Origin of the sequence: Streptococcus thermophilus, assembly GCF_010120595.1 — a bacterium.
GTDB classification, from domain to species: Bacteria; Bacillota; Bacilli; order Lactobacillales; family Streptococcaceae; genus Streptococcus; species Streptococcus thermophilus.
In genome coordinates, this window is the sequence record NZ_CP038020.1 from 57,672 (window position 1) to 980,417 (window position 922,746).

822 protein-coding genes, 48 tRNA genes, 15 rRNA genes, 3 other RNA genes, 94 pseudogenes, 1 riboswitch and 3 other annotated features (1 of these 986 cut by a window edge) are annotated in these 922,746 nt (G+C 39.3%); of the genes and pseudogenes, 643 read left to right on the plus strand and 339 right to left on the minus strand.

What is annotated here, in order from left to right; genetic code table 11:
- Positions 1–503: 503 nt before the first annotated feature.
- From recG to E3C75_RS00330, 10 genes are all read right to left on the minus strand, one after another.
- A complete protein-coding gene (gene recG / locus E3C75_RS00285; RefSeq protein ID WP_100262373.1) occupies positions 504–2,522 on the minus strand; it encodes an ATP-dependent DNA helicase RecG in 2,019 nt (672 codons plus the stop codon).
- Positions 2,523–2,650: 128 nt separating this feature from the next.
- Entirely contained in the window at positions 2,651–3,754 is a 1,104-nt protein-coding gene (gene alr, locus E3C75_RS00290; RefSeq protein ID WP_011681611.1) for an alanine racemase, read from the minus strand.
- A gap of 20 nt (positions 3,755–3,774) precedes the next feature.
- Positions 3,775–4,134, minus strand: a complete 360-nt coding sequence (gene acpS, locus E3C75_RS00295; RefSeq protein WP_011681612.1) for a holo-ACP synthase — start codon at positions 4,132–4,134, stop codon at positions 3,775–3,777.
- Between the two features lie 3 nt (positions 4,135–4,137).
- Entirely contained in the window at positions 4,138–5,169 is a 1,032-nt protein-coding gene (locus E3C75_RS00300; RefSeq protein ID WP_002951880.1) for a 3-deoxy-7-phosphoheptulonate synthase, read from the minus strand.
- A 97-nt stretch (positions 5,170–5,266) separates the two neighbouring features.
- The gene (locus tag E3C75_RS00305; protein WP_011681613.1) at positions 5,267–6,298 is read right to left on the minus strand and encodes a 3-deoxy-7-phosphoheptulonate synthase; all 1,032 of its coding nucleotides are present in this window, start codon (positions 6,296–6,298) and stop codon (positions 5,267–5,269) included.
- Between the two features lie 5 nt (positions 6,299–6,303).
- A complete protein-coding gene (gene secA, locus E3C75_RS00310; protein WP_084829097.1) occupies positions 6,304–8,871 on the minus strand; it encodes a preprotein translocase subunit SecA in 2,568 nt (855 codons plus the stop codon).
- 182 nt (positions 8,872–9,053) lie between these two features.
- Complete coding sequence (locus tag E3C75_RS00315) at positions 9,054–9,314, minus strand: hypothetical protein (RefSeq protein WP_084829098.1); 261 nt, start codon at positions 9,312–9,314, stop codon at positions 9,054–9,056.
- An 86-nt stretch (positions 9,315–9,400) separates the two neighbouring features.
- Positions 9,401–10,348, minus strand: coding sequence for a mannose-6-phosphate isomerase, class I (gene manA / locus E3C75_RS00320; protein ID WP_002951884.1), 948 nt, complete (start codon positions 10,346–10,348; stop codon positions 9,401–9,403).
- A 65-nt stretch (positions 10,349–10,413) separates the two neighbouring features.
- A complete protein-coding gene (gene scrK / locus E3C75_RS00325; RefSeq protein ID WP_084829100.1) occupies positions 10,414–11,307 on the minus strand; it encodes a fructokinase ScrK in 894 nt (297 codons plus the stop codon).
- A gap of 183 nt (positions 11,308–11,490) precedes the next feature.
- Complete coding sequence (locus E3C75_RS00330) at positions 11,491–13,392, minus strand: sucrose-specific PTS transporter subunit IIBC (protein ID WP_162173392.1); 1,902 nt, start codon at positions 13,390–13,392, stop codon at positions 11,491–11,493.
- Between the two features lie 189 nt (positions 13,393–13,581).
- Between E3C75_RS00330 and E3C75_RS00335 the strand changes: the two genes are divergently transcribed.
- Both E3C75_RS00335 and E3C75_RS00340 read left to right on the plus strand, forming a co-directional pair.
- Positions 13,582–15,024: a sucrose-6-phosphate hydrolase gene (locus E3C75_RS00335; protein WP_133264084.1), complete on the plus strand. Its 1,443-nt coding sequence runs from the start codon at positions 13,582–13,584 to the stop codon at positions 15,022–15,024.
- 8 nt (positions 15,025–15,032) lie between these two features.
- Positions 15,033–15,998: a LacI family DNA-binding transcriptional regulator gene (locus tag E3C75_RS00340; protein ID WP_111679700.1), complete on the plus strand. Its 966-nt coding sequence runs from the start codon at positions 15,033–15,035 to the stop codon at positions 15,996–15,998.
- An 89-nt stretch (positions 15,999–16,087) separates the two neighbouring features.
- Here E3C75_RS00340 and nusB read toward each other — a convergent pair whose 3' ends face one another.
- The 14 genes from nusB to uvrA form a co-directional block, all read right to left on the minus strand.
- On the minus strand, positions 16,088–16,522 hold the full coding sequence (gene nusB, locus E3C75_RS00345; RefSeq protein ID WP_100262497.1) for a transcription antitermination factor NusB: 435 nt from the start codon (positions 16,520–16,522) through the stop codon (positions 16,088–16,090).
- Positions 16,515–16,904 carry an Asp23/Gls24 family envelope stress response protein gene (locus tag E3C75_RS00350; protein ID WP_002951891.1) on the minus strand — a complete coding sequence of 130 codons (390 nt, stop codon included), beginning with the start codon at positions 16,902–16,904 and terminating at the stop codon, positions 16,515–16,517. The genes nusB and E3C75_RS00350 overlap by 8 nt, the downstream gene beginning before the upstream one ends.
- A gap of 70 nt (positions 16,905–16,974) precedes the next feature.
- Complete coding sequence (gene efp / locus E3C75_RS00355) at positions 16,975–17,535, minus strand: elongation factor P (RefSeq protein WP_011226539.1); 561 nt, start codon at positions 17,533–17,535, stop codon at positions 16,975–16,977.
- 112 nt (positions 17,536–17,647) lie between these two features.
- Positions 17,648–18,103 carry a deoxycytidylate deaminase gene (locus tag E3C75_RS00360; RefSeq protein WP_100262496.1) on the minus strand — a complete coding sequence of 152 codons (456 nt, stop codon included), beginning with the start codon at positions 18,101–18,103 and terminating at the stop codon, positions 17,648–17,650.
- Positions 18,104–18,121: 18 nt separating this feature from the next.
- Positions 18,122–19,183: a M24 family metallopeptidase gene (locus E3C75_RS00365; RefSeq protein ID WP_100262495.1), complete on the minus strand. Its 1,062-nt coding sequence runs from the start codon at positions 19,181–19,183 to the stop codon at positions 18,122–18,124.
- Positions 19,184–19,371: 188 nt separating this feature from the next.
- Positions 19,372–19,800 (minus strand): hypothetical protein, encoded by a 429-nt coding sequence (locus tag E3C75_RS00370; RefSeq protein WP_014621954.1) that lies wholly within the window; start codon positions 19,798–19,800, stop codon positions 19,372–19,374.
- Positions 19,801–19,844: 44 nt separating this feature from the next.
- Entirely contained in the window at positions 19,845–20,042 is a 198-nt protein-coding gene (locus tag E3C75_RS11390) for a hypothetical protein (RefSeq protein WP_227972286.1), read from the minus strand.
- A complete protein-coding gene (locus E3C75_RS11395; RefSeq protein ID WP_223899630.1) occupies positions 20,032–20,202 on the minus strand; it encodes a hypothetical protein in 171 nt (56 codons plus the stop codon). The genes E3C75_RS11390 and E3C75_RS11395 overlap by 11 nt, the downstream gene beginning before the upstream one ends.
- 205 nt (positions 20,203–20,407) lie before the next feature.
- A complete protein-coding gene (locus E3C75_RS00380; RefSeq protein WP_014621956.1) occupies positions 20,408–20,797 on the minus strand; it encodes an ATP-binding cassette domain-containing protein in 390 nt (129 codons plus the stop codon).
- A gap of 187 nt (positions 20,798–20,984) precedes the next feature.
- Positions 20,985–21,137: a hypothetical protein gene (locus E3C75_RS11050; protein ID WP_167740652.1), complete on the minus strand. Its 153-nt coding sequence runs from the start codon at positions 21,135–21,137 to the stop codon at positions 20,985–20,987.
- Positions 21,138–21,149: 12 nt separating this feature from the next.
- Positions 21,150–21,299: a hypothetical protein gene (locus tag E3C75_RS11055; RefSeq protein ID WP_167740653.1), complete on the minus strand. Its 150-nt coding sequence runs from the start codon at positions 21,297–21,299 to the stop codon at positions 21,150–21,152.
- Positions 21,300–21,327: 28 nt separating this feature from the next.
- Positions 21,328–21,507 (minus strand): bacteriocin, encoded by a 180-nt coding sequence (locus E3C75_RS00385; protein ID WP_223899629.1) that lies wholly within the window; start codon positions 21,505–21,507, stop codon positions 21,328–21,330.
- A 547-nt stretch (positions 21,508–22,054) separates the two neighbouring features.
- Complete coding sequence (locus E3C75_RS00390) at positions 22,055–22,327, minus strand: DUF3923 family protein (RefSeq protein ID WP_084826138.1); 273 nt, start codon at positions 22,325–22,327, stop codon at positions 22,055–22,057.
- A gap of 94 nt (positions 22,328–22,421) precedes the next feature.
- Positions 22,422–25,247 carry an excinuclease ABC subunit UvrA gene (gene uvrA / locus E3C75_RS00395; protein WP_111679701.1) on the minus strand — a complete coding sequence of 942 codons (2,826 nt, stop codon included), beginning with the start codon at positions 25,245–25,247 and terminating at the stop codon, positions 22,422–22,424.
- A gap of 302 nt (positions 25,248–25,549) precedes the next feature.
- On the opposite strand from uvrA, the gene E3C75_RS00400 reads away from it, so the two are divergent.
- From E3C75_RS00400 to E3C75_RS00410, 3 genes are all read left to right on the plus strand, one after another.
- Entirely contained in the window at positions 25,550–26,494 is a 945-nt protein-coding gene (locus E3C75_RS00400; RefSeq protein WP_014727694.1) for a magnesium transporter CorA family protein, read from the plus strand.
- Between the two features lie 69 nt (positions 26,495–26,563).
- On the plus strand, positions 26,564–27,235 hold the full coding sequence (locus E3C75_RS00405; protein ID WP_011227551.1) for a DUF1129 domain-containing protein: 672 nt from the start codon (positions 26,564–26,566) through the stop codon (positions 27,233–27,235).
- Between the two features lie 116 nt (positions 27,236–27,351).
- On the plus strand, positions 27,352–28,233 hold the full coding sequence (locus tag E3C75_RS00410; protein ID WP_111679702.1) for a DUF4300 family protein: 882 nt from the start codon (positions 27,352–27,354) through the stop codon (positions 28,231–28,233).
- 125 nt (positions 28,234–28,358) lie between these two features.
- Here E3C75_RS00410 and rpsR read toward each other — a convergent pair whose 3' ends face one another.
- From rpsR to rpsF, 3 genes are read right to left on the minus strand one after another with little or no spacing between them, the layout of a single operon-like run.
- On the minus strand, positions 28,359–28,598 hold the full coding sequence (gene rpsR, locus E3C75_RS00415) for a 30S ribosomal protein S18 (RefSeq protein ID WP_002945024.1): 240 nt from the start codon (positions 28,596–28,598) through the stop codon (positions 28,359–28,361).
- Positions 28,599–28,639: 41 nt separating this feature from the next.
- Positions 28,640–29,158 (minus strand): single-stranded DNA-binding protein, encoded by a 519-nt coding sequence (locus E3C75_RS00420; RefSeq protein WP_002951905.1) that lies wholly within the window; start codon positions 29,156–29,158, stop codon positions 28,640–28,642.
- An 11-nt stretch (positions 29,159–29,169) separates the two neighbouring features.
- Positions 29,170–29,460 (minus strand): 30S ribosomal protein S6, encoded by a 291-nt coding sequence (gene rpsF / locus E3C75_RS00425; protein WP_002951906.1) that lies wholly within the window; start codon positions 29,458–29,460, stop codon positions 29,170–29,172.
- A gap of 218 nt (positions 29,461–29,678) precedes the next feature.
- Here rpsF and E3C75_RS00430 point away from each other — a divergent pair, with 218 nt between their 5' ends.
- Together E3C75_RS00430 and mutY are read left to right on the plus strand one after the other, a co-directional pair.
- The gene (locus E3C75_RS00430) at positions 29,679–30,632 is read left to right on the plus strand and encodes a hypothetical protein (RefSeq protein ID WP_111679703.1); all 954 of its coding nucleotides are present in this window, start codon (positions 29,679–29,681) and stop codon (positions 30,630–30,632) included.
- Between the two features lie 1,170 nt (positions 30,633–31,802).
- Positions 31,803–32,954, plus strand: coding sequence for an A/G-specific adenine glycosylase (gene mutY / locus E3C75_RS00435; RefSeq protein ID WP_100273139.1), 1,152 nt, complete (start codon positions 31,803–31,805; stop codon positions 32,952–32,954).
- Between the two features lie 326 nt (positions 32,955–33,280).
- On the opposite strand, the gene E3C75_RS00440 is transcribed toward mutY, so the two are convergent.
- The 4 genes from E3C75_RS00440 to polA form a co-directional block, all read right to left on the minus strand.
- Positions 33,281–33,451, minus strand: a complete 171-nt coding sequence (locus tag E3C75_RS00440; protein ID WP_223899628.1) for a hypothetical protein — start codon at positions 33,449–33,451, stop codon at positions 33,281–33,283.
- 253 nt (positions 33,452–33,704) lie between these two features.
- Positions 33,705–33,866, minus strand: coding sequence for a hypothetical protein (locus tag E3C75_RS00445; protein ID WP_014727699.1), 162 nt, complete (start codon positions 33,864–33,866; stop codon positions 33,705–33,707).
- Positions 33,853–34,167, minus strand: coding sequence for a hypothetical protein (locus E3C75_RS11060; RefSeq protein ID WP_014727700.1), 315 nt, complete (start codon positions 34,165–34,167; stop codon positions 33,853–33,855). The genes E3C75_RS00445 and E3C75_RS11060 overlap by 14 nt, the downstream gene beginning before the upstream one ends.
- 564 nt (positions 34,168–34,731) lie before the next feature.
- Positions 34,732–37,371, minus strand: coding sequence for a DNA polymerase I (polA, locus tag E3C75_RS00455; protein WP_100273140.1), 2,640 nt, complete (start codon positions 37,369–37,371; stop codon positions 34,732–34,734).
- A 206-nt stretch (positions 37,372–37,577) separates the two neighbouring features.
- Here polA and E3C75_RS00460 point away from each other — a divergent pair, with 206 nt between their 5' ends.
- Positions 37,578–39,929 (plus strand): endonuclease MutS2, encoded by a 2,352-nt coding sequence (locus E3C75_RS00460; protein ID WP_100273141.1) that lies wholly within the window; start codon positions 37,578–37,580, stop codon positions 39,927–39,929.
- Between the two features lie 100 nt (positions 39,930–40,029).
- Here E3C75_RS00460 and E3C75_RS00465 read toward each other — a convergent pair whose 3' ends face one another.
- The 28 genes from E3C75_RS00465 to E3C75_RS00600 all read right to left on the minus strand — a co-directional run bounded on the left by E3C75_RS00465 (position 40,030) and on the right by E3C75_RS00600 (position 67,077).
- Positions 40,030–40,572, minus strand: coding sequence for a CvpA family protein (locus E3C75_RS00465; protein WP_100273142.1), 543 nt, complete (start codon positions 40,570–40,572; stop codon positions 40,030–40,032).
- The gene (locus tag E3C75_RS00470; RefSeq protein ID WP_003096030.1) at positions 40,569–40,886 is read right to left on the minus strand and encodes a hypothetical protein; all 318 of its coding nucleotides are present in this window, start codon (positions 40,884–40,886) and stop codon (positions 40,569–40,571) included. The genes E3C75_RS00465 and E3C75_RS00470 overlap by 4 nt, the downstream gene beginning before the upstream one ends.
- Before the next feature lie 527 nt (positions 40,887–41,413).
- Positions 41,414–42,763 carry an ISLre2 family transposase gene (locus E3C75_RS00475; protein WP_111679704.1) on the minus strand — a complete coding sequence of 450 codons (1,350 nt, stop codon included), beginning with the start codon at positions 42,761–42,763 and terminating at the stop codon, positions 41,414–41,416.
- A gap of 240 nt (positions 42,764–43,003) precedes the next feature.
- A complete protein-coding gene (locus E3C75_RS00480) occupies positions 43,004–43,219 on the minus strand; it encodes a hypothetical protein (RefSeq protein ID WP_111679705.1) in 216 nt (71 codons plus the stop codon).
- A 34-nt stretch (positions 43,220–43,253) separates the two neighbouring features.
- Positions 43,254–44,051 (minus strand): ParA family protein, encoded by a 798-nt coding sequence (locus E3C75_RS00485; protein WP_047209923.1) that lies wholly within the window; start codon positions 44,049–44,051, stop codon positions 43,254–43,256.
- An 86-nt stretch (positions 44,052–44,137) separates the two neighbouring features.
- The gene (locus E3C75_RS00490; RefSeq protein WP_111679706.1) at positions 44,138–44,722 is read right to left on the minus strand and encodes a recombinase family protein; all 585 of its coding nucleotides are present in this window, start codon (positions 44,720–44,722) and stop codon (positions 44,138–44,140) included.
- Between the two features lie 281 nt (positions 44,723–45,003).
- Positions 45,004–46,644 carry a helical hairpin domain-containing protein gene (locus tag E3C75_RS00495; protein WP_111679707.1) on the minus strand — a complete coding sequence of 547 codons (1,641 nt, stop codon included), beginning with the start codon at positions 46,642–46,644 and terminating at the stop codon, positions 45,004–45,006.
- Positions 46,645–46,650: 6 nt separating this feature from the next.
- Positions 46,651–47,022, minus strand: coding sequence for a plasmid mobilization protein (locus tag E3C75_RS00500; RefSeq protein WP_111679708.1), 372 nt, complete (start codon positions 47,020–47,022; stop codon positions 46,651–46,653).
- A gap of 203 nt (positions 47,023–47,225) precedes the next feature.
- The gene (locus tag E3C75_RS00505; RefSeq protein ID WP_111679709.1) at positions 47,226–47,486 is read right to left on the minus strand and encodes a transcriptional regulator; all 261 of its coding nucleotides are present in this window, start codon (positions 47,484–47,486) and stop codon (positions 47,226–47,228) included.
- A gap of 66 nt (positions 47,487–47,552) precedes the next feature.
- A complete protein-coding gene (locus E3C75_RS00510) occupies positions 47,553–50,795 on the minus strand; it encodes a PBECR4 domain-containing protein (protein WP_133264087.1) in 3,243 nt (1,080 codons plus the stop codon).
- Positions 50,796–52,523, minus strand: coding sequence for a DNA topoisomerase (locus E3C75_RS00515; RefSeq protein ID WP_111679711.1), 1,728 nt, complete (start codon positions 52,521–52,523; stop codon positions 50,796–50,798).
- A 1-nt stretch (position 52,524) separates the two neighbouring features.
- On the minus strand, positions 52,525–52,860 hold the full coding sequence (locus E3C75_RS00520; RefSeq protein WP_111679712.1) for a hypothetical protein: 336 nt from the start codon (positions 52,858–52,860) through the stop codon (positions 52,525–52,527).
- Between the two features lie 60 nt (positions 52,861–52,920).
- Entirely contained in the window at positions 52,921–54,762 is a 1,842-nt protein-coding gene (locus tag E3C75_RS00525; RefSeq protein WP_111679713.1) for a VirD4-like conjugal transfer protein, CD1115 family, read from the minus strand.
- Positions 54,763–55,302, minus strand: coding sequence for a DUF3801 domain-containing protein (locus E3C75_RS00530; protein WP_111679714.1), 540 nt, complete (start codon positions 55,300–55,302; stop codon positions 54,763–54,765).
- Positions 55,303–55,362: 60 nt separating this feature from the next.
- Positions 55,363–56,220: an LPXTG cell wall anchor domain-containing protein gene (locus tag E3C75_RS00535; protein WP_111679715.1), complete on the minus strand. Its 858-nt coding sequence runs from the start codon at positions 56,218–56,220 to the stop codon at positions 55,363–55,365.
- Between the two features lie 68 nt (positions 56,221–56,288).
- Complete coding sequence (locus E3C75_RS00540; RefSeq protein WP_111679716.1) at positions 56,289–57,239, minus strand: hypothetical protein; 951 nt, start codon at positions 57,237–57,239, stop codon at positions 56,289–56,291.
- Positions 57,223–57,483: a hypothetical protein gene (locus E3C75_RS00545; protein WP_111679717.1), complete on the minus strand. Its 261-nt coding sequence runs from the start codon at positions 57,481–57,483 to the stop codon at positions 57,223–57,225. The genes E3C75_RS00540 and E3C75_RS00545 overlap by 17 nt, the downstream gene beginning before the upstream one ends.
- Positions 57,484–57,508: 25 nt before the next feature.
- Complete coding sequence (locus tag E3C75_RS00550; RefSeq protein WP_111679718.1) at positions 57,509–58,186, minus strand: hypothetical protein; 678 nt, start codon at positions 58,184–58,186, stop codon at positions 57,509–57,511.
- A gap of 20 nt (positions 58,187–58,206) precedes the next feature.
- Entirely contained in the window at positions 58,207–60,789 is a 2,583-nt protein-coding gene (locus E3C75_RS00555) for a phage tail tip lysozyme (RefSeq protein ID WP_111679719.1), read from the minus strand.
- 11 nt (positions 60,790–60,800) lie between these two features.
- The gene (locus tag E3C75_RS00560; RefSeq protein ID WP_162173393.1) at positions 60,801–63,167 is read right to left on the minus strand and encodes a VirB4-like conjugal transfer ATPase, CD1110 family; all 2,367 of its coding nucleotides are present in this window, start codon (positions 63,165–63,167) and stop codon (positions 60,801–60,803) included.
- Positions 63,121–63,477 carry a PrgI family protein gene (locus E3C75_RS11230; protein ID WP_172451566.1) on the minus strand — a complete coding sequence of 119 codons (357 nt, stop codon included), beginning with the start codon at positions 63,475–63,477 and terminating at the stop codon, positions 63,121–63,123. Before E3C75_RS11230 ends, E3C75_RS00560 begins: the two co-directional genes overlap by 47 nt.
- Positions 63,478–63,546: 69 nt before the next feature.
- Positions 63,547–63,960, minus strand: a complete 414-nt coding sequence (locus E3C75_RS00570; protein ID WP_111679722.1) for a lactose transporter — start codon at positions 63,958–63,960, stop codon at positions 63,547–63,549.
- A gap of 44 nt (positions 63,961–64,004) precedes the next feature.
- Positions 64,005–64,736 (minus strand): type IV secretion system protein, encoded by a 732-nt coding sequence (locus E3C75_RS00575; protein ID WP_111679723.1) that lies wholly within the window; start codon positions 64,734–64,736, stop codon positions 64,005–64,007.
- Positions 64,737–64,757: 21 nt separating this feature from the next.
- Positions 64,758–64,982: a hypothetical protein gene (locus E3C75_RS00580; protein ID WP_053866474.1), complete on the minus strand. Its 225-nt coding sequence runs from the start codon at positions 64,980–64,982 to the stop codon at positions 64,758–64,760.
- Positions 64,983–64,987: 5 nt separating this feature from the next.
- Positions 64,988–65,302: a YdbC family protein gene (locus E3C75_RS00585; protein WP_111679724.1), complete on the minus strand. Its 315-nt coding sequence runs from the start codon at positions 65,300–65,302 to the stop codon at positions 64,988–64,990.
- Entirely contained in the window at positions 65,299–65,637 is a 339-nt protein-coding gene (locus tag E3C75_RS00590) for a hypothetical protein (RefSeq protein WP_111679725.1), read from the minus strand. Before E3C75_RS00590 ends, E3C75_RS00585 begins: the two co-directional genes overlap by 4 nt.
- 357 nt (positions 65,638–65,994) lie before the next feature.
- Positions 65,995–66,885: a replication initiator protein A gene (locus E3C75_RS00595; RefSeq protein ID WP_111679726.1), complete on the minus strand. Its 891-nt coding sequence runs from the start codon at positions 66,883–66,885 to the stop codon at positions 65,995–65,997.
- A complete protein-coding gene (locus E3C75_RS00600) occupies positions 66,886–67,077 on the minus strand; it encodes a hypothetical protein (protein WP_111679727.1) in 192 nt (63 codons plus the stop codon).
- Between the two features lie 188 nt (positions 67,078–67,265).
- Between E3C75_RS00600 and rnhC the strand changes: the two genes are divergently transcribed.
- From rnhC to recD2, 3 genes are all read left to right on the plus strand, one after another.
- Positions 67,266–68,156: a ribonuclease HIII gene (gene rnhC / locus E3C75_RS00605; protein ID WP_011681634.1), complete on the plus strand. Its 891-nt coding sequence runs from the start codon at positions 67,266–67,268 to the stop codon at positions 68,154–68,156.
- A gap of 18 nt (positions 68,157–68,174) precedes the next feature.
- The gene (gene lepB, locus E3C75_RS00610) at positions 68,175–68,798 is read left to right on the plus strand and encodes a signal peptidase I (RefSeq protein WP_133264053.1); all 624 of its coding nucleotides are present in this window, start codon (positions 68,175–68,177) and stop codon (positions 68,796–68,798) included.
- Positions 68,799–68,859: 61 nt separating this feature from the next.
- Entirely contained in the window at positions 68,860–71,364 is a 2,505-nt protein-coding gene (recD2, locus tag E3C75_RS00615) for an SF1B family DNA helicase RecD2 (protein WP_111679728.1), read from the plus strand.
- Positions 71,365–71,419: 55 nt separating this feature from the next.
- On the opposite strand, the gene E3C75_RS00620 is transcribed toward recD2, so the two are convergent.
- Genes E3C75_RS00620 through tsaB form a run of 5 tightly spaced genes read right to left on the minus strand, consistent with a single transcriptional unit; the run spans position 71,420 to position 74,591 of the window.
- Positions 71,420–71,746, minus strand: coding sequence for an AzlD domain-containing protein (locus tag E3C75_RS00620; protein ID WP_011226559.1), 327 nt, complete (start codon positions 71,744–71,746; stop codon positions 71,420–71,422).
- Positions 71,733–72,425 (minus strand): AzlC family ABC transporter permease, encoded by a 693-nt coding sequence (locus E3C75_RS00625; protein WP_014621962.1) that lies wholly within the window; start codon positions 72,423–72,425, stop codon positions 71,733–71,735. Before E3C75_RS00625 ends, E3C75_RS00620 begins: the two co-directional genes overlap by 14 nt.
- A gap of 51 nt (positions 72,426–72,476) precedes the next feature.
- Positions 72,477–73,490, minus strand: a complete 1,014-nt coding sequence (gene tsaD, locus E3C75_RS00630; RefSeq protein ID WP_002951922.1) for a tRNA (adenosine(37)-N6)-threonylcarbamoyltransferase complex transferase subunit TsaD — start codon at positions 73,488–73,490, stop codon at positions 72,477–72,479.
- Positions 73,490–73,903 carry a ribosomal protein S18-alanine N-acetyltransferase gene (gene rimI / locus E3C75_RS00635; RefSeq protein WP_014621963.1) on the minus strand — a complete coding sequence of 138 codons (414 nt, stop codon included), beginning with the start codon at positions 73,901–73,903 and terminating at the stop codon, positions 73,490–73,492. The genes tsaD and rimI overlap by 1 nt, the downstream gene beginning before the upstream one ends.
- A 1-nt stretch (position 73,904) precedes the next feature.
- Complete coding sequence (gene tsaB, locus E3C75_RS00640) at positions 73,905–74,591, minus strand: tRNA (adenosine(37)-N6)-threonylcarbamoyltransferase complex dimerization subunit type 1 TsaB (protein WP_084829107.1); 687 nt, start codon at positions 74,589–74,591, stop codon at positions 73,905–73,907.
- Between the two features lie 262 nt (positions 74,592–74,853).
- On the opposite strand from tsaB, the gene E3C75_RS00645 reads away from it, so the two are divergent.
- Together E3C75_RS00645 and rnjA are read left to right on the plus strand one after the other, a co-directional pair.
- Positions 74,854–75,084 (plus strand): DNA-dependent RNA polymerase subunit epsilon, encoded by a 231-nt coding sequence (locus E3C75_RS00645; RefSeq protein WP_002947111.1) that lies wholly within the window; start codon positions 74,854–74,856, stop codon positions 75,082–75,084.
- 4 nt (positions 75,085–75,088) lie between these two features.
- Positions 75,089–76,771, plus strand: coding sequence for a ribonuclease J1 (gene rnjA, locus E3C75_RS00650; protein ID WP_084829108.1), 1,683 nt, complete (start codon positions 75,089–75,091; stop codon positions 76,769–76,771).
- 143 nt (positions 76,772–76,914) lie between these two features.
- Here the strand turns inward: rnjA and E3C75_RS00655 are convergent.
- From E3C75_RS00655 to E3C75_RS00670, 4 genes and pseudogenes are all read right to left on the minus strand, one after another.
- Positions 76,915–77,486, minus strand: a pseudogene (locus E3C75_RS00655) (CHAP domain-containing protein).
- Between the two features lie 109 nt (positions 77,487–77,595).
- Entirely contained in the window at positions 77,596–78,939 is a 1,344-nt protein-coding gene (glnA, locus tag E3C75_RS00660) for a type I glutamate--ammonia ligase (protein ID WP_084829110.1), read from the minus strand.
- Positions 78,940–78,987: 48 nt separating this feature from the next.
- Positions 78,988–79,362: a MerR family transcriptional regulator gene (locus E3C75_RS00665; protein ID WP_011681642.1), complete on the minus strand. Its 375-nt coding sequence runs from the start codon at positions 79,360–79,362 to the stop codon at positions 78,988–78,990.
- 172 nt (positions 79,363–79,534) lie between these two features.
- Positions 79,535–80,038, minus strand: a complete 504-nt coding sequence (locus E3C75_RS00670) for an FUSC family protein (protein WP_011681643.1) — start codon at positions 80,036–80,038, stop codon at positions 79,535–79,537.
- A 244-nt stretch (positions 80,039–80,282) separates the two neighbouring features.
- Here E3C75_RS00670 and E3C75_RS12200 point away from each other — a divergent pair, with 244 nt between their 5' ends.
- Both E3C75_RS12200 and E3C75_RS00675 read left to right on the plus strand, forming a co-directional pair.
- Entirely contained in the window at positions 80,283–80,420 is a 138-nt protein-coding gene (locus E3C75_RS12200; protein ID WP_170169612.1) for a hypothetical protein, read from the plus strand.
- Positions 80,402–81,084 (plus strand): annotated as a pseudogene (locus tag E3C75_RS00675) (ISL3 family transposase); the annotation flags it as partial. The gene E3C75_RS12200 and the pseudogene E3C75_RS00675, both read left to right, overlap by 19 nt.
- Positions 81,085–81,164: 80 nt before the next feature.
- Here E3C75_RS00675 and E3C75_RS00680 read toward each other — a convergent pair.
- Entirely contained in the window at positions 81,165–82,364 is a 1,200-nt protein-coding gene (locus E3C75_RS00680; RefSeq protein WP_084829111.1) for a phosphoglycerate kinase, read from the minus strand.
- 255 nt (positions 82,365–82,619) lie between these two features.
- Positions 82,620–82,865, minus strand: a pseudogene (gene tnpA / locus E3C75_RS00685) (IS200/IS605 family transposase); the annotation flags it as partial.
- A 114-nt stretch (positions 82,866–82,979) separates the two neighbouring features.
- Here tnpA (E3C75_RS00685) and E3C75_RS00690 point away from each other — a divergent pair.
- Positions 82,980–84,324, plus strand: a pseudogene (locus E3C75_RS00690) (IS3 family transposase); the annotation flags it as partial.
- A gap of 54 nt (positions 84,325–84,378) precedes the next feature.
- Positions 84,379–85,526, plus strand: a protein-coding gene (locus E3C75_RS00695; RefSeq protein WP_095559415.1) for an IS3 family transposase whose coding sequence is annotated in 2 segments (ribosomal slippage) — positions 84,379–84,631 and positions 84,631–85,526 — 1,149 coding nt in all. Because the reading frame shifts where the segments join, the coding sequence is not laid out codon by codon here.
- A 199-nt stretch (positions 85,527–85,725) separates the two neighbouring features.
- On the opposite strand, the gene gap is transcribed toward E3C75_RS00695, so the two are convergent.
- From gap to rsgA, 10 genes are all read right to left on the minus strand, one after another.
- Positions 85,726–86,736, minus strand: a complete 1,011-nt coding sequence (gap, locus tag E3C75_RS00700; protein ID WP_111679729.1) for a type I glyceraldehyde-3-phosphate dehydrogenase — start codon at positions 86,734–86,736, stop codon at positions 85,726–85,728.
- 187 nt (positions 86,737–86,923) lie between these two features.
- Entirely contained in the window at positions 86,924–89,005 is a 2,082-nt protein-coding gene (gene fusA / locus E3C75_RS00705) for an elongation factor G (RefSeq protein ID WP_082309139.1), read from the minus strand.
- Between the two features lie 220 nt (positions 89,006–89,225).
- The gene (rpsG, locus tag E3C75_RS00710; protein WP_084829114.1) at positions 89,226–89,696 is read right to left on the minus strand and encodes a 30S ribosomal protein S7; all 471 of its coding nucleotides are present in this window, start codon (positions 89,694–89,696) and stop codon (positions 89,226–89,228) included.
- Positions 89,697–89,714: 18 nt separating this feature from the next.
- Positions 89,715–90,128: a 30S ribosomal protein S12 gene (gene rpsL / locus E3C75_RS00715; protein ID WP_084829115.1), complete on the minus strand. Its 414-nt coding sequence runs from the start codon at positions 90,126–90,128 to the stop codon at positions 89,715–89,717.
- A 216-nt stretch (positions 90,129–90,344) separates the two neighbouring features.
- The gene (purR, locus tag E3C75_RS00720; protein WP_084829116.1) at positions 90,345–91,169 is read right to left on the minus strand and encodes a pur operon repressor; all 825 of its coding nucleotides are present in this window, start codon (positions 91,167–91,169) and stop codon (positions 90,345–90,347) included.
- A 93-nt stretch (positions 91,170–91,262) separates the two neighbouring features.
- A complete protein-coding gene (locus E3C75_RS00725; protein WP_011681651.1) occupies positions 91,263–92,204 on the minus strand; it encodes a 3'-5' exoribonuclease YhaM family protein in 942 nt (313 codons plus the stop codon).
- The gene (locus E3C75_RS00730) at positions 92,194–93,468 is read right to left on the minus strand and encodes a DNA recombination protein RmuC (protein ID WP_084826150.1); all 1,275 of its coding nucleotides are present in this window, start codon (positions 93,466–93,468) and stop codon (positions 92,194–92,196) included. Before E3C75_RS00730 ends, E3C75_RS00725 begins: the two co-directional genes overlap by 11 nt.
- A 1-nt stretch (position 93,469) precedes the next feature.
- Positions 93,470–94,102: a thiamine diphosphokinase gene (locus E3C75_RS00735; RefSeq protein WP_084826151.1), complete on the minus strand. Its 633-nt coding sequence runs from the start codon at positions 94,100–94,102 to the stop codon at positions 93,470–93,472.
- On the minus strand, positions 94,095–94,754 hold the full coding sequence (gene rpe, locus E3C75_RS00740; RefSeq protein WP_084826152.1) for a ribulose-phosphate 3-epimerase: 660 nt from the start codon (positions 94,752–94,754) through the stop codon (positions 94,095–94,097). The genes E3C75_RS00735 and rpe overlap by 8 nt, the downstream gene beginning before the upstream one ends.
- A gap of 7 nt (positions 94,755–94,761) precedes the next feature.
- The gene (gene rsgA / locus E3C75_RS00745; protein ID WP_084829117.1) at positions 94,762–95,634 is read right to left on the minus strand and encodes a ribosome small subunit-dependent GTPase A; all 873 of its coding nucleotides are present in this window, start codon (positions 95,632–95,634) and stop codon (positions 94,762–94,764) included.
- A gap of 135 nt (positions 95,635–95,769) precedes the next feature.
- On the opposite strand from rsgA, the gene E3C75_RS00750 reads away from it, so the two are divergent.
- Positions 95,770–95,852, plus strand: a tRNA-Leu gene (locus tag E3C75_RS00750).
- A gap of 38 nt (positions 95,853–95,890) precedes the next feature.
- Here the strand turns inward: E3C75_RS00750 and rsmA are convergent.
- From rsmA to trxA, 5 genes are all read right to left on the minus strand, one after another.
- Positions 95,891–96,763 carry a 16S rRNA (adenine(1518)-N(6)/adenine(1519)-N(6))-dimethyltransferase RsmA gene (rsmA, locus tag E3C75_RS00755; protein WP_011227569.1) on the minus strand — a complete coding sequence of 291 codons (873 nt, stop codon included), beginning with the start codon at positions 96,761–96,763 and terminating at the stop codon, positions 95,891–95,893.
- A gap of 144 nt (positions 96,764–96,907) precedes the next feature.
- A complete protein-coding gene (rnmV, locus tag E3C75_RS00760) occupies positions 96,908–97,468 on the minus strand; it encodes a ribonuclease M5 (protein ID WP_024704318.1) in 561 nt (186 codons plus the stop codon).
- Positions 97,461–98,237: a TatD family hydrolase gene (locus E3C75_RS00765; RefSeq protein ID WP_002951968.1), complete on the minus strand. Its 777-nt coding sequence runs from the start codon at positions 98,235–98,237 to the stop codon at positions 97,461–97,463. Before E3C75_RS00765 ends, rnmV begins: the two co-directional genes overlap by 8 nt.
- 53 nt (positions 98,238–98,290) lie before the next feature.
- Positions 98,291–98,722, minus strand: a complete 432-nt coding sequence (locus E3C75_RS00770) for a CoA-binding protein (RefSeq protein WP_024704319.1) — start codon at positions 98,720–98,722, stop codon at positions 98,291–98,293.
- A 59-nt stretch (positions 98,723–98,781) separates the two neighbouring features.
- Positions 98,782–99,096, minus strand: coding sequence for a thioredoxin (gene trxA / locus E3C75_RS00775; protein WP_002951972.1), 315 nt, complete (start codon positions 99,094–99,096; stop codon positions 98,782–98,784).
- Between the two features lie 195 nt (positions 99,097–99,291).
- Between trxA and E3C75_RS00780 the strand changes: the two genes are divergently transcribed.
- Positions 99,292–100,074, plus strand: coding sequence for a protein-ADP-ribose hydrolase (locus E3C75_RS00780; RefSeq protein WP_011226585.1), 783 nt, complete (start codon positions 99,292–99,294; stop codon positions 100,072–100,074).
- 27 nt (positions 100,075–100,101) lie between these two features.
- On the opposite strand, the pseudogene E3C75_RS11400 reads toward E3C75_RS00780, so the two are convergent.
- Positions 100,102–100,510, minus strand: a pseudogene (locus E3C75_RS11400) (acyl-CoA thioesterase).
- Between the two features lie 21 nt (positions 100,511–100,531).
- A complete protein-coding gene (locus E3C75_RS00785) occupies positions 100,532–100,867 on the minus strand; it encodes a DUF6568 family protein (RefSeq protein WP_002951977.1) in 336 nt (111 codons plus the stop codon).
- A gap of 185 nt (positions 100,868–101,052) precedes the next feature.
- On the opposite strand from E3C75_RS00785, the pseudogene E3C75_RS00790 reads away from it, so the two are divergent.
- Positions 101,053–102,299: pseudogene (locus E3C75_RS00790) on the plus strand (ISL3 family transposase).
- Between the two features lie 90 nt (positions 102,300–102,389).
- Here E3C75_RS00790 and E3C75_RS00795 read toward each other — a convergent pair.
- The 5 genes from E3C75_RS00795 to E3C75_RS00815 all read right to left on the minus strand — a co-directional run bounded on the left by E3C75_RS00795 (position 102,390) and on the right by E3C75_RS00815 (position 107,389).
- Positions 102,390–102,463, minus strand: a tRNA-Asn gene (locus E3C75_RS00795).
- A gap of 5 nt (positions 102,464–102,468) precedes the next feature.
- Positions 102,469–102,584 (minus strand): 5S ribosomal RNA (gene rrf / locus E3C75_RS00800).
- An 83-nt stretch (positions 102,585–102,667) separates the two neighbouring features.
- Positions 102,668–105,567, minus strand: a 23S ribosomal RNA gene (locus E3C75_RS00805).
- A 147-nt stretch (positions 105,568–105,714) separates the two neighbouring features.
- Positions 105,715–105,787 (minus strand) — tRNA-Ala (locus E3C75_RS00810).
- 54 nt (positions 105,788–105,841) lie between these two features.
- Positions 105,842–107,389, minus strand: a 16S ribosomal RNA gene (locus tag E3C75_RS00815).
- Between the two features lie 472 nt (positions 107,390–107,861).
- On the opposite strand from E3C75_RS00815, the gene E3C75_RS11065 reads away from it, so the two are divergent.
- Complete coding sequence (locus E3C75_RS11065) at positions 107,862–107,999, plus strand: hypothetical protein (protein ID WP_014608716.1); 138 nt, start codon at positions 107,862–107,864, stop codon at positions 107,997–107,999.
- A gap of 111 nt (positions 108,000–108,110) precedes the next feature.
- Here the strand turns inward: E3C75_RS11065 and tgt are convergent, their stop codons facing one another.
- The 12 genes and pseudogenes from tgt to rplK form a co-directional block, all read right to left on the minus strand.
- A complete protein-coding gene (gene tgt, locus E3C75_RS00820; RefSeq protein WP_084829118.1) occupies positions 108,111–109,253 on the minus strand; it encodes a tRNA guanosine(34) transglycosylase Tgt in 1,143 nt (380 codons plus the stop codon).
- Positions 109,254–109,505: 252 nt separating this feature from the next.
- Positions 109,506–109,976, minus strand: coding sequence for an IS200/IS605 family transposase (gene tnpA / locus E3C75_RS00825; protein ID WP_111679783.1), 471 nt, complete (start codon positions 109,974–109,976; stop codon positions 109,506–109,508).
- A gap of 180 nt (positions 109,977–110,156) precedes the next feature.
- On the minus strand, positions 110,157–110,291 hold the full coding sequence (gene rpmH, locus E3C75_RS00830) for a 50S ribosomal protein L34 (protein ID WP_002953513.1): 135 nt from the start codon (positions 110,289–110,291) through the stop codon (positions 110,157–110,159).
- Between the two features lie 889 nt (positions 110,292–111,180).
- Positions 111,181–112,230 carry an RNA-binding cell elongation regulator Jag/EloR gene (jag, locus tag E3C75_RS00840; protein WP_084829120.1) on the minus strand — a complete coding sequence of 350 codons (1,050 nt, stop codon included), beginning with the start codon at positions 112,228–112,230 and terminating at the stop codon, positions 111,181–111,183.
- A gap of 11 nt (positions 112,231–112,241) precedes the next feature.
- Entirely contained in the window at positions 112,242–113,048 is an 807-nt protein-coding gene (locus tag E3C75_RS00845) for a membrane protein insertase YidC (protein WP_002953525.1), read from the minus strand.
- A 114-nt stretch (positions 113,049–113,162) separates the two neighbouring features.
- Positions 113,163–113,498 (minus strand): ribonuclease P protein component, encoded by a 336-nt coding sequence (rnpA, locus tag E3C75_RS00850; protein ID WP_037600055.1) that lies wholly within the window; start codon positions 113,496–113,498, stop codon positions 113,163–113,165.
- Between the two features lie 84 nt (positions 113,499–113,582).
- Positions 113,583–114,968, minus strand: a complete 1,386-nt coding sequence (argH, locus tag E3C75_RS00855; RefSeq protein WP_071417372.1) for an argininosuccinate lyase — start codon at positions 114,966–114,968, stop codon at positions 113,583–113,585.
- Positions 114,969–115,296: 328 nt separating this feature from the next.
- Positions 115,297–116,496 carry an argininosuccinate synthase gene (locus tag E3C75_RS00860; protein WP_084829121.1) on the minus strand — a complete coding sequence of 400 codons (1,200 nt, stop codon included), beginning with the start codon at positions 116,494–116,496 and terminating at the stop codon, positions 115,297–115,299.
- A 900-nt stretch (positions 116,497–117,396) separates the two neighbouring features.
- Positions 117,397–118,851 carry a glutamate--tRNA ligase gene (gltX, locus tag E3C75_RS00865; protein WP_084829122.1) on the minus strand — a complete coding sequence of 485 codons (1,455 nt, stop codon included), beginning with the start codon at positions 118,849–118,851 and terminating at the stop codon, positions 117,397–117,399.
- A gap of 181 nt (positions 118,852–119,032) precedes the next feature.
- Positions 119,033–120,918: pseudogene (locus E3C75_RS00870) on the minus strand (peptide ABC transporter substrate-binding protein).
- Positions 120,919–121,182: 264 nt separating this feature from the next.
- Entirely contained in the window at positions 121,183–121,872 is a 690-nt protein-coding gene (rplA, locus tag E3C75_RS00875) for a 50S ribosomal protein L1 (RefSeq protein WP_024704232.1), read from the minus strand.
- 99 nt (positions 121,873–121,971) lie between these two features.
- Positions 121,972–122,397 carry a 50S ribosomal protein L11 gene (rplK, locus tag E3C75_RS00880; RefSeq protein WP_002953535.1) on the minus strand — a complete coding sequence of 142 codons (426 nt, stop codon included), beginning with the start codon at positions 122,395–122,397 and terminating at the stop codon, positions 121,972–121,974.
- Between the two features lie 171 nt (positions 122,398–122,568).
- Here rplK and E3C75_RS00885 point away from each other — a divergent pair, with 171 nt between their 5' ends.
- A complete protein-coding gene (locus tag E3C75_RS00885; protein ID WP_111679730.1) occupies positions 122,569–122,922 on the plus strand; it encodes a DUF3397 domain-containing protein in 354 nt (117 codons plus the stop codon).
- 91 nt (positions 122,923–123,013) lie between these two features.
- Here the strand turns inward: E3C75_RS00885 and E3C75_RS00890 are convergent, their stop codons facing one another.
- The 4 genes and pseudogenes from E3C75_RS00890 to E3C75_RS00905 all read right to left on the minus strand — a co-directional run bounded on the left by E3C75_RS00890 (position 123,014) and on the right by E3C75_RS00905 (position 126,422).
- A complete protein-coding gene (locus E3C75_RS00890; RefSeq protein WP_002947059.1) occupies positions 123,014–123,511 on the minus strand; it encodes a beta-class carbonic anhydrase in 498 nt (165 codons plus the stop codon).
- A 114-nt stretch (positions 123,512–123,625) separates the two neighbouring features.
- A pseudogene (locus E3C75_RS00895) lies at positions 123,626–124,348 on the minus strand (TIGR00266 family protein).
- A gap of 88 nt (positions 124,349–124,436) precedes the next feature.
- Positions 124,437–125,798 carry a DNA repair protein RadA gene (gene radA, locus E3C75_RS00900; protein WP_080998440.1) on the minus strand — a complete coding sequence of 454 codons (1,362 nt, stop codon included), beginning with the start codon at positions 125,796–125,798 and terminating at the stop codon, positions 124,437–124,439.
- 177 nt (positions 125,799–125,975) lie between these two features.
- Positions 125,976–126,422, minus strand: a complete 447-nt coding sequence (locus E3C75_RS00905; protein ID WP_002947069.1) for a dUTP diphosphatase — start codon at positions 126,420–126,422, stop codon at positions 125,976–125,978.
- A 213-nt stretch (positions 126,423–126,635) separates the two neighbouring features.
- Between E3C75_RS00905 and E3C75_RS00910 the strand changes: the two are divergent.
- From E3C75_RS00910 to galU, 6 genes and pseudogenes are all read left to right on the plus strand, one after another.
- Positions 126,636–127,239 (plus strand): annotated as a pseudogene (locus tag E3C75_RS00910) (NADPH-dependent FMN reductase).
- A gap of 18 nt (positions 127,240–127,257) precedes the next feature.
- Positions 127,258–128,511, plus strand: coding sequence for an NAD(P)H-dependent oxidoreductase (locus E3C75_RS00915; RefSeq protein WP_100273185.1), 1,254 nt, complete (start codon positions 127,258–127,260; stop codon positions 128,509–128,511).
- 117 nt (positions 128,512–128,628) lie between these two features.
- Positions 128,629–129,420, plus strand: a pseudogene (locus E3C75_RS00920) (formate/nitrite transporter family protein).
- Positions 129,421–129,428: 8 nt separating this feature from the next.
- Positions 129,429–130,002, plus strand: a pseudogene (locus E3C75_RS12080) (MptD family putative ECF transporter S component).
- A 114-nt stretch (positions 130,003–130,116) separates the two neighbouring features.
- A complete protein-coding gene (locus tag E3C75_RS00930; RefSeq protein WP_011226601.1) occupies positions 130,117–131,139 on the plus strand; it encodes an NAD(P)H-dependent glycerol-3-phosphate dehydrogenase in 1,023 nt (340 codons plus the stop codon).
- 18 nt (positions 131,140–131,157) lie between these two features.
- Positions 131,158–132,072, plus strand: coding sequence for a UTP--glucose-1-phosphate uridylyltransferase GalU (gene galU, locus E3C75_RS00935; protein ID WP_111679731.1), 915 nt, complete (start codon positions 131,158–131,160; stop codon positions 132,070–132,072).
- Between the two features lie 45 nt (positions 132,073–132,117).
- Here galU and E3C75_RS00940 read toward each other — a convergent pair whose 3' ends face one another.
- The 7 genes and pseudogenes from E3C75_RS00940 to ffs form a co-directional block, all read right to left on the minus strand.
- Positions 132,118–132,792, minus strand: coding sequence for a rhomboid family intramembrane serine protease (locus E3C75_RS00940; RefSeq protein WP_084826159.1), 675 nt, complete (start codon positions 132,790–132,792; stop codon positions 132,118–132,120).
- Positions 132,783–133,310 carry a 5-formyltetrahydrofolate cyclo-ligase gene (locus E3C75_RS00945; RefSeq protein ID WP_111679732.1) on the minus strand — a complete coding sequence of 176 codons (528 nt, stop codon included), beginning with the start codon at positions 133,308–133,310 and terminating at the stop codon, positions 132,783–132,785. The genes E3C75_RS00940 and E3C75_RS00945 overlap by 10 nt, the downstream gene beginning before the upstream one ends.
- A gap of 68 nt (positions 133,311–133,378) precedes the next feature.
- Complete coding sequence (locus E3C75_RS00950) at positions 133,379–134,512, minus strand: N-acetyldiaminopimelate deacetylase (RefSeq protein ID WP_002951995.1); 1,134 nt, start codon at positions 134,510–134,512, stop codon at positions 133,379–133,381.
- Between the two features lie 78 nt (positions 134,513–134,590).
- Complete coding sequence (gene dapD, locus E3C75_RS00955; RefSeq protein ID WP_002951996.1) at positions 134,591–135,289, minus strand: 2,3,4,5-tetrahydropyridine-2,6-dicarboxylate N-acetyltransferase; 699 nt, start codon at positions 135,287–135,289, stop codon at positions 134,591–134,593.
- Positions 135,290–135,374: 85 nt separating this feature from the next.
- Positions 135,375–136,129 (minus strand): annotated as a pseudogene (locus E3C75_RS12085) (HAD family hydrolase).
- Between the two features lie 114 nt (positions 136,130–136,243).
- Positions 136,244–137,077 (minus strand): putative RNA methyltransferase, encoded by an 834-nt coding sequence (locus E3C75_RS00965; protein ID WP_011681672.1) that lies wholly within the window; start codon positions 137,075–137,077, stop codon positions 136,244–136,246.
- Positions 137,078–137,091: 14 nt separating this feature from the next.
- Positions 137,092–137,177: signal recognition particle sRNA small type (gene ffs / locus E3C75_RS00970), an RNA gene on the minus strand.
- 268 nt (positions 137,178–137,445) lie between these two features.
- On the opposite strand from ffs, the gene E3C75_RS00975 reads away from it, so the two are divergent.
- Positions 137,446–137,613 (plus strand): class IIb bacteriocin, lactobin A/cerein 7B family, encoded by a 168-nt coding sequence (locus E3C75_RS00975; protein WP_014621998.1) that lies wholly within the window; start codon positions 137,446–137,448, stop codon positions 137,611–137,613.
- Positions 137,614–137,665: 52 nt separating this feature from the next.
- Positions 137,666–137,929 (plus strand): hypothetical protein, encoded by a 264-nt coding sequence (locus tag E3C75_RS00980; protein WP_011681674.1) that lies wholly within the window; start codon positions 137,666–137,668, stop codon positions 137,927–137,929.
- 80 nt (positions 137,930–138,009) lie between these two features.
- Here the strand turns inward: E3C75_RS00980 and tadA are convergent, their stop codons facing one another.
- The 7 genes from tadA to E3C75_RS01015 form a co-directional block, all read right to left on the minus strand.
- Positions 138,010–138,528, minus strand: a complete 519-nt coding sequence (gene tadA, locus E3C75_RS00985; protein ID WP_011681675.1) for a tRNA adenosine(34) deaminase TadA — start codon at positions 138,526–138,528, stop codon at positions 138,010–138,012.
- 763 nt (positions 138,529–139,291) lie between these two features.
- Complete coding sequence (locus E3C75_RS00990; protein WP_011227579.1) at positions 139,292–139,684, minus strand: single-stranded DNA-binding protein; 393 nt, start codon at positions 139,682–139,684, stop codon at positions 139,292–139,294.
- A 205-nt stretch (positions 139,685–139,889) separates the two neighbouring features.
- The gene (locus E3C75_RS00995; RefSeq protein ID WP_011226611.1) at positions 139,890–140,117 is read right to left on the minus strand and encodes a sulfurtransferase TusA family protein; all 228 of its coding nucleotides are present in this window, start codon (positions 140,115–140,117) and stop codon (positions 139,890–139,892) included.
- Positions 140,118–140,131: 14 nt separating this feature from the next.
- A complete protein-coding gene (locus E3C75_RS01000) occupies positions 140,132–141,163 on the minus strand; it encodes a YeeE/YedE family protein (protein WP_071417489.1) in 1,032 nt (343 codons plus the stop codon).
- A gap of 137 nt (positions 141,164–141,300) precedes the next feature.
- The gene (gene ytpR / locus E3C75_RS01005) at positions 141,301–141,924 is read right to left on the minus strand and encodes a YtpR family tRNA-binding protein (protein WP_002952017.1); all 624 of its coding nucleotides are present in this window, start codon (positions 141,922–141,924) and stop codon (positions 141,301–141,303) included.
- Between the two features lie 9 nt (positions 141,925–141,933).
- On the minus strand, positions 141,934–142,248 hold the full coding sequence (locus tag E3C75_RS01010) for a thioredoxin family protein (RefSeq protein ID WP_011226613.1): 315 nt from the start codon (positions 142,246–142,248) through the stop codon (positions 141,934–141,936).
- Positions 142,245–142,529: a DUF4651 domain-containing protein gene (locus tag E3C75_RS01015; protein WP_002952020.1), complete on the minus strand. Its 285-nt coding sequence runs from the start codon at positions 142,527–142,529 to the stop codon at positions 142,245–142,247. Before E3C75_RS01015 ends, E3C75_RS01010 begins: the two co-directional genes overlap by 4 nt.
- 99 nt (positions 142,530–142,628) lie before the next feature.
- Between E3C75_RS01015 and pepA the strand changes: the two genes are divergently transcribed.
- Both pepA and proC read left to right on the plus strand, forming a co-directional pair.
- On the plus strand, positions 142,629–143,696 hold the full coding sequence (pepA, locus tag E3C75_RS01020; RefSeq protein ID WP_014727717.1) for a glutamyl aminopeptidase: 1,068 nt from the start codon (positions 142,629–142,631) through the stop codon (positions 143,694–143,696).
- 15 nt (positions 143,697–143,711) lie between these two features.
- Positions 143,712–144,482, plus strand: a complete 771-nt coding sequence (proC, locus tag E3C75_RS01025) for a pyrroline-5-carboxylate reductase (protein WP_011226616.1) — start codon at positions 143,712–143,714, stop codon at positions 144,480–144,482.
- A gap of 29 nt (positions 144,483–144,511) precedes the next feature.
- Here the strand turns inward: proC and E3C75_RS01030 are convergent, their stop codons facing one another.
- The 17 genes from E3C75_RS01030 to pbp1b all read right to left on the minus strand — a co-directional run bounded on the left by E3C75_RS01030 (position 144,512) and on the right by pbp1b (position 163,479).
- A complete protein-coding gene (locus E3C75_RS01030; RefSeq protein ID WP_096811680.1) occupies positions 144,512–145,174 on the minus strand; it encodes a CPBP family intramembrane glutamic endopeptidase in 663 nt (220 codons plus the stop codon).
- A 102-nt stretch (positions 145,175–145,276) separates the two neighbouring features.
- Complete coding sequence (locus E3C75_RS01035; RefSeq protein WP_011681680.1) at positions 145,277–145,720, minus strand: hypothetical protein; 444 nt, start codon at positions 145,718–145,720, stop codon at positions 145,277–145,279.
- A gap of 73 nt (positions 145,721–145,793) precedes the next feature.
- Positions 145,794–146,219 carry a CPBP family intramembrane glutamic endopeptidase gene (locus E3C75_RS11415; RefSeq protein WP_111679733.1) on the minus strand — a complete coding sequence of 142 codons (426 nt, stop codon included), beginning with the start codon at positions 146,217–146,219 and terminating at the stop codon, positions 145,794–145,796.
- Positions 146,220–146,461: 242 nt separating this feature from the next.
- Entirely contained in the window at positions 146,462–146,659 is a 198-nt protein-coding gene (locus E3C75_RS01045) for a helix-turn-helix transcriptional regulator (RefSeq protein WP_014727723.1), read from the minus strand.
- Between the two features lie 248 nt (positions 146,660–146,907).
- Positions 146,908–148,101 carry an acetate kinase gene (locus E3C75_RS01050; RefSeq protein ID WP_084826168.1) on the minus strand — a complete coding sequence of 398 codons (1,194 nt, stop codon included), beginning with the start codon at positions 148,099–148,101 and terminating at the stop codon, positions 146,908–146,910.
- Between the two features lie 55 nt (positions 148,102–148,156).
- Positions 148,157–149,113 (minus strand): class I SAM-dependent methyltransferase, encoded by a 957-nt coding sequence (locus E3C75_RS01055; RefSeq protein WP_023909974.1) that lies wholly within the window; start codon positions 149,111–149,113, stop codon positions 148,157–148,159.
- Positions 149,114–149,157: 44 nt separating this feature from the next.
- Entirely contained in the window at positions 149,158–149,475 is a 318-nt protein-coding gene (gene comGG / locus E3C75_RS01060) for a competence type IV pilus minor pilin ComGG (protein WP_023909975.1), read from the minus strand.
- Complete coding sequence (gene comGF / locus E3C75_RS01065) at positions 149,453–149,890, minus strand: competence type IV pilus minor pilin ComGF (protein WP_084825661.1); 438 nt, start codon at positions 149,888–149,890, stop codon at positions 149,453–149,455. The genes comGG and comGF overlap by 23 nt, the downstream gene beginning before the upstream one ends.
- Positions 149,874–150,167, minus strand: a complete 294-nt coding sequence (gene comGE / locus E3C75_RS01070; protein WP_100262274.1) for a competence type IV pilus minor pilin ComGE — start codon at positions 150,165–150,167, stop codon at positions 149,874–149,876. Before comGE ends, comGF begins: the two co-directional genes overlap by 17 nt.
- The gene (comGD, locus tag E3C75_RS01075; RefSeq protein ID WP_171815055.1) at positions 150,139–150,567 is read right to left on the minus strand and encodes a competence type IV pilus minor pilin ComGD; all 429 of its coding nucleotides are present in this window, start codon (positions 150,565–150,567) and stop codon (positions 150,139–150,141) included. Before comGD ends, comGE begins: the two co-directional genes overlap by 29 nt.
- Positions 150,527–150,853, minus strand: coding sequence for a competence type IV pilus major pilin ComGC (gene comGC / locus E3C75_RS01080; protein ID WP_023909980.1), 327 nt, complete (start codon positions 150,851–150,853; stop codon positions 150,527–150,529). Before comGC ends, comGD begins: the two co-directional genes overlap by 41 nt.
- Positions 150,850–151,950 (minus strand): competence type IV pilus assembly protein ComGB, encoded by a 1,101-nt coding sequence (gene comGB / locus E3C75_RS01085; RefSeq protein ID WP_133264040.1) that lies wholly within the window; start codon positions 151,948–151,950, stop codon positions 150,850–150,852. Before comGB ends, comGC begins: the two co-directional genes overlap by 4 nt.
- Entirely contained in the window at positions 151,832–152,773 is a 942-nt protein-coding gene (comGA, locus tag E3C75_RS01090) for a competence type IV pilus ATPase ComGA (protein ID WP_014622005.1), read from the minus strand. The genes comGB and comGA overlap by 119 nt, the downstream gene beginning before the upstream one ends.
- An 80-nt stretch (positions 152,774–152,853) precedes the next feature.
- Positions 152,854–153,216, minus strand: coding sequence for a DUF1033 family protein (locus E3C75_RS01095; protein WP_111679734.1), 363 nt, complete (start codon positions 153,214–153,216; stop codon positions 152,854–152,856).
- A gap of 158 nt (positions 153,217–153,374) precedes the next feature.
- Positions 153,375–157,013 carry a DNA-directed RNA polymerase subunit beta' gene (gene rpoC / locus E3C75_RS01100; RefSeq protein WP_111679735.1) on the minus strand — a complete coding sequence of 1,213 codons (3,639 nt, stop codon included), beginning with the start codon at positions 157,011–157,013 and terminating at the stop codon, positions 153,375–153,377.
- A gap of 100 nt (positions 157,014–157,113) precedes the next feature.
- Positions 157,114–160,695, minus strand: coding sequence for a DNA-directed RNA polymerase subunit beta (gene rpoB, locus E3C75_RS01105; RefSeq protein ID WP_014622007.1), 3,582 nt, complete (start codon positions 160,693–160,695; stop codon positions 157,114–157,116).
- A 360-nt stretch (positions 160,696–161,055) separates the two neighbouring features.
- Positions 161,056–163,479, minus strand: a complete 2,424-nt coding sequence (pbp1b, locus tag E3C75_RS01110) for a penicillin-binding protein PBP1B (protein ID WP_023909985.1) — start codon at positions 163,477–163,479, stop codon at positions 161,056–161,058.
- 101 nt (positions 163,480–163,580) lie between these two features.
- On the opposite strand from pbp1b, the gene tyrS reads away from it, so the two are divergent.
- Positions 163,581–164,837 carry a tyrosine--tRNA ligase gene (gene tyrS, locus E3C75_RS01115; protein ID WP_084829139.1) on the plus strand — a complete coding sequence of 419 codons (1,257 nt, stop codon included), beginning with the start codon at positions 163,581–163,583 and terminating at the stop codon, positions 164,835–164,837.
- A 126-nt stretch (positions 164,838–164,963) separates the two neighbouring features.
- Here tyrS and ilvC read toward each other — a convergent pair whose 3' ends face one another.
- The 14 genes and pseudogenes from ilvC to E3C75_RS12215 all read right to left on the minus strand — a co-directional run bounded on the left by ilvC (position 164,964) and on the right by E3C75_RS12215 (position 182,767).
- The gene (ilvC, locus tag E3C75_RS01120) at positions 164,964–165,986 is read right to left on the minus strand and encodes a ketol-acid reductoisomerase (protein WP_002952054.1); all 1,023 of its coding nucleotides are present in this window, start codon (positions 165,984–165,986) and stop codon (positions 164,964–164,966) included.
- A gap of 75 nt (positions 165,987–166,061) precedes the next feature.
- Entirely contained in the window at positions 166,062–166,538 is a 477-nt protein-coding gene (gene ilvN / locus E3C75_RS01125) for an acetolactate synthase small subunit (RefSeq protein ID WP_084830840.1), read from the minus strand.
- Positions 166,531–168,231 (minus strand): acetolactate synthase large subunit, encoded by a 1,701-nt coding sequence (locus tag E3C75_RS01130; RefSeq protein ID WP_071417494.1) that lies wholly within the window; start codon positions 168,229–168,231, stop codon positions 166,531–166,533. Before E3C75_RS01130 ends, ilvN begins: the two co-directional genes overlap by 8 nt.
- Positions 168,232–168,364: 133 nt before the next feature.
- Positions 168,365–170,086, minus strand: coding sequence for a dihydroxy-acid dehydratase (gene ilvD / locus E3C75_RS01135; RefSeq protein WP_100262277.1), 1,722 nt, complete (start codon positions 170,084–170,086; stop codon positions 168,365–168,367).
- 169 nt (positions 170,087–170,255) lie between these two features.
- Positions 170,256–171,923 (minus strand): DAK2 domain-containing protein, encoded by a 1,668-nt coding sequence (locus E3C75_RS01140; RefSeq protein WP_162173394.1) that lies wholly within the window; start codon positions 171,921–171,923, stop codon positions 170,256–170,258.
- Positions 171,923–172,288, minus strand: a complete 366-nt coding sequence (locus E3C75_RS01145) for an Asp23/Gls24 family envelope stress response protein (protein ID WP_011681698.1) — start codon at positions 172,286–172,288, stop codon at positions 171,923–171,925. The genes E3C75_RS01140 and E3C75_RS01145 overlap by 1 nt, the downstream gene beginning before the upstream one ends.
- A 109-nt stretch (positions 172,289–172,397) precedes the next feature.
- Complete coding sequence (locus tag E3C75_RS01150; protein WP_084829145.1) at positions 172,398–173,687, minus strand: MATE family efflux transporter; 1,290 nt, start codon at positions 173,685–173,687, stop codon at positions 172,398–172,400.
- Between the two features lie 57 nt (positions 173,688–173,744).
- The gene (thrC, locus tag E3C75_RS01155; protein WP_100262278.1) at positions 173,745–175,229 is read right to left on the minus strand and encodes a threonine synthase; all 1,485 of its coding nucleotides are present in this window, start codon (positions 175,227–175,229) and stop codon (positions 173,745–173,747) included.
- A gap of 589 nt (positions 175,230–175,818) precedes the next feature.
- Positions 175,819–178,389, minus strand: a pseudogene (gene adhE / locus E3C75_RS01160) (bifunctional acetaldehyde-CoA/alcohol dehydrogenase).
- A gap of 138 nt (positions 178,390–178,527) precedes the next feature.
- On the minus strand, positions 178,528–180,423 hold the full coding sequence (locus E3C75_RS01165; protein ID WP_111679736.1) for a M13 family metallopeptidase: 1,896 nt from the start codon (positions 180,421–180,423) through the stop codon (positions 178,528–178,530).
- Between the two features lie 81 nt (positions 180,424–180,504).
- A pseudogene (locus tag E3C75_RS01170) lies at positions 180,505–181,633 on the minus strand (alpha-amylase family glycosyl hydrolase).
- A gap of 66 nt (positions 181,634–181,699) precedes the next feature.
- Positions 181,700–182,016: pseudogene (locus E3C75_RS12205) on the minus strand (PTS sugar transporter subunit IIA).
- A 54-nt stretch (positions 182,017–182,070) separates the two neighbouring features.
- Entirely contained in the window at positions 182,071–182,436 is a 366-nt protein-coding gene (locus E3C75_RS12210; protein ID WP_100262284.1) for a PTS trehalose transporter subunit IIBC, read from the minus strand.
- 184 nt (positions 182,437–182,620) lie between these two features.
- On the minus strand, positions 182,621–182,767 hold the full coding sequence (locus E3C75_RS12215) for a hypothetical protein (protein WP_157795757.1): 147 nt from the start codon (positions 182,765–182,767) through the stop codon (positions 182,621–182,623).
- 14 nt (positions 182,768–182,781) lie between these two features.
- Between E3C75_RS12215 and treR the strand changes: the two are divergent.
- Positions 182,782–183,492 (plus strand): annotated as a pseudogene (treR, locus tag E3C75_RS01190) (trehalose operon repressor).
- Between the two features lie 55 nt (positions 183,493–183,547).
- Here the strand turns inward: treR and E3C75_RS01195 are convergent.
- The 3 genes from E3C75_RS01195 to E3C75_RS01205 are packed head-to-tail and all read right to left on the minus strand — an operon-like array spanning position 183,548 to position 184,848.
- Positions 183,548–184,108: a TIGR01440 family protein gene (locus tag E3C75_RS01195; protein ID WP_111679737.1), complete on the minus strand. Its 561-nt coding sequence runs from the start codon at positions 184,106–184,108 to the stop codon at positions 183,548–183,550.
- Positions 184,109–184,120: 12 nt separating this feature from the next.
- Positions 184,121–184,459 (minus strand): hypothetical protein, encoded by a 339-nt coding sequence (locus E3C75_RS01200; protein ID WP_002948269.1) that lies wholly within the window; start codon positions 184,457–184,459, stop codon positions 184,121–184,123.
- A 32-nt stretch (positions 184,460–184,491) separates the two neighbouring features.
- On the minus strand, positions 184,492–184,848 hold the full coding sequence (locus E3C75_RS01205) for a hypothetical protein (protein ID WP_084829149.1): 357 nt from the start codon (positions 184,846–184,848) through the stop codon (positions 184,492–184,494).
- Between the two features lie 263 nt (positions 184,849–185,111).
- Here E3C75_RS01205 and E3C75_RS12220 point away from each other — a divergent pair.
- Positions 185,112–186,103, plus strand: a pseudogene (locus E3C75_RS12220) (IS30 family transposase).
- 447 nt (positions 186,104–186,550) lie between these two features.
- Here the strand turns inward: E3C75_RS12220 and E3C75_RS01215 are convergent.
- The 5 genes from E3C75_RS01215 to E3C75_RS01235 all read right to left on the minus strand — a co-directional run bounded on the left by E3C75_RS01215 (position 186,551) and on the right by E3C75_RS01235 (position 191,551).
- Positions 186,551–187,747: a tyrosine-type recombinase/integrase gene (locus E3C75_RS01215; RefSeq protein ID WP_111679738.1), complete on the minus strand. Its 1,197-nt coding sequence runs from the start codon at positions 187,745–187,747 to the stop codon at positions 186,551–186,553.
- A 79-nt stretch (positions 187,748–187,826) separates the two neighbouring features.
- Positions 187,827–188,030, minus strand: a complete 204-nt coding sequence (locus E3C75_RS01220) for an excisionase (protein WP_021371332.1) — start codon at positions 188,028–188,030, stop codon at positions 187,827–187,829.
- 389 nt (positions 188,031–188,419) lie between these two features.
- Positions 188,420–188,650: a helix-turn-helix domain-containing protein gene (locus E3C75_RS01225; protein WP_058621900.1), complete on the minus strand. Its 231-nt coding sequence runs from the start codon at positions 188,648–188,650 to the stop codon at positions 188,420–188,422.
- Between the two features lies 1 nt (position 188,651).
- Complete coding sequence (locus E3C75_RS01230) at positions 188,652–189,005, minus strand: RNA polymerase sigma factor (RefSeq protein ID WP_196479516.1); 354 nt, start codon at positions 189,003–189,005, stop codon at positions 188,652–188,654.
- A gap of 422 nt (positions 189,006–189,427) precedes the next feature.
- Entirely contained in the window at positions 189,428–191,551 is a 2,124-nt protein-coding gene (locus tag E3C75_RS01235; protein WP_039670424.1) for a heavy metal translocating P-type ATPase, read from the minus strand.
- A gap of 220 nt (positions 191,552–191,771) precedes the next feature.
- Here E3C75_RS01235 and lspA (E3C75_RS01240) point away from each other — a divergent pair, with 220 nt between their 5' ends.
- Entirely contained in the window at positions 191,772–192,281 is a 510-nt protein-coding gene (lspA, locus tag E3C75_RS01240; protein WP_039670423.1) for a signal peptidase II, read from the plus strand.
- 170 nt (positions 192,282–192,451) lie between these two features.
- Here the strand turns inward: lspA (E3C75_RS01240) and cadC are convergent, their stop codons facing one another.
- From cadC to E3C75_RS01260, 4 genes are all read right to left on the minus strand, one after another.
- Complete coding sequence (cadC, locus tag E3C75_RS01245) at positions 192,452–192,787, minus strand: Cd(II)-sensing metalloregulatory transcriptional repressor CadC (protein ID WP_039670422.1); 336 nt, start codon at positions 192,785–192,787, stop codon at positions 192,452–192,454.
- Positions 192,788–192,958: 171 nt separating this feature from the next.
- Positions 192,959–194,103 (minus strand): IS3 family transposase gene (locus E3C75_RS01250; RefSeq protein ID WP_111679739.1). Its coding sequence is split into 2 segments (ribosomal slippage): positions 192,959–193,857 and positions 193,857–194,103, totalling 1,146 coding nucleotides; the frame shifts between segments, so codons are not numbered across the junction.
- A 62-nt stretch (positions 194,104–194,165) separates the two neighbouring features.
- The gene (locus tag E3C75_RS01255) at positions 194,166–195,422 is read right to left on the minus strand and encodes an MFS transporter (RefSeq protein WP_111679740.1); all 1,257 of its coding nucleotides are present in this window, start codon (positions 195,420–195,422) and stop codon (positions 194,166–194,168) included.
- 29 nt (positions 195,423–195,451) lie between these two features.
- On the minus strand, positions 195,452–195,724 hold the full coding sequence (locus E3C75_RS01260; RefSeq protein WP_111679741.1) for a glycoside hydrolase family protein: 273 nt from the start codon (positions 195,722–195,724) through the stop codon (positions 195,452–195,454).
- A gap of 298 nt (positions 195,725–196,022) precedes the next feature.
- On the opposite strand from E3C75_RS01260, the gene E3C75_RS01265 reads away from it, so the two are divergent.
- Positions 196,023–197,027, plus strand: a complete 1,005-nt coding sequence (locus tag E3C75_RS01265) for an IS5-like element ISSth7 family transposase (protein WP_011681261.1) — start codon at positions 196,023–196,025, stop codon at positions 197,025–197,027.
- A gap of 124 nt (positions 197,028–197,151) precedes the next feature.
- On the opposite strand, the pseudogene E3C75_RS01270 reads toward E3C75_RS01265, so the two are convergent.
- The 5 genes and pseudogenes from E3C75_RS01270 to E3C75_RS01285 all read right to left on the minus strand — a co-directional run.
- Positions 197,152–197,274, minus strand: a pseudogene (locus E3C75_RS01270) (IS6 family transposase); the annotation flags it as partial.
- A gap of 31 nt (positions 197,275–197,305) precedes the next feature.
- A complete protein-coding gene (locus tag E3C75_RS11955; protein WP_263405637.1) occupies positions 197,306–197,437 on the minus strand; it encodes a hypothetical protein in 132 nt (43 codons plus the stop codon).
- A gap of 298 nt (positions 197,438–197,735) precedes the next feature.
- Positions 197,736–198,035, minus strand: coding sequence for a DUF5960 family protein (locus tag E3C75_RS01275; protein ID WP_111679784.1), 300 nt, complete (start codon positions 198,033–198,035; stop codon positions 197,736–197,738).
- The gene (locus tag E3C75_RS01280) at positions 198,028–198,393 is read right to left on the minus strand and encodes a hypothetical protein (RefSeq protein WP_111679742.1); all 366 of its coding nucleotides are present in this window, start codon (positions 198,391–198,393) and stop codon (positions 198,028–198,030) included. The genes E3C75_RS01275 and E3C75_RS01280 overlap by 8 nt, the downstream gene beginning before the upstream one ends.
- Positions 198,393–199,562 (minus strand): annotated as a pseudogene (locus tag E3C75_RS01285) (DinB/UmuC family translesion DNA polymerase); the annotation flags it as partial. The pseudogene E3C75_RS01285 and the gene E3C75_RS01280, both read right to left, overlap by 1 nt.
- Before the next feature lie 121 nt (positions 199,563–199,683).
- Here E3C75_RS01285 and E3C75_RS01290 point away from each other — a divergent pair.
- Positions 199,684–200,932, plus strand: a pseudogene (locus E3C75_RS01290) (ISL3 family transposase).
- Positions 200,933–201,130: 198 nt separating this feature from the next.
- Here E3C75_RS01290 and E3C75_RS01295 read toward each other — a convergent pair.
- The 3 genes and pseudogenes from E3C75_RS01295 to E3C75_RS11430 all read right to left on the minus strand — a co-directional run bounded on the left by E3C75_RS01295 (position 201,131) and on the right by E3C75_RS11430 (position 203,724).
- Positions 201,131–202,012, minus strand: coding sequence for a class II fructose-bisphosphate aldolase (locus tag E3C75_RS01295; RefSeq protein ID WP_100273556.1), 882 nt, complete (start codon positions 202,010–202,012; stop codon positions 201,131–201,133).
- Between the two features lie 146 nt (positions 202,013–202,158).
- Positions 202,159–202,244, minus strand: a tRNA-Leu gene (locus E3C75_RS01300).
- A gap of 184 nt (positions 202,245–202,428) precedes the next feature.
- Positions 202,429–203,724 (minus strand): annotated as a pseudogene (locus E3C75_RS11430) (glutamate-cysteine ligase family protein).
- Positions 203,725–203,877: 153 nt separating this feature from the next.
- Here E3C75_RS11430 and E3C75_RS12225 point away from each other — a divergent pair.
- Positions 203,878–204,868, plus strand: a pseudogene (locus E3C75_RS12225) (IS30 family transposase).
- Between the two features lie 194 nt (positions 204,869–205,062).
- Here the strand turns inward: E3C75_RS12225 and rplQ are convergent.
- The 33 genes from rplQ to E3C75_RS01490 all read right to left on the minus strand — a co-directional run bounded on the left by rplQ (position 205,063) and on the right by E3C75_RS01490 (position 223,438).
- Positions 205,063–205,449, minus strand: a complete 387-nt coding sequence (rplQ, locus tag E3C75_RS01330; protein ID WP_002952134.1) for a 50S ribosomal protein L17 — start codon at positions 205,447–205,449, stop codon at positions 205,063–205,065.
- Positions 205,450–205,466: 17 nt separating this feature from the next.
- Positions 205,467–206,405: a DNA-directed RNA polymerase subunit alpha gene (locus E3C75_RS01335; protein ID WP_100262289.1), complete on the minus strand. Its 939-nt coding sequence runs from the start codon at positions 206,403–206,405 to the stop codon at positions 205,467–205,469.
- Between the two features lie 48 nt (positions 206,406–206,453).
- A complete protein-coding gene (gene rpsK, locus E3C75_RS01340) occupies positions 206,454–206,837 on the minus strand; it encodes a 30S ribosomal protein S11 (protein ID WP_002887520.1) in 384 nt (127 codons plus the stop codon).
- A gap of 27 nt (positions 206,838–206,864) precedes the next feature.
- Complete coding sequence (rpsM, locus tag E3C75_RS01345) at positions 206,865–207,230, minus strand: 30S ribosomal protein S13 (protein ID WP_002885820.1); 366 nt, start codon at positions 207,228–207,230, stop codon at positions 206,865–206,867.
- Positions 207,231–207,247: 17 nt separating this feature from the next.
- Positions 207,248–207,364: a 50S ribosomal protein L36 gene (gene rpmJ, locus E3C75_RS01350; protein ID WP_000868345.1), complete on the minus strand. Its 117-nt coding sequence runs from the start codon at positions 207,362–207,364 to the stop codon at positions 207,248–207,250.
- 25 nt (positions 207,365–207,389) lie between these two features.
- Positions 207,390–207,608, minus strand: coding sequence for a translation initiation factor IF-1 (gene infA / locus E3C75_RS01355; protein WP_084829152.1), 219 nt, complete (start codon positions 207,606–207,608; stop codon positions 207,390–207,392).
- A 117-nt stretch (positions 207,609–207,725) separates the two neighbouring features.
- The gene (locus E3C75_RS01360) at positions 207,726–208,382 is read right to left on the minus strand and encodes an adenylate kinase (protein ID WP_002952136.1); all 657 of its coding nucleotides are present in this window, start codon (positions 208,380–208,382) and stop codon (positions 207,726–207,728) included.
- A 131-nt stretch (positions 208,383–208,513) separates the two neighbouring features.
- On the minus strand, positions 208,514–209,809 hold the full coding sequence (secY, locus tag E3C75_RS01365) for a preprotein translocase subunit SecY (RefSeq protein WP_111679744.1): 1,296 nt from the start codon (positions 209,807–209,809) through the stop codon (positions 208,514–208,516).
- Between the two features lie 16 nt (positions 209,810–209,825).
- Positions 209,826–210,266 (minus strand): 50S ribosomal protein L15, encoded by a 441-nt coding sequence (gene rplO, locus E3C75_RS01370; protein WP_014622040.1) that lies wholly within the window; start codon positions 210,264–210,266, stop codon positions 209,826–209,828.
- 127 nt (positions 210,267–210,393) lie between these two features.
- Entirely contained in the window at positions 210,394–210,576 is a 183-nt protein-coding gene (rpmD, locus tag E3C75_RS01375) for a 50S ribosomal protein L30 (protein ID WP_002946172.1), read from the minus strand.
- 14 nt (positions 210,577–210,590) lie between these two features.
- Positions 210,591–211,085: a 30S ribosomal protein S5 gene (gene rpsE / locus E3C75_RS01380; protein ID WP_002946171.1), complete on the minus strand. Its 495-nt coding sequence runs from the start codon at positions 211,083–211,085 to the stop codon at positions 210,591–210,593.
- Positions 211,086–211,103: 18 nt separating this feature from the next.
- Positions 211,104–211,460 (minus strand): 50S ribosomal protein L18, encoded by a 357-nt coding sequence (gene rplR, locus E3C75_RS01385; RefSeq protein ID WP_011681714.1) that lies wholly within the window; start codon positions 211,458–211,460, stop codon positions 211,104–211,106.
- A gap of 89 nt (positions 211,461–211,549) precedes the next feature.
- A complete protein-coding gene (rplF, locus tag E3C75_RS01390) occupies positions 211,550–212,086 on the minus strand; it encodes a 50S ribosomal protein L6 (RefSeq protein WP_002946167.1) in 537 nt (178 codons plus the stop codon).
- A 126-nt stretch (positions 212,087–212,212) separates the two neighbouring features.
- Complete coding sequence (gene rpsH / locus E3C75_RS01395; protein WP_014622041.1) at positions 212,213–212,611, minus strand: 30S ribosomal protein S8; 399 nt, start codon at positions 212,609–212,611, stop codon at positions 212,213–212,215.
- 122 nt (positions 212,612–212,733) lie between these two features.
- Entirely contained in the window at positions 212,734–212,919 is a 186-nt protein-coding gene (locus E3C75_RS01400) for a type Z 30S ribosomal protein S14 (protein WP_002946164.1), read from the minus strand.
- A gap of 17 nt (positions 212,920–212,936) precedes the next feature.
- On the minus strand, positions 212,937–213,479 hold the full coding sequence (gene rplE / locus E3C75_RS01405) for a 50S ribosomal protein L5 (protein ID WP_002946163.1): 543 nt from the start codon (positions 213,477–213,479) through the stop codon (positions 212,937–212,939).
- A gap of 26 nt (positions 213,480–213,505) precedes the next feature.
- Positions 213,506–213,811 (minus strand): 50S ribosomal protein L24, encoded by a 306-nt coding sequence (gene rplX / locus E3C75_RS01410; RefSeq protein WP_084829154.1) that lies wholly within the window; start codon positions 213,809–213,811, stop codon positions 213,506–213,508.
- Positions 213,812–213,891: 80 nt separating this feature from the next.
- Complete coding sequence (gene rplN, locus E3C75_RS01415; protein WP_002952155.1) at positions 213,892–214,260, minus strand: 50S ribosomal protein L14; 369 nt, start codon at positions 214,258–214,260, stop codon at positions 213,892–213,894.
- Between the two features lie 24 nt (positions 214,261–214,284).
- Entirely contained in the window at positions 214,285–214,545 is a 261-nt protein-coding gene (rpsQ, locus tag E3C75_RS01420) for a 30S ribosomal protein S17 (protein WP_002885836.1), read from the minus strand.
- Between the two features lie 27 nt (positions 214,546–214,572).
- Complete coding sequence (gene rpmC / locus E3C75_RS01425; RefSeq protein ID WP_002952156.1) at positions 214,573–214,779, minus strand: 50S ribosomal protein L29; 207 nt, start codon at positions 214,777–214,779, stop codon at positions 214,573–214,575.
- A 9-nt stretch (positions 214,780–214,788) separates the two neighbouring features.
- Positions 214,789–215,202, minus strand: a complete 414-nt coding sequence (rplP, locus tag E3C75_RS01430; RefSeq protein WP_084826184.1) for a 50S ribosomal protein L16 — start codon at positions 215,200–215,202, stop codon at positions 214,789–214,791.
- A 3-nt stretch (positions 215,203–215,205) separates the two neighbouring features.
- Positions 215,206–215,859 (minus strand): 30S ribosomal protein S3, encoded by a 654-nt coding sequence (rpsC, locus tag E3C75_RS01435; RefSeq protein WP_084826185.1) that lies wholly within the window; start codon positions 215,857–215,859, stop codon positions 215,206–215,208.
- Positions 215,860–215,871: 12 nt separating this feature from the next.
- Positions 215,872–216,216, minus strand: coding sequence for a 50S ribosomal protein L22 (gene rplV / locus E3C75_RS01440; protein ID WP_002887063.1), 345 nt, complete (start codon positions 216,214–216,216; stop codon positions 215,872–215,874).
- Positions 216,217–216,231: 15 nt separating this feature from the next.
- Entirely contained in the window at positions 216,232–216,510 is a 279-nt protein-coding gene (gene rpsS, locus E3C75_RS01445) for a 30S ribosomal protein S19 (protein ID WP_002952159.1), read from the minus strand.
- Positions 216,511–216,603: 93 nt separating this feature from the next.
- On the minus strand, positions 216,604–217,437 hold the full coding sequence (rplB, locus tag E3C75_RS01450) for a 50S ribosomal protein L2 (protein WP_084826186.1): 834 nt from the start codon (positions 217,435–217,437) through the stop codon (positions 216,604–216,606).
- 17 nt (positions 217,438–217,454) lie between these two features.
- Complete coding sequence (locus E3C75_RS01455; RefSeq protein WP_002887066.1) at positions 217,455–217,751, minus strand: 50S ribosomal protein L23; 297 nt, start codon at positions 217,749–217,751, stop codon at positions 217,455–217,457.
- Complete coding sequence (gene rplD / locus E3C75_RS01460) at positions 217,751–218,374, minus strand: 50S ribosomal protein L4 (RefSeq protein ID WP_084826187.1); 624 nt, start codon at positions 218,372–218,374, stop codon at positions 217,751–217,753. The genes E3C75_RS01455 and rplD overlap by 1 nt, the downstream gene beginning before the upstream one ends.
- Before the next feature lie 24 nt (positions 218,375–218,398).
- Positions 218,399–219,025 carry a 50S ribosomal protein L3 gene (rplC, locus tag E3C75_RS01465; RefSeq protein ID WP_002952166.1) on the minus strand — a complete coding sequence of 209 codons (627 nt, stop codon included), beginning with the start codon at positions 219,023–219,025 and terminating at the stop codon, positions 218,399–218,401.
- A gap of 116 nt (positions 219,026–219,141) precedes the next feature.
- Positions 219,142–219,450: a 30S ribosomal protein S10 gene (gene rpsJ / locus E3C75_RS01470; RefSeq protein WP_002885653.1), complete on the minus strand. Its 309-nt coding sequence runs from the start codon at positions 219,448–219,450 to the stop codon at positions 219,142–219,144.
- Between the two features lie 243 nt (positions 219,451–219,693).
- Positions 219,694–220,695: a Holliday junction branch migration DNA helicase RuvB gene (ruvB, locus tag E3C75_RS01475; RefSeq protein WP_100262292.1), complete on the minus strand. Its 1,002-nt coding sequence runs from the start codon at positions 220,693–220,695 to the stop codon at positions 219,694–219,696.
- An 81-nt stretch (positions 220,696–220,776) separates the two neighbouring features.
- Positions 220,777–222,600: an acyltransferase family protein gene (locus E3C75_RS01480; protein ID WP_084829157.1), complete on the minus strand. Its 1,824-nt coding sequence runs from the start codon at positions 222,598–222,600 to the stop codon at positions 220,777–220,779.
- Complete coding sequence (locus E3C75_RS01485; RefSeq protein ID WP_002948620.1) at positions 222,597–223,007, minus strand: MORN repeat-containing protein; 411 nt, start codon at positions 223,005–223,007, stop codon at positions 222,597–222,599. The genes E3C75_RS01480 and E3C75_RS01485 overlap by 4 nt, the downstream gene beginning before the upstream one ends.
- Positions 223,004–223,438 carry a low molecular weight protein-tyrosine-phosphatase gene (locus tag E3C75_RS01490; RefSeq protein WP_084829158.1) on the minus strand — a complete coding sequence of 145 codons (435 nt, stop codon included), beginning with the start codon at positions 223,436–223,438 and terminating at the stop codon, positions 223,004–223,006. The genes E3C75_RS01485 and E3C75_RS01490 overlap by 4 nt, the downstream gene beginning before the upstream one ends.
- 396 nt (positions 223,439–223,834) lie before the next feature.
- Here E3C75_RS01490 and E3C75_RS01495 point away from each other — a divergent pair.
- A pseudogene (locus tag E3C75_RS01495) lies at positions 223,835–225,084 on the plus strand (ISL3 family transposase).
- Between the two features lie 54 nt (positions 225,085–225,138).
- Here E3C75_RS01495 and E3C75_RS01500 read toward each other — a convergent pair.
- The 4 genes from E3C75_RS01500 to E3C75_RS01515 form a co-directional block, all read right to left on the minus strand.
- Positions 225,139–226,431 carry an adenylosuccinate synthase gene (locus E3C75_RS01500; protein ID WP_111679745.1) on the minus strand — a complete coding sequence of 431 codons (1,293 nt, stop codon included), beginning with the start codon at positions 226,429–226,431 and terminating at the stop codon, positions 225,139–225,141.
- Positions 226,432–226,666: 235 nt separating this feature from the next.
- Positions 226,667–227,173 (minus strand): DNA topology modulation protein, encoded by a 507-nt coding sequence (locus tag E3C75_RS01505; RefSeq protein ID WP_084829161.1) that lies wholly within the window; start codon positions 227,171–227,173, stop codon positions 226,667–226,669.
- A gap of 289 nt (positions 227,174–227,462) precedes the next feature.
- Positions 227,463–228,632 carry an MFS transporter gene (locus E3C75_RS01510; RefSeq protein WP_014295309.1) on the minus strand — a complete coding sequence of 390 codons (1,170 nt, stop codon included), beginning with the start codon at positions 228,630–228,632 and terminating at the stop codon, positions 227,463–227,465.
- Positions 228,625–229,680, minus strand: a complete 1,056-nt coding sequence (locus E3C75_RS01515; RefSeq protein WP_111679746.1) for a ThiF family adenylyltransferase — start codon at positions 229,678–229,680, stop codon at positions 228,625–228,627. The genes E3C75_RS01510 and E3C75_RS01515 overlap by 8 nt, the downstream gene beginning before the upstream one ends.
- 345 nt (positions 229,681–230,025) lie before the next feature.
- Between E3C75_RS01515 and E3C75_RS01520 the strand changes: the two genes are divergently transcribed.
- A complete protein-coding gene (locus tag E3C75_RS01520; RefSeq protein ID WP_111679747.1) occupies positions 230,026–231,210 on the plus strand; it encodes an IS256-like element IS1191 family transposase in 1,185 nt (394 codons plus the stop codon).
- Positions 231,211–231,244: 34 nt separating this feature from the next.
- On the opposite strand, the pseudogene E3C75_RS01525 reads toward E3C75_RS01520, so the two are convergent.
- Positions 231,245–231,751, minus strand: a pseudogene (locus tag E3C75_RS01525) (DNA topology modulation protein).
- Between the two features lie 618 nt (positions 231,752–232,369).
- On the opposite strand from E3C75_RS01525, the gene E3C75_RS01530 reads away from it, so the two are divergent.
- From E3C75_RS01530 to gggC, 6 genes are all read left to right on the plus strand, one after another.
- A complete protein-coding gene (locus E3C75_RS01530) occupies positions 232,370–233,155 on the plus strand; it encodes a glucose-1-dehydrogenase (RefSeq protein WP_111679748.1) in 786 nt (261 codons plus the stop codon).
- A gap of 91 nt (positions 233,156–233,246) precedes the next feature.
- Complete coding sequence (locus E3C75_RS01535; RefSeq protein ID WP_111679749.1) at positions 233,247–233,471, plus strand: DUF4649 family protein; 225 nt, start codon at positions 233,247–233,249, stop codon at positions 233,469–233,471.
- Positions 233,472–234,320: 849 nt separating this feature from the next.
- Entirely contained in the window at positions 234,321–235,181 is an 861-nt protein-coding gene (locus E3C75_RS01540) for an Rgg/GadR/MutR family transcriptional regulator (protein ID WP_167740654.1), read from the plus strand.
- Between the two features lie 77 nt (positions 235,182–235,258).
- Positions 235,259–235,366: a streptosactin gene (gene gggA, locus E3C75_RS12330; protein WP_002953591.1), complete on the plus strand. Its 108-nt coding sequence runs from the start codon at positions 235,259–235,261 to the stop codon at positions 235,364–235,366.
- 56 nt (positions 235,367–235,422) lie between these two features.
- Entirely contained in the window at positions 235,423–236,622 is a 1,200-nt protein-coding gene (gene gggB, locus E3C75_RS01545; protein ID WP_014622048.1) for a streptosactin maturase GggB, read from the plus strand.
- Positions 236,615–238,156 (plus strand): streptosactin export ABC transporter GggC, encoded by a 1,542-nt coding sequence (gene gggC, locus E3C75_RS01550; RefSeq protein ID WP_100273380.1) that lies wholly within the window; start codon positions 236,615–236,617, stop codon positions 238,154–238,156. Before gggB ends, gggC begins: the two co-directional genes overlap by 8 nt.
- Before the next feature lie 403 nt (positions 238,157–238,559).
- Here the strand turns inward: gggC and E3C75_RS01555 are convergent, their stop codons facing one another.
- Entirely contained in the window at positions 238,560–239,072 is a 513-nt protein-coding gene (locus E3C75_RS01555; RefSeq protein WP_014608793.1) for a helix-turn-helix domain-containing protein, read from the minus strand.
- 214 nt (positions 239,073–239,286) lie between these two features.
- Here E3C75_RS01555 and E3C75_RS12090 point away from each other — a divergent pair, with 214 nt between their 5' ends.
- From E3C75_RS12090 to E3C75_RS01570, 4 genes are read left to right on the plus strand one after another with little or no spacing between them, the layout of a single operon-like run.
- The gene (locus tag E3C75_RS12090) at positions 239,287–239,469 is read left to right on the plus strand and encodes a hypothetical protein (protein WP_024704268.1); all 183 of its coding nucleotides are present in this window, start codon (positions 239,287–239,289) and stop codon (positions 239,467–239,469) included.
- Positions 239,470–239,514: 45 nt separating this feature from the next.
- A complete protein-coding gene (locus E3C75_RS01560) occupies positions 239,515–240,492 on the plus strand; it encodes a replication initiation protein (protein ID WP_084829163.1) in 978 nt (325 codons plus the stop codon).
- A gap of 11 nt (positions 240,493–240,503) precedes the next feature.
- Complete coding sequence (locus tag E3C75_RS01565) at positions 240,504–240,692, plus strand: DUF3173 domain-containing protein (protein ID WP_000369785.1); 189 nt, start codon at positions 240,504–240,506, stop codon at positions 240,690–240,692.
- 1 nt (position 240,693) lies between these two features.
- Positions 240,694–241,833: a site-specific integrase gene (locus E3C75_RS01570; protein WP_002885655.1), complete on the plus strand. Its 1,140-nt coding sequence runs from the start codon at positions 240,694–240,696 to the stop codon at positions 241,831–241,833.
- Between the two features lie 86 nt (positions 241,834–241,919).
- On the opposite strand, the gene E3C75_RS01575 is transcribed toward E3C75_RS01570, so the two are convergent.
- The 3 genes from E3C75_RS01575 to E3C75_RS01585 form a co-directional block, all read right to left on the minus strand.
- Positions 241,920–241,992, minus strand: a tRNA-Lys gene (locus E3C75_RS01575).
- Positions 241,993–242,188: non-coding RNA, 6S RNA (gene ssrS / locus E3C75_RS01580), on the minus strand. It abuts the tRNA gene before it with no gap.
- 86 nt (positions 242,189–242,274) lie between these two features.
- Entirely contained in the window at positions 242,275–243,543 is a 1,269-nt protein-coding gene (locus E3C75_RS01585) for a replication-associated recombination protein A (RefSeq protein WP_084826190.1), read from the minus strand.
- A gap of 169 nt (positions 243,544–243,712) precedes the next feature.
- Here E3C75_RS01585 and rpmB point away from each other — a divergent pair, with 169 nt between their 5' ends.
- From rpmB to nrdG, 9 genes are all read left to right on the plus strand, one after another.
- On the plus strand, positions 243,713–243,901 hold the full coding sequence (rpmB, locus tag E3C75_RS01590) for a 50S ribosomal protein L28 (RefSeq protein WP_084826191.1): 189 nt from the start codon (positions 243,713–243,715) through the stop codon (positions 243,899–243,901).
- 126 nt (positions 243,902–244,027) lie between these two features.
- Positions 244,028–244,294 (plus strand): IreB family regulatory phosphoprotein, encoded by a 267-nt coding sequence (locus E3C75_RS01595; protein ID WP_111679750.1) that lies wholly within the window; start codon positions 244,028–244,030, stop codon positions 244,292–244,294.
- Positions 244,294–244,713, plus strand: coding sequence for a Holliday junction resolvase RuvX (ruvX, locus tag E3C75_RS01600; RefSeq protein ID WP_111679751.1), 420 nt, complete (start codon positions 244,294–244,296; stop codon positions 244,711–244,713). Before E3C75_RS01595 ends, ruvX begins: the two co-directional genes overlap by 1 nt.
- A gap of 108 nt (positions 244,714–244,821) precedes the next feature.
- Complete coding sequence (locus E3C75_RS01605; RefSeq protein ID WP_011681733.1) at positions 244,822–245,127, plus strand: DUF1292 domain-containing protein; 306 nt, start codon at positions 244,822–244,824, stop codon at positions 245,125–245,127.
- Between the two features lie 212 nt (positions 245,128–245,339).
- The gene (locus E3C75_RS01610; protein ID WP_100284808.1) at positions 245,340–246,986 is read left to right on the plus strand and encodes an MFS transporter; all 1,647 of its coding nucleotides are present in this window, start codon (positions 245,340–245,342) and stop codon (positions 246,984–246,986) included.
- 109 nt (positions 246,987–247,095) lie between these two features.
- Positions 247,096–249,300, plus strand: a complete 2,205-nt coding sequence (gene nrdD / locus E3C75_RS01615; RefSeq protein ID WP_111679752.1) for an anaerobic ribonucleoside-triphosphate reductase — start codon at positions 247,096–247,098, stop codon at positions 249,298–249,300.
- Positions 249,301–249,399: 99 nt separating this feature from the next.
- The gene (locus tag E3C75_RS11960; RefSeq protein ID WP_002885877.1) at positions 249,400–249,531 is read left to right on the plus strand and encodes a hypothetical protein; all 132 of its coding nucleotides are present in this window, start codon (positions 249,400–249,402) and stop codon (positions 249,529–249,531) included.
- A 1-nt stretch (position 249,532) separates the two neighbouring features.
- Complete coding sequence (locus tag E3C75_RS01620; protein WP_011681736.1) at positions 249,533–250,033, plus strand: GNAT family N-acetyltransferase; 501 nt, start codon at positions 249,533–249,535, stop codon at positions 250,031–250,033.
- Between the two features lie 4 nt (positions 250,034–250,037).
- Positions 250,038–250,643, plus strand: coding sequence for an anaerobic ribonucleoside-triphosphate reductase activating protein (nrdG, locus tag E3C75_RS01625; RefSeq protein ID WP_011681737.1), 606 nt, complete (start codon positions 250,038–250,040; stop codon positions 250,641–250,643).
- A gap of 21 nt (positions 250,644–250,664) precedes the next feature.
- Here the strand turns inward: nrdG and yaaA (E3C75_RS01630) are convergent, their stop codons facing one another.
- The 6 genes and pseudogenes from yaaA (E3C75_RS01630) to E3C75_RS01655 form a co-directional block, all read right to left on the minus strand.
- Positions 250,665–251,405: a peroxide stress protein YaaA gene (gene yaaA / locus E3C75_RS01630; RefSeq protein ID WP_167740669.1), complete on the minus strand. Its 741-nt coding sequence runs from the start codon at positions 251,403–251,405 to the stop codon at positions 250,665–250,667.
- An 86-nt stretch (positions 251,406–251,491) separates the two neighbouring features.
- A complete protein-coding gene (locus E3C75_RS01635; RefSeq protein WP_011681739.1) occupies positions 251,492–252,433 on the minus strand; it encodes a YitT family protein in 942 nt (313 codons plus the stop codon).
- Positions 252,426–254,177 (minus strand): aspartate--tRNA ligase, encoded by a 1,752-nt coding sequence (gene aspS, locus E3C75_RS01640; protein WP_011681740.1) that lies wholly within the window; start codon positions 254,175–254,177, stop codon positions 252,426–252,428. Before aspS ends, E3C75_RS01635 begins: the two co-directional genes overlap by 8 nt.
- 109 nt (positions 254,178–254,286) lie before the next feature.
- Positions 254,287–254,709 (minus strand): hypothetical protein, encoded by a 423-nt coding sequence (locus E3C75_RS01645; RefSeq protein ID WP_002946366.1) that lies wholly within the window; start codon positions 254,707–254,709, stop codon positions 254,287–254,289.
- A 7-nt stretch (positions 254,710–254,716) separates the two neighbouring features.
- A complete protein-coding gene (gene hisS, locus E3C75_RS01650) occupies positions 254,717–255,997 on the minus strand; it encodes a histidine--tRNA ligase (protein ID WP_011681741.1) in 1,281 nt (426 codons plus the stop codon).
- A 309-nt stretch (positions 255,998–256,306) separates the two neighbouring features.
- Positions 256,307–257,419, minus strand: a pseudogene (locus E3C75_RS01655) (vitamin B12 independent methionine synthase).
- Positions 257,420–257,648: 229 nt separating this feature from the next.
- Between E3C75_RS01655 and rpmF the strand changes: the two are divergent.
- Both rpmF and rpmG (E3C75_RS01670) read left to right on the plus strand, forming a co-directional pair.
- Complete coding sequence (rpmF, locus tag E3C75_RS01665) at positions 257,649–257,831, plus strand: 50S ribosomal protein L32 (protein WP_002952208.1); 183 nt, start codon at positions 257,649–257,651, stop codon at positions 257,829–257,831.
- A gap of 15 nt (positions 257,832–257,846) precedes the next feature.
- A complete protein-coding gene (rpmG, locus tag E3C75_RS01670; protein WP_002262412.1) occupies positions 257,847–257,996 on the plus strand; it encodes a 50S ribosomal protein L33 in 150 nt (49 codons plus the stop codon).
- A 186-nt stretch (positions 257,997–258,182) separates the two neighbouring features.
- Here rpmG (E3C75_RS01670) and E3C75_RS01675 read toward each other — a convergent pair whose 3' ends face one another.
- The 4 genes and pseudogenes from E3C75_RS01675 to E3C75_RS01690 all read right to left on the minus strand — a co-directional run bounded on the left by E3C75_RS01675 (position 258,183) and on the right by E3C75_RS01690 (position 261,009).
- Positions 258,183–258,452 carry a hypothetical protein gene (locus E3C75_RS01675; protein ID WP_065972693.1) on the minus strand — a complete coding sequence of 90 codons (270 nt, stop codon included), beginning with the start codon at positions 258,450–258,452 and terminating at the stop codon, positions 258,183–258,185.
- Positions 258,453–258,764: 312 nt separating this feature from the next.
- Positions 258,765–259,647 (minus strand): annotated as a pseudogene (locus E3C75_RS01680) (diacylglycerol/lipid kinase family protein).
- Between the two features lie 261 nt (positions 259,648–259,908).
- Positions 259,909–260,594: pseudogene (locus E3C75_RS01685) on the minus strand (DUF389 domain-containing protein); the annotation flags it as partial.
- Positions 260,595–260,637: 43 nt separating this feature from the next.
- Positions 260,638–261,009: a hypothetical protein gene (locus E3C75_RS01690; protein WP_111679753.1), complete on the minus strand. Its 372-nt coding sequence runs from the start codon at positions 261,007–261,009 to the stop codon at positions 260,638–260,640.
- Between the two features lie 585 nt (positions 261,010–261,594).
- On the opposite strand from E3C75_RS01690, the gene E3C75_RS01695 reads away from it, so the two are divergent.
- From E3C75_RS01695 to E3C75_RS01715, 5 genes are all read left to right on the plus strand, one after another.
- Positions 261,595–261,834 carry a GlsB/YeaQ/YmgE family stress response membrane protein gene (locus E3C75_RS01695; protein WP_002952222.1) on the plus strand — a complete coding sequence of 80 codons (240 nt, stop codon included), beginning with the start codon at positions 261,595–261,597 and terminating at the stop codon, positions 261,832–261,834.
- A gap of 62 nt (positions 261,835–261,896) precedes the next feature.
- Positions 261,897–262,463, plus strand: coding sequence for an alkaline shock response membrane anchor protein AmaP (gene amaP, locus E3C75_RS01700; protein WP_084829170.1), 567 nt, complete (start codon positions 261,897–261,899; stop codon positions 262,461–262,463).
- 12 nt (positions 262,464–262,475) lie between these two features.
- Complete coding sequence (locus E3C75_RS01705) at positions 262,476–262,646, plus strand: DUF2273 domain-containing protein (protein ID WP_002952225.1); 171 nt, start codon at positions 262,476–262,478, stop codon at positions 262,644–262,646.
- 14 nt (positions 262,647–262,660) lie between these two features.
- Positions 262,661–263,218: an Asp23/Gls24 family envelope stress response protein gene (locus tag E3C75_RS01710; RefSeq protein WP_084829171.1), complete on the plus strand. Its 558-nt coding sequence runs from the start codon at positions 262,661–262,663 to the stop codon at positions 263,216–263,218.
- Positions 263,219–263,291: 73 nt separating this feature from the next.
- Positions 263,292–263,495 (plus strand): CsbD family protein, encoded by a 204-nt coding sequence (locus E3C75_RS01715; RefSeq protein ID WP_084830587.1) that lies wholly within the window; start codon positions 263,292–263,294, stop codon positions 263,493–263,495.
- 660 nt (positions 263,496–264,155) lie between these two features.
- Here the strand turns inward: E3C75_RS01715 and E3C75_RS01720 are convergent.
- A complete protein-coding gene (locus E3C75_RS01720) occupies positions 264,156–264,764 on the minus strand; it encodes an NUDIX hydrolase (protein WP_084829172.1) in 609 nt (202 codons plus the stop codon).
- 141 nt (positions 264,765–264,905) lie between these two features.
- Positions 264,906–266,081, minus strand: coding sequence for an IS256-like element IS1191 family transposase (locus E3C75_RS01725; protein WP_111679754.1), 1,176 nt, complete (start codon positions 266,079–266,081; stop codon positions 264,906–264,908).
- A 166-nt stretch (positions 266,082–266,247) separates the two neighbouring features.
- Between E3C75_RS01725 and E3C75_RS01730 the strand changes: the two genes are divergently transcribed.
- Complete coding sequence (locus E3C75_RS01730) at positions 266,248–266,574, plus strand: PadR family transcriptional regulator (protein WP_084829173.1); 327 nt, start codon at positions 266,248–266,250, stop codon at positions 266,572–266,574.
- A gap of 567 nt (positions 266,575–267,141) precedes the next feature.
- Positions 267,142–267,990, plus strand: coding sequence for a DUF4097 family beta strand repeat-containing protein (locus E3C75_RS01740; protein ID WP_172451567.1), 849 nt, complete (start codon positions 267,142–267,144; stop codon positions 267,988–267,990).
- A gap of 36 nt (positions 267,991–268,026) precedes the next feature.
- On the opposite strand, the gene E3C75_RS01745 is transcribed toward E3C75_RS01740, so the two are convergent.
- A complete protein-coding gene (locus E3C75_RS01745) occupies positions 268,027–270,396 on the minus strand; it encodes a YhgE/Pip domain-containing protein (RefSeq protein ID WP_084829175.1) in 2,370 nt (789 codons plus the stop codon).
- A gap of 128 nt (positions 270,397–270,524) precedes the next feature.
- Here E3C75_RS01745 and E3C75_RS01750 point away from each other — a divergent pair, with 128 nt between their 5' ends.
- Positions 270,525–271,064, plus strand: coding sequence for a TetR/AcrR family transcriptional regulator (locus E3C75_RS01750; RefSeq protein ID WP_084829176.1), 540 nt, complete (start codon positions 270,525–270,527; stop codon positions 271,062–271,064).
- 75 nt (positions 271,065–271,139) lie between these two features.
- Here E3C75_RS01750 and E3C75_RS01755 read toward each other — a convergent pair.
- Positions 271,140–271,502, minus strand: a pseudogene (locus E3C75_RS01755) (DUF1304 domain-containing protein).
- 115 nt (positions 271,503–271,617) lie between these two features.
- On the opposite strand from E3C75_RS01755, the gene E3C75_RS01760 reads away from it, so the two are divergent.
- Positions 271,618–271,806 (plus strand): hypothetical protein, encoded by a 189-nt coding sequence (locus tag E3C75_RS01760; protein ID WP_023910021.1) that lies wholly within the window; start codon positions 271,618–271,620, stop codon positions 271,804–271,806.
- 226 nt (positions 271,807–272,032) lie between these two features.
- On the opposite strand, the gene rpsD is transcribed toward E3C75_RS01760, so the two are convergent.
- The 18 genes from rpsD to yfmF all read right to left on the minus strand — a co-directional run bounded on the left by rpsD (position 272,033) and on the right by yfmF (position 290,962).
- Positions 272,033–272,644 (minus strand): 30S ribosomal protein S4, encoded by a 612-nt coding sequence (gene rpsD / locus E3C75_RS01765; protein ID WP_084829177.1) that lies wholly within the window; start codon positions 272,642–272,644, stop codon positions 272,033–272,035.
- Between the two features lie 197 nt (positions 272,645–272,841).
- Complete coding sequence (locus E3C75_RS01770) at positions 272,842–273,144, minus strand: Veg family protein (protein WP_002952260.1); 303 nt, start codon at positions 273,142–273,144, stop codon at positions 272,842–272,844.
- Positions 273,145–273,167: 23 nt separating this feature from the next.
- Positions 273,168–274,529, minus strand: coding sequence for a replicative DNA helicase (gene dnaB, locus E3C75_RS01775; RefSeq protein ID WP_002952261.1), 1,362 nt, complete (start codon positions 274,527–274,529; stop codon positions 273,168–273,170).
- A 43-nt stretch (positions 274,530–274,572) separates the two neighbouring features.
- Positions 274,573–275,031, minus strand: coding sequence for a 50S ribosomal protein L9 (gene rplI, locus E3C75_RS01780; RefSeq protein WP_084829178.1), 459 nt, complete (start codon positions 275,029–275,031; stop codon positions 274,573–274,575).
- A gap of 1 nt (position 275,032) precedes the next feature.
- Complete coding sequence (locus E3C75_RS01785) at positions 275,033–276,997, minus strand: DHH family phosphoesterase (RefSeq protein WP_084829179.1); 1,965 nt, start codon at positions 276,995–276,997, stop codon at positions 275,033–275,035.
- 73 nt (positions 276,998–277,070) lie between these two features.
- Positions 277,071–278,972, minus strand: coding sequence for a tRNA uridine-5-carboxymethylaminomethyl(34) synthesis enzyme MnmG (gene mnmG / locus E3C75_RS01790; RefSeq protein ID WP_111679756.1), 1,902 nt, complete (start codon positions 278,970–278,972; stop codon positions 277,071–277,073).
- An 8-nt stretch (positions 278,973–278,980) separates the two neighbouring features.
- On the minus strand, positions 278,981–279,436 hold the full coding sequence (locus tag E3C75_RS01795) for an NUDIX hydrolase (RefSeq protein WP_111679757.1): 456 nt from the start codon (positions 279,434–279,436) through the stop codon (positions 278,981–278,983).
- 271 nt (positions 279,437–279,707) lie between these two features.
- Positions 279,708–280,829 carry a tRNA 2-thiouridine(34) synthase MnmA gene (gene mnmA, locus E3C75_RS01805; protein WP_111679758.1) on the minus strand — a complete coding sequence of 374 codons (1,122 nt, stop codon included), beginning with the start codon at positions 280,827–280,829 and terminating at the stop codon, positions 279,708–279,710.
- Between the two features lie 143 nt (positions 280,830–280,972).
- Positions 280,973–282,682, minus strand: a complete 1,710-nt coding sequence (locus E3C75_RS01810) for a glycosyltransferase family protein (protein ID WP_111679787.1) — start codon at positions 282,680–282,682, stop codon at positions 280,973–280,975.
- Positions 282,683–282,783: 101 nt separating this feature from the next.
- Entirely contained in the window at positions 282,784–283,413 is a 630-nt protein-coding gene (locus E3C75_RS01815; protein WP_084829939.1) for a lysozyme family protein, read from the minus strand.
- Between the two features lie 239 nt (positions 283,414–283,652).
- On the minus strand, positions 283,653–284,207 hold the full coding sequence (gene apf / locus E3C75_RS01820) for an aggregation-promoting factor (protein WP_100262447.1): 555 nt from the start codon (positions 284,205–284,207) through the stop codon (positions 283,653–283,655).
- 303 nt (positions 284,208–284,510) lie between these two features.
- Positions 284,511–285,305, minus strand: a complete 795-nt coding sequence (locus tag E3C75_RS01825; RefSeq protein WP_111679759.1) for an energy-coupling factor transporter transmembrane component T family protein — start codon at positions 285,303–285,305, stop codon at positions 284,511–284,513.
- Complete coding sequence (locus tag E3C75_RS01830; RefSeq protein ID WP_162173395.1) at positions 285,298–286,140, minus strand: energy-coupling factor transporter ATPase; 843 nt, start codon at positions 286,138–286,140, stop codon at positions 285,298–285,300. The genes E3C75_RS01825 and E3C75_RS01830 overlap by 8 nt, the downstream gene beginning before the upstream one ends.
- Complete coding sequence (locus E3C75_RS01835; RefSeq protein WP_084829186.1) at positions 286,116–286,946, minus strand: energy-coupling factor ABC transporter ATP-binding protein; 831 nt, start codon at positions 286,944–286,946, stop codon at positions 286,116–286,118. Before E3C75_RS01835 ends, E3C75_RS01830 begins: the two co-directional genes overlap by 25 nt.
- 12 nt (positions 286,947–286,958) lie before the next feature.
- Positions 286,959–287,501 carry a CDP-diacylglycerol--glycerol-3-phosphate 3-phosphatidyltransferase gene (gene pgsA, locus E3C75_RS01840; protein WP_084826205.1) on the minus strand — a complete coding sequence of 181 codons (543 nt, stop codon included), beginning with the start codon at positions 287,499–287,501 and terminating at the stop codon, positions 286,959–286,961.
- Between the two features lie 12 nt (positions 287,502–287,513).
- Positions 287,514–288,371: a helix-turn-helix domain-containing protein gene (locus tag E3C75_RS01845; protein WP_084829187.1), complete on the minus strand. Its 858-nt coding sequence runs from the start codon at positions 288,369–288,371 to the stop codon at positions 287,514–287,516.
- A 58-nt stretch (positions 288,372–288,429) separates the two neighbouring features.
- On the minus strand, positions 288,430–289,710 hold the full coding sequence (gene yfmH, locus E3C75_RS01850; protein ID WP_133264060.1) for an EF-P 5-aminopentanol modification-associated protein YfmH: 1,281 nt from the start codon (positions 289,708–289,710) through the stop codon (positions 288,430–288,432).
- A 1-nt stretch (position 289,711) separates the two neighbouring features.
- Positions 289,712–290,962 carry an EF-P 5-aminopentanol modification-associated protein YfmF gene (gene yfmF / locus E3C75_RS01855; protein WP_111679761.1) on the minus strand — a complete coding sequence of 417 codons (1,251 nt, stop codon included), beginning with the start codon at positions 290,960–290,962 and terminating at the stop codon, positions 289,712–289,714.
- A gap of 77 nt (positions 290,963–291,039) precedes the next feature.
- Here yfmF and yaaA (E3C75_RS01860) point away from each other — a divergent pair, with 77 nt between their 5' ends.
- Together yaaA (E3C75_RS01860) and recF are read left to right on the plus strand one after the other, a co-directional pair.
- Positions 291,040–291,417, plus strand: coding sequence for a S4 domain-containing protein YaaA (gene yaaA / locus E3C75_RS01860; RefSeq protein ID WP_084829189.1), 378 nt, complete (start codon positions 291,040–291,042; stop codon positions 291,415–291,417).
- Positions 291,418–291,419: 2 nt separating this feature from the next.
- Positions 291,420–292,520, plus strand: coding sequence for a DNA replication/repair protein RecF (gene recF, locus E3C75_RS01865; RefSeq protein WP_111679762.1), 1,101 nt, complete (start codon positions 291,420–291,422; stop codon positions 292,518–292,520).
- A 168-nt stretch (positions 292,521–292,688) separates the two neighbouring features.
- Here recF and guaB read toward each other — a convergent pair whose 3' ends face one another.
- Both guaB and trpS read right to left on the minus strand, forming a co-directional pair.
- Positions 292,689–294,170 carry an IMP dehydrogenase gene (gene guaB, locus E3C75_RS01870; RefSeq protein ID WP_111679763.1) on the minus strand — a complete coding sequence of 494 codons (1,482 nt, stop codon included), beginning with the start codon at positions 294,168–294,170 and terminating at the stop codon, positions 292,689–292,691.
- A 176-nt stretch (positions 294,171–294,346) separates the two neighbouring features.
- A complete protein-coding gene (gene trpS, locus E3C75_RS01875; protein WP_002952292.1) occupies positions 294,347–295,369 on the minus strand; it encodes a tryptophan--tRNA ligase in 1,023 nt (340 codons plus the stop codon).
- 42 nt (positions 295,370–295,411) lie between these two features.
- Positions 295,412–295,653: a binding site (T-box leader), on the minus strand.
- A 143-nt stretch (positions 295,654–295,796) separates the two neighbouring features.
- Between trpS and E3C75_RS01880 the strand changes: the two are divergent.
- The 3 genes and pseudogenes from E3C75_RS01880 (at position 295,797) to E3C75_RS01890 (ending at position 301,014) form a co-directional block, all read left to right on the plus strand.
- Positions 295,797–296,669: pseudogene (locus E3C75_RS01880) on the plus strand (YitT family protein).
- Positions 296,670–296,735: 66 nt separating this feature from the next.
- On the plus strand, positions 296,736–298,358 hold the full coding sequence (locus tag E3C75_RS01885) for an ABC-F family ATP-binding cassette domain-containing protein (RefSeq protein ID WP_011226709.1): 1,623 nt from the start codon (positions 296,736–296,738) through the stop codon (positions 298,356–298,358).
- A gap of 49 nt (positions 298,359–298,407) precedes the next feature.
- A complete protein-coding gene (locus E3C75_RS01890) occupies positions 298,408–301,014 on the plus strand; it encodes a YfhO family protein (protein ID WP_111679764.1) in 2,607 nt (868 codons plus the stop codon).
- 89 nt (positions 301,015–301,103) lie between these two features.
- Here the strand turns inward: E3C75_RS01890 and E3C75_RS01895 are convergent.
- Together E3C75_RS01895 and E3C75_RS01900 are read right to left on the minus strand one after the other, a co-directional pair.
- A tRNA-Asn gene (locus E3C75_RS01895) sits at positions 301,104–301,177 on the minus strand.
- Positions 301,178–301,199: 22 nt separating this feature from the next.
- A tRNA-Glu gene (locus E3C75_RS01900) sits at positions 301,200–301,271 on the minus strand.
- Positions 301,272–301,459: 188 nt separating this feature from the next.
- On the opposite strand from E3C75_RS01900, the gene E3C75_RS01905 reads away from it, so the two are divergent.
- Positions 301,460–301,533 (plus strand) — tRNA-Arg (locus E3C75_RS01905).
- A 25-nt stretch (positions 301,534–301,558) separates the two neighbouring features.
- Here the strand turns inward: E3C75_RS01905 and E3C75_RS01910 are convergent.
- Together E3C75_RS01910 and rlmH are read right to left on the minus strand one after the other, a co-directional pair.
- The gene (locus E3C75_RS01910; RefSeq protein ID WP_111679765.1) at positions 301,559–302,242 is read right to left on the minus strand and encodes a YoaK family protein; all 684 of its coding nucleotides are present in this window, start codon (positions 302,240–302,242) and stop codon (positions 301,559–301,561) included.
- 15 nt (positions 302,243–302,257) lie between these two features.
- Entirely contained in the window at positions 302,258–302,737 is a 480-nt protein-coding gene (gene rlmH, locus E3C75_RS01915) for a 23S rRNA (pseudouridine(1915)-N(3))-methyltransferase RlmH (RefSeq protein WP_084829195.1), read from the minus strand.
- A 204-nt stretch (positions 302,738–302,941) separates the two neighbouring features.
- Here rlmH and E3C75_RS01920 point away from each other — a divergent pair, with 204 nt between their 5' ends.
- From E3C75_RS01920 to ftsH, 15 genes are all read left to right on the plus strand, one after another.
- Positions 302,942–304,177: a S1C family serine protease gene (locus E3C75_RS01920; RefSeq protein WP_111679766.1), complete on the plus strand. Its 1,236-nt coding sequence runs from the start codon at positions 302,942–302,944 to the stop codon at positions 304,175–304,177.
- A 65-nt stretch (positions 304,178–304,242) separates the two neighbouring features.
- Entirely contained in the window at positions 304,243–305,010 is a 768-nt protein-coding gene (locus tag E3C75_RS01925; protein WP_133264061.1) for a ParB/RepB/Spo0J family partition protein, read from the plus strand.
- A 238-nt stretch (positions 305,011–305,248) separates the two neighbouring features.
- The gene (gene dnaA / locus E3C75_RS01930; RefSeq protein ID WP_084828394.1) at positions 305,249–306,613 is read left to right on the plus strand and encodes a chromosomal replication initiator protein DnaA; all 1,365 of its coding nucleotides are present in this window, start codon (positions 305,249–305,251) and stop codon (positions 306,611–306,613) included.
- A 145-nt stretch (positions 306,614–306,758) separates the two neighbouring features.
- Positions 306,759–307,895: a DNA polymerase III subunit beta gene (gene dnaN, locus E3C75_RS01935; RefSeq protein ID WP_011226715.1), complete on the plus strand. Its 1,137-nt coding sequence runs from the start codon at positions 306,759–306,761 to the stop codon at positions 307,893–307,895.
- Between the two features lie 50 nt (positions 307,896–307,945).
- Entirely contained in the window at positions 307,946–308,137 is a 192-nt protein-coding gene (locus tag E3C75_RS01940; protein WP_084828396.1) for a DUF951 domain-containing protein, read from the plus strand.
- A gap of 212 nt (positions 308,138–308,349) precedes the next feature.
- Positions 308,350–309,465 carry a redox-regulated ATPase YchF gene (ychF, locus tag E3C75_RS01945; RefSeq protein ID WP_002948588.1) on the plus strand — a complete coding sequence of 372 codons (1,116 nt, stop codon included), beginning with the start codon at positions 308,350–308,352 and terminating at the stop codon, positions 309,463–309,465.
- A gap of 72 nt (positions 309,466–309,537) precedes the next feature.
- Positions 309,538–310,107 (plus strand): aminoacyl-tRNA hydrolase, encoded by a 570-nt coding sequence (gene pth, locus E3C75_RS01950; protein WP_002948591.1) that lies wholly within the window; start codon positions 309,538–309,540, stop codon positions 310,105–310,107.
- On the plus strand, positions 310,100–313,606 hold the full coding sequence (gene mfd / locus E3C75_RS01955) for a transcription-repair coupling factor (protein WP_111679056.1): 3,507 nt from the start codon (positions 310,100–310,102) through the stop codon (positions 313,604–313,606). Before pth ends, mfd begins: the two co-directional genes overlap by 8 nt.
- Before the next feature lie 185 nt (positions 313,607–313,791).
- Complete coding sequence (locus E3C75_RS01960) at positions 313,792–314,067, plus strand: RNA-binding S4 domain-containing protein (RefSeq protein ID WP_002948594.1); 276 nt, start codon at positions 313,792–313,794, stop codon at positions 314,065–314,067.
- The gene (locus tag E3C75_RS01965; RefSeq protein WP_002948595.1) at positions 314,051–314,422 is read left to right on the plus strand and encodes an FtsB family cell division protein; all 372 of its coding nucleotides are present in this window, start codon (positions 314,051–314,053) and stop codon (positions 314,420–314,422) included. Before E3C75_RS01960 ends, E3C75_RS01965 begins: the two co-directional genes overlap by 17 nt.
- Positions 314,422–314,553, plus strand: coding sequence for an SP_0009 family protein (locus E3C75_RS01970; RefSeq protein WP_022096586.1), 132 nt, complete (start codon positions 314,422–314,424; stop codon positions 314,551–314,553). The genes E3C75_RS01965 and E3C75_RS01970 overlap by 1 nt, the downstream gene beginning before the upstream one ends.
- Positions 314,550–315,842, plus strand: coding sequence for a serine hydrolase (locus tag E3C75_RS01975; RefSeq protein WP_084828399.1), 1,293 nt, complete (start codon positions 314,550–314,552; stop codon positions 315,840–315,842). Before E3C75_RS01970 ends, E3C75_RS01975 begins: the two co-directional genes overlap by 4 nt.
- Positions 315,842–317,107: a tRNA lysidine(34) synthetase TilS gene (tilS, locus tag E3C75_RS01980; protein ID WP_133264062.1), complete on the plus strand. Its 1,266-nt coding sequence runs from the start codon at positions 315,842–315,844 to the stop codon at positions 317,105–317,107. The genes E3C75_RS01975 and tilS overlap by 1 nt, the downstream gene beginning before the upstream one ends.
- Positions 317,108–317,188: 81 nt before the next feature.
- Positions 317,189–317,731, plus strand: coding sequence for a hypoxanthine phosphoribosyltransferase (gene hpt, locus E3C75_RS01985; RefSeq protein WP_002948598.1), 543 nt, complete (start codon positions 317,189–317,191; stop codon positions 317,729–317,731).
- A gap of 15 nt (positions 317,732–317,746) precedes the next feature.
- Positions 317,747–319,714: an ATP-dependent zinc metalloprotease FtsH gene (ftsH, locus tag E3C75_RS01990; protein WP_011680579.1), complete on the plus strand. Its 1,968-nt coding sequence runs from the start codon at positions 317,747–317,749 to the stop codon at positions 319,712–319,714.
- A gap of 42 nt (positions 319,715–319,756) precedes the next feature.
- Here ftsH and E3C75_RS01995 read toward each other — a convergent pair.
- A pseudogene (locus tag E3C75_RS01995) lies at positions 319,757–321,014 on the minus strand (ISL3 family transposase).
- 98 nt (positions 321,015–321,112) lie between these two features.
- Between E3C75_RS01995 and E3C75_RS02000 the strand changes: the two are divergent.
- The 26 genes and pseudogenes from E3C75_RS02000 (at position 321,113) to E3C75_RS02125 (ending at position 333,356) form a co-directional block, all read left to right on the plus strand.
- Positions 321,113–322,463, plus strand: a pseudogene (locus E3C75_RS02000) (IS3 family transposase).
- 398 nt (positions 322,464–322,861) lie between these two features.
- Positions 322,862–324,409 (plus strand): 16S ribosomal RNA (locus E3C75_RS02005).
- Between the two features lie 54 nt (positions 324,410–324,463).
- A tRNA-Ala gene (locus E3C75_RS02010) sits at positions 324,464–324,536 on the plus strand.
- Positions 324,537–324,683: 147 nt separating this feature from the next.
- Positions 324,684–327,582, plus strand: a 23S ribosomal RNA gene (locus tag E3C75_RS02015).
- A gap of 83 nt (positions 327,583–327,665) precedes the next feature.
- Positions 327,666–327,780: ribosomal RNA gene (rrf, locus tag E3C75_RS02020) — 5S ribosomal RNA — on the plus strand.
- A 5-nt stretch (positions 327,781–327,785) separates the two neighbouring features.
- Positions 327,786–327,858: transfer RNA gene (locus E3C75_RS02025), tRNA-Val, on the plus strand.
- Between the two features lie 2 nt (positions 327,859–327,860).
- Positions 327,861–327,933 (plus strand) — tRNA-Asp (locus E3C75_RS02030).
- A gap of 19 nt (positions 327,934–327,952) precedes the next feature.
- Positions 327,953–328,025: transfer RNA gene (locus tag E3C75_RS02035), tRNA-Lys, on the plus strand.
- Between the two features lie 5 nt (positions 328,026–328,030).
- Positions 328,031–328,112: transfer RNA gene (locus tag E3C75_RS02040), tRNA-Leu, on the plus strand.
- 14 nt (positions 328,113–328,126) lie between these two features.
- A tRNA-Thr gene (locus E3C75_RS02045) sits at positions 328,127–328,199 on the plus strand.
- 6 nt (positions 328,200–328,205) lie between these two features.
- Positions 328,206–328,277 (plus strand) — tRNA-Gly (locus E3C75_RS02050).
- A 6-nt stretch (positions 328,278–328,283) separates the two neighbouring features.
- A tRNA-Leu gene (locus E3C75_RS02055) sits at positions 328,284–328,369 on the plus strand.
- A 14-nt stretch (positions 328,370–328,383) separates the two neighbouring features.
- Positions 328,384–328,457, plus strand: a tRNA-Arg gene (locus E3C75_RS02060).
- A 7-nt stretch (positions 328,458–328,464) separates the two neighbouring features.
- A tRNA-Pro gene (locus tag E3C75_RS02065) sits at positions 328,465–328,538 on the plus strand.
- Between the two features lie 5 nt (positions 328,539–328,543).
- Positions 328,544–328,617, plus strand: a tRNA-Met gene (locus tag E3C75_RS02070).
- A 14-nt stretch (positions 328,618–328,631) separates the two neighbouring features.
- Positions 328,632–328,705, plus strand: a tRNA-Ile gene (locus E3C75_RS02075).
- Positions 328,706–328,724: 19 nt separating this feature from the next.
- Positions 328,725–328,814, plus strand: a tRNA-Ser gene (locus tag E3C75_RS02080).
- A 9-nt stretch (positions 328,815–328,823) separates the two neighbouring features.
- A tRNA-Met gene (locus tag E3C75_RS02085) sits at positions 328,824–328,897 on the plus strand.
- Between the two features lie 3 nt (positions 328,898–328,900).
- Positions 328,901–328,973: transfer RNA gene (locus E3C75_RS02090), tRNA-Phe, on the plus strand.
- A 12-nt stretch (positions 328,974–328,985) separates the two neighbouring features.
- Positions 328,986–329,056 (plus strand) — tRNA-Gly (locus E3C75_RS02095).
- Positions 329,057–329,089: 33 nt separating this feature from the next.
- Positions 329,090–329,163, plus strand: a tRNA-Ile gene (locus tag E3C75_RS02100).
- A 4-nt stretch (positions 329,164–329,167) separates the two neighbouring features.
- Positions 329,168–329,255 (plus strand) — tRNA-Ser (locus E3C75_RS02105).
- Between the two features lie 56 nt (positions 329,256–329,311).
- A complete protein-coding gene (gene mreC, locus E3C75_RS02110) occupies positions 329,312–330,142 on the plus strand; it encodes a rod shape-determining protein MreC (RefSeq protein ID WP_084828402.1) in 831 nt (276 codons plus the stop codon).
- A gap of 1 nt (position 330,143) precedes the next feature.
- Positions 330,144–330,668, plus strand: coding sequence for a rod shape-determining protein MreD (gene mreD / locus E3C75_RS02115; protein ID WP_002948139.1), 525 nt, complete (start codon positions 330,144–330,146; stop codon positions 330,666–330,668).
- Between the two features lie 84 nt (positions 330,669–330,752).
- A complete protein-coding gene (locus E3C75_RS02120) occupies positions 330,753–332,177 on the plus strand; it encodes a CHAP domain-containing protein (protein WP_046206377.1) in 1,425 nt (474 codons plus the stop codon).
- A 213-nt stretch (positions 332,178–332,390) separates the two neighbouring features.
- Positions 332,391–333,356 (plus strand): ribose-phosphate diphosphokinase, encoded by a 966-nt coding sequence (locus E3C75_RS02125; RefSeq protein WP_011680585.1) that lies wholly within the window; start codon positions 332,391–332,393, stop codon positions 333,354–333,356.
- A 48-nt stretch (positions 333,357–333,404) separates the two neighbouring features.
- On the opposite strand, the pseudogene E3C75_RS02130 reads toward E3C75_RS02125, so the two are convergent.
- Positions 333,405–334,251 (minus strand): annotated as a pseudogene (locus E3C75_RS02130) (transposase).
- Between the two features lie 211 nt (positions 334,252–334,462).
- On the opposite strand from E3C75_RS02130, the gene E3C75_RS02135 reads away from it, so the two are divergent.
- The 11 genes and pseudogenes from E3C75_RS02135 (at position 334,463) to E3C75_RS02185 (ending at position 348,901) form a co-directional block, all read left to right on the plus strand.
- Positions 334,463–335,638: a pyridoxal phosphate-dependent aminotransferase gene (locus E3C75_RS02135; RefSeq protein WP_111679058.1), complete on the plus strand. Its 1,176-nt coding sequence runs from the start codon at positions 334,463–334,465 to the stop codon at positions 335,636–335,638.
- The gene (gene recO, locus E3C75_RS02140; protein ID WP_084828404.1) at positions 335,625–336,398 is read left to right on the plus strand and encodes a DNA repair protein RecO; all 774 of its coding nucleotides are present in this window, start codon (positions 335,625–335,627) and stop codon (positions 336,396–336,398) included. The genes E3C75_RS02135 and recO overlap by 14 nt, the downstream gene beginning before the upstream one ends.
- Before the next feature lie 215 nt (positions 336,399–336,613).
- Positions 336,614–337,618, plus strand: a complete 1,005-nt coding sequence (gene plsX, locus E3C75_RS02145) for a phosphate acyltransferase PlsX (protein WP_100273488.1) — start codon at positions 336,614–336,616, stop codon at positions 337,616–337,618.
- Positions 337,618–337,863 (plus strand): phosphopantetheine-binding protein, encoded by a 246-nt coding sequence (locus E3C75_RS02150; protein WP_002949008.1) that lies wholly within the window; start codon positions 337,618–337,620, stop codon positions 337,861–337,863. The genes plsX and E3C75_RS02150 overlap by 1 nt, the downstream gene beginning before the upstream one ends.
- Before the next feature lie 284 nt (positions 337,864–338,147).
- Positions 338,148–338,855, plus strand: a complete 708-nt coding sequence (purC, locus tag E3C75_RS02155) for a phosphoribosylaminoimidazolesuccinocarboxamide synthase (protein ID WP_100262640.1) — start codon at positions 338,148–338,150, stop codon at positions 338,853–338,855.
- A 55-nt stretch (positions 338,856–338,910) separates the two neighbouring features.
- Positions 338,911–342,636, plus strand: a complete 3,726-nt coding sequence (locus tag E3C75_RS02160; protein ID WP_100262639.1) for a phosphoribosylformylglycinamidine synthase — start codon at positions 338,911–338,913, stop codon at positions 342,634–342,636.
- 168 nt (positions 342,637–342,804) lie between these two features.
- Positions 342,805–344,244: an amidophosphoribosyltransferase gene (purF, locus tag E3C75_RS02165; RefSeq protein ID WP_084828407.1), complete on the plus strand. Its 1,440-nt coding sequence runs from the start codon at positions 342,805–342,807 to the stop codon at positions 344,242–344,244.
- Positions 344,245–344,414: 170 nt separating this feature from the next.
- Positions 344,415–345,437 (plus strand): phosphoribosylformylglycinamidine cyclo-ligase, encoded by a 1,023-nt coding sequence (gene purM / locus E3C75_RS02170; RefSeq protein ID WP_084828408.1) that lies wholly within the window; start codon positions 344,415–344,417, stop codon positions 345,435–345,437.
- Complete coding sequence (purN, locus tag E3C75_RS02175) at positions 345,437–345,991, plus strand: phosphoribosylglycinamide formyltransferase (protein WP_084828409.1); 555 nt, start codon at positions 345,437–345,439, stop codon at positions 345,989–345,991. The genes purM and purN overlap by 1 nt, the downstream gene beginning before the upstream one ends.
- A 68-nt stretch (positions 345,992–346,059) precedes the next feature.
- Positions 346,060–347,607, plus strand: coding sequence for a bifunctional phosphoribosylaminoimidazolecarboxamide formyltransferase/IMP cyclohydrolase (purH, locus tag E3C75_RS02180; protein ID WP_100262638.1), 1,548 nt, complete (start codon positions 346,060–346,062; stop codon positions 347,605–347,607).
- 171 nt (positions 347,608–347,778) lie between these two features.
- Positions 347,779–348,901 (plus strand): annotated as a pseudogene (locus E3C75_RS02185) (IS3 family transposase).
- Between the two features lie 105 nt (positions 348,902–349,006).
- Here E3C75_RS02185 and E3C75_RS02190 read toward each other — a convergent pair.
- On the minus strand, positions 349,007–349,846 hold the full coding sequence (locus E3C75_RS02190) for a CHAP domain-containing protein (RefSeq protein WP_084828411.1): 840 nt from the start codon (positions 349,844–349,846) through the stop codon (positions 349,007–349,009).
- 307 nt (positions 349,847–350,153) lie between these two features.
- Here E3C75_RS02190 and purD point away from each other — a divergent pair, with 307 nt between their 5' ends.
- The 6 genes and pseudogenes from purD to purB all read left to right on the plus strand — a co-directional run bounded on the left by purD (position 350,154) and on the right by purB (position 356,089).
- Entirely contained in the window at positions 350,154–351,416 is a 1,263-nt protein-coding gene (gene purD / locus E3C75_RS02195) for a phosphoribosylamine--glycine ligase (protein WP_011225269.1), read from the plus strand.
- A 345-nt stretch (positions 351,417–351,761) separates the two neighbouring features.
- The gene (purE, locus tag E3C75_RS02200; RefSeq protein ID WP_002948169.1) at positions 351,762–352,250 is read left to right on the plus strand and encodes a 5-(carboxyamino)imidazole ribonucleotide mutase; all 489 of its coding nucleotides are present in this window, start codon (positions 351,762–351,764) and stop codon (positions 352,248–352,250) included.
- Positions 352,237–353,328 carry a 5-(carboxyamino)imidazole ribonucleotide synthase gene (gene purK / locus E3C75_RS02205; protein ID WP_071417575.1) on the plus strand — a complete coding sequence of 364 codons (1,092 nt, stop codon included), beginning with the start codon at positions 352,237–352,239 and terminating at the stop codon, positions 353,326–353,328. The genes purE and purK overlap by 14 nt, the downstream gene beginning before the upstream one ends.
- A gap of 36 nt (positions 353,329–353,364) precedes the next feature.
- A pseudogene (locus E3C75_RS02210) lies at positions 353,365–354,276 on the plus strand (ketopantoate reductase family protein).
- Between the two features lie 8 nt (positions 354,277–354,284).
- A complete protein-coding gene (locus E3C75_RS02215) occupies positions 354,285–354,512 on the plus strand; it encodes a phosphoribosylaminoimidazole carboxylase (RefSeq protein ID WP_111679062.1) in 228 nt (75 codons plus the stop codon).
- Between the two features lie 278 nt (positions 354,513–354,790).
- On the plus strand, positions 354,791–356,089 hold the full coding sequence (gene purB / locus E3C75_RS02220) for an adenylosuccinate lyase (protein ID WP_100273500.1): 1,299 nt from the start codon (positions 354,791–354,793) through the stop codon (positions 356,087–356,089).
- An 862-nt stretch (positions 356,090–356,951) separates the two neighbouring features.
- Here purB and argS read toward each other — a convergent pair.
- The 3 genes from argS to E3C75_RS11435 all read right to left on the minus strand — a co-directional run bounded on the left by argS (position 356,952) and on the right by E3C75_RS11435 (position 360,739).
- Positions 356,952–358,643: an arginine--tRNA ligase gene (gene argS, locus E3C75_RS02225; RefSeq protein ID WP_111679064.1), complete on the minus strand. Its 1,692-nt coding sequence runs from the start codon at positions 358,641–358,643 to the stop codon at positions 356,952–356,954.
- Between the two features lie 206 nt (positions 358,644–358,849).
- A complete protein-coding gene (locus E3C75_RS02230; protein WP_111679066.1) occupies positions 358,850–360,016 on the minus strand; it encodes a tyrosine-type recombinase/integrase in 1,167 nt (388 codons plus the stop codon).
- Positions 360,017–360,157: 141 nt separating this feature from the next.
- Entirely contained in the window at positions 360,158–360,739 is a 582-nt protein-coding gene (locus E3C75_RS11435; protein ID WP_084828737.1) for a helix-turn-helix domain-containing protein, read from the minus strand.
- 149 nt (positions 360,740–360,888) lie between these two features.
- On the opposite strand from E3C75_RS11435, the gene E3C75_RS02240 reads away from it, so the two are divergent.
- The 15 genes from E3C75_RS02240 (at position 360,889) to mutS (ending at position 371,353) form a co-directional block, all read left to right on the plus strand.
- Positions 360,889–361,059 (plus strand): helix-turn-helix transcriptional regulator, encoded by a 171-nt coding sequence (locus E3C75_RS02240; RefSeq protein WP_084829211.1) that lies wholly within the window; start codon positions 360,889–360,891, stop codon positions 361,057–361,059.
- Between the two features lie 252 nt (positions 361,060–361,311).
- Positions 361,312–361,605, plus strand: coding sequence for a hypothetical protein (locus tag E3C75_RS02245; RefSeq protein ID WP_111679067.1), 294 nt, complete (start codon positions 361,312–361,314; stop codon positions 361,603–361,605).
- Positions 361,606–361,608: 3 nt separating this feature from the next.
- Entirely contained in the window at positions 361,609–361,803 is a 195-nt protein-coding gene (locus E3C75_RS02250) for a hypothetical protein (RefSeq protein WP_024704077.1), read from the plus strand.
- 13 nt (positions 361,804–361,816) lie between these two features.
- Positions 361,817–362,053: a hypothetical protein gene (locus E3C75_RS02255; protein WP_024704076.1), complete on the plus strand. Its 237-nt coding sequence runs from the start codon at positions 361,817–361,819 to the stop codon at positions 362,051–362,053.
- A complete protein-coding gene (locus E3C75_RS11440) occupies positions 362,040–362,252 on the plus strand; it encodes a hypothetical protein (protein WP_240899459.1) in 213 nt (70 codons plus the stop codon). The genes E3C75_RS02255 and E3C75_RS11440 overlap by 14 nt, the downstream gene beginning before the upstream one ends.
- Positions 362,253–362,388: 136 nt before the next feature.
- The gene (locus tag E3C75_RS02265; protein WP_023909303.1) at positions 362,389–362,661 is read left to right on the plus strand and encodes a MerR family transcriptional regulator; all 273 of its coding nucleotides are present in this window, start codon (positions 362,389–362,391) and stop codon (positions 362,659–362,661) included.
- Between the two features lie 14 nt (positions 362,662–362,675).
- Positions 362,676–363,536, plus strand: a complete 861-nt coding sequence (locus tag E3C75_RS02270) for a primase alpha helix C-terminal domain-containing protein (RefSeq protein WP_111679069.1) — start codon at positions 362,676–362,678, stop codon at positions 363,534–363,536.
- Positions 363,526–365,031 carry a DNA primase family protein gene (locus E3C75_RS02275; protein ID WP_111679071.1) on the plus strand — a complete coding sequence of 502 codons (1,506 nt, stop codon included), beginning with the start codon at positions 363,526–363,528 and terminating at the stop codon, positions 365,029–365,031. The genes E3C75_RS02270 and E3C75_RS02275 overlap by 11 nt, the downstream gene beginning before the upstream one ends.
- 296 nt (positions 365,032–365,327) lie before the next feature.
- A complete protein-coding gene (locus E3C75_RS02280; RefSeq protein ID WP_111679073.1) occupies positions 365,328–365,513 on the plus strand; it encodes a hypothetical protein in 186 nt (61 codons plus the stop codon).
- A 65-nt stretch (positions 365,514–365,578) separates the two neighbouring features.
- A complete protein-coding gene (locus tag E3C75_RS02285; RefSeq protein ID WP_223899748.1) occupies positions 365,579–365,806 on the plus strand; it encodes a hypothetical protein in 228 nt (75 codons plus the stop codon).
- A gap of 480 nt (positions 365,807–366,286) precedes the next feature.
- Positions 366,287–366,475, plus strand: coding sequence for a competence regulator inhibitor paratox (locus E3C75_RS02290; protein WP_111679075.1), 189 nt, complete (start codon positions 366,287–366,289; stop codon positions 366,473–366,475).
- Positions 366,476–366,855: 380 nt separating this feature from the next.
- Positions 366,856–367,545, plus strand: a complete 690-nt coding sequence (locus E3C75_RS02295) for a DUF3800 domain-containing protein (protein ID WP_197709066.1) — start codon at positions 366,856–366,858, stop codon at positions 367,543–367,545.
- A gap of 469 nt (positions 367,546–368,014) precedes the next feature.
- Positions 368,015–368,443, plus strand: coding sequence for an arginine repressor (argR, locus tag E3C75_RS02300; RefSeq protein WP_024704313.1), 429 nt, complete (start codon positions 368,015–368,017; stop codon positions 368,441–368,443).
- Entirely contained in the window at positions 368,443–368,802 is a 360-nt protein-coding gene (locus E3C75_RS02305; protein WP_064355739.1) for a YlbF family regulator, read from the plus strand. Before argR ends, E3C75_RS02305 begins: the two co-directional genes overlap by 1 nt.
- A complete protein-coding gene (gene mutS, locus E3C75_RS02310) occupies positions 368,795–371,353 on the plus strand; it encodes a DNA mismatch repair protein MutS (RefSeq protein WP_111679079.1) in 2,559 nt (852 codons plus the stop codon). Before E3C75_RS02305 ends, mutS begins: the two co-directional genes overlap by 8 nt.
- A gap of 33 nt (positions 371,354–371,386) precedes the next feature.
- Here mutS and E3C75_RS02315 read toward each other — a convergent pair whose 3' ends face one another.
- Together E3C75_RS02315 and E3C75_RS02320 are read right to left on the minus strand one after the other, a co-directional pair.
- A complete protein-coding gene (locus E3C75_RS02315) occupies positions 371,387–371,842 on the minus strand; it encodes a DUF3021 domain-containing protein (RefSeq protein ID WP_084825708.1) in 456 nt (151 codons plus the stop codon).
- Complete coding sequence (locus E3C75_RS02320; protein WP_111679081.1) at positions 371,839–372,276, minus strand: LytTR family DNA-binding domain-containing protein; 438 nt, start codon at positions 372,274–372,276, stop codon at positions 371,839–371,841. Before E3C75_RS02320 ends, E3C75_RS02315 begins: the two co-directional genes overlap by 4 nt.
- A gap of 178 nt (positions 372,277–372,454) precedes the next feature.
- On the opposite strand from E3C75_RS02320, the gene E3C75_RS02325 reads away from it, so the two are divergent.
- From E3C75_RS02325 to E3C75_RS02465, 29 genes and pseudogenes are all read left to right on the plus strand, one after another.
- Positions 372,455–372,760, plus strand: a complete 306-nt coding sequence (locus E3C75_RS02325) for a hypothetical protein (protein ID WP_084830425.1) — start codon at positions 372,455–372,457, stop codon at positions 372,758–372,760.
- A 51-nt stretch (positions 372,761–372,811) separates the two neighbouring features.
- Positions 372,812–374,755 (plus strand): DNA mismatch repair endonuclease MutL, encoded by a 1,944-nt coding sequence (gene mutL, locus E3C75_RS02330; protein WP_011680601.1) that lies wholly within the window; start codon positions 372,812–372,814, stop codon positions 374,753–374,755.
- 130 nt (positions 374,756–374,885) lie between these two features.
- The gene (locus tag E3C75_RS02335; RefSeq protein ID WP_011680602.1) at positions 374,886–375,107 is read left to right on the plus strand and encodes a hypothetical protein; all 222 of its coding nucleotides are present in this window, start codon (positions 374,886–374,888) and stop codon (positions 375,105–375,107) included.
- Between the two features lie 151 nt (positions 375,108–375,258).
- Positions 375,259–375,849, plus strand: a complete 591-nt coding sequence (gene ruvA / locus E3C75_RS02340; RefSeq protein ID WP_111679083.1) for a Holliday junction branch migration protein RuvA — start codon at positions 375,259–375,261, stop codon at positions 375,847–375,849.
- A 6-nt stretch (positions 375,850–375,855) separates the two neighbouring features.
- Positions 375,856–376,410: a DNA-3-methyladenine glycosylase I gene (locus E3C75_RS02345; protein ID WP_111679085.1), complete on the plus strand. Its 555-nt coding sequence runs from the start codon at positions 375,856–375,858 to the stop codon at positions 376,408–376,410.
- 95 nt (positions 376,411–376,505) lie between these two features.
- On the plus strand, positions 376,506–377,777 hold the full coding sequence (locus E3C75_RS02350; RefSeq protein ID WP_111679087.1) for a competence/damage-inducible protein A: 1,272 nt from the start codon (positions 376,506–376,508) through the stop codon (positions 377,775–377,777).
- Positions 377,778–377,812: 35 nt separating this feature from the next.
- The gene (gene recA, locus E3C75_RS02355) at positions 377,813–378,952 is read left to right on the plus strand and encodes a recombinase RecA (RefSeq protein ID WP_011680606.1); all 1,140 of its coding nucleotides are present in this window, start codon (positions 377,813–377,815) and stop codon (positions 378,950–378,952) included.
- Between the two features lie 176 nt (positions 378,953–379,128).
- A complete protein-coding gene (spx, locus tag E3C75_RS02360) occupies positions 379,129–379,527 on the plus strand; it encodes a transcriptional regulator Spx (RefSeq protein WP_002949058.1) in 399 nt (132 codons plus the stop codon).
- 415 nt (positions 379,528–379,942) lie between these two features.
- Positions 379,943–381,490, plus strand: a 16S ribosomal RNA gene (locus E3C75_RS02365).
- 54 nt (positions 381,491–381,544) lie between these two features.
- A tRNA-Ala gene (locus tag E3C75_RS02370) sits at positions 381,545–381,617 on the plus strand.
- 147 nt (positions 381,618–381,764) lie between these two features.
- Positions 381,765–384,664 (plus strand): 23S ribosomal RNA (locus E3C75_RS02375).
- Positions 384,665–384,747: 83 nt separating this feature from the next.
- A 5S ribosomal RNA gene (gene rrf, locus E3C75_RS02380) occupies positions 384,748–384,863 on the plus strand.
- A gap of 5 nt (positions 384,864–384,868) precedes the next feature.
- Positions 384,869–384,941: transfer RNA gene (locus E3C75_RS02385), tRNA-Val, on the plus strand.
- A 4-nt stretch (positions 384,942–384,945) separates the two neighbouring features.
- A tRNA-Gly gene (locus E3C75_RS02390) sits at positions 384,946–385,016 on the plus strand.
- Between the two features lie 33 nt (positions 385,017–385,049).
- Positions 385,050–385,123 (plus strand) — tRNA-Ile (locus tag E3C75_RS02395).
- Positions 385,124–385,129: 6 nt separating this feature from the next.
- Positions 385,130–385,201, plus strand: a tRNA-Glu gene (locus E3C75_RS02400).
- A gap of 8 nt (positions 385,202–385,209) precedes the next feature.
- Positions 385,210–385,299: transfer RNA gene (locus E3C75_RS02405), tRNA-Ser, on the plus strand.
- Positions 385,300–385,308: 9 nt separating this feature from the next.
- A tRNA-Met gene (locus tag E3C75_RS02410) sits at positions 385,309–385,382 on the plus strand.
- A 3-nt stretch (positions 385,383–385,385) separates the two neighbouring features.
- Positions 385,386–385,458 (plus strand) — tRNA-Phe (locus E3C75_RS02415).
- A 14-nt stretch (positions 385,459–385,472) separates the two neighbouring features.
- Positions 385,473–385,553: transfer RNA gene (locus E3C75_RS02420), tRNA-Tyr, on the plus strand.
- A gap of 5 nt (positions 385,554–385,558) precedes the next feature.
- Positions 385,559–385,629, plus strand: a tRNA-Trp gene (locus tag E3C75_RS02425).
- Between the two features lie 11 nt (positions 385,630–385,640).
- Positions 385,641–385,713, plus strand: a tRNA-His gene (locus E3C75_RS02430).
- A gap of 6 nt (positions 385,714–385,719) precedes the next feature.
- A tRNA-Gln gene (locus tag E3C75_RS02435) sits at positions 385,720–385,791 on the plus strand.
- A 9-nt stretch (positions 385,792–385,800) separates the two neighbouring features.
- Positions 385,801–385,884 (plus strand) — tRNA-Leu (locus E3C75_RS02440).
- A gap of 50 nt (positions 385,885–385,934) precedes the next feature.
- A complete protein-coding gene (locus tag E3C75_RS02445; RefSeq protein WP_111679089.1) occupies positions 385,935–390,329 on the plus strand; it encodes a PolC-type DNA polymerase III in 4,395 nt (1,464 codons plus the stop codon).
- Positions 390,330–390,492: 163 nt separating this feature from the next.
- Positions 390,493–391,734 carry an aminopeptidase gene (locus E3C75_RS02450; protein ID WP_100273761.1) on the plus strand — a complete coding sequence of 414 codons (1,242 nt, stop codon included), beginning with the start codon at positions 390,493–390,495 and terminating at the stop codon, positions 391,732–391,734.
- A 19-nt stretch (positions 391,735–391,753) separates the two neighbouring features.
- Entirely contained in the window at positions 391,754–391,984 is a 231-nt protein-coding gene (locus E3C75_RS02455) for a GlsB/YeaQ/YmgE family stress response membrane protein (protein ID WP_014727289.1), read from the plus strand.
- Between the two features lie 133 nt (positions 391,985–392,117).
- Positions 392,118–392,546: pseudogene (locus E3C75_RS02460) on the plus strand (MarR family winged helix-turn-helix transcriptional regulator).
- An 88-nt stretch (positions 392,547–392,634) separates the two neighbouring features.
- A complete protein-coding gene (locus E3C75_RS02465) occupies positions 392,635–393,186 on the plus strand; it encodes an NAD(P)H-dependent oxidoreductase (RefSeq protein ID WP_100273507.1) in 552 nt (183 codons plus the stop codon).
- 49 nt (positions 393,187–393,235) lie between these two features.
- On the opposite strand, the pseudogene E3C75_RS02470 reads toward E3C75_RS02465, so the two are convergent.
- A pseudogene (locus tag E3C75_RS02470) lies at positions 393,236–393,799 on the minus strand (IS3 family transposase); the annotation flags it as partial.
- Between the two features lie 587 nt (positions 393,800–394,386).
- Positions 394,387–395,340 carry a S66 family peptidase gene (locus E3C75_RS02475; RefSeq protein WP_100273228.1) on the minus strand — a complete coding sequence of 318 codons (954 nt, stop codon included), beginning with the start codon at positions 395,338–395,340 and terminating at the stop codon, positions 394,387–394,389.
- 137 nt (positions 395,341–395,477) lie between these two features.
- Between E3C75_RS02475 and E3C75_RS02480 the strand changes: the two genes are divergently transcribed.
- The 3 genes from E3C75_RS02480 to tsf all read left to right on the plus strand — a co-directional run bounded on the left by E3C75_RS02480 (position 395,478) and on the right by tsf (position 397,781).
- A tRNA-Cys gene (locus E3C75_RS02480) sits at positions 395,478–395,548 on the plus strand.
- Positions 395,549–395,862: 314 nt separating this feature from the next.
- The gene (gene rpsB / locus E3C75_RS02485) at positions 395,863–396,630 is read left to right on the plus strand and encodes a 30S ribosomal protein S2 (RefSeq protein ID WP_082308795.1); all 768 of its coding nucleotides are present in this window, start codon (positions 395,863–395,865) and stop codon (positions 396,628–396,630) included.
- 110 nt (positions 396,631–396,740) lie between these two features.
- Positions 396,741–397,781, plus strand: coding sequence for a translation elongation factor Ts (gene tsf / locus E3C75_RS02490; protein ID WP_014621027.1), 1,041 nt, complete (start codon positions 396,741–396,743; stop codon positions 397,779–397,781).
- A gap of 109 nt (positions 397,782–397,890) precedes the next feature.
- On the opposite strand, the gene E3C75_RS02495 is transcribed toward tsf, so the two are convergent.
- Entirely contained in the window at positions 397,891–398,361 is a 471-nt protein-coding gene (locus E3C75_RS02495) for a COG2426 family protein (protein WP_084825716.1), read from the minus strand.
- A 243-nt stretch (positions 398,362–398,604) separates the two neighbouring features.
- On the opposite strand from E3C75_RS02495, the gene E3C75_RS02500 reads away from it, so the two are divergent.
- Together E3C75_RS02500 and E3C75_RS02505 are read left to right on the plus strand one after the other, a co-directional pair.
- Positions 398,605–399,060: a CtsR family transcriptional regulator gene (locus E3C75_RS02500; RefSeq protein WP_011225297.1), complete on the plus strand. Its 456-nt coding sequence runs from the start codon at positions 398,605–398,607 to the stop codon at positions 399,058–399,060.
- Entirely contained in the window at positions 399,061–401,511 is a 2,451-nt protein-coding gene (locus E3C75_RS02505; protein ID WP_084828419.1) for an ATP-dependent Clp protease ATP-binding subunit, read from the plus strand.
- Positions 401,512–401,638: 127 nt separating this feature from the next.
- Here the strand turns inward: E3C75_RS02505 and pbp3 (E3C75_RS02510) are convergent.
- Positions 401,639–402,895, minus strand: a pseudogene (pbp3, locus tag E3C75_RS02510) (D-alanyl-D-alanine carboxypeptidase PBP3).
- A 144-nt stretch (positions 402,896–403,039) separates the two neighbouring features.
- Positions 403,040–404,287: a D-alanyl-D-alanine carboxypeptidase PBP3 gene (pbp3, locus tag E3C75_RS02515; RefSeq protein ID WP_172451561.1), complete on the minus strand. Its 1,248-nt coding sequence runs from the start codon at positions 404,285–404,287 to the stop codon at positions 403,040–403,042.
- Between the two features lie 207 nt (positions 404,288–404,494).
- Between pbp3 (E3C75_RS02515) and pnp the strand changes: the two genes are divergently transcribed.
- The 14 genes from pnp to rpsI all read left to right on the plus strand — a co-directional run bounded on the left by pnp (position 404,495) and on the right by rpsI (position 416,471).
- Positions 404,495–406,720: a polyribonucleotide nucleotidyltransferase gene (pnp, locus tag E3C75_RS02520; RefSeq protein ID WP_100262595.1), complete on the plus strand. Its 2,226-nt coding sequence runs from the start codon at positions 404,495–404,497 to the stop codon at positions 406,718–406,720.
- A gap of 8 nt (positions 406,721–406,728) precedes the next feature.
- Complete coding sequence (locus tag E3C75_RS02525) at positions 406,729–407,499, plus strand: SseB family protein (RefSeq protein WP_111679091.1); 771 nt, start codon at positions 406,729–406,731, stop codon at positions 407,497–407,499.
- A 72-nt stretch (positions 407,500–407,571) separates the two neighbouring features.
- The gene (gene cysE, locus E3C75_RS02530; protein WP_002948444.1) at positions 407,572–408,192 is read left to right on the plus strand and encodes a serine O-acetyltransferase; all 621 of its coding nucleotides are present in this window, start codon (positions 407,572–407,574) and stop codon (positions 408,190–408,192) included.
- Positions 408,193–408,573: 381 nt separating this feature from the next.
- Positions 408,574–409,917 (plus strand): cysteine--tRNA ligase, encoded by a 1,344-nt coding sequence (gene cysS, locus E3C75_RS02535; RefSeq protein ID WP_065972795.1) that lies wholly within the window; start codon positions 408,574–408,576, stop codon positions 409,915–409,917.
- Positions 409,910–410,311 carry a Mini-ribonuclease 3 gene (locus E3C75_RS02540; protein ID WP_111679093.1) on the plus strand — a complete coding sequence of 134 codons (402 nt, stop codon included), beginning with the start codon at positions 409,910–409,912 and terminating at the stop codon, positions 410,309–410,311. The genes cysS and E3C75_RS02540 overlap by 8 nt, the downstream gene beginning before the upstream one ends.
- A 512-nt stretch (positions 410,312–410,823) precedes the next feature.
- Entirely contained in the window at positions 410,824–411,012 is a 189-nt protein-coding gene (locus E3C75_RS02545) for a hypothetical protein (protein WP_011225306.1), read from the plus strand.
- A 70-nt stretch (positions 411,013–411,082) separates the two neighbouring features.
- On the plus strand, positions 411,083–411,325 hold the full coding sequence (locus E3C75_RS02550; RefSeq protein WP_011680622.1) for a hypothetical protein: 243 nt from the start codon (positions 411,083–411,085) through the stop codon (positions 411,323–411,325).
- A gap of 47 nt (positions 411,326–411,372) precedes the next feature.
- Complete coding sequence (gene rlmB, locus E3C75_RS02555; RefSeq protein WP_111679095.1) at positions 411,373–412,116, plus strand: 23S rRNA (guanosine(2251)-2'-O)-methyltransferase RlmB; 744 nt, start codon at positions 411,373–411,375, stop codon at positions 412,114–412,116.
- Positions 412,117–412,118: 2 nt separating this feature from the next.
- Positions 412,119–412,634 carry an NYN domain-containing protein gene (locus E3C75_RS02560; protein WP_111679097.1) on the plus strand — a complete coding sequence of 172 codons (516 nt, stop codon included), beginning with the start codon at positions 412,119–412,121 and terminating at the stop codon, positions 412,632–412,634.
- A gap of 8 nt (positions 412,635–412,642) precedes the next feature.
- Positions 412,643–413,503, plus strand: a complete 861-nt coding sequence (locus E3C75_RS02565; RefSeq protein ID WP_111679099.1) for a DegV family protein — start codon at positions 412,643–412,645, stop codon at positions 413,501–413,503.
- Positions 413,504–413,803: 300 nt separating this feature from the next.
- Entirely contained in the window at positions 413,804–414,307 is a 504-nt protein-coding gene (locus tag E3C75_RS02570) for a hypothetical protein (protein WP_064356112.1), read from the plus strand.
- Between the two features lie 134 nt (positions 414,308–414,441).
- Entirely contained in the window at positions 414,442–415,398 is a 957-nt protein-coding gene (locus E3C75_RS02575; protein ID WP_111679101.1) for a ketopantoate reductase family protein, read from the plus strand.
- Between the two features lie 206 nt (positions 415,399–415,604).
- A complete protein-coding gene (rplM, locus tag E3C75_RS02580; RefSeq protein WP_002886374.1) occupies positions 415,605–416,051 on the plus strand; it encodes a 50S ribosomal protein L13 in 447 nt (148 codons plus the stop codon).
- Positions 416,052–416,078: 27 nt separating this feature from the next.
- The gene (gene rpsI, locus E3C75_RS02585) at positions 416,079–416,471 is read left to right on the plus strand and encodes a 30S ribosomal protein S9 (protein WP_111679103.1); all 393 of its coding nucleotides are present in this window, start codon (positions 416,079–416,081) and stop codon (positions 416,469–416,471) included.
- 109 nt (positions 416,472–416,580) lie between these two features.
- On the opposite strand, the gene E3C75_RS02590 is transcribed toward rpsI, so the two are convergent.
- From E3C75_RS02590 to E3C75_RS02610, 5 genes are all read right to left on the minus strand, one after another.
- The gene (locus E3C75_RS02590) at positions 416,581–417,798 is read right to left on the minus strand and encodes a site-specific integrase (RefSeq protein ID WP_111679105.1); all 1,218 of its coding nucleotides are present in this window, start codon (positions 417,796–417,798) and stop codon (positions 416,581–416,583) included.
- Between the two features lie 70 nt (positions 417,799–417,868).
- Complete coding sequence (locus tag E3C75_RS02595) at positions 417,869–418,129, minus strand: helix-turn-helix domain-containing protein (RefSeq protein ID WP_061599972.1); 261 nt, start codon at positions 418,127–418,129, stop codon at positions 417,869–417,871.
- Between the two features lie 60 nt (positions 418,130–418,189).
- Positions 418,190–419,218: a replication initiation factor domain-containing protein gene (locus tag E3C75_RS02600; RefSeq protein ID WP_046165023.1), complete on the minus strand. Its 1,029-nt coding sequence runs from the start codon at positions 419,216–419,218 to the stop codon at positions 418,190–418,192.
- A gap of 2 nt (positions 419,219–419,220) precedes the next feature.
- On the minus strand, positions 419,221–419,643 hold the full coding sequence (locus E3C75_RS02605) for a hypothetical protein (protein WP_045768735.1): 423 nt from the start codon (positions 419,641–419,643) through the stop codon (positions 419,221–419,223).
- A 281-nt stretch (positions 419,644–419,924) separates the two neighbouring features.
- Positions 419,925–420,368 (minus strand): hypothetical protein, encoded by a 444-nt coding sequence (locus E3C75_RS02610; protein WP_046165025.1) that lies wholly within the window; start codon positions 420,366–420,368, stop codon positions 419,925–419,927.
- A 153-nt stretch (positions 420,369–420,521) separates the two neighbouring features.
- Here E3C75_RS02610 and E3C75_RS02615 point away from each other — a divergent pair, with 153 nt between their 5' ends.
- The 8 genes and pseudogenes from E3C75_RS02615 (at position 420,522) to E3C75_RS02650 (ending at position 425,558) form a co-directional block, all read left to right on the plus strand.
- A complete protein-coding gene (locus E3C75_RS02615) occupies positions 420,522–421,094 on the plus strand; it encodes a helix-turn-helix transcriptional regulator (protein WP_008808384.1) in 573 nt (190 codons plus the stop codon).
- A gap of 116 nt (positions 421,095–421,210) precedes the next feature.
- Positions 421,211–422,070: pseudogene (locus E3C75_RS02620) on the plus strand (helix-turn-helix domain-containing protein).
- Positions 422,071–422,514: 444 nt separating this feature from the next.
- Entirely contained in the window at positions 422,515–422,793 is a 279-nt protein-coding gene (locus E3C75_RS02625; protein ID WP_106100268.1) for a class IIc cyclic bacteriocin, read from the plus strand.
- 87 nt (positions 422,794–422,880) lie between these two features.
- Positions 422,881–423,348 (plus strand): stage II sporulation protein M, encoded by a 468-nt coding sequence (locus tag E3C75_RS02630; RefSeq protein ID WP_111679107.1) that lies wholly within the window; start codon positions 422,881–422,883, stop codon positions 423,346–423,348.
- A gap of 11 nt (positions 423,349–423,359) precedes the next feature.
- Positions 423,360–423,872 (plus strand): hypothetical protein, encoded by a 513-nt coding sequence (locus tag E3C75_RS02635; RefSeq protein ID WP_111679109.1) that lies wholly within the window; start codon positions 423,360–423,362, stop codon positions 423,870–423,872.
- 13 nt (positions 423,873–423,885) lie between these two features.
- Complete coding sequence (locus E3C75_RS02640) at positions 423,886–424,743, plus strand: ABC transporter ATP-binding protein (protein ID WP_001093359.1); 858 nt, start codon at positions 423,886–423,888, stop codon at positions 424,741–424,743.
- Positions 424,724–425,377, plus strand: a complete 654-nt coding sequence (locus tag E3C75_RS02645) for an ABC-2 transporter permease (RefSeq protein ID WP_000677415.1) — start codon at positions 424,724–424,726, stop codon at positions 425,375–425,377. The genes E3C75_RS02640 and E3C75_RS02645 overlap by 20 nt, the downstream gene beginning before the upstream one ends.
- A gap of 13 nt (positions 425,378–425,390) precedes the next feature.
- Positions 425,391–425,558, plus strand: coding sequence for a hypothetical protein (locus E3C75_RS02650; protein ID WP_020992799.1), 168 nt, complete (start codon positions 425,391–425,393; stop codon positions 425,556–425,558).
- Between the two features lie 465 nt (positions 425,559–426,023).
- Here the strand turns inward: E3C75_RS02650 and E3C75_RS02655 are convergent.
- Positions 426,024–426,206, minus strand: a pseudogene (locus E3C75_RS02655) (site-specific integrase); the annotation flags it as partial.
- A 216-nt stretch (positions 426,207–426,422) separates the two neighbouring features.
- Between E3C75_RS02655 and E3C75_RS02660 the strand changes: the two are divergent.
- The 18 genes from E3C75_RS02660 (at position 426,423) to E3C75_RS02745 (ending at position 444,533) form a co-directional block, all read left to right on the plus strand.
- Entirely contained in the window at positions 426,423–427,640 is a 1,218-nt protein-coding gene (locus tag E3C75_RS02660) for a CapA family protein (RefSeq protein WP_111679111.1), read from the plus strand.
- 321 nt (positions 427,641–427,961) lie between these two features.
- Positions 427,962–428,228 carry an ACT domain-containing protein gene (locus E3C75_RS02665; RefSeq protein WP_111679113.1) on the plus strand — a complete coding sequence of 89 codons (267 nt, stop codon included), beginning with the start codon at positions 427,962–427,964 and terminating at the stop codon, positions 428,226–428,228.
- Positions 428,229–428,245: 17 nt separating this feature from the next.
- Positions 428,246–429,583 carry a PFL family protein gene (locus E3C75_RS02670; protein ID WP_111679115.1) on the plus strand — a complete coding sequence of 446 codons (1,338 nt, stop codon included), beginning with the start codon at positions 428,246–428,248 and terminating at the stop codon, positions 429,581–429,583.
- Between the two features lie 116 nt (positions 429,584–429,699).
- Positions 429,700–430,398: a histidine phosphatase family protein gene (locus E3C75_RS02675; RefSeq protein ID WP_084825726.1), complete on the plus strand. Its 699-nt coding sequence runs from the start codon at positions 429,700–429,702 to the stop codon at positions 430,396–430,398.
- Positions 430,392–431,189 carry a M15 family metallopeptidase gene (locus tag E3C75_RS02680; protein ID WP_111679117.1) on the plus strand — a complete coding sequence of 266 codons (798 nt, stop codon included), beginning with the start codon at positions 430,392–430,394 and terminating at the stop codon, positions 431,187–431,189. The genes E3C75_RS02675 and E3C75_RS02680 overlap by 7 nt, the downstream gene beginning before the upstream one ends.
- Positions 431,186–431,770 (plus strand): glycoside hydrolase family 73 protein, encoded by a 585-nt coding sequence (locus E3C75_RS02685; RefSeq protein ID WP_100284997.1) that lies wholly within the window; start codon positions 431,186–431,188, stop codon positions 431,768–431,770. The genes E3C75_RS02680 and E3C75_RS02685 overlap by 4 nt, the downstream gene beginning before the upstream one ends.
- 186 nt (positions 431,771–431,956) lie before the next feature.
- Positions 431,957–433,039: a heat-inducible transcriptional repressor HrcA gene (gene hrcA, locus E3C75_RS02690; RefSeq protein WP_024704303.1), complete on the plus strand. Its 1,083-nt coding sequence runs from the start codon at positions 431,957–431,959 to the stop codon at positions 433,037–433,039.
- Positions 433,032–433,562: a nucleotide exchange factor GrpE gene (gene grpE / locus E3C75_RS02695; RefSeq protein ID WP_308443138.1), complete on the plus strand. Its 531-nt coding sequence runs from the start codon at positions 433,032–433,034 to the stop codon at positions 433,560–433,562. The genes hrcA and grpE overlap by 8 nt, the downstream gene beginning before the upstream one ends.
- 134 nt (positions 433,563–433,696) lie before the next feature.
- On the plus strand, positions 433,697–435,520 hold the full coding sequence (gene dnaK / locus E3C75_RS02700) for a molecular chaperone DnaK (RefSeq protein ID WP_111679120.1): 1,824 nt from the start codon (positions 433,697–433,699) through the stop codon (positions 435,518–435,520).
- 427 nt (positions 435,521–435,947) lie between these two features.
- Positions 435,948–437,081 (plus strand): molecular chaperone DnaJ, encoded by a 1,134-nt coding sequence (gene dnaJ / locus E3C75_RS02705; protein WP_111679122.1) that lies wholly within the window; start codon positions 435,948–435,950, stop codon positions 437,079–437,081.
- Positions 437,082–437,186: 105 nt separating this feature from the next.
- A complete protein-coding gene (truA, locus tag E3C75_RS02710; protein WP_100284999.1) occupies positions 437,187–437,933 on the plus strand; it encodes a tRNA pseudouridine(38-40) synthase TruA in 747 nt (248 codons plus the stop codon).
- The gene (locus tag E3C75_RS02715; RefSeq protein WP_111679124.1) at positions 437,926–438,687 is read left to right on the plus strand and encodes a bifunctional hydroxymethylpyrimidine kinase/phosphomethylpyrimidine kinase; all 762 of its coding nucleotides are present in this window, start codon (positions 437,926–437,928) and stop codon (positions 438,685–438,687) included. The genes truA and E3C75_RS02715 overlap by 8 nt, the downstream gene beginning before the upstream one ends.
- Positions 438,677–439,147, plus strand: a complete 471-nt coding sequence (locus E3C75_RS02720; protein ID WP_014621078.1) for an ECF transporter S component — start codon at positions 438,677–438,679, stop codon at positions 439,145–439,147. Before E3C75_RS02715 ends, E3C75_RS02720 begins: the two co-directional genes overlap by 11 nt.
- A 386-nt stretch (positions 439,148–439,533) precedes the next feature.
- A 16S ribosomal RNA gene (locus E3C75_RS02725) occupies positions 439,534–441,081 on the plus strand.
- 54 nt (positions 441,082–441,135) lie between these two features.
- Positions 441,136–441,208, plus strand: a tRNA-Ala gene (locus E3C75_RS02730).
- A 147-nt stretch (positions 441,209–441,355) separates the two neighbouring features.
- Positions 441,356–444,255, plus strand: a 23S ribosomal RNA gene (locus tag E3C75_RS02735).
- An 83-nt stretch (positions 444,256–444,338) separates the two neighbouring features.
- A 5S ribosomal RNA gene (gene rrf / locus E3C75_RS02740) occupies positions 444,339–444,454 on the plus strand.
- Positions 444,455–444,459: 5 nt separating this feature from the next.
- A tRNA-Asn gene (locus tag E3C75_RS02745) sits at positions 444,460–444,533 on the plus strand.
- 76 nt (positions 444,534–444,609) lie between these two features.
- Here E3C75_RS02745 and E3C75_RS02750 read toward each other — a convergent pair.
- Positions 444,610–445,855 (minus strand): annotated as a pseudogene (locus E3C75_RS02750) (ISL3 family transposase).
- Between the two features lie 630 nt (positions 445,856–446,485).
- Here E3C75_RS02750 and E3C75_RS11445 point away from each other — a divergent pair.
- Positions 446,486–446,702: pseudogene (locus E3C75_RS11445) on the plus strand (transposase); the annotation flags it as partial.
- Between the two features lie 334 nt (positions 446,703–447,036).
- On the plus strand, positions 447,037–447,534 hold the full coding sequence (locus E3C75_RS02760; RefSeq protein WP_002949220.1) for a sigma-70 RNA polymerase sigma factor region 4 domain-containing protein: 498 nt from the start codon (positions 447,037–447,039) through the stop codon (positions 447,532–447,534).
- Between the two features lie 99 nt (positions 447,535–447,633).
- Here the strand turns inward: E3C75_RS02760 and E3C75_RS02765 are convergent, their stop codons facing one another.
- On the minus strand, positions 447,634–448,476 hold the full coding sequence (locus E3C75_RS02765; protein WP_041828985.1) for a mechanosensitive ion channel family protein: 843 nt from the start codon (positions 448,474–448,476) through the stop codon (positions 447,634–447,636).
- Positions 448,477–448,617: 141 nt separating this feature from the next.
- Between E3C75_RS02765 and tig the strand changes: the two genes are divergently transcribed.
- The 19 genes and pseudogenes from tig (at position 448,618) to E3C75_RS02855 (ending at position 466,546) form a co-directional block, all read left to right on the plus strand.
- Positions 448,618–449,901, plus strand: coding sequence for a trigger factor (tig, locus tag E3C75_RS02770; RefSeq protein WP_011680653.1), 1,284 nt, complete (start codon positions 448,618–448,620; stop codon positions 449,899–449,901).
- Positions 449,902–450,058: 157 nt separating this feature from the next.
- On the plus strand, positions 450,059–450,634 hold the full coding sequence (rpoE, locus tag E3C75_RS02775; RefSeq protein WP_024009706.1) for a DNA-directed RNA polymerase subunit delta: 576 nt from the start codon (positions 450,059–450,061) through the stop codon (positions 450,632–450,634).
- A 250-nt stretch (positions 450,635–450,884) separates the two neighbouring features.
- Positions 450,885–452,489 carry a CTP synthase gene (locus tag E3C75_RS02780; protein WP_002949230.1) on the plus strand — a complete coding sequence of 535 codons (1,605 nt, stop codon included), beginning with the start codon at positions 450,885–450,887 and terminating at the stop codon, positions 452,487–452,489.
- A gap of 94 nt (positions 452,490–452,583) precedes the next feature.
- A complete protein-coding gene (locus tag E3C75_RS02785; protein ID WP_084828437.1) occupies positions 452,584–453,054 on the plus strand; it encodes a DUF3013 family protein in 471 nt (156 codons plus the stop codon).
- 15 nt (positions 453,055–453,069) lie between these two features.
- A pseudogene (locus E3C75_RS02790) lies at positions 453,070–453,207 on the plus strand (DNA mismatch repair protein MutT); the annotation flags it as partial.
- Between the two features lie 170 nt (positions 453,208–453,377).
- Positions 453,378–453,545, plus strand: a complete 168-nt coding sequence (locus tag E3C75_RS11080; RefSeq protein ID WP_099421309.1) for a hypothetical protein — start codon at positions 453,378–453,380, stop codon at positions 453,543–453,545.
- 2 nt (positions 453,546–453,547) lie between these two features.
- On the plus strand, positions 453,548–454,366 hold the full coding sequence (locus E3C75_RS02795; protein WP_039671059.1) for a replication initiator protein A: 819 nt from the start codon (positions 453,548–453,550) through the stop codon (positions 454,364–454,366).
- Between the two features lie 148 nt (positions 454,367–454,514).
- On the plus strand, positions 454,515–455,870 hold the full coding sequence (gene dcm, locus E3C75_RS02800) for a DNA (cytosine-5-)-methyltransferase (RefSeq protein WP_111679130.1): 1,356 nt from the start codon (positions 454,515–454,517) through the stop codon (positions 455,868–455,870).
- Positions 455,854–456,282 carry a hypothetical protein gene (locus E3C75_RS02805; protein ID WP_111679132.1) on the plus strand — a complete coding sequence of 143 codons (429 nt, stop codon included), beginning with the start codon at positions 455,854–455,856 and terminating at the stop codon, positions 456,280–456,282. Before dcm (E3C75_RS02800) ends, E3C75_RS02805 begins: the two co-directional genes overlap by 17 nt.
- 10 nt (positions 456,283–456,292) lie before the next feature.
- Positions 456,293–456,676, plus strand: coding sequence for a thioredoxin domain-containing protein (locus E3C75_RS02810; protein WP_014621274.1), 384 nt, complete (start codon positions 456,293–456,295; stop codon positions 456,674–456,676).
- Between the two features lie 8 nt (positions 456,677–456,684).
- Entirely contained in the window at positions 456,685–456,918 is a 234-nt protein-coding gene (locus tag E3C75_RS02815) for a hypothetical protein (RefSeq protein ID WP_014621275.1), read from the plus strand.
- A gap of 2 nt (positions 456,919–456,920) precedes the next feature.
- A complete protein-coding gene (locus tag E3C75_RS02820) occupies positions 456,921–457,505 on the plus strand; it encodes a CPBP family intramembrane glutamic endopeptidase (RefSeq protein WP_041829000.1) in 585 nt (194 codons plus the stop codon).
- Positions 457,506–457,581: 76 nt separating this feature from the next.
- Positions 457,582–458,070, plus strand: coding sequence for a hypothetical protein (locus E3C75_RS02825; protein ID WP_002936460.1), 489 nt, complete (start codon positions 457,582–457,584; stop codon positions 458,068–458,070).
- Entirely contained in the window at positions 458,070–459,887 is a 1,818-nt protein-coding gene (locus E3C75_RS02830; RefSeq protein WP_014621278.1) for a VirD4-like conjugal transfer protein, CD1115 family, read from the plus strand. Before E3C75_RS02825 ends, E3C75_RS02830 begins: the two co-directional genes overlap by 1 nt.
- A gap of 17 nt (positions 459,888–459,904) precedes the next feature.
- Complete coding sequence (locus E3C75_RS02835) at positions 459,905–460,147, plus strand: hypothetical protein (protein WP_001072171.1); 243 nt, start codon at positions 459,905–459,907, stop codon at positions 460,145–460,147.
- A gap of 18 nt (positions 460,148–460,165) precedes the next feature.
- Positions 460,166–461,020 carry a VirB6/TrbL-like conjugal transfer protein, CD1112 family gene (locus tag E3C75_RS02840; RefSeq protein WP_014621279.1) on the plus strand — a complete coding sequence of 285 codons (855 nt, stop codon included), beginning with the start codon at positions 460,166–460,168 and terminating at the stop codon, positions 461,018–461,020.
- Positions 461,021–461,081: 61 nt separating this feature from the next.
- Positions 461,082–461,435, plus strand: coding sequence for a PrgI family protein (locus E3C75_RS02845; RefSeq protein WP_001097579.1), 354 nt, complete (start codon positions 461,082–461,084; stop codon positions 461,433–461,435).
- Complete coding sequence (locus tag E3C75_RS02850; protein WP_162173396.1) at positions 461,392–463,743, plus strand: VirB4-like conjugal transfer ATPase, CD1110 family; 2,352 nt, start codon at positions 461,392–461,394, stop codon at positions 463,741–463,743. Before E3C75_RS02845 ends, E3C75_RS02850 begins: the two co-directional genes overlap by 44 nt.
- A 1-nt stretch (position 463,744) precedes the next feature.
- Entirely contained in the window at positions 463,745–466,546 is a 2,802-nt protein-coding gene (locus E3C75_RS02855) for a phage tail tip lysozyme (RefSeq protein ID WP_133264093.1), read from the plus strand.
- Between the two features lie 86 nt (positions 466,547–466,632).
- Here the strand turns inward: E3C75_RS02855 and E3C75_RS02860 are convergent, their stop codons facing one another.
- Positions 466,633–467,478, minus strand: coding sequence for a nucleotidyl transferase AbiEii/AbiGii toxin family protein (locus E3C75_RS02860; protein ID WP_111679138.1), 846 nt, complete (start codon positions 467,476–467,478; stop codon positions 466,633–466,635).
- The gene (locus tag E3C75_RS02865) at positions 467,475–468,065 is read right to left on the minus strand and encodes a type IV toxin-antitoxin system AbiEi family antitoxin domain-containing protein (protein ID WP_014621283.1); all 591 of its coding nucleotides are present in this window, start codon (positions 468,063–468,065) and stop codon (positions 467,475–467,477) included. The genes E3C75_RS02860 and E3C75_RS02865 overlap by 4 nt, the downstream gene beginning before the upstream one ends.
- Before the next feature lie 280 nt (positions 468,066–468,345).
- On the opposite strand from E3C75_RS02865, the gene E3C75_RS02875 reads away from it, so the two are divergent.
- From E3C75_RS02875 to E3C75_RS03000, 27 genes and pseudogenes are all read left to right on the plus strand, one after another.
- Entirely contained in the window at positions 468,346–473,241 is a 4,896-nt protein-coding gene (locus E3C75_RS02875; RefSeq protein ID WP_111679140.1) for an SspB-related isopeptide-forming adhesin, read from the plus strand.
- Positions 473,242–473,433 (plus strand): calcium-binding protein, encoded by a 192-nt coding sequence (locus tag E3C75_RS02880; protein ID WP_100262165.1) that lies wholly within the window; start codon positions 473,242–473,244, stop codon positions 473,431–473,433.
- Positions 473,417–473,968: a hypothetical protein gene (locus E3C75_RS02885; RefSeq protein WP_111679142.1), complete on the plus strand. Its 552-nt coding sequence runs from the start codon at positions 473,417–473,419 to the stop codon at positions 473,966–473,968. Before E3C75_RS02880 ends, E3C75_RS02885 begins: the two co-directional genes overlap by 17 nt.
- A gap of 48 nt (positions 473,969–474,016) precedes the next feature.
- A pseudogene (locus E3C75_RS02890) lies at positions 474,017–479,467 on the plus strand (DEAD/DEAH box helicase family protein); the annotation flags it as partial.
- A 509-nt stretch (positions 479,468–479,976) separates the two neighbouring features.
- On the plus strand, positions 479,977–481,755 hold the full coding sequence (locus E3C75_RS02895; RefSeq protein ID WP_111679146.1) for a reverse transcriptase/maturase family protein: 1,779 nt from the start codon (positions 479,977–479,979) through the stop codon (positions 481,753–481,755).
- A gap of 92 nt (positions 481,756–481,847) precedes the next feature.
- Positions 481,848–483,236: pseudogene (locus E3C75_RS02900) on the plus strand (helicase-related protein); the annotation flags it as partial.
- A 70-nt stretch (positions 483,237–483,306) separates the two neighbouring features.
- A complete protein-coding gene (locus E3C75_RS02905; protein ID WP_111679148.1) occupies positions 483,307–483,606 on the plus strand; it encodes a DUF5962 family protein in 300 nt (99 codons plus the stop codon).
- A 13-nt stretch (positions 483,607–483,619) separates the two neighbouring features.
- Entirely contained in the window at positions 483,620–483,910 is a 291-nt protein-coding gene (locus E3C75_RS02910) for a DUF5966 family protein (protein WP_111679150.1), read from the plus strand.
- Positions 483,911–484,203: 293 nt separating this feature from the next.
- Positions 484,204–485,826: an AAA family ATPase gene (locus E3C75_RS02915; RefSeq protein ID WP_111679152.1), complete on the plus strand. Its 1,623-nt coding sequence runs from the start codon at positions 484,204–484,206 to the stop codon at positions 485,824–485,826.
- Complete coding sequence (locus E3C75_RS02920; RefSeq protein WP_111679154.1) at positions 485,823–487,151, plus strand: HNH endonuclease signature motif containing protein; 1,329 nt, start codon at positions 485,823–485,825, stop codon at positions 487,149–487,151. The genes E3C75_RS02915 and E3C75_RS02920 overlap by 4 nt, the downstream gene beginning before the upstream one ends.
- A gap of 262 nt (positions 487,152–487,413) precedes the next feature.
- The gene (locus E3C75_RS02925; protein ID WP_111679156.1) at positions 487,414–488,052 is read left to right on the plus strand and encodes a peptidylprolyl isomerase; all 639 of its coding nucleotides are present in this window, start codon (positions 487,414–487,416) and stop codon (positions 488,050–488,052) included.
- 39 nt (positions 488,053–488,091) lie between these two features.
- Positions 488,092–489,167, plus strand: a pseudogene (locus E3C75_RS02930) (DNA primase).
- Positions 489,168–489,220: 53 nt separating this feature from the next.
- Positions 489,221–489,448 carry a DUF5965 family protein gene (locus E3C75_RS02935; RefSeq protein WP_111679158.1) on the plus strand — a complete coding sequence of 76 codons (228 nt, stop codon included), beginning with the start codon at positions 489,221–489,223 and terminating at the stop codon, positions 489,446–489,448.
- A complete protein-coding gene (locus E3C75_RS02940; RefSeq protein ID WP_039670295.1) occupies positions 489,445–489,834 on the plus strand; it encodes a DUF5945 family protein in 390 nt (129 codons plus the stop codon). Before E3C75_RS02935 ends, E3C75_RS02940 begins: the two co-directional genes overlap by 4 nt.
- 46 nt (positions 489,835–489,880) lie before the next feature.
- Complete coding sequence (locus tag E3C75_RS02945; protein ID WP_162173398.1) at positions 489,881–490,171, plus strand: hypothetical protein; 291 nt, start codon at positions 489,881–489,883, stop codon at positions 490,169–490,171.
- Positions 490,172–490,306: 135 nt separating this feature from the next.
- A pseudogene (locus E3C75_RS02950) lies at positions 490,307–491,650 on the plus strand (IS1182 family transposase); the annotation flags it as partial.
- On the plus strand, positions 491,630–492,304 hold the full coding sequence (gene pezA, locus E3C75_RS11450) for a type II toxin-antitoxin system antitoxin PezA (protein WP_306433669.1): 675 nt from the start codon (positions 491,630–491,632) through the stop codon (positions 492,302–492,304). The pseudogene E3C75_RS02950 and the gene pezA, both read left to right, overlap by 21 nt.
- The gene (gene pezT / locus E3C75_RS02955; RefSeq protein WP_111679164.1) at positions 492,304–493,080 is read left to right on the plus strand and encodes a type II toxin-antitoxin system toxin PezT; all 777 of its coding nucleotides are present in this window, start codon (positions 492,304–492,306) and stop codon (positions 493,078–493,080) included. The genes pezA and pezT overlap by 1 nt, the downstream gene beginning before the upstream one ends.
- Positions 493,064–493,873 carry a Hachiman antiphage defense system protein HamA gene (locus E3C75_RS02960; RefSeq protein WP_039670299.1) on the plus strand — a complete coding sequence of 270 codons (810 nt, stop codon included), beginning with the start codon at positions 493,064–493,066 and terminating at the stop codon, positions 493,871–493,873. Before pezT ends, E3C75_RS02960 begins: the two co-directional genes overlap by 17 nt.
- The gene (locus E3C75_RS02965; protein ID WP_111679166.1) at positions 493,870–496,953 is read left to right on the plus strand and encodes a DEAD/DEAH box helicase; all 3,084 of its coding nucleotides are present in this window, start codon (positions 493,870–493,872) and stop codon (positions 496,951–496,953) included. The genes E3C75_RS02960 and E3C75_RS02965 overlap by 4 nt, the downstream gene beginning before the upstream one ends.
- A 24-nt stretch (positions 496,954–496,977) precedes the next feature.
- Positions 496,978–497,874, plus strand: coding sequence for a restriction endonuclease (locus tag E3C75_RS02970; RefSeq protein ID WP_133264092.1), 897 nt, complete (start codon positions 496,978–496,980; stop codon positions 497,872–497,874).
- A gap of 340 nt (positions 497,875–498,214) precedes the next feature.
- Positions 498,215–498,577: an SAG1252 family conjugative relaxosome accessory protein gene (locus tag E3C75_RS02975; protein WP_111679170.1), complete on the plus strand. Its 363-nt coding sequence runs from the start codon at positions 498,215–498,217 to the stop codon at positions 498,575–498,577.
- 2 nt (positions 498,578–498,579) lie between these two features.
- On the plus strand, positions 498,580–498,945 hold the full coding sequence (locus E3C75_RS02980; protein WP_039671039.1) for a plasmid mobilization protein: 366 nt from the start codon (positions 498,580–498,582) through the stop codon (positions 498,943–498,945).
- Complete coding sequence (locus E3C75_RS02985) at positions 498,932–500,815, plus strand: SAG1250 family conjugative relaxase (protein WP_111679172.1); 1,884 nt, start codon at positions 498,932–498,934, stop codon at positions 500,813–500,815. The genes E3C75_RS02980 and E3C75_RS02985 overlap by 14 nt, the downstream gene beginning before the upstream one ends.
- A 526-nt stretch (positions 500,816–501,341) precedes the next feature.
- Entirely contained in the window at positions 501,342–501,683 is a 342-nt protein-coding gene (locus E3C75_RS02990) for a LytR/AlgR family response regulator transcription factor (RefSeq protein ID WP_024404826.1), read from the plus strand.
- Position 501,684: 1 nt separating this feature from the next.
- Positions 501,685–502,425: a response regulator transcription factor gene (locus tag E3C75_RS02995; RefSeq protein ID WP_111679174.1), complete on the plus strand. Its 741-nt coding sequence runs from the start codon at positions 501,685–501,687 to the stop codon at positions 502,423–502,425.
- 10 nt (positions 502,426–502,435) lie between these two features.
- Positions 502,436–503,776, plus strand: coding sequence for a sensor histidine kinase (locus E3C75_RS03000; protein WP_039671036.1), 1,341 nt, complete (start codon positions 502,436–502,438; stop codon positions 503,774–503,776).
- A 47-nt stretch (positions 503,777–503,823) separates the two neighbouring features.
- On the opposite strand, the gene E3C75_RS03005 is transcribed toward E3C75_RS03000, so the two are convergent.
- From E3C75_RS03005 to E3C75_RS03015, 3 genes and pseudogenes are all read right to left on the minus strand, one after another.
- Complete coding sequence (locus E3C75_RS03005) at positions 503,824–503,979, minus strand: ComC/BlpC family leader-containing pheromone/bacteriocin (protein ID WP_096811960.1); 156 nt, start codon at positions 503,977–503,979, stop codon at positions 503,824–503,826.
- A gap of 98 nt (positions 503,980–504,077) precedes the next feature.
- Positions 504,078–505,439, minus strand: a complete 1,362-nt coding sequence (locus tag E3C75_RS03010) for a bacteriocin secretion accessory protein (RefSeq protein WP_111679175.1) — start codon at positions 505,437–505,439, stop codon at positions 504,078–504,080.
- 11 nt (positions 505,440–505,450) lie between these two features.
- A pseudogene (locus E3C75_RS03015) lies at positions 505,451–507,605 on the minus strand (peptide cleavage/export ABC transporter).
- Positions 507,606–507,902: 297 nt separating this feature from the next.
- Between E3C75_RS03015 and E3C75_RS03020 the strand changes: the two are divergent.
- From E3C75_RS03020 to E3C75_RS03085, 15 genes and pseudogenes are all read left to right on the plus strand, one after another.
- Positions 507,903–508,160, plus strand: a complete 258-nt coding sequence (locus tag E3C75_RS03020) for a Blp family class II bacteriocin (protein ID WP_039671027.1) — start codon at positions 507,903–507,905, stop codon at positions 508,158–508,160.
- Between the two features lie 16 nt (positions 508,161–508,176).
- Positions 508,177–508,356 (plus strand): class IIb bacteriocin, lactobin A/cerein 7B family, encoded by a 180-nt coding sequence (locus tag E3C75_RS03025; RefSeq protein WP_111679177.1) that lies wholly within the window; start codon positions 508,177–508,179, stop codon positions 508,354–508,356.
- Between the two features lie 601 nt (positions 508,357–508,957).
- A pseudogene (locus E3C75_RS03030) lies at positions 508,958–510,308 on the plus strand (IS3 family transposase).
- Positions 510,309–510,731: 423 nt separating this feature from the next.
- Positions 510,732–511,757, plus strand: a complete 1,026-nt coding sequence (locus E3C75_RS03035; RefSeq protein WP_111679179.1) for a DUF6568 family protein — start codon at positions 510,732–510,734, stop codon at positions 511,755–511,757.
- Positions 511,758–511,760: 3 nt separating this feature from the next.
- The gene (locus E3C75_RS03040; protein WP_111679181.1) at positions 511,761–512,456 is read left to right on the plus strand and encodes a CPBP family intramembrane glutamic endopeptidase; all 696 of its coding nucleotides are present in this window, start codon (positions 511,761–511,763) and stop codon (positions 512,454–512,456) included.
- Positions 512,457–512,485: 29 nt separating this feature from the next.
- A complete protein-coding gene (locus tag E3C75_RS03045) occupies positions 512,486–512,638 on the plus strand; it encodes a hypothetical protein (protein ID WP_162173399.1) in 153 nt (50 codons plus the stop codon).
- A gap of 185 nt (positions 512,639–512,823) precedes the next feature.
- Entirely contained in the window at positions 512,824–513,219 is a 396-nt protein-coding gene (locus E3C75_RS03050) for a sigma-70 family RNA polymerase sigma factor (RefSeq protein ID WP_111679183.1), read from the plus strand.
- A 317-nt stretch (positions 513,220–513,536) separates the two neighbouring features.
- Complete coding sequence (locus tag E3C75_RS11090; protein WP_044775899.1) at positions 513,537–513,677, plus strand: hypothetical protein; 141 nt, start codon at positions 513,537–513,539, stop codon at positions 513,675–513,677.
- A 98-nt stretch (positions 513,678–513,775) separates the two neighbouring features.
- The gene (locus E3C75_RS03055; protein WP_111679185.1) at positions 513,776–515,350 is read left to right on the plus strand and encodes a recombinase family protein; all 1,575 of its coding nucleotides are present in this window, start codon (positions 513,776–513,778) and stop codon (positions 515,348–515,350) included.
- Complete coding sequence (locus tag E3C75_RS03060; RefSeq protein ID WP_111679187.1) at positions 515,350–516,969, plus strand: recombinase family protein; 1,620 nt, start codon at positions 515,350–515,352, stop codon at positions 516,967–516,969. Before E3C75_RS03055 ends, E3C75_RS03060 begins: the two co-directional genes overlap by 1 nt.
- Positions 516,962–518,401 carry a recombinase family protein gene (locus E3C75_RS03065; protein WP_133264091.1) on the plus strand — a complete coding sequence of 480 codons (1,440 nt, stop codon included), beginning with the start codon at positions 516,962–516,964 and terminating at the stop codon, positions 518,399–518,401. Before E3C75_RS03060 ends, E3C75_RS03065 begins: the two co-directional genes overlap by 8 nt.
- A gap of 110 nt (positions 518,402–518,511) precedes the next feature.
- A pseudogene (locus E3C75_RS12095) lies at positions 518,512–518,823 on the plus strand (NUDIX domain-containing protein); the annotation flags it as partial.
- Complete coding sequence (gene prmA, locus E3C75_RS03075) at positions 518,823–519,776, plus strand: 50S ribosomal protein L11 methyltransferase (protein ID WP_084828438.1); 954 nt, start codon at positions 518,823–518,825, stop codon at positions 519,774–519,776. The pseudogene E3C75_RS12095 and the gene prmA, both read left to right, overlap by 1 nt.
- Complete coding sequence (locus E3C75_RS03080; protein WP_084825734.1) at positions 519,777–520,520, plus strand: 16S rRNA (uracil(1498)-N(3))-methyltransferase; 744 nt, start codon at positions 519,777–519,779, stop codon at positions 520,518–520,520.
- 183 nt (positions 520,521–520,703) lie between these two features.
- Positions 520,704–523,280: pseudogene (locus tag E3C75_RS03085) on the plus strand (bifunctional 2',3'-cyclic-nucleotide 2'-phosphodiesterase/3'-nucleotidase).
- On the opposite strand, the gene nrdI reads toward E3C75_RS03085, so the two are convergent.
- Positions 523,267–523,725, minus strand: coding sequence for a class Ib ribonucleoside-diphosphate reductase assembly flavoprotein NrdI (gene nrdI / locus E3C75_RS03090; RefSeq protein WP_084828439.1), 459 nt, complete (start codon positions 523,723–523,725; stop codon positions 523,267–523,269). The pseudogene E3C75_RS03085 and the gene nrdI sit on opposite strands and share 14 nt — an antisense overlap.
- Positions 523,726–523,893: 168 nt before the next feature.
- On the opposite strand from nrdI, the gene E3C75_RS03095 reads away from it, so the two are divergent.
- The 8 genes and pseudogenes from E3C75_RS03095 to ilvA all read left to right on the plus strand — a co-directional run bounded on the left by E3C75_RS03095 (position 523,894) and on the right by ilvA (position 530,096).
- Positions 523,894–526,113, plus strand: coding sequence for a RelA/SpoT family protein (locus tag E3C75_RS03095; RefSeq protein ID WP_084828440.1), 2,220 nt, complete (start codon positions 523,894–523,896; stop codon positions 526,111–526,113).
- A 12-nt stretch (positions 526,114–526,125) separates the two neighbouring features.
- Positions 526,126–526,569, plus strand: a complete 444-nt coding sequence (dtd, locus tag E3C75_RS03100) for a D-aminoacyl-tRNA deacylase (RefSeq protein WP_084828441.1) — start codon at positions 526,126–526,128, stop codon at positions 526,567–526,569.
- Positions 526,570–527,009: 440 nt separating this feature from the next.
- A complete protein-coding gene (locus E3C75_RS11970) occupies positions 527,010–527,294 on the plus strand; it encodes a glycoside hydrolase family 66 protein (RefSeq protein WP_065972829.1) in 285 nt (94 codons plus the stop codon).
- A pseudogene (locus tag E3C75_RS11975) lies at positions 527,224–527,472 on the plus strand (glycoside hydrolase family 66 protein); the annotation flags it as partial. The gene E3C75_RS11970 and the pseudogene E3C75_RS11975, both read left to right, overlap by 71 nt.
- An 86-nt stretch (positions 527,473–527,558) precedes the next feature.
- Positions 527,559–527,738, plus strand: coding sequence for a hypothetical protein (locus tag E3C75_RS11465; protein ID WP_223899617.1), 180 nt, complete (start codon positions 527,559–527,561; stop codon positions 527,736–527,738).
- 195 nt (positions 527,739–527,933) lie between these two features.
- Positions 527,934–528,152, plus strand: a complete 219-nt coding sequence (locus tag E3C75_RS11470; protein ID WP_223899612.1) for a hypothetical protein — start codon at positions 527,934–527,936, stop codon at positions 528,150–528,152.
- Positions 528,153–528,170: 18 nt separating this feature from the next.
- Positions 528,171–528,545, plus strand: a complete 375-nt coding sequence (locus tag E3C75_RS11475) for a hypothetical protein (RefSeq protein WP_223899613.1) — start codon at positions 528,171–528,173, stop codon at positions 528,543–528,545.
- 300 nt (positions 528,546–528,845) lie between these two features.
- Entirely contained in the window at positions 528,846–530,096 is a 1,251-nt protein-coding gene (ilvA, locus tag E3C75_RS03120; protein ID WP_111679191.1) for a threonine ammonia-lyase IlvA, read from the plus strand.
- Between the two features lie 160 nt (positions 530,097–530,256).
- Here the strand turns inward: ilvA and def are convergent, their stop codons facing one another.
- Both def and E3C75_RS03130 read right to left on the minus strand, forming a co-directional pair.
- Positions 530,257–530,871, minus strand: coding sequence for a peptide deformylase (gene def / locus E3C75_RS03125; RefSeq protein WP_002949244.1), 615 nt, complete (start codon positions 530,869–530,871; stop codon positions 530,257–530,259).
- Positions 530,872–530,964: 93 nt separating this feature from the next.
- Positions 530,965–531,603: a cyclic nucleotide-binding domain-containing protein gene (locus tag E3C75_RS03130; RefSeq protein ID WP_100273462.1), complete on the minus strand. Its 639-nt coding sequence runs from the start codon at positions 531,601–531,603 to the stop codon at positions 530,965–530,967.
- Between the two features lie 106 nt (positions 531,604–531,709).
- On the opposite strand from E3C75_RS03130, the gene E3C75_RS03135 reads away from it, so the two are divergent.
- Both E3C75_RS03135 and rpsO read left to right on the plus strand, forming a co-directional pair.
- Positions 531,710–532,873: an MFS transporter gene (locus E3C75_RS03135; RefSeq protein ID WP_100273463.1), complete on the plus strand. Its 1,164-nt coding sequence runs from the start codon at positions 531,710–531,712 to the stop codon at positions 532,871–532,873.
- Positions 532,874–533,021: 148 nt separating this feature from the next.
- A complete protein-coding gene (gene rpsO / locus E3C75_RS03140) occupies positions 533,022–533,291 on the plus strand; it encodes a 30S ribosomal protein S15 (RefSeq protein ID WP_002949247.1) in 270 nt (89 codons plus the stop codon).
- A gap of 229 nt (positions 533,292–533,520) precedes the next feature.
- On the opposite strand, the gene E3C75_RS03145 is transcribed toward rpsO, so the two are convergent.
- Entirely contained in the window at positions 533,521–534,102 is a 582-nt protein-coding gene (locus E3C75_RS03145) for a VanZ family protein (protein ID WP_011225359.1), read from the minus strand.
- Positions 534,103–534,670: 568 nt separating this feature from the next.
- On the opposite strand from E3C75_RS03145, the gene E3C75_RS11095 reads away from it, so the two are divergent.
- Positions 534,671–534,841 (plus strand): hypothetical protein, encoded by a 171-nt coding sequence (locus E3C75_RS11095; protein WP_167740656.1) that lies wholly within the window; start codon positions 534,671–534,673, stop codon positions 534,839–534,841.
- An 86-nt stretch (positions 534,842–534,927) separates the two neighbouring features.
- Positions 534,928–535,035 carry an LPXTG cell wall anchor domain-containing protein gene (locus tag E3C75_RS03150; protein WP_081247985.1) on the plus strand — a complete coding sequence of 36 codons (108 nt, stop codon included), beginning with the start codon at positions 534,928–534,930 and terminating at the stop codon, positions 535,033–535,035.
- An 86-nt stretch (positions 535,036–535,121) separates the two neighbouring features.
- Here E3C75_RS03150 and E3C75_RS03155 read toward each other — a convergent pair whose 3' ends face one another.
- Positions 535,122–535,862, minus strand: a complete 741-nt coding sequence (locus tag E3C75_RS03155) for an amino acid ABC transporter ATP-binding protein (protein ID WP_002949253.1) — start codon at positions 535,860–535,862, stop codon at positions 535,122–535,124.
- Positions 535,862–537,412, minus strand: a complete 1,551-nt coding sequence (locus E3C75_RS03160) for an ABC transporter substrate-binding protein/permease (RefSeq protein ID WP_011680665.1) — start codon at positions 537,410–537,412, stop codon at positions 535,862–535,864. Before E3C75_RS03160 ends, E3C75_RS03155 begins: the two co-directional genes overlap by 1 nt.
- A 202-nt stretch (positions 537,413–537,614) precedes the next feature.
- On the opposite strand from E3C75_RS03160, the gene E3C75_RS03165 reads away from it, so the two are divergent.
- Positions 537,615–538,469: an undecaprenyl-diphosphate phosphatase gene (locus E3C75_RS03165; protein WP_011680666.1), complete on the plus strand. Its 855-nt coding sequence runs from the start codon at positions 537,615–537,617 to the stop codon at positions 538,467–538,469.
- Between the two features lie 51 nt (positions 538,470–538,520).
- Here the strand turns inward: E3C75_RS03165 and E3C75_RS03170 are convergent, their stop codons facing one another.
- On the minus strand, positions 538,521–538,829 hold the full coding sequence (locus tag E3C75_RS03170; protein ID WP_306496352.1) for a DUF3021 family protein: 309 nt from the start codon (positions 538,827–538,829) through the stop codon (positions 538,521–538,523).
- 276 nt (positions 538,830–539,105) lie between these two features.
- Between E3C75_RS03170 and mecA the strand changes: the two genes are divergently transcribed.
- The 36 genes and pseudogenes from mecA to E3C75_RS11240 all read left to right on the plus strand — a co-directional run bounded on the left by mecA (position 539,106) and on the right by E3C75_RS11240 (position 578,675).
- On the plus strand, positions 539,106–539,855 hold the full coding sequence (mecA, locus tag E3C75_RS03175; RefSeq protein WP_100273348.1) for an adaptor protein MecA: 750 nt from the start codon (positions 539,106–539,108) through the stop codon (positions 539,853–539,855).
- Between the two features lie 3 nt (positions 539,856–539,858).
- Positions 539,859–541,016, plus strand: a complete 1,158-nt coding sequence (locus tag E3C75_RS03180; RefSeq protein ID WP_100262326.1) for a glycosyltransferase family 4 protein — start codon at positions 539,859–539,861, stop codon at positions 541,014–541,016.
- A 160-nt stretch (positions 541,017–541,176) separates the two neighbouring features.
- Positions 541,177–541,947, plus strand: a complete 771-nt coding sequence (gene sufC, locus E3C75_RS03185; protein WP_002947634.1) for a Fe-S cluster assembly ATPase SufC — start codon at positions 541,177–541,179, stop codon at positions 541,945–541,947.
- 36 nt (positions 541,948–541,983) lie between these two features.
- Positions 541,984–543,246 (plus strand): Fe-S cluster assembly protein SufD, encoded by a 1,263-nt coding sequence (sufD, locus tag E3C75_RS03190; protein ID WP_011680669.1) that lies wholly within the window; start codon positions 541,984–541,986, stop codon positions 543,244–543,246.
- Positions 543,247–543,299: 53 nt separating this feature from the next.
- Entirely contained in the window at positions 543,300–544,532 is a 1,233-nt protein-coding gene (locus E3C75_RS03195; RefSeq protein ID WP_046206385.1) for a cysteine desulfurase, read from the plus strand.
- Entirely contained in the window at positions 544,519–544,953 is a 435-nt protein-coding gene (gene sufU, locus E3C75_RS03200) for a Fe-S cluster assembly sulfur transfer protein SufU (protein ID WP_111679194.1), read from the plus strand. The genes E3C75_RS03195 and sufU overlap by 14 nt, the downstream gene beginning before the upstream one ends.
- A 79-nt stretch (positions 544,954–545,032) precedes the next feature.
- A complete protein-coding gene (gene sufB, locus E3C75_RS03205; protein ID WP_002947647.1) occupies positions 545,033–546,451 on the plus strand; it encodes a Fe-S cluster assembly protein SufB in 1,419 nt (472 codons plus the stop codon).
- 283 nt (positions 546,452–546,734) lie between these two features.
- Positions 546,735–547,814, plus strand: a pseudogene (locus E3C75_RS03210) (peptide ABC transporter substrate-binding protein); the annotation flags it as partial.
- Between the two features lies 1 nt (position 547,815).
- Positions 547,816–548,034, plus strand: a pseudogene (locus E3C75_RS03215) (ABC transporter permease subunit); the annotation flags it as partial.
- Between the two features lie 69 nt (positions 548,035–548,103).
- Positions 548,104–548,505: pseudogene (locus E3C75_RS03220) on the plus strand (ABC transporter permease); the annotation flags it as partial.
- Positions 548,506–548,518: 13 nt separating this feature from the next.
- Positions 548,519–549,561 (plus strand): annotated as a pseudogene (locus E3C75_RS03225) (ABC transporter ATP-binding protein).
- Between the two features lies 1 nt (position 549,562).
- Positions 549,563–550,501: pseudogene (locus tag E3C75_RS03230) on the plus strand (ABC transporter ATP-binding protein).
- A 221-nt stretch (positions 550,502–550,722) separates the two neighbouring features.
- Entirely contained in the window at positions 550,723–550,977 is a 255-nt protein-coding gene (locus E3C75_RS03235; protein WP_223899614.1) for a hypothetical protein, read from the plus strand.
- An 80-nt stretch (positions 550,978–551,057) separates the two neighbouring features.
- Complete coding sequence (hslO, locus tag E3C75_RS03240; protein WP_002949275.1) at positions 551,058–551,924, plus strand: Hsp33 family molecular chaperone HslO; 867 nt, start codon at positions 551,058–551,060, stop codon at positions 551,922–551,924.
- Positions 551,917–552,894 (plus strand): tRNA dihydrouridine synthase DusB, encoded by a 978-nt coding sequence (dusB, locus tag E3C75_RS03245; protein ID WP_011680674.1) that lies wholly within the window; start codon positions 551,917–551,919, stop codon positions 552,892–552,894. Before hslO ends, dusB begins: the two co-directional genes overlap by 8 nt.
- 202 nt (positions 552,895–553,096) lie before the next feature.
- Positions 553,097–553,960: an Rgg/GadR/MutR family transcriptional regulator gene (locus E3C75_RS03250; protein WP_133264090.1), complete on the plus strand. Its 864-nt coding sequence runs from the start codon at positions 553,097–553,099 to the stop codon at positions 553,958–553,960.
- Positions 553,961–554,229: 269 nt separating this feature from the next.
- Positions 554,230–556,569 (plus strand): class III lanthionine synthetase LanKC N-terminal domain-containing protein, encoded by a 2,340-nt coding sequence (locus E3C75_RS03255; RefSeq protein WP_011225383.1) that lies wholly within the window; start codon positions 554,230–554,232, stop codon positions 556,567–556,569.
- On the plus strand, positions 556,570–557,838 hold the full coding sequence (locus tag E3C75_RS03260; RefSeq protein WP_011225384.1) for an MFS transporter: 1,269 nt from the start codon (positions 556,570–556,572) through the stop codon (positions 557,836–557,838).
- Between the two features lie 105 nt (positions 557,839–557,943).
- Positions 557,944–558,387 (plus strand): zinc-dependent MarR family transcriptional regulator, encoded by a 444-nt coding sequence (locus E3C75_RS03265; RefSeq protein WP_014607905.1) that lies wholly within the window; start codon positions 557,944–557,946, stop codon positions 558,385–558,387.
- A 1-nt stretch (position 558,388) separates the two neighbouring features.
- A complete protein-coding gene (locus tag E3C75_RS03270; protein WP_014607906.1) occupies positions 558,389–559,096 on the plus strand; it encodes a metal ABC transporter ATP-binding protein in 708 nt (235 codons plus the stop codon).
- Positions 559,089–559,901, plus strand: coding sequence for a metal ABC transporter permease (locus tag E3C75_RS03275; protein WP_100262320.1), 813 nt, complete (start codon positions 559,089–559,091; stop codon positions 559,899–559,901). The genes E3C75_RS03270 and E3C75_RS03275 overlap by 8 nt, the downstream gene beginning before the upstream one ends.
- Before the next feature lie 161 nt (positions 559,902–560,062).
- The gene (locus tag E3C75_RS03280) at positions 560,063–561,001 is read left to right on the plus strand and encodes an AEC family transporter (RefSeq protein ID WP_011226824.1); all 939 of its coding nucleotides are present in this window, start codon (positions 560,063–560,065) and stop codon (positions 560,999–561,001) included.
- Between the two features lie 150 nt (positions 561,002–561,151).
- Positions 561,152–563,337 (plus strand): annotated as a pseudogene (locus tag E3C75_RS03285) (PTS transporter subunit IIBC).
- Between the two features lie 100 nt (positions 563,338–563,437).
- A complete protein-coding gene (locus tag E3C75_RS03290) occupies positions 563,438–564,250 on the plus strand; it encodes an endonuclease/exonuclease/phosphatase family protein (RefSeq protein WP_014621106.1) in 813 nt (270 codons plus the stop codon).
- A 108-nt stretch (positions 564,251–564,358) separates the two neighbouring features.
- Complete coding sequence (locus tag E3C75_RS03295; RefSeq protein WP_133264089.1) at positions 564,359–565,708, plus strand: glucose-6-phosphate isomerase; 1,350 nt, start codon at positions 564,359–564,361, stop codon at positions 565,706–565,708.
- Between the two features lie 188 nt (positions 565,709–565,896).
- A complete protein-coding gene (locus E3C75_RS03300; RefSeq protein WP_002949309.1) occupies positions 565,897–566,613 on the plus strand; it encodes a YebC/PmpR family DNA-binding transcriptional regulator in 717 nt (238 codons plus the stop codon).
- A gap of 125 nt (positions 566,614–566,738) precedes the next feature.
- Positions 566,739–567,077, plus strand: a complete 339-nt coding sequence (locus E3C75_RS03305; protein WP_071417509.1) for a preprotein translocase subunit YajC — start codon at positions 566,739–566,741, stop codon at positions 567,075–567,077.
- Between the two features lie 128 nt (positions 567,078–567,205).
- The gene (locus tag E3C75_RS03310) at positions 567,206–567,955 is read left to right on the plus strand and encodes an undecaprenyl pyrophosphate synthase (RefSeq protein ID WP_024009716.1); all 750 of its coding nucleotides are present in this window, start codon (positions 567,206–567,208) and stop codon (positions 567,953–567,955) included.
- 12 nt (positions 567,956–567,967) lie between these two features.
- On the plus strand, positions 567,968–568,762 hold the full coding sequence (locus tag E3C75_RS03315) for a phosphatidate cytidylyltransferase (protein WP_071417510.1): 795 nt from the start codon (positions 567,968–567,970) through the stop codon (positions 568,760–568,762).
- Positions 568,763–568,778: 16 nt separating this feature from the next.
- Entirely contained in the window at positions 568,779–570,041 is a 1,263-nt protein-coding gene (gene rseP, locus E3C75_RS03320) for an RIP metalloprotease RseP (protein WP_111679198.1), read from the plus strand.
- Positions 570,042–570,111: 70 nt separating this feature from the next.
- On the plus strand, positions 570,112–571,974 hold the full coding sequence (locus tag E3C75_RS03325; protein WP_111679200.1) for a proline--tRNA ligase: 1,863 nt from the start codon (positions 570,112–570,114) through the stop codon (positions 571,972–571,974).
- 615 nt (positions 571,975–572,589) lie between these two features.
- The gene (locus tag E3C75_RS03330) at positions 572,590–574,530 is read left to right on the plus strand and encodes an ABC transporter substrate binding protein (RefSeq protein WP_111679201.1); all 1,941 of its coding nucleotides are present in this window, start codon (positions 572,590–572,592) and stop codon (positions 574,528–574,530) included.
- Positions 574,530–575,333: an ABC transporter ATP-binding protein gene (locus E3C75_RS03335; RefSeq protein ID WP_111679203.1), complete on the plus strand. Its 804-nt coding sequence runs from the start codon at positions 574,530–574,532 to the stop codon at positions 575,331–575,333. Before E3C75_RS03330 ends, E3C75_RS03335 begins: the two co-directional genes overlap by 1 nt.
- A 166-nt stretch (positions 575,334–575,499) precedes the next feature.
- Entirely contained in the window at positions 575,500–575,787 is a 288-nt protein-coding gene (gene groES, locus E3C75_RS03340; protein ID WP_024009719.1) for a co-chaperone GroES, read from the plus strand.
- Between the two features lie 48 nt (positions 575,788–575,835).
- Positions 575,836–577,455 carry a chaperonin GroEL gene (gene groL, locus E3C75_RS03345; protein ID WP_084828447.1) on the plus strand — a complete coding sequence of 540 codons (1,620 nt, stop codon included), beginning with the start codon at positions 575,836–575,838 and terminating at the stop codon, positions 577,453–577,455.
- A 94-nt stretch (positions 577,456–577,549) separates the two neighbouring features.
- Positions 577,550–578,675, plus strand: a pseudogene (locus E3C75_RS11240) (IS3 family transposase).
- Between the two features lie 215 nt (positions 578,676–578,890).
- Here E3C75_RS11240 and E3C75_RS03365 read toward each other — a convergent pair.
- The 4 genes and pseudogenes from E3C75_RS03365 to E3C75_RS03380 form a co-directional block, all read right to left on the minus strand.
- Entirely contained in the window at positions 578,891–579,097 is a 207-nt protein-coding gene (locus tag E3C75_RS03365; protein WP_223899644.1) for a hypothetical protein, read from the minus strand.
- Between the two features lie 589 nt (positions 579,098–579,686).
- Positions 579,687–579,990 (minus strand): annotated as a pseudogene (locus E3C75_RS12100) (DUF2752 domain-containing protein).
- Positions 579,990–580,322: a TM2 domain-containing protein gene (locus E3C75_RS03375; RefSeq protein WP_133264076.1), complete on the minus strand. Its 333-nt coding sequence runs from the start codon at positions 580,320–580,322 to the stop codon at positions 579,990–579,992. The pseudogene E3C75_RS12100 and the gene E3C75_RS03375 overlap by 1 nt, the downstream one beginning before the upstream one ends.
- Before the next feature lie 179 nt (positions 580,323–580,501).
- Positions 580,502–581,374, minus strand: coding sequence for an RluA family pseudouridine synthase (locus E3C75_RS03380; RefSeq protein ID WP_084828448.1), 873 nt, complete (start codon positions 581,372–581,374; stop codon positions 580,502–580,504).
- A gap of 65 nt (positions 581,375–581,439) precedes the next feature.
- On the opposite strand from E3C75_RS03380, the gene pbp2a reads away from it, so the two are divergent.
- The 5 genes from pbp2a to E3C75_RS03405 all read left to right on the plus strand — a co-directional run bounded on the left by pbp2a (position 581,440) and on the right by E3C75_RS03405 (position 585,499).
- Positions 581,440–583,767, plus strand: a complete 2,328-nt coding sequence (gene pbp2a, locus E3C75_RS03385; protein WP_100262310.1) for a penicillin-binding protein PBP2A — start codon at positions 581,440–581,442, stop codon at positions 583,765–583,767.
- Between the two features lie 48 nt (positions 583,768–583,815).
- Positions 583,816–583,968 (plus strand): 50S ribosomal protein L33, encoded by a 153-nt coding sequence (gene rpmG, locus E3C75_RS03390; protein ID WP_002946904.1) that lies wholly within the window; start codon positions 583,816–583,818, stop codon positions 583,966–583,968.
- Between the two features lie 8 nt (positions 583,969–583,976).
- Complete coding sequence (gene secE, locus E3C75_RS03395; protein WP_084828450.1) at positions 583,977–584,153, plus strand: preprotein translocase subunit SecE; 177 nt, start codon at positions 583,977–583,979, stop codon at positions 584,151–584,153.
- 196 nt (positions 584,154–584,349) lie between these two features.
- A complete protein-coding gene (gene nusG / locus E3C75_RS03400) occupies positions 584,350–584,889 on the plus strand; it encodes a transcription termination/antitermination protein NusG (protein WP_002883644.1) in 540 nt (179 codons plus the stop codon).
- Positions 584,890–585,010: 121 nt separating this feature from the next.
- The gene (locus E3C75_RS03405; RefSeq protein WP_100262309.1) at positions 585,011–585,499 is read left to right on the plus strand and encodes a phosphatase PAP2 family protein; all 489 of its coding nucleotides are present in this window, start codon (positions 585,011–585,013) and stop codon (positions 585,497–585,499) included.
- Between the two features lie 173 nt (positions 585,500–585,672).
- Here the strand turns inward: E3C75_RS03405 and E3C75_RS03410 are convergent.
- Together E3C75_RS03410 and E3C75_RS03415 are read right to left on the minus strand one after the other, a co-directional pair.
- Positions 585,673–586,461: pseudogene (locus E3C75_RS03410) on the minus strand (Cof-type HAD-IIB family hydrolase).
- Positions 586,436–587,185 (minus strand): annotated as a pseudogene (locus E3C75_RS03415) (DeoR/GlpR family DNA-binding transcription regulator). Before E3C75_RS03415 ends, E3C75_RS03410 begins: the two co-directional pseudogenes overlap by 26 nt.
- A 175-nt stretch (positions 587,186–587,360) precedes the next feature.
- Here E3C75_RS03415 and leuS point away from each other — a divergent pair.
- The 7 genes and pseudogenes from leuS to pepC all read left to right on the plus strand — a co-directional run bounded on the left by leuS (position 587,361) and on the right by pepC (position 596,271).
- The gene (gene leuS, locus E3C75_RS03420) at positions 587,361–589,862 is read left to right on the plus strand and encodes a leucine--tRNA ligase (protein WP_100262308.1); all 2,502 of its coding nucleotides are present in this window, start codon (positions 587,361–587,363) and stop codon (positions 589,860–589,862) included.
- Positions 589,863–590,043: 181 nt separating this feature from the next.
- A pseudogene (locus E3C75_RS12230) lies at positions 590,044–590,515 on the plus strand (MarR family winged helix-turn-helix transcriptional regulator).
- A 44-nt stretch (positions 590,516–590,559) separates the two neighbouring features.
- Positions 590,560–591,797, plus strand: a pseudogene (locus tag E3C75_RS11245) (acyl-CoA thioester hydrolase/BAAT C-terminal domain-containing protein).
- 291 nt (positions 591,798–592,088) lie between these two features.
- Positions 592,089–593,543, plus strand: a complete 1,455-nt coding sequence (locus tag E3C75_RS03450) for a nicotinate phosphoribosyltransferase (protein WP_084828454.1) — start codon at positions 592,089–592,091, stop codon at positions 593,541–593,543.
- Positions 593,544–593,554: 11 nt separating this feature from the next.
- On the plus strand, positions 593,555–594,376 hold the full coding sequence (gene nadE, locus E3C75_RS03455; protein ID WP_002949400.1) for an ammonia-dependent NAD(+) synthetase: 822 nt from the start codon (positions 593,555–593,557) through the stop codon (positions 594,374–594,376).
- 15 nt (positions 594,377–594,391) lie between these two features.
- Complete coding sequence (locus tag E3C75_RS03460; RefSeq protein WP_011225416.1) at positions 594,392–594,832, plus strand: DUF805 domain-containing protein; 441 nt, start codon at positions 594,392–594,394, stop codon at positions 594,830–594,832.
- Between the two features lie 101 nt (positions 594,833–594,933).
- Positions 594,934–596,271, plus strand: coding sequence for an aminopeptidase C (gene pepC / locus E3C75_RS03465; protein WP_014607929.1), 1,338 nt, complete (start codon positions 594,934–594,936; stop codon positions 596,269–596,271).
- A 109-nt stretch (positions 596,272–596,380) separates the two neighbouring features.
- Here the strand turns inward: pepC and pbp1a are convergent, their stop codons facing one another.
- Both pbp1a and recU read right to left on the minus strand, forming a co-directional pair.
- Positions 596,381–598,678, minus strand: coding sequence for a penicillin-binding protein PBP1A (gene pbp1a / locus E3C75_RS03470; protein WP_111679211.1), 2,298 nt, complete (start codon positions 598,676–598,678; stop codon positions 596,381–596,383).
- Positions 598,678–599,274, minus strand: coding sequence for a Holliday junction resolvase RecU (gene recU / locus E3C75_RS03475; RefSeq protein ID WP_002949408.1), 597 nt, complete (start codon positions 599,272–599,274; stop codon positions 598,678–598,680). Before recU ends, pbp1a begins: the two co-directional genes overlap by 1 nt.
- Before the next feature lie 76 nt (positions 599,275–599,350).
- On the opposite strand from recU, the gene E3C75_RS03480 reads away from it, so the two are divergent.
- The 12 genes and pseudogenes from E3C75_RS03480 to E3C75_RS03540 form a co-directional block, all read left to right on the plus strand.
- Entirely contained in the window at positions 599,351–599,866 is a 516-nt protein-coding gene (locus E3C75_RS03480) for an SLOG family protein (protein WP_002949411.1), read from the plus strand.
- A gap of 108 nt (positions 599,867–599,974) precedes the next feature.
- On the plus strand, positions 599,975–600,307 hold the full coding sequence (gene gpsB, locus E3C75_RS03485; RefSeq protein WP_095559223.1) for a cell division regulator GpsB: 333 nt from the start codon (positions 599,975–599,977) through the stop codon (positions 600,305–600,307).
- Between the two features lie 15 nt (positions 600,308–600,322).
- Positions 600,323–600,690: RNase P RNA component class B (gene rnpB / locus E3C75_RS03490), an RNA gene on the plus strand.
- 149 nt (positions 600,691–600,839) lie between these two features.
- A complete protein-coding gene (locus E3C75_RS03495; protein ID WP_100273260.1) occupies positions 600,840–602,006 on the plus strand; it encodes a THUMP domain-containing class I SAM-dependent RNA methyltransferase in 1,167 nt (388 codons plus the stop codon).
- Between the two features lie 2 nt (positions 602,007–602,008).
- On the plus strand, positions 602,009–603,871 hold the full coding sequence (locus E3C75_RS03500) for a cell division site-positioning protein MapZ family protein (protein WP_111679213.1): 1,863 nt from the start codon (positions 602,009–602,011) through the stop codon (positions 603,869–603,871).
- Between the two features lie 109 nt (positions 603,872–603,980).
- Complete coding sequence (locus E3C75_RS03505; protein WP_084830493.1) at positions 603,981–607,076, plus strand: pilus expression-regulating Snf2 family helicase; 3,096 nt, start codon at positions 603,981–603,983, stop codon at positions 607,074–607,076.
- A 155-nt stretch (positions 607,077–607,231) separates the two neighbouring features.
- Positions 607,232–607,948: a divisome accessory protein ZapJ gene (zapJ, locus tag E3C75_RS03510; protein ID WP_084828459.1), complete on the plus strand. Its 717-nt coding sequence runs from the start codon at positions 607,232–607,234 to the stop codon at positions 607,946–607,948.
- Between the two features lie 26 nt (positions 607,949–607,974).
- The gene (gene murC / locus E3C75_RS03515) at positions 607,975–609,303 is read left to right on the plus strand and encodes a UDP-N-acetylmuramate--L-alanine ligase (RefSeq protein ID WP_014607936.1); all 1,329 of its coding nucleotides are present in this window, start codon (positions 607,975–607,977) and stop codon (positions 609,301–609,303) included.
- Between the two features lie 60 nt (positions 609,304–609,363).
- Positions 609,364–609,856: pseudogene (locus tag E3C75_RS03520) on the plus strand (GNAT family N-acetyltransferase).
- A gap of 99 nt (positions 609,857–609,955) precedes the next feature.
- Complete coding sequence (mltG, locus tag E3C75_RS03525) at positions 609,956–611,932, plus strand: endolytic transglycosylase MltG (protein ID WP_111679215.1); 1,977 nt, start codon at positions 609,956–609,958, stop codon at positions 611,930–611,932.
- 84 nt (positions 611,933–612,016) lie between these two features.
- On the plus strand, positions 612,017–612,499 hold the full coding sequence (gene greA / locus E3C75_RS03530; RefSeq protein WP_111679217.1) for a transcription elongation factor GreA: 483 nt from the start codon (positions 612,017–612,019) through the stop codon (positions 612,497–612,499).
- A gap of 315 nt (positions 612,500–612,814) precedes the next feature.
- A pseudogene (locus E3C75_RS03540) lies at positions 612,815–613,392 on the plus strand (IS3 family transposase); the annotation flags it as partial.
- 55 nt (positions 613,393–613,447) lie between these two features.
- Here the strand turns inward: E3C75_RS03540 and yidC are convergent.
- On the minus strand, positions 613,448–614,365 hold the full coding sequence (gene yidC, locus E3C75_RS03545) for a membrane protein insertase YidC (RefSeq protein WP_002949461.1): 918 nt from the start codon (positions 614,363–614,365) through the stop codon (positions 613,448–613,450).
- 86 nt (positions 614,366–614,451) lie between these two features.
- Positions 614,452–614,730, minus strand: coding sequence for an acylphosphatase (locus tag E3C75_RS03550; protein ID WP_065972893.1), 279 nt, complete (start codon positions 614,728–614,730; stop codon positions 614,452–614,454).
- 102 nt (positions 614,731–614,832) lie between these two features.
- Here E3C75_RS03550 and E3C75_RS03555 point away from each other — a divergent pair, with 102 nt between their 5' ends.
- The 3 genes from E3C75_RS03555 to E3C75_RS03565 all read left to right on the plus strand — a co-directional run bounded on the left by E3C75_RS03555 (position 614,833) and on the right by E3C75_RS03565 (position 616,889).
- Positions 614,833–615,570, plus strand: a complete 738-nt coding sequence (locus E3C75_RS03555; RefSeq protein WP_084828462.1) for a TrmH family RNA methyltransferase — start codon at positions 614,833–614,835, stop codon at positions 615,568–615,570.
- A gap of 101 nt (positions 615,571–615,671) precedes the next feature.
- On the plus strand, positions 615,672–616,166 hold the full coding sequence (locus E3C75_RS03560; RefSeq protein ID WP_111679219.1) for an HD domain-containing protein: 495 nt from the start codon (positions 615,672–615,674) through the stop codon (positions 616,164–616,166).
- A gap of 33 nt (positions 616,167–616,199) precedes the next feature.
- A complete protein-coding gene (locus E3C75_RS03565; protein WP_002949470.1) occupies positions 616,200–616,889 on the plus strand; it encodes a Bax inhibitor-1/YccA family protein in 690 nt (229 codons plus the stop codon).
- A gap of 783 nt (positions 616,890–617,672) precedes the next feature.
- On the opposite strand, the gene E3C75_RS03575 is transcribed toward E3C75_RS03565, so the two are convergent.
- Positions 617,673–617,951, minus strand: coding sequence for a hypothetical protein (locus E3C75_RS03575; protein ID WP_223899646.1), 279 nt, complete (start codon positions 617,949–617,951; stop codon positions 617,673–617,675).
- A gap of 246 nt (positions 617,952–618,197) precedes the next feature.
- Here E3C75_RS03575 and E3C75_RS03580 point away from each other — a divergent pair, with 246 nt between their 5' ends.
- A complete protein-coding gene (locus tag E3C75_RS03580; RefSeq protein ID WP_100273264.1) occupies positions 618,198–619,451 on the plus strand; it encodes a diaminopimelate decarboxylase in 1,254 nt (417 codons plus the stop codon).
- A gap of 29 nt (positions 619,452–619,480) precedes the next feature.
- On the opposite strand, the gene E3C75_RS03585 is transcribed toward E3C75_RS03580, so the two are convergent.
- On the minus strand, positions 619,481–620,020 hold the full coding sequence (locus E3C75_RS03585) for a TetR-like C-terminal domain-containing protein (protein ID WP_111679223.1): 540 nt from the start codon (positions 620,018–620,020) through the stop codon (positions 619,481–619,483).
- Between the two features lie 240 nt (positions 620,021–620,260).
- On the opposite strand from E3C75_RS03585, the gene E3C75_RS03590 reads away from it, so the two are divergent.
- The 10 genes from E3C75_RS03590 to yidD all read left to right on the plus strand — a co-directional run bounded on the left by E3C75_RS03590 (position 620,261) and on the right by yidD (position 626,403).
- A complete protein-coding gene (locus E3C75_RS03590; RefSeq protein WP_002949478.1) occupies positions 620,261–620,506 on the plus strand; it encodes a YneF family protein in 246 nt (81 codons plus the stop codon).
- A gap of 64 nt (positions 620,507–620,570) precedes the next feature.
- Complete coding sequence (racE, locus tag E3C75_RS03595) at positions 620,571–621,386, plus strand: glutamate racemase (RefSeq protein WP_084825760.1); 816 nt, start codon at positions 620,571–620,573, stop codon at positions 621,384–621,386.
- Positions 621,379–622,353 carry a nucleoside-triphosphate diphosphatase gene (locus tag E3C75_RS03600; protein WP_014607945.1) on the plus strand — a complete coding sequence of 325 codons (975 nt, stop codon included), beginning with the start codon at positions 621,379–621,381 and terminating at the stop codon, positions 622,351–622,353. The genes racE and E3C75_RS03600 overlap by 8 nt, the downstream gene beginning before the upstream one ends.
- A complete protein-coding gene (locus tag E3C75_RS03605) occupies positions 622,335–622,856 on the plus strand; it encodes a metallophosphoesterase (protein WP_011225437.1) in 522 nt (173 codons plus the stop codon). The genes E3C75_RS03600 and E3C75_RS03605 overlap by 19 nt, the downstream gene beginning before the upstream one ends.
- The gene (gene cbpB / locus E3C75_RS03610; RefSeq protein ID WP_111679225.1) at positions 622,853–623,335 is read left to right on the plus strand and encodes a cyclic-di-AMP-binding protein CbpB; all 483 of its coding nucleotides are present in this window, start codon (positions 622,853–622,855) and stop codon (positions 623,333–623,335) included. Before E3C75_RS03605 ends, cbpB begins: the two co-directional genes overlap by 4 nt.
- The gene (gene xerD / locus E3C75_RS03615) at positions 623,289–624,050 is read left to right on the plus strand and encodes a site-specific tyrosine recombinase XerD (protein ID WP_084828465.1); all 762 of its coding nucleotides are present in this window, start codon (positions 623,289–623,291) and stop codon (positions 624,048–624,050) included. Before cbpB ends, xerD begins: the two co-directional genes overlap by 47 nt.
- Positions 624,050–624,763 carry a segregation/condensation protein A gene (locus E3C75_RS03620; protein WP_084828466.1) on the plus strand — a complete coding sequence of 238 codons (714 nt, stop codon included), beginning with the start codon at positions 624,050–624,052 and terminating at the stop codon, positions 624,761–624,763. The genes xerD and E3C75_RS03620 overlap by 1 nt, the downstream gene beginning before the upstream one ends.
- Complete coding sequence (gene scpB / locus E3C75_RS03625; RefSeq protein ID WP_011225441.1) at positions 624,756–625,337, plus strand: SMC-Scp complex subunit ScpB; 582 nt, start codon at positions 624,756–624,758, stop codon at positions 625,335–625,337. The genes E3C75_RS03620 and scpB overlap by 8 nt, the downstream gene beginning before the upstream one ends.
- 92 nt (positions 625,338–625,429) lie before the next feature.
- Positions 625,430–626,155 (plus strand): pseudouridine synthase, encoded by a 726-nt coding sequence (locus E3C75_RS03630; protein ID WP_002949498.1) that lies wholly within the window; start codon positions 625,430–625,432, stop codon positions 626,153–626,155.
- Entirely contained in the window at positions 626,152–626,403 is a 252-nt protein-coding gene (yidD, locus tag E3C75_RS03635; protein ID WP_084828467.1) for a membrane protein insertion efficiency factor YidD, read from the plus strand. Before E3C75_RS03630 ends, yidD begins: the two co-directional genes overlap by 4 nt.
- Before the next feature lie 22 nt (positions 626,404–626,425).
- Here the strand turns inward: yidD and E3C75_RS03640 are convergent, their stop codons facing one another.
- The gene (locus E3C75_RS03640) at positions 626,426–627,865 is read right to left on the minus strand and encodes a TrkH family potassium uptake protein (RefSeq protein WP_024704180.1); all 1,440 of its coding nucleotides are present in this window, start codon (positions 627,863–627,865) and stop codon (positions 626,426–626,428) included.
- Between the two features lie 6 nt (positions 627,866–627,871).
- On the minus strand, positions 627,872–629,221 hold the full coding sequence (gene trkA, locus E3C75_RS03645; protein ID WP_024704181.1) for a Trk system potassium transporter TrkA: 1,350 nt from the start codon (positions 629,219–629,221) through the stop codon (positions 627,872–627,874).
- 258 nt (positions 629,222–629,479) lie between these two features.
- Between trkA and E3C75_RS03650 the strand changes: the two genes are divergently transcribed.
- From E3C75_RS03650 to E3C75_RS03690, 9 genes and pseudogenes are all read left to right on the plus strand, one after another.
- Positions 629,480–630,019, plus strand: coding sequence for a tRNA (cytidine(34)-2'-O)-methyltransferase (locus tag E3C75_RS03650; RefSeq protein WP_372585740.1), 540 nt, complete (start codon positions 629,480–629,482; stop codon positions 630,017–630,019).
- 106 nt (positions 630,020–630,125) lie between these two features.
- Positions 630,126–630,248: riboswitch (FMN riboswitch) on the plus strand.
- Positions 630,249–630,329: 81 nt separating this feature from the next.
- Complete coding sequence (locus tag E3C75_RS03655; RefSeq protein ID WP_111679227.1) at positions 630,330–630,887, plus strand: ECF transporter S component; 558 nt, start codon at positions 630,330–630,332, stop codon at positions 630,885–630,887.
- Positions 630,888–630,889: 2 nt separating this feature from the next.
- Complete coding sequence (locus tag E3C75_RS03660) at positions 630,890–631,540, plus strand: phosphatase PAP2 family protein (RefSeq protein ID WP_111679229.1); 651 nt, start codon at positions 630,890–630,892, stop codon at positions 631,538–631,540.
- 194 nt (positions 631,541–631,734) lie between these two features.
- Positions 631,735–632,634 (plus strand): helix-turn-helix domain-containing protein, encoded by a 900-nt coding sequence (locus E3C75_RS03665; protein ID WP_111679231.1) that lies wholly within the window; start codon positions 631,735–631,737, stop codon positions 632,632–632,634.
- A gap of 237 nt (positions 632,635–632,871) precedes the next feature.
- A pseudogene (locus E3C75_RS11980) lies at positions 632,872–633,168 on the plus strand (cysteine peptidase family C39 domain-containing protein); the annotation flags it as partial.
- Positions 633,169–633,333: 165 nt separating this feature from the next.
- On the plus strand, positions 633,334–633,729 hold the full coding sequence (locus E3C75_RS11985; RefSeq protein WP_252989162.1) for an ABC transporter transmembrane domain-containing protein: 396 nt from the start codon (positions 633,334–633,336) through the stop codon (positions 633,727–633,729).
- An 83-nt stretch (positions 633,730–633,812) separates the two neighbouring features.
- Positions 633,813–634,283: an ABC transporter transmembrane domain-containing protein gene (locus E3C75_RS11990; protein WP_111679233.1), complete on the plus strand. Its 471-nt coding sequence runs from the start codon at positions 633,813–633,815 to the stop codon at positions 634,281–634,283.
- A gap of 54 nt (positions 634,284–634,337) precedes the next feature.
- Positions 634,338–634,907, plus strand: a complete 570-nt coding sequence (locus E3C75_RS03685) for an ATP-binding cassette domain-containing protein (RefSeq protein WP_231907528.1) — start codon at positions 634,338–634,340, stop codon at positions 634,905–634,907.
- A 129-nt stretch (positions 634,908–635,036) separates the two neighbouring features.
- Positions 635,037–635,345: a DUF805 domain-containing protein gene (locus tag E3C75_RS03690; protein ID WP_223899647.1), complete on the plus strand. Its 309-nt coding sequence runs from the start codon at positions 635,037–635,039 to the stop codon at positions 635,343–635,345.
- 145 nt (positions 635,346–635,490) lie between these two features.
- Here the strand turns inward: E3C75_RS03690 and E3C75_RS11500 are convergent, their stop codons facing one another.
- Both E3C75_RS11500 and E3C75_RS11505 read right to left on the minus strand, forming a co-directional pair.
- Positions 635,491–635,970 carry a DUF4153 domain-containing protein gene (locus E3C75_RS11500; protein WP_223899648.1) on the minus strand — a complete coding sequence of 160 codons (480 nt, stop codon included), beginning with the start codon at positions 635,968–635,970 and terminating at the stop codon, positions 635,491–635,493.
- A 440-nt stretch (positions 635,971–636,410) separates the two neighbouring features.
- Positions 636,411–636,782 (minus strand): hypothetical protein, encoded by a 372-nt coding sequence (locus tag E3C75_RS11505; protein ID WP_223899649.1) that lies wholly within the window; start codon positions 636,780–636,782, stop codon positions 636,411–636,413.
- A gap of 403 nt (positions 636,783–637,185) precedes the next feature.
- On the opposite strand from E3C75_RS11505, the gene E3C75_RS03710 reads away from it, so the two are divergent.
- The 15 genes from E3C75_RS03710 to E3C75_RS03780 all read left to right on the plus strand — a co-directional run bounded on the left by E3C75_RS03710 (position 637,186) and on the right by E3C75_RS03780 (position 652,308).
- Positions 637,186–637,701 carry an AmiS/UreI family transporter gene (locus E3C75_RS03710; RefSeq protein WP_111679235.1) on the plus strand — a complete coding sequence of 172 codons (516 nt, stop codon included), beginning with the start codon at positions 637,186–637,188 and terminating at the stop codon, positions 637,699–637,701.
- A 24-nt stretch (positions 637,702–637,725) separates the two neighbouring features.
- Positions 637,726–638,028, plus strand: a complete 303-nt coding sequence (locus E3C75_RS03715) for an urease subunit gamma (protein WP_002886558.1) — start codon at positions 637,726–637,728, stop codon at positions 638,026–638,028.
- A gap of 11 nt (positions 638,029–638,039) precedes the next feature.
- Positions 638,040–638,351 carry an urease subunit beta gene (locus E3C75_RS03720; protein ID WP_111679237.1) on the plus strand — a complete coding sequence of 104 codons (312 nt, stop codon included), beginning with the start codon at positions 638,040–638,042 and terminating at the stop codon, positions 638,349–638,351.
- A gap of 15 nt (positions 638,352–638,366) precedes the next feature.
- Positions 638,367–640,085, plus strand: a complete 1,719-nt coding sequence (ureC, locus tag E3C75_RS03725) for an urease subunit alpha (protein ID WP_084825765.1) — start codon at positions 638,367–638,369, stop codon at positions 640,083–640,085.
- Positions 640,086–640,224: 139 nt separating this feature from the next.
- Positions 640,225–640,677 carry an urease accessory protein UreE gene (ureE, locus tag E3C75_RS03730; protein WP_002949549.1) on the plus strand — a complete coding sequence of 151 codons (453 nt, stop codon included), beginning with the start codon at positions 640,225–640,227 and terminating at the stop codon, positions 640,675–640,677.
- On the plus strand, positions 640,667–641,380 hold the full coding sequence (locus tag E3C75_RS03735) for an urease accessory protein UreF (protein ID WP_002946398.1): 714 nt from the start codon (positions 640,667–640,669) through the stop codon (positions 641,378–641,380). Before ureE ends, E3C75_RS03735 begins: the two co-directional genes overlap by 11 nt.
- Before the next feature lie 29 nt (positions 641,381–641,409).
- Positions 641,410–642,024 carry an urease accessory protein UreG gene (ureG, locus tag E3C75_RS03740; RefSeq protein WP_002889928.1) on the plus strand — a complete coding sequence of 205 codons (615 nt, stop codon included), beginning with the start codon at positions 641,410–641,412 and terminating at the stop codon, positions 642,022–642,024.
- A gap of 1 nt (position 642,025) precedes the next feature.
- Entirely contained in the window at positions 642,026–642,865 is an 840-nt protein-coding gene (locus tag E3C75_RS03745; RefSeq protein WP_011225456.1) for an urease accessory protein UreD, read from the plus strand.
- Positions 642,866–642,868: 3 nt separating this feature from the next.
- Entirely contained in the window at positions 642,869–643,846 is a 978-nt protein-coding gene (cbiM, locus tag E3C75_RS03750; protein ID WP_084825767.1) for a cobalt transporter CbiM, read from the plus strand.
- Positions 643,843–644,622 carry an energy-coupling factor transporter transmembrane component T gene (locus tag E3C75_RS03755; RefSeq protein WP_111679239.1) on the plus strand — a complete coding sequence of 260 codons (780 nt, stop codon included), beginning with the start codon at positions 643,843–643,845 and terminating at the stop codon, positions 644,620–644,622. Before cbiM ends, E3C75_RS03755 begins: the two co-directional genes overlap by 4 nt.
- A 1-nt stretch (position 644,623) precedes the next feature.
- Positions 644,624–645,337, plus strand: coding sequence for an energy-coupling factor ABC transporter ATP-binding protein (locus tag E3C75_RS03760; RefSeq protein WP_002949561.1), 714 nt, complete (start codon positions 644,624–644,626; stop codon positions 645,335–645,337).
- Positions 645,338–645,501: 164 nt separating this feature from the next.
- Positions 645,502–646,350 carry an amino acid ABC transporter substrate-binding protein gene (locus E3C75_RS03765; protein ID WP_111679241.1) on the plus strand — a complete coding sequence of 283 codons (849 nt, stop codon included), beginning with the start codon at positions 645,502–645,504 and terminating at the stop codon, positions 646,348–646,350.
- Positions 646,351–646,539: 189 nt separating this feature from the next.
- Entirely contained in the window at positions 646,540–649,431 is a 2,892-nt protein-coding gene (locus E3C75_RS03770) for a non-ribosomal peptide synthetase (RefSeq protein ID WP_111679243.1), read from the plus strand.
- Positions 649,428–651,074, plus strand: coding sequence for an NUDIX domain-containing protein (locus tag E3C75_RS03775; RefSeq protein ID WP_133264086.1), 1,647 nt, complete (start codon positions 649,428–649,430; stop codon positions 651,072–651,074). The genes E3C75_RS03770 and E3C75_RS03775 overlap by 4 nt, the downstream gene beginning before the upstream one ends.
- Before the next feature lie 25 nt (positions 651,075–651,099).
- On the plus strand, positions 651,100–652,308 hold the full coding sequence (locus tag E3C75_RS03780) for an MFS transporter (protein ID WP_011225463.1): 1,209 nt from the start codon (positions 651,100–651,102) through the stop codon (positions 652,306–652,308).
- Between the two features lie 222 nt (positions 652,309–652,530).
- Here the strand turns inward: E3C75_RS03780 and E3C75_RS03785 are convergent.
- Positions 652,531–652,886, minus strand: a pseudogene (locus tag E3C75_RS03785) (transposase); the annotation flags it as partial.
- A 128-nt stretch (positions 652,887–653,014) separates the two neighbouring features.
- Here E3C75_RS03785 and E3C75_RS03790 point away from each other — a divergent pair.
- Complete coding sequence (locus E3C75_RS03790; RefSeq protein WP_011225465.1) at positions 653,015–653,863, plus strand: amino acid ABC transporter substrate-binding protein; 849 nt, start codon at positions 653,015–653,017, stop codon at positions 653,861–653,863.
- A gap of 86 nt (positions 653,864–653,949) precedes the next feature.
- Here E3C75_RS03790 and E3C75_RS03795 read toward each other — a convergent pair.
- Positions 653,950–655,199, minus strand: a pseudogene (locus E3C75_RS03795) (ISL3 family transposase).
- Positions 655,200–655,441: 242 nt separating this feature from the next.
- On the opposite strand from E3C75_RS03795, the gene E3C75_RS03800 reads away from it, so the two are divergent.
- The 11 genes and pseudogenes from E3C75_RS03800 to E3C75_RS11510 all read left to right on the plus strand — a co-directional run.
- Entirely contained in the window at positions 655,442–656,344 is a 903-nt protein-coding gene (locus E3C75_RS03800; protein WP_111679244.1) for a MetQ/NlpA family ABC transporter substrate-binding protein, read from the plus strand.
- A 61-nt stretch (positions 656,345–656,405) separates the two neighbouring features.
- Positions 656,406–657,780, plus strand: a pseudogene (locus E3C75_RS03805) (M20/M25/M40 family metallo-hydrolase).
- Entirely contained in the window at positions 657,773–658,840 is a 1,068-nt protein-coding gene (locus tag E3C75_RS03810) for a methionine ABC transporter ATP-binding protein (RefSeq protein WP_111679246.1), read from the plus strand. The pseudogene E3C75_RS03805 and the gene E3C75_RS03810 overlap by 8 nt, the downstream one beginning before the upstream one ends.
- Entirely contained in the window at positions 658,840–659,532 is a 693-nt protein-coding gene (locus E3C75_RS03815) for a methionine ABC transporter permease (protein ID WP_023909395.1), read from the plus strand. Before E3C75_RS03810 ends, E3C75_RS03815 begins: the two co-directional genes overlap by 1 nt.
- A 122-nt stretch (positions 659,533–659,654) precedes the next feature.
- Entirely contained in the window at positions 659,655–660,863 is a 1,209-nt protein-coding gene (sstT, locus tag E3C75_RS03820; RefSeq protein WP_023909397.1) for a serine/threonine transporter SstT, read from the plus strand.
- A 152-nt stretch (positions 660,864–661,015) separates the two neighbouring features.
- Complete coding sequence (locus tag E3C75_RS03825; protein WP_100262510.1) at positions 661,016–661,864, plus strand: SAM hydrolase/SAM-dependent halogenase family protein; 849 nt, start codon at positions 661,016–661,018, stop codon at positions 661,862–661,864.
- 9 nt (positions 661,865–661,873) lie between these two features.
- The gene (locus E3C75_RS03830) at positions 661,874–662,419 is read left to right on the plus strand and encodes an ECF-type riboflavin transporter substrate-binding protein (protein WP_002946071.1); all 546 of its coding nucleotides are present in this window, start codon (positions 661,874–661,876) and stop codon (positions 662,417–662,419) included.
- Positions 662,420–662,484: 65 nt separating this feature from the next.
- Positions 662,485–664,161, plus strand: a complete 1,677-nt coding sequence (locus E3C75_RS03835) for an ABC transporter ATP-binding protein (RefSeq protein ID WP_084828482.1) — start codon at positions 662,485–662,487, stop codon at positions 664,159–664,161.
- Positions 664,154–664,984, plus strand: a complete 831-nt coding sequence (locus E3C75_RS03840; protein ID WP_011680733.1) for an energy-coupling factor transporter transmembrane component T family protein — start codon at positions 664,154–664,156, stop codon at positions 664,982–664,984. Before E3C75_RS03835 ends, E3C75_RS03840 begins: the two co-directional genes overlap by 8 nt.
- Before the next feature lie 209 nt (positions 664,985–665,193).
- Positions 665,194–667,170, plus strand: coding sequence for a transketolase (tkt, locus tag E3C75_RS03845; protein WP_064355631.1), 1,977 nt, complete (start codon positions 665,194–665,196; stop codon positions 667,168–667,170).
- Between the two features lie 61 nt (positions 667,171–667,231).
- Positions 667,232–667,402, plus strand: a pseudogene (locus E3C75_RS11510) (ascorbate 6-phosphate lactonase); the annotation flags it as partial.
- Between the two features lie 16 nt (positions 667,403–667,418).
- Here E3C75_RS11510 and E3C75_RS03850 read toward each other — a convergent pair.
- From E3C75_RS03850 to rsmG, 3 genes are all read right to left on the minus strand, one after another.
- Positions 667,419–668,090, minus strand: coding sequence for a potassium channel family protein (locus tag E3C75_RS03850; RefSeq protein ID WP_064355629.1), 672 nt, complete (start codon positions 668,088–668,090; stop codon positions 667,419–667,421).
- Between the two features lie 39 nt (positions 668,091–668,129).
- Positions 668,130–669,494: a TrkH family potassium uptake protein gene (locus tag E3C75_RS03855; protein WP_111679249.1), complete on the minus strand. Its 1,365-nt coding sequence runs from the start codon at positions 669,492–669,494 to the stop codon at positions 668,130–668,132.
- A 69-nt stretch (positions 669,495–669,563) separates the two neighbouring features.
- Positions 669,564–670,277, minus strand: a complete 714-nt coding sequence (gene rsmG, locus E3C75_RS03860) for a 16S rRNA (guanine(527)-N(7))-methyltransferase RsmG (protein ID WP_002949634.1) — start codon at positions 670,275–670,277, stop codon at positions 669,564–669,566.
- A gap of 296 nt (positions 670,278–670,573) precedes the next feature.
- Here rsmG and E3C75_RS03865 point away from each other — a divergent pair, with 296 nt between their 5' ends.
- From E3C75_RS03865 to E3C75_RS03905, 9 genes and pseudogenes are all read left to right on the plus strand, one after another.
- Positions 670,574–671,110, plus strand: a complete 537-nt coding sequence (locus tag E3C75_RS03865; RefSeq protein ID WP_111679251.1) for a DUF177 domain-containing protein — start codon at positions 670,574–670,576, stop codon at positions 671,108–671,110.
- Between the two features lie 155 nt (positions 671,111–671,265).
- Positions 671,266–671,955: a response regulator transcription factor gene (locus E3C75_RS03870; protein ID WP_084828484.1), complete on the plus strand. Its 690-nt coding sequence runs from the start codon at positions 671,266–671,268 to the stop codon at positions 671,953–671,955.
- A complete protein-coding gene (locus E3C75_RS03875; RefSeq protein WP_111679253.1) occupies positions 671,952–673,469 on the plus strand; it encodes a HAMP domain-containing sensor histidine kinase in 1,518 nt (505 codons plus the stop codon). Before E3C75_RS03870 ends, E3C75_RS03875 begins: the two co-directional genes overlap by 4 nt.
- A 122-nt stretch (positions 673,470–673,591) precedes the next feature.
- Positions 673,592–674,071, plus strand: a complete 480-nt coding sequence (gene nrdR / locus E3C75_RS03880; protein WP_002949642.1) for a transcriptional regulator NrdR — start codon at positions 673,592–673,594, stop codon at positions 674,069–674,071.
- Positions 674,068–675,243 carry a DnaD domain protein gene (locus E3C75_RS03885; RefSeq protein WP_111679255.1) on the plus strand — a complete coding sequence of 392 codons (1,176 nt, stop codon included), beginning with the start codon at positions 674,068–674,070 and terminating at the stop codon, positions 675,241–675,243. The genes nrdR and E3C75_RS03885 overlap by 4 nt, the downstream gene beginning before the upstream one ends.
- Before the next feature lie 3 nt (positions 675,244–675,246).
- Positions 675,247–676,149, plus strand: coding sequence for a primosomal protein DnaI (gene dnaI, locus E3C75_RS03890; RefSeq protein ID WP_084828487.1), 903 nt, complete (start codon positions 675,247–675,249; stop codon positions 676,147–676,149).
- A gap of 105 nt (positions 676,150–676,254) precedes the next feature.
- Positions 676,255–677,565, plus strand: a complete 1,311-nt coding sequence (gene der / locus E3C75_RS03895) for a ribosome biogenesis GTPase Der (protein WP_084828488.1) — start codon at positions 676,255–676,257, stop codon at positions 677,563–677,565.
- 63 nt (positions 677,566–677,628) lie between these two features.
- Positions 677,629–678,297: pseudogene (locus E3C75_RS11255) on the plus strand (HI_0552 family protein).
- Positions 678,298–678,299: 2 nt separating this feature from the next.
- Entirely contained in the window at positions 678,300–678,890 is a 591-nt protein-coding gene (locus tag E3C75_RS03905) for a cysteine hydrolase family protein (RefSeq protein ID WP_084828489.1), read from the plus strand.
- Here E3C75_RS03905 and E3C75_RS03910 read toward each other — a convergent pair.
- Positions 678,851–679,426, minus strand: a pseudogene (locus E3C75_RS03910) (IS256-like element IS1191 family transposase); the annotation flags it as partial. The gene E3C75_RS03905 and the pseudogene E3C75_RS03910 overlap by 40 nt on opposite strands.
- 186 nt (positions 679,427–679,612) lie before the next feature.
- Between E3C75_RS03910 and E3C75_RS03915 the strand changes: the two are divergent.
- From E3C75_RS03915 to E3C75_RS03920, 3 genes are all read left to right on the plus strand, one after another.
- Positions 679,613–680,071 carry an ArdC family protein gene (locus E3C75_RS03915; RefSeq protein WP_100262543.1) on the plus strand — a complete coding sequence of 153 codons (459 nt, stop codon included), beginning with the start codon at positions 679,613–679,615 and terminating at the stop codon, positions 680,069–680,071.
- 725 nt (positions 680,072–680,796) lie between these two features.
- The gene (locus E3C75_RS12105) at positions 680,797–681,024 is read left to right on the plus strand and encodes a hypothetical protein (protein WP_332835552.1); all 228 of its coding nucleotides are present in this window, start codon (positions 680,797–680,799) and stop codon (positions 681,022–681,024) included.
- Positions 681,018–681,656 (plus strand): hypothetical protein, encoded by a 639-nt coding sequence (locus tag E3C75_RS03920; protein WP_100262544.1) that lies wholly within the window; start codon positions 681,018–681,020, stop codon positions 681,654–681,656. Before E3C75_RS12105 ends, E3C75_RS03920 begins: the two co-directional genes overlap by 7 nt.
- A gap of 30 nt (positions 681,657–681,686) precedes the next feature.
- Here the strand turns inward: E3C75_RS03920 and E3C75_RS03925 are convergent, their stop codons facing one another.
- From E3C75_RS03925 to E3C75_RS03950, 6 genes are all read right to left on the minus strand, one after another.
- A complete protein-coding gene (locus E3C75_RS03925; RefSeq protein WP_100262545.1) occupies positions 681,687–681,875 on the minus strand; it encodes a competence regulator inhibitor paratox in 189 nt (62 codons plus the stop codon).
- Positions 681,876–682,355: 480 nt separating this feature from the next.
- The gene (gene serS, locus E3C75_RS03930) at positions 682,356–683,633 is read right to left on the minus strand and encodes a serine--tRNA ligase (protein WP_014607978.1); all 1,278 of its coding nucleotides are present in this window, start codon (positions 683,631–683,633) and stop codon (positions 682,356–682,358) included.
- Between the two features lie 208 nt (positions 683,634–683,841).
- The gene (locus E3C75_RS03935) at positions 683,842–684,216 is read right to left on the minus strand and encodes a DUF956 family protein (RefSeq protein WP_014607979.1); all 375 of its coding nucleotides are present in this window, start codon (positions 684,214–684,216) and stop codon (positions 683,842–683,844) included.
- 78 nt (positions 684,217–684,294) lie between these two features.
- A complete protein-coding gene (locus E3C75_RS03940) occupies positions 684,295–685,206 on the minus strand; it encodes a PTS system mannose/fructose/sorbose family transporter subunit IID (protein WP_014607980.1) in 912 nt (303 codons plus the stop codon).
- Positions 685,207–685,220: 14 nt separating this feature from the next.
- On the minus strand, positions 685,221–686,048 hold the full coding sequence (locus E3C75_RS03945; protein ID WP_084828490.1) for a PTS mannose/fructose/sorbose transporter subunit IIC: 828 nt from the start codon (positions 686,046–686,048) through the stop codon (positions 685,221–685,223).
- A gap of 67 nt (positions 686,049–686,115) precedes the next feature.
- Positions 686,116–687,108, minus strand: a complete 993-nt coding sequence (locus tag E3C75_RS03950) for a PTS sugar transporter subunit IIB (RefSeq protein WP_084828491.1) — start codon at positions 687,106–687,108, stop codon at positions 686,116–686,118.
- A 377-nt stretch (positions 687,109–687,485) separates the two neighbouring features.
- On the opposite strand from E3C75_RS03950, the gene E3C75_RS03955 reads away from it, so the two are divergent.
- Positions 687,486–688,217: a cyclase family protein gene (locus E3C75_RS03955; RefSeq protein ID WP_100262547.1), complete on the plus strand. Its 732-nt coding sequence runs from the start codon at positions 687,486–687,488 to the stop codon at positions 688,215–688,217.
- Positions 688,218–688,261: 44 nt separating this feature from the next.
- Here E3C75_RS03955 and E3C75_RS03960 read toward each other — a convergent pair whose 3' ends face one another.
- Entirely contained in the window at positions 688,262–689,074 is an 813-nt protein-coding gene (locus E3C75_RS03960; protein WP_100262548.1) for a Cof-type HAD-IIB family hydrolase, read from the minus strand.
- 208 nt (positions 689,075–689,282) lie between these two features.
- Here E3C75_RS03960 and E3C75_RS03965 point away from each other — a divergent pair, with 208 nt between their 5' ends.
- From E3C75_RS03965 to E3C75_RS04020, 12 genes and pseudogenes are all read left to right on the plus strand, one after another.
- Positions 689,283–690,704, plus strand: a complete 1,422-nt coding sequence (locus E3C75_RS03965) for an NCS2 family permease (protein ID WP_084828494.1) — start codon at positions 689,283–689,285, stop codon at positions 690,702–690,704.
- Positions 690,705–690,976: 272 nt separating this feature from the next.
- A complete protein-coding gene (gene tsaE / locus E3C75_RS03970) occupies positions 690,977–691,420 on the plus strand; it encodes a tRNA (adenosine(37)-N6)-threonylcarbamoyltransferase complex ATPase subunit type 1 TsaE (RefSeq protein WP_002949675.1) in 444 nt (147 codons plus the stop codon).
- The gene (locus E3C75_RS03975) at positions 691,413–691,934 is read left to right on the plus strand and encodes a GNAT family N-acetyltransferase (RefSeq protein ID WP_011225494.1); all 522 of its coding nucleotides are present in this window, start codon (positions 691,413–691,415) and stop codon (positions 691,932–691,934) included. The genes tsaE and E3C75_RS03975 overlap by 8 nt, the downstream gene beginning before the upstream one ends.
- 8 nt (positions 691,935–691,942) lie before the next feature.
- A complete protein-coding gene (gene lytR, locus E3C75_RS03980; RefSeq protein WP_084828495.1) occupies positions 691,943–693,169 on the plus strand; it encodes a glycopolymer--peptidoglycan transferase LytR in 1,227 nt (408 codons plus the stop codon).
- 140 nt (positions 693,170–693,309) lie between these two features.
- Entirely contained in the window at positions 693,310–693,783 is a 474-nt protein-coding gene (rimP, locus tag E3C75_RS03985) for a ribosome maturation factor RimP (RefSeq protein ID WP_011680755.1), read from the plus strand.
- 65 nt (positions 693,784–693,848) lie between these two features.
- Positions 693,849–695,036: a transcription termination factor NusA gene (gene nusA, locus E3C75_RS03990; RefSeq protein ID WP_014621164.1), complete on the plus strand. Its 1,188-nt coding sequence runs from the start codon at positions 693,849–693,851 to the stop codon at positions 695,034–695,036.
- A 20-nt stretch (positions 695,037–695,056) separates the two neighbouring features.
- The gene (gene rnpM / locus E3C75_RS03995) at positions 695,057–695,353 is read left to right on the plus strand and encodes an RNase P modulator RnpM (protein WP_084828496.1); all 297 of its coding nucleotides are present in this window, start codon (positions 695,057–695,059) and stop codon (positions 695,351–695,353) included.
- Positions 695,346–695,648, plus strand: a complete 303-nt coding sequence (locus tag E3C75_RS04000; RefSeq protein WP_002947460.1) for a YlxQ-related RNA-binding protein — start codon at positions 695,346–695,348, stop codon at positions 695,646–695,648. Before rnpM ends, E3C75_RS04000 begins: the two co-directional genes overlap by 8 nt.
- 18 nt (positions 695,649–695,666) lie before the next feature.
- A complete protein-coding gene (infB, locus tag E3C75_RS04005) occupies positions 695,667–698,498 on the plus strand; it encodes a translation initiation factor IF-2 (protein ID WP_084828497.1) in 2,832 nt (943 codons plus the stop codon).
- A 92-nt stretch (positions 698,499–698,590) separates the two neighbouring features.
- Positions 698,591–698,944, plus strand: coding sequence for a 30S ribosome-binding factor RbfA (rbfA, locus tag E3C75_RS04010; protein WP_002949692.1), 354 nt, complete (start codon positions 698,591–698,593; stop codon positions 698,942–698,944).
- 64 nt (positions 698,945–699,008) lie between these two features.
- Positions 699,009–699,572: pseudogene (locus tag E3C75_RS12110) on the plus strand (LOG family protein).
- 289 nt (positions 699,573–699,861) lie between these two features.
- Positions 699,862–701,084, plus strand: a pseudogene (locus E3C75_RS04020) (lipid II:glycine glycyltransferase FemX).
- 68 nt (positions 701,085–701,152) lie between these two features.
- Here the strand turns inward: E3C75_RS04020 and E3C75_RS04025 are convergent.
- On the minus strand, positions 701,153–702,598 hold the full coding sequence (locus tag E3C75_RS04025; RefSeq protein WP_100262553.1) for a UDP-N-acetylmuramoyl-L-alanyl-D-glutamate--L-lysine ligase: 1,446 nt from the start codon (positions 702,596–702,598) through the stop codon (positions 701,153–701,155).
- 94 nt (positions 702,599–702,692) lie between these two features.
- On the opposite strand from E3C75_RS04025, the gene E3C75_RS04030 reads away from it, so the two are divergent.
- The 16 genes and pseudogenes from E3C75_RS04030 to E3C75_RS04105 all read left to right on the plus strand — a co-directional run bounded on the left by E3C75_RS04030 (position 702,693) and on the right by E3C75_RS04105 (position 715,878).
- On the plus strand, positions 702,693–704,324 hold the full coding sequence (locus E3C75_RS04030) for a putative polysaccharide biosynthesis protein (protein WP_084828499.1): 1,632 nt from the start codon (positions 702,693–702,695) through the stop codon (positions 704,322–704,324).
- Positions 704,325–704,365: 41 nt separating this feature from the next.
- Positions 704,366–704,985 (plus strand): annotated as a pseudogene (locus tag E3C75_RS04035) (cation transporting ATPase C-terminal domain-containing protein); the annotation flags it as partial.
- 279 nt (positions 704,986–705,264) lie between these two features.
- A complete protein-coding gene (locus E3C75_RS04040) occupies positions 705,265–706,359 on the plus strand; it encodes a cystathionine gamma-synthase (RefSeq protein WP_084828500.1) in 1,095 nt (364 codons plus the stop codon).
- A gap of 10 nt (positions 706,360–706,369) precedes the next feature.
- Complete coding sequence (locus E3C75_RS04045; protein ID WP_084828501.1) at positions 706,370–707,533, plus strand: MalY/PatB family protein; 1,164 nt, start codon at positions 706,370–706,372, stop codon at positions 707,531–707,533.
- A gap of 75 nt (positions 707,534–707,608) precedes the next feature.
- Positions 707,609–707,776, plus strand: a complete 168-nt coding sequence (locus tag E3C75_RS04050) for a levansucrase (RefSeq protein ID WP_084828502.1) — start codon at positions 707,609–707,611, stop codon at positions 707,774–707,776.
- Between the two features lie 40 nt (positions 707,777–707,816).
- Positions 707,817–708,092, plus strand: coding sequence for a hypothetical protein (locus E3C75_RS04055; protein WP_084828503.1), 276 nt, complete (start codon positions 707,817–707,819; stop codon positions 708,090–708,092).
- A gap of 129 nt (positions 708,093–708,221) precedes the next feature.
- Positions 708,222–708,851 (plus strand): uracil phosphoribosyltransferase, encoded by a 630-nt coding sequence (gene upp, locus E3C75_RS04060; RefSeq protein WP_002946740.1) that lies wholly within the window; start codon positions 708,222–708,224, stop codon positions 708,849–708,851.
- Positions 708,852–708,988: 137 nt separating this feature from the next.
- Positions 708,989–709,579, plus strand: coding sequence for an ATP-dependent Clp protease proteolytic subunit (locus E3C75_RS04065; protein ID WP_084828504.1), 591 nt, complete (start codon positions 708,989–708,991; stop codon positions 709,577–709,579).
- 86 nt (positions 709,580–709,665) lie between these two features.
- Positions 709,666–710,115: a YlbF/YmcA family competence regulator gene (locus E3C75_RS04070; RefSeq protein WP_084828505.1), complete on the plus strand. Its 450-nt coding sequence runs from the start codon at positions 709,666–709,668 to the stop codon at positions 710,113–710,115.
- Complete coding sequence (locus tag E3C75_RS04075; protein ID WP_002949736.1) at positions 710,108–710,389, plus strand: YlbG family protein; 282 nt, start codon at positions 710,108–710,110, stop codon at positions 710,387–710,389. Before E3C75_RS04070 ends, E3C75_RS04075 begins: the two co-directional genes overlap by 8 nt.
- A gap of 156 nt (positions 710,390–710,545) precedes the next feature.
- Positions 710,546–711,721, plus strand: a complete 1,176-nt coding sequence (locus E3C75_RS04080) for an ABC transporter substrate-binding protein (RefSeq protein WP_100262554.1) — start codon at positions 710,546–710,548, stop codon at positions 711,719–711,721.
- A 43-nt stretch (positions 711,722–711,764) separates the two neighbouring features.
- On the plus strand, positions 711,765–712,649 hold the full coding sequence (locus E3C75_RS04085) for a branched-chain amino acid ABC transporter permease (protein ID WP_011225509.1): 885 nt from the start codon (positions 711,765–711,767) through the stop codon (positions 712,647–712,649).
- Positions 712,650–712,652: 3 nt separating this feature from the next.
- Positions 712,653–713,603 (plus strand): branched-chain amino acid ABC transporter permease, encoded by a 951-nt coding sequence (locus E3C75_RS04090; RefSeq protein ID WP_011225510.1) that lies wholly within the window; start codon positions 712,653–712,655, stop codon positions 713,601–713,603.
- A 2-nt stretch (positions 713,604–713,605) separates the two neighbouring features.
- On the plus strand, positions 713,606–714,370 hold the full coding sequence (locus E3C75_RS04095) for an ABC transporter ATP-binding protein (RefSeq protein WP_111679257.1): 765 nt from the start codon (positions 713,606–713,608) through the stop codon (positions 714,368–714,370).
- On the plus strand, positions 714,370–715,080 hold the full coding sequence (locus E3C75_RS04100) for an ABC transporter ATP-binding protein (protein WP_014607989.1): 711 nt from the start codon (positions 714,370–714,372) through the stop codon (positions 715,078–715,080). The genes E3C75_RS04095 and E3C75_RS04100 overlap by 1 nt, the downstream gene beginning before the upstream one ends.
- 135 nt (positions 715,081–715,215) lie before the next feature.
- A pseudogene (locus E3C75_RS04105) lies at positions 715,216–715,878 on the plus strand (CBS and ACT domain-containing protein).
- Between the two features lie 165 nt (positions 715,879–716,043).
- On the opposite strand, the gene cysK reads toward E3C75_RS04105, so the two are convergent.
- Positions 716,044–716,970: a cysteine synthase A gene (gene cysK / locus E3C75_RS04110; protein WP_014621180.1), complete on the minus strand. Its 927-nt coding sequence runs from the start codon at positions 716,968–716,970 to the stop codon at positions 716,044–716,046.
- Between the two features lie 101 nt (positions 716,971–717,071).
- Complete coding sequence (locus E3C75_RS04115; RefSeq protein WP_011680769.1) at positions 717,072–717,698, minus strand: YigZ family protein; 627 nt, start codon at positions 717,696–717,698, stop codon at positions 717,072–717,074.
- 54 nt (positions 717,699–717,752) lie between these two features.
- Between E3C75_RS04115 and E3C75_RS04120 the strand changes: the two genes are divergently transcribed.
- The 12 genes from E3C75_RS04120 (at position 717,753) to E3C75_RS04175 (ending at position 726,109) form a co-directional block, all read left to right on the plus strand.
- Positions 717,753–719,072, plus strand: coding sequence for an ATP-dependent helicase ComFA (locus E3C75_RS04120; RefSeq protein WP_084828509.1), 1,320 nt, complete (start codon positions 717,753–717,755; stop codon positions 719,070–719,072).
- Positions 719,053–719,715: a ComF family protein gene (locus tag E3C75_RS04125; protein WP_100262556.1), complete on the plus strand. Its 663-nt coding sequence runs from the start codon at positions 719,053–719,055 to the stop codon at positions 719,713–719,715. Before E3C75_RS04120 ends, E3C75_RS04125 begins: the two co-directional genes overlap by 20 nt.
- A gap of 78 nt (positions 719,716–719,793) precedes the next feature.
- Positions 719,794–720,342: a ribosome hibernation-promoting factor, HPF/YfiA family gene (gene hpf / locus E3C75_RS04130; protein ID WP_084828511.1), complete on the plus strand. Its 549-nt coding sequence runs from the start codon at positions 719,794–719,796 to the stop codon at positions 720,340–720,342.
- A gap of 404 nt (positions 720,343–720,746) precedes the next feature.
- Positions 720,747–722,294: ribosomal RNA gene (locus E3C75_RS04135) — 16S ribosomal RNA — on the plus strand.
- 54 nt (positions 722,295–722,348) lie between these two features.
- Positions 722,349–722,421 (plus strand) — tRNA-Ala (locus tag E3C75_RS04140).
- 147 nt (positions 722,422–722,568) lie between these two features.
- A 23S ribosomal RNA gene (locus tag E3C75_RS04145) occupies positions 722,569–725,468 on the plus strand.
- Between the two features lie 83 nt (positions 725,469–725,551).
- Positions 725,552–725,667: ribosomal RNA gene (gene rrf / locus E3C75_RS04150) — 5S ribosomal RNA — on the plus strand.
- A 5-nt stretch (positions 725,668–725,672) separates the two neighbouring features.
- A tRNA-Val gene (locus E3C75_RS04155) sits at positions 725,673–725,745 on the plus strand.
- 2 nt (positions 725,746–725,747) lie between these two features.
- Positions 725,748–725,820: transfer RNA gene (locus E3C75_RS04160), tRNA-Asp, on the plus strand.
- 19 nt (positions 725,821–725,839) lie between these two features.
- Positions 725,840–725,912: transfer RNA gene (locus tag E3C75_RS04165), tRNA-Lys, on the plus strand.
- 45 nt (positions 725,913–725,957) lie between these two features.
- Positions 725,958–726,030, plus strand: a tRNA-Thr gene (locus E3C75_RS04170).
- A 7-nt stretch (positions 726,031–726,037) separates the two neighbouring features.
- Positions 726,038–726,109 (plus strand) — tRNA-Glu (locus E3C75_RS04175).
- A 44-nt stretch (positions 726,110–726,153) separates the two neighbouring features.
- Here E3C75_RS04175 and E3C75_RS04180 read toward each other — a convergent pair.
- Positions 726,154–727,403 (minus strand): annotated as a pseudogene (locus tag E3C75_RS04180) (ISL3 family transposase).
- A gap of 214 nt (positions 727,404–727,617) precedes the next feature.
- Between E3C75_RS04180 and E3C75_RS04185 the strand changes: the two are divergent.
- Entirely contained in the window at positions 727,618–728,550 is a 933-nt protein-coding gene (locus E3C75_RS04185) for a manganese-dependent inorganic pyrophosphatase (RefSeq protein ID WP_084828512.1), read from the plus strand.
- A 71-nt stretch (positions 728,551–728,621) separates the two neighbouring features.
- Here the strand turns inward: E3C75_RS04185 and E3C75_RS04190 are convergent, their stop codons facing one another.
- On the minus strand, positions 728,622–729,797 hold the full coding sequence (locus E3C75_RS04190; protein ID WP_111679259.1) for an IS256-like element IS1191 family transposase: 1,176 nt from the start codon (positions 729,795–729,797) through the stop codon (positions 728,622–728,624).
- 126 nt (positions 729,798–729,923) lie between these two features.
- Here E3C75_RS04190 and E3C75_RS04195 point away from each other — a divergent pair, with 126 nt between their 5' ends.
- Positions 729,924–730,583 (plus strand): DUF1803 domain-containing protein, encoded by a 660-nt coding sequence (locus E3C75_RS04195; RefSeq protein WP_084829200.1) that lies wholly within the window; start codon positions 729,924–729,926, stop codon positions 730,581–730,583.
- Positions 730,584–730,612: 29 nt separating this feature from the next.
- Here the strand turns inward: E3C75_RS04195 and ntdP are convergent, their stop codons facing one another.
- Positions 730,613–731,146, minus strand: coding sequence for a nucleoside tri-diphosphate phosphatase (ntdP, locus tag E3C75_RS04200; RefSeq protein ID WP_002949762.1), 534 nt, complete (start codon positions 731,144–731,146; stop codon positions 730,613–730,615).
- A 70-nt stretch (positions 731,147–731,216) separates the two neighbouring features.
- Entirely contained in the window at positions 731,217–731,993 is a 777-nt protein-coding gene (recX, locus tag E3C75_RS04205; RefSeq protein ID WP_002949763.1) for a recombination regulator RecX, read from the minus strand.
- A gap of 34 nt (positions 731,994–732,027) precedes the next feature.
- Between recX and rlmD the strand changes: the two genes are divergently transcribed.
- The gene (rlmD, locus tag E3C75_RS04210) at positions 732,028–733,392 is read left to right on the plus strand and encodes a 23S rRNA (uracil(1939)-C(5))-methyltransferase RlmD (RefSeq protein WP_004197313.1); all 1,365 of its coding nucleotides are present in this window, start codon (positions 732,028–732,030) and stop codon (positions 733,390–733,392) included.
- A gap of 98 nt (positions 733,393–733,490) precedes the next feature.
- Positions 733,491–734,483 (plus strand): aspartate--ammonia ligase, encoded by a 993-nt coding sequence (asnA, locus tag E3C75_RS04215; RefSeq protein ID WP_084828516.1) that lies wholly within the window; start codon positions 733,491–733,493, stop codon positions 734,481–734,483.
- A 151-nt stretch (positions 734,484–734,634) separates the two neighbouring features.
- On the opposite strand, the gene E3C75_RS04220 is transcribed toward asnA, so the two are convergent.
- Positions 734,635–735,993, minus strand: a complete 1,359-nt coding sequence (locus E3C75_RS04220) for an aspartate kinase (protein ID WP_111679261.1) — start codon at positions 735,991–735,993, stop codon at positions 734,635–734,637.
- A 131-nt stretch (positions 735,994–736,124) separates the two neighbouring features.
- Between E3C75_RS04220 and E3C75_RS04225 the strand changes: the two genes are divergently transcribed.
- From E3C75_RS04225 to E3C75_RS04290, 14 genes are all read left to right on the plus strand, one after another.
- The gene (locus E3C75_RS04225; RefSeq protein WP_084830510.1) at positions 736,125–736,763 is read left to right on the plus strand and encodes an HAD family hydrolase; all 639 of its coding nucleotides are present in this window, start codon (positions 736,125–736,127) and stop codon (positions 736,761–736,763) included.
- A gap of 212 nt (positions 736,764–736,975) precedes the next feature.
- On the plus strand, positions 736,976–737,767 hold the full coding sequence (locus E3C75_RS04230) for an enoyl-CoA hydratase (RefSeq protein WP_111679263.1): 792 nt from the start codon (positions 736,976–736,978) through the stop codon (positions 737,765–737,767).
- Between the two features lie 103 nt (positions 737,768–737,870).
- Positions 737,871–738,305 carry a fatty acid biosynthesis transcriptional regulator FabT gene (gene fabT / locus E3C75_RS04235; protein ID WP_111679265.1) on the plus strand — a complete coding sequence of 145 codons (435 nt, stop codon included), beginning with the start codon at positions 737,871–737,873 and terminating at the stop codon, positions 738,303–738,305.
- Positions 738,305–739,267 (plus strand): beta-ketoacyl-ACP synthase III, encoded by a 963-nt coding sequence (locus E3C75_RS04240; protein ID WP_002949773.1) that lies wholly within the window; start codon positions 738,305–738,307, stop codon positions 739,265–739,267. The genes fabT and E3C75_RS04240 overlap by 1 nt, the downstream gene beginning before the upstream one ends.
- A 63-nt stretch (positions 739,268–739,330) precedes the next feature.
- The gene (locus E3C75_RS04245) at positions 739,331–739,555 is read left to right on the plus strand and encodes an acyl carrier protein (RefSeq protein WP_004184034.1); all 225 of its coding nucleotides are present in this window, start codon (positions 739,331–739,333) and stop codon (positions 739,553–739,555) included.
- Between the two features lie 105 nt (positions 739,556–739,660).
- Positions 739,661–740,626 carry an enoyl-[acyl-carrier-protein] reductase FabK gene (gene fabK / locus E3C75_RS04250; RefSeq protein WP_011680780.1) on the plus strand — a complete coding sequence of 322 codons (966 nt, stop codon included), beginning with the start codon at positions 739,661–739,663 and terminating at the stop codon, positions 740,624–740,626.
- A gap of 22 nt (positions 740,627–740,648) precedes the next feature.
- Entirely contained in the window at positions 740,649–741,569 is a 921-nt protein-coding gene (fabD, locus tag E3C75_RS04255) for an ACP S-malonyltransferase (RefSeq protein ID WP_014621184.1), read from the plus strand.
- Between the two features lie 12 nt (positions 741,570–741,581).
- Positions 741,582–742,316 carry a 3-oxoacyl-[acyl-carrier-protein] reductase gene (gene fabG, locus E3C75_RS04260; protein ID WP_002949780.1) on the plus strand — a complete coding sequence of 245 codons (735 nt, stop codon included), beginning with the start codon at positions 741,582–741,584 and terminating at the stop codon, positions 742,314–742,316.
- A 60-nt stretch (positions 742,317–742,376) separates the two neighbouring features.
- A complete protein-coding gene (fabF, locus tag E3C75_RS04265; protein ID WP_011680782.1) occupies positions 742,377–743,609 on the plus strand; it encodes a beta-ketoacyl-ACP synthase II in 1,233 nt (410 codons plus the stop codon).
- A 3-nt stretch (positions 743,610–743,612) separates the two neighbouring features.
- Positions 743,613–744,101 (plus strand): acetyl-CoA carboxylase biotin carboxyl carrier protein, encoded by a 489-nt coding sequence (accB, locus tag E3C75_RS04270; RefSeq protein ID WP_011680783.1) that lies wholly within the window; start codon positions 743,613–743,615, stop codon positions 744,099–744,101.
- Positions 744,098–744,523 carry a 3-hydroxyacyl-ACP dehydratase FabZ gene (fabZ, locus tag E3C75_RS04275; RefSeq protein ID WP_084828521.1) on the plus strand — a complete coding sequence of 142 codons (426 nt, stop codon included), beginning with the start codon at positions 744,098–744,100 and terminating at the stop codon, positions 744,521–744,523. Before accB ends, fabZ begins: the two co-directional genes overlap by 4 nt.
- A gap of 119 nt (positions 744,524–744,642) precedes the next feature.
- On the plus strand, positions 744,643–746,013 hold the full coding sequence (locus E3C75_RS04280; RefSeq protein WP_084829201.1) for an acetyl-CoA carboxylase biotin carboxylase subunit: 1,371 nt from the start codon (positions 744,643–744,645) through the stop codon (positions 746,011–746,013).
- Positions 746,014–746,018: 5 nt separating this feature from the next.
- Positions 746,019–746,885 carry an acetyl-CoA carboxylase, carboxyltransferase subunit beta gene (accD, locus tag E3C75_RS04285; protein ID WP_014727333.1) on the plus strand — a complete coding sequence of 289 codons (867 nt, stop codon included), beginning with the start codon at positions 746,019–746,021 and terminating at the stop codon, positions 746,883–746,885.
- Positions 746,882–747,652, plus strand: a complete 771-nt coding sequence (locus E3C75_RS04290; RefSeq protein ID WP_100273292.1) for an acetyl-CoA carboxylase carboxyl transferase subunit alpha — start codon at positions 746,882–746,884, stop codon at positions 747,650–747,652. The genes accD and E3C75_RS04290 overlap by 4 nt, the downstream gene beginning before the upstream one ends.
- A gap of 30 nt (positions 747,653–747,682) precedes the next feature.
- On the opposite strand, the gene E3C75_RS04295 is transcribed toward E3C75_RS04290, so the two are convergent.
- Positions 747,683–748,165 (minus strand): S-ribosylhomocysteine lyase, encoded by a 483-nt coding sequence (locus tag E3C75_RS04295; RefSeq protein WP_002885585.1) that lies wholly within the window; start codon positions 748,163–748,165, stop codon positions 747,683–747,685.
- 141 nt (positions 748,166–748,306) lie between these two features.
- Here E3C75_RS04295 and E3C75_RS04300 point away from each other — a divergent pair, with 141 nt between their 5' ends.
- Positions 748,307–749,914 (plus strand): ribonuclease Y, encoded by a 1,608-nt coding sequence (locus E3C75_RS04300; RefSeq protein ID WP_014608011.1) that lies wholly within the window; start codon positions 748,307–748,309, stop codon positions 749,912–749,914.
- Positions 749,915–749,947: 33 nt separating this feature from the next.
- Here E3C75_RS04300 and E3C75_RS04305 read toward each other — a convergent pair.
- Positions 749,948–751,004: pseudogene (locus tag E3C75_RS04305) on the minus strand (ISL3 family transposase).
- A gap of 335 nt (positions 751,005–751,339) precedes the next feature.
- Between E3C75_RS04305 and E3C75_RS04310 the strand changes: the two are divergent.
- The 4 genes from E3C75_RS04310 (at position 751,340) to gorA (ending at position 756,467) form a co-directional block, all read left to right on the plus strand.
- Positions 751,340–752,086 (plus strand): DeoR/GlpR family DNA-binding transcription regulator, encoded by a 747-nt coding sequence (locus E3C75_RS04310; RefSeq protein WP_084828522.1) that lies wholly within the window; start codon positions 751,340–751,342, stop codon positions 752,084–752,086.
- Positions 752,083–752,994: a 1-phosphofructokinase gene (pfkB, locus tag E3C75_RS04315; RefSeq protein WP_014608013.1), complete on the plus strand. Its 912-nt coding sequence runs from the start codon at positions 752,083–752,085 to the stop codon at positions 752,992–752,994. The genes E3C75_RS04310 and pfkB overlap by 4 nt, the downstream gene beginning before the upstream one ends.
- The gene (locus tag E3C75_RS04320) at positions 752,991–754,967 is read left to right on the plus strand and encodes a PTS fructose transporter subunit IIABC (RefSeq protein WP_014608014.1); all 1,977 of its coding nucleotides are present in this window, start codon (positions 752,991–752,993) and stop codon (positions 754,965–754,967) included. Before pfkB ends, E3C75_RS04320 begins: the two co-directional genes overlap by 4 nt.
- Before the next feature lie 147 nt (positions 754,968–755,114).
- A complete protein-coding gene (gene gorA / locus E3C75_RS04325; RefSeq protein WP_084828524.1) occupies positions 755,115–756,467 on the plus strand; it encodes a glutathione-disulfide reductase in 1,353 nt (450 codons plus the stop codon).
- A 100-nt stretch (positions 756,468–756,567) separates the two neighbouring features.
- Here gorA and E3C75_RS04330 read toward each other — a convergent pair whose 3' ends face one another.
- Positions 756,568–757,824, minus strand: a complete 1,257-nt coding sequence (locus E3C75_RS04330) for a bifunctional folylpolyglutamate synthase/dihydrofolate synthase (protein ID WP_111679267.1) — start codon at positions 757,822–757,824, stop codon at positions 756,568–756,570.
- A 45-nt stretch (positions 757,825–757,869) separates the two neighbouring features.
- Positions 757,870–758,412 carry a DUF6556 family protein gene (locus tag E3C75_RS04335; protein ID WP_100262574.1) on the minus strand — a complete coding sequence of 181 codons (543 nt, stop codon included), beginning with the start codon at positions 758,410–758,412 and terminating at the stop codon, positions 757,870–757,872.
- Positions 758,413–758,520: 108 nt separating this feature from the next.
- Between E3C75_RS04335 and E3C75_RS04340 the strand changes: the two genes are divergently transcribed.
- From E3C75_RS04340 to E3C75_RS04400, 14 genes and pseudogenes are all read left to right on the plus strand, one after another.
- Positions 758,521–759,666 carry a cysteine desulfurase family protein gene (locus tag E3C75_RS04340; protein ID WP_111679269.1) on the plus strand — a complete coding sequence of 382 codons (1,146 nt, stop codon included), beginning with the start codon at positions 758,521–758,523 and terminating at the stop codon, positions 759,664–759,666.
- 54 nt (positions 759,667–759,720) lie between these two features.
- Complete coding sequence (thiI, locus tag E3C75_RS04345; protein ID WP_111679271.1) at positions 759,721–760,944, plus strand: tRNA uracil 4-sulfurtransferase ThiI; 1,224 nt, start codon at positions 759,721–759,723, stop codon at positions 760,942–760,944.
- 105 nt (positions 760,945–761,049) lie between these two features.
- Complete coding sequence (gtfA, locus tag E3C75_RS04350; RefSeq protein ID WP_111679273.1) at positions 761,050–762,561, plus strand: accessory Sec system glycosyltransferase GtfA; 1,512 nt, start codon at positions 761,050–761,052, stop codon at positions 762,559–762,561.
- Positions 762,554–763,873, plus strand: a complete 1,320-nt coding sequence (gtfB, locus tag E3C75_RS04355; protein WP_100262578.1) for an accessory Sec system glycosylation chaperone GtfB — start codon at positions 762,554–762,556, stop codon at positions 763,871–763,873. Before gtfA ends, gtfB begins: the two co-directional genes overlap by 8 nt.
- A gap of 4 nt (positions 763,874–763,877) precedes the next feature.
- Positions 763,878–764,243: a GNAT family N-acetyltransferase gene (locus E3C75_RS04360; RefSeq protein ID WP_223899670.1), complete on the plus strand. Its 366-nt coding sequence runs from the start codon at positions 763,878–763,880 to the stop codon at positions 764,241–764,243.
- Positions 764,204–764,413: a hypothetical protein gene (locus tag E3C75_RS12235; protein ID WP_217903060.1), complete on the plus strand. Its 210-nt coding sequence runs from the start codon at positions 764,204–764,206 to the stop codon at positions 764,411–764,413. Before E3C75_RS04360 ends, E3C75_RS12235 begins: the two co-directional genes overlap by 40 nt.
- Before the next feature lie 111 nt (positions 764,414–764,524).
- Positions 764,525–764,601 (plus strand) — a sequence feature (ribosomal protein L21 leader region).
- Between the two features lie 40 nt (positions 764,602–764,641).
- The gene (rplU, locus tag E3C75_RS04365; RefSeq protein ID WP_002885597.1) at positions 764,642–764,956 is read left to right on the plus strand and encodes a 50S ribosomal protein L21; all 315 of its coding nucleotides are present in this window, start codon (positions 764,642–764,644) and stop codon (positions 764,954–764,956) included.
- 36 nt (positions 764,957–764,992) lie between these two features.
- A complete protein-coding gene (gene rpmA / locus E3C75_RS04370) occupies positions 764,993–765,283 on the plus strand; it encodes a 50S ribosomal protein L27 (protein WP_002885483.1) in 291 nt (96 codons plus the stop codon).
- Between the two features lie 58 nt (positions 765,284–765,341).
- Positions 765,342–766,037 (plus strand): GNAT family N-acetyltransferase, encoded by a 696-nt coding sequence (locus tag E3C75_RS04375; protein ID WP_111679275.1) that lies wholly within the window; start codon positions 765,342–765,344, stop codon positions 766,035–766,037.
- A 200-nt stretch (positions 766,038–766,237) separates the two neighbouring features.
- The gene (locus E3C75_RS04380) at positions 766,238–766,612 is read left to right on the plus strand and encodes a DUF1149 family protein (RefSeq protein WP_011680796.1); all 375 of its coding nucleotides are present in this window, start codon (positions 766,238–766,240) and stop codon (positions 766,610–766,612) included.
- A gap of 1 nt (position 766,613) precedes the next feature.
- Positions 766,614–767,463 (plus strand): annotated as a pseudogene (locus tag E3C75_RS04385) (DegV family protein).
- 60 nt (positions 767,464–767,523) lie between these two features.
- Positions 767,524–768,291, plus strand: coding sequence for a 4-hydroxy-tetrahydrodipicolinate reductase (gene dapB / locus E3C75_RS04390; protein ID WP_004197279.1), 768 nt, complete (start codon positions 767,524–767,526; stop codon positions 768,289–768,291).
- Positions 768,288–769,496: a CCA tRNA nucleotidyltransferase gene (locus tag E3C75_RS04395; protein WP_111679277.1), complete on the plus strand. Its 1,209-nt coding sequence runs from the start codon at positions 768,288–768,290 to the stop codon at positions 769,494–769,496. Before dapB ends, E3C75_RS04395 begins: the two co-directional genes overlap by 4 nt.
- Positions 769,497–769,573: 77 nt before the next feature.
- Positions 769,574–771,454: an ABC-F family ATP-binding cassette domain-containing protein gene (locus E3C75_RS04400; protein WP_111679279.1), complete on the plus strand. Its 1,881-nt coding sequence runs from the start codon at positions 769,574–769,576 to the stop codon at positions 771,452–771,454.
- A gap of 81 nt (positions 771,455–771,535) precedes the next feature.
- Here E3C75_RS04400 and E3C75_RS04405 read toward each other — a convergent pair whose 3' ends face one another.
- The 3 genes from E3C75_RS04405 to E3C75_RS04415 all read right to left on the minus strand — a co-directional run bounded on the left by E3C75_RS04405 (position 771,536) and on the right by E3C75_RS04415 (position 773,958).
- Entirely contained in the window at positions 771,536–772,039 is a 504-nt protein-coding gene (locus E3C75_RS04405; RefSeq protein WP_023909429.1) for an HdeD family acid-resistance protein, read from the minus strand.
- A gap of 68 nt (positions 772,040–772,107) precedes the next feature.
- A complete protein-coding gene (locus tag E3C75_RS04410) occupies positions 772,108–772,869 on the minus strand; it encodes an NUDIX domain-containing protein (protein WP_064355432.1) in 762 nt (253 codons plus the stop codon).
- 63 nt (positions 772,870–772,932) lie between these two features.
- Positions 772,933–773,958, minus strand: a complete 1,026-nt coding sequence (locus tag E3C75_RS04415; protein WP_223899673.1) for an AAA family ATPase — start codon at positions 773,956–773,958, stop codon at positions 772,933–772,935.
- Positions 773,959–774,389: 431 nt separating this feature from the next.
- Between E3C75_RS04415 and gdhA the strand changes: the two genes are divergently transcribed.
- From gdhA to metG, 19 genes and pseudogenes are all read left to right on the plus strand, one after another.
- A complete protein-coding gene (gene gdhA, locus E3C75_RS04420; protein WP_002949856.1) occupies positions 774,390–775,742 on the plus strand; it encodes an NADP-specific glutamate dehydrogenase in 1,353 nt (450 codons plus the stop codon).
- A 256-nt stretch (positions 775,743–775,998) separates the two neighbouring features.
- Complete coding sequence (locus E3C75_RS04425; protein WP_084828532.1) at positions 775,999–776,409, plus strand: peptide deformylase; 411 nt, start codon at positions 775,999–776,001, stop codon at positions 776,407–776,409.
- Positions 776,410–776,599: 190 nt separating this feature from the next.
- The gene (locus E3C75_RS04430) at positions 776,600–777,043 is read left to right on the plus strand and encodes a MarR family winged helix-turn-helix transcriptional regulator (RefSeq protein WP_111679281.1); all 444 of its coding nucleotides are present in this window, start codon (positions 776,600–776,602) and stop codon (positions 777,041–777,043) included.
- A 3-nt stretch (positions 777,044–777,046) separates the two neighbouring features.
- Positions 777,047–778,861 (plus strand): ABC transporter ATP-binding protein, encoded by a 1,815-nt coding sequence (locus E3C75_RS04435; protein ID WP_111679283.1) that lies wholly within the window; start codon positions 777,047–777,049, stop codon positions 778,859–778,861.
- Complete coding sequence (locus tag E3C75_RS04440; protein WP_024704205.1) at positions 778,851–780,629, plus strand: ABC transporter ATP-binding protein; 1,779 nt, start codon at positions 778,851–778,853, stop codon at positions 780,627–780,629. The genes E3C75_RS04435 and E3C75_RS04440 overlap by 11 nt, the downstream gene beginning before the upstream one ends.
- A gap of 155 nt (positions 780,630–780,784) precedes the next feature.
- The gene (locus E3C75_RS04445) at positions 780,785–781,156 is read left to right on the plus strand and encodes a hypothetical protein (protein ID WP_041829277.1); all 372 of its coding nucleotides are present in this window, start codon (positions 780,785–780,787) and stop codon (positions 781,154–781,156) included.
- 347 nt (positions 781,157–781,503) lie between these two features.
- Positions 781,504–782,342, plus strand: a pseudogene (locus E3C75_RS12115) (sensor histidine kinase); the annotation flags it as partial.
- A 237-nt stretch (positions 782,343–782,579) separates the two neighbouring features.
- Positions 782,580–783,317, plus strand: coding sequence for a UMP kinase (gene pyrH, locus E3C75_RS04455; RefSeq protein ID WP_002949867.1), 738 nt, complete (start codon positions 782,580–782,582; stop codon positions 783,315–783,317).
- A 14-nt stretch (positions 783,318–783,331) separates the two neighbouring features.
- The gene (gene frr, locus E3C75_RS04460; RefSeq protein ID WP_002949868.1) at positions 783,332–783,889 is read left to right on the plus strand and encodes a ribosome recycling factor; all 558 of its coding nucleotides are present in this window, start codon (positions 783,332–783,334) and stop codon (positions 783,887–783,889) included.
- Positions 783,890–783,979: 90 nt separating this feature from the next.
- Positions 783,980–784,837, plus strand: a complete 858-nt coding sequence (gene cvfB / locus E3C75_RS04465; RefSeq protein WP_100262402.1) for an RNA-binding virulence regulatory protein CvfB — start codon at positions 783,980–783,982, stop codon at positions 784,835–784,837.
- A gap of 8 nt (positions 784,838–784,845) precedes the next feature.
- Positions 784,846–785,061, plus strand: coding sequence for a YozE family protein (locus E3C75_RS04470; RefSeq protein WP_002944188.1), 216 nt, complete (start codon positions 784,846–784,848; stop codon positions 785,059–785,061).
- A 240-nt stretch (positions 785,062–785,301) separates the two neighbouring features.
- Positions 785,302–786,702, plus strand: coding sequence for a COG3942 and LysM peptidoglycan-binding domain-containing protein (locus E3C75_RS04475; RefSeq protein WP_111679285.1), 1,401 nt, complete (start codon positions 785,302–785,304; stop codon positions 786,700–786,702).
- A 263-nt stretch (positions 786,703–786,965) separates the two neighbouring features.
- Positions 786,966–787,382, plus strand: a pseudogene (locus E3C75_RS04480) (VldE C-terminal domain-containing protein); the annotation flags it as partial.
- A gap of 79 nt (positions 787,383–787,461) precedes the next feature.
- Positions 787,462–788,523: a PhoH family protein gene (locus tag E3C75_RS04485; protein WP_014727352.1), complete on the plus strand. Its 1,062-nt coding sequence runs from the start codon at positions 787,462–787,464 to the stop codon at positions 788,521–788,523.
- Positions 788,524–788,800: 277 nt separating this feature from the next.
- On the plus strand, positions 788,801–788,959 hold the full coding sequence (locus E3C75_RS11105; RefSeq protein WP_162835500.1) for a hypothetical protein: 159 nt from the start codon (positions 788,801–788,803) through the stop codon (positions 788,957–788,959).
- A 769-nt stretch (positions 788,960–789,728) separates the two neighbouring features.
- Positions 789,729–790,142 carry a hypothetical protein gene (locus tag E3C75_RS04490; protein WP_084828536.1) on the plus strand — a complete coding sequence of 138 codons (414 nt, stop codon included), beginning with the start codon at positions 789,729–789,731 and terminating at the stop codon, positions 790,140–790,142.
- Between the two features lie 440 nt (positions 790,143–790,582).
- Positions 790,583–790,822, plus strand: a complete 240-nt coding sequence (locus E3C75_RS04495; RefSeq protein ID WP_084828537.1) for a hypothetical protein — start codon at positions 790,583–790,585, stop codon at positions 790,820–790,822.
- The gene (locus E3C75_RS04500) at positions 790,815–791,222 is read left to right on the plus strand and encodes a hypothetical protein (RefSeq protein WP_223899730.1); all 408 of its coding nucleotides are present in this window, start codon (positions 790,815–790,817) and stop codon (positions 791,220–791,222) included. The genes E3C75_RS04495 and E3C75_RS04500 overlap by 8 nt, the downstream gene beginning before the upstream one ends.
- Positions 791,223–791,415: 193 nt before the next feature.
- Entirely contained in the window at positions 791,416–793,419 is a 2,004-nt protein-coding gene (gene metG / locus E3C75_RS04505) for a methionine--tRNA ligase (protein WP_111679289.1), read from the plus strand.
- Between the two features lie 277 nt (positions 793,420–793,696).
- Here the strand turns inward: metG and E3C75_RS04515 are convergent, their stop codons facing one another.
- Positions 793,697–794,593, minus strand: a complete 897-nt coding sequence (locus E3C75_RS04515) for a LysR family transcriptional regulator (RefSeq protein WP_111679291.1) — start codon at positions 794,591–794,593, stop codon at positions 793,697–793,699.
- A gap of 1,293 nt (positions 794,594–795,886) precedes the next feature.
- On the opposite strand from E3C75_RS04515, the gene E3C75_RS04520 reads away from it, so the two are divergent.
- The 43 genes and pseudogenes from E3C75_RS04520 (at position 795,887) to E3C75_RS04745 (ending at position 840,762) form a co-directional block, all read left to right on the plus strand.
- Positions 795,887–796,846: a competence protein CoiA gene (locus E3C75_RS04520; protein ID WP_011680817.1), complete on the plus strand. Its 960-nt coding sequence runs from the start codon at positions 795,887–795,889 to the stop codon at positions 796,844–796,846.
- 10 nt (positions 796,847–796,856) lie between these two features.
- A complete protein-coding gene (gene pepF / locus E3C75_RS04525) occupies positions 796,857–798,662 on the plus strand; it encodes an oligoendopeptidase F (protein ID WP_111679293.1) in 1,806 nt (601 codons plus the stop codon).
- 181 nt (positions 798,663–798,843) lie between these two features.
- Positions 798,844–799,551: an O-methyltransferase gene (locus E3C75_RS04530; protein ID WP_024704213.1), complete on the plus strand. Its 708-nt coding sequence runs from the start codon at positions 798,844–798,846 to the stop codon at positions 799,549–799,551.
- Positions 799,552–799,612: 61 nt separating this feature from the next.
- Positions 799,613–800,755, plus strand: coding sequence for a peptidyl-prolyl cis-trans isomerase (locus E3C75_RS04535; protein WP_024704214.1), 1,143 nt, complete (start codon positions 799,613–799,615; stop codon positions 800,753–800,755).
- Between the two features lie 126 nt (positions 800,756–800,881).
- Positions 800,882–801,073, plus strand: coding sequence for a hypothetical protein (locus E3C75_RS04540; protein WP_111679297.1), 192 nt, complete (start codon positions 800,882–800,884; stop codon positions 801,071–801,073).
- Positions 801,073–801,966 (plus strand): replication initiator protein A, encoded by an 894-nt coding sequence (locus E3C75_RS04545; protein ID WP_111679299.1) that lies wholly within the window; start codon positions 801,073–801,075, stop codon positions 801,964–801,966. The genes E3C75_RS04540 and E3C75_RS04545 overlap by 1 nt, the downstream gene beginning before the upstream one ends.
- Before the next feature lie 283 nt (positions 801,967–802,249).
- On the plus strand, positions 802,250–802,588 hold the full coding sequence (locus tag E3C75_RS04550) for a hypothetical protein (protein WP_111679301.1): 339 nt from the start codon (positions 802,250–802,252) through the stop codon (positions 802,586–802,588).
- 116 nt (positions 802,589–802,704) lie between these two features.
- Positions 802,705–802,914 (plus strand): YdbC family protein, encoded by a 210-nt coding sequence (locus tag E3C75_RS12120; protein WP_308443140.1) that lies wholly within the window; start codon positions 802,705–802,707, stop codon positions 802,912–802,914.
- 4 nt (positions 802,915–802,918) lie between these two features.
- Positions 802,919–803,146 carry a hypothetical protein gene (locus E3C75_RS04560; protein ID WP_111679305.1) on the plus strand — a complete coding sequence of 76 codons (228 nt, stop codon included), beginning with the start codon at positions 802,919–802,921 and terminating at the stop codon, positions 803,144–803,146.
- A 20-nt stretch (positions 803,147–803,166) separates the two neighbouring features.
- The gene (locus E3C75_RS04565; RefSeq protein ID WP_111679307.1) at positions 803,167–803,898 is read left to right on the plus strand and encodes a type IV secretion system protein; all 732 of its coding nucleotides are present in this window, start codon (positions 803,167–803,169) and stop codon (positions 803,896–803,898) included.
- Positions 803,899–803,943: 45 nt separating this feature from the next.
- Complete coding sequence (locus E3C75_RS04570; protein WP_111679309.1) at positions 803,944–804,366, plus strand: lactose transporter; 423 nt, start codon at positions 803,944–803,946, stop codon at positions 804,364–804,366.
- A 70-nt stretch (positions 804,367–804,436) separates the two neighbouring features.
- A complete protein-coding gene (locus E3C75_RS11260) occupies positions 804,437–804,793 on the plus strand; it encodes a hypothetical protein (protein WP_024396463.1) in 357 nt (118 codons plus the stop codon).
- Positions 804,747–807,113, plus strand: coding sequence for a VirB4-like conjugal transfer ATPase, CD1110 family (locus E3C75_RS04580; RefSeq protein ID WP_111679311.1), 2,367 nt, complete (start codon positions 804,747–804,749; stop codon positions 807,111–807,113). Before E3C75_RS11260 ends, E3C75_RS04580 begins: the two co-directional genes overlap by 47 nt.
- Positions 807,114–807,116: 3 nt before the next feature.
- A complete protein-coding gene (locus tag E3C75_RS11110) occupies positions 807,117–809,714 on the plus strand; it encodes a phage tail tip lysozyme (RefSeq protein WP_231907521.1) in 2,598 nt (865 codons plus the stop codon).
- A gap of 18 nt (positions 809,715–809,732) precedes the next feature.
- Positions 809,733–810,347 carry a hypothetical protein gene (locus E3C75_RS04590; protein WP_020997557.1) on the plus strand — a complete coding sequence of 205 codons (615 nt, stop codon included), beginning with the start codon at positions 809,733–809,735 and terminating at the stop codon, positions 810,345–810,347.
- 22 nt (positions 810,348–810,369) lie between these two features.
- Positions 810,370–810,633: a hypothetical protein gene (locus tag E3C75_RS04595; RefSeq protein ID WP_111679314.1), complete on the plus strand. Its 264-nt coding sequence runs from the start codon at positions 810,370–810,372 to the stop codon at positions 810,631–810,633.
- Positions 810,590–811,567, plus strand: coding sequence for a hypothetical protein (locus tag E3C75_RS04600; protein ID WP_223899729.1), 978 nt, complete (start codon positions 810,590–810,592; stop codon positions 811,565–811,567). Before E3C75_RS04595 ends, E3C75_RS04600 begins: the two co-directional genes overlap by 44 nt.
- Before the next feature lie 68 nt (positions 811,568–811,635).
- Entirely contained in the window at positions 811,636–812,529 is an 894-nt protein-coding gene (locus E3C75_RS04605; RefSeq protein ID WP_111679318.1) for an LPXTG cell wall anchor domain-containing protein, read from the plus strand.
- A gap of 60 nt (positions 812,530–812,589) precedes the next feature.
- Positions 812,590–813,129: a DUF3801 domain-containing protein gene (locus tag E3C75_RS04610; RefSeq protein ID WP_111679320.1), complete on the plus strand. Its 540-nt coding sequence runs from the start codon at positions 812,590–812,592 to the stop codon at positions 813,127–813,129.
- On the plus strand, positions 813,130–814,971 hold the full coding sequence (locus tag E3C75_RS04615; RefSeq protein ID WP_111679322.1) for a VirD4-like conjugal transfer protein, CD1115 family: 1,842 nt from the start codon (positions 813,130–813,132) through the stop codon (positions 814,969–814,971).
- Positions 814,972–815,031: 60 nt separating this feature from the next.
- Positions 815,032–815,367, plus strand: a complete 336-nt coding sequence (locus E3C75_RS04620) for a hypothetical protein (protein WP_111679323.1) — start codon at positions 815,032–815,034, stop codon at positions 815,365–815,367.
- A gap of 1 nt (position 815,368) precedes the next feature.
- Positions 815,369–817,096, plus strand: a complete 1,728-nt coding sequence (locus E3C75_RS04625) for a DNA topoisomerase (protein ID WP_111679325.1) — start codon at positions 815,369–815,371, stop codon at positions 817,094–817,096.
- Positions 817,097–820,336, plus strand: a complete 3,240-nt coding sequence (locus E3C75_RS04630; protein ID WP_111679328.1) for a PBECR4 domain-containing protein — start codon at positions 817,097–817,099, stop codon at positions 820,334–820,336.
- A gap of 65 nt (positions 820,337–820,401) precedes the next feature.
- Positions 820,402–820,662, plus strand: a complete 261-nt coding sequence (locus E3C75_RS04635; protein ID WP_111679330.1) for a transcriptional regulator — start codon at positions 820,402–820,404, stop codon at positions 820,660–820,662.
- A gap of 205 nt (positions 820,663–820,867) precedes the next feature.
- Positions 820,868–821,239: a plasmid mobilization protein gene (locus E3C75_RS04640; protein ID WP_111679332.1), complete on the plus strand. Its 372-nt coding sequence runs from the start codon at positions 820,868–820,870 to the stop codon at positions 821,237–821,239.
- 6 nt (positions 821,240–821,245) lie between these two features.
- The gene (locus E3C75_RS04645; protein ID WP_111679334.1) at positions 821,246–822,886 is read left to right on the plus strand and encodes a helical hairpin domain-containing protein; all 1,641 of its coding nucleotides are present in this window, start codon (positions 821,246–821,248) and stop codon (positions 822,884–822,886) included.
- 143 nt (positions 822,887–823,029) lie between these two features.
- The gene (locus E3C75_RS04650; RefSeq protein WP_162173400.1) at positions 823,030–823,167 is read left to right on the plus strand and encodes a hypothetical protein; all 138 of its coding nucleotides are present in this window, start codon (positions 823,030–823,032) and stop codon (positions 823,165–823,167) included.
- Between the two features lie 25 nt (positions 823,168–823,192).
- Positions 823,193–823,747 (plus strand): hypothetical protein, encoded by a 555-nt coding sequence (locus E3C75_RS04655; protein WP_111679336.1) that lies wholly within the window; start codon positions 823,193–823,195, stop codon positions 823,745–823,747.
- A 110-nt stretch (positions 823,748–823,857) separates the two neighbouring features.
- Positions 823,858–824,442 (plus strand): recombinase family protein, encoded by a 585-nt coding sequence (locus tag E3C75_RS04660; protein WP_111679338.1) that lies wholly within the window; start codon positions 823,858–823,860, stop codon positions 824,440–824,442.
- A 92-nt stretch (positions 824,443–824,534) separates the two neighbouring features.
- Positions 824,535–824,699 (plus strand): hypothetical protein, encoded by a 165-nt coding sequence (locus tag E3C75_RS04665; RefSeq protein WP_162173401.1) that lies wholly within the window; start codon positions 824,535–824,537, stop codon positions 824,697–824,699.
- The gene (locus E3C75_RS04670) at positions 824,696–825,493 is read left to right on the plus strand and encodes a ParA family protein (RefSeq protein WP_111679340.1); all 798 of its coding nucleotides are present in this window, start codon (positions 824,696–824,698) and stop codon (positions 825,491–825,493) included. The genes E3C75_RS04665 and E3C75_RS04670 overlap by 4 nt, the downstream gene beginning before the upstream one ends.
- Before the next feature lie 65 nt (positions 825,494–825,558).
- Positions 825,559–825,798, plus strand: coding sequence for a hypothetical protein (locus E3C75_RS04675; RefSeq protein WP_024396444.1), 240 nt, complete (start codon positions 825,559–825,561; stop codon positions 825,796–825,798).
- Positions 825,799–825,858: 60 nt separating this feature from the next.
- The gene (locus E3C75_RS04680) at positions 825,859–826,719 is read left to right on the plus strand and encodes a Fic family protein (protein WP_111679342.1); all 861 of its coding nucleotides are present in this window, start codon (positions 825,859–825,861) and stop codon (positions 826,717–826,719) included.
- 156 nt (positions 826,720–826,875) lie between these two features.
- Positions 826,876–828,213 carry an ISLre2 family transposase gene (locus E3C75_RS04685; protein WP_111679343.1) on the plus strand — a complete coding sequence of 446 codons (1,338 nt, stop codon included), beginning with the start codon at positions 826,876–826,878 and terminating at the stop codon, positions 828,211–828,213.
- Positions 828,214–828,834: 621 nt separating this feature from the next.
- The gene (gene alaS / locus E3C75_RS04690; protein ID WP_100262389.1) at positions 828,835–831,453 is read left to right on the plus strand and encodes an alanine--tRNA ligase; all 2,619 of its coding nucleotides are present in this window, start codon (positions 828,835–828,837) and stop codon (positions 831,451–831,453) included.
- Positions 831,454–831,620: 167 nt separating this feature from the next.
- A pseudogene (locus E3C75_RS04700) lies at positions 831,621–833,110 on the plus strand (SH3 domain-containing protein).
- Positions 833,111–833,452: 342 nt separating this feature from the next.
- Positions 833,453–834,380: pseudogene (locus tag E3C75_RS12240) on the plus strand (SH3 domain-containing protein).
- A 132-nt stretch (positions 834,381–834,512) separates the two neighbouring features.
- Positions 834,513–835,301 (plus strand): carbon-nitrogen family hydrolase, encoded by a 789-nt coding sequence (locus tag E3C75_RS04720; protein ID WP_014608049.1) that lies wholly within the window; start codon positions 834,513–834,515, stop codon positions 835,299–835,301.
- A 9-nt stretch (positions 835,302–835,310) separates the two neighbouring features.
- Entirely contained in the window at positions 835,311–836,492 is a 1,182-nt protein-coding gene (locus E3C75_RS04725) for a pyridoxal phosphate-dependent aminotransferase (protein ID WP_014608050.1), read from the plus strand.
- 127 nt (positions 836,493–836,619) lie between these two features.
- Positions 836,620–837,642: an N-acetyl-gamma-glutamyl-phosphate reductase gene (argC, locus tag E3C75_RS04730; RefSeq protein WP_014608051.1), complete on the plus strand. Its 1,023-nt coding sequence runs from the start codon at positions 836,620–836,622 to the stop codon at positions 837,640–837,642.
- Positions 837,643–837,670: 28 nt separating this feature from the next.
- A complete protein-coding gene (gene argJ, locus E3C75_RS04735; RefSeq protein WP_002949910.1) occupies positions 837,671–838,864 on the plus strand; it encodes a bifunctional glutamate N-acetyltransferase/amino-acid acetyltransferase ArgJ in 1,194 nt (397 codons plus the stop codon).
- 26 nt (positions 838,865–838,890) lie between these two features.
- A complete protein-coding gene (argB, locus tag E3C75_RS04740; protein WP_084828546.1) occupies positions 838,891–839,628 on the plus strand; it encodes an acetylglutamate kinase in 738 nt (245 codons plus the stop codon).
- A gap of 3 nt (positions 839,629–839,631) precedes the next feature.
- Entirely contained in the window at positions 839,632–840,762 is a 1,131-nt protein-coding gene (locus tag E3C75_RS04745) for an acetylornithine transaminase (protein WP_023909447.1), read from the plus strand.
- Positions 840,763–840,802: 40 nt separating this feature from the next.
- Here E3C75_RS04745 and E3C75_RS04750 read toward each other — a convergent pair whose 3' ends face one another.
- The gene (locus E3C75_RS04750) at positions 840,803–841,681 is read right to left on the minus strand and encodes a polysaccharide deacetylase family protein (RefSeq protein ID WP_023909448.1); all 879 of its coding nucleotides are present in this window, start codon (positions 841,679–841,681) and stop codon (positions 840,803–840,805) included.
- A 174-nt stretch (positions 841,682–841,855) separates the two neighbouring features.
- On the opposite strand from E3C75_RS04750, the gene E3C75_RS04755 reads away from it, so the two are divergent.
- The 24 genes and pseudogenes from E3C75_RS04755 (at position 841,856) to rsmI (ending at position 864,520) form a co-directional block, all read left to right on the plus strand.
- A complete protein-coding gene (locus E3C75_RS04755; RefSeq protein ID WP_002949921.1) occupies positions 841,856–843,142 on the plus strand; it encodes a homoserine dehydrogenase in 1,287 nt (428 codons plus the stop codon).
- Between the two features lie 83 nt (positions 843,143–843,225).
- Positions 843,226–844,086: a homoserine kinase gene (gene thrB / locus E3C75_RS04760; protein ID WP_023909449.1), complete on the plus strand. Its 861-nt coding sequence runs from the start codon at positions 843,226–843,228 to the stop codon at positions 844,084–844,086.
- Entirely contained in the window at positions 844,079–844,963 is an 885-nt protein-coding gene (gene rarD / locus E3C75_RS04765) for an EamA family transporter RarD (RefSeq protein WP_084825621.1), read from the plus strand. The genes thrB and rarD overlap by 8 nt, the downstream gene beginning before the upstream one ends.
- A gap of 112 nt (positions 844,964–845,075) precedes the next feature.
- Positions 845,076–845,693, plus strand: a complete 618-nt coding sequence (locus E3C75_RS04770) for a PepSY domain-containing protein (protein WP_023909451.1) — start codon at positions 845,076–845,078, stop codon at positions 845,691–845,693.
- Between the two features lie 134 nt (positions 845,694–845,827).
- Complete coding sequence (locus tag E3C75_RS04775; RefSeq protein ID WP_002949930.1) at positions 845,828–846,031, plus strand: hypothetical protein; 204 nt, start codon at positions 845,828–845,830, stop codon at positions 846,029–846,031.
- A gap of 463 nt (positions 846,032–846,494) precedes the next feature.
- Positions 846,495–847,085, plus strand: coding sequence for a flavin reductase family protein (locus tag E3C75_RS04780; protein ID WP_084825807.1), 591 nt, complete (start codon positions 846,495–846,497; stop codon positions 847,083–847,085).
- Between the two features lie 4 nt (positions 847,086–847,089).
- Positions 847,090–847,630: pseudogene (locus E3C75_RS04785) on the plus strand (GNAT family N-acetyltransferase).
- 29 nt (positions 847,631–847,659) lie between these two features.
- Positions 847,660–850,311, plus strand: a complete 2,652-nt coding sequence (locus E3C75_RS04790) for a valine--tRNA ligase (protein WP_023909453.1) — start codon at positions 847,660–847,662, stop codon at positions 850,309–850,311.
- A gap of 176 nt (positions 850,312–850,487) precedes the next feature.
- The gene (locus tag E3C75_RS04795; RefSeq protein WP_023909455.1) at positions 850,488–850,685 is read left to right on the plus strand and encodes a F0F1 ATP synthase subunit C; all 198 of its coding nucleotides are present in this window, start codon (positions 850,488–850,490) and stop codon (positions 850,683–850,685) included.
- Positions 850,686–850,719: 34 nt separating this feature from the next.
- Positions 850,720–851,427, plus strand: coding sequence for a F0F1 ATP synthase subunit A (gene atpB / locus E3C75_RS04800; RefSeq protein WP_023909456.1), 708 nt, complete (start codon positions 850,720–850,722; stop codon positions 851,425–851,427).
- 20 nt (positions 851,428–851,447) lie between these two features.
- Positions 851,448–851,945 carry a F0F1 ATP synthase subunit B gene (gene atpF, locus E3C75_RS04805; RefSeq protein ID WP_023909457.1) on the plus strand — a complete coding sequence of 166 codons (498 nt, stop codon included), beginning with the start codon at positions 851,448–851,450 and terminating at the stop codon, positions 851,943–851,945.
- The gene (locus E3C75_RS04810; protein WP_014621238.1) at positions 851,945–852,481 is read left to right on the plus strand and encodes a F0F1 ATP synthase subunit delta; all 537 of its coding nucleotides are present in this window, start codon (positions 851,945–851,947) and stop codon (positions 852,479–852,481) included. Before atpF ends, E3C75_RS04810 begins: the two co-directional genes overlap by 1 nt.
- A 15-nt stretch (positions 852,482–852,496) precedes the next feature.
- Positions 852,497–854,002: a F0F1 ATP synthase subunit alpha gene (gene atpA / locus E3C75_RS04815; protein ID WP_014621239.1), complete on the plus strand. Its 1,506-nt coding sequence runs from the start codon at positions 852,497–852,499 to the stop codon at positions 854,000–854,002.
- Between the two features lie 18 nt (positions 854,003–854,020).
- A complete protein-coding gene (locus E3C75_RS04820; protein ID WP_084828548.1) occupies positions 854,021–854,899 on the plus strand; it encodes a F0F1 ATP synthase subunit gamma in 879 nt (292 codons plus the stop codon).
- Between the two features lie 76 nt (positions 854,900–854,975).
- Positions 854,976–856,382, plus strand: a complete 1,407-nt coding sequence (gene atpD / locus E3C75_RS04825) for a F0F1 ATP synthase subunit beta (RefSeq protein WP_084828549.1) — start codon at positions 854,976–854,978, stop codon at positions 856,380–856,382.
- A 12-nt stretch (positions 856,383–856,394) separates the two neighbouring features.
- Positions 856,395–856,817 (plus strand): F0F1 ATP synthase subunit epsilon, encoded by a 423-nt coding sequence (locus tag E3C75_RS04830; RefSeq protein WP_084828550.1) that lies wholly within the window; start codon positions 856,395–856,397, stop codon positions 856,815–856,817.
- A 251-nt stretch (positions 856,818–857,068) separates the two neighbouring features.
- Positions 857,069–858,349 carry a cell division peptidoglycan polymerase FtsW gene (gene ftsW / locus E3C75_RS04835; protein ID WP_084825810.1) on the plus strand — a complete coding sequence of 427 codons (1,281 nt, stop codon included), beginning with the start codon at positions 857,069–857,071 and terminating at the stop codon, positions 858,347–858,349.
- A 237-nt stretch (positions 858,350–858,586) separates the two neighbouring features.
- Entirely contained in the window at positions 858,587–859,783 is a 1,197-nt protein-coding gene (gene tuf / locus E3C75_RS04840; protein WP_084825811.1) for an elongation factor Tu, read from the plus strand.
- Between the two features lie 248 nt (positions 859,784–860,031).
- Positions 860,032–860,790 (plus strand): triose-phosphate isomerase, encoded by a 759-nt coding sequence (gene tpiA / locus E3C75_RS04845; protein WP_084825812.1) that lies wholly within the window; start codon positions 860,032–860,034, stop codon positions 860,788–860,790.
- A gap of 237 nt (positions 860,791–861,027) precedes the next feature.
- Positions 861,028–861,657, plus strand: a complete 630-nt coding sequence (tmk, locus tag E3C75_RS04850) for a dTMP kinase (RefSeq protein WP_002946312.1) — start codon at positions 861,028–861,030, stop codon at positions 861,655–861,657.
- Positions 861,658–861,665: 8 nt separating this feature from the next.
- The gene (locus E3C75_RS04855) at positions 861,666–862,541 is read left to right on the plus strand and encodes a DNA polymerase III subunit delta' (protein WP_084825814.1); all 876 of its coding nucleotides are present in this window, start codon (positions 861,666–861,668) and stop codon (positions 862,539–862,541) included.
- The gene (gene ricT, locus E3C75_RS04860; protein WP_084825815.1) at positions 862,538–863,344 is read left to right on the plus strand and encodes a regulatory iron-sulfur-containing complex subunit RicT; all 807 of its coding nucleotides are present in this window, start codon (positions 862,538–862,540) and stop codon (positions 863,342–863,344) included. The genes E3C75_RS04855 and ricT overlap by 4 nt, the downstream gene beginning before the upstream one ends.
- Positions 863,331–863,651 (plus strand): DNA replication initiation control protein YabA, encoded by a 321-nt coding sequence (gene yabA / locus E3C75_RS04865; protein WP_002946304.1) that lies wholly within the window; start codon positions 863,331–863,333, stop codon positions 863,649–863,651. The genes ricT and yabA overlap by 14 nt, the downstream gene beginning before the upstream one ends.
- Positions 863,652–863,653: 2 nt before the next feature.
- On the plus strand, positions 863,654–864,520 hold the full coding sequence (gene rsmI / locus E3C75_RS04870) for a 16S rRNA (cytidine(1402)-2'-O)-methyltransferase (protein WP_002949974.1): 867 nt from the start codon (positions 863,654–863,656) through the stop codon (positions 864,518–864,520).
- Between the two features lie 56 nt (positions 864,521–864,576).
- On the opposite strand, the pseudogene E3C75_RS04875 reads toward rsmI, so the two are convergent.
- Positions 864,577–865,826 (minus strand): annotated as a pseudogene (locus E3C75_RS04875) (ISL3 family transposase).
- A 260-nt stretch (positions 865,827–866,086) separates the two neighbouring features.
- On the opposite strand from E3C75_RS04875, the gene E3C75_RS04880 reads away from it, so the two are divergent.
- From E3C75_RS04880 to E3C75_RS04895, 4 genes are all read left to right on the plus strand, one after another.
- Entirely contained in the window at positions 866,087–867,322 is a 1,236-nt protein-coding gene (locus tag E3C75_RS04880; RefSeq protein ID WP_100262222.1) for an ammonium transporter, read from the plus strand.
- Between the two features lie 10 nt (positions 867,323–867,332).
- Positions 867,333–867,674 carry a P-II family nitrogen regulator gene (locus E3C75_RS04885; protein ID WP_084828553.1) on the plus strand — a complete coding sequence of 114 codons (342 nt, stop codon included), beginning with the start codon at positions 867,333–867,335 and terminating at the stop codon, positions 867,672–867,674.
- A gap of 97 nt (positions 867,675–867,771) precedes the next feature.
- The gene (locus E3C75_RS04890; RefSeq protein ID WP_084828554.1) at positions 867,772–868,428 is read left to right on the plus strand and encodes a glycoside hydrolase family 73 protein; all 657 of its coding nucleotides are present in this window, start codon (positions 867,772–867,774) and stop codon (positions 868,426–868,428) included.
- Positions 868,429–868,450: 22 nt separating this feature from the next.
- Entirely contained in the window at positions 868,451–869,272 is an 822-nt protein-coding gene (locus E3C75_RS04895) for a Cof-type HAD-IIB family hydrolase (protein ID WP_011680842.1), read from the plus strand.
- An 18-nt stretch (positions 869,273–869,290) separates the two neighbouring features.
- Here the strand turns inward: E3C75_RS04895 and E3C75_RS04900 are convergent.
- Positions 869,291–869,762, minus strand: a pseudogene (locus tag E3C75_RS04900) (YgjV family protein).
- Positions 869,763–869,776: 14 nt separating this feature from the next.
- On the opposite strand from E3C75_RS04900, the gene E3C75_RS04905 reads away from it, so the two are divergent.
- The 7 genes and pseudogenes from E3C75_RS04905 (at position 869,777) to E3C75_RS04935 (ending at position 876,939) form a co-directional block, all read left to right on the plus strand.
- Positions 869,777–869,989 (plus strand): hypothetical protein, encoded by a 213-nt coding sequence (locus tag E3C75_RS04905; protein ID WP_133264065.1) that lies wholly within the window; start codon positions 869,777–869,779, stop codon positions 869,987–869,989.
- A complete protein-coding gene (locus E3C75_RS04910; protein WP_023909462.1) occupies positions 869,977–870,567 on the plus strand; it encodes a PhoU domain-containing protein in 591 nt (196 codons plus the stop codon). The genes E3C75_RS04905 and E3C75_RS04910 overlap by 13 nt, the downstream gene beginning before the upstream one ends.
- A gap of 84 nt (positions 870,568–870,651) precedes the next feature.
- Positions 870,652–871,800, plus strand: a complete 1,149-nt coding sequence (nagA, locus tag E3C75_RS04915) for an N-acetylglucosamine-6-phosphate deacetylase (protein WP_024704227.1) — start codon at positions 870,652–870,654, stop codon at positions 871,798–871,800.
- 104 nt (positions 871,801–871,904) lie between these two features.
- Positions 871,905–873,158, plus strand: a pseudogene (locus E3C75_RS12245) (YkvI family membrane protein).
- A gap of 271 nt (positions 873,159–873,429) precedes the next feature.
- Entirely contained in the window at positions 873,430–874,347 is a 918-nt protein-coding gene (gene glyQ, locus E3C75_RS04925) for a glycine--tRNA ligase subunit alpha (protein ID WP_002949990.1), read from the plus strand.
- 285 nt (positions 874,348–874,632) lie between these two features.
- On the plus strand, positions 874,633–876,669 hold the full coding sequence (gene glyS / locus E3C75_RS04930) for a glycine--tRNA ligase subunit beta (protein ID WP_111679345.1): 2,037 nt from the start codon (positions 874,633–874,635) through the stop codon (positions 876,667–876,669).
- A gap of 12 nt (positions 876,670–876,681) precedes the next feature.
- Positions 876,682–876,939 (plus strand): DUF896 family protein, encoded by a 258-nt coding sequence (locus E3C75_RS04935; RefSeq protein WP_002949992.1) that lies wholly within the window; start codon positions 876,682–876,684, stop codon positions 876,937–876,939.
- A gap of 123 nt (positions 876,940–877,062) precedes the next feature.
- Here E3C75_RS04935 and E3C75_RS04940 read toward each other — a convergent pair.
- Positions 877,063–878,312 (minus strand): annotated as a pseudogene (locus tag E3C75_RS04940) (ISL3 family transposase).
- A 287-nt stretch (positions 878,313–878,599) separates the two neighbouring features.
- Here E3C75_RS04940 and E3C75_RS04945 point away from each other — a divergent pair.
- Positions 878,600–879,991, plus strand: coding sequence for an amino acid permease (locus E3C75_RS04945; RefSeq protein WP_111679347.1), 1,392 nt, complete (start codon positions 878,600–878,602; stop codon positions 879,989–879,991).
- Positions 879,992–880,060: 69 nt separating this feature from the next.
- Here the strand turns inward: E3C75_RS04945 and E3C75_RS04950 are convergent, their stop codons facing one another.
- On the minus strand, positions 880,061–880,696 hold the full coding sequence (locus E3C75_RS04950) for a nucleotidyltransferase (protein ID WP_084828559.1): 636 nt from the start codon (positions 880,694–880,696) through the stop codon (positions 880,061–880,063).
- A gap of 301 nt (positions 880,697–880,997) precedes the next feature.
- On the opposite strand from E3C75_RS04950, the pseudogene E3C75_RS11560 reads away from it, so the two are divergent.
- Positions 880,998–882,905: pseudogene (locus tag E3C75_RS11560) on the plus strand (beta-glucoside-specific PTS transporter subunit IIABC).
- A gap of 35 nt (positions 882,906–882,940) precedes the next feature.
- Here E3C75_RS11560 and E3C75_RS04970 read toward each other — a convergent pair.
- Positions 882,941–883,699 (minus strand): peptidylprolyl isomerase, encoded by a 759-nt coding sequence (locus tag E3C75_RS04970; protein ID WP_111679351.1) that lies wholly within the window; start codon positions 883,697–883,699, stop codon positions 882,941–882,943.
- 360 nt (positions 883,700–884,059) lie between these two features.
- Between E3C75_RS04970 and E3C75_RS04975 the strand changes: the two genes are divergently transcribed.
- The 42 genes and pseudogenes from E3C75_RS04975 to E3C75_RS05155 all read left to right on the plus strand — a co-directional run bounded on the left by E3C75_RS04975 (position 884,060) and on the right by E3C75_RS05155 (position 918,376).
- Complete coding sequence (locus tag E3C75_RS04975) at positions 884,060–884,323, plus strand: hypothetical protein (RefSeq protein WP_084828561.1); 264 nt, start codon at positions 884,060–884,062, stop codon at positions 884,321–884,323.
- Positions 884,324–884,386: 63 nt separating this feature from the next.
- Positions 884,387–884,794, plus strand: a complete 408-nt coding sequence (locus E3C75_RS04980; protein ID WP_084828562.1) for a hypothetical protein — start codon at positions 884,387–884,389, stop codon at positions 884,792–884,794.
- The gene (locus E3C75_RS04985) at positions 884,791–885,267 is read left to right on the plus strand and encodes a hypothetical protein (protein WP_084828563.1); all 477 of its coding nucleotides are present in this window, start codon (positions 884,791–884,793) and stop codon (positions 885,265–885,267) included. The genes E3C75_RS04980 and E3C75_RS04985 overlap by 4 nt, the downstream gene beginning before the upstream one ends.
- Positions 885,264–885,635 (plus strand): hypothetical protein, encoded by a 372-nt coding sequence (locus tag E3C75_RS11565; RefSeq protein WP_223899600.1) that lies wholly within the window; start codon positions 885,264–885,266, stop codon positions 885,633–885,635. The genes E3C75_RS04985 and E3C75_RS11565 overlap by 4 nt, the downstream gene beginning before the upstream one ends.
- A 114-nt stretch (positions 885,636–885,749) precedes the next feature.
- On the plus strand, positions 885,750–886,655 hold the full coding sequence (locus tag E3C75_RS04995; RefSeq protein ID WP_084828564.1) for a LysR family transcriptional regulator: 906 nt from the start codon (positions 885,750–885,752) through the stop codon (positions 886,653–886,655).
- 8 nt (positions 886,656–886,663) lie between these two features.
- The gene (gene lspA / locus E3C75_RS05000) at positions 886,664–887,125 is read left to right on the plus strand and encodes a signal peptidase II (protein ID WP_002950014.1); all 462 of its coding nucleotides are present in this window, start codon (positions 886,664–886,666) and stop codon (positions 887,123–887,125) included.
- A complete protein-coding gene (locus tag E3C75_RS05005) occupies positions 887,109–887,999 on the plus strand; it encodes an RluA family pseudouridine synthase (protein ID WP_111679353.1) in 891 nt (296 codons plus the stop codon). The genes lspA (E3C75_RS05000) and E3C75_RS05005 overlap by 17 nt, the downstream gene beginning before the upstream one ends.
- 218 nt (positions 888,000–888,217) lie before the next feature.
- Positions 888,218–888,739, plus strand: a complete 522-nt coding sequence (gene pyrR / locus E3C75_RS05010; protein WP_082308850.1) for a bifunctional pyr operon transcriptional regulator/uracil phosphoribosyltransferase PyrR — start codon at positions 888,218–888,220, stop codon at positions 888,737–888,739.
- Positions 888,740–889,085: 346 nt separating this feature from the next.
- Complete coding sequence (locus E3C75_RS05015; protein WP_084825624.1) at positions 889,086–890,363, plus strand: uracil-xanthine permease family protein; 1,278 nt, start codon at positions 889,086–889,088, stop codon at positions 890,361–890,363.
- Positions 890,364–890,387: 24 nt separating this feature from the next.
- Positions 890,388–891,314 carry an aspartate carbamoyltransferase catalytic subunit gene (locus E3C75_RS05020; RefSeq protein WP_002947266.1) on the plus strand — a complete coding sequence of 309 codons (927 nt, stop codon included), beginning with the start codon at positions 890,388–890,390 and terminating at the stop codon, positions 891,312–891,314.
- A 152-nt stretch (positions 891,315–891,466) separates the two neighbouring features.
- Positions 891,467–892,555 (plus strand): carbamoyl phosphate synthase small subunit, encoded by a 1,089-nt coding sequence (locus tag E3C75_RS05025; RefSeq protein ID WP_065972989.1) that lies wholly within the window; start codon positions 891,467–891,469, stop codon positions 892,553–892,555.
- Between the two features lie 344 nt (positions 892,556–892,899).
- Complete coding sequence (gene carB / locus E3C75_RS05030; protein WP_024009777.1) at positions 892,900–896,079, plus strand: carbamoyl-phosphate synthase large subunit; 3,180 nt, start codon at positions 892,900–892,902, stop codon at positions 896,077–896,079.
- Positions 896,080–896,455: 376 nt separating this feature from the next.
- The gene (locus E3C75_RS05035) at positions 896,456–897,214 is read left to right on the plus strand and encodes a class I SAM-dependent methyltransferase (protein ID WP_111679355.1); all 759 of its coding nucleotides are present in this window, start codon (positions 896,456–896,458) and stop codon (positions 897,212–897,214) included.
- Between the two features lie 436 nt (positions 897,215–897,650).
- Positions 897,651–897,833, plus strand: coding sequence for a hypothetical protein (locus E3C75_RS05040; protein ID WP_223899601.1), 183 nt, complete (start codon positions 897,651–897,653; stop codon positions 897,831–897,833).
- Between the two features lie 71 nt (positions 897,834–897,904).
- Positions 897,905–898,123: a hypothetical protein gene (locus E3C75_RS12335; RefSeq protein WP_464822281.1), complete on the plus strand. Its 219-nt coding sequence runs from the start codon at positions 897,905–897,907 to the stop codon at positions 898,121–898,123.
- Positions 898,124–898,318 (plus strand): permuted SH3 domain-containing protein, encoded by a 195-nt coding sequence (locus E3C75_RS05045; protein ID WP_011680862.1) that lies wholly within the window; start codon positions 898,124–898,126, stop codon positions 898,316–898,318.
- 61 nt (positions 898,319–898,379) lie between these two features.
- Positions 898,380–898,556 (plus strand): hypothetical protein, encoded by a 177-nt coding sequence (locus E3C75_RS11570; RefSeq protein ID WP_223899602.1) that lies wholly within the window; start codon positions 898,380–898,382, stop codon positions 898,554–898,556.
- Positions 898,543–898,776, plus strand: a complete 234-nt coding sequence (locus tag E3C75_RS11575; protein ID WP_014621266.1) for an ABC transporter permease — start codon at positions 898,543–898,545, stop codon at positions 898,774–898,776. The genes E3C75_RS11570 and E3C75_RS11575 overlap by 14 nt, the downstream gene beginning before the upstream one ends.
- Positions 898,777–898,888: 112 nt before the next feature.
- Positions 898,889–899,179 carry an ABC transporter permease gene (locus tag E3C75_RS11580; protein WP_041827654.1) on the plus strand — a complete coding sequence of 97 codons (291 nt, stop codon included), beginning with the start codon at positions 898,889–898,891 and terminating at the stop codon, positions 899,177–899,179.
- The gene (locus E3C75_RS11585) at positions 899,176–899,391 is read left to right on the plus strand and encodes an ABC transporter permease (protein ID WP_011225634.1); all 216 of its coding nucleotides are present in this window, start codon (positions 899,176–899,178) and stop codon (positions 899,389–899,391) included. The genes E3C75_RS11580 and E3C75_RS11585 overlap by 4 nt, the downstream gene beginning before the upstream one ends.
- Before the next feature lie 122 nt (positions 899,392–899,513).
- Positions 899,514–899,650 (plus strand) — a sequence feature (ribosomal protein L10 leader region).
- Between the two features lie 31 nt (positions 899,651–899,681).
- Positions 899,682–900,185, plus strand: coding sequence for a 50S ribosomal protein L10 (gene rplJ, locus E3C75_RS05055; protein WP_014621268.1), 504 nt, complete (start codon positions 899,682–899,684; stop codon positions 900,183–900,185).
- Positions 900,186–900,259: 74 nt separating this feature from the next.
- The gene (gene rplL / locus E3C75_RS05060) at positions 900,260–900,628 is read left to right on the plus strand and encodes a 50S ribosomal protein L7/L12 (RefSeq protein WP_011680864.1); all 369 of its coding nucleotides are present in this window, start codon (positions 900,260–900,262) and stop codon (positions 900,626–900,628) included.
- A 259-nt stretch (positions 900,629–900,887) separates the two neighbouring features.
- Positions 900,888–901,061 (plus strand): hypothetical protein, encoded by a 174-nt coding sequence (locus E3C75_RS11115; RefSeq protein ID WP_014294671.1) that lies wholly within the window; start codon positions 900,888–900,890, stop codon positions 901,059–901,061.
- On the plus strand, positions 901,058–901,882 hold the full coding sequence (locus tag E3C75_RS05065; RefSeq protein WP_084825871.1) for a replication initiator protein A: 825 nt from the start codon (positions 901,058–901,060) through the stop codon (positions 901,880–901,882). Before E3C75_RS11115 ends, E3C75_RS05065 begins: the two co-directional genes overlap by 4 nt.
- Before the next feature lie 157 nt (positions 901,883–902,039).
- Complete coding sequence (gene dcm, locus E3C75_RS05070; RefSeq protein ID WP_093528739.1) at positions 902,040–903,395, plus strand: DNA (cytosine-5-)-methyltransferase; 1,356 nt, start codon at positions 902,040–902,042, stop codon at positions 903,393–903,395.
- A complete protein-coding gene (locus E3C75_RS05075; protein WP_039671001.1) occupies positions 903,379–903,807 on the plus strand; it encodes a hypothetical protein in 429 nt (142 codons plus the stop codon). The genes dcm (E3C75_RS05070) and E3C75_RS05075 overlap by 17 nt, the downstream gene beginning before the upstream one ends.
- Positions 903,808–903,816: 9 nt before the next feature.
- Positions 903,817–904,200, plus strand: a complete 384-nt coding sequence (locus E3C75_RS05080; RefSeq protein ID WP_111679357.1) for a thioredoxin domain-containing protein — start codon at positions 903,817–903,819, stop codon at positions 904,198–904,200.
- Positions 904,201–904,209: 9 nt separating this feature from the next.
- Positions 904,210–904,443 carry a transcriptional regulator gene (locus E3C75_RS05085; RefSeq protein ID WP_111679359.1) on the plus strand — a complete coding sequence of 78 codons (234 nt, stop codon included), beginning with the start codon at positions 904,210–904,212 and terminating at the stop codon, positions 904,441–904,443.
- A gap of 2 nt (positions 904,444–904,445) precedes the next feature.
- A complete protein-coding gene (locus E3C75_RS05090) occupies positions 904,446–905,027 on the plus strand; it encodes a CPBP family intramembrane glutamic endopeptidase (RefSeq protein ID WP_111679361.1) in 582 nt (193 codons plus the stop codon).
- Positions 905,028–905,103: 76 nt separating this feature from the next.
- Positions 905,104–905,592: pseudogene (locus E3C75_RS05095) on the plus strand (hypothetical protein).
- Positions 905,592–907,412 (plus strand): VirD4-like conjugal transfer protein, CD1115 family, encoded by a 1,821-nt coding sequence (locus E3C75_RS05100; RefSeq protein WP_111679365.1) that lies wholly within the window; start codon positions 905,592–905,594, stop codon positions 907,410–907,412. The pseudogene E3C75_RS05095 and the gene E3C75_RS05100 overlap by 1 nt, the downstream one beginning before the upstream one ends.
- Before the next feature lie 17 nt (positions 907,413–907,429).
- Positions 907,430–907,672 (plus strand): hypothetical protein, encoded by a 243-nt coding sequence (locus tag E3C75_RS05105; protein ID WP_074485048.1) that lies wholly within the window; start codon positions 907,430–907,432, stop codon positions 907,670–907,672.
- A 16-nt stretch (positions 907,673–907,688) separates the two neighbouring features.
- Positions 907,689–908,543 (plus strand): VirB6/TrbL-like conjugal transfer protein, CD1112 family, encoded by an 855-nt coding sequence (locus E3C75_RS05110; RefSeq protein ID WP_111679367.1) that lies wholly within the window; start codon positions 907,689–907,691, stop codon positions 908,541–908,543.
- A 61-nt stretch (positions 908,544–908,604) separates the two neighbouring features.
- Positions 908,605–908,958: a PrgI family protein gene (locus tag E3C75_RS05115; protein ID WP_111679369.1), complete on the plus strand. Its 354-nt coding sequence runs from the start codon at positions 908,605–908,607 to the stop codon at positions 908,956–908,958.
- A complete protein-coding gene (locus E3C75_RS05120; RefSeq protein ID WP_111679371.1) occupies positions 908,915–911,266 on the plus strand; it encodes a VirB4-like conjugal transfer ATPase, CD1110 family in 2,352 nt (783 codons plus the stop codon). Before E3C75_RS05115 ends, E3C75_RS05120 begins: the two co-directional genes overlap by 44 nt.
- Positions 911,263–913,955 (plus strand): annotated as a pseudogene (locus tag E3C75_RS05125) (phage tail tip lysozyme). Before E3C75_RS05120 ends, E3C75_RS05125 begins: the two are co-directional and overlap by 4 nt.
- 121 nt (positions 913,956–914,076) lie before the next feature.
- Positions 914,077–914,670, plus strand: a complete 594-nt coding sequence (locus E3C75_RS05130; protein ID WP_099390636.1) for a type IV toxin-antitoxin system AbiEi family antitoxin domain-containing protein — start codon at positions 914,077–914,079, stop codon at positions 914,668–914,670.
- Positions 914,667–915,521: pseudogene (locus E3C75_RS05135) on the plus strand (nucleotidyl transferase AbiEii/AbiGii toxin family protein). Before E3C75_RS05130 ends, E3C75_RS05135 begins: the two are co-directional and overlap by 4 nt.
- A pseudogene (locus E3C75_RS05140) lies at positions 915,515–915,721 on the plus strand (hypothetical protein); the annotation flags it as partial. The pseudogenes E3C75_RS05135 and E3C75_RS05140, both read left to right, overlap by 7 nt.
- A 68-nt stretch (positions 915,722–915,789) precedes the next feature.
- Positions 915,790–916,149 carry an SAG1252 family conjugative relaxosome accessory protein gene (locus tag E3C75_RS05145; RefSeq protein ID WP_111679374.1) on the plus strand — a complete coding sequence of 120 codons (360 nt, stop codon included), beginning with the start codon at positions 915,790–915,792 and terminating at the stop codon, positions 916,147–916,149.
- A gap of 9 nt (positions 916,150–916,158) precedes the next feature.
- The gene (mobC, locus tag E3C75_RS05150; RefSeq protein WP_111679376.1) at positions 916,159–916,524 is read left to right on the plus strand and encodes a plasmid mobilization relaxosome protein MobC; all 366 of its coding nucleotides are present in this window, start codon (positions 916,159–916,161) and stop codon (positions 916,522–916,524) included.
- Positions 916,511–918,376: pseudogene (locus tag E3C75_RS05155) on the plus strand (SAG1250 family conjugative relaxase). Before mobC ends, E3C75_RS05155 begins: the two are co-directional and overlap by 14 nt.
- A 91-nt stretch (positions 918,377–918,467) precedes the next feature.
- On the opposite strand, the gene E3C75_RS05160 reads toward E3C75_RS05155, so the two are convergent.
- Both E3C75_RS05160 and E3C75_RS05165 read right to left on the minus strand, forming a co-directional pair.
- Entirely contained in the window at positions 918,468–919,847 is a 1,380-nt protein-coding gene (locus E3C75_RS05160) for a sensor histidine kinase (protein ID WP_111679378.1), read from the minus strand.
- Positions 919,840–920,556, minus strand: a complete 717-nt coding sequence (locus tag E3C75_RS05165) for a response regulator transcription factor (RefSeq protein ID WP_111679380.1) — start codon at positions 920,554–920,556, stop codon at positions 919,840–919,842. The genes E3C75_RS05160 and E3C75_RS05165 overlap by 8 nt, the downstream gene beginning before the upstream one ends.
- A gap of 202 nt (positions 920,557–920,758) precedes the next feature.
- Here E3C75_RS05165 and E3C75_RS05170 point away from each other — a divergent pair, with 202 nt between their 5' ends.
- Together E3C75_RS05170 and E3C75_RS05175 are read left to right on the plus strand one after the other, a co-directional pair.
- On the plus strand, positions 920,759–920,929 hold the full coding sequence (locus tag E3C75_RS05170) for a lacticin 481 family lantibiotic (protein WP_050572218.1): 171 nt from the start codon (positions 920,759–920,761) through the stop codon (positions 920,927–920,929).
- Positions 920,930–920,984: 55 nt separating this feature from the next.
- On the plus strand, positions 920,985–922,746 hold the 5' portion of the coding sequence (locus tag E3C75_RS05175; protein ID WP_111679382.1) for a cysteine peptidase family C39 domain-containing protein. The gene runs 263 nt beyond the window's last position; 1,762 of the gene's 2,025 nt are visible here — the first part of the coding sequence; its start codon is at positions 920,985–920,987; its stop codon lies beyond the right edge, outside the window.

The window sequence follows — 922,746 nt, forward strand, 5'->3', positions numbered from 1 at the left end:
TGGTCATTCTTCCGTCTAGACTTGTTATGATTTTAAGAAGAGGGATTCTACGTTATGAAAAAGAAAAAAGGATTTTTGGAAATTGAGGGATGAAAGCTGTAGAATATGGGTAAATTTAGCCTCTTCCTGGGCATCACTATTAGTTTTGATAAACCTTAAAGTCTTGAGGATGCTTTTGAAAATTGGGGTTATAAATTACTTTAATTTTTACTGTCATTGTTTTTCCTCCTTTTTAGGAATGGTTTGACCTAGCCAAAACGTTTTATTATCAAAACCTATCTCGTTTTGATGGTTTTATTATAGGGTCTCTAACTTAAAGAAAGCTTGTAATAAACTTGAAGGAAGCAAAAACTCTCAGTGAGTTCACTGAGAGTTTTTGTTATCATGGATAAAATAAGGTAAAGCCTGCAAAATAAAATATAAGACCTATCATCGTAAGAAAGAAGGCATGGCAGATAGCAAAAAATCGAGTTTTAACCGCTTCTTTTTCATTGGTTTCCTCCTCAGTCAAACTCAGCTTGGTTTCTCAAATGAGCTTCTAGCACCTGCCAATCAGGATTCTCACGCCAGTTAGGGTCAGAAACAATTTGACTGGCCACGCGCCTTGCTTCTTCTAGGATATTATAGTCTTCCACAATATCAGCCACCTGAAATTCAGGAATGCCTGACTGCCGCGTCCCGAAAATCTCTCCTGAGCCACGCATTTTAAGGTCCTCTTCTGCTAAAACAAAACCATCCGTAGTCTCACACATGGCCTGCATGCGTTTTTTACCGGTATCATTTTTAGGATTAGCCACCAAGACACAGTAAGACTGCTTGTCTCCACGCCCTACACGGCCTCGAAGCTGGTGAAGCTGGCTAAGTCCAAAACGATCCGCATCCATAATGACCATAACCGTAGCATTAGGTACGTTAACTCCAACTTCAATAACTGTGGTTGATACTAAAATCTGAGATTTTTTGTCCTTAAAATCCTGCATAATTTGGTCTTTTTCATCATTTTTCATCCGACCATGCATCAGAGCCACCGTAGCTGAATCTCCAAAAAACTCTGTGAGTTCCTGATGAAGGGCAACAGCATTTTTCAAATCAAGAGCCTCAGACTCTTCAATCAAAGGAGAAATAAAATAGACCTGAGCATCTTTTTCCAACTCACTCTTAATCCAAGTCAATACGGTGTCTAGTTGCTCATGTTTAACCCAACGGGTAATAATAGTCTTACGTCCAGCCGGCATCTGATCAATGATTGACACATCCATCTCCCCAAAGGCAGTGATTGCTAAGGTCCTAGGAATGGGTGTTGCTGTCATCATGAGGACATCAGGATTGTCTCCCTTCTCTCGGAAAATACGACGTTGATTAACTCCAAATCGGTGCTGTTCATCAGTAATCACCAACCCAAGTTTATGATAAATCACCGCATCCTGAATCAGTGAGTGAGTTCCCACAATCATTTGAGCCTCCCCAGACTCAATTTTAGAAAGAGCTACTTTCTTATCTGCCATCTTCATCCCAGAAGTTAAGAGGACTACCTTTAGCTCAGGAAAAAGTCCCTTCAAACTCTGATAATGCTGCTCTGCTAAGATTTCCGTCGGCACCATAAGGGCAGACTGCAATCCTGCCGTATAAGCCCCATACATGGCAAGACTAGCAATAACTGTCTTTCCTGAGCCCACGTCTCCCTGCAAGAGACGGTTCATGTGAGCCCCAGATTTCATATCAGCTAGGATTTCTGATAAACTGCGCTCCTGGGCTTTGGTCAGAGGGAAAGGAAGGGTAGCAATCTTGGCTTTTATTTTTACCTCATCGTAAGAAATCGCTAGTCCATTGGTCTCTGATTTATTCTCAGCCTTTAGCACCTGTAAATTCATCTGGAAATAAAAGAGCTCCTCAAACTTAATCCTACGTAGGGCCTGCTTATATTCAGCCAAATCTTTAGGAAAATGCATGACACGCACAGCCTCTTGACGTCCCATGAGACGATACTTGTCCATCAGCACTTGGGGGAGACTTTCCTCCAACAAATTAAGGGCGCCACTGTCAAAAGCTACCTTTATAGCCTTTATCAGCTGGGCCTGACTAACACCCTGAGCCACATGGTAGACTGGCTGCATATCGTCCTCAACATGGGCCAAGACTTTCATACCAGTCACTGCAGACTTCTTACGGTCCCACTTACCAAAGATAGCCACTTCTGCCCCCACCTCAAACTTGTCCACAAGATAAGGCTGATTAAAGAAATTAATGGCAATCACAGCTTCACCCTGCTTTATTTTAAAGCTAAGACGATTACGTTTAAAGCCATAATACTGCACATTGGCCGGTGTTACCACTGTTCCTGTAATGACGGCCTTTTCTCCATCCATCAGTTCAAAGATGGACTTACTCTTAAAATCTTCATATCGAAAAGGAAAATAAAGCAAGAGGTCCCCAACTGTGTGTAAATCTAATTTGGTAAATTTTTCAGCGGACTTAGGACCAAAGCCCTTCAAATCCGCAATTGGTGAATCTAGTTGAATCATATTCTATATCATTTCTATCGAGTTCTGTTCCTTGTAAAAGAGGAAGCCTTATCAGCTATTATAACACATGGAAATGATCTTCCCTAAAATCAAAAAATCCAGTATCAAACTGGATTTCCTTTTTTATATTAGTCATAGCTACGAGGTACACGATCACTAAGTAAACAAAGGACCTCGTAGTTGATTGTGCCACGCTTTTCAGCCACCTCTGTCGCAGTAATGCTCGCTCCTCCATTTTCACCCATAAGCGTAACTGGAGTTCCTAGTGGATAAACCTTAGGAAGGCGAACAGTGATCTGGTCCATAGACACACGCCCAACAATAGGACAAAGTTGTCCATCCACAATAACATGGAAACCTTGTAAATCTCTAGTCCAACCATCCGCATAGCCAATCGGAAGCGTTCCAATAACTTCTTCAGCCGTAGTTGTATAGGTTGCACCGTAACCCACGTCTTGACCGGCTGGAAGGGTCTTAACATGAATAAGAGCTGTCTCTAAACTTAGGGCAGGTTGAATATTATAGGGAAGTTCCAAGACACTGCCACTAGGATTGAGACCATAGATGACAACACCCAGACGTACCGTATTAAAGACGGTTGCTGCATGCCAAATACTTGTCGCTGAGTTGCTAGCGTGCACCAAGCGAGGTCTATCAGTCAAGTTATCCACCAAATCGGTGAAGAAAGATAATTGACGCTTAAATTTACTATCATCTGCTTCATCAGCTGTTGCAAAATGAGTAAAAATACCTTCGACATCAGCACCAAGAGCCTTCAGACCAGCAATCAAGTTATCTGCGTCCTTTAGGTTACGTACCCCAATACGACCCATACCTGAATCAACCTTAATATGACAGGTCAAACCTATCAAATCAAGCCCTTGTTTCTGAGCCAGTGCCAACCACTCAAGTGAGGCCACCGTCAGACTAATGTTTTCTTGAATAGCCAAGGGAACACCATCTGGCAAGACTACTCCCAAAATAAGTATCGGTTGCTCTATGCCAGCTTGACGAAGTTCAAGCGCCTCATCTAGGTTAGAAACACAAAAACCATCCACCTGCTTAGACACATGTTTAGCCACTTCAACAGCGCCATGACCATAAGCATTGGCCTTTACAACTGCAAAAGTCTGCACCTGTTTAGGAATATGACTAACCACTTGTTCAATATTTTCTGAAATTGCTGACAGATCAACCTTTGCCAAGGTTGGTCGATGTAAACTCGCAATCATAAGCTATCCTCTTCCAACACCTATCTCTTGTTTTTTTCTAAAATGACACTTGCCTGAACAAAATCACCACTATGAGAAATGGAGATAAAGACATTTCCTTCAAAAGGCGACTGAGTAACCACGGGAGCTCCCTTATCATTATTTAGAATTTCAATATCCTTAAAACCGACTGCTCCGATTCCAGTACCCCAGGCCTTTGAAAAAGCTTCCTTCCCCGCCCAACGGCCTGCCAGAAACGACATCTGACGCTCTCCAGAAAGGGACTCGAAACGCTCCCATTCTTTTGGTGTCAGTACTTTCTTTGCAAAACGTGGGTTTCGGTCATAGGCCTTTTTAACTGCTGAAATTTCCTGCAAGTCTATACCATGTCCAAAAATCATAAACTATTTTGAAAGGGTAGTATGGATTTCACGAATAAGGTTAACCGTTTTTTCCCAACCGAGGCATGGATCTGTGATTGATTTTCCATAAACTTCAGGTGTATCTTGACGACCATCTTCAAGATAAGATTCAATCATAAAGCCACGCACAGTATCTGCAATACGCTTATCCCACTCACGGTTAAGAAGAACTTCACGCACAATACGGATTTGCTCCATGAAGTTTTTACCAGAGTTATCATGATTTGTATCAACAAGAATAAATGGATTTTCTAAACCAAATTCACTATATTTATCCAAAGCCTTAACTAAGTCCTCGTAGTGGTAGTTAACCTCGTTTTGACCATATTCGTTACTAGAACCACGTAAAATAGCATGTGCTAATGGATTACCGTCTGTTTTCACTTCATGGCCATTGTAGATAAACTCTTGCTCATTGTGAGCAGCATAGATAGCATTGAACATGACATTAAGATTTCCAGAAGTTGGATTTTTCAACCCCGTTGGAACATCAAGCCCCGAAGCCACAAAACGATGTTCTTGATCTTCAACTGATCGAGCACCAATAGCATGGTAACTTAACAAATCTTCAAAATAGATCAGATTTGTCGGATATAGCATCTCATCAGCAAGCGGAAGTCCGGTTTCCCTAATAATGCGAGATTGTAGACGACGCACTGCCTTAATACCTGTTATAAGATCAGTAGCTCCTTCTGCATCAGGTTGGTGAACAAGTCCTTTATAACCATCACCATTTGTGCGTGGTTTAGCCGTATAAACACGCATAACAATGAAAATCTTATCCTTGACTTCCTCTTGCAACTTAGATAGGCGATGAGCATAGTCAAGTACAGCTTTTTCATTATCTGACGAACATGGTCCAATAACTAAGAGAAGACGATCATCCTCACCTTTAATTATCTTAGCTAAGGCACTATCATTAACCTGTTTTTTCGCCAAGTCATCTCCTGTAAGAGCATGTGCTTTTCTTACTTCTGCTGTATCAATTAATGAACTAATTTTATGAATTCCCATTTCCCTATTCTCTACTTCCTATTTTAGATAAAGAGTCGAGCCGTTTGGAAGATCCCAAAACGGCTCAATTCTTTACATTCAGACTGTTTTCAAATTATTATTTTGAAAGTGTTGCGTGAATTTCACGAATCAATTGCTCAGTATTATCCCAACCAAGACATGGGTCAGTAATTGATTTTCCATAAACTTCTGGTGTGTCCTGACGACCATCTTCAAGATAAGACTCGATCATAAATCCACGTGCAAACTTATTGATTTTTTCATTCCAATCACGGTTAATCAAGGTCTGACGTACAATACGTACTTGCTCCAAGTAACGTTTACCAGAATTATCGTGGTTCGTATCAATCACGATAAATGGATTTTGAAGTCCCATCTTTTCATAGGTGTTAATAGTATCAAGGATATCATCATAGTAGAAATTAGGAATATTCTTCCCGTATTCATTTGTTGATCCACGAAGGATAGCGTGTGCTAACGGATTTCCAGATGTCTGAACTTCTTCACCGTTAAAGAGGAAGTCTTGTTTGTTTTGTGCAGCATAGATACCATTAAACATAATGTTAAGGTTACCTGATGTTGGATTTTTCATTCCAGTTGGTACGTCAATACCCGACGCGACGAAACGGTGTTGTTGATCTTCTACAGAACGAGCACCGATGGCAATGTAGGACACAAGGTCATCTACCAAAGGAAGGTTTTCCGGGTAAAGCATTTCGTCAGCAGTTGTGATACCAGTTTCTGTGATAACACGGTAGTGAAGATTACGTACAGCTTTGATACCATTAATTAGATTCGGTTTTCCTTCAGCATCAGGTTGGTGCACAAGCCCTTTATACCCATCACCGTTTGTACGAGGTTTAGCAGTATAAACACGCATAACCATAAATACTTTATCTTTCACTTCTTCTTGAAGTTTAGCCAAACGGTGTGCATAATCAAGAACTGCATCCTCATTATCAGATGAACATGGACCAATCACCAAAAGTGTACGGTTGTCCTCACCCTTGATGATTGCCTCAAGCTCTTTATCACGAGCTTGCTTCTTGGCAAGGGCTTCTCCTGTCAATGTAGTTGATTCTTTAACTGCATCAAAATCAATTTTTTCACTTACTGCTTTAAAAACCATTATAATTACCTATTTCTTTTTATCTTAAACTGTTTACGACCGTGACAATTTTTGAATTTCTTACCAGAGCCACATGGACAGAAGTCATTACGACCAACCTTGCTAAAGTCAATCTCTTGACCATTAGCATCTGCTTGATGTGCTTGAATATTGCCTGTTGCTGTTGTTGAAACACGTTCATTAACATGTTCACGAGATTGTTCGTGGATTTGTGCTTTCATCATCGTACGAGTTACATCATACTCAATAGCACCAATCATATCTTGGAACATCTTGAAACTTTCAGATTGATACTCAACGATTGGGTTGTTTTGCGCATAACCACGCATACCAACGGCGTTACGTAATTGATCAAGGGCATCAATGTGGTCTGTCCACTTATTATCAACAACCATCAAAATCAAGACTTTTTGGAATTCGCGAATAGCCTCCTCTGAACGCAATTTCTTAATTTGACGATCATAAACATTATCTGCTAACTCAGTCAGATAAACCTTGATAGCATCATAATTAACACTACGTTTAGTCACCTCTCCCACTTCTTTTAGATCTTCAAGCGAGATGGCATCCTCAGGAACCAAGGCCTGACGTGCAAAGTTCAAGATACCTTTAAGAGCTTCTTCTTGATCGTTACGACTGTGTCCATCAACCATACGGTTAATAGTACGCTTGATCATAGCCTTGATTTCAGGTTCAAGGTCACGTTCTGCTGTAATAACATCATAACGCTCAGCGTAGATGATTTCACGCTGTTCACGCATAACGTCATCGTACTGAAGGACTTGTTTACGAGTATCGTAGTTATTCCCTTCGACACGTTTTTGAGCTGATTCCACTTGACGGGTCAACATACGTGATTTGATAACAATATCTTCGTCATCAGCGTTCAAACGTTCCAAGACATGCTTGATACGGTCAGAACCGAAACGACGCATCAATTCGTCTTCAAGTGATAGGTAGAATTGAGACTCCCCTGGATCCCCTTGACGTCCCGAACGACCACGCAACTGGTTGTCGATACGACGACTTTCATGACGCTCTGTACCAATGACACAAAGTCCACCAAGCTCCAGAACACCTTCACCAAGTTTGATGTCAGTACCACGACCGGCCATATTGGTCGCAATCGTAACAGCACCACGTTGACCTGCATTCATGATAATATGCGCTTCTTTTTCGTGGTTCTTGGCATTAAGCACTTCGTGAGGAATACCTGCGTCAACCAACATCTTAGAAATCAAGTCAGATGTTTCAACGGCAACCGTACCAATAAGAACTGGTTGCCCCTTCTCATAACGATGCTTAACATCTTGTACCACAGCACGGAATTTAGCATCCAAAGTTGAGTACAGAAGGTCATCATGGTCAATACGTTGAATTGGACGGTTTGTTGGAATTGGGATGACTCGCATGTTATAGATTTCACGGAATTCATCCTCTTCAGTCTTACCAGTACCAGTCATACCTGACAATTTCTTGTACATACGGAACATATTTTGGTAAGTGATTGAGGCAGAAGTCTTGGTTTCCTCTTGGACTGGTACACCTTCTTTAGCCTCAATGGCTTGGTGGAGCCCATCTGAAAAACGACGACCTTCCATGGTACGACCAGTAAATTGGTCAACAATAAGGATTTCTTGCTCAGGACTTACCACGTAGTCAATATCACGCAACATAATGTAGTTGGCACGAAGGGCATTGTCAATATAGTGAGTCAAGGCAACATTGTCAATATCGTACAAATTTTCCAAGTTGAAGAACTCTTCAGCCTTGTCAATACCTGAGTCATTCAAACCAATTGTTTTTGTTGGAATATCAATCGCATAATCATCTTCAGTCAATGTCTTAACAAAAGCATCCGCACGGTGATACAACTGATTAGTTTCTGAACTTACAGGCCCTGATACGATCAATGGTGTACGAGCTTCATCAATAAGAACCGAGTCAACCTCATCGACCAAGGCAAAGTTCAATGGGCGTTGTACCCTGTTTTCCTTACGAACAACCATGTTATCACGAAGATAGTCGAAACCTACCTCTGAGCTGGTTGAGTAAGTGATGTCACAATTATAAGCTTCACGTTTTTCAGCTGGTGATTTAGATGAAAGGTTGATCCCTACTGACAAACCGAGCCAACTATAAAGCTCACCCATTTCAGTCGCATCACGCTCTGAAAGGTATTCGTTAACGGTGATAACGTGTACACCTTCACCTGAAATAGCATTCAAGTAGACAGGCATTGTCGCAGTAAGGGTTTTCCCTTCCCCTGTACGCATCTCCGCTACGTCACCATGGTGAAGCACAATACCACCCATAATTTGCACACGATATGGGAAAAGTCCAAGGACACGTTTCGCTCCCTCACGAACAACCGCAAATGCCTCCGGCAAGAGCTGATCTAGACTTTCTCCGTTTTGATATCGTTGTTTAAATTCTTCTGTTTTTGCCTGAAGTTCTTCATCTGAAAGAGCCGCCATTGCATCAGCATAGCTCTCAACTTTCTTGGCAGTTTTTTCTAGTTTTTTAATTTCGCCCTTATCATTTTCAATGATTTTGCGTAATATATTTGCCATCTTTTTTCCTTTCGACAGTCCTTATCTCCGTATTTTACCACAAATGCCCCTTTTAAACAAGAAATCACTCAAGTATTGACAAAGAAAAAAGCCCTAGTTTAAAGGCTTTCACAACAGATTAGCAAATAAACTAAAACTTCTTTATTAGATTCACTGAAAATATCGACAATAACACTTCAAGGCTATCCCTCAATGATTTCTTGATTCTCTAAGAAATCCTCAAAGTCGTGTAAGAGATTTTCAAAGGCCTGTTCAAAGAAAGCTCTATCACTACTACTATAATCCTTCATAATCATAGGGCTGGCCTCAAAATCCACGTAAAATTCGTATTCCAGGACACCATTTTCCCAGTAAAATTTGATACTAGGAGAGGCTGTCTTTTCACCACACATACCAGAAATTGCCCGTTGCAAACCATAAATGTGGTCTCCATAGTCTTTCAAACGATAATAAGCTCCCTCAAAATAATAGGATCATCCAATTTCAACACGCTCAAAAAGAGCTGATAATGCTTGTTCATTACTCATACTCAAGCCTCGTTAGGGTGACTGACAATCATCTCTAATTGTCCATCAATTTCCCAATCTGTAACATTATTTGGAAGAAGGAAGTGATCACCTTTTTTTAGACAATAAATGCGTGAATCGACAGTCAAAGTCCCATTACCAGAAAGTACTGAACAGAGCAAATAAGGGGCTGATTGCTTGAAATCAACTAATCCACTGAATTTCCATTTGTATACTGTGAAAAAGGCGTTTGATGTCAAACAAGTCATCTCTAACTGCATGGTCTTAACAGTTGATGGGACACTATTTTGGGGCTCCCCAAGATTCAGAACATCAAGAGACTGTTGGATGTGAAGCTCACGTTGATTGCCTTGATCATCTCTACGATCAAAGTCATATACACGATAAGTGGTATCGCTAGATTGTTGTGTTTCTAGGATAAGGATACCTGGACCAATAGCATGCATGGTGCCGCTTGGTACAAAGAAAAAGTCACCTTTTTTTACAGGCGTTTTCGACAAAAGCCCATCCCAATCACCCGCTTCAATCAAAGTTGCCAGCTCTTCCTTGGTTTGAGCCTTGTGGCCATAGATAATTTCAGCGCCCTCTTCGGCGTCAATAATATACCAACACTCCGTCTTTCCTAGTTCACCTTCATGCTCCATACCATAGGCATCGTCTGGGTGTACCTGCACTGACAGCCAATCATTAGCATCCAAAATCTTTGTCAACAAAGGAAATACACTCGCCTTTGGATGTCCAAAAAGTTCTGGTTTGTCTTTGTAAAGTTCTGCTAGATGAAAACCAGAATACTTCCCGTTCTTGACGTAAGATACACCATTAGGATGAGCAGAGATTGCCCAGTATTCTCCAGTGTGTTCACTAGGAATATCATAACCAAACTCTGTCTTAAGTCGATTACCTCCCCATATTTTTTCATGCATTGGCGAATCTAAAAATAAAGGTTCCATTACATCCTCCTGTATAGAGCAAAACGCCTTAAGATCATGTCTTAAAGCGATTTTACATATTTGGGTTATTTGCGTGAGTATTTGTCAGCTACATCTTTGGCAAGTGCAAAGTTACCAAGTGTTGCAGACCCATTACCTGAAACAGCCGGTGTCACAATATACTCAGTCACGTCTGGCACTGGAAGGTAACCATTCAACAGAGCTGTGAATTTTTCACGGACACGGCGAAGCATGTGTTCTTGTCCCATAACACCACCCCCAAAGACGATCACCTCTGGGCGGTAGAGCACAGTTGCTTGGACAGCAGCTTGAGCAATGTAGTAAGATTGAACATCCCAAACCTCAGAGTTTTGCTCAATCAATTCACCACGAATACCTGTACGGGCTTCAAGCGATGGACCAGCAGCCAAACCTTCCAAACATCCGCGGTGGAATGGACACGTTCCGTTAAATTCATTGGCAACATCATTTGGGTGAAGTGGTACATAGACGTGACCCACCTCAGTATGACCTAAGCCACCAAGGAATTCTCCATTTTGAATAGCACCAGCACCAATACCAGTTCCGATAGTGTAATAAACAAGACTCTTAACACCTTTACGAGCAAGTGTTTCACCATAAGCAGATGAATTCACATCAGTCGTAAAGTAGAACGGAACATTAAATTCCTTAGCGATTAAACCAAGAAGGTCTATGTTTGACCAGTGTGGTTTTGGCGTTGAAGTTACAAAACCATATGTTTCTGAATTTGGATCAACATCTATCGGACCAAATGAACCAATAGCGATTCCTTCCAACTGATCTTCATAACGTTTGAAAAATTCAACCGTACGATCAATTGTTTCGTAAGGTGTAGTTGTTGGGAATTGAGTTTTTTCAATGACTTGGAATTTCTCATCACCAACAGCACAAACAAACTTTGTACCACCAGCTTCCAAGCTTCCGTATAGTTTAGCCATATGTAAAGCTAACTCCTTTTATGATTAATAAATAACTATCTTGTCACTATTATAAAGAAAAGCAAGATAAAAGACAATCTAAATAAAAGCATATTTAAGCTGCTACCAACTTGGCTTCATATCACTCTTCTTTATAAAACATTCAACTAAAAAAGCCGAAACAGCTTCGACTTTTCTAGCTTATTATTTAACTGCGATGAAGTCATCACCCTCAGCAACTGAACCAGTTGCTACTGATGAAACATCTTCGTAGTCTGCAGTGTTTGTAACGATAACCATAGTTGTATCGTCAAGACCTGCTTCAGTGATAACTGAGCTATCGAAGGTAGCCAAGACATCACCTTTTTTAACACGTTGATTTGCTTGAACCTTAGCATCAAATCCTTTACCGTCAAGTGAGACAGTATCGATACCGATGTGGATAAGCACTTCAGCACCTTTATCAGATTTTAGACCGTAAGCGTGACCTGTTGGGAAGGCAATTTGCACTTCACCATCAAATGGTGCAACAACTCGGTTACCTGAAGGTTTGATAGCGGAACCTTTACCCATAGCTCCTGAAGAGAAGACTGGGTCATTTACATTTTCCAAAGCTACAACTTCACCTTTAAGTGGTGCAGCAATTGTTTCAGCTTGCAATGCAACTGGAGCAGAACCTGCTGAGGCGATATCTTCAGCAACAACTTCTGTTTGAGCTTCAACCTCTTCCTCTTTATATCCAAAGATCCAAGTAAGAGCGAAACCAAGAGTAAGTGTTACAAGTACCATGATTACATACTTAAGTACTTGACCATTTAGGTAGAGAAGAGTACCAGGAACGATTGTTACACCAAATCCTGTACCAGCAAGGTTAAGGATTGATGCCAACCAACCACCAGCAGCACCAGCGATAAGACCCATGATAAATGGTTTACCGAAACGAAGGTTAACCCCGAAGATAGCTGGTTCAGTGATACCAAGTACTGCTGAAAGACTTGCAGGGAAAGCGAGAGCTTTCAACTTAGAGTCTTTAGTTTTAACACCAACAGCAAGTGTTGCACCAGCTTGAGCAGTCATCGCAGCTGTGATGATAGCGTTAAGTGGGTCTTTACCTGTATTAGAAATAAGGTTAGCTTCAAGCAAGTTGAAAACGTGGTGAACCCCTGTAACGACGATAATTTGGTGAATACCACCTAGAACAAGACCTGCAAGACCAAATGGCAAGGCAAGAATCCACTCTGTACCAGCAAGTACGTAGCTCTCAACTGTGTGGAAGACAGGACCAATGATAAAGAGGGCCAAAGCTGACATCACAGCAAAGACAACAAGTGGACGCAAGAGAAGGTCAAGAACATCTGGAACCCATTTACGAACCCATTGTTCAAACTTAGCACCAATCAAACCTACGAAGAAGGCTGGAAGGACTGAGTTTTGGTAACCAACTACTGGAATAAAGTCAAAGAAGTAAATTGGTTTTGCAGCACCTGATACAACATCCCAAGCATTTGGAAGAACATTGTTAACCATCATCAAACCAAGAACCAAACCAAGAAGTGGTGAACCACCGAAAACGTTAAAGGCTGACCAACAGATCAAGGCTGGGAAGAAGGCAAAGGCTGTATCTGTCAATACAACTGTATAAGTGTAGAAATCAGTAGCAGCGAAGGCTTTAGATGTTGTACCAAAAAGAGCAAGAACTGTATCATTATTGATGGCTCCACGGATACCCATGAAAAGACCAGACGCTACGATAGCTGGAAGCAATGGAACGAAAACGTCACCGAATGAACGGATGGCACGTTGGAACCAGTTCCCTTGTTTAGCAGCTTCTGCTTTTTGTTCGTCTTTAGATGCTGTTGGAAGACCTTGAGCAACGACTTCGTCGTAAATCTTGTTAACAGTACCTGTACCAAATATCATTTGGTATTGACCTGAGTTAAAGAAAGCACCTTGAACTTTTTCAATATTCTCAGCTTTTTCTTTATTGATTTTGTTTTCATCTTTAACCATAACACGTAGACGTGTCGCACAGTGAGCAACACTGTTAACATTTTCACGTCCACCGAGGGCTTCGATGACTTCTTTTGCAATTTGTTTGTAATTCATTTGCAAAATTCTCCTTAATAAAATTTGTTTTTGAAAACGTTTCGCTTTTCTTTACGATATTAATTTTAACATCTTTCTGTTATATGTCAAACGTTTAGCATATTTTTTTTTTTCTTATTATAAATCGTTGATTTTTCTAGGTAAAACGTTTACTATATTACTAACAAATAAATTAGGAGATTACTAAATATGAATCTACCAACAGAAGTTCGTTACCGTCCATACACAGATTGGACAGACGGAGAAAAAACAAAGATTAAAGAGAATGTTGGCAAATCACCTTGGCGTGCAAGCTACCATATTGAACCAGAAACAGGACTTCTAAATGACCCAAACGGTTTTTCTTACTTTAATGGTAAGTTCCAACTTTTCTATCAAAGTTGGCCATTTGGAGCCACTCATGGTTTGAAACAATGGGTTCATACTGAATCTGAAGATTTGGTTCACTTTACAGAAACTGGTGTCAAACTCTTGCCAGATCATGAAAATGACAGCCACGGTGCCTACTCAGGTTCTGCTTATCAAATCGGTGATAAACTTTTTATCTTCTATACAGGTAATGTCCGTGATGAAAACTGGATTCGCGATCCACGTCAAATCGGTGCCTGGATGGATAAAAACTACAAAATCAAAAAAATCGACAAGGTTCTTATCAAAAAACCTACTGACGTTACTGAGCACTTCCGTGACCCTCAAATCTTCGATTACAAGGGACAATTTTATGCTATCATAGGTGCTCAAAACCATGATAAACAAGGTTTTATCAAATTTTACAAAGCAGTTGATAATGATGTCGAAAACTGGGTTGAGGTTGGAGACCTCGACTTTGGTGGCACTGGCTCAGAATACATGATTGAGTGTCCAAATATTGTCTTTGTAGATGGCAAACCTGTTCTTCTCTATTGCCCACAAGGTCTTGATAAAGCTGAACTCGACTATAACAATATTTATCCTAATACTTATAAGATTTTCCAAGATTTCGACCCTGAGAAAGCTGCCCTTGTTGGTGGTACACCAATCATCAACTTGGACTACGGGTTCGAAGCTTATGCTACTCAAGGATTTAACACTCCTGATGGTTGTGCGCTTATTGTTAGCTGGATTGGTCTCCCAGACGTGGACTATCCAACTGACAAATACGACTACCAAGGTGCTATGAGCTTGGTTAAAGAATTATCTATCAAAGATGGAAAACTCTACCAATACCCAGTAGAAGCTATTACAAGCATACGTACTAGACAAGAAGATTTCTCTGAAAAAACGGCAACAACTAACACTTACGAGCTTGAACTTAACTTCCAAGCTAACACTCAAACAGAACTTGTCCTCTTCGCAGACCAAGAAGGAAATGGCTTATCACTTACCGTTGATACTGCAAAAGGAAAAGTTATCCTTGACCGTTCTAAAGCTGGCGAACAGTACGCTACAGACTTTGGCACAAGTCGTGAATGCACTCTTGATGCCGGACAAGCTGCAACAGCAAACATCTTTGTAGATAACTCAATTGTTGAAATTTTCTTCAACAAAGGTGAGAAAGTCTTCACTAGCCGCGTCTTCCCAAGTGCTGAACAAACTGGTATCAAAGTAGCATCAGGGAACGTTTCTGGTCACTACTTCGACTTAAAATACTAGGGTGATTTATGGTCGCAAAGCTTACTGACGTTGCCGAACTGGCTGGTGTGAGCCCAACCACAGTTTCCCGCGTCATAAACAAAAAGGGCTACCTCTCACAAAAAACCATTGACAAAGTACACGCTGCCATGCAGGAGCTGAATTACAAGCCTAATAATTTGGCTCGAGGTCTCAAAGGAAAATCAGCCAAGCTCGTTGGCTTGATTTTTCCAAATATTTCCAACATTTTTTACGCTGAGCTTATCGAACGACTTGAGGACGAGCTCTTTAAGCAGGGTTATAAAAGCATCATTTGTAACAGTGAGCATGATCCCAACAAGGAAAAGGACTATTTGGAAATGCTTTCCGCCAACCAATGTGATGGTATCATCTCGTCTTTTCACAATCTTGGTATAGAAGATTATGAAAAGGTTGAAGCTCCTATCATTGCCTTCGACCGTAATCTGGCCCCAAAGATTCCTATTATCTCATCTGATAACTTTGAAGGAGGAAAATTAGCCGCAAAAACCTTGGTCAAGGCCGGTTGTCAGCGTATTGTCATGATTACAGGTAATGATAATTCAGATTCCCCAACTGGACTCCGTCAACTTGGATTTAATTACGAATTGAATAAACAGGGTATTGTCTGTCCTGTCCCAAACGATTTATCTATCATGCGACGAGAATTAGAAATCAAATCTATTATTTGTCGTGAAAAGCCGGATGGTATCTTTGTCTCAGATGATTTAACAGCTATCTTAGTTATAAAAGTAGCTAGACAACTAGAACTTTCCATCCCAAATGACTTAAAAATCATCGGTTACGACGGTACTGCCTTTATCCGACACTTCTATCCAGAGCTAGCAACCATCCAACAGCCTTTGGATGAAATTGCTAAACTTTGTGTCGAAATTCTATTGAAGAAAATCAAAGGCGAAATAGTCAGTCGTGATTATGTGCTACCAATAAATTTGATTTCTGGTGCCAGTATATAAATAAAAGTCACAAGAAATCTGTACTTGCGACTTTTTCTTGAGCTTAGTTATCAAAAAAAGAAGTTGAAACAGCAATCAACTTCTTTTTCTTATGCTTCGTCTGTCACGAACTGACTAAGAACACCATTAATAAACTTAGCAGATGTTTTATCAGAATATTTTTTAGCAATTTCAATAATTTCATTGATAGCCACACGTCCTGGTGTCTCTTCAAAAGACGTGATTTCATAAAGCCCCAAACGAAGGAGGGTACGGTCTGTCATAATCAAACGTGAGAGACTCCAACCTTCTTTCAATTTTTCTTCAATTTGACTATCCAGTTGAGGCAACTCTTCACGAACACCTGTTACTATACTAAGTAAAAAAGATGGTAGATCAACTTCTGTTTCTTCATCAATTGGCTTGTCGTAAGTGTAAGCAAAATAGGCTTGATCTAAAGCTTCGCCACCAAACTCCAGGGCAAACAGCGTTTGAAAAGCACGCTCACGAAGGTCACGACGTGAATCTTTAAAGATATTAGTCATTCAAAAAATCCTCGTTAAACAATTCAGCCAAGTCTGGTTTTTGTGACTTTTCAGTGACAATAGATTCAACGTGAACGTTTACTTCTGAAATTAACACTTCGGCCATATCGTAGACAGCTGTTTTAATAGCTTTTTGAATTTCAATTGAAACCGCAGGCACATTAACGCCATACTGAAGGGAAACGTAGATATCAACGTTTACTGTACCATCTTCCTCAGTTTGAAGATAAACACCACGTCCCAAGCTTGTTTTGCTGAGACCATCCGTAACGTTTTTGTTTTGAAGGGCGTAAACACCGTCCACTTTAGTTGCAGCGATACCAGTAATCACCTCAAGAACACGAGGGGCAATTACGATTTCACCGATATTTTCTGTAGTCATCGCATATTTCCTTTCCGTTAGTTTGGAAAATAAAGCTTTCAAACCAGTGGTTCGAAAGACTTAGTTAGGCTTAGGCACGTGATACGTAAGTACCTTCAGCTGTGTTGATAACCAATTTTTGACCAGCTTCGATAAAGTCTGGAACGTTAACCACAAGACCAGTTTCAAGTGTTGCAGGTTTACCTGAACCTGTAACTGTTGCACCTTTGATTGATGGTTGTGTTTCAGTAACTGTCAATTCAACAGTTGTTGGTACTTGCACACCGATAACTTCTGTTCCGTAGAATTGGATTTTTACGTCTGAGTTTTCAAGGATAAATTTCAATTCTTCTTGAACGTTGACTACTGGAATTTCATATTGATCATATGTTTCAGTGTTCATGAAGTATGCAGTATCATCCATTTGGTACAAGTATTGTGCTGGTACTGTTTCGATGATCGCTTGTTCAAATTTCTCTTCTGGACGGTAGCTGGTGTCAAAAGTTGAACCTGAGCGAACATCACGCAATTTCATACGCATGATTGTGTTACCTTTACCAGGTTTGTGGTGACTAGCTTCAAGAACTTTGAGCAATTTGCCATCATTTGTTACGAAAGTCATACCCGCACGGAGTTTACTTGCTTCAATCATTATTAAATACCTCTTTGTAAAAATTATTATCAGTTTATTTTACCATAAATGACAGCATGGCTCAAATATTTTATAGAATCAAACCTAAACCCTAGGATTTTCCAAGGAGAATCTAGTCATCCATCCCCAAGTGTACCTCTGGAACATCATGTTGCACATAAGAGACTCCCTTTTGTTCCATCAACTCAATCGCAAAGGCGTGGGGGCGATAATTAGCCTTATAAGTAATCTTAACAACGCCAGCCTGAAGGAGAGCTTTAGTGCAGTTAATACAAGGGAAATGGGTCACATAGATTTCTGTATTTTTAGTAGAAATCCCCTCTTTGGCACACTGGATAAGAGCGTTCATCTCCGCATGGACCGTACGAATACAATGACCATCTTCCATGTAGTGACCTACCTCATTACAGTTATCTGTCTCAGAGACTCCACCGTTATAACCTGTAGCAATAATACGCTTGTCCTTGACCAAAACAGCACCAACAAAAGCACGATCACAGGTAGAACGCTTAGAAATCAGCTCTGCATTAGCCATAAAATAGTCTTGCCAAGATAGACGGTTTGTCATAAAGTATTCCTCCAAATCTTAGAGCACAATCAATTCCTTAGGTGCAAGCGTAATCACTTCGCAACCATTCTCAGTAATAATGATATCATCTTCAATACGAACACCGTATTTGTCAGCCAAATAAATACCTGGTTCATCCGTCAAGACCATACCAGCTTCGATAGTCTCATCAGAATTACCGAAGTAAGGAATCTCGTGAATGTCAAGACCGATACCATGTCCGATACCATGTGTAAAGTAATCACCATAACCCGCTTCAACAATAACATTACGCGCAACCTTATCATAATCACGACGCGTCATGCCAGCTTTAGTCGCATCAATCAAAGCTCGATTTGAACGTAAGACGATATCATAAATTTCACGCTCCTCGTCAGTCGTTTCACCAATATGGATAGTACGAGTCATATCACTAACATAATGATTGTAGTAACAACCAAAGTCCATAGTCAAAGTTTCTCCTGACTGGATGACCTTGTCTGAAGCAACACCGTGAGGCATAGCTGAACGGTAACCTGAAGCAATGATAGACTCAAAGGAAATACCTGAAGCTCCATATTCACGCATACGGAAATCTAGGAAGTTAGCCACTTGTAGTTCTGTTGTTTGACCTGGTTTGATAAAATCAAGAACATCTGTAAAGGCACGATCTGAGATAGAACAAGCCTTACGGATAGTTGCCAATTCTTTCTCATCCTTAATCATACGCAACTCTTCCATGAAGTTGGTTTGCGGTGACAAGGTATAGCCTTCAAAAATCGCTTGAAGAGCTTGATAATAAGCGAATGACACCTGATTGTCAAAGCCTATTGTCTCAAGTTTATCTACCTCGACAAATTTAACGATATCTTTTAGTGGATCCTTACTTTCGATAATATCAAAGCCGTGTACAGATTGTTTGGCAATAAGCATATAACGTGAATCAGTTAAAAAGAGACGACGATTTTTCGTAATGAAAACAGTCGCATTTGTCCCCCAGAAATCCGTCAAATAGTAAATATTATTTTGTCCTGTCACCAACAAGGCATCTAGGCCTGATTGGACAAGTTTAGCATCAAATCGCTCAAGTCTACGTTGCATTTGAATGACCCCTTTGTATTTTAGGTTAATTATATCAAATTTTCAGATTTTAAAGAACGAAGTTGATGCTTTGGCGTATTTTTTTTGATGGCATTAATAAAAAGCCAGATGAAACTCTGACTTTATAAGTACTATACATAGGCTCGCTTTTCGTAAATGGCTGGCGTCAAAAGGAGCAAAAATAGGGTTCAAGCAAACAAAACAAAGGCATCACGAAGACTAAAGAACTGTTGACCACTAGTAAAGACCGCTCGCATAAAACTCAACGGAACGTAAGTCATTAGCTTAGTCATAGTATCTCCTAAACTAGCCAAATAGAGTGTAAAGAAGGTCATTCCTGTTACCCCAAAATAGACTGTTACAAAAGCTGTTAAGGTATTCTTTAAAAGTAAGATAATCAAAGTTGAAACCATATAAACAAAAGTCCCATAAGCTAGAAAATAAACATAGATTTGTCTGACATAAACCCACAAAGGAAAATCGACATGCTGCACATAGTACTTGTAAAAAATCAACTCTAAAACCAAGATAGTAGCTGCAAATATAGATAAAATAAGGAAGCTCAGAAGCTTTCGGAGAATCACTTCCCGACCAGATAAGTCACTCACCCGAATCATATTAATCGTTCAATTCTGAAATTCTCTTCCCAAACTGGATAAAGCTAAGTAAGCAAAGACAATATCCACCACACCATGATAGAATAGCTAGCTAAAATCGCAGATAGTCCAAGATAAGATCCCTTGTAACCATCACATAAGATAACAATCGCACCAATCAGCCCTAGCAATACAAGACAAATAAAGGCACTCTTTGTCACACATTCTTGCTTTAAAAATACCGTTTTCAATCTAGTCGCCATAAAAAAGTACCTCACTCAATCCCGCTTTTTCATATGTGAAAAGAATTTCCCCTTGTCCCAAAACCTGTTTGATCTTTTCTATTCCTTTAACCAGAATATCATTCTTTTGACGTTCAAAAGCAAGGTCATTTAGTTTTAGTAGGGTCATCAAAGATTTCATGCTTAAATCCTCAGTGTAAATTTTATATTTGGCATTCGCATCATCATCCAAACAAATCAATTTGTGATTCTTTAACAAATATTTTTTTGTACAAACCTGTTAAAGATTTGATAAGATGTGACTGGAAATAATAAAAGTTAGACCATGATTTTTAGCTATCCTTTCAATCAAGATTAAAAGACTATTGATACCATTGGCATCCAAGCTAGGTAGGCTCATCAAGAAGAATAAATTCATCTGATGCAATTAAAGCAATAAACAAACCTACACGTTGCTTCATACCCAAGGACAACTTGGAAGCCTTGCGTTTGAGATAGGTTGCTACCTCTAAATCTTCTTTATCGCAATCAATCGATGAATAATCTTTATGATAAAGTCTGCAATAAAACTTAAGGTTAGCCTCAAACGTCATGTTGGGATATAGAGCTGGAGCTTCAATCAAGACACCCACAGTTTTAGTATTTAAGTCAATAGTTCCATTAGGTCTCTCTAAGATACCCGAAATTAATTTCATTAAGGTCGTCTTTCCTGCACCATTATTGCCAATCAGACCAGCAATATTCCCCTTTTTCAAGGTTAGAGAGATATTATCCAAGACAGGTTGCTTTCCAAAATTGTAGTTTACCCCTCTACCTCTAGTACTGTGATGTATTTCCTTTCTTTGCTTAATTATATTTTAAATATAAATCTTTAACATCCAAGTGAACTATTCACTTGGACGATGAAAACTTATAACAATTCTTCTTCATTAATTCTCATAAACATAAATATTTTCCAATATGCTATCTTATTTTTCTTAGTTTTAGAATCTCAACCGCAATATAACTTACCGGCCCTACTCCATAGCCAATATCATATGGTACATTTCCTCCAACAATTTCAGAAAGCTTATCAATAGACAAACCATCAAATTTATTTATTGTCATTACATCCATATAAAATTCTCCTTAACCTCTAAATCCATCTACAAATCCATGGCCAAAATCATAGAAAGTGTGCCTAACAACCCCAATTCCATATCCTACAGATGAGTAGACACTTCCTCCAAACACTGTTTCTAAATCTTTAACATCAACTTTTTGAAATTTATTCTTCACATTCTCTCCTGTCTTTAATTAACAATAACTACCACGCTTGACGAAAACTTTTTACAAATTCATTAATAACGTACTTGCCATATTTTACCGAATTGAAACCACCAGTAATTTGCTCCAAGTCGGCATCGGATAACACCTTAAATAATTGTTTTTCCTCTAATATTGCAAGACTCCTTTCTAAGTTAAACCATAAAGTTAGCTCTCTCATAAAGACTCTTACACCCCCTGTTCAAGCTATGAATCCATTATAAAAGCTGAATAAAATAAAAAATAGTGACGTAAATGTCACCCTGCACAAGAAAAAATGAAAACAAAAAAAGACTGAGTTAGTAAGCTCAGCCTAAAGCTAGTAAAATCATCTTTCCTCCTTACTAGCTAGTCTAAGTGCAAACAAAGAGACAGCCAATGAAAGTGTTGCCCAGACAAGGCTATGGTCAATAAAAGCGATGTCTTCTGTAAAACTTAAAGTGTAGCATTCATCACTACAATAAATAGCCATACAATCACAATAACAAGGGTCAACCCATTAATAAGATTTACTCTTTGTTTATCCATATTTTTCTTCTCCATATCTGGTCCTTTCAAAGGTGTCATTCTAATCCCTGATAACTCTAAAAATAGCTGTTCTTGAGTAATCTTTTAGATGAGATTTGAAGCCAAAAAAATACAGCTACTCTCTTATTTTTAGCAGCTAATTTTACAGAGCTTGACTTTATTATAGAATCTCCCTTATCAAAAAAATAGTGACATAGATGTCACCATAAATAGCTACGAAAAAACAAGTCCTTATATGACTTGTCCAACAATCTTCTTATTTTACGATGTCTCATAATAAGAAACAAAATCATTTCAAAAAGGAGAAGACTAACATAAACTCCCGAAACGTAAAGTAAGGTTTGCCATTTATCCGTTGTTGATTCAAAACGACCATGATGATCAACTGTACGAATACTAATCAAAAGACAAATATCTAGAAATAGGACTAGAAAAATACCGTTAAATCCTATGAAAAAACGCTTTTTAACCATAGTATGACTCTTTTGTTTTTTCTTAACCGTAGAATAGCAAACTCAACTTAAACCAGACTAAAGCAAAAAAAAGACTCAGAGAGCCCTTTTCACTTTATTTCAATTTTTCTTTCAAATATTGTCCTGTATAGCTTTTGGGGACGGCTACTACCTCTTCTGGAGTCCCTGTAGCTACGATAGTACCTCCACCAACACCACCTTCAGGACCCAAATCAATGATATGGTCTGCTGTCTTAATAACATCCAGATTGTGCTCAATCACGAGAACCGTGTTACCATCGTCCGCAAAACGCTGAAGCACCTTCAAGAGACGAGCAATGTCATCTGTATGGAGACCAGTCGTAGGCTCATCGAGAATGTAGAAAGACTTCCCAGTAGAGCGTTTGTGAAGTTCACTAGCCAGTTTCATACGCTGTGCCTCACCCCCTGATAGGGTTGTTGCTGATTGCCCCAAAGTCACATACCCGAGCCCCACATCCTTGATTGTCTGCACCTTACGAGCAATCTTAGGGATAGCCGCAAAGAAATCAACCGCGTCATCAACTGTCATATCCAGAATTTCAGCAATATTCTTCCCTTTATAACGAACTTCTAAGGTCTCAGAATTATAGCGTGTGCCATGGCAAACCTCACAAGGTACATAAACATCAGGCAAGAAGTGCATCTCAATCTTGATAATCCCATCACCAGAGCAGGCTTCACAACGGCCACCTTTGACATTGAAAGAGAAACGTCCCTTCTTATAACCGCGAATCTTGGCCTCATTGGTTTGAGCAAAAAGATCGCGAATATCGTCGAAGACGCCTGTGTAGGTTGCAGGGTTGGAACGTGGAGTACGCCCGATTGGACTTTGATCAATATCAATCAAACGCTCGATATTCTCGATTCCAGTCACCGATTTATGTTTCCCAGGTTTCTCACTGTTTCGATTAAGCTCTTGGGCAATCTTTTTCTTGAGAATACTGTTAACCAAAGTTGACTTTCCAGAACCAGAAACGCCTGTCACTGCGATTAATTTTCCAAGTGGGAACTTGACAGACACATTTTTAAGATTATTTTCACTGGCTCCTTTAACCTCGATAAAACAGCCGTTTCCTACACGGCGTTCCGTCGGTACAGGAATTGATTTAGCACCTGACAGGTACTGACCAGTAATTGATTTCTTATTTTTAGCAACTGCTTCTGGGGTTCCTGAAGCTATGATTTGTCCACCAAAGGCACCGGCGCCAGGTCCTACATCGATAAGCCAGTCAGCTTCACGCATGGTATCTTCATCATGCTCCACCACAATTAAGGTATTGCCCAAATCACGCATCTTTTTAAGACTTGAAATCAAGCGATCATTATCACGCTGATGAAGCCCTATAGAGGGCTCATCCAAAACATAAAGGACTCCAGAAAGGTTGGAGCCAATCTGTGTCGCCAAACGGATACGCTGACTCTCACCACCTGAAAGTGTTCCGGCCATACGAGAGAGAGTCAAGTAATTAAGGCCGACATTGTTTAAGAAAGTCAGACGATCCTTGATTTCCTTGATAATTGGACGGGCAATCAATTCTTCATTCTCACCTAATTCAAGGCGATCTATTTCTTGAAGATGATCAGAAATAGACAGCTCAGAAATTTGACCAATATTTAAGCCATCCTCACCACCAACACGAACCGAGAGTGCTGCTTCGTTAAGACGATAGCCATGACAAGTTGGACATGACAGTTCATTCATATAACCACGCATGACATTGCGGGTGAAATCACTGTTAGTCTCATGATAGCGTCGATTGATATTAGTCACAACCCCTTCAAAAGGAATGTCAATATCACGCACCCTACCAAAATCATTAACATAATGGAAATGGAACTCGCGGTCACCAGATCCGTAGAGAATCAAATCTTGTTCTTCTTTTTTAAGATTTTCAAATGGCGTATCCATATCCACGCCAAACTGTTCCATGGCCTGCTCAAGCATGGCAGGATAGTAGTTGGATGAGATAGGATTCCAAGGCGCTAGTGCACCTTCACGCAAGGTCTTACTAGGGTCAGGAATGACCAAATCAATATCAACTTCTAGTTTATTTCCTAAACCGTCACAGGTCGGACAAGAACCAAATGGTGCATTGAAGGAAAAGAGACGCGGCTCCAACTCAGGCACTGTAAAACCACAAACTGGACAAGAATAATGCTCCGAGTAGAGCAATTCATTATCATCCATAGTATCCACAATCAAGTAGCCATCCGTTAAACGTAGCGCTGCCTCGACTGAGTCAAAGAGACGACTACGGATACCTTCCTTATTAACCAAACGGTCCACAACCACCTCAATATTATGCATCTTCGACTTGGATAGCTCAGGGACTTCCGTCACATCGTATATCTCACCATCCACACGAACACGAACATAACCGTCCTTCTGCACGCGCTCAAAAATCGCCTTGTGTTGCCCCTTTCGACGACGGACAATCGGCGCTAAAATCTGCATACGTGTCCGTTCAGGAAGGGCTAAAACCTCATCTACAATCTGTTCCACTGATGACGACTGAATGGCTCCATGCCCATTGATACAATAAGGCACACCCACACGCGCATAAAGGAGACGAAGATAGTCATTAATCTCCGTTACAGTTCCCACAGTCGAACGAGGGTTCTTACTCGTTGTTTTCTGATCAATGGAGATGGCAGGACTCAAGCCATCAATCGAGTCCACATCAGGTTTCTCCATATTTCCCAAGAATTGGCGGGCATAAGCTGAGAGACTTTCAACATAACGGCGCTGACCCTCTGCATAAATTGTATCAAAAGCCAAAGAAGACTTACCAGACCCCGACAACCCCGTCACGACGACGAGCTTGTCACGAGGAATCTCTACATCAATATTTTTTAAATTGTGAGCTCTTGCTCCGCGAATCACTAACTTATCTTGCATATTTTTAAGAGGCCTAGACCTAAAGCCACTGCCACTCCTTTCTACAGACGGATGGGAACACCATCCCTAGTCTCTTTCATAATTATAACAAAATTTCAATTTATCCAACCCAAAAATGTTTCAAATATAGTATAATGGTTGAGTGTGTAAAAAAGGCAAAGAGAATAGTCTCTAGGCCTCAATTGATATCACTAAAAAGCTAAGAGCTGCTTATTTATCTGACTTTTTCTGGTCCAAAAACGGACAAGACATTTTCAGATAATAACGCCAACACTTAACGAATGACAAAGGAGGGGTTCCCATTGAAACAAATGTTCTTATCCACCGGAAAAGAATTCAAAGAAATTGAAACATTCGAGCCTGGTGCTTGGATTCATTTGATAAACCCTTCCCAGGAAGAAGCCTTAAAGGTTGCAGAACGTTTTAACATTGATATCCAAGATCTCCGCGCCCCTCTGGACGTGGAAGAAACATCACGTATCGATGTCGAAGATGACTACACCCTAATCCTGGTCGACATCCCAACCCAAGAAGAGCGTAATAACAAAAGTTATTACGTTACCATTCCATTGGGTATCATCGTTACCGATGAGGTAGTCGTAACTACCTGCCTCGAGAACATCAGCCTTATGGACGACTTCCTCAATCACCGTGTACGTAACTTCTATACCTTCATGAAGACACGCTTTGTCTTCCAAATTCTCTATCGCAATGCTCAACATTACCTAACCGCCCTACGTTCTATCGACCGTCAAAACGATAAATTGGAAGCTCAGTTGGAAAATTCGACAAAGAATGAACACTTGATTGACATGATGGAATTGGAAAAATCCATTGTCTATCTAAAAGCCTCACTTAAGATGAATGAGCGAATTGTCAAAAAACTAACAGGTAATGCCTCTAGCTTGAAGAAATATATCGAGGACGAGGATCTCTTGGAAGATACCTTAGTCGAAACCCAACAGGCCATTGAGATGGCAGGCATCTATGAAAATGTCTTGAACGCCATGACCGAAACCTCAGCCTCTATCATCAATAACAACCAGAACACTATCATGAAAACACTCGCTCTCATGACTATGGCTCTGGACATCCCAACCGTTATCTTCTCCGCTTACGGTATGAACTTTAAAAACAATTCTATGCCACTAAACGATTTAGATAACGCCTTTTGGATCATTTTCTTCATTGCGGCTTTCGGGTCATCTTGCGTTGTTATCTACTTTATCAGAAAAAAATGGTTCTAACATAGAGCCCCTCTTCTTTTCTCTAAACTTCAACACTAAAAATAATATTAATTATCGAAAGGTCATCTCATGGACATCCAAAAACTCACCAAGAAAAACCAAGAATTTATTCACATAGCAACTAACCAACTTATCAAAGATGGTAAGTCAGACCAAGAAATCAAAGATATCCTTAGCGATGTTATTCCTGAACTTATCAAAAATCAGAAAAAAGGAATCACAGGCCGTGGATTCCTTGGTGCTCCAACTGTTTGGGCAGCTAGCTTCTCTCCTGAAAAGCACCAACAAGCTGTTTCTGGAAAACCTAGCAAAGAAATTCCAGAAACAGACAAAACTCCTTGGAAGATGTGGCTTGATACCTCATTATTCCTTCTATCCATTGTTGCTATTATGAACGCAATCTTTGGTTTCTCGGGAACACAAACAAGCTACGGCCTCACAACCCTTCTTTCAGTCTCATTTATTGGTGGCCTTGCTATGTATACCCCTTACCACTATATCTATCGTCATAATAACAAACCAAAAGAAGAACGTCCTAAATGGTGGTTTAGCATGACCATCATTACACTTTCTTTCATTGCATGGTTTGCCCTCTTTAGTCTTACAGCCCTTCTTCCAACTTACCTCAATCCTGGGCTTTCTCCAATTGTAACCCTTATTATTGGTGTTATCGCTGGTGTTGCCAAATATTTCTTCAAACGTCATTACAACGTTCAAAGCACTTACGCACCAGTATCTTAATCAACCGATACCTCAAGCACCCACAAGGGTGCTTTTTTGCGTCAGAAATCTTGACATAGCTGGCTGTTCTATACTAAAATATTAAAGCTAATAGACAAAAGAAAGAACTCCAATAGATGCGTATCAAATTTCCTTTATTTATCATCTCTTGCTGCCTATTACTGATGGCTTGCGGCCACAAGACTAGTCAAAAAAGCTATCAGGCTTACTATAATTTCAACAATGTGACAATTCCAACTCAGGTAAAGCAGCTAGCTAAAGATTTAAAAAACAAGGGTATTCCAACAAAAGACTGGGATAATCTAGTTCCTTATATCAACCGCTACAATCAGGAAAACACAAATCTTCAACCTGTTGTCAAAAAATGGACCACAAGCAAAATCGGTAAGGATCAAAATCAATTTGTCACCTTCCTTAACGAAAAAACTTTCGAAGATAATAAATCTCACTTCACCGATGATTTGAACTGCCGACGGACGTCCTTCCTCATCCTTCACGACCTCATTACAAGTTCGGAGGGCCTTACTAAATTGGACCTCCCCCTTCAAAATGAATTTCTTGATCTCAAGTCCCGTCACAAAGAGCTAAACGCCAAGGATCAAGCCCTCTACAGCCTCCTCTTTGGGGATAATATCAGCTACCAGTCTACAGATGACCTCCTGAAAGCTTGGAAAGAAGCTGGACTCAAGTTTCTAGAAAATGTAAAACTCCTCTCCGTCTTTCAAAATAGCCCTGGTGATGTTAGTAACTTCCATACAGCTATAGCTTACGAAAAAGATGGTAGTATCTATATTTTTGAAAAACAAGATCCAACACTTCCTTACCGCTGGAGTCGTTTCAACAATTGGGCCGATATCAAAGCACACTGGTTAGGCAATCGTTTCAAGGTTTTCAAAGACAATGTTGATATCCTCGTTAATGATCAGAAATTTGATGATTTCTTAGAAAATACATTCTTTATACCACAGAACAACCAACTAGCTCCTCAAGATAAATGAGAAGACCAGTTGATTTTTCTTTTACCCTAAAGCACAAGATTAAATCTCTCCACTCTTAGCCCTAGAAATGACAAAAATCTACAAAATTAAGACAGAAAAAACACCCTCAGATGAGGGCATTATTTTTAATCTTCGTTTACGTAAGGCATAAGTGCCATAACGCGAGCGCGTTTAATAGCTGTTGTTACTTTACGTTGGTTTTTAGCTGAAGTTCCTGTTACACGACGTGGAAGAATTTTACCACGTTCTGAAACGAAACGGCTAAGAAGCTCAGTATCTTTGTAATCAACATATTCGATTTTGTTAGCTGCGATGTAATCAAATTTTTTACGGCGTTTGAATCCGCCACGACGTTGTTGAGCCATGTTTATTTCTCCTTTATATATTTAATTCGTTTTGCCCATTCTTAGAATGGAAGATCGTCATCTGAAATATCCATTGGATTTGAATTACCAAATGGACTTTCATCACGACCGAAGTTTGGTGTAGATTGTGCAGGTTGTGATTCACCAAACGAACCACCAGTGGAAGCTCCACCACCGAATGAATTTGAGTTATCAAATCCTCCAACGTTGTATGAACCACCACTATGACCTTCACGTGCCGCACGGCTTTCCAACATTTGGAAATTATCAGCGACAACTTCAGTTACGTAAACACGTTGACCTTGTTGATTTTCATAGTTACGGGTCTGAATACGACCTGTAATTCCAACCAATGCACCTTTCTTAGCCCAGTTAGCCAAATTTTCAGCCTGCTGGCGCCAGATAACACAGTTAATAAAGTCAGTTTCACGTTCACCATTAGCACCTTTAAAGTTACGATTAACCGCAAGGCTGAATGTTGCAACAGCAACATTACTTGGTGTGTAACGAAGCTCCGCATCACGGGTCATGCGACCAACGAGTACGACATTATTAATCATAATTTACCTTCTTACGCGTCAAGTTTAACGATCATGTGACGAAGAATATCGCCGTTGATTTTTGAAAGACGGTCGAACTCATTAAGAGCTGTAGCGTCGTTTGCTTCAACGTTTACGACGTGGTAAAGTCCTTCACGGAAATCTTGGATTTCATATGCAAGACGACGTTTTTCCCAATCTTTTGATTCAACAACAGTTGCACCGTTGTCAGTCAAGATAGAATCGAAACGTGCTACCAAAGCGTTTTTAGCTTCTTCTTCAATGTTTGGACGAATGATATAAAGAATTTCGTATTTAGCCATTGATATTTTCCTCCTCTTTTGGTCTAATGACTCATGGTCTTTCGCCACGAGTAAGTGAGGTGCACTCACGAGAAATAATTTTACCAAAGAATAAGTGATAATGCAAGGAAAAAGTCAATGTGTCTGCTCTATTTTTGTGAGACTTAAAAATCACTCAGAAAATACTAAGCCCTATCTGTTATCTTTTCTCAGGTCAAACTTCATGCTAAAATAATAGAATGCTTTACCGTAAAAATAAACTGGGAGAGGAACTAGAGCTTCCGATCTTTAACCACTACTATAATATTTCTATCACTGCTCTTGAATTTTACCTTAAAAACCCGGGACAGAGTGATACCTACATCATTACTTTCAAACAGGACAACAACCTCTTTATTGTTGATATGACACATGATCTTGGTCACACCAGTCACTTTGATGCCGCCTCTCTATTTACAAAAGACAAGCTCCTATCAGGTATCGCAGCTGTACCCCTAGCGTCTGTCTACAGCATCCAGATCTTTGCTTTTCCAAAGGAGTTACACTCTCTGGCACCCAGTCAGTATCTTAAAAATCTAGTCGCTCTATACTTTAAAGACCCAGAAACCATGCGTTACCTCAAGACGACAAAAAATATAGGTGACCAGGTAACAAGGTACCAACTGGAGTCGGAGAAACTAGAAAGACAAGGTAAGGTTTTTGAATTTTTCAAGTACACCAGTCGAGGCAAGGTGAAAGAAGAAAACAACTTGTCCGAGGTGTCTAGCAAAGACTACGATTTTCTCCCTGATTTCCATCCCTTTTTAAGCTCACCACGAAACCATCAGGTCCTGAGTATACCTGTGACCTACTTTGATGATAAAACTGGACAGACTGCCAAAATCGACATCATGGGCTGGTATATTAAAGATCAACAGCTTAAGATCCGTTGGAAACCTAAATACATGCGCAAACGCCGTTGGCGATCTTCACGTATTTCTGTTGACATCGTGACTAATAACTACTTCTTTCAGGGTCAAATTTACAGAGATAGTAGTGCACCGATTTTTCTGGACAACTTAAGTTTTGATAGCAAAATTCCCAAGAGTTTCCTGCCACATCTTCAAAAACAATACCAAATTTTTTTATCTCTAGTAGAGGAACAAAAAAGACTAGCCTTGCTTCGAAAGGTTCAGTTAAACAATAAGGACTAAGAATCTTTCGCCAAAATAAACATATCAAAAAGCTCATTCTTACACACTAAAATGAGCTTTTAAGATTTTTCAATTGTCATTAGAACATCCTTTAGGAATTTTGTAAAAAATATTTTCATAAGGAAGAGCTATTGTGTGTCACCATTTTTATACCTAGCAATCATAAATTACCTCCATCAACTTATAAATGATTTTTAACCATTTTAAAATTTTCTATTACATTGGTATCACTCCCTAAGCTATTTTGTGCAATAACTTGAAGTATCTCCATTTTTATAACGTCCTAAGTTCATCATCATAGCAACAACCCCTGATTCTTGTGATTTAGACCTATCTCCCCACTGACCACTCAATGAGGATTACTTATCGCTGTTCTTATAACGACTTACATCAAACATCAACATAATCGTCACCTCGGTACTTTGTTACAAGATTTCAGCATTAAACTTTTGTCGATAGTTAACTTGTTTGGCATTGGTATCACTCCCTAAGCTATTTTGTGCAATAACTTGAAGTATCTCCATTTTTATAATGTCCTAAGTTCATCATCATAGCAACAACCCCTGATTCTTGTGATTTAGACCTATCTCCCCACTGACAACTCAATGAGGATTACTTATCGCTGTTCTTATAACGACTTACATCAAACATCAACATAATCGTCACCTCGGTACTTTGTTACAAGATTTCAGCATTAAACTTTTGTCGATAGTTAACTTGTTTGGCATTGGTATCACTCCTTAAGCTATTTTACACAACTGCTTAAGTATCTCCATTTTTATACCTACTAACATTTCTCATGAGCTTTACTTCACTTTTTTCGTAAGTTAATGGATTTGATTTTAGCTTTCAACTTCTGGCGGTATCACTCCCTTGTAGCTATTTTATGCGACTTAATTAATCCCCATTCTTATAACGCCCCACTGTCATGTGACCACGCTCCTCAGAGATGATTGGTAAAGTTATTTGTTTTGCCTACTATTTTGTTTAGATATCTTGGTCTCCGTTTTTATACCTTGAAATATTGATTCTCACCATGGCTTTTACCTCCTTGATGAATCCTTATCTTCTTTACATTTTTATTATAATGTAAACGCTTACTTTTATCAATCTTTTTCTCTAGGAAATGCAAGATTTTTTGAAAAAAGATTTCTTTGCTACAATAGATATATGTTAGATTTAAAAGAATATGGCATTGTTATGTGGGATGCTGAGAAAATTGTATCTTTTCGTCGCACCCTCCTGGACTGGTACGATCGTGAAAAACGGGACCTACCTTGGCGTCGAATTAAGAATCCCTACTATATCTGGGTCAGTGAAATCATGTTACAACAAACTCAAGTGCAGACTGTCATTCCCTATTACGAGCGCTTTTTAGACTGGTTTCCAACAGTTAAGGATTTGGCTGAGGCTCCAGAAGAAAAACTCCTCAAAGCTTGGGAGGGTCTAGGTTACTACTCACGTGTCCGAAACATGCAAAAGGCTGCACAACAAATCATGACTGACTTTGCTGGTCAGTTCCCAGATACTTATGACAATATTGCAAAACTCAAGGGGATCGGCCCCTATACTGCTGGTGCTATTTCTAGCATCGCTTTTGATCTCCCTGAACCTGCTGTTGATGGGAATGTTATGCGAGTCATGGCTCGCCTCTTTGAAGTTAACTATGACATCGGAGACCCTAAGAATCGTAAGATTTTCCAAGCTATTATGGAAATTTTGATTGATCCTGACCGTCCAGGTGACTTCAATCAGGCGCTTATGGACCTCGGGTCCGATATCGAATCGGCTAAAAATCCAAGACCAGACGAAAGTCCTATTCGCTTTTTCTGTGCAGCCTATCTCAATGGAACCTATGACAAATACCCCATCAAATTGCCAAAGAAAAAGCCCAAACCTGTGCAAATTCAGGCTTTTATTATCAGAAATATGAAGGGTGAATTTCTTCTAGAAAAAAATATCGACGGGCGCCTACTAGGTGGTTTCTGGACTTTCCCTATCATAGAGACGGACTTTATTGGCCAACAACTCAGTCTTTTTAAAAAGGATAATTGTGCCCTCGAAACCGTTTCACAAAAAGCTATTTTCGAGGAAAATTATGCTCTTAAACCAGTCTGGGCAGACAATAACTTTACACCCGTAAAACATACCTTCAGCCACCAAAAATGGACCATCGAAATAGTGGAAGGTATTGTTAAAGATGACAAACTCCCTACCCACAAGGAGCTATGCTGGGTAACGACTGAGGACTTTAACCAGTTCCCAATGGCCACACCACAGAAAAAAATGATTAAAACTTATGAAGATAGCAAAAAAGGGTAGCATCGCGCTAGCCTTTTTCTTATGCGCCAAGTTTATCGTACTTACGGCTATGACCCTTAATATAACCAATCAAAATAATAGTGCTATCATAAGAGTCAGTAAATAGCTTTCCTCTGTTTACTTGACTTATATTTTTTAAGATAGGATATAATTGACCTATCAAAAAGAGTCAACAAACCCATACAAACCATCCCTATTATATAACTTTTCAAATCAAACATGGGTTCTCCTTTTGCTTTTTTAAGCTCCTATCACAGCTTCTGGTTCCTCTTTTATTTATGATAGATTGCAAGAATAAGTGCATAAAAATAATAACATAAATGTCACTATGGGGAACAAAGCCATTGAGAATACAAATCCCAACCGCTTTGTCTTATTTTACGATAATGAAAATCAGATGATTGACCTAACTCAAGATCACTTTGTGTTCCTAAAAGTCTATCTTTATTATTATCAGATTCGTTATTGTCTAGAATAGAAACTCCCGAAGAAATCATAAAAAGTTGTGAACTTCCTACAGATTCCCCCGCCCAACTATACTCCTTCAAAATACAGCCTTTTACTTCTCCGAATTTCAATATAATAATTGTACCAGATTGTGTGACTCTATCCTTGCTAAATACAATAGTGTCTCCTCTTCCATTTTCTCAAGTTCCTTCCAGAATACTAAAATCACCATCCTAAATAGCATCGATATCTATTCCAGTCTCTTTGCTTGACTTACTGTTGCTACTACTTTCTTCTGTATTGTCAGTCGCTACTTGAGTCATCAAAGTCGTACCAGTCTTCGGAAAACAAGTCCAAGGTCTGAACGTCTCCCAGGCTAACCTTACTTGCACCATCTGTCGTCTCAGATATGCTGAAATCAACCGATTGAAGCTGATTAAAGGTACCATCTTTATAGCATTTCATAGTGCTCAAGCTTAGCAAAGGTTCCAGCACTTTTGGCAAATACAAGCTCATCATCATTATTAAGATAATATAATGCATGAACACTGTCAGGAGTATCAATCAAAACCTCAGCCGAGCCATCATTATTGATATCTACATAGCTATATTGGACTTTTTCACCCACTCTATTGGCTTCAAAAATCGTATTAGTTGAATAAGCTTCCTCAGTTGAGAGGTTGCTTGGAACAGCTGATGTATCACGGTTTAAGGCAATAGATCGATAGAGGTCCAAGACCAAAGCATAGAGCTCATCGTAGCTCACTTCCTCGGTTTCGGACGAATCGCCACTCACTTGCTCAGACTTAGCAGTACCGTCTCCTGATCCTGAACCATCCGTATGTGTTGCGTTTACAAGCTGTCAGCAAGAACAAACTTGATAAGAGCGCAAATCCTGTTAATTTCTTTTTCATAACTATTCTTTCATAAAAAATGACCTAATAAAAACATTAAATCACTTAAATCTCTTTAGTATTACATCAACAATTACACAGGTGATAAGTTAAGTATTTTTTTGAGAAATCAATCTATATTTTTATATCTCTAATCGTTTATACAATTGGACTAAATGCTATGTTTTAGCAATTCTAAACTAGATTAAATTAGAAGATTAATTAAATTATCTATAGATTAAGCAATAATCCTTTATAATTACAAGTAGTTCTACCAAAAAAGCCGGACCTCAGTCCAGCTTTTATCTGTCTATTTCTACTTGGTCATAAAGTAGGTGATAATCACCAATACTGCTACGATACCCCAGGACAACGGCTAGAAACCCCAGCATATAACGCAGGAGAAAATAGGTAAATGGGAGATTTTCTTTCATGCTTTACTTTGCCTCATACCATGTACAGCCCTCATTTTCATCTGCGATGAGTGGGACAGCGAGTTCTACTGCAGATTCCATGGTTTCTTTAACCAAAGCTTTCATAGCTAAAAGTTCGTCGCTTGGCACCTCAAGGACGATTTCATCGTGTACTTGGAGGAGCATCTTGGTTTTATAGCCACCTTCTACCAGAGCCTTGTCTAAGTTAATCATAGCAATCTTGAGGATATCAGCAGCACTTCCTTGGATAGGAGAGTTTATGGCTGTTCGCTCTGCGAAGTTACGGACATTAAAGTTACGAGAATTGATATCTGGCAACTCACGACGGCGGTGGAAGAGGGTTGATACATATCCTTTATCCTTGGCTTCACGAACCACATTATCCATATAAGCCTTAATACCAGGATAACGCTCAAAATAGGTGTCAATATACTCCTTGGCCTTCTTACGGCTAATACCAAGGTTGTTAGAAAGACCAAAGTCAGAAATACCATAAACGATACCGAAGTTAACAGCCTTAGCGTTACGACGGTCGTTAGGTGTGACATCCTCTGGCTTTTCAATACCAAAGACACGCATGGCTGTAGAGGTATGGATATCCGCCCCCTCCTTAAAGGCTGCAATCAAATGCTCATCTCCCGAAATGTGGGCAAGCACGCGCAACTCAATTTGTGAGTAATCCGAGCTTAGTAGCACTGCGTCCTTAGTCGATGGGACAAAGGCCTTACGGATGAGACGACCCTGCTCCAAGCGAACGGGGATATTTTGCAAGTTAGGATCCACAGATGAGAGTCGACCTGTCTGGGTCAAATCTTGCATGTAACGGGTATGGATCTTACCATCCTCAAGGATATAATCCTGAAGCCCCAAGACATAGGTAGACTGAAGCTTAGTGATTTGGCGGTACTCTAAAATCTTAGCTACTATTGGAGCAATTGGTGCCAAACGTTCAAGGACATCCACTGCCGTTGAATAACCTGTCTTGGTTTTCTTAGTGTATTCCAAAGGTAGACCCATTTTTTCAAAGAGGATAACACCCAACTGTTTAGGCGAGTTAATATTGAATTCTTCGCCCGCCATTTCGTAGATGTCTTGGGTCAATTTGTCGATGACTGCTTGGTTTTCCACTGCCATCTCGTTAAGGGTTTGTCCATCGACCTTAATACCAGCCATTTCCATCTTGGCTAACACATTTGCCAATGGTAATTCCATGTCAAAGAGAAGCTCTGATTGGCCATGTTCAGCTAACTTTTCTAGCATGACCGGTTTGGCAACCTGAAGGACCTTGACTTTTTTTGCCAGGTGGCTGAGCAAGACCTCTTTTTCAGGAATGGCACGCTTAGCTCCCTTACCATAGACTACCTCATCTGTTTCCAGTGATAAATCTGTGTAGAGACGAGCAATTGTTGACAATTCATTGTCCTCAACAGTTGAGAGCAAATACTTGGCCAAACGGGCATCAAAATTAGCTGTCGGCAAGTCAATACCTAGATGGCTCAAAAGGACCTTACTGCGCTTGAAATCGTAGATATTAACAGCCTTAGAAAGAGCTGCTTGGAATGCTTCTGATTTGAGTAGGTCAGTATCTGTAGACGCATAAATCTGCTTTTCATTTCCCCAAGCAAAACCGATGATAGGTTCTGTGTGATAATTGTCACCGAGGATTTCAAAATAGAAGAAATCTTCAGAGCTAAAGTGATCCGCTGTCACTTGGCTAGGCTCTACATAGGCCACATCAAAATCCTGTGGGACAGCCTCTCCGCGAAGAGCATTTTTGAAATGAACAAAGCCCATCTCGTCATAAAAGGCTAGCAATTTTTCAAGGTTAGGTCCCTTAAAGGCCGTATCATCTAGGCCAATTTCAATAGGTGACTGTGTATCAATGGTCGCCAAGGTCTTAGAAAGGAAGGCTTGTTCCTTGTCGTTGATGAGATTTTCCTTCATTTTGGACTTTTTCATCTCATCAATGTGGTCATAGATGCCTTCAAGGGAACCGTGTTCCAAGAGGAGCTTGAGACCAGTCTTTTCACCTATCTTAGTAACCCCTGGAATATTGTCGGACTTGTCACCCATGAGGGCCTTAAGATCGACGAATTGAGCTGGAGTAATCCCCATTTTCTCCATGAGATAGTCAGGAGTGAAGGCCTCAAACTCAGCTACGCCTTTCTTCGAAATCTCAACGACTGTATTTTCATCAGTCAGCTGAATCAAGTCTTTATCCCCAGAAACAACAGTAATTTGAAAGGCCTCACTAGTATTTTCAGCCATCTTAGCTAAGGTACCGATAATGTCATCTGCTTCGTACTGAGCCAAGTCATAATAGGCAATGCCACGTGCAGCCAACATCTCACGGATATAAGGGAGCTGTTCACGGAATTCCTCTGGAGTCTTGGCACGACCAGCCTTATAGTCCGCAAACATCTCTGTACGAAAAGTTGTTTTTCCCGCATCAAAAGCTACTAAGACATGGGTCGGCTGAATACGCTCAAGTAGGTTGTCCAACATAAGGTGAAAGCCGTAGATGGCATTGGTATGAAGGCCGTTATTGTTACGAAAACGGTCAATTTGATTATAGAGTGCGAAAAAAGCACGAAAGGCAACGGACGAACCGTCGATTAATAGTAATTTTTTTTGATTAGTCATAGGTTTATTATAGCATAGATGGGTGCATTGGTTTTGATTGAAAATCTCTTATTTTGAGAAGACTGTTTTGTAAAATAAACATTCATAAATAATAAGCCATAAGGAAAATTGTCCATCGACAAATTTTAGAACGAATCAGTCAACAGTATTGTTACAGGTATTTCCCAGCTCCACGTCCTATAGTAAAATATGCTATAATAGGAGCTATGAACACAAAGATTTTAGACCAATTAGAATTTAACAAGGTCAAAGACCAGTTCACAGAATACCTGCAGACCGAACAGGCTCAGGCGGAGTTACGTGACTTGGTGCCTATGACCAATCCAGAAAGAATTCAAAACCAATTTACAGAAATCCAAGAAATGTCTGAGATTTTCGTAGAGCATCATGGCTTTGCCATTGGTAGCTTAAGAGATATTTCTGAGCCCTTGCGTCGCTTGGAACTGGATGCTGACCTCAACATCCAGGAGCTCATTGCTATCAAGAAGGTCTTGCAAGCTTCAGCTGACCTTAGCCGCTTCTACGCTGACCTTGAAAATGTTGAACTCATCGCTCTTAAACGTCTTTTTGAAAAGATTGAGGCCTTTCCAAGGCTACAAGGTAGTCTTCAAAGTATTAATGATGGTGGTTTTATTGAGCATTTTGCTAGTCCTGAGTTGCAAAATATCCGTCGTCAACTTAAGGCTTGTGATGATGCCATTCGCCAGACCTTGCAAGACATTCTCAAGAAATCTGGGCACATGTTAGCTGAGAACTTAATTGCTAGTCGTAATGGCCGTTCAGTGCTTCCTGTCAAAAATACCTACCGTAACCGTATTGCGGGGGTTGTTCATGACATCTCAAGCTCTGGGAACACAGTGTATATCGAGCCACGAGCCGTTATCCAGCTTAACGAAAAAATTACACAATTACGTGCAGACGAGCGCCATGAGATGGCACGTATCCTACATGAACTGTCTGATCAACTCCGTCCACATACTGCTGCCATCGCTAACAACGCTTGGATTTTGGGCCATATGGACTTCATTAGAGGAAAATACCTCTATCTCCATGATAAAAAGGCAATTATTCCAGAGATTAGTGACAACCAAACACTCCAACTGCTTAACGTTCGTCACCCTCTTTTAATCAATCCAGTAGCCAACGATTTGCGCTTTGATGAGGATCTCACGGTCATTGTCATTACAGGTCCCAATACTGGTGGTAAAACGGTCATGCTTAAAACTCTAGGACTAGCTCAACTAATGGCTCAATCTGGTCTGCCAATTTTGGCTGATAAGGGCAGTCGTGTAGCCATTTTCCAAGAGATTTTTGCGGATATCGGAGACGAACAGTCTATCGAACAGAGCTTGTCAACTTTCTCTAGTCACATGACGCACATTGTCGAGATTTTGAACACTGCCGACAGCAATAGCTTGGTCTTGGTCGATGAGCTTGGGGCTGGTACCGACCCTCAGGAAGGGGCTAGTCTAGCCATGGCAATCCTAGAGCACCTCCGTTTGAGCCAGATTAAGACCATGGCTACTACTCACTATCCTGAGCTTAAGGCCTATGGGATTGAGACACAACATGTGGAAAATGCTAGCATGGAGTTTGACACAGCAACTCTAAGACCTACCTATCGCTTTATGCAAGGGGTTCCTGGTCGCTCTAACGCCTTTGAGATTGCTCGCCGCCTCGGTTTGAATGAGATTATTGTCAAGGAAGCAGAAAACCTCACTGATACGGATAGTGATGTCAACCGTATCATCGAGCAACTTGAAGCCCAAACTGTGGAAACACAAAAACGTCTGGAGCACATCAAGGACGTTGAGCAAGAGAACCTTAAATTCAACCGTGCGGTCAAGAAACTCTATAATGAATTCTCCCATGAGTACGACAAGGAACTCGAAAAGGCTCAAAAAGAAATTCAAGAGATGGTAGATACAGCTTTAGCTGAAAGCGATAGTATTCTCAAAAATCTCCATGATAAGAGTCAACTCAAGCCTCATGAAGTTATCGACGCCAAAGGGAAACTTAAGAAACTTGCCGCACAAGTCGACCTTTCTAAGAACAAGGTTCTTCGTAAAGCCAAGAAAGAAAAGGCTGCGCGTGCCCCTCGTGTCGGTGATGATATCATCGTTACTGCCTATGGGCAACGTGGTACGCTCACCAGTCAAGCCAAAAATGGTAACTGGGAAGCTCAAGTGGGTCTCATCAAGATGAGCCTAAAGGCAGACGAATTTACTCTGGTTCGTGCCCAAGCAGAAGCACAACAACCCAAGAAAAAACAAATTAATGTGGTTAAAAAAGCCAAGAAGACATCTTCTGATGGGCCTCGTGCCCGTCTAGACCTTCGTGGGAAACGTTACGAAGAAGCCATGCAAGAGCTCGATGCCTTTATTGACCAAGCTCTACTTAACAACATGAGTCAGGTGGAAATCATCCACGGTATTGGTACCGGTGTCATCCGAGATGCTGTAACCAAATATCTCCGCCGTCATCGCCATGTTAAAAATTTTGAATATGCCCCACAAAGTGCTGGTGGTTCCGGATGTACCATCGCAACCTTGGGTTAAAACTAATTAAGAGAGACTGAGACACTATGTCCAGTCTTTTTCATATATCTCAAATCCAAACACAAAAAAGTCTCCCTTAAGCAAGGAAGACGTCTGTTTTCTATATCACACTTGTCCACAAGTGTTGGATAATCTGGCTAACTGGAAAATTCCAATTAATTAAAAGACGCAAAAACCAGCTAGATGACAAGACCGTTTGAATATTGTTTATGGGAACGGTCGCAAGGATATTCCCCAACATCGTCAAAGGTACCAGACTTACCAAGGAAGCAAAAACACCGCCTATCACTTTGAACCGTGTCTGATCAAGGCGCTCAATTCTCACAAAATGGAAGAAAATCCCAAGAAAACGCAAACCATAATAGGCCACACAATAAATGGCGAAGTAGGCGACGCCCGCATAATAGACACGGTCAAGTGAGAAGATATTCTGGTCTGTAAAAAAAGCTACACTGGCATCTTTGGTTGGATTAGTATAAGGTACCCAAAGATTGATAGCCTCTCCCAGAGACTTATAAAAGTAGGCCGCGACGCACATGGCGATAATGACTGAAACCACGTAATAGGCTTGCATAAAGAGACCTCTTCGGTAGCCAATATAGAAATTCCAAGCCATGAGGGCTAAGACAAGAAGTCCAATCATGCGTCATCCTCATCGTCATCACTTTGAGCTGTCGCCTTGACCTTAAGTTGTTCGAGTTGCTTAGCTCTCAAAATTTCCAACTCTTTTTCCATATCTTCAACTTGAATTTCACGTTCCAACTGAGTCGACAAAGAGTTGATGGCCATTAGGATAGCAATCGTTTCATTATCAGCATTTTTCATCTGCTTTTTGATAATTTTATATTTTTCATAAGCAACACGCTCCACCTCTTCCATGAATAAGTTGTCCTTATCAGTTGTTAGCGTGAGATTTTTTTCTCCAAAATGAAATTTGTAACGGTTTTTGTTTGCCATTTGCTTATTAACTGCCTAATCAATGGTGGACATGGAGTCTCCACCGCAGCTTCTCCTTATTTTTGTTTTTAGCACCCTTTTTAGTCAGATTTTAACACCTTCTCCAGGGCGTGTTCGACACATAAATACCAACTGACTCCTCCAATCATCGAAAAAAAGAGCAGAATTTGGCATTCTCTTTCTAATCATTATATCCTAAATTTTAAATTTCGTAAATTTTAGACTTTGTTCTGAGTGTGTCTGTTTTTGGGAGAAAATGAAAAATCATCAATCGAACGCAAATAAAGACCGAAACTTTCAACTTTTTCCCTGTCCCAGTCTTGATTTATCGTCTTGATGATGATACAATACTATTACTGATTGAACAAGTGGTAGTTGTTTAATCGGTTGGCGTTTAGGTGTTGTCGCACCTAGCGCCTTTTCTTCGTGTTTTTCTATAACTCTATTATATCATAATTAGATTCAAATGCAAGCAATTTCTATAATTTTTTTACAAGAAGCCTTGACAATTCAAGGTTTTTTTGTTTTTAGTCCCGTTCCTCTATCATATGTTCTCCCCATTTTTTCTTAACGTTCGTCCGTTTGAGTTGTGGCAAGGTATAGTTTTTATTTTCATCATGACAAGGCAGACCAGAAGTATTTTTCTCTTGGTCTTTCATTGTGTCAAAGTGACTTCTCCACTCACCGAAAAAGAGGTCTCTCAACTCTCCTGTGTGGCTTAAAAGAATAGTCTGACTCATGGCGTTAGCCCCCTTCTTACTCCAATACATCCCCCTGTTTTTCATCCTATACGTGATTTTTCGGTGTTGCGATTCCATGATACCTATACCATTTGAACTCAATCCAAAAGACTCAGGCTTGTCCGTAAACCTGAAATTTTTCATCAGTTGCCTGCTGAAGCGTTGAAAGGCTTCTAATCTCTCATCCGACTCAATCAATGATTCTGCGGTATCAAGCACCGTCTTCAACCCTGACTTGTCTCGGTTTTTGATCGCTTTAAAGGCTTGATTGACCAAACCTGAAGGAAAAGGACTCAGGTTCTTTTTCAAGGCTTGATTCACGTGAAAAGCATCCCAAAAATGAAAGTGTTTTTTGGGATTGAAAGCATCTGCAAGCTCCTTAAATACTTTGGGAGAATAGCCCTTACCACCATCTGAATTAGTAACAATCAAGGTATTAGAATCAATATCATAATGCTGATAAATAAGGTCTAGGAGTTTATCTTTTGCACGTTGATAGTGTGTTGATACTACTTCTAGTTTATCCATCAGGACATTTCTTTTGCCTTTTTTACTTCCTGAATGGACGACAAAGTGAGTCAATTCAAGGGATTTTTTCTTCTTGTCCGTTGAACGTTTAACCCAAACCCCATCACCTTCAACATACAAAATTTTGGGCTTGACCTTCTCTTTTTCTTCCTCGGTCCAACTTTGAACAGATAGAGAGTCATATTCTTCTTTCTCGTTAATCAGTTGCCCTGCCACCTCTAAGGCGTGCTGAACGGTGTTTTTAGTGATATAGATTTTCTTCAGCAACTCCATCACAGCAACTACTTTCCGATAAGGCATATAATTTGATAGCTCAGTAATCTGATAAAGAAGCTCCTGGGAGAAGCGTTGACGTGGTTCTAAACCTAACTTTTCATCAACAGGGATTCTAACCGTATCTCCCTTCTTCCATCTGCTACGTATAAAGGTCATTTCACCAAAGGAGAAAATCACAGTACGTTCTTTTTGGTTAATTCTTTTATATCCCTGCGCTCTCATGCTAGGCGCAATCTTTTTCTCATAGGCTTCAATCATCTTGAGGAATGCACGCTGATTATTTTGGTTCAACTGTTTTGAAAATTCTCTTTCGTCAAGAATAGCTTCATCCATCTACTTCACCCCACTTTGAAATAATAAAGCCTATTATAGCGATAAGTCAGGATTTTGGGTATTAAAAAAATGACCTCTCCATCTGGAAAGGTCTATTAAACTTATCTTCAATTTCATCTCTTTTTAGTAACTGATAACATTTTTTCACGGACATTTCCATGTATTGGCAATCCTTATTCTATATTATTTTAAGTTTGATTAAATTATCACTCTTTATCATCATTATAAACATAATTATGTTTATAAATTTTTGAAATAGTCGTTAATATATGAAGATGCTGAGCGATAGCCTTTCTCTTTTGCCAGGCTGTCAATTTTTTCACGGACTGATGGCTGAAGAGTAAACTGATATTGTTTGGTACGTTCAAACGTCTCAACTGCTGAAGGTGTCTTAATTTCTTTCAAGGTTTCCTGAAGGGATTTGCTGATTTGTTTTTTCTTAGATTCAAATGCCATGGTATCTCCTTTATCAATATATTTATAACTATATTTATAATGATATTTTATCAGTTATTTTCTGAAAAGTAAAGTCAATATCCTTGAAAAATTCCTTATTGACCCTGGTCAGGTCTTTGTCCTTCATCATATCTGAAAGAGAGACTTTATCAAGCGTTGACCTATTAAAGAGTTCTTTTTGAGGAATCATTGCAAGGACATTTTCCTCATTCGTAAGAGATGCTACCAATTCTTTGGATGATTTGGTATTGTGCTTAATCATATTTCCTAAAAAGAAAAGTTCTGCTGTCACATAGCTTTCACGGGTTTTAAAATCGAACGCTTCAGCTTTAAATTCTTCTAGTCGCTCCTGAAGGTTAAATTTTGCCTGGTAACCATGCTCTGACGGAATCACAGGACTTAACACTGCATGGCTAACAATGATAGCGTTACGAGTTGCCGTTGAAAAATCAGGATGGCAATCTATGATGACATAATCGTACTTCTCAATTCCTTTATCATCATAGTTATCCTCTAACCACATATAGAGTAACATATCTTTATAGGCTTTGGTCTCAAGTTCTTTTTCTAACCTATCAAGACGGAGATAGCCTGGAATTAAGTCAATGTTCTCCTTAACATTCAAAAGAGCAACATCACCTTTCCCTCTAAAAATATTAGCGACTGTTCCCTCGTTATTAAAAACATCATAAGTTTGGGTTAAGTTGCATTGATGGTCAAGGTCAATAAACAAGACCTGCTTTCCTTTACTAGCTAACCACTCACCATAATTATAGGCAAGAGTTGTCTTCCCAACCCCACCCTTGATAGCTGAAAATGTAATAATCTTCATCAGAAATCCCTCCTGTTTTCTATACTTCTATTATACCACTATAATTATATTTGTCAACATAATTATGTTTATAATTATAATTATGTTTATCTTTTTATCTTATGCTTTTCACGATACCGCCTAAAAGTACGTTCGTTGATACCTGTTAGCTTGGCAACGTCTTTATCTGATAGACCTTCAAGGTAAAGGTCAAAGGCATGAAGAAGCCTGCTGTCATCTTCTGAAAAAATGGCTTTTCTGCCTTTGTACTTTCCTTGAGTCTTGGCAATAGCTATCCCTTGGCGTTGCCGTTCCTTTATGCGTTCCCTTTCAGCTTGTGCCTGGTACTTGTAGAGTTCCAGGATAAGATTGTTCAAGAGCCGTCTCAGGTTGTCATCCTCAATCCCTCGAAGAGTGGGAAGATTTAAGACTTCCAAGGTTGCCCCCTTGGCTTGAATATCATTCATGACCTCAGTTAGCTCCTTGTTATTCCTACCCAGGCGTTCTAATTCTGTCACAACCACTATATCACCTTCACGTATATAAGCAAGCATAGCTTGTAACTGAGGGCGGTTTTTATTAGCTCCACTGATAGTTTCTTGAAAAAGTTTATCTACCTGGTTAAGCTGTTCTAATTGCCTTGCCATGTTTTGGTCAGATGTACTGATACGTGCATAACCAATTCTTGTCATTTATAGTCTCCTTTTTTGCCTAACTCTATTGTCCACCTTCTCAGACCTGGTAAATCAATAAATGAACAATAGGACAATAAGGCATACTCTATTGTCCACGTTATTTAATAAAATAAATAGAAAATGACCATATCTAATAGACATGACCATTTTTCTATTTACAAAATAAAATACATATCCCATGTAGGAATTTTTATTTAAAAGTTTATAATCTCCTTGCCTTGTTTTAGAATTTTATTTCACCGAAAAATCGATCGCCGTTGGCGGTGATTTTTCTTAGCCTATCTTTCTATTTCTTCAGGGTCATTTTTCTGTGGAGAAATTTCTTGTCTTCTTGCTTGAGCGTGTTTCTCAAGTTTTTCATATTGAGTAAAGTCTTTAACAATACTATCAAATTTTTCCTTCAGGGCTTTCCGTTCGATTGAAACCTCAACAACCTGTTTTTCAATCTCTTTTGGATTGACTGAAGGTGAAATATTGAGTTCTTCCAAAACTTGATAAGCTACTTTTGCATCAATCGGACTTTCTGAATGAATATCTTCAAGCGCTGAAGCAATTTTGTTCAAGCGTTCCACTTTGTCATCAAGCCTATCTAATGAATCTTGTGTTTCTTCAATTTGAGCAATAAAGCGGTCACGTAGTTCATGAAACTGGTCAGAATCAGATACATTATGACTGACTAGGTAATTATATTCCTTGACCAGTAAATCCAACTTGGAAATATTAGGGTTCTTGGTCAAGATATATTCTCCACTCTCATAAGCAAGCTGATTGATAAGCGTTGACCCTTTCATAAATTTGTTACTTGCTGAATTGTCAGGATTGATGAAATAGAAAAAATCAGATTTCTTGATAAAGACATCAAAGCTCCCGTCATCCTGTTTATCAACTAAGCGACTTGGAATTTTAACTGTTCCTTGATTGGCTATCCCATACTGCATTTGAAGATAAATCCCTGTGTCTGTTTCATGCTCGACCTGCCACGGTTCAATCTTGACCCTGATTTCAAAATCTTCAGCTTTCTCGGCTTGTAATTTGTCATACTCGCTTTTAATTGACTGTAGCGGATGCACGATTTTATTTTTAGCTATTCGCTCTTGAATTTGTTCCAAAGAGTAACGTCCCTTTTTTGACAAGGTGCTGTCACGAGTATTTCTCTTTTGGTCTTTATCAAGTAATTTATACTTGGCATATTTGCCTGAAAAGTCCACTGCAAGATTAAGCGCCTTTGCCTTCTCTTGAAAGTCCCCTAGACTGGTTGAGTGTTTCAAAAGAAATTCAAGACGGGACTTGATTTCTAATTTGAAGACATTTTCTTTCTGATATGCTGAGTATTCTTTGTGACCAAATTGATTTTTATTTTCAAGGATTTTTGCTCCTGCTAAATCAGCATACTTATCAGAAATTTGCTCCAGGGCTTTTTTTGTGCCCTTCTGCCATCTGAATTTATTAAGAGTTACTGAGTTAGTGGAATTGATATAAATGTGATTGTGTAGATGCCCCTTGTCCATGTGAGTAGCAATCACAAATTGATGACTTCCACCTGTCAACTCAAGTGCCGTCTTTCGTCCAATTTCATGTACCTGTTCAGGTGTCAGATTATCTTCAGGGGAAAATGATTGAATAACATGGTGGGCTAAAACGTCATTTTTGACCAACTCCTCATTATTGATTGGTCTGCCTTTTTCTAAATTGGCAAGTTGCTTCAGTTGCATCATTTCTGAATAAGCAGACTCAACATCAATTATCATATTTCCTGAAACCAACTGAGAGACAGGTTGACCATTTACAAACTTGATAGGAAAGTTTAAATCTGAATCAAGCAATTCAGCTCCAATGGTTTTAGCACCATCTTCAATATACTTGATACCATCAGATAATTTATTGACCGATTTTATCTGTTTGACTTTTGTTACTACCAAATCAATTTACTCCTTTCTTTCCTTCAAGACTTTTTCAATATGGGCAATTTCTCGGTTAAAATTTTCATCAACCAAGCGTTTAACCTCTGCTAACGATTCCTGCAAAGTTCGATAATTTTCAAGACTAACTTCTTCATTCGTGTTGATATATTTTACAAGTTGGTTGATATTTGTACCAATTCTATTTATCTCTGTTCTCAATTTTATCAACTCAGAATAATCAACTGTTACCACCTCACCAGTCAAAAGCATATAACGAGCATAAGTGTTAAAATTTTTAAATCCATGAAGTGCCATTCTTTCTTTTATCAGGTCATTTTCTCTTGGAGTCACTCTCATTTTTCGCTGAATCTCTCTATATCGTTTCTCGTTTGTCATTGAAATTTTCCTTTCATTTTTCTTGACAAGTACACTCTTATCCCCTAAACTTTTCAAACTGGCAAGCATAGCATTTGGGTACCCAAATGCAATATTTAAAAGATTTTCCCAAAACCCAAAACTGGCAAAGTGCCAATTTTGAGCGGGTCAATCTTTCAAAGTTTTGGGGAATATCCCCAAGCCCCTAAGTCGTCCTTCAGACCTTAATTGACTTCAACTTGTTGAAGCAATTCTTCTTTTTTGGTTTGATACTCTTCATCAGAAAGAGTTTCAAGATAGCTGATTGTCTCAGCATATTCTTGAGCTAATTCAGGGTCAATGTCTTTTAGCTCGTCAGCATCTTCATCTAAAAGAGCAATCGCTTTTCTGCGCTTGGCTTCGATAAAATTTTCATTCTTGGTATATGTGCCATTCTCAAAATAGAATAGGTTCAAAAGTAATGTTGCTTCGATTGTTTCATTCATGGTTTTATTCCTCCGATTGTTTTCTTCGACTCATAAAGCCTGCTGATAATTGAGCGACAAGGTCTTTTACAGGCTCATCTCGTTGTCGCTCTTTTGTGCTTTTTTTGGCGAATCTTTCGCCTGCTCTTTCTCTTTAGGCTCAACTGTCTTTTCTTTATCTTTGTTTTTCAGTCGGTCAATTTTTTCCTGAAAAGCATCTTTTTTTAGTTCCTTACTTTGATACTTTTCAAGCGATTTATCAATTCTTGAAATCAAACTATCTGCTTCTTTTTGGACAATTTTGATTTGTGCTTCTAGGTCTGAAAGTCCTTCAGGGTCTTGTGACCATGTTGCCAAATAACCAAAACTGTAATCACTTGTGTCTAACCCATAGTGACTAGCAACAACAAAAGCGACTGACTCCGCCTGCAATTCTGCGGTACTTCGTTTCAATGGTTCTTCTTGCAACTTTTCTAAATTGTGTAAATCTGAATGTGCCATTTCATGGAAGATTGTTTTTAAAGTTTGTTGCTCAGACATCCCTTGCTTAATCACAATATGATTTTCTTTTGGAGAGTAATAACCATTGGCAGTTCCTGTGTCATTGCTGAAAGAAAGAGGAACGCCATTAGCTTCTGAAACCTCTTTAGCCGACTTATAAAGGTTGCCATAATCTTGATAAGTCCCTTCGAGTTCATAAATAGGCTTTGCTAATTCTTTTCCGTTTGTTTGGGAAATATCAAAGACAGGAACAAGTTTAAAGGACGTGTAGGTTTGTTCATTTCCATTTTCATCAAGAAGGGGTTCATGCGTTTTAGGGTCTTTCTTTTTAAGGGTAATTGGCGCAAAAATCCGTAGCGCCTTCTCGCCTTTATTGACACTTCTTTCAAAGTCATCCTTCCACTTTTTGAAAGATGCTACGTGGGAAGCATCAGGATTTTGCATTACAATCAACTGAATATTTCTTGGGGAATAGCTGTGAAACTTGCTCATTGTTTCAAGGTATTGTTTATACGTATCTGATTCAAAATAATCATTGACACCGTCCTTCAATAATTGCGAAAGCCCTTTACTGTCTTTTGCTTCAATCAGTTCAGCAACAGTTTTTGTTGGTTCTGAAGAAGGGGTATTTTGAGAATTTGGATGCTCAGCATCAACTGGATTTGACCCATATACAATTTCTTCATTATCCGATTTCCCGTCTCCATCTGTATCTGCATTGTAAGGACTTGTCCCTTGATTTTTCTCTTGTTCATCAGAAAGACCGTCACCATCTGAATCCCGTTCCAGTTCTTCTTGTTGATGTTGTTCAATCTTTTTTTGCTCTTCTTCTCTAAGAGTTTGGTCAAGCTGATTTCTTAAATTTTGGTCTTGATTTGTTGACATTATATGCCCTCCATCTTGTAAATTTATTTCTTCTTTAAGCGGTGTAACTTCTTTATTTTTCTGTAAAGTCTCAAGCATTTCTTTTCCATTATCCGTGATAAATTCATTATTAAGAGATAGAATTTTTATTTGATTATTCTTTTCAGCAAATACACCTAAGATAATTTTTTCTTGATTCAATGCATCTAGTTCAATGTTTAAGGCTGTATTTGGTTTTAAAAGCGTTGCAGGGAAAGATGAATTGTCATCAGTCCTAAAAGCTAATAATATATCTTTATCATCAGAACGAATAGAGCTTGAGACATCGAGTCGTCCCATTTTTTCAACTGAGGATAAATCATCAAAAACAAATGAATCTGTTTCAAATATTTCAGGTAGTAAAGGTAATAATTTTGCTTTATCTCTAAACCCTGTTCCAACGGATAAGTTAGCAAAGTTTCCGTTTCCTGAAGCTATATCTTCGATAAACTGCTCTGATAGATTGTCCGCCCATTCCTGGTAAACAGGAGCTAGTCCTGTTAAGTGCATCCAATTTTTCTTCTCAAAGTCAATCTGAAGCATTTTAATTTCGTCAAGGTCTTGATAGAAATAAGTGACCTTGCTATCAGCAAGCTCATTCAAATACCAGGATGCTGACTTTTGAAACTCTTCAGCATATCTATTAAGAAAACGAATATCTTTGTCTGTTGCATAATGATAGCCATTTCTAAGCCCAACACTTGACTCTTTAGACCTATCAATGTTAAAATATAAGTAAACATTGGCAGGAAAATCAGGTTGAGTCATTGACTCTTCGGGTTGCAGTGCTATCCCTGAAACTTCGGTTTCTAAAGAACTGAAATTGCGATTAAAAAGTTCGCCCCCAATGTTAGACAGCTCTTGACTTCGGTCAGGAGCTTTTTCTTTGTTCTCAACCGTTGGATGCTTATAATTTTTTAGATAATCATTCCAGTCCATTTTTTCCAGTCCTTCTGCTATTGGTGGAAGGTCAAGAGTAAGTCCAATTTGTTTTGCGGTTAAACGCTGAATGAAGGCATGCCCTGCCTCATCATTATCAACGGCAAGGGTAATTAAATCCTGGTGTTTTCCATCTTCAAAGAAAGTGGTTACTCTAGCCATGTCAGCCAGGAAGGAAGATTTTTTCTCCTGGTCAACCTCGCCATTAAGTTCACCAATCTCAGTCAAAAGTTCTGCCACGTGACGACTCACAGTTGATTCTTTTAAGCCATCCATAGCAACTAAACGGACATCCTGAAGGGAGTCCTTTTTGAGTTCATAGTAGCTCATAAGGTCTATTGGAGCTTCAGCAAAAACTAGACGGGATGGTGTCCCAATATCAACGTGCATCCCTGTCAAGCCATCTGAAGCCCTCATTATTTGTTTTAAGCGCCCTCTTTCGTACAAGTCTAAGTTTTCCCTTATCCCTTGCAAAGAAGCTCCTATAACCTCATTTTGAGTGTCCAGGCTTTTGAAAACAATGACAGGTTCAAAATAATCACCTGTCTTTTTAGTGGCTTGTGATAAGACGCCTTTTTCTGCGAAAAAATCGATCGTCTCATCAGACAAGCCCCTGATTTCCTTCAAATATTCTCTACCCTCCTTGAATTCAGTTTCATAGGGTTCAAGATAATAATGAAAAGGTTCTTTTTCAGGAATAATAGTTGCATCCACTACATCAAAGCTCCCCTCTTCCAGGAAATGTTTAGCTTGCTTAAAAGAGACAGATTCTCCTGTCATTTCTTCTTGGACTATCTGAACCATTTTTATCACGTCACCACCAATAGAACGGGCAAACCAATTGAAATAATTATCCCTGGTATTGATAGTAAAGGAATCATGCTCTTGCCAGGCGTAAGTATGGCTTCCTGTTCGGTGTAGTTGCATTCCTAGGCTCTCAGCTACCTCTAAAATGGATAACTGCTTCAGTTCTTCGATACTTGCCATCTATCCTGCTCCTTTCTCTAATTGTGCTCTTATGGCTTTTTTGGTTTGCTCGATAAACCAATCTTTAGACTTTTGACCTTGACCAACTAACTGAAGGGCTGTTTCCCACTTTCCAGTTGTTTCAGGATTGGTGTACATCACTTCAAGATTATCCAGGAAAAGGACAAGCATTTTCCCCCTATCTGTTGGGAAAAATTGACCTGTCTTCTTGTCACGTGTGATATAGTCACGGTCAATAATGGTCTTAATGATGCCTGCTCGTGTTGCAGGTGTTCCTAAATTGTACTTAGGAAGCACGTCATCAAGCAGACTGCTTTCTGTTAGCCTTGCAGGTGGTTTTGTCTTATCTTCCTTAATTTGGGCTTCAGTGGCTATTCTAGCCCCCTCCTGGTAGATAGGTAAGACGGAATCCTTATTTTCCTTTTCAGCTAGTTCTGTCCACCCCTCATTAGTCATCACATTTCCTTTAGCGCTGAAGGTATTCCCATTGTTATCAAGTGTCACTTGTGTTGCTTGGTAACGGTAATCAGAAGCAAACATCAAGAGCGTTCTCTTGAGGATTTCCGTATAGATGATTTTTTCATCTCCTTCAAGTGAACTCACGTCTGACATGTTTTCCGTTGGGATGATGGCATAGTGTTCCATCTGTTTATCTTGCACATACTTCTTCCGTGGCTTAACGTTAGGTAAATCAGCTTCAATACCCAGGATAGCTTTATAATCGTCAAGGTGTTTAACCAGGTATTCAAATTCATTAGGGGTAATCAATTTGTGGTCAGTACGTGGATAAGACGTAACCCCTTTTTGATAGAGCTTTTGAGCTATTTCAAGGGTATAAGCTGAATCAAAGTGATATTTCTTACTCATTTCTGATTGAAGACTTGTCAAATGGTATAAATTTGGCGCAGAAACCGCCTTATTTTCGCTTTGAATAGATTGAACGACCGAATATCCCCCAAGAACCTTTAGAGCCTCCTGTGCGCTCTCTAGGGTCTCAAATTTGGTGTTGTTTTTGAAGATTGTCCCTATATCATCAATCAGTTCTACCTTCCAAAACGGTTTAGGCTCAAAAGAATCAATAGCCAGGTCATTTTCAACGATTAGAGAAACAATCGGTGTCTGTACTCGACCAACTGAAAACTTCTTCTCCTTCTCCCCTAAATAACCTAACTCCTGGAGCTTCAATGATGTCCAAGGGCTAAAATTAAAGCCGACCAACCAATCTGATTTGGCACGTGCTTCAGCTTCTTCAGCATATTGTCGGGTTTCTTCAGCAGGTCTCAGGCTTTTGAAGGCTTTGACAATTCCTGAATCCGTCAGAGAGTTGACCCATAACCTATATTTGACCTTCTTCAGAGCATTTGGAATCAGTCTCAAAATCAAATAAGCGATAGACTCACCCTCACGGTCTGCATCTGTCCCTATGATGATGCAATCTGCTTGATTGACCTCACGTTTTATCAGGTTAAATTGCTTTTTCTTATCCGCCTTAACCTCATACTCGAAGGTCTCAGGAAAAGCGGGCAAGTTTGCCAAGTCCCAATTTTCATAGTTCTGATAAGGATTCTTTATCTCGACCAAGTGACCAACGGCTGAAACCACCGTCACTTGACCGTCTATCAAGTTTGTTGTGACTTTCCAAGCCCCTTTTTCATTCTTAGCTTGTCCGAGGGCATGAGCATATTTCTTGGCTTGGTCAGGCTTTTCAGCCAGTACCAGGTATTTCATTTCACATCACCTCTATTTCCTCCTGAAGAAGTCTGTCTATGTTGTCCTTCAGATGACTCAGGTCTTCTTTTGAAGCCCCAACCGATTCTACCTCCAGGCTTCCTTCATAGTGTCTAGGGTAGCTGAAGAGTTGCGGAGCAACTGCCTGAAATTCTTCAAGCTCTAAAGTCTTTATCAGCGTACTGATAAAGCCATTTAAAACCTCGCCCTTATTACTTTTTTCAGTTACCTGGTGTCCCAGGGCAAATTGTTTGAGTGCTTCAGCCATAGTCTCCATTTCAACGGCTGAAAAGAGGGTTTCAAAGTATCCTATTCCTCTTGTTTCTTGTCTTGTCATTGTATTTCCTCCAAAAATAACAAAACCTGCTAGGTTTTCCTAAAAGGTTTTCTCATTTGCTTAAGAAGCTAGACTAAAAGGCAAGTCAGCTTCTAAGACTTGTTTTTCTGTGGTGTTAATCACCCTATCATGGTTCACGTTAGCATCCCAATCATCCATATCTGACATGGTGCGAATGTAACGATACCAATTACCATCACTTGGGCTATTTGCCAGTTCTTTTGCCCGTGGATGCTGAAGAACGTTGGTCTTCTTATCCCTGAAGACATTTTGTTTTGAGATGAAGATAAGTGCTTCATCAACTCCTATACGGGCAACCTCATCAGGTGTCAAGAGGTCACGTTGGATGGTTTGAATAGACTGACTGCTTGAGCCTTGCGCCCCCCTGGTTTGGGACTGATTCTTGACATTGATAGTCTGTTTACCACTCCGCATGGAGAAGTAATTCATTGTTTCCTTGTCATTTGTTCCCAGGTAAACCAGGGTAGCGCAGTTATTGAAGATAGTTTCCCACTGGTCTTTATAAAGTGTTTTCAGTTGGCTGATAGCCTGAATGATAATATCAATAGAAATTTCACGTGAACGAACTGAAGAGAGCGTTTCTGTAAAATTTGGAAATCGTCCAAAGTTGGCAAACTCATCTAAGATAAGTCTAATATGGAGTAGGTCTTCAGGTTCACAAGTGGGGTGATTTCCCTGAAGAATTTCATCGGCGGTCATTGGTAGTTGCCTAAACATCATGGCAAACATGGTAGTTGCAATAAAGTTGAAAGATTTGTCTGTTTCAGGGATTGCAATAAAGACCGCTGTTTTCTCCGTCTGCCATTTTTCCATTTCCATTGAGTCACGGGCAGTCAGTTTCCTTACTGCTTCATGGTCAAAAGATGAAAAAACTGTTGAAGAGATAAATCTAACTGAACTAGCTGTCTTTCCTTCAGCATTTTTAATAAATAGTTCCCATTGTCTGTTTGCATAATTACCTGGTAATTCCTCCTCTAACTCTTCAAACATTCTTTCAACTGGACTTGGAATATCCTCGTCTTCACGTTGGATATTTCGAAGCAAATCTGAAACCTGACCGATATTTGGCTCATATTTTCCTAAAACTTTACCATCAAAATAGAGATAGCCTATCAAAGCACGCATCAAAAGAATTTCAGCCTTGTTCCAAAAGTCTTCTCCTATGTTGTCTGAAACTTTTGTCCCTTCCTTAATAGCAGAAGCAACCCTATCAATATCTAATTCATCGTGCATATAGTGAAAGACATTAAACTGATTAGAATTAGTCAGGTTTACCAGGTCAAAGACCTTGATTTTATAGCCGTTAGCTTCAAGCATCTTACCTGTTTCTCGGACAAGAAGTCCTTTAGGGTCTGTGATGACAAATGAACTGTTCATCTGCATCAGGTTGGGCTTTACAAAGGTAAAGGTTTTACCATCACCAGGCAGACCAACTGTCAAAGTATTTTTGTTGAGTTGACGGTTAAAAGGAAGTCGCTTATTAAATAACCCCATCCGTGCATTTTGGCTGAAAATCATATCATTTTCAGAGTCTTTATCTCTGAAGGAAGCTATCTCCTTACTCGTTGCGTAACGTGCCGACCCGTATTCCTCGCCGTAGCGGTAACGCCCTTTGTCGTTGACTCGAAAGTAAAACATCAGGACGATAAAGAAAGCAATCCCCCCACCATATAGGCTAGATTGAGTGACCGAAAAATCAATCAAAGACTTGCTTGACCAGTTAGCTGTCATCCAGTCTAAACGGGCTTCATCAAAAAAGATGACCCCTTCTGTCGCAGGGGCTAGGTCATAAAGTTTAACCAACCAATGCACCACATAGAAGAGAAGCAACCCCACAATAAAGTAAGGGAGAAATTTACGTTTTTTCTGTTCTGTAATCATCTATAACCCCTTTTCATCTTTAGCAATCGCCTTTTTAGGCGTTGGAACTTTAACCTGGTTTTTAGTTTTAATATCAGCCTTGACCTGCTTCTTGTAATAAGTGAGTTTTTCCTTCACGGTCATATTTTTAGGACTTTTAACCAGGTTATAGGATAGCTTCTCAGCCTTGTCAGGATTCGTTAAATCATTGATGATACCCTTGAAACTTGCTTCAAGCGCCTTCACATTTTTGGCATCGATAGCAATGGTGTTTGTCCCATTTCCATTGTCCTTGATGGAAAAACCCACGTCATAACCTTTCAGGTATTGTTCCAGGCGTTCTGTGTTGACTTCATGATTCATAAAGGTTTCAAAATGCTTGGTTTCCTTAGTTGCCATGAACTGATTCCAGTTAGTCTTGTCTGAGAAAACCTTGTTTTCACTGTGGCTTTTGATTGTTTGATAGCCATTTTCCATAGCATAATAGAGAGCCTTCAGCATCAATTCTCCTGTGAGTTTGTAAACCTCACCAACCTTCATTCCAACTCGTTCTTGGTCCATTTTTACCTCCTTTTTCTAAAAAGAAAAGCGGTGAGGATGTTGACCTACCGCTGTCATATCTTAGTTGCTTTTAAGTGTTCTTTTCTTGAAGAAATACGCCATCAGTCCTGCAAGAATACTTGTCCCTGCAAGAGTCATCAACGCTTCTTCTTTCTCGCCCGTGTGTGGCAAGGTCTTCATTTCACCTGTTTGGTCTGTGATGCTGATGGTCTTATCAGCATTAACTGTCCCTCCCACTGCTTCAGGGGCAAGAGTGCTTGTTGAACCATCTGAATAAGCGACAATCACTTGACTATCTTGAGTTGTTACAATCTGATAGCCTGTGTTTGTATAAACTGGTGCTGATGGGGCTACATTTGAGACCACTTGACCTGTGACAGTTGAAGTTGTACCAACTTGACTAGCTCCTGCATCTACTGCTGTTTGAGCTGAAATATTAGGATTGTTAGTTGGAACAGTGACATCAGGAGTCAGAGTCGTTGACCCACCATCAATTGTTGGAACGGTCACCGTGTTTTTTTCCGCAGGCTCATTTGTGTTTGGTTCAGTTGTCGTGTCAGCATCTTGGGTAGGTGCTTCAGTTGAAGATGGCTCACTAGCTGAATTGTCTTCAGTCGAAGGAAGAGAGGTCTCTTCAGTTGATGGCGGTGTGACTTCAGTTGAAGGTGTTGTTTCCGCAGGCTCATTTGTGTTTGGTTCAGGTGTGCTTGGTGTTTCAGTTGGGGTTTCAGGAACAGTTGGAACAACGGTATCATCTGAAGGCGCTGAAGAGGTATCCGTTGGCACTTCAGGCGTGGTCACAACCGCAGGCACATCAGACGTTACAGGGGCGTTTTCATCTGCAAATGCAGTCAGAGGGCTTGCTGAAGCAAGCACCGCTACTGATGATAAAGTGATAAGTTTTGTCCATTTTTTCATGTTGATACTCCTGTTTATAATTATGTTTATATTTATAATGATATTTATAGCTATTTAAATCACTATGTTTATTCAGCAAAACTTGAAAAATTTGGCTGACCAACCAGGACATAGCCATACTTGGATTTTTTATCTTCCTTGAAGGGAAGCGTAAGACGAACGGTCTTAATGTTGCTGTCATCATCTCCCTTGGTTGTCACGATAAAAGTTACTTTGATAGTATCTTTTGATGATGACAGCGTTTCATAGATGGATGATTGAACCTGAGTCGCTTTTTTAGCTTCTACACCTTCAGCCTTCAAGTCCTTACTCAAGAAGTCTGACAGATTGTCTGAGTTTCCTGAGTAATAGTTGGCAATGAAGAACCTCCCAACCACTTCAACTTTTCCCTGGTCAGCTTCAACCGACAAACGATTTTCAAAGCTTTGAAGTTTTTGATTTTGGGACTGTATCAGGCTAAAAGCAAAGACCGACATTCCCAAAGCTCCCAGAGATAGCAACTTCCAAATCAGCCCATTTGTGAGGATGTTTCCTCCTGGAGCTTTTTGAGTTTTTGGTTTTTTTGGTGCTACTGCTTGTTTTGGTTTTGAAACCTTTTGAGCCTTCTTTTCTTTTTTAGGTTTTTCAGTGGGCTTGACCAGGTCTTTTTTAGAAGCAGGTGCTTCTTCCTTCTCAATCTGAGGTGCTGAGATTGGCTCTACAAGCTCATCTTCAGTTTTTTGTGTGACCTCTTCTGCGGAAACGCTCGCCTGTGGCTTACGCTGAAGCAAAGAGAAGCCTTTTTTCTCACGCTTCAATCCGAAGTTGGAAAGGGCTTCTTCTACAATTTCCTGAAGGGGAAGGGTAAGAGTCATATTGTCCAGGAGTGAGCCATCTTCAGCAACTTGTTCAAGCTGAAGAGTGAAAGACTCATGCCTATCTTCAGCCCAAACGGATTTTTCGTTGATAATTGATAACAGTTCATCTCGGTTAGGACAAGTTTCTTGCTGACGGGTTTGAATATTAGTAATCCGAAACATGACCGTCACCACCATTCTCAGCAACTGTCTCAGTCTTGGAAAAGAGTTCCAGGTCTTCAATAGACTTGCCTGATTCTGCCATCAAAGCGACAATATAATCAGCCTTAGCTGTTTTAAGCTGTTTGTTTAGCTCTCTTTCCTTGTTAGCTAACTGTGTTTTTTGGTCTTTGATTTTTTCAAGTTCAGCATCAAATTTATTGATTTTTGCTTTAAGTGTTTCTGTTTGTGATTTTCTAGTAACCATTCTTTTTCTCCTTTTCGGTAGCTAGTTAAGAAGCAACTTCTTCAGAGCTTGCTTCCACTTTGTCTTGTGATTCTTTTGATTCTTCTTTGTCTTCTAAAGACTCTTCTGTTTTTTCATCTTCTTCAGACAAAATAGTATTATCCAAGATGCCATAATCACCTGATTGGTCTGTGAGAATGATTGACTCAATCTTATTGACCTTGAGTGTGCCATTATCATTAACGTAGGTCAGACGAAGCGTGAGCTTATTCATGACATCTTTTTGAGCGGTGTCATAGTTCTTCTTTTCATCAAGCAAAGTATTGACATAGTTTACCTGAGTGATGACGGATAAGCTGTTCTGATTGATGAAGATTTCTGAAGACTTATATTCAAAATCAACCACAAAGCCTTTGTAAGTCTGACTGACTGGTTCATCTTCTTTAGCAACCTCTTGATTATAAAGCGCATCAGTCATATATTCCTTATAACGCTTGCGGTTTTCACCCAGGTCTTTCTTGGTGAAATAGTTCAACAGAAATTCTTCGACCTTGTCTTGTGTGAGAACTTCTTCTTTTGGGCTTTGTTTGGTTTCAGATGCCCCCGTCTTTGTTGTTTTACCTGATGAGGTTTGACCAATCCCTACTCCGACAAAGACTGCAATCACAACTAAAAAAACGTAACCAATTATTTTCAAATACCTGATTTTTGTTTCATCTAACATATTTTTCCTATCTTTCTACTTTATTTTGGTGGAATAGCAAAAGTAAAATACGTTTGGTTAGTCCATACAGCCCAATGAATTTTATTTTGAATCCCACTCACATTACATTCTGAGATAAGGAATGTTCCATCCTCATTAACATATTCCACGTAGGCTACATGTCCATATTGTGGAAGCGTATATCCAAATCCTCCTGCTACTGATACAACAGAACCTGCAACTGGTTTGTCACTGAATATCCATCCTCTAGCGACTAGTCCTCTCACCCAATCTTGACCATTTCCAAGCCAATTATAGTGCGGTGAACCTGCTTCCACAAGACGATTATAGACATACCAGGTACATTGACCGATTGGATAAGTATTGCCATCAAGCAAAGCGGACACGGTTGCTGAAGAAGGATAGCTTTTAAGTTTTGAAGCATACTCTTGAGGGAATCCCCAGGAGCTTTGTAGGGTTGAGCTTCCGCCTTTGGTACTGCCACCCGTTGGATTTTTAAGGTAGGCAAGCACTTGTTGAGCGTTGTTCTGACGTTGAACTAACTTATCCCCTGAATTTCCTTCCCAATAGACCAGGAAGGTTGTTGTCAATGAATTGACATCCTCATTAGAATGTAGCACGTCATTCAGGATTTTAATGTAATAAGGGCTATCCCCGTGAAGCATGAAATCAAGCTGAAGCTCTAAATCGTACCACTTTTTACCTTTTGACTTAGCATAGTTCAGAAGGGCTGTGTGACGGGTTGAACCGTCTGCCGTATCTGTCCATTGACCAAGTCCTAGTCCTCTATGAACGATATTAGGATACTTACCGCCATAGACTTCCATGCTTAACCAATTAGGGTCATCCCAAGAAGTTGCTGAAGCACCAACAGGGGGGCTGAGATAGTCTCCTTCAGCCCGTTTGGCTGTGATGGAGGATTCTGTCCAAAAGTTCCCTAACATAGCTGAAACGCCGTTTTTGGTTACTTTAGGGTCTTGTTTCTTCAGATAGTTATAGATATTATTGATTTTCTCGGCAATATCGCCCTCAATATTCATATCTGAAATGACTGACGTTGTTTGATTGTACTCCACTTTAGGAAGGTAAAAGCCAACGTTGACCCAAGCCCATTCCTTCTTTTTCTTGTCCTTGAGTTTCTTATAATAGACCTCTTGACCTGATGACTCGCTGACCTCACCAATCTCATCACCTGCTTTGACCAAATCACCATTTTTCACTCGAAGGCGTGCCACCTTTTTATAAGTGAACTCTGCAGAACTGGTCTTAATGGTAACATCTGTCCCCTCGATTGTGACCTTGCCACTCATGACGGCATAAAGTTTGTCTCCCTGGTTCGCTTGTAAAATCGAACCGTTATACATTTTGTTTTTTGAAACGTAGCCAAAGCGCTTGTCAATTCGGATAGGGTCTAGCTTCTCATCATCAGCCTCATTAGTAAAAGGGTTGTCCAGGTCATTATAGGTTACATAGTAGCCAACTTCTTTTGCCTGTTCCAAGATTTCATCATAGTCCTTTATCTCATCTTTGCTAAGTTTGAGATATTTATTGTTGGTTGTCGTGTAAATATCAGCCATAGTCTTCAGATTGTCTTTGTCACCGTTCAGGTCTTTCCAAAGGTCAGACAAAAGTTCCTTATAAGAATGTTTGAACTGATACCACTTCTTATCCTTGGAATCATAATTGCTATTAAGGGTAAAGTCTTCATGCTTATATCCCATGAACATCATAATTTCGTCAATGTTTGTCCAATAGTCCACCTTGTCATTCGACTTCTCACGGTCAATCTTGGAAAGGTATGTCCAGGTTTCCGTCAAGTCAAATTCATTCTGTGAAACCGTTGAGCTTCCGCCACCTGTGACGACTCCTAGAAGGGCGATAATCAGGAAGCCTAAAAACATAATCAGATAAGCTTTAGCAGATAGCGGATTCTTGAGAACGGTCAAGATAGGTTTGCTGACAGTGCTTGCAACCTTCTTAGTGGTTCTAGCGGTCTTGCCTGCTTTTGATATTCTTAATCTGGCACGCAACCGCTGATACTTGTTTTTAAATTTGGTTTCCCATCGATTAGAAACGGGAGTCCTGGTAAACCCACGACCACGGGCAAGATTATAGGTGTGGTTTCCCGCCCCATAAACGCCCCTAGTCGCTCCTTTACCTATCTTGACAGTGTAACTGCCAATCTTCTTAGCTTGCCTGATTTCAGCGTGTGTGCGCCTGATATTTTGACGTGCTGAAGTAATATCTTCAAGAACGTCATTATCTTCAAAAGCAGAATCAACAAAGTGAGAAGCCTGGTAATGCGCAACCCTTCCGACCTTCTGAACGCCAGTCCCACCGTTACGTTGGATGGCTTGGCGCTTTTTGGTCTTAGTCGTTTTCTTCTTTTCTTTCAGGGTAGCTAATTCTTTGCTAGCAACCTGCCGTCTTGCCTTTTGTTTCTGCCCCAAGTACCGCTTTTCAGCATCCGTCTTGGGTTTTAGAAGCCTAAACTCCCTCTTTTCAGCCTGCTTATAGCCGTTTTTCGTTGTCTTGAGGTCAGACTTGGCTTCCTTGTAGTCACGCTTGGCATCTCGGAGGTCTTGTCTTGTTTTTCTTGACAACGTTACACCTCCTAAACATCTGTGGTCACAAGTTCATAAAGTCTTGTGTGATTAGGGATAGGATTTTCAAAAGGAACAACAATCTGACCTGCAACAATCAAGCCCGTTCCCTTTGCTTTTGGTTTTTCAATGTACCTGATAAGAGTTGGGGTCAACGTAATAGCTTTTGATAGTGCTAAAAGGTCAGATTTCTTATGTTTCAAGAGTATCATGAACTCACTATTTGAAACGAGCTTACGTCCTTCTTCCTTGTTCATCAAGGTTTCAATGTTCTGAGTGATGGCTGTAGCAATCGCTCCATATTTACGAACCCGTGAATACAATTCAGTAAAGAAGATAGCTTGTGCTTCTTCTTTAAAGAAAAGCTGAACTTCATCAAAGTAGATGCGAGTTGTCAATTTTCCTTGAGAAGCAACAACCTGATTCCAAATATAGTCTTGAATAACCATCATAGCAAATGGTTTAAGTTTACCTGACAGACGTTTTAAGTTAAAGACTACGAAAAGGTCAGTAATATCAACATTTGTCTCATGTGCAAAGATATTTTGCGACCCTTTAGCATAGATTTCTGATTTAAGCGCTAGCTCCTGGGCTTCAGGTTCAGGCTGTTCTTCCAAAATATCATGCCAATCTTTAAGGGTTGGGGTCTTATCACTACCTGCAAAGTGCTTGTAGGTCTCACGGGTGACACGGTCAATGATGGTATATTGAACGTCCCCAACTTCATCAAGGATAGACTCAAACAGACCCATGAGCAAGTTTGACTTGTCACCGATAGGGTCATCATCCCCATCCTTCAGTTGACTGACATCAGGCAAATCCATCAGGTTCAAGTGAGATTTTGAACCAATGTAAATATCAACCAACTGCGCTCCAAATTCTCGCCCAATATCTGAATACTCATCTTCAGGGTCAACAATAATGATACGGTCTTCAGGATTCTTCAGATAGGTTGGGATAATTTCCATAGTCTTCACGGTAACAGATTTCCCTGAACCTGAAGAACCAAGAACCACTCCCGAACCAGTATTGAGGTCAGCCTTACGGTCAACTGTGATAACGTTGTTGGACAGTTGATTTTGACCATAATAGAGCGCCCGTTCACTTTCTGACTTGAGGTCAACATTGGTAAACGGCACTTGAGTTGCAAGGTTAGCTGTGGTCATATCACGGACAAAACGGCGTTTCACATTTAGGAATATATGACCAATTGGAAGGATAGTGTTCAGTCCTTCTTCCTGGTAATAGTAACAATCCTGGAAGTCAACCCCAACCTTACGAGAAGCCGTCTGAACCTTATCAGTAATGCTTGAGAGTTCTTCTTCACTATCTGCCTTGAAATATACAGCAATCAGTCCTGAGAAGGCTTTTTGGTCATTGTCGTCAATTTCTTCTTTCCAACGTCTTGTAGATTCTGAAATTTCACGTGCTCGACCGCTGACCGCCAATTCTTGATCGACACCTTCTTGAGCACCTGAACGCTGTGCTTTGACCATTTCAGCCTTTATGGTTGTGTCAGCGTTGTTAATCTTCTTCAGGAAGCCTGAAGGTTCATAGGGTTCAGCTTGAACCGTAATAGCCAACTCAACCCCAATATCCGTCAAGTTTTTAATCATGCGGTCTGTCAGGAAGGTTGGATAGTTCCTTGCATACATGACTTTAGCAACCCCTTCATTGATTCGGAAACGATTTTCCAAAAAATGAATCCTGTTAGGTGCAATAAAGTCCTTGGTGTGCAATTCTGACAAGGCAACATCCTTAAAAGTATAAGGGAGTTTACGCTTACCAATAAGCAACTCCGCAAACACGTCCAGACGTTCTTTCCCATCCATTTCCTCAAAAGAAATATCCATCTGAGAATACTGATTTTCAAGCGAGTTTCCAAGTTCGCTTAAGTTTGCATCTGCTTGACCTCTGTTATAGGCTTCTGTCTTCAGCGTGACATACTTTTCAACCTGGAAATTTTTTGAGTCACTAGAGAAGCGAGATTCAATCATTTCATTGTATTCCCTGCGGAAATTATCGAAGCCGTCCCCGACCTCTTCAAATTTGATTTGGTCAACGGCATTGTCTTCAATTCTGCGATTGATGACCAAAATCTGATAAGTAGTCCCTGCATCTAATGAATTGAGTACTTCAGCGTGTGTATCAATCACGTCAATTTTTTCTTCCTGGTTAGCTGAGATATAAGCAACATCTCCCAGGCGATAAGTCCGAGACCATTCATTTTTGGCAATGTGCATCACCCCATTTTCAAAAAGACTGTTATATTTAATTGTGTTTTGTGTCGAAGCCTTTAAAGAACGTTTCAGGCGTGCCTTACGTTCCTTTTCAGCTTTCGTCAAATTCTTTGACTTTTTTCCAAGATTTAAAATCATCTTTTGTAAACTCATCTCCTTCCTCAAATTCTGTTAGAAAGGCTCTTTTCTGAACCTTGAGATTAAACATGACCTTGTCCTTAACAACTTCATCAAAGCCTAACCCATAGATAATGAAGGGTGGGGCAATGATAAGTGTTACAAGATACGTAAAAATATCTGAGAGTTCCATCAAGGAAATTGTAATTGTTAAAGAAACAACTATTGCTATTCCTAAAAACAAAACCAGTAAGCGTTTAGTTAACCCAAAGGCTACTGGTCTTTCGTAGTTGTCAAACTCTTTCAGGAACTCACTTCCTAATTTATTCATACAACCTCTTTCTAGCTAAAATAAAAACACATTGCCGTGCAAAGTGTTTGTTCAACATATTCAGTTTTTCTAGTCTCTGATTCGTCCAATGGTTGCCATGATTGCAAAAATCAAGGAAATAACTAAAAGTATTGGTATTGAGGTATTATTAAAGACTAAATTTGTATCAACTTCATAGTTCAAAATCATATTATAATAAATGATACCTGCAAGCATCCAAAAAATAGAAAGTCCAATAAACGAAAATATCCAATTCCATAAGACTCCTAAAATGAAAAAGGGAGTTGCTATCAGAAAACCAAAAATCATTATAATTCCTGAAAAAAGAATCCCAAAGAACGAGCCAATTCTAGACAAAATTGAGCGCTTAACTCGTTTAGGTGCTATTGATTCAATCGGGGTAAGTTGAGTCGTCACTTCTCGAACAGAAGTAACTTTGACGTGGTTGCCTTCCCGTTTAAAGTGGTATTTAGTTTCTGACATATTCTCACCTCCTATCATTCTATTGTACCAAATTATACTTAATTTTACATGGCATTTAATAACGTCTTAGCTAAACGTTGACTACCAAATAAAGCGACGATATAGACAATGCTTTTTGCGATAGATGCAAATGCTGTTGCCCAATCACCTGAAGAAGCCTTAAATAAATCATCCGTTACCAAAGCGGGATATAGTTTCACAATAATAACAAGCAGAAGCCCTTGAAAGGCGTAAGCTGTAAAATGTTTCAAGAAATTGATAGCAACTGGTTTTGTCTGCTCTGACATAAAGAAAGCGACAATTAGCGGTGACACTGCTTTTAAAAGATACATTTGAAAAAATCTCATAAAAACTAAAAGTTTAGCACAAACATCCGCAATGAGTTCAGTAAAATTACCGACAAGATTGACAATTTGTTTAGCTATCCACCCGTTGACACCTGAAGTATCCATATTTGATTTAAAGGATTTATTTGGTAAAACAGCATTAACTAGAGCAATTCCCCTGTTAAAGACAAATACGATAAAATCAAAGATTTCTGAAATATTGTAAACCAGGATAAAGGCGATTATATAACCCAAGGCTACTTCCATCCAAAGTTGGGCTGTCAAGCCCCCTCCTTCTTGTCCTAACCTTCTATTCCATGACAGAATATCAAAGAGAAAGAAGGTCAGAATCAAGACGGATGCAACTGGTAATAATGCATTATTGATTTTATCTGAATACTGATTAACTGTTGAACTATATTCAGCTAGAGAATTTGTGATATTATCCATTCACTCTAGCTCCTTTCAGCCTTAGCTAATTGTACCAAGCAAAGCGATAATTGCTTGACAAACTGAAGTACCGATAAGACCAATAGCACCACCATTGACCATACCGTTTGAGCCTTTTTCTTGGCGCATTGAGTCATTATTGTTACGACCACCGAAGAAGTCAAGAGCTCCTGAAAGAACCCATACAAGACCTGTTACACCTACGACTATTTGAACTACACGAAATACATAAATTGCTGTTGCCATAAGAATTACTCCTTTTTCTTTTCTTCTAAGTTTTGTATTGCATTTGCGAGGACTTTCATTTCATCCTCAAAAAGTGTGACACCTTTGCCTACTCGTGAATAGTCATCTTTCCATGACCTAATATCATATTTTGGCTCGGCATCATTCCATGAAACTTTATTTAATTCTTTATGCCATCCTGTTTCACTGGCTGATAACGTGGCAATATGTTCTACAACCTCGAAACGGATAGGTTCATCATTATCTTTTGTTGGATAACGGCTTGACTGATTTTTGTCTTGTTGGTCTTTCCAACATTTTTCTGCTTGCCAATCCGTCATTTACCGCCTCCTGTTTTATCTTTTCTAGTGCGGTGATAGCCTGTACCAGTTAATCTAAGAACGCTAGTCAGTCCAAACCGACATCTTCTCGCAACTAAAATTCCATTTCTTTCAATCGTACGAATTGCTGAGAAAACGTCTTTATATTCAACTTTCAACTCAACGGTCATAGAATTTCCAGCTACATAACCTTTTCTTGAGACCGTGCCATACTTTGGTTTCAATACCATGATTTCACCTGTATCAAGATAGGCTGAAGCACCACCTTCACGACCTAACTGTTTTAAATCTCTTATACAAACGTCATTGTTTGCTAGTTCTTTAAATTTATTCATTCTTTTCTCCTTCTCGAATAAATTTAGGTTGATTTACACCCATGCTGTATAACCTCCTTGGTTATATCCGTATTTCATACGCACCGTTTAAGGTCAAAACGGCAAACCTGCGATAATGCAATGTGTGACTGAGACTAGATTACTAGCTTTACACTCCACCCCCAATTTTGTATCTCATAGTCACGCTGTATCAGGGCAGAGGGGATATTCAGTTGTCGATGAACTCAAGTAGTTTAATGACTTGCTCAGGTCAAAGTATCTATTTCTTTCTGTTCTTGAATTTTCTGATAAGGAAATCTGGTAAGAACAACCAAATCAGAACTCCTGCGATAATGAGAGGTAATGCAATCAATTCCATCAGCTCACCCCTTTAGCTTGTTGTTTTCTAACTGCTTGGTTCCATTCTGACATGATGCCATTAAAGACATATTCAGCAACCATTTCTGATGAACGGGCAAATTTCATATTTTCTAAAGCATACTGATAGCGGTTATCAAAATGAATCATAGCGTAATCTGCAACTGAAGGTGATAAGTTTTCTTTGAGGAGTTGGTCATGAACCAAATCCCAAATATAGTCTTTATCATACTTGGTCACTTTATCAACTTTCCTAGAAAGTGAATCTTGATTTTTTTCTTCAGGATTTTGAGTTGATTTCTCTTCCTCATCCTCAGAATAATTTACTTTAATATCACTCTCTTTAGTCTCACTCTTTTTAATATAAGTTGAGTCGGAATTCACGACTTCTGGAAGTCGATTTTTACGACTTCTGGAAGTCGATTTTTGCGACTTCTGGAAGTCGGATTTTGCGACTTCCATTGATTTTACTGGATTTACCAGGTCTTTAGCTTCTTCAAATTCCATATTTAGGATTTGAATATCCGTAATAACATTCTTCACATAAATACGGTTAGCCTTATTTAAACCTTGTCTGACTTCATCAATCAAGCCGTATTTGATAAGTTCTTTTTTTAGCTTCATAACTTTATCACGACCACAACCCAAGTCTTCAGCTAGGTCTTCGATGGCGTAATAAATGAAAATATCACCTAAGTCATCCACAAATCTTAAATCACCTTTACGGGTGCTATCCAGTGAAGCACTTAAACGGTCACGACAGAGCATAAACATCAATTTAGCTTCAGCCTTTAGTTTACGATAATATCTAGTACCAATAATCACTTTTGGTAGTTGATAAAAATTATCACTATTCAAAGCTTGCTCTAAAGAAATTCTTCCGTAAGCCATCTATCTCACCTCACCAACTTTAAGCATCATGCCACCCTGTTTAGGAAATTTAATCATGTTAAATTCTTCAAGCTCATTTATAGATGCTACAACCCTTTCACGTGACCAACCCGTTTCATTCATTAGTGACGTAATCACCAGATTTCTTGATTGACGTTGTTTAGCACGTAATTTTTTTGATTTTTGATTCATGGATATTTCCTCCGAGGACATTTGAGTAAAACAAAAGAGAACGCTTTTCACGTTCTCTTAATGTTATTTATTCAATTCTCCCAATTCGGGACACATACCTTTGTTCTTCTCCAGAAAAATCATTTTTCAAGGATTCCTAACCTGTAAAATATCTACCAATTTTCCTTTTTTGTGCTAAAATAGATTCCATGGGCACAATCGTATTAAAAATGACAGCAGAGCAGATTTCAGTACTCCAGAAGGATCTAGCAAGCTATGCAACTGCGACTAAAAATCCATACGCTTTTTTTTCAGCCAAGGTCGATGGAACAAGTGTCATCGCCTATACTTCAGGCAAGGTGACCTTCCAGGGTGCTAAACCAGAAATCCTAGCTAGCCGTTTTGGTTACCAAGCTGAGCCTAAGCAGTCACCTGATGGGCAAAATCTAGCCCTAATTGGATCAGACGAAGTCGGAAACGGCTCCTATTTTGGTGGTTTGGCTGTTGTAGCTAGCCTAGTTACTCCCGCTGACCATGCTTTTTTGAAATCTCTAGGAGTCGACGATTCTAAAAATCTAAATGATAGCAAGATTCGTCAGATTGCACCTCTCTTGGAGGAGAAAATTCCCCACAAAGCACTCCTACTTTCTCCTAGAAAGTACAATGAGGTAGTTGGAGACGGTAAAGCTCACAATGCTGTATCCGTCAAAGTAGCCCTCCACAATCAGGCTATTTTCCTACTATTACAATCTGGTGCTAAACCAGATAAGATTGTCATTGATGCTTTTATCAGTGAGAAGAATTATCAAAAATACCTCAAGAACGAACGCAATCACTTTGAATTCCCCATCACTCTAGAAGAAAAGGCTGAAGGTAAATACTTGGCCGTCGCGGTGAGCTCTATCATTGCTCGCAACCTCTTCCTGGAAAATCTGGATAAACTCAGCCAAGAGGTGGGTTACACCCTTCCTTCAGGTGCTGGTGCCAAGTCAGACCAGGTCGCTGCTAAACTCCTTCAAGCTTATGGAGACCAGGCTCTCCAGACTACTGCTAAATATCATTTTGCCAATACTAAAAAAGCCTACCAACGCTTAAAATAAACCTGAAAGGCCTTAACTATGCAAAACAAATGGACCCGATATTTCCTCACTTTTCTTCATGAATGGGGACTCTTCATTCTCTTTATCAGTTTCCTCCTCTTGACCCGTCTCTTCCTCTGGCTCCCTGTTCAGGTTGAAGGACACTCAATGGATCCCACCCTAGCAGATGGACAACGTGTGATCGTTTTAAAACACACGTCCATTGAGCGTTTTGACATTGTCGTTGCCAAGGAAGTTGAAAATGGTAAGACTAAACAAATCGTAAAACGTATCATCGGTATGCCAGGTGATACCATTACCTATCAAAACGATAAACTTACTATCAATGGTAAAGAAGTTAAGGAAGAATACCTCAAAGAATTCCACGCTGCCTTTGCTAAGGATAAACTCCAAAAAGAGTACGCCTACAGCGACTACTTCCAACAACTGGCTAAGGAATCAAAGGCCTTCACTGTCAATGCTGACAAAAACACTACTTTTTCTGTCACTGTTCCTGAAGGCAAATATTTCTTACTCGGAGATAACCGTATCGTTTCAAAAGATAGCCGCGAAGTTGGTTACTTTGACAAGAGTGCTCTTGTCGGGGAAGTCAAATTCCGCTTCTGGCCACTTGATAAAATTGGCACAGTTGAGGACAACTAAGAACACTAAATAAGATAAGGTTGGGGAGACCCAGCCTTATTATGTATCTAGGAAAAAACACATGCAAGAATTTTATTTTTCAGGAACTATCGAGCGCATCATTTTTGAAAATGCCAGTAATTTTTTTCGTATCCTACTCTTAGAAATTGATGAAACTGACAGTGATTTTGAAGACTATGAAATCATTGTTACTGGAACTATGGGGGATGTCATGGAGGGGGAAGACTATACCTTCTGGGGTCAGCTAACCAATCACCCCAAATATGGCAAACAACTCCAAATGACTCGCTACGAGCGTTCAAAACCCTCTGCCAGTGGCCTTATCAAATATTTCTCCAGTGATAATTTCAAAGGAATCGGTAAGAAAACGGCCGAGCGTATTGTCGAGATTTATGGCGAAGACCCTATTGACAAGATTCTCGAAGACCCTAGTAAATTAGAGCAGATTCCTAATCTGTCCAAGGTAAACCGAGAAGCCTTCCTTGCAAAATTAAAAATCAACTATGGTACTGAACAAATCTTGTCCAAACTTTCCAGCTATGGACTCACACCAAAGGCTGCCTCACAAATTTTCAACCAATATAAGGAAGAATCACTTAACCTTATCGAAAAATATCCTTATCTCTTGGTAGAGGAAGTCCAGGGAATTGGATTTAAAATGGCCGATCAACTAGCCGAACGCCTAGGGATTGCTAGCGATGCTCCTGAGCGTTTACGAGCCGCCCTAATTCACTGTCTGCTAGAAGCTAGTATGGAAGAAGGGGACGCCTACATCGAAGCCAAGTCCTTGCTTGAACGGACTATCATTCTTTTGGAAAGTTCTCGCCAGATTGAACTTGACCCTGCCTTGGTTGCTCACCAATTAACCAACCTCATCCAAGAGGATAAGGTGCAAAATATAGAGACTAAAATTTTTGATAATACCCTATATTTTGCAGAACAGGGCATCTATACCCACCTAACTCGTATCACGAAAGACCAGCCTGACATCAGTGCTGAGGACAAAATCCAAGCAAGTCTTGAAAGGGTGGAAGATGAGCTTGGTATCACCTATGATAAGGTTCAAAAAGATGCCATTATTAAAGCCCTACAAAGCAAGGTCTTCATCCTGACAGGTGGTCCCGGAACAGGGAAAACCACTGTTATTAACGGAATTATTAAAACCTATGCTGACCTTCATGGTTTAGACCTCAAAAAGTCTGATTTACCCATTATTTTAGCAGCGCCAACGGGACGGGCTGCTCGTCGGATGAACGAACTGACCAAGCTCCCTAGTGCCACTATCCATAGACATTTGGGGCTTAATGGCGAGGACGATTTCAAGACCTTAGATGACTATCTCGATTGCGATTTGATTATCATCGATGAGTTCTCTATGGTTGATACTTGGTTGGCCAATCAACTCTTCGAAAGCATTTCCGATACTACTCAAGTAATCATTGTAGGTGACCAAGATCAGCTACCTTCTGTAGGCCCTGGCCAAGTCTTAGCTGACCTTTTGCAGATTGATGACTTGCCTAAGGTTTCCCTAACCAAAATTTTCAGACAATCTGAGGATTCCACTATTGTTACCTTAGCTAGCCAGATGCGCCAAGGCCAACTACCCACTGATTTCACAGAGAAAAAAGCTGACCGATCATACTTTGAGGCTAATGCTAACCATATTCCACAGATGGTCCCTAAAATTGTCTCTGCCGCTATTAAAAGTGGGATCGCTGCTCAGGATGTACAGATTCTGGCCCCCATGTACCGGGGACAGGCTGGTATCAACAATCTCAATACCATTATGCAGGATCTACTTAATCCCAAAGAAAAAGCCAATCAATTTGCCTTTAATGATATTTTCTTCCGTAAGAATGACAAGATTCTCCACCTGGTCAACGATACAGAACTCAATGTCTTCAATGGCGATATCGGAATCATTACTGATCTCATACCTGGTAAATATACTGAAAGTAAGCAAGACGAAATTTACATGTCCTTCGATGGCAATGAGGTTATCTATCCTCGTAACGAATGGAATAAGATTACTCTGGCCTATGCCATGTCTATACACAAATCCCAAGGGAGTGAATTCCCAGTCGTTATCCTTCCCATCACACGCCAAAGTGGGCGTATGCTGCAACGTAACCTCATCTACACCGCTATCACACGCGCCAAGAGTAAACTGGTCATGTTGGGGGAAATCGCAGCCTTCGATTATGCCGTTCACAACGAGGGGGCCAAACGTAATACCTACCTCATCCAACGTTTTGAACAAACTTATACACAAGCTGTTGATAAGTCTGTCGAAAAAAATGTTAAAAACGAGGGAACAGACGCCTTCAATCAAACAAAAACGGAAAACAATAGACCCTCAGAAACCATTGAAAACAAAGACTTCTCGGAAAATATCAATCCATCCCAAACTCTTATTAACACTTATTCACATCCTGTGGATAAGTCTGTTAACAAACCTGTGCAAACAGAAGAAAACTATCGTTTAACTGAAGAAAATTGGGCAACTATCGACCCAATGATAGGTCTCAGCGAAGACGATATTGCAGCCTTTTTTAACAACAACTAGGAAAAAAAGACTTGGAGTCGCTCTGAATGAGCCACTTTTCAAGTCTTTTCATTTACTAAAATACTAAACGAATCAGGGCCATAGACACTATACCGACTGTTACTGCATAGAGCAGATTTTTACTCTTAAATGCTACAATTACCGTTGGCACCGAAGCCAGGATTTCCATCCACTTAAGCTGTGGCAAGTGACCGATTTTCTCAGTCATAAGGCTTGAGAGAATCAGTGCAAAGAGAATAGAAACTGGTAGGTAGTGCAAAAATTGAACAACAATATCTGGTAATCCCTTATATTTCACTAAGATAAAAGGGAGGACACGAGGAACCCAGCTGACCACAAACCCTAGTAAAATAGCGATAAGAATGAAGCTATTGACGGCCATCACACATCACCCCCACACTACATCCAATCAAAGTAGCCACTAGAACAGCCAAAGATTCTGACAAAATGATGCTAAAGCTCAGATATGCCACAGCAATAGATAACAGAATCAGAAACAGTTTACGCACTCCTTCACATAGCAAGGCATCAAACTGACTACTTAACAAACCAATAAACATAGCAATCAAGGCAAAATCCAAACCAAAAAGCTCAGGATTTGGAATCATTGAGCCAATTAAACAACCAACAACTGACGACACAATCCAAACCAAATAACTGAAAATATTATTACCATGCATCCAGTTAGAGGGAATATCTTTATGATGTACATATTCTCCTAATAAGACACCATAACTTTCATCCGTAATCAAACTACCAATTCCCAGCTGATTCCAGAGACTTGTTTTGGTAAAAATCGTTGTTGCATGTAAACTCATCAACATGTTACGCAAATTAACTAAGAAAACAGTCAAGGTTAACTCACCAAGGCCAGCTCCTGCAACGACTAAAGCACACATAGCAAACTGAGCCGAGCCACCATAGACCAATGCACACATGAGAGCAACCTCAAGAGCCGATAGACCAGAAGCTGCCGCTACGACACCAAATGCTAGACCAATAGCCACATATCCTAGAGCTGTCGGTACTGCGGCTTTCATACCCGAACGAAAGTCAGACATACTCAATTCCTTTCTAAATGAACCTCTTACCAGACGAGTAAGAGGTTCTTCTTATTCTTCAAATCCTGCAAAGGCTAGACTTGGCTTAGCATTTAAATCCAAGTCAGCAAAATGTTTTTTATCACATTCAATAGCTGCTGCTAAAGCAATCATACCAGCATTATCACCACAAAGACGCAAAGGCGGAATAACCACATCTACATCTGTGATTTCTTCAGCTAGGCGTTCACGTAAGCCCTGATTAGCTGCGACGCCCCCAGCAACAACAAGTGTCTTGACAGGGTAACGCTCTAAGGCTTTCTTGGTCTTAGCTAGGAGAATATCCAAAACAGCAGCTTGGAAGGAAGCACAAAGGTCTTCTGTGACTAAAACTTCCCCTTTCTGCTCAGCATTATGGTGCAAATTGATGAAGGCTGACTTCAAGCCTGAAAATGAAAACTCCAAGTGGTCTTCCTTAATCATGGCACGTGGGAAATCATAAACATCTTTCCCCTTATGAGCCAATTCATCAATCTCTCGTCCTGCTGGGTAGGTCAAGCCCATCACACGTCCCACCTTATCATAGGCTTCACCAACCGCATCGTCACGTGTCTCACCAACAATCTTGTAATTCCCTGGTTCTGACACATAAACCAACTCTGTGTGGCCTCCAGATACCAAAAGCGCTAGGAGGGGGTACTCCAACTCTTGAACCTCACGCGCCGCCATCAGATGCCCTGCCATATGATTGACCGGAATCAAAGGCAAACCGTGCGCCCATGCAAAAGCCTTAGCTGCTGCCATCCCAACCAAGAGGGCTCCAACCAATCCTGGACCATAGGTTACAGCTACAGCATCCAATTGTTCAGCAACAATTCCCGCCTCAGATAGAGCATCCTTAATACAAAGAGTCACTACTTCCACATGGTGACGGCTAGCCACCTCAGGAACAACGCCACCAAATCGTTTATGGCTTTCTACCTGACTAGCAATAATATTACTTAAGAGTTCTTTCTCATTTTTTAAAACAGCAACTGAAGTCTCGTCACACGAGCTCTCCACCGCCAAAATATATCTATCTGCCATTAGATTTCCTCTCGCCTCATGATAACTGCATCCTCCTGAGGCTCATGATAATAATTTTTCCGAATTCCTAGACTTTCAAATCCAAATTTTCTGTATAGCGCCTGAGCGACTTGATTTGACGCTCTAACTTCAAGAAAGATGGGTTCACTACGCTCCTCTAAATACTTCATCAACTGACTGGCATACCCACGTCCCTGATAAGCTTTTAGAACCGCAATATTGGTAACTTCAATCTCACCAACTAAATTTTGAAGAGCTAAAAAACCAACAACTTCTTCTTGATTATAAACATAGAAATATTCAGTAGTGTCCAAAGCCAAGTCTGCTACCACCTGCTCAAGTGTCCATGGAGATTTGTCATAAACATCCGACAAAATCTGGTAAATGAGCTGAGCCTGTTCCTGACTACTCAATCTAGACGCGCTTGATGTAGTTGTCACGATTAGTCTCCTCATGTGTCTTAAGCCAGTTTTCCTCCGCCTCAACTCGCTTCAAGTAATGAGGGACAAAGGCATCCACATTAACAGGAGGCAAGGATAAGCCTAAACGACCAATTAACAGGGCTGACGGAAGACTTGGCAAGATAGTTGCCTCTGGAAGGCTTTCCTTAATCTGATCCACAAAATTAGCCACTTCACCTACAAAAGTTACCTTTTCAAAAGTTTTAGCTTGCTCAAGAACATCTGTAAAGGCAGCATGACGATCCGGGACGATAGCTTGGCCATTTTCATAAAATCCGACGTAAACATTATTACGACGGGCATCCATGATAGGAATTACAACACCATCAGCTGAGTGATCCATCAAGGCCTGCAAACTTGAAACTCCCACTAAATCAATGTCAAGGGCATATGCTAAAGTCTTAGCTGTTGCGACAGCCACACGAAGTCCTGTGTAGGAGCCGGGTCCTTGAGCAACAACAACACGGTCTAAATCAGCTGGTTGCCAGCTCACCTGAGCAACCAAAAAATCAATAGTGGGCATTAGACTAATACTATGATTCTTTTTCACTGTCACTGTTGCCTCTGCCACTAAATTCTCATCTTCCAACAAGGCTACTGATAAAGCAGTGCTGGAAGTATCAAATGCTAATATTTTCATCTTTTTTCCTTGTTTCTTTTTATGCTTCTCTATTATAACACAAGTAGTTGTTTCCCAAAAATGAACATTTCCCAACTTTTTCCGCCATTTTCTTTATCTACCCCTCATCTTATGGTACAATAATAGTAATCGTTATACGAATCAAGGCTACTACCTATTACTCATAAAAGTGAATATCAAAACGTCAAGTAAATCAGAGAAAAGTTTGACTTGACCGGTTTTTTTATAGAATGGTAGAGCCTTTTGGAATGAAAGGAAAATCATGATTTATAAAGTTTTTTACCAAGAAACTAAAGAGCGTAGCCCACGCCGTGAACAGACAAAATCACTCTATCTAGATATCGATGCAGAAACTGAACTTGAGGGACGTATCCAAGCTCGTCAAATCATCGAAAAAAACACTGCCTACAACATCGAATTCATTGAGCTCCTCTCAGAAAAAGCCCTTGAATACGAAAAAGAAACAGGCGTTTTTGAAGTAACGGAGTTCTAAGACCATGGCATCAAAAATCAATCTAAAACCTGAAGAAGTTGGGGTTTATGCGATTGGTGGTTTGGGAGAAATCGGTAAAAATACCTATGGTATTGAATACCAGGATGAAATCATCATCGTCGATGCGGGTATTAAATTCCCTGAAGATGATCTTCTCGGTATCGATTATGTCATCCCGGACTATTCTTACATCGTTGAAAACGTTGACCGTGTTAAGGCTCTTGTCGTTACTCACGGTCACGAAGACCATATTGGTGGTATCCCCTTCCTTCTTAAACAGGCAAATATCCCAATCTATGCAGGACCACTTGCTCTTGCTCTTATCAAAGGAAAATTGGAAGAACACGGACTACTACGTGATGCACAACTCTATGAAATTAACGCTAATACAGAGCTTACTTTCAAAAATATGAGCGTAACCTTCTTCCGCACAACTCACTCAATTCCAGAACCTCTCGGAATTGTCATCCATACACCACAAGGTAAAATTGTTTGTACCGGTGACTTTAAGTTCGACTTCACTCCAGTAGGTGAGCCAGCAGACCTTCATCGTATGGCTGCACTCGGTGAAGAAGGCGTTCTTTGCCTCCTCTCAGACTCAACCAATGCTGAAGTCCCAACTTTCACTAATTCCGAGAAGGTCGTTGGACAATCCATCATGAAAATAATTGAAGGCATTCACGGACGTATTATCTTCGCCTCATTTGCCTCTAATATTTTCCGTCTTCAACAAGCTGCTGAGGCTGCTGTAAAAACCGGTCGTAAGATTGTTGTCTTTGGACGTTCTATGGAGAAAGCCATTGTTAATGGTGTTGAACTAGGCTATATCAAAGTTCCAAAAGGAACTATTATTGATCCTAGTGAAATGAAAAACTATCATGCCAGTGAGATTCTTATCATGTGTACCGGTTCTCAAGGGGAGCCTATGGCGGCCCTTGCACGTATTGCCAATGGTATGCACCGACAAGTAACACTACAACCTGGTGACACCGTTATCTTCTCATCTAGCCCTATCCCAGGAAATACAACCAGCGTTAACCGTTTGATTAATACCATTCAAGAAGCGGGTGTAGATGTTATTCACGGTAAAATCAACAATATCCATACCTCTGGTCACGGTGGTCAACAAGAGCAAAAACTAATGCTTCGCTTGATCAAACCAAAATTCTTCATGCCTGTTCATGGTGAATACCGCATGCAAAAGGTCCACGCAGATCTCGCTGTTGATTGTGGTGTTCCGAAAGAGAATGTCTTTATCATGGAAAATGGTGATGTCTTAGCCCTAACAAAAGATTCTGCTCGCCGTGCAGGTCATTTCAATGCTCAAGACATCTATGTCGATGGTAATGGTATCGGTGATATTGGGGCGGCCGTTCTTCGTGACCGTCGTGATATCTCTGGAGATGGTGTCGTCCTTGCTGTCGCAACTGTTGATTTCAAGTCTAAGATGATTCTAGCTGGTCCAGATATTCTCAGTCGTGGATTTATCTATATGCGTGAATCTGGTGATCTTATTCGTGATAGCCAACGCATTCTATTCAACGCTATTCGTATTGCTCTTAAAAATAAAGACGCCAGCATTCAATCCGTTAACGGAGCTATCGTCAATGCATTACGACCATTCCTATACGAAAAAACAGAACGTGAGCCAATTATCATTCCCATGATTCTCACACCTGATAACTAAAAAATGGTAGCCTGACAGCTACCATTTTTAGTATGCTACAAATCTTCAGTAAGTAAAAAGTTCTATAAACGCTGCTTCTCCTTTTATGCACCTGAATAAATGTAAGATACCACCTCTGGTGTTGTTGAATTTTATGGATTAAACTAACCACGATAGTTATCAATGTGTTGCAAATTGTTATAGTTCGACTCCAAGATTTGAATCTAACCAACTTGTGTAACAAAACCAACGTATCTAATATCCACCATCAGTCCAACATACAATCGAACGAGCAGCAGATATCGAACCAACAGCATAGCCTTGGCTAGCAGCGCTTCCTGCCCAATCGCCACCATTACACCACCAGTTACTTCCCCATAGAGTAATTTCTTTAACACCCCATGTACATTGACCAACTAGATAACGATTACACATGGAATCTATATCTGTATCAGTAACTGTTACCTCTGAATAAAAAATTTCAGATATATCTTCATCTGCTGTGGCAGTTCCTGAAACATCCGAAGTTCCACCAAGAACGAGTCTTGACCAGATAGTCATGCCATTTTCAGCAGCTAATTGATATGTAGCTACGCTATATTGGCTAGCAATTGAGAAGAACAAGTCTCCCATTTTGAACAGTATAATAATCAGCATCAGTTGTTTGAGCGACTGTAAGACCAAGCAATAATGTACTTGGGACTATTGCTAAGGCAGTATTTTTTGTTGTTTTCATATTCCCTCCTGATTAAGATTGATATGAAATTAGTTTAACATCTTAATATTTTAATGTAATTAAGAGAGAAAAAAGAAAACCAGGTAACCCTGATCTTCAAATTATTTTATTAATACAGATCTAAGTAGTTATCAATTTCCCATTGTGAAACGAAAGTAGCATAGCTTGCCCATTCCAAACGTTTCGCATCAAGGAAGTTTGTATAGATATGATTACCTAATGCTTGACGAACCACTTCATCCGTTTCCAATGCTTTAAGAGCATTACGTAGTGTTGAGGGCAAATCAATGATACCAGCCTCTTTACGTTCTTCTGGAGACATTGAGTAGATGTTTGTTTCAATTGGAGCTGGAGCTTCAATCTTATTAATGATACCATCAAGTCCGGCTTCCAAAAGAACGGCCATTGCCAAATATGGATTTGCCATTGGGTCAACTGAACGCAATTCCAAGCGTGTACCCATACCACGAGAAGCAGGAACGCGGATTAATGGTGAACGGTTGCTACCCGCCCATGCAATATATACAGGAGCTTCATAACCAGGAACCAAACGTTTGTAAGAGTTCACTGTTGGGTTAATAATTGCAGTATAGTTATATGCATGTTTCATCAAACCACCAAGGAAGTAGTATGCGTCTTGAGACAATTGCATACCATGTGGATCCTCTGGATCAAAGAAAGCATTTCCTTCTTCAGTGAAAAGAGACATGTTACAGTGCATACCACTACCGGCAATACCATATTTAGGTTTCGCCATAAATGTAGCGTATAGACCGTGTTTACGAGCGATTGTCTTAACAACCAATTTGAAAATTTGGATATTATCACAAGCTTTTAAAACATCAGTATATTTAAAATCGATTTCGTGTTGTCCAACCCCAACCTCATGGTGAGATGCTTCAACTTCAAATCCCATTTCTGTCAACACATTAACAATTTCACGACGTGTATTGTCGGCAAGGTCAGTTGGTGCAAGGTCAAAATAACCACCTTTATCGTTAACTTCAAGCGTAGGATTACCTTGTTCATCTAATTTTAAAAGGAAAAATTCTGGCTCTGGTCCAAGATTAAATGATTTATAACCAACTTCTTCCATATGACGCAATGCTTTTTTCAAGTTACCACGTGGGTCTCCTGCAAATGGTTCACCTGCCGAAGTATAGATATCACAAATAAGACCAGCGACTGACCCATTTTCATCGCCCCAAGGGAAGACTGTCCAAGTATCAAAATCTGGGTAAAGATACATATCAGATTCATTGATACGAACAAAACCTTCAATTGATGAACCATCAAACATAACTTTATTTGAAAGTACCTTATCCAACTGTTCATCTGTCGCAGGAATTTCAACATTCTTCATAATACCAAGGATATCAGAGAACATTAAACGCAAAAAAGTAACATTCTTCTCTTTGACTTCGCGACGAATATCAGCTGCTGTGATTGCCATAATAGGGGTCTCCTTTATAAAAACCAAAAATAAAAGTTCAAAGCGTAATTAAATACGCAAGTTACCAAATTGTTGCGATGGAGTCGTAAAACGACCTTGCTGAAGGAGTTCATCATGCAAGATACGTCGAACGTCCGCATCAGTTAAAGCTACTTGTTTTTGTTGTACACGAATTTTACGTTTCTCATACTCATGCTTAATTGCTGCAATATTGTAACCGTCATTCAAAAAATCTTTGATTTCCAATAAACGATCCATATCATTTAATGAGTACATACGACGATTCCCAGCTGTACGTTCAGGTTGAATCAACCCCTGATCTTCATAGTAACGAATTTGACGAGCAGTTAAATCCGTTAACTTCATAACTGTGCCAATCGGAAAAACAGCCAAAGAACGTCTTAGTTCTTTTTCTCTTGCCATGATAATTCTCCTTTCCTAACAATTATATTCTGAATGTTACTACATGTCAACAGATAATGTCACTTTTTCTTACACAATAAGAAAACCCCGAACATTGTATTGCTTAGTACCTTATATTCAAGGATTTTATTTTAAAAAACATAAAAAAGAGCTCAAGAGAACTCTTTTATTCTTATTTTAGATGTTTAAGTAACCAATCATAATCATAATTAACAAGGATTGCAATAAAGACTCCGCAAAACGTTTCAAATACTCTTGCTATCACATAGGTGAAAGTATTATCAGGTGGGATAGACAAAGTGATAATCAGAAGCGCAGCCACTCCTCCAATAACTCCAGAAGCATTATTAAAGGATACATTAATGACAATAGTCAACATTGTTAAAATAGGGACCAATAGCAAGGTCACCCAAACTGAATTGTCAAACCACATATTCACAAAATAGAATAAAAGCGATAAAAGACCCCCAACTGTATTTGCAAAAATACGTGACTTTCCAAATTGAACACTACGGTCAAAGTTCTCACGCAAACTAAAAACAGCAGTTAAACAACCAATCTGAAGTCCATCCCAGCCGAAAGCAGAGAACAATCCTAAAACAAGAAAAACGGCTATTCCGGTCTTTAGTGTACGCATACCAAACTTAAATTTTTTTGGTTCAAATTTCAATCCCATTCATTTATTTTACCATGATTTACTAGTTTTTGGGATATTTCACTGTATAATTAAAAAATAAAAAAGAATGTTAATATTTTACATTTTACAATTGAATAGTATTCAATTCAACAAAAAAAGAACGGCTCTATAATTTCTGTAGTGGGTAAAACCACTGTAGAGATTATAGAGCTTTTTAAGTATACACGAAAAGTCCCATAAGAACTATAATGAAGAGCGACAAAACCATCATTAGGAAGAACTTATGAGACTTATTAAGAATACCACAGAATTAATCGGAATTAAAAACCCTAACATCATTATTTCTCTTGTTTTTGAAACGGATACTCATATCGAGGTTCAAGCAAAACTGGATTATCCTGTATACGAAACTACTTTTTGAAGTATCCATTGGAAATCCGACAACAGGTACAATTTATCACGATGGATATGTCTGGAGCTTATATTCCACTGGCTCGCAAACTCTTTCCTAACGCCAAAATCGTTCCTGATCGATTTCACATTATCCAGCACCTTGGACGTGCCTTTTTAAAGACAAGAATTGCCATTATGAACCAGTTTAATAAGAATTCACTACCTTATTGAGATTTAAAAAATCACTGGCGACTTTTTCAAAAGGACAGTCGTAAGCTATCTCTCAACTCTTTCTATTCAAAGACCTTCAGACAAACTTTAGTACCACATGAAATCATTGAGAAGACATTGGTCTTTTCAGAAGAGATCGCTAATGCCTACAAACTTTATCAGCTTTTACTTTTTCACTTTCAGGAGAAGAGAGTAGATTAGTTCTTTGAGTTAATAGAGGAGAACATAAGCAAGGTCAACCACTACTTTCAAACGGTCTTTAGGACTTTTCTTAGACACAAGAAATCCATCAAGAATGTGCTAGAAACAGACTATTCAAACGCAAAACTCGAAGCGACTAACAAGTTGATTAAAGACATCAAACGGTTGGGCTTTGGTTTTAGAAACTTCATCAACTTTAGGAAGCGTGTCTTCATCACTCTGAACATACAAAAAGAGAAAACCTATCCGGTCCTCTCTAGATGTTAGCTTTTCGTCACCCACTACAAGTTGACAAGGAGCCAAAAGAACGCCCTATAGAACGTTCTTGATTTACTAAAAATTATTTTTCAGTCAAAGCTGCAAGTCCTGGAAGTTCTTTACCTTCAAGGAGTTCCATAGATGCACCACCACCAGTAGAGATCCATGAGAATTTGTCTGCATATCCAAGGTTGATTGCTGCAGCAGCTGAGTCACCACCACCGATGATTGATTTAACACCTGGTTGTTTCACGATAGCGTCCATCACACCGATTGTACCAGCCTGGAAGTCAGGGTTTTCAAATACACCCATAGGTCCATTCCATACAACTGTTTTAGCACCAGTCAAAGCTTCGTCGAATTTAGCGATAGATTTTGGACCGATATCAAGACCAAGGAAACCTGGGTCTACTGCTTCACCTTCAGTATATTTCACTTCAGTGTAGTCAGCAAATGCGTTTGCTTCTTTTGAGTCAACTGGCAAGATCAATTTACCATTTGATTTTTCAAGAAGAGCTTTCGCTACATCCAATTTGTCTTCTTCCACAAGTGAGTTACCGATTTCGATACCTTGCGCTTTGAAAAATGTGTAAGTCATCCCACCACCGATAAGAACTTTATCAGCTTTTTCAAGCAAGTTTTCGATTACACCGATCTTATCTGAAACTTTTGAACCACCAAGGATAGCCACGAATGGACGTTCTGGATTTTCAACTGCTTCTTGGATGTATGCAATTTCGTTTTCAAGAAGGAATCCAGCAACAGCTTTTTCAACGTTTGCTGAGATACCAACGTTAGATGCGTGTGCACGGTGAGCTGTACCGAATGCATCGTTTACGAAGATACCATCTCCAAGTGATGCCCAGTATTTACCAAGTTCAGGATCATTTTTAGATTCTTTCATGCCATCAATATCTTCAAAACGAGTGTTTTCAACCAAGAGAACTTGGCCATCTTCAAGAGCGTTAACAGCTGCTTCCAATTCAGCACCACGTGTAACACCTGGAATAAACTTAACATCTTGACCCAATTTAGCAGCCAAGTCAGCAGCTACAGGAGCAAGTGATTTACCTTCTTTATCAGCTTCTTCTTTTACACGTCCAAGGTGAGAGAAGAGGATTGCACGTCCACCTTGTTCAAGGATATACTTGATAGTTGGAAGGGCAGCAGTGATACGGTTGTCGTTAGTGATCACGCCATCTTTTACAGGTACGTTGAAGTCAACACGAACGAGAACTTTTTTCCCTTTCAACTCAACGTCTTTAACAGTCAATTTAGCCATTTGATCAGACTCCTTAATTTTTTAATACGTTCTCATTATATCACAAAATGCATAAAAGAGATAGCAAAATCAGAAGGATTTCTAGCTAATTGCTAGTAGGCTACTTTTATCATATAATCAAAATAGAAAGTCAGAATAGCAATAAAAAAACACCTAAATAAAATTCAGAAAAAAGCTAATTTCGATTTAAATATAATCCTCATACTTAGACTTATTCCTCTTCTTTCTTACTTTTAAACAAACACTCTTTTCCTATAAATATCCCATAAATGAGGAAATACTTAGTTTTGGTGGTATACTCACCAACATGTGAATATGATCTGGGCAAGCTTCAGCTTCATGAATTTCAACGCCTTTTCTTTCACATAATAACCGTAAGATTTGACCAATACTTGCTTTGTATTTCCCATAGATTATTTGACGTCTATATTTTTGGGCGAAAACAATATGATACTTACAATTCCAAGTAGTATGTCCTAAACTATTATTATCCTGTCTCATCAGGGGTCCCCCTTTTGTATATTAGTTAGGGGTCGGGAAACCTTATCTAATATAACACTTGAACTGCACCCCAAAAGTTAGATAGAAAAATCTAACTTTTGGGGTGTTTTTATTATGAAATTAACTTATGAAGATAAAGTTCAAATATATGAATTGAGAAAGCAAGGTCAAACCTTCAACCAACTTTCAAAACGATTTGGTGTGGGTGCTTCTGGATTAAGATATATGACGAGATTGATTGAACGTTACGGAATAGAAATTATCAAGAAAGGTAAGAATTGTTACTATTCTCCAGAATTAAAACAACAAATGATTGATAAAGTGCTACTTGAAGGTCGTTCACAAAAAAGTGTAAGTCTTGATTATTGTCTTCCAAGTGGTGGAATGTTGCCTAACTAGATAGCACAATATAAAAAATGGGTATACAATTCTTGAGAAAAGAAGAGGCAGAGTACCTAAAATGGGGCGTAAACGTATGAAAACTTGGGAAGAAATGACAGAACTAGAGCGACTCCAAGAGGAGAATGAACGCTTACGTACCGAGGTGGCCTACCTAAAAAAGTTAAAAGAGTTAGAGGAAAGGGACGAAGCCTTACAGCGAGAAAGGCAGAAACAGTTAGAGAAAAGGGTTTCAGGAGGATTTCGACTCGATTTACTTCTTGAAACAGCACGTTTAGCTCGCTCGACTTACTATTATCAGTTGAAACAACTAGATGGGCACGACAAAGATGAAGAGACTAAAGGCTAAATTCAAGAAATTTATTATGAGCATAAAGGAAATTATGGCTATCGCCGAATAACTCTTGAATTGAGGAATCGTGGTTTTGTAGTGAACCAGAAGAAGGTCCAACGTCTGATGAAGCTCTTTGGTTTAAGTTCCCAAATTCGTCGTAAACACAAATATTCTTCATACCAAGGAGAAGTTGGCAAGAAAGCAGATAACCTTATTCAACGCCAGTTTGAAGCAGCCAACCCCATGGAAAAGTGCTACACAGATGTGACAGAGTTTGCCATTCCAAATAGCACACATAAATTGTATTTATCGCCTGTTTTAGATGGTTTCAACAGCGAAATTATCGCTTATAATCTCTCAACTTCACCAAACTTAGAACAAGTGAAATCTATGTTAGACCAGTCCTTCACAGAGGAGCATTATGAAAATACAATTCTCCATAGTGACCAAGGTTGGCAATACCAACATCAGTATTATCATCAATTTTTAGAGGATAAAGGGATCCAACCGTCCATGTCACGTAAGGGAAATAGTCCAGACAATGGTATGATGGAGTCCTTCTTTGGCATTCTTAAGTCTGAGATGTTTTATGGTTACGAGAAGACGTTTCACTCACTTGAGCAATTGGAACAAGCTATTGTAGACTATATTGATTATTACAACAACAAACACATTAAGGTAAAATTAAAAGGACTTGGTCCTGTGCAATACAGAACTAAGTCCTGGAAAGGTTATAATAAACTAGACACAAAGTTAAGAGAAATCGTGGAAAGGTTTATTATGGCAAGAAGAAAATTCGATAAACAATTTAAAAATTCTGCAGTAAAACTCATTCTTGAAGAAGGTTACTCTGTTAAAGAAGTCAGCCAAGAGCTTGAGGTTCATGCCAATAGTCTTTATCGCTGGGTTCAAGAAGTTGAAGAATATGGAGAAAGTGCTTTTCCAGGCAATGGGACAGCCCTAGCTAATGCCCAACATAAGATTAAATTGTTAGAGAAAGAAAATCGTTATCTTCAGGAGGAACTTGAACTTCTAAAAAAGTTCCGGGTCTTCTTGAAGCGAAGCAAGTAAAACGTTTTGAATTTCTCTTGAAACATCATGGGAAGATAAAAATTAAGCATGCAGTAAAAGTTCTTAAGGTTTCTCGCTCAGGTTTCTATGAATACATGCATCGTCGTCCTTCAAAACAACAAGTGGAGAGAGAAATTCTCTCAGAGAAGATAAAAGCTGTCTTTCATGAGCATAAGGGACGCTATGGTGCGGTTAGAATTACCAAGGTACTTCATAATACTGGTATTATGACCAACACGAAACGTGTTGGGAAACTGATGCACTTGATGGGACTTTATGCCAAGGGAAGCCGTTATAAATATAAACATTACAACAGAAAAGGAGCTTCGCTTTCAAGACCCAATTTAATTAATCAGATCTTTAAAGCAACAGCTCCTAATAAAGTATGGCTGGGAGACATGACCTATATCCCTACCAAAGAAGGCACCTTATACTTAGCCGTGAATATCGACGTTTTTTCACGTAAGATTGTAGGCTGGTCAATGTCTTCACGGATGCAAGATAAACTGGTGAGGGATTGCTTCTTACAAGCTTGTGGGAAAGAACATCCTCAGCCTGGCTTGATTGTCCATACTGATCAAGGGAGTCAATATACAAGCTCTCGTTATCAATCTACTCTTCGTCAAGTCGGTGCTCAATCTAGCATGAGTCGTAAAGGAAATCCCTATGACAATGCAATGATGGAGTCTTTTTATAAGACGCTAAAGAGGGAGCTTATTAATGATGCTCATTTTGAGACAAGAGCTGAGGCTACTCAAGAAATATTTAAATACATTGAGACCTATTACAATACAAAAAGGATGCATTCAGGTCTTGATTACAAGTCTCCAAAAGACTTTGAAAAATATAATTCTTAAATTCTCTTAACTCCGTGTCTAGTTTTTCGTTGACTTTCCATCCTTTGTGTAAATTAATTGTCTAACTTTTTGGGGTCAGTACACACTTTAGGGGGACTTTTTTGATACATCGCTAAAAGCTTTTCGGAACCACTAGCACAGCTAGTGGTTTTCGTGAGAAAAAAAGAAGAGCCTAAACTCTTCTTCCTATACAATTGAATTATTTAGCGATTTTCGCGAAGTATTCTAGAGTACGTACAAGTTGTGAAGTGTAAGACATTTCGTTGTCGTACCATGAAGCAACTTTAACCAATTGTTTACCGTCAACGTCGAGAACTTTAGTTTGAGTTGCGTCAAACAATGAACCGTAAGACATACCTACGATATCTGAAGATACAATCGGATCTTCTGTGTATCCATATGATTCGTTTGTAGCTGCTTTCATAGCTGCGTTCACTTCATCAACAGTAACGTTCTTTTCACAGACTGCTACCAATTCAGTAACTGATCCAGTTGGAATTGGAACACGTTGTGCAGATCCGTCAAGTTTACCGTTCAATTCTGGGATTACAAGACCGATAGCTTTAGCAGCACCAGTTGAGTTAGGAACGATATTTGCAGCACCAGCACGTGCACGACGAAGGTCCCCACCACGGTGTGGTCCGTCAAGGATCATTTGGTCACCAGTGTAAGCATGGATAGTAGTCATCAACCCTTCAACAACACCAAAGTTGTCATTAAGTGCTTTAGCCATTGGAGCCAAACAGTTTGTAGTACATGAAGCGCCTGAGATAACTGTTTCAGTACCATCAAGGATATCGTGGTTAGTGTTAAATACAATTGTTTTAACATCATTTCCACCAGGAGCAGTAATAACAACTTTCTTAGCTCCACCAGGGTGCAAGTGTTTTTCAGCAAGCACTTTCTTAGTAAAGAAACCAGTTGCTTCAAGAACGATTTCTACACCATCGTTAGCCCAGTCAATTTGTTCTGGATCACGTTCTGCAGAAACTTTAACGAATTTACCGTTAACTTCGAATCCACCATCTTTTAATTCAACAGTACCGTCGAAACGACCTTGAGTTGTGTCGTATTTCAACAAGTGTGCAAGCATAACTGGATCAGTAAGGTCGTTGATGCGTGTAACTTCAACACCTTCTACGTTTTGGATACGACGGAAAGCAAGACGACCGATACGGCCGAAACCGTTAATACCAACTTTAACTACCATTAGTGATTTCCTCCTTATGAAAATCAAATAAATATAATTTTGAGAGCGAGCTCTCCCTATTGTGAAAAGATTAACTTGAGGGCTTTCATTTAACCTTTTAACATATCCATTATATAATTTTTTTCAGGAAAATGCAAATAGAAAAAGGCACTTACTTTCATAAGCACCTTAACTTAAAAACTTCTAATTAAGCTTCACCAGAATTTTTCTTGATGATTTCTTCTTGAACTGATTTTGGAACATCTTCATAGTGATCAAATACCATCATGAATGTACCGCGTCCTTGAGTTGCAGAACGAAGTGTTGTTGCATAACCGAACATTTCAGCAAGTGGTACATAGGCACGAACGATTTGGCTGTTACCGTGTGCTTCCATACCATCAACACGTCCACGACGAGCAGTAACGTGACCCATAACATCACCAAGGTTCTCTTCTGGAACAGTGATAGTTACAAGCATCATTGGCTCAAGAATAGTTGGTTGTGCAGTCTTAGCAGCTTCTTTAAGTGCAAGAGATGCAGCAATCTTAAAGGCAGTTTCAGATGAATCGACATCGTGGTATGAACCATCATAAAGCTTAGCTTTAATGTCAACCATTGGGTATCCAGCAAGGACACCATTAGCCATTGATTCTTCCAATCCTTTTTCTACTGCAGGGATGAATTCACGTGGAACCACACCACCAACGATAGCATTTTCGAATTCGAATCCTTTACCTTCTTCGTTTGGAGTAAATTCAATCCAAACGTCACCAAATTGACCTTTACCACCTGATTGGCGTTTGAAGAATCCACGTGCTTGTGTTGCAGCACGGAATGTTTCACGATATGATACTTGTGGGGCACCAACATTGGCTTCAACCTTGTGTTCACGTTTCAAACGGTCAACAAGGACATCAAGGTGAAGTTCACCCATACCAGAGATAACAGTTTCACCAGTTTCAGGGTTAGTTTCAACACGGAATGTTGGATCTTCTTCAGCAAGTTTTTGAAGACCGATAGCCATTTTATCTTGGTCAGCTTTAGTCTTAGGCTCAACCATCAATTGGATAACTGGTTCTGGAACTTCGATTGACTCAAGAATAACTTTAGCTTTTTCATCAGTCAATGAGTCACCAGTTGTAGTATCTTTCAAACCGATAGCAGCAGCGATATCACCGGCATAAACTTGTTCGATTTCTTGACGGCTGTTAGCGTGCATTTGAAGGATTCGTCCGATACGTTCACGTTTACCTTTAGAAGTATTCATTACGTAAGAACCTGATTGAAGGATTCCTGAGTAAACACGGATAAATGTTAAACGACCTACAAAAGGGTCAGTCATGATCTTAAAGGCAAGAGCTGCAAATGGCGCTTCATCAGAAGCAGGACGAGTTTCTTCTTCGCCTGTATCTGGGTTAATACCTTTGATGGCTGGAATATCAAGTGGACTTGGAAGGTAGTCAATAACCGCATCAAGCATCAATTGAACACCTTTGTTTTTGAAGGCTGAACCACAAAGAACTGGGAAGAATTCAACGTTAATTGTAGCACGACGAATAGCTGCTTTCAATTCATCGTTAGTGATTTCTTCACCTTCAAGGTATTTCATCATCAAATCTTCGTCAGTTTCAGCAACTGCTTCGATCAATTTTTCACGGTATTCGTTTGCTTGATCTACGTATTCAGCTGGAATATCTTCTTCAAGAATATCTGTACCTAGGTCATTAGTATAGATTTCAGCTTTCATTTTAATCAAGTCAATGATACCACGGAAGTCATCTTCAGCACCGATTGGTAATTGAATTGGGTGTGCATTTGCTTGAAGACGATCATGAAGTGTGCTTACTGAGTAAAGGAAGTCAGCACCGATTTTATCCATTTTGTTAGCAAATACGATACGTGGAACACCATACTCAGTTGCTTGACGCCAAACTGTTTCAGTTTGAGGTTCTACACCTGATTGTGAGTCAAGAACGGTTACGGCACCATCCAATACACGGAGTGAACGTTGTACTTCGATAGTGAAGTCCACGTGTCCTGGTGTATCGATGATGTTAACACGGTGACCATTCCATTGCGCTGTTGTAGCGGCAGAAGTGATTGTGATACCACGTTCTTGTTCTTGCTCCATCCAGTCCATTTGTGATGCACCTTCGTGAGTTTCACCGATTTTATGAATTTTACCAGTGTAGTAAAGGATACGCTCTGTTGTAGTTGTTTTACCAGCATCGACGTGGGCCATGATACCGATATTACGAGTTTTTGCAAGTGAAAATTCGCGTGCCATTAGGTTTATTCTCCTATAAATATTTTAGTTTACTTATTTATAATAACATTATTGTCAAAAAACGGATAGGCAGGACCTACCCGTTCTTCAATGATATTCAACTGGTTTTCAAACGATATAAATTATACAATTTGAACCAAAACCAAAACTCAAGCTGTTACAGTTCCAAAGCCTCAGCTTATGAATAATATATGACTGTAATACAGCTTGAAACTTATAATTACCAGCGGAAGTGTGCAAAGGCACGGTTTGCTTCAGCCATTTTGTGAGTATCTTCACGTTTCTTAACTGCTGCTCCAGTGTTGTTTGCAGCATCCATGATTTCTTTTGCAAGACGTTCTTTCATAGTGTGTTCACCACGCGCACGTGATGCGTTAACCAACCAACGAAGACCAAGAGTTGTACGACGTTCTGGACGAACTTCAACTGGGACTTGGTAGTTTGAACCACCAACACGACGTGCACGTACTTCAAGTACAGGCATGATGTTGTCCATAGCTGTTTCGAATACTTCAAGAGCATCGTTTCCAGTTGCTTCTTTGATTTGCTCGAAAGCATCGTATACGATTGTTGCAGCAGTACCACGTTTACCATCAAGCATTACACGGTTGATAAGACGTGTAACAATTTTTGAATTGTACAATGGATCTGCCAATACTTCGCGTTTAGGCGCTCTATTTTTACGACTCATTTTATCTTATCTCCCTTCTTACCCTTTAGGACGTTTAGTACCGTATTTAGAACGGCTTTGTTTACGATCAGCTACACCTGCAGTATCAAGTGCACCACGGACGATGTGGTAACGTACCCCTGGAAGGTCTTTTACACGTCCACCACGGATAAGAACAACGCTGTGTTCTTGGAGGTTGTGTCCGATACCTGGGATGTAAGCAGTAACTTCGATAAGGTTGCTCAAACGTACACGAGCAAATTTACGAAGGGCTGAGTTAGGTTTTTTAGGTGTCATTGTTCCAACACGTGTTGCAACACCACGTTTTTGTGGTGAAGATACGTTAGTTTGAACTTTTTTGTGGCTGTTGTAACCAACGTTCAAAGCTGGTGATTTAGATTTAACAACTTTTGATTGACGTGGTTTACGAACCAATTGGTTAATTGTAGGCATCTACATTCTCCTGTGTTTTTTATTTTTGGTTGATATGGCACTGGTGACAATCCATATCTGTGTGTACTTTTGCAACTTATGTCAGCACGTCTCTGTACACTTTTGAGAGACCAAAAGTAAAAAGTACCGTCTGATATAATACCATATTCTAAGGAACATTGTCAACAAATTCTTGCCAAAAAGAAAATTCCTAAATATTAAATTAGGAATTACGTTCTAAGCTTTTGATTTATCGAAAATATTACCTACTTCAACTTCTACTTTTTGTGATTTTACATCGATGTCAGATACAGTGAGCAATGATTTGTATTCATGAATGTCTCGATCGGCTTTGGCATTCTCTGCAAATACAGCTACACCCACCAACTCACTATCAAATTCCGAAAGCAAACTAATCATACCGGTAATAGTGCCGCCACCTTTAAGAAAATCATCAACAATAAGAACACGACTATTTGGTTTCAAACTGCGTTTTGAAAGGAACATTTTTTCAATACGATTGCTTGAGCCACTGACGTAGTTTACTGAGACTGTTGATCCTTCTGTGATTTTCAGATCACGACGAACAATAACAAATGGAATATTCAAGACATCTGCCACTGCATTTGCCAAAGGCACACCTTTTGTAGCAACAGTCATTACAGCATCAATTTTTTGCCCTTTAAAAGCACTAGCAATAATACGACCAACATTTTTCAAAATCGATGGGGTACTTAATAAATCAGATAGATAGAGATAACCACCTGGCAAGATACGATCACTCTCAGAAAGGCGTTCACAAAGATTTTCAACTAGACTTCTTGCATCTTCATCAGAAATAGTTGGTGTAAATATAACACCCCCAGAGGCACCCGTTACTGTTTCGATTTCCCCTATTTGACTTTCTTCAAAAGCTTTTTTAATAATAGCAACGTCTTCTGAGATTGACGACTTAGCAGCTTCATAACGCTCTGCAAAGGTATTAAGACTTGTTAGTTTATATGGATTATTAATCAGGTAGTTTGAAATCACTACCATACGCTCACTTCGTTTTAATTTCATATGTTACCTATATTTTCTGTATTTTTTAACTATTATACCATAATACAATAAAAAGCGAACATTTTTTCATTAAATGTTCACTTACTTTCGCTTCTAATCACATTTTGGCTTATAGAAAGAACGGTTATCCATGGCAAATAGACGATTAGTCATCTCTCCTGGTCCAACTAAGTTAAGAGCTGTCGTCATCATCATCATACTAGCATCGAGATTATCAATCATATGGATAACCTCCGCTTCCATGATACGAGGACGAACTGGACTTCCATACTCCAATTGCCCGTGGTGACTTAAAATGACATGACGTAAAACAACAACATCCTCACGTGTATCATCAATATTAAGCTCGACAAGAACTTTGGTGATTTCTTCATCAATCAAAGCTATGTGACCAATCAAGTTTCCACGAACGGTATATTCTGTATTTTCAGGACCAGTTAATTCAATGACCTTAGCTAGGTCATGTAGCATAATTCCTGCAAAGAGCAAACTCTTATTTAGCTCTGGATAAATATCTCCAATACTATCAGCCAAGCGAATCATAGTCGCTGTATGATAAGCTAATCCACTTTCAAAGGCATGATGGTTTGTTTTAGCAGCAGGAAAACTAAAAAACTCCTTATTATGCTTACGATAAAGGGCACGGACCACACGTTGCCATGTAGCTTCCTCTATTTTGAAAATCATCTGCTCAAGATATTCACGCACTTCGGATAAATTTACCGGTGGCTTTCCCTTAAAATCAGCCGGATCATTCGGTTCACCAAATAAAGGGAGTCGCAAGGTAATTTGATTGACTTGAGGCGTGTTATTATAAACCTCTCGGCGTCCTTTCATATGGACTACCTTACCAGCTGTAAATTCTTCAACATTATAAGGCTGAGCATCCCATAAATTTCCTGAAATCTCACCAGAATCATCCTGGAAGGTAAAGGCAATGTAGTCCTTTCCCGCTCGTGTCTTACGTACTTCTGCACGCTTAATCAGATAAAAGCCTTCAAAATACTCATCTTTTTTCATTTGATTAATTTTCATGCTCATCCTCATTTTCTAATCGTGGTAAATCTAACAAACTTTGTGTCGCACTATCTTGGTAGGTTTCAATGGTATCAAGAGCTCTAACAATTGCCCTGCTCCGTGTGTTAAGCAGACTATCGACAGTTTTACTTGCTGTATTTAATTGTTTTTGAGCCTTAGCAAGCATATCTCCAAACTTACCGAACTCCAGTTTAACGTTGCCTAAAATTTTACTAATATCATCCGCATTCTTTTGAATATTCAAAGTTCTAAATCCTACAGATAATGAATTCAAGAGTGCAGATAATGTTGATGGACCTGCAATTACAATATTCTCCTCGCGACGAAGGGCGTCAAAGAAGGCCGGCTGTCGTACCACCTCAGCATAAAGTCCTTCCGTCGGCAAAAATAATATACCAAAATTGGTAGTCTCAGGTGGATTAAGATACTTCTTATTAATATCCTTGGCAAATCGTCGAATACTAGTCATAAGTGACCTACGATGACTCTCAATCTGCTCTTTATCGCCAGATTCATAAGCATCTTCCAGACGATAATAATCTTCTAGGGGAAACTTAGAATCTATCGGGAGGTAGACATATTCGTCTTTATGATTTCCAGGCATCTTAATTGCATATTCAACCCGTTCACTTGAACCTGATACCGTAGGAAATTCTCGCTCGTACTGATTAGCAGCCAGTATATCTTCAATAATTTGTCCTAATTGAAGTTCTCCCAGAATACCACGTGTTTTTGTATTTGAAAGGACCTTGTTGAGGCTCCCAACATCCTTAGCAACATTTTTCATTTCCCCCAAACCTTGGTTAACAGATTCTAGCTGTCTTGAAACCGTCTCAAAAGACGCTTGTAAACGTGTTTGTAAAGTTTGTTCCAGTTTCTCTTCAACTGTCTGACGCATTTGTTCCAAACGTTTCTCATTGGAATCCTGCATATCCCTAACAGCTTTCGCCAGGCTTTGGTTTATTTGCTCTAGGCGTTGATCAGAACGATCTCGATTATCGGATAAGTTTTGGTGCAAAACCTCGCGAATATCTGTCAATTGTTGATAAAGTGCCACCTGCAATTGATTCAATTGCTTTGTCGTTTCGAGTTGATTTGTTTTAGCAAAATTTTCTAACTGAAAAGAAATTTGATCTGAAAGATTATCTGCATTTTCTTCCAGAGTCTTGTTAAGCTGTTCTTTTAACTCCACATTCTTCAAGTAGAGAACAGCCAAAAACCCTAGGCTTAAAAAAGTCAAAAGTGTAAGCAGGTAGATCATACTAACTCCTATCTCTAGTCTGGATGATAATCACGTATCCATTTGGTACCGTCACATGAATTGGACCATCAACGAATTCATTGCTGGAATAGATTTTTTTTTGAAAATAATTACTACTGGTTAATTCATATTTTGCTCCCAAAATCGTCAGTTCTCCATCACCTTCCTGTAAAAAGGATATATAAGTCATATCAGGTTCTGGAAGAAATTCATGTTTGCCTTCTGAACAATAAGTAATTTTATTTTGCTTATCCCGTAAGCAGATACGATCCATAAAAGGAGCTAGTTGCGGATCGCTGACTAGAAATACATTTGACAACATATGATCTATCCTACCACCAAAAGCACCAAAAATGGTTACTTCAGCTTCGGGGTAAGCCTGAAAAATCAATTTTAAAGCTAACTCAGTGTCTGTGTCATTCTTCTCAGCTGAAGCTTTCTTACAAAATTTAGCTGTCGATTGAATGACGTCTAATTCTAACTCAGAGACCGAATCAAAATCCCCTACAGCCAGGTCAAGAGGTAACCCTAACTCCAGTAAGTACAAACAAGCACGATCCACTCCAACAAAATAATCAAAATCGGTAGTGAACCAATCTAGCTCACCACCGACAAACAAAGCTATTTTAGGCATCGATAGCATCACGGAGCGTTTGAACTTGCGCAGTCAAATCATGATTTTTGAAAAGGTAAGAGCCCGCTACAAAAACATTAGCTCCCGCCTTAGCACATGCTGCGATGGTTTTGTTATCTACACCACCATCAACTTCAATATCGAATGAATAGCCACCTTTTTGGCGAAGTTCAACGACCTGTTCTACCTTAGACATCATTTCTGGAATAAAGGTCTGACCACCAAAACCTGGGTTTACAGTCATAATAAGTACTTGATCCACTAGAGCAAGTACTGGAATAAGTGCCTCAACTGGTGTGCCAGGATTGATTACAACACCTGCTTTCATACCAGCAGCTTTAATCTTCTGAATGGCACCATGAATGTGTTTAGTAGCTTCGACATGAATAGTCACAATATCTGCACCAGCCTGTGCGTAAGCAGTCACATAACGCTCAGGATCAACAACCATAAGATGACAATCAAAAACTAACTTACTATGTTTACGCATGCTAGCAACCACATCTGCTCCCCAACTGATATTCGGAACAAATTGGCCATCCATGATATCGATATGAACATATTCTGCGCCTGATGCATCAATACGAGCTAGTTCAGAAGCAAAATTAGCGTAATCAGCAGCTAGGATAGATGGAGCAATTTTATATGACATGAGAGACCTACTTTCTTTTGATAGTTTTTTTATATATTTCGCGACGGTTTTCAATTTCACTTAAAAATTGAAGGTAATTATCATAACGAACTTCCCAGATTTGACCATTTTCCACTTCATCTTTAACAGCACAAGAAGGTTCATGGGTGTGGGTACAGGAACGGAACTTACAGCCATGACTGGCCTGACGAATTTCTGGAAAAGCTTCACTCAAATCTTCTGCATTAGCCACTTCATAGTCTAGTGAAGAGAACCCAGGTGTGTCAGCAATCTTCCCACCATGAACATCATAAAGGCTTACAGCCCTTGTTGTGTGACGACCACGACCTAGACTGTCCGAAATTTCACCTGTTTCTAAATTTAACTGCGGGGCAATACGATTTAGCAGAGTCGATTTTCCTACACCAGTCTGCCCCATGAAGACTGTGACTTTATCAGCCAAGAGAGGCAATAGTTCTTCCAAAGTAAAGACAAAATTAAAACCAATTCGTTGATACTGTGTTTGAATACTCTTCATCTCCGAATCATCTTCAACCAAGTCCATCTTAGAAATATAGATTACAGGTTTTATATGTTTATGCTCTAATAAAACCAAAAAACGATCCAAAAGATTACTGTTAAAATCTGGTTCCTTAGCAGACATAATAACCACAGCCTGATCGATATTGACAATGGGCGGACGCACTAGACTATTGATTCGTTGACCGATTTTAAGGATATAGCCCTCTGAATTTTCCTCTGCCGAAAATTCAACAAAATCTCCAACATAAGGTGTTTGCCCTTTTTTTCTAAAATTTCCTCGTGCACGCGTCTGGTAAACAACACCATCATGCTCTACATAATAGAAACCTGCTAGTGCTTTGATAATTCTTCCTTGCAAGTGAACTCCTCATTCGTTTAATAGCCTTATTATACCACAAAACTAGAAGCATTTCTGACCCAAAACAAGCACGGAGCACAATTCCTTTGGACTCCTTGAATTTTTACTAACTTGCAGTATAATAATACTATCACTGCGGAGGTGGTGGAATGGCAGACACGCATGCTTCAGGCGCATGTGCTTTTTCAAGCGTGAGGGTTCAACTCCCTTTCTCCGCATAGCAAAAATCCCACTGACATTCAGTGGGATTTTTGAATTATAGACCAGCTTCTCTCAAAGCATCTGAGAGACGTGCAAAATCCGAAATAGACAGTGCCTCTCCCCGAATAGAAGGTTTTATAGCTGCATTTTCCAAAGCCTGATCAAGCTTGTTTTTAACTTCTTCAGACTTACCAAAATGACTTGTCAGATTATTCCAAAGCGTCTTGCGACGATGCAAAAAACTAGCCTTTGATACACGGAAAAAGAAATCTTCGTCTTTAACTTCGACTAAAGGTTGCTTACGGCGTGTCATCTTCAAAATAGCCGAGTCAACATTAGGTGCTGGCACAAAAACTGTACGAGGGACAGCGAATGCCACCTTGGCAGTCATATAATATTGCACAGCGATGGATAACGAACCATAGGCCTTTGTATTGGGCTCAGCAGAAATACGATCTGCAACTTCTTTTTGCATCATAACAACAAATTCTGAAAAAGGAATCTTACTCTCAATCAAATGCATTAAAATTGGTGTCGTAATATAGTATGGCAGGTTGGCTACAACCTTGATTGGTAGATCTGGATTTTCAAATTCTTTGACACGTGTCTGTAAATCTGCCTTGAGAACGTCTTCGTTAATCACTTTAACATTATCATGATCACGCAAAGTGTCTTCCAAAATCGGAACCAATCGCTCATCAATTTCAAATGCCATAACTTCCGAAGCATTTTCAGCCAAGAATTCAGTTAATGCTCCAATACCTGGCCCAATTTCGATAACATTGACATTTTTATTAATCTCTGCCGTATCAACAATCTTTTGTAAAATATTTGTATCTGTTAAGAAGTTCTGTCCAAAAGACTTCTTAAAAGTAAAACCGTGACGTTCAAGAACAGCCTTGGTCACACTATAATCTGCAATTCTCATTTATTCTCTTTTCTTATTTTTAATATCAGGATTCTTGTTGCCTTGATTCAAAATTAAATCAGATTCTTAATTATCTCGACTGCTAAAATAAACTATTTAGCAGCAACTTTAGCGACTTCTTAATTTCTAAGAGCACTAATAATCCTAGTATTTCGCCATGACCTCTTCAAGCTCTTCTAAAGTAATTCCAAACAATTCCAAACGTTTTAATAGTTGCTTTCCATTGCAATAACCAATACGAAGCGCTTCCCCCAAATATTCTCGACGTTTACGGCTATCCGATCCCATCAAAAGTCCTAACTTCATGAGATCTGATTTACGAATATCAAACTGATTATCATCATCGTAACTACCTAGAACTCCAGCCAGTGCCTTCTGAATATCTTCAAAATTTGCATGCTCGACTCCCAAGGAACGGCCTCTTGTCTTAGATTTTGGACTTGCTTCACCACGGTTCAAAAAAGCATGCTTTGCTGTCGGAACAGCTTCCATGATGATTTTCCGAATACGTTCTCCATTATAATCTGGATCTGTGAAAACAATCACTCCTCGTAATTCATTAAGCTTATCGATACGCTCTAAGTCATCCTCATTAATAGCAGAGCCTCTAGTTTCATAGGTATCCACCTCATAAAAACGTCTCAAATTTGCCGTATCATCCTTGCCTTCTACGACGATAACTTCTTGAATTTTTATTTTACTCATTCAGACCAAAAATCCTCATCGCATTGTCATAAGTAACTCTTGCAATCTCTTCACTTGTTAAACCACGAAGCTCGGCAATCTTATCCACCACATAACGTGTATACCCTGTACGATTTTCACGACCACGTTTTGGCACAGGTGCTAGATACGGTGCATCTGTTTCAACTAAAATCTTATCTAAAGGTAAGTACTGGGCAGCTTCTTGAACATCCAAAGCCTTCTTAAAAGTTACAACACCTGAAAATGAAATCATCATACCGAGCTCAACAAATTTTTGAGCCATCTCCAGGGACCCTGAGTATGAGTGCATAATCCCACCACAAGGACCAACCCCAACTTCTTTAATAATCTCGTAAGTATCCTCTATTGCGTCACGTGTGTGTACAACGAAAGGCAAATTATATTCCTTTGACAAGGCTATTTGACGCTTAAAGACCTCAATCTGAACCTCCTTAGAATCTTCCATCCAATAATAGTCCAAACCAATCTCCCCAAGTGCCACTACGTTTGGATTTCCCAATTGTGACACAATCATATCCTCAATTTCCTGAGTATATGATCCTGCTTCTGTAGGATGCCATCCGATTGTACTATATAGCTGGTCGTATTGCTCTGACAGTGCTAAAGACTTCTTAATTGTCGCTTTATCAAAACCAACAATATTCATTTTAACAACACCAAGTTCAGCTGCAAAATCTACTTCTTCTTGTTCTTTTCCTGCAAAATTATCCACATTAAGATGGGTATGTGTATCAAAAATTTTAATCATAGGTCTATTATAACAAAAAGGAGCGAGCTTAGCTCACTCATCTTTTCATTTTATTAAACAAAGAGTCGCATATATTCTATCTTTGTACAGCGATTCATTACAATATCCTGTCTATTAGATTGACGAAGAATAGTCTCTGCCTCTTCATTTTCAAGACCGATTTGACTCCAAAAAATTCTGTCCTTCGTTTCAAGAAAATCATAAGCAACATCTGGTAAATACTCACTGCGTCTAAAAACATCAACAATATCTACTGAAAACGGGATGTCCTTAAGATAAGCATAAACATGCTCTCCTAGAAGCTCCTGACCTTCTAGTTTAGGATTTACTGGTATGATACGATAACCAGCAGCTTGTAGGAAATGCGCAACTTGATAAGATGCTGCCTCCTTACGATGAGATAGACCAACGATTGCGATAGTCTTTGCTGATTTTAAATAAGATTCTATAACCTCAGCACTAGGGTTTTGAAATGAATAAGACATTTGACTCTCCTCATCGTTCAAAAAAATAAACTCTCCCTAAATGGAATGGCCATGATTACTTAGCTAAGCTCAGAAACGATGGCTTTAATTTGTTCTTTTGTATGGACACCTGCAACTTGCTTAACAACCTCACCATCTTTTTTGAATAACAAAGTTGGGATAGACATAATTCCAAATTTTTGTGCTGTTTCTGGATTCTCATCAACATCAATCTTCACAATCTTTAGTTCATCTTCTGAAATCTCTTCAGAAAGTTGCTCAAGAATTGGTGCTTGCATCAAGCAAGGCCCACACCAAGTAGCCCAAAAATCAATCAAGACGAGTCCTTCAGCTGTTTCTTGTTCAAATGTAGAGTCTGTTACTACTTTTGTCATTTAATTATCCTCCTAGATATTATAAAACATTTGTAGACCTATTCTATATGATTCTAAAGGCCATTGCAAGAATTTGATATATACATAAGAATTTCTTATCAAATATTAGTCATTGCCTATCATGGACATCACTTGCCCATAGAATACCTTGAGAGTATAATAATAAATAAACTAAAAAAATAGAAAAGAGTAAATATGGATAAAGATGCAATGATCACCTATCTCATAGGTGAACTCAAAAAAGAAAATCTAGAATTACATGATTTGATTGTTCCAGAAGAGCTCGAAGAAAAGCAGAAACTCCTAAGAGCACTCTTTAATACTCGTAAACCAATGGCAGCATCAACACAATTCTTGACCATACAAGACCTTTACCTACAAGTTAGAAAAGGTGAACGAGGAATTGTACAACTCAACTCTCTCCAGTCTATTCCTCAAGATAAGAGAATCTATCTATGGAAAGGTGATATTACAAGACTAGAGATCGATGCAATAGTAAATGCAGCAAATAAGACCTTACTTGGATGTATGAAACCACTCCATAATTGTGTTGATAATGCTATTCATACATATGCAGGTGTCCAGTTACGTCAGGCTTGTTTCGAACTCATCTTAGAACAAGGATATGAAGAACCAGTAGGAATGGCTAAAATAACCCCAGCCTACAATCTCCCTTCTGCCTTTGTTATCCATACAGTTGGTCCAAAAATTGGAAACCAAGTAACACCAATTGACGAAGATCTTTTGATTAAATCATATCTTTCAGTATTAGCACTAGCTGAAAAAAACAAGATAGAATCAATTGCTATACCATGTATATCAACTGGCGATTTCAATTTTCCAAAACAAAAAGCAGCAGAGATCGCAATCAAAACTGTAAAATCCTTTATTGATCACTCTGAAATTGTAAAAAAAGTTATTTTTAACGTCTTTGATGATGAAAATTTAAATATTTATCAAAAACTTCTTGCAGAATAAAAAAGAAAATCATTTTGATTTTCTTTTTTATTCTAAAGTTAATAGTTCTTTTGACAAAGCAAAGAATACAGGGAAATCATTTTTTAGATTAACAAAACTACTTTAGACAAAAAACTATGCTCTGAAACAGTTGTACAAACTAAAATACAATCTTGATTTACCATTCTATACAGAAAAGAAAGTTTAGAAAGTTTAACACTTTTAACAGAAATCCCTATAGAAACCTGATCTGCGAAAGTTGTTGTAGCTTTGTATTCACACGAAATAGAAATAACAGGAGAAATAATACCCTCCTCTTCAATTTTTCATAAGGCCGTCCTAAATTCCTTAGAAAAAAGTTCTGGCCTTTTTCCATCCATTGAACATAATTTGAATGATGAGTAATTCCCATTCGATCTGTTTCATAATACTGGCCCTCGTGTTTACAAACAAACATAAGAACCTCTAAATAAATAACTTAAGAGATAAAATCTAAAATGTCTTCCTCAGAGAGCGAAGAGTCACAAACAACCTTCGCAGCTCCTTTTTCTGAGACAAACAATGCAGGTACAGTCGCAATACCATAGCGTTTACGTAAAGCCTGAATCTCTCCCAGTTCATCAGTATTTTCACTATTAATATAAAAAATATTAAATTCAGACTTACGTGCAACATTTGATAATTTAGGCTCAAAAAGCTGACAATACGGGCACGAAGGACGTCCAATAAACAAAATAAATTTTTCAGCTGAAGCAATGTTCTCCTTAGCCGAAGAGACAGAAATGGGCGTAAAAGCCGATGCAAAAATTGACATAATAATACCTCAAATAAAAAATATATTCATATAATACCTAAAAAATTAGTAATTAACAAGAAAAGGCTCTATAATTTCTGTAGTGGGTAAAACTACTGTAGGGATTATAGAGCTTTTTGAGTGTACACAAAAAGTCCCATAAGAACTATAATGAAAAGCAACCAAACCATCATTAGGAAGAACTTATGAGACTTATTAAGAATACCACAGAATTAATCGGAATTAAAGACCAAAATATCAAGATTTCACTTGTTTTTGAAACTGACACTCATATCGAGATTCAAGCAAAATTTGATTACCCTGCACCATCATGTCCTCATTGCCATGGAAAGATGATCAAGTACGACTTTCAAAAGCCTTCTAAAATCCCTCTTCTCGAGCAAGCGGGAACGCCAACTCTACTACGTCTGAAAAAACGTCGTTTCCAGTGTAAAAGTTGTAGGAGAGTAAGGGTGGCTGAGACATCTATCGTTGAGAAAAACTGCCAAATCTCCAATCTAGTCCGACAAAAAGTTACACAACTCCTAACTGAGAAAGTGTCACTAACTGATATTGCAAGAAGACTTCGCGTGTCGACGTCCACTGTCTATCGTAAGCTTGATCAGTTTACTTTCAAGGAACATTATGACAAACTCCCTGCTGTTATGTCCTGGGATGAGTTTGGGTTCAAGAAAGGGGAATTGGCTTTTGTAGCGCAGAATTATGAGACAAACGAACTCATAACCATCCTTGATAATCGCCGCCAAACTACTATACGAAACTACTTTTTGAAGTATCCATTGAAAGTCCGACAACAGGTACAGTTTATCACGATGGATATGTCTGGAGCTTATATTCCACTGGCTCGCAAGCTCTTTCCAAACGCAAAAATCGTTCTTGATCGTTTCCACATCATCCAGCACCTTGGACGTGCCTTTTTAAAGACAAGAATTGCAATTATGAACCAGTTCGATAAGAAGTCACTACCCTATCGAGCCTTGAAAAATCACTGGCGACTCTTCCAAAAGGACAGCCGTAAACTATCTCTCAACTCTTTTTATTCAAAGACTTTCCGCCAAACTTTAGCACCACATGAAGTTGTTGTGAAGACACTAGTCTTTTCAAAAGAGCTTACTGACTACTATACACTTTATCAGCTTTTGCTTTTTCACTTTCAGGAGAAGAGAGATGAGTTCTTTGAACTAATAGAGGAAAATAGGAGCAAGGTCAATCATTATTTTCAAACTGTCTTTAGGACTTTTCTTAGACACAAGCAATACATCAAAAACGCACTAGAAACGGACTATTCAAACGCGAAACTTGAAGCGACTAATAAGTTGATCAAAGACATCAAACGTTTGGGCTTCGGTTTTAGAAACTTTATCAACTTTAAGAAGCGTGTCTTCATCACACTGAACATACATAAAAAAAGGACCTATCCGGTCCTCTCTAGATGTTAGCTTTTCGTCACCCACTACAGTTGACAAAGAGCCCAAGAAAACAAACCAAAAAAGCTAGACATTGTCTAGCTTAAAAAATTATACTCCGCCAGTAGGACTCGAACCTACGACATCATGATTAACAGTCATGCGCTACTACCAACTGAGCTATGGCGGATAAAGGCTAAGCGACTACCGTATCTAACAGGGGGCAACCCCCAACTACATCAGGCGTACTAGGGCTTAACTTCTGTGTTCGGCATGGGAACAGGTGTATCTCCTAGGCTATCGTCACTTAACTCTGAGTATTCTCAACTCAAAATTGAATATCTATACTGTATCAAGAAACCAAATCGTTGTCAATATATCTCAGTTACTTTCGTTGGATAAGTCCTCGAGCTATTAGTATTAGTCCGCTACATGTGTCACCACACTTCCACTTCTAACCTATCAACCTGATCATCTCTCAGGGCTCTTACTGATATAAAATCATGGGAAATCTCATCTTGAGGTGGGCTTCACACTTAGATGCTTTCAGCGTTTATCCCTTCCCTACATAGCTACCCAGCGATGCTCTTGGCAGAACAACTGGTACACCAGCGGTAAGTCCACTCTGGTCCTCTCGTACTAGGAGCAGATCCTCTCAAATTTCCTACGCCCGCGACGGATAGGGACCGAACTGTCTCACGACGTTCTGAACCCAGCTCGCGTGCCGCTTTAATGGGCGAACAGCCCAACCCTTGGGACCGACTACAGCCCCAGGATGCGACGAGCCGACATCGAGGTGCCAAACCTCCCCGTCGATGTGAACTCTTGGGGGAGATAAGCCTGTTATCCCCAGGGTAGCTTTTATCCGTTGAGCGATGGCCCTTCCATACGGAACCACCGGATCACTAAGCCCGACTTTCGTCCCTGCTCGAGTTGTAGCTCTCGCAGTCAAGCTCCCTTATACCTTTACACTCTGCGAATGATTTCCAACCATTCTGAGGGAACCTTTGGGCGCCTCCGTTACCTTTTAGGAGGCGACCGCCCCAGTCAAACTGCCCGTCAGACACTGTCTCCGATAGGGATAACCTATCTGGGTTAGAGTAGCCATAACACAAGGGTAGTATCCCAACAACGCCTCACTCGAAACTGGCGTCCCGAGGTCATAGGCTCCTACCTATCCTGTACATGTGGTACAGATACTCAATATCAAACTGCAGTAAAGCTCCATGGGGTCTTTCCGTCCTGTCGCGGGTAACCTGCATCTTCACAGGTACTAAAATTTCACCGAGTCTCTCGTTGAGACAGTGCCCAAATCATTACGCCTTTCGTGCGGGTCGGAACTTACCCGACAAGGAATTTCGCTACCTTAGGACCGTTATAGTTACGGCCGCCGTTTACTGGGGCTTCAATTCATGCCTTCGCTTACGCTAAGCACTCCTCTTAACCTTCCAGCACCGGGCAGGCGTCACCCCCTATACATCATCTTACGATTTAGCAGAGAGCTGTGTTTTTGATAAACAGTTGCTTGGGCCTATTCACTGCGGCTGACCATCAGTCAGCGCCCCTTCTCCCGAAGTTACGGGGCCATTTTGCCGAGTTCCTTAACGAGAGTTCTCTCGCTCACCTGAGGCTACTCGCCTCGACTACCTGTGTCGGTTTGCGGTACGGGTAGAGTATAATTAACGCTAGAAGCTTTTCTCGGCAGTGTGACATCACTAACTTCGCTACTAAACTTCGCTCCCCATCACAGCTCAATGTTAAAGATATAAGCATTTGACTCATATCACACCTCACTGCTTGGCCAGACACTTCCAATCGTCTGGTTTAGTTAGCCTACTGCGTCCCTCCATCACTATATACTCTAGTACAGGAATATCAACCTGTTGTCCATCGGATACACCTTTCGGTCTCTCCTTAGGTCCCGACTAACCCAGGGCGGACGAGCCTTCCCCTGGAAACCTTAGTCTTACGGTGGACAGGATTCTCACCTGTCTTTCGCTACTCATACCGGCATTCTCACTTCTATGCGCTCCAGCACTCCTCACGGTACACCTTCTTCGCACATAGAACGCTCTCCTACCATACCTATAAAGGTATCCACAGCTTCGGTAATATGTTTTAGCCCCGGTACATTTTCGGCGCAGGGTCACTCGACTAGTGAGCTATTACGCACTCTTTGAATGAATAGCTGCTTCTAAGCTAACATCCTAGTTGTCTGTGCAACCCCACATCCTTTTCCACTTAACATATATTTTGGGACCTTAGCTGGTGGTCTGGGCTGTTTCCCTTTCGACTACGGATCTTAGCACTCGCAGTCTGACTGCCGATTATATCTCATTGGCATTCGGAGTTTATCTGAGATTGGTAATCCGGGATGGACCCCTCACCCAAACAGTGCTCTACCTCCAAGAGACTTAACATCGACGCTAGCCCTAAAGCTATTTCGGAGAGAACCAGCTATCTCCAAGTTCGTTTGGAATTTCTCCGCTACCCACAAGTCATCCAAGCACTTTTCAACGTGCCCTGGTTCGGTCCTCCAGTGAGTTTTACCTCACCTTCAACCTGCTCATGGGTAGGTCACATGGTTTCGGGTCTACGACATGATACTAATGCGCCCTATTAAGACTCGGTTTCCCTACGGCTCCGTCTCTTCAACTTAACCTCGCATCATATCGTAACTCGCCGGTTCATTCTACAAAAGGCACGCTCTCACCCATTAACGGGCTCGAACTTGTTGTAGGCACACGGTTTCAGGTTCTATTTCACTCCCCTCCCGGGGTGCTTTTCACCTTTCCCTCACGGTACTGGTTCACTATCGGTCACTAAAGAGTATTTAGGGTTGGGAGATGGTCCTCCCAGATTCCGACGAGATTTCTCGTGTCTCGCCGTACTCAGGATACTGCTAGGTATAAAGACTATTTCGAATACGAGGCTATTACTCTCTTTGGCCTACCTTCCCAGGTAGTTCTTCTATAATCTTTAAGTCCACGTTGCAGTCCTACAACCCCGAAGAGTAAACTCTTCGGTTTGCCCTCTTGCCGTTTCGCTCGCCGCTACTAAGGCAATCGCTTTTGCTTTCTCTTCCTACAGCTACTTAGATGTTTCAGTTCACTGCGTCTTCCTCTACATTACCTTAACAGTAATGAGTGACAGGCATTACCTGCCGGGTTCCCCCATTCGGACATCTCTGGATCATTGCTCACTTACAGCTCCCCAAAGCATTTCGTCGTTAGTCACGTCCTTCATCGGCTTCTAGTGCCAAGGCATCCACCGTGCGCCCTTATTAACTTAACCTTATTTTTGGCCTTTCGACCTAACTCATTAAATATTCACAGCGTTTCGGTTTATTTTCTTGTTACTATCTATATGTAATTACTTACATATGGAATTTGATATAGATATTCAATTTTCAATGGACAATACTTGAATCTTTCGATTCAATGGAGCCTAGCGGGATCGAACCGCTGACCTCCTGCGTGCAAAGCAGGCGCTCTCCCAGCTGAGCTAAGGCCCCACAAGACCTCTCAAAACTAAATAAGAAACTCAAGTACATTCCGTTTTTCCTTAGAAAGGAGGTGATCCAGCCGCACCTTCCGATACGGCTACCTTGTTACGACTTCACCCCAATCATCTGTCCCACCTTAGGCGGCTGGCTCCAAAAGGTTACCTCACCGACTTCGGGTGTTACAAACTCTCGTGGTGTGACGGGCGGTGTGTACAAGGCCCGGGAACGTATTCACCGCGGCGTGCTGATCCGCGATTACTAGCGATTCCGACTTCATGTAGGCGAGTTGCAGCCTACAATCCGAACTGAGATTGGCTTTAAGAGATTAGCTCGCCGTCACCGACTCGCAACTCGTTGTACCAACCATTGTAGCACGTGTGTAGCCCAGGTCATAAGGGGCATGATGATTTGACGTCATCCCCACCTTCCTCCGGTTTATTACCGGCAGTCTCGCTAGAGTGCCCAACTGAATGATGGCAACTAACAATAGGGGTTGCGCTCGTTGCGGGACTTAACCCAACATCTCACGACACGAGCTGACGACAACCATGCACCACCTGTCACCGATGTACCGAAGTAACTTTCTATCTCTAGAAATAGCATCGGGATGTCAAGACCTGGTAAGGTTCTTCGCGTTGCTTCGAATTAAACCACATGCTCCACCGCTTGTGCGGGCCCCCGTCAATTCCTTTGAGTTTCAACCTTGCGGTCGTACTCCCCAGGCGGAGTGCTTAATGCGTTAGCTGCGGCACTGAATCCCGGAAAGGATCCAACACCTAGCACTCATCGTTTACGGCGTGGACTACCAGGGTATCTAATCCTGTTCGCTCCCCACGCTTTCGAGCCTCAGCGTCAGTTACAGACCAGAGAGCCGCTTTCGCCACCGGTGTTCCTCCATATATCTACGCATTTCACCGCTACACATGGAATTCCACTCTCCCCTTCTGCACTCAAGTTTGACAGTTTCCAAAGCGAACTATGGTTGAGCCACAGCCTTTAACTTCAGACTTATCAAACCGCCTGCGCTCGCTTTACGCCCAATAAATCCGGACAACGCTCGGGACCTACGTATTACCGCGGCTGCTGGCACGTAGTTAGCCGTCCCTTTCTGGTAAGCTACCGTCACAGTGTGAACTTTCCACTCTCACACCCGTTCTTGACTTACAACAGAGCTTTACGATCCGAAAACCTTCTTCACTCACGCGGCGTTGCTCGGTCAGGGTTGCCCCCATTGCCGAAGATTCCCTACTGCTGCCTCCCGTAGGAGTCTGGGCCGTGTCTCAGTCCCAGTGTGGCCGATCACCCTCTCAGGTCGGCTATGTATCGTCGCCTAGGTGAGCCATTACCTCACCTACTAGCTAATACAACGCAGGTCCATCTTGTAGTGGAGCAATTGCCCCTTTCAAATAAATGACATGTGTCATCCATTGTTATGCGGTATTAGCTATCGTTTCCAATAGTTATCCCCCGCTACAAGGCAGGTTACCTACGCGTTACTCACCCGTTCGCAACTCATCCAAGAAGAGCAAGCTCCTCTCTTCAGCGTTCTACTTGCATGTATTAGGCACGCCGCCAGCGTTCGTCCTGAGCCAGGATCAAACTCTCATTAATACTTTAATAATTGTTCGAGCGTTAACTCATTACCGTCGTCTGACGATTTATTCTTGTAAATTGACAGGTTATATTTCTTCTATCATAACCCTGCACTTGGTTTCTTATTCAGTTCTCAAAGGTCTTTGCCTCTCTTGAGACAACTTCTATATTCTAGCAAAGACAGAATATCTTGTCAACACTTTTTTTGAAGTTTTTTTCTCTTCTTCGTGCTGGCCGTCTCTCACGAAACAGCTTATTTATAATATCATCCCTTCTTAAACTTGTCAATAGCTTTTTTTAAAGTTTTGGAACCTTTACGAGTTAGAGACAAATCGCTTAAGACAACTTTTATATCTTAGCACCCTTTTGGATAGCTGTCAAGAGGTTTTAAAAACTTAAATATACAATACAAGAGATAAGTACACAATAAAAACTCATAAGATTTTCTTGTAAAATAGAATTGAACGAACTAGTTACGAAAGGAAGTCTTATGAGCTACCATCATTTTTCTATGTCACTTCATCGTCATCGTGCTCGTGCCAGTATTCGTAAGCACCGCCATCGTGGAAAGACAAGTCATCAGACTATTCAACTGCAGGAAAGCAAACTTAATAATAGGCCACGATAATGTCTTAACTGAAAAACACCTTATGAAGTATTCTAAGGGGAAAGTATGCACTTAATTTGACAATTCAAGAAAGAAAAAAAGCAGTAAATTCGGTACTGCTAAATAAATTATTTAAAAATTCCTGTTACTCGCATTATACCCATATTTTTCAATAAAGTCTTGACGAAACTCGAGTAAGTTGTCATCAACAATAGCTTGGCGCACCTTGGCCATCAAATTTACTAGGAAATAAAGATTATGATAACTTGTCAAACGAATTCCAAACGTCTCATCTGCTTTCAACAAGTGTCTCACATATGCACGTGTGTAATTCTTACATGTGTAACAATCACACTCTGGATCAATTGGGCTAAAGTCTTCTGCATAGGCAGCGTTTTTAACTACTAGGCGTCCATTGCTAGTCATACACGTCCCATTTCGAGCAATCCTTGTCGGCAAAACACAGTCGTACATATCGACTCCACGGATAACACCATCAATCAAACTATCTGGCGCCCCTACTCCCATAAGGTAACGCGGTTTGTTTTCAGGAAGTAGAGGTACAGTAAAATCTAGTACGGCATTCATCTCTTCATGAGTTTCTCCAACCGCAAGACCACCAATAGAATACCCTGGAAAATCCATAGAAACCAAATCATGCGAAGATTGTCTGCGAAGGTCTTCGAAACCAGCTCCTTGTACAATACCAAAAAGCCCTTGATCGTGTGGCCGACGATGGGCTTTTAGTCCACGCTCTGCCCAACGACTCGTACGTTCGATAGATTTTTTGACATAATCATATGGCTGGTAAAATTGCGGACATTCGTCAAAGCTCATCATAATATCTGAGCCGAGATTATTCTGAACTGAAATAGCTTTTTCAGGAGAAAGAAACATCTTACTTCCATTAAGGTGATTTTTAAAGGTTACACCTTCCTCTGAAATGTTTCGCTTTTCCGCCAATGAGTAAACCTGGAATCCTCCACTATCTGTAAGAATGGCTTGATCCCAATTCATAAACTTATGGAGTCCACCAGCTTTAGCAATAAGCTCATCACCAGGTCTCAGCCATAGATGGTAAGTATTTGCCAAAATAATTCCTGAACCCATCTGCTTTAGTTCTTCAGGGGATTGCGTTTTTACAGTAGCTTGGGTACCGACAGGCATAAACATCGGTGTTGGAAAAGTGCCATGAGGCGTTATAATTTCTCCTAGGCGTGCTCCTGTGTATTTTTCTTTCTTTATAAGACGATATTTAATAGGAAAATCAATCATTTAAACTCCTTACATTAGGAAAAACAGTCCTAAGTATTTTTTAGCGAGCGGACATTATCCACAACTGCATTAGTGTATCAAATTTTATAAGAATTGTCAGCTCTCTATTTTCAAACTGTCGATTCAAACTCTTTAAAGCTCATCACCTAACAATTTCATCCGAAGCTACCAGCCGAGGCCTAAAGGCCTACCGAATGGTTTCCCTTCAGCACCACCTTTGCTAGCTGACCCGACTAGCGGGTCTATTTTAGACTACTTTCTTTTATTCTTCTCACCTGTAAACGGATCATATTCCTCGAAAAGACTGAGCTGATCTGCTATCACGTCTTCTTGTAATTGATTACGAATATATGCTTCAATTCGCTTCTGATTTCGCCCAACCGTATCAACATAAAGCCCTCGACACCAAAATTTGCGATTCCCATATTTATACTTTAAATTAGCGTGTCGGTCGAATATCATTAAGCTACTTTTACCCTTTAAATATCCCATAAATGAGGAGATAATTAGCTTCAGTGGTATACTCACCAACATGTAAATATGATCTGGGCAAGCTTCTGCTTCATGAATTTCAATGCCTTTTCTTTCACATAATAATCGGAAGATTTGACCAATACTTGCTTTGTATTTCCCATAGATTATTTGACGTCTATATTTTTGGGCGAAAACAATATGATACTTACAATTCCAAGTAGTATGTGCTAAACTATTATTCTGTCTTATCAAGAATCCTCCTTTAATATACTAATTAATGGTCGGAAAACCTTATCTAATGAAACACTTTAGTTGGAGGATTATTTGATACATCGCTAAAAGCTTTTCGAAAACCACTAGCACAGCTAATGGTTTTCGAAAGACAACAAAAAAGCAACAGTCTCGAGCACTGTTGCTTTCATGAATGTCTTAAGCTGCAAGAACTTTACGTCCTTTACGACGACGAGCTGCAAGAACGCGACGTCCGTTTTTAGTTGACATACGGTGACGGAATCCGTGTTTACGTTGACGACGGATTTTACTTGGTTGATAAGTACGTTTCACGTTGAATACCTCCTAATAGATTTTCGTATTCGTTTAGCCGGCTATTTTTGATCAGTTACTAAACATACCATATTATTTTATAGTAATAGCATGCTCTTGTCAAGAAATACTTAGAGATTATTTTCACCATAGCTTGAAGTACTAGAAAATTCATTAGTAAAAAGAACAGACCGATAACCGTAGTAGAATGGTTTTAAAAATCTAGTATATATCACCCTCCTTAACTCCTCACACTATCAATATTTAGTTATAAGGATTTAACTATTTTTGCAATATTTTTGAGCTTTATTTTTTGCTTTTGCACACTCATATATTCAACACGTGCAAGCTAAGTGACTTTGAATAGTTTAATGCCACAAGTTTTTAGGATTTAATATTTTAAAACTTTGGTGTAGTCTTGCGCAAAAGGAAAAAATCTTGGGTGTATTATGTCTAGTAATGATCCATACCGTATCACCAAGTCTACAAGTCTCTATAGACTTTCATATTTATATCATGAGCTATGTCTCTTCTCCTATATGTGGCATCGAATTGTAAAACAGGATCAAACTTCTCTTTGTACAAATCAAAGATTCTAATGCCTTGTAGGGGGGTGATAAATTCTTTTTTTCAGTCTCTAGTATAGAGAGATTGTAGCTATTGTTGTTTGGATATGCGTAGATAATCGAGACCTCCATTATTTAGCTCCTTCCATATAGATAGTTATTCGATTCCTTTTGCTCTTATCTCTCCCGCTTCCAGTTGTGATTAACTTTTCCTTTAGTTTGGTAGTATTACGTTTCATTTTGACCCTGTTTTCACTTTGTTAGACAGCGACTACTTTTCATTGTCAAAAAAAAACTTGCCTTAAAATAAGACTAGTTTTTGCAAGCAATAAACTCTATTCTAATTATACTTTTGTCACCACAACATAACGATTAGGATCATCACCTTCTGAGTGACTTTCTACACCTTCAATTTGAGAGAGATACTTATGAATGATTTTACGTTCGCTGTTGGTCATTGGATCCATCACATACTCTCTCCCTGTTTCTTTTACTTTGGCTGCTATTTTTTCTGCTAAATCAATCAGAGTCTCTGTACGTTGCTCCAAATAATCACGAACATTAAGAACAACACTAGAGCGTTTAGAATGACGGTCGTGCACATAATTTTGTGCTAAAAGTTGTAAAGACTTAAGAACCCTACCGTGATAGCCAATAACACGTCCTGGCTGGTTTGTCTCAATCTGTATAATGATATTACGACGATTGTGACTAACCTCCAGACTAGCATCAACATCCATTTCATAGATGATTTTTTCAAGGTAAGATAAAACGTCATCTGCAGCTGATTGAACTTCTTCAAAATTGCTTTCAGAAGATTCAACTGAACTAAACTCAGATGCCACAAAAGAGCTGAAATCATCTTCTGATTCTGAAGTTTCTACATTCTGAAGTTGAGCAACAGGTTCTAGTTTGGGCGCAAGAGAAGTAACCTTAGGTTCTGTAGCATCCTCTTCTGATGACTCGTGCTTAACAGATAAAGGAATGATTGTCGCCTTTGGCTGCTCCTGTATTTTACCAGGCACCTCTTCCCCAAAGGTCTCAGTAGCCACTGGTTGCTTTAAGATTTCCTGTGCCTCTCCCTTATTATCTGAAACCGTAATAAGCTTTGTCACTTTCTTGAAAGCAGTAGTTTCTTCTTTGGAACTTGTAACAAAATCATCCGGCTGCTTTACAGCATCAGGGGCCACTTTAATAACATCGCGATCAGCTTTGTGAGCTATTTCTTCAATGATTGGTTCAACGCTAACTTGGGCAGGTTTCTTTCCGAACCCTAAAAAACCTTTCTTCTCACGAGAAATCACCTTAATATGAGCCTTCATACGTGGTAGATTAAGGTCTCTCAAACCTTTCTCGATAGCTTGTTCAACTGTTCGTCCAGAATAGACTACCATAAAAAGCCTCCTTATTTACGTTTATTCGCCTTTTTCTTGGCACGACGAATCTTAGCTTTACGTTCTTTTTCTTCTGCTTCCAAACGGTTACGCTCAGCAATGATTTTAAATGGGTTATTAAAAACTAAAATTTGAACGACTTGGAAAGCATTCGAAACTGTCCAATAAAGTGCTACCCCTGAAGAAATCTGTGTCCCAAACCAAAAAATAAAGATTGGAAGCATGATATTCATGACAATAAGCATAGCACTACGATCTTTAGCAACCTTATTCGTCAACCAAGTTGAAAGGAAAGTAAAAGCTGCCGCCAGAATCGGAAGAATGAAGTACGGATCTTTTTGACCAAGATCAACCCACAAGAAGGATCCTTCTCGCAACTCTGGCACACGTGTAAGAGCTCCATAAAGAGCCATCAAAATAGGAAACTGAATTATGAGAGGAAGGAAACTTGCGTAAGGATTTACACCATGCTCTTTATAAAGTTCTTGTTGTGCATAAGCCAGGGCCTCACGATTCTCTCGGCCAGGATACTCACTCTGTAAGCGACGTAACTCTGGCTGAAGCTCTTGCAATTCACGACTTGACTTAATTTGGCGGTTATACAAAGGAATCATGACCGCACGAATCAAAATCGTAAAAATGATAATACCTAATCCAATGGATCCTCCAAATGAGAGTCCTTGAATAGCCTTACCAAAGGTTAAAATGAGACGTTCCCAAACGCCACTAGATTGACTTGTAACGTCACCATGTCCACAAGCCGACAAAAGCAAGAGAGCTCCTGTCCCTAAAATAGATAAACTAAGTTTTTTCTTCACTAAAAACTCCTTTAAAATAGACCAGAGAACTAGTTTTCTTCGTCCATTAAGATGATTCATGAGACCATGAACAATCTTAGTCATTCCTATAATGTAACGAAGCAAGGCAATTGTCTAGTCTTTATACAACTTTGCTATTTTTAAGACATGAACGAGATTGCTATAAATGTCTTGGTAACTTAAGTCCTCAACACCTTTACGAGCAATAACGACAAAATCTTGATGTTCTAACTGAGATGACATGTCCATCAGTGCATGTCGTAGACGACGTTTTACCCGATTCCGAGTAACCGCATTACCAAGACGCTTACTAACTGATAAACCTACTCTAAAATGAGGTAGATTACGATCCAGACAGTAGACTACAAATTTTCGATTAGCAACACTGTGTCCTGCATCAAATAATGCTTTAAAGTCTTTCTCTTTCTTAACGCGATAAGATTTTTTCAAAATGTGACTCCAAACTCAAAATTAGTACTATTATATCATAAATAGCAAAAAAGCCCAAAACCTTATGGTTAGGGGCTTAGAGACTTACTTGTTGAGACTTTGCTGAGCTTCTTTGATTTGCCATTTAACTTGATCAAAACCTGTCCCACCAAGAGAATGACGACGCTCAACAGCAGTGTGAGACTTTAATGTTTCATAGATATCCTCTTCAATCAAATCTGAAACTTCTTGATAACGTTCAAAAGGAACATCTTGAAGGTAATAACCTGCTTTAGTACACTCGAGGACAAGCTTCCCTACAATTTCATGAGCTTCACGGAATGGAAGTCCTTTAGTTGCAAGGTAATCCGCCAATTCCGTAGCATTTGAGAAATCTTTTTCTGTCGACTCTGCCATATGCTTGTCGTTAACAGACATAGTATTGAGCATACCTGCAAGGATGTCAATAGCGACAGTAATCGTTTCTACCGTATCAAACATACCTTCTTTATCTTCTTGTAGATCCTTATTATAAGCCAAAGGTAGTGATTTCATCACGGTCAATAGTCCAATCAGATTACCATAAACACGACCTGATTTCCCACGAATAAGTTCCGCCATATCTGGATTTTTCTTTTGAGGCATAATGGAAGATCCTGTTGAAAAAGTATCCGAAAGAGTTACAAACTTAAACTCGTTAGAGCACCAGTTAATGATTTCTTCACAAATACGTGTCATATGCATCATAAGGATACTTGAATTTGACAAGAATTCGAGAATAAAGTCACGATCGGAAACAGCATCTAGAGAATTACTATATGGTTTTGCAAAGCCCATTAAATCAGATGTCATATTACGATCAATTGGGAAAGTTGTCCCTGCTAAAGCGGCAGCACCAAGTGGGGAAATATCGGTATGCTTGATATTAAATTCAAAACGTTCAGAATCACGTGTGAACATATTGTAGTAAGCCATCAAGTGGTGACCAAAAGAAATCGGCTGAGCATGCTGTAAGTGGGTGTACCCTGGCATAATTGTGTAAGTATGTTTATCTGCTAGACTGACCAAGGTATTACGTAAGTTATCAATTTTCTCAATAACTTCCACGAGTTTGGCTTTCAGATACAAGTGCATATCTGTCGCTACTTGGTCGTTACGTGAACGCGCTGTATGAAGCTTTCCTGCCACAGGTCCAATTTTAGCCGTTAGAAGACTTTCTATATTCATATGAATATCTTCGTTGGAAACATCGAATTCTAGCTTACCAGCCTTATATTCCTCCAGAAGCTCTTCCAAGCCCTGTTTAATTTGCAAAGCCTCCTCTTGAGCAATAATTCCTGTCTCACCCAACATGGTTACATGGGCAATAGAGCCTTTCAGATCAAACTCAGCCATCTTTTGGTCAAAGGAGATTGAAGCACCAAATTCTTCTACCCATTTTTCAAGACTAGCTTCGAACCGACCGCCCCATAGTTTATGATTTTCTGCCATAGTTTTTATGTTGAAGATTTTCCTAAACGATAAGATAACCTTCCGTCCTTTCTTAATACTTATAACAAGTAATGACCTCTTAGGCCACAATATTTTAAATGAAAAAAGCTAGATATTTTTTGTCTAGCTTAGTTTGTCTCTCTGGACACTTGTTTTCCTAAAAACCGATCTCAGTCGTAGTTTATTTAGGATCGTGACGCCTCGCAGAACGTCTTCACGAGAATAATATAAGTTATAAGAAAAGAGTATCAGATGCGGCTCCCTGTCCACTTTTATCTGATATTAAGAAGTTTCTTCTCATATCCTGCTTTTCTTATGAAATCTGTTATTATTTGTCAAATGGATGGTTAACTTGAGAATTTACCTGTGTTGGAAGTCCCCAAAGCTTGATAAATCCAATCGCAGCATCTTGATCAAAGCTGTCGGCTGATGTGTAAGTAGCCAAGTTTTCATCATACAATGAATTAGCTGATTGACGTGCGACTACTTGTGCATGCCCTTTGTAAAGTTTTACTTTAGCGATACCATTAACTACTTTTTGTGTTTCCTTGATATAAGCAATGATAGCTTCTGTTGCCGGACTAAACCACAAAGCGTTATAGATGAGATTTGACAATTCATTTTCAAGAATTGGTTTAAAGTGAGATACTTCACGAACCAAAGTTAAATCTTCAATTTCTTTATGAGCTGTCAAAAGTGCAATAGCTCCTGGGCATTCATAAATTTCACGTGACTTGATACCCACAAGACGATTCTCAACGTGGTCAATACGTCCAACGCCATGCTTACCAGCGATAACATTCATTTCTTGGATAAGGTCAGCCAATTTCATTTCTTTACCATTAAGAGCAACTGGTTTCCCTTCCTTAAAAGTTACATCTACATACTCAGCTTCATCGGGTGCAGACTCTGGTGAGTTAGTAATTCCAAAAGCTTCTTCCGGAACTTGGTTCCAAGGATTTTCAAGAACACCACACTCATTGGCACGTCCCCAAAGGTTTTGGTCGACTGAGTAAGGATTATCACGGTCTGCCGGAACTGGAACACCATTAGCCTTAGCATACTCAATTTCTTCCTCACGAGACCATTTCCATTCACGTACTGGCGCTACTACTTTAAGACTTGGATCTAGGGCAGCGATGGCAACTTCAAAACGAACTTGGTCATTACCTTTACCAGTACAACCGTGAGCGATGGTTGTTGCACCTGTTTTATGAGCAATTTCAACTAATTTTTTAGCAATAATTGGACGGCTAAGGGCTGAAACTAAAGGATATTTTTGCTCGTAATAGGCGTGAGCTTGAAGTGCTGGAAGCACATAATCTTCAGCGAACTCATCTTTGACATCAAGAACATAAGACTCAACAGCTCCAACAGTCAAAGCTTTGTCATGTATAAACTCTAAATCTTTACCTTCACCCACATCCATACAAACAGCAATAACATCGTAATCTTTTTTAAGCCATGTAATAGCGACTGAGGTATCAAGACCTCCTGAATAGGCAAGAATAACTTTCTCTTTTGACATATTATTTTCTCTTTTCTTATATTTTCTTAGGGTTGCTATCTCTATCAACCTTACGAGATAAATTATATTGAATATTTATTCATATGTCAACTATTTTTTTGATATTTTTTATATTTATTTTTATTTTTATATTTTTAGTCAAAAAGTGTTTTATTTTTTGGTTTTTATTCAATTTTATGCAATATCAGATTGAAAATAAATAACAGCCTTGAAACTGTTTAAATAGATTTAAAAATGTTTTTAACTATTTTTCTTATAAAATGCCAAAAGGCCTGTACAAAGTACTGACCTTTTGAACAACAGCATCCTCGGTAGAGAACAGAGCAACAATTTTAGATAGAATGAATGTCGTTTTTTATCCTGAACTGTAATTTCTTAGTCTATTTTTATAAATTGCTAAATTTGATCACTAAAAGCCATCCCGTAATGCCTCCTAAAAATAAGCAAGGGACTCCCGCTTTTCCTTTCAAAAATCAACCTACTTTATTGTAAGATAAATATATAATTTAGCGTCGTTCCTATTAGAAAAAACTAAAAATATAAATCTATTTTTTTCCTAGTTAAGAACCATCAACTATTCAACTGATAGTCAGACCATGTCACATATAAATTTGTTTACGTAACATAAAAAAGAGCCTAGATACCCCAAGCTCTTTAACTGACTTATAACCTCAATTATGGATACATGTCAATGACGTAGTAGAAATACCAACCAAATCTTCACTTCTCTCAACTTTTTTATTACAAATCTATTATAAAACTAATTTAAAGTTTTTAAAATGATAATATGACTACGTTATATCATCATTGTATTACAAAAACACTCTTAACTAAAATCATATGATGGCTGACATATTGCTTATGTACATTCGAAACCCAACAAATGTTGGGTTCGTTTTTTTATAGTGTTGCGAGAACTTGATCAATATGTTTAATAGATTTTTCACGACCAAGTAAAAAGATAGTCTCTGGTAATTCTGGGCCGTGCATCTTTCCTGAAACAGCTATACGAATTGGCATGAAGAGGTTTTTCCCTTTAATTCCTGTTTCTTTTTGAACAGCCTTAATTTGTGAGAAAATATTTTCTGTAACAAACTCATCATCTGACATATCTTCAAGTTTAGCTTTAAAGGCCTCAAGTACTGTTGGTACTGTTTCACCAGCCATAACTTCTTTTTCAGCCGCTGTCAATTCTGGGAAACCTTCGAAAAAGAGGTCTGTAAGAGGTACAATTTCTTCCGCAGCTGTCATCTGTGGTTTATAGAGTTCAACTAATTTTTCAGCTTTATCTGTCAAACGACCAGCTTCTTCCAAGAAGGGTTTGCAAAGAGCAAAGACCTTATCGAAATCAGCATGCTTGATGTAGTCATTACTCATCCAATCCAGTTTCTTCTGGTCAAAGGCCGCTGGAGACTTACTTAGACGGTTTTCATCAAAGAGTTTGATAAGTTCTTCGCGAGAGAAGATTTCGTCCTCGCCACCAGGGTTCCAACCTAGAAGAGCAATAAAGTTGAAGACTGCTTCTGGCAGGTAACCTTTTTTACGGTAATCTTCGATAAATTGAAGGGTATTAGTATCACGTTTAGACAACTTCTTACCAGTTTCAGAATTGGTGATAAGGGTCATGTGCCCAAACTCAGGCGCTTCCCAACCAAGAGCCTCATAAACCATAAGCTGTTTTGGCGTATTGGCAATGTGGTCATCTCCACGGATAACGTGTGAAATTTGCATATCGTGGTCATCAACAACAACCGCAAAGTTGTAAGTTGGGTAACCATCCCTCTTCTGGATAACCCAATCACCACCGATATTGCCACCTTCAAATTCGATATCTCCTTTAACGATATCATGCCATTTATAGATTCCTGACTCATTAACAGCCAAACGAACTGTAGGAATAATGCCAGCGGCTTCACGTTCTGCGATGTAGGCGGCTTTTTCTTCTTCAGTCATACCAAGGAACTCGTTAATATAACGAGGTGTTTCACCTGCTGCTTCTTGACGTTCACGTTCTGCAGCCAACTCTTCTTCAGTTACATATGACTTGTAAGCCTTACCTTCTGCCAAAAGTTGATCAATATATTTTTGGTAAAGTGGCAAACGCTCTGATTGACGGTAATTTTCATGTGTTTCAGGACTTTCATCCCAGTCAATCCCCAACCAACGCAAATTATCAAGCTGTGAACGCTCACCATCTTCAACGTGACGCTTACGGTCAGTATCTTCAATACGGATAATGAAAGTACCGCCATGATGACGTGCATAGAGGTAGTTAAACAATGCCGTACGGGCATTACCAATGTGTAGCAGCCCTGTTGGACTTGGTGCGTAACGAACGCGGATATCTTTAGCCAAGATAAATCTCCTTTTTATGTTTCATTCTTCAGTCTTTGGATACCTGGTTAGCTTGAAGGCTCTCCCCAAGCTTAAGCATAAGCTTATAAGTATCAATCCTTTTTATTATAACACAATCTAAAGGTCATTCGAGGAATTTTATCAAAAAAACGACCACCTAAAGGTAGACGTTTTCGATAGTTTACTTAACGTGTTTTGCAAGATCTTTTTGAGCTTTGTCATTAGATTTTGCTTTTTCTTTAAGCCAATCTTTATAAGCTGAATCATACAGTTTCTTAGTTACAATATCATCTTGAGATTTAATATACTTGAAGTAGTAGGTCGAACCTTTATCACCAGCTTAAGCGTAAGCTCCTGAGAATGGCTGTATGCGAGAAACTACCGTTGCTGCACCACTATAAGCGGTAGTTGGAAGATAGAGGACACTATCTTTCAGCCATGCTTGAGCTTTAGCATATTTTTCATAACGAACTTTTAAATCTGTGGTTTCCTTAGAAGCATCCTCAACTAATTGGTCATATTCTTTAAGACCTACTTTTTCCACAGCTTGACTATTTGGATTGTCGTAACCCATAAAGGACTTGGTGTTCTCGCTACTAGTCGTTTTCAAAACATCAAGATATGTGGATGGATCGAGGTAATTAGGCTCCCAAGCAACACCAACTGACAAGTCCCAATCCTCTGCTGCTGCATTCGAAGCATAGTAAGTAATTGTAGAAATCGTTGGCTGACAATTGATGAATATCAATGACAACATTCTCTTTTCCAAGTGTAGCTTCAATAGACTGTTTGAGAGATTGCACTTGATTCACAAAAACTTACTTGTTTGGTTTACTGGAATGTCCAAATAAATCGGGAACTGAACTCCTTCTGCTTGAAGGGCTTCCTTAGCTTTCGCGAACTCAGCCTTAGCTTTTTCTGGATTGTAAAGACCATCTTGACTATCTGCAAGATTCACACCAGACCACTCATCACCATAAGCTGGAAGTTGATCCATTACCATTGTTCCGAAATCTTTACCATCTGCTTGAACAAAGTCTGGTTTAACAAAGATATTACGAACAGCTGTATTAGCACTTTCTTTACCATTCAACTGAGCTGCATAATTTGTACGATCAATGGCAAATCCTAATGATTGACGGAAATCCTTATTAAGAAGTACTGCTTTAGTTGATGATTTCTGTTGGTCATTTTCTTTAGAGGTATTATTGTAAGTTTGGCGATCAATATTAATACCAACCCCTTCTACTGATGCTGCTGGTTGAGTAGTATAGATATTATCTTTATACTTTTCAGAAACCTTAGAATAATTTGAGCTAGTAGGGAAGAGGCGAGCTAATGTATAGACACCGTCAGTGAACTCACGTTCCAAAGACTCTTGATCTGATCCATCATCATAAGTTAATTTGATATTGTCAAAGTAGACATTATCCTTATCCCAATAATTTTCATTCTTGGTGAACTCAATAGATGATTTAGTTGTCAAAGCTCTAAGAAGGCATGGTCCGTTATAAAGAATAGACGTTGGATCCGTTGACTTACCAAAATCTTTTCCTTTAGATTTCAAAAACTCTGCGTTAACAGGCCAAGTGACAGAGTAAGTCAATTTTGAATTCCAGTAAGGTACTGGTTGGCTAAGTGTATATTGCAAGGTGTGATCATCAACCGCTTTGATACCTACAGCTGAAAAATTTTTGTTAGCTCCAGAGAGGTATTCTTTTAGACCTTTAACTGAATTTTGTAGCAAATAGATAGCTTCAGACTTTGTATCTGCGGCAAGTTTAAGGCCTGTTACAAATTCCTTAGAAGTCACATCTGCATATTCTTCGCCGTTGAAGTGTACCATTTGGGCCCCTTACGAATCTTGTAAGTATATGTTAAGCCATCTTGAGAGACAGACCAATCTTTCAGCTACAGATGGTTTTAAATTACCGTATTGATCATTTTCAAACAAACCATCAACACCATTACTAACAGCTGTCGTCATGTTTTTCTTATTTGCAGCAAGATAGTCTAGGGTTGCAGGATCACCTCCGTAAACATAGTTATAAGTATCTTTCCAGACATCTTACTTGATGATGAGCAAGCCGTTAAAAGACCTACAGACAACAGGCCTACGGCTACCAGTAAAAACACCTTACTCTTTTTCTTTCATTGCCTCTTTAAAATGTAACGCAAAAAGTTTTAAATCAAAAATTATGTGTATACGCATAAAATATACCATAACCTCCAACAATCAACACTACCTTCTGAAGATTTTTTATTTTCTACTCAAGTATTCCTATCTAGCTCAATTAAAAAAACCTATCCGAAGATAGGTTTTTACTACTCTTACAATGAGTTAGGATCAACTTTGATACCAGGACCTTGTGTAGTAGTGATTGAAAGGTTTGTGATGTAAGTACCTTTCGCTGTAGCTGGTTTAGCTTTTTGAATAGCATCGTTAAATGCTTTGAAGTTTTCAACCAATTTTTCAGCTTCGAATGAAACTTTACCGATGATAGCTTGTACGTTACCTGCTTTATCAGCACGGTAAGTGATTTTACCACCTTTAGACTCTTCAACTGCTTTAGCAACGTCCATAGTTACCGTACCAGTTTTAGGGTTTGGCATCAAGTTACGTGGTCCAAGGACACGTCCAAGACGACCAACGATTGCCATCATGTCTGGCGTTGCAACAACAACGTCAAAGTCAAGCCATCCACCGTTGATTTTATCAACGAGTTCGTCTTCACCAACGAAGTCAGCACCTGCTGCTTTAGCTTCTTCAGCTTTAGCACCACGGGCAAATACAAGAACGCGTTGAGTTTTACCAGTACCGTTTGGCAATACCATTGCGCCACGGATTTGTTGGTCAGCTTTCTTAACATCGATGTTAAGGTTGTATGATACTTCAACAGTAGCATCGAATTTTGCGAAGTTAGTTTCTTGTGCAAGAGCTACAGCTTCTTCTACGCTGTAAGCTTTTGTGCTGTCGATTTTCTCAAGAGCAGCACGCATTTGTTTGCTTTTTTTAGCCATGTTAATTATTTCTCCTTGTGTATTGTGGTCATAACGACTTTCATCTTCCACGTCACTCAGCGAAGTGAGGCGACGTCTGTGGTTTTCTTGTTAACTGAATTAGTCAGTAACAGTGAATCCCATTGAACGTGCAGTACCTTCGATCATACGCATAGCTGATTCGATGTTTGCAGCGTTCAAGTCAGGCATTTTAGTTTCAGCAATTTCTCGTACTTGCGCACGAGTTACTGAAGCAACTTTAACTGAGTTTGGAGTACCTGAGCCTTTTTCAACACCTGCAGCTTTTTTCAAAAGAACAGCAGCTGGTGGTGTTTTAGTGATGAAATCGAATGATTTATCTTCATACACAGAGATAACAACTGGGATAATCATACCAGCTTGATCAGCTGTACGAGCGTTAAACTCTTTAGTGAATCCCATGATGTTGATTCCGGCTTGACCAAGAGCTGGTCCAACTGGTGGAGCTGGAGTCGCTTTACCAGCAGGAATCTGAAGTTTTACGATGTTTTCGACTTTTTTAGCCATTTTGTAATTTCCTCCTATTGTGGTTTTGGCGGTAAGTAAGTTTTGTTACCTCCCACAAGTATGTTTTTACATACCTTATCTATTATACAAAAATTCTTTTTAGATGCAAGAAATTCTTATTAAGTTTAGGAAAAAATTTACATTAAGACTTTTTCGCGGTAAAATAGACCTATGGTTCTATATAAATTCTTTGCTATAGCATTTTTGATTTTAACACCTATCTTTGCTTTTATTATCCACCGCTTCTTCAGTTTAAAATATCTCGGTCTTAATTTCGCTGATTTAACCTTTCCACTTTATTTTATTGAAGTCATTGCTATATCAGCTCGTTTTTTTACCCATAGTTTTCTGCCATACATCACCATCTTATTATCACTGGCAGCTATTATTATCACGATTCAGATGCTGAGAAAAACACAATCCTTTAAATTTAAACGCTTCCTTAAGCTTTTCTGGCGCATCAGTTTCTTTATTACTAGTATTTTCTATTTAGGGACTGTAATTCTCATTTTTATCGTCTCTTAAAAACAAGAAAACTCAGCATATTTTAGTAAGCTGAGTTTTTTACATTGAATTATAAAAAAGCAGGCAATCATGCCTGCTAAATTTTTAGATATTAAGGGAAGACCTGAGTCATTCGTCCAGTATCTACATCGTAAACCGCACCAGAGATGATAACATCCTTAGGAATAAGTGGCGACTGACGAAGAATAGCCATATCTTCACGGACACTCTCTTCTACATCTGTAAATGGAAGAAAATCTTGATCAGATACGTCAACGCCAAGTTCTTTATTAAGATAGGCCGTAAACTCATCGTTCTTAAAGGTCTGAGCACCACAATCTGTATGGTGAAGAACTACGATTTCACGTGTCCCCATCTGTTGTTGGGAAATGACCAAAGAACGAATCATATCTTCCGTAACACGACCACCCGCATTACGCAAAATATGGGCGTCACCTAGTGCCAACCCTAAGGCCTGGGCAACGTGAAGGCGTGAATCCATACAAGTCACAATAGCCACCTTAGTCTTAGGTTTCAAGGGAAGATGGGCTGTCCCGTGAAGATTAACATAGGCTTTGTTGGCATTGAGAAAGTTTTCAAAATAGGACATAATAACTCACTTTCTAACGGAGAACTAATTTGACATTCAAATTATTTACAGTCTATCTTATCATCTTTTTCTTAACTTGTCAGCTATCAACTTCTTTAAGTAAAAAAGAGAGTCCTACCTATCGAGGTTACTCTCCTTTATTTTATGAACGTTTTGGTAAGCATCTATAAGTAAGCCTGCGAAGGTTTGAAGGTTGAGACTTTGAACGTAGATTTCTCCTGTTCCCCTGAAGGTATTAACCACACCTTCACCTGTTCCGATAGACTGCCAGAAACCATTTTCCAAATGAATACTATAATCAATAGTCTGGCTCCAAGCAACAACATGGGCATTATCAATAGTCACTTCTTGATTGTTTAGCACAATTTTTTAATAGAACCGTAAGCATTGGCCAAAAGAGTCCCTTGACCTTGGGTCGTCATAACGAAGAATCCTCCCTGGCCACCAAGGAGAGCCTTACCGATCGATTGGGTTTCCATTGTATAGTAAGCCGTACCATCAAGTGCTAAAAAGGCACCATCATTAAGTCGGTACTGCTTTTCACCAAGATACAGCGGAATCACCTGACCTGGTGAGTCGTGTGACAATGCTAGGTAAGCATTATTAGACTGGGCAAATACCTGGTAATAAAGGTACTTTCACCCGAAACCATTGACCGTCCAACTGCTTTTACAAAGCGTCCTACACCAGAGCCACTTGCATTTAATTTGGTGTTGAGAGTCACACATTAGGTGTATGGTAGACCATACTGCCAAGTTGGATAAAAACCGTTTCACCTTGATTAAGAGTTAACTCTACCAGCTGGAATTGCATATTGTTGTCTGTGAAAAATTGCATAATAGATACCTCCCTATTCTTAAGAAAAGTATAGCATCGAACAGGTATTCTTGCAGCCGCTTTCAGATTCCAACTCTGAGCATATCTTTTAAGAAAAGACTTTTTTGAGTACTTCTCCTACCGTTGTGACCCCAATGACCTGGATACCTTCTGGAATCTTCATGCCATGAAGCGAATTTTTAGGAACATAAATCTTAGTAAAACCTAGTTTAGCGGCTTCATTGATACGCTGCTCAATACGAGTCACACGACGAATCTCTCCGGTCAAGCCAATTTCTCCTACGAAGGCTTCTTGTGGATTGGTTGGAAGCTCCTTGTAACTAGAAGCGATAGCAACGGCAACTGCAAGGTCAATAGCTGGCTCGTCCAACTTGACACCACCAGCTGATTTGAGATAGGCATCTTGATTTTGGAGAAGAAGGCCGCAACGTTTCTCTAAGACAGCCATGATAAGGCTGACACGGTTAAAGTCCAGTCCCGTCGTTGTCCGCTTTGCGTTACCAAAGACGGTCGGTGTCACCAAAGCTTGAACCTCAGCTAGGATAGGTCGACTCCCCTCCATTGTGACAACAATGGCAGAACCTGTGGCACCGTCTAGGCGTTCTTCTAAGAAAACTTGGCTAGGGTTTAGTACCTCGACCAGACCACCTGACTGCATTTCAAAAATCCCAATCTCATTGGTTGAACCAAAACGGTTTTTAACTGCCCTCAGAATACGGAAGGTATGATGACGTTCCCCCTCAAAATAAAGCACAGTATCCACCATGTGCTCCAACATACGTGGTCCAGCCAGCTGTCCCTCCTTGGTCACATGCCCAACAATAAAAGTGGCAATGTTATTGGTTTTGGCAATCTGTATGAGTTCGGCAGTTACTTCACGAACCTGGGAAACAGAACCTTGAACGCCAGAGATCTCTGGGCTCATGATGGTCTGAATAGAATCAATAATGAGGAAATCGGGTTTGATACCCTCCACTTGACTACGGACTGCTTGCATATTGGTCTCAGCATACAGATAAAATTCGTTATCAATATCACCTAAACGTTCACTCCGCAATTTGATTTGCTCGGCCGATTCTTCCCCAGAAACATAGAGGACAGTTCCCTTGTTAGCCAGCTGTGTTGACACCTGTAAGAGGAGGGTCGATTTCCCTATTCCTGGATCTCCTCCAATAAGAACCAAACTCCCCGGAACCACACCGCCACCTAAAACACGGTTAAACTCGTCCATATCGGTTTTTATGCGGGCATAACTAATTGAAGAGACTTCTTTTAACTTAGTAGGTTTGGACTTTTCACCCGTCAAACTGACACGGGCATTTTTAACCTCCTGCACCTCAACCTCTTCCTCAAAAGAGGACCAAGAAGAACAATTGGGACAGCGCCCTAGATATTTGGGTGAATTGTAGCCACATTCTCTACAAACAAAAGTTGATTTTTTCTTAGCTATGATTCTAATCCTTTCCTTTCATGATAAACTCAGACATTGCCATCTACTCCTATAAGCTCTAGTTTTAGCACGATTTCTCTAGAAAAACTCTTTTAAATCCAGATTGGTTAAGCAAGAAGCCCTACGCTGCTCAAAGATATGAGAAGATATAACCAGCAAGCCGGCCGCAAATTTCTTCTATTTTCCAGTTGACCCGAACCCACCAGTTCGAACCCCATCTGCTTCGTCTCCATCAACAATCAAGAAGGGCATAAAGACACCTTGAACGATGCGCTCACCAACTTCAAGAGTCACAGGCTGGTCAGTAATATTTTTCATCTGGGCGAAGATATGTCCTTCATTTCCGGGATTTCCATAGTAATCGCCATCAATAACTCCAACTGAGTTGATTAAGACCAGACCTTTTTTACGAGGGTTAGAGGAACGGTCATAGAGATAGAGAACCTCACCAGGTTGCATGTAAGCCTTAACACCTGTTGGTACGAGAACAATTTCCCCAGGAGAAATCATAGTATTCTCCGCAACCTTTAAATCATAGCCAGCTGCATGGGCAGTCTCTCGCTTTGGAAGTAAGTCCTGATTGTTATAGGTTGATACAAGTTCAAATCCACGAATTTTAGTCATTATTTTTCCTTTCAATACATCAGTTAACTAATTCTTGTAAAATCATCTACACTGAATTAAGAAGAATATTTTTTAAATCTATCCTATTATAATCTATTCGAAATAAGATGACAAAAGTAATAGTCTAATCGTATTCTCATCAAACGAAAATTGACTTTTATCTAGGAAAACGCTAACATGATACTAGATATAATACTTTTAAGGAGAATTGTCATGAAATTCATCGGACTTGTTGGTACGAATTCAAAACGTTCAACTAATAGACAATTATTGCAATATATTAAGAAGCATTTTGCAGATAAGGCAGAAATTGAACTTGTAGAAATCAAAGATCTTCCTGTCTTTAACAAACCTGCTAATAAGTAATTGCCAGAAAGTACACTAGAAATCGCTAAAAAATCGATGAAGCTGATGGTGTCATCATTGGAACACCTGAGTATGATCACTCAATTCCGGCTGTTCTCATGAATGCTTTAGCTTGGCTCTCATACGGAGTTTTCCCTCTATTGAATAAGCCTGTTATGATTACGGGGGCATCTTATGGAACTCTAGGAGAGCTTCTCGTGCACAGCTACAACTTCGTCAAATTTTGAATGCTCCAGAAATCAAAGCTAATGTGCTTCCAGACGAATTCTTACTCTCACATTCCCTTCAAGCTTTTGATAGCAACGGCGATTTAGTTGACCTTGATGTCATCAAAAAATTAGATGCTATTTTCGATGACTTCCGTCTCTACGTCAAAATTACTGGTAAACTCTCACATGCTACAGAGTTACTACATAAAGAAGCTGAAGACTTCGACTGGGAAAGCCTATAAGACAGGAGAATATAAACTATGAAATTTGTTGGAATTGTTGGAGCAAATTATGATCAATCATATAACCGTAAACTTCTCGAATTTATCAGAAGACATTTTAAAATTAAATTTGAACTTGAAGTTTTAGAAATTGATGAAGTCCCTATGTTTAATCAAGATGAAAAATGGGATGAAAGTTTCCAACTTCGCTTACTTAATAACAAAATTACACGCGCTGATGGTGTTATCATAGCTACACCTGAGCACAACCACACTATCTCTGCAGCACTTAAGTCAGTATTAGTAGAATGGCTCTCATTCGAAGTGCACCCATTTGAAAACAAACCAGTTATGATTGTTGGTGCTTCTTACTACGACCAAGGAACTTCACGTGCCCAAGTGCATTTGCGTAAAATCCTTGAAGCACCTGGCGTCAATGCTTATACTCTTCCGGGTAATGAATTCTTGCTTGGAAAAGCCAAAGAAGCCTTTGACCTTGAGGCTAACATTACCAATGAAGGTACTATTAACTTCCTTGAACAATGCTTAGATAATTTCATCCAATACGTAGGAATGGTTTCTAAATTGAAAAAACCAAAACCAATTGAACCTGAAGACTTGGATTGTGACAAACCAATCGCTACAACTGTTACCGAGGTTGATCCTGACGATCCAGAATGGGTCGAAAAAGTAGCTGAGATCACTGGTGCAGTATCTGGTGATACTTATGTTAAACTAGATCACGGTATTTTGACGGTTAACCAAATTGACATGTTCCTCAAGGTTATGCCGTTTGAATTAACCTATGCCGATGATAACAACCAGTTCCTCTACTACAATAATGCCCATCAAGATCCTGATACCATGTTAGCTAAACGTGTACCACCTCAATCAGGTAGCCGTATGTCAACAGTTCACGGTTCACTTCCACCAGCTCGTATGAAGAATGTGGAATGGGTTATCGGTACCCTTTGTAACGGCAACCAAGAATATGTGCGTACAATTGTACCTGGTTCGCCTGAAGGAGTTATCAATACGCATAACTATCAAGCTATGTACTATGATGATGGTTCTTATGCAGGAATCAATGAAATCGTCTTTAACTTTAAACCATGGCTTGACTGGTATCTCGAAACAACTGGTCAACGCCTTGTCGGAGGAAGCGGTTCTTTTGCACCGGCTGCAACTAGCCATGGCGGTAGCGGCGCAACATCTGGAGCATCAAATGCTAGTGGTCACGCTGGCGATGCATCGCCAGCCGCAGATGCCACATCTGGAGCGTCCTCATACTAAGACTTGGAAAAGTTGGGACAAAATATCCTAACTTTTTTCATGGTCATCTTAGATTAACATTCACCCGAGCATATGTATCTATTCATGCTCCATGTCACACTACTTATAGGTAAACTTATGTCTCAATTCCAAGAAAAAGTTTTTGCTGCTTGCGCTAAAAAGAAGCTCTCTTTAACGAAAGCCTTGGTCGCTATGCCTTACGTTCTATGCTTGCAGGCGTTTATCTTACCATGTCAACTGCTGTAGGAATTATTGGCGCTGATATTATTGGTGCAGCTAGCCCAGCTCTTTCTCGCTTCGTCTTTGCCTTTATCTTTGCTATCCGGATTGGTCTTCGTTCTCATTTTCAACGGAGAGTTAGCCACTTCAAACATGATGTTCCTTACTAGTGGTGCCTATTATGGTAAAATCAAATGGAGTAAGGTTTTTACCATCCTCCTCTACTGTACCTTCTTTAATTTTGTTGGTGTCCTTATCTTGGCCTGGTTCCTCAACCAATCCTTCTCTTTCAATCATCTGACAGATAAGAGTTTCTTGGTAACTGCTGTCTCAACTAAGCTTGGAAAAACAGATTGGATGAACTTTACAGAAGGTATTACTGCTAATATGTTCGTCAACCTTGCTATCTTGGGCTATATGCTCCTCAAAGAAGAGTCTGCCAAGATTTTCATTGCCCTATCAGCTATCTTCATGTTTGTCTTTTTGGTGAATGAACACTTGATTGCAAACTTTGCATCTTTCATGTTACTCGGTTTCAACGGTGTCCGTGATGCTGTGGACAATTTCACATTAGCAAATATTCTACATCAGTGGGTAATCGTTTTCTTCGGCAACTGGATTGGTGGCGGTATTTTCATTGGTTTGGCATACTCTTGGCTCAATAAAACCAAAACAACTCACATCGATTAGGAGGCTAGATGCGTCAAAAGATATTTATCAAACAAACTTGTCGAGCTCTTCTACTGTATTTTATATGCCTAACCATTGCAGTTGCGATTGATTTAATCTTTTTTAAAGTCAAAAACATGTACCACACACCTGCCTTGGTGGCTATCTTTTCGGGCTGGGTTTATTTAGGGCTAATCCAAAAGACCAAACAATTTGGAGATGTTACCTGCCTTGGTCTCTTCATGTCCATCTTCTTCTTTACCTCTGGTCACTTTTGTCCTAACCTTCCTTCCAAGTTTGCTGGCTGGCCTTGGCGCTGACTTACTCGCCAAGAAGGGCAACTATGAGAACTATGAGAATGATAAAGTAAATCTACTTTCCTATATGGTCTTTTCTCTGGGAAACTTGGCACCTATAGTGACCATGTGGCTAGCTCCTAAAGCCTACAGTGCACAACTCTTAGCTAAAGGCAAAACACAAGATTATGTAGACCAAGTTATGGTCCCATTCACAGCCAATCATGCTCTAATCCTGATTGGCGGAACTCTTATGGCTGCTCTCATTGGGGGCCACATTGCTAAAAATTGGCTAAAAAATAAATAGCCAGCAATCTTCCTAACAGAGCGGACAAGACAAACTCGCTTTTCTTATGCTATAATGAGAAAGAATATAGTCTTTTTCTGCTTTGTTAGAAAGGACATAAAGGGAGACCGAATGATGAAAAAACAAAAAATCGCTGTCTTGGGCCCTGGTTCTTGGGGAACAGCTCTCGCTCAGGTACTCAACGATAACGGACACGAGGTCCGTATTTGGGGAAACATCCCTGAACAAATTGATGAAATCAACGAAAAACATACCAATACCCGCTATTTTAAAGATGTGATTTTGGATGAAAACATTAAAGCCTACAAAGAGCTATCTGAAGCCCTAGATAGTGTTAATGCTATTCTCTTTGTTGTTCCAACTAAGGTCACTCGCTTAGTTGCTAAGCAAGTTGCCGAACTTTTAGACCACAAAGTTGTTGTCATGCATGCTTCAAAAGGTTTGGAACCAGGAACACACGAACGCCTCTCTACAATCCTTGAAGAGGAGATTCCTTCGGAAATGCGAAGTGAGATTGTCGTTGTATCTGGCCCAAGTCATGCTGAAGAAACTATTGTTCGTGACATCACCCTGATTACAGCAGCATCTAAGGACCTTGAAACAGCAAGGTATGTCCAAGGTATTTTTAGTAATAGCTATTTCCGTCTCTACACTAACTCTGATGTGATTGGTGTTGAAACAGCCGGTGCCCTTAAAAACATTATCGCAGTCGGTGCTGGTGCTCTCCATGGTATGGGCTATGGAGACAACGCTAAGGCAGCCGTAATTACTCGAGGACTGGCAGAAATCACTCGTCTTGGTGTAAAACTCGGAGCTGACCCTTTGACTTACAGCGGTCTATCTGGCGTTGGCGACCTCATCGTTACTGGAACTTCTATCCATTCACGTAACTGGCGTGCCGGAGATGCGCTTGGTCGTGGCGAAAAACTAGAAGACATTGAACGTAACATGGGTATGGTTATCGAAGGAATTTCAACCACTAAGGTTGCCTACGAAATCGCTCAAGAACTTGGCGTCTACATGCCAATTACAACAGCAATCTACAAATCTATCTATGAGGGTGCTGATATCAAGGAATCTATTCTCAATATGATGTCCAATGAATTGCGCTCTGAAAATGAATGGGATAAAAAATAAAAAATCTAAGGAGTTCTCATGAAAAATCAAAAAGTTAGAAAAGCTATCATCCCCGCTGGAGGACTTGGAACACGCTTTTTACCAGCTACTAAAGCATTGGCCAAAGAAATGTTGCCAATCGTTGACAAACCAACCATCCAATTTATCGTTGAAGAAGCTCTTAAGTCTGGTATTAAAGATATCTTGGTTGTTACCGGTAAATCAAAACGCTCTATCGAAGACCATTTTGACTCAAACTTCGAATTAGAATATAACTTGGAACAAAAAGGTAAGACTAACTTGTTGAAATTGGTTAATGACACCACTTCTATTAATCTCCACTTTATCCGTCAAAGTCACCCACGTGGTCTCGGAGATGCTGTTCTCCAAGCCAAAGCATTTGTCGGAAATGAACCTTTTGTTGTCATGCTTGGTGACGACCTCATGGATATTACTAACGACAAAGCGGTACCTTTGACTAAACAACTTATCAACGATTATGAGGAGACACATGCATCTACTATTGCGGTTATGCCTGTTTCTCATGAAGAAGTCTCTGCTTATGGTATAATCGCTCCTCAGGGTAAAGGCGAAAATGGACGTTACAGCGTTGAAACTTTCGTTGAAAAACCAAATCCAGAAGATGCACCGAGTGATCTTGCTATCATCGGACGTTACCTTTTGACACCTGAGATTTTCGGTATCTTAGAAAATCAAGAACCAGGTGCTGGGAATGAAGTCCAATTGACTGATGCTATCGATACTCTTAACAAAACACAACCCGTCTTTGCTCGTGTATTTACAGGAGATCGTTATGATGTCGGTGACAAATTTGGCTTTATGAAGACGTCTATTGATTACGCACTTAAACACCCTCAAATTAAAGATGACCTTAAGCAATACCTTATTGAATTGGGCCACAAACTTGAAGGCAAACCCACTAAAAAAGGCTAATATAAAATCCATCGAATATTAGATTCGATGGATTTTTCATTTAATTTAAAGATAAGTAAAGCCTAGAACAATTAGCAAGAGTGTAACGTAGGTTAAAAAGGAAGTGAAGCGCCACCCCTTACTAAATAGGCGACTTTCAACCTTATTGGCCAAAAAGATAGCTGCCAGAGCACCTCCAACTAAACCACCGAGATGACCTGTAATCCCAACACTAGGTGTAAATAGGTTGAAGATTAAGTTAATAACAATCAAAGCCAAATAATTACGGCCCAACTGATTGAGTAAGGGACTGTGACTATAATAACCAAGAATCACAATAGCCGCAAATAGGCCAAACAAGGAGGTCGAAGCACCAGCTGCAATAACATTAGGTGTAAAAAGCAAGGTAAAGGCGTTTCCCATAACACCAGCTAGTAAATAAAGCCCTAGAAAACGTAGAGTACCAAAAATCTGTTCAGCCATCCTCCCCATAAAATAAAGGGTAAGCATATTGAAAAGAAAATGCTCGACACCTATATGGACAAAAATAGGTGTTATAAGACGCCAAAGTTCTAAGGGATTGTATTGAACGAAGGTCCCAAACATAGCTCCCATCTTAAAGAGACTAAGAGGTGACGTCGCTTGAAAGCTATTTAAAAGATATTGACAGATAAAAGTCAGCGTCGTGAGCCCCAATAATAGATAGGTTGCAGGGTATTTCTTCCATTCATTTACTTGCATGTAATAACCTCCCTAACGGCGATGTCATGGCTATATGGAATAAAATCCATTTCCTGACAGGGATAAACCGTGCTAACTGTCTCCCCCTCAAAATCAGACAAATAGCAATCATAGTAACCTGCTCCGTAACCAATACGATAGCCTTCAGCATTGAAAACTACTCCCGGCACATGAATCAAATCAATCTCTGATTTTTCCACTGCCAAATCAGAGGCAGGTTCCATCAAGCCGAAAGAGGTTGCAACAAGATTATCTGGATCGTAATCCACAAAAATCATTTGACCTTGTTTATAGGTTTTGGGAATCAAAAGACGCTTACCATCCTTTAAGGCCTGCTTGATTAAGAGACTGGTATCATATTCATGCGGAAAAGCCAGATAGGTCGCAATCACCTGGGCATCTTTATAAGCAGGTAAGGCAATCAATTTCTCCAAAAGATTTTTATCTATCTCAGCCTTAGTCTCAGGTTCTTGTGAAGTCAACTGAGACAAGACCGTTTTTCTAAGTTTATTTTTCATAGGTTTATCATATCAAAAAAGCTACCAAAAATCAGATTTGGTAGTTTTTTTAGCTTTGTCAACTATCATTAATCCTCTGCCTTGTATTTAAGGAACTTACCAATTTCACTCACTGCAAAAGCAAGAGCTTCTTCGTTTGGACTCATCTTAGGATGGTGAAGTGCATATGGCGTATCAATCCCCAACCAGAACATGACACCAGGAACCTTACTAAGCAAATAACCAAAATCCTCGCCCGTCATAGCTGGCAAACAATCAATCAAGTTCACCGCTGGACTAGCATCAAAGAAGGCCATCAACTCTTTAGCCAAGGCTGGATTATTTTCCACAGGGAGATAACCACCTTGTTTCAACATGATATCCACTTCCATACCGAAGCTAGCTGCTACGCCTTCTGCAATCTGGCGAACGCGCTTCTGGATGAGGAGACTCATTTCCTGAGTAAGAGTACGAATAGTACCATAGACCTCTGCTGTTTCAGCGATAACATTGTTGGTCGTTCCTGCATGGAAAGAACCAAAGGTAACTACGCCTCCTTGGATAGGATCAACATTACGACTAACAATAGTTTGTACCTGTGTAATAAAGTAAGAAGCTGCTACAAGAGCGTCATTGGCCTCGTGTGGAAAGGCGGCATGACCTCCCTTACCTTTGAAAGTAACGAGTACTTCACAAGTTCCTGCAAAAAGGGTATTCGTATTTGTAGCAATATCTCCTACCTTAAAATCTGGACGGACGTGGAGCCCATAGAACTCATCTGGCAACCAATCTCCAAAGGCACCATCCTCATACATAAGCATACCACCAGCTTCATTTTCTTCAGCTGGCTGGAAAAGGAAGAGCATGTTATTTTTAGGCTGTACTTGAAGCATCTGGTCCAAGAGACCAAGCGCTGTTGTCATATGAATATCGTGACCACAAGCATGCATACGACCTTCATGAATAGATTTAAAGTCAAGACCTGTTTCCTCTACAATTGGTAGACCATCAATATCTGTACGCCAACCAATAGTTTTCTCAGGCGCAGAACCATGAAGAAAAACAAGGATTCCTGTACGCCAAGTACGTTGCTCCACAAAGTCCTTACCTTCAGTCATTTCAGCAATACGCTCTAAGAGATAAGCTTGCGTTTTAAATTCTTCCAAACCAATTTCGGGAATTTGGTGAAGGTCTCGTCTGATTTTGATTAAATCAAGTGTCATGTTTTTGTCCTTTTTATTTATATTTATTTTATAGAGAATCTAGAAATAGAGGCCTTACGGGCCTCTACTATCAATATATTACAAGTTACGCAAAGCGTCTTCGAGTGCTGTTTTTTGTTGTGTTTTTTCATCGATTTCCTTGATGATGCGAGCTGGAACACCTGCTACAACCACATTTTCAGGGACATCTTGAGTAACGATAGCGCCAGCGGCAACGACTGAACCGTTACCTACTTGAACACCTTCAATCACAACAGCATTAGCACCAACAAGCACATTATCACCGATACGTACTGGCTCTGCTGAAGCTGGTTCAATCACGCCAGCAAGGACTGCACCCGCACCAATGTGGCTGTTTTTACCAACAGTAGCACGACCACCAAGGATAGCACCCATATCAATCATAGTACCTGCACCGATTTCCGCTCCGATATTGATTACAGCCCCCATCATAACGACGGCATTGTCTTCAATCGTTACTTGGTCACGTATAATGGCACCTGGCTCGATACGGGCATTAAGGTGACGCTTATCAAGCAATGGAACAGCTGAGTTGCGGCCATCTTGTTCCACAACATAATCCTTATTTTCCGTCAAATTTGCAAGAAGTGGCTCGATATCTTTCCAGTCACCGAAAAGAACATTACCAAGCTTAGTGACAGAACTTGGAACAGCAGTTGCCAATTCCCCTTCAAAAGTTACTTTAACATTTGTTTTCTTTTCTGCATTACCGATAAAAGCAATAATTTCTTGTGCAGACATTTTTTGTGCAGTCATGAGATTCTCCATTCACATAAAGTTAGGAATTATTATACCAAAAATTCTGATAATTGTCTTTACTTTTGCCGAATCGAATGTATTTTTATGTAAAAACTGTCTTTAGATCCTCTATATCTGTAATCACTCGGTCTGGCTTGATTGGGGATGTCTCCAGCTCTTGACGAGAATAAGGGAAAGTATTCAACAAGATTCCATCAATTCCAACCGCTTTAGCTACAGCAATATCCGTCGTCAAGTCATTTCCCACCATGACAGTCTCAGATGGGTTCAACCCATAGTCATCTAGAGCTTGCTTCAAAAATTCTGGTTGAGGCTTACAGATACCCGCATCAGAAGACAAATAAATGGTATCAAAACAAGATCTTAACTCCATTAGGTCAATCTCGGCGTTCGTAAAGGCTGCTTGAGCATTAGATAAGAGATAAAGATGGCATCCCTGATCTTTTAGAAAGGTCAAAACCTCCTTGGTATGCGGATAAACTAATAAGCGCTTACACGAGATAAGACGCGAAAGACTATAGCTATCAATTGGCCCCAATCCTCTAGCTGATGAAGGCAACTAGACTGAGGTCGACCATCTACATAAAGCTGGTTGAAAATGTGAGCTAAGTCAACTTCTGGATACGCAACTCCTTTAAGCTCTATTAACTCCTCACGAGCCAGTGCCACACGCTTAGCATAAGATTTTCTAAGACCTTCACCCTTATAATTCGCCCCATAAGCTTGGTAAAGTTGGGCTAATTTATCCCATAACGCAGGATCTTTCTCATCGGTTAGGATATCAACCAAGGTTCCATAAAAATCAAAAATGTAATTCTTATAAACGTTATTCATCAAAGCCTTTTTACTCATTACTCAAGATTTCTTATTCTTTATCATATATCTTTTAAGAAAATCAAACAAACTAACCAAGAAATTTTCCCATCAAAAAAATCCCAACAACCGTTAGGATTACTTATCATTTTTAATACGACCAATCAGTAACTCTCCTGCAACTGTCAATTGCGTCACCGAGGACAAATTTAAACCGTTCTTATCAACATGGAAGAAAAGAGGTGTCATCTCTGCAAATGTTTGAACATGTTCTGGTGGCATAGACCAAGTCCTGACAATAGTCACACGCTCCAAAAGTTCACAGGATTCCTGGAAATGTTCCACAACATCCTGATTAGAGTAAGCATGCACCTCCGGTAATAGTTGGCGAAACTCTTTAAGATGATCTTCATGAGGAATAACCTTGAAAATCAACCCCTGATCAGTCAAAAGTCGTCCAAATTCTTGATAATTAGCTGGTGAAAAGATATCTAAAATCAGGTCTATACTGTGCTCACGCAAGGGCAGTTTAGCCAAATCACCAACGAACCATGCCACATTTTTCTGAGGATTTTGACGAGCCGCAAGAAGGATGGAGTCCTTAGACAAATCAAAGGCCATGAAATCTTTGTCAAATGCTAAAGCCAACTGACGGCTGTAATAGCCCTCACCACAGGCAACATCTAGAACATGCGAATGTCTAGGAAGGTCACGCAAACGCTCGGAAATCACCTCCAGGATGGAATCATAGTAGCCTGCCGCAAGAATCTGACTCCTATTTTCAAAAGAAGCCATATCATAGTGTTTATCTCCCTTGTTCTGTCTCAAAAAATTGACAAAGCCCTGCTTGGCGATATTAAAGGTATGCCTATTCTGACAAACCAAGCTAGACTGGTCCAAATGCATTGAAGCCTGACAAATAGGACAAGCAAAAAGGCTTTCTTGATTTTTAAAAACACTAAAATTGGCCATAAATCCTCCTCGACACAAAAAAAGAGCACACACCTGAAATCGCTTAGGGCTGCTGGATTCCTCCCCTGACCCGCTTCACGCACAGATGTTGCTCCGAGAAATATTATACCATAAATCGAAGTGATTGCAAGTAGGAAACTTAAGACAAGACTAGATAGGATTATCCCTCATCGAAGCTCATTATTTTCTTTCATCAGTATAAACTTTGATAAACCCTAGCAATGCCATAGTATCAGAAATGTCACTACTTTTTTATTTCTCTTCACCTTATAATAAATCCGCAGCTTGAGGAAAGCACCAAAAGCTAGTGACATAACTGACTTTATTGAATGGATACTGCTCGATAAGAAGAAAGGACAATAAGAACAATGACTGAAACAATCAACAACCGTAAGAAAATGACTACTCAAGAACTCGAAATCGTATCAGGTGGTACAGTTCCTTGGGCTGCTATTTCAGTAGGAATTGCTGGCGCAAAACTGACTTATGATCTAAGCTATGCTGCGGGTAAATCTTTCTGCAATCTCAAACACTAATAAAAGAACTTAACTTCAACTGACATCTCCAAGATTTTGAGAATGATAACTTATGAAGCTTACAAGAAATCAAACAAATGGTACTACTGCTAATCAATTCCCTAAAATGAACAACTATTTACTCGTAAAAATCGCTTTAGCTGGAATTATCAGTAGCCTATTTCTCATACTCCTAATCAACCTAATCTTTCATGAACGATTAGGAACACCAATTATTGACACTAATTTGAAGTCAGCTTTTTGGACACTTATACTCTTCATGCCTATTTTTCTTTTGACAAGAGAACAAGAAAAACATAAGACTAAGGAAGAGTGACTTAAAGATCCTTCAAAAAAACAAGACTCCCTCTAATCTCCTATTGAAAAATGCAAGCTCTTTTGGCTTGCATTTTGTCTTTACATATCTTGCACGACTTCTAATTTAGCCAATCGTTTGGCTTCTTTTTTGCGTTCGCGGCTCTGGCGGAAAAAGTCTTGCATAATCTTAGCACAGTCCGCCTCCATGACACCAGTCTCAACTTCTACGCGATGATTGAGACGCTCATCTCTTAAGATATCATAAAGGCTACCTGCACCACCAAATTTTTGATTACATGCTCCATAGATAACTTTGGGAATACGCGCCAGACCAATGGCTCCACTACACATGACACAGGGTTCAATAGTCACAAAAAGGGTGCAGTCTAACAAACGCCAGTTGCCCACTGTCCTATTGGCCTCTTGAATGGCCATGACCTCCGCATGCATAATAGCTTGGTTGAGCTCCTCACGCGCATTATGCCCACGACCAACGATTTCTCTATCCTTAACAATAACACAACCAATTGGAATTTCTGCTTTATCTAGAGATTTTTGAGCCTCCTTAAGAGCCTCAGACATAAAAATCTCTTTCTCTTCTTGGCTATAGTCAAGCATTAGTCTTACTCCTGTTCCAAGATTTACGAGATGGCGTCTCGCTTAGTCCTTCTATTATAGCATAAGAAAAACATTCCCTTTCTAAAGGGTACAAAAAAAAGCTAAGACGAATCATCCTAGCTTCAAACACAATAGTTTGGTGAGTCTTAGAAATCACACCAATGTGTTCTCCCAAGGCTAGACGAAAAGTCAACGACCACTTAACATCCTAATTTATATGTCAGTCGGAGTGTCACAGTCAATTGTCTGTGAAATCATTGAATCGACCTATAAGCCTCACAACAATAAACTAAAATGTAACTGTCTCAAACAATTGCAAGCATAGTATTATAGTTGTGATATTTCATACTTTCCTTCCAAACAAATAATGCCTACTATAAAAGTAACTTTTATAGCTTTTCCTTACCCACCTATAGTTTATCACGAAACCTCTATCATTTAATTTAAAAATTGGTAATAAAACAATGACATAAATGAGAAAGAACTGTTAATTGTGTACACTATTTTGGCTAATTAACCAAATAGCAAAAAACCATGTTATATCTGCATTTTAAGGTTTTTCGAATAACTTTCTCTACTCTATCTATACTTTTAAACTCCTATCATCCTAAGTCTTATCTAATTTTACTGTTTATTAGTCTAACAGGTGTTTAATGTTTTATCTCCAACAATTCTTCAAAACAAGGTATGGAATAAGATAATGATTTTTTTTGGAGAGGTGACTTCAAAGATAGGAGACCTAGATAGCTAGACAAAGGATAAACTAAAAGGGAAGCTCTTCTTCTAAAATCAGGTCAGCCAAGTCATTATCAGGATTATTTTCCCTAACAGCACGCTGAGCACGACTCTCCAGAAGTTGGAAAGAGGAACAAAGCACCTCAGTAACGTAATGGGTTTGGCCATCCTTATCGTACTTACGGGTACGAAGCTCACCATCAAGAGAAATTAAACTTCCCTTGCTAGCATAAGATGCCAATGTCTCAGCTAAACGGCCCCAAACCACTACTGTGATAAAATCAGCCTCACGCTCACCATTTTGCGTCTTATAGCGACGATTAACCGCAACTGTGACACGTGTAAAAGACCTGTCACTAGCAGTCTTAACCATTTCAGGTGTTGCTGTCAAACGTCCAATTAAAATTACTTTGTTATACATTTTTTTACCTCCACCTATCTATTCGTAAGAGGCAATAAAAAAGTGGTTTATTTTCAATAGTTTTACAAATTTTTTCGGGAGGATCCTTTCTAATACTCGAGTCTCTCTACCACTCGAAGGTTATTATTTTTCTAGAAATAGTACTCCATAGGATATTTTCATTACCAAAACTGACCTTTAAATTTTATCGACTCGCTTAGCTAACTCAACGTTTTTGAACCACAATTTCCCAAGAAGCAGGACCGACTTGGTCAAAGCGAGTTACAGGATAATCATTGTCTGAAGCCCAGTTTGGAATACTTTCCGTTGCTTGCGTACAATCGAAAGCAATCAACAACTCATCTCCAACAGCTAATTCAGCCATTTTCTTCTTCGCATCAATCAACGGAAATGGGCATACCAGTCCACCAGTTTCAAGTTTTACCAAAGTCATATCATATTCTCCTCTTAATTTTTGTTTGGTTTTACAAAGATAATATAGGAAGCCGTCCAAACACCTAAAATAGTCACTGGCAAAGCAATCCATCCCTTACTAGAAAAAATTGCTGTAGCTGTTAAACCATTACCAATTGTACAGCCACCAGCCCAAGAAGCACCGATTCCCATAAAAATACCTCCTAGTGTGCTTTTAGCGATGGTTGGCAAGTCTGGCAAACGCCAGCGAAACTCTTGAGATCCCTTTGCAGCAAGAAAGGAACCGATAAAAATACCTAATACAAGAAAAACACCCCAACCAAGTTGCTTACTATCGCCTGTAATAATATAACTAATTAGATGTGCCGATGGTGTTGTAATCCCTAACCCTCCAACACGACCAGTCAGCTGACTAGCTGGCCAAGCAATTAAAGCAACAAGACCAATTAGAAGTCCTGCAAAATATTTATGGTAAGTTTTCTCAAATAGGTAGTGTCTCACTCCCTTATATTTTGATGGAAGCGAAGCAATCTGACGTCTGGGCTTACGTAACTCTCGAATGACAACAAAACTTGTTATAGCTACTAAGAAAACAAGAAAATACCAAACCGGAATTCCTAATTGACTCGCTAAATCATCGTTAATCACCCATCGCTTAGCTATTGATTGATTCAAAGGTACAAGGAATCCTGATTTCATAGCTGCTGCACTTGTCATATAAAAAAATAGTGCAACCCAGCTACCTAAGAGTCCTTCACCTGCACGATACCACGTTCCTGTGGCGCATCCCCCCGCAAGAACAATTCCAATTCCAAATAGATAGGAACCCACAATAGCTCCTAACACGGAAAATTCTTCATAGGGATTTCCAACAATACCTAATTTAATCAGGAAAAGCACTCCTATACTTTCTACTGTGATTGCAATAAGGAAAGCGTAAAATAAGGTATTATTACGTGCAATATACATGTCTCGAAAACCACCCGTCATACAAAAACGAGTTCGTTGCAAAACGAATCCAAATATCAGACCAATGATCCCACCAGAAAGAGCAGTCGTAAGCATAAGTACCTCCTAAAGTAAATATTGAATACATTATAAAAAAAATATTATAACTTGTATAATCTTTCTTTTTTATGGTTAGCCATAAACTTTCTTTATGGCAAACAAAAAAAGCGGATTATTACCGCTTCTTCTCTTACTTACCTTTTCCAGTGTTTAGCTGGATCAAAAGCCTCGCCGACTACTGCTGAATCATCAAGTTCAATAATCCCACGTTTTTGCGGGGCATTCGGAAGGGCCAACTCACGTGGGGAACACATCATTCCATAGCTATCTTCACCACGAAGTTTTCCTGGGAAGATAAGAGCCCCGCTAGGCATCATAGCACCAGGGAGAGCTACGATAGTTTTAAGACCAGGGGATGCGTTTGGTGCTCCTGCAACGATTTGGACCTTCTTATCACCGATGTTCACTTGACAGATGTTAAGGTGGTCACTGTCTGGATGTGGAACCATTTCATCAATTTGTCCAACCACAAAGACTGGACCTTGCGTATTTTCCAAACGCTCTTCAAAGCCCTCTTTAGCCAATTCCTCATTTAAGATAGCTACATCTTGGTCAGACAAGAAAACTTGACCATTTCCTTCGATATCAATGAGGCTTGATGCTTCAAAAATGTTCCAAGCAAGAGTCTTACCTGTTTCATCAGCTGTGACACGAGCCACCTTACCTTTACGTTCTACGCTACGTTTAATGTCCTTAGTATCCTCCAAGATAACTAACAAAACGTCGCCAACTTGTTCTTTATTGTATGCAAAAATCATGGATTCTCCTTATAGTGTTTCCAAAAAGGCAGTGATTTCTTCTTTGGTTTTACGAGCTTTATTGACCAAACGACCCAATTCCTGACCATTCTGAGTCACGACAAAACTTGGGATACCAAAAATATTCCACGTTTGTGCTAAAGCCATATAATCATCACGGTTAACACGCACAAAGGTCATATCTGGATGGCTGGCTTCAATTTCAGGCATAACGGGGTAGATGAACTGGCAGTCCGGACACCAATCGGCAGTAAAAAAGAAGACCACTTTTTGATCACTATCAACATAGCTCGCCAGTTCTTCAAGATTCTTAGGAATAATCATGCTTGTTCCTCCTCATAGGTCAGCTTGTCCTCTGCATAAACAAAGCTATAGACACGTCCATCCTCTAAGACGATACCTCCTGTGAGCCCAGGATTTTCTTTATCCGTAGGATTCGTATAAAGAACTGCGATGGGGCCAAGATGTGATAATTCTTGTCTAATATCTTGGATTAATGCAGCTTTCTTCATTTCTACGCGTGACTGTCTATACTTCTCTGTCATTGCCAAGAGACCTAAAGCTCCTACGCCTCCAGCAAACAAGGCCAATGTTTTACGTTTCATAAGAAACATTTTACCATAATTTTAGAGGAATGGGGAGAGGCTACCTATCTCTTGAGAATCGTGCTAAAATAGTAGCAAGTACTACTCAAGGAGGATTTTATGACTACCCTATTTAACAAAATTAAAGAAGTAACCGAACTCAAGGCAGCTGTGGGCTTTGAGACACCTGTACGTGACTACCTTCGTAAAACTATCACACCGCTCGTAGACGAGGTGCAAACAGATGGTCTTGGTGGTATTTTCGGTATCAAGCATAGTCAAACGGAAAATGCCCCTAAGGTGCTCGTGGCTGCCCACATGGATGAAGTTGGGTTTATGATTAAAGAAATCAAGGCAGACGGGACTTTCCGTGTAGTAGAGCTTGGGGGTTGGAACCCACTGGTTGTCAGTTCTCAACGCTTTACCCTACACACTCGTGACGGCCGTATCTATCCTGTCATCTCAGGTTCAGTCCCACCTCATTTCTTGCGTGGCAGCAGTGGGACTTCAAGTCTTCCTGGTGTCTCTGATATCGTCTTTGATGCTGGTTTTGCCAACCAAGAAGAAGCTAATACCTACGGTGTTTTCCCGGGTGACGTCATTATTCCTGAATCAGAAACGATTCTAACAGCTAATCAAAAAAATGTGATCTCTAAAGCTTGGGACAACCGTTATGGTGTTCTCATGATTCGTGAACTCTTGGAAAATGTTAAAGATCAAGAACTCAATAATACTCTAATTGCTGGTGCCAACGTTCAAGAAGAAGTTGGTTTACGTGGTGCCCATGTTTCTACCACTAAATTTGATCCTGAAGTTTTCTTTGCAGTGGACTGCTCCCCTGCAGGTGACATCTATGGTAATCAAGGTAAGGTAGGTGATGGTACCCTTATTCGTTTCTTCGATCCAGGTCACATCATGTTGCCAAATATGAAGGATTTCCTTTTAACTACTGCTGAAGAAGCTGGTATCAAATACCAATACTACTGCGCTGCAGGGGGGACAGATGCTGGTGCCGCTCACTTGCAAAATTCTGGAGTACCATCAACAACTATTGGTGTTTGTGCCCGTTACATTCACTCGCACCAAACCCTATATGCTATGGATGACTTCCTAGAAGCACAAGCCTTTTTACAAGCTATTGTTAAGAAGTTGGATCGCTCAACAGTAGATTTGATTAAGAACTACTAAGATAAGGAGTAACCCATGATTATCGGTTTTATCGGTGTCGGAAAAATGGCAACAGCTATTATCAACGGCCTAAATAAAAGCTCACATCGTATCATTATTTCAGGGTCTTCTTTGGCTCGTTCGCGCCAAATTGCAGAGGAACTAGAGGTTGAAGCTGCTGCTTCCCATCAAGAATTAGTAGAAAATGCTGATCTGATCATCCTTGGTATTAAACCTCAAATGTTTGATAAGGTGCTAACTGACCTCAACTTCCATCAACCTATCATGAGTATGGCTGCTGGAGTGACCTTGGAACGCCTAGCTTCACTCACAAGTGCAGACCTACCTCTTATTCGTATCATGCCTAACCTTAATGCTCAAATTCTTAAGAGCACTACTGGTCTTTGTACCAATGATAAGGTATCTGAGGACCTTTTGGTAATTGCCAAGGAAATCACAGATAGTTTTGGAACTACTGTTGAATTGGCTGAGAAGGACTTCGATACCTTTACTGCTCTAGCTGGCTCTAGTCCGGCCTATATCGCCCTCTTTATCGAGGCTCTGGCTAAGGCTGGCGTCAAAAATGGCCTAAGTAAGCAAGTTGCTCTGACCATTGCCACACAGACAGTTCTAGCTACTGCTGAAAATCTCAGTCTAGGTAGCGATAGTCCACATGATCTTATTGACAAGGTATGTAGCCCTGGTGGGACCACTATCGCCGGTCTCATGGACCTTGAGCGTACAGGTCTCACCCATAGTGTGGCTTCAAGTATTGATACAACCATTGCCAAAGCCAAAAAACTATAGTAAAAATAAAGCTCGGAAAATTCCGAGCTTTATTTGATATAGGGCGCTAACAATTGCAAAAGTAACATCATTGAAACTGCAATACTATTGTTAATCATATGGGCCATGATACAGTACTCTAACTTTTGAAACTTACGATATACTGTCCCAAGGGTAAACCCCATACCTGCATATATAATCCAGACACCTATACTATTAGGCATATGAACAAGGCCAAAGAGTAAGCTACTCAAAATCAAGCCAACAATAGAATCTGAATTAAAGACTCGTCCCATGAGGAGCCCTCTAAAAATCAACTCTTCCACAATCGGTGCCATAATCACTGTAACTGTTATGAGAACAAAGGGATTCATATGGGCATTTTCTATGATTTCCTGATTGGTGCTATTACTAACACCTTCCCACATCATGACCATTGCACCAATCCTAGTAACAATGTAAATACCTAGGTAGGTCAAGCCAATCATACCCCATGCTTTTAAGGAAGACAGTGTCTTGAACCCCTCAAGAAGACCCATGCGTTTTCCTAAGAAAAGAGCTCCTGCACTAATGAGTAGCATAACCAAAATTAGGAGACTCACTGCCCTCACGTCTTTAACACGAACAAATATGGTTGGAGCTTGTTCAATACACAAAATTAGGAAAGCCAGTAAAAAATAAAGAAAACGTTTTAAAATGGACTCTTTGTTCACAGTAAGCTACCTCTTTTTATTTTTATATTTTGTACTTTTATTATAATACAAATCTACTATTTTGACAAGACACCATGAAAATAGAGGTATAATTCAGGAATCTTATCTTATTTTAGATAGAATCAGACGAATAAGAGCAAATCCCAGAACCAAGCCATAGAGCAAGATAGATAGGACTGTAACATAGGGCAACTGAATATTAGCAAAGGCATATAGGGCAATCAAAGCAAAGATAAGCAAAAACTCCAGAACCAGTGTTGCAACTGCTGTCACCTGCAAAATCTGTTTATTTCGCTCATCGTAGGCAGCAATGTACATCTGATGAAGACGTTTCGAATGCCTAAGCGCTGCAAAATAATAAATCGACAGGGCATAACTCCCAATGGTAACTCCCATTACTAATCCTAACGCATAATCACTAAGACTGTTAGAGCGAACAATAAATAATCCCAAAATACCCAAAGAAAAGAAAGAACATGCTACTCGAGCTATGTATTTTTCATACTCTGATTCTGTTTTTTTCTTTCCTAACGTTTTTAATAACATATCTTGATACTCCCTTCATTATCCTTTAAAAGAGCAATATAAAATTTTTCAATGATAACTTTAAACATTCACCTTAAACAAAAAGGCTAAGTAGGACACTTATACTGTTGTTTAAGATATGGACACCCATACTGTACTCGATACGCTCAGTCTTATAATATGTTATGGCAAGACCAACTGACATAATACCATAGATGACAATTGTCTGAGGCGTAGATGCTGAATGCCCAGCCATAAAGAGAAGACTGGAAATAACAAGACCCATCTTAAAGTATTTTCCAAAGAGCACCTTGGCTAAGAGTCCCCTAAAAATGATTTCTTCCATAATAGGAATGATAAAACCTACTACTGCAAACTGAAGATAGGTTGGTACGTGAATAAACATCTTATTTAAAGCATCTTGATTTTCCATAGCTGCATTATGTGTTAACTGACCAACAAAATACCCTAGAAGATCACCTAGGAAAAAGATGACGAGGATTAAGAGAAGCAATCGCAACGAGACGTCTCCAATTAATCTCTTTAAGCGATAAGAGTTTAAATCCATAAGCAATCACGATAAAAATAGCCAAACTCCCTAATGCCCAAACACCGTAACCTATTTGCTCCACAAGTGAAAACTTACCATCCTGAGTAAGTAGCGGGAAAGCACCTAATAGTGTTAAATCTAAGATTAGTAGAGTGAGCGCTAAAAAAAAACGCCAATTTTCTTCATTACTTGTTTAAACATATCTTTACTCCTTAATCTTCTTCAAAAATAAAGACTTCTTCAATAGTCTTTCCAAAATACCTAGCAATTTTAAAAGCTAGTTCCAACGACACATTATAGCGCCCTTTTTCGAGTGAAATGATGGTCTGCCTCGTGACTCCCATCTCATCTGCTAATTCTGCCTGACTAATCTTATTAGCCTTGCGAAGTTCCTGAATCTTTGTTTCCATATGATATCTCAACTCTATCGTTTCTTCTCAAATATTTCGGCTCTTTTCCTTTTTTGTCAAATTTGCTTTACATTTATGGTATAGTTTACTTTACATATTTTGTAAACTCTTTTTTACATTTTTTGCGAAATTTTCTTTAGCTTTTCAATGACCACAGACAGAAATAGTTGAATGATTCTTTCAAAGCATTCAAAAAAGCTGGCCAATTGCTCAGCCAACTTTTCTGATCTTATCAAATTTTTGATAACTTATTTAGTTTTAAGGCGCTCAACATCACGCGCAATCACCAATTCTTCATCCGTTGGAATAACAAACACTTTAACAGCTGAATCTGCTGTTGTAATATCGCCAACATGTCCGAAAAAATTCTTTTCAGGATCCACTTCAATACCAAACCAAGTGAGACCATCCAAAACTGAAGCGCGAACATCCGCAGAATTTTCACCGATACCCGCTGTAAAGACGATAGCATCCGCTCCATTCATGACACCAAAGTATTGAGCGATGTATTTACGCAAACGATCCACATAAAGATCATAGGCCAACGTACATTTTTCATCACCAGCCTCTTTACCAGCAATGATATCACGCATATCGCTTGATTTTTCAGAAATACCAAGAAGACCTGATTCCTTGTTAAAGACATGACGTATACGTTCAGCATCGGCCATGTCAGGCTCACGGTCAATAATGAATGGAATAATCGCAGGGTCGAGATCCCCAGTACGTGTTCCCATCATAACTCCGCCAAGTGGTGTCAATCCCATTGAAGTATCTACCGATTTACCACCATCAACGGCAGTAATTGAAACACCATTTCCCACATGGGCTGTGATAATCTTCGTTTCTTCAATAGGTTTTCCTAGTAGCTTAGCTGCTTCTTGAGAAACATATTGGTGGCTAGTTCCGTGTGCTCCGTATTTACGAACTTGATAGTCTGTATAATAACGGTTAGGAACTGGGTAACGGTAAGCCACTTCTGGCATAGATGTATGAAAAGCTGTATCAAAAACAGCAACGCTTGTAATATCTGGTAGAAGTTCCTTGAAGGCACGAATCCCTGAAGCTGCACCTGGATTGTGTAACGGTGCCAAGGCTGACAATTCTTCAATCTTAGCCAAGGCATATTCATCCACCAAGCTTGATTCTTTGAAATATTCTCCACCAGCAACCACACGGTGACCAACACCTGTAATTTCATCATAGCTCTTGATAATATCGAAACGAATCAAGTCATCAAGCAAGATTTTTACCGCTTGAACATGGTCAGCAATATCTAAGGTTTGCGATTCAGAACGGTCAGCAAATTTTACTGTTGAAACAGAATCTCTCAAGCCAATACGTTCAATCAAACCCTTAGCAAGAACAACTTCTTCTGGCATTTCATATAATTGCCATTTCAAGCTTGAACTTCCTGCATTGATTGCTATTGTTTTTGTCATAAGCACCTCTTTATAAAACGCTTTCAATAATACATACCTATTCTATCATGTTTTACTAGAAAATGGAATTATCTGATTTCCATTTTTGGAAATTCTCTGTAAAATCCTTGAGGACCCTTGGATTTTGCAAATCGCTAAGTGGGTAAACGAAGGTCTCAGGAGCATCTTTAGTTTGTTTTTTTAGCACAAAGATAGACTTCATGTTATGTTTATTGCCAAAAGCTGCTTCTGGAAGAGTAATAACAGCAATAATATCAGCATATCCTGATAACCACTTCTTAAGCAGATCACTTTGAGGGCTTGTCAAAAGATTGGTTGGTGCCAAAAAAATAGCAATACCGTCTTTCTTCAAATACTTAAGCGATTGCTCCATAAGAAGATGATGGGCATAAGTGTGTTCGCCAGTTGCTGCCACCTTGAAACGACTCGCAATCTCATCATTAGGGTAGTAACCTATAGGTAAATCGCTGATAATAACGTTGCTCTCTTTGAGAATATGTGGTCGAACAGCATCCTCTTGGATATAAACCGCTACTGAATTCACCACCTCAGCAATACTAGCTGACAAATCGATAAGAAGATCATCAACTTCCATCCCCATATAATTAAGGGTTTTCTGACTATTATTTAGAAGAGTTTCAGCCAAGTTTCCTGTTCCCGAACCAATCTCCAAGATATCTAATTGTTTTTCCTGGGTCAAACCTTCGAGCAAGTACAGAATGATAAATCCGATAGCATCTGGTGTAAATTGGTGATTGGCTTGTAAAGCTTCCAATTGCCCTAGTTTGATAAACAAAAACTGAAAAGCACGACGCCACTCCTCTTTACTTAGATTAAGCGCCCGTATTTTCTCGTTGTTTTTGATGATGAGCTCATTAGCAACCTCAGCCCCCAAATAATAGGAATTTTGCTCAATAAGTGCATCGTAAGCATGGGTTCCAAGATCATTTTCAATAGTTTGGACATTTTCTAACAACAGCTCAAAAGCTGTCTCAATTGCTTCAAAATTCATGATTTCCTCCGTTCCTCTATCATATCAAAAAGGAAAGAGAATTTCTATCTCTGCTCTTGTTTCTTCACATAACGATAGGTCTTGATTTGGCCTTTACTGGCAACTCTGACAATCACTTGCTTACCCTTAATCTCGTAAGTCGTAGTCCCCTGAGAAAAACTAAAAGCACCTGCTTTCTTATCCACCAAGGCCATAGTCATCTCTGCCATGAGACGGCTTTGACTGGCCACTATTTGCGCTTTGTTTTGTCTAGAGCTAGCTACCACCCGTTCCAGATAAACCTGAAGAAGGAGTGTAAAAATGCCAGCCATAAAAAGAGCGTAGAGAAGAACGCCTCCCCTAACCTGTTTTTTCAAAAGCATAAATAAAACTCCTTTGTAGTCCATTTTTAAGAGTCACTTGGATGGTAACTATCTGGTTCTTTTGACTTACCTTACTAGATTTGACATCGAAAAGCATTGGTTGATAGCCTCGACCATCAGCATTTGTTTTTCGAAAATCAGAGGCACTTGAAAGACCAAAAGCCAAGTCTTGATTATCCTGCTTGACATAGAGTTTGTTCCCCTCTACCTTGACCAACTGACATCCTTCTAATTCTGCCTCCATTTGTTGAACAAATAGAAGCCAGTCTTGGTTTTCTTGTTGTCTTACCCGCTTAACATTACTCACAAGTACAGTGGTTAACCCTTGATAAACTTGAACTGAGCCAGCAATGACTAACAAGGCCACTAGACATTCCAAGAGGGTAAAGGCACGCAGCTTACTGCTTAGATACATGAATAATCTCCTTTCCCGATTCATAAACCGTGATACCTTGCTGGCTACGTTTAACTGTCACCGCTATGCCATTCAGCGTTAACTGGTCTTGCTTGGTCTGAACTACCATTGTTGCCACACTCAAGACCTCTTGTTGATGGAGATTATCAGCCATTAGTCTGCGGTTGGTATTAATTTGTTCCAATATCAGACTGCTGACAAGTACTAAAACAGCCATAGCTATCAGGCTTTCAATAAGAATATAACCTCTAAGAGATCGTCTTTTTATATTTACCACTGCCCATGTTAAGCAGATAGGTCACCACCTCCTTATCACTTGAAAAACGAATTTTCGTGAGGCTAGAGTTGCCTCCTTTAGCATCAAACACTAGCGTCTGCCCCTTATCCAGATGAATACTTTTAGGAATAAGCAGACTAGACCTTCCATTACTAACCTTATTCTTAGTTAACTGCAATTCAACATTAGATCCTTCCGATGATGCCAAGCGCTGACTATCTCGATATAGGTACTCAAAACGCAGATAAAAAAGATTAATCTCGACCTGCTGAAAAATACCTGTGACTGAGCCTGACAAACTCAGAGTGAGAAAGACAACCACTGCTAGCGTCATCAGGCTCTCCAACAAGGTGAAAGCTCTAATTGGCCACTGAGCGGCTTTCACCACCATGTTTCGCATAGTAATCATTGTATGAATCTGCCTGTTTTTGCGTAATTTGACCTTCTGAAACAAGAGCTGCCAAGCTAGCTGTCTTGTTATTCTTCATTTCATAAAGTTCTGCCTGAGAATCCACGACCTTGACTACAGCCGCATTTCCAGTTTCCTTAACGGAATCCTTCTGCTTGCTTAAGTTAGGAATAAAGAGCAAAAGGAGAATACTGATAATGAGAAGTACGACTAGCATTTCAATCAGAGTAAAGGCTCGTAATTTAACGGCATTCAATTTTTTTAACATCAATTTCATGACATCATTCCTTCCATATTTTGATACATTGGTAATAGCATGGCTACATAGATCATTACAATCACAACTGCAACAATAACAAAAATGAGGGGTTGCACAAAGGTTGTTGCCTTATTAAGACGGTTAAAGAAGTTTTGCCAAACCTCCTCGGCATAAACTTCCAACTCATAGCCCAACCTCGCATTGGCCTCCCCATAAGCAATAATTAGTGAGAGCTCCTTAGTAAAAAACGGATAACTGGCAATACGTTCAGGAAAACTCTGTCCCAGCATCAGGGCTTCTTCCAAATCGGCTCCCAGCTCACGGAAGAGTTTAGACTTTTGCTCTTGCATAAGAGCCACCAAATCTAGCAAATCAACGCCTTGACCTAATAAATTTCCCCATTCCCTAGCATAATAGGCGGTCGTGTAAAGCCTTACTGTCTGACCAATAAAAGGGATTTTGGCCATTCGCCTATAAAAAACAAGGGCTGACTGTCGTTTCACCCATAGATAGAGAATTAAACCCAACACAAGGAGTCCACACAAACTCACAAAAAAAAGCTGGGGAAAAATTTGAACCAACTGTACAGCCCAATTATTCTTACCATCACCCTCTAAGAGTTGGGGTAGAAGATAATTTTTAAGTCCTAGCATAATCAGAATCAGAAAACCCAGAAGTAGTATGGGATAAGTCGCCACCTCCATGAGTTTCTTGCGAACCTTTGTCATACGAAGCATATAGGTTTCAATCTTTGTTAGACTCCCTAGAAGATTACCGTGCTTGTCAGCAAGAGAAATCTGAGTAACAATATTGTCCGAAAACCCCACTAACGCTAACATCTGATCCAACCTATCACCGCGTATTAAACTCTCTTTCATAAGAGACAAGGATGTTTCTTTCAGCAAGTGACTTCGCTCCAAAAAGGCTACGATTTCAGTTAAGGTAAAACCGGCCTTTAAAAGTTGTTTGAAGAGCTGGATAACCTTAACTTGCTGACTAATCTTTAATTTTTTCCCCTTGGATATCCCTCTCAGTGAGACATCCTTGTTTAACCAAACCTTCCAACTGCTGATTCCAGTTGGTCGACGAATGGTTTTGGAAATTTTCTCTGGCAAAATCAATCACACCTCCCCCCTTGATCAAACGCATGTAGGCAATGCCTTGTAGAGCATTATCCAACTCAGACTTATCTACGCCAAGGTCCAAGAGACGTTCGTAAACGCCAGCAATACTCTTAGCATGAATAGTTGAAAGAACAGTTACACCTGTTAGACTAGCTCTAATAACTGCCCGGGCAGTCTCCTTATCCCGAATCTCCCCAATAATCAAAACATCTGGACGGTGACGTAGAGATAGCTTAATCAAACTATCATAGGTCATATCAATCACCTGATTAACCTGGAGTTGCAAGACATTATCCTGTTTGATTTCAACAGGATCCTCAATCGAAATTACCTGCTGCCCCTTAAAACGCTCCTGAACCAACTCATGCATAAGTGTGGTCTTCCCAGAACCTACGGGACCCGCAAAGAGATACAGTCCTCTATAATCCAAGGCATCCTTAATAGGCTGGATTCCTTGATTCCAATACACTAATTCTCGACGTTCGGAATGTAGGATACGGATAACCAAGCTCTCCAAACCTCGATAGTCTCCAACAGTTGATAAACGCAGAGAAACCAAGTGACCGTCACCACAATCATAGTCACATGCACCCAGTTGACTCCTACGCTTCTCACCCACCATCATTCCCGCCACAAATTTAAAGTGACCAATAAGACTAGCCATGAAATCAGGCCGATATACATCAATCAATCTCCTCTCTTGCCCGACTCGCATATAGAGCTCATAATTATCCTGACGTGGAATGACATAGATGTCTTGAGCCCCACAACTATCAGCATTTTTGATCATTTCCTTAGCAAATTCTGTTACCATAAGGACCTCCTCATAAACCTATTCGTAAAAAGTTTAAGAAAATGAAAAGAAGCCCGAAAAAATTCGAGCTTCTGCATTGTTTAACGTTTTATTCTACAATGGGCATGATTTGGAAGGTCATTTTGCTTTTCATATCCCGGACGGTGTTTTTCCTCAGGAATTTCCTGCCAATCATATAAAAGTGCAATCGATCGATAGACCTGCAAGTATTCGTCACACTCCTCACACCAGTGTTTATCCTCTTGGTCCCAAAAAGCAGTCATGACACTACTACGGCTGATGCAACTTGGCAAGATTTCTTCCATGGCAAACCAAAGTTTTTTATAGTACTTGAGGGCATCGTAAAAATTTTCAAATTCCTTAGTACTTATGATATCCTCCTGCCAACCTTCCAAGAACCACCACGGTTCCATATCCCCTTTCATTTCAACTACTTGGTACATTTTTCTTTCTCACTTCATCTTTGGTGTCCTTATTATACAAAATTTTCTGGAAAAGATAAAAATTATTGTCTTATGTTTCACATATAGCAAGAATAGAAGCGTTTTTGATGATATAAATACAAAAAGAACCCACATTTGTGAGTTCTTTTGTTTTAGTCTTAGTCTTCAGATGATTCCACAATTGCTTCATCAACAGCAATGTTTTCAATAACTTCAACTTCGTTAACTGCAAGTGGTTCAATGTTACGGTAGCGAGCCATACCTGTACCAGCAGGGATAATCTTACCAATGATAACATTTTCTTTAAGACCAATAAGATGATCTTTCTTACCACGGATAGCTGCATCTGTAAGCACACGTGTCGTTTCTTGGAAGGAAGCCGCTGATAAGAATGAATTTGTTTCAAGTGAGGCTTTAGTAATACCAAGAAGGACTGGACGAGATGTTGCAGGAACACCACCAGAGATAACAATATCCTTGTTAGCATCTGTGAAGTCAGAAATGTCCATAAGTGTACCTGGAAGGAGATCTGTATCACCTGGATCCATAACACGTACTTTACGAAGCATTTGACGAACCATTACTTCGACGTGTTTGTCACCGATTTCTACCCCTTGGCTACGGTAAACTTTTTGCACTTCTGCAAGAAGATAAGTTTCAACTGACAAGGTATCACGTACTTCAAGGAGACGTTTCGGTTGGATTGATCCTTCTGTCAAGGCCTCACCACGGTGTACTTCGTCACCAACTTCTACTTTCATACGAGCTGTAAATGGAACGACATATTCACCCATTCCAGTCTTACCTTGAACGAAGACTTTCTTAGTACGTGTCGCAGCATCTTCTTCGATTTCGATAACAGTACCCTTTACTTCAGTAATAACCGCTTCCCCTTTAGGGTTACGTGCTTCAAAGATTTCCTGGATACGTGGAAGACCCTGTGTGATATCGGTGTTTGAGGCTACCCCACCGGTGTGGAAGGTACGCATGGTAAGCTGTGTACCTGGTTCCCCGATAGATTGGGCAGCGATAGTACCAACTGCTTCACCAACTTCAACCGCATCACCTGTTGCCAAGTTGATACCGTAACAGTGACGACAGACACCGTGACGAGTGTTACATGTAAAGACTGAACGGATAGTTACTTCTTCAACACCAGCATTGACAATAGCTGCAGCCATATCTTCAGTAATCAAAGTATCTGGACCAACGATAACTTCGCCAGTTTCAGGATGTTTAACAGATTTCTTAGTGTAACGACCAAAAAGACGTTCTTCAAGAGTTTCTGTTACTTCTTTACCATCAGTAATGGCACGAATAACAAGACCACGGTCAGTTCCACAATCGTCTTCACGAATGATAACGTCTTGGGCAACGTCAACCAAACGACGAGTAAGGTAACCAGAGTCGGCAGTCTTAAGGGCTGTATCGGTCATACCTTTACGCGCACCGTGAGTAGAGAAGAACATTTCCAAAACGCTCAAACCTTCACGGAAGTTTGAAAGGATAGGCAATTCCATGATACGTCCGTTAGGAGCAGCCATCAAACCACGCATACCGGCAAGTTGAGAGAAGTTAGAGATGTTACCACGAGCTCCTGAGTCCATCATCATAACGATTGGATTCTTAGGATCTTGTGTCTCAATCAGACGTTTTTCAAGTGCTTCTTTCGCTTCACGCCATGTTGTTGTAACAGCAACATAACGGTCATCTTCTGTCATCAAACCACGACGGAAAGCTTTGTTAATTTCTTCAACACGGTGGTGAGCAGCATCGATAATTTCTTGTTTGTTATCGATAACTGGGATATCGTCGATACCCACTGTCAATCCAGCAAGTGTTGAGTAGTAGTAACCAAGGTCTTTCAAACGGTCAAGGAAAGCTGATGTTTCAGTTGTACGAAGACGTTTGAAGATTTCAGCAATGATGTTACCAAGATGTTTCTTCTTGAATGGCGCATTAATTTTCAAACTATCGATAACTGTTTGGATATCTTGGCCCGGTTCAAGGAAGTATTTATCTGGTGTACTATCTGTCAAGTTCTCATTTGTTGTTTCTTGAAGATATGGAATTTCTGATGGAATGATTGAGTTGAAGAGAATCTTACCAACAGTTGTTACTAAGATTTTGTGAAGTTGGTTTTCTTTCCAAGGTTTATCAGGCATGCTGTCGACTGCAATACCTACACGGCTATGCAAGTGAACATAACCATTATGATAAGCCATAACTGCCTCATCAATATCCTTGAAGATCATACCTTCACCTTCACGGCCTTCATCTTCCATTGTCAAGTAATAGTTACCAAGAACCATGTCCTGAGATGGTGTTACGACTGGTTTACCGTCTTTAGGGTTAAGGATGTGTTCTGCCGCAAGAAGGAGCAAACGTGCTTCAGCTTGAGCTTCTTCAGACAATGGAACGTGGATGGCCATTTGGTCACCGTCAAAGTCGGCATTGTAGGCCTCACATACCAATGGGTGAAGACGAAGAGCCTTACCATCAATCAAGACGGGTTCAAAGGCCTGGATACCCAAACGGTGGAGGGTAGGTGCGCGGTTAAGAAGCACTGGGTGTTCCTTGATAACATCTTCAAGAATATCCCAAATACGTTCATCACCACGCTCAACCATACGTTTAGCAGCTTTCACGTTACCTGCGTATTCACGCGCAACGATTTCACGCATAACAAATGGTTTGAAAAGTTCGATGGCCATCAAACGGGGCACACCACATTGATACATTTTAAGTGTTGGACCAACGGCAATAACGGAACGGCCAGAGAAGTCGACACGTTTACCAAGCAAGTTTTGACGGAAACGACCTTGTTTACCTTTAAGCATGTGGCTCAAAGATTTAAGTGGACGACTACCTGGTCCAGTAATTGGACGACCACGACGTCCATTATCAATAAGAGCGTCTACCGCTTCTTGCAACATACGTTTTTCGTTTTGCACGATGATACCTGGAGCACCCAACTCAAGCAAACGAGCCAAACGGTTGTTACGGTTGATAACACGACGGTAGAGGTCGTTCAAGTCAGATGCTGCAAAACGTCCACCGTCCAATTGAACCATCGGACGAAGATCTGGTGGCAATACTGGCAATATGTTAAGCACCATCCATTCTGGTTTATTACCAGACTTGTAAAAGGCATCAAGAACGTCCAAACGACGAACTGCTTTAAAACGTTTTTGACCAGTTGCTGTCTTCAACTCTTCTTTGAGTTCAGCAATTTCGGCTTCCAAATCTACTTGTTTCAAGAGATCTTGGATAGCTTCTGCACCCATTTTAGCGACAAATGAACCATGACCATACTCTTGCAATTTTTCACGATATTCACGTTCAGTCAAGAGAGATTTTGGCTCAAGCGGTGTTTCCTTTGGATCGATAACCACGTAAGCTGCGAAGTAAATAACTTCTTCAAGTGCACGAGGACTCATATCCAAAGTCAATCCCATACGAGAAGGGATTCCCTTGAAGTACCAGATATGTGATACTGGTGCTTTCAACTCGATGTGACCCATACGTTCGCGACGAACCTTAGCACGTGTTACTTCAACACCACAGCGGTCACAAACGATCCCTTTATAACGGATACGTTTGTATTTCCCACACGCACATTCCCAGTCTTTAGTAGGGCCAAAGATCACTTCGTCGAACAGACCTTCACGTTCTGGTTTGAGCGTACGGTAGTTGATTGTTTCAGGTTTCTTAACCTCACCATAAGACCATGAACGGACCTTAGTTGGTGAAGCTAGTGTAATTTGCATACTTTTAAATCGATTTACGTCAACCACTAGTATTACCTTTCTTTTGTTCTATTGACAATAGCAGCGCTATTTTCACCTTTATCAGCTACCTTAGCAGAGAGATTTAACTCCCTCTCTAAAGCTTATTTTATTCTGTTTTATCTAAAGCTTCTTCTTTAGCTTTTTCTAATTCAGCAGCTTCTTTGGCTTGTTGTACACGTGCTTTTTCAAGATCATCAACGTGCATGACGTCATCATCTTCACCTTCATCAAGATCACGCAATTCAACTTCATAGTCATCCTCATCAAGAACACGCATATCAAGACCAAGTGATTGCAATTCTTTAACGAGTACTCGGAATGATTCTGGTACACCTGGTTTTGGAATAGGTTTTCCTTTAGTGATAGCTTCATAGGCTTTCAAACGTCCGTTAACGTCATCTGACTTGTAAGTCAAGATTTCTTGAAGAATGTTTGAAGCACCATAAGCTTCAAGAGCCCAAACCTCCATCTCACCGAAACGTTGTCCACCAAATTGTGCTTTACCACCAAGAGGTTGTTGGGTAACGAGTGAGTAAGGACCTACCGAACGAGCGTGAAGTTTATCATCTACCATGTGGTGAAGTTTGATCATGTACATGACACCAACTGACACACGGTTATCAAATGGTTCTCCTGTACGTCCATCGTAAAGGATTGTCTTAGCATCACTATCCATACCAGCTTCACGAACAGTATCCCAGAGATCTTCTGAGCTTGCCCCATCAAAGACTGGTGTTGCGATGTAGATACCCAAGTTACGAGCAGCCATACCAAGGTGAAGTTCCATAACCTGACCAATGTTCATACGTGATGGCACCCCAAGAGGGTTCAACATGATGTCAACTGGTGTACCGTCTGGAAGGTAAGGCATGTCTTCAACAGGAACAATACGAGAAACAACCCCTTTGTTACCGTGACGACCAGCCATCTTATCTCCGACCTTGATTTTACGTTTTTGAGCGATGTAAACACGAACAAGCATGTTAACACCTGATTGCAATTCATCACCGTTTGCACGTGTAAAGATTTTAACATCACGAACGACACCATCACCACCATGAGGTACACGGAGTGATGTATCACGCACTTCACGAGATTTATCACCAAAGATAGCATGGAGAAGACGTTCTTCAGCAGAAAGGTCTTTTTCACCCTTAGGTGTTACCTTACCAACAAGAATATCACCCTCTTTAACCTCAGCACCGATACGGATAATACCCATTTCGTCAAGGTCTTTAAGGGCTTCTTCACTAACGTTTGGCAATTCACGTGTGATTTCTTCAGGTCCAAGCTTTGTATCACGTGTTTCTGATTCGAATTCTTCCAAGTGAACAGATGTATAAACATCGTCTTTCACTAGGCGTTCACTCATGATAACAGCATCCTCGAAGTTATAACCTTCCCATGTCATGTATGCGACAATAGGGTTTTGACCGAGGGCCATTTCTCCACCTTCCATAGATGGACCATCAGCGATAAAATCTCCTTTTTCGACAATATCACCAACCTTAACCAAAGTACGTTGGTTATACGCAGTACCTGAGTTTGAACGACGGAATTTTTGAATAGTATAGACGTCAAGAGAACCATCTTCACGACGAACTTCAACCTTATCGGCATCAGAATAGACAACTTTACCATCATGTTTAGCGATAACTGCAGCACCTGAATCGTGGGCAGCTTGATATTCCATACCAGTACCAACAAATGGTGCTTTTGGATCAATCAATGGCACAGCTTGACGTTGCATGTTGGCACCCATGAGGGCACGGTTAGAGTCATCGTTTTCCAAGAAAGGAATACATGCTGTCGCAACGGCAACTACCTGTTTAGGAGAAACATCCACGAAATCTACAAGGTGTGATGGGTACTCTTGGTTAACACCTTGGTGACGACCCATGACAATTTCTTCTGCAAATGTTCCATCTTCGTTCAATTTAGAGTTAGCCTGAGCAACTATGTACTCATCTTCTTCGTCGGCAGTCAACCAAACCACTTCGTTTGTTACTTTACCAGTTGCACGGTCAACCTTACGATATGGTGTTTGAATGAAACCGTACTTGTTAAGGCGTCCGTATGTAGACAAGTTATTGATCAAACCAATGTTAGGTCCTTCAGGTGTTTCAATTGGACACATACGACCGTAGTGCGTGTAATGCACGTCACGAACTTCATATCCGGCACGGTCACGTGTCAAACCACCAGGTCCCAAGGCTGACAAACGACGTTTGTGTGACAACTCTGACAATGGGTTGTGCTGGTCCATGAACTGTGACAACTGTGAAGAACCGAAGAATTCTTTAACAGCTGCAGTTACAGGACGAATATTGATGATTTGTTGTGGTGTCAAGGCTTCATTATCTTGAACTGACATACGTTCACGCACGTTTCGTTCCATACGAGCCAAACCAATACGGAATTGGTTAGCAAGCAATTCACCAACGGCACGGATACGACGGTTACCAAGGTGGTCGATATCATCTACTTTACCGATACCTTCAGCAAGGTTGAGGAAGTAGCTCATTTCAGCCAAGATATCCGCTGTTGTCAAAGCATGAACTTTATCATCTGGATTGGCATTACCAACAATTGTAACCACACGATCTGGATCATTTGGTGCAACGACCTTGAATTTTTGAAGAACAACAGGTTCTGTAACCACTGCATAATCGTTTGGTGTGTATACAAATTTGTTCAAATCACCGTCCAAGTGTTCTGCGATTGAATCAATCACATCACGTGTCATTTCAGTCCCAGCTTCAACAAGGATTTCACCTGTTTCAGGATCTACCAAGTTTTCAGCAATTGTTTGCCCCAAAAGACGCGTCTTGATGTTAAGTTTTTTGTTAAGTTTGTAACGACCAACAGCAGCCAAGTCGTAACGACGTGGGTCAAAGAAACGAGCTACAAGCAAGCTACGTGAGCTGTCAGCAGTTTTTGGTTCACCTGGACGAAGTCTTTCATAAATTTCTTTAAGCGCTTCATCAGTACGTGAATCTGCTGGATTTTTGTGGATATCTTTTTCAATAGTGTTACGAACCAACTCGCTATCACCAAAGATATCAACAATTTCGTCATCACCTGAGAATCCAAGTGCACGCACAAGCGTTGTGAATGGAATCTTACGCGTACGGTCGATACGAGTGTAGGCGATGTCTTTTGAATCAGTTTCAAGCTCAAGCCATGCCCCACGGTTAGGAATAACTGTTGATCCGTAACCCACTTTACCGTTTTTATCGACCTTATCGTTAAAGTAAACACCAGGTGAGCGCACCAACTGAGAAACGATAATACGTTCACCACCATTGATGATAAAAGTACCCATCTCAGTCATAATTGGGAAATCTCCGAAGAAGACTTCCTGAGTTTTGATTTCACCAGTTTCTTTGTTAATAAGACGGAAAGTCACAAAGATTGGTGCTGAGTATGATGCATCATGGATACGAGCTTCTTCAAGTGTATACTTAGGTTCCTTCAATTCATAACCAACAAATTCCAATTCCATGGTGTCTGTGAAGTTTGAAATAGGAAGTACATCCTCAAAAACCTCTTTAAGACCAGTATCTAAGAATTCTTTGAATGAATCCGTTTGGATTTCAATCAAGTTTGGTAAATCAAGAACTTCTTTGATTCTTGAAAAACTACGACGGGTACGATGCTTCCCGTATTGAACGTCATGTCCTGCCAAGTCTTCTACTCCTTTTCTACATTCGAGACCTGCTTTGCAAGTCGTGCACTTTAAATATTTGTCTCCTGCCTTTTTTGGTTGCTTGTCCCGATAACAAGTGATTAGATATTAACATCGACTTATCGGATTAACGATAAGCGATAACTTTAATATGTGAATTTTTAGAACTTTTAAATATTCATTACAAAATCCAAAAACCCTAAAAATAAGCACAAAAATAGCAGCTAAATCTGACCGAAAAAACGTTGATTTAACTGCTGTATCTCTTGATTGGACAATATTTCAATCAAATAAGACGACAAATAGTTGTCTATATTGTACCTAAATTTTAACTATTTTGCAAGTATTATTTGAGACAGCCTAATGTTCTCCAAGAATACTAGACCAAGCTTTTTGGTAGTCACTATCCGTTCCACCAATGGCAAACTTGTAGATTGTATCGCCAGGTCCATTTTTAGCCCAATAACTATCAACCATTTCACCACTTACGGAGACATTACGGCCATTGACCGATACCGTTGCTGGCTTAAGGCCTGTCGACTTGAGCACACTTGCCTTAATGGCGCTTGAATCTATATTAAACTTATCTCCCGTTTTGAAAATACCTGGATTAGCATTATAGATGGCTGAAGTCAAACGAGCCATATATTGGGCATTGTAAGTGTAACCCGTTTTAGAATTGGTAGGTGCATTGTCATCATAACCAGCCCAACCCCCAAGGGTAATGCCAGGCGTCGACACAACCAACCAAGCATCAGCAAAGTTATCAGTCGTCCCTGTTTTACCCATCCAGTCAGCTGAGGCCGCTGCACCATTGACATTTTTCAACTCCGAATAAAATTGGGTTGTCGCTCCCTTAACCACAACTTCTTTAAGTAAGTTATCCATAATGCTAGCCGTAGCCCTTGTAAAGACCTGAACCCCTTTAGATTTATGTTGATAAATAACCTCACCAGTGCTATCAGTAATACTATCAATCATATAACCTTTTTCATAAACACCGCCATTTGAAAGCATTTGATAGGCGTTTACCTGCTGAGCAACAGTAGTTTCAATCCCACCACCAAGGGGCAGACTCTCAATATTGTAGTTAGCAATCTTATAACCCATCTTGGTCATATAGCCCTCAACGTCAACATCATGATGTTGAAGCATTTGATAGGTCCAAAAGGCAGGAATATTCCACGACGTATTAAGCGCCTCTTGCAAATTCATCATGGCCGTTCCCTTATCGCCATCATGAAGAATCGGTGTCCCACCTGTAAAATTAGTTGGATAATTTGAAAGGATACTTGAGCTACCCATTAAACCTTGGTCAATGGCAATTCCATAAGCAATAATAGGCTTAATAGAAGATCCAGGAGAACGAGCAGTATCAAAGGCATGGTTATTCTGGTTATTCTCATAATTACGACCACCAACAAATCCTAAAATCGCTCCAGTCGCATTGTCCATGAGTACATTTCCAACTTCGACCCCGTTATTTCCACCCTGATCAAGTAGATCTCCATATTGGTTCGCAGTATCTTGCATCGCATGGTAGACAGCATTGTCAATTGTTGTCTTAACATGATAACCACCTGTTTGTAGCTCTCGGAGAGCCATCTCACGGTAGGCTTCCTTTGTCTTATCATTTTTCAAATCTTGACTTGATACCTTGTCACGCTTCACCAAATAATCATACATGATATCTTGAGCTTCAGACATGACTGAATAGTACAAATAGTCATGACTGACAGCATCTGGATTCTCACCAGCCTTGAAATCTTTAGTAACGTCATAACTCTTATAACTTTCGTATTGTGACTTATCTAGGTAACCGCCTCGATAGAGATTGTAGAGCACATCTTTCTGACGTGCCAAGCCATAGGAAAGATCTTTTTCATTTTTTAGTTGACCATCCGCAGTATAGGGTGAATAGACAATCGGGCTCTGTGGTAAACCTGCCAGATAAGCTGCCTGAGGAACTGTCAAATCTGCAGCAGAGACCCCAAAGATCCCTTGTGCAGCCTCTTCGATACCAGCAATATTTTTCCCCTTGTTGTTACGACCAAAAGGAGAAACATTCAGATAATCAGTTAAAATTTCATTTTTCGAAGCATGACGTTCCAGTTGTAGTGCATAGATAATCTCTGCCGCTTTACGTTTAAATGTTGGAGTATCTCCTGTAACCTGTTGTTTTATCAACTGCTGTGTTAGGGTTGAACCACCACTAGAGGAACCTACCCCCAAGACTGAAGATACCAAGGCTCTAAAGACAGCTTTTGGTACAACCCCCTTATGCTTATTGAAATTTTCATCCTCAGTAGCAATAATGGCATTTTTAACATTATTAGAAATTGCATCACTTTCAATAGGAGTTCTAAGCAGGTCCGTATCAATATCAGCAATCTTTTTAGAATCAGAATAACTCATCGAAGACACCAAACTAACCTCGCCAATCTGATTCAACAAGGTTTTATCCTTAATCAATGGAACAGACTGTATCTGACTGCCCAGATAACCCAAGCCAAGCCCAGCACCAAACAAGGTTAAGACGATAATGACCACATAAAAGAAATCAGACAAGAGCTTTAATGTCTTTAAAAAAACATCAGCCATGTCTAAGACTGTTACTCTGTCTTCAGGCGACTTCTCCGCTTTCTTACGATTCCACTTAGATTTAATTCCAGCCTTCCTTGCTTTCAAAGATTTATCTCTTTTTTTAAAATTGAGGCCGGCAAACTTTTCACGAAAAACCTTCCCTAACCGTCTAAAATAATTTATTATTTTTTCAAAATTCATAGAAATACCTCAAGGCCTATTATAGCAAACTTTGACAAAGCTTGCATAGGGTTGCTTTCTTTTGGTATAATGGTGCAGAATATACTTTACTGGAGAATATCATGACAATTTTTGAAGAACTAAAAGCACGTGGCTTGATTTTTCAAACCACAGATGAAGAAGCCCTTGTAAAAGCCTTTGAAGAAGGGCCAGTCTCATTCTACACCGGTTATGACCCAACAGCAGACAGTCTCCACCTTGGACACCTCGTCGCTATCCTTACTAGTCGTCGCCTTCAATTGGCTGGCCACAAACCTTACGCCCTCGTTGGGGGTGCGACAGGTTTGATTGGTGACCCATCATTTAAAGATGCTGAGCGTAGCCTCCAAACCAAAGAAACCGTTGAAGGTTGGGTAGAAAAAATCCAAGGCCAACTCTCTCGCTTCCTTGATTTTGAAAATGGTGATAACAAAGCCGTTATGGTCAACAACTATGACTGGTTTGGTTCAGTTAGTTTCATCGATTTCTTGCGTGATGTCGGTAAATACTTCACAGTTAACTACATGATGAGCAAGGAATCTGTTAAGAAACGTATCGAAACAGGTATCTCTTACACTGAGTTCGCTTACCAAATTATGCAAGGTTACGACTTCTATGAACTCAATGCTAAATATGGCGTAACCCTACAAATTGGTGGTTCTGACCAATGGGGTAACATGACAGCAGGTACTGAGCTCTTGCGTCGTAAAGCGGACAAATCTGGACACGTAATCACAGTTCCACTTATCACAGATTCAACTGGTAAAAAATTCGGCAAATCTGAAGGCAACGCTGTCTGGCTTGACGCTACTAAGACAACACCTTACGAAATGTACCAATTCTGGCTTAACGTTATGGACGATGATGCCGTTCGTTTCTTGAAAATTTTCACTTTCTTGTCACTTGAAGAAATCGAAGAAATCGGTAAAGAATTTGACCAAGCTCGTCACCAACGTTTAGCACAAAAGGTTCTGGCTCGCGAAGTTGTTACTTTGGTTCACGGTAAAGAAGCCTATGAACAAGCTGTTCACATCACCGAACAACTCTTCGCTGGTAACATTAAAGCCCTCTCAGCACGTGACCTTAAAGTTGCCCTCAATGGTGTTCCAACCTATGAGATTTCAGCAGATGAAAATCTTAACATTGTTGAACTTCTCGTCAATGCTAAAATTTCACCATCTAAACGTCAAGCACGTGAAGACGTGCAAAACGGTGCTATCTATATCAACGGTGAACGCGTGCAAGACTTGGATTACACTCTTTCAGATACCGATAAGATTGACAATGAAATCACTGTTATCCGTCGCGGTAAGAAGAAAAACTTTGTTTTAACTTACTAATTTATGACCATTCTCACTCCCTAGTGGAGTGAATTTTTTTTACACACAAAGCCATAAGCTTAACACCTAACCACTTTCTTAAGAACACAAAAAACCAGCACTAGGCTGGTTTTTGAGACTATCACATTAGTTATAGATTTTGAATGCATCATCGTCGTTTTGACCAACGAATGGCATTGCTTTACGCAATTCAGCACCAACTTTTTCGATTTCAAGGTTAGCAGCTTCTTCACGGTAAGCAGTAAGTTTTGGACGTCCAGCTTTATAGTCGTTAACGAAGTCATTAGCGAATTTACCATTTTGGATATCAGCAAGAACTGCTTTCATGTTTTCTTTAACTTGTTCAGTGATAACACGTGGACCTGATACATAGTCACCGAATTCAGCAGTGTTAGAAATTGATTGACGCATTTTCTTGAATCCACCTTCGTAAATCAAGTCAACGATTAATTTCATTTCGTGAAGTACTTCAAAGTAAGCCAATTCTGGTGCATATCCAGCTTCAGTCAAGACTTCAAAACCAGTTTCGATAAGGGCAGTCAAACCACCACAAAGAACTGCTTGTTCACCAAACAAATCTTCTTCAGTTTCTTCTTTGTATGTTGTTTCAAGAAGACCTACACGTGCTGCACCAATACCTTTACACCAGTCCATAGCGATGTCTTTAGCGTTACCTGTGGCATCTTGGTATACTGCGTAAAGGGCAGGTACACCAAAACCTTCTTCAAATGTACGACGTACCAAGTGACCTGGTCCTTTAGGTGCACACATAAATACATCAACATCTGCTGGTACTTTAATAAATTCAAAGTGGATGTTGAAACCGTGAGCAAAACCAACAGCGTTACCAGCTTCAAGATTTGGAGCGATTTCTGCTTCGTAAAGTTCTTGTTGGATTTCGTCTGGAGCCAAAATCATGATAACATCAGCCAATTTAGTTGCTTCTGCTACTGTGTAAGTATCAAAACCATCTTCTTTAGCTTTATCAAATGATTTACCTGGACGAACACCGATGATAACATCGTGACCTGTATCACGCAAGTTTTGTGAGTGAGCGTGACCTTGTGAACCGTAACCAATAACGGCGATTTTTTTACCATCAAGTGCTGGTACTTTTACGTCTTTTTCATATTCCATTTGAACTGCCATAGTAGTATATCTCTTTTCTAAAATAATATTTAATTGCCTTTTTAAGGCTAGGTTAACAAATTTATAATGGATTTTTTAATCACGGGTAAATCCAGTAGCACCCGTACGAGCAACATTCTTGATACCGTAAGGTCGAATAACTCGTAGAAGCGCCTCACTCTTTTCAGCATTTCCAGTCATCTGGATAGTAATAGAGCTTGGTGCAACATCCACCACCGAAGCACGGAAAGGTTGAATGATTGCCAAGATTTCAGCACGTTTAGAAGTTGGTGCCGACACCTTAACCAAGATAACCTCACGTTCCAAGTGGGGTACATCAGTGATGTCACGAATGCGAATCACATCAATCTGACGATTAAGCTGTTTAATAATCTGCTCAACCTCATTATGAGAATTCACATCAATGATAATTGTAATACGTGAAACATCAGGATTTTCCGTTGCTCCAACGGAAATACTCTCAATATTGACCTGACGGCGTGAAAGCACTCCAGTGAAACGGTTAAGAACACCTGATCGGTTCTGAAGTTTAGCTGTTAATATTCTACGCATTGAACTTCACCCCCAACATTTCATGATTACTTTTACCAGCTGGAACGATTGGCAAAACATGCTCTTTACGAGAAATATCAACCTCGATGAACATTGGCACATCCTCTTTGATAACTTCCAAATCCTGATCAATCGTTTCTGGATTATCAAACTTATAAGACTTAATCCCATAAGCTTGAGCCATCAGTTGAAAATCAGGAAGAGCATTAAAGACAGACTCTGATGTACGCCCTTCGTAGAAGGACTCTTGCCATTGACGTACCATACCAAGTGAGTGGTTATTCAACATAACAACCTTGATTGACACCTTGTAAATATTTAAAATAGCCAATTCTTGGTTCGTCATTTGGAAACCACCATCACCAACAAAGAGGATAACTTCTTTATCAGGATTAGCAATTTTAGCACCAATTGCTGCTGGAACACCAAATCCCATAGTTCCAAGGCCACCTGATGTCACCAATTGACGCTCATTTTGATATGGATAATACTGAGCTGTCCACATTTGATGTTGCCCAACGTCAGTGACAACAACTGCATCACCCTCGGTCAATTCACCGATACGCTCGATAACCGCCTGAGGCTGTACCATACGTTCTTTCTTATCGTAAGAACGTACACGCTCTTTATCTTTTTTGACTTTTTCAATCCATTTTTCAGTGTTATTCTTAACCACTGGTTCTGCTAAGAGCATTTCAAGAGCTTGCTTGGCATCACCAACAACTGGCAAATCTACCGCAATAATCTTGCCAATCTCAGCCGGATCCACATCAATATGAACAACCTTTGCATTCTTAGCAAATGTTTTTGGATTACCTGTCAAGCGGTCATCAAAACGACAACCTATGGCAATCATAAAGTCAGCATCAGTCATAGCAATATTAGCTGCATACGAACCGTGCATACCACCCATACCCAAAAAGAGGGGGTGACTAGTAGCAATTGTTCCCTGACCTAGAAGACTTGTAACAACAGGAATTTGGTAGCGTTCTGCAAAAGCAACTAGCTCCTTAGCAGATTCAGAATAAGCCACTCCACCTCCAGCTACAATAACCGGCTTCTTAGCTTTACCCAACTGTTTCAAGATTTTATTAATTTGCATCTCGTTTGGTCTTAGCGTCGGTTGGTAACTTGGAAGATTGATTTCAGGATCGTTGATGAAGGTAGTTTCCTTAGCTACAACATCTTTTGGAAGGTCTATAACAACCGGACCAGGACGTCCTGTCGTTGCGATATGAACCGCTTCTCGAATAATACGAGGAATATCAGCCGTATCACGAATCTGGTAGTTGTATTTGGTAATTGGCATGGTAATTCCGACAATGTCAGCTTCTTGGAAGGCATCTTTACCAATACCTGATGTTGCTACCTGACCCGTAAAGACCAGAAGAGGTACACTATCACTCATAGCATCTGCAATCCCAGTAATAGCATTCGTTGCACCGGGACCACTCGTTACAAGAGCAACACCAAGTTTCCCAGTTGATTTAGCATAACCTTCAGCTTCATGCAGGCTTCCTTGCTCATGACGAGACAAAATATGATTAATCTCTTCATTTTTGTAAATAGCATCATACAAAGGAAGAACCGCTCCGCCAGGATACCCAAAAATGGTTGAAATCCCAAGTTCGAGAAGTGTATCAAGAATCAAATCAGCACCAGAGCGTGCTTCTTCAAGTTCAATTTTCTCCACATGGACCTCCTTTAACAATTGTTTTTTTCGAATTGTCTAAAAATTCAAAACCTTGTATACTATAATAACATTTTTAACTAAATTTGCAAGGGTTTCAGAGAAAAATATCACAAACTCTTCGGAAATAATATTCTTAGTTTTTTTCTTGTGCCTGACGTTCTGCTTTACGTTCTTCAAATTCTTCATCACTCATAAGAGTTCCTCCGACATTAGCTGATTTAGCAAAAGCAGTGTAACGGCGCAACCAGCCACTTGAGATCTTAGATTTGAAAGGCTTCAAGTGCTTACGGCGTGCTTCAAGTGTCACATCATCAACGAGCAAATCAAGGGTACGATTCGGAAGATTAATCACAATTTCATCCCCATCTTCAATCAGAGCTATATTGCCACCTTCCGCAGCTTCTGGAGATACGTGACCAATAGCAATACCACGAGTTGCTCCTGAGAAACGACCATCAGTAATCAGAGCAACATCCTTGCCAAGACCGCGGCCTACAATCTTAGAGGTTGGCGCTAACATCTCTGGCATACCAGGACCACCCTGAGGACCTTCGTAACGAATGACAACAACATGGCCCTTCTTAACTGTTCCATTATCAATCAATTCAAGAGCTTGAGCTTGTGAATCGCAACAAATAGCCTTACCACGGAAAGTTTTAACGGATGGATCTACACCACCAACCTTGATAACAGCCCCATCCTGAGCAATATTTCCATAAAGGATAGACAAACCGCCAACCAGTGAAATAGGTTGCTCGATTGGATGGATAATTTCTTCATTTTTGATTTTAGCACCAGCTACATTTTCTTTTAAGGTTTTACCAGTAACCGTAATACGATCACCCTTAATGGCACCTTTCTTGATCAACTGATTAATAATGGCTGGAACACCACCTGCTTCATGTACATCATGCATGGTATAGATGCTGGAGGGAGCAATTTTAGAGAGATAAGGTGTCTTCTTAGCAATATCATTAATGTCCTTAAGGTCATAGTCAATACCAGCCTCACGCGCAATAGCAAGGGTATGAAGAACGGTATTGGTTGAACCACCCATAGCCATATCTAGAGCAAAAGCATCATCGATGGCTTCTTTGGTCACAATATCACGTGGGCGAACATTATTTTTGATGTTATCCATTAATTTTGTGGCTGCTTGACGAACCAATTCACGACGTTCGTCTGAAACAGCTAGGATAGTACCGTTACCTGGAAGGGCAAGACCCAAAACTTCCATTAAACAGTTCATTGAGTTAGCAGTAAACATTCCTGAACATGAACCACAAGTTGGACAGGCATTTTTTTCTAAATAATCAAGCTCTTCCTTGCTCATATCTCCAGACTGGTAAGTACCTACAGCTTCAAACAAGCTTGATAAAGTAGCCTGATGACCAGTCATATCAACGCCACCCTTCATAGGTCCACCTGAACAGAATACCGCCGGCACATTAGTACGCATGGCTGCCAAAATCATTCCTGGTGTAATCTTATCACAGTTTGGGATATAGAACACACCGTCAAACCAGTGGGCATTAATAACGGTTTCTGCAGCATCAGCAATTAATTCTCGTGAAGGGAGGCTGTAACGCATCCCAATATATCCCATGGCAATCCCGTCATCCACACCAATAGTATTAAACTCAAAAGGAATACCACCAGCTTCACGGATAGCCTCCTTGGCAATATCCGCTAATTCACGTAGGTGGACATGTCCTGGAACAATATCAATATAAGAATTACAAATAGCAATAAAGGGCTTTTGCATATCCTTAGAAGATTTAACCTGTCCAGTCGCATACAAAAGGCCACGTGCTGGTGCTTTATCAACACCAACTTTGATCATATCACTTCTCATGATCTTACCTTCAATCTATAAAATTTCTTACAACATATGTTACCACTTTGGAAGGTAATGTCAATTAATTTTCGGAATATTTCTGTAATTCCAAAAAATGACTTTTTAGTATCGAAACTATTTAAACAAAAAAGGAAGCCCTAAGACTTCCAAAATGATTATTTTTAAATTATTCAACGCTAAAGATATATGGGTACACAGGTTGGTCCCCTTGGAAGATTTCAACTTCGATATCTTCATGAATCTCTTCCAATTTTTCAGCGAGCGCTTGTGCTTGTTCTTGATTGCCTTCTTCGCCGACGTAAATCATAACAATTTCGCTGTCTTCGTCAATCATCTTTTCAAAGGTATCAAGAAGGGCTTGATCCATATCTGGTGTAGATACAAGAATCTTACCGTCTACCATACCAAGGATATCATTTTCATGAATTTCAAGGCCATCAATAGTTGTGTCACGTACTGCCAAAGTCACGCTACCACTTGTTACATCCGAAAGACTAACTGTCATAGCTTCAACATTAGCTTCGATACTTTGGTTTGGATCGAAAGCAAGCAAGCTTCTAAAGCCTTGTGGAACTGTACGTGTTTCAACAACAGCCGCATTAATATTCACTACTTCAGTGGCTGATTGTGCTGCCATAAAGATGTTTTTATTATTTGGCAAGATGATAACATTCTTGGCATTAACCTGCTCAATAGCCTTAACGATATCCTCCGTTGATGGGTTCATTGTTTGACCACCTGAAATCACATAGTCAACTCCTTGTGATTTAAAGATATCTGCAAGTCCATCTCCGGCAACAACTGCAATAAAGGCAAAGTCTTTAGGAGCAGAAGGCGAAGCTTGAATGGCTGCTGCTTTTTGAACTTGTGCATCGTGTTGTTTACGCATGTTTTCAACCTTAACTTTGACAAGAGCACCATATTTAAGGCCTTCTTGCATGACAAGACCCGGATCCTCTGTATGGACGTGAACTTTTACAATTTCATCGTCGTTAACAACAAGGAGAGAATCCCCAAGATTACTCAAGTAATTTTGAAACTCCTCATAGTCAAAGTCTCTCACATAAGTTGGACCTTGTTTGAGACCAATCACGATTTCCGTACAGTACCCGAAGGTAATATCTTCTGTTGCAACATGACCTGCAACTGCCTTATGATGTTCTGCATTGATCATCTCTGTCATAGTAGCTGGTGTCGCTTGGAAGTCCTCTGAAGCGATATACTCACCTGTTAGGGCTGACAAGAAACCTTCATAAATAAAGACTAAACCTTGACCACCTGAGTCTACTACACCAACTTCTTTCAATACTGGAAGCATCTCTGGTGTCTTAGCCAAAGCGGCCTTAGCTCCGTCAAGAGCTGCACGCATAACCTCAACAGCATCATTAGTAGACTCAGCTTTCTTAATCGCTGCTGAAGCTGCACCACGTGATACTGTAAGGATTGTTCCTTCGACAGGTTTCATAACAGCTTTATACGCAACTTCAACACCTGATTGGAAGGCGTGAGCTAGATCTTGGCCGTCAAGTTCCGTTTTATCCTTGATGCTTTGACCAAAACCACGAAACAATTGTGACGTAATAACACCTGAGTTACCACGGGCACCCATCAAGAGACCTTTAGACAAAATCTGACCAACTTCACCAACTGTTGAAGCTGTTTGATCTGCGACAGCTTTGGCTCCATTATCCATAGTCATTCCCATGTTAGTTCCAGTATCTCCATCTGGTACTGGGAAGACATTGAGTGAATTCACATATTCTGCTTGCTTACCTAGACGCGTTGCTGCTGCTTGGACCATCTCCTGAAGTAAGCTTGTTGTAATTTTAGACACTAGTTTTCTCCTACGACTTTGATATTTTGAACGTAAACATTTACTGCCTCTGTCTTAATACCGAGTTGATTCTCAAGATTAAATTTCACACGTTCTTGAATATTTTTTGAAACCTCACTAATCTTAACACCATAACTCATAACAGTGTAGACATCCACAGCGATACCTGCATCAGTAGATTTCACGACAACTCCTTTTGCGTAGTTTTCTTTTCCAAGAAGTGCTTGAAAATTATCTCGGATAGCACTCTTACTTGCCATACCGACAACGCCAAAAATTTCTGTTGCTGAACCGCCAACTACTGTTGCGATGACATCATCTGACAATTCGATTTGACCATCTTTTGTATTGATTTTTACAGTCATAATTACTACCTCAAAAAGTTTTTATCAGTTTATTCTATCATATTCGAGACTACTTGTAAAAAATAAGAAGAAGATACCTTTTAAATAAAAGCATCTCCCCATCATGTTATTATCTAAACTGTCTCTTTGCGAGATAATGACGATACATCACGTAGAGAAAGATCGCACGCCATATATTATCAACAACCGTTGCAATCCAGACACCTGCAAGGCCCATTCTCAAACTCACTCCTAGGAAGTAGCCTGAGAAAATTCGGATTAGCCACATCCCAATAGTCGTTGCGTAAAAAGGTATCTTGGCCTTCCCAAGACCTTGCCAGGCTGCTGTGAAGACTAAAGTCGCCGAAGTTACGGGATTTCCTAGGAATGAATAAAGAATAACGACCTGACTAGCAGCAATAGCTACTTTGTTATCTGTAAAGAAACTTGACAAGCCCCGGCCAAAAAGTAAGATGCTTCCAGAAACCAAAACCATCAAGAAAGTTGAAATCCAGTAAGACTCTCGTATAATACGCTTCATCTGCGCCGTATCCCCTCGCCCCAAACTATTGGCAACCAAGATAACCGTGGCTGTAGCTACCCCCATACCTGGCATATAGTTAAACTGGGTGAGATTTTCACCAATGGCATTACCACCAACAACTGCTGTACCAAAGGTAACGATGATGGCCACTATAACAACATCCCCTGCACGCATCATCAACCGCTCACCTGCTGCTGGTAGAACAATTCCCAACAATTCCTTGTTAAAAGGTTTGGTAACTTCAAACTGTTTCACATCCAATTTCATTGCAGTCCATAATATGACTGTCCCAACTAGGCGAGAAAAAACCGTAGCTGTAGCTACCCCAATAATCCCCCAATGTCCAACAAAAATAGCCAAAGAAGATAGAAGAGCGTTAAGAAGATTGGTCAAAAGACTGACGACCATGGAAATACGAGGACGTCCCTTGGCTCGTAGTATGTTACCAAAGGTAGTCATCAAAGCCAGAAAGATCACACCTCCACCGACTATAGCCAAATAGAGGCTGCCAGCCTGAGTCACAGATTGCTCAGTTCCCAGAAGATTAAGAATGGCTCCACCAAAAAAAATGGAGAGTAGACCCAAGACGATACTAAGAGCAAGAGTAATAATAATAGCATCCCAGATATCCCTGTTAGTCGCTTTAACGTCTCCTTTTCCTAGGCTTCTAGCAATGACACTAGCACTCGAAGCCCCCAGCGCAATGAAGATAGCCTGATAAATCGTAATGATATTATTGGCCACGGAAACCCCCGATATAGCAACAATACCAACCTGAGCTACTAGGTAAGAATCGACAATCCCCATCAACATTTGTAAGAGGTTCTCAGCCATAGCCGGTAAGGCTATGTTTAAAATTTTCTTTGTTTCTGTCATAATATTTTCTTTTATATTGATAAAAATAGGGCTGATTTCTCAGCTCCTATTTTTTTCTTATACACCAAGATAGCTCTCAACTGCTTTCTGCATATCAGCTGCAGCAACAACTGTTTTATGGCGAACTTCTGCACGTTCAAGTCCATCTACAGCAGCTGGGATATCTACTCCTGAAAGTTGGTGCAAGTCTTCTACCGCCTTGAAGTCATCACCACTATCTTTACCAGTAACAGCTGAAACCGCTACACGTGGGAACTTGTATGGACTAGCTGTTGAAGCGATAACTGTTGGTGTGTGATCATCTGTCTTTTGAACGTATGCTTCGTAAACAGCTGAGGCAACCGCTGTGTGAGGATCTTCAATATACTTGTCTTCTTCATAAACACGTTTGATTTCAGCAGCTGTTTCATCCTCAGTTGCAAATCCCGCTGCAAACAAATCAAGGATACCTTTATCTGCATCAGCCAAAGTGTACTCACCTTTAGTCACAAGCGTATCCATAAGCTCTTTAGTCTTAACCGCATCATTACCAAGGAGATGGAAAATCAAGCGTTCTAGGTTAGAAGATACCAAAATGTCCATAGAAGGACTTGTCGTTACCTTGAAGTCACGTTTCTTGTCATAAGTACCTGTTGCAAAGAAGTCTGTAAGGACATTATTTTCGTTAGAAGCACAGATTATTTTACCAACTGGAACACCAATTTGACCTGCATAGTAAGCCGCCAAGATGTTACCAAAATTTCCTGTTGGTACTGTGAAGTTAACCTTATCCCCATTTTTGATATGACCTGCCTTCACCAACTGCGCATAGGCATACACATAGTAAACCACTTGTGGTACCAAACGACCAATGTTCATTGAGTTAGCTGATGAGAATTGCATATGATGAGTCAACAATTTCTCACGCAAATCAACATCGTTAAACATACGTTTCACATTTGTTTGGGCATCATCAAAGTTACCATCAATTGCAATAACATGAGTATTAGCACCTGCTTGAGTTGTCATTTGCAATTCTTGGATTTTTGAAACGCCATCTTTTGGATAAAAGACAATAATTTCAGTTTCAGGGACATCTGCAAAACCAGCCATGGCAGCTTTACCAGTATCACCTGATGTCGCTGTCAAAATAACAATTTTGTTATCAACACCTTGTTTCTTAGCTGATGTTGTTAGCAAATAGGGCAATATTGAAAGCGCCATATCTTTGAAAGCAATGGTAGAACCATGAAAAAGCTCAAGGTTGTAATGGTTTTGAAGTTTGACCACTGGAGCAATGGCAGCTGTATCAAACTTATCATCATAAGCATTTGTGATACAGTAATCCAATTCTTCTTCAGTAAAATCATCCAAGAAAGCAGACAAAACTAATTTAGCAACTTCTTGGTAAGAAGCATCTTTCAAGTGATCAAAGTCTAAAGTAACTTCAGGTGTTGTCAGTGGAGTAAACAAGCCACCATCTGTTGCCAATCCTTGAAGAATAGCCTGACTAGCTGTTACTTTATTGTTTTCGTCACGTGTTGATTGGTATACAAGTGTCATGGTAAATCCTCTTTTTTAGATAGTCTTTGACTCTATTGTAGCATAATTGTCAGAAAATTTCTACACATATTGTAACTTGTGAGAGAATCATTCGGATTTCACTTGTTTAATTTCATTTAAATATCGGAAAAAATCCGGAATTTCTATCCCAGATTTTCTTTTAAAATTTATCTTTGGTATCATTCTTAGTTGAAAAATTGATATCTTTTGATTTACCCTCACCACACTATTCTTTGAAGTTACTGTGTCCCTTGATTCTTTTAATTTTTGACCAGGATTGAAGTAAACAGTTACCATCCTATCAACATTAAATCTCTTTAAACTTATTAGTCGCTCTATTCCCTTCATATGGAGACCCTTGATGGCCTCATTTCCTGAGGATTGAGAAGATGCACTGTGGCATTCAAACCAAGTCCTTCTTCTTTTGTCATAGAACTCTCTTTATTTTACCGTAAGGTTATTATAACAATTTTTTAAAGCGTTTTCTATCTTATTCAGGAAAGCCCTTTATTTTTAATTTGGATAATCACTCTAATATAGTAGCCTTTAGCAAAAAAGTAGCCCTCATAGAGCTACTTTAGGCTATCACTTAACCTTTGTAGTCAAAGGCAACTTCGACAATTTCTTTCAATTCTGAAATAAGAGGTTCTTTGGAATTAGCAAGTTGTATCTTGGTCTTCGTACGCATGCTCTGCCAAAGTATAGACAGTGTCTTGAAGAAGTTTCTTCGTAACCCCTTGGCCTTTCCAGTTCATGTTGATCCCCACGGCAACACCCAATTCGTAAACTTTTTGTGCCAAAACTTCAACCAATTCAGCATCTGATTGTTTATCAGTACCCCATCCCATGAAACGAGCGATGTCTGCGTAATCCTTGTCTGCACGGAAGTAATCATATTTAGGGAACATAGCGTGTTTTTGAGGATTACGTGAGGCATCAAAATCGCATTGGTACGTCCGTGTGGAATGTCAAACATAGGACCGACCTTGTGAGCTAGTGAGTGGTTGATACCAAGGAAGGCATTGGCAAAGGCCATACCAGCCATTGTAGACGCATTATGCATCTTTTCACGTGATTCTTCATCACCAAAGTGGTAAGAATGTTCGAGATTTTCAAAAACAAGTTTAATCGCTTGAAGTGAGAGGCCACGTGTATAGTCGCTAGCCATTACTGATACGTAAGACTCAATAGCGTGCGTCAAAACGGTCCATACCTGTATCCGCTGTAACACTAGCAGGCACACTTATTACTAAAGCAGGGTCAACGATGGCCATATCTGGAGTCAAAGCGTAATCTGCCAATGGATACTTGATGTGAGTTTCACTATCAGTGATAACCGCAAATGACGTCACTTCTGATCCTGTCCCTGAAGTTGTTGGGATACAGATGAATTGTGTCTTCTGAGCGTAAGGAATCTTGTAGGTACGTTTACGGATATCCAAGAATTTTTGTTTAGCACCGAAGAAGCTTACATCTAGGTATTCAAAGAACATCCAGATAGCCTTAGCAGCATCCATTGCAGAACCACCACCAAGAGCGATAATCACATCTGGTTGGATGTCTACAAAACGTTCCAACCCTTTATAAACTGTATTGTAGATGGATTTGGCTCAACATCTGAGAAAACATCTACTGCTGGTCTATGGCGGTTAAGTTCCAATTGCGTTTAACCAAGTCAGCGTAACCAAACTGAACCATACCAGGGTCACAAACCAACATCACCCGGTCAGCTTCAATGTGACGCAAGTAAGTTATTGAATCTTTTTCGAAGAAGATTTTTGGTGGGACACGAAACCATTGCATGTTATTGCGACGCTTTGACAATGTCTTGACATTCAAGAGATCAAATGAGCTAACATTGTGTGAAATTGAGTTATGACCGTGTGAACCACAACCAAGAGTTAATGATGGAATCATGTTGTTATAGATATTACCAATGCCACCTTCAGCCGATGGACTATTCACCAAGATACGGCAAGCTTTCATACGGATACCGTATTGGAGTTGGAGCTCTTCATTTTCAGTGTGAATAACAGCTGTATGTCCAATACCTCCCAAATTGAGCATGCCTTCTGCTTTTTTGAATCCATCTTCAACGCCATCAGATTTGATAAGGGCAAGTACTGGAGACAATTTTTCCAAGGCAAGTGGGTGTTCCATTGTTGCATCTGGAATTTCTGCCAAAAGCATTTTTGTTCCTTTAGGTACTTTAAGACCAGCTTTTTCAGCAATTTCGATAGCTGAGTGACCTACAATAGCGCCGTTTACAGCTATACGTGCTTCATTAAGAACTACTTTTTCCAATTTAGCAATATCAGCTTTTTTAGAAATAATGACACATTGATGTGCTTCAAATTCAGCCTTAACTTCATCATAAATAGCTGCGTCAACGATAGCTACTTGTTCAGAAGAACAAATCATACCATTGTCAAAAGTTTTTGAAACGATGATATCATTGACAGCACGCTTAACTTTAGCATCAGCAGCAATATAAGATGGGACATTCCCAGCGCCTACACCAAGAGCAGGTTTAACCAGTTGAATAAGCTGCCTTAACCATACCAGGCCCACCAGTCGCAAGTACTGTGGCAATCTTAGGATGGTTCATCAAAAGACCAGTTGCTTCGATAGATGGCTCTTCAATCCACTGAATACAGTTCTTAGGTGCACCCGCTTCAATAGCTGCATTACGGACGATACGAGCTGCCTCTGCAGATGATTTTTGAGCTGATGGGTGGAAGGCAAAGACAATAGAGTTGCGAGTCTAAAGAGCGATAAGGGCTTTGAAAATCGTTGTTGAGGTTGGGTTAGTTGTTGGTGTCACCCCACAGATAACGCCTACTGGCTCAGCGATAGAAACCAAACCTTGTTCTTTATCTTCAGCGATAACGCCTACTGGCTTGTCATATTTAATACTATTCCAAATGTATTCAGAAGCATACATGTTTTTGATGGCTTTATCTTCATAAATACCACGGCCTGTTTCATCAACAGCCAATTTTGCCAAATACATATGTTTATCTAGAGCAGCAATCGCAGCTTGGTGAACAATGTGGTCCACTTGCTCCTGCTTAAAGTTAGCCATGGCATCGAGGGCTTCAACACCTTTTGTTGCCAATTCATCTATTACTGTTTGAACATCTTTAGTTTGTTTAGTCATATGAAACTCCTTTGAATACTTGTTAAAAACTTCACAAGTTTTAACACAAATCTATTATAGTGTTTATACATATTATGTAAACCCTTACATGGATAAAAATAAAGAAATCCGTCCATTTTGGACAGATTTCATCACTTTTTACCAAATAATAACACGATCTTCTGGGGCACGCCACATGCCGTCTCCCTCTTTGACGTCAAATTCTTTGTGAAATTCGTCGAAGTTGGTCACGATAACATTGGTACGCCATTTAGCTGGGGCATGAACATCCACGCTAGCCAACATTTGCATGTATTCTTCACGTGCCTTCGTACGCCAAATCGTCGCAAAGTTGACAAAGAATTCTCGAACCGAAAAATCTTCATCACGTTTAGCTGCTTCTAAGGCACACGCCACACCACCAAGGTCTGCCACATTCTCAGAAACAGTCAGTTTGCCGTTGACCTTAGCACCATAAGAATCCAAGCCCTCAAACTGGTCCACAATTTTATCAGTACGTTCTTTAAAGGCTGCGTAATCGTCTTCAGTCCACCAGTTCTTAAGACTACCGTTTTCATCGAAGGAAGCACCATTAGTATCAAAGGCATGGGAAATCTCGTGAGCAATTACAGCCCCAATACCACCATAGTTGGCTGATGAGCTTTGCGCAATATCATAAAAAGGTGCTTGCAGGATAGCTGCCGGGAAAACAATTTGGTTCTGCTGTGGATCATAGTAAGCATTAACCATGTGGGCAGGCATGTGCCACTCACTACGATCAACAGGTTTATTCCACTTGCTCCAGCTATGAGCAATTGAAATTTTAACTAACTTCTGTGCATTCTCAACCAGTGACAAGTTCTCATCAATAATCTTCTTGTCATAGGTCTCTGGCAATTTTTCTGGATAACCGATATGAGGTGTGATGACATTTAGCTTCGTTATAGCTTTTTCGCGCGTCTCAGGAGCCAACCAATCCGCTGTTTGAAGGCGTGATTTATAAACGTCAATCATAGTTGCTACTTTGGCTTCGACGTCTGCCTTGGCTTCTGGCGAGAATTTCTCACCTGCATACCAAAGTCCTAGAGCCTGATTGTAAGGTCCTTGTGCCAAGTAGAAAGCTGCTTTTTTCTTATCCATAGCTTGTGGTGTTCCTGAAAGCGCACGGCTATATTTTCCAGATAGAACACGAAGTTCGTCTGTCAAATAGGCATTCCATGATGTTGTAGCATCGATAAGTAGGACCGCCTTTAGTAACTCCCAATTTGCTTCTGAGTAATATTCCGCCGCGAATTCTGTCCAGAAGCGCTCTTCAGGAACGATAACCTTGTCAGGGACTTGTCCCAAGATTTCTGTGAAGAGACTATCAAGTGGGAGTTCAGGCACCAGCTTGGTGAAATCTGCCCAATCATATGGGTGGTAGAGTTCTACATACTCTGAAGATTCTTCGTGCGAAAGGACATACTTAGCCAACTTAGCATCAAGGTCAATAACCTTATCCAAGAGGTCTTTGATTTCCTCAGCTGTAAAGCCATATTTCCCCAAGAGTTCTTCTTGCATCTCACGCCAAATTTCTAAAAGCTCCTTTCCCTTCTCATTATCCTCCGTATAATAGGTAGTATCAGGCAAAATAATACCCGGTGCGTCAGCCCAGAGGACATTTAATTGAGCATTCATAAAGTCTGGAGACACACTGAATGGAAACTCATTGGGCTTACCAGACATCTCATACTCAGCAATTTTCGAAGCAAATTCTGAGAATGAGGAAAGCTTCTTGTATTCTTCAATCAAAGGTTTAACAGGCTCTATACCAACTGCCTCACGTCTATCATAGTCCGCAGTCATACGGTGAAACTTTATAAAGTTTTGTAGAATGGCATTGTCAGGAACATTCTCTCCTGCCAACCACTGATCAGTTGTTTCAAGCATGAGGTCTTCAATTTCATCTGCTAAATCTGAGAAACCACCTGTACATGGTTTGTCATCTGGAATCACTGCTGTCTTTTCCCACTCACCATTAATCGCATGGTAAAAATCATCTTGTAAGCGTGTCATTACACTTCCTCCATCAACATTAAAAGTGTTTTTATTATAACAAAATTTCCCAGCAAAAACATTTACTGAGGAAAGTTTGTCTTATTTAACTAAGATTGATAGGGTTTGATAAGGTTTTAGGCTTACCTTTTCAGCAAGCTCCGCATCGTCATAGTTGGACAAGAGCACGCGCCCTGCTTGGTATTCTTCTGGAATCCCCACTTCAGCTTCACTTCCATAAAAATTATTGAGCACCAAGAGTTTTTGATCGCCTAAGTAGCGTCCAAAGGCGTAGACCTGTTGACTATCTTCAAGTGCTGGCTGGTAGCTTCCTTCTGAAATGATCGGCATTTCTTTACGCAAGCGAATTAATTCTTTATCGAATTTAAAGATTGATCCATTAATCTCATTTTCAACGTTAATGTCTTTGTAAGATTTACTAGCTTTCAACCATGGAGTACCTGTTGAAAAACCTGCATTCTCAGAAGCATCCCATTGCATTGGCGTACGAGAATTATCACGTGACTTAGCTTGGGTAATCTTGAAGGCTTGCTCAGGAGATTTACCTTGGTCCAAGAGCATTTGATAAGCATTGATGGATTCCACATCTACGTAATCTGCCATCGAATCATAGTCTGGATCAACCATCCCGATTTCTTCACCCATGTAGATGTATGGTGTTCTACTTGACAAGTGAATGCTAGCGGCTAGCACGGTCGCTCCTTCATCACGGAAGTTCTTGATATCCAAAAAGCGATTCAAGGCACGAGGTTGATCATAGTATTTCCCCGTATCCCCAAAATGGTGCCCAAGCAGAGCCGCCAAATTTAGACAACCAATCTGTTGTCTGGTCCTGAATAAAGTAGAAATCTTGATAATACTTGTCCCCAGCCAATGCTTTTTGAAACCACTCATGCTCCGTTGAGCAATGGTTAAGCACCATGTCTAGCATAAAGTCAATCTTGTGTTCTTTACCAACTCGGACCATTTCTTCAAAATCAGCCATATCCCCAAATACAGAATTTACCGCTGTATAATCTGAAATGTCGTAACCATTGTCACGTTGTGGGCTTGGATAAAAAGGATTAAGCCAAACCATATCCACGCCTAGTTCTGACAGATAAGGCATTTTTTCAATGATGCCTCTGAAATCACCGATTCCATTTCCTGTAGTGTCCTTATATGATTTCGGATAGATTTGATAAATAACCTTTGTTTTATCTAATGCCATATTTAATTCCTTTTCCGAACTTTTAAGTCAAAAGTTGGGACTATCGTCTCCACTCCTTATGCGTGATTATTTTGTGCGATGAATGATCATAAGAATATCACCACATTTGATATTACGTGGAAGATTCCCTTCAACATCCGCTTGAAAATCATCTTGATTTGTAATGATAACTGGTGTTTCAGTGATAAGACCTGCACCTTTAATCGCTTCCACATCAAAAGTGATAAGTTTTTGACCAACAACAACCTTATCCCCTTGTTCATATGTGCTTCAAATCCTTTTCCGTCAAGGCTAACAATATCCATACCGATGTGTATCAACATTTCAACACCTTCCTCAGAAACAATGCCTACTGCATGCTTATTTGGGAAGAGTACTGTCACTGTACCATTTACTGGTGAAACCAATTCACCTTGATTTGGTTCGATAACAAGACCCTATCCCATCACACCTGATGAGAATACTGGGTCTGTCGCTTGGCTAAGCGATTTAACTTGACCAGCAAGAGGACTAACAACCTCTGTTGTTTCAGTAAAAACAGTTGGTTCTACCAAACCTTCTGAAGCTTCTTTAAGTGTTTCTTGTGCATGTCCATCTTCCTCTGTTTTCGTTAAAAATCCAGTTTTGTGAAAGAGGAATATCAATACCATAGCAACCACAATATCAACAACCATAATAATCGCAAAGATTCCCCAATACTGGGGTTTAATAGAGAGAATAGCTGGAAGACCACCAATACCAATAGAGTTTGCTTGGACGCCAAAGACTGTTGAAAGTAGTCCTGATAAGGCAGAATCAGACATCCCTGCTACTAATGGATAGACATACTTAACGTTAACACCAAATAGTGCTGGTTCAGTGACACCAAGATAAGCTGAAATAGTTGCTGGAAGTGAAATCTATGCTTCACGTTCATCATGACGTTTAATAAAATAGTAAGCAAACACTGCTGAACCCTGCGCAATGTTAGAGAGGGAAATCCATTGGTCATAAACCAGTACCACCTGCCGTACGCACCAATTCAAGGTCAATAGCATTAGTCATATGGTGAAGACCAGTGATAACGAAAGGCGCATAGAAGGCACCAAAGATTGGCACCTTTGAAAAAATAATAGTTGTATATTTTTTTGCCAACAAGTAAGGATGAGATGAAAAAATATCAGATTGTTTATAAAGATTTAGAAAAAGCTATCCACTGTCAAAAGTATCAAGTTGGTGACTTCCTGCCAACCGAGCAAGAATTAGTAGAAACTTTCAAAGTCAGTCGATACACCATACGAAAGGTATTGTCTTTACTCGTTGAATAAGGTCTGGTTAAAAAGATTCATGGGGCAGGTTCTCAAGTTATTAGTCAAGAACAAGTGAACTTCCCTGTATCTGACTTAACCAGTTACCAAGAACTCATAGAACAACAAGGCCTTAAATCACAAACTAACATTATCTCTCTAGACAAAATCATCGTTGACATCATTCTCTCAGAGAAAACGGGATTTTCAAGAAGCCAACAGGTTTGGTGTCTTATTCGGCAAAGGATAGTTGATGGCTGTGCCTCTGTTGTTGATATTGATTACCTTGATGTGAGACTTATGCCTCAACTCAACCGCAGCATCGCTGAGAACTCCATCTATGATTATCTTGAAAATCAGCTCCACCTTAGCATTTCTCATGCCTTTAAAGAAATCACCATTGACAACACTAGCGAGCAAGACAAAATCCTCATCGATATCGGTAAAGATCATCACGTCGTCTGCATACGCTCAAAAGTTTATCTGAATAATGGAAATCAGTTCCAGTTCACTGAAAGCCGACATAAACTTGAAAAGTTCAAATTTGTCTATTATGCCAAGCGTCATCACTGAAGGTAAAGACCCGACCAACATAAAAAGTATCGGACACATAAACGTCCGATACTTTTTAGTTTTTACGAATAGGATCCGCTAAATACTCCGCACGAGCACCACCAATCAACTTAGGGCGACTCGCCAAAGCAGTCACATGGGCACCTCCTAATTCTGAAGTAAGAGGGCGAAGAGGAACCTGAACCCTTTTCACATGCATACCAATAGACGTATCCCCAATATCAATACCAGCCTGAGTCAATATCTCTTCTACCTCAACAGGATCCTCCATGTAATCAAAAGCAGCCAACTGACCACTCCCACCAGCATGCAGAGTTGGAAGCACATTGACAATTTCCAAATCTTTAGCCAAAGCAAGCTCACGCTCAACAACTAAAGCCCGATTCAAATGTTCACAGCCTTGTACAGCCAAGTAAATTCCTTTAGGTTCCAAAACCTCAAGAATAGTTTTTACAATTCGTTGACCAATTTCACGACTAGAAGCTTTTCCGATAATTCCACCAACAACCTCACTGGAAGATAAACCTAATACAAATATGGCTCCAGATCCAATTGCCGAACGCTCAACAATGTCTTCAACAAGTACACGTGTTTTCTCTTCTAAATCTAGCAACATCACAGACCTCCTTTAAACAACAGCTGTATTCAAGATTCGAACAATAAGATAGTACAAAATCATAAAAAAGATAAGGAAAAACAGCCCTAACAGTAGCAGCTGCATACGACGCTTATTACTTAGATCCCATGTAAAACCAAATCCCATCAAAAAAGGACCAAAACTATAGCTAAGCATAAACCATAGGTCTGCACGCTCTATATGCCAAAAAGAAGAAATAAAAGCCACAAGACCTATTAAGGATAGAATCCAAGAAAAAGTCCAACGATCTGATTTAGCCAATACTAAACCGATTAAGAAGCATCCCAAAGCAGGCATGATAATAAATGATAGGGTCATAAAATAAAACATGCCATTATTATAGCATGTTTTATAGATTCATGTTAGTGGCGGTTAATAACACCATAAGCAAAAATGAAGGCAATAGCAGCAATACCAACAACAATGGCCATGATGCTCCAAAAAATGGTCATAGCACGGTGTCCCTTGCGATTGTTGAAAGGAAAGCCCCAACCAATAATGATAACACCAAGCAAGCCAAGCCATATTTTATAAGTGATAACAATCGTCCCATCAAAATAAGCAAAAGCAACCAAACCTAGGCCTAGTAAGGAAATCAAATAGGACCACTTCCCCTTCAAAAATGAAGGCAAGGCCCAACCAAATAACAATAAACCAAGTAGAGCAAGAGCTCCACCACCAAAAAATACAGGTACAATATAATTATCAAACATATTCATATTATAGCATATCTTAAAAAGTTAGGAAATAGGTCCTATTATCTTAAAAGGGCTATCTCTTAAATAAAGTCCAGATAGAAGATTAGTCTTTGTTTATCTATCGACAAAGACTTTCTCATTATTCTGCTACAAAAAACGAGGTCCCCTTCGGATCTTATTGCCATTTATTTAAACCTTGAATATACAATATAAGTGCACAATAAAAACTCATAAGATTTTCTAGTAAAACAGAATTGAACGAACTAGTTACGAAAGGAAGTCTTATGAGCTACCATCACTTTACCATAGAAGAGCGTGAAAGTATTCTCGTTTACCGTACGCAAGACCTAAATTTGTCTCAAATTGCTAAGTTACTTCATCGTTATCCCTCTAGTATTAGTCGTGAGTGGAAGCGACATCTAAGAGAAGGAAACTATTCACCATGTCATGCACAGAAATCCTACTATATTGCTAAATCACACTTTGGGCGGAAACGGATACTTGAAATAGATCGCAATTTAAGCAATACCGTCCGTCAAACATCTATTTCTCGAGTATCAATGGTCTCCTGAAGAAATAGAAGGTCGGTTGAGATTAGAGTATGGAAAAGCTGTTATTAGTTATCAAACAAGTTATAGAGCCATTTACAAAGAACATTTTGATAACAACTCACTATCTCATGGTGCTCGTGGTTGTCATTCGCAAGCTCCGCCATCGTGGCAAAAAGCGTCATACAAAAGGTTATGTCGAAAATAGAGGGAAAATCTATATATCTCATACAATTCAAGAAAGACCCAAAGATGCTAATAACCGAACTAGAATAGGAGATTGGGAAGCCGATACTGTTGCAGGTAAAACTGGAAAATCTTGTTTAGTGACTCTAACTGACCGTTATTATCGTTTTCTAAAAATCCAGAAGGTAGCTGTCAAGAAAAGTAAGTTGGTAATAGAAGCTATGGTAAAAATGCTAGAACCCTTGACCAAGCATACTGTGACTCCTGATAGAGGGAAAGAGTGTCCCTATCATCAGAAGTTGTGTGATCAATTAAAAATTTAAGTCTATTTTCCTGATCCCCATGCTCCATGGCAACGAGGGACTAATGAGAATACGAATGGACTACTAAGAGAACATTTTCCCAAAGAGAGTGATGTAACATTGGTTAATGATCAGATTATTCAGCTGTGGAAGAACAAACTTAATAATAGCCCACAAAAATATCTTAACTGGAAAACACCTTATGAAGTATTTTATGGGGAAAGTATGCACTTAATTTGACAATTCAAGATATGAAAAAACAAGATCCTTTCTGGATCTTGTTTTTACAGTCTAATTAAGCTTTGTTCGCTGAATATAATTTAAATATTCTTGGTTCTTCCTTAAGCATCTTAATTCCCATTATTAAAGGATTCTTAATTATTAGTAATATAACTTAGTATCACTAAAATTCTTCATGTTTCCTCAAAATTGGGGGCCAATTCGGGGCAAGAATCCTAGTTATGGATACTTCATTTCTTAAGACCTGGTTTAAAAAGTCTATATTTTATACTAAAAACTTATATTAAATTTGATTATCTTTTCATAAGTTGATAAATGTCGATATATCCTGTATTTACAAGGGGTATCGGCATTTTCTTTTTGAAAGATACTTTGCATAAACTGGCATTTATCTGTATAAGACTGCCATCAAAAGTAGTAAATAAGTAGTAAACTCTAGCCACACCACTAAGCAGATAACCGTTCCATTTCAGCTCTTGCGGAACTAAATGAAGCATGAGCATAATAGCCGAGCGTCATAGTAATGTTTTTATGCCCCATAATATATTGCAATATATTAGGACTCATTCCTTTGTTCGCCATATTCGTACAGAATGTATGCCTAAAGGTGTGTGGTGTAATCTTTGGTAGCTTGTCCTCGTGGGTTTTGTTATACTTTTTGACTAAACTTTTTAACATACTTTGATAATTAGTTGCTTGCTTTGGCAACCCATCACGTTTAAGGAATAAGAAGTTCTGGTAACCGTCAATGACAATTGGTTCAGCTTTGGCTTTCTTACGACGTTCTACTACACGCTTAACAGCTTGATAAGCTCTTTCAGTCATTGGGATTTCTCGCTTACCTTGTGCGGTCTTTGGAACTTCTACATAATAGCCAATATTAGTATCACTCAATAATTGATGGTCAACCATAATGGCTTTATTTTTCATATCCAAATCTAAAGTCAAACCGCATAATTCAGAAATACGAAGTCCTGTTTCTAAGAGGATAACGACATCATCATAATATTTACAATAAGTCTTATCGCTTTCCATAAACGATAATAAGTCCATTTCCTGTTCTGGTGTTAGAGCGATTTTTGGTTCTGTTTTATCTTCCAATACATCGCTTAACTGAAAATCAAATGGATTCTTCCTAATACAGTCGTCTTGAATTGCCATAAAAAATGACGCTTTGAGTGAACGCTTATAATTGTCAATTGATTTATAAGCACACCCATCTTCACTCATTCGAATAGCCCAGCTCTTAGCGTCTGACAATTTAACCATATCAATACTTTTAGCACCTAGTGGGTCATTGTTCAGAATCTTCATAAGATAATGGCGTCCTTTTTTAGTGTTAAGTCGGATATTCTTTCTTAGTCCATTCTTCTTAGCGTATAGCTGGCAAACTGTCATTTTCTTACCAATAGTATCAATACTATCATCAAGGTCGTTTTGTATTTGTTTTTCTTTTTCCCTTAATGAAATATCATCACGTTTCCCCTTTGGAGTTTTATCGGTAGGTACAAGTTTCCAAGCGTAAACAAATTGTGACTTACCAAATGAATCTACATACTTATATGCGTATCTTCCATCTTTTCTCTGGCTCTCTCCAGTTCTTAAAATTCTATCTTTATTATCTCGTCTTTTTTCATTTGACATGATAAGAAGCTCCTCTCAATAACCGAATTGAGCTTGATACGTCATATGAATATTATAACATATATAAGGCTCAATTTCATTAGATAACGTCAAGTGTATCAACGATTTTCTCAAATTGTTTTCTCTTTATTTGAATACGATTGCCATTCATAATGACCCAGCCAGAATCAAGATTTTCATCAGCCAGCTTACGCAATTTTTTCTCTCCAATGCGAAAGTATTTTGACGCTTCTTCAATTGTCAATGTGTATTTTTCCCAAATAGGTACATCAGTATTGTTCATAAAATATATCACTCCTTTCTATGTTTGTAGTTCGAAAGTAGATAGATGGCTTTGGCAAGCTCCACTGGTATTTCAACCAATCCCATTCTTGTGGGCAGAACCGTATCATACGGGTGTATCATTATACTGTGGTGCAGGTTACGGCAAAACAACCATTCCAAAGGTCATTCTCAAATCACTATATGGTCGCTCTCTTAATTAAGGTCATGGCGTATAGTATTTGTTGGCTATCTGTATCACAAACGTATCTGTCTACTTTATTCAGTTGTCAAAGAACACTCGGCATTGATTTGCCTATTAAAGATCACAATAGTTTGTGGGCTTTGATAGGCAAACAATTAATAATTCCCCATGTACCAAACTAATTGATACATGGAGAGAGGGCGAGATTAAGATAAATCAAATTTCAAAATAGCAGTGATTAGTTTTGTCTCCAGCATTCGCTTTGTTTCTTCCTCTACATGAATATAAGGATTACCGTATTCATCAAATAAAGTTTTTTGTGAGAGGCGAATGGTGTAATGTTCAAAATGCTTAAGTATTTCATTTATTGCATTTACATCACCATGGACAGCAAGCAAAATCACTGTAAAGGATAATACTTCCTTAGTAGGTTTCATTTCAATGTTCCTCCATGAGCTCTTTCAACTCTTTTAGTGCATTTGTTTTGTGATAATGCACGGTGCTTTCAGCCAGCTCCATTAGTGTAGCAATATCAGCGTTTGTCATACTAAGGAAAAATGAAAGAAGAATTATATCCTGTTTTCTTTTTGTGAGTTTACCGATCGCTTGAGCTATCAATACATCTTCAATGCGTATGTCATAGTTATACGAAGCCATTATGATATAGTTTGAATCGTAATCATCAAAAATACTTAGTTGACTTAGTTCAGCCATTGTTAATGCTTCAAGAGATATCAGACGTTCATTGCGACGTTTGTTTTCGTCATAGATATCTCTAGCAAAATTACGCATGACTGTTTTTCAAAAGCTATCAAATTGATGTTCAATAGTCTTTTCATAATTAGAAATAGTTACCATAAGAATCCACCCCCTTTCCGTTTGCAAGTGATTAATTAACCTTGCTTATTCCTATCACGGTGGAAAGGGGGGGAATCTTCGATAAAAACAAAAAAATACACACTTTTACCTCATGGCAAAAATGCGTATTCTTTCTATATCTATATTTAATTGTTAGTTTTCTTTTTTTATCCCCTAACCAAAACATAACAGCACCTCTATAAAAGCTACCGCTGTTTTGGAAAAATTAACAAATTAAGAAAAAACAGATTACAATAGAAACTTCATGAAAAGCTACTTACAAAGCGGTAGTTTTTTTTTATTGCTTTGTAAGTTTCATTAGTTATTGTAATCTGTAAATAATTTTTAGTATATTATTATTTTTTGACTTTCATTAATCTTAATCCATTTAATGTAACTAGTAATGTGGCACCCATATCTGCTACAATTGCAATCCATAATGTTAACCAACCCGGAAGCACTAATAGCAATGCCAATAACTTGATTCCAAGAGAAAATGTTATATTCTGTTTGATGATTTTTAATGTCTTTCGACTAAGATTTACAATGAATGGTAATTTCTTTAAGTCATCTCCCATTAAGGCAACATCAGCTGTTTCTAAAGCAGTGTCAGTTCCAGCTCCCCCCATTGCTATTCCTACAGTAGAAGCAGCTAAGGCAGGGGCGTCATTTACACCATCTCCAATCATAGCGACTTTGCCGTATGTTTGTTTTAATTCTTTAATGTAAGTAAGTTTATCTTCTGGCATTAACTCTGCTTTTATATCAGAAACACCAATTTCTTTACCTATAAACTGTGCTGTGTCATTATTATCTCCTGTTAGCATAATAGTGTGAGCAATCCCTAATTTATGAAGTTGCGCAATAACTTCTTTACTAGATTCCCTAACTTCATCAGCCACAGCTATGATTGCTAAAATATTTGATTCTGTTCCAAATAGCATAGCTGTTTTTCCTTGCTTTTGTAATGATTGGTATGTTTGAGATATACTTTGAGATTTTTCTAAACTAGATTCAAAAAGTTTTGAGCTACCAATGTAATAGGTTATACCATCTACATCACCCTTAACACCTTTACCAGTGATTGATGAAAAATTATCAATTTCTATTGACTTGTAATCGACATTATCAATCATAGCTTTTGAAATGATTGCAGAGGCAAGAGGGTGTTGTGACAAGGTTTCTAAAGCTGTAATAATTGAAAGTGATTTCTGTTCGTCCATATGTTGAGAATAAGGAATAAAATCAGTTACAACTGGTTTTCCTTTCGTCAATGTACCTGTCTTATCAAAAGCAATTGCTTGTAGTCCACCAATTTCTTCTAAGTAAATTCCACCTTTTACAAGAACACCGTTTTTTGCTGAATTACCAATTGCAGAAACGATAGATACTGGAGTGGAAATTACTAGTGAACAAGGACAACCTACAACTAGAAGAGATAACCCTTGATATACCCATGTATCCCAATCACCTCCAAAAAATAGAGGTGGAACGACTGCAACAAGCAAAGCAATAAGCATAATAATAGGTGTATAATACTTCGCGAACTTATCTACAAACGCTTGCGCTGGTGCTCGTTCACCTTGTGCTTCTTCAACTAAATGTATAATCTTTGAAATTGTAGTATCTTCTACATGTTTCGTCACCTTTACTTCTAATAGTCCTTCTTCGTTTAATGTTCCAGCAAAAACTTCATCATCAACTTTCTTTTCAACTGGAATGGATTCTCCAGTAATTGCGGACTGATTAATTGCAGAATAGCCCTTTATGACAACTCCGTCCATAGCAATTTTTTGCCCAGGTTTTATAATCATAATATCCCCAATTTGAATATCGCTAACCGCAATCATTTGTTCCACATTATTACGGCGTATCAAAGCTTCTTTGGGAGCAATATCCATTAATGAACGAATCGATTGTCTGGCTTTATCCATGGAATATCGTTCCAAAACTTCACTTAAAGCAAAGAGGATTACGACAATAGAACCTTCTGCCCATTCCCCGATGATGGAAGCACCAATAATAGCAATAGTCATTAGTGACTCCATTGTAAAATCTAATTTTAATAAATTGGATATACCTTCTTTAAATAAGCTAAAACCTCCAATAATTATTGCGACAACATACAGAGCAATTGTAATCGTTGAATCTTCTCCACTAATATTTTGAGAAATAAAGGCTAACAAAATGAAGACTACTGATACAACTAAATGCCAATTCTTTTTTAGAAAGGATTCTTTCTTTAATGGTGTGTTGGAATAATCTTTTTCAGGAGAGATTTTTAAATTTTCAAATGCTCCAGCCTTTTCTATTTGACTAATAGAAGTTTCTCCATAAACTGTAATCTTGCCTGCTCCAAAGTTTACCTTTGCGTCAGTAACTCCGCTAATATTTTTTACATTTTTTTCAAACTTTCCTGCACAATTTGTACAAGATAACCCATCTACACGGTAAGTTGTTTGTTTACTTGCTTTACTCATAAAGCTCCTCCTTTTTCAATAACATTCAAGTGTTTGTTTGAATATTTACAAATATATAATAACAGATTAAAGAATAACATTCAAGTGTTTGTTTGAATAAATTTTAAAAAAGTTTATAGCTAGAAAATCTTGTCTAATATTTAAAATTTAGAATAAAAAAAATATATGCTTGTATTAATCTAAGCAAATGTTATAATAGCAACCAAAAAGGAGGTTTTTAATGAAGATTTTAAATGGAAAGATTATTTCTAAACAAAATTTACTTTTACTGGGAATTATGATAAGTGCCGTTTTAATTGACCAACTATCAAAAATCTGGCTAACTTCAACCTTACAAATAGGAGAATCAATAGAACTTATTCCATCTTTTTTCAAGATAACATATGCTCAAAATACAGGTGCAGCATGGAGTGTTTTAGAGGGGCATATGACGTTCTTTTATGTAGTGACTATAATTGCATTGATACTATTAGGGTGGTATTTTAAAAATCTTAAAGATTACCAAATTGTTCAAAAAATAGGAGTAATACTAATGATTGCTGGAACGTTAGGTAACTTTATTGATCGTTTATTATTTCAATTTGTACGTGATTCTTTGGATTTTCGTATTTTAGATTACAACTTTCCTATTTTTAACATCGCTGACATTTTACTAGTTAGCGGAGTTTTTTTACTCATTATCGATGAAACAATAAAAACTTTTAATATCCGTTCTAAATTAAAGAAGTAATATCATCTTAAGGCTTAAGATTTATTTATGCCTAAATTAACAGAAAAAACCTCTCTTAAATTTTTAAACTAGGACTAACATCAGTTTGCTTAAAATATAAAGAGAGGTTTTAATTTAGTATGAATTTTTTGAAATGCAGGAAAGTTATTGATGTATTTATCCTAAATTTTTCATAGTACAATATCCTTGATTAATCTCTCCACTAAGGAGTTATTTAATGAATAATAGACCATCTTCCCGACCTTTTTATTTTGAACTACTCCCGCTTTGCTCAATATTTTTAGGTGATGAGAAGTAGTTGCTACTGTTGAATTTACGATAATTGAAATATCACAAACACATAATTCTTTTTCTAAAGTTAAAGCATAAGCGATAGTTATTCTTGTTTCTTCAGATAGTGCTTTAAAAATTTGACTAATATTGTTTAATTTTTTATCGACTAATGATGTTTGAATCTTTTGAACCTTTTCTTCATCAAAACAAGTTTTTTCACAAATATCTTTCATGTTTCGATACGCTCCTTTTCACAAATTACATTCAAACATATATTTGAATATAATCTAATGATATCATGCTTTTAATGATTGTTCAATTTATTTTTGCTTTTTCCAGTAATTAGAAATACAAAAGAACATAACCTAGTCAAGCATTTTTGTAACACTAGTGTATAAAATTTCTTACGCTGCACGACATCGTGCAGCATAAGGTGTAAGTCCACCGTTTGCACGATGTGGTCTTACGTGATTATATTTCCCATAAACGAATTCATAGAGCTTTTGGTCAAGAATGTCATTTGAATCAAACTTGTAGAGATAATAGAATTCGTGTTTGAGCGTATTGTAGAATCTTTCCATAACGGCATTGTCATATGGACAGCCTGCTTTGCTCATACTTTGTTGGACATAGTTTTTATCACAAAATTTATTGAATTCTTTTGCGGTAAATTGACGCCCTTGATCAGAATGCAGGATAATTCCTTTTGCTGGTTTTCGACGTTCTAGTGCGATTTTCAAGGTTTCCTTTGCCAATTCAGTTTCGATATGACTGCTGTTTAATGATGCAACCACTTCACGACCGCAAAGGTCTATAATCGTGCAATTGTAACGCATTGTTCCATCTGGACGAGTTAAATATGTAAAATCAGTACACCATATTTTATTGGGTTCTTTTACATCAAATTCCCTATTCAGAAGGTTTGGAAAGATTTTATTGGCAGTTCCTTTTACATAGTTTGGTTTCTTTCGACGGGTGATGGAACGTAAGCCCAATTCATTCATAAAATGATGTATTGTCAGATCTGAACGAATGCTTCCGATACCCTTAAGATAATCGTTCATCATTCGGTATCCAGGAACTCCATTTTCGCGGTGGTAGATTTCAACAATTTTACGTTGAATCTCTGCCTTTTCCTGACGATAAGCATGTTTTTTGTTTTTAAGATAATTATAGTAAGCATTTGGACAGATGTTCATTCTTCTAAGAAGCCATCTGACCCCAAATGTCTGTTGATATTTCTGGATGAACTGGTACTGAGCTAATCGATTTCCTTCGCAAAGAATGCTGCCGCTTTTTTTTAAAAATCATTTTCCTTTTTGAGTTCTTCAATTTCTTTGCGTAGCTTTTTTGCAACTTCGTATGAATCAGATTCTTCCCGTTTTGTTGGGCTGTTATCGCATTCTTTGCGGTATTGCTGTAACCAGTATGTCAGCGTGCCTTGTCCAAGATTATATTCTTCGGTCAGGCTTTTCTTGGTTCGTCCCTCTTCCAGATAGAGGCGAAGAACCTTTTGTTTGAACTCAGGCTCGTAACGATTATTTGTCATTGTAACATCTCCTTGGATTATGTATGTATTTTACCAAACTATACACAGGTGTTACAACTTAATTATATCAGGTCATTTGAACCTTTAAATGTATATAAAATTGCCACAAAAACTAATGACATATATACTACTGCAATATAACTATACGGTAAGTAAATCACTAAGGTAGAAAATAGTAACCTTGATACAATATCTCCTATTTGGAAATATGTCACCATCCCTCCAAATATTGTAGCTAACTTCGTCTCATCAATATTGTTAAATATGATAGTCCCCAGTTTAGGATTTAATGCACTAACTAATACACTTGAAAGAAATGATGATAATATAATTAAATAAATATTTTGAAAGTAAAAAGCAACAAATGAAAGAAAAACAGTGGTCAAATTCATTTTTAACAAGGTGCCTATGGAAAAGGTTTTAAATTTTTTACTAATCAGAATTAAAGTGCCCCCAAGTATTCCTCCTGAAACAGTGCTAATGCCCAAAAGTGAGATCGTAGTCGCAGAATTAATAATTGTCAAATTAGATCCTTTAGAAAGATTAACAACAACTAATGGCGTGAGAATTGCCAAACTCCCATTAAGAATTGGTATAACAAGTAAAGTAGCCTTCATGTTACCGATACTAAATAGATGATTAATTGAGAGCTTTAAATTTGAAACAACCTCAGAAAACGAAGATTTAAAATCAAATTTTGATATCTTACTGGTCGAGTTCATCTCCTCATAATAATCATTAATCTGATTTTTGATAACTAACATAATTAACAGGCTAATAGCAAAAGTTAGAGAATTTATAAAAGCTAAGTGAGAGAAACTTAGAATAGTGATTAAAAACGCCCCAAATGCTTGATTTACAATATTCATCGTAGAAACAACTGTCTGCCTAAACGCCATAGTTTCTTCTCTTTCTGACTTTTTCACTATTCGATTAGAAATTGGATAGAAAAGACCATTTTCAAATTGTCCCAATGTATCTGCAATAAGGTTAACTATACTAGCAAATATGACTACTATAATAGATGGCTTAAAATTCATAACCACAGCAACCAATAAATATAGAACCACCCGTAGCCATAACGTTTTAATAATCATCTCCACTTTATTAAGCGTTCTATCTGCAATGATACCAAAAAATATTGTAAATAAGATAGGTATAGTCTCAGATATATTTACGATTGAAATGGCTAAATTACTGTCCTTAATCTCCGTAACATAGGTCATGAGAGCTATAAAATATAATGTATCTCCAAAATTTGATATTAAATCTGAAATCAGAACTTTCAGATATAGTTTATTTTTTAAAATTTTTCTCATATGTCTCCATTAGCATATACTTTACAACTTCACTGCATAAAAAACATTCTATCCAATGGGGAGGAAGCCCCAGTCTTTTGTGCCATTAGAGCTAGAACTATCCCTGAAACACCTTTTAGCAATCCAAAATCAATATAATCAATAACTTTATCAAAGTTTACACCTCTAAAATATACGTCACTCTCCACAAATATGTACTCAGAATTAGAAGCTGCTCTTACAATTTCTCTAAATAAATTATCAGAAATAGTTTTAAACTGTATCTTTCCTGTATCTAAATACATCAAATTGAACAAAAGCATTACTCCAGACCGTCCATAGCATATTTATTTTAGTTTTCGCTAAGTAAGACTAATTTTTGAGTAGAGATTATCATGAAAAAGAGATATCCTATGCTTTAGAAGGAATTGTATCTGAGTCGTTAAAAGAGCGATTACCTTTGTAAATTTGTTTCCATGGATTTTTCATAAAAGAGCCTCTTATTATTTCTTTATGTATATTATATAATATTTAAGGGCACCTCTAAAAACTCCTCAAAAAACCTATAAAATGAGATAATAGAAATACAAGTATAAAACTCGATAAACGAGGTTAAACACGATGCATTTATTTACTGATGATGAAAAAATCTTGTCAAAACTCACTGAAAAAGGTAATCCATTGGAACGTCTAGACGCTGTCATGGATTGGCAACTCTTTCTCCCCTTGTTATCAGAATTGTTTTCTCGCAAGAATAAAGTTATTGGTCGTGGAGGTCGTCCTCACCTTGATTACCTCATGATGTTCAAAGTCCTTTTACTTCAACGATTACATAACTTGTCTGACGATGCTATGGAATATCAATTGCTTGATCGCTTATCCTTTCGTCGTTTCGTTGGTTGCCACGAAGATAATGTCCCAGATTCAAAAACTATCTGGCTTTATCGAGATCGCTTGACTCAATCAGGTCGCGAAAAGGAATTATTCGACTTGTTCTATACTCAACTCTCGGACGAAGGTTTGATTGCCCACACAGGTCAAATAGTTGATGCTTCATTTGTGGAATGTCCTAAGCAACGCAATTCCCGTGAGGAAAACGAGAAAATCAAAGCGCATGAAACTGTAGAAGGTTGGAACAAAGCCAAACGATGCCAAAAAGATATCGATGGGAGCTGGACTCAAAAAGGGGGTGTTCGTTACTTTGGCTATAAAAATCACGTCTGTGTTGATAGAAAATCAAAGCTAATCAAAGATTATGGCGTCACAACAGCTAGTATACATGACTCCAATGTTCTAGCTTCTCTTTGTGATGCCAACGAACCTGTATTTGATGATAGTGCCTATGTGGGGAAAAGTGTTCCTGACAACTGCCAACACCATACCGTCCGTCGTGCTTTCCGAAATAAACCATTGACCGATACTGACAAGAACATTAACCGTCATATTGCCAAAGTCCGTTGTCGAGTTGAGCATGTTTTTGGTTTTATTGAAAATAGCATGAAGGGAAGTACCTTTAGAGGGATTGGAATGGATAGGGCAAAGACAAATGTGACCTTAACCAACCTCCTCTATAACATCTTTCGATTTGAACAGATTAAACGACTAGGGTTGAAATCATGGGCTTAGTGCGCCCAAAAATTGGGAAATAGCCTTGAGTAAGACTCACAAACAAAAATTTACAAGAAATAAACTGTAGATTAAAGATAAATTTGACGCTCTAGATGCTCTACTGGTGTTTTTAGAGGTTCCCATTTATTCCACGATCATATAACAATTCCTGAACTTCACGATAGCTTAGATTGTAACGCAGGTAGTAACCAACAGCGACAATAATGACGTCTTTTTTGAATTGTTTGCCTTTAAAATGATTCATTACTCTGTCCTCTCTGTCTTTTTTCTCAATTTTACACTAAAATAAATTTTTTGGAAGACTTTGCAACAGAACCCTCGAAATCAACCACTTTTTCTAACCGCTCAAGAGGGTCTCCTTTTAAACTTAATTTTTCAAGATAGTCGCTATCTCCAAATAAATTCATCTTCAATACCTCGTTAGCTTATTTTTAATCTATTATACCTCTTTTCATACGTTTTTAGAGGTGCCCTTATGAATAATATTCTTAACAAAGAGAGTAAATTTTTCCGAAAAATAGATATTTTCTGGAAAGAAATATCAAAGTCCATTGAAAGAGACTTTTTTGAAATAGTCCGTTTTTACGGAAACTATCTGTTCAACAAAAAGAAGCAGCCATGTTAAACATTAACTGCCTCAAGGAGATTATGAAAAAGAAAAATTTAGGATTGTTTATAGTATATAGGTGTGACCTTAAATTCAGCTTAACTGACTTTCAAATTTGTTCTTTGCCCAATATATCTAAAAGTCCTGACGTTCTTATTATCAGACACCAAAGTTACCTGAAACTGGAAATAGTGATCTCGTCCATCGACTGACTTTTCCTTGTTGAGTTTGAAATAATTCCGATGAGATAATGCCATAGAAAGCAGAATATCATCAATGATAAAGGTCAACGGTGTACCATCTGCTGAGTAACGGTAAAAATCTTCTTCAAACTTGATATAACTCTCTGAAAAATAGTCTATCTGTAACTTATCTTTGTAAAGTTCTTTCCTATTCATCATCTACTCCTCCTTCTACTAGGTGAATGGCTAAAACGTTTTTAACCTCTATAAGATGAAACTTATCTGCTGATTTAACCACGATTTTTTCTTTTGATACCTCTGTCACCTGTCCTTGATAGGTGGCTTTTTGATTGCCTTCTTTGACGATAAATTGCCCTGATAGTTGCCCTGAATAGATTTGTGAGATAAGGGTCAGCTTATCCAGTAAGCTAAGTTCTTCTGAAAAGATTATCTTATGCTTTTCCTCATCTAGTGATGTGGTGTGTTCCGATAAGAAAAAGCCCATCCATTTCATCATGCCACGGTCTTGATGGTCTCTAGCAGATTGAAAAGGTAAATAACTTCTATCTATCATTAGCTTAGTCCGTCCAATCCACCTGCTGAATGTCCACCAACTAGTTTACTTCTGGCAATAACCCGTGAGCCTTCTGATAAGGCATTTGCCTTCAAAAGCGAGGTAAATCCGAACTGATGTCTGATGGTGTCAATGGCTGATTGAAGCCTTTCTTCTTTTTCGATTTGTTCCACGTCATCAAAAAGGGAGATTAGTCCGAATGATTCATCTACTAATTGAGAATAATAAACGCTGATACTTCTAACCGCTCCTGAACTATACTTCTTATGAAACAGAGCCAGAACATGATTCTTCAAGGTTTCTGTTTGATTCGTTGGTTCAATCTTCATCTGAGCATGAATACTTTTCTTGCCTTCACTTCGAGAATAACCTACGCCAATAGAAATACAAGTCGTCTTCTTGCCTGTTTTTCTGAGACGGACAGCTACCTGCTCTGCCATTTCCGAAAGGACTATCTCAATTTCTTTCTGTCTGACATAATCTCTTGGCAATACTTGAGAATTGCCTATGCCATTAGATTTTGGTTTATAGGGTTTATGGACGTTACTTTCATCAATTCCATTAGCGTGAAAGAAAAGGTCAACACCATTGACTCCTAGATGAGCCTTGAGGACATCAGGATTACTATTAGCTAGTTCCTTGATAGACATAATTCCCAAAGCATTGAGTCGTTTCTTCATGCGACTGCCTATTCCCCAAAAATCCGTCATTTCCTGAATACCCCAGACCTTGGTTTCTACGTCCTCATAAGACCAATTTGCACGCATGGTTTTCGTCTTCTTGGCTTCATTATCCAACGCCAACTTAGCCAAAAGTGGGTTACTGTTAGACATGCCTACGGTTGAGTAAACGCCTGTCTGTCGGAAAATATCGTGTTGAATTTTACTTGAAATCACATCCAGCTTTTCTTTTCTGGACAAGTTTTTGTTAGGGACAAAGTAATTTAGAGAGCCTGTCAGGTCAATAAATCCCTCATCAATCGAATAAGGGAGAATATCTTCTGGACTCCCATAGTTTTGTAGAATACGCTGGATTTCTAGGTTCTTTTCGATATAGAGACTCATTCTTGGTGGGACAATAAAGGTCACCTTTGCCCATTCTTCGACAAATTGAACATACTCAGATGTAATTTCAATCCCTTGACGTTTGGCATTATAGTAAGAAAACTTGGCTCTATAATTTCTGTAGTGGGTAAAACTACTGTAGAGATTATAGAGCTTTTTGAGTGTACACAAAAAGTCCCATAAGAACTATAATGAAAAGCAACCAAACCATCATTAGGAAGAACTTATGAGACTTATTAAGAATAACACAGAATTAATCGGAATCAAAGACCAAAATATCAAGATTTCACTTGTTTTTGAAACTGACACTCATATCGAGATTCAAGCAAAACTTGATTACCCTGCACCATCATGTCCTCATTGCCATGGAAAGATGATCAAGTACGACTTTCAAAAGCCTTCTAAAATCCCTCTTCTCGAGCAAGCGGGAACACCAACTCTACTACGTCTGAAAAAACGTCGTTTCCAGTGTAAAAATTGTAGGAGAGTAACGGTAGCTGAGACATCTATCGTTGAGAAAAACTGCCAAATCTCCAATCTAGTCCGACAAAAAGTTACACAACTCCTAACTGAGAAAGTGTCACTAACTGATATTGCAAGAAGACTTCGCGTGTCGACGTCCACTGTCTATCGTAAGCTTGATCAGTTTACTTTCAAGGAACATTATGACAAACTCCCTGCTGTTATGTCCTGGGATGAGTTTGGGTTCAAGAAAGGGGAGTTGGCTTTTGTGGCTCAAAACTATGAGACAAACCGACTCATAACCATCCTTGATAATCGCCGTCAAACTACTATACGAAACTACTTTTTGAAGTATCCATTGGAAATCCGACAACAGGTACAATTTATCACGATGGATATGTCTGGAGCTTATATTCCACTGGCTCGCAAACTCTTTCCTAACGCCAAAATCGTTCCTGATCGATTTCACATTATCCAGCACCTTGGACGTGCCTTTTTAAAGACAAGAATTGCCATTATGAACCAGTTTAATAAGAATTCACTACCTTATTGAGATTTAAAAAATCACTGGCGACTTTTTCAAAAGGACATCCGTAAACTATCTCTCAACTCTTTTTATTCAAAGACTTTCCGCCAAACTTTAGCACCACATGAAGTTGTTGCGAAGACACTAGTCTTTTCAAAAGAGCTTACTGACTACTATACACTTTATCAGCTTTTGCTTTTTCACTTTCAGGAGAAGAGAGTATATGAGTTCTTTGAACTGATAGAGGAAAATAGGAGCAAGGTCAATCATTATTTTCAAACTGTCTTTAGGACTTTTCTTAGACACAAGCAATACATCAAAAACGCACTAGAAACGGACTATTCAAACGCGAAACTTGAAGCGACTAATAAGTTGATCAAAGACATCAAACGTTTGGGCTTCGGTTTTAGAAACTTTATCAACTTTAAGAAGCGTGTCTTCATCACACTGAACATACATAAAAAAGGACCTATCCGGTCCTCTCTAGATGTTAGCTTTTCGTCACCCACTACAGTTGACAAAGAGCCATTTAATAATGTTTCAAACAAAATTACGCTTTATTTGCGCTATATGGTGGAACGAAATTCTCACAAAATAGCACTTCTGGGGCAAATCGGGGGCAAAATGACTGTAAAAAGGTCTGCCCATGCGGACAAACCTTGATTTAATCACGTTTTAGCAGTAATTAAGCTTTGTTTGCTGAACCAAATACATCGATACGTTCTTCAACAGCTTCTGTAATAGCATCGAAACCTGGTTTCAAGAATTTACGTGGGTCGAAGAGTTTCTTCTTGTCGTATTCTGCTTCATTTGCTTCGTATTCAGCAACAAATTTACGTGTTGCGTTAGCAAATGCGATTTGACATTCTGTGTTAACGTTAACTTTAGCAACACCAAGTTTGATAGCTTCTTGGATTTGATCATCAGGAATACCTGATCCACCGTGCAATACGATTGGGAAACCTGGTACAGCTTCTGTCAATTTTTGCAAGTGGTCAAGGTCAAGACCTTCCCAGTTTTCTGGGTAAGGACCGTGGATGTTACCGATACCTGCAGCCAAGAAGTCAACACCAGTTGCAACCATAGCTTTAGCATCTTCGATTGGTGCCAATTCACCTCTACCGACGATACCGTCTTCTTCACCACCGATAGTACCAACTTCAGCTTCAACTGAGATACCTTTAGCGTGTGCTTTTTCTACAACTTCTTTCGCCAATTTAAGGTTTTCTTCAATTGGAAGGTGTGAACCATCAAACATGATTGAAGTGTAACCAACTTCGATACACTCAAGAGCATCATCGTAGTGACCGTGATCAAGGTGAATAGCAACTGGTACAGTGATACCCATTGATTCAACCAATTCTTCGATAAGAGCTTTACACAATTTGTAACCACCCATGTACTTAGCTGCACCCATAGAAGTTTGGATAAGTACTGGAGCTTTTTTAGCTTCTGCTGCACGCAAGATAGCTTGAGTCCACTCAAGGTTATTTGTGTTAAATCCACCAACTGCATAACCATTGTCACGAGCTGCTTGAACAAATTTTTCTGCTGAAACGATTGCCATTATAAAGGCCTCCTATATTTTTTTGGGTTTGAACCCGTTTACATGTTTATTTTATCACAATTAGACTCAAAAAACTAGTTTTTCTATGATTTGTAAGCGTTTTGATTTTTTTAATATAAAAAAACCAGTCTCTTAACTGGTTACTATGCGGAAAGAGGGACTTGAACCCTCACGACCTAAAGCGGTCACAGGATCCTTAGTCCTGCGCGTCTGCCAATTCCGCCATTTCCGCTAACAACATTAGTTATTATATCAAGTTTGACAATCAATGTCAATACTTTTTTGAAAGTTTTTTGAAACTCTCTTTTGTCTCTTTCGAAACAACTATCATATAATACCATTTATTGTATGCTATTGTCAATAAGCTTTTTGACTTTTTTAGCTTTTCCGAAACATTACATTTATACTATCTGGAGTTAGTCTAAACAATTTTTCAAAGCAGCTAATCTTTCTTGAAGAGGAGCTAAGTAAACTTCTTCTCCAAAGCCACGATTTTTGAGCCCATCCTCTGCACAAGTTAGCAGAGTCTCTGTCAAAGGCAAGATCAATTTTAAATCAGTCTTTGAGATTTTCTTTTTCGAAAACAAGCAACGAATTTTAGGATAATCATAATCAAAAACTTCAAATAAAGATGTGCCTTTTAAAATACTTTCTAGTGCCTCTAAGTTAACTAAAAGTCCAAGATGAAGGGCTGCTGGTGCAAAAGTCGCTGAGAAAGGCTGAGTACAAACACTTCGAAACTCAACGGTTCCCCTAGTCGTTAAATCTTGAAATTGATAAGAACGATGCGTTTGAAAGTCGTCCTCACTCGGCTGAATTGAAACTTCTTTACCATGAATAGACCAGGCTTGAATAGCTGGTTTATTCAAGTAGTCTTTAGCACGAATAGGTTCAAAATAGTAAGTCACTTCACCCCTCGTAGCTGTAAAAATTGCAGTCTCGGATAGATAAGAAAAATAGTCATCTTCGTTTTCAAACACCTTCGGAAATACCCCCCGCATTTTCCTCAAACACACCATGCATGGAATTCTCCCAGAAAACATCACGTGAAAGCGCAAGATCCCAATCAGAACCCCAAAATTAATAGTTTGCCAATAATACCGCCTTGGGTCCCTCTATTTGATTAAAAGCATTTAGAACTCTCGAATAGGATGTTTTTGAGATATCTAACTGTACCTGACTTCCACAGATAAAAGAGCCATATTCAGGATAATCGTGAAAGAAAGGATCATTCTTTGCTTTAGAGAGCTCAAGAAAATTCATAAGCATCTTATAACGAGGAGATTTAACAGGCCTATTATCATTTTTTGCCAGTTTGGATTTACGCCCCATCCTTGCAACTCATGATTATGGTCACGAAGATACGGTTGAATCATACTGAGGTAAGTGCCTAGACGTTCCTCAACTTCAGCAATGCGGCTAGCCTTTGCAAAAGCAAATTCAATTATATTGTATGAGACCTCAAAAAGAATCATATCACCAGAAACCTGATCAATAAGCTGAATAGGATTATTATCAGAATCAAACTTATCCGCATGAAAATCAAAATTATTTAGAAGATAGATGAATAACTATTTCGATAGAGAAACATCAGTAGCATTCACACTCAAATTAACTACAGGGTATTCCAACTCGATTTCAACAAATAGTTCAGGATGATCTTTGATTGGCTTATAGTACCTTTGTTTAAGCAGCTCCTTGGCTCTTGTCACAATAAAATCCCCCATGTAAAAATAAGTTTTTTCCATTATATCAAAATATTCAGACCATTTATAGTTTGAATATACAATATAAGTGCACAATAAAAACTCATAAGATTTTCTAGTAAAATAGAATTGAACGAACTAGTTACGAAAGGAAGTCTTATGAGCTACCATCACTTTACCATAGAAGAGCGTGAAAGTATTCTCGTTTACCGTACGCAAGGCCTAAATTTGTCTCAAATTGCTAAGTTACTTCATCGTTATCCCTCTAGTATTAGTCGTGAGTGAAAGCGACATCTAAGAGAAGGAAACTATTCTCCATGTTATGCACAGAAATCCTACTATATTGCTAAATCACACTGTAGGCGGAAACGGATACTTGAAATAGATCGCAATTTAAGCAATACCGTCCGTCAAACATCTATTTCTCGAGTATCAATGGTCTCCTGAAGAAATAGAAGGTCGGTTGAGATTAGAGTATGGAAAAGCTGTTATTAGTTATCAAACAAGTTATAGAGCCATTTACAAAGGACATTTTGATAACAACTCACTATCTCATGGTCCTCGTGGTGTCATTCGCAAGCTCCGCCATCGTGGCAAAAAGCCTCATACAAAAGGTTATGTCGAAAATAGAGGGAAAATCTCTATATCTCATACAATTAAAGAAAGACCCAAAGATGCTAATAACCGAACTAGAATAGGAGATTGGGAAGACGATACTGTTGCAGGTAAAACTGGAAAATCTTGTTTAGTGACTCTAACTGACCGTTATTATCGTTTTCTAAAAATCCAGAAGGTAGCTGTCAAGAAAAGTAAGTTGGTAATAGAAGCTATGGTAAAAATGCTAGAACCCTTGACCAAGCATACTGTGACTCCTGATAGAGGGAAAGAGTGTCCCTATCATCAGAAGTTGTGTGATCAATTAAAAATTTAAGTCTATTTTCCTGATCCCCATGCTCCATGGCAACGAGGGACTAATGAGAATACGAATGGACTACTAAGAGAACATTTTCCCAAAGAGAGTGATGTAACATTGGTTAATGATCAGATTATTCAGCTGTGGAAGAACAAACTTAATAATAGCCCACAAAAATATCTTAACTGGAAAACACCTTATGAAGTATTTTATGGGGAAAGTATGCACTTAATTTGACAATTCAAGATATGAAAAACGCCTGCTTACGAAAAATAACAGTATTATCTTTCGTAAACAAGCGTTACATGCTTATTTATTCCCTTTTTTATGATGAGTGTTCCCGCTGGGCGTCTGCCCAGCGGTAGACCAGAGCTAGACTAAGAAAAGCTAAGCTATTCCATCATCATAACACTCAACAAAATTGATAAAAATTAAACAAGTTCGATAATTGCCATTGGGGCAGCATCGCCACGACGTGGTTCTGTTTTAAGGATACGAGTGTATCCACCGTTACGTTCAGTATAACGAGGTGCGATTTCTGAGAAAAGTTTTTGAAGAGCAGTTGTTGATGTATATTTATCAGTTGCTTCATCATAGCTTTCAGATGCAATTTCGTTACGTACAAATGCAGCTGCTTGACGACGTGCGTGCAAATCACCACGTTTACCAAGAGTAATCATTTTTTCAACTGTTTTACGGATTTCTTTAGCACGTGCTTCAGTTGTAACGATTGCTTCGTTAATGATAAGATCTGTAGTCAAATCACGAAGAACCGCTTTACGTTGAGAGCTTGTGCGTCCAAGTTTACGGTATGCCATGTTATCCTCCTATATTATTATTTATCATTTTTAAGTCCAAGTCCAAGATCAGCCAATTTAACTTTGACTTCTTCAAGTGATTTACGACCTAGGTTACGGACTTTCATCATTTCAGGCTCAGTCTTCTCTGTCAAATCATGAACGGTATTGATACCGGCACGTTTCAAACAGTTATATGAGCGTACAGACAAATCAAGTTCTTCGATGGTACGATCAAGCAATTTTTCATCGTTCACTTTTTCAGTTTCCTTCATCACATCTGTAGCTTTAGCCACATCAGTAAGATCCGTAAACAAATTCAAGTGTTCAATTAAAACTCGAGCCGAGAGACCGAGGGCATCTTCTGGGATGATTGTTCCGTTTGTCACGATTTCGATTGTCAATTTATCAAAACCATCATTGCTACCTACACGAGCAGGTTCAACTTGATAATTGACTTTTTTCACTGGTGTGTAGATTGAATCTACAGCCAAAGTTCCCACTGGTGCATCATCTTTTTTATTTTCTTCTGCTGGAACATAACCACGGTTTGTAGATACTGTCATTGTTGCTTGGAATGAAGCACCCTCAGCGATAGTAAAAAGATAATGATCAGGGTTAACAATTTCAATGTCACTATCAGTCAAGATATCTCCAGCAGTAACCTCAGCTGGACCTTGAACATCAAGTTCAATTGTTTTTTCGTCTTCGACGTAAGATTTTACAGCAAGTCCCTTAATATTAAGGATAATTTGCATCACGTCTTCACGGACGCCTGGTACGGTATCAAACTCGTGGAGCACTCCATCAATTTTAATTGATGTTACGGCAGCACCTGGAAGTGATGACAAGAGTACACGACGAAGAGAGTTACCCAAAGTTGTACCATAACCACGTTCTAGTGGTTCGATGACAAATTTGCCGTAATCTTTATTTTCATCAATTTTTGTTATTATTGGTTTTTCAAACTCAATCATTTATTATACTCCCTCGAAACGAATCTTGTGTACTATTGTTATTAAAAATTACACACGACGACGTTTTGGAGGACGAGCACCATTATGTGGTACAGGAGTTACATCACGGATTGCTGTTACTTCTAGACCAGCAGCAGCAAGAGCACGGATAGCAGACTCACGACCTGAACCAGGACCCTTAACAGTTACTTCAACTGTCTTAAGACCGTGTTCTTGTGCAGATTTAGCAGCAGCTTCAGAAGCCATTTGGGCAGCAAATGGTGTAGATTTACGAGAACCTTTGAAACCAAGAGCACCAGCTGATGACCAAGCTACAGCATTACCATGCACATCTGTAATCATAACAATAGTGTTATTGAAAGTAGCGTGAATGTGAGCAATACCAGATTCGATATTCTTTTTCACACGACGTTTACGTGTTGGTTTAGCCAATGTTTTTACCTCCTATTTTATTTTAGATTATTTTTTCTTACCTGCAATCGCAACAGCTTTACCTTTACGAGTGCGGGCATTGTTTTTAGTGTTTTGCCCACGGACAGGAAGTCCACGACGGTGACGGATACCACGGTATGAACCGATTTCCATCAAACGTTTGATGTTAAGGTTAACCTCACGACGAAGGTCACCTTCAACTTTGATTGCATCCACTTCACGACGAATAGCGTCTTCTTGATCATTTGTCAAATCTTTAACGCGGATGTCTTCAGAAACGCCTGCAGCAGCCAAGATTTTCTTAGATGTTGCAAGTCCGATACCGTATACGTAAGTAAGTGAAATTACTACACGTTTATCGTTTGGAATGTCAACTCCAGCAATACGAGCCATGATTTCTCCTTTCTATATTATCCTTGACGTTGTTTGTGTTTTGGATTTGTTGGACAAATTACCATAACACGACCGTTACGACGAATAACTTTACAGTATTCGCAAATTGGTTTAACCGATGGTCTTACCTTCATGTTTTAATCCCTCCAATTATTTCGATTATTTAAAGCGGTATGTGATGCGTCCACGTGTCAAATCATAAGGACTCATTTCAACAGTCACACGGTCACCGACCAAAATACGAATGTAGTTTTTACGGATTTTACCAGAAACTGTCGCCAAAATTTGGTGTCCATTTTCCAACTCAACAGTAAACATAGCATTAGGCATAGTTTCAACAACTTTACCTTTAATTTCAATCACGTCTTCTTTTGCCACGCAAAAGTCCCCCCTAAAATTTCGATTTGATTTCCTCTGAGCACAGAGTTAACAATTATAAGTCAGACTAAAGTATTATAACATGCCAAAGTCTGATACGCAAGTAAGATTCTATAATTATTTAATTGCTGCAATCGCTTTTTTAACATCAGCGAATACATCATCAATGTCCTGGTTTCCTTGAATATCTGATACAAGACCAAGCTCACGGTAGTGTGCAATAATTGGCTCACCTTGAGCAATGTTTACATCTAGACGACGTTTAACAGTTTCAGGTTTGTCATCTTCACGTTGGAAGAATTCATGTCCACCACAAACATCACATGTTCCTTCAACCTTAGTTGGGTTGAATACTTTATGGTAAGTGGAACCACATGAGCGACAAATGAAACGACCAGAAAGACGTTCAACCAAGCTCTCTGGATTAACTTCAATATTAATCACCCCGTCAAGTTTAATATCTAGTGCTTTCAATGTTTCATCCAAAGCGTGAGCTTGTTCAATAGTACGTGGGTAACCATCTAGCAAGAAACCTTTTTCAGCAATATCAGATTCAGCCAAACGTTCTTTAACAATTCCATTTGTAACTTCGTCTGGTACCAATTCACCTTTATCGATGAATGATTTTGCCAACCTTCCCATTTCTGTTTGATTAGCCATAGCAGCACGGAACATATCACCAGTTGAGATGTGAGCTACACCAAATTCTTCAACAATTTTTGCAGCTTGAGTCCCTTTACCAGCACCTGGTAGACCCATAATTAAAAGATTCATCTTACGAACTCCTTATTTTTGTTTTTAAATAACTCTATCAAGGTTGTTAAACCTTGATAGAGTTATTTAAAAACAAAAGAGAAGGGACAGAAACTTACCTTTCTTTCCCTCTCGATTGCTCGTGAGAAAACTTAGTCTTCAAGATTCATAAATCCAACATACTGACGTTTCAATAGGTAACCCTCAAGTTGTTTCATACCTTCGATACCAGTTGAAATCAAGATCAAGAGTGATGTACCACCAAGTGCAATTGAACTTGTGAGGTGCATAAACTGTTGAGCCGCAATTGGAGCTAATGAAATAAACGCGAGAAATACAGCCCCGATTGTTGCCAATCTCTTAAGCAATGAAGACATATACTTTTCTGTCTCACGACCTGGACGAACACTAGGAATGTAAGACCCATTCTTTTGAAGATATTCTGCAGTTTTTTCAGGATTTACTTGGACAAATGTGTAGAAGAATGAGAATAAGATAATCAATATCGCGTAAGTAATCATTCCACTAGGTGTATTATACGAGAGTAATCCTTGTAAATGTGATAACCACGTAACCTTAGAGAAGAATGGAAGAATAGTACTAGGAATTGTCGTAATCGAGCTAGCAAAGATAACGGGAATAACACCAGCTGGATTGACTTTCAAAGGTAAGTATGAATTCGTTGGAGCACCTTGAACCAATTTCGTATATTGAATTGGAATTTGATATTCTGCTTGTTGTACAAATGTCGTAAAGAAGACAATTGCCAAACCTACCACAATCAACAAAGCGACGATGATATAGGAACGAGTCAAATCTCCTGTACGAACATTGACAAAGAAATCCTCGTAAATTGTTGAGAACATCTTTGGAATGGAAGCAATGATACCAGAAAAGATAATCATTGACACACCATTACCGAAGCCCTTATCAGTAATTTGTTCACCAAGCCACGTCACAATTATGCTACCAGCAGTTAAAATTGACCCAATCAATAGATAGGTTGAAATATTAGGTGTCTTAACCAATGAAATTGATGAGAGTGTATTGAAACTAGCTGTAATACCAATCGATTGAACAAAGGCTAAAACAAGAGTAATATAGCGAGTCGCCTGATTTAATTTACGCCGACCAACTTCCCCTTGTTTGCCCCACTCTACAAATTTTGGATAGATATCCATCTGCAAAAGTTGGACAATGATTGATGCTGTAATATACGGACTAACCCCCATTGAAAAGATAGAGAAGTTATTCATAGCATTACCAGACACCAAGTTAAGCATGTTCAAGAAAGGTAAATCACTTAATTGTTTCAAACTTTCAGCGTTGATACCAGGAACTGTTACATGAGTCCCGACACGAAAAACGAAAATAATGAAGATTATAAATAAAATCTTATTACGAACGTTTTTGACTTTCAACGCATCTTTTAATAGTTTAAAAAACATAATGAGTTACCCCTCATTAGATGACTTCGATTGAACCACCTTTAGCAGTGATAGCTGCTTCAGCAGATTTTGAGAATTTAGCTGCTTTAACAGTCAATTTCTTAGTCAATTCGCCGTTGCCAAGAACTTTAACGCCTGATTTTTCAGCACGAATGATTCCAGCTTCCTTAAGAACTACTGGAGTTACTTCTGTACCATCTTCAAAAACGTTCAATTGATCAAGGTTTACAAGGGTGTATTCTTTAGCGTTGATGTTAGTGAATCCGCGTTTTGGAAGACGACGGAACAATGGAGTTTGTCCACCTTCAAATCCTGGACGTACGCCACCACCGCTACGAGCTTTTTGACCTTTTTGACCACGACCTGAAGTTTTACCGTTACCAGATGAAGTACCACGACCTACACGGTTACGGACTTTACGAGAACCTTCAGCAGGTTTCAATTCATGAAATTTCATTATTATTTTCTCCTCTTTTTGTAAAATGCTAGCGCCTCTAATCAAGTAAGGTAGCTTGATTAGAAACTCGCCTATACATGAAATTCAGTTTAAGTCGCAAGGTAACCCTCACGACTTAAATCAATTTTTATTTAACGTCTTCTACAGTTACCAAGTGAGATACTGCGTTGACCATACCACGGATAGCAGCGTTGTCTTCTTTAACAACTGAGCTATTCAATTTACCAAGTCCAAGAGCAGCAACTGTTTTACGTTGTTCTGGTTTGCGTCCGATTGGAGACTTAGACAAAGTAATTTTAATTTGAGCCATTGTTATCTCCTTTCTTATGCCAAGTCAGATACTGAGATGCCACGAAGAGCCGCAACTTCTTCAGCACGTTTAAGTTGTTTCAATCCTTCAACTGTCGCACGAACAATGTTGATTGGAGTGTTTGAACCAAGTGATTTAGATGTTACATCAGCAACACCAGCCAATTCGACGACGGCACGAACTGCACCACCAGCGGCAACCCCAGCACCTTCAACAGCTGGTTTCAACAATACTTTCGCTCCACCAAATTCTGAACGAACTTCGTGAGGAATAGTTGTACCAACCATAGGAACTTCGATAAGGTTTTTCTTAGCTGCTTCAACTGCTTTACGGATAGCTTCTGGAACCTCTTGAGATTTACCAGTACCAAATCCTACGCGACCATTACGGTCACCAACAACAACAAGAGCAGCAAAACGCATGTTGCGTCCACCTTTTACAACTTTAGTAACACGGTTGATAGCAACTACGCGTTCTTCAAGTTCTACTGCATTATCTTTAAATGCCATTATTAAGTGTCCTCCCTATTAGAATTTCAATCCGTTTTCACGAGCTGAGTCAGCCAAAGCTTTAACACGTCCGTGATAGAGATATCCACCGCGGTCAAACACCACTTCAGAAATACCTTTAGCTACTGCGCGTTCAGCAACAAGTTTACCGACAACAATGGCTTGTTCTGTTTTAGTTCCTTTAGAAACCTCTTTATCAAGAGTTGATGCACTTGCGAGCGTTACACCCGCTACGTCATCAATTACTTGAGCGTAGATGCCTGTATTAGAACGGAAAATGTTCAAACGTGGGCGATCAGCAGTTCCAGAGAGTTTTCCGCGAACGCGACGGTGGCGTTTTTGGCGGAGTTTGTTTTTATCTGGTTTCGAAATCACAATTTTCACCTCTTAATTATAATGATTGCTCATGAGAGCTTTTGGTAAGTGGGAAATCCAAAAAGAATAGCCACAAGGATAAAATCCTATTATTTACCAGTTTTACCTTCTTTACGACGTACGTATTCACCAACGTAACGGATACCTTTACCTTTGTAAGGTTCTGGAGAACGAAGGCTACGGATGTAAGCTGCTGTTTGACCAACAACTTCTTTGTTGATACCGCTAACAACAATTGAAGTTGCAGATGGTACTTCAAAAGTAATGCCTTCTGGAGCTTCAACTTCGTCTTGGTGAGATTTACCAACTGAAAGAACAAGTTTTGTTCCTTGGAGTTGAGCACGGTATCCTACACCGTGCATTTCAAGTTCTTTTTTGAAACCTTCAGAAACACCAACAACCATGTTGTTCAAGTTTGCACGTGAAGTGCCGTGGATTGTTTTGTTTTCTTTTGAGTCGTTTGGACGGTGAAGTGTAACTTCGTTGCCTTCAACTTTGATTTCAATGTTTTTGTTAAACTCACGAGTGAGTTCGCCTTTAGGTCCTTTAACAGTAACAACGTTATCGTTGTTTGTTATTTCAACACCAGCAGGCAAAGTAATTACTTTATTACCAATACGTGACATAGTCTTTAATTCTCCTGTTAGATTATCAAGCCACTAAGTGACTAGTTTTCACGGGGATGAGTTTCAAAGAATTAAATCAATGAAACTCGCACGACTAGTTAAACAATCGCGCTTACTGTTAACCTCTTACCAAACGTAAGCGATAACTTCTCCACCAACGTTCTTTTGACGAGCTTCTTTGTCAGTCAAAAGACCTTCTGAAGTAGAAATGATCGCGATTCCAAGTCCGTTAAGAACTTTAGGAATATCTTCACGCTTAGAGTAAACACGAAGACCTGGTTTAGAGATACGTTTCAAGTTAGTGATAACACGTTCACCATTTTGTCCGTATTTCAGGAATACGCGAACGATACCTTGTTTGTCATCTTCAATAACTTCAACGTTTTTTACAAAACCTTCACGTTTAAGGATTTCAGCAATACCTTTTTTAATGTTTGATGCAGGTACTTCAAGAACTTCGTGCTTAGCTTGGTTAGCGTTACGGATACGTGTCAAGAAATCTGCAATTGGGTCAGTCATAACCATTTTATATTTTCTCCTCTTACTAGTAGTTTGAATAATTCACTTGCTAGTTAATGATTGAGCTGGGCTCAGTTTGTGTTTAATACATTCAACTTAGAAAAATCTAACTTGAATGAATCATAATTTTACCAAGAAGCTTTGGTAACACCTGGAATTTGACCTTTGTGAGCCAATTCACGGAAGCAAACACGGCAAAGTTTAAATTTGCGATAAACTGAGTGTGGACGTCCACAACGTTCGCAACGAGTGTAAGCTTGCGTAGAGAACTTCGCAGGGCGTTTGTTCTTAGCAATCAATGATTTTTTAGCCAATTTATTTACCTCCTAGATTATTTTGCAAAAGGCATTCCAAGGCCTTTAAGCAATTCACGACCTTCTTCGTCAGTGTTAGCAGTAGTTACGATAACGATATCCATACCACGTACTTTATCAACATTATCGAAGTTGATTTCTGGGAAGATAAGTTGTTCTTTAACCCCAAGTGTGTAGTTACCACGTCCATCAAATGATTTAGTTGGAACACCATGGAAGTCACGAACACGTGGAAGTGAAACTGACACCAATTTATCTAAGAATTCGTACATGCGTTCACCACGAAGGGTAACTTTAGCACCGATCGCTACACCTTCACGAAGACGGAAGCCAGCGATTGATTTCTTAGCTTTAGTAATCAATGGTTTTTGACCTGAAATAAGTGCCAATTCAGCAGCAGCTTTTTCAAGAGTTTTAGCGTTGTTTACAGCTTCACCAACACCCATGTTAATAACAATTTTATCAACCTTTGGCACAGCCATAACTGAAGAATAGTTAAATTGTTCAGTCAAAGCAGGAATTACTTCGTTAGTGTATTTTTCTTTAAGACGGTTAGCCATTTAATACTTTCTCCTTTCCTTCGTGATTAGTCAAGCACTTCGCCTGATTTTTTGTTGTAACGAACTTTCTTGCCGTCAACAACTTTGTAACCTACACGTCCAGCTACACCGTTCTTGTCAAGAACTTGAACGTTTGAAGCGTGGATTGGTGCTTCTTTTTCCACGATAGCACCTTGAGGGTTTTCAGTTGATGGTTTTTGATGTTTTTTAATGATTGCAACACCTTCAACAACAACTTTGTTTATTTTTGGAAGAGCCTTAAGAACTACTGCTTCAGTTCCTTTGTCTTTACCAGCAATAACGCGAACTTTATCGCCTTTTTTTACAAACATTTGAGTATTTCTCCTATTATTTCTTACGCCCTAATGGGCACCCTGAATAAATCAGGGGACTAAGTTTGTGTTAATTCAGATTAAAGTACTTCTGGCGCCAAAGATACAATACGCATGTATCCACCTTCACGCAATTCACGTGCAACAGGGCCAAAGATACGAGTTCCACGAGGAGTTTTGTCATCACGGATGATTACTGCAGCGTTGTCATCAAACTTGATGTATGAACCGTCTGAACGGCGAGCACCAGTTTTTGTACGTACGATAACAGCTTTAACAACATCACCTTTTTTAACAGCTCCACCTGGTGTAGCTTGTTTAACAGTTGCAACGATAACGTCGCCGATGTTAGCGAATTTACGTCCTGAACCACCAAGAACTTTGATAGTCAAGATCTCACGAGCACCGCTATTATCAGCAACTTTTAAGCGACTTTCTTGTTGAATCATTTCAATTGTCTCCTTTTAGTTTTATTAGATAATAACAGCTTCTTCCACAACCTCTACAAGACGGAAGCGTTTTGTAGCTGAAAGTGGACGAGTTTCCATGATACGAACGATATCGCCTTCTTTAGCAACGTTGTTTTCATCATGTGCTTTGTATTTTTTAGAGTAGTTGATACGTTTACCATAGACTGGGTGGTTACGTTTAGTTTCAACTACAACTGTGATTGTTTTATCCATCTTGTCAGATACTACGCGTCCAACAAGGGTTTTACGTTGATTACGTTCCATTATTAGAATTGCTCCTTTCCCAATCTATTATTTAATTTCAGATTGCACAGTTTTAATACGTGCAATTTGTTTTTTAACTTCGTTCAAACGGGCAGTTTGATCAAGTTGACCTGCTGCAGCTTGGAAACGAAGGTCGAAAAGTTCTTTCTTAAGTTCGTTTTCTTTTTTAGCAAGCTCTTCTTGAGACAAGCCACGAAGCTCAGCAACAAACTTTTTGATTTCTTCAAGTTTCATGTCTTCTCCTTATTCTGCTTCACGTTTCACGAATTTAGATTTAACTGGCAATTTGTGGCTAGCAAGACGAAGCGCTTCACGTGCAACTTCTTCAGAAACACCTGCGATTTCGAACATTACTTTACCACGTTTAACTGGTGCTACCCAACCTTCAGGTGCCCCTTTACCAGAACCCATACGTACACCGATAGCTTTAGCAGTGTATGGTTTATGTGGGAAGATCTTAATCCAAACCTTACCACCACGTTTCATGTAACGAGTCATGGCAATACGAGCAGCCTCGATTTGACGGTTTGTAATCCAGTGGCTAGTTGTAGCTTGAAGACCGTATTCACCGAATGATACTTCTTTATCACCTTTAGCCTCACCGCGCATTTTTCCACGGAATTCACGACGGTGTTTAACACGTTTAGGTACTAACATTTGTTATTTGCCTCCTTTAGTGTTTTTACGGGCTGGAAGAACTTCTCCACGGTAGATCCAAACTTTAACACCAAGTTTACCGTAAGTTGTGTCAGCTTCTTCCAAAGCGTAATCGATATCAGCGCGAAGTGTGTGAAGTGGAACTGTCCCTTCTGAGTATCCTTCTGTACGGGCAATATCTGCACCGTTCAAACGACCTGATACTTGAGTTTTGATCCCTTTAGCTCCAGCACGCATTGCACGTTGGATAGCTTGTTTTTGTGCACGACGGAAAGCAACACGTTGCTCAAGTTGACGAGCAATAGTTTCACCAACAAGGTGAGCGTCCAAATCAGGTTTTTTGATTTCAACGATGTTGATGTGAACTTGTTTTCCAGTCAATTTGTTAAGTTGAGTGCGAAGAGCGTCAACGTTTGATCCACCTTTACCGATAACCATCCCTGGTTTAGCAGTGTGAAGTGAAACAATAACTTTGTTTACAGCACGTACGATTTCAATAGTTGAAACTGAAGCGTCTGCAAGCTCTTTTTGAATGAATTTGCGGATTGCCAAATCTTCGTGAAGGTAATCTGCGTATTCTTTTTCAGCATACCATTTCGCATCCCAATCACGGATGATCCCGACACGCAAACCAATTGGATGTACTTTTTGACCCACGAGTTTACCTCCTTATTTTTCTGACACAACTACTGTTACGTGAGTTGTGCGTTTGTTGATTGGTGAAGCTGAACCTTTCGCACGTGGACGGAAACGTTTCATTGTTGGTCCTTCGTTTGCGAATGTTTCAGATACTACTAAGTTAGCTTTTTCCAAACCAAAGTTGTTTTCTGCGTTAGCGATAGCAGAGTTAAGTGTTTTCTCAACAATGCGAGCTGCTTTGTTTGGAGTGAATTTCAAGATTGCGATTGCATCAGCAACGTTCTTACCACGGATAAGATCAAGAACAAGACGTGTTTTACGAGGTGAAACACGCACTGTACGAGCCATTGCTTTAGCTGAAGTAATTTCTGCCATTGTGTCCTCCTCCTATTAACGACGTGTTTTCTTATCGTCAGCTGCATGACCTTTGTAAGTACGAGTTGGTGCAAATTCACCAAGTTTGTGACCTACCATGTCTTCTTGGATGTAAACAGGAACATGTTTACGTCCATCATAAACTGCGATAGTGTATCCGATGAAACTTGGGAAAATCGTTGAACGACGTGACCAAGTTTTAATTACTTTTTTCTTTTCGTCATTTGCTTGAGCTTCAACTTTTTTCATCAAATGCCCATCGACGAAAGGTCCTTTTTTAAGACTACGTCCCATTTTGTAGTTTTCTCCTTTAAATTAAATGTACCACAGCGGCTTGCGCTAAGAAGCGCTACCGAGTTGGCGGATGTCATATACTAAGCGACTAAATTATTTTTCGTTACGACGACGAACGATAAGTTTGTCAGATTTAGCTTTCTTGTTACGAGTTTTAAGACCAAGCGCAGGTTTACCCCATGGAGTAGATGGCGCTTTACGTCCAACTGGTGCTTTACCTTCACCACCACCGTGTGGGTGATCGTTAGGGTTCATTACAGAACCACGAACTGTTGGGCGAACACCTTTCCAGCGGTTACGACCGGCTTTACCAAGGTTGATAAGTGATTGTTGTTCGTTACCCACAGTACCGATAGTTGCACGACAAGTTCCAAGAATCATACGAACTTCGCCTGATTGAAGACGAACAAGTACGTATTTACCTTCTTGACCCAAAACTTGAGCAGAAGCACCAGCGGCACGGACAAGTTCAGCACCTTTACCTGGTTTAAGCTCAATGTTGTGGATAACTGTACCAACTGGGATGTTTGCAAGTGGAAGAGCGTTACCAACTTTGATATCCGCATCTGGACCTGAAACGATACGTTGACCTACTTCAAGACCTTTAGGTGCGATGATGTAAGCTTTAACCCCGTCAGTGTAGTGTACAAGAGCGATGTTTGCAGTACGGTTTGGATCGTACTCAATTGTTTTAACAACTGCTTCAACGCCATCTTTGTTACGTTTGAAGTCAATCAAACGGTAGTGGCGTTTGTGTCCGCCACCTTGGTGACGTACAGTGATACGACCATTGTTATTACGACCAGCTTTGTTCTTAAGAGAAACAAGCAATGATTTTTCAGGAGTGCTTGTAGTGATTTCTGCGAAATCCAAAGAAGTCATGTGACGACGGCCATTTGTCGTTGGTTTATAAACTTTAATACCCACGTTAATTTCTCCTTTGATTATTCAGCTTCAGCTGCAAACAACTCGATTGCTTTAGAATCAGCTGTAAGAGTGATGATAGCTTTTTTAGTTTTTGAAGTGAAACCAGTGTAACGTCCTACACGTTTTTGTTTTGGTTTAACAGTTACAGTGTTCACGCTAGCAACTTTAACACCTTCAAATGCAGCTTCAACTGCTTGTTTGATCAAGAGTTTGTGTGCACGTGTATCAACTTCGAAAGTGTATTTTCCTGCTTCAAGAGCAATCATAGATTTCTCAGTGATAACAGGTTTTTTGATTACGTCATACAAATTCATTATGCAAGAACCTCCTCGATTGATGAGATAGCTTCTTTAGTAACAAGAAGTTTATCTGCGTTTACGATGTCAAGTACGCTTGCAGTTGCAGGAGTTGCAACAGTTACGTTTGCAAGGTTACGTGCTGAAAGTTCAGCGAATTTGTTTCCTTCTTCAACGATAACAAGTACTTTAGAATCGATGCTAAGAGCTGAAAGAACGTTTGCGAATTCAGCAGTTTTTGGAGCCGCAAATGAGAGAGCTTCAACCGCTACAAATTTATCTTCTGCAACTTTAGCTGAGTATACAGATTTCAATGCAAGGCGACGAATTTTTTGTGGAAGTTTGTATCCGTAAGAACGTGGAGTTGGTCCGAAGACAACACCACCACCACGCCATTGTGGTGAGCGGATAGAACCTTGACGAGCACGTCCAGTTCCTTTTTGACGCCATGGTTTACGTCCACCACCTGATACTGCCGAACGGTTTTTAACCGCATGAGTACCTTGGCGAAGGCTAGCACGTTGGCTGACTACGACATCAAATACTACTGATTCGTTTGGTTCGATACCGAAGATAGCGTCATTAAGTTCAACTGTGCTAACTTCTTTACCAGTTTGGTCAAATAGTTTTACGTTTGCCATTTTTAACTGATTTCTCCTTTCTTATTATTTAGCAGCTTTAACTGCTGATTTGATAGTGATAAGAGATTTCTTAGCACCTGGTACGTTACCTTTGATAAGGATAACGTTTTTCTCTGGGATAACTTGTACAATTTCAAGGTTTTGAATTGTCACACGGTTGCCACCCATACGTCCTGCCAAGTGTTTGTTTTTGAAAACACGGTTAGGCGCTACAGGTCCCATTGAACCTGGACGACGATGGTAACGAGAACCGTGAGCCATAGGTCCGCGTGATTGACCGTGGCGCTTGATAACACCTTGGAAACCTTTACCTTTTGAAGTACCAGTTACATCAACAACATCTCCAGCTTCGAATATGTCAACTGTGATTTCTGATCCAACTTCTAAGCCTTCAATGTTTTTGAATTCACGAATGAAGCGCTTAGGAGCTGTGTTAGCTTTCGCTACGTGGCCTTTGGCAGGTTTGTTGCTCAATACTTCACGTTTGTCATCAAAACCAACTTGAACTGCTTCGTAACCGTCTGTTTCAACAGTTTTAACTTGAAGCACAACGTTTGGAGTAGCTTCAATGACAGTAACAGGGATAAATTCACCTGCTTCAGTGAAGATTTGAGTCATTCCCACTTTTTTCCCTAAGATTCCTTTTGTCATGAGAAAATACTTCCTTTACTTTAATAATGTATTTCAAAAAGTTTTTTATGAGCGTTTTTTATGCTCAAAAAAGTTTTTAACGAGCGTTTTTTATGCTCAATGAATCAATCTTTAAATTAAAGTTTGATTTCGACGTTCACACCACTTGGAAGATCAAGTTTCATCAAAGCGTCAACTGTTTTTTGAGTTGGGTTGATAATGTCGATGAGACGTTTGTGTGTACGCATTTCAAATTGTTCGCGAGAATCTTTATATTTGTGAGTCGCACGAATAATTGTGTAGAGACTACGTTCAGTTGGAAGTGGGACTGGCCCAGCAACTGTCGCACCAGTGCGAGTTGCAGTTTCTACGATTTTTTCAGCCGCTGTATCAAGCGTACGGTGTTCGTAAGCTTTCAAACGGATACGAATTTTTTTGTTTGCCATTTTTTCTCCTCTTTCGTCTATTTAAGATAATAGGCTAGCTCCTCAAGAAAACCAACACGGATTGCGTGGCAGTGCAACCAGGCGTGTCGCAACCTCTTGTATCATAGCTAAGCACTGTTTTAACAGCACCATAATATAATAACAGAAGAACCCATTCATTGCAAGGGATTTTTGAAATTTTTCCCTTGTTTTATTTTATTTTTAAACTAAATAAAGAATCCACCTTTCTAGATGGATTCTTTATTAATTATCTCGAGTATAGTCATATCCCATATGCTCATAGGCTTTAGCAGTTGCGACACGTCCTGTTCGTGTACGCATAATGAAACCTTTTTGGATTAGGTAGGGTTCATACATATCTTCCACTGTTTCTCGCTCTTCAGCAATATTAACTGATAAAGTACCTAAGCCAACTGGGCCTCCCCCATACATCTCAATCATAGTTCGGAGGATTTTTTGGTCAACGTAGTCTAACCCTTCATGATCTACATCCAGCATAGTCAATGCCTGATCTGCAATCTTATCGTCAATGACACCATCACCCATGATTTGAGCATAGTCTCGCACGCGCTTAAGCAGGCGGTTAGCAATACGTGGTGTTCCACGACTACGCCGTGCTAATTCCAAGGCAGCCTCTGGTGTTATTGTCATTTCAAAGATTTCCGAAGTACGTTCTACAATCTCTGTCAAATCAGGTAACTCATAATATTCCATATGACCATTGATTCCAAAGCGAGCTCTCAAGGGATTTGACAGCATACCTGCTCGTGTGGTCGCACCAACCAAAGTAAAGGGAGGCAGGTCTAGATGAACACTACGACTTGTTTCACCTGCTCCAATCATGATATCGATGCAGTAATCTTCCATAGCGCTATAAAGAACTTCTTCCACTGCCATAGGCATACGATGAATCTCATCAATAAATAAGATGTCTCCCGGCTCCAAGTCATTGAGTATAGCAACTAAATCACCAGCCTTTTCAATTGCCGGCCCAGATGTTTGCTTCAAATTCACTCCCATCTCATTGGCGATTACAAATGCCATAGTCGTTTTACCCAAACCAGGTGGGCCAAACAAAAGGGTATGGTCTAGAGCCTCATCACGGAGTTTAGCTGCTTCTATAAAAATTTTTAATTGGTCCTTAACCTTATCTTGACCAATATATTCCTTAAAGTACTGAGGGCGAAGGGTACGCTCCACATACTCCTCATCTCCTAGTAAATCATTATCTAATATTCTTGCCATAGGCTTATTTTAGCACAAAACAAAAAACTGAGTCAAAATTTGTCCACAAAAAAAGAAGACCACTCTTGTCTTCTTTTTTTATTATTTTTTACCACCCTTAACAGGTTTCTGATTTGCTTTCGCGATAGCCTCTTTAATCGTATTGGTATATAATTTAGCCCCACGGTTAATAGAGTCACTATCGGAGCCAAAGTGAACCCCATCTGTACCATTCCAGATAGAAATATTTTCTTTAGCAACTTGATACCAATCAGCAACCGTCACAAAGTCATATTTCTTAGCCATCTCTAACTCATACTTACGTAACTGAACCAAAGATACGGCTTCACTTCCAGACTTACTACCATTATATGGTGTCACAAAGATGATATGGTGACCTTTAGGTAGATTTTTAATCATTTTATTAATGACCCCTTTATAGTCATCAATCTCATTAACACCACCAGCAATAACAACATCTTTTGCAAGGGCATTACTATCCGCATAATCTTTAAGTAAATCATTAATAGTTGATAGATTACGGCTGACTACTGCATCTATAGCGACATTATCAATACTTGATTCAATCTGATCTTTCGACCTAAGAGCAACGGAATCCCCTAGAATTACCACTCCTTTATTCACACCAAAAGAGGTAGCTTGACTGTTTTCAGCATTGGTACGTGTTAATTTCATCTTCGTCTGAGCTTGTGACAATCCCTTAGCTACCAAATCTTTCTCAAAGTTCCCAACAGCTGGCGCAAAGAGAGAAATGAGCACTGTAATTAAGGTGAGCCCACTGAAGATATAGAGCACAATATGTCGGTAAGGTGTCAAGTCCAAATCTATTCCAAAGAGACTTCCCTTTCTTCCCGCAATAAACGGCTCTATTATATAGTAGGAAAGTGTCGCAAAAACGATTGACAAAATTGTTGTCAGTATGACTGCAATGATATTATTGGTTAATTGGCTGAAGATAATATATAGCGGCCAGTGGAACAAATAAACGCTGTAACTGATTTCCGCCAAATAACTAATAAAAGCAGGCTCTGATTTGCCAGGTAGCTTCTCATGGAGAATACGTGCAGAGTAAATCATGACAGCTGTAAACAAACTAGCCAAAAAGAACCCAAATAGATAGGTAATACGTTCTTCAAAATGAAGGACTAATCCCAACAATAAGAGCAGAGCAAAGCTACCAACCATATAAAGAACTGTCTTTTTAAGTTCCCATAGGCGAACATTTTTCTTAAACCTAGCAGTCGTCTCATGTACACCTGAAAGTGTCGCAAAAAGCGAACCTAAAAAGAAAGGATAAGCGTGCGTGATTGAAGAAAAATACAAGCGAGAAAAACCATCAACAAAGAAAGCACTAATAAACATAGATAGGAAACTCACCGTAAAGCAGGTAAGAGATACCATGAAAACTAGGCCTCTAAATTGATTTTGATGCTTAACACGCTTTGCTAGGAACCAAAGTAAGGCACCCCAGAGAATATAATAATGAACCTCAATAGCCAGACTCCATGTATGGAGGTAGATATGCTGGTTAAACTGATTCTCATAATTCCCCCCAGTTAAAATTTCATAATAGTTAGTTACAAAACCTATAACAGAGGTGATCTGATGCCCGATGCCTGCAATGAAATCATTTCGAACCAAGAGTGCTAAAGGGGTACAGATAAGAACCATCAGTACAAGTGGGGGTACTATACGGTAAAAGCGTCGTCGCATAAAACCAAGATAATCAATTCGATGTGTCCTAGACATCTCATCAATCAAAAGTGCCGTAATCAGATAGCCTGAAAAGGTAAAGAAGACATCAACACCAATGAATCCCCCAGGAAGAACGCTTGGAAAAAAATGATAGACAAGAACTAAAAGGAGCCCTGTCACACGAATATAAGAAAACCAGTTAATTCTCATCCTTTAAAAATCCCTTGTGTAAATTTTCCTTTGTAGATAACCTTATTTTCAGTAGTCAATTTTCCTTGGCCATCTGCTTGACCAGACTTGAACTCTCCTTCATAAGTCCAACCTTCGTGAGATTTAAAAGTTCCTTGACCATTAAAAGAACCATTTTTAAATCCACCCGTATAGGTATCACCATTATCATAGGTCAGAGTTCCTTGACCGTTTAAACGATGGTTCTGCATCTGACCTTTATAGGTGATTTTAGTCCCATCAATTTTAATAGAATGTTGCGTTTTTATAGTCACCAACAACAAGGACAGAGCGCATAAAATAATAAGCCCTACCGTGATATGCTCAAATTGATTACGATTAATATCAATATTTTTGAAATCAAAATTCTTTAGCTGTTTAAAATTCATTGTCTATCCCTAATCCACTGTAGCCAATCTTGGCAAGCTGCAGTTACCAAATTGTATGTTTCTTCAAAATCACCTGTGTACCATGGGTCCGGAACCCCACCAGGTCTAAAGAGCTTAATTTTATCGTCATAACGACCCGCAGATACTTGTAGGAGATCCTCAACATTTGACTCATTCATCCCCACAATCAGATCAAAGAATTCAAAATCTGACTGACTTATCTGTTGTGAGCCTTTGGAAGAATCAAAAGAAACCGCATATTTCCTTAAAATCTTTTGAGTTCCTTGGTGAACTGGATTTCCATGTTCCCAAGACGAAGTTGCACGACTTTCAATATGCAAAGACCCATCTTGGTCAAGCGCTTTCATTATAAACTCCGCCATAGGGCTTCGACAAATATTTCCCAGACAAACAAATACAACCTTATTCATTACTCACCTCTTACCCCAAAGCTATTAAGAAATTTGCTCACTTATTCTCTTGGTTACAATTGTTGCTATACTCCTAAATCATGAAAGTAGGTTCTCGTTAATTTTCATTTAATCAAACCATATTATACCGAAAAACTAATCAAATAGAAAGATTTCTCTTCTAATACTATCGAAAAATTGACACGCGTTTTTTTTAACAGTTACCAAGTCATTTAGAACCTTATTATGTTTACTGACTAAAGAAAAAAGCACCTAGTTTCCTAGATTCTTTATCTGGCTCTATAATTTCTGTAGTGGGTAAAACTACTGTAGGGATTATAGAGCTTTTTGAGTGTACACAAAAAGTCCCATAAGAACTATAATGAAAAGCAACTAAACCATCATTAGGAAGAACTTATGAGACTTATTAAGAATAACACAGAATTAATCGGAATCAAAGACCAAAATATCAAGATTTCACTTGTTTTTGAAACTGACACTCATATCGAGATTCAAGCAAAACTTGATTACCCTGCACCATCATGTCCTCATTGCCATGGAAAGATGATCAAGTACGACTTTCAAAAGCCTTCTAAAATCCCTCTTCTCGAGCAAGCGGGAACGCCAACTCTACTACGTCTGAAAAAACGTCGTTTCCAGTGTAAAAATTGTAGGAGAGTAACGGTGGCTGAGACATCTATCGTTGAGAAAAACTGCCAAATCTCCAATCTAGTCCGACAAAAAGTTACACAACTCCTAACTGAGAAGGTGTCACTAACTGATATTGCAAGAAGACTTCGCGTGTCGACGTCCACTGTCTATCGTAAGCTTGATTAGTTTACTTTCAAGGAACATTATGACAAACTCCCTGCTGTTATGTCCTGGGATGAGTTTGGGTTCAAGAAAGGGGAATTGGCTTTTGTGGCTCAAAACTATGAGACAATCCAACTCATAACCATCCTTGATAATCGCCGCCAAACTACTATACGAAACTACTTTTTGAAGTATCCATTGAAAGTCCGACAACAGGTACAGTTTATCACGATGGATATGTCTGGAGCTTATATTCCACTGGCTCGCAAGCTCTTTCCAAACGCAAAAATCGTTCTTGATCGTTTCCACATCATCCAGCACCTTGGACGTGCCTTTTTAAAGACAAGAATTGCAATTATGAACCAGTTCGATAAGAAGTCACTACCCTATCGAGCCTTGAAAAATCACTGGCGACTCTTCCAAAAGGACAGCCGTAAACTATCTCTCAACTCTTTTTATTCAAAGACTTTCCGCCAAACTTTAGCACCACATGAAGTTGTTGCGAAGACACTAGTCTTTTCAAAAGAGCTTACTGACTACTATACACTTTATCAGCTTTTGCTTTTTCACTTTCAGGAGAAGAGAGTAGATGAGTTCTTTGAACTGATAGAGGAAAATAGGAGCAAGGTCAATCATTATTTTCAAACTGTCTTTAGGACTTTTCTTAGACACAAGCAATACATCAAAAACGCACTAGAAACGGACTATTCAAACGCGAAACTTGAAGCGACTAATAAGTTGATCAAAGACATCAAACGTTTGGGCTTCGGTTTTAGAAACTTTATCAACTTTAAGAAGCGTGTCTTCATCACACTGAACATACATAAAAAAAGGACCTATCCGGTCCTCTCTAGATGTTAGCTTTTCGTCACCCACTACAGTTGACAAAGAGCCCTTTATCTTCATTATTAGATATTTGACCAAACACTCTCAAGAATGTTTGTTTGTTCACGTCCAGGTCCTACAGAGAAGGTAGAGATACGTATACCGACCAACTCACCAATACGACGAACATAATTACGGGCATTTTCAGGAAGCTCATCTAAACTACGGCAACCTGTAATATCCTCTTCCCAACCTGGCAATTCTTCATAAATTGGTTTACAACGTTTCAATTGCTCAAGGCTAGCCGGATAGTAATCAATGCGCTCACCATCAAGATCGTAGGCTACACAAATTTTCACAGTATCAAGACCAGAAAGAACGTCGATACAGTTCAAGCTAAGGTTTGTAATACCTGATACACGACGGCTATGACGCATTACCACTGAGTCAAACCATCCCACACGACGTGGACGTCCAGTTGTTGTTCCATATTCATGGCCAACTTCACGGATACGTTCACCCACTTCATCAAACAACTCAGTTGGGAAAGGACCATCGCCGACACGACTTGTATAGGCCTTACATACACCCACAACCTTATTAATTTTAGATGGCCCAACACCAGAACCAATTGTAACACCACCAGCAACTGGGTTTGATGACGTTACAAATGGGTATGTTCCTTGGTCAATATCAAGCATAACTCCTTGAGCTCCTTCAAAGAGGACACGTTTACCTGCATCAAGAGCATCATTCAAGATAACAGATGTATCTGTGACGTATTGTTTAATTTGTTGTCCGTAGGCGTAGTATTCTTCGAAAATCTCATCGAATGATAACTCTTCAGACTCATACATCTTACTGAAAAGACGGTTTTTCTCAGCCAGGTTTGTCTTCAAGCGACTAGCAAAGATTTCTTCGTCTAAAAGATCGGCAATACGGATACCAACACGCGCAGCCTTATCCATATAGGCCGGACCGATACCTTTGTTAGTTGTACCAATTTTATTGTCACCTTTAGCAGCTTCTTGCAGTTGATCAAGTTTAATATGGTATGGCAAGATAACATGTGCGCGGTCAGAAATGCGAAGACTCTCTGTTGATACACCTTCTGTATGAAGATATTCCAACTCTTTGACAAGTGATTTAGGATTCACTACGACACCATTACCAATGACAGAGATTTTCTCTGGGAAGAAAACACCTGATGGAATCAAGTGCAATTTGAATTTCTTACCATCGATAACAATCGTGTGACCTGCATTGTCCCCACCTTGATAACGTGCGATCACTTCGGCATCTTGACTTAGGAAATCTGTAATTTTCCCTTTACCTTCATCACCCCACTGGGTACCCACAACAACTACTGATGTCATATTATTTTGATAACGGACAGCTCCACCTTTACGAGGCTGTCCCCACCTTTCTTGAAAAACTTCACGGTGGGAATTTCACCCACAAGTTTTGCGTTACAGTTTATTATATCAGAAAAGAGACTAATTGTTCAACGATGAAATCTTTTATATCAAAATATTCTGACAGTTATAGCTAAGATTGCAACTAGTTATTTACTATATCTTTTTAACCTTGCTTATTATGTATAACTATCAGCTATTTAACCTGCTTCATATAATCATTTAACTGCCTTTGATTCTTTAAAATAATTGTCTTGTCAGAATAATTTTTAACAACTGCATTATATCTCTCTACATATTTTTGAGAACGTCCGTCTAATAAAATCCATTTCACAAATGTAAAATCAAATTTTTCATTACAGCCTTCTGCCATGCTAGGACGTGTCTTTCCCCTATATGTTAAATAACGCCTAAACGCCCGATAGAGACAATTAACTCTGTTAAAGTTGAAATAGACAATACAGTCAGCTTCCCTCATACGTTCTTCATAAAGACAGGCCGAGTAATTCCCTTCAATAATCCAATCACTTTGTAGCATAAATGTTGATATATTGTCAGTCATTTCATCAACTGTTCGCTCTTGCCAATTTGATGTGAAATGAATTTTATCTAAATGAAGTACCTCACAATTGTAGTGTTGACCTAAAAAATTTGCCAAAGTCGACTTTCCAGAACCACTATAGCCAATGATTGCAATTTTCAACTCATGTCTCCTTTTTCAATTCTGTTTCTTGACTATTATCATAACACAAAGCAGATATCTTACGAGGCAATAATTCATGTTTAAACAAGCAAAAAAAGCCTTGTAAATCAAGGCTTTTCCTGTTGTATTTAGATGCCCCCTACAGGTAGTTTATAGAGATTTATACATATAGAGAAAAGGATTTTTATTGATTTTATGCGATTTTAGTATCTTTATATTTTAAAAGAATTTTTGTTTCGCAACAAATTCACAACAAGTTTTGTTTCATATTTTATCTTATACTACATAGTTAAATATAATTTTTAATAAAGTAATTTAATAACAATAATATAGATAAAAGGGAGAGAATGAATGCTGAGCTTATCACAAGACTAACGCTCATATAATTCAGTAAAAAACTTAAAGCATATAAAATTAATAATCCACTTATCCTAGAGATTGTTGACTTGAGAGATATTAACGAAGATATTGTTTTCGTTGATACCTGTTTATTAAAATATATATTTAGGACAAATTGAATTATATAAAATATAAAGACATATAAAATATAGGCTATAAGATAAACTACGGGCAAGTTTGATAAGAAAAATAAAGGCAAGGCAATAACTAATAAGAGAAATAATCGATAGTTAACTAACTTTTGTAGTTTGTCTGTATGTATAGAATAGGATAGGATACTGATTATTTGAAAAAGAAAATAGAAAGCTGTGAAATATCGTTTATCAATACCTTTTTCCAATAAAAAGGATTGCCACAATTGAAAATGTGCTTGAAAAAATAACTGTGTTAATAAGTCAAAAACAATAATAACTCTAAGAATACTATTTTCTTTTAGCTCTTTAAAACTTATAGAAATTTGTTTCTTAAAAGTATCTATATTTATTTTTTCTTTATAGTAATCTCTATCTTCTTGGAAGAAAAAGCCAATATCAAAAATAGATAAACAAACTAATATTATAGCAATAATATATATTTTTATACCTATCATAAAATATAGAATACCACCTATACCACTACCGATAATCATAGATGCAAATTGAATTTTATTATCTTTAGAAATAAAAGATTCAATAAGTTTATCATTAGATGAACGTTTCAATTTATTTATTAAATAGGAATCCAAAGTACCGCTTTCAAATGCTGCTGCAATCCCATATATAAACCAAGCTAAATATAAAAAATAGAAGTTGGAAGATATAAGGACAATAAGAAACATAATTATTAATAAAACTCTTGATGATAAGTATAAATACTTTCTTGACCAATTGTCTGATAGCATTCCACTTGGAAATTCAAACAATATAATTGCTAGACTGTATGCAGACTGTATTATTAATATTTGAGAAATTGATAGTCCTTTTTCTAGTAATAAGACTGTAAGTATTGAATGAGGTAGTGTATAGGCAACTGTAACTAAGAAAGTTGCAAATAGATAATGAAAAATTTGTTTTTTAATCATCTAGTGTGCCACCACATATACTACAGTTAGGGTCCTTGGTATTAGGTAGGACATACTTTTCAAAGGAGTTACTATTAATACCCACTCGAGCATTAAGGGATTTTATACTATCATTATTACCTGCAAAATATTGAATAATATCCGATAGCGCTAAATCACATGCTAGTGAATTATTAATAATACTTGATGGTGAGGCATATTGATTATGCAACTGTGCCATTGTTTCATCATTAGAATTAATCTCGCCGTTGATTGAAAATGTTCCATAACAGAAAGGACAAGAAGTTTTGTGAGGAATAACAAAAGGACCGATTACAGCAATATCATTTAAATAACCAATATTTACAAATGGAACATTATTGGTGAGAAAGTATTTTGATGATATTGAAACAGCAGTATCGTCATCTCCAGATAATATCCCAAACATTGAATTAGTATCTTTGCCCTCAAGAATATTATTGATATTATTAGTACTTATAAACTCTGTATATACTTCAATATCAAGATTAGGATTACGTAATTTTAGTGCATCAGCAATTACTTCTGACTTGTATTTTCCGATATCGTTTATCGTAAATAGAAATTGTCTATTTAAGTTACTTCTTTCAATTTTATCACCGTCGATAAGAACTAATTTTTTAGGAGAGTAGACCGATAAAGCATAACTCATAAAGTTTCCAATGCCACCACAACCAATAATGACAAAGGTTGTTTCTTTAAATTTAGTTAGAACATCTTGAACGTTATTTATTATTAGGTCCAGATAAAGTCCGTTTTTAAATTCCATAGTATCTTCTTTTTGGAAAACAGCTTTACTAGTAGTGATTAATTTATTAGCTACTAATTTTTTAAAAACCGACTTATCAATATTATTACTATCTAACCAGTTTAAGATTTCATCTTCATCTTTTTCTGTAAGTAGAAATTCTAGAATCTTTAGTGATAAATTGAATTCATCATCATTAACTGTATATTGTTTACTGCCAATACCAATTAAGTTTTCATTAGATTTTAGTGTAGTAGCGGTTAAGCTTGTTTTGTATTTCATAAATTAATCCTTCCCATTTATAATAAAAAAATCTATTTAACTATATCAAGAGATATAGCCAAATAGATTAAACCGATTAACCAAGTGTGGTTAATTCAAGATTGTACCTTTCATATTGGGTACCTCCTTCATATTTTTAGACAATTATACACCGCATGAAAAATAATGTCAATTCAAAAAATTCTGAACTTTACTTTTTTTAATTTTTGTTATTTGTTTTTATTTTCATATTGGTTGAATTATATTGTATCTAAAGTATTAAAATTGGTAGTGTAAAATAAGTTGTGTAAACACAAAAAGGAATAAATCCGTTATAGTAGAGTTGCAAAACATTACTAGAAAGAGATTTATTCCTATGACTCAGTTACCACAGAACTACTTAACTTCCTAGCCCAAAAGCAAGATATTGATGAATTTTTCCGTACTTCTCTTGAAACAGCAATGAATGATCTGCTTCAAGCAGAGTTATCAGCCTTTTTAGGGTATGAACCTTACGATAAATTAGGCTATAATTCTGGGAATAGTCGTAACGGAAGCTATGCACGGAAATTCGAAACCAAATATGGGACTGTTCAGTTGAGTATTCCTAGAGATCGTAATGGGAACTTTAGTCCAGCTTTGCTTCCCGCTTATGGACGTCGAGATGACCACTTGGAAGAGATGGTTATCAAACTCTATCAAACCGGTGTAACGACTCGAGAAATTAGTGATATCATCGAGCGAATGTATGGTCATCACTATAGTCCTGCCACAATTTCTAATATCTCAAAAGCAACTCAGGAGAATGTCGCTACTTTTCATGAGCGAAGCTTAGAAGCCAATTACTCTGTTTTATTTCTTGACGGAACCTATCTCCCCTTAAGACTTGGAACCGTTAGTAAAGAATGTATTCATATCGCACTTGGCATTACACCAGAAGGACAGAAGGCTGTTCTTGGATATGAAATCGCCCCAAATGAAAACAATGCTTCTTGGTCCACCCTGTTAGACAAGCTTCAAAACCAAGGAATCCAACAGGTTTCTCTTGTAGTGACCGATGGCTTCAAGGGGCTTGAAGAGATTATCAATCAGGCTTACCCATTAGCTAAACAACAACGTTGCTTAATTCATATTAGTCGAAATCTAGCTAGTAAAGTGAAACGAGCAGATAGAGCGGTTATTCTGGAGCAATTTAAAACGATTTATCGTGCTGAAAATTTAGAAATGGCAGTGCAAGCTTTAGAGGACTTTATCGCCGAATGGAAACCAAAGTATAGGAAAGTCATGGAAAGTCTGGAGAATACGGATAATCTTTTAACTTTTTATCAGTTTCCCTACCAGATTTGGCATAGCATTTATTCGACAAACCTCATTGAGTCTCTTAACAAAGAAATCAAACGTCAAACGAAAAAGAAGGTCCTTTTTCCTAACGAGGAGGCTCTGGAACGTTATTTAGTTACCCTGTTTGAAGATTATAATTTCAAGCAAAATCAACGCATCCATAAAGGGTTTGGCCAATGTGCTGACACACTTGAAAGCTTATTTGATTAACATTCTTCAACTCTACTTGAGTGTTTACACATAATTATTGACAGTATCTCATATAATTGTTTAACTGCTTTTGATTCTTTAAAACTATTGTTTTGTCAGGATACTTTTTTTACAACAACTTTAAATTTCGTTACATTCTTTTGTGAACGTCCATCTAATAGAATCCATTTCACAAATTCGAAATCGAATTTTTATTACAATTTTCCGCCATGCTAGGACACGTCTACCCCTTGTATCTTAAATATCGCCTAAAAGCCCGATAGAGACAATTAAATCTGTTAAAGTTGAAATATATAATACAGTCTGCTTCTCTCATACGTTTTTCATAAAGACAAGTCGAGTAATTACCTTCGATAATCCAACCCTTTTGTGACATAAATTTTGATATATTATCAGTCATTTCATTAACTGTCCGCTCTTGCCAGTTTGATGTGAAATGAATTTTATCTAAATGAAGTACTTCAGAACTGTAGTGTTGACCTAAAAAACTTGCCAAAGTCGACTTTCCAGAACCACTATAGCCAATGATTGCAATTTTCAACACATGCCTCCTTCTTCAATTCTATTGCTTGACTGATATCATAACATAAAGCAGATATCTTACGAGGCAATAATTCATGTTTAAACAAGCAAAAAAAGCCTTGTAAATCAAGGCTTTTCCTGTTGTATTTAGATGCCCCCTACATGCATTTTAAAAGTAAATTTCAACTTATATTAGTCAAAAATCATTGAATTACCAATGGTTTGAAGCACATGTTTTTAACAGTAGCCACTATTTAAAATTGAAAAAGGGACAAATCGGGGACAAAACTTAATAACATAATTTCCCTAACATTAGACACTCCCGACTTTGAAGAGTATCTTTAGTAAGTCACCACATTAAGCCCCCTTTACCATACTCTGTGATGAATGGGAATAAAATTTCATAAAACTCTCTCACTTAATTTAATTTCAAGTTATTATAAAACACTTTTGAAAACGCTTCAATATTTCCTTTAAATAATGACACTTTTTATTTTTTCTCTTTATTACAAGTTGAACTAAGTAAAGCAACGCTACAACTTGTCAATCAAACGTGTTAAAATTTTCCCAAGCATTTTCAATACGCTTTTAGGAATAAGGAGTTATAATAACAGTACCAAAGAGAAAGAGGTCTTTAATGTACAAAGAATTAGAGGGAAAAACTGCCGTTGTTACTGGTGGCTCAAAAGGCATTGGTACTGCTATCGCTAAACGTTTTGGTACCGAACACATGAATGTTGTTGTCAACTATTTTTCTGACAGTAAAGGAGCTGAAGAAGCTGTTCGCATTATTGAAGAAGCTGGTGGTAAAGGGGTAGCTGTTCAAGCCAATATTGGTGAGGAATCTGGAGTCAAAAAATTATTGGACCAAGCTCTTGAGTTTTTTGGCAGTATCGATGTCTGGGTTAATAATGCAGGCGTGGAGAATCGCAGCGCCACTCATGAATTGAGTTTAGATGATTGGAATCGTATTATAAAAACTAACTTGACTGGTGTGTTTTTAGGATCTAAGGTTGCTCTTCAATATTTTACTGATAATGAGAGAAAAGGAAATATTATTAACATGTCGTCTGTTCATGAACAGATTCCATGGCCAGGATTTGCGAATTATGCTGCTTCAAAGGGTGGAGTAAAGCTTTTCACTGAAACGATAGCTATGGAGTACGGAAAACGTAACATACGTGTTAATAATATCGGTCCCGGAGCTATTAACACCCCTATCAATTCCGATAAATTCTTAGATCCACTCCAATACGAAGAAACTGCTAGGATGGTTCCAATGCATCGTATCGGGAAACCTGAAGAAGTCGCTGCAGCTGCTGCATGGTTAGCTTCGGATGAATCAAGCTATGTCACTGGTATTACACTATTTGTTGATGGTGGCATGACACTTTATCCCGCTTTTCAAGATGGTAAAGGGTAATTTGTTTTATCTTTAGATATATCAGTTATTTTCTTTGACAGATATAATCTCTGGTATTAAAATCTTGGAATAAAGAAAGAGGGGCAAAAATATGATTGAAATTACTTATCTTGATTCTGCAAAACAAGAAAGAGTTGTTCGTTTTAACAGTTATGATGAATTTGAGCAATCTCAACATGCTTGTCTAATTGGTGTGGCAGACTATTATCCTGTCCAAAAATTAACCTATAATGGCTACGATTTAGACTATCATGGAACCTACGGTGATATTTTCTTTTTCCTCATGAAACAGGATTTGAGTCAATATAAAAAATAGAAACTATAAATCGAACCACTAGGATTTATAGGAATCTAAAAAAGCTATCACAACAACCAGTGATAGCTTTTTTGATTTTATTTTTGAATCCTAATATCTTATCTTTTTTGTCTCGATAATTGCTCCCTGAACAGTCTTTCCGTCACCCACTACAGTTGACAAAGAGCCAAAAATGTGGGACAAATGGTGGGACAAACTTCATTTAAACAAGCAAAAAAGCCTTGTAAACCAAGGCTTTTACTGTTGAAATTAGATGCCCCCTACATGAATTTGTATGAATTTTTCATATTGAAAATAATCAAAAATGTTGAAATATAAGTTATTTTTAGAAGATACTTGGAGCATTTTTAAATATAATTATTTCAAAATGGGGCAAAAGTGGGGCAAAAACGAATGACTCATAAAGGTTTCCAACTTGCTTTGAAAACCAGGCTTGAAAAAGGCTCGTAAAGCATCGAAATTTAGTAAACGTTAAAACTGATTTACACTTATTGAAAGCATTTCGTATCCAAAATACGGGATTCTTTTTCCATAAAATCAAGAGAGGTTGGGCAAAAACTACAAGTTTACCCTTCTGATTAAAATTTTAATAACCAAAAATAGCTTGGAATCAACGTTTATAATGACGCAATTCTAAGCTATTTTTTATTTTTAAGGTTTCTTGCCTAATCTCTTTATCATTTGGCTAACCTACTCCGATAACGATAATACCTTCAAGTATTACAAACAACAAACTAAACAATGCTTTTTTATTCATGGTAAATACCTCTTTTCGTTTTCTTATATGATATAATATTTTTAATATTTGTGAAGAAATTTCCCTTATAAGCAATTTAGGAGGTGACTAGAATGAAATATGGAAAAATTTTTAAAAAATTTAGAGAATCTCGAGGTTTATCTTTAAAAAATGTTGCAAAATCAGGTCTTTCAAGTTCCCATCTCTCAAGATTTGAAAATGATGAGGCTGATTTAACCATCAGCAAATTTTTTTTAGCGTTAGATGCAATACATATGCCTATCGAAGAATTTGTTTACGCTGTACGTGATTTCCGCAGAGATGACTTTAATGAACTTTTAGAAAAGATTCGGTATTTAGTATCAAATCGTGATATAGACGGAATGAAAAAGCTATTAATTAGCCAAATGGAAAAGAAGGATAAAAAGGAACCTTTCGCTTCATTTAACACAATTTTGATTAAAATAAGATTACAGGATTTATCAGGAGAAACTTATGTAACAGACCAAGAGATTGTTACTATCAGTGATTACTTGTTTTCTGCGGAATACTGGGGTTATTATGAATTGCTACTGTTTATGAATACAATAGACGCTTTTAATCGTAACACAATGATGATTTTAGCCAAAGAAATGTGTCATCGTTCGGATTTTTATAGAGATATTCCAAATAATAGACGTTTATTGGCAACTATGTTGCTCAATGCTTATATCACCTGTATTGAACGCAATGAATGGATGGACGCTCTTTATTTTGAAAAACAGCTAAAATATTGTAACTTTTCAGAGACTGAAATGTATGAAAAACTAGTGCTCCATTATGCTAATAATTTATATGATCTAAAGAAAAATAATAATCGACATGCTGTTTTGGAAATGAGAAAATGTATTGCTGCCACGAAATTGGTAGATAGCAATCAAATAGCTATAAAATTTGAAAATTATTTACAAAAAGTATTAGATGACATGAGGTGAATTGCGTATAAGGGAAAATATTATCCTCTTCTGATAAGGTTATATAATGAAACTATCAAATAAAGGAGGTAAAAACCATGGAAAAACTTCAGGTGATTGACCTTGAAGAACTTTTAGAGTTTGATCAAGGGTATGTAATTAATGCTAGCTGTGGTCCAAGTCATTCTTGTGGCGGTGGTCGATAGCTTCTTCCGAGATGAGGAGTGATTCCTCATCTCAGTTTTTAGTCTGGAGGATAATTATGATAAAGACAATAGAAACAGATATAGGAACATATTATTTTGATTCTGTTAATTTTACTTTATCTTTGTCACCTATTTCAAAACAAAGTTCACCAACTCTAGATTCTGTTGAAGATGGTGTATTAAAAAAAGTAGTTATAAATATTTCTAATAGTTGTAATTTATCTTGTTCGTATTGTTATGCAGATGGTGGTAACTATGGTATGGATAATCGTATTATGGATTTAACTACTGCTGATAATATTATCCAAGAGATAGCAAGTAAAGGAGTTACACAAATCAACCGTCTCATACTTTTCGGGGGAGAACCTTTTTTAAATATAGAATTATTTATATATTTTATAGAAAAATTATCTACATTATTAAATGTAGTGAAAATTGAAACAGTTACTAATGGTACTGTTTTAAATAAGCGTGTTAAAGAAATGCTTGTTAAATTTCATCCTTATTTAACCATAAGTTTAGATGGACCAGAAATTGTTCATGATAGACTCAGAGGAAGAGGGAGCCATCGAAAAACATTACGTTTTATTAATTATTTAAAGAATATTGATTATGAAAATTTTGAAATAGCCTCGACATATACTAGACTTCATCAAAAAAATGGTCTAAGTAGAGAAGATATCTTTCAATATTTTACTGATATGGATGTGCATTTTAATATAAATGATGTTTTTACTAAAAATAAAGTGCTAATTGTGAAAGAAATGGAAAAAAGTTTGGCTGAAAGAAAACAGTTCATAGATAAATCCATTCAACATGTAATCAACAACAATGAGAAGGCATTTATCAGTCCTATTTTATATGATGTATTAATATCAATGATATACAAGAGTACGAATCGTACATTTTGTGATGATATTGACCCTTCGAATACATTAACTTATGATGTAGATGGTAGTAAGAAACTATGTTTCAGATTTTGGGGAACTCACAACAGTCCTAAAGCGGAATCATTTAACAACAAAGATAACTTTGAAAAGTGTAAAAACTGCTGGTGTAGAGGTATGTGCTTGGAATGCGTTGCCAATGTTATTGATGGATATTCTTCTGTAATTAGTGAAGATGGGGAATTTCTTGAATGCTCTAAACCAGAACTGATGGAATACTGTATTAAACAGATTATATATTTATCCAAGGACAGAGAAAAATTATCTAGGTTGGTAAATAATTTTAGGGGGTTTATACGCTATGCTTAGGAGTTATGTAACGAAAAAACATCTCACCTTCTATTTTCTAGCCATCGTCATCACTTGGTTAGAGGCCATTATCACCCCTGCCCTTATCCAGTATATCGTCGCTAGTTTTACCAACCGCCAGTTGCATCTCCTCTGGCAGATTTTGCTCTGGGGGATTGGGGGCAATCTGGTGCTTGTCCTGGGCTTGGCTGGGAAGCGCTATTACTATGCTCGTTTGATGACTGACTTTAAGGTTGGGATAAAACGCGCTATTTTTCGGACTTTTTTATACAGCCGTCAGATTCCTGATGAGGAGGTGCTGTCTGATCTGGAAAATGATGTCCAACAGTTGGAAAATAGCTATATAGAGCCGACCGTCATTATCGTATCCTCGCTAGGTTTTACAGTCGTTTCCATCGCATATGCCCTCTGGACCAATTTCTATCTGGGGTTATTGTTTATCATCTTTTACTCGGTACCAGTTTTGTGTAGCGGACTGGGTTCGAAGCGTTTGGATGGGATTGCGGAGCAAAAATCCCTGGCAAATCAGAATTATATCGCCCGTGTCAACAATATGATTGCAGGTGTTGCTCCTATTCGTCATTATCAGGGCCAGAATTTGTTTTTCAAGAGATTTTCTAAAGACCTAGAACAGGCGTTGCAAGAAGAAGTGTCCTACGAAAAGCAACGGTCACTGAACAGTTTATTTATCAACAGTATAGATGCATTTTGCTCTGTGGCGCCCATTGTGATTGGCGGATTCATGACCTACCAGAACTACCTTTCTGCGGCTAGTTTTGTCGGCATTTATCTGGTCTCCCACAACATCGGCTACCAGTTTCAAGAACTGTCCTACTTTATCAATACCCGCAAGTCTGCCAAGTCCCTCTGCGATAAGTATCAAGACTTGTTTGGAAATAAGTTGGCTACTGACAGCATATTTGACCAATCTGTCTTTCCTATCCAGTTGGAGCAGGTCAGTGTGGAGAAGGATGGGGAGACCATTCTAGCTCCTTGTGATCTGACTATCCACGCTGGGGAAAAGATTGCTATCATCGGAGAAAGCGGAGCGGGCAAAACCACCCTGCTCAACATCCTATACGGGGAAATCCATCCTAGTCAGGGGCAAATTCGTTATCAAGGACGGGAACTAACCAGCTGTCAACTCTATCAGGCTGGTGCCTATATCTTGCAATCTAGTCATGTTTTTGACGATTTATCTGTGGAGGAAAACATCGCTCTGGGACAGGAAATTGACCAGCAAAAAATGGATAACATCTTGCAAGAAACAGGGCTCCTCAGCCTAAAAGGCAAGGTACCCAGCAACCAAACTTTATCAGGCGGTGAAAAACAGCGCCTTGAAATCGCCCGTGCTCTCTATCACAAGCGACAGTTTATCCTAGCAGATGAGGTCAAGGCTAACCTGGACGCCAAAAATCAAGAAAAAATCAACCAGCTGCTCTTTTCACTTCCTCAAGCTGTGGTGGAGGTCATTCACCACTACACCAAGGAAGACTTGAAGCGCTATGATAAAGTGATTCATTTGAAAAAGTAGTTATGCCAATAGTGTCTATAGACAAATTGTATATCTGAAAGGCTCTTTGTCAACTGTCTTGAGTTGATGAAAAGCTAACATCGAGAGAGGACACAATTCGTTCTCTCTTTTCTTATCTTCAAAGTGATAAGAATGCGTTTTTTAAAGTTTTCAAAGTTCCTAAAATCTCATTTAGAACTATTTGGAATTGTGGATACAAAGCAACCATTGACTAAATAATTAATGAATTGAATGAGTATTTAGAGTATTTATTTTTAACTCAAAATTGATTAAAATCTTGCGTAAGCCCAAAGAACTGGGAAGAAGCGACCGTGACGGATATTTGGAGAGAGGATTTATCTAAAAAACTAGAAAATAAGTTATTTCTTTCATAACAGAAAAAGCGAGTTCAAACTCGCTTTTTCTATTTATCAAATAATTCCTTATTTTCAATCAAGAGTTCTAGTGGAGATTTGTCTCTTGCTACAATAAAACCAGGTTCATATTGGTTATGAAATGTTCTTTTCTGAGAAGTTGGATCAGTATACAACTCGTCTCCATCTTCTGTGTATAGTTGTTTGCCTCTTGTTAGGTAAAGTAAATCCTCTAAGTACTGTCCATCAGTTTCTAGAAAATTTTCGATGTATTTGACAGCCTTTAAGATCTCACTTACTTTATCAGAGTATTCATTCGATTCAAGAACACTCTTTTCTAATTCAATCTCTTTACTAGTTCCAAATAGTTGGGTTGGAGTTGCATTAAAATATTCTGCTATCTTATCCAAATTTGCAAAGGTAGGATAGCTTTTTTGTTTTTCGTAGTCAGAGATGGATTGTTTACCGATTCCTAAATCTTCCGCAAGTTGAGTTTGACTTACTCCTTTTTCTATGCGTAGTCGTGCCAAATTGGGTCCAAAATTCTGAATAATAAAGGTCATGATAAACTCCTATGTTGTATTTTAAACTTATTCTATCACCTATAAACTTACAAATCAAGTTTTTAGTTGACTGATTAAAATATTTTTTTATAAAATATATTTATAACTTATAAATAAGTTATAAATGATACAAATAGCTCATATGTTTAGGAATAGTGAGTGAGGAGGAATTTGAGGACGAGACTATGACTATGACTGATGACTATTCGAAGCCTTGGAGCTAGAAATTGTGTGGACAAGGGCAAGGGACGAGCCTGACGTGAAGTCAGGCGAAGTCCTGCAGGCTGCCGTCCAGACAATTTCTAGCCAAGCAAAAGCTGGCTATTCTAACAGCCAGCAAAAAGGTACACTTAGGACAACGTCCAAAGAACGACGGAACGAGCAAACGTTGATTTGACGGTGTTTCTGAGGCCTAAAAAATCTAAAAGAAGGGGGGACAATTTTGTTGGTTTCTATACAAGATTTAAGAAGCATTCAAGAACGATGTGAAATAGGAGAATTAGTACAGAGGTTAGATGTCAGTATTGATAGATTAACGGTTATCTGGGATACAGACACTGGTTCCCTAAGACGAATTTTCAAAAATCTGAAACAGGCAATAAGTACAAGAGTTGACTCATTTGAAATACATGATAACGTGCGAGATGATGTCTTTACTTTAGCTAAGGATTTTAATGAGTATGATTCAATCAATATTATATTTTTCCAATTATCCACTTATGGAGGTGAACAATTGATTCGGATTGATTTCAATCCTAACACTTTAAAAGAATTTGATGGAATGAAAGTATGGAGGCAATTAATGTACTTTGCCAGATTGAATTCATTGACGGTACGTTTGTCTCGTTTTGATTTGACATTTGACATTTTCAACAGGCCTGAAATCGTTAATTTGCAACATATTAAAGGTGGTGTTACCCATAAGGTCTTCTATGGTAGAGGGGGCGAATTAGAGACGAAATATTGGGGTTCTAGCGGTAGTAATGTACAAGTTAGGTTATATGATAAGAATAAAGAAATCATTGCTCATAAGCGCGAAGAGAAGCTAGATTTGGGTGTAAATCCGTTTTGGTGGAGACTAGAGTTCCAACTCAGAACTAAAGCGATTGGGGAGGATATGGTGCAAGATATTATGAATCGACTTGATAATTTCGGATTTTATAAGCTAGAACATATTCGAGTGGATCAAAGAGCCTTTACAATTATCTTTCTAAGCAATCCTGAACTGTTATCATTAGCTTTTCCAAATTTAAAATCAGACAGCATCAAAAAGAAAAAAACAAGAGTCCGCAAACTATTGAGAGAAGAAACGAATCAATTTGCGGAAGAATTAAAAGAAGTATTAATACAGAATCTCCCTAAATTAAATACAGAATTACAACTACTTGTAGGTGAGTTTCTGACTTTAGAAAATCAATAAGGAGGATAACTATGGATAATAATTTAATTAGCAACAAAGAATTAATTGAAATGGGCTATCGCCCTCACACTGCAAATGATATCATCCATCAGGCAAGAGAATTACTTGTATCACGAGGCTATACATTTTATAATCGCAAACGTTTGATGGTTGTTCCAAAAAGTGTTGTAAATGAGATTCTAGGAACAGAGGTGGCGTAATATGGCAAGTGTTCGTTACCGAAAGCGAGGAGATAGTAATTTATGGACCTATGAAATTCGTAACGAAGGAAAAACTGTTGCTCATAATAGCGGTTTTAAAACAAAAAAACTTGCAGAGTCAGAAGCTGAACCGATTCTGCAAGAACTTCGTTTAGGAAAAAGAATTTCTAGAGATATTTCTCTTGCCGATCTATATCAAGAATGGCTTGAACTAAAAATTTTACCAAGTAGTAGGTCGGAAGAAACAAAGAAAAAATATCTTCTCCGTAAAAACACAATTGAAAGATTATTTGGAAATAAAAAAGTCACTCAAATTCGTGCGAGTGAATACCAAAGAATTATGAATAAGTATGGGCAAACAGTTGGTAGAAATTTTCTTGGTAGATTGAATACGGGGATTCATCAGAGCATCCAAATGGCAATTGCTGACAAAGTTCTAATAGATGATTTTACACAACATGTCGAGTTGTTTTCATCCAAAGAACAACAGATGACAGAAGAGAAATATTTACATACAGAAAAGGACTATCTGGATTTACTTTTAGCAGTAAAGAGAAAATTCGATTACCAACGTTCAATTGTTCCTTATATCGTCTATTTTCTATTAAAAACAGGCATGAGGTTTGGAGAGTTAGTAGCGTTAACTTGGAATGAGGTTGATTTTGACAGAGGATTGTTAAAAACATACAGGAGGTATAATACTCTCTCTCATAAGTTTGTTCCACCAAAAAATAAAACGTCTATTCGGATGGTTCCAATAGACGAAGAGTGTATCAAAATTTTGCGCCTTTTACAAACGGAGCAAGAAAGAGCAAACATGGAGTTAGGAATCAAAAATCGATATCGAATGATCTTTCAACATTTTGGATATATTCATTCAGTTCCAGATATTGCAAGCGTCAATAAAGCTTTGAGTGTTCTCTTAAATGAGTTGGACATTTATCCAATTATCACGACAAAAGGAGCACGTCACACCTATGGAAGCTACCTCTGGCACAAAGGGTTTGACCTTGGAGTTATTGCAAAAATTCTAGGGCATAGAGATATTTCAATGTTGGTAGAAGTATATGGACACACTTTAGAAGAGAAAATTTTTGAGGAATTTAATCAAATCAGAGATATCTGGAAAGATTGCTCATAAAAAAATGTGGGGCAAACGATGGGGCAAATGCTCTTAAGACAAGCAAAAAAGCCTTGGTTATCAAGGCTTTTACTGTTGAAGTTTGATGCCCCCTACAGGGCTCGAACCTGTGACCCATGGATTAAGAGTCCACTGCTCTACCAACTGAGCTAAGGAGGCTGGATGCTGTATTGGTACCGATGATCCACAGTTTGTATTGAACCCGCGACGTAAAAAAGCAGGTGGGCGACTCGCTACTAACTTCAGTTGCTTCTGGGTGAGCCAGCCTGCACACTGTTAATAGACCTCTGTCTCCCGATAATACAAAAATTAGTCGGTCAACACTTATATGTGGATTCGTATACCACAGCAATTTCTATGTTTTTATAATACCACTTTTGAAAATTATTGCAAGAGGAAAAATCATTTTTTTTGCAATCGTTTTCGTTGATTCTTCTCGTATTATCTAGATAACTTATCGATTCGTTCTTTATTAGCTCCAAGAGCTCTTTCGTATTTCCCAGTTTCATTAGGTTGGAAATAATTGACTCCTCTTAATTTATCTGGAAGGTATTGTTGCTTAACCCACTTTTCAGGATAGGCATGTGGATACTTATAATCTTGTGCATTACCCAGTGCCTTACTTCCAGCATAGTGTCCATCTCTCAGATGACGCGGAATAGGTAAATTCCCAGACTTTCTAAGATCCGCCAGGACAGCATCCATTGCCTTATAAGCCGAATTCGACTTAGGTGATAATGCTAAGTCAATAACTACGTTGGCAATCAAAATACGTGCCTCCGGAAAACCTATTTTCTGTGCAGCTTCCAAGGCTGTGACCGTGTGAACTTGTGCATCTGGATTAGCTAAACCAATATCCTCATAGGCAATCACAGTCAAGCGACGTGCTAGACTAGGCAAATCCCCTGCCTCAACCAAACGTGCCGCATAGTGAAGACTGGCATTAACATCAGATCCTCGAATAGATTTTTGCAAGGCAGAAAGGACATCATAGTGCCCATCACCGTCTTTATCCATAGTAATATAACTGCGTTGTAAGCTATTTTCCACTATGTCTAAAGTAATATGATGCTGCCCATTTCCTGAAGCTGGTGTCGACATGACAGCCAGATCCAAAGAATTATATGCCGATCGTAAATCACCATTAGTAGCTGTCGCAATAAAATCTAGAGCATCATCATCTAAGTGAACCTCAAAGGCGAAGCCACGCTCCTTGTCCCCTAGAACATTCAAAATAGCTTCCTTGATATCTTCATTAGAGAGTGGTTCCAACTCAAATATTTGTACACGGCTACGGATGGCTGGTGTTACAGAAAAAAACGGATTCTCGGTTGTGGCACCAATCATGATAATATTTCCGTTCTCTAATAATGGTAACAAAAAATCTTGTTTTGCTTTATCCAAACGATGGATCTCATCTAGAAGTAGAACTAAACCACCTGAAAATTTAGCCTCTTCTGCAATTTCCTGTAGACGTTTTTTGCTATCGACAGTGGCATTAAAAGTTCTAAAAGCAAATTTTGTTGTTCCTGCAATAGCACTGGCTATCGAGGTTTTCCCGATTCCTGGAGGTCCGTAGAGAATCATTGACGACAGCATATTCGCCTCTACCATACGGCGAATAATTTTACCTTCACCAACTAAATGTTTCTGACCAATCACCTCTGAAATTGAACGTGGACGCATGCGTAAGGCAAGATTATCTGGCATCTTCTCTCCTTTTTTTAACTATTTATTCTTCTTATAATAAGAATATACTATTTTTCTGTAAAAAGAAATTATAAATAGTTCTTGTCAAACCTAAATTCTTATGATAGAATATTTTGGTATGTGGTGCTAGCACATCCGTAATAAATTCTACCTAGGAGGAAAACACGAAATGACTAAAGTATGTTACTTTACAGGACGTAAAACTGTTTCTGGAAACAACCGTTCACACGCTATGAACAAAACTAAACGTGTCTTTAAGCCTAACCTTCAAAAAGTTACTGTTCTTATCGACGGTAAACCTAAAAAAGTTTGGGCTTCAGCTCGTGCACTTAAATCTGGTAAAGTTGAACGCGTTTAATCTTATTAGACATTAAGAGAGATGACATCAGTCATCTCTTTTAGTGTTCATCGTCTTTCACTTTTGGGTATACTTATGTTATAATAAGGAACTAATAGATAATCCTTATAGAAAGAAGGTGTCAGTATGGGATTTACAGATGAAACTGTTCTTTTCAACCTAAACGACGGTGATAAAGATGAAATCAGTAATACTTTGACAAATGTCTACCGTTCGTTGGCTGAGAAAGGTTATAATCCTATCAACCAAATCGTTGGTTATGTTCTGAGCGGTGACCCTGCTTATGTTCCGCGTTACAATGATGCCCGTAACCAAATTCGCAAATACGAACGTGATGAAATCGTTGAAGAACTCGTTCGCTATTATCTTAAAGGAAATGGAACTGACCTGTAATGCGAGTAATGGGACTTGATGTTGGCTCAAAAACAGTGGGTGTTGCTATTAGTGACCCACTTGGTTTTACGGCCCAAGGCGTTGAAATTATCAAAATTAACGAGGAAGATAAAGAGTTTGGCTTCGACCGTCTAGGTGAACTCGTTAAAGAATATCAGGTAGATAAATTTGTCATTGGTCTCCCTAAAAATATGAATAACACTGAAGGACCACGTGTTGAGGCTAGCAAAGCTTATGGTGATAAAATCAAGGAAATCTTTAACCTTCCTGTAGATTACCAAGACGAGCGATTGACAACTGTTCAGGCAGAACGTATGTTAGTTGAACAAGCAGATGTCAGCCGTGGTAAGCGTAAAAAAGTTATTGATAAATTGGCTGCTCAACTTATTTTGCAAAACTACCTCGATCGAATGTTTTAATAAACTGTAAATAGAGACCGATTAGTCGAGCGACAATCTAGTAAACTACCAATCAGAACTTCTAGATTCTCCTCACTATTGAGTACTCTCTTCAAAAAGGAGAACAATATGTCACACAATCACGATCACAACCATGACCATGAAGTCATCACTTTAGTAGACGAACAAGGGAATGAAACACTTTTTGAAATCTTATTAACGATTGATGGACGTGAAGAATTCGGTAAGAACTACGTTCTTTTGGTTCCAGCTGGTGCTGAAGAAGATGCAGATGGAGAAATCGAAATCCAGGCATACTCATTCACTGAAAATGAGGACGGCACTGAAGGCGACCTTCAACCAATTCCTGAAGATTCAGATGCTGAATGGGATATGATTGAAGAAGTTTTCAATAGCTTTATCGATGAAAACTAAAAAATAATATTGGGCGTAACTAAGCCTAATCATTTACTTCTAAAAAAGAGACTGAAATAGTTTATTTCAGTCTCTTTTTTAGAAGGTTTTTTCTTAAATGTAAGAAATAAGAGAGAAATTGACTAAATGGTATTATCTGATATACTTTAAATAAGAGATTTTGGGTTTTTCCCTTATTTGTAACTTTCAAAATGACAGCAAAGGAGTTTAATTTGAGTCCATATAACAAAGACAATATCCTAGGATCAGGTAGCTATCAAGGTTATCATCGAAGCCCCCATCAATCTCATACACATGATAAGCAATCTGAAAAGGGTGAAGTAACAATTCAAGGGCGTACAAAAGAATCAACTTCTTATCAGAAAGAAAAAAAAACTAAGATTTCACTTCCTTGTAAGCATAAAGCACATATCCTTATCCTCAGTCTGATTTTGAGTGCATGTAGTATATCAGTCCCTTGCTTTACAGACTTTTCCAATAATATACAATCCCAAAACCTTTACATTGCAAAAATGTTTGCCAACGGTAGTTTACCCTATTCTGACTTTTTTGCGACAGGTGGGTTCTTCTATTATTTCCTAATTTCTCTAGCTTTTCGTCTGGGGTCTACTCTTTGGTTAATTCCAATACAGTTTCTAACCTACTATCTTTCTGGCAGCTACCTTTACAAGGTTGTCATGCATATGACAAATAAGAAGGAAATTGCAACTCTAATTAGTATTATTTTCTTTTTAATTAATGGGACACTTGGTTTTGGTGGACTCTATCCTATCCAATTTGCCATGCCTTTTGTCCTCGGTGCTATTTTCTTCTTAACCCGGTACTTTGCTGGTCACAGTCGTGATGAAGCCTTTATTCTTTACGGTTTTGCTGGTGCTGCTGGAGCACTCTTTGAAGCTCGAACTCTTATTTTCTGGGTATTGTCACTTGTGACAATATTTGTTTACAATCTTGTCAACAAGCACTTTGCTCGTGGTTTTTATCAAGTCCTTTGTATTATTTTTGGTAATATTTTAGTACTGTACCTATGCCTTTATTTCATCCTAAACTTGCAAATCACTTCGGACTATATTAATCAAGTTCTAGTTTACAACTTTACACAACTCGCTGTAGAAAAAAATAACTTCCTACTGACATTGGCTTACCAAAGTTTTGCTGTTATAGGTTCTGGACTCCTTATTGGTGTAGTTACTACAGGTAACCACCTCCTTGGTGATGCTAAAGATAAAAGCATTAAATGGGTATTAATCCTTAGCTTTATCTTTACACTAGTTTACAGTCTATTCTCTCAAAGTTTTGGACTTTACAGCATTCTTACCATCGTCCCATATGGTTTAGTCTTGACTGCACTTTCTCTGGATGATGCTATTAAAAAGAGAGCGGAGCGAACCTCTCACCGACGTCGTAATGATAACCAAATCCGCACGCTAAAAGTTTTTGGTATCTTCCTTAGCCGTAATTATTTCTTACCTATAGTCGTTTTTGCATTTGCCTTTGCTATACCAATCATCATGTTCCTATTTGATTTAGGAAATAATGCTGAACGTAGCAGTGTCGCAAATTACCTCGCTAAAAATACCAAGAAAGATGAAACTATTTACGTTTATGATTCATCAGCAAAAATTTATTTGAAAAGTAATCGTAAATCAGCTTCACCATTTGTTCTTCCTGATCTTAACACAGCTAAATCAAGTCATCAAAAGGCTCTTTTAGACACTCTTGTTCAAGATTCTGCACAATATCTTGTTGTCCAACAAGATACGCAATTGCCTTCTGAGTTTAAATCGACACTTTCAAAAAACTATAAAAAAGCACCTGTAAAAGGCGTTGAACGATATACTATCTATGTCCTAAAATAGGTCGAAAATCAATATATAGTGGTTGAGATAAAAATATACCACAATATATTGATTTTTTTTTGCCTAGTGCTATAATTAGTGCTATAATTAGCAGCGAGGTTATTTTTAGATGATTACATTAGAAAAAGAAAAGGTTACAGTCAACCCCGATATCAAAGTTATCAAACGCGATGGGCGTATGGTTACTTTTGATTCAAGTAAAATATATGAAGCTATTCTCAAAGCAAGCGAAACTATTACACCTATCACACCATTAATTGAGACTAAATTGGAGGGAATTGCCAACCGTGTTGTGGCCGAAATCAATGATCGCTTCTCTCACAATATCAAAATATACGAAATTCAAAGTATCGTAGAGCATGAGTTACTCGAAGCTAACGAATACGCTATCGCTCAAGAATACATTAACTACCGTACCAAACGTGATTTTGAGCGTTCTCAGGCTACTGATATCAATTTCACCATTAACAAACTGGTTAATAAAGATCAGGCTGTTGTTCATGAGAATGCCAATAAGGATAGTGATTTATACAATATACAACGTGATTTAACCGCAGGTATTGTTGGAAAATCCGTTGGACTTAAGATGCTTCCTCCACATGTAGCAAATGCTCATCAAAAGGGAGATATCCATTTCCACGATTTAGACTATAGCCCTTACACGCCTATGACAAACTGTTGTTTGATTGACTTCAAAGGCATGTTGGCAAATGGTTTTAAAATCGGTAACGCTGAAGTAGAAAGTCCCAAATCCATTCAAACTGCAACAGCACAAATTTCACAAATCATCGCAAATGTTGCCTCTAGTCAGTATGGTGGCTGTACAGCAGATCGCATCGATGAATTCTTGGCGCCTTATGCAGAACTCAACTACAAGAAACATTTAGCAGATGCTAAAGAATGGGTGACTGAGGAAAAACAGGAAGACTATGCTCGTGCTAAAACGCGTAAAGATATCTATGATGCTATGCAATCTCTTGAATATGAGATAAATACGCTTTTCACCTCAAATGGTCAAACACCATTTACCTCTCTCGGTTTTGGTTTGGGAACAAACTGGTTTGAACGTGAAATCCAAAAAGCTATCCTCCAAGTTCGTATTTTAGGCCTTGGATTAGAGCACCGCACAGCCATTTTCCCAAAACTCATCTTCACCCTAAAACGCGGACTTAACTTGGAACCTAACTCACCTAACTACGACATTAAACAGCTAGCACTTGAATGTGCAACTAAGCGTATGTATCCAGATGTCCTATCATATGACAAAATCATTGAATTGACAGGCTCCTTCAAAGCCCCTATGGGATGTCGTTCCTTCCTTCAGGGTTGGAAAGATGAAAATGGCGTTGAAGTTAATTCTGGACGAATGAATCTTGGCGTAGTCACCCTTAATCTCCCTAGAATTGCGCTAGAGTCTAAAGGAGACCAAGATAAATTTTGGGAAATTTTTGAAGAAAGAATGGGAATTGCCAAAGATGCTCTCGTTTACCGAGTTGAGCGGGTAAAAGAAGCTACACCTGCCAATGCACCTATTCTTTATCAGTATGGCGCTTTTGGTCAGCGTCTGCGTAAATGCGACAGCGTCGACCAACTCTTCAAACATCGTCGTGCAACCGTATCACTTGGTTACATTGGACTTTATGAAGTAGCATCTGTTTTTTATGGTAGCGATTGGGAAACTAATCTAGAAGCCAAGACATTTACTTTAAATATCGTTAAAGCGATGAAAAATGCTTGTGAAAGTTGGTCTGACGAATATGACTATCATTTCTCTGTTTATTCAACACCATCAGAAAGTTTAACAGATCGCTTCTGTCGATTGGATACTGAAAAATTCGGTGTCGTAACTGATATCACAGATAAAGAATATTACACCAACTCCTTCCACTACGATGTCCGTAAAAATCCAACACCATTTGAAAAGTTGGAATTTGAGAAAGATTACCCAGAGGTTGGTGCAACTGGTGGATTCATCCATTATTGTGAATATCCAGTCCTCCAACAAAATCCTAAGGCACTTGAAGCTGTTTGGGATTTTGCCTATGACCGTGTCGGCTATCTTGGCACTAATACTCCAATTGATAAATGCTACAAGTGTGACTTTGAAGGGGATTTCACTCCAACAGAACGTGGGTTCATGTGCCCTAATTGTGGTAACACAGATCCTAAAACAGTTGATGTCGTCAAACGTACTTGCGGTTATTTAGGGAATCCACAGGCCCGCCCTATGGTTAAAGGACGCCACAAAGAAATCTCAGCCCGAGTCAAACATATGAATGGTTCAACCATCAAATATGGTGGCAAACATCTCTAATAAGACCTATAATGCATTATAATAAACTAGAAGCAGCTGGATAATACCCTCCAACTCCCTCCAACTGCTTTGCTTATTTAGTTTTTAGAACGGAATACAATGGGTAAATATCAATTAGATTATAAAGGTATGCAACAGGTGGAACGTTACCACGAAAAAAATGCAACCGTCAAAAATGACAAAAAAGCACGTGTCCAAGCCCTTTTAAAAAAAGCTGGAAAGAAGAAATAAGATGATTTTACGCCGACCAAGTCAAGCAGATAAAGAAGCTATCTTAGACATGATGGGTGAATTTGAAAGGGAGAAATCTGTCCATGATGGTGGATTTTGGAACACGGACAATTTTATTTATGAAGAATGGCTAGAAGAAAATCTTCAGTCAGAAGCAGGACTTAATATCCCTGAAAACTGGGTTCCTGCTATACAGCTGGTCAGTTTCAACGAATCAGGTCATGCTCTTGGTTTTCTACATCTTCGTCTTCGTTTAAATGGGCGCTTACTAGAAAAAGGTGGTCATATTGGCTACTCCATCCGTCCATCTGAACGTGGCAAGGGGTATGCAAAAGAATCTCTCCGTCAAGGCCTGCAAGTAGCCAAGGAGAAGAATATTCAGCGTGCTCTGGTCACTTGTAGCACAGAAAATCCAGCCAGCCGAGCTGTTATATTAGCCAACGGTGGTCAACTAGAGGACATTTGTAACGAAACTGAGCGCTATTGGATAGATTTGGAGTAAAATCATGACATGGAATACACCAAAACCACAAGAATGGAAGTCCGAAGAGCTTAGCCAAGGACGCATTATTGACTATAAGGCCTTTAATTTTGTTGATGGTGAAGGGGTCCGTAACTCACTTTATGTCTCTGGTTGCATGTTTCACTGTGAGGGATGCTATAACGCTGCTACCTGGTCCTTCAAGGCAGGGATTCCCTATACCAAAGAACTAGAGGAACAAATCATACAAGATTTAGCACAACCCTATGTGCAAGGTCTCACACTACTGGGTGGAGAACCTTTTCTAAATACTGGTATTCTAACTCCCTTAGTCAAGCGTATCCGTAAGGAACTACCCGAAAAAGACATTTGGTCTTGGACTGGTTATACTTGGGAAGAGCTAATGCTTGAAACTCCTGATAAGATAGAACTTCTTCATCTCGTTGACATTCTCGTAGATGGACGTTTTGATATTACTAAAAAGAACCTTATGCTCCAGTTTCGAGGATCATCTAATCAACGTATTATTGATGTCAAAAAATCTCTTGATCAAGGAAAGGTTGTTATCTGGGACAAGTTGAATGACGGTCAAAAAAACTATGAGCAAGTCGATCGTAAAGACATGATATAAGAAAAAGTCTGAGTTTGTAACTCAGGCTTTTTTAACTTTTCTTACAAAAAACAATTCACTATCAGAAGATAAATCCTTACGATAGTAAAAGTCATCAAAGGATAAGTCTCGTAAGGCATCTATGGTTTGACAACTTTCCTCCATTACAGCTGTCAAAAAAGCTCCTCTAGCCTTTTTAGAAATCGTTGAATGTGTCTTAAGAATACCATTACGGTCTTCCATAAAACTAACTGTGAATAACTGCTTACGAAGACTTGGACTAAAGACATCTTCAAATTCACTTGAAAGCAAGGAAACAACTGGAACTTGACTATCTTCTAGGAATTGGTCATATTCAGCACGCCAATAATTTTTTAAGGACTGACCATTAACCTTAATCTTTGTATGAAAGTCATGACGATGTTCTTGAATCGGATAGAAAGCGGGAATAATCCCATAAAAAGAAGATGTGATAAATACTTGGTGACTGAGGAAATCTTTTTCACATGTGGATAAGTCCTTGCGTTTAATGTAACGATACATCAGTCCGTTAAAAAGCTCGACAGCTGGGTAATTCTTCGCTTCACCTGCTAAAATTGCATCCCAACGCTGCTTTTCTTTCTCAGCCTGCTCAGGCTTTATTTTATAAGCTATGGACAAATCGTCTGTGGATAACTTAGCCATTTCTGTTAGAATAGCTTCACTCTTTTCAGATAGTTTTTGGGAGGGGACTTCCTTACTGGGCTTCATTTCTTTTGCAGTTGGAATTAAAAATTTAATCATATTGTTATTGTAAAGCCATGCTGGCATTTCGTCAAGAATTCTCTCTAGTAAAAAAGGAAGCAAACAGTCGTCAACTCCCTTCTTTATTAATCATCTAAATCAACAAAACGACCTAGAATATGTACATTTTCTGCGATTGAAACAAAAGCTTTAGGGTCTGCTTTTCTCATATAATACTTGAAGTCCGTATACTCTTCACGGGTAATAATAGCTAGCAATACTGCTTTCTTTTCGTGATTATAAGTTCCTTCCGCATCGTTAATCATCGTTACACCACGGTGAAGTTTCTTATGGATCATCCTTATAACTGGATCAGGATTACTTGTGACAATCATGGCTTGCATTTTCTTCTGTTTAGTGAAAATTGCATCCGTTACTCGACTAGAAATAAAAATTGTAACCATAGAATAGAGAGCGTATTTCCAGCCAAAAAGAATACCTGCAAAAATCATGATAATCCCGTTGACAATCAAGGAGATATTCCCAACATCACGACCCGTTTTCTTACGAATAGTGAGACTGACGATATCTGTTCCTCCGCTAGAAATACGTGATTTTAAACCGAAACCAATCCCTGCTCCCATGACCAGACCACCAAAAATAGCATTTATCAATGGGTCCTCCGTTAAGGTCACATGAGGCATCACCTGAATAAAAAGGGAACTCATTGTTACCGTAATGAAGGTGAAGATGGTAAATTTGTGGCCAATCTTATACCAAGCTAAAATCAAGAGTGGAATATTAATCGCATAGAAAGTCAATGATACTGGAATCTCAAAGCCTAGAGTCCTGAGACTCAATGCTGATAATATCTGCGCCAACCCTGTAGATCCACTGGAGTAGACATGCCCAGGTTGAAAGAAGAAATTCACAGCAATTGATGACAAGAGCCCATAGAGTACTGACGCTGAAAATTTTTCAGTATATTTTTCACGAGAGATACTACGTGCCGCTTGTAAAACGCCCATTTTCTTTGCAGATTTTTTCTCTATATACTTAACATATTTATGAAGAGGTGCTTTATTCATTTTCTAATTCTACATGAAGGGCAAGTTCTTCCAACTGTTTATCAGCCACAAGACTTGGAGCCTGAGTCATAGGATCGGATGCCTTATTATTTTTAGGGAAGGCAATCACTTCACGAATATTATCTTTACCTGCAAGAAGCATAACAAAACGGTCAAGCCCGAGAGCCAAGCCACCATGTGGTGGGAATCCATAGTCCATAGCTTCGAGAAGGAAACCAAATTGCTCATAGGCAGATTCTTCAGAGAAACCAAGGGCTTTCAACATACGTTCTTGTAAGTCTTTCTGATTGATACGTAGACTACCACCACCAAGCTCATAACCATTCAAGACAATATCATAGGCTACAGCACGTACCTTAGAAAGATCTCCTTCAAGTTCTGCTGCAGAATCTTCTGTTGGTAAAGTGAATGGGTGGTGGGCGGACATATAACGGCCCTCTTCTTCAGACCACTCAAACATTGGCCAATCGACAACCCAAAGAAAGTTAAATTTAGTGTTGTCAATCATGTCAAGTTCTTTAGCAATTTGATTACGCAAAGCACCAAGTGTGTTATTAGCGATTTCAAGTGTGTCTGCTACAAAAAGAACCAAATCATTTTCTTCAATCTGTAAAGCATCTGTCAACTTTTCTTCAATACTTGTCAAGAATTTAGCAACTGGACCTGCTAGAACTCCATCAGTCATCTTAACCCAAGCAAGACCTTTAGCACCAAATTGTTTGGCAAAGTCTGTCAACTTGTCAATGCTTTTACGTGAATACTTATCTGCATTTCCTTTAACAACAATCGCCTTAACAGCTGGTGCCTCAGCAAATACTTTGAAGTCTACATCCTTGACAAGTTCTGTCAAGTCTTGTAAAAGCATGTCAAAGCGTGTATCTGGCTTGTCAGATCCATAGTTATTCATAGCATCATCATAAGACATGCGTGGGAATGGTAGTGTCACCTCAACCCCTTTAGTTTCTTTCATAACCTTAGCAATCAATCCTTCTGTAATATCTTGGATTTCTTGCTCATTAAGGAAAGAAGTCTCCAAGTCAACTTGTGTAAACTCAGGTTGACGATCACCACGCAAATCTTCGTCACGGAAACACTTTACAATTTGATAATAACGGTCAAAACCAGCATTCATCAATAATTGTTTAGTAATCTGAGGACTTTGTGGAAGAGCGTAAAAGTGGCCTTGGCTAACACGGCTTGGAACCAAGTAATCACGTGCACCTTCTGGTGTAGATTTTGTCAACATTGGTGTTTCAACATCGATAAATTCCAAGTCATCAAGATAATTACGAATGGTATGAGTTACCTTGGCACGAAGCTTAAAGTTTTCCAACATCTCTGGACGACGAAGATCCAAGTAACGGTAACGCATACGTGTATCATCACTAGCCTCAACACCATCTTTGATTTCAAACGGTGTTGTTTTGGCAGTATTAAGGACTTTAAGATCTTCAACTTTAAGCTCGACAGCACCTGTAGGCAAGTTATCATTAGCTTGTTCACGCGCTTCAACTGTTCCTGTTACTTCAATAACAAATTCGCTACGCAAGCTCTCAGCTGTTTCAACAACAGCTGCATCAGTATTTTCAGGGTTAACAACCAACTGCATCAAACCTTCACGGTCACGAAGATCGATAAAAATTAAACCTCCGAGGTTACGACGACGAGATACCCAACCTTTCAAAGTAATAGTAGTTCCGATATGTTCACTACGAACACGACCGGCATACATAGAACGTTCCATAAATACACTTCTTTCGTTAATTTTTTAGTCTTAACTATTATAGCAAAAAGCCCATCAAAACCCCACCCATTTCAGGATCGAATTTTAATAGACTTTCTTTTTTATAAAACTATTTACCAAATTGTTTAAACAATTCACTAGTATCCACATAATCTTCAGCAAATTCTTCAAAATCTTCAAAACGGTAGTCAGCTGTTTCTAAATCAAGCAAACTATTCCAACGGAAACCATAAACATCTTCAATGATAACACTAAGTTCATCAGTTTCCTCATCTACTTGCCAGCCCAAATAGCGTTCCTGGGTTTCAAAATTCAAAACTACATCTTGACAATCTTGGCGCCAAACTTGACCAAGCAATTGTTGACACATAGCATGATCACTCGCAGGTTCATCATTAAACCACGTAATCTCATGTTTATCGAGAAATGCAATCAACTGCCAAAACTGTTGTTGGAAACGAATGGGCATACTACGATCAAAAGCCAAACTGAATTTTTCACTCCGTTTGAGCATATCAACTATACTAACCATATACCCCCTACTTTTCTAACTGTTTGAGGACTGTTGCGAAGTTTGTAGTTAGCTCTTCAAAACTTACAGTAACTTCCTCACGAGTAGCATTATTTTTGACCTTAACCACACCTGACTCCACTTCACTCTCACCTAATGTGATAACAGTCTTGGCTTTGAAGGTATCTGCTGACTTAAACTGTGCCTTAATCTTACGTCCAAGGTAATCACGTTCAGCTTTAAATCCTTGGTAGCGGATGGATTGAACTAACTCAAGAGCTTTGCCATTAGCGCCCGAACCAAGTACTGCAATGTAGACATCAAGACTTTCTTCTACCGGAAGTTTAATGCCTTGCTTATCAAGAACCAAAAGCAAGCGTTCTAAACCAAGTCCAAAACCAAATCCAGCTGTTTCTGGACCACCGAAATATTCAACCAAACTATCATAACGACCGCCCGCACAGATTGTTAACTCAGACTTGTCAATAGTGGTAATAAATTCAAAAATCGTGTGGTTATAGTAATCCAGACCACGTACCATATTGGTATCAATCACATATGGAATGTTAAGACTATCGAGCATGGCACGCACTTCATCAAAGTGAGTTTGACTTTCTTCATCTAAATAATCAAGGATAGATGGAGCATTTTCAACTGCAACCTTATCTTCTTTTTCTTTTGAATCAAGTACTCGCAAAGGATTTTCTTCCAAACGGCGTTGGCTATCTTTTGACAAACTCTCGCGCATTGGTGTCAAATAGTCAATCAAGGCCTGACGATAAGCCAGACGACTGTCAGTATTTCCAAGACTATTCAAATGAAGAGTAACATCCTTAATGCCAAGCGTATTAAAGAGTTGGTAGGCCATGGCAATTGTTTCAACATCTGTTGCTGGATTTTTTGAGCCAAAGCACTCTACACCTAGTTGGTGGAACTCGCGCAAGCGTCCTGCTTGAGGACGTTCATAACGGAACATTGATCCAATATAATAAACTTTAACAGGTTTTTGGACCTCTGGCGCAAAGAGTTTGTTTTCTACATAAGAGCGTACAACCGGTGCTGTTCCTTCTGGGCGGAGTGTAATATGACGGTCTCCCTTATCATGAAAATCATACATTTCCTTAGTAACGATATCAGTTGTATCACCTACTGAACGTGAAATGACCTCGTAATGTTCAAACATAGGCGTACGAATTTCACCATAATTGTATTTTTTAAATGTTTCACGTGCAACATTCTCCACGTACTGCCATTTGGCACTATCCCCAGGTAAAATATCCTGCGTTCCCTTAGGTTTTTGAAGTTTCATAATGATGATACAGGTCTCAAATAGACCTGCCCTCCTTTTCCGTTATTACAGATATAATCACTCTATTCTATCATAATTTACATAGCTTTTGGGAAATGGTGCAGGTTTTTTCAACGTAAGAAAGAAATAGACCTCTGGGTATATATAATGGTCAAGCTTACTCATCAACAAACAAGTAGTGAAATTATTAGGAGCTCTCCTTTTCCCAAAAAACTGTAGAATTCTTTGTTTTGTCTCTTTATCTTCCACGAAACTTTTTCTTGCTATTAAAAATAGGACAGGCTTACCCCATCCTATACACTCTTCCTATTATGACCAAACCTTATCAGTAATAGTTTTAATCAATTGCAATTTATTCCACTCGTCTTGCTCAATCAAGATATTACCTTCTTCAATTGAGGCAAAACCACATTGAGTTGAGATTCCAAGATTCTTAAGTGGTACAAGTTCAGCCGCTTCATGGATACGAGCAATGACAGCATCTACATCTTCCAAAACTGGATCCTTAGAAGTAATCACACCAAGTACCAATTCAACATGATCACGGTTATTCCAAATCATTGGAAGTGGTGCGAAGCTACCCGAACGCGCATCATCATATTCCAAGAAGAAGATATCATAGTTCAATTGACCAAGATATTTAGCTACTGAATCATAGCCACCTTCAAAAAGATAAGTTTATTTAAAGTTCACACGACAAATATGAGTAGCCAAAGTCAAATCTTCTGGAAGACCTTCCAAAGCTTTATTAATAGTGTATACATCATCCTCAGCGATTTTTGCCAACTCAGCTGTTTTCTCAGGATTATTTTTTTCATTCTCAAACTGTTGAATCAAATACCCCCAAGTTGTATCATCCAATTGCACATAACGTGCACCCAAATCGTAGAAATGTTGGATGGTATCATGGTAAGCTTTAGCCAAAGCATCAAGGAAATCAGTCCATGAATCATAGTAATCTGCATAAAGATCACTACGGTGGTCACGTTTAATGATGAGTGATGGACTTGGAATAGTTACTTTTGGAGTGATTCCTTCAGGAGTCACTGATTTAAGATATTCAAAGTCGCGATAGAAAGGATGGTTGGGATTTTCGGCAATTTTACCGTTGATACGGACGTTGGTTGTAAGTGTCTTAGCACCATGGAATTTATATGAATCTTCTTGTTGGTAAGCTTCAAAATCAGTTAGGTTCTATAGGAAATCAAGGTGCCACCAAGAACGACCAAATTCACCATCAGAAACGACTTGAAGACCATTTTCTACCTCATGGTGAACCAATTCCTTAACCAATTCATCTTGTACTTTCAGTAATTCTTCTTGCGAAATCTCACCATTGGCAAATTTTTCATGTGCTTCTTTTAGAGCTTGTGGACGAAGGTAAGAACCAACATGATCAAAATGATAATGTACTTTACTCATAGTTATTTATTCCTTTTTATTATTTCACTTAATGTTATAATAAGCCTATTCTAGCACTTTCCGTTATAGCTGTGAAATATGTATTTACTATCATTATATATAACTTTTAACTATATATATTGATAAAAAGTTTTTGTCAAGTAACTTTACTTTACAATAAAGATATGTTATTCTGTTATAGTTGATTTAAAATCAAGAACATAACTATTAATTCGGAGGAAATAAAGAAATGGCAGTACCTGCACGTCACACTTCAAAAGCGAAGAAAAACAAACGTCGTACACACTACAAATTGACTGCTCCATCAGTACAATTTGACGAAACAACTGGAGATTACTCACGTTCACACCGTGTATCACTTAAAGGATACTACAAAGGACGTAAAATCGCTAAAGCTGCATCAGCTGAATAATAGAAGGGAGATACCATGCGCGTAAATATTACACTTGAACACAAAGAATCTGGTGAACGCTTGTACCTTACTTCAAAAAACAAACGTAACACTCCAGACCGTCTTCAATTAAAAAAATACTCACCAAAATTGCGTAAACATGTAATCTTTACTGAGGTGAAATAAAGATTCAATACGAATCAATAGAAAAGAAAAACGCTGATTTCAAGCGTTTTTTTCTTTTTGTCAAACTCTATATATTGAACTGTATTTCAATTCAATCTCTACCTTTTTCTCTACCTTTTTCTTAATTGATTTCTGTTCATAATAAGCCAAGTCAACTTAACCTTGTTTAAATGATAGCAATACATCTTATCTAATACTTTTCCTGTAATTACTATACTCGGTTAATGTCATAATTGACAAATTTCCAGTTTTATCTTCAACGATATACAAATCATTTAGACCTTCATTGCTATTGTTATCGAGAATACATTTTGCTTCGATAATTTTTTCTATGGACTCCTGTAGTCCATAGTCAGGAATATCGCATGGCACTTCTAGATATATTGTTCCTTTATCGGTATTAGATTTAATGGTCAGTTTAGCAGGTTTTTCATTTTGTTTAGCATCAAGTATCACTACGTTCTTTTTTTTATTTTAGAAATAATCTTAATAATAATATCTTTCAAAATATCTACACATAGAGCTATTTCAAGTTCATTTAAAAAGTCATTATTAACCAATATCTCAATAAAAGAATAGAACGAAGCTTGAATCTAATCATCCCTAAGGAAAGCAACTTCAATATCATTACTTTTTAATCGTTCTTGAATTTCTAACTGTTCGTCAACTGTAAAAAGATCTGGAGCTTTAATTAGTATTCCCTTTGTCATAAATACCCTTCCTTGGATTAATTAATAGAACTAATGTCTAATTATCAATATTAACACTCTATTCTTTCATGCCTGAGAACACTTCGATATGATTTCCTAGTATTTTTATATCTACTGGCAGTTTATCTGACTTATCTCCATTAACATCTGATTCTAACTCAACTTCTGAAGAAATCTTAATATTCCATACTTTGATATATTCGATATTATTATTTTCTACTATATCCCCTTTTAACAAATCTGGAATAATAGATGATTTAGAAATGATGGAGGCATCTTTTAAAATTAAAATATTTCCATACCCATCTCTATTTTCGTCGAATAGTTTTTTGTTTGAATAGTAATTTGATAAGAGAACTAATACCTGACTAGCTCCTCCTTCATAATTGCCATTTTCGGTTTCAATATGAATATTAAATACACTGTCTGTCATAACGGACTTCATCGTTTTGATTGCATATGGAAAGATACCATACTTTGTTTTATCTTCAATATCAACATTATGAATAGCTTCTGGTAAAGATCCAACACTAAAGATATAGCCAAAATAATTGTGATTAACCTTTCCAACATCAATAGTACTCGTAAACTTGAAATCAAGTTCCTTAATGGCTTGAGCAATATCTTGGTTGATTTCTAAAAGCTTTGTAATTAGATTTCCAGTTCCACCAGGAATAATCCCTAGTTTTGGAATGTGATTCTTTTCAGAAATCCCTGAAATAACCTCGTTTACAGTACCGTCTCCACCAAAAACAATCACTGCATCATATTTTTCTTCAGAGGCATTTTGGGCAAAATGAGTCCGCATCTTTGGCTTTTTGATTAATCTTAGTCTCAACATAGTCAAAGTACTCTTTTGCCTTACTCTCCAAGCTCTCTTTATAATCTAATGCTATTTCTCCTCCAGAAGTTGGATTAATAATTATTATTACTTTTTTCATCGATATTTTCTCCTAAGGACAACTAGTCACTTTACTTTTTCAGCGCTTGCTTGTGATTATCGAATTAGTATTTCACATTACTTGTTTTTAATTGGGGATTCCTTTTCCTTATCTATTTGTTGAAGATCATCATAGTTTTTTATATTGAATGATGTAGTCGAACAATTTTTTGTCGTGTTTCGTCTGGATAGTGTTTCATGTTATGTCTCCTATTCTAATGAATATTTTAACTTATTAGGTAGGAGTGTTACAAATTTACTATACCAGAACAGAGACTAGAATTAAAATTTTTCGAATTTTAGAGGCTTCTCGATTATGTTTAACATATGGATTCTTCACCATTATCACATTAGTGCCAATATATGAGCAATCATAATAAAACTGCAGTTAATGGAGAACAAGTATGACGCCCCTACCATATACTCTAGATTTCCTGTGGCAATAGAATAACCTACAGTACAAACGGGTGGCATAAGAGCTGTTGCAATAGCAACACCAGGAACAATGTTATTAGCTTCTTTCTTTCGTGCTCCAATTATTCCTGCTAAACCACCGACAAATGCTATTACAACGTCCCAAATTGTTGGTGAGGTTCTAGTAATAATTTCCGTACTTGCATAAGAAATTGGTGAAAGTAAAAAATAAAGTGTAGAGGCTAAAAGGCTTACTGCAACTTGAATAAAAAGAATTTTAAAAGACTTTTTGAGAAGTTTTGTATCTAAAATTTCTAACGCAAAGCCGACTCCAAGGATAGGTGTCATTAATGGAGAAATTAACATTGCCCCTATGATTGCTGGAATAGAATTCATCTTCAAACCAATAGATGCAATCAACATCGCACATAATAAAGTGGTTAAGTCACTTTTTGATAAATCTAAATCCTCATAGATTCTATCCCTAAATTCAATTAGAGAATAAAGTTTACCATCCTTCAAAACTTTTTCCATAACAATACTCCCTCTTTGTTAGTATGGTCAACTTTTGAAGAAGTTAATCGATATCGTTTGATCTCTTTTCTAATGAAAGGATTTCTTGAAGAAATAACTTTTTAGCTTCGTCCTCTGATGACGTTTCTAAATCGTCAATCATTATTTTTGCAACTTCTTTACGAGAGCTAGTTCCATATTCTTCTTTCAATCCATAATCAATTCTCTCCTCAAAATTGGTATAAGGATATTGACCAAGTAGCACATTGATACGTTGATCAAATTCATAATCAATCCACCACTCCTCAAACAATTCTTTGAAAGATTGCAAATCTGGTTCAGAATTCAATAGGGTTAGTGCATCCATAAAACCTGTTTTATATCCATTAATTTCTGAGCATAAACCAACGACCTCATCCTTATTAATTTTTGCCAATTCCTAACGCATTTCAAGCAAATCCTTGTCTCTAAATAGTCGTTCAAAGCCCTCAAGCTGTTTACTAAATTTGTCTAATTTAGTGTAATCCTGACAATTCAATGTTTCTCTAAAATCCGTAATTATCTCCTTTTTTGAATTTTAAACTCCTACTGAAAATAACACAGTATCCTGTGTATCATTTAGACTTCTTTAATTGGCTAAAAATCTTATGGTCATACCACCATAATCAAAGGTTTTATTGATTAATTATTCAATTGTCAGAATGGTCTGATAATAATAACCATAATGAAGAGTATTTACAAAACTGTTCAAAAAACAACAAGAATCATATCAGAAATATACTTGCAAATATATGCAATCGATTGCAAAACGATTAACAGATTTCATTCTATTTTTTTATAAGCGAGATCATTTTCTTTGACTTATCATTTTTATTAAGCTATACTATTCGCAAAGGTATATACTAACATTAATCTTAACAATCATAAGACTACTGTTCGTAAAGGTATATACTATAACTCTTTAGATTATTTGATTTTCCAAACAATCTAACTTTCCACAATTTAGAAAGGGGAAGACATTATGATTTGGGCTATTATCGTAGGAGGGCTTATCGGTCTTATTGCAGGTGGAATCACTAAAAAGGGAGATTCCATGGGAATAATCGCTAATATCATTGCAGGTTTAGTCGGTTCATCTGTTGGACAATCACTTTTCGGTGCATGGGGACCTAGTCTAGCTGGAATGGCATTAATTCCATCAATCTTAGGAGCGGTTATTGTTGTTTCAGTAGTATCATTTTTCCTAGGGAAAAATGATTGAACTTGAACCTTTCTTGACAGGAATAGATTAAAGTTCAAATTCTATTGATGAAAGGATTCAATATGTCAAAAAACAAAAAAATATTTTACCTTATTTTATGTATTTTAATCTTGACAATTTTGATTCCTATTTTGCTAGATTATCTTAAATTCAGTGGCTTAGGACTTCATTTAGTTGATTGGAATCAAAATTCCTTTTTAGAATTTTATCTTTCAAGATATATTTTCTGGGGTGCTCTAGTACTTTCAGCTGTAGTGTTGTTTCTAATGCTTGTTACACTCTTTTATCCTAAACAATATTTAGAGATTCAGTTACCTGATGTCGATGGGAACCTAAAATTAAAAAATTCAGCTATTGAAGGATTTGTACGTTGTGTGGTTGCTAATCACAATTTTATAAAGGATCCTACTATTAAGGTAAACTGTCGTAAGAATAAATGTTTAGTTCACGTAGAAGGACAAATGCTTCCATCAGACAACATTATTAAACGAACTCAAATAATTAAAGATGAGATAGCTGATGGATTGAAACAGTTTTTTGGAATGAATCATCGTGTAAAACTGTATATTTCTGTAAAAGAATACAAGCCAAAACCACCACGTAAAAAAACTGTTAGTCGTGTAAAGTAAGGAAGTAAAAAAATGGAATGGTTTAAAAAATACCAATATCTACTTCTTTCCGGATTGGCGGGTGCTATCTTAGCGTGCTTCATCCTATCCTATGGTTTTTTTAAGACTTTATTTGTCTTGATTTGCGCCACTCTAGGAGTTGGAATTGGGTATTATATTCAACAAAAACAATTATTTAAATAGTAAAGGTGATTTATATGTCAAATGTAGAAAAAAAAGTAGAAGTAGTAAAAGGCGAATTGACCTATGAAGATAAAGTCATTCAAAAAATTATTGGTCTTTCTTTAGAAAATGTTCCAGGTTTGCTGGCTATTGATGGAGGCTTTTTCTCAAACCTAACTGGAAAACTTATCAATACTGATAACGTTGCAAGCGGAGTCAATGTTGAAGTTGGTAAAAAGCAAGTTGCTGTGGATTTGAAAGTAGTTGTCGAATATAAAAAGAATATTCCTGAATTATACAAGAAAATCAAAGAAATTGTTGTTTCAGAAATTTCTAATATGACTAATTTGGAAGTGGTTGAAGTTAATGTAGATGTTGTTGATATCAAGACTAAAGAGCAACATGAAGCAGACTCAGTAAGCCTGCAAGATCGAGCAACTGGAGTTGTTGAATCAACAAGTAAATTTACTTCCGATAAGTTTGAAAGCGCAAAAGAGGGATTGGGTGATGGCCTCTCAGCTGCAAAGGAAAAAGTTAAAGGAGTTGCCGAAGATACCAAAGAAACTGCTAAAGCAGAACCAAGAGTTCACTAAATTCTTTTATGCCTAAAAAAGTTTAAAAACGTTCATTATCAATAATCTGATTTTCCAATGGAGGGTAACAACTATGTCAGTAGAAGAAAAACTTAATCAAGCTAAAGGCGCTATTAAAGAAGGTGTCGGAAAAGTAACTGATGATAAAAAAACCGAAAAAGAAGGAGCTGCTGAAAAAGGAGTTTCAAAAGTTAAAGAAGTTGCCGAAGATGCCAAAGATGCTGTTAAAGGAGCAATTGAAGGTGTTAAAAATATGGTTAAAAAGGACGATAAATAATTCTAAAATCGGTTGATTTTTTACTTAAAACATGGGATTACTCTACAAGAAATTTAAGGTTGTTGTACTCCTAACTACTCACTTTTAAAACAACACCAAAAACTATGACAAATCCTTAACATTACAATATTAATCAGGTGAAAAATCGGCTTTCTTTAGATTACTTTGAGATTCTTTCTAACCTCATATGTATATTCCTTTCTGATAGCATTAGCGCTCTAAAATCTGTAGTTTTGTTTAAACTATAGAAGCTAGAGTGCTTTTTATATTATTTTTAAAAAAACAAAAGCACAGATTTTACTGTACCTCAGAATGAGGTTAAATAATTGAATTAAAAAGCCATGAAAATATTATTTTTATGGCTTTTTTTATTAGCAAAGATAACAGTTATTCGTTCTAGTAAAAAGATTACAAACACATAATAGCCTCTATTAATATCTTACTCCTACCTTCCTGTCGCAAAGAGGATACAATAAATCGAAAAAGTCATTGTTCAATATAAAGTTTTCTACCTAGATAAAAAACTCGATATTAATTTTGAAAATCATTTTAGTAATAACCTAAACTTCTACATCAGAAACGGATTTTACTCCATTAATACCAAATTAACAACTTAACTAATATCAAAAAGATCACTATATTATCGTTGATCTTTAATTTTCACTCTAAATCTTTCAAGATATTTGTAAACCTATGTGTAAATATAGCCGTCATCCCCCATATATTTTCTGTCAAGTTTCTGTAAAAAGGAATATGACGTTCACTGTACCCAAAATTATATTTTTCCCTGTTTTTTACTAGGAAAAAAGGAAAATCTTTTGCTTCGCTTAAGGTAGAACTCACAGTATAATAAATCGGTTCTTTTGTCAACAATGTGTCAACTTCAACTGTAAACAGCCGGTCTGCCTCTTCATTCGGATGGATATACTCCCAATTTTCTATCTTTATCTTTCCAACAAAGCAATGGATGGTTCTACCCTGATGGATCAGATAATCAATCTCTCCCCAAATGTCAATTTGATCAGGAACTAGGTTTAACTCCTCACAAGTTTCTCGTATAGCAGCCTCTTGAAAAGTCTCGCCGTCTTCCACACGTCCACCAGGAAAAGAAATCTCACCCGGTTGAGAAATATGTTCGCTTCGCACTTGGTAAAGGACTTGATACTTACCAGTTTTTACATCATATATTAAGGGCAAGAGAACTGCATAGCGTCCTTTCTCCCCCAGTGGCTTCGGCTCGTAATGAGCTAATTTATCTTTAATAGTCATAAGTACTCCTTGACTTCATATTATCATAAAAAATAAGATAGCCCTATTATATAAAAATTTTATATATAAAATTTAGACATATCTTTCTAAAGGGATACTGTCAATAATTATGTGTAAACACTCAAGTAGAGTTGAAGAATGTTAATCAAATAAGCTTTCAAGTGTGTCAGCACATTGGCCAAACCCTTTATGGATGCGTTGATTTTGCTTGAAATTATAATCTTCAAACAGGGTAACTAAATAACGTTCCAGAGCCTCCTCGTTAGGAAAAAGGACCTTCTTTTTCGTTTGACGTTTGATTTCTTTGTTAAGAGACTCAATGAGGTTTGTCGAATAAATGCTATGCCAAATCTGGTAGGGAAACTGATAAAAAGTTAAAAGATTATCCGTATTCTCCAGACTTTCCATGACTTTCCTATACTTTGGTTTCCATTCGGCGATAAAGTTCTCTAAAGCTTGCACTGCCATTTCTAAATTTTCAGCACGATAAATCATTTTAAATTGCTCCAGAATAACCGCTCTATCTGCTCGTTTCACTTTACTAGCCAGATTTCGACTAATATGAATTAAGCAACGTTGTTGTTCAGCTAATGGGTAAGCCTGATTGATAATCTGTTCAAGCCCCTTGAAGCCATCGGTCACTACAAGAGAAACCTGTTGGATTCCTTGGTTTTGAAGCTTGTCTAACAGGGTGGACCAAGAAGCATTGTTTTCATTTGGGGCGATTTCATATCCAAGAACAGCCTTCTGTCCTTCTGGTGTAATGCCAAGTGCGATATGAATACATTCTTTACTAACGGTTCCACGTCTTAAGGGGAGATAGGTTCCGTCAAGAAATAAAACAGAGTAATTGGCTTCTAAGCTTCGCTCATGAAAAGTAGCGACATTCTCCTGAGTTGCTTTTGAGATATTAGAAATTGTGGCAGGACTATAGTGATGACCATACATTCGCTCGATGATATCACTAATTTCTCGAGTCGTTACACCGGTTTGATAGAGTTTGATAACCATCTCTTCCAAGTGGTCATCTCTACGTCCATAAGCGGGAAGCAAAACTGGACTAAAGTTCCCATTACGATCTCTAGGAATACTCAACTGAACAGTCCCATATTTGGTTTCGAATTTCCGTGCATAGCTTCCGTTACGACTATTCCCAGAATTATAGCCTAATTTATCGTAAGGTTCATACCCTAAAAAGGCTGATAACTCTGCTTGAAGCAGATCATTCATTGCTGTTTCAAGAGAAGTACGGAAAAATTCATCAATATCTTGCTTTTGGGCTAGGAAGTTAAGTAGTTCTGTGGTAAACTGAGTCATAGGAATAAATCTCTTTCTAGTAATGTTTTGCAACTCTACTATAACGGATTTATTCCTTTTTGTGTTTACACAACTTATTTTACACTACCTCTAAAGGACATACACTCAATATATAAAATAATTATATATAATTTTTATACCTATCCTAAAATAAAAGGAGCAAACCATGTATTTTCCAACATCGTCAACCCTGATTGAGTTCTTAATATTAGTTATTATTGATAGAGAAGACTCTTATGGTTATGATATTAGCCAAAACATAAAGATTGCGGCTAGTATCAAGGAATCAACACTTTATCCTATTCTAAAAAAGCTTGAAAAAGCAGGCTATATGACCACCTACGGCCAAGATTATCAAGGGCGCAAACGTAAATATTATAGTATTACCCCATATGGAAAAGAGCAACTTCAATTTCTTAATAAGGAATGGTTAACTTACAAAGAAACTCTGGATGGTATTGTGGAAGGGAGATTAAGACATGACAAAGACTGAATATATAGCCAAATTAACAAAATATCTACGAAAATTACCACCAAAAGACTACGAAGAAGCTCTAGAATATTTCATGTAATATTTTGAGGAGGCTGGACCCGAAAATAAATCTCTAGTTATTGCAGAACTGGGTACACCTAAGGAAGACGCTCATGAAGTCATTAGCCGTCTGCTAGATGAAAAGGTTATTGAGGATACGACTAGTTTGCGCAATAAAACAACTATTATTTGAATTGCTATTCTCGCAGTATTAGCTAGTCCAGTAGCTTTTCTAATTCTCCCTTTCTTCTTAGCTATGCTAATGACACTTCTTATGATCATTTTTGCGGTCATGGTGACTGCCTTAGCTCTTACTCTTGTCTTACTCATTAGTGGTGTTCACACTTTCTCTACAAGTTTCTCTCCCCTAAGTGTTTCACTAGCTTCAACACTGTTTGGACTAGGTGTAGGACTATTGATGTTTGGGGGAGCACTTTTACTATTTTTGATTTCATTTGAAATCTGTAAACTTATTGTAAAGCTAATTACTCCATCAATTAGATGACACATCAAGAAAGTAAGAAAAACATGAAAACTTGGAAAAAGATTGTCCATGAAGTATCTCTCATATCTCTATTTTTAGGCGGGGGATTAGCAACTTGGGTTTATAGTCAAGGTGGCTTGACAGATTTACAAAATCAAAATAAAAGTGAGCTAGATTATGTCAAGAAGGAAGTTGATAACTTCAATAAGATTGATATTAAAAGTAGCAGCTACAAGGTACTAATTCAAGGTTCTGAGGTTAACAAAACTACACTTTCTTACTACCAAAAAATAAAAAATACAATTGACACAACTGTAAAGGATAGTCAATTAACTATTAATGATAACAACTCTAAATTAGATTCGACTTCTAAAAAACACATTAACTTTTTCAAATTAAAAGATTTAATAAGCCTCTCTTCTGCTATCGACCAGGAAGTCAGAAAGCAAACCATTATTATTACACTTCCTAAAAAACAATCGATTGATTTCTTAAAGGTTGATTTAGCAACTGGAAATCTAGATTTAAGCCATAGCACGGTTAGACAAGTAGACATTAATCTAAATGTGGGGAACCTGAATTTTAATAAAATGATAGTCAGCAACCTAAAAGCTAACCTTGATGTTGGTAGTGTTGATAGTGATAATACCCTTTTTACTAACGCAGATTTATCTATTGCAATGGGAGAATTCTCTGGTAATAACTTAATTTTTAACGGTCACAATAAACTTGACGTCACAACCGGTGAAGTTGAAATAGCTCTTAAATATTACACTATCAATGTTCAAGCAGATAGTCACTCAGGAGAGGTGGATGTTACGAATAACCTTAAGAACTCAAAAGATAATACACTTACCATCACCTCCGATCTCGGTAATATAACTGTCGAATAACATAAAAAAGCCAGCTCACATTAGCCGGCTTTTAGTTTATACATTCTCAGTTTTTGGTCTATAAATAACAATACCTACAACTACAAAAGTAAGTAAGAAAATGACTAGCATACGTACTTGATCTGAGATTTGTCCTGTCATAGAAATAGTTTGACGAAGGCCTGACACAGAGTAGGACATTGGTAAGAATGGCTGTACGACCTTAAAGAACTTAGGACTAAGTTCAATTGGATAAGTCCCTGCACTAGAACCTAACTGTAAAAGCAACAGAATCATGGAAGCAAATGCACCATATCTATCATCCCAACCTACAAGGGCTGTAACGAGCGCCATTAAAGTCCATGCTGCAAGGAGAATCATACCAAATGTAGCTAGTGGATGATTTGGTTCAACTCCCATAAATCGAATAGCAATATAAAGGGCAATTGCAGCCATAGTTGCAATAATACCATTGATAAATAACTTATTTTTAGACCAGTCAAAACGACTCGTAAAGCTTCTTCCTGTTAAGCTTTTAGCAAAGATAACATTTGTTGAAAGAGCTACAACCATAAGAGAAACCGAAATCATATATGGGGCCATTCCCACACCATTAGTGTCAACCTTATCCTTATCAGTTTTCTTCACTTTTAGAGGAGCACTGACTATCTTAGCATTTTCTGAGTTTACAGAAACAAGTGATAACTGTTGATTAGCCTTGTTTAATGAGTCAGACAAGGTAAAAAGATTAGTTGACAGATTTGTCAATCCATTTGTTAAATTGTTTCCTCCAATTGCCAATTGTTGGACACCTGTATTAAGAACACTTGTACCACTTTTAAGGGTAGAAAATCCATTCATTAAGGTACTACTGTTAGCATCTAGAATTTGTGCACCACTAGCAATCGTTGACACAGCACCAGTGTAGGTTGACAAACCTGTTAAGAGATTGCTTGCACCTGTGGCTAAAGTACTTTGAGCTCTTGACACACCTGAAGCAACTTGAATTGCCCCAGGCGATAATTGATTAACAAGTACTGAGTTAACATTAGCAATATTACCTTGCATTGATGATATAGTTGAGGAAGCTACAGGAAGAAGAGTATTTGCCGAACTTGCAATGCCTGAAATAGACGTTTGTAGAGAAACTAAATTGCTTGATTCTCCACTACTAGTTGTTGTCGTGCCTGCCAAGCTAGACAAAGCTGTTGACATGCTTGACACATCTGATGCAATAGTTGAAGCATAGCTACTAGCTGTAGAGCCAGCATTACTAATTGCTGAAGCAATCTCTGCTTGTTGATCTGCTGTCAAGCTTTGATATGCAGCTGTTCCTTGTACCGCAGCCAAATCGTTCGCTTTGTCAGTGGCACTAGCTGTAGCTATAGAACTAGCTGCAGAAGAAATATTTGAAAGATAAGTCGCTATTGAACTTGTATCTACTGATGTTGTTGATGTTCCACTAGGGAATGATGTATTACTTACTGTCGTATTAAGATTTTGAATTGCTGTATTTAAATCAGTTAAATTAGCTGACAAGCTTGACAACTGTGTTTGCTGTTCTTCAGATAAACTTGTTGCTGTAGCCATTTGACTAAGCGCCGTTGACAAAGAATTCGCACCTGTAACTAAGGTATTCATAGCTTCTGCTCCTGATGCAAATTGACCCGCAGCAGAATTAACAGCCTCTGAGTTACTATTCAACTGTGACAAAGCACCTGACAAAGTTGACACACCTGAAGTATAGGCAGATGCGCCCGAACTCAAGGTATCAACACCTGTCGCCAATGTTTGAGTAGAACCAGCAAGAGTTCCTAGACCATTTGATAAGATCTGACCTCCAGATTGAAGTGCTCCTGCACCTGCATATAATTGACTGGCCCCATTCGCTGCAGTTCCCATCCCACTCTGCAGTTGAGACATACTCTTAAAGACAGCTCCAACATAAGTTGACGTAATATTTTTAGAAACAGTCTCCTTTAACTTAGACATGGCAGAATCGCTCATTTTCGAAGAAACGAAGCTATGCCCTGCTGTTGTCTGATAAGAAATTTCTAGTTTCTTAGGATCATTTGTCAGAAGACTTGCTGCATTACTTGAGAGGTTTTCTGGGAAAGTGATAACCATATAGTAATCACCGTCTTCTATTCCTTTTTGTGCTTCAGTTTCAGTTACAAAATGATAGTCTAAATTTTTATTTTTAGACATATTGTCCACCATATCATGACCAATATTAAGCGCCTTATCTTGAAATCTAGCACTCTTATCTTTGTTCACCACTGCCACTGGCAGATGTTTCACATTACCGTAAGGATCCCATATAGAAGATAAAAATATTAAATTATACAAAGCGGGTATCAATGAAACACCAATAATGGTTATCCATAGCTTTGGACTTTTTAGAAGAGCCTTTAATTCTGCTAACATATTTCTCCTTTTTAGACATCGTGTATACTTTTATGATATAATCAATTATAAGCTCATTAATTTTATAAATCAATATTTAAAAACTATTTTTGGACACTTTATCTAAAACTGTGTGAAAGGAGAAATACATGACAAAAGATCAAAGGCGTTCACTTACTAAAAAAGCTCTTTTAGATGCTTTGGTAATATGCCTTAAAGACCAAGATTTCAATGAGATTACAACTATTCGTCTAGTTCAAACAGCTGGGATTAGCCGTTCAAGTTTTTATACTCACTACAAGGATAAATTTGAAATGATAGATAGCTATCAGAAAGAATTGTTTCATAAACTAGAATATATCTTTGATAAATACGAAGGAAAGAAAGAAGGGGCCTTTCTCGAAATCTTTGAAATTCTTACTCGTGAAAAACTTCTTTCAGCTCTATTATCTACAAATGGAGCAAAAGAAATTAAAGATTTTCTGATAAACAAACTTCAGCGTATGATAGCTGAAGACTTTATTGACCCTACTGCTGAAAAAAGAGCTCTCAAAGGATTCGAGAAGAACTATGCCAGCATTTATCTTGCTCATGCTATTTTTGGAGCTTGTCAAGCATGGATAAAAAATGGCAAAAAGGAATCACCTCAAGAAATGACAGACTTCCTTCTACGATTTATTCCACAATAAAATAACACCAGAAGCACAAAAAGCTACAAAGTATCTCGGTAGATAAAGTAGCTTTTTTCTCTTATAATTAAATTCCTAGAACAATGAGATAATAAGTGAAAACAAGGTCAATATTGCGGGTCCACCTTGCGTAAAAATAATCTTCTTATTAGCAGTTACAGCACCATAAACAGCAGCAAAGAAAACATTAAGAACAAAAACAGTTACAAGTAGCTGACTATTTGTAAAAATACCATACAAGAGGAATACAGCGATTAAACCATTGTAAATACCTTGATTTTTAAATAAGTTTGTAACAGAATCGCGTTGAAGCTCTTATTTGCTCATATTAAAAATTCTACTAGTTGTGTCTGAATGTGTTGCAAAAGTTTCCAAATACATGATATAAAGATGCTCCAATGCAACAATCCCAGCTAAAATTAGTATAATAATAGACATAGTTTCTCCCTTCTTAAACAACTTTGACAGTATATCAAAAGTAAAGCATTAAAACAACACACATGTTTTATAAAATTTAAAATATGGTAAAACAAAGACTGAAAGAGAGGTCCTTATGACAAAAACAGAAGTAATACAACGTCTACAAAAAGACTTGAAAATCTCTAGATTTCAAGCTTATATAGAGGATAAAGAATACTCTGAAGAAAGAGTACAAACGACTAAAAAAGATTTTGAAGCCTACTTCACCAACTACGTTTCAAATGTTTCAGCAGACTTTGAAGGTGGACTGGAAAATAAATGAACTATACCTCAAAATCACATATCATAAGATAATGGAACAAGCTCCTAGTCTAATACAAATGACTAGGAGCTTATTATGTTAGAAAACAAAAAAGCCGTCTCATTCTGTGATATAGCTCTAAAATCTATATAGAAGTAAGCAAAAAGGTAAGCAAATTTCTGAAACAGTCTTTTAAAATAAGCAAAAAGCCCATAATAACGGGCTTTTCGATACAATAATATTAAAATTAAAGCATTTTGTTGTAGAATTCAACGACAAGTGCTTCGTTGATTTCTGGGTTGATTTCATCACGTTCTGGAAGACGTGTCAATGAACCTTCAAGTTTTTCAGCATCAAATGATACGAATGCTGGACGTCCGATAGTAGCTTCTACTGCTTCAAGGATAGCAGGAACTTTAACTGACTTTTCACGAACTGAGATTACTTGACCAACTTCAACGCGGTATGAAGGGATATCAACACGTTTACCGTCAACAAGGATGTGACCGTGGTTTACAAATTGACGTGCTTGACGACGAGTTGTTGCGAGACCAAGACGGTACACAACGTTATCAAGACGACGTTCCAAAAGAACCATAAAGTTGAAACCAAGTGTTCCACCTTTAACTTTAGTAGCTTGTACGAACAAGTTACGGAATTGTTTTTCACTCAAACCGTATGAGAAACGAAGCTTTTGTTTTTCAGCCAATTGCAAACCGTACTCTGAAAGTTTTGAACGGTTATTTGGGCCATGTTGACCTGGTACGTAGTTACGACGTGCCAATTCTTTACCTGTGCCTGTAAGTGAGAAACCAAGGCGACGTGATTGTTTCCATGATGGACCTGTATAACGTGACATTAATAATGTCCTCCTATAAAAAATATTTTTAGGAAATAACATTTTAGATAAACCTGATTCGTTCAGAAAGACTTCGCCCAAACAGCAAAGGTTACTTTTCTAGCTGACTTCCTGTTGACGAGCTTCATTTTATCCTGCTATTATTTCACATACTCCGCTATTTTACCACGAAAAAAAGCCCAAGTAAAGGCTTTTTCTTATTTATTTTCGATTTCAGCTTGTTCCTCGGGACTCAAATAACGAATGAGAGTCTTTTCAGTCAAAATATCTGAATAAGTATAAGATTCAACATAACTATTATTAATAGCGTCAGCTTGAGAACCGAAGTCCTGATACTCAACAATAAACAATGATGGATAGACTTCTGTCAAACGACCAATCTTATTCTTTTCACGTTTACGTCCATTCTCTAAAGTCAATTCTACCAACTGACCTTCATGAGCTTTAATAGCTTCCTTAATATTTTTCATTTTAGCAACATCTGCAAATGCGTCACTCATATATATCTCCTTAAATCTGAAAGTTACGATTCCTCAAACTGAGCAATCGATGAAAATTTATTATATTCTTTTTGGAATAATAACTTAACTGTTCCACGCGCACCAGCACGGTTTTTTTCTAAGATAACTTCGATTGTATTATCTTCAATCGCATTCTCTGATTCTTCACTCTCTTTTCGATAGTAATCATCACGATATAAGAAAGCTACAATGTCGGCATCCTGCTCGATAGATCCTGATTCACGGATATCAGACAAGACTGGTCGTTTATCCTGACGTTGTTCAACCCCACGAGATAACTGACTCAAGGCAATTACAGGAACTTTGAGCTCCTTGGCTAAGATTTTTAACTGTCTTGAAATATCTGAGACCTCTTGTTGGCGATTTTCCGGTCGCGTCCCTGTAATCAACTGCAAATAGTCAATCACAATGAGACCGAGACCACCCTCTACTTCTTGTGACAATTTACGGGACCGTGCACGAATCTCAGTAATCTTTATACCAGGGGTATCATCTATGTAAATAGGTGCCTCAGCCAGTGCCCCTTGAGCAATCATGACATTATTCCAATCTTGCTCTGTCAATTGACCTGTACGTAAAGCATGAGAATCAATCATACCTTCAGCTGCCAACATACGATCAACCAAGCTTTCTGCACCCATCTCTAGGGAAAAAACTGCAACAGCTTTATTTTGCTTGGTACCAACATTCTGAACGATATTCAACACAAAGGCTGTTTTACCAACAGCGGGACGAGCTGCTAAAATAATTAATTGGTCCGGGTGTAAACCTGTTGTAATCTTATCAAGGTCACGGAAACCTGTCGGTAATCCAGTTACATCTGATGTTTGCTGTGAACGCATCTCCAAAGTATTAAAATTGACATCAAGAACTTCAGATATTTTGCGGAAACCACTACTATTGCTATGCTCTGAAACATCAACTAAGGCTTTCTCAGCATTTGCAATAATTTCATCCGATTCAGTTGTCCCCTCATATGCTTGATTGACAATTTCTGTCAACCTATTTATAATACGCCGAAGCATGGCTTTCTCAGCCACAATCTTAGCATAGTACTCAGCATTTGCGGATGTTGGGACACTATTGACCAAATCTACAAGATAAGAAATACCCCCTATGTTTTGGAGGTCATCTTGGTCATCTAAAATAGTACGTACTGTCGTGGCATCAATGGCATCATTTCGATCCGACAGCGTTACCATTGCTTTAAAAATGACACGATGGGAATACTTGTAAAAGTCATCTGCTTCGATAAACTCTCGAACCGTAATTAACTTTTCCGGGTTAATGAAAATAGCCCCCAAAACAGACTGTTCCGCTACTAAATCATGAGGTTGCACTCGTAATTCTTGAGCTTCTGCCACAATTATTCCCTCCTTTACAAGATTTACTTATAGTGTCAACGAATTACTCAGCACTATTTTTGATGTTAAGCTTAATTTGTGCATTCACTTCTTTATGAAGCTTTACAGGAACCTCAATCAAGCCAATCGCTCGAATAGGATGTTCAAGTTCAATATGACGTTTATCAATCTTGATTCCAAACTGTTTCTGAAGTCCTTCCGCAATCTTTTTAGCTGTAATTGAACCAAATGTACGACCATCTGGCCCAACCTTCTCAGTAAATTGAAGACGATTTTCTTCTTTCTCAAGTTGTTCTTTAACGCGTTTTGCTTCAGCTAACAACTCTGCAGCATGCTTTTCTTCTGATTTTTGTTTTCCTTTCAACTCCCCGATAGCTTGGTTTGTTGCTTCTTTAGCAAGATTCTTTTTAATCAAGAAGTTTTGAGCATAACCTAATGGTACTTCTTTAATTTCACCTTTTTTTCCTTTACCCTTAACGTCTTGTAAGAAAATAACTTTCATTTTAATCCTCCTTGGGAGCCAACTCTCCCATAATAGTTTCAATTAATTTATTTTGCGCTTGAGAAACACTACAGTCTCGTAATTGGCAGGCGGCTAGGTTGAAATGTCCACCACCACCTAATTTTTCCATAATACGTTGTACATTAATCGCATTATGGCTTCGAGAAGATATGTTTACAGTCGAGTGACTTGTTCGAGCAACAACAAAGGTTGCTTCGATTCCAGCCATTGCAAGCATAGTATCTGCCGCCTTAGCAATCACAACATTATTATAGCACTTGTGGTTATCTCCTGTAGCAACGATTATATCATCAGTAATTCGTTCGCCTGCAATAATTAACTCATTAATACGTCGATATTCGTCAAAATCCGTAGCAGAAATCATTTGAATTTCTCCACTGTCACTTCCTAAACTACGAAGGTAAGAGGCAACATCAAAAGTTCGACTAGTAACACGAGTAGAGAAATTCTTGGTATCCAGCATTATACCTGCCATAAGGATAGAAGCTTGGATTTTACTCAAACGTTCTGGAGCCCCTTGAAATTGTAACAACTCCGTAACCAATTCACAAGCAGAGCTTGCTCCACTTTCAATAAAAGTCAAAACTGCATTTTCAGGGAAGTCGTCATCTCGACGGTGATGATCTACGACAATAACTTCATTAAATCGATCATAAAAATCCTGAGATAGGGTTAGATTGATTTTTGAATGGTCAACCATAATTAGCAATGAGTGTTGGTTGACTAGTTCTTCAGCTTCTGAGAGTGTAATAAGGGGTGACTGCCCATCTTCTTTCAAACGTTCTACCGCACGCTCAATATCCGTATTCATAGCCATATCATCATAAACAGCATAGCTCTTTCTAACAATCTGACTAGCAAAATGGGCCATACCAACAGTAGCCCCTAAGGCATCCATATCAAGATTTTTGTGACCTACAACAAATACTTTTTCGACTGTTTTTAACTTATATGAAATTGCAGTCATCATAGCCCTTGTTCTTGTACGAGAACGCTTAACTGTTGAGACAGAGCCTCCTCCAAAATAAAGAAGTTCCTTGTGATCATCATTTTCCTTAACAACAGCTTGATCTCCGCCTCGAACAAGTGCAATATTAAGGTTCTGCAAAGCAACTTGCCCGATTTGATCATGCTTAAGCGTACCAAAGGATATTCCCATACTCAAAGTCAGTGGTAAACCACGTTCTTGTGCTTGTTGACGAAAGTCATCCAAGACAGAAAACTTTTGATCCATGAATTCTGTCAAAACACTGTAATTGGTAAAGAAGTAAAAACGATCCCCTTCAATACGTCGATAATGAATATGCTTAGCCTTAGCAAACTCAGAAATAAATCCTACTACAAATGTATTGATTTTTGAAACATCTGCATCTGGCAAACTTCCTGTCACATCGTCGTAGTTATCAACTGAAATAATCCCAATAACAGGTCGAGTCATATTTGGATCAACATTTTCATCTTGATCATAAACATTGTCAATAAAATATGTCAGCTTATTGTCAAAATCCACAAAGGCAGCGTATTTATTGTCACCAACAGTTATCACATTCGAAGGTGACCCCTTTCGTTTCTGGGAGATAAAATCTGCAATCAACTGCTTATTGAAGTTCCCATATTCATCTGAAAGCACTAACTTAGCATAGGGATTGAACCATTCAATATGGTCATTTTCGTCAAAAGTAACGACTCCGACAGGCATCTTTCCAAGAAGAGTCTTCAAAGAAGCTTCCACATCCTGATTCAGTTCATCTAATTGTTCTATTTCCAAAGACTCATATGTTGTCTTTTGGTAATGCAATAGTGTAACAACTACTACCATAATGATAAAAAGCGCAAAAATGAGTGCAGACTCCGTTTGTAATACGCGGACAAAAATGGTAGCAATTCCAAAAAGAATTAGTCCTATCATTATCAGGTGAATAGTTGCAAAGTGAAATCTTTTCATATAAAACCTCTTAATCTAACAATTATAACATAAAAAAGCCTTAATTAAAAGGCTTTTACAAGTGTTACGACTGTTAATCCACTTTACGTCGAGCTTTATTATTGCCTTCAAGGTAAACCATCAAAATAGAGATATCTGCTGGATTAACCCCTGAGATACGGCTTGCTTGACCAATGGTTTCAGGATTTATTTTCTTAAATTTTTGACGAGCCTCAGTTGCAATAGAATCAATAGCATCCCAATCAATATTTTCCGGAATCTTTTTTTCTTCCATTCGCTTCATCTTAGCTACTTGATCCAAAGCTTTATTGATATACCCTTCGTACTTGATTTCAGTTTCAAGTAACTCTATAACCTTAGCATCCAAATCTTCTGCAGCTGGACCGACAAACTGAGTAGCTGTAGCGTAATCAATCTCAGGTCGACGCATAAACTCTTTGGCTGTCATGGCATCTGTCAAAGGCTTAAATCCTAGAGCTTGAATTTTTTCATTTGTTTCTTTGATAGGCTTTAATTTTTCTTTTGACAGACGTGTCAACTCTCTGTCAAACTGATTTTTCTTAATTTTAAAGATATTCCAACGTTCATCATCAACCAAGCCAACTTCTCGACCAATAGGTGTCAAGCGCATGTCAGCATTATCATGACGTAATATAAGTCGATACTCTGCGCGTGAAGTTAATAAACGATATGGTTCCAAGGTTCCTTTCGTGACAAGATCGTCAATCATTACACCAATATAGGCATCACTACGTTTGAGAATAAGCTCAGGTTTACCTTGAACTTTCAGAGCTGCATTGATACCAGCAACTAGACCTTGACCTGCTGCTTCCTCGTATCCAGAAGTTCCGTTGGTCTGTCCTGCTGTAAAGAGACCTGAAATTAACTTCGTTTCAAGTGTTGCTCGTAATTGATGAGGGAGCACGATATCATATTCAATCGCATAACCAGTTCGCATCATTTCTGCCTTCTCGAGACCTTTAATTGAGTGAATCAACTCTTTTTGAACATCTTCTGGCAGACTTGTTGACAGGCCTTGCACATAGACTTCTTCAGTATCTCTTCCTTCAGGTTCAAGGAAAAGTTGATGGCGATTCTTATCGGCAAATCGGACAATTTTATCTTCGATTGATGGACAATAACGAGGTCCTACACCCTTGACAATACCTGAAAACATTGGTGCACGGTGTAAATTATTATTGATAATATCGTGGCTCTCTTGATTCGTATAAGTTAGCCAACAAGGTATTTGATCCTGAAGATAATCTTCATCTTTCGACAAGAATGAAAAATGATTTGGCTTTTCATCACCTGGTTGAATTTCAGTTTCTTCGTAATCAATTGATGATGCCTTAACACGAGGAGGGGTACCCGTTTTAAATCTTCCTATTTCAAGGCCAAGATCCCTCAGGTTATCTGCCAATGTAACAGATGCAAGGCTATTATTAGGACCTGATGAATATTTGAGCTCACCTAGGATAATTTCACCACGCAAAGCCGTTCCTGTTGTTACAACAACCGCTTTAGCTCCATATTTTTGATTTGTGGCTGTTCTGACACCAACTACCTTACCATCTTCAACAAAAATTTCATCAACCATTGACTGACGGAGAGTTAAGTTTTCCTGACGCTCAACTGTATGCTTCATCGTCATAGCATACAAGGCTTTATCTGCTTGTGCACGTAAAGCTCTGACAGCAGGACCCTTACCAGTATTCAACATTTTCATTTGAATATAAGTTTTATCAATATTTTTACCCATCTCCCCGCCGAGGGCATCAATCTCACGGACAACAATACCCTTGGCCGATCCTCCAATAGAAGGATTACATGGCATAAATGCCAGCATCTCTAGGTTAATAGTCGCTAATAAAACCTTACATCCCATGCGGGCTGCAGCTAGGGAGGCTTCTACTCCCGCATGACCAGCTCCGATTACAATAATATCGTACTCTTCTATAAAATTATAAGTCATTTTTTCTCCTACTCTTTAAGATGAATGTGTCGTAATTGTCCGTCCCATTCTGGTAAGGCGGCTTTTAGAAATGCCGGTTTCAGATTAACAGTATGTAGGTCATCTAAAGCAAGCCACCGGCAAGGTAATGGCTTCGCATCTTCTTGCATGGTTAAAGGGGCATCTTCTAGCAAGTCCACTAAATAATGGAACTCGATATTATGATAATGGACCCCAGTTTGTTCAAAGCGATTTTCAACAATGAAAGCTAACTGAACAGCTCTAGATGCGACACCGAGTTCTTCTCTTACTTCTCGAACCACAGCATCTTCAGTAGCTTCATACACTTGAATAGCACACCCAATTGTATAAAAACTGTCCTCATCTTCTACGACTAACAAGCGATTGTCATTTACAATCAAAGCAGTCGCTCTCACACCAAAAACAGTGGAATCAATTTTCATCCGAAAATCCTGATGTTGCATTTTTTCCTCCCTTAAAACAACACAAAAATAGTCAAAACTCGCAAGAAGTGCAGGACAAAAAACCTGCAACATCCATGAGCTTTGACCATCATGACTATTGTTAAAATTATTTTATCAAATCAAATTGTTTTGTCAATTCCAATCACAATTTGATTAGAGTCTGCACTCTAAAGCCATGTAAGCAGGAAGATTTGAAATTGGATTCATTATAGCGAAAAATGCCATAAATGCATAAAACAATTGGGAACTCTTCGTTATTACTTAACTCCAGTTAGATATACTGACAAACTTTTCCGTCTTTATATGCTTGATCAATAATACCGCCGCCCAAACATTCCTGACCATTATAGAAAACAACGGCTTGACCAGGTGTAATAGCACGCTGAGTTTCAGCAAAAACAACCTCTGCTTTATCACCCTTAACCTTTACAGTAACTTTACTATCAGGTTGACGATAACGGAATTTTGCTGTGCATTCCATTTCAAATTCTTCCGGCATGTCTCGAGTAAAGTTAATCATTGAAGCGTCAAGTGAAGTTGACATCAACGACTCATGGTGGAAACCTTGACCCACGTAAAGAATATTTTTAGAAAGATCTTTCCCTACTACAAACCAAGGAGCATTATCTCCGCCTTTTTGGCCACCAATACCCATACCACCACGTTGACCAATGGTGTAATACATGAGTCCGTTATGTTCACCCATATCACGACCATCGACGGTCATCATACGGCCTTTTTGAGCTGGTAAGTATTGACTAAGAAACTCTTTAAAGTTTTTCTCACCAATAAAACATATTCCTGTTGAATCTTTTTTCTTGGCTGTTGCAAGACCTGCACGTTCAGCAATCTTACGAACTTCTGGCTTTTGTAGATGTCCTAAAGGAAACATCGTTTTCTGCAACTGCTCTTGCGAAAGTTGACTAAGGAAGTAGGTTTGATCTTTATTGTTATCTGCACCACGCAACATATGGATAATACCATTTTCATCGCAAACAACTTGAGCATAGTGCCCTGTAGCCACATAGTCCGCTCCCAATGACATAGCATAGTCGAGGAAAGCCTTGAACTTGATTTCCTTATTACACATAACGTCTGGATTAGGGGTACGCCCTGAGCGGTACTCTGCTAAGAAATACTCAAATACACGGTCCCAGTACTCTTTTTCAAAATTAACAGAGTAATACGGGATACCAATCTGATCAGCTACTGCCGCCACATCTTTATAATCTTCGGTGGCTGTACATACACCGAATTCATCTGTGTCATCCCAATTTTTCATGAAGACACCAATTACATCATAGCCTTGCTCTTTTAAAAGTAGAGCTGTTACTGATGAATCAACGCCACCACTCATACCGACAACAACACGTGTTTTTGAATTATCAGTCATTGATAACTCCTCCCATCAAATAAAATTTAACATAGACTTGAAGGGTCTAGTTATTCAAATATCGATTTGAAGGTCGATTTTGAAGCGTAAAAGCACGCAAACTTAATTATATCATGATTAAAGAATAATGCAAAAGGGTTACACTAGGGAACCTTTTTTATATTTATTTTAATGTAAACCCACTGTAAAGATATTACTCCCCAGATTATTATTGGAATCCATACGGCTATAACTAACCATCTCGGTTCTTGGTAACTTAACACCAGTTTATTCTGCCCTTTTTGTGATGAAACTATTGGTGTACCTATCGTTGACAATCTATAATCAGCCTTGTTAAGTTCTTGACCATTTAGTGTCAAGATGGAATCTCTATAGACAACTATTGGTAAGTTTAACTCCTCTCCTTCAGCAGCTTGCCAAGTTAATACAAGATAACCATCTTCGAGCATCTTTTCTGCACTCTGATTCTTAACAACATTTTTATAATAAAGATCGTAAGTATTCTGCTTACCTATTGTCCCATAAATTGGAACATAATCTGGTGTTGGTTTAACAACTAAATTTAAAAATTGTGACAAATCACTGTCATCCATAGTAAGATTTATCGTCTGGTAATCTCCTTCAACGTAAGTATGTTTAACAATGGTAATAAGTTCACCATCTTGTGCCGCAGTTTTTACACGATCGGTAGTATCCATCATATTCTGAATGAGACCAATGCCCGCAAAGGCAAAGAGTAAAACAGCAATACTTTTTCGCCAGTTTACAAATCGCGTGACCGTTAACCCCGTAATTGCTAAAAGTAAAATGGTAGCAGGAACAAAGAATCTAAATGGAAATTGAATCAGTTCAGCAAATGTATTTCCATTTTCTACTAGATACTGCCACGGAAAAAGACCTGTTGATAAAAAAAAGAAGACAAAATAGATAAAATGCAATATTTTTTTCCATTTGGCCAATTTCTTCCAATTCAAAATAGCATAAACAAACTGTAAAACGAGTAACACCATTAAGGAAATTGGAGTATATAGCCAGTATCTTGCTGTTCCATCAATTCCATTCTTACCTATTTCCCTATTTATAAATGGATCTAAAAGATGATTCGTGCCTCTCAAATATAGGAGTATTAACCAGACATTGACAGTCAGCAAGAGGAAAAGAATGACTGCTATAAAGACTTGCAAGAAGGTTTCCTTCTTCTTAGCGACGGATAACGTTACAAAGGTGTAAAGATAGAAAGGAATATACATCATCACTAACATTAAAGCGCTAAGCACATGAACTTGAAAAATCAAGGCCATGGATAAGGCAAGTCTAATTGGTTCTACTTTTTGATAAAAAATGTAGCGAATTGCTGGGATAAAACAAAAAGGTAATAAAGCTGCTCCCCAACTAGAAAACCCCTGACGCATCGTCCAGTACTGGATAGAGAATGTTGTAGCATAGAGTAAACCTAATGACAAGGCAATGGTAGTCTTAACTTTACACTGCTTGAGCAAAGCATACATTGAGGACTCAGCTAATATATGTAGTAGTATCCTCGACACAATCTGATAACGAAACCAAGTGCCACTTATTAAAACAAGTCCTCCTTGTAAATAAGCAAAAAAAGGACCGTAAAGAGCATTGACAATGCGGCCTGACTGTTGGAAGCCATACAAAGATAAAAAGTAAGAAAAGTTACCATTCTTTAATTGCATAGCGGCTTCATAAAACCTATTATAGTGAAAAACGGAATCTGAACCTAAAATGACTTTTTTTGTAAATAATTGTGGCGTAACCAATAACACAGCAAAAGATACAATAATAAGGGGAACCCATGGCTTTTCTTTTGATTTAAAAAATTGTTTCATTGCTAAACCTTTCATTCCCCATTATAACAAAAAGCTCCGTGAAAACGATTACTAATATCCGAAATAAAAAGCTGAAAGATCCCTCCCAACTTCTATAAATCTTAGTAATTCCAAGCTGACAATCCTTGTGCGTTATAGGCATTCAAGGCTGATTGAATTTGATCTTCAACTGTTGCAGTTGAACCCCATCCTGGCATTGTTTGGAAGAGACCTGATGCCCCTGAACTGCTTGCTACAGTATAATCACCATTTGATTCACGCGCAATAATCGACTCCCAGGTTGACTGTGGGACTCCAGTTACTGCTGCCATCTGTACTGCTGCATAAGAACCGATTTCTCCTGCAGTGTTGCCATTTGAGATAATAACTAAACCATTTCCAGTAGTCGAAGCAGCAACCGAAGAAGCTGCTCCATTATTTTGAGTAAACGTAGCGTCAATGCTTGCTGTTGTAGCAGACTCTGATTGAGGTTTTTCTGATGCTCCTACTGTTTCGGTCGTTGTCTCTGATTGAGCTTTACTTTCTTCAACCTTTTCTTTATTCTCTTTGCTTGAGCTAACCTCTGTTGATTTCACCAAATCTGCTGTTGATTCTGACGTTGTTGATGTTGTTGAAGGAGTTGGTATAACTGAATCCGAGAATGCGTTAACCAATCCTTTATTAACTAAAGGAGAGAGTGAAACTGCCAAAATGACACTAAAACTCGTTACAATTGCTACTGGTACCGCCAATGATTTTTTTACTGTTAATTTGATACGACGTCCCTTATAACTTTTTTTTAAACATTAATCTCTCCTAGTTTCTTCTAGTTATATTTATCATAACCTAGTAATATTACTGCCGATTATTCATATTATGCCTAATGTTACAATGATTTATCATTTCAATAAAAAAACACCAAAAATCTGGCATTTTTTCTCTTATTTGTATGAGTTTCTACTTTATTTTCTCACAATTCAATGACAAAATTTTAGTACCAGCCATTGGCGTTCCAGAAAGCAAGAGCTGCTGTCCATGAACCATAACGACTTGCTACATAATTATCTGCTACTTTTTCTTGGTTCGCAGGAGAAAAATCACCATTCAAATATGATGAAGATAATTGATAACGTCCATAATATTGTCCGTTTTGGGCTGTGTAGCTACCACTTGACTCACGTTGAGCGATTTCTTCCTTAGCAGCTGCCTCTGAAGAAGAAAGATTTGTGTCGGTCGTTTGGTTACTTTCACTTTGGGTAGAATCTGTTGATGTTTCTACTAAAGCAGGTGTCTCTGCTGGCTCCTCAGTAGTTTCATTAATCGTTAATTTTTGACCAATATAAATCTTATTAGCATCTTGGATGCCATTTTTTGAGACGATTTCGTCCACTGTCGTACCATTCTTCTTAGCAATAGCTGAAAGGGTATCTCCTTTTTGAACTGTGTAAGTTTCTGCATTAGCTAAAGCTGTTGCTCCAAGTGTTGCCACTGTAACAAGTCCAAAAAGACCTAGTTTTTTAGTGTTAAATGTATTCTTTGTTTGCATGACAATGCTCCTTTATCTATTTATAGTCCAATCCATATTAGTAAAAGTTATTAAATTATTTTATTTATGACCAATAGGTTAATAGTTAATCAACTGGCTTATTCACTATAGGGATTCTTTAATCCAGATTAAGCTGAAGAACTATAACCATGTATCTATAATACCGTGCAAATATAACATCTTCTTGTTAGTGATATTAAAAATATTACAGGTAGATTGAGATTAGACGAAAAAGAACGCCTACGTAGACGTTCTTCAAATACTTCTAGGTCTTAAGACCTAGTTTTTATTCATTTTTACGAATTAACTCTTAAGATAAAAAAGTATTAACCCTAAAGCTAAAATAGCAATAATTGACAAGGTATCTCGACAGTTCCATAAAAGTCGACGATATTTTGTTCGCCTTTCACCACCCTGATAACCTCTGGCTTCCATAGCTATAGCCAGAGCATCTGCTCGTTTAAAGCTAGATGCAAACAAAGGAATTAAGATTGGTATAATTGACCGAACCTTTTGAATAATATTTCCTTCACCAAAATCAACACCACGCGCCTTCTGAGCATTCATAATACGCGTTGTATCGTCCATCAAGGTTGGTACAAAACGTAAACTCAAAGATAACATTAGACCAATTTCATGTGCCGGTACTTTAAAAATAGTCAGCGGTTTTAAAAGTGACTCTACTGCATCAGATAAACTTAACGGCGTAGTTGTTAAAGTAAGTAAGGTGGAAAAACTAATAATGAGTATAAACCTGAGAAATATCATCCAACCTTGATTTAAACCAACTTCCGTAATCTTAAAAAATCCGATGGACCAAAGCACATTCCCTCTTGTATTGAAGAAAACTTGAAACAGGGTAGAGAATAACATAATCCAAATCATTGGTTTAATACCACCCAAAAAGAAACCAAGCTTGATTTTAGACAAGAAAACCAAGAAAAGTGTAAATAGAGTTATCACAGCATAAGTTACAGGATTATTAGCCCAAAAAATGACGATAATATAAATCAGCATTGCTAATAATTTACTTCTAGGATCTAATCGGTGTATAAAAGAATCACCAACAATATAACGCCCAATAATTAACTTATCCATGAACCAACACCTCTACGAATTCCTCTATTGTAATAGGAAGACTTTCAAAGCTATAACCTTTTTCTTGCAGTTGTAGCGCAAACTCTGTGATTTTAGGAACACCTAACTGCTTTTCTTTGAGAAAAGCGACTTTTTGGAAAACATCTTTAGGAGTTCCTGACAATACTAGGCGCCCTTTTTCCATAACATTTACAGCTGTTGCATAATCTGCAACGTCATCCATCAAATGTGTAACCAAGACAATCGTTATTCCAGAAAGGTGTAACTGCTTAAAGAGTGACATTAACTCCTTTCGTCCTTGAGGATCTAGACCAGCAGTCGGTTCATCCAACACTAAAATATCTGGTTGCATAGCTAGAATACCTGCAATAGTAACACGTCGCATCTGCCCTCCCGATAAATCAAAAGGATTCTGATCACGTAACTCATCTGAGAGACCAACTAATCTTAGACTTTCCAGAGCACGCTGTTCGGCCTCCTCCTTAGAAACTCCGAAATTTTGAGGTCCAAAAGCAATATCTTCTAAAACAGTTTCTGCAAATAACTGACTCTCCGGAAATTGAAAAACTAAACCGACCTTTTTACGGATTGGCTTTATTTCCTTATTCTTGGATTGACTATTTATAATAGTGTCATCAACTTTAACCTGACCACTAGTTGGTAAATAAAGTCCATTCAGCAACTGCATAATCGTTGATTTACCACTCCCTGTATGTCCAATAAAGGCTGTATACGAACCATCTTTTATCGTAACTGTCATATCAAAAAGGGCACGCCTCTCAAAAGGAGTACCCGATTGATAGGTATAACTTACATTTTCGAGATATATTCCCATAATTGTTCTACCAATTCCTTTTCTGTCAGATAGCCTTCACAATCTATCAAACCTTGATTTTTAAGTTTCTGAGTTAGTAACGCACTAAAAGGGATATCAAGACCTAAGTCAACCAACTCTGAGCCTCTGCTAAAAAGTTCACGAGGGCTTGAGATGGACTCCACTTTACCTTGTTTTAAAACTAAAACACGGTTGCTCATCGCAACCTCATCGAGATCATGAGTAATTGATAAAACAGTCATTCCATATTGCTGACGAATATCCTCAATAGATTGAATTAATTCCTGGCGACCTTCTGGATCAAGCATACTTGTTGCTTCATCCAAAATCAAAATAGATGGTCTCATGGCAATAATTCCAGCAATAGCCACACGTTGTTTTTGACCTCCAGATAGTCTGGCTGGTTCTCTATCCTTAAAATCCATCATGCCTACAAAAGACAATGCCTCTTGAACTCTAGAAACCATCTCTTTATAGGGAAGTCCCTTATTTTCAAGACCGAAAGCAACATCATCTTCAACAGTAGCTCCAACAAATTGATTATCTGGATTTTGAAAAACCATACCAATTTTATCACGAATATCCCAGACAGTCTCTTCTGTTAATTCCTGACCATCAACAATGATCTGCCCAGAATCTGCCACTAAAAGTCCGCCAATTAGACGTGCTGTCGTGGATTTTCCAGATCCGTTATGGCCTACAATGGATAACCATTCCCCACGTTTCACGTGAAACGATACATTATTCAGGGTATAGGAGGTTTGATCTTGATTATATTTAAATTTTAAATTTTTTATTTCAATCATTGGTTTATCGTACTACTTAAAGGTGTCCTTAAACAAGAAACCTGCACCCTTGAAATAATCATAGCCTGAGTAAATCGTAAAGAATAAAGCTACATACAGCATGATTGTCCCTACAAAATGCACATGACACAATAACAAAATAATAGATAACATCTGAGTCACTGTTTTAATCTTACCAGGCATAGCTGCAGCGAGAACTGTGCCACCGTTTTCGACTAACAAAAGACGAAGTCCTGTAACTGCCAACTCCCGACAGATGATAACTGAAACAACCCAAGCAGGTGCTTGATTAATACCTACTAACATAATAAAAGCTGACATTACCAACATTTTATCCGCTAAAGGATCTGCAAATTTCCCAAAATTAGTAACAACATGCCATTTTCGTGCCAAATAGCCATCTAAATAATCTGTAATGCTAGCAATGGCAAAAACAACTGCTGCCGCAATATGCATCACATTGCTCGACGCAAGTGATGTCATCAATAAAAAGATGGGAATTAAGATAATTCTAGCAAGTGTCAATAAGTTAGGTAAATTTTCTTTTTTAAACATTTCTTCTCGATTCTATTGGATTCTTAATGTTAGGTAGCTAGGTGTATTTTGATCTAGTTGAGATAAATCAAGTGACTCTCCATTTACCTTGAGAGTAACTTTTGAAGGTTGAGCGATAATAATTTGAGTTGTTTTGATTTTATCAGAAAGATCCAAAGAGTATTTTGATTTATTAGTTTTTGAAAGATAATAACTCTCTGAAGTATCTGAGTTATCTACAGAAAACCATGTATCGTTACTATTTTCTGATAACTCCACTTCTAAAACTACTGAAGATTTTACATTGGAGAAATCAACCATTAATTGATTTCCTTGAGTTGTTGTTGTAAAATTGGCCCCCGATACTGTAACCTCAGAAATGCTTCGAGACGACTTAGCTCCACTTGCAATTGATAAGTGATTAGCTGTAGAGATAGTATTGGGCTTAATCACCTGAGGTTGGTTAGAAAGGTGTCTAATAATAATATATCCAACTGAACAGATGATAAGTAATGAAACCGCACTCAGAATTAGTAAAGGGATATAGTTAGACTTTCTTTTTTCTTCACGTTTAAGTTTTGAAAAACGTGACATGGGGACTTTAGTATCTAAAATATCTTCCTTACGTTCAACTTGTTTCTTTTCTTCTTTAACTTTTCGCTCATTCTTTTTCTGCTCTTCGTACAGATGTTTTCCATCTAAATCAACCGAAGTAGCGTACTTTTCAAGTGCTTCTTGCTGAATGTCCTTGGGTAAAGCTTTAAGTTGATCCATTTCCATAGCTAGAAGATACTGCGCTTCAACCCCTGAAACTTTTTCTGCATCATATAAACTTAATTCTTTTTTTATTCGTGCTGCACGTAATTGCTCACCAAGAGAGTATCGCTTCATTTTTCCCCTTTCTAATATTCTTCTTTGTTTTAGTGTTTATATTATAGCAAATATTTACTTATTTAGGGAAGACAACAAAATCGGTAATCACCATATTTGAGAGATAGTGATTAAAAAAATTCTTCAAATCCTTAGAAGTAATACTCATCAATTCCTGACCAAAATCAAAGTAAGTTTTGCCATCATCTGAGTAAGCTAAATACTGGCTACCTAAATTCTGAATATTGTCTAAACTACGTAAAAATTCACCATACAAAGCTTTCTTTTGTAGATCCAATGCTTCTTCTGTCAACAATCTTTGTTTATCTGCCGATGTCATCACTTGACGAATTAAACTTGACATACGGATGGGTTCTGCAGTGTCCATAGTCATAATAACAAATGAATATCTACTAGATACCTCATATTCAATTGACATAGACTCATCTATTTTTCCTTCAGCATACCAATTTTTATAATAAGGCGATGTCCATCCAAACAATAAATTAAATAACAATTGTACCAATATGCTCTCTCTCATATAATTATCGGAAAAATGGACGTTCTTAAAACCAATGGCTAGTTTTGAAATCGAGATGTCCATTTGAAGACTATCTAACTTTTGGATATTCTCCTCAATGGGTTGCTTTTCTTTTTCAACTGTTTTATGAGGTATTGTAAATTCACTTCGCGTTTCGTTTACAAATCTGTAAATTTGTTCAATGTCAAAATTGCCTATTAAGACAAGATGACAGTTCTCCGGTCTATAAAAATAATCAAAATTATTTTTTAAATCCTTTGCAGTAATTTTTTTAATGCTATCAATACTTCCAGCAATATCTTGACCTAATATAGTATTGGGATACAAGCTTTGTAAACACCCTAAATAAACTCTATAATCAGGATCATCCTGATACATGTTTATTTCTTGTTCAATAATTCTTTTTTCATGGTTGACAGTATCTTCGGAACTTGTAAACTCACTTGTAAACTTCAGCAAAAGCTCCAGTGACTCCTCAAAGTGATCAATTGTTGAAAAATAGTATGTTGTCCTATCCAAGGTGGTAAAAGCATTGACATCAGCTCCTAGCTTTACAAAGTCCAATGTAACATCCCTTCCCTGATCATCCTCAAATAACTTGTGTTCAAGAAAATGAGCAATACCAGCAGGGTATGTCTGCAACTTACCATCAATATAAAAGTGATTATCTAGTGCCCCAAAATTTGTAGACAGAAAGGCAGCTTTTTCAAAGAATCCTTTTTTCTTGATAATAGATAACGACATACCATTATCTAAAGTTGCTAAATAAACTTCTTCAGCAATCTTTGGATAATAACGTTTTTTCAAAGCAGCAGCCATTCTAAGACACTCCTTCTAAAAAGAACAAACTTTGTAGCTTGACTTGACGTGCTATACGGCAAACATCTTTTTTAGTAACCTTCTCGATTTTATCTAACCAATCCTCTAATGAGATATTTTTATCGCCAAAAATAACCTTATTAAAATGTTGTTCTACTAGTGTTAATGCATGATCCTCAGAGAGAAGGGCATTCATCCGTATAATTTTTTTGGTTTGATTAAAAAGGGAACTTGAAAAACGTCCTAATTTAATGTGATTCAACTCTCTGATAATCCCTCGCATAGCTTGATTTCTATTAGATTTTTCAATTCCAGCGTAAATTTCTAGTAAACCTGTAAAGGCATCAAATTGACTACCAATTGAATAAGCTAATCCTTCTTTTTCTCGAATCTTTGTAAATAAAGCTGAGTGAGCAAATTCACCCAACATGCCATTAAATACAATTAAAGCAAAATAATCTTTATCTCCATAATGACAAGGAAATTGATAACCTAACTGTAAAATAGATTGACTAGTCTGTCTAGTCTCTATCTTTTCTTTCACAACTTTAGAATAAGGTTGATTATAACTAAACTGTAAATCAACTTGGCGTCCCTCTAAAGGAAATCTGTGTAAACCTCGGAGTACTTGATAGTCATCAAATTCCCCAACCATAAAGATATCAATTCGATCTTTAGTTAACATGCTTTGAAATTCTTGATAAGTTGTAAACGATGTCTCGGCTTCAACAAGCTCTACTCGCCCATACTTGGGAACTTTCAAAGCCTCGTTTACAAAGTAAAGCTCTCGTCCCTGAACTTCACTATAGTAGTAATTATTCTCTGTATCAACATCCAGGTAGGTCATTAAATTTTGTTTTTCTATGTCAAATACTTTGTTTTGGTATTGCGCTACTATTGACAATGGATTGTAAAGACAATCCATCAAAAAACCTAAGACTTCCCAAAATAAACTTTTATTCATTGGAATAAAGAAGTCTTTCAGGTATGTCAACTCTATGTCAACACTATGTGTCAACCCTTTTGTTGACACTTTAGTTGATAACTGTGTCCCATAAAGTGAAGCTAATCTCTCTTTGAAAGACTGTACTGTTGGATATGTCTGATTAGCTGTAGCTAACATTTGTGAAACTAGAGCCCGTTTAGCAATTGTTTGTTTATTCAAAGAACCTGTCATTCGAAAAACAATACGGTTAGTTTTATATTTTTGTGTTGGAATGAAGTGTACATATACACCATCAGCAATTTTCATTGATAACCTCTAGAAAGTTTATGCTTTCAATTATACCATTTTTATGCTATCTTATCTCAAGAGAAAGTTGAGGTTCTATGGAATATAAATTATTTGATGAATACATAACACTACAGGCACTTTTAAAAGAATTAAGCATCATTCACAGTGGTGGAGCTATTAAGGGCTTTTTAGCTAACAATGTTGTTTTATTCAACGGTGAGGAGGAAAAACGGCGTGGAAAAAAACTTCGTTATGGAGATGTTATTACCATACCGTCTGAAGAGCTTGAAATTACTATCGTAGTTCCTACACAAAGTGAAATTGAAAAACATAAAAAAGAAGTCGCTGAGAGAGCACGTTTTTATGCTATTGTAAAAAAAATGAATAAAGATAACAAAAAGAAACAAAAAAAACACCAAACAAAAGAAAGTAATAAAACAAAAAGGAAACCTGTCCGTTTCCCAGGAATCTAACCATGTGGCTTGAAAAAATTGATATTCAACACTTTAGAAATTATTCTGAAGCCTCTGTGAGCTTTTCACCACATCTCAATATTTTTCTTGGACGAAATGCCCAAGGAAAAACAAATATTCTTGAAGCTATCTATTTTCTAGCCTTAACACGTAGTCATCGGACCCATTTAGACAAGGAACTAATTCAGTTCCAGCAAAATAGTCTTAAACTAAACGGCATCGTGCGTCGTCATAGTGGAAATCTACCTCTGGAAATCAACTTATCTAATAAGGGACGAGTTACAAAGGTTAACTACCTCAAGCAGGCAAAATTATCTGATTATATAGGTCACATGACGGTGGTACTCTTTGCTCCTGAGGATTTACAGCTTGTAAAAGGATCTCCAAGTCTAAGACGTAAATTTATAGATATTGATTTAGGACAGATTAAGCCTGTTTACCTCTCAGACCTATCAAATTACAATCATGTTCTTAAGCAGCGTAATGCCTATCTCAAATCTACTGACAAGGTAGACATTAATTTCCTCTCAGTTTTAGATGAACAGCTTGCCGATTTTGGAGCACGAGTTATTAAACATAGACTAGAATTTATCAAGCAATTAGAAGAGGAAGCTGATGGACATCATAGTATTCTCTCAAATCAGATTGAGCGTCTTAAAATTTCCTATGAATCTAACATCCCAATACAAAATAGCAAAGATATTCGAGAAGCATTTTTAACTACATTAAACCAGAATCACAAAAGAGATATCTTCAAAAAGAATACCGGTGTTGGTCCACATAGGGATGATTTAAGATTTTACATTAATGACATGAACGCATCTTTCGGTAGTCAAGGGCAGCAACGTAGCCTTATTCTTTCATTAAAAATGGCTGAGATTGCTCTGGTTAAAAAAGTGACAGAGGAATTTCCTATTCTTCTCCTTGACGATGTCATGAGTGAACTTGACAATCACCGTCAACTTAAATTGCTAGAAAGTATTGATGAAGAGGTCCAAACTTTCATGACGACAACCTCACTCGATCATCTTAGCAACCTACCACCCAATTTAAAGACCTTCTTAGTTAAGAATGGTACTATTTATGAAAAGCAAGTCGATTAATGAACTGCTTTTTTTGTTGACAACTGTGACAATAAATATTGGATATCTTGTAAACAACTTTCTTCTAAATCCTATATTAACAACTCTATTGTCGTGAATGTATTGTAAACTTAATGTAAATATTGATGCACAAAAGTACTTGCCTCTTGGCAAGTACTTTTGTGTCTTTTAATGAGCTGAATAGTTAGGCGCCTCGTTTGTAATTTGAACATCATGAGGGTGACTTTCTATAAGCCCTGCACCTGACATTTCAACAAACTGAGCTTTGTCATGTAAAGCTTGGATATCTTCTGCTCCTGTATAACCCATACCTGCGCGGATGCCTCCAATCAATTGGAATACGATATCAGCAGCAGAACCTTTATAAGCTACACGGCCTTCAATTCCTTCTGGAACTAGTTTATTAGCTTCGTTCACAGCGCCTTGGAAGTAACGATCACTTGATCCTTTCTTCATAGCTGCAATTGATCCCATACCACGGTAAGACTTGTATTTACGACCTTGGAAAATCTCAGTTTCACCTGGTGCTTCATCAGTACCGGCAAACATAGAACCAAGCATTACAGCGTTACCACCTGCTGCAAGTGCTTTTACAATATCACCTGAGTATTTGATACCACCATCAGCAATGATTGTTTTTCCGTATTCACGCGCAACACTAGCAGCATCGTAAATAGCAGTCACTTGAGGTACCCCCACACCCGCAATCACACGTGTTGTACAAATAGAACCTGGTCCGATACCTACTTTAACGACATCAACACCTGCTTCATAAAGCGAACGCGCACCTTCAGCCGTTGCAATATTTCCTGCAATCAAAGTACGGTCTGGGAAGTGAGCACGAATTTCAGAAATTTTGCGAAGAACACCTGCTGAGTGACCGTGTGCTGTATCAATAACAATAGCGTCTGCACCTGCCTCAAAGAGAGCTTCTGCACGTTCAAAAGTATCAGAGGTAACCCCAACAGCACCTGCTACCAATAGACGACCAAATTCATCCTTAGCTGCATTAGGAAACTCAATAACTTTTTCGATATCCTTAATAGTAATGAGTCCTGACAAACGACCTTCTTCATCAACTAAAGGCAACTTTTCAATGCGGTGCTCATGAAGAATGCTTTCAGCAGTTTCAAGATCTGTTCCAACTGGAGCAGTGACCAATTGCTCAGAAGTCATATGTTCTGAAATTGGTGTCTCGTAATTAGAGATAAAGCGCATATCGCGGTTTGTGATAATACCAACCAATTTACGATTTTCAAGTGTCTCAACGATTGGAACACCTGAGATACGATAGCGTTCCATCAATTCTTCAGCTTCAGAAACTTTATGTTCTGGTGTTAAGAAGAATGGATCAATGATTACACCATTTTCAGAGCGTTTTACTTTGCGAACTTCTTCAGCTTGTTCCGCAATAGACATGTTTTTGTGAATAACACCCAAGCCACCTGCACGAGCAATTGAGATAGCCATCTTACTATCTGTTACTGTATCCATAGCTGCAGTGATGATTGGAATATTTAATGTCAAATTTTTAGCCAATTTCGTCTTCAAGTTGACGTTGTTTGGTAGAACATGACTTTCCGCAGGAATAAGCAGTACGTCATCAAAAGTGTAACCTTTTTTCAAGAATTTAGTGTCCCAATTTGACATTATAATCGTCCTCTTTTCTCAAAGTTTTGAGGTACAAAAACCCCTGTCTATTTTTTAATTGATAATATCATATCATGCTAAATAGATTTGTCAACAGGTTTCGCATAGGATTATAAGAAAAACTTTTTCCAAACAAAAATAGGGGTCCAGATTATCTGGACCCCTATTTTTATTTCTTAGAAATATTTAATTCCCATCGCTTCTTTTACTTCTACTAATGTTTGTCCAGCAACCTCGCGCGCAGCTTGACTACCATTTTCAAGCATACGGAACACTTCTCCCATATCCTTGGCATACTCTAAACGACGTTCACGAATTGGAGTCAACTCACGTTCTAAAATTTCTAGAAGATAACGTTTTGTTTTCACATCTCCCAAACCACCGCGCTGATAATGTTCCTTCATTTCAGCAATTGTAACAGCATCTTCTTCGCGACCAAAGATATCAAGATAATGGAAAACCATATTACCTTCGATTTGGCCTGGATCTTCCACACGAATATGATTTGGATCAGTATACATGCTCATAACTTTTTTACGAACAGTATCCTCATCATCAGAAAGGAAGATTCCATTACCCAAGGATTTAGACATCTTAGCATTACCATCTAGACCTGGGAGGCGTCCTGCAGCCTCATTTTCAGGGTAGATTCCCTCTGGTTCAACCAAAATATCGCAGTTGTAAGTATGATTAAAACTACGTACAATTTCACGTGTCTGCTCAATCATTGGCTTTTGGTCATTCCCCACAGGAACATAATTAGCTTTAAATGCCGTGATATCAGCTGCCTGAGAAATTGGATAAACTAGAAATCCTGTTGGAATAGATTCTCCGAAGCCTTTTTGAGCAATTTCCGTCTTAACTGTTGGATTACGCTCTAAACGAGCCAATGAAACTAGGTTCAGGTAATACATAGTCAACTCAGCTAACTCAGGAATCTGACTTTGAATAAAAATAGTCGACTTCGCTGGATCCAAACCTACAGAAAGATAATCTAAAGCAACATTCCCAATCGATTCTTTTATAATTTCTGATTCTTTAGCGTGATCAGTAAGGGCTTGCTGGTCAGCTAAAAATACAAACATCTTGTATTTATCTTCGTTTTGTAACAGTACACGATTCTTTAGACTACCTACATAGTGTCCAAGATGTAGTTTTCCTGTTGGACGGTCTCCCGTCAAAATAATAGGTTTCGCCATATAATTACCTCTCTAATATAAAAATCCCCACGCAAAAATATGCGTGAGGGCGTTAATCACTTTTGATACGCGGTACCACCTCAGTTGATAACTCTTTGTAAAGCTATCATCTCAAAACTTCTCAACAAAGAAGTTGCACGGTAAGGGGTGCCAAACCTAACGTTTATGTGTTCACGTTACTCGTCAATTTTCCTCAGCCCATTCATTCCACCTTCATTCTGGTTTACACCTACCACCAGCTCTCTAAAAAAGAAAGGAAGAATTACTCTTCTGATGACTATTATTCTACATTGTTTTATCCATTTTTGTCAAGGTTATATTTCTAGTTTCACGTGAAACATAACCTTCTAAACAATCAAAATAGTCATTACTTGACGGATACTAAAAAAGACTTGATAATAGGAATATCATATTTAGGAGATAATATATGAAACGTCGAATAATAGACATACTTTTAGTTACAATCGGTTCTTTTATATCTGCAGTTGGTTATAACTCACTTTTAGTTAAAAATAATATTGCTTCAGGTGGTGTCGGAGGGCTAGCCATTAGTTTAAATGCTCTTTTCGGTTGGAATAATGCTAACTTTGTCTTAGCGACAACTATCCCTTTGTTAATTTTATGTTGGTGCTTCCTTGGCCGCGAAGTTCTCCTAAAAACTTTATATGGATCTCTAGTTTTCCCGACTTTTATTAAATTAACCGAAGGTTTACCTACGCTTACCAAACAACCTTTGTTAGCATCAATTTTTGGTGGAATTATACTAGGATTAGGTCTAGGAATAGTCTTTTATGGGAATTCCTCAACTGGGGGAACAGGGATTATCACACAAATTCTTAATAAATACACACCTCTACCTCTAGGAGTGGTCCTACTCATAGTTGATGGAATCATTGTCGCCATTAGTGCCATAGCCTTTTCTCCTGATACTGTTATGTACTCCATTTTATCTCTTTATGTCGTATCCCTTACAATTGACAAAATGTTGGTAGGACTCAATTCATCACGGAATCTCCTAATCATTTCACAAAAGAGTGATCAAATCCTAAACTACATCACTAATGGTGCTGATCGCGGTGCAACAAAAATTCCAGTTCTTGGTGGACATACTGGACATTCTCAAAATATGATTATGACCACCTTGTCAACTCATTAGGTCCCAAAAGTCCAAGAAGAAATCCAAAAAATAGACGAAACTGCCTTCATTGTCATTATCCCTGCTTCTACAGTTATGGGACGTGGATTTAGCCTTCAAAAAGATTACAAGAGTATTCCAAATGACTTTATTAATCCCTTATAAAATCAATTGAAATAAAGTCTAATTTCTCGTAAAATAGTATTTAAGAATAAAAATAAAGGATATTATATGCTTACTGTATCAGATGTATCGCTTCGTTTTAGCGATCGTAAACTTTTTGATGATGTTAACATTGCCTTCAAACCTGGTAATACTTATGGGCTTATCGGTGCTAATGGTGCTGGTAAATCTACTTTTTTGAAAATTTTAGCAGGTGATATTGAACCCACAACAGGACATATCTCACTTGGTCCTGATGAGCGTCTTTCTGTTCTTCGTCAGAACCACTTTGACTATGAAGATGAACGCGTCATTGATGTGGTTATCATGGGAAATGAACGTCTCTACGATATTATGAAAGAAAAAGACGCCATCTACATGAAGGAAGATTTTTCAGATGAGGATGGTGTTCGTGCTGCTGAATTAGAAGGTCTGTTTGCTGAATTAGGTGGTTGGGAAGCTGAAAGCGAGGCCTCACAATTACTCCAGAATCTAAATATTTCAGAAGACCTTCACTATCAAAATATGAGCGAATTAGCTAATGGTGATAAGGTGAAAGTCCTTCTTGCAAAAGCGCTCTTTGGTAAACCTGATGTGCTTCTTCTTGACGAACCTACCAACGGTCTTGATATCCAGTCAATCTCTTGGCTTGAAGATTTCTTGATTGATTTTGAAAATACTGTAATTGTCGTATCCCATGACCGTCACTTCTTGAACAAGGTTTGTACGCATATGGCCGACCTTGACTTTGGTAAAATCAAACTCTATGTTGGTAACTACGACTTTTGGAAACAATCTTCAGAATTGGCTGCACGCTTGCAGGCCGACCGTAATGCCAAAGCAGAAGAAAAAATTAAAGAACTTCAAGAGTTCGTTGCACGTTTCTCTGCCAACGCTTCAAAATCTAAACAAGCGACTTCTCGTAAGAAAATGCTTGATAAAATTGAGCTAGAGGAAATCGTTCCATCAAGCCGTAAATATCCGTTTATCAAATTCAAAGCAGAACGTGAAATCGGTAACGATCTTCTAACAGTTGAAAATCTCACTGTTAAGATGGATGGTGAAACCATTCTTGATAACATTAGTTTCATCCTACGTCCAGGAGATAAGACAGCTATTATCGGTCAAAACGATATTCAAACCACTGCTTTAATTCGTGCCCTAGCTGATGATATCGACTATGAAGGTACAATCAAATGGGGGGTTACAACTAGCCGTTCTTACCTCCCAAAAGACAATTCTAAAGACTTTGCATCTGGTGAATCAATCCTTGAATGGCTTCGTCAGTTCGCTGAAAAAGGGGAAGACGATGATACCTTCTTGCGTGGATTCCTTGGTCGTATGCTCTTCTCAGGAGATGAAGTCAATAAGTCTGTTAGTGTCCTCTCAGGGGGAGAAAAAGTCCGTGTCATGCTTTCTAAACTCATGCTTCTGAAATCTAACGTTCTCCTTCTAGATGATCCAACTAATCACTTGGATTTGGAGTCAATCTCAAGTCTGAATGATGGCATCCGTGACTTCAAAGAGTCTGTTATCTTTGCCAGCCATGACCACGAATTTATCCAAACGATAGCGAACCACATCGTAGTTATTTCTAAAAATGGTGTTATTGACCGTATCGATGAAACTTATGATGAATTCCTTGAAAATGAAGAAGTTCAAGCTAAAGTCAAAGCACTGTGGGCTGATTAAACTATAAAAAGATGCAGGTTGGGATATCCCAACCTGTCTTATTATCATTATGACAAATAAAAAATACTATACGACCTTATTATTCTATCTGGCTGCTTTTTTCTTGCCAGTACTAATCATGATAGGTGTATTATACAGCCAAAAAATCTATCCTGGTAGTGAGAGAACTATTTTAACAAGTGATGGTTTTCATCAGTATGTGATATTTGCAACCGAACTGAGAAATATACTTCATGGAGATGGGAGCCTCTTTTACACCTTTACAAGTGGATTGGGGCTTAATTTCTATGCCCTAACAAGTTATTACTTAGGTTCCTTCTTGTCTCCACTCTACTATTTCTTTACCGTCAGCCAAATGGCCGATGCTTTTTATTACATAACACTGCTTAAGTTCGGACTTACTGGTCTGTCAGGAGCCTTCAGTTTTAAGCATCTCTTTACCAAAGTCTCAAGAAGTTTCATCTTATGTCTTTCTACAGGATTTTCTTTGATGAGCTTTGCTACCAGTCAGTTAGAAATTAATACTTGGCTAGATGTCTTTATTTTAGCACCTTTAATCATATTAGGGTTACACCTTTTACTAAGATTCAATAAACGCGGGCTATATTTTTTGAGTCTGACCTGTCTTTTTATCCAAAACTACTATTTTGGATATATGATGTCTATCTTTTTAACCCTTTACACTATTATACAACTAATAACTATCACGGGATGGAAGAGTAAAATCCTTCATTTTATAGACTTTGGAATCGTCTCTATACTAGCTGGTCTAAGCAGCACTATCATGCTACTCCCAACATTACTTGATTTAACTACACATGGTGAGAAGTTTACAGCTCCATCAAGTTTGTTGACAGAATCCACATACTATTTTGATTTCTTTGCCAAAAATCTGGTCGGAGTTTACGATACTACTAAATTTGGATCAATCCCTATGATTTATGTGGGACTCTTGCCTTTGATTCTTTTTCTACTTTTCTTCATTAGTAAGGAAATCAAGCTATCACTACGTTTAGGCTACTTCTTGTTATTAGCTTTCTTTATTGCTAGTTTCAACTTACAACCTCTTGATTTGTTTTGGCAAGGTATGCATGCACCTAACATGTTTCTCCATCGCTATTCTTGGCTTCTTTCTCTCTTAATTGTTCTTTTGGCAGGAGAAACTCTCAACCGAATTGAAAAGTTTTCTCTACAAAGGCTGCTCCTACCTTTCGTAGGATTGAGTGTCGCTTACTTACTAACTTGGATTTTTCAGTCTCACTATAGTTTCATTGAACCAGTTTCCTGGCTATTAAGCCTAGCATTTCTATTAGCCTATGCCATTCTATTTATTAGCTATTTTAGACAGCAGATTCCTAGGAGTGTTTTTCGCTGTTTCACCTTCTTATTCTGCATTTTTGAGCTTGGACTAAATACTTACTATGTTGTTGGAGCTCTTGGAAATGAGTGGATTTTTCCAACTCGTGAAGGATACCTACGGAATATGTCGGCAATTTCAAAATTGGTTTCAGATACGAAGCAGACTAATAAGAATTTTTACCGTACGGAGAGGCTTGAGGCTCAAACTGGTAACGACAGTATGAAATTCAATTATAATGGTATTTCTCAATTTTCATCCATTCGAAATACTGCTTCAAGCTCAACACTAGACAGGTTGGGGTTCAAATCTGAAGGGACTAATTTAAACCTACGTTACCAAAATAATACACTTATTGCTGATAGTCTCTTCGGAATAAAATATAATTTATCGAACTTTGACCTGAATAAGTATGGTTTTAATTACATAGCTTCTGAAAAGACAGTAAGACTTTATCAAAATGATTATGCTAGCCAGCTCGCTATCTTAACTAATGGGATTTACACTAATGTTGACTTTACTGTCAATACACTTGACAATCAAACTAGCTTAATAAATGCTCTAGCTGGACTTAACTTAACATACTTTAGAAGAGTTCCATCCCAACTTTCTGATAATGATGCTAAATCTTTGAATCAGCGCGTGGCTAAAAATGTTAGCAACTCGAATAACGATTTTGCTACTATCACTTATCAAGTCATTGCTCCGCCACATAGTCAACTCTACGTTAGTATTCCTAACATTTCTTGGTCCGATGACAATAATCACTCTTTGTCAATTACTGTAAATGGGGTGACAAGGAATCAAGTTACTGACAATACTTTTGATTTCTTCGATCTTGGCTACTTTGAAACAGAAGAAGCAATTACCATCAATCTTAATTTTCCCGGAAATAAAGCAATATCCTTTGATAATCCTAGTTTTTATGCCCTTGATACTCAAAACTACAAGATTGCTATGAATACTATTAATGAACGTGATACCAAGGTTACTACATCAAAAAATAAAGTATTTACTGATTATAGTAGCCACACAAATGCTTCATTATTTTTCACCATTCCATACGACAAGGGGTGGACAGCAACAGTAAATAATAGAAAAGTTAAAATTCATCGAGCTCAAAAGGGGTTCATGAAGGTTGATGTCCCTAGTGGTAAAGGAAAAGTTGTGCTTACCTTTATTCCCTATGGCCTTAAGATTGGCTTGATTATTAGTTGCTTGGCATTTGGAATATTTTGTTGCTATGCTTACTTCATCGGTAAAATAAAAATTACTCAAAAAGCTACTCGCCCTAAATAAAAACCTAAAAGGTCTAGAACGAATGTTCTAGACCTTTTAGGTTTAGGGTACAAAAAAACTCAAGCTATACAACTTGAGGTGTCTTATCACTCCGCCAGTAGGACTCGAACCTACGACATCATGATTAACAGTCATGCGCTACTACCAACTGAGCTATGGCGGATAAAACTGCTAAGTAGCAAAAATAGTCCGTACGGGATTCGAACCCGTGTTACCGCCGTGAAAAGGCGGTGTCTTAACCCCTTGACCAACGGACCAAGTTTTGAGATTTTTATCTCGCTAATACTCTTATTATTATATCAGAATATTCGATTTTGTCTATACTTTTTTCAAAAAAATAAAATTAAATTTTGCTGAATTTGTTCGAATTTTACGTTAGTTTTTATCTAGCTTTTTACAAAGTATTGACATGTTGCTATATATTTTGTAAACTAATAGAGTTATTGGTCCCATAGCTCAGCTGGATAGAGCATTCGCCTTCTAAGCGAACGGTCGCAGGTTCGAATCCTGCTGGGATCAGATGAAAAAACGCAATCTAGAATCTCTAGTTGCGTTTTTCTTTTGCTTCGATAAATAGAAAATAATTTAAAATAAACAAAGGGAGCAAAGTTGTGTATAGACTGTACTCATGTAAATATTGGGCAAACCAAGTTGATGCTGCGACTCCCACCATAAAGGTAAAGATGATAATAATAGTGTAAGAAGCTTGTTTTAGTACTTTAGGATCACTCTCATCAATAGCTCTTGCAACTGTTAGGGAAGTATTAGTGATATTACCAGTCATCATGAAGGAGGCATAATTTACTCCTCTGACCCGCTTAAAAATACCTACTTGGAGAGAGGCAAAGAATGCCAAGCCTGCAATAGTAATAATGGAATCAACATAAGGTGTGACAGTTGCAAGAATAGTCATCAATAGTAAGGCAAGCCTAATTGCTTGTAAATGCCATCTCCATTTATGGTTGATAAGCCACTTCTTAACAAAAAAAACAAAAAACTGACCTAAAATAAAGAAAAAAATAGGTATTGCATAGCTAAAAGCTCTTGCAATATTCCCTTCAACAAGGTGAATGACTAAATAGAGAAGATTCCCTGTCTGAATACTTGCGAATCGTTCGTCTTGAGTATTGTAAGTATAGGCATCAATAAATCCCCCTATATAACTAACTAAAGTTGCTACTCGTAAACCTTCAAAAACACGATAGGAGCGTTTTTTCATTTTGAACATGTCGATTTCCTTTTTCTACTTATGATATGGACTTCCTTGCTGAATCATGAATGCACGATAAATTTGTTCCACTAATACAAGGCGCATAAGCTGATGAGGAAAAGTCAAAAGACCAAAACTCATCAATTGATTAGCCCTCTTTTTCACTTTAGGGGATAGCCCCAAACTCCCCCCTATAATAAAAGTAATATCTGAATAGCCTCTAAGGGTCGCTTGCTCTAACTCTTTGGCAAACTGTTCTGAGGGAAATTGCTTTCCCTCAATTGCTAAGGCAATGACGTAATCACGGTCACCAACCTTAGCCAAAATACGCTGTCCTTCTTTGTCTAGGGTAGCTTTATTTTCAGCTTCGCTTGCATTATCAGGCGTCTTCTCATCCGTCAACTCTATAGACTCAAATTTTGTGAAGCGTCCTAGTCGTTTGATATACTCTGCAATGCCATCTTTCAAATATTTTTCTTTCAATTTTCCAACAGTAATCAATTTAACTTTCATAGGTTCATTATAGCACATATCCACAATCTTTTAACACCTTATCCACAGCTTTTCATATTTATTAACCCCTATTTATTCCATCTATAATAGCCTATCATCTACAATTTTTTTACTTATCCACAGACTGTTGATAACTGTTTTTTAAATCACTTTATGATATAATTAAGCTTACCTTGATATGTTTATCAAGAAGGAGGACTAAACATGAAAAAATTTAACTGGAAAAAAATAGTCGCGCCAATTGCAATGCTAGTTATTGGCTTACTAGGGGGTTTACTTGGTGCCTTTATCCTACTAACAGCAGCCGGGGTATCTTTTACCAATACAACAGATACTGGAGTAAAAACGGCTAAGACCGTCTACACCAATATAACAGATACAACTAAGGCTGTTAAGAAAGCACAAAATGCCGTTGTTTCTGTCATCAATTATCAAGAAGGTTCATCTTCAGATTCTCTAAATGACCTTTATGGCCGTATCTTTGGCGGAGGGGACAGTTCTGATTCTAGCCAAGAAAATTCAAAAGATTCAGATGGTCTGCAGGTCGCTGGTGAAGGTTCTGGAGTCATCTATAAAAAAGATGGCAAAGAAGCCTACATCGTAACCAATAACCACGTTGTCGATGGGGCTAAAAAACTTGAAATCATGCTTTCGGATGGTTCGAAAATTACTGGTGAACTTGTTGGTAAAGACACTTACTCTGACCTAGCAGTTGTCAAAGTATCTTCAGATAAAATAACAACTGTTGCAGAATTTGCAGACTCAAACTCCCTTACTGTTGGTGAAAAAGCAATTGCTATCGGTAGCCCACTTGGTACCGAATACGCCAACTCAGTAACAGAAGGAATCGTTTCTAGTCTTAGCCGTACTATAACGATGCAAAACGATAATGGTGAAACTGTATCAACAAACGCTATCCAAACAGATGCAGCCATTAACCCTGGTAACTCTGGTGGTGCCCTAGTCAATATTGAAGGACAAGTTATCGGTATTAACTCAAGTAAAATTTCATCAACGTCTGCAGTCGCTGGTAGTGCTGTTGAAGGTATGGGGTTTGCCATTCCATCAAACGATGTTGTTGAAATCATCAATCAATTAGAAAAAGATGGTAAAGTTACACGACCAGCACTAGGGATCTCAATAGCAGATCTTAATAGCCTTTCTAGCAGCGCAACTTCTAAATTAGATTTACCAGATGAGGTCAAATCCGGTGTTGTTGTCGGTAGTGTTCAGAAAGGTATGCCAGCTGACGGTAAACTTCAAGAATATGATGTTATCACTGAGATTGATGGTAAGAAGATTAGCTCAAAAACTGATATTCAAACCAATCTTTACAGCCATAGTATCGGAGATACTATCAAGGTAACCTTCTATCGTGGTAAAGATAAGAAAACTGTAGATCTTAAATTAACAAAATCTACAGAAGACATATCTGATTAATTATTGACAAATCTGTCAAAAGACCTTTACAATAATGTAAAGGTCTTTTTTGGGAAAGGAATACCATGTCAGAACAACTCAAAACTTTATCTATTAGTGAAATTTACCCCAATCCTTTTCAACCTCGTCTAAAATTCTCCGATGAAGAGTTAGTAGAACTAAGTCAATCAATATCAGAAAATGGTTTAATACAGCCAATTATTGTACGAAAATCTGACATTATTGGTTATGAACTAATTGCTGGAGAAAGACGTTTACGAGCCTGTAAACGTTTAGGGATGACAGAAATCCCTGCAGTTGTAAAGGAAGTTACAGATCAAGAGAGTCGTAAACAAGCTATTATTGAAAATCTACAACGATCAAATCTCAATCCTATTGAAGAAGCAAAGGCCTATCGTAATTTAATTGATGAGTTAACTTATAGTCACGAGGAGCTCGCTAAAGCTATGGGAAAATCTAGACCATATATTAGTAACGTTCTTAGACTACTACAACTTCCGCGAGAGATACAAACGAGTATTGAAAACGGAAGTCTGAGTCAGGGACATGCTAGAGCACTCTTAGCTATTGAGGATTCTCGAAAGCAGTTAACCATCTTTCAGCAGGTTGTGGCTGAAAGATGGTCTGTTCGTACTCTAGAAAAAAAACTTCAGGAACTTCCTAGAAAACAAAAATCTAAAAAAGATACCCATGTAAAAGATAAAGAAAAAGAACTTGAAAGATCACTAGGTCTCCCTATAACTCTACGTTATCACAAAAATCACTCAGGAACGATTCAAATACACTTTTCGATAGAAGAAGATTTTAACAGAATTATCAACAAGCTTATCTAAGCTGTTAATTGTAGAAAAAGGAAAATCAGACTTATCCACATCGTAAAAATAGTGTCTACCCTTTATTTTAAAGGGTTTCTTTATTACCAACAGGCTGTGGATAACTTTTATTCACAGTGTGAATAACTTTTTTTATGGTTGTGGATAACCTCAAAATTTTTCTCTTTCTGACCTGTGGAAAACTTTTTCATTTTATGATAGAATCAGAGGACAAGAATAAAGATGGAGAATTGATAAAATGACCGAAAAAGAGCATTTTTTTTGGAATAAGCTCTTAGAGCTGGCCAAAGAAGAACTAACACAAGCCACTTTTGATTATTATGTCCTAGATACCAAGCTCATCAAAATTCAAGATAACGTTGCTACAATTCTGCTTGAAGAAGTCAAGAAACTATTCTGGGAAAAGAACATGCAATCTTTCATTTTGATGACTGGTTTTGAAGTCTACAATAGTGAGATAAAAGTTGAATATGTCTTTGACGAGGCTCTCGTTAGCGAAACAAAACCAACTTTAGCAAACAATGACTTCAGCAATAAAAGGGAACAACAAACACCTGATCTTCCCACTTTGAACTCGGACTTAAATAGTAAGTATACCTTTGATAATTTTATTCAAGGAGATGAAAACCGCTGGTCTGTAGCAGCATCTCTAGCTGTAGCTGATTCACCAGGAGCAACTTATAACCCTTTATTCATTTATGGGGGACCTGGTCTAGGAAAAACTCACTTGCTCAATGCCATTGGTAATAAGGTCTTACATGATAATCCCCAAGCACGAATCAAATACATAACTGCCGAAAATTTTATTAATGAGTTTGTTTTACATATCCGTTTAGATAAAATGGATGAACTAAAGCTAAAATACCGCCATCTAGACGTGCTTTTAATTGATGATATACAATCGTTGGCTAAAAAGTCTACGCAAGCCACTCAAGAGGAATTTTTCAATACTTTCAATGTCCTTCACGATAATAATAAACAAATTGTCTTGACTAGCGACCGAAATCCAGATCAATTGAATGAGATGGAAGAGCGTCTTGTCACGCGCTTCAAATGGGGCTTGACTGTAAATATTACACCGCCTGACTTTGAAACCCGAGTTGCTATTCTTACCAATAAGATTATGGACTATGATTACCATTTTCCACCTGAAACAATTGAGTATTTAGCTGGCCAATTTGACTCAAATGTCCGCGACTTAGAGGGAGCTTTGAAAGATATTAGCTTAGTTGCAAATGTCCGCCAGTTAGATACGATCACAGTTGAAGTAGCTGCCGAAGCTATTCGTGCACGTAAAATAGATGGCCCTAAGTTAACTCTCATTCCGATTGAAGACATCCAAAGTGAGGTTGGAAAATTTTATAATGTCACGGTTAAAGAGATTAAGGCAACTAAACGAACACAGAATATTGTCTTAGCGCGTCAGGTTGCCATGTATCTTGCGCGTGAAATGACTGATAACTCCCTTCCAAAAATTGGAAAAGAATTTGGAGGAAGAGATCACTCAACTGTTCTACATGCTTACAATAAAATCAAAAATATGCTTACTCAAGATGACAGTTTACGCATTGAAATTGATACCATTAAAAACAAGATAAAATAACACTTGTGGAAAACTTATACACAGTTTTCCACAAGATGTGCACAAGTTTAAAATCTTGATAAAACTGTGATTTAGATATTTATGCACAATATCCACAAGACCTACTACTACTACTAATATAATACTAATAAAATAAAGGAGCAACATGATTCAATTTGCTATTAATAAAGCTTATTTCCTACAAGCCCTTCATACAACTCGACGTGCTATTTCTTCAAAAAATGCTATTCCCATTCTATCAACTATAAAAATCGAAGTTACTAGTGATGGTATCTATTTAACTGGCTCAAATGGACAAATCTCGATAGAGAATAGCATCTCTGCTTCAGAAGAAAATGCAGGTTTATTAATTACACAACCAGGTAGTATCCTTTTAGAAGCGAATTTTTTCATCAACGTTGTTTCAAGCTTACCTGATGTTACTCTTACATTTGAAGAAATAGAACAATACCAAGTATTACTAAAGAGTGCTAAATCAGAGATTACTCTAAAAGGAAAGGATGCTGAGCAATATCCTCGTATTCAAGAAGTTGACAGCTTGACACCACTAATTATGGACACTAAAATGTTAAAATCTATCATTGCTGAAACGTCATTTGCAGCAAGCACGCAAGAAAGTCGTCCAATTTTAACTGGAGTTCACTTTGTTCTTTCAAATCACAAAGATCTTAAAGCTGTTGCCACTGATTCTCATCGTATGAGCCAACGTCAACTTGTTTTGGAACATTCTGCAGATAACTTTGATGTAGTAATCCCAAGCCGATCACTTAAAGAGTTATCAGCAGTCTTTAGTGATGGTATTGAAAATTTGGAAATTTTCTTCTCTGCAAATCAAATTCTATTCCGTAGTGAGACAATCTCTTTTTACACACGTTTACTAGAAGGAAATTATCCAGATACTAATCGTCTCTTGTCAGATTCATTTGAAACAGAGGTTGTGTTTGAAACATCTACCCTTCGTTCTGCTATGGAACGTTCCTATTTGATTTCAAATGCAAGTCAAAGTGGCACGGTGAAACTCGAAATCATCAATGGTAATGTTAGTGCTCATGTTAATTCACCTGAAGTCGGAAAGGTGAATGAAGATATTGATGTGCTAGACGTTTCAGGAAGTGATTTGATTATTAGTTTTAATCCCACTTACTTGATAGACGCTTTGAAAGCACTAAAAAGTGAGTCAGTTCGTGTTCGTTTCATTTCTCCAGTACGCCCATTCACTTTGACACCAGCAGATGACAGTGAAAACTTTATTCAATTAATTACACCTGTAAGAACAAACTAAAATCGAAAAGTTATCCACTGTGGATAACTTTTTTACTAAGGAGGAAGTTTATGTACCAAATTGGAAGTTTAGTTGAAATGAAGAAACCCCATGCTTGTACTATCAAAGCAACAGGAAAAAAAGCTAACGAGTGGGAAGTGACTCGTCTTGGAGCTGACATAAAAATTCGTTGTACAAATTGTAATCATGTGGTCATGATGAGTCGTCATGATTTTGAAAAGAAGCTTAAAAAGGTTTTATAACAGCTATTACGGACGTCACTTACCTACTAGATTCTTATATTAAAAGCTATAGCACTTTGGCAAAATAAAAAGTATCCAAGGTCCCCTAATCGTCTTCCTTATAGCATTTTTCCTTACTTCTCTTTTTCTGATTCTCAAAAGGGAAGTTGCCTATTTTTAACAATTTTTGTGTTATAATTAACTAAATTACTTTTTAATGGAGAAATAAATAAATGGCTTTAACAGCAGGTATCGTTGGTTTGCCGAACGTTGGTAAATCAACTCTTTTCAATGCAATTACAAAAGCAGGTGCGGAAGCTGCTAACTATCCTTTCGCAACAATAGATCCAAATGTTGGTATGGTCGAAGTACCAGATGAGCGTTTGACAAAATTGACTGAACTTATCACCCCTAAAAAGACAGTGCCAACTACATTTGAGTTCACAGATATTGCGGGTATCGTAAAAGGGGCATCAAAGGGTGAAGGGCTTGGAAATAAGTTCTTGGCCAATATTCGTGAAGTGGATGCGATTATCCATGTCGTTCGTGCCTTCGATGATGAAAATGTTATGCGTGAACAAGGGCGCGAGGATGACTTTGTGGATCCGATGGCTGATATCGATACAATCAACCTAGAATTGATTTTGGCTGACCTTGAGTCAATTAACAAACGTTATGCGCGTGTCGAAAAGATCGCTCGTACTCAAAAAGATAAAGATTCTGTGGCAGAGTTTAATATTCTTCAAAAGATTAAACCCGTTCTAGAAGATGGTAAGTCTGCCCGTACAATTGATTTTACTGAGGAAGAACAAAAAATTGTTAAGGGACTCTTCCTCTTGACAACAAAACCAGTGCTTTATGTGGCTAACGTTGATGAAGACCAGGTCGCAAATCCTGATGATATTGATTATGTGAAGCAAATTCGTGAGTTTGCAGCGACTGAAAATGCAGAAGTAGTTGTTATTTCGGCTCGTGTTGAGGAAGAAATTTCTGAGTTGGATGATGAAGATAAGGAGATGTTCTTGGAAGACCTTGGTTTGACAGAGTCAGGAGTCGATAAACTAACACGCGCAGCATATCATTTGCTTGGTCTTGGAACTTATTTCACTGCCGGTGAAAAAGAGGTCCGCGCTTGGACCTTTAAACGAGGGATCAAGGCTCCACAAGCAGCTGGAATTATCCACTCTGACTTCGAGAAAGGTTTTATCCGCGCTGTAACAATGTCGTATGACGATTTGATTAAATATGGCTCTGAGAAAGCTGTTAAAGAAGCTGGACGCCTTCGTGAAGAAGGAAAAGAGTATGTTGTCCAAGATGGTGACATCATGGAATTCCGTTTCAACGTTTAGAAAATAAAAAATAGTGCACAAGGCTGAAAAGTATTTTTCAGTCCTTTTGCTGTTTATCAAAGAGGAGAAATGATGACAAAATTAGTAGTTGGATTGGGAAACCCTGGTTCAAAATACCATGAAACACGACACAATGTTGGTTTTATGGCTATAGACCTAATGGCTAAAGAATTAGGATTAACCTTTTCTGAGGAAAAGACTTTTAAGGCTGAAGTAGCTTCAACCTTTTTAAACGGTGAGAAAGTTTATTTTGTTAAACCAACAACTTTTATGAATCTATCTGGTCTAGCTGTGAGAGCACTGCTAGCTTATTACAATATTCCCATGGAGGATTTTATCGTCATTTACGATGATTTAGATATGGAAGTTGGGAAATTGCGCTTTCGTCAAAAGGGATCAGCAGGTGGTCATAATGGTATTAAATCTATCATTGCTGAAACTGGAACTCAAGAATTTGATCGTATAAAAATTGGCATTGGTCGGCCACAGAAAGGAATGACGGTTGTTAACCATGTTCTTGGAAAATTTAGTGAAGACGATTATGCCATGATTTTACTTACTTTAGACAAGGTAGAGACAGCCCTCCATCACTACTTAAAAACAAATGATTTTGAAGACACCATGAGGCGGTATAATGGCTAATACGATCTTAGAGCTTTTTGAGAAGAATCATCAATTGCTTGAGTGGCGTGATAAGGTAAGCTTATTGAGTAGGCAATTGGTCATGGGATTTTCTGGTTCGAGCAAGGCAGTTGCCATGGCATCTGCCCTTTCTAATCAGGTTCCTAAGATTTTTATAGTTACCTCAACACAAAATGAAGCTGAGCAATTAGTAGGAGATTTGTCAGCTATCTTAGGAGAGGATAAGGTTTATTCTTTTTTTGCGGATGATGTATCAGCTGCTGAATTTATCTTTGCTTCACCAGAAAAAACTCATTCTCGTCTTGAAAGTCTTAACTTTTTAATGGATGAAGAGGCAAGTGGGGTCTTGGTTACAAGTTTAGTTGGTACGAAGTTACATTTGCCTAATCCTAGGGTTTATAAGGACTCTCGCATCGACTTAGTACTAGGGAAGGAACATGATTTAGATGCTCTCAGTAGGCATCTAACGCATATTGGGTATCAAAGAGTAGAGCAAGTTCTTTCACCTGGTGAGTTTAGTCGTAGGGGGGATATTTTAGATATTTACGAATTGACTGCAGAGCTTCCCTACCGATTAGAGTTTTTTGGAGATGAGATTGATGGCATTCGTCAGTTTGATAGCGATAGTCAGAAATCTTTAAACAATTTAGATCATGTTGTTATATCACCGGCGGATGATATTATCTTAACAAGAGAAGATTACCAACGTGCTGAGAAGGCCCTAGAAAGTGCGGTCTCGAAGGCAGACGGTCTTCATAAGGCTTACCTTGAGGAAGTTCTATCAGTGACGATTGATGGTCATCGCCATAAAGATTTACGTAAGTTTTTGTCTCTCTTTTATGACAAAGCTTATACCTTATTTGACTATCTTCCAAAAGGGACTCCTGTATTCATTGATGATTTTCAAAAGATAGTGGACCGCCATGGACGTCTTGAATTGGAAGTGGCTAATCTTTTAACTGAGGATCTTCATCAAGGTAAGTCTCTGAGTCATCTAAACTACTTCGTGGATTCATTTAAGACTTTACGTAACTATCAGCCAGCTAGCTTCTTTTCTAATTTCCATAACGGATTAGGAAATCTTAAATTTGATAAGTTGTATCAATTCACACAATACCCTATGCAGGAGTTTTTCAACCAATTTCCATTACTGATTGACGAAATTCGTCGTTATACTAAGAATAAGGCAACGGTTATTTTACAAGTAGGGTCTGATAAGCAACTTAATTCTTTGAAGGAAACCTTGGAAGAGTACAATCTAGATTTACCTCTTAGTAGCTTTGGAGATTTGATACCTCATAAGGCTCAACTAGTCCTAGGAAACTTATCGAATGGCTTTTACTTTGCAGATGAAAAGGTTGTTCTGGTTACTGAACGTGAGATTTTTCATAAAAAAGTAAAACGTCGTACGCGTGCTAACCATATTTCTAATGCTGAGCGTCTTAAAGACTATAATGAACTTGAAAAAGGTGATTATGTTGTACACCAGACTCATGGTATAGGACAATTTAAAGGTATTGAGACTATTGAAATTAAAGGGGTACACCGTGACTACTTGACCATTCAATATCAGGATGCTGCAACAATTTCTCTACCTATTGAGCAGATTGAGAGTCTCTCTAAGTATGTGTCAGTGGACGGGAAAGAGCCTAAAATTAATAAACTCAATGATGGGCGTTTCCAAAAGACCAAACAAAAAGTAAGCAAGCAGGTAGAGGATATTGCTGATAATCTCTTAAAACTCTATGCCGAGCGAAGTCAACTGAAAGGATTTACTTTTTCACCGGATGATGATAATCAAAGGGATTTTGAAGATGAGTTCTCCTATGCTGAGACAGTGGATCAACTGCGTTCCATTAAGGAAATTAAGGCGGACATGGAGTCAGACAAACCTATGGATCGTCTCTTGGTTGGTGATGTTGGTTTTGGTAAGACAGAGGTAGCCATGCGTGCTGCCTTCAAGGCGGTCAATGATGGGAAGCAAGTTGCTATCCTAGTTCCTACCACAGTTCTTGCCCATCAGCATTATATAAATTTTAAAGAGCGTTTTGAAAATCATGCTGTTGAAGTAGATGAACTCAGTCGTTTTAGAAGTAAAAAAGAGCAAAATGAGACTATTAAAAATCTAGCTAAAGGACGTATTGATATTATTATTGGTACCCACCGCTTGTTGTCTAAAGATGTTAAGTTTTCTGATTTAGGCTTGCTAGTAATTGATGAAGAACAACGTTTTGGCGTGAAGCATAAAGAGAAACTTAAGGAGTTGAAAGCTAAAGTTGATGTCCTTACTCTAACTGCGACCCCTATTCCTCGTACACTTCATATGTCTATGTTGGGTATTCGTGATTTGTCGATTATTGAGACAGCACCTACCAACCGTTATCCAGTTCAAACTTATGTTATGGAAACCAATCCTGGTCTTATTCGAGAAGCGATATTAAGGGAGATGGACAGAGGTGGCCAGATTTTTTATATTTATAATCGTGTTGAAACCATTGATCAAAAAGTTTCTGAACTGCATGAGCTAGTCCCTGAAGCACGTATCGGATTTGTTCATGGTCAGATGAGTGAAGTTATGTTGGAGAATACTCTCTTAGATTTTTTGAATGGTGATTACGATATTTTGGTAGCAACGACCATTATCGAGACAGGCATTGATATCCCCAATGTTAATACACTTTTCATTGAGAATGCAGACCATATGGGCTTGTCTACCCTTTATCAGCTAAGAGGTCGTGTGGGACGTAGTAATCGAATTGCCTATGCCTACCTTATGTATCGTCCTGACAAAGTGTTGACGGAAGTCTCAGAGAAGCGTTTGGATGCTATTAAGGGATTTACAGAACTGGGATCAGGTTTCAAAATTGCTATGCGTGATTTATCGATTCGCGGTGCAGGGAATATTCTTGGTGCTTCTCAAAGTGGTTTCATCGACTCAGTCGGATTTGAAATGTACTCGCAACTCTTGGAAGAGGCTATCAATAAGCGTCAAGGTAAGACTCAGGTTCGTCGAAAAGGAAATGCAGAGTTCAATCTTCAGATTGATGCTTACCTTCCTTCTGACTATATTTCTGACGAGCGCCAAAAAATTGAAATTTATAAGCGTATTCGTGAAATTGAGAATCAGAAAGACTACCAGGACCTTCAAGATGAGTTGATTGACCGCTTTGGAGAATATCCAGATCAAGTTGCCTATCTCATTGAGATTGGTCTGGTTAAGGCCTATTTAGATGCTGCCTTTGCAGAATTAGTCGAGCGTAAGAACGATACTATCATCGTTCGTTTCGAAAAAGTCTCTCTAAAATTCTTCTTGACACAAGACTATTTTGAAGCCATCTCTAAGACAAATTTAAAGGCAAGAATTAGTGATAACCAAGGAAAAGTAGAGATTATTTTTGATGTTCGTAACAAGAAAGACTATGAAATCCTTGAAGAATTAAAGATTTTTGGTCAGACATTTATGGAAATTAAAAAACGTAAAGAAAAAAAAGAAACTTAAGGAAAGTTTAAGTAAGTCTCTATATACTATAAAACATCCTAAAACTTTTCTTTTTCATAATTCTCTGAGAGGGTCTACTAGTATCGATCCTCTTATTTTTGTGTTTGAAAAGGCTTTAGTCACCTATTTTTTTTTTAAAAATGCTATTATAGAAGAAGTATCCTAACGGAAAGGAAACAGTAACATTGAGATTAGACAAATATTTAAAAGTATCACGAATTATCAAACGCCGTCCAGTGGCTAAAGAAGTAGCTGATAAAGGGCGTATTAAAGTAAATGGTGTACTCGCTAAGTCATCTACAGATTTGAAAATCGGTGATCAAGTGGAAGTTCGTTTTGGAAATAAACTTTTGACTGTTCGTGTTCTAGAAATGAAAGACAGTACGAAAAAAGAAGATGCAGCAAAAATGTATGAAATTATAAGTGAAACAAGGATTGAAGTGGATGAGCAAGAAGCCTAATATTGTACAACTTACTAACGATTACATTGATAATGCCAATCAAGAGCATCGTTTAGAGCGTGCCGAACACGAACAAAGGAATCGCTTTATGGGGTGGATTCTCTTTGTGGTTGTTTTACTCTTTATCTTGCCAACTTATAATCTAGTTGAAACGTATATGAATATTAAACAGCAAGAGAAGGAAGTCTTGTCATTACAGAAAGACTATGATAAATTGTCAGATCAGACAAAGGAACGAAAGGATTTGGCTAAGAAACTTAAGGATGATGCTTTCGCTGAGAAATATGCGCGTGCTAAGTATTACTATTCACGTGAAGGAGAGTCTATCTATCCTGTACCAAGCTTATTACCCTAATGAAAGATTTACTTAAAACTGTAGAAATTTTTTTAACCTATTCAGAAGCCAAGTTAGAGGAACTATCAGAAAAAAATCAGCAACTTAAAACGGATGTACCGAGGAAAGAGGGGGTGAAGAAACAAGCATGAAAAAGCTATTAATAGCTGCAACTGCTGTGCTTGTATCTTCTAGCCCTATATTCCTACTTCCTATGGAGAAAGAGCTAACTCTGACTCCAAAACAGGTCCAAAACTTGTCTCAAAATACTATAGCTAGCTTGAGTCAATTTAAACAGATTCCTAAAAATCCGAGAACGATAACAAATATCCTAACTTATAAGAACAAGGAATTAACAGAATTTAAAACCAGTATCAAAGCAGATACCAAACTATCGATTTCTGCTATTTTTTGGAATGCTAAAGGTGAACCTGTTTTCCAACTTCAAGATGGTGATTTTGTAGCCGCTAGTCAGAAATTAATTATTGATGATAGTGTCTATAATCAAAAACCGGTAGACATGACCTTCTGGACTAAAGATGGTTTAACAGTTTACAAAGCCCCCTACGTTTTAGGAACTGAAAAAGCTGACTCTAAACTCGCTAGTTTCAAACCGATAAAGGTTAGCCGAGCTGCCCAGACGCATGCTGGAACTTATTATTTAGCAGATGGAGAGGGTTGGATTAATGCTTCTGACTTGTCAACTACAGATAATCGCATCGAGGATGTCCAGAGGGTCCTTAATGAGAAGTATAACAATCAAGAGCACATCTCAGTTTATGTCAAGCAGCTTGATACAGACCGCGTAGCAGCTATCAATGACGAAAAAAGCATGTATGCAGCTAGCGTAGCCAAGTTAGGTGTACTCTATTATGCACAGGAACGTCTGTCTCAAAAGAAATTATCATTATCCAATGAGTATCAATATACCTCTACTGTGAATGGTTTTCCAGGTGCTTATGATCCAGATGGCTCAGGAAAGATTAGTAAGATGACTGATGATAAGAATTATAGCTTGGAAAACTTGTTAAAGGCTGTAGCCCAAAATTCAGATAATGTAGCGACAAATATCTTAGGTTATTATGTAGCTAATCAGTATGATAATTCTTTCCAAAAATCAGTAGATAAGGCGTCAGCAACCTCATGGAATATGGATAAAAAAGAGTTGACTGCTAGAGCAGCAGGTACTTTGATGGAGGCTATTTATAGGCAAAATGGGGATATTATTAATTATCTTTCAAGTACAGACTATGATGGCGAACGTATTTCAAAAAATATTGATGTCCCTGTTGCACATAAAATAGGGGATGCCTACGATTTTAAACATGATGTCGCTATTGTCTATACAGATTCTCCCTTTATTCTTTCGATTTTTACAGATAAAGAAGGCTATGACAAAATCACCTCAATTGCAGATGATGTTTATGGAATTTTAAAATAATGACAGAAAAATTGTTGCAAATGATGCAAGCAAAAGGTTATTTTAACCAGCACAAGAAAGTTTTAGTAGCAGTATCAGGTGGAGCAGACTCGATGAGTTTGCTGCACTTTTTGTATAACCATCAAAAAGATTTGGATATTCAGCTGGGCATTGCTCACGTTAACCATAAGCAACGGCAAGAGTCGGAGTACGAAGAAAATTATTTACGTCATTGGGCAAAGGAACATAAGGTACCTTTTCACTACAGCGCATTCTCAGGAAAGTTTTCAGAAAATGCCGCCCGTACTTTTCGCTATGATTTTTTTAAGCGAATTATGAAAGAAGCTGACTACTCTGCTCTTGTTACAGCCCATCATGCTGATGATCAGGCTGAGACAATTTTTATGAGATTGTTGAGAGGAAGTCGTTTAAGACATCTGAGTGGGATTTGTGATGTAAGATCATTTGGCACTGGTCAGATTATTCGTCCCTTTTTGCATATTCCGAAAGATCAACTTCCCGTAACCTTTCATTTTGAAGATAGGAGTAATTCTTCTTTAGCCTATCTCCGAAATCGCATTAGACTGACCTACCTCCCTACTCTATCTCAGGAAAATCCTAAATTTAAGGAGCATCTTTGTCTTCTAGCAGATGAGATTGCCCTTATGGAGAAAGCATTAGAGGAGTTAACGAAGGATATTACTATAACCGATTTGTCTGTTTTTCAACAACAGACAGATGCTGTCCAACACCTTCTTATTCAGAGTTATTTAGAATCCTTTCCTGATTTACAGCTTTCAAAAGGTCAGTTCAATCAATTGATGAGTTTCCTAAGAAAAAAAACTTCAGGAAAGATGCCACTAAAAAATGGTTACGTGTTAGTCAAAACACAGACGGATTTCTTAATAACCAAAGAAGAGCCCATCAGCCTATCTTCTCCAAGCCTCCTAGAATTTGGAAAATCTATTGTGTTTGAGGAATACATATTGACTTTTTCTGAACCACATGTCGTTTCTAATGTGGATACTATTAATATTTGGTCTGATGCGCCGATAGTGATTCGTCATAGACATGAAGGTGATAGGATTGACTTGGGTACTCACCACAAAAAAATAAGACGATTGTTCATAGACAATAAAATTTCAGAGAAAGATCGTCAAAAAGCCATTATAGGGGAACAAGATGGTCAGATTATTTTTCTCTATGTTGCGGGGCGTCTCTATTTGAAAAAAAGGCCTAAAAATGCTATACTTTATGGCACTGTTGTCATTTATAAGAAATTCTAATCAAATACCATGTTAAAATAACGATGATTGAAGTAAAAGTGGTATAATAAGACAATATCGACTTCGAGAAAGGGAAACCAAATGTTAGAAAAAGACATTAAAAAAATCCTCTTTTCCCAAGAGGATATCGTAACTAAAACTAAAGAACTAGGTCAACAACTGACAAAGGATTATGCAGGAAAAAATCCCCTTTTAGTATGTGTGTTGAAAGGTGCTGTTCCATTTATGGCAGAACTTATCAAACATATTGATACACATATTGAGATGGACTTTATGGTTGTTTCAAGCTATGGTGGCGGGACTGTCAGCAGTGGTGAAGTAAAGATTCTTAAGGATGTAGATACTAATATCGAAGGGAGAGACGTTATTTTTATTGAAGATATCATCGATACGGGTCGTACGCTCCTTTATCTTCGAGACATGTTCAAATACCGCAAAGCAAGCTCAGTAAAAATTGCAACTCTTTTTGATAAGCCAGAGGGTCGCGTCGTGGATATTGAGGCTGATTATGTATGTTATGATGTCCCTAACGAATTTATTGTTGGTTTCGGACTAGATTATGATGAAAAATACCGTAACCTTCCTTACGTTGGTGTCCTAAAAGAAGAAATTTATAATAAGTAAAGGGCTAATTAACTTATGAATAATAAAAATAATAATAGCTTCTTACGGAATGCTTTCCTTTACATCGTAATGATTATTGCGGTTGTAACGGCAGTACAGTATTTTGTTGGAGGAAGTCAAAGTCCAAGTCAACAATTATCTTATACCCAGTTGATTAAGAAAATTGAAGATGGTAAGGTAAAATCAATTACCTATCAACCTAATGGTAGTATCATTGAAGTTAAAGGAGACTACAAAAAGGCTGAAAAGGTTGATAATGACCTAAGTTTGCCATTTTTAGGTGGAGCATCGTCAGAGACACAAAGATTTACATCAACTGTGCTTCATAATGAAACGATAATACAGGCATTACAGTCAGCTTCAGAAAAAGCTAATGTTAATATCAAAATGATACGTGAAAGTTCAAGTGGTACTTGGATTTCGTATCTCTTTAGTTACCTTCCTTTGATTGGTATTGCTATTTTTTTCATTTTTATGATGAATCAAGGTGGTAATCGCGGTGCCATGAACTTTGGCCGTAATCGTGCTAAAGCTCAGTCAAAAGAAAATATTAAAGTTCGCTTTACAGATGTAGCCGGTGCAGAAGAAGAAAAAGAAGAACTTGTAGAAATAGTAGATTTCCTCAAAAATCCACGTAAATATAAAGCTTTGGGTGCACGTATTCCTAAAGGAGTCCTCCTCGAAGGCCCTCCAGGAACAGGTAAAACCCTCCTTGCTAAAGCTGTGGCTGGTGAAGCTGATGTACCATTCTTTAGCATCTCAGGTTCTGATTTTGTTGAAATGTTTGTCGGTGTCGGAGCTAGCCGTGTACGTAGTCTGTTTGAAGATGCTAAAAAGACAGAGCGTGCTATTATCTTTATTGATGAAATTGATGCTGTTGGTCGTCGTCGTGGTACCGGAATGGGAGGTGGCAATGATGAGCGTGAACAAACCCTTAACCAATTGTTGATAGAGATGGATGGGTTTGATGGTAATGAGAATATTATTGTCATTGCTGCAACCAACCGTAGTGATATTCTTGATCCAGCCCTTCTACGTCCGGGACGTTTTGACCGTAAAGTTCTTGTTGGACTCCCCGATGTAAAAGGTCGTGAAGCCATCTTGAAAGTACATGCTAAGAATAAACCATTGGCTGAAGATGTCAACCTTAAGGTTGTTGCTCAGCAAACTCCAGGTTTTGTTGGAGCTGACTTAGAGAATGTCTTGAATGAGGCTGCTTTAGTTGCGGCACGACGTGGTAAGACTAAGATTGATGCTAGTGATATTGATGAAGCAGAGGATCGTGTCATTGCTGGACCATCTAAGAAAGATCGCCAAGTTTCGGAACATGAACGTAAAGTTGTTGCCTACCATGAGGCTGGTCACACGATTGTTGGATTAACACTCTCTAGTGCTCGTGATGTTCACAAAGTTACTATTGTTCCCCGAGGTCGTGCGGGTGGCTATATGATTTCTTTACCAAAAGAAGATCAAATGTTGTCATCTAAAGACGAACTGAAAGAACAATTAGCGGGATTGATGGGAGGACGCGTTGCAGAAGAAATTATTTTTAATCTTCAAACTTCTGGTGCTTCCAACGACTTTGAGCAGGCAACACAGTTAGCACGTGCAATGGTTACTGAATATGGTATGAGTGAAAAACTTGGACCAGTCCAATATGAGGGGAACCACGCGATGAACCCAGGTCAATTCACGCCAGACAAGTCTTACTCAGCTCATACAGCTCAACTCATCGACGAAGAAATTCGATCACTTTTAGTTGAGGCACACGACAGAGCAGCTGAAATTATCAATGCAAACCGAGACACACATGCTCTTATTGCAGAAGCTTTGCTTAAGTATGAAACACTTGACGCTGCACAAATTAAATCAATTTATGAGACTGGTAAGATGCCGGTAGATTCAGAAGAAGATAACCATGCTTTATCCTTTGATGAAGTTAAAAAGAGACTTGAAAACAAAAATAAAGATGAAGAAGAGTAGAATTTTTCGGATCTTTGTCAACTGTAGTGGGTTGATGAAAAGTTACAACCTGGAGAGGACCAAATTGGTTCTCTCCTCTTTGATGTTCAAAACAATGAAAATTCTAGTTTTAAAGTTGTCAAAGTTCCGGAAGCTAAAAGCATTTCGCTTGATGACTTTGATGAGGTTAGTGGTAGCCTCTAGTTTTGCGTTTGAGTGGGGAAGTTCCAGTGCATTCATAATCTTGTCCTTATCTTTCAAAAAGGTCTTAAAAAGAGTTTGAAAAATAGGATTTACAGAAGAAATTGTTTCTTCAATAAGACTAAAGAAATGTTCCGTTTGTTTCTCTTGAAAATGAAAGAGTAGGAGTTGATAGAGATTATAGTGCTGTCTAAGTTCTTGTGAGTATGAAAAGAGCTTTTCTAGAACCTCTTTATTGGTCAAGTGTGACCGAAAAGTTGGTTGATAAAATCGTTTATCACTGAGTTTACGGCTATCCTGTTGGATGAGTTTCCAGTAACGTTTCAGTGCTTTATATTCGTGCGATCTCCGATCAAACTGATTCATAATTTGTATGCATACGCGATTCATTGCTCGATTGAGATGCTGGACAATGTGAAAGCAGTCGAGAACGATTTTTGAATTTGAAAAAAGTTTTCTAGCAATATCGTAGTAGGGACTAAACATGTCTATGGTAATGACTTTCACACGACATCTCACCTGTCTAGAATAACGAAGGAAATGATTGCGAATAGTTGCTTGAGTCCGTCCATCTAGGATAGCTACGATCTTTCTTGTATCGTAGTCATGTGCAATAAAGCTCATCTTACCTTTCTTGAAGCTGTACTCATCCCAGCTCATGTGTTCTGGAAGGTGGTTAAGATCAGACTTGAACTCGAACTCTTTCAATTTACGGATGACTGTCGAAGTAGAGACCGATAAAGTTTCGGTGATAGTGGTCATAGAGACTTTCTCGATTAATTTTTGAGTGATTTTCTGGTTGACGATCGTTGAAATTTGGTGGTTCTTTTTGAACTAAGGAAGTCTCTGCGACAGCCATTTTTTCCGCATACGTTACAACGAAAGCGGCGTTTTCTCAATCGAATAAGAGTTTTGTAGACCGCACACTCTAGATAGGGAATTTTAAATTCTTTTTGGAAGTCAAATTTAGCCATTTGTCCTTGACAGTCGAGACACTTAGGAGCAGGGTAATCTAGCTTAGCGATGATTTCTTTATGTGTTCCAGCATCCAAATAATCCAAGATTATGATGTTCTTATCTCAACTCTGAGTATGTTTATGATAAAATCTAATTGTTCCATTAGGTTCTTTCTAATGATGGTTTGGTCACTTTTCATTATAGGTTGAACTGCACCCCAAAAGTTAGATAGAAAAATCTAACTTTTGGGGTGTTTTTATTATGAAATTAACTTATGAAGATAAAGTTCAAATATATGAATTGAGAAAGCAAGGTCAAACCTTCAACCAACTTTCAAAACGATTTGGTGTGGGTGCTTCTGGATTAAGATATATGACGAGATTGATTGAACGTTACGGAATAGAAATTATCAAGAAAGGTAAGAATTGTTACTATTCTCCAGAATTAAAACAAGAAATGATTGATAAAGTGCTACTTGAAGGTCGTTCACAAAAAAGTGTAAGTCTTGATTATTGTCTTCCAAGTGGTGGAATGTTGCCTAACTAGATAGCACAATATAAAAAATGGGTATACAATTCTTGAGAAAAGAAGAGGCAGAGTACCTAAAATGGGGCGTAAACGTAAGAAAACTTGGGAAGAAATGACAGAACTAGAGCGACTCCAAGAGGAGAATGAACGCTTACGTACCGAGGTGGCCTACCTAAAAAAGTTAAAAGAGTTAGAGGAAAGGGACGAAGCCTTACAGCGAGAAAGGCAGAAACAGTTAGAGAAAAGGGTTTCAGGAGGATTTCGACTAGATTTACTTCTTGAAACTGCACGTTTTGCTCGCTCGACTTACTATTATCAGTTGAAACAACTAGATGGGCACGACAAAGATGAAGAGACTAAAGGCTAAATTCAAGAAATTTATTATGAGCATAAAGGAAATTATGGCTATCGCCGAATAACTCTTGAATTGAGGAATCGTGGTTTTGTAGTGAACCAGAAGAAGGTCCAACGTCTGATGAAGCTCTTTGGTTTAAGTTCCCAAATTCGTCGTAAACACAAATATTCTTCATACCAAGGAGAAGTTGGCAAGAAAGCAGATAACCTTATTCAACGCCAGTTTGAAGCAGCCAACCCCATGGAAAAGTGCTACACAGATGTGACAGAGTTTGCCATTCCAAATAGCACACATAAATTGTATTTATCGCCTGTTTTAGATGGTTTCAACAGCGAAATTATCGCTTATAATCTCTCAACTTCACCAAACTTAGAACAAGTGAAATCTATGTTAGACCAGTCCTTCACAGAGGAGCATTATGAAAATACAATTCTCCATAGTGACCAAGGTTGGCAATACCAACATCAGTATTATCATCAATTTTTAGAGGATAAAGGGATCCAACCGTCCATGTCACGTAAGGGAAATAGTCCAGACAATGGTATGATGGAGTCCTTCTTTGGCATTCTTAAGTCTGAGATGTTTTATGGTTACGAGAAGACGTTTCACTCACTTGAGCAATTGGAACAAGCTATTGTAGCCTATATTGATTATTACAACAACAAACACATTAAGGTAAAATTAAAAGGACTTGGTCCTGTGCAATACAGAACTAAGTCCTTTGTGTAAATTAATTGTCTAACTTTTTGGGGTCAGTACAGGTCTTATGGGACTTTTTTAATTTTTTCTACTTTTAATGAAAAAGTTCACTAATAACAAAAAATTATTAAAAAAGGTTCCAAAACTTTAAAAAAGCTATTGACAAGTTTAAGAAGGGATGATATTATAAATAAGCTGTTTCGTGAGAGACGGCCAGCACGAAGAAGAGAAAAAAACTTCAAAAAAGTGTTGACAAGATATTCTGTCTTTGCTAGAATATAGAAGTTGTCTCAAGAGAGGCAAAGACCTTTGAGAACTGAATAAGAAACCAAGTGCAGGGTTATGATAGAAGAATTATAACCTGTCAATTTACAAGAATAAATCGTCAGACGACGGTAATGAGTTAACGCTCGAACAATTATTAAAGTATTAATGAGAGTTTGATCCTGGCTCAGGACGAACGCTGGCGGCGTGCCTAATACATGCAAGTAGAACGCTGAAGAGAGGAGCTTGCTCTTCTTGGATGAGTTGCGAACGGGTGAGTAACGCGTAGGTAACCTGCCTTGTAGCGGGGGATAACTATTGGAAACGATAGCTAATACCGCATAACAATGGATGACACATGTCATTTATTTGAAAGGGGCAATTGCTCCACTACAAGATGGACCTGCGTTGTATTAGCTAGTAGGTGAGGTAATGGCTCACCTAGGCGACGATACATAGCCGACCTGAGAGGGTGATCGGCCACACTGGGACTGAGACACGGCCCAGACTCCTACGGGAGGCAGCAGTAGGGAATCTTCGGCAATGGGGGCAACCCTGACCGAGCAACGCCGCGTGAGTGAAGAAGGTTTTCGGATCGTAAAGCTCTGTTGTAAGTCAAGAACGGGTGTGAGAGTGGAAAGTTCACACTGTGACGGTAGCTTACCAGAAAGGGACGGCTAACTACGTGCCAGCAGCCGCGGTAATACGTAGGTCCCGAGCGTTGTCCGGATTTATTGGGCGTAAAGCGAGCGCAGGCGGTTTGATAAGTCTGAAGTTAAAGGCTGTGGCTCAACCATAGTTCGCTTTGGAAACTGTCAAACTTGAGTGCAGAAGGGGAGAGTGGAATTCCATGTGTAGCGGTGAAATGCGTAGATATATGGAGGAACACCGGTGGCGAAAGCGGCTCTCTGGTCTGTAACTGACGCTGAGGCTCGAAAGCGTGGGGAGCGAACAGGATTAGATACCCTGGTAGTCCACGCCGTAAACGATGAGTGCTAGGTGTTGGATCCTTTCCGGGATTCAGTGCCGCAGCTAACGCATTAAGCACTCCGCCTGGGGAGTACGACCGCAAGGTTGAAACTCAAAGGAATTGACGGGGGCCCGCACAAGCGGTGGAGCATGTGGTTTAATTCGAAGCAACGCGAAGAACCTTACCAGGTCTTGACATCCCGATGCTATTTCTAGAGATAGAAAGTTACTTCGGTACATCGGTGACAGGTGGTGCATGGTTGTCGTCAGCTCGTGTCGTGAGATGTTGGGTTAAGTCCCGCAACGAGCGCAACCCCTATTGTTAGTTGCCATCATTCAGTTGGGCACTCTAGCGAGACTGCCGGTAATAAACCGGAGGAAGGTGGGGATGACGTCAAATCATCATGCCCCTTATGACCTGGGCTACACACGTGCTACAATGGTTGGTACAACGAGTTGCGAGTCGGTGACGGCGAGCTAATCTCTTAAAGCCAATCTCAGTTCGGATTGTAGGCTGCAACTCGCCTACATGAAGTCGGAATCGCTAGTAATCGCGGATCAGCACGCCGCGGTGAATACGTTCCCGGGCCTTGTACACACCGCCCGTCACACCACGAGAGTTTGTAACACCCGAAGTCGGTGAGGTAACCTTTTGGAGCCAGCCGCCTAAGGTGGGACAGATGATTGGGGTGAAGTCGTAACAAGGTAGCCGTATCGGAAGGTGCGGCTGGATCACCTCCTTTCTAAGGAAAAACGGAATGTACTTGAGTTTCTTATTTAGTTTTGAGAGGTCTTGTGGGGCCTTAGCTCAGCTGGGAGAGCGCCTGCTTTGCACGCAGGAGGTCAGCGGTTCGATCCCGCTAGGCTCCATTGAATCGAAAGATTCAAGTATTGTCCATTGAAAATTGAATATCTATATCAAATTCCATATGTAAGTAATTACATATAGATAGTAACAAGAAAATAAACCGAAACGCTGTGAATATTTAATGAGTTAGGTCGAAAGGCCAAAAATAAGGTTAAGTTAATAAGGGCGCACGGTGGATGCCTTGGCACTAGAAGCCGATGAAGGACGTGACTAACGACGAAATGCTTTGGGGAGCTGTAAGTGAGCAATGATCCAGAGATGTCCGAATGGGGGAACCCGGCAGGTAATGCCTGTCACTCATTACTGTTAAGGTAATGTAGAGGAAGACGCAGTGAACTGAAACATCTAAGTAGCTGTAGGAAGAGAAAGCAAAAGCGATTGCCTTAGTAGCGGCGAGCGAAACGGCAAGAGGGCAAACCGAAGAGTTTACTCTTCGGGGTTGTAGGACTGCAACGTGGACTTAAAGATTATAGAAGAACTACCTGGGAAGGTAGGCCAAAGAGAGTAATAGCCTCGTATTCGAAATAGTCTTTATACCTAGCAGTATCCTGAGTACGGCGAGACACGAGAAATCTCGTCGGAATCTGGGAGGACCATCTCCCAACCCTAAATACTCTTTAGTGACCGATAGTGAACCAGTACCGTGAGGGAAAGGTGAAAAGCACCCCGGGAGGGGAGTGAAATAGAACCTGAAACCGTGTGCCTACAACAAGTTCGAGCCCGTTAATGGGTGAGAGCGTGCCTTTTGTAGAATGAACCGGCGAGTTACGATATGATGCGAGGTTAAGTTGAAGAGACGGAGCCGTAGGGAAACCGAGTCTTAATAGGGCGCATTAGTATCATGTCGTAGACCCGAAACCATGTGACCTACCCATGAGCAGGTTGAAGGTGAGGTAAAACTCACTGGAGGACCGAACCAGGGCACGTTGAAAAGTGCTTGGATGACTTGTGGGTAGCGGAGAAATTCCAAACGAACTTGGAGATAGCTGGTTCTCTCCGAAATAGCTTTAGGGCTAGCGTCGATGTTAAGTCTCTTGGAGGTAGAGCACTGTTTGGGTGAGGGGTCCATCCCGGATTACCAATCTCAGATAAACTCCGAATGCCAATGAGATATAATCGGCAGTCAGACTGCGAGTGCTAAGATCCGTAGTCGAAAGGGAAACAGCCCAGACCACCAGCTAAGGTCCCAAAATATATGTTAAGTGGAAAAGGATGTGGGGTTGCACAGACAACTAGGATGTTAGCTTAGAAGCAGCTATTCATTCAAAGAGTGCGTAATAGCTCACTAGTCGAGTGACCCTGCGCCGAAAATGTACCGGGGCTAAAACATATTACCGAAGCTGTGGATACCTTTATAGGTATGGTAGGAGAGCGTTCTATGTGCGAAGAAGGTGTACCGTGAGGAGTGCTGGAGCGCATAGAAGTGAGAATGCCGGTATGAGTAGCGAAAGACAGGTGAGAATCCTGTCCACCGTAAGACTAAGGTTTCCAGGGGAAGGCTCGTCCGCCCTGGGTTAGTCGGGACCTAAGGAGAGACCGAAAGGTGTATCCGATGGACAACAGGTTGATATTCCTGTACTAGAGTATATAGTGATGGAGGGACGCAGTAGGCTAACTAAACCAGACGATTGGAAGTGTCTGGCCAAGCAGTGAGGTGTGATATGAGTCAAATGCTTATATCTTTAACATTGAGCTGTGATGGGGAGCGAAGTTTAGTAGCGAAGTTAGTGATGTCACACTGCCGAGAAAAGCTTCTAGCGTTAATTATACTCTACCCGTACCGCAAACCGACACAGGTAGTCGAGGCGAGTAGCCTCAGGTGAGCGAGAGAACTCTCGTTAAGGAACTCGGCAAAATGGCCCCGTAACTTCGGGAGAAGGGGCGCTGACTGATGGTCAGCCGCAGTGAATAGGCCCAAGCAACTGTTTATCAAAAACACAGCTCTCTGCTAAATCGTAAGATGATGTATAGGGGGTGACGCCTGCCCGGTGCTGGAAGGTTAAGAGGAGTGCTTAGCGTAAGCGAAGGCATGAATTGAAGCCCCAGTAAACGGCGGCCGTAACTATAACGGTCCTAAGGTAGCGAAATTCCTTGTCGGGTAAGTTCCGACCCGCACGAAAGGCGTAATGATTTGGGCACTGTCTCAACGAGAGACTCGGTGAAATTTTAGTACCTGTGAAGATGCAGGTTACCCGCGACAGGACGGAAAGACCCCATGGAGCTTTACTGCAGTTTGATATTGAGTATCTGTACCACATGTACAGGATAGGTAGGAGCCTATGACCTCGGGACGCCAGTTTCGAGTGAGGCGTTGTTGGGATACTACCCTTGTGTTATGGCTACTCTAACCCAGATAGGTTATCCCTATCGGGGACAGTGTCTGACGGGCAGTTTGACTGGGGCGGTCGCCTCCTAAAAGGTAACGGAGGCGCCCAAAGGTTCCCTCAGAATGGTTGGAAATCATTCGCAGAGTGTAAAGGTATAAGGGAGCTTGACTGCGAGAGCTACAACTCGAGCAGGGACGAAAGTCGGGCTTAGTGATCCGGTGGTTCCGTATGGAAGGGCCATCGCTCAACGGATAAAAGCTACCCTGGGGATAACAGGCTTATCTCCCCAAGAGTTCACATCGACGGGGAGGTTTGGCACCTCGATGTCGGCTCGTCGCATCCTGGGGCTGTAGTCGGTCCCAAGGGTTGGGCTGTTCGCCCATTAAAGCGGCACGCGAGCTGGGTTCAGAACGTCGTGAGACAGTTCGGTCCCTATCCGTCGCGGGCGTAGGAAATTTGAGAGGATCTGCTCCTAGTACGAGAGGACCAGAGTGGACTTACCGCTGGTGTACCAGTTGTTCTGCCAAGAGCATCGCTGGGTAGCTATGTAGGGAAGGGATAAACGCTGAAAGCATCTAAGTGTGAAGCCCACCTCAAGATGAGATTTCCCATGATTTTATATCAGTAAGAGCCCTGAGAGATGATCAGGTTGATAGGTTAGAAGTGGAAGTGTGGTGACACATGTAGCGGACTAATACTAATAGCTCGAGGACTTATCCAACGAAAGTAACTGAGATATATTGACAACGATTTGGTTTCTTGATACAGTATAGATATTCAATTTTGAGTTGAGAATACTCAGAGTTAAGTGACGATAGCCTAGGAGATACACCTGTTCCCATGCCGAACACAGAAGTTAAGCCCTAGTACGCCTGATGTAGTTGGGGGTTGCCCCTGTTAGATACGGTAGTCGCTTAGCAAATAGGGAGTTTAGCTCAGCTGGGAGAGCATCTGCCTTACAAGCAGAGGGTCAGCGGTTCGATCCCGTTAACTCCCATAGGTCCCGTGGTGTAGCGGTTATCACGTCGCCCTGTCACGGCGAAGATCGCGGGTTCGATTCCCGTCGGGACCGTTCAAGTAGAAATATTTGAGACTCGTTAGCTCAGTTGGTAGAGCAATTGACTTTTAATCAATGGGTCACTGGTTCGAGCCCAGTACGGGTCATATATGCGGGTGTGGCGGAATTGGCAGACGCACCAGATTTAGGATCTGGCGCTTAACGGCGTGGGGGTTCAAGTCCCTTCACCCGCATTAGAAAAAAGTTAGCCGGCTTAGCTCAGTTGGTAGAGCATCTGATTTGTAATCAGAGGGTCGCGTGTTCAAGTCATGTAGCCGGCATAAAACGCGAACGTAGTTCAGTGGTAGAACACCACCTTGCCAAGGTGGGGGTCGCGGGTTCGAATCCCGTCGTTCGCTTGAGGAGCCGGGGTGGCGGAACTGGCAGACGCACAGGACTTAAAATCCTGCGAAAGGAAACTTTCGTACCGGTTCGATTCCGGTCCTCGGCATAATTTAATAATAAGCACCCTTAGCTCAACTGGATAGAGTACCTGACTACGAATCAGGCGGTTAGAGGTTCGACTCCTCTAGGGTGCATTTTTATCGGGAAGTAGCTCAGCTTGGTAGAGCACTTGGTTTGGGACCAAGGGGTCGCAGGTTCGAATCCTGTCTTCCCGATTAATGGCGGTGTAGCTCAGCTGGCTAGAGCGTCCGGTTCATACCCGGGAGGTCGGGGGTTCGATTCCCTTCGCCGCTATATATGGATTACTTGGACCTTTAGCTCAACTGGTTAGAGCACTCGGCTCATAACCGAGCGGTCGTAGGTTCGAGTCCTACAAGGTCCATATATTATTTATAATATTGGGAGGATTACCCAAGTCCGGCTGAAGGGAACGGTCTTGAAAACCGTCAGGCGTGTAAAAGCGTGCGTGGGTTCGAATCCCACATCCTCCTTATAATTAACGCGGGATGGAGCAGCTAGGTAGCTCGTCGGGCTCATAACCCGAAGGTCGTAGGTTCAAATCCTGCTCCCGCAATATGGCTCGGTAGCTCAGTTGGTAGAGCAATGGATTGAAGCTCCATGTGTCGGCGGTTCGATTCCGTCTCGCGCCATTTTGTTGTTAAGCGGGTGTAGTTTAGTGGTAAAACTACAGCCTTCCAAGCTGTTGTCGCGAGTTCGATTCTCGTCACCCGCTTTATTTGGAAACAAATATCCAAGCATTTAGCTTGGGCGCGTAGCTCAGATGGTTAGAGCGCACGCCTGATAAGCGTGAGGTCGGTGGTTCGATTCCACTCGTGCCCATATTGGAGAATTACTCAAGAGGCTGAAGAGGACGGTTTGCTAAATCGTTAGGTCGGGTAACTGACGCGGGGGTTCGAATCCCCCATTCTCCGTATTATGACGAATTATCTAAATGATAATTCGTTTTCTTTTTTATAGAGGTGGCAAAATGAAAAATAGTTTTTATCGATTTCTTCTATACGCGTTTGTTCTTATTCTATTTTTTGTAATGCTTATTTCTTTTGTTTTTAGAAACTATAAATTGTCCAGGGATGTTTCTTCTAATGTCTCGGGAGTTGTGTCTAAAGTAGATTCTGTTATTTCAGTTCCATTTACTGCATTAGCAAAATCTCATGATGTTATTTCTGATTTTTTGTCAACCTATTCTGAGAATCGTGATTTAAAGAAATCATTATCTACTTTAGAAAATCAATCTGCTGTCATCTCTAATTTACAAGAAGAAAATGACTCTTTGAGAGCTTCTTTAAATCTTTCGGATAAACTTAGTCGTAACAATGTAATTACTGCTGAGGTTTCAATGCGTCCATCTGTTACCTGGTTGAAGGAGTTAACGATTAATGTTGGAAAGTCTAAGAGTGTTAGTAAGTCTATGTTGGCGACTTCTAATGGTGGAGTATTTGGTTTTATAACTAAAATTTATGATCATAGTACAACTATCTCTTTACTCTCCAATAGCTCAAATGATTCTTATATTGCTTCTAGTGTAAAAGGTGAGGATGGAAGTCAGATTTTTGGAATTATATCAAGTTATGATAATAAAAAGAAGCTTTTGGAAATGACTCAGCTAAATTCATCTTCTGATGTTAAGGTTGGTTCTGAAGTGGTAACAAGTGGCCTAGATGAAGTTTCAGTAAAAGATGTTCCAATTGGTAAGGTTGAATCTGTGATTGATTATGAAGGGAATCGTACGATTTTAGTTAAACCTTATGCTGATTTTGATAAAATTTCTTATGTCACTCTTGTTGGAGAGGGTAAATAATATGAAGTTTTTCAAGTTTTCTGTTACTCCATACTGGTTGAGTATTATTCCTTTTCTATGGGATGGTCATATTTCGATGCTACTTAACTATTATTTTTCTCCAGAATTATTTCTATCGTCCCACCTCTTTATTATCTACCTATTCATCTTAACTCTCAGCCGTCCTTATAATTTTTCACTTCTATACCTTGTTTGTTTAGGATTTCTATATGATACATATTATTTCAAAACACTCGGTATAGTAATTATAACTCTCCCACTTTTATCCTATTTGTTTTCTCAACTATTGCGTTTTGTCAAGAGAAATGCTTATGTTGATTGTTTACTGGCTTTTTTATTCTTATTTCTCTTTGATACTTTAAATTTTGGTTTTGCCTTATATTATGGCTTCACAAATGAGTATATTAGTGATTTTATTATCTATCAACTCAGTCCTAGTCTAGTGTTTAATCTTTTGATTTTTATTTTGATCAAACCTTTTGTCGAAAAATTATTTTTGTATCTTTCAGTTGATAGATTTAAATAAAACTGTAATATTGGCGTAACAAAGTTTGCGCCATTTTTTGATACAATTAAGGAGTCTTATCGAAAAGGAGTAGTATTTTATATTATGAAAAAACGCATTCTTTCAGCAGTGTTGGTAAGTGGTGTGACTTTATCAGCAGCTGCATCAGTACATGCAGAGGATTATGATTCGCAAATCGCTGCTACAAATAACGCAATTAGTAACCTTGCTTCTCAACAAGAGGCTGCGCAAGCACAAGTTGCTACAATCCAATCTCAAGTATCAACTCTCAGAACACAAAAAACTGAATTGGAAGCTAAAAATGCCGAACTTGAAAAAGTATCTGCAGATTTGGAATCTGAAATTCAAGAATTATCAAGTAAGATTGTAGCTCGTCAAGATTCTTTGGCGAAACAAGCTCGTAGTGCTCAACAAAATAACACTGCTACTAGCTACATTAACTCTATCTTGAACTCTAAGTCAATCTCTGAAGCTATTACTCGTATCACAGCTATTTCAAAAGTTGTTACAGCTAATAATGATTTATTGACTAAACAAGAGTCAGATCAAAAAGAGCTTGCTGCTAAACAAGTAGAAAATCAAGCTGCAATTAATACTATTGCAGCTAATAAGTCAGAACTTGAAACAACAGAAGCTGGTTTGACAACTCAACAAGCAGAACTTGAAGCAGCACAAGTTACTTTGGCTGCTGAATTGGCAACAGCTCAAAATGAGAAGACATCACTTGTCTCTGCTAAATCAACTGCTGAATCTGTAGCTGCCTCGACGGCTGCATCAGTGGCACAGTCTCAAGCAATTGCTGAATCAGAGGCAACTGCACAAGTTGTAGATTCTTCAGAAGCAGCAACATCAGTAGCTTCTTCAGAAGTAGCTGCTACTTCTGAAGCTGTAGCTCAGCCTTCAGAGGCACCAGTTTCTGAAACATCGACAGCTTCTGAGGCTGCACAGGAGCCGGCTTCATCAGAAACATCAGAAGTACAACCAGAATCAGCTGCACCAGCTGTTTCAGAAGCTCCTGCTAGCGTAGTACCTGTCGCAACACCAGAAGCTGCACCAGCTGTTTCAGAAGCTCCTGTTAGCGTAGCACCTGTCGTAACATCAGAAGCTGCACCAGCTGCTTCAGAAGCTCCTGCACCAGCTGCTGAAACACATAAAGTGTCAGCAGCATCAACTCCTAATACATATCCAGTTGGACAATGTACTTGGGGTGTGAAATCATTGGCTCCATGGGCTGGTAATAATTGGGGGAATGCTAAAAACTGGATTGCTAGTGCGCGAGCAGCTGGTCATTCAGTAGGTACAACTCCAGTAGCCGGAGCGATTGCGGTATGGCCAAATGATGGTGGTGGTTATGGTCACGTAGCTTATGTTACATCAGCATCAGGTGCAAATTCAATTCAAGTTATGGAATCGAACTACGCTGGTAACATGTCAATCAGTAACTACCGTGGTACATTTGATCCAACATCATCAGCGCATGGTGGTTCTGTATTTTATATTTACCCATAATGAGTATAACAAAAGCGATTCGGCTATTCCCGAATCGTTTTTATTTTATGTAAATAATATATTTAGCCTGAGAAAATAATGGTGTTTGAAAAAAATTCTAGACTAAGGGGAAGTATTTTTATCCTTGTTAAGTTCATGTGACACCATTTATTTGGCGTTGAAAATCAACTTAAAAAAGGGTAGAATGGTCTAGTAGATATTTTGGAGGAAATCATGTCTTATACGAATTTAAAGTTATTTGCTTTGTCGTCTAACCAAGAATTAGCAGCAAAAGTTGCTGATAAAATTGGTATTGAACTTGGAAGATCAAGTGTTCGTGAATTTTCAGATGGTGAGATTCAAGTTAATATTGAAGAGTCTATTCGTGGTCATCACGTTTTTATTCTTCAATCTACAAGCTCTCCTGTAAATGATAATTTGATGGAAATCTTGATTATGGTTGATGCGCTAAAACGTGCTAGCGCTGAGACAATCAATGTTGTTATGCCTTATTATGGATATGCACGTCAAGATCGAAAGGCACGTTCACGTGAACCAATCACATCTAAGTTGGTTGCTAATATGCTCGAGGTAGCAGGTGTTGACCGTCTTTTGACAGTTGACCTTCATGCTCCTCAAATTCAAGGATTTTTTGATATCCCAGTGGATCATTTGATGGGAGCGCCTCTTATCGCAGATTATTTTGATCGTGCTGGTCTTACGGGTGATGATGTGGTTGTTGTTTCTCCAGATCATGGTGGTGTTACTCGTGCGCGTAAACTTGCTCAATGTTTGAAAACACCAATCGCTATCATTGATAAACGTCGTAGTGTTGATAAAATGAACACTTCTGAGGTTATGAATATCATTGGTAATGTTGAAGGGAAAACATGTATCTTGATTGATGATATGATTGATACTGCAGGTACCATCTGTCATGCAGCGGATGCACTTGCTGAAGCTGGTGCTACAAATGTCTTTGCATCATGTACTCACCCTGTATTGTCAGGTCCAGCTCTTGATAATATTCAAAAATCTGCTATTGAAAAGCTTGTTGTGCTTGACACGATTTATCTTCCAGAAGAGCGTTTGATTGATAAAATTGAACAAATATCTATTGCTGATTTGATTTCTGAAGCAATCATTCGTAGTCATGAAAAACGCCCATTGTCACCATTGTTCGAAATGGGTCATAAATAGATTAAAGCGGCTTTTTGTCAACTGTAGTGGGTGACGAAAAGCTAACATCTAGAGAGGATCAGATAGGTCTTCTCTTTTTATATGTTAAGAGTGATGAAAACATACTTCCTAAAGTTAATAAAATTTCTAAAACCGAAGCCCAGACGTTTAATATCTTTGATAAGCTTATTGGTCCCCTCCAATTTTGCATGTGAGGACTGTGTTTTTGGTGCATTTTTGATGTATCGTTTGTGTCTAAGAAAGGTCCTAAAGACTGTTTTGAAGTAATAATTGACCTTGCTTATTTTCTCCTCTATGGGGTGAAAAAACTCATTCACCCTCTTATCCTGAAAGTGAAAAAGCAAATGTTGATAGAGGTTGTAATAATTAGCGAGCTCTTCTGAGAAATTCAGTGTCTTCTCAACGACTTCATGTGGGTTTAAGGTTTGACAAAAGGTCTTCGAGTGAAATGATTTACAAGATAACTTACGGCGAGTCTCCAGTGATTTTTAAATATCGATAAGGTAGTGGCTTCTTATTGAACTGGTTCATAATGGCAATTCTTGTCTTTAAAAAGGCTTGAACAAGCTGCTGGATGATGTGGAAATGATCAATAATGATTTGGGCATTTAGGAAAAGTCTTCGAACTAGTGGAATATAAGCTCCTGACATGTCCATCGTGATAAACCTTACCTTTTGTCGGATAAGATTGGAGATTTGGTGGTTTTTCTCAACGATTAATGTCTCAGCCACCGTGACTTTTCTACAATCTTTACACTGGAAGCGATGTTTCTTCAGGCGTCGTAGTGTTGGAGTTCCAGTTTTGCTTGAACCTCGATGTAGGTATCTTTTTCGAAAACAAGAGAAGTAATGATGTTAAGGTATTTAACTCTGTGGTATTCTTAATAGATCTCATGAGTTCTTGCTAATGATGGTTTAGTCACTTTTCATTATAGTTCTTATGGAACTTTTTGTCTGCATTTAAAAAGCTCCATAATCTCTACAGTGGTTTTACCCCCTATAGAAATTATAGAGCCATTAAAGCTAGCCTAGGACAGTTTTTTGGTGTTTAAATGCGTTTGAGTTTTTGATATAATGTTAGGCGTAATTGCAAAGAGGTGACTGTGATGGATTTAACACAACGTTTTAATAAAAATTTAGATAAGATTGAAGTCTCAATGATTCGTCAGTTTGACCAATCAATTTCAGATGTTCCAGGTATTAAAAAGTTGACGCTTGGAGAACCTGATTTTACGACTCCAGATCATGTGAAAGAAGCAGCTAAAACTGCGATTGATGCGAACCAGTCATACTATACAGGTATGGCTGGACTTCCTGATTTGCGCCAAGCTGCTGCGAATTTTGTTAAGGAAAAATACAATCTAACTTATAATCCCGATAATGAAATTTTGGTAACTATTGGGGCCACAGAAGCTCTTTCTGCGACTTTAACAGCTATTTTGGAGCCTGGTGATACGATTCTTTTGCCTGCACCAGCCTATCCAGGATATGAGCCGATTGCAAATCTAGTTGGGGCTAAAATTGTTGAAATTGATACAACAGCTAATGATTTTGTTTTGACACCGGAAATGTTAGAAAAGGCAATTTTAGAGCAAGGGGATAAGCTTAAGGCTGTTTTACTTAACTACCCAACCAACCCAACAGGTGTGACTTATTCACGCCAACAGATTGAAGATATTGCTGAAGTTCTGAAAAAATATAATATTTTTGTTGTTAGTGATGAAGTATATTCAGAACTAACTTATGTAGATCAACATGTTTCTATTGCTGAATATTTGCCTGAGCAAACTATTTTAATCAACGGCTTGTCGAAATCTCATGCGATGACAGGATGGCGTATTGGTTTGATTTTTGCACCAGCAAGTTTGACGGCTCAGTTGATTAAGAGTCACCAGTATTTGGTGACGGCTGCAGCTACTATGGTACAATTTGCAGCTATCGAAGCATTATCTGCTGGTAAGGATGATGCACAACCAATGAAAGTTGAGTATTTGAAACGTCGGGATTATATTCTTGAAAAAATGACTGAACTTGGTTTCAAAATTATTAAACCTGATGGTGCCTTCTATATCTTTGCTAAGATTCCAGAAGGATATAATCAAGACTCCTTTAAGTTCTGTCAAGACTTTGCTCGTGAAAAAGCTATTGCTATTATTCCTGGCGTTGCTTTTGGGAAATATGGCGAAGGTTATGTTCGATTGTCGTATGCAGCTAGCATGGACACTATTGAAACAGCTATGACTCGTTTGAAAGAGTTTATGGAAGAACATGCAGAAGCTTGAGAGTAGGGGGGTTATCCTCTTCAATCGTAATTATCGCGAGAATGATAAGCTGGTTAAGATTTTTACTAAACAAGCTGGTAAACGGATGTTTTTTGTTAGAGGTGGTGGGTCAGGTAAATTGAGTGCTGTGATTCAACCTTTAAACATCGCTGAATTTATGATGACTGTAAATGATGAAGGTTTATCTTTCATAGAGGATTATAGTCAGGCAGAGTCTTTTAAGGAAATTACAAGTGATATTTTTAAACTGTCTTACGCGACCTATTTAGCTGCCTTGACTGATGCTGCTATTGCTGACGGTGTGGTAGATGCACAATTATTTGCATTTTTAGAGAAAACCCTTGTGTTAATGGAAGAGGGCTTAGATTATGAAATATTGACTAATATCTTTGAGATTCAAGTTTTGGACCGTTTTGGCGTACGATTGAATTTTCATGAATGTGTCTTTTGTCATCGTGTTGGTCTTCCTTTTGATTTCTCGTATAAGTTCTCAGGTTTACTTTGTCCCAATCATTACGAAGAAGATGAAAGGCGTAGTCATTTGGACCCTAATGTGCCTTATCTTTTGGATCGTTTCCAGGGTCTTTCGTTTGAAGAATTGAGAAGCATATCTGTTAAGGATGAAATGAAACGAAAGTTGAGACAATTTATTGATGAGCTTTATGATAATTATGTTGGGATTCATCTTAAAAGCAAGAAGTTTATTGATAATCTAAATTCTTGGGGTCATATTATGAGTAAAGAAGATAGTGCTGATTAAGCATTGTCTTCTTTTGTTTCACGTGAAACAGGAATGTAGAGGTTTTCAGTCTCAGGGGTTAAAATGCAGGTCAGTTCGTGCTATAATAAGAGGACAATAAGCTGAAAGACTCTGCTAGGGATAGTGACCGAGGGATGTCTATCTTTGATACAGAGTGATTTATTGATAGAATTTGAGTCTATTGTTTAAGAGCAGAGGATGAGAGGGAGAATGCTATGCATGTAATTGCAGTGGATGCTATGGGTGGCGACAATGCGCCACAAGCGATCGTAGAGGGAGTTAACCAAGCTTTAGCAGAGTTCAAAGATATTGAAATCCAGCTTTATGGTGAGGAAGCTAAAATCAAAAACTATTTGACAGCGAATGAACGTGTGAGCATTGTACATACTGATGAAAAGATAAATTCGGATGACGAGCCCGTCAAAGCAATTCGAAAGAAAAAGAAAGCTTCGATGGTTTTGGGCGCACAAGCTGTTAAGGAGAAAGCAGCGGATGCTGTAATCTCTGCAGGGAATACAGGTGCTCTTTTGGCCGCCGGTCTTTTTGTTGTTGGACGTATTAAGGGAGTTGAAAGACCAGGTCTTATGTCAACGATGCCAAGTTTTACTGGTCAACCCTTTGATATGCTTGATCTAGGAGCTAATGCTGAAAATACAGCTAATCACTTGCATCAATATGCTATTTTAGGCTCTTTCTATGCTAAAAATGTACGTGGAATTGCCACCCCTAGTGTAGGCCTCCTTAATAATGGGACTGAGAAAACAAAGGGGGATAGTCTTCGTAAGGAGGCTTTTGAGCTTTTATCCAAGGAAGCAAGTATTAACTTCATTGGTAATGTCGAGGCGCGTGAAATCATGTCTGGAGCTGCTGATGTGGTAGTGGCTGATGGTTTCACAGGAAATGCGGTTCTTAAGGCAATTGAAGGAACTGGACTTGGCACAATGAAGACTCTTAAGTCAGCCATAATGAATGGTGGTCTCAAAGCTAAGTTAGGTGCCTTCCTATTGAAGGATAGACTTAAAGGTATGAAAGAGACGATGGATTACTCAAGTGCCGGTGGAGCTGTTCTATTTGGGCTCAAGGCTCCTGTAGTAAAATGTCATGGATCTAGTGATGCTAAAGCAGTCTACTATACCATTAAGCAGGTTCGTAAGATGCTCGATACTAAGGTGGTAGAGCAACTAGTTGACGCTTTCGACCCGAAAGAGGAGGTTAACTGATGAGTAGAGTAGAAATTCTTCAGGAAATGCAGCTCGTTATTCAAGAGCAATTGGATAGAGAGGACATTGTTTTAACCGAAGCTACCAAATTAAATGACTTGGGTGTAGATTCAATAGAGCTTATGGAGTTCATTATTAATTTGGAGGATGAGTTTTCCCTAGAGATTTCTGATAATACCATTGATCATATGGATAAGGTATCAGATTTGTTAGACTATTTGTCTGAGCAATTGAATAACAAATAAGAAAACTAGACTCTAGTTGTTAGATTCTAGAGGAATACAATAATGAAGCAACTATATGTTGTTGCATGTTTTCATTTTATTGGAGTGAGATAAAAAGCTAAAAGTTACATTGATTTAGCACTATCTCACTCCTTTTTTCTATACTTTTTTATTAAAAAACTCTAACCAACACTAAAAATCCGAACGTTATTTGTTTAACAAAACAAAAAAGTTTGATATATGTTTGTTTTTGGATTTTTGTGTGATATAATTAAGATGAACAAACTTGAAAGGCGAACGATTCTATGTCAAACCAACTGATTTATACTGGGAAAGCTAAAGATATTTATAGTACAGAAGACGAAAATGTGATTAAGTCGGTCTATAAGGACCAGGCAACCATGCTTAATGGTGCTCGTAAGGAGACCATTAAAGGGAAAGGCGTGCTTAATAATCAGATTTCGTCTCTTATTTTTGAAAAATTGAACGCTGCGGGTGTGGCTACTCATTTTATCGAACGTATCTCTGATACAGAACAACTTAACAAGAAGGTTACAATCATTCCTTTGGAGGTTGTGCTTCGTAACGTGACTGCGGGTTCTTTCTCAAAACGTTTCGGTGTGGAAGAAGGTCTGGACTTGAAAACTCCAATCGTTGAATTTTACTACAAAAACGATGATTTGGATGATCCATTTATCAATGATGAGCATGTGAAGTTTTTGGATATTGCTAATGATGAGCAAATTGCTTATATCAAGGAGGAAACACGTCGTATCAACGAATTGCTAAAAGATTGGTTTGAGCAAATTGGTCTTCGTTTGATTGACTTCAAATTGGAGTTTGGTTATGATAAGGATGGCAAGATTATCTTGGCAGATGAATTTTCACCAGATAACTGTCGTCTTTGGGATGCGGAAGGGCACCATATGGATAAGGATGTTTTCCGTCGTGATCTCGGTAGCTTGACAGATGTGTATGAAGTTGTATTGGAAAAATTGCAAGGATTGAAGTAAAGTTTTACTTGGTCGTCACTACAATCTTTTAGTGGAAATAGATAAAGGAAATAAAATGGATAAACGTATTTTCGTTGAGAAAAAAGCTGATTTTCGTGTGAAATCTCGCTCTTTATTAAAAGAATTACAGCATAATATTCAGTTGAAAACCTTGAATGATCTTCGTATTGTACAAGTTTACGATGTCTTTAATTTGGCAGAGGATTTGTTTGCCCGTGCGGAAAAATATATCTTTTCTGAGCAAGTGACCGATACTGTTTTGGATGAAGCTACAGTTAAGACTGACCTTGAGAAGTATGCTTTCTTTGCTATCGAAAGCTTGCCTGGTCAATTTGATCAACGTGCAGCATCTTCACAAGAAGCTTTGCTTTTGCTTGGTAGCTCAAGTGATGTAACGGTTAATACTGCTCAATTGTACTTGGTTAACAAGGACATTGCTGCTAATGAATTGGAAGCTGTTAAAAATTATCTATTGAACCCAGTGGACTCTCGTTTCAAAGATATCACTGTTGGTATTGCTAAACAGGATTTCTCTGAGTCTGACAAAACGATTCCAAACTTGGATTTCTTTGAAACTTATACAGCAGAAGATTTTGCACAGTATAAGGCAGATCAAGGATTGGCCATGGAAGTGGATGACCTGCTCTTCATTCAAGATTACTTCAAGTCAATTGGACGTGTGCCAACTGAGACTGAACTTAAGGTTTTGGATACTTACTGGTCTGACCACTGCCGCCACACAACTTTCGAGACTGAGTTGAAAAACATCGACTTCTCAGCTTCTAAATTCCAAAAACAATTGCAAGCAACTTATGACAAATATATTGCCATGCGTGATGAGTTGGGACGTGCAGAAAAACCTCAAACCTTAATGGATATGGCGACTATTTTTGGTCGTTATGAGCGTGCCAATGGCCGTTTGGATGACATGGAAGTTTCTGACGAAATCAATGCCTGCTCAGTTGAAATTGAAGTAGATGTCAATGGTGTCAAAGAACCATGGCTTCTTATGTTCAAGAACGAAACTCATAACCACCCAACGGAAATCGAACCATTTGGTGGAGCGGCTACTTGTATTGGTGGTGCCATTCGTGACCCATTGTCAGGTCGTTCATACGTTTACCAAGCTATGCGTATTTCAGGTGCCGGTGATATTACAACACCAATCGCTGAAACACGTGCTGGAAAATTGCCGCAACAAGTCATTTCTAAAAAAGCGGCTCATGGTTATTCTTCATATGGTAACCAAATTGGTCTTGCAACAACTTATGTTCGTGAATACTTCCACCCAGGTTTCGTTGCCAAGCGTATGGAGTTAGGTGCAGTTGTCGGTGCAGCTCCTAAGGAGAATGTTGTCCGTGAAAAACCTGAAGCTGGAGATGTGATTATCTTGCTCGGTGGTAAGACTGGACGCGACGGTGTCGGTGGTGCGACAGGTTCTTCAAAAGTTCAAACGGTTGAATCAGTTGAAACAGCTGGTGCTGAGGTTCAAAAAGGTAATGCTATCGAAGAACGTAAGATTCAACGTCTTTTCCGCAATGGTGAAGTAACACGTCTTATCAAAAAATCCAATGACTTTGGTGCTGGTGGTGTCTGTGTGGCTATCGGTGAATTGGCAGATGGTCTTGAAATTGATCTAGACAAAGTGCCATTGAAATACCAAGGTTTGAACGGTACCGAAATTGCCATCTCTGAATCTCAAGAACGTATGGCTGTGGTGGTTCGTCCAGAAGATGTAGATATCTTCGTTGCTGAATGTAACAAAGAAAATATTGATGCAGTTGTCGTTGCAACCGTGACTGAAAAACCAAATCTCGTCATGCACTGGAATGGTAAAACAATTGTTGATTTGGAACGTCGTTTCCTTGATACAAATGGTGTGCGTACAGTAGTAGATGTTAAGGTGGTTGACAAGGATGTCAAGCTTCCAGAAGAACGCAAAACCTCTGCTGAAACCCTTGAAGCAGATACGCTTGAAGTTTTGGCTGACCTTAACCATGCAAGTCAAAAAGGTTTACAAACTATGTTTGATAGCTCGGTTGGTCGTTCAACAGTCAATCACCCACTTGGTGGTCGATACCAAATTACTCCAACTGAAGCTTCTGTTCAGAAATTGCCAGTCCAATATGGCGTGACAACAACTGCCTCTGTCATAGCCCAAGGATTTAACCCATACATCGCAGAATGGTCTCCATATCATGGTGCTGCATATGCAGTCATCGAAGCAACAGCTCGTTTGGTTGCTGCTGGTGCAAACTGGTCTAAGGCTCGTTTCTCTTACCAAGAATACTTCGAGCGTATGGATAAAAAAGCAGAGCGTTTTGGTCAACCAGTATCAGCTCTTCTTGGATCAATCGAAGCTCAGATTCAACTTGGTTTACCATCTATTGGTGGTAAGGACTCTATGTCAGGCACCTTTGAAGAATTGACAGTACCACCAACCTTGGTTGCTTTTGGGGTGACAACAGCAGACAGTCGTAAGGTCCTTTCTCCAGAATTTAAGGCTGCTGGTGAAAATATCTACTACATCCCAGGTCAAGCTTTGGCCCAAGAGATTGATTTTGATCTCATCAAGTCTAACTTTGCTCAGTTTGAAGCTATCCAAGCTGATCACAAAGTGACAGCTGCATCAGCTGTCAAATATGGTGGTGTCATTGAAGCTCTTGCACTTGCAACGTTTGGGAACCATATCGGGGCGACTGTAACCCTTGAAAATCTGGGGACTGCATTAACAGCTCAATTGGGAGGATTCATCTTCACATCTCCGGAAGAGATTGCAAGTGTTGGCAAGATTGGACAAACAGTAGCTGACTTTACACTTGCTGTCAATGGTGTAACGCTTGATGGACATAAACTTGACAGTGCCTTTCAAGGTAAATTGGAAGAGGTTTACCCAACTGAATTTGCACAAGCAACTGAGTTAGAAGAAGTACCTGCTGTGACGTCAGATACTGTTATAAAAGCTAAAGAAGTAGTTGAGAAACCAGTGGTTTACATCCCAGTATTCCCAGGTACTAACTCTGAGTATGACTCTGCTAAGGCCTTTGAAAAAGAAGGTGCCAAAGTCAACTTAGTCCCATTTGTAACATTGAATGAAGAAGCGATTGTCAAGTCTGTTGTCACCATGGTTGACAATATCGAAAAAGCTAACATTATCTTCCTTGCAGGTGGCTTCTCAGCAGCGGATGAACCAGATGGAGCAGCTAAATTTATCGTTAACATCTTGCTCAATGAAAAAGTGCGTGCAGCTATTGATAGCTTCATCGAACGTGGTGGTTTAATCATCGGTATCTGTAACGGGTTCCAAGCTCTTGTCAAATCAGGTCTCCTTCCATACGGTAACTTTGAAGATGCAAGCAGTACTAGTCCAACCCTCTTCTACAATGATGCCAACCAACACGTGGCTAAGATGGTTGAAACACGTATTGCCAATACTAACTCACCTTGGCTTGCTGGAGTGAAAGTTGGTGACATCCATGCCATCCCAGTATCACACGGTGAAGGTAAATTTGTCGTGACGACTGAAGAATTTGCGGAGCTTCGCGATAATGGTCAAATCTTTAGCCAATATGTTGACTTTGAAGGAAAACCTAGCATGGATTCTAAATATAATCCAAATGGTTCTGTCAATGCTATTGAAGGTATCACAAGCAAGAACGGTCAAATTATTGGTAAGATGGGACACTCAGAACGTTTCGAAGATGGTCTCTTCAAAAATATTCCAGGAAATAAAGAACAGCACCTCTTTGCGTCAGCGGTTAAATACTTCACTGGAAAATAATAGAGCGAGTTTAGCGCACTCAGTAATGATATTTTTCGCTGTAGCGATATTCTTAGAGAACTGGAGAATTTTGTAAAATCGAGATCAAATTGGAAGAATGAGACGCTAGAAATAGCTATACTCGTTCGTGTTACCTAAGAAAAATATCACAAATAAAAGGTATATAAAATGACATACGAAGTTAAATCTCTTAATGAAGAATGTGGTATTTTTGGAATTTGGGGTCACCCAGATGCTGCCAAATTAACTTATTTCGGACTTTATAGTCTTCAACACCGTGGCCAAGAGGGGGCAGGAATTCTCTCAAATGATGCGGGTCAATTGAAGCGTCATCGTGATATGGGGCTTCTCTCAGAAGTTTTCCGTGATCCAGCCAACTTAGACAAGCTGACTGGTAAGGCTGCTATTGGTCATGTTCGTTATGCGACTGCCGGTGAGGCTTCTGTAGACAATATTCAACCATTCATGTTTAAGTTTCACGATGGACAGCTTGGTCTTGCTCATAATGGGAATTTGACTAATGCAGTGTCACTAAGACGTGAGTTGGAGAAGAATGGGGCCATTTTTAGCTCAACTTCTGATTCAGAAATCTTAGCTCACTTGATTCGTCATAGCCACAACCCATCCTTTATGGGCAAGGTGAAAGAAGCTTTGAATACTGTTAAAGGTGGATTTGCTTACCTCCTCATGCTTGAGGACAAGCTAATTGCAGCCTTGGATCCAAATGGTTTTCGTCCCCTTTCTATTGGTAAGATGGCCAATGGAGCTATCGTGGTTTCATCTGAAACCTGTGCCTTTGAAGTAGTTGGAGCAGAGTGGATTCGCGATGTAAATCCAGGTGAAGTTGTTATCATCGATGATAACGGCATCACTTACGATAACTATACAACGGACACTCAATTGGCTGTTTGCTCAATGGAGTATATCTACTTTGCCCGTCCTGATTCAAATATCCGAGGGGTCAATGTCCATACAGCTCGTAAACGTATGGGTGCTCAATTAGCACGTGAGTTCAAACATGAAGCAGATATTGTCGTTGGTGTGCCTAATTCATCACTTAGTGCAGCCATGGGATTTGCAGAAGAATCAGGCTTGCCAAATGAAATGGGCTTGATAAAAAACCAATACACCCAACGTACCTTTATCCAACCAACACAAGAATTGCGTGAGCAAGGAGTTCGTATGAAACTCTCTGCCGTATCAGGTGTTGTTAAAGGCAAACGTGTGGTTATGATTGACGACTCTATTGTACGTGGGACAACCTCACGTCGTATCGTTAATTTGCTAAAAGAAGCAGGAGCAACAGAGGTTCACGTAGCAATCGGTAGTCCAGCCCTTGCCTATCCATGTTTCTACGGTATCGATATTCAAACACGTAAGGAATTGATTGCGGCCAATCATACAGTTGAGGAAACACGCGAAATCATTGGTGCGGATAGCTTGACTTACTTGTCAATCGATGGCTTGATTGATTCTATTGGAATTGACACAGATGCACCAAACGGTGGCCTTTGTGTGGCTTACTTTGATGGTGAATATCCAACACCATTGTATGACTACGAAGAACGCTATTTGGAAAGTTTGAAAGAACACACTTCTTTCTATTAAGAGTAGTCTAGAAGGAAAAAAGAGTAAAAAATTATGTCTAAAAATGCTTACGCTCCACGTCTAACTACTGACTAAAAGCTAAAGCATTTGTCAGTAGACGCTTTGCCCTATGGAGTCAAAGCTGGAGACCTGACTAGTATTTTTCTCGAAAAAAGAAAAGGAATAAACAAATGACAAATAAAAATGCGTATGCCCAATCGGGTGTGGACGTTGAAGCAGGTTATGAAGTTGTTGAACGTATCAAAAAACATGTTGCCCGTACAGAGCGTGCAGGTGTCATGGGAGCTCTCGGTGGCTTCGGTGGTATGTTTGACCTTTCAAAAACAGGTGTCAAAGAGCCCGTTTTGATTTCAGGTACAGATGGTGTCGGTACTAAACTCATGCTTGCTATCAAGTACGATAAACACGATACTATCGGTCAAGACTGTGTGGCTATGTGTGTTAACGATATTATCGCTGCAGGTGCTGAGCCCCTTTACTTCCTTGACTACGTAGCAACTGGTAAAAATGAACCAGCTAAGTTGGAACAAGTCGTTGCTGGTGTGGCTGAGGGTTGTGTGCAATCTGGTGTGGCCCTCATTGGTGGTGAGACTGCTGAGATGCCTGGTATGTATGGCGAAGACGACTATGACTTGGCTGGTTTCGCAGTAGGTGTCGCTGAAAAATCACAAATCATCGACGGTTCAAAAGTAGCCGAAGGTGATGTGCTTCTTGGACTTGCCTCAAGCGGTATCCACTCAAATGGTTACTCACTCGTTCGTCGTGTTTTTGCTGATTACACAGGTGAAGAAGTCCTCCCAGAACTTGAAGGGCAAAAACTTAAAGACGTTCTTCTTGAACCAACTCGTATCTATGTCAAAGCAGCTTTGCCATTGATTAAAGAAGAATTGGTTAACGGTATTGCCCACATCACAGGTGGTGGTTTCATCGAAAATGTACCACGTATGTTCTCAGATGACTTGGCTGCTGAGATTGACGAAAGCAAGGTCCCAGTACTTCCAATTTTCAAAGCTCTTGAAAAATATGGTGAAATCAAACATGAAGAAATGTTTGAAATCTTCAACATGGGTATTGGTCTCATGCTTGCGGTGAAACCAGAAAATGTGGAACGTGTCAAAGAACTTCTTGACGAACCTGTTTATGAAATCGGTCGAATTGTGAAGAAGGATGGCGCAAGTGTGGTGATTAAATAATGGCTAAAAGGATTGCTGTATTTGCCTCTGGCAACGGCTCAAACTTCCAGGTGATTGCGGAACAATTTCCAGTAGAATTTGTCTTTTCAGATCACCGTGATGCCTATGTCTTAGAACGTGCCAAAAATCTAGGCGTGGCTAGCCATGCCTTTGAACTCAAGGAATTTGACAATAAAGCAGCTTATGAAGAAGCCATCGTCAAACTCTTGGATGAACACCAGATTGACTTGGTTTGTTTGGCCGGTTATATGAAAATCGTCGGTCCAACCTTGCTAGCAGCTTATGAAGGCCGTATCATCAATATTCACCCGGCTTATCTTCCTGAATTTCCGGGAGCTCATGGCATTGAGGATGCTTGGAATGCAGGTGTTGACCAGTCTGGCGTGACTATTCACTGGGTGGATTCTGGCGTTGATACCGGTAAGGTCATCAAACAAGTCCGTGTCCCACGCCTTGAAGGTGATACCCTTGATACTTTCGAGACTCGCATCCACGAAACAGAGTACAAGCTCTATCCAGAAGTATTGGATAGTTTGGGAGTAGCGAGAAAATGAGGAAGTGCTAGAGTTGAATGAAAATTTTCGACTGTAGCAGAGAAAGAACTCTAAAAAAGGAAAATAAAATGACTAAACGCGCACTAATTAGTGTCTCAGATAAAGCGGGCATCGTTGAATTTGCCCAAGAACTCAAAAAACTAGGTTGGGACATCATCTCAACAGGTGGTACTAAAGTTGCCCTTGACAATGCTGGGGTAGACACTATCGCCATCGACGATGTGACTGGTTTCCCAGAAATGATGGACGGACGTGTTAAGACCCTTCACCCAAATATCCACGGTGGTCTCCTCGCTCGTCGTGACCTCGATAGCCACCTTCAAGCGGCTAAGGACAATAATATCGAATTGATTGACCTTGTTGTGGTAAACCTTTATCCATTCAAGGAAACCATTCTCAAACCAGACGTGACTTACGCTGACGCAGTTGAAAACATCGATATCGGTGGTCCATCAATGCTTCGTTCAGCAGCTAAAAACCATGCTAGCGTAACAGTTGTGGTAGACCCTGCTGACTATGCGGTTGTGCTTGACGAATTGTCAGCAAACGGTGAAACAAGTTACGAAACTCGCCAACGTTTGGCAGCGAAAGTATACCGTCACACAGCTTCATATGATGCTTTGATTGCGGAATACTTCACAGCTCAAGTGGGTGAAACAAAACCTGAAAAACTCACTTTGACTTATGACCTTAAGCAACCAATGCGTTACGGTGAAAACCCTCAACAAGACGCAGACTTCTACCAAAAAGGTTTGCCAACGGCTTACTCAATTGCTTCAGCAAAACAGCTTAACGGTAAAGAATTGTCATTCAACAATATCCGTGACGCTGATGCCGCTATCCGTATCATCCGTGATTTCAAAGACCGTCCAACAGTTGTGGCTCTCAAACACATGAACCCATGTGGTATCGGTCAAGCTGATGACATCGAAACAGCTTGGGACTACGCTTATGAAGCTGACCCAGTGTCAATCTTCGGTGGTATTGTAGTTCTTAACCGTGAAGTGAATGCTGAGACAGCTAAGAAAATGCATGGTGTCTTCCTTGAAATCATTATTGCACCAAGCTATACAGATGAAGCGATTGAAATTTTGACTACCAAGAAGAAAAATTTACGTATCCTTGAGTTGCCATTTGATGCTCAAGATGCTAGTGGAGTGGAAGCGGAATACACTGGTGTTGTTGGAGGTCTCCTTGTTCAAAACCAAGACGTTGTTAAAGAAAGTCCAGCTGACTGGCAAGTGGTTACTAAACGCCAACCAACTGATACAGAAGCGACAGCTCTTGAGTTTGCTTGGAAAGCCGTCAAGTACGTCAAATCAAATGGTATCATCGTGACTAACGACCACATGACACTTGGTGTTGGCCCTGGCCAAACTAACCGTGTGGCTTCCGTCCGTATCGCTATTGACCAAGCCAAAGGGCGTCTTGACGGTGCTGTTCTTGCTTCAGATGCCTTCTTCCCATTTGCAGATAACGTGGAAGAAATCGCCAAAGCAGGTATCAAGGCTATTATCCAACCAGGTGGCTCAGTACGTGACCAAGAGTCTATCGAAGCAGCTGATAAATATGGATTAACGATGATCTTTACAGGCGTTCGTCACTTCCGTCATTAAAAATTTACGAAGCATCTAAGTAATTGGATGTTTTTAAGATGCCTTAAGCTTTCTTTAAGCTATCCAAGCTATACTAAGGTCATCCTAAAAAACTTTTTTTCATAAATCTCCTAAAATGAACTGTACCCCAAAAGTTAGACAGAAAAATCTAACTTTTGGGGTGTTTTTATTATGAAATTAACTTATGAAGATAAAGTTCAAATATATGAATTGAGAAAGCAAGGTCAAACCTTCAACCAACTTTCAAAACGATTTGGTGTGGATGCTTCTGGATTAAGATATATGACGAGATTGATTGAACGTTACGGAATAGAAATTATCAAGAAAGGTAAGCATCGTTACGATTCACCAGAATTAAAACAAGAAATGATTGATAAAGTGCTACTTGAAGGTCGTTCACAAAAAAGTGTAAGTCTTGATTATTGTCTTCCAAGTGGTGGAATGTTGCCTAATTGGATAGCACAATATAAGAAAAATGGGTATACTCTTCTTGAGAAAAGAGGAGGGAGAGTACCTAAAATGGGGCGTAAACCAAAGAAGAAACCCGAAGAGATGACAGAGTTAGAACGTCTTCAAGCAGAAAATGAGTACCTGAGAGCGGAGAATGCTATTCTAAAAAAGTTGAGATAACTCCGATTGAGGGACGAAAGGGAGCAAGAAGAAAAACAGAAATTGTTCAAGGATTAGTAACAGAGTTTCCTTTAGATATCCTTCTAAACATTATCAAACTTGCTTGTTCAACCTATTATTACCACTTAAAGCAACTGAATCAAGTAGATAAAAATCAATCTATCAAAGTGGAAATTCAAGCCATTTATGATGAACATAAGGGAAATTACGGATATCGTCGAATAACTCTTGAATTGAGGAATCGTGGTTTTGTAGTGAACCAGAAAAAGGTCCAACGTCTGATGAAGCTCCTTGGTTTAAGTTCCCAAATTCGTCGTAAACGCAAGTATTCTTCATACCAAGGAGAAGTTGGCAAGAAAGCAGATAACCTTAGTGACCAAGGTTGGCAATACCAACATCAGTATTATCATCAATTTTTAGAGGATAAAGGGACCCCCAACCGTCAATGTCACGTAAGGGGAATCGTCCAGACAATGGCATGATGGGATCCTTCTTTGGTATTCTTAAGTCTGAGATGTTTTATGGTTACGAGAAGACGTTTCACTCACTTGAGCAATTGGAACAAGCTATTGTAGACTATATTGATTATTACAACAACAAACGCATTAAGGTAAAATTAAAAGTACTCAGTCCTGTGCAATACAGAACTAAATCCTTTGAATAAATTAGTTGTCTAACTTTTTGGGGTCAGTACAAGAGCTCAGCATCCGCTGGTTTTTTTTTTTTCAGTGTATTAAAAAACAACCGTTCTCACGATTGTTCAATAAATTTAAATCTTTTCAAGGACAGATTGGGTTACCCAAGTCTTGAGATTTCCGATTTGGACGAGGATGCCATCGCTAGGTGGGTCAATGGCAAGAACTTTGAAGTTACCTGGAATAGTAAAGGTCTCACCAGGATTGAGGGACTGGTCTGATGTTGGATTACCTTGTGCATCAACTTCAAGAACGGGGCTAGGGTCAACGATATTGTGTTTGGTTGGTGTACCTCCAGCTAAATCTTGGCTGGTGATGGTATTTCCTGACACAGAGGTGACACGGAAGGTACCTGTGAATCGGACTGAATCGCCAGCTTTTATAGAAGAATTAGTAGGATTTCCATTTTGAGTTCCTGATTCGAGGTCTTTAAAATGGATATATCCAGACACTTGACTCTTATGGAAGCTACGTTTGTGATATTTCTCAGGCCCCTGACCCGCATCGTAGTTGTATTCTTCAATAGTTACCTGATCACCATGTACTTCTGCAACCCAAGCGACATGCCCCATGTGCCCAGCTCCATTAACACCAGCTGAGAACCAGGCGATGCTCCCTACGGCAGGATTCATGTCAACACGGTGGCCATTCGCACGTGCGATATTACCCCAAGTGATGGCATTTCCATAACCTATAGGTAAGGTGAATCCATTGGTGTTGCTAAGGCGGTAGGCCGCAAAGGAAGTACACTGACGCCAGTACATAGTCCAAGGGTCCACGCCGAAGCCACCATATTTCCAAGAAAAAGGGTAGTCATCTCCGAGGACAGCTGCCTGAGCAGAGCCGCTGCACGAAACCGAAACAGTCGCTAGACAAGCTAGCAGTATGAGATAATTTAGTAATTTTTTCTTCATTTCAACCTCCACCTACCTATTCGCAGTTTTTCAGGAAAATGAAGATGATTTTTGAATTTAAGTCTCTCTTAAGCTATTTAGACTATACTATCATTAATCCTAAATAACTTTTTTCATTTTCATAATCTCCTAAGAGGCGGTCCAAGTGGTCGCCTTTTTTATGTTCAAATTTGGCTACACACCCATATCTCCGAACAAATATGTTATAATGTTTACATATAATTCGTGAAAATAACTAATTTTTCCGAATGATGGTCGTTAACGGGCATTTGCCCCTAGTCTTATTTGATATTGAGGTATCTTTCAAATGAAACTTTTGGTTGTTGGTTCTGGCGGTCGTGAACATGCGATTGCCAAGAAATTATTGGAGTCTAAGGACGTTGAGCAGGTTTTCGTGGCTCCTGGTAATGATGGGATGACATTGGACGGTCTTGATTTGATCAATATCGGAATTTCCGAACATTCTAAGCTTATTGACTTCGCAAAAGCGAACGATATTGCTTGGACCTTTATCGGTCCAGACGATGCCCTTGCGGCTGGTATCGTGGATGATTTCAATGCGGCAGGACTCAAAGCCTTTGGTCCGACCAAGGCTGCGGCTGAACTTGAGTGGTCTAAGGATTTTGCTAAGGAAATCATGGTCAAATATGATGTTCCAACAGCAGCCTATGGCACATTTTCAGATTTCGAGGAAGCTAAAGCCTATATTGAGGAAAAAGGCGCTCCAATCGTCGTCAAGGCAGACGGCTTGGCCCTAGGTAAAGGTGTCGTCGTTGCTGAAACAGTTGAGCAAGCAGTAGAAGCCACTCACGAGATGCTTTTGGACAATAAATTCGGTGACTCAGGTGCGCGTGTGGTCATCGAGGAATTCCTGGATGGGGAAGAGTTCTCTCTCTTTGCCTTTGTCAATGGGGACAAATTCTACATTATGCCAACGGCTCAAGACCACAAACGTGCTTATGATGGTGACAAGGGACCTAACACTGGTGGGATGGGTGCCTATGCGCCGGTTCCTCACTTGCCACAGAGCGTGGTTGACACAGCGGTTGACACTATTGTCAAGCCGGTTCTTGAAGGCATGATCAAAGAAGGTCGTCCCTACACTGGTGTCCTTTACGCTGGTCTTATCTTGACAGCTGACGGCCCTAAAGTCATCGAGTTCAACTCTCGCTTTGGTGATCCTGAAACGCAAATAATCTTGCCTCGTTTGACATCTGATTTTGCGCAAAATATCACTGACATTTTGGATGGCAAAAAGCCAGCAATCACTTGGACCGACAAGGGTGTGACACTTGGTGTGGTTGTAGCATCAAACGGTTACCCACTCGCTTATGAGAAAGGCGTCAAGCTTCCAGCCAAGACAGAGGGCGACATCATCACTTACTATGCAGGTGCTAAATTCGCTGAGAATGGCCAAGACCTCCTTTCAAACGGCGGACGTGTCTACATGCTGGTCACAACAGCAGACACCGTCAAAGATGGTCAAAATATCATCTACAGCGAACTCAACAACCAAAATACAGAAGGCTTGTTCTACCGTACAGATATCGGTAGCAAGGCTAACAAATAATAAGTGACCGTAGGTTGTAAAAGGCGAGCGAAAGCGAGCCAAACTAAGATAATGGTTACCGTGGTGAAAAGACCAGAACAGATCCTGTTCTGGTCGGGGGAACTTTGAGACCCTAGGTTAAAAGTTTAGGGATGAAACCGAAGGTTTGCTTCCGTCCCCACCACCTAAGACCATTATCAAAAAAGAAATAATATAAGAAAGGGAATGTTCAGTTAGTTTTCCTAACCGAACACGGGACTAAATCCCTAGGAAAAAAGATAAAACTGCCTAGACGTAACGTCGTCGTTAGTTTCCCTATTTTTCTACGGGAGTTTTCGCAAGCGAATCGTCCCTTTGTATCTTAATATGAAACCAGTAATTTCCATCATCATGGGCTCAAAATCCGACTGGGCAACCATGCAAAAAGCCGCTGAAGTCCTCAATAACTTCGGTGTCGTTTACGAAAAGAAAGTTGTTTCTGCACACCGTACACCGGACCTCATGTTCAAACATGCCGAAGAAGCTCGTAGCCGTGGCATCAAGGTTATCATCGCTGGTGCGGGTGGCGCAGCTCACTTGCCAGGGATGGTAGCAGCTAAAACTACCCTTCCAGTCATTGGCGTGCCTGTCAAATCTCGTGCTCTTAGCGGTGTGGATTCACTTTATTCCATCGTTCAGATGCCAGGTGGAGTACCAGTCGCAACTATGGCGATCGGTGAAGCAGGTGCGACCAACGCAGCCCTCTTTGCCCTTCGTCTTCTCTCGGTAGAAGACAAGGCTATTGCAGAGGCACTTGCTAACTTTGCTGAAGAACAAGGAAAAATCGCAGAGGAGTCTACAAATGAACTCAACTAAAACCATTGGTATCATCGGTGGTGGCCAGCTTGGTCAGATGATGGCCATTTCTGCTATCTATATGGGCCACAAGGTTATCACCCTTGATCCTGCATCAGATTGTCCATCTTCTCGTGTATCTGAGGTTATCGCGGCACCCTACGATGACGTAGATGCTCTTCGTCAGTTGGCGGACCGCTGTGATGTTCTCACTTATGAATTTGAGAATGTCGACGCTGACGGTCTTGACGCTGTCATCAAGGATGGACAACTTCCACAAGGAACAGAACTGCTTCGCATTTCACAAAACCGTATCTTTGAGAAGGACTTCCTTTCAAACAAGGCTCAAGTAACGGTGGCACCTTACAAGGTCGTGACCTCTAGCCTTGATTTGGAAGATATTGACCTTTCTAAAAATTACGTCCTCAAGACTGCGACAGGTGGTTACGATGGCCACGGTCAAAAAGTCATCACATCAGCCGAAGATTTGGAAGAGGCAAATGCACTTGCTAACTCAGCTGAGTGTGTCTTGGAAGAGTTTGTCAACTTTGACCTTGAAATTTCGGTTATCGTGTCTGGTAACGGCAAGGATGTGACGGTTTTCCCAGTTCAGGAAAATATCCACCGCAACAACATCCTCTCTAAGACTATCGTTCCAGCTCGTATTTCTGATAGACTAGCAGACAGAGCTAAAGCTATTGCTGTGAAGATTGCTGAGCAACTTAACCTCTCTGGTACCCTTTGTGTAGAAATGTTTGCGACAGCTGATGACATCATTGTCAACGAAATTGCGCCACGCCCACACAATTCAGGGCACTACTCAATCGAAGCCTGCGACTTTTCACAATTTGACACGCATATCTTGGGCGTTCTCGGAGCACCACTTCCAGCAATCAACCTCCATGAACCTGCTGTTATGCTCAACGTCCTCGGCCAACACGTCGAAGCAGCTGAGCGTTATGTCACAGAAAATCCAAGCGCCCACCTCCACATGTATGGTAAACTAGAAGCGAAGCACAACCGAAAGATGGGTCATGTGACTTTGTTTAGTAATGAGCCAGATAATGTGGTTGAGTTTGGGAAAGGAATTGATTTTTAGGTAAAAATAGCAATTCTAGGACTCGAAGTCATTGGAATGACTTATGCTACGCCTTTCAAAAAGCTGGCCACCAAGTAGAACATGTATTGAGAGAGTAAGCGAAACAATGCTCAAAAATCTCTCTCGGTTGACCTGCTAGATGGTCACTATCATTCCAAGGGTGAAAACAAACATGACACCTATGAGGTACATGTGGCGAAAGCTCATTCAGAATACGATTTTATTTTTCTGAGTGTGAGTCATGGCTTTGTCAAAGAAGCTGTGGAAATCTTGCGAAAAAATAATGTCAAAGGCACCCTTGTTTTCTTCTGTAATTTCTGGGATACTCGAAAAGAGGTAGAGGAGTGGGCAGGAGACTACGTTTATATTATAGCTTTTCCAACTGCTGGAGGCCAGATGCAGGATGACCATTTGGATGGGGTCTTGTTCGACCATTTAATGCTAGAAGGTGAGCAAAAAGCACACATTTCTAACTATACTGATTTGACGGCTTTACTGACTTCTGCAGATTTAAAGTGGGAAGTGCCTCATGATATGGTCGAGTGGATTTGGATTCACATGGCGATTAACGCAGGTGTCACTTCGACAGCTGCACGTTCGGGGAATCTGGAAAATCCAGAACAGCTGGCTCTGAACTTGATGAATAGTTCTTCGGAATTATCATTAGTCATCAAGACCATTCGAGAAGCTTTGAAAGTCGTAGAAGCGCGTGGCGTAAATTTGAAGCTTTACAAAGCTGAGCTCTTGCCGTACAAAATTCCCGCATGGATTGCTGGAAAAGCCATGAAAATCATGTTTGCAAAAAATGAGCTGACCCGAAAAATTATGACCTTACACAATGATAAACAGGACATCTTCTATTGTTGTCAAAGTGTTTATCAAACCGGTCAGGAGTTAGGTGTGAAGATGCCCATTCTGGAAGCAAATATGAAGGGAATTTCGATTTAGGAGGTTTTATGATTCAACTCATCGCCAATGCATTTGTTGAAAAAGATAAGACGGGGGCAGTCGTCGAAGTTTTGTATGCTAGTAGCAATCACGAAAAAGTGAAAGCTAAGTATGAAGAGCTAGTTGCACAATACCCTGAAAACTATTTAGCTATCTATGATGTCCCGCTGGATACAGATTTGAATACACTAGATTATTATCCATCTGTGTGGATTGGGAAAGAAGAATTTGAATAAACCGACTGTCGGTTGTTAATTGATGTGAAACATCAAAAGAATATTGCACGTAAAACTAAAAAGAAGCGGACATAGGATTCGATTAAGATGAGCTAAACGTCCAATCTTTGATAGAATAAAATAAACAAAAAAAGAAAGGAACAAGGGCACTCGTATTCACTAAAACTGAATACGGGCTACGGACTTGGTCGAAAAGATAGTTTTTCCTAGAAGCTGACGCTTCTTCGTCTAAACTCCTATTTTGACTGTGTCCGCTTAACGCCCTTAATATCTTAATTATGATCGAACGTTACTCTCGCCCAGAAATGGCGAACATTTGGACTGAAGAAAATAAATACCGTGCTTGGCTTGAGGTGGAAATCTTGGCTGACGAAGCATGGGCTGAGTTGGGGGAAATCCCTAAGGAAGATGTGGTTTTGATTCGTGAAAAGGCGGACTTTGACATCGACCGTATTTTGGAAATCGAGCAGCAAACTCGTCACGATGTGGTTGCTTTCACACGTGCGGTTTCTGAAACTCTTGGCGAAGAGCGTAAGTGGGTTCACTATGGTTTGACGTCTACTGACGTGGTAGATACTGCCTATGGTTACCTCTACAAACAAGCCAACGATATTATCCGCAAGGATCTTGAAAACTTCCTTAATATCATCGCTGACAAAGCGAAGGAACACAAGTTTACGATCATGATGGGTCGTACGCACGGTGTGCACGCTGAGCCTACAACTTTTGGTCTTAAATTAGCGACTTGGTACAGCGAAATGAAGCGTAATATCGAGCGTTTCGAGCATGCGGCTGCTGGTGTGGAAGCTGGTAAAATTTCTGGTGCGGTTGGTAACTTTGCCAACATCCCACCATTTGTTGAAAAGTACGTCTGCGACAAGCTTGGTATCCGTGCTCAAGAAATCTCTACACAGGTGCTTCCTCGTGACCTTCACGCTGAGTACTTTGCAGTTCTGGCCAGCATCGCAACTTCTATCGAGCGTATGGCAACTGAAATTCGTGGTCTTCAAAAATCTGAACAACGTGAAGTGGAAGAGTTCTTTGCTAAAGGTCAAAAAGGATCCTCAGCAATGCCTCACAAACGTAACCCTATTGGTTCTGAAAACATGACAGGTCTTGCACGTGTCATCCGTGGTCACATGGTAACAGCTTATGAAAACGTAGCTCTTTGGCACGAACGCGATATCTCTCACTCATCAGCTGAGCGTATCATCGCACCAGACACAACCATCTTGATTGACTACATGCTTAACCGTTTTGGAAACATCGTTAAGAACTTGACAGTCTTCCCAGAAAACATGATCCGCAACATGAACTCCACATTTGGTCTTATCTTCAGTCAACGTGCTATGCTTACCTTGATTGAAAAAGGCATGACGCGTGAACAAGCTTACGACCTTGTTCAACCTAAGACAGCTCAATCATGGGATAACCAAGTAGACTTTAAACCACTTCTTGAAGCAGATCCAGAGGTAACTTCTCGCCTCACTCAAGAAGAAATCGACGAAATCTTCAACCCAGTTTATTATACTAAACGTGTTGATGAAATCTTCGAACGCATCGGTTTGGGTGACTGATTTATATGAATAAGAGAAAGCAGGACCGCCCTGCTTTTTTATGGTGATATCTATGTCACTATTTTTGTTCTCTTTTTTGCTTTACAATAGGGTCATCGCAAGAAAACTGTCAGGAAGGAGGAGTTATCATTCTTAAAAGGACGATTTAACTGTTTGCCGGAACTTAGTCTCTTAATAGTAAGCCTTGCTTATAATATCATCCGGATTATGAATGATTTAGGAAGTATCAAAGTTCCTTCTTGGTTTTTAGATATGGATATTCCTAATGGGTGCTTACTATTACTTATTTTGCTTATCGTTTTAAAAAGTGATGAAAGAGAATAATATTTTAAGTAACCTTTAAGTTCATTAAGATATATTATAACCATCCTAGTAAAGCAGCTAGCTTTTGTGAGCTAGAAGGTGAACATAATTTTTTCATAACAAATTTCCCCGAAGAAAGTCTAGCAATCTAGGCTTTTTTCTTCTTTTTGATGTTTTATTAGGATATTTTAAGAAAACACTTGAAAACCTTTCTAAAAAAGGTGATATAGTTATATAAAGATTCTATTGGACAAGCGGTCACCTTTGAAGATTAGGTTGGGAAGCCTGTACAATCATATCTTTTCAGTGGTCTTTGGACTGCTGTGAAAATCCCTTAGGTTTTTTTGTGCTGCGATTTAAGGTTTCTTTAAGGTAGGGAGGTTATACTGTAAATCCCCTAAATAACTTTTACTGAACACTTTTCAGTAAGTCTCGTTGGCTTACACTTTTTGTAGAACAACGAACTTTTCTTTTTCATAATCTCCAAAAGAGCTCAACATGATGTGTTGGGTTCTTTTTTTGGTTACTAAAAAACGCCCTTAGGCGTTTTAAGTATAGATTACATTTCGTCTGGAGCTTCAACACCGAGAAGGCGAAGGGCTTCTTTGAGGACTGTTGCTGTTGCGTAGCAAAGAGCCAAACGGCTGTCACGTTCTGGGCTTTCGTCCAAGATACGTGTGTGCGCATAGTATTTGTTAAAGGCTTGAGCCAAGCTGATAGCAAATTTAGCAACGATAGATGGTTCAAAGTTGTCTGATGCACGGTTGATGATACGTGGGAAGTCTTGTAAGAGTTTGATGATTTCCCAGCTTTCAACGTCGTTTAAGCTGTATGTAGCATCTGCAGATGGCGTGAAGTCAGCCTTGCGCAAGATAGATTGGATACGAGCGTGTGCATATTGAACGTAAGGTCCAGTTTCCCCTTCGAAAGATACCATAGCATCAAGATCAAAGTCATAACCATTCATGCGGTCTGTTTTAAGGTCGTAGAACTTAATAGCTCCAACACCAACAGCGTGAGCAATAGCTTCCTTGTTAGGTAAGTTTGGATTCTTAGCTTCGATTTGAGCTTGGGCACGGTTAACAGCTTCAGCGATAGTTGGCTCAAGCAAGATAACGTTACCTTTACGAGTCGACAATTTCTTACCGTTCTTAGTTACAAGACCAAAGGCAACGTGAGTCATGTCGTCAGACCAGTTGTAGCCCATTTCTTTAAGAACAGCTTTCAACTGTTTGAAGTGGGCAGATTGTTCATTACCAACTACATAGATGGCTTTGGCAAAATCATAAGTACGTTTACGGTAGAGGGCAGCAGCCAAGTCACGTGTGATGTAGAGTGTTGCACCATCTGATTTTTTGATGAGGGCTGGGTGTTCGATACCGTATTTTTCAAGGTTAACCACTTGGGCACCTTGAGATTCTTGGAGAAGTCCTTTCTCTGTCAAAATGTCTACGACTTCATCCATCTTATCATTGTAGAAAGCTTCACCATTGTAGCTATCAAATGAAACACCGAGTTCATCGTAGAGACGGTTGAATTCCACTAAGCTTTCGTCACGGAACCATTGCCAGAGGGCAGTTGCTTCCTCATCACCAGCTTCCAATTTACGGAACCATTCACGAGCTTCTTCGTCTACAGATGGGTCTTTTTCAGCTCCGGCATTGATACGCACATAAAGTTGAAGGAGTTCATTGATGGGATTGGCTTTGACAGCTTCCTCGCTACCCCATTTCTTATAGGCAACAATCAGCATACCAAATTGTTTACCCCAGTCACCCAAGTGATTAATGCGGACTGGTTTGTAACCTTGTTTAGCCACGATGTTGGCAAGAGCATCAGCGATAACCGTTGAACGCAAGTGACCGATAGAGAAAGGTTTAGCGATGTTAGGACTAGACATATCAAAGGCAATGTTACGGCCGTTACCGATGTTTTGGTCAGCGTAGTGGCTACCTTGAGCGATGACTTGTCCAAGAACGTCCGCTGAGATTTTTGATTTATCGAGGAAGATGTTAATATAAGGACCAATAGCTTCAACCTTTTCAAAGTTTGAGGCATCAATTTTTTCAGCGATGTCTGCTGCAATCATTTGAGGAGCCTTGCGCAAGACTTTTGCCAATGAAAAGGCAGGAAAGGCTATGTCTCCCATGTCAGCATTTTTAGGGGTTTCAAGCAGATTTTGAATGTTTTCTTGTTCCAACTCAGGAACAACTTTAGCAATTTCTGCTGCAATGAGTTCTTTAGTATTCATAGGTACTCCATTTCAAATCTTGTCATTCAAATCTATTTTACCATTATTTTAGTTAATAGGGTAGAGACAAGAAAGTATCTCTTGAGAAGTATTTCATGAAAAAATACCACTGTTATCGGTTAGAATAAGCACACCCTTTGAAAATAAAGGGTCTGTAACTGCTAACTCATATTCTAATTTAAATTTGCTTACCTTTTTGCTTACTTTTAGATAGATTTTAGTGCTTGCTCATAAAATGACGTCGCTTTTTTAGCGTTCTCTTTTGATAAGTGACTGTATATGTCCATAGTCATTGAAAGTTTAGAATGTCCTAGACGGTGTTGCAACTCCTTATAAGGAATACCCGAATTAAGGAGCAAACTAGCATGAGTATGTCGAAAGCCGTGGAAACCTATGTTATTTACCCCAGCGCGTTTAAAGTGTGTTCCTAATCGACTTTGCAAGGTACGGCTATTGGGATATTCATGTATAAAGTCCGAGAATACCACTGTTTCAGTCCTACCTAGTTTCCAAGCTTCTTGAGTTTGCTTGTGTTGGTATCTTTTCATCATGGTTACGGTTTGCTTATCTATGTCTATATCTCGGTAACCAGATTTTGATTTTGGACTGTTTAACTTCATTTCATAGTTTAAAGTCTTGGTTATATGGACAACCGAGTTATCAAGGTCAATATCAGACCATGAGAGAGCCAAAGCCTCGTTAATACGGCAACCAGTGGCAAGTAAGAACTTGTATAGCGTGATGTCATAATAATTTTTATATTTAGAGTTGTCTAAACTATCAAGGTAGGTAAGGAATTGTTTTAGCTCGTCATTGTTGAAATGCTTAACTTTGGCTTTCTTATCCTTTTGAGTGTTTCGAGGTAAAACAACATTATAAGCTGGGTTAGTGGGGATAACTTGTAAAACTACCCCATACTGTAAAATACGCTTGTTAAGCGCGTAAATTTTGTCGTAATGAAGATAAGCGCCAGCCACACCAGTATTTGTACTGTTTGCCAGCTTATTCATAGTGGACTGAATGAGTGGGGTTGTCAGCTTATCCAGTTTAAACTCACCAAACAACGGTAAAACATGGGTGTTTAAGAGCCCTTTTTGTGCCCTCTTTGTGTTAGCTTTAACTGTATTTTTATAGCTATCCCACCATGAAATAGCTAATTCCTCGTATGTTTCTATCGCTACTTCTTTGTAACGTGTTGAGCCATTGGCTTTAAAATCAAATTGCGCTTGTTGGGCTTTGGTCTTGAGTTCTTTCTTTGTCCTAGCGGTTACTTTGGTTGTAACTTTCTTGCCAGTGATTACATCAACACCAAGATATATATTAGCACGATAGACGGTTGAGCCGTCTTTTTTCTTTATCTCGTTAATCTTCATAATGATAAACCTTTCTAAACATCAGCAGGCAAGCCATATTATATCGGGTTTAGATTGGTTGAATGTTTAAGAGATAGTGTTATATCAGTTAGAACTTAATCGAACAGTGAGCGAACAAGGGGTAAAGCTTAAGAAAATAAGTTAATTGGGGCTTTTTCCAACAGCTAGGCGATAATCAACTAACTTCTGAAAAAAATCCCTAATGGCTACGATTTGGGGATAAGAAAGAGAAGAAAGGCTACCTCCATCAGTGAAAAAGTTATCTAAAAAACCTTCAACAGCAACCCACTCGCTCTTTTTTAAAACATCAGTGTAAGATCGATTGGCATTGTCACCGTTTGGTATTTTATCTAAGATACACTTTACGCCTACAATCATTGTATAAATAATATCTTCTTCTCGTACATCACTTGTATTGAAAGTTATAATTTCATAACATTCATAAATATAATCTTTACTACGATCGTACAAAATATCATTTAACGACGGGAATCGGAATGGCATAGGAGCAGTTTCACCTTTTAAGAGAACGCTAGGGTTAATCTTCCCTAGTTTAGCAATTTTTAAAAGATTAGACTTATTTGGTAAGTTTCTACCTTTCTCCCAATTATTTACCGTTCCTTTACTCGTATCAAAACGCTTACCGAATTCTTCCATAGACTCTCCTAGAGAAAGTCTTATATCTTTAATTCTCATACCAACTTGTTTTTTATTTGTCTCCATAAATAAATACCTCAACGTAATTATAGTTGTTTTTGTTCTAAAAGTAAATAAAAGTATTGACATAATAAAAAAATAAGTTTATTATCAAAGTATTCAAAAGTAAAGGAGGTGAGAAAGTGAACAAAGACAAAGTAAGAGGATATCGGAATATGCTAGGTTTAACGCAAGCCCAGTTAGGTAAAAGACTTGGTATGACAAAGCAAACGTATCATAATAAAGAAGTTGGTAAAAATGCTTTCACCGACGAAGAAAAAAGGAATTTTAAAGAGTTGCTACTCCCACAATTCCCTGATATTACTATTGACGATATATTTTTTTAAAACAAAAGTATGCAAAAGTAAACAAAAAAGGCTTCGCAGTCACCAAACTTACAAGCCTTTAAACATTACAACTAAAACGCAACACACTGGCAGGCAAGCCATATTATATCGGGTTTTAGAACATTTATATAGATACCTCAATTATACCATGAATTGCTGGTATCGTATACCCCTACTTAGAGCGCTACCTCTTAAAAATAGCAGTAAAAAACAAGGTCTAACCAGTAATTAAACATAAACGAGGTAAAGAAAATGACGAAGAAAAACACAATCACAGTTAAACAAAGCAACAAACTAGGTTTTAAATTGACGGACGTAAAAACTGGTTTGCAAACACTACGCAACTACGCTAACACTCTTATGCTTGCGAAACACGCTGGGGCAGATAATGGGCTACTGCGCTATGAAACAGATAACTTTCTAGAAACAGTCTTTGATATGATTGAAATTTATTCTAACGAGTTAGATAGGGTTGCTTTTTACCTACTCGAATGCGACAACCCAGAGGAATTAAAAGCATACGAGGCAGAGGGAAAAGGAGAGTAAGTTATGACTACTGAATTAAATTTATCTGCTAGCCAGTTTATTATCCTAGCTATTGTTTTATCGTTTGCCGTAACTGTTTTATGGCTTAAAAAAAGCTATTTTCAGCTTGATATAGAGCCCGTGACAGATAACACCCCGCGCAACGTAGGCACACGCTACGGGGCTTATATTCAATCACAAGGAAAGTATTACAACTAGAAAGAGGAACATCATGACCGAAAAATTTAACTTACCAGCCGAAAGAGCTAAAAGCTTTGGCTTAGAACTCGAAGAGGCTTACACCACTATGGTGGCTTTTTCCCTTGAAAATAAATTTGATTGTTACCCACCACAAGACCGCAAGAAGTTAGAAAGTGTGTTTGAATTTTTAATGAACGCCACTGATATGTGGATGAATGGGCAAATTATGGTAAGTAGCCAAGAAAGAGGTGTGAATGAAAAGAGATAGACCGCAAGAGGTTGAAATGGCGGTTTTAGCTCTCCTAAAGAAAGGAAATGATAATGCTACGACTGGTGGAGAGCTAGCCACTATCACGGGTTACAACACTCGTCTAATATCCAGTGCAATTAGTAACCTAATTATTTTATTCACTATGGTGTTCCTATCATTGGCTCTAGGGTTGGTACTCGTAATGGGTACTATATAGCAGAAACCAAAGAAGAACTATTAGAGGGGCTTGTATCTCTAAAAAACCAAGTTAAGAACGAGCAAAAAAGGTTAGACGTTCTAATGACTATTGAGGACGTGACTAACTACGAGAAAAATACTAGAAAGGGGCTAATATGCAAGTATTAAGCGAAGAATACCAAAAGGAGCTCGCCCAAGGGGTTATATCGGTACTAGATAAAGCCCTAGAGGGCTATTCTAAGCTCGATAAACACCAGTTAGGGCTAATCACTGCCCAGCAAGCTATGGACGAGCTAGGACTTAAATATAACACCCTAAGACGTTGGGAAGAGGCAGGGCTTAAACGCTATCAACCACCAGTGGAAGACACGCGCAAAGTCTATTACCGTGTCAGTGATATTCTAGCTTTTCTAGGTGTCTATAACTAGAGGAGGGTGTAAGTATGCCTATTTATGAATCCCTAGGGTTTGGAAATAACTTACATTTAAACGATAATAAAGACCCTTTTAAATATGTCGCAACCTTTAGGCCTAGGACAGTACCAAAAGGCGTAGATATAGACGATTTTAAGCGCAATTCAGCGCCCTACTGCCTTAGTGGTGAGGTGAAACAAGATGAGAATGGCAACTATAAGCGCAATAATGCTAGTTTAATTTACCGTGATTTGATTTTCTTAGACTATGACGAGCTAGAGGCTAGCACAGACTTTCCTAGCGTTGTAAATAACGCCTTACATGGCTATTCTTACATCATTTACCCAACTATTAAGCACACCAAAGAAAAGCCACGTTATAGGCTTGTGGTAAAACCTAGTGACACAATGACAGAACAGACTTATAGGCAGACTGTCCAAGAGATAGCGGACAAAATCGGGCTACCTTTCGACAGTACAAGCCTAACATGGTCGCAGTTACAAGGGTTACCAGTAACCACTGGAGACCCTGCTGACTATGAAAAGATTGTAAATAGAGGGCGTGACTATCCCGTAGCAAATACGGTTACAGCTAGTCAGAAACCACACTATCACACACCACGACAAAGCGGTAATAAAACAATTACCATGCGCGTGCTTGACACCCTATTACATGGCTTTGGTGACGAGGGTGGGCGTAATGTTGCGGTAACTAGGTTTGTGGGGCTATTACTATCAAAGTGGGTTAATGCAGACGTAGCCACTGCCTATGAGCTAACAACCATAGCAAATAGCGTTACTAATAATCCTTTACCAGTCGAGGAACTAGCGAGAACTTTTGAAAGTATTGTGAAAGCTGAAATCAGAAAGAGAGGTGTCAATGGAAATTAACATTGATGATTTGCAAGAAAAACTAGATGAAAGTAATGCTATTAAGCCACCTAAGTCTATGAATGAGTTAATGGAACGTATCTATCAAGCGGGGGAATTATGGCGCGAGGAACACGCTGAAACAGTTGGAAAAAAAGATGGTTTGGGTGTCAAAATTCCCATACCACCTATTCACACCGTAGCTAAAGAACTAAGTAAAATCGTAACATTTACGTTCATTACAAAATCTAATATACCTGATAATAGTTTACTGTATATGTATGACCTAGACGAGGGTATTTATACCGCTAGCGCGGACGAGTTCAATGTTTTGTGTAAGACGTTTGATAATAGAATAAAGCCGAACGACTGGAAACAAATAAAAATGATGGTACGTACCATGACGAAGATAAGCAGACCGCTAGAAAGTGCTAATTTAGTACCAGTGCAGAATGGTATCCTAGATTTGAAAAACAAGAAATTACTGCCATTTAATCCTAAGTATGTTATCACTAGTAAAATAGCCACTGCTTATAAGCCACCTAAGTCTATCCCTAAGGATAGAGAGGGCAACACGTTTGACGATTGGTTAAATTCTATTGCTTGTGGTGATAGTGAGCTTGTAACGCTCTTTTGGCAAATTATCCTAGAGGCTATTAACCCAAATTATACACGTAACAAGTTCGCTATCTTCTATGGTGACGGTAATAACGGTAAGGGAACGTTTCAGCGCTTGCTTATTAACCTAATCGGTGAAAGTAACGTGTCAGCTTTAAAACCTGCACAGTTTAGCGACAAGTTTAATCTTGAAACGCTTGTTGGTAAGGTGTGTAATATTGGTGACGAAGCACCTAACGACTACTTGAAAAACCCGTCTGACCTAATGAGTATCACTAGCGGCGACACTGTACTGGTTAACCCAAAAGGGAGACCAGCCTTTGAGGCGACTTTTAAGCTATTCAATATCTTTTCGGGTAATTATATTCCTAATGGTGGGAATAAAACCAAAGGGTGGTATAGACGTATTATGATTGTGCCATTTAATGCTGACTTTAATGGTCAAATCGAAAAGCCTTGGATAAAAAATGAGTTCCTAGCAGATAAAGACGTTTTAGAATATGTTCTATATAAAACTGTTAATCAAGAGCCCTTTACTCATTTTATTGAGCCTAAGGCTGTCAAAGACTTGTTAGAGGAATATCAAGAAGATAATGATTACTTACTTGATTTTCTAAAAAACGAATATATTCCTAAAGGTTGGCATGAGTTAGACATTGTACCAGTCTTTCTAGCCACGAGACGCCTAGGAGAGTACGCCGAAGATATGGGAATACAGAAGCCTAATCTATATGGAGCAGGTAAAGAAATCGCTAGAAAACTACGAAACTTAACCCCAAATAACTATGTTGTTAAAAAAGCGAGGGTAAAGGCTGGCGATATTCAAACATTAGACCCTAATGGATTTGATAAAAGAAAGCTAAGTAATGCACAACGCTCAATCGTCAAAGAAAAATAATGTTCCCTTGTTCCATTGTTGTTCCATAGTTTGCACAACAAGGGAACACCCCTAAACGCTTGATACATAAGGGATTAGACCTATTCTGTTCCTTTGTTCCCCTATTTATAATGTTTATAATATATAAATATATATGATAACTATATATATAAGAGAATAGAGAAAAGAATGGAACAATGGGACAAACACCCTCAAACCCTTGCTACTACTGGCCTCGTATATGTTCCCAACAATGGAACAAAAGGGGACAACAATGGAACAAATCACTATTTTAAAAGAAAAGGATATCAAAAACAATGAAAATTAAACTATTTACAAGAGAACACGTATCAGACGGAATACATGAAACACTTGGTTTTGAAAAGTCTAGAATTGAAAATGACGTAGAGTTTGAAACTCGTATCAATGACTTTATGATTGATAAAAACGTTGTAAGTGTGCAAAGCCTAAAGGATAGTGTCTTTGTAACTTATGCTGATTAAGTAAAGGAGAAACATCATGACACTTAAGAAACATACAGACAACGCTAGGGCATTCACTTTCAGACATGAGTTTGAAACTATGGAATCACGCGCAAACTGTTTCCAATGCTATCCTTGGTTATATGGTCGGAACGTATAAACAACCGACAATAGATATCACAATCAGCAAGAACGAGGCTAATAACGCCTATACAATGCTTATTGATTATGTATCAGATAGTAACCTATCTGAGCCATTCAACCGTGTTTGTGATAGCTTTGAGAGCTATTCTAAAGGTTGCAGTGAAGCATAGATAATAAAGCGCTTGGGTTATCTGAGTGCTTTTAAATTGTTGAAAAAAGTTGATATAAAACGCCCTAATTGTTGGAAAATGTTGGTATAAAACACCACTATATTATTGGAAAATATGGGAATGGAAACCATAAATGTTAGAAAATATTAGAATATAAAAGTATATAGTGGCGCGTGGTGTAAGAATGTTGAGAAATGTTGCTATAAAACACCCTGATAACGTCCATAGAACACCCTAAACAAAGAATAGTCCGGATAATACTCGGGCTATTTTTAAATGCACCCCCGCCCCTATATTGCTGTCTGGAGAGCCACGACAAGGTGTTGTCTTACATCGCGCGCAATTTTTCCAGTTTTTTATAGGGTGTCTATACCAATTTATGCTAATGTTTGCTAACATTTTTCGTTATAATAGAATTACAAAAAAGATACGTATTTTTTTTGTATCAATCACGAATAGTAAAGAAAAGTAGATAATATAATGCTAACCTATGATGAATTTAAAGAGGCAATGGACAATGGTTTTATTAAAGGTGATACTGTCCAGATTGTCCGAAAGAATGGTAAGATCCATGACTACGTTTTAGACGGTGAACGAGTTGAGCCACACGAAATATTGAGATTAGAAAAAGTATCGGATATAATAAAAGAACTAGGCGGAGACAACTAAAAAAGCACCTTACTGGTGCTGGTTCCTTGCCTGCTAAACTCGTCAATTTTATTACCTTTTTTGTTACCCCTCAAAAATACCCTACTTGTTTGTACCTTATCACTTTTACTAGATTAGACAAAATAAGCTCTTTAAAATTGTGCATTTTTTGGGTACTTTATTACTCTATTATAGGTAGATAATAGGGGAAAATATATTTTCAAAAAACAGGTAATTTTACTTGTAAAAAAGACATCAATAGTATAGAATATAATTACAGGTAGAAGTACGCTGTATACTTGTGGAACTGAATTGACGTTTAAGCGAAGTGTATACTTCGTCAGTCGCAAGGGGGTCGCTTATTTAATAGGCGACCTTATTTTTTTGAATTGGAGTTTGATTTGGATATTTACGTTTATACTGATGAATCAGGAGTATTTGATAAAGAACATGAAACAATATATGTTTATGGTGGAGTGATTTTTTTAACTTCTGAGGACAAAGAGAATTCAGGTAGAAGATATATATCTGCGGAAAAAGCACTAAGAAAAAGCCATAGTAATTATAGGAAAGGGGAACTGAAAGCAAGTAGGCTTAAAAATAGACATAAAGCCAGTTTGTTTAGGTCGCTTAATAGGGAAATAAAATTTTCTATAGTGGTGAGTATTGGCAGGGTGCATGATAGGATTTTTTGTGAGAAAAAAAGTAAGCAGCGTTACTTAGATTATGTTTACAAAGTTGGTTTGAAAAAGGTGTTACAACGTCTTGTAGCAGATTGTAAAATAGAGACTACCGAAGTAGATACGATCAGTATTTTTACAGATGAGCATAGTACTGCGACTAATGGAAAATATGAGTTAAGAGAGGCGCTGTTAAACGAGTTTAAATATGGCACGTTTAACCCAGACTGGAATATTTTTTATCCTCCCTTATTCGAAAAACTATCTAGTTTAACTGTTGAATACTGTAATTCAGCTAAAAAGCCACATATACGTATGGCAGATATAATAGCGAATAGAGCATATTATCTTGCAAAGAATGATCTTTTTGGAGAGTTGGGAGAGAAAACTATATCAATCCACTTCCCTTAGTTTTAGAAAGAGGCGAGGCTGTAAGCCTCTTTTTATTATAATGGTCAAGTATGTGGGATTTTGCTTAATTCTGTTCATGACATTAGGGTAGTGATTGCAGATAAGGAATACCAGCTATCGTCATTCAATGATCTGATTTCTTTAAAAATTGGCGATAACACTTTAATAAATATCATGACCGGAATTGAAGTGCAGTATTATTAAAATAAACAAGCACGTTTGACCGTGCTTGTTACTTGCCTGCTAAACTCGTAAATTGATTGATACCCTAACGGGTATTTTTTGCTTTCCTTTTTGCTAACTTTTGGGGGAAGCAAACGGCAACTTATGGGGTATGAATTGCTAAAATAGCTCACAAAATCGCTTTGTCATCACTCTAATTAAACTTATGAAATAGTAGGGGGCATTTCATGAAAAAATACAAAAATTTTGTTATAATATGCAAGGAATGTACATAAAAAGAGGAAAGATAATGAAGAGAGATCGTCAAGCTGTTATCAAACAGATGATTTCAAGAGATAAGATTGGGACACAAGAGGAAATTAAGCAACGCCTAGAGGCGGAAGGTATCACGGTTACACAAGCTACCTTGTCACGTGATTTACGTGAGATTGGCCTGTTGAAGCTTCGTGATGAGGAAGGTAAACTTTACTATAGCTTGTCTGAGCATGTGCTTCCAAGTTTGGATCCTACGGTTAAGGACTATGTTAAATCAGTTTCCCGTGCTCAGTTTATGCTGGTTCTCCATACAGAATTGGGTGAAGCAGATGTCTTGGCAAATATAATTGATAGTGATGAAAATCCTGAAATTTTAGGAACCGTTGCTGGCGCAGATACCCTATTGGTAATCTGTAAGGACGCAGTGGTTGCTGAAAGATTGGAAAGTGAGTTTCACTGATGAACACTCCTCATCAGGATTTCCAAAAAGCCAAAGAAGAGTTAATTGACCTCCTCAAACACCATGAGGCGGTTCTTGCTTTTCAAGAGGCTGAGGAATCTATTGGACAGATTCCTCAGATCAGTGATCTGGCTAGACAGATGAAGGCCTATCAACAAGAAGCGGTGCTTTTTCAAAAGATCGAGAAACAACGTGCCTATGAGGAGGCTGGTGAGCAGGCAGATTTAATTCAGCATGAGTTGGAAAATTTGCCCATTGTTCAGGATTACCGTCAAAAGATGCAAGATGCCAGTGACTTGATTCAATATGTGACCAAGTCTATCGAAGAAAGGATTAACGAGGAGTTAAGACATGGCTAAGGAAAAAATATCTCCAGGAATGCAGCAGTATTTGGATATCAAGGAAAATTATCCAGATGCTTTTTTGCTGTTTCGGATGGGGGATTTTTACGAATTATTTTACGATGATGCTATTAAGGCTGCCCAGATTTTAGAAATTAGCCTAACTAGCCGTAATAAGAATGCAGATAATCCCATTCCTATGGCAGGTGTGCCTTATCATTCAGCTCAAGCATACATTGATGTTTTGGTTGAGATGGGCTACAAGGTAGCCATTGCTGAGCAGATGGAGGATCCTAAGCAGGCTGTCGGTGTGGTAAAGCGTGAGGTTGTTCAGGTTATCACACCAGGTACAGTGGTTGACAGCTCTAAACCTGATAGTGCCAACAATTTCTTGGTGGCCATTGACAAGGTTGGAAGTCGTTTTGGTCTTTCCTATATGGATGTGTCAACGGGTGAATTTTTTGCGACGGAGTTAGATGATTTTAGTTCAGTTTGTAGTGAAATTCAGAACCTTAAGGCGCGTGAAGTAGTGGTTGGATATGATCTACTTGAAACTGACGAACAAGTTTTAGTGAACCAACTTAACCTACTTCTCTCCAAGGAAATAGAAGGTTACGATGATGTTCACTTGATTGGTAATAGCTTGACAGATTTGGAAAGCAGTGTGGCGGGTAAACTTCTCCAGTATGTTCATCGCACTCAGATGCGTGAGCTCAGTCATTTACAAAAAGCTCAGCACTATGAGATAAAGGATTACTTGCAGATGTCCTATGCGACCAAGTCAAGCTTGGATTTACTGGAAAATGCTAGAACGGGCAAGAAACACGGTTCTCTTTTCTGGCTCTTGGATGAAACCAAGACAGCCATGGGAATGCGTCTCTTGCGAACTTGGATTGATCGTCCTTTAGTGAATCAAGCCACCATCATAGAGCGTCAGAATATTATCCAAGTTTTCTTGGACAATTTCTTTGAACGTAGTGACTTGACCGAGAGTCTAAAAGGTGTTTACGATATTGAGCGTCTGGCCAGTCGTGTTTCCTTTGGCAAGGCTAATCCTAAAGATTTGATTCAGCTAGGTCATACCTTAGCTCAGGTTCCGGTCATTAAGGCAATCTTGGAGTCCTTTAATGACGATGCCTTGTCAGGTCTTTTACAAGAGTTAGATGCTTTGCCAGAATTAGAGAGTTTGATTCGTTTGGCTATTGATCCTGATGCTCCAGCAACAATTACAGAAGGTGGTATTATCCGTGATGGTTTTGATGAGACCTTGGACAAGTATCGCAAAGTGATGAGCGAGGGGACGTCATGGATTGCGGATATCGAAGCCAAAGAACGTGAAGCGTCTGGTATTACAACACTAAAAATTGATTATAACCGTAAAGATGGTTATTATTTCCATGTGACCAACTCTAACCTTAGCTTGGTTCCTGACCATTTCTTCCGTAAGGCGACACTGAAAAATTCGGAGCGTTTTGGAACTGCTGAGTTGGCTAAGATTGAAGGTGAAATGCTAGAAGCGCGTGAAAAATCGTCAACCCTAGAGTATGATATTTTCATGCGTGTCCGTGAGCAAGTTGAACGCTATATCGACCGTTTGCAGTCTTTGGCTAAGGCCATTGCGACAGTCGATGTGCTTCAGAGTTTGGCTGTTACAGCGGAGAAAAATCATTATGTTCGTCCTGTTTTTAATGATGAGCATCGTATCGCTATTGATCGGGGCCGTCATGCGGTGGTTGAGAAGGTTATGGGCGTTCAGGAATACATTCCAAATACGATTACCTTTGACAGTCAGACCAATATTCAGCTCATCACAGGACCAAATATGAGTGGTAAATCTACCTATATGCGGCAGTTAGCCTTGTCAGTAGTTATGGCTCAAATGGGGGCTTACGTACCAGCAGATAGTGTTGATTTACCAATTTTTGACGCCATCTATACACGTATAGGTGCCGCAGATGACCTGATTTCAGGTCAGTCGACCTTCATGGTTGAGATGCTGGAGGCTAATCAGGCCATTAAGCGAGCGACACCTAATTCCTTGATTATTTTTGATGAGTTGGGGCGTGGGACAGCCACTTATGATGGTATGGCTTTGGCCCAGTCTATTATTGAGTTTATTCATGACAAGGTGGGGGCTAAGACCATGTTTGCTACCCATTATCATGAGTTGACTGCGCTATCAAACAGTTTGACACACCTTGTCAACGTCCATGTTGCGACACTTGAAAAGGATGGCGAAGTGACTTTCCTCCACAAAATTGTCGATGGTCCAGCTGATAAATCTTATGGTATTCATGTAGCTAAAATTGCAGGTTTACCAATAGATTTATTGAACCGTGCTGACACCATATTGACACAATTAGAAGGAGAGACAGTTGTAATCCAACCTCAGGAAAAGGTATCGTCTCAAGAAAAGCCTGCCATTGAAACGCATGTCAACGAGCAAATCTCTCTCTTTGGTGACTTTACTGAAAATCCAGTTCTTCAAGAGTTGCGTGATTTGGACATTTACAACATGACACCGATGCAAGTCATGATGGCTGTAGCAGATTTAAAACAGAAACTATAAAAGAAGCTTGTCGATTGACAGGCTTCTTGTCTTTTATAGGTGTTTCAATTCTTGATTGAGTTGTTCAATATCCTTTTTCATTTTCCAATAAGAAAAGGCCCAAACGAGCAGATAGATAAGGCTGAATTCAATGACTAGCTCCAAGTAGAAAGTCAAACGTAGGGGGAACCATCCGCTGAGGGTAGCTAGTGGAATGAAACCAAGACAGGTCAAAGCATAGTGAGTGAGGGTTGCACGAAGCAAACTCCACTCAGCCTTACGGAAAATATAACTAGCGATTTCAAAAAGGATACCGATAGCAAACCAAGTGATGAGGCAGTAGGCTAATACCATAGATCCGTGAACCTGATGTGACGTCATCCATTGTCCAATGGCTGAGTGAGGATTTAGAGGCATGTAGCTTGGTGCCCAGATAAGAGACATAATCATGGATACGGCAAGTCCGATAAGGATGCCCTTTGTGCCTGATTTAAAAAGTTGCTTTTTCATTGTAATTTCTCCTTTATTGCTTTGAGGGAACGGCGTGATGAGTAGGTGGTTTCCTTGTTTTTAAGGTGAATTTCAACGAGGCCGTTAGGGGTAATGTTGAAGCGTTCAATTTCTTTGAGGTTGACAATCTCTGATTGTGAGATTTTGATAAAGTAAGATGGCAGTTTTTCTAAAACTTGATAGAGACGTAAGCCTAAGTGGTACTCTCCTAGAATAGTTTCAGCTAAAACTTGGCGATTTTCGATGTAAATTCTGGAAATAGCATTAGGCTCGATGAGATAAGTTTCGCCATCTTTTTTTCCTTTGAGTCGTTGGTTATCATCCAAAGATTCGACAAACTCGACCACTTGCTGAATCTTGGGCGTCCGACTAGGTGCCTGAATCTGCAACATTTCTTCTTGGAATACCGAGTCAATCTGAACTTTTATTTTCATAACTATCCTTTCTTATTGGTAATTGAGGAGGCCTCCTCCCTTTCACACCTTTATTAAACACTATTTACTAGTCCACAGCAATAGCGTTTGTCTATGTGGTCCTGTATGGTGTCTAAGTGGTTGAAAATATTTTCGAAAACCCCTATACTTAATGAAAACGTACTGACGAGGTAATCACATGAAATCTATAATGAAATGGCTAGCAGGAATTTTTCTTGTCTGCAGTCTGATTTTGAGCTTTTATACACCTTTTGAAAAGGCACTAACACTGAACTTGCTTTTGCTTTATTTCTTTGTGAAGCAGTTTCTGGATTCGACAAGCTCTCCTAGAACCTATCAATGGATTTTTCAAGTTATTTATCTATTGATTTTTTCTGGACTCATTTGGTTCAACCTTCGTCATGGAGATATGATTGTTATTGCTACAGCCTTATCTTGGCTAACAGTTGTGTGTGAGTTGTGGCTTTATAGTCATCATAAGTAACAAGTCAGCGCCAGTGATCTATCAACCTTTTAGAAGGGAGAAAAACTAATTATGCCAAAAATTATCGAATTGCCTGAAGTTCTAGCCAATCAGATTGCTGCTGGTGAGGTCGTAGAGCGACCAGCTAGTGTAGTTAAAGAGCTGGTGGAAAATGCTATTGATGCAGGAAGCACCCAGATTACTATTGAAGTTGAAGAATCAGGCCTCTCAAAAATTCAAATCACAGACAATGGCGAAGGAATGGCTCAAGCTGATGTAGCTATGAGTTTGCGCCGTCATGCAACGAGTAAAATCAAAAATCAAGGAGATCTCTTTCGTATTCGAACACTTGGTTTTCGAGGTGAAGCCCTACCCTCTATAGCTTCTATTAGTCACCTTACCATTGTGACAGCAGCGGATGGAGAAGTCTATGGGACAAAACTTGTTGCTAAAGGTGGAGAAATTGAGAGTCAAGATCCTATTTCAACCCCAGTGGGAACAAAGATTACAGTTGAAAACTTGTTTTATAACACCCCAGCTCGTCTCAAGTATATGAAGAGTTTACAGGCTGAGTTGGCTCATATTGTCGATGTTGTCAACCGTTTGAGTTTAGCCCACCCCGAAGTAGCCTTCACCTTGCTTAATGACGGTCGTCAGTTGACACAGACATCAGGTACTGGAGACCTTCGTCAAGCTATTGCAGGGATTTATGGCTTAACAACAGCAAAAAAAATGGTGGAAATTTCAAATTCCGACCTTGATTTTGAAGTTTCTGGTTATGTCAGTCTCCCTGAATTAACGCGTGCTAACCGTAACTACATCACGATTCTCATTAACGGACGCTATATAAAAAACTTCCTCCTTAACCGTGCTATTTTTGATGGTTATGGTTCTAAACTTATGGTGGGACGCTTCCCAATTGCAGTTATTGATATTCAGATTGATCCTTATTTGGCAGATGTCAATGTTCACCCAACAAAGCAAGAAGTACGTATCTCTAAAGAAAAAGAACTCATGGCCCTTATCAAATCTGCCATTGCTCAAAGCCTTAGAGAGCAGGATTTGATTCCTGATGCCCTTGAAAATCTAGCAAAGTCAAGTACTAGAGGTGCAACTAGGTCAGTTCAGACGAGTCTCCCACTCAAACAAACCAATCTTTACTATGACAGTAGCCGTAATGATTTCTTTGTCACGCCAGAGACAGTTCAAGAGGATATCAAACCTCTTGTATCAAAGTCAGAGTCTTCAGTTTCATCGGTAGCAAACAAACAGCAACCTACTGTTAAACAGGCAAAACGTTCAGCAGATGATAGTGATAGCGAACACGGAAAACTTGACTATAAAAATAAATCGAAATTGAAGCGCATGCTTGAAAATCTGACCAATGAGGAAACATCAACCTTTCCTGAATTGGAGTTCTTTGGTCAAATGCATGGAACCTACCTCTTTGCCCAAGGACAAGGTGGCCTTTACATCATTGACCAGCATGCTGCCCAAGAACGTGTCAAGTATGAGTACTATCGCGAAAAGATAGGTGTGGTTGATAGTAGTTTACAACAACTTTTGGTTCCCTATCTTTTTGAATTTTCAGGTTCAGATTACATTAGTTTACAAGAAAAAATGCCTCTTCTTAACCAAGTTTGCATCTATTTGGAGCCTTATGGGAATAATACCTTCATTCTTCGAGAGCACCCTATCTGGATGAAGGAAGAAGAAATCGAATCTGCAGTCTATGAGATGTGTGATATGCTTCTTTTAACGAACGAAGTATCCGTCAAGACCTATCGTGCTGAGTTAGCCATCATGATGAGTTGTAAACGTTCAATAAAGGCCAATCATGCTCTTGATGATTACTCTGCGCGTGACCTTCTAGTACAGCTTGCACAGTGTAAAAATCCCTATAATTGTCCTCACGGCCGTCCAGTACTTGTCAACTTTACCAAGTCTGATATGGAAAAAATGTTCCGTCGTATTCAAGAAAACCATACCAGCCTACGTGATTTAGGAAAGTATTAAAACTTTTTTTCGTCTTGCTTTACGAATAGAGATGTTAGTTTTATAATCGTGTTGAAGATACGGAATTTTCTAATGTTTTAGCATATTATTGTAGGATGATGGTCTGATCTTTAAGTTAGGAGATAGAGTGATGAGACACCTAACAAAAACTTATAAAAACTTTTTACTTGTTGGCTTAACATTTTTAGCGATTAGTTTGATTTTCTATATTTTGGCTTGGTTAGGTCGACCAAGTTTGGAGAATACCTTAGTAAATGTTTCTAGCATTGCCTTCACCTTAGGTATTTCAACATATGTTCTCTTGGGATTGGAGATGATTACCGATACTTTAAAGATGAGTAGCCATTCTTAAAAAAGGGAGCAAACAGAATCCACTTTCGAGTGGATTTTTTGTTACAATAGTACAGCAGTGATTGAGATTAGTAAAAAACAAGGTAAGTTTTGTAGGTTTAAAAACTATATAACCATCATGTAACATTTAAAAAGAAAGGAACTCGCAAGCTATGTATGATTATATCAAGGGCACCCTAGTAAAAATCACAGCCAAACACATTGTCATAGAAACAAATGGTCTAGGATATATTGTCACTGTGGCTAATCCCTACAGCTTTTCTGATCAAATGAATCAGACTATCCAAGTGTATCTTCATCAAGTTATTAGAGATGATGCCCACCTACTTTTTGGTTTTCATACTGAAGATGAGAAAGAAGTTTTTCTTAAGTTGATTTCTGTTTCTGGGATAGGTCCGACGACTGCTCTAGCCATAGTGGCTGTGGATGATAATCAGGGACTTGTTGCTGCTATTGATAATAGTGACATCAAATACCTGATGAAATTTCCAAAGATTGGTAAAAAGACTGCTCAACAAATGGTTCTTGATCTGGCAGGAAAATTTGCAGAGTTACCAGCAGAAACGACCAATACTACGGCAAATCAGACTGCAGGAAATCAACAGTTGGATGAAGCTATGGAAGCTTTGCTTGCTCTTGGGTACAAAGCCACAGAGCTTAAGAAAGTGAAAACCTTCTTTGAGGATACCAATGAAACGGCAGAGCAATATATTAAGTCCGCTCTTAAAATGTTGATGAAGTGAGTAGCAATGGTCAATCGATGTCGTTGGGTTCCGACAGACAATAAACTTTATTGTGATTATCATGATAAGGAGTGGGGAAAGCCTATTGGTGACGATGAAAAACTTTTTGAGCTTCTTTGCTTAGAAAGTTATCAGTCAGGGCTTTCCTGGCTAACGGTTTTAAAAAAACGCCAGGCTTTTAATCGTGTTTTTCATAACTATGATATTAGTCGAGTTGCCCAGTTTAGCCTAAGTGAACTGGAAGAAGCGCTTCAAAATCCGGATGTCATCCGTCACAAACTTAAGTTAGAAGCAACCGTAAATAATGCCAAACAAGTACTTAAACTCCAAGATGAATTTGGCTCCCTGTCTCATTATTTTTGGCATTTTTTTGACGGAAAACCCTTGATAAATAATGTTCTCACATATAAAGATGTTCCATCATTAACTGACCTTTCTAAACAAATTGCAAAAGATCTAAAAAAGAAAGGGTTCAAATTTTTAGGACCGACTACCATGTACTCGTTTTTACAAGCAGCTGGATTTGTGAATGATCATGAAAATGATTGCGGCTTCAAATAATGAGTAGATTTGATTGACAAGACGGAAGAAACGTGTTAGTTTATAAACAAACATGTTTCTGAGATTATTTTACGAATAGTAATATAGGTGAACCAATGAAAGCTGAATTGATTGCAGTAGGAACTGAAATTCTTACAGGGCAAATCACCAATACCAATGCCCAATTTTTATCTGAAAAACTAGCTGAATTAGGAATTGACGTGTATTTTCACACAGCGGTAGGAGACAATGAAAACCGTCTACTTTCAGTCTTAGACCAGTCTAGTAAACGTAGCGATTTAGTTATACTCTGTGGAGGACTTGGCCCTACTGAGGATGACTTAACCAAACAATCATTGGCTAAGTTTTTAGGCAAAGAACTCATTTTTGATGAGGAGGCAAGTAAAAAACTGGATAGTTTCTTTGCTACTCGTCCTAAACATACACGAACGCCTAATAATGAACGCCAAGTGCAAATTGTTGAGGGGGCTGTCCCCTTGCAAAATCTCACAGGTCTGGCAGTTGGAGGAATTATTACTGTTGAAGGAGTGACCTATGTTGTCTTGCCTGGTCCGCCAAGTGAACTCAAACCTATGGTGAACCGAGAGCTTATTCCAGCTCTTACAGAGAATCATACTACGCTTTATTCTAGAGTCCTAAGGTTTTTTGGTGTTGGAGAAAGTCAATTGGTGACTATTATTAAAGATCTCATTGTTAACCAAACAGACCCAACCATTGCGCCCTATGCTAAAGTGGGAGAAGTGACCCTTCGCTTATCAACAAAGGCATCGTCGCAAGAAGAAGCGGATCGAAAACTAGATGTTTTAGAAGAACAAATTCGTTCTACTAAAACTCTAGATGGAAAAAGCTTGTCTGATCTCATCTATGGATATGGAGAATCAAATAGCTTAGCTTATGAAGTGTTCTATTTGCTTAAGAAATATGGCAAAACTATTACTGCAGCTGAAAGTTTAACAGCTGGCTTATTTCAAGCTAGTGTTGCTGATTTTCCTGGAGCTTCACAAGTATTCAAGGGTGGTTTTGTCACCTATAGCATGGAAGAAAAAGCTAAAATGTTGGGTATTCCCTTATCTAAATTAGAAGAGCATGGTGTTGTTAGTCATTTTACAGCAGAAAAAATGGCTGAGGGTGCCCGAGTTAAGACAGGTAGTGATTACGGAATTGCGCTTACTGGAGTAGCAGGACCAGATGCTTTGGAAGGGCATCAAGCAGGTACAGTCTTTATTGGTATTGCCGATAGAAACCAAGTGAGGTCAATTATGGTTGTTATAGGTGGAAGAAGTCGATCTGATGTTAGATATATCAGTACACTCTATGCCTTTAACCTAGTTCGCCAAGCTTTATTACAAGAGGACAACTCAATTTAAGTTTGTCATTTAACACAGAAAGAAGAGGAAATTAAGTGGCTAAGAAAACAAAGAAAACAGAAGAAATCACAAAGAAGTTTGGTGATGAGCGTCGCAAAGCACTCGACGATGCATTAAAAAATATTGAAAAAGATTTTGGTAAGGGTGCAGTTATGCGTCTTGGTGAGCGTGCAGAGCAAAAAGTTCAGGTTATGAGCTCAGGCTCGCTAGCTTTGGATATTGCTCTTGGTGCGGGTGGTTACCCTAAAGGTCGTATTATTGAAATTTACGGACCAGAATCATCAGGTAAAACAACTGTTGCCCTTCATGCAGTTGCTCAGACTCAAAAAGAAGGTGGCATCGCAGCTTTTATCGATGCCGAGCATGCTCTTGACCCTGCGTATGCAGCAGCTCTAGGTGTTAATATCGATGAGCTTCTTTTGTCGCAGCCTGATTCTGGTGAGCAAGGTCTCGAAATTGCAGGTAAGCTGATTGACTCTGGTGCAGTGGATTTAGTTGTTGTTGACTCAGTTGCGGCCTTGGTACCACGTGCAGAAATTGATGGAGATATTGGTGACAGTCATGTAGGACTTCAAGCACGTATGATGAGTCAAGCCATGCGTAAACTTTCTGCATCTATTAATAAAACAAAAACGATTGCTATCTTTATTAACCAGTTGCGTGAAAAAGTTGGTATCATGTTTGGTAACCCAGAGACTACCCCAGGTGGACGTGCTTTAAAATTCTATGCATCAGTACGTCTTGATGTACGTGGTAATACACAAATTAAAGGAACCGGTGACAAAAAGGACCAAAATGTTGGTAAGGAAACCAAGATTAAGGTTGTTAAAAATAAAGTTGCTCCACCATTTAAAGAAGCTTTTGTTGAAATTATGTATGGCGAAGGAATTTCACAAACCGGTGAACTTGTAAAAATTGCAAGTGATATAGGCATTATTCAGAAAGCCGGAGCTTGGTTCTCATATAATGGGGAGAAAATTGGTCAAGGATCTGAAAATGCTAAAAAGTATTTAGCAGATCATCCTGAGATTTTTGCAGAAATCGATCATAAAGTACGCGTACACTACGGTCTGATTGAGCTAGATGAGGACGATGTTGTTGAAGATACACAAGTTGAAGACACGTCTGATGAACTCATTCTAGATCTTGATTCAACCATTGAAATCGAAGAATAAGTGTCAAAGAGCCCAAAAGGTTCTTTTCTTTTTGATTTGAATTAAGAAGAAAATATGAGCAATACAAGTTAAAAAAGCGAATACACCCCAGATTCAAAATAGGTCGCTAGACCGATTTAATAAATCAAAGAAGGTGATAAGATAATAGTATCATGTGACAGAAAGAGAGAATTAACATGATTAAGATTTATACAATTTCAAGTTGTACAAGTTGTAAAAAAGCAAAAACATGGTTGAACAAGCATCAACTTCCTTATAAAGAACAAAATCTTGGTAAAGAACCACTTACAAAAGAAGAAATCCTTACTATCCTTTCAAAAACAGAGAATGGTGTTGAGAGCATCGTTTCAAAAAAAAATCGCTATGCCAAAGCTCTAAATTGTGATATTGATGAGCTTAGCGTCAGTGAAGTAATTGATTTGATTCAAGAAAATCCTAGAATTTTGAAGAGTCCAATCTTGATTGATGATAAGAGATTACAAGTGGGTTATAAAGAAGATGATATTCGTGCTTTTTTACCACGTTCAATCCGTAATGTCGAAAATTCACAAGCACGCATGCGTGCAGCACTATAAAATTCTAAAAGAAGGTTACTAGTATCTTCTTTTTGTTTTTTAAAAAGAAGAATTTATTGACTTTATTACTTAAACTTGATAAACTAGTAAAGTCCCAAATAACTTGTTCAGCAATAAAAAAGGTTCCAAAACTTTAAAAAAGCTATTGACAAGTTTAAGAAGGGATGATATTATAAATAAGCTGTTTCGTGAGAGACGGCCAGCACGAAGAAGAGAAAAAAACTTCAAAAAAAGTGTTGACAAGATATTCTGTCTTTGCTAGAATATAGAAGTTGTCTCAAGAGAGGCAAAGACCTTTGAGAACTGAATAAGAAACCAAGTGCAGGGTTATGATAGAAGAATTATAACCTGTCAATTTACAAGAATAAATCGTCAGACGACGGTAATGAGTTAACGCTCGAACAATTATTAAAGTATTAATGAGAGTTTGATCCTGGCTCAGGACGAACGCTGGCGGCGTGCCTAATACATGCAAGTAGAACGCTGAAGAGAGGAGCTTGCTCTTCTTGGATGAGTTGCGAACGGGTGAGTAACGCGTAGGTAACCTGCCTTGTAGCGGGGGATAACTATTGGAAACGATAGCTAATACCGCATAACAATGGATGACACATGTCATTTATTTGAAAGGGGCAATTGCTCCACTACAAGATGGACCTGCGTTGTATTAGCTAGTAGGTGAGGTAATGGCTCACCTAGGCGACGATACATAGCCGACCTGAGAGGGTGATCGGCCACACTGGGACTGAGACACGGCCCAGACTCCTACGGGAGGCAGCAGTAGGGAATCTTCGGCAATGGGGGCAACCCTGACCGAGCAACGCCGCGTGAGTGAAGAAGGTTTTCGGATCGTAAAGCTCTGTTGTAAGTCAAGAACGGGTGTGAGAGTGGAAAGTTCACACTGTGACGGTAGCTTACCAGAAAGGGACGGCTAACTACGTGCCAGCAGCCGCGGTAATACGTAGGTCCCGAGCGTTGTCCGGATTTATTGGGCGTAAAGCGAGCGCAGGCGGTTTGATAAGTCTGAAGTTAAAGGCTGTGGCTCAACCATAGTTCGCTTTGGAAACTGTCAAACTTGAGTGCAGAAGGGGAGAGTGGAATTCCATGTGTAGCGGTGAAATGCGTAGATATATGGAGGAACACCGGTGGCGAAAGCGGCTCTCTGGTCTGTAACTGACGCTGAGGCTCGAAAGCGTGGGGAGCGAACAGGATTAGATACCCTGGTAGTCCACGCCGTAAACGATGAGTGCTAGGTGTTGGATCCTTTCCGGGATTCAGTGCCGCAGCTAACGCATTAAGCACTCCGCCTGGGGAGTACGACCGCAAGGTTGAAACTCAAAGGAATTGACGGGGGCCCGCACAAGCGGTGGAGCATGTGGTTTAATTCGAAGCAACGCGAAGAACCTTACCAGGTCTTGACATCCCGATGCTATTTCTAGAGATAGAAAGTTACTTCGGTACATCGGTGACAGGTGGTGCATGGTTGTCGTCAGCTCGTGTCGTGAGATGTTGGGTTAAGTCCCGCAACGAGCGCAACCCCTATTGTTAGTTGCCATCATTCAGTTGGGCACTCTAGCGAGACTGCCGGTAATAAACCGGAGGAAGGTGGGGATGACGTCAAATCATCATGCCCCTTATGACCTGGGCTACACACGTGCTACAATGGTTGGTACAACGAGTTGCGAGTCGGTGACGGCGAGCTAATCTCTTAAAGCCAATCTCAGTTCGGATTGTAGGCTGCAACTCGCCTACATGAAGTCGGAATCGCTAGTAATCGCGGATCAGCACGCCGCGGTGAATACGTTCCCGGGCCTTGTACACACCGCCCGTCACACCACGAGAGTTTGTAACACCCGAAGTCGGTGAGGTAACCTTTTGGAGCCAGCCGCCTAAGGTGGGACAGATGATTGGGGTGAAGTCGTAACAAGGTAGCCGTATCGGAAGGTGCGGCTGGATCACCTCCTTTCTAAGGAAAAACGGAATGTACTTGAGTTTCTTATTTAGTTTTGAGAGGTCTTGTGGGGCCTTAGCTCAGCTGGGAGAGCGCCTGCTTTGCACGCAGGAGGTCAGCGGTTCGATCCCGCTAGGCTCCATTGAATCGAAAGATTCAAGTATTGTCCATTGAAAATTGAATATCTATATCAAATTCCATATGTAAGTAATTACATATAGATAGTAACAAGAAAATAAACCGAAACGCTGTGAATATTTAATGAGTTAGGTCGAAAGGCCAAAAATAAGGTTAAGTTAATAAGGGCGCACGGTGGATGCCTTGGCACTAGAAGCCGATGAAGGACGTGACTAACGACGAAATGCTTTGGGGAGCTGTAAGTGAGCAATGATCCAGAGATGTCCGAATGGGGGAACCCGGCAGGTAATGCCTGTCACTCATTACTGTTAAGGTAATGTAGAGGAAGACGCAGTGAACTGAAACATCTAAGTAGCTGTAGGAAGAGAAAGCAAAAGCGATTGCCTTAGTAGCGGCGAGCGAAACGGCAAGAGGGCAAACCGAAGAGTTTACTCTTCGGGGTTGTAGGACTGCAACGTGGACTTAAAGATTATAGAAGAACTACCTGGGAAGGTAGGCCAAAGAGAGTAATAGCCTCGTATTCGAAATAGTCTTTATACCTAGCAGTATCCTGAGTACGGCGAGACACGAGAAATCTCGTCGGAATCTGGGAGGACCATCTCCCAACCCTAAATACTCTTTAGTGACCGATAGTGAACCAGTACCGTGAGGGAAAGGTGAAAAGCACCCCGGGAGGGGAGTGAAATAGAACCTGAAACCGTGTGCCTACAACAAGTTCGAGCCCGTTAATGGGTGAGAGCGTGCCTTTTGTAGAATGAACCGGCGAGTTACGATATGATGCGAGGTTAAGTTGAAGAGACGGAGCCGTAGGGAAACCGAGTCTTAATAGGGCGCATTAGTATCATGTCGTAGACCCGAAACCATGTGACCTACCCATGAGCAGGTTGAAGGTGAGGTAAAACTCACTGGAGGACCGAACCAGGGCACGTTGAAAAGTGCTTGGATGACTTGTGGGTAGCGGAGAAATTCCAAACGAACTTGGAGATAGCTGGTTCTCTCCGAAATAGCTTTAGGGCTAGCGTCGATGTTAAGTCTCTTGGAGGTAGAGCACTGTTTGGGTGAGGGGTCCATCCCGGATTACCAATCTCAGATAAACTCCGAATGCCAATGAGATATAATCGGCAGTCAGACTGCGAGTGCTAAGATCCGTAGTCGAAAGGGAAACAGCCCAGACCACCAGCTAAGGTCCCAAAATATATGTTAAGTGGAAAAGGATGTGGGGTTGCACAGACAACTAGGATGTTAGCTTAGAAGCAGCTATTCATTCAAAGAGTGCGTAATAGCTCACTAGTCGAGTGACCCTGCGCCGAAAATGTACCGGGGCTAAAACATATTACCGAAGCTGTGGATACCTTTATAGGTATGGTAGGAGAGCGTTCTATGTGCGAAGAAGGTGTACCGTGAGGAGTGCTGGAGCGCATAGAAGTGAGAATGCCGGTATGAGTAGCGAAAGACAGGTGAGAATCCTGTCCACCGTAAGACTAAGGTTTCCAGGGGAAGGCTCGTCCGCCCTGGGTTAGTCGGGACCTAAGGAGAGACCGAAAGGTGTATCCGATGGACAACAGGTTGATATTCCTGTACTAGAGTATATAGTGATGGAGGGACGCAGTAGGCTAACTAAACCAGACGATTGGAAGTGTCTGGCCAAGCAGTGAGGTGTGATATGAGTCAAATGCTTATATCTTTAACATTGAGCTGTGATGGGGAGCGAAGTTTAGTAGCGAAGTTAGTGATGTCACACTGCCGAGAAAAGCTTCTAGCGTTAATTATACTCTACCCGTACCGCAAACCGACACAGGTAGTCGAGGCGAGTAGCCTCAGGTGAGCGAGAGAACTCTCGTTAAGGAACTCGGCAAAATGGCCCCGTAACTTCGGGAGAAGGGGCGCTGACTGATGGTCAGCCGCAGTGAATAGGCCCAAGCAACTGTTTATCAAAAACACAGCTCTCTGCTAAATCGTAAGATGATGTATAGGGGGTGACGCCTGCCCGGTGCTGGAAGGTTAAGAGGAGTGCTTAGCGTAAGCGAAGGCATGAATTGAAGCCCCAGTAAACGGCGGCCGTAACTATAACGGTCCTAAGGTAGCGAAATTCCTTGTCGGGTAAGTTCCGACCCGCACGAAAGGCGTAATGATTTGGGCACTGTCTCAACGAGAGACTCGGTGAAATTTTAGTACCTGTGAAGATGCAGGTTACCCGCGACAGGACGGAAAGACCCCATGGAGCTTTACTGCAGTTTGATATTGAGTATCTGTACCACATGTACAGGATAGGTAGGAGCCTATGACCTCGGGACGCCAGTTTCGAGTGAGGCGTTGTTGGGATACTACCCTTGTGTTATGGCTACTCTAACCCAGATAGGTTATCCCTATCGGGGACAGTGTCTGACGGGCAGTTTGACTGGGGCGGTCGCCTCCTAAAAGGTAACGGAGGCGCCCAAAGGTTCCCTCAGAATGGTTGGAAATCATTCGCAGAGTGTAAAGGTATAAGGGAGCTTGACTGCGAGAGCTACAACTCGAGCAGGGACGAAAGTCGGGCTTAGTGATCCGGTGGTTCCGTATGGAAGGGCCATCGCTCAACGGATAAAAGCTACCCTGGGGATAACAGGCTTATCTCCCCCAAGAGTTCACATCGACGGGGAGGTTTGGCACCTCGATGTCGGCTCGTCGCATCCTGGGGCTGTAGTCGGTCCCAAGGGTTGGGCTGTTCGCCCATTAAAGCGGCACGCGAGCTGGGTTCAGAACGTCGTGAGACAGTTCGGTCCCTATCCGTCGCGGGCGTAGGAAATTTGAGAGGATCTGCTCCTAGTACGAGAGGACCAGAGTGGACTTACCGCTGGTGTACCAGTTGTTCTGCCAAGAGCATCGCTGGGTAGCTATGTAGGGAAGGGATAAACGCTGAAAGCATCTAAGTGTGAAGCCCACCTCAAGATGAGATTTCCCATGATTTTATATCAGTAAGAGCCCTGAGAGATGATCAGGTTGATAGGTTAGAAGTGGAAGTGTGGTGACACATGTAGCGGACTAATACTAATAGCTCGAGGACTTATCCAACGAAAGTAACTGAGATATATTGACAACGATTTGGTTTCTTGATACAGTATAGATATTCAATTTTGAGTTGAGAATACTCAGAGTTAAGTGACGATAGCCTAGGAGATACACCTGTTCCCATGCCGAACACAGAAGTTAAGCCCTAGTACGCCTGATGTAGTTGGGGGTTGCCCCCTGTTAGATACGGTAGTCGCTTAGCAAATAGGGAGTTTAGCTCAGCTGGGAGAGCATCTGCCTTACAAGCAGAGGGTCAGCGGTTCGATCCCGTTAACTCCCATTTAGCGGGTGTAGTTTAGTGGTAAAACTACAGCCTTCCAAGCTGTTGTCGCGAGTTCGATTCTCGTCACCCGCTTTATTTGGAAACAAATATCCAAGCATTTAGCTTGGGCGCGTAGCTCAGATGGTTAGAGCGCACGCCTGATAAGCGTGAGGTCGGTGGTTCGATTCCACTCGTGCCCATTATATGGTCCGTTGGTCAAGGGGTTAAGACACCGCCTTTTCACGGCGGTAACACGGGTTCGAATCCCGTACGGACTATATTTTATGGAGGATTACCCAAGTCCGGCTGAAGGGAACGGTCTTGAAAACCGTCAGGCGTGTAAAAGCGTGCGTGGGTTCGAATCCCACATCCTCCTTATAATTAACGCGGGATGGAGCAGCTAGGTAGCTCGTCGGGCTCATAACCCGAAGGTCGTAGGTTCAAATCCTGCTCCCGCAATATGGCTCGGTAGCTCAGTTGGTAGAGCAATGGATTGAAGCTCCATGTGTCGGCGGTTCGATTCCGTCTCGCGCCATTTATTTATATTTTGGAAGGGTAGCGAAGAGGCTAAACGCGGCGGACTGTAAATCCGCTCCTTCGGGTTCGGGGGTTCGAATCCCTCCCCTTCCATAGTTACGGGCATAGTTTAAAGGTAGAACTAAGGTCTCCAAAACCTTCAGTGTGGGTTCAATTCCTACTGCCCGTGTTAATAAGGTGGCGAATGTGGTGAAGTGGTTAACACATCAGATTGTGGCTCTGACATTCGGGGGTTCGATTCCCCTCATTCGCCTATTTTTGGGGTATAGCCAAGCGGTAAGGCAAGGGACTTTGACTCCCTCATGCGTTGGTTCGAATCCAGCTACCCCAGTAAAACTTTGCCGGCGTGGCGGAATTGGCAGACGCGCTGGACTCAAAATCCAGTGTCCGCAAGGACGTGCCGGTTCGACCCCGGCCGCCGGTATAAGTTGCACTCCATAAGGAGTGTTTTTTTGTATATAGGAGTTATTTTTTATGTCTGATAAATTTAAGCTTCTTTTAAAACAAATTCATTTTCCACAGCATGAGGAAGCTTATAATGAAATTAAAAGTGGTTCTATTGAATCAGTAAAGCTATTTAAATCAAAACGTCATTGGTTTTTTGTTTTTTCTTTCAGAAATCTACTGTCATATGAGACTTTCACTCTTTTTGATAATCTGCTTCATTCTTCTTTTGATTCTTTAGGGGCTAAAGTTTCATATATGATTAATGTAGAAGATATTTCTTGTGATCAATCTTTACTTGAAGCTTATTTTTCATATGCTTTAGATATTTTAAAATCATCACACTTTTCAATCTATTCCCTATTCTCCAATTTGGGGATTGAGATTTCTAATAATAGTATTTCTGTTAAGGCTCCTGCGCATATCCTTAGAGAGAATTTACATGAGAGATTTATAGCCCTGATTGCTGATGTTCTTTCGAATGTTGGTTTATCTAATGTTTCTATTTCGGTTCTTGAGGATAAAGAAGCTTCATCCTTTCTTGAAGAGGCTTACGAGACAAATAAGATCTCCTTACAAGAAGAAGCAGAATCTCAAGCTAGACAAGCACTTCAATCAATTGTTCAAAGTTCGCCGGTACCACCACCTCAGAAGCATCAGGCCCAAAATTTTGCTGAGAAACAAAGTCAACGAGTTGCAAGCTTTGATAAGGCTGAGATTACTCCAATGATTGAAGTCAATTCTGAAGAAAATAGGATTATTTTTGAAGGATATATTTTTGATGTGGAGCAACGTGAAACGAAAACAGGTAGGATTATAATAAATTTTAAGGTAACTGATTATACCTCTAGTTTTGCTATGCAACGTTGGGTGAAGGATAGCGAAGAACTTGTTAAGTTCGGTATGATCAAAAAAGGAAACTGGGTAAGAGTTCGAGGTCGTATTGAGAATAATCCTTTTACACATAGTTTGACTATGAACGTACAAGATATTAAGGAAATTTCTCATACTCCTCGTAAGGATTTGATGCCCGAGGGACAGAAGCGAGTTGAATTTCATGCTCATACTAACATGTCAACTATGGATGCTATACCAACAGTTGAAGAGCTTATCGATACAGCGGCTTTTTGGGGACATCCAGCAGTTGCGATAACAGATCATGCAAATGTTCAAAGTTTTCCTCATGGATACCATAAAGCTAAGAAAGCTGGAATTAAGGCGATTTTTGGTCTTGAAGCCAATCTTGTTGAGGACAAAGTTCCTATTGTTTATAATTCCGAAAATTTGGAATTAAAAGAAGCAACTTATGTTGTATTCGACGTAGAAACAACAGGTTTGTCTGCTGTTCATAATGATTTGATCCAGATTGCGGCATCAAAAATGCATAAAGGTAATATTGTTGAGCAATTTGATGAATTCATTGATCCAGGATATCCGCTTTCTGCGTTTACGACTGAATTGACTGGTATTACTGATAATCATGTTAAAGGTGCCAAACCTTTAGTGCAAGTTTTACAGGAGTTTCAAGAATTCTGTAAAGGAGCTGTGCTAGTCGCCCACAATGCGACCTTTGACGTTGGGTTTATGAATGCCAATTATGAAAGACATCAGTTACCGACAATCTCACAACCGGTTATTGATACTTTAGAATTTGCACGGAATCTTTATCCTGAGTATAAACGTCATGGTTTGGGTCCTTTGACAAAGCGTTTTGGCGTTGCCTTGGACCACCACCACATGGCCAACTATGATGCGGAAGCAACAGGTCGTTTGTTGTTTATTTTCATTAAAGATGTATTCGAAAAGCATGGATTGACTAATCTGGAACAGTTGAACACAGAATTGGTCTCTGATGATTCGTATAAGAAGTCTCGTGTCAAACATGCGACGCTATATGTTCAGAATCAAACGGGTTTGAAGAATATCTTTAAATTGGTAAGCCTATCAAATGTATCATATTTTGAGGGAGTAGCCCGTATTCCTCGTAAGGTTTTAGATGAGTATCGTGAGGGAATCATAGTCGGTTCCGCATGTGCAGATGGTGAAGTTTTTGATACTCTCTTGTCTCATGGTATTGATAAGGCAGTTGAAGTTGCTAAATACTATGATTTTATTGAAGTTATGCCACCAGCGATTTATGCGCCATTGATTGCAAAGGATTTAATCAAGGATGAGGGAGCTATAGAACAACTTATTAGGGATTTGATTGAAGTTGCTAATCGTCTTGACAAGCCTGTGCTTGCTACGGGAAATGTACATTATATCAATCCTGAAGATGCCATTTATCGTGAAATCATTGTTCGTGCTTTGGGACAAGGAGCTATGATCAATAGGCCAATTGGTAAGGGGGAAAACGCTCAACCTGCTCCTCTACCGGAAGCTCATTTTAGAACAACCAATGAGATGCTAGATGAATTCGCCTTTTTGGGGAAAGACTTAGCCTATGAGATTGTTGTAGCTAATACACAAGCTATGGCAAATCAAATCGAAGAGGTTGAAGTCGTCAAAAAAGACTTGTATACACCTTATATTGATCGTGCAGAAGAACAGGTTGCAGAGATGACTTATGCTAAAGCATTTGAGCTTTATGGTAATCCTTTGCCTGATATTATTGACTTGCGGATTGAGAAAGAGTTGTCCTCAATTCTTGGTAATGGATTTGCCGTAATATATCTGGCATCGCAGATGCTGGTGAACCGTTCAAATGAACGTGGCTACCTGGTTGGCTCTCGGGGGTCTGTTGGCTCTAGTTTTGTTGCAACAATGATTGGAATTACTGAGGTAAATCCTATGCCACCTCATTATTTATGTCCTAAATGCCAACACTCAGAGTTTATCACGGATGGTTCTTATGGCTCTGGCTTTGATTTGCCTGATAAGGAGTGTTCAGAATGTGGAACTGAGTATAAAAAAGATGGTCAGGATATTCCTTTCGAGACCTTCCTCGGTTTTGATGGGGATAAGGTTCCTGATATTGATTTGAACTTCTCAGGAGATGATCAGCCGTCGGCTCACTTGGATGTACGTGATATTTTTGGAGAGCAATATGCCTTCCGTGCTGGAACGGTAGGTACTGTTGCAGATCGGACAGCTTATGGTTTTGTCAAGGGTTACGAACGTGATTACAATAAGTTCTATCGTGATGCTGAGGTTGATCGTTTGGCTATGGGTGTTGCTGGGGTTAAGCGAAATACAGGTCAGCACCCAGGTGGTATCGTTGTTATTCCAAATTATATGGATGTCTATGATTTTACACCTGTTCAATATCCGGCTGATGATGTAACTGCTGCTTGGCAGACAACTCACTTTAACTTCCACGATATCGATGAGAACGTGTTGAAGCTAGATATTCTGGGACATGATGATCCGACTATGATTCGTAAGTTACAGGACCTATCAGGAATTGATCCAAAGGATATTCGAGCAGATGATCCGGATGTGATGAAACTTTTTTCAGGGACTGAGGTTTTAGGGGTAACGCCTGAACAAATTGGGACCTCAACGGGCGTGTTGGGAATCCCTGAGTTTGGGACTAACTTTGTTCGTGGTATGGTCGAAGAGACGCATCCGACGACCTTTGCGGAACTCTTACAGTTATCTGGTTTATCCCATGGTACAGATGTTTGGTTGGGTAATGCACAAGATTTGATTAAGGAAGGTATTGCCACCCTGAAAACAGTTATCGGTTGTCGTGACGATATCATGGTATACCTAATGCATGCAGGGTTAGATCCTAAGATGGCCTTTACCATTATGGAACGTGTGCGTAAGGGAATGTGGTTGAAAATTTCTGAAGAAGAGCGAAATGGTTATATTCAAGCCATGCGTGAAAATAATATTCCGGACTGGTATATTGAATCTTGTGGTAAAATCAAGTACATGTTTCCTAAAGCCCATGCGGCTGCCTACGTTATGATGGCCCTTCGCGTAGCTTATTTCAAGGTGCACCATCCTATTTATTACTATTGTGCTTACTTCTCGATTCGAGCCAAAGCATTTGAGCTTAAGACTATGTCTGCAGGGCTCGATGCTGTTAAAGCTCGAATGGAAGATATTAAGGAGAAGCGCCAACGAAATGAAGCGACTAATCTTGAAAATGACTTGTTTACAACGCTTGAAATTGTCAATGAAATGTTAGAACGTGGCTTTACTTTTGGCCAGTTAGATCTTTATAAGAGTCAGGCGACTGAATTTTTGATTGAAGGAGATACCTTGATTCCTCCGTTTATCGCACTTGAAGGTTTGGGTGAAAACGTTGCGAAGCAATTGGTTGCTGCGCGTGAAGAAGGGGAATTTCTCTCCAAAACAGAATTGCGTAAACGAGGAGGCCTATCATCAACCTTGGTTGAAAGATTAGATGAAATGGGCATTCTAGGAAATATGCCAGAAGATAATCAGTTAAGTCTTTTTGATGATTTCTTTTAATAGCTAAAGTGAATTGTCATCAACCTTGAGAGAATGGAGTCAGTCTCCGTTCTCTTTTTGTTTAGATATCTGTATGTGATGATAAAAAGCCAAAGCTGATAGAAAACTTTTTTCTTCGTCTTATGGTATACTGATAGAAAATTACAGTTTCAAGGAGTTAATCATGGTTTTACCAAATTTTAAAGAAAATCTTGAGAAATATGCTAAATTATTGGTTGCTAATGGGATTAATGTGCAGCCTGGTCACACAGTGGCCTTGAGCATTGATGTAGAACAAGCAGAGCTGGCTCACCTCTTAGTAAAAGAAGCTTATGCTTTAGGAGCAGCTGAGGTAATTGTTCAATGGTCGGATGATACTATTAATCGCGAGCGTTTCTTGCATGCAGAGACGAATCGAATCGAAGAGGTTCCAGCTTATAAAAAAGCGGAGATGGAATATTTGTTAGAAAAGAAAGCAAGTCGTTTAGGAGTCCGTTCTTCTGATCCAGGTGCCCTTAATGGTGTAGCTCCTGAACGTCTATTTGCTCATGCTAAGGCTATTGGAGCGGCCTTTAAACCTATGCAGGTAGCAACTCAGTCTAATAAGCTTAGTTGGACAGTAGCTGCAGCAGCAGGTAAAGAATGGGCTAAGAAGGTCTTTCCTAATGCTTCGAGTGATGAGGAAGCCGTAGATTTACTTTGGAACCAAATTTTCAAGACCTGTCGTGTTTACGAAAAGGATCCTGTACGTGCCTGGAAGGAACATGCTGATCGTTTAGATGCTAAAGCACGTATACTCAATGAAGCACAATTCTCAGCCCTTCATTACACAGCACCAGGAACAGATTTGACCCTTGGTTTGCCGAAAAACCACGTTTGGGAGTCTGCAGGTGCAATCAATGCCCAGGGAGAGAGCTTCCTTCCTAATATGCCAACAGAAGAGGTCTTTACGGCACCAGATTTCCGTCGTGCATATGGTTATGTCTCAAGTACAAAACCACTAAGCTATAATGGTAATATTATTGAGGGAATCAAAGTAACATTCAAAGATGGTGAAATTGTAGATATTACAGCAGACCAAGGTGAGAAAGTGATGAAGAATCTCGTCTTCAACAATAATGGGGCGCGTGCTCTAGGTGAATGTGCCTTGGTACCAGATTCAAGCCCTATTTCACAATCTGGGATTACCTTCTTCAATACCCTCTTTGATGAGAATGCATCCAACCACCTAGCTATTGGAGCAGCCTATGCGACCAGTGTTGAGGGAGGAGCAGATATGACAGAAGAGGAACTTAAAGCAGCTGGTCTTAACCGTTCTGATGTACATGTAGATTTTATGATTGGCTCAAATCAAATGAATATTGATGGCATCCACCATGATGGTAGCCGTGTACCAATCTTCCGAAATGGTGATTGGGTGATTTAAGTATTGTGGAGGATTTCTCATGATTGGAAGTATGATAGTTGGTTTTCTAATTGGCCTTATTGCCTCTGCTATTTCGAATAGAGGAGAACATATGGGTTGCATTGGTAAGACCTTTGTAGGATGGTTTGGTGCATTTGTTGGTCAGCTTCTTTTTGGAAATTGGGGACCAATGCTAGCAGATACAGCTATAGTTCCTTCGGTATTAGGTGCTGTTATCTTATTAGCCCTTTTTTGGAATCGTAATAGTTAGAAATGAAAGAGTTCTGAGATATTGGTTAGATATCTCAGAATTCTCTTTTTCTTATTTTTTTCATTTTTATATACCACTTTTAGAAAAACTGTGGTAGATTATTAAAAATAGCATCTATTTGGAAAGGACTAGAATGAGTGATCTAGATAAAAACATGGCTGTAAAAAGTATGGTTGTTATGCGTAAGGCTTTTCGGACCATCGATGCCAAAGGTTTCTGAGACCTTTAAAGAATTTAATTTGACACCAACTCAATTTGGAGTCATGGATATGCTTAATGCCAAGGGGCGTATGAAGATTAGCGAATTAATTGATTGCATGCTTGCCACTTCGGGTAATATGACTGTCGTCATTAAAAACATGGATAAAAAGGGTTGGTTGATACGAAAAGCCTGTCAAACAGATAAGCGTGCTTTTGAGATTGATTTGACGGATGAGGGACGCCGTATTATCCAAGCAGCAATCCCCCACATCAGCGAGCAATTGATGAGACTTTTTCCGTTTTGTCTCCTGACGAACAGTCCCAATTGGTAGAGCTTCTGAAAAAATTTAAGAATGTCTGAGCAGAGATTTCTTTATATTTATACTAAAATCAATTATATTACTACGTAGTAGTAAAAATGATTATTAGAAATACAAAGGAAATTTATCATGAAAAACATTCTATTTATCGTTGGTTCTCTTCGTAAGGGATCATTTAACCACCAATTAGCAGAAGAAGCTGAGAAAATGCTAGCTGGTAAAGCTAATGTTTCTTATCTTGAATATAGTCAATTACCTGTTTTTAATCAGGATTTAGAAAGTCCAATTCTTCCTGTTTTGACAGAAGTTCGAGAGCAGATCTTGGCTGCTGATGCTATCTGGATTTTCTCACCGGTTTATAATTTTTCAATTCCTGGGCCAGTGAAAAATTTGCTTGACTGGTTGAGTCGTGCCCTTGATCTATCAGATCCTTCAGGACCATCAGCTCTTCAAGATAAGATTGTAACTGTATCATCAGTTGCTAATGGTGGTCACAATCAACTTTTTGATGCCTACAAAGAATTGTTACCATTTATCCGTACCCAAGTAGTTGGTGATTTTACAGCGACACGTGTAAATGATACAGCCTGGGTAGATGGAAAATTCGTAGTAACAGAAGAAGTTCTTGAAAGCCTTCAGAATCAAGCTGAGGCTTTGATTGAAGCGATTAAATCAGAATAATTAATACCCCGAGCCTTCTGTACTGACCCCAAAAAGTTAGACAATTAATTTACACAAAGGATTTAGTTCTGTATTGCACAGGACTGAGTCCTTTTAATTTTACCTTGATTAGTTTGTTATTGTAATAATCAATATAGTCTACAATAGCTTGTTCCAATTGCTCAAGTGAGTGAAACGTCTTCTCGTAACCATAAAATATCTCAGACTTAAGAATGCCAAAGAAGGACTCCATCATACCATTGTCTGGACTATTTCCCTTACGTGACATGGACGTCTGGATCCCTTTATCCTCTAAAAATTGATGTTAATACTGATGTTGATATTGCCAACCTTGGTCACTAAGGTTATCTGCTTTCTTGCCAACTTCTCCTTGGTATGAAGAATACTTGCGTTTACGACAAATTTGGGAACTTAAACCAAGGAGCTTCATCAGACGTTGGACCTTCTTCTGGTTCACTACAAAACCACGATTCCTCAATTCCGGAGTTATTCGGCGATAGCCATAATTTCCTTTATGCTCATAATAAATTTCTTGAATTTTGCCTTTAGTCTCTTTATCTTTGTCGTGCCCATCTAGTGGTTTCAACTGATAATAGTAAGTCGAGCGAGATAAATTGTATTTATCTTTGCCAAATCATAAGAAAAGTGCAAAGCTTGTTTTTCTGAACTTGATTTTGACCCTGATTAGTTATCGTAAAATTTACCAAGCGACTTATTTATTGAATGTTTGGAGAAAATCATAACTTATCAAGATATATTTGCGACGATTTGCTTGAATTTCTCGAAAAAAATTATTACCCATATCGCGAAAGTGGGTTAGATGACCATTCTGATTTGGAGCATTATATTGCTTGCGTCGAAGAAGTTGGCAATCCGACCATTGTTGCTTTTTTAAAGGCAAATCTATCAAGTCTTTTTGACCAAAACTAAACAAATAAAAACCGCCCTTACAGAGATTAGATAAGAGTGGTTCTTTTTGTGTCATGAAAAGAGTTTTGTTTAAAGTTTATTATTAAGGGTTGCTTATTAAATAAGTGGCAAAAGCAAAAAAATAAGAATAGGTAATAAAATAATTAAGCGGTTCAACATAGTAGATTTCCTCCTTAGATTACAACCCCATTTTAGCAGAGGAATTGATGAAATCGGTTTATTTGCAAATCTGCAAATGAAAATACTTTAATTATTCTTTTTTTAGGTTATTTATTCCTCGATATGAATACTCAAAGTATCAGTGTCAATGCTTGCTTGTGCGCCGATAGTGATTGTAAAGAGTGGCTGAGTGTGGGCAAAATCAAGGTCATACATGACAGGAATGCTTTTAAGAAGTGGGTGCTTGTCTAGGATATAGGTTAATATTTCGGGTGTCATTTGGCATTCCTTTGGGAAGCGTCCGATAAGCACCGCTTTTGGATTGGGGTAAGCTTGTAAAATGGCTGCTAAATTGCGGTCAAAATCATGATAGTCATCTTCTTCTGCCTCTTCTAAGAAAAGGATATAATCGTTGACTTGAGGGGCGTAAGGTGTTCCGCGAAGGAGTCCAAAAGTAGATAAATTTCCACCAATAATGGTGCCAGAAGCTTTCCCTGCGTTGTAAATTTTCCATTCTGTTGGCATAAAATGGCGTGGTTGTGTTGGGTCATACCAAGGGTCGCTTGAGCACTCTTGACTTGGAACAAGGTCATAAGCTGATTTTGTCATGGCATTTAACCAAGCCTTTATCTGGTAATCTTGACCTTCTTTCATTTTAAAACTAGAATATGACAGTCCCATGTAAGTGAGGTTTCCAGTTTTAGCAAAAATAGCATTCAAAAAGGCTGTCGAATCCGAAAACCCACAAATGATTTTAGGGTGTTTGGCAATTAAGTCGTAGTCAATATAGGGCAACAGTTCGTTAGAATTAAAACCACCAATCGTAGCCAGAATAGCATCAACAGAGTCATCAGCAAAAGCAGCGTGCAAATCAGCAACACGGCTCTTGATTGAAGAAGAAGAGAGCATATCAGATTCTAAATAATGTTCTGAAAATGACACACGAAATCCTAGATTTTCTAACGTTTCTTTGGGAGAAAGGTTGGCTTCAAATCCACCCAAGCGAGCAATTGAATCTGACGGACTGAGTACGCGAATGTGACTGTTAGGACTTAGTTTTTTCATAAAACACCTCCAAAGATTTTTAGTATTGTAGCATAAATCCCGTATTTTACAAGGAAATAGAATCGGTAAGATAAGTTCAGAATTTAAGAAAACTACTTGACGTCATTTAGATTTTAAGGTAGAATATTATTCGTTATGGCGGTATAGCCAAGTGGTAAGGCACGGCTCTGCAAAAGCTTGATCGTCGGTTCAAATCCGTCTACCGCCTTTGTATAATGTGTTTACACACAAAAAGCCCGATTCTGTCGGGCTTTTGTTTTCGTAATAAGGGAACAATAATTTATCATGGCAGATATTTTATGATAGGAAGTATGCAAAAATCTTTGCCAAAATACTTTAAAGAAAAGCTTTTTTAAGGTCGCATTTGACTTGTCAAAATTGGGCTTTTATGGTAAAATATGATAGTTGTATTATGCAACAAATACTCATTCTGGATGTATTGTGAACCTGTTGCTCTTTATGGGTGGGTTTGCAAGATGAAGTCTGGGAGAGGAGAAAACAATTTTTTAAGGAGAAATACTCATGGCAGTAATTTCAATGAAACAACTTCTTGAGGCTGGTGTTCACTTTGGTCACCAAACTCGTCGCTGGAATCCTAAGATGGCTAAGTACATCTTCACAGAACGTAACGGAATCCACGTTATCGACCTGCAACAAACTGTAAAAATGGTTGAAACAGCTTACGAATTCGTTCGTGAAGCAGCAGCTAACGATGCAGTAATCTTGTTCGTTGGTACTAAAAAACAAGCAGCTGAAGCAGTTGCTGAAGAAGCAACTCGTGCTGGTCAATACTACATCAACCACCGTTGGTTGGGTGGTACTCTTACAAACTGGAATACTATCAAAAAACGTATCGCTCGTTTGAAAGAAATCAAACAAATGGAAGCTGACGGAACTTTCGAAGTTCTTCCTAAGAAAGAAGTTGCACTTCTTAACAAACAACGTGCACGTCTTGAAAAATTCTTGGGTGGTATCGAAGATATGCCTCGTATTCCAGATGTAATCTACATCGTTGACCCACACAAAGAACAAATCGCTGTTAAAGAAGCTAAGAAACTTGGTATCCCAGTTGTAGCAATGGTTGATACAAACGCTGATCCAGATGAGATCGATGTAATCATCCCAGCTAATGATGATGCTATCCGTGCCGTTAAATTGATCACTTCAAAAATGGCTGACGCTATCATCGAAGGTAATCAAGGTGAAGACGCTTCTGCAGATTTCCAAGAAGCAGCTGCAGCTGATTCAATCGAAGAAATCGTTGAAGTTGTCGAAGGTGACAACAACTAATCTTTAAGATTGGTTAGGGCGTGTTGCCCACTAAAGATACGACAAACACCTAAGGGGCGGGGCTCAGCCCAGCCCCTTAGTTTTATAAAATAAATTTGGAGAAAAACAAAATGGCAGAAATTACAGCTAAACTTGTTAAAGAATTGCGTGAAAAATCTGGTGCTGGTGTCATGGACGCAAAAAAAGCATTGGTTGAAGTTGATGGCGATATCGAAAAAGCGATTGAATTACTTCGAGAAAAAGGTATGGCTAAAGCAGCTAAGAAAGCTGACCGTATTGCAGCTGAAGGTTTGACAGGTGTTTACGTTAGCGGTAACGTTGCAGCAGTTGTTGAAGTTAACGCTGAAACTGACTTCGTTGCGAAAAACGCTCAATTCGTTGAGTTGGTAAACGAAACAGCTAAAGTGATTGCTGAAGGTAAACCAGCTAACAATGAAGAAGCACTTGCATTGACTATGCCTTCAGGTGAAACTCTTGAAGCTGCATACGTAACTGCTACAGCTACTATCGGTGAAAAAATCTCATTACGTCGTTTTGCAGTTGTTGAGAAAACCGATGCACAACACTTCGGAGCTTACCAACACAACGGTGGACGTATCGGTGTTGTTTCAGTTATCGAAGGTGGAGATGAAGCTATTGCAAAACAAATCTCAATGCACATCGCAGCGATGAAACCAACTGTTCTTTCATACTCTGAATTGGACGAACAATTTGTTAAAGATGAATTGGCACAACTTAACCATGCTATCGATCAAGATAACGAAAGCCGTGCAATGGTTAATAAACCAGCTCTTCCACACCTTAAATATGGATCTAAAGCTCAATTGACTGATGAAGTTATCGCTCAAGCTGAAGAAGATATCAAAGCTGAGTTGGCTGCTGAAGGTAAACCAGAAAAAATCTGGGATAAAATCATCCCAGGTAAAATGGACCGCTTCATTCTTGACAACACTAAAGTTGACCAAGCGTACACTCTTCTTGCCCAAGTTTACATCATGGACGACAGCAAAACAGTTGAAGCTTACCTTGAATCAGTAAATGCTTCAGTAGTAGAATTCGTTCGCTTTGAAGTTGGTGAAGGTATTGAAAAAGCATCTAACGACTTTGAATCAGAAGTTGCAGCCACAATGGCAGCAGCTCTTAACAACTAATTCTAGTTGCTAGATAAAAAGAAAAGAAGTTACGTGAATCAATCGTAACTTCTTTTTTGTTGTAATTAGAAAACATCTGAGCATTTCTCCAGATGTCTAAACATTTCTATTAATGAGCAAGAGTGTCTACTCCAAATAGAAGGGAGAGAGTTCCCATAATGATACCTGCGAGGATAACTCCGAGCATAACAGCTAGAACACTGCGCTTAAAGTCCCAGTCTAGGATAGATGCTGCAAGCGTACCAGTCCAAGCTCCTGTTCCTGGAAGTGGAATTCCTACAAAGAGCAGAAGGGCCCAGAAGATACCCTTGTCTCCAGCAGCTTTTTCAAGCTTTTGACCCCCACTATGGCCTTTTTTTAGACACCAGGTAAAGAAACCACCGATAAGAGGTTTGTCAGCACCCCACTTGAGAACACGGCGGGCGAAGAAGAAAATAATTGGAACTGGAAGCATGTTCCCAATCACACAAAGGACAAGGGCCTGCCACCAAGGAATACCTGAGGCGATAGCAACAGGAACTGCTCCGCGGAGTTCAACAAGGGGAATCATAGAGATTAAGAATGCAATGATGTATTTCATGAGTAACCTTTCATAAGGAAATGGAATAAGAGATAAAATTCAAGGAATGTGAGTTTTATCGTGGTGTTCAGGATATTTCAGTAAAAAAATTGAGAAACCTACTATTTTTAGTCTTATCTATTGTATCTTATATGTTCTCCAATGACAACTTTAAAAAGCTTTTCGAGAGTATAGTTTCCCATGTGCTAACATTTTTGGTATAATAATAGTCAGTTATAGTCAAATTAGACTGGAGGAATTAAGATGGCAAGAAATACATCAGATAGTATAGAAGAATATATTAAAGAATTGCTGGGCCAGTCTGGAACTGCTGAGATTCAACGCTCGAACTTAGCAGATGCTTTTCAAGTAGTACCAAGTCAGATTAACTATGTTATCAAGACTCGTTTTACAGAGAGTCGTGGGTATATTGTTGAGAGCAAACGTGGTGGTGGCGGCTATATTCGCATTGTCAAAGTTAGATTCTCCGACAAACACCATATGATTAATGATTTGCTGCAAAATTTGGCAGATCAGCTCAGCGAACAAGTCTTTACAGACCTCATTCAGTTGCTTTTTGATGAAAAGATTATCACTGAGCGTGAGGGAAATTTGATTTTAGCGACTGCTAGTGATGATGTTTTAGGCGAAGATGCGGCTATCATTCGTTCGCGTATTCTACGCTCGCTATTACTTAGATTGGATAGAGAAGGGAATTAGATGACGATATATTCAAGAAAAATGCAGGCCATTTTCCATCGTGCTCAGCTTGAAGCGGAGCGTTTTGAAAGTCCTTTCTTGGAGACTTGGCATGTGCTTCTGGCTATGGTTGAGGTTCCGGGATCTGTAGCCTACTTAACATTTACTGATTTTGAGGACCGTATTCATTCGGAAGAGATTGAGACAGCTGCTGTATTGGCTATGGAGAAGAGGCCAAAAGACTTGTCGAAATCAGATATTATCGATTTACGTGCACAGTCACCTGCGCTAGAGGCTATGTTGCAAGAGGCGCAAGGAATCGCTAGTGTGACTGGTGCTGTAGAGGTGGGGTCTGAACATGTATTGATGGCCTTCCTTCTTCATAAGGATTTAATGGTTTGTCGCCTCCTTGAAGTGGCTGGTTTTCAATATAAAGATGATAGCGATAAACCTCGCATCATAGATTTACGACGTTCTTTGGAGCGTAATGCTGGTCTTAGCAAGCAAGATTTGAAGGCAATTCACGATCTTCGTAAACCTAAGAAATCAAAAGCATCTGCGAATTTTGCCAATATGATGCAACCTCCTCAATCATCTACTGGTGAACTGGCAGATTATACCAAAGACTTAACTGCATTAGCGGAGTCAGGAAATCTTGATCCCGTTATTGGACGCGATGAAGAAATTTCACGCATGATTCAGGTTTTGAGTCGTAAAACGAAGAATAATCCTGTCTTGGTAGGTGAAGCTGGTGTCGGTAAGACAGCACTTGCTCTTGGTTTAGCGCAACGTATTGCTTCAGGCGAAGTACCATTTGAATTGGCTGATATGCGTATCTTAGAGCTTGACATGATGAGCGTTGTTGCAGGGACACGTTTCCGTGGTGATTTCGAAGAGCGTATGAATCAGATCATTGATGAGATTGAAGCTGATGGGAAAATCATTCTCTTTATTGACGAACTACATACGATTATTGGATCTGGTTCAGGTATTGATAGTACCTTGGATGCGGCTAATATTTTGAAACCGGCCCTTGCGCGCGGGACACTTCACATGGTTGGAGCAACCACGCAAGCTGAATACCAAAAGCATATTGAGAAAGATGCAGCTTTATCCCGTCGTTTTGCTAAAATTACAATTGAAGAACCAAGTGTATCTGAAGCAATCGATATTTTAAACGGTTTGCGTTCGTCTTATGAAGACTATCATCGTGTGACTATTACGGACGCGGCAGTTGAGACGGCAGTCAAGGCAGCGCATCGCTATTTGACGAGTAAGAATTTGCCTGATTCGGCAATTGACCTTTTAGATGAAGCGAGTGCAACTGTTCAAGTTCGTATCAAAAAAGAGGCCAAACGTGAGATAACGCCTTTGGATGAAGCACTTATATCTGGGGATATTAGGGCTGCTGTTAAACAGTATAAGGCTAACCAAAAGGCAAAATTTCCTAAACCTACTTTGGTAGATGCGGATCAGATTATGCAAACTCTTAGTCGTTTATCAGGTATCCCTGTTGAGAAGATGACGCAGACTGACAGCAAGCGTTACCTAAATCTTGAATCAGAACTCCACAAACGTGTTATTGGTCAAGATGAGGCGGTTTCGGCTATCAGCCGTGCTATTCGTCGTAATCAGTCAGGTATTCGTACTGGAAAACGTCCTATTGGCTCCTTCATGTTCCTTGGACCTACTGGTGTTGGTAAGACAGAATTGGCCAAGGCTTTGGCGGAAGTTCTCTTTGATGATGAATCAGCTTTGCTTCGCTTTGATATGTCGGAGTATATGGAAAAATTTGCGGCTAGTCGCCTTAATGGTGCTCCTCCAGGGTATGTCGGATATGATGAGGGTGGAGAGTTGACAGAGAAAGTTCGAAATAAGCCCTACTCAGTTCTTCTCTTTGACGAGATTGAGAAAGCTCATCCAGATATCTTCAACGTTCTCTTACAGGTTTTGGATGACGGTGTTTTAACAGATAGCCGTGGTCGTAAGGTTGATTTTTCAAACACTATCATCATTATGACCTCAAATTTGGGAGCTACAGCTCTTCGTGATGATAAAACTGTTGGTTTTGGTGTTCAAACTATTTCTCATAATCACCAAGCCATGCAAGCACGCATTATGGAAGAGCTTAAGAAGTCCTATCGTCCAGAATTTATTAACCGTATTGATGAGAAGGTTGTCTTCCACAGCTTAGAGGAAGAACAACTACATGACATTGTCAAGATTATGGTTAAACCATTAATTTCAGCTCTAGCCGATAAAGGTATAAGCTTAAAATTCCAACCAGCTGCTCTTAAGCATTTGGCTAAGGATGGCTATGATATTGAGATGGGAGCTCGTCCATTACGTCGTACGATTCAAACTCAAGTGGAGGACAAGTTGTCTGAGTTATTACTAGGTGGCCAAGTTGTTAGCGGACAGACCCTTAAGATTGGTTGCTCGAAAGATAAATTAACCTTTACAGTAGTGTAAATATTAAACATCAAAGACAGATTACACCCATAATCTGTCTTTTTGTGTCGATAAGAGTCAAGATAGAGTCAACCTTTCCGTAAAGCAGGCGTAAAAGAAAAAGTCGAGCCACGCTCGACTGTAAGTATTAGAGTTTCTCGTTGACAAAGGTGACAAAGTGGTTCCACCAAACCTTGAGGAAGAAGCTCTTCTTAACTTCTTTACCAGCAACCAGTTCCATGCTTGGCAGCCTTGGTTAGGTAGGTAGCCATCTCCTACAAGAGTCCTATCTTCAAAGGTGGCTGTTCCCACCTTGTCTCCTGACTTGACAGGGGCTTGAATCTGGTTGGTAGTGACTTTAATGTGTTTGTTATTGTTAGCATCTATTTTTTGGATAGTATTAAAGTCAGACTTAGCGACAGCAGACACTTGCTTGGATTTACCATCGAGGACATCTACTTGGCTTTTGCTGATGGCTTGTCCTTTCTTAGCAATAGTCTTACTTTCCCAATGGTAGACCACGTAATTAAGGAGTTCATTGGTTGCGGTAAACCAGGCATAGTCATCCGTATCGGTGTGCTCAGCATTTATGATGACTGTGATAATACTCATCCCACTTTCATTTGAATGGGCTACGAAGGAGGCTCCGGCCAAATCAGTGGTACCCGTTTGGAGCCCATCAACTCCCTTGCGGTAACTAGGCTGTTCCTTAAGCATATAGTTAAAGGTTTTGAGTTTATTGACACCATTAAAATTAGCTTCTGTCTTTTTAGTGATGTCGAGGATTTCGGGATATTCTTTAATCACATGTTGTGCAATGACAGCAACACCCTTGGCACTCATGGTGTTTTCTTCATCTGATTTAGAACCTGGATAAATATTATTACCTAAATAGGAATTATTAAGACCAGAGGCATTGACAATCTTGGCATCAGTGATACCCCAGTCTTTGAGTTGGGCTTTCATCATGTCGGCAAACTTACTCTCAGTGCCTCCGATTTCCTCGGCTAGGGCAATGGCTGCGCTGTTGGCACTGGCAAATAAGAGTTGCGTCGAGGAGCTGTTTGACAGTGTACTTACGGGCATCTAGTGGAATATTGGACACTCCGGCACTGACAGTCAATTCAAAGGGATAGTCAGAAATGTCGACTTTAGTGTTCCATTTGAGGTCTCCTTGGTCTACCGCTTTATAAACCATATAGGCTGTTAGAAGTTTGGTAATAGAGCCAATCCCAGTAGGGGTAGTCGCATCTTTTTCGTATAAAATCTTACCGGTAGTTGCTTCGACAGCAATAGCATGCTTGGCTGAGGCATCAAATCCTTTTTTCTTATCTGCTGCAAAAGTAGGAGTTACGCTTCCCAGACAGAGTAAGAAGGTCATAATAAGCGTAATCAGTTTTTTCATGGTTTGTTCTTTCATGTGTTTTGGATATTTATTATACCACATTTTGAGAGGAACTTAAGGTGTTGAGAAGGAGCTTTTACGATTATACCACGATTTTCAAAGCAAATAAAAACTATCTTTTGATATTAAAAGATAGTTTTGTGTTTACTTGTTTCCTGTGAAGAAATTAAGGATATGATTCCACCAAACTTTTAAGAAGAAGCTTTTCTTAATGGACTGGTTGGCTGTGACATCAACTTGAGGTGGATCAGAAATATAACTTGTTCCTACGAGATCTTTATCATCATAGATTGCTGTTCCAATGGTATCTCCTTTTTTGATAGGAGCTGTCACGGTTTTGGCTTGGATTTTTACTGAATCATTTAGGCTATTTATTTTTTGGACGACTGTAAGATCTGATTCGAGCCTAGCAGAGATGGTTTTTCTGTCTCCATCGGCTACCTTGATATCATTTTTCTTGACGATTTGTCCATTAGTGTTGAGGGTTTTGATTTCCCAGTTTTGTGTCACATAATCTAGCAACTCATTTATGGCTGTGAAACGTGCAGATTCATCGTCCCCACCATTGTACGCATTCATAACGACTGTAATCAAGCTCATGCCATTTTCATTGGAGTGGGCTACGAAGGATGCCCCAGCTAGTTCAGTTGTTCCAGTCTTAAGCCCATCAACCCCCTCACGGTAGTTTTCTTGGCCTTCTAACATATAGTTGTGGGTAGTCAATTTGTTGTCACCCTCGAAATCAACCTCGGTTTGTTTGGTGATTTCGAGTACTTGGGGATAGTCTTTGATGAGATGGTCTGCGATAATCGCAATATCTAGAGCACTCATGGTATTTTCGTCATCTGGTTTAGAGCCAGGATAACGGTTATCTCCTAGATATTTATTGTTCAGACCTGAAGCGTTAAATAATTTAGCATCTGTAATGCCCCATTCTTTTAGTTGGGCTGTCATAGTGTCAACAAAGGTACTCTCTGTTCCTGAGATTTTTTCAGCTAGAGCAATTGCTGCACTGTTGGCACTACTAATGAGGGTGGCATCTAAGAGTTGTTTGACAGTATATTTTCGAGAGTCTAGTGGGACGTTTGAAACCTCTGAATCAACTGTTAAGTTGAATGGATAATCTGAGATACCTACCTCAGTGTCCCAAGTAATTTTACCTTGATCAACAGCTTTGTAGACCATGTAGGCTGTCAGGATTTTCGTCATTGAAGCAACACCATCAGGAGTTGTAGCATCCTTTTCATAGAGCACTTTTCCTGTAGTGGTTTCGATAGCGATCGCATGTTTTGCAGCAACATTGAAGGAATCAGTCTGATCTTGTGCTAGGGCAGGTGTTGCTAGGCCTATTAAGATTAAGGCAATCATAATGATGTGTTGTAATTTTTTCATAGTCATTCCTTTGTCTCTCATAAGTGTTTATTATATCACAAAACCACTTAAATATCTGAAATCGAGAAAAGCTTGGAGCGCAACTTATGCCGAAGCTCTGCCATTTTCGACTATAATATGGTAAAATGGAAGTTATATCAAATGAATGATATAAAGTTGACCAGTTCGTTTTTGTGGGGTTGGTTATGGATAAAAAGAGGGATCAACATGGCTAAACAAACTTTTGAGATGACCTTTGAAGGACGCCCACTTGTTGTGGAAGTGGGACAGGTAGCCAAGCAGGCTAATGGTGCCGTTGTAGTACGTTATGGAGATACAACCGTATTGTCAGTAGCTGTTATGTCTAAAAAGATGGCAACTGCAGATTTCTTTCCTTTACAGGTTAATTATGAGGAAAAAATGTATGCGGCTGGTAAGTTCCCAGGAGGCTTTAGCAAGCGTGAGGGACGACCTTCGACTGATGCCACTTTGACTGCTCGTCTTATTGACCGTCCTATTCGTCCCATGTTTGCGGAGGGTTTTCGTAACGAAGTTCAAGTCATTAATACTGTTCTCTCTTATGATGAGAATGCTAGTGCGCCAATGGCCGCTATGTTTGGGAGTTCTTTAGCACTTTCTATTTCGGATATTCCTTTCAATGGTCCTATTGCTGGGGTTCAAGTGGCTTATGCAGCGGAAGATTTCATCATCAACCCAAGTGCATCAGATAAAGAAGTTTCACATTTAGACTTGATAGTGGCAGGTACCAAGGAAGCCATCAATATGGTAGAAGCAGGTGCTCAGGAATTGTCAGAGGACATCGTGTTGCAAGCACTTTTGAAGGGACATGAAGCTATTCAAGAGTTGGTTGATTTCCAAAATTATATTGTTGCGGCTGTTGGTAAGGAAAAGGCTGAGGTTGAACTGTTCCAAGTGGATGCTGATTTGAAGGCTGAAATTGAAGCAGTTTATTATGATCAGTTAGCTAAGGCTGTTCAGGTGGAAGAAAAACTGGCGCGTGAGGCAGCAACCAAGGCTGTTAAAGAAGAGGTCCTCGCTTCTTATCAAGAACGTTTTGCAGAAGATGAGGATAAGGAAACCATTCTACGTGATGTGGTAGAAATCCTTGAGCAGATGGAACATGCTGAAGTGCGCCGTCTGATTACAGAAGACAAGGTTCGTCCTGATGGTCGTCGTGTGGATGAAATTCGTCCTTTGGATGCTGAAATTGACTTTCTGCCAAATGTTCATGGATCAGGTCTCTTTACACGTGGGCAAACCCAGGCCTTATCAGTCTTGACTTTAGCCCCTATGAGTGATACACAACTCGTTGATGGTTTGGATCCAGAGTATAAGAAACGTTTCCTTCACCACTACAATTTCCCTCAGTATTCGGTGGGTGAAACAGGGCGTTACGGTGCACCAGGCCGTCGTGAAATTGGTCACGGAGTTTTAGGTGAACGTGCCCTTGCTCAAGTTCTTCCAAGCGTTGAAGAGTTTCCATATGCTATCCGTTTGGTATCCGAAGTCTTGGAGTCAAATGGTTCTTCTTCACAGGCTTCTATTTGTGCAGGCACTTTGGCTCTTATGGCCGGTGGGGTGCCGATTAAGGCACCTGTTGCGGGAATTGCCATGGGTCTTATTTCAGATGGAACCAACTACACTGTTCTAACCGACATTCAAGGTTTAGAAGATCATTTTGGTGATATGGACTTTAAGGTGGCTGGTACACGTCTAGGTATTACAGCTCTTCAGATGGATATTAAGATTTCAGGAATTACACCTGCTATTCTTGAGGAAGCTTTAGCTCAAGCTAAGGTGGCACGTTTTGAAATTCTTGATGTTATTGAGTCAGCGATTGCTGAACCACGTTCGGAATTGGCCCCAACAGCTCCTAAGATCGATAGTATTCAGATTCCTGTTGACAAGATTAAGGTTGTCATCGGTAAGGGTGGTGAAACCATTGACAAGATTATCGCTGAGACAGGTGTCACAATTGATATCGATGAAGAAGGACTCGTTCAGATTTTCTCTAGTGATCAGGATGCTATTGACCGTGCTAAAACAATCATCTCTGACCTTGTACGTGAAGCTAAGGTTGGCGAGGTCTACACCGTACCAGTTGTGCGTATTGAAAAGTTCGGTGCCTTTGTCCACCTCTTCAATAAGACTGATGCCTTAGTCCACATTTCAGAATTAGCTTGGAAACACACTGAGCATGTTGAAGATGTGGTTAAGGTTGGGGATATGGTAACCGTTAAAATTATCAAAATCGATGAAAAAGGTCGTGTTGATGCTTCAATCAAAACCTTGCTTCCTAAACCTGAAAAAAATGAAGACGGGGAAAATGGAGAAGAGCATCGTCACTGCTGTTGTTCTCATCATAAACCAGACCATCATAATGAAAGTGTGGAAGCACCGAAAAAAAGTGATGAATCAGAAACGAAAGAATAAATAGAATAATGACAGAAAATCAAGAATTGCAAGCCTTTGATGAAACCTTGAGAGAGTTTTTAACGGAACCAGACCATTTTTTGACTAGTCTGTCCTTGGTTAATCACCTCCAACATACTCCGGTATTGGCAACTCAAAGCCTTTATGCAGTTGAAGTAGAAGGGAAGAAGGTTGTTCCTGTCTTTACAAGTGAGCAGGATTTGCAAGCCTTTAAAGATACTCAAGATAGTGCCAAAGATCAGACTTGGGTAAAATGTTCAAGTTTAGATATTCTATCTCAGCTTGTTGAGGCAGAACTTTTTGGCCTTGCTTTTAACCTTAAAGAGGTGGGTGACTTCTCGAATACCACTCTTTTTGCAAGCAGTGAATTAATTCAATTCATCAACTATTTTACTCAGACTCTTAATAATCTTCTGGGTGAGAAAAATCAAAAGGCAGATCCTAAGGATAAGATTTATCTTGTTCCAGCCTTCGTTCACAAGCGCGAGGAAGATGGTCAGGATGACCGTTTCTTTGCGACTATGTCGAATGCAGAGGGGCAGAGCTATGTGCCTGTGTTTACAAACTTGACGAGCTTTGCTAAATGGTACGGGAGCGAGACTTTTGGTTTACCTTTCCGTAAGGCTAAAGGGACCATTCTGCAGTGGCCATTGGCAGAAATTTACCAGCCTTCAAGTGGCGAAAATGAGTTGGACAAGGTTCAAGGTGTTGTCATCAATCCTTTTGATGAGCATCCTGAGTTAGTCGATTGGGCTTATTTTGAGGATGATAGCAAGTAATCCTGGTATTATCAAACCTCTGAAAAGATAATAAGGCGACAGTAAACAATAATGATATAAGGAGTGACCTATATGGGGTGGTGGAAAGAAAGTATTGATATTGTAAAGAAAAATGATCCAGCGGCTCGGACAAGTTTGGAGGTTCTTTTAACCTATCCTGGTCTCAAAGCCTTGGCCGCTCATCGTATCTCACATTTTCTCTGGCGCCACAATTGTCGACTCTTAGCTCGTATGCATAGTCAATTTTGGCGATTTTGGACTCAGATTGAGATTCACCCTGGGGCTCAGATTGCTGAAGGTGTCTTTATTGATCACGGTTCTGGCCTTGTCATTGGTGAAACAGCTGTGGTTGAAAAAGGAGCTATGCTCTATCACGGTGTTACTTTAGGTGGTACTGGTAAAGATGTCGGAAAACGTCACCCAACCGTTCGTGAGGGTGCATTGGTTTCAGCCCATGCTCAGATTATTGGCCCTATTGAGATTGGAAAAAATGCCAAGGTAGGTGCAGGAGCTGTGGTTGTTGCCGATGTCCCAGAAGATGTTACGGTAGTTGGTGTCCCTGCTAAGGTCGTACGTGTTCACGGTAAAAAGGATGAAGAAGTGATTCATGACATTGAGGAAGGTCGTGAATACTATAGCGAAAAGCTAGAAGATCTTCTAAAAGCAGCTAGCTTTCACTCATCACGTCTATAAGGAAAGAAAAAGATGAGACTCTTTAGTTCAAAGGTGACTTGACTGACCGTTGTAGGTCCACTCGCTCTTGTTTACATTGCTTTACATAGAGGGGATTATAGCAGGGCTGCTTTATGGTTTTGTATCTCTTTTTTGTGGGCTGGTATTGTCTACAAGCAACGTCACAAGTGAGACTTGAGTTGTGAAAAAATTGTTCAAAAGTAATCCTTTTTTGGTCTTTTATTTTATATAGTTGGGAGCTTTGTTTCTGCTATGTTTCTTTTGGCTCAAGGTCTGCTAGTTGCGGCCATGGGGATTATCATTCTCGTTATACTCTTATGTTTATACTTAAACCATTTTAGGGATAAAAAATAGTTTCCAATTAATTGAAAGGAATCTCTAGTGATAAAAATTTATGATACAATGACACGTTCGCTCCGTGATTTCGTACCTTTGACAGAGAACACTGTCAATATGTATGTTTGCGGACCAACCGTCTACAATTATATTCATATCGGAAATGCCCGTTCAACAGTAGCTTTTGATACCATTCGTCGTTATTTTGAGTATCGTGGTTATACTGTTAACTACATTTCTAACTTTACAGATGTAGATGATAAGATTATCAAGGCGGCCAATGAAGTTGGTATTTCGACCAAAGAATTATCAGACAAGTTTATCACAGCCTTTATGGAAGATACCGCACAACTTGGAATCAAACCAGCGACACAAAATCCTCGTGTTATTAACTACATGGATGAAATCATTGCATTTGTATCAATCTTGATTGATAAAGGTTTTGCTTATGTTTCTGAAGGTGATGTATACTTCCGAGTAACTAAGTCAAACAATTATGCTAAATTAGCCAACAAGACCTTGGAAGATCTTGAAATTGGTGCTAGCGGACGTACGGATGCTGAGACAGATCGTAAGGAAGATCCTCTGGATTTTGCCCTTTGGAAAGCTGCCAAAGAAGGAGAGATTTCTTGGGAAAGTCCTTGGGGACCTGGACGTCCAGGCTGGCACATCGAATGTTCTGTTATGGCAACTGAAATCCTTGGGGATACTATCGATATCCATGGTGGAGGTGCGGACCTTGAGTTCCCACACCATACTAATGAAATCGCACAATCAGAAGCCAAGACTGGTAAGACCTTTGCTAATTACTGGATGCATAACGGTTTTGTCAATGTGGACAATGAGAAAATGTCAAAATCCTTGGGTAACTTTGTGACTGTTCATGATATGCTTAAGACGGTTGATGGGCAAGTGCTTCGCTTCTTCCTAGCGACACAACAGTATCGTAAACCAATTAACTTTACCGAGAAAGCTATCCATGATGCTGAAGTCAATCTCAAGTATTTGAAAAATACGCACAGTCTACCACTAACAGAAGAGGTAAGCCAAGCCGAATTGCAAACTTATCTTGATGCTTTCCAGGCGGCTATGGATGATGACTTTAATACGGCAAATGGTGTGACTGTTCTGTTTGATATGGCTAAATGGATTAATTCAGGCAACTATGATGAAACTGTTAAAGATGCTTTTGAAAAAATTCTACAAGTCTTCGGTATTGTTTTCGAAGAAGAAACTCTTGATGAAGATATCGAAAAACTCATTGAAGAGCGTCAAGCAGCTCGTGCCAACAAGGACTTTGCGACAGCAGATCGTATTCGTGATGAGTTAGCTGCTCAAGGTATCAAACTTCTTGATACCAAGGAGGGCGTGAGGTGGACACGTGACTAAACACATTGATGTAAATCTTATTAGTGGTATTGCACTCGCCTTTGAGGGAGATGCTGTTTATTCCTTATACATTCGCCGTCACCTGATTTTTCAAGGACAGACTAAGCCAAATCAATTGCATCGTCTAGCTACATGCTATGTTTCCGCCAAGGCTCAAGCTAGCCTCATTGAAAAAATGCTAGAGCGAGAGCTTTTGACTGAAAAAGAGCTGGACATCTACAAACGAGGTCGTAATGCTAAGAGTCATACCAAAGCTAAAAATACGGATGTTATTACCTATAAAATGTCAACAGGCTTCGAGGCAGTCATGGGTTATCTTCATATGACCGAGGATATCAACCGTCTAGAAGAGTTGGTTGCTTGGTGCATTGATGAAGTTGAAAAAGAAATCTAAAAATTCTGCTGAGATCAGGATTTTTTGTTGTTTAAAATTCATCTAGATTGTGAAAAATAAACGATGTCTAAAAATCAATATTGTTTGATAATCAAAGTAATTCAGTGTTTTAACAATAAAAAATAAGATAAAACTGATATTTAGAGGCTTTAAAATGAGGAAATTAAGGAGTGTCTGACACGTGTAATCTCGATACTATAACGTTTTTTAATAAAACTCTTTTAACAGAAAGTTAAAGAAGTCTATAATGTTAGTAAATGAGTCTATATCAAAAATGAGGAGGTGAATGAATAGCTAAGGAAAAAGTTTTCTATACAACTTTTGTTGTTTTGATTTTGTCTAGTTTTATGTTGCAAACAGGTAAAGCAGACGAAGTTCAGGTGAAATCTGATGAAGCTAAAATAGATTATGTTAATAGTGAGGCATCAGCTCCGTAAGTTGATTTTTCTTCAGTTGAAGCCCAGGCAGAACCACCCAGTCAAGTAAGCTCAGTGGTAACCTCAACGTCACTGATGGTTTTCTCTTCAAGTGAGACAGATGAGGCGCTTCTTGAGGTGCATTCTCAAGTTGATATTGTAGAAACGAGTGTTTCTATGGCTAAACCTCATTCAGAAGAGGCTCGTGTCCAGGCTCTTGGTGAGGACCGATCAGTAGCTGGATCTGAGCGAAGAGATTCAAGCCCAATATCTGAAGTGGCTTAAGAAACTGATAGCTCTCTTGTATAGACAACTGCAGAAATAAGTCAGTTGGATAAAAGTATAGATTGAGAATTTGATCTATTCGTCAGAAGTAACCTTTACAGACGAACTTATCTCAGAGATTTCCGGAAACAGTTCAACAAGTGCAGGCTCAATTGACATCTTACAAGCAGCAGGTAAAACCGTTACCCAGGCTGCGAGAAAGATTGCGGAATCAATTGCAGATCTAGATACAATTGGTAAGCAGACTTTGGCTGCTGCAAGGGTTGTTTTATTTCTTCTAGTGCTTTACCTAGCGGAAATTACATTTATTTAATACGCTTTGCCCTCGTAAGAGTGCTTTTTTTATGATAGAATGGGCATATGAAAACAACTAAAGAATCAATCCTAGACATTGTTTATGGTGTGCATGCTGTAACGGAGAGTCTAGAAGCTAATACTGGAAACAAACTCTATATTCAAGACGATCTTCGAGGGAAAAATGTGGATGCTATTAAGGCCTTGGCAGCTGAAAAGAAGGTTTCCATCTCTTGGACACCAAAGAAAACCTTGTCTGATATGACAGGTGGGGCTGTTCATCAAGGTTTCGTCCTTCGTGTGTCAGAGTTCGCTTACTCTGATCTCTCAGTTATTATGGATAAGGCTGAGCAAGCGGAGAACCCTCTGATTCTCATTTTAGATGGACTTAATGATCCTCATAACTTTGGTTCTATCCTACGAACGGCTGATGCTACTCAGGTGACAGGAGTTATTATTCCCAAGCATCGTGCTGTAGGGGTAACACCTGTCGTTGCCAAGACATCAACAGGGGCGGTGGAGCATATTCCGATTGCAAGAGTGACTAATCTTAGCCAAACCCTTGATAAGCTAAAAGAAGCAGGTTTTTGGGTATTTGGTACAGATATGGATGGTACAGCATCTCATAAATGGAACACAGATGGCAAGCTTGCTCTTATCATTGGTAATGAAGGTAAGGGGATCTCTGCTAACATCAAGAAACAAGTTGATGAGATGATTACTATTCCTATGGGTGGCCATGTGCAGAGCCTAAATGCCAGTGTGGCAGCTGCGGTTCTTATGTATGAAGTTTATCGAAACCGATTGTAACTATGAAAAAAAGAATACTTCTGGTTGATGGTTATAATATGATTGCCTTTTGGAAAGAAACCCGTCAACTCTTTAAGACCAATCAGCTTGACGAAGCTCGTGAAACACTGCTTCGTAAGCTTAATCATTATGCCAACTTTGAGCATATTGATATCATCTGTGTGTTTGATGCCCAGTTTGTTCCAGGGAATCGTCAGCGCTATGATCAGTACCGTGTCAGTGTTATTTTTACTGAGAAAGACGAGACAGCTGATAGCTATATTGAGCGCTCAGCAGCCGAGATGAATACTATTCAAAATCTAGTTGAAGTAGCAACTAGCGACTTAAATGAACAGTGGGGCATCTTTTCTCAAGGAGCTTTACGTGTTTCAGCACGTGAGTTGGAGGAGCGTGTTAATACCGTTAAGTCGGATTTAGACAAGATGTCAGCACATATTGACTTAACAACCCCCAAGTTACGTCCATGGGACGAAACACAATTAGGAAAATTACAGAACCTTTTAAATGAAATAAAATAGAGGGATATATGACATTTAAAATTTTGACAGATTCAACAGCAGATCTAGATGAAAAATGGGCTCAGGAGAATGATGTTGAACTTATTGGTCTAACCATTACGCTCGATGATATTACTTATGAGACCGTTGGCCCCAATCGATTAACGAGTGACCGTCTGTTGGAAGCTATGCAAGAAGGAGGTCAACCGACCACAAGTCAGGTGAATGTTGGTCAATTTGAAGAGGTTTTTCGTCGTCACGCTCAAAATGGTGATGATCTCCTTTATCTGGCCTTCTCATCAGTGCTTTCAGGTACTTATCAAAGTGCCGTTATGGCGCGTGACATGATTTTGGATGAGCATCCAGAAGCTGTCATTGAGATTGTAGATACCCTGGCGGCAGCAGGTGGAGAAGGTTATCTCTCTATCTTGGCGGCAGAAGCTCGTGACCAAGGTAAGAGTTTAGCCAAAACGAAAGCCATGATTGAGGACATTCTGCCACGTTTACGAACTTATTTCTTAGTTGATGATCTATATCATCTTATGCGTGGGGGCCGTCTTTCTAAGAGCTCAGCAATTATTGGTAGTTTGATTAATATCAAGCCCCTTCTTTGGCTAGACGATTCGGGTAAGTTGGTTCCTTTGGCTAAAATCCGTGGACGTAAAAAAGCCATTAAAGAAATGGTGTTATATGCTACTCAGGATATTGGACATAGCACAGCGATTGTCGCTTATGCTAATGATTTAGAAGCTGCTGAGAATCTAAAAGAACAATTGTTAACAGTTAACGGCATTGAGCAAGTTCTTATTATGCCACTAGGTCCAGTTATTTCTACCCACTTCGGACCAGGGACATTAGCCGTCTTTACGATTGGTGAGAAAGCTAGATAAAGTTAAAGTAAAAAGAGTAGTAAAATGCTGCTCTTTTATTGTAAAATGGGACTGTCAGGTGAATTTGACACGATGTAAAGGCACCTTAGCTAATATGTCAAGGATATTGGATAGTGTTTCAAAACGAAAAAGGAGATAATGTACTCGTTACGTCAGTAGCGAAAGGAGAGTTTTATAATGAATATCAACGAATTAAGAAAAAAGAATAATCTTAGTCAAGATGGGTTTGCTAATTTATTCCATGTATCTAGACAAACGGTTTCTAGTTGAGAAAATGGGAAAAGTTATCCCGATGTTGAAATGCTCATTAAAATTAGTCAACACTTTGGAATCTCAGTTGATGACTTAGTCAAAAATGAAATGCAATTGACGACTAACAACAAATCCAAGACGAACTCTCGCTTATGGTTGATTGCTCTACCAATTTTTGTCCTCATTTGTGTAATAGCCGTTGGTATTTGGAATAAACACAATAGCCAATCAGTTAATTTTTCCATGAAAGATGATAAAACTTATAAAAGTAATGATGCGGCACAAACCTCTCTGACAGTGGCTAAAGGATATTTTACAGTTACAAAAGCTGGTAAATTAGAGGTCAAGGTTAATGCGACGACAGATAATGGCAACCTTCACCTAACTATCGTAGACAATAATCATCATCACTATTATCAAATAGATGGTGATGACTTAAAAGATTCACAAAAGCTCTATTTTAAAAGTGGAGACTATTGTATTCGCATTACAGCCGATGCTTATACAGAAAAAGTTGTTAGTTTGGATTACAATATTAAAGTTAATAGTTAGTGATTTGTTTGAAAAAGCACATGAAATCTTTTATTGCTTTATTTATAGCTAGAAATAAGAAAATTCTATACCTGATTTCCTCCATATTCGACTGATGAAGTGATATAATTTTTAAAATCAAAGGAGGAAAAGATATGGCTTTGACTTATGCTGTACTTGGAAGTGGTGCAATGGGACTACGTTTTGGGCTGCTATTAAAAGAACATCTCGGTGCTAAAGTGGATTTTATTGATACGTGGGAAGAGCAAATCGACACGGTTAGAAAACAAGGTGGTGTTTATCAATCACGTGATGGTAAAAATCGTCATCTGATTCCAATTAGCATTCAGACACCAGAAGAATACCAAGGTAAACCAGATGTTTTTATCATTTTTGATAAACAAATGCATTTGTCACAGTTGCTCGAACGAAGTAAGCACTTCTTCCACGAAAATCAATATTGTTTCACAGGAATGAATGGCATGGGACATATCGAGAAAATCAATCGCTATTTTGCGCCTGAAAAAGTTTTAGCAGGAACTTGTCTGATTGGAACGGTCTTGAAAGACGCAGGAAATGTTGATTTTATTGGAAAAGCAGGTGCTGGTTCTATTAATATTGCCGCTCAATCAGGGACGGTCGATGATGTTCAAAAGCAGATAATAACTGAATTTGAAGCCTCAAACCTTAATTCAAATCTGACGGATAATTTTTTAGGAACACTTTACACAAAAGTTGTGTTCAATTCGGTCATCAATACCATTTGCACCCTTTTTGAAATTCGTATGGGACAATTCATTGATTATGAAGGTGCCGAAAAACTAGGACGTCAATTAATTGATGAAGCTTATAACGTTGCCGAATTAGCGGGCATTACTCCTCTGAATAGTCGTGATGAAGAATGGGAGACCATTCGGTATGTTAGCGCGGAAACAAGCCCTCTGCATTATCCGTCAATGTACCAAGATATGAACAAAGGACGTCAGACAGAAGTTGATTATATCAATGGTTATATCTATGATTTAGGCTGGACTTATGATTACCAAGCAAAAACGCATGACTTTTTACGCCACTTAGTTCACTTAGCAGAAAATACCCGTAAATTCCGCTAAGCGTTTTCTATGAAAAAGAAGAAAAAATCGCTAAAAAACTTAGAAAAGATGGTAGGTAAGTGTTGCCTTGGACTTATTTTTTTGATATTATGGTAAACGGTATTGTTTACCCCATTTGAAAGGCCCCGGAACCTTCCAAATACTTTTCGATGGGAAGGAACACCCATCACTCGTAAACAAAAATCGAACTATATATAGGAGAAATCATGAACAAAACAACATTTATGGCTAAACCAGGCCAAGTTGAACGTAAATGGTATGTCGTTGACGCAACTGATGTGCCACTTGGACGTCTCTCTGCAGTAGTTGCTAGCGTACTTCGCGGAAAAAACAAACCAACTTTCACACCACACACTGATACAGGTGATTTCGTAATCGTTATCAATGCTGAAAAAGTTAAATTGACTGGTAAAAAAGCAACTGATAAGATCTACTACACTCACTCAATGTACCCAGGTGGTTTGAAACAAATCTCAGCAGGTGAACTTCGTTCTAAAAACGCTGTTCGTTTGATCGAAAAATCAGTTAAAGGTATGCTTCCACACAATACTCTTGGACGCGCACAAGGTATGAAATTGAAAGTCTTCGTTGGCGGTGAGCACACTCACGCTGCACAACAACCAGAAGTACTTGATATCTCAGGACTTATCTAATTCTAAGAGGAAAGGAGCACTAATATAATGGCACAAGCACAATATGCAGGTACAGGACGCCGTAAAAACGCTGTTGCACGCGTACGTTTGGTTCCAGGTACTGGTAAAATCACTGTTAACAAAAAAGATCTAGAAGAATACATCCCACACGCAGACCTTCGTCTCGTTATCAACCAACCTTTCACAGTTACTTCAACTGAAGGTTCATACGACGTACACGTTAACGTTGTAGGTGGTGGATACGCTGGTCAATCAGGTGCGATCCGTCACGGTATCGCTCGTGCACTTCTTCAAGTAGACCCAGACTTCCGCGATTCATTGAAACGCGCTGGACTTCTTACTCGTGATGCACGTATGGTTGAACGTAAGAAACCAGGTCTTAAGAAAGCTCGTAAAGCATCACAATTCTCAAAACGTTAATCAACACGATTATATCAACGTTTCAAGCACTTCATGGTTCACACCATGGAGTGTTTTTTGATGTCTTTTAAGTAAAATTCACACCACTTTTCACACCAAATTCACACCATTACTTTTTTAAGTTACGATAAGCAATCTCTCCAACAGCCATTGGAACGACATTTGAAGTATTGACATAGGTCTTAGTTGTAAAAGTGTCGCTATGCGTTAGAGCCTCTGAAATGGCTTCTAGTGATGTGCCAGATTGTTTGGCAAGAGTTGCCCCCGTATGACGTAATTTATGAGGTGTAGCGTGTATTAGTTCCTTATGACGGCGTTCGACTGACTTCATCTTATTATTAAGATAATCAGCATGTAAGGGACTATTAACGTTTCCTTTTGTGTCAATATAAGTAAAGACATACTGTTCATCAGATTGAATAATATTGAACTTTGCTAATTCCAATTTTTGCTGCTTTTTCCAAGCATGGAGTAAATCAGCTAGCTCAATGGGAATATGGAAAGTCGTCTTTTTATTACCCTTAGTTGATTTTAGATTTTTATACTTATCCAAGGCTTTCACTAACTGAATTTCTTGTTTCTTGATGTTAATGTGCTTCCATTGTAAGGCATAGCTTTCAGATTTTCTATCTCCTAAGAAAAAAGTTGTATAGAATAACACATAATCTTTGAACAGGAGTTTGTCATTTTCTAAATCTTCTTCAAAAGCTGTAAACCAAGCTTGTAGTTCTGATTGTGACAGATACAAATCTTCATCATTTTTAGCCTCTTGTAGTTTGATTTTTTTAGTCGCTTTAATACGGCTAATGGTTTTAGAGAGACGATTAGTTTCGATATATTCTAATTCCTCAGCCCAATCAAAAATAGAGTTAACATAACTTCTGATGACCTTGAAGTTGGCATATTCTTCTGCTTTTTGTGACAATAGGTTCAAAACAACTTGTTTATTTTGATTGAGAAAATCAATAGAATAATTTCCAAGCAAGGGTAGGATATGCTTTCTAAAGACAATTTCTGTACCGTCAATAGTAGCTTGTGAAGGTGGTTTTGTAGTAGATGTTGTTTGACCTGCTTTATAGGATTCCCACCAAACATTGTGATAAAAATCGGAAAAGAGGATTGAACCATTTGTTTCCAATGAGGTTGCATCTCCGCTTAAAATTTTATCAATCCTGTTTTGTAATTCAAGTTCGTATTTTTTAGCTTCACTCCTTAATTTGAAACGTTTTTCAATTACTTTCTTATCAATTCCCAATGATGATTTAACTTCTTCTGGGACATAGATACGTAAGCGATAAGTTCCATTTTTAGTTTTTGTAATTGACATAGTATTCTCCTTTTTTGAATTGAGCTAGAAAAATACCGTGGCTTAATTATATCAAACCACGGTTATAATGCTACTGATTTTGTAACCAGTGATTGAGTTCAATTCTATCAAAGCGGACAGTTTTTCCAACTCGAATAACTGGTAACCCCTTTTTTATCCAAGAATCAAGCGTATTATTGGCAATTCCTAGATACTTACAAGCTTGTTGCTTGTTCAAGAATGGACTTTCAATGTTGTTACTATCCAATTTATTTTTTATTTCATTTTCTATAAGCCGGCTAATTAACAGTTGTAGCTGATGAATTTGTTCGTCTGGTAAAATCACTTGCATAGTCTTTTTTTGTCCTTTCATGATATAATATTTGTAGTTATTATTTCTAAGGCGATTTGTTTACGGCAAGTCGTCTTTTTGTATGCCCCAAGTGTTGGAACTTTGGTGTTCACGGACATATTGGTCAATCTCCTTTTCATCGCTGTTGGTAAATTTCGATAATCCCAGTTTTAAGAGGTCTTGGAGAAATTGGTCTGCTCCTTCAAGAGTTGTTGCCTCATATTTAGCCACATAGAGTTTGGCTAAGGTCTTTGAGACTTGTTTTTCCGCCCATCGTTCTGACTGTCTAAGCGTTGGCTTGGTACGTTCAGTGCTTAACCGTGTTTTGATTTCCGTCTGGAGGTAATCCAGCCACCATTTGACGGGTTGGCGTCTGCGCTTATTTGTGTCCCTGCCATTTGGTCTGACAAAACGGTAGTGTCCGTTGATTGCCTCAAAGTAAATGGCTGTCAGAGGTCTTTTAAGGTGTATTTGGTGAGCAATGATATTGGCTTTTCCTTGCCAACAACGGAGTTCTGCTCTGACCCAAGCGTTTGTCTCATCAACGATTTTACCTTTACCTTTTTGTTCCATGAGTTTGTTATAGACACACCATTGTTGGCTCCCTCGTGCCCCTATGGTGACGGTCTCACCAACCCGTTCGCCTGTTTCAAGGATTGACCGCTCGTGATAGTCCATATATTGTGCTCTTGTAATACACAAGCCTCGTTTACAGTAGGCGTAGAGGGTTTGAACGGATAAAGCCTTATCGTAGATGTCATTGGCAATATCTATTCGGGTAAAGTTGACCTGATAGCGGTAAAGGCGTGTGACCAGAGCTACCCAGTTGTTAGCGTTACCCACCATAAATTCCTCATATTGGCGACAGCCTCGTCCTTTGAGTTCCAGATAGACCCCCATCTTATCTAAGACTTGGTTAAAGTAAACTTTGATGTCTGAACAGGCATAGTGGCTTTGATACTTGTTTATTCCCCAAGCATTAAGGGCAAACTGGTCTTGGGGTATAAGGAGTATCTCTTCTAACACCTCCTCTGGTGGAACATCTTTAATGGTCACAGCGAAGTAGTCAATCCTCACGCTGTTATCCATGCTTAGTCACCAGTCATTTTAAGGTCGTTTGCCACTAGTTTTACTCCAGACCAGTTACTACGAGTCATGTTCCACATGAGACGGACTTGAGGATTGACGAGTTCAACGGTCTTATCAAGTAAACCGTCATTTTCTGCCAATTTCGTGATTTTGTCGAGGTTGTCATGAATTTCAAGCGTAATCGCTTTGAGTTCTTCAATGGCAATGTTCATTTCTTTTAACACTTTGATTTTATCCGCATCTTGAACGCTACAAACTAGTTTGGATGGTTCGTCTGTTCGGACTTGTTCGCCATTTACCTCTTGATACTTATAACTCATACGAGCAGAAAGCACTACCACTTTTTTAGGTAGCATGAATTGACTTTTATCAAGGTTCAATTCGCCAAGTTTAAGTGTTGTGTCAGTTAGTGTTAAGTTTGTCATAGTATTCTCCTTTGTGTTTTTTAAAGTAGTTATCTTTTCTAAACGTACGCAGAATTAGCTTTGAACCATACTCCCCCAAGGAATTTCAGCGCAAACTTCAACTGATTGGCTTTAACCCCAGACGTATCAAGGGTTTAGCCCTACTTTCGTGTACGTTCGTACCCCCTATTAGTATCGGGGCACTAATTTTTGGGGAAGATTGCCCGTCCAAGCACGGGCACGCCATTATGGGCTACCGTGTTTCTACACACTCGCCCATGGCGTTGTGCTTCTAGCCGTGCTCACTTCCCAAATAATTTTTTCCTCTTCGATTTCTCTAAAACTTCAATCTGTTTTCTTAACTGCTCTATACGAATAGCTAATACCTGTTCCTGTTGTGTTAAGTCTGTTACTTTTTGACTTAACCCTTTTAATTGAACAGTTAAACGATTGACTTTTTGGTTAATAGATAAGGGAGAGGCTCTACTCGGTGCATAGGCTTTTAAGATTGCTTTATCAAGCCCAAGGTTTCCTTTGGTATCTGCAATTTGTTGGAGTTTTTCAATATCATCATCTGTAAAGAGATAGATTTTACTGTAAGAACGTTTACCAGTTCGGACTCGACTTTCTTCAAAGGTAGTCCCTGTGAGTTGTTCAATCTTTAAACGCCATTTTTTTAGTGTAGAGATAGAGTTCAATCCCTTAACAAGTTCAATTATTTGGGCATAACCATAAAACTGTGTCATTTTTGTCTCCTCTCATTTACTTTTATGGTAAAATATTATATAATCAAGAGGTAAATAATTATTTTACCTTGAATTATCTTTATTATACAAAACAAAATTTTACCTGTCAACCCAAAAAGTAAAAATATATTTTACCTAGAAAGTGAGATACTAATGGCTCCTTTATATAATTATACGACTGTTCTACGAGCTGGAGAATTAGATATTAAGTCAGCTCGCTTAAAAGCAGGAATGACTCAAAAAGAATTGGCTAAGATTATTGGTGTCACAAAACAAACGATTATTAACTACGAAAAAGGCACTACCGACCCAAGCTGGGAACGCCTTGAAGATATAGCTAAAGCTTTAAAAGTTGATGTGGATGCGCTTTTTCCTTACAATGAGTTTGGAGAGATGAAAGGGGATGTGAAATGGGCAGACCATTTGGAGCGCTTAGCTAATGATTGGCATTATGCTCGTATGGCAGAAGAAGAGTTACTGTTAGAAAATCTTTTTGAGTATGCTCAATTTCAACGAGAAGTGGAACAGAAAACTTATACAAAAGAACAACTGAATCAAGAGTTAGGACTTGAAAATAATAACATGTCTGACGAAGATAAAATAGAACTCATTCAACTTAAGTATGAAAAGGATATTCAAAGGAAAACGGAAAATTTAATTTCTTTGTATAAGGAACAATCGGATAAAGAAATTGATGTAATTCGATTTGAGCATACAAATTTATAAAGTAATTAATTTTGTAAAACATGAAATTACTTGAAAGAGTTAAGTGAAGCCTGATATACATGAGAATTTAAGTTTTTAGTTTTATATCAATAGCTAAAAAATAGGGAGACATGCAGATGAATACAAATGAATCAATGGATTTAGGAGAGCTTTTTCGTGAGTTACGTATTGCACGAGGCTTAAAATTGAAAGATGTTGCAAGTGATAAATTGTCTGTCTCACAATTATCTAAATTTGAGAATGGTCAGACGATGCTTTCGTCTGATAAGCTATTAGTAGCTATATCGGGTATTCATATGAACTTTTCAGAGTTTGGATATGCACTGAATAATTATCAAGAGCCTGAATTTTTTAAATTAGGAAAAAAATAGCAGCGCTTCACTCGAAACAAGATATTGATGGTTTAAAAAAGCTATTGGTAACTTATAAGGGATACGAAAGTTTTGATGTTTATAATCGTTTAAACCTATTAGTTATTAAAGTAGCTATCCATTCCCTCGATAACAGCTCTCTAATAACTGATGAAGATAAAGAATTTTTAACTAATTATTTATATGAGATTGAAGCATGGACAGAATATGAACTGTATATATTTGGTAATACAATGTCCATATTGTCAGATAGCGATTTAATTTTTTTAGGTAAAGCGTTTGAAGAACGTAGTAAATTATATTCCTCACTTACAAGTCATAAAAAAAGTGCTGAAATAGCCTTTTTGAATCTAATTTTAATTTTAATTGCGCGGAAAGAGATTTACTATGTGAGGTATTTCATGTCTAAATTAGAAGAAATATTGAATTACCAAGATATGTTTGCTATTACTTGTTTGCATGTTTTAAAACAAGTATCAGACTATCTCAATGGTGATGTAAAGAGCATTGAAAAAATAGATAATGATATAAACATGATTGAAAAGCTAGGTAATCCCATTGCTGCCTCTTTTTTAAGAATAAATCTACAACAATTTTTACATTGATAAAAAAGCTACTAGATTTAAATCTAGCAACTTTTTAACATTTTAGCTCATAATAGCTTATAAAATTGGTAGTAGGAAAAATGGTAGGACAAGAGCGAGAGAAATAATTCTTTTTAAAATTGTTTTTAACATAAGGTAGAACCTCCTTTTACTATTATTATAAATCGAAATAAGTAATAAGGTGTATTTTTTCAAATATGAAAATAATAGTAAATTAAAGTTCTTATTTGAAATTATCTAGGTTATATATAAAAGAGTGCTAGAATAATAGTGTAATCGGTTACACCAATTATCCTTTATCGAAATTAATACTAGTAAAATATTTTTCTAAAGGATAATAATACTAAAAGAAAAGAGATGGTTATTATGGGAGTCCAAAACAAAAAGATGAATTTGTGAATGTACTAATACTGCTTTATATTGCACTGGGAAAGGTGGTTTATTATGAGAAACAATGTATCACTAAACTTCAATCTTAATAAAATTGAAAAAACTTTTCTATTTAGTTTGCTCGTTTCTGTAGGTATGCTTATTGCGGTAGGAAATATCTACTGGATTTGTGGAAAATTTGGTATTCGGTTGGCTCCAGGATGGTACCAAGATATTGTAGACTTTGTATCTGCTGGCGGTTCAATTGTTGATGCCTTTGCAATTATTGCTGGGATTACACTTCCAGCATGGGTTGCACCAGTTTTAGCTGGTTTTGGTGTCGTAAGTGCTTAAATACTGTTGGAGGATTGAGGGAGATAAATTCTTCCTCAATTTTTCAAAATTCAAGTAAGTAATAATTAGATTACTAAGGGAGAAAGGATGAGAGGGAAAAAATATTTAATTTTGACCTATTTATTAACCGCTCTTATAGTATTTTATTTTTCCACTTCTTCTGAAAAGCAAGTAATTTCAAACTATAATGTAGCTTTTGGCTTTGAAGATTTTATCCAAATACTTTTAAAAAATTCAATTGCTAGTATTTGGTTATTATTAGCATATATCTTTGGTGAATCAATTATCTATATTTTCTTTATCATTAATGGAGTAGTCTTGGGACTTTTGTTGTCTTCCTTTTCGTCAATAACATATTTATTGCTAGTTTTACCACATGGAATGATTGAAATAGGCTCTTATGTATATTTATCAGATACTATAATGAATATGAGGAATCAGAACCAAGATAAGAAAAAAGTGACTAAACGTTTTATAGTCTCTTTCCTATTGTTAGCTTTAGCGGCAGGGGTTGAAACCTTTATAACCCCTTTCATGATTAATTTCATTAGTTAAGGAGAAATAAAATGGATAAAAAGCATAAATTACCCATTGTATTTACAATTTCATTATTTATCTTTATCCTTAGAAGTATTTTTATTTCTGAAAAAACCTTTCAAATAAAATACAATATACACTTTAACTTATTCAATACACTATTATTTATAATGATTTCACTAGTAATTACAGCTGGTGTATTAATTTTAAATACCAATATAACCTATTTTATAATTAAGAAGATAATAATAAGATTTTCTGACATAAACATAGATAACTATGATTTTAAAAATACATTGTATTTTATTTATCTATTATCTTATTCAATAACAGGTGCTATCTCTGTGATAACAAGTCTATTTATCACAATAACAAATTTATTTACTTTACTAATGAGTTTAGGTAATTATGTTTTAGTAGCTTTATTATTATTTATTGAATTAAAAAAGGCCAATGTATCTAAAAAAGTTAATACTCTATTGACGTTGGTAATTCTAATTGGAAATAGCTTAACGGTTGTGTATATGCTATTGCAATCTTAGCGAGGTGTAAAAAATGAATACAAAACCAGTATTAGAAGTGCTAAACTTAAGCAAGCGGTATACAGATTTTCAACTACAAATCAATAATTTAAAAATCCAAGAAGGAAGTATTGTTGGATTGATTGGTGAAAATGGTTCAGGAAAATCAACTTTTCTGAATTTGTTGTTAAATCAAATAAAAAGTGACTCATGTAATATGAAAATTTTAGGTTTGGATTCTGATAAAGATGAATATCAAATAAAACTTAACCTAGGAGTGATTTTAGAACAAAATTATTTTCCAAATTCGTTTTCAATTCAACAAATTGAAAAAATGCTAAAAATGATTTATCCAAGTTGGGATAAAGAACTTTATTACAGCTTAATTGATAAATTTGCCTTACCTATTAACAAAGCTATTGGAGATTTTTCAAGGGGAATGGTTGTAAAACTAAACTTTGCTGCCACATTATCCCATCATCCTAAACTTTTGATTGCTGACGAAGCAACAAGCGGGCTTGACCCTATTGTAAGAAAAGAGATTTTAACTATACTAAAAAAATATGTAGATAATAATAGAATGACTGTACTATTGTCTTCGCATATTTTAAGTGATTTGGAACAAGTCGCTGATTATTTTATTTTTATTGAAAATGGGAAAATTCTACTAAAGGGCGAGAGGAGTGAGTTACTTAACCATTACGCTATTAAAACCGAAATAGCACATTTGCCATTGAAAAACATCAAATATAAGTTGTCTCAAGATAACATTATTCAATATTTAGTTGACGTATCACAAAATGAAGTTGATAGTGAAGACTATGCTACATTAGAAGAAATATTATTATTTCTAGCAAAGGGAGTGAGGATAGATGAAGGGACTACTCTATAAAGATTTTCAACTTATTTTGAATAAAGTAAGTGTGACGAATAGATTGTTAATTGTCTGTGCGTTATTGTTAATAACAATTTTTGGTAGAGAGTCTGGAGCAATTTTTTTATCAATAATGGGACCAATTGGCTTGGCATCTATACCAACCAGTCTATTAGTTTCTGACTATGAAAGTGGTTGGAACAGGTTTGTTGGTGTTTTCCCAATTTCCAAAAAAACGATAGTTCTAGCTAGGTACATTTTTTGTATCTCTCTAATAATATTTGTTAGTTTTATAACTCTGATTTTGAGTCTTATAACCGCTCTAATTTTTCAACAATTCAGTATACAAATACATATATTCATATCAATAGCTGGCTTATTGATTGGCATTATGTATGTAGTATTCTTACTTCCGTCGGTTTATGCCTTTGGTACATTTGGAAGCACAGTCGTAAATATACTGGTTTTGGTATTCATTATGGGAGCAGTTTACATTTTGCAGAAAACAGCTTTTGGTCTAGTATTTATTTCTTGGATTAGCAATACTAATGCTATTCTACTAATAATTGCAAGCTGTATCTTAATTATGACAATAACGGTTGTTTCTATGATAATATCAACCAAAATATACTCTAGTACATTTAATAGATAGGAGTTTAATTGTTATGAGTAAAAAAATATATCATCAAGTAGCTGTTGCTTTAGCAATAATTTCAATTATATTGGCAGTTGGATTGCTAATTTGGGGAGAAAGAGGTACAATCTTTTTTGCAATTATCCCTCTTTTAATTGCAGGATTGGTAGAACGAATGGGAAAGCAAGGGGAGGAATAGGAATAGATTTCCATCATAGTTAGTTTTTAGAATAATAGAAAAGACGCTTGTTTTATACTCAAGTGTCTTTCTCATTTGTTTTCTATACGAAAAAATAAAGGGAGTATTCTACAAAAAAACATAATAAAAATTAGATTATTCAATGGTGTGAATTTTAGATATTAGTTAGCTCAATTCAATGATTTTTAGGTTAAAATTCACACCATTCAAGTACAATTACTTGAAATTAGATAAAATAATTTATATTGCAAACTCGTGAAAACGCTGATTTTAAAGGCTTTTGAATTTTATCAAAACATATTTTTTTCAAACCAGGTCTTAAGAAAGCTCGTAAAGCTTCACAATTCTCAAAACGTTAATCAATACGATTATATCAATGTTTCAAAGCACTCAAGAGTTTACCTCATGGGTGCTTTTTTTATATTTTTTGAAAAAGTTCACCTCAAAGTTTACCTTATTTTCACCTTATTGTTTTAGAGACAATAAGGCAAATTCACCGACTGCCATAGGGACTACATTAGAAGTATTGACATGAATCTGTGTTGTACCTGCGTCGCTATGTGTTAGAGCTTCTGAAATTATTTCTAGCGAAACTCCAGCTTGTTTTGCGAGTATGTCCCCGGTATGTCTAAGTTTGTGTGGAGAAGCTGTTTACTCAAAGTCTAATGACTAAGATAATATCAATATTTTAAAATATTTGGCCATGGGTTTAGTTCTACTCTTTGAAGTTAATCAATCAAATCTGAGAATAACTTCTGTTTTTACAATTATCAAGGAAGTGAGATGTAACCGTTTATTAATCTTTTTTATCATCTATGGATAACATTTTTTTGTTACACTAGGAGTATGAAAAAGGAGATTATGATGAAACAGAGCCAAGATAAAAAGCACGACAATGCGATGACTAATAAGATTTTGATGAGGTTGATTGCTCTTGTCTTAGGTTTGCTTTTTCCTGAAATTTTGATTATTCATAGTAAAAATGAGCAGCAAAAGAGTGTTTCAAATCAAGTACAGACAGCACGTATCATGGCTAATGGGGACTTACTTTATCATGACGGTCTCTATATGAGTGCCTTGCAGGCAGATGGGAGTTATGATTTTACTGAAAATTTTACATATGTGAAGCCATGGTTAAATCAGGCTGATTTGGTCTTGGGTGATTTTGAGGGAACTATCAATCCTGATTATCCTTTGTCAGGCTACCCTCTGTTTAATGCTCCTCAATCAGTGACGGCAGCTATTAGTGATGCCGGCTATGATGTTATGGATTTGGCCCATAATCATATTTTGGACTCTGGTTTAGAGGGAGCTTTTACAACAGCCGATGCATTTAAAGAAGTGGGCATTGACCCTGTTGGTGTTTATGAAAATCCTGTGCGTGATAAGGCGCCTCTGTTTATCAAGAATGTTAATGGCATCAAGGTGGCAATACTTTCTTATGCCTATGGTTTCAATGGCTTGGAGTCAAATCTGACCGAAAAAGAGATTGCGAATCATTTGTCGAATCTTGATGAAAAACGGATGAAAGTAGAGATTGAGCGTGCTGAAAAAGAGGCTGACGTTACGGTTATCATGCCACAGATGGGCGTGGAATATCGTTTGGAACCGACAGATGAACAGGTAAAGCTTTACCATAAGATGATTGATTGGGGTGCTGATATTATCTTTGGGGGCCACCCTCATGTGGTTGAGCCGTCTGAAGTGGTTAAAAAGGATGGACAGCAAAAACTCATTATTTACTCAATGGGGAATTTCATCTCTAACCAGCGCATAGAGACTATGGATGGTGTGGATAGTGCAGCATGGACAGAGAGGGGTGTCTTAATGGATGTCACTCTTGAGAAAAAGGATGGTCAAACCACGATTAAGACAGCTCAAGCGCATCCAACCTGGGTTAACCGCACACCTAAGGGAACAATTTCGCCAGAGGGATATCCTTTATATACTTATCAAACCTATATTTTAGAGGATTTCATTAAAGATGGAAAATACAGAAATAAACTAGATGAAGAAACTAAAGAGCGTATAGATTCTGCCTATAAAGAAATGAATGCTCATGTTAATCTAAAGTGGAAATAAAGCTAAGATATCGCTAAAATTTGGCGATATTTTTCTTTATCGACAAGTTACCAACATACTTTATCCACAGGTGTGGATAAGTATGTTATAAGTGTTAAATCTTGATTTTTCAAGGTTTTATTAGACTTGTATTGTTTTACTTGTTAACAAGTTTATCCACAAGTTGTTGGATTGATAGAGACTAAATTTTATCAACGATACTGGTTAAATGTCGTAGAAACATTCGTTTTTTTCAATAAAAAAGGCTTAATTTCTATAAAAAATAGCATTTTTAATCAAAACATGCTAAAATTATACAAAATAAAATGATGGAGGCTTCTCATGAAAACGATTATTACAGTTGTAGGTAAGGATAAAGCGGGTATTGTTGCAGGTGTTGCGACTAAGGTCGCAGAGCTTGGTTTGAATATTGATGATATCACTCAAACAATCCTTGATGAATTCTTTACCATGATGGCGGTTGTATCATCGGAAGATAAGAAAGATTTTACACACCTACGTGCTGAATTAGAAGCTTTTGGTGAATCATTAAACGTCAAAATCAATATCCAAAGCTCAGCGATTTTTGATGCTATGCACAACTTATAAAATAGGGGTAGTTGAAAATGGATATTAAACAGGTTACAGAAACCATTGCTATGATTGAGGAGCAGAACTTTGATGTTCGTACTATCACCATGGGAATTTCACTCCTAGACTGTATCGATTCAGATATTGATAAAGCAGCAGAAAAGGTATACAACAAGATTGTTTCTAAGGCTAAGAACTTGGTAGCTGTTGGTGACGAAATTGCGGCTGAACTTGGTGTTCCGATTGTTAATAAACGTGTTTCTGTTACTCCGATTTCAATTATCGGTGCGGCGACAGATGCGACAGATTATGTACCGTTTGCTAAGGCACTAGACCGTGCAGCTAAGGAAATTGGCATTAACTTTATTGGTGGTTTCTCTGCATTAGTTCAAAAGGGCTACCAAAAAGGTGATGAGATTCTTATTGATTCTATCCCACGTGCGCTTGCTGAGACTGATTTTGTCTGCTCATCTGTTAATATTGGTTCAACAAAAACTGGTATTAACATGACAGCGGTACGTGATATGGGACGTATCATTAAAGAGGCTTCTGAGGCAGATCCAATGGGTCCAGGTAAATTGGTTGTCTTTGCTAATGCGGTTGAAGATAATCCATTTATGGCAGGTGCCTTCCACGGTGTTGGTGAGGCTGACGTTGTAATCAATGTTGGGGTTTCAGGTCCTGGTGTTGTGCAACGTGCTGTTGAGAAGGTTCCAGGTGAAAGTTTTGATGTTTTAGCTGAAACAGTTAAGAAAACTGCCTTTAAAATCACACGTGTAGGGCAGTTGGTTGGTCAAATGGCTAGCGAACGTCTAGGTGTCGAGTTTGGTATTGTAGACTTGTCTCTTGCACCAACTCCAGCAGTAGGTGATTCGGTAGCTCGTGTACTTGAAGCCATGGGGCTTGAAGTTGTTGGTACGCATGGTACTACTGCGGCTCTAGCTCTTCTTAATGACCAGGTTAAAAAAGGTGGTATCATGGCATGTAACCAGGTCGGCGGTTTGTCAGGTGCCTTTATCCCTGTTTCTGAAGATGAAGGAATGATTGCAGCAGTTCAATCTGGGCATATCAACCTTGAAAAATTAGAAGCCATGACGGCTATCTGTTCTGTTGGTCTAGACATGATTGCCGTTCCAGCTGATACGCCAGATACAACAATTGCGGCCATGATTGCCGATGAAGCGGCTATTGGTGTCATTAATCAGAAAACAACAGCTGTTCGTATTATTCCTTATGGTAAGGAAGGGGACATGTTGGAACTTGGAGGTCTTCTTGGTTATGCACCAGTAATGAAGGTAAACAAAGCTTCATCGGCTGACTTCATTGCGCGTGGTGGCCAAATCCCAGCCCCTGTTCACAGCTTTAAAAACTAAACGGATGATAAGTGCTTTACCGGATTGGTAAGGCATTTTCTGATGATTTCGCTAGCTAGATAGTCAGGTGGATTTGTGCTATAATGAGTTCAAAATGACGGAAAGAAGGAGGAGTCATGAGTAAGGTTAAGTTATATATCGCGAGACACGGCAAGACTATGTTTAACACTATTGGTCGTGTCCAAGGTTGGTCTGATAGCCCTTTGACCCCGTTCGGTGAAGAAGGAATTCGTGAGCTGGGAGTAGGTCTGAAAGCGGCAGGTATCCCGTTCAAATCTGCTTATTCTAGTGATTCAGGTCGAGCTATTCAGACCATGGACATCATTTTACGTGAGATGGGTTTGGAAACTATTCCTTATAAACGTGACAAACGTATTCGTGAGTGGTGTTTTGGTAGTTTTGAGGGTGGCTATGATGGCGAGCTTTTTTATGGTGTGTTGCCGAGAACAGCTGCTTTTCAAGGTAAGAATATACATGATGTAACTTATCCTGAGCTTGCCCAGAGTATCCTTGATGTAGATACGGCTGGTTGGGCAGAATCTTGGGAAGTTCTCAGAAAACGTATTATAGAAGGTTTTACAGCTATTGCAGAGGATCTTGAAAGATCCGGTGGTGGTGATGCTTTCGTCGTTAGTCACAGTATGACCATTGCAACTTTTGCTTGGTTAATGGATCCTTCTGTCGAGCATCCTCCATTGGACAACGGTTCGGTTACTGTCGTTGCTTATGAAAATGGTAAATTCACATTGGAAACACTTGGTGATATGACTTATCGTCAGGTTGGACGAGAGATAATAGAAAAAAGACAATGGTAAAAGATAGCTATCCAAGTCGCCGTCAGGCGAAAAAACAAACCAATTGGTATTTGGTTATCAGTGGCGTCTTGACTGTAATTCTTTTAGTTACAGCAGGACTTTATTCAGTATTTGGTGTCAGTCGTACGGTCCAACAAACCAATGGATCGTCAGTAACAAAAAATAGTAAGGAAGTTACCGATTCGACTCAAAGCAAGGATACAAAAGGACTACCTGATGTATCGCCTAAAGACTGGAAATTGCTTTTGGTAAATCGAGATAATAAGTCTAAAGAGCTTAATCCTGAGCTTGCTAACGTAGATGGTGTTTCTGTAGATGCGAGAATTGCGAAAAATGTTGAAGAATTTTTAGCAGCAGCTCAAGAAATTAATCCAAGCTATCATTTGATTTCGGGTTATCGTAGTGTTGCTTATCAGACAGAACTTTATAACAGTTATGTTCGGCAGGAAATGGCTGATGATCCGACTTTGACAGAGTCCCAGGCTGAGAAGAAGGTTCAGACTTATTCACAACCACCAGGTGCTAGTGAGCATCAGACAGGTCTTGCGATTGACATGAGTACTGTAGACAGCTTAGATGAAGCAGATCCAGCTACTGTGGCTAAGGTCAAAAAAATAGCGCCAAAGTATGGCTTTGTTCTTCGTTTCCCAGATGGTAAGACATCGTCAACAGGTGTGGGGTATGAAGATTGGCATTTCCGCTACGTTGGTAAAGAATCAGCAGAGTACATGACTGCACATAATCTTACTTTGGAAGAATATCTGGTACTATTAAAGGAGAAAGCTAAGTGAGACGACGTTTTAAACTAAAAGCCTTTATAATCTTAGTTGCTGTTTTCGCTTTAGGGATTCTCTTACCGCTGATTCGTCATGCATCTACAGCTGATAATGCTCGTACGGTAAAGGTTGCCTATACGCAGAAAGGGTTTATTGAAAACTTAGCGCCAACAGCACAAAAAATGTCTAAAAACTATGGTGTCCCTGCGTCGATTCTCCTTAGCCAAGCCGCATATGAGTCGAACTATGGTTGTAGTCTCTTATCTGTTAAATACCATAATATCTACAGTCTCCCTGCTCGGCCAGGACAAGAACATATCTATCTAAAGGATAATGTTTATAGTAAAGGCAAATGGCAATATCAAAAAGTAGATTTTGCAGTTTTTAGAGACTGGTCAAGTTCTATGTCATCTTATCTAGAAGAACTGCACCAAGGTAGATGGGGAGAATCAACCTATAAAGAGGTGGCAGGAACTACGAGTTATAAAGTTGCGGCAGAAAAGCTACAAGCTGCAGGTTTTAATAGTGATCCTGATTACGCTAAACATCTTATTTCTATTATTGAGACCTATAATTTGGTAAAATATGATCGCTGAGATTAGAACACCCCTAAGGGTGTTTTTAATGTTTCTAGGTCTCTAGATGTATTTTTAGCACTCTTTCAAAAAGAGTGCTAATTTTTTTGTTTTTTGGGTTGACATGTTTAAGTTTAGGTGTATAATAGAATCATAAGTTAGCAGTCGTTATATGAGAGTGCTAATAAATAGAAATGAGGTGACATCGTGATTACGCAAAGGCAAAACGCTATTTTGAATTTGATAGTTGAGATGTTCACTCGTACACATGAACCAGTTTGTTCTAAAGCATTACAAGACTCAATTGATTCAAGTTCAGCGACCATTCGTAATGACATGGCTAAGTTAGAAAAGATGGGTTATCTTGAGAAAGCTCATATCTCTAGTGGACGCATGCCAAGCCGAGCAGGTTTCCAGTATTTTGTTGCTAATTCTTTGAATCTTGATACGATTGATGAACAAGATGTTTACCAAGTCGTCAAGGCCTTCGACTTTGAAGCTTTTAAACTTGAAGATATCTTGGATGCGGCGGCAAAGCTGCTGGCAGAAATGACAGGATACACAGCAGTGATTCAAGATGTGGAACCGACCAGACAGCGTCTGACAGGATTTGAAATTGTTCAGCTGTCTAATCATGATGCGTTGGCAGTTCTGACTCTAGATGAATCTAAGCCGGTGACAGTTCAGTTTGCCATTCCAAAGAATTTCTTGTCAAGCGATTTGGAAATTTTTCATAAGCTTGTTCAAGGACGGTTTTTAGGAAATACTGTCTTAGATATCCATTACCGATTGAGAACAGAGACTCCTCAGATTGTGCAAAAGTATTTTAAGATAACAGATAATGTTTTAGATTTGTTTGACTATATCTTTTCACACCTCTTTAAGGAACTGATTTTTATAGAAGGTAAGGTTGCATCACTGGCCTATGCTGATTTGAACACTTATCAATTTTTGGATAATCCACAACATGTGGCTCTTGCGCTTCGATCAGCTATCTCCGATGATGAAGTGACCAAAATTTCGGTCGCAGAATCAACTGAAGAAGCTCTTGAAAATGTCACGGTTATGAGTCATAAATTCTTGATCCCCTATCGTGGGATGGCACTCATGCATGTGATTGGACCCATTGAAATGGATTATCGTCGCATGGTTAGTTTAGTCAACGTTATCAGTCGAGTTCTGGTTATGAAACTAACGGATTATTACCGTTATCTCAATAGCAACCATTACGAAGTTTTCTTAAGCCGTAACGTTTTAAAAAATATAGAAAGAGGTGAATGCCTTGACTGAAGATATTAAAAAAGAAGAAGTAAAAGAAGAGGAAGCTACCGAGACAAGTGAAGAAGTTGTAGAAGAAACAAAGGAAACTTCTGAGCTTGAAGAAGCTCAAGCGCGTGCAGAGGAGTTTGAAAATAAATACCTTCGTGCCCATGCAGAGATGCAAAATATTCAACGCCGTGCTAAAGAAGAACATCAACAATTACAAAAGTATCGTAGCCAAGATTTAGCAAAAGCAATCTTGCCAGCACTTGATAACATTGAACGTGCTCTTGCTGTTGAAGGATTGACTGATGATGTTAAAAAAGGTTTGGAAATGATACAGGAAAGTTTGATAAATGCTCTTAAAGAGGAAGGAATCGAAGAAATCGCAGCAGACGGCGAGTTCAATCACAACTTCCATATGGCTATTCAAACCATTCCTGCAGATGATGAGCATCCGGCGGATACCATCGCACAAGTCTTCCAAAAAGGCTACAAACTCCATGACCGCATCCTACGCCCAGCCATGGTAGTAGTATACAAAGAGAACTAAAAAAACCTTGTCCGAAACGACAATAAACTATGAGAGAAAAGATAAGAGGCAAGCCGAAGGTTTGCAAAAAGAAATATCAGAAAAGAAGAAAAAGCTTAAAAAAAGATTAGAAAAAGCTTAAGGAGATAAAACATATGTCTAAAATTATTGGTATTGACTTAGGTACAACAAACTCAGCAGTTGCAGTTCTTGAAGGAACTGAACCAAAAATCATCGCTAACCCAGAAGGAAATCGTACAACTCCATCTGTAGTTTCATTCAAAAATGGTGAAATCATCATTGGTGATGCTGCAAAACGTCAAGCAGTCACAAACCCAGATACAGTAATCTCTATCAAATCTAAGATGGGTACTTCTGAAAAAGTTTCTGCTAACGGCAAAGAATACACTCCACAAGAAATCTCAGCAATGATCCTTCAGTACTTGAAAAGTTATGCTGAAGAATACCTCGGTGAAAAAGTAACCAAGGCTGTCATCACAGTTCCAGCTTACTTTAACGATGCTCAACGTCAAGCAACTAAAGATGCTGGTAAAATCGCTGGTCTTGAAGTAGAACGTATCGTCAACGAACCAACTGCAGCAGCGCTTGCTTATGGTTTGGACAAGACTGACAAAGAAGAAAAAATCTTGGTCTTTGACCTTGGTGGTGGTACATTCGACGTATCTATCCTTGAACTCGGTGATGGTGTCTTTGATGTATTGGCTACTGCAGGGGACAATAAACTTGGTGGTGATGACTTTGACCAAAAAATTATCGATTACATGGTTGAAGAATTCAAGAAAGAAAACGGCATCGACTTGTCAACAGACAAGATGGCTCTTCAACGTTTGAAAGACGCAGCAGAAAAAGCTAAGAAAGACCTTTCAGGTGTAACTTCAACACAAATCAGCTTGCCGTTCATCACGGCTGGTGAAGCTGGACCCCTTCACTTGGAAATGACTTTGACTCGTGCCAAATTTGATGATTTGACTCGTGACCTTGTAGAACGTACTAAAACTCCAGTTCGTCAAGCCCTTTCAGATGCAGGTTTAAGCTTGTCAGACATTGACGAAGTCATCCTTGTTGGTGGTTCAACTCGTATCCCAGCTGTTGTAGAAGCAGTTAAGGCTGAAACTGGTAAAGAACCAAACAAATCAGTAAACCCTGATGAAGTAGTTGCTATGGGTGCTGCTATCCAAGGTGGTGTGATCTCTGGTGATGTGAAAGACGTTGTCCTTCTTGACGTAACACCGTTGTCACTTGGGATCGAAACAATGGGTGGCGTCTTCACAAAACTCATCGAACGTAACACAACAATTCCAACATCTAAATCACAAGTCTTCTCAACTGCAGCAGATAATCAACCAGCCGTTGATATCCACGTTCTTCAAGGTGAACGCCCGATGGCAGCAGATAACAAGACTCTTGGACGTTTCCAATTGACTGATATCCCAGCTGCACCTCGTGGTGTCCCACAAATCGAAGTAACATTTGACATTGATAAGAACGGTATCGTATCTGTTAAAGCGAAAGATCTTGGAACTCAAAAAGAACAAACAATTGTCATCCAATCTAATTCAGGTTTGACTGATGAAGAAATTGAAAGAATGATGAAAGATGCTGAAGCAAATGCTGAAGCAGATGCAAAACGTAAAGCAGAAGTAGAACTTCGTAACGAAGTCGACCAAGCTATCTTTGCCACTGAAAAAACAATTAAAGAAACAGAAGGTAAAGGCTTTGATACAGAACGTGATGCTGCCAAATCAGCACTTGATGAGCTTAAGAAAGCTCAAGAATCAGGTGATCTTGATGACATGAAGGCTAAATTGGAAGCTCTTAACGAAAAAGCCCAAGCCTTGGCAGTTAAACTCTACGAACAAGCAGCAGCGGCACAACAAGCTCAAGCAGGAGCAGAAGGCGCACAAGCAGCAGATAACTCAGGCGACGATGTCGTAGACGGAGAGTTTACTGAAAAGTAAGATGTAAAGACTGTTAAAATCTCACAGTGAAAATAGGAAATCAGGCGAAGAAGCTTTAGTTTCTAGAAAGAATTGCACCTAAAGGTAGCCTTATATGTAGTTCGCTAAAGCGAAGACTGCTACGTCTCTTTTTCACACAGAAGTTAAGGTGTGCTCAATTCAACCTTACGAGTTCAAAAACAAAGCATAAGAAGAAATCCAGAGGTTGCAAACCAGCCTCTGTTTTTCGCTAAAATAAGTGAAGTGAATATAATGTATATTTTACTTCGTTTCGTAACAAATAAAATAGAAAGGATCAAAGAGTGTTCGTCGTTGAACACGGGCTAAGGAATAAGCCAAAAAGATAGATGGTTTTGAGGGACCAGTAGTCCATCTTCGAAACTATTACTTTGGCTTTCTCCATTAGATGCCCTTTGTATCTTAAATTATGAACAATACCGAATATTACGATCGTCTTGGGTTATCTAAGGATGCCTCTCAAGACGAAATTAAACGTGCCTATCGTAAGCTGTCTAAAAAATACCACCCAGATATCAATAAAGAACCGGGTGCGGAAGAAAAATATAAAGAGATTCTAGAGGCCTATGAAACTCTAAGTGATGCCCAAAAACGTGCAGCCTATGACCAATACGGACCAGACGGTGCGAACGGCTTTGGTGGCCAAGGTAGCTTTGGTGGCTTTGATGGTGGTGCAGGCTTCGGAGGTTTTGAGGATATCTTCTCGAGCTTCTTTGGTGGCGGTGCTACTCGCAATCCAAATGCTCCTCGTCAAGGAGACGACCTTCAGTATCGTGTCAACCTAAGTTTCGAAGAGGCTGTTTTTGGTGCTGAAAAAGAAATTCACTACAATCGTGAAGTGACGTGTAAGACATGTTCAGGATCTGGTGCTAAACCTGGGACAAGTCCTGTAACCTGTGGTCGCTGTCATGGTCATGGGGTTATCAATGTTGATACACAAACACCACTTGGTATGATGCGTCGTCAAGTAACCTGTGACGTCTGTCACGGAACAGGTCAAGAAATCAAGGATCCTTGTCCAACTTGTCGTGGAACAGGTCGTGAAAAACAAAGCCATACAGTATCTGTTAAGATTCCAGCGGGTGTTGAAACAGGTCAACAAATCCGTCTTGCAGGCCAAGGTGAAGCTGGTTTCAACGGTGGTCCTTATGGAGACCTCTTTGTAGTCATCAATGTTAATCCAAGCGATAAATTTACTCGTGATGGATCGACAATTTACTATACACTTAACATTTCTTTTGTCCAAGCAGCTCTTGGTGATACTGTTGAAGTACCTACCGTTCACGGTAATGTTGAGATGGTTATTCCAGCGGGTACTCAAACAGGTAAAACTTTCCGTCTAAAAGGAAAGGGAGCACCACGTCTTCGTGGAGGTTCACAAGGGGATCAACTCGTTACTGTCAAGATTGTAACTCCTACGAAGCTGAATGATGCTCAAAAAGAAGCTCTCCTTGCATTCGCAAAAGCAAGTGGTGATGAAAAGGTTGCACCACAGAAAAAAGGATTTTTTGACAAAGTAAAAGATGTTTTGGAGGATTTATAAAGAAAGGACGCTAAAAGCGTCTTTTTCTTTATTTTGGAAGCTGTATGGGGTCAGTTGGTGATTGACATACTTTTTATCCTTAAAGAAATCTGATATGATAATTTTATGGTTAGATATAAAGCGACAATTTCTTATGATGGAACACTTTTTTCAGGTTTTCAAAGACAACCAAATGCTCGTTCTATTCAAGAAGAGATTGAAAAGACTCTTTTGCGGCTAAATAGTGGTACTCCTGTAACTGTACACGGGGCAGGCCGAACAGATGCTGGTGTTCATGCTTATGGACAAGTTATCCACTTTGATTTACCTCGGGAGAGGGATCCAGAGAAGCTGCGTTTTGGTTTAGATACACAGTGTCCAGATGATATTGACATTGTTAGTATCGAGCTTGTATCGGAGGAATTCCATGCACGTTATAGTAAACATATTAAAACCTATGAATTCCTAGTAGATGCAGGGCGACCTAAGAACCCCATGATGCGTAATTATGCTGTCCACTATCCCTACCATCTAAGTCTAGCTCTTATGCAAGAGGCTGCTATGGAATTGGTTGGCACACATGATTTTACAGGCTTCACAGCTTCAGGGACCTCTGTAGAAAATAAAGTGCGTACAATTACCCAGGCAAGTGTATCTATCGATGAGAAAACTGGGTTTTATGTCTTTACTTTTTCTGGGAATGGCTTTCTTTATAAGCAAGTTAGAAATATGGTTGGAACATTATTGAAAATTGGAAATGGACGCATGCCAGTTTCGCAAGTGAAGACCGTGTTGGAAAGTCGTGACCGCAATCTTGCGGGACCAACCGCAGCAGGTAATGGTTTATATTTGAAGGAGATACGATATGAGTGATGAATTGGTATTAGCGATTTCAGGGAATGATATTTTTAGTGGTGGCGGGCTTCATGCGGATTTAGCGACATTTACAACTAATAAACAAAATGGCTTTGTAGCTATTACCTGTCTAACAGCTATGACTGAGAATGGTTTTGAAGTTATTCCAATCGATAGTAAGGCATTTAAACAACAACTTGACTCACTAAAAGATGTTCCTTTCTCAGCAATAAAAATTGGTTTATTACCTAATGTTGAAATTGCGGAATTAACCTTAGACTTTGTTAAAAAATGTCCAGAAATTCCAATTGTATTGGATCCTGTTCTAGTTTGCAAGGAGACACATGACGTTGAGGTTTCACAGCTACGTGATGAATTGGTTAAATTCTTCCCTTATGTTACAGTCATTACTCCAAATCTCCCAGAAGTAGAACTTCTTATTGACAAAAGAATACATACTATTGATGATATGAAGCTTGCAGCTAGTTGCTTAAAAGAATTGGGTGCTAAGAATGTCGTTGTAAAAGGTGGCAACCGTCTAGATGGTAATAAAGCATTAGATGTTCTATACAATGGAAAAGAATACAAAATATTTGAGAAACCTGTTCTAGATAAAAATAATACAGGGGCAGGATGTACATTTGCTTCCAGCATAGCCAGTGAATTAGTCAAAGGATTTTCAGAAACGGAAGCTGTAGCCAATGCTAAGGTCTTTGTTTTTGAATCAATTAAACAGTCGAATGAATATGGAGTCGTTCAATATGCAAAATAAGAAAATAAAAAAACTAACGTTATTAGCCATTCTAACGGCTTTATCAGTAACCTTTGGGTTTGTAGCGAAAATTCCAACTCCAACAGGACTATTGACTTTGGTAGATGCAGGGATTTACTTCACAGCCTTCTACCTTGGTAAGAAAGAGGGAGCTCTTGTAGGAGGTTTATCTGCTTTTTTGATTGATCTCTTATCATCTGCTCCTCAATGGATGTTCATAAGTCTATTTATTCATGGTGTACAAGGCTATTTTGCAGGGCTAAAAGGTGGCTACCGTCCCCTAGGTCTACTACTAGCCACTGTTGTAATGGTTGGTGGCTATGCCCTTTCTTCGGTATTTATGTACGGAACAGGAGCTTCAATCGCAGAGTTGGTTCCTAATTTTTGTCAGAATGGTTTAGGCATTGTAATTGGTTGGCTATTATATCAAGCGTTCAAAAGAGTTCAATCAAATAAATGACAACAGATTTGTGATAAGCCTCTTGACAGCTATCCAAAAGGGTGCTAAGATATAAAAGTTGTCTTAAGTGATTTGTCTCTAACTCGTAAAGGTTCTAAAACTTTTAAAAAAGCTATTGACAAGTTTAAGAAGGGATGATAATATAAAAAAGCTGTTTCGCGAGAGACGGCCAGCACGAAGAAGAGAAAAAAACTTCAAAAAAAAGTGTTGACAAGCTATTCTATCTTTGCTAGAATATAGAAGTTGTCTCAAGAGAGGCAAAGACCTTTGAGAACTGAATAAGAAACCAAGTGCAGGGTTATGATAGAAGAATTATAACCTGTCAATTTACAAGAATAAATCGTCAGACGACGGTAATGAGTTAACGCTCGAACAATTATTAAAGTATTAATGAGAGTTTGATCCTGGCTCAGGACGAACGCTGGCGGCGTGCCTAATACATGCAAGTAGAACGCTGAAGAGAGGAGCTTGCTCTTCTTGGATGAGTTGCGAACGGGTGAGTAACGCGTAGGTAACCTGCCTTGTAGCGGGGGATAACTATTGGAAACGATAGCTAATACCGCATAACAATGGATGACACATGTCATTTATTTGAAAGGGGCAATTGCTCCACTACAAGATGGACCTGCGTTGTATTAGCTAGTAGGTGAGGTAATGGCTCACCTAGGCGACGATACATAGCCGACCTGAGAGGGTGATCGGCCACACTGGGACTGAGACACGGCCCAGACTCCTACGGGAGGCAGCAGTAGGGAATCTTCGGCAATGGGGGCAACCCTGACCGAGCAACGCCGCGTGAGTGAAGAAGGTTTTCGGATCGTAAAGCTCTGTTGTAAGTCAAGAACGGGTGTGAGAGTGGAAAGTTCACACTGTGACGGTAGCTTACCAGAAAGGGACGGCTAACTACGTGCCAGCAGCCGCGGTAATACGTAGGTCCCGAGCGTTGTCCGGATTTATTGGGCGTAAAGCGAGCGCAGGCGGTTTGATAAGTCTGAAGTTAAAGGCTGTGGCTCAACCATAGTTCGCTTTGGAAACTGTCAAACTTGAGTGCAGAAGGGGAGAGTGGAATTCCATGTGTAGCGGTGAAATGCGTAGATATATGGAGGAACACCGGTGGCGAAAGCGGCTCTCTGGTCTGTAACTGACGCTGAGGCTCGAAAGCGTGGGGAGCGAACAGGATTAGATACCCTGGTAGTCCACGCCGTAAACGATGAGTGCTAGGTGTTGGATCCTTTCCGGGATTCAGTGCCGCAGCTAACGCATTAAGCACTCCGCCTGGGGAGTACGACCGCAAGGTTGAAACTCAAAGGAATTGACGGGGGCCCGCACAAGCGGTGGAGCATGTGGTTTAATTCGAAGCAACGCGAAGAACCTTACCAGGTCTTGACATCCCGATGCTATTTCTAGAGATAGAAAGTTACTTCGGTACATCGGTGACAGGTGGTGCATGGTTGTCGTCAGCTCGTGTCGTGAGATGTTGGGTTAAGTCCCGCAACGAGCGCAACCCCTATTGTTAGTTGCCATCATTCAGTTGGGCACTCTAGCGAGACTGCCGGTAATAAACCGGAGGAAGGTGGGGATGACGTCAAATCATCATGCCCCTTATGACCTGGGCTACACACGTGCTACAATGGTTGGTACAACGAGTTGCGAGTCGGTGACGGCGAGCTAATCTCTTAAAGCCAATCTCAGTTCGGATTGTAGGCTGCAACTCGCCTACATGAAGTCGGAATCGCTAGTAATCGCGGATCAGCACGCCGCGGTGAATACGTTCCCGGGCCTTGTACACACCGCCCGTCACACCACGAGAGTTTGTAACACCCGAAGTCGGTGAGGTAACCTTTTGGAGCCAGCCGCCTAAGGTGGGACAGATGATTGGGGTGAAGTCGTAACAAGGTAGCCGTATCGGAAGGTGCGGCTGGATCACCTCCTTTCTAAGGAAAAACGGAATGTACTTGAGTTTCTTATTTAGTTTTGAGAGGTCTTGTGGGGCCTTAGCTCAGCTGGGAGAGCGCCTGCTTTGCACGCAGGAGGTCAGCGGTTCGATCCCGCTAGGCTCCATTGAATCGAAAGATTCAAGTATTGTCCATTGAAAATTGAATATCTATATCAAATTCCATATGTAAGTAATTACATATAGATAGTAACAAGAAAATAAACCGAAACGCTGTGAATATTTAATGAGTTAGGTCGAAAGGCCAAAAATAAGGTTAAGTTAATAAGGGCGCACGGTGGATGCCTTGGCACTAGAAGCCGATGAAGGACGTGACTAACGACGAAATGCTTTGGGGAGCTGTAAGTGAGCAATGATCCAGAGATGTCCGAATGGGGGAACCCGGCAGGTAATGCCTGTCACTCATTACTGTTAAGGTAATGTAGAGGAAGACGCAGTGAACTGAAACATCTAAGTAGCTGTAGGAAGAGAAAGCAAAAGCGATTGCCTTAGTAGCGGCGAGCGAAACGGCAAGAGGGCAAACCGAAGAGTTTACTCTTCGGGGTTGTAGGACTGCAACGTGGACTTAAAGATTATAGAAGAACTACCTGGGAAGGTAGGCCAAAGAGAGTAATAGCCTCGTATTCGAAATAGTCTTTATACCTAGCAGTATCCTGAGTACGGCGAGACACGAGAAATCTCGTCGGAATCTGGGAGGACCATCTCCCAACCCTAAATACTCTTTAGTGACCGATAGTGAACCAGTACCGTGAGGGAAAGGTGAAAAGCACCCCGGGAGGGGAGTGAAATAGAACCTGAAACCGTGTGCCTACAACAAGTTCGAGCCCGTTAATGGGTGAGAGCGTGCCTTTTGTAGAATGAACCGGCGAGTTACGATATGATGCGAGGTTAAGTTGAAGAGACGGAGCCGTAGGGAAACCGAGTCTTAATAGGGCGCATTAGTATCATGTCGTAGACCCGAAACCATGTGACCTACCCATGAGCAGGTTGAAGGTGAGGTAAAACTCACTGGAGGACCGAACCAGGGCACGTTGAAAAGTGCTTGGATGACTTGTGGGTAGCGGAGAAATTCCAAACGAACTTGGAGATAGCTGGTTCTCTCCGAAATAGCTTTAGGGCTAGCGTCGATGTTAAGTCTCTTGGAGGTAGAGCACTGTTTGGGTGAGGGGTCCATCCCGGATTACCAATCTCAGATAAACTCCGAATGCCAATGAGATATAATCGGCAGTCAGACTGCGAGTGCTAAGATCCGTAGTCGAAAGGGAAACAGCCCAGACCACCAGCTAAGGTCCCAAAATATATGTTAAGTGGAAAAGGATGTGGGGTTGCACAGACAACTAGGATGTTAGCTTAGAAGCAGCTATTCATTCAAAGAGTGCGTAATAGCTCACTAGTCGAGTGACCCTGCGCCGAAAATGTACCGGGGCTAAAACATATTACCGAAGCTGTGGATACCTTTATAGGTATGGTAGGAGAGCGTTCTATGTGCGAAGAAGGTGTACCGTGAGGAGTGCTGGAGCGCATAGAAGTGAGAATGCCGGTATGAGTAGCGAAAGACAGGTGAGAATCCTGTCCACCGTAAGACTAAGGTTTCCAGGGGAAGGCTCGTCCGCCCTGGGTTAGTCGGGACCTAAGGAGAGACCGAAAGGTGTATCCGATGGACAACAGGTTGATATTCCTGTACTAGAGTATATAGTGATGGAAGGACGCAGTAGGCTAACTAAACCAGACGATTGGAAGTGTCTGGCCAAGCAGTGAGGTGTGATATGAGTCAAATGCTTATATCTTTAACATTGAGCTGTGATGGGGAGCGAAGTTTAGTAGCGAAGTTAGTGATGTCACACTGCCGAGAAAAGCTTCTAGCGTTAATTATACTCTACCCGTACCGCAAACCGACACAGGTAGTCGAGGCGAGTAGCCTCAGGTGAGCGAGAGAACTCTCGTTAAGGAACTCGGCAAAATGGCCCCGTAACTTCGGGAGAAGGGGCGCTGACTGATGGTCAGCCGCAGTGAATAGGCCCAAGCAACTGTTTATCAAAAACACAGCTCTCTGCTAAATCGTAAGATGATGTATAGGGGGTGACGCCTGCCCGGTGCTGGAAGGTTAAGAGGAGTGCTTAGCGTAAGCGAAGGCATGAATTGAAGCCCCAGTAAACGGCGGCCGTAACTATAACGGTCCTAAGGTAGCGAAATTCCTTGTCGGGTAAGTTCCGACCCGCACGAAAGGCGTAATGATTTGGGCACTGTCTCAACGAGAGACTCGGTGAAATTTTAGTACCTGTGAAGATGCAGGTTACCCGCGACAGGACGGAAAGACCCCATGGAGCTTTACTGCAGTTTGATATTGAGTATCTGTACCACATGTACAGGATAGGTAGGAGCCTATGACCTCGGGACGCCAGTTTCGAGTGAGGCGTTGTTGGGATACTACCCTTGTGTTATGGCTACTCTAACCCAGATAGGTTATCCCTATCGGAGACAGTGTCTGACGGGCAGTTTGACTGGGGCGGTCGCCTCCTAAAAGGTAACGGAGGCGCCCAAAGGTTCCCTCAGAATGGTTGGAAATCATTCGCAGAGTGTAAAGGTATAAGGGAGCTTGACTGCGAGAGCTACAACTCGAGCAGGGACGAAAGTCGGGCTTAGTGATCCGGTGGTTCCGTATGGAAGGGCCATCGCTCAACGGATAAAAGCTACCCTGGGGATAACAGGCTTATCTCCCCCAAGAGTTCACATCGACGGGGAGGTTTGGCACCTCGATGTCGGCTCGTCGCATCCTGGGGCTGTAGTCGGTCCCAAGGGTTGGGCTGTTCGCCCATTAAAGCGGCACGCGAGCTGGGTTCAGAACGTCGTGAGACAGTTCGGTCCCTATCCGTCGCGGGCGTAGGAAATTTGAGAGGATCTGCTCCTAGTACGAGAGGACCAGAGTGGACTTACCGCTGGTGTACCAGTTGTTCTGCCAAGAGCATCGCTGGGTAGCTATGTAGGGAAGGGATAAACGCTGAAAGCATCTAAGTGTGAAGCCCACCTCAAGATGAGATTTCCCATGATTTTATATCAGTAAGAGCCCTGAGAGATGATCAGGTTGATAGGTTAGAAGTGGAAGTGTGGTGACACATGTAGCGGACTAATACTAATAGCTCGAGGACTTATCCAACGAAAGTAACTGAGATATATTGACAACGATTTGGTTTCTTGATACAGTATAGATATTCAATTTTGAGTTGAGAATACTCAGAGTTAAGTGACGATAGCCTAGGAGATACACCTGTTCCCATGCCGAACACAGAAGTTAAGCCCTAGTACGCCTGATGTAGTTGGGGGTTGCCCCCTGTTAGATACGGTAGTCGCTTAGCCTTTATCCGCCATAGCTCAGTTGGTAGTAGCGCATGACTGTTAATCATGATGTCGTAGGTTCGAGTCCTACTGGCGGAGTATAATTTTTTAAGCTAGACATTGTCTAGCTTTTTTGGCTCTTTGTCAACTGTAGTGGGTGATGAAAAGCTAACATCTAGAGAGGACCGGATAGGTCCTTTTTTTATGTATGTTCAGAGTAATGAAGACACGCTTCTTAAAGTTGATAAAGTTTCTAAACCGAAGCCCAAGCGTTTGATGTCTTTGATCAACTTATTAGTCGCTTCAAGTTTTGCGTTTGAATAGTCCGTTTCTAGTGCGTTTTTGATGTATTGCTTGTGTCTAAGAAAAGTCCTAAAGACAGTTTGAAAATAATGATTGACCTTGCTCCTATTTTCCTCTATTAGTTCAAAGAACTCATCTCTCTTCTCCTGAAAGTGAAAAAGCAAAAGCTGATAAAGTGTATAGTAGTCAGTAAGCTCTTTTGAAAAGACTAGTGTCTTCACAACAACTTCATGTGGTGCTAAAGTTTGGCGGAAAGTCTTTGAATAAAAAGAGTTGAGAGATAGTTTACGGCTGTCCTTTTGGAAGAGTCGCCAGTGATTTTTCAAGGCTCGATAGGGTAGTGACTTCTTATCGAACTGGTTCATAATTGCAATTCTTGTCTTTAAAAAGGCACGTCCAAGGTGCTGGATGATGTGGAAACGATCAAGAACGATTTTTGCGTTTGGAAAGAGCTTGCGAGCCAGTGGAATATAAGCTCCAGACATATCCATCGTGATAAACTGTACCTGTTGTCGGACTTTCAATGGATACTTCAAAAAGTAGTTTCGTATAGTAGTTTGGCGGCGATTATCAAGGATGGTTATGAGTTCGTTTGTCTCATAATTCTGCGCTACAAAAGCCAATTCCCCTTTCTTGAACCCAAACTCATCCCAGGACATAACAGCAGGGAGTTTGTCATAATGTTCCTTGAAAGTAAACTGATCAAGCTTACGATAGACAGTGGACGTCGACACGCGAAGTCTTCTTGCAATATCAGTTAGTGACACTTTCTCAGTTAGGAGTTGTGTAACTTTTTGTCGGACTAGATTGGAGATTTGGCAGTTTTTCTCAACGATAGATGTCTCAGCCACCCTTACTCTCCTACAACTTTTACACTGGAAACGACGTTTTTTCAGACGTAGTAGAGTTGGCGTTCCCGCTTGCTCGAGAAGAGGGATTTTAGAAGGCTTTTGAAAGTCGTACTTGATCATCTTTCCATGGCAATGAGGACATGATGGTGCAGGGTAATCAAGTTTTGCTTGAATCTCGATATGAGTGTCAGTTTCAAAAACAAGTGAAATCTTGATATTTTGGTCTTTAATTCCGATTAATTCTGTGGTATTCTTAATAAGTCTCATAAGTTCTTCCTAATGATGGTTTGGTTGCTTTTCATTATAGTTCTTATGGGACTTTTTGTGTACACTCAAAAAGCTCTATAATCTCTACAGTAGTTTTACCCACTACAGAAATTATAGAGCCGCTTTTTTGTGTTATTTGTTAACTGTAGTTGATGACGAAAAGCTAATATCTAGATGTGTCTTTTCTATGTTACTTGAAAGTAAACTGATCAAGTTTAAGATGGACAAATGATACCCTTTTCAGTAAGGCGTTGTGTAACTTTTTTTCGAGAGTGTTGGTGTTCTAGTTTTGTTTAAACCTCGATTAAGGTATCTTTTTCAAATACAAGAGAAATAATGATGTTAGTGTCTGCAATTCTGTGGTATTCTTAATAAGTCTCATAAGTTCTTCCTAATAATGGTTAAGTTGCTTTTCATTATAGTTCTTACGAGAAGTTTTTGGGTACATTAAAAAAGCTCTATAATCTCTACAGTGGTTTTACCATCTATAGAAATTATAGAGCCTCGAATTCCTCTAGCTGTGCTAGTGGTTCTGAAAAGCTTTTAGCGATATATTAAAAATATCTCTCTAAAGTGTTATATTAGATAAGTTTTCGTGATCACTAACTGATATACTAAAGAAAATCCTTTATGAGACAGGATAATAATAGTTTAGTACATACTATAAGGAGTTATCAGTATCATATTGTGTTTGCACTAAAATATCGACGGCAGCTCATTTATGGAAAATACAAAACAATTATAGGTCAAATCTTACGATTATGTTGAAATACATGAAGCAGAGGCTTGCCCAGATCATATTCAGATGTTGGTGAGTAAATTATATAAACTAATTGTTTCTTCATTTCGGAAAAGCTAATTTAAAGTATAAATATGAGTATTGTAAATTTAGTTTTTAGGTTTTTGTTGATATTGAGAGTAGTTAGTCGGGTTAACGAGAAAAGGTGAGATGAAGGGAAACGATTCGTTAGATTTTTAGGCGTCTACCGTTAGCGGTGCCTTTTAGCTGAAGAACGAACCACCTGTTCTCGTGGGTGGTTTTGACTCTATCTCGCTTATTTAATTGTTTTAGTCAAGTTATTTATAGTGACATATATGTCTCTATTTTATTTTTCTACATTCTTTTATAATAGGTCTGTAATTATCTAATTACAAAATTTATATTTATTATTGGAGGTTCAATGGAACAAGAAGTTTTTGTTAAGGCATATGAAAAGGTAAGGCCAATTGTACTTAAGGCTTTTAGGCAATACTTTATTCAGCTTTGGGATCAAGCTGACATGGAGCAAGAGGCGATGATGACTTTGTATCAGCTTTTAAAAAAGTTTCCTGATTTAGAGAAAGATGATGATAAGTTACGTCGTTACTTTAAAACTAAGTTTAGGAATCGACTTAATGATGAAGTGAGGCGGCAGGAGTCAGTAAAACGTCAAGCTAATAGACAGTGCTATGTTGAAATTTCAGATATTGCCTTTTGTATTCCCAATAAGGAGCTAGATATGGTTGATAGACTTGCTTATGATGAACAGCTTAATGCTTTTCGTGAGCAGTTATCATCGGAAGATTCTCTTAAGTTGGATCGATTGTTGGGTGGTGAATGCTTTAGGGGAAGGAAAAAGATGATACGAGAGTTAAGATTTTGGATGGTTGACTTTGATCCATGTAATGAAGAAGACTGAGTTGAAATTATTCTCTAGTTTGTTTTATTCAATAGTTATGGACATTATTCGTATCAGTTAATTTGTTTATTAGTGACTCTCATTATAAGATGAGTTTGTTTATTTTACCTCTATTATGTTTCCAGTAATTCTTGGAAGGTCAACCTTTTCTTTAATTAGAGCTTCATGGTAAAGTTTTAAGAATTCTGCATAGATATGGACTTGTTGTCCATTTTTTGTAAAAATGTCAACACGAAAAACAAGTTGTCCGGAAGGTTTTGAAGTTAATCCGATGATATTTGGACTCCCAATAATTTCAGGATAATTTTCAATGTTGTCTTTATTAACTTGTTGGATAATGCTTGTTACTTTATTGATATCGGTAGAAGTATAGACTGGGATGTCAATTTGAGCTCTCATATCTCCACGAGATTTATTGGAAACGATTGTGATATTACGATTAGGTATAAAATGAAGTGTTCCATCAAAGTCTCGAATCTGAGTAGTGCGGATACCCATAGTAGAAACAAGACCTGTAATGGCTCCTACCTCAACAGAATCACCAACTTCAAATTGATCTTCTAATAAGATGAAAAAACCATTAACGACGTCAGATAGGAATCCTTGAGCTCCTAGACCAAGAGCAACACCGGCAAGTCCGGCTCCTGCTAGAAGGCTAGATACGGGAACACCCAAAATACTTAGAAGCCAGTATACAAGGAAAAAGTAAAGGATATAGTTCATGCAATTGTGCAGTAGGTGTTCAATAGTTTTTTTACGGGCGGATGTTTGAATGGTCCATGATAGTGAACGTCCGACAGTATGTTTAAACAGAAAGTTGATAATCTTTTTACTAAGCAGAAAGATGATGAGGAGAATGAGAAGTTTAATTCCTTTCGAAATAAGTAGCATTAGGCTTTCTTCGAAATTAAATTGCTGTATATATTTTTGTAAAATATTCATATCTCTAGTTTATCAAAATTTGTAAAAAGAAACAGTCTATAACGTTTTTCTTGTTATTAAATTGGAGAAAAAAACTTTCAAAAGGCTTTGAAATATGGTAAACTAAACTGTATCTATAAAAAATTTAAGGAGAATGACTACATGTCTGTATCATTTGAAAACACAGCCACAAACCGTGGTGTGGTGACATTTACTATCGGTCAGGATAAAATTCAACCAGCTTTGGATCAAGCGTTTAACAAGGTTAAAAAGAATTTGAACGTACCAGGTTTCCGTAAAGGACACATTCCTCGTGCCGTATTTAACCAAAAATTTGGTGAAGAAGCTCTTTACGATGATGCTTTGAATGCAATACTTCCAGCAGCTTATGAAGCAGCGATTGCTGAACTTGGTCTTGATGTTGTTGCACAACCAAAAATTGATGTAAAATCAATTGGAAAAGGTCAAGATTGGACACTTACTGCAGAAGTTGTTACAAAACCAGAAGTAAAACTTGGAGCATATAAAGATCTTGAAGTTTCAGTAGAAGTTTCAAAAGAAGTTACTGACGAAGAAGTTGATGCTAAGCTTGAAAACGAACGTAAAAACTTGGCTGAATTGATTGTTAAAGACGGTGCAGCTGAATATGGAGATACTGTGGTTATTGACTTCGTTGGTTCGGTAGACGGTGTTGAATTTGACGGTGGTAAAGGTGAAAACCACTCTCTTGAACTTGGTTCAGGTCAATTTATCCCAGGTTTCGAAGACCAATTGGTTGGAGCAAAATCTGGTGATGAAGTAGAAGTTAAAGTAACTTTCCCAGAAGACTATCAAGCTACTGATCTTGCAGGTAAAGCTGCTGTATTTGTTACTAAAGTTAACGAAGTTAAAGCTAAAGAAGTTCCTGCTCTTGATGATGAGTTGGCTAAAGACCTTGATGACGAAGTTGACACTCTTGATGAGTTGAAAGCTAAATATCGTAAAGAACTTGAAGCAGCTAAAGAAATTGCATTTGATGATGCTGTTGAAGGTGCTGCACTTGATTTGGCTGTTGAAAACGCTGAAATCGTTGAATTGCCAGCAGAAATGGTTGAAAATGAAGTTCACCGTGCTATGAACGAATTCATGGGTAACTTGCAACGTCAAGGTATTTCTCCTGAAATGTACTTCCAAATTACTGGTACAACCCAAGAGGATCTTCGTAAACAATATGAAGCTGATTCTGATAAACGTGTGAAAACTAACCTTGTTATCGAAGCTGTTGCTGCTGCGGAAGGATTTGACGCTACAGACGAAGAAATCCAAAAAGAAATCAATGACCTTGCAGCTGAGTACAATATGGAAGTATCACAAGTTTCTGAACTTCTTTCACCTGAAATGCTTAAACATGATATTGCTATGAAGAAAGCTGTTGAAGTTATTACAAGTTCAGCAAAAGTTAAATAATATACCTAAAATCAAGTTTCTGTTGAGACTTGATTTTTTATTCTATAAATACTTTGACTATTGACTCTTTTTAGCGTAAAATAGAGGGTAGCGAAATTTGATTGCTGGGTTATTTTCTAGTAGGAATTAGCTTGAGTAATAATGAAGGAGAACCGCTTTGGAACTAGACGTATTTGCTGGACAAGAAAAAAGTGAATTATCAATGATTGAAGTGGCCCGTGCTATCTTAGAAACACGTGGTCGTGATAAAGAAATGTATTTCAACGATTTAGTCAATGAAATTCAAAATTACTTAGAAAAATCGGATGCCGATATCCGTAGTGCTTTGCCATTCTTTTATTCAGATTTGAATACGGATGGAAGTTTCATTCCACTAGGTGATAACAAATGGGGCTTGCGTTCATGGTATGCTATTGATGAAATCGATGAAGAGGTTATCACATTGGAAGATATTGATGAAAATGCACCAAAACGTAAAAACAAGAAAGTTAATGCCTTCATGGATGGTGATGAAGATGCCATCGACTATAATGATGATGATCCAGAAGACGAGAACTTTACACCTTCTTCTGCTATTCTTGAATATGACAACGATAACGAAGATGATGAGAAAGCCGAGGTGGAATCTTATGATTCTGAGTTGAATGAAATTATTCCAGATGACGATTTAGATGATGTTGAGTTGTCTGAAGAAGATGACGATGATGACTATGAAGATGAGACAAATGACTAAGTTTTCATTGACAAATGGTTTTGGATAGTTTAGACTAATTATCGGGCACCTCTTTTAAAGAGGCCATGATTAAGGCTCCCAGAGTAAAACTCTTGGGGTCATTTTTGTTTTCAGTCATCTACTGGTTTTGTTGCTATTGAGTTACTAAATAGCACTCATGTTGTATACTGGTAAAGGACAATTTTGATTATCGAATACGGTAATCAATCTGCTTTTTTCATTGTTTTGTATTATTTTATAAGGAGTTAACATGACAAAATATATTTTCGTCACTGGTGGTGTGGTATCTTCAATTGGTAAAGGGATTGTAGCTGCGAGTCTTGGACGTTTGCTTAAGAATCGTGGACTTAAGGTTACCATTCAAAAATTTGACCCTTACATCAATATTGATCCAGGAACGATGAGTCCTTACCAACATGGTGAAGTTTATGTCACTGATGATGGTGCTGAAACGGACCTTGACCTTGGCCACTACGAACGTTTTATCGATATTAACCTTAACAAATACTCTAACGTTACTACTGGTAAGATTTATAGTGAAGTTTTACGTAAAGAACGTAAAGGGGAGTACTTAGGTGCGACTGTTCAGGTAATTCCGCATATCACAGATGCTTTGAAAGACAAGATTAAGCGTGCGGCGACAACGACTGATTCAGATGTTGTTATCACTGAAGTTGGTGGGACTGTTGGTGATATTGAAAGTCTTCCATTCTTAGAAGCTCTTCGTCAAATGAAGGCTGATGTGGGCTCTGACAATGTTATGTATATCCACACAACGCTTCTTCCATACTTGAAGGCTGCTGGGGAAATGAAGACAAAACCAACGCAACACTCTGTTAAGGAATTGCGTGGTTTAGGTATTCAACCCAATATGTTGGTTATTCGTACAGAGGAACCTGCTGGGCAAGGAATCAAGAATAAGTTGGCTCAGTTTTGTGATGTAGCACCTGAGGCTGTTATTGAATCACTAGATGTGGAACATATCTATCAAGTGCCACTTAATATGCAGGCTCAGGGTATGGATCAAATCGTTTGCGATCATTTGAAGCTGAATGCACCAGCTGCAGATATGACAGAATGGTCTGCTATGGTTGATAAGGTACTTAACCTTAAGAAAACAACTAAAATTGCTCTTGTTGGGAAATATGTGGAGCTTCACGATGCTTATTTGTCAGTGGTTGAGGCGCTTAAACACTCAGGTTTGGCAAATGATACTGCCATTGATATTGACTGGGTTAATGCTAATGATTTGACTGCTGAAAATGTTGCTTCTCGCTTGGCTGATGCTGATGGTATCATCGTTCCTGGTGGTTTCGGTCAACGTGGTACAGAGGGCAAGATTCAAGCTATTCGTTATGCACGTGAAAATGATGTGCCGATGTTGGGTGTCTGCCTCGGTATGCAATTGACATGTATTGAATTTGCTCGCCACGTTCTTCACTTGGATGGCGCTAACTCAGCTGAGCTTGATCCAGAAACTCAATACCCAATTATTGATATTATGCGTGATCAAATTGATATTGAAGATATGGGTGGTACTCTTCGTCTTGGTCTTTACCCATGTAAGTTGAAACCAGGTTCTAAGGCAGCAGCCGCTTACGGCAACCAAGAGGTAGTACAACGTCGTCACCGTCACCGTTATGAATTTAATACTAAGTTCCGTGAGCAGTTCGAGGCTGAGGGCTTTGTATTCTCAGGCGTGTCACCAGATAATCGTTTGATGGAAGTCGTAGAACTCCCAGATAAGAAATTCTTTGTTGCAGCGCAATACCACCCAGAATACCATAGCCGTCCAAACCATGCTGAAGAACTTTACAGTGCTTTTGTAACAGCAGCGGTTGAAAATGCTAAATAATGAACTAGAACAGAGTGGAATAGCCTACTCTGTTTTTTATTGGCTTCTTTTATGCTAAAATAAAGGGAATAATAAGAAAGAGTGAGGAAAACAAATGGCTGAGTTTGGCTTTTTGTCAGTATTAGAAGAAGAATTAGATAAGCACCTGGATTATGATTTTGCGATGGACTGGGATAAAAAGAATCACGCTGTGGAGGTGACGTTCATCCTAGAAGCGCAAAACAGTGGTAATGTGGAGACTATTGATGATAAGGGTGAAGTGTCTGATGAAGATGTTATTTTTGAAGATTACGTGCTCTTTTACAATCCAGCAAAATCGAGATTTGATGAGGAGGATTACCTAGTAACAATCCCATATGAACCTAAAAAAGGTCTGTCTCGTGAGTTTTTAGCTTATTTTGCAGAAACATTAAATGAGGTGGCAACGGAAGGGTTGAGTGACTTGATGGATTTTCTATCTGATGATGGACCTGAGGAATTCGGTTTGGTTTGGGACAAAGAAGCTTTCGAAAAAGGGAAAGCTCAACTTGAAGAGAAGGTGTTTTTTGCTTATCCAAGGTATTAAAGGGAGTGAAAAGGGATGGATGCTTATCTAAAGGATCAGTTAGATTTTACAGGTGTTAAGGTTGCCTTACTCGTAGAGAAAAGTATTCTGGTCGTTCTTAGAGATAATAAGACAGATATTCCTTGGCCAAATATGTGGGAATTACCAGGTGGGGATGGTGTCATAATAATGACAGGTGCTTAAAACGCTGTCAAATCAAGGATTTGAGTGTTCTACAATCTGTCATTAAGGAGGAAAAATTTATTTTTTATTTATAATATCATATCGCACAAGCGAGGACATTTTTAATAGTGTTCTCGTTTTTTTATTTTCAGGAGGAATTCATGAAAAAGAAGGAACAATCATCACACCAAATCGTGATGTGTCATCTCATGGCTATTTTAGGAGTTGATATTGAGAAAGCAACTCAGCTAATTGATGAAATGAAACAAGTTGGTTTAATCCGATTTGATGAATTCGGAAATGTTGGACTTTTAGTCTTGGAGGGATAATCATGAAACGTATTACCGCTAATCAGTATCAGACATCAGAGCGTTATTATAAACTCCCAAAAGTCTTGTTTGAGAGTGAACGTTATAAGGATATGAAGCTGGAAGTTAAGGTAGCCTACGCGGTTTTAAAGGATCGGTTGGAGTTGTCTTTGAGTAAAGGTTGGATTGATGAGGATGGGGCTATTTACTTGATTTATTCCAATTCAAATCTGATGGCACTTTTAGGCTGTTCAAAGTCAAAATTACTCTCTATCAAGAAAACTTTACGTGACTATGGCTTAATTGATGAAGTCCAACAGTCCTCTAGTGAAAAAGGTCGTATGGCAAATAAAATTTACTTGGGGGAATTAGAACATGAAACTAGCCCAGTCTTACATACTGACGGGGCTAGTGTTAAAAAAACACTAGGGGGGTCTCAAAGAAAGACGGGGCCGGTCTTAAATTCAGCCCCTAGTGAGACTGAAGGAAGTGAGACTAAATATAGTGAAACTAAAGGGAGTGATTTCCTTATTGAGGACGAGGAGGAGAGGCAGCTAGTAGATGAGAAACAAGAAGAGAACTTTACTTCAAAAGTCGATGGCGTGACCAAGTACGATCGAGACTATATTTGGGGTTTGGTTCATGACCAGTTAAGACAGACAGGTCTATCTCAGTCGGCTAGTGACTATGCCATGCTCTATTTTAGTGACCGTTATCAGTATGCTTTGGAACATATGCGATTTGCTCGGTCAGCGGAAGTAATAGCTGAATACGTATTTAATGGAGTGCTGTCAGAGTGGACCAAGCAACTGAGACGACAAGAAGTAAAGGGAGGTGATTAAGTTGATTTGGTGGATACTAGGTGGAATCTATCTGATTTCTATCGTCATTTTGATTTTTGAAATCATCCGTGCACCAGAAATGGATGATGATATATAAGCAAGAGTTTTACAAGTGTAAGGCTCTTTTTTAGTTGGAAAGAGAGGAAAAATGAAATTTTTAGATTTATTTGCTGGGATAGGCGGTTTTAGGCTAGGGATGGAATCACAGGGTCATAAATGCCTGGGCTTTTGTGAAATTGATAAATTCGCTAGAACATCTTATAAAGCTATGTTTAACACAGAAGGGGAAATGGAATACCATGACATTAAAGAGGTCACAGACCATGACTTTAGACAATTTAGAGGGCAAGTGGACATCATCTGCGGGGGATTTCCTTGCCAAGCATTTTCACTCGCAGGCAGACGATTGGGATTTGAAGATACTAGAGGGACTCTCTTTTTTGAGATTGCTCGAGCGGCCAAACAAATCCAACCACGTTTTCTATTTTTGGAAAACGTCAAAGGCCTACTCAATCACGACGAGGGACGGACGTTCGCCACAATCCTCTCCACGTTGGATGAATTGGGGTATGATGTCGAATGGCAGGTGCTTAACAGTAAGGACTTCCAAGTCCCGCAAAACAGAGAGCGGGTCTTTATTATCGGACATTCTAGAAGATACCGTTCCAGATTCATATTTCCTCTCAGAAGAGAAAACAGCTCAGCTCATCTTGAAAGGCTAGGAAATATCAATCCCTCTAAACGTGGTTTGAATGGTGAAGTCTATCTGACGAGTGGACTTGCTCCTACACTAACAAGAGGTAAAGGAGAGGGAGCTAAAATCGCCATTCCAGTTTTAACACCAGATAGACTAGAAAAACGGCAACATGGTCGTCGAATTAAGGACAATCAAGACCCTATGTTTACTTTGACCAGTCAAGACAGACACGGGGTTGTTGTCGCAGGAAATCTGCCGACAAGCTTTGACCAGACTGGAAGAGTATTTGACATATCTGGCTTGTCACCGACTTTGACCACCATGCAAGGTGGAGACAAGGTGCCAAAGATTTTACTTAGGGAGGAGCTGCCATTTCTGAAAATCAAGGAAGCCACAAAAACAGGGTACGCAAAGGCAACTCTTGGAGACTCTGTCAATCTGGCTTATCCAGACTCAACCAAACGTAGGGGACGAGTGGGAAAGGGAATATCCAATACTCTGACGACTTCAGACAATATGGGAGTGGTGGTTGCTGCTCTGGAATATCGACAGGATAAGTGGTATGAAGTCACAGGCATTGTCTTAGAGGGGAAACTTTATCGCCTGAGAATAAGACGACTGACACCAAGAGAGTGTTTCAGACTTCAAGGCTTTCCTGACTGGGCTTATGAAAGAGCAGAGGGTGTTTCTAGTAAGAGCCAACTATACAAACAGGCCGGCAATAGCGTGACTGTCACAGTTATTGAAGCCATTGCCAGAGAATTTAGAAGAACGGAAGAGGAAGAAAAACATGAACCTACTACATAAGAAAAGTATCCTAGATTGTACTGAATTAGAAGAACGTATTCACCAAGCTGAAACCATTCAGTTACTGGAAAAAATTCTATCACTCCCCAATTTTGATTGTGACTTTGAGGTGACTTTTGAAGATGATTACCACAAAGAGATGAATGATCCCCTATTCTACGAATCCAATCTTCATCGGATTTCGGATTTTATGGAAACTGGGGATATTAAAAATGGTGTAGATACACTACTGACGAAAGACAATCACCTGGCCTTTCGTGCCTTTGGTGAAAATTATTCTGCTAGAGGAAAGGATGGCATTTTAACAACTTTAGTGACGGTCAAGTGCTTTGGTGAAGGACGGATGCCCATTGATATGAGTCGCTATTTCTCAACTCCTGAACCAACAGTTGAAAATAGCCTAACCCTATAAGGAGGTGCCTATGCTTGAGGTATATCTAGGAAATAATGCCAATACAAATCAAGATTTACTAACCATTTTGACGACCTATGGTGTGACTTATCGTTGTATAAAAGCGTGTGATGTAAACCGTGAAATCTTACTGTCACTCTTTGCCAAAACAATGGATTGTTTTGAGTTATTGTCGCCACGATTTCTTCGCTTTAAGCGTCAATATTCGATAAGTTTGAATGAGATGATTCAGCTTATTCTCCAAAAGCCAGACCAGAATCTTCGGTTGCCACTCATTGTTTGTCAGAATCATGTCTATCCAGCTATTGGGCTAGACGAAGTGCGTACCTTTCTTCCCAGACAAGTAAAAGAAGAGCTGTTTCAGGCCAGTCTGATGAAACAAGTGATAGGGTAGGTGTGAAGATGAATGAACGATTTTGGGATAATTTAGAAATTATACTCTCAGAAAGAGAAATCACTTGGGCAGAACTAGCTCGCAAAGTATTCAAAGGTCAATATGTCTATCCCAGTGAGTTTAATCGCCTCTATCAAAAACTGCGACATTACAAATCCAATCGTCTGATGCCACAAACAAGATGGGTTGAGCGAATCGTTTTAGTCTTAGACATTGATTATGAAGATTTATTCAAGAGGTGACAATGATAAGGATAGTGGTGTTTTATCTAGCCATACAGCTTAACGGTCTTCTGGTGAGTATATACCTGAAAGAGTATCTAACAATAGAGGGTATAGTCTTGCTACAATTGATCCTATTAAGTGTTACTTGCTTAGAGATTGCCCGTCATAAAACTGTTCAAGGAAAAAATATGACATTGCAAAAACGCCTAAGTTGGTTGCTTCTTGGCTTTGTGGCTATGGTTGCTTTTGCAGTCTTCATCAGTTTCCTATTTTCAGTGCAGACTAGGAATCAAGCAGTATTGGTACAAGTAGGAAAGCAGGTTCCTCCTATTATCTTTTTATTGTTTCTGGTCAATGCAAGTGTCCTTGAAGAGATTGTTTATAGGCAGTTGCTGTGGGAAAAATTGACATTCCCTTTTGTACAAATAGGCGTGACCAGTTTTCTCTTTGTTCTATCCCATGGACCCAATCAGTTAGGGAGTTGGCTCATGTATAGCTGTCTTGGCTTGACCTTGGCTGCTGTTCGATTGAAAACTGATTGTATGACGGCAATCGCCTTACATTTACTTTGGAATAGTTTGGCTTATGTCGTAACTTTCTTGTGATACCAAAATCAAGAGTGCTTCCGTATTATGGAAGCACCTTATGTTTGATAGGGAATCGAAAAAAGAGGAGGTCACCATGTCATCTGAACAACAAGAACGTCAAGCGATGCAATACGTGGAAAGAAGTAGTTTATTGACAGTCAGAACCCTCTTAAAGCTCTTAGAATGGTCGGCTAGGCAAGCCTTAGCTCAAGATTCAGCTTATAAGATTGGGGTTCAAAAACTGGAAGAACTCCTTCAAAGCCCTTACGCAATTGAAGCGATAGATGTTAGTAAAGACATACTGGATAAGCCAATCGATGTGGAGAAATTTAAGGAGTTGATGGAGTCAGAAAAACTGCCAATCGCAATTAGTTGGCAAAAAGACTATCTCTACTTTTATGCCAAGGATAAGACCTTGCTCGATCATCACTTGGATGAATTGTTGAAGAAACTGATGTCTAATCCAGAGAAGCTAGAAGGTTTAACCTTTGATAAAACCTTGGATCAAGAGATAGAACTGGCCAAAGAGAAAATTAGAGTGACAGAACCTTCGGCAGTCAAAACCAAGGAGGTGACCTTGTAATGTATTCCAGGCAAAAAGCATTTGTCTTTGGTCTCTTGGGTCTCGCCTTTGGCTATTTCTGCCATCGTCTAACTCTACTCTATGATAGTTTAACCAATGCCCCACCTATGGAACGATTTGCCTACCTCTTAGGAGAGGGGTTAAATCAGGTTTTCAATCCTTTATGGCTATTTTCCTTTACTCAAAAATCTCTTCTTGCCTTTATCCTTTGGGTTCTAACGATGACACTAGTCTATCTTTATGTATCGTCAGGACAGAAGGTCTATCGAGAAGGGGAAGAATACGGTTCTGCACGATTTGGAACCAGTAAGGAAAAGCGGAACTTTTACAGTAAGAATCCTTTTAATGACACGATTTTGGCTCGTGATGTTCGTCTAACCTTGTTGGAAAAGAAGAAACCCCAGTTTGACCGAAATAAAAACTTGATTGTCATTGGGGGTTCTGGTGCAGGTAAGACCTTTCGCTTTGTGAAGCCCAATCTTATCCAACTTAACTGTTCCAATATTGTCGTAGATCCTAAAGACCATTTGGCTGAGAAGACAGGTAAACTCTTTTTAGAAAACGGTTATCAGGTCAAGGTTTTAGATTTGGTTAATATGACCAATTCAGATGGTTTTAATCCCTTTCGTTATGTTGAGACAGAAAATGATTTGAACCGCATGTTAACGGTCTATTTTAACAATACCCGTGGGTCTGGTTCTCGTAGTGATCCATTTTGGGACGAGGCTTCCATGACATTGGTGAGAGCTATTGCCTCATATTTGGTGGATTTTTACAATCCTCCAGGAAGTTCCAAGCAAGAGCAGGAAGTAAGACGTAAGCGTGGCCGTTATCCAGCCTTTTCTGAGATTGGGAAACTCATCAAACTCTTATCAAAGGGAGACAATCAGGACAAAAGTGTTCTTGAAGTCCTGTTTGAAGACTATGCTAAGAAATATGGTCATGAGAACTTTACCATGAGAAACTGGGCGGATTTTCAGAACTACAAGGACAAGACCTTGGATTCGGTCATTGCTGTGACGACCGCTAAATTTGCCTTCTTTAATATCCAATCGGTGATTGATTTGACGCAAAGAGACACTATGGACTTGAAAACGTGGGGCACTCAAAAGACCATGGTTTATCTTGTTATTCCAGACAATGATACGACCTTTCGTTTCCTATCTGCTTTATTTTTCTCTACGGTTTTCTCCACTTTGACCAGACAGGCTGATGTTGACTTTAAAGGGCAACTGCCTATTCATGTTAGAAGCTATCTGGATGAGTTTGCGAATGTCGGAGAAATCCCAGACTTTGCCGAACAAACCTCAACAGTTCGCTCTAGAAACATGAGCTTAGTTCCTATCTTGCAAAATATTGCTCAACTCCAAGGACTTTATAAGGAAAAAGAGGGTTGGAAAACTATACTGGGGAACTGTGACAGCCTCCTCTATTTGGGTGGAAATGACGAGGAAACTTTTAAATTTATGAGTGGTCTATTAGGCAAACAAACCATTGATGTCAGAAGTACCAGTCGTTCTTTTGGGCAGACGGGTTCAAGTTCTACCTCTCACCAGAAAATTGCCCGTGACTTGATGACGGCTGATGAAGTCGGAAATATGAAACGAGATGAGTGCCTTGTACGCATTGCAGGGGTTCCTGTTTTTCGAACCAAGAAATATTTTCCACTCAAACATAAGAATTGGAAATGGCTTGCAGATAAGGAATCTGATGAACGCTGGTGGCACTATCATATCAATCCCCTAACCGCTGAGGAAGAGTTAGATTTGTCAGGCCATAAAATAAGGGATTTAAGCACAGAAACGACACTACATTAATAGAAATGAGGAATTATATGAATCAAAAACTATCAGGCTTTGTTTACGGAGTGGACGCCAGCTCCATGTTCTCCCAAGCAATGTCTCTATTACAAAAAGGCTTAATTGCAGTAGGAGCTTTTCTTGTTGTCATGGGCATTATCAACCTTTCAACCAATATTAAAGATGGTGGACCAGGTGTCCGAAATGCTATTCTAGAAATTGTTGGTGGGGTCATGGTGGGAGCCGCTGGTGCTTTTGTGACTCAGATTACCATTTAGGGGAGGACAGCACATGACATGATAATGAATTTTACGTCACCTTTTGTATTTCTAGCCTCTGAAAAAGTATCTAGTGATAGCCTTTTTGAAGGGTTTCAAGTGGATTTAGAATCAACCGCCAACTTGGTTAAGTCACTAGCGGACTTTAATCCGACGGTGTGGTCTTACATGACAGCCATTACCAAGGGGATTATGCAGCCCTTGGGAGTAGCTATTCTTGCGGTTGTTCTCGTACTCGAATTTTCAAAAATGGCCAAGAAAATCGCAAACTCAGGTGGTGCAATGACCTTTGAAGCCATGGCACCTATGATTGTCAGTTACATCATGGTCGCGGTCGTGATTACCAATACGACGGTTATTGTGGAAGCCATTATTGCCATTGCCTCTTATGTTATTGAACAAGTGGCAAGTCTTGTCACGAATGGTGGTGCTAATTATGATACCATCTCAGGCATTAAGGGATCTGGGATTGTAGGAAAAATGATTATTGGCTTTTTTGCGATTCTCATTTGGTTGGTACGAATGGCCAGCATCATGGTTGTCAATATCTTGATTACCATTCGCTTTATCCAACTCTATCTGATGATTCCTTTTGCCCCTGTTACCATTCCGACCTTCCTTAGTGATGACTGGAGAAGTGTTGGGATTGGTTACCTTAAAAACATCATGGTCTATGCCATTCAAGGTATTTTGATTTTTCTAATTGTATCTCTTGTCCCCTTGTTTGAATCGGCTGGAAAGATTGCCGTATCAAATGGAGCTGGAGTTATGGAATCACTCGCCATTATGTTTGGTGGCTTGGTACAGGCCATATTGTTAATCATTGCCTTGGTTGGCAGTCAACGGACCGCCCGAAGTATTTTGGGGATGTAGGAGGATGGGAGTAAATTGCCCGCCTCCTCTTTTTATAGCTTATTTAGATTGGAGAACATTTATGAACACACGTGTCTTTAAGGACATCTCAAAGGTTCAACACAGGGCATGGCTGGGATTTACAACTAGACAGGTTATTTTTGTATTTCCAGCTGTCGCCCTAACCATTTTGGTATTGGGCTTGAACCTATTTTATTGGCAATTTGGGGATTGGTTTGTCTATGGTTTTGTTTTTAGCTTTACCATTCCACTCATGTTATTTGGGGTCTATCGCCCCAACGATTTACCATTTGAAACCTATCTCAAGTACCGTTTTCATTATGAACTAACAGTACCAGATCGTACATTTACTGGAAGAAAAGGAGACCAACGTGAAAAAATTAAAACACTCAATGAAACCAAAGACCTCTTCTAATGACAAAAATCAAAAGACGAAAATACAGAAGCAGGAGATCAGACCTTCTACCGTAAATACGTTAGCCTATCAAGGGCTTTTTCAGAATGGCCTTATGCAGGTCAGTCCAAGCTATTTCTCACAAACCTATCTTTTAGGAGATGTTAATTATCAAACAGTTGGCTTAGATGATAAAGGAGCTATTGTTGAGAAATATTCCGATTTAATCAATTCACTGGATGATAAGACCAATTTCCAACTGACTATTTTCAATCAAAAGGTCAATCTGGAAAAATTCCGTAAGAGTATTCTCTATCCCTTGCAGGAAGATGGGTTTGATGCTTATCGTGATGAATTGAATCGCATGATGGATGCCAACTTAGAGGCGGGTGAGAACAATTTTTCAGCCGTCAAGTTTCTTACATTTGGCAAGAGCGACCAAACACCAAAACTAGCTTTTCGTTCTCTGTCACAGATTGGGGAATATTTCAAAAGTGGCTTTTCAGAGATTGATGTATCTCTTGGTCTGCTTGGTGGAGAGGAGCGAGTGAATGACCTTGCGGATATGTTACGAGGTGAAAATCATTTACCGTTCTCTTACAAGGATTTGACCCTATCAGGTCAATCCACCAAACACTTTATTGCCCCAACCTACCTTTCCTTTAAACACAAGAATCATATTGAATTGGACGATCGATTATTACAGATTGTTTATGTACGTGACTATGGCATGGAGTTAGGGGATAAATTTATTCGAGACTTGATGCAGTCAGATTTGGAAGTGATGATTAGTCTGCATGCTAAAGGCTCTACCAAGTCTGAAACCATGACCAAGTTACGAACCAAGAAGACCTTGATGGAATCGCAAAAGATTGGGGAACAACAAAAGATGGCTCGGACAGGCATCTATTTGGAGAAGGTCGGCCATGTTCTTGAGAACAACATCGATGAAGCTGAGTCTCTTCTTCAAACCATGACCCAAACAGGAGATAAACTGTTTGATACGGTATTTCTGATTGGAGTGCTTGCGGATACTGAAGACCAACTCAAACAATCTCTTGATATTATCAAGCAAGTGGCGGGGTCAAATGATATGATTATCGATAATTTGACCTACATGCAAGAAGCTGCTTTTAATAGTCTCTTGCCATTTGGGAAGAACTATCTCGAAGGTGTTTCTCGGTCTCTATTGACTTCAAATATTGCCGTGAATGCACCTTGGACTTCCGTAGATATTCAGGACAAGGGTGGGAAATTTTATGGCATCAATCAAATCTCAAGTAATATCATCAGTATTGACCGTGGCAAGTTAAATACTCCGTCAGGTTTGATTTTAGGGACCTCTGGAGCTGGCAAAGGGATGGCGACAAAACATGAAATCATCTCTACTAAGCTCAAGGAAGCAGATTGCGATACTGAAATTATTATTGTTGACCCAGAAAACGAGTACAGCATTATCGGTCAAGCCTTTGGTGGGGAGAGTATCGATATTGCCCCAGATTCTACCACCTTCTTAAATGTCTTAGATTTATCAGATGAGAATATGGATGAGGATCCGGTTAAGGTTAAGTCCGAATTTCTCTTGTCTTGGATTGGAAAGCTCTTGGACCGCAAAATGGATGGTCGTGAAAAGTCCTTGATTGACCGTGTGACACGACTCACCTATAAGCATTTTGACACACCATCCTTGGTCGAATGGGTCTTTGTCTTAGCTCAACAACCTGAACAGGAAGCTAAGGACTTGGCACTGGATATGGAACTCTATGTGGAAGGGTCGCTGGACATATTTTCACATCGGACCAATATTAAAACAGACAGTCATTTCCTGATTTACAATGTCAAAAAGCTAGGCGATGAATTAAAACAAATTGCCCTCATGGTTATCTTTGACCAAATTTGGAATCGGGTGGTAAAAAATCAAAAACTAGGGAAGAAGACCTGGATATACTTTGATGAGATGCAGCTTCTCTTATTAGACAAGTATGCCTCTGATTTCTTCTTCAAACTTTGGAGTCGTGTCCGTAAGTATGGGGCGATACCGACAGGCATTACTCAGAATGTAGAAACGCTTCTTTTGGATGCCAATGGCAGACGCATTATTGCTAATAGCGAGTTTATGATTCTTTTAAAACAGGCTAAGAGCGATCGCGAAGAATTGGTGCATATGCTTGGACTTTCTAAGGAACTAGAGAAATACTTGGTCAATCCTGAAAAAGGGGCAGGCTTAATTAAGGCCGGTTCCACCGTTGTCCCATTCAAGAATAAGATTCCACAACACACCAAGCTCTTTGACATCATGAGTACGGACCCTGAAAAAATGAGGACATGAGATGAAAGAGGATAAAAAGCTAGTCAAACAAGCCAGACAAAACTTTCGAAGCAACTTAAAATCAGCCCGTACGCATTATCGGAAAGAAGTTAGGACCTTAAAACAGACTGTTCCTAAAAAAGGAAGATTTCTAAAATCAGCCAAAAATTCTCTGTTTCAGGGAAAGAAAACAGAGTTAAAAGGAAATCTACTCAGTAGCCAAAAGGAAGCAGAAGAGAAGTTCCTAAAGGAAATTACCTATGTTTCTCCTAAACTGTTGAGGGTAAAGGAAATCAAGAACTATCGACTTCCGCAAGCTCAAGAGCGTTTGAGGACGGCAAGAAAACATCTGTCAGAAGTGAAACTAAGTGAGAAACAACAGGTAGTTAATCCCAAGTTTACTTTCCAAAAAGAAAATCCTTCCCTGAAGTCTCGCTTTCAGTTTCACCAAGAAAAATCATTTGATCGGCTAAGTGCAGAAAAAGACGTAAGTTCTGCCAAGCGTGAGGTTAAGCAACTCAAGAAAGTCCAAAAGTCTAAGAAAAACTCTACCAAAGTCAAAGCTGGATTAGGCTTGGCTGCATCTGAATCGTTTGACTTGGTATCACAGGATGATGATTTAGATGGACTTAGAACCCTAAAGGATACTAGCCTGAAAGCCAGACGCTATGGCAGGTTTACCTATCAAGCAGGTAAGGTGGCAGTAAAAAGTGGACAGACTGGTGTGAGGTTTACCAAAACAAAATTTTCTCATGGAAAGGAACGATTCCAGAACTTCAAAAAGGGAAAAGGATTCACACGCCAGAAACCTCTTAAACCAAGAAGACGCTACCAAACCTTTTTAAAGCATGTGAGAAAACAAAGTGTCGCAGGTTTCAAAGGAATCGTCCAAGCCATTAAGGGAAGTATGACTTTCTTTTCTGTACTTGCGGGAAATCCTTTGACTTGGATTGTCTCAGGCATTCTCTTGATACTCCTTTTGATGATGAGCTTTTTCATGAGTGTCTCAGGTAGCAGTGTCATTCAACAAGATGAGATAGAATTGAGTAAGAGCTACACCCATATGACGTGGGAAGATGCGGAGCATACAAGAACCAACGATAAAGGGATTACCTACTACACCAAGATTGATGAGGTCATGGTTTACATGAATCATCAATACCAAGATTACAAGCTTGATGATTTCATGGAAACGGGTGGTACGACCTACAAAGCATTTCTCAGTCAGGTGTGGACGGACTTAAATGGTGGAGATTCTATTAAATCCATGTCTGACTTGTATAAGGAACCTGCTTACAAGCTGTCTGATGAGGACCAAGAAGAACTAAAGGAGTTGACCGAAGAAGGCAACTATCTAGCCCTTCAAGAATTGGACAATCCCTTTCAGGGACAGACCGATGAGGATAGCTTAAACATGACCTACCGATATGGTTATGAGGTCATTGATGAGAAACCAACGCTTCATCACCATATCATCTTAGAAGCAAGAGAAGGTCAAGTCATTGTGGCTCCGATGGATAGCAAGGCATCTCTTGATGGAGAGAACGTTGTTTTGACATCTGGTAAGGGAGTGAATAAGACTAAACTAACCTTGTTTGGCATTCATTCAGGCCGAGTGAGTGAAAATCAACAAGTCTTGGCAGGAGACATTATTGGTGAGACCAAGGATGGAACGGGTCTAAAAGTCACCTATCAAAAAGTTGATGATGACACGGATAAGTTGGTCTATGTCAATCCAGCTTTCTACTTTCCAAAAGTGATTCAGGTTCAGACCACCATTCTTCCAACTATCGGTCAGTTTGGCGGCGATGAGTTTGAGAGAGCCAAGGCAATTTATGACTATCTTAAAAGCAAAGGTGCGACCAATCAAGCTATCGCAGCCATTCTGGGAAATTGGTCGGCAGAATCTTCCATTAATCCAAAACGAGCTGAAGGCGACTATCTTTCTCCCCCTATTGGTGCGACAGACAGTTCGTGGGATGATGAGGGTTGGCTCTCACTTAATGGTTCAACTATATACAATGGACGTTACCCAAATATTCTCAAACGTGGTTTAGGTTTAGGCCAATGGACAGATACCGCGGATGGTTCACGCAGACATACTTTATTGTTGGAATATGCCAAAGGAAAACATCAAAAGTGGTATGACTTAGGGTTACAACTGGATTTCATGTTGCATGGGGATAGTCCTTATTACACCAACTGGTTAAAGGACTTCTTCAAAAATACAGGTAGTCCAGCTAGTCTTGCCCAACTCTTTCTCATTTACTGGGAAGGAAATAGTGGTGATAAACTACTTGAACGCCAGACAAGAGCAAGTGAGTGGTATTACCAAATTGAAAAAGGCTTTAGTCAACCTAACGGTGGGACAGCACAAAGTGATCCAAAATCTTTAGAAGCTGTACGAGGAGACCTCTTTGAAAACTCTATTCCAGGAGGTGGTGACGGTATGGGATATGCTTACGGCCAATGTACTTGGGGAGTCGCAGCCCGTATTAACCAACTGGGTCTAAAACTCAAAGGTAAAAATGGTGAGAAGATTCCAATTATCAGTACCATGGGCAATGGCCAAGATTGGGTACGAACAGCCGCAAGTCTCGGTGGAGAGACAGGGACAAGTCCGCAAGCAGGAGCTATACTTTCATTTGCGGGAGGAGGACATGGCACACCAGCAGAATACGGACATGTGGCTTTTGTGGAGAAAGTCTACCCAGATGGCTCATTCCTTATTTCAGAAACCAACTATAATGGCAATCCCAACTACACCTTCCGTAAATTATCTGGAGTTGATAGTAGCTTGAGTTTTGCTTATACGACGAAATAAAAAATGATATGCTAACAAAATGAATAAATGTTAGTATATCTTTTTTATTTTTTTGTCACGATTACCTAGTGGGGCAGATAAATGTTTTAATCAAAGTCTGTAGAAATAATAATTGTAATAAGACTAATCATCTCATCAAGAACATCTGCAAGTGAAATCCCTTTTGTATAGCTATATTTTTTCGAATAATTTTGCCATTGTTTATTCTGAATAGGATCAGATTTGAACCTCTCGAGTAGTTCAATAATCTTTACAAAATCGAGTTCTGTTTCGCGATATGAAAATGTTCTCTGACAGGCATTTTTCAACTGAATGAAGTCAATGTCTTCTTTTTTCAGTTTTGAAAGAATATAAACATCGTAAAAATCTTTGCTTCTACTGTTCAAGAAGTTACGTGAATAGATGGTTTGAAGTTTTTCAGCTAGAATTGTTTCAATTGTATAAGCAATGATTGGAAAATTGTCTTCATCAAAAATAGCTTTATAGTCGTATGTAATCGGCTGAGGAGTTACAACATCACCTGTCGCAATATCCAAATGGATAACTTGTTTAATATTCTCAAGTTGGCACGAAATTGTTGCTCGATAGCCACCATAGTCATCGCTTTCTTTAATAGCTGTAATTGATTGAATCACAAAAGATATACCTTCTTCGGAATCTGCTAAAATTTCTTTGAGTTGCTGCTTCACAGTATCTTCTGAAAGTGTTATTTGATGGAACAAAAAATCAATATCAACCGTGCTACGAGATTCAACTCCGATAACATTTGACAGTAGGAATCCTCCTTTGAATATATAGTGATTTGAATAGGTACTCTGACTTAATTTTTTCAAAATCACTTCAAGAAAGTAATAGGTCATCACGGAATTAAAGGTTAATCCAGTATTCTTTGATATTTTATGACAGAGTGCTGTTAGCTTAGCTTTATTCATACTAGGACCTCCAGAGTTTGTTTGACCTTGTCCAAGGTGTTCATTTTTGTCGCATATTCATAGAGTTTTGTAAGATTTTTTTTAGAATAGTTTCCGTAATGTTGAAGTGTTTTGACAAAAAGCTCAGTATCTATTTTTTCTCGATGAATCACAAAATCACAGATAATACGTTCTAAATCATACACTCTTACCTCGTTTCCCATAGGGGTTTTTACAAGTGTAATTCCTAGTTCGCTATATTCCTTAGAAACGGAATGAATGTTCAGATTTGCTGGAGGAGTATTAAAACGGTAGCCTCTAGGAATGGTTACGTCAAAATATTGAGGAATTTCATCTGTAAATTGTTGCAGGTAAAGCGCTGAGATATAAGAGAAAATAGCCTTGGGATAACGGTACTGAAAGAAGTAGTATTCGTCGTAGTCTCCATTCTGGGTTAGGAAAATTCCTTTTTCGACGCGGTATAGAATCCCTTCTTTTTCAAGTCTTGTCAAATATATTGTTGGAATCTTTAGAGCTTTACAATCTTTATAGGTGATAATGCCATTGTGGTTTTCTATAAATTCAAATAGAATCTCTTTTTTTGACATGCTTACTCCTTTTAATGTTGCTTTTACACTACAATTTTACAATATTTGTAGTGCAAAAGCAACACCTTCTTTTCCCTCAATTTATTGTGATAACAAAATCAAGCCTTTTTTTTTATGATGGTATTGAACTTGGGCTACGAGCTGTACAAAAAAGAGAGTTTTTCCTAGAACGGAAAGTTCTTCGTCAAAACTCCTATTTTTGTCATGCTCGCATAACGCTCTCGTATCTAATAAAGAGTGACAGTTTGTTGCTACATAAAAAAGAAAAGAAGGACTATTTATGACCAAAACATGTAATCATCACTTTCTTGTCAATCAGGAAAAAGGCGAGAAACACGTCTTTCGCAAGAGTAAAAAATATCGCACTCTATGTTCCGTTGCCCTTGGAACCATGGTGACGGCTGTTGTTGCTTGGGGAGGAACGGTTGCACATGCTGATGAAGTTACAACATCAGTTGACACCACTATTCAACGAACGGAAAATCCAGCCACGAATTTACCAGAAGCACAGCCAAACCCTGTATCTGAACAAACTGAAAGTTTAGCGTTAACTGGACAATCTAACGGTGCAATTGCAGTCACCGTACCACATGATACGGTAACACAAGCAGTTGAAGAGGCAAAGGCTGAAGGTGTTTCTACGGTTGAAGATAGCCCAATGGATTTAGGAAATACAACTTCTACGGCAGAAACCAACCAACAAATTTTAAAAGCAGAAGCAGATGTCCAAAAACAGGTTGAGGCTATTAATGAAGTTACTGAAACCTACAAAGCTGACAAAGCAGCTTATGTGGATGAAAAAGCTCGCATCGAACAGGAAAATAAGGAGCTGTCACAGGCCTACGAAGGGGCCAACCAAACTGGTAAAGAGACAAATGCTTGGGTTGATTCTAAAGTCAATGACCTAAAAACTCGGTATGCAGATGCTGATGTGACAGTGAAAGAACAAGTAGTTTCATCAGGAAATGGGACATCTGTACTTGACTATACAAACTATGGCAAGGCTGTTGAAACCATTCAAACAACAAACGAACAAGCTGTAGCGGATTATCTAACAAAGAAAACCAAGGCAGATGATATTGTTGCAAAAAATCAGGCCATTCAAAAAGAAAATGAAGCTGGACTTGCTAAGGCAAAGGCAGATAATGAAGCTATTGAAAGGCGTAATCAGGCTGGTCAAGCAGCTGTTGATGCTGAAAACCGTGCAGGTCAAGCCGCAGTAGATCAAGCTAATCAGGAGAAACAACAATTAGTTTCAGATCGAGCAGCTGAGATTGAAGCCATTACAAAACGCAATCAAGATAAAGAAGCCGCAGCCAGAAAAGAGAATGAAGCGATTGATGCCTATAATGCCAAAGAAATGGAACGCTATCAACGTGACTTGGCCGAGATTTCGAAAGGTGAAGAAGGTTATATTTCTGAAGCCCTTGCTCAAGCCCTCAATCTCAATAACGGTGAGCCACAAGCACAACATGGAGCCATTACCCGAAATCCTAATCAAATCATTTCAACTGGCGATGCCATGCTGGGTGGCTACTCAAGAATATTGGATTCAACAGGATACTTTGTCTATGATAGCTTCAAAACAGGTGAGACCCTTAGTTTTAACTATCAAAATCTTCAAAATGCACGATTTGATGGTAAAAAGATTAGTCGAGTGACTTACGATATTACCAACCTTGTATCACCTGCTGGAACCGATGCCGTGAAATTGGTTGTGCCAAATGATCCTACCGAAGGCTTCATTGCCTACCGAAATGACGGAAACGGTGATTGGCGAACAGACAAGATGGAGTTTCGTGTAGTTGCCAAGTATTTCTTGGAAGACGGTTCACAAGTTACCTTCTCCAAAGAAAAGCCAGGTGTCTTCACGCATTCTTCCCTCAATCATAATGACATTGGTCTAGAATATGTTAAAGATTCGTCTGGGAAATTTGTGCCGATTAATGGTTCAACCGTTCAAGTGACTAATGAAGGTCTAGCACGTTCTTTGGGTTCCAACCGTGCAAGTGATTTGAATTTGCCTGAGGAATGGGATACCACATCAAGTCGTTATGCTTATAAAGGAGCTATTGTCTCAACGGTCACATCAGGCAATACCTATACAGTCACCTTTGGGCAAGGCGATATGCCACAGAATGTTGGCTTGTCATACTGGTTCGCCTTAAATACCCTACCAGTTGCACGTACAGTAACACCGTATAGTCCCAAACCTCATGTAACGGTGGAACTTGAACCCATTCCAGAACCTATTACGGTAACACCAGATGTCTTTACTCCTAAAACATTTACACCAGAAAAGCCTGTAACCTTTACGCCAAAGCCTTTGGAAGAAGTGGTGCAGCCTAGTCTAACTTTGACCAAGGTAACCTTACCTGTCAAACCTATTCCAAAAGAACTTCCAACGCCACCACAAGTACCCACTGTCCATTATCATGCGTACCGTTTGACGACAACTCCAGAGATTATGAAAGAAGTGGTCAATAGTGACCAAGCTAATCTTCATGAGAAAACTGTCGCAAAAGATTCAACGGTGATTTATCCCCTAACAGTTGATGCCTTATCGCCCAATCGTGCTCAAACGACTAATCTCATTTTTGAAGACTATTTGCCTGCAGGTTATTTGTTTGATAAGGAAACAACACAAAAAGAGAATGGAAACTATGTCCTTAGCTTTGATGAGACTAAGAATTTTGTGACCTTAACCGCAAAGGAAAACTTGTTGCAGGAGGTAAATAAAGATTTAACCAAGGTTTATCAACTGACCGCTCCAAAACTCTATGGTTCTGTTCAAAATGATGGGGCAACCTATTCCAATAGTTACAAACTCCTTTTGAACAAGGGCACAACCAATGCTTACACAGTCACTTCAAATGTTGTAACGGTTCGTACACCAGGTGATGGGGAGACAACCACACTCATTACACCAGATAAAAACAATGAAAATGCGGATGGTATCCTCATTAATGACACGGTCGTAGCCCTTGGCACAACCAACCACTACCGATTGATTTGGGATTTGGACCAGTATAAGGGGGATCGTTCTGCTAAAGAGACAATTGCACGTGGCTTCTTCTTTGTGGACGATTACCCAGAGGAAGTGCTCGATGTGGTGGAAAATGGCACGGCTGTTACAACCCTTGACGGTCAGAAGGTATCAGGAATAACGGTTAAAAACTATGCTTCACTAAATGAAGCTCCTAAAGACCTTCAATATAAATTAGCTCATGCTAAGATTACACCGACAGGTGCCTTTCAAGTCTTTTTGCCGGATGACAACCAAGCCTTTTATGACCAGTATGTTCAAACAGGAACTTCTTTAGCTCTTTTGACCAAAATGACGGTTAAAAATAGTCTCTATGGTCAAACTAAGACCTATACAAACAAGGCCTACCAAGTGGATTTCGGCAATGGCTATGAGACCAAAGAAGTGACCAACACCCTTGTTTCTCCAGAACCCAAGAAACAAAACCTAAACAAGGATAAAGTGGATATCAACGGGAAGCCCATGCTAGTGGGAACTCAAAATCACTATACTCTCTCATGGGACTTGGACCAATACCGAGGGATTAAAGCAGACAACTCTCAGATTGTACAAGGTTTTTACTTTGTGGATGATTATCCAGAAGAAGCTTTATTGCCGGATGAAGCAGCTATTCAGTTTATCACATCTGATGGCAAAACAGTTTCAGGAATCACCGTAAAGGCTTATTCTCAATTATCAGAAGCTCCTAAAACGCTACAAGCAGCCCTTTCGAAACAAAAAATTCAGCCTAAAGGAGCTTTTCAAGTTTTCATGCCTGAAGACCCACAAGACTTTTATGAATCTTATGTGACCAAGGGGGAGAATATTACTATTGTCACTCCGATGACGATTTTGGAAACCATGATTAATTCAGGGAAGTCTTATGAAAACGTGGCTTATCAGGTGGACTTTGGGCAAGCCTATGAAACCAACACGGTGACCAATTTTGTCCCTAAAGTAACTCCACATAAGTCTAATACCAATCAAGAAGGTATTTCAATTGATGGAAAGACTGTTCTTCCGAATACGGTCAATTATTACAAAATTGTCTTGGATTACAGTCAATATAAGGAAATGGTCGTGACGGATGATGTTCTTGCCAAGGGATTTTACATGGTAGACGATTACCCAGAAGAAGCCCTTACCCTAAATCCTGATGGCATTCAAGTTTTGGATAAGGATGGCAATCGTGTATCTGGTATCTCTGTCAGCACCTACGCTAGTTTGTCAGAAGCTCCGAAAGTCGTCCAAGATGCCATGGCTAAACGTCAGTTTACACCTAAAGGAGCCATTCAGGTCCTTAGTAGCGATGATCCCAAAAACTTTTATGAGACTTATGTGAAGACTGGTCAAACCTTAGTTGTCACGCTTCCGATGACTGTTAAAAATGAGTTGACCAAAACAGGTGGTCAGTATGAAAATACAGCCTATCAGATTGATTTTGGCTTGGCCTATGTCACGGAAACAGTGGTCAATAATGTTCCCAAACTAGACCCACAAAAAGATGTGGTGATTGACTTGTCTCATAAAGATGAGAGCCTTGACGGGAAAGAAGTGGCCTTGCATCAAACCTTTAACTATCGCTTGGTTGGAGCATTGATTCCAAGCAATCGTGCGACTGATTTATTTGAATATGGTTTTGAAGATAACTATGATGAAAAGCATGATGAGTATAATGGTGTTTATCGCAGTTATCTGATGACGGATGTCATCCTCAAAGACGGTTCTGTCTTAAAAGAGGGGACAGAAGTCACGAAATATACCTTGCAACAAGTGGATACAGAAAATGGCCTAGTGTCAATTTCATTTGATAAATCCTTCTTAGAGATTATCTCCGATGATTCAGCCTTTCAGGCAGATGTTTACCTTCAAATGAAACGGATTGCGACTGGTCAGGTGGAGAATACCTACCTTCACACAGTGAATGGCTATGTCATTAGCTCAAATACAGTTGTAACACATACACCTCAACCTGAAGAACCAAGTCCAAATAAACCCACACCACCTCAACCACCAATTGAGACTATTGAACCGCCTGTTCCAGCAAGCATTTTGCCAAATACAGGGGAACAGGAATCCCTTTTGGGCTTGATTGGAGCTGGTATTCTACTTGGTACGGCTTATGGACTGAAGAAAAAGGAGGAGAAGTAGATGAATCCAAAAACTATTTATGAAAAGGATTCAGACCAAGATGGTTTGACAGATGGTCAGGAACTAGCTTTGGGAATCGATCCGCAGTCTGTTGACACAGATGGTGATGGTCAAGCTGATTTAGAGGAGCTACAATCTGGACATTCACCACTAGTCCCACAAAAGGAGTTGTACGATGACTTGGAACTTTGACACCATAAAAGAGGCTTTATCTGAAATGGAGAAGTCCGATTACCAAGAGTTTATCAAGGCCTTTCTCTCTTTGGAATTAAGTATTTCTGATAGAACAATCCTCAATCAGGTTTATCAAGATTATATGGACGATGATGACCTATCCTTGATTAGTGATGGGCTACGAGTTAAAGTTGATAGTTATCAGGATGAAGTACAGGCAGATATGACTGACATTCTGGAAAAGTTGTACCGAACAGGTGAAGGCTCTAGTTTTATTATGGATTTAATGTCCTCAAATAGTCTCTCAGACACCTTGGAACAGTATGAGGTTTTGGATAGTGAAGACTATTCCTTAATCGGTCTTGAAACCTTACAGGCTATGATTCAACAGGACTTAGCCATTTCCAGTCAGGATTATTTTGGAGATCTGGTTCACCTTGCCTTGCAAAAAGATTTACTAGACCAGAAAAGTCATTTCTTACAACACTATGTGGCAACTGTAATGGAAGGTATTCCACAAGAAAGAGACCAACGAGCCTTGGTCCTAGATTAACGCAAAGGGCTGAGAAAAACTCTCAGCCCTTTTAAAATGGGAGGGAAAATGAATCAAGAAGTCTTACTACAAATGATGAGAGCCACCATTCCTCGTGATAGAGCCCTGCTTGAGGCATTTTTATATTACCAAGCAGAGCATTTTGATGAGGAGTGGGATAGTCTTATTCGTCAGTTTATGACCAATAGGCAGGGAATCAAAAGATCTGTTCAGGTACTTCACTTTGAGACAGATGTTTCAGCTTTTGTCCAGGCTAGTCCTTATGATACTGCTCATGATCTATTGACCTATACACAAGTTTTCGGCCAAACTGGTCTCCAAAAACTCGACAAACTATCGCCGTCTGAAAAAGACTTGGTGATAGAAGTGGCCTTGTTCAATCTGGCCACTCGTTTTCAACTATTAGACTCAAATGGTCATTACCAAACCATTTCACCAGATTCTCTTTTACAAAAGAGTAGGGGAGCTAATTTGGTCAATGTGTATCGTGTGGCTAATAATTTAGCGGATCGGATTAGCCGAGATATTGAACAGTTTCTCTTGACCTACGAACCTGAGCTTGAAACAAGAGTTGATGAAACAGTTCTAGAAAATGAAGAAACTGTTGATGAGCACAAAACAAGTGTTCATCAAGCAATATCTTTTAGAGAAGATGGCTCTTTGATTATTGCTAGTTTGGATGTAGATTTGTCTCAACTAGATGTTCAAACAGGAAAAACCAGTCATCTGCCTGCCTATGAAGAGTTATCTTTACGACGTAAATTTGAGATACTAACATATTTTGACCAAATTCGAAATGAACGTTCCAAAGTCCCAAGTTTTAAACGAGGTGATTTTGACACTGAAATGGAAATGACACCAATCTTTGAGGGCGAGGAGTTACTCACCTATCTAGAAGCTGATGGTAGTCCCTATGAGCTGAAACGAACGCTGACCACAGTCGAAGAAAAGGAATTAGAAAAAATTGGACGAGCTATTAGGATAGACAATCAAGAAAAATTGACTCAGGTAGGGATTGAGCTATCTCAGTTTGAATCAGACCAAGTCGGTATTTTATTGGATGCGGCAGGTCGTTTTCGTTTAAAAAATGCGGACCTTGCTTTATTAGGTGGTTATCCAAAAGCCTCGGTAACTCAACTAGCCCTTGCGACAGAACTACTCCAAATGGGATTGAGTCTTGAAAAGGTTGAATTTTTCTTTAGTAGCCAGCTTTCCCTTGAAGAGTTGCGACAAGTTGCCTACGCCTTTTTACACCAAGAACTCAGCAGAGAAGACGCGGAACAATTTGAAAAAGATAAACGCAATCAGCCAGATTTAACCCTCAGAGATTGGAAGAGCAAGCTAGAGAAAGCTGAGACGAAAGTAGTGGTTGATGAAGAATTTGCGGAAAATCCACTGGTTCAGAGAGTATTGGACACTTATCCTCTGGGGTCGTTGGTTTCCTATAAGGGACAGGACTTTGAGGTCGTGTCGGTCAGCGATGCTCGATTGAACGGTTTGATTCGGATTGAGTTAGTCAATGACTTTTCGGATATCATTGAACAAAATCCAGTTCTTTATGTGAGGACCTGGGAAGAAGTCAGTCAGGCACTTCATCAGCCAAAGGCAGAACCACAAACAGAGTTAGAAGAAGCGGACCAAGAATTAAACCTATTCTCATTTCTGGAAGAGGAGCCAGTTCAGAGTGTTGGACTATTGGAACCAGATGGTTCAGAAAAAGGTCATAACGATACTGATCTTGAAGAAACAGATAATCAAATTCCTGAAGAGGAAGTCGTCGAAACAATTCCAGAGATTCCAGTAACGGACTTTTATTTTCCAGAAGATTTGACGGACTTTTATCCTAAGACTGCTAGAGATAAGGTTGAGACAAACATCGCGGCAATTCGGTTGGTAAAAAATTTAGAAGTGGAGTACCGCAATGCTTTACCAAGTGAACAAGAACTCCTTGCCAAGTATGTAGGCTGGGGTGGACTAGCCAATGAATTTTTTGATGACTATAATCCAAAATTTTCTAAGGAACGAGAAGAACTGAAAAGCCTAGTCACAGATAAAGAGTATTCGGATATGAAACAGTCCTCTCTGACAGCCTATTATACAGACCCTGCCCTGATCCGTCAGATGTGGGATAAGTTGGAAAGAGATGGTTTTACAGGTGGCAAAATCCTAGATCCTTCCATGGGAACAGGGAATTTCTTTGCGGCTATGCCCAAACACTTAAGAGAAAAGAGTGAGTTATATGGTGTGGAATTAGATACTATTACAGGAGCTATTGCCAAACACCTTCATCCCAATAGTCACATTGAAATTAAGGGCTTTGAGACGGTGGCTTTTAACGACAATAGTTTTGATTTGGTGATTTCAAATGTGCCTTTTGCCAATATACGAATTGCGGATAACAGGTACGATAGGCCTTACATGATTCATGACTACTTTGTCAAAAAGTCACTTGATTTGGTCCATGATGGTGGACAAGTAGCGATTATCTCTTCGACAGGAACTATGGATAAGCGAACAGAAAATATTTTACAAGATATTCGTGAGACAACTGAATTTCTTGGTGGGGTTCGACTACCTGATTCTGCCTTTAAGGCCATTGCAGGAACGAGTGTCACAACGGATATGTTATTCTTCCAGAAACACTTAGACAAGGGGTATGTGGCAGACGACTTAGCCTTTTCAGGTTCTATTCGCTATGAGAAGGATAGTCGCATTTGGCTCAATCCTTACTTTGATGGAGAATATAATAGCCAAGTGCTAGGAACCTACGAGGTCAGAAATTTTAACGGAGGAACACTTTCTGTTAAGGGGGCTAGTGATGACTTGATTGCAAGTGTTGAAACAGCTCTAAATCACGTTAAGGCTCCCAGAGAGATTGATAGAAATGAGGTTATCATTAATCCAAATGTGGTGACCAAACAAGTCATTGATACCTCCATTCCAGCTGAAATGAGGGAGAATCTAGGTCAGTACAGTTTTGGTTATCAGGGTTCTACAGTTTACTATCGAGATAACAAAGGTATTCGAGTCGGAACCAAGACGGAAGAAATCAGTTACTATGTAGATGAAGAGGGCAACTTCAAAGCATGGGACACCAAGCATTCTCAAAAGCAGATTGATCGCTTTAATGCCTTAGAAGTGACTGATAACACTGCTCTGGATGTCTATGTGACCGATGATGCAGCAAAACGTGGTCAGTTTAAGGGATATTATAAAAAGACAGTTTTCTATGAAGCTCCATTGTCTGATAAAGAAGTGGCACGAATCAAAGGAATGGTCGATATTCGCAATGCCTACCAAGAAGTTATTGCCATTCAACGCTATTATGACTATGATAAGGGGACCTTTAACCACTTGTTAGGCAAACTCAATCGTACCTATGATAGCTTTGTCAAACGCTATGGGTATTTGAATAGTACTGTGAACCGCAATCTTTTCGATAGTGATGACAAGTATTCGCTTCTTGCTAGTTTGGAAGATGAAAGTCTAGATCCAAGTGGAAAGTCTGTTATCTATACTAAATCTCTTGCCTTTGAGAAGGCTCTAGTGCGTCCCGAAAAAGAGGTTAAAAAGGTACATACTGCCCTTGATGCCTTAAATTCGAGCTTGGCTGACGGAAGAGGTGTTGATTTCGATTATATGATGTCTATCTATCAGGTTGAATCGAAGATGACCTTGATTGAGGAATTAGGCGACCTCATTATGCCTGATCCTGAGAAGTATTTGAATGGGGAGCTGTCCTATGTTTCTCGCCAAGACTTTCTGTCAGGTGATGTCGTCACTAAGTTAGAAGTGGTGGACCTATTCGTCAAACAAGACAATCAGGACTTTAACTGGCCGCATTATGCGGGACTTCTAGAAGCTATCAAACCAGCACGTATTACTTTGGCAGACATTGATTATCGAATCGGTTCACGCTGGATTCCTTTGTCTGTTTACGGAAAATTTGCCCAAGAAACCTTTATGGGGAAAGCCTATGAACTGTCAGACCAAGAAGTAGCAACAGTCCTTGAAGTCAGTCCCATTGATGGGGTTATCACTTACCAATCTAAGTTTGCCTACACCTATTCCAACGCAACGGATAGGAGTTTAGGTGTCCCTGCTTCACGCTATGATAGTGGTCGAAAAATCTTTGAAAATCTCCTGAATTCCAATCAACCAACCATTACAAAACAAGTTGTGGAAGGGGATAAGAAAAAGAATGTGACAGATGTGGAGAAAACAACAGTCCTGCGTGCCAAGGAAACACACCTACAAGAACTCTTTCAAGGATTTGTAGCAAGGTATCCAGAAGTTCAACAAATGATTGAAGACACCTATAATAGGCTCTACAATCGTACGGTATCAAAGTCCTATGATGGTAGTCATTTAACCATTGATGGACTTGCTCAGAATATCTCCTTACGTCCTCACCAAAAGAATGCCATTCAACGAATTGTCGAGGAAAAACGTGCTCTACTAGCCCACGAGGTAGGGTCTGGAAAAACTTTGACCATGCTTGGAGCTGGTTTCAAGTTGAAAGAATTAGGGATGGTGCATAAACCTCTCTATGTGGTTCCTTCTAGTTTGACTGCACAGTTTGGTCAAGAAATTATGAAGTTCTTCCCAACCAAGAAAGTCTATGTGACCACTAAGAAGGACTTTGCCAAAGCCAAACGTAAGCAGTTTGTGTCTCGGATTATTACAGGGGATTATGATGCCATTGTCATTGGGGATTCACAATTTGAGAAGATTCCGATGAGTCGTGAAAAACAGGTCGCCTATATCAATGACAAACTCGAGCAACTCCGAGAAATCAAGCTAGGAAGTGACAGTGATTATACGGTGAAAGAAGCGGAACGTTCGATTAAGGGATTAGAACACCAGTTGGAAGAACTCCAAAAATTGGAGCGAGATACCTTTATCGAATTTGAAAACCTTGGCATTGATTTTCTCTTTGTGGACGAGGCTCACCATTTTAAGAATATCAGACCCATTACAGGCCTTGGGAGTGTCGCAGGGATTACCAACACGACTTCTAAAAAGAACGTGGATATGGAGATGAAGGTGAGACAAGTACAGGCAGAGCATGGAGATAGAAATGTCGTTTTTGCGACAGGAACACCAGTTTCTAACTCTATTAGTGAACTTTTCACCATGATGAATTACATTCAACCCGATGTTTTAGAGCGATACCAGGTATCCAATTTTGACTCCTGGGTTGGGGCTTTTGGGAATATCGAAAACTCCATGGAACTAGCCCCGACAGGAGATAAGTACCAACCCAAGAAACGGTTCAAGAAATTTGTCAACCTTCCTGAACTCATGCGAATCTACAAGGAAACTGCCGATATTCAGACCTCAGACATGCTTGATTTACCAGTACCAGAAGCTAAGATTATTGCGGTGGAAAGCGAGTTAACGCAAGCTCAGAAATACTATTTGGAAGAGCTGGTAAAGCGTTCAGACGCTATCAAGTCAGGTAGTGTTGATCCAAGTAGAGATAACATGCTTAAAATCGTGCGCTGTTAAGCGTAAAAATGTATCTCCCTCACAGAGGGATATTATTGAAAGTAAATAATAGGAACAACTAACTAACCTAGCGGGGAAACCCAAAGGGGACAATAGCATGTTAGTAAAGCGGATAAGGAGCGAGTTACAACGCTTTGATGTGCCGCAAGTTCCGTAACCTATGGTTAAGGCTAAACTGCTTGAACCTCAATTCTGACTAGGTGCAAAGCATCGCCCATCGGAAAGTAACTGAGACCGATGTTACTGTATATTCGTTGTTGTGATTTTGGACGAATAACTTTCTACAGTAAAAGAGCATACGATAAGTATGAATAAAGGAATGAGTGAGGAACCTAAGGGTTACTAGAACGTACATTTTTAACGAATAGCAGGATTGCCTAAGAGGGGAGACCCTTATGGTAACGGAGTCACCGTAGTAGTCCGAGCAAGGGAAATCCTTGTACATGGCGAAGGGTGACAGGTAATTTCGATTAGTTAGAAAGGATTAGGTGCGTGGGATGCGTACAGCCAAAACTATTTTAACGGTCATTCATGAACGTGGAAAACAAGATAAACCACTCGAAAGGGTTTATAAGTTACTATTTAATCGTGAACTCTATCTGATAGCCTATGCAAAGTTATACCCGAATAATGGAGCAATGACAAAGGGTGTTTCAGAGGAAACGATTGATGGAATGTCTATTCAAAAAATAGATAGGATTATTGAACAATTAAGACGAGAAACCTATTATTGGAGACCAGCTAGGAGAGAGTACATTCCTAAAAAGAATGGAAAACACCGTCCTTTGGGAATACCAGTATGGAGTGATAAACTTCTTCAGGAAGTGATTCGCATGATATTAGAAGCCTATTATGAGCCACAATTTAGTGAACATTCTCATGGTTTTAGACCAAAAAGAGGGTGTCATACAGCTTTACAAGAAATTCAGACCTGGAAAGGGACACGTTGGTTCATAGAAGGAGATATCTCTAGTTATTTTGACACGATTGACCACGATGTATTAATCACTATGTTGTCTAGACAAATTCAGGATGGTCGGTTTATTAGGCTTATCAAAAATATGCTTGAGGCAGGATATCTTGATGATTGGAAGTTTCACAAGACTATTAGTGGAACACCGCAAGGTGGAGTTATTAGTCCTTTATTAGCTAATATCTATTTACATCAATTTGATAAGTGGGTCGGTGAAGAACTGATACCTCAATATACAAGAGGTAACAAGCAGAAAGCAAACTCAGCCTATAATCGTTTGAGTAGAAGAATTAAATGCTATCAGGAAAAAGGAGATTATAAAAAAGCTCATCAGTTAATTGTTGAGAGAAGAAATCTCCCTTCAGTTGATACTTATGATACTACCTATCGGAGGTTAAGATATGTTCGGTATGCGGATGACTTTATTCTAGGCTTTACAGGTTCAAAAGCTGAGGCAAAAGATATAAAGAAGCAAATTGGAGACTTTTTAAAGATTAAGTTACATTTGGAACTTTCTCAAGAAAAGACTTTGATTACCCATGCGACTGAAGAATCAGCGAAATTTCTAGGATATGAGATAAAAGCACAACGTGTCAATGATTATATTGATAACAAAGGAAGACGAAGTGTCAATGGTGTTATCGCATTATTTGTACCTGCATCAGTTATTGAAAGCAAATGCCACCAATACATGAAAAATGGTAAATCTATTCATCGTAATAATTTATTGCATGATGATGACTTTAGTATCGTTCAAACTTACCAACAAGAATATAGAGGGCTGGTTCAATATTATATATTGGCACAAAATTTGTCATGGTTCTCAAAAGTCTATTGGTATATGGAAACATCACTCCTTAAAACATTAGCATTTAAGCATAAGTCATCCATTAATAAAATGTTAGCTAAATATAAGACTACCACGACTAGCACGAATGGCCGAACGGTGCCGTGTTTACAGGTAGTTGTGCCTCGAGAAGATAAACCTCCTCTAGTTGCAACGTGGAGTGGTATTTCACTTTCTTATAAAAAGAAAGCTGTAATAGAAGATGCTCCGTATCAAGTTTATGGTGGTCGAACAGAGCTTATCAAGCGATTACTCGCAAATAAGTGTGAGCTATGTGTAAGTGAGGAGAACATAGAGGTACATCATATCAGAAAATTAGCAGACTTGAACAAACACAATGGAAAATTAGTTCCAAAGTGGAAAGAAATCATGTCAGCAAGACGTCGAAAAACGCTGGTGACTTGTCGGGATTGTCACCATGCAATACATAATGGTTCAATAAATACACGTTTATGAAATGAAATTACTGGAGAGCCGGATGATGCGAAAGTATCATGTCCGGTTCGGTGGGGGGATAATGGAAAAGGGGTCGCAATGACTACCTCGCTAGTATCCTACCCTACACAGGAGAAGCCAGAAAACTAGCTATTGATATGCGGTTGATTGACCCTGCCTATACTTTATCGGATAATCAGAAAATCCTTCAAGTGGTCGATAATGTCGAGTGGATTTACCGTGATGGAGCTGAAGACAAAGCCACTCAGATGATTTTCTCTGATATTGGAACCCCTAAAAGTAAGGAAGAAGGGTTTGATGTCTACAACGAACTGAAAGCTTTGCTGGTTGATCGAGGGATTCCAAAAGAAGAAATTGCCTTTGTCCATGATGCCAATACTGATGAAAAGAAAAACTCACTGTCTAGAAAGGTCAATAGCGGAGAAGTACGGATTCTCATGGCTTCGACTGAAAAAGGTGGAACGGGTCTAAACGTGCAATCACGCATGAAAGCTGTTCACCATTTAGATGTTCCATGGCGTCCCTCAGATATTGTCCAGCGAAATGGTAGATTGATTCGTCAGGGAAACATGCACCAGGAGGTAGATATTTATCACTATATTACTAAAGGGAGCTTCGACAATTACCTCTGGCAGACACAGGAGAATAAGCTCAAATATATTACGCAGATAATGACCTCAAAAGATCCTGTGAGATCAGCTGAAGACATTGATGAACAAACCATGACTGCTTCTGACTTTAAGGCTTTAGCCACTGGTAATCCCTATCTTAAGCTCAAAATGGAATTGGAAAATGAACTGACAGTTTTAGAAAATCAAAAACGAGCTTTTAATCGCTCAAAAGATGTATATCGCCATACCATTTCCTATAGCGAGAAGCACCTCCCTATTATGGAAAAACGGTTGAGTCAATATGATAAAGATATTGCCCAATCTTTGGCAACAAAGTCGCAAGATTTTGTCATGCGATTTGACAATCAAGTAATGGATAATCGTGCTGAAGCTGGGGACTATTTGCGTAAACTCATTACCTATAACCGCTCAGAAACTAAGGAAGTTCGGACTCTGGCCAACTTTAGAGGATTTGATTTGAAAATGACAACACGTGGTCCTAGTGAGCCCTTGCCAGAGACTGTCTCTTTAATGATTGTTGGTGACAACCACTATACTGTTACCTTAGATTTGAAATCAGACGTGGGAACTATTCAACGAATTAGTAATGCCATTGACCATATTTTGGATGACCAAGAAAAGACAGAAGAGATGGTAAAGGATTTAAAAGATAAGCTACGAGTAGCCAAAGTAGAAGTTGAAAAAGTCTTTCCAAAGGAGGAGGACTATCAGCTTGTAAAGGCTAAGTATGATGTTTTAGCTCCCTTGGTTGAAAAAGAAGCAGAGATTGAAGAGATAGATGCAGCTTTGGCCAAGTTTAGTGAAGATACAACACCCCAAAAGAAGCAACAAATAGCACTCGAGATATAAGAAAAAAGGCTGACAAATATTTTTGAACGCGGTAAAATGAAGTCAAGAAATCACAAAAGGAGAACAGACCATGACCAAAACACTAGAAGAAATGCGTTATCAACTTGAAGAATGGTTGGCACAAGGCTATACAAGTCCAGAAGATAGGGTGAACTACCAAACTTTAAAGGAACAGTATGAAGATGAAACTCTTGATTATAGCTTTTCAAAGCGTGAAATTACTGGACAGCTGGAACTCATCATCACAAGTCGTGAGAATGATTTTCCAAACTTAGATGAGGTGACGAAGGCAGAATACCTTGATTTGGTTGCCCAACTAGATGAACTTGACCAGGAGCAAGCTAACTATTACCGTAAGTACTTGTCCTAGAAAGAGGTGTAAGATGTTGGATCAAATTCTACAAAGCCTTTTAATCATCGTCGTAATAGGATTGATGTTACTTGTCCTTTATCAGATTGTGAAAGTTTCAGGTGCTTTATTTCTTATCGGACTCATCAGTGGATTAGTCTTTATAGAAATCTATGGAATTAACCTATTCTTTACGGAAAGGTATCTATATACAGAAGATTTAGCCACCAATGGTATTTGGAGTTTTACTGGATTTTTTATTGTTTTTAATATTCTGCTGGCACTTGGTATTGTGACAAAAGTTGTGAGAAGTAGAATGGCATGAAAATAGGGCTACCTGATTTTAGGTAGTCCTATTTTGATGGGAAAGCAAGTAATTCTAGCAACTTATATTTTAAATAGATTAGATTAGCTAACAAAGACAATTATTATTCCTTAAAAAGTAGGAATTCTAGTGATATCAGTTTTGTTTTTTATGAGAAATACTATATTTATAATTTATAAAAAAATTTCAATCTAAAAATATTATAGTAATGATATTTATCTGACAGATATAGCGAACGAAATTAACTTTTTGATATAATACTATTAAAAGTAGTGAAAATTAGGAGTAAAAAAATGAATATTGAAGAATTCTTGTCTAGGATTTCTTTTCGTTATAATACATGGGATGATTATGGTTACAAACAAACAGCAGAATTAATTTTTAATGGAGATTCAGAGGAGAAAAGTTATTTTGTAAAGATTCATCCAAATACAGATGAAAACTTTCGCAGAATTCAAGAAAATCGAATTGAAGAGGAAGGTAAATATTTTTTATTTGGACAATCAAAAGAGTATTATCAATTCATTTCAGACACCTTAGAGGATGAAGGTTTAAACAGATGGTTTACATTAACAGGAGATATTGTCTATAAAGGCGATAATTTCATAGCAGAATACAGAGAGTTACAAAATGAATATGAAGAAGCTATAGTAGATTATGAATTAGATAATAACTTTGATAATGAAGACAACCCTGAGAATTTAATAGGTATGTTTGATCGTTCATTTTTTAGAGATCAAGCGTTATCCGAATGGAAAGAATCATTGAATAACCTACATAGATTGACAATCAATAAATCTTTTCTTTCTGCTTATAAATTTACAATAAAAAAAGGAAGTCAAACTGTTTTTGAAGTTGATGTAAAACCAAAGGATAATGTTTCTGTTAGGCTGGATGATAAGTCGTTGCCTATATCAGTTTCGAATAATGTTTTTTGTATCATTGGAGGAAATGGGAGTGGTAAAACAAGCTTTATCAGAGAATTATCAAAAGCTATTTTCAATAAATCTTCTGAAATTACAATAGAAAATAGCGAATTTGACACACAAGATGATGCGAATATCATGAAGAAAATTTTGTACTGTTCATTCAGCCCATTTGATGAGAAGTTTGAAATAGAATTAAATCCAGAGGAGAGAGAAAGGTTTGAATATATCGGTCTTTTAAATTATGATAGAGAAGTAAATGGAAATACAAAAATTAGCGATAGAATCACTGATGATATCATGGAAAGTTTACAAAAGATTAAACTTAGTGTAGATAAGTCTAAACTTTGGCTAGAAGCAACAGAACGTATTTCTTTTGAAGAATGGGGATATAACCTTATTTATATTTTTAAAAATGATTTAACCAGATCTGACGAAGTTGAGAGCGACGGTTCAATCACAAGTGGATTTGATTATGAAAACTATGATGAGACATATCAAAAAATCAAAAATTTTAGTTCAGGACAAAAAATATTTTTATTAACAATGACACAGCTTATTTTGAAATTAACGGAAAGAACGGTTGTATTTATTGATGAACCTGAGTTATTTCTACATCCTCCGATGGTTAAATCATATGTTCGTCTCATTTCTGATATTGTAAGTTCAGTAAATGGTTTAGGTTTTATTATCACACATTCCCCAATTACTCTTCAAGAGTTTCCTAATAGGTGTGTAAAGCAGGCTTATCGTGACTATCGTGGAGAATACTTGATAAAGTCAGTTGATTTTAAAACGTTTGGAGAAAATATAAATGTAATTAATGATCAGATATTCAATATTGGTCTTCAACAATCAGGGTACTATAATTTAATTGAAAGATTGAAATTTGTTGAAAATGGTAAAAGTGAACTTAGGAAGTTACTAGATTTTTCTGGTAGTGAGGCCAGATTACTGATCAATTTATTTTTAGAAGGAACTAGCGAATGAGAAAAATTGAGGGAATGGATATCACTGTCAAGGAGATTTTAGATACATTAAGATATGAATCGGTAGATTTTGTAGAAATGTTAGACATTGATGATGAAGATAATTTTAATGCTATTGTTTCGTTGCTATCATACTATGAAAAAGAATATAACGACAGTTATGATAACCTTTCTAACTTACGAATAACAACTGAAGATGATGACAATTATACTTTTTCGAGTATTCAAAATTACTATTCGGAATATTATAGTGGACGAACATCATTTAAGTACAGAGAATATATGGAACAGCTAGTTGAGAAACGATGCCCGATTTGCGATTGTTCGTTTGCGTATAGCCAAGTCACACTGGACCATATTCTTCCTAAGAGTAAGTTTCCATTTCTTTCGATTACCCCTATCAATTTGGTCCCAACTTGTTATAATTGTAATATGCGAAAAAATGATGGAATCCCATCGAAAGTGTTGAATCCATATTTTCATGGTTTTTCACCATTTGATTATCTAACAATAATAATTAAAGTTAATGTAGAAAAGCCGTTTGAATCTACTATTGATATCAATTTTGCAGATTTAAATGTTGTTCCTCCAGAACAGGTGATCTACATAAGAGAGAACATTGATTTATATAAACTCCGACAAAAGTACTTGGATTTAACCAATATTGCTTTTCTCAAACTTATGGATGAGTTCCAACAAGTTATTCATCTAAATAGTGATGTCTACAGTATTACTGAACTTAAAGGTTATTTCTTATGTTTAGATAATTATGTTGATTCTGAAGGATATAAGTTTATTGATGAGAGTTATTTGAGACACTTGTGCATATTAACAATTAATGAGAATACTGAATTTTTGACTTGTTTAGCAGAGCATCTCAATATTTTTGTGAATTATGGTGATAAGTTAGCAGATTCAATTAAGACTTTAGAGGCTAAAGTACAAGAAGCGATAATTAAACATCGAGCCAATTGTTTAGAACTCATTAAAGGAACACTGCCTTTAATTTTATTTATTGGTATCTATGAACTTAAAAACAGCTTTTTAGAATTAATCGATTTTAGAGGAGTTTTTCAAAATGAACAGTCGATTTTTAAATTTAGTCCTGAAGGGAAATATTCTGAATTAATATATTCTCAAAAATCTTTCAGTGTTAATGAATCATTATTATTATCTATTGTAAAACCTGAAAATAAAGCAGGCACAGAAATTGTAGTTTCTCTTGAAAATAGTAATTTTTGCATTTTATTGGTCGAGGGATTATTTGAAATTAATTCCGAACAAGTTGAGGAATTAAGTCGAGTTGTTATTCAGATGCTAAAATAAGAATTTTATATGTAATTCTAATTATTATTTTTTGTTCTAAATACAATGTTATTTTGTTAAAATTTTGAGTGTATACATTTCACTATATGATCCAAATTTATTAACTTAATTTTAAACTGAGCACAGTAATGATTTAGTAGGGCTATTACTAGTTTACTGCCAAAAGCAGGGCTACATGAATATTATGTAGTCCTTTTGCTTGTGATAAATTTTCCAAGATAATCTTGTTATGATGTGGCTATCACTAATAAAGGAGTAAGCCATGTTAAATAAAGTGAAAGCTCGATTTCTGATTGGAGTAGGAGGTTTAATCGCAGTCAGTTTTATGGTCATGATTGGCTATACGATTAGCTCACAATCCGTTTCAAAACAAACTGAGCACCAAATACGAGCAGAAGCCAATAAACTTATGACAAAGGAAAAGCAGGAGGAAAGAGCGACAGTCCTATCAGATGAGCTTGTCAAAGAATTTCTCACACAATATTTCACAAAGGTCCAACTAGGAGAAAATAACACTCGTATCAAGCCCTACATGACGGACTCGGCATTTTCAGAAGAGGAAGCAAATCAGAATAAAGCGATCAATCAAGTATATAAAGATTATATGCTTGACTACCGATTCGAATCAGCCAGTATCTTTGTCAATACAGAAAGCAATGTTGCACTTGCGGAAGTTACCTATCAAGTGACCTATGTTTCTGATTTGAGTGAGCAACAACAGCGAACCACTCAGACAGAAACCAAGACGGTTATGTTATCCTACTCCAAAGTTTCCGACAAGCTCCTGGTTAATCAGTTGACCATTTGGAATGGGAAACTGGAGGACATGGAAGAAGCCACAAATGGTGCTAATTCCAGCATACCAACGATTCAAGGAACAACGACTAGCGAGAACAACTAGCAGGAGACAGTCTTCTGCTTTTTTTGATAGGGAGACAAGATGACACGAATTAAAGCAGTAAAACAAAAGGCCATTTTAGATGTGGCTGAAAGTCTGGGTTATTCCTTCAGACGTTTATCAGGACACATTTATGAACACCCAGACATGATTCCTTTCGGATTTTTGCGGATACCAATACTTTTAAATGGTTTTCAAGAGATAAACAAGGGGATGTGATAGACTTTGTTCAATTAGTAGCAGGTGTTACTTTCAAAGAGGCTGTATCTTATCTTGAAACTGGAGGCTTTGAACAAGCTAAGGTGATAGAAGAAACGTATCAACCGTTTCAATATTATTTGCGTGAAGAACCCTTTCAGAAAGCACGTATTTACTTAAAAGACATTCGGGGTCTAAGTGATCAGACCATTAATACCTTTGGCAGACAAGGATTGCTTGCTCAAGCTATTTATCAAGCGGAGTCGGTTTTAGTGTTTAAAAGCTATGACCATAATGGTAGATTACAGGCCGCAAGCCTTCAGGGTCTCGTCAAAAATGAAGAAAAACACAAACGTGGTTATTTGAAGAAAATCATGAATGGATCTCATGGCCATGTCGGTATTAGTTTCGATATTGGGAATCCCAAGCGACTCATTTTTTGTGAATCAGTTATCGATATGATGAGTTATTATCAGCTTCACCAAAAGCAATTATTAGATACTCGCTTGGTGTCAATGGAAGGCTTAAAACTTTCAGTGATTGCTTATCAGACCTTGCGTCTAGCAGCAGAGAAACAAGGAAAAATGTCATTTCTAGATACAGTAAAACCAATCAGACTTAGCCATTATCTTCAGGCAATACAAGAGACGACAACCTTTTTTCAAACTCATTCAAACGTCATAACAATGGCTGTTGATAACGATGATGCAGGGAGAGAATTTTGTCAGAAACTGTCAGATAAAGGACTTCCGATTTCTCAAGATTTACCACCATTGCAGGGCCTTGAAACAAAGTCAGATTGGAATGATATTGTGAAACAGGAGAGTGAACTATCCATAAGTGATTTTATCCAAACAGCCCAAGCACAAGTCAATAAGAATCATCCTCCACCAAAACGAAAGTGTGTTTTGGAATTGTGATAACAAAATCAAGTCCGCTATCATAATCTAGAAAGTGACAAGGAGGACACCTTATGAGTGTGATTGAACGTCTGGCTGAAAAAGTAGCTAGGCAAGAAGAAAAGGTCTCACGTGAGACGGAGAAATTGGAAAACTATCGTAACCAACTACAAACAGCTATGTACAGTACATTTATCAAACGGCAACAATCTAGTCAGTTGTCATTTCATGAAGCACTAGAACAAGCCTTTGGTAAAGAAACTACACTACAACCAAATTACAGAAATGAGGATATAGAATGAGTAAAACATGGAATTTTGATCAGCCACTAGACGATGTGAAACCAACATCGTCCCATGAAGAACGAGCTAAAATCGCAGCACTTTTTCATAAACAGGATGAAAAACCAATTGAAGAAGTAGATTATGTGGCTGCTTTTGAACAGCAACAAAAGGAGTCAGAATCTAAAGATGTACAGATGCCTGAATCAAAAGTTAAACAAAATCAGCCGAAGAAGGTAAATATTACAAGTGACTACAAACAGCACTTGGCAGATACCATTGCACAAAATAACAAGGATATTTCCGCCTGTCAGACGCAAATTGAAAAACTTCATCAATTGATTGATGAAAAGAAAATCCAAAATAAAAAGTTACAGGCTATTTCAGTAGCCATTGATGATTTATAAATCAGGTAGTCCTCGGGCTACCTTTTTACAATTTAAGGAGAAGATAATGAAATTTTTTCAAAAGAAAACACAGAATCAAGACCGATTTAAACGACTGATCCATCGACTTTCAGAGATGTCAGATAGTGAACTAACTAAAGTAGAGCAACTCCTAGATGTGGTCTTTGATTCAAGTTTCAAGTCTAGTGAGAGAGTGGAAATATCTAGTGACATTATCACCGATGAGGAACAAAGTCTTGATAAATCAATCCAAGAAGCGAAAAATAAACTGAATACTGAGCAGTTGGAGAAGCGAATAGAGCAGTTTAAGCAATCGAAGAAACCTAAAAACGGATAACGCACCAAATATGGTGCGTTATCCGTTTCAGATTGAAGACAAAGTCGTTAGAATTGTATTTCTAACGGCTTTTTCATATGTAAAGTAGTATAATAGAGATAGGAATACTAGCTAATAAACAGCGGGAGAATCGCTATGTTACACAAAGAAAACCCAGACTACAATCGCGGTCAATTTGGTTTCTACAGTTTAAATGACCTTGTTCCTCAAGATCATCTCCTTCGTCAAATAGAGGAAGCTATTGACTTCTCCTTTATCTATGACATAGTCGCAGACAGCTATAGCGATGATACAGGGCGCCCTAGTCTTGACCCTGTTCTGCTCATTAAAATTCCTATCCTTCAATGCCTCTTCGGTATTCGCTCCATGCGTCAAACCATTAAGGAAATTGAAGTCAACACTGCCTATCGTTGGTTTCTTGGTCTTCGACTGGATGATAAGGTGCCTCATTTCACTACCTACGGAAAGAATTATGTCCGTCGTTTCCAAGATAGACAGGTCATTGAAGGCATTTTCACCCATATCTTAGGTCTCTGTGTCAATGCAGGATTCATAGATCCGACAGAAATTTTCATTGACGGTACCCATATCAAAGCTGCGGCGAATAATCGCAAATTCATCAATCGTGAAGTTGAAAAGCAAGCCAAGTTTATGAGTGAGCAGTTAGAGATTGAAATCAATAGAGATAGAGAAAAGCATGCAAAAAAGCCGCTAGGGCCCGCAAAAGAGGAGGGGCCCGTCGCTAAGAAAATTTCTACAACCGACCCAGAAAGTGGTTGGTTTCATAAAGGGGACCATAAGGAAGTATTTGCCTACACAGCTCAGGCGGCTTGTGACAAGTATGGTTGGGCTCTGGCTTATAGCGTTGAGGCTGGCAATGTCCATGACAGTCAGGCCTTTCCTGCACTCTTCGCCAAGCTCCAGCCCTTTCAACCTAGCTTTCTCATTGCCGATTCTGGCTATAAGACCCCTAGTATCGCTCACTTCCTTCTGGAACAAGAGATTACTCCTGTTTTTCCTTACACTCGTCCGAAAGGGAAGAAGGGAAAACTGCGCTCGAAGGATTTTGTTTACGATGAATACTATGACTGTTATATCTGTCCTGAGAATCAAGTCTTAACCTATCGCACTACAATCAGGGAAGGTTATCGGGAATATAAGAGTGATCCAGCTATCTGTGCTAGTTGTCCACTTCTATCAATTTGTACAGAAAGCAAGAACAAGCAGAAAGTGGTAACTCGACACATTTGGAAAGAGGCTTTAGAAACCTGTGAAGAGATTCGGCACAGGAAAGGTATGAAGGAGCTCTACCAGAAGCGCAAAGAAACCATTGAACGCCTCTTTGGGACAGCCAAAGAGTACCACAATCTTCGTTATACAAGAGAGAAAGGCAAGTCCAAAATGCAAGATAAGGTTGGACTGACTTTGGCGTGTTTAAATCTCAAGAAATTGGTAAAAATGAGGGCAGGGAAGCCTTTTTATATTGTACAAATAGCCACGATTCTGGCAAAAAGACTGACTATCAGACCAATAAACAGAAAAAGACAAACATCAGTCGAGATGTTTGTCTTCATTCTGAAACGGATAACGCACCAAATATGGTGCGTTATCCGTTTTTATGGTATAATGAAAGCAAATATGAGGAGGTCTTTATCTATGATCGGAGACAATATAAAATCACTACGCCGAACACACGATTTAACACAGCCAGAATTTGCGAAAATGGTTGGAATTTCCCGCAATAGCCTGAGTCGCTATGAAAATGGAACCAGTAAAGTTTCAACAGAACTCATCGACTGTATTTGTCAGAAATTTAATGTTTCTTATGTTGATATTGTCGGGGAGGACAAGATGCTAACACCTGTTGAAGATTACCAATTGACCTTAAAAATCGAGATCATTAAAGAACGTGGAGCAGCCATTTTATCAAAGCTTTATAGATACCAAGATAGTCAAGATATTGCTTTTGATGATGAATCGAATCCGTGGATTCTCATGAGTGATGACTTGGCCGAATTGATTAACACGAAAATTTATCTTGTCGATACTTTCGATGAAATAGAGCGTTACAATGGCTATTTAGATGGTATTGAGCGGATGTTAGACATGGTGCATCATCGGGTGCTGGCATAATGAGATTGGAAGAATTTAGTGAGGCTGAGTTTCAGAAGGCCTTGCAGCGAACCATTCGGGCTTTAACCCGAGACAAAACGATTCCAGAACAACCAAAAGCCATCTTGCTTGGCGGGCAAAGCGGAGCAGGTAAGACGACTATTCATCGTATCAAGCAAAAAGAATTTCAAGGCAATATCATTATCATCGATGGTGATAGCTACCGTTCTCAGCATCCCAATTATTTAGCCCTGCAAGAAAAGTATGGCAAGGACAGCGTGGACTATACCAAGGGATTTGCAGGAAAAATGGTAGAACATCTGGTTGACGAGCTCAGCACGCAGGGTTATCACTTGCTGATTGAGGGAACCTTGCGAACTACTCAAGTTCCTCGTAAGACTGCTCAATTACTCCGTTCTAAAGGCTACCAAGTTTCCTTAGCTGTGATTGGCACCAAACCAGAGCTTTCTTATCTCAGCACCTTGATTCGTTACGAAGAACTTTATGCCATCAATCCCAATCAGGCCAGAGCAACCCCAAAAAAACACCATGATGGGATTGTAGAGAACTTGGTTGATAACCTAAAGGAGCTCGAAAGCGATAAACTCTTTGACCAAATTCAGATTTATCAAAGAGATAGAACTTGTATCTACGATTCTGAAACTGATGAAGGCTCCGCGGCAGAAGTGCTACAAGAATGCCTCTTTGGAAAATGGAGCAAGATAGAGGAGGAGATGCTGAGGGTGGGAGAAGGACGGATGAGGGAGATGAGTAAAAGTAATGGAAAAGATGCATAGTTATATAAAGTATCTAACTCAAGAAGATCCTATTATTACTGATGAAGGTAAGCAGATTGAGATTCTTCACTTAGACATTCAAGATGACCCAGAAATTTTTGAAGATTGGGCAAAACAATTCAGAAGAAATTATTGTTCTGATGATGAACTTGCTGAAATGATAGGTTTTATGAATATCTCCCCTAAAGAGTATCTTGAAAATTTTAAATTACCCTCGGATAGTGGTATTGGCCTTTCAACGATGTCAGGTGATTTTGGAGAAATATTAGTATCTGATTATCTTCAGTATATTGAAGAATATGTGGTTCCTAGGACTCGTTATGATAGTAGGGTCAATAAAGATACTTCAACTCAAGGAAGTGACGTTCTAGGATATAAGCAAGATTCTTCGAATGTATCGAATGATGAGGTCGTAGTTATTGAAGTAAAATCATCGGCATCAGATTCTAGTAGCTCTAAAGCGAAAAATAAGCTTCAAGAAGCTATTAATCATTCTGATAAAGATTTTGAACGATTTTCAACCTCAATTGTAGCCAGCTATTTAAGGTTAAAGAAATCTAATAGTGATCAAGCAAATGTAGTAGAAAGATTTTTAAACATAACGGATAAACCATTTAATGTAATCTATGGAGCTGTTGCAGTCTACTCCAATCAATCATATGATATTGATGTTATCAAGACAGTAGTTTCAAAAAAACACAGAGATTTTCAGAAATTACGAATATTGGTCATTCATTCTGATGAATTAATGAAATTTATTAGAGAACTTTATTCGAAAGCGAGTGAGGTATGATAGAATTTGGGAGAAAGTCATTATATTTTTCAAAATTAGTGCGTTCAAAGGCAAAGATGATTGAATTTGATATTCCTTTAGAAAGTCATATTCCAATTTCAGAGGATGCTCAAAAATCGTTTCTTGGGGCACTAGCAATTGCTGCAGATACTGCTAGGAAGTATTTTGAAGATTATATCAATCATAAGAGTTTTGATTCACAATTAAAAAATCAATTACACAATGTTGCTGAATATTTTGATGCATTGCTGGTGTCAGGATTAGGAAATTCAGCTGAATATCAAGACTATATTGCAATACTAGGTACCACAGCTTATTATCTAGGCGATTATAATGGTAGTTCGAGAGTTATGGTTAACTACATATCGGATGATATGCACTTATTAGAAGAGAGTATAACTCTTGTAAAAGTATTTATTGACGTTATAACAGATAAACTCTTTTTGAATCATTCGCCAATAGAAGGTAAATACTCTAGTGAGTTAAATACTCTAGTGGAATCATATAGAAATTATATTTTATCAAAAACTGAGTTTTCTATAGATATTTATAGAGATTTACAAGATAAAGTATATAGGAATGGAAGTGATTTTTCTGTAATTATTGTAAATTGTCTCTTAGCAGTTGTATGTAAAAAAATAGATAGTTCATCAACGAAATTATTACCTGAATTTTCAGGATTAGATTTTTCTTTATGGCAGGATTATATACAATCAACAGGAAGCATAAAGGAGCTTTGGCCATCTCAAATTGAATTAGGAAGGAAAGGAATGTTTTCAGGTAAATCTGGAATCGTTCAGATGCCAACAAGTTCGGGTAAAACAGCCTCAATCAATCTAACTTTAAGATCAGCATTTTATTCAAATAGAATTGATAATGCATTGATTGTTGCACCTTTTAGAGCATTATGTAGAGAAATATATCGAGATATTAATGCACATTTCGTTGATGAGAATAATGTGATTGTTAGTGAAGTTTTTGATTTACCGGAGATTCCACAGGATTTCTCAATTTTTAATGATGGTAATAAAAGAGTTTTTATACTTACTCCAGAGAAATTATTGTTTTTATTGAGAAATCATCAAAGTTTTATTGATGAAATAGGACTTTGTATATTTGATGAAGCACATCTTTTTGATGATCCAAGTCGTGGAACCAATTTTGAATTACTGTTGTCAACGGTTAAACAAATTTTCCCAAAAGAAATACAGAAGATTTTAATTTCTGCTGTAATACCAAATAGTGAAGCTATAAATCGGTGGTTTAACGAAGATGGAGTAATCGTTTCTAATAATTCGATTAAAACAACAGAGAAAAGAGTTGCGTTTAGTGATTTAAACGGGAGTAATGAGCAATTATATTTCATAGATCCTATTACATTTGAAGAAGAATTTTTTGTTCCACGTACTGTTGGTGTTAGTGAATTAGAGCGGCTTGGAAAAGAACGCAAACAAAAAGTATTTCCAGAACTGACAAACGCAAATGATATAAGTATTTATTATGGGACTAAGCTAATTAATAATGGTGGAGTAGGAATTTTTTGTGGAAGAAAAGACACGGTCAATGTTGTTTTACGAAGATTTATAGACTTAAATAATAGGAATTATGATCTAACTGATTTCTTAAAAAACTCAGATAGGTCTGAAGTTGAAAAAATAGGAAATTTAATTGGTCAAAATTTAGGATATGATAGTGTTGAATATACAAGTAGTCAGCTAGGAGTTTTTTCACATCATTCAGATATACCTATGGGGATACGCATTGCTATAGAGTATGCTTTTTCAAAAAGTAAAATAAATAACGTAGTATGTACTTCAACCTTAGCACAAGGTGTAAACTTACCTATTAAATACTTGATTATCTCAAGTGTGTATCAAGCAGGAGATGCAATAAAAGTTCGTGATTTTCAGAATTTGATAGGTAGAGCAGGAAGGGCTGGAAAATATACAGAAGGAACAATAATTTTAACAGAGCCCAATATTTATAAATCACCAAAAAATAAGTGGAAAAAACAAAACTATGAAGCATTGTTAAATCCTATTAATACAGAGGGTTGTCAAAGCAATATTCTCAGTATTATACAGTTTAAATCAGTAGTTCCCACTGATTATCGATTCGAACCTATAAAATTTGATTATTGGAGTTTGATTAAAGAGAGATTTGACAGTTCTGTAGACTACAGAACAAAAATAAATAATATTTTATCAGAATTAAAAGGACAGAACAGTCCTTATTTTAAGGATTTTAATTCTAAGATAGATCAGATTGATAATACCCTAATTGCAATTGAAAATTATATTGCTTCTATGTATGCTACTGAATTGGAGACTGATAGTTTAGCTGAAAATACTTTTGGATATTTCTTAGGTAATGAAGAGGAGCAAGAAAAAATAAAAGAATTATTTATCTTGATAAAATCTAAAATAATTACCAGTTTAGTAGAAACTGAAATAATTGCAAAAAACTCAATTGGATTATATCAATCTGAGTTATTAAATGAATGGGTTCAGGAAAATAAAACTTCTATCCTTTCTTGTGAGAAGGAGGAAGATTTATTAGGTGTTTTAACTAAGATAATAATAGATCTTTCAAATAACAAGGCGATGAGAAAATTAAGTATAGAAAATCTAAATTATATTTCTCAACTCTGGATTAAGGGTATTTCTTATTTTCAAATATTGGAAAGTTGTACTGAAAAATCAATTAGTATTGAGAAAAGAGGTAAGTCAAAACCAATTGATATGTCTGACATAATCTCAATTTGTGATAATGGATTAGGGTATGAAACATCAATGGTTTTAAATGCGATTAATAATATTCTTGAAGAACTAGTTGGAGAGGAATTGGACGTATTGACTATGTTAATAAAGAGGCTGAAATATGGGCTACCTCTGGAAAAAGAAATCAATATCTATGAATTAGGTTTTTCAGATAGAATTGTGGTCCAAGTTATTGGTCAAGAGATTAATTCTGTAAGTAAGAATCAAATTAGAAATGAAATCAAACGGAAATCAGCTAGACTAGAAGATAAATTGAGTGATTTTCCAAGTTATTATACACAGATAATTAATGAAATGTAATATTGTTGATAGATAGGAGAAAAAATTACTAAAATATCTTTTGAAATCCAACAACAAATTATTCAATGTTTTGGATTATGTTTTCACTATAAAGATACTGTTGTTTCATTTATGCAAACTTCGGGAGTTCCTAATGATTTAATATTAAAATCGAAATCGGAACCGAAGTTTATTTGGGCGAAAAATGTTATAAATGAACTTAATAAAACAGAAAATGGAAGATTGATAATTAGACGAATAGCAACTGAATTTTATAAGATGAAAAATATTCCTGATGAAGTTCAAGATAGAGATAGAGGATTAGATGCGTTAAGAAAATTAAAGCGATTGATAGTTGATACTCAACAGAACAAGGTTAACGAGACACTTAATAATTCTTATCATCGTTCAAAACAGGAAATGAAAATACAACTCAAGCAACAACGCCTTCAAAAAATTGAAGAACTAAAAACGGAGTATTATTCGCTATTTTCAAGTGAGAATCCTCAAGAAAGAGGATATCGTTTAGAAAAAATTGTTGCTAATTTATTCAGAATTAACGATATTGATTACCATGATTCGTATAGAAATAGCACAAATACTCAACAGTTAGATGGCTATTTTAGGTTTGAAGGTTTCGATTATTTAGTTGAAATGAAATGGGAAAAAAATCCAGTAAATTCTCCGAAAATTGCTTCTTTAAAACAAAAAGTTGATACAAAACTAACTTCGACTCGGGGACTGTTTCTTTCAATAAATGGTTTTAGAGATGAAGTAATACAAGATTTTTCTAATAAAGATGCTAAAATTTTATTTATGGATGGACAAGAATTAGCTTATATTCTAGAAAATAGAATTAGTTTGTACGAAGCTTTAAAAGTTAAGATAATTGGTGCTTCTAAAACTGGCAATCCAAATGTTTCTATAATTAATCAAGAATAACTTTTCCGAGAGCGTCAGCTCTCTTTTTTCTTACCCTCATTTTTCATGTTGTGATACCTTTTCCAAATCATCCCTGTTATCCTTATATCACTCATATGAAAATCAAGTGTTGATTTTCTACTGGGGGTTTGGGGGCGAAGCCACCAAGTTATCTTATCGTTGGTTGTCAAAACTCAAAGGTTTTGGTCGGCTGGCGATATGATTTTTTGGATATTGTGGACACAATATCTGAGCTCGCAAAAGCCGAAAAGCGAAGCGTTGAGGCTTTTAGGAAGCACCCGTATCCCATACGGTATCGGGGCTGACCCGATAGAGGCAAGTAGAGAAGGAGTATAACGAGATGACAGACCACTATCGTATTATCCGTAAGGAAATCAATCTGACACCAGGAGAACTGAAGCAGATTCAGGAGCTGATGAAGCAGGAACACGCAGAGCAATTCTCTCCCTTTGTCCGTCAAAAGCTGATGGACTTGGTTGAGAGGAAGCAGGCAGTAACGGATTGGTTTGCCCTCTGGCAGTCCCAGAAGATTGAACAAATCAGTCGAGACATTTTACAAGTGACTATCTTGGCTGAACAGACCCAGCAGGTCACGGCAGAGCACCTGCGAATTCTCTTGGCCTGTGTGCAGGAGTTGATGGCAGAAGTGGAGAAGGCTATCCCACTTAGCCCAGATTTTCGTGACAAGTACATGGGAGGTTAGATATGGAAAATCGTTACCGCACCAACCTCAAAAAAGTCTTTCTGACAGACCAGGAGTTGGAAACCCTGAACAACCGTATCGGTCAGAGTGGCTGTAAAAATTTCTCTGCTTATGCTAGAAAAGTTCTGCTCAATCCCAACATGACCTTTCTGACCATTGACACCAGTAGCTATGACGACTTGGTATTTGAGTTGAGACGAATCGGAAACAACCTCAATCAAATCGCACGGACCGTCAACCAGACTCACATCTTAACACCAAGTGACCGTGGATTTTTGGTGCAAGGCATTGGCCAACTCATCAAGGAAGTGGAGAAGGACTTTAACATAAAGTGTCAGCAGCTGAAGGAGTTTTATGGTCGTCACTAAACACTTTGCGGTGCATAGCACCAAGTATCGTAAGAGCCTCATCAAGTATATTCTCAATCCAGAAAAGACGAAGAAGCTGAAACTGGTCTCTGATTTTGGCATGAGCAATTACTTGGACTTTCCCAGCTATGAGGAATTGGTGGAGATGTATCAGGCAAACTTGACCAATAATGATCGGCTCTATGATTCCAGAAACGACCGCCAGCAACTCAAGCAGACCAAAATCCATGCCCACCACTTGATTCAATCATTTTCTCCTGAAGACAAGCTGACACCAGAGGAAATCAATCGCATTGGCTACGAAACCATCAAGGAATTAACAGGAGGCAACTTTCGTTTCATCGTCACGACACACACAGACAAGGACCATATCCATAATCATATCCTAATAAATGCCATTGACCTCCATTCCGACAAGAAGCTTAAATGGGACTACGCCCAGGAGAGGAATCTTCGCCTGATTTCTGACCGCTTGGCCAAGGAAGCAGGAGCAAAGATTATTCCGCCCAATCGCTATTCGCATGATCGGTTTGAAACCTACCGCAAGACCAATCACAAGTTTGAACTCAAGCAGCGGCTCTATTTTCTCCTGGAAAACAGTAAGAGCTTTGAGGACTTTATGGCCGAGGCTCCTGCTCTAAACGTGGAGATAGATTTCTCTCGCAAGCACGCCAGATTTTTCATGACCGACCGAGACATGAGGCAGGTCATTCGTGGCAATCAGTTGGATAAGCGACAGCCTTACACGGAGGACTATTTCAGAGAGCGGTTTGCGACACGAGCTATTGAGCAGCGACTGGATTTTCTCTTGCCTAGAGCCCGTGACCTCTCTCATCTTTTGGAAATGGCAGAGCAGTTAAATCTAACAATCTCTCCTAAGAAAAAACATGTGACTTTTACTTTGACTGAGGACGGTCGAACCATTTCTATCAAGAATAAAAAGGTCAGCATCAAACACCTCTACGATGTTCAGTTCTTGGAGGATTATTTTGATAAAAGAGGCATCACACCAGAACATGACTTGGTTAACCTGGTCTCAGACTTTGAAGCCTACCAAGAAGAGCAGAACCAGAATAAGCTCCCAATTGAGGAACTCTTAGCGGCCTATAAGGATTTCAAAGAAAAACGAGACCAGGTCCAGGTGTTTGAAGTTGCATTAGCGGAGCACCAGATTGACAAGTTGGTCAAGGACGGTCTCTTTGTCGGAATCAATTATGGTATCAAAAAAGACGGCTTGGTCTTTATACCAAACCGCAACTTGGATATTCATGATAATGAACAAGGCAAGTTCTACCATGTCTTTATCCGAGAGACCGCTCAGTTTTTTATCTACAATAAAGAGAACTCTGACCTCAACCGCTACATGCGAGGACGGGAGTTAATCCGCCAGCTCACTCACGACAGCAAGCATATCCCTAAACGCAGACGACCGACCAGGACCAGCCTCAAAGATAAAATCGCAGAGCTCAATCTTCTTATCGAGATAGACCTCAACAACCAGTCCTACCAAGAAGTCAAAGACGAACTCATCAACGAAATTGCCAAGCTGGATTTGACCATTACGGATTTGCAAGATAAGGTTGCTTATCTCAATAAGGTGGCTGAAGTATTGATCAACCTTAACAATTCTGATTCAGAAAATCGAAGACTGGCACGATACGACTACGCCAAGATGAATTTGACTGCGGCAATTACACTTGAACAGGTGGAAGAAGAAATAGAAAAAAATCAAAAATCTATGACGAAATGGATAGATGATTACGAATATAAGGTTAGGAAACTTGAGGTTCTGCTTCAGACACTTAATCACTCTCTTGATTCTTCAAACCATAGAGACCGTCCAGGTAAAAATGAATTTGATCTCGAATAAAAGTTAATGATTTGTTTTCAGTTGTATCTATGACACCAAAGACTCGATAATGATTGCGATAAAGCTCCTCATAATCAATGTTACTGCCAATAAGGATAATGTTTGCCAGTTGAGAATGTCTTCTTATGTCTTCCAAAAAGAAGGTCACCTGCTCTGATGTCAAAAAGTTTGATTTTATGATAAAATAGGTGGTAGGAATATAGGATTTGTAAGGATAATAAGAGAAAGAAAGTTTGATTTTTGAATGAAGTTGACTGATGAACAAGTAATGTTGAATGACTAATGATACAAAAATACTTAGTAGGGAATGGGGAAAAATTTTGATCATACTTATCCTTTCTTTTTAGTGGTTTTGGAACTTGATTATATCATCTGTTGATGATTCAGTTAGCTTTATTTCTTGAATGTACTTCTAACTTTCCTAAATGGTAAAATCTTACCATTCAAGACGTTTGGATAACCATTTAGGATTTGACAAGAATATGATGTTGCTCTTATGGTATAGTGTTCATAGGAGGATATGCCTATGAACTTTATGATTATCAAAGTCAAGGATGAAACAAAGAAAGTACTGCTGTCAGATATTCTATATATCATATCGCATCCATCTAAACCACATTATATTCAAATTGTGACTGAGAAAGAGATTTATGATTGCTTACAAAAGCTACAAAGTATAGAGGAATTGTATCCAGAATGTTTTATTAGATGCCATCGGTCTAGTCTAGTTAACCGTTCAAAAATTAAGGTTATCAATTCTCGAGAAAAACGTATTTTTCTTGGAGAAAAAGGAGAACATTGCCTTACTTTTTCAAGACGTCGTTATCAGGACATACTGCATCAGTGGATTAACAAAGGAGGGATGTAGCATGAATATCTTTATAATAGAAGATGATTTTATGCAACAAGCGAGAATTGAGAAGATTATTACTAAGCTGTTAGAAAAGCACAACATCGTTCCGAAAAAATTTGAAATTTCAGGAAAACCTCATCAGCTACTTCAAGCAATAGAAGAAAAAGGAGTACATCAGCTCTTCTTTTTAGATATTGAGATTAAGGAAGACGAACTAAAAGGACTTCAAGTCGCTAAACAAATTAGAGAGATTGACCCTTATGCTAGTATTGTTTTTGTGACAACACACTCCGAGTTTATGCCCTTATCTTTCAGGTACCAGGTATCTGCCTTGGACTATATTGACAAAGAGCTTGGAGTTACCGAATTTGAATCGCGAATAGAAGCAGCTTTACTTCATACTCACAATAAGGACAATAGCGCCGTATCGGATGATTCATTCTATTTTAAGTCCAAATATGCTCAAGTACAATACCCATTCAATGAAGTGTACTACATCGAGACTTCTCCCCGCCCTCATCGTGTTATCCTTTATACCAAGACAGACCGAATGGAGTTCACAGCAAGTTTGTCAGACATTTTGAAACAAGATAAACGACTTGTACAATGTCATCGTTCGTTTGCAATCAATCCGAGGAATGTTGTTAAAGTGGATAGAAATGAAAAACAGATCTACTTTCCTAATGGAGCCACCTGTTTTATTTCAAGGCAAAAGCTAGAATCAACTTTAGCTGTTATTGATAGACTGCATAGATAAAGGAGAAAGGATGTCTGTTTTAAACTATATTATTGAAGCCATTGTTTCATTGGGTTCACTCATTGTTCTCTTTTTTAGTGTTAACCGCTTAAAGTATTCTATCCGTTCAATCCTCTTGGTCATTCTGCTCAGAGTATCCGTTGCAGCCCTTTTCGCGACTTTAAGTCAGTTATTTTCAAGTCAATTCTTCTCTTATTTTGACACCCCTTTGTATGGTTTACTGTTGGCTATTGTGTTTTTGAGACCACTGTCTAAAACCTTATTGATTTTCTGTGGTTTATTTCCTTTTATTCTGGAAAATCTTTTCTATCGTATGGTCCTTTATTTTATTTTCCCCTTATTTGGTCAGACCCCAGGTATCATAGAAGACACTCCAACTTTTGTTTTCGTTAATCTCCTGTCTACATTGTCTGTTCTATTTTTCTTAGGTTGGTTAAGATATGATTTTGTCAAGTTAAGAACGGACAATCTTGTAGCTGAAGATAAACGGATCCTCTATATGACTAATTGGGTAATGCTTGCATACTATCTTTTAATGCAAACATTGACTTATTTAGAGTATGACATCGGATTGCCGACAATGGCTTATCGTCAATTTATTCTAGTGACTTATCTTGTTATCTTCATGGGAATTATCAAACAACTGGATTTACATTTGCGAGAAAAAATACAAGAGCAGTTTGATTTTCAACAAGCCCTGCAACTAAAAAACTTGGAGGACTATAGTAACCAAATTGAGGAGCTTTATCGAGAGGTTAGGGGCTTCCGGCATGATTATTCAAATTTATTAACAACCTTACGATTGGGAATTGAAGAAAATGACATGGTGCAGATAAAGGATGTTTACCAATCTGTGTTAAAGGATTCGCATAAACAGTTGCGAGCTAGTAAATATGATATTGGGCGTTTGGTCAATATTGATAATTCTGCCTTAAAAAGTTTATTGGCATCCAAATTTTTACAGGCTAATGATAATCATGTAGCCGTTAGCTTGGAGGTGCCAGAAGCGATTAAACCGCAAGGAATGAAGTTAGTGGACTTTATCACGATTGTTTCGATTCTATGTGATAATGCCATAGATGCTACCAAAGGAACCTTTGGAAAGATTACCATTGCTTTCTTATCTGTAGATAATAAGCAAATGTTTATTATTGAAAATAACACCAAGGAAGAAAAAGTTGACCTTTCAGAGCTTTATGCCTTTGGTCATAGTTCTAAAGGCGAGGGCAGAGGTATTGGTCTATATAATGTCATGAAAATTCTAGAGCGTTACCCACACGTATCACTTAACACGACTAGTGCATCTTATCTGTTTGGCCAATCTCTAGAAATTGACTTGTCATCGAAATAAAAAAGTTGGACCATGGGATTTAATCCCTCGGTCCAGATTTTTTGATGTTAGCCCAGTTTATGTTTATTATTGCTGTCTATGGCTTGCTTTGACTTAGGAAAATATTTCATCCAATCACTCCACCAATCTCCACCAGAGATGCGGTGAAGTTCTGAAGGAGAAAGCTCTGTGAATGCAGTGAGAGAAGTTCGATGCTTGGTCATATAAGGACCTCCTTTATATAAGTTTTAATTTATTGTACACAAAATATGGCGGTTTTTGACATTCAAATCCTGAACAGTCATTTAACTTTCCTAAATGGTTAATCATGGTTGGATAAAATTTTATCCTTGTAGTAATCAAAGTAAGTCTTCTTGGCAATGATACTTGTGACTCGACCCTGGAGACCGTACTGGATGACGTCGCTATGCTTGTCGGATAGTTGAGCCAAGGCAGTAACTTTGAAAAGATTCCCCTCCTCAGTTTTAGTAGCAGTTTTATCGATAGACTTAATTTTTCCAACAACAGTGATGCTTTGGTTGCCAACTTTTTCTAAGCTCAGGCGCACGTCTTGTTTTTCTTTGAGTAAGGCGACATGTTCTGAAGTCACGTAGTAAGTAATGAGGAATTCTTTGGTTTGATTGATATTGGGGTAAATCTGAGCGATTTCACTACCGCTTGGAATCAAAGACTTTCCTTCAAACTCACTATTGAGATGGATTACCCCTGTTTCAGGAGCTGTAATGGTATTGTTTTCTAGTCGGACGGATGCTTGCTCTAGCTGTGCCACTAGCTCTGTGATTTGCGTTTCAAGGGTGGTCAGCTGCTGAGAGGCCGATTGTAAAAACTGTGTTCTTAGGACCTCAACCTTTGTTACAAAGCTGTTATCATAGGTTGCAACAGAGCCAGTTCCAGCTCGTTGGATGTTCAGACTAGCTATGGATGATTCTAGCCCTGAGATACTTTGGTTGATTTGAGAAAGGTATTGATCAGTTAATCCTGTCTGGGAGTCTTGTTGGGATTGGGCTAAGAAATTGTTTAAGGTGGCTTGGTGTGGATTGTCAGCTGATAAACTGGTCTGTCTATTGGTAATGGCTTGACGAAGCTCCTCGTATTCTGCTATTTGGTGATAGATTTGATTGATTTGCGTGTCAATCGCAGCAATGGTATTACCTGCTAGGGCGGCCTGGTTACTCACCTCTGCATTGGTTTTGGAAATTCCTAGTTCGATGTCCTGTGACTGGGTGATAAAGTTGTTAAAAGTATTGATATAGCCAAATTCGTCCTCCCCTGTAAAGAGGTTCGTTCCCTGTGACAGGCTTTCTTTGAGGGTTTCAAGTCCAGTTTTCTGTCTATTTAGAGTGGCTAGCTGGGTTTCAAGGGCTTGTTTTTGGGAACTCTCCATAGTTTCAGCGTATTGGATGATGAGCTCATTCTTTTTAACCAGCTTGTTATTGGCTAGATTATTGGTTGTGATAGGGTTATTGCTGGTGGATTGGATGGAAGCGATGATTGTCGTCGGAGTAATTTCACCTCTTGATGTGACGGTAACCTCCTTTTGGGCAAAAAGGGAGAAGGTTAGAAGAAAGCCGACTAATAATATCAAGGGGACAATTAAGTGTGTCGCAAAATTATGGTAGCGCCGCTGGTAAAATTCAGCACTTTTGAACAAATTAGGGTTCATGCTTAGTCTCCTTACTTGCTAAATAGATGATGGTAGAAACCTTGTTTGGTCATCAATTCGTGATGTGAACCAGTCTCAATGACCTTCCCTTGGTCAAGAACGATAACTTGGTTGGTTCGCTCAGAAATACTGAGGCGGTGTGCGACAAAGATAATGGTCTTGTCTGCCATGGCCATTAAATTATCAATGACCTTTTTCTCCGTTAGCACATCAAGGCCGCTAGTGGCTTCATCAAGAATAAGAACAGGGGCTTTAGTCAGTAGAGCCCTAGCCAAAGCAATCCGTTGCTTTTGACCACCCGATAAGCCAGCTCCGTCAGACAATTCTGTTTGATAGCCCATAGGCATCTGCTCGATGTCTTGTCGAATTTCAGCGATCTCACAAGCTCTGATAATATCTTCCTGACTAATCAGTTGATTGGCCCCTAAAGTCAAGTTTTCTAAGATTGAACCACTGAAGATATAAGCTTGTTGTGGGAGGTAGTTAATGTGTTGCCGAAGCGTCTTTTTATCAATTAGTTTAAGGTCATTGTTGTTGATGGTGATTCGACCCTTGTAAGGCTCAAAGAAATTGACAATCATCTTGGCCAAGGTTGTTTTTCCTGAGCCGCTAATTCCCACTAGACTGACCTTATCGCCTTGTTTGATGGTCAGATTGATATCCGATAGGGTGTCACGTCCGAAACCGTACTTATAGGAAAGGTCTTCAAAGCGAATATCGCCAGTCAGGAACTGTGAATCTGTTAAGGTCTGATTGTTACTGAGTTCAGATTCAACCAGGTAGACTTCATTCAGGCGATTGTTAGCCACCTTGGCAGACTGGAGCTTGGTTTGGAGGTTTATAATATTTTCTAAAGGATTGGTAAAATAAGATAGAAGGGTGTTGAAGGTGATCAGTTGTCCAACTGAAATGTGTCCGTTCATGACTAGCTGGGCCCCAAACCACAAGATGACAATATTTAGAATGAGCTGAGCTCCCTGTTTAAGGGTAGTTTGCAGGATAGAGTATTTACTGAGTTTGAAGGATTTGTCCAGGTAATCTACGAACTCGCTATCAATCTTCTGGTAGCGGCTTTCTTCACTGGTCAAGGATTTGATGGTTTCAATGCCGTTGATGTCTTCGATAATGGCAGAGCTGACCATGGAATTGCTCTGCATCACATCGTTATTCATCTTCTCAAACGGCTTCATAAAAGCAAAAATAATGATGATGTAAATGGGAACTGAAATCAAGGAGAGCAGGAAGAGGTTGGTGTTTTGTACCAAAAGCACACCACCGACGATGGTTAAAATAGAGACATCAAGGAAGAGTGACAAAATGGTCGATGCCAGGGCATCAATGATTGAATTGGCATCTGTAAAGCGAGAGATAACCTCACCAGTCCGCCGTGTCGCAAAAAAGGACATGGGCAGTTCAAAGATATGACGGATATAGGAAAGAATCACATCAATGCTTAGCCGCTGGCTGAGCACAGTCAAAAGGTAATCTCGTGAGAAACTCATCATCTGCTGGAGGATGTAGGTGATAATCAGGCCGATGGAGATAATCCCCAAGGTTGACTTCATTTGATTAGGAATGTATTCATCCAAAATCCCTTGCAGGTAGTAAGAACCACCAATATTGATAAGTGTCACCAAAAGGCTAGCCAAGACGATATAAAAGATAAGCGCACGTTGCCTGAAAATAAGAGGGAGAAAGCTCATCAGGCCGTTCTTTTTATCTTTGTGAGGCTTAAAGCTGGGTTCTGGAGCCAGAAAGATAGCAACGCCTGTCCATTCAGAAGCAAACCGCTCCTTGGTCATCTTGGTGACTTTGACCGTAGGGTCAGGATCACCAATGATGAGGTGGTCTTTTTTGTTGTGATAGACCACATAGTAGTGTTGCAGTTTGCCTTCTTTATTGACGTGAACGATGAAGGGATAGGGAACGTCATCCATATCAAAGAGGCTCATGTCAGCCTGGATGGCTCTAGTTTCAAAGCCCATCTCCTTGGCTGCTTTGACGATACCAAGAGCGGTCGTTCCCTTCCTTATTGGTTTTGGCCAATTCTCTCAAATGAGCTAGGGAATAATCAGAACCATAAAACTTGGCAATAGAGGCTAAAGCAGCCACACCACAGTCTCTGGCATCGATTTGAGGAACAAAAGTTCGTTTGTAAGCTGTCATTTGTCAAATCCTTTCTTGTTAGTGACAAGACTATTATGACAAAAAATCACAGAAAAAAATATCTAAATCTTAAATGGTCATCGAAACGTCCTGAATGGTAAAAAGATATTTCGGATCTTCCTAAAAAATACATACCTGAACGGTCGCTTTCCCTTCTTGAATGGTAAAATTTTCCCATTTAGGAAAGTTAAATGACTGTTCAAGAAATGGGGAAATTATTTTTTGAAGTAGTGCTATACTAGACTTGTCAAGGTTGCAACCCGACAAAATAAAAATATTAGGTAGGAGATATTTACAATGAATACAATAACTATTTGTAAATTTGATGTTTTAGATGCTGAACTTCTTTCGACAGTTGAGGGTGGATACTCTGGTAAGGATTGTTTAAAAGACATGGGAGGATATGCATTGGCAGGAGCTGGAAGTGGAGCTCTGTGGGGAGCTCCAGCAGGAGGTGTTGGAGCACTTCCAGGTGCATTTGTCGGAGCTCATGTTGGGGCAATTGCAGGAGGCTTTGCATGTATGGGTGGAATGATTGGTAATAAGTTTAACTAAGGAAGGAGTTTATATCATGAAGCAGTATAATGGTTTTGAGGTTCTACATGAACTTGACTTAGCAAATGTAACTGGCGGTCAAATTAATTGGGGATCAGTTGTAGGACACTGTATAGGTGGAGCTATTATCGGAGGTGCAGCGGCTGGAGTAGGATGCCTTGTTGGGAGCGGAAAGGCAATCATAAATGGATTATAAAAGTCTTTTATCGCTTTTATTATTCATAATTCCCCTTGTAGTTATATTAATCGGTCTTCGAAAGAATAATCAGAAACTAATCATTGCTGGGGTAGCTCCTCTTATCTATCTATTATGCAGTTATCTTTTAGACTGGATTTTTGATTGAGAAATTCGATTTTGGTCTATTTGTAGATTTTCAAAGTATGCTAAATGTTTTTAACCTCCCCAAAAATTATCAAGTCAAGTACAGCAAAGTATTCATCTTGAACGGTTGAATAGTTATACAAAAGATATCTCATGATAAAAAACAGACATAGGAAATAAATTTGGAGGCTGATATTGATATGAAATTTTGATAAACATATTGAATTAAATACCTTCGTCTTGGAAGAAATTCAAGGAGGAAACCCAAATTGGGGGTTCAGTATTTGCTCATTATGTTGGAGATTAGAAATAAGATTTTTCTGCTTCTAAGCATTGCAATTCTCTCTTTAATATTCTTAAAGTTTATTGTTAAAGTAGACTCTAAAACATACCATTATTTAAAAATACTGACTATAATATGAACCGCACCCCAAAAGTTAGACAGAAAAAATCTAACTTTTGGGGTGCTATTTTTATGAAATTGAGCTATGAAGACAAAATCGAAATCTATGAACTACGTCAAAGTGGTCAGTCTATCAAGAACTTGTCAAAACAGTTTAATATTGCAGAATCTGTTATCCAATATATGCTTCGACTGATCGATAGGTATGGAATAAACATTGTCAAGAAAGGAAAGAATACCTATTATTCTCCAGAACTCAAGCAGGAAATGATTGATAAAGTACTTCTTGATAAGCAGTCAGTCCTCTCCGTCTCGCTTGACTACGCCCTGCCAAATCGTGGAACTCTTCCAAACTGGATAGCACAATACAAGAAAAACGGGTATACTATTGTTGAGAAAACAAGAGGGAGGCCACCAAAGATGGGGCGTAAACCAAAGAAAACCTGGGAAGAGATGACGGAGTTAGAGCGACTTCAGGAGGAAAATGAGCGCTTACGCACTGAGGTGGCTTACCTAAAAAAGTTGAGGGAGCTTCGTTTAAGGGACGAAGCCAGAGAGCAAGAAAGGCTCAAACAGTTAGAGAGATGGTCGCAGAAGGATTCCGACTAGATATACTGCTGGTTATTTCTCAATTAGCTCCTTCTACTTATTACTATCAAGTCAAGCAACTGGATAAACCAGATAAAGATAAGGAGTTAAAAGCTGAAATTCAAGCCATTTACGATGAACATAAGGGAAACTATGGTTACCGTCGCATTCACCTTGAGTTAAGAAATCGTGGATTTTCTGTCAATCATAAGAAAGTACAACGGCTGATGAAGGAGCTAGGATTGACTGCTCGTATTCGTCGACGTAAGAATACAAGTCTTACAAGGGGGATGTGGGCAAGAAATCTCCCAATCTCATTGAAAAAATCTTTGAAGGAGCTAAGCCTTTTGAGAAGTGCTATACAGATGTGACTGAGTTCACTCTGCCAATTTGTTCTGAAAAACTCTATCTATCACCTGTTCTGGATGGCTATAATAGCGAAATTATTGCTTTTGCCTTGTCACGTTCTCCCAACCTCATACAAGTCAAGACTATGCTTGATAAAGCCTTTCCTGAGGAAACTTACCCAAATACCATTCTCCATAGCGACCAAGGTTGGCAATACCAACATGAAGCTTATCATCGTTTTCTTGCCAGTAAAGGCATACGTACGTCCATGTCTCGCAAGGGAACTAGCACGGATAATGGCATGATGGAGTCCTTTTTTGGCATTTTGAAAACAGAAATGTTTTACGGATTTGAGAAGAATTTCAAGTCACTGGACCAACTAGAGCAAGCTATCACTGATTATATTTTTTACTACAACAATAAACGCATTAAAGCAAAACTAAAAGGACTTAGTCCTGTTCAGTACAGAACTAAATCCTTTCACTAATATTTTTTGTCTAACTTTTTGGGGTCAGTACATAATAGCTCTGGTCTTATATATTTTGGAATTACTAATCTCATTTTAAAAGTAAGTCATAAGTTGATCACACTGATAAACTAGAATCAGTGTGATTTTTATGTTCTGCTATTTTTCCCCTTAGGATGCTTTAATTACCGTCAAGAAGGAAGCTGTGTGATTTTTTCATTTGCAGTGCCATAGCCTAGATTCTCATGGCATTGTTATTAAGTAGGCGGTACATGTTTTTAAGTGGGTTGATTATATGGTTAGAGTATTTGTGAGCGTTAGATTTATTGCTCACAAAGGTTAACACTTCCCATTCAGGACGTTTCGATGACTGTTCAGGAATTTTACGAAATTTTGCTTGTGAAAATTATAGAATAAGATCATCAATAATAAAGGAGTTTCATCATGAAGAAAACACTATTCAAATCACTACTTTTCAGTACAGTGGCTTTGGCAGCTTTAGTTACTAGTCCTGTTTTGGCTGACAGTTCTGAAACTAACTCATTAGAAGAACATAGTCCTTCTCTGGTGACAGAACAGCCATCTAGCCAAACAACACCTGATCAGACAGGCGAAGCTACAACCGGTGAAGAACTTGCAGAAGTGACCATCGAGGAGTATGCTACAAATGTCGCTGATTTTAAGAAGGTAACTATTGACAATGTTCATACAGCTTTTACGGCTGACGGTTTGGAACACACCTTGTATTTCGGTCGTGGGACCTGTTATTATTGCCGTCAATTTTCACCAGACTTGAAGGAATTTAATCAGCTAATTGCTGGTCAGTTGGAGTATTACGATACAGATAGTGCAGATGATGAGGCTAAAGAGTTCTTGTTTAAAACAGTCGGTATCCCTGGAACACCAACCATTATCTACCTAAAAAATGGTCAACCTGTTTCTGGATGGGTTGGTGGAGGAGTTAATGCTCAGCAACTTTACGACTACCTCTATTTTGGAAAATCACCTGAACAACATGCAGAAGAGCTTGAGAATGGTGAACAGAATACAACCAATCAAGAGGAAGGGACACAGTCAGGTACTGCTTTTGATAATCAAGCTAACACTGAGGAGATTTCGAATCAAGAGTTGTCCGAAACCGACTCTTCCTCTGATAAAACCAAGGCTGATTCTGCAGAACAATCCATAGAGGTTACAGATAAATCTATAGAAAATGTCAGTACCAAAGATGAGAGTCTCAAAGTTGATGTTAAACAGCAAGAAAATCAACAAGAAACCTTGATTAAGCCAGTAAGCTCCACATCACAGGTCACACCACTAGCAAGTCGTGTTAGTGGAGTTTCTGGAGCCACAACTTTGCCTAGAACTGGAGAGGTCAATTCGATTAATCTTGTGCGTATCGGTCTAGCCTTCTTACTAGCTTCGGGATTCACAGGCATCAGTCGTTTGAGAACTAAGCAGGAGGGTTAGATAATGCAACGTTTTAAAAATATACTGAAGTTTATTGGGCTAATCTTTCTTACCTTAAGTGTCAATATCTTTCCAATGAGATTGATTGCTACTCAGGAGACAACGCCAACTTATATGCAGTGGCTTGCTAGTCTAGGTTATTTATTGGTTACTGGTATCGTCCTTGTTCTTGTTTGGAAAAAATATAAAAACAAGGATGAAAAGGAAAAATCACCCTTTACCTGGAAAGACTTTGGAATTGCCCTTCTCTTTTATCTTGCTACTCGTCTAGTAGCCATTGGTGGGACCTTTTTAATTCAAATGGTCACGGGTAATGCAACATCAGCTAATGATGCAGCCTTGATGGCAACCAATGAGCAGCTTAGCCGGATGTTCCCTTTATACTTTGTTGCCTTTCATCTTGCTATTGGTATCTTTGCTCCGATCTTGGAAGAACTTGTGTTCAGAGGATTCTTTGGTCGTTATTTTTTCAAAAACAATCGTAAGTGGTTGAAATTGACTGTGAGCTCTTCCATTTTTGCATTGTTACATATATTCTATCCAATCGAGTTTATTGTGTATTTCCTGTTAGGAGCAATTTTTTACTTGGCATACGATCGTCGTGAAAACATTGTCGATTCGATTGTTGTGCATCTACTGAATAACGGATTACTGGTTATTGTATCTGTTGTTAATTATCTTATTCTAATACTTGATTAATAATAATTTTATAGAAGGAGGCATATTAGATGCTTAAAGAACTAGATCTCTCTCAACTGTCCCATATTTCAGGCGGAAGCCTTCGACCACCACTATATGGAATCGGAACAATTAAACCAATTAAATATCCGAAGCCAATTCCTATACCAAAGCCCATTTTACAACCAGCTGAAATTATGTAAGGTTATTACAATCTAGGCGATAGAGCAGTTTGCTTTATCGCTTTTTTATATTTTTTTGTGAAAACAGCGGTAAAAAACATGAAAATTTTCACTCTTAATAGTGAAGTCTAAAAATTGAGAGTGTTTTATGAAAAATCGTTCACCGCCATTTCCTACCTTATCAAATCTATATAAGGAGGAATAAGATGGTGTATTTTGTATATGTGAATGGGTTAAAAGTCCCTGTTTCCAGAGAGGTTTACCGTGAGTATTGGCGATTGACAAATCGAGAAAATTATCTTAATCGACTAGAAATCCAATATCGTGTTAGACCATTTTCAGATTATGCTGATGACCAACTAACAAGTTTTATGGCTGATGAGAAAATGGATGTTGAAAAGATTACTGAGACTAAAGAAATCTTACAGCTATTGTATGAATCTCTACTTTTGCTTAATGACGATGAATTTTCCCTTGTCAAGAACCTGTTTTTTGAGGAAAAAACATTGAATGAAATTTCTCTGTCTAATCAAATTTCTATTTCAACTGTTGCAAGACGGAGGGATAAAATTTTGAACTATCTCAAAAAGCTCTTGCATTAGGACGGAAAAAGTTATCATTTTTTCACTCTATATAGTGAAGGGGAATTATAGTTCCTTCAATGCCCTTTGACAACTGAATAGACTGAAGTGGGACTTTAATCATTTGTGGAGCAATTTAGCCTGGTACGCCGTGAGATGAGCGAGAATTATCGGCTATAAAATAGGTTGGTTACCTATCTGCCATGAGACAAATGAGGATAATGATACTTCTGAACGTTCAGGCTGCCATCGAGAAAGGACAGCGGGTGAAACTCCCATGAAGAACTTAACCAGTTCTACCTACAGAGGTCAAAATTTTAAGTAAAGGAAAAACGTTTATGGAAAAAATACAAACAGGTGCGGAATTACCGCAGATTGTGATTGAGGGATATAAGGTTACAGTACAAGTAAGTGATCAGCCACTAAGTCTTACAGACGTTTTAGATGATTTGCTGGGGAGACAGCTTGAAAAAATTTGAGTTTTTAGCGGACAAGTCTTGGTAGATTATGTAAAATAGAATAGTAGAACCTCAATCCTTAATCGGTAAGCACCTAAACACTGATTAAGGAGATAAACATGACACAAGCCTGTATTTATTTACGCCTGTCACGAGATGATGGGGATAATGTGGAAAGCAATTCCATCATCAACCAACGCTCACTTTTGAGAGATTATGCCAGAAATCATGATTTCACGATTTTAGAAGAATTTATGGATGATGGTATTAGTGGCTTAACCTTTAACCGCCCTGACTTTAACCGTATGATGGCAATGGTAAATGATAAGACAATTGATACTATTATTGTTAAGGACTTGTCTCGCTTCGGTCGAGACTACATTGAAACTGGAAAATACCTTCAACGAATTTTCCCTGCTATGGGAGTTAGGTTTATATCAGTCAATGACCACTATGATAGCTTGACGGCTGATACCAATGAAACGCATTTGGTCATGCCTATCAAAAGTCTCATTAACGATAGTTACTGTCGAGACATTTCAACAAAAGTTCGAAGCACCCAAAAAGCTAAACGGCAAAAGGGCGAGTTTATTGGAGCTTTTGCCCCTTATGGCTATCGCAAAGATGACAAGCAACGGAATCACCTAGTGGTTGATGAGAATGTACGCCCTACTATTGAGAAAATCTTTGCTCTTAAACTAGAGGGATATTCGTCAAACGCTATTGCAGGCTTTCTTAACCAGGCAGGGATAGAGACTCCCTTGCAACGTAAGAAAGCCTGTCAGGAAAAGATTAAAGGTTTTTATGGCCATTGCCATAAGTGGAACACCAAAATGGTCAACCGTATTTTGACCAACCGTGTCTATACTGGTACCTTGGAACAAGGTAAACAGACCAAACTTAATTACAAGTCGCAAAAATCTGTAGCTGTCAATCCAGAAGATTGGGTGCGAGTGGAAGATACCCATGAAGCCATTATTTCAAAAAGTACCTTTGCTATTGCGAATAACCTCTTACTCAGGGATGTTAAGCACGGGAAGAAGCTGCCTGACCTTTTTGCAGGATTATTATTTTGCAGCGACTGTCAGGCTCAGCTTGTACAACGAAAACTTCGCTATAAGGACAAAGAGACTGTTCAATATATTTGTAGCACCTACAATAATGGACGAGGATGTAGCCGTCATGCAATTAAACAAGAGAGATTACTAGACTTAGTATTGACCTTTATTCATCAATACCTTGACTGGAAGTCTTATCTGATTAAAGCAGTTCCTGATTATTTGAACCAAGAACAGTTTTTGGAAGTTGATTTTACTTCTTTGCTTGCGAATCGCAAGAAGTATGAACAGTTGCTCCAGTCCTTGTATTTGGATTTAGACGACGGTTTGATTAATGATACAGAATACCAAGAGTTTCAGCGAAGCTATCGTCAAAAGCTAAAACAGATTGAGGACACCATCATTCAAAAGAAAGCACTAGCTCAAACCCTGTATGACAAACTTCAGGATAAGGAACGGTGGTTAAATCAGTTGAGTGAAATCCAAAAAGATAAAGAACTCAATCGTCTCACTTTAGTGACCTTACTTGACCGGATTGTCATTCATGAGAATCAGGAGTTGACCTTGGTATTTCATGATGTGGCAGAACTAGAAGTCCTCCAGCAGTTTTCTCATAGAGAGACGGAGGTGATCTAATGGCACGTACCAAGAACCGCTACCGCAAGGAAACGATAATAGAAGAGGTATCACTTCAAACTTATCGTACAGGCATTTACATTCGCCTATCCAAAGAACGTACTGAAACCTGGAGAAACAAGTCGCAGTCCTTAGAGACACAAGAAAGTCTAGCTAGAGCCTTTGCCAAGGAGAAAGGGTTAACTGTAACCAAGTGTTACATCGACTATGAATATTCTGGAACAACCTTTAATCGACCTGCCTACCAGGACATGATGGAAGATATCAAAAAAGGGATTATCAACTGTATCTTGATTCGGGACTTATCCCGTTTGGGTCGAAACTACATTGAGATGGGACGACTGATTGATAAAGTATTCCCCTTTTTGGGAGTTCGTCTTATTTCAATCAATGACAACTTAGACACACTCAACGGATTAGAAGATAAGAAATCCTTTGAGGTGGAAATTAATAATTTGGTCAACGACTTATACTCTAAGGATATTTCAAAGAAAGTTATGACTTATCATATTCAGCAGGCTAGTCAAGGGTACTATATTGGAACTTCTGCTCCGTATGGGTATCGCATTGACCGCAATGAAGCTGGTGCAAGGTTAGTCATAGATAATCAGGTTAGGCCAATTTTAGAGTTTGTTTTTCAAGAGGCAATCGAAGGTAAATCCATGCCTCAGATTACTGCTGAATTGAATCGTAGAGAAATTGCTGTACCTCATTCCTACCGTAAGACAGGTCAATTATATAGAAGTGAGCAGGATACGAAAAGATGGCAAGCAGGAAATTTACTTCGTCTGATTAAGATGCCTGTTTACAGGGGAGGCCTTGTTCAGCGAACACGAAACAAATCCTTATCTGAAGATGACTATATCTATTTTGAAAATGCACAGGAAGCCTATATCAGCAAAGATGACTACGAAAAAATTCTTCAGTATTCTGCTAGTCGTAAGTCTGTTAAAAAGACTGACCGAGTAAAAACTCCAAATCGCTATAAAGGTTTGATTTATGGCAAAACCAAATCAACTCAAATGGTTCGAAAGCGTCGCCATTTTTCAAATAATAAGTCTGATTATGATTACTATTACTTTATGGACTATCACTATGATTCAGAGACAGCTGAGAGAAAAACCGTTTATATCAGTGAAAATGCTCTGGATAAGATAGTAGTAGAGCTGATACAATCAGAAATGAAGCGTTTAGGTACAGTTGAGACTTTATTGCCTCGACTTGAATCTAAAAAGGAGAATTGCCTAAAGATATATCAAAAGCAGCTGAGGGGTCATCAAGGTTCAATAGTACAATGGAATGCTGAACTAAGCGATCTTTACGCAGCGTTCAGTCTTAACCGGTCTAAGCGAGAAGACTATCTTTCCAAAAAGAAAGAAATAAACTCAAAAATCAAAACCATTTCACAAGAATTAGCCCAATGTGAAACTTCAATAAAGCAGATTGAGGAGGAGCACAGTAAGCAGGTGAATTGGGTTAGACATCTAGCCAAGAGTAGCAATCAAGCAGTTTTAACGGCAGAACTCTTAAATGCTTTAATAGAACGGATTGAAGTTGATGTGGACAAAACAGTCACAGTAACTTTTAACTGTCGGATCGGGGGGGACAAGCATGACTAAAATCGCTCTATACCTCCGCTTGTCAGTTGATGAGGCTAATACAGATGAAAGCAACTCAATTACTCATCAACGGTACTTATTAAACCATTTTCTTAACCAAGAACCTAAGTTCAAGAACTGGGAACGTTTGGAGTTTGTGGACGATGGTTTTTCGGGCACCAGTCTTAACCGTCCAGCCTTTATACGCATGATGGCTGATGTTAAGGCTGGAACTATCCGTAATATCATCGTCAAGGATTTGTCTCGATTTATGCGTGACTATTTGGAATTGGGAAACTATTTGGAGAATATCTTTCCTTTTCTCGGAGTTCGATTTATTGCTCTCAACGACCATTATGATAGCCTGGTGTCTGAACATAATGGACTGGATATTGATGTGCCCTTTAGAAACTTACTCAATGATTTCTACGCCAAAGATGTTTCTGAAAAAGTCAAGAGTGCAATGAACAGTATGAAACGATCTGGGAAGAACATGAGTTGGTTACCACCGTTTGGTTATATCAAGGACCCAAATGACCGATTTAAGATTATCATTGATGAGGAAGTCGCTCCAATTGTGAGACGAATTTTTAGACTTTGCATTGAGGGAATGGGAACTCAAAAAATAGCGATGTTACTTAATAGTGAACAGACGATTACTCCAGCTGAGAGGAAAATGCAGGTTAGTCAAGCAAGGTATACAAAATCAATTATCATTACTGCCGAACAAAAGAGGAATGTATGGACGAGAAGTGGTATTCTCCAAATACTCAAAAATGAAGCCTATAAGGGGACATACCTGTTTAATACTAGAACAACGGTAAATGGTAAGCAGATTCGGCGGCCTGAATCAGAGTGGGAACGTCTTGACAATAATCATGAGGCAATTGTATCAAGTGAGGACTTTGACAAAGCTCAACGATCACTTGCCTCTCGCATTAGTGGGCCGAAAAATCAGACTTGCAACCAGCCAGAAGAAGTTTTATTACGAGGCTTAGTTATCTGTGAACATTGCGGGCATCGTCTCCTTCGATATAGCCACTATAACAACTATGATTATTTTTATTGTCGTTACTGTAGAAGTCAAGGCCAGACCATGAAGTCCTGTCGGATAGATAGAATAGAAGAGGCTATCGAGAAAGAATTAAAGTCTCGGTTGCCGAAGAACTCTCCAAAGCTATCAAAAACGAATCTTATAAGAGAAGCTGAACGGCTGAAAACTCAAAAGGTTTCTCATTTTCAAGACTATAAAGAGGGCTTGATGACAAGAGAAACTTACATGGAAAAACGTCAGAACTTAGATAATTCTATAATGGAAATAGAAGAACAATTAAAGGTAGTTGGTAGGGAAAATATAGCATTTGACAAAAAAATGACCAGGGAAGTGGTTGACACTCATATCGAGAGGATTGTCGTCAATGGCCAAGGTTCTTTTACAGTTGTCTATAGATAATCTAATGAGAGACTTGTGTAATAGCGAGTCTCTTTCTTAAAAAGTAGCTTTGTGGTATAATAAGGGTGTTTTCAGTGTAGAAAAATAGTGTCATTTACTTGACATAAGAGGGTGGAAGAGAGGGCATAGAAACGCCACTTGAGTGTCTTCAACGTGAAGTCTGGGAGGAGCTAGGCTTGACTTTGAAAGAGGAATCGATTATTTGGTCGCGAATCTACCCTAGTATCTTGGATAAAGATAGGTTAGCTGTTTTTGTGGTTGCCCAAATTAGTCAGAAGCAGTATCAAGAGATTTGTTTTGGAGATGAAGGGCAGGAATTTAAATTGATGCCTATAGAGGATTTTATAAAAGCAGAAGGTGTCATTCCCCAGTTGCAAGAACGTTTTAAAGACTATTTAGTAGGAAAGGAAATAGATAATTAATGAACAAATGGCAAGAATTAACGATTGAAGTTAATCGTGAGGTCGAAGAGGCGGCTTCTAATATTTTAATCGAATCTGGGAGCCAGGGTGTGACTATTGATGACAGTGCAGATTATTTGGAAAATGCGGACCGCTTTGGGGAACTTTATCCTGAGGTTGAGCAGGTTGAGACAGTTAAAATTACGGCTTATTATCCGGAATCAGCAGATATCGAGGCTATTACTAAGCAGGTTAATGATCGTTTGGATGAGTTGACAGATTTTGGTCTTGAAACGGGAGATATTCACTTGGTAACTCAAGAATTGGTTGAAGAAGATTGGGCTGAGAATTGGAAAAAATACTATGAACCAGCTCGCATTACCCATGATTTGACCATCGTGCCGTCATGGACAGATTATGAGGCATCAGTAGGTGAAAAGATTATCAAGCTGGATCCTGGCATGGCCTTTGGAACAGGAACCCACCCAACGACTAAGATGAGCCTTTTTGCACTCGAACAGGTGCTTCGTGGTGGTGAGACGGTGATTGATGTGGGAACTGGTTCGGGAGTTCTCTCGATTGCTAGCTCTCTTCTTGGAGCCAAGGAAATCTATGCTTATGACCTTGATGATGTGGCGGTTCGAGTCGCACAGGAAAATATCGACATGAATCCTGGTATGGAAAATATCCACGTTGCTACGGGAGATCTTTTGAAGGGTGTAACTCAAGAAGCTGATGTTATCGTGGCTAATATTTTGGCGGATATTCTCATCCACCTGACGGAAGACGCCTATCGTTTGGTTAAGGATGAAGGTTATTTGATTATGTCAGGGATTATCTCTGAAAAATGGGATATGGTGCGTGAATCGGCTGAGAAAGCTGGTTTCCTCCTGGAAACTCACATGGTTCAGGGAGAGTGGAATACTTGTGTCTTCAAGAAGACGGATGATATTTCAGGTGTGATTGGAGGCTAAATGCAACAGTATTTTATAAAGGGGCAGGTTGAAAATCCAGTGATCATCAAAGACAAGGATGCTGTGAAGCATATGTTTAACGTTATGCGTTTAACAGAGGATGATCAGGTTGTCTTGGTTTTTGAAGATGGTGTCAAGCGCCTTGCTCGTGTGATTGATCGTGAGAATCATGTCTTTGAAGTGATTGAAGACTTAAATGAGACTGTCGAGATGCCTGTATCTGTAACCATTGCTTCTGGTTTTCCCAAGGGAGACAAGCTGGAACTGGTGACACAAAAGGTAACAGAGCTTGGAGCTCAGGCTATTTGGGGCTTCCCTGCCGACTGGTCTGTAGTTAAATGGGATGGTAAGAAGCTTGCCAAGAAGGAAGATAAACTTGCCAAAATTGCTCTAGGAGCTGCAGAACAATCCAAGCGTAATTGTGTTCCAGAAGTCAGATTGTTCGAGAAGAAGGGAGAATTTCTATCAGAATTAGCTCATTTTGATAAGATTTTTATCGCCTATGAGGAAACAGCTAAAGCGGGTGAGTTGGCTACTCTAGCTCGTGAGTTGGCTAAGGTGGAAAATGGACAGAAGCTCCTCTTTATCTTTGGACCAGAAGGTGGTATTTCTCCGTCTGAGATTGATGCATTTGAAGAAGCTGGTGGCGTTAAAATTGGCCTTGGACCGCGTATTATGCGGACGGAAACAGCTCCCCTCTATGCTTTGAGCAGTGTGAGTTATGCCCTAGAATTGAATAATTAAGAGAAAGTTGGCTTTGTTCCAACTTTTTTGTATTTGACACTTTTAATCTAAGATTGAATCATGTCATTGGTTTTGTATGACAAATCGAGCATTTCTAAAAAAAGTTGGTATTCTTATTTCGGTTTAATATAATTGTATTATCTTTATAAAAGGGGAAAATTTTAATGAAAACGGGATCGTTATGTGACTCAATCCGCTGTTGTTTTGGACCTTTTTGCTCTCTTGACTGTGCTACAAGTTGTGGGGCATGCTGATGAGGCAACGGCGCCAGTTCCAACTACCTCAACTGAAACTGTGACAGATAGTGGAGCCACTATCGTATCAGGACAAGGAACTTCGGGGACAGCTGTTCAAGGAGGAACAGAGACTGTATCTGCTACACCAACACCAGTAGCGACAAATGCGTCTGTAGAATCATCATCTTCTAGCTCAACAGCCCAAGCAAGTCAAGAAGCTAGTGCTGTTTTGACTAATGCCAATCAAGTGACACCAGCAGTGCCAGTACAGCCTGAAACCGTTACTGAACCTGCTCATGAGGGACAGACTGTTGATATGCAGATTTTGTCAACAACAGATATTCACACCAACTTGGTTAACTATGACTATTATCAAGATAAGCCGTCTCAAAGCATTGGTCTGTCCAAAACTGCTTGTCCTTATCAAAAAAGCCCGTGAAACCAAACCCAATACGGTCTTGGTGGACAGTGGGGATACGATTCAAGGAACTCCTTTTGGAACTTATAAGGACTTGATTGATCCTGTTGCCCAAGGTGAGACTCACCCTATGTACAAGGCTTTTGAGATGCTTGGTTACGATGCTGAAACGCTTGGAAATCACGAATTTAACTATGGCCTCGAATTTTTGGATCGCATGGTTAAGGCCGCTAAGATTAACATTATCAATGCTAATGTGCGCAATGCTCAGACAGGTGACTACTATTACAATCCCTATAAGATTGTTAATAAGACCTTTACCGATACGGATGGCAAACAGGTAACGCTAAAAATCGGTATTACTGGTGTCCTTCCAACGCAGATTTTGGTTTGGGATAAGGCCAATCTTGAAGGTAAGGCAACTGTCGACGATCCAATGGAGGCTGTTAAGACTATTGTTCCTCAAATGAAGGCTGCTGGGGCTGATTTTATTCTTGTTGCTGCTTATTCTGGTATTGGCGACAATGAATATACTAAGAACGAGGAAATGAAGGTTACCAAGTTGCTGGTATCGAAGGTGTTGATGCTGTTGCGACAGGGCATTCTCATGCGGATTTCCCAAATGGTGATGGTACAAGTTTTTATGCCAAATATCCTGGTGTAGATGATGTCAATGGTCTCATCAATGGAAAACCTGTAGTTATGGCTGGTAAGTTCGGAGATCATCTCGGTATCATGGATGTCAAGTTGACTTATACGGATGGCAAATGGAAAGTTGTCAACAGTAAGGCTAAGCTTGAAAAAATTGATACTAAGTCAGATATTGCGGATAAAGCTCTAATTGACATGGCTGCTCATGACCACGATGGGACAATCAACTATGTTCGTAAGGAAGTTGGTGAGACCACTGCCCCAATCACTAGCTATTTTGCTCAAGTTCAGGACGATCCATCTATTCAAATCGTAAACAATGCGCAATTGTGGTATGCCAAAAAACAAGTAGCGGGAACAGCAGATGAAAATCTACCAATCCTTTCAGCAGCTGCACCTTTCAAGGCAGGGACTCGTGGGGATGCAAGTTACTACACTGACACTCCAGCAGGTCCATTAGCCATTAAGAATGTCGCAGACCTCTACCTCTATGATAATGTCACTGCCCTTCTCAAGGTGACTGGTGCGCAGATTAAAGAATGGTTGGAAATGTCTGCGGGACAGTTCAATCAAATTGACCCTAACAGCAAAGAACCCCAACAACTCATTAACAGTAGCTATCCCTCATATAATTACGATGTGATTGATGGGTTGACTTACAAGTTCGATTTAACACAACCTAACAAGTATGACCGTGAAGGTAAGTTGGTTAACCAAGATGTCAGTCGTGTCCGTGATTTAGCTTATCAAGGTCAACCAATTGATTTGAATCAAACCTTCCTTGTCGTAACCAATAACTACCGTGCGACTGGTAATTTCCCTGGTGTTAAGGATGCCGCAGAAAAACGTCTCCTCAATCTTGAAAATCGTCAGGCCATCATTGACTATATTGTCAGTGAGAAAACGATTAATCCGAGTGCCGATGGGAATTGGAGTTTCCTTCCAAACATTGCAAATGCGGATATCCGTTTTGCCTCATCGGACAATGCACATGCCCACCTTGCTAATCAGGATGCTATTAGTTATGTGGGGCCATCAACACAGGCAGGATTTGCGGAGTACCGTTTGATTGTTAAGGAAAAAGCAAATCAAGTCGAGGATACGGCTAATAAAGAATCTGAGAAGTTATCAAAAGGTGCTGAGACAGTGGATCAAACTAAGCGCGTGACACCAAAGGTTATCGAAGGGTCTAGCTTGGTTAAACCTGCTACAGCTATTCAGTTGTCAAATTCTCAGGTAATCATCTTGCCTCAAGCTCAAATCCAAGAAACTCAAGTTTCAAGTTCTGCTGAGACTTTGCCAAATACAGGTTCAGATGAATCCGTGTCAGAAACTTTAGCTGGTCTGGTTCTTGTGACCTTGGCTGGTTTCTTTGGAATCAAGAAATACAAAAAAATTAAGCAAGAGAAAAAGCCCATGTCAGGGCTTTTTTGCTCTAGTTTTACAGTTGGATAAAGTTCTTTTGTGCTTCTAGGATAATAGGTGTTAGACGCTCAATATCGGACTGTGTACCACGTAGTTCAAAGTCTCCCAACATTGGGAAGCCAAAACGCTGGCTGTACTGTTTAGCAGTTAGGCAGTATTGGTTATTGAAGTTGCGGTTCCCAGAACCGATGATACCAAAGCAACGTTTGTGGTTGTCATGGGCTGCGATAAAGTCTCCCAGTGGATTGGTTAAGATTTCAACATCTCCATTGTCAACACCATTCCCACCTTCAAGGTAGGTTGGTAGGAGTGCAACAAACGGTTCATCCACTTGGAAGGTTTCATGATTAAGCTCTTTAATATTGATTTGGCGGCAATTAATCCCATGATTTAGGGAGAGATAATCAGACATACGTTTGACAAAGCTTTGGGTGTTACCGCTCAGGCTAATATACACGAGGGTGAGTTGAGACATGAGTGTCCTCTTTCTATCTATATCTTGTGTTTGTTCAATCATTCTAACACAAGATGTTGTGTTTTTCAAGTTGACTCCTCCCAGTTAATAATTACTTATCTAGCTCTTTTTCTTTACTTACAAAAGTGATAAAATAAAGGTTAATTAAAAGAAGCGAAGGAAGAAATCATGGCTAAAGATAAAAATGTAACAGGAGAAGAAATTTTAGACGTTTGCTCGGCCTATATGTCAGCAGATGATTTGAAATTAGTCGAAAAGGCCTGGCATTATGCGACGGATGCTCATAGTGAGCAATTTCGTCAGTCAGGAGAACCTTATATAATCCACCCTATTCAAGTGGCAGGTATTTTGGCAGATCTCCATCTTGATGCAGTAACAGTGGCCTGTGGTTTCTTGCATGATGTCGTTGAAGACACGGAAAAGACGCTAGATGATTTAGAAGCGGATTTTGGTACGGATGTACGCAATATTGTAGACGGTGTTACCAAGCTTGGTAAGGTTGAATATAAGTCTCACGAGGAGCAGTTGGCTGAAAATCACCGTAAGATGCTTATGGCCATGTCTAAGGATATCCGAGTAATCTTGGTTAAGCTGGCAGACCGTGTGCACAATATGCGTACTCTCAAGCATCTTCGTAAGGATAAGCAGGAGCGCATTTCTCGTGAAACGATGGAAATTTACGCTCCTTTGGCCCACCGTTTGGGTATCAGCCGTATCAAATGGGAATTGGAAGACACGGCTTTCCGTTACCTTAACGAGGTAGAATTTTATAAGATTTCCCACATGATGAAGGAAAAACGCCGCGAGCGTGAGGCACTTGTGGACGAGATTGTCGATAAAATTAAGACCTATACAGCTGAACAAGGGCTTGTCGGTGATGTTTATGGCCGTCCAAAACACATCTACTCTATTTTTCGTAAGATGCGTGACAAGAAGAAACGCTTTGATCAGATTTATGATTTGATTGCTATTCGTTGTGTCATGGAGACGCATAGTGACGTTTATGCTATGTTGGGATACATCCACGAGCTCTGGCGTCCTATGCCTGGACGTTTCAAAGACTATATTGCCAATCCTAAATCCAATGGTTATCAGTCTATCCATACGACGGTTTATGGTCCTAAAGGGCCTATTGAAATCCAAATCCGTACTAAGGAGATGCACCAAGTTGCCGAATACGGGGTTGCAGCTCACTGGGCTTACAAGAAAGGTATCAAGGGCAAGGTCGATTCGAAAGAGTCTGCTTTGGGAATGAATTGGATTAAAGATCTTGTGGAACTCCAAGATGCCTCAAACGGGGATGCTAAGGGATTTGTTGACTCTGTAAAAGAGGATATCTTCTCAGAGCGAATTTATGTCTTTACACCAAAAGGTGATGTTCAGGAATTGCCTAAAGATTCAGGTCCTATTGACTTTGCCTATGCCATCCATACCCAAGTCGGCGAGAAAGCCACAGGTGCCAAGGTTAATGGTCGTATGGTGCCTCTGACTGCCAAACTCAAGACGGGTGATGTGGTTGAGATTATTACCAATGCTAATTCCTTTGGTCCTAGTCGTGACTGGATTAAGATGGTCAAAACGACTAAGGCCAGAAATAAAATTCGTCAATTCTTTAAGAATCAAGACAAGGAAGCTTCAATCACCAAGGGTCGTGAGCTTTTGATAGCCTATTTCCAAGAGCATGGCTATATTGCCAACAAGTACCTAGACAAGAAACATATAGAGGAGATCCTTCCTCGTATGAGTGTGCGTAGTGAGGAAGCTCTCTATGCTGCTGTTGGTTTTGGTGAAATTAGTGCCGCTGCGGTTTTCAATCGTCTGACAGAAAAAGAACGCCGTGAGGAAGAGCGTGCTAAGGCAAAAGCTGAAGCTGAAGAACTAATGAATGGTGGCGAAGTCAAGACTGAGAAGAAAGATGTTCTCAAGGTTAAAAGTGAAAATGGAGTTATCATTCAAGGTGCCTCAGGTCTCCTTATGCGTATCGCTAAGTGTTGTAACCCAGTACCTGGAGATGAGATTGAAGGTTATATCACTAAGGGACGTGGAATAGCTATTCATCGCTCAGATTGTAATAATATCAAGAATCAAGAAGGTTATGAGCAACGTTTAATTGAAGTTGAGTGGGATGAACGCAATACCAATAAATCTTACTTAGCTGAGATTGATATCTATGGCCTAAATCGTTCGGGTCTTTTGAACGATGTTCTTCAAATCTTGTCAAATACAACCAAGAGCATTGCTTCGGTTAATGCACAACCAACTAAGGATATGAAGTTTGCCAATATTCACGTTAGCTTTGAAATTGCTAACCTTATTGAATTGACTGGCCTTGTGGATAAGATTAAAATTATTCCAGATGTTTATAGTGTTAAACGTACTAATGGTTAAGGAGTTTCTGCTATGAAGATTGTGATTCAGCGCGTGCAAAGTGCTTCTGTAGCTATTGAGGATAGTACGGTCGGTACTATTAAGCAAGGGCTTTTGCTCTTGGTTGGAGTTGGCCCAGAAGACACTAAAGAGGATCTTGACTATGCGGTTCGTAAGATTATCAATATGCGCATTTTTTCAGATGAAAATGGCAAGATGAATCTCTCTGTTAAGGATATTGGTGGTCAGATTTTATCGATTTCTCAGTTTACGCTTTTTGCAGATACGAAAAAAGGGAATCGACCGGCATTTACGGGAGCTGCAAAGCCTGACATGGCCAGCCAGTTCTATGACGATTTCAACCAATCCTTGTCAAGTCATGTTCCTGTAGAAAGAGGACGCTTTGGTGCAGATATGCAGGTTAGTCTGGTCAATGATGGCCCTGTTACTGTCATCTTGGATACTAAAAATAGATAAACAAATCATTTCTCACTTTGCATGGGAGATGTTTTTTATCCTCATCAAATTTAGGATTTTAGGAGCTGAAATGTCATCATTTACTGTTTATTTTTATCATTCTAGATAGAATTAGATAACTGGATATCTAATTTCTGAAAAAAACTGACTATTCAAGATGAAAAAATTACCGTTTATGAGGATTTCCGGAAATTCCCTTGTTTTACAAAAAATAACTCGAGTTTACAGCATGCAAATACAAATAGTAATAATTTGAAACGCTGAGGTGATTTAAACTTTTTTAGAGGGATAGGTAGATATGTTAAAGAAAGTAGCGTCAACTAAATTATTATCAGGCTTGTTTGTAGCCGGTGGTATCCTAGGGATGATTCAAGCTGCCAAGGCAGGTAACGTGGTCAATTCAGAAGTAATAAAACCAGTTATTAGTTATTCCAGGTCGTATGCAGATTGCCTACGGTGATTTGAAAGCACGTATTGATATGGTACGCAACAAAACTGAATCACTTATCGTTGGTGCTTACATGGAGGAATCGGGGATTGACTATACTGTTCTTGCTGGAAAAGCAACTAACAGTGTTGGTAAAAATGTTTTTGCGAGCAAGCCATTACAAGCCGACGCGGCTTTTCTGGTAGATGCGACAGTAGTTGCAGCTGGTGGTTATCACATGTCCATTGCAGCTCTTAACGTCTTTCAAAGTTGCCTATTACCAAACTCCATACCTTAGTGTAGCTAAGTATACTATTCGTAAGCTTTACAACTACCAACAGTTTATCACTGCTTATGAAAATCTTCTCCGTAGTGAGGGTGTGACTAACAGCAATCGGTCTGTATCTACTAAGAATGTTACTGGTGAAATCCTTTCTAAGGATGCTCTAGGTGTGACAGGTGATAAAGTTTGGATATTTGTCAAGTCTGGGAAAGGCTTATCAACAGTTCAAATGATTAACATGATCGGCATCAATGCGAGCTGCATAATGAAGAGGGGGATGTGGACAATAAAACACCATATGCTCAAGAAAATCTCACAGTTCGTCTTAGCCTATCAGGGAAAGCAGCTCAAGAGGCTGTTAAAATTGCAGATCAACTCTATGTGACGTCACCAGATGATTGGGCAACTTCGATTATGAGAAAGGCACAAGCAAGGCTTGAAACAGATGAAAATGATTAACCGGTACTTGTCATTTGAGTTCCTAAACTAACTCTTTGGAACATGCTTTAGTATACAAAGATTCAGAGGCTACAACAGATGTAAAACCATCTATGGAATCTCCTAAATTAGATGAGACATTTAAAGCATCACCATTAGTTGATGAGCTAGTAAATTCAGTAGCTGCTCCGGTAGGCAATAGCTGTATCAGAGATCTTGCATGCTAAGAAAGGTGATAACTCAGCGTCTAATACGGATCAAGGTTCAGTAGTATCAGATTCAATCAATATTTTAATTTCGGAGGCCGCAAGTATATCTGTTTCAGTCTCCTTGTCAGAAGTGTCAGAAAGTACAACAGCATCATTAGAAACGTCAACTTCAGAATCAGAAGTAGTTGAAGAACCAGCAGTTTATTTGACAGAATCAGAGAGCTAGGCAAGCACTTCAAATGAAATGATCTTTGAAGGAGTACCAGAAAACATCAATAGTTGGAATCGTCTTTCTGAAACTCCACGGGTCTCAGAATTTTTACCAAGTACTTTTAAAACAGTCACAGAAGTAGCATCACTCTTTAGTAATTATGAAAGATATTCAGAAACAGCTAGCTCGGAATCTCACTCTATGGTAGTAGCTACTTCGGAGGTTTCTATCGAAAAATTAGCAGTACCTATCTTGAAGGATACGGAGGGTGGCTTGTATGATGCAACAACAATCAGAAATATTGTTGAGATGATTGACAGCATCACAATGGATGTCAGTTATATGTGTAGCAGTCGTCAAGACCTTGTCAATACACCTTCGTCAGAGAACACCTACAATGGTAGTTAAGATCTTAACCTTGCCAGTAAGATAAAGATGCAAGCAGATGATAAAAGATCAACTAAAAATCTTAAGGCTACATTGATAAAACAGCAAAATCTCATAAGTGGGGAGAACGTGTTGTTGCTATACTTAAAGCTATAGTCCTAGCAGAGGTGACAGTTCTTCGTAATTTCTTGATGTCAAAAAAGAATAAATAATAGGTAAAACTCTTTGTATGAACAAGGAGTTTTCTTTTGATAGATTGCTATTTTTCTGAAAATTGTGATACAATAGAAATAGTTTGAATTTTGTGTCAAAGGAGAGCCAATGATTACTGCAAATGATATCGTAAAGGCTAACGAAGTCTTAAAAAACGTGGTGGAGCGTACCCCACTAGATTTTGATCGCTACTTATCTGAAAAATATGGAGCGACTATTAATATTAAAAAAGAAAATATGCAAAAGGTACGTTCCTTTAAATTACGTGGTGCCTACTATGCGATCCATCAGTTAAGTGATGAAGACAAGGAACATGGTGTGGTCTGTGCATCAGCCGGAAACCATGCCCAAGGTGTTGCTTATACTTGTAATGAAATGAAGATTCCTGCAACTATCTTTATGCCAGTAACAACTCCTCTCCAAAAAATTGGTCAAGTACGTTTCTTTGGTGGCAAGTTTGTAACAATTAAATTGGTTGGAGATACCTTTGATGAATCTGCTAAAGCGGCACAAGAGTATAAGAAGTCGGAAGGGATGACTTTCATTGATCCATTCGATGATTATAATGTCCAAGCGGGTCAAGGAACTGTTGCTTATGAAATTTATGAGCAAGCTCAAGAGGAAGGTGTTTCCTTTGATAGTATCTTAGTGCCGGTAGGTGGGGGTGGACTCATCTCTGGTGTGGCTACCTATATCAAGGATGTGGCACCCTCTATAGAGGTTGTAGGTGTTGAGGCTAGTGGTGCTCGTAGTATGCGTGCAGCCTTTGACCATGGTTATCCTGTAAAACTTGAAAAGATTGATAAGTTTGCAGATGGGATTGCTGTCCAAAAGGTAGGTGCAAAAACTTACGAAGTTGCTCGTAAATATGTAGATCGTCTCTTGGGAGTTGATGAAGGATTAATCTCAGAAACCTTAATTGATATGTACTCGAAGGTTGGTACTATCGCAGAACCTGCAGGGGCAGCATCAGTTGCGGCACTTGAAGTGATTAAAGATGAAATTAAAGGAAAAACTATCGTTTGCATCATTTCAGGCGGTAATAATGATATTAACCGTATGCCAGAGATGGAAGAACGTGCCCTTATCTATGATGGAATCAAGCACTATTTTGTGGTTAATTTCCCACAACGTCCAGGAGCCCTTCGTGAGTTTGTAAATGATATCTTAGGGCCAAATGATGACATTACTCGTTTTGAGTACATCAAACGTGCCAATAAAGGGAAAGGTCCAGTTCTCATTGGTATAGCTCTTAGTGATAAGAATGATTATGATGGCCTTCTTGAGCGTCTTTCTGAATTTGATCCAAGTTACATTAATCTTAACGGAAATGAAACACTTTACAATATGCTTGTCTGAGGACGGGTTAATATAATGAAAAAAGAACTGATATTAGTCAGTTCTTTTCTATGTGTAAACTAACGATGAAATACTTTGAAGAATCCATCATAATCTAGAAAGACTTAAGGAGGATCATTTCTTCAATCTAAATCCCCAGTATCTCTACTGAGGATTTTCATTATTCGATAATCAAGAGTCCATCCTTGATAGTAAATGGATTGTCTTTATTGATACGGTCGTAGAACATGATACCGTTAGTATGGTCGATTTCATGTTGAACAACGATCGAGTCGTAACCACGGAGTTTAATACGTTTCTTTTCACCCTCTTTGTTGAAGTATTCAATAGTAACACGAGCATGGCGAACGACATATCCAGGAACGTCGCGATCGACTGAAAGGCATCCTTCACCGTCACCTAGAGCAGCCTCCTGAACAGAATGGGCAACTACTTTAGGATTATACATGATTTCTTGAAGGCTATAAGCTTCTTTAGGTGGATTCCCCTTAGCGTCTTCAGGATTTGGAACGAGAACAGCAATAATGCGTTTTGAAATATCTAATTGTGGTGCTGCAAGACCAACACCTCCTCGAAGTCCCATTTTTTCAGCGATAACAGGATCCTGTGAATTACGAAGAAACTGCATCATTTTTTCACCAAGGATAATATCTTCATCTGAAAGTGGTAGGGTTACGTCTTCAGCGACAGCACGCAAGGTTGGGTTGCCTTCGCGTATGATATCGTTCATATCAATCATGTGGCTGGCGCGGATAATTTTGGTTTGAGCATCCATTTGTATACCTCTATTTTATTTGATTTACTTGTTTATAACTATAGCACAAAAGGGTTGAAAGTTAAACCATCAAGGGCTAAAATAGCGTTTTTTTTAATCGATGAAAGCCAAGGTTTCCAAGCTATCTCTCTGTAAAATGCGATAGGTTTTAAAAGCTTTCTTCTCAATGATTCCTTGGTCGATAAATTGTTTGATGACTCGCTGTACATGTCGATAGCTAGTCCCAAAACTAGAAGATAAAATGGATGGTGATAACTGAAAGATATCTTGTTCCTCAATATTCAAAATATGAGTAGCTAGACGCTCTTTGACAAAGTAGCTGGCATTCGTTGAGGCAGTAATGCCCTGTCTATGCAGAGCCATTGCTAGGTTACGCCCAATATGATAGAGAAAAATAGGGTCTTTGAGGAGTGCTTCTTTATTATTTAATGGGAGCTGGGCTGCTTGAACTTCTTCTAAAGCAATGACTGAAGAACCCGCTAATTGATTGGTCATGAGTTCAACGTCTCCCAGTAGCTGTGGTTGTTGAGGCATTTCTAGGATGTGTTCTTTACCATTGGATAGGGAGCGAACAATTTTTACTCTACCTGATAAAATGTAGGTTAACTCAGTGATATCTTGTCCCTGAGTGCAAATGTAATTGCCTTTTTGAAAAGTGACTTTCTGTAATTGGCTGAGATAGGGGGCTGAGAAGACTTGTTCAAGTTGAGGGTGAATAGTGTGGTTACGCATACATCTCCTTTTTAGGACTTAGGTCCTATTTTTTTAGCTCTTCTTAGATTATAATGAAAAAATAACTATCAGACAAGTAAAGAAAGGATGCTCTTATCCCTATATTATGATTATGACAAAGATTTTAGAAAAAATGAGCCTACTCGGGCTATCTTTGCTTTTGATTTCAGCCTTCTCCATTTCAACCGCTCTACCACCTATGTTGGACTACTATAGTCCAACATATAATGCTTCTCAAGTCGAGCTTTTGGTGTCTGTCCCTTCTTTTTCCGTAGTGGCTATGCTCTTACTTAATCCTTTTGTTGACAAATGGTTAAATGACAGGCAATTGATTATGACAGGTTTAATTTTACTAAGTAGTGCTGGAATTTTTCCTTTCTTTGTACAATGGTATCCACTTGTTTTACTGTCTCGTCTTGTTTTTGGAATGGGTATCGGTTTCATCAATGCCAAGGCTATTTCTATCATTAGTCAGCGTTACCAGGGCAAAGAGAGGATTCAGATGCTTGGAATTAGAGGTTCCGTGGAATTGATTGGTGGGGCATCATGTTCCCTTTTGGTTGGACAATTACTGAAAATTCATTGGACACTTGCTTTTCTTATCTACGGTTTTGGTTTTATCATCCTAGCAATGTACCTTCTCTTTGTACCACCGATGGAGCAGATAGAGAAGAAAGAGATACAAAAAAGTAAACAAGGTTTGAATAAAAAAGATTTTGCTATGATTTTAGGCATGGCCCTCTTGTCAGGTTTTGTGATTTGCATTAATTCATCGATTAGTTTGCGCGTGCCTCTTTTTCAAGTTGATGGTAAGACCATTGTAGGTGGGGAATCAGCTCTGGTACTTAGTTTGGAACAGGGAATTGGGATTGCAGCTGGACTTAGCTTTGCTTCATTGCTAGCTCACATTAAGAACCGTCTCTTGCCGATGGCCCTGCTTTGCCTATCTATCTGTCTATTTGGAATAGCTCTGGCTAACAACTTGCTGACATTGATTTTGTTTTCTGTTGGTGTTGGTTTCTTTTACAGTATTATTTTGACCTTTATCTTTCATCGTCTTTCTGAATGTATTGCTAGAAATTTGCTGAATAAGGCGACGGCTTATGTTCTCTTAGGATGCAACCTAGGCTCAGCCGTATCCCCTTATGTTTTGAAATTGCTGGCACTGGTCTCTTCAAGTTTTAGTTGGATTTTCTTAGCTTATGCTATAGTTAGTTTTCTACTTTTCTTAGGCTTCCTTCTGAATTCAAGAATGGTCAAAAAAGCCTAAGTTAGAAAGTCTCAAACAGTGAATTTGACGATTGACAAAGATTAGTAGATAAGCTAGAATAGAGAGGTCGTAAAGACAAACCAACTTTTTCTTGGTTTTAGGAGAGCCAATCCTAAGACTCGGATGGAGCAAAAAAAGGAGAAAAAACATGGCAATCTCAAAAGAGAAAAAAAATGAAATCATTGCACAATACGCACGTCACGAAGGTGACACTGGTTCAGTAGAGGTTCAAGTTGCTGTCCTTACTTGGGAAATCAACCACCTTAACGACCATATCAAACAACACAAAAAAGACCACGCTACTTACCGTGGTTTGATGAAAAAAATCGGTCACCGTCGTAACTTGTTGGCATACCTTCGCCGCAAAGACGTTAACCGTTACCGTGAGTTGATCAGCTCACTTGGACTTCGTCGTTAATTCAAGATAGCTTTGTATCTTGAATGAACGAAATTGAAACTGCTCCATGATGGAGCAGTTTTTATTTTTGATTAGGATTTTAGCACGAGTTCAAAACAGCTAGCTGGATTCAGAAAGCTATTATTTTGTCTTTTATTCCGAACCTATAAGACGTCCTCGTTTAATTTTTTTGTATTCATCTAAAAAAGTGCCCTAACGAAACCTCCAGATTTAAGTTCTGGAGGCTTTTCTATGTTAAAATTTTTTTGATTAATGTTTGAAACTGAGGGAGTTGATGAATTGCAGTCCCGACAAGGAGACCTAACATATTTAAGACGATATCTCCTAAATCAAATATTCCAAGATGTCCAAAGTATTGGATGGATTCGACGGAGAAAAGGGCGATGAGACAGAGTAGGAGATTACTCATTCGGGAAGAAAAGAGGAGTCCTAGGGGGATGAACATTAATAGGTTCATGATGGGAACAAAGTGGCTGCCCCAGTGTAGTTCCTGAGCGAAGGAAAGAGGATTAAGGGATATCCCTTGGATGCCGATGTTTTTCAAGAAAAGTAGGTAAAAGAGAGAAAGAAAGTAAATGAAGTAAAGTAGGAGAAGTGTTTGTTTTTTTATTTTCCTAGTGAGAAGGAGTTTCAAAAAAGCGTAGACGAAGTACCCTAATAAAATAATAATGACTAGGTTTAGGAAAACTTGGAAGTAGGGACCGTAATGGGCGATATAATGAACATATTGTTCCAGATGTCCTCTGTAAAACCAGTAAGACAAGCCAAGTGAGATGATTCTTAGTAGGATGTTACTCAATACTTTTTCCACTTTTCCCTTCCTTTTGCATATGATGAGTACACATTATATCAAAAAAATGTTTAAAGAAAGTTAAGAAACTGTAACGAAGATTTTATAGAATAGGTGGGTAGGGCAAAATCAAAGGCTAAAAAGGGACTTTGAAACAGCAATTCTACTTTTGACTAACAATTTTTGTAAGCAGGCTATGAAACCTTATAAAATAATTAAATTTTAAAAATTAGAAGATAATATCCTGCCTTAATACTGTTAAAATATTATTGTATAGTAGTGATTTTTAATAAAAAAAGTAGTTCGTCTTATGAATAAAAAGGTTTTGGCGACAGCTGGAATTGCAGCACTTGCAGTTTCTGCTTCAGTTGCTAAAGCTGATGAGGTAACGACAAATGATCAAGTCTTAACAACAGCATCAGTATTATAGACAGCTACACAAGCTATCCCAACTCAATCACAAGTAGAAACGGCTAGGGAACAAGCAAATGCTGCAAGTCAATCGGTATCGCATCAAGAGTTAGTAGTCGCTGATCACGAAGAGACTATCAATCATGCTAAAGCAAACTTAGCGACTGCAGATGCTAACTTGCAAAAGGCACAAACAGCAGCCGATGAAGCAAGTCTAGAAGCTATTGCTGTAGCTCAAGGTCAAGTATCCATCGCTGAAAATGAAGCTAACGAAACTAAGACAGCAGTAGCGACCGCTCAATCAGCAGAAAAAACTGCCAAAGATGTAGCAGACAAATTTATAATGTAGATGGTAAAGTTGTCGCTCTCACAACACAAGAAAAAGCCACTCAAACAAACGCTGAAAAACAAGTACCTGTTCAAGAAGTATACAGCTTGCCAGAAACAGGTGAGGTAACTGTAGTAGGACTTGCCTTTTTAGGTCTTTTTATGACACTATTGGCCTTTCTTGGTTTTGTTGACAGACGTACACGTCGTAACTAAGCAAATAGAGACAAAAAACGGCAGTTGCCGTTTCTTATATCAGAGAATCTAAAAAAGTTAAGGCCGAAACCTTAACTTTTTCGTTTTTAACCCAAGAAACGTTTGAGGAATTCCTTGGTACGTTCTTCTTTAGGATTTTCAAAGATTTGTTCTGGGCTACCTTGTTCAGCGATTACCCCTTTATCCATGAAGATGACACGGTCTGAAACATCGCGTGCAAACTCCATTTCATGGGTAACGATAATCATGGTCAACCCGGTTCCAGATAGCTCCTGCATGGTCTTGAGTACTTCCCCTACCATTTCTGGGTCAAGGGCTGAAGTTGGCTCGTCAAAGAGGATGGCTTCTGGGTCAACAGAGAGGGCACGAGCAATCGCCACACGTTGTTTTTGGCCCCCTGAAAGTTGTTTTGGTTTAGCTTTCCAGTATTGTTCCCCCATACCAACTTTCTCTAAGTTAGCTTTGGCGATACTCTCGGCTTCTTTACGGTCACGTTTGAGAACAGTTGTTTGAGCTACGATAGCATTTTCCAAGACATTAAGGTTTTCAAAGAGGTTGAAGGATTGGAACACCATACCGAGTCTCTCACGATAGGTAGTGAGATCATAACCTTTTTCAAGGACGTTATCCCCATGATAGAGGATTTCACCACCTGAAGGTGATTCGAGTAGGTTAATAGAGCGAAGGAAGGTTGATTTCCCTGAACCTGAAGAACCAATAATTGAGATAACCTCCCCTTTTTTGACACTGAGGGAGATATCTTTGAGAACTTCGTTTTTTCCGTATGATTTTTTGAGGTTTTTGATTTCTAAAATCGTCTCAGTCATTAGTGAACCCCTCCTCCTTGTGTGTAAGTATCTTGATCCAAACGGCGTTCTACATAACGCAAGATGCGAGTTACTGTGAAAGTAAGAACAAAGTAGATTGCTGCAATAACAAAGAATGTTTGGAAGTATTGGTAAGTTTGGGTTGCAACAGTGTTACCTGCGAAGTAAAGTTCCACGACAGAGATAACATTCAACACAGAGGTATCTTTAATATTAATGACGAACTCATTACCAGTGGCTGGCAAGATGTTACGGATAACCTGTGGAAGAACAATCTTGCGCATGGTTTGACCGTGGGTAAAACCAAGAGCAGTAGCAGCTTCGAATTGCCCCTTATCAACAGCGAAGATACCACCACGAACAATTTCACTCATGTAGGCTCCGGTGTTAATAGAAACAATGAATATAGCTGCCAGTGTACGGTCAATATTGATGCCAAAAGCTTGGGCAGTACCGTAATAGATAACCATAGATTGTACAATCATTGGTGTACCACGGAAAACTTCGATATAAACGTTAAGAAACCAACCGAAGATTTTTTGGAGCAAGGCTACAAATTTATTAGCAGCCTTAGGAGCTGTACGGTAAACACCAATCATAAGACCGATAAAAGTTCCGACAACAGTACCGATAATGGAGATAAGAAGTGTCATTGCTGTACCACGCAAGAATTGTGGCCAGTTTTTAGCAATAATAGTAGTCACTTGGCTAAAGAAGTTTCCTTTTTTAGCTTCATCAGTCTTATCTGCAGGTTGAATGTCAATGATGTGATCCATCAGTTTGACACGCTTTTCTTGGCTGATACCAGCAAGAACCTTATTGACTTGTTCCATTTGCTGGTTGTCTCCTTTACGAAGACCGACAGCCAAGGAAACATCATCGTCTGATACCTGGAAGCCGCCATCTTTAAGTGAAATCATCTTATATTTTGAGCTAGCCTTTTCAGCAGTGCGTGCTTCTGGTCGCTCTGAGACATAACCATCGATGATACCAGATGCAAGGGCTTGCCGCATCGCACCGAAGTCCCCCATGGCAGTTTGTTTGTTCACATTTGGAATCTGATCAATCAAGTTGTAGAGGTAAACTCCTTGTTGAGCTGTGATTTTAGCATTCTTGAAATCCTTGACGCTCTTAGCCTTGGCGTAATTGCCATCAGAGCTAACAACTATAACAGGTTCACTACGGTAGTAGCTATCTGAAAAGTCAATTTCTTGACGACGTTCAGCTGTTGGACTCATACCTGCGATAATCATATCAATCTTGCCAGAAGTGAGGGCAGGAATCAAACCTGTCCAAGCTGTTTTGACCACCAAGGGTTTCTTACCTTGGGCTTCAGCGATTTTTTTAGCGATTTGCACGTCATAACCGTTGGCATACTGTTTAGTACCTTCTATTGGAATGGCTCCGTTTGAGTTATCATCCTGTGTCCAGTTGAAAGGTGCATAGGCAGCTTCCATACCAACACGGAGATACTCGTCTGCTTGAGCGCTTGATACTCCGCCAAAAACGAGGAGGAGAGCCGCAAAGCAGGCTACAATAATTTTTTTCATTGAAACAATGTCTCCTATAAAAATGTCATTCCTTACTATTTTACAGGAAATTGAGACTGATGACAATAAGGTGATGCTAGAAAAAACTGTATATCAGGATTGTCTTTAAATACAGTTGCTAATTTGATATAATGGGGAGTATGATTTGGAGTCTTATTCACTATTGATGTGATAAGTCTAACATTTAAAAACGGAGATAATAATGCAAACGGCACAGTATATTATTGAATTACTAAAGGCAGTCTTTCTTGGGATTGTCGAAGGGATAACTGAGTGGTTACCCATCTCATCAACAGGTCATTTGATCTTGGTTAATGAATTCTTGAACTTAAGACAAAGTAAAGATTTCATTGATATGTTTAATATCGTTATCCAGCTTGGGGCTATTTTAGCAGTTATGGTCATTTACTTTAAACGTTTGAATCCCTTTCAACCTGGTAAAACAGCACGTGAAGTGCAGTTGACTTGGCAACTTTGGCTCAAGGTGGTCATTGCTTGTATTCCCTCAGCCTTCTTTGGTCTTCTTTTAGATGATTGGATGGAGGCCCACCTCAGTAATTTCTTTGTAGTAGCTATCATGTTGGTGGTCTACGGGATTGCCTTTATTTGGATTGAGGACCGCAATCGACGTGTAGAGCCTAAGGTAACGGACTTGGCACGTATGTCTTACAAGACCGCTTTCTATATTGGTCTTTTCCAAGTCTTGAGTATCATTCCAGGGACTAGTCGTTCAGGTGCTACTATTCTTGGGGGAATCATCGTTGGTACTAGTCGTAGCGTAGCAGCTGACTTTACCTTCTTCCTTGCTATTCCAACGATGTTTGGTTATAGTGGGCTTAAGGCAGTTAAGTATTTTATTGATGGGAACACCTTGACTGGTGGACAAGCGGCCATTCTATTGGTAGCTAGTGTGACAGCCTTTCTTGTCAGCCTATTTGTGATTCGCTTCTTGATGAACTATATTAAGAAACACGATTTCACTGTTTTTGGAAAATACCGTATCGTACTCGGTATCATTGTGCTTTTCTATGGAGCTGTCAAACTTATTTTTGGATAAAAAATTGAAAGGATTTCGATTGAAGTCCTTTTTATCTGGTTTAGAGATTAGTTATTGAGAAGTTTTCCAAAGATAAGATAAGCTAGTGTCTAAAGAACTAGTCCGCAAGTTAGGAAACCGGAAAGGATTTTCAATAAGTCTACAATCATTATGCAAGGGATGCCATCCGGAAAAACAGAGGATTGGAAGGATGGTAACATACAAGATCGAGAAGTGGAGGAGTGATTGTTGTCTGAATGTCAAATGATTATCGTCGTAAATGGGTGCAGTTGCCAGTATAGTGGCAAGGATTAATCCTGTAAGAAAGGTAGATTTGTTTACTTGATAAGGTTTTCCTGACAAGTAGAGAAAGAGCGTCAAAAAACTCGTTATTCTTACAGTATTGCTAGTTCGAAGTCATCCTTTTTTATAGGCAGTCATGGTTGTTACCTCCAACCATATATCCACTATATATCCACTTTTATTTTACTCTTTTCTAGGATAGCTGACAGCAATAAATAGGAAAATTCAAGTCTTTGCTAGTATTAGAGAATTTTAAAAAAAGCTTCCTAAAATAAGACCTAAACTTGTTCAGAAATTGCTATCTCTTTGTTTTTCTAGTATAATGAAATAACTACTCGTGCGAGGTTTTTACATATGGAAATGAAACAAATAAGCGAGACAACTCTAAAAATCATGATTACCATGGAAGATCTTGAAGAACATGGTATGGAGCTGAAAGATTTCTTGATTCCCCAGGAAAAAACAGAGGAATTTTTCTATACTGTCATGGATGAGTTGGACTTACCTGATAACTTTAAAAATAGTGGGATGTTGAGCTTCCGTGTCACGCCACGAAAGGATCGTGTGGATGTTTTTGTGACTAAATCAGATCTTAAGGAAGACCTTGATTTCAATGATTTGTCAGATATGGAAGACTATTCAGGACTTTCTCCAGAAGAATTCCTCAAAGCTCTTGAAGATAACTTTATGGATAAGGGAGATATTGAAGCCCACCATAAGCTCGAAGAGCTTGAAAAGACCTTGAAAGAGGTTGATGAGACTATGACAGATCCGGCTAAGGAAGTGGCTGAGGAAACTATTCGTGAAGATTATACTCACTATGTCTTGGCTTTCTCTGACTTTGATCAAGTAGTGACCTTTGCGCAAGGTTTGAAGAATGTGTCAGTGGAGGGTTCTGAACTTTATAAACTTGGTGATGTCTACTATATGACTATCCTTCTTTACTTGGCTGATGAGCCTGATTATTACGCGAACAATATGTATGCGCGTTTTCTTGAATATGCGAATGTGGCAGACCGAACACGTCCCTATCTACAAGAGCATGCAACAATCTTGATGGAAGAGGACGCCTTACCGGTATTACAAGCAACGAAATGGAGCTAGGACATGCCTTGGACCATTAATTATATTTTTGTCTTGATTGGGACCTCTTTGATTGCCATTGTGGGAACCCCACTGGTTCGTTCTTTGGCCTTTCGAGTCGGAGCAGTTGATAATCCAAATGCAAGACGTATCAATAAAAAGCCAATGCCGAGTGCTGGTGGTCTAGCTATTTTCTTGGCTTTTGTACTGGCGACCTTGGTATTTATGCCTATGATTATTCAGAAGGATGTCTGGCATATTTCTTATTTTAGATACATCCTACCGGTTGTTGTGGGTGGTGCTATTGTGGTATCGACAGGTTTCATTGATGATATCTTTGAATTAAAACCTTTGCCTAAGATGCTCGGTATTGTTATCGGAGCTGTTATTGTTTGGGCTTTTACGGATTTTCGATTTGATAGCTTTAAGATACCTTTTGGCGGTCCCGTGATTCAGTTTGGGCCAGTCTTGACCTTGATTCTAACAGTGTTATGGATTGCTGCTATCACCAATGCCATTAATCTGATTGATGGTTTGGATGGATTGGTTGGAGGAGTTTCTATCATTTCCCTGATGACTATGGGGGTGATTTCTTATTTCTTCCTCTATGATACTGATATTTTCTTGACCTTGACCATCTTTGTCTTAGTGGCTGCCATTATAGGCTTTTTCCCTTACAATTATCATCCAGCGATTATCTATCTAGGTGATACAGGGGCGCTCTTTATTGGCTTTATGATAGGTGTCTTGTCATTGCAAGGGCTGAAAAATGCAACAGCAGTAGCTATTTTGTCGCCTGTTATTATCTTGGGGGTGCCTATTACTGATACGGTGGTGGCTATTGTCCGCCGTAAGTTGTCAGGGCGCCCAGCCATGGAGGCTGACAAGATGCACTTGCATCATCGCCTTTTAGCTATGGGGTTCACTCATCGAGGAGCAGTTCTGGTGGTTTATGCCATCGCTACTCTCTTTTCATTGATTGCCCTCTTGTTGAATGTTTCCAGTCGTTTTGGTGGTATCCTTCTGCTCTTGAGTCTACTTTTAGGGATGGAAATTCTGATTGAAGGGCTCGAGATTTGGGGCATTGGTCGAACACCCCTCTTTAACTTCCTGAAATTTATCGGGAACAGTGATTATCGTCAAGCAATCATGTTGAAATGGAAGCAAGGTCGAAAAAAATAAACATTTGAAAAGCCAAGCAATGGCTTTTTTGTTATAATGGTTCTAATTAAGGAAAATGGAAGTTCTCTTTTTATTTTCCGGAAAATAGTTTTGCTATTTTCAAAAAAATAATGCAATTAGCGAGCACATGCTCGCTGTATATATGGAAAAGGGGTATACAATGTCTGTACTTGAAATCAAAAATCTTCATGTTTCTGTTGAAGATAAAGAAATCTTGAAGGGGCTTAATTTGACTCTTAAAACTGGTGAGATTGCTGCTATTATGGGTCCTAACGGAACTGGTAAATCTACCCTTTCGGCTGCTATCATGGGTAACCCAAATTATGAAATCACAGAAGGAGACATCCTTTTTGATGGTGAAAGCATCCTCGACTTAGAAGTTGATGAACGTGCACGCCTAGGTCTTTTTCTTGCTATGCAATACCCAGCTGAAATCCCAGGGATTACAAATGCTGAGTTTATCCGTGCGGCTATGAATGCTGGTAAAGAAGATGATGAAAAGATTTCTGTCCTTGATTTCATCACTAAATTGGATGAAAAGATGGAATTACTTGGTATGCGTGAAGAAATGGCTGAGCGTTACCTTAACGAAGGTTTCTCAGGTGGTGAGAAGAAACGTAACGAAATTCTTCAGTTGCTTATGTTGGAACCTAAGTTTGCTCTTCTTGATGAGATTGACTCAGGTCTTGATATTGATGCTCTTAAAGTGGTTTCAAAAGGGGTTAACGCTATGCGTGGCGAAGGCTTTGGTGCTATGATTATCACTCACTACCAACGTCTCTTGAACTACATCACTCCAGATGTTGTACACGTAATGATGGAAGGTCAAGTGGTTCTTTCAGGTGGTCCTGAATTGGCTGCCCGTCTTGAGCAAGAAGGTTATGCGAAAATCGCTGAAGAGCTCGGTTACGAGTACCACGAAGAAGCCTAAGTCTGTTACTCGAAATAACTAGAAAAGGAGTAACCTATGTCAAAAGAATCTATTATCGCTTTTTCACAAGCAAAAGCAGAGCCACTCTGGTTGCAAGACCTTCGTCAAGCAGCGTTTGATAAGCTTGACGGTTTGGCTCTTCCGAAAATTGAGCGTGTTAAATTCCACCGTTGGAATCTAGGCGATGGAACGATTGCTGAAAATGAATCATCAGCAAATGTGCCTGACTTTACAGCGCTTGGAAACAATCCTAAATTGGTTCAAGTAGGAACAAATACTGTCCTTGAACAATTGCCATCTGACTTGATTAATCAAGGTCTTGTCTTCACAGACCTTGCAACAGCTCTTGAAGAAATCCCAGAAGTCGTTGAATCCTTCTTTGGTAAGGCTGTAGCCTACGATGAGGACAAATTAGCAGCCTATAACTATGCCTATTTCAATAGTGCAGCAGTCCTTTATGTACCAGATAATGTTGAAATTGACTTGCCAGTTGAGAGCTATTTCTACCAAGATGGCGATTCATCTGTTCCATTTAACAAACATGTTTTGATTGTAGCGGGTAAAAACAGTAAATTGACTTATCTTGAGCGTTTTGAAACGCTAGGTGAATCTACTGAAAAAGCTAGTGCCAACATTTCTGTGGAAGTTATTGCACAAGACGGTGCTCAAGTTAAGTTTGCGGCTATTGACCGTTTAGGTGAAAATGTCACAACTTATATCAGCCGTCGTGGTCGTATTGGTCGTGATGCAAGCATTGACTGGGCTCTCGGAATCATGAACGAGGGTAATGTTATTGCTGACTTTGATAGCGACTTGATTGGCAATGGAAGTCATGCCAATCTTAAAGTTATTGGTCTGTCATCAGGTCGTCAAGTTCAGGGGATTGATACTCGTGTGACTAACTATGGTAACAACTCTGTGGGACATATCTTACAACATGGCGTTATCTTGGAGCGTGGTACCTTGACTTTCAATGGTATTGGTCACATTGTCAAGGGTGCTAAGGGTGCCGATGCACAACAAGAAAGCCGCGTTCTTATGCTTTCTGATAAGGCCCGTTCAGACGCTAACCCAATACTTTTGATTGATGAAAATGAAGTTACAGCAGGACACGCTGCTTCAATCGGTCAGGTGGATCCAGAGGATATGTACTACCTCATGAGTCGTGGACTTGATCAAGAGACTGCAGAACGCTTGGTTATTCGCGGTTTCTTGGGAGCAGTTATCACTGAAATCCCAGTTAAGGAAGTGCGTGACGAGATGATTTCTGTAACTGATACAAAACTAAACAAACGTTAGGGACTATCAACGCAGATAGTCTAACCGATTATATATCTAGATAGGGAGATAAGATGTCAGCTCTAGATGCCTATAAGATTCGACAAGATTTTGCCATCTTAGATCAGGTAGTCAATGATGAACCTTTGGTATACTTGGATAATGCAGCGACGACTCAGAAACCTCAAGTAGTTTTGGACACCCTCATGGCCTACTATCGTGAGGAGAATGCTAATGTGCACCGTGGCGTGCACACTTTGGCAGAGCGTGCCACAGCTGCTTACGAAGCTAGTCGTGAAAAAATTCGCCAGTTTATTAGTGCCAAATCAACTAAAGAGATTCTCTTTACACGTGGAACGACAACTGGTCTTAACTGGGTTGGTCGTTTTGCAGAGCAGGTTCTTGAGCCAGGAGATGAGGTGGTTATTTCAATTATGGAACACCACTCTAATATCATCCCTTGGCAGGAAGCTTGTAAGAAGGCGGGGGCTAAACTTGTTTATGCCTACTTGAAAGATGGTCAGTTGGATATGGAAGACTTGGCCAATAAGATTAGTGAAAAGACAAAATTTGTCAGTCTGGCTCAGGTTTCTAACGTTTTAGGTTGCATCAATCCTGTTAAAGAGATTGCACAAATGGTCCACCGAGTTGGCGCCTATATGGTAGTGGATGGTGCCCAATCTGCACCCCACATGGCTATTGATGTTCAGGATTTGGATTGTGATTTCTTTATCCTTTCTGGACATAAGATGTTAGGCCCAACAGGGATTGGGGTTCTCTATGGAAAAGAAGAGATTCTCAACCAGATGAATCCTATCGAATTTGGTGGTGAGATGATTGATTTCGTTTATGAACAAGAAGCCACTTGGAAGGAACTGCCTTGGAAATTTGAGGCTGGCACACCTAACATTGCGGGAGCTATTGCACTAGGTACTGCTGTGGACTACCTCTCTGCTTTAGGTATGGAAAATGTTCATGCTTATGAGCAAGAGTTGGTAGACTATGTCTTGCCTAAGCTTCAAGCGATTGAGGGATTGACGGTATATGGGCCAGAAGATTCTGGCAAACATGCGGGTGTTATCGCCTTTAATATTAATGGACTTCATCCTCATGATGTGGCGACTGCCCTTGACTATGAAGGGGTGGCGGTTCGTGCGGGTCACCACTGTGCTCAACCTTTAATTAATCATTTAGGTATTTCATCGGCTGCCCGTGCAAGTTTCTATATTTACAATACTAAAGAGGATTGTGACAAGCTTGTAGAGGCAATTCTTGCGACGAAGGAGTTTTTCAATGGCACTCTCTAGACTAGATAGTTTATATATGGCTGTTGTGGCCGATCACTCTAAGAGCCCTCACCATCATGGTGTTCTACCTGATGTGGAGCAACTTCAACTGAATAATCCGACATGTGGAGATGTTATCAATCTGTCAGTTAAGTTTGATGGTGATATGATTGAAGACATCGCCTTTGCTGATGATGGTTGTACCATTTCAACAGCCTCATCAAGTATGATGACGGATGCGGTTATCGGTAAAACCAAGGAGGAGGCTTTAGAACTAGCAGAAATTTTCTCTCTTATGATTCAAGGAAATCATAAAGTGGATGAGGATAAGTTAGGTGAGGCCAAGCTTTTGGCGGGGGTTTCTAAATTTCCACAACGTATCAAATGTGCAACGCTCTCTTGGAATGCCCTTAAAATGGCTATAGAGAGAAGTGAGCTCTAGGAAGCAATGGAGTAATTATCTTCCTTGCTCAAGTCTTAAATAAAGCAAATTAATCAAACCTTTAATAAAGGAAAATACTATGACTGAAACAAATGAAAAAGTAGAACCAAAACCCATTGATCTTGGGGAATATAAATACGGTTTCCGTGATGATGTGACACCAGTCTTTTCAACAGGAAAAGGAATCAGTGAAGACGTGGTCCGTGCCATGTCTGCTGAAAAAGAGGAGCCTGAGTGGATGCTTGAATTCCGCTTGAAATCATTGGAAACCTTTAACAAAATGGCTATGCAAGAGTGGGGGCCAGACCTTTCTGGTATTAACTTTGATGATCTGACTTATTTCCAAAAGGCATCAGACAAACCTGCTCGTGACTGGGAAGATGTTCCTGAGAAAATCAAGGAAACTTTTGAACGTATTGGTATTCCAGAAGCAGAACGTGCCTATCTTGCTGGAGCCTCAGCTCAGTATGAGTCAGAAGTGGTTTACCACAATATGAAAGAAGAGTATGACAAGTTGGGTATTATCTTTACAGATACAGATTCAGCACTTAAAGAGCATCCAGAACTCTTTAAGAAGTACTTCTCAAAACTGGTTCCGCCAACAGATAACAAATTTGCGGCCCTTAACTCTGCCTTCTGGTCAGGTGGTACCTTTATTTATGTACCAAAAGGCGTTAAGGTAGATATTCCGCTTCAAACCTACTTCCGTATTAACAACGAAGCAACTGCTCAATTTGAACGTACTCTTATCATTGTTGATGAAGGTGCCAGCGTTCACTATGTTGAAGGATGTACAGCGCCTACATACACAACGGCAAGCCTTCATGCGGCCATCGTTGAAATCTTTGCACTTGATGGTGCCTACATGCGCTACTCAACTATTCAAAACTGGTCAGATAACGTCTACAACTTGGTAACTAAACGTGCTACGGCTAAGAAAAACGCAACTGTTGAGTGGATTGATGGTAACCTGGGTGCTGAAGTAACCATGAAGTATCCATCTGTTTACCTTGATGGTGAAGGTGCACGTGGTACCATGCTTTCAATTGCCTTTGCTAATGCTGGTCAACACCAAGATACAGGGGCTAAGATGATTCACAATGCACCGCATACATCATCATCTATTGTTTCTAAATCAATTGCTCGTAATGGTGGTAAGGTTGACTATCGTGGACAAGTAACCTTCAACAAGGATTCCAAGAAATCAGTATCTCACATCGAATGTGACACCATCTTGATGGATGACTTATCTAAATCAGATACTATCCCATTCAACGAAATCCACAATTCACAAGTTGCGCTTGAACACGAAGCTAAAGTTTCTAAGATTTCTGAAGAACAGCTCTACTACCTCATGAGCCGTGGACTTTCAGAACAAGAAGCAACTGAAATGATTGTCATGGGATTTGTGGAACCATTTACCAAAGAACTTCCAATGGAATATGCTGTTGAGCTTAACCGCTTGATTAGCTATGAAATGGAAGGATCAGTTGGGTAAGCAGTAAGTTTGTGTAAAAATACAGAGTAAACTGAGAAATTGGTTCAAAATACTATAAGGTTAAGATATACTTCTTAGCCTTTTTTGTTTGGATTGATTGTAAAACGTTTATGTGTAGTGGACAAGAGCTACAGATGCGTCATTTTTTGGATATTTCGAGTCTTTTTCGAGACAAAATAACTGAATTTTCGAATTATTAAGAATTATATCTTTACTTTAGCCTATTTTAAGGTATAAATATACACGAAAGTAAATTTTTGATTGGAGGAGGCCTCTTATAATTATGATTAAGAAACGTAACTTTAAGAGTATTGTAGCTGTTGGAGTAATTGCTTTGGCTTCTGCAACACTTCTTGCTGCTTGTGGCTCAAAATCAACCTCAAGTAAAGATGAAATTAACTGGTACACCCCTACTGAAATATTGCCCCTTGATATCTCTAAAAAATTCAGATCACTAATCATCCATTTACAATGTTGGTCGCAACTGGTATCACCTTGATATTTCTAAAAATTCAGATCACTATTCAGCCTTGGCGCTTGGGAACTCAGAAAGTAACTTACTTTGTGTTGATAAAAATGGGAAGTTACAACCTGATTTGGCTAAAAAGTTGATGTGTCATCCGATGGTTTGACTTATACAGTGACTCTTAGAGATGGCTTGAAGTATTCAGATGGTACTAAGATTACTGCTGAGGACTTTGTCTATACTTGGGAACGTATGGTTGATCCTGCTACAGCTTCTGAGTATTCTTACCTCGCTTCAGATTCTCACCTTGTTAATGTTGCAGACATTATTGCTGGTAATAAGAGCGTTGATGAATTGGGTGTTAAGGCTGAGGGAAATAAAGTTATCTTTACCTTCTCAAATCCTTCTCCACAATTCAAAAGTCTTTTGTCATTCTCAAACTTTGTCCCACAACATAAGGAATTTGTAGAAAAGACTGGAAAACAATATGGAACGAAGTCTGACAAACAAATTTATTCTGGACCTTTCAAGGTTGAAAATTGGAATGGTACAAGTGGTAGCTTCAAACTTGTCAAAAATAACAATTATTGGGATGCAAAGCACGTCAAAACAAAGACAATCAATATTCAAACGGTTAAAAAACCTGATACAGCTGTCCAAATGTATAAACAAAGTCAACTTGACTTTGCAAGCATTTCAAGTACGTCAGCAATCTTTAACTCAAATATAAAGAACAAAGATGTTGTTACAGTTCCAGAAGCAACAACAAGTTATATGACTTATAATGAAACTGGTAAAGTTAAAGGTCTAGATAATCTTAAAATCCGTCAAGCTCTCAACCTTGCTACCGACCGTAAAGGTATTGTCGAAGCTGCGGTTGATACAGGCTCAGTTCCAGATCGGTCCAATGGCTGCTAATATTCTAACCGGTTCAGCACTCATAGAGCAGATTTTCTCAATTCCTGGGATTGGCCAACAGTTTGTTACCTCTATTCCAACAAAAGATTATCCTGTCATTATGGGAACCACTATCGTTTATGCCGTTATGCTTATGGTAGCTATCCTATTGACAGATATCATTACTAGTTTTGTGGATCCACGTGTCCGTCTGAAGTAAGGAGAGTATCATGGAAGAAAAACAACTAGTCAACCTTGTTGGTGCTGGAAATACTGAATCACAAGAAAAATCGGATGGACGTCTATGGCGCGTCAAGTCCGTAATTTGACCCTATCCTACCGAGAACGTGAATTTGTTTTAGCCTCACGCGCTTTGGGTGAAAATAAATTCAAGATAGCTTTTTAACATGTTTTGCCAAATATTTCAGGTATCATTATTGTTCAAATTATGATGACCGTTCCAAGTGCTATTATGTACGAGGCGGTTCTATCAGCTATCAATTTGGGGGTTAAGCCACCAATAGTTTCTTTAGGTTCGTTGATTACGGATGCTTCTGAGAATCTTCAATACTACTCTTATCAGGTGCTTATTTCTGCCTTGGCTCTTGTTTTTATCTCTCTTGCCTTCATTCTTTTAGGGGAGGACGGCTTGCGTTATGCATTTGACCTTAAATCTAACAAAGAAAACTAACAGGAGCGTAATAATAATGAAAGAAACGATTTTAAGTGTAAAAAATCTCCATGTTAATTTTCATACTTACGCTGGAGAAGTAAAAGCGATTCGTGATGTCAATTTTGACTTGAAAAAAGGTGAGACACTGGCAATTGTTGGTGAGTCTGGTTCAGGAAAATCTGTAACGACAAGGACGCTAATGGGTCTATCAGACAAAAAAACGCTAAGGTAACTGGAGACATTACCTTTAAAGGGCGCGATATGCAAGCCTTAAGGGAGGAAGATTGGGTTAAAGTTCGTGGAAATGATATTGCTATGATTTTTCAAGATCCTATGACCAGTCTTGACCCTACTATGAAAATTGGGCGCCAAATTGCTGAGCCTATTATGTTTCATACCAAATTATATCAGAAAGAAGCCTTAGATAATGGCTTTACAATTAATGAAAGATGTTGGGATACCTAATGACGAAGAACATATAAATGACTACCCTCACCAATGGTCAGGAGGAATGCTTCACAGAGCAGTAATTGCCATTGCTCTAGCTGCAGATCCTGAAATTTTGATTGCTGACGAGCCTATTACAGCTTTAGATGTTACGATTCAAGCACAAATTCTTCGTCTGATGAAAAAAATCCAAGAAGAGCGTGATTCATCCATTATTTTTATTAATCATGACTTGGGTGTTGTCGCTGGGATGGCTGATCGTGTAGCAGTTATGTATGCGGTAAAATTGTGGAATATGGGACTGTGGATGAGGTTTTCTATAATCCGCAATACCCATACACATGGGGACTTCTTAACTCTATGCCTACAACAGAAACAGAATCTGGTAGCCTAGAAGCTATTCCAGGAACTCCTCCAGATTGGCTTTATTCTCCTAAAGGTGATGCCTTTGCTGCTCGAAATGTCTTTGCTTTAGATATTGATTATCAGGAAGAATCGCCAATGTTTAAAGTATCAGATACGCATTTTGCAGCAACATGGCTCTTAGATGAACGAGCTCCTAAAGTAACCCCTCCTTCGCCAATATTGAAACGATGGGAAAAATGGTCAAAGATGAAGGAGAAATAAGATGACACAAGAACGTAAAAAGTTAGTAGAACTAAAAAATGTGTCTCTAACTTTTAATAAAGGAAAATCAAACGAGGTTGAGGCTATTGATGACGTTAGCTTTGATATCTATGAGGGCGAAATTTTTGGACTAGTTGGAGAATCTGGATCAGGTAAAACAACCATTGGGCGATCTGTTTTAAAACTTTCTGATATTGATTCGGGTACTGTTACCTTTTCAGGTAATGGGATATCAAGTTTAAAAGGGAAAGATCTTCATGATTTCCGTAAGACAGCTCAGATGATTTTTCAAGATCCTCAATCTAGTCTTAATGGACGCATGAAAATCCGTGATATTATTGCTGAAGGCATTGATATTCATAAATTGGCTAAATCTAAGGAAGAGCGTTAAGCTAAGGTTAAAGAACTCATTGATTTGGTAGGGTTAAATGAAGATCACCTATCAAGAAGTCCTCATGAGTTTTCTGGTGGTCAACGTCAAAGGATTGGTATTGCGCGTGCTTTAGCGGTTAATCATCATTTTATTGTAGCAGACGAACCGATTTCTGCTTTGGATGTTTCTATTCAAGCACAAGTGGTTAATTTGATGCAGAAGTTGCAACATGAACAGGGGTTAACTTATTTGTTTATTGCCCATGACTTATCGATTGTTAAATATATATCCGATCGTATTGGTGCAATGCATTGGGGTAAACTTCTTGAAGTGGGACCAGCAGATGAGATCTATCATAACCCGATTCATCCTTATACAAAGAGTCTATTATCTGCAATTCCAGAACCAGATCCAGAAAGAGAGCGTAAGCGTCAGCATTTGATTCACGATTCCTCTATTGAAAATGATGGGGAAAATAGACAAATGTATGAAATCCGACCAGGGCATTTTGTTTATGCTACAGAAGCAGAGGCTAAAAATTATAAAGAAGAAGCCAAGTCTAATTAAACTGTAAAAAGGTGGTGATTCTCTAGTCACCTCCTTTTGATTAGTAAGCGTTTATAATGCAGAGACAAAACAGTATAATAAGGGTGATAGAGCAATAGTTAAAGAGGACTAATATGGGAGTATACAACAACAGTGACTGGCTACTCAATCAGATTCGAGGGACAGCTAATGTCGTCATCAAGGCTTTTAAATTTGAGACTCTGGATATTGATTGAGGTCAGGTGGGAGACGATCAAGAGCAGGCTGTTGATGGAAATGATTACATTGATGATTTGTTAATTCAGGAAAAGTATGATCAGGCGACAGCCTTCATTCATAGTCAACTCAAACGCTTGACGACTATTGACTATAATCTCCTTGTCAGCATCTATATTGAGTATTTGGAGAATTTATCACCTGTAATAAGGCAGAAGCATCATTTTGACAATAGGCAATTAGCAAGTTTGAGGGAAAAACTGTCCGAATTTTCATGGTAATTTGCTAGAGAGAGTGGGAGAGGAAATGCCAAGCGTTTACGACTTTTCCATCCTCTTTTTTGTGTTATAATGGAAACACTATGGATAAATTAATTAAAACAATTTCAGAATCAGGTTCTTTCCGTGCTTATGCTCTTGATAGTACTGAAACGGTCAGAACTGCACAAGAAAAACACAATACATTATCGTCATCAACAGTTGCTTTGGGGCGTACCCTTATTGCCAATCAAATCTTGGCTGCTAACCAAAAGGGTGATAGCAAAATTACAGTTAAGGTTATCGGAAACGGCTCTTTTGGTCATATCATCTCTGTAGCTGATACCAAAGGACATGTTAAGGGCTACATCCAAAATCCAGGTGTAGACATCAAGAAAACAGCGACTGGTGAAGTTTTAGTAGGTCCTTTCATGGGGCAAGGACAATTTGTCTCAATCATCGATTATGGAACTGGTAATCCTTACACGTCATCAACACCGCTTATTTCTGGTGAAATCGGTGAAGACTTTGCCTACTATTTGACAGAGTCTGAGCAAACACCATCTGCTGTTGGTCTTAATGTACTTCTTGACAAAGAGGATAAGGTCAAGGTTGCTGGTGGTTTCATGCTTCAGGTCTTACCAGGAGCTAGCGAGGAAGAAATCGCTCGTTACGAAAAACGCATCCAAGAGATGCCAGCCATTTCAACACTTTTGGAGTCTGATGACCATATTGAAGCGCTCTTGAATGCCATTTATGGGGATGAGCCTTTCAAACGCTTGTCTGAAGAGGAGCTTAGCTTTGAGTGCGATTGCTCACGTGAACGCTTTGAAAATGCCCTCTTGACGCTTGGTAAGGATGAACTTCAAGCTATGAAAGACGAGGACCATGGGGCTGAAATCGTCTGTCAATTCTGCCAAACTAAGTATGAATTTTCAGAAGCTGACTTGGAGGAACTCATCAATGACTAAACTTAATTCATCCTTTATGATTGGAAATGTAGAGATCCCTCACCGAACAGTCCTAGCTCCTATGGCAGGCGTGACCAACTCTGCCTTCCGTACTATTGCAAAAGAGTTTGGTGCTGGTCTTGTGGTGATGGAGATGATTTCTGAAAAAGGTCTCCTCTACAATAATGAGAAAACCCTCCACATGCTTCATATTGATGAGAATGAACATCCAATGTCTATCCAGCTTTTCGGTGGTGATGCTGAGGGCTTGAAGCGTGCAGCTGATTTTATTCAGACCAATACCAAGGCTGATATCGTTGATATCAATATGGGTTGTCCGGTCAATAAGGTAGTCAAAAATGAAGCGGGTGCCAAGTGGCTCAAGGATCCAGACAAGATTTACCACATTGTCAAGGAAGTAACGTCAGTGCTTGATATTCCCTTGACCGTTAAGATGCGTACGGGATGGTCAGACAGTGATTTGGCTGTGGAAAACGCTCTTGCAGCTGAGTCTGCAGGTGTTTCTGCTCTTGCCATGCACGGTCGTACCCGTGAACAAATGTATACTGGTCACTGTGACCACGAGACGCTGGCTCGTGTTGCTAAAGCTATTACTAAGATTCCATTTATCGGAAATGGAGATGTTCGTAACGTTCAAGACGCTAAACTCATGATTGAAGAACTTGGCGTAGATGCCGTTATGGTGGGTCGTGCAGCCATGAATAATCCATACATCTTCACGCAAATCAATCACTTCTTCGAAACGGGAGAGGAGTTGCCAGATCTTCCGTTTGATAAGAAGCTGGACATTGCTGAAGACCACCTCAAACGTTTGGTAGACCTTAAAGGTGAGATGATTGCTGTCCGTGAATTCCGTGGTCTTGCTCCACACTATCTTCGTGGAACAGCAGGAGCAGCTAAGGTTCGTGGCGAAGTCTCGCGTGCCGAGTCTGTTGCTCAGGTCAAAGAAATCTTTGCGACTTTACGATGAAATAGAAAGAGCCCTGTTAGTATGTACTCTAACAGGGCTCATATATAATAAATTGCTTGTAAGAGGTTTTAGACACCACCAACTATTATGTAAATACATGTCAATAGGACAATAATTTTTAACAATTTCATATGATTTCCTCCAACTTAGTTTGTTACATAGGATAACATTTGATTTGATTTTTTAAAAGAAGGTTGCATATATGGGAAAACAAAATGAACTGAAAAAAATTGGTGAAATATATAGAGAATTACGGTTAGATAAAGGTACAAAATTATCAAATTATATTGATAAAGGATTTTCTAAATCGCAACTTTCTAGATTTGAAAGAGGAGAGACTGAAATATCTTTGATTAAATTTTTAAGTGCATTAGATTTTATAAATGTTTCGATAGAAGAATTTATGGTAATCTACAGAGGTTATAGAAATGATAGTTTTGAAGAATTATTAAAGAAGCTACATACTCTAAGTCTTACAAAAGATGCGGAGGGGTTACGATATCTATTTAACGAAGTGGAGGAGTTGCCTAATTCAACAACAAAGAAAATAGAAAAAATACTGATATTATCTTGCTTAAGTTCTGTAGAGTCTGAAAATTTGATAACTCAATCAGATTTACGATTTGTGACTGATTATTTATTTGGGATTGAGAGCTGGGGCTACTATGAATTGTCTATTTTAGGGAATCTTGCTCAATATATAAATGGGGAAACATTAGTTTCTTTGGGAAGGGAAGTCTTACGGAAGACAGATTATTATTATGAAGTAGTAAGAAATAGAAAACTAGTTATTCAATTATCTATCAATATAATGATACGATGCATTGAATCCGAATGGTTTACTAAGGCTGCTTTTTTTGAGAGGCATATAGATAGCCTAGTAAATGTTGAGTCCGATATGTATGAGAAAGTTATTTTTTATTATGTACAAGGATATTTAAAATTTGCGATGGGAGATTCGGGGGGGAAGCAAATTATGCAAGAGTCTCTGGAAATATTTAAATTGCTTAAGAATACTAGATTATATAAAAATTATTTAGAGCATTTTAAGTCGATTGTAGGTTAATCCCGTTTATGCAACGAAAGCGTAGATTTGTAAAGATAGGCTATACTTTAATCATAAGGTTAAGTAACGTTAACCTAGAAAGGAGCCTAATTAAATGAAAAATTTTCAAGCTTTGTTGAAAGTTACAAAGTCATCTGGAGTAAAATCTGATGCTTTTTACGCACGATCAATTAAATGCCCTTAAGAGCTAGTGATCATTGCAAAATCTGAGGGGACTTAGTGTTCCCTTTTTCGTGTTTGTATTTAATGCTTAAGGGTGATATTGAGATATGCAATTTAGTTTTGACTCTGATTTCAAAAAAATTGAGAAGTGTAAAACCTTAAAAGATGATTATTATAAATATGTTGAATTTGGGAGTGAGATTCCACGACAAGGGTGGAAAATTCATATTTCCTCAAATTTAGATAGTTATCAGATTGTACTGAGATTGATCGTTGAATATTGTACAAAATATAAAATAGATTTTAAATACATATATAATAATAAGGTGCTAAAATATTTTTTATCTTCAGACTGTTTTACGACCCAGGCTGGAAAGTGTATAACAATTTATCCTAAGAATGATAAATTGTTTAAAAATATTGTTTTAGACTTGGCTGATATATTGATTGGTTTCGAAGGGCCGGTTGTTATATCAGATATGCAGTATAGAGATACCAACATTTTTTATAGGTATGGTGTAATGGCAGCACAATCAGACTATTTGTTAATTGGTGGTACTCCTATTATGGATAATAGGTCTTTTTTTGAGTTACCAAACGGCATTGAGGATCCATTTGAAAACATTAATGATGAGTATCATAATGTAGCAACTTTTTTAGGTTGTACAGTTGAACCTACTATGATTATACATGAGAGTGCCTCAGGTAATGTATATGAATCGAAATATGATGGTAATGTTACTATTCTAAAGGAAGGCCGTAAAAATATTTTGGGAACTAATAGTACTGCAATTGGAGATATAAAAAATGAGGAAAAGATAATAAAACAACTAGAAACTTTAGAAGGAATCCCTAAATACAGATTATCTTTTTATGAATGGGGAAATTACTATTTAGTTGAATCAAAATTGAAAGGGGACATGTTATCTTTGATAGCATCTAGTTTTCTATTCGAAAGTATCCCTTTCTCAGATTTAGTGATGAAATTATTGATTTTATTTGATTCGGTTCACCAAAAAGGTATTATTATCAATGATGTCAGCTCCAATAATATTTTTGTTGATTTTACGGACGATGTATATGTATCACTTTGTGATTTTGGCTCATCCTACAATATTGTTGATTCTAACAGTGAAGAGGTTTTATCAATTAAATCAAAAGGTGCAGGAATGACTATGACATTTTATGACCATAGCCATATTGAATTAGGAGATAAGGAAAGAGATTTTCACAAATTAGGTTATACCTTAATGAACTATGTATTTCCGATAAATCAATATTTAAGACATGGTGTTTCTGGTAACGAGGTATTAAAGATGTTCAGACAATTTTGTGTGATGACTTATCCTTCTGATAGTATTTTTAAAGTTATTGAATTATTGATTAGACAACCATTGAATTGGAGAAAAGATTTAGAAACATGTTTAAGACAAAGTAAAATAAGTACAGTTTTTAGGAAACGTATAAATGATAGAACAAATCGATATTTTACTGCTGAGTTTATGACTAAATCTGAGAACTATGGCGATAGTTGTAGTTTGATTTATAAAAAAAGATACTATTTTCTTGTACCAGAATTTAGTGAATGGTTAGAGAAAAATTATGGAGAGTCTGTATTTTCAAATTCCTTTAAGATTTTTGATAAAAATTATGAAGAACTTAATATTGAAATATCAGAATATGGTCTGACACAACAATTGGGCAATATACTATTCTGGGTAAAAAATTGTAACGAATTTTCGTTTCATTCAGGTATTGTTGGGCTTGGTCTAGAGGTTTTGTATGAATTAAAATTTAATCATCTAGATATACTTTATAAAGAGATACTAGATTTAATATATTTTAGGATAAAGTATAGTATTAGCAATGATAATATTGTTGAAAATAATGGAATTTATGATGGAAAACTAGGCATAGTTTTATTTTTAGTAGAATATTATAAGTTGACGAAAGATGATATTATCCTTTTAGAGGCAAAAAGACTGTTTACTGAAGCTAGTCATGCTATTGTCCAAAAGGAAAATTATATTGAATTTGTTAATAGTTTTTCTGATAGTATTTCCACTCCCTATGTAAATGATGGCTTATCTGGTTATGTTTTATTGTCTTTACAGTTATGGGAGTTAACTGGTGATGAAAACTATTTTAAGAAAGAATATATTCGTTTTTTGACAAATATTTCATTTTGTAAGCGTAGAGATTTATTTTCTGGACAACTGGGGATATCCTATGTTTTATATAAAGTTTCGCAGTCAAATTTTAGTACTATACAAGAATTAAATCTGACGAATAAAGCGATGAGACAGCTGTCTAACTCTTCAATATTCGAGTTCAGAGAAAAGAATCGATTACATATCTATGATTATTATCCTAATAATGAGGAGAGAGATGTAACTCATGAGTATCAATTTATGTTTAATCTATTTCTTACCCATCAGGAGGTTTAAATGCAGCTTTTTTTACAACACAAGCCTTATAGGGTTTTGACCCTATCCATCTTGTTAGGTATCTTTGGGACCACCTTGTTTGACTTGGTTTCGGTTCTCTATGCGGCTACCTTCCCTAATCCAGAATTGGCGGTGGGGTTGGCGAGTTTGATTACCTCGCTTCCCTATGTTTTTGATTTTATTGTGGGTTATGTCTCTGATCGAGCGTCAAATAGCTTTAAGGCCATGAAATTGGTACGCTGGTTGCAGATGAGTTTATATGTCTTTTTTGGGGTGTTAACCTTGCTTAAACCTAGTTGGTGGGTCTTCGTCTTGGTCCTAGCCATCAACTTTATGAGTGATATTATTGGTAATTACACTGCCTATCTCAATCTTTCCCTCAATCGTCGGGTGGTAGATGAGGAGAATTTTTCCTTAGCCATCTCTTTTCGTAAGGGAATGTCTAATATCGTCACCTTAGCGGGAAAGAGCGTGGGTGTCATGCTCATTGCCCTGCTGGCTCATAACTATTTCTTGTTTGCCTTGATTAATGTTTTGGTTTTCTTGGCTTCTTATCTGGTCTTGCGACGAGGGCGAAAACTTTTTGACCATCTTGATGAACCAATACCTGAGTCCAAAGAACAACAAGCAGAATCCTTAAAAGCCCTGATTTGTCAGTTTGTCAGGGACACCATAACCAATTTCACCTTTCTCAAATCCCAGTCCTCTATTTTTAATTTGGTCATGATTTACTCTAGTATGAACCTGCTCTCGTCAGCCATGGCCACCCTGTTGATGATTTATCTCTTATCGGTCAAGGAGTTGCAGTTGGGGTCTTATGCTGTGACTATCACAGTCTTTGAGTCTATTGAATTGGTTGCTTTCTTTTTAGGATCACTTTTTCCGTTCGACTTTTACCGCAAGTGGTCCATTAGGTCCAACCTGCTTTTTGAGAATAGTCTAGCATTGTTGATGATTATCAGTATCTTTGTATGGCACAATCCCATTGTCCTCTTTACCTTGCTTTTTCTTTCTTCTTATGCGACAGCCATTTCCAATCCAAAATCAGATACCATCGTCATCTTCTCCATTGTCGAAGAGCGACAGAACGCTGTCTTTAGTATCTTTTCAACCATTGTCACAGCGACTGTACCCCTGGGTGCAGCTGTGATTTTGGCCTTAAACCAGTCCTTGGGTGCTACTTGGTCATGGACTCTCTTGGCTTTCTTGGCGGTATTTAATATAGGTTATACCTGTTTTTGGAAGGAAGAGACACGGGCAGTATCTTAAACCTATTATCATTTTTAAGTCTAGCTGCGGTTGGACTTTTTATTTTTCCTTGCAAAACCTCTGTGTTTTCGATATAATTAACTGGTTAAGTAAATGGAGAAAGTAATGATAGAACTAGAAGAACAAGTAAATCAATTGATTAATCAAATTTTGCTTAAGGCTGAAAATCAGTATGAGCTCCTCATTGGTCAGTGCCGAAGTAAGGTTAAGTTGACCAACACCCAGGAGCATATTCTCATGCTTTTGTCTGAGGGGCAAAAGACCAATTCTGAGTTGGCTAAGGCTCTCAATGTCAGCCAGGCTGCTGTTACCAAGGCAGTAAAAACCTTGGTCAAAGAGGGCATGTTGGAGGGTAAGAAAGACAAGGATGATGGGCGCGTGACCTATTTCGTCTTGACACAAGAAGCTCAACCTATTGCCCAAGAGCATAAGGAACACCACCAAGAGACCCTTGGGGTTTATCGGTCTGTATTGGATCAGTTTGATCATCAAGAGCGTCAGGTTATTGGCCGTTTCTTGATAAAATTAGCAGAAAAAATAGAGGAATAAGATGCGTTATATTACAGTTGAAGGTCTGAGCTTCCAGTATGATGCGGAGCCCGTTCTGGACAATATTCACTATCATTTGGATTCTGGGGAGTTTGTGACCCTGACTGGGGAAAATGGAGCTGCCAAGTCAACGCTTATTAAGGCTACCCTAGGAATTCTCAAGCCTAAGAAGGGGATTGTGACGATTTCTGATATTAACAAAGATGGTAAGAAGCTTCGCATGGCCTATCTACCACAGCAGATTGCCAGCTTTAATGCAGGATTCCCAAGTACTGTTTATGAGTTTGTCAAGTCAGGTCGCTACCCCCATAAGGGGTGGTTCCGTCGTTTGAACAAACATGACTTAGAGCATGTTCAACGTGCTCTAGAGTCTGTAGGTATGTGGGAAAATCGTTACAAGCAGATTGGACATCTCTCAGGTGGTCAAAAGCAACGTGCTGTCATTGCTCGTATTTTCGCTTTAGATCCTGATATCTTTGTTTTGGATGAGCCAACGACAGGGATGGATGCAGGGACAGCCAATACCTTTTACGAACTCATGCACCACTCTGCTCATAATCATGGCAAGTCTGTCTTAATGATTACCCATGACCCAGAGGAAGTCAAGGAGTACACAGACCGTAATATTCACCTGGTACGTAACCAGAAATTGCCTTGGCGTTGTTTCAATATCCATGAAAAGGATGGAGAGGATCACAAACATGATTAGTGAATTATTAGCCTATGATTTTATGCAACGTGCTATTCTCGCCGTGATTGCTATCAGTATCTTTTCGCCAATTTTGGGACTCTTCTTAATTCTTCGTCGTCAGAGTCTGATGAGCGATACTTTGAGTCACGTGTCCCTAGCTGGGGTGGCTGTTGGAATTTTCTTGGGACAATCAACCACTTGGATGACCCTTTTGGTTGTGGTTATTGCTGCTTTAGTTTTGGAATATCTCAGGGTAAGTTACAAGCATTATATGGAGATTTCAACAGCTATCCTCATGTCAATGGGATTGGCAGTGGCTCTTATTCTTAGTAACAAGGCGGGTAGCAGTAGTATGAGTTTGGATAGCTATCTTTTCGGTTCTATTATCACGATTAGCTCTGAGCAGGTGCATGCTCTCTTTGTGATTGCGGCTATTGTACTGATCTTGACTCTCCTCTTTATTCGTCCTATGTATCTTTTGACTTTTGACGAAGACACTGCTCATGTAGATGGCTTGCCAGTACGTCTCATGTCGCTCTTCTTCAATATTGTGACAGGGATAGCGATTGCCCTGATGATTCCAGCAGCAGGAACACTTTTGGTTTCTACCATCATGATTCTCCCAGCAGCTATTGGTATGAAAATAGGTCAGACCTTCAAGTCTGTTATTTTCTGGGCTATTAGTATTGGTTTGGTTGGAATGCTCTCTGGTATCTTTATTTCCTATTATTGGGAAACACCAGCTAGTGCGACCATTACTCTTATCTTCATCGCCTTCTTTGGTCTGGTATCAATCTTTGGGCCTCTCTTAAAAGCAGAGTAAATAATAGAAAAGGAGCTTGAGAAATCGAGCTCTTTTTGTGATATACTAAAGTGGTTTTTTAGATTTGAGTTATAAATAATGGTAGATTTCTAGTCAGAAAAAATCAGTCAGATTCTGCTATTGTCTGTCATAAATCGTAGCAAAAACAAAAAGGAGGAAACATGGAAATCTTTTTAACAAGTATATCTGGAATTCTAGTCATCCTGGGTATGATTTTAGTGGGCTTCGTCATGGGGGAAAAAGGCTGGTTTGATGACAAGTCGCGTGGCCTAATCGCTAAGATGGTCACCCAAATTGCCTTGCCCTGCTATATGCTTTATACCATCACGCAGCGTTTCACAGCAGCAGACCTGCTTAAGATGTTGCCAGAATTACGTTTTCCTGCTCTGTCTATGGTGATTTTGTTTGGAATTGCAACAGCAGTGGCTAGGATTTTTGCAGTCAGAAAGGATCGTCGTGGACTCTTTATTTCCATGTTTTTTAATTCTAATACGATCTTCGTGGGACTACCAATCAACCAAGCTCTTTTTGGAGATGCTAGTATTCCCTATGTTCTGATCTATTACATGTGTAATACGACTTTTTTCTGGACCTTGGGGACCTATCTCATCCAGCGAGATGGTGAAGGAGAAGCTGAGTTTGATTTAAAAACTAGTTTAAATAAGATTTTTTCTCCCCCTCTTATGGGTTTTATCATAGGTCTTATTATCGTTATTCTTCATATTCAGTTACCGACATTTTTAACCAGTGATTTGCAGTATTTAGGTAGTTTAACAACTCCTTTATCTATGATTTTTATCGGTTTGTCAGTGTCTAATGCAGGAGTGAAGCAGTTGGTTCTGAAAAAAGACCAGGTATTAATTCTGCTAGGACGCTTTGTGGTTGCCCCGGTTTTGATGGCTGCAATCGTTTATTGGTCCTCCTTACCAACTTTGATGAAGCAAGTTTTTATCATCCAGTCGGCTATGCCTGTCATGACCAATGCACCTGTGGTTGCTAAACTCTACGGAGCTGATAGTGATTACGCTGCTATCATGGTGACTGAGACTACCCTCGCGACCATGATCGTTATCCCAATTCTCATGGTTTTGATGGCCTAATAAATGTCTGAGTCATCCAGTTTTTACTGGTGGCCTCTTTTTGTAAAAAAATCAAAAAAGTTTAAGAAAACGCTTTACAAATTATCAAAAGGTGCTATAAAGATTATATAATCTATGCAAACGCTTGCATCGAATATGGGAGGAAATGAAATGAATAAGCTAAAAGAAAACTTTGGCTTTGATTTCTGGCAAAAGTTTGGTAAGGCCCTCATGGTTGTTATCGCGGTTATGCCAGCAGCAGGTCTTATGATCTCTATCGGTAAAACGATTGCCATGATTAATCCAAACGCGGCACCACTCGTTATTACAGGTGGATTTCTTGAGCAAATTGGTTGGGGGGTTATCGGTAACCTTCACATCTTGTTTGCCCTTGCCATTGGTGGTAGTTGGGCTAAGGAACGTGCAGGAGGTGCTTTTGCAGCAGGTTTTGCATTTATCTTGATTAACCGCTTGACTGGTTCAATCTTTGGTGTTACTTTAGATATTCTTGCTGATAAGGGTGCTACAGTTCACACACTTCTTGGTCAAATCAATCAAGGTGTCTGACTACTTCATCAGTGTTTTGGAAGCTCCAGCCCTTAACATGGGTTGTATTTGTAGGTATCATCTCTGGTTTCATCGGAGCTACTGCTTACAACAAATACTATAACTTCCGTAAATTGCCAGAAGCTTTATCATTCTTCAATGGTAAACGTTTCGTACCATTCGTAGTTATTCTTCGTTCAGCTATTGCAGCCATCGTTCTTGCTATTGTATGGCCAGTTATCCAATCTTGAATTAACGGTTTTGGTATGTGGATTGCCAACTCGAAAGAAAATGCTCCAATTTTGGCACCGTTCTTGTTCGGTACATTGGAACGTCTTCTCTTGCCGTTTGGTCTCCACCACATGTTGACTATTCCAATTAACTACACTCAATTGGGTGGTACTTATGAAGTCTTGACTGGTGCTGCAAAAGGTACTAAAGTTTTGGGTCAAGATCCACTCTGGCTCGCATGGGTTACTGACCTTGCTAACCTTAAAGGTGCGCATCCAGATCAATATAAACACCTTCTTGAAGCCTATACACCAGCTCGTTTCAAAGTTGGTCAAATGATTGGTTCATTTGGTATCTTGATGGGTATGGTGGTAGCTATCTACCGTAACGTTGATGATGATAAGAAACATCAGTATAAAGGTATGTTGACTGCAACTGCGCTTGTAATATTCTTGACAGGGGTAACAGAGCCTATCGAGTACATGTTCATGTTCGTAGCTACTCCACTTTACATCATTTACGCATTTGTACAAGGTGCTGCCTTTGCAATGGCTGACATCGTTGACCTCCGTGTTCACTCATTCGGTTCTATCGAATTCTTGACACGTACACCTCTCGCTATTAACGCTGGTTTGGCGATGGATATCATTAACTTCATTTGGGTAACTGTACTCTTTGGTGTTATCATGTTCTTCATTGTAAACTTCATGATTAAGAAATTTGATTACGCAACACCAGGACGTAATGGTAACTACGAACAAAATGACGATTCTTCAGAATCTGCTGGATCAGCAGGTGCTGGAACAAGCTCAGCAAGCTCACAAGTTATAAACATCATCAACCTTCTTGGTGGACGTGCTAACAATGTCGATGTTGACGCATGTATGACTCGTCTCCGTGTTACTGTTAAAAATGCTGAAAAAGTCGGAACTGAAGAACAATGGAAAGCTGAAGGTGCTATGGGTCTTGTTATTAAAGGCCAAGGTGTCCAAGATATCTACGGTCCTAAAGCTGACATCTTGAAATCTGATATCCAAGACGTACTTGATTCAGGTGAAGTTATCCCTGAAACACTTCCAAGTCAAGTGACTGCTGTTCAAAAAGCAGAAGCTCAATTCAAAGGTGTGACTGAAGATGTTCACTCAGTTGCAGACGGTCAAGTTATCAACATTGAAGATGTAAAAGATCCAGTATTTTCACAAAGAATGATGGGTGATGGTTTCGCTGTAGAACCAGAAAACGGTAAGATTGTTTCTCCATTAGCTGGTAAAGTTTCATGCATCTTCCCAACTAAACATGCTCTTGGTTTGGTATCAGATAATGGACTTGAAGTTTTGGTTCACATAGGACTTGATACTGTTAGTCTTGAAGGTAAACCATTTGAGGTTAAAGTTACTGAAGGACAAACTGTTGCTGCTGGTGATCTCTTAGTGGAAGCAGATCTTGCAGCTATCCGTGAAGCTGGACGTGAAACTTCAACAGTAGTTGTCTTCACCAATACAGACTCGATTAAATCAGTTAAAGTAGAACATACAGGAAAATTGGCAGCTAATGCTCCAGTTGCAAAAGTAGAACTTTAATTTGTTAAATAATAATCAAGCAGACAGCCCAGGGGCTGTCTTGTTTGTAAAAGACCTTGTTGTCATTTCTATATGTAAGTGTCAGATAAAGGATAAGATTATGAAATTTCTAACCTTAAATACCCATAGTTGGATGGAAGAAGATGCAGAAGGAAAATTCCAAACCCTAAAGGAACAAATCCTTAAGGCTCAATATGATATCATTTGTTTCCAAGAAGTTAATCAGGAAATAGAGACGGCAGCTGTAGAAACGGATGCTTACTATCATGTGCTACCATCAGCAACATCAATCCACCAAGATCACTTTGTCCGTTTGCTTGTGGAAAAATTAGCTGAAGAGGGACTTCAATATCATTGGACGTGGGCTTATAATCACATTGGTTATGACCACCTTAATGAAGGTGTTGCTGTCTTGTCACGCCAACCATTGACAGCTAGCGAAATTTTAGTTTCAGATGTCGATGATCCAACAGACTATCATACACGCCGTGTGGCAGTGGCTGAGACGACTGTAGATGGCCGAGAAGTTGCTGTTGCTAGTGTCCATCTTTCATGGTGGGATAAAGGTTTCCAAGAAGAGTGGGCACGCATTGAGGAACGTTTCCAATCTATTGGCAAACCTCTTATCCTAGCAGGGGACTTTAATAACCCAGCAGGTCGAGAAGGTTACCAAACAATATTAGCCAGTCCGCTCAAACTTCAGGATAGCTTCCAAGTGGCTCAAAAAACAAATGGAAGCTATACAGTTGGACCTGGTATCGATGGTTGGAAAGGTAATGAAGAACCTTTACGTATTGACTATGTTTTTGCAAGCCAAGAGTGGGCACTAAATCGCCTTAGTGTCATTTTTGATGGGAACAATCAACCTCTAGTAAGTGATCATTATGGCCTTGAAGCAGGACCTTACATTTAAATAGTAACTGTAACCTATCATGATCTAATGAGGGTAAAAAAACATTGTCAAAAGATAAATAAAAGAGTAAACTAGAAGCTGTAATTGAATTTTTATAAGGAGAGACTAATGGCTCATATTACATTTGACTATTCAAAAGTTTTGGATAAATTTGTAGCACCACACGAAGTAGATAACCTTCAAGCACAAGTAACAGTAGCAGACGAAATGATCCGCAAAGGAACAGGCCCAGGTGCTGACTTCCTTGGATGGCGTGACCTTCCAGAGAACTACGATCGTGAAGAGTTTGATCGTATTTTGAAAGCTGCTGAAAAAATCAAAGAAGAAAGCGACGTTTTGGTTGTTATCGGTATCGGTGGTTCTTACCTTGGTGCCAAAGCAGCTATTGACTTCTTGAACAATCACTTTGCTAACCTTCAAACAAAAGAAGAACGTAAAGCACCACAAATCGTTTATGCTGGGAACTCTATTTCATCAACTTACCTCGCTGACTTGCTTGAGTATGTTGAAGGTAAAGATTTCTCAGTTAACGTTATCTCTAAATCAGGAACAACAACTGAACCAGCTATCGCTTTCCGTTTGTTCAAGGAACTTCTTGTTAAGAAATACGGTCAAGAAGAAGCTAACAAACGTATCTACGCAACAACTGACCGCCAAAAAGGTGCTGTTAAGGTTGAAGCAGACGCTAACGGTTGGGAAACATTTGTTGTTCCAGATGATATCGGTGGACGCTTCTCAGTATTGACAGCTGTAGGTCTATTGCCAATTGCAGTTTCAGGGGCTGATATCAAAGCCCTCATGGAAGGTGCTAACGCTGCACGTAAAGAGTACTCTTCATCTAAAATCTCTGAAAATGAAGCTTACCAATACGCTGCAATTCGTAACATCCTTTACCGTAAAGGTTACACAACTGAAATCTTGGCAAACTACGAACCATCACTTCAATACTTCGCTGAGTGGTGGAAACAATTGGCTGGTGAGTCAGAAGGTAAAGACCAAAGAGGTATCTACCCAACCTCAGCAAACTTCTCAACTGACTTGCACTCTCTTGGCCAATTTATCCAAGAAGGTACACGTAATCTATTTGAAACTGTTGTTCGTGTAGACAAACCACGTAAAAACGTTGTTATTCCTGAATTGGCTGAAGACCTTGATGGACTGGGTTACCTCCAAGGCAAAGATGTTGACTTTGTTAACAAGAAAGCAACAGACGGTGTTCTTCTTGCTCATACAGATGGTGACGTGCCTAACATGTTCATTACTATCCCTGAACAAGATGCCTTTACATTGGGTTATATCATCTACTTCTTTGAGCTTGCTATCGCACTTTCAGGATACTTGAATGCTGTTAATCCATTTAACCAACCAGGTGTAGAAGCTTACAAGAAAAATATGTTCGCCCTTCTTGGTAAACCAGGATTTGAAGAACTTGGACCAGAACTTAACGCTCGCTTGTAATTCTCAGATAGGATCAGCTTTGGCTGGTCTTTTTTCTGTTATTAGCACTTCGTCTTTATTTCAATTTTACTAACGGCAGTCAAAGTGCTATAATGTAAGGGATTGTGAATTTAGCGGGTTCTGCTATTTTCAAAAAAGAAAAAAACAAATCAGAGATGTTATAACATCTCTTAGAAGAGGTGAATCCAATGGGACGTAAATGGGCTAATATTGTTGCTAAGAAAACTGCTAAAGATGGTGCTAACTCAAAGATTTATGCTAAGTTTGGTGTTGAAATCTATGTAGCTGCTAAACAAGGTGAACCAGATCCAGAGTCAAACTCAGCTTTGAAATTTGTTTTGGAACGTGCTAAACAAGCGCAAGTGCCAAAACATGTTATTGATAAGGCTATTGATAAGGCTAAAGGTAACACAGATGAAACTTTCGTTGAGGGGCGTTATGAGGGATTTGGACCTAACGGTTCTATGATCATTGTAGATACTTTAACTTCAAACGTTAACCGTACAGCTGCCAATGTACGTACTGCATTTGGTAAAAATGGTGGTAATATGGGTGCTTCAGGTTCAGTATCATACATGTTTGATAAAAAAGGTGTCATTGTATTTGCTGGCGAAGACGCAGATGCTATCTTTGAGCAATTGCTTGAAGCAGATGTAGACGTTGAAGATGTAGAAGCAGAAGATGGAACAATCACTGTTTACACAGAACCAACTGACCTTCACAAGGCGTTGGAAGCTCTCCGTGCTAACGGTCAGGAAGAGTTCCAAGTGACAGAACTTGAAATGATTCCACAAACTGAGGTTACTCTTGAAGGTGAAGACCTTGAGACGTTCAAAGGACTTATTGATGCTCTTGAAGCGGATGATGATGTTCAAAAGGTTTATCACAACGTAGCAGATATGTAATCTCATTAAACATTTTCTGTCTTGTAGAAAGTGTTTTTCTGTGGTCTGGTTAAGGATTTACCTTGCTTGTCCTGACGTAATCTGATATAGTAGAAGCCAAGTGAATTATTGGAGGAACACGAAATATGAATATGATGCTATTGTTGGTCATTTATGCTGTTGCAATTGTTGGTTATGTGGTGTTTAGCCGTCGCCGTCAGGCGAAGGCTCAAGAAGTTCGTTTTGCAGGTCTCGCTAAGGGTGCGGAAGTCGAAACAATTGGTGGTTTGATTGCCATTGTTGACGAAATTGATAAAGAAAATAATCGTATCGTCTTGGATGCGGAAGGTGTTTTCTTGACTTTTGACTTGAGCCGTTCAATCATGAAAGTGATCACGCCAGCACCAAGTACAGAAACAGCAGAGACTGTTAAAGAGACAATTGTTGAAGAAGATTCAGCAATTGAGTCTGCTGATGAAAAGTAAGATGTGTATTTTAGGCTAGGTTAAATCCTGGTCTTTTTGCATATTCTAATCTCCTTGGTATTAAACACTGTTCAGAACCCTTAAAAATGTGGTAGAATAAAGGATAAACTATATTTAGAGGATATTTCATGTTTAAATTTAGAAAAAAATCTCATCAAGAGGTTTTAGACAATATTCCTAACCATATCGGTATTATTATGGATGGAAATGGCCGTTGGGCTAAAAAGCGTCTACAACCGCGTGTGATGGGACATAAGGCTGGGATGGATGCCTTGCAAAAGGTAACCATCGAAGCGTCACAACTTGGAGTTAAGGTATTGACAGTCTATGCTTTCTCAACTGAAAACTGGTCACGTCCACAAGATGAAGTTAAATTTATCATGAATTTGCCAGTTGAATTTTTTAACAAGTATGTACCAGAATTAGACAAAAACAATGTTCGCATTTTGACAATCGGAGATAATAGTCGCCTACCTAAGGAAACCTTAGATGCTCTTGAAAAGGCAGTAGAGCAGACGAAACATAATTCCGGTTTGATACTCAATTTTGCATTGAACTACGGTGGTCGTGCGGAGATTGTATCGGCTGTTCAAGCTATTGCTAAAGAGGTTGAAATAGGGAGACTCAGACCTGAAGCTATTGATGAAGACCTCATTGCTAAGCATTTGATGACAGATAAGCTGCCATACCTTTATCGTGATCCAGATTTAATTATCCGTACGAGTGGCGAACTTCGTCTTAGTAATTTCTTGCCTTGGCAATCTGCCTATAGTGAGTTTTACTTCACAGATGTTTTCTGGCCAGACTTTGATCAGCAGGGACTACATCAAGCTATCTCTAACTACAATAAACGTCACCGTCGCTTCGGTGGTGTCTAGAAAGGACCTCTCATGCAAGAACGTTTAATTGGTGGGGGTGTGGCAGCAGCCATTTTCCTCCCATTGCTCTTTATCGGTGGTCTTCCTTTCCAGCTTTTGGTTGGGGCTATGGCCATGGTTGCAGTGTCTGAGATGCTTCGGATGAAGCACTTGGAGATATTCTCTATCGAAGGTGTTTTGTCTATGTTGGCAGCCTTTATTTTAGTAGTGCCCATTGACCATTATTTTAACAGTCTTCCAACAGATGCCAGTGTGACAGGTTTTGCCATTATTTCTTTTTTGATTTTAGCAGGAACTGTACTTAATAGCGACCACTATTCTTTTGATGATGCGGTATATCCAATCACTTCTGCCTTTTATGTTGGTTTTGGTTTCCAAAATCTCATTGCAGCACGTTTGGATAGCTGGGAAAAAGTTTTATTTGCCCTCTTCATTGTTTGGGCGACGGACATTGGTGCCTATCTCTTTGGTCGTCGATTTGGTCAAAAAAAGTTATTGCCAAAAGTATCACCTAATAAAACCATTGAAGGTAGTGTTGGTGGTATCTTATCAGCAATCATTGTAGCACTACTCTTTGGGTTGATTAATCATAATGTCTATGCACCCCATAGTTTCTTCTGGTTGCTTATCTGTACGATTCTCTTTAGTATCTTCGGTCAATTTGGTGACTTGGTTGAATCAGCTATTAAACGACACTTTGGTGTTAAAGACTCAGGTAACCTTATTCCTGGACACGGTGGCATATTAGACCGTTGTGATAGCTGGATTTTCGTTTTCCCAATCATGCACTTACTAGGACTTTTTTAAGGGTGGTGGTGTCTAAATGAAAGCTATTATTACTTTTTTACTGATTTTCTGTGTGATTGTCGTCTTCCATGAGTTTGGCCATTTCTTCTTTGCCAAACGATCAGGCATTCTGGTGCGTGAATTTGCCATTGGGATGGGTCCTAAAATTTTTGCACACACTGGTAAGGATGGTACCGTTTATACTATTCGTATCCTTCCTTTGGGTGGTTATGTGCGTATGGCTGGTTGGGGTGAAGATACAACTGAGATTAAAACGGGGAGTCCTGCTAGCCTAACGCTTGGAAAAGATGGCAAAGTGAGACGTATCAATCTTTCAGATCGTCAGGTTGACCAGACGGCTTTGCCTATGAACGTTACTGCCTATGATTTGGAAGATAAGTTAACTATTACAGGTCTTGTCCTAGGTGAGACCAAGACCTATGAGGTTGACCATGATGCCACTATCGTTGAGGAAGACGGTACGGAGCTTCGTATTGCTCCTAAAGATGTCCAATATCAAAATGCTAGCATTTGGGGACGTTTAATTACCAATTTTGCTGGTCCTATGAACAACTTTATTCTTGGGGTCTTGGTCTTTATTATCCTTGCCTTTGTTCAAGGTGGTGTTCAAGATACGTCGACCAACCTTATCCAGGTGGCTAATGGTGGTGCTGCCCAGGTGTCAGGTTTGAAAACTGGTGATGCCATCGTGGACATTAACAAGGACAAGGTTACTGACTGGGACAGCTTGAAAGAAGCGTTGAGAGAGAATACCCAAAAATTCTCGAAAGGCGACAGCCTTTCTGTGACGGTTAAGAGAAGTAATGGTCAGGAAGAAACTATTTCTGTTAAACCCCAAGAGAGCCAAGGGAGCTACTTTTTAGGTGTCTCTCCTGTCTTAAAGACAGGTCTTAAAGATAAGATTTTTGGTGGTTTCCAAATGGCTTGGGAAGGTGCGACGGCAATCCTCGCTACGCTCAAAGGGCTCATTACCAACTTTAGCTTGAACAAGCTTGGTGGACCGGTTGCTATGTTCCAGATGTCTGCACAAGCCTCTGAAAGTGGGTTAATTTCCATTCTTGACCTTATGGGAATGCTCTCTATCAACTTAGGGATTTTCAATCTTATTCCAATTCCAGCCCTTGACGGTGGTAAAATTGTTATGAATATTATTGAAGCTATTCGTCGTAAACCACTTAATCAAGAAATTGAAAGCTATATCACACTCGCAGGTGTTGCGGTCATGGTTGTCCTTATGATTGCAGTAACTTGGAATGATATTATGCGTGCTTTCTTTTAATTAGAAACAAAGAAATGAAAGGAAGTCTAAGGAACTTGACCCACGGGCTAGCCTCCTTAGTATGTAAATAATGAAACAAAGTAAAATGTTGATTCCAACACTTCGTGAAATGCCAAGTGATGCTCAAGTTATTAGTCATGCCCTTATGGTACGTGCGGGTTACGTGCGTCAGGTCTCTGCTGGTATTTATGCTTATATGCCATTGGCAAATCGTGCTATCGAGAAATTTAAAACCATCATGCGTGAGGAGTTTGAAAAAATCGGTGCGGTTGAAATGTTGGCGCCAGCGCTTTTGACAGCAGATTTGTGGCGTGAATCTGGTCGTTATGAAACTTATGGTGAAGACCTTTATAAACTAAAAAATCGTGATAAATCTGACTTTATTCTCGGTCCAACTCACGAAGAAACTTTTACAGTCTTGGTTCGTGATGCGGTTAAATCATACAAACAATTGCCACTTAACCTTTATCAAATCCAATCTAAATATCGTGATGAAAAACGTCCTCGTAATGGTCTTCTTCGTACGCGTGAATTTATCATGAAGGATGCTTATAGTTTCCACCAAAACTACGAAGATTTGGATGTAACTTACGAAGACTATCGTAAGGCCTATGAAGCTATCTTTACACGTGCTGGCCTTGAGTTTAAGGCTATCATCGGTGATGGTGGTGCTATGGGTGGTAAGGATTCCCAAGAATTTATGGCTGTCACTCCTGAGCGTACGGACCTTAATCGTTGGGTAGTTCTTGATAAGTCAATTGCTTCATTGGATGAGATTCCAGAAGATGTCATGGAAGAAATCAAGAATGAATTGACATCGTGGTTGGTATCTGGTGAAGATACGATTGCATATTCTACAGAGTCAAGTTATGCAGCTAACCTTGAGATGGCAACAAACGCCTTCACACCAGCGACTAAGGTTGTGACTCAAGAAGAAGTTTCACGAGTCGAAACACCAGGTTGCAAGTCAATTGACGATGTCGCTGCTTTCTTGAATATTCCAGAAGAACAAACGATTAAGACTTTGCTTTTCACTGCTGATGACGAACCAGTAGTGGCTCTTCTTGTTGGTAATGATCAAGTTAACGATGTGAAGTTGAAAAACTACCTTGCAGCTGACTTCCTTAAACCAGCTACAGAAGATGAAGCGCGTCAAGTCTTTGGTGCTAACTTCGGTTCTCTTGGTCCAGTTAATCTTCCTGAAAATGTTCGTATCATTGCAGACCGTAAGGTTCAAGACGTGGCTAATGCTGTTGTTGGAGCCAATGAAGATGGTTATCACTTGACAGGGGTTAACCCAGAGCGTGACTTCAAGGCAGAATACGTGGATATTCGTAAAGTTAAAGAAGGTGAGATTTCGCCAGACGGTCAAGGTGTCCTTCAGTTTGCGCGTGGTATCGAGATTGGTCATATCTTTAAACTTGGTACACGTTACTCTGAAAGTATGGGTGCTAACGTTCTTGACGAAAATGGTCGCGCAGTTCCAATTATCATGGGATGTTACGGTATCGGTGTAAGCCGTATCTTATCAGCTGTTATTGAGCAACATGCACGTCTCTTTGTCAACAAAACACCAAAAGGTCAATACCGTTATGCTTGGGGTATTAATTTCCCTAAAGAATTGGCACCTTATGATGTTCACTTGATTACAGTTAACACAAAGGACGAGGAAGCTAATGCATTGACAGATCGTTTGGAAGCTGCTCTTGCGGCTGAAGGTTACGATGTTTTGATAGATGACCGTAATGAGCGTGTTGGTTCTAAATTCTCTGATAGTGACCTTATCGGGCTTCCAATTCGTGTGACGGTTGGTAAAAAGGCAAGTGAAGGTATTGTCGAAGTTAAAATCAAGGCAACTGGTGACACTATTGAAGTGAACGCAGATAATTTGATTGAAACACTTGCTATCTTAACAACTGAACAAGATGCTTAATACTAAAAAATCTTTTCTTGCAGAGGCGGGAAGAGATTTTTCTTTTTAAACGACAAAGATTAATTGAGAAAAAGGAGATAAATTCCAATTTGACAGAATTGTCTAAATAGTGTAAACTTAAATCTATCTTAACTACGGAGGCATTACATGCTTGACAAATCTACCCACTGGGGAAATCTTAAAGCTTGTTATTACTTTAGTTTCTTTAGATAGGGCGTTTGTGTTTCAAGATACAAGCGTCAATAAGTTTGTATCTATGAAGCTAAAGCATTTTGTGATGGATTAGCCGATTAGATGAAGAGGTCTAACCGGTGACATAAGCTAGCTTGTGCTAGTCAAGATGCAGAGAACCAGTTGGGTCTGTCCTGGCTGGTTTTTCCATGCCGTGGTCTATTTTTAATTTCTCATTCTAAGCTAGAATTGTTCTTTAAACAGCAAGATTTAGCTTACTTTTGACGTGATAAATAAAGTGATTGTATCACTTGGGGATGCTCTTGAAGACTTGAGGATTTTTCATGGGCAATGAAACTGTTGTTTTCCCTGTGCCTCCAATGCTTCAGAAGAACATAAAAGGAAATTGGAAATAGATAAAATAAAAAAACAGAGGTGTACAAGATGAAGAAATTCTTGGTCAGTATGATGGCTGTTATAACAGCTGCCATCTTGGTTGCATGCTCCAATGCTTCTAACAAAGATTTAGTTCACATCGGTGTTCTCCAATATGTAGAGCATCCTTCCTTGTCAGCGACACGTAAAGGGTTCATTGAAGAACTCAAAGAGGAAGGGTATGTCGATGGTAGGAACATTAAAATCGATTATCAGAATGCACAAGGAGATCAGTCTAACTTGCAGACGATTTCTCAGTCGCTTATTGAAGATAATGATGTCATGTTGGCTATCGCAACCCCAGCAGCTCAGTCATTAAGCAGTTTGACAAAAGGTAAGCCAATTCTCTTTACGGCAGTGACGGATCCTGTCTCAGCTAAGTTGGTTAAATCTATGGACAATGTTGGTGGAAATGTGACGGGGACAAGTGACATGTCTCCTATCAATAAACAGGTTGAATTGTTGAAAAAGGTCTTTCCAAACACTAAAAAAGTTGGGATTATGTATACGACCAGTGAGCGTAACTCAGAAGTTCAGGTTGAAGAAGCCAAGAGATACTTTAAGGAAGCTGGTATTGAAACGGTTATTAAGGGGATTTCATCAACCAACGATATTCAAGATACAGCCAAAAGCTTGATGAGTCAGACCGAAGTCATTTTTATTCCGACTGACAATACCATTGTTAGTGCCATTAATACCTTGGTAGACCTTTCTAAAGAGACTAAAGTTCCTGTTGTTGGTAGTGATGCTGGTAGTGTAGAAAAAGGTGTCCTATTCACTTATGGAACCAACTATGAAGCGCTTGGTCGTCAAACAGGTAAGTTAGCAGGTCGTGTTCTGCGAGGTGAGAAAGTTAAGGACATTGATGCGGAGTACCCTAAAACTCTAAATGTTGTGGTTAATCATGATATGGCTAAAGAACTTGGCATTGATGTTTCTAGCATTAGTGATGAGGAATCTAAAGTATCAACGAAAGATGACAAACCGATTGCCAAAAAAGATAAGGGTGTCATTAAGCTTAAGGTGAATAAGTCATCTAAGAATGGCTTTTCAAATGTTGTTCTAACATCCATTTCTCAGGGACTTCTCTGGGCGATTATGGCTATTGGGGTCTTCATTACCTTCCGTATTTTGGACCTTGCCGATTTGACAGCTGAGGGAGCCTTTCCACTTGGTGCTGCAACGACAACTATCATGATTATCCGTGGTATCAACCCAATCTTTGCAACTCTAGGTGGTTTTGTAGCTGGTATGTTTGCAGGTGCTGTGTCTGGCTTTATGCATACGAAAATGAAGATACCAGCACTATTAACAGGGATTATTACCCTAACAGGGCTCTATTCAGTTAACCTTTTGGTTCTCGGAAGTGCCAATATCTCTCTTTCAGGACATAATACGCTAGTGACTATGGTGATGGGGCTTGGATTGTCTAAGCTGAGTGGTGTGATTCTATTAGGACTAATCTTCGTTAGTCTTGTAGTGTTTATGTTGGTTGTTCTCCTTAATACACAGGTTGGACTTGCTCTTCGTGCAACAGGTGATAATCTTGCCATGGGAGAAGCTAATGGTATCAAGGTTGATCGTATGAAGATTCTTGGTTACATGATTTCCAATGGTTTGATTGCCCTATCAGGTGCTCTCCTAGCTCAAAATAATGGCTATGCGGATATGAATATGGGTACAGGTACAATCGTAAATGGCTTGGCTGCAATCATCTTGGCTGAGGTTATCGTTAAGTATTTACCACTTGGCAAACGTCTTTGGTCAATTGTTGTCGGAGCTGTTCTCTACCGTTTGGTCTTGGTTATGATCCTTGCCATGAACGTTGATGCTCAAATGCTGAAATTAGCTTCAGCTATCTTGCTTGCTATCATCCTTTATGTGCCTGAAGTACGACAAAAATTGAAAATCAATCCTAACAAATCCTTGACTCCAGGAGGTGATAAGTAGTGGCTTTACTTAGTTTACAACAGATTCATAAAACCTTTGAAAAAGGCACAGTCAATGAAAATCACGTCCTGCGTGGTTTAGATCTCGACATTGAACAGGGAGATTTTATCTCTGTCATCGGGGGAAACGGTGCTGGTAAGTCAACCTTGATGAATTCAATTGCTGGTGTTCTCAGCATTGATGAGGGGGATATCTTGTTGGACGGTCAATCTATTAAGAAAGCATCTGTAGATGAGCGCTCTAAAGACATTAGCCGTGTTTTCCAAGATTCTCGAATGGGTACAGCGACAAACCTTTCTATCGAAGAAAATATGGCAATCGCCTATCGTCGTGGCAAGAAACGTAGCTTCTTTAAAAAGTCTATCACTGAAAGTGAACGTCAAATATTCAAGGAAGCCTTGGTAGATCTTGGTCTTGGTCTTGAGAATCGTATGAAGACTGATGCTAATTTCTTGTCAGGTGGACAACGTCAGGCCTTGACGCTTGCTATGGCGACCTTGGTTCGTCCAAAGATTTTGCTGCTAGATGAACATACAGCAGCACTGGATCCTAAGACAAGTGACATGGTCATGAATTTGACGCGTAAGATTGTTGAAGAACAAAAGTTGACAACTCTTATGATTACCCACAATATGGAACATGCTATCGAATATGGAAACCGTTTAGTTATGCTCTATCATGGTAAGATCGTCGTAGATGTGCAAGGTGAAAAAAAGAAAAACCTCACTGTTGCAGAGCTTATGGCCCTCTTCCACAAAAATAGTGGACAAGTTCTCAATGACGATGCCTTGGTACTCGGTTAATATAATAGAAAAAAACTATCCAAAGTTTAGATTTTGGATAGTTTTTTCTTGACTATTTTTGACTAAGTGCTAAAATGAAAATATAGATTAGCAGTTGTCTATCGTGAGTGCTAAAACAACATTTTAAACGTTGCTAATCTAAATAACATTTTTGGAGGTAATTGGTATGGCATTAAAACCATTGGGCGATCGTATCATCGTCCGTTTTGAAGAAACAGAAGAAAAAACAGCTAGTGGCTTTGTATTGGCAGGAGCTAGTCATGAAACAACTAAGACTGCAGAGGTCTTGGCGGTAGGTGAAGGTACCCGTACTCTTACTGGGGAATTGATTGCACCTAGTGTTGCAGTAGGCGATAAGGTCCTTGTTGAAAATGGTACAGGTGTCAGTGTTAAAGACGGAGAAGATTCCGTTTCAATTATCCGTGAAGCAGATATTTTAGCAGTCCTAGCTTAAATTCTTGCTAATCAGATATAAATTAAGATAAAGAAGGAGTGAGTAATTATGGCAAAAGATATTAAATTTTCATCAGATGCACGTGCAGCAATGGTTCGTGGTGTTGATACTTTAGCTGATACCGTTAAGGTAACGCTTGGCCCTAAAGGTCGTAATGTTGTTTTGGAAAAGGCTTTTGGTTCACCACTTATCACTAATGATGGTGTGACAATTGCTAAAGAAATTGAACTTGAAGATCATTTTGAAAATATGGGTGCCAAGCTCGTCAGCGAAGTGGCTTCAAAAACTAATGATATTGCCGGTGACGGAACAACTACAGCCACTGTTTTGACACAAGCTATTGTTCGTGAGGGGCTAAAAAATGTAACAGCTGGTGCTAATCCAATCGGTATCCGTCGTGGGATTGAAGCAGCTGTAGCTGCAGCTGTGGAAGAGCTTAAAGTCATTGCTCAACCAGTTGCTAATAAGGAAGCTATTGCTCAAGTTGCTGCGGTTTCATCTCGCTCTGAAAAAGTTGGTGAATACATTTCAGAAGCAATGGAACGCGTTGGTAATGATGGTGTTATCACTATTGAAGAGTCTCGTGGTATGGAGACAGAACTCGAAGTGGTTGAAGGTATGCAATTTGACCGTGGATATCTTTCTCAGTACATGGTTACTGATAATGAAAAAATGGTCGCAGATCTTGAAAATCCATTTATTCTTGTGACTGACAAGAAAATTTCAAATATCCAAGATGTTCTTCCACTCTTGGAAGAAGTGCTTAAGACCAGTCGTCCACTTTTGATTATTGCTGACGACGTGACTGGTGAAGCTCTTCCAACACTTGTTCTTAACAAAATTCGTGGAACCTTCAATGTCGTTGCTGTTAAGGCGCCTGGCTTTGGTGACCGTCGTAAAGCGATGTTGGAAGACATTGCTGTATTGACTGGAGCAACTGTTATTACTGAGGATCTTGGTCTTGAACTTAAGGATGCAACTATGGAATCACTTGGTCAGGCTTCGAAAGTAACTGTGGATAAGGATAGTACAGTTATCGTTGAAGGAGCAGGAAGCGCAGAAGCAATTGCTAACCGTGTTAAGCTCATTAAATCTCAATTGGAAACAACAACATCTGAATTTGACCGTGAAAAACTTCAAGAGCGTTTGGCTAAATTGTCAGGTGGTGTTGCAGTTATTAAGGTTGGTGCAGCCACAGAAACAGCTCTTAAAGAAATGAAACTTCGTATCGAAGATGCTCTCAATGCTACTCGTGCCGCTGTTGAAGAAGGTATAGTAGCTGGTGGTGGTACAGCCCTAGTTAACGTCATTGCTAAGGTTGCTGAACTTGATCTTGAAGGTGACGATGCTACAGGACGTAATATTGTCCTCCGTGCCTTGGAAGAACCTGTTCGTCAAATTGCTTATAATGCCGGTTATGAAGGTTCAGTTATCATTGATAAATTGAAGAATAGCCCAGTTGGTACAGGATTTAACGCTGCCAATGGCGAATGGGTAGATATGGTTGAATCAGGAATCATTGACCCAGTTAAGGTAACACGTTCAGCCCTTCAAAATGCTGCTTCAGTAGCTAGTCTTATCTTGACAACAGAAGCAGTCGTTGCCGACAAACCTGAACAAAAGGCTCCAGCAGCGCCAGCTATGGATCCAGGAATGATGGGTTACTAAGATTTAAGAAAGAAAAAAACCTAGGAGAAGTCGAGAAATGAACTGCACCCCAAAAGTTAGACAGAAAAAATCTAACTTTTGAGGTGTTTTTATTATGAAACTAACTTATGAAGATAAAGTTCAAATATATGAATTGAGAAATCAAGGTCAAACCTTCAACCAACTTTCAAAACGATTTGGTGTGGATGCTTCTGGATTAAGATATATGACGAGATTGATTGAACGTTACGGAATAGAAATTATCAAGAAAGGTAAGAATTGTTACTATTCACCAGAATTAAAACAAGAAATGATTGATAAAGTGCTACTTGAAGGTCGTTCACAAAAAAGTGTAAGTCTTGATTATTGTCTTCCAAGTGGTGGAATGTTGCCTAATTGGATAGCACAATACAAGAAAAATGGGTATACTATTGTTGAGAAAACAAGAGGGAGACCGCCTAAAATGGGACGTAAACGTAAGAAAACTTGGGAATAAATGACAGAACTAGAGCGACTCCAAGAGGAGAATGAACGCTTACGTACCGAGGTGGCCTACCTAAAAAAGTTAAAAGAGTTAGAGGAAAGGGACGAAGCCTTACAGCGAGAAAGGCAGAGACAATTAGAGAAATGGTTTCAGGAGGATTTCGACTCGATTTACTTCTTGAAACAGCACGTTTAGCTCGCTCGACTTACTATTATCAGTTGAAACCACTAGATGGGCACGACAAAGATAAAGAGACTAAAGGCGAAATTCAAGAAATTTATTATGAGAATAAAGGAAATTATGGCTATCGCCGAATAACTCTTGAATTGAGGAATCGTGGTTTTGTAGTGAACCAGAAGAAGGTCCAACGTCTGATGAAGCTCCTTGGTTTAAGTTCCCAAATTCGTCGTAAACGCAAGTATTCTTCATACCAAGGAGAAGTTGGCAAGAAAGCAGATAACCTTAGTGACCAAGGTTGGCAATACCAACATCAGTATTATCATCAATTTTTAGAGGATAAAGGGACCCCCAACCGTCAATGTCACGTAAGGGGAATCGTCCAGACAATGGCATGATGGGATCCTTCTTTGGTATTCTTAAGTCTGAGATGTTTTATGGTTACGAGAAGACGTTTCACTCACTTGAGCAATTGGAACAAGCTATTGCAGACTATATTGATTATTACAACAACAAACGCATTAAGGTAAAATTAAAAGTACTCAGTCCTGTGCAATACAGAACTAAATCCTTTGGATAAATTAGTTGTCTAACTTTTTGGGGTCAATACAAAACTTTTTCTGAGTTTTCTTTTTTTATTAGTTATTGTTAATTAATGAAAAGGGTTAAACATATCAGAACTTCCTTGTTTACCTGACATCTGCATCATAATTTGTTGCTGTCTAGTGCGTTCTGCTTCCTTATTCGTATTGATAGAAATAATAAGCAAGATGATCCATCCAATGAAAGTCCAGCTTAACAGTATTGAGAAAAAAAGATTAGCCATTTCTTTTCTGTTTTGTTTAGAAGTGCTGGTAGGATGTCAATAATGATTGCTGGTAGACCCACAATCAAAGTCCAAAATGTCAAACCTGATCCCATGCTAGAATCGTCTCCAATAACTCCAAGTAAGAACCATCCAAGAGCCCAAAGGATAACTGGTATGGTAGCGATGGCTATCATGATGAGGTTTGTTTGAGATTTATTTTCTGGCTTTTTCCAAGCCTCATTAAGAGTGCTGTTTGTTTGTGGGAAGCTTGCATGAGCTTACTCGGCAAAGGAATTTAAAGGCTTATTAGTAGTGTCTTGTATTGGATTTATTTGTTCTTGAAAGTTGGCTGTTGGAGCTTCTTGACCTATGTTAGGAGTTTGGAAAGTTTGTCTTTCATCGATACTAGAATCATCCAAGGATTCTTCAGTGACATCATAATTGTCAACATCATTTTTGACAGTTTCTACAGTCTCTGCTGATGGTTCAGGTTCTGTATGTTCAACAGTTTCTGAGTTTTGTGTCTTTTCTACAGTCTCTTTTTGTGAGAGTTTTTTTGTTGCTTCGACAGTTTGTTTGGGGGTTTCTCAGACAAACTCGCCTCGATTGGCTGCTTCAGCCATTTCTTGGATACTTGGATTACGTCCGTGGACTGCTTGGAAAAAATCAATCCAATCTTGTTGTTTCATATAGTTAAACTCCATTTGTTTCGATTATAAATTTTGATGCTTACAATTATAGCAATAGTGTAAGGGATATGCAATGGGAGTTGGATAGGACAGTTTATTTCTCTATAATCTTTTTGTCACTAAAGATTATAGAGAAAGAAATAGGTTAAGATATAGACCACTAGAGGATATATCAGTGGATTATAGTCCCAGGCTCCTTGCCAATCTAGGTGTAAGAGTCTAACACTAGCGCGTGTCAAACCTGCGCTTCACCCCTTGAGTCCAAATGGTTTTAGGATAAGGTTGAGTGGTGTTGGGAGATGTAAAAGGTAGACTCCATAAATTGCCATTAAAACTAAGAGATATAATCTAAAAAAACGCTGGTGGTAGGCCCACAAGCGTGTGAAATAGTTTTTCATTACCCAATAACAGCAAAAAGTTTTTGATCATTTGATTGGCGAGTAGCATCCATGATGAGAAACCAGTCAATGATTGACCAGATACCACAACCACCACATGTCAAAAGTTTACCGATACCAAGACCAACTTGTCCCAACATAAAGCGGTCGATTCCAAGAGAACCACCAAAGAGTGAGATGACAAGCATCATCGTAGGATCTTGGAAGCTGATTGAGTAAAGCAGTGAAAGTTGCTGTTCAGGAAGTGCCTCAAGACGTTGGCGGATGTACTGAACTTGTTCTGTTGGGAAATACTTAGCGTTAATTGCTAGCCATTGATCGACTGGATTCATAATTAAACACTCCTAAAATTTTAAATTATACGTAAAGGATAACATAATGTAAAGGAGAGTCAAGGTAGTCAAGGCTTTCGAAATCAATAAAAGCAACTTATTTGCAAGGTTCCGCTGTCTTATAACGAGAAGATCATTAGGATAATCCTTTCGCACTATGTTTGAGAGTGAGTTTGCTTTTATGATTTGTGATTTCTCAACACTTGTTCAAAACTTTCTGATTTAACCTTAACAGTGACTTTTTCGAGTGTTAAGGGGTGAGTGAAACTAAGGGAGTGGGCGTGTAGCATGAGTCTAGATGCTGGCTGATAACTGTAAAGTGGGTCCCCCAGAATAGCATGACCGTGATGGGACAGATGCACACGAATTTGGTGAGTTCGGCCGGTTTTTAGTTGGCAGTTGACCAGACTGGCTCCTTCAAAGGTTTTGAGACGTGTGACGGTTGTATACGCACTCTGCCCTTTTCGAGGATCCACCACCCGTTTTCTACGATCGTGGCGGTCGCGTCCAATCTTATCCTTATAAACAGTTTTCTTGGTCTGAAATTTACCTTCAGTCAATGCCCAGTATTGACGCTGAATCATCTTATCTTCTAAAAGCCGGTTAAGAATTGGCAGGATAAACGGATTTTTAGCGAAAAGCACAGCTCCACTAGTTTCCATATCTAGTCGATGAACGACGTAACAGGTTTGCCCACAATAAGCCGAAACATGGTTAAGAAGAGCGATTTCTGTGGGTTCATTGCCATGCGTCTTCATTCCTTCAGGCTTATTGACCACGATGAGATGCGAATCCTCATAGAGAGGCTTTACCAAATTGGCATCTCCCATAGGGATAGTTTTATTAGGATAGTCCTCTGTGTCAAAGGTCAGGCTAATCCTATCACCTTCTTTAACAGGACTCTGCCAATTAATAGTTTCTCCATTGATAAGGACATATTTTTTCGTGCGTAGGAAATGACGAATCTTACGAGGAATGAGGAGTTTGGTTTCTAGTAATTCTTTGACAGTTGTTGCAGGGTAGGGATTGATAATTTCTACGTGTAAAGTCATAGTTTCATTATATCATGAACGTTTAAAAGAGGACAGAACCTGTAAAAACTTGGTATAATAGGTTTATGACACTTTTTGATAATCTAAAAAACAAACTTTTTAAAGAAGAAACTAGCGGGAAGGGTAAGGAATCCCAGCCTGCTGGAAAATCGAAGGATTTACAAGATAGGATAAAAGGTCTTTTTGCCAAGAAGCCTGATGAAGTTGAACAAGCCGTTGAAGAACTTGACATGTCACGAGAAAGCCAAGAGACTTCACGTTACCAACGTTCTAAGCAAAAGAAACCTATTGACACGACCAAACCCTTAGGTAAGGTTCGGGCTTTCTTGAGCAAGTTCACTCTTTCGCCAAGAAATCCTATTCGCCGTTTCTGGCGTCGCTATCATATTGGTAAAATTCTCTTTATCTTGGTAGCCGTGTTGGTTCTGACAGTAGGCTCCTATCTCTTCTATATCGCTAAGACGACCAATGTCTCAGATCTTCAGGATGCCTTGAAGGCTACTACGGTTATCTATGACAAAGAAGGCAATCAAGCTGGTTCACTGTCAGGGCAAAAAGGGACCTATGTGGAGCTAGATGCTATTAGTGATAGCTTAGAAAATGCCGTCATTGCAACGGAGGATCGTACCTTCTACAAAAATAGTGGGATTAACGTCAAACGTTTCCTCCTAGCCATTGTTTCTATGGGCCGATTTGGTGGTGGTTCGACCATCACACAACAGTTGGCTAAAAATGCCTTTTTGACTCAGGAACAGACAGTAACTCGTAAGGCCAAGGAATTCTTTCTTTCTTTGGAACTAACCAAGAAATACAGCAAGCAAGAAATCCTTACCATGTATCTCAATAATGCCTACTTCGGAAACGGTGTTTGGGGTGTTGAAGACGCCAGCCAAAAATACTTTGGGACAAGTGCTGCCAATCTAACGGTGGATGAGGCAGCGACACTTGCAGGTATGCTTAAGGGACCTGAAATTTACAATCCGATTGATAATATCCAAAATGCAACCAACCGCCGAAACACTGTCCTTGCCAATATGGTAGATGATGAGAAGTTGAGTCAAGCTGATGCTGATAGTGCAGCTGGAGTTGATATGGCTAGTCGCTTGGCTGATACTTATCAAGGGACTGGTGATGACTATAGGTATCCGTCTTACTTTGATGCTGTCATTGAAGAAGCTACTAAGACTTATGGCTTGAGTGAGGATGAAATTGTTAAAAATGGCTACAAAATCTATACAGAGATGGATGCCAACTCACAGGCTAATATGCAGCAGACTTATGAAAATAGTTATCTCTTTCCAACGTCAGAAAGTGATGGTAGCACAGCCCAGTCAGCTAGTGTAGCACTTGATCCATCAACTGGAGCGGTTCGTGGTTTGGTAGGTCGTGTAGGTGGTACAGGTGATACAACCTTCCGTAATTTCAACTATGCAACCCAAGGGAAGCGTAGTCCTGGTTCGACAATCAAACCTTTGGTGGTTTATGCTCCAGCTCTGGCTTCAGGGTGGAGCATCAATAAGGACCTACCTAATACGCCAATTGATTACAATGGCTATACCCCAACCAACTATGGTGGTGTTGAGACTGAGGATGTGCCCATGTATCAAGCTTTGGCCAACTCTTACAATATTCCGGCAGTTTATCTCTTTAACCAAATCGGTATACAAAAAGGGATTAGTTACGGTCAGAAATTTGGTCTTAACTTTGATAATGTTCCAGAAGAATTAGGGATTGCACTCGGTGGTGGTGTGACAGCTAGTCCTCTACAAATGGCTCAGGCTTATGCGACCTTTGCCAATGGTGGGGAGATGAATACAGCTTATTTTATCACTAAAATTGAAAATGCTAGTGGTGATATCATTGCTACCCATAGTAAGAAGTCTAAACGTATTATCAGCCAGTCTGTAGCTAACCAGATGACTAGCATGATGCTCGGTACCTTCTCAAATGGTTCCGCTGTTAATGCCAACTACACGGGTTACACTATGGCAGGTAAGACAGGTACTGTTCAGGCCGAGTTTAACAAAGATTTGACCAGTGACCAGTGGGTAATTGGCTATACTCCTGATGTGGTTATAACGACTTGGATTGGTTTTGATAAGACTGACGAGAATCACTACTTAACAGGAGCAAGCTCAGGAACGGCTTCAACTATTTTCAGCTATATCGCTGCAGATGTTTTGCCAAATACACCAGGTAATGAGTTTACCGTTGAAAATGCCTATGCGGCTGATGGTCAAACCTTAGATTATACAGCAAATCCAAACGATTCACGTAATAGCAATAATAAGTCATGGACAGACAAGGCTTCAGACGTTGTCAATGATGTAAAAGATCAAGCAAGCAGCCTATGGGATAAGATCTCAGACTCCTTCTCAGGTCTATTCAGATAGCTTGTCAATTAAGTTTAAAAGTGGTAAGATAAAAAGAACGGAGGCGTTATGGCACAGAAAAAAGCAAGCCTAGCGTGTGCAGATTGTGGGAACCGAAACTACTCGATTAGTGTTAGTAGCACTCCCAAACCAACACGACTAGAAGTGAACAAGTTTTGCAAAAATTGTAAAAAATATACCTTGCATAAAGAAACAAGATAGGAGACACCGTGAGACAAACCGGAAGTATTTTCAAAGTCTTGAAAGACACGACTTGGCCAGAGCGTAAACAACGCTGGCACGATTTTAGTTCAATTCTTGAGTATACTGCATTCTTCACTGTCATCATCTATGCGTTTGATGAATTGTTGAGTCGCGCTATGTCAGCACTGATTAACTTTTTCTAAAGAAAACATAAAAAGAGTGGGCATGCTTGCTCTTTTTTGTTATAATAAATGCAGATAAAAGCGAGAACAAGGGCCGCCAGGCTTTTTTATTACGCTTTGAATTAAAACATAGGCATTCATTTACATTTAACGCTTGCGCCTCGAATATTGATGGTCATGTTTAAATGTCATTTAGAACAAAGAAAGGAATCCTAAAATGCTAGATTCATTCGACAAGGGCTGGTTCGTCCTTCAAACGTATTCAGGATACGAAAATAAAGTTAAAGAAAATCTTTTGCAACGAGCTCAAACTTATAACATGCTTGAAAATATCTTGCGTGTTGAAATCCCAACTCAAACTGTCAATGTTGAGAAAAACGGTAAAGTTAAAGAAGTGGAAGAAAACCGCTTCCCTGGTTACGTTCTTGTTGAGATGGTAATGACAGACGAAGCATGGTTTGTTGTTCGTAATACTCCAAACGTTACTGGTTTCGTTGGTTCACACGGAAACCGTTCTAAACCAACACCACTTTTGGAAGAAGAAATCCGTCAAATCTTGATTTCAATGGGTCAAACAGTTGATGTCTTTGATACGAATATCAAGGTTGGTGACGTGGTTCAAATCATCGATGGTGCCTTTATGGGGCAAGAAGGCCGTGTTGTCGAAATTGAAAACAACAAGGTTAAAATCATGATTAACATGTTTGGTTCAGAAACAGCTGCTGAGCTTGAACTCTACCAAATCGCTGAACTTTAAAATAGTCAAAAAGGTTGGAACCAGGAGCTTCAACCTCGGGAGACTATCTCATTAAACATGGGGGAGAGACTAGAATCTAGATTTTTAAATTTAGTTCTGTGTCACTCCCTTTTTATAACGGATGATGAATTATAAACAATTTTACGATAGGATTAGCGGTCCATTGCGTCCTTATGCTAAGGTCTTGGGAGGATTGAACAAGGCTATAACAAGGACTTTTTACCTACTTTTTCCTATATTTCTTATTTTGGTTTGGCTGAGGCATGGCTGGTTTGTTCTTTTTACGACAGTGCTTATTATGGGAGAAGGCTTTTTTCTGCTTTCTCTTGGTCGTAGCCTTTATAATCGCCCACGCCCTTATCAGACCTGGGACATTCAGCCTCTTATTAAAAAGGACAGTCTTGGCAAGTCATTTCCTAGCCGTCATGTTTTTTCAGCAACGACCATTGCCATGTTTACCTTATTGCTTAATCCGTGGCTAGGTGGGACTCTGCTTTTTCTCGCAGCAATTTTGGCTATCTTGCGCGTGCTAGGCGGTGTTCATTATCCTAGTGATGTTTTGGCAGGCTATGTCATTGGAATTCTTGTTGGCCTGCTTCTTTACCTTTAGAAATTTTTGGTCTTCTTCGAGAGAGGAGGGCTTTTTTCGTTGAAAAAAGAAAAGGACCCTTTGGGGACCTTTTCTCTTGTTCTAAAATTCGAGTTGGCGATTAAAGGTTGTTCCCACCATTCGATATTGGCTTAGTTTAAAACATGCTCTATGATAGCTTGTGTTACTCCATGTTAATCATTTGAAGCAGTCACTAGGTTTGCAGACTTCTTGACTCCCTCAGGTGCATTGACCATAGCAACTCCTAGGCTAGCCAGAGCGAGCATAGGACTATCGTTGAAATTATCACCAATAGTCATAATCTGTTCAAGAGGAATGTCATAATACTTAGCAACCTCAAGGAGAGCATGTTCTTTAGAAACGTGCTTGGCAGTGACTTCTAAGTAGTTATCTTTGGATAAGTAGAAGACTGTCTGTGGAAAACCCATGCTTAGGAGTTTTTGGTGGAGGTCCTGGATAAACTTCAGGCTCATCAATCAACAATAGCTTGTGGATAGAAGGCTTTGAATCTGAGACAGTGTCTTGGAGTTGCTTAATAATAGGAGATTCACCCGTGATACTTGCTTCCAACTGAGACCATTTGTTTAGTTGGTTGGTAATCCAATCCTTGCCAGAGTAGATATTCACAGAAACACTTGGATAGTCTGTGGATAAGTAGTTAATAAATGTTCGAGTTTCGGATTTATCCACAGGATGTTCTATGATAGTACGATCACCCTCAAGTACTAGGCCCCGTTGTAGCAGGTGATAGGATTGTCATGAAGTCCTAGTTTATGAGCAATTGGTTGCATTCCTAGTGGAGAATGGGCAGAAGCTAAAACAAAAGGTATCTTCGCCTTTTCAAGCTCTGGCATGACTTCAATCAGTTGATCATCTACCTGGTGGTTACTAGTGAGAATAGTCCCATCAATATCGCTGATAATCAAACGAATTTTACTAATAATCGCTATCCTTTCCATCATATAAAATTATTACTTTATCTATATCAGACTCAGGCTCCTTATCTGTAATCCAATAGTCAAAGTCCTCAAGTTTACCCAAGATATATTTGGAATGCTTTTCATATTTGTCAGATTCAGCAATAAGTATCTTAGTTCTAGTAGCTTGCTAGGCTAGCTGTTTGACGGCAACGTCTTCTTCATCTTCAAAGCTAACCAATCCTTGACTGAGACTAGCCGCTCCAAAGAAGGCTAAGTCAAATTGTAGATGTTGCAAGATCTGTGCTTCGTGAATCGAGTAGTAGAAGCGGTTTTTAGTGTAGAATTTGCCTCCCAAGAGATGAAAATCAATCCCTTCCTTACCACTTAGGACCAAGGCATTATCCAAGGAGTGGGAGTAAACAGTAACGTTCTTAGTTAATTTTTGTGAAACTTCAAGCATCAAGGTAGAAACATCGAAAAAAAGTAGAGATTGTTCTTTGATGAAGCTAAGCGCCAGGTCTGCCATTTTTTTCTTATCTTCTGTGAGTCCTTTCTGACGTTCTTGGAAGCAAAGAACACTGGTGTTTTTAACTGGAAGAATACCGCCATGGGTACGTTGAGCCAGATTCCTCTGGCTGAGACAATCAAAATCTCTTCTGACAGTATCTTTTGAAACTCCTAATTCATCAACCATTTCTTTGACAGATAGGTTTCCTCGCTCTTCCAAGAGCATCAAAATTCTCTCAAATCGTTGTTCCTGATACATGAGTCACCTGCTTTCTGATATTAGTATAGTATCTTTTTACGTTTTTTGTATATAAAAATGCAAAAAAAAACGCAAACTAACCCAGGTTCAAGTTACCTCGTAAACTTCTCTTACTATCTTTAAAAATCCTTCAAAAATGCTATAATAGAAGCATTACGAATATTGGAGAGAAACCATGAGTTTTTACAATCATAAAGAAATCGAGCCTAAGTGGCAAAAATACTGGGCTGACAATCACACTTTTAAGACAGGAACAGATGCCTCTAAACCTAAGTTTTATGCGCTTGACATGTTCCCTTACCCATCTGGAGCGGGTCTTCACGTAGGACACCCAGAAGGCTATACAGCGACTGATATTCTCAGCCGTTTCAAACGTGCCCAAGGCTATAACGTCCTTCACCCAATGGGATGGGATGCCTTTGGTTTGCCTGCAGAGCAATACGCTATGGATACAGGAAATGACCCAGCAGAATTCACAGCAGAAAACATTGCCAACTTCAAACGCCAAATCAATGCGCTTGGCTTCTCTTACGACTGGGACCGTGAAGTCAATACTACAGATCCGAACTACTACAAGTGGACACAATGGATCTTCACTAAGCTTTACGAAAAAGGCTTGGCTTATGAAGCTGAAGTACCAGTAAACTGGGTTGAAGAATTGGGAACAGCTATCGCCAACGAAGAAGTTCTTCCTGATGGAACGTCTGAGCGTGGAGGCTATCCAGTTGTCCGCAAACCAATGCGTCAATGGATGCTTAAAATCACTGCTTATGCAGAGCGATTGCTCAATGACTTGGATGAGTTGGATTGGCCAGAGTCTATCAAGGACATGCAACGCAACTGGATTGGTAAATCAACTGGTGCCAATGTCACCTTCAAAGTGAAAGGTACTGACAAGGAATTCACCGTCTTTACGACACGTCCGGATACTCTTTTCGGTGCGACCTTCACTGTTTTGGCGCCTGAGCATGACTTAGTAGATGCTATCACAAGTCCTGAACAAGCTGAGGCTGTAGCTAACTACAAACACCAAGCTAGCCTTAAATCAGACTTGGCTCGTACCGACCTTGCCAAGGAAAAAACAGGGGTTTGGACTGGAGCTTATGCTATAAACCCTGTTAACGGTAGAGAAATCCCAATCTGGATTGCGGACTACGTTCTCGCTAGCTACGGAACAGGTGCAGTTATGGCCGTACCTGCTCACGATGAGCGTGACTGGGAATTTGCTAAACAGTTTGGTCTTCCAATCGTAGAAGTACTTGAAGGTGGCAACGTTGAAGAAGCAGCTTACACAGAAGACGGTCCTCATGTCAACTCTGACTTCTTGAACGGGCTTAACAAAGAAGAAGCTATTGCTAAAATTGTAGCTTGGTTGGAAGAAAAAGGCTTTGGTCAAGAAAAAATCACTTACCGTCTCCGCGACTGGCTCTTTAGCCGTCAACGTTACTGGGGTGAACCAATCCCAATCATTCATTGGGAAGATGGCACTTCAACAGCCGTTCCAGAAAGCGAATTGCCACTTGTCTTGCCAGTAACCAAGGACATCCGTCCTTCAGGTACTGGTGAAAGTCCATTGGCTAACTTGACAGACTGGCTTGAAGTGACTCGTGAAGATGGGGTCAAAGGTCGTCGTGAAACCAACACCATGCCACAATGGGCAGGTTCAAGCTGGTACTATCTTCGCTATATCGACCCACATAACACAGAAAAATTGGCAGATGAGGACCTCCTCAAACAATGGTTGCCAGTCGATATCTACGTGGGTGGTGCAGAACACGCCGTTCTTCACTTGCTTTACGCTCGTTTCTGGCACAAATTCCTCTATGACCTCGGTGTCGTTCCAACTAAAGAACCATTCCAAAAACTCTTTAACCAAGGAATGATCTTGGGAACAAGCTACCGTGACCACCGTGGTGCTCTTGTGGCGACTGACAAGGTTGAAAAACGTGATGGTTCCTTCTTCCATGTGGAAACAGGAGAAGAGTTGGAGCAAGCACCAGCCAAGATGTCTAAATCCCTCAAGAATGTGGTTAACCCAGACGATGTGGTGGAACAATATGGTGCTGATACCCTTCGTGTCTATGAAATGTTCATGGGACCACTCGATGCTTCTATCGCTTGGTCAGAAGAAGGCTTGGAGGGAAGTCGTAAATTCCTTGATCGTGTTTACCGCTTGATTACAAGTAAAGAAATCGTTGCGGAAAATAATGGTGGTCTTGACAAAGTTTATAACGAAACCGTTAAATCCGTCACTGAGCAAATTGAGTTGATGAAATTCAACACAGCCATTGCTCAACTCATGGTCTTTGTTAACGCGGCTAACAAGGAAGACAAACTCTATGTGGATTATGCCAAAGGCTTTGTCCAATTGATTGCCCCATTTGCGCCTCACTTGGCAGAAGAACTCTGGCAAACTCTTGCAGCAACAGGTGAGTCAATCTCTTATGTGGCGTGGCCAACTTGGGACGAAAGCAAATTAGTTGAAGACGAAATCGAAATCGTCGTCCAAATCAAAGGAAAAGTCCGTGCTAAACTCATGGTCGCTAAAGACCTTTCACGCGAAGAATTGCAAGAAGTGGCTCTGGCTGACGAAAAAGTCAAAGCAGAGATTGATGGCAAGGAAATCGTGAAAGTAATTGCGGTACCGAACAAGCTTGTGAACATTGTTGTGAAATAACCAATTTGTTTGCTGATTTGCAACCTTAAACAGTTCCCCAAACTGTTTGAGCTAACTAAACTACGTTTATATTGTTGTGGAATAAGAAATGAATCCTCTAGAGTTAGACTCTGGAGGATTTTTTACTCTTCTTGACAAGAAAACGATATTTTGTAATTTCATTAACAAAAAGAAGGAAACTATGAATAAGAAAGAACTGCATAAGTTTAATAAATGTTTTAATAGCTTTGCTTTAGCCTTTGAACGGTTGAAAAAGGACCAGCATAGGAATAAGTATTGATAAATCAATCACACTATTAATGAAGTCCGTTTGATTAACCTAATAGGTCGGAATCAGCCTGTGAATCTAGTGAATTTATCTGAGTTGCTTGCAGTATCAAGGAGTGCCGTCACTCAGAGAGTTAGACGTTTAATCAAGAAAGACCTCGTTTTTTTTTGAATTTGCACAGGATAATGAAAAAAATAAATATCTGATATTATCTAAAAAAGGTGTTGAGGTTTTTAACATCCATAAAGAGCAGCAAGAACATATTGAAAAAGCCATTTTTTCAGTTTTAAGAAACTATAGTGAGGAGGACCTTCAAATGGTTATGAAACTGCTGGATGATGTTGAACAGGTGTGGCGAGAATTACCGTGGAAAAAATCACGGTAATTTTAAAACCATATTGTTAATCATATTAACAAAAAGAGGAAGATATGAATATGCAAATTGAACTTATCCCAGCGTCTGAGTTAGCAGATGAATCTTTTAATATTGTCATCAATGACTTAAAACCAAGAGAAACATATCGAGTCGAAATGTTTCTATCTGATTATTATTGTATCAATGCTCCCATGCGTTTAGCTCATGATGTTTTATGGAAATCAACAGCGACTTTTGTATCAGACAGATACGAATGGTATTATTAATATCTCACAAACCCCATCTTGTTCTGGCTCGTATGAAGGTATTTCAACAATGGGACTATTTTTAATGCCAAGCCCTTGACCAATAAGAGAAAGAAACTTCCAAACTCTCTTTCTAAAATTCCCTTATTAGATCATTTTTTTGTGGGAATCAAAATTATGCAAGGAAATACTGTCATTGCAGAGAGAACTTTCACAAGACATTATATGAGTTTGCAAATTAGTCATCAAGATATTTACGGGAAACATTTTCAAGTGAGACTCTTTTATGATAAAAAGGCAATCAAAACACCAGCATTGATTATTGTGAGCGGTAGTGAAGGAAGGATTGAAAAGGCACAGAACATAGCTCAGCTTCTATCTTCTAGAGGTTATATTTGTTTAGCAATTGCCTACTTTGGTTTAGAGGAGTTGCCAAAACATTTGAAACGTATTCCTTTAGAGTGCCTTGTGGAGGCAAAGAGTTATCTACGTCAGTACCCTCAAGTAGATAGTGAAAGAATTGGAATCTATGGACGATCTAAGGGAGCAGAATTGGTTTTAGTTGAGGAGATCCTTTTTAATGACGTTCAATGTTTGGTACTAAATTCACCCTCTGATGTGGTGTATGAAGGGATAGAAGGGAAATGGAACTCTCATACTTCTTCTTGGACGCATTTGCAAAAAGAACTTCCCTATCAAAAGTTTCGACTTAGAGATTATCTGTTCAGCAAACTTTTTAGAAAACCTATCCCTAAAGATTGCTCTGCTAGAATAGATATTGGTCAAATGCATTCACCAATCTTGTTGCTCGGAAGTACTGTTGATGAAATATGGGATGCCTCGTCAGCAATTGATGATATTGTCTCACATTATAAAGGACACTACATTACATTTAAAAAATATCATAAAACACAGGTCACATGTTGACGGTGGCTTATCAACCAAATCATCGTTATCGAAAAGATTGGCGTTTACTGATGAAAGAGAGTGAGGATTCTTGGTTGGCTACGATTCATTTTTTTGATAGGCATTTGAAAAAGCAATAAAAAAAGATTATAAATATGCTATAATAGTCCCAACTAAGATAAAAACACAGTTCTGGTTGGTAAGTCCAGACGTAGGCGAGCCTATCAGTAACCTAAGGATATGAATAGAAATGAAGAGTAGTCCATCAAGGCTACTCTTTTTCGTCAAAGGAACCATTAGAAAAATCGGAAAATCCAAACAATATTTAACTTTCTGAAATGTGGAGACAATTGCTCAAAAATGCTATAATAGTCAGCATAAACAAGCTATTAATAACAAAAAATAAGTACCTATTCGATTGGAGGAAATCCTTGTATAAAGATGATAGTTTAACCTTGCACACGGACTTGTATCAAATCAATATGATGCAGGTCTACTTCAACCAAGGTATTCACAATAAAAAGGCCGTTTTTGAAGTTTATTTCCGTCAACTTCCGTTTAAAAATGGCTTTGCTGTGTTCGCAGGTCTGGAGCGTATTGTCAACTATCTTGAAAATCTGACTTTTTCAGAAACTGATATTGCTTATCTGAAGGATTTAGGCTATCCGAAGGATTTTCTGGACTATCTGGCCAACCTAAAACTCGAGTTGACTATCAATTCAGCCCTTGAGGGTGATTTGGTATTTGCTAATGAACCGATTTTTCAAGTGGAAGGTCCCTTGGCTCAGTGTCAGTTAGTAGAGACTGCCCTACTGAATATCCTTAATTACCAGATTCTTATTGCGACTAAGGCAGCTCGTATTCGTTCTGTTATTGAGGATGCTCCTCTGTTGGAATTTGGGACACGTCGTGCCCAAGAGATGGATGCAGCAATATGGGGGGCGCGTGCAGCCGTGATTGGTGGTGCTGACGCAACTTCAAATGTACGTGCAGGTAAGATTTTCGGTATTCCTGTTTCAGGCACTCATGCCCATGCCCTTGTTCAAGCTTATGGAAACGATTATGATGCCTTTAAAGCCTATGCATCTACTCATAAAGACTGTATATTTCTTGTGGATACCTATGATACCCTTAAGATTGGTGTTCCAAATGCTATCCGTGTGGCTAAAGAGCTAGGTGATAAGATCAACTTCTTGGGTGTTCGTCTTGATTCAGGTGACTTGGCTTATCTGTCTAAGCAGGTCCGTAAGCAACTAGATGCGGCTGGTTTCCCTGATGCCAAGATTTACGCTTCAAATGACCTTGATGAAAATACCATTCTTAACTTGAAAATGCAGAAGGCCAAGATTGATGTTTGGGGTGTTGGTACTAATCTTATCACAGCCTATGATCAACCAGCCTTGGGTGCGGTCTACAAAATTGTCTCAATCGAGAATGATCAGGGAGTCATGCAGGATACCATCAAGTTGTCCAACAACGCTGAGAAGGTTTCGACACCAGGTAAGAAGCAAGTGTGGCGTATTACGAGCCGTGCTAAGGGAAAATCAGAAGGTGACTATATCACCTTCGCAGACACGGATGTTAATGCTTTAGAAGAAATTAACATGTTCCACCCGACTTACACCTACATTAACAAGACTGTCCGCGATTTTGATGCGGTGCCACTTTTGGTCCCAATCTACGACAAGGGGCAACTAATCTATGATTTGCCAAGTCTTGATGAAATCAAGAACTATGCGACTAAGGAATTGGATGAGCTTTGGAATGAGTACAAGCGCGTTCTTAACCCCCAAGATTATCCAGTTGACTTGGCCAAAGATGTCTGGGATAACAAGATGACCTTGATTGATAATATGCGTAAGAAAGCCCGTGACTTGTCAGAGTAAAAGGAGAAAATATGACTTTGCAAGAAACTATTATTGCTCAACTAGGAGTTAAACCTAGCATTAATCCGAAGGAAGAGATTCGAAAATCCGTTGATTTTTTGAAGGCCTACATGATCAAACATCCATTCCTTAAAACATATGTTTTAGGGATTTCAGGAGGTCAGGATTCTACATTGGCTGGTCGTCTTGCGCAACTTGCGGTTGAAGAACTTCGTGCAGAGACAGAAAAAGACTATCAGTTTATCGCCATTCGTTTACCATATGGAGTTCAAGCAGATGAAGACGATGCCCAACGTGCCCTAGCTTTTATCAAGCCAGATGTAAGTCTTACGATTAACATTAAAGAAGCTGTTGATGGTCAGGTTGCTGAACTGGCCAAGGCAGGTGTAAACGTATCTGACTTTAATAAGGGAAATATCAAGGCCCGCCAACGTATGATAACCCAATATGCGGTTGCTGGTGAAAATAGTGGAGCAGTTATTGGGACAGACCACGCCGCTGAAAACCTTACAGGGTTCTTCACAAAATTTGGTGATGGTGGTGCGGATATCCTGCCACTCTTTCGTCTAAACAAGCGTCAAGGCGCTGCCCTTCTTGCAGAGCTTGGTGCTGATAAAGCCCTTTATGAAAAAGTACCAACAGCTGACCTGGAAGAAGATAAACCAGGAATTGCCGACGAAGTGGCATTGGGAGTGACCTATCATGAGATTGATGATTACCTTGAAGGCAAGGAAGTATCAGCCAAAGCTCAGGAAACGATTGAGACTTGGTGGCGTAAAGGTCAACACAAACGTCACTTGCCAATCACCATTTTTGACGATTTTTGGAAATAATAAGAGAAATGATTTATGATTAAAGCTTATATTGATTTTTGGAAGCGTGCCTTTGATTTTAGTGGACGTTCGACGCGCCCAGACTACTGGTGGGTTTACTTGATTAATGTCATCATTAGTACTATCCTTGTAGTAGGTTTTGTTCTCATTCCTTTCTTCAGTAATGTGTCTCATAACCCAGCGATATTAAATGACTCAACTGAAATACAAAAAATGATTTTGAAATATATGTCACCAATAATGATTTTTGGATTGATCATATTAATTCCACAACTGTCCCTTCAATTTCGTCGTTTGCGAGATGCAGGTATTCATCCGGCTTGGGGGCTTCTAAGTTGTATAGGGCTTGTACCAATCTTGACTTTCTTCTCATTCATTGGAAGTATTGTACTCATTGTCATGTCATGTCAGCCAACTAAACCAGCACCTGAAACGCTTTTTGATAAAGTTGAATAAGATTGTCGTACCCCTAGGTTTAACCTAGGGGTATTTTTAAATTGAATTTTCAGAAATTAGTGATAAAATAGATAGTAATAAGTCTTAAAAGGAGGAATCTTATGACTTCACTATCAACAGATTTCACAGAAAAACTATTTGCAGATTATGAGGCCAATGCCAAGTACGGCGCTATTGAAAATGCAGTAACCCATAACGGCTTGCTTAAATCTATCGAGACACGTCAATCAGAAGTGGAAAATGATTTTGTTTTCTCAATTGATTTGACTAAAGATGAGGTGTCTAACCAAAAAGCTTCAGGTCGTTGCTGGATGTTTGCGGCCCTTAATACTTTCCGCCATAAATTGATTTCAGACTTCAAATTGGAAAGTTTCGAGCTTTCTCAAGCCCACACATTTTTCTGGGATAAATATGAAAAATCAAACTGGTTCTTGGAACAAATTATTGCTACAGCAGATCAAGAAATTGGTAGTCGTAAGGTTAAATTCCTTTTGGATACCCCTCAACAAGATGGTGGACAATGGGATATGGTCGTATCACTCTTTGAAAAATATGGTGTTGTACCAAAATCAGTATATCCAGAATCTGTAGCTTCAAGCAATAGTCGTGAGCTTAATCAATACCTTAATAAACTCCTTCGTCAAGATGCCCAAATCTTGCGCGATTTGATTGCCAGTGGTGCTGATCAGGCTGCTGTTCAAGCTAAAAAGGAGGAGTTCCTTCAAGAAATCTTCAATTATCTTGCCATGACCCTTGGCTTGCCACCACGTCAGTTTGATTTTGCCTATCGAGATAAAGATGATAACTATCGATCTGAGAAGGGTATCACGCCACGGGCCTTCTTTGAAAAATATGTTGGCCTTAAACTCAGCGACTATGTATCAGTTATCAACGCTCCAACAGCTGATAAACCTTACGGAAAATCTTACACGGTTGAGATGTTGGGAAATGTTGTAGGTGCGCCAAGTGTTCGTTATATTAACCTCCCAATGGACCGATTCAAAGAGCTTGCTATTGCACAGATGAAGGCAGGAGAGAGTGTATGGTTTGGTTCAGATGTTGGTCAGGTTTCGGACCGTCAAAAAGGCATTCTTGCAACTAATGTTTACGACTTTACAGCTAGCATGGATATTAACTGGACTCAAGACAAGGCTGGACGTTTAGACTACAGTGAATCTCTCATGACCCATGCCATGGTATTGACAGGTGTTGATCTGGATGCTGATGGTAAACCAATTAAATGGAAGATTGAAAACTCTTGGGGAGATAAGGTTGGACAAAAGGGGTACTTTGTTGCTTCTGATGCTTGGATGGATGAATATACATATCAAATCGTTGTTCGCAAAGATTTCCTTACAGCTGAAGAGTTGGCTGCCTATGAAGCAGATCCACAAGTGCTTGCACCTTGGGACCCAATGGGATCCCTTGCTTCAAAATAAGAGGATATTTCAAAAACACTGGATAGAATTCCAGTGTTTTTAGTTGACTTCATTAAAATTTATGGTTGTAAAAAGAGCTATCTAATAGATAACTCTTTTCAATTCCTTTTTACTCATCTACTGTAGAAGTAGAAGTGTTTGAATTTGAATTCTCAGCACCGTTAGAACCCGATGTTGAAGGATTTGTTGATGCATCTGGGCCATACTGTTGACTATCTTGTGAACTTGATGAGTCACTACTTTTACCATAATCCGAACTTGATGATGAGCTAGATGTTCCTAGTGATCCGGTATAAACATTTGACGTTGACGAACCAGTTAGGAAGACGTAACTACCATTGTTGTAAACACCACTAGGCATATCGAAATCTTCCGAACCTGCACCATACATCTGGTTGAGGTATCTACTTGTTAGACCGTAGATTTGTTTAGCGATATTTAGGTCTGAGCCATAAAGTGGAGTTTTACGGTTTTCATAACCTGTCCAAATGGCCATTGCATATTTAGTATTATAACCAACGAACGTTTCGTCAGGAACAATAAGATCAGCGTAGACGCCACTTTCTTTTTGTACTTGATAGTACTCATCGTCACTGTAGCTAGATGTACCCGTTTTACCAGCATTGATGGTGCCAGGTACATAAGCTTCAGTCGCTGTACCACCTGTCAAAACCTGTTTCAACATGCTATTCATCATATAAGCTGTTTGTGGCGACATGGCCTCGACACCTTTAGAATCGTATGATTTTGTTGAACCGTCTTCAAATTTAATTGATTTAATGTAGGATGGTTTATAGTAAGTACCACCATTGGCAAAGGCTGCATAGGCAGCCGCCATCTTCTCACTTGAAGCACCATATTTAGGATCTGATGATGTTGTTGAAGATGAGATAGCGTTTGAATAGAACATCTCTGGGTACTCAATACCTAAATCTTTCAAAAAGGATTGAGCATACTCCAAGCCAGTCGCTTGAAGCGCTTTAACCGCAGGAACGTTACGTGATTTTTGAATCGCATAAGTCAGAGAGATACTTCCGTAATACTTGCGGTCCCAGTTGTAAACTGGAGTTGAAGTACCAGGGAAATTATAAGGGGTATCGTAAACGGTAGTACCGGTGTTAGTATATACCCTTTTTTCAATAGCAGGTGCGTAATCGGTGATAGGTTTCATTGTAGATCCCCAGTCACGGTCAGTTTGAACAGCTTGGTTTGTACCAAGGGCAATATTTTCGTCTTGGTGACGTGATCCCAATTGAGCAACAACATGTCCATTGGTAACATCAATGATAGTAGAAGCTACTTGAAATTTGTCATCAGGATAAGCAATATAATCATTTGAGTTGTAGACATTCCAAATGTATTTTTGAATATCAGGATCAAGATTTGTATAGACATCGAGCCCAGCTGAGTAGATATCAGCATTGGCTTCGGTAGAGACTTGTTCAATAACTTGTTTGATGTAGTTATCTAGGTATGGTTCGTAGCTAGCTTTATTCGTAAGTGGAAGAAGACCATCTGATACATCCGTTGCTTTAGCTTGCTCGTACTCCTCTTTAGAAATATTTTTGTCTTCATACATTTCATTAAGAACAGTGTTGCGACGTTCTTTAGCAGCATCCGGATTAGCATAAGGATCATATTGTGTTGGTGCTTGTGGGATACCAGCAAGAAGAGCTGCTTGGGCAACTGAGAGGTCACCTAATTCTTTACCAAAATAAGATTTAGCTGCGGTCTTCATACCGTAGTAACCATTACCCATATAAACCTTATTAACGTAGAAGGTCAAGATTTCTTGTTTAGTATACTGACGCTCCATTTGGAGAGATAACCATATTTCTTGTGACTTACGTTTAAGGGTTTGGTCTGAGGTATTAGTTGAGAAGTAGGCTAACTTAATCAACTGTTGGTCAAGTGTAGATCCCCCTTGAGTGCTGTTATGGCGAAGGTTGTTAATAGCGGCTCCCATAATACGATAAACGTCAATGCCGCGATGGGTAAAGAAACGCTTATCCTCGATAGAGGTAATTGCATTGACTAGGATTATAGGAATCTCACCTGTTGATGCACTTTCACGTTTTTCGGATCCCAAGTCAGCAATAAGACTACCATTACCATCGTAAATCCTACTTGAGTTTGTTGATTGCAACTTGTTCTCGGTAAGTTTAGGAACACTGCTAACATAGTAAGCAAAGAGTCCACCACCAGCGATGACACAGATTACAAAGAAAGTGAGTAGTCCAATAAAAGCGTATTTTGCAATACGCCATCCTAAATTTTGATCTGAAGCAGCTGAGCGTTTTCCTTTGCTATAGCGAGAAGAATCTGAATGTTTAACCTGTGTGTTTTTAGCACGTTTAGTTGAACCGTTAAGTGATTCTTTAAAGTTGCTGAAATTAAATTTAGCCATTATGTGTTACCACCTAATAATTTTTCAATGATCTCTAAATAAGGAACTTGAGGATAAGCTGATTCTGCGATTGCATAACCTCTTTTTTTGATATAATCAAGAGGCATTGATTTTGTCCCCTTATCAATTTGATAAAAAGCGATTAAGTCTTTGGCAGGCAGAAGGTAGGTTTCCTTAAGCGTTGAAAAGTGGAGTAGCACGAAGCAGATTCCATCTTGATTGATGACCTGAGACATGTGCTTAATTTGATGCGCATGAAAGTTTTTCATAGGCATAGATGTCTTTTGCCGTGTCTCTTTGGCTTCAAAATCAATATAGTATCCTTTGTAAACGCCAGAGTAGTCAGTAGTTGAGGCTTGCCTAAAGTAAGCTTCTACAATCTTTGCTCGTGAGCGTTTTGGATAATCGACTTTGACGATCTGAACCGGTGTAGGTTTCTTATGAATAACGGCTAAGCCACGCGACAAATAGTAATCATTAGTCGCATTAATAGCAGATTCAAAGTTCATCCCCCGATTGGCAAAGTCAACTCTATTAGATTTTTTAGTACGTACTTGTGCTATCTTACGAGATATCTGATGGGGATAGTTTACCATTTCTTTCCCTTCTTATTTATAAGATATGCATAAAGACTATTTCATTATACCATAAAATGAGCGAGGAAAACAATAAATGACATCACTACTCATAACGGGCTATAAGAGCTTTGAACTTGGTGTTTTTAAAGACAAGGATCCTAAGGTAAATATCATTAAGAAAGCAATCAAACGTGATCTTAAACGTTTTTTAGATGAAGGTGTGGATTGGATGATTTTTACTGGGAACCTTGGTTTTGAATTTTGGGCGCTAGAAGTGGCTAAGGAACTTCAGAAAGACTACCCTTTGAGGTTAGCGACGTTATTTCCATTTGAAACACACGGTCAGAATTGGAGTGAAGCTAACCAAGAAAAATTGGCAGCCTTTAAACAAGTTGATTTCGTAAAGTATAGTTTTCCAGCTTATCAATCGCCAGCTCAGTTCAAACAATTTAATCAGTTTCTCATCGATAATACAGACCAAGCTTATTTATTTTATGAGCCTGAAAATGAAACAAATTTGAAATATTTTTACAATATGATAATAGCAGCAAGTGATTATCCCTTATTTCGATTGACTTTTGATGACCTCAATGAAGTCATGTCGGAATAGGATATAATTACGTTTTAAACTTGCATTTTTATATTTTTTTCTGTATCATGAAAACAATAGACTGTAAAGTATTAGTAAGTTAGATAAGACAAGTATTGGAGAAGAATAATGGCTAAGATTAATTTAACGCCCAAGAAAATCTACGAACAAGAATTTAAAACAAGCATACGTGGATACGATAAAACAGAAGTTGATGAGTTTCTAGATGATGTGATCAAAGATTACACTGTCTACATTGCTCTAGTTAAGGAATTGCAAGAAGAAAATGCAAAACTGAAGGCTAAGGGAACATCGGCTCCTGCAAGCCGTCCCGCATATGCAAGTTCGACAAGTGAACCATCACATGCCACTGCCAATATTGCTTCGGCTTCAAACTATGATATCTTAAAACGTATCAGTCGTTTGGAAAAAGAGGTCTTTGGAAAACAAATCGTCGAATAAAACTGGTTTTGTGCAATTTTCGGATAATCGCATGGTTGCAAGTCTTCCATGAGGAAAGTCCATGCTAGCACTGGCTGTGATGCCAGTAGTGTTTGTGCTAGGCGAATCAATAAGCCTAGGGACTTGATTTTCAAGTTACGGCGAGCGAACTGGCTAAGTCTGCGGATAGGTTTTAGTAGCTCTGAAAGTGCCACAGTGACGGAGTTTTTAGGGAAACCTAAAAAGTGGAACGCGGTAAACCCCTCAAGCTAGCAACCCAAACTTTGGTAGGGGCATGGGATGGCCGGAAACGAACGGACCATTCTGACTGCTATGCAGTAGACAGATGATTATCGAAGGAAGTGGTACCTAGTCACTTCTGGAACAGAACATGGCTTATAGAAAATTGCATATAGGTGAGGCTGGGACACATGTCTCAGCCTTCTTTTAGCAAGAATCGTCTCTTTTGCGTCTACCATCTAAGGGCAAGAGTGAATAATAAGCTATAGCTTAGGGAAATTTGTACTCGTAATAATTAGGTAAAAGGATGACAATGAAAGAAACATTTACATTAGTAGCAACTGCTGCAGCCGGACTTGAATCTGTGGTTGGACGTGAACTACGTGAGTTGGGGTATGAGACCCAGGTTGAAAATGGTAAGGTGCGTTTTCAGGGTGATGTTCGTGCGATTGCTGAAACTAACCTTTGGTTGAGAGCTGCAGACCGTATCAAGATTGTGGTGGGTGAGTTTCCAGCACGTACTTTTGAGGAGCTTTTTCAGGGAGTTTTTGCTTTGGACTGGGAAAATTATCTTCCCTTAGGTGCAAAGTTCCCAATTTCAAAAGCTAAATGTGTTAAATCAAAGCTTCATAATGAGCCGTCTGTTCAGGCGATTTCTAAAAAAGCTGTCGTTAAAAAACTACAGAAGTATTTCCACCGTCCGGAAGGAGTGCCTCTTCAAGAAACAGGTGCGGAATTTAAGATTGAAGTTTCTATCTTAAAGGATAAGGCTACTATTTTAATTGATACTACAGGCGCTAGTCTTTTTAAGCGTGGTTATCGTACTGATAAAGGTGGGGCACCTATTAAAGAAAATATGGCAGCTGCTATTCTTGAACTTAGCAACTGGTATCCTGACAAACCTTTGATTGACCCAACTTGTGGTTCGGGGACCTTCTGTATTGAAGCTGCTATGATTGGAATGAATATTGCACCAGGTTTTAATCGTGATTTTGCTTTTGAGGCATGGAATTGGGTGGGTAAAGATTTAGTACAGTCAGTACGAGATGAAGCTGATAGCAAGGCAAATTACGATGTTGCATTAGACATTATGGGGTGTGATATTGATAGCCGTATGGTTGAGATTGCTAAGGCTAATGCTCGCGAAGCTGGTCTTGAAGATGTTGTTAAATTCAAACAAATGCGTTTACAGGACTTGAAAACAGATAAAATAAACGGTGTCATTATTTCAAATCCTCCTTATGGGGAGCGCTTGTTGGATGACAAGGCCGTGGATATCTTGTATAATGAAATGGGTCAAACTTTTGCGCCGCTTAAAACGTGGAGCAAGTTTATCTTGACCAGTGATGAACAATTTGAAAGTAAATACGGCATGAAAGCTGATAAAAAACGTAAGCTTTATAACGGAACACTTCGCGTTGATTTGTATCAATATTTTGGAGAGCGTGTTCGCCGTTCTGAGGCTAGAAAGGTAAATTAAACGTGTCAGAAGATAAAACACAAAATGGCTATGAAGAAAGCCAAGAGTTAGATTTCCAAGATGCCAAGGAAATGACAGTCGGTGAGGCTGTCCGCAAAGAAGCTGAGATTAATGCTGGTGTAACCGAAACAGATAGTATTTTGGATAAGTATATTAAGCAACATCGTGAAGAAGTTACCTCACAAAAATTCTCAAAGAAAATTGAAGCAGATGGCGATACATCACCCTTGGATGCCTTCATTCAAAAGCAACGTCAGGAATTTGCTGATTCAGGTTTGATTGGTCAAACATTGGCTAATGAGTCAACTAACTCAACGACTGCTGACGAAACAGTAACACCTATTACATCTGGTTTTGGCACAACTGAAACTAAGGCAGATGATACTCGAGCTCCTGTTGACTCTGAAATCACTGTGAAACCAGAAAGTGAAAGCTCTGAAACCATCATAACATCAACTAATGCTGATCGTTTTATCACGTCAGAATCAGAAAAATTTGATCTTGGTGAAGCCCTTGCTGCGACGACTACCTCAACTAATCAACAAGTTGATAACACTGCTATGGTAGACAATGTTGATGATCCGAAACCAGAAAGTACTTTACCTGCTGATGACAAGGCTTCTGAACCACAAGCCTCTAAACCTCTGTTGGAAGATGTTGAAGTCTCAGAAACAATCGACTCAGAAGCTATTGCCACAACAGTTGCTGGTGTAACAGGAGTTAAAGCTGATGAAGCAAAAGCGACACCAAAAGTGTCTATGACAGTTAGTCGTCCATCAGCAGAAGATAAAATCTCTTCAGGGTCTATTTCTCCATCTCATAAAGGTGTCTTTGATGGTGATATTCCAGTTTATCGCCGTAAGGGTGTTGTTATAGGTGCTCTCACGGTTCTTGCTCTAGCTATAATTGGTGGGAGCTATGCTCTTTATAAAGTAACACATAGCCAATCTGCGAAAACTACAAGCACTGCTTCTTCAGCAGTGATATCATCATCAAGCAAGGGCGCATCAGCTTCTGATAATAAAGCCTTCGAAGACATGTATAAGAATTTCTTCACAGATGATGAGCAAACAAAACTAGCTAATGATCAATTTGGTAAGCTATCAGACTTGGAAAAACTACTTAAAAAATTGGAAAAAACCAAGTATTATGATGCAGCTAAGACCAAATACGATAACTTGAAGAAACAAATCGAAGCTATTGAAAAAGTCAATAGTAAGTATGAATCAGATGCTCTTGTAGACGGTAGCTATAATGCCTCTATCTCAGTTAAATCTGATGCAAACTTTAATGATCTTTCAGAACGTGTAACAAATACTGGCAATGCTAGTCTTGATAGCATTATCCAAGAAGTCATTAAGGGCGGTAAAACACAGCTTGAAGAAAAGGGTAAGGCTGCAAGTGCAACGTCTGCAGTGACAGCTTCTGAAAGTGTTAATACTGCTACTCCTTCGGGAGATAACACATCTGGAGCAGCTAATTCAGGTGTAACAGGTACGGCTGGTGGAGTTTCTAGTGGTACAGCTGCAACTTCAACAGTTGTGACACGTGGCATCATGAATTACAATCCATCTATCCTTCAACGTGATCGCTCTCGTGTGCCTTATAATGCAAACGTAGTAGCGGATACAAGTAATCCAGCTTGGACTTGGGCTAATGGTGTTCTTGATAAGATTATTGCAACATCTCACTCACGTGGGTACTTCTCAGGAGATAACTTTATCCTTGAGCCAGTCAACATCATCAACGGAAATGGTTACTACAACATGTACCTTCCAGATGGAACTTATCTCTTTAGTATCAACTGTAAGACAGGTTACTTTGTAGGCAATGGTTCAGGTCACTCAGATAAACTTGATTATTAATAAAAATCGACGACACTCCCTAGGGAGTGTTTTTTTGTTTTATCTTGGTGAAGTCCGAGTTTATAAGAGTTTTGTGCTATAATAGGGGGATAAGATAGGGGTGAATACTATGGCGAAATTGATGCCGGGTAGAGTCCGTAATGAGGGGATTAAACTTTTTGAAAAGGGTTTAATTGCCATTAGTCAGGTCTCAGAAACTCAGTTGGACACGACAGTTGGCCAACATCATTTAATTTATGCACTCGATGATTCTGAAATCATGTGTGACTGTGATTTTTTCGCTCAAAAAGGCTATTGCTCCCATTTGGCAGCGGTTGAGTATTATCTAAAAAATGCTAAGGAGGGCCAGCGTCTCTTAGCAAAATTAGAGGAGAAACAAGAGTCCGCCCAGGACCAAGAGCGGGGGCGTTCTTTTGGTGGTTTATTTTTAGAGAGCCTTTCTCTGAATGAGGATGATACAGTTAGATATAGCCTCACGGTAGAGGGAGAGGAATCTACCTTTGGTTCAGAGATTTGGTGGAGTTTACGTTTACGTCGCTTACCGGACGAACGTTCTTACGTTGTTCGAGATATCCCAGCCTTCCTCAAGCTTATAGAGACTGAAGGCTATTATCAGATAGGTAAGAATTACTATGAACCTCTATCACTCATTCAGTTCGACCAGGCTTCACAAGCATTTTTAGACTTTTTAGGACGGATGATTCCAGATGAAGCCAAAACAAATTTAACCTTTATTTTACCGAATAATGCACGACACCTTAGTCTCCCCTATGGTTTTTTTGAGGAGGGATTGAGGTTGATGCAAGATTTGGATGGCTTCAGGTTTGAATGGGAAGGTATTGAATATCGCAGCTTTTTGGTAGAGGACTTGACTGCTAAAGCCAATCTTTTCTCGTTTGATATTTGTGTCGAGCCCAAAATGATTGAATTGACTGTTGCTGAGAAAAATAGCCAAACATTTTTTAATAATCGTATTATCTTTTATCAGGGTGTTTTCTATCGTCTTAATAGAAAACAGCAAAAAATTTTGCTTGGCTTACGTTCTCTCCCTATCGGAAGTAATTTGAATAAACATGTCAGTTTTAATCTAGAAGAACAAGCTATCTTAGCTGCTAGTCTTTCTGATTTTAAGACTATGGGACCGGTTAAAGCCCCAAAAGCGTTTAATATCAAAGATTTCACCCCGAGATTTCGCTTTGATTTGAAAGGTGAACGCGAGGTTGTGCTCACATTGGCTTTTGATTTTGATGGATATGTTGTGGATAATCGTTATGAGTTAAGTCATTTAGGCTTTACTAGTAACTATCGTAATGAACAGGCTATTTTTCGTTTGATGGTTAAACATGGATTTACCCCTGATTTTCAGTCATCTAAACGCTTAAATAGCAATCAAGAGCTCTATGATTTTTTTATAAATACTCTACCAGCTTTTGAAAATGCAGGGCCAGTTCTTATTGGACAGGAGTTGCGTGACTTACGTGTTGAACAGAGTCCACAAATTCAGGTAGAGCGTCAAGGAAATCTATTAGATATTTCGTTTGATTTTTCAAGTCTCGATGATGGGGATGTGGATCATGCTTTAGAAGCTTTGATGGACAGAGCGCCCTACTTTGTTAATCGTAGTGGTCAGTTGATTGTCTTTGATGAGGGGACACAACGTATCAGTGAGAGTCTAAGAACTTTGAGGGCCCGTTATTCGGGGGAAGGGCATCTAGAACTCCATCAATTAGCCGCCTATCAATTGATGGACTCTCTTTCAGAAAATGATTCTGTTCGTTTTTCAGAAGATTTTCAACAGCTAGCGCAACATTTGAGAAAACCGGAAACGTTCGACCTGCCATCCTATCATGTAGAAGTTAACCTTCGTCCTTACCAAGAAAGAGGAGTTCAATGGCTATCAATGTTGCATCACTATGGTTTTGGTGGTATTTTAGCCGACGATATGGGGTTGGGGAAAACTTTACAGACCATTGCTTATCTTTCTGCACATTTAGAGGATGGACAACGAGTCTTGGTTCTATCGCCATCGAGTTTAATTTACAATTGGCAGGATGAATTTAAAAAATTTGCTCCTCAGTTAGATGTAGCAGTTTCTTATGGACTTAAGCCAAAACGTGATGAGATCATTGCAGAAGACCATCAGATTATTATTACTAGCTATGCTTCATTCCGTCAGGATTTTGATGTTTATAAGGCTGGTCAGTATGATTATCTCATTCTAGATGAGGCACAGGTCATGAAGAATACTCAGACGAAGATTGCTCAATATTTACGTGATTTTTCTGTTCCGCATTGCCTAGCTCTATCTGGAACGCCTATTGAAAATCATTTGTTGGAGATTTGGTCTATTTTCCAGATTGTTTTACCGGGGCTTTTACCAGCTAAGAAAACTTTTCTTAAGCTAACACCTATGGAAGTGGCCCGGTACATTACTCCATTTATTCTTAGACGTAAAAAAGATGAGGTTCTTCCTGATTTACCGGACCTGATTGAAATTACGCACCAAAGTGAATTGTCGGATAGTCAAAAGGCTATTTATTTAGCACAATTGCAACAGATGCAACAAGGTTTAATTTCAGCAAGTGATCAGGAAATTAATCGTCGTAAGGTGGAAATCTTGTCAGGAATTACCCGCTTACGCCAAATCTGTGACACGCCAGCCCTCTTTATGGATTACGCTGGTGATAGTGGGAAATTAGATAGTCTTAGAGACCTACTTAGTCAAATTAAGGAATCAGACCATCGTGTCCTTATTTTTTCACAATTTCGTGGGATGTTAGATATTACAGAGGAACTTTTACAAGAGTTAGGTATTTCCTCTTATAAGCTAACAGGGTCGACCCCATCTGATAGTCGTCATGAGATGACCAGAGCCTTCAATCAGGGGAGTCGAGATGCCTTTTTGATTTCTTTAAAAGCAGGGGGGGTAGGACTCAACTTGACTGGTGCTGATACAGTTATTCTGATTGACCTTTGGTGGAATCCAGCGGTGGAAATGCAGGCTATTAGTCGTGCTCATCGTATAGGTCAGAAACAAAATGTCGAAGTTTTCCGTTTGATTACAAGAGGTACTATCGAAGAGAAGATTCTTGAGCTTCAAGAAGGTAAGAAAAATCTCGTTACAACAGTATTAGATGGCAATGAAAGCTGTGCTAGCATGACAGTTGAGGATATTAAAGAAATTCTTGGTATTGCAATATCTTAATCTGTTATATTTAATATTGGAATACTAAGATATAAAAATGACACTAGGCAAATCTTTTGAATTAGGATATAATAGAATATTGCAAGACGTATCTCCCCATTCCCGATTGTTTATATTAAGATACGCATCATCTCGAAAACGAAAGGAAGTCTTTTATGCATCGCCAAAGACGACAATTTCCGTTGATTCCGGACGGAGAATCTTGCTTGCAAGAACCTATCTCTATGCGTTTATACGAAAATGAAGATTTAATCACTAATATCCGTGGTCCTTATCAGGATAAGGACTATAACGATTTCTTTCTGAACCATGATTTCTTGTCAGCTAAGCCTCATAAACGTAAGCAGGCTCCAGACCGAGCTGAAACACAAGAGGATGGAATGACTTATGCTGAAGAAGCCCGTGAAAAGGCGAAGCGTGACGTACGTGATAAACGCCAAAAATACCTACGCCAAGAAGCTCAATCAACTAAATCTACGAATATCCGTTCACTAGCTGCTAAGCCTAAGGTAGAAAATAAGCCAAGCTTTGAGGCTACTGTTGAGGCAGTTGCTGTAACGACGGATAAGGAGCCAGTGATGGCGTCTATCTTGGGAGCTCCTGTAAGTGCTATTAAGAGAACATTAGCACCAAATGGTAAACACTCAAAAATCCATCACTTGGCAAATCGTCTGAAACAAGATACTTATATCTTGGCAGAAGTGGCTCCAACTTATCAACAACCTAGTAATCCATCTCGTAAGAACGTCAAGAAAAATAGCTATGACTTCTTGAAACGTAGCCAGGTTTATAATTACACAGAACGTCAAATTCACCGTGAACACCGAATTGCTCAAGAACTAAATTTGACGCATTTAGAAGATGCAAATTAATCGCAGTTTGATTGCAAGGAGAAACTATGTCAAAAACTTATCATTTTATTGGAATTAAAGGATCTGGTATGTCGGCTTTGGCTTTGATGCTCCATCAAATGGGACACAAGGTTCAAGGTTCCGATGTGGAAAAATACTACTTCACTCAACGTGGTCTTGAGCAAGCGGGCATTCCAATCCTTCCTTTCGATGAAAAAAACATCACTGAAGATGTTGAATTGATTGCTGGGAATGCTTTTCGTGAAGATAACAACGTTGAAATTGCTTATGCCATTAAAAATGGTTATAAGTTCAAGCGTTACCATGAATTTTTGGGTCATTTCATGAATCAGTTCACTAGCTTTGGTGTGGCTGGTGCACATGGTAAGACCTCTACGACAGGACTCTTGTCACACTCTATGAAAAACATCACAGATACGTCATACCTTATCGGTGATGGAACAGGACGTGGTTCTGCCAATGCGCAATACTTTGTCTTTGAAGCAGATGAATATGAACGTCATTTCATGCCGTACCATCCTGCTTACTCAATTATCACTAACATTGACTTTGACCATCCAGATTACTTTACAAGTATTGATGATGTTTTCTCAGCATTCGATGATTATGCAAAGCAAGTACAAAAAGGGCTCTTTGTTTACGGTGAGGATTCTAACCTCCGTAAAATTACATCCAATGCACCAATCTATTATTATGGATTTGAAGAAAATGATGACTTCATGGCAACAGATATTATTCGTACAACCACGGGGTCTAACTTCAAGGTGAAGCATGATGGACAAATCATAGGGGAATTCCATGTACCAGCTTATGGTCGTCACAATATCTTGAATGCAACTGCGGTTATTGCTAACTTGTATGTAGCTGGTTTTGACATGGCCTTAGTTGCTGAACATCTAAAAACTTTCTCAGGGGTTAAACGTCGTTTCACAGAGAAAATTATTAGTGATACTGTTATCATCGATGACTTTGCTCACCACCCAACTGAAATTATTGCAACACTAGATGCAGCACGTCAAAAGTACCCATCTAAAGAGATCGTTGCTATTTTTCAACCACATACTTTTACCCGTACCATTGCTCTTCTTGATGACTTTGCTGAGGCTTTAAATGAAGCGGATGCTGTCTATCTGGCACAAATTTATGGTTCTGCGCGTGAAGTTGACCACGGTGATGTAAAGGTTGAAGATCTTGCCGCTAAGATCAATAAACCTGCCAAAGTGGTTACAGTTGAGAATGTTTCACCTCTCCTTGACCATGACAATGCTGTCTATGTCTTTATGGGAGCTGGGGACATCCAACTTTATGAACGTTCATTTGAAGAGCTCCTAGCAAGCTTGCAAACCCACATGTAATATATTAAGGGCTGTAGCGATTTCGCTCGGCTCTTTCTCTTGGATAGAAAGGAATCTTAGATGATTATTCGACACGCTAGAACGAATGATTGGACTGATGTTGTTCGTATAGAACAAGATAAATTTTTCGCCTGAAGAGGCTGCTACACCAGAGGCTCTTGCAGAGCGTTTAGAGACAATTTGCGATACTTTCCTAATTGCTGAAATTGATGGCACTGTAGCTGATTATATCGAAGGACCTGTGATTTCGGAACGATATCTTACAGATGACTTGTTCTACAAGGTAACTCCTAATGCTAGTCAAGGAGGCTATATCGCGGTTACTAGTTTATCTATCTCCAAAGACTTTAAAAGGCAAGGTGTTGGAACATCCTTGATTGCAGCTTTTAAAGACCTGGCTATTGCTCAAAAACGTCAAGGGATTAGCTTGACTTGTCATGATTACCTGATTACCTACTATGAGATGAATGGTTTCATTGACGAAGGTGAGTCCAAATCAAACCATGGCGATAGTATTTGGTATAATATGGTCTGGGAGAACCCAGAAGGCTAGTAATACCAGTGTTACGTTACTGTGACAAAGAACCAATTGATTTGCATTAACTGGTTTTTTAAGATATAATGGCGTTTGTTACTATAGAGGAGGTATGCCTTGACGGACAAGCATAATGAATACTCGGAATCTGCTGAAGATAGCCTAAGCTTTAAAAATCAGATTCTTCGAGATTTACAAGAAGCGACACGGCTCCGTTCTCTTCGTGAGGAGGAGCATAAAAAAAGTGCAGCTGTTCCCGAGACACCACTTTCAATGTCAGCTGATAGCCATGCAATAGATTCTGGATCAGCGTCAAATAAAGTAAGTAACCAAAATTTGAGTTCTCATTCTGTTGCTCATAGTGCTATAGCTAAAACTATGACTTCTGAGACGGTTCGAGATTTTCAATATAGTGTTGACTTGTCTTCTAATTCTCAAGCTGATTCTTCAGCCCCTGATGTCCATTCAAACGTAATATCAAGTCCTAAAGAGCAAGTTGATAAGGAGAAAAATTTAAGTATTCCTCAGGAGACTGAAATATTGAAACGTCGTTTTAAACGTCCAGTTTGGGAAACTAGTCTTAACGCGGAATCAGAGGAAAAATATATTCCTGCAGATGTTGCTAAGGAGCTTATTGAAGCTAAGGCTAAAGAAGCTATCTACACGAATCCTAAAGAATTGGTGTCCAAGATGACATCAGAACGTCAAAAAGAAGCATTTTTGCGGGAACATCATACAGTAAGTAATCACTCTGAACCAGTAAGAGTTCAGTCAGATCTAGTAACTGATGGCAATGAGGGTGATGAGAGTATTGCTTTAGCAGCAGCCTCTGAAAAATCTAACAAAAAGAAACGTAAGAAAGTGAAGAAGAAAAAGTCTTCGCCAAAAGATGTTAAACAGGACGGAATCATCAACGAAGAACCGATTTCACGCTCCAACCGAAATCAAAAACTCAATAAAAATAATCGTCGTGCAGGACGAGTTGCAAGAAACATCATTGTCTTCTTGATTCTTATCTTATCATTAGCTGGATTCTTTGGTTATCGATATGTTAGTGATGCAGTTGGTGCAAAAGATGTCAAGTCGACTAAGTTTATTAGTGTTGAAATTCCTGAAAATTCAGGTAGCAGTTACATCGGTCAGTTGTTGGAATCAGCTGGTGTCATTAAATCTGGTAAAGTCTTTAATTACTATACCAAGTTTAAGAACATTTCAAATCTAAAAAGTGGTTACTATAACCTTCAGCCTAGTATGACTATGGATGAAATTATTGAGGCACTTCAGAAAAAAGGAAGTGATAAGCCTCAGGAACCATCTCTGGGTACAGTCTTGGTTAAAGAAGGATACACCATTGAGAAAATCGCCAAGGCGGTTGAAGTTAATTCATCAGCTAAAAAAGGTAAACATTCATCTACTGGACTTAAGGAAAAAGACTTCTTGAAACTTATGAAGGATGATGCTTTCATTACTAAGATGAAAGCGAAGTACCCAACCTTGTTGGCAAACCTTCCGAATTCTACAGATGCTAAGTATGTCCTAGAGGGGTATCTGTTTCCAGCGACTTATAATATTCATGACGATACGACGGTGGAATCTTTGGCAGAGGAAATGCTATCTACGATGGACACCCACCTATCACCATACTATGCAACAATTTCATCAAGTAACCACAACGTTAATGAAATCTTGACTCTAGCTTCTCTTGTTGAAAAAGAGGGAGCAACTGATGATGACCGTAAAAACATTGCTAGCGTTTTCTATAATCGTCTTAATTCAGACATGGCCCTGCAAAGTAATATCGCGGTTCTTTATGCTCTTGGAAAACTTGGTCAAGAAACGACCTTGAAAGAAGATGCAACGATTGATACGAATATTGACTCCCCTTATAATGATTATGTTCATAAAGGGTTGATGCCTGGTCCTGTAGATAGTCCTAGTCTATCGGCAATAGAAGCGGTTATCAATCCATCTTCTACCAAGTACATGTACTTGGTTGCGGATGTATCAACTGGTAATGTCTATTTTGCTGAGAGCTATGAAGAGCACCAGCATAATGTTGAATCTTATATTAATAGCAAACTAAAAGATAAATAGTCTGATTGGTTAATTAAAATTCAGTAACTGACTACTGAGTTTGATTTCAAACCAACTGGCTAAAAAAATAGGAAAGAGAAGAAAATGGCAGAAAAAACATATGTAATGACCCTAGCAGAAAAAAAACAACTTGAAGCAGAATTGGAGGAGTACAAACTCGTACATCGTCCGGAAGTTGTAGAACGCATCAAGATTGCCCGTTCTTATGGTGACCTTTCAGAAAACTCTGAGTATGAGGCGGCTAAAGATGAGCAAGCCTTTGTTGAAGGTCAAATTCAAATTCTTGAAACAAAGATTCGTTACGCAGAAATCGTTGATAGTGATGCTGTTGCTAATGACGAAGTTGCGATTGGTAAAACAGTTGTTGTGCAAGAAGTTGGTACAAGCGACAAAGATACTTACCATATCGTTGGTGCAGCCGGTGCTGATATTTTCTCAGGTAAAATTTCAAATGAAAGCCCAATTGCTCAAGCCTTGATTGGTAAGAAAGTTGGAGATAAAGTAGCTATCGAATCACCAGCAGGTAGCTACTCTGTTGAAATCCTTAGTGTAGAAAAAACATCCTAAGCAAATGTTAGGACAAAATTGTCTAGCATTTGAATAAACATCGAAATACCTACATGGTGTAGTAGCTTTTTGATCCTTGTGGGAGTGAGGCAGAACATTTGTTCTGTCTCACTCCTTTTTTAGTTACCAGAGATAATAGGAGCTAGGTTAGTCTTAGTTTATCTATAAGAAAACACTCTTGAAGTTTTTTGAACTAAACCCCAAAAGTTAGACAGAAACAATCTACCTTTTGGGGTGTTTTATTATGAAATTAGCTTATGAAGATAAAGTTCAAATATATGAATTGAGAAGACAAGAGGAAGAGTACCTAAAATGGGGCGTAAACGCAAGTATTCTTCATACCAAGGAGAAGTTGGCAAGAAAGCAGATAACCTATTCAACGTCAATTTGAAAGCTCTAAACCAATGGAAAAGTGTTATACGGATGTGACAGAGTTTGCAATTCCAGCAAGCAGCCAAAAGCTCTATTTATCACCAGTATTAGATGGCTTCAATAGTGAAATCGTCGCTTATAATCTTTCTAGGTCGCCGAATTTAGTACAAGTGAAAGCTATGCTAGAACAAGCTTTTACAGAGGAGCATTACGAAAATACAATTCTCCATAGTGACCAGGGATGGCAATGTCAACATGATTTCTATCATCATTTTTTAGAGGGTAAAGGAATCCAACCGTCCATGTCACGTAAGGGAAATAGTCTAGACAATGGTATGATGAAGTCCTTCTTTGGCATTCTTAAGCCTGAGATGTTTTATGGTTACGAGAAGACGTTTCACTCACTTGAGCAATTGGAACAAGCTATTGTAGACTATATTGATTATTACAATAACAAACTAATCAAGGTAAAACTAAAAGGACTTATTTCTGTGCAATACAGAACTAAGTCCTTTGTGTAAATTAATTGTCTAACTTTTTGGAATCAGTATGCTCTTCCAAGAGTGTTTTTGTAGCTTATTTACGATTTTGCTTACCAGCGTTACGGTTTTTTTTGGCTTTATTTGCAATTGCTTGGGTATTTTTTGGAGTAACATCTTTACGCTTGTTTGGTGTTGTACGAGGGGCTTTTGGAGGATTCTTTTTGAACTCTTCAGCAACTTTCTCTTTTAAGCGAGGTTTGATGATATAGTTAGTAATCAACTGCTGGATAATAGAGAAGATACCACCAACTAACCAGTAAAGGATTACGGCTGCAGGTGAGCTAATACCAAAGAAAATCATCATGATTGGCATGCTGTACATAGTTGCCGCCATTTGCTTACGTTGCTCCTCAGGAACTTGTTGAATAGACAACCAAGATTGGAAATAGTAAAGAGCGGCAATGATGATAATCAATGGGAAGTCACGATGACCGAGGTTAAACCAGAGGAAGTCATCCTTGAGTACACCAGGAGTGTAACGTGCTGCATAGTAAAGCGCTGAGAAGAATGGAAACTGAATCAATAGAGGAAGACAGCCAATACCGCCCATCAAGCTAAGACCGTTTTCACGTTGAGCTTGCATGAGTTCAGATTGAGCAGCCATTTTTTCTTCTTGAGTTTTAGCGTTACGCAAACGTTCGTTTATTGGTTCCAAGATAGGGGCTAGGTACTCACGTTTTGCTGATTGGTAGGCTGCACTACGAGATTGGTGAAGACCAAGTGGTAATATAATCGAACGAACAATGATAGTTACGAAGATAATACCAAGACCAAATCCCAGACCAAGATTGTTTGCGAAGTAGGTGATGACGTGGCTCATAGGACGACCAAGTAGGTTCCAGACCCAGCCAGTGGGATTACCAGACTTATCAAGGCTCACACATCCTGATAGGAAGAGAAGCATGCTGGCAGCAAGCCCCATAAGGGCTAGACGTTTTTGAATTTTATTCACAATATCATTCCTTTTGTTTTTTAGTTATACTTGTCTATTTTACCCTTTTTTAAGGAAGAGAACAAGCTAAAAACGGAGGCATCATCTTAATTCGCCATGCGAAAATCACTGTAATTTGAGAAGTTAGCCATGGTTACATCAACATAGGTTACATTAGACCATTTTGAAGGTCCTTTTCGAACTTCTTGGATAAACTTAGCTAACTTAGCAGGTTTATCTGATTGCGCTAGAATTTCAACAGTTCCATTATCGTTGTTCCAGACTCGACCGTAAATATCTCCAATTTCGAGTGCTAATGCATAGGTTGAATAACGAAAACCAACACCTTGGACTCTTCCTGAGACTAATAATCTTACTTTTTGCATGGGCCATGACCTCCTTTTGAAAATTCTTTCTTTCAGTATAATCCTTACTATAAAGTCGGTCAAGTCCTAGATTTATCAAGGAATTTCTGCTACAATGAGTGTATGGAAGTCATTCAATCAAAGCAAAATGCTAGTATCAAGACTGCTAGAAAATTGTTGCAACGCAAGCACCGTAAAACCAGTTATCTTATAGAAGGATGGCATCTCTTCGAGGAAGCAAAGGCAAGTGGTGCGCATATTCTTCAAATTTTTGTGCTTGAGGAGATGGCTGACCGTGTAGCTAATATGTCTAAGGTTAAGTTGGTTAGTCCGGAGGTTCTTAAGGAGCTCTGTGAAACTCAGACGCCTCAAGGGATTGTTGCAGAAGTTGCTAAACAAACTCAAGCTTTGCCAGACCCTCTTTCAGGGAAGTATCTGCTATTGGAGGATGTTCAGGATCCTGGTAATGTTGGGACAATGATTCGAACAGCAGATGCTGCAGATTATGATGGGGTCTTTTTATCAGATAAATCCGCTGATATTTATAATCAGAAGACCTTACGTTCTATGCAGGGAAGTCATTTTCATCTGCCAATCTACCGTGGACCAATTCTTGAGATGGTTGAAACTTGTAAAAAACAAGATTTACCAGTCTTGGCAACGACTCTCTCAGAGGTTTCCGTTGACTATAAAGCAGTTAAGACAGACGGTAATTTTGCCCTAGTGATGGGAAATGAAGGTCAGGGAATCAGTAAGGAAATGGCTGAGTCCGCTAATCAACTGGTACATATTAACATGCCAGGCCAGGCAGAGAGTCTTAATGTTGCTGTTGCTGCAGGGATTCTCATGTTTAGTCTCTAGGTCCTAAGGATGATTTTATTGAGAAACATTCGCCTTTTAAGATAAATTTAAGCTCTAGTGATATAATGAAGAAGTATTAGAAACATTCATGAGGTATTATTATGAATCGACCAGAAGATGATAAAGAATTCATGGAAGTTGTTGGACATTTGATTTCACACCCACGTTTTCAAAAATTGGATGGGATTGTCCAACATTATCATTCGACACGTTTGGAACACTCGGTTAATGTTAGTTACACCAGCTACAAGATTGCTAAAAAATTAGGTTGGGATGCTGAGAGCACTGCCCGAGGTGGTCTCTTGCATGATTTTTTCTATTATGATTGGCGAGTAACCAAATTTAATAAGAGTCATGCTTGGGTGCACCCACGGATTGCTGTTCGTAATGCTAGAAAGCTTATTAATTTAAACAAAAAAGAAGAGGATATCATCCTCAAACATATGTGGGGAGCAACTATTGCACCGCCGAAGTATAAGGAATCTTATATCGTTACCATGGTGGATAAGTACTGGGCTGTTAAAGAAGCAGTGACACCTTTACGAAATCGCATTAAAAATAGTAAGTTTTTTCCGTCGCAATACTCTACAAAGTAGCCACAATTAATTTATTAAACTCAGGAGATATTTATGAAATCAAATGCAATTTATACAACTAGTGATGCAGGATTAAATCGCTTTTTCGGGAAGATTTATGGCCTTGTTGGTATTGGGGTAGGGCTTTCAGCAGTCATTTCTTATCTGATGTTATTCCCTCTCTCTCATCTTTTTGTCAACATTCTCATGAATTATTCTTGGATCTATATGGCAGCTATTTTTGTTGAGTTAGCCTTGGTTTTTTTGGCTAGTGGTGCTGCAAGAAGAAATACGCCTGCGGCTCTGCCTTTATTCTTAGTTTATTCCGCTCTGAATGGCTTTACACTTAGTTTTATCATCGTTCAATATACGCAAGCTATTGTTTTCCAAGCTTTCCTAAGTACTGCCATTGTCTTCTTTGTCATGGCACTTATCGGAGTTTCTATTAAGCGTGACTTGTCAGGAATGGTCAAATTTCTTATGGCAGCTTTGATTGGAATCATTGTTGCTAGCTTAGTTAATATTTTCTTTGCAAGTAGCACGATGAGTTTTGTGATTAGTATTGTATCAGTTCTCATTTTCTCTGGTTTAATTGCTTATGACAATCAGTTAATTAAAAAGGTTTATTATAGTACTAATGGTCAAGTCACAGATGGATGGGCGATTTCTATGGCGCTTAGTCTTTACTTGGATTTTATTAACTTGTTCTTGAATATCTTGCGAATCTTTGCGAGGCGTGACTAGTTAAAAAAAATCAGCCGTTCGGCTGATTTTTTTGTGTTTAACGTTTTTTGTAATTGTTTCTTGTTGACCTGTATAGGTGTAGGAGAGTAGATAGTAATCTCATTTTTCGACCTAGCCATCTTTATCGGAAAAGGCCTACTTATCGTCTTTCTTAGTGAGTTCAACTGAGCAATCCTTAAAGATATTTATTTCGTCTGTCTATGCTACTGATGGACTTACTTTTTTTGATTGAATTAGGTAAATAAGTTTCCATGCAGTATTGTCTAGTCAATTGGTCGCGATTTCCAGCGTTAGCACCATTGCTTTGTAGGTAGTTTTTAAGATCGTCAATAAGCCTTGGATGGTTAGCCACATATGCATCGTCTGCAGCTCTCATACTGATAGTTGACATGTCAATGTTAAACTCCGTCTTATCTTTAGTAACGAAAATGTTGTCAACAGAGTAACTACCCCGTTCACGGTTAGAAGTTTTAGTCCATCCGAAAACTTTTGGAATTTCATCTCCAGTTGGTTTGATATGATCAGTTTAATCATAGCTATATTGAAGACTATCTGAGAAATATTGACTAAGTTCACTCTTAGCCTTGCCTAGGTCAGTAGAAACAAATTTATTGTAATTTTTACTTTCTCCACCTAGAAGAACTGCGTTAAAATAAGCATCAATATCTTTTTTAACATTGGTAGTTGTTTGACCATCGAAATTTTTTGGACTAGTTGAAACCGTCTACCCCTCTGTCTTTCCATCTTTTGATTTAAAATAGAGTTTATATTTTTAATCGTTGTTCACTTCGAAAAAGAGAGACTGGTCTTGTAGTCATTAGCTTCAACTTTTCCAAAGTCATCTGTAGCATTTTCTACGTTATTATTTTTGGTGAGGAGAGTAGGTAGGTCATCTTTGTCAATCTTACTTGCTGTGACTTTTTTACCATCCTCATCTTTGAGGTAAAATTGTTTAGTAGATGTTTTTAGCTCATTTTTCATATCTTCAGAAATTTGCTCACGTTTGAGTGAGGCTTCAACCAAGGTCTGATCATCTTTAAGTTTGAGGGCTCTTCTAGACATATAGATAATGTCGTTAACAGAAAGCTTAGCATCGAGTTTTGGTTTGGCACATGCTGACAATGTAAAAACGGCTATTAGAGAAATCGCCCCAGAATAAAGATATTTTTTTATACATAATTCCCATTATTTCATTAAGTTGACACGTCTATTGTATTATGAAATATCCCTTGAGATTATTAGAAATTTGGATTTCAAGCCTTTTCTTATGCTATAATAAGGTTACTATTGTAAAAAATGGAGAATAAAATGACAAAAACACCCTTTATTACGGCGGATAAACTCGATCAAATCACTGCAGAATTTCCAACACCTTTCCACCTTTACGATGAAAAAGGTATTCGTGAAACAGCGCGTGCAGTTAATGCAGCCTTTTCATGGAATCCTGGTTTTAAAGAATTCTTTGCTGTAAAGGCAACACCTAATCCAGCAATTCTCAGAATCTTGAAGGAAGAAGGGTGCGGTGTAGATTGTGCGACTGATACAGAGCTTGTCATGAGTAACAAAGTTGGTTTTGATAGTACTGCTATTAGTTTTACGTCTAATGATACACGAGCAGAAGAATTTGTTTACGCGCGTGATATCAATGCGATAATTAACCTTGATGCTTACGAAGATATTTTCTTCTTGGAAGAGTCTGCAGGGCTTCCTGAAACGCTTTCTTTACGCTTTAACCCAGGTGGTGTCTTCTTACTTGGTACAGATATTATGGATCATCCTGAAGAATCTAAATTTGGGATGACTAAGGAGCAACTTTTCAAAGGTTATGCCTACCTTAAAGAAAAAGGGGTGAAATCATTCGGTTTGCATGCCTTCTTGGCGTCAAATACAGTAACGAATGAGTACTATCCAACCTTGGCTGCTCAACTCTTTGAATTGGCTGTAGAAATCAAGAATGAGCTTGGTATCAGCCTTGACTTTATCAACTTATCAGGTGGTGTTGGGGTAGACTACACGCCAGCGAACAAGCAAAACGATATTGCTGCTATCGGTGAAGGTGTTCATACTAAATTTGATGAAATCCTTGTTCCAAATGATCTTGGGGACATTAGTATTTACACCGAACTTGGTCGTTTCATGACAGCGCCACACGGACTCCTTGTTACTAAGGTTCTCCATATTAAGGATACTTATCGACGTTATGTTGGTGTTGATGCTTCTGCAGTTAACTTGCTTCGCCCAGCAATGTACGATGCCTACCACCACATTACTAATATGACTAATCCAAATGGTGATATTCAAGTGGTTGATGTCACAGGTTCGCTTTGTGAAAACAATGACAAGTTTGCTAAGAACCGTGAATTGCCTGAGGCTCGTATTGGGGATACCTTGGTTATCCATGATACTGGTGCCCATGGTTTTTCAATGGGTTATAACTATAATGGCCGTCTTCGTTCGGCAGAAATCCTCTATCAAGAAGATGGAACAGCGCGAATGATTCGTCGTGCAGAGACTATGAATGATTATTTTGCGACACTTGACGGATTTGATTTTGAAATTTAACAAAAAAGGCTAGACCTAGGAGGTCTAGCTTATTTTGCTTTAATAATAACCGCTTCAAGAAGTGTATTGGCCGTCCCTTCTGGAGATTCAATGCAGCCTTCCTTTAGCCAGAGTGCCAAAATGGTAACAATGGTAATGACGTAAACTTCCGAAGAATACTTGACTGGAATATGATAGCTTCTTTCCATAAGTTCTGTGACATTTTCAATATCAGAGTTAAGGATGGTCTCGATAATGAACTCACAAATCAATTCATTGATGTTTGGAATATGTGTCATTAATGTGCGACAGAGCTTATGATTTTCCTTAAGATATCGTAGCATTTCGGTTAGAACACCTTTTTGATAGGTCATATACTTTTGCAGAATACTTGAAAGTTTATCTAAAATCTTAGACAAGGTAGTTTCAACCAAGTTATCTTGATTTGAATAGTAGTAGAAGGTTGGTCTGCTGAGACTTACTTTTTTGATGATGTCTGTGGTGTTGATTTGTTCGAGTGAACTCTCTTCTGAGAGTTCAGTAAATGCATTGACAATTTTTTGTTTGGAAATAGTTGCTTCCTTTAGCATAAGTAAGCCCCTTTATATAAACATAATAATTTCAAGACTTATATAAAAACCTAATTTTTTCCCTGAAATCTTACAAGTATTTCGCAGTTGTAAGCAAAAGAAGCTGAAACTCTCATTTCATCAGTATTTTAGATAAGTAATTTTTTTGCGGACTCGTTAAGAAACTAACGTCTTATTTGTCAGTAAGGCCTATTTTTGCTATAATATAAGGTAAATCAACGTTATAGGAGAATTAAATTTATGAACACCGTCCTTTGGATTATTCTTGTTTTTGTAGCCCTTTTGGGTGGCTTCTACGGAGGCGCATATTTTTCCCGCAAACAAATTGAGAAAGAATTAGCTGAAAATCCTCGTTTGAATGTGGACGCTGTTCGTACAATGATGTCGGCAGCAGGCCAAAAGCCTAATGAAGCTAAAGTGCGTCAAACATATAATCAGATTATTAAACAACAAAAACAAGCACTTGCAAATAGCAAGAAAAAATAATGGTGGGGAGCTGGGACGTGAATCTCAGCTTTTTACATGTAATGTAAGGGGATAAGGAGGCAAGATGGATAATCGACCTATAGGATTTTTGGATTCTGGTGTCGGAGGCCTGACGGTAGTACGTGAACTTAAACGTCAGTTGCCTCACGAGTCCATTGTTTATATTGGTGATTCTGCTAGGGCTCCATATGGCCCTAGACCAGCAGGACAAATCAGAGAGTATACCTGGCAGTTGGTTAAATTTCTCCTGACTAAAGACGTAAAGATGATTGTTATTGCTTGCAATACGGCGACAGCAGTGGTTTGGGAGGAAATTAAAGAGGCTTTGGACATTCCAGTACTAGGTGTGGTTTTGCCTGGTTCTAGTGCTGCCATTAAGTCTAGCCGGTCTGGTCAAATTGGTGTCATTGGTACTCCTATGACAATTTCGTCTAATATCTATGAGCAAAAAATTAAGCGTCTGGCACCACAAATGAATGTCCTGAGTTTGTCCTGTCCCCGTTTTGCCCCAATTGTTGAATCAAATGAAATTAATTCAAGTGTGGCTAAAAAGATTGTCTATGAAAGCATGGCTCCTTTAGTTGATAGGGTAGATACCTTGGTTTTGGGTTGCACCCACTACCCACTTTTACGCCCGATTATTCAGAATGTTATGGGGCCAAGTGTCAAATTAATTGATAGCGGAGCTGAAACTGTTCGTGATGTTTCTGTCTTGCTCAATTACTTTGAAATTAACCGTAGTCGTGAGGTCAAAGACAAGACGGAAGAATACTACACCACAGCTAGTGTGCTTGGTTTTAAAGAAATTTCTGAGCAGTGGCTGGGTGAGGAAGTTACTGTCCAACATGTAGATTTGGATAAGGAGTTAGAAAATGACTAAATCAATTTTTGAATATAAGGATGATCAAGACTGGTACTTGGCTAGTTTTGGAAGCTATAATCACTTGACATGTTTTGGTGATGATGAGGCCTATGAACAATATGTTGACTTTTTTCAGGGCTTGACTAACACCTTGGATGTTAGTGGTTTTCAGTTACATGTTGTTAAACACTCTTCGGATCTTCGCTTAGTGTCTTTTATTTTGGATTGTTTGAAAGAGGAGCTTGGTCGAGACTTGGTCGTTACGCAACATCAAGGAACTTTGCTTGTAAGTGAGGGGGATAAGCTTCTCTATGTCCACGTACCTAGAGAAGGTGTCTCCTTGGATGATTTCTTTGGTTCTGATAATAAATCAGATTTTGGTGATGTTTTATTGATTGCGACACGCAACGAAGGAAAAACCAAGGAGTTTCGGAAACTCTTTGGAAAGCTTGGTATTAAGGTAGAAAATCTTAATGATTATCCAGATCTTCCTGAGGTTGCTGAAACTGGTATGACCTTTGAAGAAAATGCACGCTTGAAGGCGGAAACTATTTCGAAATTAACTGGGAAGATGGTTCTTTCAGATGATTCAGGTTTGCAGGTAGATGTTCTTGGAGGTTTGCCAGGTGTGTGGTCTGCTCGTTTTGCGGGTCCAGAAGCTACCGATGCTGAAAATAATGCTAAGTTACTGCATGAACTTGCCATGGTACTTGATGATAGCAAACGCTCTGCCCAGTTCCATACAACCTTAGTTGTTGCAGCACCTGGACGTGATAGTTTGGTTGTTGATGCAGACTGGAAAGGTTATATTGGCCGAGAACCTAAAGGTGACAATGGTTTTGGTTATGATCCCCTTTTCTTAGTTGGTAATACGGGTAGGACAGCAGCAGAGCTTTCTACAGAGGAAAAAAATGAACAATCTCACCGTGGACAAGCTGTTAAGAAACTTATGGAGGTATTCCCAGCATGGCAGAACAAACAATAATCGTAATGAGCGACTCCCATGGAGAACGTGATATTGTAGTAGACATAAAAAAACGTTATCAAGGGAAGGTAGATGCCATTTTCCATAATGGAGATTCTGAGTTAGAATCAAGTGATTCTGTTTGGGAAGGTATCCATGTGGTTCGTGGTAACTGTGACTATGATTCAGGTTATCCAGAACGTTTGGTCGTGAAACTTGGTGATGTGATTATTGCGCAAACGCATGGTCATCTCTTTGGGATTAATTTTACCTGGGACAAGTTGGATCTTTGGGCACAACAAGAGGATGCTGATATCTGTCTATATGGGCATTTACATGTGGCAGCAGCTTGGCGAAACGGTAAGACAGTGTATATCAATCCAGGTTCTATTTCACAGCCACGTGGCCCAATCCATGAGAAACTCTATGCTAAGGTGATTATAAACGATGCAAAGATTCGTGTGGAATATTATACACGTGACCATGAACTTTATTCAGAACTTACACAGGAATTTGAACGATGATTGCTAAAGAATTTGAAGATTTTTTGTTGGCTCATTTAGACAACTATTTGATCCCATCAGATCAAGTTACTATTTTTATTGATAGCCATAACGCTGATCATGTGGTTTTGCTTTTGACAAGCAATGGTTATTCACGTGTGCCCGTTTTGACTAAGGACAAGCATTATCTTGGGACAGTATCTTTGGCGGATATCAAGCGTTACCAAGATGAACATAACTTGCAAGAGTGGGAGATGGTTAATCGCGATATCGGACCGATGACTTCAGATTTTGTGGCAACAGTGAAAGATGATGCTAATCTAAGTGAGGTAATGCATAAGCTGGTTGATAATCCTTTCCTTGCAGTAGTTGACAGCCAAGGTATTTTTAAAGGAATTATTACACGAAAATCAATTCTCAAGGCAGTTAATAGCCTCTTACATGACTTTACACATGACTATATCATCATTCCAAAAACAACTGACAACTCAGATAACTGATTTTCTAGCTAGGAAGACCATTTCTGATAGCTCAAAACAAGCTTATGCTTATGATCTTAAACAGTTTGTAAACTGTCTTCCAGGACGAGTAGATCAAACCAGTCTCAAGCTTTATGAAAATCAACTCAAGGAGTGGAAGCCTTCTGTGCAAAAACGTAAGCGCTCGGCTGTTAATCAGTTTTTGCTTTACCTTTATCAAAAGGGTGAGCTAGAGGAGTTTTTTAAACTGTCAGAGACTGCACCACTCCCTTCTCAGCAAGAAGAGTTAGAAATCTTTGATTTGTCGTCGCTCTATGAGGGACAAGAAGGGCCCGGTAAACTGGCTTGTCTGTTTATTCTAGAGTTAGGACTCTTACCTTCGGAAATCTTGGAGCTGAAATGGGAAGATATCGACTTGGATTTTGGTGTTGTAACCGTGGCTAAGGGAAGTACTAAGCGTGTTCTCAGACTGGATGGAGCTTTGAAAGAGCTCTTATTTGGGATTAAAAATGACAATAGTCAGGGATTGATTTTGAGTAAGGCTTTTACCCGTCAGTGGCTGTATAAGCAGATTCAATCTTATGTTGGTGGATGCGGCTTATCGGGGGTAACTGCCCAAGTCTTGCGCCAGCAATATATCCTTAGACAGATTGAAAAGGGAACGGGCGCCTTTGAACTTGCTCGTTTACTTGGGCTAAAAAGTCCAGTGACCTTGGAGAAATACTATAAAACCTAATGGATATTAAGTTAAAAGATTTTGAGGGGCCACTGGATTTGTTGCTCCATCTGATTTCTAAGTATGAAGTAGACATTTACGATGTTCCCATTGTTGAGGTCATCGAGCAATACTTGGCTTATTTGGCGACCTTGCAAGCTATGAAGCTAGAGGTTGCTGGGGAATATATGCTTATGGCTAGCCAGCTCATGTTGATTAAGAGTCGAAAACTATTGCCGACAGTTGTAGAGGATGAGCCTGAAGCGGATGATCCAGAACTAGAGCTCTTGAGTCAGCTAGAAGAATATGCACACTTCAAAGCAGCTAGTCAAGTGTTGGCTAAGAAGCATGAAGTGCGAGCTCAGTATTTTTCAAAACCAAAAGTAGAATTAGTTTATGAAGATGTGACGCTGAATCAGGATAAGACGATTCAAGATATTTTCTTGGCTTTTTCAAAAATCATGGCTGAAAAGCAAGAAGAAATTCGTCGAAGCCACACGACTATTGCACGTGATGATTATAAGATTGAAGACATGATGTTAATCATTGAGGAGGCCTTTAGTGCGAAAAATAAATTGTTTTTAGATGAGCTTTTTTCAGATGCTAAGGATATGAATCAAGTGATTACACTCTTTTTGGCAACTCTTGAATTAATTAAGATACATCGAATCTCGGTACAGCAGGAAACAATTTTTGGAACAATTACTCTAAGAAAGGAATGGACGAATGAGTAGTCACTTAGCACGATTAGAAGCCCTACTTTTTGTAGCTGGTGAAGATGGTCTTAGTCTAAGGACTATGGCACAGCTCTTGGAAATACCAGTGACGGGACTGACTCAGTCCTTAGAAAAATTGCAAGCCAAGTATGAGGCAGATGAGGACACAGCACTTTGTTTATTGGAATCGTCAAATACCTATAAGATCGTGACTAAGCCTGATTTTGCATGTCTTCTGCGTGACTATTCCAAAACGCCAATCAACCAAAGTCTATCCCGAGCGAGTCTCGAGGTACTTTCTATAGTTGCTTATAAACAGCCCATTACTCGCGCTGAAGTTGATGACATTCGAGGTGTCAATTCCAGTGGCGCTATTGCCAAGCTTCAGGCTTTTGGTCTCATTCGAGAGGCTGGTAAAAAGGATGCTGTGGGTCGTCCCAACCTATATGCGACAACTGATTATTTCTTGGATTATATAGGAATTAACAGTTTAGACGAACTTGTGGCCATTGATCAACTAGAACTTGAAGAGCAAGAAACGAGCCTATTTAGGGAAGATGCTCCAGAAGATCTTGAGGATTTGGACAATTAAGAGTAAACCTTGTTGAAACTAATCATTAAAAATTAAGAAACATAGCAGAGATGCTAGGTAGAAAGGATACAGCTGAAGCTGTAGAAAAAAGAATGCGAATTAATAAATATATCGCCCACGCTGGTGTGGCTAGTCGTCGTAAAGCTGAGGAATTGATTAAAGAAGGCCGTGTGACTTTAAACGGTAAGACCGTTATGGAATTGGCAACAATTGTCAAAAATGGAGACATTGTCGAGGTAAATGGAAGCCCAATTTATAATGAAGAAAAGGTATACTACCTTCTTAATAAACCACGTGGGGTTATTTCTTCAGTATCTGATGAGAAAAACCGTAAGACGGTTATTGATCTAATGCCCCACGTTAAGGAACGTATCTATCCTGTTGGTCGTCTTGATTGGGATACGACTGGCCTTCTTATTTTAACAAATGATGGTGACTTTACCGATAAAATGATTCACCCACGTAATGAGATTGATAAGGTTTATTTGGCGCGTGTTAAAGGTATTGCGACCAAGGAAAATCTTCGTCCTTTGACTCGTGGTGTGGTGATTGATGGTAAAAAAACTCAGCCGGCCCATTACAATATTATCAAGGTGGATCATGAAAAGAACCGATCAGTCGTCGAGTTGACGATTCATGAAGGGCGAAACCATCAGGTTAAGAAAATGTTTGAATCAGTAGGTTTGATTGTTGATAAGTTGTCACGTACCCGTTTTGGTACCCTAGATTTGACAGGACTACGTCCAGGAGAGTCACGCCGTCTAAACAAAAAAGAAATTAGTCAGCTTCATAACATTGCTGTTAACAAGGTTAAATGATGAAGAAGTTTCTGATTGCGTTAGTAAAGGCTTATCAGAGATGGATTTCTCCCCTGTTTCCACCGTCTTGTCGTTTTCGTCCAACTTGCTCAGTCTATATGATTCAAGCAATAGAAAAACATGGTTTAAAGGGAGTTCTTATGGGAATCGCCCGTATCTTAAGATGCCATCCCCTATCAGAGACTGGTGACGACCCAGTACCAGATTATTTTAGCCTAAAACGTAATAAAACTCCCTTGGACAATTGAATCCAAGAGAGCTTTTTTATGCTTAAATTTTTGACCATGTTTTTGGTAGGAATAGGAGCAATAAAGGATAGATTTCCAAACGTCCAGCAATCATAGCAAATCCCATGATTAGCTTAGACAAAGGACTAAAAATAGCGAAGCTATCAGTTGTTCCAAGTAAAGGTCCAATATTGTTAAATGTTGAAGCAGCAGCACTTGTCACAATCAAGAAATTTTGATTATCCAAGGACAGGATTGTAACTAGACTTAGTATGATCAACACATATACAGCCAAATAATTAAGAACGCTATGCTGTGTTTCTTTATCAAGAACACTTCCATTAATGTGTAGAGATAGGATACGGTTAGGATAGAGGCTAGCTAAGGTCTGATTACGTGCAATTTTAGCAATAATCATAGCACGGATAACCTTGAAGCCACCAGCTGTAGAACCCGCTGATCCCCCGATAAACATCAGGAGAAGTAGGATGTACTGAGAAAATAGTGGCCATTTGGTAATATCTGTTAGACCAAATCCCGTCGTTGTGATAATCGTTGACACTTCAAAGAATGAGTATTTAAACGAGTCAGCTAAACTGTGGTAAATCCCAAAAATATTGAGGATAATTAAACTTGTTGATACCGCAACAATCGTAAGATAGGTACGTAGCTCTTCATCTTGGAAGAAGAATCTGATTTTGCGAAGCAGGATATAGAAGTACAAGTTGAAGTTAACGCCAAATAGTAGGGTACCAACTGTAACCACATAAGTAATTAAATCGCTGTTATAGTAGGCAATAGAGTCATTATAGACTGCAAATCCACCGGTACCAGCACCTCCCATCGCAATGACAATACTATCGAAGAGTGGCATGCCACAAATCCATAGAATCATAGCAAAGATCACAAACATGCCCAGATAGATGATGTACAAAATCTGAGCTGTATTTTTGAGCTTGGCAACGACCTTACCAAAGACTGGACCAGGCACCTCTGCACGCATAACCTCATGATGACCATTTTTACTGTTGTTCATGATGGCTAGAGCAAAGACCAGCACCCCCATCCCTCCAATTAGGTGAGCGAAGCTTCGCCAGAAGAGGAGAGAATGGGTCAAGACCCCAGTATCTGTGAGAATAGTAGCCCCTGTAGTTGTGAAACCTGAGCTCATTTCGAAGAAGGCATCGATGACACTTGGGATTTGCCCAGAAAAAACAAACGGTAATCCCCCAAAGAATGACCAAAGTACCCAACAGAGGGCTACAATGAGCATTCCTTCTTTGGTGTAAATGCGGTAGTTCTTAGGTTTAAAGAGAGTACCAAGCACTCCGATAAAAAGGAGGATCGCCATAGTCCCCAAAATGCTGGCAAATACCTTGGCGTCTTCTTGATAAATAAGAGCCACAATAAGAGGTACAACTAAGAGTCCAGCTTCAATGAGGAGCAGTTTAGAAATAAGAAAACGGACAATAGATCTATTCATGGCAGCTTACCTCTTCAATAAGTCGTAAATGTGGGTTACGTTTTGCAAGAGAGTAACGACCACGATTTTATCGCCAATTGCCAATTTATCTTCTCCAGTTGGGAAGATGGCTTTTCCATTACGGATGATAGCAGCAATAAGGACACCATGAGCGAATTTAAGTTCAGAAAGTTTCTTCCCAGCGATTTTATTATTTTCCTTAATTTGGAATTGTAGGGTCTCGATACGGCCATTAGCTACGTGGTGAAGCGCGTCAAGACTAGAATCTTTGGCGTTATAGTGACCACGAACAAAGTGCATAACGGTATCAACAGCAATACTCTTAGGAGTGACAATTGTTGTTGTCTCACGTGTATCGACAATCTCTAAAAGACTGGTACGGTTGACCTTGGTAATATTTTTATGGACACCAAGACTTTCAAGGAACATAGAGGTGATGATATTTTCCTCATCTACTCCAGTTAGAGTAGCAACAGCATCATAACTAGCTGCGCTCTCTTCAAGAAGAAGGTCTTTAGCAGTACCATCCCCTAAGATAACGGAAACTTCAGGGAATACTTGACTAAAGGTTTGCGCACGGTCCATTTTCTGTTCAATCAATTTGACCTTAATACGGTTGTTTTTCAAGATATTTAGTAAGTAGTAGGAGATACGTCCAGCACCAATCAACAAAAGTTTTTTGATGCTTTTTGGTTTAATATAACTGTGGAAAAGTGCCATGTCAACACGTTTCCCAGTTACATAGATCTTATCCCCAGCTTGCATGGTAGCATTCCCGTATGGAATGGTGAGGTCGCCTTGACGATCAATCATACAAACCAAGATGTTACCGAATTTCTTACGAAATTGTTCCATTGTCATACCGGACAATCGGCTTGTTTCAGTGACCCTAAATGCCATAAGGATAACCCGTCCATTAGCAAAGGTTTCAACTGATAGAGCGTTTGGAAATTCAACGGTATTGGCAATATAGCGAGCAGTTAAAAGTTCAGGGTTAACTACTAATGAGAATCCGAGGAAGTTTTTGTCTTTGAAATAAGTATTAGAATATTCTGGGTTACGTACACGAACGATAGTTTCTTTTGCACCCATTTGTTTTGCCAGAACTGCTGATATCATGTTTACTTCATCTTTATCAGTCATGGCGATAAAGACATCGCAGTTGTTAACCTCGGCTTGTTCCAAAATCTTGAAATTTGCCCCATTTCCAGCAAAGCCCATAACATCGTAGCGTTTACTGATGCGTTTGAGGACCTCTTCCTTTTCTTCAATTAAAATAACGTCGTGCTTCTCATCAACAAGAGAACGACAGAGTGCCGTACCGACTTTACCAGCACCTACGACAATAATACGCATGAGTTACCTCCAAATAATCATTACTATGATACTTTATTTTGGCCGAAAAATCATCCTTTTCAGCCAGCTTTATAGGTTATTCCTGTAAAGAAGGTGATGAAGTTAAAAATATTAATTTTTTTCTACTAATAGTGTTGACTTTTACAGCTAAAGTGCTAAAATATACTCAACCATTCACTATTTTAAATCTAACCTGTCATGATTTAAGCTAATGAATGTCCATAACCATGTCGTCTGCTGAGCTTGACTCCGGGCGACATGGCATTTTTTATGTCTAGGAGAAGTCAGATGTCACGTAATCATATTGTCTTGTTTGAGCCCCGTATTCCACAAAACACTGGAAATATTGCGCGTACCTGCGCAGCAACCAATAGCCCCCTCCACATCATTCGACCTATGGGGTTTCCAATTGATGACAAGAAGATGAAGCGCGCAGGCCTGGACTATTGGGATAAGCTTGATATCACTTATTATGACAATTTGGCTGATTTTATGTCTAAAAATCATGCTGGTCGTTTGCATCTAGTAACGAAGTTTGCGGATAAGACGTATTCAGAAGAGGTCTATGCTGATGGTGAGGATCACTATTTTATGTTTGGTCGTGAGGATACAGGCCTACCTGAGGACTTTATGCGTGAGCATCCTGAAAAAGCTATTCGTATTCCTATGAATGATGAACATGTCCGTAGTCTTAATGTCTCAAATACGGTTTGCATGATTGTCTATGAAGCTCTTCGTCAGCAGCAGTTTGAGGGGTTGGAGCTGAGTCACCGCTACCATCATGATAAATTAAAATAGATACTTCATGTTGTCTTAAAAGAATAAGTATAGTTATTGACTATCAACAAATTAGAAATCCATAAATTAAGAACCTTGTCACCAAGGTTTTTTTGTGTTATCCTTAAAGGGTCTTCGGGGCAGGGTGAAACTCCCGACCGGCGGTGATTCTTTGGATAAGTCCGCGAGCGCAAGCTGATGAGGTGTAATTCCTCAACCGACAGTATAGTCTGGATGGAAGAAGACCAGTCTTTTTGCGTAGGCTTTTTTTGGCATAGGCAAATCCATTGGGAACTTCTTTCAAATTGTTAAAATTTGGAGGAATTTTTTTATGACAAACACACGTAAATTGGCTTACATTGCCATTTTATCTGCAGTTTCATTCTTGTTGCTTTATTTTTCATTTCCATTGATTCCAGCAGCAGACTTTTTGAAGGTTGATTTTTCAATCCTTCCTGCTCTTATCGCCTTGGTTATCTTTGATTTTAAGAGTGCTATTGGTGTTCTCTTGCTTCGTTCATTGTTAAAGCTCTTACTAAACAATGGTGGCCCAGGATCAATGATTGGGCTTCCTATGAATTTTGTTGCTCTAGGAGTCTTTGTTTGGGGCCTAAGCTATTTTTGGAAGAAAAATCAAACAAGCAAGAATTATATTCTTGGTTCTGTTTTAGGAACGATTTTGCTTACAGTTGCCATGGTTGTTCTTAACTACATTTATGCAGTACCACTCTATGCTAAATTTGCTAACTTTGATATTGCGCAATTCATAGGCCTTTATAAATACCTTTTCGCTATGGTAGTACCATTTAACTTACTGGAAGGCTTGATTTTTTCAGTAGCTTTTGCTCTTATTTATGCCCCGCTTAAGTCTATACTAGTAAAATTATAAATATGAAACACAAATACACACATTATATTTACGCTTCCTTTGCCTTTTTGTTATTTGTTACTCTCGGTTACATGGTTAAGTTCTACCCTGAAGCCTTGACAGAATTTGATAGCAGCATACAAACTAGGGTTCGAGGAGACTTACCAGCAGGACTGACACGCTTCTTTAAAACAATTACCATTCTTGGGAATGCGCCTGTACAGGCTATTATTGCAATCGTAGCAGTAATCTGGCTTTATCTACGTCAGTATAAATCAGAAGCTATCTTTGTGGGAGCCAGTGGGCTTCTCGCTAGTATCTTGATTGTAAGTTTGAAGTATATTTATCAGCGTCAGCGCCCATCAATTACGCATTTGTTACATGTGGGAGGCTACTCTTTTCCTAGTGGTCATTCTTTGGGGGCATTTATGATTCTTGGAGCAATTGCCATTGTCCTTGCTCAGCGTTTGGAGAATAAAGAATCTAAAATAGTAGTTTATGCTATTACTGGGCTTCTGATTTTCCTTGTTGGACTTTCGCGTATTTATGTAGGTGTTCATTATCCAACTGATGTTTTAGCTGGCTTTACCCTAGCGTTTGGCTTGCTTAATGCTGTCTATCCAACTTATGACCGTATTCGCTTTGAATGGCGATTTCAAAGCAAACAGAAATAAAACAATATGCAGTTCTGAACTGCATATTTTTGTTGGATAATCAAGATTTATCTTATAAAAACATTATTTTGTTATTAATGTATAAAAATATCGTATTTAAGACTAATATTCGGTTAAAAAAGCATTAACTGTATATTAAATATATTACAATTGTGATATAATATTTTTAAAGTTTTGATATAAAGGAGATTCTCTTGAACATAAAAGACAGCATTGGACTAAGAATCAAAACTGAGCGTGAACACCAACAGATGTCACGTGAAGTGCTATGTTTAGATGGTGCGGAATTGACTGTTCGCCAGTTAATTCGTATTGAAAAGGGGGAGTCTCTCCCGTCTTTAGATAGATTATCGTATATTGCTAAACGTTTAGGAAAAAGTATGACAGAGTTATTGGATCAAGACAATATTACCATTCCTGACGAATATTATGAAATGAAGAATCGTTTGATTAAGTTTCCAACGTACAGAAACCCTGACAGAATAAAGTCTAAACTTACTTTGATTGAGGAAGTCTATGAGAAATTTTTTGATATTCTTCCAGAAGAAGAATTATTAACTCTAGACATTCTCGAAAATATATTGAGTTTTACTAGTTGGGAGGAGAGTCCAAAAGTTGAGGAGATATATGAAGACTTGTTTGAACAAGTCAAAAGGAAGAGGAAATTCTCAACTAACGATTTATTAGTCATTGACTATTATTTCTTTCATCTTTATGGCAGAAAACAGTATGACAAAAAACTATTTGAAAGAATTATAAAGAGAGTATTAAATCAGGAAATTTGGACAGATGATGTTTACAATATTGTTTTATTTAATGATTTGATGGCTATTGCTGCTTTAAAGATTTTTCACAATTCCTTCTCAGACTTCTTAACAGTTGTGGATAAAGCCTTAGTTGTCATAGAAAAATCACAATTATATAGCTACAAGCCTAGTGTTTTTGTACTTAAGGCTAAATATGAACTTCTGCATAAAGAAAACAAGAAAGAGGCTGCAGAGAATTATGATAAGGCCATAATGTTTGCTTCCGTTTTGGAAGACTCGGTTTTAGAGGAAAGTATAAAGGCAGGAAAATTGGCAGATGGTTTATAGAAATGGTGGTGACATAAATGTCACTACTTTTTTTAGGGTTAAATGTGTACTATAGAAATATAAATAATAGTTAAAAGGAGTTATATTTTGAAAACCCTGAAAATATTTGTACTATTTTCACTACTTATTGCTATCTTGCCTTATTTTGCAGGATGTCTTTAATAAGGAGCCATCATGCCAAAATGTCCATATATTTCACAGGTTGTTCAGCGTGATTGTGGGGTAGCTGCCTTAGCTATGATTCTCAAGCACTATGGTTCATCCTATAGTTTGGCTTATTTGCGGGAGTTAGCTCAGACTTCTCGTGAAGGAACTTCTGCGCTTGGTTTGGTTGAAGCGGGCAAGCAGTTGGGGTTTGAAACTCAGGCCATTCGTGCAGATTTAGACTTGTTTAAATAAGAAAACCTATCTTCCCCTTTTATTGTACATGTGGTTAAGGATGGTGGTATTCAACATTATTATACATTATTTGGTAAGGACAAGGGACAGGTTGTAATTGGTGATCCAGATCCTAGCAAGAAGGTCATTAAATTGTCCCTAGAGGATTTTGACAAGGAATGGACAAGGGTTGCTCTATTTTTTGAACCGGGAGAAAACTACATTAAATATAAGGAAGAGGTACCTGGTCTTCTTTCGTTTTTACCAATTTTATTTCGTCGTAAAAGTTTGATAGCAGTCATCGTCTTGCTGAGCTTTCTGGTGACCCTTGTTAATATTATTGGTTCTTATTATTTGCAGTCTATTATAGACCGCTTGATTCCTCAAGAAGACTATTCTCTTCTGATTGTGATTTCTCTCGGTTTGTGCATCGCCTATCTAGCCCAACAAGTCTTCACTTTTTTCAAAGATTATCTTCTACATCGATTGGGTAATTACTTGTCCATTTCTGTTATCCTTCCTTATATTAAACATGTCCTTTCTTTGCCCATTAGTTTCTTCGGTTCACGTCGTACTGGTGAAATCACGTCACGTTTTAGAGATGCCAACACCATTATCGATGCTCTAGCTTCAACAATCTTATCGATTTTCCTAGATGTCACCATTGTGATAACTTTAGCTGTCGCCCTTATTTTACAAACCGTTCTCTTTTTTTGATGACCTTAACTTTGTAGTTCCTCTTTATGTTTTGATTATTCTGGCCTTTTTATAAGCTTTTTGAGAAGGAAAATTATCAATTGATGGAGGCAAATAGTCAGGTCAATACCGCTGTTATTGATGATTTGCGAGGTATTGAAACCTTAAAATCCTTGAGGGTTGAGGAAAGACGCTATCGAGAAATTGAGGTGAAATTCCATGACTATTTGAAGAAGTCTTTGTCTAAGGCCAAGTGGCAATTAACGCAGGATGGGTTAAAGACAGTGGTTCAGTTAGTTTCTAATGTCTTTATCCTCTGGTATGGGGGACAATTGGTCATGGAAGGGCAACTATCTGCAGGTCAGTTGATTACCTATAATATGTTGTTGAATTATTTTACAACTCCTTTAATTAATATCATCAATCTCCAATCTAAAATTCAGCAAGCCAAAGTCGCCAATAATTGTCTTCAAGAAGTTTATGTTGTGGACAAGGAAGAAAAAGGAAAACTTAAAGAGTTATCTTTTAAACAACTTGCTTTTAAAGGAGTCAGTCACCGTTTTAGTTATCAGTAAGAGACTCTTAGTAAGATTGATTTGACGATTAATAAGGGAGAGAAAATTGCCATCATGGGTCAGAGTAGTTCTGGGAAAACGACTTTAGCGAAGATTTCGTCAGGTTATTACACAAAATCTAGTGGTCATGTAAGCCTAGACAAAGCTTCTATTAGCCAAGCGGAGTTGCGCCAGTTGGTGACCTATGTTCCACAACAGACCTATGTCTTTACGGGAACAATATTAGAAAATCTATTGTTAGGCCTTGAAGGAGAAGTTGATGAGCATCTTATTCTGAAAGTCTGTGAACAAGCCGATATTTTGGCTGATATTCAAAAGATGCCCCTAGGTTTTCAGACCCAAGTATCTGAAGATGGAGGTCTGTCTGGCGGTCAAAAACAAAGATTAGCTATAGCAAGGGCTCTCTTGTCCAATCAACCAATCTTGATTTTTGATGAAGCTACAAGTGGTCTGGACAGGGAAACTGAAAGTAGAGTAATGGCCAATCTTTCTGAACTGACACGAACAATGATTTTCATTGCTCACCGTAGCAGTGTCTACCAACATGTCAGTCGTGTAGTGACTATGGCAAATGGGAAGCTTGAAGCAGCTAGTCCCAACTTCAATCCATTCCAGTTCATTTAAAATCATCTTCCTATTTATATAGAAAAATTAAGGAATCTAAAATTTCAAATCTTGCAGCCGTCTTCTTTATGTAGTATACTGGGGTATACTATTAAGAGGTGTAAACATGTTAGAGGCATATAAAAATTTTTGGTTAGACTATCTCGATTTTTATGGTCGTACAAAACGATTAGATTATTGGGGGTTGTCCTGATTAATGGCGTTATCGGTAGCTTGGTTTTCCTACTGATGTACTTGCTTGGGCAAACAAAAGCTGCTGGATTTACATTGACGGATTTCATTCTATTTATAGCAGCAACGGCACTTCCTACCATTTCTATGCAGATTCGTCGTCTACGTGATGCCAATTCCAATGTTGCTTGGATTGTATTAAAAGCGACACCACTACCAGTAGTACTTTGGGTGATGTATGCCTTTCCTATAAGAGATTCAAAATAACTCCAATATAAAAAGGGTGAAACTAGTTAATCTAGTTCCACTCTTTTTTTCTTATAAAATAAAGCTACCTAAGAGGCTAACGAGGGTGAAGCTGATAGTTGCATAAAATACAGCGAGACGGGTCGCCTGGATAGGTTTATAAAGTCTAATAAGTGTTAGGACACACCAAATAAAGAGTACTGTGACAAACCAACCTGATAGTAAGCGACGTGGCGTTACACCATAGAGTGCTATATAAACGCCAAAGAGTTTCCAGCCGGCGATAAGGGGCAAAGAGGCTAGCAAAAGTAAAGAGTAGGGTACTCAACAAACGAAGCCCCTTGTGGGTGAAGAAGTTTTCTTTAGAAAAAATGTAAAATCCAGCTAGGATTCCCAAGTTAAGGGTAGAGACTCGAACTAATTGCCAGAAGCCCTGAACAGCAATATGTGAGGCTTGATGGGCTGGAATTTTGACTTGGTTGAGAGAAAGGAGTTCTCCCATTTGACTAGTGGCAGTTAATATGAATAGGGCATAAGTAAGGCAGAGGCTTCCGAGTACGATATAAGCTGCTACTTTTGGAAACTGACGGGTTGTTTTAAGACGGCCTTCAAATCGTTTTTGACTAAGTGGCTTTTCTTTTGCCAAATAGGTTGCAATAAGTTGAGCAAAAAGTCCTGAGCCAGAGGGATACTGGTTATTAAACGAGAGAATAATAATCCGTTATCCTTGAAGGTGATAGTGAAATCAAGTAGAGTAGCAAGTGTATGGAAGAACTGTTGCCAAAGTTGTCCGAAAGCAGGCAAGACCTGACTAGCAGCGAAGACCATCAGTATCAAGGCAATCATGATACTAATGAGAATCATCCATTTGTGGTTCTGAACTGCGTGTTTTTCTTCTTCAGAGAGCTCTTGTTTAGGTGCTGTTTTATAGAGTAGTGTCCAGGCTCCGATAAAGAAATATTTCAGTGGGAAGATGCAGCTAGTGTATAATGAGGTCTAGCCAAACCATAATTCCAAACGGTCTTGACTACTTTGTCCAGTACGTGCCATTAAGTAAAGGAGGATACTCGCATGAAAGCAAAGAATCTAAGCGCTCCCCCAGTTGTCGTGCAGACCCCAAAGACTAATTTGTAAACCTTGTAGTAGACTAGTGACCATAAGTATTGCCGATTCAAGTCGCATTCCCTTTGCTTTTCCACCTAATAGACGACAGCCCAGTTCAATCGTACTTATCAAGACAACGATTGCTGGAAAGGCAAAGGAAAAATGGGTCAAGTAAGTGACATATAGGAAGCAGGCCACGAGACAGGCGACAATCAGTCCCTTAATTTTCCAAATGTCTTTTGGTGAAAAATATTCCAAGAGTTTCTTGGTTTTGGTTTGAAGACTAGTCTTTTCGTCGGGATATTCCTGGGAGACTAGCTGTAAATTAGTAGTATAGTTATTTGTTTCCATCATAATTCTCCTTTTGGATGTTAGTCCAAAAAGACTTTATTATAAAAAATGTTCAATTTTGTCACCCAACTGTAAAATTACTAAAAATAGGTCTATGGACTTAGGTCTGGAGAATGAGTTGGAAAAATAGGTGAGTAAAAAATATTATTCTCACATTGAATGATAGATTGTACGGGCTATATTGTCAGAAACTGTCAAATGCTAAAGATAGTTTTTTAGAGATTAACTGTTTGTTTATCTGGGATTGAGCAAAGGACTTCTATCGAGGATCACCAAAGGTGATGTCATTTTTTGACACTATATGTTAGATTGACTGCTATCTAAATGTTGCAAAATTTCTGAAAATTCGTTGACATGTATTTTCAAAGTAGTATGATATTAACATAAAAAAACTTAGGAGGTTCTTATGTTAGGTGTCATCCTACTCTATGTTGGTATGGTTTTGGTGAGTAATGGACTCCATCGTTTAGAGGGTATTCCTGATAAATCAAATGTTGTCATGAATATCTTTACGGGTGGTCTGGGTTTGATTCTCAACATTATTGTCATTGCTTACGGAGCTTGTACAGGGCAAGGTGCTGAATGGTTTTATGGTAGCGCTACTGGTCTTTTATTTGCTTTCACCTATCTTTACTCAGCAATCAATACGATTTTCGATTTTGATCAACGTTTGTATGGGTGGTTTAGTTTATTTGTGGCAATTAATACGATACCAGCAGGGATTCTTTGCTTAACATCTGGATACGGTGGTAATGCTTGGTATGGTATTATTTGGTTCTTGTGGGGTGTCCTATGGCTAACTGCCTTTATTGAAATTAATCTTAAGAAGAATCTAGGAAAATTTGTTCCTTACCTAGCTATTTTTGAAGGAATTGTAACAGCTTGGATTCCAGGGCTTTTGATGCTTTGGGGCAAGTGGTAAGCATTGATTTAAGGAGGAAAAACGATGCAATTGACAATGCGCGAGCAGGAAAAAATGATGATTAGCCTTGCGGCTATGATTGCTCAACGACGTAAAGACAAAGGAATCAAATTGAATCATCCAGAAGCAGTTGCTTTAATCACTGACTATGTGCTTGAAGGTGCAAGAGAAGGTAAAACTGTTGCCCAATTGATGGATGAAGCTCGCAATCTCTTAACACGTGAAGATGTTATGGAAGGTATTGCAGAAATGATTCCAATGATTCAAGTTGAAGCTACTTTTACGGACAGTACAAAACTGGTTACTGTTCATGATCCTATTCAGTAAGGAGAAATGTAATGATTCCAGGTGAATACCATGTGGCGAGTGAGCCAATTGATTATAACGGTGGTTACGAAGCCATTAGTCTTGAAGTGAAAAATGTGGGTGACCGTGCTGCTCAAGTGGGTTCTCACTACCATTTTTATGAAGCAAACGAAGCTGGTCTTCAATTTGATCGTGAAAAGGCGCGAGGCAAACGTCTAGATATTCCAGCAGGTACAGCCATTCGTTTTGAGCCAGGTGAAACGAAAACAGTACAACTTATTGACTTTGGAGGGGAACGTCGTATTTTTGGTTTCAATAACAAGGTCAATGGTTTCTTAGACTAGAAAGAGGACAAATCGATGAGTTTTAAAATGGATCGTGAAGAGTATGCTCAACACTATGGACCAACTGTAGGGGATAGTGTACGTCTTGGAGACACCAATCTTTTTGCAGCCATTGAAAAAGACTTTACTGTTTATGGACAGGAATCTAAGTTCGGTGGCGGTAAAGTTTTGCGTGATGGTATGGGTGTTAGTGCTACGGAAACACGTGACAATCCATCAGTTGTTGATACCATTATTACAGGTGCAACCATCATTGACTATACAGGTATTATTAAAGCAGATATCGGTATTCGTGATGGTAAGATTGTTGCTATTGGTCGCGGTGGTAACCCAGATACAATGGACAATGTGGACTTTGTTGTGGGTGCTAGTACAGAAGCCATTGCTGCAGAAGGTTTGATTGTGACTGCTGGTGGTATTGACCTCCACGTACATTATATTTCTGCTGACCTTCCTGAATTTGGTTTGGATAATGGAATTACGACCCTCTTTGGTGGTGGTACTGGTCCCGCTGACGGTAGTAATGCAACAACATGTACACCTGGTAAATTCCATATTACTCGTATGTTGCAAGCTGTTGATGATATGCCTGCTAACTTTGGTTTCCTTGCCAAAGGTGTTGGTTCTGAGACTGAAGTGGTTGAAGAGCAAATTAAAGCTGGTGCAGCAGGAATTAAGACACACGAGGACTGGGGTGCGACTTACGCAGGAATTGATAATTCCCTTAAAGTTGCGGATAAATACGATGTTTCTTTTGCGGTCCACACCGACTCTTTGAATGAGGGTGGATTTATGGAAAATACTTTGGAATCTTTCCAAGGTCGTACCGTTCATACCTTCCATACCGAAGGTTCTGGTGGTGGGCACGCTCCAGATATTATGGTTTTTGCAGGTAAGGAAAATATTTTGCCATCATCAACTAACCCAACTAACCCATATACTACAAATGCTATTGGTGAGTTGTTAGATATGGTTATGGTTTGTCACCACTTGGATCCAAAAATCCCAGAAGACGTATCTTTTGCCGAATCACGTGTTCGTAAACAAACTGTGGCTGCAGAAGATGTTCTTCACGATATGGGAGCCCTTAGTATCATGACTTCAGACGCCATGGCAATGGGACGTGTCGGTGAAGTAGCAATGCGTTGTTGGCAACTAGCTGATAAGATGAAGGCTCAGCGTGGTCCACTTGAGGGAGATTCAGAGTTTAACGATAATAACCGTATTAAACGTTACGTGGCTAAATATACAATTAACCCTGCCATCACCAATGGTATTGCAGACTATATCGGTTCTGTAGAAGTTGGTAAATTTGCAGATTTGGTTATCTGGGAACCAGCACAATTTGGTGCAAAACCTAAGTTGGTGCTTAAGGGTGGTATGTTAACTTATGGTGTTATGGGTGACGCTGGTTCAAGTCTTCCAACACCTCAACCACGTATCATGCGTAAATTATATGGTGCTTATGGTCAAGCGGTTCATAAAACAAATCTTACATTTGTCTCTCAATATGCTTATGATCACGGTATCAAAGAAGAAATTGGTTTGAATAAGATTGTTCTTCCTGTTAAGAATACGCGTAACTTGACTAAGCGTGATATGAAGCTTAATGACTACGCTCCAAAAACAATCCGTATCGATCCACAGACCTTTGATGTCTTTATTGATGATGAGTTGGTTACTTGTGAGCCAATCCATACGACATCATTGTCTCAACGTTATTTCTTGTTCTAAGGAAAACGCTATATACATGAGGCTGGATTTTTTCCTCCAACCTCTTTTGTATTTTACAGCCATAACGTTTTTAGCACTTATTAGGTTGCTATATGAGTCTGATGCTAGACTTTTAAAATGTAATAGAAAAGGAAAAAGTATGATTTTTACAAAAGTAGATGCTCTTGTTAAGGATATCGATGTGGACAAATACCATATTGAAACAGTCATTCTTTCGAGTGACGATCTTAACAAAAAAATTATTCGTGTGAAGAGTGATCATGGGAATGAATTTGGTATTCGTCTTGATAAGGGACAAAAATTGCAAAATGGATCTGCCTTTTTTATCGATGATCACCATGTCCTAGCTATTGGTGTTGAGTCACAGGATTTGATTGTCATCTCACCTAAAGATATGGATGAAATGGGAATCACAGCTCACATTCTTGGGAATACTCATAAACCGATTGAGGTGAAAGATGCCAAGATTTATTTAGAGGTTGACCCAGTTGTAGAGCAAGTCTTGACTCAAAAAGAGATTGCCTACACGATTGAAGAAGTGGTCCTTGATAAACCCCTACGCCATGTGAATTTAACTGCCCATGAACATTAATCCCTTTGCTAATGTGTCTTTGCAAGATTATCTTGAAATTGTGCAAATTGTCGATTCAACCTTTCCAATTGGATCATTTAACCACTCATTTGGGATGGAAAATTATCTGCGTGAAGACACTGTAACAGATGATAAAGGTTACGAAGAGTGGCAAGAAGCCTATTTAGCCAGTCAGTTTAAATATGGTGAAGGTCTTGTAATCAAACTGGTTTATGATGCTATGGTTACAGATAACATAGACCAGGTTTGGTATTATGATAAGGTCTTGACAGTTTCGACGCAAGCGCGTGAAACAAGACAGGGGACTAAAATGATTGCTAAACAAATGCTTCGACTCATTCAAAGGCTTCATGCTATTCCGGTATTGGATGACTATCAGTCTAAAATACGTAAGGGTGTGGCCTTCGGCAATCCAGCTATTGTCTTTGCGCTCTATGTGTTTAACAAGGGCTTGGGATGTAATGAAGCCATAGCACTTTATGGTTATAGCGTGATTTCGACGATGGTTCAAAATGCTGTGCGTGCCATTCCCCTTGGACAGTTTGCTGGACAGGAGATTGTTTTACGTAGCTTTTCGCAATTAGAAAAAATGACACAAGAAATTCAAGAATTGGATGCGTCCTACCTTGGGGCCAATACGCCTGGTCTTGAATTAGCTCAGATGAAACATGAAACACAGGTATTTCGCCTATTCATGTCCTAAAATATCAACAAGGTTGAGAGGAAAAAACAATGACAAAACGTACTGTAATTATTGGAGTTGGTGGACCTGTTGGTTCAGGTAAAACCCTTTTGCTTGAGCGTCTTACACGACGTATGTCTGACTTAAATTTAGCAGTTATTACTAACGATATCTATACAAAAGAAGATGCCCTTTTCTTGGCTAAAAATTCGAGCTTAGACGAAGACCGTATCATTGGTGTAGAAACTGGTGGATGTCCTCATACTGCGATTCGTGAGGATGCCTCTATGAACTTTGAAGCGATTGAAACTCTTCAAGAGCGCTTTAACCATGATTTGGATGTTATTTTCCTTGAAAGTGGTGGAGACAACTTGGCTGCGACCTTCAGCCCTGATTTGGTTGATTTTACCATTTATATTATTGACGTTGCTCAGGGTGAAAAAATCCCACGTAAGGCTGGTCAAGGGATGATTAAGAGTGATTTGTTCTTGATCAATAAGACTGACCTTGCACCTTATGTTGGAGCCAACCTAGATCGTATGCGTGAAGATACCCTTCATTTCCGTAACGAAGATTCTTTCATTTTCACAAATTTGAATAATGATGACAATGTTAAGGAAGTAGAAGAATGGATTCGTAAGAATTTCCTACTAGAGGACTTGTAAGATGACACAAGTTTACGATGGCTTTGTCCATCTTGGATTTTCAAATCGAAATGGTCGTACAATTTCCCACAAGAAATATCAAGAAGGTAACTCTCGAGTATCGGCAGATAATTCAGATGCCAATGGCGTTCCTTACTATTTCCTCATTAATATGGGTGGGGGCTTTGTCGAGGGTGAGCAGTATCAAGTGACCATTGATGTTAATAAAGATGCTCATGCCTTGGTGACAACTCAAACACCTACCTATGTTTACAAGTGTGAGAAAGGACAGTTGACACAACAGAATACGTCTATCACACTTGAAGAAAATAGTTATTTGGAGTACATGGCTGATGAAGTTATTCCATATTTAAAATCACGCTATTTCCAAACAAGTCGTATTGATATGGATAAGTCTGCCCACTTGATTTATTCAGATGGTGTAACGGCAGGTTGGTCTCATGAGGATTTACCGTTTCAATACCATTATTTTCGTAATTTGACACAAATTTACCAAGATAATGAGCTTGTTTATAGCGATCAGACTCTCTTAGAGCCTGAGAAACAAGATATGTTTAAACTTGGTTATTTTGAAGGATGGCGTAATTACAATAGCTTGGTAATGGTGTCCCCAAATATTGACGAGGCTTTTGTTAAGGCTTTGCAGAAGCACTTAGAAGGGCTAAATCTTGAGTCTGATTTTGCCATTTCATCCTTAGATATCTCAGGTTTGGTGTTACGTATCTTAGGAAAAACTGCTGAGGATAATCGTCGCATCATTTATTCTTGTGCAGACTATTTTAGACAAGAAATACATGGATTAACCCCTTTGAATTTGAGAAAAAATGATATGAGGAGATAAAAAATGCATATTCCTGAAAATTATCTAAGCCCTATGACTTGTGCGGCAATGGGGGCAGTTATGTTGCCTATTTGGTATAAGGCTGTCAAGGAAGTGAAGGTAAAGGTTAACACTGATAAAAAAACGATTCCTATGTTGGGAATCGGGACTTCCTTGTCCTTCCTTATCATGATGTTTAATCTTCCAGCCCCAGGTGGAACGAGTGCCCATGCTGTTGGGGCAGTGCTAATTGCTATATTGTTAGGACCTTGGGCATCCTGTTTAGCAGTTAGTGTGGCTCTAGCTATGCAGGCTTTGCTATTTGGTGATGGTGGGATTTTGGCCTTTGGTGCGAATGCCTTTTGTATGGCTGTTGTCATGCCATTTGTGGGTTATGCTGTTTATAAACTCTTGAATAAGTGGACAAAGAATAGGATAATTGCTAGCTTTTTTGGAGGTTATATTGGAATTGCAGTTGCGGCCCTGACTGTTGCGGTTTTACTAGGAATTCAACCGATTCTCTTTAAAGATAGCAGTGGTAATCCGCTTTACAATCCATACCCTTTGAGAGTGACGCTTCCAGTAATGGGCTTGACTCACCTGCTTATCGGCTTGGTAGAAGGATTTTTCACAGCCGGTGTTCAAGAATTCATTGAACGTTTGAATATTGATAATACTCAGGAAATAACGACTAAAAAACTACGTCCTTTATTGCTCTTTATCCTAGCCTTAATTATCCTAACGCCACTTGGTTTATTGGCGACGGGAACAGCTTTTGCAGAATGGGATGTCAAAGAGTTAGTAGAAAAATTGTCTCATTACCATGTGGAAGCCCAAGCGCCAAAAGGAATGTTGAATGGTTTTTCATTCAATGCCCTCTTCCCAAATTATAGTATCGCAGGCATTCCAGAAGTTTTGGGTTATATCCTGAGTGCTGCCTCTGCTGTTTTGATTTTCTTCATCCTCTATCGCTTGATTTTCGGTAGAAAGGTTGAAAAATGATTCTTCCAGATTGGATATCGGAAGAGCGCCCAGTAGTCACTAAAGTCGTTAGAAATAACTTTCTTATCCGGAATCGTCACCATCTGGAAGCTCTTCTTCAAAAGTTTGAAACGCATCCTTTAAAAGTAGCATCAGTCTTTCATCCAACAGCTAAGGTTTTACTTCTCTTTTTCTTACTTGTTTCAGTGGGAATTAGCCGAAATCTCATAGTTTTGTGGATTGTAGCCTTGTTTTTAGGAGCTGGCGTGGCTTTTTTACCGTATTCTGTTTTAGTAAGAACTTTGAAAAAAACTGTAGTGTTGTTGATCTTCCCTTTAGTTCTTTATCTACCGCATCTCTTACTTAGCGGAGGTCAATCGCTCTTTCTTTTTAGACTTCCTTTGATTGCCGTAGCCATTGCTTATTATTCAGAGACAAGTACAATAAGTGAGATGCTAGTGGCATTAAAAGGGTTGCATTTTCCTGATCTTGTTCTGCTCCAGTTAGATATCACCATAAAATATATCGATGTCTTTGGAAAACAATTAATGGATTTGCTCAAAGGGATTGAAGCACGAAGCTTTGGCGGCAACCATCGTTTCCGGATTGGAAGTAATATCTGGGGAATTTTATACCTTAAAGCTATACGCTATGGTGAGGAATTGACTCAAGCCATGGAAGCACGTTGCTTTGTTGGTGAGTATGTCAAGTCATCACAGTCATTCACATGGAAGGACTGGCTGGCCTTGATAGGTCTAGTAGCAGTGATTTTAGGGCAGATTATGTTAGGAGGATGAGATGTTTCAATTGAAACAAGTGGCCTGTGCCTATGAACAAAAAAAGGTCTTTACTGGTCTTGATTTGGAGATTAGACAAGGACAATATGTGATGTTGATGGGGGAAAATGGGACTGGGAAATCAAGTCTTATCAGTTTATTAACTGGCTTCAAGCAGGAAGAATCTGGTCGCATTCTTTTCTTAGGGAAGGACCTCAAAGAATGGCTGAAGGACAAACGTCAAAAACGAGATTTTTATAGTCGCCTCGGAATCCTCTTTCAGGATGTGGATAGTCAGTTATTTAATAGTACTGTCTATGATGAGATTGCTTTTGGTCCACGTCAGCTAGGTCTTACCGAAGAAGTGTCACAGCGCGTTCAAGACACGCTATCCCTGCTTAAAATTGAAGATTTAAGAGATCGCGTTCCCTATCAACTGTCTGGTGGAGAAAAGAAGAAAGTGGCTTTTGCCAGTATCATGGTAACTAATCCAGATGTGTATATTCTTGATGAACCCTTCAATAATCTTTCTAAAGAATATGAAGAATTTTTTAGGGAACTTCTACATGAGCTTCATTCAGCTGGGAAAACCATTATCATGTCTGCTCATCACTTTAAGCATCTTCATCACGAAAAGGCTGATGTTCTTCTTTTTGAAGACGGCAAAGCTGATTTCTTTCCTGCCCAGGAAGTGCTCAGTAACCAGCAAGTAATTGAGCGTTTGTCACATTATTAATAAGGATAAGTAGGAAATCGTTCTAGGTTTCCTACTTTTTTCTTTGTCAAACAATTGATATTTTTAGGTGATAGTATTTTCTTATCACTTTGATTATGTTTAAGTATTAGTTAAGCTTAGTGAATTCTGTTACAATAAAAAAATCAATCTCAAAGGAGAGTATTATGAAACTTAAAAAAATTCTTGGAATTACGGGTGTAGCCATTGCTTCAGTGGCTTTGCTTGCTGCATGTTCATCTAAATCACCAAAAGAAGCATCTAAATCTTCAGGTGCTAAAGAAACAATTAACTTTGCCACTGTTGGGATAACAGCACCGTTCTCATATGAAGAAAACGGTGAATTGACTGGTTACGATGTGGAAGTGGCTAAAGCAGTCTTCAAAAACTCTGACAAATATGAAGTGAAATTCCAAAAAACAGAATGGTCTTCAGTATTTACAGGTCTTGACTCAGCTAAATACCAAATGGCTGGGAACAATATCTCTTATTCAGAAGAACGTGCCCAAAAATATCTCTTCTCATATCCAATTGCTACCACACCAGCTGTTTTGACTGTTCCAAAAGATAGTAATATTAAGAAATATGATGATATTGCTGGACACTCAACGCAGGTTGTTCAAGGAACATCGACAGTTACTCAATTGACAGAGTTTAATGATAAACATTCAGACAAGCCAGTTGAACTTAACTACACAAATGAAAATATTGAACAAATGTTGACAAATTTGAATGAAGGCAAATATGACTTCAAGATCTTTGAAGCACCAACTGTTAATGCAATCATCAAAAATAATAAGTTGAGTAATTTGAAGACCATTGAACTTAAGTCTGATCAACAACCATACATCTACTTCTTGTTCGCAGATAACCAAAAAGATCTTCAAAAATTTGTAAACAAACGTTTGGAAGAACTCCAAAAAGATGGTACTTTGGCTAAGTTGGCTGAAAAATTCTTTGGAAACAAAGATTATATTCCAACTAAAGATGCTTTGAAAGTTCCAAGCAAAAAATAAGAAAGTCTCTTTTGTCAACTGTAGTCGGTGACGAAAAGCCTTTGTTTATTATATGATAAATAAAAGAGGGAAATGATGAAAAAGGTAAAATTTTTGCCAACTTTGAAAATTGCTTTTGAAATTCTTATTGTTGTGTGTGGATAAATTATGAATGACAGTGCATAATCAATCAAATTAAGGAGAAGAGAAATGACCATATTAAAAACTTTTAGTGATACGGTGAAACAATATCCTTCTAAAGTTGCTGTTATGTATAGCGGAGGAGAGTTTACTTTTCAAGAAGTAGATGTGATGTCTAATTTTATTGCTAAGCAGCTACTACTCAATAGCGATGAAGAGACTGTACCTTTTTATATAGAAAAAAATAAGTATGTTTTACCAGTTGTTTTGGGGATAATGAAATCGGGTAAAATTCCGTTACCTATAACAAATAGTCTTGAGGTCAAAATATCATTAGAACGTATTAGCGAAGTTGTCTTTGACGTGTTGATAAGTGATAGGGATGTTAAACTTGAAAATCATTCAGTAACTCTTTTGCTCTTATCCAAAAAATTAGAAAGTTACAGTGAGTATCAAGAAGTAGCTACAACTAAAGAGAATGAAATTGCACATATTATCTGTACTTCTGGAACTACTGGGGTTCCTAAAAAAGTATTTTTAACTGATGATAACATAGATTGGCTTGTAAAAGAATTTTATAAAATTGTGAAGTTTACTTCCGAATCAAAATTTTTATTTACAACTCCCTATACTTTTGATGTTTCATTAACAGAGATTTTGGCACCTGTATATACGGGTGGTACTTTGGTTTGTTACGATGGTGGGATTCAGAATATTATTCGACTAGGAGAAACAATTGAGAAAAAGAAGATAACTCATTTATCATTATCTCCGTCTTTTGCTGAAACTATTATTGATATTAGTGGGCCAGAAGTATTCCAGAATTTAAGAGCGTTGTGTCTAGCAGGTGAGACATTTCCTAGTTCATTAGCGAATAGGTTGAGAGGGCTTATTCAGCAAGGGTGTCGAGTATTTAATTTATATGGGCCTTCAGAAACAACAATTTATGCAACCTACTATGAGTTGAAAGATAGAAAATATAATACTGTTCCAATTGGTAAGCCTTTGCCTGGGGTTCAACTAAAGATAGCTTCTCAAAAAGAGAATTCTAAGATGGCAGAACTTCTAATTGGTGGTAATGGAGTAACGGAAGGGTATAGACTACAACCCGAATTAAATAAAGCTAAGTTTAAGTTGATAGGTTCAAATAGGTACTATGTAACGGGGGACTACGTTTATTACCAAGGAGATAACTTGGTATTTAGTTCAAGAATAGATAGCCAAGTCCAAGTAAATGGTATTCGTATTGAATTAGATGAGGTAAAATCTATTGTAGATAAACTTAAATCAGTTAAATCATCACGAGTTGTTTTTTATAAGAAGAAACTTGTCGTATTTTATGAAGCCGATTTGAATATTAAAGAAGATATTATTAGAAGTTTACCTAGTTACTTAAATCCGACGGTAGTTAAAGTTGAGAGTTATTATCTCAATCAGAATAGAAAGTTGGATGTTCCAAAAATGCTTGAGATATATTATTATAAAAAACAAAGTCAACAAGGAGATGATGTTAGAAAAAATATTTTAGATGTACTATCTAAATTTGAAAGAGTTGATATCACAGATTTGGATTCGTTAGAATTAGTTAGATTTTATTTAGAGATTGAGGATATCTTTGATATTGAAATTAAAGAAAATGATTTTTATAGGCTAAAGAGTGTAGATTCGATTGTGGACTATATTAGAAATAAATCATTTTTTCAAGAACGTTCAACTGAGCCAAACGATAGTTTTACTAAAGAACATGACTTGGTTAATTTAGAGTATAATCTCACAAAAATGAATTATCGTTATTTGAAAAATATTATTACTCCTAGCCCGACACAAAAGAGACTTTATAAAAACAATCAAAATCGTGTTATTGGTTTTAATTTAGCACTGGAAGAAGTGACTTATTTAGAATTGAATAAGCTGCACCATATTATTAAATATTTAAGCTATAAAATTGATATATTTAGACTTGTTGTCGAAAAGGAGCAAACTCGATTTAGCATAGGTATTGTGAATGAAGGAGATTACTCACCTAATATTATTGTACTAAATAATTTACCAACAGAGTTAGAATTACAAGGAATATTAGATAATATAGAAGTGATTCCTATTCCAATTATTGTGGTGGGAACAAGAGATAAAAAAGTAAGATTTTATTTTCCATATCATTCTATTGATGCATCATCATTAAATAAACTTGGAGATACAGTATATCAACTGTACGAAAAAAAGATAGTTATTGATGAAGTACCTAGTAGTTCACTGGTTGCTTTTTCGCAGTTTAAAAGGGAGGTGTTACAGAATGATGTCTCTGGGGATGTTCTTGCTAGATTGCCAAAGATAAAGCCTGCTATTGAGTTTGAGAAATTAAATGATGAAGTTCAATGTTTTCAAGTTTCTTTACCAGAAGATATTAAAGGAGACGATGTATATCTTTTTACAATTTATGCTATCTCACAGTGTATTTTAAGCGACTATAATCTGTCTGCTATATCTGGGGGTCTATCTTTGGATTTTAGAGATTATGAACAGTTTGATGCGTATGACTTAATAGGAGACATTCACAAGAAAATTCCATTCCAAGTAAATCGAACTGAAACTTTTGAGGAGTTTAAAAACTCTCATTTCAAAATTTTGGAGATCTATCGTACAGGTATTGATTACTATGAAATTGCAATGTTAGGAAATGATATGAGTGCTAAAGAAGTGCAAGAACGATTAAATAATCTGTCTCTATCAATAAATTTCATTGGCGAAGCATTTAGGTTAAAAGATACTATTAATAATATAATTGATGTTGATTTTGATAAAAATTTTATTAATGTATTTGTACATGAGCGATTTGCATACGCAGTTATAAAATCTGAGTTATTGAGTAATAGTGTTTATGACTTAATGCATAAAGATAGCAAATTCGAGCTAAAAGTAATTGATAAAAAACGACTGGAAAATGAGGAGACAAACCGATGAGTATTTATAAAGATATAGTAGAGGGGTACCAACTGAATAATATTCAGGAAAAGGATAAATTGAATAACGTTTTGGTACAGCTTAATGAAAAAGATGATCAAGAGATGATAAATAGAAAGAATTTCATTGGGCATTTTACAGCATCAGCATTTGTTATTTCAAAAGATAACAGGCGTTTATTGATGGTTCACCATAATATTTTAAAAAGATACCTACAGCCTGGGGGGCATATTGATAAAAATGATAGAAACCCGCTAGATGCAGCGAAACGTGAGCTGTTTGAGGAGACTGGGATAGATTCTGAAATATTGACGTATCAATGTGCAGAACCATTGAATAGCTTGATACCTTTTAATGTTTCTGTGCATAAGATACCAGAAAATAAATTGAAGAATGAGCGTTCCCACTACCATTATGACTTGCAATATTTATTTTATATTGAAAATGAGGTTGATGTGAAAATTGACAGCAACGAATCGAGTTCCTATGAGTGGATTCAGCTAGATAATGTAAAGGACATGGACGGCTATAAGGAAATCATTAAGAAGATTGAAAAACTTGAAGCAGCTTCTCAAGAACGTTTTTTATCTAATATGCTGAAAGGTGCATCGTTTGAAGACATATCATGTATTACTGTACAACATATTATTTCAAGTACAATACCGATTATCATGACATTGCAAAAAATATTTGGGCATCGTTTGTTAGTGTGTGCTAAACCAAACTCTGTTGATAAGATGGTATGGCACAAGCTAGAAAATATGGGGGTAAGATTAACATTAGCTTCAAGGGATGAATATTTTAATGTAGATTATCTGGGGATAAAGAGTAAAACAATTTTATTAGACATTGGTGGGTATTTTGCCTCAATTGCTCAGATTCCAAACTTACCTATCGAGTGTATCATTGAAGATACAGAAAATGGGATTCAAAAATATGAGAATGTTATTGATCAAATAGAATATCCGTTATTTTCTGTCGCTAGAAATCCCCTGAAGAAGAATGAGGATTACTTAGTTGGTGCGGATATTGTTTTTGGGACAGATTATATATTACATCAAAAAAATTTATTAATGCAATATATGCAAGTGGTTTGTATTGGATATGGGAAAATCGGTTACGGCATCTGTACCAAATTAAGAGAACTTGGTATTAGACCGAAGGTGCTGGAAAAAGATAGCATGAGAACTATTCAAGCGGTACGTGATGGTTGCGACATTTTGCTAGAAAAAGATTTCAAGAATATTGATTTGATTTTTTGTGCGACCGGTTCAAAAAGTCTAGATATTTTAGATTTTCGCTCTATCAAAGATGGAACCTTCCTAGTCTCTGCAACATCTAGTGATGATGAATTTAATTATAGCTATTTATTGGATGAATATGAAGAAATAGTCGAAACTTCATTAATCACTAGATATGAAAGTGAAGACAACTATTTCTATCTGTTAAATCAAGGAACACCAACTAATTTTGTAGTAAACTCCGCTTTGGGAAATTATATTTTATTAGTCCAGGCAGCCATTCTATATACAGCTAAGAAGTTTATTGAAGATAGAGAAATGGCTATAGCTAAGCAAGTAAACACTCTTTCAGATGAGGATAACTATAATATTGCGAAGCAATGGTTAGAAGAGTTCTGCTAATGAACAAATATCTGAGGAGTTTATTTTGAATAAAAAAGAACAACAAAATACATATTTACTTGTAGGGAGCCGTATTATTTCTCGTGTTGGAGATATTATGTTTGACTTTGCGAATAACACTTTTTTATCGAGTGTAAATGTTAAGTCACTTATGTTAGTTGGTATTTATCAGACATTAGAAAACATCATCAGTGTGATTTTTAATCTTTTTGGTGGTGTTCTGTCTGATAACTTTCAAAGAAAACGGATTATCATTTTAACAGATATTTTAAGCGGAGTATTGTGTCTTGCCTTATCTTTTATTTCTAATCAGCAGTGGTTGATTTATGCTGTGGTTATCACAAACATTATATTAGCTTTTTTCTCATCATTTTCAGGCCCTGCTTATAAGGCTTTTACTAAAGAAGTGGTGGAAGCAGATAATATTTCAAAACTAAACTCATTACTAGAATCGTTTATAACGGTAGTTAAAGTCGTTGTTCCCCTGGTATCGGTATCTCTATACGGTTTACTAGGATTATATGGTATTTTACGTCTAGATGGGATAACATTTATTGCATCTGGGTTGCTTATTCTCTTTATTCGTCCCATACTTGAAGAAAGTACTGGGAAACAGGTGTTTTCATTATCGAAAATCTTTTCAGATCTTTTTGAAGGAGGAAGGTATCTAGCTAGTCAAAAGGAAATTTTGTACTTGGTTATTTTATCTGCGATTGTTAATTTCTTTTTAGCAGCTTATAATCTGTTGTTACCATATAGCAATCAGATGTTCCCAAGAGTTACCGTTGGCTTATACGGTGTTTTCCTAGGAGCAGAAGCAGTAGGTGGTCTTATTGGAGCGTCTTTAAGCAGTATTCTCAATAAAGTTTTGAAAATAAAAACAATGATTTTATATCTTGGAGTATCAGGTGTTTTTCTATCTTTGACACCTATGGTATACTGTGTTTTTCCAAGTGCTTATATGCTTGCGTTATATCCTGCTTTATTCAACTTGTTTTTGACTATGTTCAACTTACAGTTTTTTTCATATATCCAAAAGAATGTGGATAATGTCTTTCTTGGTAGAGTTTTTGGGATTATTTTTACTGTTGCAATTTTATTTATGCCCATTGGGACAATGACATTTACTTTTCTTTTAAGCCCTAAAAATATCTTTAATTTTGTTATCGTTGGTTTATCTATAGGAGGTATTTCGCTTCTCTTTTATAGGATTTTTAGCAAAAGATTGAGGTAAATTTTCAGAGTAATTTTAGCTCCGATGGCGTAGTAAAATTGCTTAGTAAAGTCACAATTTATATACTTGTTAGGGCAACCATTACACACATAAGGTAATCGTTTTAGAAGTGGGCGGGCCTCACATTTTGAGTGTTGATTGATTCCTTGATGGTAAGGTGTTTACATACTTTTTTAGAGACAGTAGATGGGTCGCCGATTAGTTTAGAAATAGCTCTAAATGTCTTGTTCGTTTCTCATAAAAGTCAGCGATATTGCAGGGATTGGTATGACTAGCTGAAGCGATGTTGTGAATGTACTTGAACAAGATTTTACTGGCATAGGGATTCCCTCGTTTAGTGATGTGTTCCTTAGCGAGAAAGTTCCCAGATTCATAGTGTCTCAGGTCAATGCCAATAAAAGCGTTGATTTGATTGGTATACTGCGACGAATATCTCCCAATTCGCCAATGATAGATGTCGCTGTGGTTTCTGCGATGCCAGGAATTGACCGTAAGATGTCATACTCTGGTAAAGGCTGAGCTAGAGCTACCATGTCGTTTAAGACAACCCGTCTGCGTTCAGAAAGACGAAGCAATTCGGCTCTTTGTCAAACAATTGATATTTTTAGGTGATAGTATTTTCTTATCACTTTGATTATGTTTAAGTATTAGTTAAGCTTAGTGAATTCTGTTACAATAAAAACAATCAATCTCAAAGGAGAGTATTATGAAACTTAAAAAAATTCTTGGAATTACGGGTGTAGCCATTGCTTCAGTGGCTTTGCTTGCTGCATGTTCATCTAAATCACCAAAAGAAGCATCTAAATCTTCAGGTGCTAAAGAAACAATTAACTTTGCCACTGTTGGGACAACAGCACCGTTCTCATATGAAGAAAACGGGGAATTGACTGGTTACGATGTGGAAGTGGCTAAAGCAGTCTTCAAAGACTCTGACAAATATGAAGTGAAATTCCAAAAAACAGAATGGTCTTCAGTCTTCACAGGTCTTGACTCAGCTAAATACCAAATGGCTGGGAACAATATCTCTTATTCAGAAGAACGTGCCCAAAAATATCTCTTCTCATATCCAATTGGTACCACACCAGCTGTTTTGACTGTTCCAAAAGATAGTAATATTAAGAAATATGATGATATTGCTGGACACTCAACGCAGGTTGTTCAAGGAACAACGACAGCTACTCAATTGACAGAGTTTAATGATAAACATTCAGACAAGCCAGTTGAACTTAACTACACAAATGAAAATATTACACAAATGTTGACAAGTTTGAATGAAGGCAAGTATGACTTCAAGATCTTTGATGCACCAACTGTTAATGCAATCATCAAAAACAATAAATTGAGCAACTTGAAGACTATTGAGCTTAAATCTGATGAACAACCATACATCTACTTCTTGTTCGCAGATAATCAAAAAGATCTTCAAAAATTTGTAAACAAACGTTTGGAAGAACTCCAAAAAGATGGTACTTTGGCTAAGTTGGCTGAAAAATTCCTTGGAAATAAAGATTATATTCCAACTAAAGACGCTTTGAAAGTTCCAAGCAAAAAATAAGAAAGGAGGTGGGAATGATTCTCAGCTTTTCCATATAATTAAAATCGGCTCTTTGTCAACTGTAGTGGGTGACGAAAAGCTAACATCTAGAGAGGACCGGATAGGTCCTTTTTTTATGTATGTTCAGTGTGATGAAGACACGCTTCTTAAAGTTGATAAAGTTTCTAAAACCGAAGCCCAAACGTTTGATGTCTTTGATCAACTTATTAGTCGCTTCAAGTTTCGCGTTTGAATAGTCCGTTTCTAGTGCGTTTTTGATGTATTGCTTGTGTCTAAGAAAAGTCCTAAAGACAGTTTGAAAATAATGATTGACCTTGCTCCTATTTTCCTCTATCAGTTCAAAGAACTCATCTACTCTCTTCTCCTGAAAGTGAAAAAGCAAAAGCTGATAAAGTGTATAGTAGTCAGTAAGCTCTTTTGAAAAGACTAGTGTCTTCGCAACAACTTCATGTGGTGCTAAAGTTTGGCGGAAAGTCTTTGAATAAAAAGAGTTGAGAGATAGTTTACGGCTGTCCTTTTGGAAGAGTCGCCAGTGATTTTTCAGGGCTCGATAGGGTAGTGACTTCTTATCGAACTGGTTCATAATTGCAATTCTTGTCTTTAAAAAGGCACGTCCAAGGTGCTGGATGATGTGGAAACGATCAAGAACGATTTTTGCGTTTGGAAAGAGCTTGCGAGCCAGTGGAATATAAGCTCCAGACATATCCATCGTGATAAACTGTACCTGTTGTCGGACTTTCAATGGATACTTCAAAAAGTAGTTTCGTATAGTAGTTTGGCGGCGATTATCAAGGATGGTTATGAGTTCGTTTGTCTCATAATTCTGCGCCACAAAAGCCAATTCCCCTTTCTTGAACCCAAACTCATCCCAGGACATAACAGCAGGGAGTTTGTCATAATGTTCCTTGAAAGTAAACTGATCAAGCTTACGATAGACAGTGGACGTCGACACGCGAAGTCTTCTTGCAATATCAGTTAGTGACACCTTCTCAGTTAGGAGTTGTGTAACTTTTTGTCGGACTAGATTGGAGATTTAGCAGTTTTTCTCAACGATAGATGTCTCAGCTACCGTGACTCTCCTACAATTTTTACACTGGAAATGACGTTTTTTCAGACGTAGTAGAGTTGGCGTTCCCGCTTGCTCGAGAAGAGGGATTTTAGAAGGCTTTTGAAAGTCGTACTTGATCATCTTTCCATGGCAATGAGGACATGATGGTGCAGGGTAATCAAATTTTGCTTGAATCTCGATATGAGTGTCAGTTTCAAAAACAAGTGAAATCTTGATATTTTGGTCTTTGATTCCGATTAATTCTGTGTTATTCTTAATAAGTCTCATAAGTTCTTCCTAATGATGGTTTGGTTGCTTTTCATTATAGTTCTTATGGGACTTTTTGTGTACACTCAAAAAGCTCTATAATCCCTACAGTAGTTTTACCCACTACAGAAATTATAGAGCCTTAAAATCTAGGACACATTATAGTTAAAAACTATAGATATATACAATTATAAACAATTTGCTACAATTCTCATCTTATGGGATAATAATTTAACACTTAAAACAATTAAAGGGAGTTCGTTATGAAATTTAAAAAAATTCTTGGAATTACAGGATTGGCAGTTGCTTCAACAGTAGCCTTGGCTGCTTGTGGTGCCGGTGGTAACAAATCTGCTAAAGATGATAAAACATTGACAGTTGGTATCATGACTTTGGATGATACAACTGAGCCAGTGTGGGATAAAGTCAAAGAATTGGCTAAAGACAAGGGTGTTACAATTGACTTGAAAGAGTTCACAGACTATAATCAACCAAATGAGGCTCTTAAAAATGGTGAAATCGACGTTAATGCTTTCCAACACATCTATTTCTTGAACAACTGGAACAAAGAAAATAAAGGTGATCTCGTTCCAGTAGCTGATACACTCCTTAGCCCAATCCACCTTTTCTCAGGAACTGAAAACGGTAAAGCTAAGTATAAGGATGTTAAAGAGCTTCCAGAGGGAGCTACTATCTCAGTACCTAACGATAGTACAAACGAAAGTCGCGCTTTGACTCTCCTTCAAACAGCTGGTTTGCTTAAGTTGGATGTTAAAGATGGCGAATTGGCAACTATCAAGAATATTTCTGAAAATCCAAAGAAATTGGAGATCAAAGAAATCTCTGCTGAACAAGCTGCCCAAACTCTTTCATCAGTAGACGCTGCAGTTGTTAACAACTCATATGCACAACAACAAAATGTTGACTATAACACAACCCTCTTCCAAGAAGATCCAAGTCAAGATTTGAAAGAATGGGTTAATATCATTGCAGCTAATAAAGATTGGGAAAAATCAAACAAATCCGATGCTATCAAGACTTTGATTAAGGCTTACCAAAATGATGAAGTTGCCCAAATCATTTATGATGCTTCTAACAAAGTTGACCTTCCAGCATGGAAAGGTGCACCAACACGAGATCAATTGGAAGCTAATTCAAAGAAATAAGCTAAGGGCGAAAGGGCGTGTGAGAGCACACCATTTTGTCGTATATGAAGAAGTCAATTTGATGGCATTTCCTAGTGAAGAAGAGCAGCTACGAAAGTTTCGTAATGATGAAGTTGCTCAGCACTATTTTGAAGTTTTGAGAACTTTGATTTCTAAAAAATCTATTTTTGCTCAAAATATTGGTCTCTATGACGTTGCTGCTTACCTCGGTGAAATTTTTTCTCGTGTAGGAGCAGAGGTAACTGTTGACGAGACCTATGCGGCACCTTTTGTCTTGGCGAAATTCAAGAGTCCAAATCCAGATGCGAAAACAATTATTTTCTATCAACACTATGACACTGTTCCTGCGGACAATGATCAACCATGGACGGATGATCCTTTCCGTTTGACAGTTCGTAAGGGTTACATGTATGGTCGTGGTGTCGATGATGATAAGGGGCATATTACAGCTCGGTTGACAGCTCTTCGTAAGTATATTCGCGAGGTCGGAGAACCTTCCTGTTAATATTACCTTTATGATGGAGGGGGCTGAGGAGTCTGCTTCGACTGACCTTGGAAAATATTTAGAAAAATACCGTGATGACCTTCTCCCAGCAGACTTATTGGTTTGGGAACAAGGAAATCGAAATAGTAAAGGACAATTAGAAATTACGGGTGGCAACAAGGGGATTATTACCTTTGACTTGTCTGTCGAGAGTGCGGATGTTGATATCCACTCTAAATTTGGTGCGGTTATTGAATCTGCTTCCTGGTACTTACTCAATGCTATTTCAAGTATGCGTGATGATCATGGACGTATTCTTATCGATGGTATCTATGGAAAAATTATCCAGCCAAATGAACGTGAAATGGATCTTATCGAGACTTACGCCATTGAAAATGCAGATAGCCTCCGTAAGATTTATGACTTAAAACTACCAATTTTGGAAAGCGACCGTCGTGCTTTCTTAAAAACGTATTATTTTTAGCCAGCTCTTTCTATTGAAGGGATTTCGACAGGTTATCAGGGGCAAGGTGTTAAGACCATTCTGCCAGCTCAAGCCAAAGCTAAGATGGAGATGCGCTTGGTCCCTGGTTTGACATCTGAGTATGTTTTGGATTGTATCAAGGCTCACCTCAAAAAAGAGGGTTTTGACCGTATCAAGGGAACCTTCACTCTTGGTGAAGAAAGTTATCGTAGTGATATGTCAGCTCCTGCTATTGTCAACGTTATTGAGTTGGCAAAAGGCTTTTATGAGGAAGGTGTCGCTGTACTTCCGACAGCTGCAGGCACAGGTCCTATGCATATGATTTACGAGGCTTTGGGTGTTCCTATGGTAGCTTTTGGTATAGGAAATGCTAATAGTCGAGATCATGGTGGGGATGGAAATGTTAGCCTAGCAGATTACTACACCCATATTGAACTAATTAAGGAATTAATCGCAAATTATGAGTAATGTCATTATTGATTTGAAAAATATTGATATCACCTTTACGCAGAAACGTCGCACTATTCAAGCGGTTAAGGATGTGTCCATCCAGATTGAAAAAGGTGATATTTACGGAATCGTTGGCTATTCAGGGGCTGGTAAATCTACTCTTGTTCGTGCGATCAATCTTTTACAAGTACCTACAGCTGGTAAAATCACTATCGGTGAAGATGTGACTTTTGAGGACGGTAAGGTTCAATTGTCGACAAAAGAATTGCGCCAGAAACGTCAAACGATTGGGATGATTTTCCAACACTTTAACCTTATGGCTCAAAAGACGGCTTATGAAAATGTAGCTTTTGCTCTTCGTCATTCTAAACTAAGCAATGAAGAGAAAGACAAAAAAATTCGTGGTCTTTTGGAATTGGTTGATTTGGCTGATCGTGCCGAAAACTATCCTGCACAGTTGTCAGGTGGTCAAAAACAACGTGTAGCGATTGCCCGTGCCTTGGCTAATGATCCTGAAATCTTGATTTCAGATGAGTCTACCTCAGCTCTTGACCCAAAAACAACTAAGCAGATCCTTTCACTTTTGCAGGATTTGAATAAAAAGCTTGGTTTGACAGTGGTTATGATCACCCACGAAATGCAAATTGTTAAAGACATTTGTAACCGTGTGGCTGTTATGCAAAATGGTCAACTTTTGGAAGAAGGAAGTGTTCTTGATATCTTTTCAAACCCACAAGAGGATTTGACGCAAGAATTTATTGAAACTGCAGCAGGGATTGAGGATGCCTTGGCTAAGATTAATGCACAACCTTTGGTGAAAAACTTACCTGCATCTGCACTTCTTGTTCAGCTTAAATATGTAGGTTCTTCAACAGATAGACCCCTTTTTACTGAAATCTTCAAAGACTTTGGCGTTTCAGGTAATATTCTTTATGGAAATGTTGAGATTCTCGGTGATACCCCTGTTGGTGAATTGGTCGTTGTTTTAGATGGTGATTCTGATAAGGTTATTGCTGCGCTAAAAGCGATTGAAAATGCAGGTGTTAGCTTGCGAGTACTTAAGAAAGGAGCCCAATAATGTCAGATTGGATTCAACAAAACTTTCCAGATATTTATCGTATCGGTATGCGGGGGGCTAACTCTTGGCCAGATGCCATCTATGCGACACTTTATATGACTGTGATTTCCTTCATCATTGGTGGGCTTCTCGGTCTCATTATGGGTCTCTTCTTAGTATTGACAGGTCCTCGCGGTGTCATTGAAAATAAATTTATTTTCCAAATCTTGGATAAAATTACTTCAATCTTTCGTGCCATTCCTTTCATCATCCTCTTGGCCATTTTGAAAGACTTCACTTACTTTATCGTAGGGACTAACCTTGGTAAGACAGCGGCTTTGGTTCCATTATCAGCTGCAACCTTCCCATTCTTTGCACGTCAAGTACAGGTGGTACTGGCAGACTTAGACCGTGGAGTGATTGAAGCAGCACAAGCTAGTGGTGCAAATCTTTGGGACACGATTAAGGTTTATCTTGGCGAAGGACTCCCAGAATTGGTTCGTGTATCAACAGTGACTTTGATTTCCCTTGTGGGTGAAACTGCCATGGCTGGAGCTATCGGTTCAGGTGGTCTCGGATACATCGCCATCTACTACGGATACAATCGTTCAAGTACATCAGTTACCATCTTGGCAACCTTCTTGATTTTGATTTTGATTTTCCTTATTCAGTTTCTCGGTGATTTCTTGACCCGTAAGTTGAGTCATAAATAGAATTTGAAAGCCTATTATCAAAGGCTTTTTTTCATATCTTGACGATTTCAGTAATTTATCATAATATGGAAACTGTATAATACTTTGTGGTTGCCCTAATCACAAAAAGGAGTTAATTAGTTATGAAACGTTTTATTTCAGCTTGGAATAGGACCAGTCTGATTAAGCGTATTGCCATTGGTGTGGTAATTGGCGCTATACTTGGTTTACTGATTCCAAAGATTACGGTTATTGGTCTTTTGGGAGACATGTTTGTTGGTGGATTAAAGGCGATTGCACCACTCTTGGTTTCCGCTTTGGTTGCGAATGCCCTCTCTCAAACACGTGAAGGTCAGCAGAGTAACATGAAGACAGTTATTGTGCTTTATCTCTTTGGTACCTTTGCGGCTGCTTTGACAGCTGTTATTTCTCACTATATTTTTCCAATTTCCTTAAAATTAGGAGCAGCCTCAGCTACTAAGGCGGCTGCACCTCAAGGGGTCGGTGAGGTCTTTAAGGATTTGATGCTTAAAATGGTAGACAATCCTATCAACGCTTTGTCTCAAGCCAATTACATTGGTGTTTTAGTATGGTCTGTCGTTTTTGGTTTTGCCATGCGAACAGCTAGTGAGCACACTAAAGAATTGCTGCATACCTTAGCAGAAGTAACTTCTCAAATCGTACGTTGGATTATTAATCTAGCGCCATTTGGAATCCTTGGTCTTGTCTTTGATACTATTTCTAAGAATGGCGTTGGTGTTTTGGCAGATTATGGTGCCTTAATCCTTGTTTTAGTTGGAACAATGACCTTTGTTGCTTTGGTTATTAATCCTATCATTGCATTTGTGATGATGGGTAAAAATCCTTTCCCATTGGTTTTCCGTTGCTTGAAAGATTCAGGGATTACAGCCTTCTTTACTCGCTCTTCAGCGGCTAATATCCCCGTTAACCTTCAATTGTGTGAGGACCTTGGCTTGAATCCTGATACCTATTCGGTTTCTATCCCTCTAGGGTCAACTATTAACATGGCAGGAGCGGCTGTGACAATCAATGTTTTGACGCTTGCTGCAGTGACTACTTTGGGAATTGAGGTTGATTTTGCAACAGCCTTTATTCTTAGTGTGGTTTCAACTATTTCTGCTTGCGGTGCCTCAGGTATTGCAGGAGGTTCCCTCCTCTTGGTACCCGTAGCATGCAGCCTCTTTGGGATCTCAAATGATTTAGCTATGCAAGTTGTTGGTGTCGGCTTTATCGTCGGTGTCATCCAAGACTCTTGTGAAACAGCTCTCAACTCGTCAACAGATGTTCTTTTTACAGCAGTGGCAGAAAAAAGTCGTTGGAAGAAATCTTAGATAACTACTACATGGTCAGCCTGTTGGGCTGACTTTTTGATTTTAGAGGGAAACATAGCCAAAGACTATAGCTAGCTCAAGGATCTATCATCTTTAAAAAGCCCATAAAATATAGTATAATAAACCATTCAAAGAGAAAGGGTGAAACATTTATGACTAATAATTTATTAGTGCTTCAATCAGACTTTGGTTTGGTTGACGGTGCTGTTTCGGCCATGATTGGTGTGGCCCTTCAAGAAGAACCTAGTTTGGGAGTACATCACCTTACACATGACATTACTCCCTACAACACTTTCGAAGCTTCTTATCGTCTGTTTCAGACTGTCGAGTACTGGCCAAAGGGAACAACCTTTGTTTCGGTAGTTGATCCGGGTGTAGGCTCATCACGTAAAAGTGTGGTTGCCTTAACAAAGACGGGGCAATATATCGTCACACCAGATAACGGAACACTTTCTTATATCAAGAAGGATGTCGGTATCGTTGCTGTCCGTGAAATTTCAGAAGTTGAGAATCGTCGTAGTAATACGGAGCTGTCTTATACCTTCCATGGTCGTGATGTTTATGCCTATACAGGTGCAAAATTAGCTTCTGGTCACATCAGTTTTGAAGAAGTAGGTCCTGAGTTACCTGTGGACAAAATTCTAGAGTTTCCAGTGGTTGAAACCATCATAGAGGAAAATCTAGTTCGTGGTGCGATTGACATTTTGGACGTCCGTTTCGGCTCTCTTTGGACCTCTATCACACGTGATGACTTTTATGCGTTAGAACCAAACTTTGGTGATCGATTCGAGGTGACCATCTTTAACAATGATATGTTGGTCTACCAAAACCAAGTTACCTATGGGAAATCGTTTGCGGATGTTCGTATAGGTCAGCCAATTATTTATATCAATTCCCTCTATCGTGTCGGTCTAGCCATAAACCAGGGGTCTTTTGCCAAGGCCTATAATGTTGGTGTAGGGTCTAACTGGCACATTGAAATTAAACGTTTAGGAGATTAAAGTGAGATTATGAAAAATAATTCAATTCGTACAGTAGTTGCGACAGGTATCGGTGCAGCACTCTTTATTATCATTGGTATGTTTGTTAATATTCCTATTTTTGGGAATACCAGCATCCAACTTCAGTATGCTGTTCAAGCTCTATTCTCAGTGATTTTTGGGCCTATTACAGGTTTCTTTATGGGCTTCATTGGACATGCGCTTAAAGATGGTATTCAATACGGAAATATCTCATGGGCTTGGGTTCTTGCAAGTGGTATTACAGGTCTTGTTATTGGCCTATTTGGTAAAAAATATGATGTAACAATGGGTAAATTCTCTGTAATGAGTATGATTTGGTTCAACCTAGCACAAGCATTAGGACTGCTTATTGCTTATGGTGTAGTTACGCCAATCGGTGATAAAATCCAATTTGCTCAAGCCTGGTCATATCTTTATGCACAAAGTTTTGTAGCTGGCGTAGCTAACTTTATTACAATTGCAATTGGGGGAACACTCCTTCTTGCCATCTATGCTAGTTCACGTACACAATCTGGTAGTCTTACCAAAGACTAGCATGAATCATAGGAGAGTGGGACTGTCAGTTTGCTTTGATATCTCCTCTCTTTATTAGTGGAAACATGGATAAGTACATTAGTTTTAATCAGTTTACATTTCAATATGATGCGCAAGCAGAAGCGACGCTTAAAGATATCAGCTTTGATATTGCCAAAGGCGAGAAAGTGCTCATTTTAGGCCCTTCTGGTAGCGGAAAGTCGACCCTTGCTCAGTGTCTCAATGGTATCATACCTAATATCCATAAAGGTCAGGCAAAAGGCCAGGTAAGGATAGATGGTCAGGATATTTTCAAGCAATCTATCTATGATAAGTCACAGTCGGTATCTACGGTATTGCAGGATCCAGATGGTCAGTTTATTGGCCTAACAGTAGCCGAGGATTTGGCTTTTGCTTTGGAGAATGATTGTGCTGATCAAAGTGAGATGAAGGATAAGGTAGCACTCTGGGCTGAACGTCTAGACTTGACTTCTCTTTTTAATCACCGCCCTCAAGACTTATCAGGTGGCCAAAAACAACGAGTTAGTTTGGCTGGAGTCTTGATTGATGAGAGCCCTATTCTTTTATTTGATGAGCCTCTAGCAAATTTAGATCCTAAATCAGGACAGGAAACCATTGACCTCATTGATAAAATCCACAAGGAGGTGGGAGCTACAACAATTCTTATTGAGCACCGTCTAGAAGATGTTCTTTATCGTCCCGTTGACCGTATTTTGCTAGTCAATGATGGGCAACTTCTCTTTAACGGTAGCCCAGATGAGCTTTTATCAAGTACTCTCTTACTGGAAAATGGGATTCGCGAACCTCTATATGTGACGGTTTTACGTCAGTTGGGATTTGATACAACTAGAGCACAAAATCTTAGCCAACTAGATGCTTTGGATTTGTCTGGATTAGGTATCCCAGATAGCGTTTTGAAAGCTAAAAGAGACAGTTCAAGTGATTCTATTTTGAAGGTTGAGGGGCTTAGCGTTTCCTATGGGGATAATCCAGCGATTATAGAGGATATGTCTTTTAGCTTGAAAAAAGGTGAGCGACTAGCGATTGTCGGTAAAAATGGAGCTGGAAAGTCGACGCTTGCTAAAGCTCTATGCGGTTTTGTCCCTAGTCAAGGGAAATTAACTTACAAGGGTCAGGATATCAGTCAGGATAGCATCGCCGAGCGTTCAGAGCGTATAGGCTTTGTTTTGCAAAACCCAAATCAGATGATTAGCCAAACTATGATTTTTGATGAGGTGGCTCTTGGTTTGCGCTTGCGAGGAATTGAAGAGACTGAGGTTGAAGAGCGTGTTCATGAGGTCCTGAAGACTTGTGGCCTATATAGTTTTCGTAAATGGCCCATTTCTGCGCTTTCCTTTGGTCAGAAAAAGCGCGTGACCATTGCATCTATCTTGGTTTTGAAACCTGAAATCATTATCTTGGATGAGCCAACGGCTGGTCAAGATTACAAGACTTACACAGATATCATGAATTTCTTGGACAGTCTTCAGAAGCAAGGTCATACCATTGTGATGATTACTCATGATATGCAGCTCATGTTGGAATATAGCGATCGTTGTCTCGTTGTGGTTGAGGGGAAAATCATTGCAGACGACAATCCTGTTACAATTCTTAATCAGAAGGATTTACTTGAGTCAGCTAATCTCAAGCAGACATCTCTGTATACTTTGGGTCAGAAATTGTCAAGTAATCCAGTAGAAGTAACCCAGTATTATATCGAAAAAGGAGGCCCTAATGTCTAATCGTTTAATTGGTTATCAGTCAGGTCAAGGTTTCCTCTATGATTTGTCTGGGGCAAGTAAGATGCTTTTCTTTATCTTGGTTTCAGTTGCTTGTATGGCAACCTATGACCCACGTTTTATTCTAGCAGTAGGCTTACTTTCTATTTATCTCTTTAACTTGGCCAAGATTCGTTGGCGAGATATTTCTTTCGTTGTTAAGATTATTGGATCAATTGCTCTCTTTAATTTACTTATGGTCTACCTTTTCGCACCTGGCTATGGTGAAGAAATTTACAGGGCTAAGACAGTTATTATTGAAGGTTGGGGGCGTTTCTATCTAACCAGTCAGGAGCTTTTTTACCTTGCAAATCTATTGCTCAAGTATTTTTCAACGGTCCCTCTTGCCATTCTATTTCTCATGACTACTCATCCGAGTCAGTTTGCGGCTAGCCTGAATCAAATTGGGGTTCCTTATAAATTTGCCTATTCCGTGAGTTTAACCTTGCGTTATATTCCAGATGTTCAAGAAGAATTCTTTACGATTCGTAAGGCTCAGGAGGCTCGTGGTTTGGATTTGTCGCAAAAGGCGGGATTGGTCAAACGTATTCGTGGGAATCTCCAAATTGTTCTTCCTCTAATTTTTTCATCCCTCGAACGAATTGATACCATATCGACAGCCATGGAGTTACGACGATTTGGTCGATACAAAAAACGTACATGGTATGTACACAAATCCTTGACTAAACAAGATTATCTTGTAATCGTATCAGCTACTCTTTTATTGGGAATTAGTCTGGAGTTGATTTATCTTAACCATGGGCGTTTTTACAATCCATGGATTTGAAGTTTTCTTTCAGTGAGTTTTAAATAAACGAAAGAGTTCTGAGATGTCTATAGTATCTTCAGAGCTTTTTTAGTTTTTTATTCCCAATTTTTGAACGGTATTTGTATGAAATTTTCGATAAAGTACTTTATTGTGAAAACGTTTCTGTGATATAATGAAGGGAGTATTGATGTAACTAAAAGAGTCTTGATATTATTAAGGAGGAAATTATGTCTAACCTTTCAGTAAATGCTATCCGTTTTCTAGGGGTAGATGCGATTAACCAATCTAACTCTGGCCACCCTGGTGTGGTAATGGGTGCAGCACCAATGGGTTACACTTTGTTTACTAGACAAATGCATGTCAATCCTGAAGTTCCAAATTGGATTAATCGTGACCGTTTTGTTTTGTCAGCAGGTCATGGTTCAATGCTTCTTTATGCGCTCCTCCATTTGTCAGGATTTAAAGATTTGAGCATTGAAGAGCTTAAACAATTCCGTCAATGGGGTTCTAAGACACCTGGTCACCCAGAATTTGGCCATACAGTTGGTGTAGATGCTACGTCAGGTCCACTTGGGCAAGGTATTGCTATGGCTGTCGGTATGGCACAAGCTGAACGTTTCTTGGCTTCTCGATACAACAAGGAAGGCTTCCCAATCTTTGACCATTATACTTATGTTATTGCGGGGGATGGTTGCTTTATGGAAGGCGTTTCGGCCGAAGCATCATCTTACGCTGGTCTTCAAAAATTGGATAAATTGATTGTCTTGTACGATTCAAATGATATCAATCTTGACGGTGAAACTAAAGATTCATTTACTGAAGATGTACGTGCACGTTATGAAGCTTATGGTTGGAACACTGAATTTGTTCAAGATGGAACAGATATTGAAGCTATCAACGCTGCTATTGAAAGTGCAAAAGCAAGTGGTAAACCATCTTTGATCGAGGTTAAGACTGTCATTGGTCATGGTGCTCCTAATAAACAAGGAACTAACGGTGTTCACGGTGCTCCTCTTGGACCAGATGAAACAGCAGCTGCAAGAGAAAACTTGGGTTGGAACCATGCTCCATTTGAAATTCCAAAAGAAGTTTATGCTGATTTCAAGGAAAATACAGTTGATCGTGGTCGTCAGGCCTATGACACTTGGGTTGCTTTGGTAGATGAGTACAAACAATCTTACCCAGAACTTGGTTCTGAACTTGCACGCATTCTTGAAGGTAAGGATGCAGTTGAATTCCAATCTTCAGACTTCCCAGCTGTTGAAAATGGTTATTCACAAGCAACTCGTAATTCAAGTCAAGATGCTTTGAATGCTATTGCTGATAAAGTGCCAACATTCCTAGGTGGTTCTGCGGATTTGGCTCACTCAAATATGACTTACATTAAATCTGAAGGTCTACAAGATGATGAACATCGTCTTAACCGTAACATTCAATTTGGTGTACGTGAGTTTGCGATGGGAGCAATCTTGAATGGTATGTCTCTCCATGGTGGACTTCGTGTTTACGGTGGTACCTTCTTCGTATTCTCAGACTATGTAAAAGCAGCAGTTCGTTTGTCTGCACTTCAAGGACTTCCAGTTACTTATGTCTTTACTCACGACTCTATTGCAGTTGGTGAAGATGGCCCAACCCATGAACCAATCGAACATCTAGCTGGACTTCGTGCTATTCCAAACCTTAATGTTTATCGTCCAGCAGACGCGCGTGAGACACAAGCTGCATGGTATCAAGCTGTAACTTCTAAATCAACACCTACGGCGCTTGTTTTGACACGTCAAAACTTGACTGTTGAAGAAGGAACAGATTTTGATAAAGTTTCAAGAGGTGCTTACGTTGTTCATGAAACAGCAGCAGATTTTGATACTATTCTCCTTGCTTCTGGTTCAGAAGTAAATCTTGCAGTAGCATCAGCAAAAGCTTTGGAATCAGAAGGCTACAAAGTTCGTGTTGTGAGTGTTCCATCAACAGATGTCTTTGATGCACAGGATCAAGCCTATAAAGAGGAAGTTCTTCCAAATGCAGTTCGTCGTCGTGTAGCAATCGAAATGGCAGCAAGTCTACCATGGTATAAATATGTTGGTTTAGACGGTGCTGTGATTGGAATTGATACATTTGGTGCCTCAGCTCCAGCTGCTAAAATTATTGAAGAATATGGCTTTACAGTAGAAAATATCGTTGAAAAAGTAAAAGGTATGAACTAAGATAGTTTGAATTCTTAGAAACATTAAAAAACATTGGTTATAAGGACCAATGTTTTTTTACGTGTCTAATGGAGAAAGGGCACCTAGGGCTGTTAAGGATGTACTTGAGACACTGGGTGGCCTAATCTATCATGGTGAAGACTGTCATTTCTCTAACTGCTTTGCAAAACATGGTAAGGACTTTGATATTGAAGTAGCTAACAATAACTATCTAGGTATTCAAGAAATGTTAGTCTATCTAAGTCAATTTATTTCAAATATCCTAAATAATCGAATTTTTCTAGTGTTCGATTGTCGGAGACTACTAGAATAGTTCCTTCGTTAGGGAGTCTATTCATTGGGTCAAAGTGAGTGTTTAACTTACCATTTTCCTCATTTCTAAAACCAATAACATTGACGTTATAAGTTTGTCTTAGATTTAAAGTATGCAACGACTTTCCAGCCCATTCATTAGGAATTTTTAACTCAATTAAAGCCACGTCATCCTCTAAATGAAAAATTCTTGAAATGTTACAGCGAAGTATATTTGAAGCCAAGTCTTTTGCTGTGCTACGCTCAGGAGTGATGACCAAATTGGCCCCCATTCCGTAAAGGACTTCCTCATAATTGTTATTTGTAGCTTTGGCGATAATATTTGTAATGCCGAGTTTTTTACAATGTAGGAGCGCCAGTGCAGAAGATTCTAAGTGTTCTCCAGTTGCAATAACGACTGTATCGCAAGTATCGATACCAGCGGAACGTAGAAAGTCAATGTCAGTAATGTCACCAACAGCGGCCTTAGTCACTTGATCAGCAAGGAAATCAATTGTTGTAGAGTTGTTGTCCAAGGCAATGACATCTTGTCCAAAAGAGGAGAGTTCGGTTGCAAGTGTTTGTCCAAAGATTCCCAAACCGAGGACACCAATAATTTGTGTTTTCATATAAAATCCTTTCAGAGTATTGTCAATTAATAAAATAGTTTAGCCGACTGAAATATGAGTAGGGGCATAAGAGACATGTTTTTCTTTTTTTGTCATCAAGCTCAAGAGAACAGTAATAGGTCCGACACGGCCAATGAACATCAGAGCCATGATAACAAGACGTCCCATGGTGTTAAGACTAGAAGTCAGATCCATAGACACCCCAACGGTAGCAATAGCTGACACACTCTCGAAAAGTAGAGCTAGTGGTGACAGAGTAGGGTTAGTCTGAAGCAAAATAACATAGCCGACTAAGAGCATGATTAGGTAAAATAGGATAACAGTGAATGCTTGCATAACAGTTTTATTAGAGATAATACGATTTCGGAAAACAACTCTGGAGTTACCAGAAAGCACCGACTTGAAAAGAAGAAACATGATGGAGGCGGTGGTTACCTTGATACCACCGGCAGTTCCTCCAGGACCACCCCCAATAAACATCTGAATCATAAAAAGAAGGTTTGAAGTAAAATTAGCATTGGTGTAGGAAATAGTCGCAAAACCGGCGGTACGCATGGTTACAGTCTGAAAGAAACTTACCAAAAGTTGCTGCCAGACATTGAGAGTACCGATAGTTTTAGAGTTATCCATTTCCAGAAACCAAGCAAGTAGGGTTCCGCCTAAGAGGAGACAGCTTGTACTTATAAGCACAAGACGACTTTGATTACTGAAAGGTCTACTTGCTAATTTCCAGTTTCTAGGGCGATCTTTAATATAGCGTCTAATCATTTGAATTAAATCAATCCAAACTGCAAAACCTAAGCCTCCAGACATAATAAGAAAAGCCACAGAGAGGTTGATAGTTGGATTGGTCGCATAATCTTGTAAACTGTTAGTTCCTAGGTTATCAAAGCCAGCGTTACAAAAAGCAGAGACAGATAGAAAGAGACTGTTAAAAATGCCATGACCAAGTCCAAAGCGAGGAATAAAATCAGTCATAATTACTAGTGCCGCTAAAGCTTCAATAGAAAAAGTTATTTTATATACATTGAAAAGATAAGCTTTCAAATCTTTTTGGTTATCCCTATTAAGTGCGGATTGAAGGAGATCTTGATCACTTAATCCTAATTTATTTTTAAGAGTATAGGTACTAAAGGCTATAAGAGAGACTAGTCCAAGTCCTCCCGTCTGTATAAGGAGAATAGAGATAATCTGACCAAAGCCATTGTAAGCCTTGCTGACAGGAACAACGGAAAGCCCAGTTACACAGACCATTGACACAGCATTGAAGAGATGATCTAGGTAGCTTGTTTCTGGACTATTAGCATAATGGCTTATGGGAAGACTAAGTAAAATACTCCCCACTATAATGACAAAGGCAAAGCTGAGTACAAGCTTTTGCGTGACTGAAAGACGATTTATCAATGAGAACCTCCGAGTTATCATAAGGAGAAATAAGAATCCTAGGAGTAAGAAAACATTCTTGGATAAACGTTATAGTGGTTTCTTATTAGGAATCCCAGCACGACGTGGGTACTTGTTTGGGGTTTCTTTTTTCTTATCGATAATGGTAATATTACGACCATCACCATTTGGCAGCTTGTAGTTTTCGTTGAGAATAGGTTTAGCAAAAAGAACGTTCAAAGCATTTCTAGCATCGACTAGCTCTTGGTCAGCTGCGGCAGCCTTAAGTGCAATAAGTTGACCTCCGACCTTTAAGAAAGGAATAGTTAATTCTGAGAGAACTTGCATACGTGCAACGGCACGGGCAGTAACAATATCAAATTGAGCACGGAAGGCCTTATCTTGTCCAAAATCTTCAGCACGTCCGTGATAGAAGTGAACACCGCTAAGTCCAAGTTCATCAGACAAGAAGTTAAGGAAAGTGATGCGTTTATTAAGAGAATCAATGATTGTCACATCAAGATTAGGACAAAGAATTTTAATAGGGAGACTTGGAAATCCAGCTCCAGCACCGATATCCAGAAGTCGAATACTTTGATTTTTAATATGCCCTTGAAGAACAGGAGCCAAAGAATCATAGAAATGTTTGAGGAAAACCTCATCTTTGTCTGTAATTGCAGTAAGGTTGATTTTCTCATTCCATTCTACCAAAAGCTCAAAGTAGCGTTGGAATTGGTCTTTTTGTTTTTGGCTAAGATCGAACCCTAGTTCTTTCAAAGCCATGTAAAAATCTTCAGGTGTCATTTTACAATCCTTTTATCTAGTTTCAATGCCCCTATTTTACCATAATTAATCCCTTTCATCTAATGGAAAAGATTGTTTAAGATTAGGTAAGAACCAGTTTTTAATAAGCTACTAAAAACCTCATAAGTTTAAAATTATGTAATATTAAAGCTGTTATTTTTTTTAAAAAATCTGATATAATGTTAATTAAGTCTAAAATCATAATTACTCGCTTTAATGAAAAGTGAATATAGGGGATTATGGTCTTATGGATTGAAAATAGATTCCTATGGGAAAATTTAATTTGAGGATTGAAAATGATTTATCTTTCAGAAGTTAGAAAGTCTCCAGAAGGGCTAGCCTTTAATGAAGCACCTTCTTTGTTGGAGTCAATTAAAGAACGCTATGACCAAGTTTTAAATCTTGAACAACTTCAAGCAAGTGGTCAAGTAGTCCATGATAATGGCTTATATCTCTTAGATTATCAACTTAGCTATGATATTACTTTGCCATCTAGTCGTTCACTTGAGCCTGCGACACTTGGGTTCAATTACCTAGTCTCGGAAACCTTTATACAAGAGGCGGATGCTGCTCTTCAAAAGGAATTAGTCGAGGAAAATCTAGTTCTTATCTTGAATGACGATACTATTGACCTTAATGAGAGTATTTTAGATAATATTCTTCTTAATATTCCTTTGAGAGTGCTGACACCTGAAGAGGAATCAGGACAAATTTCGCTCTCAGGTAATGACTGGGAAGTCTTGTCAGAAGAGGATTTTGCAGCTCTTAAACAAGGGGAGAAAGAGGCAAGTAATCCTTTTGCTCAATTGAATGGACTATTTGATGACAATTAATTCAAAAACAAACTAAAAATGTTTGACAATTTTAAAAATCTGTATTATTCTGTCATTATAAGCTAATTTTCGGATGTATTCATTGGCTAAACCTAAATACTTTTTGAGGAAATGGAAGCCAAAAAATTTTTTATAAAAGAGGGTAAATACTTATTATGAGCAAACGCATTTTGATTGTTGAAGATGAGAGAAACCTTGCTCGTTTTGTCTCTCTTGAACTTCAACACGAAGGATACGACGTTGTGACAGCGGACAACGGACGCGAAGGACTTGAAATGGCACTTGAGAAAGATTTCGATCTGATTCTCTTGGACCTTATGTTGCCTGAGATGGACGGTTTCGAAGTGACACGTCGTCTCCAACAAGAAAAAGATACTTATATTATGATGATGACAGCTCGCGACTCAATCATGGATATTGTTGCTGGTTTGGATCGTGGAGCTGATGACTATATTATAAAACCATTTGCGATTGAAGAACTGTTGGCACGTATTCGTGCAACCTTCCGTCGTCAAGATATCGAAGCTACTAAGAAGGTACCAGCTAAAGCGTCAACCTATCGCGATTTAAAATTGGATGTTCAAAACCGTGCAGTTGTTCGCGGTGATGAGGTAATTCCATTGACAAAACGTGAGTTTGATTTGTTGAACACACTTTTAAGCAATATGAACCAAGTAATGACCCGTGAGGAACTCTTGCTTCAAGTCTGGAAATATGATGACGTAATTGAAACAAACGTTGTAGATGTTTATATTCGTTACTTACGTGGGAAAATCGACATTCCAGGTAAGGAATCATACATTCAAACAGTACGAGGGATGGGTTACGTTATCCGTGAAAGATGAGTAAATTATTTGGTAAAGTAACCATTAGAAAAAAGTTGACCATGACAACTGCTGTGGTCTTCTTTCTTGTATTGTCGATGTTCACTCTGGTTGTTGTATTTTCAGCCAATACGCTTCTTTTGCAACGTGAACGTCAAAATGTAAATAATACAATCTCAAAAGTTGTTACTTATATCGAAAAGGACTGGGACTCTGATGAAGAGTTGAGTCCAGAGCCGCTTTTAGCGGCCTTTTATTCACCGAAAAATATCTATCCATCAATCATTAATGGAGTGCTTTCTGAAAAGCGTTCCTTAGATGGTCAAGTTGCGGTTTCTAATAGATTATATTCCAACCAGTCTGTCTATGTTTATGACAAAAAGGGAACTTTTATCTTTACTTCTGAGGAGGATACAGACTCACCTCCAGGCATGTCTGAGGTCAATAAACTGAAGTTGGTTTCCTATAAAGGTAAACGTGGTTTCTTACTACAAGTTCCAATCTATGGCAAGGATAAGAAGACCATTGTTGGGTATGCTCAAGTTTTCCATGATTTGAAATTCTACTATGCGTTAAAAGAGCGTTTAATTTTCCTATTGATATTCCTTGAAGTAGGAATGACGGTCTTAGTTATTGCAGTAATTGTAGTTGTCTTGACATCTATTCTTCGTCCGATGAGGCAGTTACACGAAACAATGGGTATTATTATCGATTCGCCAAGTGATTTGGAGCTTCGATCTAAGATTGAGAGTCATGATGAGATTGGTGCTTTGGCACTTAACTTTAACTGTATGATGGATAAAATTCAAGAAGATAATCAGATGCAGATGCGTTTCTTGAGTGACGTCAGTCACGAATTACGTACTCCCATTGCAGTTATTAAAGGACATATGGACCTCTTGCAACGTTGGGGTAAAAATGATCCTGAAATCCTTGAAGAAAGTCTTGAAGCTGCAAGTCACGAAGCCAACCGTATGACGATTATGATTAACGATATGTTGGATTCTATTCGTGTTAAAGGGTCATTTGACAATCATAGAAATGATACATGTGATTTGAATTCTTCAATCCGTACGGTTATTGGGAATTTCCGTGTCCTACATGACGACTACCAATTCTACCTCAATGATTCTGAGGGTTCAGATCGTCCAGCACAGATTTACAGTCAGCACTTTGAACAGGTTATTACTATTTTGATTGATAATGCGGTCAAGTATTCGCCTGTTAATAAGAAAATCCAGGTTACTATCAAGGCTCTGGAAGATGAGATGCTGGTACAGGTACAGGATAATGGTGAGGGTATCTCTAAAGAAGATATTGAACATATATTTGAACGCTTCTATCGTTCAGATAAGGCGCGTAATCGTACGACAACCCAATCTGGTGTGGGTATTGGTTTATCAATCCTCTATCAAATTGTGGAAGCTTATCGATGCCATATCGATGTCAGTTCAGAACTTGGTGTGGGTACACGTTTTGACCTCTACATTCCTTTTGCAGAGTCAGAAACTACGACACCTCAAATTGAAGGTTAAGTCAATTTACAAGAGATTTATACTAACTCTCAATCAATGAGCACGTCTCGTTAAGGGCGTGCTTTTTATGTGTTTTTATGGTAAAATAGAGTACTGAATTTCGAAGATTGGTGGTGAAGTGCATGCGTTGTCCAAAATGTCAACATAATAAATCTAATGTTATCGATAGCCGTCAGGCAGAGGATGGAAATACCATTCGTCGTCGTCGAGAGTGTGATGCTTGTCATGCCCGTTTTACTACATTTGAGCGTGTGGAAGAAGTTCCACTTTTAGTTGTCAAAAAAGATGGTACTCGTGAACAATTCTCTCGCGATAAGATTTTCAATGGTATCTTGATGAGTGCTCAGAAGCGTCCAGTTTCAAGTGAGGATATTGAAAATGCCATCACCCGTATAGAGCAAAACATTCGCCGTAACCATGATGGAGAGGTTGATAGTGAGGTCATTGGGAATTTAGTCATGAAAGAACTAGCAGATCTTGATGAAATTACCTATGTCCGTTTTGCTAGTGTCTACCGTTCTTTCAAAGATGTTGATGAGATTGAAGAATTGCTTCAAGAAATCACCAAGACTGTCCGTGCGAAAAAAGAGTCTAAAAAATGAGACCTATTGAAGAATTTGTCTATGTTGGCAATCAGGTTATCGTTCCCGATCAGGCAAGTTTGATGCGTTGTTATTATCCCATTATTGGGGTTGAGGGATACGCACTCTATCAGTATTTTGTGGCTTTCTATGATAATGGTAATCATCGTCATAAATTTGCTACTATTCTGAATCATCTTAACTTTGGTATGCAGCCTCTTCAGGAATCCCTGGCGGTCCTGACAGCGGTAGACTTGTTGGCTTTCTATCATTCTCCTCAGGGAATTTATGTTGTGGAGCTTAAGTCTCCCCTATCTATCGAGCAGTTTCTAAAACATGCGGTTTATAGTTCACTTCTAGAGCAAAAAATTGGTGAGCCAGCAGTGGATGCTTTAAAACCGACGAGTTTACATGGTTTACAAGACTTATCTAAACGTTTTTCGGATGTTTTTACTGATGAGCGTTTGGCTCAAAAGTCTGTTTCTGAAATTAAGCCTAAAAATTCATTTGATTTAATCAGTTTCAGGAATCGTATGCAGGCTGATGGACTTGTATTTACAGATGAAAAGACAGATGTTCCAGAAATCTATAAGTTGTCTGAAACCTATGACATGAATTGGTATGATACCTATCTCTTGTCAAAAAAGACAGCCGTGAACCACCGGATTATTGTTAAGCGTATGCAAGTGCAATTAGAGCAAGCTCAAGCTCAAAAATTGGGTGGTGATTCTGCATTGACGGAGACAGAGAAAAAGATTCTTAAAGCTGTTAAATCTGGAAAACCTGTTGATTACTTACAGAGTGCTAAGGGTCCAGGCGGGACTGTGACTAATTCTGAGAAAAAAATTCTCACAGACTTGGCACAAAGAGGCTTTATGGATGAGGTCATTAATCTCATGGTTGCCTACAGTTTGGGACGGACACGTTCAACAAATGTGAATCGAGAGTATATCTCTAAAGTTGCCAACGATTTTGACTTTAAGAAGATTGTTACTGCTGAACAAGGGCTTTTGGCTTTGCGTAGTGGTTACGACAAAAAATCACAGCGGACAAAAGATGATTCTAAGAAGAAAACAAATGTACCTAGCTGGAGTGATCCTGATTACGATAATCAAACCAGTCAGGCCGACCAAGCCAAGTTAGACGAAATTAGACGCCGTGCTTTGGCTAAACTAGAAAAAGGAAAGGAGTAGCCTATGGAAAGAGTTGGACAAACCTTGAACCGAACAGGATATCATGGGTCTGGTAATGCAACAGATTTGACCAAGCAAATCTTGGCGGATCCAAGAGTAGCTGGCTTTATTCAAGAACATGGCTTAAGCCAGGACGAAATCAAGCGTAGTCTTCCAAAGTTTAATCAATTCTTGGTGGAATGCCGTAAGGTCAAAGAAGGTGATGTCAGCTACATTGCCAAAGGGTATGAGCCGATTCTGACCATGAATGAAGGCTACGCTGACGTAACCTATAAGGAAACGCGTCAGCTTAAGGAGCAACAAGAACAACAGGCTATTTCTAAGCGGATTAACTTGGTGAGCTTGCCTCAGTCCTATCGCAAGATTACCTTTGCTGATATTGCACTAGATGATGTCGCTCGTGTTGATACCTTTGAGACACTTGTTGATTTTGTAGCTAATTACCCTAGTCCAGACCAGAAAGGCCTCTATATCTACGGAGATATGGGGGTTGGGAAATCATTCATGTTGGCTGCTATGGCCCACGAACTTTCAGAGACGAAGAAGGTTGCTACGACCATTATTCATTACCCATCTTTTACTATTGATGTTAAAAATGGGATCAAGGACGGCTCTGTGAAGGAACAAATTGATGCTGTCAAAGAAGCAGAAGTTCTAGTTTTAGATGATATTGGTGCAGAGCAATTCTCTTCTTGGATTAGGGACGATGTTTTGCAAGTCATTCTCCAGTATCGCATGATTGAGGAGCTACCGACCTTCTTCACATCCAACTATAGTTTTGCAGACTTAGAAGCTAAGCTATCAAATGGACGTCAGGGAGACGAGACTTGGCAGGCCAAACGTGTGATGGAACGTATTCGTTTTTTAGCTAAAGAGGTTCACTTGAAAGGTGTTAATCGCCGTTAAGGTGATTCTAATAATGATAAAGAACAAGCGTGTTTGCTTTCCTTGGTGGAAGTTAGATTGCTAAATGAAGAAAGGAATCCCTAATTTAATCAGGGACTTAAATATATGACATTACCTACAGTTGCTATCGTGGGTCGCCCAAATGTTGGGAAGTCGACCCTATTTAACCGAATTGCGGGTGAACGTATCTCTATCGTCGAAGACGTTGAAGGGGTAACACGTGACCGTATTTATACCTCTGCTGAGTGGCTTAATCGTCAGTTTAACTTGATTGATACAGGTGGTATCGATGATGTCGATGCCCCATTCATGGAACAGATTAAGCACCAAGCTGGCATTGCCATGACTGAAGCAGACGTTATTGTCTTTGTCGTTTCAGGTAAGGAAGGCGTGACAGATGCGGATGAGTACGTTGCCCGTATTCTCTATAAGACCAACAAGCCAGTTATCTTGGCGGTAAATAAAGTGGATAACCCTGAAATGCGTGCAGATATCTATGATTTCTATTCTCTTGGGCTTGGCGATCCATATCCAGTTTCATCTGTTCATGGTATTGGTACGGGGGACGTTCTCGATGCTATCGTTGAAAATCTTCCAACAGAAGTCGAAGAAGAAAATCCAGATATCATCCGTTTCAGTTTGATTGGGCGTCCAAACGTCGGAAAATCAAGTTTGATTAACGCCATTTTAGGCGAGGACCGAGTGATTGCGAGTCCTATTGCTGGTACGACTCGTGATGCCATTGACACAAACTTTGTGGACAGTGAAGGTCAAGAGTATACTATGATTGATACCGCTGGTATGCGTAAATCTGGTAAGGTATATGAAAATACAGAAAAATACTCTGTTATGCGTTCTATGCGTGCCATTGATCGTTCTGATGTTGTCCTTATGGTTATCAATGCCGAAGAAGGTATCCGTGAGTATGACAAGCGTATTGCTGGTTTTGCCCATGAAGCTGGTAAAGGGATTATCATCGTAGTTAACAAATGGGATACGATTAAGAAGGACAACCACACCGTTGCCAACTGGGAAGCAGATATCCGTGATCAGTTCCAATTCTTGAGCTATGCCCCAATTGTCTTTGTATCGGCTAAGACGAAACAACGTCTTAACAAGTTACCAGAGATGATCAAACGCATCAGTGAGAGTCAAAACCGTCGTATTTCATCGGCTGTCTTGAATGATGTTATCATGGATGCCATCGCCATCAACCCAACACCAACTGACAAAGGGAAACGCCTTAAGATTTTCTACGTGACACAAGTTTCGGTTAAACCACCAACATTTGTTATCTTTGTCAATGAAGAAGAGCTTATGCACTTCTCATACATGCGTTTCTTGGAAAATCAAATTCGTCAGGCCTTTGGCTTTGAGGGAACACCAATCCACTTGATTGCTCGTAAACGTAAATAAAAAAGAGACCAACCAGAATAGAATCTTTACGGGTTGGTCTTTTGGTATTGTAAGGAGAAAACGATGTTAGAAAATGTTCAAACTTATTTATCCAAACAAGGAGTTAAGTATATCAAACCTGAGAAGGCGGAGCCACATCAGGTTTGATATGGAAGCTCTCAAAACTTTGGGACAAGCTGCTCATAAGGGAAATACAGTTCTTATCAAAAGCTCTAGAGGAGCGTCTAGACCCCATGAAAATGGATCGTGTCAGCAATTGGGCTAAAAGTATGCCGTCCACATTTCTGGTGCTATTACAGAGTTCCTGAGGAACAGTTTAGATGATGTTGCTATGGCGATTCGACTATACGGTTAAGCTGAAGATTGGGGAATATCAGTTGAAGTGAACTTTGTCGAACGGAAAAAATCTGATACTACTCTAGCGAAGCAATATAAGGTCCTAGACTTACCGATTACTTTTCCACTTTACTATCTTGCTCAAGAAGATGGGAAGATGGTGTCAGTCATCGTGTGGAAGGGACTTAAGCGAATCGTCAGATGCTCAAAGAAGCAGTCAAAGCTGGTCGTGTTCGAAAGGTCTTGGTTAAATATGATGTCCCTGTGACGGATAGCTTGACTAGGGATGACTTACTAGATCAACTAATGGAAGGCTTTCAACTGATAACTCCTTATTTTGATAGTTGTCAGGATGCAAATAAGTTGTTGGAAGATTGGTGTAAAAGAGGAGAATAAAAATGCAAGGATTATTAATGATTGATATGCAAAGGGCCTTTGATAATAGTTCATGGGGAGAACGTAATAACCCTCAGCTTGAAGTGAATTCCCAAAAATTGCTTAATTTTTTTAGAGAAAGGGGATGGCCAGTACTTCATGTTCAACATGTATACACGAATACTCAATCACGTTTTCACGAATCTCAAGGTCAAGATTTTAAAGATGGCTTTCAACCATACCCAAGTGAACCTGTTTTCCAAAAGATAGTTAATAGTGCTTTCATTAGGACGAATTTAGAGAGCTATTTAAGAGATAAAAGAATTGATAAGTTAGTTATTGCAGGCTTTACCTTGCCACACTGTGTGTCTACCACAACTCGCATGGCGGCTAATTTAGGGTTTAAGACGTCACTTATTTCAGATGCAACGGCCAGTTTTGCCCTACCCAATTTAGATGGTCATTTGATAGATCCAGAGGTCCTGCATACCATAAATCTAGTATCCTTACACGATGAATTTGCTCAAGTAATGACAATAGAGGAGTTCATGGGGGATGATAATGAAGAGCTCTATGCCTTCTGTCCTTCTGGTGTAATGCCAAGTGCGATATGAATACATTCTTTACTAACGGTTCCACGTCTTAAGGGAAGATAGGTTCCGTCAAGAAATAAAACAGAGTAATTGGCTTCTAAGCTTCGCTCATGAAAAGTAGCGACATTCTCCTGAGTTGCTTTTGAGATATTAGAAATTGTGGCAGGACTATAGTGATGACCATACATTCGCTCGATGATATCACTAATTTCTCGAGTCGTTACACCGGTTTGATAGAGTTTGATAACCATCTCTTCCAAGTGGTCATCTCGACGTCCATAAGCGGGAAGCAAAGCTGGACTAAAGTTCCCATTACGATCTCTAGGAATACTCAACTGAACAGTCCCATATTTGGTTTCGAATTTCCGTGCATAGCTTCCGTTACGACTATTCCCAGAATTATAGCCTAATTTATCGTAAGGTTCATACCCTAAAAAGGCTGATAACTCTGCTTGAAGCAGATCATTCATAGCTGTTTCAAGAGAAGTACGGAAAAATTCATCAATATCTTGCTTTTGGGCTAGGAAGTTAAGTAGTTCTGTGGTAAACTGAGTCATAGGAATAAATCCGTTATAGTAATGTTTTGCAACTCTACTATAACGGATTTATTCCTTTTTGTGTTTACACAACTTATTTTACACTACCGGTGCTGATTCAAGCATTCAAGAATTGTTAGAAAAAAAGATACTAAAGGTTTATCTAACCTTATCAAAGAAAATATTTCAGACTACAAAAATTCAGAAATGTTTAAAAGCTATCTAAAATTTGTTGCTTCTTGCCCTCACTATTCTTCAAGAAATTTGAGATTTTTACAAAAACAAAAACCTGATGTTGGTTTTGTTGGTTCTTTCGGAGCATGGAAAAATCAAGGTTACCATGTAAAAAAAGGAGAACATGGTTTAAAAATTTTTATGCCTTGTACGAGAGATAAAAAAGATGTCAACGGAAATAAAATACTAGACAAAAACGGAAAACCAAAACAAGAAATTTACGCTTTTAAATTAGGAACAGTTTTTGAAACACACCAATTAGTTGAGTATGAAAATTTATCAAAACCAGTTGCTTATGTGCCGGACAACCCTGATGATAATCGCAAATTATTTTTCTCAATCACAAAGGCAAGTGATGTACCAATTAAGGTTTTAGAAACAGCACAAATGTGTTCTGGGGCAAATGGTTTTTACTCCCCTACAACGAAATAAATTTGTTTAAGTCCTGACTTAAAAGGTTATCAAAGAATTAAAACTTTATTGCATGGAATATCAACCCCTTTTTCATAGGTTTTATTAGAGTGATAACAAAGCGATTTTATGAGCTATTCTAGTAATTCATACCCCACAAGTTGCCGTTTGCTTACCCCAAAAGTTAGCAAAAAGGAAAGCAAAAAAATACCCGTTAGGGTATCAATCAATTTATAAGTTTAATATTCAAGAGAACTCGCCCCTAAATGTTGCAACGTGGCAACATATTGAGGTATCAATCAATTTACGAGTTCAGCAGGCAAGAAACTAGCACCAGTAAGGTGCTTTTTTATTATATAAATATTTTACCTCTATTGAATAGCGCTATAAAAAATGCTAGAATATCAAGTGATTTCAATATAGGGATGAACTGCTACAAATCGAAAACTCAAAAATGTTCGTAAAAGTGGAAGATTAGATAATATTCTCAGCAATCCACTTCATACGTCATTGACGGCAAACCGCTGACCGATGATGATAAGCGTGCTATCTGTGGCATTATTGCAGGTTATATGAGCAGTAAGGAGAACTGATAGTTATGGAGAAAGAATTGCTTGAGCAGTTCAATGTCTCTATCTGTGAGTTCAGCTCTAGTCAATGGTACAGAAATGGCTTTCTTGACCCTATAAACAGGGTTGTTTACATCAACGGGGATTTAAGACCAAGACACTCGTTTAAAGGTCATTCTGCACGAGCTAGGCCATTTAGAGCACAACTCTAAAGATTATGAGTGTTTACGTGAGAAATACGAAGCTCAAGCCAATAGAAATATGATCCATGAGTTGTTGAAAAATGAAAATCTTGATGATTTTAATTACTTACACTTTATGGAAAAATATAATCTCACCACGATTTGTGATGAGACATTTGTAAAACATGAATATTTAAAACTAAAGGAGATTGAAAAATGTTGAGTAAATGGAAGAATTTGAAACGTTGGCAAAAGTGGGCTATTGTGCTTGTCTGCTTGGCTGTTCTTGGGAAAGTCTTTGAAATAACTGGTATTGCCCCGGAAACGAAGACAGAACCAGTTAAGACTGTCCAAACGTCTTCTTCTAAGCCGAAAGCCAAAGCTAAGGCCAAAACTAAAACCAGTAGTAGTTCAGATTTGTCTAATCCACAACGTGAGGAAAAAGCTTCAAAAGAATCGAGTTCTTCCGAAGAAAAAGAATCTAAAAGTGAAACTAAAGAATCAAGTTCTTCAGATGGGCCAAAAGATGTTACGGCTGATCAAATGGCTAGCTTTATCGAATACTTCCAAAATGATTTGACAGAAAAGGGTGTAGATATTAGTCAATACGGTTTTTATAATCGTGATACCATTTTGTATATGTCGGTACCTGTCGATTATAAATACTATGACAAAACCGATTTACAAAAATTCGCTGATGGCATGCTTGCCAAAGAACATGAGGCTTTCAATGTTTGGGCTGCGATCAACAAAGTCAATTATGAGCGCTATCCGATGTTTCACATTAAAGCGGATGATGGCAGTGCTATTGCAAGTCAAAAACTCAATGGAGAAATGAAAGTCAAGGTTAAATAAGATAAAGATTAGCACCAGTAAGGTGCTTTTTTAGTTGTCTCCGCCTAGTTCTTTTATTATATCCGATACCTTTTCTAAGCTCAATATTTCGTGTGGCTCAACTCGTTCACCGTCTAAAACGTAGTCATGGATCTTACCATTCTTTAGGACAATCTGGACAGTATCACCTTTAATAAAACCCTTGTCCATAGCCTCTTTAAATTCATCATAGGTTAGCATTATATTATCTCCTTTTCTTTACTATTCGTAATTGATACAGAAAAATAGAACTTTGTTATATCTCAGATTAAATAAAAGATACTAAAAAAGCTTACTATAAACTAAGCTTTTGATACTGTCAATAATTATGTGTAAACACTCAAGTAGAGTTGAAGAATGTTAATGATACATAAGTAGTAAAACTATATAAGTTTATATTTATTTTACTAGTGTTTTTATCAGATATAATAATCTGAAATGTAATGGGTTATATCTCCAAAAATATACGAGGAACTTGACTTATCATATTAGAGTCAGGTTCTTTTTTGAATGAGAACTTTAAATTAGCACCCAAAGGTATCCCTTTCGTAATATCAGCCCCACAAGGTTAACTTGGTCTCTCCTGAGCTAGAAAGTGGACGAAAAGTTCAGTTTACACTGCATCATTGGTATAAAGTAAAATAAAAACGAGGTTGGAACAATTGTCTCAACCTCATTTATTTATTTTGGTGAAATCACTTCAGCACCACCCATGTAAGGACGAAGAACTTCAGGGATAGTTACTGAACCATCTTCGTTTTGGTAGTTTTCAAGGATAGCGGCTACTGTGCGTCCAACAGCAAGTCCTGAACCGTTGAGAGTGTGAAGAAGTTTTACTTTGCCATCAGCTTCGTCACGGTAACGGATTTGTGCACGACGAGCTTGGAAATCTTCTGTGTTTGAACATGAAGAAATTTCGCGGTAAGTATTTTGTGCTGGAATCCAAACTTCCAAGTCGTAAGTTTTCGCAGCTGAGAATCCCATGTCGCCAGTACACAAAGTGATGACACGGTATGGCAAGTTAAGTTTTTGAAGGATGTTTTCAGCATTAACTACCATTTTTTCCAATTCATCATAAGAGTCTTCAGGTTTTGAGAATTTGACCATTTCAACCTTGTGGAATTGGTGAAGACGAATCAAACCACGTGTGTCACGACCTGCTGAACCAGCTTCTGAACGGAATGAAGGGCTCAAGGCTGTGAAGTAGATTGGCAATTCTTTACCGTCAAGAATCTCACCTCGGTAGTAGTTGGTCAAAGGAACTTCGGCTGTTGGGATAAGGACGTAGTCAGTACCATCAAGTTCGAAAGTGTCTTCTTTGAATTTTGGATATTGACCAGTACCAAACATAGAGTCGTGGTTAACCATGTAAGGTGTGATCATTTCAGTGTAACCTTCTTTAGCATGCTCATCCAACATGAAGTTGTAGATTGCACGTTCCAATCTTGCTCCGAGACCTTTGTAGAAAAGGAAACGAGAACCTGTAACTTTTGCACCACGTTCCCAGTCAAGAATACCAAGATCTTCCCCTAAATCCCAGTGAGCTTTAACTTCAAAATCAAAGTCACGAGGTGTTCCCCAACGACGAACTTCTACGTTTTCATCTTCGTCAGCACCTACTGGAACAGAATCATTTGGTGTGTTTGGAAGTGTCACAATGATAGTGTTAAGCTTTTCATCGATAGCAGCAAGTTCGGCATCAATTTCCTTAATCTCTGCAGAAACTTTTTGCATGGCTGCAATTTGTTCTGAAGCATCTTCTTTGTTACGCTTAGCTTGAGCAATATCATCTGAAGCGATATTACGTTGAGCTTTGAGTTCTTCAGATTTGATAAGAAGCTCACGGCGTTTAACATCAAGCTCTTTTAGTTCATTTAAAGTCTCAGCAACGACACCACGTGTAGCCAATTTTTCGGAAAGGGCATCAAATTCGTTACGAATACGTTTTACATCTAACATAAGTTCCTCCAAAAAATAAAACACCCAGTAAAAGTGTTGGAGTGACATGGGCCACGGTTCCATCCAACTTCACAGGAGTGCACTTGTTTATGTTTTTAATTATTAGAAACGGTAGAATTTCGTAGGTCAACCCTACCTGCTCACAGCAACCGCAGGCTTTCTGGAAAGGTCTAGCTATTACTTATCCGTCCTTTACATTATACAAAAATTATGATTTTTTGGCAAATAAACTTTTGATACGAGCACCTATGGTTTGGATGAGAGTAGGTAATTTAACAACTTTTTCATTGCCAAGATGTTCCCTAGCAATCTTTAGAATCTTCCCAGAATCTTTTGAGGCAAAGAGGAATTTGCTCTTGTCTGTTAGAATCTCAAAGTGACGACTAACCCTCTTTCCTGATACATTTGCACCAATTTGAGTGATGCTGGTCCAAGGGATTTGAATATATTGCTCGACATTGACATCTGGGTAGAATTCAAGAGCCATATCTCCGATTAGAAATTTACCGACCTTTCCTCCGATAGCCATGTAGGAAACACCCGTTGTATGTAATTCAACTGTTTTGTTTAATGATTGTGCCATATCTATCTTTCTTTTTGACTGTAGTATTTTTATTATAGCATAAGAAAAGAGTTCAGCTTTGCTAAACTCTTGCTCTTTTTACATGATTCCGAAGAAGCTTGCAACAATACCAACTACAAAGAGTCCGATGATGATTGTGATTGGTGAAACTTTCTTCTTAAGCAACCACATACATGCAAAAGTAAGGAGAAGTCCCGTCAAACCTGGAATTAATGAATCCAATTGTTTTTGTAGGGTATCGACTTGAATCTTATCAAAGCTAAGCTTATCGTTGACTTGACCAAGGATAGTTTTTAGTTGGTCACCAGTAACATATCCTTTTGGCCATTCAATATAAGCACCTTTAGGCAAAACTTTACCTGGAAGCTTTACAGTGAAGACGACAGATACCCAACGTTCAACGAGGACGGCCAAGATGAACATACCAAGTATTGATGCCCCTTTAGTAATATCTTTCAAGATACCACCAGATATGTCTTTAGTGATTTCTGAACCTGCTTTGTAACCAAGTTCTTGAGTGTACCACAAGAAGGCCATGCGGATAAGGTTCCAACCAATGAAGAAGATAAGTGGACCAGCAATGTTACCAGCTTGTGCCAATGATGCACCAAGGGCACCAAGAATTGGACGAATTGTGAACCAGAAGACAGGGTCACCGATACCGGCAAGTGGACCCATCATACCGATTTTAACCCCTTGGATAGCCGCATCTTCGATTTCAGTACCATTAGCTTTTTCTTCTTCAAGAGCTAAGGTAACCCCTATGATAGGAGCAGCTACGTAAGGGTGAGTGTTGAAGAATTCCAAGTGACGTTTAAGAGCTGCGGCTTGGTCCTCTTTGTTAGTATAAAGTTTTTTGATAGCAGGAATGAGTGAGTAAGCCCAACCCAAGTTTTGCATACGTTCATAGTTCCATGCACCTTGCAAGAATTGTGAGCGCCACCAAACCTTTTTACGATCCGCTTGAGATAATTGAATTTTTTCAGCCATGAGAGCACCCCTTCCTAGTAGTCTTCCAAGATATCGCCGATTGGGTCGCCTGAACCAGATGAAGTTCCGCCACCATTTCCGCCACCATTTCCGCCACCTTGTTTAGAAAGGTTGAGGTAGATGAAGGCGATGGCAACACCAATGGTACTAAGAGCGATAAGTGTCAATTGGCTAATTGCTGCCAAAGCAAAACCGATGGCGAAGAATGGCCAAACTTCACGAGTAGCCATCATATTGATAATCATGGCGTAACCAACGGCTACGACCATACCACCACCGACAACCAAACCATGGGTGAGCCAGTCAGGCATCAAGCCAAGGGCATGTTGAACAGATTGGGCCGGGATGGCAAGAAGAAGGGCTGCTGGCACAGCAATACGCAAACCTTGAAGAAGGAGAGCGAGGTAGTATGCACGTTCAACACCAGCGATGTTTCCGTGTTCTGCAGCTTTATCTGCAGCATGAACAAAGGCAATAGATGCTGTACGAACAGGCATAGTTAGGAAGAGACCTGCAACTGCAAGCAGGATAGCTATTGCAATCGCAACACCGATACCTTCAGCTGTAAATTTACCACCTTTAACCAAAATGATGGCAGCAGCAACAGATGCAAGGGCAACGTCAGGAGCTACGGCAGCACCGATGTTTGCCCAAGCAAGGGTAATCATTTGAAGAGAACCACCAAGCATGATACCTGCAGTGAGGTTACCTGTGGCAGCACCGATGAGGGTACATGCAACAAGTGGTTGGTGGAATTGGAATTGGTCAAGGATACCTTCAAGACCAGCAAGGAAGGCAACAGCTACGACCAAAATCGCAGAAATAATTGACATATCTGACATGGTTATAATTCCTTTTCTATTGAGTTGTCGTTAGTTGAATTTATCAACTAATTTATCCGAATGAAGATTATTGAACGTTAGCTTTCTTGATAAGCTCAAACAAGTCTTTCTTAGAATCGTTTGGAACCTTACGGACGTCAAATTCAACGCCAAGGTCACGTAATTTTTCAAAACAAGCAACATCATCTTTATCCATAGACAAAACGTTGTTAACCATTGTTTTACCAGTTGAGTGAGCCATAGAACCAACGTTAAGTTCTTTTATTGGCACGCCACCTTCGACAGCACGAAGTACGTCTTGAACAGTTTCGAACAAGACAAGTGCATGTGTATTTCCAAAACGTGGGTCTTTAGAAGCATCAATTAATTTTTGAATCGGAACAACGTTTACTTTAATACCGTTTGGTGCAGCCTGTTTGATCAATTCCTTACGAAGCTCATCTTTGGCAACGTCATCCGAAGCAACAATAATACGGTCTGCTTTAGAATAAGGTACCCAGTTAGTTACTACTTGACCATGCAAGAGACGTGTGTCCAAACGTGCCAAGTTAATCTTGAGTTTACCATCTCCGATGACTGTTCCTTCAGGGATAGCTCCTTGAGGTGCTGCAGCTTCTACAGGAGCTGCAGTTGTTTCCTCAGCTGGATTTAGCTCCTCTGGAAGTGCCTTGATACCACCCTTAGCTTCCTTGATGATATTAGCAGCAACTTGCTCTACAGTAGCGTTAGCATCCATCATACGTTCAGTGTATGCTTGGATTAGCATTGGCAAGTTAAGTCCTGTGATGATAGCAATCTTGCGATCTGGATTTTCCCTAGCGATTCGACTAGCTTGGTTAAATGGTGAACCACTCCAAAGGTCAGCCAAAACAAGAATTTCATCATCAACATCGAATTGTGCAATGGCTTTGTTGAAGTGAGCGTACAAATCATCAGGACCTTCACTTGGCATGAAAGTCACAACTTGAACTTTCTCTTGGTCCCCAAAAATCATAGAGCCTGATTGGTGGATTCCTTCAGCGAACTTACCATGGCTGGCAATAATAATACCGATACCCATTCGTGTTCTCCTCCTTTTATATATTGCTTCTTAGGAATAGAAAAATGATTATTGATATTATCATTCATGACATGAAAATGACAACAATATTTTTTTAGCCCCTCGAAAATTAGAACAGTCTAATTATAAAGCGTTATCATTGGTTTGTCAATAGTTTTCGTAACAAAAGTATCATAAAATTGAAAAAAACATCAAATTCTTGCAAATATACTTTCTTTTCAGATAAAAGAATTTAGATATATCTTAAAGCTATATCTAAATAGAGAAAATGGGATTAAGGGGAAATCAGATAAATGCTTGTAATGCGTAGTTACAACTGCTATAATTGCTTCAATTAACTATTTAAGGTTAAATCTATAAGAAAAGAGGGCCTCCTTATGTCAGATTTACTAAGTATTTATAATGAATTGCAATCCAAAAAATGGGTCGACTTGACCCACAAAATTAATGCGGAAAGTCCACATTTTCCAGTCCTCCCTGCTTTGAAACAAGAAGACCTTTTTACCTTAAAAGATGGTTTCCATGTTCAAAAATTCACAGTGGTTGGTCAATACGGAACTCATATTGATGCACCTATTCACTTTGTCGAAGGAGGTCGCTGGCTAGATGAGATTGCCCTCAAGGATCTCCTTTTGCCACTCTATGTTATCGACAAGTCTAAAGAAGTCTCTGAGAATCCAAATTTTATCTTGAGCAAACAAGATATCTTAGACTTTGAAGCAGAGCATGGAAAAATTAGAGAAGGAGCCTTTGTTGCTTTTCGTAGTGATTGGTCGAAGCGTTGGCCAGATCAAGATGCCATGCGCAACCTTGATGAGAATGGTGTTCAGCAAAGTCCTGGTTGGAGCCACGAAGCTTTGGAATTCTTAATCCATGAGCGTCATGTCAAGGCAGTGGGGCATGAGACTTTTGACACAGATGCTGGTATTCCAGCAGCAGAACATGGTTTGGTTAACGAATACTACCTCTTGGAACAAGACATTTATCAGGTAGAAGTCTTGAATCAATTGGATCAAGTTCCAGCTCTTGGTGCTTTGATTTCAATTGCATTTCCACACTGGGACAAGGCGACAGGTTCCCCAGTGCGTGCAGTGGCTATTTTACCTTAATCAGAAGAAAAGACACCGAAGAAATTTTCGGTGTCTTTTCTTGTTTATAAAAGTAGTTCCTGAAGTTTGCGAGCAACGCCGTCTTCCTCATTAGTCCATTCAATTTGTTCGTTAGCATGGGGGAGAAGGACAGAGCTAGCATTCTTCATGGCATAACCAGTCTTGGCAAGTTCCAACATCTCTGTATCGTTGTGCTCGTCTCCAAAAGCAATCAAATCATCCGTTGATTTGCGCATAACCTTAAGTAAGTAGTTTAGGGCATAAGCCTTGTTAATACCTTTAGGTGAAAACTCTAAAATATTAAGTGGCCCACCCCAAGAATCAACTTCAATTTCTTCCTTGAAGTCTTTCTTGATATCATCGGCTAGCTGGTACTTATCTTCGTGACGAGTTTGCATAAGAAGAGCATTTGGGTTGCGTGTAATTTTTGCTGGTTCCAAACGCATAGCCTCAATGATTTTATCAACACCAAAGAGTTGTGGTTGAATACGCTCTGGGTGATTCATAGAGATATAGAAGTGTTTTCGGTATTCACTAGCCAGAAAATCCATCTCTAACTCATCATGTCGTTGTAAGAGGTTAATCAGATGTTTTTTGTCTAATTTAACCGAATGCTCATAGGCCCAGTCTTGGTCTGGAAGACTGGTCAAGGAGCCATTAAAAGTGATGAGTGGTGTTTCTAACCCTAGTGTTTTGTAATGGTCAATAGCCATACGATAAGGACGACCTGTAGCAATAACAACTTGGTGTCCTTTATTTTGTACATCTTTAATCGTTTTTTGTGTGAATTCTGAAATAGTTCCATCTGGGCGCAAGAGCGTTCCATCAAGATCTAGTACAATCAATTTTTTTGTCATGTTCCTATTATAGCAAAAATCTATCCTTTGTTGGTGATTGAGAAATAGTTTTCTAAGAACGTTCGGGTTTTCTTAAGAAAAGTCTCAGGAAATAAACCTTGCACAAACAAATAATTTTATGTAGAATAGTAATGTTGCATTCTACGTGAGAATGTTCCGAAATTATTCGGATTTTGACAATATTTTTTACTAAGGAGTCTAAACTTTCATGGAAAAGATTTTCAAATTGAAAGAACATGGTACTGACGTCCGCACAGAAGTGACTGCCGGATTGACAACTTTCTTTGCCATGTCTTACATCCTCTTTGTTAACCCAGCGATGTTGGCCCAAACAGGAATGCCTGCACAAGGTGTTTTCTTAGCAACAATTATTGGTGCGGTTGCAGGGACGTTGATGATGGCATTTTATGCTAACCTACCATACGCCCAAGCGCCTGGTATGGGTCTCAATGCCTTCTTTACCTACACAGTGGTCTTTTCTTTGGGCTACACTTGGCAAGAAGCCTTGGCTATGGTCTTTTTGTGTGGTGTTATTTCTTTGCTTATCACAGTTACTAAAGTACGTAATATGATTATTGAATCTATTCCGACAGCACTTAAGTCTGCTATTTCAGCAGGTATTGGTATTTTCCTTGCTTATGTAGGTATTAAAAATGCAGGTTTCTTGGAGTTTAAAATTAATCCAGGTACTTATACGGTAAGCGGAAAGGGAGCTGATATGGCTCAAGCTTCAATTACAGCTTCATCAGCTGCTACACCTGGCTTGGTAGCTTTCAATAATCCAACTGTTATTGTAGGTTTGATTGGTCTTGCAGTTGCGATTTTCTTTATTGTTAAGGGAATTCGTGGAGGAGTCCTCCTTTCAATTGTTGTAACAACTGTTATCGCTATTTTTGCTGGTGTAGTTGACCTTGGTAGTATTGACTGGCATGCTGCTAGTCTGACTGCTTCTATTAAGGATTTGGGGCAAGTCTTTGGTGTAGCTCTAGGTTCTAAAGGTTTGGGTTCTCTCTTCTCAGATATGTCACGTTTGCCAGGTGTCTTTATGGCTCTCCTTGCCTTCTCATTAACTGATATCTTTGATACTATCGGTACTTTGATTGGTACTGGTGAGAAGGTTGGTATCATCGCTTCAACAGGTGATAACAAAGAATCTAAAGCCCTTGACCGCGCCCTTTACTCTGACCTCGTTGGTACAAGTATTGGTGCCATTGCCGGGACCTCCAACGTTACAACTTACGTTGAATCTGCAGCAGGTATTGGTGCTGGTGGGCGTACTGGTTTGACAGCTCTTGTGGTTGCAGTACTCTTTGCGATTTCAAGTTTCTTTAGCCCACTTGTGTCAATCGTTCCTAGTGCAGCAACTGCACCTATTCTTATCATTGTTGGTGTTATGATGCTCTCTAACCTTAAGGCTGTGGATTGGGAAGACTTGTCTGAAGCAATTCCTGCCTTTTTCACTTCTATTTTTATGGGATTCTCATATAGCATTACCTACGGTATTGCAGCTGGTTTCCTTACTTACACTTTGGTCAAAATTATCAAAGGTCAAGCAAAAGATGTTCATCTTGTCATGTGGATTTTGGATATCTTGTTTATCCTTAACTTCATTAGCATGGCTGTGATCTAATATTTATAAGCAAAAAAGTCTGTCCTTTTGTCAGGCTTTTTTAGTTTTTTACGAGTGATGATTTGAGGTTTACTTTCACGACTGTTTTAAGTTAAGATTGAAATCTTGTTAGAAATATTAACTTTATGGAGGTTTAATTTAATGTAAGAAAGTATTAAATTAAGACAGGGTGTTATATCTAAATTATTCTTGCTATCTTAGTATTTATAAGCTTTTATGGATTTTTACAGTGGACTATAGTCCAGATTTTTATTTTTTGATATAATGAAAACATGATTTACAGTCAAAATGAAGAGGAATTGATTAGTATAGGGCAAAAGTTAGGTCGATTGCTCAATTCTGGAGATATAATTGTTCTATCAGGTGATCTGGGAGCTGGTAAAACCACTTTAACTAAGGGAATTGCTAAAGGTTTGGATGTTTCACAGATGATCAAGAGCCCAACCTATACTATTGTTAGAGAATATGAGGGGCGTTTACCGCTATATCATTTAGATGTTTATCGTATTGGTGATGATCCAGATTCTATTGACTTAGATGATTTTCTATACGGTGACGGTGTGACGATTATCGAGTGGGGAGAACTCTTAGATGAAAGTCTCCTGGGAGACTATCTCTTAATTTCGATAACTCATCATGGTGATGGACGTCAACTGCTTCTGGAATCTTTTGGCCCTAGAAGTAAAGAAATCCAGGAGGAGATGGTAAATGGCTGAGTACGAATTAGTCATTGAGGAAGCCCAGAGAGAGGATTCCGTATCCTTAGCACAATTACTAGAGACGGTAACTCTAGAGTCAGATTTTTTGGCTCAGGATGATAGGAGCTCTGTACTGAATGGCGAACAGTTAGCCTCTTATATTGATAGCCGTCAGAGTGTCCCAAATGAGATTTGCTTAGTCGCAAAATTGGGTCATGAGGTTATTGGTGTTTGTAATGTTACTTCTAATCAAGACACGAAGACCAGTCACATCGGTGATGTTTTCATTGCGGTTGCTAAACCTTATTGGGGCAATGGTATTGGTCAGTTTCTTATGGGAACAATGATTGACTGGGCAGTCAATACACCTGCTATCCGTCGCTTAGAGTTGACTGTTCAAGCACGTAATGAACGGGCGGTACATCTCTATCAAAAATTTGGATTTGATATTGAAGGCACTAAGAAACGTGGTGCCAGAACTAAAAATGGAGAATTTCTAGATGTTTACCTGATGGCTAAACTCATAGATTAGGAAAAAACATGAAACTTGGACGAAAAATTTTATTGATGTTGTCGGCAATTCTTGCCACCACAGTAGTAGCTGCTGGTATTTATCTAACGACAACTTATAATTATGCTACAGGAGAATTGTCAAAAACCTTTAGAGTTTCAAAGGTAACGTCGGGGAATAGTAAGGCTATTCAACAGACAAAGCCTATAACTATTCTTTTGATGGGGGTGGATACAGGATCCGAAGGACGTAAGGAAACCTGGGAAGGAAATTCTGATACAATGATTTTGGTAACAGTGAATCCTAAGACTAAGAGAACTACCATGACCAGTTTGGAACGTGACCTTTTGACAGATGTTGAGGGATCGGGTGAAGCAAAACTAAACTCAGCCTATGCTGAGGGTGGGGCTGACTTAGCTATTTCAACCATTCAAAAGGTTTTAGATATTGATATTGACTACTATGCGCTGATTAATATGCAGGGTATGATTGATTTGGTGGATGCCGTTGGTGGTATCGAGGTAACGAACCATTTTGATTTCCCAATTTCGATTGCAGAAAACGAACCAGAATTTCAGGCGAAAGTAGAGCCTGGAACCCATAAAATCAATGGAGAACAGGCCTTAGTGTATTCACGTATGCGTTATGATGATCCCGATGGTGATTACGGTCGTCAAAAACGTCAACGTGAGGTTATTCAAAAGATTGTGGCTAAGCTCATGAAGATGGACTCGATAGGTTCTTATAAGAAAATTTTGTCTGCTGTCAGTTCGAATGTACAAACAAGTATCAATCTTGGTGATAGCACTACTCTGCGTGGTTTGATGGGTTATAGTGAGGCCCTTAAAAATATCAAGTCTTACCAGTTGGCTGGTTCGGATGCAATGATCAATGGTGGAAGCTACCAAGTAGCCTCAACTGAGGATATTCTTAAGGTCCAAAACCGTATTAAGAAGGAAGTTGGCAAGAAGGGAGTTTCTGAATCTAAACTTAAGACTAGTTTGGTACTCAATGATTTTGGGACTTCTAGCTATGTTTCAGATGATTTCGTTAACTCTACTGGAAGTTATGAGGCTGGACCATCTGAGGCAACAGGTGGTGGATCAGTAAGTACCTACTATGGAGGTACCACCTACGGCAATAGCTACACTGAGAATACTAGTAATTATGTTCAGGACCAAGCTACAACAGCCCCTACAATTAATTATAATGGTTCAGGTGTAACTACTTATAGCTTGGTTCCAGCAGCACAATAGAACTCTTGAGAGATTCCCAGCCTTTTGGCTGTCATATGATTATTACTTGCAATAGTTTTTAAGCTATGCTATAATATGAAGAAATAACGAAAGAGAGGCGGAGTAGAAACTTCGTCTCTTGTGTGTGTAAGGAGGTCATAATGTCGCAAAAAATTATTGATCTCGTGACGGCTGTCGTAGCTCCAGCAATTCCTGACCCCTACGAATTGGTCGATATCGAGTATGAAAAAATTGGCAGTGACTATATTTTGTCCGTTTTGATTGATAAGCCAGGTGGAATTACTGTAGAAGATACTGCAGACCTGACTGAAATTATCAGCCCTCTCTTGGATACTATTCAGCCTGACCCTTTCCCGGATCAATACATGTTGGAAGTGTCTAGCCCTGGATTAGAGCGTCCCTTGAAGACTAAAGAAGCTTTGAAGAATGCTGTTGGTCAGTATATCAATGTTAGCCTTTACAAGGCTATTGATAAAATCAAGATTTTCCAAGGCGACTTGTTAGCCTTCGATGGCGAAACTCTAACAATTGATTATCTTGATAAGACTCGCCATAAGACTGTTGAGATTCCCTATCAAACAGTTGCTAAAGCTCGTTTGGCAGTCAAACTCTAAAACTCTTAGTGTAAATAAAGAAAGGATGCCAGTTTTGGCCCTTAACGGCTAAAACAACAAAGAATATGAGCACAGAAATGCTAGAAGCCTTCCGTGTCTTGGAAGAAGAAAAACACATTAACAAGGAAGACATCATCGATGCTGTGGTTGAATCACTTAAATCAGCTTACAAGCGTCGTTATGGTCAGTCTGAATCAGCAGTTGTTGAATTCAATGAAAAAACAGGTGATTTTCAAGTTTTTACCGTTCGTGAAGTTGTAGATGAAGTCTTCGATAGTCGTTTGGAAATCAGCTTGAAAGATGCGCTTGCTATTAGTTCAGCTTACGAACTTGGTGACAAGATTCGCTTTGAAGAGTCAGTCGACGAATTTGGTCGTGTCGCAGCTCAATCTGCTAAACAAACGATTATGGAAAAAATGCGTAAGCAAATGCGTGAGATTACTTATAATGAGTATAAGCAACATGAAGGTGAAATCATGCAAGGAACAGTTGAACGCTTTGACCAACGTTTCATTTATGTTAATCTTGGAACGCTCGAAGCTCAATTATCACGCCAAGACCAAATTCCTGGTGAAAGTTTTAAGTCACACGACGTCATCGATGTTTATGTTTATAAAGTTGAAAACAATCCTAAAGGTGTTAACGTCTTTGTGAGCCGTAGCCATCCAGAATTCATCAAACGCATCATGGAGCAAGAAATTCCGGAAGTATTTGATGGAACTGTAGAAATCATGAGCGTTTCCCGTGAAGCAGGTGATCGTACTAAGGTTGCTGTTCGCAGCCATAATCCGAATGTTGATGCTATTGGTACTATCGTCGGTCGTGGTGGAAGCAACATCAAGAAAGTTGTCAGCCGTTTCCACCCAACACGTTTGGATGCTAAGACAGGTATTGAGGTTCCTGTTGAGGAAAATATTGATGTTATTCAATGGGTGGAAGATCCAGCTGAATTTATCTACAATGCTATTGCACCAGCTGAAGTGGACTATGTTCTCTTCGACGAAGATGATAGCAAACGTGCGACAGTAGTTGTACCAGATAACAAATTGTCTCTTGCAATTGGTCGTCGTGGACAAAACGTTCGTTTGGCAGCGCATTTGACTGGCTACCGTATTGATATCAAGTCAGCTTCTGAATATGAAGCACTAGAAGCTGAGAAAGCTGAGGCTGAAGTAGATGAAGTTGTCGAAGAAATTGTTGCAGAAGCTACACCTGTAGATGTAACAACGGAAGAAGCACCAGAAGCAGAATAAGAAGAAAATAGAGGTGTTTGATGGCTAGAACACGAAAAATACCTTTACGAAAATCAGTTGTCTCAGGAGAAATCATCGATAAACGTGATTTGCTCCGCATTGTGAAAACTAAAGATGGTGAAATTTTCGTCGATCCAACAGGAAAGAAAAATGGGCGAGGCGCCTACATTAAATTGGATAATGAGGAAGCCCTACAAGCTAAAAAGAAACAAGTTTTCAACCATAGTTTTTCCATGGATGTTCCCGAAAGTTTTTACGATGAACTCATTGCTTATGTGGATCACAAGGTCAAAAGAAGAGAATTAGGTCTTGAATAACACAGAAAAATTGTCAAATATGTTGGGACTAGCACAAAGAGCTGGGAAGCTTATTTCTGGTGAAGAACTTGTCATTAAGGCAGTTCAATCAGGGCAGGCGAGACTAGTTTTTCTTGCCAATGATGCTGGTAGTAACGTGACTAAAAAGACGACTGATAAATGTAACTACTATAATATAGAAGTCTCCACAGTGTTTAACGCGCTGGAATTAAGCATGGCTATTGGTAAACCAAGGAAAACGGTTGCTGTAGTAGATGCTGGATTTTCAAAGAAAATGAGGACTCTTATGGAATAAAGAATAGGAGGACATCACGTGTCAAAGAAACGATTATATGAAATCGCAAAAGAGGTTGGTGTAGAAAGCAAGGTTATTGTTGCGAAAGCTCAGGAACTAGGCCTTTCTGTTAAGAGCCACTCCTCATCAGTTGAAGAAGCAGATGCTAATCGTATCACTTCAAGTTTAAAAGCGGGTACAGCCAAGGCTGAAAGTAAGCCAGCACCTAAAGCGACACCAACCCCTAAAGAGGAGAAGGTAGAGCCTAAGGTTGATAAGGCATCTGTTGCAAAATCAGCTCCTGCTAAAGAAACATCAAAGGCTGAAGTCAAAGAAGCCTCTGTGGCTCTGAAAAAACCGAAAAGCCGTAATTTTAAGGCCGAACGAGAAGCACGTGCCAAGGCAGAAGCAGAACGTCGTAAAAACGGTGGGGGACGAGATAACCGTAACCGAAATCAACAAGGAAACGATCAAGGTAAGCGTCACAATAATGATCGTCGCAATCAAAAAGGAAATGGTCAAGGGGACCATAACAAAGGAAATCGTGATAACAGTACTAATCATGACCGTAAATTCCAAGGGAAACTGCGTAATGATCAGAATCAAAATAACCGTAGAGATAATGCTCGAAATAATCAGGCAGGTCCGCGCATTGACTTAAAAGCGCGTGCAGCAGCCTTGAAGGCAGAGCAAAACGCAGAGTATTCACGTCAAAGTGAAACACGTTTCCGTGAAGAAAAAGCTGCAGAGCAACGCCGTGCAAAAGAGCAGGAAAAGGCAAGAAAAGAAAAACAACAAGCTGAAGTAGCAGTTCAAAAGGCCGCTGCTGAAACTAAGCCAGCTCCAAAACCAGCACCAGTGGCTCCCCAATCAGCTCCAACTGCACAAGTACAAGATACACGTCGTAAAAAAGTACGTCCAAATAAATCACGTGATAATCGTCGCGTGAATGAAGATGGACCAAAGCAAACTAGAAATAATAAGTGGAATAATCAAAACCAAGTGAGAAATCAACGAAATAGTAACTGGAATAAAAACAAAAATAAAAAAGGTAAAAATAACCGTGGTAATTCAGCTCCGAAATCAGTAACAGAGCGTAAATTCCATGAATTACCAAAAGAATTTGAATACACAGAAGGTATGACGGTTGCAGAAATCGCAAAACGTATTAAACGTGAGCCAGCTGAAATCGTTAAGAAACTCTTCATGATGGGTGTTATGGCAACTCAAAACCAATCTCTTGACGGCGATACAATTGAGTTGTTGATGGTTGGCTATGGTATTGAGGCAACCAAAAAAGAAGAGGTCGATAATGCTGATATCGAACGTTTCTTTGTTGATGAAGATTACCTCAATAAAGATGCTATGGTAGAGCGCGCACCAGTTGTTACTATCATGGGACACGTTGACCACGGTAAAACAACCCTTCTTGATACTCTTCGTAATTCTCGTGTTGCTACAGGTGAAGCAGGTGGTATCACACAGCACATTGGTGCCTACCAAATTGAAGAGGGTGGTAAGAAGATTACCTTCCTTGATACCCCTGGACACGCGGCCTTTACATCTATGCGTGCTCGCGGTGCCTCTGTTACAGATATTACTGTCTTGATTGTAGCTGCGGATGATGGTGTTATGCCACAAACGATTGAAGCCATCAACCACTCTAAAGCTGCGGGTGTTCCAATCATTGTTGCGATTAACAAGATTGATAAACCAGATGCGAACCCAGAACGTGTTATCGGTGAATTAGCAGAGCATGGCGTTATCTCAACAGCTTGGGGTGGTGATAGCGAATTCGTTGAGATTTCAGCGAAATTTGGTCAAAACATTGAAGAATTACTTGAAACTATTCTTCTTGTCGCAGAAGTTGAAGAACTTAAGGCTGATCCAACAGTTCGAGCCATCGGCACTGTTATCGAAGCTCGCTTGGATAAAGGTAAAGGTGCGGTTGCTACCCTTCTTGTACAACAAGGTACTTTGAATGTTCAAGATCCAATCGTTGTTGGTAACACTTTCGGACGTGTTCGTGCTATGACCAATGACCTTGGTCGTCGCATTAAGACTGCAGGACCATCAGCACCAGTTTCAATTACTGGTTTGAATGAAGCACCAATGGCTGGTGACCATTTTGCGGTTTATGAAGATGAAAAGGCAGCTCGTGCTGCTGGCGAAGAGCGTGCAAAACGTGCTCTTATGAAACAACGTCAACAAACACACCGTGTTAGTCTTGATAACCTCTTTGATACCCTTAAAGCTGGTGAAATGAAAACTGTTAATGTTATTATCAAGGCTGACGTACAAGGTTCAGTTGAAGCCTTGGCAGCATCTCTTCTTAAGATTGATGTTGAGGGGGTTCGTGTAAATGTTGTTCACTCAGCAGTAGGTGCTATTAACGAATCTGATATTACGCTTGCCGAAGCCTCAGATGCTGTTGTTATCGGATTTAACGTTCGTCCTACACCACAGGCGCGTCAACAAGCGGAAACTGATGAAGTTGAAATTCGCCTTCATAGCATCATCTATAAGGTTATCGAAGAAATCGAAGATGCCATGAAAGGGATGCTTGATCCTGAATTTGAAGAAAAAATCATTGGTGAAGCAGTTATCCGTGAAACTTTCAAAGTTTCTAAAGTCGGAACAATCGGTGGATTCATGGTTACTAATGGTAAAATCACTCGTGATTCAAGTGCCCGTGTCATTCGTGATGGTGTCGTTATTTTTGATGGTAAATTGGCAAGCTTGAAACACTATAAAGATGACGTTAAAGAAGTCGGAAACGCTCAAGAGGGTGGTTTGACGATTGAAAACTATAACGATATTAAAGTTGATGACGTTATCGAAGCTTACATCATGGAAGAAATCAAACGGTAATCACGTCATATTTCTAAGGAAGCTTATTTAGGGGACAAAGCTGGGTCATCTGCCTGGCTTTTGTTCCATTATAAAAAAGAAAGGATAAGATTATGGGAAATTCATTTCGTGTAGATCGTGTTGGAATGGAAATCAAACGTGAAGTCAACGAAATTCTTCAAAAGAAGGTTCGTGATCCACGTGTTCAAAATGTAACCATCACGGATGTTCAAATGCTTGGTGATTTGTCGGCGGCTAAGGTTTTCTATACCATTCACTCTACTTTAGCGTCAGACAACCAAAAAGCGCAAACTGGTCTTGAAAAAGCGACAGGTACCATTAAGCGAGAACTTGGTAAAAATCTGACTATGTATAAGATTCCAGATTTGATCTTTATAAAGGATGAGTCTATCGAATACGGTAATAAAATTGATGAGATGCTTCGTAATTTGGAGCGTAAAGACTAAGCGAAAACTCCTGTCAGTTATGGCAGGAATTTTTGCGTTATAATAGAATAAGAAGAGGACTTCGATGAAAGTAACAGTCTATTTGGGAGCTAATATGGGTGACAATCCTAGCTTTAAAGAAGCAACGATTGCCTTGGGGAGATGGATTGCTAAAAATAGTCTTATCCTAGTTTATGGTGGCAGTAAGATGGGACTTATGGGAGTTCTGGGTGATACGGTTTTGGAATATGGAGGTCAGGCTCATGGTATCATGCCACAGTTTCTCAAAGATAGGGAAATTGCTTATGAGGGATTGACCTCAATGACTATAGTAGAAACGATGGCAGAGCGTAAGACTGCCATGTTAGAGCAAGGTGAGTATTTATCGCCCTTCCAGGAGGTATTGGAATCCTTGAAGAAATCTCAGAAGCTATTGCTGCTGCTCGTGTGGGTAAGTTGGACAAACCCTGTGTTTTCTTTAATCTCAACGGCTATTACGATGCCATGAAGGCCATGTTAGATACCATTGGTTGCTCTTGATTTTTTAGAGACTGAAACGGCTGCAAAATTTCTCTTTACGGATGATTTTTCTGAAATTGAGGCCTTTGTTCAGTCTTATACCCCACCTCAATTGAGACGTTATAGGTAAGTATCAATGAAGAAAGGTTCTTCCACATTCAAGTGGAAGGACTTTTTATAATCAAATGAAAAGTCGTGTAGGTTTCAAAAAATATCGCAAAATTCTTAACAAAAGTGGTAATTTTGTATATAATGATGTTTATATTTTTAATAATTCAACTAGTTTTTCTCATTATATGTGAGTAATGTTCATGATCACCCAATACCCCTCTTGGTTTGGAAAAATTTTCCATCATTAAAAGTATTTAATGATTTAGGGAAATGTGGGATATAGGATGAAACAGAAAGGGATGATAGTAATGTCTATTTTTGTTAAAAGTGTTAGTTTTGATGATTATCGAAACACACAGCTAAATGAAAAGTGTGCTAATTTTCTGCAGTCTGCTGAGATGGCTAAGCTTCAGGAAAGTCAAGACCATATAGAAAAGGTAGAAGCTCTGGTTTTTGAAAGAGATGGCTTAAGGGTAGCACAAGCAATAGTCGTTTATAAGAAAAGCTTTCGTGTATTTAAAAAGGCCCTCTTGTTACATGGACCCCTGCTAGATTACCACTCCTCTTGCTGGTTTGACAGAGAGATACTCGAAGCTTTAATACTTTATTTAAGAAAGAAAAATATTGCCACACTTTCTATACACCCTTATCTGACAAATCTTATTAGAAATGAAAAACTTGAAAATATTGAAGTGGATAAGGCCAGTGATGTGCTAGAGGTATTTGAAACATTAGGTTTTGAACACTCTCTTGTGGTTAACCAGATGTTCGTAAAATCAATAGAAAGTTTTGCTAGTTCTGATGAAATCCTTGCTGCCTTTTCTCCATCATTGAAGCGAGACCTCAAAAAATTCACTGCTCTGAATGTCAAGACTGAAGAACTTGATGAGCATCAACTTGACCAGTTCTACGATATTTTAAGTCGAACAGCAGAGAGAAAGGGATTTTCTGTTCATCCGCTAGTTTATTTTCAAAATCTAAAAAAATGTTTTGGCAAATCTGCCAAGTTTATGTTAGCTTATTTGGATTGTCCAGCCTATCTAGCTTATCTTGATGAGAATATTCAGTCTTTTGAAGCCAAGATTCAGGATTTAAAAGAAGGTCCTCAGAAAAAACGTACCAAGGGTCAAATAGCAGATGCAGAGGATCAATTGAGAAGCTACTATAAGCGATTAGAACAATTCAAGTCTTACCAAATTAAGACTGACAAATTACCGCTTTCAGCTTATCTTTTCATGGATTATGGTCCAGAAATTGTCAGCTTTTACGGGGGTAATGATGAAGCCTACCTTAATTTCGGTGGAGCGGTTTTGCTTCATTGGGAGATGCTAAAATATGCTAAAAGTAAGTCTAAAAAGCATTTTAACTTTTACGGTACTATTGAAACTGAGGCAGCTAGTTCTGGCAAAGGAAACTTTAATTTTAAGCGTCAGTTTGGCGGACAATTAGAGACGCTTGTTGGTTCATTTGATAAGACCCTACCCTCAATCCCTTCTATGATATTCTTAAGAAGACACTAGGTAAAGACTAGTGTTTCAATAGTAAAAAAGCCAATTGAGATGAAAATCATCATCTCAATTGGCTTTTTGAGTTATTTGTTTACAAATATTTCTTAGCGACTTCAATATCACCAGCATAATCAGTGCGTTTACCATTCACAATTTGAAAGGCATCAGCTCCCTTACCGGCGATAACAAGGGCATCGCTTGATCCTGTGGTTTCAGACATGGCTGTTTTGATGGCTTCCTCTCGATCAACAATGATACGAACCTTACGATTGATATGACTAGCAATTTCTTGACAGATAATAAGGGGGTCTTCCTTGTTAGGGTCATCAGTAGACAAGATGACATTTATTTCGGGGTAAGTGTTGAGGACGTGACCAAAGTCTTGACGACGGCTCTCGCCCTTATTCCCAGGAGCTCCTAGAATCAAACTAATCTTACCTTTTTGGTGGTCAGTTACGACTTGCAAGAGCTTGTCTAGGCTGTCACCATTGTGAGCATAGTCGACGAATACCTTAGCACCATTTGCCTGAGTGAGAATTTCCATACGGCCTGGAACAGAGGTTTGAGCAATCCCTTTTTTAATATCTTCAAGACTGGCTCCAAGACGTAGGCAGGCTAAACCAGCAGCCATGGCGTTATCCTGATTAAAGTCACCAATGAGTTGGATATCGTAATCACCAGCTAGTTTACCTTTGGCTTTAAAGCTAAAACCTGAGCTATGTTTAACGGTATTTTTAGAGTCCTTACCATAGAAATCGTGGTCTTTATCAGCGACTTCTTCAGCAACAAAATCGAAGTGATTCATACCACTATTGACAATAACTGCTTGACTATTTTTCAAGAGGAGACGCTTGTGGTAGAAGTAGTCTTCAAAGGTTGGGTGTTCAATAGGTCCGATGTGGTCTGGACTGATGTTAAGAAAGACACCTACATCAAAGGTCAAACCATAGACACGCTTGGTTAGATAGGCCTGACTTGAAACTTCCATAATCAGGTGGGTCATGCCGTTAGATACAGCTTCAGCCATCATACGGAAAAGGTCCAAACTTTCAGGTGTAGTTAAGTTAGATTTGAAGAAGGTTTTTCCGTCCAGTGTCGTGTTCATGGTTGAGAGTATGGCAGGCTTATGACTTTGCTTAAGTATGTTAAAGGCAAAGTAAGACGCTGTTGTCTTCCCTTTTGTACCAGTAAAGGCTAGTAGTTTTAGTTTGTCTTGAGGGTGTTGGTAGAAGGCCTGAGCAACGAGACTCATAGCTTGCTTGATATCTGAAACGAGAATTGCAGGGATACCTACTTGGTAATCTTTTTCAGCCACGTAGAAGCCTAATCCAGCCTGGACAGCACTCTCCAAAAACTCAAGTTTGAAGCCAGCTCCCTTGGCAAAAAATAGGGTAGATGGTGTGATATCACGACTGTCGTAAGAAAGATGATCAAAAGTCACCCCAGTCCATGAATAGTAGTAGTGCTCTTGGTTGATAATATCTCTAAAATTATGGTCCTTTTTGAGAACCTCTAGAACTTGTTCAATAGTAATCATAGTTCCTATTTTAGCCTTAATGTTCTTGTTTTACAAGTCAGAGCCAAAAGTTTATAATTAACTAGATTGTATTTTATTATCTAGAAAGAGAATTATGACTGAAACTAAAACTGACACGCAGCAGCAGCAAATGCTAAGAGGGACGGCATGGATGACAGCATCCAATATTATCAGTCGTCTCTTAGGGGCACTCTATATTATTCCTTGGTATGCTTGGATGGGCAAACAGGGTGACCAAGCCAATGCTCTCTTTGGTCAGGGATATAATATTTATGCCCTTTTCCTTTTGATTTCGACAGCAGGGATTCCAGTCGCCATTGCCAAGCAGGTATCAAAATATAACACACTTGGAAAGATGGAAACGAGTTTCTTCTTACTCAAACGTATCTTGTATTATATGATTGGGCTTGGACTAATTTTTGGTGTTTTCATGTATTTTGCTTCTCCGTGGATGTCATATCTTTCTGGGGGAGACGAAGACCTGGTTCGAGTAATGCGCAGCCTTTCTTGGGCGGTTGTCATTTTTCCATCGATGTCTGTTTTACGAGGCTTTTTCCAGGGCTTTAACAACATGAAGCCTTATGCCCTAAGTCAGATTGCGGAGCAGATTATCCGTGTCATTTGGATGCTGTTGGCGACTTTCTTCATCATGAAAATTGGTACAGGTGACTATGTGACTGCAGTTGTCCAATCGACTTTTGCTGCTTTCATCGGTATGTTGGCTAGTTATGGAGTACTTTTCTTCTATCTTTGGAAAGAAGGCAAGCTCAAGAGCCTTTTTGGTAAGCAGGCCGTTCATCCTGATATCAATCCAACTGCAATTGTTATTGAGACATTTAAGGAAGCCATTCCCTTCATTATTACTGGATCAGCGGTTCAACTTTTCCAGTTGATTGATCAATGGACTTTTATCCGTACTATGGAGAGGTTTACAAGCTATAGTAATAGTCAGCTTCAGGTTCTCTATGCTTATTTGTCTTCAAACCCAAGTAAGATTACTATGATTTTGATTGCCGTTGCTATTTCTATTGCTGGGGTCGGCATCCCACTTCTGACAGAAAATATGGTTAAAAAGGACCTTGGGGGAGCAGCCAAACTCATTATTAATAATCTCCAGTTACTTTTGCTCTTTATTGTACCAGCCATTGCGGGTTCTGTGATTTTGGCCAAGCCATTATACACTGTCTTTTATGGAGCACCAGACAGTCAGGCTCTTTTACTCTTCGTAGCTAGTTTGATTCAAGTGATTTTCTTAGCTTTGTATAGTGTTTTAGCACCAATGCTTCAGGCTATCTTTGAGACCCGTAAAGCTATCAATTATTTTGCGATTGGGGTGCTTATTAAGGCCATTCTACAGCTACCGTTGATTATTTTTTTAGGAGCCCTCGGTCCGGTTATTTCAACAGCCATTGGGTTAGGAGTTCCTATTGCTTTGATGTATAATCGCCTTCACACAGTTACTCACTTTAGTCGTAAGACAGTCTTTAGAAAAGCTCTACTCATTTGTATTATTACAATGCTCATGGTTATTCCAGTTGCTGTTTTCTATTGGTTATTCCAATTTGTCCTATCTCCAACAAGTCGTATGGGTAGTGTGATTTACTTAGTGATTGGAGGAGGTCTTGGCGTTTTGGTCTATGGAGTGCTTGCTCTTGTGACACATATGGCTGATCAATTGCTTGGCGCACGAGCAGGTAGATTACGAGCTAAATTACATATTAAATAGTATTTGAAACCAAGTCATGTGGCTTGGTTTTTCTTTTCAACTTCTTGTTCTCTTTGGGACGCATTCCTCTTCCTTTAACCGTTATGCAAATCCTAGCTATTGACTTGGGAACAGATATGGTACCTGCTTTGGGATTGGGGGTTGAATCACCTGAAGAAGGAGTGATGGACAAGCCACCAAGACGTTTATCGGGACGCTTACTCAATCGCCAACTGTTGCTTAAAGCTTTTGTCTGGTATGGATTGATTGAAGCAGTCTTGGCTATGGGTGCTTTCTTCCTTAATTATTGGGTAAATCAAGGAAATTTGAACCATCTGGCTAGCTCAGGGCCCCTCTACCGGGAGGCGACCACCATGACTTTGGGAGCTATTATCTTTACTCAGATTGGTATGGTTATGAATAGTCGTAAGGGCAGGGGCTCTATATTCCAAGTTAAACATTTTGCTAATAGGATTATTAGCCTAGGAATTGTTCTAGAAATTGTTCTCTTTATTATCCTGTCCTATGTACCTCTTTTCCACACGCTATTTAACACAGCCCCAATTGGACTTGATGATTGGCTCTATTTACTTGCTTGTCCATATTTGTTATTATGACTTTGGAAGAAATCAGATATCGCTTATTTGATAAAAAAGTAAGTCAGTGGTTTACCTTAGATTGAAGAAAAAATTTTGATCTATGTCTTCCTTAGGAGAGTAAGGACATTAGTTATCTCAAAAAGCCTGGAACTTTTAAATTTCAGGCTTTTTCGGTGTCTGAAAAGTCACCTTTAATCATCTCAGAAAGTTTGTCTGTTCAATATTTTGAGGTTATAGTAATAAACTATATATAACTATCAAGAATTCGTATGATGAACTTTCCATTCTTTTCAGAAAATAGTGATAAAATAGAGGGCATAGATATGGAGAATATCCATTTTATCATGTAGAGAGGGTGCAATATGACACAAGATTATCAATTAGAAACTATTTTGGCACATGCAGGAATCAATTCTGATGAAGCAACAGGAGCTTTAGCTTCACCGATTCATTTTTCAACAACTTACCAACATCCAGAATTCGGACAGTCTACTGGTTTTGACTATACACGAACTAAAAATCCAACGCGTGCAACATTGGAAAAAACGCTAGCAGCTATTGAAAAAGCGGATTATGCCATTGCGACAAGTTCAGGGATGAGCGCTATTGTTTTGGCCTTTGAAATTTTCCCTGTAGGTAGCAAGGTTGTCGCTGCCCGTGACCTTTATGGAGGTTCTTTCCGTTGGTTCAACGATAAAGAAAAAGAAGGACGTTTCTTCTTTGAATACACCAATACAGAAGATGAGATGATTGCGGCTATTGTAGAAGATACTGATATTGTCTACATTGAAACACCGACAAACCCACTTATGATTGAGTTTGATATTGAGAAAGTAGCTCAGACTGCTCATGAAAAGGGTGCGGTGGTTATTGTTGATAATACTTTCTATAGCCCAATCTACCAAACCCCGATTACTCAAGGTGCTGATATCGTTGTACATTCAGCTACTAAATACCTATCAGGGCATAATGATGTTTTAGCTGGTGTTGTTGTGACTAGCAATCCAGAATTCTACGATAAACTTTATTATAACCTCAATACGACTGGTCCGAACTTGTCCCCATTTGATAGCTATATGCTCATGCGTGGACTTAAGACCCTAAAACTTCGTATGGAGGCATCAACGGCTAATGCTAAAGAAGTTGTGGCGTTCTTAGAAAAGTCCCCAGCTGTTAAAGAGGTTCTCTACCCAGGTAAGGGTGGGATGATTTCCTTCAAAGTGGCTAACCAAGATAAGATTCCAACTATTATCAATACTCTTAAGGTCTTTACCTTTGCGGAGAGTCTGGGTGGTGTTGAAAGTTTGATTACTTACCCAACAACACAAACTCACGCAGATATTCCAAGTGAAATACGTGCTTCGTATGGATTAACGGATGACTTGCTTCGTCTTTCAATTGGTATTGAAGCAGCAGAGGATTTGATTGCTGACTTGGAAAATGCCCTTAGTCTTTAAGGAGTTATCTATGACACGTTATGATTTTACAACACAACCAAATCGCTTAAATCAAAACACTATGAAATGGCATGAAGCTGAAAGTGATCCTGAACTACTTGAGCTTTGGGTTGCTGATATGGACTTCTTACCTGTTCCTGAAATTAGAGATGCGGTGATTAACTATGCTGAAACGCATATCTTTGGTTACCCTTATCCAAGTGATGAGCTCTACCAATCCATCATAGATTGGGAAAAAAATCAACATGGCTATTCAGTTGATAAGGCCAGTATTGTCCTTATTGAAGGGGTTGTCCCAGCTATTTCAACAGCTATTCAGGCCTTTACCAAAGAAGACGATGCTGTCCTTATCAACACACCAGTTTATCCGCCATTTGCTCGTTCTGTTCGCTTGAATAATCGCAAGTTGATTGAGAATAGTCTTGTTAAGGTTAACGGGCATTTTGAAATTGATTTTGAGCAATTGGAATGTGATATCGTAGACAATGATGTTAAACTCTATGTCTTCTGTAGTCCACATAATCCAGGTGGTCGTGTCTGGACTAAGGAAGAATTGACCATGGTAGCAGACCTTTGCCAGAAACATGGTGTTCTCTTGGTATCTGATGAAATCCATCAAGACTTGGCCTTATATGGGAATAAGCATATCTCTCTAAATACGCTTTCAAACGCTTATAAGGATTTTACCTTGGTGCTTAGTTCGGCGACTAAAACCTTTAATATTGCTGGTACCAAAAACAGTTTCACCATTATTGAAAATGAAGACTTGCGTAAATCCTTTAAACAAAAACAATTGGCTAATAATCAACACGAAATTCCAACTATTGGTTTGATTACAACACAAGCTGCCTTTACCTACGGTCAACCTTGGTTAGAGGAATTGAAGACAGTTCTTGAAACTAATATTGACCTTTTAACTAAGGAACTTAGTGAAAAGACTAATATCGAAGTTATGAAACCTGAGGGCACTTATTTGGTCTGGCTTGATTTTTCAGCCTATGATCAAGATCACAATGAACTTGGACGTTTGCTTAAAGAAGAAGCGAAGGTAGTGCTAAATAACGGTATTACTTTTGGTTCCGAAGGAGAAAAACATTTCCGATTTAACGTAGCTACGCCAACTAAAGTTGTTGCTGAAGGTGTGAAACGTTTGGTTTCTGTCTTTGGAAAATAAGAAAAGTGATACAAATGGCATCACTTTAAATTTGAGGCAGACTCTTCTTTTGAGACTTTACTTAGACGATATCAGATGTCTGAGACCGTCTTCGAAGTTCCAGTAAATCCAACAGGTGGAAACCATTCTACTGATGATAAGACTTCTAAATCAGCAGATAATAATCAGCCATCACCTGATAAAGAAGATAAAGCAGAAACACCGACGAATACAGGTTTTCCAGTTCATAGACCGCTCAGCTAATGATAATAATTCATCAGATGATTATCAGGTAGAGGTTCCTGTGAAACTTTCAACAGAGGGTTCTGTCGGTGACCGTCGTCAAGTATCTCAAGCTACAGAGATTGCGACAACAGTACCAGAAGCTATTGTTTCAATTGGACCATCTATTCCAGTGAATGCTATTGAAGAAAAGGTAGTTACTGATACAGAAACTCCAAAATCAGCTAAGTCTGATGAGAGAAGTAAAGACAACCACATTAAAGTTGCTGTCAACTGTCAATCTTGGCAGCTATCTTTGCGGCTATTGGTAGCTCGGCACTTCTTGGCTATGGTTTAGTAACAGGTAAGATTCATCTGTCTAAAAAATAAAATTGGATCCTTTCCAAAAACGTTTGCAAGTAAAGCAAGCGTTTTTCTTGTGTTTTTGATATAATAGAGTGAATATAAAGCAAAGGAAGAAACTATTATGGGTAAATTTCAAGTTATTTCACATCCATTGATTCAACATAAACTCTCAATCTTACGTCGTGAGGATACGTCTACCAAGGACTTCCGTGAGTTGGTTAATGAAATCGCTATGCTTATGGGTTATGAAGTATCACGTGATCTTCCTCTTGAAGAGGTTGAAATTCAAACACCAATTATAAAAACAGTTCAAAAACAACTTTCTGGTAAAAAATTGGCAATTGTTCCAATCCTTCGTGCGGGTATTGGTATGGTAGATGGTTTCCTTAGCCTCGTACCTGCAGCAAAAGTTGGTCATATTGGTATGTACCGTGATGAAGAAACACTTGAGCCAGTTGAGTACTTGGTTAAATTGCCAGAAGATATTGATCAACGTCAGATTTTTGTAATGGACCCAATGCTTGCAACTGGTGGTTCAGCAATTTTGGCGGTGGATTCACTTAAAAAACGTGGAGCAGCTAATATCAAGTTTGTATGTTTAGTTGCCGCACCAGAAGGTGTAAAAAAATTGCAAGATGCTCACCCAGATATTGATATATACACAGCATCTTTGGATGAGAGACTTAATGAGAATGGCTATATTGTTCCAGGTCTTGGAGATGCAGGTGACCGTCTGTTTGGTACAAAATAAGTTGAAAAGGGAAATTTTCCCTTTTTTGCTTAATTAGCACTCTTTTTAAATGAGTGCTAAGGAATATACTTTTTATTTGACCTAATTTGACTAAAATCATATAATAACATCAAGACAATATTAAAAGGAGAATTCATATGATTCCGGTAGTTATTGAACAAACATCACGTGGTGAACGTTCTTATGACATTTACTCACGTTTGCTCAAGGATCGTATTATCATGTTAACAGGTCCTATAGAAGATAATATGGCAAACTCAATTATCGCTCAACTCTTGTTCTTGGATGCTCAAGACCATACAAAAGATATCTATCTGTATGTTAATACACCTGGTGGGTCAGTTTCAGCAGGCCTTGCCATTGTTGATACAATGAACTTCATCAAGTCTGATGTTCAAACCATCGTTATGGGGATGGCAGCATCAATGGGTACAATTATCGCTTCAAGCGGTACCAAAGGTAAACGTTTCATGTTGCCAAATGCAGAATACATGATTCACCAACCAATGGGTGGTACTGGTGGTGGTACTCAACAAACAGATATGGCTATCGCTGCTGAACACTTGCTCAAGACTCGTAATAACTTGGAGCAAATCTTGGCTGATAATTCTGGTCAGCCAATTGAAAAGGTTCATGTCGATGCTGAACGTGATAATTGGATGAGTGCCCAAGAAACACTTGAATATGGCTTCATTGATGAAATCATGACCAACAACCAATTAAAATAAGTCTAGCTTATCTAAGATAAAAGTCAGATGCTAATCGGTTTATATAAGAACCGTTTCATCTGACTTTTTGTGTTACAATAGGAAACATGTTAATAATCAATGAGGAGCTACTTGCTATTGATCAAGCAATAGACAGTCTTGTTTTACATTTTTTAAGATTGCCAGAAGTAGAGAATTACCGTTTAAAACAGCAGAGATTCAAAAATGCCAGAGAACTTCAAGAGCTACTCTTGGAATTTCAGGAATTAAAGGAAAGTTATGATAAAGCTAAGGGGTATGAGGCTTTTAGAGCAGATGTGAGAGACTTGAAACATCAGGTTTTACGAATGAAGCGCCAAATTGATCTAAACGAGGTGGTTATAGGCTATCGTCAGGCGGAGTTCGATTTGCAGATAATACTAGCTTCACTTGGAGAGGAGGTTGCTCAAGCTATCTCAAATCAGATTTTCATTGATACTGGCCTACCTCTTGCCCCTCATAAACCTCATCATAAAAAGGGTGGCACTAACATAAAGGAGGAGATGAGTCGTGATTAAGCGCCAAGGTATTATTGTTTATTTATACTATAATAGAGACTTACGTAAAATTGCCAAGTTTGGCGATGTTGTCTACCATTCTTATAAGATGCGTTATGTGCACCTTTATGTAGATCAAGACAGGGTTGAGGACATCTTGACAGAGCTTGAAGGAATGAAGGCAGTCAAAAAAGTTCTCCCTTCTTATTATTCTGATATTGATATGGATTTTGTAGGTAGTCTGGAACGTTACGACACCTCGGTCCCTGAACATTTAAAAAACTTTTCTCTTTAGCTAGGAGAAAAGTTTTTTTCTTAACTTAAACGTTAGTTTAAAAGCAATGTAATCGATTACCAGGGATAGAACATAGTTGTATATGATTGACAATTTTCTGATAATTCTGTAACCTATAAGGTAGACTTTTTTAAGAAAATATTAAGGAGAAATCTTATGTATAAAAAGATCACACTTATTGTGCTAGCCTTTTTTGCCTCCATTTTTTTGGTTGCCTGTGGCAAGTCACCTGATGTGACTGCTAATGCCAAAGGTACTAAGATTGGGGATACAATCAAAATTGGTGTTAACATGGAGTTGACAGGTGCTGTTGCGGCCTATGGTAAGTCAGAGCAGAATGGTATTAAGTTGGCTGTTGATGAAATTAACAAAGCAGGTGGCGTTGACGGCAAAAAGATAGAGCTCGTCACAAAAGATAATAAATCTGAAAATGCTGAGGCTTCAACATCTTCAACGAACTTGGCTATTCAGAGTAATGTAAATGCTATCGTTGGTCCATCGACATCAGGAGCTGTTGCTGCTGCTAGCCTCGTGTCACAAAAAACAGGGGTTCCTTTGATAACACCTTCTGGTACACAGGATGACCTTACGGTAGATGCTAACGGAGTTAAGAAATTTGTTTTTCGTACAACCTTTAAAGATAGCTACCAAGGTGAAGTTTTGGCGGCTTATTCTTACAATAATTTGAATGCTAAGAAAGTAGTTCTCTACTATGATAATGCTTCGGATTATGCCAAGGGAATTGCGGATGAATTCAAGCGTAAATATAAAGGTCAAATCGTTACTGAAGCTACCTTTGCTTCAGGTGACAAGGACTATCAGTCAGCTTTGACTAAATTTAAAGACCTAGATTATGATGCGGTTGTAATGCCTGGTTACTATACTGAGACTGGTATTATTACAAAACAAGCACGTGACCTTGGAATTGATAAACCAATTTTAGGACCTGACGGATTCAGTGATGAGAAATTTACTGAGCTTGCAGGTAAAAAGAATGCTTCAAATGTCTACTATGTATCAGGATATTCAACAAATGTTGCTCTTTCTGACAAGGCATCTGGTTTCATTAAAGCATATGAGAAAGCTTACAAAATTGAACCAAATATGTTTGCGGCTCTAGCCTACGATTCTGTTTATATGGTTGCAGAAGCATCGAAAGGTGCAAAAACATCAGTAGATATTGCTGATAACTTAGCAAATCTGAAAAACTTTGTTGGGGTTACTGGTAAAATGACAATTGACAAGGATCATAACCCTATTAAAGCAGCTCTTATGGTTAAAAGAGATAATGGTGAAGAGGTTTCAGCGGAAGCCGTTAAAATTGAAAAATAAGCTCTTATCTTTACTAAAAATAAACTAGAAAGTTTGGTTATATATGTTTTTTGAACAACTTCCACAACAACTAGTCAATGGTATCATCTTGGGAAGTATCTATGCACTACTTGCCCTTGGTTATACTATGGTTTATGGGATTATCAAATTGATTAACTTTGCCCATGGAGACATCTACATGATAGGTGCCTTCGTTGGTTACTATGCGATTAACAGCTTGAAGATGAACTTCTGGATTGCCCTTGTGTTTTCCATGATTGTATGTGCCATTTTAGGGGTTGTTATCGAGTTCTTGGCTTATCGCCCACTCCGTAATTCGACACGTATTTCTGCCTTGATTACGGCCATTGGTGTGTCATTCTTTCTTGAGTACATCATGGTTTACTTTGTAGGTGCAGATACACGTTCATTCCCACAATCAATCAAGGTGCATACTTATCATCTTGGTTCAATCTCTGTTACAAATGTGCAATTGCTCATTTTGGTAGTTGCTCTTGTGCTTATGGTTGCTCTTCAATTGATCGTTAAGAAGACTAAGATGGGTAAAGCTATGCGTGCTGTGTCTGTTGATAGCGATGCAGCGGAGTTGATGGGTATTAGTGTTAATAATACGATTAGCTTCACTTTTGCTCTTGGATCATCACTTGCAGGGGCTGCCGGTGTCCTCATTGGTCTTTACTATAACTCAATTGAACCTCTTATGGGGATGACTCCAGGTATTAAAGCTTTTGTTGCTGCTGTTCTTGGTGGTATCGGTATTATTCCTGGTGCAGCACTCGGTGGTTTTGTTATTGGTATTTTGGAAACTTTGTCAACTGCAATTGGTTTATCAAGCTACCGTGATGCCATCGTTTATGGTGTCTTGATAGTTATCCTCTTGCTTCGTCCAGCGGGTATTCTTGGTAAAAATGTGAAAGAGAAGGTGTAAGACATGAAGAAAAATCTAAAAGTAAACCTTATTTGGTTTGGTCTTATCATTGGACTCTTCCTTATCTTGAAAGGTCTTGAACTTTCAGGTATCATGAATCTTTACTACATCCAAATCTTAATGGGGATTGGGATTTCAATCCTTATGGGACTTGGTACTAACTTAGTTCTTGGTTTCTCCGGACAATTTACACTTGGACAAGCCGGTTTCATGGCAATCGGTGCGTACTCATCAGCTATCATCACTGGCATGATGCCAACTTATGATGGTTTCTATCTCTCCATGGTTGTAGGTGTCATCATCGCAGCTGTCGTTGCTCTTATTTTTGGTATACCTACCCTTCGTTTGAAAGGTGACTATCTTGCCATTGCAACTCTTGGTATGGCTGAAATCATCCGTATCATTATCGTTAATGGTGGTGAATTGACCAATGGTGCCGCTGGTTTGACTGGAATTCTTCCTTATACAAGCTGGCCTGTCATCTATTTCTTTGTGGTTATTATTACAATCTTGGTACTCAATTTCTTGCGTTCAGCAACTGGTCGCCAAGCAATTACTATTCGTGAAGATGAAATTGCTGCAGAGTCAATGGGTGTCAATGTTACAAAACTGAAGGTTATTATATTCGTTATCGGTGCCATGATTTCAGCGATTGCTGGTTCACTTTATGTCAGCTATATCGGGACTGTTGTGCCAAAAGACTTCGCAATCATGAAATCAATTGATTACCTTATCATTGCCGTTCTTGGAGGTCTTGGATCAATTACAGGTACTATCATTGCTGCTGTTGTTCTTGGTATTATCAACATGTTCCTCCAAAACGTTTCAAACCTTCGTATGATTATTTACGCATTGGCTTTGATTCTTGTAATGCTCTTCCGTCCAGGTGGGCTTCTTGGAACAAAAGAACTCTATCTCTCAAAATTCTTCAATAAATCTAAGGAGGGCAAATAAAAATGGCACTTCTTGAAGTTAAAAATTTAACTAAAAACTTTGGTGGTTTGACTGCTGTTGGTGATGTTTCAATGGAACTCAATGAAGGTGAGTTGGTTGGACTAATAGGGCCAAACGGTGCTGGTAAAACAACCTTGTTCAACCTTTTGACTGGTGTCTATGAGCCAAGTGAAGGGACTGTAACGCTTGATAGTATAGTTCTCAACGGTAAAGCACCTTACAAGATTGCGTCACTCGGTTTGTCACGTACTTTCCAAAATATCCGCCTTTTCAAAGACATGACTGTACTTGAAAATGTTCTTGTTGGTTTATCAAATAAGCAACCTTCAAATTTCTTTGCATCTCTTTTGCGCTTACCTAAGTACTATTCAAGTGAGGAAGAGTTGAAAGACAAAGCTATGAAGCTCTTGGCTATCTTTAACTTGGATGGTGAGGCAGATACGCTTGCGAAAAACTTGGCTTATGGACAACAACGTCACTTGGAGATTGTTCGTGCGCTTGCAACGGAACCTAAAATTCTTTTCCTTGATGAACCAGCTGCTGGTATGAATCCACAAGAAACAGCTGAGTTGACTGCTCATATTCGTCAAATTCAAAAAGATTTCGGTATTACAATTATCTTGATTGAGCACGATATGAGTTTGGTCATGGATGTCACTGAGCGTATCTATGTTTTAGAATATGGACGCTTGATTGCAGAAGGAACCCCTGATGAAATTAAGAATAACAAGCGTGTTATTGAAGCTTACTTGGGAGGTGAAGCATAATGGCTATGTTAAAAGTTGAAAATCTCTCAATTAAATATGGATCTATCGAAGCTGTTAAAAACGTTAGCTTTGAAGTTAATGAAGGTGAAGTTGTAACTCTTATCGGAGCCAATGGAGCAGGTAAAACATCTATTCTTCGTACAATCTCGGGTCTTGTTCGTCCAACTGAAGGAACGATTTCTTACCTTGGAAATGAAATTCACAAAACACCTGCTCGAAAGATTGTTGCAGAAGGTTTGGCTCAAGTGCCTGAAGGACGTCACGTCTTTGCAGGATTAACTGTAATGGAAAATCTTGAAATGGGCGCTTTCCTTCATACAAATAAAGAAGAAAATGCAGCTCTATTGAAAAAAGTCTTCCAACGTTTCCCACGTCTAGAAGAACGTAAGAATCAAGACGCTGCAACACTTTCTGGTGGTGAGCAACAGATGCTAGCGATGGGTCGTGCCCTCATGAGTCGTCCGAAACTTTTGCTTTTGGATGAACCTTCAATGGGGCTTGCTCCAATCTTTATTCAAGAAATCTTTGATATTATTGAAGACATCAAGGCGCAAGGAACTACAGTTCTTTTGATTGAACAAAATGCCAATAAGGCATTATCAATTGCGGATCGTGGTTACGTTCTTGAAACTGGAAAAGTGGTTCTTTCAGGTACTGGTAAAGAACTTCTTGCATCAGACGAAGTTCGTAAAGCCTATCTTGGAGGATAAGAAAAAGCGCCCAAGGGCGTTTTTTCTATAGTCTCAGACTGATTGTAAGGTACTAATTTTTCAGCAAAATAATGCAATCGGTTACAACTAGTGTGGTATAATACAAGTAAGAAATCATTCGGAGGAAAATGAAACATAGCAGTAAAAGATTTTATGACAAAACGTGTGGTTTACGTCTCACCAGAAACAACAGTTGCAACAGCTGCAGACATTATACGTGACAAAGGTTTGCGTCGTTTGCCAGTAATTGAACACGACAAACTGGTTGGTCTTATTACAGAAGGTACAATGGCGGAGGCTTCACCATCAAAAGCAACAAGTTTATCAATTTATGAAATGAACTATCTCCTTAACAAGACAAAAGTAGGAGATATCATGATTAAAAATGTCCTTACTGTTTCCAAATATGCTAGCCTTGAGGAGACGCTGTCTACATAATGCTTCAAAACAAGGTTGGAGTTCTTCCAGTAGTAGATAATGACCAAATTTCTTGAATTATTACAGATAAAGATGTATTCCATGCTTTTTTTGGAAATCTCAGGATATGGTCAAGACGGAATCCGTATTGGACTTGAAGTGCCAGATAATCCACATGTTTTGGAAAAAATTGCTAACCTCATTTCTAGTGAAAATCTCAACATTGAACGTACAATTGTTGCACCAAAAACTGATCCCATGCTTTGCGTCGAACTACAAGTTGAAGGGGATGTAGAACCAGAACACCTTAAAGAAGTTTTTGTAGAAGCAGGGGTTACAGTTACTGAAATTGCTGAAACAGAAGCAAAAGAATTAGACTAATAAGAAAAGGAGTCAAGACTAAACGAGTTTTTTCGGTGTCCTACTCCCATAGGTCAGTATATTAGCAACGGGTTGTTTTTCTATTGGAACGATCAGTACAGCTGGCTATAAGGTTTTAACAACAAAAACAGAAGCTAGAACATTAAATGTCAGCTTCTGTTTTTGTTAGTTTTGGAAATCATAAAGTGTTGTAGAAAGGTAACGCTCACCATTATCAGGCAAAAGTGTCAATACTTTTTTACCTTCGCCGAGTTCAGCAGCAACTTTAAGAGCAGCAGCAATAGCAGCACCTGATGAGATACCAGCTAGGAAACCTTCCTTGCTACCCAATGTACGTGATGTTGAGATAGCCTCATCAGAAGGAATACGTACAACGCTATCATATGATTTTGTATTCAATGTGTCAGGGATAAAGCCAGTTGAGATACCTTGAATTTTGTGTGGTCCTGGTTTATCACCGTTCAAGACAGCAGATTCGTCAGCTTCAATACCATAAACTTTGATGTTTGGATTAGCAGCTTTCAGAGTTTTAGAAACACCCGAAATAGTACCACCGGTACCGATACCAGCTACGAATGCATCCAAACCATCTGCCCCAAAGTCTTCAAGAATCTCTTGACCAGTTGTATCAGCATGGGCAGCTGGATTTGAAGGGTTAGCAAATTGGAGTGGCACCCAACCATCGCGCTCAGCAGCAACTTCTTTAGCCTTAGCGATAGCACCTTTCATTCCTTCGCTACCAGGAGTCAAAACAAGTTCAGCACCGTAGGCTTGGATGATTTTACGACGTTCAACACTCATTGTGTCAGGCATTACGATGACTACCTTGTAACCTTTAGCAGCGCCAACCCAAGCAAGACCGATACCTGTATTACCAGAAGTTGGTTCAATAATAGTATTACCAGGTTTAATTATTCCAGCTTTTTCAGCATCTTCAATCATACGAAGAGCAATACGGTCTTTAACTGAAGAACCAGGATTAAATGCTTCGAGTTTAACATAAACATCTGCTGATCCTTCTGGGACAATAGAATTAAGTTTAATAATTGGTGTTCTTCCAACAAGTTCGGTAATTGAATTGTAAATTGTCATATTCAAAATCCTCTTTATCTTTAATTGATGGTTTTAAGTATACGACGGTAGACCTAACTTGTAAAATACATCTTCTTTATCACTGTGATAATGTTTGACTATCAGATAGGTATCTCAACAATTTTCTTACCGGATTTTTTATAATTTACTTTTCCTTGATAGAATTCAGTAAGCTCTTGACCAAGTCTTTCAATCTCAGACTCTTCAACAAACAAGGTTGTAGAAACATCGGATAGGAAAGTTGTATCAAATTCTTGGATCCCTTCTTTTTCAAGGAAATTGGAGAAGACTTGATATTGAGAGTAGGTTAACTCTACGGTTAGCCCAGTTAATTCCTTGACATCAACTCGACCAATTTCTTCGATTGCATGGGCAACACTACCTGAGTAAGCGCGAATAAGGCCACCAGTACCTAACTTGATCCCACCAAAATAGCGAGTCACAACTGCTACGACATTGGTAAGTCCTTGTTTTTCTAGAACGGTGAGCATGGGCACACCAGCAGTTCCAGAAGGTTCACCGTCATCACTAGAACGCTTAATTTGACCATCTTCTCCGACAATCATTGCAGAGCAAGAGTGATTGGCCTTGTGATGCTCTTTCTTAATCTGAGCGATATACTCCCTTCCTTCTTCTTCATTGCTAATGCGTTTCAAGTGACAAATAAAACGAGATTTTTTGATTTCTTCTTCAACGATTCCATCGTTGGCAATTGTTTTGTAATCCATAAAAAAATTTTATCATAAAAAGGTGAATTCAAACATATTTTCGAATAGAAAGATATGATACCTAAAGAATATTATGGACGACTATTTACGAAAGAACAGTTACCAGTGGACTATCTCTCAGAGGCTGTAAAATTAGAAAGTATGATAAAGGTTGATAAAAAACTTAGATGTAAAAGATGTTATAGTCGAATAGAGGAAGATTGGCAATTACCGAATGGTCAGTATTATTGTAGAGCGTGTATTGTCTTTGGTCGAAACCAAGAAGGAAAAGAACTCTATTACTTTCCCTCAGAAAAATCAGAAGTAGATTTTCCTGTCTTGAAATGGTCAGGAAAACTGACTCCTTATCAAAATGAGGTCTCGGAAAAGCTTTTAAAGACTTATAAAAATCAAAAACACAGTCTTGTTCATGCAGTGACTGGTGCTGGCAAGACAGAGATAATTTATAATATTGTTGCCTATGTTCTTGAAAATAAAAATCGTGTCGTCATCGCAAGTCCCCGAGTTGATGTTTGTCGAGAATTGTTTCTACGCATGCAGAAAGATTTTACTTGTAGTATTTCTCTGCTTCATGCTGATAGTGAACCATATGATGGTAGTCCGCTCGTTATAGCTACCACTCATCAATTACTAAAATTTTATCATAGCTTTGACTTGATTATTGTTGATGAAGTTGATGCCTTTCCATTTGTAGGGAATGTCATGTTAAATCATGCTGTTAAACAGGCAAAGACGGAAACAGGCCGGTATATTTACTTAACAGCAACTTCTACATTAGCTTTAGAAGAGCAAGTGCGCCTTGGAGCTATAGAAAAGCATCACCTTGCTAGTCGTTTCCACGGAAATCCTTTAGTCCTTCCTCGTTTCTTTTGGCAAGGAAGGTTACAAAAGTCGTTGACGAACGAGAAGCTTCCAAGGTCTCTAATTCACCAGATTAAGAAGCAGCGTAAATCAAATTTTCCTCTATTAATCTTTTTTCCCAATATAGCATTAGGTGAAAAGTTTAGTATTACCCTAAAAAAATATCTCCCTACTGAAAACATAGCCTTTGTTTCATCAAAAAGCGAGGAGCGTTCAACCATCGTAGAGAAATTCCGAAAAAAAGAATTGTCAATCTTAGTGACGACAACTATTCTCGAACGTGGTGTTACCTTTCCACAAGTAGATGTTTTTGTTTGTATGGCAAATCATCACTTATATACTAGTTCGAGTCTTATTCAGATTGGTGGTAGGGTGGGGCGTTCGCCCGAGAGACCTACAGGGAAACTCTATTTCTTTCATGAAGGATTATCTAAATCAATGTTGCAATGTCGGAAAGAAATAAATGCAATGAATAAAAAAGGAGGGTTTGAAAATGAAGTGTCTACTATGTAATGAATGGATTGAACCAGTAGATCAATTAAGTGATTTAATTATGTTTAAACAAAGAAGAGAGTATTCTTGTGAAGATTGTAAAGCTCAATTTAAAAAGCTTGGGAAGGCGAGATGTTCAAATTGTTATAAAATAATAGATGGAAATAGTTGCTTTGATTGCAAAATTTGGGCGAAAAAAGGCTATATTCCAAAACATTTTGCCATTTATCGTTATGAAGAAAACATGAAAGAGTATTTTAGTCGCTATAAATTTATGGGAGATTATTGTCTTAGAAAAATATTTCAACAAGAAATTAAAGCCAATTTAAAGTCTTTTTTAAAGAAAGGTTATATCTTAGTACCTGTCCCCTTGTCGGAAGAACGCCTGGAAGAGAGAGGATTCAATCAAGTTAAAGGATTACTAGAGGGAATCCCCTATAAAAACATTTTTGAAAAAAGAGAGATCGAGAAGCAATCCTCGAGAACACGCGAAGAGCGGTTAAGTCAAGATAATTCTTTCAGTTTGAAGAAAGGTATTGAGCTACCAAGTAAGATCATCATAATCGATGATATTTACACAACAGGATCTACCCTGTATCAAATGGTCAAACTATTAGATAATTTAGATGTCAAAGAAGTTTTGACATTTTCCTTAGCTAGATAATAAAAAAACTTGCAAATTTTCATGAAAAGGATATAATAAAGATAAAGAAAACGCTAACAAGCGAGAAAGAGGTCTTTTATGATTAAATATAGTATCCGTGGCGAAAACATCGAAGTAACTGAAGCACTTCGTGACTATGTTGAAAGTAAACTTAGCAAAGTTGAAAAATACTTCCACGAAGACCTAGAACTACATGCACGAGTAAATCTTAAGGTTTATCGCGAAAAGACAGCTAAAGTAGAAGTTACTATCCCTACAGGTTCTGTAACACTACGTGCAGAAGATGTTTCACAAGATATGTATGGTTCTATTGACTTAGTGGTCGATAAGATTGCAAGACAAATCCGTAAAAATAAAACAAAAATTGCACGTAAGCATCGTGAGAAAGTTCCAACCGGTGAAATGTTCTCGACTGAATTCAATAAAGAAGAAGTTGAAGAAGCACCAGCTGTTGAAGTTGTGAGAACTAAAAATATTGAGTTGAAACCAATGGATGTTGAAGAAGCAATTCTTCAAATGGAGTTGTTGGGACACTATTTCTTTATCTATACTGATAGCGAAGATCATACAACTAACGTACTATATAAGCGTGAAGATGGTAACTATGGCTTGATTGAAGCAAAATAATAAGCAGGGTATAAACCTGCTTATTATTTTTTTAAAAACCTCTTGACAGCTATCCAAAAGGGTGCTAAGATATAAAAGTTGTCTTAAGCGATTTGTCTCTAACTCGTAAAGGTTCCAAAACTTTAAAAAAGTTATTGACAAGTTTAAGAAGGGATGATATTATAAATAAGCTGTTTCGTGAGAGACGGCCAGCACGAAGAAGAGAAAAAAACTTCAAAAAAAGTGTTGACAAGATATTCTGTCTTTGCTAGAATATAGAAGTTGTCTCAAGAGAGTCAAAGACCTTTGAGAACTGAATAAGAAACCAAGTGCAGGGTTATGATAGAAGAATTATAACCTGTCAATTTACAAGAATAAATCGTCAGACGACGGTAATGAGTTAACGCTCGAACAATTATTAAAGTATTAATGAGAGTTTGATCCTGGCTCAGGACGAACGCTGGCGGCGTGCCTAATACATGCAAGTAGAACGCTGAAGAGAGGAGCTTGCTCTTCTTGGATGAGTTGCGAACGGGTGAGTAACGCGTAGGTAACCTGCCTTGTAGCGGGGGATAACTATTGGAAACGATAGCTAATACCGCATAACAATGGATGACACATGTCATTTATTTGAAAGGGGCAATTGCTCCACTACAAGATGGACCTGCGTTGTATTAGCTAGTAGGTGAGGTAATGGCTCACCTAGGCGACGATACATAGCCGACCTGAGAGGGTGATCGGCCACACTGGGACTGAGACACGGCCCAGACTCCTACGGGAGGCAGCAGTAGGGAATCTTCGGCAATGGGGGCAACCCTGACCGAGCAACGCCGCGTGAGTGAAGAAGGTTTTCGGATCGTAAAGCTCTGTTGTAAGTCAAGAACGGGTGTGAGAGTGGAAAGTTCACACTGTGACGGTAGCTTACCAGAAAGGGACGGCTAACTACGTGCCAGCAGCCGCGGTAATACGTAGGTCCCGAGCGTTGTCCGGATTTATTGGGCGTAAAGCGAGCGCAGGCGGTTTGATAAGTCTGAAGTTAAAGGCTGTGGCTCAACCATAGTTCGCTTTGGAAACTGTCAAACTTGAGTGCAGAAGGGGAGAGTGGAATTCCATGTGTAGCGGTGAAATGCGTAGATATATGGAGGAACACCGGTGGCGAAAGCGGCTCTCTGGTCTGTAACTGACGCTGAGGCTCGAAAGCGTGGGGAGCGAACAGGATTAGATACCCTGGTAGTCCACGCCGTAAACGATGAGTGCTAGGTGTTGGATCCTTTCCGGGATTCAGTGCCGCAGCTAACGCATTAAGCACTCCGCCTGGGGAGTACGACCGCAAGGTTGAAACTCAAAGGAATTGACGGGGGCCCGCACAAGCGGTGGAGCATGTGGTTTAATTCGAAGCAACGCGAAGAACCTTACCAGGTCTTGACATCCCGATGCTATTTCTAGAGATAGAAAGTTACTTCGGTACATCGGTGACAGGTGGTGCATGGTTGTCGTCAGCTCGTGTCGTGAGATGTTGGGTTAAGTCCCGCAACGAGCGCAACCCCTATTGTTAGTTGCCATCATTCAGTTGGGCACTCTAGCGAGACTGCCGGTAATAAACCGGAGGAAGGTGGGGATGACGTCAAATCATCATGCCCCTTATGACCTGGGCTACACACGTGCTACAATGGTTGGTACAACGAGTTGCGAGTCGGTGACGGCGAGCTAATCTCTTAAAGCCAATCTCAGTTCGGATTGTAGGCTGCAACTCGCCTACATGAAGTCGGAATCGCTAGTAATCGCGGATCAGCACGCCGCGGTGAATACGTTCCCGGGCCTTGTACACACCGCCCGTCACACCACGAGAGTTTGTAACACCCGAAGTCGGTGAGGTAACCTTTTGGAGCCAGCCGCCTAAGGTGGGACAGATGATTGGGGTGAAGTCGTAACAAGGTAGCCGTATCGGAAGGTGCGGCTGGATCACCTCCTTTCTAAGGAAAAACGGAATGTACTTGAGTTTCTTATTTAGTTTTGAGAGGTCTTGTGGGGCCTTAGCTCAGCTGGGAGAGCGCCTGCTTTGCACGCAGGAGGTCAGCGGTTCGATCCCGCTAGGCTCCATTGAATCGAAAGATTCAAGTATTGTCCATTGAAAATTGAATATCTATATCAAATTCCATATGTAAGTAATTACATATAGATAGTAACAAGAAAATAAACCGAAACGCTGTGAATATTTAATGAGTTAGGTCGAAAGGCCAAAAATAAGGTTAAGTTAATAAGGGCGCACGGTGGATGCCTTGGCACTAGAAGCCGATGAAGGACGTGACTAACGACGAAATGCTTTGGGGAGCTGTAAGTGAGCAATGATCCAGAGATGTCCGAATGGGGGAACCCGGCAGGTAATGCCTGTCACTCATTACTGTTAAGGTAATGTAGAGGAAGACGCAGTGAACTGAAACATCTAAGTAGCTGTAGGAAGAGAAAGCAAAAGCGATTGCCTTAGTAGCGGCGAGCGAAACGGCAAGAGGGCAAACCGAAGAGTTTACTCTTCGGGGTTGTAGGACTGCAACGTGGACTTAAAGATTATAGAAGAACTACCTGGGAAGGTAGGCCAAAGAGAGTAATAGCCTCGTATTCGAAATAGTCTTTATACCTAGCAGTATCCTGAGTACGGCGAGACACGAGAAATCTCGTCGGAATCTGGGAGGACCATCTCCCAACCCTAAATACTCTTTAGTGACCGATAGTGAACCAGTACCGTGAGGGAAAGGTGAAAAGCACCCCGGGAGGGGAGTGAAATAGAACCTGAAACCGTGTGCCTACAACAAGTTCGAGCCCGTTAATGGGTGAGAGCGTGCCTTTTGTAGAATGAACCGGCGAGTTACGATATGATGCGAGGTTAAGTTGAAGAGACGGAGCCGTAGGGAAACCGAGTCTTAATAGGGCGCATTAGTATCATGTCGTAGACCCGAAACCATGTGACCTACCCATGAGCAGGTTGAAGGTGAGGTAAAACTCACTGGAGGACCGAACCAGGGCACGTTGAAAAGTGCTTGGATGACTTGTGGGTAGCGGAGAAATTCCAAACGAACTTGGAGATAGCTGGTTCTCTCCGAAATAGCTTTAGGGCTAGCGTCGATGTTAAGTCTCTTGGAGGTAGAGCACTGTTTGGGTGAGGGGTCCATCCCGGATTACCAATCTCAGATAAACTCCGAATGCCAATGAGATATAATCGGCAGTCAGACTGCGAGTGCTAAGATCCGTAGTCGAAAGGGAAACAGCCCAGACCACCAGCTAAGGTCCCAAAATATATGTTAAGTGGAAAAGGATGTGGGGTTGCACAGACAACTAGGATGTTAGCTTAGAAGCAGCTATTCATTCAAAGAGTGCGTAATAGCTCACTAGTCGAGTGACCCTGCGCCGAAAATGTACCGGGGCTAAAACATATTACCGAAGCTGTGGATACCTTTATAGGTATGGTAGGAGAGCGTTCTATGTGCGAAGAAGGTGTACCGTGAGGAGTGCTGGAGCGCATAGAAGTGAGAATGCCGGTATGAGTAGCGAAAGACAGGTGAGAATCCTGTCCACCGTAAGACTAAGGTTTCCAGGGGAAGGCTCGTCCGCCCTGGGTTAGTCGGGACCTAAGGAGAGACCGAAAGGTGTATCCGATGGACAACAGGTTGATATTCCTGTACTAGAGTATATAGTGATGGAGGGACGCAGTAGGCTAACTAAACCAGACGATTGGAAGTGTCTGGCCAAGCAGTGAGGTGTGATATGAGTCAAATGCTTATATCTTTAACATTGAGCTGTGATGGGGAGCGAAGTTTAGTAGCGAAGTTAGTGATGTCACACTGCCGAGAAAAGCTTCTAGCGTTAATTATACTCTACCCGTACCGCAAACCGACACAGGTAGTCGAGGCGAGTAGCCTCAGGTGAGCGAGAGAACTCTCGTTAAGGAACTCGGCAAAATGGCCCCGTAACTTCGGGAGAAGGGGCGCTGACTGATGGTCAGCCGCAGTGAATAGGCCCAAGCAACTGTTTATCAAAAACACAGCTCTCTGCTAAATCGTAAGATGATGTATAGGGGGTGACGCCTGCCCGGTGCTGGAAGGTTAAGAGGAGTGCTTAGCGTAAGCGAAGGCATGAATTGAAGCCCCAGTAAACGGCGGCCGTAACTATAACGGTCCTAAGGTAGCGAAATTCCTTGTCGGGTAAGTTCCGACCCGCACGAAAGGCGTAATGATTTGGGCACTGTCTCAACGAGAGACTCGGTGAAATTTTAGTACCTGTGAAGATGCAGGTTACCCGCGACAGGACGGAAAGACCCCATGGAGCTTTACTGCAGTTTGATATTGAGTATCTGTACCACATGTACAGGATAGGTAGGAGCCTATGACCTCGGGACGCCAGTTTCGAGTGAGGCGTTGTTGGGATACTACCCTTGTGTTATGGCTACTCTAACCCAGATAGGTTATCCCTATCGGGGACAGTGTCTGACGGGCAGTTTGACTGGGGCGGTCGCCTCCTAAAAGGTAACGGAGGCGCCCAAAGGTTCCCTCAGAATGGTTGGAAATCATTCGCAGAGTGTAAAGGTATAAGGGAGCTTGACTGCGAGAGCTACAACTCGAGCAGGGACGAAAGTCGGGCTTAGTGATCCGGTGGTTCCGTATGGAAGGGCCATCGCTCAACGGATAAAAGCTACCCTGGGGATAACAGGCTTATCTCCCCCAAGAGTTCACATCGACGGGGAGGTTTGGCACCTCGATGTCGGCTCGTCGCATCCTGGGGCTGTAGTCGGTCCCAAGGGTTGGGCTGTTCGCCCATTAAAGCGGCACGCGAGCTGGGTTCAGAACGTCGTGAGACAGTTCGGTCCCTATCCGTCGCGGGCGTAGGAAATTTGAGAGGATCTGCTCCTAGTACGAGAGGACCAGAGTGGACTTACCGCTGGTGTACCAGTTGTTCTGCCAAGAGCATCGCTGGGTAGCTATGTAGGGAAGGGATAAACGCTGAAAGCATCTAAGTGTGAAGCCCACCTCAAGATGAGATTTCCCATGATTTTATATCAGTAAGAGCCCTGAGAGATGATCAGGTTGATAGGTTAGAAGTGGAAGTGTGGTGACACATGTAGCGGACTAATACTAATAGCTCGAGGACTTATCCAACGAAAGTAACTGAGATATATTGACAACGATTTGGTTTCTTGATACAGTATAGATATTCAATTTTGAGTTGAGAATACTCAGAGTTAAGTGACGATAGCCTAGGAGATACACCTGTTCCCATGCCGAACACAGAAGTTAAGCCCTAGTACGCCTGATGTAGTTGGGGGTTGCCCCCTGTTAGATACGGTAGTCGCTTAGCAAATAGGGAGTTTAGCTCAGCTGGGAGAGCATCTGCCTTACAAGCAGAGGGTCAGCGGTTCGATCCCGTTAACTCCCATAGGTCCCGTGGTGTAGCGGTTATCACGTCGCCCTGTCACGGCGAAGATCGCGGGTTCGATTCCCGTCGGGACCGTTCAAGTAGAAATATTTGAGACTCGTTAGCTCAGTTGGTAGAGCAATTGACTTTTAATCAATGGGTCACTGGTTCGAGCCCAGTACGGGTCATATATGCGGGTGTGGCGGACTTGAACCCGCATTAGAAAAAAGTTAGCCGGCTTAGCTCAGTTGGTAGAGCATCTGATTTGTAATCAGAGGGTCGCGTGTTCAAGTCATGTAGCCGGCATTAAGATGGTCCGTTGGTCAAGGGGTTAAGACACCGCCTTTTCACGGCGGTAACACGGGTTCGAATCCCGTACGGACTATATTGGCTCTTTGTCAACTGTAGTGGATGACGAAAAGCTAACATCTAGAGAGGACCGGATAGGTCCTTTTTTTATGTATGTTCAGTGTGATGAAGACACGTTTCTTAAAGTTGATAAAGTTTCTAAAACCGAAGCCCAAACGTTTGATGTCTTTGATCAACTTATTAGTCGCTTCAAGTTTTGCGTTTGAATAGTCCGTTTCTAGTGCGTTTTTGATGTATTGCTTGTGTCTAAGAAAAGTCCTAAAGACAGTTTGAAAATAATGCTTGACCTTGCTCCTATTTTCCTCTATCAGTTCAAAGAACTCATCTACTCTCTTCTCCTGAAAGTGAAAAAGCAAAAGCTGATAAAGTGTATAGTAGTCAGTAAGCTCTTTTGAAAAGACTAGTGTCTTCGCAACAACTTCATGTGGTGCTAAAGTTTGGCGGAAAGTCTTTGAATAAAAAGAGTTGAGAGATAGTTTACGGCTGTCCTTTTGGAAGAGTCGCCAGTGATTTTTCAGGGCTCGATAGGGTAGTGACTTCTTATCGAACTGGTTCATAATTGCAATTCTTGTCTTTAAAAAGGCGCGTCCAAGGTGCTGGATGATGTGGAAACGATCAAGAAAGATTTTTGCGTTTGGAAAGAGCTTGCGAGCCAGTGGAATATAAGCTCCAGACATATCCATCGTGATAAACTGTACCTGTTGTCGGACTTTCAGTAGATACTTCAAAAAGTAGTTTCGTATAGTAGTTTGGCGGCGATTATCAAGGATGGTTATGAGTTCGTTTGTCTCATAATTCTGCGCCACAAAAGCCAATTCCCCTTTCTTGAACCCAAACTCATCCCAGGACATAACAGCAGGGAGTTTGTCATAATGTTCCTTGAAAGTAAACTGATCAAGCTTACGATAGACAGTGGACGTCGACACGCGAAGTCTTCTTGCAATATCAGTTAGTGACACTTTCTCAGTTAGGAGTTGTGTAACTTTTTGTCGGACTAGATTGGAGATTTGGCAGTTTTTCTCAACGATAGATGTCTCAGCCACCCTTACTCTCCTACAACTTTTACACTGGAAACGACGTTTTTTCAGACGTAGTAGAGTTGGCGTTCCCGCTTGCTCGAGAAGAGGGATTTTAGAAGGCTTTTGAAAGTCGTACTTGATCATCTTTCCATGGCAATGAGGACATGATGGTGCAGGGTAATCAAATTTTGCTTGAATCTCGATATGAGTGTCAGTTTCAAAAACAAGTGAAATCTTGATATTTTGGTCTTTGATTCCGATTAATTCTGTGTTATTCTTAATAGGTCTCAAAAGTTCTTCCTAATGATGGTTTGGTTGCTTTTCATTATAGTTCTTATGGGACTTTTTGTGTACACTCAAAAAGCTCTATAATCCCTACAGTAGTTTTACCCACTACAGAAATTATAGAGCCACTATATTTGAGTAACTTAGGTTACTCTTTTTATTTTGTTTCTTTTTCTTATATGTTATAATATTATATAGTAAAATTTTTTGAGGTGAATTTATGTCTAAAATTTTTGTGTTTGGCCACCAAAATCCTGATTCTGATGCTATTGGTTCGTCTTATGGATATGCTTATTTGAAACGTCAACTTGGTGTTGAGGCTGAGGCTGTTGCTTTGGGTACTCCAAATGAAGAGACTGCTTTTGTACTTGACTATTTTTCTGTAAATGCTCCTCGTGTTGTTGAGTCAGCACAGTCTGAGGGGGTAAATCAAGTTATTCTTACTGACCATAATGAGTTTCAACAATCTATTTCAGATATTAAGGATGTAGAAGTTATTGAAGTAGTGGATCACCACCGTGTGGCTAACTTTGAGACGGCTAATCCATTAATGATGCGTTTAGAACCTGTAGGTTCAGCTTCTTCGATTGTTTATCGCATGTTTAAAGAAAATAATGTTGAAATTCCTAAAGATGTAGCTGGTTTGCTTTTGTCAGGTTTGATTTCTGATACTCTTTTACTTAAATCACCAACGACACATGCTTCAGATCCTGCAGTAGCTGAAGAACTTGCTCGACTTGCTGGAGTTAATTTAGAAGAATATGGTCTTGCCATGCTTAAGGCTGGTACTAATCTTTCTTCTAAATCAGCTGAAGAACTCATTGATATTGATGCAAAAACATTTGAATTGAATGGGAATCAAGTTCGCGTTGCTCAGGTGAATACTGTTGATATTTCTGATGTTCTTTCACGTCAAGCGGAAATTGAAGAAGCTATCAATAGCTCAATTAAAAGTAACGGGTACTCTGACTTTGTGTTAATGATTACTGATATTCTTAACTCAAATTCAGAAATTCTCGCACTCGGATCAAATACTGATAAAATTGAAAAAGCTTTTAACTTTGTTTTAGAAAATAACCATGCTTTCCTTAAAGGAGTAGTTTCTCGTAAGAAGCAAGTTGTTCCTCAATTGACTGAAAGTTTCAATGTGTAAAAAGGCTTTGTAGGCCTTTTTTTGATACTGTCAATAATTATGTGTAAACACTCAAGTAGAGTTGAAGAATGTTAATCAAATAAGCTTTCAAGTGTGTCAGCACATTGGCCAAACCCTTTATGGATGCGTTGATTTTGCTTGAAATTATAATCTTCAAACAGGGTAACTAAATAACGTTCCAGAGCCTCCTCGTTAGGAAAAAGGACCTTCTTTTTCGTTTGACGTTTGATTTCTTTGTTAAGAGACTCAATGAGGTTTGTCGAATAAATGCTATGCCAAATCTGGTAGGAAAACTGATAAAAAGTTAAAAGATTATCCGTATTCTCCAGACTTTCCATGACTTTCCTATACTTTGGTTTCCATTCGGCGATAAAGTTCTCTAAAGCTTGCACTGCCATTTCTAAATTTTCAGCACGATAAATCGTTTTAAATTGCTCCAGAATAACCGCTCTATCTGCTCGTTTCACTTTACTAGCCAGATTTCGACTAATATGAATTAAGCAACGTTGTTGTTTAGCTAATGGGTAAGCCTGATTGATAATCTCTTCAAGCCCCTTGAAGCCATCGGTCACTACAAGAGAAACCTGTTGGATTCCTTGGTTTTGAAGCTTGTCTAACAGGGTGGACCAAGAAGCATTGTTTTCATTTGGGGCGATTTCATATCCAAGAACAGCCTTCTGTCCTTCTGGTGTAATGCCAAGTGCGATATGAATACATTCTTTACTAACGGTTCCACGTCTTAAGGGAAGATAGGTTCCGTCAAGAAATAAAACAGAGTAATTGGCTTCTAAGCTTCGCTCATGAAAAGTAGCGACATTCTCCTGAGTTGCTTTTGAGATATTAGAAATTGTGGCAGGACTATAGTGATGACCATACATTCGCTCGATGATATCACTAATTTCTCGAGTCGTTACACCGGTTTGATAGAGTTTGATAACCATCTCTTCCAAGTGGTCATCTCGACGTCCATAAGCGGGAAGCAAAGCTGGACTAAAGTTCCCATTACGATCTCTAGGAATACTCAACTGAACAGTCCCATATTTGGTTTCGAATTTCCGTGCATAGCTTCCGTTACGACTATTCCCAGAATTATAGCCTAATTTATCGTAAGGTTCATACCCTAAAAAGGCTGATAACTCTGCTTGAAGCAGATCATTCATAGCTGTTTCAAGAGAAGTACGGAAAAATTCATCAATATCTTGCTTTTGGGCTAGGAAGTTAAGTAGTTCTGTGGTAAACTGAGTCATAGGAATAAATCCGTTATAGTAATGTTTTGCAACTCTACTATAACGGATTTATTCCTTTTTGTGTTTACACAACTTATTTTACACTACCCTTTTTTTAGTGTGCTGATTAATGGTATAATACTTGTTATGATAATACAATTTAACCCAAATAAATTAAGTAATCAGCCTTTTTTTATGGAATTGCTGAATTATCTATATCACTATCAGCCTGTAACTTTGAGAGAAATAAAAAATCAGTTTCCATTACAAAAGAATATAGATAAATTGATTGAGGAGTTTGTTAAAGTTGGTTATATTGAGAGGTCTGAGAAACGTTACCGTTTATTAATTTCTTTAGTTTCAGATCCTTCTACAATTGATTTATACCAGCATTTCTTTATTGAAAGTGATTCTCCTTCTTATCAAGAACTATTAGAGTGTAGATTTGTTACTGAGATGACTAATTCTACTAATGAAGTGATTATTATTGAACACACAAGTATCACGAGAAACGATCTTACGATTTCAAATTATTTTTATAAGTTAAGAGAAAATCTTTCATTAACGGAAGAACAAAACAGATTATATAACTTATTAGGTGATCTTAATCCTGAATATTTCTTAAAGCATGTCACAACATTTCTTTTAAAATTTGTAAGAAGGGAGTACGCTCTTCAAAAGAGGAGGAATATTTTTGTTGATGCTTTAGAACTATTAGGATATCTTATTCAAGTAGAAGATGGGCGTTATATTCTAAATATGGATTTAGACTCCGAAGCATTAGTTTTTTGTGCAAAAAAAGACTAGTTTTATTACTAGTCTTTTTTATGACAACTTTAACGATTCCTTAGTTCAAGATAACGTTTGTACCAGATGTTAACATAAGATTGTGAAAATGGCCCTTTACCATTGTTAATCCAATCTACTAAGATTTTAACATGTTCCTTTAAGATATAGTCAATATCAGGAGAGTAATGCATTTCTTTTTTATGTATTTCATACTCATCTACATCTAGCAATTTTTTCTCACCATCAGCGAAAACTTTGACATCTAAGTCATAGTCAATATATTTTAGCGCTTCTTGGTCCAAAACATATGGACTGGCTAAATTGCAGTAGTAGGAAATGCCGTTATCCCTGATCATGGCTATAATATTAAACCAGTATTTTTTGTGGAAATAAACAATAGCAGGTTCACGAGTTACCCATCGTCTCCCATCTGCTTCAGTAACGAGGGTATGATCGTTAACGCCAATAACAGCATTCTCAGTTGTCTTTAGTACCATAGTATCGCGCCAAGTACGGTGCAATCTACCATCATGCTTATAACTTTGAATTGTGATAAAGTCGCCTTCTTTTGGTAATTTCATGGCGTCCTCTTTCTACAATAGCGGTTATCTTCATTATTGTATCATAATTTTGAGAAAAGAGGGGAAATTCTTAGAAATATTCTCTTAGAGCGGAGGCTATAGCATCAAAGTCATAACCTTTTCGGAACAAAGATTGTGTGAGGTGTTGCTTAAGTTCATAACCATCGTATTTTTTACTAAATTTTTGATATTGCTTTTCTATTTCTTTATAAAGGAGAGCTTGTTCATTTTCTTCATCGGCTTCTAGTTCTAGTTGGTTAATAGCGTTCTTACTTTCTTGGAATGAAAAGCCTTTATTAATGAGGTTCTGAATCAATTTATCCTTTAGAGATTTGGTTGGTAATTTTCCCTGATATTTTCGTAATAGTTTTGAAGTTACTTTAATTGCTACTTCCGAGAAATCAAATTGGGTTAATACCTCGTCAATGACTTGTTTCTCACAGCCTTTTTGTAGCCATTTTTGCTTCAAGGCATAGGCACCTTTATCTCCTGAATTTAAATTCTGTTGAGCTAGGCTTTCTAGGAGTTTATAATCATCAATCCAATGGTCTTTCTTTAGATTATCAATGATTTGGGGAATTATATGTGGATTTATTTCATGTTTAAAAAGATAGTCTCTTACTTCTTTTTCAGTACGTTGTTTAAAGGAAATAAAATAAAGGGCCAGATTTTTACCATGTGAGAACTGTGCAAAGTTCTTAATATCTTCTAGCTGATCTTTACTAAGTGCCATTTCTTTTGTTAACATGTACTTGACGATGGTGTCTTCTGTAACATAGAGACTCTCTTTTTTATCTATCTCAACGAGATAGAGCCTTTTTTTCTTCTCTATTTTTGTGATTTTCATAGTTATTATTATATCAAAATGTTAGAATGGTAGTATGAATTTACAAGTGAAACAACGTATCCCGCTTAAGATTAAACGAATGGGGATCAATGGTGAGGGTATTGGTTTTTATAAAAAAACACTGGTTTTTGTTCCTGGAGCTTTGAAGGGAGAAGAGGTGTTTTGTCAGATTGTTTCGGTTAAGAGAAACTTTGTTCAGGCAAAACTATTAAAAATTAATAAAGCTTCCAAGTTTCGTGTTGATCCTGAATGTGGTGTCTATGAAGAGTGTGGTGGTTGCCAGTTGATGCATCTTCGTTATGATAAACAATTAGAGTTTAAAACGGACCTGTTAGGACAAGCTTTGAAAAAGTTCAAACCGGCTAATTTTGAGTCTTATGAGATTCGTCCAACAATAGGAATGAAGCAACCACAACATTATCGTGCTAAACTACAATTTCAAATACGTTCTTTTGGTGGCTCAGTTAAGGCTGGCTTATTTGCGGAAGGAAGTCATCGACTAATCAATATTGATGATTGTTTGGTTCAAGATGAGTTAACGCAAGCGATTATGAATAAAGTGACAAATTTGCTAGATAAATACAAGCTACCGATTTATAATGAGCGCAAAATTTCCGGGATTCGCACAGTTATGATACGACGTGCTTTAGGGTCTAATCAGGTCCAGCTAATTTTTGTAACATCTAATCCTGTTTCTTTGACTAAGTTGGTGAAGGAGTTAACTTTAAGTTATCCTGAAATTGTAACAGTTGCTGTCAATTATAACTATTCGAAATCCAGTGAGATTTATGGCCAAGAGACGGAAATTATCTGGGGTCAAGATACAATCCAAGAAGAGGTTCTAGACTATAACTTCGCACTTTCTCCTCGTGCCTTCTACCAGTTGAATCCTAAGCAAACTGAAGTGCTCTATGGTCAGGCAGTTGAAGCTTTGGAAGTCGATAAGTCTGAACACCTTATTGATGCTTATTGTGGTGTTGGTACTATTGGACTTGCATTTGCAAAAAAAGTGAGCACCATTCGGGGAATGGATATTATTCCGGAAGCTATCGAAGATGCTAGAAAAAATGCTGAGTCACTTGGACTGGATAATGCTCACTATGAGGTAGGAAAAGCTGAAGATATTATTCCTCGCTGGTATAAGGAAGGGTATCGAGCGGATGCTCTTATTGTAGATCCACCGAGAACGGGTTTGGATAGTAAGTTACTTAAAACTATACTGGAATATACTCCCAAAAAAATGGTATATGTCTCATGTAATGTATCTACTTTGGCAAGAGATTTAGTTTCTTTAGCTAAGGTATATGATGTGAACTATATTCAGTCAGTAGATATGTTTCCTCACACTGCTCGGACAGAAGCAGTTGTAAAGCTGACTAAGAAATGTAATAAAAACTAACATGATAAACAAAAATTTTCAAAATTATTGGAAAATTTCTTTATTTTTCTAAAAAATAGGAGTATAATAGGACTATCGATTTTTTAAAGGAGGAGCGTATGAAGAAGAGCTTCATTGATCAACAAAAGGAAATTTCTTTTGTAAAAAATACTTTCACACGGTATTTAATTGATAAACTTGACGTCGTTGAAGTGCAAGGGCCTATTTTGAGTAAGGTCGGGGATGGTATGCAGGATAATTTAAATGGTATTGAAAATCCTGTAACTGTTAATGTACTTCAGATTCCTGACGCAACATACGAAGTTGTTCACTCATTAGCAAAATGGAAGCGCCATACTTTGGCTCGTTTTGGTTTTAATGAAGGTGAAGGGCTCGTGGTTAATATGAAGGCTCTTCGTCCAGATGAAGACTCATTGGATGCAACACACTCCGTTTATGTTGACCAATGGGATTGGGAAAAGGTTATTCCTGATGGACATCGTAATATTGCGTATTTGAAGGAAACCGTCGAGACAATCTACAAAGTTATTCGTTTGACTGAGCTTGCTGTTGAGGCGCGTTACGATATTGAAGCCGTCTTACCTAAGAAAATTACTTTCATCCATTCAGAAGAGCTTGTTGAGAAGTACCCTGATTTGACACCGAAAGAGCGTGAAAATGCCATAACTAAAGAATATGGTGCTGTATTCTTGATTGGTATTGGTGGTGTTCTTCCTGACGGGAAGCCCCATGATGGTCGTGCACCTGACTATGATGACTGGACAACTGAGTCTGAGAAGGGTTATCATGGTTTGAATGGAGATATTTTGGTTTGGAATGAGCAATTAGGACATGCTTTTGAGTTATCATCAATGGGGATTCGTGTTGATGAAGATGCACTTAAACGTCAGGTTGAAATTACTGGTGACCAAGATCGTTTGAAATTGGATTGGCACCAAGCCTTGTTACATGGCCAATTCCCACTAACAATTGGTGGTGGTATTGGTCAATCACGTATGGCTATGTTCTTGCTACGTAAAAAACATATAGGTGAGGTTCAAACTTCAGTTTGGCCAGATGCCGTTCATGAAACTTACGAAAATATCTTGTAAAAAGAGTACTAACGAAAGTTAGTGCTTTTTGATTTGGAATAAATTGTGCGTTATTGATTAGAAAATTTATTATTAGACTAGGTATCGTGAGAGTTGACTATATTTTCATTATAAAGAAAAACCTATCCTTTGTAGGAGATAGGTTATAAAATTAGTTGTTGCTACGGAAAAATGCGTCATAGAGCGCTCTAACGGCTTCTTTCTCTTGTTCAGTTTCAATTACAAACATTACAGAAACTTCACTTGATCCCTGAGAAATCATTTCAAGGTTAATGTTTTTTTCAGAGAGTGCTTTGGCTGCTGTCGCTGTAACACCGATGTGGTCTCTCATATTTTCACCAACAATCACTAGGATAGAAAGGCCATGTTCAATTTCAACTTCATCAACACCAAGTTCACGCGTCAAATAAGAGAGGATTTCTTGTTCTTTGATTGGGGTAAGTTCACGTTCTCGAATAATGATTGAAAGGTCATCAATTCCAGAAGGCATGTGTTCCCAACGGATGTTTAAATCTTCCAAGATTTGTAGCACCTTACGTCCGAAACCTACCTCGCGGTTCATGAGGTATTTACTCATATTGATGCTGACAAACTTGTCATCGCTAGCAATACCAACAACTGGAACAGTTGCTCCCTGGTGTTCAAGAATAATACGTGTGCCTGGGTGGTCCGGATTATTGGTGTTTTTGATAACTAATGGAATCTTACCACGATATGCTGGGAGGAGAGCTTCATCATGAAGAACCGAAAATCCAGCATATGCCAACTCACGCATTTCTTTGTAAGTCAACTCTGGAATAGAGTGCGGTTCATGTACCACACCTGGGTGGGCTGCAAAAATACCATCTACATCTGTAAAGTTTTCATATAGGTCAGCTTTAACACCTGCCGCTATGATAGAGCCTGTGATATCAGAGCCTCCTCGTGAGAATGTACAGATTTGATTATCAGAGGTGACCCCAAAGAATCCAGGAATAATCAGAACCTCATCTGATTCACGAAGTTCTTCTAACTTATCATATGAACCCGGAAGAATACGGGCGTTGCCTGGCTCACTTGAGACCAAGATACCAGCTTCGCGAGGATGAACGTAGCGTGCTTCAATATCGTTATTGCGGAAATATTCAGCAATTAATTTTGCATTATTGTCCTCTCCAGCAGCTAGGAAGGAATCATGGAGGAAATCGTTATCCTCGATGGGAAGCGTAGCGAGGTCAGTAATAGCTTTGGCAATTTTTACCATCTCTTTTGATTTGAAACCTAGTTCATCAACCATAGCTTGGTAGCGGTTAATAATCCATTCTTGGTCAGCTTTAACATCCGCACCCTTTATATAGTGTTTGTAGTATTTAATTAGGGCGTCTGTAACTTTGGTATCCTCATCGTTACGTTTACCAGGGGCAGAGACAACGACAAAGCGGCGTTCAGGGTCAGATTTTACAATGTTTAAGACTTTTTCTAATTGTATTGCTGAAGCGAGTGAGCTTCCGCCAAATTTGATGACTTTCATAGTTACTCCAAAAAAATTATAAATTATTCTACAATTATAGCAAAATTCTGATAATTTGTCACATTGTTTTTAAAAGCGAGTAAGATTTAGTCTGATTATGATACAATAAAGGAAGAAAAGGAGGATGTCCCGTGGTAGAGGCAATTATTTTTGATATGGATGGTGTCCTTTTTGACACTGAAAAATATTATTATGATCGACGGGCAAGTTTTTTAGGCCAAAAGGGTATTTCAATAGATCATTTACCCCCGTCTTTCTTTATAGGTGGAAATACTAAGCAGGTTTGGGAAAATATTCTTAGAGATGATTATGATAAGTGGGATGTGTTAACTTTACAAGAAGAGTACAATACTTATAAACAAAATAATCCCTTACCCTATAAAGAATTAATTTTTCCTGATGTTTTAAAGGTTTTAAATGAAGTGAAATCTCAAGGGTTGAAAATAGGCTTAGCCTCTAGCTCAGTGAAAGCAGATATCTTTAGAGCTTTGGAGGAAAATCGTTTGCAAGGTTTCTTTGATATTGTTCTCTCAGGAGAGGAATTCAAAGAGAGTAAACCCAATCCAGAGATTTATTTGACAGCGTTAAAGCAATTAAACGTGCAAGCAAGTCGTGCTCTTATCATTGAAGATAGTGAAAAAGGAATTGCTGCTGGGGTAGCTGCAGATGTAGAGGTCTGGGCGATTAGAGATAATCGGTTTGGTATGGATCAAAGTGCTGCAAAAGGTTTATTGGATAGTCTTACAGATGTTTTAGACTTAATAAAATAGAAAACAACACCGAGCTTGTCTCCTCGGTGTTTTGAGGTATCAAATTAAAAAATTATAAGTTTATATTGACCTTTAGGTGGACTATGGTATACTAGGAAATAACGACTTATGATTTGATTATCAAATTATCTATATATCAAATAAAATTGTGATAAAAAATTAAATAACATGCGGTTTTGATATAGTAACTAGTTATCGGAAGGAGTGCTAAAATGGCTTACGAAACAATTCTTTATAGTGTTGAAGAGGAAGTGGCAACATTAACTCTCAATCGCCCTGAAGTGCAAAATGGATTTAACATTCAAGTTTGTGATGAGATTATGGCTGCAATCGAGGAAGCAGGGGAAGATGCATCTGTGAAGTTCTTGGTTATCAATGCTAAGGGGAAAGTCTTTTCTGTTGGTGGAGACCTTGATCAAATGAAAAAAGCTGTTGCTGTGGCTGATGTACAATCTTTGGTTCGTATTGCTGAGCAAGTGAATGAAATATCTTTTGCTCTTAAAAAATTGCCTAAGCCAGTCATCATGGTTATTGATGGGCCCTGTGCAGGTGCCGCTGCTAACTTAGCAGTTGCAGCAGATTTCACAATTGCATCTGAAAAAGCTAAATTTATTCAAGCTTTTGTAGGTGTTGGTTTGGCCCCTGATGCTGGTGGTCTTTACCTTTTGACTCGTTCAATTGGTATTAATCGTGCTACTCAAATTACCATGACAGGAGAGCCTGTGTCAGCTGAGAAAGCTTTAGATTGGGGGATTGCTTACAAGGTAGTCGATTCAGAAAAACTTGAGAAAACAGTGAGTCAATTGATTAAGAAATTAAATCGTTCTTCAGTTAATTCATTCAAAGCAATTAAAGAAATGGTTTGGGAATCTGAATTTGCAGGTTGGGAAAAATACGCTAAGCTAGAGCTTGATTTGCAGAAATCTCTTGCATTTACAGAGGACTTTAAAGAAGGTGTACGTGCTTATAGTGAACGTCGCCGCCCTAAATTCAAAGGAAAATAAACTTGTTTTCAGAAATTAAAACTAAAGCTTTCAAATTGGACTTGCTAAATTAGTTTGAGTCTGATATAATTTGATAATCAAATCTTATTGAAAGGAGTCTGGTGTGAATTACGATAAAATTAATGGCTATCTTGTTGATATTTTTAATAACGTCGTTATTATCGAAGAAGCAAGTTTGAAAAATTCAAAGTTTAATGATATTTCCCTCAAGGAAATGCATACCATTGATGTTATTGGCACACATCCAGATACGACACCAAGTGCAGTTGCTAGAGAGCTTATGTTAACCCTTGGTACTGTAACAACTTCTCTCAATAAACTTGAAAAGAAAGGATATATTATTCGTACGCGATCATCTGTTGATCGTCGTGTGGTCCATCTATCACTTTCTAAAAAAGGTCGTCTGGTATATCGTCTTCACCGTGGTTTCCATAAATCAATGGTGATGCGGATTACAGAAGGCTTTAACGACGAGGAATTAAAGGTTATGAGCAAAGGTTTGGAAAATCTCCATGCCTTTCTTGAGGAGTTGAAATAATGGCATTTGCAAAAATTAGTCAGGTTGCCCATTATGCACCTGCTCAGGTCGTGACCAACGATGACCTATCTAAAATCATGGATACCAGTGATGAGTGGATTCGCTCACGTACAGGGATTCAAGAACGTCGCATTTCATTAAATGAGAATACAAGTGATTTAGCTACCAATGTTGCTTATCAGCTGTTGGAAAAGTCGGGATTATCTCCTGAAGAGCTAGACTTTGTTTTAGTTGCAACGATTTCTCCTGATAACTCAATGCCGTCAGTGGCAGCACGTGTTCAAGGAACAATTGGAGCAGTTAATGCCTTCGCTTTTGATATTACTGCGGCATGCAGTGGTTTTGTCTTCGCTTTGGCAACCGCAGAAAAATTGATAAAGTCAGGAGCTTACAAAAAAGGTTTAGTTATTGGTGCTGAAGTTCTTTCAAAAACTTTAGACTGGTCTGATCGTGCAACAGCAGTTCTTTTTGGAGATGGGGCTGGCGGTGTTTTATTAGAAGAATCTGAAGAAGAACACTTTTTTGGTGAATCTTTAAATACCGACGGTAGCAAGGGCGGTCTTGAGTCGGGAGCTTCTGCAGTTATTTCGCCTTATTCTGATGGTACTGAGCAGCCTAATCCCTATATGCAAATGGATGGTAAAGCAATCTTTGATTTTGCTGTTAAGACTGTTTCGAAGAGTATTAAAGCATTGGTTGAAGAAAAAGGTGAACCTGATTACTTCCTTCTTCATCAAGCTAATATTCGTATTTTGGATACTATGGCTAAGAAAATTGATGTTAGTCGTGATAAATTTCTGGCTAACATGATGTCTTATGGTAATACCAGTGCAGCAAGTATTCCAATCTTGCTTTCTGAGAATGTGGCGAATGAGACTCTTAAGTTAGGCAGTGATCAAACAATTCTTCTCTCAGGTTTTGGAGGGGGTTTGACATGGGGCAGTCTAATTGTTAAAATCTAGTTATATAAATTATGCACCAGCATAGATTATAAGAAATATATTTATCTTAAAGGAGAAAATAAAATGGCAGTATTTGAAAAAGTACAAGAAATCATTGTTGAAGAACTTGGGAAAGATGCAGAAGAAGTAAAATTAGAAACTACTTTTGACGAACTTGATGCTGATTCACTTGATGTATTCCAAGTTATCTCAGAAATCGAAGATGAATTCGATATTCAAATCGAAACTGAAGAAGGTCTTAACACGGTTGGTGACCTTGTTGCTTACGTAGAAGAGAAAACTAAATAAGCAGGGCATAGAGAATATTCTTATTAGGGATATTCTCATTTGTTTATAAAATTACTTTGATTATTAAACTATTTATTTGATTAGAAAATCGAAAAAAGGTGAAAAATGAAATCTCGTATTACAGAACTGTTAGGAATTAAATATCCAATCTTCCAAGGTGGTATGGCCTGGGTTGCTGATGGTGACTTGGCTGGAGCCGTTTCAAATGCTGGTGGACTCGGAATTATTGGTGGCGGTAATGCCCCTAAAGAAGTGGTAAAAGCTAATATTGACAGGGTGAAACAAATCACTGACAAACCATTCGGTGTTAATATTATGCTTTTGTCGCCATTTGTTGACGATATTGTTGACCTTGTTATTGAAGAAGGTGTAAAAGTTGTTACAACTGGTGCAGGAAACCCAGGTAAATATATGGAACGTTTCCACGAAGCCGGTATCACAGTTATTCCAGTTATCCCATCAGTTGCACTTGCTAAACGCATGGAAAAACTTGGAGCGGATGCTGTTGTTGCAGAAGGTATGGAAGCTGGTGGTCACATCGGTAAATTGACAACTATGGCTCTTGTTCGACAAGTTGCAGATGCGGTATCTATCCCGGTTATTGGGGCTGGTGGTGTTGCTGATGGACGTGGTATGGCTGCTGTTCTCATGCTTGGAGCAGAAGCTGTGCAGGTTGGTACGCGTTTCGCTGTTGCCAAAGAATCTAACGCTCACCAAAACTTCAAGGATAAGATTTTGAAGGCTAAAGATATCGATACTGTGATTTCCGCTTCTGTTGTAGGACACCCTGTTCGTACCATTAAGAATAAGTTGGCTACAGAGTACAATCAGGCCGAAAAAGATTTCTTAGCTGGTAAGAAAACTCAAGAGGAAATTGAAGAGCTTGGTGAAGGTGCACTTCGTAATGCCGTTGTTGATGGAGATGTGGAACATGGTTCAGTTATGGCTGGACAAATTGCAGGTCTTATTCGTAAAGAAGAAACGTGTGCAGAAATCTTAGAAGATTTGTACACAGGTGCTGCAAAGGTAATTAAAGAAGAAGCTGCTCGTTGGGCAGATGTAAACGTCTAAAAACATCGAAAGGATTATGATAGTGACAAAACGTGCTTTCTTATTTGGTGGTCAAGGAGCTCAGAAATTGGGTATGGCAAGTGATTTGTATGCGGCATATCCCATTGTCAAAGAAACATTTGATACGGCTAGTCGTATTTTAGGTTATGATTTACGTGAATTGATTGATTCTAACGAAGAAAAACTTAATCAAACACGCTATACTCAACCAGCTATTTTGACAACGTCAGTTGCTATTTATCGTCTCTTGGCAGAAAATGGTATTGCTCCTGATATTGTTGCTGGACTTTCTCTTGGGGAATATTCTGCCCTGGTTGCAGCTGGTGCCCTCTCATTTGAAGATGCAGTAGCCTTAGTTGCTAAACGTGGGGAATTCATGGAAACTGCAGCTCCAGCTGGAACTGGAAAAATGGTTGCTGTCATGAACACAGATCCAAATTTGATTGAAGAGATTTGTCAAGAAGCTTCTGAAAAGGGTGTAGTAACGCCTGCCAACTATAATACCCCAGCACAAATTGTAATTGGTGGTGAAGTTGGGGCTGTTGATTATGCTGTAGAATTACTTAAAGAAGCAGGTGCAAAACGCTTGATTCCTCTTAATGTATCAGGCCCATTCCATACAGCTTTACTTGAATCAGCTAGTCAAAAATTGGCAGCAGAACTAGAAAAAGTGTCATTCAATGACTTTGTCCTCCCATTGGTAGGTAATACTGAGGCTCAAATTATGAAGTCAGAAGACGTTAAAGCTCTTTTGGCTCGTCAGGTGATGGAACCTGTACGTTTTTATGATTCGATTGCCACTATCCAAGATTTTGGTGTAGATGAAGTGATTGAGATTGGGCCAGGAAAAATCTTGTCAGGTTTCTTGAAGAAAATTGATAAAACCTTACCAACTCAAAATGTTGAAGATCAAGCTAGTCTTGATGCCCTTCTTAATGCTTAAAACGAGGTAAACATGGAACTTAAGAATAAAAATGTTTTTGTAACAGGTTCAACACGTGGTATTGGATTAGCTGTGGCACATCAATTTGCTAGTCTTGGTGCCAACGTTGTCCTAAATGGACGTTCTGAAATTTCTGAGGACTTGCTTGCGCAATTTGTGGACTATGGTGTAACTGTTGTTGGTATCTCAGGTGATATTTCTAATGGTGAGGATGCTAAACGTATGGTAGCAGAAGCCATTGAAAAACTTGGAAGTGTTGATGTACTAGTTAATAATGCTGGTATCACCAACGATAAGTTGATGTTGAAGATGACTGAAGAAGATTTTGAACGCGTCTTGAAAATCAACTTGACTGGTGCTTTCAATATGACACAGGCAGTCTTGAAACCAATGTCTAAGGCTCGTCAAGGTGCCATTATCAATATGTCATCTGTTGTAGGTCTTATGGGAAATGTTGGTCAAGCTAATTATTCGGCTTCAAAAGCTGGTTTGATTGGTTTCACTAAATCAGTAGCACGTGAAGTTGCAGCTCGTGGTGTTCGTGTTAATGCTATTGCTCCTGGTTTCATTGAGTCTGATATGACTGATGCAATCCCAGAGAAAATGAAAGACGCTATGATTGCTCAAGTACCAATGAAACGTATTGGTCAGGCAAAAGAAGTGGCAGAAGTTGCGGCTTTCTTAGCAGGGCAAGAGTATCTTACAGGTCAAACAATCGCTATTGATGGTGGTATGACCATGCAATAATTGATTTTCATTATCAAAAAATCATATACTAAAATATCCATCCGAAAAAGGAGAATATACATGTCTACAAATCGTGTTGTTGTTACAGGTTACGGTGTAACCTCGCCAATCGGTAATACACCAGAAGATTTTTGGAACAGTCTTCATGACGGTAAGATTGGTATTAAGCCAATCACCAAGTTTGATGCTTCTGAAATCCCAGTCTTTAACGCTGGTGAAATCCAAGATTTCCCATTCGACAAGTATTTTGTGAAAAAAGATACTAACCGTATGGACACTTATTCACTTTATGCGATTTATGCTGCTATGGAAGCACTTGAAAATTCAGGACTTAATATGGAAGAAGTAAATCGTGATCGCGTTGGTGTTATCGTGTCATCTGGTATCGGTGGTTTACAAGAACTTGAAGATCAAATTATCCGCATGTATGAACGTGGTATGAAACGTATCAAGCCAATGTTTATTCCTAAAGCTCTCTCAAACATGGGTGCAGGGAACATTGCTCTTAAGATTGGTGCTCAAGGAGTATGTAAATCAGTGACAACTGCCTGTGCCTCTGCCAATGATGCTATCGGTGAAGCCTTCCGCGAAATTAAATTTGGATTTCACGATGTTGTCTTGGCTGGTGGTGCGGAAGCTTCAATCACTAAAATTGGTATTGGAGGTTTTAACGCTCTTACAGCCCTTTCAACAACAGAAGATCCAGAACGTTCTTCAATTCCATTTGATAAAGACCGTAATGGTTTTGTTATGGGTGAAGGTGCTGGGGTTCTTGTTATTGAAAGCTTGGAGCATGCGCAAAAACGTGGTGCCAACATCTTGGCTGAGATTGTTGGTTACGGATCAAACTGTGATGCCTATCATATGACAACGCCAACTCCAGACGGTTCAGGAGCTGCTAAAGCAATTAAATTGGCTATCAATGAAGCTGGTATCAAGCCTGAAGATGTTGACTATGTCAATGCTCACGGTACTTCAACACCAGCCAACGAAAAAGGTGAAAGTGGTGCTATTGTGTCTGTACTTGGTAAAGATGTTCCAGTTTCATCTACTAAATCATTTACAGGTCACCTGCTTGGTGCTGCTGGTGCTGTTGAAGCTATTGCAACAATTGAAGCTATTCGTCACAGCTTTGTACCAAAAACTGCTGGTACAAAAGAATTGTCTGACTACATTGAAGCTAATGTTGTTTACGGTGAAGGTAAAGAAGCTGATATTGAGTATGCAATCTCAAATACCTTTGGTTTTGGTGGACACAACGCTGTTCTTGCCTTTAAACGTTGGGAGGGCTAATTTATGAATATTTCTGAAATTAAAGATTTGTTGGCTCAATTTGATGCCTCAACTTTGCGTGAATTCTCATATAAAAACAATGGAGAAGAGTTGAACTTGAGTAAAAATCAAACAAGTTCAGTAACTACTTCTCCAGTAGCTCCTACAGTTGAAGTGGTTGCGTCATCTCCTCAGGTTCCAGTTGCTCCAGTAGCAGCACCTGCCGCTGTTGAAACTCCAGCAACACCAGTTGAAGAAGCTTCTGCTCAAGCTGCTGAAGGTGAAGTGGTTGAAAGTCCACTTGTTGGTGTGGCTTACTTGTCTCCATCACCTGAAAAACCAGCCTTTGTTTCTGTTGGTGATACTGTTAAGAAAGGTCAAACGCTTCTTATCGTTGAAGCAATGAAGGTGATGAATGAAGTACCAGCACCTAAAGATGGTGTTATTACTGAAATCTTGGTAGCGAATGAAGAAGTTGTTGACTACGGAAAAGGATTGGTACGCATCAAATGACAATTGATATTAATGCTATTCGTGAAGCTTTACCACACCGTTATCCAATGCTTTTGGTTGACCGTGTGCTAGAAGTTTCAGAAGACGAAATCACAGCTATTAAAAATGTAACGATCAATGAACCTTTCTTTAATGGACATTTTCCTCAATACCCAGTTATTCCAGGTGTCCTCATCATGGAAGCTCTTGCGCAAACAGCTGGTGTTCTTGAATTGTCTAAACCTGAAAACAAGGGCAAATTAGTCTTTTATGCAGGTATGGATAAGGTTAAATTTAAAAAACAAGTGGTTCCTGGTGACCAACTTGTTATGACAGCTAAGTTTGTTAAACGTCGTGGAACAATTGCTGTTGTTGAAGCTAAGGCTGAAGTCGATGGTAAACTTGCTGCATCAGGTACTTTGACTTTTGCTATTGGAAGCTAGTGTTTTGTGAAAATCCTTCTGGCGACAGTCGGAAAGGATTTTTCTTTAGACATTGGTCTATCACATAGAAAGGAAATCAACACAGACTATCATAAAGATGTCTGATGTTATCTTGTTTTATGTTTAAAAAATTATTGATTGCCAATCGTGGTGAAATTGCAGTGCGTATTATCCGTGCAGCGCGTGAATTGGGTATCCAAACGGTCGCTATCTATTCTGAGGCGGATAAGGATTCTCTCCATACTATGCTTGCTGATGAAGCTATCTGTATTGGTCCGGCAAAATCAATTGATTCTTATTTGAATATGAACCGTGTCTTGTCAGCAGCTATTGTAACTGAGGCTCAAGCTATTCATCCAGGGTTTGGTTTCTTGAGTGAAAACTCTAAATTTGCTACTCTCTGTGAGGAAATGAACATCAAGTTTATTGGTCCTTCAGGTGAGATTATGGACAAAATGGGTGATAAAATCAATGCTCGCGCTGAAATGATTAGGGCTAATGTCCCTGTAATCCCTGGTTCAGATGGTGAAGTCTTTACGGCTGAAGAGGCTTTAGAAGTTGCCAATCGTCTAGGTTACCCAGTGATGCTTAAGGCTTCTGCAGGTGGTGGCGGTAAAGGAATTCGTAAGGTCAACACTAAAGAAGAGTTGGCTCCTGCCTTCGAATCTGCGTCACAGGAAGCTAAAGTATCCTTTGGTAATGGGGCAATGTATATTGAGAAAGTTATTCACCCAGCTCGTCATATTGAGGTTCAAATTTTGGGAGATAGCTATGGTAATATTGTTCACCTAGGTGAGCGTGACTGTTCTCTTCAACGTAATAACCAAAAGGTCTTGGAAGAATCACCTTCTGTTGCCATTGGTAAGACACTTCGTGATGAAATTGGGTCTGCGGCTGTCCGTGCTGCTAAGGCTGTTAATTATGAAAATGCGGGTACTATCGAGTTTCTTCTTGATGAAAAATCAGGTCAGTTTTACTTTATGGAAATGAATACTCGTGTTCAAGTTGAGCACCCAGTTACTGAATTTGTAAGTGGTGTGGATATTGTTAAAGAACAAATCCGTATTGCTGCAGGTGAAAAATTATCTGTGTCTCAAGATGATATTGAAATCAAGGGACATGCCATTGAGTGTCGTATCAATGCGGAAAATCCTAAGTTCAACTTTGCACCAAGCCCAGGGAAAATTAGCAATCTCTACCTACCTAGTGGTGGTGTTGGTCTTCGTGTGGACAGTGCTGTCTATCCAGGCTATACCATTCCACCTTACTATGATTCAATGATTGCAAAAATCATTGTTCATGGAGAAAATCGATTTGAGGCACTCATGAAGATGCAACGTGCTCTTTACGAGTTTGAAATCGATGGAGTTGTGACAAATGCTGACTTCCAGTTAGATTTGATTTCAGACCGTAGCGTTATCGCTGGGGATTATGACACATCATTCTTGATGGAAACTTTCCTACCAGAATATCAGAATCGTGAGGGATAGAGTTTATGGGATTATTTGATCGAAAAGAAAAGTATATCCGTATCAATCCTAACCGTTATGTACGTAATGGGGTTGATCACCCAGTGCCAGAAGTACCAGATGATCTTTTTGCCAAATGTCCTGGCTGTAAGCAAGCTATTTATCAAAAGGACTTGGGACAAGCTAAAATCTGTCCAAACTGTTCTTATACCTTCCGTATTTCCGCAAAAGAACGTCTTGATTTAACGGTTGACGAGGGATCTTTCCAAGAATTATTTACAGGTATTAAAACTGAAAATCCATTAAATTTCCCAGGTTATATGGAGAAGCTAGCTGCCACCAAGGAAAAAACAGGTCTTGATGAAGCAGTTGTGACGGGTGTTGCAACTATAAAGGCACAAAAAACAGCCTTGGCTATCATGGATTCCAACTTTATCATGGCTTCAATGGGAACCGTTGTTGGTGAAAAAATCACAAAACTCTTTGAGTATGCGATTTTGGAAAAACTTCCAGTAGTTATTTTTACAGCTTCTGGTGGTGCCCGTATGCAAGAGGGAATCATGAGTTTGATGCAAATGGCTAAGATTTCAGCTGCTGTAAAACGTCATTCAAACGCTGGCTTGCTGTACTTGACTGTCTTGACAGATCCAACCACTGGCGGGGTTACAGCAAGTTTTGCCATGCAAGGCGATATCATCTTGGCTGAGCCACAAACTTTGATTGGCTTTGCAGGTCGTCGTGTCATTGAAAATACAGTTCGTGAAACTTTGCCAGATGATTTCCAAAAGGCCGAGTTCCTTCAGGAACATGGTTTTGTTGATGCCATTGTCAAACGTACAGAGTTGGCTGATACTATTGCCACGCTCTTATCATTCCATGGAGGTGTTCAATGAGCGACGTAGCACGTATTTTAAAAGAAGCACGTGATCAAGGCCGTTTAACGGCCTTGGACTTTGCTAAAGAAATCTTTGATGATTTCATCGAACTTCATGGTGACCGTAATTTCCGTGATGACGGTGCCGTTATCGGCGGTATTGGTCGCTTAAATGGCCAAGCCGTTACAGTAGTGGGTATCCAAAAAGGTAAAAACCTACAAGATAATCTCAATCGTAACTTTGGTCAACCTCATCCGGAGGGCTATCGTAAGGCTCTTCGCCTTATGAAACAGGCTGAAAAGTTTGGTCGTCCAGTTGTTACCTTTATCAATACTGCAGGTGCTTATCCTGGTGTCGGAGCAGAGGAACGTGGACAGGGTGAGGCTATTGCTCGTAACCTTATGGAAATGAGCGATCTTAAGGTGCCAATTATTGCCATTATCATTGGTGAAGGTGGTTCGGGAGGAGCTCTTGCCTTGGCAGTAGCCGATAAGGTTTGGATGCTTGAAAATACCATCTATTCTATCTTGAGTCCTGAAGGATTTGCAACTATCCTCTGGAAAGACGGCTCACGTTCAGAAGAGGCGGCAGAGTTGATGAAGATTACATCAGGCGAGTTGCTTAACATGGGAATCGTTGATAAGGTTATCCCAGAGCGTGGCTATTTTACTAGTGAAATTATTGAAGGGATTAAGACAGCCATCGTAGACGAGTTGGCAGAATTAAGCCAATTAACAACAGAAGACTTACTTGAAGCGCGTTATCAACGTTTTAGAAAATATTAAAAAACATTGGGAATTATATCCCAATGTTTTTTAGACGGTATGACGTTCGAAGGCTTGGTCTGAGATGCCTTGTTCAAGGATAAGTTTAGCCCATTCCTTAGCTGAATGAAGGCTGTGATCCTTATAGTTACCACAAGATTCAATAGTAGTTCCTGGAACATCTTCCCAAGTAATTTCGTTTGCAATAGCTTCAAGACTAGATTTGATAACTTTGGCAATTTCCGTAGGATCTTGTTTTCCCCACATGATCATATGGAAACCTGTACGGCAACCAAATGGTGAGCAATCAATAAGGCCATCGATACGTTGACGGATCAGTTTAGCGAGTAGGTGTTCGATAGTATGAAGACCACCTGTATCAATACTATTTTCATTAGGTTGAATCAAACGGATATCAAAGTTTGTGATGATATCTCCTTTAGGTCCAACTTCCTCTGAAATAAGACGGACATAAGGTGCTTTTACAATAGTGTGATCAAGTTCAAAACTTTCAACAGTAACGTCTTTTGGCATGGTAATACCTCCCTATTCTATAGAGTTATGATACCACAAAATCAGTTTAAAGTTCTAGTATTTATTTGAGAAAAAGCTATAAATATGATAAACTAGAGGCGGTTTTCTTTAGGGAAACCTTAGAAAAGTTGAGGTAAAGACATGATAAACATGATAATTTTAGTTGTCTTTGCACTCATTGGTTTAGTCGTTGGATATTTAGCAATTTCTATCAAACTTAGCAAAGCTAAGGAACAAGCAGAAACTATCTTGCTAAAGGCAGAACAAGACGCTGTGAATCTTCGTAGTCAGGCAGAACATGATGCAGATCATCTACGTGTAACTGCTGAACGCGAAAGTAAGGCTCAACGTAAAGAGCTCTTGTTAGAGGCAAAAGAGAAAGCTAGAAAATATCGAGAAGATATTGAAGAAGAATTCAAATCTGAACGTCAAGAGCTTAAACAAATGGAGAATCGTTTAACAGAACGTGCAACCAGCCTTGATCGTAAGGATGAAAATCTATCAAGTAAAGAACTCGCCCTCGAGAAAAAAGAGCAGAGTCTTGCTGACAAATCTAAACATCTTAATGAGCGTGAAGAGAATGTGACTCAGTTGGAGGCTGAGAAGCAAGCTGAACTTGAACGTATTGGTCAAATGACCATTGCAGAGGCGCGTGAGGTAATCTTAACAGAGACTGAAAATAATCTTACTCATGAGATTGCAACACGTATCAAAGATGCAGAAGCACAGATCAAAGATACTGTTGATAAGAAGGCCAAAAACTTGTTGGCGCAAGCTATGCAACGTTTGTCTGGGGATTATGTTACTGAACAAACCGTAACCACTGTTCACCTCCCAGATGATAATATGAAAGGTCGTATCATTGGCCGTGAGGGGCGTAACATTCGTACCCTTGAAAGCTTAACAGGTATTGATGTTATCATCGATGATACTCCAGAAGTGGTTGTTCTTTCTGGTTTTGATCCAGTCCGTCGTGAGATTGCTCGCATGACTCTCGAAGCCTTGATTAAGGATGGACGTATCCATCCAGCTCGTATTGAGGAGTTGGTTGAGAAGAGTCGTAAGGAAATGGATAACCGTATCCGCGAATATGGTGAAGAGGCAGCTTACGAAATTGGGGCTATGAATCTCCACCCTGACCTAATCAAGATTATGGGACGATTGCAGTTCCGTACTTCATATGGTCAAAACGTACTTCGTCACTCAGTTGAAGTTGGTAAACTAGCAGGTATTATGGCCAGTGAATTGGGTGAGAATGTGGCTCTAGCTCGTCGTGCTGGTTTTCTTCATGATATGGGGAAAGCTATTGACAAAGAGGTCGAAGGTAGTCACGTTGAGATTGGTACTGAGTTTGCACGTAAGTATAAAGAGCATCCAGTCGTGGTTAATGCCATTGCCAGCCACCATGGAGATGTGGAACCTGAGAGTGTGATTGCAGTTATTGTAGCTGCAGCAGATGCTTTGAGTTCGGCTCGCCCAGGAGCTCGTAATGAATCCGTTGAGAATTATGTCAAACGCCTTCGTGATTTGGAAGAGATTGCATCAAGCTTTGACGGTGTTCAAACAAGCTTCGCCCTTCAAGCTGGTCGTGAAATTCGTATTATGGTTCATCCAAATAAAATCTCAGATGATGAAGTTACGATCTTGTCTCACAAGATACGTGAACAAATTGAGAAAAACTTGGATTACCCAGGAAATATTAAGGTTACAGTCATTCGTGAATTCCGTGCGGTTGACTATGCCAAATAAGAGGTTCTTTGTCAACTGTAGAGGGTGGCAAAGTTAAGCTCTAGCGAGAACAAATGATGTTCTCGCTTTTTTGCTGTTCAAAGCGATGTAAATACGTTTTTTAAAGTTGTTAGAGTTGTTTTAAATGAGTGATTGAGTTGAGGTAAAGCTTCCTGAATTAATCCAAAAAATTGTTGTGTTTAAAAATCTTGTCTAAACACTCTTTAGGTGTTAAGGTTTCCCTGAAAGTCCTCGAATAAAAGGCGTCAGGTAATAGTTTTCGACTATCCTTTTGAATGAGTTTCCAGTAATATTTTAGAACACGATATTCAAGAGACTTCTTCTCAAATTATTTCATTATTTGAATGCGTGTCTGTTTTAGCGTTCTGTTCATATGTTGGACAATGTGAAAACGGTCAAGAACAATTTTAGCATTGGGAAAAATAGTTTTGATTAAAGGGATGTAATTACCAGACATATCCATAGTAACAATTTTCACCCCTTCTCGAGCTTCTTTAGAGTATTTGAAAAAGTGACTACGAATGGTTGTTTGTCGTCTGTTATCAAGAATAGTGATAATTTTCTTAGTCTCATAATCCTGAGCAATAAAGGCTAGCTTTCCCTTTTGATAAGAGAATTCATCCCAAGACAGTACTTCAGGTAAGGTAGAATGGTCATCCTTGAACTGAAATTGTTTAAGCTTACGATACACAGTTGAGGTCGAGATGGCAAGTTTTTCAGTGATGTGCGTCAAAGCTTCTCGATTAAGCAAGAGTTGAGCTGTTTTCTGCTTCACTAATTCAGAGATTTGACAGTTCTTCTGAACAAGGGAGGTCTCAGAAACCGTCACTTTATGGCAGTCTTTGCATTGAAATCTTCTCTTCTTCAAACGAATAAGACTAGGGAGTCCACCAATCTCAATAAAAGGAATCTTATAAGGCTTTTAAAAGTCGTATTTGATTTGTTTTCCTTGACAATGACAACACTTAGGAGGAGTGTAATCAAGTGTAGCTTGCACCTCAATATGTGTCTCGTGTTGAAAAACTTTAGTTAAAGTGATATTTTTGTCTTTAATTCCGATTAATTCTGTAGTATGATAGAGTTGTCTCATATGATTCTTTCTATTTATGGTTTCGTCGCTTTAAATTTTAAGTCAGATGGGACTTTTTGTATACTCAAAAGCTCCATAACTTCTTAGCAGGTTTTACCCACTACAGAAATTATAGAGCCAAATAAGATAAGAAAGCCGAAAGGCTTTTTTTATTTTGTAGTAAAAGTGAAAAGATTAGCCCTGTTAAAAATGTATGAACTTTCTTATCAAATTGCTTCATTTTGATAGGTTAGCGTTTTATAATGAAATATTTTGATTTTTTTTGAGGTTCTTTATTGACATCTATTATAAATTTAGTATAATAGATTTTGTAAACGATTACAGAAGGAGAGACTATGCTAAAGTCTGAACGTAAGCAGATTATCTTGTCTCAGTTGAAACAAGATGGTTTTGTCACTTTGGAAAACCTGACAGTTTTATTAAGTGATACGTCTGAGTCGACAATTCGTCGTGACTTGGATGAGTTAGCGGCAGATGGCAAACTTAAACGTGTTCATGGTGGTGCTGAAAGTATTCATAGTCTAAAGGAAGAAATTGCCAATAGCCAAAAAGCTATCAGAAATGTTCAAGAAAAGGCTCAATTAGCTGGCTATGCTGCCGATTTGATTAAGGAAGGTGATGTCGTTTTTCTTGAGGCTAGTACAACGAATGAACTTTTGATTCCACATTTGAGCAATCGTCAGGTGACGGTTGTGACTAATTCTATCTATCATGCTGTTAAGCTGGTAGATCTCGGTATTAGTACTAGGATTATTGGTGGTAAGGTTAAACATTCAACAGATGCCTCTATTGGAAGTACAGCTCTGGAACAAATCAGACAACTGAATTTTGATTGTGCTTTCATTGGTGCTAATGGAGTTGATGCCAATTATTTCACAACGCCAGATATGGAAGAGGCAGTTATTAAACGAACAGTGATAGCTAATGCGCAAAAAGCCTATGTTCTAGCTGATACCTCTAAACTTGGTCAGATTACCTATGCTAAGGTAGCCGAGGTTGAGAAAGTAACCATAATCACAAATGCTTCGGAAGAAGGGCTCCTTAAAGAATTAAAAGAGAAAACGAGGGTTATTGAAGTATGATTTATACTGTAACACTAAACCCATCAATCGACTTCATTGTTCGTATCGACAAGGTAGAGATTGGTGAAGTTAACCGTATGGAGAGTGATGATAAATTCGCTGGTGGTAAGGGTATTAATGTCAGCCGTATTCTACAACGTTTAGGAATTGACAATACTGCTACGGGCTTCATCGGTGGTTTTACAGGACGTTTTGTTACAGATAGTTTGGATGCTGAAGGTATTAAAACTAAGTTTGTAGCTGTCGATCAAGATACACGTATCAATGTTAAAATCAAGGCTGACCAAGAAACTGAAATTAACGGTACTGGACCTGTCATCAATGATTATCAGTTAGCTGAGCTTGAAGCTATCCTTTCAAGTGTAAGTGCTGACGATGTGGTTGTTTTTGCTGGATCTGCACCAAGCAATCTTGGAAACAAGGTCTATAACAAATTGATTCCACTGGTTCGTGAAACTGGGGCACAGGTAGTTTGTGACTTTGAAGGACAAACCTTGCTTGATTCATTGGTCTACCAACCGCTCTTGGTTAAGCCAAATAACCATGAACTTGAAGCCATTTTCAATGTTAAACTTAATGGTTTGGCTGATGTTGAAAAATATGCGCGTGAAATTCTTGCTAAGGGGGCGCAAAACGTTATTATTTCAATGGCAGGTGATGGAGCTCTGCTTGTCACACCAGAGGCTGCATACTTTGCCAAACCAATCAAGGGAAAAGTGAAGAACTCTGTTGGTGCAGGTGACTCAATGGTTGCTGGTTTCACTGGTGAATTTGTCAAATCAGGGGACCCAATTGAGGCTCTCAAGTGGGGGGTAGCATGTGGAACATCTACAGCTTTCTCAGATGATTTGGCGACAATTGAATTTATTAAAGAAACATATAATAAAGTAGAGGTAGAAAAACTATGAAAATTCAGGACTTACTGAACAAAAAAGTCATGTTGCTCGACCTTCAAGCAACTACAAAGGAAGCTGCTATTGATGAAATGATTAACAGCTTGGTTGATAATGGTGTCGTGACTGACTTTGATGTTTTCAAATCAGGCATTATGGCTCGTGAAGCACAAACATCAACTGGTTTGGGTGATGGAATTGCTATGCCACACAGTAAAAATGCTGCAGTAAAAGAAGCAACTGTACTTTTTGCTAAATCTAATAAAGGTGTGGATTACGAATCACTTGATGGTCAACCTACCGATCTCTTCTTTATGATTGCAGCTCCAGAGGGGGCAAATGACATTCACTTGGCTGCACTTGCTGAATTGTCAAAATACCTCATGCAAGATGGTTTTGCAGACCGCTTGCGTCAGGTAACATCTGCGGATGAAGTGATTGAAGCGTTTAATATTGGCGAAGAAGAAGCGCAAGCTGAGGAAGCTAAGAAAGCACAAGCTGTTAAAGAAGCAGCTTCAAGCGACAAACCACTTATTGTAGCAGTAACAGCTTGTACGACCGGTATTGCTCACACTTACATGGCTGAAGAATCATTGATTAAAACAGGTGAAAAAATGGGTGTCAATGTTCGTGTTGAAACTAACGGTGCCTCAGGTGTTGGAACACCATTGACCGCTGAAGAAATCAACAAGGCTGTTGGTGTTATCATTGCAGCGGACAAGGCAGTTGAAACAGCACGCTTTAATGGTAAGAAATTGATTTCTAAACCAGTTGCTGCAGCTATTCGTCAACCTCAAGAATTAATCCAAAACATCTTGGACGGTAAAGCTGAAGTTTTCCACGCTGAAAATGCCGGAGCTGCTCAAGAATCAACAGAGAAATTGAGCCTCGGTGGTGCCTTCTATAAACACTTAATGAGTGGGGTATCACAAATGCTTCCATTCGTTATCGGTGGTGGTATCATGATTGCGCTTGCCTTCTTGCTTGACCAAATCATGGGTGTTCCTAAAGATCAATTGTCACAACTTGGTTCTTACCACGAAATTGCTGCTCAATTCAAAGCAATTGGTGGCGCTGCCTTTGGCTTTATGCTTCCAGTGCTTGCAGGTTACATTGCTTACTCTATCGCTGAGAAACCAGGTTTGGTTTCAGGTTTCGTAGCTGGTGCTATCGCTTCAAGTGGTGCTGCCTTTGGTGGAGTTCCGTTTGCTGCAGGTGGTAAAGCAACCCTTTCACTTGCCGGTGTATCTTCAGGTTTCCTTGGAGCTCTTGTTGGTGGTTTCCTTGCAGGTGGTGTTATCCTTGTTCTTCGCAAACTCTTGGCAGGTATTCCACGTGCTCTGGAAGGAATCCGATCTATCTTGCTCTTACCACTTATTGGTGTATTTGCTACAGGTTTCTTGATGTTAGCAGTCAATATCCCAATGGCAGCAATTAATACTGGTCTTAATAACTTCTTGTCAAGCTTGTCAGGAAGCTCAGCAGTTCTCCTTGGTCTCCTTGTTGGAGGTATGATGGCAGTTGATATGGGTGGACCAGTCAACAAAGCAGCTTACGTCTTTGGTACAGGTACTCTCGCAGCAACAGTAACTTCAGGTGGTTCAGTTGTCATGGCAGCAGTTATGGCAGCTGGTATGGTTCCTCCATTGGCAGTCTTTGTAGCGACACTCTTGTTTAAAGATAAATTTACTGAAGAAGAACGCAACTCTGGTTTGACAAACATTGTTATGGGACTCTCATTCATCACTGAAGGTGCGATTCCATTTGGTGCAGCTGACCCAGCACGCGCTATCCCAAGCTTTATCGTCGGTTCAGCCCTTACAGGTGCTCTTGTAGGTATGGCAGGAATCAAATTGATGGCACCACACGGAGGTATCTTCGTTATTGCCCTCACATCAAATGCTCTTCTCTACCTTATCTTCATCTTGATTGGTGCTGTGGTATCAGGTATCCTCTTCGGATTCCTTCGCAAACCACTTGATAAATAAGATTTGACAGAACAATCTCGTTGTGACGGGATTGTTTTTTGTGTCGTAGCAGATTTTTGTCAGGGTACCTATTTTATGATAAAATTTAGGCAGAAATGGCTTATCTAGTAGCTAATACGCTGTATAAAGAAACATAAGAGGTAAAATATGGTAAAAGAATACGATTATATTGTCATTGGTGGTGGTTCTGGTGGTATTGCCAGTGCCAATCGTGCTGCTATGCATGGTGCTAAGGTTATTCTCTTTGAAGGGAAAGAGGTCGGTGGTACCTGTGTTAATGTAGGTTGTGTGCCTAAAAAGGTCATGTGGTATGGTGCTCAGGTTGCTGAAACCCTTCACCGTTATGCAGGCGAGTATGGTTTTGATGTGACGCTTAATAAATTTGATTTTGCAACGCTTAAGGCCAATCGTCAGGCTTATATCGACCGTATCCATGGTTCTTATGAGCGTGGTTTTGATAGCAATGGCGTTGAACGTGTATACGAGTATGCAAGATTTGTTGACACTCATACGGTTGAAGTAGCGGGCGAGCTTTATACAGCACCACATATCCTAATTGCAACAGGTGGTCATCCCCTTTATCCAAATATTCCAGGCAGTGAATACGGAATTACCTCAGATGGTTTCTTTGAGCTAGATGAGGTGCCAAAACGTACAGCTGTTATTGGTGCTGGCTATATCGCAGTCGAAGTTGCCGGCGTTCTCAATGCTCTTGGCAGTGATACTCACCTATTTGTTCGTAAGGATCGCCCATTGCGTACCTTTGATAAAGACATTATCGATGTTTTAGTTGATGAGATGGCTAAGTCTGGCCCTACACTTCATATGCATGCTAATGCAACAGAGGTAGTGAAAAATGCAGACGATTCTCTGACTATTAGCTTTGACAATGAAGAAACTATTACAGTTGATTGCCTTATCTGGGCTGTCGGACGTGCAGCGAATACTTCTGGCTTTGGTCTTGAAAAGACAGGCGTTGAGTTGACTGAACGAGGTAACATTTATTCAGACGAGTTTGAAAACACATCTGTTCCTGGTATCTATGCTCTTGGAGATGTGACTGGTAAACTTGATTTGACTCCAGTTGCAGTGAAGGCTGGTCGACAATTGTCAGAGCGACTTTTCAATAATAAAGTTGATGCTAAGCTTGATTACACAGATGTAGCTACTGTGGTCTTTAGTCATCCGGCCATTGGTGCTATTGGGTTGACTGAGGAAAAGGCAATTGCTAAATATGGTGCAGAGAATATCAAGGTCTATAAATCTAGTTTCACTCCAATGTATACGGCTCTTGGGGATAATCGTCAGCTGTCAACCATGAAATTAGTAACGCTAGGTGAGGATGAAAAAATCATCGGTCTTCACGGTATTGGGTATGGTGTCGATGAGATGATTCAAGGATTCTCTGTGGCTATTAAGATGGGAGCAACTAAGGCTGATTTTGATAATACGGTTGCCATTCATCCAACCGGTTCAGAAGAGTTTGTAACAATGAGATAAATAGGTGAAGTCTGTCTACTTAAATGGATAGACTTTTTGTGGCTAAATGGTAACCTATATCTTTTGTGTCACTTTGGCTTGTCTTAACGAAAAAAGGCCTTTAGGCCTTTTTTTCGTTGATTAGGTAGTTCCTGACTTCTGAAATAAAGTAAAGGGATCCAGTGACGACAAATAAATTATCAGAATTTGCAGACTCAGATTGGGTTAACCAGTCTCTGTAGTCAGTTGAGCGTTCTAAGTGTTGAGGGTAATCATCCAAGGGCAGTGCCTCAAAGAAATTGAAGGAGGTTACTGTTATATGATAGTCTTTAAGCTCATCAAGTAAGTCAGTCAAAGGTTTTCGTCGAAGTCCTGCAAAGAGGATGTGAATTCGACGGTTGGCAAAGTTATCTTTTAATACCTGTTTTAGGCTGGCAATTCCTTGAGGATTATGGGCACCATCTAGGTAAATGTTGTTTCCAATCCACTCACTACGACCAGGCCAGTGTGTGTCACAAATACCATCTTGAATGCTTTGATTGGTAATCTTAGGAAATCTTTGAGTCAAGAGATGGGCAGCAGTGACAGCTAGGCCAGTATTATTTTCCTGATGTTTTCCTAGCATGGGGAGACTAAGATTTGGGCTCTCCCAATCACTATAAATAACTCGAAGAGTTTGATTGTCTGTGGAAAGAAGCTGGATTTCTCGATCAATGTTTGCTATAGGAGCCTGAAGTTCCTGGGATTTTTGTTTGAAGAGATGTGAAACTTCTTCAGAAACGCGACCGAGTAATATAGGAGTGTTTTCTCGCATGACGCCCGCTTTATGTCTAGTAATATCTATTAGGCTATCGCCCAAAGTTTCAGTGTGATCAAAGCTAATTGAAGTGCAGATGACAAGCTCCGGCGAAAGCACATTGGTTGAATCAAGCTGTCCCCCAATCCCTGCTTCAATGATAGCAATATCAACCTGTTTAAGGTCGAAGTAGAGAAACATGAGTAAGGTGACCAATTCGAATTCCGTTGGTCGACCTAAATCAGTGTTGTTTTCTAAATCATTGAGAAAAACTCGAGCTTTCTCAACAATGTTAATCAGATCCTTGTCCGGAATCTCTGTGCCGTTGATACTAATACGTTCGTTAAAGCGAGTAATATAAGGGGAGGTAAAGGTCCCGACCTGATAGCCTGATTTTGTTAGGATATTTTGTAGGTAGCTAGTCGTTGAGCCTTTACCATTGGTTCCGACAATATGGACTGTTGGATAGTGCATTTGAGGATTTCCAGCTTGTTTCAGGAGCCAGCGCATACGTTTAAGTTGGGGGCGACGTCCATTGCCTTTGAAGGAGTGGATGAAATTTAGAGTTTCTGTATAGTTCATAGGATTATAGAAAAAAGTCAGGGGTTTCCTAACCTTTTCTTTGTTTTAGTTGGAAACAGCGCCACCAGTTGTGGCGTCACCAGTTGTCGTATTGCCCGTTGTATTTCCACCAGTTGTATTTCCACCAGTTGTTTTGTCTGCAGTGGCTGCGGATGAAGAAGTAGTTGTATTTCCACCAGTTGTTTTGTCTGCAGTGGCTGCGGATGAAGAAGTAGTTGTATTTCCACCAGTTGTTTTGTCTGCTGATGAAGAATAGGTGTTATTACCAGCTTGGCTGCTTGTCTCTGTTTCTGAGTCAGTTGCATTGCCATGGCTAGATGAAGCGACATTTGATTCTTGGGTCTTATTGTTGCCTTCTTTAATGACCACAGTTGACTGATTGGATGATGAATCAGAAGTGTCCTTTTTTTTAGATGATGTGAAATTCATGATAGTGATGGAAGCAACAATGATTGACAAGATTGTCCCGATAACAGTGAGTACTTTTTGGAAGACAGTGAAGCCTTTTGTAACGTGTTTGGTCACCTTTGGTGCAGATTTTTTTTCTTCTTTTGATGAATGGTTACGACGTGAGTAATTTTCAGACATGATTCTCTCCTTAAAAATATTTCGTACTCTCTATTATATGATTTTCTCTCAAAAAATGCTAAAAAAATTATGCTATAATAGGGAGTAACTATTATTTGAGGAAAAAACATGATTTATTTTGATAATTCAGCCACAACCATGCCCTATCCAGAGGCACTTAGAACCTATCAGGAAGTGTCCACGAAAATTTTTGGGAATCCATCCAGTTTACACCAATTAGGAACATCTGCGACACGTATTTTGGAGGCTTCTCGTAAGCAAGTTGCGGACCTCATTGGAAAATCAGCCGATGAGATTTTCTTTACGTCTGGTGGAACCGAAGGAGACAATTGGGTTATCAAGGGTGTGGCCTTCGAAAAAGAGCCTTATGGCAAACATATCATCGTTTCCGATATTGAACACCCTGCGGTAAAAAAATCTGCTAAATGGCTTTCAGAGCATGGTTTTGAAGTGTCCTATATACCCGTTAATGCACAAGGTTTCGTAGATGTGGAAGCTCTTGCTGGACTATTACGCCCTGACACTATCTTGGTTTCGGTTATGGCCGTTAATAACGAAATCGGCTCAATCCAACCCATCCAAGAAATTTCAGCTCTTCTAGCTAATGAGCCTACCATATCTTTCCATGTGGATGCTGTTCAGGCTATTGGGAAGATTCCTATATCAGCTTATTTAACAGACCGTGTTGACTTTGCAACTTTTTCTGGTCATAAGTTTCATGCCGTTCGAGGTGTCGGTTTTGTCTACAAGAAAGCTGGCAAAAAGATTACGCCGTTCTTAACAGGTGGTGGTCAAGAAAAAGACCTTCGTTCAACGACTGAAAATGTAGCAGGCATTGCGAGTATGGCTAAGGCCTTGCGCTTAGTCACTGACAAAGAGGCGTTTTCTCTTCCGAAAATTGCTAAGATGAAAAAGATTATCTTTGATGAATTGGCTAAGTATGAGGACATTATTATTTTCTCAGGCGAGGGTGAAGACTTTGCTCCCAATATTTTGACCTTTGGAATTAAGGGAGTTCGTGGTGAGGTGGTTGTCCATGCTTTTGAAGAGTATCAAATCTATATTTCAACGACCTCGGCATGTTCATCCAAGGCAGGTAAGCCAGCGGGGACCCTCATTTCTATGGGTATTCCAACCAAGTTAGCCCAAACGGCTGTTCGTATCAGTCTTGATTATGATAATGATATAGGACAAGTAGAACAGTTTCTCACGATTTTCAAGCAGGTCTATGCTAAGACGCAAAAAGTAAGATAGCAAGATTTGATTGATAAAAAAAGAAAACTAAATTCAAGTATAAAAGGAAAAGGAATGGCATTAACGTATTCAGAAATTATGGTTCGCTACGGTGAATTGTCAACTAAGGGCAAAAACCGTATGCGTTTTATCAATAAACTTAGAAATAACATCAAAGATGTGTTATCTATCTATCCAGAAGTTAAAGTGACTTTTGATCGAGACCGTGGACACATCTATCTCAATGGCACAGACTACGAACCAGTCGCAGAGTCTTTGAAACAGATTTTCGGGATTCAGGCCTTTAGCCCTGTTTACAAATTTGAAAAAGATGTCGAAGTATTGAAAAAAGCTGTTCAAGACATTATGACTGGCCTCTATCGTGACGGCCTCACCTTTAAGGTGACTGCCAAACGTAGTGATCACGACTTTGTTTTAGATAGTCGCGAGCTCAACCTTACTTTAGGAAATGCTGTAATTGATGCATTTCCTGGCATTAAGGCACAGATGAAGGGGCCAGATGTTAATCTGAAGGTAGAAATTCGTGCTGAGGCCGCTTATATTTCTCATGAAGAAATTAAGGGAGCAGGTGGATTACCTGTAGGGACTGCTGGTAAAGGAATGCTCATGCTTTCAGGTGGGATTGATTCGCCTGTTGCAGGTTATTTAGCCCTTAAACGTGGTGTGGATATCGAGGCTGTTCACTTTGCAAGCCCACCTTATACAAGTCCTGGTGCACTTAAAAAGGCTCGAGACTTGACCCGTAAGTTGACCAAGTTTGGTGGTAATATTCAGTTCATAGAAGTACCATTTACTGAGATTCAAGAGGAAATCAAAGAAAAAGCACCAGAGGCTTATTTGATGACCCTGACACGTCGCTTTATGATGCGTATTACAGACCGAATTCGTGAAGAACGCGGTGGTCTCGTGATCATCAATGGTGAGAGTCTTGGACAGGTTGCCAGTCAGACTATGGAGTCTATGCAGGCTATCAATGCTGTAACCTGCACGCCCGTGATTCGCCCAGTTGTTACTATGGACAAGTTGGAAATCATTGATTTGGCACAAAAAATCGACACATTTGATATCTCAATCCAACCTTTTGAGGATTGCTGTACTATTTTTGCACCTGACCGTCCAAAAACTAATCCAAAAATCAAGAACGTTGAACGATATGAAGGTCGTATGGATGTTGAAAGATTAGTTGAACGTGCGGTTGCAGGAATCATGGTGACTGAAATCACACCTATTGAAGAAGCGCAAGACGAAGTGGATACACTTATTGAAGACTTACTTTAGTCTAAGAGTATATAGGGACAGTTTGTTATCGCCCAGGTATCATTAGAGTTAGCTATATCGGAAAAGAAATGTCGCTGTTGAACTTTTACCTAGAAAGGAAACTGCATGACTGTTTATAACATCAATTTAGGAATCGGTTGGGCATCAAGTGGTGTTGAGTATGCCCAGGCCTACCGTTCTACAATTTTTAAAAACACAGGTATTAAGGCTAAGTTTGTCTTTATGGATATGTTCTTGCAGGACAATCTTTCTGATTTGACCCGTAACATGGGATTTTCAGATGAAGATATCATCTGGCTTTACAGCTATTTTACAGACCTTAAGATTGCCCCAACGACCTATACTGTCAAGGATTTGGAAAAGGAAATTCCTTATGACATTACGCGTCGTGAGATTAATGGCAAAGTGGTTAAACTCTTTTGTACCAAGGAAGATATTTTTTACGCCGCTTATTTGCGTAAAGAGGGTGAAGATATTGTCCATCGTGTGGAAAAAGTATCGCGTGGCTGCCTAATTCGTAAAGACTTTTATTCATATACTAAGATGTTTACAGAGTACTACACACCGGTAGATAATAAGGCTCACCTCTATCAACGCCGTTTCTTCAATGAAGATGGCAGTATTGCTTACGATGAGATTGTTGATGGTAAGGATAGTGTCTTCCGTTTCCCAGATAAGATTTTGTCTTCCAAGCAGGAGTTTATTGCCTACTTTATGTCTCAACTAGGTCTAACCGATCAAGACATTGTCATTTTGGACCGTGCAACTGGTACAGGACAGGCTGTTTTCCGTAATACTAAACCAGCTAAGCTTGGAGTTGTTGTCCATGCAGAGCACTTTAGTGAAAATGCTGTGACAGACAAGACTATTCTTTGGAATAACTTCTATGAGTACCAATTCAGCAATGCAGATAAGGTTGATTTCTTCATCACAGCGACAGAGTGTCAACGTAGCATTATGCTAGATCAGTTCAACAAATATACACCATTTAAACCTCATATCGTAACGATTCCTGTGGGAAGTGTGGATAAACTGAGAGAGCCTGAAGGAGAGCGTAAACCATTCTCAATCATCACAGCTTCACGTTTGGCCAATGAAAAGCACGTGGATTGGCTGGTTAAGGCTGTTGTCAAGGCTAAAGAAAGTCTGCCACAAGTTAACTTTGATATCTTTGGTACAGGTGCTGAAGAAGCCAAGCTTAAGGCAATCATCGAGGAAAATCAAGCTCAGGATTACATCCATCTCAAGGGTCACCAGGATTTAATAGAAGTCTACAAGGATTACGAACTTTACCTATCAGGTTCTAAGAGTGAAGGTTTTGGCTTGACACTTCTAGAAGCTGTTGGTTCGGGCCTTGGTATGATTGGTTTTGATGTCCGTTATGGAAACCAAACGTTTATCAAGGATAATGAAAATGGTTACTTAATCCCTCGATTTGAAAAAGATGATGAGCCTGCTATTGTAGCAGCCTTGGCAGAGAAAATTGTAGCTTTCTTCAATCGTTCAGATTTAGATCATATTCATCAAGTCTCTTATGATATCGCTAAAGGCTTTTTGACAGAGGAAATCGAGCAGAAGTGGCTTAACTTAGTAAGGGAGATGACTGATCATGATTAATTTATTTGAATACTATAGTCAAGGTAGTTGGGATCTCCATTACTCGCTGATTGTCGCTGGCTATGTGAATACAACAGTTTGTCTTTCAGATAATGGCTTTCTACCTAGCGATGTGACCTCACCTTACCTTTTTTTCACAGGCTTTGATAAGGTTCAGGGTTCTGCACTTTACTTTAATCAAGTACCCGTGCCTGATTATTGGGAAATTTTAGGAACAAATAGCAACGCGGAAATCTTCCGTTTTGATAAGAAACGTGGCCATATTCACTATGCGCATCCTGCTCATCAGCGTCTAGTTAAAGCTGTGGATTGGTATGATGAGTCGGGTCGCTTGCGTGTGACTGATCACTACAATAACAAGGGGTATCGTTTCTCACAAACAACTTACAATATTAAGCAAGAAGCGACCATTACTAGTTATTTCACTCCAGACAACAAGGAAGTTATCGTCGTTAACCATTTGACCAAAGACGTTATCTTGAATTGGAAAGACAAGGTCTACATTTTCAAAAATAAATCAGAGTTTGTAGTCTTTTATCTTAAAGAAGCTGGTTATGATTTGCGGCGTATCCTTTATAACTCCTTATCAACACCTTTCTTGACAGCTATGAATCTTCCAAATACTGGTCAAGATGTCCTCTTCTGGCAAGAGCCTATTACTGACACTGTTCCTGGGAACATGCGTCTCCTTCTTGATAGCAATCACCGTCAAACTAAGATTGTTGTGCAAGAATACACAGCTTACACAAATCTTCTAAAACTGATTAGTTCCGAGCAGGCTTCTCGTGTGGCTTTCCTTGGCTTCATGTATCCATTTGCCCGTCAGAATAATTTCCAAAATCAAGCACTTATCTTGACTAACTCAGATCAGATTGAACACTTGGAAAGCATTGTTAGTGAAGTACCTACCATGCACTACCATATTGGGGCAATCACTGAAATGTCAAGCCGCCTGATGGATTTAGCTAAATATAGTAATGTTAGCCTTTATCCGAATATTACAACGGAGCAGGTTAAGCATCTCTATCAACAGGCTGATTTCTATTTGGATATTAACCACCAAAATGAAATCCTGTCGGCGACACGTGCTGCCTTTGAAAATAACTTGCTTATCCTAGCTTTTACGAACACAAGCCATGGTCCAGATTATACTGCACCAAGCAATATTTTCTCACCTATGAATGCTGGGCAATTTAAACAAACACTTAAAGAAGCCTTGGGGAACCGTGACTTTCTTAGTCATTTGCTTGATCGTCAACGTGAGCATGCTCATGTGGCGACACCAGAAGATTATAAGAAGGTTATTGGTTAGGGAAATGACACTAGAAGTTCGTAACATTTGTCCTCTGACACCAACATTCAGGAAGGTCGCTTCACTTTATGAAGCGGCTTTCCCTGTGGAGGAGAGACTCCCACTCCGGCAATTGTCTTGGAATAGTTTGAAAAATGGGCAATCATTCTTGGCTTATTTTGATCAGGAAGTTTTTATTGGTTTTACCTATGCAATCTGTACTAATAACCTGGTCTACCTACTCTTTCTTGCGGTTGAGGAAAGTAAACAGTCGCAGGGTTACGGTAGTCAAATTTTAGCACAAGTAGGGAAGAAGCAGAAAGACGACCATGTGTGCTTACGATTGAGCCTATGGATGAAGAGGATGCTTCTAACCGTACTCAACGACTAAAACGTCTGGCTTTTTATGAAAATAATGGCTATCAGTCTTTGAACCATTTCTATTTTGAAGGAACGGAGCGGTATCAGATTTTAATAACTGATAGGAGTCTTTCTTTAGATAAAATTGAGCAAGATTTGGCTAAGACTTTCCTAGGTAAGCATGGTGTAAGAGTGGACTAGATGGCGTATTAGGTGATTAAACTTAAATTGGCAGAATAAGGGTAATCAAAAAACTTTTTCTCTTGTCATTATCGGGGAAAAATGATAGAATTGTAACGTTGACTAAATGCACGTCCTGTGCAACCGCACGACTACTGTTTTTGTAAGTGGGTTCGTCCCCGCAGTACTAGGCGAGTCTTCACAGAGGGAAACCTCAGATATATTAAAAATTTTAATAGGAGGTGCATCATGAGCACATACGCAATCATCAAAACTGGTGGAAAACAAGTTAAAGTTGAAGTAGGTCAAGCAATCTACGTTGAAAAAATCAACGCTGAAGCTGGATCAGAAGTAACTTTTAACGAAGTTGTTCTTGTCGGTGGTGATAAAACTGTAGTAGGTACTCCAGTTGTTGAGGGAGCTACTGTTGTCGGAACTATCGAAAAACAAGGTAAACAAAAGAAAGTTGTCACTTTCAAATACAAACCTAAAAAAGGTAGCCACCGTAAACAAGGTCACCGTCAACCTTATACAAAAGTTGTTATCAACGCTATCAACGCGTAAGCTAACGACTAATCACTAAGAAAGGACACAAATCTTATGTTGAAAACTCTTGAAAACTTGCAACTTTTCGCCCACAAAAAAGGTGGGGGTTCTACTTCCAATGGTCGTGATTCACAAGCTAAACGTCTTGGAGCTAAAGCAGCTGATGGACAAACTGTATCAGGTGGATCAATCCTTTACCGTCAACGCGGTACACACATCTACCCAGGTGTAAACGTAGGCCGTGGTGGTGATGATACACTCTTCGCTAAAGTTGAAGGTGTTGTACGTTTCGAACGTAAAGGTCGCGACAAAAAACAAGTATCTGTATACCCAGTTGCTAAATAATTCAGCTAAAGTCTGCACTTTTGTGTAGGCTTTTCTTATTTATGAAAGGAAGATACCTATGCCTTTAAATCAGTACCAACAAGAGGTCGGTCCAAGCTTAGTGGATGCCACTCCAGGGAGGATGCCAGACATCACTCTCTTGGACGGTCGCTATTGTAGTGTTGAACATTTGACGGTAGCAGAACACTATGAAGATATTCTAGACTTCTACTTTACCAATCAGATTCTTTCAGACTGGACCTATATGTATGTGGATCCTTTTGAATCTGAAGAAGCAGTACGCCAGTGTTTGGAAGACTATGAGCAGTCTTCTAACCCTTATTTCTTTGCCATTAGGGATAAAGTTTCAGGGAAGGTTCTGGGTACTTTCTCACTCATGGCTATTACACCCAAAAATCGTAGTGTAGAGATGGGACGGGTGATTTTGGCTCCTGCTATACAAAAAACTCGGGTAGCCACAGAAGCTCAATATCTGGTTATGAAATATGTCTTTGAAGGCCTCAACTATCGTCGTTATGAGTGGAAATGTGACAGTCTCAACCGTCCTTCTGTGACTGCAGCTCAGAGACTTGGTTTTACCTATGAAGGGTGTTTTCGTAATCATGCTATTTATAAGGGACGTAGTCGAAATACGGATTGGTTCTCGATTATTGATAGTGAGTGGCCAAGGCTTAAAGAACGATTTGAGAATTGGTTAGCTCCTGAGAATTTTGATGAACAGGGACAACAGAAACGTTCTCTGAGGGACTGTTAGATATTAATATAAGGGCTCTTTTCTGGTGAAGGAGCTCTGTTTTAGTAGCTTGACGGTCAAGTCAAAGTTTTTAGTTTGCTAGTGCTTATTAGTACTGTCAAAATCAGTTTAAATACTCATTTTTCTGTCAATAATATTCCCATAATAAAACATATTTATGCTATAATAAAGAGTGATTTTATCAAGGAGAATAATAACTAATGGATTTAATTCACGAAAAAGTATTTGTTAACCGTTACCACTATGATGTTCGTAACCATGAGTGGGAAAAAGAGAATGGTGTTCCTAAAACAAATGTTGAAGTAACGTTTCAGTTGCACCATAAAGATAAAGAAGCTAACAATACGTCGGTTGTAGCTGTTTTGCAATTTATGATTGTTCGTGATGAGTTTGTTATCTCAGGGATTATTTCTCAAATGAACCATATTCAAAACCGTATCGTCAATAACCCAAAAGATTTCTCACAAGAAGAAGCTGAGTATTTAGCAGCACCGCTATTGGATACACTTCAGCGTTTGACTTATGAAGTGACTGAAATCGCCTTGGATCGTCCAGGAATTAACTTGGAGTTCTAAGATGTCTTTAGCAGTTATTACGGATTCATCGGTTAATCTACCTACTGAAATTCAGGGGCATGCTGATGTTTATATTTTAGATATTCCGGTTATCGTTGAGGAACAGCCTTTTGTTGAAGGAAAGAACTTGGATGTGAATCAGTTTTATGAGAAAATGGCAAACTCTGAGGAACTGCTCAAGACGTCACAACCTAATCTAGCCGACTTGGATAACCTTCTCATGGAGTTGGGGGAGCAAGGATATACCCATGTCATTGGGCTTTTCCTTTCTTCGGGGATTTCTGGTTTTTGGGCTAATAGTCAGTTTTTGATTGAAGATCATGCCAAGTTGAAGGTTGCTTTTCACGAGACTAAAATCACGGCAGCTCCTATGGGCTATGGGTGCTATGGTTAGAAACGTTTTGCATTGGTCAGAGCAAGGAATGTCATTCGAGAATATTTTGAAGAAGCTCGAGAAGCAAGTAGAAAACACGACGGCTTATATTCTTGTGGATGATCTTAATCACCTTGTTAAGGGTGGCCCCCTGTCGAATGGCTCAGCTATTTTGGGGAATATCTTATCTATCAAACCCATTTTACATTTTAATGCTGAAGGCGAAATCGTTGTTTTTGAAAAGGTACGTACAGAGAAGAAAGCTATGAAACGCTTGGTTGCCCTAGCCGAAGACAATCGTGAAATGGAGCTTAGCATCCTTCATACCAATGCTCCTGAAAAGGCTGAGGCTTTTAAAAGTCAGCTGGAAGCTCAAGGGATTACTGTTTCATCGGTGGTATCCTTATGTGCTGTGATTGCGACGCACTTGGTCGAGGGAGCGCTAGTGCTAGGTTTAACACCTAAATTTACCAAATAAGTACGTTCCATCTGGAATCAGGCTCGCCTATGAGCGAGATCAATAGAGAGGAAAAATAATATGTCTATTAAAGTTATTGTTGCCGGATTTAAAGGAAGAATGGGTTCAACTGCGGTTGAAATGGTTAAGGGAGATGATGAATTGACCTTGGCTGCCTTGCTTGACCCGTTTGCGGCAGAAAAGGAAGTGGATGGTGTTCCTGTCTTCACGGATAAAGCTGATTTGGTTGGTTTCGATGCAGATGTTTGGGTAGATTTCACCATTCCTGCTGTTGCCTATGAAAATACCCGTTTTGCCTTGGAAAATGGCTTTGCACCGGTTGTAGGAACAACAGGCTTTACTGAAGCACAAATTCAGAAATTGACAGATCTTTCTAAAGACAAGTCTATAGGTGGATTGATTGCTCCTAATTTTGCTATCGGTGCTATCCTTCTTATGAAGTTTGCAGCAGAAGCTAGTAAATATTTCCCAGATCTTGAAATCATTGAGCTTCACCACGATAAAAAGAAAGATGCGCCATCAGGTACAGCAGTGAAAACAGCTGAACTTATTCGTGAGGTTCGCGAGAGCAAACGTCAGGGAGCTGAGGATGAAATGGAAACACTTGCTGGAGCACGTGGTGCTGAGTTTGATGGTTTCCGTATTCACAGTGTTCGTTTGCCAGGTCTTGTGGCTCACCAAGAGGTTATCTTTGGTGCCCAAGGAGAAGGATTGACCTTGCGTCACGATTCTTATGACCGTATTTCTTTTATGAGCGGGGTCAATCTTGGTATTAAAGAAGTGGTTAAACGTGATCAGCTTGTTTATGGTTTGGAACATTTACTATGAAATTAAGTTATTTGCCTTCTGAATTTCAGAAGGCTTTACCAATATTAGAGAAAATTAAGGCTGCAGGGTTTGAGGCTTACTTTGTTGGTGGTTCAGTCCGCGATGCCCTTCTCAACCGTCCTATTCACGATGTTGACATTACTTCGTCTTCTTATCCTGAGGAGACCAAACAGATTTTTGAGCGTACGGTAGATATCGGTATTGAGCATGGGACTGTTTTGGTTTTAGAAAATGGCGGTGAGTATGAGGTGACAACTTTCCGAACAGAAGATGTATATGTGGATTACCGTCGTCCGTCTAGCGTGTCCTTTGTACGTTCATTGGAAGAGGATCTTAAGCGTCGTGATTTTACAGTCAATGCTTTTGCTCTTAATGAAAATGCTGAGGTTATTGATAAGTTCAATGGTCTTGCTGATTTGGACAACCGTGTCTTAAGGGCTGTTGGTAAGGCTGAGGAACGCTTTAACGAAGATGCCCTTCGCATCATGCGTGGGCTACGTTTTGCAGCGAGCTTAGACTTCGATATTGAAGAAAAGACTTTTGAGGCTATGACTAGTCATGCTTTTCTTTTGGAAAAGATTTCGATTGAGCGAAGTTTCATCGAGTTTGATAAGTTGCTCTTGGCACCACATTGGAAAAAAGGGGTTAAGGCTCTTCTAGCGACTAAGGCATATCAGTATCTGCCAGATTTTCAAGAGACAGCAGAGGAATGGCAGTCTTTTGTAGCAGATTATGCTGAAGACTTTAGATTTACGAGTTCTGAGCAGGCCTGGGCGGCAACTCTTCTGGCTCTCAAGCACGATAATCCACGCTCTTTTCTTAAAAAATGGAAGACATCTGTCAATTTTCAGAAGACCGTTCAGTCTTTGATTGAGATTTTTAGATTCCGAATGGAGAGGGAAGTGACCAAACAAGATGTTTATCATTATGGTAAGGACCTCTTAAAGGAAGCTGAAACCTTGAGACAGGCTCAGAGATTAGATGTGGATTATGAGCGTATTGCCGAGTTGGATGGTCAGTTGCTCATTCATGATAAGCACGAGATCGTTGTTAATGGTGGCAAGCTGATGAAGGAGCTGGGATTCAAACCTGGTCCAGATCTTGGTCGTACTCTCAGAGCTATCGAAAATGCTATCGTTGATGGTGAATTAGCTAATGATGAGGAATCCATCATGGCCTTTGTTCAAGCTATGAAACAAGTCTAAAGACGTAATAAAAATGACACACCGCTACAGAACATGCGTAGGATCCGTAGCGGTGTTATTTGTAAAAAGGAAGTAAGATGTCAGATTTTATTGTTGAAAAATTGACCAAGTCCGTTGGGGACAAGACGGTTTTTAAAGAGATTTCATTTATTATCCATGATCTGGATCGTATTGGGATTATTGGTGTCAATGGGACTGGTAAGACAACCTTGTTAGATGTTGTATCAGAGCGTATTGGTTTTGATGGTGACGTGTCACCTTTTACCAAGGCTAATGGTTATAAGATTGCTTATTTAACTCAGGAGCCTGAATTTGATGATGGCAAGACAGTGCTTGATACGGTCTTGTCATCAGACCTTCGTGAGATGGCCTTGATTCGTGAATATGAGACCCTCGTGGCGGATTATTTTGAGGATAATCAATCTCGTTTAGAGAAGGTTATGGCTGAGATGGATAGTCTTGATGCTTGGTCCATTGAGAGCGAGGTTAAGACGGTTTTATCTAAGCTAGGTTTGTCAGACCTCTCTCAAAAGGTTGGAGACCTCTCAGGTGGTCTCAGACGCCGTGTGCAGTTGGCTCAGGTTCTCTTGAATGATGCTGATCTTTTACTTTTGGACGAACCAACCAACCATTTGGATATTGATACCATTGCTTGGTTGACTAATTTTCTCAAGTCTTCCAAAAAAACGGTCCTCTTTATTACCCACGACCGTTATTTCTTGGATAGTGTGGCAACACGCATCTTTGAGCTAGACCAGGCAAATCTGATTGAGTACCAAGGGAATTATCAAGATTACGTGCGACTCAAGGCTGAACAAGATGAGCGTGATGCTGCAGCTCTTCATAAGAAAAAGCAACTCTATAAGCAGGAGTTGGCATGGATGCGAACGCAACCACAGGCACGTGCGACTAAGCAACAGGCTCGCATCAATCGTTTTAAGGAGCTTAAGGGTGAGGTTCACCAAACGCTCAATAATGACGATTTTGAAATTAACTTTGAGACTAGCCGTATTGGTAAGAAGGTAGTTAACTTCGAACATGTCGATTTTGCTTATGAAGATGGTAAGCCAATTCTCAGTGACTTCAATCTTATCATGCAAAACCGTGACCGTATCGGTATTGTTGGGGATAACGGTGTCGGAAAATCAACCTTGCTCAATCTGATTAATGGTGACCTTGTTCCCACAGCTGGTGTCTTAGATATTGGTGAGACTGTACGTATTGGCTATTTCTCACAGCAAATTAAAGATATGGATGAGAGCAAGCGTGTCATTAACTACTTACAAGAAGTCGCAGATGAAGTCAAAACAACTGTTGGGACCACCAGCATCACAGAGCTCTTAGAGCAATTCCTCTTTTCTCGTTCTACCCATGGAACACAGATTGCCAAGCTATCTGGTGGAGAAAAGAAACGTCTTTATCTACTCAAGATTCTGATTGAAAAGCCTAATGTTCTGCTTTTGGATGAGCCGACAAATGATTTGGATATTGCGACTTTGACTGTTTTGGAGAATTTCCTCAATGGTTTTGGTGGCCCTGTTGTAACCGTCAGTCACGACCGCTATTTTTTGGACAAGGTGGCTAACAAGATTCTAGCTTTTGAGGAGGGTGGGGTGCGTGAGTTCTTTGGCAACTATACTGACTACCTTGATGAAAAAGCCTTCTTACAAGAGCAATCAGCCCTTCTAGAGAAAGAAAAAGAGCAAGCTAGCGTTAAGGTTGAGAAAGTCAAAGAAGATAAAAGACGCATGAGCTATTTTGAAAAACAAGAGTGGGCGACTATCGAGGATGAAATTACCGACCTCGAAGCTAAAATCGAAGAGATTGAGGCAGCCATGCTTGAAAATGCTAGTGATTATGGACAGCTAGCAAGTCTTCAACGTGGTTTAGACACCACTAATGAAACCTTACTTGAAAAATACGAACGTTATGAGTATTTGAGTGGGCTAGAGGGATAAACTCTTTAACATTCAAAGCATACTAAAAGCCCTGCATATGCAAGGCTTTTTTATATTATTACGTAGTGAAATAACTTTGTTCTACCATAAGCGGAATGAAAAGGAGAGGACAGATACACCCGCAAAGATAATTAAGGAGGCTGCAAAGCGACCAATAAGAAAGGCTGAGAAAAATGGTGCACAAAAGAGCAAGACTCCAAATACTAAACAAATCAAGGCGATTGACAAAGCAGGTTGCCCTGAAAAACCAAACTGACGTTGGTGATAAGCTTGGAAGCCTTGGGTAAAGGCTGAGACAAGGAGCCACCAAGCGATGATGGTCACAGCGACACCTGAGAGTACCCATGCCGATGCCGATAGCAAAATAATACCAAAAACAATCGAAATGACGCTTTGGAGTAATTGGAAGAAGGAACGGTTCTCGTTATCACGTTTGAAATAAACCATGAGACTTGAACCCCCAGAAATGAGCATCATTAGAGCAAAAATCCAACCAACAATGGCAAGAAGGCTTGTAGGATTAGCGAAGAAAAAGACACCTAAAAGAATAATGAGAATCCCGCTAATTAATGTAAAACTTTTCATATGCTACCTCTTATTAATTTTTTCTTAATACTACTACGTAAGGTAAAAATTGTCAAACAAAACCTACTTTAAATTGGTTGGGTCTGATAAGTGTAGGTAGCGGCTTTTTTAGTTCTGGTAGCTACTTGGCGTCCTGTTTTTTGGAAAAGATGTTTAAAGCGACGTAAGAAATTTGTGGAATCCATTTTAAGGTATGTTTCATTAAAGGTCCCAAACAGCTGACGGTAGGCGGTCAAGGTATTTTCCTCTGGCATAATGTTGAGGATAGTTGGGCAGTATTCGAGTCTTCCCTTAATACGTTCCATAGCAATCAAAAGGATTTCCCAGTGGTCAAAGGCGAGGTCATCATGATACAGCGTCTTGTCACCATCAGTAAGCTGCAACTTGCCATTGACCATAGCGATATCTAACCAATGCGTAGACGCTGCATCATCGGCAGCCTTATCCATTTGAATATCATTAAAAGTCATGAAACAGAGGTAAGCTATTGTAATGGTCCACATACGAGGATCTCGATAAGGTGTTCCTACTGTAACGAGTTGCTCGATGTGATCAGTGTTCAGTTGAACTGATGTCTCCTCACGTACTTCACGACAGACAGCCGTATTGAGGTCTTCTTGCTCTTGAACGAAGCCACTACTAAGAGCATATTTTCCCATGTAGGGATGATTTTTTCGTTTGATAAGCAAGGTTTGGACTCTTCCTTCAAAATAGCGGAAGATGACTGAGTCTACAGTTACTGAGGGTTTGGCATACTTATCCAATTCTTCATTACTGTAGATTTTCAGGAAGTCTTTTTCGCTACCAGAATTTTCAAAGGTTTTAGACATATTTTTAGCCTCCTAGTCTATATTGTTAATTTTAAGTGAAAATGCTTTTGCTGAAGCAATCCATTAGATTTCGATATGCAGACGTTCTTTAATTGTCTTCTTGGCGTAATGGTAGTTGTCAGCAAAAAAACTGTCACTATCACAGTTTTCTCCTAAAATAACGATTTTATCCTTGAATGGTGATAGTAGGTCCAAGAGATGTTTGGTAAACCAATCCCGTGTTCGGTTATCAGCCATAGTCATGTCACGGGAACCATCATCTACATAGTTTGATTTTGGTAGTATCACAAAAATCAAATCCCACTTTTCACGAGCTTGGGTTACCTGATAGAGTCGATCTAATAGATAAAACTCTTCTTGTGAGATGTTTTCTTTCAAATAGTAGTCAATATATACCTTAGTGACCGTTGAGTTGGTGTCTGCAAAAATAAGCCATGAGTGTTGCCCGTTGTCAATAATCTCAGCTGTCTGGGCATATTGATCGGTTAAGAGGTGAATATAATCATTGGTATCCAACTCGTCATCTCGAACATTATACTTCTCTTGATATTCTCTGGCATATTCAAGTGAGCAAGGGGCGTTGTAAGTACGAGCTAAATCCTTAACAAGGGTTGTTTTTCCTCCACTGGCATATCCGACAACTAGGACCTTACGAGTAAAGTGGCGACGGAAAGGTTTGGTGATAAATCGCCAATTTTCTATAGAATTATCGCGAATCTCAGTAGCAGAGATATTGATAATAGAACGCTCGATGAGTTCTACCTGAGCTTGAGGGTAGTAGCGATTGAGCTCGATCACGTACTCTGACTCTCCAACATAGAAGGTAATTTTTTCGGGACCATCCGTATTCTTAGTGATAAGGTCTTTGACGCGGTTAACCCATGGCACCCAACCTTCTGGATAGGGAGACATATCGGCTTCGTCTAGTTTATCCACAACGATTAGTTCATCATCATCGTAGAAAACTTCACGGACATTACGAAAGCGTCGGTTGAGCGACAGGCCTGTGCGTGTCCCACGATCTTTTTGTGTGTTGCTGCCACCTACGATGACAAGGACGTTGTCGTTAGCGCGTTTTTCCTTTGTGATGAGGTCGACATGTCATACATGCATTGGTGCAAAGGTTCCAAAAACAATACCAATACTCTTTCCTGATAGATGTTTTCTTTTCATAGGGTTATCCTTTTTAAATATAGTAAATTTACTAAATTAATGGTGGTATAGTTTCGAGGTAATGTAAATAGATGAAATAGTAAAATAACTAAATTGTTTTTTCAAACAAATTCAGCTTCAAGTCTTTAAATAAGGAGAAAATTTTTGAAAGAATAACCCCAAAAAAATAAAACGCTTACATTATTGACGTGATAGTTTTTTACAAAAGAGGAAGAATTAGCTATGTCATAAATTCTAACATGCAAATCAAAAAAAATGACAAAAAACACTTGACAAGAAGATTCTGAAAATTTATACTATTCATGTGATTAAATTACTAAGGTAATTATTTGAAAGGAAACATTGATATGACAACAGGTAAAGAATACGTTGCTAGCGTTTTTGAAAAAGTGAAAGCTCAAAACAGCCACGAGGCTGAGTTCCTTCAAGCAGTTGAAGAAGTCTTCGATTCACTTGTCCCTGTCTTCGATAAATATCCTAAATATATCGAAGAAAACCTTTTGGAACGTTTGGTTGAACCAGAACGTATCGTTTCATTCCGTGTACCATGGGTTGATGATAAAGGTCAAGTACAGGTAAACCGTGGTTTCCGTGTACAATTCTCATCAGCTATTGGTCCTTATAAGGGTGGTCTTCGTTTCCACCCATCAGTAAACCAATCAATCATTAAATTCCTTGGTTTCGAACAAATCTTTAAAAACTCATTGACTGGTCAACCAATCGGTGGTGGTAAAGGTGGATCAAACTTCGATCCTAAAGGTAAATCAGACAACGAAATCATGCGTTTTTGCCAAAGCTTCATGACTGAGTTGAGCAAACACATCGGTGCAGATACAGACGTGCCTGCTGGTGATATCGGTGTTGGTGGACGTGAAATTGGTTACCTCTATGGTCAATACAAACGTATTCGTAACGAATACACAGGTGTTCTTACTGGTAAAGGTTTGAACTGGGGTGGATCACTTGCTCGTACAGAAGCAACTGGTTATGGTGCTGTTTACTTTGCAGAACAAATGCTTAATGCACGTGGTGAAAACTTTAACGGTAAAACAGCAGTTGTTTCAGGTGCAGGTAACGTTGCGATTTACGCTATTGAAAAATTGCAAAGTCTAGGTGCTAAAGCTGTGACATGTTCTGATTCATCTGGTTTTGTTTATGATCCAGATGGAATCGACGTTGATTTGTTGAAAGAAATCAAAGAAGTTAAACGTGAACGTATCGTGAAATATGCAGAAGCTCGTCCAAATGCAACTTTCACACCTGCTGGTGGTGAAAAGACAGTTTGGTCTATCAAAGCTGACTTGGCTTTCCCATGTGCAACACAAAACGAATTGGATGAAACAGATGCAGAAACACTTGTAGCAAATGGCGTTCTTGCTGTTTCAGAAGGTGCTAACATGCCTTCAACTTTGGGAGCTATTGATGTTTTCCTTAAAGCTGGTGTATCATTCGGTCCTGCCAAAGCTGCTAACGCTGGTGGTGTTGCTGTATCAGCTCTTGAAATGGCACAAAATAGCGGACGTACATCATGGACATTCGATGAAGTTGATGCTAAACTCTACGATATCATGAAGGGTATCTATGAAAATGCTGCAGCTGCTGCTAAAGAGTTTGGTCAAGAAGGTAACCTTGTTGTGGGTGCAAACATTGCTGGATTCCTTAAAGTTGCAGATGCAATGTCAGCTCAAGGTATTGTTTAATTAATAGGCCTGACCTGGTTAATAAGCCTCTCTATAAAATAAGAAAAGAAGCCTGCGGGTTTCTTTTTTAGCTGTTTTCCTAGAAGTCAGCTATTTTTGATATAATAAGTTGAGGAAATTATATATGTAATTGAAATCCCTTGGTTCAGAGATAAGGAATGGGGTAGCTATTTTTTCATGTCTTTGGATATGAAGCTGATAAATAAAGGACATATGATTTCATAGTTTAGATAAGAAACAATATGGGAGTAAATAGATGATAAAAACTATCGTAAAGGATGTCTTTTTTCTAGGACAAAAATCGACAGAAGCGACTAAAGAAGACCTCTATTTGGCAAAGGATTTACGTGATACGCTGGAGTTTCATAAGGATGCCTGTGTGGGTATGGCAGCCAATATGATCGGAGTCAAAAAGCGTGTTATTATCGTCAATATCGGTTTTGTCAATCTGGTTATGTTTAATCCTGTTTTGGTAAGCAAGTCTTCATCTTTTCAAACGGAGGAGTCTTGTTTGTCTTTAGAAGGAAGTCGCCCAACCAGACGTTATGAATCGATTGAGGTTGCCTATTTAGATGAACGATGGATGCCAAAACAGTTGAGTTTTTCTGGTATGACATCCCAAATTATTCAGCATGAATTGGATCATTTGGAGGGTGTTATTATATAGCTAGCATGGTTTAGGAAGTGCTTAATATTAGATTTCGAAACATCGATTAGGATAGTTATGGGAGTGAGAGTGGGAACTAAAAATTTCTACCTCACTCTTTTTTAGTTCTCATAGGAACTTTTTTTCTTGACAATAGTTCTTATAAGAACTAAAGTAGTTCCCATGAGAATTATTTAAGGAGGAGCTTGCGATGCATGGAAAAGATCCTTTTAGTGACTTCAGAGAATTCATCAATACTATGGAGTCTCGCGTGCAAGAGTTAGGTAAAGCGTATGGCGTTGAGCATTTAGCTGGTCCACAAGGGTTTGCCGTTAGGTACTTGTTTGAGAACCAAGATAAAGAAATATTTATCAAAGATATTGAGAAAAAACTATCTATTTCCAAGTCAGTGGCTAGTAATTTGGTCAAACGTATGGAGAAAAATGGTTTTGTTGAATTGGTGACATCTGACAAGGACAAACGCTACAAGTATGTTCATCTGACAGACTTAGGCAAAAAGAAGGCTCAAGACGTCGGACATTTCCGAGAGGCTATCTATGGACAGTTATTAGATGGTATTTCGAAAGAAGATGCTGAAACAGCATTTCGAGTCTTTCACCAAATTCGTAAGAATTTAGAGAAAAATAAGGAGTAACTTATGTTTAAAATTTTTAAACGTTTGACGGCAAAAGAGTTAAGTATGATTGTCTTAGCTGTGATATTTGTTTGTTTGAACGTCTATCTAAACTTGAAAATTCCAGACTATATGTCTGACATTATAACCCTCTTATCAACCAAGGGGACTAAGGCATCGGATATTTTTGCTTGGAATATGGATGCCCCAGGGATGCGAATGCTTTTAATGTCTTTTGCGGGCTTTATGGCCTCTGTAGTGGTTAGTTTTCTAGCTGCCAGAACAGCATCTAGTTTTACCACTCGTCTTCGTGATGATATCTTCCATCAGGTTTTAGATTTTTCGGATGCCGAGATTAAGAAATTCTCTATTCCTAGTCTTTTGACCCGTACGACAAACGATATTACACAATTACAGATGGCACTGACCATGGGGTTACAGGTTATTACACAGGGACCTATTATGGCAATCTGGGCTATTACAAAGATTGCTGATAAAAATGGGAATTGGCTTCTTGCCTTGCTTGTGGCTGTGGCAGTAATTGCCATTCTTATGCTCTTCCTCTTGATTATGGTCATGCCTAAGCAACGTTTGATTCAGACTCTGACAGATAAACTCAATAGTGTGACGCGTGAATCTCTTACTGGGATTCGTGTGGTGCGTGCCTATAACGCCGAGAGTTATCAAGAGGATAAGTTTGAAAAGGCCAATACTGATCTAACCCAAAACAATCTTTTCATCGGTCGTTCTTTTGCCTTGCTGACACCGGTAATGACTGCTGTATCTAGTGGTTTGACGCTAGCTATTTATTGGATTGGTGCGCATCTGATTGAAGATGTTAAGATTCCAACAGATCCAACTAAGATTGCTGGTGCCATGGAAGACAAGGTTCATCTCTTCTCAGACATGGTGGTTTACTCATCTTATGCCATGCAGGTTGTTATGGGATTCATGATGATGATGGTTGTCTTCTTCCTTCTTCCACGAGCAGTTGTAGCAGCTGGACGTATCAATGAAGTTTTAGATACTCAATCTTCAGTTTCTTACCCTGAATATAGTTCTGAAAAGCCTAAAGAAGTCGGAACTGTTGAATTTGAAGACGTTTCCTTCCGTTATTCTGAAACTTCAGAGCCTGTTTTGGAGCATATTAGCTTCAAAGCTAAAAAAGGAGATACGGTTGCTCTTATTGGTTCGACTGGATCTGGTAAATCAACTCTTGTCAACCTTATCCCACGTTTTTACGATGCAACGCAAGGAACTATAAAGGTCGATGGTGTAGATGTGAGATATTACGATCACGAAACCTTGCACAATATTGTTGGTTATATCCCACAAAAGGCAGTACTTTTCTCAGGGGACATCACGTCAAATACGACGATGGGAACCAGCAATAACAGCCCTCTTGATGACGCTAAAATTTGGGAAGCTCTCGAATTGGCTCAAGGAAAAGACTTTGTTGAAAATAAAGAAGGTCAACTTAAGGCAGAAGTGGCTCAAGCTGGGTCTAACTTCTCAGGTGGTCAGAAACAACGTCTGGCTATTGCGCGTGCACTTGCCCGTAAGCCTGAAATCTTGATCTTTGACGATTCCTTCTCAGCTTTGGACTATAAGACCGATCGCAAGTTGCGTCAAGAATTGGCTGAAAAAACACAAGATATGACCAAGTTGATTGTTGCGCAACGCATCTCTACTATTATGGATGCTGACCAAATCTTAGTTCTTGATAAAGGTAAGGTCGTTGGTCAAGGAACCCACGAGGAACTCTTGGCTAACAATGAGGTTTACCAAGAAATTGCCTATTCACAATTGTCTAAGGAGGAGTTAGAAGATGGAAAATAAGCCAAAAACATCGTCCTATAAACGTTTAAAACCCTACATTAAAGGTTTCCAAGTTCCCTTTGTCCTTGCGATTGTTGGAGCCATTATTTCAGCAGTTATAACTGTTATTGGACCTGATAAATTAAAAGAAATCACCAATCTTATTACAGATGGGATTACGCCAACTAAGATGGGGGTTATTCCGGGCATCGATTTAGACAAGGTGGGCAGCATTGCTTTAACCTTGGCTGTTTTATATGCCATTTCAGCCATTGTTGGTTACTTACAAAGTTTTACCGTTGTAACAATTACGCAACGATTTTCACAACGTTTCCGTACAGCAATCCAAAAGAAAATCAACACCGTACCTCTTAATTATTTTGATAGTCATTCTCAAGGAGACACACTCTCTCGTGTGACTAATGACGTTGACCTTTTGGGACAATCGCTTAGTCAGGGTCTGGGTACTCTAATTACTTCAAGCGTTCTCTTGGTAGCAGCCATTATTATGATGTTCTACTCAAATGTTACTATGGCTTTCACTGCGATTGGTTCTGTCTTGATAGGATTTGTTCTAGTAGCCTTTATCATGGGCTTCTCGCAACCACTTTTTAAACGCCAACAAGAAAATTTGGCTAACATTAATGGGTACATTGAAGAAATCTACACAGGTCAAGCAGTTGTAACGAGCTACAATGCATCTAAAGAAAGCAGTCAAGATTTCAAGGGGCTTAATGATAAGCTCTATAATTCTATGTGGCAATCTCAGTTTATCTCTGGTATTATGATGCCACTTATGATTTTCGTCGGTAACTTTGGTTACGTCATGGTCTGCTTGGTAGGTGCGGTTAAGGTAATTGACGGAAGCCTGACCATCGGTGATGTGGTAGCCTTCATGACCTATGTTCGTATCTTTTCACAACCTCTTTCTCAAATTGCACAAGGGATTACACAACTCCAATCAGCAACTGCAGCTATTGGTAGTATCTTTGAATTTTTGGAAGAAAAAGATATGGACGACGAGTCAGTCAAGACAGCTGAGTTGACAGATACCAAGGGTCAAGTAGTCTTTGACCACGTTTCCTTTGGTTATACTCCTGAAAAGACTATCATTCATGATTTTTCAGCTCTTGCCAAGCCAGGACAAAAGATTGCTATTGTTGGTCCGACGGGTGCTGGTAAGACAACCATTGTTAACCTGCTTATGAAATTCTATAATATCGATAAAGGCCGTATCACCATTGACGGTGTGGATACGAACGACATGAAGCGTGAGACCGTCCATGATCAATTTTCTATGGTACTTCAAGACACTTGGCTCTTTGAAGGAACGATTCGAGATAACTTGATTTACAACCAAGAAAATATCTCTGACGAGCAAGTTATTGCTACAGCCAAGGCCGTGGGTGTTCATCACTTCATCACCACACTTCCAAAAGGTTACGATACCTATTTGGATGATTCTGTTACTTTATCAGTTGGTCAGAAACAACTTTTGACCATTGCGCGTGCACTTCTTAAGGATGCCCCTCTTCTTATCTTGGACGAGGCAACATCATCAGTTGACACACGAACAGAAGAATTGATTCAGAAGGCTATGGACAAGCTTATGGAGGGTCGTACATCCTTTGTCATTGCCCACCGCTTATCAACCATTCGAAATGCGGACCTCATCCTTGTGATGAAAGATGGTAACATTATTGAACAGGGAAATCATGATGAGCTCATGGCAGCAAATGGATTCTATGCTGATCTTTATAATAGTCAGTTTACGGAAGAAGTGGCCTAGGATATTCTTATAAAATTATAAGATTTAACAAAATTCCATAAAACGTATGATTGTAAGTCATGCGTTTTGTGTTATACTGAGAAGAAACAGACAGATTATGAGATAAGATGCAATATTGCAAAGCAAGACAAGATGAAGTTTAAAAAGTGACATGAGTGTGCGCAGATGCTTTTGAAGATTATCCCTGCCTCTCGATGAATGCTAGTAATTTAAAGAATCCTGAACAGTATGATGAGTTTGTCTTAGCTTTGCAGAAAATATTGATCCGTTTTGCTATAAAAATGGACTCTTGTTTGGTGGCTGAAGAGGATGGTCACATTGTTGCAGCAGCTATTTTACAGCATCAGACGGTATCTATGCTTAACAATCTTCAAAATGGGGCGATCAAGCTTTTCCGTTTTATAAGTATTATTAGATTGTTCAAGTATTTTAACTTCGTTGAAGAGTCTGAAAGAAATCTAGAAGATTCTGCAGAGTACGACTGGTACCTGATGATGTTGTCAGTGACTCCGGATTATCAAAGATAAGGGATAGGGAGTCGCTTCTCGCTTGAACCCTTTGGTGGGAATCATCAACACTGTGAGGTCTTTTCAGACGAAGCAGGAAATTACCAAGGTCCTCAACACACTCACAGAGAATAATGGAAGCTTCGGAAAAAACCACAAAAATTGAGACCAATCAAGGAGATGAGATTCCTTCGAACAGTTTTCGATTTTTCAGCGTTATTTTATCGGGTGATATGGTTGTTAGTAAGGATACCAGTCCTATGTTCCTAATAAACGACGATGAAGTGGCTAGATATGCCCTGACAGTTAGACCGTTTGACCAATAATCTTGGAACGATTAGAGAAAAAATATCAATCTTAGCTGTCAAGTTAGTAAGGTCAGTGAAAATAAGGTTTTGGTAGTCTTTTTGGACACGACCTCTTATTATAATTCTTCCCAAGCCTTGTTCAATCTTTCTATTCTTTTATCACTGTTTGCTTTTATCTTTTTTGTCATCATTGTCAGTGCTTTGTCAGGAATCGTCATTCGTCCCTTCATTCGAAATTATGAAAAGCAGCGACGTTTTATCACCATGCTGGTCATGAATTAAAGACACCGTTAGCTATTATTTCTGCTAATACGGAGCTACAGGAACTCATGACAGGGGAGAATGAATGGATCAAGTCAACTAATGACCAAGTGGCACGTTTGACTAATCTAATCAATTCTCTTGTGGCTTTATCTCGTCTGGAGGAGCAGCCGGACATTGTTCTTCAAAATGTGGATTTTTCCTATATTACAGAGGATGCAGCCGAGGACTTTAAGGGACCTGTCGTCCGAGATGGCAAATCCTTCGTTATGGATATCACTCCAGATATCCATGTAAAATCCGAGGGAAAATCTCTCTTTGAACTTATAACTCTCCTAGTGGATAATGCTAACAAGTATTGTGATCCAGAAGGAACGGTTACGGTAAGACTTCGTCAGATTGGAAGAACGTGTAAAAGGGCTCGTTTAGAAGTGTCAAATACCTATAAAGAAGGCAAGAAAATTGATTATGGTAAGTTTTTGAGCGCTTTTATCGTATTGATGAGTCTCATAATAACAAAGAGCACAGTGGTTTCGGCATAGGTCTATCCATGGCGCAAAGCATGGTCAAATTATTTAAGGGGGCGAATCCTTGCCTCCTATAAAAATGACACCATCACCTTTACGGTCATCTTGTAAACATATTTTTTTAATATTTGACTAGGTGAAAATCCTAATTTATGATAAAATAGTAAGGATGAAGATTTAGTGTTTGCTTTGCAAAAAAAAGAAACCATTTTCTTATCCAAATCGTCAAAAGGAGAAGGTCAAATGAGTTCCTTTGCAACCTTTAAAATGATGGCAACTGATGGATTAGAAATGATAAATCTCAGCTAAGAATCAAATCAGAAATATAATAGTTAATAGGGAGAAATCATGGCAGAACCAAAATACAAACGTGTCCTCATTAAACTTTCAGGTGAAGCTCTAGCTGGTGAAAAAGGTGTTGGGATCGATCTTCCAACCGTCCAAGCTATAGCTAAAGAAATTGCTGAGGTAGCGGATTCAGGTATTCAAATTGCTCTAGTTATCGGTGGTGGTAACCTCTGGCGTGGAGAACCCGCAGCTGAAGCAGGAATGGATCGTGTTCAAGCTGACTATACTGGAATGCTTGGGACAACTATGAATGCTCTTGTTATGGCTGACAGTTTGAAACAACTGGGTGTCGATACACGTGTTCAAACAGCGATTGATATGAAATCTGTGGCTGAGCCTTATATTCGTGGCCGTGCCCTTCGTCACTTTGAAAAAGGGCGTATCGTTATTTTTGCAGCAGGTATTGGTTCACCATACTTTTCAACAGATACAACGGCAGCACTTCGTGCCGCTGAAATCGAATCCGATGCCATCCTTATGGCTAAAAATGGTGTCGATGGTGTCTACAATGATGACCCCCGTAAAAACGCTGATGCTGTCAAATTTGACAAATTGACACATGTAGAAGTTATCAAGCGTGGTTTGAAAATTATGGATGCCACAGCTTCTACCCTTTCAATGGATAATGACATTGATCTTGTTGTCTTTAATATGAACGAACCTGGAAATATCAAACGTGTTATTTTTGGTGAACAAATTGGGACAACTGTATCTAACAAAGCAGAATTACGTAAATAAGAAAGAGAGAACTCATGACAAACGCAATTATTGAAAAAGCAAAAGAACGTTTTGCCCACACACACGAGTCATTGGCCCGTGAATTCGGAGCTATCCGTGCAGGTCGTGCCAATGCATCACTTCTTGACCGCATCACTGTGGAATACTATGGTGCTCCAACACCGCTTAACCAATTGGCTTCAATCACTGTTCCTGAAGCACGTGTTCTTTTGATTTCACCATTTGATAAAGGATCAATCGCTGATATCGAACGTGCCATCAATGAATCTGACCTTGGTATCAACCCAGCTAACGATGGCTCTGTAATCCGCTTGGTTATCCCAGCACTTACAGAAGAAACTCGTAAAGAGTTAGCCAAAGAAGTGAAAAAAGTCGGTGAAAATGCTAAAATCGCTATCCGTAACATCCGTCGTGATGCTATGGATGAAGCTAAAAAGCAAGAAAAAGAAAAAGAAATTACAGAAGATCAATTGAAAACTTTGGAAAAAGATATCCAAAAAGCAACTGATGATGCTGTTAATAAGATCGACAGCATGATAGCAGAGAAGGAAAAAGAACTCCTTACTGTTTAATCAATAGAAAATAAGGAGAGTGGGACAGAAAGCAAAAGAGCATGGAATATGTTAGCTTCCTTGTCCGACTCTATTTTTAGAGGAAAAAAGATGAATACACTACTTGGAACCATCATTACTGCACTAGTAACTGATGAAAATGACCGCTTTTACTTTGTTCAAAAGGATGGTGTGACCTTTGCTTTGGCTAAAGATGAGGGAGAACACGCCATTGGTGACATGGTGAAAGGTTTCGCCTATACAGATAGTAAGCAAAAATTACGTTTGACTCAAAAGGAAATCAAGGCAACTCGAGAATCTTACGATTGGGGAGAGGTCACTGATGTCCGAAAAGATTTAGGTGTCTTTGTAGACGTGGGAATTCCAGATAAGGAAATCGTTGTCTCTCTTGATGTTTTACCTGAACTCAAAGAGCTCTGGCCCAAGAAGGGGGACAAACTCTATATAAAACTAGATGTGGATAAAAAAGATCGTATTTGGGGGCTTCCTGCTGAACCTGAGGTCTTTCAACGCATAGCTGGTCCTGCTTACGATAATATGCAAAATCAAAAATGGCCAGCCATTGCCTACCGTCTTAAACTGTCAGGAACCTTTGTTTATCTGCCAGAGAATAATATGCTTGGCTTCATCCATCCATCAGAACGTTATGCTGAGCCGCGCTTGGGTCAAGTCCTTGAAGCGCGTGTGATTGGATTTAGAGAAGTTGACCGCACCCTTAACCTTTCTCTTAAACCACGTTCTTTTGAAATGCTCGAGAATGATGCACAGATGATTTTGACCTATATAGAGAGTAACGGTGGCTTTATGGCACTTAATGATAAATCGTCACCAGCAGATATCAAGGCGACCTTTGGTATTTCTAAGGGACAATTCAAAAAAGCCTTGGGTGGTCTGATGAAGGCTAAAAAAGTCAAACAAGATCAGTTTGGAACAGAATTAATCGGTTAGGAGAAGGTATGAGAAAATCCTTTTATACTTGGCTGATGGCTCAACGTAATCCAAAATCAAATGAACCGGTAGCTATTTTAGCCGATTTGGCTTTTGAAGATTCAACCTTTCCTAAGCATACCGATGATTTTGAAGAAGTTAGTCGTTACTTGGAAGATCATGCTAGTTTCTCTTTCAATCTAGGTCAATTTGACCAGATTTGGGAAGACTATCTAGCACATTGATAGGGATAGGGCTTTACCATAGGTGTAACTGTTTTTTACAATTTTTTATTAAGTGGTTAGCATTTGAATTGAAATAAATTGTTACATTTTTTTTACAAATATCTCAGATGTTTTTCAATAAATCAGGGTTGTTACAACTAGTTAGTAATTGCATTAAAGAGCAGTAAGTCACAATTTTTTTGATGGAAAGTGTGGTATTATTGTAGATATTAAAATCATTAAAAAAGGAATGAATTATACATGTTATCAAAATCTAAAACTACAAAGGCACTTCTTTACTCGACTGCAGCACTTTCGCTTTTTGCTGCTAGCCACGTACATGCCGATGAAACTTCTCACTGGACAGCACGTTCAGTAGATCAAATCAAGGCAGATATCTCTGTAAATGATAATCAACAAACTTACACTGTTCAATATGGTGATACTTTAGGTAGTATTGTTGAAGCGATGGGAATCGATGTGAATGTTTTGGCTAATATCAACGAAATTACAAACATTGACTTGATTTTCCCTGGAACAGTTTTGACAACAACATACAACGCCGATAATCAAGCAGTATCAGTTAAAGTTGAAACACCATCTTCAGAAACTTCTGACACACCTGTAGTAGCAGAATCTAACTTGACAACTAACGAAGTGACTGTAAATGGTCAATCTGTAGTAGCAGCTGATTTGTCAGCTCCAGTTGAAACTGTTAGCTTGACAGCTACTCAAGCACCTGCTAAAGAAGAATCAACACAAGTTGTTTCAGAAGTAACAGAGGCTATCGCATCAGCATCAGATGCTCCAGCTTACGCAGATACTGAACAACCAGTTGCAGACGCTATTGATCATGTTACTTCATCAGCTGAAGAAACACTTGCAGAAGAGGAAGCTCCAGCAACTGAAACATCTGCACAAGCTGAAACAACTGAAGTAGCAGCACACCAAGAAGCAGCAACATCAAAAGCTGCATCAGATGCACCAGAGAGTTCAGAAGCGCCAGCAGAACAACTAGCAGCTGCATCAGATGCACCAGAGAGTTCAGAAGCGCCAGCAGAACAACCAGCAGTAACATCAGAAGCTGCATCAGATGCACCAGAGAGTTCAGAAGCTCCTGCTAGCGTAGCACCTGTCGCAACATCAGAAGCTGCTTCAGAAGCTCCTGCTAGCGTAGCACCTGTCGCAACATCAGAAGCTGCACCAGCTGCTTCAGAAGCTCCTGTTAGCGTAGCACCTGTCGTAACATCAGAAGCTGCACCAGCTGCTTCAGAAGCTCCTGCACCAGCTGCTGAAACACATAAAGTGTCAGCAGCATCAACTCCTAATACATATCCAGTTGGACAATGTACTTGGGGTGTGAAATCATTGGCTCCATGGGCTGGTAATAATTGGGGTAATGCTAAAGACTGGATTACTAGTGCGCGAGCAGCTGGTCATTCAGTAGGTACAACTCCAGTAGCCGGTGCGATTGCGGTATGGCCAAAAGATGGTGGTGGTTATGGTCACGTAGCTTATGTTACATCAGCATCAGGTGCAAATTCAATTCAAGTTATGGAATCGAACTACGCTGGTAACATGTCAATCAGTAACTACCGTGGTACATTTGATCCAACTTCATCAGCGCATGGTGGTTCTGTATCTTATATTTACCCATTATGAGTACAACAAAAGCGATTCGGATATTCTCGAATCGCTTTTATTTTATATAAATAATATATTCAGCCTGAGAAAATAATGGTGTTTGAAAAAAATTCTAGACTAAGGGGAAGTATTTTTATCCTTGTTAAGTTCATGTGACACCATTTATTTGGCGTTGAAAATCAACTTAAAAAAGGTAGAATGGTCTAGTAGATATTTTGGAGGAAATCATGTCTTATACGAATTTAAAGTTATTTGCTTTGTCGTCTAACCAAGAATTAGCAGTGACATCAGAAGCACCAGCAACTTCAGAAGCGCCAGCAAAACAACCAGCAGCAACAAATACACTTCCAATGGATCCAAATCTTCAACCACAAGCTGAAGCTTTCCGTCAAGATGTAGCAGCAAAATTTGGTCTTACTAATATCGGTGGTTACCGTGAAGGTGACCCACAAGACCATGGTAAAGGACGTGCCGTTGACGTTATGGTACCAGTTGGTTCAGAAGTTGGTAATCAAGTCGCTCAATATGCTGTAGACAATATCGCAAATGCAGGTATCTCATATGTCATCTACAGACAACATTTCTACGCACCAGTAGATAATATCTATGGACCAGCCAATACTTGGAACCAAATGCTTGATCGTGGTAGCATTACTGAAAACCACTATGACCACGTTCACGTATCATTCAATGCATAATTAAGAATTACAAAAAGTCACGCCTGGCGTGATTTTTTTGATATAATGGATAAAAATACTTAAGAAAGAGGAACTCTATTTGCAAGAGTATTCTGTTGAAATTACCCTAAATCACCCAGATGATGTCTTGTCGCTTTTTGGAACCAATGAGCGTCATTTAAAACTCATTGAAGAAAACCTAAATGTTATTATACATGCTCGAACAGAGCGTGTGCAAATCCTTGGGGATGACGAAGAAAGTGTCGAATTGGCCCGCTTGACCATTCAAGCTCTCCTTGTTTTAGTGGAACGAGGAATGCTAGTTAACACTTCAGATGTTGTCGCGGCCTTAACCATGGCTCAAGATGGTTCGATTGACAAGTTTGTCGCTTTATATGAAGAAGAGATTATCAAGGACAACAGTGGTAAGCCTATTCGAGTGAAGACCTTGGGGCAAAAGGTTTATGTTGATAGCATTAAAAGCCATGATGTGGTCTTTGGAATTGGTCCAGCTGGTACAGGTAAAACCTTTTTAGCGGTCACTCTTGCAGTCACAGCTCTTAAACGTGGTCAGGTTAAACGTATTGTTTTAACACGTCCGGCGGTTGAGGCAGGTGAAAGTCTTGGCTTTTTGCCTGGCGATCTCAAGGAAAAGGTAGATCCTTACCTTCGTCCCGTCTATGATGCCCTTTATCAAATTCTTGGCAAAGAGCAGACGACTCGCCTCATGGAACGTGAAATTATTGAGATTGCCCCTCTTGCTTATATGCGTGGTCGTACCCTCGAAGATGCCTTTGTAATCCTTGATGAAGCGCAAAATACAACCATCATGCAGATGAAGATGTTCTTGACCCGTCTTGGTTTTAATTCTAAGATGATTATCAATGGAGATATGAGTCAGATTGACCTTCCACGTCGTGTTAAGTCTGGTCTTGTCGATGCCATGGAGAAATTGAAGGGAATCAAGGCTATTGATTTTGTCCATTTCTCTGCTAGTGATGTCGTACGTCACCCAGTTGTTGCCGATATCATTAATGCTTATGAAAAAGATGCACCTAAGTTTAATCTTGAGGAAAAATCAGAGGGATCAGACCAGGCTGAAGAAGTAGCATCAGGATTGACCGAATACCCAGTCATTGGTGCTGAGGATGTTAAAAAGTAAATAGATGAAAAGAGGTTTGAGAGTAAGTGTTCTCTACCTCTTTTGCTTTTCTAGTCAAGTAACAGATTTTCTCTCTATTTTTCTAAAATAATACTAAAGAATAGGCTAATTTAGAGGAAAGAAGTATGATTAAAGCCCAAAATGAAAGGTTGCTATTATTTTGGTTCTTGGTCTTATGGTGATAGTCTTAATAGCTATTAGAGGTGGAAGGTTTTGGAAGTATCAAGAGAACCATATTATAGACGGCACCTATCAGATGATAAAATAGGAAGCTACTTTGGCATATTCAGATGAGTTGGTAAATTGGACTAAGCGGGGGAGAAGAGATAATGATACCTTACATAAAGAGTTTATAGTTGTTGAGAATATGAAATCTCAATTTTATTCTCTTTCTTATGGGGATGGGGAACCTTTTGTTTCACTAAAAGAATCTTGAAAAAAGACTTATGAGAAAAGACCTAACGGCTTCGTAATAAATGTTTATGATATGGATGTCAATATTTCTTCTTGAAGAGTTTTTGAGCGTTTGGATTCGAGTGAAGCTGATGACCTTCATTTGGGTTATGAAAATGCATATAAATTTGTACTAGAGTATAGATTTGATTGGCGAACTGAAAATGATTATCTCAGCTGGCGTTGATAAGTAAACTGACCTAGTAGTTCTTTACTGTGTAGAATCATTGTCTAAAAAATTATAAAAAGACTTACAGTCTTTATGATAATTGTCAAATACTATTTGGTCATTTATTTTAGTACAATAAAACAGTAGACCAATAAAAAAGGAGATTATTATAAACCAGCAAGAGTGGATTGAGTACTTTGAATTAGTCAACGGTCGTAAACCAACTCCGGCAGAGTTATATCAAGCTCAAGCAACTGGCGAGTTTATACTTGAGCGACCTAACATTTTAAGCTCAAATGGACAAGTGAGGGAACAAAGGCCGACTAAGCCAGCTTAACTTGTGATTGCTATGACACAATAGCCTCAGTTTGCCCAAACAGCAGCAACTTTCCAACAAGTAGTGTCCCCTAAAAGAGCTATGTTTAAGAAAACTAAGATTATTTTGGTATCAGTCTTAGGATCCTTGACAGCGATTTTACTTATCGTTGATGGTTACTCAATATGGCGTTACTAATCAGGTAAGATTGCGGATGGAACATACGAGGTAGTAGCCTATTCTTAACGTAATGATGATAAAGATAAGATGGTAGACGCTTTTGATGATGTTTACTTTTACTCTTTTGTAGAAGTTAAAAATAATAATTCTAGATACTATACTTATCTTGAAGACAATAAATCATCTTACGTTAGCTTGTTAGAGTATGAAAGTGATATCCCTCAGAAGTTTGATCCATGGAACAAGACTCAGACAGAGGTTTTAACGGTTGAAGAGTTTGAATCTACTACCAAAGATTTCGTGAAGAAACTGTCTAAGGATTATTCATTCTACACTAAAGATGCTGCTAAAGAAGCTGTTGAAGAATCTGTAAAATCATATAAGAAATCTCTAAAAGAAAAACGTACTTACGTCAAAACAGGAAACGAGTATACTCTGTCTATTTATGACAAGGATGGAGAACTTCAATCACGTGTTATTTATAAACGTATGAGTAAGTGAGACGCTGAGGAGCGCTGGGATGACTATAAGGATGCCATCAAAGATTATAAGAAAGATTTGAAAAAATATAGTGATCAATATGATAACTACAAGGATCACTTTGATTATGGTTATGGCAGTGATTCTGAATCAGGCTCTAACGATAGCGATAGTAGCAAAAAAAGGAATTGATAAAATCTAATCAGTTAATTTCATAAATAAGTAAAGTGGTATTAGAAAGAGACTTGAGTTTCTAATCTGGTATTGCTTTTCTTTGTATGAAAATAGTCAAATAGCTTAAAAGTCTCTTTTCTTGTAGAATGGAAAGATCAATAAAAAGGGGACTTTTATGAACAAAAAATGAGTGGTTAGATTATTTCAAAACAATCAATAATCGCAAACTAACCGAAGAAGAAATTCAACAAGCTAAAGCGAACGGCGAATTTATAGCCTCAGAGCCTGTGTCAGAGAATAGTCAGCCACAAGTTCATGTGAGTGAGCCAGTAACTGAACAAGTGACACCAGTTGTGGCATCTAAAAAAGGCTTATCTAAGAAAGTTACAATCGTTATTGCTTCTGTTATTGGAGCAGATGTAATAATTTCACTTTCTTTTGGTGGTTATGCTTATACCTACCTAGAGGGAGGTGAAATCTTAGAAGAAAATTATCGATATTATGATAAGGACAAAAAAGATGATTGATGGTATGAAATTCTATGAGAAAAGTAAGTTAAAAGACGGTGATTTTGTTAAAGTTAAAGGCAATCAGTTGAAATTTTATGAATATACCTTGGCTGGTGAGGTTAACTTGGATTGTGATACTGAAAAAGCTTTCCGTTTTGACAACTGGTCTATAACGCTCGAACTAACAATATCTTTGGTCGATTATACAAAAGTCGTTGAGAAAGCTGTAGATAATCATTATAAGGTGGACGAACATACCACTAAATCTGATATCGACGATAGTAAAAAGTTTATATTAAGTCTTATAAGGAATTTCATAAAGAGACAGTTCACTATAAGGTTAATGGCGATAAAATCAATGTCCTTACCTATGATAAAAAAGGCAAACTTTCAGAAGAAAAAATCTTTAAACGTCTAACAAAAGAAGAGAAAAAACTGGATTACGACTATGAGCGTGATGTTAGGGACGATAAAAAATTCTTTCATTCCTAGGTGAATATTAAAAGAGCAAAAATCAGCTAGTCTGGTTTTTTTAGTGTCCAAAACGTGCTATAATAAGATGTTATATCATCAGTGTTAGCCCATTTGTTAACACATGAAAGGAAATTAAAATGACAAAAACATTCTACATCACAACACCTATCTACTACCCATCTGGTAAATTGCATATTGGTTCTGCCTATACAACCATTGCTTGTGACGTCTTGGCACGTTACAAACGTATGATGAACTATGATGTCTTCTACCTTACTGGGCTTGATGAACACGGCCAAAAGATTCAACAAAGGGCTGAAGAAGCAGGAATCACACCACAAGAGTATGTGGATAGTATGGCTGTTGGTGTTAAGGATCTCTGGCAACTTTTGGATATCTCATACGATAAATTCATTCGTACGACTGATGATTACCATGAAAAAGTTGTTGCTCAAGTTTTCGAGCGTCTCTTGGAAAAAGGTGATATCTACCTTGGTGAATACTCTGGTTGGTACTCAGTTTCAGACGAAGAATTCTTCACTGAAAGTCAGTTGGCAGAAGTTTACCGTGATGAAGAGGGCAATGTCATTGGTGGTGTGGCTCCATCAGGACATGAAGTGGAGCTAGTGTCTGAAGAATCCTATTTCTTTAAACTCAGCAACTACGCAGACCGTTTGACGGCCTTCTATAAAGAACACCCAGAATTTATCCAACCTGATGGTCGTATGAATGAAATGCTTAAAAACTTCATTGAGCCAGGCTTGGAAGATTTGGCGGTATCACGTACAACCTTCACTTGGGGAGTTAAAGTACCATCAGATCCAAAACATGTGGTTTATGTGTGGATTGATGCCCTTATCAACTATATTACTGCCCTCGGTTATGGCCAGAATGAGCATGGTAATTTTGAGCTTTTCTGGCAAAATGATAAAAACCACGAAATCATCCACATGATTGGTAAGGACATCCTTCGTTTCCACTCAATCTACTGGCCAATCATCTTGATGGCACTTGATTTACCATTGCCTACACGTCTTGTTGCTCATGGTTGGTTTGTCATGAAAGACGGTAAGATGTCTAAGTCTAAGGGTAATGTCATCTATCCAGAAATGTTGGTAGAGCGATTCGGTCTTGATCCCCTTCGTTACTACCTCATGCGTAGTCTTCCGGTCGGTTCAGATGGCACTTTCACGCCAGAAGACTATCTGGCCCGTATCAACTATGAGTTGGCTAATGACCTCGGAAACCTTCTTAACCGTACAGTTGCCATGATTAACAAGTATTTCGATGGTCAAGTACCTGCCTATATTGAGAATGTTACAGACTTTGATGCTGATTTGGCTAAGGTTGTTGCTGAAAATATCGAAGAGTTCCACAAACAAATGAATGCTGTGGACTTCCCACGCGCCCTAGATGCTGTGTGGAATATCATCTCACGTACCAATAAGTACATTGATGAAACAGCCCCTTGGGTACTTGCGAAAGAAGATGGTGACGAGGAACAATTGAGAGCAGTGATGGCTCACTTGGCAGCTAGCCTTCGTGTGGTAGCCCACCTGATCCAACCGTTCATGATGAGCACTTCAAATGCCATCATGGAACAGCTCGGATTGCCAGTGGTATTTGACCTTGAAAATCTTGAACTTTCAGGTTTCCCAGAAAATGTTACAGTTATTTCAAAAGGAACTCCAATCTTCCCACGTCTTGACATGGACGAAGAAATTGCCTACATCCAATCTCAAATGAACGCAGGCAAACCACAAGAAAAAGAATGGAACCCAGAAGAAGTCGAACTTAAATCTGAAAAAGACCAAATCAAATTTGAAGACTTTGACAAGGTTGAAATCCGTGTTGCTGAAGTTAAAGAAGTAGAAAAAGTCGAAGGTTCAGACAAATTGCTCCGTTTCCGTCTTGATGCTGGTGACGGTGAAGACCGTCAAATCCTCTCAGGTATCGCTAAATTCTATCCAAACGAACAAGAATTGGTCGGCAAGAAACTTCAAGTCGTGGCGAACCTTAAACCACGTAAGATGATGAAGAAATATGTCAGCCAAGGTATGATTCTTTCTGCTGAACATGACGGTAAACTCACTGTCTTGACAGTAGATCCATCTGTTCCAAATGGAAGTGTTATTGGCTAACAGTAATTCTGTTTTATAGTATTTCCTTAAGTGGGAGTGGGAAAACGAATTGATTTTGAATGATAAGCCTTCCGTTCCATTCCTTATTTTGATTTCGTTGTATACCCCTACTCACCTAAGAGTAATGAAAAGAGATATTTTTAACATTAAAACGAGTTCAGTCGAACTCGTTTTTTTATACACTATATTTCAATAAATGTTTAATTTGTTCTACGTTTCCATCAGGTCCATAGGCATTAGGGTATCTGTTTAGTTTACTAATAGCATCAAGGTCTCCTTAGTGGTGGGTTAGTAAGCTATCTCGAATTTCTTCGATAAATGCTTGAATAATTGTAGATTGTTTTTGTTTATTGTTGGTTACAAAACCCAAAGTGTGCTTGGGACTATCCTTAAGTGGGATTAGGACAATCTGGTCCTTGATAAAACTGTTGACAATACCAAGGCCAGAAGCATAACTATCAGAGGAACATAGCAGATTCATGACACTGCCTCGGTCATTACTGTAGATAACTTGCTGGTCAGGCAGGACTTCTAGCGGATCCTCGGTGAGATGAATTCCAGAGCTTTCCTGACGAAAACGGACTTGTGGATATCCCTCTAAATCCTTGAGATTTAGAGATTTTTTCTTGGCTAAGGGATGTTGACGTCCCAAGAAAATCTTGGTTTCAAAGTCTCCAAGTGGGGTGAAAGTCAAATCCATGTGTTTGAAACTGCGCTCTAGGATGTGGACGTTATCTTCATCGAGATAAATAATCCCCAAGTCACTTTCGAAACTCTCTACGCTCTTGAGAATCTTTCTAGTTGTTGTTTCGATTAATTGAAATTCTTGATAATCACTACGGAAACGTTTGGCAATATGAGCCATGGGAAGTGACAAAAAATCATAGTGGTGACTGGCAATGGTGAACGATTTCTTAAAGGACTTGTGATAGCGTCCTTCTAGTAGATCCAGCTCCCCAAGGATACGTTTGGCGTATTTTAGAAAATCATGGCCATCATCAGTCAGTTTGGCTCCCGTATTGGAGCGCTCAAAGAGTAGAACTCCCAGTTCTTCCTCTAAATCACGAATGGATGCTGAAAGATTAGGTTGGCTCAAAAAGAGCTTCTTAGCAGCCTTACTAAATGATTCTGTTTCAGAGATAGTCTGAACATAGCGACATTGTTGAAAATTCATAAGAAACCCCTTTTTAAAATATGATTGTGACCTATATTATAACAAAATGAGAAGTCTAATATCAGTAAAATCCTGATAGGAATAGATGAAGACCTGATATGAAATTTTTATAAAGTCAGATCTTATAGGAGTACTGATGGAATGCTGTATAAAGTGTCAGTTGCTAAGACGTCTAATGGCTTCCAATTTTTTAGAACGAATGAGGCAGAGTACTATGGTAATCAATAGTAACCAGAAATACCAGATACTTGTAGCTGGAGCAGCCTGTGTCGCTTGGGACAGAAGGAAACTAGTAAAAATAACCAAAAAGTGCAGAACAATAGTCCATCAGAGGATGCCAGTACGTAGATAAATAGCGGAAAAGAATATACCGATAGCTGAGGCATAGTAAACTTGAACAAGGGTTGCGGTCTAAAGGTTGGTGGGTGAGATTTTCTAGACGAGCCAATCCAAAAAATCAGGATGATAAGAAGACGACTTCTAACACATGTTTTGGAGATCTAATCCCATTTTGGAAGGCGAGTTTAAGGGGGAGAGTACTTTTTAAAGGGAGAGGGAAAGAAAATAAAGCAGTACCTGCAAATAGATCTATCAGAAGGCGGACTAAATCTTTTCTTAACAGGTGGTATGTTTTGAGAGTAGCTATTTTAGCTGATACTCTTCTAGAAAATAGTATTTTGTACGCAGTGTGACGATTTGCACAAAAGCTAGAGGGAAAGCTTTTTAGATTGACTGACTATCAATCACAAGATACTCTTTGATAGAAACCATTTTGTACCAACACGGTTTTGCGTTTGTTGGTATTGAACTGCACCTAGGGAAATTGTGGTTCAATGTTAGTAAATAAGGATTTTGGATGGTGATTATCCAAATCTAAAAATTGTTTTATCTTGTTATTGACTAAAGGAAGTAAGTCCTTGATGAGAATTAGGAACTAGAGGGTAAGAAGCATATTGGAATGGTGTTTTAGAGATGGAATTTGACTAGATGTTTGTGAGAGCATCTGTCTATGCTACATTGACTATTTTCAATGGTCGTGTGGGATAGAGACTGTTTTCGAGTTTTAATTTCAGGGTAGATTGGGGATTTACCTCTAGAAATTGAAAAGAGTTCAAATGGATTGATCGGCACTTGTATCTTAAAGTAGGTAATACACCTATGAACCTATGTTTCCATACAGCAGGGAGCAAGTTTTAATTTGAATAGGGGATGCATCTAGAGAAATCTAGATGCTTTTTTTCATTTTATGACATTTTTTGCGAATACGTAATAGAGTGTATAAAGGAGGGAGTCATGTTAATCGCTAAAAATCAGAAAGGGCTCTTGGTTTCGGCTCTTGAAAATGGGTTGAATCGTGAGGAAACTTATAGGTGCCCTGGCTGTCAAGGAATTGTATTGTTGAGACAGGGAAAGGTGATATGCCCGCATTTTGCCCATAAATCTTTGCAGGATTGTCAGTTTTTCTCAGAAAATGAATCGGCCCAACATTTATCCCTAAAAGCCACTGTGTATCAATCCCTGGACAATCATGGTGAAAGAGTTTGTATTGAAAAGGTTCTGCCTGAGTTAGGTCAGATTGCGGATTTATTCGTTGGAGATTCCTTAGCCTTGGAAGTCCAGTGTTCTCGTTTATCACAGAAACGTTTAAGAGAGCGGACTTTAGCTTACCATCAAATAGGTTACGAGGTACGATGGCTTTTGGGGCAAGAACTGTGGTTGGGACAGCGTTTAACAGATCTACAGCGTGATTTTCTTTATTTTACAACTAAGATAGGTTTCCACCTCTGGGAACTTGATTGGGAGAGGGAAGAGATTAGACTTAAGTATCTCATCTATGAGGATATTTTTGGGAGAGTTTATTACTTAACTAAGACCTGGTCTTTAATAGAAAATCTCATGACCATATTACGTTTTCCTTATCAGGCCAGAAAGGTGGAGACTTATCAAGTGACTCAGCGAAAGAAAGTCTCACATGTTATTCAACGGGAATTAATGGGGAAAAATCCAAGATGGATGAGAAGGCAGGAGGAGGCTTATCTTAAGGGGATGAATTTGTTAAGTTTGTCCGATCAGGATTTTTTTCCACAAGTGCGGTTTCCTGAGTCTAAGCATGGATTTGTCCAAATTAGATTATCTATTGATGGTTTTGAAAAGCTTTTCATGCAGTATTATCGAAAAAGGGATTTTTCTTACAAGCAAACCCTGTGCCCTCCCAACTTTTATGCTAAAATAGTAGATTATAGACACAATTAAGGAGAATATTATGTCAGACAATCGTTGTCATTTAGAAGAAAAATATACATGGGATTTGACCACCATTTTTGCGACAGACGCTGATTGGGAGACTGAATATGAAAGCATTGTTCAGGATTTGAAGAAGGCTAGTTCCTTTGCTGGTCACCTCTTGGACTCAGCCAAGAATTTGCTTGAAGCAACAGAACTTTATATGAGTTTGATGCGTCGTTTGGAAAAAATCTACGTTTATGCGTCAATGAAAAATGACCAAGATACAACGGTAGGTCTTTACCAAGAGTACAATGCCAAAGCCTCAAACCTATACTCACAGTTGAGTGAAGCCTTTGCCTACTTTGAGCCTGAGTTTATGGCTTTGGAATCTGAAAAATTAGTATCCTTCAAAGAACAAGAGCCAGGTCTTGGACTTTATGACCACTATTTCGAACGTCTTTTGGCAAACAAAGACCACGTTCTTTCTCAAGAAGCAGAAGAACTCTTGGCAGCAGCTGGTGATATTTTTAACGGTCCAACGGATACCTTCAACGTCTTGGATAATGCTGATATCCTCTTTCCATGGGTATCGGATGGTCAAGGGGATGTGATTGAGTTGACACATGGTAACTTTATCACCCTCATGGAATCTAAGAATCGTGAAGTCCGTAAGGGAGCCTATGAAGCTATGTATAGAACTTATGAGCAGTTCCAACATACCTATGCACAAACACTTCAAGGCGTTGTCAAGGTTCACAATTATATGGCTAAAGTTCGTCACTATAATTCGGCACGTCATGCAGCACTTGCAGCTAACTTTATTCCAGAAAGTGTTTACGACTCACTCTTAGAATCAGTGAATAAGCATTTGCCACTTTTGCACCGTTACCTTGATTTGCGTAAGAAGGTGTTGGAACTTGATAAGCTTAAGATGTATGATGTTTATGCACCACTTTCTGAGACAGAGACTGCTCTTACTTATGAAGAAGCCCTCAAGAAAGCAGAGGAAGTCTTGGCTATCTTTGGTGAGGAGTATAGTAAAGGGGTTCATGCAGCCTTTACGGAACGTTGGATTGATGTCCACCCTAACAAAGGGAAACGTTCAGGTGCCTACTCAGGTGGTGCCTATGATACCAATGCTTTCATGCTTTTGAACTGGCAAGACACTTTGGACAATCTCTTTACCTTGGTTCACGAGACTGGCCACAGTTTGCATTCAACTTTCACACGTCAGACACAACCATATGTTTACGGAGATTACCCAATCTTCTTGGCTGAAATTGCGTCTACAACTAATGAAAATATCTTGACAGAAACACTTCTTAAAGAAGTTAACGATGATAAGACACGTTTTGCTATCCTTAACCACTATTTAGATGGATTTAAGGGAACCGTCTTCCGTCAAACGCAATTTGCCGAGTTTGAGCATGCTATCCATGAAGCGGATGCATCGGGTCAAATCTTGACAGCAGACTTCATGAATAAGCTTTATGCAGACCTCAATGAGAAATACTATAACCTTAAAGCTGAAGATAACTATGAAATTCAGTTTGAGTGGGAACGTATTCCGCATTTCTACATGAATTACTATGTTTATCAATATGCTACAGGATTTGCAGCAGCAAGCTACTTGGCAGAAAAGATTGTTCACGGTAATGAAGAAGATAAAGAAGCTTACCTTACGTACCTTAAGGCAGGTAGCTCAGACTATCCTTTGGAAGTCATCAAGAAAGCTGGTGTTGACATGACCAACACTGACTACTTGGATGCAGCTTTCAAGGTTTTCGAAGACCGCTTAGTTGAATTGGAAGCCTTGGTTGAAAAAGGTGTTCATCTTTCTTAAAAAGAAGTCAGTATACTATATTGAGAGAATCATTCTGGAAAAGAGTGGTTCTTTTTTAGGTTTAAGAGTGGCTGTCTTAAATGTAGGTTTTTACAATTTATTGACTGGGAATGTCAAAAAAGATGTTTCTATTAATCTAAATCTCTAGCACTCGCTAGGGATTTTTTATATAATAAAACACATGGTTAAATCATATAGTAAAAATGCAAATCACAACATGCGTCGTCCTATAGTAAACAAGGATATCGTGGACTACATGCGAACGCATCTTAAGGAGAGTACAGGGCACTTGGCTGAACTGGAGGTCTTTGCTCGTAAGGAGAATATTCCGATTATCCAACACGAGGTTGTTGCATATTTCCGATTTTTGTTGCAGACCTTACAGCCTAAGAAAATTCTTGAGGTAGGAACAGCTATTGGTTTTTCAGCCCTTCTTATGGCTGAATATGCACCTGATGCTCAGATTACGACAGTTGATCGTAATGAAGAAATGATTGGCTTTGCCAAGGAAAATCTAGCTAAGTATGACAGTCGCAAACAAATTACCTTGGTCGAAGGAGATGCTGCCGAGGTATTGCAAGACTTAGACATAGATTATGATTTTGTCTTTATGGACTCAGCCAAGTCTAAATATATCGTCTTTCTGCCTGAAATCTTAAAACGTCTTACAGTTGGTGGTGTCATTGTCTTTGATGATATTTTCCAAGGTGGGGATATTGCCAAAGACATCATGGAGGTTCGTCGTGGTCAGCGAACTATCTATCGTGGCTTGCATCGCCTTTTTGATGCGACTTTAGATAACCCTGATTTGACTGCTAGTTTGATACCTATGAGTGATGGACTTCTTATGATTCGGAAAAACTCTGAAAATGTTATTTTGCCAGATTAAGCATTATTTAAGTAAGTGTGGTATAATAATGGAGATTTTGACAATTTAAGGAGTAGATAAAATGGCTAAAGAAAATGAAAACCTTGAGTCAACAGAAGAAACTGTTGAAGAGGTTGTAGCAGATGAAGATACAGAACAAGAGCAACTTGATCGTCAAAAAGAAGAAGAGGAAAGCATTGCCCTCGCCAGTGAAAAAGCGAAAGAAAAAGCTAAACGTGCTAAAACTAAGAAAACTCGTGATGCTGTTAAAACAAGTTCAGGTGCTCCCTTCCTCCGAGGTCTTGCCCTTGTAGCTGTTTCAGCCCTTGTTGGTGCTGGTGCTATGTATATTTCTCTGGGAAACAAAACGACTGAAGAAACAATCTTAGTATCTATGAAAGGTGATACTGTTACTGTTGGGGATGTCTTTAATTCACTTAAAGGTAGTAACCAAACACAACAAAGTGTTTTGAGTGCAACGTTGCAAAAGGTCCTTGAAAAAGAATACGGTAGCAAGGTCAGCAAAGAAGATGTTGATAAAGCCTATAAACAAGCTTCAGAACAATACGGAGACCAATTTTCACAAGTGCTTGCAGCCTATGGTCAGACAGAAGAGTCATACCGTACTCAAATCCGTACACAGAAATTGGTTGAGTACGCTGTTAACCAAGCTGCACAAAAAGATTTGACGGAAGCAAATTACAAGGCTGCTTATGATAATTACACACCAAATACAGAGGTGCAAGTAGTTTCAACTACTGATAAAGCTGTGGCAGATAAAGTAGCCTCTGAAGCTAAAGCAGAAGGAGCAGACTTCTCGAAAGTTGCTAAGGATAACAGCTTGAAAGTAACTTCTAAGACAGTTAACTCGGCTTCTCAAGACTTCCCAACAGATGTTTTGACAGCGGCTTTCAAGCAAGATGCTAATGCCGTTTCTGATGTAGTGACTGTTTCAAATAGCTCAACTGGTGCTGCAACTTACTACGTCGTCAAAACTGTTTCAAAATCTGAGAAAAATGCAGATTGGAAAAACTATAAAGATGATTTGACTAAGGTTATCATCAATGGTAAGAAAGCTGATACTAATTTCACTAACTCAGTAATTGCCAAGGTTCTTAAAAAATACAATGTTAAGGTTGTAGATAAATCCTTTAGTGCAATTCTTGACCAGTATGTGACTGGTTCTGGAGCTTCATCAAGTTCAACATCAAGCTCTAGCAAATAAATCATAAGATAAAGTTGATAATGTTGTGTATGTGTCCTGAATTGGGAGAATTTGATAAATAACATTAAGAGAACGTGAAAAGCGTTCTCTTTGTTTTTTCTCATACTAACTCTCGGAGGTTCAATTATGAAATCAAATCAGAAAAAATTATGTGCTAAACAAAGACAATCAAGAAATATGGTTATTGTGTCATTGATGAATGATACAGGATGGTCACGTGAAAAAGTAGTTGAATCTTTGAAGGAACTTGAAGAGTATAACTTGATTAAGTTTCCTGAACAAGGTGGTATGATGCTGAAAGTTGGGGAGGTAAGGTAATGGCTTACGGTAGAATTTCTTTAGAGCAGGCTTTGAATAGTGAAAACTTTTACAGACTCCCTAAAGTCGTTATTAAGAGCAAATATTATCGCAAATTAAAAGCAGAAGCAAAATTATTGTTTATGCTTTGTAGAGACCGTCTAAGTGCTTCGCTAGATAGCACTAGAAAAGGTGATTATCGGTTTGTAGATGATGTAGGAGATGTTTTTATTTACTACGCCATAGATGAACTGGCTGAAGACCTTGGTTGCGGTAGAGCAAAAGTTATTAGATTAAAAAAAGAGCTTATAAAATTTGGTCTGATTGATGAAGTTAGACAAGGTCTAAGTAAAGCTAATCGTATTTATGTTAAGAACGTTGTTACTGACATAGAAATGCTTAATATGGATTTTGAAGAAGCTCAAACCCTCTTAAACCCAGTAAAATCAACTGAAGTTCCAAAATCGAACTTCAAGAAATCTCAAAATCGAACTTCAAGAAGTTCCAAAGAAACACTTCAAGAAGTACCAAAATCGCACTCAACTTATATTAAAGAGAGTGAGATTAAAGAGAGTAATAATAAAGTCAGTCATTTTGATGACGATGAGGAGATAGATTCTCAAATTTTTGAAGAAGAAAAAATACCTTCTGTTATTTCAAGAAAAGTTGATAAAGCTACCAAGTATGACCGTGAGTATATCTATAGCTTGGTACATGACCAGTTGCTAAAAGAGAATTTCTCTCAAACGTCTGCTGACTATGCGATGATTCATTTTGATGACCGCTACAAGTACGCTTTAGAAAATATGAGGTTTGCTCATTCTTCTGAGGTAATTGCTGAATATGTTTTTAATGGCATATTAGCTGAAGTAAATCAGTCGATGCGTAAGGAACAGAATAAAGACATAGTCTAATTATTCTTTTTAGGTATAACATTATTTGACCCGAGCAAGTCGTAAAACTACTTGCTGACCATTGACAATTGAATACCCCCTCTGCCCTGATACAGCGTGACTATGAGATACAAAATTGGGGGCGGAGTGTAAAACTAGTTATCTAGTCTCAGTCACAAGTTGCATTGTTCGCAGGTTTGCCGTTATGACCATAAACGGTGCGTATGAAACACGGATATAACCAAAAGGAGGTTATACAGCATGGGTGTAAATCAACCTAAATTTATTCGAGAAGGAGAAAAGAATGAATAAATTTGAAAACCAAGCAAACAATGATGTTTGCATTAGAGACTTAAAACAGTTAGGACGTGAAGGTGGTGCTCAAGTCTATCTTGATACAGGTGAGATACTGAAACTAAAACCAAAGTATGGAACTGTTTCAAGAAGAGCTTATGTTGCAGGTAAAGCTATGACTGTAGAACTGAAGATTGAATACAAAGACGTTTATCCAGCAATTCGCACAATTGAAAGAAATGGAATTTTAATTGCGAGAAGATGTCGCTATGGAATGCTCAACAGACTTAAGCTAACAGGAACAGGTTATCACCGCACATGGAAAAGAAAGTTAGGAGGTAATACATGACGGATTGGAAAAATGGGAATGGTTGGAGCTTTGAAGACCAACAAGAACGAAACCACACCAACCGTCACCCGACAAAAGACAATAATGAACCTGTTCGTTTCAAGGTAGTTGAACATATTGCCACACTATCAAGCAATGAAGCAGGATGGCGAAAGGAACTCAATAGAGTTTCTTGGAATGATGCTGAGCCAAAATATGATATTCGGTCATGGAAAAATGACCATTCACGAGTTGGCAAAGGTGTCACACTTTTCAAGGACGAGATGAAAGTCCTTGCAGATGCAATTAAACAAATCAATCTAAACAAAAATCAGAAAGAGGATTAAAATTATGGATACAGCAGTTAGTGTTTTTAGAATTGTTCAAGTAATAGTTGGGATTACAGGTCTTGTATGGGTTCTTACAGGAGCTATTGACTTTTTTGGTGGTCGTAACAATAACGACTCTATGCGCCAAGAAAAAGGTGGCAACTCAATGGTCAACGGTGGAGCAGTAGGCGTGATTGGCGCTGCTGTCTGCCAAGCTATCATTACAATGCTTCAAAGTATTTCTGTATAAGTCGAAAGGAGCTAGAGTGAATGGATAATATCACAAATTCTCTAGCTGAATATAGTTCAACAGTCAATCAGTATGCGGATAAAATTGGAAATGCGTTGTTACCAGTAGCATCTATCTTGATTCTAACCTTCTTTCTCTTTGATATTTTGTCATGGAATCGCAGGTTAGGACAAGAAGGTGGTAGCTTGACCATTCAGCTTTGGATGGAAGTAGCGCTAGGCTATGTGATAGCTTTTATCTTGGTTTACAACTTTTCAGAAATTTTCGATTTTATCGTCTTGGTATTTAACAAGGGAATAGCTCTTGTCAATGGTGTTCTGCCAAAGAACACATTCAAATCAGATGTAGATACTTCAGGAATCAGCGGTTGGATAATGAAGCAGATAGTAAAATTGGTTGGTTGGGCAACTGAATTTGTTGCTAATGTAAGTACAAAGATTTTAGTCTTTATGAGATTCTTTCAAATGTATATTTTGAAAGCAGTTGGTCCACTCATTATAGCTTTCTTCATGTCAGAACAAACAAGGCAAATTGCAATTAACTTTTTCAAGCTCTTTGCATCTTACGCTTTACAAGGCTTGCTTCTAGTCATTATTGTCAAGCTCTATCCTGCTCTGGTTACGGATGATATGCTTAAGGCTGGTGAGGGAGATTGGGTGACAGCTTTTGCATCAATTGCGAAAAGTATTGTTTATATCATTGCGCTCTTTGGTAGCCAACGATTGGCAAAAACTCTCTTAAATGCCATGTAAAAGCACGTAAAATTTGGTAAAATAGATATATTGGGAGGTGAGATTATGTCAGAAACCAAGTATCATTTTAGACGAGAAGGGAATCACTTTAAGCTGTCATCGTCTCAAAATCGTTCAGAACAAGCTGAAAGACCTACGCCTGTTCAGCCAATAGCTCCTAAGCGAGTAAAACGCTCAATTTGGTCTAGAATTGGTTCGTTCTTTGGGATTCTTTTTTCAGGATTTGTGATGATTTTAGGTTTCTTGATAGCGACTCCCTTTTTCCTCTTAAGCGTTCTTTGGAACTGGGTAATTATGTTTATTGGTCTGTCTATATTTTGGGTTTTATCTTTCTTTGCGTTTCATGCGTTTGTTTTAGATAGTGTAGAAGCAGGGAATCCATTTGAATCAGGTTGGACAGTATTTATTATCCTTATGATTGCCTTGCTAGGTGCTATTTTATCTACGATAGCTCAAATAAGAGAATAACCAAAACTGAATATGTTGAACAGACACTTTGCCTTGCAAGGTGTTTTTATTGTAGCTAGGAAGAGGTTGTATGAACAAACTAGGAAGCGAGTTCCTAAAGGAGTTTGACAACTATGAAAGACCGATAGCTTTTGGGATGACCAAACGGCTATTAGTGATGATGGTTGGCATCGGGATAGTGGTCAGCATCACTATCACCATTTCCTTAATGGGACTCTCGGAAATTTTCATGTACCTTGTGGCGCTTCTCATTGCCCCGCCCTTTGTTATTTATGGGCTAGGTTTTGATGAATCGTTCAAAGATAAGGTACTGTTTAATCTCAAAGTCCAAAAACGGGCTTATATTACTGAATTTGAGGAAGGAGAGGAGTTCACGACTGATGATTTTAAATCTTGGAAGAAAATCAAAGAAACTGACGAAAGCTGAAAAGGAACGTAAAGCACGGCTGAAACGCTCCTTGAAAGCTTCAACTCAGAATACAATTAAATACAATAGCCTATTTGAAAATGGGCTGATGCATATTGCAAAAAATGAATGGTCACGAACCTACCGCTTGGGAGACGTGGCTTATCTTTCAGCCAATCAGGATGAAAAGATTGACGTGATTGACACACACGCCGAAGCGCTCAACTCACTAGATGCAGGGACGACTTTTCAGCTCTTAGTTATCAATCGCAGGATTGAAGACAATGCCGTTGACCAAATCAAATATGATGAAGTGGGTGACGGCTTTGATAATTTTCGTAAGGAATACAATGAGATGATTGAAAGCCGTTTTTCAAGTGATTCAAAGAATTTTCAAGTTGAAAAATATGTCACCTTAAAGACAGAAGCCTACAATCGAGGGCAGGCAGATGCTAACCTGAGTGAATTAGGCAACTCCCTTGAAAATCAATACTCTCAGATGGATATTGCTTTTGAGGAAATGGATGGGAAGGCACGGCTAGATGTGTTTGCGGAGCTACTTCTAGGGAAGCACAAACTCCCGTACACTTTCCGAGATATAGCCTTGTCTGAATTGCATACCAAAGATTTTATCGCCCCTAACAGGCTTCATTTTTTGGAAAATCGTTTCCGTATCAATGAAGGGGTCGCTAAGGTCATGTATGCCCGAAACTTCCCAACCTTCCTGACTGACCGCATGATTAAGAACTTAACGGATATTGGCGTTGAATTGGCTATCACGGTTCAAGCTGAACCTTATGAACCTTCAGGCTTCATGAAGAAGATTAACAACGCTGACACCACCATCAAGGCTGAGATGGTTAAGGCACAACGTTCAGGGGCACAGGAAGGGATTGACCAAGAATTGGCGGTTAGTGGTCGAGCACGTGAGGTCTCTGAATCTACGAGACGGTGGAAGGAAGAGATTGACGACAATGACCAAAAAGCCTTTTCAGGGCTGATTGCCATTTATTTTAAGGCTGAAGATGAAGAGGAGCTGAAAAGTATCACGGATAAAATTCAGATCGCTTCCCGTAAGGTGGGCGTAGATTTTCAAGAATGTTATTACTATCAGGAGGAGGGACTAAACACCATCCTTCCTATCGGTCATACCTTCTTAAATGTCAAACGTCGTTTTGTCCGTGATATGACCACAGCCAACCTTGCAACTCAAGTTCCCTTTACTAACGTTGACCTCAAATCAGAAAGTGAACGGGCGCTATACTACGGACAAAATCAACTGTCTAACAACGTTATTACCGTTGATCGTAAGGCTGACCTGAACACAGGGTCAGGCGTGGTACTTGGGTCTTCAGGGTCAGGGAAATCTGTTACCGTGAAGACTATGGAAATTATACCAACCTTCCTGAAGAACCCTGAAGACCGTATCATCATTGTTGACCCTGAAGATGAATACTCTGATATTGGGCGAGAATTTGGGGCGCAGTTGGTGGATATTTTCATCGGGTCTAAGTCTCATTTGAATCTGATGGACTTGCCTGATATGAGTCAGCTGAAAGATGAAGATGATGACCCTATTGGGGATAAGTCGAACTTGCTGATGGGGTTGTTTGAGTCAATTCTTGACGAAGTGGGAGATATTCAATACACGATTATTGACCGTGTGACTCGTGAAACTTACAAACGCTTTGAAGGAGTTGATAGAACCCCAACCCTCAAGGATTGGCATGATATTCTTCAGGAGCAAGAAGAACCTGAAGCACATGAGCTAGCCCTGAAGTCAGAAATCTATGCCAAAGGGTCACAGAATATTTTTGCGCACGAAACAAACGTAGATATTACTGACCGCTTTGTGGTCTTCAATCTGAAGCGCTTATCAGGAAAACTCAAACCCTTTGCCATGATGGTTATTCAAGACTATATTTGGAATCAGGTTGTCGCTTCACAAGGGAAGTTGACCACTCGTATCTACTTTGACGAGGTTCAACTGTTCTTCAAGGAAGAAGCACAGGCAATCTTCTTTACAGAACTTTATTCTCGGGTTCGTAAATATGGAGCGATTGCAACAGCCATCACTCAAAATATTGAAACCCTGATGAATAAAGAAGAAGGGCGAAAGTTGGTCTCAAATAGTGAATTTATGATTCTTCTGAAGCATAAGAAATCAGACCTTGTGGCTCTCTCAAAAGCAATCACGTTAACACCAACCTTAACTCGGTATATTGAAAAGCCAAAATCGAAAGGAACAGGGCTGATTGTAGCCGGTCAAGTTGTTGTGCCATTTGAAAATCCGATTCCAAAGCATACAAGACTGTTTGAGCTTGTGGCAACGGATGCTTAGGAGGTGACTGCGTTGTCGAAACAAACCAGACGAGACCTCCGAGAAGCCAAACGTGAATACAAGGAAGCCAAGTCTGAACTCAAGACAACGAAAAACAGCTATAAGCAGGTTGAAAAGAGGGAAGCACGGCTTCTGAACCCCAAAACGGATGCTGAAAAGCGTTATTTGGGACAGAAAACAAAGGCAAGACGGACGGTCGCTAGTAAAGAACTTGAAACTCTAAAAGAGAATAAGAAGAGCGCTAAATCCAAAAAGCGCCAAGCGATTCAACGAAACGGAGGGACAAACCTCCAAAAAGTCGGACGAGTTGCGCATCATCAGGCTTCTCAAGCCGTGGATTCTGCTTTTCAGGATAATGACGTTTTAGAAGATATTGCTTCAGCCCGTCAGAATATTCGCAGAACACACGCTGAAGTGAGACAAGCTAAGAAGTTGGGCAATTATACCGTCAAGATTGGAAAGGGTGCAACACGGGGCATATACGGGGCAGGAAACCGCACCTATAACCTTTCCCGTGGTCGAGGATTTACAAGAACCCCAGTCGCCAATCGATGGGAAACCAAAGTCAAAACCAAGTATGACCGCTTACGGATGCGCTGGCGTACCTCAAAAGCGGGTAAAACTGCAAGCGTCACTAAAAAAGTTGGGGCAAAAGTGGCTAAACCAGTCCTGACAGTGCTGAAAAATCCCTTATCAGCCAAAGCCTATCTCATCATGTTTCTTGGGTTCTTCCTCATCGCCCTTCTTGGGGCTATTACAGGTGGCGGAAGTTCTACCGTTTCCCAAAATGAATTTGACTTGACGGATAGTTGGACGTATTTATCTAAGATTGACCGTGAGAAATCAACGGACAAGGTGGATTATTGGACGGATATTGATTCTATCATGATGTTTATGGGATATAAGCATGAGGCTTATAAGCTAGATGAACATTACAACTTGAAAAATAAAAATCCTTATGAGCCAATACACACTTATAGGGAACTCTTATCGACTATTTGGGATGGTCTGAATAAGGATAAAGACGACTTAAAGAGTATGGCAGATCTCTACAAAAACAGCAAGAATCCTTACATCAAACTCAATCAATCTGAGATAAAAGATTATGAAGAGATTTTAGAACAAGCCCGAAATGTTGGCTATTATGTCACTTATAATGATTTGGATAATCCTTTTTCTAATCAGGTGAACGAGGAAAAATTAGATCCTATCAAGGTAACGAAGCGCTTTGGCTATGTCTCAAAAAATAAGATGTACAATGGCTCCATCTTACAGGCTAACAAAGGAGCTACCTTGTACGCTGTTATGGATGGCAAAGTCACGGTTAAAGGGACTGATGTCACCATCAAGACCAAGGATGCGGAGTTCACTTATAAGAAGGTGGCAAGACTCCGCATTGTGAATGGCGACCGGGTCAAGGCTGGAGATGAGATTGGAGCTGTAGACTCTGAAGAAGGTCAAGAAGTCTATTACTATAAGCTCAAAAATAAGAAGAAAAAAGAGTGGGCTTGGGTCAATGTCGGCTTCTATCTTCCTAAAGTAGAGTACACACAGACAACATCTGTTCTGAGTGATATGAATATTGAAGGGAATCTTGCTAAGAAAATCAACTCTATTTATCAGTATCTGAAGAAGCAAGATCCAGATGTTACTTTAAAGGGTACTGCAGCTGTTTTGGGGAATTTCTGGACGGAAAGCTCTATTACTTCTAAGAGAGCAGAAGGAGACTATCTAAGTCCTCCTGTCGGGGCCTCTGCTTCTTCATGGGATGATGAGGCTTGGCTTTCTATGGGTGGCTCGTCTATCTATAATAGCCGATACCCTAATATTCTTCATCGAGGTTTAGGGCTTGGACAGTGGACGGATACGGCTGACGGTTCTACTCGCCATACAGCTCTTTTAAACTTTGCCAAAAGTAAAGGGAAGAAGTGGTATGACTTAGAACTTCAGTTAGACTTTATGTTAAACGGAGATAGTCCTTACTATATCACGACCCTTAAGCAAATTTTGCATTCAAATGAAGATGTTGCAACTCTAACGCAGCGCTTTCTGGTACGTTGGGAAGGAAATGCAGGCGATAAGCTCAAAGAACGTCAAAATAACGCTCAACAAGTGCTTTCTTTCCTGAAGAATCCTTCGGGAACAACCAAGGGAGGCAGTTCAACTCTTCAAAGTTCCTGGGGATTTCCAGAAGAGTATCGCTCGAAATTAAAGAGCTTTCCTTCTTCAGCGACGGTATCGGCTTCTTTAGATGGCAATACTTATCCAGTCGGTCAGTGCACGTGGTACGTGTATAATCGCCTAGTAGAAGCTGGAGCGCCACATTACAATTGGTTAGGAAATGGTCAAGATTGGGTCAGAAATCTAGTAGCGAGAGGTTGGACGTTTAGCGATAAACCAGTAGCTGGTGCGGTCTGCTCAACTGCTGGAGGATTTGATTATACCTATCCTTTATATGGTCATGTATCTTATGTTGAGCATGTTAACGAGGATGGAACGTTTCTAGTATCAGAATGTAATGTGAGCGGTGTTCAAAATCAAATTCATTGGTCGGTTAAAACAAATGCAACCTACTATACATTTGCGATTCCGCCAAAATAAAGAAAAGATAGGAGAATTATGTTAGATCTAACCAAACTAAAATATTTAAAAATTGTAGGCTATATTTTAGCCATTGTTGTTGCGGCAGTTGTTGGATTTGGAATTGGCCAAAGTTTGAACAATCATTCTTCCTCTAAAGGGGAAACGAGAAAAACAGTCCAGACTACCAAGCAAGCGATTAGTCCAGATCAAGTGAAACAGTTTTTACTCAATTATTACACAAAGAAAGACTTGGGAGAAAATCGCAAACGGTATAAAGAGTATATGACAGATGCTCTTTACCAACAAACCGTCTCAACAGAAGATGAACCGCAAAATCAAACCTATAAAGGCTTTGTGGTTGATTTTAAGTTTAAGACAGCAGAAATCTATATTAACCAAGAGAGTCTTCAAGTGATTGCACAAGTCAACTATGTAAATACACAGCTAGATGAGAAGAAAAACTATGAGACAGCTCAAAAAGATGTCTTAAATAAAGCAACGTTGCGTTTGACCTATGTTCAACAGGACGGCAAACTGAAAGTCAATAAGATAGAGTCTATCATTTTAACTGATCAGACTGGAGACTATGGCATTTTAGATAGCAGTAAAAAAACAGAAGAAAGCAATACGAAAACAAATGCTTCCAAGTAAATAACCGAAAAGGAGAGAAAGAATGGTTAAAAAATCACAAAGCCAAGGGCTGAAAGCAAAAACAGAAAAATTGGAAAAAGAGCTTGATAAAGTACAATCTCAAAAAGCTCAATTGGTCACCAAGGAAAAAGAGCTGACTAAGCAACTGAAAGCCACCAAAGCTGAGTATATTGTCGCTTTGATGAGTGAATCAGGTAAATCTATTGAGGAGCTGGAACGCTTCGCAAAGGATAAGGCTGAAGATGCTACTGAGAATGGCGGTGACGGTCATGTTCCGAATTACTAATCTTCAAACCCGTCAACAAGAAACTTGTCCTAACCGAGATGAACTGTTATCAATTATCAACGAAAAATCCGTTTGGGCTGAAGATAGGCATGAGTCTTTCACTCTTCAGCTTGAACAAGTTGCTGAAGATGGCTCACTCTTGGACAATATGACTCTTACCCTTCCCCTTCAGGAGATTGTAGAAGAAGCCCTTTCCAACTTCGGATTGAAGCGTGAGAAAAAAGGCTTCTCCTTGCTTCAGCGTAAGCCACAGGCGAGCGTTTCCGCAGAAGAGGTCACACAAAAAACTGAAGATGAGCTTGTAGAGCCAATCTCAGCACCTCAGATTGAGAAGGAAGAAGCACCTGCTCCTAAAAAAGACCTGGTTAAGCCCACTGAAAAACCTAAAAAAGAAAAGAAGGCTCAAAAGGTTTCAAAACCAAAACAAGCAGTTGCACCAAAAGAACCAAAAACTCAAAAAGCTCCAGGAGGAAATATCCTCACAAGTGGGCTGATTTGGAAGGTGCTATCTCTGGGAGCTTTGGGAATGTCGGTCTTTGCTTTTAGCCTGGTACAGTCCCAAAATCAAAAACTTCAAAGCCTTGAAAATCGTTTGTCGATTGAAGCTGACCAGGGAAAAGTTGAAGTGGTCGGCAGGTTCTTCATTGCCAACTATTACTCAGGAAACTCAGACAATCTGTCAGACTTTTTGAGTAAGGACTTGAAGGCTGAAGGTGTAGAAGCTAAAAAAGCGACTCAGGTTCAATCATCCATCTATGAAACGGTGTCATCATCAAAAGATACTATCAAAGTAACTTTTGTCGTGACAACCAAGGGAGATGATGACAGCAACATTAAGACCGTTCGTCTTACGCTTCCCTTCAAGGAAGATAAAAAATCCAAGTATGGCTATGTCCTGGTTGGTCAGCCAAAATTTTCAAGTTTTGCTGAATAAACATAGTGATTTAAACAGCTATAAATATCATTATAAATATAAACATAATTATAAATAGGAGTATCAACATGAAAAAATGGACAAAACTTATCACTTTATCATCAGTAGCGGTGCTTGCTTCAGCCAGCCCTTTAACGGCATTTGCAGATGAAAACGCCCCTGTAACGTCTGATGTGCCTGCGGTTGTGACCACGCCTGAAGTGCCAACGGATACCTCTTCAGCGCCTTCAGATGATACCGTTGTTCCAACTGTTCCTGAAACCCCAACTGAAGCACCAAGCACACCTGAAGATAATACTGTTGTTCCTACTGACCCTAACGTGACTGTTCCATCTACAAGTGAGCCTGCGGAAACAACCCCTTCAACTGAAGTCACACCGCCATCAACTGAAGAGACCTCTCTTCCTTCGACTGAAGACAATTCAGCCAGTGAGCCATCTTCAACTGAAGCACCAGACCAGGATGCTGACACGACAACTGAACCAAAAACAAGTGAGCCTGCGGAAAACACCGTGACCGTTCCAACAATTGACGGTGGGTCAACGACTCTGACTCCTGATGTCACTGTTCCAACTAACAATCCTAATATTTCAGCTCAAACAGCAGTAGATGCAGGAGCTAGTCAAGTTGGTACAACTTCAACTGTCACAGGTCAAGTGGTCTCAAATGTAGCCCCATCAGCACCCGTTTATACAAACACAGGCTATCAGATTGTGGCAACACAAGATAGTCAAGTGATTGTTGCTTATTCAGATGGTTCAACAAGCACCCTTGCCCCTGAAGCAGTGGGAGGGACAGTTAATGCTGATAAGACCATCAGCATCACAGACCAATCAGGTGAAATGAAGACCTTGCCACACACGGGCGAGAAAGAAGAAGCGTTGATGACTCTTGCAGGGACAAGTATTCTTGCAGGACTGATGGCGTATTTCTTCAAGAAAAGAACACTTAAAAGCAACTAAGATATGACAGCGGTAGGTCAAAATACTCACCGCTTTTCTTTTTATAAAAAGGAGGTAAAAATGGACCAAGAACGAGTTGGAATGAAGGTCGGTGAGGTTTACAAACTCACAGGAGAATTGATGCTGAAGGCTCTCTATTATGCTATGGAAAATGGCTATCAGACAATCAAAAGCCACAGTGAAAACAAGGTTTTCTCAGACAAGACTAACTGGAATCAGTTCATGGCAACTAAGGAAACCAAGCATTTTGAAACCTTTATGAATCATGAAGTCAACACAGAACGCCTGGAACAATACCTGAAAGGTTATGACGTGGGTTTTTCCATCAAGGACAATGGAAATGGGACAAGCACCATTGCTATCGATGCCAAAAATGTGAAGGCGCTTGAAGCAAGTTTCAAGGGTATCATCAATGATTTAACGAACCCTGACAAGGCTGAGAAGCTATCCTATAACCTGGTTAAAAGTCCTAAAAATATGACCGTGAAGGAAAAGCTCACTTATTACAAGAAGCAGGTCAAGGCTGATATTAAAGCTAAAAACCAGGTCAAAGTTCCAACGCCTAAAAAGGCGATTGCTAAAGATGAAAAGGGGTTATAGATGGTTACTGAACAGAAAAAACGAAACTTCTTTATCTATCTGATTGTCGGGCTGATTCTCTTTTATGTGGTGCATTGGTTGGTTAAACTTTATGACCTAGCTCCTGCGACTGAAGGAGTCATCTTTTTTGATGAAGCCCGTTTAGACTGGATGAGGGCTAACTGGTCAAGCAAGTCTTTGATTGATTTTTCATTCACTCAATCTAGCCTATACGGTGGGGGGATTGCTTTTTTTATCGTCTTGATGTTTTACTTTCGAGTCAACGACAAAGGGCGTTACCGCTACGGAGAGGAACACGGGTCGGCACGTTACGCAACGAGTAAGGAGATAGCTTCCTTCAGAGATAAAGAACCTGAAAATGATATGATTTTCAGCCAAAATGGACGGATGGGGTTATTTAATAAGCGCCTTCCTTTCAACCGTCAACTCAACAAAAATACTTTGACGGTTGGTCCGCCTGGTGATGGTAAAACCTTTACCTTTGTAAAGCCAAACCTGATGCAGATGAACAGTTCATTTGTCATCACAGACCCTAAAGGACTTCTTGTCCGAGAAACAGGTAAGATGCTTGAAGCTAACGGCTATAAAATCAAGGTCTTTGACCTGGTAAACCTGACTAATTCTAATCAGTTTAATGTCTTTCACTATATGCACGATGAATTAGATATTGATAGGGTTGCTTCTGCTATTAAGGAAGGGACAAAAGTTTCAGACAACATAGGAGAAGACTTTTGGAACAAGGCTGAAATTCTTTTGATGCGTGCTTTGATAGGCTATCTCTATTTTGATGGTAAAGTTTTAGGAAAATATGAGCCAAATATCGGTCAGGTTTCAGATTTGCTTCGAAATATCCAACGTGAAGACGAGGATATTCCAAGTCCAGTTGAAAGAATGTTTGAAGAGTTAGAGGAGGAATTACCAGGTAATTATGCAAACAGACAATGGGAACTATTTATTAAAAATGCTGAAGGAAAGACAGCTAGTTCAGTTAGATTTATCTCTTCAACAGTTTTTTCATCTTTTGACCATGAAGCAGTAAGGAAACTGACTGCCCGTGACTCAATGGAAATGGAAAAATGGCAGACGGAGAAAACAGCGGTCTTTATTGCAATCCCTGAAACAGACAAATCTTTCAACTTTATTGCAACTACCATGTTTGCCATGATGTTTAGGCAACTACCAATGACCGCCGATGAAATTCTTCAGGGGAATCACCCCACTTGTGAACCTGAAGACCTACTCCATATTAGACTTATCTTAGATGAGTTTGCCAACTTTGGACGATTTCCAAATTTTACAGAAACGCTCTCTTCAGTTCGTTCACGTGAAATTTCTATTGATATTATCATTCAGGCTATCAGCCAACTGAAAACACTTTATAAAGACCAGTGGGAAACTATCTTCAATAACTGCGCTACCCTGGTTTACCTGGGAACAAATGACAAGGAAACAATGAATTACTTCTCCATGCGGAGTGGTAAACAGACTATCAATGTCAAGAATCAGTCCCAAACCAGGGGGGCGCAAGGCTCAAGCAGTCAGTCTATTCAAACCATCCAACGTGACCTCTTGACACCTGATGAGGTTGCCCGTATAGGAGTTGATGAAGCACTTATCTTCATCTCAAAACAAAATGTCTTCAGGGATAAGAAGACCAACGTTCTTCAGCATCCACGGGCAAAAGAACTGGCAAATAGCCCAAGTGATGGTAATTGGTATCGTTACATTCGCACCATGTCAGATATGGATGATTGGGATGCTAACGTGAACCATGATAGGGTGATTAACACCACAGAAAAACAAGTCTTAGAAGCTGACTTGCCTTTTAGTCTAGCTTCTTAAGCAAATGAGAAAACCTGTTAGGAAAACCTAGCAGGTTTTGTTATTTTTGGAGGAAATACAATGACAAGACAAGAAACAAGAGGAATAGGATACTTTGAAACCCTCTTTTCAGCCGTTGAAATGGAGACTATGGCTGAAGCACTCAAACAATTTGCCCTGGGACATCAGGTAACTGAAAAAAGTAATGAGGGCGAGGTTTTAAATGGCTTTATCAGTACGCTGATAAAGACTTTAGAGCTTGAAGAATTTCAGGCAGTTGCTTCGCAACTCTTCAGCTACCCTAGACACTATGAAGGAAGCCTGGAGGTAGAATCGGTTGGGGCTTCAAAAGAAGACCTGAGTTATCTGAAGGACAACATAGACAGACTTCTTCAGGAGGAAATAGAGGTGATGTGAAATGAAATACCTGGTACTGGCTGAAAAGCCTGACCAAGCCAAGAAATATGCTCATGCCCTGGGACAAGCTAAGAATGAAAAAGGGGCTTGGAAAGTCACAACAAACTTGATAGACGGTCAAGTGACGGTGGTTTCAGCCGTTGGTCACTTGGTCGAGATAAAGAATCCTTATCAGAACTACGAAAATTGGGACTTGGCAAACTTGCCCGCTTTTCCTGAGACCTTCGAGTATGAGGTTAAGGCGGATAAGAAAAAGCAATTTAACCTGATAAAACGTGAGGTCAATCAAGCAGATTGCATCATCATAGGGACAGATGCAGACCGTGAGGGTGAGTCTATCGCTTATTTGATTTTGAGTCTGATTCCAAATGCTCTGAAGAAGGTCAAATATAGGTTATGGGTCAACTCTCTGACGGATTCAGGAATTGTCAAAGCCTTCAAAAGCCTGAGACCTGCTGAAGAAACCCGACAATATGCTGAAGAAGCTGAAGCACGTGCCAAATCAGATTGGTTGGTTGGCTTTAATTTTAGCCCTTGGACATCATTGAAGCTCCAGGAGTTAGGTTATTTAGGGGAGAAGGAGAAGAAGTTTTCAGTTGGTCGAGTACAGACACCGATTGTTTCTCTAATCGTTGAAAATGACCTGGCTATTGATTCTTTTGAGCCTAAACCGTTTTGGAAGGTAGAACTGATTGATGATATAGGGACAATCTTCAAAAACAACACCAAATTTGAGACCCTAGAGAGCGCACAGGAGGCTCTAAAGGTTCTTGGGGGATATTCGGTCGTTCAATCTATTCAAAGCGAAAATAAGGCGGTTTCTGCGCCAAATTTATACCATTTGACAAGTCTTCAATCAGAAATGAGTAAGAAATATCACTTTGATTCAGCTTATACCCTTGAAATAGCTCAAAAGCTCTATCAAAAAGGGGTTACGTCTTATCCACGTACTGACCACAAATTGATTACCCCTAATGAATTTGAATACCTGGTTAAACACCTTGACGATTATAAAGCTATCCTGGGTATTGAAGCTGATTTACCTAACGTTAAGCCACGGAAGAAGTATGTGCAAGATAAACAGATGGAACACTATGCCATCATCCCAACGGAAAACATGTCAGACGTGAGTTCACTTGAAGGAGATGAAAAAATCATCTATACGGAAATCCTCAAGAGAACGCTCTTGATGTTTGCTTCTGATTACCGTTACCAAGCAACACAAGTGACACTTGATAACAATGGGAATACCTTCAGCGCTAAAGGAAATGTGATGACTAATGAGGGGTGGACAGAACTAGCTGAAAAGGAAAATAAGGATTCCGTCTTACCTATCTACCAGGAGGGGGCTAGAATAGCCACTGAAGCCCAAATTAAGGAAGATAAGACAAAACCACCTGCAAGGCTAACAGAAAGCAGTCTGCTTGATGACGTGCTTCCTAAGTACAATTTAGGAACACCTGCAACACGAGCAGGCATCATTAAGACCATTATTGACCGTGACTATATCACACGTGACAAGAAGACAGGTCAACTTTTCCCAACAGATAGGGGGAAAATGCTTGTCCTTTTCCTTGATAATCTTGAAGTGATGTACACCAATCCTGAAACAACTGGAAAGTGGGAAACAGCCCTTCAGTTAGTTGGTCAAGGTCAAAAGTCTAAAGATTGGTTTATCGAGCAAACCAAAAAAGCCATAAGAGCACAATTAGAGAAAGGAGCAGGATAGATGGCAAGTATCGAAGAACTGAAGCAGTTATCCATTTTAGAGGTAGCTGAGAGCCTAGGAATGCAACTACACAGAACAGGAAGCCATACTTACGCCTGGCAAGAGCATGATTCCTTTGCCATCAATACCAGGGATAACTATTTCAATTGGTTTGCCCGTTCTACTGGTGGTGATGTGATAAAAATGGTCCAGGTTGTCCAAGAGGAAACGTCAGGACAAGCCGTTTCTTTTAAGCAAGCAAAGCATTTCTTGGAAGATGGGAGCTTTGATGCAGTGGATGTGACTGCAATCCCTGAAAAAGAACCCTTTCATTATTATCTTGAACCCTATGAAACAGAGTTTAAAGAGGGGAGAGAATACCTGAAGGATGTCAGGGGCTTGTCTGATGAGACGATCGATTTTTTCGCAGAAAAAGGCGTCTTATCACAAGCCACTAAAAAGACGGGTGACTACTTTGAACCTGTCCTAGTTTTCAAGAGTCTGGACACTCAAAATGAAATTATAGGGGCTTCTTTGCAAGGGATAAGGGAAAACTTAGACTTGTACGAAAGAGGGCGCTTAAAACAAATTATGAGGGCATCAGATGGCTTGACAGGGATGCACGTTGATATTGGGACACCATCTCGTCTAATCTTTGCAGAAGCCCCAATAGACCTAATGAGTTACTATGAACTCAAAAAGGACACCCTGAAGGATGTCCGATTAGTTGCTATGGATGGCTTAAAAGAATCAACTGTGAGTCGTCACGTGGCGGAACTCTTATCTGAAGTTGGTGAACTTAATGGCGAGGTTGACCAGGAGAAAAAATCTTCCTTCCTGGCTGATATGGCTAGAGTAACCACTTTCTTTGAAGATGGAAAACACCAGGATTTAATTACCCTTGCCGTTGATAATGATGAAGCAGGTCATACCTTTATTGAGCGCCTGACTGCTAAACAAATTGAAGTCACCCTTGACCTTCCACCAATAGCAGAAGACCAGGACAAAATGGACTGGAATGATTACTTGAAAGAAGTTAAGACACCTTCAGCAGTTGAGACACAAGAAAAAGCTCCTGACCGAAGTCAAGAGCCATCTAACACTGGGGGCGAATTGTTCAATCGCAATTTCAGTTCTTTAGAAACCGAAGTTTCAGGGATAGCACTGCAACCCGAAGAGTCAAAGACTCAACCTGATTTTCCTGCCAATGTTCAATTACATTTTAACATTGACAAGTCAGTTAAGTCAAGTTATAGGCTACGTGGTGGCTACAAATATCCTGAAGATAAGGACATAAGGACTCTAAACAACTATGCGGATAGTTTGCAACGGTCAGCCCAACAGTATTTAGATAGTTTTTCCAACCAAAAAATCATTTATGCTTTTAACGAAGATGACCAACTTAACTTTTTAGAGGTCGGCTTTGAAAAGAGACACTGGATGCACCTGACAGGAATAATGCCAATCTATGATGAACACTTACCTTCAGTTGCTGAGAAATTTATTGATGAAGTGGCTTCAGGTCATCTGTCATTTCAGAATGTGACACTTGGTCAAGGCTATAACGATAAAATCAAAGTCTTGCCAATGTTACCTGAGCTGTTAGACTCCAAAGCCTTCACCTTTAACGACTTAAGTTCGGTCCAAAAGTTTAAACGCTTGGAGCTAGAAAAAGGAATTAAACCCGAAAATGAAGACCTCATTTTAGCTCTAAAAATGGATGACAATTCAGCCGTTCCTGCTTCATTGATGAAGCTAACTCATAAAGCCTATCAGACGATTGAGCCATCTCAAAGAACGGTATTAGGTGTGTTTGCTGAAAAGGATAATCAGATTAAAACACTATCCATCAATCATGATTTTATCAAGGATGATGGAAAAGAAATGCTTGAGACTTTGCGAAAAAGTCGAGAGATAGAACCCCTTAAAGATGAACCAAATTTAAAACATGGAGGATTAACAATGCCAACTAATCAAGACTTAAATTTAAGAAATCGTTTTGACCAAATTCTCAGAGAAGAAGAGGAGAGAAAGAAAGACCAGGCACGAAAAGATGAGCGTGAACGTGATTCAGATGGTGATGGGATTTCTGATGAAGTTGAAAAAAATCAAGGCACAAGTCCTTACAATGCTGATACAGATGGGGATGGAAAATCCGATAATGAAGAAATTGGTTACGGTTCAAATCCTTTAGATGTTAACCATCCAAACAATCAAAATCAATCCTCTTCAGCTCCAACAAGAAGTGTTGCAGAATTGATTGAAGCAAAAGATAGCAAGGGTCTTTCTCAGGTTTTAAGAGAAGGAGTCAAAAGTTATTTTGAGTCTGATACCTACAAACAATACTTGACCACCATGAGCAAGTTTCACAATTATTCCCCTGGGAATATTCAGTTGATTTACATGCAAAATCCTGAAGCTACACACGTGGCATCTTTTAAAAAATGGAAAGATGACTTTGAAAGAAATGTCAATAAGGGTGAAAAAGCCTTACGGATTTTTGCGCCAATTATTCTTAAAAAGAAAGACCCTAAAACGCATGAACCCCTTCTTGATGAAAATGGAAATGAACAAACCTACACGTCCTTTAAACTTGTTCCTGTCTTTGATATTTCCCAAACAAACGGAAAAGAATTAGCTAAACCCATCTATGAACTCGAAGGTACTTATGAAGATTATGGCAATCTTTATAAGTCAGCTAAAGAGGTTTCGGAAGCTAATGGCGTTCCCCTTTCTTTCAGTGATGATACAGGAAGGGCAAAAGGGTATTACTCACCAACCAACAATGAAATTGTTATTAAGAAGGGACTATCGGAGCAACATACGCTTAAAACCATTTTCCATGAAATGGCACATTCTGACTTGCACAACATGGAAAAAATTCAAGAAAATCCACTAAAAAGAAGTACCGCAGAATTACAAGCTGAGTCAGTTGCTTTTGTCGTTGCTAGTCACTATGGACTTGATACGAGTGATTATAGTTTTGGATATTTAGCGAACTGGACGGATGACCCTCAAGGTCTGACTGACCTAGAAGGTCAAATTAAAATTGTACAAAAAGAAGCTAATAGCCTGATTTCAAGAATTGATAAAGCCCTTGAAAAGTATCAAAGTAAAGAAGTTACAAAAGATGTTTTTCAAGATAAAATTAACCGCTTGAAACAAGAAGCTAAAGAAAAACCCGTTGAAGCTAAAAAGGAAGAGCAGGCGAAAGACGAGCCAAAAAAAGCGCAGAAGAGCGACAACGAGATGAACCTGTAAAAGACCTTGTCGCTCAATTATCCGCAGGCTTTATGAATCGTAGAAAACAATCGGAGGACTAAACTATGAATGACACAATCGAAACAACTTTACTTTTGAACCTATTCTATTTTGAGAATGGCACATACACCAGGAATGAAAATTTTATCGAAGCCAAGCGCAGAAAAGCTATTGCTCTTTTAGATGAAGATGCTGACGAGCTAAAAGCTATTGACCCTGACTTAGCTCAAGAATATGCTGAGACAATCAGCTATCTTGAAACTCTTTCTGATGAAGAGTATCAAACCAAAAAAGAAGAATTACTTCAACAAGTTGAAGTCAATTAAGGTCCGAAGGACGACTTAGGGGCTTGGGGATATTCCCCAAAACTTTGAAAGATTGACCCGCTCAAAATTGGCACTTTGCCAGTTTTGAGTTTTGGGAAAATCTTTTAAAAACAGCGATTGGGTACCCAAACGCTAATCTTGCCAGTTTGAAAAGTATAGAGGGTGAGAGTACAATAGTCAAGAGAAAAGTACGAGGTGAAAATCAATGACTGAAGAAAAACGTTATCGAGAAATTCAACGAAAACTGAGAGTGACATCAAGGGAAAATGACCTGATAAAAGAGAGGATGGCGCTACATGGTTTTAAAAACTTTAACACCTATGCCCGTTATATGCTTTTGACTGGTGAGGTGGTGACGGTTGATTATTCTGAGTTGATAAAATTGAGAACCGAGATAAATAAAATTGGTACAAATATCAACCAACTTGCAAAATATGTCAACACAAATGAAGAGTTTAGTTTCGAAAATTTCCAAAGTTTGCAATCCTCGCTTACAGAAGTTAAGCGGTTGATGGATGACAATTTTGATAAAGAAGTTGCCATGATTGAAAAATTGATGAGAGACAGAAGGGAGTAAATTGATTTGGTAGTCACAAAGGTTAAACAGATAAAATCGGTCAATAAATTATCTGATGGTCTCAAGTATATTGAAGATGGTGCTAAAACGATTGGGACAGAATTGATTGATTCTGATTTGAATTTTCCTGTTAAGGTTGTAGATGGTCAGATTGTTTCTCAATTAGTATCAGGTAATCTAGTGATTGATATTGAGTCGGCTTTTTCAGAATTTATGATGTTGAAACAACTTGCCAACTTGGAAAAAGGCAGACCAATCAATAATGAGGAGTTGGTCAAAAATGACGTTTTAGCCCACCACATTATTCAATCATTTTCCCCTGAAGATAATCTGACACCTGAACAGGTACATGAAATTGGACGAAAGACGGCACTTGAGTTGACAGGTGGAAGTCATCAATTTGTGATTGCCACTCACATGGACAAGGGGCATCTACACAATCACATTTATATCAATTCCACTAATTCTGTCACACTGAATAAGTTTAGATGGCAAAAAGGAACTGCGTTGAGTCTTTTCAATATTTCAAATAAATATGCTGACCTGTACGGTGCTAAAATTCTTGAACGTAAGAATCAATTTGGTCACAAAGAATACTCAGCTTATCAGAAAGAAAATGTCTTCAAATTAGAAATCAAGTCCCGTCTTGAATTTTTGCTGAAGCACTCAGTCAACCTATCGGATTTTCAAGAAAAGGCAAAGGCGCTTAATCTTGCAGTGGACTTTTCGGGCAAATATGCCAAGTATAAATTACTTGATAAAGACCAAAAGAGAAATACCCGTGACAGCACCTTGTCAAAAAAGGGACGTTACTCTTTGGAACAAATTCAAGAGCGACTAGCTAAAAATGAAATCGTGCATCCGCTAGAGTCAATTAAAAGCGAGTATGACAAATTACAAGCCGAAAAAGCTGAAGATTTTGAAATCAGGGTCAAGATTGAACCGTGGCAGGTCGAGCATGAAACAGACACAGGGATTTATCTTCAAATGCAGTATGGGATAGCCAATCAAGGAACAGTTAAAATTCCAAGTCGCTTAGTTGATAAACAGGATGACGGGAGCTTTGATGTCTTTATCAAGAAATCTGATTTTTTCTATTTCATCAATCCTGACAATTCAGCTAGTAACAAATTTATGAAAGGGTCAACGCTTATCAATCAGCTTGCTTATGAGAGTGGAGAATATATCTTGACCAAGAACCCTAATATTTCCAAGTTGGATTTACTGGTCAAGGAATATAATTACTTAGTCAGTCATAATGTATCTGATTCTGACCAGTTTCATGAACTACGTGACCGCTTCATTGCTCAAATTGAAGAAACACAAGATTCATTAGAGAGGCTTGATGACAAAGTGGAACGCTTGAACAAAATTGCTTCAGCGCTTGAAGATATTCATTCAGAAAGTCCGATTGATGCAAAAGTAGCTTATCAAGTTTTGGAAGAACTCAATATTTCAGCTTCAGTCAATCCAAAAGAGATTGAAAAACAGGTTGTTGAGGTTTCAATCGAACGGAAAGCCCTGAAGGAAAAATTTGATAGTATTGTTAAAGACTTTACTCAATATGAAAAACTTGAGAAACACGCTCAAGCAAGAAGACAAGAAATTTCTCATCAGACAAAAGCCCCTGAAGAAATGGAAAGATAGGCTGAGAAAAATCACCGCCAACGGCGATCGATTTTTCGATGAAATAAAATTCAAAAGCAAATTTAATAAGGTTAATAGAGCTCATTATTGAGACGGACTTAAACTTTTCAATTGAATTAGAAAAAGTTGAAAAGAGTTCTAAAATGTTTTGGGATAGGTATTTTATTTCAATATCGGGTGCTAAAACAACTAAGATGAGTGAACTAATTTCAATGATTGAAAAACTAAAACAGATTTTAACCCAAGTTAAAGAAGATGAATTAGAGAAATTACCAAAATAATATAATTAAAATAGAGGAGAAAAATATGTTAACACCAAAGGAATTATCACAAAAAATTGAAACCACTTCGTTAGTTGAAGCGATTGAACTTTTTAAAGAAAAAGTTCTTAATGTGCAATTAACACACTATGTAAGAGATGATTATAGATTAATAAACAAAAAAGAGTACGAAAGGATAGATTATAGTGGTTCATTCTTCTTTTTCGTAGAACCTGATTTAGGATCTAGCCGTGGAGGGTTCTCAGATGCGATTCTCGAAGACAAAGAAAAAGTTGCCCTGCTCCTGCTATTAGTGGAAACTTTTGAACGTTATGTAGATGTCAACACAGGCATTGAAGATTTTCTTGGCTATGATTGTGTTTTTTGTGATTTTGTTGTTTCAGATGAGAATGCGGCCAAACCACTTACGCAAGAAGAATATGAGGCGATCAAAGATTTAATTATAACTGTAATAGATAATTTTGTACCAAGTATGACAGTTATGGAAACAGATGAGTATGAATTGTTCAAAAGAGGACAAAGTCCAAAAGATACAGAAATTGATAATATTCAAATCACACTACCACTTTCTATTTTATAGGATTTAATTAACGGACATTAGAGTATGCCCTATTGTCCTTTTTGTAAGTTCTTGATTTTAGTGGATTAAACAGGCGGACAATAGGGTTAGGCAAAATATGGAGGTAGAAAATGGCTAAAATCGGCTATGCTAGAATCAGCGCTTCAGACCAAAACATGGCTAGGCAACTGGAACAAATGAAGGGGGTTGATAAACTGTTTCAGGAAGCTATGAGCGGAGCAAGTAAAGACCGCCCTCAGCTGAAGGCGATGCTTAATTATATCCGAGAAGAGGACAGAGTCGTTGTGACTGAGTTGGAACGATTGGGAAGAAATAACAAGGAACTGACCGAGGTCATGAATGAGATTCAGACCAAAGGGGCAACTTTGGAAGTTCTGAATCTTCCTACACTTCGTGGGATTGAAGATGATAACCTCAGACGGCTTTTGAACAATCTGATTTTGGAGCTATACAAATATCAGGCGCAGGCTGAAAGGGAACGTATCAAGGAACGTCAAGCACAGGGAATCGCCATCGCAAAGACACAAGGCAAGTACAAGGGACGTAAAGCCCTTTTTTCAGACGATGATAGCAGACTGCAGCATGCTTTTGAACTGTATCAAAAAGGCTATACAGATAAGGATGTGGCGAGTTTGACAGGCATCAATGAGAGGACGTTCAGACGGTATCGTGAAAAATATGATATAAAAAGATAGTGATAAAAATATTGATTAAAATACTGATTTTAATGTTGATATTTATAGTGATTTATATTATAATAAGAGGTATAGAAATCAGGAGGAGTAACATGAAATCCAGAGAAACAAAATATCCAGGAAGAGCTTATTTACTAGGTATTCCACTTTGGAAAGTAGAGCTTTCAGAAGAAATGTGGCAAAAAGCGCTTGTCAGTTATAGAACTTCAAAAGGAAATATTTTCTACTACAAGCCATCCAAGGAGGATAACAAATGAAGCTCATGAGTTTTGTAGCTATCAAAGGAGGGGTGGGAAAAACCACACTAGCCCTCCTCAATGGTCAGTATCTAGCCAGTAAAGGCTACAAGGTCTTATTTATTGACCTTGACCACCAGTGCAACCTGACACACTTTTATGATGTCTATGAGGACACGTCAACCGTTGCCAATGTGTTTGCAGGGTCAGATGATGTAGCTATCTTGTCTGTTGCTCCTAACATTGACCTCATTGCTGGTTCAATGAAATTGGATGAATCGGAAAGAAAGCTAGAAACTGACCCTAATCAAAATATGTATCTCTATGATTGGCTGGGGGATAATTTAGAGTCCAAAAATCTTGACCAATACGATTATGTCATTTTGGATTGTCGTCCCGATTTTGGGATTGCGACAAGAAACGCTATCGCAGTCAGTCACACGCTTTTTAGTCCAATTATCCCTAGTGATTTTGCTTTTGAAGCTAAGGAGAATTTAGAAGTTCGCCTAGAACAATACCGTAAGACAGAAATTGTCCGCCCTAGTCGGGAATCATTGATTACGGCTCAACTCTATTTCTTGCCAAATATGATTAAGCATAATACGTCAAAATCAAAAGAGCTATTAGAAGCCTTGAAAACTGATTCTTCAGTCGTTGGTCTAATTCCTCAAAAGGAACTGTTTAACCGTGCGACCAAAGATGAAACGGTTATAGACATGATGCTTGACTCAACATTGAAGAGGGAACATAAGAATTTCTTTTCAGCCTTGACTGACACATTGAATGAGCTTCAGGAACTCACAGATATGGCTTAATTTTCATCATTATATATATCACTATTTTAATCATTATAAAAATCACTATCGAAAAGAGGTATAGCATGGCGTTTGAATCTAAAAAAGAGAAAATCAGTAAAGTCCTTCAGGAAGAGATTAAAGACCCTAAGCCACAAAAGAAACGAGGGCGAAAAGCTGGTCGTCCATCAGGGAAGACCAAATTTCCTTATCAGTTTACACTGAAACCCCAAAATCGGGAGAAGCTGGATAGAATCGCAGAAGCATCAGGATATAGTGGTGCATCCACCTTCCTTGATGAGTGGATTGAACAGTATCAAGAATAAGTATCATGTTTTTAATGTTTATATAAATCACTATTTTAATCAATATAAAAGGAGGGCTTTATGGATTTCATCACGAGATTAAAAGCTGAAAGAAACGGGAAGGTTCATGGTGGGATATATGATATTACACAGAAGCGCTTTGCCTATAACTCAAACAAAATAGAGGGAAGCCGTCTGACAGAAGAACAAACTAGCTTTATTTATGAGACAAAAACGATTGCCAACATCGGGGGAACAGGTATCAAGATTGATGACCTTGTAGAGACCACCAACCATTTTAAGTGCTTTGATTATATCCTTGATACCGTCAACGAACCGCTAACAGAAGACTATATCAAAAAACTTCATAGCTTATTAAAGAGTGGGACGAGTTCGGAACACAACCCGATAGCCCCTGTAGGGCGCTATAAAGTGCTTCAGAATGAAGTAGGTCAGATAGCGACAGCAGACGTTGATCGTACAGAAGATGAAATGCTTGCTCTGATGATTGGCTACGGCTTAAAAGAAAATAAAGACTTGGCTTATCTTACTAGCTTTCATGCTCAATTTGAACAGATTCATCCTTTCGCAGATGGCAATGGTCGGGTAGGTCGGTTGATTCTTTATAAAGAATGCTTGAAGGAAGGCATCACACCTTTTATAGTGGATGACTTGAACAAAGCCAGTTATTATAGTGCTCTTGAAGCTTTTCAAATAAATGACGAAAGACAGCCATTACTTGATTATTTCCGCTCGGAGCAGAAATTCTATGCTAACTATCTCAAAAATAAAGGCTTTGAAGGAAAAATCAATGAAGCAAAAGACGGTGATGTTATAAAAAAGCCTGAAGGCTTTTCTGAGAAATTGGAAAGGCTGAAGAAAGAAACTCAAGGCACTACAAAGAAGGTAGCCCCCAGCAAAGAAGAAGACCTTTCTCTTTAGATAGCTATTTTAATCATGGTATAAATAGTTATTAAAATCAATATAAAAATAATGACAAATATTATTGTAATAATAGTGACCTTTCCAAATGGAGAGGTCTTTTTTTCTTGTCTAGATTTTCGCTATAATAAGCGTATTGTAAGAAAGGGGTAAGAGATGATGCTAGATGAAAGAGTTTTTTCAGAACGTTTGAGAATAGATAATCAGAAAACCTTCCTGAAGATGATTGAAGATTATGAGAAGTCTATTGTCCCGAGTATGAGAGCACAAGGCTTCAAGAGAATCAATCAGAAGGAGCGGACAGTCATTTTCTCTTTTGGAGAGATGACTTTTTCAAGGAGCAGATGGAAAAAGGGGGATACGGTTAGAATCCCAGTAGATGAAAAATTGGGACTTGAGCCACGGTCACGGTTTTCCCAAGAACTCCTTTACCAAATTACAAGGCTATCTAACTATATGCCATATCGGAAAGTGGTTGAAGTGATGGAACTTCTCAAGTCAATATATATCACGAAAAACACTGTTCAGCACGCTCTCGATGTCGCAGGTCATCTCCTTGAGGATAAAGCTGACTATGATTCCTTATCAGCAGATAGGTCAGCCGATAGACCAAGCAAAATCAAAGCCGAACGGCTGTATATTGAAGGGGACGGCGTTTGGGTCAAACAGTCCACTCCTAACAAGCAAGGGAAGTCCGTAGAACTCAGTCATTTTGTCGTCCATACAGGGAGCAAGAAGGGTAAAAGAAATATCCTGAAGGATAAATTTGAGGTCGTATCGACACACTATCATCAGGCTAAAGATAAACTCCTTGAATTGATTATGGAGCGCTTTGAGATAACGCCTGAAACGGTCATTGTAACCAACTCAGACGGTGGGAAGGGCTACTCTCCTAATCTCTTCAAAGAGCTTGTCAGTGGGTTCAGACCTAAAGAGCATTTTTATTTTTGGGATGCTTTCCACGTAAATCAAGCTATTAAGACACAGCTGAGGCCATTTCCTTCAGAACTGATTAAGCAAGCATTTCAAGCCCTCAAAAATCGGGATAAGAGCCAGCTGAAGACAGTGCTAGATACAGCTGAATCATTGATCGATAGTGACGAGAAACTAGCAACTTTTCAACGTTTCGGACGGCAACTCTTGAGAAATTTCAAATACACGGAAAGTCCTGAAGCCTTTGGTCTTTCCTCAAGTGGTATTGGTATCATGGAGTCTCAGCATCGTAAAATCACGTATCGGATGAAAAACAGGGGGATGTATTGGAGTAAGAAGGGCGCAGATACCATGAGCCAGACTATTCTTTTAAGCCATTCAGAAGAATTGAGAGACCTCTTTTTTGGAGAATGGCGACAATCCTATCAAAAAATAAAAGACCAAGAAAGTAATCTCCTTGGTCAATTTTGCGATGTCCAATCCTTCTATACATTGCCCCGTTTAAAGCGTCCGAATGTTAAGCCAAAATATGGTGTAAGCCTTATAGAAGAAAGAAACTAAATATCAAAAAAACCTTGAGATGTCAAGGCTTTTAAGAATGTTTTCACAGAAAATGCTTGCATTTTGATACGATTGTGATATAATATGATTATAGAAAAACACGAAGAAAAGACGAAAGGTGCGCTAACACCTTCCGCCTTACCGATTAAACAACGTACACTTGTTCAATCAGCTTATAAGTATTGTATCATCAAAAGAACAATAATTCAAGACTGAAACAAGTGAAAAAATTAACGTTTCGGTCTTTATTCTCGTTCTATTGATGATTTTTCGTTTTCTCCCAAAAACAGACACACTCTAATGTTGTTATCAACTTGACCTAAGACCTAAAACACGTTAAAATGGAAAGTAACAAAGAGTTTTAATGTTAGGAAACTCTGAGTCTTCCCTTTGAGAAAGGTAATCATTGATTCGGATACAGAAAAGTGGCGGTCGCTGCGAGCCATGGACGGATGAGATTACTTGCTACTCAAAGTTTAAAATTTAAGAAAAATAAGAATGACAAGGTCATTGAATGAAGGTGGTACCGCGGTTCACGTCGCCCTTCGTTTAGTGGTTTTGTCTTTTATTCTTTTAGTATTTTCTAATTGGTATAAATTAAGAAATAATTAAGGAGAAATAATGAAACAACTTACTTCAGCACAAATTCGCCAAATGTGGCTTGATTTCTGGAAATCAAAAGGTCATGCTGTTGAACCATCAGCTAACTTGGTTCCAGTTAACGACCCAACTCTTCTTTGGATTAACTCAGGGGTTGCCACTCTGAAGAAATACTTTGATGGCTCTGTGATTCCTGAAAATCCACGTATCACCAACTCACAAAAGGCTATCCGTACCAATGATATCGAAAACGTTGGTAAGACGGCTCGTCACCACACGATGTTTGAAATGCTTGGTAACTTCTCAGTTGGTGATTACTTCCGTGATGAGGCTATCGAGTGGGGTTATGAGCTTTTGACAAGCCCAGAGTGGTTTGATCTTCCAAAAGACAAACTTTACATGACTTATTACCCGGATGATAAAGATTCATACAACCGTTGGATTGCTTGTGGAGTTGAGCCAAGTCACTTAATTCCAATCGAAGATAATTTCTGGGAAATCGGTGCAGGTCCTTCTGGACCAGATACTGAGATCTTCTTTGATCGTGGAGAAGAATTTGACCCTGACAATATTGGTATTCGCTTGCTTGAAGAGGATATTGAAAACGACCGTTACATTGAAATTTGGAACATCGTTTTGTCACAATTTAATGCAGATCCAGCTGTTCCACGTTCAGAATACAAAGAGCTTCCTAATAAAAACATTGATACGGGTGCAGGTCTTGAACGTCTTGCAGCCGTAATGCAAGGGGCTAAAACAAACTTTGAAACAGACCTTTTCATCCCTATTATTCGTGAAATTGAAAAAATGTCTGGTAAAGCTTATGATCCAGATGGTGAAACATTGAGCTTCAAAGTTATCGCAGACCACATACGTTCATTGGCCTTTGCTATCGGTGATGGAGCTCTTCCAGGTAATGAAGGCCGTGGTTATGTTCTTCGTCGTCTTCTCCGTCGTGCCGTAATGCACGGTCGTCGTCTTGGTATTTCTGATGCTTTCTTGTATAAACTTGTCCCAACTGTTGGTCAAATCATGGAAAGCTATTACCCAGAAGTTCTTGAGAAGAAAGACTTTATCGAGAAAATTGTTAAACGTGAAGAAGAAACCTTTGCACGTACTATCGATGCAGGTTCAAGCATGCTTGATGAACTTCTTGCTAACCTTAAGAAATCTGGTAAAGATACGCTTGAAGGTAAAGATATCTTTAAACTTTACGATACTTACGGATTCCCAGTGGAATTGACAGAAGAATTAGCTGAAGACGAAGGCTTCAAGATTGACCATGAAGGTTTCAAAGCTGCCATGAAAGAACAACAAGACCGTGCGCGTGCTAGCGTGGTTAAAGGTGGGTCTATGGGTATGCAAAATGAAACTCTTGCTAACATCACTGAACCATCTGAGTTCTTGTATGAAGCGGAAACTGCAGAAAGTCGTTTGAGCGTAATCGTTGCTGATGATGCTCGTCATGATAGTGTAAATTCTGGCCAGGCTCTTCTTGTCTTTGAACAAACACCATTCTACGCTGAAATGGGTGGACAAGTAGCAGACCACGGTATTATTTCAGATGCAGCGGGTACTACTGTTGCGCGTGTTGTTGATGTTCAACGTGCACCAAATGGACAAGCTCTTCATACTGTTGAGGTTGAAGGTGAACTTGTTGTCGGAGCTAACTACAAACTTGAAATTGACCACTCACGTCGTCACCGTGTTATGAAAAACCACACAGCAACTCACCTCTTGCATGCTGCCCTTCACAACATCGTTGGTAATCACGCAGTCCAAGCCGGTTCTCTTAACGAGCAAGAATTCTTGCGTTTCGACTTCACTCACTTTGAGGCGGTAACTCCAGAAGAATTACGTGCTATCGAAGAACAGGTCAACGAAGAAATCTGGAAAGCAACTCCAGTAACAACTATTGAAACAGATATTGACACTGCTAAGTCAATGGGAGCTATGGCCCTCTTTGGTGAAAAATATGGTAAGCGTGTTCGTGTCGTTTCAATCGGCGACTACTCTGTTGAGCTTTGTGGTGGTACTCACGTTGCCAACACAGCTGAAATCGGTATGTTCAAGATTGTTAAAGAAGAAGGTATCGGTTCAGGAACACGTCGTATCTTGGCAGTTACATCACGTGAAGCTTACCTTGCTTATCGTGAAGAAGAAGATGCCCTCAAATCAATCGCAGCAACACTTAAGGCTCCACAATTGAGAGAAGTGCCTAACAAGGTTGCTAGCCTTCAAGAGCAATTGCATGCCCTTCAAAAAGAAAATGCTACTCTTAAAGAAAAAGCAGCTGCCGCTGCCGCTGGTGACGTCTTCAAAGATGTTAAAGAAGCTAACGGTGTTCGTTACATTGCTAGCCAAGTAGAAGTTTCTGATGCTGGTGCCCTTCGTACTTTTGCTGACCAATGGAAACAAGCAGACTACTCAGATGTTCTTGTCCTTGCGGCTCACATCAGAGAAAAAGTTAATGTCCTTGTAGCAAGTAAGTCTGAAAACGTTCACGCAGGTAATCTTATCAAGGTTCTTGCACCAATCGTATCAGGTCGTGGTGGTGGTAAACCAGATATGGCTATGGCCGGTGGTAGCGATGCTAACAGTATCCAAGATCTTCTCTCAGCAGTAGCAGAACAGTTTTAAGATGTGATACAATAAAAGAAACTTAAAAGGTAGGATGAAAATCCTATCTTTTTTCTTAAAAAAATTAGTAATAATATTGAAATAATTGTAAAAAAATATTTCAAAGGGGTATAATAAAAGTGTGAAAACGGTTCCTATTTTTTTATCAAACAGCCTAGAAAGTGAGAGTGATCAAAAAGAGAAAGGCATATGTTTTTAAGGAACGTCAACGTTACTCAATACGTAAATATTCTTTTAGAGCTACATCAGTTTTGATTGGTGCAAGTTTGATGCTTGGTGGACATGTTTTGGCTCAGGAACAAGCCAATAGCGTAAGTTCCAGCAAGGACTATGAAGTTATTTTAAATAATTCTGAAGCACCACAATTTGAGCAGGCAACTTAGGAAGCTGTTACCGATGTTCTCAATGAACCTGTGTCAAAATCGGAAGCACCAAGACCTAATCTTACCAGCAGTGAAGTTGCTTCTGTTTCTAAATCAGAGGTGGCTAGCCCACGTTCTGAAGCGACGTCAGTGGCTAGTTCAGAAGTGGCAAGTGAAATTGACCGTTAAGCGACTTCAGAAGTTGCTGAAGCTAGACCTACTGACCGTGAAGCTGTCGATACTAGTCTTCGGACTGTCTCAACTAATGCTAGTCATCCTGGTGCAGATGGTCTAGTGACTGCTGATGTTTTTCTTGATATCCCATCATACGGTACGTTTTATTTCCGTCGTACAACTGAAATTCGTACAGCTCCAGTCATGGATATCAAACCTACTTTTGTCTTTAGTTCAGGCGACCATGTTATCTATGACAAGGTCTTGAAGAGAGACAATCACCAATGGATTTCTTATGTGTCATACAATGGTACTCGTCGTTATGTCGACCTAGGTGTTGTCGTAGAGTCTCTGGCTAAACCAAGAGGCGACATGGCTATTGAAAGTCATGATAATGGTGACTTTAGCGTGGTTATCAGTAATGTATCAGATCAAAATGGTGTCGTAGGAGTGTCTGTTCCAATCTGGTCTGAAAGGAATGGCCAAGATGACATCATTTGGTACAATGCGACTCGTCTTAATAATCGTAACTACAAGGTTAATGTCGGTCTAAGTGACCACAAGAATGAACGTGGTCTCTACAATGTACATCTTTACTTTGTTGAAACTAATGGTAAATTAGTTGGTGTGGGTGGCACAACTCACACAGTTCCTGCCAAGGTTGAAGAAACTCATATAACTACTGGCCATAGCCTTCCTGACTCAGGAACTTATACCTTCAAAGAACGTTCTATTATTAAAGCAGAACCAAGTGTCGTAAGCCCAGAGTTGGCCTACTATGATGCTGGTATGTCTGTTAACTATGACAAAGTGGTGACTGCAGATGGTCATACATGGCTCTCTTATGTTAGTCGTGGAGGTAACCGCCGTTACATTGCTATTGATGGTAAGGCAACAGCAGTTGCTCAATCAGCAAGCCCAAGCCTAGCGATAACTGGAACCTATACCTTTACAAAACCTAGCTCTATTAAGGCTCAACCAAGTGTTGCTAGCCCAGAGTTAGCCTACTATGATAAGGTCATGTCCGTTCGCTATGACAAGGTCCTAACAGCTGATGGCCACACCTGGTTGTCTTATGTAACCTATAGCGTTTAAGACGCTATGTGGTGGATATTTCTTAAGAGTTGTAACATCACTCTCTTTAACTAGTACGAAAAAGATTACTATTTGTTTAGTAATCTTTTTACTTTTGATTTTTAGAAAATAACGAATATATAAATATAAGTCGGTCATTTTTGTCGATTATGACGAAAATCGGATAGTTTATGAGTTTATGATTAAAGTGGGAACAAGTCAAAAAAATTGGTATACTAGTGGGCAAGTGAGAAATATTTAGTAATATTTTGTAAAACACTTGTAATGTTTGTTACCTAGCGTTACAATCAACCTGTAACATCAATTTGATAGGGAGAATAATTGATATGAAACGAGAAAAATTTTTACACGAACAATAACGTTTTTCAATTCGTAAATATTCTTTTGGGGCTGCGTCAGTTCTTTTAGGAGCTAGTTTGGTCTTTGCGAGCCAAGCTTTGGCTGACGAACACCACGAAGTAGCAACAACCTCAGATACCATTTTGCGTGCGACTTCAGATAGTGATGCTATGACAGCGACTGATATTTTCAGTGGCGTAGCAACAGATGGAGTAGCGTCAAGTAATAAAGCAAGCCAAGTCTCAACAACTAGCCAAACCGCTAGTGAAGCTGCTACTAGCGAGGCTACAAGTGAAGTGAGTGCTAGTATCTCACAAGCAGCATATAAAACATCTGAATCAACAGTTGCCAGCTCAGAAGCAGCAAGTGGTACAAATACTTCATCTGAAACAGTCACTAACTTTGATGTATCTGCCTTAACGAGAGCAGCTGTCAATACTAGTTTGGTGAGCCAACCGGATACAACTACAGCAAGCGGCCTTCTAAGCCAAGGAACTTATGTCTACAAGGAGCGTACAGAAATAAAGAATCAACCGAAGGTTTCTGCCAAGGCTGAATTCTATGTGAATCCAGGGGGACAGCGTCTTTTACGACCAAGTCGTGACAGCTGACGGCTACCAATGGATTAGCTACAAATCATACTCTGGTGTGCGTTATTATGCTCAAGTGAAACCGGTGGAAGCTGGTAGTGGTGACGGTAATAGTGGTAATGGGAATGGGAATCCTTCTAATGACGCTTAGGCCACAACAGGTGCTTTGAACATCCCAGCGACAGGAACTTTCTACTTTACACGCGATACAGATATTAAGAAGGAACCAAAAGAAGACCTCAAACCCACTTTTGTTTTTGGCAAGGGAGACCATGTCATCTATGATAAGGTTTTGACAGCCGATGGCCGCACATGGCTCTCATACATGACAATGAGTGGTGCTCGTCGTTACGTCAATATTGCTTAATGAGATAAAAAGTCTGGTTAGACAATGTGTCCAGCCTTTTTTGATAGCCTCTCTTTATCAGATGATTGAATTTTTCAATTTTTGTGATGTCTTTTGGAGTGCTATAATGGTTAACATAGAATCGAGGTTACTATGAAAATTGCATTGGTACAGATGGATGTTGCCCACGGACAGCCTGTGGAAAATAAAAAGCACGTGAAAGAGATGTTGGAAAGAGCACTTGTTGCTAATCCCGATGTCATTGTACTTCCTGAAATGTGGAATACAGGCTACGCTTTAGATGAACTGGATGGGCTTGCAGATAAGGAAGGTTTGGAATCTCAAGAATTCTTGTCTCAGTTTGCCAGAGAACATGCTGTTGCTATTCTTGGAGGGTCTGTTGCTATTGAGAGAGACGGAAAATTCTACAATACGACTTATGTTTACAACAAGTCTGGGAACCTAATCAATATCTACAGTAAGGTCCATCTCTTTGGTCTTATGGCAGAGGACCGGTATATGTCTGCTGGGGATGCGGAGTCTATTTTTGAGCTTGATGGTGTGATAGCGGCAAGTGTCATTTGTTATGATATTCGTTTTCCTGAGTGGGTGCGAACACAGATGGCACAAGGGGCCAAGGTGCTTTTTGTGGTAGCGCAGTGGCCAGAACCTCGAGTGCAGCAATGGGAGATTTTATTAAAGGCGCGTGCGGTTGAAAATCAAGCCTTTGTGGTAGCCGTTAACCGTGTCGGAGCAGGACCAGATCCAGATGATGTCTTTTCAGGGCATTCTATGATTATAGATCCACTAGGAAATGTAGTCTTGCAGGCTAAGGAATATGAGGAGGGCATTTTTACGGCTGAGATTAATCTTGAAGAGGTGGACCGAGTGCGAGGTCAAATTCCCGTTTTTGAGGACCGTCGCACGGACTTGTATTATTAGGGAGATTTTATGTTATTTGAAGAATCGGATTTATTGAAAGAATTGCCAGAACAGTTTTTTGCAGGGTTGGTTGCTAAGGTGAATGCCAAGGTGGCAGAAGGAGCAAATATTATCAATCTTGGTCAGGGAAATCCCGACCAACCGACCTATGACCATATTGTTGAGGCCTTGCGTGTCTCAGCGAAAAATCCTGCCAGTCACAAGTATTCGCAGTTTCGTGGCAATCGTCCTTTTAAGGAAGCAGCTGCTAGTTTTTACAAGAACCATTATGGGGTTGATTTGGATTCGGAGCGTGAAATTTGTGTCATGGGTGGGGCTAAGATTGGTCTTGTGGAATTGCCTCTAGCTTTGATGAATCCTGGTGAGCTCCTGCTCTTACCTGATCCAGGTTATCCTGATTACTTGTCGGGAGTGAGTCTGGGTCGTGTAGCCTATGAAACTTTTCCTTTGACGGCTGAAAATGATTTTTTGCCAGATTTGGAAGCTATTCCTGAGGGGACAGCTCGCCGTGCTAAGTTTATCTATATCAATTACCCTAATAATCCTACGGGGGCTGTAGCGACAAAGGCTTTTTATGAAAAATTGGTTGCCTGGGCTAAGACCTACGAGGTAGGGGTGGTGAGTGATCTGGCTTACGGGGCTTTGGGCTATCAGGGTTATGAGAATCCTAGTTTTTTGGCAACTCCTGGTGCCAAGGATGTAGGCATTGAGTTTTATACTTTCTCAAAAACCTTTAATATGGCAGGTTGGCGTTTGGCATTTGCGGGTGGAAATGCTGAAATGATTGAAGCCTTGAATCTGATTCAAGACCATCTTTTTGTGGGGATTTTTCCCGCTTTGCAGGAAGCTGGGATTGCAGCCCTCTTAGATCCTAAATCTGAAGAAGCAGTGGCCCAACTAAATGCGGTTTATGATAGCCGTCGAGATGCTTTTGTTCAGGTAGCTGCTAATATTGGCTGGCAAGCCTTTCCATCCAGAGGTTCCTTTTATGCTTGGATGCCTGTACCTAAGGGCTATACCAGTGAAAGTTTTGCAGATCTTTTGCTTGAGAAGGCCCATGTTGCTGTGGCACCAGGAAAAGGGTTTGGACCAGCAGGTGATGCTTATGTTCGTATCGGGCTTTTGGTAGAGCCGGAGCGTCTGGTCGAAGCTGTCAATCGTATTGCTGACCTGCATTTATTTAATAACTAGATAGCAATTATGAAAACAAGCAGCTAAAAAATACTGCTTGTTTTTTCATGTTTTTGCATTTCCCTCTTGACAAATGAATAAAAATACAATAAACTAATCACATATTTATTCAAAAAGGAGTGCGTAAATGAAAGTTTCAATCGTTGGTATCACTGGTTATAGTGGTTTAGAGTTAGTTAAAATTTTGAATAATCATAAAAAAGTAGAACTTGTTTCTATTCACGCAACCAAGGAAGTGGGCCGACGATTGTCTGATGTGTACCCCTATTTGGCAGGTGTTTGTGATTTAAAAATAGAATATTTTGATGCGCAAGAGATTATAGAAAAGGCAGACTTAGTCTTCTTTGCTACACCTTCTGGAGTTGCTAGTTCGCTAGCAGAGGAATTTGTTCAGGCTGATTTTCCTATTATTGATTTGTCTGGTGATCATCGCTTGCCAGCAGATGTTTATCAAGAATGGTATAAAAAATCACCTGCCAAGAAAATGATTTTGAATAAATTTACATATGCATTGTCAGAATATACAGATGTTAAGGGTAAGAAATTTATTGCCAATCCTGGATGCTATGCGACAGCGACAGAGTTAGCCATGATTCCTTTGGTGGCAGCCGGTCTTATTGAGACTGATAGTATCATTGTAGATGCCAAGTCTGGTTTAACTGGTGCGGGTAAAGCTTTGAGTGAGTCTAGTCATTTTGTTAATGTTCACGATAATTACATGACTTATAAGCTCAATCATCATCAGCATATTCCAGAGATTGTACAAACTTTGCAGGCTTTTGATGCTGATATGCCGGAGATTCAGTTTTCAACGTCGCTTTTACCGGTTAATCGTGGAATCATGGCTACAGTTTATTGCAAATTGAAGAAGGACGTAGCTGTCTCTGATATCGCTTCAGCCTTTGCAAAAGCCTATGATGATAAACCTTTTGTACGTGTACAAGAAAACTTACCAGAACTACATAATGTCATTGGATCGAATTTTACAGACATCGGCTTTGCCTATAATGAGAAAACCAATGTTATGACAGTTATTTCAGTCATTGATAATCTGCTAAAAGGAGCATCTGGACAGGCAGTGCAAAATCTCAACCTCATGCAGGGGTGGGATGAGACGGAAGGTTTACATATGAAACCGTCATACTTGTAGATGTAAGCATAGAGTTAGGAGAAAAAATATGAAAGTCATAGATGGAACAATTGCTAGCCCGCTAGGATTCTCAGCAGATGGGCTACATGCAGGATTTAAAAAGAGAAAGATGGATTTTGGTTGGATTGTCTCTGAAAAGCCAGCTAGTGTTGCAGGTGTTTACACGACCAACAAGGTTATTGCAGCTCCTCTGATTGTAACCAAGACCTCGGTGAAAAAAGCTGGTAAAATGAGGGCTATTGTCGTTAACTCAGGTGTAGCCAATTCTTGTACAGGGACCCAAGGCTTAGAAGATGCATACACCATGCAGGAGTGGACAGCTGAAAAGCTAGGTGTTGAACCTGATATGATTGGTGTGGCTTCTACAGGGATTATCGGTGAGTTGCTACCAATGGATACCTTGAAAAATGGTCTTTCCAAGTTGGTGGTAAATGGAAACGCGAATGATTTTGCCAAGGCGATTTTGACGACAGATACAGCGACTAAGACTATTGCTGTGACGGAGACTTTTGGACGTGATGTAGTCACTATGGCTGGTGTTGCTAAGGGCTCAGGTATGATTCACCCTAATATGGCGACAATGCTTGGGTTTATTACTTGTGATGCTAATATTTCTAGCGATACTCTTCAATTGGCCTTGAGCCAAAATGTTGAAAAGACCTTTAATCAGATTACGGTTGATGGGGATACTTCGACCAATGATATGGTTCTTGTCATGTCCAATGGTTGCGCGCTCAATGATGAGATTCTGCCAGATACACCAGAGTTCGATAAATTTTCGAAAATGCTTAATTTCGTGATGCAAGAACTGGCTAAGAAGATTGCCAAGGATGGTGAAGGCGCCAATAAGCTCATCCAGGTTGATGTGGTCAATGCTCCTAATGCCCTTGATGCCCGTATGATGGCAAAATCTGTAGTCGGTTCAAGTCTGGTCAAAACAGCCATCTTTGGTGAAGATCCTAACTGGGGGCGTATTTTAGCTGCTGTTGGCTATGCCGGTGTGGATGTGCCTGTGGACAATGTTGATATCATGCTTGGCGGTCTGCCAGTCATGCTAGCCTCTAGTCCTGTGACCTTTGATGATGAAGAAATGAAAGACATCATGCACGGGGATGAAGTGACCATAACAGTAGACCTTCATTCGGGCCAAGAAAAAGGGACGGCATGGGGTTGTGACCTCTCTTACGATTACGTTAAAATTAACGCTCTCTACCACACCTAGACTATTTATGACAAAGGAGTTAACTAATGACTACCGAATATATTGTAATTAAGATTGGTGGAGTAGCCAGTAAACAGCTAACTCCTGAGATACTGGCTAAACTGTCAGAATGGCAGCAGGCTGGTCAAAAAATAATCATCGTCCATGGGGGTGGCTTTGCTATCAATCAACTCATGGAGGAACATGACATCACAATTCACAAGGTCAATAGTCTACGTGTGACGAGTCAGTCAGATATGGTCTTAATTAAAGAAGCCTTGGTTGACATAGTTGGGAAAAACTTGGCGGGTCAGTTGACACAAGCGGGTTTTCCAATCTATCAGGTTGTAGATGAGCTGCCAGATCTTGTTCATGCTGATTTTTTAGATCAAGAGATCTATGGTTACGTGGGAGAGGTCAAGTCTATTACTAATCAGACCCTAGTGGCACTTCTATCTCAAGGCAAGATACCATTGATTCCTAGCTTAGGTTACAGTGAGCAGGGTGATTTGCTGAATATCAACGCCGATTACCTTGCAAGAGCGGTGGCTATTAGTCTAGGAGCCAAAAAGCTTATTCTCATGACAGATGTCAAGGGTGTTTTAGAGAATGGGCAGGTTTTGAATCATTTGAATATTGTAGATGTTCAGAAAAAAGTAGATTCAGGTGTGATTACTGGAGGCATGATTCCTAAAATTCAAAGCGCTGTTCAGACGGTTGAATCTGGTGTTGATCAGGTCATTATTGGTGATAACCTTACAGATGGTACAATAATCAAGGAGTAAACGATGACAAAATTATTTTCAAATTATAAACGGGCAGCGATTGATTTTGCTTCGGCTCAAGGCAATTATTTGACAGATACCACTGGCAAGACCTATTTGGATTTTTCATCTGGTATCGGGGTGACTAATCTTGGCTATCATCCCCGTGTCAATCAAGCTCTAACAGATCAGGTAGGCAAGATTTTGCACCAGCCTAACCTTTATTACAATCAGTTGCAAGAAGATGTTGCCGGTCTTTTAACTGGTGACAAGGACTATCTGGCCTTTTTCTGTAACAGTGGTGCAGAAGCCAATGAGGCAGCCATAAAAATCGCCCGTAAGGCATCGGGTAAACAAGAAATCATTACCTTCCAAAATTCCTTCCACGGTCGAACCTTCGGATCCATGTCTGCCACTGGTCAGGATAAAATCAAACAAGGTTTTGGTGAAGGCGTGCCCCACTTTAGCTATGCCATTTTTAACGACATGGACAGTGTTAAGGCTCTAGCCAATAAAGAAACGTCGGCCATTATGCTTGAGTTGGTTCAAGGAGAATCAGGTGTTCAACCAGCGGACAAGGCCTTTGTCAAGGCTTTGTCTGATTACTGTCAGGAAACTGGTATTTATCTCATCGTAGACGAAGTTCAGACTGGTATTGGTCGTACTGGCAAGCTCTTTGCTTATGAACATTACGATATTGAGCCAGACATCTTTACCCTGGCCAAAGGTTTGGCAAATGGTGTACCAGTTGGTGCCATGCTTGCTAAGTCATCTCTTGGAGGGGCTTTCTCTTATGGAAGTCACGGCTCTACTTTTGGTGGCAATAAACTATCTATGGCAGCGGCCAAGGCTACGCTTGAAGTCATGTTGACTCCAGGTTTTCTGGATACTGCCCTTGAAAATGGGAACAAGCTACAAGTTAAATTGCAAGAGGTCTTGTCTGATAAAGAGACAGTGACCACTGTGCGTGGATTGGGCTACATGATTGGAATTGAGACTACTGGAAATCTAAGTGAACTGGTACAAGCTGCTAGAGATAAGGGATTAATTGTCTTAACTGCAGGGACAAATGTTATCCGTCTTCTGCCTCCAATCACTCTAAGTGATGCTGGAATCGAAAAAGGTGTGGCTATCCTATCAGAAATATTTGACTAGACAAGAAGAAATCACTTGATTTACAGTCAAGTGATTTCTTTTACTTATTGTCAGTAGTAATCTTGCTTAGAAGTCCTTTAGCTGTTGTTGTTGGCAGAATACGGACACGATTAAGTGAGAGAAGGCCATCATTGGCACTCGCTAATCCTTCGTTAGTTGTCAGTCCTAACTTGTAAGTTTTTTTAGCTAGGTCCAGTGTTGTTTGATTGTAGCGACCTGATGGATAAGCAATGGTGTTGACCTTGATGTTGAGTTTGTCCTCAAGAAAGTCAATAGAATTCGTTAATTCATCCTTTTGCGTCGCCTTGTCAGTGACAGACAAATCAGGGTGATTGACCGTATGAGATTGGAAGCTCATTCCGTGTGCCATCATTTCCTTCATCTGTTTAACGGTCAGATTTCCAACGTTCCCTTTCTTAACAAAGCCAGTGATTATATTATTGGTTGCCTTCGCCTTGTATTTTTTGAGAATCGGGTAGGCAATTGTATAGAAGTCTTCGTTACCATCGTCAAAGGTCAGCCAGACAACCTTCTTAGCAGGTAGGGCATTTTCAGAGAAGGCTTTGTAGGCTTCTTCAGGCGTTAGAAAGTAGTATCCTGCATCTACCATGGCCTTAATTTGCGCTTCAAAATTGTCCGGAGCAACAATGAGGTTAGCGTTAGAGGCCTCAGATGGATCCATAACGTGAACAGCATGGTACATGAGGATAGGGATTTGAACAGGGTCATCATAGGTTTTCCACTTAGCTGTACTCTTAGATTGACTGGTCTGATTCTGTTGTTGGTTGTTTGTCGACTGATTTGGTCGGTTTAGCATAAAAACGGCCAATAGACCAAGAAGGACGAGGTTTAGGACAAGCAGAAGTAGTTTCAATTTTTTTCTTTTAACTTGACTTGTTTTTTTCTTTTGAGAAGTCATTGTATCCCCTTTCAAATAGGTCAAGCTATTATTCTAACAAAAATGGGGTGAAAATGCACAGAATTTTCAGTAAAAAAAGAATACTTGTCTCCTTAAATGACAGAAATATTCTGTCAATTCCGATAGAAATATGGTACAATTAAAAAAATGTATGTTTTTAAGGAGAGATCATAAATGTCTATTAAAATTGGATTGCTTGGCTTTGGTACAGTAGCTAGCGGTATTCCTTTTCTCTTGAAGGAAAATGGTGAAAAGGTTTTTGCAGCTTCACGTGACCAACTTGAAATTGCCAAAGTTTTGGTTAAAGATGACGAGGAAAAAGATCGTCTTATCGCTGCCGGAAACGACTACAATTTTGTCACAAATGTTGACGAAATCCTTAACGATGAAGAGATTCAAATCGTTGTAGAATTGATGGGACGTATCGAGCCAGCTCGTACCTTCATCACAAAAGCGCTTGAAGCAGGTAAAAACGTTGTCTCTGCCAATAAGGACTTGATTGCTACTCATGGAAAAGAGTTAATTGCTCTTGCTCAAGATAAGGGTGTGGCTTTCTACTACGAAGCTGCTGTTGCCGGTGGTATTCCAATTTTGCGTACTTTGGCTAACTCTTTGACGTCTGACAAGGTGACTCGTATCCTTGGTGTGCTTAACGGTACATCTAACTTTATGATGACTAAGATGGTTGATGAAGGTTGGTCATATGAGGACGCCCTCAAGACTGCTCAAGAACTTGGTTATGCTGAAAGTGATCCAACCAACGACGTTGAAGGGTATGACGCCGCTTATAAAGCTGTTATCCTTAGCCAATTTGGTTTTGGTGCTACAATTGATTTTGACGACGTTTCTCACAAAGGCATTACGAACATCTCTACAGACGATGTGGCTGTTGCTCAAGAATTGGGTTATGTTATCAAATTGGTTGGTGATGTGCGTGAAGTAGAATCAGGTATCTCAGCAGAAGTATCACCAACATTCTTGCCAAAAAATCACCCACTTGCTAGCGTCAACGATGTTATGAATGCAGTCTTTGTTGAATCTATCGGTATCGGTGAATCTATGTATTACGGTCCAGGTGCTGGTCAAAAACCAACAGCAACATCTGTTTTGGCAGACATTATCCGTATTGCTCGTCGTCTTTCAGATGGCAATGTGGGTAAACCATTTAATGAGTTCCGTCGTGACTTGCCATTGGCTAATCCAGCGGACGTTAAGAGCAATTACTACTTTGCCCTTGATACGCCAGATGAAAAAGGTAAAATCCTTCACTTGTCTGAAATCTTCAACTCAGAAGATATTTCGTTTGAACAAGTCTTGCAACAAAAAGCAAATGGCACAACAGCTCGTATCGTTGTGATTACACATGCTATGTCTAAGACACAACTCAAAGCTGTTACTGAAAAACTTGAAGCAGCAGAAGATTTCACAGTTGTCAATACATTGAAAGTTTTGTCTAACTAATTGATAAGCCCATACTGGTGCGTATAAGAAAGGTATTCAAGGAGAAAAGTCGCTGATGGCTTTCCTCCTCTCGGTGTATTATTATGAAAATTACTGTTCCAGCAACATCTGCCAATATTGGTCCAGGTTTTGATTCTGTGGGTGTTGCCGTTTCTAAATATTTGACAATCGAGGTGCTTGAACCAGCGGATGCATGGCATATTGAACATGATTTGGGAGATATTCCTTTAGATGAAAATAACCTCCTCATTTCAACGGCCTTGCAAGTTAAGTCTGATTTGCAGCCCCATAAATTGGTGATGGCCTCAGATATTCCCATGGCGCGTGGGCTAGGTTCTTCTAGCTCAGTTATTGTCGCAGGGATTGAGTTAGCCAATCAATTGGCAGATCTGAAGCTCTCAGATGACGATAAACTTGATATTGCAACCAAGATTGAAGGTCACCCGGACAATGTTGCCCCAGCTATTTTTGGGAATCTCGTTGTAGCCTCTTATGTGGATGAACATGTTAATAGCATCGTGACAGACTTTCCAGAGTGTGCCTTTGTAGCCTTCATTCCGAGCTATGAACTTAAAACGTCTGATTCACGTGGGGTACTTCCAAGTAACCTGTCTTACAAAGAAGCTGTAGCTGCATCATCTATTGCCAACGTTGCCATTGCTGCCCTCTTTGCAGGCGATTTGGTTAAGGCGGGACATGCTATTCAAGGGGATATGTTCCACGAACGCTACCGTCAAAAATTGGTTAAAGAATTTGCGACTATTAAGGAATTGTCAGGTCAATACGGTGCTTATGCGACCTATCTTTCAGGGGCTGGCCCAACAGTTATGACCTTGACACCAAATGATCAAGCTGAGGCTCTAAAAACGGCTATCGATGGTCTTGGTTTAGATGGTGAAACCCTCATCCTATCTGTGGATAAAGGAGGTGTTGTCGTTGACTAGAAAAAATCAAGGGCTACTCTTTGGTCTAGCCACCTATATTCAATGGGGATTTCTATCCCTTTTTTGGAAGCTTTTAGCAGGTGTTTCGGCTTACAACACCTTCTCGTGGCGGATTGTTTTTACAGTGGTGACTATGCTGATTTACGCCCTAGTCGCTAAGCAAAATACACGTTTCAAAAAGGAGCTTGTAGAACTTTGGCAAGATAAGAAAGCCTTGCTTCGTATGCTACTTGCTAGTTTTTTCATAGCAGCTAACTGGTTGATTTATATCTATGCTGTGGGTCATGGTCAAGCGACGCAGGCTAGCCTGGGCTATTACATTTTGCCTATTGTTTCTATCCTGTTTGCCCTCATTTTTCTTCGTGAATCATTGAGTAGGACCATGTGGGCAGCAGTAGTATTGGCCTTTATAGGAGTACTGGTTCTTATTGCCAATACAGGAAAACTTCCCATGGTTTCATTGGGGTTAGCTCTGAGCTTTGGTTTCTATAGTCTAATCAAAAAAGGGGTTAGGATTTCCAGTGACGTAGCCATGCTAGTAGAAAGTGGCTTGCTACTACCTTTTGTAGCTATCTATCTCGTTTTCTTTTCTCCAGAATCATTTTCTTCCTATTCGAGCATGGAAATGTTTCTCCTAGCCATATCCGGTGTGGTGACGGCCGTTCCATTGCTTTGCTTCTCAGAGGCAGTCAAAAGGGCACCGCTTAACCTTATTGGTTTCATCCAGTATCTTAGTCCTACGATTCAACTTCTCGTAGCCATCCTCATTTTTGGTGAGACGGTCAGCTTTGGAGAGTTGAAAGGCTTCTTCTTTATCTGGATGGCCATACTAGTCTTTGTAACTGGCCAAATAGTAACATTTCGTAGAAGTTCCTGATAGCTATCGGGAACTTTTTATAATGCCGACCTAAAAATGAGCCAAGTTTATCTGACAATTTTAGAACTTTAAGATATAATAGTAGTATTAGATTAAAATAGAGGAGAATTTTATGCGAAAAATGAAAAAGCTAGTGAGGTATCTGCTTCTGCTCGCTATTCCAGTTGCCATCGCTGCAGCCTTGTTTGTTTTTAACGGCTCAGGTTATCGCTTGTCAGAACAAGATGCTGCAGACATTGCTTACAAAAATGCAGGTGTCAAAACTTCTGAGATATCTCAATCAACAGTCTCAAAATCACGTTCTGGATTTCATGGAAATTATGAGATTAGTTTCACAACGTCAGACAATCATTTTGAGTATACGATTGACGGTCTGTCAGGGTCTATTTTGAAATATAAGAGTGACCATTCAATGTCTAAAGATGTTGACGGTGCTCAAAAAGGTAGAGAGCCTAAAGACGAGACTCAATCTAGCGAAAGTAAGGACGAGACGGCAGTGTCCAAAGAAACTGCACAAACGATAGCTCTTAATCATGCTGGCCTAGATGAAGGCTCTGTAACAAACTTGAAAACGGAGTTGAAGACCGAAGGAGACGGTAAAGTCTACAATATCAGTTTTGATTATGCTGCTAGTGGACTACGTTATAAATACGCGGTAAATGCTGATTCAGGAGCTATTGTAGTCTATACGACAGAGTATCTCACAGAAGCTACTGCAGCTGCGCAATAGATCCGTAGATAGTGGGAAAGTTCTCCTTATTTATTAAGGAGAAGCCTTGCAATTTCTCTGAAATGTTGTAAACTTAAAGTGAAAACGATAACAGCAATTTTAGAGAGTACCATAGAATAAAGGAAAATTTGACTATGAAAGAATTCCAAGCATTTAAAGATACGCTTAGCAATAAGACTCTCAAAGACATTTACGAAGAAAGTAAATTGGAAGTCCAAAATGAAACAACCGAAGGTACGGAAGCCTTCTCAGTTGCCTTGGCAACCCAAATGGCTATAAATCTACTTGAAAGCTATGAAAAATGGCTCAAAGAAGAAAGAGCTAAGGAAGAAAATTAAGATGAGATCCTTATCGACAGACAGGACTTTTCTAATGAGAATATAATTTTTATAATGAGAATATAATGAGGAAATGGATTCATCTTTTAAGGTAAAATCGGTAGTCTAACTTATTTGCAAATTCAGGTCCCCACAATTTCATTTGTCTTGAGATTAAAAATGTGATAGAATGAGACTATTCAGAGGTGCTTTGAAGCCCATTTGTCACAGGAAGCGGTGGTACTGAGAAATCCGCACAAATGTCAAAGCTGGTTGCTGATGGTCAAATTGAATAAAGAGAGCTGTGAGTGGTTGCCACTCAAAACTGGGTGGTACCGCGGATACATATTCGTCCCTGTCATGTTTATGGCAGGGATTTTTTATAGCTTTTAAAGAACCAAGACCGAAGGTCGCAGGTGAATTTAAAGATATTGGTGCAGACGGAGCGAAAGCGAGGTCAACATTGCTATCAAAGGAGGGTGTCATGAAGCAATCTTTTGAGACTAGTAAATTGTATTATGGTTTTCCTATTTTTATCTTGGGTTATCAGGATCAGACCTATGGTTATAATGTGACGACCTGTAGTTCTTCCTACAGTTTAGGAGATTGGCTTGTCTTCGGGGTAGGTAGCAAGGAAAATGCAGCAGACCAGATTAAACATTATCAGAAGTTCACTGTGAATATTCCTGATGAAAGTTTCATGCTTCAGATGGAGCAGGCTGGATTTATTAGTCACCGTGAAAAGATTGCTGAACTCTGCTTAGATTTCCGACCTTCTAAACTGACACAAGCACCTATCTTGGATGCCTGCCCAGTCGTTCTGGATTGTATGGTCGACAGAATTATTGAGGAAGATGGTACCTGCCATATCTTTGCTAAGATTTTAGATCGCCTTGCTGATTCTGATTTGCTAGATGGCAGGGGCTCTTTTAAAAATGACCGCTTTGCACCGACTTACTTTATGGGTAATGGTCATAAGCGTGTCTATCGCTATCTGGATAACCGAGTTGAACCCATGGGAAGCTTCATCAAGAAAGCGAGGAAGAAAGATGACAAGAGCAGTATTACCACCTGATTGAATTGAGACGGAGCGTCTCGTTTTACGAGTCCGCAAAGTGGCAGATGCTGCGGATATCTATGCTATGCTAGTTTGCCAGAAGTCCCCTATCCAGCAGGATTTCAGCCTGTCCATACCTTGGAAGATGAGATTTATTATCTAGAGCATATCCTTCCTGAGCGTAATCGAAAAGACAATCTCTTAGCAGACTATGGCATTGTGGTTAAAGGGATCTATACAGTTATTGGCTCTGTTGATTTCAATCATCGCCACGACGATGATGTGCTGGAGATTGGCTATACTTTGCATCCAGACTATTGGGGGCAAGGTTATGTACCAGAAGCCGTGCGTGCTTTGATTGACCTAACTTTTAAGGAGTTGGGCCTTCATAAGATTGAACTGGCCTGTTTGGGGACAATGTCCAAAGTCAACGAGTCGCAGAGAAGCTTGGTTTCACCCATGAAGCTTGCATAAGGGATCGCAAAGATGCCCAGGGCAACCGTTGTGACAGTCTGATATATGGATTGCTGAAGAGTGAATGGGAAGTCCAAGACCAACATTAAAAATAGAAATAACTAGAAAGGACACACACATGTCTAAAGAACTTTCACCTAAATACAATCCAGCTGAGGTTGAGGCTGGTCGTTACCAAAAATGGCTTGATGAAGATGTTTTCAAGCCTTCAGGCGATAAAAAGGCTAAGCCTTATTCCATCGTCATTCCACCACCAAACGTAACCGGAAAACTTCACTTGGGTCACGCTTGGGATACAACTTTGCAGGATATCATTATCCGTCAAAAACGTATGCAAGGTTTTGACACGCTTTGGCTTCCTGGTATGGACCACGCTGGAATTGCCACTCAAGCTAAGGTTGAAGCTCGTTTGGCCGAAAGTGGCATTTCTCGATATGACCTTGGTCGTGAAAAATTCCTTGATAAAGTCTGGGAGTGGAAAGACGAGTATGCGGCAACTATCAAGGAACAATGGGGTAAGATGGGCCTCTCTGTAGACTACTCTCGTGAGCGTTTCACCCTTGACGAGGGGTTATCAAAAGCCGTTCGCAAGGTCTTTGTAGAGCTTTACAAAAAAGGTTGGATTTACCGTGGTGAGTTTATCATCAACTGGGATCCAAAAGCCCGCACAGCCCTTTCTGATATTGAGGTCATTCACAAGGATGTGGAAGGTGCCTTCTACCACATGAACTACATGTTAGAAGACGGTTCACGTGCCCTGGAAGTGGCAACAACTCGTCCTGAAACCATGTTTGGGGATACTGCCGTAGCCGTTAACCCAAATGATGATCGTTATAAAGACTTGATTGGTAAAAATGTTATCTTGCCAATTTTGAACAAGCCAATCCCAATCGTTGGCGATGAACACGCAGACCCTGAATTTGGTACTGGCGTGGTTAAAATCACTCCTGCTCATGACCCTAACGACTTCTTAGTTGGTCAACGCCATAACTTGCCACAAGTCAATGTCATGAATGATGATGGCACCATGAATGAATTGGCTGGCGAATTCAACGGTATGGACCGCTTTGAAGCACGTAAGGCCGTTGTTAAGAAATTGGAAGAAATCGGTGCCCTTGTCGAAATCGAAAAGATGACTCACTCAGTTGGTCACTCAGAACGTACAGGTGTGCCTGTTGAACCACGCTTGTCTACACAATGGTTCGTTAAGATGGACCAACTGGCTAAAAATGCCATCGCTAACCAAGACACAGACGATAAGGTTAATTTCTATCCACCTCGTTTCAATGATACCTTCCTTCAATGGATGGAAAATGTCCACGACTGGGTTATCTCTCGTCAGCTTTGGTGGGGTCACCAAATCCCTGCTTGGTATAATGCTGAAGGTGAAATATACGTTGGCGAAGAAGCACCAGAAGGTGACGGCTGGAAACAAGACGAAGATGTCTTGGATACTTGGTTCAGTTCTGCCCTCTGGCCATTCTCAACTATGGGCTGGCCTGATGTCGACTCAGAAGACTTCAAACGTTACTTCCCAACCTCAACACTTGTCACTGGTTATGACATCATCTTCTTCTGGGTGTCTCGTATGATCTTTCAATCATTGGAATTCACAGGTCGCCAACCATTTAAGAATGTCCTTATCCACGGTCTTATCCGTGACGAGCAAGGACGTAAGATGTCTAAGTCCCTTGGTAACGGTATTGACCCAATGGATGTTATCGAAAAATACGGTGCTGATGCCCTTCGTTGGTTCCTTTCAAACGGTTCTGCACCTGGTCAAGACGTGCGCTTCTCCTACGAGAAAATGGATGCTTCTTGGAACTTCATTAACAAGATTTGGAACATCTCTCGTTACATCCTTATGAACAATGAAGGGTTGACCTTGGATGTGGCGCGTGAAAATGTAGCTAAAGTGGCTGCTGGTCAAGCAGGTAATGTCACAGACCGTTGGATTCTCCACAATCTCAACGAAACTATCGGAAAAGTTACTGAAAACTTTGACAAGTTTGAATTCGGTGTGGCTGGACACATCCTTTACAACTTTATCTGGGATGAGTTTGCGGACTGGTATGTTGAGTTGACTAAGGAAGTGCTTTACAGCGATAACGAGGACGAGAAAGTCATCACTCGTTCTGTCCTACTTTACACTTTGGACCAAATCTTGCGTCTCCTTCACCCAATCATGCCATTCGTGACAGAGGAAATCTTTGGTCAAATCTCAGAAGGCTCTATCGTCACAGCTGAATACCCAGTGGTTCGTCCAGAATTTGAAAATGAAGAAGCGGCAGCTGGCGTTGAGGCCCTTAAAGACGTGATTGGATCAGTTCGTAACTCACGTGCAGAAGTTAACGTAGCGCCAAGCAAGCCGATCACCATCTTGATTAAGACTAGCGACAGCAAGCTCGATGCCTTCTTTAATGACAACATCAATTACATCAAACGCTTCACAAATCCAGAACACTTGGAAATTGCAGCAGATGTCGAAGTACCTGACTTGGTTATGTCAAGCATCATCACAGGCGCAGAAATTTACTTGCCACTCGCAGACCTTCTCAACGTCGAAGAAGAGTTGGCTCGTCTTGAAAAAGAATTGGCCAAATGGCAAAAAGAACTTGACATGGTTGGTAAGAAACTCTCTAACGAGCGCTTCGTAGCCAATGCCAAACCAGAAGTCGTCCAAAAAGAACGCGACAAACAAAAAGATTACCAAGCTAAATACGATGCGATAGTAGTGCGTATTGATGAGATGAAGAAATTGGTGAAATAGAACAAAGAGACACGGTGAAATGCCGTGTCTTTTATTGAAAGTAAACGCTTATACAAAAAGAATGAAAATGTTAGGCAAAGTCAGTGAAAATGTCCAAAAAACCGTCAATTCGTTGACTTTCGTGGAAAATAGGACTAAAATAGCTTGGTAAAAATAATTAAAAGGAGAATTCTACTATGAATTTAACTATCTTAGCCCTCGGTTTGGCCGTTATGGGTGTATCTATTGGTGAGGGTATCCTCGTTGCCAATATCGCTAAGGCTGCAGCTCGCCAACCTGAGATGTTTAGTAAACTTCAAACATTGATGTTTACTGGTGTTGCCTTCATCGAAGGTACTTTCTTCGTATTGTTTGCCCTTAGCTACATTGTCTAATAGACAAATAAAAAAGATGGAGGAGGGATGAGCAGTGGAAACTACAAGTAATCCAACCGTCTCATTATTTGGGATTGATTTTGACTTGACGATCCTTGCCATGTCTCTCTTGACAGTAATTATCGTTTTTGGAGTGGTTTTTTGGTCAAGTCGTGATATGACCATTAAACCAAAGGGAAAACAAAATGTACTCGAGTTCATCTATGAATTTGTGAACAACACCATTTCTCAAAGTCTTGGAAAATTCACAAAAAATTATAGTTTGCTCTTGTTTGTAATTTTCACCTTTGTGTTTACAGCAAACAACTTAGGTTTGCTTGTATCTGTTAAAAGTGAGCATTACAATTTTTGGTCTTCTCCAACATCGAATTTCGGTGTCACTATCACTCTTTCTTTGATTATTACCCTCGTTAGTCATATTGAGGGGATTCGTAAAAAAGGGTTTAAAGGCTATCTCAAAGGTTACCTTTCACCATACCCAGCTATGCTCCCAATGAACATTTTGGAACAATTTACCAACCTTGCATCATTGGCCTTGCGTTTGTTTGGTAACATTTATTCTGGTGAGGTACTAATTGACTTGATTCTTCAATTAGTGAAATGGTCTGTTTTTGCAGCACCTATATCCTTTGCTTTGAACCTTGTCTGGGTTGCCTTTTCAGCTTTTATTGGGTTCATTCAAGCCTATGTCTTTATTATCCTAAGCTCTAACTACATTGGTGATAAAGTCAACGAAGAATAATTAAGAAAGGGAGAAATGAAATGTCATTACTGATTAATAGTACGACACTTGGTAATATCATTATTACGCTCGGCTCAGTTTTTCTCTTGTATTACCTCATTCGTAAATTCGCATGGGATCAAATTACAGGAATCTTTGTCGCTCGTGAAAAGAAAATTGCCACAGATATTGATAGTGCTGAAAAAGCTCGTCAAGAAGCAGAAATCTTGGTACAAAAACGTCAAGATGAGTTAGCTGCCGCTCGCACAGAAGCAACTCAGATTATTGATGAGGCCAAGAAAACTGGTAAAACTAAAGAGTTAAAAATCATTGCAGAAGCATATGATGAAGCTAAACGCTTGAAAGAGAAAGCAAATCAAGATATCGCCCAAAGCTGGTTGGAAGCACTTGCTGGCGTTAAAGGTGAGGTTGCTGACTTGACTGTCCTTTTGGCAGAAAAAGTCATGAAACAAAACCTTGATGCAAAAGCGCAATCTGACTTGATTGATAGCTATCTTGATCAATTAGGAGATGCTTAATGGATAAGAAAACACAAGCTCTTGTTGGGCAGTATGCCAGAAGTCTGGTAGAAGTCGCTTTTGAACAAGACGCCGTGTCAACAATCCAAGAAGAAGTAAGGCAAATCCTAACAGTTTTTGCTGAAACAAATCTAAAAACCTTCTTGTCTCAAGTAAATGTGACAAGCGAGGCTAAGAAAGAAAGTTTAAGTTTCTTTCAAGAGTCTTGTTCAGTATACATGAACAATTTTCTTGAGGTAATTTCACTCAATGACCGAGCTAACATTCTTTATGAAGTCTTGAAATTGGTCCTTGAGCTCTTTGATCAAGAAGACAACACTTACGATGTCACTGTGACATCAGCAAGTCCCTTGTCTGAAGAACAAAAAACTAGACTTTTGACGATAGTTTCACAAAAATTTGAGATTAAGACACGTCGTTTAGTAGAAAAAATTGATGAGGAACTCATTGGAGGATTCGTCATCAAAGCAAAGAATAAGTTTGTTGACACGTCAATTCGTAGTCAATTACAAGCATTTAAAATGAATTTGAAATAGAAAGTGGTGTGACTTTTGGCAATTAATGCACAAGAAATTAGCGCTTTAATTAAAAAGCAAATTGAAAACTTCCAGCCAAATTTTGACGTCACAGAAACTGGTGTAGTCACTTATATCGGTGATGGTATTGCCCGTGCTCGTGGACTTGATAATGCCATGAGTGGAGAACTTCTCGAATTTTCAAATGGTGTCTTCGGTATGGCTCAAAACCTTGAGTCTAATGACGTTGGTATCATTATTCTTGGAGATTTTTATACAATTCGTGAAGGTGATGAAGTTAAACGTACTGGTAAAATTATGGAAGTGCCAGTAGGTGAAGCTCTTATTGGTCGTGTCGTAAACCCACTTGGTCAACCAATTGATGGTCTTGGAGATATCAAGACAACTGCAACTCGTCCAGTTGAAGCACCTGCACCAGGCGTTATGCAACGTAAATCAGTTTCTGAACCACTCCAAACTGGTCTTAAAGCGATTGATGCTTTGGTTCCAATTGGACGTGGTCAACGTGAGTTAATCATCGGTGACCGTCAAACAGGTAAAACATCTGTTGCGATTGATGCAATTTTGAACCAAAAAGGACAAGATGTGATTTGTATCTATGTTGCTATTGGTCAAAAAGAATCAACTGTTCGTACACAAGTTGAAACACTTCGTAAACATGGTGCTCTTGATTACACAATCGTTGTGACTGCCTCAGCATCACAACCATCACCATTGCTTTACATCGCGCCTTACGCTGGTGTTGCAATGGCTGAAGAGTTCATGTATAACGGAAAACATGTCTTGATTGTTTATGATGATTTGTCTAAGCAAGCCGTGGCTTACCGAGAACTTTCATTGCTTCTCCGTCGTCCACCAGGTCGTGAAGCCTACCCAGGGGATGTATTCTATCTCCACTCACGTCTTTTGGAACGTTCAGCTAAGGTTTCAGATGATCTTGGTGGTGGTTCAATTACTGCCTTGCCAATCATCCAAACACAAGCAGGAGATATCTCAGCTTATATCGCGACAAACGTTATTTCTATCACAGATGGACAAATCTTCTTGCAAGAAAATCTTTTCAACTCAGGTATTCGTCCTGCGATTGATGCTGGTTCTTCAGTATCACGTGTTGGTGGTTCAGCGCAAATCAAAGCAATGAAGAAAGTTGCTGGTACCCTTCGTCTTGACTTGGCTTCTTACCGTGAACTTGAAGCCTTTACACAATTCGGTTCTGATTTGGATGCCGCAACACAAGCTAAACTTAATCGTGGACGTCGTACAGTTGAAGTGCTTAAACAACCACTTCATAAACCACTTCCGGTTGAAAAACAAGTTCTTATTCTTTACGCTTTGACACATGGCTTCTTGGACAGTGTTCCGGTTGATCAAATCTTGGATTTTGAAGAAGCCCTCTATGACTACTTTGATAGCCATCATGAGGATATCTTTGAAACAATCCGTTCAACTAAGGATCTTCCTGAAGAAGCTGTGCTTAATGAAGCTATCCAAGCTTTCAAAGATCAATCGGAATACAAATAGAGATAGGGAGGACAGCATATGGCAGGCTCTCTAAGAGAAATCAAAACAAAAATTGCTTCAATTAAGCAAACGAGTCATATTACAGGAGCCATGCAAATGGTTTCTGCTTCTAAATTGACACGTTCTGAGCAAGCTACTAAAGATTTTCAAATCTATGCCTCAAAAATTAGACAGATCACAACAGATCTTCTACATTCAGAATTGGTTAACGGTTTTTCAAATCCGATGTTGGATGCACGTCCAGTTCGTAAGTCAGGGTATATTGTCATTACTTCAGATAAGGGATTAGTTGGAGGATATAATTCAACCATTCTTAAAGCTGTCTTGGATATGATTAAACGTGACCATGATTCTGAAGATGAATATGCTATCATCTCTATTGGTGGAACAGGTTCAGATTTCTTCAAAGCTCGTAACATGAATGTTGCTTTTGAACTTCGTGGCCTTGAAGATCAACCTAGTTTCGATCAAGTCGGGAAAATCATTTCTAAAGCTGTAGGAATGTATCAAAATGAGCTTTTTGATGAACTTTATGTGTGTTACAATCATCATATTAATAGTTTGTCTCGTGAAGTTCGTGTTGAAAAAATGCTTCCAATTGCTGATTTTGATCCTAATGAATCTGAAGGCCATGTATTGACCAAGTTTGAATTGGAACCAGATCGTGATACTATTTTGGATCAACTCTTGCCACAATATGCTGAGAGTCTTATCTACGGTGCTATCGTAGATGCCAAAACAGCTGAGCATGCTGCTGGTATGACCGCAATGCAGACTGCCACTGATAATGCTAAGAAAATAATTAACGATTTAACAATTCAATACAACCGTGCACGTCAAGCAGCCATTACTCAGGAAATCACTGAGATTGTTGGCGGTGCTAGTGCACTTGAATAGCTAGAGATTTGTCTTGATTTGACATACAATAAAAAGGGATGATTGTCATCCAGAAAACTATCATAAGGAGAAAACAATGAGCTCAGGCAAAATTGCTCAGGTTGTTGGTCCTGTTGTAGACGTAGCGTTTGCAACTGGCGATAAACTTCCTGAGATTAACAATGCATTGGTCGTTTACACAGATGAAGAAAAGTCTAGACGTATCGTGCTCGAAGTAGCTCTTGAACTTGGAGAAGGTGTGGTTCGTACCATTGCCATGGAATCTACTGATGGATTGACTCGTGGGCTAGAAGTTCTGGACACTGGTCGTCCAATCAGTGTTCCTGTTGGTAAAGAAACTCTTGGACGTGTCTTTAACGTGCTTGGAGATACCATTGACATGGAAGCACCTTTTGCAGATGATGCAGAGCGTGAACCAATTCATAAAAAAGCACCTACCTTCGATGAATTGTCAACAAATACTGAAATCCTTGAAACAGGGATTAAAGTTATCGACTTGCTTGCCCCTTATCTTAAAGGTGGTAAAGTCGGACTTTTCGGTGGTGCCGGTGTTGGTAAGACTGTCCTTATTCAAGAGCTGATTCACAACATTGCTCAAGAACACGGTGGCATTTCCGTGTTTACGGGTGTTGGGGAACGTTCACGTGAAGGTAATGACCTTTACTGGGAAATGAAGGAATCTGGCGTTATCGAAAAAACAGCCATGGTCTTTGGTCAAATGAATGAACCACCTGGAGCACGTATGCGTGTTGCCCTTACTGGTTTGACTATCGCTGAATATTTCCGTGATGTTGAAGGACAAGACGTGCTTCTCTTCATTGATAACATCTTCCGTTTCACTCAAGCAGGTTCTGAAGTATCAGCCCTTCTTGGTCGTATGCCATCAGCCGTTGGTTATCAACCTACATTGGCAACTGAAATGGGTCAATTGCAAGAACGTATCACATCAACTAAAAAAGGTTCTGTTACCTCAATCCAAGCTATCTATGTCCCGGCCGATGACTACACTGACCCAGCGCCAGCAACAGCATTCGCTCACTTGGATTCAACAACTAACCTTGAACGTAAGTTGACACAAATGGGTATTTACCCAGCTGTTGACCCATTGGCATCAAGCTCACGTGCCCTTTCACCTGAAATTGTTGGTGAAGAACACTATGCTGTTGCGACTGAAGTTCAACGAGTACTTCAACGATACCGTGAATTGCAAGATATTATCGCTATCCTTGGTATGGATGAATTGTCGGACGAAGATAAAACATTGGTTGGACGTGCTCGTCGTATCCAATTCTTCTTGTCACAAAACTTCAATGTTGCTGAACAGTTTACGGGTCAACCAGGTTCTTATGTTCCAGTTGCTGAAACTGTTCGTGGCTTTAAAGAAATCCTTGAAGGTAAATATGACAATCTTCCTGAAGATGCTTTTCGTAGCGTAGGGCCAATTGAGGATGTAGTAGCTAAAGCTAAAGCTATGGGCTACTAATGAGGTGAAGATATGGCACAAATGACCGTACAAGTGGTAACTCCAGATGGTCTTAAATATGACCACCATGCCAGCTTTATCCACGCGGTTACTAAAGATGGTCAAATTGGTATTTTGCCAGGCCATATTAACTTGGTTGCTCCACTTGAAGTGGATGAGCTCAAGGTTCGTCGTGTGGATGACGAGAGTCACGTCGATTGGATTGCCGTAAACGGTGGTATCATCGAAGTTAAAGATGATTTCATTACTATCGTTGCCAATTCAGCAGAACGTGATCGCGACATTGACGTTTCTCGTGCCGAACGTGCCAAGCAACGTACAGAACGTGTCTTGGAAGAAGCAACAAAATCTGATCGTAATGTTGATGTTCAACGTGCTCAGGTTGCTCTCCGTCGAGCACTTAATCGTATCAATGTCGGTACAAAAATAAGATAAAAAAACGGGACCTAAGTCTCGTTTTTTTATTTATCCTTAAAGAAAATATGAGAACTAGCAATATTACCACAGAAAGCTAGTTTACAAATTAATTTGAGTATAAAAGATTAAATAAAAGTTTTAAAGATTAAAACGGTTAATTTAGATTTTACTTTAGTTTAAGATATCAAAGTGTTATAATATAAGCTGTTAGCTTTATGTTTTTTTATGAAATGTAGGGTAACATAATAGAAAGTATGAGTTTTTTAGATATGAAAATTGAAAAGAAACATCTTTTGGACTATACCATCTTGATACCTTATTTAATTTTATCAGTGGTTGGTTTGATTGTTGTTTATTCAACAACGAGTGCTCGTTTAGTAACTTTTGGAGCCAATCCTTTCGCATCAGTTATGAACCAAGGTGCCTTCTGGCTAGTATCCTTATTATTTATCTTTTTTATTTATCGATTGAAATTGAATTTCCTTAGAAAAGATAAGGTCTTAGGAGCTGTAATAATTGTCGAAATTATACTTTTGGTTGTTGCGAAATTTTTCACTAAAGAAATTAATGGAGCGAACGGATGGATTGTACTGGGTCCCTTATCTTTCCAACCAGCGGAATATCTTAAGGTTATTGTTGTTTGGTATTTGGCGCACACCTTCTCAAAACAACAGTCTGCTATAGAACATTATGACTATCAGGCTTTAACTAAAAATAGGTGGATACCGAGGACTAAAGAAGAATTTAATGACTGGCGTTACTATTTGCTGGTAATGATTGGCTTAGTTGCCATCCAACCAGACTTGGGAAATGCGGCTATCATCGTATTGACAACGGTTGTCATGTTTTCAATTTCTGGTGTTGGTTATCGCTGGTTCACGGCACTGTTTGCTGGTATTGTAGGGCTGTCGTCTGCTTTTCTTGGATTGATTGCTTTGGTTGGAGTACAAAACATGGCTAAGGTACCTGTCTTTGGATATGTTGCCAAGCGTTTTGCAGCTTATTTTAATCCTTTTAAGGATTTAACAGGTTCAGGACTTCAGTTATCTCATTCTTACTATGCTATGAGTAATGGGGGGTGGTTCGGTCTTGGTCTCGGAAATTCGATTGAGAAAACCGGTTATCTTCCAGAAGCAACGACAGACTTTGTGTTTTCAATTGTTATTGAAGAGTTAGGTCTCATTGGAGCAGGTTTGATTCTTGCCCTTCTCTTTTTCCTTATTCTTCGTATTATGATTGTAGGAGTAAAAGCTAGAAATCCATTTAACTCTATGATGGCACTTGGTGTGGGGGCTCTCATGCTTATGCAAGTTTTTGTTAATATCGGTGGAATCTCAGGTTTGATTCCATCGACAGGGGTTACCTTCCCTTTCCTTTCACAAGGTGGTAACTCTCTTCTGGTAACTTCCGTTGGTATTGCTTTTGTCTTGAACATTGCTGCTAATGAAAAACGAGATAATATTGTTCAGGCTATTGAGGAAGAGTTGTCTCAGACTCAAGAACTTGAAAATCAAAATGAAAAAATTGTACCTTTGAGAAGAAGTCGTTAGCATACGACTTCTTCTTGTCTTTTGGAGTGTAGTCATGGTTTGGATAGAATGAAAAGATTATAAAAGTAGTAGAAAGAGGATTATTGAAAGAAATATTTGTGATTACTATAAAGAAAAACTGAAAACTATATAAAATACTTGCAATTCTATGACATTTTGATAGAATAGTAGAGTAAAGTTAGACTGTATTGCCTACTGTCTATCTATAAAATATATTTTATTGGAGGCTTTTCCTAAATGGCAAAAGAAAAATACGATCGTAGTAAACCACACGTTAACATTGGTACAATCGGACACGTTGACCACGGTAAAACTACTTTGACAGCTGCAATCACAACTGTATTGGCTCGTCGTCTTCCTAGCGCAGTTAACACACCAAAAGACTACGCTTCAATCGACGCTGCTCCAGAAGAACGTGAACGCGGTATCACAATCAACACTGCACACGTTGAATACGAAACTGAAAAACGTCACTACGCTCACATCGATGCGCCAGGACACGCGGACTACGTTAAAAACATGATCACTGGTGCCGCTCAAATGGACGGTGCGATCCTTGTAGTTGCATCTACTGACGGACCAATGCCACAAACTCGTGAGCACATCCTTCTTTCACGTCAGGTTGGTGTTAAACACCTTATCGTCTTCATGAACAAAGTTGACTTGGTTGACGATGAAGAATTGCTTGAATTAGTTGAAATGGAAATCCGTGACCTTCTTTCAGAATACGATTTCCCAGGTGATGACATTCCAGTTATCCAAGGTTCAGCTCTTAAAGCTCTTGAAGGTGATTCTAAATATGAAGACATCATCATGGACTTGATGAATACTGTTGACGAATACATTCCAGAACCAGAACGCGACACTGACAAACCATTGTTGCTTCCGGTCGAAGATGTATTCTCAATCACTGGTCGTGGCACTGTTGCGTCAGGACGTATTGACCGTGGTGTTGTTCGTGTTAATGACGAAGTTGAAATTGTTGGTCTTAAAGAAGAAAGCCAAAAAGCAGTTGTTACTGGTGTAGAAATGTTCCGTAAACAACTTGATGAAGGTATTGCCGGTGATAACGTCGGTGTCCTTCTTCGTGGTATCCAACGTGATGAAATCGAACGTGGTCAAGTATTGGCTGCGCCTGGTTCAATCAAGCCACACACTAAATTCAAAGGTGAAGTTTACATCCTTTCTAAAGAAGAAGGTGGACGTCACACTCCATTCTTCAATAACTACCGTCCACAGTTCTACTTCCGTACAACTGACGTAACAGGTTCAATCGAACTTCCTGCAGGTACTGAAATGGTTATGCCTGGTGATAACGTGACTATCGACGTTGAGTTGATCCACCCAATTGCCGTTGAAAAAGGTACAACATTCTCTATCCGTGAAGGTGGACGTACTGTTGGTTCAGGTATCGTAACTGAAATCGAAGCTTAATTAATATTAAGTTCCCAATACAATTATTAGTCAGACAATAATTGAGAGAGTCGAGTTTACTCGGCTCTTTTTGGTCTTTAAATATCTGAGAGTCTTCTTTGTTTGCATTTAGTTGACTAAAGTTAGCTTTTATAGAGAACAATCTTAATAAAGCAAGTCGAGTTTTCGGAATTTTCCTAAAAACCTAGTAATAGTAAGGGATTTGTGATAAAATAAACGAGTAAATAAAAAAAGAAGAGGTATGTGAAATGTCACGTAAACCATTTATCGCTGGTAACTGGAAAATGAACAAAAATCCAGAAGAAGCAAAAGCATTTGTTGAAGCTGTAGCGTCAAAATTGCCTTCAGCTGACCTTGTTGAAGCTGGTATTGCGGTTCCTGCAGTTGATTTGACAACTGTTATTGCTGCTGCTAAAGGTTCAAACCTTAAAGTTGCTGCACAAAACACTTACTTTGAAAATTCAGGTGCTTTCACTGGTGAAACTAGCCCACAAGTTTTGAAAGAAATCGGTACTGACTATGTTGTTATCGGTCACTCAGAACGTCGTTACTACTTCCACGAAACCGATGAAGACATCAACAAAAAAGCTAAAGCAATCTTTGCTAACGGTATGATTCCAATCATCTGTTGTGGTGAATCCCTTGAAACTTACGAAGCTGGTAAAGCAGCAGAATTCGTAGGTGCTCAAGTTTCAGCTGCTTTAGCTGGATTGACTCCTGAGCAAGTAGCTTCATCAGTTATTGCGTACGAACCAATCTGGGCTATCGGTACTGGTAAATCAGCTTCACAAGACGATGCACAAAAAATGTGTAAAGTTGTGCGTGATGTTGTGGCAGCTGACTTCGGTCAAGAAGTCGCTGACAAAGTACGTGTTCTATACGGTGGTTCAGTTAAACCTGAAAACGTTGCTGAATACATGGCTTGTCCAGATGTTGACGGAGCTCTTGTAGGTGGTGCATCACTTGAACCTGAAAGTTTCTTGGCATTGTTTGACTTCGTTAAATAATGAATAAAAAGTTCGAGAACTGTTCTCGAACTTTTTTGTTTGTAAACATATGTCTAAAAAACTAAACCTAATAAGATAAGTATGTGGTTTATATAAATAGAGTTTTGAAACGTTTTGTGGTTTTGATGACATGCTAAGATGTACACTCTTTTACCATAGGCTATATGCTTTCTGAGATTGTTCATTTAGCCTAAAATTTGATAAAATAGAAGGTGAATAAACAACAAAGGAAATATCATGTCTAAAGGGTTACTAATCTCAATCGAAGGACCAGATGGGGCTGGAAAAACTTCAGTTTTGAAGGTGCTTTTGCCACGTTTAAGAGAGGTTTATCCAGCTCAGGTCATAACGACACGTGAGCCGGGAGGCGTGGCTATTGCAGAGCAAATCCGTGAAGTTATTCTGGATATAGATAATACGGCTATGGATGCTAAAACAGAACTTTTGCTCTATATTGCTGCTCGTCGCCAACATTTGGTTGAAAAAGTTTTACCAGAACTTGAAAATGGCAATATGGTTATCATGGATCGCTTTATTGATTCCTCGGTAGCCTATCAAGGAGCAGGCCGAGGGCTTGATCAAGATGAAGTTGCTTGGTTAAATAATTATGCGACGGATGGTCATAAACCTGATTTGACCTTGTTGTTTGATGTGGATTCTGAAACTGGTTTAGCTCGTATTGCGGCAAACGGTGAGCGAGAAGTCAATCGTTTGGATTTAGAAAAACTTGATATGCACCAACGTGTACGTCAAGGGTACTTAGATTTAGCTGAAGCTGAGCCAGAACGTATTAAGAGAATCGACGCCTCGCAAACTTTGGAAGAAGTTGTAGAGGATACCTGGGAAATTATTAAAAGTTATTTATAAGGAGCAAGATGAAGTTAGCTGAATGTCAAAGAAAACTTTTTGAAGAGTTTTCACAAATTATCAGAGAAAATCGTTTGAGTCATGCTTATTTATTCTCGGGTGATTTTGGAAGTCTCGACATGGCTATTTGGCTAGCGCAGAGTCGCTTTTGCTTGACTCCTGAGGATGGTCTTCCTTGTAGTCACTGTCGTCCGTGTCGTTTGATTGCACAGGGAGATTTTTCAGATGTTAAATTGGTTGAACCGCAAGGGCAGATTATAAAAACAGATATTATTCGTCAACTGACAAGAGAGTTTAGCCAATCGAGTTTCGAGGGCCATGCTCAAGTGTTTATCATTCGTGATGCAGATAAAATGCATGTTAATGCGGCCAATAGTCTCTTGAAGTTTATTGAAGAACCTCAAAGTCAGATTTATATTTTTCTTTTGACAGCTGATGATAGTCGTATGTTACCTACGATTAAAAGCCGAACTCAACTCTTTTATTTTCCTAAGAATCGGGCTTATCTGGAAGAATTGCTTCAGAAGGAAGGTTTGTTGTTGACACAAGCCAAAGTGTTGGCAGATTTTGCTAAAGATGATGTTCAGGCTTTAGACTTAGCTAAAGATAATAAGGTTCTTGATCTGATTAATACAGTAGAGCGTTTCACACAGTCCCTGCTATCTAATCAGGACCTGCTTTATTTGGACGTTGCAAAACTGGCTGTCCAGTGTAGTGAAAAGTCGGAACAAGAGATAGTCTGGGCTTTTTTAACTTATCAATTGGGGAAGGATATACAAAATCCACAAGCAAGACGATGGCTAGACTTAGTTTATGAGGCTCGAAAAATGTGGCTTGCTAATGTCAGCTTTCAAAATGCGATGGAGTATATGGTATTATCATGACAGAAGTCATTGGAATAAAATTTGAAGAAACTGGAGCAGTAGAATACGTTGTTCCTGATAAAAATTACGCCAAAGATGACTTTGTAGTCGTTTTGGAGAAAAAAGATAAGCGCCTAGCCCAGGTTGTCATGGAGAACACAGATTTTCCTGAGGTTAGTTTGCCTGCGGATTTGAATCGGGTTGAAGGATTGGCAGGAGAGAAAGATTTTGCTAGATATGATGAAAATCTTTTGAAGGCTGAAAAGAGTATGGGAGTAGTGGCTGATTTAATTGCTCAAAATCAGCTTGATATGAGGGTGGTGGATATTGTCTTTCCCCTAAATAGCTCATACGTGCGTATCAGTTTTGTGGCTGAAAAGCGGGTAGATTTTCGTCAGTTGCTCAAGGATTTGGCGACTTACTTTAAGACACGTATTGAGTTACGTCAGATTTCAAGTCGTGAGGAATCAAAAATCTATGGTGGCTTAGGACCTTGTGGTCGGGCACTTTGTTGTTCTAGTTTTTTGGGTGAATTCCCACCAGTATCGATTAAGATGGCTAAAAATCAGAGTTTATCTTTGAATTCTGGTAAGATGAATGGGGTCTGTGGTCGACTTATGTGTTGTCTCAGTTATGAAGATGACTTTTACCGAGATAGCAAGGCAAGTTATCCTGACTTGGGTGATGAAATTGAAACCAAGGATGGCACGGGTCAGGTCGTTGCCATTGATGTGATTGCAGGGACTGTTAAAGTTATGTTTGAAAAAGGGGGAGCTCCCCTAACTTATGGAGTGGAGGAAGTTCAGCTAAATGGAAAAGCGTGAATTGTATGATAAATTCGAAGAATTATCACAAAATTTGATGTCAATGTTGGCAGAGGTAGAAGCGATTAAGGCGAACTTCTCAGGGATTTTCGAGGAAAATACGGCTCTCAAGTTGGAGAACGACAAGTTACGTGAGCACTTGAGTCAAGTGGTTCAAGAGGAGACAGGGACTAAAATGTCTCATGGCAAGGTGAACCTCGAGGCTATTTATGATGATGGATTCCACATTTGCCCAGATTTTTATGGTCAACGTCGTGATAATAATGAAGCTTGTGGATTCTGTGCAGAATTGTTGTACGGAGATTAAGCATGCAGGTTCAAAAGAGTTTTAAGGGACAATCTAACTACGGTACCCTTTATTTGGTTCCCACACCTATTGGGAATTTGCAGGATATGACTTTTCGCAGTGTGCAAATCTTGAAAGAGGTGGATCTTATTTGTGCGGAGGACACGCGTAATACGGGTCTCTTGCTCAAACATTTTGAAATTGAAACCAAGCAGTATTCTTTTCATGAGCACAATGCTTACGAGAAAATTCCGGATTTACTGGAACGTTTGAAGTCAGGCCTTTCTTTGGCTCAGGTTTCTGATGCGGGTATGCCTTCTATTTCGGATCCTGGTCATGATCTGGTCAAAGCCGCCATTGCTGAGGATATTCCTGTAGTAGCCCTACCTGGCGCATCAGCTGGTATTACTGCTTTGATTGCTAGTGGTCTAGCGCCTCAACCTCATATTTTTTATGGTTTCCTCCCCCGTAAAAAAGGTCAGCAGATTGATTTTTTCAAGGAAAAGCTGTCTTATCCTGAGACACAGATTTTTTATGAGTCGCCTTATCGTGTGGCAGATACCCTTGAAAATATGCATGAGATCTATGGCAATCGCCAAGTGACACTAGTTAGAGAACTGACCAAGCTTTACGAAGAGTACCAACGAGGAACTATTTTAGAAATTTTGGATTATATTGCTAGTAATCCACTCAAGGGTGAATGTTTACTGATTGTAGCTGGGGCTTCTGAAAATGATAGGGAAGGATATCTAACATCAGATGTTGCTCCAATCGAGGCTGTTGAAGGTTTAATTGCTTCTGGCATGAAGCCTAATCAGGCTATAAAAACCATTGCTAAAGAACGGAAAATAAATAGACAAGAGCTTTATAACCTTTTTCATGGAGTGTAAGAAGCTCTTTTTTTATGGCTCTTTGTCAACTGTAGTGGGTGACGAAAAGCTAACATCTAGAGAGGACCGGATAGGTCCTTTTTTTATGTATGTTCAGTGTGATGAAGACACGCTTCTTAAAGTTGATAAAGTTTCTAAAACCAAAGCCCAATCGTTTGATGTCTTTAATCAACTTGTTAGTAGCTTCCAGTTTTGCGTTTGAATAGTCCGTTTCTAGTGCGTTTTTGATGTATTGCTTGTGTCTAAGAAAAGTCCTAAAGACCGTTTGAAAATAATGATTGACCTTGCTCCTATTTTCCTCTATCAGTTCAAAGAACTCATCTACTCTCTTCTCCTGAAAGTGAAAAAGCAAAAGCTGATAAAGTGTATAGTAGTCAGTAAGCTCTTTTGAAAAGACTAGTGTCTTCGCAACAACTTCATGTGGTGCTAAAGTTTGGCGGAAAGTCTTTGAATAAAAAGAGTTGAGAGATAGTTTACGGCTGTCCTTTTGGAAGAGTCGCCAGTGATTTTTCAGGGCTCGATAGGGTAGTGACTTCTTATCGAACTGGTTCATAATTGCAATTCTTGTCTTTAAAAAGGCACGTCCAAGGTGCTGGATGATGTGGAAACGATCAAGAACGATTTTTGCGTTTGGAAAGAGCTTGCGAGCCAGTGGAATATAAGCTCCAGACATATCCATCGTGATAAACTGTACCTGTTGTCGGACTTTCAATGGATACTTCAAAAAGTAGTTTCGTATAGTGGTTTGGCGGCGATTATCAAGGATGATTATGAGTTCGTTTGTCTTATAATTCTGCGCCACAAAAGCCAATTCCCCTTTCTTGAACCCAAACTCATCCCAGGACATAACGGCAGGGAGTTTGTCATAATGTTCCTTGAAAGTAAACTGATCAAGCTTGCGATAGACAGTGGACGTCGACACGCGAAGTCTTCTTGCAATATCAGTTAGTGACACTTTCTCAGTTAGGAGTTGTGTAACTTTTTGTCGGACTAGATTGGAGATTTGGCAGTTTTTCTCAACGATAGATGTCTCAGCTACCGTGACTCTCCTACAATTTTTACACTGGAAATGACGTTTTTTCAGACGTAGTAGAGTTGGTGTTCCCGCTTGCTCGAGAAGAGGGATTTTAGAAGGCTTTTGAAAGTCGTACTTGATCATCTTTCCATGGCAATGAGGACATGATGGTGCAGGGTAATCAAGTTTTGCTTGAATCTCGATATGAGTGTCAGTTTCAAAAACAAGTGAAATCTTGATATTTTGGTCTTTGATTCCGATTAATTCTGTGTTATTCTTAATAGGTCTCAAAAGTTCTCAAAAGTTCTTCCTAATGATGGTTTGGTTGCTTTTCATTATAGTTCTTATGGGACTTTTTGTGTACACTCAAAAAGCTCTATAATCCCTACAGTAGTTTTACCCACTACAGAAATTATAGAGCCTTTTTTATGGTAACATAAGATGTTAGAAAAGAAAAAAATTATCAAAAAATTTCATAAATAAGCTTGTGGGATTTTTTTTGTGTGATATTATTTAACATAAAAATAATTTCTTTTGATTGGAGTGGTTTTATGGATACAGGTAGTACTGCCTTTATATTGATATGTTCAGCCATGGTGTGCTTGATGACACCAGCTTTGGCCTTCTTCTATGGTGGTCTGGGGCGTCGAAAAAATGTCATTAATACCATGATGATGTCTGTTCTTCCCTTAGCAATTGCCTCTCTCTTGTGGGTTGTTGCTGGTTATTCACTTTCTTTTGGTGGTCAAGGCTATTTCTTTGGGAATATTAGTCATCTCTTTTTACATGGAGTCTCTGAAACGACTTCAAGTCGTGGTCTAGCTATTACTGATCTCTTATTTTCGGCTTTTCAGATGATGTTTTCCATTATCTGTGTGGCGATTTTGACAGGTTCAGTAGTAGGACGTATGCGCTTTACTCCTTTAGCTATTTTCATAGTCTTTTGGTTACTTTTGGTCTATTATCCTTTTGCACATATGGTATGGGGAGACGGAATTCTTGTCAAGTGGGGGACGATTGACTTTGCGGGTGGTGATGTGGTCCACATTACTTCAGGTGTTTCGGCTTTGGTTTTGGCAATTGTTGTTGGAAAACGTCGTGACTATGGGATTTTAGAGCACCGTCCTCATAATGTTCCTTTTGTTCTGTTGGGAGCGAGTCTTCTGTGGTTTGGTTGGTTTGGTTTTAATGCAGGTTCTGCCCTAGCGCCCAATGGATTAGCAGTTCATGCTCTTGTGACTACGCATTTTTCTGCAGCAGCTGCCATATTTTCGTGGCTAGCTCTTGAAAAATATGTGACAGGTCATCCAACTTTGGTCGGTGCTTCGACCGGTTTAGTAGCCGGGCTTGTTGCCATCACGCCTGGGGCTGACTTCGTTTCCATCTGGAGTTCCATTCTAATTGGAGCCATGGTTAGTCCGGTTTGTTTCTATGCCATTTCTGTCTTGAAAAAACGCACTAACTATGATGATGCTTTGGATGTTTTTGGTTGCCATGGTGTCGGAGGAATCTTTGGTGGTTTGTGTACAGCTGTTTTTACAACACCAAATCTAGCCCTAGATAAGGCTAATTTTGGACTTATCTATGGAAATGCTCGTTTGTTTATAGTGACAGTTCTAGCCATTGTTTTCACAGTTACTTGGTCGGGGCTGGTAACCTATGGTATCATAAAAGTAATTGGCCACTATATACCTTTGCGTGTCAGTGACCGTGATGAGGCTATTGGTCTTGATGACTGTGAACACAAGGAAACAGCCTACCCAACCTTTATGGGTATGGATTCGTAGGAGGATACTGATGAAAAAAATCGAAGCGATTATTCGTTCGGATAAATTGGAAGATTTGAAAAATGCCTTGACTGGTAGTGGTTTGACTAAGGGAATGACTGTGAGTCAGGTCTTGGGTCATGGGACCCAACGTGGCTTTGCGGAGTTTGTCCGTGGTCAACGGATTGTTCCGACCTTATTGGCTAAGGTTAAGGTGGAAATAGTAGTCAAGAATCTGGCAGTTGATGAGGTTGTGGATACTATCCGTAGCGCTGTGGCGACAGGCGAAGTCGGTGATGGGAAGATTTTTATTGTTCCTATTGATGATGTCATTCGTATTCGTACTGGCGAACGGGGCGGAGACGCTATTTAATGTCATATTGAATTAGGACTTAAACCAGTTGGTTTGTATCTTTTTTAGTGAATTTTGATATACTTACAGGAGTTAGTATGATTGAGGGGGTGACTGATTGGCGAAAGGAAAAAAGAAAACTAAGTCGAAAGCTAGACCTAAGAAATCTAAAAAGAAAAAGAAGTCTGTCTTGCTTTTTCCTAAATTTTTCCAAAAGTGGAGTCTGATTTTTATTGGCCTATTTTCCTTATTGGGCCTCTTAGCTAGTTTAAATTTTCGAAGATTGACTATGGAAAAAAATATGACGCCTACGGATGAGACGACGGTTGCTTTTATTGCTGAGATTGGTGAGACGTCGCGCTATTTGGCAGCTAGAAATGATCTTTATGCATCTGTCATGATAGCTCAGGCTATTCTAGAATCTGACTCTGGACAATCACAATTAAGTCAAAAGCCATTTTACAATTTCTTTGGAATTAAAGGAGAATACAATGGTCAAAGTGTAACCTTACCGACCTGGGAGGATGATGGTAAGGGAAATCCCTACCATATCGATGCTGCCTTTCGTTCCTATGGTTCTGTGGAAAATTCTCTACAGGACTATGTGGAGTTTCTTGAGGGTAGCTACTATGTCGGAGTACACCGCTCCAAAACGAGAAGTTACAAAGATGCGACTGCAGCCCTAACAGGTGTTTATGCCACCGACACAACCTATGGTGATAAGTTGAACAGCATCATTGAACAATATCAGTTAACTATTTATGACACATATTAGGGTTAAGAAGGATAAGAAAAATATGAACCAGAACCAAGTGAAACTCATTGCAATTGACATGGACGGGACCCTCTTAAATAGCCAAAAAGAGATACCTGAAGAGAACATCAAGGCTATTCAAGAGGCGACTGCAGCAGGTATTAAAATCGTACTATGTACAGGTCGCCCACGTTCAGGCATTGTTCCCCATTTTGAAAAATTGGGTCTTAGTGAAGAAGAGTACATTATCATGAACAATGGTTGTTCAACTTATGAAACTAAAAATTGGACCTTGCTTGAATCTGAAAGTTTATCTCGCTCTGAAATGGAAGAACTCTTGCAGGCTTGTGAAGATTTCCCAGGGGTGGCTCTAACCTTTACTGGTGAAAAAAGTTATTATGTTGTGGGTAATGAGGTACCTGAGCTAGTAGCTTATGATGCTGGGACTGTTTTTACAGAAGCGAAAGCTAGGAGTTTGGAAGAAATCTTTGAGGAAGGGCAAGTGATTTTCCAAGCTATGTATATGGCTGAATCTGAACCTTTGGACGCCTTCCAAAATGCTGTGCAAGATAGACTTGATCAGAGCTATAGCACAGTTCGTAGTCAAGAATATATTTTTGAAGTCATGCCACAGGGGGCAACTAAGGCTAGCGGGCTTAAACATTTAGCTGAAAAGCTTGACATTAACCGGGATCAAATCATGGCTTTGGGTGATGCTGCCAATGACCTTGAAATGCTACAGTTTGTAGGTCAAAGTGTTGCCATGGGAAATGCTAGTGATGACATCAAGTCTTTGAGTAAATATGTGACCTTGACAAATGATCAGGCAGGTGTAGCCTACGCCATTCGCACCTGGGCTTTATAAGAAAAAGACCTTTAGCTTTTAATTGCTAAAGGTCTTTCGATTTCGGATAATGGCAATGAGAGTGGTTAGTGTAATGGTGATATCTATGATGGCAGCGGGGTAAGCCTTAATGGTCAAATCGTAAATTAGCCAGAGTAACATATTCTCAATAATGACCCAACGAAGCTACTGGAGGTTTCGTGTGATAGCAATTGATAGACTATAAGAGACTGAAGAGATGATTGGCAAATAGCCAATAACCCCAAGTTGATTGAGATAAGGATCCTACGATGGTTCGAAGAATAATGAGGATGGACAAAATAGTCTTGGTCATTTTCTTTTTGATCATCAAACGATTTCTGATGATGGAAATACTAATGGTTAAGGCACTGGTATAGCCACCCAATAAGAGGTTAGCAGCGGCAGTGAAAATGTAGTCGGTAATTTGCCAGACGAGCATCTTATTTTTTGATTTTGCAAAAGAGGATATGGCAACACAGAGGGCTCCAATGGCTGAGAGTACTTGTGCTAGAAGCTAAGATTGTCATGATGCAACTTCCAATTTTTTCCTTTATTATATCACAAGAAAGAAGGATTTATTTCGATGATATCTATCCGTTAACTAAAATTATTCCTGGTGAGGATGAAGTTAACAAGTACGAAGCGCTTTACTTGAATCGTTTGCTTATCACACAAGCATTGCCCTTGGTAATGCTAAGAAAGAGTTGGTTCACTTAGCATCATATGCCATTCAATCTTTGGAGGCTTCATACGCTTTCTTTGATAAAGGTGATGAGAAATACTTTGACAAGGTAGAGAAGCATGAAACAGCTGTTAACAGTATTGATGAAGAGTTAACAACTTACTTGATTGAAATCTCTAACGAATTGCTTAGTGTTTATGAAAACGAAATTTTGGCAAGTGTTTTAGATTCTGTTCGTGACTTGGAGCGTATTGGTGACCTGGCAGTTGCAAGTGCCAACCTTTCACAACATATTCATAATAAAGGAATTGAATTCTCTGGGACTGCTAAGGCTGAGCTTGAGGATGTTTATAATCGCACGCACCGTATTGATCTTGATAGTATTCGTGTTGTTGTGGATGATGACAAAGTGCTTGCAGGTCAAGTTATCCTTCGTCATGAAGAGTTGAAAAAACTTGAAAAACAATTGCGTATGATTCATACCAAACGTCTTAATAATGGTGAATGTACTGTGCAGGCAGGTATCAACTATGTTGATTACCTCTCATATTACACACGTATCGCAGACTATGCCATCAACCTTGTTGAAAAGGTTACAGAAGGTGTGATTTAATATCGAAAGTCGAGAACTTTTCTCGGCTTTTCTGATATAATGAAGGCGTATTGAGAACATAGAAAATTGATGAGAGGTAGTCCTATGACTTATTATATTTCAGCCAAACGTTTTTATTTTGATCATAAGGTCAAAGAAGGTGGCTACTTGGCGGTCACAGATGGTCGTTTTGGTAAGTGGACAGAAAATGTACCAGAGGGTGCAGAAGTGCTAGATTACAGTGATTATCAGATTGCTCCTGGCCTTGTGGACACTCACATTCATGGCTTTGCGGGGTACGATGTTATGGATAATTCTGAGGAAAGTCTTCTAGGCATGAGTCAAGCCTTGCTTTCAGCAGGTGTGACTTCTTTCTTACCGACAGCATTGACAGCGCCATTTGAAGAGCTAAAAGCTATCTGTCAGACAACAGCAGAGACGGCTGGTAAGGAGCCTGGTGCTAAAATCCAGGGACTCTTCTTTGAAGGACCGTATTTCACTGAGACCTATAGGGGAGCGCAAAATCCTAAATACATGGGCAACCCAAGTATCGAACAGTTGCAAGCCTGGCAAGAAGCGGCTCAAGGAAAGTTAATCAAATTAGCCCTGGCTCCCGAGCGTGAAGGAGTGGCTGACTTTATTAAAGAAGCGACTAAACAAGGTGTAACGATTGCTTTAGGACACTCCAATGCTACTTATGAAGAAGCCATGGCAGCAGTGGAAGCTGGTGCTTCAGTCTGGGTTCACGTCTACAATGGAATGCGTGGCTTTAGTCACCGTGATCCTGGTATGGTTGGTGCAGCCTTTGATACTCCTGAGACGATTGGTGAACTGATTGCGGATGGTCATCACGTGGTTCCTGCAGCTTGTAAGGTACTCATCAAGCAAAAAACGCCTCAAGGAGTTACCCTTATTACAGATTGTATGTCAGCGGGAGGTTGTCCTGATGGTGACTATATGCTAGGTGAGCTCCCTGTTATTGTGAAAAATGGTACCGCTCGTCTTAAGAAAGGTGGTAACCTAGCTGGCTCTATCCTACAACTCAAAGACGGTGTCAAACATGTGGTTGATTGGGGACTCGTGACGGTTGCTCAAGCCTTACAAATGGCAACTAGTATTCCTGCTAAATCGGTTGGACTAGAAAATATTTGTGGCAGCCTTAAAGCTGGTCACCCAGCCGATTTCATCGTCTTAGATGATTCCTTGGAGTTACAAGCAACCTATATTGATGGGTGTAAAGGTTGGGAGAAGTAATACTATAAGCAGTGCTTTCTTATTTAAGTGCTTTTTTTGTTTTTTACAGAATTGTAACAGTAAAGGTGTAAAATGGAAATAGCTTTTATTTTATAGGAGGTAATATGTCAAAACGTATTTGGAGCATTGCCCTGGCTTATGTCGGTGTAATGATTGGTGCAGGAGTATCTTCTGGACAGGACCTCTTGCAGTATTTTGTCAGTTTTGGAGCCTGGGGGTTGATAGGTGTTATTGTCCTTGGTGTTCTACATGTTGGTTTTGGCCGTTTGATGATTTCTCTAGGAGGTTATTACCGTTCTGATGACCATTCAGTCGTTCTGGCTGAGATTAGCCATCCCGTTATTTATCGTATTCTGTATTCTGGACATTGCTCTGATTATCACATGCTTTCTTTTTGGTTTTATTATGACGGCAGGTGCAGGGGCTAATTTAAATCAGCAGTTTGGTATGCCGATTTGGGTAGGCGCCTTCCTCTGTACAGCCTTGACTATCTTTGTTAGTTTATTAGATTTCAAGAAAATCATCGGTGTTATTGGAGTCTTTACCCCTCTGATTTTGATTATGATTGCCATGATTTTCGTGACCAATGTTTCTGGGGCGTAACTGGGATTTTGTAGAGATGAATAAGGTGTCTCAAACCATTCAATCACCCTTCCCAAGCGTTTGGATGTCTGTGATCAATTATTTTTCTGTTTGTGTCATGTCGGCTATAGCGATGGCCTTTGTTATGGGAGGCTCTATTCTCAAAATTGATGAAGCTGAAAAGAGCGGAGCATGGGGAGGCTTCATGGTTGGTATGATTTTCTTCATCACGACCTTGATTCTCTTTGCTAACAGTGATAAAATTGCTAGATCGGATGTTCCTATGTTGGCTATTGCTAAGGAAGTGAACCCTATCTTTGCGACAACTCTACGCCTTTGTGATTTTTGGTTTGATTTTCAATACCGTCTTTAGTCTTTACTATGCCCTTGGAAAACGCTTCTCAGCGGGGAGTGATAAACGATACAAGTTCTTTGTGGCTGCCTTTGCCCTGGCTGGTTTTGCTATATCCTTTATGGGTTTCCGTCAACTGGTGGCAGTTATGTATCCCATTATTGGTTATCTGGGGTTGTTGATGTTGGTTGTCCTAGTTGTAGCTAGCTACCGCAAAAAAGGCGGAATTCGCAAGGAAAAAGAAATTCGAAATCATCTTTTAGGTATTGTCGAGAAAGCTTATGATTCTGAACAAGATTTAACATCTCAGGATAAGGAAAAGGCAAAACAACTTCGAGAAGCTTCGATTATTGATAATGATATTCTCCATGAAGATACCCATGCACATGTCCGTCAGGAAATGGGACTCGGTAAGAAGGGTTAGAATTTTATTTTACAAGTTTCTCTATTTTTGCTATAATACTGATAAGAAAGAAGAGCTTATGGCGTTTTTCTAGCGAGCTTGGGATAGTGAAAGCCAAGTAGAACAAAGTAGGCAACGGCGCTTTCTCTCAGTGAAGAGCTGAGTACAAACAGATAAAATGAAGTAATAAATTAGGGTGGAACCGCGTTTCTGACGCCCCTAGGTCGAACGACTTAGGAGCAGAGACATGGTTCTTTTTGCATCCTGAGTCTCAAAGATAAAGGAGTAAATCATGTCTAAAAAATTGACTTTCCAGGAGATCATCCTTACTTTGCAACAATACTGGAATGACCAGGGTTGTATGCTCATGCAGGCTTATGATAATGAAAAGGGTGCGGGTACGATGAGTCCCTACACCTTCCTTCGTGCCATTGGTCCGGAACCATGGAATGCGGCTTATGTTGAGCCATCTCGTCGTCCAGCAGACGGTCGCTACGGGGAAAACCCAAATCGTCTCTACCAACACCACCAATTCCAAGTGGTCATGAAACCATCACCATCAAACATTCAAGAACTTTATTTGGAGTCATTGGAAAAATTGGGCATCAACCCATTGGAACACGATGTTCGTTTCGTTGAAGACAACTGGGAAAACCCATCAACTGGTTCAGCTGGTCTTGGTTGGGAAGTTTGGCTTGACGGTATGGAAATTACTCAGTTTACCTACTTCCAACAAGTTGGTGGCTTGGCAACTGGACCTGTTACCGCTGAGGTCACATATGGATTGGAACGTTTGGCTTCTTACATCCAAGAAGTAGACTCTGTTTACGATATTGAGTGGGCTCCAGGTGTTAAATACGGAGAAATCTTCCTTCAACCAGAATATGAGCACTCAAAATATAGCTTTGAAGTCTCAGACCAAGATATGCTTCTTGAAAACTTTGAAAAATTTGAAAAAGAAGCAGGACGTGCTTTGGAATTGGGTCTTGTTCACCCAGCCTACGACTACGTATTGAAATGTTCACACACTTTTAACTTGCTTGATGCTCGTGGTGCTGTTTCTGTTACAGAACGTGCTGGCTATATCGCTCGCATCCGTAACTTGGCGCGTGTTGTAGCCAAGACCTTCGTTGCAGAACGTAAAAAACTTGGTTACCCACTTCTCGACGAAGCCACACGCAAAAAACTCCTCGCAGAAGAGGAAGAATAAAGAGAGTTACAAGAAAGGAAAAGGGCGAACAGAGTGAGCCCATATTGGTACCCAGAGGCAAGTCAAAGGCTTGCTAAAGGGATAGAGGTGCCGCCGTACTGCCTGGTGGAGATTTTTGAAACCTCAAGTTCAAAAATCAGTTGATTAAATCCACTTTGATGAGACTGTTGGAAATCTATGGCAAGTAGACATAGTATTTCCCTACAGCCCCTCACAAAGTTGGTTAGCAACGTCCCCAGTATCTTAAGGTGCCTATCAAAAAGAAGAAGATGTAAAGGAAAAAACATGACAAAAAACTTATTAGTAGAACTAGGACTTGAAGAGTTGCCAGCCTACGTAGTCACACCAAGTGAAAAACAACTGGGTGAGAAAATGGCAGCTTTCTTGGGTGAAAATCGCCTTTCATATGAAAGCATTCAAACCTTCTCAACACCTCGCCGTTTAGCAGTTCGTGTACTTGGTTTGGCTGATCAACAAACCGATTTGACAGAAGATTTTAAAGGACCTTCTAAGAAAATTGCCTTGGATGCTGATGGAAACTTCTCAAAAGCTGCCCAAGGATTTGTTCGTGGGAAAGGCTTGACGGTTGACGATATCGAATTCCGTGAAGTCAAAGGGGAAGAATACATCTATGTGACGAAACATGAAGCTGGAAAATCTGCCAAAGAAGTATTGGCTGGTATCCCAGAAGTACTTGCTTCATTGACCTTCCCCGTCAGCATGCACTGGGCTAACAACAGCTTTGAATATATTCGCCCTGTTCACACATTGATCGTTCTTTTGGGGGATGAAGCCCTTGAACTAGACTTTTTGGGTATTAAGTCAGGTCGTGTTAGTCGTGGGCACCGTTTCCTCGGGCACGAAGTGGAAATCACCAATGCGGATTCTTATGAAGAAGACCTTCGTACCGTTTACGTGATTGCAGATAGTAAAGAGCGTGAAAACATGATTCGTGAGCAAATCAAAGCTATCGAAGCAGAACAAGGTGTTAAAGTCCAAATCGAAGAAGGTCTTTTGAACGAAGTTTTGAACTTGGTCGAATACCCAACTGCCTTCATGGGAGGTTTTGATACTAAATATTTGGACGTTCCAGAAGACGTTTTGGTGACATCAATGGAGACCCATCAACGTTACTTTGTGGTGCGTGATCTTGATGGTAAGCTTAAACCAAACTTTATCTCAGTTCGTAATGGGAACGCTGAGCACTTGGAAAATGTCGTTCGAGGAAATGAGAAAGTCTTGGTGGCGCGTCTCGAAGATGGTGAATTCTTCTGGCGTGAAGACCAAAAACTCAAGATTGAAGATCTCGTTGCTAAATTGGCAAACGTCACTTTCCATGAAAAGATTGGCTCTCTTTCAGAACATATGGCACGTGCTGGTGTCATTGCGGCTTCATTGGCTGAGAAAGCAGGTTTGACTGCTGAGGAAAAGGCAGCAGTAGCGCGTGCAGCAGAAATCTACAAATTTGACCTCTTGACTGGTATGGTTGGTGAGTTTGATGAGCTTCAAGGGATTATGGGTGAAAAATATGCCCTCCTTGCTGGTGAAGATGAGGCAGTAGCGACAGCTATCCGTGAGCACTACCTTCCTGATTCAGCAGACGGAGCCCTTCCTGAAACGAAAGTTGGTGCTATCCTTGCCCTTGCGGATAAATTGGATACCCTCCTTTCCTTCTTCTCAGTCGGTTTGATTCCATCAGGTTCCAATGACCCTTATGCGCTTCGCCGTGCAACACAAGGGATTGTTCGTATCTTGGATGCCTTTGGTTGGCACATTCCTATGGATGAGTTGATTGACAGTCTTTACGGACTTTCATTTGATAGTCTCTCATATGACAATCAAGCAGAAGTTATTAGATTCATCAAGGCCCGTGTGGACAAGATGATGGGTCGCACACCAAAAGATATCAAAGAAGCTGTTCTTTCTGGTTCAAACTTTGTAGTAGCAGATATGCTTGAAGCAGCTGAAGCTCTTTCAGAAGCTGCTAAGACGGATGGTTACAAGGCAGCTGTTGAGTCACTCTCTCGTGCCTTCAACTTGGCGGAAAAAGCAGATACTTCAGTAGCAGTCGATGCTAGTCTCTTTGAAAATGATCAAGAAAAAGCCTTGGCTCAAGCAGCAGAAAGTCTTGAATTGACAGGTTCAGCTAGCGACAAATTGGCTCAACTCTTTGTTCTTAGCCCAGTCATTGATGCTTTCTTTGATAATACGATGGTTATGGCAGATGATGTGGCTGTTAAAAATAACCGTTTGGCTCTTCTTTCTGCTCTTGTGGCTAAAGCTAAAACTGTTGCAGCCTTTAACCAATTGAATACAAAATAGAGGTAAGAGTAAATGGATTCTAAAAAAATAGCTCGAATCAATGAGCTTGCAAAAAAGAAAAAAACAGAAGGCTTGACACCAGAAGAAGCAGTAGAGCAAGCAAAACTTCGTGAGGAATATATTGCGGGTTATCGTCGTGCTGTTCGTCACCACATTGAAGGAATCAAAATTGTGGATGAAGAAGGAAATGATGTGACACCCGAAAAACTACGTCAAGTCCAACGTGAAAAAGGTCTACATGGGCGTAGCCTAGATGATCCTGAATCATAATAATTTAAAAAGGCTCTTTGTCAACTGTAGTGGGTGACGAAAAGTTAACATCTAGAGAGGACCGGATAGGTCCTTTTTTTATGGGCTCTTTGTCAACTGTAGTGGGTGACGAAAAGCTAACATCTAGAGAGGACCGGATAGGTCCTTTTTTTATGTATGTTCAGTGTGATGAAGACACTCTTCTTAAAGTTGATAAAGTTTCTAAAACCGAAGCCCAAACATTTGATGTCTTTGATCAACTTATTAGTCGCTTCAAGTTTCGCGTTTGAATAGTCCGTTTCTAGTGCGTTTTTGATGTATTGCTTGTGTCTAAGAAAAGTCCTAAAGACAGTTTGAAAATAATGATTGACCTTGCTCCTATTTTCCTCTATCAGTTCAAAGAACTCATCTACTCTCTTCTCCTGAAAGTGAAAAAGCAAAAGCTGATAAAGTGTATAGTAGTCAGTAAGCTCTTTTGAAAAAACTAGTGTCTTCGCAACAACTTCATGTGGTGCTAAAGTTTGGCGGAAAGTCTTTGAATAAAAAGAGTTGAGAGATAGCTTACGACTGTCCTTTTGAAAAAGTCGCCAGTGATTTTTTAAATCTCAATAAGGTAGTGAATTCTTATTAAACTGGTTCATAATGGCAATTCTTGTCTTTAAAAAGGCACGTCCAAGGTGCTGGATAATGTGGAAACGATCAAGAACGATTTTTGCGTTTGGAAAGAGTCTGCGGGCTAGTGGGATATAAGCTCCAGACTTATCCATCGTGATAAACTGTACCTGTTATCGGACTTTCAATGGATACTTCAAAAAGTAGTTTCGTATAGTGGTTTGGCGGCGATTATCAAGGATGGTTATGAGTTCGTTTGTCTTATAATTCTGCGCCACAAAAGCCAATTCCCCTTTCTTGAACCCAAACTCATCCCAGGACATAACAGCAGGGAGTTTGTCATAATGTTCCTTGAAAGTAAACTGATCAAGCTTACGATAGACAGTGGACGTCGACACGCGAAGTCTTCTTGCAATATCAGTTAGTGACACTTTCTCAGTTAGGAGTTGTGTAACTTTTTGTCGGACTAGATTGGAGATTTGGCAGTTTTTCTCAACGATAGATGTCTCAGCTACCGTGACACTTCTACAATTTTTACACTGGAAACGACGTTTTTTCAGACGTAGTAGAGTTGGCGTTCCCGCTTGCTCGAGAAGAGGGATTTTAGAAGGCTTTTGAAAGTCGTACTTGATCATCTTTCCATGGCAATGAGGACATGATGGTGCAGGGTAATCAAGTTTTGCTTGAATCTCGATATGAGTGTCAGTTTCAAAAACAAGTGAAATCTTGATATTTTGGTCTTTGATTCCGATTAATTCTGTGTTATTCTTAATAAGTCTCATAAGTTCTTCCTAATGATGGTTTGGTTTCTTTTCATTATAGTTCTTATGGGACTTTTTGTGTACACTCAAAAAGCTCTATAATCCCTACAGTAGTTTTACCCACTACAGAAATTATAGAGCCTTTAAAAATAGGAGCTTGAATTTAGTCCGAGCTCCTATTTTTAAATTAAAATATTCTGAATTATATACACAATATTGACCAATTGTTTCAAAAATGGTATAATACAAGTTATGTTAAAAATAGCTGGGCTCTCTGAGTCGTATTAAATAGAATTGGAGTGAAAAAAATGTCACAAAAGCAACATCATAACGATGACGATAACCAGACTAAAAATGGTATGGTACGAGGTCTTCAAAACAGACACGTTCAGCTGATTGCCATCGCTGGTACAATCGGTACAGGTCTCTTTCTTGGGGCAGGGCGTTCCATTTCCCTAACAGGACCTTCAATCATCCTAGTTTATATGCTGACAGGTGTCTTCATGTATCTCATGATGCGAGCTATCGGTGAGATGCTCTACATGGATCCGGATCAACATACCTTTATTAACTTTATTACGAAATACCTTGGTAAAGGCTGGGGATTTTTCTCAGGGTGGTCTTACTGGGTATCGTTGGTATTTATTGGTATGGCAGAAATTACAGCCGTTGCGAACTATGTGCAGTTTTGGTTTCCAAGTTGGCCTGCCTGGCAAATTCAGATTGTCTTCCTATTTATCTTGAGTTCGGTAAATTTGATTGCGGTTAAGATTTTCGGGGAAGTTGAGTTTTGGTTTGGGATGATCAAGATTATCACCATTCTTGCCTTGATAGCTACAGGGATCTTTATGGTAGCAACTAACTTTGAAACGCCAGCTGGACATGCGAGCCTTATTAACATTACACAAGGCTTTCAAATGTTTCCTAAAGGTTGGGTAAGCTTTGCCATGACCTTCCAGATGGTTTTCTTTGCCTACCAAGCTATTGAGTTTGTAGGAATTACAACATCTGAGACAGCAAATCCTCGTAAGGTGTTGCCAAAGGCAATCAAGGAAATTCCGGTTCGTATTGCAATCTTCTATGTAGGAGCGCTCATTGCCATTATGGCTATCTTTCCGTGGCAGAAGCTCCCAGTTAATGAGTCACCGTTTGTAATGGTCTTCCAAATGGCTGGTATCAAGTGGGCAGCAGCTCTCATTAACTTTGTTGTCTTGACAGCAGCAGCCTCATCTTTGAACTCAACACTTTATTCAACTGGTCGTCACCTTTTTCAAATCGCTAAGGAAACACCAAACAGCAAGGTTATGAAATCTTTGAAGCTTGATACCTTGGCACGTAATGGTATTCCTTCTCGTGCCATCATTGTATCAGCTATTGTGGTATGTATCTCAGCCTTTATCAATGTCTTACCTGGTGTGTCTGATGCCTTTGCTTTGATTGCCGCATCGTCATCAGGTGTTTACATTGCTATCTACATCTTGACCATGCTTGCTCATCTCAAGTACCGTAAATCTCAAGAATTTATGGCAGATGGCTTCCTTATGCCAGCCTATAAAATTCTTAATCCTTTGACTATTGCATTTTTTGTCTTCGTCTTTGTTTGTCTCTTCTTGCAAAAGTCAACTGTTGTTGGAGCTATTGGAGCAGTGATCTGGATTGTGGTATTTGGTATCTATAGTAACTTAAAACATAGTAAATAAACCAACCTAACTCACCTTTCTGGTGAGTTTTTTATTGCAAAAAAGGACACAAGGTGTCCTGGTTATAAATTATGAAATGCTTTCTTGGTTTCCATGTTGAAGAAAACCACCTAAGAGGCTTTTGCTGCGGTGAAAAATAGCAGGCTTGTGATTGTTGTGTGCACGCCCATTTATATCTAGTTTGGCCCATTCAAGTGCTTGATAAGCATTTCGATCTGATACCGTAGAAGTACCAATGTAGCTGTAGATACCTGCCTGAGAAAGAATAAAGCCTTGAAGTTGTCGAATGTGTTCGTCGTTAAGTGCTTCTGAAAAATATATCTTAACAGTCTTATAAGTTAAGGATTGAACAGACTCAACGATAGGCGACTCTGCTAAGAGATGTAGCAATGATTGATGTTTAGTAAAGTACTTATCATAGTCCATTGGAAGAATAATAGTATGGGCAATCCAATCCTCTAAATTAGCTCTAGCTTTTTCACTAAGTCCTTTAGCTGTAATATTGAGGGTATCTACGGTGAAAGGAAGCTGGTCGATGTGAGCAGTGTTAGAACCATATGCCTTTCTGAAAAGCGGTGTACTTGATAGAATTTGTCCAGTAGGTGAAGTAATCGCCAAGGCGGTTTCCTTGGTTTGGTAACCAAGTTCCTGACATTCCATGCTAGCGTAAGTGTCTTTAAATTCAATAATTGCTCTTGTTTTCATCGTATAACTCTCCTTATGTTAGTTTATAAACTAACAATAGTTTATCACGACTTAAAGTCTTGGTCAAGATTTTACATCCAAAAACAAAAAATAATTTTGTAAGGGTTTGCAAATTATTTTAACTCTGATATTATAGAACCATATCAAAAGGATTGTTACTGGTCAGCAGGCAAAACCTAGATAAATACGAAAAACTAATGGGAGTAGTGCATACTCAACCCAATTGGTTCTTGGTATTTATTTAGTTTTTTTGTTGAAAAAGCCTCAAAGCAACTAAAATCCTAGAAAAAAAGGAGCCCTTATGGCTAAATATACTGAATTAGCTGAGGACATTCTCAAACACGTTGGTGGTAAAGAAAATATCAATAGCTTGAAACACTGTGTGACACGTTTGCGCTTTGATTTGAAAGATGAGTCTAAAGCAGATGATAACTATCTTAAGAATCGTGATGGTGTCGTTACTGTTGTGAAGGCATGAGGTCAATATCAGGTGGTTATCGGTAACCATGTCCCTGATGTTTATGCGGAGATTCTTCAAGTTGGCGGTCTTCCAGCAGGTGGTAGTCTGGATCTTGATGAAGGTGATGCACCAAAGGGAAATCTCTTTGACCGCTTTGTATCTCTAGTCTCAAGTATTTTCCAACCCTTTCCTTGGGCCTTTGGCTGCAGCAGGGATTATCAAAGGTATATTTGCTATCATGGCAGCATGTGGCTTGTCAGCTACAACGAGTCCTATGTATGTTATCTTGAATGCAGCAGGAGATAGTGTCTTCCAATTCTTGCCAATCTAGATTGCATTAACATCTGCCCGTCGTTTAAAGGTTAATGAGTTTACAGCTTTTGCGATTGCAGGAGCACTTGTTTATCCTGATCTTGCTACACTAGTCACACTGCTCTTCAAAAGGCTGATCAAGGGCATGTTCTAGGAGTAATTCCTTTTGCACTTCCTGCAGGAGGTTACCTTTCAACTGTGATGCCTTCTATCTTAGCAATTTGGGTGGCTTCATACATTCAAAAATTCTTTACCAAGATGACACCAGATGTGATTAAAGTCTTTGTAGTACCTCTTTTTACATTACTCATTACCGTTCTATTAACATTCTTGGTGGTGGGACCAGTTGCCAATACTTTGTCTGATGGATTGACAAATCTTTTCCAAGCAATCATGAACTTCAATCCGATTGTCTTTGGTCTTGTACTTGGTATTTTGTGGCAAGTCTTGGTTATGTTCGGAATGCACTGGGCACTTATTCCTCTTGCAATCTCAGACGTGGCAACAAACGGTAGTTCAAGTATTCTTTCAGCAGCACTTTTGCCATGTTTTACGCAAACAGGTGTATTGGGGGCTATTATGCTTAAGACAAAAGAAGAAAAAGTCCGCACCATCTCTATGCCAGCGTTTGTTTCATCTATTTTTGGGGTTACAGAACCAGCTATCTATGGTGTGACACTGCCAATGAAAACACCATTCTACATTTCATGTGGCGTTTCTGAACTGATGGGAGCTGCCATGATAGCCCTAGATATTAAGATGTATTCAACTGGTGGTCTGGGTGTCTTTGTCTTCCCAAGCCTTATTGGCCAGGACGGTAGCCTACTAAAGTTATCTTTGCGATTCTTATTGCTGTCCTTGGCGGTGTTCTCGCCTTCCTCATCCAACTCTTTGTACGAGTACCAAATCTATAACAGTGGCGGTGAAGTAGCTAAGGCTGAGGGAAAAGCTGATGAAGCTGCACCTGTTCCTAAAGAAATTCAACAAGAAATCATTGCTAGTCCGCTTATCGGGAATATTGTACCGCTTAACCGTGTACCTGACCAAGTCTTTGCATCAGGAGCTATGGGTAAGGGAATTGCTATTGATCCTACTGATGGTGTAGTTGTTGCACCAGCTAAGGCAACCGTTAATTTAGTCTTTCCTACTGGGCATGCTATTGATTTAACAACTGAAAATGGTGCAGAGCTTCTCATCCATATTGGTATGGATACTGTTTCATTTGCTGGTAAAGGTTTCAAGACCTATGTAGAAGCCGGGGATGTCGGAGAAGCAGGCCAAAAACTTATAGAATTTGACCTAGCAACTATCCGAGACGCTAAATTACCAGTCATCACACCGGTCATTGTGACAAACACTACTGACTTCGGTGGTGTCTTAACTACTAAAGAAGCCCGCGTTAACGCTGGTGATTATCTCCTCGCTGCTGTTAAATAAAAATAAATCCGAGAAGCTGATTCTCGGATTTATTTTTATTTGAATTTGTAGTCTTTAATTACTTCGACTGAATTAACAGTTAGATTTTCTTTTGGTTTGTTATTGTCATCAACTTCAAGGTTAGCAATAGTATCAACGACATCCATGCCTTTGATGACTTGTCCAAAGACGGTATATTTCGTATCACCAGCAGGGTAACCACCTTTTTTATAGGCGTCAATGATAGGTTTTGGATAGCCTGCGTTTCCTAGTTGCTTACTTTGGTCATCCTTGTTTTGAACGATGAAGAATTGGCTGCCGTTTGAATCTTTGGCACCTGTATTAGCCATAGCAAGTGCGCCACGAATGTTGTAGAGGAATGGTGTAGGCTCAACAGCGAAACCTTTCTTCCATATAGATTCTCCACCGGTACCATCTCCCTTAGGATCACCACTTTGAATCATGAAGTCCTTGATAACACGGTGGAAGGTAAGACCATCGTAGTACTTATCCTTGGCGTGCTTCAAGAAGTTTTCAGAAGCCTTAGGAGCAAGCGTAGGGAAGAGTTTAACAGTGATATCACCTTTTGAAGTATGGAGGATAACTTCAGCTTCGTCCTTGCCGACTTTGTCTGTCAACTGTGGAAAAGCCTCTTTTCCGGATTTTTGAGCTTTTTCTAATTGTTTAGTGAATATCTTGTTATCCACGTAAGCATCTCCACGAATAGCACGAGAAATATTCTCACGGTAGACAAATCCTAGTCCGGCGATAACAAGTATAATAATTAATGGAATGTACTTTTTAATGTTTTTCATATATAACTCCTTTGGTGCATTATAACTACTATTTTAGCAGAAAAAAACCTCTTGGGAAACGGTTAACAGAGGTATTTAATTATGCTAGAATGGAATTATCAACAATAAATTGAACATGGGACTAGATATAGGGAGAGGTTGCCTCAAGGTGTAAAGTGAGGTCAGCCTTTTTTAAGGGACATTTGCACCAACCTTGATCGGAGATAGTTGTCTAAATCCTTACTATAGAAAACTTCACTAATTTGAAGGAATGTCTTGTTTAGATTTCTTGAAAAAAAGGAGATCTTTATGTCAACTAAAGCAGAATGAGCTGAACTCTTTGAGTCGGTACATGGGCGTAAACCTATCCCCCAAGAATTTTTGGACGCTAAAGCAGCTGACTTTGACACTAGCGCTTTGACTGCTCAAGTAGCATCTGTACAAGAACCAGCTAATGAACCTGTCGCTGAAGAAGTGCCAGCAGAACAAGCTGATGTTGCTGAAACAGCTGAAGGTGCTGTCACAGAACAAGCAAGCAGTGAATCACCATTTGGAACGGCAGCCTTCTCAGAAGCGCCTGCGCAACAACTAACACCACAATTTGATTCAAGCATGTTTGAAAAGGCATCTATCCCTACAGCTTAAGGATTCGGAACTGTAACTAATTCAGTAGATAGCTCAGCGGATAAACCACTCTTCAACCTTATCTTGCCAATCGTTGCAATTGCTCTTGCAGTAATCTTTTCCATCTTGGCATGGTTTGTCAGTCCTACTTGGCTCTTCATCATTTTGACTGTCCTTACAGTTACTGTAGCAGTCGTTTCGCTTGTCTTCAGCCTTAAATCAAGCAAGAAATTGCTCTCGATCATCGCAACAGGTGTTGCTGGTCTTATGATCTTTGTGTCTATTGGTGGTTTGATTTTCCAAATATCTCAAAACTCTAGTGATAGCACAAGCTCAAGCAAGACATCAAAAGTTGCTGATAAAGATGATGATGACAAAAAAATGATGACAGCGATTCAAAATCAGACTCAAAAGGTGATAGCACTGACGTCAACGATTACATTGACAAAAATGCTAAACTTGACTGGAATGAATCTAAATTCAAGAAGTTGAAAGTTGGAAAAGACTCTGCTAAGTCAATTATGAAGACTTACTGTAAAGCATCAGATGCTCAAATGTCAGGTGATGACTTGAACATGACTTATTCTGGCAAAGACTATAGCAAAAGTGTCTACCTAACCTTTAAGAAACAGTATGATGGTACCTTTATCTTGTCACATGCTTCAGGAAACTTCCCTACAGATGCTGTACAAACTGATGACTCTTACAAATCTGACTGGACGAAAGAACAGTTTGATGCTCTTAATAAGGGAGATTACAGCAACCCATCAAACGGAACAAAACTCGAAGGTATCCTTAAGGATCACCCTAAAGCTTCAGACGCTGATTACACCATCTCAACAGTTCGTGAAGGTGAGTTCAAGAAAGAATTGACCGTTTTTTATAACGACTTTAAATCTGAAGATGGTAAACTTAAGACTGTTTACTTGTTATTTGACACTACAGAAGATGGTGATACATTTTGACCTTTAAGTCTAAAGATGGTGTTTACATCCTAGCGCATGCTTCCGCAGACTTCGGCTATGATAAGGTTAAGGAAGTTAGTGACTATCAAAGCGACTGGACAAAAGAGGATTTTGATAAGTTAACTGTTGGTACTCAAGCAGATTTGCTTAAGGGAACACGTCTTTCAGATGTTGTCTCAAACCACTCTGAGGCCAGCTTTAGTACGCATGAGCTGACTCAGACTAATGAAGGAGACCTCACACAAAAAGTATCGCTTAGTTTCTACGATTATAGTCCAGACAGTGGTAAACTTAAGACGGTTCACCTAACTTTTGACTATGATAAACGTGAAAACGAGTACTTCTTAACAGACAAATTAGGCGAATAAGACTACTTTTTAGTAATTCAAGCTCAGGGTTGCCTGGGCTTTTTACTATCAACAAAAGAGGATAAAATCTGGTATAATAAAACTGATTGATTTTTCAAGAAAGAAGTGTCACATATGAACATACAACAACTACGTTATGTCGTAGCCATTGCCAACAGCGGAACCTTTCGTGAGGCGGCCAGCAAGCTCTTTGTGAGTCAGCCTAGTCTATCAGTGGCTATCAAGGATTTGGAGCAGGAGTTAAATTTTAAAATTTTCACCCGTACAACGACGGGGGCAGTCTTGACCAGTCAGGGCATGACCTTTTATGAACGCGCGCTTGAGGTGGTTCGAAGTTTTGATAGTTTTGAAAATCGCTATCTTAATGCTTCTGAGAAGGGCAACCAGTTTTCGATTTCCAGTCAGCACTATGATTTTTTGCCACCTTTGATTACAACTTTTTCGGAACGTTACCCTGATTACAAGGATTTCCGTATCTTTGAGTCTACGACCATTCAAATTTTGGATGAAGTAGCCAAGGGGAATAGTGAGATTGGAATTATCTATCTGAATCGTCAAAATAGTAAGGGCATCCAACAAAATATGGATAAACTTGGGCTTGAGTCTATTGATTTAATTCCATTTAAGACTCATATTTATCTTCGTAAGGGCCATCCACTGGCTCATAAAGAGAGTTTAGTAATGGAGGATTTGGCACACCTACCTACCGTACGTTTTACTCAGGAGAAGGACGAGTACCTGTACTATTCTGAAAACTTTGTGGATACATCAGATTCGTCTCTTATGTTTAACGTGACAGATCGTGCGACTTTGAATGGTATCTTGGAGCGTACGGATGCTTATGCGACGGGTTCTGGTTTCCTTGATGCTCAAAGTGTAAACGGTATTACAGTTATTCCACTTGAGGATAATTTGGATAACAAGATGGTTTATGTTCGCCGTAAAGGAATTAATTTGTCGTCGTGTGCTCTCAAGTTTGTCAATGTTATGTTTGACTACTTTGATACTTATAAACCATAGGAGGACTTATGCGTAAAGTTGCGATTCCTTTGGCTATTCTGGCTTTGATTGGTTTGGATCAGTGGGTCAAGCATTGGGTTGTGGCAAATATTTCCCTTAACCAAGTTATTAAGGCTATTCCTGGCGTTTTCAGCTTGACCTATCTACAGAACCGTGGTGCTGCTTTTTCGATTTTACAGAATCAGAAATATTTCTTTGTAATTTTGACGGTTCTAGTGATTGGTGCGGCTCTGTTCTATCTGGTTAAGAATTACCAGAAGAGTCTTTGGTTGGTTCTATCTTTGATTTTGATTATCTCAGGTGGTATTGGCAACTTTATCGACCGTGTGCATTTGGGTTACGTGGTTGATATGGTTCAGCTTGATTTTATCGATTTTGCAATATTTAACGTGGCAGACTCCTATCTAACGGTGGGTGTGCTGCTCTTGATTTTAATCTTATGGAAAGAGGAAAATGGAAGTCATCATTAAAGAGGCGGGAAACCGTCTGGACAAGTCTTTGGCCGATTTGACAGAATTGTCACGTAGTCAGGCCAATGAAGCGATTAAGGCTGGAACAGTATTAGTCAATGGTAAGTCGGCCAAGGCTAAGTATGTGGTAAAAGAGGGTGATGTCATCACCTATGTATTGCCTGAAGAAGAGGTCTTGGAATACAAGGCTGAAGATATTCCTTTGGATATTATCTACGAGGATGCGGATGTGGCAGTGGTCAACAAACCTCAAGGTATGGTGGTCCATCCATCAGCTGGCCACACATCTGGCACCTTGGTCAATGCTCTTATGTACCATGTCAAGGACCTTTCGTCTATCAATGGCGTGGTTCGTCCTGGGATTGTTCACCGTATCGATAAGGACACGTCTGGTCTCCTTATGATTGCTAAGAATGATAAGGCCCACAATGCTTTGGCAGCTGAGCTTAAGGATAAGAAGTCGCTTCGCAAGTATGTGGCTATCGTGCATGGCAATCTGCCTAACGATAGAGGTGTGATTGAGGCTCCGATTGGGCGTTCGGACAAAGACCGTAAGAAACAGGCAGTAACAGCTAAGGGAAAGCCTGCAGTAACACGCTTCACCGTTCTTGAACGTTTTGGCAACTATACGTTGGTAGAGTTGCAGCTGGAAACAGGTCGTACCCACCAGATTCGTGTGCACATGGCGTATATTGGTCACCCGGTGGCGGGAGATCCTCTTTATGGGCCACGTAAGACCCTCAAGGGCCATGGACAATTTCTACATGCTAAGACCCTTGGTTTCACGCATCCTACGACAGGCGAATTGGTCGAATTTACCGCAGAAGAACCCATTATTTTCAAGGAGACCTTGGAGAAATTGAAGAAATCTTAATAGTCATCCAACGGATGTTCTTTCTTGTGAGAGAGTGTCCGTTTTTTTTCTTGTAAAAGAGTCTGAAATTTGCTATAATCTACCTAATTAAATAAGTCCTTTAATTACTGTCCAGAGAGGCAGGCAAGGAGCCATGAGAAGTGCGCAGGTGAACTGTGCCATGTTTTTGTGTATCTCCTTGTTTCAAGGGGATTTTTTGTATTTAGAAAGGTTTTTTTATGAAGAAAAAAGAAATCGTCGATGACGTAACCATGAAACGTGCCATTACACGTATCACTTATGAGATTATTGAGCGAAACAAGAATCTCGACAAGATTGTCTTGGCTGGTATTAAGACACGTGGTGTTTATATTGCTCAGCGTATTCAAGAGCGCTTGAAACAATTGGAAAACCTTGATGTACCATTGATTGAGCTTGATACTAAGGCTTACCGTGATGATGTTAAATCTGAACAGGACACATCCCTTATTCCTATCGAAATTGATGGTACGGATGTTATCCTTGTAGATGATGTGCTCTACACAGGTCGTACTATCCGTGCTGCGATTGATAATATCGTTAGTCATGGACGTCCAGCGCGTGTTGGATTGGCTGTCTTGGTTGACCGTGGTCACCGTGAATTGCCAATCCGTGCGGACTATGTTGGTAAAAATATCCCAACAAGTGAGTCAGAAGAAATTGAAGTCTTGGTGACAGAAGTTGATGGTAAGGATAGTGTCAACATTATTGATCCAAACTAGATTTTAGTCTTTAGATAGGTGAGTTTACGATCCTACAATGATTCTTTCGCTGTGGTGGGAGAGTTGAGATGTTGGTTTAAATAAACACGGGACTCATTTCTTAGGAAAAAGATAAGTCCCCTACCCCTAGCACACTTTGGAGTGCATTGTCGACTTTCTATTTTTCTACAGAAATGTTTGGCTTAGCCAAAACGTCCCTTAGTGTCTTGTTAATTGAACACGCCCTAAGCCTTGTGTAAAAAAGATAAATACTCTTTGGAGCCATCGCTCCGTCATCGTATTTCCTATTTTTGCTTTAGGTTTTAGACGGGCTTTGTATCGTGTTTTTAAGGAGTATTTTGATATCGTGAATAACGTAAAATATGATGTGAATGATATGCCTAAAGTTGGTTTATTGGTGGGTTTGTCATTCCAGCACTTGTTTGCAATGTTTGGTGCGACGGTTCTTGTACCGATTTTGGTTGGGATTGATCCCGCTATTGCTCTTTTCTCATCTGGTTTGGGAACTTTGGCTCACTTGACGGTGACTAAGTACAAGATTCCAGCTTACATGGGGTCTAGTTTCGCCTATATTGCGGCTATGCAAATGCTTATGAAGACTGACGGTATCGGAGCGGTGGCTCAAGGTGCCATGGCTGGAGGTTTGGTCTACTTGATTGTTGCCTTGGTTGTTAAGTATGTGGGGAATGCTTGGATTGATAGAGTCCTACCGCCAATTGTGGTTGGTCCAATTATCATCGTAATCGGTTTGAGTCTTGCGGCAAATGCAGTCAAGGATGCGACAATGGTTAATGATACCTATAGTATCTTTAGTCTTGTGATTTCTATGGTAACTCTCTTTTCCGTCATCCTCTTTAATATGTATGGTAAGAAAATCATCGGTGTTATCCCAATTTTACTTGGTTTAATCGTGGGTTACATTTTCTCAGTGGTTCTTGGTTGGTTAACGGGCCATGAGTTTGTCCAATTTTCAAAAGTTGCGGCTGCTCATTGGTTCCAAGTTCCAAGTTTTGACATTCCGTTTGTGAATTATGACTTCAAACTCTATCCAAGTGCGATTTTGACAATGGCTCCGATTGCCTTTGTGACAATGACCGAACACTTTGGGCATGTTATGGTTTTGAATAGTTTAACTGGACGTGATTACTTTAAAGATCCAGGTCTTGATCGTACTCTAACAGGTGATGGTTTGGCACAGATTATCGCTGGTTTCTTTGGAGCTCCGCCAGTAACTTCTTATGGTGAAAATATTGGAGTTATGGCCCTCAGTAAGGTCTACTCAGTTTACGTTATTGCGGGTGCAGCAGTGATTGCGGTCTTGATGAGTTTTATTGGTAAGGTGTCTGCTCTCTTGAGTTCCATACCAACAGCTGTTTTGGGTGGAATTTCAATTGCCCTCTTTGGGGTTATCGCTGCTAGCGGTTTGAAAATTTTAGTTGAACATAAGATTGATTTTGATAATAAAAAGAATCTCTTGATTGCTAGTGTTATCTTGGTATCTGGTATCGGTGGTTTGATGATTGATCTTGGTGGTTTTCAAATCACGGGTGTGGCAAGCTCAACCATTCTTGGAATATTGCTTTATCAAATCTTGCCAGATCCTAATAAAGGTAGCAAGAACTAATCAATCATTAAAAAAGGAAAAACTATGGCGATTGCAGATGGGAAAGTGTCACTAAAACATTTGGTGACTATGGAAACCCTCACGAATGAAGAGGTCTTGGGCATGATTCGTCGAGGTGGAGATTTTAAAAACGGTAGAGCTGATTTCCAGCTGGATCGACAGTATTTCGCTGCCAATCTCTTTTTTGAAAATTCAACACGAACACATAAGTCCTTTGAAGTAGCTGAGAAAAAACTTGGATTGGACGTGATTGAGTTTGATGCTGGGACTAGCTCAGTAAATAAGGGTGAAACCCTCTATGATACGATTTTGACGATGTCTGCTTTGGGTGTTGATATCTGTGTGGTTCGCCACTCGGAAGTCGATTACTACAAGCAGTTGATTGACAGTAGGACTATTCAGACTTCTATTGTTAATGGTGGTGACGGTTCTGGGCAACACCCAAGTCAGTGTTTGCTTGATTTGATGACAATTTATGAAGAGTTCGGAACTTTTGGAAATCTAAAGATTTGTATTGCAGGCGATATTACGCATTCGCGTGTAGCTAAGTCAAATATGCGAATTCTCAAGCGTTTGGGAGCACAGATTTATTTTGCTGGCCCTACAGAGTGGTATTCAAGTGAGTTTGATGTTTATGGTCAGCATGTGGCCATTGACGACGTCATTGAGGACTTGAATGTACTCATGTTGCTTCGTGTTCAGCACGAACGTCATAGGAATGACAAAGGATTTTCAAAAGAAGAGTACCATACTCTCTATGGTTTGACTGAAGAACGTTATGCCAAGTTAGCAGATCAAGCAATCATTATGCACCCAGCTCCGGTTAATCGTGATGTGGAAATTGCTGATAGCTTGGTTGAGGCACCTAAGGCACGTATCGTTACTCAGATGCAAAATGGAGTCTTTGTCCGTATGGCGATTATCGAAGCTATTTTAAATGGCAAAGCGTAAACAACGTTAACAGATTCCTGAGAGAATCAGACGAAAAAGAACACGCCCTAAGCCTTGTGCAAACGAATTACTTTTTGGCTCAGCTGCATTATTGTTGTTTGCTTTAGACTTGAGACGGGCCTTGTTCTAAGTGAAAGGAACAATTTACTATAATGGCAAAACGTTTACTTATTTTAGAAGACGGCACTATTTTTGAAGGTCAAGCCTTCGGTGCTGATGTGCATGTGACGGGTGAAATCGTCTTTAATACTGGTATGACGGGTTATCAAGAATCTATCACTGACCAGTCTTACAACGGTCAAATTTTGACTTTTACTTATCCACTGGTTGGAAACTATGGGGTTAACCGTGATGACTATGAGTCAATCACGCCAACAACTAAGGGAGTGGTTGTTTCAGAGGCTAGCCGTCGTGCCAGCAATTGGCGTAACCAAATGACCTTGGATGAGTTTTTGAAAGCTAAAAACATCCCGGGTGTTTCTGGTATTGATACACGTGCTTTGACTAAGATTATCCGTCAACATGGTACCATGAAGGCGACTTTGGCTAAACCTGGAGACAGCATTGAGCACTTGCAAGATCAATTGCGTGCCACTGTTTTGCCAACCAACAATATTGAGCAGGTATCGACTAAGACAGCCTACCCAGCACCTGGTGTTGGTAAAAATATTGTTTTGGTTGACTTTGGTCTGAAGCACTCAATCTTACGTGAATTCTCAAAACGTGATTGTAATGTGACGGTTGTTCCTCATGACATCACAGCTGAAGAAATTCTCCATCTCAATCCAGATGGTGTGATGTTATCTAATGGTCCAGGTAACCCTGAAGATGTGCCTCATGCACTTGATATGATTCGTGGCATCCAAGGCAAAATACCAATTTTTGGTATTTGTATGGGTCACCAGTTGTTTAGTTTGGCGAATGGTGCCAAGGCCTACAAGATGAAGTTTGGTCACCGTGGATTTAACCATGCGGTTCGTGAAATTGCGACTGGTCGTGTTGATTTCACCAGCCAAAACCATGGTTATGCCATTGACCGTGACACACTTCCAGAGTGCCTCATGGTAACGCACGAAGAGATTAATGATAAATCAGTTGAAGGTGTTCGTCACCGTGATTTCCCTGCCTTCTCAGTGCAATTCCACCCAGATGCAGCGCCTGGTCCACACGATGCGAGCTATCTCTTTGATGAGTTCTTAGAATTGATTGATGCTTTCCAAGCTGAAAATGCACGTCGTTAATTGCAACTGTCTAGTAACTATAATGGGGTGTGACCCTTGTTTTCCCCAGTCTACTACCTTATTTAATGACAACCAGAGAGTTGTCAAATAGAAAGGAGAATTAAGGACTTGTATTCAGTTAAAGAGACTAATTAAACTGTATTGTTTTCAATTTTAGTGATGCTTGCTTTGATTACAAGGAGTTACAGATTCCTTATCAAGTTAAAAGCGTCATGTTAAAAATATTATCTTAAACTGAACACGGACGGAAAGCTCGGAATTTAGAACAATCGTTTTGGATGCTGGCATCCTGCAACGATTGCCTAAAATCCTAGCGCTTTCTGGTCGTCCTTTGTATCTTAAATATGCCTAAACGTTCTGATATTAAAAAAATTATGGTTATCGGGTCTGGTCCTATTATCATTGGTCAGGCTGCTGAGTTCGACTACGCTGGTACGCAAGCTTGCTTGGCTTTGAAAGAAGAAGGCTACAGTGTTGTTCTTGTTAACTCTAACCCTGCGACTATCATGACTGATAAGGAAATCGCAGACAAGGTTTACATTGAACCTATTACGCTTGAGTTTGTCACACGTATTCTTCGTAAAGAGCGTCCTGATGCCCTCTTGCCAACACTTGGTGGACAGACTGGTTTGAATATGGCCATGGAATTGTCAAAAGCTGGTATTCTTGATGAGCTTGGAGTAGAGCTTTTGGGAACAAAATTGTCTGCCATTGACCAAGCCGAAGACCGTGACCTTTTCAAACAATTGATGGAAGAGTTGGAACAACCAATTCCAGAATCAGAAATTGTAAATACGGTTGAAGAAGCAGTTGCCTTTGCGACAGAGATTGGCTACCCAGTTATCGTTCGTCCAGCCTTTACCCTTGGTGGTACTGGTGGTGGTATGTGTGCTAACGAAGAAGAACTCCGTGAAATCGCTGAAAATGGATTGAAATTGTCACCAGTAACCCAATGTTTGATTGAGCGTTCGATCGCTGGTTTCAAAGAAATCGAATACGAAGTTATGCGTGATGCCGAAGACAATGCTCTTGTGGTATGTAACATGGAAAACTTTGACCCAGTTGGTATCCACACAGGGGACTCAATCGTATTTGCCCCAACGCAAACCTTATCAGATATTGAAAACCAAATGCTTCGTGATGCCAGCTTGAAGATTATCCGTGCCCTTAAAATTGAGGGTGGCTGTAACGTCCAGTTGGCGCTTGACCCACATAGCTTCAAGTACTATGTTATCGAAGTAAACCCTCGTGTATCACGTTCATCAGCCCTTGCCTCAAAGGCCACTGGTTATCCAATCGCTAAATTGGCGGCTAAGATTGCTGTTGGTTTGACACTTGATGAAATGATTAACCCAGTCACTGGTACAACTTATGCCATGTTTGAACCAGCCCTTGACTATGTGGTTGCTAAGATTCCACGTTTCCCATTTGATAAATTTGAACACGGTGAACGTCGTCTCGGTACTCAGATGAAAGCGACAGGTGAAGTTATGGCTATCGGTCGTAACATTGAAGAGTCTCTTCTTAAAGCATGCCGTTCACTTGAAATCGGAGTTTACCACAATGAAATGTCTGAGCTTGCCGAAGTAACAGACGATGCCTTGGTTGAAAAAGTTGTTAAAGCTCAAGACGACCGCCTCTTCTATATTTCTGAGGCCATTCGTCGTGGTTACACTATTGAAGAATTATCAGAGTTGACTAAGATTGATATCTTCTTCCTTGATAAATTGCTCCACATCTTCGAATTGGAACAAGAATTGGCTACTCACGTAGGCGATGTTGATGTTTTAAAAGAAGCTAAACGTAACGGTTTCTCTGATCGTAAGATTGCTGATCTTTGGAATCAAACAGCTAACCAAGTACGTGCGACACGTTTGGAAAATAACATTGTTCCTGTTTACAAGATGGTTGATACTTGTGCGGCTGAGTTTGAATCATCAACACCATATTTTTACTCAACTTACGAGTGGGAAAATGAGTCAATCAAATCTGATAAAGAATCGGTCATCGTTCTTGGTTCAGGTCCTATCCGTATCGGACAAGGGGTTGAGTTCGACTATGCGACAGTTCACTCTGTAAAAGCTATCCAAGCTGCTGGCTACGAAGCCATCATCATGAACTCTAACCCTGAGACAGTTTCAACAGACTTCTCAGTGTCAGACAAACTCTACTTTGAACCATTGACCTTCGAAGACGTGATGAACGTTATTGAATTGGAACAACCTAAGGGTGTGGTGGTTCAGTTTGGTGGACAAACAGCCATCAACTTGGCAGAGCCATTGTCTAAAGCAGGTGTGAAAATCTTGGGTACACAGGTTGCTGACCTTGACCGTGCAGAAGACCGTGACCTCTTCGAACAGGCTCTTAAAGATCTTGACATTCCACAACCACCAGGACAAACAGCGACAAATGAAGAAGAAGCAGTTGAAGCGGCTCGTAAGATTGGTTTCCCAGTTCTTGTTCGTCCATCATACGTTTTGGGTGGACGTGCTATGGAAATCGTTGAAAATGAAGATGACCTTCGTTCTTACATGCGCACAGCCGTTAAGGCTAGTCCAGACCACCCAGTCCTTGTTGATAGCTATATCATAGGACGTGAGTGTGAAGTGGATGCCATCTCTGATGGTAAGGATGTCTTAATTCCAGGTATTATGGAACACATCGAACGTGCGGGGGTTCACTCAGGGGACTCAATGGCGGTTTACCCACCACAAACTCTTTCTAAGAAAATCCAAGAGACTATCGCTGATTACACGAAACGTTTGGCTATCGGTCTTAACTGTATCGGTATGATGAACATTCAGTTCGTTATTAAGGACGAAACGGTCTATGTTATCGAGGTTAACCCACGTGCCAGCCGTACAGTACCATTCTTGTCTAAGGTGACTGATATCCCAATGGCTCAAGTTGCTACAAACTTGATTCTTGGTAAATCATTGGCTGAGCAAGGTTACAAAGATGGTCTTTATCCAGAAAGTAACCATGTCCATGTCAAAGCACCAGTCTTTTCATTCACAAAATTGGCTCAGGTAGATAGTCTCCTTGGACCTGAAATGAAATCAACTGGTGAAGTTATGGGTACAGATGCGACTCTTGAAAAAGCGCTCTACAAAGCCTTTGAAGCATCTTACCTCCACTTGCCAACCTTTGGTAACGTCATCTTTACTATTCACGATGATACCAAAGAAGAAGCCCTTGACTTGGCTCGTCGTTTCGATGCTATCGGTTATGGTATCTACGCAACTGAAGGAACAGCTAAGTTCTTGAATGAACACGGGGTTCACGCAACGCTTGTTAACAAGTTGGGTGAAAACGATGACAATGACATTCCAGCCCTCGTTCGTACAGGTAAAGCACAAGCTATTATCAATACAGTTGGTAACAAACGTACTTATGACGAAGATGGAGCAGCTATCCGTAGTTCAGCTATTGAAGCAGGAATTCCACTCTTCACAGCCCTTGATACAGCAGATGCTATGGTGCGTGTGCTTGAAAGCCGCAGCTTTACAACAGAAGCTATCTAAACACAATATTGAGTCTCAGCTTTTCTGGGGCTTTTATTGAAGACAAAGTTTTCTTTTGAGACTTTCCTCGGGTGATGACGGACGTCAGCAACCTTCTGCGAAGTTCCATGACTCAAAACTTCCGAACGTCTGAAACTAATCGCTTCAGGCGTTTTTATCACTTAGGAAAGTTTCTGTGTAAGGTTACTAGGTTCGTAAAATCTATTTCATAATCTCTCCAGAGCTTCTTGTTTCATTTCATATTTTAAAATAGTATAATAATATTTTGAGTCTCAGCTTTTCTGGGGCTTTTTTCTTACACGAATGTAAGCTAAGAAGTTAAAAATGAAAGCTTAGGCTATAGTTTTGTTTCCTAAGATTCTGCTATACTAGAAACATGATTATTACGACATCTTTACGTGAAAACGAGTCCTTAATTGCACGTGCTCAAGAATTAGCTAGCGAACTAGGAGCTGACTATCAGCCACGACGCAAGTTGTCTTTATCCAAATGTCTGGAACGATTTGGCCCCTTTTATCTTCTATATAAGGACAGATTGTCTTTTGTCAATGCAGATGCCAGTGAGTTGACCTTTCATCCAGATACGGCTGTCCTTCGGCTTAAGGCTCCATATGATGCTTTAATTAGTCTTTTGGGGCAATCTCCCAAGTCTATTCTTGACACGACTATGGGTCTGGCTTCTGATAGCCTAGTGATGGCAGCAGCGGGAAATCAGGTGACTGCCCTTGAGAGTCAAGATGTGATTTTTCAGGTGGTTTCTCGTGGTCTTGCCTCTTATCAGACGGATGATAAGCAGCTTGAAAAGGCCATGCGGTCTATTAAAGCTATTAAGAGCGATAGCCTATCCTTTTTGAAATCTCAGGATGATCACTCTTTTGATATCATTTATGCCGATCCTATGTTTTCAGAGACTATCAAGGAATCAGAAAATCTAAATGCTATCAAACCTCTGGCCAATGGCAGTCGCTTAACGCGAGAATGGCTCGATGAGGCTAAACGTGTTGGCCGAGAACGAATTATCATCAAGGCACATTTTCGTGACTCTGTTTTTGAGGAACTTGGTTTTGAACGTCAGGTTCGTCCCAATCAAAAGTTGCACTATGGTGTGATGGAACTCATTGACACGGAATATTAAAAACATCACAATTTCTATATCTATAGAACACAATCAGAATGAGAGACTTATGTGAAAGAAAATCAGTCCAAAGTTATTTAAAAATCAAAAAGAGTTTGGATTATTGAAGGTAAAAAAGGAACAACTTGCCTAGTCCGCTCTTCTAATTGGTATGGTGAGGGCAGAATCGGAACAGTACGTTTATTTTGACAATACTATTGGACGAAATGCATCTGTGACAGTCTATGTTGGTGAGAAAATTAGTGTTGCTCAGCAATTGATCCAATATGACAGCACATCAGCCTAAGCAGCCTATGATACAGATAGTCGTGCTTATAATATGGCAAGATCGTGACTGCAATTTTTTCCAACAGTATGGAACAGCTCCCTTGGTTTCAACGCAAACAAATAGTGATTCGGATGAGGATGATTCGACAACTACCGTTAGTCCTCAACAGTGTCAGAAACCGAGGCAAGTAATTACCAAACCTTGCAAGATTATAATGATGCCATTGCCAATGCAGCATCAGAGCTAGAAAAGGCGCAAGATGTCCTCAACCAAACCATCATTGTTTCAGATGTTAATGGAACAGTCGTAGAAGTTGCGGACTCTGTGGGCCCTACTTCAAAAGAGAGCTAAACTCTAGTTCGTGTGCAAGTGAAGGCCAATTTGAGATTCAAGGGACCTTAACAGAATATGACATTCCAAATATTTCAGTAGGTCAAAAGGTCAAGATTGCTTCCAAAGTATACCCAGATCAAACTTGGACAGGTAAAGTCAGCTACGTTTCCAATTATCCTAAGCAAAATGCCAGTCAGTCAGATGGGACATCTGGCAATTCAGGTCAGTCAGGTTCCCAGTATGAATATAAGGTTCAATTGACTAGCTCCATCGGCAAACTTAAGCAATGTTTTAATGTATATCTTTAAGTGACAAATGATGATGTCTTGTTGGTTCCTGTAACTGCTGTGAGCAAGAAAGGAACTGACAACTATGTCTGGCTTTACGATGATGAGACTCAGAAAATCAAGCAAGTTAGGGTCAAACTTGGTAATGCCGATGCCAAGCAACAAAAAATTGCATCAGGGCTGAAAGAAGTTCAAAAAAGTTATTACCAAGGCTGAAAAATCCTTTAAGGATGGAGAGACACTAAAGGCTGAGGAGCTAGATCCTGCTTATGCAGATTTGGCAAAACCTACCAAACTGGTTAAAGAAGTTTGGCTAGAGCAAGTGGCCAAGCAGACGCCAGGTATCGATAGTAATTTTGTGACCAACAACCTAACGCCAGGTATCGATAGTAATTTTGTGACCAACAACCTAACGTCCTCTATCTCCCTCCAAAAAAACTGTGAAGAATGTTAATATCACAGGTGCCAGTCAGGGTTACTTTAAAGCTAAAAAGTTAGGGATGCTGGCAGGACGTTCCTTGCAAGACAATGATTACAAAAACTTTTCGCGTGTCATTGTCATTGATCAGATGGTAGTTAAAAAATTCTTTGAGACCAATGAGGATGCCCTTAATCAAGTAGTTACTGTTGGTAACAATGATTGTCGTGTGATTGGTGTCTATAAGAAACACTGACACAGCGATTGGTTCCTCTGGTGAAATTGGGACAGCTCTTGTGGCCAATATCTAGTTAGCAGCTGAGAATAATACTGATCCTAATGGTCAGATTTGTTTCCATGTGACCGATGTGAAAAATAGTAGCAGTGTCGCTAAGGATGTCGCTAAACGCTTGACCCACTTGTCCCAAGGTGACAATAGAGAGTACAAGTCAGCAGATATGAGTTCAGCCTTAGATCAGGTCAACACGATTATTGGGATCATTACCACTGTTGTCGGTGATATTTCTGCGATCTCATTATTAGTTGGTGTGATTAGTGTTATGAATATCATGTTGGTTTCAGTAACTGAGTGGACACGAGAGATTGGTCTTCGTAACGTTTTAGGCGCCACATGTCGTAAAATCTTGACTCGTTTTTGATTGAATCGATGGTCCTTACCATCCTGGATGGCCTGATTGGTCTAGGTTTTGCGGCCCTTGTAGTTGGAACAATTGGGAATGCAATGGATCTTAAAGAGACGGTCTCTCTTGGCGTAGCCATGGGAAGAATAGGCTTCTCAGCAGGCGTAGGAATCCTGCCGGCAAATAAGGCATCAAAACTCGATCCTTTCGAAGCTCTTAGATATGATTAGAAAAGACCTCTTGAATCTTTGGATTTTTAGAGGCTTTATGATGTTCAAAAAAGATAGAGAAAAAATCCAAAAAAGTTGTATTTTTCTCTTGACGTCTGATTCAGGTAATGGTATTCTATATAAGGTTTGAAAAAAACTGACCTAAGACAGTTGGGGAGCTAGACTCGTAAACATCCAACCGAGGCACAAAACGTAACTATTTTTTTGTGACGTATTGTACTTTCGTGTCTAGGTTTAGGTACGGTTTTTTTGTGCCTAGCCCAAAAATAAAAACGGAGGTAAAACTACTAATGAGTGAAGCTATTATTGCTAAGAAAGCTGAACAAGTTGCTATTGTCGCTGATAAAATGAAAGCAGCAGCATCTATCGTTGTTGTTGACTCTCGTGGACTTACAGTTGACCAAGATACAGTTCTTCGTCGTAATCTTCGTGAATCAGGCGTTGAATTTAAAGTTATCAAAAACTCTATCTTGAGCCGTGCAGCTGAAAAAGCAGGTCTTGAAGACCTTAAAAAACTTTTCGTTGGTCCATCTGCAGTAGCATTCTCAAACGAAGATGTTATCGCACCAGCAAAAGTTATTAGCGAATTTGCTAAAGACGCAGAAGCTCTTGAAATCAAAGGTGGTGTTGTTGACGGCGCGTTCACTTCAGTCGAAGAAATCAACGCTCTTGCATCACTTCCAAACAAAGAAGGTATGCTTTCTATGCTCCTTTCTGTACTTCAAGCGCCAGTGCGCAACGTTGCATACGCTGTCAAAGCGGTTGCAGAAAGCAAAGAAGACGGTGCTGCATAAGCCCATCTTTACAACTCGTAGCCTAAGCTACGTTTAAAACACTATATTAAAAAACACATTTGGAGGAAATCACAATGGCATTGAACATTGAAAACATTATTGCTGAAATTAAAGAAGCTTCAATCCTTGAATTGAACGACCTTGTAAAAGCTATCGAAGAAGAGTTTGGCGTAACTGCTGCTGCTCCTGTAGCTGCTGCTGCAGATGGTGCTGCTGACGCTGGTGCTGCTAAAGATTCATTCGACGTTGAATTGACATCTGCAGGCGACAAAAAAGTTGGCGTTATCAAAGTTGTACGTGAAATCACAGGCGAAGGTCTTAAAGAAGCTAAAGCTATCGTTGACGGTGCACCATCGGTTATTAAAGAAGGTGTTTCTGCAGCTGAAGCTGAAGAAATCAAAGCTAAACTTGAAGAAGCTGGAGCTTCAGTTACTCTTAAATAAGAAGCACATAGCAATTTGAGAGCGGAAGCCCGATTTACCAGTCTTTTATAGCTTATAGCGATTTAAAGAAACTGATAATTTGATTTGGTTTCCTGCCAAAAATCCTGCCAAAAAATCTTTGGCAGGATTTTTGTTTTTATATAAATAAACTGTGCAAAGTTGCTATTTCTTAAACATTCTTATTACTAGGAATATATTTTTATGTGAACGAGAACATTTTAATGAGTGTTCTCGCTTTTTTAGTTTCAGGAGGAAAATCATGCAGAAGAATGAACAGTCATCACGACAAATTGTGATGTGTCATCTCATGGCTATAATGAGAATTGATATTGAGAAAGCAAAGAGGATTGTTGTTGAAATGGAAGAGGATGGCTTAATCCAGTTTGATGACATGGGGAATGTTGGTCTGTTAGTGTTGGAGGGACAATCATGAAACGTATTACCGCAAATCACTATCAAACGTCAGAGCGTTATTATAAGCTCCCTAAACTCTTATTTGACAGCGAACGCTACAAGGACATGAAACTTGAGGTTAAGGTTGCTTATGCTGTTCTAAAAGACCGTTTAGAGTTGTCTTTGAGTAAAGGTTGGATAGATGAAGACGGGGCTATTTATTTGGTCTATTCCAACTCCAAACTCATGGCACTACTTGGCTGTTCCAAGTCAAAATTACTGACTATTAAGAAAACCTTACGAGAGTATGGTTTGATTGATGAAGTCCAACAGTCTTCCAGTGAAAAAGGACGCATGGCCAATAAGATTTATTTGGGGGAGTTGGAACATGAACCTACCCCAGTCTCAAATTCAGACGGGGGTAGTGTTCAAAAAATACCAGGGGGGTATCAAAATCAGCCGGGGCCGGTCTTAAATTCAGCCACTAGTGAGACTGAAGTTAGTGAGACTGATATGAGTGAAACTAAAGAGAGTGAGTCAGTCATTGAGGACGAGGAGGAGAAAGAAAGTCTAACAAGTAAGAAATGTGACAATGACAATTTTCAACGTAAAGTAGACCGAGTCACAAGATACGATAGAGATTACATTTGGGGCTTGGTGCATGACCAGTTGAGACAAGTTGGTCTATCACGTGCCGCTAGTGATTATGCCATGATTTATTTTGATCATAGGTATCAGTACGCTTTAGAGAATATGAGGTTTGCGGACAGAACAGAAACGATAGCGGAGTATGTCTTTAATGGCGTCTTATCCGAATGGACCAAGGTCCAACGCTTAAAAGAACTAAAAGGGGGTGAGTAAGATGTTTTGGTGGATATTATTAGGTATTTGGGGATTAGGAATGATTTGGCTCATTATTGAACTTATCACTGCCCCAGAAATGGAAGATCATTGTTAAGAAAGGACGTTACGCAAGAAGTAAGGTCCTTTTTAGTTTTGTCAGAAAGGAATGAGAGACATGAAGTTTTTAGATTTGTTTGCAGGAATTGGAGGCTTTCGACTGGGGTTAACTCGTCAGGGCCATGAGTGTATTGGCTTTTGTGAGATTGACAAGTTTGCGAGGAAATCTTACAAGGCTATCTATGAGACCAAAGGAGAAATAGTATTTCATGATATTAGACAAGTCACAGATCAGGACTTTAGACAACTTAGAGGGCAAGTGGACATCATCTGTGGGGGATTCCCTTGCCAGGCATTTTCACTCGCAGGCAGACGATTGGGATTTGAGGATACTAGGGGAACTTTGTTCTTCGAGATTGCTCGAGCGGCCAAACAGATCCAACCACGTTTTTTATTCCTCGAAAATGTCAAGGGCTTACTCAGTCACGACAAGGGAGAGACATTTCGAACAATCCTCACCACATTGGATGAGTTGGGGTATGATGTCGAATGGCAGGTGCTTAACAGTAAAGATTTCCAAGTGCCGCAAAACCGTGAAAGAATTTTTATTATCGGACATTCTAGAAGATACCGTCCCCGATTCCTATTTCCTCTCAGAGGAGAAAACAGCTCAGCTAGTCTTGAACGATTAGGTAATGTTAATCCGTCAGGCAAAGGGATGAATGGAGAAGTCTATTTATCACGTGGGATAGCACCAACCTTAACAAGAGGAAAAGGTGAGGGAACTAAAATTGCCATTCCAGTTTTAACCCCTGATAGGCTAGAAAAACGCCAACATGGGAGACGCTTTAAAGGGAACGATGATCCGATGTTTACTTTAACTAGCCAAGATCGGCATGGTGTAGTTGTCGCAGGAACCTTACCAACAACGTTTGTGCAGACTGGACGAGTTTATGACCTTTCAGGGCTTTCTCCAACGTTGACCACGATGCAAGGAGGGGATAAAGTTCCTAAGATTCTCTGTCGTGAAGAAGCGCCACATTTGAAAATTAGGGAAGCGACCAAACTAGGCTATGCCAAGGCAATAGTGGGAGATTCTGTCAACCTTGCTTACCCAGAGTCTACCAAACGCAGAGGACGAGTGGGAAAGGGGATTTCAAATACCTTAACCACTTCTGACAATATGGGAGTGGTAGTTGCTGCTTTGGAATACCGTAAGGACAAGTGGTATGAAGTGACTGGAATAATCCTAGATGGAAAACTGTATCGTTTGAGAATCAGACGCCTAACCCCAAGAGAGTGTTTTAGGTTACAAGGATTTCCTGACTGGGCTTTTGAGAGGGCAGAAATTGTTTCAAGTAAAAGTCAGTTGTATAAACAAGCAGGTAATAGCGTGACCGTCACTGTTATCGAGGCCATTGCTAGAGAATTTAGAAAGATTGAAGAGGAAGAAGAACATGAAATTATTACATAGTAAAAGTATTAGGAACTGCACGGAGCTAGAAGAAGTCATACATCAAGCAGAAGTGGATAGATTTTCGGAGATGATTACTTCTTTACCCAATTATGATTGTGACATTGATGTCACTTTTGAAGATGACTACCACAAAGAAATGAATTATCCGTTATCTTATGAGTCCAACTTACACCGTATTTTTGAGTTTATTGAAACCCAAGACATCAAAAATGGTGTGGATACTTATCTAACGGATGAGAACAATCTCGCCTTTAGGGCATATGGGCAAGGCTATTCTTGGAATGATAAGAATGATGTCGTCACCACATTAATAACAGTGAAGTGCTTTGGTGAAGGCAGGTCGCCTATTGATATGAGTAAGGTGTTTACCCCACCAACTCAAACATTAGAGAAGGAGCTATCTGTGTAGGAGGAAACGATGTTAGAAATCTATTTAAGTCGAAACACCAGTCGGAATCAAAAACTCCTGTCTTTTTGTGACTCACATGGTATTTCCTACTCCTGTAAAGAAGTGAGTCATCTATCACGTGAGGAATTACTGAGGTTGTTTACTAAAAGCAGTGATTGTTTTACGCTCTTATCCCCCTCGCTACAACGATTTAAAGGTCATAGAGAGATGAAATTGAGTGAGTTAGTGACGGTGGTTCTACGGAAACCTGAACAGAATCTTCGTCTCCCACTTGTGGTTTGTGAGGACAAAGTGTATCCCGATATGAGTTTAGAAGAAGTGAGGACCTTTCTTCCTAGAAGTCAAAAAGTGGTTTCCTTTCGTGAACACCTTTTTAAGGACTTGGTAACATAAGGAGGAGTTATGAACGATCGTTTTTGGGAAAATTTGGAAATTATCGTTATGGAAAAAGGACTGTCATGGGCTGACCTTGCTCGACAGATGTTTAAGGGCCAATACGTCTACCCTAGTGAGTTTAACCGTCTCTACCAAACCTTTCGTCACTACAAATCTCATCGTCTCATGCCACAAAGCAAATGGGTGGAGAAAATTGTGAGCGTCTTAGAGATTGACTATGAAGACTTGTTTAGGAGATAGCGATGAAACGACTAGTAGTGATGTACGGAGCCATTCATGTCAATGTACTCCTAGTGAGTTTTTACCTGGTTGGTTGGCTAAATGGGGCATGGTTACACGTTTTACAAGTGACATTTTTAGCCCTGCTATTGTGGGGTTGGAAAAGGTACCAGATACCTAAAAGAAGCCTATCCTTGAAGGAGAGAGGGCTTTGGGTACTTGGCAGTCTAGGTGTCATGGTAAGTATTGCTCTTATTATGAGTGCCATGTTTTTAAGCAGTGAGGCAAATCAAGAAACGTTAGTGACTGTTCAAAACCAGATTCCTGTTCTGTCCTTTATTCTTTTTCTCCTTAATGCCAGTGTCGTGGAAGAAGTCTTTTACCGAGAAGTGTTGTGGGGAGTCTTGTCTCAACGAATGAGTCAAGTTGTGTTAACGAGTTTCCTCTTTGCCTTAGCTCATCACCCATCCAGTCTATTCACTTGGGTGCTTTATGGGAGTTTAGGTCTCATACTTGGTGTGGTTAGAGGGCAAACAGACTGCTTGAGCTCAACTCTCGTTCACCTGTCTTGGAATGGAATCGTCTTTTTCCTATCTTTATTGTGATACCAAAATCAAGGGTGCTTTCGTATCATGAAAGCACCCTATTGTTTTGATGGGGAATCACATAAAGGAGGAAATGATGTCATCCGAACAACAGGAACGCCAAGCGATTCAATATGCGGAACGTAGTGCTATGTTTACGGTAAAGGTCCTTCTCAAACTCTTAGAGTGATCAGCCAGACACGCCCTAGCACAAGACTCGGCTTATAAAATTGGGGTTCAAAAGTTAGAAGAACTCCTTCAAAGTCCTTATGCCATTGAGTCGCTGAATATCTCAAAAGACATCTTGGATAAACCCGTTGATGTCGAAAAATTTAAGGAATTGGTGGAATCAGAGAACCTTCCTATTGCCATTAGTTGGCAAGTTGACTACCTGCATTTCTATGCTAAGGATAAGTCGCTCTTAGACAAGCACTTAGATGAGTTGCTTCAGAAGTTGGTTTCCAATCCAGAAAAACTGAAAGGGCTAACTATGGATAAAACCCTTGATGAGGAAATCGCACAAGCCAAGGAACAGATTGCGATGTCAGAACCCTCTGCTGTGAAAACAAAGGAGGTCATTCTCTAATGGTCTCAGGGAAAAAAGTTTTTATCTTTGGTATTTTAGGGCTTGCCTTTGGCTATTTCTGCCATCGGCTAGTCTTGCTTTACGATAGTCTACCTAATCAACCACCCTTGGAACGCCTTGCCTATCTCTTAGGCGAAGGACAGAATCAAGTCTTAAATCCCTTGTGGAATGGCAACTTTACAGGTAGATCGGTTTTAGGCTTCTGCTTTGGGATTGTGACGATGGGCCTAGCCTATCTTTACGTTTCTACAGGTCAAAAAGTTTACCGAGAAGGGGCTGAGTATGGCTCTGCCCGTTTTGGAAACAGTCACGAACGCAAAGCCTTTCTCAGTAAGAATCCTTTTAATGACACCATTTTGTCACGAAACGTTAGGCTAACCCTGTTAGAAAAGAAAGCTCCTCAATTTGATAGAAACAAGAACCTTGTGGTCATTGGTGGGTCTGGTAGCGGGAAGACCTTTCGGTTTGTCAAACCCAATCTGATTCAGCTCAACTGTTCCAATATTGTCGTTGACCCTAAAGACCATTTGGCTGAAAAGACAGGGAAGCTCTTTTTAGAGCATGGCTATCAGGTCAAAATCTTAGACCTTGTAAACATGACCAACTCAGATGGTTTTAATCCTTATCGCTATGTGGAAACGGAGAATGATTTGAACCGTATGCTTACGGTCTATTTCAATAATACCAAGGGCAATGGCAGTCGCAGTGATCCCTTTTGGGATGAAGCGTCCATGACCTTAGTCAGAGCCATTTCCTCTTACTTGGTGGATTTTTACAATCCTCCAGGTAGCACCAAGGAAGAAGCAGACAGTCGACGTAAGCGAGGGCGTTACCCCTCTTTTTCTGAAATTGGAAAACTCATCAAGCTCTTATCCAAAGGAGAAAATCAAGATAAGAGTGTCTTAGAAGTGATGTTTGAGACCTATGCCAAGACATATGGGACAGAAAACTTCACCATGCGTAACTGGGCAGACTTCCAAAACTACAAGGATAAGACCCTGGATTCAGTAATTGCCGTCACAACGGCTAAGTTTGCCCTCTTTAATATCCAATCTGTCATTGATTTAACCAAACGTGACACCTTGGACTTAAAAACATGGGGAACGCAGAAAACTATGGTCTATCTCGTTATTCCAGATAATGACACCACCTTTCGCTTTCTCTCAGCCCTTTTTTTCTCCACCGTCTTTTCAACCTTAACGAGACAAGCTGATGTGGACTTTAAGGGACAACTACCTATCCACGTGAGAAGTTATTTAGATGAATTTGCGAATGTCGGTGAAATTCCAGACTTTGCGGAACAAACTTCAACAGTCCGTTCACGAAACATGAGTCTCGTTCCCATTCTTCAAAATATCGCTCAACTACAAGGGCTCTATAAGGAGAAGGAGGCTTGGAAAACCATTCTAGGAAACTGTGACAGTTTGCTTTATCTTGGAGGCAATGATGAAGAGACCTTCAAGTTCATGAGTGGTCTCTTAGGCAAACAAACCATTGATGTGAGAAGTACCAGTCGGTCGTATGGCCAAACAGGGTCTGGGTCAACGTCTCATCAGAAAATCGCAAGGGATCTCATGACCCCTGATGAAGTCGGAAACATGAAACGTGATGAGTGCTTGGTGAGAATTGCAGGGGTTCCAGTCTTTAAGGAAAAGAAGTATTTTCCTTTGAAACATAAGAACTGGCAATACTTAGCGGATAAGGAGTCAGATGAACGTTGGTGGCATTACCACATTGACACCCTCAAAACAGAGGACGTTCCGTTTGAACCATCAGACCACAAGGTTAGGGATTTAAGCAAAGAAACCACACTACACTAATAGAAAAGAGGAATCGTATGAACCAAAAATTTACAGGATTTGTTTATGGCGTGGACGCTAGTTCCATGTTTTCCCAAGCCATGGCGCTCTTACAAAAAGGAATGGTTGCGACAGGCGCCTTTCTTGTCGTTATGGGCATTATTAACCTGTCAACCAATATCAAAGATGGTGGACCTGGTGTCCGCAATGCCATCTTAGAAATTGTGGGTGGTGTTATGGTAGGTGCCGCTGGTGCCTTCATCACTCAAATTACTATTTAGGAGGGCTAAGTATGACATGAACAACACATTACCTTCAGCTTTTGTCTTTCTAGCGTCAAAGAAAATTTCAAGCGATAGCCTATTTGAAGGCTTTAACGTGGACTTGGAATCGACGGCTAACTTGGTCAAATCCCTTGCGGATTATAACCCAACCGTGTGGTCTTATATGTCAGCGATCACAAAAGGAGTGATGCAGCCCTTGGGAGTGGCTATTTTAGCCGTTGTGTTAGTCCTTGAGTTTTCTAAGATGGCTAAGAAAATCGCCAACTCAGGTGGTGCCATGACCTTTGAAGCTATTGCCCCTATGATTGTCTCTTATATCATGGTGGCAGTAGTGATTACAAACACTACTGTTATTGTAGAAGCTATTTTAGCTGTTGCTTCTCACATTATTGAAGGCGTAGCTGGTGTCGTTTCTCATGGGGGAACGACTTATGAGACCATTTCAGGACTTAAAGGTTCAGGAATTATTGGAAAACTCATTGTTGGCTTTTTTGCCATTCTGATATGGTTAGTGCGATTGGTTAGTGTGTTGGTGGTGAATCTCCTCATAACCATTCGCTTTATCCAACTTTATCTCATGATTCCTTTTGCACCTTTAACGATTCCGACTTTCCTCAGTGATGACTGGCGAAGCGTTGGGATTGGTTACCTGAAAAATATCATGGTCTATGCCCTCCAAGGGGTCTTGATTTTCTTAATTATTTCCCTTGTTCCCCTCTTTGAATCAGCTGGGAAATTGGCCCTCTCAAATGGGGCGGGAGTGATGGAGACGCTAGCGACTGCCTTTGGTGGCTTAGTTCAGGCTATTTTGTTAATCATTGCCTTGGTGGGTAGTCAACGTACGGCCAGAAGTATCCTAGGCATGTAAGGAGGATTGGGAAGGACGTTCCTCCCAATCTTTTTTCATATTTATCTTAGATTGGAGTCTTATGAATACACGTGTTTTTAAGGACATCACAAAAGTTCAACACAGGGCTTGGCTGGGTTTTACCACACGACAAGTTATTTTTGTCTTACCAGCCGTTGCTATTACCATCCTGATTTTAGGGTTAAACCTCTTTTATTGGCAATTTGGGGATTGGTTTGTCTACGGACTAATCTTTACCTTTACCATTCCCCTCATGTTATTTGGGGTCTATCGACCTAATGACTTACCTTTTGAAACGTATCTTAATTATAGATGGCATTATGAAATGACCATACCAGACCGTACACTAACAGGACAGAAAGGAATACGCTGTGAAAAAAACAAATCGCTCAATGAAACCAAAGACCTCTTCTAAACACAAGAAGACACGTAAACCAAAAGAAGAAGTGCTGCCAACAACTGTTAATACGCTTCTTTACCAAGGCCTTTTTCCTAATGGTCTCATGCAAGTCACCCCAGATTATTTTTCCCAGTCCTATCTTTTAGGGGATGTCAATTACCAAACGGTGGGACTTGAAGATAAGGGAGCGATTATGGAAACCTATTCAGACTTGATTAACAGTTTGGATGACAAGACCAATTTCCAACTCACTATTTTTAACCAAAGGGTCAACTTGGATAAATTTAGAAAGGGTGTCTTGTATCCTTTTCATGAGGATGGGTATGATACCTATCGTGAAGAACTCAATCGTATCATGGAGAATAACTTAGAAGCTGGTGAAAATAACTTTTCAGCGGTTAAGCTCATTTCTTTTGGGAAGTCAGACCAAAATCCGAAACTCGCTTATCGTTCACTGTCTCAGATTGGAGAATACTTCAAGAGTGGTTTTTCTGAAATAGATGCGAACTTTACCCTCCTCAGTGGAGAAAGCCGTGTGAATCACTTAGCTGATATGTTGCGAGGGGAAAATCATTTGCCCTTTACTTATCAAGACCTGGTGCGTTCAGGACAAACAACCAAGCACTTTATTGCCCCAACCAGTTTATCTTTCAAACATAAGAATTATGTAGAGATTGACGATAAACTGCTTCAGATTGTCTATGTTCGTGACTATGGGATGGAGTTGGGAGATAAGTTCTTACGAGAACTCATGCAGTCGGACTTGGAAGTGATGATTAGTCTTCATGCCAAAGGATCAGCCAAGTCAGAAGCAATGACCAAACTCCGCACTAAGAAGACATTGATGGAATCTCAAAAAATTGGGGAACAACAAAAGATGGCACGTTCTGGAGTGTATCTTGAAAAGGTTAGTCAGGTCTTAGAAAGTAACATTGATGAAGCCGATGAGTTGATTAAAACCATGACACAAACAGGTGACAAGCTCTTTGACACCCTTTTTCTGATTGGAGTCTTTGCGGATAACGAAGACCAGTTGAAACACTCCCTTGATATTATCAAACAAGTGGCAGGTTCTAATGACCTTGTGATTGATAATCTGACCTATATGCAAGAAGCTGCCTTTAATAGCTTATTGCCATTTGGCAAGAACTACCTTAAGGGTGTGTCTCGGTCTCTTTTGACCTCAAACATTGCCGTGAACTCCCCTTGGACCTCTGTTGACCTACAAGATAAGGGAGGGAAATTTTATGGGATAAACCAGATTTCAAGTAATCTCATCACCATTGACCGTGGGAAACTCAATACCCCATCAGGATTGATTCTAGGAACTTCAGGTGCAGGTAAGGGGATGGCAACTAAGCATGAAATCATCTCAACCAAGTTAAAAGAAGAAGAGAGTGATACCGAAATCATCATTGTAGACCCTGAAAATGAGTACAGTATCATTGGTCAAGCCTTTGGTGGGGAAAGTATTGACATTGCGCCTGACTCTACCACTTTCTTAAACGTTTTAGACTTATCCAATGACAATATGGATGAAGACCCTATTAAGGTCAAATCTGAATTTCTACTGTCTTGGATTGGGAAACTCTTAGACCGGAAAATAGACGGTCGAGAAAAGTCCCTAATTGACCGTGTAACACGACTAACTTATAAGCATTTTGCCACACCATCTCTCGTGGAATGGGTCTTTGTTCTCTCTAAACAGCCTGAACAAGAAGCCAAGGACTTAGCCCTTGATATGGAGCTTTATGTGGAAGGGTCACTCAATATTTTCTCACAACGAACTAATATTAAAACGGATAGCCATTTCCTCATTTACAATGTCAAAAAGTTAGGGGATGAGTTGAAGCAGATTGCCCTCATGGTCATCTTTGACCAGATTTGGAATCGTGTGGTTAAAAACCAAAAACTTGGCAAGAAGACCTGGATTTACTTTGATGAAATGCAGCTTCTGTTGTTGGATAAGTACGCTTCTGATTTCTTCTTCAAATTATGGAGCCGTGTCCGTAAGTATGGCGCCATTCCAACAGGCATTACTCAAAACGTAGAAACCTTACTTCTTGATGCCAACGGCAGACGTATTATCGCTAATAGCGAGTTCATGATACTTCTAAAACAAGCTAAAAGTGACAGAGAAGAGTTGGTTCATCTTTTGGGCCTATCTAAGGAGCTTGAGAAATATTTGGTTAACCCAGAAAAGGGAGCTGGATTGATTAAGGCAGGCTCAACGGTTGTTCCCTTTAGAAATATAATCCCACTTCAAACCCAACTCTTTGACATCATGAGTACCGATCCAGAAAAGATGAGGGGTGAATCATGACAAGAGAGCAACAGAAGGTCAAGGTTGCCCGTAAAACCTTTCAGAGTAGTTTAAAGGCCAGCCGTATCCATTATCGCAGGGAGAAGAAGGGGTTAAAACGCTCACTTCCTAAGCGACGCTTTATCATGCGCCGAGCTGAGAAAGCTGAAACAAGGGAACAACGTCAGGCTCTGAAGCAAACCTATCAGGAGGAGAAGGACCTAGCAACAGATACCTTTAAGGAAGCGATTGCCTATGTGTCTCCCAGATGGCTAAAAAGTAAGGAAATTAAGAAGTATCGGCTTCCTCAAGCCAGACAGCGCCTAGCAGTTGCAAGAAAACACTTGGCAGAGGTCAAGATGGCCGAAAAAGAGGCGAAATCAGCGAAACGTGACGTGAAACAACTGAAAAAAGCACATCAGTTTAAGACCCCTCGACCAAGGTCAAACGAGGGTTACGCTATGTCGCTTCAGAATCACTTGATGTAGTCGCTCAAGATGATGACTTAGAGGGAATCAGAACCCTAAAAGAGTCTGTGATTAAAGGAAGTCGCTATGGGAGATTTACTTATCAGTCAGGGAAACTCCTTGTCAAAAGTGGGCAGACTGGTCTTCGGTTTACTAAGACGAAAGCCGCTCACAGTAGGGAGCGGTATCAGAACTTTAAAAAGGGGAAAGGGTTCACCCGTCAGAAGCCCTTAAAGCCCAAAAGGAGATACCACACCTTTCTCAAACAAGCCAGAAGGCACAGTGTGTCAGGAATCAGAGGGGTTATTCAAGCGATTAAGAATAGCCTGACCTTCTTTTCATCGATTGCCCTTAATCCTATGACTTGGGTCGTGTCAGGCCTCTTGTTTTTCTTGCTTTTGATGATGAGTTTTGTTATAGGAATTTCAGGAACGACACTCATTCAACAGGATGAGAGTGAACTGACAAAAGCCTATACGCACATGACGTGGGAAGATGCGGAAAACACCCGAACCAATCCCCTTGGCATTACCTACTACACCAAGATTGATGACGTCATGGGTTTTATGAATCTCAAGTATCAAGATTATGATTTAGATGAGGTCATGGAAGAAGGGGATAAAACTTATCAAGCCTATCTCAGTCAGCTTTGGCAGGACTTAAACGGTGGGGATTCTTTAAAATCCATGCTTGAGTTGACCAAGGAGCCTGCCTATAAGCTTTCTGATGAGGATAGAGAAGACTTAAAGGAATTAAGTGAGGAAGGCGCCTACCTTGCCCTCCAAGAATTGGATAATCCTTTCCAAAATCAGACTGAAGATGACGCGCTTACCATGACAGTTCGTTATGGTTATGAGGTGATTGATGACAAGCCAACGCTTCATCATCATATCATTCTAGAAGCTAAAGAAAATCAAGTGATTGTGGCTCCCATGGATGGTAAGGTTTCCCTAGATGGCGATAACATTATCATCACGTCAGGTAGGGGACTGAATAAAGCTCAGCTGACCCTATTTAATAGTCACAGTGGTCGAGTGATAGACGGTCAGAAAGTCCAAGCAGGGGAAGTGATTGGTCAAACCAAGGATGGATCTGGTCTTAAAGTGACCTATCAAAAGGTTGACGATAATTCAGAGAAACTGGTTTACGTCAATCCAGCCTTTTACTTTCCTAAAGTCATTCAACTCCAAACGACCATTCTACCTACCATTGGTCAATTTGGAGGCGATGAGTTTGCGAGAGCCAAAGCTATCTATGAGTATTTGAAAAGCCAGGGAGCAACCAATCAAGCCATTGCGGCTATTTTAGGAAACTGGTCAGTAGAATCATCAATTAATCCTAAACGGGCAGAAGGTGATTACTTATCACCTCCTGTTGGGGCAACGGATGGTTCTTGGGACGATGAGGGCTGGTTGTCTCTAAATGGTCCAGCTATCTATAATGGCAGGTACCCGAATATTCTAAGACGTGGCTTAGGCTTAGGGCAATGGACAGATACAGCAGATGGGTCACGCAGACATACCTTATTATTAGAGTATGCCAACCGAAAAAAGCAGAAGTGGTATGATTTAGGCTTACAACTGGATTTTATGCTCAATGGGGACAATCCTTACTATACCAACTGGTTAAAAGATTTCTTCAAAAACTCAGGAAGCCCAGCTAGTCTTGCCCAAGTCTTTCTCATTTATTGGGAAGGAAATAGTGGTGATAAGCTCTTAGAACGTCAAACCAGAGCCACCGAGTGGTATTACCAAATTGAGAAAGGCTTTAGCCAACCCAATGGTGGAACCGCCCAAAGTGATCCAAAAGCACTTGAGGCTGTTCGAGGAGACCTTTATGACAATTCCGTTCCAGGTGGTGGTGATGGTATGGGCTATGCCTATGGGCAATGCACGTGGGGAGTGGCCGCCCGTATCAACCAATTGGGCTTGAAACTCAAAGGCCGAAGCGGTGAAAAAATCCCAATCATCAGTACCATGGGGAATGGTCAAGATTGGGTGGCAACAGCAGCACGTCTTGGTGGTGAAACAGGTAAGCTACCAAAAGCAGGAGCGATTATTTCCTTTGCGGGAGGAGGTCATGGATCGCCAACAGAATACGGTCATGTCGCCTTTGTCGAGAAAGTTTACCCAGATGGATTTTTCCTTATCTCAGAAACCAACTATAATGGCAATCCTAACTATACCTTCCGTAAGTTATCAGGAGTCGATGGTACGATTAGTTTTGCCTATACGACGAAATAGAAAATAATATGCTAACAAATCATCAGGTTGTTAGCATATTGTTTTATTTGTGGTTGATTTTTTCTAAATAATATGCTAACATTGTAGTGAAATGTTAGCATATTATTTAGGAGGTGGTAATGTGGATTTGTTAGAGAAACCTGTCTATAATTACATAAAAAAAAATCATGGAGTTATAACTTTTCGTGATATAGAAGAGCTTAACTTTTCTTACCAACAACTGAATCAATTGGTCTCAAAAGGTAAAGTGGAATCAATTGAAAGAGGGATTTATCATCTACCTGATACCTATATTGATGATTTCTTTAGTTTACAGTATCGTTTTCCAAAAGGAATTTATTCCTTAGAAACAGCACTATGGTTACATGGCCTTTCCCTCACTGTTCCATTTGAACCTGTGATGACTTTTCCTTTTGGGACGAACACGAGGCTAATGAAAGAAGCTGGTGTTAAGCCGATTGTTGCTAGAAATCATCATGAAATCGGTATTATAAAACTAGAGCGACAGGCTGGACAGTTTATCTCAGTATATGATATGGAACGAACTTTGGTAGAGTGTTTGAGAACAGCCTATCATGTTGATGTTCAAGTCATTGCTCCAGCGTTTCAAACTTACTTTAAAAAAGGAGCTGTGAATTATGCCAAGTTGTACCACTATGCACAACTATTTAAAGTCACTGAAAAGCTACAATCTTATGTGGAGGTCTTGTCGTGAAATTTTCAAATACCAATAGCTTCAAAGCGAAGATTAAGAATATCGCAAGAGAAAAAGGGATACCTGCTCAACAAGTTCAGCAGAACTATTTGATTGAAAAAATCTTAAGACTCATCTCTGAGAGTCGGTATAAAGATTCTTTCATTGTGAAAGGTGGATTCCTTATCGGACAGATGATTGGCTTAGATAAACGAACAACAATGGATTTAGATGTTACTTTGAAAGGTCAACCTCTTAGCGAGGAAAATATTCAAACAATCTTCAAAGAAATTGTAAGTCAACCTTCCGAAGGTTTTCAATTTGAAGTTGATATGTTAGAGCCAATTCGACAAGATGATGAATATGGGGGCTTTACCCTCAAACTCAAGGCGACATTCGATACCCTACGTGAAGTTGTCTTTATTGATATAACAACAGGTGATCGGATAACGCCACGAGAAATTACTTATCAATTGCAGTCTGTTTTTTCAGAGAATAAACTAGAAGTTTGGACTTATAATTTAGAAACTGTTCTTGCTTAAAAAATAGAAACGATTATTCGTCGAGGAGCTGCTTCAACTAGACCACGTGATCGCTATGACCTCTTCACATTATATCACCTTCGAAAAGATGAGATTGATATCCCAATATTGAAAACTGCTCTAAACAATACTGCTAAGAAAAGAGAAAGCTTAGATGTTTTGACAAATTGGGAAAGTCAACTAGAGGAAATCCGCAGCTCTGATTACCAGAAACAGCTTTGGTCTCGCTATCAAAAATCATTTAGGTATGCCAGTGAAATTAGTTTTGAGGAGTCGATAGAAGTGGTGGCAATTATTTTAAATCAATTAGGAGTTAGTAGTGTATGCTGACAGGAACTTTGAAGATGATGGGTTATGAATTTTTCTTTACATTTGATAAAGAAAAGTTATCCTTGATTCCTAAAGAAGAGAAAGATTCGATTAAGTATTCTTGGTTTTATAAAAAATTGGAAACTGGGGGATATGCTTGGCCTGGAGATCCTAAATTTGTAGAAGAAGACTTTCTTTATGGACGTACAAATGAAACAAATTAGGAAATTTCCCGTATGACACACGGGGTCGGGTCTTACCCGAGAAAGGATGAAAGAGAGGGAAAGAGATGTCTGAACAGTACCGTGACATTCGAAAAGAAGTAAATCTAAACGCTGATGAGCTAAAACAGATTGAAAAAATGATGGAGGTTGATAGTTATCGTCACTTTTCACCATTTGTGAGAGACAAAATTTTGATGACTGATGATAAACAGTTAGCTGCCAAAGAATGGTTCTCTCTTTGGCAATCTCAAAAGTTTGAGCAGATTAGTCGAGATGTGCATGAGGTTTTGATTATCGCAAGAGAGAATCACCAAGTGACTCAAGAACACGTGTCAATCTTATTGACCTGTGTTCAAGAATTGATTGCGGAAGTCAATCAAGCCCAGCTACTCAGTCGTGAGTTTCGTGAAAAATACATGAGATAGGAGGTCGCTATGGTTTATCGTTATCGTACCAATCTCAAAAAAGTATTTCTAACAGATTCAGAGTTACATAAATTGAATGAACGAATTGCTAGGAGCGATTGTCAAAATTTCTCAGTCTATGCCAGAAAAGTTTTGCTTAATCCAAACATGTCATTTATAACAATTAACACGGATATCTATGACCAGTTGGTTTTTGAATTGAGGCGGATTGGAAATAACATCAATCAAATTGCGCGTGCTATTAACCAAAGCCATCTGATTTCTCAGAACCAGTTACAAGAATTGAGTAAAGGAGTCGGAGAGTTAATTAAGGAAGTGGATAGAGAATTTCAAGTGGAAGTGAAAAGACTGAAGGAGTTTCATGGTAGTCACTAAGCATTTTGCGACACATGGTAAAAAATATCGTAGGAGTCTGATCAAGTATATCCTCAATCCTGATAAAACGGACAATTTGAAATTGGTATCTGATTTTGGCATGAGCAATTACTTAGACTTTCCTAGCTATGAAGAAATGGTAGAAATGTACAATATCAACTTTACCAATAATGATAAGCTGTACGAATCAAGAAATGACCGACAAGAAAAACACCAGCAAACTATTCATGCTCATCACCTCATTCAATCATTTTCTCCTGAAGATAATCTGACACCTGAGGAAATCAACCATATCGGTTATGAGACCATAATGGAATTAACAGGCGGACGTTTTCGTTTCATCGTAGCAACTCATACAGACAAAAATCATACCCATAATCACATCCTAATCAATGCTATAGATCGTAATTAAGATAAAAAGTTGATATGGAATTATGCCTTGGAACGAAACCTTCGTATGATTTCAGACCGCATTTCTAAAATGGCTGGGGCAAAAATTATTGAAAAGCGTTACTCCTACCGTGACTATCAAAAATATAGGCAGTCTAGTCATAAATTTGAATTGAAGCAACGTCTTTATTTTTTGATACAACAGTCAAAGTCCTTTGATGATTTTTTGGAAAAAGCAGAGCAATTACATGTTCATATTGATTTTAGTCAGAAGCATAGCCGCTTTATGATGACGGATAGAGCAATGACAAAACCAATTCGAGGACGTCAACTCAGCAAACGAAATCTATATGATAAAGATTTTTTTAGAACGCATTTTGTCAAGCAAGAGATTGAAAGCCGATTAGAATTTCTGTTGAATCGTGTTAATTCATTAGAGGAGCTACTATTAAAAGCAAAAGAATTGAATCTAACCATTGACTTAAAACAAAAAAATGTGACCTTTACTCTTGAAGAAAATGGGAAACCGATAAGTCTGAGTCATAAAAAAATAAGTGACAAGAAATTATATGATGTCAATTTTTTTCAAGATTATTTTAAAAATAAGGAAGTTGGTGTTTCATATGGATTAGAAAATCTACAGAAACAGTACCATGCTTTTCAAGAAGAACGAGATAAGGAGAAGGTATCCACTGAAGAGAGTGAGGAAGCCTTCAAGAAATACAAGGGGCAACGAGATGCCATCCATGAGTTTGAAGTTGAACTTGTGGAACATCAAATTGAGAGGTTAGTTGATGAGGGCATTTATATCAAGGTGTCTTTTGGTATTAAGCAGAGTGGTCTTATTTTCATTCCCAACTATCAATTGGATATTATGGAAGAAGAAAATCATAAAAAATATAAAGTCTATATCCGTGAGACAACCTCATACTTTATCTATAACAAAGAAAATTCTGAGATGAACCGTTACATAAAAGGACGGACCTTAATTAGACAGCTAACTAATGATAGTCGGATGATACCATATAGACGACCAACAGTTGAGAGTCTACAAGAAAAGATTTCTGAGATTAACCTCTTGGTTGAATTAACTGAAACTGATAAGAAATACCAAGACATTAAAGACGAACTGGTTGCAGAAATAGCAGAGCTAGATATAAAACTGACTCAAACAAACGAAAAAATCACCACCTTAAACAAGATGGCGGAAGTATTTATCAATCTGAAGGGTGCCGAACTGAGCAGTCAAAAACTAGCAAGGTATGATTTTTCAAAACTAAATTTAACCGAATCAATTTCATTAGAACAGGTAAATGAGAAAATAGGAGTATTACAAGAGAAATTAGATCGTTATCTTGATGAGTATGAATCATTAGTTAGAAGATTGGAAACATTTGCGAAAATTTTTAATAACAACAAGAATATGTACCAAAAATTTCAAGAAAATGTCTCTGTTGAATAAACAATTTTGTTAATCAATCAGTGAGATATTCTGTGACGTTTGCAATTATTGTCGATTCTAAAATAGAATGGTACTTTATCTGCCATGGCTACTAATAATTATCATGTTCTAGAGGTAAATTAATAATAACTTTAAAGAATTGATTCTCTTTACTTTCCACTTTAAAAGTTCCCTCATGAACTTCAATAATTTGTTTTGAGATTTTTAATCCCATACCGTGTCGTCTAATTCCTGAAATGTCAAATTCTTCAATGATTTTATTACTATCATAAATTGATAATAGTTTATCATTTGCTATGCCGATGCCATCATCCTCAATTGTAATTATTAAAAATTCTTTATCTCTGTGTAGACTAATATTCACATTACAGCCCTCAGGATCCTCAGGATTATGGAGAATAGAGTTATAGATAATATTATGAACTACACGTGAAATTAAGTTTTTTTCAATTGAGATTTTACTATTTTGAAGTTCATCATCAAATTCAAATGAAAAATTTATATTTTCCCAAACTTCTTGATTTATTATTTGTATAATGATCTCCTTGAAGAATGGAATTATTTTGACTGATTCTAATTTCAGAGTGAACTGGCTATTAGTTAATCTGGCAAAAATATTTAAGTCATTTACAGTATTTTGAATATAATAACTCTCATTAAGTATGGAACGTAAACGTCTTAATTGATTTTTATCCACTGTATCAGATCTAATAAGAGAAGCATTTGAAGTAATGACGGAAAGAGGGGTTTTTATATCATGTGCGATACCAGAAATCCAATTTTCTTTAAAAAGTTCACCTTCTTTTAGTTTTTTGTCAGCAATATTTATAGCTTCCGTTAATTGTTTTAGCTCATCTTGAGTTGAAACAGAACCACTAAGCCCTTCTGGTAATTTTTTAATCGCTAAAACTAAAGGAGTAATCTTACGTTGGACTAATCTAGTACTGTAGGTATAAATAATTAATAGATACAGACAATTTATTCCAAGTAGAAAAAAAGCTAAAATAAATAAGCTATGAAGGTCGGATTTTTCATAATAATCGAAAGGAAATCTAAAAACTCTATCTTTTGAAAATCCAAAAACAAGGATCTTATTATTAACAATTTGTACGAATACGGGGTAATCATTTAAATAATAACGTGTAAACTTAGCGACGTCAGCTAGGTTATATTGTGTCGGGATTTCACTTGGCTTTTTATATTCATAGATTTCCTCGCCACTATCAGAGTCTAAAATCATAATCCATACCTCTTTAGAATTAGCTAATTTTTTCCCAAAGTTAGATAATTTGGCAGAATTAGAACTGATATCAAGTTGTTTGACTAGATTATTCACTGTGTCCATCACATTAGTTTGATTTGCTTGACTAAAAACAAAAAATCCTAGAATAAAAACGTTTATTATGGACATGACTATGATTGAAACAATAAAACGTCTAATAAATTGTGTTAATACACGTAGTTTAAACATGTACAAGCTCCTGTACCATTAGTTTATAGCCGAGTCCTTTAACAGTAATTAAGTATTGTGGCTTTGAAGGGTTAAGTTCGATTTTTTCTCTGATATTTCTGATATGGACCATTAAAGACTTTTCATATCCAAAACTATCAATGCCCCATACGGTATCACAAATCGCCTCTGTAGATACAATATAGTTTTTATTATCATATAATTTCCGAACGATTTGAATTTCTATTGGGGTTAAAGAAAGTTTTTCATTATTTTTTTCAACAATAGCATTTCCTAAATTAATAATGCAATTATCTAATTTAATAATGTTACTGTCTTCTTTGTACGACCGACGGAGAAGCGAAATTATGCGATAAATGAGAATTTTAGGAAGGAAAGGCTTAGTCACGAAATCATCTCCTCCAGATTGTAACCCTTGAATTTCATCTTCAGGTTCATTTTTTGCTGTTAGAAAAAGAATTGGAATATCAGAATTTTTTCTTACGTATTTTGATAGTAAATATCCTTTCCCATCTGGAAGCATGACATCTAATATAATCAAATCAATAGAATTATTAATAAAAGACTCTATTCCTTCACTGATGCTGTATGCACTATATATTTTTTTGAAACCAGAAACTGATAGTATCTCCCTTATTGAATTGTTTAACGCAATATCATCATCAACAACCAATATTTTTCTAGTTAAAAAAGGCGTTTCTATATCCATAAGCTCTCCTAGTAAAATAATTTGAATTTTCCATATCTATATTTATAGTATATCAAAAATTTCAAGTAAAAAGTAAGTCCACTAAAATCTTTAGGATTTCTTAAAGTGAATTTTAATATTTCTTTATCTTGTACTTATAAAATGTAACTGTAACAAGATAAAGATGCTTGATATTGATTTACTTTAAACGAGGAGAATAGCTATGAAATCAACAAATAATCAAAGTATCGCAGAAATCGCAGCAGTAAATGCACTACAAGAAGTAAGTATGGAGGAACTCGACCAAATTATTGGTGCTGGAAACGGAGTAGTACTTACTCTTACTCACGAATGTAACCTAGCAACTTGGACTAAAAAACTAAAATGTTGTTAAACATTTAAATAGAAAAATTTTACTTAAGCACTCAAGTATTTCTATCTGTTACACAATGCTATTGAATGATTTAGGATACAAAGTACCTTTGTACGAGGTTTATGAAAGAGATTCACTTCCAGCTGATGGCTTGAGTGTTTCCTATTTACTGACTCTAAATAAAAAATTTAATGTAGATATGAAGGCGTATAAAGCTAATTTTGACGAAGTTGTAAGTCTAATACGTGCTAGAGGCAATAACAGGATGATTGTTCATTGGAATAATGATCATTTTGTCGTCCTAGAAAAAATAACCAAAAATTATATAAAAATTGTGGATCCTGCAATAGGAAGAATTAAATTTAGTAAGGAGGAATTTTTAGAGCACTATTCTGGAACGGTTATTACCGTCTTCCCGACTGTTGATTTTCATCGTCAAAAAGTGAAGACGCTATTTTTTAAATATTTTAAAAACACACTTGATGTAAGAGTAATTTTCTCTTTTTTGATTTCGCTACTTTTGATTGAAATTAGCATTTTACTATTTTCGATTGTGATAAGAAATATGATGGCTGGAGATTTAAAATTTATATCAAGCCTTCTCTTATTGTTTACTATTATGTTACTACAAGTTGTTGGATATTATATTAAGAATTTTGCGCTAGAAAAATATAATAGTAATTTTGATAAATCTTATACAACTATCTTATTTAAGAGATTACTAAATAAACCATTATTATATTTTAGAAATCATACCAATGGAAGTGTTTCTGAAAAAATCAGTTTCAGAACGACATTGAGAGATAGTGTAGCATCAAAATTAATCCCTTCAATAATAAGTCTAGTTTCATCATTTGTAATTTTTATATATTTGGCCATAATATCTTTTAGACTAACTATTATTTTGGTTTCTATGATTGTATTATATTCTTTAATATCATCTGTTTTATATCATAAGCAGAACGAATATAATCAATCCTATCTACAATACCTAATTGATTTTAACTCAGATTTTCAATCTGATCTAGAAGATATAGATTACATTAAAGTAATGAGAAATGAGAGGGGAACGGAAGATAGATGGATAAAAAATAATGATCGTTTGACAAGCAAATATTTCCAAATTTTAAAAGTTGAAAATTTTGTTCAACTTTTTGGAAGTATATTTAGCTATTTTAGTTTATCAGTTATTATTTTAGCAGTAATTTATAATAATAAATTTTTTAATGTTTCAATAGCAGATTTAGTATTATATCAAACAAGTATATCATTATTGATTTCATCTATTGAACAGGTGAAAACCTCAATTTTTGAAATAGCACGATTAGCTATATATGCCGAAAAGCAGGGGGATATACTAAAAGAAAATTTACCAATAAATGTTAATTTTGATTTAGATTCAAACTATATAATTCAGACTGAAAATTTAAACTTCGGTTATGGAAATGAATCGCTATATAAACCAGTTAATTTAAAAATTAGTCAAGGTGAAAAGATAGCAATTATAGGTAAATCAGGTAGCGGTAAATCTACATTGCTATTATTATTAACTGGCATGTTAAGATATTCTGGCAAGATTACATATAATAGTGAATATCTAGAAAACTATATGGGAGTTGTCTTGCAAAATATGACATTGAAAAAGGGAAGTGTATTAGAAAACTTTGAATATGACTCTTCTGATTTAACTAAGCTATCCAGAATACTTGTTGATACCACAGCAGATGAGGTCATTGCTAAACTTCCAAATAAATTACAATCGAAATTGTTAAAACAGGGAAAGAATCTTTCAGGAGGACAAATCCAGAAATTACTAATTGCCAAATCACTATTGAAAG

Excerpts from the sequence above, each read along its gene's own strand:
- recG (WP_100262373.1), bottom strand. The coding sequence starts at position 2,522 with ATGATTCAACTAGATTCACCAATTGCGGATTTGAAGGGCTTTGGTCCT.
- alr (WP_011681611.1), bottom strand. The coding sequence starts at position 3,754 with ATGATTGCGAGTTTACATCGACCAACCTTGGCAAAGGTTGATCTGTCA.
- acpS (WP_011681612.1), bottom strand. The coding sequence starts at position 4,134 with ATGATTTTTGGACATGGTATAGACTTGCAGGAAATTTCAGCAGTTAAA.
- E3C75_RS00300 (WP_002951880.1), bottom strand. The coding sequence starts at position 5,169 with ATGGGAATTCATAAAATTAGTTCATTAATTGATACAGCAGAAGTAAGA.
- E3C75_RS00305 (WP_011681613.1), bottom strand. The coding sequence starts at position 6,298 with ATGGTTTTTAAAGCAGTAAGTGAAAAAATTGATTTTGATGCAGTTAAA.
- secA (WP_084829097.1), bottom strand. The coding sequence starts at position 8,871 with ATGGCAAATATATTACGCAAAATCATTGAAAATGATAAGGGCGAAATT.
- manA (WP_002951884.1), bottom strand. The coding sequence starts at position 10,348 with ATGGAACCTTTATTTTTAGATTCGCCAATGCATGAAAAAATATGGGGA.
- scrK (WP_084829100.1), bottom strand. The coding sequence starts at position 11,307 with ATGGCTAAACTATACGGAAGCTTGGAAGCTGGTGGTACAAAGTTTGTT.
- E3C75_RS00330 (WP_162173392.1), bottom strand. The coding sequence starts at position 13,392 with ATGAATTACAAACAAATTGCAAAAGAAGTCATCGAAGCCCTCGGTGGA.
- E3C75_RS00335 (WP_133264084.1), top strand. The coding sequence starts at position 13,582 with ATGAATCTACCAACAGAAGTTCGTTACCGTCCATACACAGATTGGACA.
- E3C75_RS00340 (WP_111679700.1), top strand. The coding sequence starts at position 15,033 with ATGGTCGCAAAGCTTACTGACGTTGCCGAACTGGCTGGTGTGAGCCCA.
- nusB (WP_100262497.1), bottom strand. The coding sequence starts at position 16,522 with ATGACTAATATCTTTAAAGATTCACGTCGTGACCTTCGTGAGCGTGCT.
- E3C75_RS00350 (WP_002951891.1), bottom strand. The coding sequence starts at position 16,904 with ATGACTACAGAAAATATCGGTGAAATCGTAATTGCCCCTCGTGTTCTT.
- efp (WP_011226539.1), bottom strand. The coding sequence starts at position 17,535 with ATGATTGAAGCAAGTAAACTCCGTGCGGGTATGACTTTCGTAACAAAT.
- E3C75_RS00360 (WP_100262496.1), bottom strand. The coding sequence starts at position 18,103 with ATGACAAACCGTCTATCTTGGCAAGACTATTTTATGGCTAATGCAGAG.
- E3C75_RS00365 (WP_100262495.1), bottom strand. The coding sequence starts at position 19,183 with ATGCAACGTAGACTTGAGCGATTTGATGCTAAACTTGTCCAATCAGGC.
- E3C75_RS00370 (WP_014621954.1), bottom strand. The coding sequence starts at position 19,800 with ATGATTCGGGTGAGTGACTTATCTGGTCGGGAAGTGATTCTCCGAAAG.
- E3C75_RS11390 (WP_227972286.1), bottom strand. The coding sequence starts at position 20,042 with ATGGCGACTAGATTGAAAACGGTATTTTTAAAGCAAGAATGTGTGACA.
- E3C75_RS11395 (WP_223899630.1), bottom strand. The coding sequence starts at position 20,202 with ATGAAATCTTTGATGACCCTACTAAAACTAAATGACCTTGCTTTTGAA.
- E3C75_RS11050 (WP_167740652.1), bottom strand. The coding sequence starts at position 21,137 with ATGGATGTAATGACAATAAATAAATTTGATGGTTTGTCTATTGATAAG.
- E3C75_RS00385 (WP_223899629.1), bottom strand. The coding sequence starts at position 21,507 with ATGAGAGAGCTAACTTTATGGTTTAACTTAGAAAGGAGTCTTGCAATA.
- E3C75_RS00390 (WP_084826138.1), bottom strand. The coding sequence starts at position 22,327 with ATGGTTAAAAAGCGTTTTTTCATAGGATTTAACGGTATTTTTCTAGTC.
- uvrA (WP_111679701.1), bottom strand. The coding sequence starts at position 25,247 with ATGCAAGATAAGTTAGTGATTCGCGGAGCAAGAGCTCACAATTTAAAA.
- E3C75_RS00405 (WP_011227551.1), top strand. The coding sequence starts at position 26,564 with ATGGACATCCAAAAACTCACCAAGAAAAACCAAGAATTTATTCACATA.
- E3C75_RS00410 (WP_111679702.1), top strand. The coding sequence starts at position 27,352 with ATGCGTATCAAATTTCCTTTATTTATCATCTCTTGCTGCCTATTACTG.
- rpsR (WP_002945024.1), bottom strand. The coding sequence starts at position 28,598 with ATGGCTCAACAACGTCGTGGCGGATTCAAACGCCGTAAAAAATTTGAT.
- E3C75_RS00420 (WP_002951905.1), bottom strand. The coding sequence starts at position 29,158 with ATGATTAATAATGTCGTACTCGTTGGTCGCATGACCCGTGATGCGGAG.
- rpsF (WP_002951906.1), bottom strand. The coding sequence starts at position 29,460 with ATGGCTAAATACGAAATTCTTTATATCATTCGTCCAAACATTGAAGAA.
- E3C75_RS00430 (WP_111679703.1), top strand. The coding sequence starts at position 29,679 with ATGCTTTACCGTAAAAATAAACTGGGAGAGGAACTAGAGCTTCCGATC.
- mutY (WP_100273139.1), top strand. The coding sequence starts at position 31,803 with ATGTTAGATTTAAAAGAATATGGCATTGTTATGTGGGATGCTGAGAAA.
- E3C75_RS00440 (WP_223899628.1), bottom strand. The coding sequence starts at position 33,451 with ATGATTTCTTCGGGAGTTTCTATTCTAGACAATAACGAATCTGATAAT.
- E3C75_RS00445 (WP_014727699.1), bottom strand. The coding sequence starts at position 33,866 with ATGAAATGCTATAAAGATGGTACCTTTAATCAGCTTCAATCGGTTGAT.
- polA (WP_100273140.1), bottom strand. The coding sequence starts at position 37,371 with ATGACTAATCAAAAAAAATTACTATTAATCGACGGTTCGTCCGTTGCC.
- E3C75_RS00460 (WP_100273141.1), top strand. The coding sequence starts at position 37,578 with ATGAACACAAAGATTTTAGACCAATTAGAATTTAACAAGGTCAAAGAC.
- E3C75_RS00465 (WP_100273142.1), bottom strand. The coding sequence starts at position 40,572 with ATGATTGGACTTCTTGTCTTAGCCCTCATGGCTTGGAATTTCTATATT.
- E3C75_RS00470 (WP_003096030.1), bottom strand. The coding sequence starts at position 40,886 with ATGGCAAACAAAAACCGTTACAAATTTCATTTTGGAGAAAAAAATCTC.
- E3C75_RS00475 (WP_111679704.1), bottom strand. The coding sequence starts at position 42,763 with ATGGATGAAGCTATTCTTGACGAAAGAGAATTTTCAAAACAGTTGAAC.
- E3C75_RS00480 (WP_111679705.1), bottom strand. The coding sequence starts at position 43,219 with ATGGCATTTGAATCTAAGAAAAAACAAATCAGCAAATCCCTTCAGGAA.
- E3C75_RS00485 (WP_047209923.1), bottom strand. The coding sequence starts at position 44,051 with ATGAAGATTATTACATTTTCAGCTATCAAGGGTGGGGTTGGGAAGACA.
- E3C75_RS00490 (WP_111679706.1), bottom strand. The coding sequence starts at position 44,722 with ATGACAAGAATTGGTTATGCACGTATCAGTACATCTGACCAAAACATG.
- E3C75_RS00500 (WP_111679708.1), bottom strand. The coding sequence starts at position 47,022 with ATGACAAACGAGAAACGATATAGAGAGATTCAGCGAAAAATGAGAGTG.
- E3C75_RS00505 (WP_111679709.1), bottom strand. The coding sequence starts at position 47,486 with ATGAATGAAACAATCGAAGCAACATTACTTTTGAACCTATTCTATTTT.
- E3C75_RS00510 (WP_133264087.1), bottom strand. The coding sequence starts at position 50,795 with ATGGCAAGTATCGAAGAACTGAAGCAGTTATCCATTTTAGAGGTAGCT.
- E3C75_RS00515 (WP_111679711.1), bottom strand. The coding sequence starts at position 52,523 with ATGAAATACCTGGTACTGGCTGAAAAGCCTGACCAAGCCAAGAAATAT.
- E3C75_RS00520 (WP_111679712.1), bottom strand. The coding sequence starts at position 52,860 with ATGACAAGACAAGAAACAAGAGGAATAGGATACTTTGAAACCCTCTTT.
- E3C75_RS00525 (WP_111679713.1), bottom strand. The coding sequence starts at position 54,762 with ATGATTACAGAACAGAAAAAACGTAAATTTCTCCCTTACTTTATTGTG.
- E3C75_RS00530 (WP_111679714.1), bottom strand. The coding sequence starts at position 55,302 with ATGGACCAAGAACGAGTTGGAATGAAGGTTGGTGAGGTTTACAAACTC.
- E3C75_RS00535 (WP_111679715.1), bottom strand. The coding sequence starts at position 56,220 with ATGAAAAAATGGACAAAACTTATCACTTTATCATCAGTAGCGGTGCTT.
- E3C75_RS00540 (WP_111679716.1), bottom strand. The coding sequence starts at position 57,239 with ATGTTTCGGATTACTAATATTCAAACCCGTCAGCAAGAAACTTGTCCT.
- E3C75_RS00545 (WP_111679717.1), bottom strand. The coding sequence starts at position 57,483 with ATGGTTACTAGAAAATCACAAACAGAAACACTTAAAGCAAAAATCAAT.
- E3C75_RS00550 (WP_111679718.1), bottom strand. The coding sequence starts at position 58,186 with ATGTTAGATGAAACAAAAATCAGGTATTTGAAAATAATTGGTTACGTT.
- E3C75_RS00560 (WP_162173393.1), bottom strand. The coding sequence starts at position 63,167 with ATGATTTTAAATCTTGGAAAAAAGTCAAAGAATTTGACGAAAGCTGAA.
- E3C75_RS11230 (WP_172451566.1), bottom strand. The coding sequence starts at position 63,477 with ATGAATAAATTAGGAAGTGAGTTCCTGAAAGAGTTTGACAACTACGAA.
- E3C75_RS00570 (WP_111679722.1), bottom strand. The coding sequence starts at position 63,960 with ATGTCAGAAACTAAATACCACTTTAAACGGGAAGGCAACCACGTCAAA.
- E3C75_RS00575 (WP_111679723.1), bottom strand. The coding sequence starts at position 64,736 with ATGGATAATATCACAAATTCTCTAGCTGAATATAGTTCAACAGTTAAT.
- E3C75_RS00580 (WP_053866474.1), bottom strand. The coding sequence starts at position 64,982 with ATGGCAACAGCAATTTATGTATTTCGTGTAGTTCAAATAGTCGTAGGT.
- E3C75_RS00585 (WP_111679724.1), bottom strand. The coding sequence starts at position 65,302 with ATGACGGATTGGCAAGCAGAAAAATGTTGGAAAGACCAACAAGACAAA.
- E3C75_RS00590 (WP_111679725.1), bottom strand. The coding sequence starts at position 65,637 with ATGAATAAATTTAAAGAACTAGCAAACAATGACGTTTGTATAAGAGAT.
- E3C75_RS00595 (WP_111679726.1), bottom strand. The coding sequence starts at position 66,885 with ATGGCTTACGGAAGAATTTCTTTAGAGCAAGCTTTGAATAGTGATAAT.
- E3C75_RS00600 (WP_111679727.1), bottom strand. The coding sequence starts at position 67,077 with ATGAATCAAAAATCAAAAAAATTACGTGCTAAACAACGTCAATCAAGA.
- rnhC (WP_011681634.1), top strand. The coding sequence starts at position 67,266 with ATGGGCACAATCGTATTAAAAATGACAGCAGAGCAGATTTCAGTACTC.
- lepB (WP_133264053.1), top strand. The coding sequence starts at position 68,175 with ATGCAAAACAAATGGACCCGATATTTCCTCACTTTTCTTCATGAATGG.
- recD2 (WP_111679728.1), top strand. The coding sequence starts at position 68,860 with ATGCAAGAATTTTATTTTTCAGGAACTATCGAGCGCATCATTTTTGAA.
- E3C75_RS00620 (WP_011226559.1), bottom strand. The coding sequence starts at position 71,746 with ATGGCCGTCAATAGCTTCATTCTTATCGCTATTTTACTAGGGTTTGTG.
- E3C75_RS00625 (WP_014621962.1), bottom strand. The coding sequence starts at position 72,425 with ATGTCTGACTTTCGTTCGGGTATGAAAGCCGCAGTACCGACAGCTCTA.
- tsaD (WP_002951922.1), bottom strand. The coding sequence starts at position 73,490 with ATGGCAGATAGATATATTTTGGCGGTGGAGAGCTCGTGTGACGAGACT.
- tsaB (WP_084829107.1), bottom strand. The coding sequence starts at position 74,591 with ATGAAAATATTAGCATTTGATACTTCCAGCACTGCTTTATCAGTAGCC.
- E3C75_RS00645 (WP_002947111.1), top strand. The coding sequence starts at position 74,854 with ATGATTTATAAAGTTTTTTACCAAGAAACTAAAGAGCGTAGCCCACGC.
- rnjA (WP_084829108.1), top strand. The coding sequence starts at position 75,089 with ATGGCATCAAAAATCAATCTAAAACCTGAAGAAGTTGGGGTTTATGCG.
- glnA (WP_084829110.1), bottom strand. The coding sequence starts at position 78,939 with ATGGCAATCACAGCAGCTGATATTCGTCGCGAAGTCAAAGAGAAGAAT.
- E3C75_RS00665 (WP_011681642.1), bottom strand. The coding sequence starts at position 79,362 with ATGGCAAGAGAAAAAGAACTAAGACGTTCTTTGGCTGTTTTTCCGATT.
- E3C75_RS00670 (WP_011681643.1), bottom strand. The coding sequence starts at position 80,038 with ATGGGATTGAAATTTGAACCAAAAAAATTTAAGTTTGGTATGCGTACA.
- E3C75_RS12200 (WP_170169612.1), top strand. The coding sequence starts at position 80,283 with ATGAGACTTATTAAGAATACCACAGAATTAATCGGAATTAAAAACCCT.
- E3C75_RS00680 (WP_084829111.1), bottom strand. The coding sequence starts at position 82,364 with ATGGCTAAATTGACTGTTAAAGACGTTGAGTTGAAAGGGAAAAAAGTT.
- gap (WP_111679729.1), bottom strand. The coding sequence starts at position 86,736 with ATGGTAGTTAAAGTTGGTATTAACGGTTTCGGCCGTATCGGTCGTCTT.
- fusA (WP_082309139.1), bottom strand. The coding sequence starts at position 89,005 with ATGGCACGCGAATTTTCACTTGCAAAAACTCGTAATATCGGTATCATG.
- rpsG (WP_084829114.1), bottom strand. The coding sequence starts at position 89,696 with ATGAGTCGTAAAAATAGAGCGCCTAAACGCGAAGTATTGGCAGATCCA.
- rpsL (WP_084829115.1), bottom strand. The coding sequence starts at position 90,128 with ATGCCTACAATTAACCAATTGGTTCGTAAACCACGTCAATCAAAAGTT.
- purR (WP_084829116.1), bottom strand. The coding sequence starts at position 91,169 with ATGAAATTAAAACGAAGTGAGCGTATGGTAGTGATTTCAAACTACCTG.
- E3C75_RS00725 (WP_011681651.1), bottom strand. The coding sequence starts at position 92,204 with ATGAAAATTAATCAAATGAAAAAAGATGAGTATTTTGAAGGCTTTTAT.
- E3C75_RS00730 (WP_084826150.1), bottom strand. The coding sequence starts at position 93,468 with ATGATCTACCTGCTTACACTTTTGACTTTTTTAAGCCTAGGGTTTTTG.
- E3C75_RS00735 (WP_084826151.1), bottom strand. The coding sequence starts at position 94,102 with ATGCCTAAAATAGCTTTGTTTGTCGGTGGTGAGCTAGATTGGTTCACT.
- rpe (WP_084826152.1), bottom strand. The coding sequence starts at position 94,754 with ATGTCATATAAAATTGCTCCATCTATCCTAGCTGCTGATTACGCTAAT.
- rsmA (WP_011227569.1), bottom strand. The coding sequence starts at position 96,763 with ATGAGAATTGCAGATTATAGTGTGACCAAGGCTGTTCTTGAACGTCAC.
- rnmV (WP_024704318.1), bottom strand. The coding sequence starts at position 97,468 with ATGAGTAAAATAAAAATTCAAGAAGTTATCGTCGTAGAAGGCAAGGAT.
- E3C75_RS00765 (WP_002951968.1), bottom strand. The coding sequence starts at position 98,237 with ATGATTAAAATTTTTGATACACATACCCATCTTAATGTGGATAATTTT.
- E3C75_RS00770 (WP_024704319.1), bottom strand. The coding sequence starts at position 98,722 with ATGTCTTATTCATTTCAAAACCCTAGTGCTGAGGTTATAGAATCTTAT.
- trxA (WP_002951972.1), bottom strand. The coding sequence starts at position 99,096 with ATGACAAAAGTAGTAACAGACTCTACATTTGAACAAGAAACAGCTGAA.
- E3C75_RS00780 (WP_011226585.1), top strand. The coding sequence starts at position 99,292 with ATGGATAAAGATGCAATGATCACCTATCTCATAGGTGAACTCAAAAAA.
- E3C75_RS00785 (WP_002951977.1), bottom strand. The coding sequence starts at position 100,867 with ATGTCAATTTTTGCATCGGCTTTTACGCCCATTTCTGTCTCTTCGGCT.
- E3C75_RS11065 (WP_014608716.1), top strand. The coding sequence starts at position 107,862 with ATGAGCTACCATCATTTTTCTATGTCACTTCATCGTCATCGTGCTCGT.
- tgt (WP_084829118.1), bottom strand. The coding sequence starts at position 109,253 with ATGATTGATTTTCCTATTAAATATCGTCTTATAAAGAAAGAAAAATAC.
- jag (WP_084829120.1), bottom strand. The coding sequence starts at position 112,230 with ATGGTAGTCTATTCTGGACGAACAGTTGAACAAGCTATCGAGAAAGGT.
- argH (WP_071417372.1), bottom strand. The coding sequence starts at position 114,968 with ATGGCAGAAAATCATAAACTATGGGGCGGTCGGTTCGAAGCTAGTCTT.
- E3C75_RS00860 (WP_084829121.1), bottom strand. The coding sequence starts at position 116,496 with ATGTCAAAAGAGAAAGTTATTCTTGCCTATTCAGGAGGTCTTGATACC.
- rplA (WP_024704232.1), bottom strand. The coding sequence starts at position 121,872 with ATGGCTAAAAAAAGCAAACAAATGCGTGCTGCTCTTGAGAAAATCGAC.
- rplK (WP_002953535.1), bottom strand. The coding sequence starts at position 122,397 with ATGGCTAAAAAAGTCGAAAACATCGTAAAACTTCAGATTCCTGCTGGT.
- E3C75_RS00885 (WP_111679730.1), top strand. The coding sequence starts at position 122,569 with ATGGTTCTATATAAATTCTTTGCTATAGCATTTTTGATTTTAACACCT.
- E3C75_RS00890 (WP_002947059.1), bottom strand. The coding sequence starts at position 123,511 with ATGTCCTATTTTGAAAACTTTCTCAATGCCAACAAAGCCTATGTTAAT.
- E3C75_RS00905 (WP_002947069.1), bottom strand. The coding sequence starts at position 126,422 with ATGACTAAAATTCGTGGATTTGAACTTGTATCAACCTATAACAATCAG.
- E3C75_RS00915 (WP_100273185.1), top strand. The coding sequence starts at position 127,258 with ATGAAATTTGTTGGAATTGTTGGAGCAAATTATGATCAATCATATAAC.
- E3C75_RS00930 (WP_011226601.1), top strand. The coding sequence starts at position 130,117 with ATGAAAAAACAAAAAATCGCTGTCTTGGGCCCTGGTTCTTGGGGAACA.
- galU (WP_111679731.1), top strand. The coding sequence starts at position 131,158 with ATGAAAAATCAAAAAGTTAGAAAAGCTATCATCCCCGCTGGAGGACTT.
- E3C75_RS00940 (WP_084826159.1), bottom strand. The coding sequence starts at position 132,792 with ATGCAAGTAAATGAATGGAAGAAATACCCTGCAACCTATCTATTATTG.
- E3C75_RS00945 (WP_111679732.1), bottom strand. The coding sequence starts at position 133,310 with ATGAAAAATAAACTTAGAAAAACGGTCTTGTCTCAGTTGACTTCACAA.
- E3C75_RS00950 (WP_002951995.1), bottom strand. The coding sequence starts at position 134,512 with ATGACACTTGATTTAATCAAAATCAGACGAGACCTTCACCAAATTCCC.
- dapD (WP_002951996.1), bottom strand. The coding sequence starts at position 135,289 with ATGACTGCACAAAAAATGTCTGCACAAGAAATTATTGCTTTTATCGGT.
- E3C75_RS00965 (WP_011681672.1), bottom strand. The coding sequence starts at position 137,077 with ATGGCCAATTTTAGTGTTTTTAAAAATCAAGAAAGCCTTTTTGCTTGT.
- E3C75_RS00975 (WP_014621998.1), top strand. The coding sequence starts at position 137,446 with ATGACTGAAACAATCAACAACCGTAAGAAAATGACTACTCAAGAACTC.
- E3C75_RS00980 (WP_011681674.1), top strand. The coding sequence starts at position 137,666 with ATGAAGCTTACAAGAAATCAAACAAATGGTACTACTGCTAATCAATTC.
- tadA (WP_011681675.1), bottom strand. The coding sequence starts at position 138,528 with ATGCTTGACTATAGCCAAGAAGAGAAAGAGATTTTTATGTCTGAGGCT.
- E3C75_RS00990 (WP_011227579.1), bottom strand. The coding sequence starts at position 139,684 with ATGTATAACAAAGTAATTTTAATTGGACGTTTGACAGCAACACCTGAA.
- E3C75_RS00995 (WP_011226611.1), bottom strand. The coding sequence starts at position 140,117 with ATGACTTTGGTAAAACTTGAAACTGGTGGACTGGTATGCCCATTTCCG.
- E3C75_RS01000 (WP_071417489.1), bottom strand. The coding sequence starts at position 141,163 with ATGCTTACGACTGCTCTTTCTGGTGGGATCATTGGTCTGATATTTGGA.
- ytpR (WP_002952017.1), bottom strand. The coding sequence starts at position 141,924 with ATGATTTTTGCATACAATAAAGAACAAGTTGGCGACGTTTTGTTAGTT.
- E3C75_RS01010 (WP_011226613.1), bottom strand. The coding sequence starts at position 142,248 with ATGATTATTCCTAAGAATCTTGAAGAACTGGCGAGCTATGTTGATAGT.
- E3C75_RS01015 (WP_002952020.1), bottom strand. The coding sequence starts at position 142,529 with ATGAAACGTAAAACATTGGCCTTGTTTGCTGGAGGCGTAGGAGCTTTA.
- pepA (WP_014727717.1), top strand. The coding sequence starts at position 142,629 with ATGACTACCCTATTTAACAAAATTAAAGAAGTAACCGAACTCAAGGCA.
- proC (WP_011226616.1), top strand. The coding sequence starts at position 143,712 with ATGATTATCGGTTTTATCGGTGTCGGAAAAATGGCAACAGCTATTATC.
- E3C75_RS01035 (WP_011681680.1), bottom strand. The coding sequence starts at position 145,720 with ATGTTATTAAAAACGTTAGGAAAGAAAAAAACAGAATCAGAGTATGAA.
- E3C75_RS01045 (WP_014727723.1), bottom strand. The coding sequence starts at position 146,659 with ATGGAAACAAAGATTCAGGAACTTCGCAAGGCTAATAAGATTAGTCAG.
- E3C75_RS01050 (WP_084826168.1), bottom strand. The coding sequence starts at position 148,101 with ATGACAAAAACAATAGCAATCAATGCAGGAAGTTCAAGCTTGAAATGG.
- E3C75_RS01055 (WP_023909974.1), bottom strand. The coding sequence starts at position 149,113 with ATGAATTTTGAAGCAATTGAGACAGCTTTTGAGCTGTTGTTAGAAAAT.
- comGG (WP_023909975.1), bottom strand. The coding sequence starts at position 149,475 with ATGCTTTTGAAAAAACAGGTTAGGGGAGGCGTTCTTCTCTACGCTCTT.
- comGF (WP_084825661.1), bottom strand. The coding sequence starts at position 149,890 with ATGTATCTAAGCAGTAAGCTGCGTGCCTTTACCCTCTTGGAATGTCTA.
- comGD (WP_171815055.1), bottom strand. The coding sequence starts at position 150,567 with ATGCGAAACATGGTGGTGAAAGCCGCTCAGTGGCCAATTAGAGCTTTC.
- comGC (WP_023909980.1), bottom strand. The coding sequence starts at position 150,853 with ATGAAATTGATGTTAAAAAAATTGAATGCCGTTAAATTACGAGCCTTT.
- comGA (WP_014622005.1), bottom strand. The coding sequence starts at position 152,773 with ATGGTAACAGAATTTGCTAAGGAAATGATCAAAAATGCTGATAGTTGT.
- E3C75_RS01095 (WP_111679734.1), bottom strand. The coding sequence starts at position 153,216 with ATGTACCAAGTAGTTGAAATGAAAGGGGATATGGAACCGTGGTGGTTC.
- pbp1b (WP_023909985.1), bottom strand. The coding sequence starts at position 163,479 with ATGAATTTTGAAAAAATAATAAATTATTTTAGACGGTTAGGGAAGGTT.
- tyrS (WP_084829139.1), top strand. The coding sequence starts at position 163,581 with ATGACAATTTTTGAAGAACTAAAAGCACGTGGCTTGATTTTTCAAACC.
- ilvC (WP_002952054.1), bottom strand. The coding sequence starts at position 165,986 with ATGGCAGTTCAAATGGAATATGAAAAAGACGTAAAAGTACCAGCACTT.
- ilvN (WP_084830840.1), bottom strand. The coding sequence starts at position 166,538 with ATGCGTAGAATATTAACAGCTAAACTTCAGAACCGATCAGGTGTTCTT.
- ilvD (WP_100262277.1), bottom strand. The coding sequence starts at position 170,086 with ATGAGAAGTGATATGATCAAAGTTGGTGTTGATAAAGCACCAGCACGT.
- E3C75_RS01145 (WP_011681698.1), bottom strand. The coding sequence starts at position 172,288 with ATGACTGTAAAAATCAATACAAAAGATGGTCAAATCGAATTGTCAGAT.
- E3C75_RS01150 (WP_084829145.1), bottom strand. The coding sequence starts at position 173,687 with ATGACAGAAACAAAGAAAATTTTAAACATAGCCTTACCGGCTATGGCT.
- thrC (WP_100262278.1), bottom strand. The coding sequence starts at position 175,229 with ATGACACTTGTATACCAATCAACACGTGACGAAAACAATAAAGTAACA.
- E3C75_RS01165 (WP_111679736.1), bottom strand. The coding sequence starts at position 180,423 with ATGACACGCTTACAAGATGATTTTTACCATGCGATTAATGGTGAGTGG.
- E3C75_RS12210 (WP_100262284.1), bottom strand. The coding sequence starts at position 182,436 with ATGTCTGATTCTGCCTTATCAGGACTACTTTCAACAGTCTTTGGCGTC.
- E3C75_RS01195 (WP_111679737.1), bottom strand. The coding sequence starts at position 184,108 with ATGTTGCTAGATTTAGAAGAGAAAACACGTGTACTTGTTGAAGACATT.
- E3C75_RS01200 (WP_002948269.1), bottom strand. The coding sequence starts at position 184,459 with ATGTTTTATTTTATGACCCTATCATTTATTATCATGCCTGCTTTGGGA.
- E3C75_RS01205 (WP_084829149.1), bottom strand. The coding sequence starts at position 184,848 with ATGAATATGTTTGATAATTATATTGTACCTGTATTTTTTGGTGGTGGA.
- E3C75_RS01215 (WP_111679738.1), bottom strand. The coding sequence starts at position 187,747 with ATGTCAAATGAAAAAAGACGAGATAATAAAGATAGAATTTTAAGAACT.
- E3C75_RS01220 (WP_021371332.1), bottom strand. The coding sequence starts at position 188,030 with ATGAACAATACTGATGTACCTATTTGGGAAAAATACACATTGACAATT.
- E3C75_RS01225 (WP_058621900.1), bottom strand. The coding sequence starts at position 188,650 with ATGAAACCTACTAAGGAAGTATTATCCTTTACAGTGATTTTGCTTGCT.
- E3C75_RS01230 (WP_196479516.1), bottom strand. The coding sequence starts at position 189,005 with ATGCGTAATTTTGCTAGAGATATCTATGACGAAAACAAACGTCGCAAT.
- E3C75_RS01235 (WP_039670424.1), bottom strand. The coding sequence starts at position 191,551 with ATGAGTAAAGCAAGTAAACAAACAACTTACCGTGTAGATGGGTTATCT.
- lspA (WP_039670423.1), top strand. The coding sequence starts at position 191,772 with ATGAAGATTTTAAATGGAAAGATTATTTCTAAACAAAATTTACTTTTA.
- cadC (WP_039670422.1), bottom strand. The coding sequence starts at position 192,787 with ATGAAAGATATTTGTGAAAAAACTTGTTTTGATGAAGAAAAGGTTCAA.
- E3C75_RS01255 (WP_111679740.1), bottom strand. The coding sequence starts at position 195,422 with ATGAGAAAAATTTTAAAAAATAAACTATATCTGAAAGTTCTGATTTCA.
- E3C75_RS01260 (WP_111679741.1), bottom strand. The coding sequence starts at position 195,724 with ATGCTTTTGTTCAATTTGATGTATTTAGATACAGGAAAGATACAGTTT.
- E3C75_RS01265 (WP_011681261.1), top strand. The coding sequence starts at position 196,023 with ATGCATTTATTTACTGATGATGAAAAAATCTTGTCAAAACTCACTGAA.
- E3C75_RS11955 (WP_263405637.1), bottom strand. The coding sequence starts at position 197,437 with ATGAATTTATTTGGAGATAGCGACTATCTTGAAAAATTAAGTTTAAAA.
- E3C75_RS01275 (WP_111679784.1), bottom strand. The coding sequence starts at position 198,035 with ATGAATAGGAAAGAACTTTACAAAGATAAGTTACAGATAGACTATTTT.
- E3C75_RS01280 (WP_111679742.1), bottom strand. The coding sequence starts at position 198,393 with ATGATAGATAGAAGTTATTTACCTTTTCAATCTGCTAGAGACCATCAA.
- E3C75_RS01295 (WP_100273556.1), bottom strand. The coding sequence starts at position 202,012 with ATGGCAATCGTTTCAGCAGAAAAATTTGTTCAAGCAGCTCGTGACAAT.
- rplQ (WP_002952134.1), bottom strand. The coding sequence starts at position 205,449 with ATGGCATACCGTAAACTTGGACGCACAAGCTCTCAACGTAAAGCGGTT.
- E3C75_RS01335 (WP_100262289.1), bottom strand. The coding sequence starts at position 206,405 with ATGATTGAGTTTGAAAAACCAATAATAACAAAAATTGATGAAAATAAA.
- rpsM (WP_002885820.1), bottom strand. The coding sequence starts at position 207,230 with ATGGCTCGTATTGCTGGAGTTGACATTCCAAACGATAAACGTGTAGTA.
- rpmJ (WP_000868345.1), bottom strand. The coding sequence starts at position 207,364 with ATGAAGGTAAGACCATCGGTTAAACCAATTTGCGAATACTGTAAAGTT.
- E3C75_RS01360 (WP_002952136.1), bottom strand. The coding sequence starts at position 208,382 with ATGAATCTTTTAATTATGGGTCTACCAGGTGCTGGTAAAGGGACTCAA.
- secY (WP_111679744.1), bottom strand. The coding sequence starts at position 209,809 with ATGTTTTTTAAACTATTAAAAGATGCGTTGAAAGTCAAAAACGTTCGT.
- rplO (WP_014622040.1), bottom strand. The coding sequence starts at position 210,266 with ATGAAATTTCATGAATTGAAACCTGCTGAAGGTTCTCGTAAAGTCCGT.
- rpmD (WP_002946172.1), bottom strand. The coding sequence starts at position 210,576 with ATGGCTCAAATTAAAATTACTTTGTCTAAGTCTCCAATCGGACGCAAA.
- rpsE (WP_002946171.1), bottom strand. The coding sequence starts at position 211,085 with ATGGCATTTAAAGATAATGCAGTAGAACTTGAAGAACGCGTAGTTGCT.
- rplF (WP_002946167.1), bottom strand. The coding sequence starts at position 212,086 with ATGTCACGTATTGGTAATAAAGTAATTACTTTGCCTGCTGGTGTTGAA.
- rpsH (WP_014622041.1), bottom strand. The coding sequence starts at position 212,611 with ATGGTTATGACTGACCCAATTGCAGATTTCTTGACACGTATCCGTAAC.
- rplE (WP_002946163.1), bottom strand. The coding sequence starts at position 213,479 with ATGGCTAACCGTCTTAAAGAAAAATACACTAACGAAGTAATTCCTGCT.
- rplX (WP_084829154.1), bottom strand. The coding sequence starts at position 213,811 with ATGTTTGTAAAAAAAGGCGATAAAGTTCGCGTTATTGCTGGTAAAGAC.
- rplN (WP_002952155.1), bottom strand. The coding sequence starts at position 214,260 with ATGATTCAACAAGAAAGTCGCTTAAAAGTTGCTGATAATAGCGGTGCT.
- rpsQ (WP_002885836.1), bottom strand. The coding sequence starts at position 214,545 with ATGGAACGTAATCAACGTAAAACCCTTGTTGGACGCGTAGTATCTGAC.
- rpmC (WP_002952156.1), bottom strand. The coding sequence starts at position 214,779 with ATGAAACTTGAAGAAATCAAAAAGTTTGTTGCTGAGCTTCGTGGCTTG.
- rplP (WP_084826184.1), bottom strand. The coding sequence starts at position 215,202 with ATGTTAGTACCTAAACGTGTTAAACACCGTCGTGAATTCCGTGGAAAA.
- rplV (WP_002887063.1), bottom strand. The coding sequence starts at position 216,216 with ATGGCAGAAATTACTTCAGCTAAAGCAATGGCTCGTACAGTGCGTGTT.
- rpsS (WP_002952159.1), bottom strand. The coding sequence starts at position 216,510 with ATGGGACGTAGTCTTAAAAAAGGACCTTTCGTCGATGGGCATTTGATG.
- E3C75_RS01455 (WP_002887066.1), bottom strand. The coding sequence starts at position 217,751 with ATGAATTTGTATGACGTAATCAAAAAACCTGTTATCACTGAGAAATCT.
- rplD (WP_084826187.1), bottom strand. The coding sequence starts at position 218,374 with ATGGCAAACGTAAAACTATTTGACCAAACTGGTAAAGAAGTTAGCACA.
- rplC (WP_002952166.1), bottom strand. The coding sequence starts at position 219,025 with ATGACAAAAGGAATCTTAGGGAAAAAAGTGGGAATGACTCAAATCTTC.
- rpsJ (WP_002885653.1), bottom strand. The coding sequence starts at position 219,450 with ATGGCAAACAAAAAAATTCGTATCCGTTTGAAAGCTTACGAACACCGT.
- ruvB (WP_100262292.1), bottom strand. The coding sequence starts at position 220,695 with ATGGCAAGAATATTAGATAATGATTTACTAGGAGATGAGGAGTATGTG.
- E3C75_RS01480 (WP_084829157.1), bottom strand. The coding sequence starts at position 222,600 with ATGAGAATTAACTGGTTTTCTTATATTCGTGTGACAGGGCTCCTTTTA.
- E3C75_RS01485 (WP_002948620.1), bottom strand. The coding sequence starts at position 223,007 with ATGAATTTTAAACAGCTAAAGAATTTTGATTTCAAAAATATTGATATT.
- E3C75_RS01490 (WP_084829158.1), bottom strand. The coding sequence starts at position 223,438 with ATGAATAAGGTTGTATTTGTTTGTCTGGGAAATATTTGTCGAAGCCCT.
- E3C75_RS01500 (WP_111679745.1), bottom strand. The coding sequence starts at position 226,431 with ATGACATCAGTAGTTGTTGTGGGTACCCAGTGGGGTGATGAAGGTAAA.
- E3C75_RS01510 (WP_014295309.1), bottom strand. The coding sequence starts at position 228,632 with ATGATTAAAAAACAAATTTTTCATTATCTATTTGCAACTTTCTTAGTT.
- E3C75_RS01515 (WP_111679746.1), bottom strand. The coding sequence starts at position 229,680 with ATGAAATACAAAACAAGCTTAACCGCTACTACACTAAAATCTAATGAA.
- E3C75_RS01530 (WP_111679748.1), top strand. The coding sequence starts at position 232,370 with ATGTACAAAGAATTAGAGGGAAAAACTGCCGTTGTTACTGGTGGCTCA.
- E3C75_RS01535 (WP_111679749.1), top strand. The coding sequence starts at position 233,247 with ATGATTGAAATTACTTATCTTGATTCTGCAAAACAAGAAAGAGTTGTT.
- E3C75_RS01540 (WP_167740654.1), top strand. The coding sequence starts at position 234,321 with ATGAAATATGGAAAAATTTTTAAAAAATTTAGAGAATCTCGAGGTTTA.
- gggA (WP_002953591.1), top strand. The coding sequence starts at position 235,259 with ATGGAAAAACTTCAGGTGATTGACCTTGAAGAACTTTTAGAGTTTGAT.
- gggB (WP_014622048.1), top strand. The coding sequence starts at position 235,423 with ATGATAAAGACAATAGAAACAGATATAGGAACATATTATTTTGATTCT.
- gggC (WP_100273380.1), top strand. The coding sequence starts at position 236,615 with ATGCTTAGGAGTTATGTAACGAAAAAACATCTCACCTTCTATTTTCTA.
- E3C75_RS01555 (WP_014608793.1), bottom strand. The coding sequence starts at position 239,072 with ATGACCTTTATTATTCAGAATTTTGGACCCAATTTGGCACGACTACGC.
- E3C75_RS01565 (WP_000369785.1), top strand. The coding sequence starts at position 240,504 with ATGGATAATAATTTAATTAGCAACAAAGAATTAATTGAAATGGGCTAT.
- E3C75_RS01570 (WP_002885655.1), top strand. The coding sequence starts at position 240,694 with ATGGCAAGTGTTCGTTACCGAAAGCGAGGAGATAGTAATTTATGGACC.
- E3C75_RS01585 (WP_084826190.1), bottom strand. The coding sequence starts at position 243,543 with ATGCCAGATAATCTTGCCTTACGCATGCGTCCACGTTCAATTTCAGAG.
- rpmB (WP_084826191.1), top strand. The coding sequence starts at position 243,713 with ATGACTAAAGTATGTTACTTTACAGGACGTAAAACTGTTTCTGGAAAC.
- E3C75_RS01595 (WP_111679750.1), top strand. The coding sequence starts at position 244,028 with ATGGGATTTACAGATGAAACTGTTCTTTTCAACCTAAACGACGGTGAT.
- ruvX (WP_111679751.1), top strand. The coding sequence starts at position 244,294 with ATGCGAGTAATGGGACTTGATGTTGGCTCAAAAACAGTGGGTGTTGCT.
- E3C75_RS01605 (WP_011681733.1), top strand. The coding sequence starts at position 244,822 with ATGTCACACAATCACGATCACAACCATGACCATGAAGTCATCACTTTA.
- nrdD (WP_111679752.1), top strand. The coding sequence starts at position 247,096 with ATGATTACATTAGAAAAAGAAAAGGTTACAGTCAACCCCGATATCAAA.
- E3C75_RS11960 (WP_002885877.1), top strand. The coding sequence starts at position 249,400 with ATGGGTAAATATCAATTAGATTATAAAGGTATGCAACAGGTGGAACGT.
- E3C75_RS01620 (WP_011681736.1), top strand. The coding sequence starts at position 249,533 with ATGATTTTACGCCGACCAAGTCAAGCAGATAAAGAAGCTATCTTAGAC.
- nrdG (WP_011681737.1), top strand. The coding sequence starts at position 250,038 with ATGACATGGAATACACCAAAACCACAAGAATGGAAGTCCGAAGAGCTT.
- yaaA (WP_167740669.1), bottom strand. The coding sequence starts at position 251,405 with ATGATTAAATTTTTAATTCCAACTGCAAAAGAAATGAAGCCCAGTAAG.
- E3C75_RS01635 (WP_011681739.1), bottom strand. The coding sequence starts at position 252,433 with ATGAATAAAGCACCTCTTCATAAATATGTTAAGTATATAGAGAAAAAA.
- aspS (WP_011681740.1), bottom strand. The coding sequence starts at position 254,177 with ATGGAACGTTCTATGTATGCCGGTCGTGTTCGTAGTGAACATATCGGA.
- E3C75_RS01645 (WP_002946366.1), bottom strand. The coding sequence starts at position 254,709 with ATGGTTAGTATAGTTGATATGCTCAAACGGAGTGAAAAATTCAGTTTG.
- hisS (WP_011681741.1), bottom strand. The coding sequence starts at position 255,997 with ATGAAACTTCAAAAACCTAAGGGAACGCAGGATATTTTACCTGGGGAT.
- rpmF (WP_002952208.1), top strand. The coding sequence starts at position 257,649 with ATGGCAGTACCTGCACGTCACACTTCAAAAGCGAAGAAAAACAAACGT.
- rpmG (WP_002262412.1), top strand. The coding sequence starts at position 257,847 with ATGCGCGTAAATATTACACTTGAACACAAAGAATCTGGTGAACGCTTG.
- E3C75_RS01695 (WP_002952222.1), top strand. The coding sequence starts at position 261,595 with ATGATTTGGGCTATTATCGTAGGAGGGCTTATCGGTCTTATTGCAGGT.
- amaP (WP_084829170.1), top strand. The coding sequence starts at position 261,897 with ATGTCAAAAAACAAAAAAATATTTTACCTTATTTTATGTATTTTAATC.
- E3C75_RS01705 (WP_002952225.1), top strand. The coding sequence starts at position 262,476 with ATGGAATGGTTTAAAAAATACCAATATCTACTTCTTTCCGGATTGGCG.
- E3C75_RS01710 (WP_084829171.1), top strand. The coding sequence starts at position 262,661 with ATGTCAAATGTAGAAAAAAAAGTAGAAGTAGTAAAAGGCGAATTGACC.
- E3C75_RS01715 (WP_084830587.1), top strand. The coding sequence starts at position 263,292 with ATGTCAGTAGAAGAAAAACTTAATCAAGCTAAAGGCGCTATTAAAGAA.
- E3C75_RS01720 (WP_084829172.1), bottom strand. The coding sequence starts at position 264,764 with ATGACTATTAAAGATAAATTAGCTCATTACGAGCCGAAGCCACTGGGG.
- E3C75_RS01725 (WP_111679754.1), bottom strand. The coding sequence starts at position 266,081 with ATGACTCAGTTTACCACAGAACTACTTAACTTCCTAGCCCAAAAGCAA.
- E3C75_RS01730 (WP_084829173.1), top strand. The coding sequence starts at position 266,248 with ATGTATTTTCCAACATCGTCAACCCTGATTGAGTTCTTAATATTAGTT.
- E3C75_RS01740 (WP_172451567.1), top strand. The coding sequence starts at position 267,142 with ATGAAAACTTGGAAAAAGATTGTCCATGAAGTATCTCTCATATCTCTA.
- E3C75_RS01745 (WP_084829175.1), bottom strand. The coding sequence starts at position 270,396 with ATGTTAGCAGAATTAAAGGCTCTTCTAAAAAGTCCAAAGCTATGGATA.
- E3C75_RS01750 (WP_084829176.1), top strand. The coding sequence starts at position 270,525 with ATGACAAAAGATCAAAGGCGTTCACTTACTAAAAAAGCTCTTTTAGAT.
- E3C75_RS01760 (WP_023910021.1), top strand. The coding sequence starts at position 271,618 with ATGACAAAAACAGAAGTAATACAACGTCTACAAAAAGACTTGAAAATC.
- rpsD (WP_084829177.1), bottom strand. The coding sequence starts at position 272,644 with ATGTCACGTTATACAGGTCCATCATGGAAACAATCACGTCGCCTTGGT.
- E3C75_RS01770 (WP_002952260.1), bottom strand. The coding sequence starts at position 273,144 with ATGAGTGACGCATTTGCAGATGTTGCTAAAATGAAAAATATTAAGGAA.
- rplI (WP_084829178.1), bottom strand. The coding sequence starts at position 275,031 with ATGAAAGTTATTTTCTTACAAGACGTTAAGGGTAAAGGAAAAAAAGGT.
- E3C75_RS01785 (WP_084829179.1), bottom strand. The coding sequence starts at position 276,997 with ATGAAAAGATTTCACTTTGCAACTATTCACCTGATAATGATAGGACTA.
- mnmG (WP_111679756.1), bottom strand. The coding sequence starts at position 278,972 with ATGACTTATAATTTTATAGAAGAGTACGATATTATTGTAATCGGAGCT.
- E3C75_RS01795 (WP_111679757.1), bottom strand. The coding sequence starts at position 279,436 with ATGCAACATCAGGATTTTCGGATGAAAATTGATTCCACTGTTTTTGGT.
- mnmA (WP_111679758.1), bottom strand. The coding sequence starts at position 280,829 with ATGACTGATAATTCAAAAACACGTGTTGTTGTCGGTATGAGTGGTGGC.
- E3C75_RS01810 (WP_111679787.1), bottom strand. The coding sequence starts at position 282,682 with ATGAAACAATTTTTTAAATCAAAAGAAAAGCCATGGGTTCCCCTTATT.
- apf (WP_100262447.1), bottom strand. The coding sequence starts at position 284,207 with ATGCAAACAAAGAATACATTTAACACTAAAAAACTAGGTCTTTTTGGA.
- E3C75_RS01825 (WP_111679759.1), bottom strand. The coding sequence starts at position 285,305 with ATGGATAAGTTAATTATTGGGCGTTATATTGTTGGTGATTCTTTTATA.
- E3C75_RS01830 (WP_162173395.1), bottom strand. The coding sequence starts at position 286,140 with ATGGGAATATATCTCGAAAATGTAAGTTATACCTATCAATCGGGTACT.
- E3C75_RS01835 (WP_084829186.1), bottom strand. The coding sequence starts at position 286,946 with ATGATTGAAATAAAAAATTTAAAATTTAAATATAATCAAGATCAAACC.
- pgsA (WP_084826205.1), bottom strand. The coding sequence starts at position 287,501 with ATGTTTAAAAAAGAAAATTTACCTAACTTATTGACACTTGCTAGAATT.
- E3C75_RS01845 (WP_084829187.1), bottom strand. The coding sequence starts at position 288,371 with ATGAAGCGATACTCTCTTGGTGAGCAATTACGTGCAGCACGAATAAAA.
- yfmH (WP_133264060.1), bottom strand. The coding sequence starts at position 289,710 with ATGGCTGCTGCTTTGAAAAAACGTTATTATCCAAAGATTGCTGAAGAA.
- yfmF (WP_111679761.1), bottom strand. The coding sequence starts at position 290,962 with ATGAAAATTGCTGATGGTGTATATGTACACTTCATTCCAACACAAAAA.
- yaaA (WP_084829189.1), top strand. The coding sequence starts at position 291,040 with ATGGAATATAAATTATTTGATGAATACATAACACTACAGGCACTTTTA.
- recF (WP_111679762.1), top strand. The coding sequence starts at position 291,420 with ATGTGGCTTGAAAAAATTGATATTCAACACTTTAGAAATTATTCTGAA.
- guaB (WP_111679763.1), bottom strand. The coding sequence starts at position 294,170 with ATGTCAAATTGGGACACTAAATTCTTGAAAAAAGGTTACACTTTTGAT.
- trpS (WP_002952292.1), bottom strand. The coding sequence starts at position 295,369 with ATGGCGAAACCTATTATTTTGACGGGAGACCGTCCAACAGGAAAACTA.
- E3C75_RS01885 (WP_011226709.1), top strand. The coding sequence starts at position 296,736 with ATGCTTACTGTATCAGATGTATCGCTTCGTTTTAGCGATCGTAAACTT.
- E3C75_RS01890 (WP_111679764.1), top strand. The coding sequence starts at position 298,408 with ATGACAAATAAAAAATACTATACGACCTTATTATTCTATCTGGCTGCT.
- E3C75_RS01910 (WP_111679765.1), bottom strand. The coding sequence starts at position 302,242 with ATGTTCAAAATGAAAAAACGCTCCTATCGTGTTTTTGAAGGTTTACGA.
- rlmH (WP_084829195.1), bottom strand. The coding sequence starts at position 302,737 with ATGAAAGTTAAATTGATTACTGTTGGAAAATTGAAAGAAAAATATTTG.
- E3C75_RS01920 (WP_111679766.1), top strand. The coding sequence starts at position 302,942 with ATGAAAAAATTTAACTGGAAAAAAATAGTCGCGCCAATTGCAATGCTA.
- E3C75_RS01925 (WP_133264061.1), top strand. The coding sequence starts at position 304,243 with ATGTCAGAACAACTCAAAACTTTATCTATTAGTGAAATTTACCCCAAT.
- dnaA (WP_084828394.1), top strand. The coding sequence starts at position 305,249 with ATGACCGAAAAAGAGCATTTTTTTTGGAATAAGCTCTTAGAGCTGGCC.
- dnaN (WP_011226715.1), top strand. The coding sequence starts at position 306,759 with ATGATTCAATTTGCTATTAATAAAGCTTATTTCCTACAAGCCCTTCAT.
- E3C75_RS01940 (WP_084828396.1), top strand. The coding sequence starts at position 307,946 with ATGTACCAAATTGGAAGTTTAGTTGAAATGAAGAAACCCCATGCTTGT.
- ychF (WP_002948588.1), top strand. The coding sequence starts at position 308,350 with ATGGCTTTAACAGCAGGTATCGTTGGTTTGCCGAACGTTGGTAAATCA.
- pth (WP_002948591.1), top strand. The coding sequence starts at position 309,538 with ATGACAAAATTAGTAGTTGGATTGGGAAACCCTGGTTCAAAATACCAT.
- mfd (WP_111679056.1), top strand. The coding sequence starts at position 310,100 with ATGGCTAATACGATCTTAGAGCTTTTTGAGAAGAATCATCAATTGCTT.
- E3C75_RS01965 (WP_002948595.1), top strand. The coding sequence starts at position 314,051 with ATGAGCAAGAAGCCTAATATTGTACAACTTACTAACGATTACATTGAT.
- E3C75_RS01970 (WP_022096586.1), top strand. The coding sequence starts at position 314,422 with ATGAAAGATTTACTTAAAACTGTAGAAATTTTTTTAACCTATTCAGAA.
- E3C75_RS01975 (WP_084828399.1), top strand. The coding sequence starts at position 314,550 with ATGAAAAAGCTATTAATAGCTGCAACTGCTGTGCTTGTATCTTCTAGC.
- tilS (WP_133264062.1), top strand. The coding sequence starts at position 315,842 with ATGACAGAAAAATTGTTGCAAATGATGCAAGCAAAAGGTTATTTTAAC.
- hpt (WP_002948598.1), top strand. The coding sequence starts at position 317,189 with ATGTTAGAAAAAGACATTAAAAAAATCCTCTTTTCCCAAGAGGATATC.
- ftsH (WP_011680579.1), top strand. The coding sequence starts at position 317,747 with ATGAATAATAAAAATAATAATAGCTTCTTACGGAATGCTTTCCTTTAC.
- mreC (WP_084828402.1), top strand. The coding sequence starts at position 329,312 with ATGAAAAATAGTTTTTATCGATTTCTTCTATACGCGTTTGTTCTTATT.
- mreD (WP_002948139.1), top strand. The coding sequence starts at position 330,144 with ATGAAGTTTTTCAAGTTTTCTGTTACTCCATACTGGTTGAGTATTATT.
- E3C75_RS02120 (WP_046206377.1), top strand. The coding sequence starts at position 330,753 with ATGAAAAAACGCATTCTTTCAGCAGTGTTGGTAAGTGGTGTGACTTTA.
- E3C75_RS02125 (WP_011680585.1), top strand. The coding sequence starts at position 332,391 with ATGTCTTATACGAATTTAAAGTTATTTGCTTTGTCGTCTAACCAAGAA.
- E3C75_RS02135 (WP_111679058.1), top strand. The coding sequence starts at position 334,463 with ATGGATTTAACACAACGTTTTAATAAAAATTTAGATAAGATTGAAGTC.
- recO (WP_084828404.1), top strand. The coding sequence starts at position 335,625 with ATGCAGAAGCTTGAGAGTAGGGGGGTTATCCTCTTCAATCGTAATTAT.
- plsX (WP_100273488.1), top strand. The coding sequence starts at position 336,614 with ATGCATGTAATTGCAGTGGATGCTATGGGTGGCGACAATGCGCCACAA.
- E3C75_RS02150 (WP_002949008.1), top strand. The coding sequence starts at position 337,618 with ATGAGTAGAGTAGAAATTCTTCAGGAAATGCAGCTCGTTATTCAAGAG.
- purC (WP_100262640.1), top strand. The coding sequence starts at position 338,148 with ATGTCAAACCAACTGATTTATACTGGGAAAGCTAAAGATATTTATAGT.
- E3C75_RS02160 (WP_100262639.1), top strand. The coding sequence starts at position 338,911 with ATGGATAAACGTATTTTCGTTGAGAAAAAAGCTGATTTTCGTGTGAAA.
- purF (WP_084828407.1), top strand. The coding sequence starts at position 342,805 with ATGACATACGAAGTTAAATCTCTTAATGAAGAATGTGGTATTTTTGGA.
- purM (WP_084828408.1), top strand. The coding sequence starts at position 344,415 with ATGACAAATAAAAATGCGTATGCCCAATCGGGTGTGGACGTTGAAGCA.
- purN (WP_084828409.1), top strand. The coding sequence starts at position 345,437 with ATGGCTAAAAGGATTGCTGTATTTGCCTCTGGCAACGGCTCAAACTTC.
- purH (WP_100262638.1), top strand. The coding sequence starts at position 346,060 with ATGACTAAACGCGCACTAATTAGTGTCTCAGATAAAGCGGGCATCGTT.
- E3C75_RS02190 (WP_084828411.1), bottom strand. The coding sequence starts at position 349,846 with ATGAAGAAAAAATTACTAAATTATCTCATACTGCTAGCTTGTCTAGCG.
- purD (WP_011225269.1), top strand. The coding sequence starts at position 350,154 with ATGAAACTTTTGGTTGTTGGTTCTGGCGGTCGTGAACATGCGATTGCC.
- purE (WP_002948169.1), top strand. The coding sequence starts at position 351,762 with ATGAAACCAGTAATTTCCATCATCATGGGCTCAAAATCCGACTGGGCA.
- purK (WP_071417575.1), top strand. The coding sequence starts at position 352,237 with ATGAACTCAACTAAAACCATTGGTATCATCGGTGGTGGCCAGCTTGGT.
- E3C75_RS02215 (WP_111679062.1), top strand. The coding sequence starts at position 354,285 with ATGATTCAACTCATCGCCAATGCATTTGTTGAAAAAGATAAGACGGGG.
- purB (WP_100273500.1), top strand. The coding sequence starts at position 354,791 with ATGATCGAACGTTACTCTCGCCCAGAAATGGCGAACATTTGGACTGAA.
- argS (WP_111679064.1), bottom strand. The coding sequence starts at position 358,643 with ATGAATACTAAAGAACTCATTGCAGCAGAAATTGCTAAAGTTGTTCCT.
- E3C75_RS02230 (WP_111679066.1), bottom strand. The coding sequence starts at position 360,016 with ATGAAGATTAACGAGATAAAGAAAAAAGACGGCTCAACCGTCTATCGT.
- E3C75_RS11435 (WP_084828737.1), bottom strand. The coding sequence starts at position 360,739 with ATGGAGACAAATAAAAAACAAGTTGGTATGAGAATTAAAGATATAAGA.
- E3C75_RS02240 (WP_084829211.1), top strand. The coding sequence starts at position 360,889 with ATGCTAGGTTTAACGCAAGCCCAGTTAGGTAAAAGACTTGGTATGACA.
- E3C75_RS02245 (WP_111679067.1), top strand. The coding sequence starts at position 361,312 with ATGACGAAGAAAAACACAATCACAGTTAAACAAAGCAACAAACTAGGT.
- E3C75_RS02250 (WP_024704077.1), top strand. The coding sequence starts at position 361,609 with ATGACTACTGAATTAAATTTATCTGCTAGCCAGTTTATTATCCTAGCT.
- E3C75_RS02255 (WP_024704076.1), top strand. The coding sequence starts at position 361,817 with ATGACCGAAAAATTTAACTTACCAGCCGAAAGAGCTAAAAGCTTTGGC.
- E3C75_RS11440 (WP_240899459.1), top strand. The coding sequence starts at position 362,040 with ATGAAAAGAGATAGACCGCAAGAGGTTGAAATGGCGGTTTTAGCTCTC.
- E3C75_RS02265 (WP_023909303.1), top strand. The coding sequence starts at position 362,389 with ATGCAAGTATTAAGCGAAGAATACCAAAAGGAGCTCGCCCAAGGGGTT.
- E3C75_RS02270 (WP_111679069.1), top strand. The coding sequence starts at position 362,676 with ATGCCTATTTATGAATCCCTAGGGTTTGGAAATAACTTACATTTAAAC.
- E3C75_RS02275 (WP_111679071.1), top strand. The coding sequence starts at position 363,526 with ATGGAAATTAACATTGATGATTTGCAAGAAAAACTAGATGAAAGTAAT.
- E3C75_RS02280 (WP_111679073.1), top strand. The coding sequence starts at position 365,328 with ATGAAAATTAAACTATTTACAAGAGAACACGTATCAGACGGAATACAT.
- E3C75_RS02285 (WP_223899748.1), top strand. The coding sequence starts at position 365,579 with ATGAGTTTGAAACTATGGAATCACGCGCAAACTGTTTCCAATGCTATC.
- E3C75_RS02290 (WP_111679075.1), top strand. The coding sequence starts at position 366,287 with ATGCTAACCTATGATGAATTTAAAGAGGCAATGGACAATGGTTTTATT.
- E3C75_RS02305 (WP_064355739.1), top strand. The coding sequence starts at position 368,443 with ATGAACACTCCTCATCAGGATTTCCAAAAAGCCAAAGAAGAGTTAATT.
- mutS (WP_111679079.1), top strand. The coding sequence starts at position 368,795 with ATGGCTAAGGAAAAAATATCTCCAGGAATGCAGCAGTATTTGGATATC.
- E3C75_RS02315 (WP_084825708.1), bottom strand. The coding sequence starts at position 371,842 with ATGAAAAAGCAACTTTTTAAATCAGGCACAAAGGGCATCCTTATCGGA.
- E3C75_RS02320 (WP_111679081.1), bottom strand. The coding sequence starts at position 372,276 with ATGAAAATAAAAGTTCAGATTGACTCGGTATTCCAAGAAGAAATGTTG.
- E3C75_RS02325 (WP_084830425.1), top strand. The coding sequence starts at position 372,455 with ATGAAATCTATAATGAAATGGCTAGCAGGAATTTTTCTTGTCTGCAGT.
- mutL (WP_011680601.1), top strand. The coding sequence starts at position 372,812 with ATGCCAAAAATTATCGAATTGCCTGAAGTTCTAGCCAATCAGATTGCT.
- E3C75_RS02335 (WP_011680602.1), top strand. The coding sequence starts at position 374,886 with ATGAGACACCTAACAAAAACTTATAAAAACTTTTTACTTGTTGGCTTA.
- ruvA (WP_111679083.1), top strand. The coding sequence starts at position 375,259 with ATGTATGATTATATCAAGGGCACCCTAGTAAAAATCACAGCCAAACAC.
- E3C75_RS02345 (WP_111679085.1), top strand. The coding sequence starts at position 375,856 with ATGGTCAATCGATGTCGTTGGGTTCCGACAGACAATAAACTTTATTGT.
- E3C75_RS02350 (WP_111679087.1), top strand. The coding sequence starts at position 376,506 with ATGAAAGCTGAATTGATTGCAGTAGGAACTGAAATTCTTACAGGGCAA.
- spx (WP_002949058.1), top strand. The coding sequence starts at position 379,129 with ATGATTAAGATTTATACAATTTCAAGTTGTACAAGTTGTAAAAAAGCA.
- E3C75_RS02445 (WP_111679089.1), top strand. The coding sequence starts at position 385,935 with ATGTCTGATAAATTTAAGCTTCTTTTAAAACAAATTCATTTTCCACAG.
- E3C75_RS02450 (WP_100273761.1), top strand. The coding sequence starts at position 390,493 with ATGGTTTTACCAAATTTTAAAGAAAATCTTGAGAAATATGCTAAATTA.
- E3C75_RS02455 (WP_014727289.1), top strand. The coding sequence starts at position 391,754 with ATGATTGGAAGTATGATAGTTGGTTTTCTAATTGGCCTTATTGCCTCT.
- E3C75_RS02465 (WP_100273507.1), top strand. The coding sequence starts at position 392,635 with ATGAAAAACATTCTATTTATCGTTGGTTCTCTTCGTAAGGGATCATTT.
- E3C75_RS02475 (WP_100273228.1), bottom strand. The coding sequence starts at position 395,340 with ATGAAAAAACTAAGTCCTAACAGTCACATTCGCGTACTCAGTCCGTCA.
- rpsB (WP_082308795.1), top strand. The coding sequence starts at position 395,863 with ATGGCAGTAATTTCAATGAAACAACTTCTTGAGGCTGGTGTTCACTTT.
- tsf (WP_014621027.1), top strand. The coding sequence starts at position 396,741 with ATGGCAGAAATTACAGCTAAACTTGTTAAAGAATTGCGTGAAAAATCT.
- E3C75_RS02495 (WP_084825716.1), bottom strand. The coding sequence starts at position 398,361 with ATGAAATACATCATTGCATTCTTAATCTCTATGATTCCCCTTGTTGAA.
- E3C75_RS02500 (WP_011225297.1), top strand. The coding sequence starts at position 398,605 with ATGGCAAGAAATACATCAGATAGTATAGAAGAATATATTAAAGAATTG.
- E3C75_RS02505 (WP_084828419.1), top strand. The coding sequence starts at position 399,061 with ATGACGATATATTCAAGAAAAATGCAGGCCATTTTCCATCGTGCTCAG.
- pbp3 (WP_172451561.1), bottom strand. The coding sequence starts at position 404,287 with ATGAAAAAATTACAACACATCATTATGATTGCCTTAATCTTAATAGGC.
- pnp (WP_100262595.1), top strand. The coding sequence starts at position 404,495 with ATGGCTAAACAAACTTTTGAGATGACCTTTGAAGGACGCCCACTTGTT.
- E3C75_RS02525 (WP_111679091.1), top strand. The coding sequence starts at position 406,729 with ATGACAGAAAATCAAGAATTGCAAGCCTTTGATGAAACCTTGAGAGAG.
- cysE (WP_002948444.1), top strand. The coding sequence starts at position 407,572 with ATGGGGTGGTGGAAAGAAAGTATTGATATTGTAAAGAAAAATGATCCA.
- E3C75_RS02545 (WP_011225306.1), top strand. The coding sequence starts at position 410,824 with ATGGTTTTCTCTTCAAGTGAGACAGATGAGGCGCTTCTTGAGGTGCAT.
- rlmB (WP_111679095.1), top strand. The coding sequence starts at position 411,373 with ATGAAAACAACTAAAGAATCAATCCTAGACATTGTTTATGGTGTGCAT.
- E3C75_RS02560 (WP_111679097.1), top strand. The coding sequence starts at position 412,119 with ATGAAAAAAAGAATACTTCTGGTTGATGGTTATAATATGATTGCCTTT.
- E3C75_RS02565 (WP_111679099.1), top strand. The coding sequence starts at position 412,643 with ATGACATTTAAAATTTTGACAGATTCAACAGCAGATCTAGATGAAAAA.
- E3C75_RS02570 (WP_064356112.1), top strand. The coding sequence starts at position 413,804 with ATGCTCATTAAAATTAGTCAACACTTTGGAATCTCAGTTGATGACTTA.
- E3C75_RS02575 (WP_111679101.1), top strand. The coding sequence starts at position 414,442 with ATGGCTTTGACTTATGCTGTACTTGGAAGTGGTGCAATGGGACTACGT.
- rplM (WP_002886374.1), top strand. The coding sequence starts at position 415,605 with ATGAACAAAACAACATTTATGGCTAAACCAGGCCAAGTTGAACGTAAA.
- rpsI (WP_111679103.1), top strand. The coding sequence starts at position 416,079 with ATGGCACAAGCACAATATGCAGGTACAGGACGCCGTAAAAACGCTGTT.
- E3C75_RS02590 (WP_111679105.1), bottom strand. The coding sequence starts at position 417,798 with ATGTCAATTACAAAAACTAAAAATGGAACTTATCGCTTACGTATCTAT.
- E3C75_RS02595 (WP_061599972.1), bottom strand. The coding sequence starts at position 418,129 with ATGCAAGTGATTTTACCAGACGAACAAATTCATCAGCTACAACTGTTA.
- E3C75_RS02600 (WP_046165023.1), bottom strand. The coding sequence starts at position 419,218 with ATGGATAACAGCGTGAGGATTGACTACTTCGCTGTGACCATTAAAGAT.
- E3C75_RS02605 (WP_045768735.1), bottom strand. The coding sequence starts at position 419,643 with ATGACAAACTTAACACTAACTGACACAACACTTAAACTTGGCGAATTG.
- E3C75_RS02610 (WP_046165025.1), bottom strand. The coding sequence starts at position 420,368 with ATGACACAGTTTTATGGTTATGCCCAAATAATTGAACTTGTTAAGGGA.
- E3C75_RS02615 (WP_008808384.1), top strand. The coding sequence starts at position 420,522 with ATGGCTCCTTTATATAATTATACGACTGTTCTACGAGCTGGAGAATTA.
- E3C75_RS02625 (WP_106100268.1), top strand. The coding sequence starts at position 422,515 with ATGAGAAACAATGTATCACTAAACTTCAATCTTAATAAAATTGAAAAA.
- E3C75_RS02630 (WP_111679107.1), top strand. The coding sequence starts at position 422,881 with ATGAGAGGGAAAAAATATTTAATTTTGACCTATTTATTAACCGCTCTT.
- E3C75_RS02635 (WP_111679109.1), top strand. The coding sequence starts at position 423,360 with ATGGATAAAAAGCATAAATTACCCATTGTATTTACAATTTCATTATTT.
- E3C75_RS02640 (WP_001093359.1), top strand. The coding sequence starts at position 423,886 with ATGAATACAAAACCAGTATTAGAAGTGCTAAACTTAAGCAAGCGGTAT.
- E3C75_RS02645 (WP_000677415.1), top strand. The coding sequence starts at position 424,724 with ATGAAGGGACTACTCTATAAAGATTTTCAACTTATTTTGAATAAAGTA.
- E3C75_RS02650 (WP_020992799.1), top strand. The coding sequence starts at position 425,391 with ATGAGTAAAAAAATATATCATCAAGTAGCTGTTGCTTTAGCAATAATT.
- E3C75_RS02660 (WP_111679111.1), top strand. The coding sequence starts at position 426,423 with ATGAAACAGAGCCAAGATAAAAAGCACGACAATGCGATGACTAATAAG.
- E3C75_RS02665 (WP_111679113.1), top strand. The coding sequence starts at position 427,962 with ATGAAAACGATTATTACAGTTGTAGGTAAGGATAAAGCGGGTATTGTT.
- E3C75_RS02670 (WP_111679115.1), top strand. The coding sequence starts at position 428,246 with ATGGATATTAAACAGGTTACAGAAACCATTGCTATGATTGAGGAGCAG.
- E3C75_RS02675 (WP_084825726.1), top strand. The coding sequence starts at position 429,700 with ATGAGTAAGGTTAAGTTATATATCGCGAGACACGGCAAGACTATGTTT.
- E3C75_RS02680 (WP_111679117.1), top strand. The coding sequence starts at position 430,392 with ATGGTAAAAGATAGCTATCCAAGTCGCCGTCAGGCGAAAAAACAAACC.
- dnaK (WP_111679120.1), top strand. The coding sequence starts at position 433,697 with ATGTCTAAAATTATTGGTATTGACTTAGGTACAACAAACTCAGCAGTT.
- dnaJ (WP_111679122.1), top strand. The coding sequence starts at position 435,948 with ATGAACAATACCGAATATTACGATCGTCTTGGGTTATCTAAGGATGCC.
- truA (WP_100284999.1), top strand. The coding sequence starts at position 437,187 with ATGGTTAGATATAAAGCGACAATTTCTTATGATGGAACACTTTTTTCA.
- E3C75_RS02715 (WP_111679124.1), top strand. The coding sequence starts at position 437,926 with ATGAGTGATGAATTGGTATTAGCGATTTCAGGGAATGATATTTTTAGT.
- E3C75_RS02720 (WP_014621078.1), top strand. The coding sequence starts at position 438,677 with ATGCAAAATAAGAAAATAAAAAAACTAACGTTATTAGCCATTCTAACG.
- E3C75_RS02760 (WP_002949220.1), top strand. The coding sequence starts at position 447,037 with ATGGAACAAGAAGTTTTTGTTAAGGCATATGAAAAGGTAAGGCCAATT.
- E3C75_RS02765 (WP_041828985.1), bottom strand. The coding sequence starts at position 448,476 with ATGAATATTTTACAAAAATATATACAGCAATTTAATTTCGAAGAAAGC.
- tig (WP_011680653.1), top strand. The coding sequence starts at position 448,618 with ATGTCTGTATCATTTGAAAACACAGCCACAAACCGTGGTGTGGTGACA.
- E3C75_RS02780 (WP_002949230.1), top strand. The coding sequence starts at position 450,885 with ATGACAAAATATATTTTCGTCACTGGTGGTGTGGTATCTTCAATTGGT.
- E3C75_RS02785 (WP_084828437.1), top strand. The coding sequence starts at position 452,584 with ATGGCTGAGTTTGGCTTTTTGTCAGTATTAGAAGAAGAATTAGATAAG.
- E3C75_RS11080 (WP_099421309.1), top strand. The coding sequence starts at position 453,378 with ATGAAAAAGAAGGAACAATCATCACACCAAATCGTGATGTGTCATCTC.
- E3C75_RS02795 (WP_039671059.1), top strand. The coding sequence starts at position 453,548 with ATGAAACGTATTACCGCTAATCAGTATCAGACATCAGAGCGTTATTAT.
- dcm (WP_111679130.1), top strand. The coding sequence starts at position 454,515 with ATGAAATTTTTAGATTTATTTGCTGGGATAGGCGGTTTTAGGCTAGGG.
- E3C75_RS02805 (WP_111679132.1), top strand. The coding sequence starts at position 455,854 with ATGAACCTACTACATAAGAAAAGTATCCTAGATTGTACTGAATTAGAA.
- E3C75_RS02810 (WP_014621274.1), top strand. The coding sequence starts at position 456,293 with ATGCTTGAGGTATATCTAGGAAATAATGCCAATACAAATCAAGATTTA.
- E3C75_RS02815 (WP_014621275.1), top strand. The coding sequence starts at position 456,685 with ATGAATGAACGATTTTGGGATAATTTAGAAATTATACTCTCAGAAAGA.
- E3C75_RS02820 (WP_041829000.1), top strand. The coding sequence starts at position 456,921 with ATGATAAGGATAGTGGTGTTTTATCTAGCCATACAGCTTAACGGTCTT.
- E3C75_RS02825 (WP_002936460.1), top strand. The coding sequence starts at position 457,582 with ATGTCATCTGAACAACAAGAACGTCAAGCGATGCAATACGTGGAAAGA.
- E3C75_RS02830 (WP_014621278.1), top strand. The coding sequence starts at position 458,070 with ATGTATTCCAGGCAAAAAGCATTTGTCTTTGGTCTCTTGGGTCTCGCC.
- E3C75_RS02835 (WP_001072171.1), top strand. The coding sequence starts at position 459,905 with ATGAATCAAAAACTATCAGGCTTTGTTTACGGAGTGGACGCCAGCTCC.
- E3C75_RS02840 (WP_014621279.1), top strand. The coding sequence starts at position 460,166 with ATGATAATGAATTTTACGTCACCTTTTGTATTTCTAGCCTCTGAAAAA.
- E3C75_RS02845 (WP_001097579.1), top strand. The coding sequence starts at position 461,082 with ATGAACACACGTGTCTTTAAGGACATCTCAAAGGTTCAACACAGGGCA.
- E3C75_RS02855 (WP_133264093.1), top strand. The coding sequence starts at position 463,745 with ATGAAAGAGGATAAAAAGCTAGTCAAACAAGCCAGACAAAACTTTCGA.
- E3C75_RS02860 (WP_111679138.1), bottom strand. The coding sequence starts at position 467,478 with ATGAATAAAGCTAAGCTAACAGCACTCTGTCATAAAATATCAAAGAAT.
- E3C75_RS02865 (WP_014621283.1), bottom strand. The coding sequence starts at position 468,065 with ATGTCAAAAAAAGAGATTCTATTTGAATTTATAGAAAACCACAATGGC.
- E3C75_RS02875 (WP_111679140.1), top strand. The coding sequence starts at position 468,346 with ATGACCAAAACATGTAATCATCACTTTCTTGTCAATCAGGAAAAAGGC.
- E3C75_RS02880 (WP_100262165.1), top strand. The coding sequence starts at position 473,242 with ATGAATCCAAAAACTATTTATGAAAAGGATTCAGACCAAGATGGTTTG.
- E3C75_RS02885 (WP_111679142.1), top strand. The coding sequence starts at position 473,417 with ATGACTTGGAACTTTGACACCATAAAAGAGGCTTTATCTGAAATGGAG.
- E3C75_RS02895 (WP_111679146.1), top strand. The coding sequence starts at position 479,977 with ATGCGTACAGCCAAAACTATTTTAACGGTCATTCATGAACGTGGAAAA.
- E3C75_RS02905 (WP_111679148.1), top strand. The coding sequence starts at position 483,307 with ATGACCAAAACACTAGAAGAAATGCGTTATCAACTTGAAGAATGGTTG.
- E3C75_RS02910 (WP_111679150.1), top strand. The coding sequence starts at position 483,620 with ATGTTGGATCAAATTCTACAAAGCCTTTTAATCATCGTCGTAATAGGA.
- E3C75_RS02915 (WP_111679152.1), top strand. The coding sequence starts at position 484,204 with ATGAATATTGAAGAATTCTTGTCTAGGATTTCTTTTCGTTATAATACA.
- E3C75_RS02920 (WP_111679154.1), top strand. The coding sequence starts at position 485,823 with ATGAGAAAAATTGAGGGAATGGATATCACTGTCAAGGAGATTTTAGAT.
- E3C75_RS02925 (WP_111679156.1), top strand. The coding sequence starts at position 487,414 with ATGTTAAATAAAGTGAAAGCTCGATTTCTGATTGGAGTAGGAGGTTTA.
- E3C75_RS02935 (WP_111679158.1), top strand. The coding sequence starts at position 489,221 with ATGAGTGTGATTGAACGTCTGGCTGAAAAAGTAGCTAGGCAAGAAGAA.
- E3C75_RS02940 (WP_039670295.1), top strand. The coding sequence starts at position 489,445 with ATGAGTAAAACATGGAATTTTGATCAGCCACTAGACGATGTGAAACCA.
- E3C75_RS02945 (WP_162173398.1), top strand. The coding sequence starts at position 489,881 with ATGAAATTTTTTCAAAAGAAAACACAGAATCAAGACCGATTTAAACGA.
- pezA (WP_306433669.1), top strand. The coding sequence starts at position 491,630 with ATGAGGGCAGGGAAGCCTTTTTATATTGTACAAATAGCCACGATTCTG.
- pezT (WP_111679164.1), top strand. The coding sequence starts at position 492,304 with ATGAGATTGGAAGAATTTAGTGAGGCTGAGTTTCAGAAGGCCTTGCAG.
- E3C75_RS02960 (WP_039670299.1), top strand. The coding sequence starts at position 493,064 with ATGGAAAAGATGCATAGTTATATAAAGTATCTAACTCAAGAAGATCCT.
- E3C75_RS02965 (WP_111679166.1), top strand. The coding sequence starts at position 493,870 with ATGATAGAATTTGGGAGAAAGTCATTATATTTTTCAAAATTAGTGCGT.
- E3C75_RS02975 (WP_111679170.1), top strand. The coding sequence starts at position 498,215 with ATGACAGACCACTATCGTATTATCCGTAAGGAAATCAATCTGACACCA.
- E3C75_RS02980 (WP_039671039.1), top strand. The coding sequence starts at position 498,580 with ATGGAAAATCGTTACCGCACCAACCTCAAAAAAGTCTTTCTGACAGAC.
- E3C75_RS02985 (WP_111679172.1), top strand. The coding sequence starts at position 498,932 with ATGGTCGTCACTAAACACTTTGCGGTGCATAGCACCAAGTATCGTAAG.
- E3C75_RS02990 (WP_024404826.1), top strand. The coding sequence starts at position 501,342 with ATGAACTTTATGATTATCAAAGTCAAGGATGAAACAAAGAAAGTACTG.
- E3C75_RS02995 (WP_111679174.1), top strand. The coding sequence starts at position 501,685 with ATGAATATCTTTATAATAGAAGATGATTTTATGCAACAAGCGAGAATT.
- E3C75_RS03000 (WP_039671036.1), top strand. The coding sequence starts at position 502,436 with ATGTCTGTTTTAAACTATATTATTGAAGCCATTGTTTCATTGGGTTCA.
- E3C75_RS03005 (WP_096811960.1), bottom strand. The coding sequence starts at position 503,979 with ATGACCAAGCATCGAACTTCTCTCACTGCATTCACAGAGCTTTCTCCT.
- E3C75_RS03010 (WP_111679175.1), bottom strand. The coding sequence starts at position 505,439 with ATGAACCCTAATTTGTTCAAAAGTGCTGAATTTTACCAGCGGCGCTAC.
- E3C75_RS03020 (WP_039671027.1), top strand. The coding sequence starts at position 507,903 with ATGAATACAATAACTATTTGTAAATTTGATGTTTTAGATGCTGAACTT.
- E3C75_RS03025 (WP_111679177.1), top strand. The coding sequence starts at position 508,177 with ATGAAGCAGTATAATGGTTTTGAGGTTCTACATGAACTTGACTTAGCA.
- E3C75_RS03035 (WP_111679179.1), top strand. The coding sequence starts at position 510,732 with ATGAAGAAAACACTATTCAAATCACTACTTTTCAGTACAGTGGCTTTG.
- E3C75_RS03040 (WP_111679181.1), top strand. The coding sequence starts at position 511,761 with ATGCAACGTTTTAAAAATATACTGAAGTTTATTGGGCTAATCTTTCTT.
- E3C75_RS03045 (WP_162173399.1), top strand. The coding sequence starts at position 512,486 with ATGCTTAAAGAACTAGATCTCTCTCAACTGTCCCATATTTCAGGCGGA.
- E3C75_RS03050 (WP_111679183.1), top strand. The coding sequence starts at position 512,824 with ATGGTGTATTTTGTATATGTGAATGGGTTAAAAGTCCCTGTTTCCAGA.
- E3C75_RS11090 (WP_044775899.1), top strand. The coding sequence starts at position 513,537 with ATGGAAAAAATACAAACAGGTGCGGAATTACCGCAGATTGTGATTGAG.
- E3C75_RS03055 (WP_111679185.1), top strand. The coding sequence starts at position 513,776 with ATGACACAAGCCTGTATTTATTTACGCCTGTCACGAGATGATGGGGAT.
- E3C75_RS03060 (WP_111679187.1), top strand. The coding sequence starts at position 515,350 with ATGGCACGTACCAAGAACCGCTACCGCAAGGAAACGATAATAGAAGAG.
- E3C75_RS03065 (WP_133264091.1), top strand. The coding sequence starts at position 516,962 with ATGACTAAAATCGCTCTATACCTCCGCTTGTCAGTTGATGAGGCTAAT.
- prmA (WP_084828438.1), top strand. The coding sequence starts at position 518,823 with ATGAACAAATGGCAAGAATTAACGATTGAAGTTAATCGTGAGGTCGAA.
- E3C75_RS03080 (WP_084825734.1), top strand. The coding sequence starts at position 519,777 with ATGCAACAGTATTTTATAAAGGGGCAGGTTGAAAATCCAGTGATCATC.
- nrdI (WP_084828439.1), bottom strand. The coding sequence starts at position 523,725 with ATGTCTCAACTCACCCTCGTGTATATTAGCCTGAGCGGTAACACCCAA.
- E3C75_RS03095 (WP_084828440.1), top strand. The coding sequence starts at position 523,894 with ATGGCTAAAGATAAAAATGTAACAGGAGAAGAAATTTTAGACGTTTGC.
- dtd (WP_084828441.1), top strand. The coding sequence starts at position 526,126 with ATGAAGATTGTGATTCAGCGCGTGCAAAGTGCTTCTGTAGCTATTGAG.
- E3C75_RS11970 (WP_065972829.1), top strand. The coding sequence starts at position 527,010 with ATGCAGATTGCCTACGGTGATTTGAAAGCACGTATTGATATGGTACGC.
- E3C75_RS11475 (WP_223899613.1), top strand. The coding sequence starts at position 528,171 with ATGATCTTTGAAGGAGTACCAGAAAACATCAATAGTTGGAATCGTCTT.
- ilvA (WP_111679191.1), top strand. The coding sequence starts at position 528,846 with ATGATTACTGCAAATGATATCGTAAAGGCTAACGAAGTCTTAAAAAAC.
- def (WP_002949244.1), bottom strand. The coding sequence starts at position 530,871 with ATGGATGCTCAAACCAAAATTATCCGCGCCAGCCACATGATTGATATG.
- E3C75_RS03130 (WP_100273462.1), bottom strand. The coding sequence starts at position 531,603 with ATGCGTAACCACACTATTCACCCTCAACTTGAACAAGTCTTCTCAGCC.
- E3C75_RS03135 (WP_100273463.1), top strand. The coding sequence starts at position 531,710 with ATGATTATGACAAAGATTTTAGAAAAAATGAGCCTACTCGGGCTATCT.
- rpsO (WP_002949247.1), top strand. The coding sequence starts at position 533,022 with ATGGCAATCTCAAAAGAGAAAAAAAATGAAATCATTGCACAATACGCA.
- E3C75_RS03155 (WP_002949253.1), bottom strand. The coding sequence starts at position 535,862 with ATGACTGAGACGATTTTAGAAATCAAAAACCTCAAAAAATCATACGGA.
- E3C75_RS03160 (WP_011680665.1), bottom strand. The coding sequence starts at position 537,412 with ATGAAAAAAATTATTGTAGCCTGCTTTGCGGCTCTCCTCCTCGTTTTT.
- E3C75_RS03165 (WP_011680666.1), top strand. The coding sequence starts at position 537,615 with ATGCAAACGGCACAGTATATTATTGAATTACTAAAGGCAGTCTTTCTT.
- mecA (WP_100273348.1), top strand. The coding sequence starts at position 539,106 with ATGGAAATGAAACAAATAAGCGAGACAACTCTAAAAATCATGATTACC.
- E3C75_RS03180 (WP_100262326.1), top strand. The coding sequence starts at position 539,859 with ATGCCTTGGACCATTAATTATATTTTTGTCTTGATTGGGACCTCTTTG.
- sufC (WP_002947634.1), top strand. The coding sequence starts at position 541,177 with ATGTCTGTACTTGAAATCAAAAATCTTCATGTTTCTGTTGAAGATAAA.
- sufD (WP_011680669.1), top strand. The coding sequence starts at position 541,984 with ATGTCAAAAGAATCTATTATCGCTTTTTCACAAGCAAAAGCAGAGCCA.
- E3C75_RS03195 (WP_046206385.1), top strand. The coding sequence starts at position 543,300 with ATGTCAGCTCTAGATGCCTATAAGATTCGACAAGATTTTGCCATCTTA.
- sufU (WP_111679194.1), top strand. The coding sequence starts at position 544,519 with ATGGCACTCTCTAGACTAGATAGTTTATATATGGCTGTTGTGGCCGAT.
- sufB (WP_002947647.1), top strand. The coding sequence starts at position 545,033 with ATGACTGAAACAAATGAAAAAGTAGAACCAAAACCCATTGATCTTGGG.
- hslO (WP_002949275.1), top strand. The coding sequence starts at position 551,058 with ATGGATAAATTAATTAAAACAATTTCAGAATCAGGTTCTTTCCGTGCT.
- dusB (WP_011680674.1), top strand. The coding sequence starts at position 551,917 with ATGACTAAACTTAATTCATCCTTTATGATTGGAAATGTAGAGATCCCT.
- E3C75_RS03250 (WP_133264090.1), top strand. The coding sequence starts at position 553,097 with ATGGGAAAACAAAATGAACTGAAAAAAATTGGTGAAATATATAGAGAA.
- E3C75_RS03255 (WP_011225383.1), top strand. The coding sequence starts at position 554,230 with ATGCAATTTAGTTTTGACTCTGATTTCAAAAAAATTGAGAAGTGTAAA.
- E3C75_RS03260 (WP_011225384.1), top strand. The coding sequence starts at position 556,570 with ATGCAGCTTTTTTTACAACACAAGCCTTATAGGGTTTTGACCCTATCC.
- E3C75_RS03265 (WP_014607905.1), top strand. The coding sequence starts at position 557,944 with ATGATAGAACTAGAAGAACAAGTAAATCAATTGATTAATCAAATTTTG.
- E3C75_RS03270 (WP_014607906.1), top strand. The coding sequence starts at position 558,389 with ATGCGTTATATTACAGTTGAAGGTCTGAGCTTCCAGTATGATGCGGAG.
- E3C75_RS03275 (WP_100262320.1), top strand. The coding sequence starts at position 559,089 with ATGATTAGTGAATTATTAGCCTATGATTTTATGCAACGTGCTATTCTC.
- E3C75_RS03280 (WP_011226824.1), top strand. The coding sequence starts at position 560,063 with ATGGAAATCTTTTTAACAAGTATATCTGGAATTCTAGTCATCCTGGGT.
- E3C75_RS03290 (WP_014621106.1), top strand. The coding sequence starts at position 563,438 with ATGAAATTTCTAACCTTAAATACCCATAGTTGGATGGAAGAAGATGCA.
- E3C75_RS03295 (WP_133264089.1), top strand. The coding sequence starts at position 564,359 with ATGGCTCATATTACATTTGACTATTCAAAAGTTTTGGATAAATTTGTA.
- E3C75_RS03300 (WP_002949309.1), top strand. The coding sequence starts at position 565,897 with ATGGGACGTAAATGGGCTAATATTGTTGCTAAGAAAACTGCTAAAGAT.
- E3C75_RS03305 (WP_071417509.1), top strand. The coding sequence starts at position 566,739 with ATGAATATGATGCTATTGTTGGTCATTTATGCTGTTGCAATTGTTGGT.
- E3C75_RS03310 (WP_024009716.1), top strand. The coding sequence starts at position 567,206 with ATGTTTAAATTTAGAAAAAAATCTCATCAAGAGGTTTTAGACAATATT.
- E3C75_RS03315 (WP_071417510.1), top strand. The coding sequence starts at position 567,968 with ATGCAAGAACGTTTAATTGGTGGGGGTGTGGCAGCAGCCATTTTCCTC.
- rseP (WP_111679198.1), top strand. The coding sequence starts at position 568,779 with ATGAAAGCTATTATTACTTTTTTACTGATTTTCTGTGTGATTGTCGTC.
- E3C75_RS03325 (WP_111679200.1), top strand. The coding sequence starts at position 570,112 with ATGAAACAAAGTAAAATGTTGATTCCAACACTTCGTGAAATGCCAAGT.
- E3C75_RS03330 (WP_111679201.1), top strand. The coding sequence starts at position 572,590 with ATGAAGAAATTCTTGGTCAGTATGATGGCTGTTATAACAGCTGCCATC.
- groES (WP_024009719.1), top strand. The coding sequence starts at position 575,500 with ATGGCATTAAAACCATTGGGCGATCGTATCATCGTCCGTTTTGAAGAA.
- groL (WP_084828447.1), top strand. The coding sequence starts at position 575,836 with ATGGCAAAAGATATTAAATTTTCATCAGATGCACGTGCAGCAATGGTT.
- E3C75_RS03365 (WP_223899644.1), bottom strand. The coding sequence starts at position 579,097 with ATGATAGCCATCGCTACCATACCAGTTATCCTTTGGGCTCTTGGATGG.
- E3C75_RS03375 (WP_133264076.1), bottom strand. The coding sequence starts at position 580,322 with ATGAATCCAGTCGATCAATGGCTAGCAATTAACGCTAAGTATTTCCCA.
- E3C75_RS03380 (WP_084828448.1), bottom strand. The coding sequence starts at position 581,374 with ATGACTTTACACGTAGAAATTATCAATCCCTACCCTGCAACAACTGTC.
- pbp2a (WP_100262310.1), top strand. The coding sequence starts at position 581,440 with ATGACACTTTTTGATAATCTAAAAAACAAACTTTTTAAAGAAGAAACT.
- rpmG (WP_002946904.1), top strand. The coding sequence starts at position 583,816 with ATGGCACAGAAAAAAGCAAGCCTAGCGTGTGCAGATTGTGGGAACCGA.
- nusG (WP_002883644.1), top strand. The coding sequence starts at position 584,350 with ATGCTAGATTCATTCGACAAGGGCTGGTTCGTCCTTCAAACGTATTCA.
- E3C75_RS03405 (WP_100262309.1), top strand. The coding sequence starts at position 585,011 with ATGATGAATTATAAACAATTTTACGATAGGATTAGCGGTCCATTGCGT.
- leuS (WP_100262308.1), top strand. The coding sequence starts at position 587,361 with ATGAGTTTTTACAATCATAAAGAAATCGAGCCTAAGTGGCAAAAATAC.
- nadE (WP_002949400.1), top strand. The coding sequence starts at position 593,555 with ATGACTTTGCAAGAAACTATTATTGCTCAACTAGGAGTTAAACCTAGC.
- E3C75_RS03460 (WP_011225416.1), top strand. The coding sequence starts at position 594,392 with ATGATTAAAGCTTATATTGATTTTTGGAAGCGTGCCTTTGATTTTAGT.
- pepC (WP_014607929.1), top strand. The coding sequence starts at position 594,934 with ATGACTTCACTATCAACAGATTTCACAGAAAAACTATTTGCAGATTAT.
- pbp1a (WP_111679211.1), bottom strand. The coding sequence starts at position 598,678 with ATGGCTAAATTTAATTTCAGCAACTTTAAAGAATCACTTAACGGTTCA.
- recU (WP_002949408.1), bottom strand. The coding sequence starts at position 599,274 with ATGGTAAACTATCCCCATCAGATATCTCGTAAGATAGCACAAGTACGT.
- E3C75_RS03480 (WP_002949411.1), top strand. The coding sequence starts at position 599,351 with ATGACATCACTACTCATAACGGGCTATAAGAGCTTTGAACTTGGTGTT.
- gpsB (WP_095559223.1), top strand. The coding sequence starts at position 599,975 with ATGGCTAAGATTAATTTAACGCCCAAGAAAATCTACGAACAAGAATTT.
- E3C75_RS03495 (WP_100273260.1), top strand. The coding sequence starts at position 600,840 with ATGAAAGAAACATTTACATTAGTAGCAACTGCTGCAGCCGGACTTGAA.
- E3C75_RS03505 (WP_084830493.1), top strand. The coding sequence starts at position 603,981 with ATGGCGAAATTGATGCCGGGTAGAGTCCGTAATGAGGGGATTAAACTT.
- zapJ (WP_084828459.1), top strand. The coding sequence starts at position 607,232 with ATGCATCGCCAAAGACGACAATTTCCGTTGATTCCGGACGGAGAATCT.
- murC (WP_014607936.1), top strand. The coding sequence starts at position 607,975 with ATGTCAAAAACTTATCATTTTATTGGAATTAAAGGATCTGGTATGTCG.
- greA (WP_111679217.1), top strand. The coding sequence starts at position 612,017 with ATGGCAGAAAAAACATATGTAATGACCCTAGCAGAAAAAAAACAACTT.
- E3C75_RS03550 (WP_065972893.1), bottom strand. The coding sequence starts at position 614,730 with ATGCAAAAAGTAAGATTATTAGTCTCAGGAAGAGTCCAAGGTGTTGGT.
- E3C75_RS03555 (WP_084828462.1), top strand. The coding sequence starts at position 614,833 with ATGGAAGTCATTCAATCAAAGCAAAATGCTAGTATCAAGACTGCTAGA.
- E3C75_RS03560 (WP_111679219.1), top strand. The coding sequence starts at position 615,672 with ATGAATCGACCAGAAGATGATAAAGAATTCATGGAAGTTGTTGGACAT.
- E3C75_RS03565 (WP_002949470.1), top strand. The coding sequence starts at position 616,200 with ATGAAATCAAATGCAATTTATACAACTAGTGATGCAGGATTAAATCGC.
- E3C75_RS03575 (WP_223899646.1), bottom strand. The coding sequence starts at position 617,951 with ATGTCTAGAAGAGCCCTCAAACTTAAAGATGATCAGACCTTGGTTGAA.
- E3C75_RS03580 (WP_100273264.1), top strand. The coding sequence starts at position 618,198 with ATGACAAAAACACCCTTTATTACGGCGGATAAACTCGATCAAATCACT.
- E3C75_RS03585 (WP_111679223.1), bottom strand. The coding sequence starts at position 620,020 with ATGCTAAAGGAAGCAACTATTTCCAAACAAAAAATTGTCAATGCATTT.
- E3C75_RS03590 (WP_002949478.1), top strand. The coding sequence starts at position 620,261 with ATGAACACCGTCCTTTGGATTATTCTTGTTTTTGTAGCCCTTTTGGGT.
- racE (WP_084825760.1), top strand. The coding sequence starts at position 620,571 with ATGGATAATCGACCTATAGGATTTTTGGATTCTGGTGTCGGAGGCCTG.
- E3C75_RS03600 (WP_014607945.1), top strand. The coding sequence starts at position 621,379 with ATGACTAAATCAATTTTTGAATATAAGGATGATCAAGACTGGTACTTG.
- E3C75_RS03605 (WP_011225437.1), top strand. The coding sequence starts at position 622,335 with ATGGCAGAACAAACAATAATCGTAATGAGCGACTCCCATGGAGAACGT.
- cbpB (WP_111679225.1), top strand. The coding sequence starts at position 622,853 with ATGATTGCTAAAGAATTTGAAGATTTTTTGTTGGCTCATTTAGACAAC.
- xerD (WP_084828465.1), top strand. The coding sequence starts at position 623,289 with ATGACTATATCATCATTCCAAAAACAACTGACAACTCAGATAACTGAT.
- E3C75_RS03620 (WP_084828466.1), top strand. The coding sequence starts at position 624,050 with ATGGATATTAAGTTAAAAGATTTTGAGGGGCCACTGGATTTGTTGCTC.
- scpB (WP_011225441.1), top strand. The coding sequence starts at position 624,756 with ATGAGTAGTCACTTAGCACGATTAGAAGCCCTACTTTTTGTAGCTGGT.
- E3C75_RS03630 (WP_002949498.1), top strand. The coding sequence starts at position 625,430 with ATGCGAATTAATAAATATATCGCCCACGCTGGTGTGGCTAGTCGTCGT.
- yidD (WP_084828467.1), top strand. The coding sequence starts at position 626,152 with ATGATGAAGAAGTTTCTGATTGCGTTAGTAAAGGCTTATCAGAGATGG.
- E3C75_RS03640 (WP_024704180.1), bottom strand. The coding sequence starts at position 627,865 with ATGAATAGATCTATTGTCCGTTTTCTTATTTCTAAACTGCTCCTCATT.
- trkA (WP_024704181.1), bottom strand. The coding sequence starts at position 629,221 with ATGCGTATTATTGTCGTAGGTGCTGGTAAAGTCGGTACGGCACTCTGT.
- E3C75_RS03650 (WP_372585740.1), top strand. The coding sequence starts at position 629,480 with ATGGCATTTTTTATGTCTAGGAGAAGTCAGATGTCACGTAATCATATT.
- E3C75_RS03655 (WP_111679227.1), top strand. The coding sequence starts at position 630,330 with ATGACAAACACACGTAAATTGGCTTACATTGCCATTTTATCTGCAGTT.
- E3C75_RS03660 (WP_111679229.1), top strand. The coding sequence starts at position 630,890 with ATGAAACACAAATACACACATTATATTTACGCTTCCTTTGCCTTTTTG.
- E3C75_RS11990 (WP_111679233.1), top strand. The coding sequence starts at position 633,813 with ATGGAGGCAAATAGTCAGGTCAATACCGCTGTTATTGATGATTTGCGA.
- E3C75_RS03685 (WP_231907528.1), top strand. The coding sequence starts at position 634,338 with ATGGGTCAGAGTAGTTCTGGGAAAACGACTTTAGCGAAGATTTCGTCA.
- E3C75_RS11505 (WP_223899649.1), bottom strand. The coding sequence starts at position 636,782 with ATGATGGAAACAAATAACTATACTACTAATTTACAGCTAGTCTCCCAG.
- E3C75_RS03710 (WP_111679235.1), top strand. The coding sequence starts at position 637,186 with ATGTTAGGTGTCATCCTACTCTATGTTGGTATGGTTTTGGTGAGTAAT.
- E3C75_RS03715 (WP_002886558.1), top strand. The coding sequence starts at position 637,726 with ATGCAATTGACAATGCGCGAGCAGGAAAAAATGATGATTAGCCTTGCG.
- E3C75_RS03720 (WP_111679237.1), top strand. The coding sequence starts at position 638,040 with ATGATTCCAGGTGAATACCATGTGGCGAGTGAGCCAATTGATTATAAC.
- ureC (WP_084825765.1), top strand. The coding sequence starts at position 638,367 with ATGAGTTTTAAAATGGATCGTGAAGAGTATGCTCAACACTATGGACCA.
- ureE (WP_002949549.1), top strand. The coding sequence starts at position 640,225 with ATGATTTTTACAAAAGTAGATGCTCTTGTTAAGGATATCGATGTGGAC.
- E3C75_RS03735 (WP_002946398.1), top strand. The coding sequence starts at position 640,667 with ATGAACATTAATCCCTTTGCTAATGTGTCTTTGCAAGATTATCTTGAA.
- ureG (WP_002889928.1), top strand. The coding sequence starts at position 641,410 with ATGACAAAACGTACTGTAATTATTGGAGTTGGTGGACCTGTTGGTTCA.
- E3C75_RS03745 (WP_011225456.1), top strand. The coding sequence starts at position 642,026 with ATGACACAAGTTTACGATGGCTTTGTCCATCTTGGATTTTCAAATCGA.
- cbiM (WP_084825767.1), top strand. The coding sequence starts at position 642,869 with ATGCATATTCCTGAAAATTATCTAAGCCCTATGACTTGTGCGGCAATG.
- E3C75_RS03755 (WP_111679239.1), top strand. The coding sequence starts at position 643,843 with ATGATTCTTCCAGATTGGATATCGGAAGAGCGCCCAGTAGTCACTAAA.
- E3C75_RS03760 (WP_002949561.1), top strand. The coding sequence starts at position 644,624 with ATGTTTCAATTGAAACAAGTGGCCTGTGCCTATGAACAAAAAAAGGTC.
- E3C75_RS03765 (WP_111679241.1), top strand. The coding sequence starts at position 645,502 with ATGAAACTTAAAAAAATTCTTGGAATTACGGGTGTAGCCATTGCTTCA.
- E3C75_RS03770 (WP_111679243.1), top strand. The coding sequence starts at position 646,540 with ATGACCATATTAAAAACTTTTAGTGATACGGTGAAACAATATCCTTCT.
- E3C75_RS03775 (WP_133264086.1), top strand. The coding sequence starts at position 649,428 with ATGAGTATTTATAAAGATATAGTAGAGGGGTACCAACTGAATAATATT.
- E3C75_RS03790 (WP_011225465.1), top strand. The coding sequence starts at position 653,015 with ATGAAACTTAAAAAAATTCTTGGAATTACGGGTGTAGCCATTGCTTCA.
- E3C75_RS03800 (WP_111679244.1), top strand. The coding sequence starts at position 655,442 with ATGAAATTTAAAAAAATTCTTGGAATTACAGGATTGGCAGTTGCTTCA.
- E3C75_RS03810 (WP_111679246.1), top strand. The coding sequence starts at position 657,773 with ATGAGTAATGTCATTATTGATTTGAAAAATATTGATATCACCTTTACG.
- E3C75_RS03815 (WP_023909395.1), top strand. The coding sequence starts at position 658,840 with ATGTCAGATTGGATTCAACAAAACTTTCCAGATATTTATCGTATCGGT.
- sstT (WP_023909397.1), top strand. The coding sequence starts at position 659,655 with ATGAAACGTTTTATTTCAGCTTGGAATAGGACCAGTCTGATTAAGCGT.
- E3C75_RS03825 (WP_100262510.1), top strand. The coding sequence starts at position 661,016 with ATGACTAATAATTTATTAGTGCTTCAATCAGACTTTGGTTTGGTTGAC.
- E3C75_RS03830 (WP_002946071.1), top strand. The coding sequence starts at position 661,874 with ATGAAAAATAATTCAATTCGTACAGTAGTTGCGACAGGTATCGGTGCA.
- E3C75_RS03835 (WP_084828482.1), top strand. The coding sequence starts at position 662,485 with ATGGATAAGTACATTAGTTTTAATCAGTTTACATTTCAATATGATGCG.
- E3C75_RS03840 (WP_011680733.1), top strand. The coding sequence starts at position 664,154 with ATGTCTAATCGTTTAATTGGTTATCAGTCAGGTCAAGGTTTCCTCTAT.
- tkt (WP_064355631.1), top strand. The coding sequence starts at position 665,194 with ATGTCTAACCTTTCAGTAAATGCTATCCGTTTTCTAGGGGTAGATGCG.
- E3C75_RS03850 (WP_064355629.1), bottom strand. The coding sequence starts at position 668,090 with ATGAAAACACAAATTATTGGTGTCCTCGGTTTGGGAATCTTTGGACAA.
- rsmG (WP_002949634.1), bottom strand. The coding sequence starts at position 670,277 with ATGACACCTGAAGATTTTTACATGGCTTTGAAAGAACTAGGGTTCGAT.
- E3C75_RS03865 (WP_111679251.1), top strand. The coding sequence starts at position 670,574 with ATGATTTATCTTTCAGAAGTTAGAAAGTCTCCAGAAGGGCTAGCCTTT.
- E3C75_RS03870 (WP_084828484.1), top strand. The coding sequence starts at position 671,266 with ATGAGCAAACGCATTTTGATTGTTGAAGATGAGAGAAACCTTGCTCGT.
- E3C75_RS03875 (WP_111679253.1), top strand. The coding sequence starts at position 671,952 with ATGAGTAAATTATTTGGTAAAGTAACCATTAGAAAAAAGTTGACCATG.
- nrdR (WP_002949642.1), top strand. The coding sequence starts at position 673,592 with ATGCGTTGTCCAAAATGTCAACATAATAAATCTAATGTTATCGATAGC.
- E3C75_RS03885 (WP_111679255.1), top strand. The coding sequence starts at position 674,068 with ATGAGACCTATTGAAGAATTTGTCTATGTTGGCAATCAGGTTATCGTT.
- dnaI (WP_084828487.1), top strand. The coding sequence starts at position 675,247 with ATGGAAAGAGTTGGACAAACCTTGAACCGAACAGGATATCATGGGTCT.
- der (WP_084828488.1), top strand. The coding sequence starts at position 676,255 with ATGACATTACCTACAGTTGCTATCGTGGGTCGCCCAAATGTTGGGAAG.
- E3C75_RS03905 (WP_084828489.1), top strand. The coding sequence starts at position 678,300 with ATGCAAGGATTATTAATGATTGATATGCAAAGGGCCTTTGATAATAGT.
- E3C75_RS03915 (WP_100262543.1), top strand. The coding sequence starts at position 679,613 with ATGTTTAAAAGCTATCTAAAATTTGTTGCTTCTTGCCCTCACTATTCT.
- E3C75_RS03920 (WP_100262544.1), top strand. The coding sequence starts at position 681,018 with ATGTTGAGTAAATGGAAGAATTTGAAACGTTGGCAAAAGTGGGCTATT.
- E3C75_RS03925 (WP_100262545.1), bottom strand. The coding sequence starts at position 681,875 with ATGCTAACCTATGATGAATTTAAAGAGGCTATGGACAAGGGTTTTATT.
- serS (WP_014607978.1), bottom strand. The coding sequence starts at position 683,633 with ATGTTAGATGTAAAACGTATTCGTAACGAATTTGATGCCCTTTCCGAA.
- E3C75_RS03935 (WP_014607979.1), bottom strand. The coding sequence starts at position 684,216 with ATGGCACAATCATTAAACAAAACAGTTGAATTACATACAACGGGTGTT.
- E3C75_RS03940 (WP_014607980.1), bottom strand. The coding sequence starts at position 685,206 with ATGGCTGAAAAAATTCAATTATCTCAAGCGGATCGTAAAAAGGTTTGG.
- E3C75_RS03945 (WP_084828490.1), bottom strand. The coding sequence starts at position 686,048 with ATGTCAGATATGTCAATTATTTCTGCGATTTTGGTCGTAGCTGTTGCC.
- E3C75_RS03950 (WP_084828491.1), bottom strand. The coding sequence starts at position 687,108 with ATGGGTATCGGTATTATTATTGCCAGCCATGGTAAGTTCGCTGAAGGA.
- E3C75_RS03955 (WP_100262547.1), top strand. The coding sequence starts at position 687,486 with ATGTCAGATTTACTAAGTATTTATAATGAATTGCAATCCAAAAAATGG.
- E3C75_RS03960 (WP_100262548.1), bottom strand. The coding sequence starts at position 689,074 with ATGACAAAAAAATTGATTGTACTAGATCTTGATGGAACGCTCTTGCGC.
- E3C75_RS03965 (WP_084828494.1), top strand. The coding sequence starts at position 689,283 with ATGGAAAAGATTTTCAAATTGAAAGAACATGGTACTGACGTCCGCACA.
- tsaE (WP_002949675.1), top strand. The coding sequence starts at position 690,977 with ATGATTTACAGTCAAAATGAAGAGGAATTGATTAGTATAGGGCAAAAG.
- E3C75_RS03975 (WP_011225494.1), top strand. The coding sequence starts at position 691,413 with ATGGCTGAGTACGAATTAGTCATTGAGGAAGCCCAGAGAGAGGATTCC.
- lytR (WP_084828495.1), top strand. The coding sequence starts at position 691,943 with ATGAAACTTGGACGAAAAATTTTATTGATGTTGTCGGCAATTCTTGCC.
- rimP (WP_011680755.1), top strand. The coding sequence starts at position 693,310 with ATGTCGCAAAAAATTATTGATCTCGTGACGGCTGTCGTAGCTCCAGCA.
- nusA (WP_014621164.1), top strand. The coding sequence starts at position 693,849 with ATGAGCACAGAAATGCTAGAAGCCTTCCGTGTCTTGGAAGAAGAAAAA.
- rnpM (WP_084828496.1), top strand. The coding sequence starts at position 695,057 with ATGGCTAGAACACGAAAAATACCTTTACGAAAATCAGTTGTCTCAGGA.
- rbfA (WP_002949692.1), top strand. The coding sequence starts at position 698,591 with ATGGGAAATTCATTTCGTGTAGATCGTGTTGGAATGGAAATCAAACGT.
- E3C75_RS04025 (WP_100262553.1), bottom strand. The coding sequence starts at position 702,598 with ATGATTACTATTGAACAAGTTCTAGAGGTTCTCAAAAAGGACCATAAT.
- E3C75_RS04030 (WP_084828499.1), top strand. The coding sequence starts at position 702,693 with ATGACTGAAACTAAAACTGACACGCAGCAGCAGCAAATGCTAAGAGGG.
- E3C75_RS04040 (WP_084828500.1), top strand. The coding sequence starts at position 705,265 with ATGACACAAGATTATCAATTAGAAACTATTTTGGCACATGCAGGAATC.
- E3C75_RS04045 (WP_084828501.1), top strand. The coding sequence starts at position 706,370 with ATGACACGTTATGATTTTACAACACAACCAAATCGCTTAAATCAAAAC.
- E3C75_RS04050 (WP_084828502.1), top strand. The coding sequence starts at position 707,609 with ATGTCTGAGACCGTCTTCGAAGTTCCAGTAAATCCAACAGGTGGAAAC.
- upp (WP_002946740.1), top strand. The coding sequence starts at position 708,222 with ATGGGTAAATTTCAAGTTATTTCACATCCATTGATTCAACATAAACTC.
- E3C75_RS04065 (WP_084828504.1), top strand. The coding sequence starts at position 708,989 with ATGATTCCGGTAGTTATTGAACAAACATCACGTGGTGAACGTTCTTAT.
- E3C75_RS04070 (WP_084828505.1), top strand. The coding sequence starts at position 709,666 with ATGTTAATAATCAATGAGGAGCTACTTGCTATTGATCAAGCAATAGAC.
- E3C75_RS04080 (WP_100262554.1), top strand. The coding sequence starts at position 710,546 with ATGTATAAAAAGATCACACTTATTGTGCTAGCCTTTTTTGCCTCCATT.
- E3C75_RS04085 (WP_011225509.1), top strand. The coding sequence starts at position 711,765 with ATGTTTTTTGAACAACTTCCACAACAACTAGTCAATGGTATCATCTTG.
- E3C75_RS04090 (WP_011225510.1), top strand. The coding sequence starts at position 712,653 with ATGAAGAAAAATCTAAAAGTAAACCTTATTTGGTTTGGTCTTATCATT.
- E3C75_RS04095 (WP_111679257.1), top strand. The coding sequence starts at position 713,606 with ATGGCACTTCTTGAAGTTAAAAATTTAACTAAAAACTTTGGTGGTTTG.
- E3C75_RS04100 (WP_014607989.1), top strand. The coding sequence starts at position 714,370 with ATGGCTATGTTAAAAGTTGAAAATCTCTCAATTAAATATGGATCTATC.
- cysK (WP_014621180.1), bottom strand. The coding sequence starts at position 716,970 with ATGACAATTTACAATTCAATTACCGAACTTGTTGGAAGAACACCAATT.
- E3C75_RS04115 (WP_011680769.1), bottom strand. The coding sequence starts at position 717,698 with ATGGATTACAAAACAATTGCCAACGATGGAATCGTTGAAGAAGAAATC.
- E3C75_RS04120 (WP_084828509.1), top strand. The coding sequence starts at position 717,753 with ATGATACCTAAAGAATATTATGGACGACTATTTACGAAAGAACAGTTA.
- E3C75_RS04125 (WP_100262556.1), top strand. The coding sequence starts at position 719,053 with ATGAAGTGTCTACTATGTAATGAATGGATTGAACCAGTAGATCAATTA.
- hpf (WP_084828511.1), top strand. The coding sequence starts at position 719,794 with ATGATTAAATATAGTATCCGTGGCGAAAACATCGAAGTAACTGAAGCA.
- E3C75_RS04185 (WP_084828512.1), top strand. The coding sequence starts at position 727,618 with ATGTCTAAAATTTTTGTGTTTGGCCACCAAAATCCTGATTCTGATGCT.
- E3C75_RS04190 (WP_111679259.1), bottom strand. The coding sequence starts at position 729,797 with ATGACTCAGTTTACCACAGAACTACTTAACTTCCTAGCCCAAAAGCAA.
- E3C75_RS04195 (WP_084829200.1), top strand. The coding sequence starts at position 729,924 with ATGATAATACAATTTAACCCAAATAAATTAAGTAATCAGCCTTTTTTT.
- ntdP (WP_002949762.1), bottom strand. The coding sequence starts at position 731,146 with ATGAAATTACCAAAAGAAGGCGACTTTATCACAATTCAAAGTTATAAG.
- recX (WP_002949763.1), bottom strand. The coding sequence starts at position 731,993 with ATGAAAATCACAAAAATAGAGAAGAAAAAAAGGCTCTATCTCGTTGAG.
- rlmD (WP_004197313.1), top strand. The coding sequence starts at position 732,028 with ATGAATTTACAAGTGAAACAACGTATCCCGCTTAAGATTAAACGAATG.
- asnA (WP_084828516.1), top strand. The coding sequence starts at position 733,491 with ATGAAGAAGAGCTTCATTGATCAACAAAAGGAAATTTCTTTTGTAAAA.
- E3C75_RS04220 (WP_111679261.1), bottom strand. The coding sequence starts at position 735,993 with ATGAAAGTCATCAAATTTGGCGGAAGCTCACTCGCTTCAGCAATACAA.
- E3C75_RS04230 (WP_111679263.1), top strand. The coding sequence starts at position 736,976 with ATGGCTTACGAAACAATTCTTTATAGTGTTGAAGAGGAAGTGGCAACA.
- E3C75_RS04240 (WP_002949773.1), top strand. The coding sequence starts at position 738,305 with ATGGCATTTGCAAAAATTAGTCAGGTTGCCCATTATGCACCTGCTCAG.
- E3C75_RS04245 (WP_004184034.1), top strand. The coding sequence starts at position 739,331 with ATGGCAGTATTTGAAAAAGTACAAGAAATCATTGTTGAAGAACTTGGG.
- fabK (WP_011680780.1), top strand. The coding sequence starts at position 739,661 with ATGAAATCTCGTATTACAGAACTGTTAGGAATTAAATATCCAATCTTC.
- fabG (WP_002949780.1), top strand. The coding sequence starts at position 741,582 with ATGGAACTTAAGAATAAAAATGTTTTTGTAACAGGTTCAACACGTGGT.
- fabF (WP_011680782.1), top strand. The coding sequence starts at position 742,377 with ATGTCTACAAATCGTGTTGTTGTTACAGGTTACGGTGTAACCTCGCCA.
- accB (WP_011680783.1), top strand. The coding sequence starts at position 743,613 with ATGAATATTTCTGAAATTAAAGATTTGTTGGCTCAATTTGATGCCTCA.
- fabZ (WP_084828521.1), top strand. The coding sequence starts at position 744,098 with ATGACAATTGATATTAATGCTATTCGTGAAGCTTTACCACACCGTTAT.
- E3C75_RS04280 (WP_084829201.1), top strand. The coding sequence starts at position 744,643 with ATGTTTAAAAAATTATTGATTGCCAATCGTGGTGAAATTGCAGTGCGT.
- accD (WP_014727333.1), top strand. The coding sequence starts at position 746,019 with ATGGGATTATTTGATCGAAAAGAAAAGTATATCCGTATCAATCCTAAC.
- E3C75_RS04290 (WP_100273292.1), top strand. The coding sequence starts at position 746,882 with ATGAGCGACGTAGCACGTATTTTAAAAGAAGCACGTGATCAAGGCCGT.
- E3C75_RS04295 (WP_002885585.1), bottom strand. The coding sequence starts at position 748,165 with ATGCCAAAAGACGTTACTGTTGAAAGTTTTGAACTTGATCACACTATT.
- E3C75_RS04300 (WP_014608011.1), top strand. The coding sequence starts at position 748,307 with ATGATAAACATGATAATTTTAGTTGTCTTTGCACTCATTGGTTTAGTC.
- E3C75_RS04310 (WP_084828522.1), top strand. The coding sequence starts at position 751,340 with ATGCTAAAGTCTGAACGTAAGCAGATTATCTTGTCTCAGTTGAAACAA.
- pfkB (WP_014608013.1), top strand. The coding sequence starts at position 752,083 with ATGATTTATACTGTAACACTAAACCCATCAATCGACTTCATTGTTCGT.
- E3C75_RS04320 (WP_014608014.1), top strand. The coding sequence starts at position 752,991 with ATGAAAATTCAGGACTTACTGAACAAAAAAGTCATGTTGCTCGACCTT.
- gorA (WP_084828524.1), top strand. The coding sequence starts at position 755,115 with ATGGTAAAAGAATACGATTATATTGTCATTGGTGGTGGTTCTGGTGGT.
- E3C75_RS04330 (WP_111679267.1), bottom strand. The coding sequence starts at position 757,824 with ATGAACTATACAGAAACTCTAAATTTCATCCACTCCTTCAAAGGCAAT.
- E3C75_RS04335 (WP_100262574.1), bottom strand. The coding sequence starts at position 758,412 with ATGTCTGAAAATTACTCACGTCGTAACCATTCATCAAAAGAAGAAAAA.
- E3C75_RS04340 (WP_111679269.1), top strand. The coding sequence starts at position 758,521 with ATGATTTATTTTGATAATTCAGCCACAACCATGCCCTATCCAGAGGCA.
- thiI (WP_111679271.1), top strand. The coding sequence starts at position 759,721 with ATGGCATTAACGTATTCAGAAATTATGGTTCGCTACGGTGAATTGTCA.
- gtfA (WP_111679273.1), top strand. The coding sequence starts at position 761,050 with ATGACTGTTTATAACATCAATTTAGGAATCGGTTGGGCATCAAGTGGT.
- gtfB (WP_100262578.1), top strand. The coding sequence starts at position 762,554 with ATGATTAATTTATTTGAATACTATAGTCAAGGTAGTTGGGATCTCCAT.
- E3C75_RS04360 (WP_223899670.1), top strand. The coding sequence starts at position 763,878 with ATGACACTAGAAGTTCGTAACATTTGTCCTCTGACACCAACATTCAGG.
- E3C75_RS12235 (WP_217903060.1), top strand. The coding sequence starts at position 764,204 with ATGGATGAAGAGGATGCTTCTAACCGTACTCAACGACTAAAACGTCTG.
- rplU (WP_002885597.1), top strand. The coding sequence starts at position 764,642 with ATGAGCACATACGCAATCATCAAAACTGGTGGAAAACAAGTTAAAGTT.
- rpmA (WP_002885483.1), top strand. The coding sequence starts at position 764,993 with ATGTTGAAAACTCTTGAAAACTTGCAACTTTTCGCCCACAAAAAAGGT.
- E3C75_RS04375 (WP_111679275.1), top strand. The coding sequence starts at position 765,342 with ATGCCTTTAAATCAGTACCAACAAGAGGTCGGTCCAAGCTTAGTGGAT.
- E3C75_RS04380 (WP_011680796.1), top strand. The coding sequence starts at position 766,238 with ATGGATTTAATTCACGAAAAAGTATTTGTTAACCGTTACCACTATGAT.
- dapB (WP_004197279.1), top strand. The coding sequence starts at position 767,524 with ATGTCTATTAAAGTTATTGTTGCCGGATTTAAAGGAAGAATGGGTTCA.
- E3C75_RS04395 (WP_111679277.1), top strand. The coding sequence starts at position 768,288 with ATGAAATTAAGTTATTTGCCTTCTGAATTTCAGAAGGCTTTACCAATA.
- E3C75_RS04400 (WP_111679279.1), top strand. The coding sequence starts at position 769,574 with ATGTCAGATTTTATTGTTGAAAAATTGACCAAGTCCGTTGGGGACAAG.
- E3C75_RS04405 (WP_023909429.1), bottom strand. The coding sequence starts at position 772,039 with ATGAAAAGTTTTACATTAATTAGCGGGATTCTCATTATTCTTTTAGGT.
- E3C75_RS04410 (WP_064355432.1), bottom strand. The coding sequence starts at position 772,869 with ATGTCTAAAACCTTTGAAAATTCTGGTAGCGAAAAAGACTTCCTGAAA.
- gdhA (WP_002949856.1), top strand. The coding sequence starts at position 774,390 with ATGACAACAGGTAAAGAATACGTTGCTAGCGTTTTTGAAAAAGTGAAA.
- E3C75_RS04425 (WP_084828532.1), top strand. The coding sequence starts at position 775,999 with ATGATAAAAACTATCGTAAAGGATGTCTTTTTTCTAGGACAAAAATCG.
- E3C75_RS04430 (WP_111679281.1), top strand. The coding sequence starts at position 776,600 with ATGCATGGAAAAGATCCTTTTAGTGACTTCAGAGAATTCATCAATACT.
- E3C75_RS04435 (WP_111679283.1), top strand. The coding sequence starts at position 777,047 with ATGTTTAAAATTTTTAAACGTTTGACGGCAAAAGAGTTAAGTATGATT.
- E3C75_RS04440 (WP_024704205.1), top strand. The coding sequence starts at position 778,851 with ATGGAAAATAAGCCAAAAACATCGTCCTATAAACGTTTAAAACCCTAC.
- pyrH (WP_002949867.1), top strand. The coding sequence starts at position 782,580 with ATGGCAGAACCAAAATACAAACGTGTCCTCATTAAACTTTCAGGTGAA.
- frr (WP_002949868.1), top strand. The coding sequence starts at position 783,332 with ATGACAAACGCAATTATTGAAAAAGCAAAAGAACGTTTTGCCCACACA.
- cvfB (WP_100262402.1), top strand. The coding sequence starts at position 783,980 with ATGAATACACTACTTGGAACCATCATTACTGCACTAGTAACTGATGAA.
- E3C75_RS04470 (WP_002944188.1), top strand. The coding sequence starts at position 784,846 with ATGAGAAAATCCTTTTATACTTGGCTGATGGCTCAACGTAATCCAAAA.
- E3C75_RS04475 (WP_111679285.1), top strand. The coding sequence starts at position 785,302 with ATGTTATCAAAATCTAAAACTACAAAGGCACTTCTTTACTCGACTGCA.
- E3C75_RS04490 (WP_084828536.1), top strand. The coding sequence starts at position 789,729 with ATGGTAGACGCTTTTGATGATGTTTACTTTTACTCTTTTGTAGAAGTT.
- E3C75_RS04500 (WP_223899730.1), top strand. The coding sequence starts at position 790,815 with ATGATTGATGGTATGAAATTCTATGAGAAAAGTAAGTTAAAAGACGGT.
- metG (WP_111679289.1), top strand. The coding sequence starts at position 791,416 with ATGACAAAAACATTCTACATCACAACACCTATCTACTACCCATCTGGT.
- E3C75_RS04515 (WP_111679291.1), bottom strand. The coding sequence starts at position 794,593 with ATGAATTTTCAACAATGTCGCTATGTTCAGACTATCTCTGAAACAGAA.
- E3C75_RS04520 (WP_011680817.1), top strand. The coding sequence starts at position 795,887 with ATGTTAATCGCTAAAAATCAGAAAGGGCTCTTGGTTTCGGCTCTTGAA.
- pepF (WP_111679293.1), top strand. The coding sequence starts at position 796,857 with ATGTCAGACAATCGTTGTCATTTAGAAGAAAAATATACATGGGATTTG.
- E3C75_RS04530 (WP_024704213.1), top strand. The coding sequence starts at position 798,844 with ATGGTTAAATCATATAGTAAAAATGCAAATCACAACATGCGTCGTCCT.
- E3C75_RS04535 (WP_024704214.1), top strand. The coding sequence starts at position 799,613 with ATGGCTAAAGAAAATGAAAACCTTGAGTCAACAGAAGAAACTGTTGAA.
- E3C75_RS04540 (WP_111679297.1), top strand. The coding sequence starts at position 800,882 with ATGAAATCAAATCAGAAAAAATTATGTGCTAAACAAAGACAATCAAGA.
- E3C75_RS04545 (WP_111679299.1), top strand. The coding sequence starts at position 801,073 with ATGGCTTACGGTAGAATTTCTTTAGAGCAGGCTTTGAATAGTGAAAAC.
- E3C75_RS04550 (WP_111679301.1), top strand. The coding sequence starts at position 802,250 with ATGAATAAATTTGAAAACCAAGCAAACAATGATGTTTGCATTAGAGAC.
- E3C75_RS04560 (WP_111679305.1), top strand. The coding sequence starts at position 802,919 with ATGGATACAGCAGTTAGTGTTTTTAGAATTGTTCAAGTAATAGTTGGG.
- E3C75_RS04565 (WP_111679307.1), top strand. The coding sequence starts at position 803,167 with ATGGATAATATCACAAATTCTCTAGCTGAATATAGTTCAACAGTCAAT.
- E3C75_RS04570 (WP_111679309.1), top strand. The coding sequence starts at position 803,944 with ATGTCAGAAACCAAGTATCATTTTAGACGAGAAGGGAATCACTTTAAG.
- E3C75_RS11260 (WP_024396463.1), top strand. The coding sequence starts at position 804,437 with ATGAACAAACTAGGAAGCGAGTTCCTAAAGGAGTTTGACAACTATGAA.
- E3C75_RS04580 (WP_111679311.1), top strand. The coding sequence starts at position 804,747 with ATGATTTTAAATCTTGGAAGAAAATCAAAGAAACTGACGAAAGCTGAA.
- E3C75_RS04590 (WP_020997557.1), top strand. The coding sequence starts at position 809,733 with ATGTTAGATCTAACCAAACTAAAATATTTAAAAATTGTAGGCTATATT.
- E3C75_RS04595 (WP_111679314.1), top strand. The coding sequence starts at position 810,370 with ATGGTTAAAAAATCACAAAGCCAAGGGCTGAAAGCAAAAACAGAAAAA.
- E3C75_RS04600 (WP_223899729.1), top strand. The coding sequence starts at position 810,590 with ATGCTACTGAGAATGGCGGTGACGGTCATGTTCCGAATTACTAATCTT.
- E3C75_RS04605 (WP_111679318.1), top strand. The coding sequence starts at position 811,636 with ATGAAAAAATGGACAAAACTTATCACTTTATCATCAGTAGCGGTGCTT.
- E3C75_RS04610 (WP_111679320.1), top strand. The coding sequence starts at position 812,590 with ATGGACCAAGAACGAGTTGGAATGAAGGTCGGTGAGGTTTACAAACTC.
- E3C75_RS04615 (WP_111679322.1), top strand. The coding sequence starts at position 813,130 with ATGGTTACTGAACAGAAAAAACGAAACTTCTTTATCTATCTGATTGTC.
- E3C75_RS04620 (WP_111679323.1), top strand. The coding sequence starts at position 815,032 with ATGACAAGACAAGAAACAAGAGGAATAGGATACTTTGAAACCCTCTTT.
- E3C75_RS04625 (WP_111679325.1), top strand. The coding sequence starts at position 815,369 with ATGAAATACCTGGTACTGGCTGAAAAGCCTGACCAAGCCAAGAAATAT.
- E3C75_RS04630 (WP_111679328.1), top strand. The coding sequence starts at position 817,097 with ATGGCAAGTATCGAAGAACTGAAGCAGTTATCCATTTTAGAGGTAGCT.
- E3C75_RS04635 (WP_111679330.1), top strand. The coding sequence starts at position 820,402 with ATGAATGACACAATCGAAACAACTTTACTTTTGAACCTATTCTATTTT.
- E3C75_RS04640 (WP_111679332.1), top strand. The coding sequence starts at position 820,868 with ATGACTGAAGAAAAACGTTATCGAGAAATTCAACGAAAACTGAGAGTG.
- E3C75_RS04650 (WP_162173400.1), top strand. The coding sequence starts at position 823,030 with ATGTTTTGGGATAGGTATTTTATTTCAATATCGGGTGCTAAAACAACT.
- E3C75_RS04655 (WP_111679336.1), top strand. The coding sequence starts at position 823,193 with ATGTTAACACCAAAGGAATTATCACAAAAAATTGAAACCACTTCGTTA.
- E3C75_RS04660 (WP_111679338.1), top strand. The coding sequence starts at position 823,858 with ATGGCTAAAATCGGCTATGCTAGAATCAGCGCTTCAGACCAAAACATG.
- E3C75_RS04665 (WP_162173401.1), top strand. The coding sequence starts at position 824,535 with ATGAAATCCAGAGAAACAAAATATCCAGGAAGAGCTTATTTACTAGGT.
- E3C75_RS04670 (WP_111679340.1), top strand. The coding sequence starts at position 824,696 with ATGAAGCTCATGAGTTTTGTAGCTATCAAAGGAGGGGTGGGAAAAACC.
- E3C75_RS04675 (WP_024396444.1), top strand. The coding sequence starts at position 825,559 with ATGGCGTTTGAATCTAAAAAAGAGAAAATCAGTAAAGTCCTTCAGGAA.
- E3C75_RS04680 (WP_111679342.1), top strand. The coding sequence starts at position 825,859 with ATGGATTTCATCACGAGATTAAAAGCTGAAAGAAACGGGAAGGTTCAT.
- E3C75_RS04685 (WP_111679343.1), top strand. The coding sequence starts at position 826,876 with ATGATGCTAGATGAAAGAGTTTTTTCAGAACGTTTGAGAATAGATAAT.
- alaS (WP_100262389.1), top strand. The coding sequence starts at position 828,835 with ATGAAACAACTTACTTCAGCACAAATTCGCCAAATGTGGCTTGATTTC.
- E3C75_RS04720 (WP_014608049.1), top strand. The coding sequence starts at position 834,513 with ATGAAAATTGCATTGGTACAGATGGATGTTGCCCACGGACAGCCTGTG.
- E3C75_RS04725 (WP_014608050.1), top strand. The coding sequence starts at position 835,311 with ATGTTATTTGAAGAATCGGATTTATTGAAAGAATTGCCAGAACAGTTT.
- argC (WP_014608051.1), top strand. The coding sequence starts at position 836,620 with ATGAAAGTTTCAATCGTTGGTATCACTGGTTATAGTGGTTTAGAGTTA.
- argJ (WP_002949910.1), top strand. The coding sequence starts at position 837,671 with ATGAAAGTCATAGATGGAACAATTGCTAGCCCGCTAGGATTCTCAGCA.
- argB (WP_084828546.1), top strand. The coding sequence starts at position 838,891 with ATGACTACCGAATATATTGTAATTAAGATTGGTGGAGTAGCCAGTAAA.
- E3C75_RS04745 (WP_023909447.1), top strand. The coding sequence starts at position 839,632 with ATGACAAAATTATTTTCAAATTATAAACGGGCAGCGATTGATTTTGCT.
- E3C75_RS04750 (WP_023909448.1), bottom strand. The coding sequence starts at position 841,681 with ATGACTTCTCAAAAGAAAAAAACAAGTCAAGTTAAAAGAAAAAAATTG.
- E3C75_RS04755 (WP_002949921.1), top strand. The coding sequence starts at position 841,856 with ATGTCTATTAAAATTGGATTGCTTGGCTTTGGTACAGTAGCTAGCGGT.
- thrB (WP_023909449.1), top strand. The coding sequence starts at position 843,226 with ATGAAAATTACTGTTCCAGCAACATCTGCCAATATTGGTCCAGGTTTT.
- E3C75_RS04770 (WP_023909451.1), top strand. The coding sequence starts at position 845,076 with ATGCGAAAAATGAAAAAGCTAGTGAGGTATCTGCTTCTGCTCGCTATT.
- E3C75_RS04775 (WP_002949930.1), top strand. The coding sequence starts at position 845,828 with ATGAAAGAATTCCAAGCATTTAAAGATACGCTTAGCAATAAGACTCTC.
- E3C75_RS04780 (WP_084825807.1), top strand. The coding sequence starts at position 846,495 with ATGAAGCAATCTTTTGAGACTAGTAAATTGTATTATGGTTTTCCTATT.
- E3C75_RS04790 (WP_023909453.1), top strand. The coding sequence starts at position 847,660 with ATGTCTAAAGAACTTTCACCTAAATACAATCCAGCTGAGGTTGAGGCT.
- E3C75_RS04795 (WP_023909455.1), top strand. The coding sequence starts at position 850,488 with ATGAATTTAACTATCTTAGCCCTCGGTTTGGCCGTTATGGGTGTATCT.
- atpF (WP_023909457.1), top strand. The coding sequence starts at position 851,448 with ATGTCATTACTGATTAATAGTACGACACTTGGTAATATCATTATTACG.
- E3C75_RS04810 (WP_014621238.1), top strand. The coding sequence starts at position 851,945 with ATGGATAAGAAAACACAAGCTCTTGTTGGGCAGTATGCCAGAAGTCTG.
- E3C75_RS04820 (WP_084828548.1), top strand. The coding sequence starts at position 854,021 with ATGGCAGGCTCTCTAAGAGAAATCAAAACAAAAATTGCTTCAATTAAG.
- atpD (WP_084828549.1), top strand. The coding sequence starts at position 854,976 with ATGAGCTCAGGCAAAATTGCTCAGGTTGTTGGTCCTGTTGTAGACGTA.
- E3C75_RS04830 (WP_084828550.1), top strand. The coding sequence starts at position 856,395 with ATGGCACAAATGACCGTACAAGTGGTAACTCCAGATGGTCTTAAATAT.
- ftsW (WP_084825810.1), top strand. The coding sequence starts at position 857,069 with ATGAAAATTGAAAAGAAACATCTTTTGGACTATACCATCTTGATACCT.
- tuf (WP_084825811.1), top strand. The coding sequence starts at position 858,587 with ATGGCAAAAGAAAAATACGATCGTAGTAAACCACACGTTAACATTGGT.
- tpiA (WP_084825812.1), top strand. The coding sequence starts at position 860,032 with ATGTCACGTAAACCATTTATCGCTGGTAACTGGAAAATGAACAAAAAT.
- tmk (WP_002946312.1), top strand. The coding sequence starts at position 861,028 with ATGTCTAAAGGGTTACTAATCTCAATCGAAGGACCAGATGGGGCTGGA.
- E3C75_RS04855 (WP_084825814.1), top strand. The coding sequence starts at position 861,666 with ATGAAGTTAGCTGAATGTCAAAGAAAACTTTTTGAAGAGTTTTCACAA.
- ricT (WP_084825815.1), top strand. The coding sequence starts at position 862,538 with ATGACAGAAGTCATTGGAATAAAATTTGAAGAAACTGGAGCAGTAGAA.
- yabA (WP_002946304.1), top strand. The coding sequence starts at position 863,331 with ATGGAAAAGCGTGAATTGTATGATAAATTCGAAGAATTATCACAAAAT.
- rsmI (WP_002949974.1), top strand. The coding sequence starts at position 863,654 with ATGCAGGTTCAAAAGAGTTTTAAGGGACAATCTAACTACGGTACCCTT.
- E3C75_RS04880 (WP_100262222.1), top strand. The coding sequence starts at position 866,087 with ATGGATACAGGTAGTACTGCCTTTATATTGATATGTTCAGCCATGGTG.
- E3C75_RS04885 (WP_084828553.1), top strand. The coding sequence starts at position 867,333 with ATGAAAAAAATCGAAGCGATTATTCGTTCGGATAAATTGGAAGATTTG.
- E3C75_RS04895 (WP_011680842.1), top strand. The coding sequence starts at position 868,451 with ATGAACCAGAACCAAGTGAAACTCATTGCAATTGACATGGACGGGACC.
- nagA (WP_024704227.1), top strand. The coding sequence starts at position 870,652 with ATGACTTATTATATTTCAGCCAAACGTTTTTATTTTGATCATAAGGTC.
- glyQ (WP_002949990.1), top strand. The coding sequence starts at position 873,430 with ATGTCTAAAAAATTGACTTTCCAGGAGATCATCCTTACTTTGCAACAA.
- glyS (WP_111679345.1), top strand. The coding sequence starts at position 874,633 with ATGACAAAAAACTTATTAGTAGAACTAGGACTTGAAGAGTTGCCAGCC.
- E3C75_RS04935 (WP_002949992.1), top strand. The coding sequence starts at position 876,682 with ATGGATTCTAAAAAAATAGCTCGAATCAATGAGCTTGCAAAAAAGAAA.
- E3C75_RS04945 (WP_111679347.1), top strand. The coding sequence starts at position 878,600 with ATGTCACAAAAGCAACATCATAACGATGACGATAACCAGACTAAAAAT.
- E3C75_RS04950 (WP_084828559.1), bottom strand. The coding sequence starts at position 880,696 with ATGAAAACAAGAGCAATTATTGAATTTAAAGACACTTACGCTAGCATG.
- E3C75_RS04970 (WP_111679351.1), bottom strand. The coding sequence starts at position 883,699 with ATGAAAAACATTAAAAAGTACATTCCATTAATTATTATACTTGTTATC.
- E3C75_RS04995 (WP_084828564.1), top strand. The coding sequence starts at position 885,750 with ATGAACATACAACAACTACGTTATGTCGTAGCCATTGCCAACAGCGGA.
- lspA (WP_002950014.1), top strand. The coding sequence starts at position 886,664 with ATGCGTAAAGTTGCGATTCCTTTGGCTATTCTGGCTTTGATTGGTTTG.
- E3C75_RS05005 (WP_111679353.1), top strand. The coding sequence starts at position 887,109 with ATGGAAGTCATCATTAAAGAGGCGGGAAACCGTCTGGACAAGTCTTTG.
- pyrR (WP_082308850.1), top strand. The coding sequence starts at position 888,218 with ATGAAGAAAAAAGAAATCGTCGATGACGTAACCATGAAACGTGCCATT.
- E3C75_RS05020 (WP_002947266.1), top strand. The coding sequence starts at position 890,388 with ATGGCGATTGCAGATGGGAAAGTGTCACTAAAACATTTGGTGACTATG.
- E3C75_RS05025 (WP_065972989.1), top strand. The coding sequence starts at position 891,467 with ATGGCAAAACGTTTACTTATTTTAGAAGACGGCACTATTTTTGAAGGT.
- carB (WP_024009777.1), top strand. The coding sequence starts at position 892,900 with ATGCCTAAACGTTCTGATATTAAAAAAATTATGGTTATCGGGTCTGGT.
- E3C75_RS05035 (WP_111679355.1), top strand. The coding sequence starts at position 896,456 with ATGATTATTACGACATCTTTACGTGAAAACGAGTCCTTAATTGCACGT.
- rplJ (WP_014621268.1), top strand. The coding sequence starts at position 899,682 with ATGAGTGAAGCTATTATTGCTAAGAAAGCTGAACAAGTTGCTATTGTC.
- rplL (WP_011680864.1), top strand. The coding sequence starts at position 900,260 with ATGGCATTGAACATTGAAAACATTATTGCTGAAATTAAAGAAGCTTCA.
- E3C75_RS11115 (WP_014294671.1), top strand. The coding sequence starts at position 900,888 with ATGCAGAAGAATGAACAGTCATCACGACAAATTGTGATGTGTCATCTC.
- E3C75_RS05065 (WP_084825871.1), top strand. The coding sequence starts at position 901,058 with ATGAAACGTATTACCGCAAATCACTATCAAACGTCAGAGCGTTATTAT.
- dcm (WP_093528739.1), top strand. The coding sequence starts at position 902,040 with ATGAAGTTTTTAGATTTGTTTGCAGGAATTGGAGGCTTTCGACTGGGG.
- E3C75_RS05075 (WP_039671001.1), top strand. The coding sequence starts at position 903,379 with ATGAAATTATTACATAGTAAAAGTATTAGGAACTGCACGGAGCTAGAA.
- E3C75_RS05080 (WP_111679357.1), top strand. The coding sequence starts at position 903,817 with ATGTTAGAAATCTATTTAAGTCGAAACACCAGTCGGAATCAAAAACTC.
- E3C75_RS05085 (WP_111679359.1), top strand. The coding sequence starts at position 904,210 with ATGAACGATCGTTTTTGGGAAAATTTGGAAATTATCGTTATGGAAAAA.
- E3C75_RS05090 (WP_111679361.1), top strand. The coding sequence starts at position 904,446 with ATGAAACGACTAGTAGTGATGTACGGAGCCATTCATGTCAATGTACTC.
- E3C75_RS05100 (WP_111679365.1), top strand. The coding sequence starts at position 905,592 with ATGGTCTCAGGGAAAAAAGTTTTTATCTTTGGTATTTTAGGGCTTGCC.
- E3C75_RS05105 (WP_074485048.1), top strand. The coding sequence starts at position 907,430 with ATGAACCAAAAATTTACAGGATTTGTTTATGGCGTGGACGCTAGTTCC.
- E3C75_RS05110 (WP_111679367.1), top strand. The coding sequence starts at position 907,689 with ATGAACAACACATTACCTTCAGCTTTTGTCTTTCTAGCGTCAAAGAAA.
- E3C75_RS05115 (WP_111679369.1), top strand. The coding sequence starts at position 908,605 with ATGAATACACGTGTTTTTAAGGACATCACAAAAGTTCAACACAGGGCT.
- E3C75_RS05145 (WP_111679374.1), top strand. The coding sequence starts at position 915,790 with ATGTCTGAACAGTACCGTGACATTCGAAAAGAAGTAAATCTAAACGCT.
- mobC (WP_111679376.1), top strand. The coding sequence starts at position 916,159 with ATGGTTTATCGTTATCGTACCAATCTCAAAAAAGTATTTCTAACAGAT.
- E3C75_RS05160 (WP_111679378.1), bottom strand. The coding sequence starts at position 919,847 with ATGTTTAAACTACGTGTATTAACACAATTTATTAGACGTTTTATTGTT.
- E3C75_RS05165 (WP_111679380.1), bottom strand. The coding sequence starts at position 920,556 with ATGGATATAGAAACGCCTTTTTTAACTAGAAAAATATTGGTTGTTGAT.
- E3C75_RS05170 (WP_050572218.1), top strand. The coding sequence starts at position 920,759 with ATGAAATCAACAAATAATCAAAGTATCGCAGAAATCGCAGCAGTAAAT.